The 922746-nt window shown below is 43.6% G+C and carries 838 protein-coding genes, 30 tRNA genes, 6 rRNA genes, 1 other RNA gene, 8 pseudogenes, 4 riboswitches and 3 other annotated features (2 of these 890 running past the window's edge); of the genes and pseudogenes, 609 read left to right on the forward strand and 274 right to left on the reverse strand.

From position 1 onward, the window contains the following. Nucleotides 1-187: the 3' portion of a CsbD family protein gene (locus tag LROSL1_RS03005; protein ID WP_017260378.1), read on the forward strand. The gene continues 71 nt to the left of window position 1, outside the view; the window shows 187 of its 258 coding nt (coding positions 72-258); its start codon lies beyond the left edge, outside the window; its stop codon occupies nucleotides 185-187. A gap of 81 nt (nucleotides 188-268) precedes the next feature. Here LROSL1_RS03005 and yeiL read toward each other — a convergent pair whose 3' ends face one another. Next, the gene (gene yeiL / locus LROSL1_RS03010; protein WP_178913701.1) at nucleotides 269-952 is read right to left on the reverse strand and encodes a transcriptional regulator YeiL; all 684 of its coding nucleotides are present in this window, start codon (nucleotides 950-952) and stop codon (nucleotides 269-271) included. Between the two features lie 381 nt (nucleotides 953-1333). On the opposite strand from yeiL, the gene rihB reads away from it, so the two are divergent. The 5 genes from rihB to LROSL1_RS03035 all read left to right on the forward strand — a co-directional run bounded on the left by rihB (nucleotide 1334) and on the right by LROSL1_RS03035 (nucleotide 12547). Then, complete coding sequence (gene rihB, locus LROSL1_RS03015; RefSeq protein WP_178913702.1) at nucleotides 1334-2266, forward strand: ribosylpyrimidine nucleosidase; 933 nt, start codon at nucleotides 1334-1336, stop codon at nucleotides 2264-2266. A 492-nt stretch (nucleotides 2267-2758) separates the two neighbouring features. Further along, nucleotides 2759-8068, forward strand: coding sequence for a MucBP domain-containing protein (locus LROSL1_RS03020; RefSeq protein WP_178913703.1), 5310 nt, complete (start codon nucleotides 2759-2761; stop codon nucleotides 8066-8068). Between the two features lie 184 nt (nucleotides 8069-8252). Continuing rightward, nucleotides 8253-9077, forward strand: a complete 825-nt coding sequence (gene msrA / locus LROSL1_RS03025; RefSeq protein ID WP_225440551.1) for a peptide-methionine (S)-S-oxide reductase MsrA — start codon at nucleotides 8253-8255, stop codon at nucleotides 9075-9077. A 141-nt stretch (nucleotides 9078-9218) separates the two neighbouring features. Continuing rightward, nucleotides 9219-10091 carry an alpha/beta hydrolase gene (locus LROSL1_RS03030; protein WP_178913705.1) on the forward strand — a complete coding sequence of 291 codons (873 nt, stop codon included), beginning with the start codon at nucleotides 9219-9221 and terminating at the stop codon, nucleotides 10089-10091. Between the two features lie 488 nt (nucleotides 10092-10579). Next, entirely contained in the window at nucleotides 10580-12547 is a 1968-nt protein-coding gene (locus tag LROSL1_RS03035; RefSeq protein ID WP_178913706.1) for a Cna B-type domain-containing protein, read from the forward strand. Between the two features lie 157 nt (nucleotides 12548-12704). On the opposite strand, the gene LROSL1_RS03040 is transcribed toward LROSL1_RS03035, so the two are convergent. Next, the gene (locus tag LROSL1_RS03040) at nucleotides 12705-13889 is read right to left on the reverse strand and encodes an NADH-dependent flavin oxidoreductase (protein ID WP_225440552.1); all 1185 of its coding nucleotides are present in this window, start codon (nucleotides 13887-13889) and stop codon (nucleotides 12705-12707) included. A gap of 162 nt (nucleotides 13890-14051) precedes the next feature. On the opposite strand from LROSL1_RS03040, the gene LROSL1_RS03045 reads away from it, so the two are divergent. The 13 genes from LROSL1_RS03045 (at nucleotide 14052) to LROSL1_RS03105 (ending at nucleotide 28267) form a co-directional block, all read left to right on the forward strand. Beyond that, nucleotides 14052-14612: a TetR/AcrR family transcriptional regulator gene (locus LROSL1_RS03045; RefSeq protein ID WP_178913708.1), complete on the forward strand. Its 561-nt coding sequence runs from the start codon at nucleotides 14052-14054 to the stop codon at nucleotides 14610-14612. A gap of 538 nt (nucleotides 14613-15150) precedes the next feature. Then, on the forward strand, nucleotides 15151-15891 hold the full coding sequence (locus tag LROSL1_RS03050; RefSeq protein WP_178913709.1) for an ABC transporter ATP-binding protein: 741 nt from the start codon (nucleotides 15151-15153) through the stop codon (nucleotides 15889-15891). Beyond that, nucleotides 15869-17026 (forward strand): ABC transporter permease, encoded by a 1158-nt coding sequence (locus LROSL1_RS03055; RefSeq protein WP_178913710.1) that lies wholly within the window; start codon nucleotides 15869-15871, stop codon nucleotides 17024-17026. Before LROSL1_RS03050 ends, LROSL1_RS03055 begins: the two co-directional genes overlap by 23 nt. 75 nt (nucleotides 17027-17101) lie before the next feature. Continuing rightward, nucleotides 17102-17755: a TetR/AcrR family transcriptional regulator gene (locus LROSL1_RS03060; RefSeq protein ID WP_178913711.1), complete on the forward strand. Its 654-nt coding sequence runs from the start codon at nucleotides 17102-17104 to the stop codon at nucleotides 17753-17755. A gap of 164 nt (nucleotides 17756-17919) precedes the next feature. Next, nucleotides 17920-18441 (forward strand): MarR family winged helix-turn-helix transcriptional regulator, encoded by a 522-nt coding sequence (locus tag LROSL1_RS03065; protein WP_178913712.1) that lies wholly within the window; start codon nucleotides 17920-17922, stop codon nucleotides 18439-18441. Between the two features lie 49 nt (nucleotides 18442-18490). Continuing rightward, entirely contained in the window at nucleotides 18491-20269 is a 1779-nt protein-coding gene (locus tag LROSL1_RS03070) for an ABC transporter ATP-binding protein (protein ID WP_178913713.1), read from the forward strand. A gap of 307 nt (nucleotides 20270-20576) precedes the next feature. Continuing rightward, nucleotides 20577-21899 carry an MATE family efflux transporter gene (locus LROSL1_RS03075; protein WP_178913714.1) on the forward strand — a complete coding sequence of 441 codons (1323 nt, stop codon included), beginning with the start codon at nucleotides 20577-20579 and terminating at the stop codon, nucleotides 21897-21899. A gap of 123 nt (nucleotides 21900-22022) precedes the next feature. Next, nucleotides 22023-22955: a quinone oxidoreductase family protein gene (locus LROSL1_RS03080; RefSeq protein ID WP_017261039.1), complete on the forward strand. Its 933-nt coding sequence runs from the start codon at nucleotides 22023-22025 to the stop codon at nucleotides 22953-22955. A gap of 178 nt (nucleotides 22956-23133) precedes the next feature. After that, nucleotides 23134-24036 (forward strand): ATP-binding cassette domain-containing protein, encoded by a 903-nt coding sequence (locus LROSL1_RS03085; RefSeq protein ID WP_178913715.1) that lies wholly within the window; start codon nucleotides 23134-23136, stop codon nucleotides 24034-24036. An 11-nt stretch (nucleotides 24037-24047) separates the two neighbouring features. Further along, entirely contained in the window at nucleotides 24048-24818 is a 771-nt protein-coding gene (locus LROSL1_RS03090; RefSeq protein ID WP_178913716.1) for an ABC transporter permease, read from the forward strand. A 314-nt stretch (nucleotides 24819-25132) separates the two neighbouring features. Continuing rightward, nucleotides 25133-25717 carry a TMEM175 family protein gene (locus LROSL1_RS03095; protein ID WP_178913717.1) on the forward strand — a complete coding sequence of 195 codons (585 nt, stop codon included), beginning with the start codon at nucleotides 25133-25135 and terminating at the stop codon, nucleotides 25715-25717. A gap of 361 nt (nucleotides 25718-26078) precedes the next feature. Then, nucleotides 26079-27509 carry an amino acid permease gene (locus LROSL1_RS03100; protein ID WP_178913718.1) on the forward strand — a complete coding sequence of 477 codons (1431 nt, stop codon included), beginning with the start codon at nucleotides 26079-26081 and terminating at the stop codon, nucleotides 27507-27509. Between the two features lie 197 nt (nucleotides 27510-27706). Beyond that, a complete protein-coding gene (locus LROSL1_RS03105) occupies nucleotides 27707-28267 on the forward strand; it encodes a hypothetical protein (protein ID WP_178913719.1) in 561 nt (186 codons plus the stop codon). A gap of 105 nt (nucleotides 28268-28372) precedes the next feature. Here LROSL1_RS03105 and LROSL1_RS03110 read toward each other — a convergent pair whose 3' ends face one another. The 6 genes from LROSL1_RS03110 to LROSL1_RS03135 form a co-directional block, all read right to left on the reverse strand. After that, entirely contained in the window at nucleotides 28373-29428 is a 1056-nt protein-coding gene (locus LROSL1_RS03110) for an aldose epimerase family protein (protein ID WP_178913720.1), read from the reverse strand. A 93-nt stretch (nucleotides 29429-29521) separates the two neighbouring features. Beyond that, complete coding sequence (locus LROSL1_RS03115) at nucleotides 29522-31150, reverse strand: glycoside hydrolase family 43 protein (RefSeq protein ID WP_178913721.1); 1629 nt, start codon at nucleotides 31148-31150, stop codon at nucleotides 29522-29524. 46 nt (nucleotides 31151-31196) lie between these two features. Continuing rightward, complete coding sequence (locus LROSL1_RS03120) at nucleotides 31197-32657, reverse strand: MFS transporter (RefSeq protein WP_017261049.1); 1461 nt, start codon at nucleotides 32655-32657, stop codon at nucleotides 31197-31199. Nucleotides 32658-32702: 45 nt separating this feature from the next. Beyond that, nucleotides 32703-34985, reverse strand: coding sequence for an alpha-xylosidase (gene yicI / locus LROSL1_RS03125; RefSeq protein ID WP_178913722.1), 2283 nt, complete (start codon nucleotides 34983-34985; stop codon nucleotides 32703-32705). 147 nt (nucleotides 34986-35132) lie between these two features. After that, nucleotides 35133-36530, reverse strand: a complete 1398-nt coding sequence (locus LROSL1_RS03130) for a glycoside-pentoside-hexuronide (GPH):cation symporter (protein WP_178913723.1) — start codon at nucleotides 36528-36530, stop codon at nucleotides 35133-35135. Between the two features lie 153 nt (nucleotides 36531-36683). After that, on the reverse strand, nucleotides 36684-38093 hold the full coding sequence (locus tag LROSL1_RS03135; RefSeq protein ID WP_263863246.1) for a sugar porter family MFS transporter: 1410 nt from the start codon (nucleotides 38091-38093) through the stop codon (nucleotides 36684-36686). Nucleotides 38094-38466: 373 nt separating this feature from the next. On the opposite strand from LROSL1_RS03135, the gene xylA reads away from it, so the two are divergent. From xylA to LROSL1_RS03160, 5 genes are all read left to right on the forward strand, one after another. Then, the gene (xylA, locus tag LROSL1_RS03140) at nucleotides 38467-39807 is read left to right on the forward strand and encodes a xylose isomerase (protein ID WP_017261051.1); all 1341 of its coding nucleotides are present in this window, start codon (nucleotides 38467-38469) and stop codon (nucleotides 39805-39807) included. 134 nt (nucleotides 39808-39941) lie between these two features. Continuing rightward, nucleotides 39942-41444 (forward strand): xylulokinase, encoded by a 1503-nt coding sequence (xylB, locus tag LROSL1_RS03145; protein ID WP_178913725.1) that lies wholly within the window; start codon nucleotides 39942-39944, stop codon nucleotides 41442-41444. Between the two features lie 105 nt (nucleotides 41445-41549). Continuing rightward, on the forward strand, nucleotides 41550-42713 hold the full coding sequence (locus tag LROSL1_RS03150) for an ROK family protein (protein WP_225440553.1): 1164 nt from the start codon (nucleotides 41550-41552) through the stop codon (nucleotides 42711-42713). 150 nt (nucleotides 42714-42863) lie between these two features. Then, complete coding sequence (locus LROSL1_RS03155) at nucleotides 42864-43493, forward strand: sugar O-acetyltransferase (protein ID WP_178913726.1); 630 nt, start codon at nucleotides 42864-42866, stop codon at nucleotides 43491-43493. A 262-nt stretch (nucleotides 43494-43755) separates the two neighbouring features. Further along, entirely contained in the window at nucleotides 43756-45795 is a 2040-nt protein-coding gene (locus LROSL1_RS03160; RefSeq protein ID WP_178913727.1) for a heavy metal translocating P-type ATPase, read from the forward strand. Nucleotides 45796-45935: 140 nt separating this feature from the next. On the opposite strand, the gene LROSL1_RS03165 is transcribed toward LROSL1_RS03160, so the two are convergent. The 7 genes from LROSL1_RS03165 to LROSL1_RS03195 all read right to left on the reverse strand — a co-directional run bounded on the left by LROSL1_RS03165 (nucleotide 45936) and on the right by LROSL1_RS03195 (nucleotide 51731). Beyond that, nucleotides 45936-46298, reverse strand: a complete 363-nt coding sequence (locus tag LROSL1_RS03165; protein WP_178913728.1) for a GIY-YIG nuclease family protein — start codon at nucleotides 46296-46298, stop codon at nucleotides 45936-45938. Nucleotides 46299-46343: 45 nt separating this feature from the next. Further along, nucleotides 46344-48575: an AAA family ATPase gene (locus LROSL1_RS03170; RefSeq protein WP_178913729.1), complete on the reverse strand. Its 2232-nt coding sequence runs from the start codon at nucleotides 48573-48575 to the stop codon at nucleotides 46344-46346. A 37-nt stretch (nucleotides 48576-48612) separates the two neighbouring features. Continuing rightward, on the reverse strand, nucleotides 48613-49056 hold the full coding sequence (locus LROSL1_RS03175; RefSeq protein ID WP_178913730.1) for a DUF6530 family protein: 444 nt from the start codon (nucleotides 49054-49056) through the stop codon (nucleotides 48613-48615). A gap of 32 nt (nucleotides 49057-49088) precedes the next feature. Beyond that, nucleotides 49089-49835 (reverse strand): DUF2087 domain-containing protein, encoded by a 747-nt coding sequence (locus tag LROSL1_RS03180; protein WP_178913731.1) that lies wholly within the window; start codon nucleotides 49833-49835, stop codon nucleotides 49089-49091. A gap of 276 nt (nucleotides 49836-50111) precedes the next feature. Further along, the gene (locus LROSL1_RS03185; protein WP_178913732.1) at nucleotides 50112-50522 is read right to left on the reverse strand and encodes a peptide deformylase; all 411 of its coding nucleotides are present in this window, start codon (nucleotides 50520-50522) and stop codon (nucleotides 50112-50114) included. Between the two features lie 64 nt (nucleotides 50523-50586). Then, nucleotides 50587-50922 (reverse strand): ArsR/SmtB family transcription factor, encoded by a 336-nt coding sequence (locus LROSL1_RS03190; protein WP_161001992.1) that lies wholly within the window; start codon nucleotides 50920-50922, stop codon nucleotides 50587-50589. A 182-nt stretch (nucleotides 50923-51104) separates the two neighbouring features. Continuing rightward, nucleotides 51105-51731, reverse strand: coding sequence for a cation efflux transmembrane domain-containing protein (locus LROSL1_RS03195; protein WP_178913733.1), 627 nt, complete (start codon nucleotides 51729-51731; stop codon nucleotides 51105-51107). A 457-nt stretch (nucleotides 51732-52188) separates the two neighbouring features. Here LROSL1_RS03195 and LROSL1_RS03200 point away from each other — a divergent pair, with 457 nt between their 5' ends. The 7 genes and pseudogenes from LROSL1_RS03200 (at nucleotide 52189) to LROSL1_RS03230 (ending at nucleotide 58708) form a co-directional block, all read left to right on the forward strand. Beyond that, nucleotides 52189-53646: an NCS2 family permease gene (locus LROSL1_RS03200; RefSeq protein WP_178913734.1), complete on the forward strand. Its 1458-nt coding sequence runs from the start codon at nucleotides 52189-52191 to the stop codon at nucleotides 53644-53646. Nucleotides 53647-53869: 223 nt separating this feature from the next. Beyond that, nucleotides 53870-54283, forward strand: a complete 414-nt coding sequence (locus tag LROSL1_RS03205; RefSeq protein WP_178913735.1) for a MerR family DNA-binding transcriptional regulator — start codon at nucleotides 53870-53872, stop codon at nucleotides 54281-54283. Between the two features lie 18 nt (nucleotides 54284-54301). Continuing rightward, nucleotides 54302-55966 (forward strand): CocE/NonD family hydrolase, encoded by a 1665-nt coding sequence (locus tag LROSL1_RS03210; protein WP_178913736.1) that lies wholly within the window; start codon nucleotides 54302-54304, stop codon nucleotides 55964-55966. Continuing rightward, nucleotides 55959-57338, forward strand: a complete 1380-nt coding sequence (locus tag LROSL1_RS03215; protein ID WP_178913737.1) for an MFS transporter — start codon at nucleotides 55959-55961, stop codon at nucleotides 57336-57338. The genes LROSL1_RS03210 and LROSL1_RS03215 overlap by 8 nt, the downstream gene beginning before the upstream one ends. 200 nt (nucleotides 57339-57538) lie before the next feature. Further along, nucleotides 57539-57860, forward strand: a pseudogene (locus LROSL1_RS03220) (DMT family transporter). A 231-nt stretch (nucleotides 57861-58091) separates the two neighbouring features. Then, nucleotides 58092-58307 (forward strand): hypothetical protein, encoded by a 216-nt coding sequence (locus tag LROSL1_RS03225; protein ID WP_178913738.1) that lies wholly within the window; start codon nucleotides 58092-58094, stop codon nucleotides 58305-58307. Then, nucleotides 58307-58708: a type II toxin-antitoxin system death-on-curing family toxin gene (locus LROSL1_RS03230; protein ID WP_268885886.1), complete on the forward strand. Its 402-nt coding sequence runs from the start codon at nucleotides 58307-58309 to the stop codon at nucleotides 58706-58708. The genes LROSL1_RS03225 and LROSL1_RS03230 overlap by 1 nt, the downstream gene beginning before the upstream one ends. 207 nt (nucleotides 58709-58915) lie before the next feature. Here LROSL1_RS03230 and LROSL1_RS03235 read toward each other — a convergent pair whose 3' ends face one another. Then, nucleotides 58916-59812, reverse strand: coding sequence for a helix-turn-helix transcriptional regulator (locus LROSL1_RS03235; RefSeq protein WP_178913739.1), 897 nt, complete (start codon nucleotides 59810-59812; stop codon nucleotides 58916-58918). 203 nt (nucleotides 59813-60015) lie between these two features. On the opposite strand from LROSL1_RS03235, the gene LROSL1_RS03240 reads away from it, so the two are divergent. From LROSL1_RS03240 to LROSL1_RS03310, 15 genes are all read left to right on the forward strand, one after another. Next, nucleotides 60016-60714 carry an SDR family NAD(P)-dependent oxidoreductase gene (locus LROSL1_RS03240; protein WP_178913740.1) on the forward strand — a complete coding sequence of 233 codons (699 nt, stop codon included), beginning with the start codon at nucleotides 60016-60018 and terminating at the stop codon, nucleotides 60712-60714. Between the two features lie 262 nt (nucleotides 60715-60976). Next, a complete protein-coding gene (locus LROSL1_RS03245) occupies nucleotides 60977-63103 on the forward strand; it encodes a hypothetical protein (RefSeq protein ID WP_178913741.1) in 2127 nt (708 codons plus the stop codon). Between the two features lie 99 nt (nucleotides 63104-63202). Further along, complete coding sequence (locus LROSL1_RS03250) at nucleotides 63203-63943, forward strand: hypothetical protein (protein WP_178913742.1); 741 nt, start codon at nucleotides 63203-63205, stop codon at nucleotides 63941-63943. Nucleotides 63944-64151: 208 nt separating this feature from the next. Then, nucleotides 64152-65318: an LCP family protein gene (locus LROSL1_RS03255; RefSeq protein WP_178913743.1), complete on the forward strand. Its 1167-nt coding sequence runs from the start codon at nucleotides 64152-64154 to the stop codon at nucleotides 65316-65318. 163 nt (nucleotides 65319-65481) lie between these two features. Continuing rightward, a complete protein-coding gene (locus tag LROSL1_RS03260) occupies nucleotides 65482-65835 on the forward strand; it encodes a helix-turn-helix domain-containing protein (RefSeq protein WP_178913744.1) in 354 nt (117 codons plus the stop codon). Nucleotides 65836-66021: 186 nt separating this feature from the next. After that, a complete protein-coding gene (locus LROSL1_RS03265; protein ID WP_178913745.1) occupies nucleotides 66022-66447 on the forward strand; it encodes a nucleoside-diphosphate kinase in 426 nt (141 codons plus the stop codon). Between the two features lie 550 nt (nucleotides 66448-66997). After that, nucleotides 66998-67642, forward strand: coding sequence for a helix-turn-helix domain-containing protein (locus tag LROSL1_RS03270; RefSeq protein ID WP_178913746.1), 645 nt, complete (start codon nucleotides 66998-67000; stop codon nucleotides 67640-67642). Nucleotides 67643-67793: 151 nt separating this feature from the next. Then, a complete protein-coding gene (locus LROSL1_RS03275) occupies nucleotides 67794-68705 on the forward strand; it encodes a metal ABC transporter solute-binding protein (RefSeq protein ID WP_178913747.1) in 912 nt (303 codons plus the stop codon). Nucleotides 68706-68808: 103 nt separating this feature from the next. Continuing rightward, entirely contained in the window at nucleotides 68809-70422 is a 1614-nt protein-coding gene (locus LROSL1_RS03280) for an FAD-dependent oxidoreductase (protein WP_178913748.1), read from the forward strand. 545 nt (nucleotides 70423-70967) lie between these two features. Beyond that, complete coding sequence (locus tag LROSL1_RS03285; protein ID WP_161002253.1) at nucleotides 70968-71534, forward strand: ECF-type riboflavin transporter substrate-binding protein; 567 nt, start codon at nucleotides 70968-70970, stop codon at nucleotides 71532-71534. Between the two features lie 3 nt (nucleotides 71535-71537). Further along, the gene (locus LROSL1_RS03290; protein ID WP_178913749.1) at nucleotides 71538-73250 is read left to right on the forward strand and encodes an ABC transporter ATP-binding protein; all 1713 of its coding nucleotides are present in this window, start codon (nucleotides 71538-71540) and stop codon (nucleotides 73248-73250) included. After that, nucleotides 73243-74079 (forward strand): energy-coupling factor transporter transmembrane component T family protein, encoded by an 837-nt coding sequence (locus LROSL1_RS03295; RefSeq protein ID WP_178913750.1) that lies wholly within the window; start codon nucleotides 73243-73245, stop codon nucleotides 74077-74079. Before LROSL1_RS03290 ends, LROSL1_RS03295 begins: the two co-directional genes overlap by 8 nt. A gap of 334 nt (nucleotides 74080-74413) precedes the next feature. After that, a complete protein-coding gene (locus LROSL1_RS03300) occupies nucleotides 74414-74881 on the forward strand; it encodes a PTS sugar transporter subunit IIA (protein WP_178913751.1) in 468 nt (155 codons plus the stop codon). A 27-nt stretch (nucleotides 74882-74908) separates the two neighbouring features. Further along, on the forward strand, nucleotides 74909-75724 hold the full coding sequence (locus tag LROSL1_RS03305) for a Cof-type HAD-IIB family hydrolase (protein ID WP_178913752.1): 816 nt from the start codon (nucleotides 74909-74911) through the stop codon (nucleotides 75722-75724). A 73-nt stretch (nucleotides 75725-75797) separates the two neighbouring features. Next, nucleotides 75798-76751, forward strand: a complete 954-nt coding sequence (locus LROSL1_RS03310) for a LacI family DNA-binding transcriptional regulator (protein WP_178913753.1) — start codon at nucleotides 75798-75800, stop codon at nucleotides 76749-76751. Between the two features lie 531 nt (nucleotides 76752-77282). On the opposite strand, the gene LROSL1_RS03315 is transcribed toward LROSL1_RS03310, so the two are convergent. Then, nucleotides 77283-78461 (reverse strand): AbrB/MazE/SpoVT family DNA-binding domain-containing protein, encoded by a 1179-nt coding sequence (locus tag LROSL1_RS03315; RefSeq protein ID WP_178913754.1) that lies wholly within the window; start codon nucleotides 78459-78461, stop codon nucleotides 77283-77285. A 136-nt stretch (nucleotides 78462-78597) separates the two neighbouring features. Between LROSL1_RS03315 and LROSL1_RS03320 the strand changes: the two genes are divergently transcribed. The 20 genes and pseudogenes from LROSL1_RS03320 (at nucleotide 78598) to LROSL1_RS03410 (ending at nucleotide 93024) form a co-directional block, all read left to right on the forward strand. Continuing rightward, the gene (locus LROSL1_RS03320; RefSeq protein WP_178913755.1) at nucleotides 78598-79110 is read left to right on the forward strand and encodes an NUDIX hydrolase; all 513 of its coding nucleotides are present in this window, start codon (nucleotides 78598-78600) and stop codon (nucleotides 79108-79110) included. Nucleotides 79111-79285: 175 nt separating this feature from the next. Continuing rightward, nucleotides 79286-79603, forward strand: a complete 318-nt coding sequence (gene trxA, locus LROSL1_RS03325; RefSeq protein ID WP_178913756.1) for a thioredoxin — start codon at nucleotides 79286-79288, stop codon at nucleotides 79601-79603. A 50-nt stretch (nucleotides 79604-79653) separates the two neighbouring features. Beyond that, nucleotides 79654-80316, forward strand: coding sequence for a nitroreductase (locus tag LROSL1_RS03330; protein WP_178913757.1), 663 nt, complete (start codon nucleotides 79654-79656; stop codon nucleotides 80314-80316). Nucleotides 80317-80404: 88 nt separating this feature from the next. Continuing rightward, nucleotides 80405-80698 carry a metal-sensing transcriptional repressor gene (locus LROSL1_RS03335; RefSeq protein WP_161003768.1) on the forward strand — a complete coding sequence of 98 codons (294 nt, stop codon included), beginning with the start codon at nucleotides 80405-80407 and terminating at the stop codon, nucleotides 80696-80698. A 1036-nt stretch (nucleotides 80699-81734) separates the two neighbouring features. After that, a complete protein-coding gene (locus tag LROSL1_RS03340; protein WP_178913758.1) occupies nucleotides 81735-82220 on the forward strand; it encodes an ASCH domain-containing protein in 486 nt (161 codons plus the stop codon). Next, complete coding sequence (locus LROSL1_RS03345) at nucleotides 82217-82774, forward strand: GNAT family N-acetyltransferase (protein ID WP_178913759.1); 558 nt, start codon at nucleotides 82217-82219, stop codon at nucleotides 82772-82774. The genes LROSL1_RS03340 and LROSL1_RS03345 overlap by 4 nt, the downstream gene beginning before the upstream one ends. After that, the gene (locus tag LROSL1_RS03350) at nucleotides 82771-83328 is read left to right on the forward strand and encodes a GNAT family N-acetyltransferase (RefSeq protein WP_178913760.1); all 558 of its coding nucleotides are present in this window, start codon (nucleotides 82771-82773) and stop codon (nucleotides 83326-83328) included. Before LROSL1_RS03345 ends, LROSL1_RS03350 begins: the two co-directional genes overlap by 4 nt. 36 nt (nucleotides 83329-83364) lie before the next feature. Continuing rightward, nucleotides 83365-84072, forward strand: coding sequence for an AzlC family ABC transporter permease (locus LROSL1_RS03355; protein WP_017260577.1), 708 nt, complete (start codon nucleotides 83365-83367; stop codon nucleotides 84070-84072). Further along, the gene (locus LROSL1_RS03360; RefSeq protein WP_178913761.1) at nucleotides 84059-84385 is read left to right on the forward strand and encodes an AzlD domain-containing protein; all 327 of its coding nucleotides are present in this window, start codon (nucleotides 84059-84061) and stop codon (nucleotides 84383-84385) included. Before LROSL1_RS03355 ends, LROSL1_RS03360 begins: the two co-directional genes overlap by 14 nt. Nucleotides 84386-84478: 93 nt before the next feature. After that, nucleotides 84479-84604, forward strand: a complete 126-nt coding sequence (locus LROSL1_RS13225) for a hypothetical protein (RefSeq protein ID WP_017260575.1) — start codon at nucleotides 84479-84481, stop codon at nucleotides 84602-84604. A 93-nt stretch (nucleotides 84605-84697) separates the two neighbouring features. Beyond that, nucleotides 84698-85987, forward strand: coding sequence for a hypothetical protein (locus LROSL1_RS03365; RefSeq protein ID WP_178913762.1), 1290 nt, complete (start codon nucleotides 84698-84700; stop codon nucleotides 85985-85987). Nucleotides 85988-86273: 286 nt separating this feature from the next. Beyond that, nucleotides 86274-86993 (forward strand): annotated as a pseudogene (locus tag LROSL1_RS03370) (DUF1003 domain-containing protein); the annotation flags it as partial. 310 nt (nucleotides 86994-87303) lie between these two features. Further along, entirely contained in the window at nucleotides 87304-87627 is a 324-nt protein-coding gene (locus tag LROSL1_RS03375) for a DMT family transporter (RefSeq protein ID WP_017260572.1), read from the forward strand. Nucleotides 87628-87718: 91 nt separating this feature from the next. Continuing rightward, nucleotides 87719-88162 (forward strand): MerR family transcriptional regulator, encoded by a 444-nt coding sequence (locus LROSL1_RS03380; protein WP_178913764.1) that lies wholly within the window; start codon nucleotides 87719-87721, stop codon nucleotides 88160-88162. Between the two features lie 442 nt (nucleotides 88163-88604). Next, nucleotides 88605-88943 (forward strand): carboxymuconolactone decarboxylase family protein, encoded by a 339-nt coding sequence (locus LROSL1_RS03385; RefSeq protein ID WP_017260570.1) that lies wholly within the window; start codon nucleotides 88605-88607, stop codon nucleotides 88941-88943. Then, nucleotides 88943-89359 (forward strand): cupin domain-containing protein, encoded by a 417-nt coding sequence (locus tag LROSL1_RS03390; protein ID WP_178913765.1) that lies wholly within the window; start codon nucleotides 88943-88945, stop codon nucleotides 89357-89359. The genes LROSL1_RS03385 and LROSL1_RS03390 overlap by 1 nt, the downstream gene beginning before the upstream one ends. Nucleotides 89360-89384: 25 nt before the next feature. Next, nucleotides 89385-90128: an SDR family oxidoreductase gene (locus LROSL1_RS03395; protein WP_017260568.1), complete on the forward strand. Its 744-nt coding sequence runs from the start codon at nucleotides 89385-89387 to the stop codon at nucleotides 90126-90128. Nucleotides 90129-90783: 655 nt separating this feature from the next. Further along, complete coding sequence (locus tag LROSL1_RS03400) at nucleotides 90784-91404, forward strand: isochorismatase family protein (RefSeq protein WP_178913766.1); 621 nt, start codon at nucleotides 90784-90786, stop codon at nucleotides 91402-91404. Between the two features lie 53 nt (nucleotides 91405-91457). Continuing rightward, nucleotides 91458-91817: a hypothetical protein gene (locus LROSL1_RS03405; protein ID WP_178913767.1), complete on the forward strand. Its 360-nt coding sequence runs from the start codon at nucleotides 91458-91460 to the stop codon at nucleotides 91815-91817. Between the two features lie 94 nt (nucleotides 91818-91911). Next, complete coding sequence (locus tag LROSL1_RS03410; protein WP_178913768.1) at nucleotides 91912-93024, forward strand: glycerol dehydrogenase; 1113 nt, start codon at nucleotides 91912-91914, stop codon at nucleotides 93022-93024. 98 nt (nucleotides 93025-93122) lie between these two features. On the opposite strand, the gene LROSL1_RS03415 is transcribed toward LROSL1_RS03410, so the two are convergent. Then, the gene (locus LROSL1_RS03415; RefSeq protein WP_178913769.1) at nucleotides 93123-94895 is read right to left on the reverse strand and encodes an ABC transporter ATP-binding protein; all 1773 of its coding nucleotides are present in this window, start codon (nucleotides 94893-94895) and stop codon (nucleotides 93123-93125) included. Nucleotides 94896-95416: 521 nt separating this feature from the next. After that, on the reverse strand, nucleotides 95417-95845 hold the full coding sequence (locus tag LROSL1_RS03420) for a GNAT family N-acetyltransferase (RefSeq protein ID WP_178913770.1): 429 nt from the start codon (nucleotides 95843-95845) through the stop codon (nucleotides 95417-95419). Nucleotides 95846-96046: 201 nt separating this feature from the next. Here LROSL1_RS03420 and LROSL1_RS03425 point away from each other — a divergent pair, with 201 nt between their 5' ends. The 12 genes from LROSL1_RS03425 to LROSL1_RS03480 all read left to right on the forward strand — a co-directional run bounded on the left by LROSL1_RS03425 (nucleotide 96047) and on the right by LROSL1_RS03480 (nucleotide 115004). Continuing rightward, nucleotides 96047-96382, forward strand: coding sequence for a type II toxin-antitoxin system antitoxin (locus LROSL1_RS03425; RefSeq protein ID WP_017260562.1), 336 nt, complete (start codon nucleotides 96047-96049; stop codon nucleotides 96380-96382). A gap of 103 nt (nucleotides 96383-96485) precedes the next feature. Then, nucleotides 96486-97304 (forward strand): SPFH domain-containing protein, encoded by an 819-nt coding sequence (locus tag LROSL1_RS03430; protein WP_178913771.1) that lies wholly within the window; start codon nucleotides 96486-96488, stop codon nucleotides 97302-97304. A 242-nt stretch (nucleotides 97305-97546) separates the two neighbouring features. Further along, complete coding sequence (locus LROSL1_RS03435) at nucleotides 97547-98146, forward strand: sugar O-acetyltransferase (RefSeq protein WP_178914914.1); 600 nt, start codon at nucleotides 97547-97549, stop codon at nucleotides 98144-98146. 289 nt (nucleotides 98147-98435) lie between these two features. After that, entirely contained in the window at nucleotides 98436-99971 is a 1536-nt protein-coding gene (locus tag LROSL1_RS03440; protein WP_026017018.1) for a BCCT family transporter, read from the forward strand. 498 nt (nucleotides 99972-100469) lie between these two features. Next, nucleotides 100470-101918, forward strand: coding sequence for a helix-turn-helix domain-containing protein (locus LROSL1_RS03445; protein WP_178913772.1), 1449 nt, complete (start codon nucleotides 100470-100472; stop codon nucleotides 101916-101918). Nucleotides 101919-102242: 324 nt separating this feature from the next. Next, the gene (locus LROSL1_RS03450; protein ID WP_178913773.1) at nucleotides 102243-103394 is read left to right on the forward strand and encodes a WxL domain-containing protein; all 1152 of its coding nucleotides are present in this window, start codon (nucleotides 102243-102245) and stop codon (nucleotides 103392-103394) included. Between the two features lie 111 nt (nucleotides 103395-103505). Further along, nucleotides 103506-104945, forward strand: a complete 1440-nt coding sequence (locus tag LROSL1_RS03455; RefSeq protein WP_178913774.1) for a helix-turn-helix domain-containing protein — start codon at nucleotides 103506-103508, stop codon at nucleotides 104943-104945. A gap of 315 nt (nucleotides 104946-105260) precedes the next feature. Further along, entirely contained in the window at nucleotides 105261-106853 is a 1593-nt protein-coding gene (locus LROSL1_RS03460) for a hypothetical protein (RefSeq protein ID WP_178913775.1), read from the forward strand. 48 nt (nucleotides 106854-106901) lie between these two features. After that, nucleotides 106902-107699 (forward strand): WxL domain-containing protein, encoded by a 798-nt coding sequence (locus tag LROSL1_RS03465; protein ID WP_178913776.1) that lies wholly within the window; start codon nucleotides 106902-106904, stop codon nucleotides 107697-107699. A gap of 34 nt (nucleotides 107700-107733) precedes the next feature. Next, complete coding sequence (locus tag LROSL1_RS03470) at nucleotides 107734-108768, forward strand: DUF916 and DUF3324 domain-containing protein (protein ID WP_178913777.1); 1035 nt, start codon at nucleotides 107734-107736, stop codon at nucleotides 108766-108768. Between the two features lie 136 nt (nucleotides 108769-108904). Continuing rightward, nucleotides 108905-109126 carry a hypothetical protein gene (locus LROSL1_RS03475; protein ID WP_017260551.1) on the forward strand — a complete coding sequence of 74 codons (222 nt, stop codon included), beginning with the start codon at nucleotides 108905-108907 and terminating at the stop codon, nucleotides 109124-109126. Nucleotides 109127-109565: 439 nt separating this feature from the next. After that, nucleotides 109566-115004 (forward strand): KxYKxGKxW signal peptide domain-containing protein, encoded by a 5439-nt coding sequence (locus LROSL1_RS03480; RefSeq protein ID WP_178913778.1) that lies wholly within the window; start codon nucleotides 109566-109568, stop codon nucleotides 115002-115004. A gap of 98 nt (nucleotides 115005-115102) precedes the next feature. Here the strand turns inward: LROSL1_RS03480 and LROSL1_RS03485 are convergent, their stop codons facing one another. Both LROSL1_RS03485 and LROSL1_RS03490 read right to left on the reverse strand, forming a co-directional pair. After that, on the reverse strand, nucleotides 115103-115321 hold the full coding sequence (locus LROSL1_RS03485; protein WP_178913779.1) for a hypothetical protein: 219 nt from the start codon (nucleotides 115319-115321) through the stop codon (nucleotides 115103-115105). Nucleotides 115322-115512: 191 nt separating this feature from the next. Then, nucleotides 115513-116088, reverse strand: a complete 576-nt coding sequence (locus LROSL1_RS03490) for a nucleotidyltransferase family protein (protein ID WP_178914915.1) — start codon at nucleotides 116086-116088, stop codon at nucleotides 115513-115515. A gap of 121 nt (nucleotides 116089-116209) precedes the next feature. Between LROSL1_RS03490 and LROSL1_RS03495 the strand changes: the two genes are divergently transcribed. The 10 genes from LROSL1_RS03495 (at nucleotide 116210) to LROSL1_RS03540 (ending at nucleotide 127700) form a co-directional block, all read left to right on the forward strand. After that, the gene (locus LROSL1_RS03495; protein ID WP_178913780.1) at nucleotides 116210-116992 is read left to right on the forward strand and encodes a DUF4931 domain-containing protein; all 783 of its coding nucleotides are present in this window, start codon (nucleotides 116210-116212) and stop codon (nucleotides 116990-116992) included. Beyond that, complete coding sequence (locus LROSL1_RS03500; RefSeq protein WP_178913781.1) at nucleotides 116970-117680, forward strand: hypothetical protein; 711 nt, start codon at nucleotides 116970-116972, stop codon at nucleotides 117678-117680. The genes LROSL1_RS03495 and LROSL1_RS03500 overlap by 23 nt, the downstream gene beginning before the upstream one ends. Before the next feature lie 43 nt (nucleotides 117681-117723). Further along, nucleotides 117724-118218 carry a hypothetical protein gene (locus LROSL1_RS03505; protein ID WP_178913782.1) on the forward strand — a complete coding sequence of 165 codons (495 nt, stop codon included), beginning with the start codon at nucleotides 117724-117726 and terminating at the stop codon, nucleotides 118216-118218. An 832-nt stretch (nucleotides 118219-119050) separates the two neighbouring features. Next, nucleotides 119051-120304, forward strand: a complete 1254-nt coding sequence (gene tyrS, locus LROSL1_RS03510; protein ID WP_178913783.1) for a tyrosine--tRNA ligase — start codon at nucleotides 119051-119053, stop codon at nucleotides 120302-120304. A gap of 204 nt (nucleotides 120305-120508) precedes the next feature. Further along, nucleotides 120509-122041: an ABC transporter permease/substrate-binding protein gene (locus LROSL1_RS03515; RefSeq protein WP_178913784.1), complete on the forward strand. Its 1533-nt coding sequence runs from the start codon at nucleotides 120509-120511 to the stop codon at nucleotides 122039-122041. Beyond that, nucleotides 122041-123066: an ABC transporter ATP-binding protein gene (locus LROSL1_RS03520; RefSeq protein ID WP_017260542.1), complete on the forward strand. Its 1026-nt coding sequence runs from the start codon at nucleotides 122041-122043 to the stop codon at nucleotides 123064-123066. The genes LROSL1_RS03515 and LROSL1_RS03520 overlap by 1 nt, the downstream gene beginning before the upstream one ends. A 201-nt stretch (nucleotides 123067-123267) precedes the next feature. Then, entirely contained in the window at nucleotides 123268-123537 is a 270-nt protein-coding gene (locus LROSL1_RS03525; protein WP_017260541.1) for a hypothetical protein, read from the forward strand. A gap of 836 nt (nucleotides 123538-124373) precedes the next feature. Next, nucleotides 124374-125036, forward strand: a complete 663-nt coding sequence (locus tag LROSL1_RS03530; protein ID WP_178913785.1) for a TetR/AcrR family transcriptional regulator — start codon at nucleotides 124374-124376, stop codon at nucleotides 125034-125036. A gap of 132 nt (nucleotides 125037-125168) precedes the next feature. Beyond that, nucleotides 125169-126503 carry a dihydrolipoyl dehydrogenase family protein gene (locus LROSL1_RS03535; protein WP_178913786.1) on the forward strand — a complete coding sequence of 445 codons (1335 nt, stop codon included), beginning with the start codon at nucleotides 125169-125171 and terminating at the stop codon, nucleotides 126501-126503. A gap of 18 nt (nucleotides 126504-126521) precedes the next feature. Then, a complete protein-coding gene (locus LROSL1_RS03540) occupies nucleotides 126522-127700 on the forward strand; it encodes a cation:proton antiporter (protein WP_178913787.1) in 1179 nt (392 codons plus the stop codon). A 578-nt stretch (nucleotides 127701-128278) separates the two neighbouring features. Here the strand turns inward: LROSL1_RS03540 and LROSL1_RS03545 are convergent. Continuing rightward, a complete protein-coding gene (locus tag LROSL1_RS03545; protein ID WP_178913788.1) occupies nucleotides 128279-128752 on the reverse strand; it encodes an Rrf2 family transcriptional regulator in 474 nt (157 codons plus the stop codon). Nucleotides 128753-128801: 49 nt separating this feature from the next. Then, entirely contained in the window at nucleotides 128802-131147 is a 2346-nt protein-coding gene (gene helD / locus LROSL1_RS03550; RefSeq protein WP_178913789.1) for an RNA polymerase recycling motor HelD, read from the reverse strand. Nucleotides 131148-132104: 957 nt separating this feature from the next. Between helD and trpS the strand changes: the two genes are divergently transcribed. The 14 genes from trpS to LROSL1_RS03620 all read left to right on the forward strand — a co-directional run bounded on the left by trpS (nucleotide 132105) and on the right by LROSL1_RS03620 (nucleotide 146501). Then, a complete protein-coding gene (gene trpS / locus LROSL1_RS03555) occupies nucleotides 132105-133139 on the forward strand; it encodes a tryptophan--tRNA ligase (protein ID WP_017260535.1) in 1035 nt (344 codons plus the stop codon). 64 nt (nucleotides 133140-133203) lie between these two features. Continuing rightward, a complete protein-coding gene (locus tag LROSL1_RS03560; protein ID WP_017260534.1) occupies nucleotides 133204-134139 on the forward strand; it encodes a Ppx/GppA family phosphatase in 936 nt (311 codons plus the stop codon). A 4-nt stretch (nucleotides 134140-134143) separates the two neighbouring features. After that, complete coding sequence (locus tag LROSL1_RS03565; RefSeq protein ID WP_178913790.1) at nucleotides 134144-135424, forward strand: hydroxymethylglutaryl-CoA reductase, degradative; 1281 nt, start codon at nucleotides 134144-134146, stop codon at nucleotides 135422-135424. Between the two features lie 587 nt (nucleotides 135425-136011). Then, entirely contained in the window at nucleotides 136012-136980 is a 969-nt protein-coding gene (locus tag LROSL1_RS03570) for an IpaB/EvcA family protein (RefSeq protein ID WP_178913791.1), read from the forward strand. Between the two features lie 34 nt (nucleotides 136981-137014). Continuing rightward, entirely contained in the window at nucleotides 137015-137722 is a 708-nt protein-coding gene (locus LROSL1_RS03575; RefSeq protein WP_178914916.1) for an NAD-dependent protein deacylase, read from the forward strand. An 82-nt stretch (nucleotides 137723-137804) separates the two neighbouring features. Continuing rightward, nucleotides 137805-138125 (forward strand): hypothetical protein, encoded by a 321-nt coding sequence (locus tag LROSL1_RS03580; RefSeq protein WP_178913792.1) that lies wholly within the window; start codon nucleotides 137805-137807, stop codon nucleotides 138123-138125. Nucleotides 138126-138231: 106 nt separating this feature from the next. After that, on the forward strand, nucleotides 138232-139080 hold the full coding sequence (locus tag LROSL1_RS03585; RefSeq protein WP_017260529.1) for a DUF72 domain-containing protein: 849 nt from the start codon (nucleotides 138232-138234) through the stop codon (nucleotides 139078-139080). Nucleotides 139081-139200: 120 nt separating this feature from the next. Beyond that, nucleotides 139201-141240, forward strand: coding sequence for a methionine--tRNA ligase (metG, locus tag LROSL1_RS03590; protein WP_026017014.1), 2040 nt, complete (start codon nucleotides 139201-139203; stop codon nucleotides 141238-141240). Between the two features lie 25 nt (nucleotides 141241-141265). Continuing rightward, nucleotides 141266-142045, forward strand: coding sequence for a TatD family hydrolase (locus LROSL1_RS03595; RefSeq protein ID WP_178913793.1), 780 nt, complete (start codon nucleotides 141266-141268; stop codon nucleotides 142043-142045). Then, nucleotides 142045-142596, forward strand: coding sequence for a ribonuclease M5 (gene rnmV / locus LROSL1_RS03600; RefSeq protein ID WP_178913794.1), 552 nt, complete (start codon nucleotides 142045-142047; stop codon nucleotides 142594-142596). Before LROSL1_RS03595 ends, rnmV begins: the two co-directional genes overlap by 1 nt. 62 nt (nucleotides 142597-142658) lie before the next feature. Further along, entirely contained in the window at nucleotides 142659-143561 is a 903-nt protein-coding gene (rsmA, locus tag LROSL1_RS03605) for a 16S rRNA (adenine(1518)-N(6)/adenine(1519)-N(6))-dimethyltransferase RsmA (RefSeq protein WP_178913795.1), read from the forward strand. Between the two features lie 90 nt (nucleotides 143562-143651). Then, entirely contained in the window at nucleotides 143652-143891 is a 240-nt protein-coding gene (locus LROSL1_RS03610) for a Veg family protein (protein WP_017260524.1), read from the forward strand. A 722-nt stretch (nucleotides 143892-144613) separates the two neighbouring features. Next, nucleotides 144614-145531, forward strand: coding sequence for a 4-(cytidine 5'-diphospho)-2-C-methyl-D-erythritol kinase (ispE, locus tag LROSL1_RS03615; protein ID WP_178914917.1), 918 nt, complete (start codon nucleotides 144614-144616; stop codon nucleotides 145529-145531). 37 nt (nucleotides 145532-145568) lie between these two features. Continuing rightward, complete coding sequence (locus tag LROSL1_RS03620) at nucleotides 145569-146501, forward strand: alpha/beta hydrolase (protein WP_178913796.1); 933 nt, start codon at nucleotides 145569-145571, stop codon at nucleotides 146499-146501. A gap of 86 nt (nucleotides 146502-146587) precedes the next feature. On the opposite strand, the gene abc-f is transcribed toward LROSL1_RS03620, so the two are convergent. After that, a complete protein-coding gene (gene abc-f / locus LROSL1_RS03625) occupies nucleotides 146588-148051 on the reverse strand; it encodes a ribosomal protection-like ABC-F family protein (protein ID WP_178913797.1) in 1464 nt (487 codons plus the stop codon). Between the two features lie 665 nt (nucleotides 148052-148716). Here abc-f and LROSL1_RS03630 point away from each other — a divergent pair. From LROSL1_RS03630 to LROSL1_RS03665, 8 genes are all read left to right on the forward strand, one after another. Next, nucleotides 148717-149571, forward strand: a complete 855-nt coding sequence (locus LROSL1_RS03630) for a metal ABC transporter solute-binding protein, Zn/Mn family (protein WP_017260520.1) — start codon at nucleotides 148717-148719, stop codon at nucleotides 149569-149571. Continuing rightward, complete coding sequence (locus tag LROSL1_RS03635; protein WP_178913798.1) at nucleotides 149561-150313, forward strand: metal ABC transporter ATP-binding protein; 753 nt, start codon at nucleotides 149561-149563, stop codon at nucleotides 150311-150313. The genes LROSL1_RS03630 and LROSL1_RS03635 overlap by 11 nt, the downstream gene beginning before the upstream one ends. Then, the gene (locus LROSL1_RS03640) at nucleotides 150306-151103 is read left to right on the forward strand and encodes a metal ABC transporter permease (RefSeq protein ID WP_178913799.1); all 798 of its coding nucleotides are present in this window, start codon (nucleotides 150306-150308) and stop codon (nucleotides 151101-151103) included. The genes LROSL1_RS03635 and LROSL1_RS03640 overlap by 8 nt, the downstream gene beginning before the upstream one ends. A gap of 142 nt (nucleotides 151104-151245) precedes the next feature. After that, nucleotides 151246-152082: a pur operon repressor gene (purR, locus tag LROSL1_RS03645; protein ID WP_017260517.1), complete on the forward strand. Its 837-nt coding sequence runs from the start codon at nucleotides 151246-151248 to the stop codon at nucleotides 152080-152082. Nucleotides 152083-152094: 12 nt separating this feature from the next. Next, a complete protein-coding gene (gene glmU, locus LROSL1_RS03650) occupies nucleotides 152095-153477 on the forward strand; it encodes a bifunctional UDP-N-acetylglucosamine diphosphorylase/glucosamine-1-phosphate N-acetyltransferase GlmU (RefSeq protein WP_026017010.1) in 1383 nt (460 codons plus the stop codon). A gap of 91 nt (nucleotides 153478-153568) precedes the next feature. After that, entirely contained in the window at nucleotides 153569-154555 is a 987-nt protein-coding gene (locus LROSL1_RS03655) for a ribose-phosphate diphosphokinase (protein ID WP_017260515.1), read from the forward strand. 349 nt (nucleotides 154556-154904) lie between these two features. Then, nucleotides 154905-155831 (forward strand): hypothetical protein, encoded by a 927-nt coding sequence (locus LROSL1_RS03660; RefSeq protein WP_178913800.1) that lies wholly within the window; start codon nucleotides 154905-154907, stop codon nucleotides 155829-155831. A gap of 100 nt (nucleotides 155832-155931) precedes the next feature. Further along, on the forward strand, nucleotides 155932-156300 hold the full coding sequence (locus tag LROSL1_RS03665) for a DUF3899 domain-containing protein (RefSeq protein WP_178913801.1): 369 nt from the start codon (nucleotides 155932-155934) through the stop codon (nucleotides 156298-156300). 338 nt (nucleotides 156301-156638) lie between these two features. Here LROSL1_RS03665 and yidA read toward each other — a convergent pair whose 3' ends face one another. From yidA to LROSL1_RS03680, 3 genes are read right to left on the reverse strand one after another with little or no spacing between them, the layout of a single operon-like run. Next, complete coding sequence (gene yidA, locus LROSL1_RS03670) at nucleotides 156639-157448, reverse strand: sugar-phosphatase (RefSeq protein WP_017260512.1); 810 nt, start codon at nucleotides 157446-157448, stop codon at nucleotides 156639-156641. Continuing rightward, complete coding sequence (locus LROSL1_RS03675) at nucleotides 157438-158811, reverse strand: HD domain-containing protein (RefSeq protein WP_178913802.1); 1374 nt, start codon at nucleotides 158809-158811, stop codon at nucleotides 157438-157440. Before LROSL1_RS03675 ends, yidA begins: the two co-directional genes overlap by 11 nt. 57 nt (nucleotides 158812-158868) lie before the next feature. Beyond that, nucleotides 158869-159693 (reverse strand): lipoate--protein ligase family protein, encoded by an 825-nt coding sequence (locus tag LROSL1_RS03680; protein ID WP_178913803.1) that lies wholly within the window; start codon nucleotides 159691-159693, stop codon nucleotides 158869-158871. A gap of 303 nt (nucleotides 159694-159996) precedes the next feature. Between LROSL1_RS03680 and LROSL1_RS03685 the strand changes: the two genes are divergently transcribed. The 6 genes from LROSL1_RS03685 (at nucleotide 159997) to LROSL1_RS03710 (ending at nucleotide 166600) form a co-directional block, all read left to right on the forward strand. Next, nucleotides 159997-160428, forward strand: a complete 432-nt coding sequence (locus LROSL1_RS03685) for a YwiB family protein (protein ID WP_026017008.1) — start codon at nucleotides 159997-159999, stop codon at nucleotides 160426-160428. Nucleotides 160429-160472: 44 nt separating this feature from the next. Beyond that, nucleotides 160473-161069, forward strand: coding sequence for a DNA-directed RNA polymerase subunit delta (gene rpoE, locus LROSL1_RS03690; RefSeq protein WP_017260508.1), 597 nt, complete (start codon nucleotides 160473-160475; stop codon nucleotides 161067-161069). 210 nt (nucleotides 161070-161279) lie between these two features. Next, nucleotides 161280-162893: a CTP synthase gene (locus LROSL1_RS03695; RefSeq protein ID WP_161002313.1), complete on the forward strand. Its 1614-nt coding sequence runs from the start codon at nucleotides 161280-161282 to the stop codon at nucleotides 162891-162893. A gap of 386 nt (nucleotides 162894-163279) precedes the next feature. After that, nucleotides 163280-164563 (forward strand): UDP-N-acetylglucosamine 1-carboxyvinyltransferase, encoded by a 1284-nt coding sequence (locus LROSL1_RS03700; protein ID WP_017260506.1) that lies wholly within the window; start codon nucleotides 163280-163282, stop codon nucleotides 164561-164563. A gap of 245 nt (nucleotides 164564-164808) precedes the next feature. Further along, the gene (locus LROSL1_RS03705; protein WP_017260504.1) at nucleotides 164809-165054 is read left to right on the forward strand and encodes a type B 50S ribosomal protein L31; all 246 of its coding nucleotides are present in this window, start codon (nucleotides 164809-164811) and stop codon (nucleotides 165052-165054) included. A 136-nt stretch (nucleotides 165055-165190) separates the two neighbouring features. Further along, nucleotides 165191-166600 carry a DHA2 family efflux MFS transporter permease subunit gene (locus LROSL1_RS03710; RefSeq protein ID WP_178913804.1) on the forward strand — a complete coding sequence of 470 codons (1410 nt, stop codon included), beginning with the start codon at nucleotides 165191-165193 and terminating at the stop codon, nucleotides 166598-166600. A gap of 98 nt (nucleotides 166601-166698) precedes the next feature. Here the strand turns inward: LROSL1_RS03710 and LROSL1_RS03715 are convergent, their stop codons facing one another. After that, nucleotides 166699-167922, reverse strand: coding sequence for a multidrug efflux MFS transporter (locus LROSL1_RS03715; RefSeq protein ID WP_017260502.1), 1224 nt, complete (start codon nucleotides 167920-167922; stop codon nucleotides 166699-166701). Between the two features lie 163 nt (nucleotides 167923-168085). Between LROSL1_RS03715 and LROSL1_RS03720 the strand changes: the two genes are divergently transcribed. After that, the gene (locus tag LROSL1_RS03720) at nucleotides 168086-168808 is read left to right on the forward strand and encodes a class A sortase (RefSeq protein WP_178913805.1); all 723 of its coding nucleotides are present in this window, start codon (nucleotides 168086-168088) and stop codon (nucleotides 168806-168808) included. A 551-nt stretch (nucleotides 168809-169359) separates the two neighbouring features. Here LROSL1_RS03720 and LROSL1_RS03725 read toward each other — a convergent pair. Then, nucleotides 169360-169827, reverse strand: a complete 468-nt coding sequence (locus LROSL1_RS03725; protein ID WP_178913806.1) for a low molecular weight protein-tyrosine-phosphatase — start codon at nucleotides 169825-169827, stop codon at nucleotides 169360-169362. A gap of 263 nt (nucleotides 169828-170090) precedes the next feature. Between LROSL1_RS03725 and LROSL1_RS03730 the strand changes: the two genes are divergently transcribed. From LROSL1_RS03730 to LROSL1_RS03760, 7 genes are all read left to right on the forward strand, one after another. Continuing rightward, nucleotides 170091-171488, forward strand: coding sequence for a UDP-N-acetylmuramoyl-tripeptide--D-alanyl-D-alanine ligase (locus tag LROSL1_RS03730; RefSeq protein WP_178913807.1), 1398 nt, complete (start codon nucleotides 170091-170093; stop codon nucleotides 171486-171488). Nucleotides 171489-171717: 229 nt separating this feature from the next. Beyond that, complete coding sequence (locus tag LROSL1_RS03735; protein ID WP_017260498.1) at nucleotides 171718-173277, forward strand: DEAD/DEAH box helicase; 1560 nt, start codon at nucleotides 171718-171720, stop codon at nucleotides 173275-173277. A 200-nt stretch (nucleotides 173278-173477) separates the two neighbouring features. Continuing rightward, the gene (acpS, locus tag LROSL1_RS03740; protein ID WP_017260497.1) at nucleotides 173478-173846 is read left to right on the forward strand and encodes a holo-ACP synthase; all 369 of its coding nucleotides are present in this window, start codon (nucleotides 173478-173480) and stop codon (nucleotides 173844-173846) included. Between the two features lies 1 nt (nucleotide 173847). After that, nucleotides 173848-175002, forward strand: a complete 1155-nt coding sequence (gene alr / locus LROSL1_RS03745) for an alanine racemase (RefSeq protein ID WP_017260496.1) — start codon at nucleotides 173848-173850, stop codon at nucleotides 175000-175002. A gap of 115 nt (nucleotides 175003-175117) precedes the next feature. Continuing rightward, nucleotides 175118-175372 carry a hypothetical protein gene (locus tag LROSL1_RS03750; RefSeq protein WP_017260495.1) on the forward strand — a complete coding sequence of 85 codons (255 nt, stop codon included), beginning with the start codon at nucleotides 175118-175120 and terminating at the stop codon, nucleotides 175370-175372. Between the two features lie 68 nt (nucleotides 175373-175440). Next, a complete protein-coding gene (locus LROSL1_RS03755) occupies nucleotides 175441-175803 on the forward strand; it encodes a type II toxin-antitoxin system PemK/MazF family toxin (protein ID WP_017260494.1) in 363 nt (120 codons plus the stop codon). A gap of 287 nt (nucleotides 175804-176090) precedes the next feature. After that, on the forward strand, nucleotides 176091-177209 hold the full coding sequence (locus LROSL1_RS03760) for an IS110 family RNA-guided transposase (RefSeq protein WP_178913808.1): 1119 nt from the start codon (nucleotides 176091-176093) through the stop codon (nucleotides 177207-177209). A 984-nt stretch (nucleotides 177210-178193) separates the two neighbouring features. On the opposite strand, the gene cbpA is transcribed toward LROSL1_RS03760, so the two are convergent. Both cbpA and LROSL1_RS03770 read right to left on the reverse strand, forming a co-directional pair. Then, on the reverse strand, nucleotides 178194-178832 hold the full coding sequence (gene cbpA / locus LROSL1_RS03765) for a cyclic di-AMP binding protein CbpA (RefSeq protein WP_017260492.1): 639 nt from the start codon (nucleotides 178830-178832) through the stop codon (nucleotides 178194-178196). 199 nt (nucleotides 178833-179031) lie between these two features. After that, entirely contained in the window at nucleotides 179032-179994 is a 963-nt protein-coding gene (locus tag LROSL1_RS03770) for an L-lactate dehydrogenase (RefSeq protein ID WP_017260491.1), read from the reverse strand. A 292-nt stretch (nucleotides 179995-180286) separates the two neighbouring features. Here LROSL1_RS03770 and pth point away from each other — a divergent pair, with 292 nt between their 5' ends. The 34 genes from pth to LROSL1_RS03940 all read left to right on the forward strand — a co-directional run bounded on the left by pth (nucleotide 180287) and on the right by LROSL1_RS03940 (nucleotide 219875). Further along, nucleotides 180287-180844, forward strand: coding sequence for an aminoacyl-tRNA hydrolase (pth, locus tag LROSL1_RS03775; protein ID WP_161002322.1), 558 nt, complete (start codon nucleotides 180287-180289; stop codon nucleotides 180842-180844). 29 nt (nucleotides 180845-180873) lie between these two features. Then, nucleotides 180874-184413: a transcription-repair coupling factor gene (gene mfd / locus LROSL1_RS03780; protein WP_178913809.1), complete on the forward strand. Its 3540-nt coding sequence runs from the start codon at nucleotides 180874-180876 to the stop codon at nucleotides 184411-184413. A gap of 2 nt (nucleotides 184414-184415) precedes the next feature. After that, nucleotides 184416-186035, forward strand: coding sequence for a putative polysaccharide biosynthesis protein (locus tag LROSL1_RS03785; protein WP_178913810.1), 1620 nt, complete (start codon nucleotides 184416-184418; stop codon nucleotides 186033-186035). Between the two features lie 51 nt (nucleotides 186036-186086). Beyond that, on the forward strand, nucleotides 186087-186362 hold the full coding sequence (locus LROSL1_RS03790; protein ID WP_017260487.1) for an RNA-binding S4 domain-containing protein: 276 nt from the start codon (nucleotides 186087-186089) through the stop codon (nucleotides 186360-186362). Between the two features lie 155 nt (nucleotides 186363-186517). Next, nucleotides 186518-186901 (forward strand): FtsB family cell division protein, encoded by a 384-nt coding sequence (locus LROSL1_RS03795; protein WP_017260486.1) that lies wholly within the window; start codon nucleotides 186518-186520, stop codon nucleotides 186899-186901. Between the two features lie 108 nt (nucleotides 186902-187009). Further along, nucleotides 187010-187528, forward strand: coding sequence for a S1 domain-containing RNA-binding protein (locus tag LROSL1_RS03800; RefSeq protein ID WP_178913811.1), 519 nt, complete (start codon nucleotides 187010-187012; stop codon nucleotides 187526-187528). 231 nt (nucleotides 187529-187759) lie between these two features. Continuing rightward, entirely contained in the window at nucleotides 187760-189145 is a 1386-nt protein-coding gene (gene tilS / locus LROSL1_RS03805; RefSeq protein WP_178913812.1) for a tRNA lysidine(34) synthetase TilS, read from the forward strand. Next, nucleotides 189138-189683, forward strand: a complete 546-nt coding sequence (gene hpt, locus LROSL1_RS03810; RefSeq protein ID WP_017260483.1) for a hypoxanthine phosphoribosyltransferase — start codon at nucleotides 189138-189140, stop codon at nucleotides 189681-189683. Before tilS ends, hpt begins: the two co-directional genes overlap by 8 nt. A 216-nt stretch (nucleotides 189684-189899) precedes the next feature. Next, nucleotides 189900-192023, forward strand: a complete 2124-nt coding sequence (ftsH, locus tag LROSL1_RS03815; RefSeq protein ID WP_178913813.1) for an ATP-dependent zinc metalloprotease FtsH — start codon at nucleotides 189900-189902, stop codon at nucleotides 192021-192023. 139 nt (nucleotides 192024-192162) lie between these two features. Further along, complete coding sequence (gene hslO, locus LROSL1_RS03820; protein ID WP_178913814.1) at nucleotides 192163-193047, forward strand: Hsp33 family molecular chaperone HslO; 885 nt, start codon at nucleotides 192163-192165, stop codon at nucleotides 193045-193047. A gap of 12 nt (nucleotides 193048-193059) precedes the next feature. Further along, complete coding sequence (gene dusB / locus LROSL1_RS03825) at nucleotides 193060-194073, forward strand: tRNA dihydrouridine synthase DusB (protein ID WP_178913815.1); 1014 nt, start codon at nucleotides 193060-193062, stop codon at nucleotides 194071-194073. Nucleotides 194074-194150: 77 nt separating this feature from the next. Beyond that, the gene (gene lysS / locus LROSL1_RS03830; RefSeq protein ID WP_178914918.1) at nucleotides 194151-195638 is read left to right on the forward strand and encodes a lysine--tRNA ligase; all 1488 of its coding nucleotides are present in this window, start codon (nucleotides 194151-194153) and stop codon (nucleotides 195636-195638) included. Nucleotides 195639-196250: 612 nt separating this feature from the next. Next, nucleotides 196251-197824: ribosomal RNA gene (locus LROSL1_RS03835) — 16S ribosomal RNA — on the forward strand. 88 nt (nucleotides 197825-197912) lie between these two features. Next, nucleotides 197913-197986: transfer RNA gene (locus LROSL1_RS03840), tRNA-Lys, on the forward strand. A gap of 156 nt (nucleotides 197987-198142) precedes the next feature. Beyond that, nucleotides 198143-201062, forward strand: a 23S ribosomal RNA gene (locus LROSL1_RS03845). Nucleotides 201063-201126: 64 nt separating this feature from the next. After that, nucleotides 201127-201243, forward strand: a 5S ribosomal RNA gene (gene rrf, locus LROSL1_RS03850). The 16S, 23S and 5S rRNA genes sit together here with 2 tRNA genes alongside, the layout of an rRNA operon. Before the next feature lie 152 nt (nucleotides 201244-201395). Beyond that, nucleotides 201396-201468 (forward strand) — tRNA-Thr (locus LROSL1_RS03855). Between the two features lie 396 nt (nucleotides 201469-201864). Further along, nucleotides 201865-203346, forward strand: coding sequence for a peptide MFS transporter (locus LROSL1_RS03860; RefSeq protein WP_017262584.1), 1482 nt, complete (start codon nucleotides 201865-201867; stop codon nucleotides 203344-203346). Nucleotides 203347-203433: 87 nt separating this feature from the next. After that, complete coding sequence (locus LROSL1_RS03865; protein WP_178913816.1) at nucleotides 203434-204264, forward strand: metallophosphoesterase; 831 nt, start codon at nucleotides 203434-203436, stop codon at nucleotides 204262-204264. A gap of 60 nt (nucleotides 204265-204324) precedes the next feature. Beyond that, nucleotides 204325-204405: transfer RNA gene (locus tag LROSL1_RS03870), tRNA-Tyr, on the forward strand. 5 nt (nucleotides 204406-204410) lie between these two features. After that, a tRNA-Gln gene (locus tag LROSL1_RS03875) sits at nucleotides 204411-204482 on the forward strand. Nucleotides 204483-204597: 115 nt separating this feature from the next. Beyond that, nucleotides 204598-205935, forward strand: a complete 1338-nt coding sequence (locus LROSL1_RS03880) for a replication-associated recombination protein A (RefSeq protein ID WP_017262586.1) — start codon at nucleotides 204598-204600, stop codon at nucleotides 205933-205935. A 107-nt stretch (nucleotides 205936-206042) separates the two neighbouring features. Beyond that, complete coding sequence (locus tag LROSL1_RS03885) at nucleotides 206043-208034, forward strand: alpha/beta hydrolase family protein (protein WP_178913817.1); 1992 nt, start codon at nucleotides 206043-206045, stop codon at nucleotides 208032-208034. Nucleotides 208035-208049: 15 nt separating this feature from the next. Beyond that, nucleotides 208050-208559, forward strand: coding sequence for a methylated-DNA--[protein]-cysteine S-methyltransferase (locus tag LROSL1_RS03890; protein WP_017262588.1), 510 nt, complete (start codon nucleotides 208050-208052; stop codon nucleotides 208557-208559). 332 nt (nucleotides 208560-208891) lie between these two features. Further along, nucleotides 208892-209686 (forward strand): pyrroline-5-carboxylate reductase, encoded by a 795-nt coding sequence (gene proC, locus LROSL1_RS03895; RefSeq protein ID WP_017262589.1) that lies wholly within the window; start codon nucleotides 208892-208894, stop codon nucleotides 209684-209686. A gap of 126 nt (nucleotides 209687-209812) precedes the next feature. Further along, nucleotides 209813-210946, forward strand: coding sequence for an N-acetylglucosamine-6-phosphate deacetylase (gene nagA, locus LROSL1_RS03900; protein WP_017262590.1), 1134 nt, complete (start codon nucleotides 209813-209815; stop codon nucleotides 210944-210946). A 57-nt stretch (nucleotides 210947-211003) separates the two neighbouring features. Further along, nucleotides 211004-211705: a GntR family transcriptional regulator gene (locus LROSL1_RS03905; protein ID WP_017262591.1), complete on the forward strand. Its 702-nt coding sequence runs from the start codon at nucleotides 211004-211006 to the stop codon at nucleotides 211703-211705. 217 nt (nucleotides 211706-211922) lie between these two features. After that, on the forward strand, nucleotides 211923-213401 hold the full coding sequence (locus LROSL1_RS03910) for a nicotinate phosphoribosyltransferase (protein WP_178913818.1): 1479 nt from the start codon (nucleotides 211923-211925) through the stop codon (nucleotides 213399-213401). A gap of 47 nt (nucleotides 213402-213448) precedes the next feature. Further along, a complete protein-coding gene (gene nadE / locus LROSL1_RS03915; protein ID WP_017262593.1) occupies nucleotides 213449-214276 on the forward strand; it encodes an ammonia-dependent NAD(+) synthetase in 828 nt (275 codons plus the stop codon). A 311-nt stretch (nucleotides 214277-214587) separates the two neighbouring features. Continuing rightward, nucleotides 214588-217215: a cation-translocating P-type ATPase gene (locus tag LROSL1_RS03920; RefSeq protein WP_236402455.1), complete on the forward strand. Its 2628-nt coding sequence runs from the start codon at nucleotides 214588-214590 to the stop codon at nucleotides 217213-217215. Between the two features lie 283 nt (nucleotides 217216-217498). Beyond that, complete coding sequence (locus LROSL1_RS03925) at nucleotides 217499-217933, forward strand: hypothetical protein (RefSeq protein ID WP_178913820.1); 435 nt, start codon at nucleotides 217499-217501, stop codon at nucleotides 217931-217933. 137 nt (nucleotides 217934-218070) lie between these two features. Next, the gene (locus LROSL1_RS03930) at nucleotides 218071-218556 is read left to right on the forward strand and encodes a SprT family protein (RefSeq protein ID WP_178913821.1); all 486 of its coding nucleotides are present in this window, start codon (nucleotides 218071-218073) and stop codon (nucleotides 218554-218556) included. 105 nt (nucleotides 218557-218661) lie between these two features. After that, a complete protein-coding gene (locus LROSL1_RS03935; RefSeq protein WP_017262598.1) occupies nucleotides 218662-219708 on the forward strand; it encodes an AI-2E family transporter in 1047 nt (348 codons plus the stop codon). Between the two features lie 82 nt (nucleotides 219709-219790). After that, nucleotides 219791-219875, forward strand: a tRNA-Leu gene (locus tag LROSL1_RS03940). A 92-nt stretch (nucleotides 219876-219967) separates the two neighbouring features. On the opposite strand, the gene LROSL1_RS03945 is transcribed toward LROSL1_RS03940, so the two are convergent. From LROSL1_RS03945 to LROSL1_RS03955, 3 genes are read right to left on the reverse strand one after another with little or no spacing between them, the layout of a single operon-like run. After that, nucleotides 219968-220411, reverse strand: coding sequence for a pyridoxamine 5'-phosphate oxidase (locus tag LROSL1_RS03945; RefSeq protein ID WP_178913822.1), 444 nt, complete (start codon nucleotides 220409-220411; stop codon nucleotides 219968-219970). A 22-nt stretch (nucleotides 220412-220433) separates the two neighbouring features. Further along, nucleotides 220434-221663 (reverse strand): multidrug efflux MFS transporter, encoded by a 1230-nt coding sequence (locus LROSL1_RS03950; RefSeq protein ID WP_178913823.1) that lies wholly within the window; start codon nucleotides 221661-221663, stop codon nucleotides 220434-220436. Between the two features lie 23 nt (nucleotides 221664-221686). Next, nucleotides 221687-222595 (reverse strand): AraC family transcriptional regulator, encoded by a 909-nt coding sequence (locus LROSL1_RS03955; protein WP_178913824.1) that lies wholly within the window; start codon nucleotides 222593-222595, stop codon nucleotides 221687-221689. Nucleotides 222596-222770: 175 nt separating this feature from the next. Here LROSL1_RS03955 and LROSL1_RS03960 point away from each other — a divergent pair, with 175 nt between their 5' ends. From LROSL1_RS03960 to LROSL1_RS03975, 4 genes are all read left to right on the forward strand, one after another. Continuing rightward, entirely contained in the window at nucleotides 222771-224126 is a 1356-nt protein-coding gene (locus LROSL1_RS03960) for an MFS transporter (protein ID WP_225440572.1), read from the forward strand. A 35-nt stretch (nucleotides 224127-224161) separates the two neighbouring features. Then, entirely contained in the window at nucleotides 224162-224593 is a 432-nt protein-coding gene (locus tag LROSL1_RS03965) for an HIT family protein (protein ID WP_017262603.1), read from the forward strand. Nucleotides 224594-224653: 60 nt separating this feature from the next. Further along, the gene (locus LROSL1_RS03970) at nucleotides 224654-225394 is read left to right on the forward strand and encodes an SDR family oxidoreductase (RefSeq protein ID WP_017262604.1); all 741 of its coding nucleotides are present in this window, start codon (nucleotides 224654-224656) and stop codon (nucleotides 225392-225394) included. Between the two features lie 756 nt (nucleotides 225395-226150). After that, a complete protein-coding gene (locus LROSL1_RS03975) occupies nucleotides 226151-227170 on the forward strand; it encodes an LCP family protein (protein ID WP_178913826.1) in 1020 nt (339 codons plus the stop codon). Between the two features lie 104 nt (nucleotides 227171-227274). Here the strand turns inward: LROSL1_RS03975 and rpsN are convergent, their stop codons facing one another. After that, the gene (rpsN, locus tag LROSL1_RS03980; RefSeq protein WP_017262606.1) at nucleotides 227275-227544 is read right to left on the reverse strand and encodes a 30S ribosomal protein S14; all 270 of its coding nucleotides are present in this window, start codon (nucleotides 227542-227544) and stop codon (nucleotides 227275-227277) included. A gap of 195 nt (nucleotides 227545-227739) precedes the next feature. Here rpsN and LROSL1_RS03985 point away from each other — a divergent pair, with 195 nt between their 5' ends. The 10 genes from LROSL1_RS03985 to LROSL1_RS04030 all read left to right on the forward strand — a co-directional run bounded on the left by LROSL1_RS03985 (nucleotide 227740) and on the right by LROSL1_RS04030 (nucleotide 236599). Then, nucleotides 227740-228423: a Crp/Fnr family transcriptional regulator gene (locus LROSL1_RS03985; RefSeq protein WP_178913827.1), complete on the forward strand. Its 684-nt coding sequence runs from the start codon at nucleotides 227740-227742 to the stop codon at nucleotides 228421-228423. Between the two features lie 538 nt (nucleotides 228424-228961). Then, nucleotides 228962-229375 carry a PTS sugar transporter subunit IIA gene (locus tag LROSL1_RS03990; protein WP_178913828.1) on the forward strand — a complete coding sequence of 138 codons (414 nt, stop codon included), beginning with the start codon at nucleotides 228962-228964 and terminating at the stop codon, nucleotides 229373-229375. After that, nucleotides 229375-229869, forward strand: a complete 495-nt coding sequence (locus LROSL1_RS03995; protein WP_017262609.1) for a PTS system mannose/fructose/N-acetylgalactosamine-transporter subunit IIB — start codon at nucleotides 229375-229377, stop codon at nucleotides 229867-229869. Before LROSL1_RS03990 ends, LROSL1_RS03995 begins: the two co-directional genes overlap by 1 nt. Before the next feature lie 84 nt (nucleotides 229870-229953). Next, a complete protein-coding gene (locus LROSL1_RS04000; protein WP_017262610.1) occupies nucleotides 229954-230946 on the forward strand; it encodes a PTS sugar transporter subunit IIB in 993 nt (330 codons plus the stop codon). A 30-nt stretch (nucleotides 230947-230976) separates the two neighbouring features. Further along, nucleotides 230977-231786, forward strand: a complete 810-nt coding sequence (locus tag LROSL1_RS04005) for a PTS mannose/fructose/sorbose transporter subunit IIC (RefSeq protein WP_017262611.1) — start codon at nucleotides 230977-230979, stop codon at nucleotides 231784-231786. A gap of 21 nt (nucleotides 231787-231807) precedes the next feature. Then, on the forward strand, nucleotides 231808-232743 hold the full coding sequence (locus tag LROSL1_RS04010) for a PTS system mannose/fructose/sorbose family transporter subunit IID (RefSeq protein ID WP_178913829.1): 936 nt from the start codon (nucleotides 231808-231810) through the stop codon (nucleotides 232741-232743). A gap of 155 nt (nucleotides 232744-232898) precedes the next feature. Continuing rightward, nucleotides 232899-233303: a DUF956 family protein gene (locus LROSL1_RS04015; protein WP_178913830.1), complete on the forward strand. Its 405-nt coding sequence runs from the start codon at nucleotides 232899-232901 to the stop codon at nucleotides 233301-233303. Between the two features lie 140 nt (nucleotides 233304-233443). Beyond that, on the forward strand, nucleotides 233444-234391 hold the full coding sequence (locus LROSL1_RS04020) for an AEC family transporter (protein WP_178913831.1): 948 nt from the start codon (nucleotides 233444-233446) through the stop codon (nucleotides 234389-234391). Between the two features lie 243 nt (nucleotides 234392-234634). Next, nucleotides 234635-235771, forward strand: a complete 1137-nt coding sequence (locus LROSL1_RS04025) for a LysM peptidoglycan-binding domain-containing protein (RefSeq protein WP_178913832.1) — start codon at nucleotides 234635-234637, stop codon at nucleotides 235769-235771. Nucleotides 235772-235921: 150 nt separating this feature from the next. Beyond that, the gene (locus tag LROSL1_RS04030; protein WP_017262616.1) at nucleotides 235922-236599 is read left to right on the forward strand and encodes a 2,3-bisphosphoglycerate-dependent phosphoglycerate mutase; all 678 of its coding nucleotides are present in this window, start codon (nucleotides 235922-235924) and stop codon (nucleotides 236597-236599) included. A 58-nt stretch (nucleotides 236600-236657) separates the two neighbouring features. Here LROSL1_RS04030 and LROSL1_RS04035 read toward each other — a convergent pair whose 3' ends face one another. The 3 genes from LROSL1_RS04035 to LROSL1_RS04045 form a co-directional block, all read right to left on the reverse strand. After that, nucleotides 236658-238013, reverse strand: a complete 1356-nt coding sequence (locus tag LROSL1_RS04035) for a sensor histidine kinase (protein ID WP_178913833.1) — start codon at nucleotides 238011-238013, stop codon at nucleotides 236658-236660. Next, nucleotides 238010-238696, reverse strand: coding sequence for a response regulator transcription factor (locus LROSL1_RS04040; protein ID WP_017262618.1), 687 nt, complete (start codon nucleotides 238694-238696; stop codon nucleotides 238010-238012). The genes LROSL1_RS04035 and LROSL1_RS04040 overlap by 4 nt, the downstream gene beginning before the upstream one ends. A gap of 81 nt (nucleotides 238697-238777) precedes the next feature. Next, nucleotides 238778-239071 (reverse strand): hypothetical protein, encoded by a 294-nt coding sequence (locus LROSL1_RS04045; protein WP_178913834.1) that lies wholly within the window; start codon nucleotides 239069-239071, stop codon nucleotides 238778-238780. Nucleotides 239072-239457: 386 nt separating this feature from the next. Between LROSL1_RS04045 and LROSL1_RS04050 the strand changes: the two genes are divergently transcribed. Next, complete coding sequence (locus LROSL1_RS04050; protein WP_225440509.1) at nucleotides 239458-240663, forward strand: IS110 family RNA-guided transposase; 1206 nt, start codon at nucleotides 239458-239460, stop codon at nucleotides 240661-240663. Nucleotides 240664-240897: 234 nt separating this feature from the next. Here the strand turns inward: LROSL1_RS04050 and LROSL1_RS04055 are convergent, their stop codons facing one another. The 3 genes from LROSL1_RS04055 to LROSL1_RS04065 form a co-directional block, all read right to left on the reverse strand. Next, nucleotides 240898-242220 carry a C1 family peptidase gene (locus LROSL1_RS04055; protein ID WP_404825512.1) on the reverse strand — a complete coding sequence of 441 codons (1323 nt, stop codon included), beginning with the start codon at nucleotides 242218-242220 and terminating at the stop codon, nucleotides 240898-240900. A gap of 229 nt (nucleotides 242221-242449) precedes the next feature. Further along, entirely contained in the window at nucleotides 242450-243004 is a 555-nt protein-coding gene (locus LROSL1_RS04060; RefSeq protein WP_178913835.1) for a GNAT family N-acetyltransferase, read from the reverse strand. Nucleotides 243005-243077: 73 nt separating this feature from the next. Beyond that, complete coding sequence (locus LROSL1_RS04065) at nucleotides 243078-243215, reverse strand: hypothetical protein (protein WP_155817618.1); 138 nt, start codon at nucleotides 243213-243215, stop codon at nucleotides 243078-243080. Nucleotides 243216-243805: 590 nt separating this feature from the next. Between LROSL1_RS04065 and LROSL1_RS04070 the strand changes: the two genes are divergently transcribed. Continuing rightward, nucleotides 243806-244264, forward strand: a complete 459-nt coding sequence (locus LROSL1_RS04070; protein WP_178913836.1) for a MarR family winged helix-turn-helix transcriptional regulator — start codon at nucleotides 243806-243808, stop codon at nucleotides 244262-244264. 258 nt (nucleotides 244265-244522) lie between these two features. Here the strand turns inward: LROSL1_RS04070 and LROSL1_RS04075 are convergent, their stop codons facing one another. Then, nucleotides 244523-245320 (reverse strand): lp_1002 family arylesterase, encoded by a 798-nt coding sequence (locus LROSL1_RS04075; RefSeq protein ID WP_017262623.1) that lies wholly within the window; start codon nucleotides 245318-245320, stop codon nucleotides 244523-244525. Between the two features lie 93 nt (nucleotides 245321-245413). On the opposite strand from LROSL1_RS04075, the gene LROSL1_RS04080 reads away from it, so the two are divergent. From LROSL1_RS04080 to LROSL1_RS04145, 14 genes are all read left to right on the forward strand, one after another. After that, complete coding sequence (locus LROSL1_RS04080) at nucleotides 245414-245959, forward strand: GNAT family N-acetyltransferase (protein ID WP_017262624.1); 546 nt, start codon at nucleotides 245414-245416, stop codon at nucleotides 245957-245959. Between the two features lie 107 nt (nucleotides 245960-246066). Further along, nucleotides 246067-246591: an Rrf2 family transcriptional regulator gene (locus tag LROSL1_RS04085; protein ID WP_017262625.1), complete on the forward strand. Its 525-nt coding sequence runs from the start codon at nucleotides 246067-246069 to the stop codon at nucleotides 246589-246591. A 98-nt stretch (nucleotides 246592-246689) separates the two neighbouring features. Further along, nucleotides 246690-246873, forward strand: a riboswitch (Lysine riboswitch). Between the two features lie 123 nt (nucleotides 246874-246996). Continuing rightward, the gene (locus LROSL1_RS04090; RefSeq protein ID WP_178913837.1) at nucleotides 246997-248607 is read left to right on the forward strand and encodes an amino acid permease; all 1611 of its coding nucleotides are present in this window, start codon (nucleotides 246997-246999) and stop codon (nucleotides 248605-248607) included. Nucleotides 248608-248967: 360 nt separating this feature from the next. Then, entirely contained in the window at nucleotides 248968-249615 is a 648-nt protein-coding gene (locus LROSL1_RS04095; protein ID WP_017262628.1) for a deoxynucleoside kinase, read from the forward strand. 300 nt (nucleotides 249616-249915) lie between these two features. Then, complete coding sequence (gene serS / locus LROSL1_RS04100; protein ID WP_178913838.1) at nucleotides 249916-251217, forward strand: serine--tRNA ligase; 1302 nt, start codon at nucleotides 249916-249918, stop codon at nucleotides 251215-251217. Nucleotides 251218-251669: 452 nt separating this feature from the next. Further along, nucleotides 251670-251751 (forward strand) — tRNA-Leu (locus tag LROSL1_RS04105). Between the two features lie 7 nt (nucleotides 251752-251758). Beyond that, nucleotides 251759-251832 (forward strand) — tRNA-Thr (locus LROSL1_RS04110). A gap of 25 nt (nucleotides 251833-251857) precedes the next feature. Beyond that, a tRNA-Gly gene (locus LROSL1_RS04115) sits at nucleotides 251858-251929 on the forward strand. 23 nt (nucleotides 251930-251952) lie between these two features. Then, nucleotides 251953-252026, forward strand: a tRNA-Arg gene (locus LROSL1_RS04120). Between the two features lie 45 nt (nucleotides 252027-252071). Continuing rightward, nucleotides 252072-252145 (forward strand) — tRNA-Pro (locus LROSL1_RS04125). Between the two features lie 230 nt (nucleotides 252146-252375). Then, entirely contained in the window at nucleotides 252376-253332 is a 957-nt protein-coding gene (locus tag LROSL1_RS04130; RefSeq protein WP_178913839.1) for a DHH family phosphoesterase, read from the forward strand. A gap of 135 nt (nucleotides 253333-253467) precedes the next feature. After that, nucleotides 253468-254037: a hypothetical protein gene (locus LROSL1_RS04135; protein WP_178913840.1), complete on the forward strand. Its 570-nt coding sequence runs from the start codon at nucleotides 253468-253470 to the stop codon at nucleotides 254035-254037. A gap of 202 nt (nucleotides 254038-254239) precedes the next feature. Continuing rightward, nucleotides 254240-254629 (forward strand): hypothetical protein, encoded by a 390-nt coding sequence (locus LROSL1_RS04140; protein ID WP_178913841.1) that lies wholly within the window; start codon nucleotides 254240-254242, stop codon nucleotides 254627-254629. A 38-nt stretch (nucleotides 254630-254667) separates the two neighbouring features. Beyond that, nucleotides 254668-255585: a DMT family transporter gene (locus tag LROSL1_RS04145; RefSeq protein ID WP_017262633.1), complete on the forward strand. Its 918-nt coding sequence runs from the start codon at nucleotides 254668-254670 to the stop codon at nucleotides 255583-255585. A gap of 104 nt (nucleotides 255586-255689) precedes the next feature. Here LROSL1_RS04145 and LROSL1_RS04150 read toward each other — a convergent pair whose 3' ends face one another. After that, nucleotides 255690-256076: a hypothetical protein gene (locus LROSL1_RS04150; RefSeq protein WP_178913842.1), complete on the reverse strand. Its 387-nt coding sequence runs from the start codon at nucleotides 256074-256076 to the stop codon at nucleotides 255690-255692. A 222-nt stretch (nucleotides 256077-256298) separates the two neighbouring features. Between LROSL1_RS04150 and LROSL1_RS04155 the strand changes: the two genes are divergently transcribed. From LROSL1_RS04155 to rpoC, 7 genes are all read left to right on the forward strand, one after another. Then, nucleotides 256299-257297 carry a D-2-hydroxyacid dehydrogenase gene (locus LROSL1_RS04155; RefSeq protein ID WP_178913843.1) on the forward strand — a complete coding sequence of 333 codons (999 nt, stop codon included), beginning with the start codon at nucleotides 256299-256301 and terminating at the stop codon, nucleotides 257295-257297. Nucleotides 257298-257606: 309 nt separating this feature from the next. After that, nucleotides 257607-258269, forward strand: coding sequence for a thiaminase II (tenA, locus tag LROSL1_RS04160; RefSeq protein ID WP_035144078.1), 663 nt, complete (start codon nucleotides 257607-257609; stop codon nucleotides 258267-258269). Between the two features lie 116 nt (nucleotides 258270-258385). Then, complete coding sequence (locus tag LROSL1_RS04165) at nucleotides 258386-258859, forward strand: CtsR family transcriptional regulator (protein ID WP_017262637.1); 474 nt, start codon at nucleotides 258386-258388, stop codon at nucleotides 258857-258859. Nucleotides 258860-258935: 76 nt separating this feature from the next. After that, nucleotides 258936-261434, forward strand: a complete 2499-nt coding sequence (locus LROSL1_RS04170; RefSeq protein ID WP_178913844.1) for an ATP-dependent Clp protease ATP-binding subunit — start codon at nucleotides 258936-258938, stop codon at nucleotides 261432-261434. Nucleotides 261435-261635: 201 nt separating this feature from the next. Beyond that, the gene (locus LROSL1_RS04175) at nucleotides 261636-262226 is read left to right on the forward strand and encodes a TetR/AcrR family transcriptional regulator (RefSeq protein WP_017262639.1); all 591 of its coding nucleotides are present in this window, start codon (nucleotides 261636-261638) and stop codon (nucleotides 262224-262226) included. A 265-nt stretch (nucleotides 262227-262491) separates the two neighbouring features. After that, nucleotides 262492-266124 carry a DNA-directed RNA polymerase subunit beta gene (gene rpoB, locus LROSL1_RS04180; protein WP_017262640.1) on the forward strand — a complete coding sequence of 1211 codons (3633 nt, stop codon included), beginning with the start codon at nucleotides 262492-262494 and terminating at the stop codon, nucleotides 266122-266124. Nucleotides 266125-266165: 41 nt separating this feature from the next. After that, on the forward strand, nucleotides 266166-269822 hold the full coding sequence (rpoC, locus tag LROSL1_RS04185; protein WP_017262641.1) for a DNA-directed RNA polymerase subunit beta': 3657 nt from the start codon (nucleotides 266166-266168) through the stop codon (nucleotides 269820-269822). A gap of 237 nt (nucleotides 269823-270059) precedes the next feature. On the opposite strand, the gene LROSL1_RS04190 is transcribed toward rpoC, so the two are convergent. From LROSL1_RS04190 to LROSL1_RS04200, 3 genes are all read right to left on the reverse strand, one after another. Next, nucleotides 270060-271739, reverse strand: coding sequence for an oleate hydratase (locus LROSL1_RS04190; protein WP_178913845.1), 1680 nt, complete (start codon nucleotides 271737-271739; stop codon nucleotides 270060-270062). A 6-nt stretch (nucleotides 271740-271745) separates the two neighbouring features. Beyond that, nucleotides 271746-272099 (reverse strand): ArsR/SmtB family transcription factor, encoded by a 354-nt coding sequence (locus LROSL1_RS04195; RefSeq protein ID WP_017262643.1) that lies wholly within the window; start codon nucleotides 272097-272099, stop codon nucleotides 271746-271748. Between the two features lie 113 nt (nucleotides 272100-272212). Then, complete coding sequence (locus LROSL1_RS04200) at nucleotides 272213-272902, reverse strand: prepilin peptidase (protein WP_178913846.1); 690 nt, start codon at nucleotides 272900-272902, stop codon at nucleotides 272213-272215. Nucleotides 272903-273210: 308 nt separating this feature from the next. On the opposite strand from LROSL1_RS04200, the gene rpsL reads away from it, so the two are divergent. From rpsL to fusA, 3 genes are all read left to right on the forward strand, one after another. Further along, on the forward strand, nucleotides 273211-273624 hold the full coding sequence (gene rpsL / locus LROSL1_RS04205) for a 30S ribosomal protein S12 (protein ID WP_017262644.1): 414 nt from the start codon (nucleotides 273211-273213) through the stop codon (nucleotides 273622-273624). A 20-nt stretch (nucleotides 273625-273644) separates the two neighbouring features. Next, nucleotides 273645-274115 carry a 30S ribosomal protein S7 gene (rpsG, locus tag LROSL1_RS04210; protein ID WP_017262645.1) on the forward strand — a complete coding sequence of 157 codons (471 nt, stop codon included), beginning with the start codon at nucleotides 273645-273647 and terminating at the stop codon, nucleotides 274113-274115. 103 nt (nucleotides 274116-274218) lie between these two features. Next, nucleotides 274219-276324, forward strand: a complete 2106-nt coding sequence (gene fusA, locus LROSL1_RS04215; RefSeq protein ID WP_017262646.1) for an elongation factor G — start codon at nucleotides 274219-274221, stop codon at nucleotides 276322-276324. Nucleotides 276325-276410: 86 nt separating this feature from the next. Here the strand turns inward: fusA and LROSL1_RS04220 are convergent, their stop codons facing one another. Continuing rightward, nucleotides 276411-277832: a C69 family dipeptidase gene (locus LROSL1_RS04220; RefSeq protein WP_178913847.1), complete on the reverse strand. Its 1422-nt coding sequence runs from the start codon at nucleotides 277830-277832 to the stop codon at nucleotides 276411-276413. 161 nt (nucleotides 277833-277993) lie between these two features. After that, nucleotides 277994-278560: a cysteine hydrolase family protein gene (locus LROSL1_RS04225; protein ID WP_178913848.1), complete on the reverse strand. Its 567-nt coding sequence runs from the start codon at nucleotides 278558-278560 to the stop codon at nucleotides 277994-277996. Nucleotides 278561-278900: 340 nt separating this feature from the next. Between LROSL1_RS04225 and rpsJ the strand changes: the two genes are divergently transcribed. The 39 genes from rpsJ to LROSL1_RS04425 all read left to right on the forward strand — a co-directional run bounded on the left by rpsJ (nucleotide 278901) and on the right by LROSL1_RS04425 (nucleotide 300860). Next, nucleotides 278901-279209 carry a 30S ribosomal protein S10 gene (gene rpsJ, locus LROSL1_RS04230; protein WP_017262649.1) on the forward strand — a complete coding sequence of 103 codons (309 nt, stop codon included), beginning with the start codon at nucleotides 278901-278903 and terminating at the stop codon, nucleotides 279207-279209. A gap of 68 nt (nucleotides 279210-279277) precedes the next feature. Beyond that, complete coding sequence (rplC, locus tag LROSL1_RS04235; RefSeq protein WP_017262650.1) at nucleotides 279278-279937, forward strand: 50S ribosomal protein L3; 660 nt, start codon at nucleotides 279278-279280, stop codon at nucleotides 279935-279937. A gap of 26 nt (nucleotides 279938-279963) precedes the next feature. Further along, nucleotides 279964-280590: a 50S ribosomal protein L4 gene (rplD, locus tag LROSL1_RS04240; RefSeq protein ID WP_017262651.1), complete on the forward strand. Its 627-nt coding sequence runs from the start codon at nucleotides 279964-279966 to the stop codon at nucleotides 280588-280590. Then, nucleotides 280590-280877 carry a 50S ribosomal protein L23 gene (rplW, locus tag LROSL1_RS04245; protein WP_017262652.1) on the forward strand — a complete coding sequence of 96 codons (288 nt, stop codon included), beginning with the start codon at nucleotides 280590-280592 and terminating at the stop codon, nucleotides 280875-280877. Before rplD ends, rplW begins: the two co-directional genes overlap by 1 nt. Before the next feature lie 85 nt (nucleotides 280878-280962). Continuing rightward, nucleotides 280963-281796: a 50S ribosomal protein L2 gene (gene rplB / locus LROSL1_RS04250; RefSeq protein ID WP_017262653.1), complete on the forward strand. Its 834-nt coding sequence runs from the start codon at nucleotides 280963-280965 to the stop codon at nucleotides 281794-281796. A gap of 85 nt (nucleotides 281797-281881) precedes the next feature. Beyond that, nucleotides 281882-282160 (forward strand): 30S ribosomal protein S19, encoded by a 279-nt coding sequence (rpsS, locus tag LROSL1_RS04255; RefSeq protein WP_017262654.1) that lies wholly within the window; start codon nucleotides 281882-281884, stop codon nucleotides 282158-282160. Nucleotides 282161-282176: 16 nt separating this feature from the next. Next, nucleotides 282177-282524 (forward strand): 50S ribosomal protein L22, encoded by a 348-nt coding sequence (gene rplV, locus LROSL1_RS04260; RefSeq protein WP_017262655.1) that lies wholly within the window; start codon nucleotides 282177-282179, stop codon nucleotides 282522-282524. Between the two features lie 12 nt (nucleotides 282525-282536). After that, nucleotides 282537-283199 carry a 30S ribosomal protein S3 gene (rpsC, locus tag LROSL1_RS04265; RefSeq protein ID WP_017262656.1) on the forward strand — a complete coding sequence of 221 codons (663 nt, stop codon included), beginning with the start codon at nucleotides 282537-282539 and terminating at the stop codon, nucleotides 283197-283199. Between the two features lie 2 nt (nucleotides 283200-283201). After that, nucleotides 283202-283636 carry a 50S ribosomal protein L16 gene (rplP, locus tag LROSL1_RS04270; RefSeq protein WP_017262657.1) on the forward strand — a complete coding sequence of 145 codons (435 nt, stop codon included), beginning with the start codon at nucleotides 283202-283204 and terminating at the stop codon, nucleotides 283634-283636. A 2-nt stretch (nucleotides 283637-283638) separates the two neighbouring features. Further along, nucleotides 283639-283839 (forward strand): 50S ribosomal protein L29, encoded by a 201-nt coding sequence (gene rpmC / locus LROSL1_RS04275; RefSeq protein WP_017262658.1) that lies wholly within the window; start codon nucleotides 283639-283641, stop codon nucleotides 283837-283839. A gap of 27 nt (nucleotides 283840-283866) precedes the next feature. Beyond that, nucleotides 283867-284130, forward strand: a complete 264-nt coding sequence (gene rpsQ, locus LROSL1_RS04280; protein ID WP_017262659.1) for a 30S ribosomal protein S17 — start codon at nucleotides 283867-283869, stop codon at nucleotides 284128-284130. 46 nt (nucleotides 284131-284176) lie between these two features. Further along, nucleotides 284177-284545, forward strand: coding sequence for a 50S ribosomal protein L14 (gene rplN, locus LROSL1_RS04285; protein ID WP_017262660.1), 369 nt, complete (start codon nucleotides 284177-284179; stop codon nucleotides 284543-284545). A gap of 50 nt (nucleotides 284546-284595) precedes the next feature. Then, nucleotides 284596-284904 (forward strand): 50S ribosomal protein L24, encoded by a 309-nt coding sequence (rplX, locus tag LROSL1_RS04290; RefSeq protein ID WP_017262661.1) that lies wholly within the window; start codon nucleotides 284596-284598, stop codon nucleotides 284902-284904. Nucleotides 284905-284931: 27 nt separating this feature from the next. Next, nucleotides 284932-285474 carry a 50S ribosomal protein L5 gene (rplE, locus tag LROSL1_RS04295; protein WP_017262662.1) on the forward strand — a complete coding sequence of 181 codons (543 nt, stop codon included), beginning with the start codon at nucleotides 284932-284934 and terminating at the stop codon, nucleotides 285472-285474. Nucleotides 285475-285491: 17 nt separating this feature from the next. Further along, nucleotides 285492-285677 carry a type Z 30S ribosomal protein S14 gene (locus tag LROSL1_RS04300; protein ID WP_017262663.1) on the forward strand — a complete coding sequence of 62 codons (186 nt, stop codon included), beginning with the start codon at nucleotides 285492-285494 and terminating at the stop codon, nucleotides 285675-285677. An 87-nt stretch (nucleotides 285678-285764) separates the two neighbouring features. Next, nucleotides 285765-286163 (forward strand): 30S ribosomal protein S8, encoded by a 399-nt coding sequence (rpsH, locus tag LROSL1_RS04305; protein ID WP_017262664.1) that lies wholly within the window; start codon nucleotides 285765-285767, stop codon nucleotides 286161-286163. Nucleotides 286164-286192: 29 nt separating this feature from the next. Further along, nucleotides 286193-286729: a 50S ribosomal protein L6 gene (gene rplF / locus LROSL1_RS04310; RefSeq protein ID WP_017262665.1), complete on the forward strand. Its 537-nt coding sequence runs from the start codon at nucleotides 286193-286195 to the stop codon at nucleotides 286727-286729. A gap of 80 nt (nucleotides 286730-286809) precedes the next feature. Then, nucleotides 286810-287166 carry a 50S ribosomal protein L18 gene (rplR, locus tag LROSL1_RS04315; RefSeq protein WP_017262666.1) on the forward strand — a complete coding sequence of 119 codons (357 nt, stop codon included), beginning with the start codon at nucleotides 286810-286812 and terminating at the stop codon, nucleotides 287164-287166. A gap of 18 nt (nucleotides 287167-287184) precedes the next feature. Further along, on the forward strand, nucleotides 287185-287685 hold the full coding sequence (gene rpsE / locus LROSL1_RS04320) for a 30S ribosomal protein S5 (protein ID WP_017262667.1): 501 nt from the start codon (nucleotides 287185-287187) through the stop codon (nucleotides 287683-287685). A 13-nt stretch (nucleotides 287686-287698) separates the two neighbouring features. Beyond that, nucleotides 287699-287884, forward strand: coding sequence for a 50S ribosomal protein L30 (gene rpmD, locus LROSL1_RS04325; RefSeq protein ID WP_017262668.1), 186 nt, complete (start codon nucleotides 287699-287701; stop codon nucleotides 287882-287884). 32 nt (nucleotides 287885-287916) lie between these two features. Continuing rightward, complete coding sequence (gene rplO, locus LROSL1_RS04330; RefSeq protein ID WP_017262669.1) at nucleotides 287917-288351, forward strand: 50S ribosomal protein L15; 435 nt, start codon at nucleotides 287917-287919, stop codon at nucleotides 288349-288351. After that, on the forward strand, nucleotides 288352-289689 hold the full coding sequence (gene secY / locus LROSL1_RS04335; RefSeq protein ID WP_178913849.1) for a preprotein translocase subunit SecY: 1338 nt from the start codon (nucleotides 288352-288354) through the stop codon (nucleotides 289687-289689). It abuts the gene before it with no gap. A gap of 2 nt (nucleotides 289690-289691) precedes the next feature. Then, nucleotides 289692-290357 (forward strand): adenylate kinase, encoded by a 666-nt coding sequence (locus LROSL1_RS04340; protein WP_017262671.1) that lies wholly within the window; start codon nucleotides 289692-289694, stop codon nucleotides 290355-290357. A gap of 161 nt (nucleotides 290358-290518) precedes the next feature. Further along, the gene (infA, locus tag LROSL1_RS04345; protein WP_017262672.1) at nucleotides 290519-290734 is read left to right on the forward strand and encodes a translation initiation factor IF-1; all 216 of its coding nucleotides are present in this window, start codon (nucleotides 290519-290521) and stop codon (nucleotides 290732-290734) included. Between the two features lie 33 nt (nucleotides 290735-290767). Continuing rightward, nucleotides 290768-290887, forward strand: a complete 120-nt coding sequence (gene rpmJ, locus LROSL1_RS04350) for a 50S ribosomal protein L36 (protein WP_081495882.1) — start codon at nucleotides 290768-290770, stop codon at nucleotides 290885-290887. Nucleotides 290888-290911: 24 nt separating this feature from the next. Beyond that, nucleotides 290912-291277 carry a 30S ribosomal protein S13 gene (gene rpsM / locus LROSL1_RS04355; RefSeq protein WP_017262673.1) on the forward strand — a complete coding sequence of 122 codons (366 nt, stop codon included), beginning with the start codon at nucleotides 290912-290914 and terminating at the stop codon, nucleotides 291275-291277. Nucleotides 291278-291305: 28 nt separating this feature from the next. Further along, complete coding sequence (gene rpsK, locus LROSL1_RS04360) at nucleotides 291306-291695, forward strand: 30S ribosomal protein S11 (protein ID WP_017262674.1); 390 nt, start codon at nucleotides 291306-291308, stop codon at nucleotides 291693-291695. Nucleotides 291696-291771: 76 nt separating this feature from the next. Further along, complete coding sequence (locus LROSL1_RS04365; RefSeq protein WP_017262675.1) at nucleotides 291772-292716, forward strand: DNA-directed RNA polymerase subunit alpha; 945 nt, start codon at nucleotides 291772-291774, stop codon at nucleotides 292714-292716. Nucleotides 292717-292747: 31 nt separating this feature from the next. Then, the gene (gene rplQ, locus LROSL1_RS04370) at nucleotides 292748-293131 is read left to right on the forward strand and encodes a 50S ribosomal protein L17 (RefSeq protein ID WP_017262676.1); all 384 of its coding nucleotides are present in this window, start codon (nucleotides 292748-292750) and stop codon (nucleotides 293129-293131) included. Between the two features lie 304 nt (nucleotides 293132-293435). Next, complete coding sequence (locus LROSL1_RS04375) at nucleotides 293436-293960, forward strand: hypothetical protein (protein ID WP_178913850.1); 525 nt, start codon at nucleotides 293436-293438, stop codon at nucleotides 293958-293960. Next, the gene (locus LROSL1_RS04380; RefSeq protein WP_178914919.1) at nucleotides 293954-294796 is read left to right on the forward strand and encodes an energy-coupling factor ABC transporter ATP-binding protein; all 843 of its coding nucleotides are present in this window, start codon (nucleotides 293954-293956) and stop codon (nucleotides 294794-294796) included. Before LROSL1_RS04375 ends, LROSL1_RS04380 begins: the two co-directional genes overlap by 7 nt. After that, nucleotides 294772-295635: an energy-coupling factor ABC transporter ATP-binding protein gene (locus tag LROSL1_RS04385; protein WP_178913851.1), complete on the forward strand. Its 864-nt coding sequence runs from the start codon at nucleotides 294772-294774 to the stop codon at nucleotides 295633-295635. Before LROSL1_RS04380 ends, LROSL1_RS04385 begins: the two co-directional genes overlap by 25 nt. Continuing rightward, complete coding sequence (locus LROSL1_RS04390) at nucleotides 295635-296435, forward strand: energy-coupling factor transporter transmembrane component T family protein (RefSeq protein ID WP_178913852.1); 801 nt, start codon at nucleotides 295635-295637, stop codon at nucleotides 296433-296435. Before LROSL1_RS04385 ends, LROSL1_RS04390 begins: the two co-directional genes overlap by 1 nt. A gap of 31 nt (nucleotides 296436-296466) precedes the next feature. After that, nucleotides 296467-297249, forward strand: a complete 783-nt coding sequence (truA, locus tag LROSL1_RS04395; RefSeq protein WP_178913853.1) for a tRNA pseudouridine(38-40) synthase TruA — start codon at nucleotides 296467-296469, stop codon at nucleotides 297247-297249. A gap of 108 nt (nucleotides 297250-297357) precedes the next feature. Beyond that, nucleotides 297358-297801 (forward strand): 50S ribosomal protein L13, encoded by a 444-nt coding sequence (rplM, locus tag LROSL1_RS04400; protein WP_017262682.1) that lies wholly within the window; start codon nucleotides 297358-297360, stop codon nucleotides 297799-297801. Between the two features lie 13 nt (nucleotides 297802-297814). Next, complete coding sequence (rpsI, locus tag LROSL1_RS04405; protein WP_017262683.1) at nucleotides 297815-298207, forward strand: 30S ribosomal protein S9; 393 nt, start codon at nucleotides 297815-297817, stop codon at nucleotides 298205-298207. A gap of 489 nt (nucleotides 298208-298696) precedes the next feature. Further along, nucleotides 298697-298933, forward strand: coding sequence for a helix-turn-helix transcriptional regulator (locus LROSL1_RS04415; protein ID WP_225440554.1), 237 nt, complete (start codon nucleotides 298697-298699; stop codon nucleotides 298931-298933). A 142-nt stretch (nucleotides 298934-299075) separates the two neighbouring features. Then, complete coding sequence (locus LROSL1_RS04420) at nucleotides 299076-299594, forward strand: DUF2892 domain-containing protein (protein WP_178913855.1); 519 nt, start codon at nucleotides 299076-299078, stop codon at nucleotides 299592-299594. 33 nt (nucleotides 299595-299627) lie between these two features. Further along, nucleotides 299628-300860: a hypothetical protein gene (locus tag LROSL1_RS04425; RefSeq protein ID WP_178913856.1), complete on the forward strand. Its 1233-nt coding sequence runs from the start codon at nucleotides 299628-299630 to the stop codon at nucleotides 300858-300860. Nucleotides 300861-301017: 157 nt separating this feature from the next. Here LROSL1_RS04425 and LROSL1_RS04430 read toward each other — a convergent pair whose 3' ends face one another. Together LROSL1_RS04430 and LROSL1_RS04435 are read right to left on the reverse strand one after the other, a co-directional pair. Next, the gene (locus LROSL1_RS04430; RefSeq protein WP_178913857.1) at nucleotides 301018-303630 is read right to left on the reverse strand and encodes an ABC transporter permease; all 2613 of its coding nucleotides are present in this window, start codon (nucleotides 303628-303630) and stop codon (nucleotides 301018-301020) included. Nucleotides 303631-303636: 6 nt separating this feature from the next. After that, nucleotides 303637-304338 (reverse strand): ABC transporter ATP-binding protein, encoded by a 702-nt coding sequence (locus tag LROSL1_RS04435; protein ID WP_178913858.1) that lies wholly within the window; start codon nucleotides 304336-304338, stop codon nucleotides 303637-303639. 153 nt (nucleotides 304339-304491) lie between these two features. Between LROSL1_RS04435 and LROSL1_RS04440 the strand changes: the two genes are divergently transcribed. After that, nucleotides 304492-305904: an amino acid permease gene (locus tag LROSL1_RS04440; protein ID WP_017262693.1), complete on the forward strand. Its 1413-nt coding sequence runs from the start codon at nucleotides 304492-304494 to the stop codon at nucleotides 305902-305904. 81 nt (nucleotides 305905-305985) lie between these two features. Here the strand turns inward: LROSL1_RS04440 and LROSL1_RS04445 are convergent, their stop codons facing one another. Further along, complete coding sequence (locus LROSL1_RS04445) at nucleotides 305986-306939, reverse strand: NAD(P)-dependent oxidoreductase (protein ID WP_178913859.1); 954 nt, start codon at nucleotides 306937-306939, stop codon at nucleotides 305986-305988. A 358-nt stretch (nucleotides 306940-307297) separates the two neighbouring features. Between LROSL1_RS04445 and LROSL1_RS04450 the strand changes: the two genes are divergently transcribed. The 7 genes from LROSL1_RS04450 to LROSL1_RS04480 all read left to right on the forward strand — a co-directional run bounded on the left by LROSL1_RS04450 (nucleotide 307298) and on the right by LROSL1_RS04480 (nucleotide 316771). Further along, on the forward strand, nucleotides 307298-308776 hold the full coding sequence (locus LROSL1_RS04450; RefSeq protein ID WP_017262695.1) for a cytochrome ubiquinol oxidase subunit I: 1479 nt from the start codon (nucleotides 307298-307300) through the stop codon (nucleotides 308774-308776). Next, nucleotides 308769-309767 (forward strand): cytochrome d ubiquinol oxidase subunit II, encoded by a 999-nt coding sequence (gene cydB, locus LROSL1_RS04455; protein WP_017262696.1) that lies wholly within the window; start codon nucleotides 308769-308771, stop codon nucleotides 309765-309767. Before LROSL1_RS04450 ends, cydB begins: the two co-directional genes overlap by 8 nt. A gap of 359 nt (nucleotides 309768-310126) precedes the next feature. Then, nucleotides 310127-311869, forward strand: coding sequence for a thiol reductant ABC exporter subunit CydD (gene cydD, locus LROSL1_RS04460; RefSeq protein ID WP_178913860.1), 1743 nt, complete (start codon nucleotides 310127-310129; stop codon nucleotides 311867-311869). Beyond that, the gene (gene cydC / locus LROSL1_RS04465; protein ID WP_178913861.1) at nucleotides 311866-313608 is read left to right on the forward strand and encodes a thiol reductant ABC exporter subunit CydC; all 1743 of its coding nucleotides are present in this window, start codon (nucleotides 311866-311868) and stop codon (nucleotides 313606-313608) included. Before cydD ends, cydC begins: the two co-directional genes overlap by 4 nt. A gap of 283 nt (nucleotides 313609-313891) precedes the next feature. Next, complete coding sequence (locus LROSL1_RS04470; protein WP_178913862.1) at nucleotides 313892-315064, forward strand: AAA family ATPase; 1173 nt, start codon at nucleotides 313892-313894, stop codon at nucleotides 315062-315064. Further along, nucleotides 315061-316458 (forward strand): vWA domain-containing protein, encoded by a 1398-nt coding sequence (locus LROSL1_RS04475; protein ID WP_178913863.1) that lies wholly within the window; start codon nucleotides 315061-315063, stop codon nucleotides 316456-316458. The genes LROSL1_RS04470 and LROSL1_RS04475 overlap by 4 nt, the downstream gene beginning before the upstream one ends. A 13-nt stretch (nucleotides 316459-316471) precedes the next feature. Next, entirely contained in the window at nucleotides 316472-316771 is a 300-nt protein-coding gene (locus LROSL1_RS04480) for a hypothetical protein (protein ID WP_017262701.1), read from the forward strand. Between the two features lie 86 nt (nucleotides 316772-316857). Here LROSL1_RS04480 and LROSL1_RS04485 read toward each other — a convergent pair whose 3' ends face one another. Together LROSL1_RS04485 and LROSL1_RS04490 are read right to left on the reverse strand one after the other, a co-directional pair. Beyond that, the gene (locus LROSL1_RS04485) at nucleotides 316858-318948 is read right to left on the reverse strand and encodes a glycosyltransferase family 39 protein (protein ID WP_178913864.1); all 2091 of its coding nucleotides are present in this window, start codon (nucleotides 318946-318948) and stop codon (nucleotides 316858-316860) included. Between the two features lie 185 nt (nucleotides 318949-319133). After that, nucleotides 319134-320108 (reverse strand): polyprenyl synthetase family protein, encoded by a 975-nt coding sequence (locus tag LROSL1_RS04490; protein WP_178913865.1) that lies wholly within the window; start codon nucleotides 320106-320108, stop codon nucleotides 319134-319136. 206 nt (nucleotides 320109-320314) lie between these two features. Between LROSL1_RS04490 and LROSL1_RS04495 the strand changes: the two genes are divergently transcribed. The 14 genes from LROSL1_RS04495 to LROSL1_RS04560 all read left to right on the forward strand — a co-directional run bounded on the left by LROSL1_RS04495 (nucleotide 320315) and on the right by LROSL1_RS04560 (nucleotide 341268). Continuing rightward, on the forward strand, nucleotides 320315-321235 hold the full coding sequence (locus LROSL1_RS04495; protein WP_178913866.1) for a prenyltransferase: 921 nt from the start codon (nucleotides 320315-320317) through the stop codon (nucleotides 321233-321235). Nucleotides 321236-321411: 176 nt separating this feature from the next. After that, nucleotides 321412-322095, forward strand: coding sequence for a glycoside hydrolase family 73 protein (locus LROSL1_RS04500; RefSeq protein WP_225440555.1), 684 nt, complete (start codon nucleotides 321412-321414; stop codon nucleotides 322093-322095). Between the two features lie 103 nt (nucleotides 322096-322198). Further along, entirely contained in the window at nucleotides 322199-323389 is a 1191-nt protein-coding gene (locus LROSL1_RS04505) for an ATP-grasp domain-containing protein (RefSeq protein WP_178913867.1), read from the forward strand. 150 nt (nucleotides 323390-323539) lie between these two features. Next, nucleotides 323540-325843, forward strand: a complete 2304-nt coding sequence (gene pcrA / locus LROSL1_RS04510) for a DNA helicase PcrA (RefSeq protein ID WP_178913868.1) — start codon at nucleotides 323540-323542, stop codon at nucleotides 325841-325843. 92 nt (nucleotides 325844-325935) lie between these two features. After that, complete coding sequence (gene ligA / locus LROSL1_RS04515; protein ID WP_178913869.1) at nucleotides 325936-327972, forward strand: NAD-dependent DNA ligase LigA; 2037 nt, start codon at nucleotides 325936-325938, stop codon at nucleotides 327970-327972. 58 nt (nucleotides 327973-328030) lie between these two features. Then, nucleotides 328031-329173, forward strand: a complete 1143-nt coding sequence (locus LROSL1_RS04520; RefSeq protein ID WP_178913870.1) for a CamS family sex pheromone protein — start codon at nucleotides 328031-328033, stop codon at nucleotides 329171-329173. Nucleotides 329174-329347: 174 nt separating this feature from the next. Beyond that, nucleotides 329348-331375: a KUP/HAK/KT family potassium transporter gene (locus LROSL1_RS04525; protein WP_178913871.1), complete on the forward strand. Its 2028-nt coding sequence runs from the start codon at nucleotides 329348-329350 to the stop codon at nucleotides 331373-331375. A gap of 161 nt (nucleotides 331376-331536) precedes the next feature. After that, the gene (gatC, locus tag LROSL1_RS04530; RefSeq protein ID WP_161001085.1) at nucleotides 331537-331848 is read left to right on the forward strand and encodes an Asp-tRNA(Asn)/Glu-tRNA(Gln) amidotransferase subunit GatC; all 312 of its coding nucleotides are present in this window, start codon (nucleotides 331537-331539) and stop codon (nucleotides 331846-331848) included. Further along, entirely contained in the window at nucleotides 331848-333317 is a 1470-nt protein-coding gene (gene gatA, locus LROSL1_RS04535) for an Asp-tRNA(Asn)/Glu-tRNA(Gln) amidotransferase subunit GatA (protein ID WP_178913872.1), read from the forward strand. Before gatC ends, gatA begins: the two co-directional genes overlap by 1 nt. Then, nucleotides 333317-334744 carry an Asp-tRNA(Asn)/Glu-tRNA(Gln) amidotransferase subunit GatB gene (gene gatB / locus LROSL1_RS04540; protein ID WP_161001087.1) on the forward strand — a complete coding sequence of 476 codons (1428 nt, stop codon included), beginning with the start codon at nucleotides 333317-333319 and terminating at the stop codon, nucleotides 334742-334744. The genes gatA and gatB overlap by 1 nt, the downstream gene beginning before the upstream one ends. A gap of 128 nt (nucleotides 334745-334872) precedes the next feature. After that, on the forward strand, nucleotides 334873-335892 hold the full coding sequence (locus LROSL1_RS04545) for a diacylglycerol kinase (protein ID WP_017262714.1): 1020 nt from the start codon (nucleotides 334873-334875) through the stop codon (nucleotides 335890-335892). Between the two features lie 171 nt (nucleotides 335893-336063). Next, complete coding sequence (gene rlmD / locus LROSL1_RS04550; protein WP_178913873.1) at nucleotides 336064-337431, forward strand: 23S rRNA (uracil(1939)-C(5))-methyltransferase RlmD; 1368 nt, start codon at nucleotides 336064-336066, stop codon at nucleotides 337429-337431. Nucleotides 337432-337956: 525 nt separating this feature from the next. Further along, nucleotides 337957-340263 carry a 5-methyltetrahydropteroyltriglutamate--homocysteine S-methyltransferase gene (gene metE, locus LROSL1_RS04555; protein ID WP_178913874.1) on the forward strand — a complete coding sequence of 769 codons (2307 nt, stop codon included), beginning with the start codon at nucleotides 337957-337959 and terminating at the stop codon, nucleotides 340261-340263. Between the two features lie 15 nt (nucleotides 340264-340278). Further along, nucleotides 340279-341268 (forward strand): methylenetetrahydrofolate reductase, encoded by a 990-nt coding sequence (locus LROSL1_RS04560; protein WP_178913875.1) that lies wholly within the window; start codon nucleotides 340279-340281, stop codon nucleotides 341266-341268. Nucleotides 341269-341368: 100 nt separating this feature from the next. Here LROSL1_RS04560 and LROSL1_RS04565 read toward each other — a convergent pair whose 3' ends face one another. Further along, nucleotides 341369-341722: a DUF2178 domain-containing protein gene (locus tag LROSL1_RS04565; RefSeq protein ID WP_178913876.1), complete on the reverse strand. Its 354-nt coding sequence runs from the start codon at nucleotides 341720-341722 to the stop codon at nucleotides 341369-341371. Nucleotide 341723: 1 nt separating this feature from the next. Continuing rightward, entirely contained in the window at nucleotides 341724-341951 is a 228-nt protein-coding gene (locus tag LROSL1_RS04570) for a helix-turn-helix transcriptional regulator (protein WP_225351503.1), read from the reverse strand. Nucleotides 341952-342303: 352 nt separating this feature from the next. On the opposite strand from LROSL1_RS04570, the gene LROSL1_RS04575 reads away from it, so the two are divergent. Then, nucleotides 342304-344109 (forward strand): DUF2207 domain-containing protein, encoded by a 1806-nt coding sequence (locus tag LROSL1_RS04575; protein ID WP_178913878.1) that lies wholly within the window; start codon nucleotides 342304-342306, stop codon nucleotides 344107-344109. Next, nucleotides 344093-344224 carry a hypothetical protein gene (locus LROSL1_RS13230; protein ID WP_263863244.1) on the forward strand — a complete coding sequence of 44 codons (132 nt, stop codon included), beginning with the start codon at nucleotides 344093-344095 and terminating at the stop codon, nucleotides 344222-344224. The genes LROSL1_RS04575 and LROSL1_RS13230 overlap by 17 nt, the downstream gene beginning before the upstream one ends. A 14-nt stretch (nucleotides 344225-344238) precedes the next feature. On the opposite strand, the gene LROSL1_RS04580 is transcribed toward LROSL1_RS13230, so the two are convergent. The 3 genes from LROSL1_RS04580 to gntK form a co-directional block, all read right to left on the reverse strand. Continuing rightward, nucleotides 344239-345597 (reverse strand): gluconate:H+ symporter, encoded by a 1359-nt coding sequence (locus LROSL1_RS04580; protein ID WP_017262722.1) that lies wholly within the window; start codon nucleotides 345595-345597, stop codon nucleotides 344239-344241. Nucleotides 345598-346368: 771 nt separating this feature from the next. Beyond that, nucleotides 346369-347736 carry a gluconate:H+ symporter gene (locus LROSL1_RS04585; protein ID WP_017262723.1) on the reverse strand — a complete coding sequence of 456 codons (1368 nt, stop codon included), beginning with the start codon at nucleotides 347734-347736 and terminating at the stop codon, nucleotides 346369-346371. 271 nt (nucleotides 347737-348007) lie between these two features. Continuing rightward, nucleotides 348008-349561, reverse strand: a complete 1554-nt coding sequence (gntK, locus tag LROSL1_RS04590) for a gluconokinase (RefSeq protein WP_017262725.1) — start codon at nucleotides 349559-349561, stop codon at nucleotides 348008-348010. A gap of 187 nt (nucleotides 349562-349748) precedes the next feature. Here gntK and LROSL1_RS04595 point away from each other — a divergent pair, with 187 nt between their 5' ends. From LROSL1_RS04595 to LROSL1_RS04605, 3 genes are all read left to right on the forward strand, one after another. Next, nucleotides 349749-350606: a MurR/RpiR family transcriptional regulator gene (locus tag LROSL1_RS04595; RefSeq protein WP_318653002.1), complete on the forward strand. Its 858-nt coding sequence runs from the start codon at nucleotides 349749-349751 to the stop codon at nucleotides 350604-350606. Between the two features lie 113 nt (nucleotides 350607-350719). After that, the gene (locus LROSL1_RS04600; protein ID WP_178913879.1) at nucleotides 350720-351499 is read left to right on the forward strand and encodes a GH25 family lysozyme; all 780 of its coding nucleotides are present in this window, start codon (nucleotides 350720-350722) and stop codon (nucleotides 351497-351499) included. A 14-nt stretch (nucleotides 351500-351513) separates the two neighbouring features. Continuing rightward, nucleotides 351514-351948, forward strand: coding sequence for a hypothetical protein (locus LROSL1_RS04605; protein ID WP_178913880.1), 435 nt, complete (start codon nucleotides 351514-351516; stop codon nucleotides 351946-351948). Between the two features lie 120 nt (nucleotides 351949-352068). Here LROSL1_RS04605 and LROSL1_RS04610 read toward each other — a convergent pair whose 3' ends face one another. Next, complete coding sequence (locus LROSL1_RS04610; RefSeq protein ID WP_178913881.1) at nucleotides 352069-352497, reverse strand: M48 family metalloprotease; 429 nt, start codon at nucleotides 352495-352497, stop codon at nucleotides 352069-352071. Next, nucleotides 352481-352819: a helix-turn-helix domain-containing protein gene (locus LROSL1_RS04615; protein ID WP_178913882.1), complete on the reverse strand. Its 339-nt coding sequence runs from the start codon at nucleotides 352817-352819 to the stop codon at nucleotides 352481-352483. Before LROSL1_RS04615 ends, LROSL1_RS04610 begins: the two co-directional genes overlap by 17 nt. Nucleotides 352820-352973: 154 nt before the next feature. Here LROSL1_RS04615 and LROSL1_RS04620 point away from each other — a divergent pair, with 154 nt between their 5' ends. The 3 genes from LROSL1_RS04620 to LROSL1_RS04630 all read left to right on the forward strand — a co-directional run bounded on the left by LROSL1_RS04620 (nucleotide 352974) and on the right by LROSL1_RS04630 (nucleotide 356886). After that, entirely contained in the window at nucleotides 352974-353345 is a 372-nt protein-coding gene (locus LROSL1_RS04620; protein WP_178913883.1) for an ArpU family phage packaging/lysis transcriptional regulator, read from the forward strand. A gap of 142 nt (nucleotides 353346-353487) precedes the next feature. Continuing rightward, on the forward strand, nucleotides 353488-355215 hold the full coding sequence (locus tag LROSL1_RS04625) for a CotH kinase family protein (protein ID WP_178913884.1): 1728 nt from the start codon (nucleotides 353488-353490) through the stop codon (nucleotides 355213-355215). A gap of 150 nt (nucleotides 355216-355365) precedes the next feature. Then, the gene (locus LROSL1_RS04630) at nucleotides 355366-356886 is read left to right on the forward strand and encodes an SIR2 family NAD-dependent protein deacylase (RefSeq protein WP_178913885.1); all 1521 of its coding nucleotides are present in this window, start codon (nucleotides 355366-355368) and stop codon (nucleotides 356884-356886) included. A 219-nt stretch (nucleotides 356887-357105) separates the two neighbouring features. Here the strand turns inward: LROSL1_RS04630 and LROSL1_RS04635 are convergent, their stop codons facing one another. Beyond that, a complete protein-coding gene (locus LROSL1_RS04635) occupies nucleotides 357106-357510 on the reverse strand; it encodes a DUF4828 domain-containing protein (RefSeq protein WP_017262734.1) in 405 nt (134 codons plus the stop codon). 246 nt (nucleotides 357511-357756) lie between these two features. On the opposite strand from LROSL1_RS04635, the gene LROSL1_RS04640 reads away from it, so the two are divergent. From LROSL1_RS04640 to LROSL1_RS04655, 4 genes are all read left to right on the forward strand, one after another. Continuing rightward, nucleotides 357757-358755, forward strand: coding sequence for a Gfo/Idh/MocA family protein (locus LROSL1_RS04640; protein ID WP_178913886.1), 999 nt, complete (start codon nucleotides 357757-357759; stop codon nucleotides 358753-358755). A 15-nt stretch (nucleotides 358756-358770) separates the two neighbouring features. Further along, nucleotides 358771-360150, forward strand: coding sequence for a DEAD/DEAH box helicase (locus LROSL1_RS04645; protein WP_178913887.1), 1380 nt, complete (start codon nucleotides 358771-358773; stop codon nucleotides 360148-360150). A 4-nt stretch (nucleotides 360151-360154) separates the two neighbouring features. Further along, on the forward strand, nucleotides 360155-360538 hold the full coding sequence (locus tag LROSL1_RS04650) for a tautomerase family protein (RefSeq protein ID WP_178913888.1): 384 nt from the start codon (nucleotides 360155-360157) through the stop codon (nucleotides 360536-360538). A 46-nt stretch (nucleotides 360539-360584) separates the two neighbouring features. After that, nucleotides 360585-360657, forward strand: a tRNA-Arg gene (locus tag LROSL1_RS04655). Nucleotides 360658-361550: 893 nt separating this feature from the next. Here LROSL1_RS04655 and LROSL1_RS04660 read toward each other — a convergent pair. Next, nucleotides 361551-361997: a hypothetical protein gene (locus LROSL1_RS04660; RefSeq protein ID WP_178913889.1), complete on the reverse strand. Its 447-nt coding sequence runs from the start codon at nucleotides 361995-361997 to the stop codon at nucleotides 361551-361553. Nucleotides 361998-363278: 1281 nt separating this feature from the next. Between LROSL1_RS04660 and LROSL1_RS04665 the strand changes: the two genes are divergently transcribed. Beyond that, on the forward strand, nucleotides 363279-363569 hold the full coding sequence (locus tag LROSL1_RS04665) for a hypothetical protein (protein ID WP_161001106.1): 291 nt from the start codon (nucleotides 363279-363281) through the stop codon (nucleotides 363567-363569). A gap of 72 nt (nucleotides 363570-363641) precedes the next feature. Here LROSL1_RS04665 and thiD (LROSL1_RS04670) read toward each other — a convergent pair whose 3' ends face one another. Further along, nucleotides 363642-364448 (reverse strand): bifunctional hydroxymethylpyrimidine kinase/phosphomethylpyrimidine kinase, encoded by an 807-nt coding sequence (gene thiD / locus LROSL1_RS04670; RefSeq protein WP_178913890.1) that lies wholly within the window; start codon nucleotides 364446-364448, stop codon nucleotides 363642-363644. Nucleotides 364449-364661: 213 nt separating this feature from the next. On the opposite strand from thiD (LROSL1_RS04670), the gene LROSL1_RS04675 reads away from it, so the two are divergent. Then, nucleotides 364662-365276: a MarR family winged helix-turn-helix transcriptional regulator gene (locus LROSL1_RS04675; RefSeq protein WP_178913891.1), complete on the forward strand. Its 615-nt coding sequence runs from the start codon at nucleotides 364662-364664 to the stop codon at nucleotides 365274-365276. A gap of 75 nt (nucleotides 365277-365351) precedes the next feature. On the opposite strand, the gene LROSL1_RS04680 is transcribed toward LROSL1_RS04675, so the two are convergent. After that, a complete protein-coding gene (locus LROSL1_RS04680; protein WP_161002937.1) occupies nucleotides 365352-365552 on the reverse strand; it encodes a hypothetical protein in 201 nt (66 codons plus the stop codon). 151 nt (nucleotides 365553-365703) lie between these two features. Between LROSL1_RS04680 and LROSL1_RS04685 the strand changes: the two genes are divergently transcribed. The 3 genes from LROSL1_RS04685 (at nucleotide 365704) to LROSL1_RS04695 (ending at nucleotide 367882) form a co-directional block, all read left to right on the forward strand. Next, the gene (locus LROSL1_RS04685; RefSeq protein WP_178913892.1) at nucleotides 365704-366336 is read left to right on the forward strand and encodes a DNA-3-methyladenine glycosylase; all 633 of its coding nucleotides are present in this window, start codon (nucleotides 365704-365706) and stop codon (nucleotides 366334-366336) included. A 126-nt stretch (nucleotides 366337-366462) separates the two neighbouring features. Then, the gene (locus LROSL1_RS04690; protein ID WP_178913893.1) at nucleotides 366463-366885 is read left to right on the forward strand and encodes a GtrA family protein; all 423 of its coding nucleotides are present in this window, start codon (nucleotides 366463-366465) and stop codon (nucleotides 366883-366885) included. Nucleotides 366886-366994: 109 nt separating this feature from the next. After that, a complete protein-coding gene (locus LROSL1_RS04695; protein ID WP_178913894.1) occupies nucleotides 366995-367882 on the forward strand; it encodes a YihY/virulence factor BrkB family protein in 888 nt (295 codons plus the stop codon). A gap of 21 nt (nucleotides 367883-367903) precedes the next feature. Here the strand turns inward: LROSL1_RS04695 and LROSL1_RS13275 are convergent, their stop codons facing one another. Next, nucleotides 367904-368317, reverse strand: a complete 414-nt coding sequence (locus LROSL1_RS13275; protein ID WP_178913895.1) for a GtrA family protein — start codon at nucleotides 368315-368317, stop codon at nucleotides 367904-367906. Nucleotides 368318-368460: 143 nt separating this feature from the next. Next, nucleotides 368461-372246: a KxYKxGKxW signal peptide domain-containing protein gene (locus tag LROSL1_RS04705; RefSeq protein ID WP_178913896.1), complete on the reverse strand. Its 3786-nt coding sequence runs from the start codon at nucleotides 372244-372246 to the stop codon at nucleotides 368461-368463. A gap of 289 nt (nucleotides 372247-372535) precedes the next feature. On the opposite strand from LROSL1_RS04705, the gene LROSL1_RS04710 reads away from it, so the two are divergent. After that, nucleotides 372536-374302, forward strand: a complete 1767-nt coding sequence (locus tag LROSL1_RS04710) for a CHAP domain-containing protein (RefSeq protein WP_178913897.1) — start codon at nucleotides 372536-372538, stop codon at nucleotides 374300-374302. Between the two features lie 65 nt (nucleotides 374303-374367). Here LROSL1_RS04710 and LROSL1_RS04715 read toward each other — a convergent pair whose 3' ends face one another. From LROSL1_RS04715 to LROSL1_RS04730, 4 genes are read right to left on the reverse strand one after another with little or no spacing between them, the layout of a single operon-like run. After that, nucleotides 374368-374826: a flavodoxin gene (locus LROSL1_RS04715; protein ID WP_178913898.1), complete on the reverse strand. Its 459-nt coding sequence runs from the start codon at nucleotides 374824-374826 to the stop codon at nucleotides 374368-374370. Then, complete coding sequence (locus LROSL1_RS04720; protein ID WP_178913899.1) at nucleotides 374823-375536, reverse strand: NTP transferase domain-containing protein; 714 nt, start codon at nucleotides 375534-375536, stop codon at nucleotides 374823-374825. Before LROSL1_RS04720 ends, LROSL1_RS04715 begins: the two co-directional genes overlap by 4 nt. Continuing rightward, nucleotides 375536-376528 (reverse strand): DMT family transporter, encoded by a 993-nt coding sequence (locus LROSL1_RS04725; protein WP_178913900.1) that lies wholly within the window; start codon nucleotides 376526-376528, stop codon nucleotides 375536-375538. Before LROSL1_RS04725 ends, LROSL1_RS04720 begins: the two co-directional genes overlap by 1 nt. Further along, nucleotides 376521-378422 carry an NTP transferase domain-containing protein gene (locus LROSL1_RS04730; protein ID WP_178913901.1) on the reverse strand — a complete coding sequence of 634 codons (1902 nt, stop codon included), beginning with the start codon at nucleotides 378420-378422 and terminating at the stop codon, nucleotides 376521-376523. The genes LROSL1_RS04725 and LROSL1_RS04730 overlap by 8 nt, the downstream gene beginning before the upstream one ends. 186 nt (nucleotides 378423-378608) lie before the next feature. Here LROSL1_RS04730 and LROSL1_RS04735 point away from each other — a divergent pair, with 186 nt between their 5' ends. From LROSL1_RS04735 to LROSL1_RS04815, 17 genes are all read left to right on the forward strand, one after another. Further along, nucleotides 378609-380033 carry a flippase gene (locus tag LROSL1_RS04735; RefSeq protein ID WP_178913902.1) on the forward strand — a complete coding sequence of 475 codons (1425 nt, stop codon included), beginning with the start codon at nucleotides 378609-378611 and terminating at the stop codon, nucleotides 380031-380033. 94 nt (nucleotides 380034-380127) lie between these two features. Continuing rightward, nucleotides 380128-380772 carry a sugar transferase gene (locus tag LROSL1_RS04740; RefSeq protein ID WP_161002542.1) on the forward strand — a complete coding sequence of 215 codons (645 nt, stop codon included), beginning with the start codon at nucleotides 380128-380130 and terminating at the stop codon, nucleotides 380770-380772. A gap of 20 nt (nucleotides 380773-380792) precedes the next feature. Next, entirely contained in the window at nucleotides 380793-381560 is a 768-nt protein-coding gene (locus LROSL1_RS04745; protein WP_178913903.1) for a DUF4422 domain-containing protein, read from the forward strand. Nucleotides 381561-381570: 10 nt separating this feature from the next. Continuing rightward, nucleotides 381571-382653 carry a glycosyltransferase gene (locus LROSL1_RS04750; protein WP_178913904.1) on the forward strand — a complete coding sequence of 361 codons (1083 nt, stop codon included), beginning with the start codon at nucleotides 381571-381573 and terminating at the stop codon, nucleotides 382651-382653. Beyond that, the gene (glf, locus tag LROSL1_RS04755) at nucleotides 382646-383767 is read left to right on the forward strand and encodes a UDP-galactopyranose mutase (protein WP_178913905.1); all 1122 of its coding nucleotides are present in this window, start codon (nucleotides 382646-382648) and stop codon (nucleotides 383765-383767) included. The genes LROSL1_RS04750 and glf overlap by 8 nt, the downstream gene beginning before the upstream one ends. A 145-nt stretch (nucleotides 383768-383912) precedes the next feature. Further along, nucleotides 383913-384467 carry a DUF402 domain-containing protein gene (locus tag LROSL1_RS04760; protein WP_161001966.1) on the forward strand — a complete coding sequence of 185 codons (555 nt, stop codon included), beginning with the start codon at nucleotides 383913-383915 and terminating at the stop codon, nucleotides 384465-384467. Nucleotides 384468-384484: 17 nt separating this feature from the next. Then, on the forward strand, nucleotides 384485-385606 hold the full coding sequence (locus LROSL1_RS04765; RefSeq protein WP_225440573.1) for an AI-2E family transporter: 1122 nt from the start codon (nucleotides 384485-384487) through the stop codon (nucleotides 385604-385606). A gap of 102 nt (nucleotides 385607-385708) precedes the next feature. Continuing rightward, complete coding sequence (locus LROSL1_RS04770) at nucleotides 385709-387916, forward strand: glucosaminidase domain-containing protein (RefSeq protein WP_178913906.1); 2208 nt, start codon at nucleotides 385709-385711, stop codon at nucleotides 387914-387916. A 190-nt stretch (nucleotides 387917-388106) separates the two neighbouring features. Next, nucleotides 388107-389225 (forward strand): acyltransferase family protein, encoded by a 1119-nt coding sequence (locus LROSL1_RS04775; RefSeq protein ID WP_178913907.1) that lies wholly within the window; start codon nucleotides 388107-388109, stop codon nucleotides 389223-389225. Next, nucleotides 389222-390121, forward strand: a complete 900-nt coding sequence (locus tag LROSL1_RS04780; protein WP_178913908.1) for a glycosyltransferase family 2 protein — start codon at nucleotides 389222-389224, stop codon at nucleotides 390119-390121. Before LROSL1_RS04775 ends, LROSL1_RS04780 begins: the two co-directional genes overlap by 4 nt. 4 nt (nucleotides 390122-390125) lie before the next feature. Further along, nucleotides 390126-390944 (forward strand): LicD family protein, encoded by an 819-nt coding sequence (locus LROSL1_RS04785; protein ID WP_178913909.1) that lies wholly within the window; start codon nucleotides 390126-390128, stop codon nucleotides 390942-390944. Further along, a complete protein-coding gene (locus tag LROSL1_RS04790; RefSeq protein ID WP_178913910.1) occupies nucleotides 390934-391554 on the forward strand; it encodes a YveK family protein in 621 nt (206 codons plus the stop codon). The genes LROSL1_RS04785 and LROSL1_RS04790 overlap by 11 nt, the downstream gene beginning before the upstream one ends. Nucleotides 391555-391568: 14 nt before the next feature. Then, complete coding sequence (locus LROSL1_RS04795; protein WP_178913911.1) at nucleotides 391569-392960, forward strand: hypothetical protein; 1392 nt, start codon at nucleotides 391569-391571, stop codon at nucleotides 392958-392960. Next, nucleotides 392957-395095 (forward strand): glycosyltransferase family protein, encoded by a 2139-nt coding sequence (locus tag LROSL1_RS04800; RefSeq protein WP_178913912.1) that lies wholly within the window; start codon nucleotides 392957-392959, stop codon nucleotides 395093-395095. Before LROSL1_RS04795 ends, LROSL1_RS04800 begins: the two co-directional genes overlap by 4 nt. A gap of 2 nt (nucleotides 395096-395097) precedes the next feature. Further along, on the forward strand, nucleotides 395098-397227 hold the full coding sequence (locus LROSL1_RS04805) for a glycosyltransferase family 39 protein (protein ID WP_178913913.1): 2130 nt from the start codon (nucleotides 395098-395100) through the stop codon (nucleotides 397225-397227). Between the two features lie 69 nt (nucleotides 397228-397296). After that, nucleotides 397297-398268 (forward strand): glycosyltransferase family 2 protein, encoded by a 972-nt coding sequence (locus tag LROSL1_RS04810; protein WP_178913914.1) that lies wholly within the window; start codon nucleotides 397297-397299, stop codon nucleotides 398266-398268. 149 nt (nucleotides 398269-398417) lie between these two features. Continuing rightward, entirely contained in the window at nucleotides 398418-399986 is a 1569-nt protein-coding gene (locus LROSL1_RS04815) for a peptide chain release factor 3 (RefSeq protein ID WP_178914924.1), read from the forward strand. Nucleotides 399987-400170: 184 nt separating this feature from the next. On the opposite strand, the gene LROSL1_RS04820 is transcribed toward LROSL1_RS04815, so the two are convergent. From LROSL1_RS04820 to LROSL1_RS04850, 7 genes and pseudogenes are all read right to left on the reverse strand, one after another. Further along, nucleotides 400171-400401 (reverse strand): transposase domain-containing protein, encoded by a 231-nt coding sequence (locus LROSL1_RS04820; protein ID WP_178913915.1) that lies wholly within the window; start codon nucleotides 400399-400401, stop codon nucleotides 400171-400173. Continuing rightward, a complete protein-coding gene (tnpC, locus tag LROSL1_RS04825) occupies nucleotides 400391-401710 on the reverse strand; it encodes an IS66 family transposase (protein ID WP_178913916.1) in 1320 nt (439 codons plus the stop codon). Before tnpC ends, LROSL1_RS04820 begins: the two co-directional genes overlap by 11 nt. Nucleotides 401711-401838: 128 nt before the next feature. Then, a complete protein-coding gene (gene tnpB, locus LROSL1_RS04830) occupies nucleotides 401839-402219 on the reverse strand; it encodes an IS66 family insertion sequence element accessory protein TnpB (protein WP_161001974.1) in 381 nt (126 codons plus the stop codon). Nucleotides 402220-402357: 138 nt separating this feature from the next. Further along, nucleotides 402358-403398, reverse strand: coding sequence for an ISL3 family transposase (locus tag LROSL1_RS04835; protein WP_178913917.1), 1041 nt, complete (start codon nucleotides 403396-403398; stop codon nucleotides 402358-402360). A gap of 252 nt (nucleotides 403399-403650) precedes the next feature. After that, nucleotides 403651-404844 (reverse strand): annotated as a pseudogene (locus tag LROSL1_RS04840) (IS110 family transposase). A gap of 1308 nt (nucleotides 404845-406152) precedes the next feature. Next, entirely contained in the window at nucleotides 406153-406524 is a 372-nt protein-coding gene (locus LROSL1_RS04845) for a hypothetical protein (RefSeq protein WP_178913918.1), read from the reverse strand. Then, the gene (locus LROSL1_RS04850) at nucleotides 406511-407482 is read right to left on the reverse strand and encodes a glycosyltransferase family 2 protein (protein WP_178913919.1); all 972 of its coding nucleotides are present in this window, start codon (nucleotides 407480-407482) and stop codon (nucleotides 406511-406513) included. Before LROSL1_RS04850 ends, LROSL1_RS04845 begins: the two co-directional genes overlap by 14 nt. Nucleotides 407483-407782: 300 nt before the next feature. Between LROSL1_RS04850 and LROSL1_RS04855 the strand changes: the two are divergent. Beyond that, nucleotides 407783-408295 (forward strand): annotated as a pseudogene (locus LROSL1_RS04855) (peptide chain release factor 3); the annotation flags it as partial. Between the two features lie 88 nt (nucleotides 408296-408383). Here LROSL1_RS04855 and htpX read toward each other — a convergent pair. Beyond that, nucleotides 408384-409286, reverse strand: a complete 903-nt coding sequence (gene htpX / locus LROSL1_RS04860) for a zinc metalloprotease HtpX (protein WP_178913920.1) — start codon at nucleotides 409284-409286, stop codon at nucleotides 408384-408386. An 18-nt stretch (nucleotides 409287-409304) separates the two neighbouring features. Continuing rightward, entirely contained in the window at nucleotides 409305-409865 is a 561-nt protein-coding gene (locus LROSL1_RS04865; protein ID WP_178914925.1) for a LemA family protein, read from the reverse strand. A 161-nt stretch (nucleotides 409866-410026) separates the two neighbouring features. On the opposite strand from LROSL1_RS04865, the gene LROSL1_RS04870 reads away from it, so the two are divergent. From LROSL1_RS04870 to LROSL1_RS04880, 3 genes are all read left to right on the forward strand, one after another. Further along, nucleotides 410027-410626, forward strand: a complete 600-nt coding sequence (locus LROSL1_RS04870) for a GNAT family N-acetyltransferase (protein ID WP_178914926.1) — start codon at nucleotides 410027-410029, stop codon at nucleotides 410624-410626. A 206-nt stretch (nucleotides 410627-410832) separates the two neighbouring features. After that, the gene (locus LROSL1_RS13280; protein WP_178913921.1) at nucleotides 410833-411603 is read left to right on the forward strand and encodes an N-acetylmuramoyl-L-alanine amidase family protein; all 771 of its coding nucleotides are present in this window, start codon (nucleotides 410833-410835) and stop codon (nucleotides 411601-411603) included. 168 nt (nucleotides 411604-411771) lie between these two features. Continuing rightward, a complete protein-coding gene (locus LROSL1_RS04880) occupies nucleotides 411772-413496 on the forward strand; it encodes an IS1182 family transposase (protein ID WP_263863245.1) in 1725 nt (574 codons plus the stop codon). Here the strand turns inward: LROSL1_RS04880 and LROSL1_RS04885 are convergent. Next, nucleotides 413480-414214 carry a MucBP domain-containing protein gene (locus LROSL1_RS04885; protein ID WP_178913922.1) on the reverse strand — a complete coding sequence of 245 codons (735 nt, stop codon included), beginning with the start codon at nucleotides 414212-414214 and terminating at the stop codon, nucleotides 413480-413482. The two genes, LROSL1_RS04880 and LROSL1_RS04885, sit on opposite strands and share 17 nt — an antisense overlap. 412 nt (nucleotides 414215-414626) lie before the next feature. Between LROSL1_RS04885 and LROSL1_RS04890 the strand changes: the two genes are divergently transcribed. Then, nucleotides 414627-415736, forward strand: coding sequence for an acyltransferase (locus tag LROSL1_RS04890; protein WP_178913923.1), 1110 nt, complete (start codon nucleotides 414627-414629; stop codon nucleotides 415734-415736). Between the two features lie 193 nt (nucleotides 415737-415929). On the opposite strand, the gene LROSL1_RS04895 is transcribed toward LROSL1_RS04890, so the two are convergent. Further along, entirely contained in the window at nucleotides 415930-417492 is a 1563-nt protein-coding gene (locus tag LROSL1_RS04895) for a trypsin-like serine protease (RefSeq protein WP_178913924.1), read from the reverse strand. A gap of 170 nt (nucleotides 417493-417662) precedes the next feature. After that, nucleotides 417663-419930: an ATP-dependent Clp protease ATP-binding subunit gene (locus LROSL1_RS04900; RefSeq protein ID WP_178913925.1), complete on the reverse strand. Its 2268-nt coding sequence runs from the start codon at nucleotides 419928-419930 to the stop codon at nucleotides 417663-417665. Nucleotides 419931-420281: 351 nt separating this feature from the next. On the opposite strand from LROSL1_RS04900, the gene LROSL1_RS04905 reads away from it, so the two are divergent. The 37 genes from LROSL1_RS04905 (at nucleotide 420282) to LROSL1_RS05085 (ending at nucleotide 455334) form a co-directional block, all read left to right on the forward strand. Next, nucleotides 420282-421616, forward strand: a complete 1335-nt coding sequence (locus LROSL1_RS04905; protein WP_178913926.1) for a carboxylate--amine ligase — start codon at nucleotides 420282-420284, stop codon at nucleotides 421614-421616. Nucleotides 421617-421720: 104 nt separating this feature from the next. Next, the gene (locus LROSL1_RS04910; RefSeq protein WP_178913927.1) at nucleotides 421721-424618 is read left to right on the forward strand and encodes a YfhO family protein; all 2898 of its coding nucleotides are present in this window, start codon (nucleotides 421721-421723) and stop codon (nucleotides 424616-424618) included. Between the two features lie 5 nt (nucleotides 424619-424623). After that, nucleotides 424624-424806, forward strand: coding sequence for a hypothetical protein (locus LROSL1_RS04915; RefSeq protein ID WP_161002568.1), 183 nt, complete (start codon nucleotides 424624-424626; stop codon nucleotides 424804-424806). Nucleotides 424807-425136: 330 nt separating this feature from the next. Continuing rightward, a complete protein-coding gene (locus tag LROSL1_RS04920) occupies nucleotides 425137-425403 on the forward strand; it encodes a phosphocarrier protein HPr (protein ID WP_017261119.1) in 267 nt (88 codons plus the stop codon). Further along, nucleotides 425403-427130 (forward strand): phosphoenolpyruvate--protein phosphotransferase, encoded by a 1728-nt coding sequence (ptsP, locus tag LROSL1_RS04925; protein WP_178913928.1) that lies wholly within the window; start codon nucleotides 425403-425405, stop codon nucleotides 427128-427130. The genes LROSL1_RS04920 and ptsP overlap by 1 nt, the downstream gene beginning before the upstream one ends. Before the next feature lie 252 nt (nucleotides 427131-427382). Then, entirely contained in the window at nucleotides 427383-428561 is a 1179-nt protein-coding gene (locus tag LROSL1_RS04930) for a glycosyltransferase family 4 protein (protein ID WP_017261117.1), read from the forward strand. 82 nt (nucleotides 428562-428643) lie between these two features. Then, on the forward strand, nucleotides 428644-429666 hold the full coding sequence (locus LROSL1_RS04935) for a glycosyltransferase family 4 protein (RefSeq protein WP_178913929.1): 1023 nt from the start codon (nucleotides 428644-428646) through the stop codon (nucleotides 429664-429666). 2 nt (nucleotides 429667-429668) lie between these two features. Then, nucleotides 429669-430730: a lysylphosphatidylglycerol synthase transmembrane domain-containing protein gene (locus tag LROSL1_RS04940; RefSeq protein WP_017261115.1), complete on the forward strand. Its 1062-nt coding sequence runs from the start codon at nucleotides 429669-429671 to the stop codon at nucleotides 430728-430730. Then, complete coding sequence (locus LROSL1_RS04945) at nucleotides 430727-430984, forward strand: DUF1797 family protein (RefSeq protein WP_017261114.1); 258 nt, start codon at nucleotides 430727-430729, stop codon at nucleotides 430982-430984. Before LROSL1_RS04940 ends, LROSL1_RS04945 begins: the two co-directional genes overlap by 4 nt. 176 nt (nucleotides 430985-431160) lie before the next feature. Then, nucleotides 431161-433239, forward strand: coding sequence for an LTA synthase family protein (locus LROSL1_RS04950; protein WP_017261113.1), 2079 nt, complete (start codon nucleotides 431161-431163; stop codon nucleotides 433237-433239). Nucleotides 433240-433739: 500 nt separating this feature from the next. Next, nucleotides 433740-435313, forward strand: a 16S ribosomal RNA gene (locus LROSL1_RS04955). 78 nt (nucleotides 435314-435391) lie between these two features. Then, nucleotides 435392-435465: transfer RNA gene (locus tag LROSL1_RS04960), tRNA-Ile, on the forward strand. 23 nt (nucleotides 435466-435488) lie between these two features. Beyond that, nucleotides 435489-435561: transfer RNA gene (locus LROSL1_RS04965), tRNA-Ala, on the forward strand. Nucleotides 435562-435716: 155 nt separating this feature from the next. After that, nucleotides 435717-438636 (forward strand): 23S ribosomal RNA (locus LROSL1_RS04970). A 64-nt stretch (nucleotides 438637-438700) separates the two neighbouring features. Then, nucleotides 438701-438817 (forward strand): 5S ribosomal RNA (gene rrf, locus LROSL1_RS04975). Between the two features lie 7 nt (nucleotides 438818-438824). Further along, nucleotides 438825-438897 (forward strand) — tRNA-Asn (locus LROSL1_RS04980). Between the two features lie 15 nt (nucleotides 438898-438912). Next, nucleotides 438913-439004: transfer RNA gene (locus LROSL1_RS04985), tRNA-Ser, on the forward strand. Nucleotides 439005-439012: 8 nt separating this feature from the next. Then, nucleotides 439013-439085 (forward strand) — tRNA-Glu (locus LROSL1_RS04990). A gap of 14 nt (nucleotides 439086-439099) precedes the next feature. After that, nucleotides 439100-439172 (forward strand) — tRNA-Val (locus tag LROSL1_RS04995). 9 nt (nucleotides 439173-439181) lie between these two features. Beyond that, a tRNA-Asp gene (locus LROSL1_RS05000) sits at nucleotides 439182-439255 on the forward strand. 37 nt (nucleotides 439256-439292) lie between these two features. Continuing rightward, nucleotides 439293-439365: transfer RNA gene (locus LROSL1_RS05005), tRNA-Phe, on the forward strand. A gap of 11 nt (nucleotides 439366-439376) precedes the next feature. Continuing rightward, nucleotides 439377-439457 (forward strand) — tRNA-Tyr (locus LROSL1_RS05010). Nucleotides 439458-439461: 4 nt separating this feature from the next. Next, nucleotides 439462-439532: transfer RNA gene (locus LROSL1_RS05015), tRNA-Trp, on the forward strand. A 17-nt stretch (nucleotides 439533-439549) separates the two neighbouring features. After that, a tRNA-His gene (locus LROSL1_RS05020) sits at nucleotides 439550-439622 on the forward strand. A gap of 8 nt (nucleotides 439623-439630) precedes the next feature. Continuing rightward, nucleotides 439631-439702: transfer RNA gene (locus LROSL1_RS05025), tRNA-Gln, on the forward strand. A gap of 20 nt (nucleotides 439703-439722) precedes the next feature. Beyond that, nucleotides 439723-439793, forward strand: a tRNA-Cys gene (locus tag LROSL1_RS05030). A gap of 37 nt (nucleotides 439794-439830) precedes the next feature. After that, nucleotides 439831-439916: transfer RNA gene (locus LROSL1_RS05035), tRNA-Leu, on the forward strand. 304 nt (nucleotides 439917-440220) lie between these two features. Further along, nucleotides 440221-441000 carry an N-acetylmuramoyl-L-alanine amidase family protein gene (locus tag LROSL1_RS05040; RefSeq protein ID WP_178913930.1) on the forward strand — a complete coding sequence of 260 codons (780 nt, stop codon included), beginning with the start codon at nucleotides 440221-440223 and terminating at the stop codon, nucleotides 440998-441000. Between the two features lie 353 nt (nucleotides 441001-441353). Continuing rightward, nucleotides 441354-443294 carry a hypothetical protein gene (locus LROSL1_RS05045; protein WP_178913931.1) on the forward strand — a complete coding sequence of 647 codons (1941 nt, stop codon included), beginning with the start codon at nucleotides 441354-441356 and terminating at the stop codon, nucleotides 443292-443294. A 255-nt stretch (nucleotides 443295-443549) separates the two neighbouring features. Next, nucleotides 443550-445826: an N-acetylmuramoyl-L-alanine amidase gene (locus LROSL1_RS05050; protein ID WP_178913932.1), complete on the forward strand. Its 2277-nt coding sequence runs from the start codon at nucleotides 443550-443552 to the stop codon at nucleotides 445824-445826. Nucleotides 445827-445982: 156 nt separating this feature from the next. Beyond that, nucleotides 445983-448115 (forward strand): C39 family peptidase, encoded by a 2133-nt coding sequence (locus LROSL1_RS05055; RefSeq protein ID WP_178913933.1) that lies wholly within the window; start codon nucleotides 445983-445985, stop codon nucleotides 448113-448115. A 91-nt stretch (nucleotides 448116-448206) separates the two neighbouring features. Further along, entirely contained in the window at nucleotides 448207-448992 is a 786-nt protein-coding gene (locus LROSL1_RS05060; protein ID WP_178913934.1) for an N-acetylmuramoyl-L-alanine amidase family protein, read from the forward strand. A 362-nt stretch (nucleotides 448993-449354) separates the two neighbouring features. Next, a complete protein-coding gene (locus tag LROSL1_RS05065; RefSeq protein ID WP_178913935.1) occupies nucleotides 449355-450611 on the forward strand; it encodes a hypothetical protein in 1257 nt (418 codons plus the stop codon). A gap of 225 nt (nucleotides 450612-450836) precedes the next feature. Continuing rightward, nucleotides 450837-451967 carry an N-acetylmuramoyl-L-alanine amidase family protein gene (locus LROSL1_RS05070; RefSeq protein WP_178913936.1) on the forward strand — a complete coding sequence of 377 codons (1131 nt, stop codon included), beginning with the start codon at nucleotides 450837-450839 and terminating at the stop codon, nucleotides 451965-451967. Nucleotides 451968-452423: 456 nt separating this feature from the next. Then, on the forward strand, nucleotides 452424-453665 hold the full coding sequence (locus LROSL1_RS05075; protein WP_178913937.1) for an aminoacyltransferase: 1242 nt from the start codon (nucleotides 452424-452426) through the stop codon (nucleotides 453663-453665). A gap of 107 nt (nucleotides 453666-453772) precedes the next feature. Continuing rightward, nucleotides 453773-454444, forward strand: coding sequence for a helix-turn-helix domain-containing protein (locus tag LROSL1_RS05080; protein WP_178913461.1), 672 nt, complete (start codon nucleotides 453773-453775; stop codon nucleotides 454442-454444). Beyond that, nucleotides 454441-455334 carry an IS3 family transposase gene (locus LROSL1_RS05085; RefSeq protein ID WP_178913460.1) on the forward strand — a complete coding sequence of 298 codons (894 nt, stop codon included), beginning with the start codon at nucleotides 454441-454443 and terminating at the stop codon, nucleotides 455332-455334. The genes LROSL1_RS05080 and LROSL1_RS05085 overlap by 4 nt, the downstream gene beginning before the upstream one ends. 68 nt (nucleotides 455335-455402) lie before the next feature. Here the strand turns inward: LROSL1_RS05085 and LROSL1_RS05090 are convergent, their stop codons facing one another. The 5 genes from LROSL1_RS05090 to LROSL1_RS05110 form a co-directional block, all read right to left on the reverse strand. Continuing rightward, on the reverse strand, nucleotides 455403-456197 hold the full coding sequence (locus LROSL1_RS05090) for an energy-coupling factor transporter transmembrane component T family protein (RefSeq protein WP_178913938.1): 795 nt from the start codon (nucleotides 456195-456197) through the stop codon (nucleotides 455403-455405). Between the two features lie 39 nt (nucleotides 456198-456236). Further along, nucleotides 456237-457214: a polyprenyl synthetase family protein gene (locus LROSL1_RS05095; RefSeq protein WP_178913939.1), complete on the reverse strand. Its 978-nt coding sequence runs from the start codon at nucleotides 457212-457214 to the stop codon at nucleotides 456237-456239. Beyond that, nucleotides 457211-457771 (reverse strand): Gx transporter family protein, encoded by a 561-nt coding sequence (locus LROSL1_RS05100; RefSeq protein ID WP_017261604.1) that lies wholly within the window; start codon nucleotides 457769-457771, stop codon nucleotides 457211-457213. Before LROSL1_RS05100 ends, LROSL1_RS05095 begins: the two co-directional genes overlap by 4 nt. Continuing rightward, on the reverse strand, nucleotides 457768-458232 hold the full coding sequence (locus tag LROSL1_RS05105) for a NusG domain II-containing protein (protein ID WP_017261605.1): 465 nt from the start codon (nucleotides 458230-458232) through the stop codon (nucleotides 457768-457770). Before LROSL1_RS05105 ends, LROSL1_RS05100 begins: the two co-directional genes overlap by 4 nt. Before the next feature lie 399 nt (nucleotides 458233-458631). Further along, a complete protein-coding gene (locus LROSL1_RS05110; protein ID WP_178913940.1) occupies nucleotides 458632-460551 on the reverse strand; it encodes an NAD(P)/FAD-dependent oxidoreductase in 1920 nt (639 codons plus the stop codon). Between the two features lie 487 nt (nucleotides 460552-461038). Here LROSL1_RS05110 and LROSL1_RS05115 point away from each other — a divergent pair, with 487 nt between their 5' ends. Next, on the forward strand, nucleotides 461039-462037 hold the full coding sequence (locus LROSL1_RS05115; protein WP_178913941.1) for a UbiA prenyltransferase family protein: 999 nt from the start codon (nucleotides 461039-461041) through the stop codon (nucleotides 462035-462037). Then, the gene (locus LROSL1_RS05120; RefSeq protein WP_178913942.1) at nucleotides 462038-463012 is read left to right on the forward strand and encodes a UbiA family prenyltransferase; all 975 of its coding nucleotides are present in this window, start codon (nucleotides 462038-462040) and stop codon (nucleotides 463010-463012) included. Between the two features lie 138 nt (nucleotides 463013-463150). On the opposite strand, the gene LROSL1_RS05125 is transcribed toward LROSL1_RS05120, so the two are convergent. The 3 genes from LROSL1_RS05125 to LROSL1_RS05135 all read right to left on the reverse strand — a co-directional run bounded on the left by LROSL1_RS05125 (nucleotide 463151) and on the right by LROSL1_RS05135 (nucleotide 465313). Beyond that, nucleotides 463151-464053 (reverse strand): D-alanyl-D-alanine carboxypeptidase family protein, encoded by a 903-nt coding sequence (locus LROSL1_RS05125; RefSeq protein ID WP_178913943.1) that lies wholly within the window; start codon nucleotides 464051-464053, stop codon nucleotides 463151-463153. A gap of 246 nt (nucleotides 464054-464299) precedes the next feature. Then, nucleotides 464300-464902, reverse strand: a complete 603-nt coding sequence (locus LROSL1_RS05130) for a L,D-transpeptidase (protein WP_178913944.1) — start codon at nucleotides 464900-464902, stop codon at nucleotides 464300-464302. A 237-nt stretch (nucleotides 464903-465139) separates the two neighbouring features. Continuing rightward, nucleotides 465140-465313 (reverse strand): hypothetical protein, encoded by a 174-nt coding sequence (locus LROSL1_RS05135; protein ID WP_161001504.1) that lies wholly within the window; start codon nucleotides 465311-465313, stop codon nucleotides 465140-465142. A gap of 239 nt (nucleotides 465314-465552) precedes the next feature. Here LROSL1_RS05135 and LROSL1_RS05140 point away from each other — a divergent pair, with 239 nt between their 5' ends. Together LROSL1_RS05140 and LROSL1_RS05145 are read left to right on the forward strand one after the other, a co-directional pair. After that, on the forward strand, nucleotides 465553-466104 hold the full coding sequence (locus LROSL1_RS05140) for a DNA-3-methyladenine glycosylase I (RefSeq protein WP_178913945.1): 552 nt from the start codon (nucleotides 465553-465555) through the stop codon (nucleotides 466102-466104). A gap of 71 nt (nucleotides 466105-466175) precedes the next feature. Beyond that, on the forward strand, nucleotides 466176-468698 hold the full coding sequence (locus tag LROSL1_RS05145) for an excinuclease ABC subunit UvrA (protein WP_178913946.1): 2523 nt from the start codon (nucleotides 466176-466178) through the stop codon (nucleotides 468696-468698). Nucleotides 468699-469109: 411 nt separating this feature from the next. Here the strand turns inward: LROSL1_RS05145 and LROSL1_RS05150 are convergent, their stop codons facing one another. After that, on the reverse strand, nucleotides 469110-469859 hold the full coding sequence (locus LROSL1_RS05150; protein WP_178913947.1) for a hypothetical protein: 750 nt from the start codon (nucleotides 469857-469859) through the stop codon (nucleotides 469110-469112). A gap of 109 nt (nucleotides 469860-469968) precedes the next feature. Beyond that, nucleotides 469969-470096: riboswitch (SMK box riboswitch) on the forward strand. On the opposite strand from LROSL1_RS05150, the gene metK reads away from it, so the two are divergent. The 3 genes from metK to LROSL1_RS05165 all read left to right on the forward strand — a co-directional run bounded on the left by metK (nucleotide 470094) and on the right by LROSL1_RS05165 (nucleotide 473489). After that, entirely contained in the window at nucleotides 470094-471311 is a 1218-nt protein-coding gene (gene metK / locus LROSL1_RS05155; protein ID WP_178913948.1) for a methionine adenosyltransferase, read from the forward strand. (Overlaps the previous riboswitch by 3 nt.) 104 nt (nucleotides 471312-471415) lie before the next feature. Further along, nucleotides 471416-472879, forward strand: coding sequence for an MDR family MFS transporter (locus LROSL1_RS05160; RefSeq protein ID WP_178913949.1), 1464 nt, complete (start codon nucleotides 471416-471418; stop codon nucleotides 472877-472879). Nucleotides 472880-472958: 79 nt separating this feature from the next. Further along, entirely contained in the window at nucleotides 472959-473489 is a 531-nt protein-coding gene (locus LROSL1_RS05165; protein ID WP_017261616.1) for a MarR family winged helix-turn-helix transcriptional regulator, read from the forward strand. Nucleotides 473490-473554: 65 nt separating this feature from the next. On the opposite strand, the gene LROSL1_RS05170 is transcribed toward LROSL1_RS05165, so the two are convergent. Then, entirely contained in the window at nucleotides 473555-474205 is a 651-nt protein-coding gene (locus tag LROSL1_RS05170) for a phosphatase PAP2 family protein (protein WP_017261617.1), read from the reverse strand. Nucleotides 474206-474324: 119 nt separating this feature from the next. Next, nucleotides 474325-474550 (forward strand) — a binding site (T-box leader). 82 nt (nucleotides 474551-474632) lie between these two features. On the opposite strand from LROSL1_RS05170, the gene leuS reads away from it, so the two are divergent. From leuS to LROSL1_RS05185, 3 genes are all read left to right on the forward strand, one after another. Beyond that, nucleotides 474633-477053 carry a leucine--tRNA ligase gene (gene leuS / locus LROSL1_RS05175; protein WP_017261618.1) on the forward strand — a complete coding sequence of 807 codons (2421 nt, stop codon included), beginning with the start codon at nucleotides 474633-474635 and terminating at the stop codon, nucleotides 477051-477053. A gap of 370 nt (nucleotides 477054-477423) precedes the next feature. Continuing rightward, nucleotides 477424-479685 carry a putative polysaccharide biosynthesis protein gene (locus LROSL1_RS05180; protein ID WP_225440556.1) on the forward strand — a complete coding sequence of 754 codons (2262 nt, stop codon included), beginning with the start codon at nucleotides 477424-477426 and terminating at the stop codon, nucleotides 479683-479685. Nucleotides 479686-479720: 35 nt separating this feature from the next. After that, the gene (locus LROSL1_RS05185) at nucleotides 479721-480458 is read left to right on the forward strand and encodes a pseudouridine synthase (RefSeq protein ID WP_178914928.1); all 738 of its coding nucleotides are present in this window, start codon (nucleotides 479721-479723) and stop codon (nucleotides 480456-480458) included. A gap of 64 nt (nucleotides 480459-480522) precedes the next feature. Here LROSL1_RS05185 and LROSL1_RS05190 read toward each other — a convergent pair whose 3' ends face one another. Next, nucleotides 480523-481365 (reverse strand): NAD(P)H-hydrate dehydratase, encoded by an 843-nt coding sequence (locus LROSL1_RS05190; RefSeq protein ID WP_161001538.1) that lies wholly within the window; start codon nucleotides 481363-481365, stop codon nucleotides 480523-480525. 145 nt (nucleotides 481366-481510) lie between these two features. Here LROSL1_RS05190 and pepV point away from each other — a divergent pair, with 145 nt between their 5' ends. Then, entirely contained in the window at nucleotides 481511-482926 is a 1416-nt protein-coding gene (gene pepV / locus LROSL1_RS05195) for a dipeptidase PepV (protein WP_178913950.1), read from the forward strand. Between the two features lie 74 nt (nucleotides 482927-483000). Here pepV and LROSL1_RS05200 read toward each other — a convergent pair whose 3' ends face one another. The 3 genes from LROSL1_RS05200 to LROSL1_RS05210 all read right to left on the reverse strand — a co-directional run bounded on the left by LROSL1_RS05200 (nucleotide 483001) and on the right by LROSL1_RS05210 (nucleotide 485261). Further along, complete coding sequence (locus LROSL1_RS05200) at nucleotides 483001-483636, reverse strand: deoxynucleoside kinase (protein ID WP_017261623.1); 636 nt, start codon at nucleotides 483634-483636, stop codon at nucleotides 483001-483003. A 142-nt stretch (nucleotides 483637-483778) separates the two neighbouring features. Then, nucleotides 483779-484168 carry a large-conductance mechanosensitive channel protein MscL gene (gene mscL / locus LROSL1_RS05205; protein WP_017261624.1) on the reverse strand — a complete coding sequence of 130 codons (390 nt, stop codon included), beginning with the start codon at nucleotides 484166-484168 and terminating at the stop codon, nucleotides 483779-483781. Between the two features lie 130 nt (nucleotides 484169-484298). Next, nucleotides 484299-485261, reverse strand: a complete 963-nt coding sequence (locus LROSL1_RS05210) for an NAD(P)-dependent oxidoreductase (protein ID WP_178913951.1) — start codon at nucleotides 485259-485261, stop codon at nucleotides 484299-484301. 238 nt (nucleotides 485262-485499) lie between these two features. Between LROSL1_RS05210 and LROSL1_RS05215 the strand changes: the two genes are divergently transcribed. The 9 genes from LROSL1_RS05215 (at nucleotide 485500) to LROSL1_RS05255 (ending at nucleotide 492079) form a co-directional block, all read left to right on the forward strand. Beyond that, nucleotides 485500-486324, forward strand: a complete 825-nt coding sequence (locus LROSL1_RS05215; RefSeq protein ID WP_178913952.1) for a Cof-type HAD-IIB family hydrolase — start codon at nucleotides 485500-485502, stop codon at nucleotides 486322-486324. Nucleotides 486325-486329: 5 nt separating this feature from the next. Continuing rightward, complete coding sequence (locus LROSL1_RS05220) at nucleotides 486330-486938, forward strand: hypothetical protein (protein ID WP_178913953.1); 609 nt, start codon at nucleotides 486330-486332, stop codon at nucleotides 486936-486938. 219 nt (nucleotides 486939-487157) lie between these two features. Next, nucleotides 487158-488564: a hypothetical protein gene (locus LROSL1_RS05225; RefSeq protein WP_178913954.1), complete on the forward strand. Its 1407-nt coding sequence runs from the start codon at nucleotides 487158-487160 to the stop codon at nucleotides 488562-488564. 118 nt (nucleotides 488565-488682) lie between these two features. After that, nucleotides 488683-488766 (forward strand) — tRNA-Leu (locus tag LROSL1_RS05230). A 90-nt stretch (nucleotides 488767-488856) separates the two neighbouring features. After that, complete coding sequence (locus tag LROSL1_RS05235; RefSeq protein WP_178913955.1) at nucleotides 488857-489609, forward strand: potassium channel family protein; 753 nt, start codon at nucleotides 488857-488859, stop codon at nucleotides 489607-489609. 232 nt (nucleotides 489610-489841) lie between these two features. Then, complete coding sequence (locus LROSL1_RS05240) at nucleotides 489842-490192, forward strand: PadR family transcriptional regulator (protein WP_017261629.1); 351 nt, start codon at nucleotides 489842-489844, stop codon at nucleotides 490190-490192. After that, nucleotides 490182-490817 (forward strand): DUF1700 domain-containing protein, encoded by a 636-nt coding sequence (locus tag LROSL1_RS05245; RefSeq protein ID WP_178913956.1) that lies wholly within the window; start codon nucleotides 490182-490184, stop codon nucleotides 490815-490817. Before LROSL1_RS05240 ends, LROSL1_RS05245 begins: the two co-directional genes overlap by 11 nt. Nucleotides 490818-490819: 2 nt before the next feature. After that, a complete protein-coding gene (locus LROSL1_RS05250) occupies nucleotides 490820-491740 on the forward strand; it encodes a DUF4097 family beta strand repeat-containing protein (RefSeq protein ID WP_178913957.1) in 921 nt (306 codons plus the stop codon). Between the two features lie 42 nt (nucleotides 491741-491782). Continuing rightward, nucleotides 491783-492079, forward strand: a complete 297-nt coding sequence (locus LROSL1_RS05255) for a PspC domain-containing protein (protein ID WP_178913958.1) — start codon at nucleotides 491783-491785, stop codon at nucleotides 492077-492079. Nucleotides 492080-492158: 79 nt separating this feature from the next. On the opposite strand, the gene LROSL1_RS05260 is transcribed toward LROSL1_RS05255, so the two are convergent. The 3 genes from LROSL1_RS05260 to LROSL1_RS05270 all read right to left on the reverse strand — a co-directional run bounded on the left by LROSL1_RS05260 (nucleotide 492159) and on the right by LROSL1_RS05270 (nucleotide 494135). Then, a complete protein-coding gene (locus tag LROSL1_RS05260) occupies nucleotides 492159-492854 on the reverse strand; it encodes a CPBP family intramembrane glutamic endopeptidase (protein ID WP_178913959.1) in 696 nt (231 codons plus the stop codon). After that, complete coding sequence (locus LROSL1_RS05265; protein WP_017261634.1) at nucleotides 492841-493056, reverse strand: hypothetical protein; 216 nt, start codon at nucleotides 493054-493056, stop codon at nucleotides 492841-492843. Before LROSL1_RS05265 ends, LROSL1_RS05260 begins: the two co-directional genes overlap by 14 nt. Nucleotides 493057-493931: 875 nt before the next feature. Next, nucleotides 493932-494135 carry a hypothetical protein gene (locus LROSL1_RS05270; protein ID WP_178913960.1) on the reverse strand — a complete coding sequence of 68 codons (204 nt, stop codon included), beginning with the start codon at nucleotides 494133-494135 and terminating at the stop codon, nucleotides 493932-493934. Between the two features lie 380 nt (nucleotides 494136-494515). Here LROSL1_RS05270 and folB point away from each other — a divergent pair, with 380 nt between their 5' ends. The 7 genes from folB (at nucleotide 494516) to LROSL1_RS05305 (ending at nucleotide 500802) form a co-directional block, all read left to right on the forward strand. Continuing rightward, nucleotides 494516-494881, forward strand: a complete 366-nt coding sequence (folB, locus tag LROSL1_RS05275; RefSeq protein WP_017261636.1) for a dihydroneopterin aldolase — start codon at nucleotides 494516-494518, stop codon at nucleotides 494879-494881. A 2-nt stretch (nucleotides 494882-494883) separates the two neighbouring features. Further along, nucleotides 494884-495357 (forward strand): 2-amino-4-hydroxy-6-hydroxymethyldihydropteridine diphosphokinase, encoded by a 474-nt coding sequence (folK, locus tag LROSL1_RS05280; RefSeq protein ID WP_225440574.1) that lies wholly within the window; start codon nucleotides 494884-494886, stop codon nucleotides 495355-495357. A 91-nt stretch (nucleotides 495358-495448) separates the two neighbouring features. After that, complete coding sequence (folE, locus tag LROSL1_RS05285) at nucleotides 495449-496030, forward strand: GTP cyclohydrolase I FolE (RefSeq protein WP_161001484.1); 582 nt, start codon at nucleotides 495449-495451, stop codon at nucleotides 496028-496030. Further along, nucleotides 496011-497348: a bifunctional folylpolyglutamate synthase/dihydrofolate synthase gene (locus LROSL1_RS05290; protein WP_178913962.1), complete on the forward strand. Its 1338-nt coding sequence runs from the start codon at nucleotides 496011-496013 to the stop codon at nucleotides 497346-497348. The genes folE and LROSL1_RS05290 overlap by 20 nt, the downstream gene beginning before the upstream one ends. Beyond that, entirely contained in the window at nucleotides 497341-497934 is a 594-nt protein-coding gene (locus tag LROSL1_RS05295) for a non-canonical purine NTP pyrophosphatase (RefSeq protein WP_178913963.1), read from the forward strand. Before LROSL1_RS05290 ends, LROSL1_RS05295 begins: the two co-directional genes overlap by 8 nt. Nucleotides 497935-497948: 14 nt before the next feature. Continuing rightward, nucleotides 497949-499109 (forward strand): dihydropteroate synthase, encoded by a 1161-nt coding sequence (gene folP / locus LROSL1_RS05300; RefSeq protein ID WP_178913964.1) that lies wholly within the window; start codon nucleotides 497949-497951, stop codon nucleotides 499107-499109. Nucleotides 499110-499254: 145 nt separating this feature from the next. Next, a complete protein-coding gene (locus tag LROSL1_RS05305) occupies nucleotides 499255-500802 on the forward strand; it encodes a UDP-N-acetylmuramoyl-L-alanyl-D-glutamate--2,6-diaminopimelate ligase (RefSeq protein WP_178913965.1) in 1548 nt (515 codons plus the stop codon). A gap of 177 nt (nucleotides 500803-500979) precedes the next feature. Here the strand turns inward: LROSL1_RS05305 and LROSL1_RS05310 are convergent, their stop codons facing one another. Then, nucleotides 500980-501333: a DUF1516 family protein gene (locus LROSL1_RS05310; RefSeq protein ID WP_017261643.1), complete on the reverse strand. Its 354-nt coding sequence runs from the start codon at nucleotides 501331-501333 to the stop codon at nucleotides 500980-500982. 167 nt (nucleotides 501334-501500) lie between these two features. On the opposite strand from LROSL1_RS05310, the gene LROSL1_RS05315 reads away from it, so the two are divergent. The 8 genes from LROSL1_RS05315 to LROSL1_RS05350 all read left to right on the forward strand — a co-directional run bounded on the left by LROSL1_RS05315 (nucleotide 501501) and on the right by LROSL1_RS05350 (nucleotide 509073). After that, nucleotides 501501-502976 carry an MATE family efflux transporter gene (locus tag LROSL1_RS05315; RefSeq protein WP_178913966.1) on the forward strand — a complete coding sequence of 492 codons (1476 nt, stop codon included), beginning with the start codon at nucleotides 501501-501503 and terminating at the stop codon, nucleotides 502974-502976. A gap of 128 nt (nucleotides 502977-503104) precedes the next feature. Beyond that, complete coding sequence (locus LROSL1_RS05320; protein WP_017261645.1) at nucleotides 503105-503374, forward strand: hypothetical protein; 270 nt, start codon at nucleotides 503105-503107, stop codon at nucleotides 503372-503374. A 241-nt stretch (nucleotides 503375-503615) separates the two neighbouring features. Continuing rightward, nucleotides 503616-504467: a DUF3737 family protein gene (locus LROSL1_RS05325; protein WP_178913967.1), complete on the forward strand. Its 852-nt coding sequence runs from the start codon at nucleotides 503616-503618 to the stop codon at nucleotides 504465-504467. Next, a complete protein-coding gene (locus tag LROSL1_RS05330; protein WP_178913968.1) occupies nucleotides 504464-505636 on the forward strand; it encodes a MalY/PatB family protein in 1173 nt (390 codons plus the stop codon). Before LROSL1_RS05325 ends, LROSL1_RS05330 begins: the two co-directional genes overlap by 4 nt. 446 nt (nucleotides 505637-506082) lie before the next feature. After that, nucleotides 506083-507243, forward strand: a complete 1161-nt coding sequence (locus LROSL1_RS05335; protein ID WP_178913969.1) for a 5-methyltetrahydropteroyltriglutamate--homocysteine S-methyltransferase — start codon at nucleotides 506083-506085, stop codon at nucleotides 507241-507243. Between the two features lie 62 nt (nucleotides 507244-507305). Continuing rightward, nucleotides 507306-508148, forward strand: coding sequence for a MetQ/NlpA family ABC transporter substrate-binding protein (locus tag LROSL1_RS05340; RefSeq protein ID WP_404825828.1), 843 nt, complete (start codon nucleotides 507306-507308; stop codon nucleotides 508146-508148). Nucleotides 508149-508164: 16 nt separating this feature from the next. Beyond that, nucleotides 508165-508638, forward strand: coding sequence for an S-ribosylhomocysteine lyase (locus tag LROSL1_RS05345; RefSeq protein WP_178913971.1), 474 nt, complete (start codon nucleotides 508165-508167; stop codon nucleotides 508636-508638). Nucleotides 508639-509002: 364 nt separating this feature from the next. After that, a tRNA-Gly gene (locus LROSL1_RS05350) sits at nucleotides 509003-509073 on the forward strand. Between the two features lie 112 nt (nucleotides 509074-509185). On the opposite strand, the gene LROSL1_RS05355 is transcribed toward LROSL1_RS05350, so the two are convergent. From LROSL1_RS05355 to LROSL1_RS05375, 5 genes are all read right to left on the reverse strand, one after another. Further along, nucleotides 509186-509905, reverse strand: coding sequence for a hypothetical protein (locus LROSL1_RS05355; RefSeq protein WP_178913972.1), 720 nt, complete (start codon nucleotides 509903-509905; stop codon nucleotides 509186-509188). A gap of 272 nt (nucleotides 509906-510177) precedes the next feature. Beyond that, a complete protein-coding gene (locus LROSL1_RS05360; protein WP_178913973.1) occupies nucleotides 510178-511566 on the reverse strand; it encodes an amino acid permease in 1389 nt (462 codons plus the stop codon). A gap of 457 nt (nucleotides 511567-512023) precedes the next feature. Then, nucleotides 512024-512410 carry a hypothetical protein gene (locus LROSL1_RS05365; RefSeq protein ID WP_017261655.1) on the reverse strand — a complete coding sequence of 129 codons (387 nt, stop codon included), beginning with the start codon at nucleotides 512408-512410 and terminating at the stop codon, nucleotides 512024-512026. Beyond that, on the reverse strand, nucleotides 512403-512723 hold the full coding sequence (locus tag LROSL1_RS05370) for an acetyl-CoA carboxylase (protein ID WP_178913974.1): 321 nt from the start codon (nucleotides 512721-512723) through the stop codon (nucleotides 512403-512405). Before LROSL1_RS05370 ends, LROSL1_RS05365 begins: the two co-directional genes overlap by 8 nt. Then, on the reverse strand, nucleotides 512716-514029 hold the full coding sequence (locus tag LROSL1_RS05375; RefSeq protein WP_178913975.1) for a Y-family DNA polymerase: 1314 nt from the start codon (nucleotides 514027-514029) through the stop codon (nucleotides 512716-512718). Before LROSL1_RS05375 ends, LROSL1_RS05370 begins: the two co-directional genes overlap by 8 nt. A 314-nt stretch (nucleotides 514030-514343) precedes the next feature. Between LROSL1_RS05375 and LROSL1_RS05380 the strand changes: the two genes are divergently transcribed. From LROSL1_RS05380 to LROSL1_RS05450, 15 genes are all read left to right on the forward strand, one after another. Further along, nucleotides 514344-515747 carry an NAD-dependent succinate-semialdehyde dehydrogenase gene (locus LROSL1_RS05380; RefSeq protein ID WP_178913976.1) on the forward strand — a complete coding sequence of 468 codons (1404 nt, stop codon included), beginning with the start codon at nucleotides 514344-514346 and terminating at the stop codon, nucleotides 515745-515747. Between the two features lie 301 nt (nucleotides 515748-516048). Further along, nucleotides 516049-516777: a VIT1/CCC1 transporter family protein gene (locus tag LROSL1_RS05385; RefSeq protein WP_178913977.1), complete on the forward strand. Its 729-nt coding sequence runs from the start codon at nucleotides 516049-516051 to the stop codon at nucleotides 516775-516777. Between the two features lie 52 nt (nucleotides 516778-516829). Next, on the forward strand, nucleotides 516830-517531 hold the full coding sequence (locus LROSL1_RS05390; protein WP_017261660.1) for a VIT1/CCC1 transporter family protein: 702 nt from the start codon (nucleotides 516830-516832) through the stop codon (nucleotides 517529-517531). Nucleotides 517532-517829: 298 nt separating this feature from the next. Next, the gene (locus tag LROSL1_RS05395) at nucleotides 517830-518948 is read left to right on the forward strand and encodes an IS110 family RNA-guided transposase (protein ID WP_178913808.1); all 1119 of its coding nucleotides are present in this window, start codon (nucleotides 517830-517832) and stop codon (nucleotides 518946-518948) included. Between the two features lie 1129 nt (nucleotides 518949-520077). Continuing rightward, nucleotides 520078-521403, forward strand: a complete 1326-nt coding sequence (ltrA, locus tag LROSL1_RS05400; RefSeq protein ID WP_178913978.1) for a group II intron reverse transcriptase/maturase — start codon at nucleotides 520078-520080, stop codon at nucleotides 521401-521403. Nucleotides 521404-521728: 325 nt separating this feature from the next. Continuing rightward, nucleotides 521729-522259, forward strand: coding sequence for an isochorismatase family protein (locus LROSL1_RS05405; protein WP_178913979.1), 531 nt, complete (start codon nucleotides 521729-521731; stop codon nucleotides 522257-522259). Next, on the forward strand, nucleotides 522259-522801 hold the full coding sequence (locus LROSL1_RS05410) for a P-loop NTPase family protein (RefSeq protein WP_178913980.1): 543 nt from the start codon (nucleotides 522259-522261) through the stop codon (nucleotides 522799-522801). Before LROSL1_RS05405 ends, LROSL1_RS05410 begins: the two co-directional genes overlap by 1 nt. Then, entirely contained in the window at nucleotides 522782-523228 is a 447-nt protein-coding gene (locus LROSL1_RS05415; RefSeq protein ID WP_225440557.1) for a GNAT family N-acetyltransferase, read from the forward strand. Before LROSL1_RS05410 ends, LROSL1_RS05415 begins: the two co-directional genes overlap by 20 nt. Nucleotides 523229-523570: 342 nt before the next feature. After that, nucleotides 523571-525262 (forward strand): arginine--tRNA ligase, encoded by a 1692-nt coding sequence (argS, locus tag LROSL1_RS05420; protein ID WP_017261664.1) that lies wholly within the window; start codon nucleotides 523571-523573, stop codon nucleotides 525260-525262. Between the two features lie 14 nt (nucleotides 525263-525276). Further along, complete coding sequence (locus LROSL1_RS05425) at nucleotides 525277-525729, forward strand: arginine repressor (RefSeq protein WP_017261665.1); 453 nt, start codon at nucleotides 525277-525279, stop codon at nucleotides 525727-525729. Nucleotides 525730-526027: 298 nt separating this feature from the next. After that, nucleotides 526028-528160 carry a PBP1A family penicillin-binding protein gene (locus LROSL1_RS05430; RefSeq protein ID WP_404825829.1) on the forward strand — a complete coding sequence of 711 codons (2133 nt, stop codon included), beginning with the start codon at nucleotides 526028-526030 and terminating at the stop codon, nucleotides 528158-528160. A gap of 115 nt (nucleotides 528161-528275) precedes the next feature. Beyond that, the gene (locus LROSL1_RS05435; RefSeq protein WP_178913983.1) at nucleotides 528276-528620 is read left to right on the forward strand and encodes a YlbF family regulator; all 345 of its coding nucleotides are present in this window, start codon (nucleotides 528276-528278) and stop codon (nucleotides 528618-528620) included. Between the two features lie 119 nt (nucleotides 528621-528739). Continuing rightward, nucleotides 528740-529978, forward strand: a complete 1239-nt coding sequence (locus tag LROSL1_RS05440) for a metallophosphoesterase family protein (protein ID WP_178913984.1) — start codon at nucleotides 528740-528742, stop codon at nucleotides 529976-529978. Between the two features lie 3 nt (nucleotides 529979-529981). Then, entirely contained in the window at nucleotides 529982-532492 is a 2511-nt protein-coding gene (locus tag LROSL1_RS05445; RefSeq protein ID WP_178913985.1) for an ATP-binding protein, read from the forward strand. A gap of 61 nt (nucleotides 532493-532553) precedes the next feature. Then, nucleotides 532554-533528, forward strand: coding sequence for a 3'-5' exoribonuclease YhaM family protein (locus LROSL1_RS05450; protein WP_178913986.1), 975 nt, complete (start codon nucleotides 532554-532556; stop codon nucleotides 533526-533528). A gap of 140 nt (nucleotides 533529-533668) precedes the next feature. Here the strand turns inward: LROSL1_RS05450 and LROSL1_RS05455 are convergent, their stop codons facing one another. The 3 genes from LROSL1_RS05455 to LROSL1_RS05465 form a co-directional block, all read right to left on the reverse strand. Continuing rightward, on the reverse strand, nucleotides 533669-534580 hold the full coding sequence (locus tag LROSL1_RS05455; RefSeq protein ID WP_017261671.1) for a peptidylprolyl isomerase: 912 nt from the start codon (nucleotides 534578-534580) through the stop codon (nucleotides 533669-533671). 205 nt (nucleotides 534581-534785) lie between these two features. Next, on the reverse strand, nucleotides 534786-535046 hold the full coding sequence (locus LROSL1_RS05460; protein WP_178913987.1) for a hypothetical protein: 261 nt from the start codon (nucleotides 535044-535046) through the stop codon (nucleotides 534786-534788). Nucleotides 535047-535049: 3 nt separating this feature from the next. Continuing rightward, entirely contained in the window at nucleotides 535050-535484 is a 435-nt protein-coding gene (locus LROSL1_RS05465) for an HIT family protein (protein WP_017261673.1), read from the reverse strand. Nucleotides 535485-535847: 363 nt separating this feature from the next. On the opposite strand from LROSL1_RS05465, the gene LROSL1_RS05470 reads away from it, so the two are divergent. From LROSL1_RS05470 to LROSL1_RS05490, 5 genes are all read left to right on the forward strand, one after another. After that, a complete protein-coding gene (locus LROSL1_RS05470) occupies nucleotides 535848-536585 on the forward strand; it encodes an ABC transporter ATP-binding protein (RefSeq protein WP_017261674.1) in 738 nt (245 codons plus the stop codon). Continuing rightward, entirely contained in the window at nucleotides 536578-537798 is a 1221-nt protein-coding gene (locus LROSL1_RS05475) for an ABC transporter permease (protein WP_178913988.1), read from the forward strand. Before LROSL1_RS05470 ends, LROSL1_RS05475 begins: the two co-directional genes overlap by 8 nt. Before the next feature lie 143 nt (nucleotides 537799-537941). Further along, nucleotides 537942-538607: a tRNA (guanosine(46)-N7)-methyltransferase TrmB gene (gene trmB, locus LROSL1_RS05480; protein ID WP_017261676.1), complete on the forward strand. Its 666-nt coding sequence runs from the start codon at nucleotides 537942-537944 to the stop codon at nucleotides 538605-538607. Nucleotides 538608-538941: 334 nt separating this feature from the next. Continuing rightward, nucleotides 538942-540294: a PTS sugar transporter subunit IIC gene (locus LROSL1_RS05485; RefSeq protein ID WP_178913989.1), complete on the forward strand. Its 1353-nt coding sequence runs from the start codon at nucleotides 538942-538944 to the stop codon at nucleotides 540292-540294. Then, nucleotides 540284-540763, forward strand: coding sequence for an alpha/beta hydrolase (locus tag LROSL1_RS05490; RefSeq protein WP_178913990.1), 480 nt, complete (start codon nucleotides 540284-540286; stop codon nucleotides 540761-540763). The genes LROSL1_RS05485 and LROSL1_RS05490 overlap by 11 nt, the downstream gene beginning before the upstream one ends. On the opposite strand, the gene LROSL1_RS05495 is transcribed toward LROSL1_RS05490, so the two are convergent. Continuing rightward, entirely contained in the window at nucleotides 540729-541658 is a 930-nt protein-coding gene (locus LROSL1_RS05495) for an IS30-like element ISLpl1 family transposase (protein ID WP_085844568.1), read from the reverse strand. The two genes, LROSL1_RS05490 and LROSL1_RS05495, sit on opposite strands and share 35 nt — an antisense overlap. A 26-nt stretch (nucleotides 541659-541684) precedes the next feature. On the opposite strand from LROSL1_RS05495, the gene LROSL1_RS05500 reads away from it, so the two are divergent. Then, complete coding sequence (locus tag LROSL1_RS05500) at nucleotides 541685-542314, forward strand: alpha/beta hydrolase (RefSeq protein WP_225440558.1); 630 nt, start codon at nucleotides 541685-541687, stop codon at nucleotides 542312-542314. A 155-nt stretch (nucleotides 542315-542469) separates the two neighbouring features. Here LROSL1_RS05500 and LROSL1_RS05505 read toward each other — a convergent pair whose 3' ends face one another. Further along, a complete protein-coding gene (locus LROSL1_RS05505) occupies nucleotides 542470-542811 on the reverse strand; it encodes a hypothetical protein (protein ID WP_017261679.1) in 342 nt (113 codons plus the stop codon). A gap of 142 nt (nucleotides 542812-542953) precedes the next feature. Between LROSL1_RS05505 and ytpR the strand changes: the two genes are divergently transcribed. The 3 genes from ytpR (at nucleotide 542954) to murC (ending at nucleotide 547740) form a co-directional block, all read left to right on the forward strand. Continuing rightward, a complete protein-coding gene (gene ytpR / locus LROSL1_RS05510) occupies nucleotides 542954-543595 on the forward strand; it encodes a YtpR family tRNA-binding protein (RefSeq protein WP_178913991.1) in 642 nt (213 codons plus the stop codon). Nucleotides 543596-543835: 240 nt separating this feature from the next. Further along, a complete protein-coding gene (locus LROSL1_RS05515) occupies nucleotides 543836-546301 on the forward strand; it encodes a DNA translocase FtsK (protein ID WP_178913992.1) in 2466 nt (821 codons plus the stop codon). Between the two features lie 104 nt (nucleotides 546302-546405). Further along, nucleotides 546406-547740, forward strand: coding sequence for a UDP-N-acetylmuramate--L-alanine ligase (murC, locus tag LROSL1_RS05520; protein ID WP_017261682.1), 1335 nt, complete (start codon nucleotides 546406-546408; stop codon nucleotides 547738-547740). Nucleotides 547741-547823: 83 nt separating this feature from the next. On the opposite strand, the gene LROSL1_RS05525 is transcribed toward murC, so the two are convergent. After that, the gene (locus tag LROSL1_RS05525) at nucleotides 547824-549020 is read right to left on the reverse strand and encodes a multidrug effflux MFS transporter (protein WP_178913993.1); all 1197 of its coding nucleotides are present in this window, start codon (nucleotides 549018-549020) and stop codon (nucleotides 547824-547826) included. A gap of 233 nt (nucleotides 549021-549253) precedes the next feature. Between LROSL1_RS05525 and LROSL1_RS05530 the strand changes: the two genes are divergently transcribed. From LROSL1_RS05530 to LROSL1_RS05615, 18 genes are all read left to right on the forward strand, one after another. After that, complete coding sequence (locus LROSL1_RS05530) at nucleotides 549254-549973, forward strand: Bax inhibitor-1/YccA family protein (protein WP_178913994.1); 720 nt, start codon at nucleotides 549254-549256, stop codon at nucleotides 549971-549973. Nucleotides 549974-550280: 307 nt separating this feature from the next. Then, a complete protein-coding gene (polA, locus tag LROSL1_RS05535) occupies nucleotides 550281-552983 on the forward strand; it encodes a DNA polymerase I (RefSeq protein WP_178913995.1) in 2703 nt (900 codons plus the stop codon). 42 nt (nucleotides 552984-553025) lie between these two features. After that, nucleotides 553026-553910 carry a DNA-formamidopyrimidine glycosylase gene (gene mutM / locus LROSL1_RS05540; protein ID WP_178914929.1) on the forward strand — a complete coding sequence of 295 codons (885 nt, stop codon included), beginning with the start codon at nucleotides 553026-553028 and terminating at the stop codon, nucleotides 553908-553910. Beyond that, nucleotides 553907-554512 carry a dephospho-CoA kinase gene (coaE, locus tag LROSL1_RS05545; RefSeq protein ID WP_178913996.1) on the forward strand — a complete coding sequence of 202 codons (606 nt, stop codon included), beginning with the start codon at nucleotides 553907-553909 and terminating at the stop codon, nucleotides 554510-554512. The genes mutM and coaE overlap by 4 nt, the downstream gene beginning before the upstream one ends. Before the next feature lie 37 nt (nucleotides 554513-554549). Next, nucleotides 554550-555023, forward strand: coding sequence for a transcriptional regulator NrdR (nrdR, locus tag LROSL1_RS05550; protein WP_178913997.1), 474 nt, complete (start codon nucleotides 554550-554552; stop codon nucleotides 555021-555023). A 29-nt stretch (nucleotides 555024-555052) separates the two neighbouring features. Further along, complete coding sequence (locus tag LROSL1_RS05555; protein ID WP_178913998.1) at nucleotides 555053-556432, forward strand: DnaD domain protein; 1380 nt, start codon at nucleotides 555053-555055, stop codon at nucleotides 556430-556432. A 2-nt stretch (nucleotides 556433-556434) separates the two neighbouring features. Beyond that, complete coding sequence (gene dnaI, locus LROSL1_RS05560) at nucleotides 556435-557370, forward strand: primosomal protein DnaI (protein ID WP_017261690.1); 936 nt, start codon at nucleotides 556435-556437, stop codon at nucleotides 557368-557370. Nucleotides 557371-557828: 458 nt separating this feature from the next. Further along, nucleotides 557829-559133 carry an NCS2 family permease gene (locus LROSL1_RS05565; RefSeq protein ID WP_049973575.1) on the forward strand — a complete coding sequence of 435 codons (1305 nt, stop codon included), beginning with the start codon at nucleotides 557829-557831 and terminating at the stop codon, nucleotides 559131-559133. Between the two features lie 374 nt (nucleotides 559134-559507). Then, nucleotides 559508-561457 carry a threonine--tRNA ligase gene (thrS, locus tag LROSL1_RS05570; RefSeq protein WP_017261692.1) on the forward strand — a complete coding sequence of 650 codons (1950 nt, stop codon included), beginning with the start codon at nucleotides 559508-559510 and terminating at the stop codon, nucleotides 561455-561457. Between the two features lie 356 nt (nucleotides 561458-561813). Then, nucleotides 561814-563463 (forward strand): ABC transporter transmembrane domain-containing protein, encoded by a 1650-nt coding sequence (locus LROSL1_RS05575; protein ID WP_178913999.1) that lies wholly within the window; start codon nucleotides 561814-561816, stop codon nucleotides 563461-563463. A 247-nt stretch (nucleotides 563464-563710) separates the two neighbouring features. Further along, the gene (locus LROSL1_RS05580) at nucleotides 563711-564991 is read left to right on the forward strand and encodes a uracil-xanthine permease family protein (RefSeq protein ID WP_017261694.1); all 1281 of its coding nucleotides are present in this window, start codon (nucleotides 563711-563713) and stop codon (nucleotides 564989-564991) included. A gap of 49 nt (nucleotides 564992-565040) precedes the next feature. Further along, nucleotides 565041-565164 (forward strand) — a sequence feature (ribosomal protein L20 leader region). Between the two features lie 32 nt (nucleotides 565165-565196). Further along, nucleotides 565197-565727, forward strand: coding sequence for a translation initiation factor IF-3 (gene infC / locus LROSL1_RS05585; protein WP_081495841.1), 531 nt, complete (start codon nucleotides 565197-565199; stop codon nucleotides 565725-565727). A 26-nt stretch (nucleotides 565728-565753) separates the two neighbouring features. Beyond that, a complete protein-coding gene (rpmI, locus tag LROSL1_RS05590; protein ID WP_017261696.1) occupies nucleotides 565754-565951 on the forward strand; it encodes a 50S ribosomal protein L35 in 198 nt (65 codons plus the stop codon). Between the two features lie 51 nt (nucleotides 565952-566002). Beyond that, complete coding sequence (rplT, locus tag LROSL1_RS05595) at nucleotides 566003-566356, forward strand: 50S ribosomal protein L20 (protein WP_017261697.1); 354 nt, start codon at nucleotides 566003-566005, stop codon at nucleotides 566354-566356. A 227-nt stretch (nucleotides 566357-566583) separates the two neighbouring features. After that, complete coding sequence (guaB, locus tag LROSL1_RS05600; RefSeq protein ID WP_178914000.1) at nucleotides 566584-567732, forward strand: IMP dehydrogenase; 1149 nt, start codon at nucleotides 566584-566586, stop codon at nucleotides 567730-567732. 31 nt (nucleotides 567733-567763) lie between these two features. Next, nucleotides 567764-569323 (forward strand): glutamine-hydrolyzing GMP synthase, encoded by a 1560-nt coding sequence (gene guaA, locus LROSL1_RS05605; RefSeq protein WP_178914001.1) that lies wholly within the window; start codon nucleotides 567764-567766, stop codon nucleotides 569321-569323. A 235-nt stretch (nucleotides 569324-569558) separates the two neighbouring features. After that, entirely contained in the window at nucleotides 569559-570506 is a 948-nt protein-coding gene (locus tag LROSL1_RS05610) for an alpha/beta hydrolase (RefSeq protein WP_178914002.1), read from the forward strand. Continuing rightward, the gene (locus LROSL1_RS05615; protein WP_017261703.1) at nucleotides 570506-571093 is read left to right on the forward strand and encodes a TetR/AcrR family transcriptional regulator; all 588 of its coding nucleotides are present in this window, start codon (nucleotides 570506-570508) and stop codon (nucleotides 571091-571093) included. The genes LROSL1_RS05610 and LROSL1_RS05615 overlap by 1 nt, the downstream gene beginning before the upstream one ends. A 135-nt stretch (nucleotides 571094-571228) precedes the next feature. On the opposite strand, the gene LROSL1_RS05620 is transcribed toward LROSL1_RS05615, so the two are convergent. After that, nucleotides 571229-571408, reverse strand: a complete 180-nt coding sequence (locus LROSL1_RS05620; protein WP_404825466.1) for a hypothetical protein — start codon at nucleotides 571406-571408, stop codon at nucleotides 571229-571231. A gap of 253 nt (nucleotides 571409-571661) precedes the next feature. Here LROSL1_RS05620 and LROSL1_RS05625 point away from each other — a divergent pair, with 253 nt between their 5' ends. Beyond that, the gene (locus tag LROSL1_RS05625; RefSeq protein WP_017261705.1) at nucleotides 571662-572138 is read left to right on the forward strand and encodes a nucleoside 2-deoxyribosyltransferase; all 477 of its coding nucleotides are present in this window, start codon (nucleotides 571662-571664) and stop codon (nucleotides 572136-572138) included. Between the two features lie 223 nt (nucleotides 572139-572361). Here the strand turns inward: LROSL1_RS05625 and LROSL1_RS05630 are convergent, their stop codons facing one another. Further along, the gene (locus LROSL1_RS05630) at nucleotides 572362-573045 is read right to left on the reverse strand and encodes a YoaK family protein (RefSeq protein ID WP_017261706.1); all 684 of its coding nucleotides are present in this window, start codon (nucleotides 573043-573045) and stop codon (nucleotides 572362-572364) included. A 263-nt stretch (nucleotides 573046-573308) separates the two neighbouring features. On the opposite strand from LROSL1_RS05630, the gene LROSL1_RS05635 reads away from it, so the two are divergent. Next, complete coding sequence (locus tag LROSL1_RS05635; protein WP_017261707.1) at nucleotides 573309-573530, forward strand: DUF5960 family protein; 222 nt, start codon at nucleotides 573309-573311, stop codon at nucleotides 573528-573530. A 102-nt stretch (nucleotides 573531-573632) separates the two neighbouring features. Here the strand turns inward: LROSL1_RS05635 and LROSL1_RS05640 are convergent, their stop codons facing one another. Together LROSL1_RS05640 and LROSL1_RS05645 are read right to left on the reverse strand one after the other, a co-directional pair. Then, nucleotides 573633-576209 carry a YfhO family protein gene (locus LROSL1_RS05640; RefSeq protein ID WP_178914003.1) on the reverse strand — a complete coding sequence of 859 codons (2577 nt, stop codon included), beginning with the start codon at nucleotides 576207-576209 and terminating at the stop codon, nucleotides 573633-573635. 49 nt (nucleotides 576210-576258) lie between these two features. Next, complete coding sequence (locus tag LROSL1_RS05645) at nucleotides 576259-577206, reverse strand: glycosyltransferase family 2 protein (RefSeq protein ID WP_178914004.1); 948 nt, start codon at nucleotides 577204-577206, stop codon at nucleotides 576259-576261. 407 nt (nucleotides 577207-577613) lie between these two features. Here LROSL1_RS05645 and LROSL1_RS05650 point away from each other — a divergent pair, with 407 nt between their 5' ends. The 17 genes from LROSL1_RS05650 to LROSL1_RS05730 all read left to right on the forward strand — a co-directional run bounded on the left by LROSL1_RS05650 (nucleotide 577614) and on the right by LROSL1_RS05730 (nucleotide 590375). After that, nucleotides 577614-578063 (forward strand): OsmC family protein, encoded by a 450-nt coding sequence (locus LROSL1_RS05650; protein ID WP_017261710.1) that lies wholly within the window; start codon nucleotides 577614-577616, stop codon nucleotides 578061-578063. A 213-nt stretch (nucleotides 578064-578276) separates the two neighbouring features. After that, nucleotides 578277-578477, forward strand: a complete 201-nt coding sequence (locus LROSL1_RS05655; protein WP_017261711.1) for a hypothetical protein — start codon at nucleotides 578277-578279, stop codon at nucleotides 578475-578477. Between the two features lie 273 nt (nucleotides 578478-578750). Beyond that, nucleotides 578751-579314 (forward strand): phosphoribosyltransferase, encoded by a 564-nt coding sequence (locus tag LROSL1_RS05660; RefSeq protein WP_017261712.1) that lies wholly within the window; start codon nucleotides 578751-578753, stop codon nucleotides 579312-579314. A 209-nt stretch (nucleotides 579315-579523) separates the two neighbouring features. After that, nucleotides 579524-580306 carry an RluA family pseudouridine synthase gene (locus LROSL1_RS05665; RefSeq protein WP_178914005.1) on the forward strand — a complete coding sequence of 261 codons (783 nt, stop codon included), beginning with the start codon at nucleotides 579524-579526 and terminating at the stop codon, nucleotides 580304-580306. Between the two features lie 75 nt (nucleotides 580307-580381). Next, a complete protein-coding gene (locus LROSL1_RS05670) occupies nucleotides 580382-580909 on the forward strand; it encodes a YqeG family HAD IIIA-type phosphatase (RefSeq protein WP_017261714.1) in 528 nt (175 codons plus the stop codon). Beyond that, nucleotides 580906-582051: a ribosome biogenesis GTPase YqeH gene (gene yqeH, locus LROSL1_RS05675; RefSeq protein WP_178914006.1), complete on the forward strand. Its 1146-nt coding sequence runs from the start codon at nucleotides 580906-580908 to the stop codon at nucleotides 582049-582051. Before LROSL1_RS05670 ends, yqeH begins: the two co-directional genes overlap by 4 nt. A 17-nt stretch (nucleotides 582052-582068) precedes the next feature. Beyond that, on the forward strand, nucleotides 582069-582383 hold the full coding sequence (gene yhbY, locus LROSL1_RS05680) for a ribosome assembly RNA-binding protein YhbY (protein ID WP_017261716.1): 315 nt from the start codon (nucleotides 582069-582071) through the stop codon (nucleotides 582381-582383). Nucleotides 582384-582420: 37 nt separating this feature from the next. Then, nucleotides 582421-583062 carry a nicotinate-nucleotide adenylyltransferase gene (locus tag LROSL1_RS05685; protein WP_178914007.1) on the forward strand — a complete coding sequence of 214 codons (642 nt, stop codon included), beginning with the start codon at nucleotides 582421-582423 and terminating at the stop codon, nucleotides 583060-583062. After that, a complete protein-coding gene (gene yqeK, locus LROSL1_RS05690) occupies nucleotides 583055-583672 on the forward strand; it encodes a bis(5'-nucleosyl)-tetraphosphatase (symmetrical) YqeK (protein ID WP_017261718.1) in 618 nt (205 codons plus the stop codon). The genes LROSL1_RS05685 and yqeK overlap by 8 nt, the downstream gene beginning before the upstream one ends. Nucleotides 583673-583698: 26 nt before the next feature. Continuing rightward, nucleotides 583699-584061: a ribosome silencing factor gene (gene rsfS / locus LROSL1_RS05695; RefSeq protein WP_017261719.1), complete on the forward strand. Its 363-nt coding sequence runs from the start codon at nucleotides 583699-583701 to the stop codon at nucleotides 584059-584061. Next, nucleotides 584058-584798, forward strand: coding sequence for a class I SAM-dependent DNA methyltransferase (locus LROSL1_RS05700; protein WP_017261720.1), 741 nt, complete (start codon nucleotides 584058-584060; stop codon nucleotides 584796-584798). Before rsfS ends, LROSL1_RS05700 begins: the two co-directional genes overlap by 4 nt. A 4-nt stretch (nucleotides 584799-584802) precedes the next feature. Beyond that, nucleotides 584803-585951 (forward strand): nucleotidyltransferase, encoded by a 1149-nt coding sequence (locus LROSL1_RS05705; protein ID WP_178914008.1) that lies wholly within the window; start codon nucleotides 584803-584805, stop codon nucleotides 585949-585951. Between the two features lie 84 nt (nucleotides 585952-586035). Continuing rightward, the gene (locus tag LROSL1_RS05710; RefSeq protein WP_161001382.1) at nucleotides 586036-586587 is read left to right on the forward strand and encodes a YceD family protein; all 552 of its coding nucleotides are present in this window, start codon (nucleotides 586036-586038) and stop codon (nucleotides 586585-586587) included. A 64-nt stretch (nucleotides 586588-586651) separates the two neighbouring features. Next, complete coding sequence (rpmF, locus tag LROSL1_RS05715; RefSeq protein ID WP_017261723.1) at nucleotides 586652-586837, forward strand: 50S ribosomal protein L32; 186 nt, start codon at nucleotides 586652-586654, stop codon at nucleotides 586835-586837. A 254-nt stretch (nucleotides 586838-587091) separates the two neighbouring features. After that, complete coding sequence (locus LROSL1_RS05720; RefSeq protein ID WP_178914009.1) at nucleotides 587092-587958, forward strand: sulfite exporter TauE/SafE family protein; 867 nt, start codon at nucleotides 587092-587094, stop codon at nucleotides 587956-587958. 123 nt (nucleotides 587959-588081) lie between these two features. After that, nucleotides 588082-588798, forward strand: coding sequence for a response regulator transcription factor (locus tag LROSL1_RS05725; RefSeq protein ID WP_017261725.1), 717 nt, complete (start codon nucleotides 588082-588084; stop codon nucleotides 588796-588798). Next, nucleotides 588795-590375, forward strand: coding sequence for a HAMP domain-containing sensor histidine kinase (locus LROSL1_RS05730; RefSeq protein ID WP_017261726.1), 1581 nt, complete (start codon nucleotides 588795-588797; stop codon nucleotides 590373-590375). Before LROSL1_RS05725 ends, LROSL1_RS05730 begins: the two co-directional genes overlap by 4 nt. 196 nt (nucleotides 590376-590571) lie before the next feature. Here the strand turns inward: LROSL1_RS05730 and yidC are convergent, their stop codons facing one another. Next, complete coding sequence (gene yidC / locus LROSL1_RS05735; RefSeq protein ID WP_026017127.1) at nucleotides 590572-591531, reverse strand: membrane protein insertase YidC; 960 nt, start codon at nucleotides 591529-591531, stop codon at nucleotides 590572-590574. An 80-nt stretch (nucleotides 591532-591611) separates the two neighbouring features. Then, complete coding sequence (locus LROSL1_RS05740; RefSeq protein ID WP_017261728.1) at nucleotides 591612-591887, reverse strand: acylphosphatase; 276 nt, start codon at nucleotides 591885-591887, stop codon at nucleotides 591612-591614. 98 nt (nucleotides 591888-591985) lie between these two features. Here LROSL1_RS05740 and LROSL1_RS05745 point away from each other — a divergent pair, with 98 nt between their 5' ends. The 10 genes from LROSL1_RS05745 (at nucleotide 591986) to LROSL1_RS05790 (ending at nucleotide 602022) form a co-directional block, all read left to right on the forward strand. Beyond that, nucleotides 591986-592756 carry a TrmH family RNA methyltransferase gene (locus LROSL1_RS05745; RefSeq protein ID WP_017261729.1) on the forward strand — a complete coding sequence of 257 codons (771 nt, stop codon included), beginning with the start codon at nucleotides 591986-591988 and terminating at the stop codon, nucleotides 592754-592756. Nucleotides 592757-592888: 132 nt separating this feature from the next. Further along, on the forward strand, nucleotides 592889-593392 hold the full coding sequence (locus LROSL1_RS05750) for an HD domain-containing protein (protein ID WP_161001376.1): 504 nt from the start codon (nucleotides 592889-592891) through the stop codon (nucleotides 593390-593392). Nucleotides 593393-593439: 47 nt separating this feature from the next. Then, the gene (locus LROSL1_RS05755) at nucleotides 593440-593781 is read left to right on the forward strand and encodes a winged helix-turn-helix transcriptional regulator (RefSeq protein WP_017261731.1); all 342 of its coding nucleotides are present in this window, start codon (nucleotides 593440-593442) and stop codon (nucleotides 593779-593781) included. Between the two features lie 383 nt (nucleotides 593782-594164). Next, on the forward strand, nucleotides 594165-595211 hold the full coding sequence (pheS, locus tag LROSL1_RS05760) for a phenylalanine--tRNA ligase subunit alpha (RefSeq protein WP_017261732.1): 1047 nt from the start codon (nucleotides 594165-594167) through the stop codon (nucleotides 595209-595211). 9 nt (nucleotides 595212-595220) lie between these two features. Further along, a complete protein-coding gene (gene pheT, locus LROSL1_RS05765) occupies nucleotides 595221-597632 on the forward strand; it encodes a phenylalanine--tRNA ligase subunit beta (protein WP_178914010.1) in 2412 nt (803 codons plus the stop codon). A gap of 244 nt (nucleotides 597633-597876) precedes the next feature. Next, nucleotides 597877-598995, forward strand: coding sequence for an endolytic transglycosylase MltG (gene mltG / locus LROSL1_RS05770; protein WP_178914011.1), 1119 nt, complete (start codon nucleotides 597877-597879; stop codon nucleotides 598993-598995). A 17-nt stretch (nucleotides 598996-599012) separates the two neighbouring features. Beyond that, the gene (gene udk / locus LROSL1_RS05775) at nucleotides 599013-599693 is read left to right on the forward strand and encodes a uridine kinase (RefSeq protein WP_404825825.1); all 681 of its coding nucleotides are present in this window, start codon (nucleotides 599013-599015) and stop codon (nucleotides 599691-599693) included. A 186-nt stretch (nucleotides 599694-599879) separates the two neighbouring features. Continuing rightward, the gene (gene greA, locus LROSL1_RS05780) at nucleotides 599880-600365 is read left to right on the forward strand and encodes a transcription elongation factor GreA (protein ID WP_178914012.1); all 486 of its coding nucleotides are present in this window, start codon (nucleotides 599880-599882) and stop codon (nucleotides 600363-600365) included. Nucleotides 600366-600588: 223 nt separating this feature from the next. Further along, entirely contained in the window at nucleotides 600589-601590 is a 1002-nt protein-coding gene (locus LROSL1_RS05785; RefSeq protein ID WP_178914013.1) for a lipid II:glycine glycyltransferase FemX, read from the forward strand. A gap of 114 nt (nucleotides 601591-601704) precedes the next feature. Next, nucleotides 601705-602022 carry a HesB/YadR/YfhF family protein gene (locus tag LROSL1_RS05790; protein WP_017261738.1) on the forward strand — a complete coding sequence of 106 codons (318 nt, stop codon included), beginning with the start codon at nucleotides 601705-601707 and terminating at the stop codon, nucleotides 602020-602022. 140 nt (nucleotides 602023-602162) lie between these two features. Here LROSL1_RS05790 and LROSL1_RS05795 read toward each other — a convergent pair whose 3' ends face one another. Further along, a complete protein-coding gene (locus LROSL1_RS05795; RefSeq protein WP_178914014.1) occupies nucleotides 602163-604802 on the reverse strand; it encodes a YfhO family protein in 2640 nt (879 codons plus the stop codon). A 170-nt stretch (nucleotides 604803-604972) separates the two neighbouring features. Here LROSL1_RS05795 and LROSL1_RS05800 point away from each other — a divergent pair, with 170 nt between their 5' ends. The 6 genes from LROSL1_RS05800 (at nucleotide 604973) to LROSL1_RS05825 (ending at nucleotide 609392) form a co-directional block, all read left to right on the forward strand. Continuing rightward, a complete protein-coding gene (locus LROSL1_RS05800; RefSeq protein WP_017261740.1) occupies nucleotides 604973-607048 on the forward strand; it encodes a peptidoglycan D,D-transpeptidase FtsI family protein in 2076 nt (691 codons plus the stop codon). 98 nt (nucleotides 607049-607146) lie between these two features. Then, nucleotides 607147-607296, forward strand: coding sequence for a 50S ribosomal protein L33 (gene rpmG / locus LROSL1_RS05805; protein ID WP_081495844.1), 150 nt, complete (start codon nucleotides 607147-607149; stop codon nucleotides 607294-607296). 86 nt (nucleotides 607297-607382) lie between these two features. Then, the gene (locus LROSL1_RS05810; RefSeq protein WP_225440559.1) at nucleotides 607383-607940 is read left to right on the forward strand and encodes a 5-formyltetrahydrofolate cyclo-ligase; all 558 of its coding nucleotides are present in this window, start codon (nucleotides 607383-607385) and stop codon (nucleotides 607938-607940) included. After that, nucleotides 607940-608635, forward strand: a complete 696-nt coding sequence (locus tag LROSL1_RS05815; RefSeq protein WP_161001367.1) for a rhomboid family intramembrane serine protease — start codon at nucleotides 607940-607942, stop codon at nucleotides 608633-608635. The genes LROSL1_RS05810 and LROSL1_RS05815 overlap by 1 nt, the downstream gene beginning before the upstream one ends. A gap of 39 nt (nucleotides 608636-608674) precedes the next feature. Next, the gene (locus tag LROSL1_RS05820; RefSeq protein WP_017261743.1) at nucleotides 608675-608917 is read left to right on the forward strand and encodes a YqgQ family protein; all 243 of its coding nucleotides are present in this window, start codon (nucleotides 608675-608677) and stop codon (nucleotides 608915-608917) included. Nucleotides 608918-608963: 46 nt separating this feature from the next. Further along, nucleotides 608964-609392 carry a rhodanese-like domain-containing protein gene (locus tag LROSL1_RS05825; protein ID WP_042655394.1) on the forward strand — a complete coding sequence of 143 codons (429 nt, stop codon included), beginning with the start codon at nucleotides 608964-608966 and terminating at the stop codon, nucleotides 609390-609392. A gap of 107 nt (nucleotides 609393-609499) precedes the next feature. Here the strand turns inward: LROSL1_RS05825 and LROSL1_RS05830 are convergent, their stop codons facing one another. Then, nucleotides 609500-609676 (reverse strand): DUF3042 family protein, encoded by a 177-nt coding sequence (locus LROSL1_RS05830; protein WP_017261745.1) that lies wholly within the window; start codon nucleotides 609674-609676, stop codon nucleotides 609500-609502. 106 nt (nucleotides 609677-609782) lie between these two features. On the opposite strand from LROSL1_RS05830, the gene LROSL1_RS05835 reads away from it, so the two are divergent. The 7 genes from LROSL1_RS05835 to LROSL1_RS05865 all read left to right on the forward strand — a co-directional run bounded on the left by LROSL1_RS05835 (nucleotide 609783) and on the right by LROSL1_RS05865 (nucleotide 616353). Further along, nucleotides 609783-610559, forward strand: coding sequence for a glycerophosphodiester phosphodiesterase (locus tag LROSL1_RS05835; RefSeq protein ID WP_178914016.1), 777 nt, complete (start codon nucleotides 609783-609785; stop codon nucleotides 610557-610559). Continuing rightward, a complete protein-coding gene (gene miaA, locus LROSL1_RS05840) occupies nucleotides 610556-611479 on the forward strand; it encodes a tRNA (adenosine(37)-N6)-dimethylallyltransferase MiaA (protein ID WP_178914017.1) in 924 nt (307 codons plus the stop codon). Before LROSL1_RS05835 ends, miaA begins: the two co-directional genes overlap by 4 nt. Before the next feature lie 151 nt (nucleotides 611480-611630). After that, nucleotides 611631-612005 carry a MerR family transcriptional regulator gene (locus LROSL1_RS05845; protein WP_178914018.1) on the forward strand — a complete coding sequence of 125 codons (375 nt, stop codon included), beginning with the start codon at nucleotides 611631-611633 and terminating at the stop codon, nucleotides 612003-612005. Nucleotides 612006-612065: 60 nt separating this feature from the next. Beyond that, entirely contained in the window at nucleotides 612066-613406 is a 1341-nt protein-coding gene (glnA, locus tag LROSL1_RS05850) for a type I glutamate--ammonia ligase (RefSeq protein ID WP_178914019.1), read from the forward strand. Nucleotides 613407-613681: 275 nt separating this feature from the next. After that, a complete protein-coding gene (locus LROSL1_RS05855) occupies nucleotides 613682-614677 on the forward strand; it encodes an exonuclease SbcC (RefSeq protein ID WP_178914020.1) in 996 nt (331 codons plus the stop codon). Continuing rightward, complete coding sequence (locus tag LROSL1_RS05860; protein WP_178914021.1) at nucleotides 614664-615791, forward strand: hypothetical protein; 1128 nt, start codon at nucleotides 614664-614666, stop codon at nucleotides 615789-615791. Before LROSL1_RS05855 ends, LROSL1_RS05860 begins: the two co-directional genes overlap by 14 nt. 22 nt (nucleotides 615792-615813) lie before the next feature. Next, nucleotides 615814-616353 (forward strand): dUTPase, encoded by a 540-nt coding sequence (locus LROSL1_RS05865; RefSeq protein ID WP_178914022.1) that lies wholly within the window; start codon nucleotides 615814-615816, stop codon nucleotides 616351-616353. Nucleotides 616354-616443: 90 nt separating this feature from the next. Here LROSL1_RS05865 and LROSL1_RS05870 read toward each other — a convergent pair whose 3' ends face one another. Further along, on the reverse strand, nucleotides 616444-617121 hold the full coding sequence (locus LROSL1_RS05870; RefSeq protein ID WP_404825467.1) for a TetR/AcrR family transcriptional regulator: 678 nt from the start codon (nucleotides 617119-617121) through the stop codon (nucleotides 616444-616446). A gap of 453 nt (nucleotides 617122-617574) precedes the next feature. Here LROSL1_RS05870 and LROSL1_RS05875 point away from each other — a divergent pair. The 17 genes from LROSL1_RS05875 to recN all read left to right on the forward strand — a co-directional run bounded on the left by LROSL1_RS05875 (nucleotide 617575) and on the right by recN (nucleotide 629365). After that, nucleotides 617575-617648, forward strand: a tRNA-Arg gene (locus tag LROSL1_RS05875). A gap of 308 nt (nucleotides 617649-617956) precedes the next feature. After that, nucleotides 617957-618466 (forward strand): LptM family lipoprotein, encoded by a 510-nt coding sequence (locus LROSL1_RS05880; protein ID WP_017261754.1) that lies wholly within the window; start codon nucleotides 617957-617959, stop codon nucleotides 618464-618466. Between the two features lie 124 nt (nucleotides 618467-618590). After that, complete coding sequence (locus LROSL1_RS13240) at nucleotides 618591-618719, forward strand: hypothetical protein (RefSeq protein ID WP_017261755.1); 129 nt, start codon at nucleotides 618591-618593, stop codon at nucleotides 618717-618719. Between the two features lie 173 nt (nucleotides 618720-618892). Further along, nucleotides 618893-618979: a sequence feature (ribosomal protein L21 leader region), on the forward strand. A gap of 16 nt (nucleotides 618980-618995) precedes the next feature. After that, entirely contained in the window at nucleotides 618996-619337 is a 342-nt protein-coding gene (gene rplU, locus LROSL1_RS05885) for a 50S ribosomal protein L21 (RefSeq protein WP_017261756.1), read from the forward strand. Nucleotides 619338-619364: 27 nt separating this feature from the next. Then, entirely contained in the window at nucleotides 619365-619694 is a 330-nt protein-coding gene (locus tag LROSL1_RS05890; RefSeq protein ID WP_178914023.1) for a ribosomal-processing cysteine protease Prp, read from the forward strand. Between the two features lie 15 nt (nucleotides 619695-619709). Further along, nucleotides 619710-620006: a 50S ribosomal protein L27 gene (gene rpmA, locus LROSL1_RS05895; RefSeq protein WP_017261758.1), complete on the forward strand. Its 297-nt coding sequence runs from the start codon at nucleotides 619710-619712 to the stop codon at nucleotides 620004-620006. A gap of 81 nt (nucleotides 620007-620087) precedes the next feature. Next, nucleotides 620088-621161, forward strand: a complete 1074-nt coding sequence (locus LROSL1_RS05900; RefSeq protein WP_178914024.1) for a M24 family metallopeptidase — start codon at nucleotides 620088-620090, stop codon at nucleotides 621159-621161. A gap of 125 nt (nucleotides 621162-621286) precedes the next feature. Further along, nucleotides 621287-621847, forward strand: coding sequence for an elongation factor P (efp, locus tag LROSL1_RS05905; protein ID WP_017261760.1), 561 nt, complete (start codon nucleotides 621287-621289; stop codon nucleotides 621845-621847). An 18-nt stretch (nucleotides 621848-621865) separates the two neighbouring features. Continuing rightward, a complete protein-coding gene (locus tag LROSL1_RS05910; RefSeq protein ID WP_017261761.1) occupies nucleotides 621866-622333 on the forward strand; it encodes an Asp23/Gls24 family envelope stress response protein in 468 nt (155 codons plus the stop codon). Then, on the forward strand, nucleotides 622333-622764 hold the full coding sequence (gene nusB / locus LROSL1_RS05915) for a transcription antitermination factor NusB (protein WP_017261762.1): 432 nt from the start codon (nucleotides 622333-622335) through the stop codon (nucleotides 622762-622764). Before LROSL1_RS05910 ends, nusB begins: the two co-directional genes overlap by 1 nt. A gap of 186 nt (nucleotides 622765-622950) precedes the next feature. After that, nucleotides 622951-623817: a bifunctional methylenetetrahydrofolate dehydrogenase/methenyltetrahydrofolate cyclohydrolase FolD gene (gene folD, locus LROSL1_RS05920; RefSeq protein WP_017261763.1), complete on the forward strand. Its 867-nt coding sequence runs from the start codon at nucleotides 622951-622953 to the stop codon at nucleotides 623815-623817. After that, nucleotides 623818-625164 (forward strand): exodeoxyribonuclease VII large subunit, encoded by a 1347-nt coding sequence (xseA, locus tag LROSL1_RS05925; protein ID WP_178914025.1) that lies wholly within the window; start codon nucleotides 623818-623820, stop codon nucleotides 625162-625164. It begins immediately after the preceding gene. A 1-nt stretch (nucleotide 625165) separates the two neighbouring features. Then, the gene (locus tag LROSL1_RS05930; protein ID WP_017261765.1) at nucleotides 625166-625420 is read left to right on the forward strand and encodes an exodeoxyribonuclease VII small subunit; all 255 of its coding nucleotides are present in this window, start codon (nucleotides 625166-625168) and stop codon (nucleotides 625418-625420) included. Next, a complete protein-coding gene (locus LROSL1_RS05935; RefSeq protein ID WP_178914026.1) occupies nucleotides 625413-626297 on the forward strand; it encodes a polyprenyl synthetase family protein in 885 nt (294 codons plus the stop codon). The genes LROSL1_RS05930 and LROSL1_RS05935 overlap by 8 nt, the downstream gene beginning before the upstream one ends. 15 nt (nucleotides 626298-626312) lie before the next feature. Continuing rightward, nucleotides 626313-627131, forward strand: a complete 819-nt coding sequence (locus LROSL1_RS05940) for a TlyA family RNA methyltransferase (RefSeq protein ID WP_178914027.1) — start codon at nucleotides 626313-626315, stop codon at nucleotides 627129-627131. 14 nt (nucleotides 627132-627145) lie between these two features. Beyond that, on the forward strand, nucleotides 627146-627601 hold the full coding sequence (locus LROSL1_RS05945) for an arginine repressor (RefSeq protein ID WP_017261768.1): 456 nt from the start codon (nucleotides 627146-627148) through the stop codon (nucleotides 627599-627601). A gap of 57 nt (nucleotides 627602-627658) precedes the next feature. Continuing rightward, nucleotides 627659-629365 carry a DNA repair protein RecN gene (recN, locus tag LROSL1_RS05950; RefSeq protein ID WP_178914028.1) on the forward strand — a complete coding sequence of 569 codons (1707 nt, stop codon included), beginning with the start codon at nucleotides 627659-627661 and terminating at the stop codon, nucleotides 629363-629365. Nucleotides 629366-629538: 173 nt separating this feature from the next. Here the strand turns inward: recN and LROSL1_RS05955 are convergent, their stop codons facing one another. Continuing rightward, entirely contained in the window at nucleotides 629539-629943 is a 405-nt protein-coding gene (locus tag LROSL1_RS05955) for a hypothetical protein (RefSeq protein ID WP_178914029.1), read from the reverse strand. A 327-nt stretch (nucleotides 629944-630270) separates the two neighbouring features. On the opposite strand from LROSL1_RS05955, the gene gmk reads away from it, so the two are divergent. The 4 genes from gmk to LROSL1_RS05975 all read left to right on the forward strand — a co-directional run bounded on the left by gmk (nucleotide 630271) and on the right by LROSL1_RS05975 (nucleotide 632832). Further along, complete coding sequence (gene gmk / locus LROSL1_RS05960) at nucleotides 630271-630918, forward strand: guanylate kinase (RefSeq protein ID WP_017261771.1); 648 nt, start codon at nucleotides 630271-630273, stop codon at nucleotides 630916-630918. A 3-nt stretch (nucleotides 630919-630921) separates the two neighbouring features. After that, entirely contained in the window at nucleotides 630922-631164 is a 243-nt protein-coding gene (gene rpoZ, locus LROSL1_RS05965; RefSeq protein ID WP_017261772.1) for a DNA-directed RNA polymerase subunit omega, read from the forward strand. A 334-nt stretch (nucleotides 631165-631498) separates the two neighbouring features. Beyond that, complete coding sequence (locus tag LROSL1_RS05970) at nucleotides 631499-632284, forward strand: Cof-type HAD-IIB family hydrolase (protein ID WP_178914030.1); 786 nt, start codon at nucleotides 631499-631501, stop codon at nucleotides 632282-632284. A 38-nt stretch (nucleotides 632285-632322) separates the two neighbouring features. Beyond that, nucleotides 632323-632832 (forward strand): YbhB/YbcL family Raf kinase inhibitor-like protein, encoded by a 510-nt coding sequence (locus tag LROSL1_RS05975; RefSeq protein WP_178914031.1) that lies wholly within the window; start codon nucleotides 632323-632325, stop codon nucleotides 632830-632832. 110 nt (nucleotides 632833-632942) lie between these two features. Here LROSL1_RS05975 and pgmB read toward each other — a convergent pair whose 3' ends face one another. Continuing rightward, nucleotides 632943-633617 carry a beta-phosphoglucomutase gene (gene pgmB, locus LROSL1_RS05980; protein ID WP_017261775.1) on the reverse strand — a complete coding sequence of 225 codons (675 nt, stop codon included), beginning with the start codon at nucleotides 633615-633617 and terminating at the stop codon, nucleotides 632943-632945. Between the two features lie 57 nt (nucleotides 633618-633674). Continuing rightward, the gene (locus LROSL1_RS05985) at nucleotides 633675-636386 is read right to left on the reverse strand and encodes a glycoside hydrolase family 65 protein (protein ID WP_178914032.1); all 2712 of its coding nucleotides are present in this window, start codon (nucleotides 636384-636386) and stop codon (nucleotides 633675-633677) included. Between the two features lie 404 nt (nucleotides 636387-636790). Here LROSL1_RS05985 and priA point away from each other — a divergent pair, with 404 nt between their 5' ends. From priA to LROSL1_RS06025, 8 genes are all read left to right on the forward strand, one after another. After that, complete coding sequence (gene priA, locus LROSL1_RS05990) at nucleotides 636791-639217, forward strand: primosomal protein N' (protein WP_178914033.1); 2427 nt, start codon at nucleotides 636791-636793, stop codon at nucleotides 639215-639217. A 61-nt stretch (nucleotides 639218-639278) separates the two neighbouring features. After that, nucleotides 639279-640244: a methionyl-tRNA formyltransferase gene (fmt, locus tag LROSL1_RS05995; protein WP_017261778.1), complete on the forward strand. Its 966-nt coding sequence runs from the start codon at nucleotides 639279-639281 to the stop codon at nucleotides 640242-640244. Continuing rightward, nucleotides 640244-641641 carry a 16S rRNA (cytosine(967)-C(5))-methyltransferase RsmB gene (gene rsmB / locus LROSL1_RS06000; RefSeq protein WP_178914034.1) on the forward strand — a complete coding sequence of 466 codons (1398 nt, stop codon included), beginning with the start codon at nucleotides 640244-640246 and terminating at the stop codon, nucleotides 641639-641641. The genes fmt and rsmB overlap by 1 nt, the downstream gene beginning before the upstream one ends. 11 nt (nucleotides 641642-641652) lie before the next feature. Further along, complete coding sequence (locus tag LROSL1_RS06005; RefSeq protein ID WP_017261780.1) at nucleotides 641653-642399, forward strand: Stp1/IreP family PP2C-type Ser/Thr phosphatase; 747 nt, start codon at nucleotides 641653-641655, stop codon at nucleotides 642397-642399. Further along, nucleotides 642396-644363, forward strand: a complete 1968-nt coding sequence (gene pknB, locus LROSL1_RS06010) for a Stk1 family PASTA domain-containing Ser/Thr kinase (RefSeq protein ID WP_017261781.1) — start codon at nucleotides 642396-642398, stop codon at nucleotides 644361-644363. Before LROSL1_RS06005 ends, pknB begins: the two co-directional genes overlap by 4 nt. A 9-nt stretch (nucleotides 644364-644372) precedes the next feature. After that, a complete protein-coding gene (gene rsgA, locus LROSL1_RS06015) occupies nucleotides 644373-645272 on the forward strand; it encodes a ribosome small subunit-dependent GTPase A (protein ID WP_017261782.1) in 900 nt (299 codons plus the stop codon). Nucleotides 645273-645291: 19 nt separating this feature from the next. Next, a complete protein-coding gene (gene rpe / locus LROSL1_RS06020; protein ID WP_017261783.1) occupies nucleotides 645292-645945 on the forward strand; it encodes a ribulose-phosphate 3-epimerase in 654 nt (217 codons plus the stop codon). A gap of 20 nt (nucleotides 645946-645965) precedes the next feature. Next, nucleotides 645966-646682 (forward strand): thiamine diphosphokinase, encoded by a 717-nt coding sequence (locus LROSL1_RS06025; RefSeq protein ID WP_017261784.1) that lies wholly within the window; start codon nucleotides 645966-645968, stop codon nucleotides 646680-646682. A gap of 230 nt (nucleotides 646683-646912) precedes the next feature. Here the strand turns inward: LROSL1_RS06025 and rpmB are convergent, their stop codons facing one another. Further along, complete coding sequence (gene rpmB, locus LROSL1_RS06030) at nucleotides 646913-647098, reverse strand: 50S ribosomal protein L28 (protein WP_017261785.1); 186 nt, start codon at nucleotides 647096-647098, stop codon at nucleotides 646913-646915. Nucleotides 647099-647343: 245 nt separating this feature from the next. Between rpmB and LROSL1_RS06035 the strand changes: the two genes are divergently transcribed. The 8 genes from LROSL1_RS06035 to ftsY all read left to right on the forward strand — a co-directional run bounded on the left by LROSL1_RS06035 (nucleotide 647344) and on the right by ftsY (nucleotide 659266). Then, the gene (locus LROSL1_RS06035; RefSeq protein ID WP_017261786.1) at nucleotides 647344-647706 is read left to right on the forward strand and encodes an Asp23/Gls24 family envelope stress response protein; all 363 of its coding nucleotides are present in this window, start codon (nucleotides 647344-647346) and stop codon (nucleotides 647704-647706) included. 54 nt (nucleotides 647707-647760) lie between these two features. Further along, nucleotides 647761-649443 carry a DAK2 domain-containing protein gene (locus tag LROSL1_RS06040; RefSeq protein ID WP_178914932.1) on the forward strand — a complete coding sequence of 561 codons (1683 nt, stop codon included), beginning with the start codon at nucleotides 647761-647763 and terminating at the stop codon, nucleotides 649441-649443. A 230-nt stretch (nucleotides 649444-649673) separates the two neighbouring features. After that, entirely contained in the window at nucleotides 649674-651719 is a 2046-nt protein-coding gene (gene recG / locus LROSL1_RS06045) for an ATP-dependent DNA helicase RecG (RefSeq protein ID WP_178914035.1), read from the forward strand. A gap of 102 nt (nucleotides 651720-651821) precedes the next feature. After that, entirely contained in the window at nucleotides 651822-652850 is a 1029-nt protein-coding gene (gene plsX, locus LROSL1_RS06050) for a phosphate acyltransferase PlsX (RefSeq protein WP_178914036.1), read from the forward strand. Between the two features lie 77 nt (nucleotides 652851-652927). Then, on the forward strand, nucleotides 652928-653179 hold the full coding sequence (gene acpP, locus LROSL1_RS06055) for an acyl carrier protein (protein WP_178914037.1): 252 nt from the start codon (nucleotides 652928-652930) through the stop codon (nucleotides 653177-653179). 90 nt (nucleotides 653180-653269) lie between these two features. Continuing rightward, complete coding sequence (gene rnc, locus LROSL1_RS06060; protein ID WP_161001409.1) at nucleotides 653270-654004, forward strand: ribonuclease III; 735 nt, start codon at nucleotides 653270-653272, stop codon at nucleotides 654002-654004. An 18-nt stretch (nucleotides 654005-654022) separates the two neighbouring features. Continuing rightward, a complete protein-coding gene (gene smc / locus LROSL1_RS06065) occupies nucleotides 654023-657580 on the forward strand; it encodes a chromosome segregation protein SMC (RefSeq protein ID WP_178914038.1) in 3558 nt (1185 codons plus the stop codon). A 27-nt stretch (nucleotides 657581-657607) separates the two neighbouring features. Beyond that, on the forward strand, nucleotides 657608-659266 hold the full coding sequence (gene ftsY, locus LROSL1_RS06070; RefSeq protein WP_178914039.1) for a signal recognition particle-docking protein FtsY: 1659 nt from the start codon (nucleotides 657608-657610) through the stop codon (nucleotides 659264-659266). Between the two features lie 95 nt (nucleotides 659267-659361). Here the strand turns inward: ftsY and LROSL1_RS06075 are convergent. Further along, nucleotides 659362-659435 (reverse strand) — tRNA-Arg (locus LROSL1_RS06075). A gap of 133 nt (nucleotides 659436-659568) precedes the next feature. Between LROSL1_RS06075 and LROSL1_RS06080 the strand changes: the two genes are divergently transcribed. The 6 genes from LROSL1_RS06080 (at nucleotide 659569) to LROSL1_RS06105 (ending at nucleotide 665191) form a co-directional block, all read left to right on the forward strand. Next, nucleotides 659569-659892 carry a MazG-like family protein gene (locus LROSL1_RS06080; RefSeq protein ID WP_178914040.1) on the forward strand — a complete coding sequence of 108 codons (324 nt, stop codon included), beginning with the start codon at nucleotides 659569-659571 and terminating at the stop codon, nucleotides 659890-659892. 92 nt (nucleotides 659893-659984) lie between these two features. Beyond that, nucleotides 659985-660332 carry a putative DNA-binding protein gene (locus tag LROSL1_RS06085; protein ID WP_178914041.1) on the forward strand — a complete coding sequence of 116 codons (348 nt, stop codon included), beginning with the start codon at nucleotides 659985-659987 and terminating at the stop codon, nucleotides 660330-660332. Between the two features lie 38 nt (nucleotides 660333-660370). After that, complete coding sequence (gene ffh, locus LROSL1_RS06090; protein ID WP_178914042.1) at nucleotides 660371-661834, forward strand: signal recognition particle protein; 1464 nt, start codon at nucleotides 660371-660373, stop codon at nucleotides 661832-661834. A gap of 395 nt (nucleotides 661835-662229) precedes the next feature. Continuing rightward, nucleotides 662230-663456, forward strand: coding sequence for an NAD(P) transhydrogenase subunit alpha (locus LROSL1_RS06095; RefSeq protein ID WP_178914043.1), 1227 nt, complete (start codon nucleotides 662230-662232; stop codon nucleotides 663454-663456). A gap of 5 nt (nucleotides 663457-663461) precedes the next feature. Beyond that, entirely contained in the window at nucleotides 663462-663776 is a 315-nt protein-coding gene (locus tag LROSL1_RS06100) for an NAD(P) transhydrogenase subunit alpha part 2 (protein WP_017261798.1), read from the forward strand. After that, nucleotides 663773-665191, forward strand: coding sequence for an NAD(P)(+) transhydrogenase (Re/Si-specific) subunit beta (locus LROSL1_RS06105; protein ID WP_161001402.1), 1419 nt, complete (start codon nucleotides 663773-663775; stop codon nucleotides 665189-665191). Before LROSL1_RS06100 ends, LROSL1_RS06105 begins: the two co-directional genes overlap by 4 nt. A gap of 21 nt (nucleotides 665192-665212) precedes the next feature. Here LROSL1_RS06105 and LROSL1_RS06110 read toward each other — a convergent pair whose 3' ends face one another. The 6 genes from LROSL1_RS06110 to LROSL1_RS06135 form a co-directional block, all read right to left on the reverse strand. Further along, a complete protein-coding gene (locus LROSL1_RS06110) occupies nucleotides 665213-666529 on the reverse strand; it encodes a tyrosine-type recombinase/integrase (RefSeq protein WP_178914044.1) in 1317 nt (438 codons plus the stop codon). Nucleotides 666530-666769: 240 nt separating this feature from the next. After that, on the reverse strand, nucleotides 666770-667945 hold the full coding sequence (locus LROSL1_RS06115) for a hypothetical protein (RefSeq protein WP_178914045.1): 1176 nt from the start codon (nucleotides 667943-667945) through the stop codon (nucleotides 666770-666772). A gap of 85 nt (nucleotides 667946-668030) precedes the next feature. After that, nucleotides 668031-668441 carry a hypothetical protein gene (locus LROSL1_RS06120; RefSeq protein ID WP_178914046.1) on the reverse strand — a complete coding sequence of 137 codons (411 nt, stop codon included), beginning with the start codon at nucleotides 668439-668441 and terminating at the stop codon, nucleotides 668031-668033. Between the two features lie 115 nt (nucleotides 668442-668556). Further along, nucleotides 668557-668910, reverse strand: coding sequence for a hypothetical protein (locus LROSL1_RS06125; RefSeq protein WP_178914047.1), 354 nt, complete (start codon nucleotides 668908-668910; stop codon nucleotides 668557-668559). Nucleotides 668911-668921: 11 nt separating this feature from the next. Further along, complete coding sequence (locus tag LROSL1_RS06130) at nucleotides 668922-669350, reverse strand: ImmA/IrrE family metallo-endopeptidase (protein WP_178914048.1); 429 nt, start codon at nucleotides 669348-669350, stop codon at nucleotides 668922-668924. Between the two features lies 1 nt (nucleotide 669351). Further along, nucleotides 669352-669726, reverse strand: a complete 375-nt coding sequence (locus LROSL1_RS06135) for a helix-turn-helix domain-containing protein (RefSeq protein ID WP_178914049.1) — start codon at nucleotides 669724-669726, stop codon at nucleotides 669352-669354. Between the two features lie 135 nt (nucleotides 669727-669861). On the opposite strand from LROSL1_RS06135, the gene LROSL1_RS06140 reads away from it, so the two are divergent. Further along, on the forward strand, nucleotides 669862-670086 hold the full coding sequence (locus tag LROSL1_RS06140) for a helix-turn-helix domain-containing protein (protein WP_178914050.1): 225 nt from the start codon (nucleotides 669862-669864) through the stop codon (nucleotides 670084-670086). A gap of 178 nt (nucleotides 670087-670264) precedes the next feature. Beyond that, nucleotides 670265-670486 (forward strand): hypothetical protein, encoded by a 222-nt coding sequence (locus tag LROSL1_RS06145; protein WP_178914051.1) that lies wholly within the window; start codon nucleotides 670265-670267, stop codon nucleotides 670484-670486. On the opposite strand, the gene LROSL1_RS06150 is transcribed toward LROSL1_RS06145, so the two are convergent. Continuing rightward, the gene (locus LROSL1_RS06150; protein ID WP_178914052.1) at nucleotides 670483-670665 is read right to left on the reverse strand and encodes a hypothetical protein; all 183 of its coding nucleotides are present in this window, start codon (nucleotides 670663-670665) and stop codon (nucleotides 670483-670485) included. The two genes, LROSL1_RS06145 and LROSL1_RS06150, sit on opposite strands and share 4 nt — an antisense overlap. Before the next feature lie 82 nt (nucleotides 670666-670747). On the opposite strand from LROSL1_RS06150, the gene LROSL1_RS06155 reads away from it, so the two are divergent. The 48 genes from LROSL1_RS06155 (at nucleotide 670748) to LROSL1_RS06390 (ending at nucleotide 705914) form a co-directional block, all read left to right on the forward strand. Further along, complete coding sequence (locus LROSL1_RS06155; protein WP_178914053.1) at nucleotides 670748-670981, forward strand: hypothetical protein; 234 nt, start codon at nucleotides 670748-670750, stop codon at nucleotides 670979-670981. A 73-nt stretch (nucleotides 670982-671054) separates the two neighbouring features. Next, entirely contained in the window at nucleotides 671055-671591 is a 537-nt protein-coding gene (locus tag LROSL1_RS06160; RefSeq protein ID WP_178914054.1) for a hypothetical protein, read from the forward strand. 3 nt (nucleotides 671592-671594) lie between these two features. After that, nucleotides 671595-671792, forward strand: coding sequence for a helix-turn-helix domain-containing protein (locus LROSL1_RS06165; protein ID WP_178914055.1), 198 nt, complete (start codon nucleotides 671595-671597; stop codon nucleotides 671790-671792). Nucleotides 671793-671828: 36 nt separating this feature from the next. Beyond that, nucleotides 671829-672023 (forward strand): hypothetical protein, encoded by a 195-nt coding sequence (locus LROSL1_RS06170; protein WP_178914056.1) that lies wholly within the window; start codon nucleotides 671829-671831, stop codon nucleotides 672021-672023. Between the two features lie 107 nt (nucleotides 672024-672130). After that, nucleotides 672131-672871 carry an ERF family protein gene (locus LROSL1_RS06175; protein ID WP_178914057.1) on the forward strand — a complete coding sequence of 247 codons (741 nt, stop codon included), beginning with the start codon at nucleotides 672131-672133 and terminating at the stop codon, nucleotides 672869-672871. 17 nt (nucleotides 672872-672888) lie between these two features. Continuing rightward, nucleotides 672889-673656 carry a DnaD domain-containing protein gene (locus tag LROSL1_RS06180; protein ID WP_225440560.1) on the forward strand — a complete coding sequence of 256 codons (768 nt, stop codon included), beginning with the start codon at nucleotides 672889-672891 and terminating at the stop codon, nucleotides 673654-673656. Nucleotides 673657-673665: 9 nt separating this feature from the next. Next, on the forward strand, nucleotides 673666-674484 hold the full coding sequence (locus LROSL1_RS06185; RefSeq protein WP_178914058.1) for a phage antirepressor KilAC domain-containing protein: 819 nt from the start codon (nucleotides 673666-673668) through the stop codon (nucleotides 674482-674484). Further along, nucleotides 674477-674680, forward strand: a complete 204-nt coding sequence (locus LROSL1_RS06190) for a hypothetical protein (RefSeq protein ID WP_178914059.1) — start codon at nucleotides 674477-674479, stop codon at nucleotides 674678-674680. The genes LROSL1_RS06185 and LROSL1_RS06190 overlap by 8 nt, the downstream gene beginning before the upstream one ends. A 343-nt stretch (nucleotides 674681-675023) precedes the next feature. Further along, a complete protein-coding gene (locus LROSL1_RS06195; RefSeq protein WP_178914060.1) occupies nucleotides 675024-675476 on the forward strand; it encodes a YopX family protein in 453 nt (150 codons plus the stop codon). A gap of 1 nt (nucleotide 675477) precedes the next feature. Beyond that, the gene (locus tag LROSL1_RS06200; protein WP_178914061.1) at nucleotides 675478-675720 is read left to right on the forward strand and encodes a hypothetical protein; all 243 of its coding nucleotides are present in this window, start codon (nucleotides 675478-675480) and stop codon (nucleotides 675718-675720) included. Then, nucleotides 675713-676336 carry an HNH endonuclease signature motif containing protein gene (locus LROSL1_RS06205; RefSeq protein ID WP_178914062.1) on the forward strand — a complete coding sequence of 208 codons (624 nt, stop codon included), beginning with the start codon at nucleotides 675713-675715 and terminating at the stop codon, nucleotides 676334-676336. The genes LROSL1_RS06200 and LROSL1_RS06205 overlap by 8 nt, the downstream gene beginning before the upstream one ends. Next, on the forward strand, nucleotides 676333-676497 hold the full coding sequence (locus LROSL1_RS06210) for a hypothetical protein (RefSeq protein WP_178914063.1): 165 nt from the start codon (nucleotides 676333-676335) through the stop codon (nucleotides 676495-676497). Before LROSL1_RS06205 ends, LROSL1_RS06210 begins: the two co-directional genes overlap by 4 nt. A gap of 73 nt (nucleotides 676498-676570) precedes the next feature. Next, a complete protein-coding gene (locus LROSL1_RS06215; protein WP_178914064.1) occupies nucleotides 676571-676897 on the forward strand; it encodes a hypothetical protein in 327 nt (108 codons plus the stop codon). Continuing rightward, nucleotides 676881-677501 carry a hypothetical protein gene (locus LROSL1_RS06220; protein ID WP_178914065.1) on the forward strand — a complete coding sequence of 207 codons (621 nt, stop codon included), beginning with the start codon at nucleotides 676881-676883 and terminating at the stop codon, nucleotides 677499-677501. Before LROSL1_RS06215 ends, LROSL1_RS06220 begins: the two co-directional genes overlap by 17 nt. A 17-nt stretch (nucleotides 677502-677518) precedes the next feature. Next, on the forward strand, nucleotides 677519-677818 hold the full coding sequence (locus LROSL1_RS06225) for a hypothetical protein (protein ID WP_178914066.1): 300 nt from the start codon (nucleotides 677519-677521) through the stop codon (nucleotides 677816-677818). A 105-nt stretch (nucleotides 677819-677923) separates the two neighbouring features. Continuing rightward, entirely contained in the window at nucleotides 677924-678352 is a 429-nt protein-coding gene (locus LROSL1_RS06230) for an ArpU family phage packaging/lysis transcriptional regulator (RefSeq protein WP_178914067.1), read from the forward strand. A 203-nt stretch (nucleotides 678353-678555) separates the two neighbouring features. Then, complete coding sequence (locus tag LROSL1_RS06235) at nucleotides 678556-678756, forward strand: crAss001_48 related protein (RefSeq protein ID WP_178914068.1); 201 nt, start codon at nucleotides 678556-678558, stop codon at nucleotides 678754-678756. A 259-nt stretch (nucleotides 678757-679015) separates the two neighbouring features. After that, nucleotides 679016-679498 carry a hypothetical protein gene (locus LROSL1_RS06240; RefSeq protein WP_178914069.1) on the forward strand — a complete coding sequence of 161 codons (483 nt, stop codon included), beginning with the start codon at nucleotides 679016-679018 and terminating at the stop codon, nucleotides 679496-679498. A gap of 41 nt (nucleotides 679499-679539) precedes the next feature. Next, a complete protein-coding gene (locus LROSL1_RS06245; protein WP_178914070.1) occupies nucleotides 679540-680316 on the forward strand; it encodes a terminase small subunit in 777 nt (258 codons plus the stop codon). Beyond that, entirely contained in the window at nucleotides 680297-681658 is a 1362-nt protein-coding gene (locus tag LROSL1_RS06250) for a PBSX family phage terminase large subunit (protein WP_225440561.1), read from the forward strand. The genes LROSL1_RS06245 and LROSL1_RS06250 overlap by 20 nt, the downstream gene beginning before the upstream one ends. A gap of 66 nt (nucleotides 681659-681724) precedes the next feature. Further along, nucleotides 681725-683230: a phage portal protein gene (locus LROSL1_RS06255; protein WP_225440562.1), complete on the forward strand. Its 1506-nt coding sequence runs from the start codon at nucleotides 681725-681727 to the stop codon at nucleotides 683228-683230. Next, a complete protein-coding gene (locus tag LROSL1_RS06260) occupies nucleotides 683230-684729 on the forward strand; it encodes a phage minor capsid protein (protein WP_178914072.1) in 1500 nt (499 codons plus the stop codon). The genes LROSL1_RS06255 and LROSL1_RS06260 overlap by 1 nt, the downstream gene beginning before the upstream one ends. Beyond that, nucleotides 684722-684922, forward strand: coding sequence for a hypothetical protein (locus LROSL1_RS06265; RefSeq protein WP_178914073.1), 201 nt, complete (start codon nucleotides 684722-684724; stop codon nucleotides 684920-684922). The genes LROSL1_RS06260 and LROSL1_RS06265 overlap by 8 nt, the downstream gene beginning before the upstream one ends. Before the next feature lie 111 nt (nucleotides 684923-685033). Further along, nucleotides 685034-685609, forward strand: a complete 576-nt coding sequence (locus LROSL1_RS06270) for a phage scaffolding protein (RefSeq protein WP_178914074.1) — start codon at nucleotides 685034-685036, stop codon at nucleotides 685607-685609. 14 nt (nucleotides 685610-685623) lie between these two features. Continuing rightward, nucleotides 685624-686544 carry a phage capsid protein gene (locus tag LROSL1_RS06275; protein WP_178914075.1) on the forward strand — a complete coding sequence of 307 codons (921 nt, stop codon included), beginning with the start codon at nucleotides 685624-685626 and terminating at the stop codon, nucleotides 686542-686544. A 14-nt stretch (nucleotides 686545-686558) separates the two neighbouring features. Then, the gene (locus tag LROSL1_RS06280; protein ID WP_178914076.1) at nucleotides 686559-686786 is read left to right on the forward strand and encodes a hypothetical protein; all 228 of its coding nucleotides are present in this window, start codon (nucleotides 686559-686561) and stop codon (nucleotides 686784-686786) included. Between the two features lie 10 nt (nucleotides 686787-686796). Further along, a complete protein-coding gene (locus LROSL1_RS06285) occupies nucleotides 686797-687225 on the forward strand; it encodes a hypothetical protein (RefSeq protein ID WP_178914077.1) in 429 nt (142 codons plus the stop codon). Further along, nucleotides 687222-687581: a putative minor capsid protein gene (locus LROSL1_RS06290; protein ID WP_178914078.1), complete on the forward strand. Its 360-nt coding sequence runs from the start codon at nucleotides 687222-687224 to the stop codon at nucleotides 687579-687581. The genes LROSL1_RS06285 and LROSL1_RS06290 overlap by 4 nt, the downstream gene beginning before the upstream one ends. Beyond that, nucleotides 687581-687934, forward strand: a complete 354-nt coding sequence (locus LROSL1_RS06295) for a minor capsid protein (protein ID WP_225440563.1) — start codon at nucleotides 687581-687583, stop codon at nucleotides 687932-687934. The genes LROSL1_RS06290 and LROSL1_RS06295 overlap by 1 nt, the downstream gene beginning before the upstream one ends. Then, nucleotides 687924-688328 (forward strand): phage tail terminator protein, encoded by a 405-nt coding sequence (locus LROSL1_RS06300; protein WP_178914079.1) that lies wholly within the window; start codon nucleotides 687924-687926, stop codon nucleotides 688326-688328. Before LROSL1_RS06295 ends, LROSL1_RS06300 begins: the two co-directional genes overlap by 11 nt. Before the next feature lie 7 nt (nucleotides 688329-688335). Continuing rightward, complete coding sequence (locus tag LROSL1_RS06305) at nucleotides 688336-688890, forward strand: phage tail tube protein (RefSeq protein WP_225440564.1); 555 nt, start codon at nucleotides 688336-688338, stop codon at nucleotides 688888-688890. Between the two features lie 71 nt (nucleotides 688891-688961). After that, the gene (locus LROSL1_RS06310; protein WP_178914080.1) at nucleotides 688962-689399 is read left to right on the forward strand and encodes a hypothetical protein; all 438 of its coding nucleotides are present in this window, start codon (nucleotides 688962-688964) and stop codon (nucleotides 689397-689399) included. Then, nucleotides 689374-690009, forward strand: coding sequence for a Gp15 family bacteriophage protein (locus tag LROSL1_RS06315; RefSeq protein ID WP_178914081.1), 636 nt, complete (start codon nucleotides 689374-689376; stop codon nucleotides 690007-690009). The genes LROSL1_RS06310 and LROSL1_RS06315 overlap by 26 nt, the downstream gene beginning before the upstream one ends. A gap of 4 nt (nucleotides 690010-690013) precedes the next feature. Beyond that, nucleotides 690014-694360: a tape measure protein gene (locus tag LROSL1_RS06320; protein ID WP_178914082.1), complete on the forward strand. Its 4347-nt coding sequence runs from the start codon at nucleotides 690014-690016 to the stop codon at nucleotides 694358-694360. After that, nucleotides 694360-695181, forward strand: a complete 822-nt coding sequence (locus LROSL1_RS06325; protein WP_178914083.1) for a phage tail domain-containing protein — start codon at nucleotides 694360-694362, stop codon at nucleotides 695179-695181. The genes LROSL1_RS06320 and LROSL1_RS06325 overlap by 1 nt, the downstream gene beginning before the upstream one ends. A gap of 11 nt (nucleotides 695182-695192) precedes the next feature. Continuing rightward, nucleotides 695193-696320, forward strand: a complete 1128-nt coding sequence (locus LROSL1_RS06330) for a prophage endopeptidase tail family protein (RefSeq protein ID WP_178914084.1) — start codon at nucleotides 695193-695195, stop codon at nucleotides 696318-696320. Nucleotide 696321: 1 nt separating this feature from the next. Continuing rightward, a complete protein-coding gene (locus LROSL1_RS06335) occupies nucleotides 696322-697662 on the forward strand; it encodes a hypothetical protein (protein WP_178914085.1) in 1341 nt (446 codons plus the stop codon). Further along, nucleotides 697659-699554, forward strand: coding sequence for a GDSL-type esterase/lipase family protein (locus LROSL1_RS06340; RefSeq protein ID WP_178914086.1), 1896 nt, complete (start codon nucleotides 697659-697661; stop codon nucleotides 699552-699554). The genes LROSL1_RS06335 and LROSL1_RS06340 overlap by 4 nt, the downstream gene beginning before the upstream one ends. A 37-nt stretch (nucleotides 699555-699591) precedes the next feature. Continuing rightward, nucleotides 699592-700749, forward strand: a complete 1158-nt coding sequence (locus tag LROSL1_RS06345) for a hypothetical protein (RefSeq protein WP_178914087.1) — start codon at nucleotides 699592-699594, stop codon at nucleotides 700747-700749. Next, nucleotides 700749-701081, forward strand: a complete 333-nt coding sequence (locus tag LROSL1_RS06350; protein ID WP_178914088.1) for a hypothetical protein — start codon at nucleotides 700749-700751, stop codon at nucleotides 701079-701081. The genes LROSL1_RS06345 and LROSL1_RS06350 overlap by 1 nt, the downstream gene beginning before the upstream one ends. Continuing rightward, nucleotides 701074-701220, forward strand: coding sequence for an XkdX family protein (locus LROSL1_RS06355; RefSeq protein ID WP_225440565.1), 147 nt, complete (start codon nucleotides 701074-701076; stop codon nucleotides 701218-701220). The genes LROSL1_RS06350 and LROSL1_RS06355 overlap by 8 nt, the downstream gene beginning before the upstream one ends. 241 nt (nucleotides 701221-701461) lie before the next feature. Beyond that, a complete protein-coding gene (locus LROSL1_RS06360; protein WP_178914089.1) occupies nucleotides 701462-701872 on the forward strand; it encodes a hypothetical protein in 411 nt (136 codons plus the stop codon). After that, on the forward strand, nucleotides 701865-702137 hold the full coding sequence (locus LROSL1_RS06365) for a hypothetical protein (protein ID WP_178914090.1): 273 nt from the start codon (nucleotides 701865-701867) through the stop codon (nucleotides 702135-702137). The genes LROSL1_RS06360 and LROSL1_RS06365 overlap by 8 nt, the downstream gene beginning before the upstream one ends. Further along, a complete protein-coding gene (locus tag LROSL1_RS06370) occupies nucleotides 702134-702364 on the forward strand; it encodes a hypothetical protein (protein WP_178914091.1) in 231 nt (76 codons plus the stop codon). Before LROSL1_RS06365 ends, LROSL1_RS06370 begins: the two co-directional genes overlap by 4 nt. Further along, a complete protein-coding gene (locus LROSL1_RS06375; protein WP_178914092.1) occupies nucleotides 702351-703664 on the forward strand; it encodes a LysM peptidoglycan-binding domain-containing protein in 1314 nt (437 codons plus the stop codon). The genes LROSL1_RS06370 and LROSL1_RS06375 overlap by 14 nt, the downstream gene beginning before the upstream one ends. Before the next feature lie 123 nt (nucleotides 703665-703787). Further along, the gene (locus tag LROSL1_RS06380; RefSeq protein ID WP_178914093.1) at nucleotides 703788-704693 is read left to right on the forward strand and encodes a hypothetical protein; all 906 of its coding nucleotides are present in this window, start codon (nucleotides 703788-703790) and stop codon (nucleotides 704691-704693) included. A gap of 605 nt (nucleotides 704694-705298) precedes the next feature. Next, a complete protein-coding gene (locus LROSL1_RS06385) occupies nucleotides 705299-705538 on the forward strand; it encodes a hypothetical protein (RefSeq protein ID WP_017261800.1) in 240 nt (79 codons plus the stop codon). A gap of 175 nt (nucleotides 705539-705713) precedes the next feature. Continuing rightward, nucleotides 705714-705914, forward strand: coding sequence for a cold-shock protein (locus tag LROSL1_RS06390; RefSeq protein WP_017261801.1), 201 nt, complete (start codon nucleotides 705714-705716; stop codon nucleotides 705912-705914). 124 nt (nucleotides 705915-706038) lie between these two features. Here LROSL1_RS06390 and LROSL1_RS06395 read toward each other — a convergent pair whose 3' ends face one another. Continuing rightward, nucleotides 706039-706635 (reverse strand): stage II sporulation protein M, encoded by a 597-nt coding sequence (locus LROSL1_RS06395; RefSeq protein ID WP_178914094.1) that lies wholly within the window; start codon nucleotides 706633-706635, stop codon nucleotides 706039-706041. A gap of 284 nt (nucleotides 706636-706919) precedes the next feature. Between LROSL1_RS06395 and LROSL1_RS06400 the strand changes: the two genes are divergently transcribed. Further along, a complete protein-coding gene (locus tag LROSL1_RS06400; protein WP_178914095.1) occupies nucleotides 706920-707891 on the forward strand; it encodes a CAP domain-containing protein in 972 nt (323 codons plus the stop codon). 86 nt (nucleotides 707892-707977) lie between these two features. On the opposite strand, the gene LROSL1_RS06405 is transcribed toward LROSL1_RS06400, so the two are convergent. Further along, nucleotides 707978-708946 carry a hypothetical protein gene (locus LROSL1_RS06405; RefSeq protein WP_178914096.1) on the reverse strand — a complete coding sequence of 323 codons (969 nt, stop codon included), beginning with the start codon at nucleotides 708944-708946 and terminating at the stop codon, nucleotides 707978-707980. 252 nt (nucleotides 708947-709198) lie between these two features. Here LROSL1_RS06405 and rpsP point away from each other — a divergent pair, with 252 nt between their 5' ends. The 5 genes from rpsP to rplS all read left to right on the forward strand — a co-directional run bounded on the left by rpsP (nucleotide 709199) and on the right by rplS (nucleotide 711675). Continuing rightward, a complete protein-coding gene (rpsP, locus tag LROSL1_RS06410; protein ID WP_017261805.1) occupies nucleotides 709199-709474 on the forward strand; it encodes a 30S ribosomal protein S16 in 276 nt (91 codons plus the stop codon). 17 nt (nucleotides 709475-709491) lie between these two features. Next, nucleotides 709492-709770, forward strand: a complete 279-nt coding sequence (locus LROSL1_RS06415; RefSeq protein WP_017261806.1) for a KH domain-containing protein — start codon at nucleotides 709492-709494, stop codon at nucleotides 709768-709770. Nucleotides 709771-709880: 110 nt separating this feature from the next. Beyond that, the gene (gene rimM, locus LROSL1_RS06420) at nucleotides 709881-710408 is read left to right on the forward strand and encodes a ribosome maturation factor RimM (protein ID WP_017261807.1); all 528 of its coding nucleotides are present in this window, start codon (nucleotides 709881-709883) and stop codon (nucleotides 710406-710408) included. Further along, complete coding sequence (gene trmD, locus LROSL1_RS06425; protein WP_017261808.1) at nucleotides 710398-711138, forward strand: tRNA (guanosine(37)-N1)-methyltransferase TrmD; 741 nt, start codon at nucleotides 710398-710400, stop codon at nucleotides 711136-711138. Before rimM ends, trmD begins: the two co-directional genes overlap by 11 nt. A gap of 183 nt (nucleotides 711139-711321) precedes the next feature. Continuing rightward, on the forward strand, nucleotides 711322-711675 hold the full coding sequence (rplS, locus tag LROSL1_RS06430) for a 50S ribosomal protein L19 (RefSeq protein ID WP_017261809.1): 354 nt from the start codon (nucleotides 711322-711324) through the stop codon (nucleotides 711673-711675). A 171-nt stretch (nucleotides 711676-711846) separates the two neighbouring features. Here rplS and yjeM read toward each other — a convergent pair whose 3' ends face one another. Further along, entirely contained in the window at nucleotides 711847-713343 is a 1497-nt protein-coding gene (gene yjeM, locus LROSL1_RS06435; protein ID WP_017261810.1) for a glutamate/gamma-aminobutyrate family transporter YjeM, read from the reverse strand. A gap of 65 nt (nucleotides 713344-713408) precedes the next feature. Then, nucleotides 713409-714839 carry a C69 family dipeptidase gene (locus tag LROSL1_RS06440; protein ID WP_178914097.1) on the reverse strand — a complete coding sequence of 477 codons (1431 nt, stop codon included), beginning with the start codon at nucleotides 714837-714839 and terminating at the stop codon, nucleotides 713409-713411. Between the two features lie 261 nt (nucleotides 714840-715100). On the opposite strand from LROSL1_RS06440, the gene LROSL1_RS06445 reads away from it, so the two are divergent. The 3 genes from LROSL1_RS06445 (at nucleotide 715101) to LROSL1_RS06455 (ending at nucleotide 718664) form a co-directional block, all read left to right on the forward strand. After that, nucleotides 715101-715991: a YitT family protein gene (locus LROSL1_RS06445; protein ID WP_178914098.1), complete on the forward strand. Its 891-nt coding sequence runs from the start codon at nucleotides 715101-715103 to the stop codon at nucleotides 715989-715991. An 87-nt stretch (nucleotides 715992-716078) separates the two neighbouring features. Further along, a complete protein-coding gene (gene glpK / locus LROSL1_RS06450; RefSeq protein ID WP_178914099.1) occupies nucleotides 716079-717578 on the forward strand; it encodes a glycerol kinase GlpK in 1500 nt (499 codons plus the stop codon). Nucleotides 717579-717761: 183 nt separating this feature from the next. Then, nucleotides 717762-718664, forward strand: a complete 903-nt coding sequence (locus LROSL1_RS06455; protein ID WP_017261814.1) for a DMT family transporter — start codon at nucleotides 717762-717764, stop codon at nucleotides 718662-718664. A gap of 359 nt (nucleotides 718665-719023) precedes the next feature. On the opposite strand, the gene LROSL1_RS06460 is transcribed toward LROSL1_RS06455, so the two are convergent. Both LROSL1_RS06460 and LROSL1_RS06465 read right to left on the reverse strand, forming a co-directional pair. Beyond that, the gene (locus LROSL1_RS06460; RefSeq protein WP_017261815.1) at nucleotides 719024-719245 is read right to left on the reverse strand and encodes a hypothetical protein; all 222 of its coding nucleotides are present in this window, start codon (nucleotides 719243-719245) and stop codon (nucleotides 719024-719026) included. A 66-nt stretch (nucleotides 719246-719311) separates the two neighbouring features. Further along, nucleotides 719312-720142, reverse strand: a complete 831-nt coding sequence (locus LROSL1_RS06465; protein ID WP_178914100.1) for a Cof-type HAD-IIB family hydrolase — start codon at nucleotides 720140-720142, stop codon at nucleotides 719312-719314. A 190-nt stretch (nucleotides 720143-720332) separates the two neighbouring features. On the opposite strand from LROSL1_RS06465, the gene LROSL1_RS06470 reads away from it, so the two are divergent. Beyond that, complete coding sequence (locus LROSL1_RS06470; protein WP_178914101.1) at nucleotides 720333-721697, forward strand: RsmF rRNA methyltransferase first C-terminal domain-containing protein; 1365 nt, start codon at nucleotides 720333-720335, stop codon at nucleotides 721695-721697. Between the two features lie 90 nt (nucleotides 721698-721787). Here the strand turns inward: LROSL1_RS06470 and fni are convergent, their stop codons facing one another. From fni to mvk, 4 genes are all read right to left on the reverse strand, one after another. Continuing rightward, nucleotides 721788-722837 carry a type 2 isopentenyl-diphosphate Delta-isomerase gene (gene fni / locus LROSL1_RS06475; protein WP_178914102.1) on the reverse strand — a complete coding sequence of 350 codons (1050 nt, stop codon included), beginning with the start codon at nucleotides 722835-722837 and terminating at the stop codon, nucleotides 721788-721790. A 143-nt stretch (nucleotides 722838-722980) separates the two neighbouring features. Continuing rightward, nucleotides 722981-724060, reverse strand: a complete 1080-nt coding sequence (locus LROSL1_RS06480; protein WP_017261819.1) for a phosphomevalonate kinase — start codon at nucleotides 724058-724060, stop codon at nucleotides 722981-722983. Nucleotides 724061-724137: 77 nt separating this feature from the next. Next, nucleotides 724138-725118: a diphosphomevalonate decarboxylase gene (mvaD, locus tag LROSL1_RS06485; protein WP_178914103.1), complete on the reverse strand. Its 981-nt coding sequence runs from the start codon at nucleotides 725116-725118 to the stop codon at nucleotides 724138-724140. A gap of 60 nt (nucleotides 725119-725178) precedes the next feature. Beyond that, nucleotides 725179-726117, reverse strand: coding sequence for a mevalonate kinase (gene mvk, locus LROSL1_RS06490; RefSeq protein WP_225440566.1), 939 nt, complete (start codon nucleotides 726115-726117; stop codon nucleotides 725179-725181). Between the two features lie 199 nt (nucleotides 726118-726316). On the opposite strand from mvk, the gene LROSL1_RS06495 reads away from it, so the two are divergent. The 4 genes from LROSL1_RS06495 to LROSL1_RS06510 all read left to right on the forward strand — a co-directional run bounded on the left by LROSL1_RS06495 (nucleotide 726317) and on the right by LROSL1_RS06510 (nucleotide 731933). Further along, the gene (locus LROSL1_RS06495; RefSeq protein WP_178914104.1) at nucleotides 726317-729124 is read left to right on the forward strand and encodes a helicase C-terminal domain-containing protein; all 2808 of its coding nucleotides are present in this window, start codon (nucleotides 726317-726319) and stop codon (nucleotides 729122-729124) included. 88 nt (nucleotides 729125-729212) lie between these two features. Further along, on the forward strand, nucleotides 729213-729713 hold the full coding sequence (locus tag LROSL1_RS06500; RefSeq protein WP_178914105.1) for a cell wall elongation regulator TseB-like domain-containing protein: 501 nt from the start codon (nucleotides 729213-729215) through the stop codon (nucleotides 729711-729713). A gap of 24 nt (nucleotides 729714-729737) precedes the next feature. After that, nucleotides 729738-731033: an asparagine--tRNA ligase gene (gene asnS / locus LROSL1_RS06505; protein WP_017261824.1), complete on the forward strand. Its 1296-nt coding sequence runs from the start codon at nucleotides 729738-729740 to the stop codon at nucleotides 731031-731033. Between the two features lie 174 nt (nucleotides 731034-731207). Continuing rightward, entirely contained in the window at nucleotides 731208-731933 is a 726-nt protein-coding gene (locus LROSL1_RS06510; protein ID WP_178914106.1) for a DnaD domain-containing protein, read from the forward strand. Nucleotides 731934-732012: 79 nt separating this feature from the next. Here the strand turns inward: LROSL1_RS06510 and LROSL1_RS06515 are convergent, their stop codons facing one another. Together LROSL1_RS06515 and recU are read right to left on the reverse strand one after the other, a co-directional pair. Then, complete coding sequence (locus tag LROSL1_RS06515; protein WP_017261826.1) at nucleotides 732013-734310, reverse strand: transglycosylase domain-containing protein; 2298 nt, start codon at nucleotides 734308-734310, stop codon at nucleotides 732013-732015. An 18-nt stretch (nucleotides 734311-734328) separates the two neighbouring features. Further along, nucleotides 734329-734943 carry a Holliday junction resolvase RecU gene (gene recU, locus LROSL1_RS06520; RefSeq protein ID WP_017261827.1) on the reverse strand — a complete coding sequence of 205 codons (615 nt, stop codon included), beginning with the start codon at nucleotides 734941-734943 and terminating at the stop codon, nucleotides 734329-734331. 372 nt (nucleotides 734944-735315) lie between these two features. On the opposite strand from recU, the gene LROSL1_RS06525 reads away from it, so the two are divergent. The 4 genes from LROSL1_RS06525 (at nucleotide 735316) to LROSL1_RS06540 (ending at nucleotide 738109) form a co-directional block, all read left to right on the forward strand. Further along, nucleotides 735316-735876 (forward strand): SLOG family protein, encoded by a 561-nt coding sequence (locus LROSL1_RS06525; RefSeq protein ID WP_178914107.1) that lies wholly within the window; start codon nucleotides 735316-735318, stop codon nucleotides 735874-735876. A 68-nt stretch (nucleotides 735877-735944) separates the two neighbouring features. Beyond that, the gene (gene gpsB / locus LROSL1_RS06530; RefSeq protein ID WP_017261829.1) at nucleotides 735945-736349 is read left to right on the forward strand and encodes a cell division regulator GpsB; all 405 of its coding nucleotides are present in this window, start codon (nucleotides 735945-735947) and stop codon (nucleotides 736347-736349) included. A gap of 25 nt (nucleotides 736350-736374) precedes the next feature. Next, nucleotides 736375-736753, forward strand: an RNA gene (gene rnpB, locus LROSL1_RS06535) — RNase P RNA component class B. Nucleotides 736754-736960: 207 nt separating this feature from the next. Continuing rightward, nucleotides 736961-738109: a THUMP domain-containing class I SAM-dependent RNA methyltransferase gene (locus LROSL1_RS06540; protein ID WP_178914108.1), complete on the forward strand. Its 1149-nt coding sequence runs from the start codon at nucleotides 736961-736963 to the stop codon at nucleotides 738107-738109. 305 nt (nucleotides 738110-738414) lie between these two features. Here LROSL1_RS06540 and LROSL1_RS06545 read toward each other — a convergent pair whose 3' ends face one another. Next, on the reverse strand, nucleotides 738415-738693 hold the full coding sequence (locus tag LROSL1_RS06545; RefSeq protein ID WP_017261832.1) for a hypothetical protein: 279 nt from the start codon (nucleotides 738691-738693) through the stop codon (nucleotides 738415-738417). Between the two features lie 325 nt (nucleotides 738694-739018). Continuing rightward, on the reverse strand, nucleotides 739019-739426 hold the full coding sequence (locus tag LROSL1_RS06550) for a ribonuclease HI family protein (RefSeq protein ID WP_404825826.1): 408 nt from the start codon (nucleotides 739424-739426) through the stop codon (nucleotides 739019-739021). Nucleotides 739427-739484: 58 nt separating this feature from the next. Here LROSL1_RS06550 and LROSL1_RS06555 point away from each other — a divergent pair, with 58 nt between their 5' ends. The 7 genes and pseudogenes from LROSL1_RS06555 (at nucleotide 739485) to LROSL1_RS06585 (ending at nucleotide 747473) form a co-directional block, all read left to right on the forward strand. Continuing rightward, entirely contained in the window at nucleotides 739485-739865 is a 381-nt protein-coding gene (locus LROSL1_RS06555; RefSeq protein WP_017261834.1) for an EbsA family protein, read from the forward strand. Between the two features lie 63 nt (nucleotides 739866-739928). Further along, the gene (locus LROSL1_RS06560) at nucleotides 739929-741593 is read left to right on the forward strand and encodes a formate--tetrahydrofolate ligase (protein ID WP_178914109.1); all 1665 of its coding nucleotides are present in this window, start codon (nucleotides 739929-739931) and stop codon (nucleotides 741591-741593) included. A 48-nt stretch (nucleotides 741594-741641) separates the two neighbouring features. Further along, a pseudogene (gene lspA / locus LROSL1_RS06565) lies at nucleotides 741642-742088 on the forward strand (signal peptidase II); the annotation flags it as partial. 205 nt (nucleotides 742089-742293) lie between these two features. Continuing rightward, nucleotides 742294-743220 (forward strand): RluA family pseudouridine synthase, encoded by a 927-nt coding sequence (locus LROSL1_RS06570; protein ID WP_178914940.1) that lies wholly within the window; start codon nucleotides 742294-742296, stop codon nucleotides 743218-743220. A gap of 15 nt (nucleotides 743221-743235) precedes the next feature. Further along, nucleotides 743236-743772 carry a bifunctional pyr operon transcriptional regulator/uracil phosphoribosyltransferase PyrR gene (pyrR, locus tag LROSL1_RS06575; RefSeq protein WP_017261838.1) on the forward strand — a complete coding sequence of 179 codons (537 nt, stop codon included), beginning with the start codon at nucleotides 743236-743238 and terminating at the stop codon, nucleotides 743770-743772. A 33-nt stretch (nucleotides 743773-743805) separates the two neighbouring features. Next, complete coding sequence (locus LROSL1_RS06580) at nucleotides 743806-744885, forward strand: carbamoyl phosphate synthase small subunit (RefSeq protein WP_017261839.1); 1080 nt, start codon at nucleotides 743806-743808, stop codon at nucleotides 744883-744885. Beyond that, on the forward strand, nucleotides 744885-747473 hold the full coding sequence (locus LROSL1_RS06585) for an ATP-binding protein (RefSeq protein WP_017261840.1): 2589 nt from the start codon (nucleotides 744885-744887) through the stop codon (nucleotides 747471-747473). Before LROSL1_RS06580 ends, LROSL1_RS06585 begins: the two co-directional genes overlap by 1 nt. Before the next feature lie 94 nt (nucleotides 747474-747567). Here the strand turns inward: LROSL1_RS06585 and LROSL1_RS06590 are convergent, their stop codons facing one another. Beyond that, a complete protein-coding gene (locus tag LROSL1_RS06590; RefSeq protein ID WP_178914110.1) occupies nucleotides 747568-749274 on the reverse strand; it encodes an NFACT RNA binding domain-containing protein in 1707 nt (568 codons plus the stop codon). Between the two features lie 206 nt (nucleotides 749275-749480). Here LROSL1_RS06590 and LROSL1_RS06595 point away from each other — a divergent pair, with 206 nt between their 5' ends. Both LROSL1_RS06595 and LROSL1_RS06600 read left to right on the forward strand, forming a co-directional pair. Next, nucleotides 749481-749912: a MarR family winged helix-turn-helix transcriptional regulator gene (locus LROSL1_RS06595; RefSeq protein ID WP_017261842.1), complete on the forward strand. Its 432-nt coding sequence runs from the start codon at nucleotides 749481-749483 to the stop codon at nucleotides 749910-749912. 162 nt (nucleotides 749913-750074) lie between these two features. Next, entirely contained in the window at nucleotides 750075-750953 is an 879-nt protein-coding gene (locus LROSL1_RS06600; protein ID WP_178914111.1) for a DegV family protein, read from the forward strand. An 80-nt stretch (nucleotides 750954-751033) separates the two neighbouring features. Here the strand turns inward: LROSL1_RS06600 and LROSL1_RS06605 are convergent, their stop codons facing one another. Then, complete coding sequence (locus tag LROSL1_RS06605) at nucleotides 751034-751726, reverse strand: YoaK family protein (RefSeq protein ID WP_178914112.1); 693 nt, start codon at nucleotides 751724-751726, stop codon at nucleotides 751034-751036. Between the two features lie 193 nt (nucleotides 751727-751919). On the opposite strand from LROSL1_RS06605, the gene LROSL1_RS06610 reads away from it, so the two are divergent. Further along, complete coding sequence (locus tag LROSL1_RS06610) at nucleotides 751920-752789, forward strand: aldo/keto reductase (RefSeq protein ID WP_178914113.1); 870 nt, start codon at nucleotides 751920-751922, stop codon at nucleotides 752787-752789. A gap of 62 nt (nucleotides 752790-752851) precedes the next feature. Then, nucleotides 752852-753370, forward strand: a complete 519-nt coding sequence (locus tag LROSL1_RS06615) for a DNA-3-methyladenine glycosylase I (RefSeq protein ID WP_017261849.1) — start codon at nucleotides 752852-752854, stop codon at nucleotides 753368-753370. A 69-nt stretch (nucleotides 753371-753439) separates the two neighbouring features. Here LROSL1_RS06615 and LROSL1_RS06620 read toward each other — a convergent pair whose 3' ends face one another. After that, nucleotides 753440-755113, reverse strand: coding sequence for a glycoside hydrolase family 30 protein (locus LROSL1_RS06620; protein ID WP_178914114.1), 1674 nt, complete (start codon nucleotides 755111-755113; stop codon nucleotides 753440-753442). 130 nt (nucleotides 755114-755243) lie between these two features. On the opposite strand from LROSL1_RS06620, the gene LROSL1_RS06625 reads away from it, so the two are divergent. From LROSL1_RS06625 to LROSL1_RS06635, 3 genes are all read left to right on the forward strand, one after another. Further along, on the forward strand, nucleotides 755244-756092 hold the full coding sequence (locus LROSL1_RS06625) for an aldo/keto reductase (protein ID WP_178914115.1): 849 nt from the start codon (nucleotides 755244-755246) through the stop codon (nucleotides 756090-756092). A 50-nt stretch (nucleotides 756093-756142) separates the two neighbouring features. After that, entirely contained in the window at nucleotides 756143-756481 is a 339-nt protein-coding gene (locus LROSL1_RS06630) for a DsrE family protein (RefSeq protein WP_178914116.1), read from the forward strand. A gap of 146 nt (nucleotides 756482-756627) precedes the next feature. After that, nucleotides 756628-757077, forward strand: coding sequence for a universal stress protein (locus LROSL1_RS06635; RefSeq protein WP_178914117.1), 450 nt, complete (start codon nucleotides 756628-756630; stop codon nucleotides 757075-757077). 86 nt (nucleotides 757078-757163) lie between these two features. On the opposite strand, the gene LROSL1_RS06640 is transcribed toward LROSL1_RS06635, so the two are convergent. The 3 genes from LROSL1_RS06640 to LROSL1_RS06650 form a co-directional block, all read right to left on the reverse strand. Further along, a complete protein-coding gene (locus LROSL1_RS06640) occupies nucleotides 757164-758639 on the reverse strand; it encodes a gamma-glutamylcysteine synthetase (RefSeq protein WP_178914118.1) in 1476 nt (491 codons plus the stop codon). Between the two features lie 213 nt (nucleotides 758640-758852). Continuing rightward, nucleotides 758853-759779: a zinc-binding dehydrogenase gene (locus LROSL1_RS06645; protein ID WP_178914119.1), complete on the reverse strand. Its 927-nt coding sequence runs from the start codon at nucleotides 759777-759779 to the stop codon at nucleotides 758853-758855. Between the two features lie 175 nt (nucleotides 759780-759954). Further along, nucleotides 759955-761622, reverse strand: coding sequence for an ATP-binding cassette domain-containing protein (locus LROSL1_RS06650; RefSeq protein WP_178914120.1), 1668 nt, complete (start codon nucleotides 761620-761622; stop codon nucleotides 759955-759957). A gap of 112 nt (nucleotides 761623-761734) precedes the next feature. On the opposite strand from LROSL1_RS06650, the gene LROSL1_RS06655 reads away from it, so the two are divergent. The 6 genes from LROSL1_RS06655 (at nucleotide 761735) to LROSL1_RS06680 (ending at nucleotide 765289) form a co-directional block, all read left to right on the forward strand. Next, nucleotides 761735-762667: a helix-turn-helix domain-containing protein gene (locus LROSL1_RS06655; protein WP_178914121.1), complete on the forward strand. Its 933-nt coding sequence runs from the start codon at nucleotides 761735-761737 to the stop codon at nucleotides 762665-762667. Nucleotides 762668-762823: 156 nt separating this feature from the next. Further along, nucleotides 762824-763027 carry a helix-turn-helix transcriptional regulator gene (locus LROSL1_RS06660; protein WP_178914122.1) on the forward strand — a complete coding sequence of 68 codons (204 nt, stop codon included), beginning with the start codon at nucleotides 762824-762826 and terminating at the stop codon, nucleotides 763025-763027. Next, complete coding sequence (locus LROSL1_RS06665; protein WP_178914123.1) at nucleotides 763020-763517, forward strand: hypothetical protein; 498 nt, start codon at nucleotides 763020-763022, stop codon at nucleotides 763515-763517. The genes LROSL1_RS06660 and LROSL1_RS06665 overlap by 8 nt, the downstream gene beginning before the upstream one ends. Before the next feature lie 44 nt (nucleotides 763518-763561). Then, complete coding sequence (locus tag LROSL1_RS06670) at nucleotides 763562-764047, forward strand: hypothetical protein (RefSeq protein ID WP_178914124.1); 486 nt, start codon at nucleotides 763562-763564, stop codon at nucleotides 764045-764047. Nucleotides 764048-764118: 71 nt separating this feature from the next. Next, entirely contained in the window at nucleotides 764119-764622 is a 504-nt protein-coding gene (locus tag LROSL1_RS06675) for a hypothetical protein (protein ID WP_178914125.1), read from the forward strand. 301 nt (nucleotides 764623-764923) lie between these two features. After that, nucleotides 764924-765289, forward strand: a complete 366-nt coding sequence (locus LROSL1_RS06680) for a VOC family protein (protein WP_178914126.1) — start codon at nucleotides 764924-764926, stop codon at nucleotides 765287-765289. A gap of 93 nt (nucleotides 765290-765382) precedes the next feature. Here the strand turns inward: LROSL1_RS06680 and LROSL1_RS06685 are convergent, their stop codons facing one another. Then, a complete protein-coding gene (locus tag LROSL1_RS06685; protein WP_178914127.1) occupies nucleotides 765383-766588 on the reverse strand; it encodes a helix-turn-helix domain-containing protein in 1206 nt (401 codons plus the stop codon). A 229-nt stretch (nucleotides 766589-766817) separates the two neighbouring features. On the opposite strand from LROSL1_RS06685, the gene LROSL1_RS06690 reads away from it, so the two are divergent. Further along, the gene (locus tag LROSL1_RS06690) at nucleotides 766818-767996 is read left to right on the forward strand and encodes an MFS transporter (protein ID WP_178914128.1); all 1179 of its coding nucleotides are present in this window, start codon (nucleotides 766818-766820) and stop codon (nucleotides 767994-767996) included. Between the two features lie 42 nt (nucleotides 767997-768038). Next, nucleotides 768039-770285 (forward strand): beta-glucosidase, encoded by a 2247-nt coding sequence (locus LROSL1_RS06695; RefSeq protein ID WP_178914129.1) that lies wholly within the window; start codon nucleotides 768039-768041, stop codon nucleotides 770283-770285. Nucleotides 770286-770626: 341 nt separating this feature from the next. Here the strand turns inward: LROSL1_RS06695 and LROSL1_RS06700 are convergent, their stop codons facing one another. Together LROSL1_RS06700 and LROSL1_RS06705 are read right to left on the reverse strand one after the other, a co-directional pair. Then, nucleotides 770627-771844 carry a bacterial Ig-like domain-containing protein gene (locus LROSL1_RS06700; RefSeq protein ID WP_178914130.1) on the reverse strand — a complete coding sequence of 406 codons (1218 nt, stop codon included), beginning with the start codon at nucleotides 771842-771844 and terminating at the stop codon, nucleotides 770627-770629. Nucleotides 771845-772053: 209 nt separating this feature from the next. Continuing rightward, complete coding sequence (locus LROSL1_RS06705; RefSeq protein ID WP_017261871.1) at nucleotides 772054-772602, reverse strand: GNAT family N-acetyltransferase; 549 nt, start codon at nucleotides 772600-772602, stop codon at nucleotides 772054-772056. A gap of 443 nt (nucleotides 772603-773045) precedes the next feature. On the opposite strand from LROSL1_RS06705, the gene LROSL1_RS06710 reads away from it, so the two are divergent. Further along, nucleotides 773046-774668: a peptide ABC transporter substrate-binding protein gene (locus LROSL1_RS06710; RefSeq protein WP_178914131.1), complete on the forward strand. Its 1623-nt coding sequence runs from the start codon at nucleotides 773046-773048 to the stop codon at nucleotides 774666-774668. Nucleotides 774669-774832: 164 nt separating this feature from the next. On the opposite strand, the gene LROSL1_RS06715 is transcribed toward LROSL1_RS06710, so the two are convergent. From LROSL1_RS06715 to parE, 13 genes are all read right to left on the reverse strand, one after another. Next, nucleotides 774833-774905, reverse strand: a tRNA-Ala gene (locus tag LROSL1_RS06715). A 73-nt stretch (nucleotides 774906-774978) separates the two neighbouring features. Beyond that, nucleotides 774979-775248 (reverse strand): hypothetical protein, encoded by a 270-nt coding sequence (locus tag LROSL1_RS06720; RefSeq protein WP_178914132.1) that lies wholly within the window; start codon nucleotides 775246-775248, stop codon nucleotides 774979-774981. A gap of 91 nt (nucleotides 775249-775339) precedes the next feature. Further along, a complete protein-coding gene (gene thiE / locus LROSL1_RS06725; RefSeq protein WP_178914133.1) occupies nucleotides 775340-775990 on the reverse strand; it encodes a thiamine phosphate synthase in 651 nt (216 codons plus the stop codon). A 7-nt stretch (nucleotides 775991-775997) separates the two neighbouring features. Then, complete coding sequence (thiD, locus tag LROSL1_RS06730; RefSeq protein ID WP_178914941.1) at nucleotides 775998-776807, reverse strand: bifunctional hydroxymethylpyrimidine kinase/phosphomethylpyrimidine kinase; 810 nt, start codon at nucleotides 776805-776807, stop codon at nucleotides 775998-776000. A gap of 11 nt (nucleotides 776808-776818) precedes the next feature. Next, entirely contained in the window at nucleotides 776819-777622 is an 804-nt protein-coding gene (gene thiM / locus LROSL1_RS06735; protein ID WP_178914134.1) for a hydroxyethylthiazole kinase, read from the reverse strand. A gap of 143 nt (nucleotides 777623-777765) precedes the next feature. Continuing rightward, nucleotides 777766-777870, reverse strand: a riboswitch (TPP riboswitch). A gap of 64 nt (nucleotides 777871-777934) precedes the next feature. Beyond that, complete coding sequence (msrA, locus tag LROSL1_RS06740) at nucleotides 777935-778483, reverse strand: peptide-methionine (S)-S-oxide reductase MsrA (protein WP_178914135.1); 549 nt, start codon at nucleotides 778481-778483, stop codon at nucleotides 777935-777937. A 23-nt stretch (nucleotides 778484-778506) separates the two neighbouring features. Next, the gene (gene msrB, locus LROSL1_RS06745) at nucleotides 778507-778956 is read right to left on the reverse strand and encodes a peptide-methionine (R)-S-oxide reductase MsrB (RefSeq protein ID WP_017261878.1); all 450 of its coding nucleotides are present in this window, start codon (nucleotides 778954-778956) and stop codon (nucleotides 778507-778509) included. A gap of 60 nt (nucleotides 778957-779016) precedes the next feature. Further along, nucleotides 779017-779379: an iron-sulfur cluster biosynthesis family protein gene (locus LROSL1_RS06750; protein WP_178914136.1), complete on the reverse strand. Its 363-nt coding sequence runs from the start codon at nucleotides 779377-779379 to the stop codon at nucleotides 779017-779019. Nucleotides 779380-779735: 356 nt separating this feature from the next. Continuing rightward, a complete protein-coding gene (locus LROSL1_RS06755; protein ID WP_178914137.1) occupies nucleotides 779736-780122 on the reverse strand; it encodes an iron-sulfur cluster biosynthesis family protein in 387 nt (128 codons plus the stop codon). A gap of 138 nt (nucleotides 780123-780260) precedes the next feature. Beyond that, nucleotides 780261-781187, reverse strand: coding sequence for a manganese-dependent inorganic pyrophosphatase (locus tag LROSL1_RS06760; protein WP_017261881.1), 927 nt, complete (start codon nucleotides 781185-781187; stop codon nucleotides 780261-780263). Then, on the reverse strand, nucleotides 781187-782185 hold the full coding sequence (locus tag LROSL1_RS06765; protein ID WP_178914138.1) for a LysR family transcriptional regulator: 999 nt from the start codon (nucleotides 782183-782185) through the stop codon (nucleotides 781187-781189). The genes LROSL1_RS06760 and LROSL1_RS06765 overlap by 1 nt, the downstream gene beginning before the upstream one ends. A 335-nt stretch (nucleotides 782186-782520) precedes the next feature. Next, nucleotides 782521-784974, reverse strand: a complete 2454-nt coding sequence (gene parC, locus LROSL1_RS06770) for a DNA topoisomerase IV subunit A (protein ID WP_178914139.1) — start codon at nucleotides 784972-784974, stop codon at nucleotides 782521-782523. 55 nt (nucleotides 784975-785029) lie between these two features. Next, nucleotides 785030-787159 carry a DNA topoisomerase IV subunit B gene (parE, locus tag LROSL1_RS06775; RefSeq protein WP_178914140.1) on the reverse strand — a complete coding sequence of 710 codons (2130 nt, stop codon included), beginning with the start codon at nucleotides 787157-787159 and terminating at the stop codon, nucleotides 785030-785032. A 295-nt stretch (nucleotides 787160-787454) separates the two neighbouring features. Between parE and plsY the strand changes: the two are divergent. Continuing rightward, a pseudogene (gene plsY / locus LROSL1_RS06780) lies at nucleotides 787455-788057 on the forward strand (glycerol-3-phosphate 1-O-acyltransferase PlsY); the annotation flags it as partial. A 350-nt stretch (nucleotides 788058-788407) separates the two neighbouring features. Here plsY and LROSL1_RS06785 read toward each other — a convergent pair. The 11 genes from LROSL1_RS06785 to LROSL1_RS06835 form a co-directional block, all read right to left on the reverse strand. Beyond that, the gene (locus LROSL1_RS06785) at nucleotides 788408-789286 is read right to left on the reverse strand and encodes an aldose 1-epimerase family protein (protein ID WP_178914142.1); all 879 of its coding nucleotides are present in this window, start codon (nucleotides 789284-789286) and stop codon (nucleotides 788408-788410) included. A 57-nt stretch (nucleotides 789287-789343) separates the two neighbouring features. Further along, entirely contained in the window at nucleotides 789344-790324 is a 981-nt protein-coding gene (xerC, locus tag LROSL1_RS06790) for a tyrosine recombinase XerC (protein WP_178914143.1), read from the reverse strand. Nucleotides 790325-790542: 218 nt separating this feature from the next. After that, the gene (trmFO, locus tag LROSL1_RS06795; RefSeq protein WP_017261888.1) at nucleotides 790543-791901 is read right to left on the reverse strand and encodes a methylenetetrahydrofolate--tRNA-(uracil(54)-C(5))-methyltransferase (FADH(2)-oxidizing) TrmFO; all 1359 of its coding nucleotides are present in this window, start codon (nucleotides 791899-791901) and stop codon (nucleotides 790543-790545) included. Nucleotides 791902-792078: 177 nt separating this feature from the next. Further along, entirely contained in the window at nucleotides 792079-794181 is a 2103-nt protein-coding gene (topA, locus tag LROSL1_RS06800; RefSeq protein WP_178914144.1) for a type I DNA topoisomerase, read from the reverse strand. A gap of 173 nt (nucleotides 794182-794354) precedes the next feature. Next, nucleotides 794355-795242: a DNA-processing protein DprA gene (dprA, locus tag LROSL1_RS06805; RefSeq protein WP_178914145.1), complete on the reverse strand. Its 888-nt coding sequence runs from the start codon at nucleotides 795240-795242 to the stop codon at nucleotides 794355-794357. A 181-nt stretch (nucleotides 795243-795423) separates the two neighbouring features. After that, entirely contained in the window at nucleotides 795424-796215 is a 792-nt protein-coding gene (locus LROSL1_RS06810; RefSeq protein ID WP_178914146.1) for a ribonuclease HII, read from the reverse strand. Further along, a complete protein-coding gene (gene ylqF, locus LROSL1_RS06815) occupies nucleotides 796208-797095 on the reverse strand; it encodes a ribosome biogenesis GTPase YlqF (protein ID WP_178914147.1) in 888 nt (295 codons plus the stop codon). The genes LROSL1_RS06810 and ylqF overlap by 8 nt, the downstream gene beginning before the upstream one ends. Before the next feature lie 326 nt (nucleotides 797096-797421). Beyond that, nucleotides 797422-798324, reverse strand: coding sequence for a sugar-binding transcriptional regulator (locus tag LROSL1_RS06820; protein WP_178914148.1), 903 nt, complete (start codon nucleotides 798322-798324; stop codon nucleotides 797422-797424). A gap of 69 nt (nucleotides 798325-798393) precedes the next feature. Further along, nucleotides 798394-799902, reverse strand: a complete 1509-nt coding sequence (locus tag LROSL1_RS06825; protein WP_178914149.1) for an FGGY-family carbohydrate kinase — start codon at nucleotides 799900-799902, stop codon at nucleotides 798394-798396. A 26-nt stretch (nucleotides 799903-799928) separates the two neighbouring features. Continuing rightward, entirely contained in the window at nucleotides 799929-800945 is a 1017-nt protein-coding gene (locus tag LROSL1_RS06830; protein ID WP_178914150.1) for a DUF4432 family protein, read from the reverse strand. Beyond that, the gene (locus tag LROSL1_RS06835) at nucleotides 800942-802309 is read right to left on the reverse strand and encodes a sugar MFS transporter (RefSeq protein WP_178914151.1); all 1368 of its coding nucleotides are present in this window, start codon (nucleotides 802307-802309) and stop codon (nucleotides 800942-800944) included. The genes LROSL1_RS06830 and LROSL1_RS06835 overlap by 4 nt, the downstream gene beginning before the upstream one ends. Before the next feature lie 360 nt (nucleotides 802310-802669). Here LROSL1_RS06835 and LROSL1_RS06840 point away from each other — a divergent pair, with 360 nt between their 5' ends. Further along, a complete protein-coding gene (locus LROSL1_RS06840) occupies nucleotides 802670-802885 on the forward strand; it encodes a hypothetical protein (RefSeq protein ID WP_017261897.1) in 216 nt (71 codons plus the stop codon). 147 nt (nucleotides 802886-803032) lie between these two features. Here LROSL1_RS06840 and LROSL1_RS06845 read toward each other — a convergent pair whose 3' ends face one another. From LROSL1_RS06845 to LROSL1_RS06860, 4 genes are all read right to left on the reverse strand, one after another. Continuing rightward, entirely contained in the window at nucleotides 803033-803710 is a 678-nt protein-coding gene (locus LROSL1_RS06845) for a type 1 glutamine amidotransferase domain-containing protein (protein WP_178914152.1), read from the reverse strand. A gap of 352 nt (nucleotides 803711-804062) precedes the next feature. Next, nucleotides 804063-805766, reverse strand: coding sequence for a CocE/NonD family hydrolase (locus LROSL1_RS06850; protein ID WP_178914153.1), 1704 nt, complete (start codon nucleotides 805764-805766; stop codon nucleotides 804063-804065). A 4-nt stretch (nucleotides 805767-805770) separates the two neighbouring features. Beyond that, nucleotides 805771-806082 carry an AtuA-related protein gene (locus LROSL1_RS06855; RefSeq protein ID WP_178914154.1) on the reverse strand — a complete coding sequence of 104 codons (312 nt, stop codon included), beginning with the start codon at nucleotides 806080-806082 and terminating at the stop codon, nucleotides 805771-805773. Then, nucleotides 806082-807422 carry an acyclic terpene utilization AtuA family protein gene (locus LROSL1_RS06860; RefSeq protein ID WP_178914155.1) on the reverse strand — a complete coding sequence of 447 codons (1341 nt, stop codon included), beginning with the start codon at nucleotides 807420-807422 and terminating at the stop codon, nucleotides 806082-806084. The genes LROSL1_RS06855 and LROSL1_RS06860 overlap by 1 nt, the downstream gene beginning before the upstream one ends. 186 nt (nucleotides 807423-807608) lie before the next feature. Between LROSL1_RS06860 and LROSL1_RS06865 the strand changes: the two genes are divergently transcribed. Next, nucleotides 807609-808487, forward strand: coding sequence for a LysR family transcriptional regulator (locus tag LROSL1_RS06865; protein WP_178914156.1), 879 nt, complete (start codon nucleotides 807609-807611; stop codon nucleotides 808485-808487). Between the two features lie 156 nt (nucleotides 808488-808643). On the opposite strand, the gene LROSL1_RS06870 is transcribed toward LROSL1_RS06865, so the two are convergent. After that, on the reverse strand, nucleotides 808644-808994 hold the full coding sequence (locus LROSL1_RS06870; RefSeq protein WP_178914157.1) for a hypothetical protein: 351 nt from the start codon (nucleotides 808992-808994) through the stop codon (nucleotides 808644-808646). Nucleotides 808995-809129: 135 nt separating this feature from the next. Further along, nucleotides 809130-809783: a TetR/AcrR family transcriptional regulator gene (locus LROSL1_RS06875; RefSeq protein ID WP_178914158.1), complete on the reverse strand. Its 654-nt coding sequence runs from the start codon at nucleotides 809781-809783 to the stop codon at nucleotides 809130-809132. Between the two features lie 93 nt (nucleotides 809784-809876). On the opposite strand from LROSL1_RS06875, the gene LROSL1_RS06880 reads away from it, so the two are divergent. The 3 genes from LROSL1_RS06880 (at nucleotide 809877) to LROSL1_RS06890 (ending at nucleotide 812781) form a co-directional block, all read left to right on the forward strand. Then, a complete protein-coding gene (locus LROSL1_RS06880) occupies nucleotides 809877-810881 on the forward strand; it encodes an NAD-dependent epimerase/dehydratase family protein (protein WP_178914159.1) in 1005 nt (334 codons plus the stop codon). Between the two features lie 284 nt (nucleotides 810882-811165). Further along, entirely contained in the window at nucleotides 811166-811858 is a 693-nt protein-coding gene (locus LROSL1_RS06885; protein ID WP_152323476.1) for a helix-turn-helix domain-containing protein, read from the forward strand. A 50-nt stretch (nucleotides 811859-811908) separates the two neighbouring features. Beyond that, the gene (locus LROSL1_RS06890; RefSeq protein WP_017260421.1) at nucleotides 811909-812781 is read left to right on the forward strand and encodes an IS3 family transposase; all 873 of its coding nucleotides are present in this window, start codon (nucleotides 811909-811911) and stop codon (nucleotides 812779-812781) included. Between the two features lie 181 nt (nucleotides 812782-812962). Here LROSL1_RS06890 and LROSL1_RS06895 read toward each other — a convergent pair whose 3' ends face one another. From LROSL1_RS06895 to LROSL1_RS06915, 5 genes are all read right to left on the reverse strand, one after another. Then, nucleotides 812963-813370 carry a hypothetical protein gene (locus LROSL1_RS06895; RefSeq protein ID WP_178914160.1) on the reverse strand — a complete coding sequence of 136 codons (408 nt, stop codon included), beginning with the start codon at nucleotides 813368-813370 and terminating at the stop codon, nucleotides 812963-812965. Between the two features lie 189 nt (nucleotides 813371-813559). Continuing rightward, the gene (locus tag LROSL1_RS06900) at nucleotides 813560-814099 is read right to left on the reverse strand and encodes a hypothetical protein (protein WP_178914161.1); all 540 of its coding nucleotides are present in this window, start codon (nucleotides 814097-814099) and stop codon (nucleotides 813560-813562) included. Nucleotides 814100-814270: 171 nt separating this feature from the next. Then, entirely contained in the window at nucleotides 814271-814942 is a 672-nt protein-coding gene (locus LROSL1_RS06905) for a hypothetical protein (protein ID WP_178914162.1), read from the reverse strand. A 104-nt stretch (nucleotides 814943-815046) separates the two neighbouring features. Further along, nucleotides 815047-815793, reverse strand: coding sequence for a hypothetical protein (locus tag LROSL1_RS06910; RefSeq protein WP_178914163.1), 747 nt, complete (start codon nucleotides 815791-815793; stop codon nucleotides 815047-815049). A 112-nt stretch (nucleotides 815794-815905) separates the two neighbouring features. Next, nucleotides 815906-816283, reverse strand: coding sequence for a hypothetical protein (locus LROSL1_RS06915; protein WP_161003163.1), 378 nt, complete (start codon nucleotides 816281-816283; stop codon nucleotides 815906-815908). 151 nt (nucleotides 816284-816434) lie between these two features. Between LROSL1_RS06915 and LROSL1_RS06920 the strand changes: the two genes are divergently transcribed. Continuing rightward, on the forward strand, nucleotides 816435-816752 hold the full coding sequence (locus LROSL1_RS06920; RefSeq protein WP_017261908.1) for a helix-turn-helix domain-containing protein: 318 nt from the start codon (nucleotides 816435-816437) through the stop codon (nucleotides 816750-816752). 112 nt (nucleotides 816753-816864) lie between these two features. On the opposite strand, the gene LROSL1_RS06925 is transcribed toward LROSL1_RS06920, so the two are convergent. The 4 genes from LROSL1_RS06925 to LROSL1_RS06940 all read right to left on the reverse strand — a co-directional run bounded on the left by LROSL1_RS06925 (nucleotide 816865) and on the right by LROSL1_RS06940 (nucleotide 819897). Then, nucleotides 816865-817086 carry a YozE family protein gene (locus tag LROSL1_RS06925; protein WP_017261909.1) on the reverse strand — a complete coding sequence of 74 codons (222 nt, stop codon included), beginning with the start codon at nucleotides 817084-817086 and terminating at the stop codon, nucleotides 816865-816867. Between the two features lie 61 nt (nucleotides 817087-817147). After that, entirely contained in the window at nucleotides 817148-817774 is a 627-nt protein-coding gene (locus LROSL1_RS06930) for a YpmS family protein (protein ID WP_178914164.1), read from the reverse strand. Between the two features lie 43 nt (nucleotides 817775-817817). Continuing rightward, on the reverse strand, nucleotides 817818-818861 hold the full coding sequence (locus tag LROSL1_RS06935) for an SGNH/GDSL hydrolase family protein (protein WP_178914165.1): 1044 nt from the start codon (nucleotides 818859-818861) through the stop codon (nucleotides 817818-817820). A 193-nt stretch (nucleotides 818862-819054) separates the two neighbouring features. Next, entirely contained in the window at nucleotides 819055-819897 is an 843-nt protein-coding gene (locus tag LROSL1_RS06940) for a DegV family protein (protein WP_017261912.1), read from the reverse strand. A gap of 196 nt (nucleotides 819898-820093) precedes the next feature. Between LROSL1_RS06940 and trhA the strand changes: the two genes are divergently transcribed. Beyond that, nucleotides 820094-820735: a PAQR family membrane homeostasis protein TrhA gene (gene trhA, locus LROSL1_RS06945; protein WP_178914166.1), complete on the forward strand. Its 642-nt coding sequence runs from the start codon at nucleotides 820094-820096 to the stop codon at nucleotides 820733-820735. A gap of 74 nt (nucleotides 820736-820809) precedes the next feature. Here trhA and LROSL1_RS06950 read toward each other — a convergent pair whose 3' ends face one another. From LROSL1_RS06950 to LROSL1_RS06965, 4 genes are all read right to left on the reverse strand, one after another. Next, nucleotides 820810-821304, reverse strand: a complete 495-nt coding sequence (locus LROSL1_RS06950) for a dihydrofolate reductase (RefSeq protein WP_017261914.1) — start codon at nucleotides 821302-821304, stop codon at nucleotides 820810-820812. A 36-nt stretch (nucleotides 821305-821340) separates the two neighbouring features. Further along, the gene (locus tag LROSL1_RS06955; protein ID WP_178914167.1) at nucleotides 821341-822291 is read right to left on the reverse strand and encodes a thymidylate synthase; all 951 of its coding nucleotides are present in this window, start codon (nucleotides 822289-822291) and stop codon (nucleotides 821341-821343) included. A 61-nt stretch (nucleotides 822292-822352) separates the two neighbouring features. Continuing rightward, nucleotides 822353-824269, reverse strand: a complete 1917-nt coding sequence (locus LROSL1_RS06960) for an ABC-F family ATP-binding cassette domain-containing protein (protein ID WP_178914168.1) — start codon at nucleotides 824267-824269, stop codon at nucleotides 822353-822355. 63 nt (nucleotides 824270-824332) lie between these two features. Continuing rightward, a complete protein-coding gene (locus LROSL1_RS06965; protein WP_178914169.1) occupies nucleotides 824333-825568 on the reverse strand; it encodes a CCA tRNA nucleotidyltransferase in 1236 nt (411 codons plus the stop codon). Between the two features lie 133 nt (nucleotides 825569-825701). On the opposite strand from LROSL1_RS06965, the gene LROSL1_RS06970 reads away from it, so the two are divergent. The 4 genes from LROSL1_RS06970 to LROSL1_RS06985 all read left to right on the forward strand — a co-directional run bounded on the left by LROSL1_RS06970 (nucleotide 825702) and on the right by LROSL1_RS06985 (nucleotide 829028). After that, on the forward strand, nucleotides 825702-826577 hold the full coding sequence (locus tag LROSL1_RS06970; RefSeq protein ID WP_017261918.1) for a YitT family protein: 876 nt from the start codon (nucleotides 825702-825704) through the stop codon (nucleotides 826575-826577). A 31-nt stretch (nucleotides 826578-826608) separates the two neighbouring features. Further along, nucleotides 826609-827331 (forward strand): site-specific integrase, encoded by a 723-nt coding sequence (locus LROSL1_RS06975; RefSeq protein WP_178914170.1) that lies wholly within the window; start codon nucleotides 826609-826611, stop codon nucleotides 827329-827331. Nucleotides 827332-827424: 93 nt separating this feature from the next. Continuing rightward, nucleotides 827425-828543 (forward strand): IS110 family RNA-guided transposase, encoded by a 1119-nt coding sequence (locus LROSL1_RS06980; protein WP_178913808.1) that lies wholly within the window; start codon nucleotides 827425-827427, stop codon nucleotides 828541-828543. A 335-nt stretch (nucleotides 828544-828878) separates the two neighbouring features. Continuing rightward, nucleotides 828879-829028: a hypothetical protein gene (locus LROSL1_RS06985; RefSeq protein WP_178914171.1), complete on the forward strand. Its 150-nt coding sequence runs from the start codon at nucleotides 828879-828881 to the stop codon at nucleotides 829026-829028. A gap of 72 nt (nucleotides 829029-829100) precedes the next feature. On the opposite strand, the gene LROSL1_RS06990 is transcribed toward LROSL1_RS06985, so the two are convergent. The 17 genes and pseudogenes from LROSL1_RS06990 to dnaE all read right to left on the reverse strand — a co-directional run bounded on the left by LROSL1_RS06990 (nucleotide 829101) and on the right by dnaE (nucleotide 848914). Further along, the gene (locus LROSL1_RS06990) at nucleotides 829101-830381 is read right to left on the reverse strand and encodes a tetratricopeptide repeat protein (protein WP_178914172.1); all 1281 of its coding nucleotides are present in this window, start codon (nucleotides 830379-830381) and stop codon (nucleotides 829101-829103) included. A gap of 275 nt (nucleotides 830382-830656) precedes the next feature. After that, complete coding sequence (locus LROSL1_RS06995) at nucleotides 830657-830932, reverse strand: HU family DNA-binding protein (RefSeq protein ID WP_017261921.1); 276 nt, start codon at nucleotides 830930-830932, stop codon at nucleotides 830657-830659. A gap of 238 nt (nucleotides 830933-831170) precedes the next feature. Beyond that, nucleotides 831171-832481 (reverse strand): ribosome biogenesis GTPase Der, encoded by a 1311-nt coding sequence (der, locus tag LROSL1_RS07000; RefSeq protein ID WP_178914173.1) that lies wholly within the window; start codon nucleotides 832479-832481, stop codon nucleotides 831171-831173. Nucleotides 832482-832632: 151 nt separating this feature from the next. Then, on the reverse strand, nucleotides 832633-833829 hold the full coding sequence (rpsA, locus tag LROSL1_RS07005; RefSeq protein WP_017261923.1) for a 30S ribosomal protein S1: 1197 nt from the start codon (nucleotides 833827-833829) through the stop codon (nucleotides 832633-832635). 72 nt (nucleotides 833830-833901) lie between these two features. After that, on the reverse strand, nucleotides 833902-834597 hold the full coding sequence (gene cmk / locus LROSL1_RS07010; RefSeq protein ID WP_178914174.1) for a (d)CMP kinase: 696 nt from the start codon (nucleotides 834595-834597) through the stop codon (nucleotides 833902-833904). 119 nt (nucleotides 834598-834716) lie between these two features. After that, entirely contained in the window at nucleotides 834717-835322 is a 606-nt protein-coding gene (locus tag LROSL1_RS07015; protein WP_178914175.1) for a LysM peptidoglycan-binding domain-containing protein, read from the reverse strand. 46 nt (nucleotides 835323-835368) lie between these two features. Then, nucleotides 835369-836967: a RecQ family ATP-dependent DNA helicase gene (locus LROSL1_RS07020; protein WP_178914176.1), complete on the reverse strand. Its 1599-nt coding sequence runs from the start codon at nucleotides 836965-836967 to the stop codon at nucleotides 835369-835371. Next, the gene (locus tag LROSL1_RS07025) at nucleotides 836964-837980 is read right to left on the reverse strand and encodes a helix-turn-helix domain-containing protein (RefSeq protein ID WP_178914177.1); all 1017 of its coding nucleotides are present in this window, start codon (nucleotides 837978-837980) and stop codon (nucleotides 836964-836966) included. Before LROSL1_RS07025 ends, LROSL1_RS07020 begins: the two co-directional genes overlap by 4 nt. A 243-nt stretch (nucleotides 837981-838223) precedes the next feature. Then, nucleotides 838224-838808 carry an ECF transporter S component gene (locus LROSL1_RS07030; protein WP_178914178.1) on the reverse strand — a complete coding sequence of 195 codons (585 nt, stop codon included), beginning with the start codon at nucleotides 838806-838808 and terminating at the stop codon, nucleotides 838224-838226. 167 nt (nucleotides 838809-838975) lie between these two features. After that, a riboswitch (FMN riboswitch) is annotated at nucleotides 838976-839100 on the reverse strand. A 99-nt stretch (nucleotides 839101-839199) separates the two neighbouring features. Continuing rightward, nucleotides 839200-839940, reverse strand: a complete 741-nt coding sequence (locus tag LROSL1_RS07035) for a pseudouridine synthase (RefSeq protein WP_161001260.1) — start codon at nucleotides 839938-839940, stop codon at nucleotides 839200-839202. 2 nt (nucleotides 839941-839942) lie between these two features. Further along, a complete protein-coding gene (gene scpB / locus LROSL1_RS07040; protein ID WP_017261930.1) occupies nucleotides 839943-840554 on the reverse strand; it encodes an SMC-Scp complex subunit ScpB in 612 nt (203 codons plus the stop codon). Further along, on the reverse strand, nucleotides 840551-841420 hold the full coding sequence (locus LROSL1_RS07045; RefSeq protein ID WP_178914179.1) for a segregation and condensation protein A: 870 nt from the start codon (nucleotides 841418-841420) through the stop codon (nucleotides 840551-840553). The genes scpB and LROSL1_RS07045 overlap by 4 nt, the downstream gene beginning before the upstream one ends. Further along, nucleotides 841410-841769, reverse strand: a complete 360-nt coding sequence (locus tag LROSL1_RS07050) for a hypothetical protein (protein ID WP_017261932.1) — start codon at nucleotides 841767-841769, stop codon at nucleotides 841410-841412. Before LROSL1_RS07050 ends, LROSL1_RS07045 begins: the two co-directional genes overlap by 11 nt. Before the next feature lie 47 nt (nucleotides 841770-841816). After that, a complete protein-coding gene (gene xerD / locus LROSL1_RS07055; protein ID WP_178914180.1) occupies nucleotides 841817-842734 on the reverse strand; it encodes a site-specific tyrosine recombinase XerD in 918 nt (305 codons plus the stop codon). Further along, complete coding sequence (locus LROSL1_RS07060; RefSeq protein WP_017261934.1) at nucleotides 842724-843611, reverse strand: CvfB family protein; 888 nt, start codon at nucleotides 843609-843611, stop codon at nucleotides 842724-842726. The genes xerD and LROSL1_RS07060 overlap by 11 nt, the downstream gene beginning before the upstream one ends. 152 nt (nucleotides 843612-843763) lie before the next feature. Then, nucleotides 843764-845179: pseudogene (gene pyk / locus LROSL1_RS07065) on the reverse strand (pyruvate kinase); the annotation flags it as partial. A gap of 183 nt (nucleotides 845180-845362) precedes the next feature. Next, the gene (gene dnaE / locus LROSL1_RS07070) at nucleotides 845363-848914 is read right to left on the reverse strand and encodes a DNA polymerase III subunit alpha (protein WP_178914181.1); all 3552 of its coding nucleotides are present in this window, start codon (nucleotides 848912-848914) and stop codon (nucleotides 845363-845365) included. A 168-nt stretch (nucleotides 848915-849082) separates the two neighbouring features. On the opposite strand from dnaE, the gene LROSL1_RS07075 reads away from it, so the two are divergent. Next, entirely contained in the window at nucleotides 849083-849283 is a 201-nt protein-coding gene (locus LROSL1_RS07075) for a YjzD family protein (RefSeq protein WP_178914182.1), read from the forward strand. A gap of 117 nt (nucleotides 849284-849400) precedes the next feature. Here LROSL1_RS07075 and pepT read toward each other — a convergent pair whose 3' ends face one another. The 17 genes and pseudogenes from pepT to LROSL1_RS07160 all read right to left on the reverse strand — a co-directional run bounded on the left by pepT (nucleotide 849401) and on the right by LROSL1_RS07160 (nucleotide 867282). Continuing rightward, entirely contained in the window at nucleotides 849401-850639 is a 1239-nt protein-coding gene (gene pepT / locus LROSL1_RS07080; protein WP_178914183.1) for a peptidase T, read from the reverse strand. A 71-nt stretch (nucleotides 850640-850710) separates the two neighbouring features. Beyond that, entirely contained in the window at nucleotides 850711-851511 is an 801-nt protein-coding gene (locus tag LROSL1_RS07085; RefSeq protein ID WP_178914184.1) for a Nif3-like dinuclear metal center hexameric protein, read from the reverse strand. Then, nucleotides 851489-852205, reverse strand: coding sequence for a tRNA (adenine(22)-N(1))-methyltransferase (locus LROSL1_RS07090; protein ID WP_178914185.1), 717 nt, complete (start codon nucleotides 852203-852205; stop codon nucleotides 851489-851491). The genes LROSL1_RS07085 and LROSL1_RS07090 overlap by 23 nt, the downstream gene beginning before the upstream one ends. Before the next feature lie 292 nt (nucleotides 852206-852497). Next, entirely contained in the window at nucleotides 852498-853631 is a 1134-nt protein-coding gene (gene rpoD, locus LROSL1_RS07095) for an RNA polymerase sigma factor RpoD (protein ID WP_161003136.1), read from the reverse strand. Nucleotides 853632-853695: 64 nt separating this feature from the next. Further along, complete coding sequence (gene dnaG / locus LROSL1_RS07100; RefSeq protein WP_178914186.1) at nucleotides 853696-855540, reverse strand: DNA primase; 1845 nt, start codon at nucleotides 855538-855540, stop codon at nucleotides 853696-853698. A 193-nt stretch (nucleotides 855541-855733) separates the two neighbouring features. Continuing rightward, nucleotides 855734-856099, reverse strand: a complete 366-nt coding sequence (locus LROSL1_RS07105) for a DUF488 domain-containing protein (RefSeq protein WP_017261943.1) — start codon at nucleotides 856097-856099, stop codon at nucleotides 855734-855736. A gap of 650 nt (nucleotides 856100-856749) precedes the next feature. Continuing rightward, a complete protein-coding gene (gene glyS / locus LROSL1_RS07110; RefSeq protein ID WP_178914187.1) occupies nucleotides 856750-858840 on the reverse strand; it encodes a glycine--tRNA ligase subunit beta in 2091 nt (696 codons plus the stop codon). Further along, nucleotides 858840-859826, reverse strand: a complete 987-nt coding sequence (gene glyQ / locus LROSL1_RS07115) for a glycine--tRNA ligase subunit alpha (RefSeq protein WP_178914188.1) — start codon at nucleotides 859824-859826, stop codon at nucleotides 858840-858842. Before glyQ ends, glyS begins: the two co-directional genes overlap by 1 nt. Nucleotides 859827-860251: 425 nt before the next feature. After that, nucleotides 860252-861016: pseudogene (recO, locus tag LROSL1_RS07120) on the reverse strand (DNA repair protein RecO); the annotation flags it as partial. Between the two features lie 228 nt (nucleotides 861017-861244). Then, the gene (gene era, locus LROSL1_RS07125; RefSeq protein WP_178914190.1) at nucleotides 861245-862186 is read right to left on the reverse strand and encodes a GTPase Era; all 942 of its coding nucleotides are present in this window, start codon (nucleotides 862184-862186) and stop codon (nucleotides 861245-861247) included. A gap of 54 nt (nucleotides 862187-862240) precedes the next feature. Further along, nucleotides 862241-862639, reverse strand: a complete 399-nt coding sequence (locus LROSL1_RS07130; protein WP_017261948.1) for a diacylglycerol kinase family protein — start codon at nucleotides 862637-862639, stop codon at nucleotides 862241-862243. Beyond that, nucleotides 862623-863105, reverse strand: coding sequence for an rRNA maturation RNase YbeY (ybeY, locus tag LROSL1_RS07135; protein WP_178914191.1), 483 nt, complete (start codon nucleotides 863103-863105; stop codon nucleotides 862623-862625). Before ybeY ends, LROSL1_RS07130 begins: the two co-directional genes overlap by 17 nt. Nucleotides 863106-863173: 68 nt before the next feature. Continuing rightward, nucleotides 863174-864151, reverse strand: a complete 978-nt coding sequence (locus LROSL1_RS07140) for a PhoH family protein (protein WP_017261950.1) — start codon at nucleotides 864149-864151, stop codon at nucleotides 863174-863176. 434 nt (nucleotides 864152-864585) lie between these two features. Further along, a complete protein-coding gene (locus LROSL1_RS07145; protein WP_178914192.1) occupies nucleotides 864586-865029 on the reverse strand; it encodes a GatB/YqeY domain-containing protein in 444 nt (147 codons plus the stop codon). A 97-nt stretch (nucleotides 865030-865126) separates the two neighbouring features. Further along, entirely contained in the window at nucleotides 865127-865315 is a 189-nt protein-coding gene (rpsU, locus tag LROSL1_RS07150) for a 30S ribosomal protein S21 (RefSeq protein ID WP_017261952.1), read from the reverse strand. Nucleotides 865316-865446: 131 nt separating this feature from the next. After that, a complete protein-coding gene (locus LROSL1_RS07155) occupies nucleotides 865447-866373 on the reverse strand; it encodes a deoxyribonuclease IV (protein WP_017261953.1) in 927 nt (308 codons plus the stop codon). A gap of 33 nt (nucleotides 866374-866406) precedes the next feature. Continuing rightward, nucleotides 866407-867282, reverse strand: coding sequence for a YitT family protein (locus tag LROSL1_RS07160; protein ID WP_017261954.1), 876 nt, complete (start codon nucleotides 867280-867282; stop codon nucleotides 866407-866409). 145 nt (nucleotides 867283-867427) lie between these two features. Between LROSL1_RS07160 and LROSL1_RS07165 the strand changes: the two genes are divergently transcribed. Next, nucleotides 867428-868042, forward strand: coding sequence for a hypothetical protein (locus LROSL1_RS07165; protein WP_017261955.1), 615 nt, complete (start codon nucleotides 867428-867430; stop codon nucleotides 868040-868042). 141 nt (nucleotides 868043-868183) lie between these two features. On the opposite strand, the gene LROSL1_RS07170 is transcribed toward LROSL1_RS07165, so the two are convergent. From LROSL1_RS07170 to hisS, 4 genes are all read right to left on the reverse strand, one after another. Then, nucleotides 868184-869542 (reverse strand): NADPH-dependent oxidoreductase, encoded by a 1359-nt coding sequence (locus LROSL1_RS07170; protein ID WP_178914193.1) that lies wholly within the window; start codon nucleotides 869540-869542, stop codon nucleotides 868184-868186. 35 nt (nucleotides 869543-869577) lie between these two features. Then, complete coding sequence (locus LROSL1_RS07175) at nucleotides 869578-870186, reverse strand: NADPH-dependent FMN reductase (RefSeq protein ID WP_026017152.1); 609 nt, start codon at nucleotides 870184-870186, stop codon at nucleotides 869578-869580. A 698-nt stretch (nucleotides 870187-870884) separates the two neighbouring features. Beyond that, nucleotides 870885-872660, reverse strand: coding sequence for an aspartate--tRNA ligase (aspS, locus tag LROSL1_RS07180; RefSeq protein ID WP_178914194.1), 1776 nt, complete (start codon nucleotides 872658-872660; stop codon nucleotides 870885-870887). Between the two features lie 177 nt (nucleotides 872661-872837). Then, entirely contained in the window at nucleotides 872838-874130 is a 1293-nt protein-coding gene (gene hisS, locus LROSL1_RS07185) for a histidine--tRNA ligase (RefSeq protein WP_178914195.1), read from the reverse strand. Between the two features lie 375 nt (nucleotides 874131-874505). Between hisS and LROSL1_RS07190 the strand changes: the two genes are divergently transcribed. Then, a complete protein-coding gene (locus LROSL1_RS07190; protein ID WP_017261960.1) occupies nucleotides 874506-875369 on the forward strand; it encodes an N-acetylmuramoyl-L-alanine amidase in 864 nt (287 codons plus the stop codon). A gap of 50 nt (nucleotides 875370-875419) precedes the next feature. Next, on the forward strand, nucleotides 875420-876268 hold the full coding sequence (locus LROSL1_RS07195) for a fructosamine kinase family protein (RefSeq protein WP_178914196.1): 849 nt from the start codon (nucleotides 875420-875422) through the stop codon (nucleotides 876266-876268). A gap of 141 nt (nucleotides 876269-876409) precedes the next feature. Here the strand turns inward: LROSL1_RS07195 and dtd are convergent, their stop codons facing one another. The 20 genes from dtd to rimP all read right to left on the reverse strand — a co-directional run bounded on the left by dtd (nucleotide 876410) and on the right by rimP (nucleotide 898198). Further along, a complete protein-coding gene (gene dtd / locus LROSL1_RS07200) occupies nucleotides 876410-876853 on the reverse strand; it encodes a D-aminoacyl-tRNA deacylase (protein WP_178914197.1) in 444 nt (147 codons plus the stop codon). A gap of 46 nt (nucleotides 876854-876899) precedes the next feature. Next, nucleotides 876900-879137, reverse strand: a complete 2238-nt coding sequence (locus LROSL1_RS07205; protein ID WP_178914198.1) for a RelA/SpoT family protein — start codon at nucleotides 879135-879137, stop codon at nucleotides 876900-876902. A 159-nt stretch (nucleotides 879138-879296) separates the two neighbouring features. After that, nucleotides 879297-879707 carry a hypothetical protein gene (locus LROSL1_RS07210; protein ID WP_017261964.1) on the reverse strand — a complete coding sequence of 137 codons (411 nt, stop codon included), beginning with the start codon at nucleotides 879705-879707 and terminating at the stop codon, nucleotides 879297-879299. Nucleotides 879708-879790: 83 nt separating this feature from the next. Beyond that, nucleotides 879791-880558, reverse strand: coding sequence for an RsmE family RNA methyltransferase (locus LROSL1_RS07215; protein ID WP_017261965.1), 768 nt, complete (start codon nucleotides 880556-880558; stop codon nucleotides 879791-879793). After that, nucleotides 880558-881508 (reverse strand): 50S ribosomal protein L11 methyltransferase, encoded by a 951-nt coding sequence (gene prmA, locus LROSL1_RS07220; protein WP_178914199.1) that lies wholly within the window; start codon nucleotides 881506-881508, stop codon nucleotides 880558-880560. The genes LROSL1_RS07215 and prmA overlap by 1 nt, the downstream gene beginning before the upstream one ends. A 33-nt stretch (nucleotides 881509-881541) precedes the next feature. After that, nucleotides 881542-882576, reverse strand: a complete 1035-nt coding sequence (locus LROSL1_RS07225) for a zinc-binding alcohol dehydrogenase family protein (RefSeq protein ID WP_178914200.1) — start codon at nucleotides 882574-882576, stop codon at nucleotides 881542-881544. A gap of 281 nt (nucleotides 882577-882857) precedes the next feature. Further along, nucleotides 882858-883193, reverse strand: coding sequence for a hypothetical protein (locus LROSL1_RS07230; protein WP_017261968.1), 336 nt, complete (start codon nucleotides 883191-883193; stop codon nucleotides 882858-882860). 69 nt (nucleotides 883194-883262) lie between these two features. Continuing rightward, on the reverse strand, nucleotides 883263-885104 hold the full coding sequence (gene lepA / locus LROSL1_RS07235) for a translation elongation factor 4 (protein ID WP_017261969.1): 1842 nt from the start codon (nucleotides 885102-885104) through the stop codon (nucleotides 883263-883265). Nucleotides 885105-885365: 261 nt separating this feature from the next. After that, a complete protein-coding gene (gene dnaJ / locus LROSL1_RS07240) occupies nucleotides 885366-886499 on the reverse strand; it encodes a molecular chaperone DnaJ (RefSeq protein ID WP_017261970.1) in 1134 nt (377 codons plus the stop codon). A gap of 174 nt (nucleotides 886500-886673) precedes the next feature. Next, nucleotides 886674-888539 carry a molecular chaperone DnaK gene (gene dnaK / locus LROSL1_RS07245; protein ID WP_152323444.1) on the reverse strand — a complete coding sequence of 622 codons (1866 nt, stop codon included), beginning with the start codon at nucleotides 888537-888539 and terminating at the stop codon, nucleotides 886674-886676. Nucleotides 888540-888567: 28 nt separating this feature from the next. Further along, nucleotides 888568-889164, reverse strand: a complete 597-nt coding sequence (gene grpE, locus LROSL1_RS07250) for a nucleotide exchange factor GrpE (protein ID WP_017261972.1) — start codon at nucleotides 889162-889164, stop codon at nucleotides 888568-888570. Nucleotides 889165-889217: 53 nt separating this feature from the next. After that, nucleotides 889218-890261 carry a heat-inducible transcriptional repressor HrcA gene (gene hrcA / locus LROSL1_RS07255; protein WP_026017153.1) on the reverse strand — a complete coding sequence of 348 codons (1044 nt, stop codon included), beginning with the start codon at nucleotides 890259-890261 and terminating at the stop codon, nucleotides 889218-889220. Nucleotides 890262-890471: 210 nt separating this feature from the next. Further along, a complete protein-coding gene (ribF, locus tag LROSL1_RS07260) occupies nucleotides 890472-891446 on the reverse strand; it encodes a riboflavin biosynthesis protein RibF (RefSeq protein WP_178914201.1) in 975 nt (324 codons plus the stop codon). A 41-nt stretch (nucleotides 891447-891487) separates the two neighbouring features. Continuing rightward, a complete protein-coding gene (truB, locus tag LROSL1_RS07265; RefSeq protein ID WP_178914202.1) occupies nucleotides 891488-892396 on the reverse strand; it encodes a tRNA pseudouridine(55) synthase TruB in 909 nt (302 codons plus the stop codon). Between the two features lie 135 nt (nucleotides 892397-892531). Continuing rightward, entirely contained in the window at nucleotides 892532-892894 is a 363-nt protein-coding gene (gene rbfA / locus LROSL1_RS07270) for a 30S ribosome-binding factor RbfA (protein ID WP_017261976.1), read from the reverse strand. A 45-nt stretch (nucleotides 892895-892939) separates the two neighbouring features. Beyond that, nucleotides 892940-895822: a translation initiation factor IF-2 gene (gene infB, locus LROSL1_RS07275; RefSeq protein ID WP_178914203.1), complete on the reverse strand. Its 2883-nt coding sequence runs from the start codon at nucleotides 895820-895822 to the stop codon at nucleotides 892940-892942. A 13-nt stretch (nucleotides 895823-895835) separates the two neighbouring features. Continuing rightward, nucleotides 895836-896147: a YlxQ-related RNA-binding protein gene (locus tag LROSL1_RS07280; protein ID WP_017261978.1), complete on the reverse strand. Its 312-nt coding sequence runs from the start codon at nucleotides 896145-896147 to the stop codon at nucleotides 895836-895838. Beyond that, on the reverse strand, nucleotides 896144-896446 hold the full coding sequence (gene rnpM / locus LROSL1_RS07285) for an RNase P modulator RnpM (protein WP_017261979.1): 303 nt from the start codon (nucleotides 896444-896446) through the stop codon (nucleotides 896144-896146). The genes LROSL1_RS07280 and rnpM overlap by 4 nt, the downstream gene beginning before the upstream one ends. 36 nt (nucleotides 896447-896482) lie before the next feature. Further along, nucleotides 896483-897640 carry a transcription termination factor NusA gene (gene nusA / locus LROSL1_RS07290; RefSeq protein ID WP_178914204.1) on the reverse strand — a complete coding sequence of 386 codons (1158 nt, stop codon included), beginning with the start codon at nucleotides 897638-897640 and terminating at the stop codon, nucleotides 896483-896485. 75 nt (nucleotides 897641-897715) lie between these two features. Then, nucleotides 897716-898198: a ribosome maturation factor RimP gene (gene rimP, locus LROSL1_RS07295; RefSeq protein ID WP_017261981.1), complete on the reverse strand. Its 483-nt coding sequence runs from the start codon at nucleotides 898196-898198 to the stop codon at nucleotides 897716-897718. 195 nt (nucleotides 898199-898393) lie between these two features. On the opposite strand from rimP, the gene LROSL1_RS07300 reads away from it, so the two are divergent. Beyond that, entirely contained in the window at nucleotides 898394-899365 is a 972-nt protein-coding gene (locus LROSL1_RS07300) for a VOC family protein (protein ID WP_178914205.1), read from the forward strand. A 254-nt stretch (nucleotides 899366-899619) separates the two neighbouring features. Here the strand turns inward: LROSL1_RS07300 and LROSL1_RS07305 are convergent, their stop codons facing one another. From LROSL1_RS07305 to LROSL1_RS07360, 12 genes are all read right to left on the reverse strand, one after another. After that, the gene (locus LROSL1_RS07305; protein WP_178914206.1) at nucleotides 899620-903939 is read right to left on the reverse strand and encodes a PolC-type DNA polymerase III; all 4320 of its coding nucleotides are present in this window, start codon (nucleotides 903937-903939) and stop codon (nucleotides 899620-899622) included. 150 nt (nucleotides 903940-904089) lie between these two features. Further along, entirely contained in the window at nucleotides 904090-905799 is a 1710-nt protein-coding gene (locus LROSL1_RS07310; protein ID WP_017261984.1) for a proline--tRNA ligase, read from the reverse strand. Between the two features lie 50 nt (nucleotides 905800-905849). Then, nucleotides 905850-907115: an RIP metalloprotease RseP gene (rseP, locus tag LROSL1_RS07315; RefSeq protein WP_178914207.1), complete on the reverse strand. Its 1266-nt coding sequence runs from the start codon at nucleotides 907113-907115 to the stop codon at nucleotides 905850-905852. A gap of 94 nt (nucleotides 907116-907209) precedes the next feature. Beyond that, nucleotides 907210-907995: a phosphatidate cytidylyltransferase gene (locus tag LROSL1_RS07320; protein ID WP_178914208.1), complete on the reverse strand. Its 786-nt coding sequence runs from the start codon at nucleotides 907993-907995 to the stop codon at nucleotides 907210-907212. Nucleotides 907996-908040: 45 nt separating this feature from the next. Continuing rightward, the gene (locus LROSL1_RS07325; RefSeq protein ID WP_236402217.1) at nucleotides 908041-908736 is read right to left on the reverse strand and encodes an isoprenyl transferase; all 696 of its coding nucleotides are present in this window, start codon (nucleotides 908734-908736) and stop codon (nucleotides 908041-908043) included. A 420-nt stretch (nucleotides 908737-909156) separates the two neighbouring features. Then, nucleotides 909157-909720, reverse strand: a complete 564-nt coding sequence (frr, locus tag LROSL1_RS07330; protein ID WP_017261988.1) for a ribosome recycling factor — start codon at nucleotides 909718-909720, stop codon at nucleotides 909157-909159. Between the two features lies 1 nt (nucleotide 909721). Further along, on the reverse strand, nucleotides 909722-910444 hold the full coding sequence (gene pyrH / locus LROSL1_RS07335; protein WP_017261989.1) for a UMP kinase: 723 nt from the start codon (nucleotides 910442-910444) through the stop codon (nucleotides 909722-909724). An 82-nt stretch (nucleotides 910445-910526) separates the two neighbouring features. Continuing rightward, the gene (gene tsf / locus LROSL1_RS07340; RefSeq protein WP_017261990.1) at nucleotides 910527-911402 is read right to left on the reverse strand and encodes a translation elongation factor Ts; all 876 of its coding nucleotides are present in this window, start codon (nucleotides 911400-911402) and stop codon (nucleotides 910527-910529) included. A gap of 113 nt (nucleotides 911403-911515) precedes the next feature. Continuing rightward, nucleotides 911516-912301: a 30S ribosomal protein S2 gene (gene rpsB, locus LROSL1_RS07345; RefSeq protein WP_017261991.1), complete on the reverse strand. Its 786-nt coding sequence runs from the start codon at nucleotides 912299-912301 to the stop codon at nucleotides 911516-911518. 152 nt (nucleotides 912302-912453) lie between these two features. After that, nucleotides 912454-913446, reverse strand: a complete 993-nt coding sequence (locus LROSL1_RS07350) for a D-2-hydroxyacid dehydrogenase (protein ID WP_178914209.1) — start codon at nucleotides 913444-913446, stop codon at nucleotides 912454-912456. A gap of 146 nt (nucleotides 913447-913592) precedes the next feature. After that, nucleotides 913593-913877, reverse strand: coding sequence for a GIY-YIG nuclease family protein (locus LROSL1_RS07355; RefSeq protein ID WP_017261993.1), 285 nt, complete (start codon nucleotides 913875-913877; stop codon nucleotides 913593-913595). Between the two features lie 2 nt (nucleotides 913878-913879). Then, entirely contained in the window at nucleotides 913880-914638 is a 759-nt protein-coding gene (locus tag LROSL1_RS07360) for a tRNA1(Val) (adenine(37)-N6)-methyltransferase (protein WP_178914210.1), read from the reverse strand. Nucleotides 914639-914925: 287 nt separating this feature from the next. Between LROSL1_RS07360 and LROSL1_RS07365 the strand changes: the two genes are divergently transcribed. Beyond that, complete coding sequence (locus LROSL1_RS07365; RefSeq protein WP_017261995.1) at nucleotides 914926-915660, forward strand: lysophospholipid acyltransferase family protein; 735 nt, start codon at nucleotides 914926-914928, stop codon at nucleotides 915658-915660. 120 nt (nucleotides 915661-915780) lie between these two features. Here the strand turns inward: LROSL1_RS07365 and LROSL1_RS07370 are convergent, their stop codons facing one another. The 4 genes from LROSL1_RS07370 to LROSL1_RS07385 all read right to left on the reverse strand — a co-directional run bounded on the left by LROSL1_RS07370 (nucleotide 915781) and on the right by LROSL1_RS07385 (nucleotide 920034). Then, nucleotides 915781-917631 carry an ABC transporter ATP-binding protein gene (locus tag LROSL1_RS07370; protein ID WP_178914211.1) on the reverse strand — a complete coding sequence of 617 codons (1851 nt, stop codon included), beginning with the start codon at nucleotides 917629-917631 and terminating at the stop codon, nucleotides 915781-915783. Next, complete coding sequence (locus LROSL1_RS07375; protein ID WP_026017155.1) at nucleotides 917631-919382, reverse strand: ABC transporter ATP-binding protein; 1752 nt, start codon at nucleotides 919380-919382, stop codon at nucleotides 917631-917633. Before LROSL1_RS07375 ends, LROSL1_RS07370 begins: the two co-directional genes overlap by 1 nt. Before the next feature lie 96 nt (nucleotides 919383-919478). Further along, nucleotides 919479-919703 carry a YneF family protein gene (locus LROSL1_RS07380; RefSeq protein WP_017261998.1) on the reverse strand — a complete coding sequence of 75 codons (225 nt, stop codon included), beginning with the start codon at nucleotides 919701-919703 and terminating at the stop codon, nucleotides 919479-919481. Between the two features lie 91 nt (nucleotides 919704-919794). After that, complete coding sequence (locus LROSL1_RS07385) at nucleotides 919795-920034, reverse strand: DUF896 domain-containing protein (protein WP_017261999.1); 240 nt, start codon at nucleotides 920032-920034, stop codon at nucleotides 919795-919797. A gap of 230 nt (nucleotides 920035-920264) precedes the next feature. Here LROSL1_RS07385 and lexA point away from each other — a divergent pair, with 230 nt between their 5' ends. Next, nucleotides 920265-920894: a transcriptional repressor LexA gene (gene lexA, locus LROSL1_RS07390; protein ID WP_017262000.1), complete on the forward strand. Its 630-nt coding sequence runs from the start codon at nucleotides 920265-920267 to the stop codon at nucleotides 920892-920894. A gap of 223 nt (nucleotides 920895-921117) precedes the next feature. Here lexA and LROSL1_RS07395 read toward each other — a convergent pair whose 3' ends face one another. After that, entirely contained in the window at nucleotides 921118-921558 is a 441-nt protein-coding gene (locus tag LROSL1_RS07395) for a nucleoside 2-deoxyribosyltransferase (RefSeq protein ID WP_017262001.1), read from the reverse strand. Nucleotides 921559-921711: 153 nt separating this feature from the next. After that, entirely contained in the window at nucleotides 921712-921960 is a 249-nt protein-coding gene (locus LROSL1_RS07400; RefSeq protein WP_017262002.1) for a hypothetical protein, read from the reverse strand. Nucleotides 921961-922159: 199 nt separating this feature from the next. Between LROSL1_RS07400 and LROSL1_RS07405 the strand changes: the two genes are divergently transcribed. Beyond that, nucleotides 922160-922746 carry the 5' portion of a hypothetical protein gene (locus tag LROSL1_RS07405; RefSeq protein ID WP_178914212.1) on the forward strand. Its footprint extends 70 nt past the window's final position, so 587 of the gene's 657 nt are visible here — the first part of the coding sequence; it begins with the start codon at nucleotides 922160-922162; the stop codon falls past the right edge of the window.

Genomic DNA, 922746 nt, shown 5'->3' on the forward strand with positions numbered 1-922746 from the left:
GGATCAGATGGAGGATATTAAGTCACGTTTTGATGCCTTAACTGATCAAGCAGAGGGTAAGGCTAAACAAGTTAAAGGCGCTATCACTGGCGATGCTGGTGACAAAGTGAGCGGCAATGTGGATGAAGGCAAAGGCAAGGTCAAAGAGGGCGTTTCCGATTTGAAGGACAAATTGACTAACGACTAAAGTTGCGTTGATGGATTATCCCTCACACGTTAGATTACTAATCTATAAACATCAGAAAGCACCAACTAACTGTGTATTCAGCTAGTTGGTGCTTTCGTTTACATCCTGTGCAAGCGCCGTTAGGGCATCTAAATTTGTAATCTTGTAGTGATGTTGTTGTTTGACGAGGTACCCATCTTTCACAAATTGTGCGAGCACATAGAGCAAATGCCGATAAGAGATACCTAAAAATTCGGCTACCTGTACGTGTTTCTCACTGTAGAGGCCGTCGTGAGCTGTTAATAGAATAAAGGATGCCAAACGTTGGGCAACGGGAAAGGCCGCGTTATTGCCAGCGGTTTTAACGGTTCGGTAGTTTTTGTGAACGAAGTACAGACAGATTTGCCGCAGAAAGATTGGATCGGCTAGTAACTTTTTCTGCAATGGGCGGATGGGTAGCGCCAGACACCAACAGTCGGTGATGGCTTGCATGCTGAAAGCAATTTCTGGTCGCTGTTCGATAAGTTCCATTTCGCCAATAAAGCAAGGCGGTGTAAAGAAGTCGATGAGCGAAACCTTACCATTTGCCAGCACGTCATACAGTTTCGCTTTGCCCTTAACTAAATAAAATAGGTACGTTAACGGGGCACCGGCTTTGACAATGAAATCATTCGCCGCAATGTGGAAAAGCTTGGTGTCTTGTTGTGGATCAAACGAAAATTGGCCGTCGTACCCTGATGTGGTGATGAAATTGTTAATAACATCCTGATTATCGATTTCCTGCATGTTCTTACCTCAACTGTGAGATTTCTCATACTTATGATAGCAACCGCTTACATATAATGTAAAGCATAAGAGTGGTGCCGAAGCTCGGGAAGGTCCGAGCAATAACGTAAAGGTGGCAACGTGCAAGCGCACTTTGCTTGTGGGTTGACGGCTTTGGGTTATGCACAGGGCCTTGAGCGACAGGTGCACGTTTTAGAAGAGTGATGCCTTACTTCGGGTTGAATCCGAGCAATAAGAAACAAGGCGAATGATTCGGTGATTTTCCGAATGCTTTGACTTGTAGCTTATGCACAGGATTCAGAAGTAAGGTGCACGTTTAGAAGAGTGGTGCCGAAGCTCGGGAAGGTCCGAGCATCACTGAAATTCGAGGAGGAAGTAAAAATGGCAGGACGTAAAATTATTCTTGATTGTGATCCAGGCCACGATGATGCGATTGCATTATTCATGGCAGCTGCGCATCCAGCAATTGACTTGTTGGGCGTGACGATTGTGGCGGGTAACCAGACGTTGGCTAAGACAGTGCGTAATGGATTAAATGTCGCACAATTATTGGACATTGATACGAAGATATATGCGGGGATGCCACAACCAATGGTTCGCCAACAGGTGGTTGCCGGCAACATTCATGGCGAAACTGGTTTGGATGGCCTGACGTTTGGCCCGTTACATCGCAAAGCTGAGAAGCAGAATGCGGTTGATTTTATTATTGATACCTTGATGGCAAGTGACGGTGACATCACGTTGGTACCAACTGCACCGCTAACAAACATTGCCGTTGCTATGCGTCGTGAACCGCGCATCATCTCAAAGATTCAGGAAATTGTTCTGATGGGTGGCGCATATGGGACTGGAAACTTTACGCCATCTGCTGAATTCAACATCTTTGCTGACCCAGAAGCAGCCAAGGTTGTCTTCGGCGCTGGCGTGCCAATTACCATGATGGGCTTGGACTTAACCGAACAGACAATCTGTACGCCTGACATCATCAAACGAATGGAAGATGTGGGCAATACTGCCGGTAAGCTGTTTAGCGATATGATGAACTTCACGTTGAAGACACAGTTTGAGGCATTTGGTTTGAAGGCTGGTCCTGTTCATGATGCCACTACCATCGGCTACTTGATTGAGCCGGATATTTTCAAGACAGAATCTGTGTATGTCGATGTCGATATCAACCGCGGGCCTTGTTATGGTCGGACTGTTTGCGACATGCATCATGTGATGAAAGAAGAACCAAATACTAAGGTCGGTATTACGCTGGACCTAGATAAATTCTGGGATCTGGTTGAAGAATGTGTTCGGATGTATAAGTAAATTAATTTAAGAAAAGTCCACGAGAAAATCGTCTGAAGGTACAATGCAAACGTTTGTCTCGATGGACGAAAAAGTTTCAGTTTTTGTGACTCACATTTAATTTGTGACGAAACGAAAATTGAAGCTTTTTTTATTTGCCCCGAAATGACAACAATCCTAAATGACGGTCTGACGACTTGAATTTATTGAAACGTGGACGCTTTAAGGTTCGCTTATTATCTGTCTGATACAACTTAATATAAACATTTTTTAACCCGAAATAATTGGCCGATAAATTAACATAGTAGCAAAAATGCGCAATAATTAAATCTTTTGCAAACTATTTAAAGAAGCGAGTGTAGCACTTTCATTTTGTAAGCAAAGGTGTTAAAACAATCAATTGAGTAGAGTTATTTAACTTTTTTGCAACTTAATTATTTATTTGGATTAATTTTGAGCGAAATTGTTTTTTAACATCAATCAGCATTAAGTGAGAGAAGTAAAAGGAGAGTTATGCCTGGATTGTATCAAAATCGAAAGTTACATTATCGAATGTATAAAGCGGGAAAGCGCTGGGTGTTTGCTGGAGTCGCCGTAATTACGTTTGCTACCGGCATGACACTGACAACGGTCGCTAATGCTGATAGCGACAATACAACATCAACACTTCAAACAACTGCTGTTACTTCGACGGCATCAAAATCGGCACAGGCGTCAAACGGCGATACAAGCGATGCTACGACAACTGCTGGTCAAAATTCAGCAGTTAGTAGTTCAGCGTCGAGTACTACGCAAAGTCAATCGACAGCTTCATCGGATAGTACGTCGGTAACATCAAATAAGGCAAACAGTGAAAGTTCGGCCAGTGAATCAGGCCAACAAACGGATAGTCCAAGTAGTACAAACAATAGTGATCAGTCTCAGACCAGTGCTGCATCAACAAATAATAGCGAGTCGACTGTTTCTAGTGCAGTTTCGATCACTCAAAAGCGTGTTTCTAACACGGCTTCTCAGTCAGCGACCAGTGCGCAGACGACCGAATCAACAAGTGCATCGACTGCGCAGTCAACGGGCAGTCTCTCTAGTACTGAAAGTTCAAGTAATGTAGCCAGTGTCCATGACGCAGTTTCAACAACTAACAAAAGTCAGACCACATCGTCAACTACCAATAGTAACGTTACAGTGACGTCTATATCGGACACTGCCACTGACAGTGACGTGGCAACAGCCGAATCGGCAGCAACCAGCGCTTATCAAGCAACTGGGACACCTCAAGAAATTGTTCGGATGGATGCGACTGGATTCGTCAATGGCTACCAAGAGGGTGTCGGTGACTCGATTCAGTACAATGGTTGGACAATTTTGTACAAACAAGGGACGACGTTTGGCGGATTTGGACTTATTCCAAACACTTATGTATCACCCGTTTATTACTTATCGGGTAGTTATTCTGAAAGCACGACGCCTTCTGATGGTGTCTTAGGTGTCACAAAGCATTTCACTATTTTTACGTTTGATAGTTTAACAGCGCAAAACATCGGGAGCACCTATCGGATTGCTGCAGGTGGAAACTTGACCTTATCGGGATCATCTGGTAGCAGTGCTTCACAGTACACTGATTATCCGCAAATCATTGTTGGTGGTGATCTGGTTGAATTAGACAATGCTAATCCGACTGGAAAAATTTATATCAACAATGATGCAAGTGTCTACAGCAACTATTGGTCTAATACGCATCAAATTTATAAAATTGATACAACAGATTTTTTTACTGCTGCTAAAGCATATTTAGCAAGCAAATCCAATGAACTGAGTGCCTTACAGCAAACGGCGGGCGCAAAAGTGATTACACCAAGTTCTTCAAATCCTAATCTGACGTTACAAGGCGTCGATGGTGCTGATGAAGACGTGTTTGTGCTGAACAGTTCAGACTTTCCTGGTACTACTTACGGAAGTGGCGCGATCAACATTACCAATGTGACAAATAGTTCCGGTGGAACAGCTAAAATCATCATTAATGTGGTTGGAGATTCCGTTGCGATTGCTGGGACTACCATCTCAGTTAATGGCAAAACGGATGCTGATACAGCTGCAAACGTCACTTGGAACATGCCCGACGTTGTCAGTTTGGTCACCCACAACGCTGCGTTAACAGGGAATATTTTGGCCCCTAACGCGACATTTTATACAGATGGCTCCATTTCAACGTCTGGCAATATTGCCGTAAAAACGTTTGGTGAGGCGGCATTAAATAGTTTCACCACGAAGTATGTAGACGAAAATGGGAATCAGATTCATCAGAGTATGTCGTGGGCCGTTAACAACACGACCGATGGTAGTACCAAAACAGTGTCACCAGTAGCGATTGACGGGTACGAAGTGACAGGGACGCCGACGGTTTCGATTAGTAGTCAGGATGTTGTTAACAACGATGGCTCCGTGACCGTTACCTATGATCAAAGTTCATGGGCAACCAACACGGTAACCTTCCACTACAAAAAAGTATCGACACCTGTGAAAGCTGCGGCATCATTAACGGTGAATTATGTAGACGAAGATGACTCTTCAAAGACGCTAGCGGACAGCAAGACACTTTCCGGTCTACAAGATGACACATACAATGTCAGTGATTATGAACCAGCTATTCCGGGTTATACTCTGGATGTTGATGACGCGTCGTTACTGTCAGGTAAACTGACTTCTGATGGGCAGACGGTCACGCTTCGTTATAAGGCCAATAGTCAAAGCGTAACGGTCAGCTATGTTGATCAAAATGGTCATCCAATTCACACCACCGACACAGTGACCGGCAAGACCAACACTAGTTATGATGCGACTAATAAAGAGATTAGCATTCCTGGTTATTCGTTTGTTAAAGTTCAGCAGGGTGACCTTAAAGGCACATTTAGTGTTGATAATGCTGGTAAGTCTACGGCGAAAGATATTGTTCTGCAGTACCAAGGTGGCAGCCAAACATTGGCGGTACATTATCTCGACAACAACGGCAAAACGATTCACACAGACAATACTGTGACGGGTGCCGCTGGTGATTCATACGACGTCAGTGATGATCAACTCACGATTCCCGGTTACACATTCTCAGCAGTTACCACTGGTTCTTTGACGGGAACGTACACGGTTGACACTACAGGTAAGGCGACAACACCAGCCGTTACTTTAATGTATACGGTCAATCCACAATCAGTGACAATTCATTATGTTGATGAAAACGGTAAGTCTTTGGCTAGCGACGGTAGTTTAACCGGAGCAACAGGGACAGCGTATGATGCCCAGAACAAAATTCTTAGTCTCGACGGTTATACGTTTGACAAGGTCACATCTGGTTCATTAACAGGCACGTATGATGCGAACGGCACGCCTGCCATCACCCTTGTGTATGATAAGGTTGTGCCGAAGAGCGGCAGTGTCGTGGTCCGTTACATTAATGGCAAGACAAATACTGAACTTGCCAGCGCGCAAACGCTAACGGGCACTGTCGGTGATACCTATACGACTGCTTCTAAAACGTTTGACGGATACACTTTAGAAGGTTCATCAAGTGCTACAGGTAGTTATACAGATGCTGGTCAAACAGTGACGTTTACCTATCTGCCGAAGAGCGAAACGAAGATCGTTAACTATTATTTGGTTAATACGGCTAATGCGCTGGCGCCGTCAACCACGCTAACAGGTGATTATGGCACAAGCCAAACCGCGGACGCTGCTTCAATTGCCGGATACACGGCACTGTCAAACAGCCAAGTAGTAAACTTCACAGATGATACGTCGGCCATTAATTTCTACTATCAACCGGAAGATGCGGCGGCCATAACGGTTAAAGACGTTTTAACTGATGGGACGGTTATTTCTACGCGAACACTGCCTGCTGGTAAATATGGTCAAGCCTATTCGACGTCGGCAGACGCGTTAACCGGTTACGTTTGGAATCAGACGACGCCATCTAATGCTACAGGCACGTACTCATTAACACCACAGACCGTGACGTATACGTATGACCGTGAGGATGGCCAGCCCGTTACGGTAAATTATGTGGTTAATGGCACCACAAAAGTATTAGGTACAACTCAGCTGACTGGCCACTATGGTGATAGCGTGACGGCTCAGACTGCTACTTTTTCAAATTATACGTTGGTTGGCACACCAGCCCAAACGACCACGACACTAACGGATCGTCCGCAGACGATGACGTTCCTTTACGATGACACTGGTGACCGGTATGTTAACGTGTCATATGTGCGTCGTGTTACCGTTGGCGATGAGCAAGAGCTACTAACGATGGCCGCACCGACAGTCACGACGGTTGATTATGATAGTCAGTACACGACGGCTCCTGTAAATATTACTGGTTATTACGTCAGTGCGTCGAGTGTGGCCGGTCCTGCGAACGGAAGCTGGTCAGATTTGTCAACGGATGCGGCGAAGAATCAGGTAGTCTACTATTACAACGCTGACCCGGAATCTTTCAAAGTGACCTACACTGACTTACAAGGAAATGATTTGTTTAGTCAGACGCCAGCTGGCACGGTTCAACTCGTGAATGCTTACTATGGAGTTGGCTATAACTTCACGGCACCAGCGATTGTAGGCTATACACTTGTCAGTGATGCAACTGTTAGTGGCACGGTGGGCCTTAATCCGAGTGATATCCATTTCACCTATGCCAAGGAACAAGCGGTAACCACGCATTATGTGGATGATAATGGCAATGTTATTGCTACACCAGTTTCACAAACGTTAAATTATGGTGGTACTTATACGACACAGCCGGCAACGGTTAGCGGTTATACGTTAGTGGCAACACCTGCCAATGCAAGCGGTCAGTATGACCGCACGAATACGGCCAATAGTGTCGATGTCATCTACGTTTATCAGAAGGTTGCGGCAAGCGAAACGCCAACAAGTGGTCCATCAACATCGATGTCACCAAGCCAAGCACCTTCGACGGCCTCGACGCCGGCAAGTGGTGCCTCGACAGTGACTTCGGTGGTTACTTCACAAACGACTTCACAAACGTCAACACCCGAAAGTGGTATGTCGGTAACGCCATCGCAAGTCTCGACAGCGAGTATGCCATCGATTCCAAATCAGGGTACCGAAACAGTGCCACCGCGTGTGGTGCCCGTGAATCCGGTTAGCGCTTCACCCGTTATTCCGGTTGTGACACCAACTGGGAATCGGCCTACTAATGAAACGCCAGCTAACGAAGCTGGGACGCCAATCGTCCGGCAAATGATGGGTGATCCAACACTATTGCAGTCAAATGCAGTGCCAGTCACAAGCGGTTCACAATCGACACGAACAATTGTTGATGAGCCAAGTTGGGATCCTATCAGGTTAGTTCTGATGGACGTTGATGGTGATATCATTGCCGTTCATGAAGTCAGTGGCTACACGGGCACATGGGTGTATATTGGTGATTTGGTTCCTGCAGGTTACCATCTTGCTCCTGGTCAAAGCGCTTGGTTGTTACTGAATGATGTCTCACCGCAAACGTTGCGTTTGGTAAAGGATTCTGACGGCACAATGGTTGCGGCAACATCTGCGTCAACCTTGTCAAAGAATCAAACACCATCGACCGCTCAATCAGTGACCGGTTCTGATACACAGACCGCTGCAACGGCCACAACGTCAAGGGCTGCAGCTAACTCAGCGACTAACCAGAACCTGTTGCCTCACACAAATGAAGGGCAGCAGTCATGGTTACAAGCTTTGGGGCTAGGCCTATTCTCAATGCTGTTTGGTTTGTTTGGCTGGCGCAAACGTCGCCATAACACCGATGATAATAAAGATAGCGATATTTAAGATAGCGATATTTAAGATAGCAAAATAAGCGTTAATCATTTGATTGTATAGAGATACAGTCGAGCGGTTAACGCTTTTTTGTGATTAAGGTTAATAAGTCGTGTGAGCAAATGATATGCTATTTCGGCGTGATGCGGTGATAATAATAGACAGAATATTTCGGCGACGTGAAGGGGATGATATTGTGAGGACCGTAACTGAACAAGACTTGAGTGCCTTTTATAACCTGTTGTTAGAGCCAGGCACTCGCGATTGGGAACGGCAACAATTGTTGAAAGCCAAAGAACAACTGGCCGCTGGTAAAGCATCGACTACGGTTTTTGCCGAACTTGAGCACAGTTTGCGGCCACTGGCTGTCCGCAACAACTTAACGCCAGCGGTAACTGACTTTTACCAGTCCATAATGTCAGATGGCGAACAGTCGCAGCAGTATGATTACGCTCGGCATCAGGCGGCTTTGACGGATTCACGGTATGATCATGCAATCTTCGCGGGTGGATGCTTTTGGTGCATGGTTGAACCATTTGAACTGCGTCCCGGCGTCATCTCTGTCTTATCGGGTTATACCGGTGGTCATGTGGATTCGCCGACGTATGATCATGTAACTTCCCAAGCGACGGGCCATGTTGAAGCCGTTGAGATTGTCTTTGATCCAAACAAGATGAGTTATGCGGAGTTATTAAAACTCTATTGGCAGATCATCGATCCAACTGATGATGGCGGTCAAATTAATGATCGTGGTGATTCATACCGGCCAATTATTTTCGTTCATAACAAACAACAGTGTGACCTCGCCGAAGCATCCAAAAGAGATGTTGCCGAGTCAGGCCGGTATTCGAAACCGATTGTAGTCGCAATTCGAGATGCTCAGCCGTTTTGGCCGGCAGAAAATTATCATCAAGAATTTTATAAAAAGCAGCCTAAGCGTTATCGAGCAATGGAACGTAGTCGTCGTCAGTTCCTCTGGTTTCAAAAGGTTAAAGCTAAACTTACTCGCCGAATCAAATAAATTAGTGCTTCTCCTTGCCTTAAGCCTACTCGAACCCAGTATACTGATCTTGTAACCATCGAGATTGAATGCTGAGCTAATTATGAAGACGGATGTTTGTAATTAGTCAGCGAGGGTTCATCTTGGCAGGGGAGGTTCATAATGAAACAGAAAATAATTGATCGTGGCTTTTGGACTTTGCTAGCGTTAGTTTTTGTTGCCGTCATCGGTGGTGGCATTTTTCAAGCACATCGGGTAGCCGAGGCAAAAGCAAAATACGTGCCATCGTCAGTGCCAACGCTCTTCTTTCACGGTGGTGGCAGTAATTACCACGCTGAAGAACACATGACGAGCGTGGCCAAACGGGAAGGCGCGACCAACACGATTATCCGTGCGTTTGTCTCCAAAACTGGTCATGTTCATTTGGATGGAACGATTGGTAAACGAGCAATTAACCCAATCGTGGAAGTAAACTACGCTAATAACCGACAACTTGATTTTAATAAACACGGTCAGTGGGCTAAAAACGTTGTTGTTGCATTACAGAAAAAATATCACATTACTAAATTCAACATGGTCGGTCATTCACTTGGCAATATTTCGTTAATCTACTATATGTTGGAATATGGTCAGGATAAACGTTTGCCCAAATTGCAAAAACAGGTCGACATGGCCGGTCACTTCGCAGGATTGAATTTCAAACGTGTTCCAGCATCCATACGGCAACCTGCAGGGCTAAAGCTGGACAAGAGTGGCAAACCAAACAAGATGAACGCCACTTACAAGCAGATGACAAAACTACGCCAAACATTCCCCAAGCACCAGGTTGATGTGCTGAATATCTATGGTGATATTGGCGGCCAGACAGATGGCACGGTACCCAACGTTTCATCGTTGTCACTGAGGTATTTGATTGCTGACCGTGCTAAGTCATACCATGAACGAAAGATAACTGGAACGCGGGCTAAGCACACGTTATTGCATAATAACGCTCAGGTTGACCGCATGTTAGCCGACTTTTTGTGGGCAAAATAAATATCAAGAAAAAAGATTTGTCAGCAGCTTCTCAGGCTGGCAGGTCTTTTTTGATATCACATACATCATATAAAAAGGCGATTTACTCACTATAAAAGGCGGACGGGCAGAAGTTGTTAACATTGAAAAATTCGAATGATTCAGAAAAACCAATACGAATAATCGTTTTAAACGTTTGAAAAAATAGAACAGGTACTTAAAAATTAATATATACATATATTTAGGTCAACGTTGGAGTAAAATAGGACAATAGGAAGCACCCTTGACTATTTTTGTTCAAAATAGTGCACAACTGACAGAAAAACTGTTCAATTGACTGGCGTATCTTAGCTGAGTGTGATGTTGGCCTGAGTGCATCAAATCGGATTTGAAATGTTGCATGAACAGAGTCATGTGGCTTCAACGATAAAGAAATATTATTCTGATTTTGAATTAATGGCTTTGAATAGAACGCTGAGCGCGATTTAAAAAAAGAGGAAACTTTTGAAATGAAAATTATCAAACAGCTTTTAATGGTAATGGCCTTTGCATTAATATTTATGAGCGGACTTGGACACGTGATTGGTTTGAAGACCGCTGATGCAGCTACTGTAGCCGTTTCTGGATTGCAGGCTAGTGATGCGGTTATTACGGATACTTCGGGTAACGTCGTCAGTTCAGACACTAAATTGGATAAATATACGGGTTATAAGGTGGTCTACAATTGGAAGGTAGCCGACGGGACTTCAATTAGTGAGGGAGACACAGCAACGTTCACGTTGCCTAGTACTGTAGCCACCAGTGTGGACCAAACGTTTGATTTGACGGATGCTAAAAATACTGTTGTCGGGCAAGGAAAAATCAGTGCCGGCTCAAGCACAGGTACAATTACGTTTTCTGCCAAGATGGCCTCAATGTTATACGATAGAAAGGGTACTATTTACCTAACGGCTAACGGTACTCAAACAAACAATAACCCAACATCTTCATGGTTTATCAACAAGATTGGCTGGATTAATAACGGTAGTTTGAACAGCAATCATGAACCAACAACATTGACTTGGAATGTGGCAGTTAATCCTAATAAAACCAGCCTACATAACTTAGTTCTTTCGGATGAATTAGGAGCTGGTCAGACTTTTGTGGCTGGTTCGGTTGTTGCAAATACAGGTAGCTATGACAGTAAGGGCACTTTTGTCTCAACGGGAACTGCAACCCCAACGGTGGCCGTTGACGGATCACACATTTCGTTTTCGTTTGGGGATATTGATCAGACCATCAATATGACTTATAGGGTGCAAGTAACTAATGTCGATCAGTCAGCTGGAAATTCGTGGACAAACAGTGTTAGTTCCAGCACCTCAGATGGCCCGGGAGATAATGCAACTAGTAGGGGTCAAGTAAACTGGGGTTCAGGCGGAACCGTTAATGGTTACACCGGATCGGCTAGTCTTGTTAAGACTGATCAAACAACTAATGCTGTATTACCAGGGGCTCACTTCAAATTGGTTGACGCTTCAGGAAACACGATTAGTGCGGACACGACGACTGATGCTAATGGGAAATTAACGGTCAATAATCTAAAAAATGGTCACTATCAGTTTGTTGAAACAACGGCGCCAACTGGCTACTTGTTGAATAAGACGCCTATCGATGTCGTCGTTGGCGGGACCAATTCAACCGGACTTGCTAGCGCGAAGGACAGCAAAATAAGTGAAACGGAAATTACCGGCACAAAAAAATGGGTAGATAACAATAATAGTGACGGGAAACGGCCAACACAGGTTGTCGTTGAGCTTTACCGAAATGGAACAAAAGTTGATACACGTCAGGTTTCTGAGGCTAGCAAGTGGGCATACGCGTTCACCAATTTACCGACGACAGATGCACTAGGGAATAAGTTTGAATATTCACTAAAAGAAGAATCAGTTGCCGGGTATACCAGCACGCTTAATGGGACAGACTTTGTGAACACCCTAATACCAAATACACCAACGACACCAAACACACCGGTGACACCAAGTACACCAACGGCGCCTAATGCACCAGTGACACCGAACACACCAACAACGCCTAATGCACCAGTGACACCAAGTACACCAACGACACCAAACGCACCGGTGACACCAAGTACACCAACGACACCTAATGCACCAGAGACACCGAACACACCAACGACACCAAATACGCCGGTGACGCCAACAATGCCTAATGCCTCAGTGAAACCAAGTATCCCAGTAACACCATCTCTGCCTCGAACTTCGAGTGTGCCTAACCAGACGCAAAGCTCGGAAACAACCTCTCGAACAGCAGTGCGATCTCATCGGCAAGCGATGGCCGACAAAAAAGATAAGCATCTTCCAAGGACTGGGGAGATACTGACAAGTCCAATCACACTAGTTGGGCTTGCCCTGCTTATTGCAGTCAGCGTTCTTTGTGCGTTTGAGCTGAAGCATGTTCACAAAAAACGAAATTAGCGAGCAAGAAGATGCTTAAATAACAAAAAAATGTTTATTTTTCCAAAGAAAGCCACCAAAGTTGGATTTTATCTAACCTTGGTGGCTTTTAGAACTGAATTTTTTAAATCTGTTTTTATGATCAAGCAACGCCTTTTAGTCTTTTTATTGTGGACGTTTACTTTCTAAACGCAACATCAATCTTGTCTGTGTCGACAGCCTTCGTTTGGGAGTCATTAACGTCGAATTTCTGATCAGCACCAGCTTTGTTCATTCCTTTTAAGAATTCAAAGAAAGGCGTTTTGATGCCCAATTCTTCTAAATCGGCCAATGACAAGTTGTAACGAATGGATTGCTCCGTACCGGCTTCAACTTTTTGAACCCAGTGAGGTTCCCGAATGCTTTCTCGACCAATTGCAACAAACGTAATACCAGCTTCCATCACCTTTTCAGCATCAGCAGGTGTGTTTACGTTTCCAACGGAGATGAGTGGAGTGTCTGGCGAAACGCGCTGAATCTTGGTAATTAAAGGCTCTTTGTCATCGTGATTGTTCAACGATGGCCGCCAAATGTTGCCCATGGAGATGTGCAGGTAATCCAAGTTCATGTCATTAAGTTTAGTCACAAACTTCAAAGTATCTTCAATACGGATACCTGGCTCTTCAATTTCTTCTGGTGACAAACGGTACCCAAGAATGAAAGGTGACGTAGCGGTATCAGCGATGGCTTGTTGAACGGCTTCGATAACCCGCATTGGAAATCGCATTCGGTTTTCCAATGAACCACCCCATTGGTCGTTTCGACGGTTACTGTGTGGTGAAAAGAATTGTTGGAGTAGATATGTGTTGGCTCCGTGAAGTTCGACACCGTCAAAACCGGCCAAAATAGCACGTTTAGTTGCCGCGCCAAAATCTGCAATCGTTTGCTCAATTTCATCTTCGGATAGTGCCCGTGGCGTTTCTGCGTGTGGCCGTAATGCGGGGACTGCACTAGCAGACACAGGCTGATGCCCTCGCAGAATGCGTGAGTTTGTCATTCGCCCGGCACTGAAAATTTGCAAAATTGCTTTAGTACCGTTTTGTTTAATGGTGGCTGCCATCTTGGCAAGGCCAGGAATAAACTTATCATCGGCGACAGATAATTCACCTTCGAATCCCTTACCCAGCGCGTTAACGTTAGCAACAGGGGTAATAAACATGCCGGCCCCGCCCGTATGAATATTGAAGTAGTTTAGTTCATCTGTTGAAACTTCACCGTTTTCTAACGACATGCCTTCGGTCATTGGTGGAATAGCAACCCGGTTTTTAACGGTCACTCCAGATTTAAAAGTGTAAGACTTTAAAAATTGGTACGTCATGTTCATAACCTCCTGAAAGATGTGTGATAAGATTAGCCTTAGTAACTGCTTACTAAAAGTCAGTGTAGCACCATTTTGGTGAGCAAGTGGTGAACAAAATAATGATAATGTTCAAAAATGAATAAAATACTGCTTTTGTTTATTCTTACGTGAGGAGACTGAATGATTATGGAAATTCGGCGGCAAATATTTAATTCAGTATATGAATTTATGCAGAATCGGCCCATCAACGAATTAACGGTTGATGATATCTTAAATGCTTCAGGTGTCAGCCGCGGATCGTTCTATAAATATTTTGCTGACAAATATGATGTCATTAATTCGTACTTTGCAGATACCATGAACCGGATGTTTTTAAATTGTCGCCTGAGCAATTGGAACGGCATTTTGCGTAAACAATTTGAGTTTTTGGCCGACAATGCCAGTTTCTTTAAATATGCTTTTAAAACAACAGGGCAAAATTCGTTTTGCGTTTATTTCAACTGTCATCTTGTGCGTCAATTTGGCGAGGCAATTATTAAATACGGACACCAAACGGAACTTTCGGCTGTTGAAAAACATGCAGTGCAATTTTATGCGGATGGGGTGGTAGCTTATACGCGTCGGTGGCTATCCTCCGATATGAGCACGCCGATCGATGAGGTTGTCCACGAGTTAACCAGTTTGATTCCACAAGTCATCCTAGATGCTACTTGCGATGAAATTACCATTGAACCCGAGTATGCTTAGTAGATTGTGATTTGCACTGCTACTTGCGGTTGACGGCATTGAAACACCGGCGTGGGACCGGTTCGAGACTCCTAAAAAACGGAGTCTTACAACACCTTCACGCCTTGGTTTCAATGCCGTCGCCCTTCAGCTACTGTAGAAAAGTACTCGCATAAAGGCAGTGGTTCATTATCAGAACTATGTAAATTCGAACACGTAGAATCAGGCTTTGAAAGTTAGTGAAGTCAGGAAGAGACAGAGTTTCGTGTCGGCACTCCTTTGTGGCGGGCTAGGCCACTTAGGAGTGCAGGATGATTTCCAAGACCGGTTTATGGGCTTGGAATCAAGGTAGAAAACCGCGTTTTTCGCGGGTTGAGACCGGTCCCATGAAACGGCGTCTCTTCCTGACGTAGCGGCATTAAGAACATAATTAAAAGCGGATTGTCCAACACGATTTTCAAACGGAAGTCGTGTTTTTTTGTTGACAAAGTAACGTGACGGTTTATACTATGCTTAGTAAGTGGGTAGTCACTCATTAAAGCAAACAGAGGTGAACGTCATGACAGAAGTCATTAAAGTTGCTAACCTGCAGCAAGGTTATGGCAAACGCATTATTTTGAATGATATTAACTTAGACATAAACACGGGTGACATCCTTGGTTTAATTGGTCCTAGTGGCGCCGGTAAAACAACCTTGGTCAGCACGATCATGGGAATGTTGAAGCCAAAGCAAGGCACTGTAACTGTATTAGGCACGCCAATGCCTAATCGGAAACTGCTCGGCAGAATTGGTTACATGGCACAAACGGATGCCTTGTATTCAGTATTAACGGCCCGCGAAAATCTCACGTTCTTTGGTGAAATGCAGGGGATGAGTAAAGCAGAATTGCAAAAACAAATTCCCTATGCAACGGGTATCGTTAATTTAAACGATGATTTGGATCAGTACGTGAAGGACTATTCGGGTGGAATGAAACGGCGGTTATCATTGGCAATTGCGCTGTTGGCAGATCCTGAACTGCTCATCTTAGATGAACCCACCGTCGGGATTGACCCCGAACTGCGGCAACAGATTTGGAAAGAACTGCATCGTTTGGCAGACGAAGGCAAGACAATCTTATTGACGACGCACGTCATGGAAGATGCCGAGCAATCCAGCTATTTGATGATGATTCGTGGTGGCCGTGCCATTGCCCAAGGCACGCCTGATGACCTAATTAGTCAGTATCACGTTAACTCAGTTGAAGAAGTCTTTTTACAAGCAGGGAGGGATCAAGATGCGCACACTAGCAATGATTAGAAGAGTCTTTCGGGAAATGTTGCGTGACAAACGTACGTTAGCCCTAATGTTTATCGCACCTTTGTTTATTCTGTCACTGGTCTACTTCCTGTTTCAGGGGAACACCACAACGACAGCTTCCTTAGCAACACGTAACGTTGACAGTAGTATGGTGACGGCCATAAAAAATAAGCACATTACGATTCATGATGTCAGCTCAGACAAGTCTGCTAAGACAATCATCCGTGAACATGATTACGCCGGAATGCTTAGTCAAGACGGAGACAAACTGACGTTAACGTTGGCTAACACCGACCAAAGTAAGAGTGCGGTGATCAAACAAAGTTTGCAAGCGGCCCAAGCAAAATTGAAGGGCCAAGCAGCAGCGACAACCATTAAGACGCAGGCTCAAGCACTACAAAAGATGCAGGCGGCCCTTGGTGCAGCAACGCACACGCCGGTTAACGCGACTGCTAACGCTGGCAACCTGAAAGCTAAGCTAGGAAGCACAAGTTATACGACGAAGACACATTATCTTTATGGGAGTAAGGATTCCACATTCTTTAATACTTTGTTACCAATCATGATGGGCTTCGTGGTTTTCTTCTTCGTGTTCTTGATTTCGGGTATCGCTTTGTTGCGGGAACGGACAACTGGGACACTGTATCGTTTGCTAGCAACACCGGTTAAACGTGGGGAAATCATTTCGGGTTACCTGTGTGGTTATGGTGCGTTTGCCTTCATCCAAACGTTGTTGATCGTGTTATTCACAATGTATGTTTTCAAGATTCAAATTCTGGGCAGCATCTGGCTTGTTCTTTTGATCAATGTCCTGTTAGCAATGGTTGCTTTGACGCTAGGACTGCTGATTTCAACGTTTGCTTCCAGTGAATTTCAGATGATTCAATTTATTCCAATCGTTGCGATTCCACAGATTTTCTTCGCCGGGATTATTCCCATTAGCTCACTGCCAGGCTGGTTGCAGCCAGTGTCCTACATCATGCCGCTGTACTATGGCGCTTCAAGCATGAGCGCGGTGGTGCAAAAAGGTGTCGGTTTCATGGATGTGTTACCCAACTTAAGCATTTTGTTATTGTTTGCCGCTGTTTTCCTAGTATTGAATTTACTGACCATGCGCAAATATCGTCAGGTTTAATTTGACAGAATTGCTGGTATTTAACTCAATGTGCGGTTAAATTAAAAGGTAGACAAAAATTTGGAGTAAAAACACATGGAAATTAGTAATGTTGAAACACTGTTTGACAAGACACTCCAGGAATCAAAGCTAACGGCTAAACAACAGTCAGTGCTCAAAGTCAGCTTAAATCTCTTTGCAGAGAAAGGGTTTGATGGCACGAGTACTAGTGAAATTGCTAAACAAGCTGGCGTTTCTGAGGGAACCGTGTTCAAGCAGTTCAAGACGAAGGATGGTATTCTGGCCGCATTATTGAATCCGTTTTTGGATCAGGTCGTGCCAATGGCGGCAACCGAGTTCTTGACGGAGGTTAAGGATCAACGTTTTGACGATCTAGCGGCGTTCTTTAACTACGTGATTAAGGATCGAATGACGTTTGCCATTGCTAACCAGAAGCAACTAAGAATTTTGGTTCAAGAAATCATTCGGAATAGTGACATGATTCAGTCAGTCATCGATAAAATCATGTCACGCATTTTGAATACGTTTGGCAAGAACTTGCAGACCTTCAAGGATCGTGGCGTATTAGTTGATTGGCCCACAAAACGGATTATTCGTTATTTCCTTGGTGTAGCGGGCAGCTACATCGTGCCCGCCGTTTTAATTGGCAAGGCGAGTCAGTTGGATATCGACAAATCATGCCAAGAAGCAACCGAATTCCTGGTTCGTGGCTTAACACCAATTAAATAGTCTCGTCAAAGCCGCATTCCATCAGAGATTGCGACTTTTTTTAAAAATAATCGTTAGTTTTTATTGCATAAAGCTAACAAAAGAACTAACATAATTTTCGCTCGAAAATTTCCAGTGGAAAGAATTTAATTTTAAAATAAGGATTGAAATACAGGAGGCCGATTATGGCGGATGAAAGTCGTGATTTATTAGATCGTTTCGGTTCACTGATGCAGAATCGATCATTTATGATGGCAGTATTACATCAGCGTGATTTGACGAGTCGGCGGGCACCGAGTGAAGGCCGTGGTCAGTTGCGGCTGTTACAGGTTTTGTATCAAACACCGGCAGGGTTAACCAACGCAGAAATCGCGCAGTTTTTAGATATTCGGCCAAGTTCTGTTAGTGCCATGGTCAACCGGTTGGAGGCCGTTAACATGGTCGAACGGGTGCCCAGTGAAACAGACAAACGCACGGTTATCATCAAGATGACGCAGGCCGGTATCGACATGTTTGCTAAACAAGATGATCAGGTTGATGACATGGCAAGCCAGGTTTTTGGCACCTTAACGAAGGCAGAACAGGTTGAGTTAAATCGGTTGCTGGAGAAGTTAAATAAAGGTACGGCCGATTTAGATTGGCGGGACTTTATGGGCGGCGAGCAGGGATGGCCACATCGCGGCAATTTTGATCAACGCTGGTTTTAAATAAAACGGGGATAAAAAACTAAAGGAAGAAATTTTTGGAGGCAACATTATGGATCGTAGAGCAGGCGGGCCACGCGGTGGCGGTCCACAGGATGCACAATACACACGAACAAAGTTTGATTTTAAGGGGTTCTTAAACCTGATTCGTCAAACGAAACCTAAGTACTGGCAGTTATGGTTGGGTTTAATTCTTGGTTTTATTGCGACGGGGGCGCAGTTGGCAGTGCCAAAGATGGCACAGGGGATTATCAACGGCCTTAAGTCAGGTTTTAATTCCACTTTGCTCATTATCGCGGTTGCGCTGTTTTTAGCGAGTGCCTTAATCAACGCTTTGTCAGGGACGATGTTGGGTTTCTTTGGTGAAAATATTGTTGCCAGATTGCGGCGAACCTTGTGGCAAAAGTTGATTCGTTTGCACGTTAACTATTTTGATAACGTGAAGGCCGGTGAAATGACTTCTCGACTGGTAAACGACTCAACCCAGATTAAAGATTTATTGGCAAACGCTTTTCCACAGATGGCTAATTCACTTTTGCAGTTGGTCGGCGCGCTGATCATCATGGCATTGATGGACTGGAAAATGACCCTAGTTATGATTATTGCCATCCCGTTGGTCATGATTGTAATGCGGCCAATTATGCGCCAGTCTAGCAAGATTGGGCTGCAGCGGCAGGATGCCCTAGCTTCATTTAATGGTGAAACTGGCGAATCGTTGGGCGAAATCCGGTTGGTGAAATCCTCAAACGCGGAGGAATATGAAACAACCTCTGGGTACAAACAGATCGACAAGTTGTATCACATCGGAATGCGAGAAGCTATTTTTGATTCCATCGCGAGTCCGGTCATGAACACGTTAATGCTGGCCATGTTTATCGGTTTGCTGGGTTATGCAGCCGTTCGAGTGGCTGATGGCACGATGTCAATGGGAACATTATTGTCATTTATGATGTATTTGTTCCAAGTTATCGGACCAGTCGGCTCACTTGGCCAATTCTTCACGACATTAGCGAAGACAAACGGTTCGACACAACGGGTTCAGGATCTGTTGAAGGAACCTGAAGAATCATTTACTGATGGCGACAATGAATCCGTTACCGACCAAACAGTGGCGATGGAACATGTTGACTTTGCTTATGACGATGACGGTCCCGTTTTACACGATGTTAACTTTGAAGCCAAGCCAAACAGTGTCATTGCGTTTGCTGGGCCATCGGGTGGTGGGAAGTCTACCATCTTCAGTCTGCTAGAACGTTTCTATCAACCCACCAGTGGGAAAATTACAATTGGTGGCAAGGATGTCGCAAACGTCAACTTGAAAGACTGGCGGTCTCAAATCGGTTATGTGAGCCAGGACTCTGCTATTATGGCTGGCACGATTCGTCACAACTTAACTTATGGTGCGGACAAAACGTACACGGATGACGAACTTTGGCACGTACTTGAGCTGGCTTTCGCAGACAGGGTTGTTCATGAAATGCCAGATGGTTTGGACACGCAGGTCGGTGAACGTGGCGTGAAAATCAGTGGTGGTCAACGACAACGTTTGGCCATTGCACGAGCCTTTCTCCGTGATCCAAAGATTCTGATGTTAGATGAAGCAACAGCGAGTCTAGATTCCGAATCGGAAGCGATGGTCCAAAAGGCCTTGGGTGAATTAATGAAGGGCCGCACAACATTGATCATTGCGCACCGACTGAGCACGATCGTCGACGCCGATGACATTTACTTCATTGAAAATGGTCACGTGAGCGGCCACGGCAAGCATCAGGAACTCATGGCTGAATTGCCACTTTATCGAGAATACGTGAGGATTCAGTTTAAGGAATAGAGCGTGAACAACCTCGTTTAAAGACCGAGCAACAATGGAAATAAGGCACTGTGCAAGCGAACTTTGCTTGTACGGTGTCTTATTTTAATTGTGCGCAGGTCTTTGGGGTTGTGAACGCGTTTGCGACAATATAGAAGCGAAAATTTGGTGCTTTTCGCAGTTCGCTGAAAGAAAGTAATCTCCAAAAGTGAAAGGCATGTCCTAACGCCATGAATGTCCGCACAGCAATTTCTTCTATTATGTGCGCGCAGCATTAATGCTATGCTGAATACACGACTTAACACAGAAAAGAGAAACTATACAATATATGGATACTTTATTTACTAAGACGTCAGTTCCACGCGCGTACTTTACGCTCGCCATGCCAGTGGTCATCAGTATGATTGCCAGCATGATCTATAACCTAGTGGACACATTCTTCATTTCACAAACGCAGAATCCCAACATTGTGGCTGGGGTAACGGTTTGTACGCCATTATTTTCAATTATGTTAGCGATTGGGGATGTTTTCGGCCTGGGCGGTAGCGCGTTGGTGTCCAAAATGTTGGGGAGCAAGCAGCATGAGTCTGCCAGTCAGGTGAGTCGCATTTGTTTTTATGCAGCGATTGTCATTGGTATTCTGACAGCGGGCATTTTACTAGTATTTGAAGCACCCATTCTCACTGCGTTTGGGGCTAGTAGCGGCATTCGTCCGTTTGCGAGTGCCTTCTATCGTATTATGGCGATTGGCGGGCCGCTGATTATTGTGTCGCTGGTGCCTAGTAACTTAATTCGCACAGAAGGTTTGGCACGCGAATCAATGATTGGTAGTGTTGCAGGTTTGGTCGTGACGATTTTGCTCGACCCATTGCTGATTTTCGGTTTTCATTTATATGCTGCGGGGGCTGCCTTGGCGACTGTAATTGGGTATCTCGTAACCGATTTGATTCTGTGTGCATACGTAATCAAACGGTGTCGGGTCATTAGCCTAAGCTGGCACATTAAAAAATCGACCTTTGCGTTTGCGGGGGCCATTTTAGTGATTGGAATTCCTGCTTCAATGACCAATCTCATGCAGGCGTTTGGAACCGCATTGCTCAATAACTTCTTGGTGCGATACGGTGCTGCACAAGTGGCGGCTTTTGGGATTGCCACGAAGATTTACATGATCGTGATGCTAGTAATGGTTGGTTTTGCATTTGGCGCTCAGCCATTGGTTGGTTATAACTACGGCGCTCATAATCAGAAACGGTTTCGTCAAATCGTGAATTTTGACCTGTTAGTAGAAGTCGTCTTTTCAGTAATTTTTGCTGTTATCTTAATGTTATTGGCACCGTTTATTGTGCGTTTGTTTATGACGCAAAAAACGATTGTGACTGCCGGTGTCTTGCTGTTGAGAGCATTGCTAAGCACGACCCCATTCATTGGCGCAATCCTCGTGTTCACCACTGTCTTCCAGTCGACAGGCAAGGCACTAGGGGCTTTTTTGCTGGCTATTTCACGACAGGGTGTCATCTTTGCCATTGTGATTTATGTTGCTCACATGTTGTGGGGCTATCTCGGTGTTGTTTGGGCACAACCGTTGGCGGATGTGTTGACGTGTTTGTTAGGCTTTGTCATTTACCGGCAGGATTTCCGAAGAATGAAATAGCTTGAGCAAATGACAACCTTCTTATTTGTTCGCTGACCGTCCATTTCAAAATGAATTAATCGTTTTCTATGCATCTTTGCCTGATAATATCGTGTATTAAAAACATGATGTGGAGGCAGAATTATGAAGGCTTTTGGGTATCAAACGGATGGGCCAGCGGCTGATGCTTTTACCGAGGTTGAGTTGCCGACGCCGAAACCAGCTTCAGATGAGGTTGTTATTGATGTTGCTGCTTTTGGTCTGAATCATGTAGACGCATTTCGACGGAGTGGATTTACTGGCGGAGAAGTAACAATCCCTGGGTTCGATGTTGCTGGAACTGTCTTATCGGCTGGTGAACGGGTGACCAACTTTCAAGTGGGTGACAAGGTTGTTGCTCACATTGAAGGTGGTGGTTACGCGGAACAAGCTGTTGCGCCGGAGTCGACGACGATTAAATTAATTGACGGGTTCCCGATTGCTGATGCTGCTGGGTTACCAACTGTTGCGATGACGTCATATGATGCGCTCACCGTGTTTGGACAAGTTCAGGCGGGACAGACAGTGGCAGTGCTAGGAGCTAGTGGTGGTATTGGTGCAATGGCTGTTCAGTTTGCGAAGGTTCTTGGCGCCAGTACCGTTGTTGGGATTGCAAGGGCTGAGGATTTGGACTATGTTCGCCAAATTGGTGCCAATGATGTCGCCACGTATGCGCAAGTTACTGAAGATGGTGCGTTTGCCGATTCAGCTGATGTGGTCATTAATGTGAACTTTATGGGCGGTCATGCTGATGCAATGATGGCCTTAGTTAAACTTGGTGGCACCGTAGCGACAGTCGGTCGTGAGGAAAACGTCGGTAATAAGCCCAATGTTGAACAGGTTCACATTCATCCAGTAGATGCGAGTCATGTGCATCGGGCGATGCAGGCGCTCAAGCAACTTATGGAAACTGGCACACTGTCTGTGCGGATTGCGCAGCGATTTCCGTTTACCTTAGCAGGCGTTGTGGCTGCCAGTGAACTGAACGAAACAGGGCACACGGACGGTCGGATTATTGTCGAACGAGATGTGAAATAGGACATCAAGAAGAGCTGTTGTGCATTGCAAAAGTGTACAATAGCTTTTTGTTATGAGTTGATTACATTCATGTTAGTGGTTGCAATATGGTAAACTATCATCAACACAGAAGGTCCGTAAGTGGCATTTCAGTGTGGGGAGAAGTTGCAGAAGACATACACGTAGAGGAGTGAAACGAATGGCAGAAGCAGTATTAACAGTTAAGAATCTGAATAAGTCGTTTGGCCGCAAACAGGTCTTCCATAAAATTTCATTTTCATGCCAGTCCGGACGAATCGTTGGTTTGGTTGGTGCAAACGGGGCAGGGAAAACGACAATCATGAAGGCCGTTTTGAGCCTGACGTCATCGACTGGTGAGGTCACAATTGACGGACAGAAGAGTACGTTTGATCACCATCCGGTATTGGATGAGGTAGGTGCTTTGATTGAATATCCAAGCATTTATCCTTTTATGACTGGAAGAGATCATCTAAAGCTATTTGCAATTGGTAGAAATAAAGCCTCAGAAATTGATGATGTTATTGCTGCCTTGAACATGGGTAATTACATTGATACAAAAGCGCGAAGCTATTCACTAGGGATGAAACAAAAGCTTGGTGTTGCAATGGCATTCTTGAACAATCCGAAATTTGTTATTTTAGATGAACCGATGAATGGATTGGATCCGCAAGCCACTAAGGAATTACGTGATTTGATTATTGCTAAACGTGATGAGGGCGTTGGCTTCTTGATTTCCAGCCATATTTTAAGCGAGTTGCAGAAACTGGCAGAGGACCTGATTATTATTGATCACGGAAAAATTGTTCAAGAAACTACAATGGATGCATTACTCAAGTCTAACAATCACTTTGTTACCGTTACGACAACGGATGATGTAAAGGCCAAACAAGTCTTAGCCGATGCGGGTTATAAACTGGTTGGAGACGAAGAAGTAAAAATTCAAACTTCTTCTGATGACGATGTCGCCAACATTTTGAAAACGTTAAATGATAATCAGTTTCCTGTTACAGATGTTCAACATGAAGATGAAGATCTTGAAGGTTCCGTGTTGAAATTACTTGATCCGGAAGACCAGAAATAGGGGGAGAAATCATGTTGACGTTATACAGACAAGAATCATTTAAACTTTTAAAGAAGAAAAGTACGCTGTGGGTCAGTTTGTTTTTGGTTATGGTGGAATTGGTGTTCGCTTTTCTTTCAAAGACGTGGCCGAAAGTGTTGCAACCACAACAGATGTTTGTTCAGAATTTTGAAGGACTGGCCTTAATACTCTTTTTAGCCATTGCAGCAGCGGCATCTATTATTACGATGGAATTTCAGTATGGGACTATTAAGACGGTTGTTTCCCAGAAGTTTTCCAGAAGTGCAGTGTTGATTAGTAAGTGGCTAGTCTTGTTTACTTACACAATTTATTTGTATGTTTTATCGGCCATAGTAGCCATAATTGGTAAATTTGTATTTTTGAACAGCAGCTTTTCTTTGACGGATAAAGGGTGGAATCAAAAAATCTGGATTGACTGGTTAGCAAGTTTAGGCGCCCAATTTTTGACAACATGGTTGTTACTAAGCCTAGTTTTGTTGATCGCGGCCTCGTTTAAGACATCGGCTGTTGCCATTTCTGTTGGAATCATCGGTTACTTTATCTTAAATACAGTGAATACTATCATGTTCTACTTTATTCACCTGCATGAGTGGTTGAAATGGAATCCAATAAACTTTATGAACTATGGTTCGCAAATCACGGTGCATAGCGTTGCTCAATATACTAGATTGTCTGACATCCAATTGTTGGCGGGAAACTTGGGATATATAGCTTTGTTCTTAGCTATTGGGCTTTTGATTTTCCGCAAGCGAAATGTATAATTTCAATGAAGAATAAATAAAAAATCAGATACTTGTATAGCAAGGTTGGTATTGTTCCCCTAGAGTAGACAGTCGAGTAATAAATCGTCCGTTTACTCTAGGGGAATTTTATTACATCATGGGAAACAAGCTCAAACAGCCAGATAAGAAGTATGACGATATTTGCTGAGAGACTTGGATCAATTCGCTAGCACCTAGAAAGTGACTTGAAATTGAATAATGGGAAGTTTTTTTAGAATGAGCTCAATACTGAATCTGCAAAGGGCTGAAAGTGTGCTTACGCTTATGATTAATTTATCTCGGAGGATGGCTATATGAACAAGAGTCGGGTTGAAGCATTTATTGATGCCATTATTGCGATTGTATTAACAGTACTGATCTTGGAAATTAAGGTGCCAGATGAGCCAAGTTTAAAAATATTTTTCAGTGAGTGGCGGATGGCGTTTTCATACTTGATGACGTTCATTTTGGTCATGTTCAGCTGGTATGTACAGCACGGGATGTTTTTGGCAATCAAACGGGTCAAACTTGGCGGCTTCATCGGTGTTTGTGTGTGGCTATTCGTGCTCTCTTTTCTACCAGTGACCACGGCGTTCGTTGGCCGTTTTCCAAGTTACTGGGGTGCAGAGCTCGTCTACCTAATGGTGGCTTTATTATGGCTACTTTCAGCTCAGTTAATGTCTTTTCTCATTATTCGTGAGAATAGGGACGTTCCAGAAATGAAAGAATTTATCAAACGACAGGCTGGTAGCGTAATGCTGATGAGTAATATCATTTGGACAGTTGTGGCGACTGCACTGATCTTTGTGGTTCCGGAGATTGGCATGTTGACACCGATTGTGACCGTGATAATCCAAATAATATCCAACCGTCATCGAAGTCGGCAATTATCAGCTTAAACATATGGAAATGGACGAAATGCTACTTGTTTTCTAGTGGTTAAACGACGTTTTGACACTGGTTGTTAAAAATTTTCAGTTGCAATGTTTAGTTATGAGTGGTAACTTACAAATCAAGGAAAAAACGATGAGGAGGCGTCAAAAATGAAATATTTAAACTTAAAACAAGTTAATGGCGCCAACCTCAACACAACTACCACAACCTCAACCACAATGACGTGGCTGGGGCTTTTGTGGTAGTTGTTCATTATCGCAAAAGTGGCCAGCCAAGGTGTCTGTCAAAGGACATCGCGGCTGGCCTTTTTTATTAGAGTGGTGCTGTAACACGGTAAAAGTTCGACCAAATCAGGAGGAAATCCATATGAGTGAGTCAGAGCCAAAAGGTGAGTTAAAACGATCGTTATCGTCGAATCAAATGCAGATGATTGCCCTTGGGGGAACCATCGGTGTTGGGCTGTTTTTGGGATCAACGTCAACTATTAAATGGACTGGACCGTCCGTTGTGTTTGCATATGCATTCGTTGGACTGCTGTTATACCTAGTCATGCGTGCATTAGGTGAAATGATCTATGTGAATCCCACGACCGGCTCGTTTGCAGACTACGCGACGAATTATATTCACCCGTTGGCTGGCTATTTGACCAAGTGGAGCAATGTCTTTCAGTACATAGTGGTCGGAATTAGTGAAGTGATCGCGGTCGGTCAATACTTGCATTACTGGTGGCCGAACCTGCCTGATTGGATTGCCGGGGTAGTTGTGATTGTTCTTTTGACGTTAGCAAACTTAGCATCCGCACGCGCGTATGGCACATTGGAATTTTACTTTGCGATGATTAAAGTGGTCACGATCGTTTTAATGATCGTTTTGGGCGTGCTGGTTATCTTCGCCGGTTTAGGTAATCATTGGCATCCATTAGGCTTAAGCAATCTGTGGTCTCATGGTGGGTTCTTTACTGGTGGTATTCGCGGCTTCATTTTTGCCATGTCCGTAATTATCGGCTCGTATCAAGGTATTGAAGTGTTGGGGATTACTGCTGGGGAGGCCGCCGATCCGCAAAAAGCTATCGTATCCTCTGTTAAGTCGATTGTTTGGCGGATTCTGATTTTCTATATTGGTGCAATCTTCGTTATCGTGACGATTTATCCGTGGAATCACTTGGCTGCATTGGGATCACCGTTTGTTGAAACGTTCTCTAAGGTTGGAATCGCTGGGGCAGCCGGGATTATTAACTTTGTTGTGCTGACGGCGGCGATGTCCGGTGCCAACTCTGGGATTTACAGCTCTAGTCGGATGTTGTACAAACTCGCTCGCGATGGTGAAACGTATCGCGGTCTGGGCAAACTATCACGTCGTCAGGTGCCATTACGCGCAACCCTGTGCATTTCCGCTGGAATTTTGATTGGCCTGATCTTGAATACATTGTTGTCCGTTGTGAATCATGCGACGGCTAATATCTTCGTTTTGGTTTATAGCTCAAGTGTGTTACCAGGGATGGTGCCGTGGTTTGTAATCTTGTTGTCAGAGTTACGATTCCGTCACGCAAATCCTGATGTGATGAAAACTCATCCGTTTAAAATGCCATGGTATCCATATTCTAACTACTTTACGATTTTCGCTCTGATCTTAGTGGTAATCTTTATGTTCATCAATCCAGATACTCGCATTTCAGTCAGCATTGGTTTCGGTGTTCTGGGTTTGCTCAGTCTACTGTTCTTCGTCCGCCGCTGGACTGGGAAGGCGACGCCCGAACCTGGTGAGTACAAACATGAATCATATGAAAAAAAGGATTAACCGGCGCTCAGCTGAAATGTTTACTTGAAAAAGTTATTAATCCAATGAATCACTGTATCTGCAAGTTTTTATAATTGGCAGATACATTTTTTATAAAAACCGTTTTTCTTGATATGGGTCAATTTAATTGCGCACAAATTATTCTAATAATAAGGGTGTTCTAGCAAACCACAATTATTATCGGAGGACGGATAAACATGTCAAAACATTACGAAGCGAAAATTGTGTCATTAAACGCGGCTAAGATAGGTTCCAATCCTCATGGAACTGCTGAATTTACTGAGGATGAAAGCACGTTAACAATCAAAATTGAAATGTTTGATACACCCGCAAATACACAACATTGGGAACATTTCCACGGCTTCCCAGAAGGCAAGGTAGCCGCCATTGCGACGATGGCACAGGATGCCAATGGTGATGGCTTTGTAGATTTACCTGAGACGGAACCAGTATCTGGGACAACAATGGTGCCGTTTGATGCTGCACCTGAAAGGATGTCAATTCCAAACGATACATATCCTGTATCAGATGGTGATGGTCACTTTGTTTACGAAAAGACGGTTCCGCTTGACGAATTGCAACAACAGTTTAAATCGGCGTTTGGAACGACTGATTTACAGCTAGACAAGCGGGTTGTTTATGTTCATGGTGTGCCGAAGAGCCTTGAACTTCCTGACACAGTGGCCGGTATTGTTGGACCCTACGACGCACACGTTACCTTACCGATTGCGGTTGGTAAGATTGAAGCGACTGACTAATCAATTGAAATGTATATGAAGAAACGCGCACTGAAGTTTTCCCGTTATAGGATGCTCGGTGTGCGTTTTATGTTCTGATGGTCTAAATTGTTTAAAACACTAATCTTAGAAAGACAATTGATAAGTGATTTCGTGCGTCTGCGGTTTTCCTGGTGTCAGCATCACGTCGCCAAACTGTGGGTGGTTCATGCTGTCTGGCAGTGCCTGAGCTTCCAGAGCAACGCCAAGATAAGGACTGCCATACCCGCCTGTTCGTTTGAAGTTCATATTGTCATGAGTAAAACTATTGGCGGTAAAGACAACTAAGCCGTTTCTTGCTGAATGAAGGGTTACTGATCGGTGGGTTTTAGGATCTGTCAATGTCGCAATGACTTGTTCGTTCCGCGTTGGTTCCACTTTGTAGACATCATCCAGTCCACGTTCAGGGATTGACTGAAGACCATTGATTGCCGCCTTAAGAGGCGTTGGTCTTTCAAAATCATAAGGTGTGTTGGTTAATTCCTCAAATTCACCGGTTGGGAGTTTTTCAGAGTTTAAAACTAATCGCTGAGTACTGTTGATTTGAAGAACATGTGCTTCAATCGAATTTTGACCACCAAGATTGAAATAGGTGTGGACAGTTGGATTGAACGGTGTAAATTGATCAGATTGACCAGTGAAGCTTATTTTGACACGGTTGTCATCCGTTAGTGCGTAATGAATTGTGACATCTGAATCTCCAGGGAAACCGTCGTCTTGAGAGGTGAACTTATGATGCATGGCAATGGTAGGGGTTGTGCCAGAGTAGTCAAATTGACCATCCCAAATGACCGTATTAAAACCATGAGGTCCTCCATGTAATGTGTTATGGCCCTCGTTGGTTGGTACTGTGACAGGACGACCATTGATTGAAAATTGTCCTTTTGAGATTCGACCCGCTGTGCGCCCAATCGCCATGCAAACGTAAAATGGATTGGCTAGATAGTCTTCACTGTGTGGGTAGTTTAAAACCAGATTATGTGGCTGGCCTTCAGCATCCGGAACGTTGATTTCATATAAAGTAGCGCCTAACGTTAAGACTGACAGAGTTACACCGTGACTATTTGTGAGTGACAACTTTTGAACACGTTGACCACGACAGTTATCAAAATCAGTAAGTAGTGCTTTTGTAGATTGTGTCATATTGCAGTCCTCTTTTTAGTGTATTTATTGATAATGCACAAAAGAGGCCATTATCCTCATTGAACGTGATGGTTGGCCTCTTCGTGTATTTCATTATTTTGTTTCTGGTAATTCTTTGTAATCGAAGTCATTGAATGTCGCTGGTTGTTCATAGCCAGCATAATCGACAGCAGCGAGTCCAACGAATGCACCAGTGAAGAAACCACCATAAGTTTGAAGAACATAGTCATCTGATAATACAGCAGCGTCTAACTCAACTGGAATGTTATGCCAAGTCGTGCCGTCAAATGAGTAGTCATAACTGTAATGGTCTTTACGAACCTGGGTACGGAACCAAACAGCTTCTGTGCCTTCAGGAATTACGATGGCATCATCCTTAAGATAAGAGGTGTACGTGTCACGGTTATTTTCAGCAACTTCAATAACACGTCGCTTCTGATCGTCGAGGGTCACGAATACCCATGACCAGTGGTTATCATTGTAGAAATTAGTTAAACCAGCCATCTGCTGGTAAGTGAATGGATCAAACGTCACTTTTACCTGAGCGTTGAAGTTAAACGCTTGCCAACGACGGGCAATCATTGACACATCGAAATCACTGGCTAGTGAATCATGGCCAATTAAGGTGAGTTTGCCATCGCTGACAGTACCCATATTGGCGTCGAATGGAATCCGAAGCGTGTTCCAGTTTAAGTCAAGCTTCTCACTTGAGAAGTCATCATGTTGTGAGTTGTCAGCGGGTGCTTCGGTTGGAATGGCATCTTTTGGAGCATTGACTTCAACTTGGCCACCATGTCCGCCAACGACTCGTGGCCAGCCATTTTCATCCCATGAAACTTGTTGAATAGAAGTTTCGCGACCTAATGTGCTCCACCCGCGTGGGTCGTGACTAGATTCATTTTTATGGTTCCAAGGACGGGATACTAATGATGCGTAGTACCATTCACCACTTGGTGTGTTTACAAGAGCGCCGTGACCTTGTTTCTGTAGATAAAAGTCTGGTGTATCAAAGTTAGTAATGAATGGGCCATCTGGTTCAGATTCAAAGCTATCCGCATCGAGTGTTTGAGACCGGGCAACAACTTCTTCATGGGTGAAGACAGTTCCGCCTTGAGCTGCAAACAGATAATATTGGTTGTCGATGTTGTAGAGGTGTGGACCTTCGACCAATTTCACATCAGTGCCACGATAGATGGTACGAGCCGTTTTAGGCATGAGTTTCATTGTTGAAGTATCAAATTCTGTCAGGGTGATACCGTTAAATGGATGACGGTATTCGCGGTGATCCCATGTTTGTTGAACCAGATATTTTCGACCATTTTTGTCGTGGAATAGGGATGCATCAAAGCCAACACCATTAACCTTGATTGGATCAGTCCATGGTCCACGGATATCTGTCGCAGTGGTGAGATAATTGGTCATATCCTTGAAGGCACCTTCAGTGATTTTTACATCTGTATAGATGAGCCAGAATTTGCCATCGGCATATGATAGATCTGGTGCCCAAATACCACCTGAGGCAGGATTGCCTTTCATATCCAACAAAGTTGTTGTGGATAAAGGCGATGGCAATAAGTTCCAGTGCACCATGTCTTTAGATTCGTGCAAACGAACACCAGGAAACCATTCAAACGTTGAATTGGCAATATAGTACGTATCACCGACACGAATCATGCTAGGATCGGCATTAAAGCCAGGCAGTACAGGATTTTGAATTTTCATGATGATTTTGCTCCTTTATTTTTTAAATACTAATGTTTAATTCGGATTAGTTTTGGTGATGCAACGCATCAATCTCTTTATTGATTTTTTCAACTTCAGGATCTGATAACGGGTATTTGCTCATAATCCACATTGCAACGACGGCCAAGATAATTGGTAACCAAATCATCGACCATTGAATCCCAGTTAATGCCGAAGCACTTTGGGTGGCATGCTTTCCGTTAAAGTTAGTAAATGCGTTGATATAGCCGGGGATAATACCACCGAGGGCTAAACCGATTTTGAAGAATAGTCCCATGATTGCGTTGATAATGCCGGCAACCCGTTTGTGTGACGTATATTCACCATATGAGACAACTTCTGGAACTAATGACCACATATAACCAGTGGCGGCAGTAATGCCCCATTGCATCAAGAAACGACCTACATAACCTAATAAGACAGCGTTCTTAAATGCTGGAAAACTCCATACCCACAGAATTAATTGACCAATGATGAACAAGGTTAAGAAGAGGTAGAAGAACTGTTTCTTACCAATGTGTTTACGAACGATTGGCCATAGGAAGACAAGGAAAATACCAGGAATTGATCCGATTAGGTTAATAGATGCCATCCATTCTGGGTGACCAATGTTGTACTGCATGTAAAATGGCCATACAGTATTGCCAAAGAACATGAATGTAAAACCGATCAGGAAGAATAAACCAAGAATCTGCAAGGGTTTGTTACGTTTGATTTCAGCAAACAAATCTGAATATTTAACGGATGCAGTTTCTTTTTTTGTGGGCAGGACCCGTTCCTTAATCCCAAAGAAAGTACACATCAACAGAACGAACCCAATCACCATGTAAATACTCATTACTTTAAAGTAGGCGGGGCCGGCACCAGCGGCGGCATAGTTACCTAAGTTCATGTGAATGCCGAAGAATCCGATATCCTTAGATTGTGGATTAGGAGAGGCGAGTTGAACAAAGAGCGGCAGGAAAGTGTAAACCAACAGGTTACCAATGTTAGCTTCTGTCATCCGGACTGTCGTCAAGGTTGAAACTTCTTGATTGTCCCGTGTCAATGATGCGTTCAGCGCGCCATAGGGGATGTTAACAAACGAGTAAACTAACGCCGTTGCTAAGTAGGAAATAAACGCGTAGGGGATGTTTCCTCGTAGAGAAGGGATAGGCAGGAATAAAAGCGCTGCCAAAATCGTTAGTGGAATGCCAAAGTAGATGAGGTAGGGACGGTATTTACCAAGCTTCGGATTACGTTTGTCGACGAAAGCGCCGACCCAAGGATCCCAAAAGACATTAACCCAACGAACGACCAGGAAAATTGTTGCACCGACGGCAGCAGAAATACCGTAAACAGTTGTTAAGTAGAACAGCAACATGGAACCGACCGTTCCGAAAATTAAGTTTTGCGCTAAGTCACCAGCACCATAGCTGATGCGCTCACGCCAGGAAAGCTTCGCAAACTCGTTGTCATGCGAGTTTTCCTTATTTTGTGTATCCATTCGTGTATCCTCCATTGTTTTTTGTATTAATACAGAAAACGGTTTTTACAAAGAGAAGCTCGTATTGGATCCTGAGAGAGTAAAGGTTTTAATGACACCATTTTCATGAACATTGATGTTTGAATCACCATGCAGGCCAGTTGCAGAAACTTTAAAATTATTACCTTTACGCTCGACGGTTACGGACCCTGCTGTATTTCCAAGATGGTCAACGACAGCTGTTAAAACTTTACCATCTTCAATTTCGTAGAGATTGATGTCTGGCGCATTTGTGTAATCGTAATCTGCATGTTGAGCGTTTGGCTTTCTCAGTAAAATACTGTTGCCACGAACAAGTAGTGGTAAATTCAAGTGATCAAAGGTTTCATCGACCCACTGACCATTTTTATCGGATACATAGCGTTTTTCGTTTAACAGGCTAGTCCATTTTCCTTCAGGAATATAGAAGTGAACTTTACCCTGATCGTTAAAGACAGGTGCGACCAACAATTTGCTACCAAACATATATTCTTTATCAAGGTAAGCAGTGTTTGGATCTTCCGGAAATTCGAGAAAAACGGGTCTCATTAATGGTGTGCCTACAGTCGATGTGTTAACTGCTTCTTGGTATAGATAAGGCATTAACGATAATTTTAAATCGACAAATTTCTTAGTAACCGCAACCGCCTCATCATCGAATAACCATGGGACACGATATTGGACACTGCCATGGTAACGACTGTGTGAGGACAACAAACCAAATTGAGTCCAACGTTTGTAAATGTCTGGAGTTGCCTTTTCTTCAAATCCACCAATGTCATGGCTCCAGAACCCAAATCCGGAAACTAGGAAGGACAAGCCGCCACGAAGTGAATCGGCCATAGAGTTATAACGAGATAAGTTATCACCACCCCAGTGAACGGGTAGTTTTTGTGATCCGACGGTGGCTGAACGTGCAAAGACAACAGCCTCATGTTCGCCTTTTTCTTGGGCGAGCACATCGTAAACGGCCTGATTATATTGCAGTGTGTAATAGTTGTGTTCTTGCTGTGGATTGGAGCCATCGAAGAAGACTGCATCGTCGACAGGAATTCGTTCACCAAAATCGGTCTTGAAACAGTCCACGCCCATATCCAGAAGAGATTTTAATTTGTTCTGATACCATTTGACTGCGTCAGGGTTGGTGAAATCGACAAATCCATTGCCGGCTTGCCATAAATCCCATTGCCATACATTTCCGTCTTTTCGCTTGATGAAGTAGCCATTCTTTTTGCCTTCCTCAAATAGCGGAGATTTTTGAGCGATATACGGATTCAGCCAGACACAAACTTTGATGCCACGATCGTGAATCTTTTTGATTAGGCCAACTGGATCAGGAAACTTTTCTTTGTCCCACTCCAAGGTGCACCACTCAAATCCCTTTTGCCAGAAGCAATCAAAGTGAAAAACATCCAATGGAATGTGATGTTCTGCCATCCCATCGATAAACTTCATGACAGTCTCTTCAGAATAGTCCGTTGTAAATGAAGTCGACAACCATAGTCCGAATGACCATGCAGGCGGTAATTTAATCTTGCCGGTTAAACGTGTGTATTTATTTAGGATCTCTTTAGGCGATGGACCGTAGATAACATAGTAAGTTAGTGACTGGCCTTCAGTACTGAACTGAACCCGATCAACGTTTTCTGAGGCAATTTCAAAGGAGACGCGTTGAGATTCATCAACGAAAACGCCATAGCCCTTGTCAGTGATATAGAAGGGAATGTTTTTGTAAGCCTGTTCACTACCGGTACCACCGTCTTGATTCCATGTATCAACTGATTGGCCATTCTTAACAAATGGCGTAAAACGCTCACCCAATCCATAAACATGTTCATCGACATCCATTGATAGTTGTTCGCGCATGTAATGTTTGTTATGAACAGTGTCGGTTATTTCACCTTGGGCATTTGGCATTGATTTAGTGATTAGGTTTCCTTTGTCATCAGTGAAATTAATGGAAAAATCAGACCGCAATGGCAAAGTGGCTGTCAGTTTACCTGATGTAAAAGTAACTTTCTTTTGATCTTGATTAATTTGAACATCAGGATGTTCATCATTTAGTTGGTAATCAGGGCCGTCATCGTTTACGTCAAAATGAGTGAGTTTAACGCCAATCACGTTTTCAATTGGTGAGGTGAGCTTGATGGTTGTCATACCTAGGTTTAATTCATCGTTACGTGTGTTGATCTTATTGTAGGGTGAATAAGCTGTTAAAACGTTGCCATTAATTTTTGTGTCAAACACTTCTTTAGGTGAATTAATGGTATAGCCATTTTTTGTCAGCCAATAACCATTGGTGAATTTCATAAAATTGATTCCTCCTAAAATTTAATTACCACCATAGTGGTGTATAAAATTGGTGTTCCTTTTGAGGGCGGGCGGCCCAGTTAAATAGTCGATTAAAGATTTTCTTGAAGAACATCGTTTCTGCCTCCAAAACTATTAAATAATCTATTACTTGACGCTTTCACGTGCCGTAATTTCTTCATTCATCTTTTCAACTTTGTCATCTGTCAGGTGATAGAAAGCAAAGACAACCATTGCTAGGACGGTTAGGATAATTGGTACGATTGTGGTTGTTAACCGAATACCCTCAAGCGAATGAGCTGTTTGTGTTTTATTAGCAGCAAAACCGAAGGCTGCCAATACATATCCTGGAATCACGCCACCAAGCGCCATTCCAAACTTGAAGAAGAAACCAATGACGGCATTGATAATGCCGTTCTCACGTTTTCCAGTTTTCCATTCTCCGTAAGTAATTGTTTGTGGTACTAGAGCCCACTGAAAACCGGTTGATAGGATAATGCCAGCCGCTTCAATAACACGGGCAATAAATGTACCAGTAATATTGGTTGCTGGAATAAAGTACAACATGACAAAGCCGACGATTGATAATGCTAAACTGCTTTGCATTAATACTTGTGTGCCTAACTTGCGGTTTAGCCAAGGAGTTAGTGGCACCACAATGAAGGCTGGTAATGTGCCGAGGAGGTTATACCATTGCATCAAGCCAGGATTGCCTGCGTTATATGTCATGTAGTAAGCCCCAACGGAATTTACGACGGACATTAAGCCAAACGTAATGATGAAGAAGATTGCCAGTGTGCGTAATGGTCCATTAATAACGAGCTGGTGAAATAAGTCCGAAACGTGAACATTGTTTAATTGATCTCCACTCATAGTGATACGTTCAACGGATTCGTGGAAACAATAAATAAGAATTAAAGCGCCGGCGATACCATATACGACCATCGTCCAGAACCAACCGATTTGAGATGAAGGACCTGAATAACTTCCGCCTGAGAACAATTTGACACAAATAGGCACACCGAAACTAACGGTGAGTGAACCTAAATTGGCTAACACCATGCGTAATGATGTCATGGAAACAATTTCCTTGTTGTTTCGTGTCATAGCGGCGTTCAGCGAACCATAAGGAATGTTAACGGTCGTGTATAAAACTGATAAACCAACGTAAGTGACGTAAGCGTAAACAAGCCGACCCATTGCAGAAAAGTTGGGAACAGTGAAGCAAAGTATTGCTAATCCTGCTAAAGGTACTGACATATACAATAGATAGCCACGATATTTACCAAATCGGGTTGTATGCTTATCAACAAATGTTCCAACAATAGGATCATTGATGGCATCAATAAGGCGAACGACTAAAAACATTGTTGCCGCAGCACTGGCACTTAGGCCAAAAACGTTGGTATAAAAGAATAACAGATAAGTTGAGATAGTTGTGTAAATTAGATTTTGAGCAAAGTCACCTGTGGCCCACCCAAATTTTTCACGGAAAGGCAATTTTCCATCTGCACTTATCTGTGTTTTTTTTACAGAATTTTCCATTTTATTAATTTCCTTTTTGATTTAATAGAGTAGCTAGAAAGACCGCGGTATAAGTAGTGGACGAAGAGAGCAGGGATCTCTTTGAAAAAAGCTAACGGTACATTTCACAATGCAGGTTGCGTTTTGAACTATTCATATCACGGCCTTATATTATTAATTTTCTGTATTTGAATTATTTGTAGCGTCAACGGGAGTGGCTTCAGTTTCACCAGCACGTGAACGCAATGTTGCTTCAATTTCTTCAAGTGAACGGTTACGTGTTTCGAAGACTTTGCTGTGAACAAACCAGATAGCAACGAAACAAAGTGCCATGTAACCCAAGAACAGACTCCCAGTTCCAAAGAAGTTGAGCAATGGTGGGAAAGTCAGCGAAACAATCATGTTGGCTCCCCAGTTAATGACACTACTGAAAGAGTTTCCTAAACCACGAATGTTTAATGGGAAGACTTCACCAATCATGACCCACATAACTGGACCCCAAGTGGCGGAGAAGAAAGCAATGTAGATAGTTAATGCAAGAACACAGACGATAGCGGCGGCAAATGATCCATGTGAGAATTTCATTGCAACGCTCATAACGAGCAATGAGACACCCATCCCGATACCACCGCCGATTAGCATCTTTTTACGGTCAATCTTATCCATAATGGCGACCGCAATAGCAGTAACGATAACGTTGAAAATTCCTATTCCAATGTGGGCAAGTAAAGCAGCCGAAACACCAAAACCAACGTCGGTGAAAATAGTTGGCGCATAGTAGAGCACGGTGTTACAACCCATAACTTGTTGGAAAATAGCTAGTCCAACACCAATGACTAAAGCTGGACGCACTGTTTTGCCAAATAACTCGTGCCAGCCGCCACTCTTGATGGCAGCTTGTTGTTTGATCTGAGCGAGTTCTTTAGAGACAGCATCCTGGTCGTTATGGTTCATTTGATTCAGAACGGCAGTCGCAGTTTCTAAGTCACCGTTCTTAACTAAGAAACGAGGACTTTCAGGTAGTAACAAACCACCAAGAAAGAGAATGGCGGCTGGAAGGGCAGCAAATCCTAACATCCAACGCCAGCCAGTGTACATACCAGAGAAACTATAGTTAGTGATGTAGGCCAACAGAATCCCGGTCATAACCATTAACTGGAATAAACTGGACACTGTTCCACGTTTGTCAGCAGGTGCTAATTCAGCTAAGTAAGTGGGGATTAAGGCTGATGCGGCACCGACACCCATTCCTAAAATGATCCGAGAAAGAATTAATGTCCAAAACTCTGGGGAAAATGCAGATCCTAATGCCCCGACAAAAAAGATAATTGATGAGAGCAAAACCAGTTTGCGACGGCCAAAGCGATCGGACATTGGCCCAATAATAGCGGCACCAAGAACGGCACCTAACAGAACGGCACTAACGACCCACCCTTGTTGCCATGAACCGAGGTGCAGTTGCCGTTGAATAAATAGAATGGCACCTGAGATAACCCCAGTATCATAACCAAAGAGCAAACCACCAAGTGCTCCGAAAAAATAGACGAAGCCTGTTGATACTTTTCTCATGTTATTTCTCCTAATTAATATGTTTTGAAAGTTTGTAAGTTGATTATTAGTTAGAAGATTTGAGTTAGTGTTCTTAAACAACTAACAGTGCAGAGTATAAATTCGATTGACAATAATTGCAAGCGCTTTCCAAAAATATTGTGAAAAAAGTGCATGTTGTTTTTATGAACTACAGTGATCCTTGCTATATTTGAATTTGTGGGATTGTGACGGGATTGGCGGTCTTTATAAGGAAAACAATTTGATAAAATGTTTTACTTAACAAATATTACTTTAAAAAGTTTCGTGAAAGGGCTTGCATTTTCAAAATTGAGGAGCTATGATTCAAATCGTAAGTTGGTTGTTAGCAAAAACTATCTCAAACAAATTCATTTGGAGGAATTCATTCATGGCTTATTGGAATGTTGATAAAGTACCTTATGTTGGTACTAGCGATTTGAAATCAGGTTTAGGTTTCCACTATTACCAACCAGACAAAGTGGTTGCCGGCAAAAAGATGCGCGACTGGTTACGGTTTTCTGTAGCCTACTGGCACACATTTGATCAACGCTTAGTTGACCCATTTGGTGATGGGACTGCCCAACGTCCTTACGACAAGTACACTGACCCAATGGACCAAGCCTTGGCCAAAGTTGATGCAGCGTTCGAATTTTATGACAAGTTAGGCGTTGACTTCCTATGTTTCCATGATCGTGACCTTGCTCCAGAAGGTAACACGTTGCGTGAAACAAACAAGAATCTGGACAAAGTTGTTGATAAGATTGTTGAATACCAAAAGACATCTGGTATGAAGGTTCTTTGGAACACATCAAACTTATTTACAAACCCTCGTTTCGTTGAAGGTGCTGGTACTTCTCCATACGCTGACATCTTTGCTTACTCAGCTGCCCAATTGAAGCACAGCTTGGAAATTGGTAAGCGGGTTGGTTCTGAAAACTATGTCTTCTGGGGTGGTCGTGAAGGTTACGAATCACTTTGGAACACTGATATGAAGAAGGAACAGGAACACGCTGCTAAATTCTTCCACATGGCTAAGGACTACGCTAACGAAATTGGTTTTGATGCTCAGATGTTACTTGAACCAAAGCCAAAGGAACCAACAACTCACCAATACGACACAGACGCAGCAACAACCATTGCCTTTATGAAGGAATATGGTTTGGACAAAGACTTCAAATTGAACCTTGAAGGTAACCATGCCAACTTGGCTGGGCACACTTATCAACACGAAATCAAGACTGCTGTTGATGCTGGCTTGCTTGGCTCATTGGATGCCAACCAAGGTGACAAGTTGATTGGCTGGGATATTGATGAATACCCATCAAACTTGTACGAGACCACTGCTGCTATGTATGAAGTTCTTTTGAACGGTGGTATCGGACCTCGCGGTGGTTTGAACTTCGATGCTAAACCACGTCGTTCATCATTCGAACCAAACGACTTGTTCTACGGCCACATCGTCGGCATGGACAGCTTTGCTGCTGGTCTGTTAGTTGCTGACCGGATGTACCAAGACAAGGTTTTGGAAAACTTGAAGGCAGAACGTTACAGCTCATACAAGTCTGGTATTGGTGCTGAAATCGAAAGTGGCAAGGCTGACTTTAAGTCTCTTGAAGCATATGCCATTGACAAGCCTCAATCTGAATTGATTGCTGCAACGCACTCGGATCACCTTGAACAAGTTAAGGACACTATCAACCACTACATCGTTGACACTTTAGGTAAATAATTGTTAGTCAAATAAGCTTCACCGGTGTAATCAAACGGCGGCACTGCGGAAAGTTCTCCGTGATGCCGCCGTTTGTGTCAAAATAAACAACGTACTTCTTGTTATCCAAAAGTATGTGTTGTGGAGGATTTACTATGAGTTATGTATTGGGTGTGGACCTCGGCACTAGTGCTGTTAAGGTTTCTGCCATTGATAAAACGGGAACGATCAAAGCCCAGCAGAGCTATGATTATCCACTTAGCCAACCTAAACCTGGGTACAGTGAACAAAACCCCGAAGATTGGGTGATGGGAACGACGGTCGCTATTGTACGTTTGATTCTTAATGATGGCATTGCGGCTGCGGATATTGACGGGATCAGCTATTCGGGGCAAATGCACGGGCTTGTTTTACTTGACGCTAACAATCAAGTTTTGCGACCGGCTATTTTGTGGAATGACACACGAACAACTAAACAGTGTGAAGAAATCTCCGCCAAAATGGGCGATGATTTCATTGAAATCACCAAAAACAAGCCACTGGAAGGTTTTACCTTACCCAAGTTACTGTGGGTGAAGGAAAATGAACCGGAAACCTTCGCTAAGGCAGCAACATTTTTGCTGCCTAAGGATTACGTTCGGTACCGGATGACGGGAAAATTAGGAATGGATTACTCAGACGCTTCCGGAACTGTGCTTGAAGACGTGATGAATCATGAATGGAGTACCAGAATTTGCAAGATGTTTGATATTCCTGAGTCAATTTGCCCACCACTAATGGACTCAATTGACTATGTTGGTAACATTACGCCAAATTATGCAGAATTTTCTGGATTGGATACCCATACCAAAGTGTTTGCAGGTGGTGCAGACAACGCTTGTGGTGCAGTGGGTGCCGGCATCTTACACCCCAATATGGTGCTGTCCAGTATTGGTACATCAGGTGTTGTCCTGAAGTATGAAGAAGATCCAAGCATTGATTATAAGGGCACACTTCAATTCGAGAATCACGCCATTCCAAATGCCTATTATTCGATGGGTGTGACACTGGCAGCCGGATACAGTCTGAACTGGTTTAAAAAGACGTTCGCTAAAGATACTGATTTTAGCGCATTTGTGGCTTCATCTAATGAATCACCAGTAGGTGCAAACGGATTGCTATTTACGCCGTATATTGTTGGTGAACGCGCACCATATGCTAACGCAGATATTCGCGGGAGCTTCGTTGGTATTGACGGTACTCAAACGCGTAGTGACTTTGTGCGTTCTGTGTTGGAGGGAATCGTGTTCTCGTTCCGTGATATTTTAGATTTGTTCGAACAAAATGGTAGCCAGTTTGATACCGTTGTTTCAATTGGCGGGGGCGCCAAGAGCCCATTGTGGTTACAGATTCAAGCCGACATTTTCAATGTTGATGTGGTTAGCTTAACAAACGAACAGGGACCTGGATTGGGTGCTGCCATGTTAGCCGCTGTTGGTCTCGGCTGGTTTGATACTGTTCAAGATTGTGCTGCCCAGTTTGTTCACTTTGGGACTGTTTATCATCCAATTGAAAAGAATGTGGCAAAGTACAAAGAATTACACAAAATTTATCAAACAATCTATCCGTCAACGAAAGAGCTGTCCTCACGTTTGCTGGCGTTTAGACGCAAAAATTAGGGACGACATGGTATCGATTTAGGAACATTCCTGTTATTTATGCATACTTACCGCCGTCTTTATGCATTATACTAATTGCATAGAATTGATAAGGTGGGGTTGAAGGTGAGTAGCAAAGTTTTAAATCAGGATGTCATGCGCAGTGTGAATCAAAAATTGGTTCTTCAACAGATTTTTAATGAGGGGCCAATATCGCGGATTGACGTTTCTAAGAAAATTAAATTAAATAAATCAACAGTGTCTACCTTATACAACATGCTAAAAGAAAACTCTTTGGTGGTGGAATTGGGCCAGGGCGAATCAACTAGCAGCGGTGGTCGCAAACCGATTTTTACGCAGGTGAACGCTCACTGGGGTTATACAGTCAGTTTTGAAATTGGGTACCGTCATCTTCATATGATGACTAACTACTTAAATGGTGACATTATTTCGTTTCGCAATTTTGATATCGTCGGGATGGATATTCATCAAATCATTGATGCAATGCGTGCAAAAGTGCGGCAGATTAATATTCCGGGAACCTTACACGGGTTACTAGGCATTGGAGTAGCTGTTTCTGGAACTGTTTTGGATGAACATGTTGTGCATGCACCGTTTATCGATATGAAGGATGAAAATATCGTTCGAAGTCTTACTGGTGAATTTCAAGTGCCAGTCATGATGGAAAACGAGGCTAATTTATCTGCTATTTACGAGCGTGATTTCAACGAAGCAGGGCTGTATCTAAATACAATCACAGTCAGCATCCATAAGGGGATTGGTGCCGGAATCATTATTGATAGTCAGCTTTACCGTGGTTTAAATGGTGAGGCCGGTGAAATTGGACGAAGCATTATGATGGATGCAAACGTAGGGATGTTAGACAATTTTCGTAAAGTGGAAGATTTCTGCTCTGAAGATGCCATTATTGGGTTTGCTCAGGGCGTTAAAGAGGATCCTAGCTTACAACGAGATGACTTAGTGGATCTATTTCGTAGTGACGATGAAGATATTAAGAAAATTCTGGATGAATTTACGACTGCCATTGCCAAAATTATTTTCAACGTAGCCAGTGAGTTTGACCCAGAAGCTATTTTCATTAATTCACCGCTAATTGATGAATTGCCGTCATTGCTCGAACAAATTCGTCAGAAGTATCAACTGATTTCTCGGAATCGCACCCGCATTCGGCTAGCAAAGGATTCACAGCATGCAACATTACTTGGTGCATGTTCCCTTATTACGCATCGCGTTCTTAAAATGGACGATTATGCCCTAAAGTTTGTGTAAGGCTAGATCCAGATTTATTTATTTTTAATGCGTCATTTTAAATTCGATTAAATGAGAGGGCAATGATTCAGTGATTTTCTGAATGATTGTCCTTTTCTTTAAACGTAAATGGTCAAAATAAAAAGTATGCAATGTGAAAGAAGAGAGATCATGGAAAAAGTTACGTGGCCGGAAGCTGGCAAAAGGATGCTAGCAGGCAAGGCTTTTCGACAGACAGATGAGTTATTGGAAATTAGGTTACAAACACGTCGAGAAGTGAAGTCGTTTAACGACACTGATCCCGCAGATTTGAAATCGCGAGAACAGATTATTCGTCATTTGTTTGGGAGTATTGGCAAAGATTTTTACATTGATTCACCGTTTCACTGCGATTATGGCGTCAATATCAAGGCAGGTGACAATTTAAAGGTAAATATGGGCTGCACGTTTTTAGACTCTAATGTCATTAATATTGGTAATGATGTTTTGATTGCGCCAAATGTTGGTTTGTATACGGCAGGTCATATTGTGGATCCAGAATTACGCAAAAAGCCATCTGCTTTGCAATATGCTTTACCGATTAACATTGGCAATAACGTTTGGATAGGCGCCCAGAGTATTGTGTTACCTGGTGTGACGGTCGGTGATAATACGATTATCGGTGCTGGCAGTGTTGTAACTCGTGATTTACCAGCGAATGTCGTTGCAGTCGGAAATCCCTGTCATGTATTACGTAAAGTGAATGGCCGAGACAAACACGAGTTTTTAGGACGGCCGTTTAGTGCAGCGATGGACGATTAAAATTTAATGATTTCGATGGTGAGGCCGGCTCTGCAATTGGGTTGGCCTTTTGATGTCCTCAAATGGAATTAAAACGGAAAACTTACGATTTGTTAGTTCAAAAATGACGATGACCGTTTCTCGCTGGGCACCTTTGTTAGCGCGAATATCACGAACTGATTATGATTAAGCGTAAATAATTGGTGCATGGAAATGTTTTATACTCAATCTTTGTGCTAAACAAGCACGTGATCGGTTGAATCAAAAGAGAGAAGGCAGTCGCATGAAAAATATGAATAAGGATAGTCATGCGTCAATGGATATGAATAATGACAGTGACCTGATGCAACACGGCGGTGAAATGATGCATATGGGCAACATTACGCAAAAATTTTGGGTGTCATTAGTTGTCTCAATTCCGGTTGTAATTTTGTCACCCGTATTGCTGAATCGTTTCTATCCAGGACTCGCCTTTCCTGGATCAGAATGGTTACTGGTAATTCTAGCGTCGTTTATGTATTTTTACGGTGGCGCACCATTCCTTCGTGGCGCACGTGCTGAAGTAAAGGATCGTCATCCGGAGATGATGACATTGATTGCCATCGGGATTTCCGTTTCCTATTTCTACAGCATTTATGCGTTTATTATGAATACGTTTGTCGGTGGCACAAACGTCATGGATTTCTTCTGGGAATTAGCCACACTGATCGACATTATGTTGTTGGGACACGTCATTGAAATGAATGCCGTGATGTCTGCAGGTAACGCCTTGCAGAAAATGGCCGCACTGTTACCAAATGATGCAACACTAGTAAATACAGATGGCACCACAAGTGACGTGCCGTTGTCAGAAGTTCAGGTTGGTCAAACAGTGCTAGTTAAAGCTGGCGAGAATATTCCGACTGATGGCACGATTGTCGATGGTCAAACGTCGGTTAATGAAGCGATGGTCACTGGCGAAGCACGTGACGTCACGAAAGACATTGGTGACGAGGTTATTGGGGGCTCGACAAATGGTGCCGGCGTTATCCAAGTAAAGGTTACCGGGACTGGAGAATCAGGATATCTGTCCCAAGTGATGCAGTTGGTCAATAATGCGCAGAAAGAAAAGTCTAACGCTGAAGGCGTTGCTGATCGTGTAGCTGGGTGGCTAGTGTATGTGGCTGTTGGTGTTGCCCTAATCGCATTTTTCCTTTGGTGGATCATCAACAAGAACTTTAATTTTGCTTTGGAACGGATGGTCACCATTCTTGTGATTGCTTGTCCTCATGCTCTCGGTCTCGCTATTCCGTTGGTTGTTGCTCGCTCTACATCCATTGGGGCCAAAAACGGGTTGTTGACGCGCAAACGGCAGGCGTTAGAGGATGCAAGGCGGTTAAACGTAGTGATGATGGATAAAACAGGGACATTGACAGAGGGAAACTTTGCCGTTTCTGACGTTGAGAGCTTTACAGTTGATCATGACGCTGATGGTATTCTAGCAATCATGGGCGGTCTAGAAGCCGGCTCATCCCACCCCCTATCAGTCGGTATTATTAAGGAACTCGAAGCCCGACACAAAACGAGTGTCGCTGTAGACAATATCAACAACTTGCCGGGAACGGGGATCGAAGGCGAGTATCAGGGCCATCATGTCGCAATTGTGAACGAACGCTTTGTGGATGAAAACAGGATCGATTATGATCGGAGCAAATTTAATGAACTGTCTTTGCAGGGTAACACGGTGAGTTTCTTGATTATCGACAATCGTTTGTTAGGATGGGTTGCTCAAGGCGATCAATTGAAGGAAAGCTCAAAAGCTTTGATTGATGGCTTGAAGGCGCGCGGCATTCGTCCAGTTATGCTGACAGGTGATAACAAGCAGGTTGCTGGACTGATTGCTAACCGTTTGGGAATTCCTGACGAAGATGTGCATGGTGAACTGAGGCCAGAAGACAAGGAAGTTATTGTCAAACAGTATCAGGATCAAGGATTAGTTGTTGCAATGGTGGGCGATGGTGTCAATGATGCACCGAGTCTGGTTCGCGCAGATATTGGTATTGCTATTGGTGCTGGCACGGACGTTGCCGTTGATTCTGCCGATATCGTGCTGGTTCGTAGCGATCCGTCCGATATCTTGCATTTCCTCGATTTAGCACACAACACAACAAGAAAGATGGTCCAAAACTTATGGTTCGGGGCTGGTTATAACATCTTCGCCATTCCGTTGGCCGCAGGCATTCTAGCATTTGTCGGCATAATTCTTAGCCCAGCCGTTGGTGCGTTGCTCATGGGGCTCAGTACGGTGGTCGTGGCGATCAATGCGCAAACGTTGAAAATTTAAGGTGCCTTAATCAAGGGGCGATTAGTTTTAAAGAACGGGATGGCAACCCCTGTGATCAAGAAAAGCGGCACAATTTAAAAAAGGTGAAATCTAACGCTACGTTTGGTAAACGTAATGTCAGATTTCACCTTTTTGTGTGATTACAATTCTTTCATGGGCTGGTTATATCCGCGGTCGCCAAATGGCTGTAATTTAGCAAACCACTCCTTTTTGAGTTCTTTGAGTGTGCGTCGCATGTTTAACACGTCTGTAGCATCTTTTCGATACAATTCGCTAAACTCAAAGTTTTCCGCGCCATACTTTCGCCAGTCAGCTAATAGGTCCGGATTTGGGAAACTACCATTGTTTAAATTTTGCTGGTAAAAGGACCACCGATTTTTGAGGTTGGGCACAGCGGCGATGTATATTTTGCCATTCACTTTATTTTTCAGTTGAATCACGCCATAATCGATCTCAATTTTTGCATATTGATCCAACAGTTCTTGTTTTCGTTTGGGATTCATTAGTTCCTCCTTTGTTACCTGTTTTCTACTAGTATCAGCATCCACTCATACGAATCTCATAACGATGTGCACCAAATTGGTAGCGAGTTGGTTGAGATCGGTAAAGTCGAGAAAACGTTGGTTACCATAAATTTCCTTCAACGTCGCAGCGTCATCACCCAGGGCAGCGGAAAGGACAACAATGCCTTCTCTTTCGGCTTCATGAACGATCTGTTGTAAGTCATCCTTAGCTAAGTCACCGGTGTAGTTTGGCATTGCTTTGGGTTGACCGTCGCTAAGATTGATCAGCAGTTTTGTTTGCTCAGTTCGTGCTGCAAGTTTGTCCGCCAGAATTTTGAGGGCGCTGCCATCACGGTTGTTATTCAACGCTTTGATGGTCGTCAAACGTAGCAAGGCGGTGTCATAATCTTCGTTAAATTCTTTATAAGCATAGATGGAAGTGCGTTCACGTTCACTAACATCTGCCGTATCACCATTAATGGTTAACGGAATGTTTAGATCTCGACAGAAGGCGGTGAGAGCGAAGAGTGCTGTTTGCTCATGCTTGATGCGGTTATCCTCAACCATTGAAGCAGATTGATCAACACGGATGGCAATTGCTAGTGAGGGGTCTTCATCAGGAGTCCGCTTTTTTGTGAAGTAACCGAAATCTTGATTAACAACTTTATTAGCATCGAATTGTTGTCCAAACACTTTACCCTTAGCGACATCGCTAGCGTGCTCATTCTGCAGGATTTCGCGCATTTGTCGCACTAGTTGATCCGTAATAAGGTGGTTGGATTGTAGCTTTTCATTGGCTAGTTTAACGTCGGCGGGCGTGATCTTGGGAACGTGAACGATAAGACCTTCACGTGCATGAATGGTATTTTTCAAACTTTCGCGAGCTGATTGATTTAACGATTTTCGCGTTTGTTTGGCGGCATCGGCATCAATCACTGGCATCGAGACTGTTTCGCCTTCGTGAAAACTTTCTTCTTGTTGCTTGGTACCGATCGTACTGGTTACGTCGAGGCTAGCGTCACGTTTGGCAACTTCGGCTGTGACTTTATCACCGTCTGGTTGAACATTATTATCTTCACTCTTAGTGTCTAGCGACTTTTCATTGTCAGGTGAGATGGGTTGCTTATCAGCTTCTGAATCTCGGTCAGGCTTATTCTGGTCAGCAACAGCAGGTGTGGTCGGTTCACTGACCGATGGCTTAACGTCTTGTTGTGTATGAGTAGCAGTAATGGTTCGTTTGACAGCCGATTGGGTGACCAAACTGACGAGTTGATTCCAAAGTCCGGCATCCACAATTGCCTGTTTCAATAGTTCAATTTCGAGTTCATCAGTGGTGATTTTATAGAGAACCATCTGATCAAACGATTTAAGAATATCTGTAAAAGCAGTGCTGGCAGACCAATAAAGGTAACTCCGCATTCCAGCGACACCGTGAATACCATTGGCCTTTGCCGTTTCATCAAGTAAACGAATAATGTTTGCCATCACGGTCAGCAATTTTTCGTCATGTAGACCACTTTTTGCGGAAGCGCGGGCAACCATGACCGGGATGGTCGGTAAGTCCATCTTTTCAGAATACTGCATCCGGTCTCGCAGAGATTCGTTTAGTGGTCGGTTACCTTGATAGTTTCGGTTAGTTGTTAACACCACGACCGTGTCAGGATGTCGTCGAATTCGACCTTTTAGGGTTTCCAACGTTCCATTAGGTTCCAAAACCGAGTTCAACGCAACCAACACGGACGCGTCACGGATGACAGTCGGTTCTTGGATTTCTAGCAAGTAACCGTTTTGAACGGCCTTAACGATTTCCGAAGGATAGAAACGATAGCTAACGGATTGGTGACTATCTTGATAATGTTGCAAATAGGCCTTGGCGTCCTTCTCAGACAACTTCAAGTGGTCGGCCAAACGTGAAATAACTTCTGCTTGTGACTGACTCTCATCAAAGATGGTTTGTAGTTCGGAATCTTCGTCCAAGACAGGCAGCAGGGAACCGAGAATATCGGATTTATCCATATCTGCAAAACAGGTAATTTTTGTGTAGGGAAGTTGTAAATCAGCGGAAAGGGCCTTTGCCAGTTGTGTTTTACCGGAACCGGCGTCACCTTCCAATAGTAAATTTGTAATGCGCATTTCCGGCATTTGCCAGGTGGCGATGATGGTATTAGCAATGCGGCGTTCTTGTTCACTGGTCACGTGAGAAGCCGGTTTCTGCCAGATCATCGCTTGTTCCACGGTGGAATAGTCAGTGCGCTGTTTTTGTAATGTGGTACTCATGATTCTAACTCCTTAATTTTTGTGCAACACTCTGCTCTTAATACCCCAATTTTTTCAATTCGTCGGCAAGCAGGCGGTAACGTTCGCCGTACAACTCTCCGTCACTTTGCAGTTGGTCATAGAAAAATTGGATATCGTGTGCAATGGTTTCGTTATCGGCATCAACATTGATTTCGAACCCAGTTCCTTGTAACGCGTGTTTGATGATTGCAAGGTGATCCGGGTCGTATAGATCGTCCATTTTGTAGGCGGCTTCCATAAAGTAGGCATTGGTGCTGAGAATCAGCAACGCTAAATCTAAAATGCGCGTTGCGGGAATGGTTTGTGATTCATCATGGTTAAGTTGCACCATGAGTTCGCCAGTCGTTGGGCGGGAACCAAGTTTGTCACCATAAGTTGCTGTATCAACAGCATGGGTGCCAGTACTACGGCCATCAGTTTGGTCAAACTTGGGGTTGATTGAAATTGATTTGTAAGTCATGTTAATTTCCTCGATTAATTTGAGCGGGAAAATCAGTCCTTAACAATCCAGTAACGTGAGCCATCACGGGTACGATCCATAAAGCCGTACTCAATGAGATAACGGCGCAACGTTACGGGGTCATCGCTAATTTTCTTTAAAATTGCAGTAATTTGTAACTCATCCCATTCACCATCAGTTGGCAAACTTTGTGTGATGCGGTCGAGAACGACCACGATTCGCTTTTGTTTACGCGGCAAACGCTTTAAAGTCAGCTGTCCATTCGTTTCTGATAAATATTCTGCGACAGTGTTCTGCCATTCAGCGTTGGTAATTGCGAATCGGTCATCTGGTCTGGCAACGTGACCAGGAATGGGGATGAGGGTGTCTGATTGGTCATGATTGATCTCAAAGACATTGTGGTACATAGCCAAATATTGCTTGGCTTGTTTGGCTTTTTCTCGAAACGTAAATTTTTGATGGCGAATCGTAGAAGCCGAAACATTCATGTCTCGTGCAATATCAGCATCTTTTTTACCAGTCGCAAACTCAGTTAGTAAGGCTTGTTGCTTCTCTGTTAATTGATTGTATTTTGAATCATCATGGATTAATTGGTACGCGTTTCCTTGATGAACGTTTTGAATGTGTTGCTCAATTGCCGCTGCAGCAGCAAAAAAATGATCATTAATTTGATAAACCTGGTCGGCTTCAAACTTGGCATCGCAGTAGTTACAGTAAAAAGTATCTACTTGACGATGCCAACCTTGTTCCAACTCTTGTTGCGAGTAATTTGAAAGCATATTATCACCTCAATCAATAAACGTATATTAAATGTGTTTACTATATTCGTCAACACTTTTATCTTTTGTTTATTACAGTATTTGATTTTCGCCGGTTTTGAGTACGGATGTTAACAGTGTTTTATTACTGATGATCATGGCATCAACGCTCTGTCGCGAAGTCGATTTAATGCAAACACTTAGAGCCATTTTTGGCGAAATCAGTGATCAATACAAAATAGGATCAATATTCGAACATAATTGCCCGGATATTGACCCTATTTTGTAAGCTAGTCGTTAAATTAAAATCCCGTCGCAATGATCGATTTCATGTTGAATAATCTGCGCAGTGAAATCGGAGAATGACGCCGTTTTTGTTTGCCAATCAGTTGTTTGGTAACGGACGGTAATGTTGCGGTAACGGGTTGTCGGTCGTTGACCTGATAAGGACAAACAGCCTTCGGTAGTCTGATAAACATCTTGTTTTTGAGTAATCACTGGATTAATCATCGGTACCAGCATTGGCCCGAGTTGGTAAGCAATGATGCGTTTTGTCTGCCCAATCATATTTGCCGCCATTCCAACACAATTGTCTTGGTGGGCCCGCAGCGTGTCGACAAGGTCAGCAACGATTTGTTGGTCAGCAGGTGTTGCCAGTTGGGAGACTTTTTTTAAACTATTGATGTTTTTATTGATGGGTTGAATCATAACGAACCTCTTTTAAATGACGAAGTAGAAGGCTAACAGCATTATTAGTCGTGATGACAGTGCGTTACTCATTGTGCTTTTTACCACGCACTACATGATCCGCATGTTCAAGGGTCTCTGTGACGATGTCAAGAATGTGAGGATCGTCTAGCCGATAATAATTCGCCTTACCAACACGTTTGGCTGTAACCAACTGATGCTTTCGAAGTAGCGCAAGTTGATGCGAAACGACCGATTGTTCTAAGTTAAGCAACGTGCTCAAGTCATTAACGTTTAATTCCTGTTGTTCCAAGACGTATAAAATTTGCAAACGTGAGGGGTTGCTGAGCAATTTAAAAATTCGCGTCGATTCACTTAAATGAAATGAATCGATCAAGTTCGGTTTGTTGGAGTTTGTCATAGCGATTCCTTTCATTTCATATGTTGAGTCTAGCATGTTCAGTTAATTGCGTAAATGTCGAAAGTCATTCAAAGGCGCGGCTTAAAGGTGAAAATGTTCAAATCGAGACAAACTAAAATGGCAAGTCTGACGCAATGTAAAGCCTCAAACTTGCCGTTTTGTTATTTTGCAGGAGTTCTTTGTTAGTCCTTGCCCCGACCTGCTTGGAAAGATTCCCAGCCCTCACTGGCAATAAAGTAAACCAGCACAAGTGCGGCCACAGAGTCGGCCCACCACCAACCGAATAGCGCGGTTAGAACGCCACCGACTAATACAGTAGCAGCCATATAAGCACAGGTGATATTGCACATCCCATCTTCCGCTAAAGCATCTGAATGAAGTGCCTTGCCTAACGCGCGTTTGCGCAAAGTTAGAAATGGCATCAAGATAACGGACGCAATGGCGATTGCAATGCCGGAAAAACTTTGATCAGCAGCTTGATGTGTGACTAAATTGAACAGCGAAACGCCAATGACATAGACGGATAGTAGCAGGAGAACCGAGCCGACGATTAGTGAAGAGCGACGTTCAGCACGATTAATTTCGCTCTGGCTTGCGCCATTTGCTTCTTTACGTAAACGCCAAATCAGTGTGCTACCTGAAATAATTTCTAAAAAACTGTCCAATCCAAAAGCAATTAATAATATTGAATGTGCCGTAATACCGGAGTAAAGACCGACTAGGAATTCAAATGCCATCCAGCCGGTTGAAAAGTACTCCGTGTGAATGCTTCGACGAACAAGCATGTTTGAATCAGCGTTATTTTGCATATTCTTTCTCCTCAATCGAGCCATTTAACGGACAACCTAATCTGAGGTTCAAATGGGGTTGCTTTAAACATGTTATTTTATTCATATGTTGATATTAACATTACAGCCCGGATTCGTAAACAACAATATTAAGTGCTGAAAATGGGCAAACTACGAATTTGCCGAAAAGAATGAGATAACGCTTGAATTAATTTTATTGGTATGGAAGAAAATAAATATGACGAAATTCTTTTGACGTGAACTGACGTAAAACACGAACTTTATTGATAATCTAAGTAGAAAATAAAACAGAAACCATTTTTTTGCGTGAAACATTGTAATTGGCTGTCAAAACGACAAAAAGTGATTGCATTTTGGTTTTTAAATGAGTACGATGTCTGTATTGAACACGAACTAATATCGCACTAAATAATTGTATTATTCGTGTTTATAAAAATAATTATGATGGGGTGACATAGTGGAACGGTTATTCGGATTAAAAAAGGCAGGAACCACAGTCAGTACAGAAATTGGTGCAGGTTTGACAACGTTTTTCGCCATGTCATATATCCTGTTTGTTAACCCTCAGATTCTTGGACAAACTGGAATGCCTGTTCAAGCTGTGTTCTTGGCAACAATTATTGCCTCGGTAGCCGGAACATTGGTTATGGGACTTGTTGCAAACGTTCCTTATGCGCTAGCGCCAGGGATGGGACTCAATGCTTTCTTCACGTATACTGTTGTTATGAGTTTAGGCTTCAAGTGGCAAGCAGCGTTAGCGTTAGTTTTCTTCTGTGGCATTATTAATATTCTGATTACCGTCACCAAAATTCGGAAGATGCTGATTTCAGCAATTCCGATGAACCTGCAATTGGCAATTAGTGGTGGGATTGGCGCCTTCATTGCTTATGCGGGTTTGAAAAACGCCGGCTTTTTAAAGTTCACTTCAGACGCTGGCAATATTTTATCGATTAACAATAAAGCATTTTCTGGAACACAAGAAACATTCCACCATGGCATTGAGACAGTTGTGACTGGCGGTGGCATCGTGCCAGCATTACAAAACTTCAATAATGCCAGCATCGTGTTAGCACTGATTGGCTTAGTTATTACAGTTTTATTGAAGGTTCGCAAAGTTCCGGGTGCTCTATTGATTGGTATCTTTGCAACAACGATTATTGGTATTCCAATGGGTGTCACCAACTTACACTTATCTAGTGCCTTTACGTTTGGCGCGTCGGTCAAACAGTTGGGAACAACTTTCTTAGCAGCATTTTCGTCACAAGGAATGGGATCGTTATTTTCTGACAGTCACCGCATTATTTTAGTGTTAATGACCATTCTGTCGTTTAGCTTGTCTGATATTTTTGATTCACTGGGTACCTTTATTGGAACTGGCCGTCAAACCGGTATTTTCTCAGGTGAAGAAGAATTACGTTTGGAAGCCGAACCAGGTTTTAAGTCCAAACTGGATAAGGCATTGTTCGCCGATTCGATTGCAACGGGGGTTGGCTCACTGTTCGGTACATCTAACATTACGACGTACGTTGAAAGTTCAGCCGGAATTGGTGCTGGTGGTCGTACTGGTTTAACAAGTGTCGTCATTGCCATTCTTTTCTTGGCCAGTTCAGTTCTGTCACCCTTGTTGTCAATTATTCCTACAGCCGCAATTGCGCCATCACTAATCTTAGTTGGCATCATGATGATGAGTTCATTCAATAAGATTCCGTGGGGCGATCTAGAAGAAGCAATTCCCGCATTTATGACATCATTGATGATGGCCTTTGCCTATAACATTACATATGGAATAGCAGCAGGATTTATCTTCTACTGTTTGATTAAGACTGTGATGGGTAAGGCGAAGACGGTACATCCATTGATCTGGATCGTGTCATTACTCTTCGTCATTAACTTCACGGTGTTGGCGTTTATTTAATTAATATGAATTAATTTGGATTAGTTTTTTTGGGTATTTGCTGATATTTATAAAAATCATAGCGTATGTTTTGTTTTCTTTTTAGAGCACCATTGTCAATCTCATTGACAATGATGCTCTTTTCTTATACGATTGATGTCGAAAGTGATTCAGTAATGTTCTCCAATGTCGACAATCAAAAATAATGACTCAGTTAGTTTGGATGGAGGTAAACAGAATAAAGATGAATCCATTTGTGATATTTAATCGATTAACGTTTGGAAGCACTCAGGTTGCGAATGCAGCTGGCGTAACAAGTCGGCAGCTGCGGTACTGGGAGACACAAGGCTACATTGAGGCTTTGCCAGAAAAAGCTAACAATGCACGTCAATATAGTGTTGGCAACGCCATTAAAGTGATTTCGATAAAACAAGGTTTGGATAGTGGCCTTAAATTGGCGGATGCAGTGAAAGCAGCTGGCGATATTATTGACCAGACAAATTATCTTGGGACCTTAATGGGCAGTACATATCTCGGTTATCAAAAAGCTGCAGATCACGTTGCACTTCAGTTTGGACCGCTCGAAGGCAATCCGGATGAACAGTTAACCGGCATTATCAAACAGGACAAAACCTATTTTGAAATCACAAAAAAATAGAGAAAAGGGGCTATAATCATGGATTTTGAATCATATATTGCACCAATGCTAAAGGGAATTGAAGACAGTGGCTTTCCAGTGAAATATTCAGATCCTATCGTTCGTGAGGAAATGTTACCAATGCGGGATGGAGTGAAGCTAGCGACAGACTTATTTATTCCAGATTCAGAAGGACATTTTCCGACAATCGTTCAGCGTGGTTGTTACGCGGCTCAGGACCCAATGAATAAGATTCTTGGTAAGGAGTTTGCTAAACGCGGATTTGCCTATGTTTTTCAATTCTGTCGTGGCATTGGTCGTTCAGAAGGTGAATGGGTGCCTAAGGTTAACGAGCGGCGAGATGGCAAGGACCTAGTTGACTGGCTACAAGAGCAAGATTGGGTCGCCAATATGGGTTATTTTGGCAGTTCATATTTGGCCATGACAGGTTGGGCAATCGCTGATGTCGTGCCATCAAAAATGAAGACGATGTACTTAAGTAATTATGGTGTTCATGATTATTTAGCTAATTACCACAATGGTATTTTAAAACCTGATATTACAACTTCATGGGCAATGGATAATGCTGGTTGGCAGGTATCTGCAGATTATTTGACCTCAGCCAAGTATCGGCCGGCGATGACTGCCGATGTTGATCTGTGGGGTGGCGAACTACCATGGTACCGGGATGTTTTGTCTAGTACTACGGAAGACAGTCATTATTGGTCGGCAAAGACGAGTAAGAATCTTCGGGCAGTAGCGTCCAAAATTACAATTCCACTGTTTATGTCTGAAGGTTGGTACGATCATCATTTGGAAAATGCCTTAGCCACATATAATGAATTGTCCCCAGAAACTCAAGCACACACGGTTTTACAAATCGGCGGATGGAATCACTTTGGCCAACCAGCCATCTTTGACCGGCCGACACCAAACATGATGAAAAATGAATTGCAGAACATGTTGACATGGTTTGGCAATGTATTAGTTGATCATCAGATGCCAGAAGGAAAGATTGAAACATACGAAATTAATGCGGATCAGTGGCATACACAAAAGACGTGGTCGAAGGGCGATCAAACAATATCGTACTTTTTGAGTGGACAACAGCCAGCGTCAGCTGCGCTGGTATCATCAACGGATGCGATAACTGCTGGGACAATCGATTACGATTTTGATCCGGAAAACCCAGTGCCATCAGTTGGTGGTGAAGTGATGCTTAAAACAATGAATCAGATTGGCAGTCGCACACAACCAGAGCCAAACTATCGATCAGATGTCATCAGCTTTGTAAGCGAACCGCTGACCGGATCGCAGCATTTGTTTGGTGAGATTCAGTTATCGTTAAATGTCGAAACTGATGTGGATGATACGGCGTTTGTGGCAAAAGTTATGGAAGTACAGCCTGATGGTCGAACATTTAACATTCGCACAACGATTACGACAGTATTGTCGCAAGACTCAGCGTATCAAGCCGGTAAAACGACGCTACTGAAATTAACGATGTTACCAATTGATTGGCAGTTAGCAACAGGCAGTTGTGTTCGCGTCGACATTACCTCGTCAGATTTCCCGCAGTATCAAATCCATAGCAACTTTGCGGGCAATCAGGCAGCTCAAAAGGAAGTCCGCACAGCTCATCAACGGCTACATCTGACGTGCGATTTGCCTAGTACACTGACTTTGCCGGTGATTCATGACTAAAACAGGTCAGAAAAGTTGGCCAGCTATTTTCAGCGTGGCCACATTGGCATTCGTTGGTACGCTGATTGAAACTTCTATGAATGTCACATTCCCCACGTTGATGCGTACATTTCATGTTTCACTAGGATTGACACAGTGGGTCACGTCCGGTTATTTGATGGTAATGGCGCTGACCATGATGTGTTCAGCCTTTCTAAGACGACGATTTTCCTTATTGACGCTGTTTGATGGTGCCACTGCGCTTTTTGTGGCTGGTGCTGCATTGTCTGTCATCGCAAGCCAATTTACCGTACTGTTATTCGGTCGCTTGATTCAAGCGGGGTGTGCCGGCATCGCAATTCCATTGATGGTCAACTTGATTTTTCAAATCGTGCCTTCATCGCGAATCGGATACTATATGAGTATGGCCGGCATGATTGTTAATTTAGCACCAGCTGTTGGTCCAGCGTTTGGTGGGGCAATGACGTCATTTGACAGTTGGCGGTTGATTTTTTACGTGACGGTTCCAATTGTGGCTTTAGTTTGGTTGTTCGGCCGTCGTATGCTAGTACCGTTCTCAAAGCCAGGCCAATTATTGGTCTTTCCGTGGCGACAATTTTTAACGTTACTGATTGCCTTTGTGGGCATTAATATGGCAATGAGTCAGGTAAAAATTAGCTGGCGATCATTTGGTATTGTCACGGTTCTCTTTGGGATAAGTGGTTTCATGTTATGGCTTTACAACCACCAGCGACATCATGATCAAACGGACTTGCTGAACTTTTCGTTATTCAGCTCTTTTCGCATTCGTTCAGCTTTCTTGATCTACGTGCTCATTCAGTTAATTAACCTAGGGATTAATTTGGTGATTCCAAACATGGTTCAATTGGGACAACACATTACGGCGTTCCAGAGTGGGCTAATTCTGTTACCAGGTAGTCTATTAGTGGCTATCATTAATCCACAATTTGGCAAACTATATGATCACGTTGGCGGTCGCTTGCCCATATGTGGTGGGCTGGCCTTGATGCTTATCGGTGTGTTGGGTCTTATCATGGTTGCTGGTGTGCCTGGTGTTGTTTGGCTGATTTTACTGTATTTGTTCTTTAGTATCGGTCGGACCATGGCTTTTGGTAACGTCATGACTGATACCTTAAAGGGGAGCGCGCCGACGAACCGAACAGATTTAAATGCCATGTTTAGTATGGGTCAACAGCTGGCAGGGTCGATTGGATCAACCATAAGTGCGATTCTGCTGACATTGCCACGCTCCTCGAACCCACAAATGACTGTCATCAAAAACGGTCAGATTGTGTTTATTGTTTTTGGCGTTTTAATTTTATTGGCATTATTAGCTGGGTTGCGCCTGTTTCCGCGAAAAATAAACGAGTAGTATGGCCAACACAATTTTGTTGTGGTTAATGGAATCAGTTTGCCCAGTTGCCGCAAACGTGCTATATTATGCTTACTAATTTAATGAATTCAAACCACCGCCGGGTGGGCACAGAGTGCAATTACTGATTTCGAGAGGCTATAGAGAAATCAGCAATCGCACTCTTTTTGTTTTCACGAGGAAATCAGGAGGATCTGAATATGGCATGGATTGAGTTAATGATTGCAGGAGTGTTTGAAGTTGTGTGGGCGACGGCGATGAAATTGAGCAACGGCTTGACCAAAATGAACTACACAGTGGCGACGGTAGTGGGGATGATCATCAGCTTCTTGTTGCTGGCACGGGCTACGAAGAGTTTGCCACTTAGTTTGGCCTATCCGATTTGGACAGGCGTCGGTGCTGTCGGTTCCATTGTCGTGGGCGTTCTTTTCTTCGGCGACAAGATTCCGTTAGCAACATGGGTTTTTCGTTGCGCTTCTGCTGATTGGTATTATTGGCATTAAATTGACCGTTGGTGAGTAACTATCAGTGGGGCGGCTTGTCGCTTGATGACGTTTGATCTGGAATATGTCATCGCATTTTGTCATTAACTTCAGGGTTATAAATGGCTTTGAGAATAGGTGAGCTAATTCATAATTCTGTAACTGCTGAAGTGTAACTGCTGAAGATAAACTGTTTGATATTCAGGCAAAAAAAGTTACACTGTGTATACGTATTAATGAATGTATACACGGCGTGACAAGGAGGTACCATATGATTATTAAAAGTAGAAAAGTAGGTAACTCGATAACTGTGACGATTCCCAAAAAGCTAAATGTACCAGAGAACGCGGAGTTTGAACCGAGTGTGGATAGTGAAGGAAACATTTTTTTGAAGAGAGTTCCGGAACTTACTGATGAAAAAGTTAAAGATATCCATCAATTTATGGACCAATTCAAACCCCTAATGGAAAAACTTAAGGATAAATAATGCACATTAAATATCTAACAAAGGCTGAATTGATTGAAATTAATCATTACGTTGTTCTCCAAGTTGGTGGAACAAATTATGGTGTGCAGTCGATTGCGTCCTTAGATGTCATTGTTAAACAGCCAAGTCAGGTCATTTTTGGACATGAATTGTACCCGACGATTTGGCTTAAAGCAGCGTTTATTTTGCAAAAAATTACAAAAAAACATGTTTTCGTAGATGGCAATAAACGTACCGCAATTCAGGCAGCACTTTATTTTTTGAATTTAAACGGTTATTCAGTGCAAAATTTGGATTTAGTAAATAATGCGGATTCATTTATTTTAGCTGTCACGAATTCCATGGATAACGAAGAAACTATGAATAGTATCGCTGAATGGTTGGAAATGATTTGTTCCTGAACCATCGCCACGCATTGAGCATTTACAAATAGTTGTCATCTCAAATGGTCAAAACACTTATTTTTGTGCTTATTTCATTTTTGTCACTATCAATGGGTGATCAGTTCGTCGTTGATAAAAGAGATTGCTTTTGAATGAAAAACCACAAAAAAGTGATGGTCACTTCATAAAGTGCCATCACTTTTTGTATGCATTTTCATCGAAAAATTATTCATTTGAAAGTTTTTCTAGTAGGGGGCTAAACGATGCCTTGAAGCGTTGCAACTGTTGGGGGTTGGTGTGATTTAAAATCCCCATGATTTTATCTAATGTATTATCTTCGAGAGAAGGTGTGAACACATACATGTGTAAGTCAGTGTTGTCACCGACGATGAAGTTGGTTTCATCAAAATGAACCTCTCCAGTATCTGGGAAGATCATTGTTTTACCGCGTTCAGCTTCAGGCACGATATCATGTTGCGTCCACAGTTGACTAAATATTGCGCTGTCATGGCGAAGAGCAGTTACAAAATCGGCTAAATCCTGATCATCCGTTTGGCTAGCATACATTTGACGGAAGCGACCGACCATATTATGGGCAACAATTGGCCAGTTAGTAATTACCTGAGCAAATGCATCATCGGTAAACATTTCACGCAATAGGTTTTCATGCACTAGTGGGTGACCAACTACTTGAGTAGCAAACACATCTGCTAATTGATTAACGGCAACAAAATTCCACCGTCGATCAATAACGATGACGCCAGATAGCGGCCAACTGTCAATCGTGCGCTGTAGCATCGGGTTGATTGTTTCGGTAAAGGGTGCTGGCGTATCAGGTTGAGCGACACCGGCTAGCGTATAAAAATGGTTAGTTTCGCTTTCGGTGAGTTTGAGGGCGTTAGCTAAACTGGCAACGACCTGATCGGAAATATGGATATCCCGTCCCTGTTCCAGCCATGTATACCACGTTAGACTGATGCCGGCTAGTGTGGCAACTTCTTCCCGCCGTAATCCGGGTGTTCGACGTCGACCAATAGTGGGCAGGCCAACCTGGTCGGGTTGCAAACGTGAACGACGCGTCACTAAGAAATCCGCTAGTTCTTGTTGTCGGGCTGTTGTCATCTCTCAAGTCTCCTTAGCTGTTAGTTTATATACTAGTATAAACTAACAGCTTAAACTATTATACAAACTCGTTATAATTGCTTTTGTAAATGAGGTGAACGGCATGAGTTGATGTGAGTTTGAGTTTCATGAACTGAGCTAGTGCCGACATTAATTTTACCCAAGCAAATAAATAATCGGTATCTTACATGGAGGTATAACAAATGAAACAGGCATTTGTCACAGGTGGTAACAAGGGACTGGGGTTTGAAATTGCAAAGCAATTAGGCCAACAAGGGTGGCAGGTTATTATTGGGTCCCGCGATGCAAAGCGTGGGGAAGAAGCGGTCAATCAATTACGTGCGGCAGGTTTAGAAGAACCACAATCTGTTGAGTTAGATCTCAGTAATTCGCAAACAATTCAGGCAGCCGCTAAAACAATTACTGATAATTATCACGAGTTACAGTTACTTGTTAACAACGCCGGTATTCCCGGCGATCTGAGAGTTGCGGGCATTGAGACGACGATGGCAGATTTGCGAGAGACGATGGAGGTCAATTTTTTCGGGACGTTCGAATTAACTCAAGTACTGTTTCCACTGTTGAAACAAAATCAGGGGCAAGTTGCCAACATCACGATTCCTACGACACCAAACAAATTGTTTAATCCGTTTGCCTATCAAACGAGTAAGGGCGCCCAAAATGTAATGACAACTTCCTTAGCCACTTTGTTTGAAACGACTGATACACCGGTTGAAATCTTCAGCGTTCATCCGGGACCGGTATCCACGGACTTGAACGGCAACCTGCAGGCCGACTTTATGCAGTCCGCTGAGGAAGCGGCCGCTGGCGTTGTCCGTTTGATTACGAGCGAAGAACCTAAGCAAGGGGCATTTTTGGAAGTTAAGCCTGCGATTGGGTAAACAGCAAAGGTTGTGTAGCAGTGACCAAATTTAAGAATATAAAGAAGGCTTCTCGATACCCAAACCGGTGTCGAGAAGCTTTTAGTTTGGCTCTTTGGCATCGCGAGTCTTTTGATGTAATGAGTCAACTATTCATTAATGAGCCTCCTGTCATCTTATTAGCAAAAAAGAATAAAGCTGATAAGTGTGCACAAGTATCACGTCTAAAATTTGTTTGTAATTAGCTAATTATCAAAGCTTTGACAAATTATAGAGGTGAACTATGAAAACAATTGCAGATACAAAATTTCGGGGACCTGACAAAAAAAGAGCCCGCCAGTGGTTAGTCAATGGAGTATTGCTGACGATGGCCGGTGCAGGAACAATTGCAGCAACGGTCACAACCGGGCATGCCGATACTAATACTAGTCAGGCAGCCGGCACGGAAATACCAAGTAGTGCAGCTACTTCTGTACCTCAATCCGTAGTGTTGTCGGCGGGCAGTGCGGCATCAAATCAGTCCGCAAGCGCTGCCACCAATTCAAACAGTGAATCAAAAAATAGTGATCAATCGATTCCATCTCAAGCCAAATCGGTGAGTCAAGAAACGCAATCGGGTTCCGCCAATGTTGAGCAGCAATCAACGGATAGTTCAGCGGATGCTCAGAATCAGGCGGGTACGATACAAAAAGTAACAGTTCAGACAGCGGTTGATGTCGATTCCACATCGGCGAGCGCAAACACCCAAGCAACGATGCGTGCGGCACGGGCCGATATTGCTGTCTCGACGGCGGCTTCTGAAGCCGTTCAGGCACCGTCAGAAAACGCTGCTATCTGGATGCCTGATGCAACATTGCGCGCATTTGCAGAATCCCAGGCCAATCACGAGTTTGGTGCCGTGGTTAACGATGATAATCTTTACCAATACATCGGTCGTATTCAAAATCTGACATCTCCAGAAAGTGCTAACAATGGCATTAAGAGCTTGGCAGGCTTGGAGTACGCGCAGACATTGCAGACGCTTCAGCTATATAACAGTGAACTGGGTTCAGACGGTATGGTTGATTTAAGCAATTTAGCTAAACTAAATTTGATTTCAATATTCAATGATCAAACGTTGACGGGAACTGTCGATGATTTTATTAATAAACACCTTGGCGCTGACAACGATCTTTGGACAATCCAACTTGTTAACGACAGTCTGTCAGGTACAATTCCAGACTTGCATAATTTCTTAAAATTACGAACGCTCATTTTAGCAGAGGATAACCTTACCGGTACAATTCCTGATTTGAGTTATTTACCCAATCTTTTGGTTGTCCAATTTTTTAATAATCAATTGACTGGTGGCTTAGATGGATTAATTAATTGCTCGAATGTATTTGATATCAGAGTTCAAAATAACGATCTTTCAGGTGAACTACCCGATTTGAGTGGTCTTGATTTGAGTACTCGTTTTGACTTTCGATATAATCACTTCACAAGCAGCGCGACTGGGTTACAAAAGAATGTTGGTTGGACCTATGGTGTGGGTCAGGGCGTTCAGGCAGGAACTTATCAAATTGGTAAGGGGACAAACGGATTTGATCCAATTACTGGCTATTTGTTTGGTGCGACCGACTATTCAAATGGCGTAACGCCGGTAGCGGATTATCACTATACCGTCCGAAACTGGAAGACGACTGTCGCGGGTACTTATGTTTATCGAGTAGAGAATGGTAAACTTACCGACGTTTCAAGTGCTTTCGATATTGTTGCGGATCCAAATGATCCTAGTGGCTTTAAATTAGTGCCAAACACGGATTTACCGGATGGCAGTTATATGGTTTATGTAACTGGTTCAGATATCGCGCCTGAAGTAACTCCTGCGGCCGGATACTCAGCATTTCTGTACTTTAATTTGGTGAATGTTAAGCCTACTGACCCTGACAATCCCGACCAACCAGATAATCCGGACAATCCCGATAACCCTGATCAGCCGGAAAATCCAAATGAACCGGATCAACCAGAAACACCGCAGATTCCTGATGAACCTGATGTTCCACAAACACCAGAAAATCCTGATACCAACGAAACAACGACACCTGAAAATTCGGCGGCGTCACAACAATCCAATGGGACTTTTGATGTAGTCACGAGTGCTAACAATGAGCAAACTGCTAGTGCTACTAATGATAGTTTGGCGGGCTCAACAGCGGCATCTGTTGTGAAGACCGTAGCAGTCCAAAGTTCAGTTATACCGGCTCATACTGATTCATCTCAGCATTTGGAACAGACAAAAACTGAGCAGCGGTCTGAGTTGCCAGCAACATCGCAGCAGTCGTCTTCCATTTGGGCAGCAATTGGTCTGAGCATTTTATCACTGATGTCGTTTGGTTCACTGACCGGTGGTTACCGTCGCCGCCATTAACCTGATTGATTGCAATTTCGGAAATCAATTTCACTAGACAGACACTGTACCATCCCGTATTCTAAGGTTGTAATGGATACAACTCGGGGAGGGGTTATTATGCAGCGTCAGCAACATCAAAAATCGAATTCAAAATGGTGGCTTATTGCTTTTGTTGTAATTTTGGTTGCGGTTGGTGGCTACTTTGTTGGCAAGGCAATGAATGGTGGTTCAGAGAACGAAAATACTGCTAGTAACGCTTCTTCGTCAACAAGTTCTGCCGAACGTCGTGATTCAGACGATACAACATCTTCTAACTCGACATCTGAGCACCATGCCTCAATGATGTCACGGCATTCGGGGATGATGAGTGATCACTCCAGTATGATGAATAACGATCATTCATCTAGTAAAAATAATGACACCACGACTGCGGTTGGTCCCTACTCTGTTTCAACAGAATCAATGAACGCAGTGAGTTCGTTTCAATATCGTGGGGTGAATGTCCCTGCCTCACTAGATTTGTCGTTTAATAATCAGTCGGGCGCTGGGACCGCGACATTTACGTGGCGTGGTTCAGATGGCAGTCAACCTGCCGTTTACAACGTAATGTATGAAGAAATTCCGACGACGCCAATTCGTGTGTTCGGCGCTAGCAATAATGCCGTTCGGACAGTCAAGGTGAATACCCGTATTCATATCGAAGGATTGAAATCAGGTGACAGTAGCGAGATCGATACGGCTGGTGACCTTTATGCGTTTAAAAATCGCGATGGCGGTATCTCAATCGCCACGCCAAACTATTCTGGCAACGTTGAACCGGATGAATATGATGTCATGCAGGAAATCGTGCACCGTTAATTAAATTTCTAAGTTCGTTTGCGCACCAACTGTTTAATCAGTTGATGCGTTTTTGTTTGATTTTTGGGATTCCCTTAATAAAAAGTTAAGAACTATCACTGAACTTAAAATTAACGCAATAAAAAATTAATCGTCCCTAAACTCTGGAAAAATTTCGTACACTCATACCAGTTTATTAACGGAGCAATTATTCAGGGGGAACCATCTTATGGACAGTGAATCACAAGACAACCGCATGAATCGTCATCAATCGAAGCACCGCACACGAAACATCATTCTGGCAGTCGTTGCAGTGGTTGTGCTCAGTGTTGGCGGCTATAGTTATCACGTATTTAGTAGCGTGGAACGGTCAACTAGTAAAATGTACAGCGCATCGGGGATTAAGAAGAGCCGAAATGTGAGCCAGTTAATCAAGGAACAAAAGCCAATTTCGATCTTGTTATTGGGCACCGATGTTGGCGCTTTAGGACGTGATTCAAAAGTGTGGGCCGGTGGTCGTACAGACTCAATGATGTTGGTGACCATTAATCCCAAGACGCAAACGACGACCATGATGAGCATTCCACGGGATTCTCTAGCTGTGATTAGTGGTCATGAGGACGAATTTCCGACGAAAATCAACGCGGCGTACTATTTTGGTCAAACAAAAAGCACGATTGCGACTGTCCAAAATATGTTTAACGTTCCAGTTGATTACTATGGCCTGTTGAATATGGGTGGCATGGAAAAGTTGGTCAATGAAGTTGGCGGGGTCGACATTGTGCCACCACTGACATTCACCTATGAAAAGCAACATTTCACTAAGGGTAAACAGATTCATGTCAACGGTTCGCAGGCACTGAAGTTCACCCGGATGCGCTATCAAGATCCCGAAAGCGACTATGGTCGGACGTTGCGACAACGGATTGTCATTCAAGCACTGTTGAAAAAGGGGAGTAAGTTAAATAATCTGTTGAATGACCAATTTATTGATTCCTTGGCGAGTCAATCACGGACAGATTTATCGCTGAGTGACTTAATGGAATTAGCCAAATCTTATCGAAGTGCGACCAAACACGTTGTCTCAGATCACGTTCAGGGTGTGAGCGATGACATTGCCGGGCAGAGTTTTGAAATCTTGCCCCAAACGGAAAAGCAGCGGGTCACAAACAAGTTACGTAAGGGACTTGAAATGAGCGCCGCCACAACAGGTCCGCGGTTTGGTGAAGAAGTCCCAGCCGGCATGGAAGCCTACGTTCCTGCCGCTGATTTTGGCGAAACAGCAGACACAAAATCGACCTGGGGTCACGATACGAATACCTCAAGCCAGTATAATAAAGCCTATGACCGTGACAATACCGGTGACTTAAACCCAAATTACGATGCTAATAATTAATTACTAGACACGTTTTATTTATGTTTGGTCTGCGGGCATGAGTCCGCGAAAATGTTGGTATCATGGGGTTGCAACCATCAGTTGCCAGCCATGCTCGGAGGTATATCGTGCATCTTTGGCGTTAACCATTCACAATATAGTTAACGAAAGGGGAGCGATTATTATGATGCTGGGGCAACGAATTAAAGAGGAACGGGAACGGCGTGATTGGACACAAACGCAATTGGCAGATACATTGCATGTTAGTCGTCAGGCCATCTCTAAATGGGAGCTAGGAACTGCGTATCCGGATATCGAACGATTAATTCAAATTAGTGATTTGTTCAGTGTCAGCTTGGATAGCTTAATTAAGGGGGATACAACTTTTCAAGAAAAAATCGTTGTAACGGATCATCATCGTGGGCTGAGCTTTTGGGATTTTGCCGCTCGGTATTGGTGGATGGTCTTTGCAATTGGTGGTTTTCTCTACTGGTTTATTCCAGCTATTATTAGTGGCATTGTCGAGGCGCTACATTAGGATCATACGCAAAACACCCGATACCTTGCTGGCATCGGGTGTTTTTTGGCTTGCTTGTTAAAGTGACTATTGCTATTAAGAAATTGATACAGCACTACAAAATATAATTGTGGATTCTTATTGGGTTTGTTCATGAAGTGAAATATACTGGGTTTGTACATAAAAATGCGAAGGGCGATGAGTGTGATGGCAGAAGAACGAACATTGATCCTAGTTAAACCAGATGGTGTAGCAAACGGACATATCGGGGATGTTATCGACCGATTGGAGCGTAAGCAATATCAGATCAGCGCATTAAAAGTGATCCAGAAGGCGACTGATGCGCAATTACGGGCGCATTATTCAGATAAGGTCGACAAACCTTACTTTTCAGAAATTACGGATTACATGCAGTCTGGTCCGATTGTCGCAATCGTGGCAACTGGCACGCATATTGTTGATGCATTTCATCAAATGGCTGGTAAGACGAATCCTGATGAAGCGGAACTAGGGACCATTCGTGGTGACTATGGCCGTGCTTGGGAAGACGGCGCCATTCGTAATGTCGTTCACAGCTCTGACAGTCCTGCGGCAGCTGAACGGGAAATCAAAATTTGGTTTCCGGAACTGTAGTTGTCGGTGTGCAGAAGTTGTTTAACTTGAATTCTAATCAAAAAAGAGAGACAAATGGTTCAAATGCTTGACGAATCATTTGTCTTTTTTACTGTGAAAAGACTGCTACTTTTTTAATTTATTATATATTCGAATTGGTGCTGGATGCCGCTTGCGGTTGTCAACATTGATACGCTCGCCGTGGGACCGGTTCAAGCTTCCTGAAAACCGGAATCTCTCACCTCGCCGTCAAGCCTCGTGAAGCCCGCGAGTCTAGACGACCGTCCGTAACCTAAATTCGGAAAACCGCCGAATTAACGTTACCTTCACGGCTCGGTATCAATGTTGACGCCCTTCAGCTGACCTGCCAGTAGTTGGCGCAATGCCGTGGCCTGAAATACTAACGATTTAGGTCACAACGAGACCATTAATTTCATCATAAAGCAGATGGTTTATCTGTTATGCACGGTAGCAAGTTTGCATCGTAATCCCTTGTCCCCCAAGATGTCTACGATACTTAGCTTGCTGAAAATCTATATTCGACTGATACTTTGAGCGAGGTGATGAGGGGATGCAAATTGGAATCAAGTTGAAGCAATTGCGACAGCATCAACAGCTGACTCAAGCTGATGTGGCAGATCAATTGAAGTTGTCACGTAAAACCATTTCTAGTTGGGAAAATGATCGAAGTTATCCCGATGTTGCGAGCCTGATGACCTTAAGCAACATTTACCACGTAACGGTAGATGAATTACTCAAGGGAGATCAAAGTATGATAAATCATTTGACGGATATTGATCGCCAGTCAAAGCGGACGAAGAGGGTGCAGGGTTATTACTATTGGTTGAACATACTCTTTTTAATAGCTAACATTCCATCTCTTTTTCTCATAAAATCCTTGCGAATACCAGAAGCGATTGCAGGGATTGTGGCTATAGGTTGGGTTGTCCTAATTATTACAATGCTGGTAAGTTTATTAGGAAATACTGAAAGCATCAAAACAAAAACAGTAATTGATTCTGTTATTATTTTTGTGCTTATGGTGTTTTTTGTGGATCCATTTTTCTTTAAGAGTAGTGTACTGTTGCATACAAGCGATCTTAATAGTGAAGCTTTTCAGCTAGGTAGAATGGCAAGGGCGTTTGTTCCAAATTTAAGTGTCATCCTAGCAATCCTAGCCCGACCGTCATATTTGCGCTTCGGCCGTCACAACTAAATGAATAACACGTTGACCAAACAAACGCGATGACTGATTTTCATGTTCAGTAATCACGTTTTTTATTTTGTTCTTGCGCGATGCGATTAAAGTATGTAAACTCTAAACAGTAATTGTTACTATTTACATATTTTTAGAAAGAGGGATTTCGATGAAGTATTTTCGGCAAGTTTCATTAAGTTTGGTTGCGTTATTGGCAACGGTAGTGACGTGGGCTTGGTTGGCACCACGACAGACGCAGGCCAGCAGTGATGAGAAACCGATTCACGTTGTCGCAAGCGTTGATTTTTACGGGGATGTGGCAAAATCGGTGCTGGGCAATCATGGCACGGTGACCTCGATTATCAATAGTCCCAGCGTTGATCCGCATGATTTTGAACCAACGACTAAGGATGGGATTACAGTTTCCAAGGCCAATTTTGTTTTGTACAACGGTATCGGCTACGACACTTGGATGCACAAACTGAATAAGAGTAGTGGCGCTCACAAACAGGCTGTGGTCCGTGTTGGTGAAGACGTGCTTCAGAAGAAGACTGGCGACAACGAGCACGTTTGGTACCAGCCGGAGACGATGCCGAAATTAGCGAATTACTTGGCCCAGAAATTCAGTAAGCAGGCGCCGCAATACAAGCATCAGTACGAAGCAAATGCAAAACGGTACATTGCTAGCCTAAAATCCTTACAGCATCAAGTGACTAAATTGAAAGCTAATAGCAAGGGGCAACACGTGGATGTGAGTGAGCCAGTATTCGATTACACGTTAGACGCTTTGGGGTATAAACGAAACAACTCTAAGTTTGAATTGGCGGTTGAAAATGGCACGGACCCATCACCGAAATCGATTAAGCAGATGCAGACGGATATTACGCATCATCGCATTGCGTTCTTCGTTAACAACAGTCAGGCCAGCGACAAAACGGTTAGTGCAATGGTTAGCCTGGCCAAAAAGCATCACGTACCAGTTTTGAATGTCACTGAGACGTTGCCGAAGGGACAAACGTATCAGAGCTGGATGATGAAACAGTATCAGGCACTTGCTAAGATTCAGAATCAAGAAAAGTAATGTTTGAGGAGGATTTTTTGAAAGTGTGCTTAGGTTCCAGTAAGCTTAATTTGATAAGTTTGACGCTTAGCAGGTGACTTAAGCTGATTGGAGGCAACACAGAATGAAAGTTGTTGTGATTGGTGCAGTGGCGGGTGGCCCTTCGTTTGCGACGCGGTTGCGCCGAATCAATGAACAAGCCGAAATCGTCATGTTCGAACGTGGTCCGGAAATTTCGTACGCTGGTTGTGCCTTACCATATTATTTGGGAGGCGTGGTCAAGGATCGTGACGCGCTGATTGAACGGACACCAGAAGCTTTGAAGGCCAAGAATAATATTGACGTTCGTGTGCAAAGTGACGTTACCGGGATTGATCCGGATGCTCAGTTGGTCACGGTGCAAACAGCGACAGAAACGTATCAAGAAAGTTATGATGAACTGGTCATTGCCACCGGCGCCCGGCCAACGCTACCCGCCATTCCCGGATTGGCAGATACTGACGATTGTTTTACACTACGAGCCGTAACTGATGCGGATAAAATCAAGGCGTATATGGATCAAAAACATCCCCAACACGTGGCTATTATTGGTGCAGGTGTAGCTGGACTAGAGCTTGCTGACAACCTTACGTTTCGTGGCTTGAAAGTGACGCTGATTGAACAATCCGCTCACGTGGCGTTTCCGTATGACCCGGAAATCGCGACGGTGATTGAGAAAGAATTGACTGATCATCACGTTGCGTTGCGTTTGAACAAAACCGTGGCGGCCGTCCGCAACCATGGCCATCAGCTGATTATGAGTGATGGCACACAATTAACAACGGACATGCTACTGGTGACGACCGGAGTGACACCAAATAATGAAGTGGCCGCTGCCGCTGGAGTCAAACTTGCAACGGATGGCCACATTATCGTGAATAATCGCTTGGCGACTAACCTGCCACATGTTTATGCGATTGGAGATGTCATTGAAACAACTAGCTTAATTACAGGTTTGCCAACGCCAAGTATGTTGTCGACGGCGGCTAATCGACAAGGTCATCTTTTAGCGGACATTATCAATGGTGAGCCGCTCACCTACGCGGGTTTTGTTGGCACGAGTGTGGCTAAAGTATTTGATTTAACCGTTAGTTCTGTCGGCTTTACGGCCAATACACTCAATCATTTGGGGATTGACAGTTACGACAGCGCTTTTATCACACCGTATGATATTGCCTACTTTTTCCCGAACGCTTCACGGATTAACTTCAAGTTAATTTATGCGCCCAACACAGGCCGCATTCTTGGTGGCCAAGCAGTTGGTCAACACGGTGTGGACAAACGGATCGGTCAATTATCTGCGGCAATAACGGGTGGCTTAACGGTTGCCGACCTGCCAGACATTGAGGTGCCGTATTCGCCGCCGTTTTCTTCAACACGCGATGTCATTAACATTGCTGGCTATGTTGCTTTGAACCAGATGCAACAGGTTGGTCAAACAATCAAACTGGATCAACTGACGGATGAGATGAAAGAAAAGGGCGTTTTTCTAGATGTTCGTGAACCAGGTCGTTCGGCAACTGGGTCGGTTTCTGCAACATTGACCATCCCACTTAGTCAGCTTCGGGATCGCATTGGTGAAATACCAGCTGGCCAACCAGTTTTTCTCACATATCGTCCGGGCCTGAGCAACTATACTGCCGCCAGAATTTTAGCTGGCAATGACATCGAAGCCAAGGTAATTGAAGAAATTGATTAGACTTGAGGCCAGTTGACTATCCGCTTTGTGACCCAAAAATAACGTGTTTTAAAGATCGATAGGTCACGTTTCAGCGGCCATTTTGCCAAATTAAATAGCCGAGACCACCCCGTTAACCGTTATCGTAGTTGCACGTCATTTGCAAAGTGCGCTATACTTTGGAAAGTTAAATATTGATGAGTAGACTGTGACGAGATGAGTAACTTTGAATTAATGCTAAGAGAGTCGTGTTTGGTGTAAACGATGATTGTTCAAAGCAAAGATGGTCTTGAAGAAGTCAAACTGGTGACATTTGAAGCCGGTTTCGGTGCACACCGTTAACGTGATGAAGAAGTTTGGTTAACCATTTGTTGGTGAGCCGGCTTAAAGTTGGGTGGCACCACGCGACAGCGTCCTTACATTGATATGTAGGAACGCTGTTTTTTTCATAACTATTTTCATTCATTGTTATTTATTTTTAAACTGACAATCATTAATTTTGCAATTATTGCTGCGCACACTGGTGATTACGTATGGCATACGTAAAAGGGAAAGGGAGTTGTTTTATGAACAATAAGAATCAGTCGTCAAATTCAATTCGAACTGTTGTCGCTACTGGGATTGGTGCAGCGGTCATATTTGTGTTAATGAAGTTTGTTGCCATCCCAACGGGAATTCCTAACACTCAGTTTAATGTTGCTGAAGGCTTTTTGGCTCTGCTGGCTGCCTTATACGGACCGGTTGCTGGTGGCCTTGCCGTATTTATTGGTCACAGTTTAAACGATTTTGTTACCTATGGGTCACCTTGGTGGACCTGGGTAATTACGGATGGTTTAGTTGGCGTTGCCCTTGGCCTGATCAAAAACCGATTAAATGTAACTGGTGGGGCAGTTAAAACGATGAAACTAGTTTGGTTTAACCTTTACCAGATTGTGGTTAACTTTGTTGCCTGGGTCCTGATTGCGCCAACTGGCGACGTATTGGTATATCATGAACCAGCGGCAAAAGTATATCTTCAAGGGGTTACTTCATGGATTGTTAACAGTGTGTCTGTTGCCATCATCGGAACCATCTTGATTGTGTTGTACTCACGGACTCGTGCCCAGCATGGCAGTTTGAAAAAGGAAAAGTAATTCATGGTTGAACCAATCATTTCGTTTAAAGATTTTGGCTTTCAGTACGACAGTCAATCAGAACCAACATTGAAGCATATTAATTTAGACATTTTTCCGGGTGAGAAGGTGTTACTAGCTGGTCCATCCGGATCAGGAAAGTCGACGTTAGGTCGTTGCATTAACGGCTTGATTCCGCAATCATATCCTGGTGAAATAACCGGTTCGGCTACAGTGGCCGGTCACGACATTAAGGACAGCTCAATTTTTGAACTGTCCTTTAGTGTGGGCACGGTGCTACAGGACCCGGACAGTCAGTTTGTCGGTTTGTCGGTGAAGGAGGATATCGCTTTTTCCCTCGAGAATGATGAACGGAGTCAAACGGAAATGAGGGCCGCCACGAAGAAATGGGCCGAGCGACTGGATCTTAAACCACTATTAGATCATTCTCCGCAAGGGATTTCTGGCGGTCAAAAACAGCGGGTGGCGATGGCTGGCGTGTTGATTGATGAAAGCAACATTCTGTTGTTTGATGAACCACTGGCCAGTCTGGATCCTGCGTCTGGAAAGGCTTCGATTGAGCTCATTGATCATTTGGCACGACAACAGAATTTGACTATTGTTATTATTGAGCACCGTCTGGAAGATGTGCTTCAACGGCCAATTGACCGGCTAGTTGTCCTTAAAGATGGCGAAATTGTCGGAAATGACAAACCATCTGCCATCCTAAAAGATTCGTTGATGCAACAGCTAGGTTTGCGTGAACCGCTTTATTTGAGCGCACTACAACTTGCAGGCGTTAAACTAGCCGACTGTGAAAACATTGATTCTGTCGAAACCGTTGCCGGGGACAATATCGGATCAGCTCTTCAGAGATGGACCGCTGGCGTTACGCTGCAAGAACCCGCTTTGCCTACAGACCCCTTACTAACATTGAAGAATTTGAATTTTAGTTACAATCGCAATCAACCAGTTATCGATGGTCTGAATTTAACCATTAATCGTGGGGATATGTTGAGTTTAGTCGGCCGTAACGGTACAGGTAAATCGACGTTGAGCAACCTCATTACTGGTTTTCTTAAGTTAGATGGTGGTGCGATGAAACTTGACGGTCAGGATTTAACGCAATTGTCTGTCAAGGAACGCGCGGATCATATTGGCTATATTTTGCAAGATCCCAACCAAATGATTTCCAAAGCGATGATTTTTGATGAAGTTGCTGCGGGCTTGCGTTTGCGCGGATTGACTGACGAAGAGGTTGAGCATCAGGTCAACGACACACTTAAGGTTTGTGGCTTGTACGAATTCCGTCACTGGCCGATATCAGCGCTCAGTTTTGGTCAGAAGAAGCGGGTGACCATTGCCGCTATTTTGGTGTTGAACCCGGAAATGATTATTCTTGATGAACCAACGGCTGGCCAGGATTTGCGGCATTATACAGAAATGATGAATTTCCTCGAGAAACTGAACCGTGAGCAGCGGGTGACAATTATGTTAATCACCCATGATATGCACCTGATGCTGGAGTATACGCAACGCGCAGTTGTGTTAGCTGACGGCGGTGTGTTGATGGATGCACGACCAGCCGATGTGTTGACAAATGAGGCAGTGATTGAAAAAGCCGCGTTAGCTAAAACAAGCTTGTTCACGTTGGCTGAACGATACCACTTACCATCGGCATTAGATTTTGTCGCTAAGTTTGTTCAAACGGAACGGGAGGTGCGCAGCCATGAATAGCCAGCTGTTAATTGGTTACACGGCCCGTGATACGTTTCTGAACCGGTTGAGTGGCAGTACAAAATTGATTGGTTTTGTTGCCTTGTCAATTATCGGCATGGTGACGTACGATACGCGGTTTCTACTTGGCGTTTTGTTAATATCATTAATACTGTTTCATTTTTCTAAGATTAAGTACCATGAAGTCGCCTTTGTTTTGCAGGTGATCGTTGCGTTTGCCATTTTGAACTTGGTTATGGTCTATGTTTTCGCGCCAAGTTATGGAATCACCATTTATGGTACGCATCACATGATATTAGGTAGCCCAGATCATTACTTCAACTTATCTTGGGAACAACTTTTTTATGAATTTAATTTGTTATTGAAGTACATCTTTGCTGTGCCACTGGCGTTGATTTTTCTGATGACGACTAATCCGAGTGAATTTGCGGCCAGTTTGAACAAAATTGGTGTTTCATACCGGATCAGTTATTCAGTAGCAATTGCGCTGCGATACATTCCGGACGTTCAAAATGATTACCGAACCATCAGCTTGGCTCAACAGGCTCGTGGTTATGAAATTTCACGAAAGGCCAAGCTCATGACACGGGCAAGGGGCGCGGTACAGATTATTATGCCGTTGATTCTTTCCAGCTTGGACCGGATTGAAATTATCAGTCAGGCGATGGAACTGCGTCGGTTTGGGCATAATAAAAAACGAACGTGGTACATGGCACAACCTTTCAAACGAAACGACTACTTGGCTTTGATTATAATTGTGTTGATTGTGCTCGTTGGTATTGCACTATTTAAAGTCAATGGCGGCCGATTCTGGAATCCATTTAAATAGTTTATTGGAGAATACGAGAGCGGGACATAACACGTTTTGGCTTTCTCAGGTAACGCGAATAAGGCGTTCATGGGTGCATTTTCCCATGAATGCCTTATTCGTGTTAGATGAGCAAAAGTCAGTGTTATGTCCCGCGTTTGCGGCAATTTTTCATCCGCATGACCCTTTGCGGTTGAAGAAAAATTGCCTGTTGACGTTTCATTAGAAATTGAGTTGAGGCGTTATGTCCCAGTTGCGTATTTTTTTGCATTTTCTGCTTGACCTAAAACCCGTTTCAGAGAATACACTGCGTTTGTAAATGAAATCTAACCAATAAACGTAGTGGAGGGCGACAATGATGAAATTATTTCGGGAAAATGTTTATACTGACGTTGAATTAGCAGATAACAATGAAATTGCAGCGTTGAAGCTGATCGCACACACAGCCGCAGACAAATTAGGGGTAGACGAACAGGAGCTGAAGAGCGGTTTAATCGTTCGCGAGGCCATGTCTACCAGTGCCATGGGAGATATCGCAGTGCCGCATGCGAATGCTTCGGATATTGCGAACCCCACGGTGCTCGCGTTTACGTTTGCAGAACCCATCATTTGGGGGGAAGCGCCGACCCATTCAGTTGATACAGTGATTGCCCTGATTATGCCGCGCAATGAACATCAAGAAGATTACAACGATGTGCTGGATAGCTTCGCCAAACATATGACGCAGTCCGCTGATGTTGCGGCAATGGCGGCAAGCAAACAGGATGAGAATGGGCTTGTAAACATTATCAACAATTGGTTGCCAGTGACGGTTTTGGCTTAATCGTCAATGATAAAGGAGTGGGCATGAATGGGACACATTAAACACATTTTTTCCGATATGGATGGTACGTTGTTGGATCGTGATGGCAATATGAGTCCGGCTAATAAGATGGCTATCGAACATAGTCATATTCCGTTTACGTTAGTCTCTGCGCGAGCACCGATGGAAATGATGACGTTCATCAACGCATTGAAATTGACGGCACCACAAATTGCGTTCAACGGTGGCCTGATTTTCAAAATGCAGGGGCATCGTTTGATCCCGATTCAGGCCAGTAGCATTCTCGCAATGGATGCCCAACAGATTTTGCACCAAGTCACGCGACGATTTCCAAACGTCAGTGTAAGCTGCTATAGTATGAACGCTTGGTATGCAGAACGAATTGACGCTGGCATTGAATTGGAACGCCACATTACGCACCAAACGCCAACGCTGGTGCCGTTTGGCAAACTGATTGAACAACGTGATCTTCGTTTGTTCAAGATTATGATGATTACCCGTAATCCTGACGAATTGACCCATTTACAGGCTTATCTGCGTGCTATGCAATTGCCGACCGTAGCGATTCAGCAATCCGGTCGAACGTTTGTCGAAGTGACGAGCAAACGGGCGCGTAAATCGACAGGAATTGCTTTTATTCGTCAACAGGAACGTTTGCAGGCCAATGAACTGGTTGCTTTCGGAGACGGTCATAATGATCTACCCATGTTTGAAAGTGTCGGTCATGCAATCGTGATGGGCAATGCGTTACCGGAAATCAAAGCTGTGGGTGAGCGGGTGACGTTAAGCAATAATGAAAATGGCGTCGCGTACGGCATTCGTCAACTGTTGGTTGAATCGTAATCTAATTGCCGCTAACATGCAGGTCGAAAGTTTGCTATGCTAAAGCCAACGATAAAGCGGGAGGTGACAGACGGTGGCGAATATTCATGATATTGCTAAGGCAAGTGGCTATTCAGTATCGACAGTGTCACGGGTGATTAACCATCGCAAATATGTCACCGATCAGGTCCGGCAACGTGTTGAACAGGTGATGCGGGATTTAGATTACGTTCCTAATGCGGTCGCCCGCGACTTGAGTACTGGCAAGACCCACAATATTGGCGTTGTACTGCCACACAGCCAACATCCATACTTTACTCAAATCACGAATGGCGTGATGGAGGCGGCATTCGCGGCGGGGTATCGGGTGGTGCTGTTGCCATCAAAATATGATGAGCGCGTGGAACGCCATTATTTGGAACAATTGCGACAACGTGCTTTTGACGCGGTCATTTTTACTTCTCGCGGTGTTCCGTTAAGTGAACTCGCGCGTGACGATGCGCATACAAAAATGGGACGTATCGTTTGTTGTGAGAATCCGGGTGACTTGCCGCTATCAGCTGCCTTTACCGAACGCAATTCTACTTATGAAACCGCGTTTGAATGGATTAAGGCGCATGGGTACAAACGAATCGGGATGTTGCTTAGCCGTGAATACGCGTTGAGTGCGACCAGCCAGGCAATGATTGAAGCTTACAAAGATGTCTTTCATGAGTTGCCACGTCCTGAATTGGTGCGGACAAGCGTGGTTAACAACCAGGATGGTTATGATTCCGCTCAGTATTATATTGATAATGATTTACAGCCAGATTTTATTTTTGGCAATGGTGACGACATTGTGGCCAATGCGCGGCAATGCTATTTGGATCATGGACTTGTTGTTCCAGGCTTGATGGGACAGGAACATCAGTTATCTAGCACTTTGCTCCATATTCCGACGATTGACCATCACTTTAACGAAGTTGGTCGCCGGGCCTTTGAACTAGCTGTCAGTGACCACGTTGCACAACGGCCAGTTACTTCCACGTTTATCGATGTTGATGAATAATCGTGCAGTTGTATGTGAGTACTGTCGCTTACGGTTGTCAACATAGGAACGCCGCCGTGGGACCGGTTCAAGCCGGAAGCCCACCGTCTTTCACCTCGCCGCCAAGCCGCGTGAGGAACCCGCGTCTTTGCGACCGTCCGCACTGTAAATTCGAAAACCACGAATTAACAGTACCTTCACGGCTTGGTTCCTATGTTGACGCCCTTCAGCTACCGTTGCAGTTAAGTACAATTGTTGCTTTGATTGACGCTGATCATTTTACGATAATGGTAGCGCGAGTTTCTGTTATGTGAGTGGAGTCGACCAGAGGCAGAGTTCAGTGTCGATGCTACTTAATGGCATGGGTTTGGCCATTTAGTAGCATGGGACGACTTCAGAGATGTGGTTTTCAGCTCTGAATCGAGGTGGAAAACCGCTGTTCTTGCGGGTTGAAACCGTTCCTCACAGAACGGCGCCTCTGACTGACGAAACGGTTATGAAAAACTAAACTAAAGCGCCCGCACATCATTGAAGAATGTGCGGGCGCTTTAGCTATTCGATTGTGACAGTAAACGTGCGCTGATCGTGAACCAGCATGCGCTGCAGTGTTTGTAGTAGTAATAGCATCCAGCTAAACGACATAATGAAGGCAACCAACTCGTAAGCGGTGAGGGACAGGTATCCCACTGGTTGAAAGAGGATTGTCGTCACCACTAGTAGGCCGCCAATAATGTACGATAGCGTCAGAAACTCTGGCGTCACTTTAGGCAGCAAGTAACGGATAGCAACGATCGTGATGATCATGAAATAGACTAGGAAACTGGCCGTTTGGTCATGAAGTTCGTGCATTAAACCACGGCCGTTGTTAGCAAACGCACCGACACCGCCCAGACAAATAGCAGTTAACGTTAATAAGATGCGCAGTGTCAACATGCGTTTGCTGCTGCCAAATTGCTTGCGCAGACTGGAAAAAATGAAATCAACCAACGCGACGGTCAGCAATGCAGAAACGATTAAGGTCAGGTTAAATTGCCAACTGTAAGCTGCTTTTTCTGTGCCCAGGAAGCTGATGTTATGCTCCCACCACCGTTTGTTACTATTGGTGATCATTGACGATAACACACCAGCGACAATGACCGACACCAATAAGGAAAAAATCATGGTTATTGATAGCGCTGAGACTGACAGGATCATCAGGTAATTAATTAGACTGATAAATAGGAAGAACATGAACGTCGACGTAAATTGATCGAACGTCGCGCCCTTGAATAAAATGCCCGCAAACCAGAAGAATCCCAACAGACAAGTGGTTAGGATAATCATGAACGAAAGCCAAATGGTTGGAAAGCTACGCCAGTAAAGTGATCCAGTCAACCATCGCTGGATGTCATGCTTTTGCTTAAAGTAGAAAAATAAGAATGATAATGAACCGCTAACGATTCCCAAGATAATAACGGCACTTGCGATAGAATTGGTACCAGCTAAGGCGATTTGATTAATCCCTTGGTTTGACAGATATGCGAAGAACAAAACACTGGCTAAGATGGACGGCAGTAAAAACCAACGGATCGGTAATGTCTGATGCTCACGCGCTGGTTTGTCCGGACGAATGGTAACCTGTTCGTTATCGTCATCTGGCAGTGTCAATTGCAGTTTGTCACCAGGTTTGACATTCAGATGTTCCGCAACTTGCGTGGGGATGTTAATGTGGTGAGTTGTTTCTGATTTCATAAAGCTTCCCTCTAGAAAGATAATTCGTGATGGTTATGTAGGTATTGTCGACGTAAAATAATTGTGACTATGTCCCATTTTACAGAACTTTAGTAAAATTCACAGGCTATAAATCGTTTTGGAAAGGAATGTTTGCATGAAAACGACGGATACGGTTGATGAATGGTGGGACCAGTATGACGAGTGTGGAAATATCGTCGGCAAACAGCAGCGTCGTGATCGTGTTCCTGCTGGACGTTACCATTTTGTTGTTAATGCTTTTATCTTTAATCAAGATGGTGCGGTGTTGCTGCAACAACGAAGCTTGAGCAAACTGAATCATCCCGGAGCGTGGGATTGTTCTGCTGGCGGCTCCGCTTTGCGTGGAGAATCAGCATTAACAGCAATTAAGCGAGAAATAGAAGAAGAATTGGCTCTATCATCGTTGGTCGATTTAAATTGGCGCGATGAGTTTCGAGGATCAGATTGGGTGGAGGAATGGTTTGCTTTTCGCGGCGATTTCAAATTGTCAGCTGTGAAGCGGCAAGTTGCCGAAGTTGCTCAAATTGCTTTGTTTTCTCCACAACGGGCGGTAGACAAACTACATCAACAAGGCATTGCGAATACAAGCATGCAGCTACAAAAAGTACTTAATTGGTTAACACAGTAACGACGGTAATTACCCCAGCGGGCATGTTACCGTTGTTTTTGTTTGATTAAGCCCTGTTATCAATAAAGTTAAACTATCTTTTGCTGACAATGAGCATTATAGTTGACGTAAAATACACGTGGGGGTATATTAACAATCGTTCTTATTTAAAGTAAGCAAATGGAGGCCGTTTAACATGGTGACAGAAATTAGTGATCAAACGTTTAATCAGGAAACAGACAAGGGACTTGTTATTACAGATTTTTCAGCGACGTGGTGCCCACCTTGTCAGATGTTGAAGCCAGTAATCAATAATCTGGCGGAACAATATGAAGGCAAAGTGAAATTTACATCGATGGATGTTGACGAAAATCAGCAGGTTCCAGCCGCGTTTGGTATTCAAGGAATTCCTACGCTAGTTGTTAAGAAGGATGGCAAAGTTATCGATCAGTTGGTCGGTTTCAGGCCAGAGCCACTGCTGAAAGCGCAGTTAGAAAAGTATTTGGCAGAGTAATAACTAGTAATATAATTCGCTAATTTAAAGGTGACAAAGGAGTTTTAAAAATGGAAACACATTCGGCAATCTATGGTCGTCACTCAGTTCGGGATTTTAGTGGTCGGCCCATTGATTTAGCCACCGTTAAGGCAATTATTAAGGATGCCAGTCAGGCACCTTCGTGGGCTAACTCTCAGCCGTGGTCAGTTTACGTTGCGACTGGCGATACACTGGCCCAAATTCGTGCGGTTAATCAACAACGCGTACTGACTGGTCAGAATGGCACGCCTGACCTGGCCATTGCTCACCGAGAGCAATGGTCATCACTTAGTCAGCAAGCAATGGCCGATTGGAACGAAACAATGACAGAAACAATTTCTGACACGCCAACAGATGTTGAAGAACAGGCAACACAAGCAGCCGCCAACTTATTCAATGCGCCCGTAGTTGTGTATTTTACTGTTCAGAAAAACGCCACGGGGTATTCATTGTTTGACACGGGGTCGTTTGCGCAAACGTTGATGATCAGTGCCACGGATCGTGGTGTGGACAGTATGCCAGCGTATGCGTTGATTGCATATCCTGATGTGTTACGGTCTGCATTAAGTATTCCAAGTGATCAAGAAATTGTCATGGGTGTCGCTTTAGGACACGCCAAAGTAGATGATAAAATTAATACGGTTGCGCCAGGACGGTTAGCGTTGGCTGATTTTGTTCACATTGCAGAGTAGCCGGTTTCATTGACCGGGAACCTTTTGATTAGCAAACATTATCCCTGCTGGGGTATAATAAACGAAATTAATTTGGAGGTTTTTGCTCATGATGAATGTGCCAGACGTGGCCCAAAAGACGGTGGCCAGCAAGCAAATTACCAATCGTTTAAAGCGTTCGCGTGGCCAAATGGATGGCGTGTTGCGCATGATGGATGAAGGCCGTGAATGTCAGGATATTTTGGTTCAGCTCGCTGCTGTTCGTTCCAGTGTGGATAAGGCGATGAAATTAGTGGTTGCTGAAAACATCCGCCAAACGGTTGAAAAGATGGGCGTTGCCGCTGACAGTGAGGAAGCTGCTTCACTGCAGAAGTCATTGGATCTGATGATGAAGACGCGTTAAAACAGAGATGAATATATTGTGCCTTAAGCCATTTCGTCAATGAAATGGCTTTTTTGCTGCCTTTAGAAATAAAAAACAACTTGCTTAGAAACTAATGAGAATGCTAAACTGTTTATAATTTAAGAGTGATGCCGAAGCTCGGGAAGGTCCGAGCAATAACGTAAAGGTGGTAGCGTGCAAGCGCACTTTGCTTGTAGGATGACAGCTTTGGGTTATGCACAGGACCTTGAGCGATAGGTGCACGTTTTAGAAGAGTGATGCCGAAGCTCGGGAAGGTCCGAGCAATAACGTAAAGGTGGCAGCGTGCAAGCACACTTTGCTTGTAGGATGACGGCTTTGGGTTATGCACAGGACCTTGAGCGATAGGTGCACGTTTTAGAAGAGTGATGCCGAAGCCCTGGGAGAAGTTGAGCAATAACGTGGAAGGCGTGGCATTCGGAGGTTTTTCGAATGAAACGACTTACGGGTTATGCGCAGGCTTCTGGGCGACAGGTGCACGTTTTAGAAGAGTGATGCCTTACTTCGGGTGAATCCGAGCAATAAGAAACAAGGTGAATGATTCGGTGGTTTTCCGAATGCTTTGGCTTGTAGCTTATGCACAGGATTTAGAAGTAAGGTGCACGTTTAGAGTGATGCCGAAGCTCGGGAAGGTCCGAGCAATTTTCGGTAAATTATGTGAGGGAGGACATTGCAATGTCTGCATTAACGTTTGTTAATTGGTTCGCCAATGCATTTACAATTTCGTATGTATCTGTGTTTAAGGGGACCAGTGTGCACTTTTTTAAACGTTAACGTAGGACTGAATGTCGTCATGGTGGTTATGCACTCGGCAAGCAGCCGGGTGCTTTTTTTATAGAGTGATGCCGAAGCTCGGGAAGGTTCGAGCAATAACGTAAAGGTGGCAGCGTGCAAGCGCACTTTGCTTGTAGGATGACGGCTTTGGGTTATGCGCAGGCTTCTGGGGGAAGTTCAGTAAGAACCGAGCATCCCTTAAAAGCATTCACCATATCGACATTCCAACAATGGAGGACTCCACATGAAGCAAACTAGTACAACAGTGAAAAAATTCTGGCAAGCATACTGTCAGTCAATCGGTCGGCAATTACCACAACCGGATGCATGGTCGTTTGGGATGACAACGTCAATGGCAAACGAATTAGCCGACTTAGTGGTTAAAGGCAAAAAGACGGCGACGACATCCGCTTTTATTGAGGGTGAAGCAGTCACGCAAGTTGGTGACTATGACATTATTTTAAACGGTGACAATCAGCCGGTCGCGGTTATTCAGAATGTCGTTTCGGAGATAATGCCATATCAGCAGGTTTCTGCGGAGCATGCCTATCATGAAGGTGAGGGTGATCGGACATTAGCTTATTGGCGCCGGGTTCACGAAGCGTTCTTTCGTGAAGAAGGTGCTCAAGACCACTATCAGTTTAGTAATCAGTTATTAATGAGCTGTGAAGTGTTTGAACTAAGAGCAACGCAGGAAAGTTTGGCAGACAATCTGGAGGCAAACGAATGATGAGTAATTTTATGAGTGGAAAGTTGGTTCATTTAACCGAATTACGCCAGGGCGATACAGAATTATTCGCTCAAGAACAGTGGACTGATGGCTGGTTCAGACAACTGAGCATGGATATGTCGCGGGTATGGTTGCCAGAGGACTATAAAGAAGATCTGAAGGGTGAACACTGGGGCACTGATGAGTTCGTGTACGTGGTGCGGGCTAACGATACGGAAGCAACGGTTGGTTGGATCTCGCTTGGTGATGTTCAACTGAAGAATCGTGGTGCAGAAGTGGGCATCGCCATCGTGGAAAGTCAGCAGGGCAACGGTTATGGCACAGATGCGTTGCGGATTATTTTGAAGTTTGCATTTGACGAGTTGAACATGCACCGGGTTCATTTAGAAGTCAATGGTAATAACGCCGGGGCCATCCACATTTATGAACGGGTGGGATTTAAACGTGAAGGGGTCAATGTTGGTGCATTATATCAAGATGGTCAACGAATTGACCGGTACAGTTACGGAATTTTGCAAACGGAATGGCGTGCGCTAACGGAGGCAACGAAATGAAAGATGTATTAAAAGGACGATTAGTGAACCTCACGGAGGCACGTGAAGGGGATGCAACTTATCTGCAAGACCATCAATGGGCCGGCGCGTTTGCACGGAGTAGCGAGTGGGATTTGGCCACGGTTAGAACACACGAAAGTTTCGTTAAAATGTTGGCTAACAACGAACCGGATGGCATGATACTGATTGTTCGCAAACAGACCGATGACAGCCCAGTTGGCTGGGTCGAGTTAGACGAGATCCAACTGAAAAATCAGGTGTGTGAACTAGGAATCGGCATCGTTGACCCAGCCGAACGTGGGCACGGTTACGGAACTGACGCGATCAACTGTATGCTGGCTTATGCTTTCTTTGAAATGGGTTTGTATAAAGTTCGTTTGGGTGTGAACAGCAATAACGTGGCGGCCGTGCACACCTATGAACGTGTCGGCTTCAAACGTGAAGTTGTGAACCGCGAAGGCCTTTATCAAGATGGCAAGTGGTTTGATCAGTACGAATACGGCATTATGGGGTCAGCGTGGATGGCTGCTCATCAAGACTGGCCGGAGTTTTAGGATTACAAGTGAACGTAAAGGAATGTGATTAGCTTCATGACAGATGAGCTCGATATAAGAACGGCAATTAAGGATACGTTACCAACTGTGTTTGGCTATATTGGCATTGGCTTAGCGTTTGGCGTTGTTAGCCAGTCCGTGGGCCTGAGTGTGCTCATGGTAGTGTTGATGTCCGCCATTACATATGCTGGATCCGCCCAATTTATCATGGTTAGCATGCTGGTGTCTCACAATCCAGTGGTGTCAATCATGGTTGCCGTCTTTTTGGTGAATGCGCGGATGATCTTAATGAGTACGGTAGTGGCACCTTATTTCAAGAAAGACAGCATGTGGCGCAATATTTTCATTGGCGCGTTATTGACTGATGAAAGTTTTGCTCTAAGCATGAATAAGGTGAATTATACGGACCACAAAATGTCATTTGAGTGGTTTAATACTGCTAATTTAATTGCGTACTTTACATGGATGATTGCGTCAGGTGTCGGCGCGTTGCTGGGACAATTGGTTGCCCATCCAGAGCGACTCGGGCTGGATTTCGCATTAGTCGCCATGTTTATCGGGTTACTGTATTTGCAAGTTATCGCGGATCGTTCGTTGGCGAAGTCACTGCAACTGATCGTGATTCTGGCCGAAGCAGTCATTATTTATCTAGGGCTTATTTTCATTCCGGGAAATCTGTTACTTGTTGTGGGCACGCTGTTGGGCTGTGCGACGGGGGTGGTTATCAAACATGCTTTCTACTAGTTATGTACTTTTAACCATTGTCGGCTGTGGCATTGTGACCTTATTATCACGAACGTTGCCCTTTGTGCTCTTAAAAAATCATAGCTTGCCGCCGCTAGTGGTCGAATTATTGAGTTTTGTGCCCATCACGATTATGACTGCGCTGTGGGTGACAAATTTATTTACGCAACATCTGGGGCATTTACCGAGTGTGAACTATGAAAACTTGTTTGCATCGATTCCCACTGTAATTACGGCGGCTATCACTAAAAGCCTGCTGTGGATTGTGCTTGTCGGAGTTGTGTCGTTAGCAATACTAAGAGCGGTCATGTAAACGGATTCAAAATGTTTGCGCAAAACATTAGGTGTTTGGTGTAAAGCATGATATACTCATACAAAATTACTGACAAAGCGAGGGTGATTATTTATGGAAACCTTGTTAGCAATTGGATTATTAGCTGTTACAACCGTTGGGTTAGTTGTTTGTGATGTGAAGCTTGCACGCCGAATGTCGAACAATGACACAACCGTTAAAGAAACAACCGAATTATAACCAATTATGATAAGTTTTAGAGCGCTCATTTCAAATTGGGATGAGCGTTTTTCTGTGTTTAAAATAGCGATTTTTTGAAAAGGAAGTGTCCGTGTGGGAATTTGGCAGGTAATATGGTTAATTGTTTTAATGATTGTGGTGCTGAGCGTAGTCACAGTGGCTACTGTCATTTGGCTAGTCAAACATCGCTTAGTTCGCTGGCACCAAACGGCGGATAAAATGGCGACACCGACTCAAATTGCCGGTGCGCAGCGTTTTTATGTACGGACAATTTATCGCCGGCAACATGTAATGTACCTTCGGCGGATAATGATTGGACTATTTGTGCTGGCTGGCTTCATGGCATTGTGGGTCTTATGTGAGCAGTTCAACCTGTATACAACGTTTCCAAACGGCCGGGCGGCAATGAATTGGTTTCTCAGTGATCACACGTCGACACGAAACGTGGCCTTAGTCTTGATGTTTTTTAGTGTCTTAGGCGCATCATTACTGCGCTTTTTGTTGCTGAAACGAGTAGACGAAGTGCAAGTTGAAGAGGCAAACGAATCGGCACATGATATCTACGCAATTCCTGCGGTCATGCGGCGCCAGTTGTTTGGTCTGCGGCGTTTGTTACTTAGTGGATTGCTAATTATTTCACTCTGGCTGGGTCTAGGCGCCGTCACTAAGGCAATTCCGCGTGCGACTAGTCCGTTTGAAACGAGTCATTCAATTGCACAACCGATCGAAACAAATTCAGCATCTAGTGGATCAAGCAGTGATGGGACAAGATATGACGACTCATCCGATAATTCTTCATCAACCTCGTCAAGTTCAGCAGCTAATAACACTGCAGAAAGTTCAAATAACAACGATGCTGGGGATGATGATTTGCCAATGCCATCCACACCAATTGCGGATGTGGTAAAGGCCAAGCCTGCCGATAACGCCACGATGACGCAATTATCGGAGGCAGATCAAGCCAGTCTGACCTTTATGGCGTATTGGGCTATGGAAGGGCAGGATCCGGAAACTTTATTTGCCACCAAGAATAGTACTGGCGGTGCCACATTTTATTATCATTGGATTGCTAACAATGGTCATCCAATCATTATGTTTAACAGTTATAGTCCAGTGGCTAAAGCCATGGATGACATGTTTATTGCCAATATTGTGGGCAACGATGTTAGTTTTTATTCATTACATGACGAGACCGCTCAAACCAGCAAATTGGCTAACATCATGGGGTTGACGATGACAAACGGATACGCAATCCCAAGTCAAAATAAATTAGATCAGCGTTCATATGACCTGCGGAAAATGGCAACTGTTTACTATCAGCAAACGGGTTATCAGGCTGTCCATGACACCTTGAAGCTAGGCTATGACATGACTGTAAAATAGTAAAAGTTAGGGAACTATAACATAATTATCGTAATTAATTAAAAAACGCTCAGAAATGGGTAGGTTCGCTTGAACTTCTTTGACTGTGTCCTTTATAATGAGTTTGTAGCGATAACTCAGTTCAACTTAGGAAAGGCAGGTGGGTTTTATGTCAGACGCAGATTATCATATATGTTCAACGAGTGATGACGGTCCCGCGTGTTTGCAATTCATAACTGGATATTTAACCCATGCTGTGAACTTTGCCGCACGTGAAATTTAGCATTTACTGAGGTGTTTTAGTCTAATGCAAGAATTTAACGGCACGGTTTACTGTCTCGTTGATCATAAGGAATATGATCTCGTAGACGGTGTTTTCCTAGGAGATTTGGATGGTCCGTTGAGGGCGTTGATTCGTCTCGACTTTCCAAAGGCGACAAACCAAGATTTTATCTGTAGTGAGCATTTGGTCCACTACCGTTTATTAAAGATGGATCAGATGATTGCGAAGGATTACCGCCAGAATCATAAGCTGAACCAAAAGCTTACACGGGTACTTCAAAAAGATACCTATCAGGTGGTTGATGTCCGTCAGCAATTGGAACACTCACTAACAGTTGGTCAGCGGGTTGCGGATGCTGTTGCCCACTTCGGGGGTAGCTGGCCTTTTATTATTTCCTTTGTTCTCATTATGTTATTGTGGATTACTGTTAATTCATTACACCTATTTGGTGTGCATTTCGATCCTTATCCTTTTATTCTTTTAAACTTGTTCTTGAGTATGGTTGCTGCAATTCAGGCACCACTCATTATGATGAGTCAAAACCGGTCAGCCGAGTATGACCGGATGGAGTCGGCTAACGATTATCACGTTAACCAAAAATCGGAAGAGGAAATTCGGGTACTGCACTCCAAGGTTGACCACATGATTCAACAGGATCAACCGAACATGTTACAGATTCAAAAGATTCAAACAGAGATGTTGGGTTCGATTGAATCGCAGGTTAATGAACTACGGCGGTTGCAAACTTACTTCGATGATCACATCAATGATCAAGAAGGTAAACAACAGAAATCGTCTCAACCGGCACGTCGGCAGACGGATTCGCCACAATCAGTCATGCATAATGAGCAGAGTCACAAACAATCAGATCACGGTTCACTTCCTGTGGATAAATAACGTGATGATTGGGAAGACAAAACCACAAATGATTAATGCTTAAATCGGACCAAAAATTTATCAGAAGGCCACCCTCGTTGCGGGTGGCTTTTTGCTTTACATCGGCTTTTTTTAGCGACATGATGAAGACCGAGAGAAATTTTATGGGGTGGTCACAATGGGGTATGTATATCTGGCTTTAGCCATTGTTGGTGAATTGATTGGCACGAATTTATTGAAGGCATCTTCTGGATTTACATTAGTATGGCCCAGTTTAGGAGCTTTAATTGCATATGGTACCTGCTTTTACTTTCTCGCAGTGTGCATGAAAACAGTCAATCTCAATATTGCTTACGCTTTGTGGGCCGGCATCGGCGTTGTGTTGTCAACGTTAGTGGCCGTTTTGTTCTGGAAGGAACCTGTCAATTTGGCCAATGTGATTGGGATTGGCTTCATTCTAGTTGGCGTCGTGATTTTGAACTTGTTTGGTGCCAACGGCTAATGGTTTTGACACAAGAGTGGACAAAACTGTGGACTATGAGTTAAAGTCAGCTTTAACTAATGTGAATCTCAGCCTCTAGGAGGGAAAGTTAATGGCGACAAAGACAGTTGCAACAGAAAAGCGCTATCGAATCGGTGAATTTGCATCTAAAACCGGGTTGTCAGGCCCAACACTTCGCTATTATGAAAAGGAAGGCTTGGTCAAACCACATCGTTCGGACAACGGATTACGTTATTATACGGATGCAGATGCTAGCTGGATCAAATTCTTGTTGCATTTAAAGGGAACGGGAATGACTATCGAACAGTTGAAACAGTATGTAGCTTGGCGCGCCGAAGGTGATGCGACGATTACTAAACGGTTGCAATTATTGAAGAATGTGCGGCGTGGTTTCCTTCAGGAGTTTGAGGAATTACAGCACAGTATGACGATTTTAAACGACAAGATAGATTGGTATCAGGGAAAAGTTGACGGGCATATTAGTGATAACGAAGGCTTTGCCAATTACCTTGCCAGTTTGAATCATGAAGAATAAATGATAGCGGTGAATGCCGCTTGCGGTTGTCCCCATTGACACGCTTGCCGTGGGACCGGTTCAAGCCTCCTAAGTTCGGAGTATTTCACCTCGTCGCAAAGCCTCGTGGAAAACCGAGTTTTTTCGACCGTCTGTATTGTAAATCCGGCAAAATGCATTCCGGATTAACGATACTTTCACGGTTCGGCATCAATGGGGACGCCCTCCAGCTAATACAGTTGGGACTTCGATTAATCTGGGGCGATACCACAACGAGTGTTTCAGGCAGTGTAGGCATTTTGAATTTCTATAATTTTGATTTAGAGCGACTTAGCAGATTACCTGTTAGGCCGCTCTTTTTTTATTTTTATGAAATTTAGTACTTTACTTAAAGTGCACTTTAAGTGCTTTAATGAATTCAATCGCGTTAATCATTATGTTTTTAATCGAGGAGGAACTTAACATGGCTAAAAAACAAACTGCAGGTCGCAAACAGTTGGGTGATTTTGCCCCACAATTTGCTGCTTTAAATGATGATGTTTTATTTGGCGAGGTCTGGTCCAAAGAAGACGCTTTATCTGCTCATGACCGTTCCTTAATTACGATTGCTAGCATTATTTCGGCCGGCAATACAGAACAATTGGAAGCTCATTTACGAATTGGCAAACAAAACGGCATTACAAAAGATGAGATTGTTGCTGAAATTACCCACCTCGCCTTTTACGCGGGGTGGCCCAAGGCATGGTCGGCATTTAACCGCGCTAAGGAAATTTGGTCAGATGAAGAGGAGACACATAAGTAATGGCAAACGAAAAATTTGATACACAAAATGTTTTTGGCCAAGGTGATAAAAACGACGCCTATGCACAGTATTTTATCGGTCAAAGCTATTTAAAAAATTTGGTTAGTGCAGACGATAATGTCAATGTGAATGTTGGCAATGTGACATTTGAACCAGGATGCCGCAATGATTGGCATATTCATCACAATGGTTATCAGATTTTACTTGTTACCGGTGGTGAAGGTTGGTATCAGGAGAATGGCAAACCAGCACAACTACTGCACCCAGGCGATGTGGTTACCATTCACGATGGTGTTAAGCATTGGCACGGTGCGACAAAAGACAGCTGGTTTAGTCATGTCGCAATCACCACGGGGACATCTGAATGGTTGGAACCGGTCAGTGACGCAGCGTATGATGCATTGTCAAAAGATTAATTAGTCAGTTTAAAGGAGAATTCGAATGACAGTTAAAAATAAAGTTGTCGTTATTACAGGTGCTTCATCTGGGATTGGTGAAGCAACCGCTAAGCTTTTGGCCAAAAATGGTGCAAAAGTTGTCCTTGGTGCTCGTCGTAAAGACCGTTTGGAAAAACTCGTTGCTGATATTAAAGCCGATGGCGGGCAAGCAGCGTATCAAACGGTTGATGTGCGGGATGCCGAACAGGTAGCAGCGTTAGTCGCATATGCTAAAACCACGTTTGGTGGTGTTGATGTCATTTTCAATAATGCCGGAATTATGCCAACGTCGCCCATCAGTGCCTTGCACACGCAAGAATGGAATGACATGGTCGACATTAACATCAAAGGCGTGCTCAATGGTGTTGCCGCTGTAATGCCAGACTTTGTAGCAAATAAAAGCGGTCACATCATTACGACCTCATCCGTTGCCGGATTGAAGAGTTTCCCTGGATCTGGTGTGTATGGTGCAACTAAGTTTGCTGTTCGAAACTTAATGGAAGTGATTCGGACGGAAAGTGCTAGTGAAGGCACCAACATTCGCACGACAACCTTGTATCCAGCGGCGATTAATACGGAGTTGTTGAACACGATTTCCGATAAAGCGGCACGCAAGGGGATGGACGCTTTATACGATGCCGTGGGGATTAACCCTGATGCCATCGCCCGAGTCGTGAACTTCGCCATTGACCAGCCAGAAGACGTTAACGTCAACGAATTTACGATATATCCAACGAAGCAGGCGTAGAGCGTGAACACCGCCGGGTAAAGTTGAGCAACAACGTAAAATGAATATCGTGCAAGCGATTTGTGCTTGTGCGATATTCATTTTTTGTTGTGCGCAGACTTTAGGTGGTGTGAGCGCGTTTGCGACAATGTAAAAGGACAAGAAGGTTATGCACAGACTTCTGGGCGGCAGGATCGCGTTTTCGCTATGTAAAAGTAAAAAGCGCCAATAACGAATAGACTTTAGGTGGTGTGAGCGCGTTTGCGACAATGTAAAAGGACAAGAAGGTTATGCACAGACTTCTGGGCGGCAGGATCGCGTTTTCGCTATGTAAAAGTAAAAAGCGCCAATAACGAACAGACTTTAGGTGGTGTGAGCGCGTTTGCGACAATATAAAAGGACAAGAAGGTTATGCACAGACTTCTGGGCGGCAGGATCGCGTTTTCGCTATAAAGAATGGTCCACAAAATTCAGTTTGCCCACTCATTTCCACCGCTCAACGCTGCATTTTGATCATTTTCATCCCTATTTAATTAAGTTAGCCAACTTGCCAAAGCAACCAAGCAGTTATGTTCGCTGATCCACATTAAATGGCTTATTTTTTAAGTCAGTTAGTAGTTATAATTTTAGGCTACTGATCGATTGCAAACATAGGAATGAAAGGAAGAATGTCGATATGACTAGCATGGCAAAGCGTTCTGCAACTGACGATGAATTACTTAATCCAGAAAACAGTGTTTTTGCGTTGATTGATTTTCAGCCAACACAAATTAATTCAGTCAATTCGATGGCTCGCGCTCAGCTGATTCGTAATATTGTTGCGACACAATCGTTGATTAACACCTTCAAAATTCCAACAATCTTGTCCACTGTCAACGTTAAAACCGGACGCAACCAAGATACAATTCCGCAATTGAAGGCATTGCTATCAAACGTGCTCAGTTATGACCGAACGTCAATTAACGCTTGGGAAGATGTGGATTTTAACCGGGCAATTAAGGCGACGGGCAAACATCAGATAATTATCGCGGCACTGTGGACAGAAGCGTGTTTGACCTTTCCAGTATTGGATGCATTAAGGGAAGGCTATGACGTGTTTCCAGTTGTTGATGCGGTTGGTGGAACATCAACTGTGGCTCATGAAACGGCAATTGCTCGGATGACTGCCAAGGGTGCTCAACCCGTGACAATTGCCCAATTAGCCTGTGAACTGCAACGTGACTGGAACCGACCAGACACGCTTCCAGGATTTACGCAAAGTCTGGTTGATGTTGGTGCATTTTTAAAATTAAGTTAGTGATGGTTTAGTTAGAGTGGTGAAAATCACTCACAGTAAGGAGAGCGACAAACATGGTAGATGTTCAGGATTCAGTCAATCGTTTAATGGCGACGGCAAACGATCATTTTACTTATATTCAGGCAGGCCACGATTTCATTCGAGCGTGGGCTATTCAGTTCGAGCTGGCTTACACCGACTACAGAACGATTGATTTGGCACTACAATTTGATGGGACTGACAGTGACAAACTGAGGAGGGACTTTGTTAGCGCTTATCAGGCCGTTTACCGATTCGAATATCCGTTTGCGGTCGGCGGTTTGAAACAATTCGACGAGCAGTGTGAAAACCAAATGCCAGATTATGAAGTCGCGGTTAATCAGCTTGATGAGGTGCTAGAGAAGGTTCGGCAGGTCGACAATCCAGTCGCTTAGGTCATTTGGGAGTTTGTTTTAGACAAAGTTGCAGGGCTCAACAGATTAAGTGTATTCTGATTTTGTAAGTAAATCGCAAAGGAGTATACACATTATGATGAGTGTTTTTGGTAGTCCTGCAACGTATGTTCAGGGCAAAAATGTGTTATTTGATAGTGCTTCATACATTACCCGTTTGGGCCGCAAAGCGTTGTTATTGGCCGGCTCGACGGCGTACAAAATTGCCGGTCAGAAATATGTTGATTACCTGAAAGACAATGACATCAACGTGGAATACGTACCGTTTAACGGTGAATCGTCAGTTGGCGAAATTGACCGAGTAACCGAAATTGGCAAAGAATTTGGTGCTGACCTAGTTATCGGTCTTGGTGGCGGGAAGGCATTGGACAGCGCTAAGGCAATTGCTGATAATCTCCGCGTGAAAGTTGCCATCTTGCCGACGTTGGCTTCGACCGATGCACCTTGTTCACGACTCTCCGTGTTGTATACCGATGAGGGCACCTTTTCCGCTTACCGGTTTTATGCGCAGAATCCTGATTTAGTGCTCGTCGATACCAAAATTATCGCCAATGCACCGGTACGGATGCTGACGTCTGGTATTGCTGATGCACTGGCAACTAATGTCGAAGCACAGGCGGTAGCGCGTGGCGCTGGTAGCACGATGTTGGGTGCCAAACAAACAATGGTCGGTAACGCGATTGCATCCAAGTGTGAGGAAACACTGTTTGCCTATGGCACGCAGGCTGTTGCCTCAGTTGATAATCATGCGGCTTCCAAAGCACTAGAAAAAATCGTTGAGGCCAACACACTGATGAGTGGCGTCGGTTTTGAAAGTGGCGGTCTGGCTGCTGCACATGCCATTCATAATGGTTTAACTGCCTTAAATGGTCCAATTCATGACTTAACTCATGGTGAAAAGGTTGCGTTTGGGACATTAACGCAACTTTATCTCGAAGGTGCCAATCAGGAACGGTTTGATAAATTCTTGAAGTTTGACCTTGAATTGGGTCTGCCAACCACGTTTGCCGATTTGAAGATTCCAGATGTCAGTGACGAGGAATTGATGCAGGTTGGTCAACTCTCTACGGCACCAAACGACACCATGGTGCAGATGCCATTTACCGTTGAAGCGGCCGATGTTGTCGAGGCGATGAAGGGTGTCGACGCATACAGTCGTTACTATCAGGAACATCACGCTAGCAAATAAAGTTTTATCCAAATAAAAAGACTCAGATAGAATTTCTCATGGCGTTGAGGAATTCTTATCGGAGTCTTTTTTGCTGTCGTTTGACATAACTAACAGAATCAATTGAACTGTGCATTGTAAAGCTTGGCGTAAGGACCATTTGCTGCCAGTAGCTCGGTATGTGTGCCTCGTTCCACCACCTGACCATGATCCATCACGATAATCTGGTCCGCGTTGTGGATGGTTGAAAGTCGGTGGGCGATAACGAGAGAAGTTCGTGATTGCATCAAATTTTCAAGCGCATGTTGAATTGTCTTTTCAGATTCGTTATCCAAACTGGCTGTGGCTTCGTCCAAAATGACGAGTTGCGCATTTTTCAACAAAGCGCGGGCAATCGACAAACGCTGCTTTTGACCGCCAGACAATTTGACACCACGTTCGCCAATCTGCGTGTCCAGTCCCTGTGGGAGACCATGAACGAAGTCTGCAATGTCGGCCATTTCAATCACTTGCCAAATTTCATCATCGGTGGCATTGCTGCGGCCGTAGCGGACGTTATCGCGAATGCTGCCATCCAGCATGTAGATGTCTTGGGAAACGATGGCAATATTTTCGCGCAGTGACTGTAACTGAATTTGGCTAATAGGACGGTCATCGAATAAAATGTCACCGGCATCAAGGTTGTATAGATGGTCAATCAACTTTGTCAGGGTCGTTTTTCCCGAACCAGAGTGGCCAACAAGCGCCGTCGTTTTGCCAAACGGAATATTGAAGCTGACATGACTGACGGCGGCCGGTATCGTATCAGTGCTTGGTCGGTCTGACTCTGGATAGGTAAATGAAACATCTTTCAGTTGCACGCCTGTAGTCATTGTTGGGAACGGCACCGCGTTTGGCTGATCGACAATGATTGGCCGCAACGCCATGATGTCCATCACACGCCCATAAGAAACTAACGATTGCTGTAACTGATTCAAAATTTGGGTGAAGGCGCGAATTGGTCCTTGAAGCATGGCAACGTAAGCCAGGTAAGCAACAAGTTGCCCCACTGTTAATTGATGATGAATAACAAAGTAAGCACCAAATGCGAGGATGATGGCGGTGCCCAGATAATTCACAAAATCAATGAGCGGTGAAAAGAGGGCTTGGTTTTGCGTCGCCCGAATCATGTCTTGCTTGTTTTGGTTCGCAAACGTGCCAAACCGTTGCTCCTCAAATTCTTCATTGGTGTAGCTTTTGATGAGATCGATTTGTGTCAACGTGTTCTGCATTTGATTCGACATCTGCGCTTGTGAAGCACGGGCAGCCCGAAACGCGTTGTGGATGCGATTACGAAAAATACGGTAGATCAAAAACATAAAGGGAAAGGTTATTGTGATGGCAATTGCCATTTGCCAATTGAGAATAAAAATATAAATCCAAACGAAAATAAAGGTGATAATGCTGCCAATCATCGACAGCATGTTTGCTGAAATTAGGCTTTGCAGATTATTAATGTCGCTGGTTAAACGCACCATTAAATCACCGGTTTTACTAGATTCAAAAAATTGGGTGTCTAGCTGAAGGGTGGACTGATAAAGTTCGGTGCGCAAGTTTGTGATTGCGCCTTGGCTCATGACGCCCATGTAATACGTTGATACATATGACAATACTCCGAGGACGATTGCTGTTGCCAATAAGCCGAGAACCACTTCGGTCAGGAGGCCAATGTCATGTTTGGGGATCACGTGGTCAATGATGTATTGCGTGTATTGGGGGATGACGAATTCCAATAATGAAATAACTGTCAGCGCGACGATGTTTAGGATCAACAGCCATTTTCGGTTGAGAACTTGGCCGAAGACGAACCTGAACATGTTGCTGAGTGTGACTTTTTCCGTTGACTGTGCCATGTGGACACCTCCAGAATGATCATCAACTAAAGGCTGTCAGTGTGCCAAACATTGTCTGTGATGGATATTGTTTTAGATATGCCGATTGTATGCCGCTTGCGGTTGTCAACATTGACACGCTCGCCGTGGGACCGGTTCAAACCTCCTGAAAACCGGAGTTTCTCACCTCGCCGCAAAGCCTCGTGAGGAGCCGAGTCTTTGCGCCCGTCCGTGGTGTAAATTCGAATAGTTCTCTCGAATTAACACCACTTTCACGGTTCGGTATCAATGTTGACGCCCTCCAGCTCATGTAGCTGTTTTTTGCTTCATCAGCTGGTTCTGTAAGCTACCAGTAAACAGCTAAATGTTACAGAGTGCAGCCGAACAGAGACAGAGTTCGGCGTAGCGGCAGGTGTCACTTCAATAGCAATAGTTGAGCCTTTAGTTATAAATAAACTAATCGTAATCAACTGAAACTGCCAACAAATTGCTCCATCCATTTATGATAATTAACAAACGTAACGAGCAACGTACTAAAGGCATCAATTTAAGGCCTTAAAGAAGCGTTTTTGCGTTTTGTTGCTGATGTAACCAAGGTGCTCATAAAATTGATGGGCATCGATTCGCGTAGTACTTGAATTTAAACGAATGCCAGCATACCCATTCTGTTTGCCTAGTTGTTCAAGATGCTGCATGAGCTGTTGACCGATGCCTTGATGTTGAGCTTCGGGTAACACGGCTAAGCCGAGGATATTTAGTAATGGTGCGAAATAAAGTGTTTGGTAAGCGGTGGCATGTACATAGCCGACGACGTGCTGGTGGTCTTCAGCGACCAACAAAATGTCGTGTTGCTTGAGAACGCGTTTTAAGGCCTGTACGGTGGTTGCCTTATCAGTTGAATAACCTAAGGCACGTGAATTAAGTGACATTAAGGCGGTAACATCTCCTAAATTTGCTGAACGAATATCCATAGTGAAAGACTCCTTGTAAAAACCGATTTTTTTGAAGCCTTTAATATAGGCGTTTCGGTGCGGATTGGCTAAATTGCATGACAATCTTTAATGTTTTGTAACTATTTATAAGCATATTAGCTTGAACTTTTATTTGAACGGCATTACAATATCACCATGATATCAAATTAATATTGAATCGATATCGAAAGGAGTAAAGCAATGGCGGATAAACCGAAAGAAAAACGGTTTTTGCTGCGGCTCGACGAAGATTTGTATGACCGTTTGGCCGCAGCGGCTGATCGTGAAAATCGGAGTGTGAATGCCCACATTGTGACCATCCTTGCAGCTAGTGCAAAACAGACCACGTTTGAACATCGGCAAATTATTGGCCAAGCAATTGCGGGTAAACAGTTGAATCAAAAGAACGGGTTAGTAGAGTTGTCGGGGATTTACTATCGCTTTTTGATTGAGAACAACGATCCAGTGGATGCTAAGGCAAGTTACACCGTACTGGAAAGTAATGGCAATATTTTAACGTTGAAAAAAATCACGTAGGTGCCATTTTTTCAGGATTACAGTTTTAGATTTTTGAAAATAGTGAGATGTCGAAACTACGACAACACTGACTAAACTCAGCACATTGAAGGGGGAAATTATTATGCTTGGATTTAAAATTGTACCTCAAAATAACCAAGGATTAGTTGAAACGTTGGGGCGTTACGGCCATAGCGTAGAGTCAGGACTACATTTTTATCTGCCATTTTTCCAAAAGATTCGCAACGTCAGTCTGGCGATGGAACCGTTAGCACTGCCTAACTATTCCATTATCACGAAGGATAATGCGGACGTGTCGGCCAGCCTGACGCTTAACTTTCATGTCACTGATGCAGTCAAATACCAATATGAAAACACGGATTCTGTAGAATCAATGGCACAACTCGTGCGTGGTCATTTGCGTGACATTATTGGCCGCATGGATTTGAATGAGGCGCTGGGTTCCACTGCTAAAATCAACCAGGAATTGACGCTAGCTATTGGTGATTTAACCAACACTTACGGCATTAACGTCGACCGGATTAACATTGACGAGCTGACACCATCTAAGGCCATTCAAGCCGCGATGGACAAACAACTGACTGCTGATCGTGAAAAAGTGGCCGCCATTGCTCAGGCTGAAGGGGAAGCTCGCTCAATTCAATTGACAAATAAGGCCAAAAACGATGCGTTAATGGCAACAGCTTCTGCGGAGGCCACTGCCACGCGGACCCGCGCCGATGCTGAACGTTACCGGATTGATACTGTCCAAGCTGGGTTAGCCAACGCAGATGACAAGTACTTTCAGAACCAGTCAATCAATGCTTTTTCACAGTTAGCTAATTCCAATGCGAACACGATTGTGGTGCCAAACGACGGTGCTGATCAGTTCGGCAAATTGCCGATTGTGGGCAAACTGTTAGAAAAAGGTGCGAATAATTAGCTTGAACTGTACCAAGTACGGTCCGATCAATGAGGTTACGCTGGTTAAAAATGGCACTAATTCATAAATAAAAGTCAGCATATTCGATAATCGAAATGTGCTAATTCGAATGAAAAAGTTAGGATTTCAAAACAAATTTAATTGCCTGCTAGCCGCTTACTAATGCGGTTAGACGGGCATTTTTAGATTATCGGCTTTTGCATGAAAGCAGAATTAGTGATAGCGTTATACACATGAAAGCAATGAAAACGCAACGTGAAATCATGACGGCCGGCGAGAATTACAATAAGTTTGATCCCGAACTGATTGCACGCCGGGTCGAAATTCGTCAGCAATTACAGAAGTTAAATGCAGAACCTGACAATGACAAACGTAACCACGGTTTTCAGGATTTGTTGGCAGACAGTGGCCCGCACTTTTTTGTGGAAAGTAACTTCCGTTTTGATTACGGCTGGAACATTCACATTGGGGATCATTTCTACGCCAATTATGACAATACCTTTTTAGATACGTGTCCCATTACCATTGGGAGTCATTGTTATTTTGGTCCGGATGTTGGGCTTTACACCCCAATCCATCCGTTAACGCCTAAAGAGCGGAATGCGGATGTCGAACTTGGTGCGCCGATTACTATTGGTGATAGTGCTTGGTTTGGCGGTCACGTGACCGTGTTGCCAGGTGTTACGCTGGGCAACAATGTGGTCGTTGGTGCCGGATCAGTTGTCACGAAGAGTTTCGGTGACAATGTTGTCATTGCTGGGAACCCAGCAAGAATTATCAAACGTGTGCCTGAGGCTAAATCTTCAGTTGAAGCGGCAGAATTAAACACACAAAAAGTTTAGAGTGATCAATCCTAACAGGTGACTGTGAGGACTGACGTTCATTTGTATATTCGGCGTTAGCCAATTTTTAACGCTGTGCAGGTGGTTCACTTCGGTGTCAGTGCACAGCGTTTTTGTGTGGAAAAGAATTTTAGATTTGTAAAAATAGGCGAGTGTTGTGGTGGGTCACTGCCACACAGCCATAATGCGCTCGCAGGTGCTACAAGTGCCTGCTCACGCTCACCCAAAACTTAGGAGGATTATTATTTTAAAGCGTCAGAATGTCGATCGAGCTGTCTTTGTACCAACCATGATTCTGTTTGGAATCGTGTCCCTGGTGTTAATCATTGGTGGCTCAGCCGTTCAGCAAACGATGAACGCGGTCTTGTCATTTCTCACGACGAAAACAGAATGGTTATACGTCCTGATTTACGTCATTAACTTCATTTTCTTTATGGCGTTAGTGATGTCTAAGTACGGGCGCATCAAGTTGGGTAAGCCTGGTGTTAAGGCTGACTACAACGGCTTCCAATGGGGGAGCATGGTGTTTGCAACAGGGATTGACGCCAGCATTTTAATGTTGAGTGCCACGGATCCATTACAATACCTACAACATCCCGCATTTGGTGCCAAACCATTCTCATCTGCAGCTTATGTTTATGCAAACGTTGTTGGTGAATTTAACTGGGGTCCCATGGCCTGGATGATTTTCGCCACTGCTACCATTGCGATTGCCTACACGATGCACGTTAAGGGCAAGCATGTTCAACGTTTGAGTGCTGCGATTCCGTTGTTACAGGGACCAGGCCGGACACGTCACGTCTTGCGTCAACTGATCGACTTTCTGGTTGTCTTTGGGATTATGGGTGGGATTGGCTCATCCATTGGGATGGAAATTCCTGTCATCGCTAAAGTTTTGAGCACCATCACCGGTGTGCCAGATAACATTTATTTGAAATTAGCTTTATTCGTTGTTTTGTTCATTTTATTTGCGCTGACAGTTTACGCCGGTTTGAATAAAGGGATTAAGAAGTTATCTGCTTGGCATATTTACCTGGCAATTGGATTCTTAGTTATCGTTTTACTGGTCGGACCAACCATGAAGTTGATCGGCGGTGAGGGACAAACGTTGGCCTTGATGGTTCAACACTTTACCGCAATGTCATTTAACAAAGCCAATCCTGGTGTTAACAGTTTTGCACAACACCAAACCATGTTTTACTGGGGCTGGTGGTTGTCTTACATGCCTGTTATGGGTTTGTTTATCGCGCGGATTTCTCGCGGTAAAACCATCCGTCAGGTCATCGTCGGCATGTTAACGTATGGTGTCGGTGGTTGTTTAAGTTTCTACGCAGTCTTAGGTGGCTATGCATTATGGTTACAACAAACCGGCACAGTTAACTTAGTTCACATCTTGAACACGCAAGGCCAAGCATCAGTATTGGCAGCGTTGATTCAAACGTTACCGATGAAGATGATTATGTTAGTGATGTTCTGTCTTTCATGTTTTGTCTTCTTGGCAACGACCATTTCATCTTCCGCCTTTATCGTGTCTTCGTTCACCAGTTTGAAACTTTCTGGTACTGAACAGCCAACACGTTGGAACCGGATGGCTTGGGTGATTATTTTCATCGTCTTCTCACTGGGAATTGTGCTAGTGGGTGGCTTTGAAACCGTGCAAGCTATTTGTACGATTGCGGGATTCCCGTTGATTTTTGTGGCATTACTATTGCTGCATTCCATTTATCAGTCCGTCATGACGGATCCTTCCGTTCAACGTGCAAACTTGGTTGCACCGGCCAATGAGCGGCGTGAATGGATGCGTCAACGTTTATCTGAACAATAATATTGATATTTTCTTAGTCACTTACCTACATTGATGTTGGTGAGTGATTTTTTTATTTAGGAGGAATTCTACCCGCTTACGGTTGCCCGCTTTTGAACCCTCCTGTGGGACCGGTTCAAGCCTCCGTAAACCGGAGTCTTTCACCTCGTCACCGAGCCTCATGAACCCCTGAGTCTCGTCGACCGTCCTAGGTTGTAAATTCGGATAAACCACCGAATTTACAACCTTTTCACAGTCGGGTTCAACGCGGACGCCCTCCAGCTCACATCCAATTAGCTCATTTTTAGTAAAAATAGATAAGTTCATCAATCAGCTTTTTCCAAAAAGATTTTGTAACCATTTTGTAGGGATAAATCCTTTAAAAGGAGAAAAAACGGTTAGTTGAGTTGACGAACAGTAAAGTTTTAAGAAAGTGTTCCACTATTGATGACGGTAGTTACTTGTTTCCGTTTGAAAATGTCTGGCTGTGATAAGCTGGGCGCACTTGGAGGGAGCAGGATGTATAAAGAAGATTTACTGAACAAACGTGATCGACTGGCGTACCGGATTATTTTGGATGTTTACCTGCAGAATGGGGTGACCACGTTGGCAGGCATCAGTCAGCGACTTCAGATACCACTGTCCAGCGTCAAACGTTATTTGGCGGACTTAGTACATAATCTGTCGCCGTGGACGAGTAGCCAAAAAGTTCGTTTTGAGGTTAATGGTACTAAAGTGATTTTCCAGTTATTGGGAGCAGTCACAATTGATGACTTGCTTGTTAAACAGCAACTGCAGACGGCTGATAACGTGGTATTACTCAAATTTTTATATCAACACGGACTGCGTTTCCGAGCGCCTCAATTGATGAACGTAATGCATGTGAGCGAGGCATCACTGTATCGTAAGTTAAAAACACTTAACGCGTTGCTGGCGCCTTTTGATTTGCACGTAACAAACGGACAACTAGTTGGTGACTTAAGTCAGTTGCATTTTTTCTACTTTAATTTCTGGCGAACAATTGGTGAACGCCTCCCTGTTAGCAACGATTTCGACGTAATGAAACAGTGGCTTGTTAATGAAGGTTTTCGTTTAGATGACCACATGGTTGATCGACTTCAAGACTGGTTAGCCATCATGCAACAAAGTGTGACCAATCAGTGGTCATATCGACGTGAAGCTTCATTAAATAGTCAGCGATTGATGCGGCAAACACCAATCTTTGAACGTTTGCAAAGAGAGTCTGAATGGTCAATAGCAAAACGGCAGGCGATATTATTGTTCATCTTGTTACACAGTGAGTTTATGTTTACAGACCAGATGTGGCAGTCGCTATTTTTATCTAAAGAAACGGCAATCGTCAGGTTAGTGCGATTGGTAATTACCTGTAAACAGGCACTACGTGAAGCTTGGTCGGGCGTGCCATTGCCGGAAATGCTCACAGGGCAGCGACTTGCCGGTATTTTCATTGTTCCAATGGTGACTGCTGGTGACGTGCAAATCTTTGATGACATTAGCTTCCATTATTTCACGAGAGCTTTTTTCCGAAATACGGACCGGCAAGCTTTTGACTGTGTACAGTACCAATTGACACACACGGCAAGTTCTTGGATCAATCAATTTGCGCGACGTCATTGGCCGTATATTGAACGTCGTTTGTGGCCTTATCTAGTGATTCAATCACGGCGAGTGGCACTTCATGTTGGTCTGGCACTAGGATTTTCAACGACGGTGACGCAGTTTGCCAAACGGGCGTTAATGGATGTCCTGACACAAACGTTGGCCGTAACAATCAGTGATTATCAGGTTGGGACAGCATTCGATCTCATTGTTGTAAACGATCGGACTGCTTCGATAATTTCGGAGCTAACCGACACGCCAACTGAAAAGATTACGGAGTTGGGCACGGAACGGGATTATCAGCGAATCGCGCATCGGTTAAGAACTTTATTAGAAAAACGTGTTTGACCGATAGCGGCCTCGTGAGTCGAAATGTTTGCTCAATTAGTGAACGATGTTATGGACGATAACGATCGATTGAAATGCCATTTATTCCGGTATAACAGTGTTTACTGACATTAAATCACTAATGGAAGACAGACCTTTGTGGCCTGTTTTTTTGACCGAAAGACCGACCGGGAAGAGACTGATGATCGCTGGAAAAATACGTTTTTTCACTCATTAATGGCCATTTTAAGAACCAAAAATGAGCGCTAAAAAGAACGCCTTTCCGATAAAATAAACAACGTGAATAACGTTTGCCGAAGTTTCGCGTTAGGAGGAGAGGGTAGCATGACCAGCAAGAAATGGCGGCTGGCGATAGCGTTAGCAAGTTTTATCACCAGTTTAACGTTGCTGTCCAATCCGGGTCTAGCGGCACCGGTTGCCGATTCTCAGAGAAGTGATCAACAGCCCAGCATGCAACAAATGCAAGTCTTACAATCTGCAATTGGATCACGTTTGCCCGCAAGCGTCATCAGCCAGACGTCCAGCGAGGACTCGGTAGCGAGCAGCTCGGATCTTGACGGTCGCAGTATGTCGACAGCTAATCAGGACCGATCAGCTGTCAATGACAAAAAGGTGGCAGCGAGTCGTGCTGTTGCGAGCACTGGACTGCCGATTTCGTTTGATATGAAGCCGGTGTCCCGCAATCCAATTACGTTTAACGGCAATGATGTCACGGTGCCGATGCTCATAGATATTCCTAGAACCGGGACGGTTAACTTTTATGTAATGTTCTGGTGGGGAATCAACCAGTGGGTGGGGCGGCGAACGTTTACCAAGACGGGCGAGCAGCAGCCAGTTAATTTTGTTATCCCCGAAAACGTCATTCCGCGTGATAACTCGGTTCATACAGTATCTTTATTTGCGACGGATGAATCTGGTCACCAAACTGGGTTAATTAATTTAATTCTGTTATCAAACGTTTCCGGCGAGCAGAATGGTGCGCTGAAAGTGGTGGCACCTGGCAATATCAATTTTAATCAGGGCCAGGATAAATTGACCGTTGATGAGGCATGGGGCCATCAGTTACCAGCCACGATTGAAGGGCCACAAGGAATGGATCAAAACGGCATTGGTGACAATCGTTTGGCGGTGCTGGATACGTATGCAAAAAAGCAAAAATGGACGTTGACCGCAATGGCGACGCAACCATTAACTGGACCGGATCGTGAGCCACTGACAAATGCATTGTTCTATGCGCGTAATGGCAAGCATCAACCGATTGAAGGTACTTCAGCATTGGTGGCGACGAGCAATGACTACACTAGCGAAGCCGTTAATGATGCCAACAATGTGGGGCGTGGTCGACAAACCAACATTTCGGGACACTGGGATCGTAATAACGGTCTTTTTCTGGAAGTGCCGTATGGCATTGGCGGTGGCGAGACATATAGCACCACCATTACATGGACATTGACAGCCGGCGTGCCGAATCAATAACTCCCCATTTTTAGCCTAGACACACTCGCGCATTCGTGTGGGTGTGTCTTTTATGTTGTATGGACTGGTATTGAGCTGATGTGAATTGATTGAGTTAAGGAAGTGAACAAGATGGATCGAACTGAATTATTGAATCAGGGTGACCGTCAGGCTTATCGAATCCTTGAGAGCATTTATTTAGCAGATGGTCAGACAAATCGAGCGGCTCTCATGAAAACGTTAGGTTTGTCACCGGCGACATTGAGCCGCCATTTACAAAAGATTGTGGATACTCTCCAACCATCGATTGACGAAGGCGCCCTGACCTTAACGTTTGATCAGACACAGGTATCGTTTGCAATGCAAGGCAAGGTGACGCTAGATGGACTGATGTTTGATGAGCAGGTGTTGCGGGCGGATACGTATCAGATTTATTTATATCTCTATCAGCATGAATTTCATTTTCAAACTTGGCAGTTGGCCAATACACTACATTTAAGTGAGAAAACGACAGCACGAAAAGTAGCTAAAGCCAATGCATTGATTAAGGAGTTTGGCTTGAGCATTTATCGCGGTGAACTAAGGGGCTCATTGTTTCAGGTCACTTGGTTTTATTACAAGTTGTTTCGTGAGCTTCATGTCAAACAATTGGGAACGGCGAATCACGATCTGTTGATCAGGCGACTGGCAAATAGCGGCCTTGAGATAGATGAATCAATGACCGACCGGTTGACTCAATGGTTAGCTGTTATGGATCATGTCCACGTCAGTTTTGCCCAGTTTAGTAGCCAAGTGTCCGCGTTGGATGAACAACTTACCAATGGGACAAAATTGAAGGCGGTGGTTGATCGGACTGCGTTACAAATGACGGAGAGCGAACGGGAAAACTTAACGTTGTTCCTAATCCTTCATAGTGGAACGGTGATTGCAGATACGCAGTTAGACGATTGGATTGGTATAACCAGACCGGAAAATCGCGACTTATATGATAACTTACGGCGAATCCAGCTGCATTTTGCTCACGTCAAAGATATTCAGCAAATCGTCCATATTAGCGTGGCACAATTATTTAGCTTATTAGTGGTCCCAATGATTGGGATTGGCAGTATTGATCATTTTGATGACTTGAGTTTTGAGCATGCGTTGACGGTGAATATGCCTTGCAGCGGTGCGGCCGCGATGGCGCGTTTAAAAACGACCCTACTTGGCACAACGACGGGAACAGTTCACCAAATCATTGATGATCACTGGCGTTATTTGTCGCAGTATTTATTGCCATTTTATGCGTTGCTGACTTCGACTACCCGACCGACGCGGCATATCGGGTTGGCTCTCGGCACGAGTCGGGAATTGACAACGCTGTTTGCCAAACGACTGATGAGTGTGCTGGAACCGGTTGTTCATGTTTCCTGGGAACTGTACGATGAGCACAATCATTATGACCTGATTGTTGTTAACGAGCAGAACAGACAGTCGATTCAAGAAGGACAAGCATGCTATGAAATCTCCGCGTTAGGAAATGAAGGCGATCTAAAAGCCATTCTGGAACAAATGGTGGCAACAGCAAGTTAACTGCAATCGGCTAGCTAGTGTTCAACGGGATGAGTGACTAATCTAAAATGTTTCAATTCCCACATACGGGAATTGAAACATTTTTTGTCTGTAAAATTCTGCCTGAGGATGTGACATAGGTTTATTTGAAAAGAACAATGGTTGTTGTCAAATCGCATTGTGTCACAGTTTACCGCCCCTAGCGATAATAAGTTTGTTAGCTGACTAAAATTAAATTGCCCATTTTTGAAATCGTGTTGATCAAACTTGACGGTTTGTTAATGGCGTTAATCAGTACAATTTAGTCATTCAGTAATCGAGAAGGGAGTGCAAGAGATGATACGTTGGCGCCGCCTCAGTTTGGTAAGCATATTGTTCGTTATCATCGCACTATTCATTAGTCCTAACCACCAGATTAGTGCCGCCAGCGGACCGGTCGTGACTTTTACCACGCAAGTTCAAAATGATCCGAACAAGCTTCAGTTCACTACGGAGAACGACAGTGACCAAGAGGCAACAGTAACACTGATGTTGCCGGCTCAACTGGTCGCGGACGCGACTGGTCAAGACCGCCCCAAAATTGCTTGGAATGCACAGAAGACACAAGCAACATTGCGGCTGGCTGCTCACCAAACACAACGCTGGGTGGTTCCTGTTATTTCGCAGGTAGCGGGGACAGGAATCGTTCAGATGGTGGATGAGCAACACCATCAACTAGCCCTGCAAACAGTGACGGTATCCCCACCACAGAGTGCTAGCGATTTGATTTCCAGCGACAGTCAGAGCAGCAGTAGTTTACAGTCAAATGCCAGTAATAGTAATAACGTTGATCGTTCGAGTGTTCAGACAGATGCCACTGGTTCAAAGACGGCATCAGATAGTAGCCAACAGGCTGGAACAAGTACGTCCAGTAGACAACCAGGTCAGAAACAACGTGACTCAGCACAAGATAAAGTTAACCAGTCGAGTAGCAAAATTGCTGAATCGGCCTCGACGGTATCTCAAACGGAATCGTCCGCCAGTGCTTCTGAGAAAACGATAACGTCTGGTCGGCAGGCCAAGCCATCCCCAACAGAGCGTGCGGGTACGAGCACGACTGCGCCGGTGATTGATTATGGCGATCCAATCAGTGGGAACTACATTAATTACACAGGTGGCTCATTGTCGTTGCCGGTTTACCTAACTGCGCCTAAAGCAGGCCGTTACTTAGTTTATTTGGAATTGTGGTCGAACCGGTATCAGGAATTCGCTGAAATTACGGTGACAGGGGCCACGAATCGACAAAAATTCACGGTAACGATTCCGGCAGAGTACATGCCACAATACAGTGATCAAATTTCCGGTTTTAATTTATATGCTAGTGACGAAAGCAATAACTTTAGTGACCCGCTACATTACGTATTGACACTGGACGTACCAGACCAGCCGGCTGACGGATTGACCGTCACAGCACCCAATGCGATCACGTTTAACCCGACAGACGAGCCAATTGATGCTGAAATGATCTGGAATCAGAAACTGCCCGCCCGAATTATACCTACAGACAGCGATGCGCTTGGCGCGAATACCCTGAGTGTGATTGACGGTCGTGAAGATACGCAACCATGGATGTTAACCGTTTCAGCGGATCAGTCACAACAATTGACAGGATCAGACCACGATGTGTTACAAGATGCGATGCATTATCTGCACAACGGACGAGATTTACCGATTAATAACAACCAGGTATTGGTGACCACGCAGGGTGAGTATCCAAGCGAGTCCATTCATGATGTGGATTATCACCTATATACAACGGTTACGAATGTTTCTCGAAATTGGAACGCCAACACCGGCCTGTTTTTGGAAGCCGCAATTGGCACCGGGGGAGGTGAGGCTTATTCAGGAAGTCTGACATGGCACGTAACAGATGGTGTCGCAAATAATTAAATTACTTGAACCAAATAAAAATCATTAATGAAAAGAAGGAGCATTAATATGTCATTATCAACAAAAATTAAACTCTTTTCCGCTCTTGGCCTGGCTGTAGCTGGTCTTGGCATGTCAGTGCCGACCGTTGCGATGGCCGCACAAACATCAACCGCAACGACGCACGCAACTGTAGCGTTCACACAGGATGATCAAACGCCTGAAGCACCGGTTGATCCAGAAGATCCGTCTAAGCCCGGGGATGGTAATAATCCAGGGACTGGTAACACCGGGGCTTTGACGCTGGACTATGTTTCAAACTTTGATTTTGGTGCGCATAAAATCTCACCATCAAAGCAAACGTATATTGCGTCGATGGATAATGCCAATAAGACGGCTAACTTCGCTCAAGTGACGGACAAACGTGCCGGTGATCCAAAGGGTTGGACCCTCAAAGTGACTGAAAAAGGTCAATTACAGAGCGCCAAAGCCCAGAAGGCGCTGACGGGCGCGCAAATTAGTCTGACTGACTCACGTGCCGGCAGTGGACTTGGATTGCCAGCTAACCAAGTGAATGTTACTGACCAAACCTTGACGCCCGACAATCAGGCCGTTGTGATGAATGCACTCGCTGGCAGTGGTTATGGTCTCTGGACTGACGCCTGGGGGAGTAAGACAAATCCGGGAGTTAAGCTGACCGTCCCAACCGGTGCCTACCCTGAAGAAGACACTTATACAACAAGCTTGAATTGGTCACTGGAAGATATTCCAACTAATGGCGGTGGCAATCAAAACCCAAATTCCCCAACCCCGACGACGGTTCCGGGTGGGGCTCAGGGGGCAGTTAATGCCGACCAAGGTGACTAGCAACGGTGTAGGTTAATATTTAGGAGTGAATGAAATGACGCAAAAGAGAATCGATATTCGCTGGCGATGGCTGTTAGGCCTGTTCGTCGCGGTAACGACCCTGTTGTTCGGCATTCACGCTTCGGCAGACGGGCTGGCCTTTTCGGTACAGCCCGTTTTACCGACTCAACAGGTAAATCAAAAAGTGACATACTTTGATCTCAAAATGAACCCCAGCGAAAAAACAACGTTGATCGTCAACGTTCATAATAATAAGAAAACGCCCCTCCATTTAAGTGCTGGATTGGCGCAGGCGACCACGAATTTAAACGGCGTTGTGGAGTATGGGCAAAACAAGCAGCAGTTGGATAAGCGGGTGCCAGCCAAGTTTGCCAAGGTGGTGGTGTTACCAAAGAAACCGATTACGATTGATCCTAACGGGGATGGTCAAGTTCGGATGCAGGTGACCATGCCAAAACAGCGTTTTAATGGCCAACTGGCTGGTGGTCTGACACTGAGCGATGCCGATGCAAATGCTAACACAGTGTCAGCAAACAAACGGCAGGCAGTGGCCATTCAAAACCAGTATCAGTTTGTCGTGGCGATTGTGCTACGCAACAACATCGCCAAAGTGACGCCCAAACTGTCATTGGGGACTGTTAAGCCGGGGCAAGTAAATGCGCGCAATGTTGTAAATGGTGCGATTCATAATGAAACGGCAACCTTTATTAATCAGCTAAAGGTAACCGGTGAGGTAAGCAGAGTTGGCAGTAAAACGGCTCTTTACACCACTAAACAAGTGGGGTATCAGCTATCTCCCAATGCCATCATGCAATTTCCTGTATGGCTGAAAGACCGATCTTTAAGTGCAGGTCATTACAAGTTGACGGTGACGGCCGTTTCACAAAAAAGACGATGGCAGTTTAGCAAAACGTTCAAGGTGACTGGCCAAAAGGCCCAGCAGTTGAATCAATCTTCCGTGGAAGTGAAGCCAGATAACACCTGGCGAAACGTCGCCATCGGTGCAGGTAGTGGTGCTACCATATTGGCCGGATTACTGGCCTGGGCCGTTATTCGGCGGCGTCATTAATTGGTTGTCGTTAGTCACTTTACGAATTAACCCAGCAATAACAAAGAATTAATAATTTAATTTTAGTGAAAGCGTTCACACACTCGCCCTTATTTGTTACACTATTGGTACATTAGGAGATGGGGAGTGACGCGTCATGATAACGAATGTAGAAGATTTTTTACCAGTACTAAAAGGAGTACTCAGAGGGTCATTTAGTGATGATCGAGAGCTGGTTGGAGGCGTTGTATCCCGTTTGCAAGATTCTGACACCGTTCACTATGGCGTGACTCGTTGGCGAGCCAAAGATACACAAGACCATGAGTTTACTTTTAAGAAAAATGAAGACGGAACGTTTACGTATTTGTACAAACATTAAACAAATTAGATAGACGTTAACAGGGCGTGTGCCAATGGATTTTTCCATAGTGGTACGCCCTTTTTTGTGCTTTGGCGTGTTTAAACAAAATTGTTAGTAACTAAATGTTAAGGAAATGTTAAGAATATAATTGACAAAAAAGACTGTCAATTTGCTGGATATTTTACTGACTAAAATTTGTTAATCGGTAAAGCATTCCAAAATCGCAACAAAAGCCATTATATAGACGTTTATTAAGGACGTTAATTAATTAAATTGTGTGCAACCGTAATTTGTCCCAATCCGCTAGCAAACGGGGCAAACACAATCGCTTTACAATAATATTCTGGAGTGATTATAATCGATAAATAGATATAACTGAATTACAATTTAAGACTTAAAAAATTTTGTATATTAGGTTGTTAAGGTAGTCAAAAAAGAGTGGGAGGTTGTTGCTAAAATGACTGAAAATCGCCTAGGCCGTATTCCCGACACACAGAAGCAACATTATAAAATGTATAAGGCTGGTAAGCAGTGGCTTTTTGCTGGCTTAACTTTGCTGACCTTTGGGCTAGTCGAGGCAATGACTCAGGATGATGTACATGCCGATCAGACACCGGCGACTGTTCAAACCCAAGCTGGTTCCGCGACTGCTGCCAATACTTTGTCAGCTGGCTCTGCAGTGCTTTCAACTGCTGGTAGCCAAGCGAAAACAACCAGTCAGGCAAGTGCTCAAAGTGAACAAAGTGGCAGTCAAACGTCGGCGGCAACCTCTGCTTCCTCAGAGACTGCCAAAAGTGACACAACGGCTAGTCAATCGAGTAAAACGACCGACTCAGAATTGACTTCCCGGGCCACACTTAGCAACGTTTCTAGTGAGAGCGTCCCTGCATCTGCACCAGCGCAAACGCCTGGAACGGTGACAAATACGTTGATTAACCCTGCCACATTAGGCTCCCGGGCAACGTTAAGTGATGCCACCAGTGCGGCTTCCACAGCTAGCTCAACCGTTAGCCCCAAGCCTGCTAGTGCTGCCAGTCAAACAGAAACAACGTCTGTTAAAACCAATGCGGTAGCACCAACAACGACTGCCAGCGCAACTGGTAAAACAGTCGCTGCATCGACAGAAACTAAGCAAACCACGGTAGCCGCCGCAACCAGTGATCAAACGAGTACGGCATCACAAAGTTTGACAGTGGTCAGCGTTGCTGCCGCAACAACTAATGAAGAATTAAATACAATTAAGGCGTCTTTGGCCGCTACAAGTCAACCAGCTGAAATTGTTCGGATGGACGCGACGACAGGCACAACCGCGGGTACTACTGGGACAACTCCCGACACTACAGGTACAACAGGTACCACCAATGCAACAACTGCGACACCATCTAGTGAATACACGGCGGCTGCAAATGCGGCGGCTACAGCTGCCAGTAATGCGGCTACGACTGCCAATGATAATTTGACAACGGCTAATGCTACACTAGCCGGCATTCAAGCGGCAGCGGCAACCGATGTTAATCAGAATAATATGACAGGATTGTTGGCATCCGCCACCGCAGCTCAGACAGCAGCAAAAACTGCCGCAGATGATGCTGCCGCTGCTTTTAAGTCAGCTCAAGACTTAGCAGCTTCAGCGGCTTCAGCAGAAGTAGCAGGTAATGCTACTTCTGCCCAGGGCTTTGCTGATCAAGCACAGGCGCAACAAACTGCCGCAGAAGCAGCTCAGGCTAAAACTGCCGCTCAGTTATCAACATTGAATACTTTAAAGACACAGGCGAGTCAGAAGGCAGTTGATGATAATTATGCTGCTACAGGTGCGTACGCGACAGCTGCCAAGAATGCGGCTACTCAACAAAACACCGCTCAGACCAACCTTACAGATGTCGCGCAGAGTGCTGCCAATTTAAGTGGTAAAGATTTACAAAATGGCAGTGTTACAGCGGCGACAGATAGTACCAACGCTGCTGCAGCGGCTACCAGCGCAGCATTGGCCGAAACTTTCGCTAACCTCGCTAGTGGACTTGGAGATGCCACTGGTTTGGCAAAGTGGGCAGGTGTAGCCTCAGCAGAGGCCGCAAAAGCTACAGCATTAGCAGATAAAACAGCATTAGCCCTGGCAAATGCGAAACAAGGTTTGAGCAAAATCCAGAGCTGGGTTGATGCCGACAGTACGGCTGCTCAAATTGCAGCTAACAGTGCGGCTGTTGAGGCGAACAATGCAGCCGGTGAAATTCCAAAGGTTACAGCTGCTAACACACAAACGCAAAGTAATGTTTCTATGACTGAAGGAATTGCGAATACAGATGTGCATAATAGTGACGTTGTAGCCGATAAGGAGGCTGCTATTGCTAATGGTGCCCAAGCAAGCAACTTCATTTCACAAGCCCAAACAGCGAGTGAGGCCGCTTCAAAGTACGCCAGTCAAGCCGCTAGCGCTGCGGTGCTGTATGATCAAGCTGCTGCCAAAGGTTTTGCGGATCAGGCTGCAGCACAAAACAAGCTCGCCTTAGAATATACTAGTCAGGCTAATTCATTAGCCAGTGCTACCACGTCAGCGTACGCCAATGTAAAGAGTGTTGTTACTTCGGATAGCACTGCAGCTAGGCAGGCGGCTGATTCTGTCATTAACACGCATCAATATGCGTCCGGTACGGTGAATACAATTAGTGACCAAGTAAAGGCTGTTAATGATTATGTTACACAAACCAATTCATTGATTAGCGCTGAACCTGCTCTGGCATCTAATGCAGCAATTAGTAAAGCACTCAGCGCAATGAACAGTGCTCAGATAAAGGCAAATGGCCAGTATGTTCAAGCACATCAACAGTACACAGATATCTATCCTTTCATGGTAGATAATGCAGTGTCCGCAGCGGCAGAAAATGATGCTACTTCGGCGTACTATTATGGTCATGATGGTGGAACAGTACTTAACTCTCTATTTACCGAATTTTTATCGAATGCAAATGCAATGGAATCATTAGCTAATTCTGTCACTGGACTGGTGTCCAATCAAGCTATTATTGACAGTACGGCCGCATCACAACAGGTGAGTTCTGTCACGATTGCCAACCAAGATATTAGTAATCGTGTCTCATCAATGTCTTCGAATGTCAATAGTATTCATTCATATGCTAGCGACGGAGGGTCATTGGCCGCTACTGACCTTAAAAATAGTGCCGTCCAAAATTACAACAAAAAGATGAATGACTTTTCACAGGCTGCTTCCGGAGTTGCTAGTGGTATGGTTAGCGCTGAGTCAACTGTTAAAAAATTGGAATCTGAAGCGTCTGATGCTGCCCTTAGTAACGATAAAGTAGGCGCGACAAGTTATGCTAATAAAGCCTTACTACTAGCTAGCAATGTGGCAGTGATGCAGAACACACTAGATAATATTCGTGACCAAGCTTCATCTGCATACACGTCAATTTCAAATGCGGTTAAAACGGACTCAATTGCGGCGGCAAATTACGCTGCGTCTGCGTCTAGTGCGTATAGTGCCGTCAACAGTGTTGCCAACACTGTTGATCCGACAGCGAGTGCAAATGCTAATTCTGCGGCTCAAAGTAGTTTAGCAAATCTAGGTGCTTCTGACACGAGGAATGATAAAGTTCAGGCAAGTATGAAGAGTTTGCAGTCGTTGCAAGCGTCATTAGCGATTGCAAATTCAACGATGCAAAGTTTGAATGCGGCAGCTTCGAACTACTCTGCCGCCGCAAGTAACGCGGCATTAAGCAATGATGTAAGTTTGGCCAGTTCGTATGCAGCAAGCGCAGAGGATATGCAATCTTCGGCGAGCTCTGTTGCTACAAGTGTTGCCAACCTTGCTTCGAGTGTTGCCGCTGGTTTGGCGGCCTTAACTGCGACAGTGAAGGCGGATAGTGAAGCCGCCGCCGCTTCGGCTAAAACCGCCAGCACCGCTGCAGACAACGCATCAGGGTATAACAAGACGGCCTCCGATGCATCTAAGACTGCCAGTGATGCGAATACATCAGCGCAGAGTGCGGCATCCACTGATAAATCTGATACAACTGTTCAAAACTGGGCGACATCAGCTGCTGCTGCACAGTCAACGGCTGCTTCAGCAGCTGCAGTGGCTAGTGGTGCAAGCTACTATGCCAGTGAAGCAATTTCGGATGCTGCGTTGAATGACGCTAAGGGAGCTGCTGAAGCTGCCGCCTCTGCAGTTTCAGCTGAAAAGGTTGCTTCTGAGGCTGCAAGTACTGCTGCGTCTGCGGAAAAGGTTTTGCAGGATTTGAACGGTTCAATTGCAGCTAAAGTAAAAACGGACTCTCAAGCAGCCTCAGAAGCCGCCGCAAGTGCCAGCGCTGCCGCTTCTACTGCTAACTCCAATGCAAGTGCCACGAATTCGTCAACGACGAGTGCAAGTAACGCTGCTACTAGTGCAACAAGCGCTGCTAAAACAGATTTGACGAACAGTGCAGTTCAGTCAATGGACAAGCAGAACCAGGATTCATTGGCAGCATTAAGCACTCAGAACTCCACGGCATTATCTGCTGCGTCAATTGCTAAGAGCTATGCGGATGCTGCTTCAACGGCAGCAACCACAAATGACAGTGTGACTGCAGCATCTGACAAGGCATCGGCTGAAAGTGCTGAAAAAGTTGCTGCTAATGCCACAGCTTCTGCAAACACCTTATTGGGACAAGTTAACCAAACGAACTCTGCCATCAACAAAGCAGTTAGCATCGATTCCACGGCTGCAAGTTCATACGGTAGTACTGCTACCAGTGCAGCTAAGTCTGCTGATCAGGCTAAGAGTGCGGTTACCAGTGCAACTCAGTCGACACAGCAAAGTGCGACGGTAGCTGCCAGTCAGGCGGCAACGGATCAACAAAACAGCACCGTTCAATCACTTGCCAATGAAGCTAATTCATTGATGACCCAGTTGAACAGTACTGAATCGGCGGCTACTTCTGCAAATCTGTTGGCTAGTGCCGCTGAGTCTAGCGCGCTAAGTGCTGCTAAACTGAATGACCCGAAGACGGCTAGTCAGTTTGCCTCAGAAGCTCAAAGTGCACAGTCAGTGCTTGCTGGTTTGAGTGCCGCTGCGGCTCAGTTCAGGAGCCGGGTTGATGCAACGTTTGAAGATATTAACAAGGCAGTCAACAAGGACCACCATGATGCAAGTGTGGCAGCCAGTGAGGCCGCTTCTGCCGCATCGAAGGCCGCTAGTGAAGCATCTGCCGCTCAAAGCAATGCTGAACGGTTAGCAAGTTTAGCTAACCAGGCACACAGTCAAGGTCAGTCTTCACTTGAAAATAAGGCCCAGTCCTTAGTTGACCAAGCTAATAGTGCTGCTAGTGCAGCTGACTCATTAGCCAAACAGGCTGCTGAAAATGAGGAACTTGCTAAGCAAGCGCTGGCCGCTAATGATCCGGCACTCGCTAAGAAGTATGCTGACGCTGCTAGTCAAGCATTGGAACAGTCCGACAAGCTACGTGAGTTTGCGGACAGTCTGACTGCTCAGGCTGCTGATATTGAAGCTCAGTTAAAGGCATTGCTGCCACCGAAGACAGCTGGTGATCCAACTGGGAACGATGGTAGTTCAGATCCAGCTGCAATGGGTGGTTCCTCATCCACAAATGGTGGTTTGAGTAACGGTCAGTTGTCGGTCAACGGTGGCACGAGTAACGGTCAAGCATCAACTGCTGGTACTGGTGTGGCTACAACAGGAGTCAACGGTGCACGTGGTTACAATGGTCAGCTGACTAATGGTAACCGGACGTCATCACCTGATGACCCACAGTATGTTGGGCGGCACTTACCAGACACAAACGAAGCGAGTGAACTTGAAGCGCTGTTAGGTATTCTTGGTTTAACAACGTTGATTGGTTGGTTTGGTCTTCGTCGTAAGTACGATTCACCGAAACACTAAAATAGTATTACCAAACATCAAAAGACCCATCATCGTTGGCCTGTAACGAATTGTTGCAGCTACGATGATGGGTCTTTTTAGTGTGCAGTGTGGCCGTGCTAATCGTGCCGAATTTCCCACTGACTGGTCTTAAAGGTGCACGGTTCCTGCCGTGTTCGGGTGAGCACAAACGCAACGGCACCAAGTTGTTGTCGTGCATTTGGCAAATAGTATTGGGGGAGATGCGTTTGTTGATCAGCATCGATCAGGGCAATGGATTCACAGTCATTGATAATCTTTTTAACTTTTGTTTGACGATTAACGAGTACGAGTTGCATGTGAAATCACCTCACGTTCATTGTAAGCATAGGACGACACGCCATGAAACGGCATCAAAGCCTGTTTCGAAACGCAAACTTTGTCCGTTTTCCGATGTTTGGTTGGTAAACCTGTTAAACGAGCTCGATTATCGTCAGTGTAGCATGGTTACAAACGGAGATAAAATAACGTGCTTGCTATTGTTGTTTTCCTAGTGGATTGAAATGACAAGTTGGGGCCATTTTTGCTGCCACTGCTTTTCTGCCATTCGTTGTTTGAAAATCGCCAGGTGAGCGGTGTCTTGTTGATATGCTGGGACAGGGCGGCAGACAAAGTTTAGCAAGTCCGCCACGCCGTGTGGTGCAATCAAACGAAGCTGACTTGAGTCATCTAGGTAGGCACCGACACAGGTAGGGGTTTCAACAAAATGACCGATCGCATCTGTGACTGAAGTGAATGGTGGCATGTCGGTGAAGTTGTGAGTGTTCATGTACACCTCATTTTTAACTTGCCAATCGTATTGGGGCAACTGTTTTGTCAATTGGGCCTGAATTGTAAAGTTATCTTCATAGGGGCGTTTGGGATCGAAAAAGACGACGTCGATATCAGATGACAGTTGAACGGGTTGATGGCTCAGCACCTGCCACACCGTGTTACGGATACTGCCGGCAGCCAGCGCGCCTTGCTTCAGATGTTGATCGGCAATAGCGTGCAAAATGGCCATCAATTCTGGAGTACATTGAATAATATTTAAGACTTGTTGAGCTTGTTCATTTTTATTTTTCATCATCTCAGTGTAGCATGTTTGAACGGTTATGCCGAAATGCCAAACTGGAGTAATACTGGATGAGGCGATCCGCGGTATAATTACTGGAAAATACACTGTTAGGTTGATGCGGAGGAAACACATGACACAGGAACAACTTTCGTTTATCACACATGTTGCCCAGGGAAAACCAGAAAACATTGTTCATCAGAATGCGGCGTGCCCATTTTGTGATGTTGCACATCTGACCAACATTTTGGATCAGGAAGCGGATCGAATATGGCTCGTGAACAAGTTTCGGGTGTTAGCTGATACGCTGCAGACAATCATCATCGAATCCAGCAATCACCGGGGCGATTGGTCAAACTACGATCCGCAGACAGCCGCCGCAATTATGAATTTCTCGTTACGTAAATGGTCAGAAATGAAACAAGATCCACAGTACAAATCCGTAATCATGTACAAAAACTATGGACCACGCTCTGGTGGGTCGTTGGCCCATCCCCACATGCAGATTATTGGCCTCGATAAAGTGGATGGTTACGCTCACGTAACGCCAGCTAATCTTGCCGGTGAACCATTTTTGAACTTGGGCGACGCTGAACTAGCTGTCGCCAACGAACCGTTGTTAGGGTTCCTCGAATTTAACGTGCGGATTCCTGGGATAAAGGCCGCTGTGGATTTGGCTAAAGCGGTACGTGTATTGACTCACTATATTCTGACGGATTACTTTCATGGCCGTTGTGATAGTTATAACTTGTTTTTCTATAACGTTCAGGGTGGTGCGATTATTTGTAAAGTAGTGCCGCGCTTTAATGCTTCACCACTGAGCGTGGGGTATTTGGTACCACAGGTTTTTCAGGAAGATCGTATTGCTGCAATTGGTCAGGAGGTAATAGCACATGCCCACACCTATCTTGGATGATTATGCAGTGACGATGCTACAACACGATTATCAAGCAAATCTGCCGGACACATTTATGGGTGACTTTGATTTGTCGCCAGCGGACAGTGAGTGGTTACTGACAGATAAATTTGCCTTGCTATGTGGCGTCATTGTCGATCAATCTGTGCCTGCAAACAGAGCTTGGCAACTGCCGAAACGGTTGCGAGAACGGATCGGTAAACAGAATTGGACGGCCGCATGGTTTGCTACCCATCAATCGGAATTATTGACGGCGATTGAAACAAAGCCAGCATTACACCGCTTTCCTAAAACCATGGCGCAGAACCTAGCCAGTTTAGGTCAAACCTTGGACAGGGAGGCAAACGGTGATGCCGAAAAATTCATTTCAACTACTACTCATGAAGAGCTGGAGGCCCGTTTGTCAGTCATTCATGGCATGGGACCCAAAAAGGTGAATGCATTAGCACTGATTATCGTGCTAGACTTAAGGCAGTCACTAATGGGGATGGATAAAAGCAAGGCACTTTTTGATGTCCATTTGGCGCGTATTTTGAGCGATTATTTGCACCGACCAGCGACGGCTGCGATTGCCAATGTCGTTTGTCAACAGATAGATCCGGCAATGCCGGCCCGCGCAGCCACTTATTTATGGCGGTTGGATCGTCAACACAGAACGTTGGCTTCGATCATTATGCAGTCCCGCTAGTTAAAAAGGACGATAAACGAAATTTATTACTGGAGGCACTAACATGAAAGTTACACATCGTAATTTAGTTACAGAACCAGCTCGTCAATTATTTGGACTCCCATACAAGAAGCAGGAACATGGTTCATATAACTATGCCTGGTTAGACTGGGAAACAACCGATAAGTTCAAACAATTGGAAACTATCAACAAACCCTTAGATCCTGCCAAAATCGGTCTATTAGTTATTGATGGTGACGAAACAACTTACTGGATCGGCAAATGGTTCCGTAAGGGTCAAAAGGTGCCAGAAGGATTCCAAGCCATTGCGGTGCCAGAAAGCTCTGCTGCTGTTGCGTGGGTTAACGGCAATCCGGACACTGGCGATTTGTTTGGTCAACGGGCAATGGAAACGGCGCACCAAGAACTCGTGACCCGTCACATGATGACGGAGGACGACTGGACTAACTTGACGTACGTTTATGAACGTTACGATCCACAACGTTTCCAGCCTGAAGAGAATCCGACGACACTTGACTATATTTTCTATGTGAAATAGGTTTCGCATAGTATTAACTGCCGCTTATGGTTGTTAGCATTGGAAGACCGGCGTGGGACCGGTTCAAGCCTTCGTAAACCGGGGATCTTTCACTTCGCCTTTGTTCCAATGCTGACGCCCTGCAGCTCTGTTTAGTTCATTGCTAAAACAAAAGCGAATTCCGATTCTGGCCAGCTATCACACGGATTGTTGTGTTTGTCCGTAGTCTAATGATTACTGGATAATGTGTATTTAATTTGGTACCTAGGGTTTGTCTGTTATTGCTTGAATGTAGCTGGCGGGCGCTGATATTGAAACGGAGTTGTGAAAGTGGCGTTAACCCAGTGGGTTTGCTGGGTTTAGGCCACGGACGAGCTTGAAGACTCGGGTTTGGAGGCTTCAAGTCGAGGTCGAAGACCGCAACGCGGGCTAAGACCGGTCCGCACAACGGAGTTTCAATATCAGCAACCAGAAGCGGAAGCATCCCCAAACAAGACAACCCTTTTTGAAATCCATGGTTGACATCAACGCCAATCAGTCAGTACAATGACAACAATATTTGATAGCGAAAACGTGGTCGTTAGTGTCGAAACTGACAACCAAGTAGTGCCTTCAATCCCTCCCCAGAGAGCCGGTGGTCGTGTGAACCGGCAATATTGAAGCCATGAAGTACAGCGTTTGTGATCGTTATCTCGGCGCGCCCCGGTATCGGTGAAGAGTGATTGCAGTAATGCAATAACTTGGGTGGTACCGCGGAATAAATTCGTCCCTTGTCAACTTGGCTAATGTTAGCCAGTGACGGGGACTTTTTTTGTGCCTTAAAAAAATGAAAAAATGAGAAGGAGAATGCAAAATGAATATTATTGATGAACTAAAGTGGCGCGGTGCGATTAACCAAACCAGTGATGAAGAAGGCTTACGTGAATTAACTGACAAGAAGTCAATCGGTTTGTACTGTGGGATTGACCCAACTGGCGATTCGATGCATATCGGACATTTGATTCCGTTTATGATTTTGAAACGGTTCCAATTGGCTGGTCATAAACCAGTGATCGTTATCGGTGGCGCGACTGGTTCAATTGGTGACCCATCCGGTAAGAAATCTGAGCGGGTTCTACAAACAATGGATCAAGTGCACCACAACCAAGAGGCTTTGCGTGGTCAAATGGTTAAGCTATTTGGTGAAGATCAGTTCCGGTTAGTGAATAACTACGATTGGTTGTCCAAACTGTCATTGCTGGATTTCCTGCGCGATTACGGTAAGTTATTCAACGTTAAGACAATGCTCAACAAAGAAGTTGTGGCTTCCCGTTTGGAAGTGGGGATTTCCTTTACCGAATTCACTTACCAAATCCTGCAATCCATCGATTACTTAACTTTGTACCGTGAACAAGATGTGCAGTTGCAAATCGGTGGTGGTGATCAATGGGGCAACATCACGGCTGGTTTGGACTTGATTCGTCGTGTGGAAGGACCAGAAACACCAGTCTTTGCACTAACGATCCCACTGTTGCTGAAGGCTGACGGCACGAAGTTTGGTAAGTCTGAAGGTGGCAACGTTTGGCTTGATCCTGAAAAAACAACTCCTTACGAATTTTACCAATTCTGGTTAAACCAAGATGACAATGATGTTGTGAAATTCCTGAAGTACTTCACGTTCTTGGATGAAGACGAAATTAATGATCTGGCTGAACAAGTGAAGAAGGAACCTTGGAAGCGGGCGGCACAACGTCGCTTGGCTGAAGAAGTGACTAAGTTTGTCCACGGTGACGCAGCTTTGAAACAGGCCGAAAAGATTACGCAAGCATTATTCTCTGGCGATGTGAAGGAATTAAGCGCTGACGAGATCGAACAGGGATTCAAGGCTTTCCCAAGCGTTGAAACGACTGGCGCAACTCAAAATATTGTCGACTTTTTGGCAGATAGCGGCATTGAAAAATCACGGCGGCAAGCTCGTGAAGATGTGACAAATGGCGCCATTACTATTAACGGTGACAAACAAACATCTGTTGATGCAGACGTAGATCCAAAGGCAATGTTCGACGGCAAGTTTGTTATCGTGCGTCGTGGTAAGAAGCGCTATTTCCTTGCTCGCGTAAGTGATTAAAAATAAATCGTCAATCTCACAAGCCTTTTGTTTAGGTCTTGAAAATAAGTAAGTTTATAATTAAGCACGCTATAAATAGTGTGCTTTTTTCTTATTGTTTGACAAACGTATGTTCGACTTGTAAAGTAAATGTTGCGTTTATCAGAACGAGCTGTGAAGTTTTAAAGCACAGAATTTCACATCGGAAAACGAGGACTTATACTTATGGATGCTTTTTTTCAAACGCTGGTTGATCGGCGGTTAGCACTGTTAACTGCGTTGTGGCAACACATTGAGATTTCACTGGTGTCACTGCTGATTGCGATGGCCATTGCCATTGCATTGGCCATCTGGGCAACGCATCACAAACGATTTGCGGCATTTATGTTGCAAATTGCCGGTGTGTTGCAAACCATCCCGTCACTAGCCTTATTGGGATTATTGATTCCCATTGTTGGGATTGGTACCGTCCCAGCGGTCATTGCGTTGGTCATTTACGCATTGCTCCCGATTTTTCAGAATACATACATCGGGATTGATGACATTGATCCTTCTATTGAAGAGGCTGCTGATGCATTTGGCATGGGGCAAACGCGCAAACTATTTAAGGTTGAATTGCCAATTGCTGCTCCGGTGATTATTTCCGGGGTTCGTCAAGCGTTAGTCATGATTATCGGGACTGCAACGTTAGCTGCCTTGATTGGTGCTGGTGGTTTAGGGACCTTTATCCTATTAGGGATTGACCGAAATGACACCGCGCTGACGTTAATTGGAGCCATTAGTTCGGCGTTGTTGGCGATTATTTTGAGCTGGCTCATTAATCGTTTGCAACACATGCGTCCACGCTATCTAATTGGTGGCCTGGTTGTCTTGCTGCTCGGTATCGGTGGTGTCGGTGTTGCTAACGCCGTTCGTCAACCAGCCGACAACATTACGATTGCTGGTAAGCTTGGCTCTGAACCAGACATTTTAATTAATATGTATAAAGACTTGATTGAACAGGACAACAAACATGTTCATGTCACGTTAAAGCCCAATTTCGGGAAAACGAGCTTTCTATTTAACGCCTTGAACCACAATCAAATCGATATTTATCCGGAATTTTCGGGCACTATTTTGGAAAGTTTGGTCAAAACGCCACAATCTGATAAGGGATTAACGGCCAATCAAACGTATCAATTGGCACAAAAGGACATGCAACAACAATTTAAGCTCAGTTATTTGAAGCCTATGTCCTACAATAATACGTTTGCCTTAGCTATTCGTGAGCAGGATGCAAAAGCTTGGAATGTTCACACAATTAGTGACTTGCAGACGGTAGAAAATAAATTGAAGCCGGGGATGACGCTTGAATTCATTGATCGCCCAGATGGCTTGCCAGGTGTAAATAAGACATATGGCTTGAATTTGAAGGCTCAGTCCATGGAGCCCAAATTGCGTTACGAAGCCATTCATAATGGCAACATCAATGTCGTTGACGCTTACTCGACGGATAGCGAATTACGACAGTATCATCTGACAACGTTGAAGGATAACAAACATTTCTTCCCGTCCTATCAGGGTGCGCCGTTAATGAAAACTTCCTTAGCCAAGAAGTATCCAGGCGTTGTAAAGAGTTTGAACAAGCTCGCTGGTCATATTTCTGAAAAAGATATGCAGGAAATGAACTATGAAGTTAATGTCGAAAAGAAGTCGGCAAAAACGGTGGCGCGACAATACTTGGTTAGCCACCACTTGCTGAAGGGAGATGCTAAATAATGGCAACTACGGTTGATGAAAACAGCATCAATGAGCTGAAAGACGGCGAACCTATCATTCGGTTTGAACATGTTCAGCAGTCTTTTAACGATAATGTTGTGATTCCAGACTTGAATTTAACCATCAACGCTGGCGAACTATTTGTCCTTGTTGGCACTTCTGGTAGTGGGAAAACGACGACTTTGAAAATGGTCAATCAGCTACAGCCGCAGAGTGGTGGCAAGATTTTTATCAAGGATGAAAACATTACAGACATCGGATTGCAGGAGTTACGGTGGAACATTGGTTACGTGTTACAACAAATTGCGTTGTTCCCAACCATGACTGTCGCTCAAAATATTGCGGTCATTCCCGAAATGAAAGGTGTCAAACGTGAGGAGATTGACGCCACGATTGATCGATTGCTGAATCAAGTCGGTTTAGACCCGAAAAAATATCGGGACCGGATGCCTAGCGAATTATCCGGTGGTGAGCAACAACGGATTGGCATTTGTCGGGCGATTGCATCTGAACCGCCAGTTGTCTTGATGGATGAACCGTTCTCAGCATTGGATCCTATTTCACGGACGCAATTGCAGGATCTGGTATTGGATCTTCATGCAAAGCGGCACGACACGATTATCTTTGTGACCCACGATATGGATGAAGCCCTTAAACTAGGTGACCGCATTGCGGTGATGAGTGAGGGAAAAATCTTGCAAGTGGACACGCCGACTAACATCGCGCAGCATCCGGCCAACCAATTTGTCGAGGCTTTCTTCTCTCAGAGTGTCGCGCACAATGTGTATGACGTGTACGTAGGTAAGATGGTCATGATGGGCTTTTCAGTAGCAACGTTGCCTGACGGGCACACAGCGCCAATTGACATCTCATCTGATAAAACGTTGGGTGAAGCATTTGACGATTTAGCCCACTGCGAGTATTTACGCGTAGTAGATGGTGACCGTCAATTAGGGTTCATCAATGCGCAAAACATCGTCAATTATCTGAGTCAGCGTAAACGTGATGAGGATGAAAATAATTAAATAACTAGATTAAAATGAAGCGACTTCATGTGCGTCAATTGCCGGTGGCAAGCGCATAGAGAGTCGCTTTTTGAATGTGAAAAATAAATGCAAAAATATCTTTCAAAACGGTTGTATCCGAATTGAAAGGTGCTACAATGATGTTGTTGAGAAAGGCGAGTAATCACTCGCTCGACAATTAAAATCAAAGAAGGGATTATCATGTTTGCAACATCATTTTGGATTTTAGCTGTTTGGTTCGTCATTAACTGCATCTGGACATTCTTTGCAACAAGCAATCAGTCATTGATGAAGACATTTGCCTGGATCAATGTCGTCGCGGTTGTCTGGGGGTTCTGGGCTTATTATGGCGCAGCCAGTGTGGCAAGCTTGTCCGGTTGGTTTGCAGCAGTTAACTGGTTGGCGGTTATCTTGGCCATTGTTCAATTCTACTTTGGCTATCGATCCGTTCACTCAGCTAAGCAAGCATAGGTGTTTCACGATTGATTCTTAATGGTTTTTTCTAACTGAATAAAAGACAGATGACATGTTTGCGGCGTGTCATTTTTTGTAGCAATTCGGCAAAACTGATTCATATTTTATTGATGACGGCTTGCCATTGCGCCTGTAAGAGACGCCGTTCCGTGGGGACCGGTTTCAACCCGCAAAGGACGCGGTTTTCGACCTCGATTCTGAGCCACAAATCGTCTCAGAAGTCGTCCCACAACACTAAATGGCCAACTCCATGCCATTAAGTGTTGTCGACACGGAGCTCTGTCTCTTACCGCCTCCACTAGATATATTTTTTGTGCTTGGGTATGTTCAGAAAATAACGGGACAATGTTGCAAATTAGTCACATCATTTGTGAACTTTTTTCTTAGCAATTGAGGCTCAAATGTCCTGGATTTAATCTTTGTATGGTTCAGTCACATAATGCAACGTTTGTTCGACGATTTTGGGACATGAGCGGGAGGGCGCCCGTGTTGAAATCGACGGTGATAGTGTTGTTAATTCGGCGGGTTTGCGAATTTACAACACGGGACGGTCTGGAAAACACGGTTTAGGTGGCTTCCAGGCGAGGCGAAAGACCGTGAACTGCGGGCTTGAGACGGTCCCACAGACGATTTCAAAAAACGGGCAACCGGGAGCGTAAGATTAGTTTCCATATAAAATTTAAATATTATAGGTAACTATGAGACCCAAAAATAATATGTAATAATGGTCTACCGACTAAAAAGACCTGTACTGCAAACGATTTGACATTTTCGGAGCTCATGAGGTCTGCTATGATAGCAGTAGTGAATTTGGGAAAGTGATGGAAAAAATAATGGCAGATAAAAAAATCCTTGATGAATTTCCTGATTTAGTGAACGCAAATAAAAACTTAACGCAGAAGCAAAAGGATGTCCTGATTGTTAGCATCCAATTATTCGCAAAACAGGGCTACGCTAACACGAGTACGCGTCAAATTGCTGAGGCGGCACATCAGTCTGAGGGTACAATGTTCAAACACTTTAAGTCCAAGGCTAACATTTTACGCGAGGCCTTGGATCCAATTGTGCGTGAGGTTGTGCCGGATTTGTTAAACGAATTGGCCAGTGAAGCTATTCGTGAACAAACGGACAACATCCACGACTTTTTCGTTTTCTTTGTCCGCAACCGAATGAAGTTTGCCTCAGACAACGAAGATGCATTGAAAGTATTCCTCAGCGAAATTTTATACAATGCAGATCTACGCGAACAGTACTTATCTATCGCACCAGAACGTTTTTTGAACTCGTTTAAAACGATTATCAAAGCGGCTCAGGAACGGGGACAACTCGTCGACTGGCCGTTCCGAATTATTTTCCGTTATTTGTTGTCTATTTTAGGGAGTTACTTCTTTGACCGCTATATCTTATTTCCGGAGCGAGACTGGGATGATGCGATCGAAGAAAAGTATATGGTCAGTGAACTGGACAAAACCTTGGCCGTTCATCCGGACGATTAAGTTAATTCACACAACGTTGGTATGAGGTTGTTTTGGCTCACAGTTAGAATTAAGACAGAGCATAATACTTTAGTCTCGACGTAAAAATCGGTACACTTTGGTTGCGAATGTTTGAAAGACTGGAGGTAGATTATGACACACGTTGAAACATTAATTATTGGTGGTGGCCCTGGTGGCTTAGCTTTGGCCTACGCCCTTAAAGGGGCTGGTCAAACGGTCGCAGTTGCCGAAGAAAATCTCTGGGGCGGTACATGTCCCAATCGTGGTTGCGACCCGAAAAAGATTTTATTGGCTGCTGTTGAAGCGAAACGTAATGCTGAACACATGGATGGACAGGGCTTGAATGGCGAGCCAACCATTAACTGGTCAGATCTCATGCGAAATAAGTTTGCTTATACGGATGGTATTCCCAGCGGGACGCTAGCCGGTCTAAAGCAGTCCGCCATTACGGCACTCACGGGCCATGCACAGTTTACTGACGATGGTCACGTGATGGTTGGTAGTGAAGAGGTTGTGGCAGATAAAGTCGTGTTAGCAACGGGAGAACGGCCACGCCGGTTGGATATCCCTGGCGCACAGCACGTTGGTACGAGTACCGATTTTCTCAATATGCGTGAGTTGCCGCGCCGAATAACGTTTATCGGTGGCGGCTACATTGCGTTTGAACTGGCCGACATTGCCAACGCCGCCGGTGCTGAAGTTTCACTCGTATTGCATAATGACAAACCGTTGCGTGCTTTTCCTACAAACATGGTGACCGATTTAGTCGCTCAGTTAAAGGCTGCTGGCGTTCATATTTATGAGAACGTTGATGTTGCCGAGGTTAACAAAACTGATGCCGGACTGGTGTTGACGGATGGTCATGATTTTCAATTAACGACAGATGCCGTGATTGGTGCAACGGGTCGAATTGCTAACGTTGATACGCTAAATTTGGCAGCCGTTGGGGTAAAAGCAGACGCTCACGGTGTGCAAGTGAATGATCATTTGCAGACTGCCAATCCGGATATTTATGCGCTCGGGGATGTCGTTGCTAAAAAAACGGTGCCCAAGTTAACGCCAGTTGCTGGATATGATGCCCGCTATCTTGCCGGTCAATTGACAGGGCAGCAATCGAATGCGCCAATTAGTTATCCGGCCATTCCAACGCTGGTCTTTGGAATGCCTAAGTTAGCTAAAGTTGGCGTGGATGTCACGGCTGCAGCAAATGAGTCGTCATTGACGGTCAAAACGATTGACATGACGCATTGGTACACGTATAACCGAATTCATGACGCAGTTGCTAAAGTAACAGTTGTTTTGAATGACAAACGGCAATTGGTAGGTGCCGCTGTTTTAAGTGGTATTGCAGATGAAATGATTAACTATCTGACATTTTTAATTAACCAACACGCCACGGCCAAAACGTTTGAGAATCAAATTATGGCTTACCCATCACCCGCCTCTGACATTGATTACCTCTTGTAAAGTAAAGGAGTACAGCCTATGGCGTTTATTGGAACGCTGATTTTAATACTTGTTGCCACAACGATTGCCGGTCACTTTTCTGCACGGGTCGGCATTCCGGCCGTCATTGGCGAACTCCTCATCGGGATCATTATTGGTCCCGGTGTTTTGAATTGGGTCCATAATAGCAGTGCGTTATCTGTATTTGCTAACATTGGGGTCATCTTACTGATGTTTATGGCTGGGCTTGAAAGTAATCTTGCGCAGTTAAGGAAGGTACTGCGCCCAGCGCTGGCGGTGGCAGTATGTGGTGTCATCTTGCCGGTCGTCTTAATGGGTGGCGTTAGCCTTGCGTTTGGCTATCACTTTACGGAGGCACTGTTTATTGGTGTGGTTTTCTCGGCCACCTCAGTCAGCATTTCCGTAGTGGTCCTACGTGAATTTCACGCATTGGACACACGTGCCGGGGCGACTATCCTTGGCGCAGCGGTCGCTGACGATATTATCGGGGTGCTGTTGCTAAGTTTGATGGTTGCCCTGATTGGGGGCGGCGCAGGTGAACACGGCAACACTAATATGGGACTTCAATTCTTGTTCCAAATTGGTTTCTTTGTTGCGGCGTACTTGCTCGTCAAATGGATTGCGCCGATGCTGATGCGCATTAGCGAACGCTTATTGATTCCAACCGCCCGTACCGTAACGGCTGTGGTTATCTGTTTGGGAATGGCTTACTTAGCAGAAGTCGTTGGTTTATCCGGTGCAATCGGCGCATTTTTTGCCGGCATTGCGGTGGCCCAAACGCATGTTAAGCAAGTTATTGACGACCACATTGAACCAATCAGCAATGCATTCTTTGTACCGGTATTTTTCGTTAGTATTGGCTTGAACGTGACGTTTGCACATTTCGTTACATCGTTACCGTTTATTGTCTTGATGACAATTTTAGCTGTTGTCACTAAATGGTGGGGCGGCGAGATTGGTGCGCGGTTAACTGGCTTCTCAAAAAGTGGCAGCCGGGTTGTTGGCACGGGGATGGTTGCCCGTGGTGAAATGGCTTTAATTACGGCACAGATTGGCTTTGATGCCCATTTGTTAGCAAACGGACTTTATGTTGACATGATCTTTGTGATCGTCTTTTCAACATTGGCTGCACCGCTATTGTTGCGGTGGGCGTTGAGCAAGGACGATGCAACAGCAGTTTCCACATCAGATAAATAACCGTGTATTACGCTTACGGTTGTCAACAGTGATACGCTCGCCGTGGGACCGGTTCAAGCCTGCAAACCGCAGTCTTTCACCTCGCCGCAGAGCCTCGTGAAACTCCGAGTCTCTCTGACCGTCCGTGCTATAAATTCGAGTAAACCATTCGAATTTACAACACTTTCACGGCTCGGTATCACTGTTGACGCCCTCCAGCTGACTTAGAAGTCTAGTACCTAAGAAAATCAATCGTAAATTAGATTGTGGATACACTGTGACAAATCACGTTTTTTTTGACTGTTATATGAGTGGAGCTGACTTGAAATAGAGTTCCGTGTCGACACCACTTAATGGCATGGTTTTGGCCATTTAGTGGTGTGGGACGACTTCTGAGACGGTTTGTGGCTCAGAATCGAGGTAGAAAACCGCGTTTTGGGCGGGTTGAGACCGGTCCCAGGGAACGGCGTTTCAAGGCAGTGTAACGGGTACGACGTGGTACTGCTGATGTTGAGGTCAGTGCAACGCACTAAAATTGATATGAATACAAAAGCAGCGCCACTAAACAAAGATTGAAAGTTTAGTGGCGCTGCTTTTGTTTAACTCTGTTTATTAACTAGATTGATGAAATAACCATGGTCATGCATATCGTTCTTTAGATCGGTCATGGTAAATCGATGGTAGAACTTCCGATAATCGGTATCCGCCAAGGTAAACAAATCCGTGAGGGTCTCGCCAATATTTGCTGAAATATCCGTCGCATCCGTGTCACTTTTGGTTAATCCCTTAGAATCGCCGGTAATAAAACGGGCATAACTGATGGTCGGCGGAATGGTGAGGTCGTACAATTCGCCGACATTCATGTCGGACAGTGGCCGCTGAAGAAGATAACCACCGTTTTTTCCAACAGATCCTTCAATGTACCCCTGCTTATGCAAGACGGATAGGATGTTACGGATCATCACCGGATTCAGTTGAAGTGACTTGGCGAGCTCAGCACTCGTGATTTTACGTGGCCGGCTTTCGTCCAAGTAAAGCAGGCTATGGACGGCAACGGAAAAGTCTAATTTCATGGGAGACCTCTTTCTGGAACGACAATTTCATCAATAGTTAAAACGGATTTTATAACTCATGTTCAATGGACAGTAATTCGGGAGAAACATGACTAATGACAGGACTTGCTTCACCAATGGTGACTAACGATAAGTGGTGCATCGCCCGTGACGCAATCGTATAAAGAATTCCAATTGCATCGTCGGTTGGGTAATTGCTGATTGAAACATCGTAGGCAATGACGGAATCGAATTCGAGTCCCTTTGCTAAATAAACGGGTAGCACAATGACTCCCTTGGGTAATGTGCGGTCCATATCATTTAACAGGGTGATGGGAAAGTCACGGTGAAGCTCACGGTAGACTTGCTGAGCGGTGGTAACGTCCTTCGTTAAAATTGCGACGGTGCCATACGTATCAAGTTCTGTCTGCACCAGTTCCTTAGTGGCACTGATGGCGTCTTGTTCATTATACCGCAATAAAATCCGCGGCAAGTCGCCGGGGCGGTTGAACGCTTGAATTTGGTCACCATCCGGCAATAATCCTTTGGCAAAATTGGTGATTGGTAGGGTGGAACGATAGCTTCTGCTCAACGTGATTAAGTTTGGCCGTTTGGCATTAAACGCTTGGGCGAGATTATCTAATAGTTCCTGTGGCCGCTGCATACGGTTGAACAAGGCCTGCTCGCTATCCCCGAGAAGGGTGAACTTAGCTTTTGGAAATGCGTGACGGAAGTAACACATTTGGGTCATTGAATAGTCTTGCATTTCATCAATGAATAAATAGGCGATGCTACGGTTCTGACCGCCGCCGGTAATGAGATCTCGCAAATAAAGCAGTGGCACTGCGTCATCTAAACTGATGCGGTGATATTCGATGTTTGTGTCGAAATCTTGTTCATGCATGTCCCAATGATCGGCGTCAACGTTTGCGGGTGTTACCGTTTGTAGAAAATGATCATATTGGCGGTAAACATCGAGAAAGTAATTATTGAATAGCGCGTCATACACTGGCTCGTAACGTTTGCGAACGATTTCTCGCGACGCAAACGCGACTTCATCATCGAGCTCCTTGAATCGGCCAACCCGTTCACCTAGCAAATCGTGATAGTGCTCGGTATCCAAATTATCGAGCTCTTCGGCAACCCAATCGTCTTTTGCGTCCGTGCGGATTCGCCGTTTGAGCTTTTTAATCAGCCTGTTCTTAGTGGCGAGAATTTTACCAGTCGTGCTCATTGTTTCTGGTTGTTCTGCATAAATGGCAGCAATCGCTTCCTTGGTGAAGAAGAGTGAACCATCAAGGAGGATGTCGTTGAACCGAATGTCCTGGGTTGGCACATGTTTACAATAAGCCGTGACAGCTTTAACAAACGCGGTGCTTTCAAGATAGTCACGGACATCTCGGAACATTGGGTTGGTGGCATCAGCGTCTGATTCATAGCGTTCAAATAATGTTTGTACGTTGAGACCTTGTAAACGTTGGGTGAGAAAATCGTCCAACGTGACCTGACGCATGTTGCGTTCCCCTAAACTTGGAAGCACTTCTGAAATGTAGTGACTGAACAAACGGTTAGGGGAGAATAGAATCATTTGGTCGGCTTGCAGTTCACTTTCACCACCGTTACGGCTGTGATAGAGCAAAAAGGCAATCCGCTGAAGAATGGCTGATGTCTTACCTGATCCGGCTACCCCTTGAACGACCAATAAATCAGAGCGAGTGTCACGAATTATATCGTTTTGCTCCTTTTGAATGGTAGCAACGATGTTTTGCATCACTTCGTCGTTTTGCTGTCCTAAAACAGCCTGAAGCATTTCATCACCAACTGTTTCATTGGTATCAAACATGTTTTTGATCTCACCATCCTTAATGGTGAACTGGCGTTTCTTCTTCAAATCCGTCGTTTGTTTGCCAGCAGGTGTCGTGTAGGCGACTTTGCCGAGTGTGCCGTTGTAATAGATACTGGAAATGGGCGCCCGCCAATCGTAGACAACAAAGTCCTGAGCTTCGTTGGTGAGCGAAAATGTCCCAATGTATAAAGATTCTGGTTTGGATTCGCCGGCATCCTGAATGTCGATGCGTCCGAAATAAGGTGATTCTTTGAGCTGTTTTAAATTGTCGAGCTGCTGACGAATGGTCGCTTCGTTAGTCACGGCCAGATAAACTAATTGTCGTTGCTGTTGCAGCTGCGCATTGGTTTCCATCGCATCATCGACTTCAAACGTGTTGACTGATGCGTTTTCAGCATAGTTTTTCTGAATGGCGCTAGTTTCGTGGTGTGCCCGTTCGAATTGTTGCTGATTGTCGACCAACTGGCGGTTGATCTCGTCCATGACTTGATCTACACGCTGCTGTTCATGCTGTCGTTCTTCGTTATTCAAATAATTAGCCTCCGTGTGATCAGTGACAAGTCTGTTCATGAAGCCCCGAGACCTCATGTGAATTACTAAAAGTCCGCTTCTGCTTCCGGTTGGCGGTGGTGAAAACCGCTGTGGGACCGGATCAAGCCTCCTGAAAATCGGAGTCTTTCACCTCGCCTTGAAGCCGAAAACCGCGTCTTCAAGCGCATCCGTGTTGTAAATCCGGCCCAAACCGCCGCACTAACAACACCTTCACAGCAGGTTTTCACCACCACCAACCTCCAGCTACCACTATGTTGCCCTAATACACTGACCCGATGCCTGATCATTGATTTTTGGAATCATGGTGAGCATTTATAACAGTGTGTTGAACTTGGGCAACTGTAACAGTAGTGGAGTCGGTCAGGGACAGAGTTTCGTGAAGGCAATCCTTGGTGGCGGGGTGGGCCACTTAGGATTGCAGGACGAGCTTGAAGACTCGGGTTTGTGAGGCTTCAAGTTGAGGGCTTAGACCGTTCTAGGGGCTAAGCCCGGTCCCATGAAACGGCGTCCCTGACAGACGGAACGCAGACATTTTATCTAGGGTTTGAATTAAATGTCTAAGTGTATCTAAAATTGTTGGTAACTAAACGCAAACCATTTTATGCGCGAAAAAGGTTTGTGTCAATCATGTTGAATTACAGTTTGTGTGGCTGTGATACTGGGCTTTGACAGGATTTACGAAAGCCGTTATAATTAATTTATTGACCATGTTTTACCAGCTAATCGTAGAGTAGGTCTAACTACAGCGAGACTGAGATGTTGAGAGCCAGTCATCACGACCGAAGTGGGCAGTTAGCTATCAGGGTTAATCAACTAAATGACATTAATAAAGCGGGATGTCGTGTGCGTTTGCGCGCCACACATCCAAAATAGGTGGCACCGCGGGTAACCGTCCTATGATGACAATACAGTATTTGTGTTGGCGTCAGGGGACGGCTTTTTGTTTCTAACGTTAACACGAAAAAGGAGACCAATATGGCAAATGCAAATGAGAAAAAAATAATTTTAACGGGTGACCGGCCAACGGGTAAGTTGCACATTGGTCACTACGTAGGCTCTTTGAGAAACCGGGTTGCTTTACAAAATTCTGGTGACTACGAGACGTTTATTATGATTGCTGACATGCAGGCGTTGACAGATAACGCGCGTGATCCAGAAAAGATTCGTAAGAGTTTGACAGAAGTGACGCTGGATTACTTGGCCGTTGGGATCGATCCGAAGAAGTCGACGATTTTAGTTCAGTCGCAAATCCCCGCCCTCAACGAATTGACCATGATCTACTTAAACTTAGTCACCTTAGCCCGTTTGGAACGAAACCCAACCGTCAAGTCAGAAATCAGCCAAAAAGGTTTCGGCCAAAGTATTCCCGCTGGTTTTTTAACGTATCCAGTGAGTCAAACGGCTGATATCACAGCGTTCAAGGCGACAACGGTGCCAGTCGGAGATGACCAAGAACCAATGCTGGAACAGGCGCGGGAACTCGTTCGTTCATTCAATAGTGCTTACAACAAAGATATTTTAGTGGAACCAGAAGGGGTATTCCCGCCAAAGGGCGAAGGCCGGATTCCTGGTTTAGATGGCAACGCGAAGATGAGCAAGTCACTCGGTAACGCGATCTATCTGTCAGATGACGCTGATACGGTCACCAAAAAAGTCATGTCGATGTATACCGATCCTGAACATATTAAAGTGAGCGATCCTGGTCACGTAGAGGGAAACACTGTCTTTACCTACCTCGATATCTTTGACCCAGACAAGGAACATGTTGCTGATTTAAAAGCGCAATACCAAGCTGGTGGTCTCGGTGACGTTAAAATCAAACGTTACTTAAATGAAGTGTTGGAAGCAACGTTAGCACCGATTCGCAAACGGCGTGCTGAATATGCGGCCAACATGGACTACGTTTACAAAGTTCTTGAAGATGGTTCAGCTCATGCCAATGAAGTCGCTAACAAAACGCTTCAAGAAGTTCGTGACGCGATGGGCATCAACTACTTTACACAACGCTAGTCAGCCGTTAGCCAGGCTCGTATAATGGTGACAGCAAGTTTGATGAAGAACGAGGTAACCAAGGATGGAAAATTTAGCGATTGTCGATTTGGGCTCTAATTCTGTCCGAATGGGTGTCACTCAGATTGAAGATGACGGCTCCTTTAAGGAAGTTCGCCGGATTAAAGAAGACACCCGTATTTCCGAGGGCATGGGTGCTGAAAAACGGTTGACTAAAGTGGCAATGGATCGGACTATTGCCGCATTGGTTAACTTTAAAAAAGTTTATGAAAACCTCCCTAATCTGACCGTCCGGGCGATTACTACGGCGGCAGTTCGCCAAGCGGTCAACCAAAAAGAATTCCTTGACCGGGTAAAGCACGAGGTTGGACTGTCCCTTCAAGTGCTGTCGGGGGACGACGAAGCCTATTACGATTTCTTAGGCGCCATCAATGCGTTGCCATTAGATGACTGCCTCATTTTGGATACTGGTGGTGCTAGTTGCGAGCTGATTCATGTCGCTAAACGGCGAGCAAAGAACTTAATTAGCGTGCCATTTGGCGCCGTTAATTTGTCAGAACAATTTCATTTTGGGGACGTCATTACCGCTGGTCATTTATTCTCCGGTCAAGTATTTGTTCGCAAACGTCTACAAGATGTTTGGTGGTTGAACGAGGCGATGCATTTACCAATCGTGTTACTTGGCGGGGCTAACCGAACGTTGGCACGAATCAACCGCAAGGCTCAGAAGATGGCCCGTGTCGAAGACATTCACGGATACCGTTTGAAAACAGAAACGGTGTTCAACACGTTTGACCGCTTGATTTCGAAGAATAACAAACAGCGACAAGCAATCGATGGCCTTGAATATGATCGCGCTGACATTATTGTTGGCGGCATGTTGCCATTGGTTGAATTATTACAATTGTTGGATTCCGACCGGGTCATTTTTTCAGAAAGTGGTGTGCGCGAGGGCATCGTATCTGAGTATGTCAGCAAGCACCCACGGTATAACGGGTGATCACATGACAGATGATGAGAAACAGGCCATGAAAGAGCAGCTTGCTCAATTTCGCCGATTGACGTGGCAGCAACGTCTGACAGTTGCCAGTCAGTTAGGCGACCTAACGACGATTCAACGGCAAATGCTGGCCGATAATGCCAGTGAGGATGATGCCCTGCTGACAGAAAACTACTTGACGAGTTATCATTTGCCAGAAGGATTGGCTGCGACTATTCGCATGAATGGTCATGACTATCTGGTGCCAATGGTAACGGAAGAACCCTCTGTCATTGCGGCCGCTAGCTATGGTGGTAAAATGGCCGCCAGCGGTGACGGCATCGTCACGCGGACGGATACCAACTTGCTGATGGGGCAGATTGTCTTTCAAACGGTGACGGTGGCTGAAATTAGTCGTTTTGTGACGCCCAATGAAGCAAAATTGCTGTCACTGGCTAATCAAGCGCATCCAAGCATCGTTAAGTACGGTGGCGGTGCCCGCAAACTGCGCGTACGTGCGCTAGGAAAGGGCTTTGTCAGCGTTGATTTGTTTGTCGATACTGGTGAAGCCATGGGTGCCAACATTATGAATAGCATGCTGGAGGCTCTCGGCCATCATTTACAGGATGTCCTTGAACAACATCCGGTGATGAGCATTTTAGCAAACGATGGGCAGCAGACGTTGGTCACGGCAGCGGTAAATGTGCCGGTCGCCAATTTAGCAAAGCATAATGCGGCAGTTGGGCTAACGGTTGCTAAACGGATCGTTGCAGCTAGCCAGATTGCTCAGCTGGATGTCAGTCGTGCAACAACGCACAACAAAGGCATCATGAACGGTGTCGATGCCGTCGTAATGGCGACCGGTAATGACTGGCGGGCCGCTGAAGCCAGTGCGCATGCGTACGCAGCCAGAGACGGTCAGTATCGTGGCTTATCTCGTTGGCAGTTGGCTGGCAATCTGTTGGTTGGTTCGCTAACGATGCCGATGCATTTGGGTGTTGTTGGTGGTGCGACGGCGTCATTGCCATTGGCCAAACTGAATCAGCAGATTCTACAAGTCAAGGATGTTGCTACGCTAAACCAACTGACAGTTGCTTTGGGATTGGCCCAAAATCTGGCAGCGTTGCGAGCACTGGTCAGCGAAGGCATCCAACAGGGGCATATGCAACTGCAGTACCGCAACTTAGCAGTCGCAGCAGGTGCGACACCGGAGCAGGTGCCAGCGGTGGTCGAAGCGCTCAAAACGCACGCCCATCCATCCGTTACCTTAGCCAAAGCAATCGTCACCAAGCTCAATCAGCAATAACTTTTATTGTCAGTGTTTTAAAGTTTGTTTCCGCTTCCGGTTGGCGACATTGGAACGCCGTCGTGGGACCGGTTCAAGCCTTCTGAAAATCGAAGTCTTTCACCTCGCCGCCGAGCCTCCGCGACCGTCCATGCTGTAAATTCGGAACCTAGCCGAATTAACACCATTTTCACGACTTGGTTCCAATGTCGCCGCCCTTCAGCTGATGTAACAGTGTTCAGGCTATGTATATGTATACGTTAACTGGCGTTAGATGACAGACAGACGCCGACTTACTGATAGGAAGAACAGTGTGTGGTTTTACTGAGCTGTAACAATGTTCGAAATTTGTTGAGTATAGTTAATGACACTTGCAAGTAAGTTGCGCACTGTAGCTGGAGGTTGGCAGCGTTGAAAAAACTGTGAAAGTGATGTTAATGAAGCGGTCTTTGCTGAATTTACATCACGGACAAACTTGCGGGCTCAAACCGGTCCACACAGTGGCTTCAACGCGGACAACCGGAGGCGGAGGCTTAAAGTAACCAATCGTAACTTGGTATTAAATGTGAAATCAATAATGAAGTTTATGCAGAAATAAAGGAGTAAACATGGCAGACATTAAATTAGCGCCAGCGGTTCAAACATTGTTGGACCAAGTCAACGAGTTGTTTCCTGGCACAGTAATGGTCCAGTTCGGTGACAAACACGCCGGCTACGTTCGTGATGATCAGGTTGAACAACATGTGTTAAAAGACCGTTTGTTGATCTGGGTTGACGATATTACTGCACCCCAGTATTCAGCGGCTCACGAACTGAGTCACTTATTGATGCTGTTGCAAGGCTTTCCTCAGATCGAGTTTAACCTCACGTTTGGTGACGACGAATTGGATGAACAGCTGATGGCCATGTCGACCCAGTTGTTTAATATCGTGAACCATGTGGTAATTTTTCCAGCCTTGGCGGGTCATGGCTTGATTGACGACAAAGTCAGTGATGAATTTTATAACGGGATTTTTGCGACGATTGATCCTGAACCTGAAACAGGTGCTGAGGATGACGCACAAAATGCGTTACGTTTGCTCGTGTTGCTGGATGCGCTCGTGTTTTATGGCGAGGGCATCAGCAAGCATGAAAAAGAATTAAGCACCAACTTCCCGAAGACTTATGCAGCTGCCAAAAAGCTGTACGATGTGATGATGGCTAAAAAAATCAATACACCATTTGAGGTTCGTCGGGCACTGGTTCGTTTGTACAAGGCATTTGATGCACAATTAACCGACTGGGGTTTGCCAGCGTTGAATAGTACAGCGTTTACAACGGTTACAAGTGTGTTGAGTGAACGTCAGTTGCGATTGGAAATGCGTCAGATGTTTGAAATTTTCCATTCTGATTTGAAAGATAAAGAGTCTGGGGAACGGGCTTATGTTGCATTGAATCGTTCTGATCGTCAAAATGCATTTGTGATGACGCCGCCTAAGGAAGACGCGGATAGTTCTTCGTTTTTCAAAGAAGTGTATGATACGCCGGTTAAGGATTTTCTTGAGGCGCATAACATTAGTTATATCGTGCGGGATTAGTTTGACGTGATTGGCAAATGGAGGGTGGTTCGTGATGACAGAGAATTTGCAAACATTGTTCGATCAAGCACAACACATTACGTTTATGACTGGTGCGGGTGTTTCGACTGCTTCAGGTATTCCTGACTACAGGTCTAAGTCCGGGTTGTATTCAGCCAAGTTCAAGGGCTTGCCACCAGAGTATTTGTTGAGTCATGACTGCTTTGTTCAGCAGCCTGAAATGTTCTATGATTTTGTGAAGGAGAACTTGTATTTTCCAGATGCCAAGCCAAACGTCATTCACGAAAAAATTGCAGCCTTGTGTCAATCAGGTCGGGCCTCGTTGATTACACAAAACATTGATAATCTGGACCGAACAGCTGGTAATGATCAGGTTGTTGAGTTCCATGGTAATTTGTATCGCTGTTATTGTAGTAAGGACGGCGAGCAGGTTGATTGGCACGACTATATGAAATCCATGTATCATGACACTGACCACGGAATCATTCGCCCAGACATTGTGTTGTACGGTGAGTCTATCTCGGAGTCTGCACTACAGCGGTCAATGGCCGCTATTGAAGTGGCCGACCTATTAGTGATTGTTGGTACTTCGTTTAAGGTATATCCATTTGCCGGGTTGATTAATTATCGTCAGCCCAATGCTAAGCTGGTTGTGGTAAACAATGAACCAATTCCAGCAGGTAGCGTAACGGCTCAATATTCCGGCGACGCAGAAACGTTTTTTGCCGGTCTAAAAGGTTAAATCAATTGCGTTTTGGGCCGGACTTTCTTACAATTAATGTATTATTAAATGCAGGTGCCATGAAGGAAGTGGGTGACAGAAGATGAATCGTGATGATATTTTTGCCCGGCTTGGGAGTTTACTGTCACAGATGAAATGGGTCAATCGACTACAACTATTATTTGATTTCTTAATGTTTTACGGTGCTTGGCAAGTGTTCTTTGGCGCCCAACCAGCAATGCTGTTTGGTGTCGCCATGCCACGAACGAATGCCGCAATGGTGACCTTCCTGTTTGCGATGATCAGTTGGTCATTTTCTGCCATTCGCAGCAATTACCGGTGTCAGGGACTGATGTTGATCAGCACATTGAAGGGCAAGACCTTATCTGAAGAAGAGACCAACGTTATTCGTCAGTTTAAGTAACGCTAACCATATTTAAAGATTACGCAACGGTGCCCATAATGGTGGCACCGTTTTTGTTAGAAATTAGTGCAAAACACGAGGAACTGGCTAAAAGGGGGACAACGAATTGATTACGATTGGATTATCGACATGGACGCGGCATCCACACTTAATTCACGATGAACAGCGTGATGTGCTGTTTTCTGAGTACGCTGGCGTGTTTCCACTGGTTGAATTGGATACGTCTTTTTATGGCGTGCCCAGTGTTAAGACCGTCACCAATTGGCGTAATCAAGCGCCGGATGGCTTTCAGTATATTTTGAAGGCACATCAGGTGATGACACGTCATGATGATGCAAAGTCTGAACAAGTTAGTGATGATGAGCGCTGGCAAACGTTTAATCAATTCCGTCGCGCAGTGGTTCCGTTAGTCAAGGCGGGGATGCTGGCAACGGTGTTATTTCAGTTTCCGCCATACTTTACCCGAAATTTAGACCATATTCGTTACCTACGTGACGTGCGGGTTCACATGGGCGATTTGCCGGTTGCGGTAGAATTCCGTGATCCCAGTTGGTATGAGGGTAGCTTGAGCAAGGACGTGTTTGATTACTTAACCAGTCTTAACATGACTTACGTAATTGCTGACGAACCGAACGATGGCAATCGCGGCGTGCCATTTACACCGGTCGTAACAACGCCAACAGCAGCGTACTTCCGATTTCACGGTCAGAATCGCCGCGGCTGGTTAGATCACCAAGGTGACTGGCGTAAGGATCGAACCAATTATCGGTATTCGGATGATGAGTTGGCTCGTTTAGGTGAAGCTGTTAAAACAGTGAGCCAACAAGTTGACCAAACATATGTGATCTTCAACAATAACGGGCATCGAGACGCCGCCGCTAATGCGGAAAGCCTGCGTGATCAGCTGGGATTAACGTTTAATGGATTGGGTCCGACCCAATTAGATTTATTTTGAGAAATTCTGTTTGATAAACTCCGTAGCCGTGCAAAGTGCTATGGTATACTTATTCAGACTAACGAGGTGTTCGTGATGCCAAACATTGCGGGCTCGCGAACTAAAGGAGAAGATTTGTTCATGGCAGAAAAAAAGCCGACTTACTACATTACTACGCCAATTTATTACCCGTCTGGCAAGTTACATATCGGGAATTCATATACGACCATCGCAGTCGATGCCGAGGCGCGTTACCGGCGGTTAATGGGTAACGACGTCTTCTTCCTGACTGGAACAGATGAGCACGGTCAAAAAATCGAAGAAAAAGCCGAATCTTTGGGTAAACAGCCGAAGGAATATGTCGATGGCATGGCTGCCCAGATTAAAGAACTGTGGAAGTTGCTGGAAATCAGTAACGACAAGTTTATTCGAACAACCGATGATTATCATGAGGCCGCTGTTCAGAAAATTTTTGATCAGTTATTGGCACAAGGCGATATTTACAAGGGTCACTATGAAGGCTGGTATTCTGTGGACGATGAGGAATTCTTTACGGAATCCCAGTTAGCAGAAGTCTTCCGTGATGAAAACGGCAAAGTGACCGGTGGGAAAGCGCCATCTGGTCACGAGGTCGTGTGGACTGATGAGGAATCTTACTTCTTCAAGATGAGTAAGTACGCCGACTGGCTGATGAACTATTACAAAGAACACCCAGATTTCATTATTCCAAACACGCGAATGAATGAAATGGTGAAGAACTTCTTGGAACCTGGCTTGGAAGACCTGTCCGTTTCTCGGACGAGTTACAAGTGGGGTGTGCCAGTTAAAACTGACCCGAAGCACGTGATTTATGTGTGGGTTGATGCACTGTCCAACTATATTACAGCGCTGGGTTACGGGACTGATGACGACAGCAACTTCAAGAAGTACTGGCCAGCTAACGTTCAAATGGTTGGTAAAGAAATTGTCCGTTTCCACACCATTTACTGGCCAATTATTTTGCACGCACTTGGCTTACCATTGCCAAAGCACGTGGTTGGTCACGGCTGGTTGTTGATGAAGAATGGCAAGATGAGTAAGTCAAAGGGAAACGTCATTTACCCAGAGACCCTGGTTCACCGGTACGGACTGGATGCTTTACGGTACTACTTGTTGAAGGCAATGCCGTTTGGTAACGATGGTGTATTCACGCCGGAAGACTTTGTCGATAAGATTAATTATGATCTAGCCAATGATTTGGGGAACTTGCTGAACCGGACTGTTGCCATGGTTAATAAGTATTACGACGGGGTCGTGCCAGCCTTTGAAAGCAATGTCAATGAACCCGACGCCGATTTGGAACAAACGGCTGTGGACACGATTGCCGAATACCACCAGCTGATGGAAAGCCTGCACTTTGCGGATGCTTTGTCAGCGGTTTGGAAGCTCGTTTCACGCACAAATAAATACATTGATGAAACAGAACCATGGACGTTAGCTAAAAAGGCTAATGATGGTGATGACAAACGTTTGGCAGCTGCCATGAGTCATTTAGTGGCCAGCCTGCGGGTGATTGCATTACTGATTCAGCCAATCATGACACACGCACCAAAAGAAATTTTGACGCAGTTGGGGTTGCCAACGGATGCTGATAGTATGCAGATTGAAGGCTTAAAGATGGCCGATCTGCCGGTTAACAGTCAAGTTGTTGCGAAAGGAACCCCAATCTTCCCACGTTTGGATGCACAGGAAGAAGTCGACTTTATCCAATCACAAATGACTAAGACGGATAAGCAAAAAGGCCGTTCTGCAATGGCAGCGGCTGCTGATTCTCAATGGGAACCAGAAAACGTCACCCTGAACTTGACGAAACCTGAAATCAAGTTTGATGAATTTGATAAAACGGAGATTAAGGTTGCCGAAATCAAGTCGGTTAAACCAGTTGAGGGTGCAGATAAGCTGCTACAATTCCGTTTGGACGCTGGCGATCAACAAAATCGGCAGATTCTCTCAGGTATTCACGAATGGTATCCTGATTATGAAAAGTTAACCGGTAAGAAAGTACTGGCCGTGACAAACTTGAAGCCACGTAAGATGCGTGGCCAAATCAGTCAAGGAATGTTGTTGTCGACTGAACGTGACGGAAAAGTGACGCTGGTTATTGTGCCAGACAGCCTGAATAACGGGGATGTTCTGGGATAAATCAATCTCACTAACGGAGATAAAGATGGAAATTTTTGATTCACACACTCATTTAAATGACGACACCTTTTATGAGGAAGCCGCATCATATAATCAACACGCCGCTGCTGCCCATGTTACGCGGATCATGAACGTAGGTTCGGATGCCAAACTGAATGAACGTGGGATTGAACTAGCACATCGTTATTCAAATATGTGGGCCGCAGTTGGTTGGCATCCGGAAGAGGTTGCCACTTATAACAATGCGGTTGAGGAGACCATGATTGGTCAACTGCAGGATAGTCGGGTGATGGCACTCGGCGAAATTGGTTTAGATTATCATGTGGATAATCTCGATGCTGTCGTGGACGACCAAAAGCGCATTTTTGCTCGCCAAGTTGATATTGCTAAATCACTGGGTAAGCCGGTCATTATTCATAATCGTGATGCGTTTGCGGATACGTACGCTATTTTAAAAGCGGCGGATATTCGTGACATCGGTGGGGTGATGCACAGCTTTAACGGTGATCCAGAGTGGCTCAAGCGCTTTTTGGATCTCGGAATGGTCGTGTCTTACTCTGGCGTTGCCAGCTTTAAAAATGCGCATGAGGTTCACGATTCTGTTAAACAAACGTCGTTAGATCGGATGTTAGTGGAAACCGACGCGCCGTACCTGACGCCGGAACCACATCGCGGTGAACAGAACGAACCGGCAAACGTGGCCTTCACGGTACAAGCCATTGCCAAATTGCGTGAGCAGACAGAGCTGGAAATTGCGGATGCGACATTTGCTAACGCGAACCAATTTTTTGGGATTGAAGATTAATGGACAAGTTAAAAGAAGTGTTGGTTGTTGAAGGCAAGGATGATACCAAACGCATTCAGCAGGCTGTAAACGCCGATACGTTTGAAACGAACGGGTCGGCACTTAACAAAACAAAGCTGGCTCAAATTAAACAATTGCAGGCGACGCGTGGCGTTATTGTGTTGACTGATCCCGATTTCAATGGTGAACGATTGCGTAAACTAATTAGTGCTGCGGTCCCTGATGCTAAGCATGCGTTCATTACGCGCAAGCAAGGTGTGCCAGAGAATGTGGGCGGTAGTCTGGGTGTCGAGCACGCAGACCCTGCTGTCATTAAGTCAGCTTTGCAGCATTTGTCTGCCGGTTCGTTAGACGATAAGCCGCTGATCTTTCAGCAGGATTTGTTGGCAGCTGGCCTAGTTGGGCAAGCAGAGTCGCGGCAACGTCGGGAGAAACTCGGTGAAGTGTTGAATTTGGGTTACGTCAATGGCAAGCAACTGCTTAAACGACTTCAACTTTTTCAAGTAAGCCGTGAAGATTTTAAAAAAGCAGTTCAACAATTAGATCAGTAACGTTGATAAATCACGTTGTTGAGTTCATAAGCTAAAAACATCGAATTGTTCAAGGAGACTAGATGACAGAATCAAAACGGGCTGACCGCCCCGATATTGCTAATCCCGTTCGTACGCGGGCAATTATGAATACGTATGGGATCGCAGTAAAGAAGAGTTTAGGTCAAAACTTCCTGTCAGACGTTAACATTTTGCACAACATTGTGAGTGCAGCTGACATCACAGATGACGATGATGTCATCGAAGTTGGACCTGGGATTGGCGCACTGACAGAGCAATTAGCTCGGTCTGCCAAGCGCGTGCTGGCTTTTGAAATTGACCAGAATTTAATTCCCGTATTGGCGGAGACGTTAGCACCATATAAAAATGTCGACGTCGTCAATGCTGACATTTTAAAAGTTGATTTAGCGGACGAAATTACCAAACACTTACCGGATGCCAAAACTGTCAAGGTAGTGGCTAACTTGCCTTATTACATCACGACGCCCATTTTAATGGGACTCGTGAGTGCACCGATCGACTTTGCTGCGATTGTTGTTATGATGCAGAAGGAAGTGGCGGAACGGTTGAGCGCTGAACCTGGAACCAAGGCGTACGGCGCGTTAACATTAGCGGTTCAATATAAGATGCAAGCACGCCTGGCGTTTACCGTCTCACGGACGGCGTTCATTCCTCAGCCAAACGTGGATTCTGCCATCGTGACGTTGACACCGCGTGAACCGCTAACTGAAAAGCCATTCAGCGATGATGCATTGTTTCGGTTGATTCGTGGTTGTTTTGCTCACCGCCGCAAGAGTCTTTGGAATAATTTACAAAGTATCTTCGGTAAGGCACCAGCTACAAAAGTTGAATTGCAAGCGAGTTTGGACGAAATGGAATTGGCCCAGTCCATTCGTGCCGAAAGGTTATCATTAGAGGGGTTCATCGCGCTAACAAACGTTTTACACACGCACAATCTGTTTTAACTGCTTGGGAGATGTACGGAGTTTCCTCATTGGAACAATTGCAAAAAGTACTTGACCATGATATACTGTTATGCATGTGAGGTGAATTGCATGCCAGTAACATTACAAAGTATCAAGGCTAAACTGGACGCTAAATTGGGTCAAAAGTTGATGGTTGTAGCTCAGGCAGGTCGCAAAAAGGTGACCAAGCGCCGCGGCACACTTAAGGAAACGTATCCGGCTGTTTTTGTGGTTGACCTCGACCAAGAGGAGAACTCATTTGAACGAGTCTCTTACAGTTACACTGATGTGTTAACTAAAAATATTGAAATTGCGTTCGACGAAGAATAATCGTCAGCTTAATTTTACGAATGGAGCTCATTTCCCGTGTGGAAATTGGGGCTTTTTTTGTTTGGTTGATTATTTAATCTACAACTCAGACGTGGCTGGTAGTCCGGTTGTCAACATTGACACGCTCGCCGTGGGACCGGTTCAAGCCGGAAGGACACCGTCTTTCACCTCGCCGTCAAGCCTCGTGGGAATCCGAGTCTTGACGACCGTCCGTGGTGTAAATTCGAGAGAACCCTTCGAATTAACACCACCTTCACGGCTCGGTATCAATGCTGACGCCCTCCTATCCACCCGCATATCAGTAAGTGGCAATGTAAATCACACAAAGTGGCACGGTTAGACTGTAGATAGATGCATTTCGCACACGATGACCAACTTATAGAAAATCACATCGTGCTGCAATTTCTCCAATGACGTGTACTTACCCATTCAACAATAATGTGAGCTGGAGGGAGTGAGCGTTGAAATCGCCTGTGAAGGTGTTGTTAATTGGGTGGGCTTCCGAATTTACAACACGGGACGATCTGAAAGACACGGGTGTGTGTGGCTTTCAGTCGAGGTGAGAGACTCCGAATTTTGGAGGTTTGAACCGGTCCGCACAGGCGAATTTCAAAAGCAAACGACCGTAAGCGGACGGACATCTCTAGATGATACGGTGCCCTCGCTGGATTTTACCGCGAGCTGGTGGCGATTATGGGGGGACTGTAATATACTTACGTTATATATTTCGTGGTAGCGGAGGTGATTTTACGGAGACACTGGAAAAGGCGCCGGCCAAGCTTAATTTGAGCCTCGATACACCCTTTCATCACCATGATGGCAGTGAAGAATGGGATATGGTTTTAACGTCCGTCGATTTGGCGGATTATGTCGCCGTTAAAACACTGGGCCGCAATGGCCGCATTAAAGTCACCACAGATAGTGGCTTTTTACCAAATGATCATCGTAACCTTGCTTACCAGGCTGCTCACTTGTTGGCAACCACGTATGGTCGTAAAGAAGCGATGAATATCCACATTGAAAAGCATATTCCGGTTGCGGCTGGAATGGGCGGTGGTTCATCGGATGCAGCGGCGGTATTGCGGGCACTCAACCGACTCTGGGAGCTCAATTTAGATCAAGCAACTTTGTGCCAATTAGGATTACATATTGATGCGGATGTACCATATTGTGTTTGTAGTCAAACGGCGCACGTGACGGGGCGCGGTGAGATTATCACGCAATTACCTAAACTGCCCCCGATGTGGGTAGTGATTGCTAAACCTAAAATCAGCGTGTCAACACCGTCGATTTTGCGGCGCATCAACTATGACGAGGTTCGGCACGCGGATACGCAGTCACTAGTCGCTGCAATTCAGCGAGGTGACTATGATGAAATTTGTGATTCCGTGGAAAACGTGTTAACGCCGATTACGTCACGGCTTTACCCAACGGTTAATCATCTTAAGGAGCAGATGGTTCGTTTTGGCGCAGATGTGGCCGAAATGAGTGGCACAGGCCCAACGGTGTTTGGCATCTGCCGTAAACAATCACGGGCTCAGCACGTAGCTAACGGTTTGTCAGGTTTTTGTCGGGAAGTCCATGTTGTGCGTCCCGTTAGTTTGCACACTGATTTTGCACAACCATCGGCATCCGTTTGAAGGTAGCTTAAAGAAGAAACAGGTTTGGAGTGACTGAATGAATAAAAAAACGTTAATCAAACGTACTGCGTTGGCTGTTGCCACGAGTTACATGACTTTGATTGGTGCTGGTTACACAGTTTATTTGCTCGCAACGGGTTGGTCCAACAAGCAAAAGCTAGCCGGTCGACAGGCTTCACTTGAGGCTAACACAGACATTGAAAATGAGTGGTTTAAACACCAAGAACAGGTACCGTGGGCGATTAAAACGGCTGACGGGCTGACCTTACGGGCGACGTTTATGCCAAACGTCAAGGCTACCAATAAAGTTGCTATTTTGGCCCACGGTTTGCATCACTCACGGGAACAAATGATTCCTTACGCCCGGTTGTTCATGGACGCCGGGTACAGTGTGTTAATGCCAGACGCACGTGCACATGGGCGTAGTGATGGTAATGTGATTGGTTTTGGTTGGCTGGATCGAAATGATTACCAGCAGTGGATCGACACGGTTATTGCTAACCAAGGAGAGCAAGTTAACATCGTGTTAATGGGGATTAGTATGGGCGCCACAACGGTAATGGCTACAAGTGGTCAAACGTTGCCACATAACGTGCGCGCCATTGTTGAAGATAGCGGTTTTCGAAACGTTTTTCAGGAAGGCAAGTTTCGGCTGTGGCATAAGTATCATGTGCCCAGCAGCGTATTGATGCCAATCGCTGATGATTTCGCCAAACGTCAGGCCGGCTATGCTTTTAAAGATGGTGATATTTTAGCTGAGGTGGCTAAAAATCATTTACCAATTTTGATGTTTCATGGTGCTAAAGATCAAACGGTGCCAGTTGGGGATGCGTACGAGCTGTACGCCCGGGCAAATGAACCTAAGCAACTGGTTATTGATGACGAGGCTGCGCATATCTCAAGCATTCGAACGCAACCGAGCAAATATCGTCAAACGTTAACGGATTTTTTAAATCGTTATGTGAAATAAAATGTGTGACTAAAAAGGGCCGCTAGAACAAGTGTTATTTGTTCTAGCGGCCCTTTTTTTGGGGGGGAATGAGATTGAAAAGACGACTACAAATCGCGAAATTGAGCGAGCAAGGCCTCATCAGCAGCTTGACGTTGCGCTGCCGTAATCCGTTTGGTCGCCACCTGATTGGGGTCAATCAGACCGTGAGTAGAAAGCTTTAAGACGCGAGTCGCGACGTGTGTCACAAATGTTTCATCATGTGAGACAAACAAAACGGTGCCGGGATAGGTGGTTAAAAATTGTTCGAGTGCTGTGAGCGTTGGTAAATCAAGGTAGTTCGTTGGCTCATCAAGGATAAGCACGTTGGCGTCGCTGAGCAGAACTTTAATCAGTGAAACCTTAACGCGTTGGCCGCCGCTTAGGTTTTGGGCAGGAATATCTAAGGCAGTCGCTTTAAAACCAAATTCAGCCAAGATTGTGCGGACAATAGCGTTGTCCTGACGTGTATGTTCAGTCACGTTTTGCCAAATGGTGGCGGTTAGATCCAAGCGGCTCATATTCTGAGCAAAGTAGCCAAATTTGACCGCCGGATTGACGCTAATGGCCTGATTTTGGTTAGCTAAAACGGCGCGAAGCAGTGTCGTTTTACCGACCTGATTTGGTCCGGTGATAGCGACACGGTCACCAGTGTGGAGGACAAAGTTGACATCGTTTGCCAGTGTTCGTTTGCCAGCTTTCAAGGCCAGATGCTGAATATTGATCGGCGTATGCCGGCCTAAAGTGGCGAACTGTTCCGCCCGCAAGGTAACCGAGGGCTGCTCAGTGGGTTTGGCAACTGGTGTCAAATGTTCAGCGTGATCCTTCATAACACGCGCTGCTTTGGTCATTTTGCCTTGATTACGGCGTAGTGAGCTTTTCATATCCTGGAGCTCGTTACGACTGTGATTGTGGGGGTTAGGCTTTGTTGTTTTGGTAGCCCGTTCAGTACGTTTGACGGCAGCAACTTCCAGCTTATGCTTCTGCTGCTGGTAATTTCGGAATGCGGCCGCTTGATTATTGCGTTGGGCCGTCTCATTGGCCGTAAAACCGTCGTAATTACCGGCAAACGTCGTGAGGGTATGATCAGCCAGCGACCAAGTGGTTGTCGTGACAGCATTGAGCAATGTTCGATCATGCGAAATCAGTAGCAAGGTGCCTTTGAATCGATTGAGCTGGTCAATCAACCACTGCTGGTTTGTCTCGTCTAAATTAGCGCTGGGCTCATCCAGAATTAACCATTCAGGTTGTTGACGTAAAGCCGTCAAAATGGCGTTTTTAACCTGTTCACCACCGCTTTGCGTGGAAATATCGTGCAGTTGATGGACAACAACGGGGGTCGTTTGACGATCAACCATGCCAGCCTCGGGTGTTAGGGCGCCGGTCAGAATATCAATCAGCGTTGTTTTACCAGCACCATTAGCACCGACGAGACCGATGCGGTCACCAGGATTAATGACGAGTTGCTCAATATTAAATAATTGTTGTTGATGCCGTGTTATGGCAATATTTTGTGCTTGGATAACAAACATGAAATCACTCCTTACAAGTTAACTAAATAGGTGTTAAGCGAGAAGAAAATATTTCATTTTATAACCTCCCCAGAACGTGCCAAGGCAGTCCAGACATGCGGGGAAGCGCACAAAAAAAGAGTCCACCCCCGCAACGTGTAACTGCTGGCACTGAATGAATTCATAACCATCTATTGAAATTTCTTCGCAGAGGGCAAACTAGCCCAATTTTGTTAATGTTCTGAGAATTTCGCAGATGAAATTATGAGTTCACTTAGTTCCAAAACAGTTATTAGTTGCGCATCGGCGGATCTCCTTAAAAATTTTAGTATTGATAAATCATTTCGATAATAATGTAACGGTTTTTGAAGTGACTGTCAAGACAGCGGGTAATAAATACTGAATTTGAACCGGAGATCTGACGAAGAGGCGACACAGACACATATTTTCAAAATATGACGTTTCGATTTAATAGATAACAAGAATTTAAGCCGTTTAAGAACAAGTTACGTTGGCACATCTACTAATTGCATTTTGGGGAAACATTCGGTAAACTGTTAAAACGTAATCATTACTTTTTACATATCGATTTCAGAAAGGACGTTCCTTTGCGAAGCCATAAAAGAGTTTTACATATTCTAAGCATTATAGCATTGCTGTTGGTAACAGTGACGGTGAGTATAGCGGTGGATCAACGACGGACTGTTGCTCGAACCACGTCGACCACCAAAATTCGCGTAGTCAGTTCGCTGGATTTCTACGCTCAAGCTGCCAGCGCGGTGCTTGGACAATACGGTCAAGTAACGGCTGTTATTAACAGTCCTAGCGTTGACGCGGAAAGTTTTGAACCAACGACTCACACTGCTAAGCAGGTCGCTAAGGCTGATGTGATCATTGAAAATGGCTTGGGCTATGATGACTGGTTGGGAAAAGTTGTGGCGGCGAATGGTCAGGAGCAGCGCACCATTAATGTCGGTACAGATTTGATGCACCGACGGGTCGGCGAGAATCCGCACATTTGGTATAATCCGCAGGCGATGCCACGCTTAGTTGCACAGATGGTAACCCGCTTTTCGAGTTTACAACCTGAGCATAAAGCGACTTTTAAACGGAATGCCAATCGGTATCTTAAGACACTGGCGCCGTGGAAAAAGACGATTAAACAGTTGAAACGCACAGGTCATCACCAAGCGGTTGCTGTTAGTGAGCCGGTGTTCAATGACACATTGACGGCGGTTAATCTAAAGATTTCAGATAATCACTTTGCGCGCGCTGTTGAAGAGGGAACGGATCCATCACCAGCAGACATTGCCAAACTAACGCGTGATTTTAAACAACACAGGGTTGCCTTGTGGGTTGTGAACACACAAAACTCACAGCCAATTGTGAACTCAATGACCAAACAAGCACGTCGCTACCACATCCCAGTGGTTCAAGTGACAGAAACGTTGCCGTCCAATCAGTCGTACGTACGTTGGATGACAAACGAATTGAACCAAGTCAAAACTGCGTTAGAGGAGGACAATCAGCATGGCAAGTAATGAGACGCATCAAACGATTGATTCCAATGATCAACCTGATAGCCAACTAACCGAAGATACCATTATGACCGTGGATAAATTGGGGATGAAGTTTGGCCAAAAAACGGTGTTTCAAGGACTTACGTTTACGTTAAAGCGTGGCGAATTCCTTAGCGTACTTGGCGAAAATGGGATTGGTAAAACAACCCTTATTCGAATCTTACTCCAACAGCTACGGCCCACGGCTGGCGAAGTTTCGTTTTTGCCAAGTCGCTCTCAGGTCACGATTGGTTACGTACCGCAATTTAGGAACGTTGATAACGAATACCCACTGACTGTGAGGGATTTTGTTGGTTTGGCGCTACATGATCATTTGACGCCATGGTGGTCAAAACATGAAAAGCAGCGTTTGAACCAGGTGTTGCGCGAAACGGATTTGACGCGGATTGCGCACACACCACTTGGTCGTGTTTCTGGTGGCGAACTACAGAAAGCTTATTTGGCCCAGGCTTTGATTCGGCAGCCACAGTTGCTGATTTTGGATGAATCGACTGCCAGTTTGGACAACAACATGAAGTTTGAATTGCTGGACTTGGTTAAACAATATCAGCAGCAAACACAAGCAGCCGTTATCTTCGTGACACATGATTTGCCGCTAACAAAGAAGTATTCGACCAACTTTTTGTTGATGCAACCGGGTCCATATCAGCTGGGGACGATTGACGAATTGAACGAAACGGTACTGGAGGCGGCTCATGCTTAGTTATCCATTTATGCAAAATGCCTTTGCAGCGGGCACATTGATCGCAATTGTTAGTGGTATCGTTGGCGTTTTTGTGGTCGCTCGCAACATGTCTTTCTTAACGCACACGTTATCTGAAATAGGGTTTGCCGGTGCAGCTTTCGGATTGTTTGTTGGTTGGACGCCGCTGGCGGGGATGCTATTGTTTACCAGCGTCAGTTCTGTTGCGGTGGGTCAATTAAGTAGCAAGGCATCCCGTCGCGAAGCTGCCATCACCTCGATTTCGGCGCTAGCGATTGGGTTAGGAATTCTGTTCCTATCGCTCTCAAACCAAAATGCCAGTTCAGCTACAAATATTTTGTTTGGCTCGGTCATTGGGATCAGCCGGACATCGGTACTGCAAGTTGCTATTTTAGCTTTGGCCGTGATTGTGGTAATTATGGCGGTGTACCGGAGTTTGAAGTTTGATTCGTTTGACGCGGTTGGAGCGCGGGTTGCCGGTATTCACGGCACCACATTGGCCATCATCTTTCTTGTTGCGTTAGCATTTTCAGTCAGTGTAGCTGCTCAAATCGTGGGTTCACTGTTAATCTTTATTTTGCTCACTTTGCCTGCTTCGGCGGCGAAATATTTTGCACACGGCGTTGTTAGCATGATCGGGCTAGCCATTCTGTTTGCTTTGATTGGTGTGTGGCTAGGCTTAGCGCTGAGTTACTGGACGAATTGGCCGGTATCGTTTTTCATTGCTGTCATTGAAGTCCTCTTTTACTTTATTGGCCTGATTTTTAATCGCTTCACAGCACGAAATTAAAGTGGTATGAGAACGGCGTCGGAAACGTCGCTTTTTTTGTGAGAAGCGCCCAGTAATTACGAACGTTGTGCTATTATTAACCAAGGAAAGAACGCTTTTTGTCGTTCATTGTGAAATTAAAAATGAGTTGAGGTAGCTAAACGTGAAAGTTAGACGATCAGATCGATTGATTGACATGACGCGCTTCTTACTGGAACGACCACGGACACTAGTTTCGTTGTCTTTTTTTGCGGAGCGTTACGAGTCAGCCAAGTCATCGATTAGTGAAGATTTAACCATTTTGAAACGTACTTTTCAGGAACGCGGGACTGGCCTATTAGAGACCTTGCCCGGTGCTGCTGGTGGGGCCCGTTTCATTCCATATATTTTGAAGGAAGACGCTTCTGAATACATCGATTACTTATGTAAAGAAGTTTCGGATTCCCATCGGGTGATGCCAGGTGGCTATGTCTACTTATCTGATTTATTAGGCAAACCAGAAGTCCTTCGCCAGATCGGTCGTTTGATTGCGACTCAATACATGAACCAAACTATTGATATGGTATTGACGGTTTCTGTGAAGGGGATTCCGATAGCTCAGGCTGTTGCGGAGCAATTGAACGTGCCGTTTGTCATTGCTCGTCAAGACGGTGCCATCACAGATGGTGCTACGGTCAGCGTGAACTATGTATCTGGCTCATCGACGGCCATCGAAAAAATGCAAATTTCCAAACGTGCCCTGCCAGCTGGTTCACGGGTATTAATTGTGGATGACTTTGTTAAGGGTGGCGGCACCATTTCTGGTCTTGCTAGCTTAGTTCGTGAGCTGGACTGTGAGGTTGCCGGCATTACCGTGTTTGGTGAAGGCCGCTTTAACGGCGAACGCCAATCTGAAAACTTTACGTCATTACTGCACGTCGAAACATTACAAAGTGAATCGGAACCAATTCGGGCCACACCGGGGAACTATATGCACCGTGTGTTTGGCAATGAAAGGTAGGTAAGTTTTTAAATGAGTTCGAGAAATACCATTATTCTTGCGGCCGGTAAAGGAACCCGCATGAAATCGAAGCTGTACAAGGTTTTACACCGGGTTTGTGGTAAAACAATGGTCGATCACGTGTTGACTCAGGTTGAATCGACAAACATGGACCGGATCGTGACAATTGTTGGCTATGGGGCAGATGATGTTCGCAAACAATTGGGTGATCGCACACAATATGCAATGCAGAAAGAACAATTGGGTACTGGGCATGCCGTGTTACAAACAGAACCGTTACTAGGCGATGTCGATGGTGTCACACTGATTGTTAGTGGTGATACACCGTTATTTCGAGCTGAAACACTTCAAAAACTGTTTGACTACCACGAAGCAAAGGGCGATGTTGGGACGATTCTGACATCGATTGCGCCCAATCCAACTGGTTACGGCCGGATTATCCGAAATGATATTGGGCTTGTAGAAAAAATTGTGGAACAAAAGGACGCTACATCAGAAGAACAGGCTGTTAAGGAAATTAATACCGGTGTGTACGTTTTCGACAACAAAGCCTTATTCAATGCACTTCACCAAGTTAAAAACGACAACGCCCAAGGTGAGTATTACTTAACCGACGTCATCGAAATTTTAAAGGCGGCTGGTCAACGGGTCGGTGCCTACCGGATGAGCGATTTCAGTGAATCAATGGGTGTCAACGACCGTAAAGCTTTGGCGACGGCGACAAAAGTTATGCAACGCCGCATCAATGAGGAACACATGGCAAATGGTGTGACCTTTATCGATCCAGATCATACGTACGTTGATGTGGACGTTAAAATTGGTGCTGACACTATTATTGAGCCTAATGTTCAGTTAAAGGGACACACGGTCATCGGCGAGGATTGCATGATTGGTGCCAACTCAGAAATTCGTAATAGTGTCATTCACGATGGTGTCACAATTACCTCTTCGTTCATTGAAGATAGTGACATGGCTGATGGCTCTGATATTGGACCAATGAGTCACTTGCGGCCAGATGCTCATATTGGTGAAAACGTTCACCTCGGTAACTTTGTTGAGATTAAGAAAGCGACTATTGGTGCACGGACTAAAGTGGGCCACTTGACCTATGTTGGGAATGCTCAATTAGGAACGGATATTAATGTCGGCTGTGGGGTTGTGTTTGTTAACTACGATGGTGTCGGCAAACATGAATCCATTGTGGGCGACCACAGCTTCATTGGTAGCAATTCTAATTTGGTTGCGCCGCTTAACGTCGCGGATCACTCGTTTATTGCCGCTGGTTCAACGATTACAAAGGACGTTGCGCGTCATGACATGGCGATTGCCCGTGAACGTCAAACTAACAAACCGGATTATTGGTCCAAATTACCGCATAAACCGGAAGACAAATAGTGTAGATAGTTGCGTCAATGATCGTTAATGAGTACCATTGAGCTATAACAAACGAGTATGAAAAAATTAAATTATCCTTTGTGGAGGGAACATGTCAACTCAATATTTTGACCCCAAACTGAAGATTTTTGCGCTGAATTCAAACCGACCACTGGCAGAAAAGATTGCTAATGAAGTCGGTGTCGAATTAGGTAAAACTTCTGTGGATCGTTTCAGTGATGGTGAAATTCGCATTAATATCGAAGAAAGTGTGCGTGGGGACAACGTTTATTTGATTCAGTCCACATCAGCACCTGTTAACGATAATTTGATGGAATTGTTGATTATGATTGATGCACTACGTCGTGCCAGTGCTAATACAATCAACTTGGTTGTTCCTTACTACGGCTATGCCCGTCAGGATCGTAAAGCGCGTTCACGTGAACCTATCACCGCTAAATTGGTCGCAGATATGCTTGAAAAAGCTGGTGCGACCCGGCTACTGGCATTAGACCTACACGCTGCTCAAATTCAGGGATTCTTTGATATTCCAGTTGATCACATGATGGCAGCACCATTGTTAGCTGACTATTTCATTACGAATCACATTGCTGAACATGCAGTGGTGGTTTCACCGGATCACGGTGGAGTGACACGCGCGCGTGCCTTGGCAGAGTTCCTTAAAGCACCAATTGCGATTATTGACAAACGTCGTCCTCGTGCCAACGTGGCTGAGATTATGAACATCATTGGTGATGTCAAGGGTAAGAAATGTATCATGATTGATGACATGATTGATACGGCCGGTACGATTACTTTAGGAGCCAAGGCATTGATGGATGCAGGTGCGGAAGAAGTTTACGCTTGTTGTTCACATGCTGTGTTGTCTGGACCAGCGGTTGACCGTTTGAAAGCATCGCCATTTAAACAAGTGGTTGTGACTGATTCAATTAACTTGCCTGAAGAAAAACATTTCGACAAGTTAGTGCAAGTGTCCATTGCTCCGCTGGTTGGGGATGCAATTCGTCGGATCAATGAAAACAAGGCTGTTAGTCCTTTGTTCCGGACTCGTTTTCACCGGGATGGCCGTAACAACTAGTCTTCGGTTAATTAGCGTTGAGTAAACGAGAACATGTCGTTATAGGTCGGCTTGCTCACTAAAAAAAAACGACGTTCGTGGATTTTTCCATGAACGTCGTTTTTGTGTTGGGCGGTAAAAGACGGTGTTCTGGCTCACGATTGCACCTTTTTTTACTAGGAGTTAAATTGGCTGTTATGAGTCAATCTCGTTGTTTCACCGTCCATATCATAAAATGCTGAAGTTATTAAGCTTTTCTTTCGATATGTAACAATAATGACATAATCACGTAATTTTTGTTACAAGTGATATAATTTAAGTATCAAAAGGCACAGGAGATTTGAAACGTGTCAGAGCGGGGGTACATAAAATGAGCATTCAAACATTTAAGAAAATGATGACAGGTAGCGTAATTTTGGTCAGTACGGTTCTGTTGACTGCTTGTGCAAGTACTTCTGCGACGACAGTCAGCGAGGGGCATCATTCAGATAGTGTTCGTAGCAGCCGTAAGAGTGACGTAAAGGTTCCTACACGTACGTCGAATGTCACAACGGTCTCACCTGCTACGACGAGTTCTTCTAGTGATCAGTCTTCATTAGCCGTCACAGGGACAAGTTCATCTGCTTCCGACACTAGTGCTGTTTCTGATTCGAACACAATATCATCTAATGTAAGCGTCGCGTCGACGAGTTCGGCGCAGACTAGTAGCGTTCAAAGCGGTGTAGTGCCAAGTAGTTCTGTTCAAAACAGTTCAGTTCAAAGCAATTCAACACAGAGTAGCTCCGTTAAGGGTAACGCAACTCAAACTAGTTTGAGCAAAGTCGCTTCGGGAACTGTTGCTACGAGCGGTCAACAAGACAGCAGTAGCCAACAGGTTAGTCAAGTTACAGGCAATGTAAATGGGCAGAGTAGCGTTTCTTCAACATCTAAGACAAACAGTGAAACAACACAACAGTCCATTTCAAGCAGTAACAGTTCGACGAAGAGTAGCAGCACAAATGTAACCTCTACGAACGGGATTCTGTCGAACTTTAGAAGTCAGATGGGCTACAACGAGACAAACGGCAGTCGTCAATATACCGTTATTAGCAACGGGAATGGCACTTACCAAATCGACGTTCGAACCCAGGCTCCTGATGCCAACATCAGCAATCTGTCCGGTGTTTACACTTACACACCAGCAAATAAAGAAGTCACCACTGTCTTTTCTGGTGCCGATGCTGGCAACGGTGAGGCTAACACGGTTAACACACCAACAACTGACAACAGTACTTCAGCGACGCAGTCAAACCATTAGTGATTAGCTAAATATAATTTGGACTTTAATACCGCAGACATTTGCGGTATTTTTAGTTACAACAGAATTTATCACAAAGATTAGTTTGGAGACGTAAAAGATGCGACAAAAACAACGACCGGCAATATGGTCAGCGATTGGCTTAATCGTTTGTGCCATTATTGGTGGCATCGCCTGGGCAAGTGGCGTTTCATTAGTTAAACTGTCCGATATATTTTTTATGATTGGGTTGGCGCTAATTGTTATTGGTGTGGTGATGCAATTGAGTCATGCGCATTTGTTTGCCGGATTTCGCAGACGCCGTAAACAAACATATAAGGAAAAGGCGGATAAAGAGCCTGATCCTAAGATGAACACGCGTGATATTGCCGTTAAAAAGAATGAACCACTTCGATTTTCCGATTGGAATCGGTGGCTCTGGATCGACGGAGCCATTCTCATTATCATCGCCGTTGTAGTCACGCTCTGAGCGGTCCACTTTAGCAATCTTTTTCCAGTTGTCAACAGTGACACGCTCACCGTGGGACCGGTTCAAGTCTCCCAAGTTCGGAGTCTTTCACCTCGCCGCAAAGCCTCGTGAGGAGCCGAGTCTTTACGGACCGTCCGTAACCTAAATTCGAGAAAACCACTCGAATTAACGTTACCTTCACGGCTCGGTATCACTGTTGACGCCTTCCAGATGATATTGTGGCAACGTTTTTGACAGCTTTACCGTGAGCAAAAATAACAAAACGCACTGCATTCCACGTTTATCGAGGAATTACAGTGCGTTTTGTTTTTGAAACAGTTTAAATTAAATTGATCTGATTAATTTAGTGCGTATTTGTTGATCGCGGCGGCGACACCGTCTTCTTTGTTGGTCAGTGTAACAGCCTGGGCAGCTTCCTTAACTTCGTCAATGGCATTGCCCATTGCAACGCCCCAACCGGCAGCCTTGATCATTGAAAGATCATTACCTTGGTCGCCCAAAGCCATAACTTCGTCCATTGAAAAGCCCAAATCGCTGGCTAATCCTGTGATTGCGTTGCCCTTTGAGGCCGCCTTGTTCATGGCTTCAAGGAAGTAGGGTTCACTGCGGACAAAGTAAAAGTCTTGTTTGACATCATCAGGAAGTTTTTCGACCGCGCTACTGATAATCTTTGGATCATCAATAAACATTGCCTTAGATAATGTGATGTCAGTTGGCATTTCTTCAACGGCACGATAACGGATCGGCATTTTTACTAAGAAGGCTTCACCGATAGTGTAAGGGCTGATGTTCTTGTTTGCCGTATAAATGTGAGATTCAGTTTCTACGTGAAAGTGTGTTTCAAGCGTTTCACTTAGAGTTTGTAACTGACGGTACTGATCGTAATTCAACGTGTGGCGAACAAGAATTTTGCCACTGATTGTTTGTGCTAATGCACCGTTGAAGGTAATGACGTATTGGTCATCACCGCTGAGTCCCAATTGGCCTAAGTAATCTTGAACACCCGTTAATGGGCGGCCAGTGCATAGGACAACTTTGATGCCAGCATCGCGAGCCGCCTGAACGGCCTTGATTGTGGCGGGGTTCAGTGAACTTTTTTCATTTAGTAACGTGCCATCAATGTCGATGGCAATCATTTTAATTGTCATGGGATTCTCCTTGAGGGTGAATAAGTTGGTCATTATGAATGTAATTTTGAAACTCAATGTAAATTGGGCTAAATAAGTCATTTTCTGCGTCTTTAGTCAACATTTCCCGAGGAAAGAAGAAACGCTGATCTCCCAATTCACGACCAGTAATGGCGGCAACTAGCGGGCTCAGTGATGATAGTTCAATGGTGGAACCGTCACTTTTCATCAGTTGAATTTCGGCAGCTGGTTTGTGGGTCTGGCGACTGTTTGCATTGTATGGCAGATCGTAACTGTCGTTTGTGGCAGTGTAATACTTGACGTTATAACCGGCCGTTTCAATTTTGGCACGCAGAATCGTCAACAAATCTTCCGTTTCACTCGTATATTCCACAGATTTAAATGGCCGCCGATTTAGGAAGCGGTTGGCTAAGTCCGATAACACGGCGTCGTCGCTGTCAGCCCAGTGTAAGAAATAAGTGTTAAGCACACCATCATCTAATTTTAAGTAGTCCGCTAGCGTCCAATCGTGGTTAAAGAAAGGTTCAAGCAATAGGGGACGAAATCCGTCTTCACGGACTGGCTGATTGTCATAACGGTCCTTAGCACGTAACAGTAGGTGATCCAAAATGACTTCCATCGCACGAGAAACAGGGTGGAAGTATACTTGTTGATACATTTGAAAACGGCTGAGAATGTAATCCTCGACAGCGTGCATCCCGTCAATATCAAACGCAATCCCGTCTTTGTAGGGCCGCATCACGCGCAGTACACGAGTGAGGTCGAAACGGCCGTAGTCAGCGCCGGTATAGTAGGCGTCACGTAACAGATAATCCATTCGGTCTGCGTCCAATTGACTGGAAATGATCTGGACAACTTGCGGGTTGGGATACGTATGTTGAATGACGCTGGCAACTTGCTGTGGGAATTCTGGCGACACCCGCTTGAGTACTGCATTGACCTCAGTAGTGGGGGAAGTTAGAATTTGCGCAGTAATCGCTTCGTGGTCCGTGTGAAAAATGTGTTCAAACGTATGTGAGTACGCACCGTGCCCGATATCGTGCAGGAGTGCAGCACACAATGTAACGAGTCGCTCATGGTCATCCCACAGGCCATCTCCAGGTGTTTGCGACGGATAGTCGTGTTCAAAGTTATCGCAGATTCGACGCGCAATTTCATACACACCTAGGGAATGCCCAAAGCGGCTGTGTTCTGCTCCGTGAAAAACTTCTTCGGTCACACCCAATTGTTTGACGCGTCGCAAACGCTGAAATTCTTTAGTGTCAATCAAATCCAAAATCACCTGGTAAGAAACGGCGATATAATTGTGAACGGGATCGCGGAATACTTTTTCACGTGGTAATAACTGATGACGATAATCCATTAAATCCTCCTTAAAATATGTGACGGAGCTCAATTTTCTTAGGATATTAGCGACAGCTTAAAAGCTTGGCTGATGCTGACTTAAACGTTTGGCTTCAAAGTCCAAGTGAGCACCAAATTCGGGTTCCTGCATCAGCGTGGCCAAGTGCTGTTTGGCAAGTTGCGTGCCACTCTGCTGTGCCGCATCAATAAAGCGTTGACGGGCCGCTTCAATAGTTAACGATTGTGGTAACAAGTCGCCGACGTTCATCATGGTGCCAGGATCGACATCAGGGAAGTCCCATTTGTTTTCTTCGTGGCCTAATCCAACAGTGTAGAAATCGTGAATTAATTGAGCGCGGGCATTCTGGTTACCGTTTACGCTCAGATATAACATGATGACGGTGCCACCATTCCGGCGTCGTTGAGACATGCCGGCAATCTTATGACCATTTACGCTCAGGTCGTAGGTGCCAGGACAGTAAGAACGAGCAACTTCGCCAGCATCAATTGGGAGTTCAGGGAATGCTCGGTCAACAAGCAACTTCATTTGTTCATAGGCATCATCGACACCAAGTTTGACCAAACTCGGTGGGAAAAAGAGGCTGATGTTGAGAACGCCGGCGTCAGCTACGACAGCTAATCCACCTGAGTTGCGAATAAAACCACTGTATCCGTGATCTGTAAGCACTTTGTGAGCAGCAGACAGATGGGGCACATCAGCATCGCGAAGACCCATGATTACTGTGTTGTCCAATAACCAAAAGTGGAGCAAGGGCTGATTTTCATGTTCAATAAGACTAAGTAGCGCATTCATGTTTGAAAATGTCGCTAAACCGTCAGCTTGTTTGAAATGCTGCGACAGTAACATTGTTGTCGGCGCGAGAGCAAGTGCGTCAATCATGTAATCACCTAATTTCTTAACGTTTTATGGATGACAAACGAAATGAATGGGCTCATATTAGTGTGTCCGTTTGTCAATTTATTATCGATACTGGTCTCATTTATAATGAATAGCTAAAAGCAACTGCTTTCATTATACCGAATCGCGCTGGGGTCTGCATTATTGAAAGACATTGAGCCCAATTTTCAAAATGAAAAGGACCAAGGTTTCATTAATGGTAATTTATCTAAAAAGCGTTATAATTTCTTACTGACCTTCAATGCGTTTTATGGAAAATTTCAAATAACACTGGGAGGTAGATTTGTGGCACAACAATTTGAACAGGCTGTCACCGTTCATTTATTGACCAACATTACACAGGATGATGACACCGAGCAATTTGACTTTGATTTGCCAGGCCGCTTGGTGATTGTGAATGACAACATTTATTTACGTTATGTTGAAGATGATAATGGTCAGTCGACGCCAGTGACGTTTAAGCTGAATGGTGAAGATGATGTCGTCTTGACGCGTTCTGGTGAAAATGGTCTTAAATTTCATTTTCTAACCGGAAAGGCAGTTACGACTCAATATCGGACGCCTTATGGGATTATGGCCGTCGAAGTTGCAACAACTGATCTTAGTGTCAGGTTGAGTGATGATTTATCGGCAGGCCGAATTGCCATCGACTACCAGTTGTTGGCCGGCGAACAATTAATCGGTGATTATCAAATTAGATTGCATTTTACAGCTTAAGACCTTATGATAAGATGTACACTCTCGAAAGGACGGGCCTGATTTTGGAACTTAAAATTTTCGAAGGTCAAAATAAGAAAGAATTGTCGATGATTGAGGTTGCGCACGCAATTCTCTCACAACACGGGGAAGCCATGGGCTTTGCCGATTTAACTAACCAGGTACAACAGTACTTGGGCAAAAGTGACGAAGAAATTCGTGATCGTTTTGCACAATTCTATACGGACCTAAATGTCGACGGTAGTTTCATTTCACTTGGTGACAATACGTGGGGACTCCGTACTTGGTACGCGTTTGATTCCATCGACGAAGCCACTATTAATGGTGAAGAAGACGAGGATCAGCCAAAGCGTAAGAAACGCCGTAAGGTTAATGCCTTTCTGGCTGACGCTGCTGACGACGATGATGTCATCGATTACGATGACGACGATCCTGAAGATGATGACTTCGGTCAAGATTCTGATGACGATGTTGATGGTGCTGACACTCAAGATAATGATGAGGACAGCGATGATGACGATACTGAAAATCAGGCTACTGAAGAAGAATTGCCAGATGGTATCGAGGGTCAATTAGCAGAGTTAAGTGATGAAGATGATGACGACGATGAGGATGAAGAAAACGACGATGACGACGAATAACTAACGCGTCGCTTGTTCGTTTGACCGAGTAATAAAATTACCGGATAAAATCCTTGACGTTATGACTTGAAGTCGGTATTATATTTTTTGGGCACCGTTCAGAAGAACGGGCACGTTAATGAAGACTTTAGTTGCTCCCAATTCAGATGAATTGGGGGCTTTTTCTTTGTTTAAGGCTTCCCCGAAAAAACAAAAGGAGCGTTTATTTAGATGACCAAATACATTTTTGTCACCGGTGGTGTGGTTTCGTCAATTGGGAAAGGGATCGTTGCTGCGTCCTTAGGCCGTTTGTTAAAGAACCGTGGGCTCAAGGTTACGATTCAAAAGTTTGATCCTTACATCAATGTTGACCCAGGAACGATGAGCCCATACCAACACGGTGAAGTGTTTGTGACAAATGATGGGACCGAAACGGACCTTGATTTAGGCCACTACGAACGATTTATCGACATTAACCTGAATAAATACTCAAACGTCACGACGGGGAAAATTTATCAAGAAGTTCTACAAAAGGAACGTCATGGAGACTACCTTGGCGCGACGGTTCAAGTTATTCCGCATATCACTAACGCAATTAAGGAAAAGATCATGCGTGCTGGTCAAACGACTGACGCGGACGTGGTAATCACAGAAATTGGTGGTACGGTGGGTGATATTGAGTCCTTACCATTTATTGAAGCATTACGTCAGATGAAAACTGATGTTGGTAGTGACAATGTTTTCTACATTCACACAACTTTGATTCCTTATCTGCGGGCTGCTGGTGAAATGAAGACCAAGCCAACACAACACAGCGTTAAGGAACTACGTGGTTTAGGCATTCAGCCAAACATGCTAGTTGTTCGGACGGAAAAGCACATCACCCAAACGATGCGTAACAAGATTGCGTCATTCTGTGACGTTGATCCTGAAGCTGTTGTTGAATCAATGGATGTGCCGACAGTTTACACGGTGCCATTAGCTTTACAAGACCAACACATGGATGACATTGTCTTAAACCACTTTAAGTTGTCCGCTCCGGAAGCAGACATGAGTGAATGGCGTAAGCTTGAACAACATGTTCAAAACTTACACAAGACCATCACCATTGATTTGGTTGGTAAGTACACTGATCTGCAAGATGCTTATATCTCTGTCAACGAAGCCCTAAAGTCAGCCGGCTATGTTGTTGATGCTGATGTTAAAATTAATCATTTCAACTCAGAAGAAATTAACGCAGATAACGTTGATTCGGTTTTGGCTGAAGCAGATGGCATTCTAGTTCCTGGCGGCTTTGGTAATCGTGGTATTGAAGGTAAGATTTTGGCCATCAAGTATGCACGTGAGCATGACATTCCTTACTTGGGCATTTGTCTGGGGATGCAGATGGCTTGTGTTGAATTTGCCCGTGACGTGGTTGGCTTGAAAGATGCTAACTCAACGGAAATTAATGCTGACACACCATACCCAGTCATTGATTTAATGCCTGATCAAGAAAACATCGATGATCTGGGTGGTACACAACGGTTAGGTGCTTACCCATGTAAGTTAAAGCCAGGTACTTTGGCCGCCTCAGCTTATAACAATGAAGAAGTGATTTCCGAACGTCACCGTCACCGTTATGAATTCAATAACAAGTTCCGCGACCAGTTAGCTGCCAAGGGGTTGGTATTCTCTGGGACGTCACCTGATAACCGGTTGGTAGAAGTGGTTGAATTACCAAGCAACAAGTTCTTCGTTGCCGCACAATATCACCCAGAATTCTTGTCACGGCCAAACCGTCCTGAAGGTTTGTTCAAGGCGTTTGTGAAGGCTGCTGATGATGAGCACATTGCCCGTCAGTAAACGGTAGGCAGCTAAAAGTGCAGGCAATCTGACAATGCAAATTGCGAAAAACTAACAGTGTCAGATAAACACAGTATTTCAAGGAAGTTTGTTGATGGACAGATACGTCCTCAACAAACTTTTTATTTTGCACAATTTTTTTAACTATTTCTACATGAGTCAACAGTGAGGCCAAAAGGCTGTTAAACAGGCAATTATTAAACGATTTGACCGGTAAATGATTAAGCAGTGATAAAAAAGTTTCTAAAAATATACTGAGAAGCCAGAAACAGTGTTGTCTTTTTGCCATTCGTTCATTAGTATGGAAGATAATTGTGCTCCCTTTATGGTTGAGCCATGGTAAATCTCAATACGAATTAGTTGCATGAATGAAAGAGGAATAACGCATGAAATCGATGATCATCCAAGGGGGCAACCCACTGTCAGGCGAAGTCACTATTGGCGGCGCCAAAAACAGTACGGTTGCACTAATTCCCGCTGCTATCCTGGCTGATACCCCGGTTCAATTTGATTCTGTTCCGGACATTTTGGATGTACACAACTTGATGGCCATCCTCGAATCAATGAACGTCTCATCACACTTTGAAAATGGTGTGCTGGATATTGATCCAACGCATATCGAAGAAAATGTTTTACCAGGTAAGGCAATTAAGAGTTTACGTGCGTCATATTACTTTATGGGAGCTTTGCTAGGTCGTTTCAGACGGGCAACTGTATCGTTTCCTGGTGGTGACAATATTGGCCCACGTCCAATCGATCAACACATCAAGGGCTTTAAGGCCTTAGGTGCAGAAGTTACGGAGATAGACGATTCTGTTCATATTGACGCTAGCAAGGGTCTTCACGGTGCGCGTGTCTTCTTAGATATTGTGTCTGTTGGTGCCACCATGAACATCATTTTGGCTGCCGTAAAAGCTGATGGCTTAACGGTGATCGAAAACGCCGCTAAGGAGCCGGAAATTATCGACTTGGCAACGTTTTTAAATAACATGGGCGCTAAGGTGCGCGGTGCTGGGACAGATGTTATTCGAATCGAGGGTGTGTCTCAATTAAAGGCGACTAACACGCACACGATTATTCCTGACCGTATCGAAGCAGGCACGTACTTATCGATGGCGGCGGCCGTTGGCGCAGGTGTTAACATTCAAAACGTCATTCCTGAGCACTTGGAGGCTTTCACCGCCAAGTTAATTGAAATGGGCGTCAAGATGGACATCAGTGAAGACAGTATTTATGTGCATAAATCCGAAAAGCTTAAGCCAATTCAGGTTAAAACCATGCCCTATCCTGGTTTTGCGACTGACTTGCAGCAACCAATTACACCGCTGATGGGTCGGGCGGATGGCGCTAGTATCATTATCGACACTATCTATCCTGAACGAACAAAGCACATTCCTGAACTTAACCGGATGGGCGAAAACATTCGGCTGGAAAACAACATGATTGTTGTCAACCACTGTGATGACTTAACTGGAACCATTGTCGCTGCTGGCGAAATTCGTGCAGGTGCTTCTTTGGTAATTGCCGCCTTAATGGCAGAGGGACGTACAACCATTACCAATGCCGAAAATATTTTGCGTGGTTATGATCGTATTTCCGATAAGCTTAAGGCACTGGGCGGACATATACAGATTATTGAAGATACGGACGCAGGTGTTTTTGAATACTAGGCTGACATGTGTTTCGTTAAAGACGTCCGATCGCTGATTTTAAAAGCTGGTACTAGTAATTTTGCACAACGATTGCATCGTTCAAACGCGAATTTGTTTGCTACAATTATGAATGATTGAGTTAAAGTAACTCACGATTATTATTGTCGCCGACTTGCGCGTAAGCCTAATCCATGCTATATTACTAAAGTTGATTATATGTAACTATGACTCAGCAAATGGCTCATGGCAAAGGAGATATTACAATGAAACAAGGTATTCATCCAGATTACCATCAGGTTGTGTTCATGGACTCAACCACTGGCTACAAATTTATTTCTGGTTCTACTGCTACTTCTCAAGAAACAACTGATTGGGAAGACGGCAACACTTACCCATTGATCCGTGTTGAAATCACTTCTGATTCACACCCATTCTACACTGGTAAGCAGAAGTTCACTCAAGCCGACGGTGCTGTTGACAAGTTCAACAAGAAGTATGGTTTGAAGTAAGCAAAATTGAATCAATCTTAAGCTCTTGTCTGCGACTTTACGCTGATAAGGGCTTTTTTTATTTTTCCATGTGCAAATTAAAATTTGTAGGGATAAGATAAAAAGGCACTAATATTTAATTCAGAAAGAGGTATTTATGGATTCAACGGCAACTAAAGTACCACGCTTCGTGTTGTTCTCAATTTTAGGAACAGCGTTACTTTCATTTTGTGGGATTCTAACAGAAACATCGATGAACGTCACTTTTCCAACACTCATGCGGCAGTTTCACATTTCTATTGGTGCTGTTCAATGGCTCACAACTGGGTACCTGCTTATTGCATCATTGGTGATGATTATGGCGTCATATATCCACAAACGGTTTACGTTTAAAGCGACATTCGTCACGGCACTTGTACTGTTTGTCATTGGTTTGGTGGTTTGTGCGGTGGCCACGTCTTTTCCAGTTTTGTTGATTGGACGGTTAATTGGCGGAATTGCGACCGGTTTATGTACGCCGGTGATGTTCGGTATTATTACGCAGTTTGTTCCCAGCGCTAAGATGGGCCGTTACATGTCGATTGGTGGCATGATTTTGGGCTTTGCGCCAACTGTGGGACCTACATATGGCGGTTTGGTGCTGTACTATATGGGTTGGCGAATGATCTTCTGGATCGTGTTACCGATTGTGGCCGTTTCGTTTCTGTTTGGATACTTCAATATTCGTCAACGTGTCGGCACTCAACAGGCGCACTTTGATACGCTAGGATTTACGTTGATTGCGGTGGCGTTTGTTACCATTTCCTTGGGTTTCAACGATGCATCCAAACATGGTTGGAGTAGTCTTGGATTTTGGGGGTTAGTCCTGGTTGGAATAGTTGCTCTGGTTGGTTATGGCTGGTGGGCGACAAGGACGGCTCAGCCGCTGATCAATATTGCGATTTTCAAACGGCGAACCTTCGTGCTCAGCTTTTTAACGTACTTGAGTCTGCAATTGAGTAACATTGGCTTGGGCTTTCTTTTGCCAAACTACGCACAGCTGGTCATTGGGGCAAACGCGATGACGGCCGGGTTACTCTTACTGCCAGGCAGTATTTTACGGACAATATTGATGCCACTCGGTGGTTCATTACTGGATCGTCGTGGACCACGCGTGCCGATTTTAACGGGACTCGTATGTTTGATGATTGCGATGGCTGGTTTTGTGTTGAGCGCCGGCCATCTGTCTGTGGGCTGGATTATCGGCATTTACATTATTTATAGTGTCGGGTTCTCCATGACCTTTAGTAATACGTTGGCAAACGGCATGCAGCAGTTGTCGCCTAAACTTATTGGGGACGGTAACGCGGCATTTAATGCCATTCAGCAGTACGCTGGTTCTATTGGGACCGCCGTGATGGCGACGGTTGTGGCAATCAGTCAAAATCAGGCGGGCAAACTGTCTTCGGTTGAGGCCACAGCACGTGGTGGCCTGCACGATTTCATCATTTTGTTAGTGCTCACGATTGTCATGATTGTACTAGCTAGTTTTAATTTCAAATTTCAACAGCAGGATAAAAAAGCTTAATCTGTTCGACAATTTCGTTATTTGTTAGATTTAATCAAAAATCCCGGCAGCCGTGAAAACATGGCTGTCGGGATTTTTAAGATTATTAAGTTAATGGTTTAATCTCGTAACGAGCGGGTGTTAAACCTGAACAAAACTAGATTTAATGCAACAATCACGCCGGTTGACAGGAACACGGCCCCGTAACCAAACGCGCCAGACACAGTTGAGCCAATCATGGGGCCAACGATGCTCCCCATTGCCATGAATGATTGATTCCATGAGAATACCCGGCCAGTGGTAGAAACGGGGGAGTTCTTTGCCAATAACGTTTGGACGGCTGGCATCATCGTGGCGTCGGAAATACCAATCAGAAAACGGAGCCCACCTAGTTCCCAAACATTTCGGACAAACGCCATCGGAATGAATACACAGATGGCAAAGACGAAACCGATGGTCAAAATACGTTCCGTGCCGATGCGGTCACCTAACACGCCTAAACGTGGTGCGGCAATGATGGTTGCAATGCCTGGAATAGCGGCTACAAGTCCGGCTACTAAGGAAACAGAGCCTTGACCGTGGAGCAGTTGCCGAACGTACAAACTAAGAATTGGACTGATAGACTGGTTGGCAACTTGAATGATCATGGTGGTAATCAACATGCCCAAAATGATTTGGGGATGTTTGAAGGAATGAATAACGTCCTTTGTTGAATTTGCTGCGCCTTTTTCAACGGGTGTGAAGTGTTCATGTACAAACAACCAGCTTAGGAAAAAGACGATCAGTAACAAACCGCCTGTAATGAAGAAAGTTAAACGATAACCGAAACTGGCTGCTAATGTCCCACCGAGCAATGGGCCCAGTAGGTTGCCGGCAGTGAAGCCGGTAACTAGTGTTCCCAGCGCTTGACCGGAGTGTTCTTTTGGCGATTCTGTAGCTACTAAGGCATTAGCGTTTGAAATGTAACCAGAAAAGACACCTTGAATAAATCGAAGGCCAATCAGTTGCCAAACATTGGTTACAAGTCCCATAGCACCAAGGACAATAGCCATCCCCAGTGATGCTCGCAGAATCATCAGTTTGCGACCCTTACGATCAGCGAGTCGGCCCCATAATGGGGAGACAATGGCGGTAACTAAATATGTAGCGGAAAACGTGATCCCGGAATAGAAATTAAGCTGAGCTGTTGAAAAATGGCCGAGCGTATCAATATACAGAGACATAAATGGCATGATTTCGCTAAAAGCCATGCCGGCAATAAATGTGCCAAACCAGAGGACAAAGATATTTTGTTCCCACGGTAGGCGTTTACGGAAAAGCTGCTGTTTAAGATGTTTGATCAATCGATTTCCTCCTTGAGTAGCACTTTACTTTAACTTAGATGGGTAATGTGGTATTTTTTCGTTAGCAAATAAATAACAAGATAATATTCTACACCTATTTTGTTAGGCATGATGACAAACGTTTAGGTGGTAAATAAAGATGTTACGTTGAAGGGAAAAATTAATGGCTCAAAAAAAGCATCGAAAAGGATCATCTGTTTGGCGGTGGCTTCGCGGCATACTATTTGTTCTTCTAGTCGCGGTGTCGCTGGTTCTGATTTTTAATGGTCCCATCACCAACTGGTTGGTCAAAACATATCGGCCAACGATCACGCGTACGGATGTCAAAAAGAATGAAAAGACTAAGGGCAATTATGATTTTCGCAGTGTGAACTCATTAGATTTGAAGACCGCTGCCCAGGCGCGTGCTAACCATAAAATTAAGGCGATTGGCTTAGTTGCCATTCCGTCGATCAAATTAAATTTGCAAATTGTTAATGGTGTGTCAGACGCTGATTTAGCATTAGCTACCGGGACCCTGAAACCAGACCAAGTAATGGGGCAGGGCAACTATGCCATCGCTGGTCATCGCATGGATCAAAAGGATGCCATGTTTAGTCCGTTATTCTGGAAGAGTCGGGTGGGTCAAAAAATTTATTTGACGGACTTAACCCATGTTTATGAATACAAGACTACGGAGCGAAAGTTTATTAAAGCGACCCGTGTTGATGTTGTGAATGATGTGCCTGGTCAAAAGCTCGTCACGTTGATTACCTGTGATGCGACGGGGGCTAATCGTTTAATGGTCCGCGGTTCGCTAGTTCGTAGCTATGCTTGGAAGGACGCTCCTGAGGCGGCACTAAAAGGGTTCAGTTACAAACAAAAGGTCGAAACGATTGCATCATAATTCCTGTTTAGACATTGTGATGCTGCCGTTGCGTCAGTGAGAAGCGTCATTCCGGGGGACCGGTCTCAGCCCGCGTTGCGGTCTTCGACCTCGTCTTTGAACCCAAGCCTAGGTTTCAAAGCGCGTCCGACAACACTAAATGGCTTAACCCGTGTCATTAAGTGTTGTCGGCACGGAAACATTCTGTTTCTCACTGACTCCACTTTCGTTGACGTTTAGTTAATCTATGAGTGAAGCAATCATATTGAAGGCTGGTTACTTTGGTTAATCAAATTAAGAACTTTTATAGAGTTAATAATGTTGAGACGTGACTTCAATATGAGCCGAAGGACGGTCGCGAAGATTCGGGGGTATCGAGGCTTCGCGGCGAGGTGAGAGACCGTGAACTTCGGGTTCGAACCGGTCCCATGCCAGAATTTCAGTGCTGACCAACCGTAGGCGCAAGGTCCATATCCATATCCATCCCTCTAAAAACATGCAAACGAAAAATGACGCTGATTCTCGACTTAGAGAGTCCGCGTCATTTCTGTCAGTAATAAAACGATGTTGAGTTAGTGATTGGCAGCGACAACCTTGTCCAGCCAGTAAGGAAGGACCTCGCTGAGCTGTCGGTAAGTCAACGCGAAATTATGGGAGTACCAAGGGTCCGGAATCTCTTGGCCAGTCTTACCAGGAACAATCTCGTAGGCCATGTGGACCTTTGACAGGTCTTCAGCAGGCGTTAGTTGTTTTAAGTTGGCCAGGTTTGAACGATCCATTGTAATAATCCAGTCGGCCCAAGCAAAATCTTTGGCGGTGATTGGCCGCGAATGAAGTCCATCCGCACTCAAGCCATGTTCGGCTAACATATGGACGGCTCCAGGATGCGGGGGATTACCTTCTTCCCAGCTACTTGTTGCCACAGAATCAACATTGATCTTCTCAGCTTGTCCGGCTTCCGCCACTAAATGGCGAAAAATCACTTCTGCCATCGGTGAGCGGCAGATATTTCCTAAACAGACAAATAATACATTTTGCATAGGTTCCTCCAAATAAATGACGTGCTTAAAAGGCTTGTTTATAGTAGTTCCTGCGTTTATTTTGCCGTGATTGATCGACTAATGCAAGCTTAGTGAATTTTTGATTATGTCGCTCACATGGTATAATCTGTTTCGACTGCAATAGTAGTTTGCAGAAACAAGTTGATGATTAGCGCAATTTAATAAATTAAGTAATTATGGATTCCATAACATCAACACTAGTATCCAGAGATGCGCATAGTGTGCGCAACGAGAGGTAAAAGATGAAAATGCAATTAGCTGAAATCGCAGCAGCGGTGGATGCACAAAATGATTTGGGCGATTGGGCATCAGTAACGGTGACATCCGTTCACTTTGACAGTCGTCAATTAACGGCAGGGGCCTTGTTTGTGCCACTTCCTGGCGAACACGATGGTCACGAATTCATTGCTGGAGCACGTGCACACGGCGCTGTTGCCAGTTTATGGGCAGTTAGTCGGGCTGCTGAAGCACCGGCTGACTTTCCAGTATTGCTGGTTGATGATCCGTTAACTGCAATGCAGGCGTTAGCCAAACATTGGTTGTCGAAAATCAATCCACAAGTAGTGGCGATTACGGGTAGTAATGGTAAAACAACGACAAAGGATATGACTGCTAGCGTTTTAGGAACGGAATTTAATGTCGTCAAAACGTATGCTAATTATAATAATGAGGTTGGTGTGCCATTTACTGTGTTATCGATGGATGCCAACACTGAAGTGTTAGTCGTTGAAATGGGTATGGACCGGTTTGGTCAGCTCGACTTTTTGAGCAAGCTGGTTCAACCAGATGTAGCTGTAATCACGATGATCGGTGAAGCGCACATTGAATTCTTTGGTACCCGGGACAAAATTGCCGATGCCAAGTTAGAAATTACGCACGGTCTTAAGGATGACGGTCGGTTTGTGTTTAATGGTGACGAACCATTGTTGACGGACCGGGCAGAGAATGTGCCAAACGAACATGTGACGTTTGGTCAACAGAGTTCCAATCACTTATATCCGACGAATATTGAACAGGACAACGAGTTCCACCAAACGACGTTCAAGGTTAATGCATGGCCTGACGAAACGTTTAAGATTCCGTTGTTGGGTGATTATAACGTCAACAACGCATTGGCTGCCTTAACAGTGGGTCAGTTGTTTCACATTCGGACGGCTAATTTAGTTAAAGGACTGGCCGAAGTTAACTTAACGTCTAACAGAACAGAATGGTTGACGGGTTTAGCTGGCGAAGCTATCTTAAGCGACATCTACAACGCTAATCCAACGGCGATGAAGGACGTTTTGACGATGTTTGGCGATACACCTGCAGCGGGTCGGCATGTTGCCGTTCTAGGTGATATGTTGGAGCTCGGTGATAATGCTGATGAATTACACGCATCGGTTGCTGAGGCATTGGATCCGACAAAAATTCAAACATTGTACCTGATTGGACCACACATGAAGGCACTGGCGGACACGGTGGCCGATCGCTATACACCTGATCAACTGCATTATTATGAGAATGATCAGAAAGCGCAGCTAACGACCGATTTAATGGCCGATTTAACTGAGAGTGATGAAGTGATGCTTAAAGCAAGTCATGGCGAGCATTTAGAGACTGTTCTCAATGCGTTGCAAAACGGCGTGACACAGGCTTAGGTGGGCGGATCTGCCAGGTTTGTTAATTAAGTTTAATGGCTGAGTTAATACTCTTAGTTGCCAAACGAGCGCTCACGCGTTAAACTATTACAGTTGCGTTTTTTAGCGTATATGAACGAAAATTGAATAACACACACAAGAATAACAAATCAAAACGGGCATCCCCACGCTTTAGCAGACGGATTTTTGCTAGTGTCGATGAAACCTTTTGATTTGAGGAGGAACTAATTTGAAGTTTGCAGAACTAGGCCTTAACAAGGCGCTATTAAAAGCCATTGATGACAGTGGCTATGAAGAAGCTACCCCAATTCAGGCAGAAACCATTCCGTTGGTTATGCAGGGATTGGATGTCATTGGTCAGGCCCAAACAGGGACTGGTAAAACGGCTGCGTTTGGGTTACCAATCTTGGATAAGATTGATACTGAAAATCCAAACGTCCAGGCATTGATTGTGTCACCAACGCGTGAGTTGGCGATTCAAACTCAAGAAGAACTTTACCGCTTGGGTAAGCACGAACATGCCCGTGTTCAAGTTGTTTATGGTGGCGCAGATATTCGCCGTCAAATTAACAGCTTGAAGAACCACCCACAGATTGTTGTGGGGACTCCAGGCCGGTTACTGGATCACATTAACCGGAAAACGGTTCGTTTGGATCACGTTCAGACGTTAGTGTTGGATGAAGCCGACGAAATGCTTGATATGGGTTTTGTGGATGATATTGAAAGTATCATCAAGCAAGTTCCAGAACAACGTCAAACATTGTTGTTCTCAGCTACCATGCCTGATAAGATCAAACGGATTGGGGTTCAGTTCATGAAGGAACCTCATGAAGTACGGATTAAGGCAAAGGAACTGACCACTGATTTAGTTGATCAGTTCTACGTGAAATCAAAGGAATACGAAAAGTTTGATTTGATGACACATCTGTTTGATGTGCAGGATCCGGACTTAACCATTGTCTTTGGTCGCACGAAGCGTCGAGTTGACGAATTGTCTAAGGGATTAGAAGCCCGTGGCTACAATGCCGCTGGGATTCATGGTGATTTGACACAACAGCGTCGTTCACAAATTCTTAAACAATTCCGTGATGGTAAGCTAGACATTCTGGTTGCAACTGATGTTGCGGCCCGTGGTCTGGATATCTCCGGTGTGACTCACGTTTATAACTATGATATTCCACAAGATCCAGAAAGCTATGTTCACCGGATTGGCCGTACTGGTCGTGCCGGTCACCATGGAACAAGTTTGACGTTTGTTACGCCAAACGAAATGGATTACTTACGTGAGATTGAAAAACTCACCAAGGTGCGGATGCTGCCCCTCAAGCCACCGTCAGTTGCCGAGGCTTTTGCTGGTCAATTATCAGCTGCCGAAAACAAGGTTGCGGACCTGGTTAAAGAGACAGATACATCCAAGTTCGATAAAGAGGCTACCGAATTACTGGATCGTTATGATGCAGAAGAATTGGTTGCTGCTTTATTGAGTAACTTGACGCCTGGTGATGAACACGATACGCCAGTTCACATTACACCAGAACGCCCATTGCCTAGTCGTCATGGTGGCGGCCGGGGCAATGGCCGTGGTGGCCGTGGTCACGGTGGTTATCGTGGTAATAACCGTAATGGTCGTAACAACCGGAACTCACGTGAACGTGAAAATGGTAACCGTGGTCGTTTTGATCACAAGTCAGGTTCCCGTAACAACAGCTCACGTAGTAACAGTTCCCGGAATGGCGGGAGCAGCAATCATGGCGGCAACAAACATGGTTACTCAATCAACCATAAATAAGGTAATAGTTGCATGAGTTAGTCTGAATGACTAATGCATTGCAGGGTGAGGATTCAGCGACACGTCAGGTGGAGCTGAATCCTTTTTTCATAGGTCGTTTTTTCACTGTGTCAGTATGCTATAATTTCCGTTAGACGTTCATGAACAGTGAATTTGCTTAACCACGCGTTGTGGTGTGATTAAGTTTTGCGGAGGTTCGGATGATTTACGGAACGGGCATTGATTTAACAGAAATTAATCGGATTCAAACACTACGGCAACGTTTTGCTGCATTTGTTCCCAAGGTTTTGACACCTGCAGAGCAAGACGTTATGAATAAGTTGAAAGGTCAGCGTCAAAATGAATTTTTGGCTGGCCGTTTTTCTGCTAAGGAAGCTTATAGTAAGGCTTATGGGACAGGGTTAGGCAGTGCCGTTGGTTTTCAAGATGTTGAAATTTTGGATGACGATGAGGGCAAACCGCATCTTACCAAACAGCCGTTTGACGGACCAGCTCATATTTCTATTTCGCATACTGAAACACTGGTCATGACAGAAGTTATTTTAGAAACTGTGGATTCGACACGGTAATATGAAAGAAGCGATTAATACGGTACCTGCACAGATTATTGGTTTACACCGACCAACGGTGGCCCACGTCAATTTAGCGGCCATCCGGCATAATGTAGAAGCAGAGTTAAAACGGACTAAGCCAGGTACGGAAATGTTTGCGGTTGTAAAAGCGAACGGGTACGGACATGGCCTTATCGAAGCCGGTCAGGCATGTTTGGAAGCAGGCGCAACAGGTTTGTGTGTGGCGATTTTGGACGAGGCACTGACGTTACGGGCGGCAGGCATTACCGTACCGATTTTGGTGCTCGGCATCACTCAGCCACAATGGGCTGGTCTTGCTGCTGAGCAGGAAATTTCATTAACAGTGGGTGATTTAGATTGGTTGGCGACAGCCTTGCCGCTACTAGAGGATGCCCAGGCTGCACCATTGAAGATTCATCTCGGTTTGGATACGGGAATGGGCCGCATTGGTTTCCAAGAACCGGCTGCTTTAAAAACGGCTGTCGACTTCTTGAGGAACCATGAAGATGCGTTTATTTTTGAGGGGATTTTCACACACTTTGCAACGGCTGATGAACAGGATACAACGTATTTCAATACGCAGTGTCAACGGTGGCAAGCGTTTATGGCGGTTCTACCAGAAAAGCCCCGCTATGTTCATGTTTCGAACACAGCGACGTCATTATGGCACGATGCTTGTAATGGGAATATGATTCGCTTTGGTGTCGGCATCTATGGATTGAACCCGTCTGGCGGCTCAATCACATCACCTTATCCATTGGAACCAGCATTGTCGTTGACGACTCAGTTTGCGTTTGTCAAACATCTAGCGGCGGGCAAATCAGTCAGTTATGGTGCGACTTATACGGCTAAGGAAGATGAATGGGTCGGCACTTTGCCAATTGGCTACGCTGATGGGTATCCACGGCGAATGCAAGGATTTCACGTGCTTGTTGATGGGCAATATTGTGAAATTATTGGACGTGTTTGTATGGATCAGTTGATGGTTCGTCTGCCACATGAATATCCAGTTGACACACGTGTAACGTTAATTGGTCAGGATGGTGAACAAACGATTACAATGCAGGACGTTGCTGATTACGCTGGGACGATTCATTATGAAATCGCCACCACCTTAGGCATGCGGGTTCCGCGGGTGTATGAAAACCGGTAAGCATCGGTAAAACGAAATATTACATTTCTGAATTGCAAACGACATTCTGTGGGCTTCATGATAGAATGAGTTTACCAAGTTGATTGGTAGTTGTAAAAATGCGGGGGAGTTAGCCATGGCAAGTGATGCACATCAGGTCCCAGTGAGTTTTAACGATACAACACTGACGGACCTTAAAGCATATTGTGAATTTTTTAGTGTTGATCAGGACCAGCTAATTAACACTGTCTTGTGCCATTTTTTAGAAAACCATGAGTCTGCTGATTTAAACAAGTTAGCTCAGGGCTACTTAGCTATGGGTCAACTGAATGAAGAAATCGCAGATGAGTTTTCTGCGTCTGAGGCAGAGGCCTCCAGACTTGACCAATAACCGTAACGGGTTAACATTGGTTTAGGAGCTGAATGCTCCGACTACATATTTTGAAGAGGGTGTCCCAATTGGCAGCAGTTGAAGTTAAACGGGGCGACATATTTTACGCAGATTTATCCCCAGTCGTGGGATCTGAACAGGGCGGCATGCGCCCTGTTTTAATTGTGCAAAACAACATTGGGAATCATTACAGTCCAACGGTGATTGTCGCCGCTATTACAGCAAGAATAAGTAAACCAAAAATGCCGACACATATCGGTATTCCGGCGGATCAAAACGGAGTGGGCAAGGATTCAGTTATCTTGCTTGAACAAATTCGCACGATTGACAAGCAACGTTTACGCGATCGTGTGACGCACCTCGATAATGGCGCCATGAAGCGTGTTGATCATGCGCTTGGTATCAGCGTTGGTTTAGTTGAACGAAATTAAATTTAAAAACGAGCATTCATGAGTTTCAAATTCTCATGAGTGCTCGTTTTGTGTTCGGGGCAATTTTTCGTGGTATTGCTTTCGCCTTCGGTTGGCCGCTTTCGAAACCGATTGTGGGACCGGTTCAAGCCGAAAGTGCACCGTCTTTCACCTCGCTGCAGAACCTCGTGAAAGGCCGAGATAATATGAAGTGACCCCCTAGATTGTCGACTCGGGGATTCAGGTTGATAATGTCTTTAGAAGAAGAACACACAACCCTACCCATAAGACAATAGGAGGTCACCACAATGACAAGTGTAGTTTACGTAGGTATGGATGTCCACAAAGCAAGCTTCAGTCTCTGTGCATTAGATAAAGACACTGGTGAAATCATCCGGGAAACTAAGTGTGCGTCGGATCCTAAGCTAGTGGAAAAGTTTGTTGATCGCTTATCGGAGGAACTTGGACCGAGAACCGAATTTCTGACTGGTTATGAGGCCGGTGTTCTAGGCTTCTCACTAAGCAAGTCATTACAGATACTTGGCGTTAACTGCGTGATTATGGCGCCTTCGACAATGTACAGCTCCGGTAAGAATAAGCGGATTAAAAATGACAAGATGGACGCGAAGATGATTGCCCGTAATCTGGCCGCTAACACATACCGCTCCGTACACATTCCGGATGAAGAAGATGATGACGTCAAGGAATTTATGCGGATGCGTAATACGCAGAAGAAGTCCGCAACCCGCATTAAGCAACAGCTTGGCGCCTTAATTTTGCGGCATGGCTTTCAGTACCAAGGTACCAAGACCAAATGGACACAAGCCCACATTGAGTGGATCAAATCCTTGAAGTTGTCTGATACGCTCCAACTGGCAGTAGATGAATATTTGATTCAGCTGGCGGAACTGATTGAAAAAATCGCGCGTTACGACCAGCTGATTGAAAAATTCTCGCACCAGGAACGTTACGAACAACCAGTGAACCGGCTGTGTTGCATGAAGGGCCTTTCAACAATGAATGCCATGACGATTCAAGTTGAGATTTCGGACTTTGAACGGTTTCCAAGTGCACCAGCGTTTATGTCGTATGCCGGGCTAAATCCATCGGAACATTCCAGTGGTGAACACACGCACAAGGGTTCAATCACCAAGCAAGGCAACTCCGTTGTTCGGACGACGCTGGTTGAGGCTAGTCAAGCTCTGGTAAAGGGACGCGTCGGCTATAAAGGGCGGCTAGTAAAGGCCCGGCAAGTAGGACAAGATGCCAGCGTCATTAGCTATGCGGACCGGGCATCGGCTCATCTTCAGCGAACTTTTCACAGAATGATTGAAGCTGGGAAGCCATATAACGTGGCCGTTACGGCAGTTGCAAGAAAACTGGCTGGCTATATTTGGGGTATGGAGACCGGACGCATTGCCGATTAAACAGATGGTACAGGAATTGCGGATTAAACTAACAACAAGGTATTAGGACAACCGAACCCAGCCACGACGAATCCATGTTGGTAGCAACAAGCTTCAGACGCATAACGGTCTGGCGAATTGCGATAAAGACTTTATGGCACAGGTTGTTAATGTGTATGGCCATACACATTAGCGTCGATCTGTGATCCACGAACCGAGATTACAACGCCTTCGACAGGACCATTAACCTGAGGTAGCCAATCCTCGTATAACAGAGTGGTTAAATGTCGAGAGACAGGGGCATCTGAAGTTTGTTAGTGCCAATGATGGAATCGAAAAAAAATTGGAGTTCGGCTCTTGACAGGGGGTCACTTCATAACAGTTTTTGCGACCGTCCGTGATGTAAACCCGAAAAAATGCATTCGGATTAACATCACCTTCACAATCGGTTTCAACGCGGCCGCCCTACGGCTGATGTAACAGTAGGTTGCCACTAGAAATGACTAAACGCTGCAAGTAAATACTAATTTCAAGGTTTGTACATCGAGGATCAGATCGTTGCGGCTTTTCCAACGCTGAGTGACAATTGCCGACGTTGATCAAATGCTGGGCTAACAATGGCGATCTTTCTTAACGGGACTTTTGAAATCGTTGCCTGTTCTTGATGAGTGCAAAGGGTATGGTGGTGAAGCAACTTAACTTTAGTAGCTGGAAGGCGTCAGTGTTGAAACCGACTGTGAAGGCGGCGTTAATTCGGTGAACTGTCCGAATTTAGGCCGCGGACGAGCTTGAAGACCCGGTTTGGGGGGCTTCAAGTCGAAGCCCAAGACGTTTTTCAGGCTTGGACTGGTCCCCACAGAAGGTTTCAAAAACTGACAACTGGAAGCGGAAAGTAAAACACTGCAATTAAATTCTTAGGGAGCAACCTTCAACAAAAAAAGGCAGCAAATTGACGAGAACGTCAATTCGTTACCTGATTTTATTAAACAGTCACCTAACTAGCGGTTATTCTGTCTTTAAGTTTTCAACTTCCGACACACGGAACTGTTTGCGATTCAATGCTTTGATGATTTTCTCGCAACGTTCTTCGTCCACATCGGCAGGAAGGGTAAACAACGTCCGGTGAACTAGTTCGCCAGCCTGCACGTCCAAAGTCATACATGAAGCGATAGACGTGTATTTAGTAATGATCTTCGACATGTTTGTCAAATCACCGCGTTCACCTTGTGATACGACGGTTAAAACATAACTCCCAACGTTGAAGTTCCAGCTTTGTGACAGCATGTCCAGCAGTCGAGTATGGGTTAAAATACCGTAAAAGTAATTGTTTTCATCCAAGACAGCAATGTAAGGCAAATCTTTGATTGAGAAGAACACCTTGAAAAAGGCATCGTTGATGGAAATAAACTTAGTCGCATTTTTTAATAGTGTTGTTACAGGGAGACTCATGTCACCACCACGAGACTTATGACGGTAAATGTGCATCTTATAGATGTTACCGCGGAAAATCTTGCCAGTTTCGTCTAGAATGGGCACACAACGAAAACCTGAATCTTCAAGAACCTTAAGTGCTTCTTCCAGTGACACATCTTCGCGGACGGTCGTGATGCTCTCGTAGGGTTTAACGAGTGTTTTTAATAACATAGATGTTCCTCCAAAAAATTAAAAAATGATAAGAATAGTTGCAATCATCATACCACATTCGGGGCATAAAAAGGGGACTCGTAAATTTATAATTCGTTTGCAATGACCTGACCGTTAACGGCAAAACCCTTTAGAATAAAAAACGTCGATGCCCGGATATTCCAAGCGTCGACGCCTTAAATGTTTCAAAGAATGTTAATTACAAACCAGTTTCCTTAAAGCCGTTTTCACGAACTTCTTTTAAGGTTGCTGCGGATTTGCGCATCTTGTCCATTTCACTGTCAGACAAAGGTACTTCCACAACGTGGTCTAAACCTTCACCGTTAATAACGGCTGGGGTACCAATAAAGGTATCAGTCAAACCGTATTGGCCATCTAGTGCTGCACCAACAGGTAAGATAGCATTTTCATCACGTAAGATGGCACGTGAGATTCGCATCAAAGCAGTGGCAACACCGTAGAAAGTGGCGCCCTTGCGGTTGATGATTTCGTAAGCCTTGTTACGAGTTTCGTCTTCGATTTTTTCAAGTTCTTCACGAGAAACGCCTTGGTCTTTAGCAATCATTGATAATGGCTTACCAGCGATTGTAGCTTCGTCCAAGTTAGCAAATTCAGAGTCACCATGTTCACCCATGATAAAGGCGCTGACGTCACGTGCGTCAACGTTAAACTTCTTACCCAAAGCAACACGTAAACGAGATGTATCCAAAGAAGTACCTGAACCGATGACACGGCTCTTGTCGAAACCGGAGAACTTCCAAGTAGCATAAGTCAAAATGTCGACAGGGTTTGCAGCAACTAAGAAGATGCCCTTGAAACCTGAGTCAACGATTGGCTTAACGATGGTTGATAAAATCTTGAGGTTCTTGTTAACCAGGTCCAAACGTGTCTCGCCTGGTTTTTGTGGTGCGCCAGCTGTGATAACAACTAGGTCGGCATCCTTAGCATCGCTGTATTCACCAGAGTAGATCTTCTTTGGTGAAACCCAAGCGAGCGCATCTTCAAGATCGAGTGCGTCCCCTTCAGTGTGGTCTTTAAGGATATCAACAATGACAAATTCTTCTGCGAGTCCTTGTTGTGCCATGGCAAATGCGTAACTAGAACCAACAGCGCCATCGCCGACTAGTACAACTTTTTGATGATTTGCAGCCAAAATAATCATCCCTTCACTTAATAAATTTTTATTTGAAACCACTGTCATTATATCATAGGGTACTTTGTGAAATACAGGATTAAGTCGTTTGTCATGAGGTTCTAATGAGTGTGGTACGACAACGTTTGTGCTATAATTGATACCTAGATAAGAGCAGGGCGTTCGCCGCACAAGGCAGGCGCTAATGGCAGCTAACCAATTCGCAAAAGTGGCTGGTAGATCACGTGATTGTGATTTACCAGCACTTTTGCATGTTTTCAAACGTTGGTTAAGTTTACAAATAAATTGAGGTTATCAAATAATGAAAATGATTGTTGGTTTGGGAAATATTGGGCCGCAGTATGACCGTACGCGACACAATGTTGGTTTTATGGTAATCGACCATGTCGCGGAAGAATATGGTGTGACGTTCAAACGTGCTAAACAAGAAGCGCTGATCGGTAGCACTTTGATTAGTGGTGAAAAGGTCCTACTGGTAAAACCGACGACATACATGAATGATTCAGGGCGTGCGGTCCGTCCGTTAATGGACTACTACGACATTCCGTTGGAAGATGTCATGATTGTCCATGATGATATGGATTTACCGATTGGCAAAATTCGTTTGCGCCAAAAAGGATCTGCGGGTGGACACAATGGCATCAAGAGCATCATTGCTTACGTTGGCACTCAGGCATTTAAACGAGTACGTGTCGGCATCGATCACCCAACGCGAATGAGCGTCGTTGACTATGTACTTGGACGCTTCACTGCTACTCAAACGATTGGTATTCGTAGTGGTATGGACGAAGCTCAAGCAGCAATTGAGAAGTGGGTTGAAGGAACAAAGTTTGACGAAGTAATGAACGAATTTAATTAATTTATCGAGTACTACTAGAAAGGTTATTTATGGAAATTCAGGATTTTTTGCGCCGTGCGCCCGAATATCAGCAAATTGTTGCCGCGACCAACATGGGACGACAATTAGTAACTGGTATTAACGGCTCAGCGCGGACACTGCTGATGGCGACCATGTTCATGGACCAGCAACAGACACAACTAATGGTGACAGACACGGCATTTCATGCTGGTCAGCTTGTGAATGATTTACAAAATTTATTGCCGGACAACCAGGTTTTTAATTTTCCTGCAGAAGAAATGTTGGCTACAGAAATTGCGACCAGTTCACCAGAATCACGGGCTGAACGTGTGCAGGCACTGCATGCGTTGCAATCTGATCAACCGGTTATGGTAGTAACGGATCTAGCTGGATTACGCCGTTTCTTACCACAACCTGCTGATTTTAAGCAGGCCAGTTTGGTAATTGAAACCGGCAAAAACTATGACATGACTAACTTGCAAACGCAGTTACACCAAATGGGTTACGGTCATGAGCAGTTAGTGGCACGACCTGGTGATTACGCGATTCGTGGTTCGATTATGGATATTTACCCATTGGACGCGGATTATCCAGTGCGGATTGATTTCTTTGATACTGAAGTGGATTCTTTGCGGACGTTTGATCCAGAAAACCAACGTAGTATTGATACGATTGATAACGTGACGGTTTTGCCGGCAACTGAATTCTTGGTAAGTGATGCGCAATTAGCTGCTGGTAAGAAAGCATTGCAAAAGCAAGTTAACAAACAGGCCGAATCGTTGACTGGCGAAGATAAGAAAGCTTTGCTAGCTCATTTTAGTGTGCTACTAGCTGATGATGCGACCCCGAGTGCCACGCCTGAATTAGGCTTGTACGCAAATTTATTCTACGATCAAACTGCTGGGCTAATGGATTACTTGCCCAAAGATGCACTAGTATTGGTTGATGACTATGGTCGTTTACTAGACACTGATCGACGTATCGATGAGGATGAGGCCAACTGGATCACCGACCGTTTGCGAACGCACGAAATGTTACCTGACCAAGACTTGAGTTTAGATTTCCGAACCGTAATGCGGGAGGTTAAACGGCCACAAGTCTTCTTCTCACTGTTCCAGAAGGGGATGGGCAATGTTCGTTTCAACAAGCTGACTAATTTTGTCAGCCGTGAAATGCAAAAGTTTTTCGGTCAGCTGCCCGTGTTAAAGGGCGAAGTTGAACGTTGGCAAAAGCAGAAGCAGACGGTTGTCATTATGGTCAACAATGAAGATCGAATCAGCAAGGTCAACGATACGCTTCACGACTTTGGTATTTCCGCTTCGTTGGATAAGGCAACTAACTTGACACCGGAAAGTGTCCAGGTCGTGCCTGCTACATTGCAAAGTGGGTTTGAATTGCCAAGTGCTAACTTGGTGGTCATTACGGAAACTGAAATGTTTGCCAAGGTGACCAAAAAACGTGCGCGTCGGCAGACTTTAGCTAACGCTGAGCGGTTGCGTAGTTACACGGAATTGAAGCCTGGTGACTACGTGGTTCACGTCAACCACGGAATTGGTCGTTTTGAGGGCATGCAGACCATGGAAGTGGATGGTGTGCACCAGGATTACATTACGATTGATTATCAAAACAATGCGAAGATCTTTATTCCGGTCACCCAGTTAAATCTGATTCAGAAATATGTTTCATCTGAAGACAAAACTCCGCGCATCAATAAACTTGGCGGAACCGAGTGGGCCAAGACTAAAAGCAGTGTGGCTCGCAAGATTGAGGACATTGCTGATGAACTGGTGGATCTTTACGCCGCTCGTGAAGCGCAAAAAGGCCATGCTTTCCCGAAGGACGATGCCTATCAAGAGGAGTTTGAAGCGGCCTTCCCTTATGTGGAAACACCGGACCAGCTTAGAAGTACGGATGAAATTAAGCATGATATGGAACGTAACAAGCCAATGGATCGTCTGTTAGTTGGGGATGTTGGTTTTGGTAAAACGGAGGTTGCACTCCGGGCTGCGTTTAAAGCCATTGAAGATGGACGTCAGGTAGCCTTTTTGGTACCAACCACCATTTTGGCTCAACAGCATTACGATACCATGGTGTCACGATTTGAAGGTTTTCCGATTAAAATTGGCATTCTGTCACGGTTTGATACGCCAAGCCAGATGCGGGCAACCTTGGCTGAGTTAAAAGCCGGCGATATTGATATCGTTGTCGGGACGCACCGTTTGTTATCAAAAGACGTTGAATTCAAGGATCTTGGCTTATTACTAGTCGATGAAGAGCAGCGCTTTGGGGTCAAACATAAGGAACGAATCAAGCAAATGCGTTCTTCAGTGGACGTCTTGACACTGACGGCCACACCAATTCCACGAACTCTGAATATGTCAATGATTGGTGTGCGAGACTTATCAGTTATCGAAACACCGCCAGCCAATCGTTACCCGATCCAAACGTACGTGATGGAATCTAGTCCGGCTGCGTTGCAGGATGGCATTGCCCGTGAAATGGCTCGCGGTGGTCAAGTGTTTTATCTGCATAATCGTGTTGACGACATCGAGCGGGTGGTTGAACAAATTCGCCAGCTGGTGCCCGAAGCGCGGGTTGCTTATATTCATGGTAAGATGAGTGAAAACCAGCTGGAAAGTGTGCTCTACGACTTCATTCGTGGTGAATATGATGTGCTGGTAACGACAACGATTATCGAAACTGGTGTGGATATTCCTAACGTTAATACGTTGTTTGTGGAAAACGCCGACAGAATGGGCTTATCTCAACTTTATCAGTTGCGTGGTCGGATTGGTCGGAGTAATCGTGTGGCATATGCGTATTTCACTTATCAACCGAATAAGGTGCTGACAGAAGAAAGTGAAAAACGGCTTGAGGCGATTCGAGATTTCACTGAGTTAGGTTCTGGATTTAAGATTGCCATGCGGGATCTTTCGATTCGTGGTGCCGGTAATTTACTTGGTCAGCAGCAACATGGGTTTATTGACTCCGTCGGTTATGATCTGTACACCCAGATGTTATCGCAGGCAGTTGCTAAGAAGCGCGGTAAAGAAGTGAAGGTTCGTTCTGATACCGAGATCGAACTAGGTGTTGAGGCGTACCTGCCAGCAACTTACATTGAAGATCAACGTCAGAAAATTGAAATTTACAAACGGATTCGTGAATTGGAAAATGAAGACCAGTACGTGGAAGTTGATGAAGACTTGATCGATCGGTTTGGTGATTACCCAACCGAGGTTGCCAATCTCTTAGCTATCGGGCACCTTAAGATGGTGGCTGATCAAGCTCTAATTAGTAAAATTCGGCGTGTGGATGACAACATCAATGTGACTTTGTCCAAACAAGGGTCTGTGTTGTTCAATGGTGAAGATATCTTTAAGGCGTTGGCTAGCACTAAATTACGGGCGACAGTCAGTGATGAAGATGGTAAGATGATGGTCAAACTTGTGATTCAACCGAAAATGACCGAAGCTCAGTGGTTAGCATCTTTGTCCGCATTTGTCAGTGCTCTGGCGGATAGGGCAGAAGAATTAGCTACTACGGCATCAACGGCTGAACGAAAGGAGTAACCATGCGCAAGCAAGCAGCCACATCGTCGCACCCTAAACGGCATCGGCAATCACGCGGTCTGGTAAACGGCGCTTTACTGTTATCCTTTGCTGCGCTGATTGCAAAGGTGTTGAGTGCATTTTACCGGATTCCGTTGCAAAACCTGGTCGGCAATACTGGTTTTTATGTCTACCAGCAAGTGTACCCACTTTATGGAATCGCGATGACGTTTGCCCTGAGTGGGTTACCGGTATTTATTTCAAAGCTCATTGCCGAAATCGATGAGGTGGCGGTTCGTCGTCAGGTTGCCAAACGGGTTTTGAGTATTTTAGCTGTCTTTAGTGGTTGTTTGTTTGGACTCCTATTCTTCGGTGCTCCCGTAATTGCGACTGCGATGGGTGATCGAGGGTTAATTCCGTTGATTCAAGTAGTGTCGGGAATGGCTTTATTTATGCCAGGTTTAGCGGTGGGACGTGGCTTCGCACAGGGACTTTTCGACATGAGGCCGACAGCGATCTCTCAGGTCGTTGAACAAGTGCTACGGGTTGCCATTATTATTGTAGTTGCCTGGTTAGCCGCTTCTCAGCATTGGATTGTGTATCGCATGGGTGCTTGGGCAATGAGTGGTGCACTGTTTGGTGCAGTTGCGGCATTGATCGTGTTTGTGCCATTTTATCAACAATTATTTGGCCAGCAGGATCAGGCCGTCCTACCAAAAGACTATGATTGGTTAGTTTTGGCTCGCAGATTATTGCGTGAAGGCGGCACAATCTGCTTGTTTGCGGCAGTCGTCTTGTTACTTCAGTTGGTTGATTCATTCACGGTCAAACGTGGTTTGGTTAGCGCGGGGATGACCCAGGCTGGGGCCAAATCACTTAAGGGTGTGTACGACAGGGCTCAGCCATTGATCCAATTGGGGCTGGTCGTGGCAACCAGCTTTTCTGCCACATTGTTGCCAACCTTGAGTGCGGCACTTAATGGGCGACGTGAAAAAGCGGTACAAACAACGTTGACGACGTTGATTCATGTCAGTGTAGCGTTGTCGGTAACGGCAACTGCGGGGTTGATAGTGTTAATGCCAATGATCAACTTGGTGTTGTTTGGCAGTATGACCGGCAGTATGGCGCTTGCCATTTATTGTTTAAGTATTGTTTTTGCAAGTCTAATCAGCACGTATAATAGTATTTTGCAAAGTATGAACCAGTATCGGCTGTCATTAACGGCCTTATTAGCTGGAGTGCTGGCTAAAGCACTATTTAACTATCAGGCGGTTGTTTCGTTTGGTATCAATGGTGCCAGTTGGATGACAGTCATTAGTTTGTTTGTCATGCTGGTGGTGATCTGGCTTGGCAGTCCAGCAGAAATGCGTGAAGCATTAACAGGCGGTCGATTTGTCCGCAAACTAGGTTTGGCAACCATGGTAATGGCTGTTATCACCGGTTTTATTGCCAATCAACTGCAGGTGTCGTTGGGACCAGGCCGAATAGCCGCCATTTTGGTTACTCTAGTTGGTGTTATCGTTGGTGTCATAACTTTTGTCGGCATGGCTTTGTGGACCCGCCTCTTCTCGACGCGTGAGTGGCTGACACTACCGGGTGGCAAACGGTTATTGAAAATCATGGTGCAGTTTGAAAATAATTAATTCTTGTGAGAGATAAAAATAAAGTAAAATAAAAAAAGTGAGGAACTAACGATGCGGTTAGATAAATTTTTGAAAATTTCCCGAATCATCAAACGGCGTCCAGTAGCAAAAGAAATTGCCGATAAGGGACGAATTACGATTAACGGTAACCAAGCAAAGTCATCCAGTAACGTGAATGTTAATGATGAACTGGTGATTGCATTTGGTAACAAAACATTAACGGTAAAAGTAGAACAATTACTAGAAACAACAAAAAAAGAGGACGCAGAAAAAATGTACAAGATTGTGTCTGAAACTTATGCCAAGGATTACCGCACTCAGGAGTAGGGCCGCCGCTTGCATAACGAAAGTACGTTCGTATTAAGAAGGACTTAAACCCTTGATGTGTAACGGAATTGTCATTTACATTCAATTTTTCCGTTGCTATACTTTAAACAGTTGCTTAGAAAAAAGTGAATCTGTGACAAGGTGGCCAAAAAACGATGGAAAACGGACAATCTGTTCATCAATTAAATAACGATTATGTTAAACGGTTACGTGAGAGCGAACGTCAACATAATCAGCAACAACATGATTTGTCCCACCGTCGTCGGCGACGTGCTTTAAGAATCATCGCAGTGTTTGCTGTGATTGCTGTGCTTAGTTTTTGGGCATATGAAAAAAATGTCGCTAATCTTAACCAGATTAATGCGGAAAATGCCAAGACAAGCCGCCAACTCAAAACAGCAACTGAAAAAAATGGTCAACTTAACCAACAGGTAAAACAATTGCATAACGATACTTATCTAACACAATTGATTCGTGATAAGTATCTTTATTCGAAGAATGGTGAGATTGTTTACAATCTACCGAAGAATTCCAAATAGTTATTTGTTGAATAACAGCCGCAGTGACTTTGTCCGCGACTGTTTTATGTTACAATCATGGTAATTTTACGATATGTATCATACTAATGCAGGAGGATATATTTTTTTATGGCAGTGGAAGTCGGTAACAAGGTTTCTGGCAAGGTAACAGGTATCACGAACTTTGGTGCGTTTGTCGATTTAGGCGAACATCAAAGTGGTTTAGTTCACATCAGCCAGATTTCGAATGAGTACATCAAAGATATTCATGATGTTCTGAATGTCGGCGATGAAGTAACGGTAAAGGTGTTATCGATGGAAAAGGGAAAAATTGCCCTTTCCATGAAGGCTGCTGAAGACCGTCCTGCAACAACTCAATCTCATGGCGAACATAGTCGTGGTGGGAATCATGAACATCACGAAAGCCATGAGGGGCACGAGTTTCATAACGGTGGTCACGACAACCACAGCAATAATCGTGGCCGCAATGAGCACGGTAATAGTCGCGGAGGTAACCGAAGCCATCAACCTGATAACAGCTTTGATGGCATGATGGCTAGCTTCCTAAAAGATAGTGAGCAGCGACTTGCGACTCTTAAACACAATACTGAAGGAAAGCGTGGCGGCCGTGGTGGTCGTCGCAGCTAATAATTTAGAGCGAGTCACTTGTGATAAAGGCCATTTGGTTGATTGACGTTAAATGTCAAAATCACAGGGACTTGTTTTGATGTAAATGATCCCATTCCCAAATCCGGGAACGGGATCATTTTTATTATTTAGTGAAAAAACTTGACCGGTATGTTGATCAAGTGGGAATGTTGGTTAAGCAACTGTTTACTGAATGGAAATTTTGCTGACCGGTCAAAAAGGAGTCAATCGATGGATCGAGTTTTACAGCAGTTTTTGACTGCGAACCAGACACATCATTTGTGGCAATCAGATGATACAGTGGTCGTTGCTGTATCCACAGGTGTAGATTCAATGACATTACTGGACCTTTTTTTAAACTTGCCAACTTTGCAACGACCTGCCGTGGTTGTCGCCCATGTGAATCATCAACTACGACAGCAAAGTGATGTGGAAGAAACCTTTTTAAGGGATTATTGCAACCAGCTCAATTTACCCCTGGTCGTTGCCCACTGGCTGTCAAAGGATCATCCGAAGGTAGGTATTGAAGCTGCGGCTCGCCGTTTTCGCTACCATTTTTTTGAACAGGTGATGACAGAGCATCATGCGACGTTGCTGGCAACGGCACATCAAGAAGATGAAATGGCAGAAACTGGGCTTATGCGACTCGTTGAAGGTCGTAGCATGATGGAACCGTTGGGGATTGCTTGGAAACGTTCATTTGGCAAGGGCGACCTGATTCGCCCATTACTTGGCATTAGTAAGGCATCCATTCGCGATTATGCGCGTCGACAAGACCTGCAGACGTTTGAAGACGAAACGAATACGCAGCTGACAACCAAAAGAAATCGGTTTCGCCATCAAATCCTACCGTTGTTAGCGTCGGAAAATCCATCGTTCAAACACGATTTTGCAAATAATTTGAATGATCAAGCCGCTGTTAATATATATTTGCAACAGCAAGCCTCATTAGCACTTGTCGGTATTGACCATTCTGTTGATGCTTTATTACGGCACCCGATGCCGACTCTGTTGCTACTACGTCAGGCGTTTTCGGAACGAGTAACTGATGCGCTGATTGCGCCAATTGAATTAGCTGCATGGCACAACGCCGTTAATGCGCTAATGTCTGCTAAGTCTGAGTTTAACGTTGACTTGGGATCAGGTTGGCAACTGTGTAGACGCTATGATGAATTCACTTTTAAACGATCCGATAATAATCAACAAAAAAACGCGTCCCGGCAACAACCAGTACGGGAAACTATGGTAACATTGAACAAATGGACGGCTGTGACAGGGACGTGTCAAGTAGGACTGTTTGACGCAAGACAAGTAGTTACCATGCAACCCAATTTTCTGAGCGTACATTTGCATGTTGACACAAGTGAATTACCATTGCTGATTCGACAGGCTAAAGCCACGGATCAGTTGGCATTGAAAGACGGTCAACATCAATCAGTTAGACGAGTATTGATCAACCAAAAATTGCCATTGGAGGAGCGTTCACATCAGTTGATTGTGACGACAGTCAACAATGAGCCATTATGGTTAGTTGGTCGTCGCGTAGCTGTCACGAAGCCGGACCATCAGTTAGTCGAAATTTGCGTGAGATTGAGGCAAGGAGTGGAACATGAATAACGACATTGAAAAAACGCTCTATAGTGCGGCAGAAATTAAGGCTGCCGCACACCGATTAGGGATGCAGTTGACAGAGGATTACCGTGACAAACGGCCCATTTTGATTTCAGTTCTTAAGGGCGCTATTCTCTGGACGGTCGACGTGATGAAGGAAATGGACATTATGGCAGAGGTAGATTTCATTGATGTGTCCAGTTATCACGGCGGTCTGGCTTCAACTGGTGAGATTCAGCTCATTCATGATTTAAGTGCGGATGTCGCGGGCCGTAACGTTATTATCATGGAAGATATTATTGACACCGGGCGCACGCTTAAGTTCTTGATCGATTTGCTGAATGAACGTCACGCTAAGGACATCAAAGTATGTACTTTACTGGACAAACCAGAAGGGCGTGTCGTTGAGGCAAAAGCTGACTATGTCGGTTTCCAACTGCCGAAAGAATTTGTGGTCGGTTATGGGCTGGACTATAAAGAATTTTATCGGAATTTACCGTACGTCGGTGTTCTTAAACCGGAAGTCTACGAGAACGATAATTAATAGTTATAAGGAATAGTGTGTTAACCGAAATGACCGTGGAACTGAGAGTCAGCGAGAGCGTTCTCAAGAAACTTTGAGAAAAGCGAAAATAAGCGTTATTTTTGTTTGGTCAAGATAGGTCAATTGTGCTATGATATGATTCATCAACGGGGATAAACCCGTTCAGTTCAGTTTTCTGGACAAAAAATACTGAATTATGCTGTCAGGAGGCACTGTATGAACTCACGCCGAAACGGACCAGTCCGCAACAGCCTGTTCTGGATCGTGATCTTCTTGTCATTTATGGGAATCTTGTATTTCTTCTTTGGCAATAGTTCCGGATCACAGACTCAGAATATTCGCTCTAGTGAATTTGTTCGTAATTTAAAGGATAACAAAATTAAGAACTTTCAGGTGCAACCTGCTGGTGGTGTTTACAAGATTACCGGTGAGTATCGGAAAGCTCAAAAAGTTTCCAATAACAGTAATTCAGCACTTGGACTAGGTAACAATCAATCCAGTAAGGCAAAGAGCTTTACCAGTTCTATTCTTGAAAATAACGCAAGTGTAAAACAGGTAACGGATGCCGCTGCTAAACATAACGTAAAGATGGACACTAAGGCAGAAGAATCTAGTGGTTTTTGGATTAATCTGATTAGTTTAATCTTACCGATTGTCTTGATTGGTTTCTTCTTCTACATGATGATGGGTCAGGCAGGCCAAGGCGGTGCTGGTGGTCGTGGCGGTGTCACGAGCTTCGGAAAGTCCCGTGCTAAACCTGCAGATCCTAAGAGCAACACCGTTCGTTTTAGTGATGTTGCCGGCGAAGAAGAAGAGAAACAAGAATTGGTCGAAGTTGTTGAATTCTTGAAGGATCCTCATAAGTTCACCACGCTGGGTGCTCATATTCCAGCGGGTGTGTTACTTGAGGGCCCGCCTGGTACTGGTAAAACATTGTTAGCGAAGGCCGTCGCCGGTGAAGCTGGCGTACCATTCTTCTCTATGTCTGGTTCAGACTTCGTTGAAATGTTTGTCGGTGTTGGTGCCAGTCGTGTTCGTGACCTGTTTGATCAGGCCAAAAAGAGCGCACCATCGATTATCTTTATTGATGAAATTGATGCCGTTGGACGTCAACGTGGCACCGGCATGGGCGGTGGTCATGATGAACGTGAACAAACATTGAACCAATTGTTGGTTGAAATGGATGGATTCACCGGTAACGAAGGTGTTATCGTCATGGCAGCCACTAACCGTTCTGACGTTTTGGACCCAGCTTTGTTACGTCCGGGTCGTTTCGACCGGAAGATCCTGGTTGGTCGTCCTGACGTTAAAGGTCGTGAAGCAATTCTGAAGGTTCACTCAAAAGGCAAGCCTTTGGCAGCTAATGTGGATCTAAAAGAAATTGCGAAACAGACGCCAGGGTTTGTTGGTGCAGATTTGGCTAACTTACTAAATGAAGCTGCTTTGTTAGCAGCCCGTCGTGGTAAGACTCAAATCGATGCGGCTGATTTAGATGAGGCTGAAGATCGAGTTATTGCTGGGCCGGCTAAACATGACCGGGTTATCTCTGACCAAGAGCGTCGAACTGTTGCTTTCCATGAAGCTGGTCATACAATCGTTGGGTTGGTACTCAATGATGCACGGGTGGTTCATAAAGTAACGATTGTTCCTCGTGGGCGCGCTGGTGGTTATGCCATCATGTTGCCACGTGAAGATCAAATGTTGATGAGTAAAAAGGATGCTAACGAACAGATTGCTGGTTTAATGGGTGGTCGTGCCGCTGAACAAATCATCTTTAACTCAGAATCATCTGGTGCTTCAAACGACTTTGAACAAGCAACCCAGATTGCCCGTTCAATGGTTACTCAGTACGGGATGAGTGACAAATTGGGGATGGTCGCTCTTGAAGGCGAAAACCAAGCTGCGATGGCTCAATATGGTCAACAGCCAAATTATTCACAAGAAACGGCTTCACTGATTGATGAAGAAGTTCGCCGTTTGACTACAGAAGGTTACACGGAAGCTGTTAACATCATTCAGAGTCATCGTGAACAGCACAAGCTGATTGCGGAAGCCTTGTTGAAGTATGAAACGTTGGATGAAAAGCAAATCCTTAGTTTGTTCAAGACAGGTAAAATGCCTGAGACGCAGCCTGCAGATGAAAATCCGCAAGCGGCAACATTTGAACAGGCCAAGAGTGCCTTGCAACAACGTGAACAGGAACGTGCGGCAGAACACGAAGTGTCAACTTCAGACTCTGCTCAACCTGATCAATCTGCAAGTGAAAGTGCAAACAGCCAAGCTAATAGTGCTGCAAGTGCGGATCACAGTGATGATTCTTCAGACTCCAACCAGTTATAATAATGAGCACATTATCGGAAATTAAGTTGTTTTCGATAATGTGCTTTTTGTTTTTAGAAAATGGAAGACTGGCGTTTGACTAACGTTTTTAGCGTAATTGCGGTATACTAACTTTCAGAATTTTTTCAAGGAGTAAACTATGGCTAACTATTTAGTTAAAAGTATTATTGACGACGGTAATTTTCGTGCTTATGCCGTCAATTCAACCAATGTTGTTGCGGAAGCACAGCAGCGACACGACACGTGGAGTGCATCTTCAGCAGCTCTAGGGCGCACATTAACAGCAACATTATTGCTCTCCACTTCGTTGATGAAGGGGCAGGAAAGTATGACTGTCAAGGTTCAGGGAGATGGACCAGCAAAGGGGATTGTGGTTGATGCAGATGCCAATGGCCACGTTAAGGGCTACATTGTAAATCCCCATGTTCACTTACCATTAAATGATAAGGGACATATTGATGTTGGTGCCGCTGTTGGTAAGAACGGTGCGTTGTCGGTTACCAAAAACTTGGGTTTGGATAAACCATACACTGGTCAAGTTGCTTTGGTCAGCGGTGAAATAGGCGATGACTTCACATATTACTTAGCACAATCTGAACAGATTCCATCAGCGGTTGGCGTGTCGGTCTTTGTTGAGAAGGACAATAGCATCGGGGTTGCCGGCGGATTCATGATTCAGGTGTTGCCAGGTGCGTCTGATAAAGCGATTTCAGAGCTTGAAGCAAGTCTAAAGGACTTACCTCAAGTGTCACAGTTACTCCGTGACGGCAAAACGCCGGAAGACATCTTAAATGATCTGTTTGGCAAGGAGCGGGTCAAAGTTTTGGAACGTGTACCCGTCAGTTTTCAATGTGATTGTTCAAAGGATAAATTTGCCAAAGACCTGGCCAGTTTACCAGACAAGGACCTTAAAGATATGATCACTGAAGATCACGGTGCTGAAGCAGTTTGCCGTTTTTGTGGTAACAAATATCAGTTTAGTGAACAGGAACTACAAACGATTTTAAGCGAAAAGAACGCTTAACGGAGGAAAACGATGAAGTGGAAAATTGGCGATATTGAGATTCCGAATCAAATTGTGGTGGCACCGATGGCAGGTGTTACTAATTCGGCGTTTCGACTTATCTGTAAAGAATTCGGTGCTGGACTCGTCGTTTGCGAGATGATTTCTGACCGCGGCATTATGCATAAGAATAAGAAAACCCTATCCATGATGAAGGTTGAAGAGGCCGAACACCCGATGAGTATTCAAATTTTTGGTGGCACTAAGGAAACATTGGTCCAAGCAGCAGAATATGTTGATCAACACACTGAAGCAGACATCATTGACATCAACATGGGGTGTCCAGTTAACAAGGTGGTCAAAACGGATGCTGGTGCTCGTTGGCTGCTTGACCCTAACAAGGTGTATGAAATGGTCTCGTACGTGACTGATGCGGTTAAAAAGCCAGTTACCGTTAAAATGCGGACAGGCTGGGATCCTGATCATATTTATGCGGTGGAGAATGCCTTAGCAGCTGAACGTGGTGGTGCTTCGGCTTTGGCCATGCATGGCCGAACACGGTATCAGTTCTATGAAGGTCACTCAGATTGGAATGTCCTTCATGAAGTGGCCAAGGAGATTCATATTCCATTTATGGGGAATGGTGATATTCAAACACCTCAAGACGCCAAGAAGATGATTGAAGAGGTTGGCGCAGATGCAGCAATGGTTGGCCGCGCTGCAGAAGGTAATCCATGGGTATTGGGTCAAATGGCGCACTATCTTGAAACTGGCGAAATCTTGCCAGAACCAACGCCAGCCGAAAAAGTGGCGACTGCCAAAGAACATTTGCAGCGGCTGGTCGATCTAAAGGGTGAACATGTTGGCCCCCGCGAGTTCAGAGGACAGGCGACATACTATCTGAAGGGCATTTCTCACTCGGCGCGAACTAAGGTAGCATTGAATAATGCTGACACGCAGGAAGAAATGAATGACATTTTCGATCGTTTTTTGGATAAGCTAGCAGTACGGGATGCCCGTGAAAGTTCACAAATTGCCGGTAGCTAAAGGTTATTTAGTGTAGAATGGTGTTTGTGAGAAATTGACAGAAGTGAGGGATTAATTTGGCAAAGCAAGAAGCAAGCATGAATGACCAGATGAAGGTTCGTCGTGAAAAACTACAAGAATTGCGCGATGAAGGCATTGAACCATTTGGGCATCGTTTTGATCGGACACATTTAGCTCAACAGTTGCATGATCAGTTTGGCGAGGAAGACAAAGAAACGTTGGAGTCTCAAGCTAACGTAGTGACTATTGCTGGGCGAATGGTATCTAAGCGAGGTAAAGGTAAAGTTGGTTTTGCGGATTTAAAGGATCGTACGGGCAAAATCCAAATTTACGTTCGTAAAGATGTGATTGGCGAAGACATGTACCATGTTTTCAAACGTTCCGATATTGGTGACTTTATTGGCGTTAAAGGTGATGTCATCAAAACGGATATGGGCGAATTGACGGTTCGTGCACAGGAAGTTACCTTCTTGAGTAAGTCGTTACGGCCATTGCCGGATAAATTCCACGGTTTAACGAATCAAGAACAGATTTACCGTCAACGTTATTTGGATTTGATTGCCAACGATGACAGCTTTGCTCGCTTCCAAAAGCGGACAAAGATTATTACTGCCATTCGCCACTATTTAGATGGCTTAGACTTCCAAGAAGTTGAAACACCAGTGTTACACAATATTGCTGGTGGTGCGGCTGCTCGTCCGTTTGTCACGCACCATAATGCGTTAAATATTGAATTGTACTTACGGATTGCTTTGGAACTGCATTTAAAGCGCCTTATTGTCGGTGGTATGGAACGTGTCTACGAAATTGGCCGTGTTTTCCGTAATGAAGGTATCGATACGCGTCATAATCCTGAGTTTACAATGTTGGAGTCATATGTTGCTTACTGGGACTTTCATGATGTCATGGACGAAACAGAGGGCATTTTTAAGGCGGCTGCACATGCAGTAACCCCTGACGCTGTTGTGACTTACCAGGATCAAACGCTTGATTTGAATAAGCCTTTTAAACGTGTTCACATGGTAGATGCCATTAAAGAAGTGACAGGCATTGATTTCTGGAAGCCAATGTCACTTGATGAAGCAAAGGCGTTGGCCGATAAAAACGGCATTCACTATGAGAAGTTCTGGACTGTTGGTCATATCATTAACCAGTTCTTTGAAGACAAAGTCCAAGACACGTTAGTTCAACCAACGTTTATTTATGGACACCCAGTGGAAATTTCACCATTGGCAAAGAAGAATCCAGATGATCCACGGTTTACGGATCGTTTTGAACTGTACATCATGGGGAACGAGTTTGCGAATGCGTTCTCTGAATTAAATGATCCAATTGACCAGCGTGAACGTTTCGAGCAACAAGCTAAGGAACGGGATGCTGGGGATGACGAAGCTCAATTGATTGACGAAGATTTCGTCGAGGCCTTAGAGTACGGCATGCCACCAACCGGCGGTCTAGGTATCGGTGTCGATCGTTTGGTTATGTTATTAACAGATGCACCGTCGATTCGTGATGTTCTGTTGTTCCCAACGATGCGCGCTGAGGATAATAGTGAGAATGAATAGTCTTAGTCATCTACATGATCTTCTGTATTTGTGAGCAGCTAAGTCTATAGATGAACGATGAGCTAAAAAGTGATGATCGCATTTATTGTGATCGTCACTTTTTTTGTAGGAAAACATAGCGGTGTAGTGGTAAGATGTTAAAGGCGGTTTTAAGCTATCTAGTTTTTCAACAGGATCGAATCACAGGCGGTTTTGTGGTCTATCCGTTTGAGGCAAATGGTGTATTCGAATGCTTTTATGATTTTAAATGAGAAAAAAATGATAATTGATATTTGTGCTTGACGATAAAAGCTGAAACTGATAATCTAGATAACGTTGTCAAAAGAGATCACTCAAATGTGAGTCGCAAAATGGCAGCTATACCAATTTAAAAAATGTCAATAATTAATTCAAATTAATCGTTGACAACAAAGAGTTAAATTGATATGATTACTAAGTCGTCTGATATGTACCAATTGCATGAGATGATGTAGATCTTTGAAAACTGAACAACGTTTCGACGAATCAAATGTGTAGGGCCTTTGAACGAAAGTTCGAAGCAATTACAATTGTGAAGTCAATTCACTTTATAACCAAGTAACAACAAAACAAGAGCTATTTCAAATAACTCATTAATTTGAGAGTTTGATCCTGGCTCAGGATGAACGCTGGCGGCGTGCCTAATACATGCAAGTCGAACGCACTTCGGTTTTTGATTGACGGTGCTTGCACCAGATTGACGAGACATTGAAGTGAGTGGCGAACGGGTGAGTAACACGTGGGTAACCTGCCCTAAAGTGGGGGATAACATTTGGAAACAGATGCTAATACCGCATAACAACGAAAACCACATGGTTTTCGCTTGAAAGATGGTTTCGGCTATCACTTTAGGATGGACCCGCGGTGCATTAGCTAGTTGGTAAGGTAACGGCTTACCAAGGCAATGATGCATAGCCGAGCTGAGAGGCTGATCGGCCACATTGGGACTGAGACACGGCCCAGACTCCTACGGGAGGCAGCAGTAGGGAATCTTCCACAATGGGCGCAAGCCTGATGGAGCAACGCCGCGTGAGTGAAGAAGGGTTTCGGCTCGTAAAACTCTGTTGTTAAAGAAGAACGTATCTGAGAGTAACTGTTCAGATAGTGACGGTATTTAACCAGAAAGCCACGGCTAACTACGTGCCAGCAGCCGCGGTAATACGTAGGTGGCAAGCGTTATCCGGATTTATTGGGCGTAAAGGGAGTGCAGGCGGTTATTTAAGTCTGATGTGAAAGCCTTCGGCTTAACCGGAGAAGGGCATCGGAAACTGGATAACTTGAGTGCAGAAGAGGGTAGTGGAACTCCATGTGTAGCGGTGGAATGCGTAGATATATGGAAGAACACCAGTGGCGAAGGCGGCTACCTAGTCTGTAACTGACGCTGAGGCTCGAAAGCATGGGTAGCAAACAGGATTAGATACCCTGGTAGTCCATGCCGTAAACGATGAATACTAGGTGTTAGGGGGTTTCCGCCCCTTAGTGCCGCAGCTAACGCAATAAGTATTCCGCCTGGGGAGTACGACCGCAAGGTTGAAACTCAAAGGAATTGACGGGGACCCGCACAAGCGGTGGAGCATGTGGTTTAATTCGAAGCTACGCGAAGAACCTTACCAGGGCTTGACATCTTCTGCTAATCCGAGAGATCGGACGTTCCCTTCGGGGACGGAAAGACAGGTGGTGCATGGTTGTCGTCAGCTCGTGTCGTGAGATGTTGGGTTAAGTCCCGCAACGAGCGCAACCCTTATGATTAGTTGCCAGCATTAAGTTGGGCACTCTAATGAGACTGCCGGTGACAAACCGGAGGAAGGTGGGGACGACGTCAAATCATCATGCCCCTTATGTCCTGGGCTACACACGTGCTACAATGGATGGTACAACGAGCAGCGAAGTCGCGAGGCCAAGCAAATCTCTTAAAGCCATTCTCAGTTCGGACTGTAGGCTGCAACTCGCCTACACGAAGTCGGAATCGCTAGTAATCGCGGATCAGCATGCCGCGGTGAATACGTTCCCGGGTCTTGTACACACCGCCCGTCACACCATGAGAGTTTGTAACACCCAAAGTCGGTGGGGTAACCTTCGGGAGCCAACCGCCTAAGGTGGGACAGATGATTAGGGTGAAGTCGTAACAAGGTAGCCGTAGGAGAACCTGCGGCTGGATCACCTCCTTTCTAAGGAAACAAATCGGAACCTTACACATTAGTGGAAACGTTGTTCAGTTTTGAGGGATTTACCTCACACCATGTCAGACGATGACATGGGGGATTAGCTCAGATGGGAGAGCGGCATCTGCTTGCAGATGAATGACAGTGGTTCAAGCCCATTATCCTCCAATCGGTCACGCAAGTGACCAACCTGAAACGTTGTACATTGAAAACTGAATCATGATTCTTTTTATTATTTAAACCGAGAACACCGCGTTTTTGAGTTTTTTAACAAGTTAAATTGTTTATCGCTAAACTCATAACCGCAGTTCGTATGAACTGTTAGGTTAAGTTATAAAGGGCGCACGGTGGATGCCTTGGCACTAGGAGCCGATGAAGGACGGGACTAACACCGATATGCTTCGGGGAGCTGTAAGTAAGCTTTGATCCGGAGATTTCCGAATGGGGAAACCCAATCAGTTTAACCGCTGATTATCACTAGGGGAATACATACTCTAGTTGAAGGTAGACGTTGTGAACTGAAACATCTAAGTAGCAACAGGAGCAGAAAGAAAAATCGATTCCCTAAGTAGCGGCGAGCGAACGGGGAACAGCCCAAACCAAGCTGCTTGCAGTTTGGGGTTGTAGGACTGAACATTTGAGTTACCAAAGACCTTGATAGTTGAAGACGTTGGGAAACGTCGCCATAGGGTGTGAGAGCCACGTAGACGAAATCAAAGTCCCTCAGTTCAGGATCCTGAGTACGGCGGAGCACGTGAAATTCCGTCGGAATTTGCGGGGACCATCCCGTAAGGCTAAATACTCCCTAGTGACCGATAGTGGACCAGTACCGTGAGGGAAAGGTGAAAAGCACCCCGGAAGGGGAGTGAAATAGTTCCTGAAACCGTGTGCCTACAAGTAGTTAGAGCCCGTTAATGGGTGATAGCGTGCCTTTTGTAGAATGAACCGGCGAGTTACGTTAACATGCAAGGTTAAGGTGGAAAGACCGGAGCCGTAGCGAAAGCGAGTCTGAAATGGGCGACTAAGTATGTTGAAGTAAACCCGAAACCAGGTGACCTACCCATGTGCAGGCTGAAAGTGCGGTAATACGCACCGGAGGGCCGAACCCGTGTCTGTTGAAAAAGGCTGGGATGACGTGTGGGTAGCGGTGAAATTCCAAACGAACTTGGAGATAGCTGGTTCTCTCCGAAATAGCTTTAGGGCTAGCCTCGGATGAATCATCATGGAGGTAGAGCACTGTTTGAACTAGGGGCCCGTCATGGGTTACTGAATTCAGATAAACTCCGAATGCCATTGATGTGTTATCCGGGAGTCAGACGATGAGTGATAAGATCCACCGTCGAAAGGGGAACAGCCCAGATCACCAGTTAAGGTCCCTAAATATATGCTAAGTGGAAAAGGATGTGGAGTTGCACAGACAACTAGGATGTTGGCTCAGAAGCAGCCACCATTTAAAGAGTGCGTAATAGCTCACTAGTCGAGTGATTCTGCGCCGAAAATGTACCGGGGCTAAGCATATTACCGAAACTGTGGGTGCCACGTAAGTGGCGCGATAGGAGAGCGTTCTATGGGCGGTGAAGCCAGATCGTAAGGACTGGTGTAGCGCATAGAAGTGAGAATGCCGGTATGAGTAGCGAAAGATCAGTGAGAATCTGATCCACCGAATGACTAAGGTTTCCTGGGGAAGGCTCGTCCACCCAGGGTTAGTCGGGACCTAAGGCGAGGCCGAAAGGCGTAGTCGATGGAAAACAGGTTGAGATTCCTGTACTAGTTAAACTTGTTTGAACAATGGAGGGACGCAGAAGGCTAAACGATCCGGACGATTGGAAATGTCCGGTCAAGCAGTGAGGTGTGAGATGAGTTAAATGCTTGTTTCTTTAACATTGAGCTGTGACAAGGACCGAAATTTAAGTAGGGAAGTCGTTGATGTCACGCTGCCGAGAAAAGCTTCTAGTTAGAGTTTAATTACCCGTACCGCAGACCGACACAGGTAGTCGAGGAGAGTATCCTCAGGTGAGCGAGTGAACTCTCGTTAAGGAACTCGGCAAAATGACCCCGTAACTTCGGAATAAGGGGTGCTGCACGCAAGTGTAGCCGCAGTGAAAAGGCCCAGGCGACTGTTTATCAAAAACACAGGTTTCTGCAAAATCGTAAGATGACGTATAGGGGCTGACGCCTGCCCAGTGCTGGAAGGTTAAAAGGATGGGTTAGCGTAAGCGAAGCTCAGAATTGAAGCCCCAGTGAACGGCGGCCGTAACTATAACGGTCCTAAGGTAGCGAAATTCCTTGTCGGGTAAGTTCCGACCCGCATGAAAGGCGTAACGATCTGGGCACTGTCTCAACGAGAGACTCGGTGAAATTATATTACCCGTGAAGATGCGGGTTACCCGCGACAGGACGGAAAGACCCCATGGAGCTTTACTGTAGCTTGATATTGGGTGTCTGTATAACTTGTACAGGATAGGTAGGAGCCGTAGAGCTCGGGACGCTAGTCTCGAAGGAGGCAACCGTGGGATACTACCCTTGTTATACGGCCACTCTAACCCGCGCCACTTAGCGTGGCGGGAGACAGTGTCAGGTAGGCAGTTTGACTGGGGCGGTCGCCTCCTAAAAGGTAACGGAGGCGCCCAAAGGTTCCCTCAAAATGGTTGGAAATCATTTGTAGAGTGTAAAGGCACAAGGGAGCTTGACTGTGAGACAGACAGGTCGAGCAGGGACGAAAGTCGGGCTTAGTGATCCGGTGGTACCGTATGGAAGGGCCATCGCTCAACGGATAAAAGCTACCCTGGGGATAACAGGCTCATCTCCCCCAAGAGTCCACATCGACGGGGAGGTTTGGCACCTCGATGTCGGCTCATCGCATCCTGGGGCTGTAGTCGGTCCCAAGGGTTGGGCTGTTCGCCCATTAAAGCGGTACGCGAGCTGGGTTCAGAACGTCGTGAGACAGTTCGGTCCCTATCCGTCGCGGGCGCAGGAAATTTGAGAGGAGCTGTCCTTAGTACGAGAGGACCGGGATGGACATACCGCTGGTGTACCAGTTGTGCCGCCAGGCGCATCGCTGGGTAGCTATGTATGGATGAGATAAACGCTGAAAGCATCTAAGTGTGAAACTCGCCTCGAGATGAGATTTCCCATTCCTATATGGAAGTAAGACCCCTCAGAGATGATGAGGTAGATAGGCTAGAAGTGGAAGTGTGGCGACACATGGAGCGGACTAGTACTAATCGGTCGAGGACTTAACCACGAAGTGGTGGTCCGGTTAAAGAAAAGAAGATCATGATTCAGTTTTGAGTGGATAACGCTCAGAGTGTGGTGATGATGGCACGAAGGATACACCCGTTCCCATGCCGAACACGGAAGTTAAGCTTCGTCGCGCCAAGAGTAGTTGGGGGATCGCTCCCTGCGAGGGTAGGTCGTCGCCATGCGACTAAAACGTCAATCTGATGATTGGCGTTTTTTTGTGTCGTGAACGGTGCCTCATTAAGGCGCGGTGCCTTTCAGTAATAAATGATAGTCATGCGTTGATTAAGCCTTGAAGCTAGTGAAAAAGTCCGTTATACTAACAGATGTGCTATTTGCCGGATTAGCTCAGTTGGTAGAGCATCGGTATCGTAAACCGAGGGTCAGGTGTTCAAGTCACCTATCCGGCATAAATTCGTGTGAATATCAAAAAAGCCGTCACAAAATGTGACGGCTTTTTTGATGACTAAATCTGAAAATACGTGTTTATGTGTTGTCGCCGCCTTAGATAACGGTTCGTCAGCGTCATAAAGCAAAAAAAGTGCAACAAACGCACAACAAGTCTTCTGTGCATTTTGCCACTTAAACATGAGAAAAACACTTGAAGATGGTTAAAAGATTAGAATTATTCGCCTAAAAATGGCGAATAAATTAAAAGAAGGTTTGACTATCGCCATTTATAACCGCTATAATTGTTTTATCGTTTTTTTAAACGGGGAACTACAACTGAATATTTAGAGCATTAAGAATCCCCGAAAAGTCATGGCCTTCGGGCTGCTATTGGGGGATAAATTAGGAGGATTCTTTTGGAAAACAAGAAATACGATACAGCGTTTTTTGGACAACCCCGCGGGTTGGCAACGCTGTTTTTCACAGAAATGTGGGAACGTTTCAGTTATTACGGAATGCGTGCCATTCTGTTGTTCTACATGTACTTTGCCATTGATAAGGGTGGTTTAGGTTTTAGCCAGGCTACTGCAAGTTCAATCATGGCCATTTATGGATCACTTGTTTATTTATCCAGTGTACTTGGTGGATTTTTGAGTGACCGTGTCTTTGGACCACGTCGCACGGTGTTCATGGGTGGTGTCCTGATTATGTTTGGGCACATTGCGCTGGCCATTCCGGCTGGTGCAACGGCATTGTTTGCATCCATTGCGTTGATTGTTGTTGGTACTGGGTTGTTAAAGCCAAACGTATCGGAAATGGTCGGTGCTTTATACACGACTGAAGATCGTCGTCGTGATGCTGGATTTAACATTTTCGTCTTCGGAATCAACATGGGGAGTTTATTCTCACCATATATTGTTGGGACCTTGGGTGAAAAGGTTAACTTCCACCTCGGTTTCTCCTTGGCTGCTATTGGGATGTTCTTTGGACTGATGCAGTACTGGATTGATGGTCGTAAGTATCTAAGCAAAGATGGTTTGTATCCATCAGATCCAATCGAACGTGATGACATCAAGCCATTAGCTGTTCGTTGGGGACTCGGCGTCGTTGCATTGATTCTAGTGCTTGTTTTAATGAAGTTAATGGATGCATTGAACCTTAAGAACGTCATTTTGTTGATTAGTATTATTGCCGTTGCAACGCCAGTGGTTTACTTCATTATCATGTTGTCGAGTCGCAAGGTGACGAAGAACGAACGTCGTCACGTGGTTGCGTACATTCCGCTGTTCATTGCTGCAATGTTGTTCTGGGCTATTGAAGAACAAGGCTCTGTTGTCTTGGCACTGTTTGCACAACAACGGACTAACTTGCAGATTGGTGGTTGGACAATGCCAGCTGCGTACTTCCAGTCACTTAACCCTGCATTTATCATGTTATATACACCATTCTTTGCCATTTTATGGACAAAGTTGGGCAAACGTCAGCCTAACACCACAACTAAGTTTGCATATGGATTGGTAATTGCCGGTATTTCATACCTGTTCATGGCTTTACCTGGATGGCTTGAAGGCACTTCTGGTCGTGTTTCCATCTTGTGGTTGATCGGAAGTTGGGCGATTGTTGAAATCGCTGAACTGCTGATTTCACCAATCGGACTGTCTGTTACAACTCGCCTTGCACCAAACGCCTTCCGTTCACAGATGATGAGTATGTGGTTCTTGGCTGATGCTGCTGGTCAAGCCGTCAACGCACAAATCGTTCGTTTCTACACGAGTGATACTGAAGTTTCCTACTTTTTGATTATAGGGGCCGTCAGCGTTGTTTTGGGACTTGTACTGTTTGCCTTCCGTAAGCCAATCTTTGGCCTTATGAAAGATGTCGAGATTGCCCAGGATTAAGAGTCTAAAACGTAATCATAAATAAGTTTGTGCTAAAATGTGCTCAACAGCTGTTGAGCACATTTTTTTAGAAGGTGAAGATAAACGATGGTACGTGTGGCCCTGACCAGTGATAATCACTTCGATGTTAATCAACTGGATAGCAATGAACTATTGAAACATCAGGCTCAAGTATTAGCCGATTTAAAGGTAAAGTATTATATTATTGCAGGCGACACGTTTAATGATTTTACGAAGACCGTGCACTATGTTGATGTATTACAACATGAACTGGGCAGCCAAACGGAAGTTTACTTTTTGGCTGGTAATCATGATATGGCTGCCGGAGTGACGTATGACGAGCTTGAAACCAGAATTAACGCACATTATCTGCACAATCAGTTTGTTGATATTCCAGGGACTGATTGGCGGATTGTCGGTAATAATGGGTGGTATGACTATACCTTTGCCAGCCAGTTGTTTAACGAACGCTCTGTCGCTGACTTTGCTCAGTGGAAACGCGCTTATTGGTTTGATGGTGTCATTGAACAGCCAATGACGGATCCAGAAAGAGAAGATGTGGTCTTACAGCAGACGACTAATCAACTTTTGGATGCCACAGTGGCTAGCAAACGTGTTTTGTACGTCACGCATTTCGTGCCACGGGCTGAATATACGCGGATTACTGATGATAATCGTTTTTGGAACATGGCAAATGCAATGTATGGTAGTCGTCGCCTCGGCGATGTCTTGACCAAGGGACGCGTTGTTTACGCGCAGTTTGGTCATCTGCATATTAAACCTGAACCACGAACGTTTGACCATGTGACCTACTTTAATCAGTCTGTTGGCTACAACACGCACCGTTTGCAAGAATGGCGCCATGCTGATTTTATGAGTGAATGGCAAACCCGACTAAGAATTTTGAACTTACAATAATTCCTGATTACGCTTGAATTCAATGGAAATTTTCGTTAGAATAAAAAAGTTGTCAGGAACGGCGGAATAGCGAAGTGGCTAAACGCAGCGGTCTGTAAAACCGCCCCGAAAGGTTCGTTGGTTCGAATCCAACTTCCGCCATTTATTGGGATATAGCCAAGTGGTAAGGCAACGGACTTTGACTCCGTCATGCGCTGGTTCGAATCCAGCTATCCCAATTATATAGCGTAAAGAAGCAGGTATTACCGTTAAAGGTGATACCTGCTTCTTTACGTTATAGGGATAACTATGGTATTCTTATATGCGAACATACGTTTGAAAAAAGGATAAATTATGACAGAACAAACATCACTTTTTGATCAAAATGACGCAAATCAACCATTAGCAAGCAGAATGCGCCCTCAAACGCTAGCAGAGTTTGTTGGGCAACAACAGTTACTTGGACATGGCAAAGTGTTGCGTCAACTTATTGATGACGACGCGGTTTCTTCACTGATTTTTTGGGGACCACCGGGTGTGGGGAAAACGACTTTAGCCCGGATTATTGCGAATAAAACGCAGGCCCGTTTCATAAACTTCAGTGCAGTCACCAGTGGTATCAAAGAAATCCGTCAGGTTATGGAAGAAGCGGAAGGCAATCGACAAATTGGCGAACGCACAATTGTGTTTGTAGATGAAATTCATCGATTTAACAAGGCGCAACAAGACGCTTTCTTACCATTTGTTGAAAAGGGAAGCATCACCTTGATTGGTGCTACGACAGAAAATCCATCATTTGAAATTAATTCGGCGCTATTGTCTCGAACCAAGGTTTTTGTGCTTCAGCCGTTAACGCATGACGATTTAATTCAGTTGCTAAATCAGGCGCTTCATGACGATCGCGGCTTTGGCAAACAAAAAATTCATATTAGTGATCAAACGATTGGGGCAATTGCGGACTTTGCCAACGGAGATGCCCGGGTGGCCTTAAACACGCTAGAAATGGCTGTGTTGAATGGACAGCAAGTGGGTGAGGTAACAACGGTCGATCAAGACGATGTCGCCCAGTTAGTATCCCGAAAATCCCTAATGTATGACAAAAAGGGTGATGAACACTACAATATTATTTCCGCATTGCATAAATCAATGCGAAACTCTGATGCGGATGCTGCACTTTACTGGCTGTCACGCATGTTGGAGGGTGGCGAAGATCCGCTGTACGTTGCCCGTCGGTTAATCCGATTTGCTAGTGAAGACATTGGCTTGGCCGATTCACGAGCTTTAGAAATTGCGGTGGCAGCCTATCAGGCGTCTCATCTAATCGGAATGCCAGAGTGTACCGTTAATTTGGCTCAGGCGGTGGTTTATTTGTCGATGGCACCGAAATCCAATGCGATTTATACGGCTTATTCAGCCGCCAAACATGATGCGTTGCATTCTATGGCTGAACCAGTTCCTTTACAGATTCGCAATGCGCCAACCAAGTTGATGGCTGACTTGCATTATGGCGAGGGTTATCAGTATGCTCACGATACGAAGGATAAGCTGACAACACTACAAACGATGCCAGACAATTTGATTGGTCACGTTTATTATCAGCCCACTACCCAAGGTTCTGAAAAGAGGTTTGCAGAGCGTTTGGCGCAGATTCGTGAGTGGCATGCCGAACACGATGATCATCTAAATGGTTAGCTAGATGATATTAATGATTCACAGTTTAAGTAATCTAATTGTTTGGTTAATGACTTAAAAGCACTATAATAACTGCAAGTGTAACCAATAAAAAATGAGGCGATTATATGGTTCAACCAGTGGCGGTCACAGATTTGTATAAGTTAGTTTCACTTGCACAACCCGTTGCGACATCAGATGCAGTCTTTTTCTTGCAAACGCAGATGCGCGAACAGGAAGACGATTATGCAACATCTATCCAACGGTTTGATTTACATACGCACGCAACGACAACGTGGGGAACGTTGTCTGGCAAGGATAATGCGCTAGCAATCAGTGATGATCAGCGCGTACTGACGTTTACCAGCGAAGATCCGAATCATCAGCGGCAGGTTTTTGCGCAATCATTAACTGGTGGTTCGCCAGTTCAAATAACGTTTGATGAGTTTGGCGTCAGTGCTTATGACTGGGATGCCAAACATCAAATCGTATACTATCAAAGCGCACCTAAGAAAGATGGCAAACGGCCAGCTAAGGCAGATCCTAAACGACCACAGACAATCAGCTACACCAAAACAATTTATAAGGATAATGATCTCGGTTATTTTGCTGAGGATGAACGCTATGTTATCAAGAAGCAGATCATCGGTCACAAAACAGCAACAGAAATATTTGAAAATCCGGAAAAGTTTTCCATGGGCCCACTATCTCACGATGGGCGGTTGTTGACCTATTCAACGGCCGGAAAGCCAGAAGATGATAATGATTTTAGCGAACTGACATACGCGTTAGACACTGAAACCGGTGCAAAAACCGTTTTGACTGGCAGCTTAATGGCAGCTTCACTTAGTCCAGTTGGATTCAATGAGAGTGACACCGATTTATTGCTTTGGGGAACGACAAACGAGATTCCTAATATCTCTGCCTCACATTTGTACAATTATCATTTCGCAGATCAACAGCTAACTGATCTAACACCGGATAAGGATGTTGTGGTCGGTGACATGATTATGAATGCTGATTTCCAACAAAACCTTAGTGGTCGGGTAGCGGCGTTCGTTAGTGATCGACAGTACGTTTATACCCAGTTATCACAGGGGACGTTACGGATCATGATGGCCACGTTGGGTGATTCACTCAGTGATCATCAAGAACTCGTATCAGGGCCGCGACATGTCACTGACTTTACAATTTCTGCAGATCATGGCGAGGCTTTCTTCACTCAGTCTGCTTGGACGACAGTTGCTAAACTTTCAGCGATTGCATTGAAGGATGGCAAGGAACGAGACCTGACTGATCCTAATCATCATTATGAAACGACTCACCAATTAGTAGAGCCGCTTCGGTTTACATTTACCAGTGATGACGATGTGGAAGTACCAGGCTGGTATTTGCCGCCAATTGATGCGCAGGCAAAAACAAATTATCCAGTGATTCTCTATATTCACGGTGGACCCGGTGCTAATTACGGGGAAACCTTCTTTCATGAATTACAATTTCATGCCAGTGAAGGCTATGGTGTGATTGCCATTAATCCACGTGGTTCGACCAGCTATGGACAGGAATTTCAACTTGGCGTCATTGGTCATTATGGCGAGGGCGATTATGCTGACTTAATGAATGGCTTAGATCACGTGCTAGAACTGGATTCTAAAATTGATCAAGATCGATTGTACGTTACTGGTGGTTCATACGGTGGGTTTATGACCAACTGGATTGAGAGTCACACGAGTCGTTTTAAAGCAGCGGTAACAGCGCGTTCCATTGCTGATTGGATCAGTATGTATGGGACGAGTGATATCGGATATTATTTCCTGCCGTGGGAACTTACCGGTGAGCGAACGATGAAAGCGACCGATTTAAAGCCGTTGTGGAATGCTTCGCCATTGAAGTATGTGGCCAATGTGTCGACACCCACTTTAATTCTTCACAGCGAACAGGATTTTCGCTGTCCAATTGGTCAGGGTGAAGAGTGGTACACATCATTGAAATTGAATGGTGTTGAAACGAAGATGGTTCGTTTTCCTGGTGAAAACCACGATCTGTCGCGAATAGGTAAGCCACGTTTTCGAATTGAACGTATGCAACGAATTCACGATTGGTTTGCTACTCATCAATAAACTAGGAGGATAACTATGGCCCAGTTATATCATGATGTCGTTGATACCAGCGTTGGTCAGTTACAGTTATTAGTTTCAGACAAAGGCTTGGTTTTTGTTGGTTCGCCCAATGCTACGTTAAGTGAGGCAAAGGGTTATTTAAACAATGTGGATGCTGTTGATCAGGCAATTACCGATGACCAAAAAACGTCGAAGTATCGACAGCAAATTAGCGATTACTTCGAAGGCAAACGTCGTGATTTTGATTTGCCGATTGACCATTTTGGCACTGGTACACGTCTTCAACAAGCTGTTTGGGATGCATTGGTACTGATTCCGTATGGGATGACTTGTGATTATACAACCATTGCCGCTAATATCGGCCAGCCTTCAGCAATTAGGGCGGTTGCGACAGCAATTGCGAAAAATCCGATACTGATTGTAACGCCATGCCATCGGGTTTTGCGTAAGGATGGCGGATTGGGCGGTTATCGCGGTGGTCTAACGATGAAACGGCAACTATTAGCACTTGAACGTACTGTATAGTTTAAGGCGTGTAGCGTTAACCTAATGTTTAAAAAATTATTTAAGCAACATAATTGTTCTTCATTCACCGCTGAATGGATTTAATTAAGCTGTTAGGCAATGGGCACTTATGTTGTTAGTTACAAGGAACGCAGTCTTTAGATTGGAAAGCCAATTTTGACTACGTTCTTTTTGACCACTCGCTTAGACCGGAAATTATTTTTAGTGACTCGTAGTTGCATTATTGGTCTATATCAGTTACATTCTAATCAGATATGACATTATCTGCATTTTTTGTGACAGTGGTTATAAAGATGTGGCATGTTAAAAACAGATGCGGGGAGAGACGGTTCATGCAACTCGGATTTATTGGTGTTGGCGGTATGGCCCAGGCGATTATCAAAGGATTGATTGCCGCAGATGCACTGGCACCATCAGATATCATTGTGCACAGCGCTCATAAGGAGCACTATCAAGCGTTTGCATCCTCAACAGGTGTGCGGATGGCAGATAGCAATGCGGCAGTCGTTCAAGACAGCGATTTTGTCGTGTTAGCAGTAACGCCGAATATCGCACCCGATGTTTTAAAAGAGACACGTGACGAGTTAAACCAGGGACCTAAAGTATTAATTTCGATTGTTGCAGGTCTATCTTTACAAACAATGGAAGAACTGGCGGGATACGATATGCCAATTCTGCGGACCTTGCCAAACGTTAATGTAGCCATTGATGCAGGGATGACAGCTTTAGCTGTTAATGAAAATTTAACGGGTGCCAAGTTAGCAGATGCTAAGGGGCTGTTCGATGCAATTGGAAGTACCACTGTATTGCCGGAAGCAGATTTCAGCACCTTTTCTGCCTTGGCAGGTAGTTCTCCAGCTTATATCTATTTCTTCATTGACGCACTCTCGCGTGCTGGTGTTAAGCATGGTCTTAACAAAAAAGAGGCGACGCGGATTGCTGCAGCCGTAACGGAAGGTTCAGCTAAAATGGTGCTTCAATCTGACAAGATTCCGTTTGATTTAATTGATCAAGTTTCTTCACCAGGTGGTTCAACTGTTGCTGGGTTGCTAGCAATGGAAGAAGCCGGGTTCATGACTGCTGTAGTAAAAGGGATCGATGCCACAATTAAGCGTGATCAAGAATAAACGCGTTGAAAAAGTGGTCTATACCAGCTATACTGGAAAGCGTAACCAAATGAGCTTTTTCAATGGAGCGTGTTAACTACCCCAGTGTTTAAGGTGTAGCGGCACATTTATGAGGAGGAAGATTCAATGAGTACGGTTTTGAAACATGCGATCATCTACACGGGTGAAGAAAAGATTGATGATGGTTATTTGCGGTTTGGTAAAACGATCGAAGCAGTCGGACCGATGAGTGATTACGTTGCTGAACCAGACGACGACGTAGAATTTGTGACGGGTAAAGTAATTGTTCCCGGATTTATCGATGTTCACAGTCATGGTGGTTATAGTTTTGATTCAATGGACGGCGATCCTGACCAAATCAACGAGATGGTCAACGATATGGTTCACGAAGGAATCACAACACTGTTTCCAACTACGATGACGCAGTCTACCGAACATTTAAATCACGCGATGGAAGGAATTGCCAAGGCTGCTGAAGAGAACCCAGTTATCCAAGGAATCCATCTTGAAGGGCCATTTATTTCCGCAACTTATAAGGGTGCCCAACCTGAAAAGTATATTTCAGATCCTAACATTGATTTGCTCGATAATTGGAACAAACTTTCGGGAAACCGTGTTCGCTTGATTACATACGCACCAGAAGATCCTGGTTCGCGTGAATTCGAAAAATACTGTCTGAGTCATAACATTGTGCCATCTGTTGGTCACAGTAATGCTACCCGTGAGCAAATGCTCGCTTCTAAGGCAACGCACGTTACGCATTTGTACAACGCACAACGTGAATTTAAGCACCGTGAACCTGGTGTCACTGGCCATGCGATGTTGGAAGATAACATGTACTGTGAATTGATCTGTGATGGATTCCACATTGTGCCAGATATGATCAAGTTGGCCTATGAACAAAAAGGTGCTGAACGCATTGATCTAGTTACTGATTCAATGCGCGCCAAGGGGATGCCTGAAGGAATCAGTGAACTTGGTGGTCAAAAGGTTATTGTTAAGGACAAACAGGCACGTCTGGAATCTGGCAACTTGGCCGGATCGGTACTCCGTTATGACGATGCATTCCGTAACATTCAATACTTTACTGGTTGTGGTATCGAAGAAGCTGTTCAAATGTCTTCTGTTAACCAAGCTACCGAATTTGGTTTAACCAGCAAGGGTGGCTTACAGGCTGGTAAAGACGCTGACTTTAACATCATGGATCGTAATCAAAACTTGGAACGGACTTACAGTTATGGTCGTCGTTTTGATGACTAGCTAGTTTTCAATTACTTGAGTTCCAGCCAGGTTGACTAAAACTAAGGGATGAAAAAAATGGCCTCACCAATTTACATTCAAATTCATAATCGTTTACGGAAAGCCGTGGAAGATGGTCAGTGGCAAGTTGGGGATAAAATCCCCTCAGAACGTGAACTTGCCATTCAGTTTGGCGTGAGTCGAATGACCTTACGACAAGCCGTTCAGACGTTAGTGGAGGAAGGCCTGTTAGAACGACGTGTTGGCGCGGGCACATATGTAGCTAATCGTAAGGTGCAAGAGCGTGTTTCTGGTGTAACTAGTTTCACTGAGTTGATGGAACAGGCTGGTAAGGTGCCATCTTCACGAACTGTGTCCTATCACATCACAACACCATCGCTTTCAGAAAGTGAAAAATTACAACTCGCACCTAATGAACAGATTTTGCGAATGGAACGAATTCGTTTCGGCAACGATGAACCTATCTGTTTTGAAGTGGCCACTGTGCCTGAACGATTGATTCGGCGTTTTAGCAAGGAAGATGTTACTAACTCACTGTATCGCGTGCTGGAAGACGAGGCTGGCCTTAAAGTTGGTCACGCTCAGCAAACAGTGTCGGCAATGACAGCCAGTGAACGGGTAGCTGAATACTTGAATGTTAAGCGTAGTGATCCATTATTGCGTTTACGTCAGGTTTCATTCCTTGATGATGGTACGCCGTTTGAATATGTGCGGACCCAGTATGTCGGTAACCGATTTGAGTTTTACCTAGAACGTTAGTTGAGTAATAAAACAATGATTAAACGTGTGTCTGTGTGACTGTTTTCCATAATTGCGACAAGCAAAGTAGTTCTTTTGTATGTTGAAATTGTGGGGGAATGGTCATGTGGACACACGTTTTTTGATGCAATGAGGGCATTTAACAAAGAAATTCACAAGATATGGTAAAATATGAGAGTTAAGAAAAATTCGTCTAAACAGAAAGGGAATAATTGCGATGGTTACGCGTTATCCAGATGACAGCCTGACGCTTCATACAGATGCATACGAAGTTAATATGGTCCAAACTTACTTTGAGGATGGAGTGGCTGATCGGCACGCCGTGTTCGAATTATATTTTCGTGACCTACCATTTCACAATGGTTATGCGGTATTTGCAGGCTTAGAGCGGGTTGTCGACTACATTAATCAACTGCAGTTCACTGATTCTGACTTAGAGTATTTGGCATCTATGAAACAATATTCTGAGAAGTTTTTAAACTATCTGCGGAATTTTAAGTTCACGGGGACGATTCGTGCTGCAAAAGAAGGCGACCTGGTTTTTAATAACGAACCATTGGTTCAAGTTGAGGGAACGTTAGCGGATTGTCAGCTCGTTGAAACGGCTTTGTTGAACATTGTTAACTATCAGACTTTAATTGCTACGAAAGCTGCCCGCATTCGCTCAGTAGCTGGCAATGACGGTATCTTGGAATTTGGTACGCGGCGGGCACAAGAAATGGACGCCGCTATTTGGGGAACTCGTGCTGCTTACATTGGTGGGTTTGATGCCACTAGTAATATGCGCGCTGGTAAAATCTTTGGAATTCCAATTAGCGGTACTCATGCCCACAGCTTGGTGCAAACGTACCGTAACGACTATGACGCTTTCATGGCTTACGCCCGTTCTCACAGGGACTGTGTTTTTCTTGTAGACACCTATGACACACTGCGTTCAGGTGTGCCAAACGCCATTCGTGTGGCCAAAGAGATGGGCGACAAGATTAACTTTTTGGGTGTTCGTATCGACTCTGGTGACATGGCATATATTTCAAAACGTGTGCGCGAACAGCTTGATGAAGCCGGTTTTCCGAATGCTAAAATTTATGCGTCGAATGACTTGGATGAGAAGACGATTACCAACCTTAAGATGCAGGGCGCTAAGATTGACGTTTGGGGCGTGGGAACAAAGTTAATTACGGCGTTCGACCAGCCCGCGCTCGGGGCTGTGTACAAACTGGTCTCCGTTGAAAATGAACGTGGTAAAATGGTTGATACGATTAAGTTATCAAGTAACGCTGAAAAAGTATCAACACCTGGTAAAAAGCAGGTTTGGCGGATCACCAAGAAAGCAGACGGTAAATCTGAAGGTGATTATGTTGCGTTATCTGACGAACGGCCAGACGAAGCGTCACGCTTGCATATGTTCCATCCAAGCTATACGTATATCAATAAGGATGTGACCGACTTTGACGCCCGTCCCGTACTGGTGACGATTTTTGAAAATGGCAAGCAAGTTTACGAGTTACCTGAGTTACAAACGATTAAACAGTTTGCTGCAGATCAGTTAGCATCGTTGTGGGATGAGTACAAACGAGATCTGAATCCACAAATTTATCCCGTTGATTTATCGCAAAAGCTTTGGGATCACAAGCAAAATATTATTAAGCAAGTTCACAGTTATGTCAGTGAATTGAAATTTGACGGACAGTCCTAGGCTATCCATCTATTTCAGTAGTAATTAAGTTATGGAGGCCTTCGTACATGAGAGAAAAACAGGCAGAAATTATTAAGGCACTCGGTGTTAGCGCTGACTTTGATGCGGAACACGAAATTCGAAAAAGTGTCGAATTTTTAAAGGACTATTTGAAAAAGAACACGTTCTTAAAGGCACTCGTTCTAGGTATCTCTGGTGGTCAAGACTCTACACTTGCTGGCAAACTATCACAGATGGCGATTGCAGAGATGCGTCAGGAAACCGGCGATGATCAGTATCAATTCATTGCGGTTCGTTTGCCATATGGTGAACAGGCGGATGAAAGTGACGCGATGGATGCCATCACGTTTATGGAAGCCGATAAGGTAATGCGGGTGAATGTTCAGGCGGCGGTTGACGCTGGTGTTGCCGCGGTTGAAACTAATGGGCTGACGGTGTCCGACTTTAACAAGGGCAATATCAAGGCACGTGAGCGCATGGTGGCTCAGTACACGATTGCTGGTGAAGTTCACGGTGCTGTTGTAGGAACGGATCATGCAGCCGAAGCCGTTACCGGATTTTACACGAAATACGGCGATGGCGGCACGGACATTGATCCTTTGTATCGGTTGGACAAACGGCAAGGAAAAGCGATGCTGAAGGTCTTAAACGCACCGGAACATTTATACTTGAAGGTTCCGACTGCTGACCTGGAGGACGATCGTCCGGCGTTACCTGATGAGGTGGCCCTTGGCGTCACATATGACGACATTGATAATTATCTGGAAGGCAAAACGATTAAGGACGCTGACGCTGAAAAGATTGAAAATTGGTATAACAAGACGATGCACAAACGCCATATGCCGATTACAATTTTTGATAACTTTTGGCGTTAGTTCAAACTTATTACTTGTGTTTAACTAATCATTTCGATATACTTTTGCTTAAGATAAATGAGGGAGTAACTAATGGTGTTATCGCACACAGATTTTGTGTCGTGACACCGTGACAACGCCACCAACAAGATTCGTTCTGGTTTTGTCTTAAATAGTGAGACTCATGGTCTGCACATTTAGTGTGCGTCCATGGGTCTTTTTTCGTCCCATGAGCGATGTACACAGCCGATAATTTAAAGGAGAGATGTTAAGTGAAGCAAAGTAAATTACCGCAGGCAGCGCAATGGACCGTTGATGAATCCCTTCAGCAAATGAAATCAAGTAGAGATGGGTTAACTGACCAAATGGTGTCGACGAGACGCGATGAGCACGGTCCGAACGCGTTAGCGGCTAAGCGGCAAACAACCTTACTGGAAAAGTTTATTGCCCAGTTTAAAGATTTAATGATTGTAGTGTTGATTGTGGCCGCCATCATTGCTGCAATGACCGGTGAAGTGGTGGATGCCATCATTATCTTACTGGTAGTGGTGCTTAACGCCGTGTTTGGTGTTTTCCAAGAAGCGAAGGCGGAGCAGGCCATTAATGCGCTTCAAGAAATGTCGGCGCCAAATGCACACGTTCGTCGTAATGGCGAAACAGTGACGGTAAAGAGCGACGAATTAGTGCCTGGTGATATTGTGCTTCTGGAAGCTGGTGATATTGTGCCAGCGGATATGCGTTTATTAGAAAGTGCTTCGCTTAAAATTGAGGAGTCTGCGCTTACAGGTGAGTCAGTCCCAGTAACTAAGCAACTCGATCCAGTGGCGGCCATAAACGTGGGGTTAGGGGACATGAGCGACTTAGCGTTTATGAATAGTAACGTGACCTATGGCCGTGGTGTTGGGGTCGTTACAGCTACGGGGATGCAAACGCAGGTTGGCCGCATCGCTGGGATGCTTGATAACACTAAAGAACGCAAAACACCGTTGCAGGAAAATCTGGCCCATTTAGGTAAAGTGTTAACGGCACTGATTCTGGTGGTTGCTGTAATTGTCTTTGCAGTCGGCATGATTCGTGGTAATGAAACATTGATTAACATGCTACTGACAGCTATTTCATTGGCGGTAGCGGCTATTCCAGAAGGGTTACCTGCTATTGTGACCATCACATTAGCTCTCGGAACGACGCGTATGGCCAAACTGAATGCACTGGTTCGCCGTTTGCCCGCTGTTGAAACGTTGGGGAGTACGGACATTATCGCTTCAGATAAGACCGGGACATTGACCCAAAACAAGATGACGGTTGAAAAACTAGTGGTTAATGGCGAAGTTCGTGATGCTAAGGTTGGTGTCGGGGCAACAACCGACAGTGACGAGGGAACTTTAGCAACCCTGTTGATGTTGAATAATGATACTAAACTAACGGCCGATGGCTTAGTTGGAGATCCCACGGAAACGGCCTTGATTCAGTACAACATGGATCATAACGTGACTGCTGACAAATTTTTAGCGGCACATCCCCGACAAGCTGAAATTCCGTTTGATTCAGAACGTAAATTGATGACGACTGTTAATAAAATGGATGATACTGGCGCATTGTGGATTACCGTTAAAGGGGCGCCGGATGAATTGCTAAAACGGGTCACACGGATTCAGCTAAATGGGCAAGTAGTGCCATTGACGGATGAGCTTCGGAAACAGTTGTTGACGATCAATCATCAGCTGGCCGTACAGGCATTGCGAGTATTGGCGTTTGCTTACCGCCCCGTTGAAACAGTTCCAGCAACCATGACTTCTGAAAAGGTTGAGCAAGAGCTCATCTTTGCTGGATTTGTTGGAATGATCGATCCGGAGCGGCCAGAAGTGGCTGGTGCAGTTGCCGAAGCTAAAAGCGCGGGTATTCGGCCTCTAATGATTACGGGGGACCACGCGGATACTGCTAAGGCAATTGCGGTTCGGCTCGGCATTATTAAGGCCGACGATGACGCTGGCGTAATCACTGGTGCTCAACTAGACGAACTGAGTGATGCCGATTTTGAAAAACGGGTATCGCAATATTCTGTTTACGCGCGGGTGGCCCCGGAGCATAAAGTTCGGATTGTGAATGCCTGGCAGAAACGTGGCAAAGTTGTCGCTATGACTGGTGACGGTGTGAACGATGCCCCAGCGTTGAAAGCAGCTGATATCGGTGTGGGGATGGGAATCACAGGGACAGAAGTGTCTAAAGGCGCATCCGACATGGTTCTTGCTGATGACAACTTCTCCACAATCGTGGTGGCAGTTCGTGAAGGTCGTAAAGTGTTTGCTAACATCCAAAAGGCCATTCAATACTTGCTATCTGCAAACTTAGGTGAAGTGTTGACCCTTTTTGTAATGACCATGATGGGGTGGCAGATTTTGGCACCTGTGCATATTTTGTGGATCAATTTGGTGACCGACACGTTCCCAGCGATTGCGTTAGGACTGGAACCAGCTGAAAAGAATATAATGAAACAGAAGCCACGTGGTCGCACGTCAAACTTCTTATCCGGCGGCGTGTTTGGCAACATTATCTATCAGGGATTGTTGGAAGGTGGGCTGACACTTTTGGTTTACTGGCTAGCCCTGACATTCCCCGTTCATGCTGGTGCAGAACAAATTCATGCGGATGCTTTGACCATGGCATTTGCAACACTTGGATTGATTCAGTTGTTCCATGCATTTAATTCAAAATCAATTCATGGAACAATTTTTACAAAGCAACTCTTTAAGAACCGTGCGTTTAACTGGGCCATTTTGGTGGCGTTTGTGCTGTTGGCCGCGACCATCCTTGTGCCTGGGTTTAACACACTCTTCCACGTCACAACATTGGATTGGTTCCAGTGGTTAATCGTTATTGGTGCAGGTGTGACGATGATTTTAATCGTGGAAGTGGTAAAATTAGTGCAACGTCTAAGAAAGAGTGATGCCGAAGCTCGGTAATGCCCGAGCAATAACGTAAAGGTGGCGGCATGCAAGCGCAGTTTGCTTGTGGGCAGGCAGTTTTGGGTTATGCACAGGGAATTGAGCGACAGGTGCACGTTTAGAAGAGTGATGCTCAACTTTGGTTGAATTCGAGCAATAAGAAACGAGTCGAATGATTCGGTGCATTTCCGAATGCTTTGACTCAGGACTTATGCACAGAATTCAGAAGTTGAGTGCACGTTTAGAAGAGTGATGCCGAAGCTCGGTAATGCCCGAGCAATAACGGACAAGGAGATTAATTGTGAAAAAGAACTTAATGATGGTGTACGGGCAAACATTGTCCAGAACAATTGCGGATACAGAAGATGTCCAAAAGGATTTGGAACCTTATTACACGAAGCTAAAAACGGCGATGGATGCTGATAAGTTGAGTGACCTTAGTGATGCTGATTTCGCTGATATTCAGTCAGAATTTCAGGATGGCACGGACCGTTATCTGAGCTACAACGATAAATTGAAAAAATTACAAGCGCCTGCACGTTTCATGGGGAAGCACCAGACACTTAAGCATGCTTATGATACCTATGCCAATGCCTGCCAGACGATGACGGACAGTTTGAATGTTAAGGAACACACGGTCGACACGGAGAAGTTTGCTCAGGCAGAGGCTGACCAAAACGAAGCCATGGATCGAATCATTCGTCTCATTCAGACAATCATGGCAACTAACGCTTAGTGACGTTACATCTGAATTCTTTTACGTATGTAAAGGGTATAGAATGTAGCACATGACGCTAACAGAAATGAACCGCTCATTCTGAACATCGGGATGAGTGGTTTTTCATTGAGCGATGAAATTGTGGAGGAAAATGAATGACAAATGATGAGTTGCAACGGTTGGTCATGCAAATTTCCACACGGGAGTTTGGTAAGCCGTTTAAACATCAAGCCGTGTTCAATTCACGACTGCAAACGACGGGGGGCCGCTACCACCTTCGGGATCATCATATTGATATAAATCCGAAGATGTTAACTGATTTCGGTGAGGAAACCCTTGAAGGGGTGATTAAGCACGAGCTGGTTCACTATCACTTATCGATGGCAGGATTGCCATTTAATCACCGCAGTCGGGAATTTCGAACCTTGCTGGCACAGGTGGGTGGCAGTCGTTTTGCACCAGCACCTAAACATCGGCAAGGACAGGCGGTCCACTCACGATCACGGCACATCTATATTTATGAGTGTGAAAAGTGCGGTCAGCGATACACGCGGCGTCGACGAATCAATACGCGGCGGTTTGCATGCGGGATTTGTGGTGGCCGGTTGAATTTGGCAGAAGCCTATACTCAAGAATCTTAAGAAACCGTGAAACTCGTCTGTAGAATTCGAATGTCGTAATGGCTATTGTACACTGTATGGCAGAATACGCTATGATAGCCGTATCGATGAATGTGGGGGTAGGGTATGGAACGAATTTATCAGTGGCTTAAGAAAGAGGACGTTCAACTTTATTTAACCTTGGCGTTTTTGATCTTTGTGTTGTTTTGTTTTCGTCACTTTCTCTCCATTATTTTGCTAATTACGATTTTTTCTTTCTTAGCATTAAAAGTGACGACTCGTTTACGACAATGGTTACCCATCGGTCAGGTGCTGGCGACTTTGATTGTGTATGTGGTGGTGATTGGCTTAGTTGTACTGGCTATCTCCTACGCCGCACCATCTTTGGCTAGCCAGTTTTCTGGCATCCCGCATTTGATTATGAAAGCAATCAATGATCATCCAGTTTGGGATAAGCAATTAGACACATGGGTGAATAAAGCACTCAATAGTAGTGAAATTATGAAACACGGTCAAACGGCTTTGGAAACGGGGCTACGTGGACTGGAAAGCGTCGGCACAGCCTTCTCACATGTGGGTGTCGCCATTTTCTTGAGCTTGATTTTTACCGCGTCTTACGGCCGCATGAAGCGCTTTGGGGATGCCTTTTTACACAGCCGTTTTAAAAAGTTCTTCACCAATGTTTATTTCTTGGTTCGCAAGTTTGTCACTATTTTGGGAACAGTTGTGGATACACAATTAATTATCTGTTCAATTAACACGGTTTTGATGACCATCGGCTTATTTTTCCTAAAGATGCCAAGTTTAATGGTGTTAGCCGTCATTGTCTTCATTCTTGGATTGGTGCCTGTTGCCGGGGTGCTCATTTCAATGGTGCCGTTAACGTTGATTGCGTTTGCTAGTGGCGGTATCTGGCGGGTAGTGGAAGTGATTATCTTAGTTATCGTGATTCACTTCTTTGAATCTTACTTCTTGCACCCACGTCTTATGGCTACGGCTACTGATTTACCGATTTTTGTGACATTCATGACCTTGATTGTGAGTGAAGAAATATTCGGTGTTTGGGGACTGATTGTTGGGTTGCCAATTGTGGCATTCTTCCTCGATCTCTTTGGCGTGCATCCCCAGCCAAATGATGGTCCAATTATGCAGCAGCTTCGTGGTGATAAATAGGTGCTGAACGGAAATATGCAGGGAGAATGTCAAAGAGTAATTGCCAAGTCTGCGAATGTCTGGTAGAATTATTTTCGTTGATGCGGCCATGGCGGAATTGGCAGACGCGCAAGATTAAGGATCTTGTGATCCCTTCGATCATCCGAGTTCAAGTCTCGGTGGCCGCATAATCAGATTGGTTAACTAGGCTGACCAGTCTAAAAAGATCCTCGTAGTGATGATTTCACTACGAGGATCTTTTTTTGTCGTGGATGAGTTTTTAAAAAACGAGATTGATTTTTCGCTGGCCTAAACCGGCATCCACTTGAACATCGTGAAGTTTGATTTCATATGCGACAAGTTGCGGTCCAATGGCGTCCCATACGTGCTGGTAGTTAGGCACCAATTCTAAGTAGCGGGGAAGTAAGTCATCAGCCATCGTTTTGTCAGATGGGGTGACGGTAACGTGATGGGCGCGAACAAACGGATTTGTGGTTTCACTTTCGTGAGGAATGGTAATCAGAGCCGCGTCTGCGTGCTTGGCGTAAATTGCTAACGCGTTACTGCCACGAACGGAGGAAAAATACAGTGTATCTGGCTGATCGGCATACCAGACAAAATTAATTACTTTAACGTCAGCAGTATCATTTAATGACGTACTTAGTGCGAGTTTGTCTGCTGTTGCGTAAACCTGCTGCAGTAATTCGATGTCTTGTTTATCCATGATTAAAACTCCTTTTAAAAAACTAGTTTGAACTTTCCGAATTTGAGGCGTGAAAATGAAAGCGGGTGGACGGAATACCGATGTAGACAAGTAAGAAATCCGCTGCAAGCGCGATGGCGGTGAAGATAAAGACACCGCGGTAATCAAATAAGTTTGAAACAAAGCCACCAAGCAGTGAACCTAACATACTGCCAAGTGCCTGAAATGATTGATTCCAACTGAACACTCGCCCAGTGACGTTAACGGGAGAGTTTTTGACCAACAACGTTTGTACGGTAGGGAATAAGGCACCATCCGAAATCCCAATCATAAAGCGCAGGACGCCCAGCATGCCAACGGTGCTGACAAAGCCTTGAGGGAAGTACATTAGTACGGCGAAGATAAAGCCACCCATCAGGACTTTTTCTGTCCCGATGCGGTCACCTAAACGCCCAAGTTGCGGCGCTGATACAAGAGTTGAAATGCCAGGCAGAGCGGCGATAATACCAGCAACTATTGTCAGATTAGCTGTATGCGACATTAATTCGCGAACGTACAAACTAAGAATCGGTGTGATTGAGTTATTACCCATTTGGATCAGCATGGTAGAAATCAACAGTATGATGATTGCTCTAGCAGATTTGAAAGATGCAAAGACTTCTTTGGTTGACTGCATCTTGGCTCGTGGAATTGGTGTGAAATGTTCATGAACCAAAAAGAGACTAAGAAAAAAGACAACTGCAAGCAGAAAACCGGTTATAAAGAAGGTCATCCGAATAGAGAAGATGGCGGCTAGTGCACCACCAAGAATTGGACCAATCAAATTTCCACTGACATATCCGGTAGTTAAAATGCCAAGAGCACTACCGCTTTTTGCCTTTGGTGTTTCGGTAGCAATCAGCGCACTCGCGTTAGGAATGTAACCTGCGCAGAGACCTTGCAAGAAACGCAGCAAAATCAACATCCAGATATTATGAACTAGCCCCATTAGGGCAATGACGATCGCCATTCCTGCACTTGAACGCAGAAGCATCAGTTTTCGTCCTTTACGGTCAGCTAGTTGTCCCCATAATGGTGAAACTACGGCAATAACGAAAAACGTGACCGCATATGTAACACCACTGTAGATGGTCAGCTGCCCCTTTGTGAAAGTGCCAAGCTGGTCAACGTACAGTGATAAAAACGGCATGATTTCACTGAAACCCATGCCGGCAATAAATGTTCCCAGCCAGAGTACAGCTAGGTTTCGACGCCATCCATTTTGATCTTTCAAATAAAACCGCCTCCTTAATATGGTTAATCCATTGGATGTTGAACTGAATTTTTGATTTGTGGCTGTGACTGCCGGTTGAACGTGTTCATCAATGTGATGTTACGTTCGTGTTCCTGGCGGCTTTGTTTGCGATAGGCAATGGGGTGGGTACCAATTGTTTTAGTGAAAGACTTAGTGAGGTAATTAGCGTCTAGCCCGACTTTGATTGCAATATCGTTAACGCTTAAATCAGTATACTCCAAGTAATTTTGGGCGTGTTTCAAACGGATGTGCTGCAATAGATTCATTGGCGTGAGACCAGTTTCGCGTTTGCAGATTCGGATAAGGTAATTCTTGCTGTAGTTAAAGTGGGCGGCTAGCTCAGGCAACTGAATTGGCTCTGCATAATGATCTTGTAGATACTTTAATAGTGGAAAATCAGTATTGATATCAATAAGTCGGTCCAAGTTGTGCGTGCTGGACTCCGCCGGTTGCTGTTTGAAAATTGTTGACAGTAAGAGTTGTTTGAAATCAACATCTAGTTGCAAAGCGGCAGCAGGAAATCGTTTTTGTTCTGCTGGAATGGCTTCGTTTAAAAGTGCATAAAAGGGAGAAACGTCCTCAACATCGAAAATATGTTGGCTGGCGTTTTTTTCAATTAATCCGGCAATGTCGGCCTGAAGGTCAAACTTAACGTCGAGAACAACTGTTTCGTGTTCGAAGTGAAATGAATGTGTTGTGTATGGCGGAATAAAGACAAGTTGGGTTGCAAACACACTTACCGAAACTGAATCGTCCCCGTTAGACTGTGTTAGATCAGTATACTCCTGTCCACTAAGGACTAACTGGACTTGTGCAAAATCATGCTGGTGTGGTTCGACGATTTCATGGCGATGATACAGGCGACCGCTGAGCCATAAGACTTTGAGCTGAAGGTCACGAACTTCTGACATGGTTTTCCTCCTGATGAGTTTAGTGTGATAAATTCCATAAATTGAGCAAATTAGGGCAAAATGTAAGCGCTTAAGCTACCCTATAATGTTTTATGAAAGCGAAGGATAGCTAGCGACTTCATGAAAAAGTTTTCACAAGAATATAAAATATTACATGCGTGAGGATGTGTTAATGATGACAGAGGCTAAGCAAAGCGCTCTTAAAAAGGTAACATGGCATATACTACCATATCTTTTTATCATTTACTTTATTGCCTTTTTGGATCGAAGTAGTATCACGTACGCTTCCATTGGAGGGATGGATAAAGATTTAGGTTTGACTGCAACCACATATGGGTTTATCGCCGGAATCTTCTTCATTGGTTACTTCCTGTTTGGAATTCCTGGCAACATGATGCTGGAAAAAATTGGTGCTCGTCGTTGGATGGCATTTATCTTGGTTTTCTGGGGAACTGTTACCTTGGTAACTGGGTTTGTTGCCAGTGTACCAATGCTGATTGTGCTACGGTTCCTACTCGGTGTTTCCGAAGCTGGTTTGTTCCCAGGCATGACCCTTTACATTACGTACTGGATTCGCAGTAAAGATCGTGCACGGGCCATTGCAGCATTCATGGTTGCGCCGCCAGTGGCAAACTCAATTGGTGCGCCAGTTGCAACTTGGATTATCACTCAGGTTCACATGGCTTTAAACCTTGAAGGCTGGCGTTGGTTATTCATTATCATTGGGATTCCTGCCATTTTAATGGGTGTTTACACCGTCTTCTTCTTGGCTGACAAACCTAATACTGCTAAGTGGCTGACAGCCGACGAAAAGAGCTGGTTGGAAAAAGCACTTGCCGATGATGTTAAGCAGGAAAGTGAAAAGAAAGTCATCAAGGCACCATTTGTTGACGCCTTCAAGGACGCTAAGATTTGGAAGATGACTGGGATTAACTTCTTCTACTGTATCGGTTTGTACGGGATTACATTCTGGATGCCACAAATGGTTAAGTCCTTATCAAGCAGCTTGACTACAATGCAAGTTGGTTTGATTAGTGCTATTCCTTACCTGCTTGGTGCAGTTGCGTTAGTTATCAACGGTCAGTGGTCTGACCGTAGTGGTGAACGAATCTGGCATACTGCCGGTGGTGCATTGCTTGGTGGCCTTGGATTTATCGGTGCCGCATTAACCACATCTGTTCCTGTTATGTCCGTTGGTTTCATTTGCCTGTCTGCCATTGGGGTTTACGCATACTCCGGTCCTTACTGGGCAATCACCACGACGGTTGATCCTCGGATTGCTGCCGTTGGATTAGGTATTGTGAACGCTGTTGGTAACTTTGGTGGTTTCTTTGGACCATATGCAATTGGTTGGTTAAAGAGCGCCACTGGTAGCACAACGGTGGGGATGTACTTCTTAGCTGGTGCGTTGATTATTACCGGCTTGATCGTTCTCAGTTTGCACTCAAGTAAGAGTGCGACTCAAACGGCAAAGACTTCGGATGAAGAAGTTACTGCCGATGCAGAAACACAGAGCCACCCAATTAACTAGTGATCAAATATTTTAAATAAAGAGAGGTTTTTATCATGGTTGAACGTTTCCAAAAAGATTGTATGTATTGTGCTCATACTGAAAAGCTTGATGCAAATTACATTGAAATCGAATCATTGCATGTTGCCACAGTTTATTTAGCACGTGACCAAACACACCTTGGTCGTGTCGCGGTTGTTTTGAACTGGCACGTTGACGAACCATTCCAATTGACTGATGTTGAACGTCACGAATTCTACGATGACGTTGCACACGCAGCCGAGGCTGTTGAGAAAGCCGTTAACCCTGGTAAAATTAACTACGGAACTTATGGCGACACGGTTTCTCACTTGCACGTTCACGTTGTGCCAAAGAAGCCTGGCGACAGTGATTGGAACGATGCCTTCGTTAATAACCCTGAAAACCCTAAGAAGTTAACCGATTCAGAATACGAAGATATTATCAACAAGATCAAGGAAAATCTATAGAGTGATGCCGAAGCTCGGGAACGGGCTTAGCATACAATTAAAAAAGGAGCGATTTTAGTTATGACTGTTAAAGGAAAAGTTGTTGTTATTGCAGGTGCTTCATCTGGTATTGGTGCTGCTACTGCTAAGAAGTTAGCTGCACATGGTGCCAAGTTGTTCATCGGTGCCCGCCGTGAAGACCTGTTGAAGAAACAAGTTGAAGATATTGAAGCAGATGGTGGCGAAGCAGCTTATAAGACTGTTGACGTAACCGACAAGAGTTCTGTTGCTGACTTTGTTAAGGCAGCTCACGACAAGTATGGCAAGATCGATGTTATGTACAACAATGCCGGTGTTATGCCTAACTCACCATTACGTGATTTGAAGGTTGAAGATTGGGAACGCGCTTTCCAAATTAACGTTATGGGTGTTCTGTACGGGATTGCTGCCGCATTGCCAATCATGAAGGAACAAGGTTTTGGTCACTTTATCGCAACTGACTCAAATGCCGGTCACGTTATCAACCCTAACGCTGCCATTTACTCAGGGACTAAGTTTGCGCTTCGTGCTATCATGGATGCTCTTCGCCAAGAGGAAGGTCCTAACATGATTCGCTCAACCATCGTATCACCAGGTAACGTTAACACCGCATTATGGAAGACTGTTGGCGATCCTGAATTACAAAAGAAGGCCCGTGCTCGTGAAGAAGAAATCGGCTTGGACCCAGAAGATTTGGCAAACGCAGTTCTTTATGCCATTGACCAACCTGAAAATGTTGGTATCGACGAGATTCTGTTACGCCCAACTGTTCAAGAAAACTAATTTGTACTTTAATTGAAACTATCCGCTGCCGAGCACTTTGTCTGTTTGGTAGCGGATATTTTTATCGTTGGTAAACATAGTGGTTAAGCGATGCTTACGGTTGTCAAAATTGAACGTAGTCGTGGGACCGGTTCAAGCCTGTAGACCACAGTCTTTCACCTCGCCGCGAAGCCTCGTGAGCCCCCGAGTCTCCACGGCCGTCCTGTGCTGTAAATTCGGAAAAATCGCCGAATCAACACCACTTTCACGGCTTACATTCAATTTTGACGCCCTCCAGCTCAGTTTGTAATTTTGTTCTTAATCAACAGAAGCATGCGATAATCCGCAGGTTATTTGATGTAGCATTTTCGCTAAGCACTTTGTACATAAGCGAAGTCGACCAGAAACGGAGTTCCGTGAAATCCTGACTTAGTGGGCGTTTTGAGTCCGCTTAGTCAGGCAGGACGAGCTTTGAGACTTCGGGTTATGAAGGCTTAAAGTCGAGGTGGAAGACTGCGGAGCAGGCTGAGACCGGTCCCAGTGGAACGGAGCTTCTGGTCGACGTAACGGAATCACAAACAGACTAACGAGATAATTCGAAACAAAAGGTTGAAAGTGCGTTTGCGCAACTAAGTAGGCAAGTGTTCATAAGAAAAAATTAAAATCGCGGTATAAACGGTAAATGTTTACCGTTATTTCTCGCCTTGTGGACAAACTTGGTTTACAATCTGTAGGCGTGAGTAATTAGGAAGAATTAATTCCTTGGGGGACCCGAATATGGATAACGAACCAAATCAAGAACCATCAAGAATGCAACGCCATAATGAACAACCAACGAGTGATAAAAAGGGTGGCAATGGCCGTCACCGCTTTCATCCTTGGCGCTGGTTCTGGGGCATTGTCATTGTCTTAGTGTTAGCAATTGTCGGTTTTGGGGCAATGGCTTATCACAACATCAATTCAGCCAGCAACAAAGCTTATAAATCGGCAGGAATTACTAAGGCGCGTGACACACAGTCAGTGCTAAAGAGTAAGAAGCCAATTTCAATTATGTTCTTGGGAACTGATACCGGTGCTTTGGGACGAACCGATAAAGGTCGAACCGACACGATCATGATTGCTACCATCAACCCACGGACTAAGAAGATGCTGCTTGTCAGCTTACCTCGTGACACGATGACAGATATTGCTGGTTATCCTCAGGATTCACCGGCTAAAATCAACGCTGCGTACTCATATGGTGGTGTTGGGACAACCATTAAGACAGTTCAGAATCTGTTAAATATTCCAATTGACTACTATGCGTTGTTGAACATGGGTGGTTTGGAAAAGGCGATTAATGAAGTGGGTGGTGTGACGGTTACATCACCGTTAACGTTCAACTATGAGGGTGCCTCTTTCGTAAAGGGACAAACCTACCACATGAACGGTTCAACTGCCTTGAAGTTCTCACGGATGCGTTATGATGATCCTCAAAACGATTATGGGCGTCAAACACGTCAACGGTTAGTTGTCCAAGCGCTGTTTAGAAAGTCCATTTCTGTTCAGACGGTTTTGAATCCTAGCTTCTTAAACTCGATTGCTAATGAGTCACAAACAGATTTAACCAGTTCTGACTTGGTTAAACTTGCATCTAGCTATCGGTCTTCCACGAAGGACATGACCACTGATCACATGCAAGGACAAGGTCAGATGATTAATGGCCAGTCGTTTGAAGTGGTTAGTTCAAGCGAGAAACAACGGGTTACCAATGAAATCCGTAAGAGTTTGGACCTTTCAGCAAAAACGGATGAATAAATTACTATAAAAGACCAAACAAAACTGCCAGAGTGATGAGCAAACTCATCATTCTGGCAGTTTTTAGTCAAAACGCATTTATATAAAAGGGCTGAACTAACGCATTACCAGCTAGCTTTACGCACACCAGGAATTTTGCCTTGCAAGGCGAGCTGACGGAAGTTGAGCCGTGATAGGCCAAACTGGCGCAAGTAAGCATGCGGACGACCATCGATCTTATCACGACGGTGAATGCGTACGGGTGAAGCATTTTTCGGCAGGGTGGCGAGCCCAGCGTAGTCATGAGCCGCTTTCATTTGAGCACGTTGATCAGCGTACTTCGCAACGGTAGCTTCAATGCGTTGTTCTTTAATGATCTTAGATTTTTTTGCCATAAACTGAATTCATTCCTCCTAAAATTGACTAACTTCATAATGACGATAACAATGCTTGCTTCCAAAAACTGTAACGATTACTGTTTAGTGTAACAGATATGCTTACTAAAACAAAGCATTTTATACGCTTGATCCAAATCAAGTTTACTTTGGGATTTACCTGTTACAATATCTTGTATATAAGGAGGTGCCAAGATGCGGGAACAGAAACTGGGGACACATGATTGTATTCAACTGGTACCAATTTTTAAGCAATTGACAGCGATTGAATTACAGCAGGTGAGTGCCATTGTTCATGAACATGTTTATGAAAAGGGCGCAACGCTGTTTAACGCTGGCGACGAGGCTGACCAGTTGACTATTATTGCCGCTGGTCAGGCCAAAGTTTATCAGCTGGCCGCCAACGGACGTGAACAATTATTATACTTACTTCAGTCGGGAGATTTCGATGGCGAGGCAGCACTTTTCAATCCAGTTGCACGGACAAGTTATGCGGAAGCACTGGTGCCAACTCAGGTGTGCTCAATTCAGCGGTCGGACTTTCAAGCGTTGTTGGCAAAGGCACCGCAACTAGCGCTTGGTATCCTTAATGAATTTGGCAAACGAATCAGTCAACTAGAGGGTAAGGCAACAAGTGTGACCACGAGTTCAATTGGCGGTCGTCTTGCTGACTATTTAGTTGAAACGGCTGCAAGTTTTCCAGCGCAGACAATGTTCACTTTGCCGCTTCAAAAGAAGGAAATTGCGGTATACCTTGGTACTACGCCGGAAACGATTAGTCGTAAATTAAATGAATTTCAGACTGCTGGTTGGTTAAAGAAGGGTCGCGGCAATCAAATTGCGATTTTAGATGCGGATCAACTTGCATTACAAGATTAATTTCAGAAAAATTACCCCTAATTTTCAGTTAGAACAGGCGACAAAACTAAAGGAGATAGCGTCTTATGATGATTCAAGGCGTTGTCTCCTTTAATGAACGAATACACTGCATCTTGTACCGTAAATAGACCACAAAAGGAATGAAAGCGAGAGCACTCGACACCATCTTTTAAACCCCCTGAATGGAACCCATATAAAAAGGCAGATAACTTATCAAAAAAATCAAAAATTTTTTAAAAACAGAAAATGCCCGTCTATCAACCTGTCTAGTCCATTTTGAAACTTTTCGGACACTTAGGGGGTGATTTGTACTTGATGTAAGCGCTTCACTACGGTATGCTAGTCACGTGCTTAAGATATTAGGGACAAGCTTTCACGTACATATCAAGATGGTTTCAACGGATTTTTGTAAACAGGATTGTAAGCGCTTTACTGACAATCATTTAACGGCTATAATACGTATGTAGTGAAAAAGTCAATCTTGTGCCATATAATTGACATTGTTCCTGATTAAGTCGTGAAGGGAGGTGCACGCGAAATGCTAGCAATTGTTTTAGCCAGTCATGGTAGTTTTGCGGACGGCATCAAGCAATCGGCCACGATGATTTTCGGCGACCAGCAGAAAGTGGCTACCGTGACGTTCATGCCAGATGAAGGTCCAGATGACTTGAAAAAGAAGTTTGACCGGACACTGGCAAGTTTTGACGAAGATGATCAGGTGTTGTTCCTCGTTGATTTGTGGGGTGGGTCACCGTTCAATGTTGCTAGTCGGATCGTTGCCGAGCACACGGACCGGATGGGTCTAATCACTGGTTTGAATCTGGCAATGCTGATTGAGGCGTATACCGTTCGCAACCAAACATTGGATCAGGTGGTCCCGCACTTAGAGGAAATCGCTAAGGCAGGCGTTAAACATTTAGATTTAACGACACCTGACGAGGAGGTCAACTAATGAGCATGGACATTCGGTTGGTAAGAATTGATTCACGATTATTGCATGGTCAGGTGGCTACGGTTTGGACAAAGGCAATCTCTCCAGATCGCATCCTGGTTGTGTCAGACGGCGTTGCTAAGGATAACTTGAGGAAAACGTTGATCACGCAAGCTGCACCAGCTGGTGTAGAGGTCAATGTGATTCCGGTTGATAAATTGATTTCAGTTTATCAGGATCCACGGTTTGACCAAGTCAAGGCGTTCTTGTTGTTCGAAACTCCGCGCGATGTGCTACGCGTTGTTAAAAGCGGCGTTGAGATTAAATCCGTTAACATCGGTAGCCTGAGCTTTACGGATGGCAAAAAGATGGTTACGGATGCCGTTGCAATTGGTGGAGATGATGCACAAACTTTCCGCGAATTGCATAATGCGGGCGTCGAATTGGAAGTACGAAAGGTGCCAACGGATAAAAAACGTGATTTAATGGCGTTGTTGGCGCAGGAAGGCATCTGATTTGATTTCCAGTAGCGTTTAGTTAAAACTAAATGTTGCGAATGATTAATGGCTTCACATTTTATTAATTTAGGAGGGACACACATGGTAGGGATTATCTTAGCCAGTCATGGCGGCTTTGCTGAAGGTATTTACCAATCAGGTGAAATGATCTTCGGCAAACAGGAGAACGTGCAAACGGTCACCTTGCTGCCAAGTGAAGGCCCAGATGATGTCCACGCCAAGTTCGAAAAAGCAGTATCAACGTTTGATGATCAAGATCAAGTGTTGATTCTGATCGACCTTTGGGGTGGAACACCATTTAATCAGGCAAACAGCCTGTTTGAAGAACACAAGGATAAGTGGGCTATTGTGACCGGCATGAACTTGCCAATGGTCATTGAAGCTTACGGTTCCCGGATGACAATGGATAACGCACATGAAATTGCTGCGCATATCCTACAAACGGCAAAAGATGGTGTACGCATCAAGCCAGAGTCGTTACAGCCAAAGGAAGAAGCATCCAAGGCTGATACTGGCAGTAACCAGCCAAAAGCCGCAATTGCGCCAGGAACAGTCTTAGGCGATGGGCACATTAAGTTTGGATTGGTACGTGTCGACTCACGTCTACTTCACGGGCAAGTTGCCACTGCATGGACCCGTTCTGTTAATCCAGACCGCATTATCGTTGTTTCAGATAATGTTGCCAAGGATAAGCTACGTAAGAACATGATCGTTGAGGCAACACCACCGGGTGTTAAAGCCAACGTTATCCCAGTCGACAAGATGATTGAGGTTGCCAAGGATCCTCGTTTTGGTGCCACAAAGGCGTTGGTTTTGTTTGAAACACCAGAAGACGCATTACGTGCCATTCAGGGTGGTGTGGATATCAAGACGTTGAATATCGGCTCAATGGCTCACTCAGCTGGCAAAGTTGCTGTCAGCAAGGTTCTGTCACTTGGTAAAGAAGACGTTGAGACCTTCGATAAACTTAAGCAAGCGGGCATTAAGTTCGACGTTCGGAAAGTGCCGGATGATTCATCAGCCAACATGGACGACATCGTTGAAAAGGCTCGTAAAGAACTACAAAATTCATAATTTTTACCACATAGATAGGAGGATTTTCAAATGTCTGCTATATCAATGATTCTTGTTGTAATCGTTGCATTCTTTGCCGGCATGGAAGGAATCTTGGATGAATTTGAATTTCATCAACCCTTAATCGCTTGTACGTTAATTGGCTTAGTTACAGGTCAATTGACAGCCGGACTTATTTTGGGTGGTTCCCTTCAAATGATTGCCTTAGGTTGGGCAAACATTGGTGCCGCTGTTGCACCCGATGCCGCATTGGCATCAGTCGCATCTGCTATTATTTTGGTTCAAGGTGGTCAAGGAACTAAGGGTATTGGTTCAGCTATCGCGATTGCGATTCCACTGGCCGTTGCCGGTTTGTTCTTAACCATGATTGTTCGTACCATCACGGTTGCTATCATCCACATTATGGATGCAGCGGCTGAAAAAGGTAACTACCGCACGATTGATATGTGGCAAGTAATTTGTATTTGTTTACAAGGTTTGCGGATTGCGATTCCAGCAGCGTTACTGCTGATTATCCCAGCTTCACAAGTTCGGGCAATGCTTGAAGCAATGCCTGCATGGTTATCAGATGGGATGGCCATTGGTGGTGGCATGGTTGTTGCCGTTGGGTACGCCATGGTTATCAACATGATGGCTTCTTCCGAAGTTTGGCCTTTCTTCGCAATTGGTTTTGCACTTGCTGCATTGACTGACCTGACTCTAATTGCTATTGGTACTATCGGCCTTTCCATGGCTCTGATGTACTTGAAGCTCGATGAACATGGTTCAAATGGCGGTAACGGAGGCGGTGGCAACAATAACACCGGTGATCCGTTAGGCGACATTTTGGACGACTATTAAAATTAGGGGAGGGAAACGAAAATGGCTGATAATAAAACTGATACTAAAAAGATTAGTTTAACAAGAAACGACCGTTTAAAGGTTGCTTGGCGGTCAACGTTCATTCAAGGTTCTTGGAACTATGAACGTATGCAAAACGGTGGTTGGCTATATTCACTCATGCCTGCCCTGAACAAGTTATATACAAAAAAAGAAGACCGAATTGCCGCTTACAAACGTCATTTGGAATTCTTCAATACTCACCCATACTTAGCTTCACCAATTATTGGTGTTACGCTAGCCTTAGAAGAAGATCGTGCCAATGGTGCGCCCGTTGACGATGTTGCCATTCAAGGGGTTAAAGTTGGGATGATGGGTCCGTTAGCCGGTGTTGGTGACCCAGTCTTCTGGTACACCGTTCGTCCTATTGTTGGTGCCTTAGGTGCATCATTGGCGATTGCCGGTAACATTGTCGGACCAATTCTGTTCTTCGTTCTTTGGAACTTAATCCGTTGGGCATTTATGTGGTACACCCAAGAATTTGGTTACCGTGCCGGTTCACGGATTACCGATGACTTATCTGGTGGTTTATTACAGAAAGTTACTCGTGGCGCTTCCATGATGGGGATGTTTGTTATTGGAGCCCTGATTCAACGTTGGGTTAAGATTGACTTCAAGCCCGTTGTTTCACGGATTACCCAACAAAAAGGTGCCTTCATTGATTGGAATAAATTGCCAAAGGGCGCCAATGGAATCAAAGAAGCCTTAACTCAATACAACTTGGGTAAAGGTTTGTCATTAGATAAAGTTAAAGTAACGACATTGCAAGATAACTTGGATCAATTGATTCCTGGTTTAGCTGCTCTGTTACTGACCTTCTTATGTATGTGGTTATTAAAGAAGAAAGTTTCACCAATCATCATCATTCTTGGTATTTTCATCTTTGGTATTTTACTTCACGTGGTTGGTTGGCTTTAATCAAAAGTTACGGTTTGTTAGGGGCACTCATTTTCGGGCAACCGAAAGTAAGTGCCCTTGGCATTATAAATAAGTTATTGTTGCTGCGTTTGAAAATCGTGATTAACGTAGTATGATGCGGATAGGCGTTTGAATACAGGTTAGGAGAGAAGAACATGGTTGAATCACTGAATACAAAGGTTGAAATGGTTATCGATGGTACTTCCTATATGGGGCTGGGCGACTACGGCAAGATTATGGTCGGTGATAAGGCCTTTGAGTTTTACAACGATCGTGACAGCAATAAGTTTATCCAGATTCCATGGGAGGATGTCGATTTAGTGATCGCCTCTGTGATGTTCAAGGGTAAAGTGATTCCTCGTTATGCGCTTCAAACAACTCGGAACGGAACTTACAAGTTTTCCTCACGACATCCTAAAGCTGTGCTTCGTGCCATTCGTAATCACGTTGATGCGGATCATATTGTTCGTTCGCTGACGTTCTTTCAGGTTATGCGCCGTAATCTAAAGGCACTGTTCACCCGGCGCCCACATCAAGGAAACAAAAGCAACAGTAATTAACCGTCAAAATTGTAAACGCCATGTACTGTCACTTGCTGGCAGTATGTGGTGTTTTTGCTTTTTAATCACGTTAAAAGGGAGTGCTATACTAGAAATCATTAACTAAAATATTAACTAATAGAAAGAATGACTGTAAATTCATGGGAATCTTTTTTGAAAGTGCACAGGGTGTTTTAATTATTATTCTGATGGTGACTGTGGGATATGTCCTCGCAGGCAAAGGGTGGTTCAATGAGAACTCAACGAGATTGTTGGCTAAGTTGGTCACCCAGATAGCTTTGCCCCCATACATGATAATTTCTATTACACGGGATTTTTCCAAACGCGAATTGTATGCCTTATTGCCTGATTTACGTTTCCCTGTCATTTCAATGATGCTGCTGATGATTCTTGCGTGGGGACTGGTGTATGTGTTGCGAATCGATCCCAGCCGCAGGGGGCTTTTTACCTCCATGTTTTTTAATTCCAACACGGTGTTTGTTGGGCTACCAATTAACATGGCCATCTTTGGCACTAAGAGCTTGCCATACGTTTTGGTATATTACATGGCCAATACGACGATCTTTTGGACGATCGGCGTTTACTTTATTCAACGTGATGGCTCAGTGGGAGAGCATCTTACGTTTGGCATGATTTTGCGTAAAATTTTCTCTGCGCCACTGATTGGGTTCATGATTGGGGTTGTTCTTGTCTTGATCAATGTGCATTTGCCAAAATTCTTGAACCAAACGTTCACGTATCTGGGTGGTTTGACGATACCGTTATCCATGCTCTTCATAGGTGTTTCCGTGTACAATGCGGGCCTTAAGAATATGCGGTTGAATCGAAGCAGCTTGGGTGTCTTGTCTGGGCGGTTCATCTTTGCGCCGGTTTTGATGATATTACTTGTTATGCATGCAGACATGCCGACACTGATGAAGCAAGTTTTCATTCTGCAGTCCTGTATGCCGGTAATGACAAACGCACCTGTGGTTGCTAAGTTGTATCATGCAGACGCTGATTTTGCATCAATTATGGTTACAGAAACGACACTAATGTCACTTATCGTGGTCCCAATCATGATGGTTTTAATTCAAAAAGTGGTTTGATCCTTAGGAAATTCGTAATAACTTCACTTTTTCTTAATTTTTTTGTGCCCGCATGTTTGACAATAAGTTGCGTTAAACCGCGTTTTCAAGAACTTTTCACGGTACGATGTAACACTGCTGTAACATTCGTAACAAAGTGTTATATGGCTGGTATGGACCTGTTACACGCGAAGACTAGTATTAATCACAGTAATTGCTACATAGAGTCGTTCAAACGGGATGAATTGTTTAGGAGTGAATAACGTGAAAAAGTCTATTAAAAATGTATTATTAACAACTGCTGGTGCTGCCAGCGTCTTGGCTGGTGTTCAATTATCAGCTAATGCTTCAACTGTAAAATCAATTAAAGGTGACACTGTGTGGGCCTTTGCACAAAAAAACCACACCACTGTTGATGCCATTGTGCAGGCGAACCATTTGACTGATGCCAACTTAATCTATGTTGACCAGGACTTGATTATTCCTGATGATAATGACAGCAAGACGTCATCATCACAAGCTAGTCAAGCTGCGCCAACTGCTAGTCAGGCCACAAGTCAAGCTGCAACATCAGCTACCAGTGCTGATGCTAACGGAGACTATACAGTTGTTGCTGGTGACACGTTAAATGCCATCGCTTCTAAAACAGGTAAGTCAGTTTCTGACTTAGCTTCATTGAACGGTATCTCAAACGTTAACGTTTTGATGGTTGGTCAAGTACTGCACACAACTGGTACTGCTTCACAAGCTGCTAGCCAAGCACCTGCTTCACAAGCTGCTAGCCAAGCACCTGCTTCACAAGCTAGTCAAGCATCGCAAGCTAGCCAAGCACCTGCTTCACAGGCAAGCCAAGCATCACAAGCTAGCCAAGCACCTGCATCTCAGGCTTCACAGGCAACTAGTGTTGCTAGTCAGGCTGCTTCCCAAGCACCAGCTTCCCAAGCCTCACAAGCTCAGACTTCACAAGCCGCACCTGCTACAAACAATGACACTACAGCGACTAATGTCAACACGCCAGCACCTGCTGCAGCCTCAACTGCCTTTGGTGGTGCTCAGGCTGCCGGTACTGCCGGCTTCTACAGCGGTGTTCAAGGTTACCCAGCTGGCCAATGTACTGCCTTTGTAGCTGGTATCTTACAGGCTGAAGGTATTTCTAGTTCTAAGTGGGCTTACCTTGGTAATGGTAATGCTTGGGGTGCTAACGCTGCTGCTCGTGGCGTTGCAGTTAACCAAACACCAACTGCCGGTTCAGTTGCATTCTTTGGCTACATGCACGTTGCTTATGTTACTGGCGTTAACGGTAACGGTACGGTTAACATCATCGAAGGTAACTTCAATGGTCAATCCTACAACGCACGGACTATCTCTGCTAGCGAAGCTGCTGGATACATCCACTTCTAAATTGAATTTTATTACGAGAATCGTCCTTGTGGCGATTCTTTTTTGTTTGAACTAGTTTCACTTCACCTTACTGGCATGGTACGATAATTAGTGTGAACTAATAACACGTCAGGCTAAGTAGAAGAATTAAGACGAGTTGGGATGAGAGAAATGGTAGAGTTGGTTATTATTCGTCATGGTGAGAGTACGGCAAATCGTGACAATATTTATACAGGGTGGACCGACGTTCCGTTGACACCTAAGGGAATCGAGCAGGCACAGCAGGCTGGCAAAGTTCTGGCATCAACTGGGTTACAATTTACAGATGTGCATACTTCTTTGCTACAACGTGCAATACAAACAACCCACCTAGTACTGGACGAAATTCATCAACTTTGGATTCCTGAACACAAAAGTTGGCGTTTAAACGAGCGTCATTATGGCGCCTTACGTGGACTTAATAAAGATCAAACACGAATTCAGTTCGGTGCAGACCAGGTGGCCAAGTGGCGCAGAAGTTTCAACGTTGTGCCGCCACTTTTGGACCAGCCAGATCATTTGGACGACAGGCGATACGCTAGTTTTCCAAAGACGATTTTGACGCGTGGTGAAAGTTTAGCCATGGCCTATGACCGTTTGATACCATATTGGGTGGACGAAATCGCACCACGTCTCCTTGATGGTCACAATCAACTGGTTGTGGCTCATGGCAGCACCCTGAGAGCGTTAATCAAGTATTTGGACCATGTTAGCGACGCAGACATTAGTAAGGTCGAGGTACCCAATGCAGAGCCAATCCACTATACGTTTGATGAACATTTAAATGTAATTAATAAACAGATTTTGTGATTTTTAACTATAACAAAAGGGATTGCCAACATTTGCGTGAGCACATGTCGGAAACCCCTTATTTTTTTGGCTTTGTTAGTGGGAAGCTAATGGTAAAAATGGTTCCTTGTGGATGATTATCAGTGACAGTGACTTTACCACGGTGACTGTCAATGATCCACTTAGCAATAGAGAGACCGAGACCGTTGCCGCCGGTGGCGCGACTTCTTGATTTATCAACACGATAGAAGCGGTCAAAAACGTGCGCTTTATCTTGGTCTTTGATGCCTATACCCGTGTCTTTTACTTGAAGTTCCCAACGATTGTTAACGACTCGAGCCGAGAAACTGATTGTTGCACCTGCCTCGGTGTATTTCAGCGCGTTATCCAAGAAAATGACAATCAATTGGTGGATTCGTTGCTTGTCGATCACTAAATCGCGGTCAAGCTGAATGTTTTCCTCAAAGTGTTTATCCTGGCTGTCCGCAATTTCTGAGTACGGTTGAATGACCGTTTCCAAAAATGGCGCCATCGCGACAGACTCGGTTCGAATCTGTGTCATATCCGAATCTGAACGCGCTAGTAACAGTAAGTCACTGGTTAGCGAATTCAAACGTCTTACTTCAGACAGGGACATGGTGATTTGTTCGGTTTGATCCATGACCTTATCATTTGGGCGGGTTAACATCATTTCGAGTTTATTTTGGATGACAGTCAGTGGTGTCCGTAATTCATGGGCAGCATTGGCTACGAATTCGCGCTGTCGTTGCCAAGATCGGAGAATTGGCCGCATATTGAGACGCGCCAGCACATAACTCAGTAAGATTGAAATTAACCAGAAGGTCACCATCGTCCACAATAGCGTGCGTTTGAATACATCGACAGAAACGTGTTCAGAATCGGTGTTAGTCACAATCATCACGTAGTAGCCGCCATAACCCAACGCATTGTTAGCAGCCGGAACTTTGATTGTCATCGTGCGAAAGTTGTTTTGGCCGTTCACGCGGATGTCGCGCAGTTCATTCAAATGATGTGGATTGAGTTTGATTTGCTGAAGCACATTAACATAATCGTTTTGAGAACCCGTCTTTTTCTTTTTTTTCGGCTGGTTAGCTGAGTTATTTGCGTTTGGTGTGCCAGCCATCGGATTGCCATTGATGAGTGTACCGTCTGAGTCAAACACCAGCAGTGACGTTCGAAAAGCAATGGCCCGGTATGCGTCCTGGCTAGCCGGACCGCCAGTGACACGTTGGCCAAGCAATATTTGCCGTTGCACCTTAATTCCACGAGTAACACTTTGATAAATAGACGGCTGAAAAACCTGCCACAAGATAGTGCCTAATGTAAGAAAGATGACGGCGAAACTGATGAGTTCACTGACGAATAGCCACCATTGTTGTTTGCCGAAGGCGTGTTGTGCTTGTTTCGTTTTCACTGTTCTGCTCCCACAAGGTAACCAGCGTTACGCAATGTTTTGATGTATGCGTCCGCACCGGTTGGCTTGAGTTTCTTTCTGAGGTTTGAAACGTAAACTTCGACTACTGTAATGGATGTTTCAGAATCAAATCCCCAGAGGCGATCAAAGATTTGATCTTTGGTCACAATCGTTCCCTGATTCTGAATAAAGTACACCAGTAAATCGAATTCTTTGCCGTTCAATTGCACAGGGTTGTCATTAACAGTAACGGCATGGTTTTGTAAATTGATACTGATGCTACCCATAGTTAGAATATTTTCGTTTAGAAAGCTACCACTACGTTTTAGTAGTGCTCGCACCCTTAACAGAAGTTCTTCACGATGGAAAGGCTTAGTGAGATAGTCATCTGCACCTAAGTTAAAGCCACGAATTTTGTCATCCAAACCGTCCTTGGCGGTTAAAAACAAAACAGGTACATCTAAGTGCTGTTCGCGAATGGCCTTGAGTACATCCAGACCACTTTCCAGTGGCAACATCCAATCGAGAATGATGAGATCGTAAATTCCCTGAGTGGCCATGAATTCACCGTCTTCACCGTCAAATGCCTGGTCACAAGCAATCACGTCGGTAAGCAGTTCCTTGATGCTGTCTGACACAGTGTGGTCATCTTCAACAATTAAGCCTCGTGCAAGTTGTTGCATAATTTGTCTCCCCCTCGAAGATAATAATTCCCTAGTTGTTAAACTTGTTTTATCAAAATGTAAATTTAGTTTGGCATTGGTTTACTTTTGATTATTGTAGTCGAAAATGCCTTCCGATGCGACTGCTGGAACTAAACGATTGGATGGATTAACTAGCCAACCGTTGTCACAGAGTTGGTGATAAGTCTTGGTAACAGGTACCCAGATTCCTTCACGTAAAATGTCAGCGATGGTGGCCCAAAATAATGGATCACGCTTTTGTTGGCGTGTGACGTTCACTTCAAACTTTTGACCAGTTTCTGTTTCGGCCACAAGGGTAGGGCATTGTGCCACAATAACTTTTGCTGAAATTAAATCACGAGAATCTTTTAACATATCGATCACTCCATTCGAACACAAGATGTTTAGTTCGTTCCGATTACTTTGGAACATGATTAATCATATTGAATGCAACATAAAGGGAGCTTAAAAGCTAGAAAAGAAAAAGTAAAGGGCCGTGGAAAATGGCAAATAAAAACAGACTAACCTTAGTGGCGAGAAATGATTCGACGGAATCGTTTCTCGCCACTTTTAGTTTCTGTTAAAGTGGTGGTGAAGTTGACAAGCCGTGGTAGTTTTTGGCGCTTTGACGTCGTAATAAAAAATGGCAACTTCACCGGTATGATCCAAATTTGTTCTTAGTCTGTTGGCCTTCAGGTCGTGTTTTGAAAATTAAATTGATCATATTAACGTGGAACAACTTCAGAAAGATGGTGAATCAAATGACAGTCGCATTTGGTCTTGATGTTAGTAAGGCTACTTCGGCAGTAGCCATAGTGAATGATGGTGTCACCGTTAAACAATTCAAGATTGATAATAACTGGTTTGGCTTTCAAAACTTACTCAAAGAGATGAAAGAGTACGCAAAACCGCAAATCGTGTTTGAAGCCACAGGTGTATACTCTCGTCGGGTACAGCGATTTCTAGAAGATAATCATTATGCTTATACGCGTTTGAATCCATTGGCTGCCAAAAAGCAGTTAGATAGCCTACGGCCAAATAAGACAGACAATAACGATGCTTTGCATTTAGCTCAAACACAGCTCGTTATAAAGCGTCGATTGGAATATTACCAGAAGCCGGTTTACCACGACTTGATGGACGATAGTCACTTCTATGAACAACTCAATGAAGATGTCGTTCGTGAGAAGAATCGATTACATCGTAGTTTACAATTAACTTTCCCGGAAATAGAATCTTTGCTTAGTAGACCGGATGGCGAACAATACTGGAACATCGTGCAGCGTTATCCACACCCCGATCTGCTTGAAGAACTCAGTCCAGACGGATTAGGAAAAATAATCATGGAAACGACTCCCAAGAATATTTCTCTAAATCGCGCGATCATGGTCGCAAAGAAATTACTCCATCTAGCACAAGCATCGTATCCAGCGGATCGCGTTGAGGCACCGTCGGTGTCGCAGACGCGCTACCACGCTAAACGAGTCAGCGAACTAACCCGTCATAAACAACAGCTGATTAAAGCCATGACAGCGTTAGCTAAGTCCCTTCCAGAGTTTGATATTTTAATGAGTATCCCTGGATTTGCGGAGACAACCACTGTGTTATTAATCGGTGAACTGGGCGATATTCGGCGTTTCAGTAGCTCTAATAAGCTCAATGCCTTTATTGGCATTGACTTACGCCATTATGAATCCGGCGAATTCGTGGCCGCTGACCATATCAGTAAGCGTGGTGACACATTTGCCCGTAAGCTACTATTTCGCACAATCAGTAATATCGCGACGGTCGCTCACTACCATCCGAATCATATTAACGACTTTTATCAACGCAGAAAAAAACAATCTCCTCAGTCAGGGACTAAGAGGATTGCCATCGCTGCGATGGGTCGCCTGTTACGAACGATTTACCATCTCGTGATTACGAATCAGATGTATATATACGGCGTCAAGCGCCAATCATTCTGATTACGTCTATAGTGTACTAGCCTTACTCAAAAAATAAAATGGCTAAGGTCTATTTAGTGTACTCAAAAATCGTATTCCAAACTGTTCAAATCGCAAAGAAACCGTTTTGAATCCCTAAGTTCAAATCAATTCAAAGACATAAATACTGCTAGACCTATATTAATACTTGACTAGAGGTAGAAAAAACTGTGAGCGTTAACTCACAGTTTTTATCATGCACTAAATGTGCACTTATTAAGCTAAGGCACCCATTGGATCCCAAGGCTGTAACATTTTAGGTTCTTGTTCCTGAGCCTTTTGCAGGTTTTCAGGCATGAAGTTCTTGTTAACAACAACTTGGTAACAATATTCATCCATCCAAGCATCGCTCATGACAAAGTAACCTTTGTCACCAACTTTATCGCCCCAAGAGTTTTCAACCTTCCACTTAGTTGGCTTGCCATCGACAAGATCAACACCAGTCAATACCATGGCGTGAGTCATCAGACTTTCGCCGTAGTCCAATCGTTCAGCTTTGCTCATGGAGAAGTCAACGTCGAATAATTCATCCTTAGCGTAAACCTTAGTATCCATGATGCCGTTCTTACGGTCAGAACTTTGACCAACATCACAACCGAACCAAACACTTTGGCCGGCTTGTAATTGTGCAATGGCCATTTGTTTGAAGTCTTCCATTGAAACGTTCAAATGTTTAACTTCACGGCCACCGACTACGTTACCTAACATTTCAACGGTGTAGGTCTTGTTATATTCCTTGTCATCAGTTGGCGCATTGATGATAGAAACGTATTGAGACAGATCCCACTTAACATACTTGTCGTAGAATGTTTTAGGCGTTAAACCGCGATCAATATGGTATTCCTTGTTACTGTCACGGTATTCGAAATCAAACTTAGTGACAGGTTCACCGAAACTGTAAGACAGGATGCGATAGACTTCTTGTAACTTACGGTCTTTCATTTCGTCAATTTCTGCGCGGCTGGCCTTGTTAGCGACCAGTTCACGGAATTCAACGGCATCTTTACGTAACTTCAGGTTTAACAAACTATTGATCTGACCAGAAGCAGATGAGTTAAAGGTTTCTGGCATTGCAGATTGTGGCACGACTCCATATTTTTCAATGATGGCGCAAATCATGTCCCATTGGCCGCCGTCTTGTTGAGGTGTTTCCATCAAAAAGGCGACTTTACGGTCATCTAATGGTTTGTCAGCTGTATTGATGACGTTTTCGTAAAAGTAGTTAGCCTTTTCGAACTTGTCCCAGAAGTAGGTGTAGTTTTGGGATAATTCAAAGTCACCAGGCAGGTTGAAGGTATCCTTCATAGCGTGGCGCATAGTGTTTAGTGCGGCAAACATCCAACAACGACCACTTTGCTTCTGGTTGGCAACATGACCAGTATCCAAGTCAATGGAGAAAATTGGTGTCATGTTGACGTTAGCAATGTCGTCTTGGGCAGTTGCTAGAATACCGTTCTTCTTAACGGCTCGTTCCAAAACAGAGGCGTCCTTGCGTTCTGATAATTCGTTTTCGTAACGGCGAATTTGATCAGGTGTAATTTCAGTACTCAAATGGATCACTCCTTTTTATATGCATGCAAACAGTATACTGCATTAGAAGAACATTAAAAAGAGGTGAGTAGGGGCAAACTAGATTTGTGCTTCCACAATGTGTGAAGTTACTAAACGAGAGGGGTTCATGAGGTTTCACGTTGTTGGCGCCGCATAGGTAATAATGAAAAAAGACAATCAGCAATTTTGCTGATTGTCTTTTTTCATGAATATTCAATTAACGGTCCAAGACCATGTCATAAGCGACATTCCGTTCGTCTGGTTGGCCGCCCGTGACGGGCACCAAACCGATGTATGAAAAACCATTCGTTTCGATCACATGTTGCATGCCGAAGTTTTGCGGATGAGTGTCAATCCGTACGCTCTCAACTTCTGGGTCAAGACGGATCTGTTCCAACATGAGATCAAAGAAATCATGTGTTAAGTGATGACCACGAGATGCTTTTGCCATGGCAACCCGGTGAATAGACACGTAATTTGTTTCTGTGCCAGTTACACGCCATGTGCCATCCGTGATTGCTTCGTATGGGTGATCGATACCCTTCACGAGAGAAGCAATTGCTAGAATTGTGCCTTCGTCGTCTTTTAAAGCAACGGTTTCGCCGCAATCAATATCGCCAGCGATGACGCTGTCTTCTGGATAACCATCTTGCCACTGGTTGATTCCTTGTTCTGCCAAGAAGTCACGGGCATCAGTAATGATGTCTTTAATTGCTGGTAGGTCGTTCATTTCTGCGAAGTGTAGAGTTACGTTAAGCGTTGATGTTGTCATGAGACTCGCTCCTTTTTATTGGTGACATAACAGAGACTATTCAGTAAACGTTACGTTCAGTGACTTATCAGTGTTATGGCACGCGCAATGTGCTGTTTAGAAACAGCCAGGTTGATTCACGAGGAATCATGACAGTGACCATATTATGGGTGGGTAACTCCTCATCAGTTACACTTTTCATTGGCTGGTCACTGCCTGATGAAAAGGTCATTTTGTCGACCACGAAAAAGCATTTTACACGGTTTACTTACAAAAGGCTAGTGTTTTGAACATTAATTTTTAACTCATAATTCCAATTATAAAAAGAGCTCCAAAAGCCTTTCAAATCAGCATATGTGAAACTTTCACAATGGTGCACAGAAAACTTTAATCAGACGCTACTGCAAAGTTTGCAAATGAATTGGCTAGTCGAAATATGGAACTGTTAAAAAGGGTGCAATCTACTAAGACGTTGTCAACAATCTTGTTGGGATTGAAATATTTGATAAAAATAACCGCACACAAGAAGTAATATTTTAGGTACTGAAACAAACAGTACAATAACTCATTATTGCTTAATACATCGTAAATGATTGGCTCATACATGTTTGCTGCCGATTAAAGCAGAGAACGCTTTATATTGCGTAACTCTTTAGCCTCGTTTCTCAAAAGAAGAGGTTTATGTGGGGTTGATTACATTGATTTAGGGATGAGTGAATTGAGCAAAAATAATGAGCTGAGGTAATGTTTGAATCGCATGAATTTTTAGGCACTAGCTTACAGACGCAAACCACTCTAGACACATCATTAGGAAGTTTAAATATGGCAAAACAGCAGACGGCTACACAAATTGTAATTGAAATGATGGAGGAAAGTTATCTACGTGATTTTCTCAAAGTTGAGCAACATTTAAAATGCATTGGAAAAAATCTTGGTGTTGGCTGGCGTGGATTATCCTTGATTAATCAGATTGCAAAAAATGATCGAATTACTTTAGATGTGTTGGCAAAACAAAATCATATTACCAAGGGTGCTATTTCTACACAAATAAAGACGTTGTTGCAATTTGGTCTAATTGAAGTTGAGGTTAGTCCGGGTGATCGGCGTCAGCATTTCATTCACCTTACACTCAAGGGAAAACGGGTGATCAAAGAATTAGATGTTCACGAAAAGAAAACAGTCGCGGCAATCCTTGAAGAAATGAGTCTCACAGAAATCACACAGTTGAGTCAATACTTTGAACACTTTGTAGCTGTGTTAGATCAAAATGTAGAAGACTAAAAATATTGTGTGACCGATTACGATTTCATTTCAGTTGATCATTTCGTATTGTGTCATGTCATCTTTATTAGGGACAAAAGTAGTGCTTATTTATTGATTCACCGATTTAACATTAAGCAAAATCGGTTTCAGACAGTAAAACGGACATTCAAGGGGAAATCTGAATGTCCGTTTTACTGTTTATTTGCGGTGCAAATTGTATTTACTGTTTGTAAATAACTTGTCAAAAATAAGCTATTAACTTAATGTGAAGACAACTTATTTGCTGAGTAAATCGTTTACCCATTCGATGGCCAAAGTTAACCAGTGGGCCACGTGTGGTAAATCTGTCCCGGGTTTCCACGCCGTAACGTTGTTGGCAAGTGCCAAACCGTGTGGTCCGTGGTTAAAGACATGGAGTTCAAGTGGTAAATTGTGATTATAACTTTCCTGAACGTACGATAGTGTGTTTGTTACAGGAACTGCTTGATCTTCATTGGTAACCCAAACGAAAACGGGCTTGTTTTTCACGGTGACGTGTTGTTCAGCGGCATATTTAGTTGGATCGTCAGTCCATTGGGCAATGGTTTTTTCATCCTTGGGGAAGCCTAATACTGGGCTGATGACGGGATAACCAAGGATGGCGCCGGCTGGTTCCAACACACTGGCGGTAGCGCCGGTGGCCTCACTTAACCAGGATGAGGACCAGTAATCATTGTAGAGTGCCACAATGTGACCACCCACCGACATCCCAAATGGAATAACAGCGTTATTGTCGATTGGCAAATCAGGATTTTGCTTGAGTTGACTAATTGTTTGACCGAGTTCAACTATCGGTGCTGGTAGTAGGGGTGTGACTTCGCCGACGAAGGAGTACCGTAAGTAGACGGCATTGAACCCCTTGGCAAAGAAGGCTAAGGCGACACTTTCGGCTTGTGCTTCAGGAATATGAGTGTACGAACCACCAGGAACAACTACAATAGTTGGAAAAGTGGTTTGACCTTGTTGACCGGGTCGATCTTGCATAAAACCTTTATAATAACTGTGCTGGTTTAACATTTTTTTGACAATTTGCATGACTTTCACCTCGTGTTTATGATAGAGCCCAAGGGTGACGGAGTGCAACTAATTCGTGATGTAACGGTAAAATTGATTTGGAAGGTAATGAGGATGGCAATAGCATTAAAAACGGCACGTTTAGAGCTACGAAGTATTCGAGAATCTGATTTATCGGCTTTCACTCAAATTGTCGGTAATCCACGTGTTGCGATGCCGGCGGGTTTCCAACCAGTTCATAACGAATTTGAAGCGCGTTTTTTAATGCGCCAAACATTAGGGCAACGCTGGATTTGGGGTGTTGCCCGTCAGACAGAGGACCAAATTATTGGTACTGTTGGGCTATACGGTAGAACAGGACATGATGGCGCATTGGTGCACGGTGAAAGAGATATTGGCTACATGCTTAACGAACATTTTTGGGGTCACGGATATATGCCTGAGGCGGTGATGGCGGTCTTAACATATGGCTTTGATCAAGGGTTGCAAGCGGTGTGGGGATCTTACTTTTCAGATAATGAACGCTCGGCGCGTATTTTTGAGCGATTTGGGTTTCAATTTGATCATGAGATTCAGCATTCTGCAACTGATTTTTTTGCGCCAGGAAAAACAGAGCGCTTTTTTCGGTTAACACCAAATGATTTTGCATTGCATCAGTGAAATGTGATCGAGGTTAATGGTTGAGTTACGTTTATCATTACTGTTTGGTATGCTATGATGGCAATGGTAAGTTATCTCTATCGTGATAATTAGGTTAGGAAGAAATTATGCAATTAACGAGGGGCTTTGAGCAGGCCGCATGTATTTTAGCGTTACTCGCAACCCAAGATACGAATGTACCCATCACATCTGAAGTCATTCACACTAGATTGGGTGGTTCACAAACATATATGCGAAAAATCATTCGCAAATTGGTCGTTGCTGGTCTAGTTAGATCCGTGTCTGGTAATCAAGGTGGATTTACGTTGGGGCGTAATTCACGTCAAATTACTGTTTGGGATGCGGTGGTGGCGACAGAGGGCGATATTCAAACATATCCCAACAATGGCTTGATTGATCGGGTATTCGATGATGTTGAACCACTGGCTAACCGTGGCACGCAGGTGTTGACAGACATTTTTGTTGCTGCAGATCAACAGTATAAACATGTATTACAAGAAACATCGGTTCATCGGATTTTAGTCCATATTTTTCAGTCACAAATTATCCCGACTGTTGATTGGAATGAAAGTACGGTTAACTATCCGAATTTTACTGCCAAACTAAAGGCACTTCTCCATGGAGAAAATTAGCGTTTTCTCGGGTAAATGGGTGATTGATTTGATGAATACGTTTTCATTTTCGCTGAAAGCCTTGCAATTTGTGGGGCTTCTTTTTATACTCTGTTTATATCGAATGAAGAGGTTGCGACAATCATGAGTCGCCAGGTCGAGAACGTACAGGTTCTGTAACGCTTGGTTAAAGGGTGCGTCGCCGAAATGAGTTACTGCTGTATCAGTATCTTGTTGGGACGTTGGTGAATAATCAACGAACTGTCGTGGTAAATAAAAACGCCACGGAGCGCTATCTAACGATTGACCAGGATGAATTTGACGGTCGGTTTGTTTAGCGTGTCTTTGTGCATGATAAACAGACCGGCCTTTTATTTATTCAGATTACATCAAGTGCTTCTCTTTAGAAAATGGGAGGAACTCGATATGGCAGAAAATGAGAATCGCGCGGTTCGCCGCGAATTGAAGACGCGACATTTATCAATGATTGCGTTAGGTGGCAGTATTGGAACAGGGTTGTTCGTTGCATCCGGTTCCGCAATTTCTGCAGCTGGCCCTGGTGGTGCTTTGGTTGCTTATGTGGCAATTGGGATCATGGTCTACTTCTTAATGACCAGTTTGGGTGAGATGGCAACTTACATGCCGCTGACTGGTTCGTTTGCCGCATATTCAACCAAGTTTGTGGATCCCGCTTTGGGATTCGCGATGGGGTGGAATTACTGGTTTAACTGGGCGATTACGTTAGCCGTGGATGTTTCGACGGCGGCCTTAGTTATGCAATTTTGGTTACCAAACGTACCGGCATGGATCTTTAGCATGATCGCATTAGCAATTATTTTCACTATCAACGCATTATCGGTTCGTTCGTTTGGTGAAACAGAGTACTGGATGTCCATTATCAAAGTGGTCACGGTCCTGATTTTCTTAGTTATTGGGACCTTAACGATTTTTGGTATCATGGGCGGTCACGCAACTGGTTTTTCAAACTTAACTTATAAAAAGGCCCCATTTGTTGGCGGTGTGCCGGCATTGCTCTCCGTGTTCGTCGTAGCTGGTTTCTCATTCCAAGGGACTGAATTAATTGGGATTGAAGCCGGTGAAAGTGAAACACCTGAAAAGAGTATTCCCAAGGCGATTCGCCAAGTGTTCTGGCGGATTCTGTTATTCTACATTTTGGCAATCTTTGTTATTGCTTGCATCATTCCTTATACAAGCAAGGATCTGTTGGGCTCAAGTGCCACAGACATTGCCATCAGTCCATTTACGCTGGTCTTCCGTCGGGCAGGGTTAGCTGCAGCCGCTAGTGTGATGAACGCGGTTATCCTAACGTCTGTTATTTCATCTGCTAACTCGGGGATGTACGCTTCCACGCGGATGTTGTATTCTTTGGCAAACGAAGGCTACGCACCAAGCTTCTTTGGTAAAACGAACAAGCGCGGGATTCCTATGGCTTCGTTGGTTGGAACCACAGTTATTGGATTATTAACTTTCTTGACCAGTATTTTTGGACCTAAGTTGTATATGTACCTGGTTGCTGCTTCTGGCCTGACCGGGTTCATTGCTTGGTTGGGGATTGCGATTAGCCATTACCGCTTCCGCCGCGCCTTCATTAAGCAGGGACATCAGTTAAGCGAACTCCGTTACCATGCAAAGTGGTTCCCATTCGGCCCGATTTTGGCATTCGTGCTGGGCATCGTTGTTATTGTTGGCCAAAACTTGAAGTCGTTTGCACAACTCGATTTGCAAGCTATTCTGGTAACGTACATGAGTGTGCCATTGTTCTTGATCCTGTGGGGTTATTACAAGATTCGTCACCGCACTCATATCATTCCACTGGACAAGGTTGACTTGACGCCAAAAACAAATGGTGAAAGTTACACTGCTGCTGATGCTTCGGCTGCCTCAGGTGATATTGAAAGCAGTGCAACGGTTGAAACGGTTGCACAAACGGGCAAAAAGACCACAAGCGCAACTTCGGCGGTTCACGATTTGACGAATGACGAATCGGTAGCACCTAAAAATGATTCGAATAAATAGTTGAACAGCTTTATCTTGATTAACCATGAAACCAAATAGAACTCGCTTGGTACAAATACAAAAATTTGTACCAGCGAGTTTTTTATTATATTCAAAGCTAAATGTCATCAAATAAATATATTTAATTTTGGTCGGGCACAATATGAAAAGGCTATCTTTGTTAGTATGGCTCGTTTTGATAAAAAATGAGGTCGTAAATTCAGTTATGACAGAAAGATTACGTTTTAATTTGTAAGCTACAATATATGGCGAGATTCTACGAGCGTGATACAATATGTAGGTAGTTAAAGGATAAACACGTTCTGTCACGGTTGACCACGCATTGTGGTGCGGTTGATAGAGATCAGGGGAGATAAAGACATGATTGTTTTAGCAGGAACGATTGGTGCAGGAAAAACGAGCTTAACTGATTTATTGGCAAGTCACTTACATACACAGGCCTTTTATGAATCAGTGGAAGATAATCCAATTCTGCCATTATTTTACAAGGACCCAAAAAAGTACGCATTTTTGCTTCAAATCTACTTCTTAAACAAGCGGATGGATTCTATCAAAGCTTCTTTTGCCGATGATGAAAGTGTTATGGATCGGTCAATTTATGAAGATTCATTGCTTTTTCATTTGAATGCTGACTTAGGTCGTTCAACGGAAACAGAAGTTGACATCTATGACTCTTTATTAGAGAACATGATGCAGGAATTGCCAGATGCACCACATGAAAAGAACCCTGATCTTTTGATCCACATCGACATTTCGTTTGACACCATGTTACAGAGAATTCAAAAACGTGGTCGTGAATACGAGCAAATTGATAACGATCCTTCATTGTATGAATACTACAAACAATTGAACGATCGTTATACAGCTTGGTATAACAATTATGATCATGGTCCTAAAATGCGGATCGATGGTGATAAGTATGACTTTGTTGAAGATCCAGATGCAGCAAATGCCGTTCTTGCACAAATTGATGCAAAATTGAGCACACTTCAATTAGCGACTGCTTAATTTGCATTAATGGGGTTGCACCAACGATTTAGTTGCTATAAGCTGTCAATAGACATAAACAGATATTAAACACAGTTGCATTTAGTATTGCGATTAAGAGAGCCGGTGGTTGATGAGAACCGGATCGCGATCATTCCAGCAACAGTTAAAGTGGGCGGTTAATCCCGCACGGCGAAAGTCGTTAGCATGTTCGAGAGCATCAGTAATGGTGAACTTGGGTGGTACCGCGAATTAACGTCATTCGTCCCAATTGTGATGGGATGAGTGGCGTTTTTTTGTGAAAAAATTGGAGGTAGTAAAATGTTAGACATTAAACGGATTCGTAATAATCCAGATGAAGCTAAGGAAAAGTTGGCAACGCGGGCAATTAAGCCTGAGCAAATTGACGACGTAATCGCGTTGGATGAACAACGCCGTGATTTACTCAAGCAGACGGAACAATTAAAGGCTAAACGGAACACGGTTTCGGATGCCATCAGTGTTGCCAAGCGAAATCATGAAGACGCCGATAAACAGATTGCTGAAATGCGTGAAGTCGGTGCTGATATTAAGGCATTAGACACCAGGTTGGCCGATGTATTGGACGAGTTCAACGATAAGATGGCCCGCTTACCCAACTTCCCACATGATACGGACCCTGTTGGCCCGGACGAAAATTATTCTCGTGAAGACCGTAAAGTGGGCGCTATTCCTCACTTTGATTTTGAACCGAAAGCACACTGGGATATTGGTGAAGACTTAGGTATCTTAGACTTCAAACGTGCAGCTAAGGTCTCTGGTGCTCGGTTTGTGTACTACATGGGGATGGGTGCCAAGCTTGAACGTGCCGTTTACAACTTCATGTTGGATCAACATGAAGAAGAGGGTTACGAAGAAGTTATTCCACCTTATATGGTCAACAGTGCTTCAATGTATGGTACTGGCCAATTTCCAAAGTTCAAAGAAGACGTTTTCCAAATTCAGGATCAAGATTTGACATTAATTCCTACTGCGGAAGTGCCATTGACAAACTACTACCGTGATGAAGTGCTGGATGAAGCACAATTACCAGTTTATGTGACTGCATTGTCACCAAGTTTCCGTTCTGAAGCAGGTTCCGCTGGTCGTGACACTCGTGGTTTAATTCGGATGCATCAATTCAACAAGGTTGAAATGGTTAAGTACGTTAAGCCAGAAGAATCATATAAAGAATTGGAAAAGATGACCGGCAATGCTGAAAACATTCTACAAAAACTTGGTTTGCCATACCACGTCATTACTTTAGCAACCGGTGACATGAGCTTTACTGCAGCTGAAACGCATGACCTTGAAGTTTGGATTCCACATCAAGAAACTTACCGTGAAATTTCCAGTTGTTCTAACTGTGAAGACTTCCAGGCGCGTCGAGCACAGATCCGTTACCGCGATGCAGATGGTAAAGTTCACTTGGTTCACACGTTGAACGGTTCCGGTTTAGCTGTTGGTCGGACGGTCGCAGCTATTTTGGAAAATTACCAAAATGAAGATGGTTCAGTTACCATTCCGGATGTGTTGGTTCCTTACATGCATGGTGTGACTAAGATTACTAAAGAGAACGCTCACGCAAAGCACGTTGAAGACTAATTGCTCGGCAATTTAAACAAACGAATCATGTGATGACTACCATTATGGTGGCTAGCATGGTTCGTTTTTTTATTAGTGTTGTTATTTCGTTGGTTGCACGGCTGTCAGAGTATGAGCGGAAGGGTTGAAATCTATAGTGAAGGCGTTGTGAATTCGGTGGAGTTGCCGTATTTACAACACGGACGAGCTTGAAGACTTGTTCTTTAAGGCTTCAAGTCGAAGTGAAAGACCGGTTTTGGGGCTTGAACTGGTCCCACAATGATTTCAACCATGACAACCGAACGCGGAAGCTTTTCTGTAAGCAGAATTTGAATAGTAAGAACTACAGTTAACCACGGTTAATGAAAAATAAATGGCAAAAATTGAAGAAAAATGCGGAACAGTGTTGACAGTTTTTGAGCCTAAATGATATTATCTAATAGTTGTCTGATGAGGGAACAGAATCAGATGCTGCGGATGTGGCGGAATTGGCAGACGCGCTAGATTTAGGTTCTAGTGTCTTTTGACATGGAGGTTCGAGTCCTCTCATCCGCATCATGTTGCCGACTTAGCTCAGTTGGTCAGAGCACCGCTCTAGTAAAGCGGGGGTCGGAGGTTCGAATCCTCTAGTCGGCATGGTTCCATTTGTTTTATAAGTTATGCGGAAGTAGTTCAGTGGTAGAACATCACCTTGCCATGGTGGGGGTCGCGGGTTCGAATCCCGTCTTCCGCTTTTCATAACGCTGTTATGAGAATGCACCCATAGCGCAACTGGATAGAGTGTCTGACTACGAATCAGAAGGTTGTAGGTTCGACTCCTACTGGGTGCATCACGATGACCGCTGCCAGGTGCTGGTGGCGGTCATTTTATTTATCGGGACATAGCTCAGCTTGGTAGAGCACTGCGTTCGGGACGCAGGGGTCGCAAGTTCAAATCTTGTTGTCCCGATCATTCTTTAAAACGAACAGTCGTTAGTCAATGTTGACTAGCGGCTGTTTTTTTGACTGTTTTTGTTGTCCGCAACACAAAACAAGCTATTGATTTAGTCGTCAAGTTGCGAAAAATATGGCATGATAAACTTATAGACAGATCGAACGTTTGAAGATCTATCATTCAACTGTGTTGGCAATTGCAATAATTATTGCAGGACATCGGTAATTAGAGGGAGTTCAGTTATTATGAGTGACACAACAGCAATTTATAACGCCATTGAGCAGGCGCAGACAATCATTATTCACCGTCATCAACGACCTGATCCAGACGCGTTAGGATCTCAGTTTGGCCTTAAGCTTACTTTACAGCATGCGTTCCCGGATAAGCATATATTTGCGGTCGGGACAGTTCAAAATGATCTTGGCTGGTTAGGTCAGTCAGACACTGTTTCAGATGACCAGTACACAGACGCATTAGTAATAACGGTTGATACGGCCAACACGGAGCGCATCGACGATGACCGGTTCAATCAGGGCCGGCAACTCGTTAAAATTGACCACCATCCTAATGATGATAATTATGGTGACTTATCATGGGTGCTGCCGGACGCATCCAGTACTTCGGAATTAATTGTTGATTTTATCGATGCACATCAAGATGCTCTGAGCTTGACACGTGATGCAGCCTTGCTGTTTTACGCGGGAATTGTTGGTGACACTGGTCGTTTCTTGTACCCAGCCACCAGTGCACACACATTCGCCGTTGCCAGTGAATTGTTGGCAACAGGAATTGACGCCGCTGAAGTGGGGCGCCATGAAAATGAGTTAAGCCGTGGCCTTGGCCGTTTGATGGGCGATGTTTTAGCTAACATTGAAATTGACAACTTTGGTGCCGCTCATTATGTGATATCACAAGCTCAGCTAGCCTCTCTGTCGTTAGCAACAAGTGAGGTTCAGCCGCTGGTATCGACGCCGGGCCGCTTGGCAGATGTTCGCGCTTGGTTATTATTTGTAGAAAATCCTGACGGTAGTTACCGGGTTCATTTACGTTCCAAAGGACCGGCGATAAACGAATTGGCAAAGGCCCACCATGGTGGTGGTCACGATTTAGCCAGTGGTGCCAATGCTGCAGATCAACAGGAAGTTGACGACATGATTGCGTCTTTGAGCAAGTTGATGCAGCAATGGCAACAGACGCACTAAACAGTTGCCTTGTTAAGAATCCTAATAATTTATAATTATCATTTTCTTGATGACAGTATATTTAGGAACTGATTAGTTGGTTGAAAATTGATGCCATGTTACTTTAGGGTTAAAGCATCCTAGGAAGTGATGGCTGTGGATATTAAACATGAACATGCGGTAACCGTTTTTGAGGAGTGGTTGATGATCAAACGAAAAGACCGTCGTCATTTTCGTTTGATTCGCCACTTAGCATACTTAGATTGGATAATGACAGGCGAAGGTGCGTCGCCGGCGGTTGAAGACTTGGCGGCAGCCCAGGCGGTTAGTCAATTGGATAATTCAGAGTTTTTGCAATGTCTCATGAAATTACCTTATCGGCGTCAGGTATTGACCGGTGATGGCGAAGACGTGTTAGCGTGGTTTGATCATGTCGAAAAAACTGCACACAGTCATCTATTCAGTAATATTGGATTACTAATGGAAATTGTCTTGGATGAAGAGGCTGGTCACTCAGTCCAACAATGGGACTCAACTACAATTGCGACTGCTCACCAGTTAGCTGAATTATCTAACGATCAGCTACTAACAGTAATCAGTCAGCTAGCTAGGGCAAAAAAACAGCCAAGACTGTCAGAGAGTCAACGTGCAATCGGTCACCAGCATGATCACCGTCTTCATTTGTACGGCCAGATTGAACCGGTTAATGATCCGCGACAAATTTGATTACATGAGTTGGCAAATGTAAAAAAGTTTCAACTAGACGAGCTGTGTTATTAATTAGTCATCGGCAATCGATGTGATTGATATCATGGCTCTTTCATGTGGACGACGGGTGACGTTTCACGAACTTGGGAGCCCATCACTTTGTGTTCACCGTTAATTCATGGTTATAATAAGTTATTATGTTAAAAAGGGGATGGTCAGAATGAATCAGAAGGCGAAACGTGCAACCGTTGCTGTTTGGTTACTGATGATCTTGTGTGTGATTTTATTGACGATTTGGCCGGCCATTCACTACATTACGGTTGCTAGTTTATGGCGGTGGTGGCTAGCTGTCGCAATTTATAGCGTGGCCTTTGGTATCGGGTGGCACAAACGAAACCAGCGTGCTGGTCGCTTTATTTTATCGATTACGGTCGCTTTAGCTGTGGTGTTTGGGCTATTTGTGCTACTAGTGGCACTTTTTGCTGAAGAGGGGCTAGTCCGTTACTTTGTTGGTCTCATTGCACTGCTTGAAATCATTGCCGGCATTGTCTGGTATTCAGTTGTGTACGAACGTCGTAACCGACTGAAAAATCGCCATTGGGATGCTTAACTTCTGTGCCCCGATGACCAGTCGTTGGGGGAAAAATTGTGGAAACACGTAATGGACATATTTTAACGGGAATATTGCTAGCCAGTGGTGGTTCAATGCTGTGGGGTGTCTCCGGCGTGATTGCCCAAACGTTGTTTGAAAATAATGTCGTTACCCCTGCATGGCTGACGACAATTCGGATGACACTGGCTGGGATTCTACTTCTGCTTTTCAACGTTATGCGCCATCAAGATATTTTTGCTGTTTGGCGGTCATGGAAAACGGCCAGGCAACAAATTATTTTTGGTTTGGTGGGATTAATTCCTATCCAATACTTTTATTTTTTAGCAGTTCATTATGGCAACGCTGCGATTGCAACCATCTTGCAGTTCTTAGGGCCAATCGTAATCACGGTGTATTATGTGATCTTTCATCATCAACTACCATCACGTTCAGAAAGTATTGGGATGGTATTAGCATTGCTAGGCGCTTTTTTTGTCGTTACTCATGGTCACATTACGCATTTAGCTGTTTCACCAGCGTTATTGTTCTGGGGGCTAATGTCGGCGGTTGCCGTGGCGACCAGCACGTTATTGCCGCGACCGCTGCTACCAACGTTTGGCTCAGTCAACGTAAATGGTTGGGGTTTGCTGATTGGCGGGATCGCAATGAACTTTATTCAACCAATGTGGGTTGGTGTGCCAACGCTGACAGCCAAGACGGTCTTGTCGATTGGCACTGTCGTATTGTTTGGTACATTGATTGCGTTTGTTATGTATTCGGTCAGTTTGCTATACATTACCCCAACAACGGCGAGCCTAATGGATGCTTTTGAACCACTGGCAGCAACAGTCATTTCAATCCTGGTGCTTCACACGGTCTTTACTTGGGCTGATGCGCTTGGTGGCGGATTGATTATTCTAGCAGTGGTAATGCTTTCCATCAGTTATCGTGCGCCAAGGCGTGATGAGGAATAAATGCTCAGTCATGTGTATAAATTCAAAAACACGTCAATGGATTCTCAAAGAGATCTGTTGACGTGTTTTTGTCGTTACTTTTGAATAGCGAGGATGTGTCGGGATTATTGCTCAACTGGATGATCAAATGTATCTGACGCGTTCCACGGAAAATCGGTATTAGAAGGATGATGATTTTCTTGCAAAACAGCGTTAGTGCACTGGAGCAGCTGTTGCTGCAAGGCAAGATCCCATGGTCTAGCGGTAAAGGCCTGTTGAGCAACGGCCCAGTAGGCCAGCCGATTGGTGATGGGCACAATATCTTGGACAATGTTAATTTGCACATGCTTATGTTTGGTTTTGAGGGCAATGACGCGTTGATAATCAGTAATAAGATAAAAGGCGCCATGTTGCTGATCACATAGATGGATGATGATAAATCGCTGTTGCAGATTTTGTGTCCGCAATTCTTGCTTTAAAGCTGCAAGTTGGGAAACAGATAGCTGTTGCATTTGATCACCTTCATTTCACCTATATTCTAACGCGTTTAGTTGTGATATAGGTAACAAACTTATAATATCGTAAAATAAAAAATTGGATTGAAGCCACTGATACCAACAATTAATGAAAATTACTTTCAAAAAGTGAGGTTCACAAGCCTGAAAACGCCGCCACTACGCGGTTTTTAATGCTATACTAATGATGTAGTTTAAATATACATGGAGGTGTCTGCATTGAAAATTATTGCTTACGGCATTCGCGATGACGAACGTCCATATGTAGAAGAATGGTCCAAGGATCAAAATATTGAGGTTAAAATCGTTAAGGATTTATTGACTGACGACACAGTTGATCAGGCAAAAGGCTTTGACGGGGCAGTTGTTTACCAACAAAAGCCTTACACGGCCTCAGTTTTGGATCGTTTGGCAGAATTGGGAGTTAAGAACCTGTCATTACGTAACGTCGGTGTTGATAACGTTGACGCTGATGCTGTTAAACGTAACGACATCAAGGTTACCAACGTTCCTGCTTACTCACCAGCAGCAATTGCTGAATTTACGGTTACTGAATTGATGCGTTTACTTCGTCACACGACCCAGTACGAGCACCGTCAGGCCAAAGGTGACTTAAAGTGGGCTCCAGACATTGCAACTGAATTGAACAGCTTAACGGTTGGTGTTATTGCTACTGGTCGGATCGGCCGTGCTGCTATCCAAATCTACCGTGGCTTTGGTGCTAAAATTGTTGCCTACGATGTTTTCCACAATCCTGAATTGGAAAAGGAAGGCATCTACGTTGATTCATTGGATGAATTATATAAGCAAGCAGATGTTATTTCCCTTCATGCTCCTGCAACGAAGGAAAATATGCACATGTTGAATGCTGATGCCTTTAACAAGATGAAGGATGGTGTCTACATCTTGAACCCTGCCCGTGGTGATCTGGTTGATACTGATGACTTGATCAAGGCTTTGGACAGCGGCAAAGTTGCCGGCGCTGCACTTGATGTTTACGAAAACGAAGTTGGTATTTTCAACACAGACTTCGGTAGCTTTGATGCTATTCCTGACGATCGTTTGAAGAACTTGATGAAACGCGAAAACGTTTTGGTAAGTCCTCACATCGCGTTCTACACCACCACCGCTGTTCGGAACATGGTTCAATTTGCTTTGAACAACAACAAACAATTGATTGAAACTGGCAAGGCTGACAATGTTGTGGCCTTTAACTAGACAATGAGTCTGATACTTTTTAGACGATAGAAACGTAGGCAACACGCTCAATAATAAATTGGGCGTGTTGTTTTTTGAATTCACTAACAAACATAAAAAGTGAGTGTCGAATAGGTTTACGAGAGGTTTTGCTTATTACTCAAATCGGCAGCGGATTATTTACACACCTAATATGTAGAAAAATATCGCAACGAATCTCTCATTAAAACAATGTAAATGTTCACTGTTTTAGTCTGCAAGAGGATAATGGTTTTGATAGATTGAGTCTGTCGGTAAGCATTAATACAGTACGGAATACAAGGAGTCATTATGATGGATTTTAGTCAGCAAGTTTATCAGCAAAATCAAACGGTGTGGCAGGAAAGCATTCATCATCCGTTTATAAAACAGCTAAGCGATGGCAGCATGACGTTGCCAACATTTCGTTATTATTTAATTCAGGATCATTATTATTTACGTGATTTTGCACGGATTCATGAATTGGCAGCGGATGCAAGCCAGGATCAGGCGGTTAAGACATTATTGCAGGAGCTAGCGAATAGTCTGCACGATGGTGAAATCGCGACGCGCAAGACGTTCTTTAAAGAATTAGGTATTTCTCAACAAGATGTGGTCAATACACCAATTGCACCGACGACATATGCCTACACGTCACATATGTATCGCACGCTAACACAGGCCGGTGCACCGGCGGCCATTGCCGGATTGTTACCGTGTGCGTGGCTATATGCGGATGTTGGTGCGTCCTTACAAGGAGTCACTTCGCCAGTCCCAATTTTTCAAGCGTGGATTGACAGTTATCAGTCCGACGACTATACGGGACCAGTGGCAAAACAAATTAAGTTAACAGACCAAGTTGCACGTCAAACAGATGCAGCCGATCGTGATGCAATGGCCAAGGCTTTTGAACGGAGCACCTATTATGAACGTGATTTTTGGCAGATGGCTTTGGATCATCAAGATTGGCAATAAAATTTAATTTGGGGTGCTGACGTTGCTACTGGCGGACTAAAAAACTTTTTAATTGCAATCGTCGTCAATCTTCGTATAATATAGTCAATATTAGTCAAAGATTGGGGTGAGCGATGATGGAAGGACCAACAAATATTTCGGATGTCATCGAAAAGTATCTGAAGGGAATCCTGGAGGATGCTGAGCAGGTAGAAATTAGACGTTCGGATATTGCCGACCAGTTTAACGTCGTTCCTTCTCAGATTAACTACGTCATTAAGACACGGTTTACCATTCAAAACGGTTATATCGTTGAGAGTAAGCGTGGTGGCGGTGGTTATATTCGTATTGAAAAGGTCAACTTACTGGCTGACGCCGATGTGTTGGATAATTTACTGAACGATGTGGTTGGTGATTCAATCAATCAACATGATGCATATGCTATAGTTAATTCCCTATTTAATGATGGGGTGTTAAAGGAACGTGAGGCCAACATTATTCTTTCGGCAATTGACAAAGATACTCTCAATGTTGCTGACCGCGAAGTTGAAAATACATTGCGCGCTCGGATTCTGATCGGCGTGCTCAACCGCCTTCGTTTTGAAGACTAATGCTTATTAATATCGAATTAACGACGATTTGCAGGGGTTAATTAAGGCCTGCATTTAATGAAAGGCAGGACAGAAGATGGACAATTTATTCACACCTAGTGCTAAAGATGTATTGGTATTGGCACAGGAACAAGCGAAGTATTTTAAACACCAAGCTGTGGGTACTGAACACTTATTGCTGGCCCTGACCATTGAACAAAATGGGATTGCTAACAAAGTCCTGCAGCAATTCAGTGTGACAGAAGAAGATGTTCGTGAAGAAATCGAACGGTTTACTGGTTATGGTACACTGACGAACGCTGACAAGGATACGTATTTACCATATTCTCCGAAGGCCAAGGACATTTTGACATTGGCCGGGGATGAGGCAAAACGTTTGGGATCCACTAAAATTGGGACTGAACATTTACTCTTAGCGTTGTTGTCTGATGAGAGTATCCTGTCATCACGCATTTTAATGACATTAAACCTTGATTTGGCACAAACACGCAAAGTGATTTTGCGCAAGTTAGGTGTTGCTGACACACCACGCCGTCGTCAACAAATGGCAAAGGCTAACAACAACGCAAATAAGCAAGAGGGTACGCCAACACTTGATTCATTAGCACGTGACTTGACTGCCTTAGCTGCTGACAAGCAAATGGATCCGGTGGTTGGCCGTGCAAAAGAGGTCAAACGGGTGATTCAAATTCTCAGTCGTCGGACCAAGAATAACCCAGTCTTGATTGGTGAACCTGGGGTTGGTAAAACGGCGATTGCTGAAGGATTAGCACAGAAGATCGTTGCTGGTGATGTGCCTGATGATTTGGCCGACAAACGGCTGATGATGCTGGACATGGGCTCACTGGTTGCCGGCACTAAATATCGTGGTGAATTTGAAGACCGTTTGAAGAAAGTTATTGAAGAAATTTACAACGATGGTCACGTTGTGCTGTTCATTGATGAGTTGCACACGTTGATTGGTGCCGGGGGTGCTGAAGGTGCGATTGATGCTTCCAACATCTTGAAGCCAGCGTTAGCTCGTGGCGAGCTTCAAACCATTGGGGCCACTACACTTAACGAATACCAAAAGTACATTGAATCAGATGCTGCTTTGGAACGTCGGTTTGCGACTGTTCAGGTTGACGAGCCAACGGAAGATGAAGCAACGGAAATCTTAAAAGGTTTGAAGAGCCGTTATGAGGAGCACCACCAGGTTGAAATCACTGATGATGCGGTTGAAGCAGCAGTTAAGCTGTCCTCTCGGTACATTACGGAACGTTTCCTACCTGATAAGGCAATTGATTTAATGGACGAAGCAGCTGCTAAAGTTCGCATTGATGCATCTGGTCATAAGACCAAGTTGGCTAAACAAGAAGACAAGTTGGACGACTTGCGTCAACAGAAGGAAGCTGCTATTGAGAACCAAGATTTCGATGGTGCTGCTGCATTGCGTGAAAAGGAAATGGCCTTGCGCAAACGTGTCGACAAGATGATGGATGATCAAGATAATGAAGCGTTGTCTGGTCAGCCACATTATGAATTAAAAGTCGGCGAGGAAGATGTGGCTGAAGTCGTCTCCGAATGGACGGGTGTTCCGTTAACACAGTTGCAGAAGAATGAAGAAGCACGTTTGCTGAATCTTGAAAAGGTGCTCCACAAACGCGTGGTTGGTCAGGACGAGGCTATTTCAGCCGTTTCTCGTGCCATCCGTCGTGCCCGTTCCGGTCTGAAAGATCCTAACCGGCCAATTGGTTCGTTCATGTTCCTTGGACCAACTGGGGTCGGGAAGACGGAACTCGCTAAAGCATTAGCTGAAGCAATGTTTGGTTCAGAAGATAACATGATTCGTGTGGATATGTCTGAATATCAAGAACGCTTTAGCTCAAGTCGTTTGATCGGTGCTGCACCTGGTTACGTTGGTTACGATGAAGGTGGTCAACTGACCGAACAAGTTCGTAACAAACCGTACTCAGTTGTCCTCTTGGATGAAGCTGAAAAGGCTGATACTGAAGTCTTTAACTTGTTGTTACAAGTTCTTGATGATGGTTTCTTAACCGATTCTAAGGGCCGCAAGGTTGACTTCCGCAACACGATTTTGATCATGACCTCTAACTTGGGCGCTACAGCTGTTCGTGACGATAAAGAAGTTGGTTTCGGTGCAACCAGCGCGACAGACAACTATGCTGCAATGTCAGACAAGATTCGGCAGGCCCTGCGTCAGACATTCCGTCCAGAGTTCTTGAACCGAATTGATGAAACAGTGGTCTTCCACTCATTGACGAAGCCAGAATTGCATGAAATCGTGAAGATCATGGCTGGCAATGTGTTGGCACGAATCGCCGAACAAGGCATTAAAGTTAAAATTACGCCGGCTGCCATTGATGTAGTTGCAGATGCTGGCTTTGATCCTGAGTATGGTGCTCGTCCAATTCGACGCGCATTACAGACTCAAGTTGAAGACCAGTTGAGTGAGGCATTGATTGCTGGTCAAATTAAAACCAATGACGCTGTTACTGTTGGTGCTAAAGCTGGTAAGATTACGGTCACAACTAAGGAACAACCTGTCAAGAAACCGACAGTTGGTTCTAAGTAGTCTTGGCGAACTAACAGTTATTAGTGGGTGTTATTGAACGGTGTTAAAAACGTTTGTCGAGCTGAAAGCTTGATAAGCGTTTTTATGTTCTAAACGTGTCGGTAAAAATTGCATTTTATGCGGAGAACAGGCACACTGATGGAGATTAGAGAAAGGCGAGCCGTGTGTAGTTGTTGATGGGCGGCTTAATGAGGTGAAAATATGAGTCGTGAGGCGCAGTTGGCTGCCACTCGAGAAAAAATCCTGGAGGCAGCTCGTGAACAATTCTTGATAAAAGGCTATGCGGATACCTCCACGCGTGACATTGCGACAGCTGCGGGCGTTACCCAGCCGGCGCTGTATCATCACTTTGCTGACAAAGAACTGATTTTTGTGCAGGTGATTGAAACCGTTGGTGGTGAGTTAGCAACAAACATGAATCAGATTTTAGATGCTAACAAGGGAACTGGGCTTGAACTCCTGACAGATATGTCAGCGGCGATGGTCGCCATTCATCCGCGTGACGCATTTAGCTTGATTCATGGTAGCTTTCAATATTTACGTCCCGAGAATCAGGCTCAGCTTGGCCGATTATTCGCACAGGATTATTTGCAACCCATCATGCGCTTTTTTAAGTCTGATAAAGTGGTTTTGCGTGATGGGGTTGATCCGGCAACAGCGGCCAACTTTTACCTCACTAGTTTGGCGCCACTATTCGCTAAGTTTCACCAACTGGGTGGCGCAAACTTGAGTCAACGTGAGCACATCCAAGTGCTGCTACGTCTCATTTTGTTTGGCGTGGCAGAGAAATAAAAGTTGAGCGTTTCTCGTTGACACATTTAGCAAAACCGAGTATATTATTAATCGTATATCACTGTGAATAAAAATCGTCTTGGCGATCTATTGTCCGTCAAGGCCTTTATAGAGAAGCAAAAGCAGCTTTCATTTAAACTTTAAAAGAAATGGTGCTTTTGCCTTTTTTATGCCCAAAAACAGGGTTACAGGTCATTTGTAATGAAACTGTAACACTAAAATGAGGACTTATTCACTGGAAAATCATTTCGAAGGAGTGAAGAACTTGGCAGGGCATTTAGTTAAATACGGCAAACACCGTACCCGCAGAAGTTACGCACGAATCAAGGAAGTTCTTGATTTACCGAACCTGATTGAAATCCAAACGGACTCTTATCAATGGTTCCTGGACGAAGGCTTGCGTGACATGTTCGACGACATCATGCCAATCGATGATTTCCAAGGAAACTTATCATTGGAATTCGTTGACTACCAGTTACTCGAACCAAAGTACACCGTGGATGAAGCACGTGAACACGATGCCAACTATTCTGCACCACTGCACGTTACTTTACGTTTGACCAACCATGAGACTGGCGAAATCAAGAGTCAAGACGTGTTCTTTGGTGACTTCCCACTGATGACTGATCAGGGGACGTTCATTATCAATGGTGCTGAACGGGTTATCGTTTCTCAATTGGTTCGTTCTCCTGGTGTGTACTATACGGAAGACGAAGACAAGAATGGTCGTGAAGTTTACGGCGCAACTGTCATTCCTAACCGTGGTGCTTGGTTGGAATACGAAACCGATGCTAAAGAAATTTCTTACGTTCGGATTGACCGGACTCGTAAGATTCCAATGACCGAATTAGTTCGTGCCTTGGGTTATGGCTCTGACGACGAGATCATCTCAATCTTGGGTGATAGCGACGGCATCATGTCGACCTTGGAAAAGGATATTCACAAGAATTCCGACGATTCACGTGTCGAAGAATCCTTGAAGGATATTTACGAACGGTTACGGCCTGGTGAACCTAAGACAGCCGACTCTTCACGGAGCCTGTTGACGGCGCGCTTCTTCGATCCAAAACGTTACGACACTGCACCAGTTGGTCGTTACAAGTTAAACAAGAAGTTAGACTTACACACCCGTTTGTTGGGTTTGACGTTAGCGGAAACGTTGGCTGACCCTGACTCAGGTGAAATCATTGCTGAAAAGGGTACTGTGATCGACAAGACCGTTATGGCTAAATTGGCACCATACCTGGATCAGGAAGACTTCAAGTCGGTAACGTTCACACCTTCTGATGAAGCTGTTGTGACAGAACCAATGAATGTTCAAATGATCAAGGTCTTCTCTAAGAAAGATCCTGAACAAGTTGTGAACATGATTGGTAACGGCCATATCGACTTAAAGAACCACACCATTCAACCTGCCGACATCATTGCTTCTATCAATTACTTCTTCAATTTGCAAGAAGGTATTGGTTCAACTGATGATATCGATCACTTGGGTAACCGTCGGATTCGTTCTGTGGGTGAATTACTGCAGAACCAATTCCGGATCGGTTTATCACGGATGGAACGTGTTGTTCGTGAACGGATGTCTATTCAAGACTCTGCCACAGTAACGCCACAACAATTAATTAACATTCGTCCAGTTGTTGCTTCAATCAAAGAATTCTTTGGTAGTTCACAACTGTCACAATTCATGGATCAGACTAACCCACTTGGTGAATTAACGCATAAGCGTCGTTTGTCTGCCCTTGGACCTGGTGGTTTGACGCGTGACCGTGCCGGATATGAAGTCCGGGATGTTCACTACACTCACTATGGTCGGATGTGTCCAATTGAAACGCCTGAAGGACCAAACATTGGGTTGATCAACTCACTGTCTAGTTATGCGAAGGTTAACCGTTATGGCTTTATTGAAACACCATATCGTCGTGTTTCATGGGACAACCACAAGGTTACTGACCGAATCGACTACTTAACTGCCGACGAAGAAGATAACTTTGTTATTGCCCAGGCCAACTCGCCATTGAATGACGATGGTTCATTCGTTGATGACACAGTTTTGGCTCGTTCAAAAGATGAAAACATTGAAACTTCCATCGACAACGTCGACTACATGGATGTTTCGCCTAAGCAAGTAGTTGCCGTTGCGACTGCATGTATTCCATTCTTGGAAAACGATGACTCTAACCGTGCTCTGATGGGTGCCAACATGCAACGTCAGGCTGTTCCTTTGTTGGATCCTCATGCACCACTTGTTGGTACTGGGATTGAATATAAGGCAGCCCATGACTCTGGTGTTGCTTTAATCAGTAAGGCTGCCGGAACCGTTGAATTTGTTGACGCTACGCAAATCCGTGTTCGTCGTGAAGACAGCACTTTGGATACGTACAAGTTAATGAAGTTCCGTCGTTCAAACGGTGGTAAGAACTACAACCAACGTCCAATCGTTAAGGTTGGCGACAAGGTTGATGCCGACGAAATTTTGGCTGACGGTCCTTCCATGGAAGGTGGGGAACTTGCTCTTGGGCAAAACCCATTGATTGCCTTTATGACTTGGAACGGTTACAACTTCGAAGATGCCATTGCGATTTCCGAACGGTTGGTTAAGGATGATGTTTACACTTCGATTCATATTGAAGAATACGAATCAGAAGCACGTGACACTAAACTTGGACCGGAAGAAATGACCCGTGAAATTCCTAACGTTGGTGAAGATTCTTTGAAGGATCTTGATGAACAAGGGATTATCCGGATTGGTGCTGAAGTTCATGATGGTGACATTTTGGTTGGTAAGGTTACGCCTAAGGGTGTGACAGAATTATCTGCTGAAGAACGTTTGCTACATGCTATCTTTGGTGAAAAAGCCCGTGAAGTTCGTGATACTTCACTCCATGTTCCGCATGGTGGTGGCGGTATTATCCAGGATGTTAAGATCTTCACTCGTGAAAACGGGGATGAATTATCACCTGGTGTTAACATGATGGTTCGTGTTTACATCGCCCAGAAACGTAAGATTCAGGTCGGTGACAAGATGTCCGGTCGTCATGGTAACAAAGGGACTGTTTCAATTGTTATTCCTGAAGAGGACATGCCTTACATGCCTGATGGAACTCCAATTGACATCATGCTTTCACCAATGGGTGTGCCTTCCCGTATGAACATTGGTCAAGTGCTGGAACTGCATTTGGGAATGGCTGCTCGTAAATTAGGTATCCATGTTGCTACGCCTGTCTTCGATGGTGCGCAGGATAAGGATATCTGGGATGCCGTTCAAGAAGCTGGTATGCCAGCTGATGCCAAGTACGTTCTGTACGATGGCCGTACTGGTGAACCATTCGACAACCGAATTGCCGTTGGTGTTATGCACTATCTGAAGTTGGCCCACATGGTCGATGACAAGATTCACGCACGTTCTATCGGACCTTACTCACTGGTTACGCAGCAGCCACTTGGTGGTAAAGCGCAATTTGGTGGTCAGCGTTTCGGTGAAATGGAAGTTTGGGCTTTGGAAGCTTATGGTGCTGCTTACACGTTGCAAGAAATTCTGACCTACAAGTCAGATGACGTGGTTGGCCGTGTTAAGACTTATGAAGCCATTGTTAAGGGCGAACCAATTCCTAAGCCTGGTGTTCCTGAATCCTTCCGTGTGTTGGTTAAGGAATTACAAGCACTTGGGTTGGACATGAAGGTTCTTGACAGCAACAAACAGGAAATTGAACTGCGTGACATGGACGATGATGAAGATGACGTTGTGAATGTTGATGCATTGAGCAAGTATGCAGCTGAACATCCAGTTGACGATAAGTCAGACGATGCTAGTGCAAACACGAACTCAGCTTCAACCCCTGCACAGCCAGCAACAACACCGGCTAATGAGTCAGGAAACACCACAAACGAGTAGTGTGAACTGTCACCATTGAAACTAATAAGGAGGTCAATCCTTTGATTGATGTCAACAAATTTGAAAGCATGCAGATTGGGCTTGCGTCGCCCGACAAAATCCGCAGCTGGTCATATGGTGAAGTTAAGAAGCCTGAGACCATCAATTATCGGACATTAAAGCCTGAACGTGATGGCTTGTTCGATGAACGGATTTTTGGCCCAACAAAAGACTGGGAATGTGCGTGTGGTAAGTACAAACGGATTCGCTATAAGGGTGTTGTTTGTGACCGTTGTGGTGTTGAAGTTACACGTTCTAAGGTTCGTCGTGAACGGATGGGGCATATTGAATTAGCTGCTCCTGTTACCCACATTTGGTACTTCAAGGGTATTCCTAGTCGTATGGGGTTGGTTCTTGACATGAGCCCACGGGCACTTGAAGAAATCATCTACTTTGCTTCATACGTTGTGTTGGAATCAGGCAACACACCTTTGGAACGCAAGCAGTTGTTATCTGAACGTGAATACCGTGAAAAGAAAGCCCAATATGGTAACGAATTCCAAGCTGAAATGGGTGCCGAAGCAATTCGTAAATTGCTGGCAGCTGTTGACTTGGATAAAGAAGCCAGCGAATTGAAGGAAGAATTAAAGGATGCATCTGGTCAAAAACGGACTCGTGCCGTTCGTCGTCTAGATATCTTGGAAGCCTTTATTCAATCCGGTAACCGTCCTGACTGGATGGTTATGGACGTTGTTCCGGTTATTCCACCGGACTTACGGCCAATGGTTCAATTGGAAGGTGGTCGTTTTGCCACTTCTGACTTGAACGACTTATACCGTCGTGTTATCAACCGTAACAACCGTTTGAAGCGGTTGTTAGACTTGAATGCACCTGGTATCATCGTGCAAAACGAAAAGCGGATGTTGCAGGAAGCTGTTGACGCGTTAATTGATAACGGTCGTCGTGGCCGTCCTGTCGCCGGTCCTGGTAACCGTCCGTTGAAGTCACTATCTCATATGTTGAAGGGTAAGCAAGGACGGTTCCGTCAAAACTTACTTGGTAAACGTGTTGACTACTCTGGCCGTTCTGTTATTGATGTTGGCCCAACTTTGAAGATGAACCAAATGGGGTTACCTGTGCCAATGGCCATGGAACTCTTCAAGCCATTCATCATGAAAGAGTTGGTTAAGCGTGATCTTGCTTCTAACATCAAGAATGCTCGTCGTAAGATCGACCGTCAGGATAACGATGTTTACGATGTTCTTGAAGATGTTATCAAGGAACACCCAGTTCTGTTGAACCGGGCCCCTACCTTGCACCGTCTTGGGATTCAGGCATTTGAACCAGTGCTTGTTTCTGGTAAAGCGATGCGTGTGCACCCACTTGTGTGTGAAGCCTACAACGCCGACTTCGATGGTGACCAAATGGCCATTCACGTTCCGTTATCAGACGAAGCGCAAGCTGAAGCACGTTTGCTGATGCTGGCTGCCGGACACATCTTGGCACCTGCCAATGGTCGTCCAGTGGTTACACCTTCTCAGGATATGGTTATCGGTAACTACTACCTGACTACTGAGGAAGCTGGTCGTGAAGGCGAAGGCATGATCTTTAAAGATCTGAACGAAGCTCGCGTGGCCTACCAAAACGGTTATGTTCACTTACACAGCCGTGTTGGTGTGCAAACTTCATCAATGCCAACTAAACCATTTACTGATGAACAAAAGAGCCGTATCTTGATTACGACTGTTGGGAAGATGATTTTTAATGCCATCTTGCCTGACGAATTCCCATACTTGAACGAACCAACGAGTGACAACTTGACAGACGGTATCGATGACCGGTTCTTCTTGGAACCTGGTACTGACTTGAAGTCAGTATTGAGTAATCAACCGCTGAATGATCCATTCAAGAAAGGCTTCTTGGCTGATATCATTGCTGAAGTCTACAAGCGTTACAAGGTAACAGCTACTTCATTGCTATTGGACCGGATGAAGGATTTGGGTTACTACGAATCTACTAACTCTGGTTTGACGGTTGGAATCGCTGATATTTCAACGTTGAAGACGAAGAATGATGTCGTTGCTGATGCACGTAAGCAAGTTGCTACGATTTCTAAGCAGTTCCGTCGTGGTTTAATTACTGATGACGAGCGTTACCAACGTGTTATTGACGTTTGGAACACTGCTAAGGATGACATTCAAGAACAATTGGTTGACTCCATGGAGTGGAATAACCCAATCTTTATGATGAGTGATTCCGGTGCTCGTGGTAACATTTCAAACTTTACTCAACTAGCTGGTATGCGTGGTTTGATGGCTGCGCCTAACGGTCAAACAATGGAATTGCCAATCGTTTCAAACTTCCGTGAAGGTCTCTCTGTGTTGGAAATGTTTATTTCCACTCATGGTGCCCGTAAAGGTATGACTGATACGGCTTTGAAGACTGCCAACTCTGGTTACTTGACTCGTCGTCTGGTTGATGTTGCGCAAGACGTTATCATTCGTGAAAAGGACTGTGGTACTGACCGTGGTTTGACGATTCATGCCATTACTAACGGTAATGAAATGATCGAATCCTTGTACGAACGGATTCTTGGTCGTTATGCAATGAAGTCAGTTAAACATCCTAAGACTGGTGAAACCTTAGTTAAGGCTAACCAGATGATCGATGAAGACGTTGCTCAATCCATCGTTGATGCTGGCGTAACAGAAGTTGTGATTCGTTCAGCCTTCACTTGCAACACGAAACATGGTGTTTGTGAACGTTGTTACGGTCGTAACATGGCCACTGGTGACCGGGTTGAAGTTGGTGAAGCAGTTGGTACTGTTGCTGCCCAATCAATCGGTGAACCTGGTACTCAATTGACCATGCGTAACTTCCATACTGGTGGTGTTGCCGGTGACGATATTACCCAAGGGCTTCCTCGTGTTCAGGAAATTGTTGAAGCTCGGAACCCTAAAGGTAAAGCTGAGATTACTGAAGTGACTGGGACAATCGTCTCAATCGAAGAAAACCCAGCTGAACGGACGAAAGAAGTTACGGTTAAAGGTGAAGCCGAAACACGTTCATACACGTTGCCATTACGGGCGCGGATGCGTGTTGCTGAAGGTGACTTTATCCACCGTGGTTCCGCATTGAACGAAGGGTCAATTGATCCTAAGGAATTGCTGAAAGTTCGTGACGTTCTGTCAACCGAAAACTACCTGTTACGTGAAGTTCAACGTGTTTACCGGATGCAAGGTGTTGGTATTGCCGACAAGCATATTGAAATCATGGTTCGTCAGATGATGCGGAAAGTTCGTGTCATGGATCCAGGTGACACTGATATGTTGCCAGGAACATTGATGGACATTGCTGACTTTAAGGATGCTAACACGAAGACGTTAGTTGCTGGTGGTATTCCTGCAACTAGTCGTCCAGTGATCTTAGGTATTACTAAGGCTGCTTTGGAAACAAACAGTTTCTTGTCTGCTGCTTCGTTCCAGGAAACAACGCGGGTTCTTACCGACGCTGCTATCCGTGGGAAGAACGACCCACTTGTTGGGTTGAAGGAAAACGTTATTATCGGGAAGATCATTCCAGCTGGTACTGGGATGCCAGATTACCGGAAGATTCAGCCAAAAGAGGCTGAAGTAACTGGTACCGAGGGCGTTTATTCCATTAGTGACTTAGAAAAGAAAATGCGTGAAGAGGATGCTAAGAACACAAGTACCAAGTAATTGGATGCTATCCGTGTAATTACTGATTCTTGAATCGTGAAAAAGGTCTGCCGGACAATTTGTCTAGCAGGCCTTTTTGTACATAGTAATTAACTGACGCTTACGGTTGTCAAAACTGAATGCCAGCCGTGGGACGGCGTTTCTGGTCGACGTAACGGCTCCACAAGAACAAACAAAATCAGTTCGCAACCTCCAAATCATAGAGGCTGTGAACTGATTTGTTTGATACAAGGTTAATTATCTGAACATTGTCTTGGTTGCACGGGCCATGACTTTCGGATCTTTTTCATAGTGGTGAAGCGGTGTTAGTTTGCTCAATGGAATGCCTAAGAACGTGTACACAGCAAGCTGCGCGCAGCGGAATGAATATTGTTCTGTAAATACCATGTCAAATGGCATTTCAGCAAATTGACTGATAAAGGCGAGGTTGTGACTGTGCTTTGGAACCACTAATGGCCGGTCACCAACTGCCCGTCGGTTGAAGAGGGCGCTGGCATAAGGCATGTAAACAGGAATGACATTGACGGTTGATGCCATAATATCGTCAATGTGGTCACCAATCTTGTCGCGGCTATCATCAACTTCGTTCAAGTGACCAATAAGTTCGGTGAGAATTTCACGACCAGTCATTTCAATGAATGGTTTATTGACGTAATCACCATGCCGTCGAGGGTACATAATGTATCCCCAGAAGACGGTTTCGTTTTCCTTTTGTGCGTGAAAATGAGGTTGATGATGAACAACGATTGACATTAATCCAGTACTGTCGATCCAAGTATTCAATGCATTACCAGGTTGTTGTTGAGTGATTCGGGTGATTTCATTAAGTAGTTTGTGATCATTGTTTGTGACCGTGAAACTCATCCACTCACTTTGTTCCCGGTCATTAAAGAATTTATCTGGATGACCAAGGTCATAGAAGTGCTCGGAAGCTTGTTTCCATAGAGCTGCACTTGGCGCATATTCGTGGTTTTCCTTCAGTGGGGTATCCATGTCCCCAAACGAAGAACTGTCGGTGATAGAGCCATTAGTGTCGAAGACAAAATCATCGTCATTAACGTCAACGTGGCCAGCTTGATGATCGCCATCAACTTCTTCGTAATCGAAACCGGTTACGATAATATCGTCGCGCATTGGCGTGTCCTTGAAGGTGAGCGCCGTAACTTTACGATTATTAATGAAAGTTACACCATGATCCTCTAAGAACTTGCGCATCGGCAAAATGAGACTTTCGTACTGGTTGTAAGGTGTGCGAGTAACACCCTCGAGTGTGTTAATACGACTAAATTCAAGGATCATACGGTTCATGTAACGACGCAGTTCCATCGCTGAACTTTGACGTTTGAATGCAAAAGTTGTTTGCCACATGTACCAGAAGTTAGTGGTGAAGAAGTGTGGTGAACTGGCAAACCATTCATCAATCCCGATATCATTCAGGCGTTCTTCTTTGCTTTCCGGCATCAACATTAGTTTTGTCAGAAGGTAGCGGTCACGGTTGTCAAACTGCATGTGGCGGTAATCATTTTCGTCGCCTTTGTTGCGAATGCCGTTTACTTTATCCATCAACCGGGCAACATCGTGAGTTGGGTGTGCGTGGTCGAAGGCTAAAATCTCATCAGTCACAGATTGATTAGGGTGATCTAGTGATGGAACGTAGCGCATGAGATCCCATAAGTTTTCATACGTTTCCTCGTTGAGCATCCGACCACCTTTGGCAAGGTAACCTTGACTGTTTTTAAGAGCTTGGTTACCGTACTCATTTTCGTAGCCAGTTACTGTGTCACCATCGTTTGCACCGTGGGTTTCAAGACCGTACATGGTGATCTGGTCACCGTGCCAACCACCATCGCGAATGAGGTAAATTCCTGCTGCTAAGTTACCAATGCCTGTACCAATCATGTATGCATGCTGTGCCATATTCGCTCACTCCTTTGTTTGTTGAACCGAGTTATTACTGTTCCTAATCGTATCTAACAAGTGGCCAACTTGATCCAACGCGTCATTTACGGTCAGGTGATACCGATGATTAAGGCCTTCATGGGTGGTGGACACAAGGCCAGCTTGTCGCAAAATTTTGAGATGATGCGATACTGCTGGCTGTGAAAGACTCATGTGTGAGGTCAACTCAGTAACAGTCAAACCGGTGTTCAAATGAGCACCTAATAAAATGATTAACCGTTGCCGATTTTGATCGGCCAGTGTGTTCAACAAGTCAAGATTACTAATGAACTCATCCAGTGCTTTTTGCTGACCCTGTGGTAATGTCGTTTCACTCATAAAAATCACCTCGCTCTATCGATACATTTAACTACATGAATATAGTAACGCGAATAAGTTGCTTTTGCAACCGCTTACAAAGCGCTTACTTGGTCAATTTAAAGGGCCAATTGTCAAATAAAAGCATACAGCTGAACGATAATTAGACCACTAAAAAGGTACGGGATAAAAGGAAGTCGACTTGGGCGTTGTTGGCTCAGATAAAAGTGAGTCAAGGCGATTAATGATGCAAACAAGATACTGGCAATGGTAACTTGCACTGGAAACATTAAAGACAGCACAGCGATGCAGTCAACATCGCCGTTGCCCATAACACGAAACTGGTGGATAAAATAGAGCGAGGCTAAATACATTGTGGTTACCATTAGCAATTTTAACCAGCTAAACTGTTGATGAATCAATGCTAGTACTAGTAAAGTCACAATTGGCCACGCAGAGATGGATAGGTGTGCGGCGTCCTGACAAGCCAAGGCCAGCAGGACTAAATTAAAAACAATTAGACTGATAGCTGCGTTAAAAGGATTGAAATGGATGATGAGCGCGCCAAGTAGACCGACTGAACTTTCTGCGAGTGGGTAGATGAAAGACACTGGCTGATGACAGTCGGGACACCGTCCTAACTGAAGAAGCCAGCCAAGGCAGGGAATGAGTTGCCACCAACGAAGACGTTGAGCACATTGATCACACTGTGATCGCGAAAAGGTGACGGGGCAGTTATTAGCAAGCCTAGTGCTGATACACATGATGGAAGAGACAAAAAGCGTAATGTAAATGAAACTGATGCAGAAGATGATGTATGGCATAATAAAAACACCGTCCTTTATTGGTTTTGTCTTAACATACGTAAAAAGATTCGTGATGTTCGTCCATTACGCGAAAACTTTGTTCGAACTAGCTTTTTTCGTGTTGAAACCTTGACGCATATGGACGGGGATGATATTCTATTAAAGGTGCTTTTTTGTGAAAGTGTCTGCCATCCATGGCGGCTGGAGCTAAAACAGCAATCATACTGGAAAACAGATTTAGGTTTCGATTTTTTTTATAACTTAAAAAGAACCGCCTGGATGTGTGGACTTAAACTAAAACAAAGAATCGGAAGGAGGACATTTAGATGCCAACGATTAACCAACTCGTTCGTAGTGGTCGTAAGTCTAAAACGTCAAAATCAGATGCCCCAGCATTAAACTTCGGGTACAACAGTTACAAGAAAGAACAAACTAACAACGCTGCTCCTCAAAAACGTGGGGTTGCAACTCGTGTCGGTACTATGACACCAAAGAAGCCTAACTCAGCTTTGCGGAAATACGCCCGTGTGCGTTTGTCCAACTTGATTGAAGTTACCGCATACATTCCTGGTATTGGTCATAACCTGCAAGAACATAGTGTTGTTCTTATCCGTGGTGGTCGTGTTAAGGATTTACCTGGGGTTCGTTACCACATTATTCGTGGTGCTCTGGATACTGCCGGTGTTACTGACCGGAAACAAAGCCGTTCTAAGTACGGTACTAAGAAGCCTAAGGCTTAATCAAGAAAGGAAGATAAACGATGGCTCGTAAAGGACATATCCCAGCACGTGAAGTGCTACCTGATCCAATTTACAACTCAAAGCTGGTTACCCGTTTAATCAACCGCTTGATGTTAGACGGTAAGCGGGGAACTGCATCAACGATTTTGTATGATGCCTTTGATCAAATTAAAGAAACAACTGGTAATGAACCGTTGGAAGTATTTGAAGAAGCAATGAACAACATCATGCCTGTTATGGAAGTTAAGGCTCGCCGTGTTGGTGGGTCTAACTACCAGGTGCCAATCGAAGTTCGTCCAGAACGTCGTAGTACTTTGGGCTTACGTTGGTTAGTTCAATACTCACGGTTACGTGGGGAACACACCATGACTGAACGTTTAGCTCGTGAAATCATGGATGCTGCCAACAACACTGGTGCTTCTGTTAAGAAGCGTGAAGACACTCACCGGATGGCTGAAGCTAACCGTGCCTTCGCACATTACCGTTGGTAAAAACAACCGACTATTCAGCCGGTGGCTCCCTTTGACACCCATCTACATGTGGTGTCATTTTTGGGATTTAAGCATTGCATAAGCTAATTTAAAGGAGAAAATAATGGCTAACAAACGTGAATTTCCACTCGAAAAAACACGTAATATCGGGATCATGGCCCATATCGATGCCGGTAAAACCACGTTAACTGAACGGATTCTTTACTATACTGGTAAAATTCACAAAATTGGTGAAACCCATGATGGTGCTTCACAAATGGACTGGATGGCTCAAGAACAAGAACGTGGGATTACCATTACGTCTGCTGCTACAACAGCGCAATGGAAGAACCACCGGATCAACATTATCGATACTCCAGGACACGTGGACTTCACAATGGAAGTTGAACGTTCCTTGCGTGTGCTAGATGGTGCGATCGCTGTTCTTGATGCTCAGGCTGGTGTTGAACCACAGACTGAAACTGTTTGGCGTCAGGCTTCCACTTATAACGTTCCCCGTATCGTGTTCGTTAATAAGATGGATAAGTTAGGTGCTGACTTTGACTTTTCTGTTGACTCATTAGGTGACCGTTTACAAGCTAACGCTCACGCCGTTCAGATGCCAATCGGTGCTGAAGATGATTTCGAAGGGGTTATTGACCTGATCGAAATGAAAGCAGACTTGTACGATGAAGATGCTCTTGGAACTGAATGGGATACTGTTGATATTCCTGAACAGTATGTTGAAGAAGCTCAAAAGCGTCGTGATTCATTAGTTGAAGCCGTTGCTGAATCTGATGATGAACTGATGGAAAAATACCTTAACGGTGAAGAAATCAGTAAAGACGAATTGAAGGCTGGTATTCGTCGTGCCACTTTGGCAAACGAATTCTTCCCAGTTCTTGCGGGTTCTGCTTACAAGAACAAGGGTGTTCAGATGTTAATGGATGCTGTTGTGGACTACTTGCCATCACCACTTGATGTTAAGCCTTACACAGCGGTTAACCCAGATACTGATGAAGAAGAAGACCTTATTGCCGGCGATGACAAAAACTTCGCTGCCTTAGCATTTAAGGTTGCTACTGACCCTTACGTTGGTCGTTTAACATTCATTCGTGTTTACACGGGTACTTTGGAATCCGGTTCATACGTTTTGAACGCTACTAAGGATAAGCGTGAACGTGTTGGTCGTTTGCTACAAATGCATTCAAACCAGCAAAACGAAATCCCAGAAGTTTTCTCTGGTGACATCGCTGCTGCCATCGGTTTGAAGAACACCACAACTGGTGACTCTTTGACTGATGTTGATCACCCATTGCATCTTGAATCAATGGTCTTCCCTGAACCTGTTATTCAGGTTGCCGTTGAACCTAAGACTAAGGCTGACCAAGACAAGATGAACAACGCCTTGCAAAAGCTTTCTGAAGAAGACCCAAGTTTCCGTGCTGAAACCAACTCAGAAACTGGTGAAACTTTGATTTCTGGTATGGGTGAACTTCAATTGGATATCTTAGTTGACCGGATGAAGCGTGAATTTAAGGTTGAAGCCACTGTTGGTGCACCTCAAGTTGCTTACCGTGAAACGATTACGAAGTCTGCTCAGGTTGAAGGTCGTTTCATTCGCCAGTCTGGTGGTAAAGGTCAATATGGTGATGTTTGGATTGAATTCACACCTAACGAAACTGGTAAGGGTTACGAATTTGAAGACGCCATTGTCGGTGGGGTTGTTCCTCGTGAATACATTCCTTCAGTTGACAAAGGGTTACAAGAATCCATGGCCAATGGTATGGTTGCAGGTTACCCAGTAGTCGACGTTAAGGCTAAGCTTTACGATGGTAGTTACCATGATGTCGATTCTTCAGAAGCTGCATTTAAGATTGCCGCTTCTCTGGCATTACGTGAAGCTGCTAAGAAGGCTGCCCCAGTTATCTTGGAACCAATCATGAAGGTTGATATTGTTGCACCAGAAGACAACCTTGGTGATGTTATGGGTCACGTAACTGCTCGTCGTGGTACTGTTGATGGTATGGAAGCTCGTGGGAATGCACAAGAAGTTCATGCATTTGTTCCATTGGCTGAAATGTTTGGTTATGCGACAACCTTGCGTTCAGCAACACAAGGTCGTGGGACATTTACTATGACATTTGACCACTACTCAGCTGTTCCTAAGTCAGTTCAAGAAGAAATTATTAAGAAGAATGGCGGTAACAACAGTCATCCTGAAGACTAATTGTCATTTAGTTGACATTAAAAAGCGACATCTAGCAAATTTGCTAGGTGTCGTTTTTTTAGTTAGTTCAATTTTCTAAACGATAACTAATAGTTATCCCTCGTAAATGTGCCGGGAACCAGGTTACCAGCAGTTCCAATAACCTTACTTAGTAACTCGGATGTTTGCGCCATAATATGGTCGGCAGTTTTGTCGTTAGCTGTCGTTAGCGCGTCTGTCAATGCGGCATCGCTTAATTGAGCATTAGCTGTATCGATTTCGTGCACACGTTGGTGACCGTAACCTAATGTTTTCTCCTGATAACTTTCAACATCACTTATCGTGGCCTGAAAGTGATCGGCAGCTAGAACAGCAATTAGTCGATTTGCCCAATAGGCATTTTTACTGTCGACCACGGCGGTCGTATCACGGTAGCTTGCTGGCGTATCATTAACATTTGTGAAAAACGGAACCAGTGTGTTAAATGGATTGGCGGATAAAGCTACCCATTGGATTGCGGCGCGCTCAGTAGGCACGTTTGGCCGAATTTGAAGAACACTTAATTCTTGTGTCCGGTTGATCCCAATTGGTCGGTAAGGAGCTGTTTCTTTAGTTGCACCCAGAGCGAACGGATCGTAAGGGGTATCCTGATAATGTGAGCTGAGCACAAACTTGATGTCTTCGATAGTTATTTTATGGTCAGCATGAGTAATAAACGGGAGGTCGTCACTCATTGGTGTTTTGTCCTGCGATGCAGCGCGGTTAAAGTATCGCTGTGCATACCATGCCCGTGGCGTATTGTAGTGATGATCAAGTTGAGAATGTGATCCGAAAATTTCACGGAAGTTGAAATGATCACCCAGGTTAAGGTGGTTTTCCTCAACGAAGGTTTGTAAATCATCCGCAAACATGAAATTGGTTGAATCTGCAAAGTTAACTTCTTGGATACCTGTTTGGTTAGGGGCAACAACGTAAGCGTCATCTGGGATCCGCTGCGCAACCCAGTGATGACCACCAGCAGTTTCCATATACCAAATTTCGTTTGCGTCAGAGAAAATAATGCCGTTTGATTCGTAAGTGCCGTGCGTTTTCAAAATTTCACCGACACGCTCAACACCTTCACGTGCGCTGTGAATATAAGGGAGGGTGACAGTTAGCAGATCCTCTTCGCCTACACCAGCTTTAGTTAGCGGGTCGGCCCCTAGGATGCGCTCGTTTGTGGTAATGGTTTCAGTAGCGCTCATCGCGACATTGGCACTGTTGATACCAGCTTCACCCCAAATGCCCTGTTTATCCACTGCGTTAGGAATAGCGGTGTAGCGTAACGGGTTGTCAGGTAGCGTGATGCTAAACTGACTCATCTTAGCTTTGTATTCGTGAGGTTGATTTTCAGGTTTGACGACAACGAATTTTTTAGGGTCGGAGGCCGTACCGGTATCTTCGTTACGAGCAATCAATGTTGAGCCATCGTAACTGGCATTCTTACCAACTAGAATAGTAGTACACGTACTTAATTCAGAAAGCGACATAATAAAACCTCCATGGTTAATTATCAGCTTGATTATATTTGGCTGACTTTCTCTTTCACTATAACACTTGCAAATTTAATCCGCGGTGTTGGATCGGATAGTGTCGCCAATGGGTTCACATACTATAGTAGAAACAAGATCATCCACGTATGTTTTTTTTGCTAAACAATCGTCGCACCAAGCGTGTTTTCAAAGTGTTTCAAGGCCCAAGAGTGGCCAATGGGATCGAAAGAGGCAACAGCGTCTTTATGAACAGTCAGCTGGTAATCCAAGTTGTAGGCATCGACAGCTGTGTGCAATACACAGATATCCGTACAGACACCCGTAAGGTGAAGATTGGTGATGCGACGGCTGCGTAAAAAGTTATCTAAATTAGTGTTGGCAAACGCACTATAGCGATTCTTGTCGAAATAGTAGACGTGGTCCTCATCCTTATGTGACTGATACCATGATTCCAATTCACCGTACAACTCCCGCCCCCACGTATCCTTTAAGTTATGGGCTGGGAATAGTTTAGTTTCTGGATGGTAAGGGTCTACACCATCATGCAAATCAGTTGGAAGAATGACGTAGTTACCGTTTTGAAAAAATTGTTCAGCGAGCGTTAAAATATTAGATTCAATTTTTTGACCGGGTTTACCAGTAGTGAGGGCGCCTTTAGTAGCGACGAAGTCATTTGTGTAATCAATAATCAGTAAGGCCTGTTTACCGAAATCCATTTGTTTCATGGTTTTCCTCCAAATTTAAGTAAGCGCGATTGAGTATATTATAGATAAAAAGATGTAGTTTTGATAAAATTTATGCGCGGATTAAACAGAAAATTTCGTTTTGTAATCAAAACGAAATTAACAAACGTAAATAAAACCTTGCCATTACGGGCTTAGGTTGGTATAGTAGATAGGTGCTTGTGCGAGATAAGGGACAATTTTGCCCTTTAGATCGCGCGGCAACAAGCGAGCATTGATGTGAAAGGTTGCGACACACCCGGCCGCTTTGCCACGGAGGTGTGGCGGTAATTTTCACGGAGCTAGCCTATTTCTAAAAAATAGACGTTAGGAGGGAACAAATATGGCAAGTAAGAAAATTCGGATTCGCTTAAAGGCTTATGAGCACCGTATCCTTGATCAGTCAGCTGACAAGATCGTGGAAACGGCAAAACGGACTGGTGCTGAAATTTCAGGTCCAATTCCGTTACCAACTGAACGGACACTTTTCACGGTGTTACGTTCACCACATAAGTTTAAGAAATCACGTGAACAGTTCGAAATTCGGACTCATAAGCGTTTAATCGACATTGTCAACCCAACTGCTAAAACAGTTGATTCATTGACTAAGCTTGAATTGCCAAGCGGTGTTGATATCGAAATCAAGTTATAATTTGGTTTCCTCGTTCTAAGCCGGTCATTAATTTGACGGTAAAAATACATTATATCGGAGGTGTACTCATGACCACTAAAGGAATCTTAGGGAAAAAGGTCGGGATGACGCAAGTCTTCACTGAAAACGGCGAATTAGTCGCTGTTTCAGTTATCGATGTAACACCTAACGTAGTATTGCAAGTTAAGACCGTTGAAAACGATGGTTACAACGCAATTCAGTTAGGTTTCGATGACAAACGTGAAGTTTTGTCTAACAAGCCCGAGCAAGGTCATGTAGCAGCAGCAAAAACGGCTCCTAAGCGCTTCGTTCGTGAAATTCGGAATGTTGAGCTTGGAGAGACGAAAGTCGGTGACGAGCTTAAAGCAGACGTCTTCGCAGAAGGTGAAGCAGTCGACGTTACCGGAATCACAAAAGGGCATGGGTATCAAGGTAACATCCATAAGGATGGCCAATCACGTGGACCAATGGCCCATGGGTCTCGTTACCACCGTCGCCCAGGTTCAATGGGTGCCATCATTAACCGCGTCTTCAAAGGCAAGCCACTTCCAGGACGTATGGGTAACCATAAGGTAACCATGCAAAACTTGAAGATTGTCCGCGCAGACTTAGACAACAATGTATTGTTGATCAAGGGTAATGTACCAGGTGCAAACAAGTCATTTGTTACAATTAAAAGTTCTGTTAAGGCCGGTTTAAAGAAGAACAACCGCCACAGCGAAAAATAATATAAGGGAAGGGAGGATTAATAGCTATGACTACCAGCGTTGATTTATTCAAACAAGATGGTAAGAAGTCAGGCACAGTTGATTTAAACGATGCTGTGTTTGGTATCGAACCTAACAATAATGTCATCACCGATGCCGTATTGATGCAACGCGCTTCAATGCGTCAGGGTACTCACGCGGTTAAAAACCGTAGTGCTGTACGCGGTGGTGGTAAGAAACCATGGCGTCAAAAAGGTACTGGTCGTGCTCGTCAAGGGTCGATCCGTTCACCACAATGGCGTGGCGGTGGTGTTGTCTTCGGACCAACTCCACGTTCATACGCTTACAAGTTGCCACAAAAAGCGCGTCAGCTTGCCATGAAGTCTGTCTTATCACAAAAGGTCTTGGACAAAGCCTTGGTTGTCGTTGATGCCTTAGATTTTAAAGCACCAAAGACTGCTGAATTTGCCACTGTTTTAGACAACCTGAAAGTTGCTGAAAAGACCCTTGTTGTGGTTGAAGATGACAACGAAAACGCAGCATTGTCTGCACGTAACTTAGCTAATGTCACTGTTTTGACTGCTAAGGGCGTTAATGTTTTGGATGTTGTTAACAACGACAAGATGGTGATTACGCAATCTGCTCTTTCTCAGGTAGAGGAGGTGCTCGCATAATGGAAGCACGTGATGTGATTTTACGCCCAGTTGTGACTGAGTCTTCAATGGCTGATATCGATGACAAGCGTTATACGTTTGATGTTGATACTCGCGCAACCAAGACGCAAATCAAGAGCGCCATCGAAGAAATCTTCGATGTTAAGGTAATCAAACTTAACGTAATGAACGTTAAGGGACACCTTAAGCGCCAAGGACGTTACAGTGGTTACACTAAGAAGCGTCGTAAGGCAATCGTTACTTTGAGTGCAGACTCAAAGGAAATCAAGTTATTTAACGAAGAATAGTCTTCTTCAATCTATGCGCCGATGATGATACGGCTCCTCACAAGGGACAACCAATCACGGCACGAAAAATTAGGAGGAAAGTATAGTGGGTATTAAGAGTTATAAACCAACCACTAACGGTCGTCGTAACATGACCGGTTCCGACTTTAGTGAAATCACTAAAACGACCCCTGAAAAGTCGTTATTGGAATCACAAAGTCACCGTGCAGGCCGTAACAACCAAGGCCACATGACTGTTCGTCATCGTGGTGGTGGTACAAAGCGTGCTTACCGGATTATCGACTTTAAGCGTATTAAAGACGATTACAAGGCAACTGTTAAGGCTATTGAATACGATCCAAACCGGACCGCTAACATTGCTTTACTAGTTTATGAGGATGGAACAAAGTCATACATCTTAGCACCTAAGGGGCTAGAAGTTGGCACTGTTGTTGAATCAGGCCCTGAAGCAGATATCAAAGTTGGTAATGCATTGCCATTAACTAACATTCCAGTTGGTACTGTTATCCATAACATTGAATTAAAGCCTGGTAAAGGTGGCCAAATTGCTCGTTCAGCTGGTGCATCTGCTCAGTTGTTGGGTAAGGAAGGCAAGTATGCCTTAGTTCGTTTGGCCTCTGGTGAAGTTCGCATGGTTCTTGCTGCTGGTCGTGCTACTGTTGGTGCGGTTGGTAACGAACAACACGAACTGATCAACTTAGGTAAAGCGGGTCGTAAGCGTTATGCTGGTCAACGTCCACATGTTCGTGGGTCAGTTATGAACCCTAACGATCACCCACATGGTGGTGGTGAAGGTAAAGCCCCAGTCGGCCGTCCATCGCCAATGTCACCATGGGGTAAGAAGACTGCTGGTAAGAAGACTCGTAACCACAAGGCTCGTTCTAACAAGCTTATTGTGCGTGACCGTCGGAAGAAGTAATCTTTCTTATTCAATGCATATACGACATTAGTTGTTAAACACACGAACGCGTTAGCTAATAGCTAACAAGAGAGGAGGCCACACGATGGGTCGTAGTCTTAAAAAAGGACCTTTCGCCGATGAACATCTGCTGAAGAAAATCGCTGCACAAGCTGATTCTGAAAAGAAGACAGTGATCAAAACTTGGTCACGCCGTTCAACGATTTTCCCTAGCTTCATCGGGTACACTATCGCTGTTTATGACGGACGGAAGCATGTCCCAGTGTTCATCTCTGATGACATGGTTGGTCACAAGCTTGGCGAATTTGTTCCAACGCGGACTTTCCGCGGACACGCTGGTGCCGACAAGGTTACTAGTAAATAATTAGGAGGACTGAACAATGGCTGAACAAGTTACATCTGCAAAAGCAACTGCAAAGACTGTTCGTGTCGCTGCTCGTAAGGTTCGCCTAGTTGTTGACCTTATTCGCGGCAAGAGCGTTAACGAAGCATTTGCCATTTTAAAATTCACGCCTCGCGGTGCTGCCGAAGACGTAGAAAAAGTATTGAAGTCTGCTGTTGCTAATGCTGAAAACAACTTCGACTTAGATCGAGCTGACTTAGTTGTATCTGAAGCATTTGCTAATGAAGGACCAACCCTTAAGCGGTTCCGTCCTCGGGCTAAAGGTTCCGCATCACCAATTAACAAGCGGACTAGTCATATCACAGTAGTCGTATCTGAAAAGTAGGAGGGAACAAGCGTGGGTCAAAAAGTAAATCCAAACGGATTTCGTGTCGGAGTTATCCGCGATTGGGAAGCCAAGTGGTATGCTGATAAAGATTACGCAACTTGGTTAATCGAAGACGTTAAAATTCGTAAGTTTATCGATCAAAGACTTGCCGACGCATCTGTTTCAACCGTTGAAATCGAACGGGCTGCTGGTCGAGTGGTATTATCCATTCACACTGCTAAGCCTGGGATGGTTATCGGTAAAGGTGGGTCAGAAGTTGAAAAGCTCCGTAAGGAACTTAACAGCTTAACTGGCAAGCAAGTACACATCAACATCATTGAAATCAAGAAGCCTGACTTGGATGCTCATTTAGTTGGGGATTCAATTGCCAAGCAATTAGAGCAACGTGTTGCTTTCCGTCGCGCTATGCGTGGTGCTATCCAACGTACTATGCGTTCTGGTGCACACGGAATCAAAGCAATGGTTTCAGGCCGTTTAAACGGTGCTGACATTGCCCGTAAAGAACGTTACTCAGAAGGAACTGTTCCGTTGCATACATTGCGTGCGGACATTGACTATTCTTGGGACGAAGCACGGACTACTTACGGTATGCTAGGTGTTAAAACCTGGATCTACCGTGGTGAAGTTCTTCCTGCCAAGAAGTCAGCAAATACTCAACGAGGAGGGAAATAATCATGCTGGTACCTAAACGTGTAAAGCACCGTCGGGAATTCCGCGGTCACATGCGTGGTGAAGCCAAGGGCGGCAAGACAGTTGCATTTGGCGACTACGGTTTGCAAGCTATTACTTCATCATGGGTTTCTAACCGCCAGATTGAAGCGGCTCGTGTTGCCATGAACCGTTACATGAAGCGTGGTGGTAAAGTTTGGATCAAGATTTTCCCTCATAAGTCCTACACTTCTAAAGGTGTTGGTGTTCGTATGGGTAACGGGAAAGGGGCACCTGAAGGTTGGGTATCTCCTGTAAAGCGTGGCAAGGTTATGTTTGAAGTAGGTGGCGTTTCTTCTGAAGTTGCGCACGAAGCTTTACGTTTAGCTAGCCACAAACTGCCCGTTAAGACGAAAATCGTCTCACGAGAAGAAGCAGAAGCAGAAGTAGGTGGCGAATAATTATGAAAATGACTGATATTAGTAAATTAACCACTGCTGAAATGATTGATAAAGAAAAGGGCTACAAGGACGAATTGTTCAACTTACGTTTCCAATTGGCTACTGGTCAATTAGAAAACACTGCTCGTTTAAAGCAGGTTCGTAAGAACATCGCCCGGTTGAAGACGGCTCTCCGTCAACAAGAATTAAGCCAAAGCAAATAATTAGAATACGAAAGGAGAACTTAACCTATGACTGAACGTAACGCACGTAAGGTTTACCAAGGCCACGTGGTTTCTGACAAGAACGACAAGACGATTATCGTCGCAATCGATACTTACAAGACCCACCCAGTTTATGGTAAGCGGGTTAAATACACCAAGAAGTTCGTTGCGCAAGATGACAACAACGAAGCCAAGACTGGCGATATCGTACGGATTATGGAAACTCGGCCTTTGTCAAAGACCAAGCACTTCCGCCTATTGAATGTCGTTGAAAAGGCTGTCATCCTGTAACACCATTTCTACGTATTCTAATTAGCTGCGGAAGGAGGATAAAACCGTGATTCAACAAGAAAGTCGTTTAAAGGTCGCTGATAACTCTGGTGCCCGTGAAATCTTGACAATCAAGATCTTGGGTGGTTCCACTCGTAAGTCAGCCAACATCGGTGACATTATTGTTGCTACTGTTAAACAAGCAACACCAGGTGGCGTTGTAAAAAAGGGTGACGTTGTTAAAGCTGTTATCGTTCGGACTGTATCCGGTATGCACCGTACTGATGGCTCATACATTAAGTTTGACGACAACGCAGCTGTTATTATCTCAGATGACAAGAGCCCTCGTGGTACTCGTATCTTTGGACCAGTTGCGCGTGAACTTCGTGAAGGTAACTTCATGCGGATCGTTTCGTTAGCACCTGAAGTTCTGTAATCAAAGTAATCAAGCTGGATGCATAAGTTGAACGGGAGGTGCACAGCAGAATGTTCTTAAAAACTGGAGATCAAGTTCGCGTAATCGCCGGTAAGGATAAGGGTAAGGAAGGTGCCGTAAAGGCAACCTTAGCCAAGTCAGACCGCGTCGTCGTGGAAGGCATCAACATGGTGAAGAAACACCAGAAGCCAAACAACGAATACCCACAAGGTGGAATCGTTGATGTTGAAGCGCCAATCCACGTATCTAACGTAATGTTAATTGACCCATCAACTAAGAAGCCAACGCGTGTTGGTTTTAAAGTTGAAGATGGTAAAAAGGTTCGCGTTGCCAAGAAGACTGGCAATACAATCGCTTAATTTTAGGGAAAGGAGGAATATCTTAGAATGACTAACCGTTTGAAAGAACGATACGAAAAGGAAATCAAACCTTCCTTAATCGAAAAATTCAACTACAGTTCAAGCATGCAAGCCCCACACATCGACAAGATTGTGCTGAACATGGGGGTTGGTGATGCAACCACTAACTCAAAGAACTTGGACGAAGCCGTTAATGAAATGACCCTTATTGCTGGGCAAAAGCCAGTTATTACAAAGGCCAAGAAGTCAATTGCCGGTTTCCGTCTTCGTGAAGGAATGTCCATTGGTGCTAAGGTAACTTTGCGCGGTGAACGGATGTATGACTTTTTAGACAAGTTGATCAATGTGTCATTGCCACGTGTTCGTGACTTCCATGGTGTTTCTAACCGTTCATTTGATGGACGTGGGAACTACACTTTGGGTGTTCGTGAACAACTGATCTTCCCTGAAATCAATTACGACAACGTTAACCGGGTTCGTGGTATGGATATTGTTATCGTAACCACTGCTAACACTGATGAGGAATCCCACGAGTTGCTTGCCCAACTTGGGATGCCATTTACTAAGTAATAGGAGGTTCCACAAACATGGCAAAGAAATCAATGGTTGTAAAAAGCCAACGCCCAGCTAAGTTTTCAACGCAAGCTTACACACGTTGTGAACGTTGTGGACGTCCGCACTCAGTTTATCGTAAGTTCCATCTATGCCGCCTTTGCATGCGTGAATTAGCCCACAAGGGTCAAATTCCTGGCATGAAGAAAGCTAGTTGGTAGACTTCGGTCTTTACTGAGTAAATTCGATTTGGATTCCTTTCAAGTCGTTTTATTGATTTTATCGATACTAAAAGGAGGCAAATATCGATGTCTATGACTGACCCGATTGCAGACTTTTTAACTCGGATTCGTAACGCGAACATGGTTCGTCACGATTCAGTTGAAGTTCCTGCATCAAAGATTAAACATGACATTGCGGAAATCTTGAAAAATGAAGGTTTCATTCGCGATGTTGAATACATTGACGACGACAAGCAAGGTATTATCCGTGTATTTCTTAAGTACGGTAAGGATGGCGAACGTGTCATCTCTGGCTTAAAGCGGATTTCCAAGCCTGGTTTACGTTCATACGTAAAGGCCGATTCAGTTCCTAAGGTTTTGAACGGTTTAGGGATTGCAATCATCTCTACGTCTGAAGGTGTGATCACCGATAAAGAAGCACGTCAAAAAGACGTGGGCGGCGAAGTGCTCGCTTACGTTTGGTAATCATTTAGAATCGATCGGAGGTGTAAAACGTGAGTCGTATTGGTTATAAAGTTGTAACTTTACCCGCTGGGGTAGAAGTTAAACAAAACGGTAACGATGTGACTGTTAAAGGACCTAAAGGTGAGTTAACCCGGACGTTCTCTGACATGATCACAATGAAAGTAGACGGTACTGAAGTTTCGTTTGATCGTCCTGACGACAACAACAAAACAAAGGCCGTTCACGGAACTACTCGTGCCAACTTCGCCAACATGGTTGAAGGTGTTACAGATGGTTTCAAGAAGACATTGAAGTTAGTCGGTGTTGGGTACCGTGCACAATTGCAAGGCACTAAGCTGATCATGAGTGTTGGTTACTCAAACCCTGTTGAATTCGATGGCCGTAAAGGTGTTACGGTTGAAGTTCCTGACAACACTACTGTTGTTTTATCAGGTATTTCTAAGCAACAAGTCGGTGACTTTGCTGCTGAAATCCGTGGTATCCGTCCACCAGAGCCTTATAAAGGTAAAGGTATTCGTTACGAAGGCGAATATGTTCGTCGTAAGGAAGGTAAAACTGGTAAGTAGACTTTTGTCTACTTCTTTGTTTGCCACTATCGTGTCGCAGTGCACGCATTCACTGCGAATAAAATATGAGGTGAATTGTTGTGATTTCTAAACCAGATAAGAATAAAACACGTCAACGCCGCCATGCGCGCGTTCGTGGCAAGATTTCTGGTACTGCGCAGCGCCCACGCTTGAACGTTTATCGTTCTAATTCAAACATCTACGCGCAAGTAATTGATGACGTAGCGGGTGTGACGCTGGCAAGTGCCTCAACACTAGATAAAGATGTTAAGGGAACTAGCAAAACAGAAAAAGCTGCTTCTGTTGGTGAACTAGTTGCTAAACGCGCTAACGAAAAGAAGATTACTGATGTTGTCTTCGATCGTGGCGGTTACTTATATCATGGTCGGGTAGAAGCTTTGGCTGAAGCCGCTCGTGAAAACGGACTTAAATTCTAGAGAAGGAGGAATAACCAAATGGCTTTTATCGACCCAAGTAAGTTAGATTTAGAAGATAACGTCGTTTCCATCAACCGGATTACGAAAGTTGTTAAGGGTGGTCGTCGTCTTCGTTTTGCTGCCTTAGTCGTTGTTGGTGACCACAATGGTCATGTTGGCTTTGGTACTGGTAAGGCTCAAGAAGTTCCAGAAGCTATTCGTAAGGCTGTCGAAGCTGCTCACAAGAACTTAATTAAAGTTCCTGTTGTTGGTTCAACGTTGCCTCATGAAGTGCTGGGTATTTACTCAGGATCAAAGGTTATGCTTAAGCCAGCCGTTGAAGGTTCTGGTGTTGCTGCTGGTGGTGCCGTTCGTGCCGTCATGGAACTTGCCGGTGTTGCCGACGTTACAAGTAAGTCTCTTGGTGAAAGCACACCGATTAACGTTGTGCGTGCCACCTTTGAAGGACTTAAGGAATTAAAGCGTGCAGAAGATGTTGCTGCCTTGCGTGGTGTGTCTGTAGAACACTTAGCTGAATAGGAGGACGAAACTCATGGCTAATCAAGTAAAAGTTACTTTAGTGAAAAGTGCCGTTCACCAGAAGCCCAAGGTTCGTAATGTTGCGTATGGTTTAGGACTAGGTCGTGTTAACAGCACGGTCGTACGTCCTAACAACGAAGCAACACGCGGTGCCATCGCTAAGATCGCGCACTTAGTCACAGTTGAAGAAGTTAAGTAATCACATTTCTAGTGTAAGGAGGTGCCAACCTAATGAAGTTGAACGAATTACAACCAAGCGAAGGTTCTCGTAAAGCACGTATGCGCCGCGGTCGCGGTACATCAGCCGGGAACGGTAAAACTTCCGGTCGTGGTCAAAAGGGTCAAAAGGCTCGTAGTAAGACACGTGTCGGTTTTGAAGGGGGTCAAATGCCTCTGTACCGTCGTATTCCAAAACGCGGTTTCACTAACATTAACCGTAAGGAATACGCCATCGTTAACTTGGCTTCCTTAAACAGTTTTGATGAAGGTGCTGATGTTACACCAACTACCTTAGTTGAAGCAGGTTTAGTGAAGAACGAAAAGAGTGGTGTTAAGGTTCTTGGTAACGGTGAAGTTACTAAGAAGTTGACTGTCCACGCTAACAAATTCTCAAACGCAGCTGTAGCTGCAATTGAAGCAGCCGGCGGTAAGACTGAGGTGATCTAGTTGATCTCGACGATTTCGAATGCTTTTAAGAGTCGTGAAATCCGAAATAAGATCTTCTTTACCTTGTTTGTCTTAAGTGTCTATCGGTTAGGCTGTTATATTACCGTTCCCGGAGTTAATGCGCATGCTTTACAAGCAGTGGCAAGCTCCGGGCTTGTTAATGTAATGAACATCTTTTCCGGTGGTGGTTTGACGAACTATTCCTTGTTTGCAATGGGGGTTTCCCCGTTTGTTACTGCTCAAATTGTTGTTCAATTACTCCAGATGGATATTGTGCCGCGGTTTGTTGAATGGAGTAAACAAGGTGATGTAGGTCGGCGTAAGTTGAACCAGGCGACACGCTATCTAACGATTGTGTTAGCCTTTGTTCAATCAATCGGTATCACAGCTGGTTTTAACGTCTTAGCTTCCATGCATTTGATTAAGACACCAAATGCACAGACTTTTATCATGATTGGAATTTTGCTCACGGCTGGAACAATGTTTGCTACTTGGCTGGGTGATATGATTACTCAGCGTGGTTTAGGAAATGGTGTTTCGATGATTATTTTTGCCGGAATCATTGCGCGCACACCAGTTGGTGTTCGTCAATTATGGCAAGAAAATGTCACTGATGCCTCCAAGGGCCAAATGTGGCAGGGTATTCTGTTCATCGTTGCTGTTCTCGTTCTAGTTATCGTAATTATCGTTGCTGTAACGTGGGTGCAACAAGCTGAACGGCGGATTCCAATTCAATATACGCGTCGCGCAACTACGTCTGGATCAGGTAGTTATCTGCCTTTGAAAGTTAACGTTGCCGGTGTTATTCCGGTTATCTTCGCTAGTTCTTTGATTTCGACGCCTCAGTCAATTCTGTTGGCGTTCCAAAAGAGTCATGGTGCGGATAACTGGTACCAAGTGATGTCTCGTATCTTCAATATGCAAACGACTGAAGGTGCCATTCTGTACACTGTATTAATTGTCTTGTTTACTTTCTTCTATGCTTTTGTTCAGGTTAATCCTGAGAAATTGTCCGAGAACTTACAAAAGCAGGGCAGTTATATTCCAAGTGTTTGGCCTGGTAAAGACACACAAAGCTATGTTTCTCATTTGCTCATGCGTTTAAGTACTGTCGGTTCACTGTTCCTTGGATTAGTTGCCTTAGTACCGCTGTTGGCCAGTGATATTTGGGGCCTAGACGAATCCATTGGTCTTGGTGGCACGTCATTACTAATCGTTGTTGGGGTTGCCATTGACATTATTCGTCAATTGGACGGCTTAATGATGAAACGACAATACGTTGGTTTCATCCAAGATGATGCGCTTGAAGCACATGAAACAGAAAAACAGGAGGATTAATCATGGCATTCAATTTGATTCTGATGGGCTTGCCTGGTGCTGGTAAAGGTACGCAAGCACAAAAGATCGACGAAAAATATCAAGTACCGCATATTTCGACGGGGGATATTTTCCGCGAGGCAATGGCTAACAAGACTGAAATGGGACTTGCTGCTAAAGCTTACATTGATAAGGGTGAATTGGTTCCCGATGAAGTCACGAACGGTATTGTTCGTGACCGTCTCAGCCAACAGGACGTTTTAACGAATGGCTTCATGTTGGATGGGTATCCACGGAACTTAGATCAAGCGGCCGCTTTAGATAAAATGTTGGCTGACTCTGATCGTCACTTGGACGCCGTGATTAATATCGACGTTGAACCATCGGTATTGGTTGACCGATTATCTGCACGGTACATTTGCCGTGTATGTGGTGCAACCTATAACCGTATTAGTAACCCGACCAAAGTTGAAGGAACGTGTGACGTTTGTGGGTCGCATGATTTTTATCAACGTGACGATGACAAGCCTGAAACGGTTAAGAATCGTTTGGCGGTGAACATCAAGATGAACACGCCATTGGTTGATTACTATAAGAATCAAAATGTTCTGCACACCATTAACGGCGAACGGGACATTGACCTCGTCTTCAAAGACGTTGCTGACGTGCTTCAGTCAGTTAACGACTAGAGTGTAGTGTTTGCAGTCCCTTTAAGAATGTGATAAACTCTCTTGGTATGGTTTGCGCAATGTTTTTGTAAAGAGGGTGGAAACGGTGGTTTTCGCCGTTTTTCCGTCGTTCGACGCCACCGTATTTATAAAATACTTTTTTAAAAGGGAGGTAAACCTGCTTGGCTAGTGACGTAATTGAAATCGAAGGTACTGTTAAAGAAACGTTGCCTAATGCAATGTTTAAAGTAGAACTTGAAAACGGTCACGAAATCTTGGCTCATGTGTCGGGTAAGATTCGGATGCATTACATTCGTATTTTACCTGGTGATAAGGTAACTGTTGAAATGTCACCTTATGACTTAACAAAGGGTCGGATTACGTACCGTTTCAAGTAATACCTAAGGCCTCATAATTCTGGAGGAAATATCATGAAAGTAAGACCATCAGTTAAACCAATGTGCGAACACTGCCGTGTTATCAAACGTAACGGCCGTGTTATGGTGATTTGCTCAGCAAACCCAAAGCACAAGCAACGTCAAGGTAAATAATTCATATAAAAGGAGGTAATTGTTATGGCTCGTATTGCAGGTGTTGACTTACCACGTGACAAACGGATCGTGATCGGTTTAACTTACATTTTCGGAATCGGTAATACTTCAGCTCAAAAGATTTTGGCTGAAGCTGGTGTTAGCGAAGACGTTCGTGTTCGGGACTTGGCTCCAGAAGACGAAGATAAGATTCGTGCAATTGTTGATAACTACAAGGTTGAAGGAGATCTTCGCCGTGAAGTTAGCTTAAACATCAAGAACTTACAAGAAATTGGTTCATACCGAGGCATGCGTCACCGTCGTGGTTTACCAGTGCGTGGACAACACACTAAGAACAACGCACGGACTCGCAAAGGCCCAGCTAAATCAATTGCTGGTAAGAAGAAGTAATTCAAGATAAAGGAGGTTAGCATTTCTTATGGCAGGTAGAAAAACATCGCGTAAGCGTCGTGTAAAAAAGAACATCGAGTCAGGTGTTGCACATATTCACTCAACGTTTAACAACACTTTAGTTATGATTACTGACGTTCAAGGGAACGCTGTTGCTTGGTCTTCAGCTGGTGCCCTTGGTTTCCGTGGTAGTCGTAAATCCACTCCTTTCGCTGCACAAATGGCCGCTGAAGCCGCAGCTAAAGGCTCTATGGAACATGGTATGAAGACGGTTGAAGTTGCCGTTAAAGGTCCAGGTTCCGGTCGTGAAGCAGCTATCCGTGCTCTGCAGTCAACTGGTCTAGAAGTTACGGCAATTCGTGACGTCACACCAGTGCCGCATAACGGATCTCGTCCTCCAAAGCGTCGTCGTGTTTAATTGATGACATCACTTATTTGGAGTGATGAACATTCATTAATTAACAAGACGAGTTTTGAAAGGGGTAAACAAAAGAATGATCGAATTTGAAAAGCCAAATATTCACAAAATCGATGAAAGTAACAACTATGGGAAGTTCATCGTTGAACCACTTGAACGTGGTTACGGAACAACATTAGGAAATTCGTTACGTCGGATTTTGCTTTCATCTTTGCCTGGTGCTGCTGTCACCAGTATTCAAATCGATGGTGTACTTCACGAGTTCTCAACTGTTGAGGGTGTCGTTGAAGATGTTACACAAATCATCTTGAATATGAAAAAGGTTTCTTTGAAGATGGCGACCGATGAAGAAAAGGGAATGGACATCGACGTTAAGGGTCCTGCGACTGTCACTGCTGGTGATATTCAAACGGATGCTGATGTTGAAGTTATGAACCCTGATCTTTACATCTGCACGGTAGCAGACGGTGCCACTTTCCACATGCACTTAACTGCAAACAAGGGCCGTGGATACGTTTCAGCTGATGAAAACAAAGCTCGTCAGGATGATATGCCAATTGGTGTATTACCAATCGATTCCATTTATACCCCAATCGAACGTGTCAACTACCAGGTTGAAAACACACGTGTTGGTCAACGTGATGACTATGACAAGCTGACATTAGACGTTTGGACTGATGGTTCAATTACGCCTAGTGAAGCAATTAGTCTTGCTGCGAAGATTCTAACTGAACACCTTGCAATGTTTGTTGATTTGACAGATACGGCTAAGAATGCCGAAATCATGGTCGAAAAAGAAGAAACACACAAGGAAAAGATGCTCGAAATGACCATCGAAGAGTTAGACTTGTCTGTTCGTTCGTATAACTGTTTGAAACGTGCTGGTATCAACACGGTTCAAGAGCTGACGGATCGTACTGAAGCCGACATGATGAAGGTTCGTAACCTTGGTCGTAAGTCACTTGAAGAAGTTAAGGCAAAATTGGCTGGCTTAGGTCTTTCTTTGAAACAAGAAGACTAGTCGGACTTATCAACAAAAGGAGGGTTCAAGCATGGGCTACCGTAAATTACAACGTACTAGTTCACAACGTAAGGCTTTGTTACGCGATTTAACAACCAGTTTGATTGTTAATGGCCGGATCGAAACAACCGAAGCACGCGCCAAGGAAGTTCGTAAGACCACAGATCAAATGATTACTTGGGGTAAGCAAGGCGACTTGCATGCTCGTCGTGAAGCAGCTGCTTTCGTTCGTGATGTTGTTGCAGATGTCAAAGAAGACGGTGACAACGTTAAAGCGCAAACTGCATTGCAAAAGTTATTTGATGACTTAGCACCTAAGTTTGCTGAACGTAATGGTGGTTACACTCGGATGTACAAGACTATGCCTCGTCGTGGCGATGCTGCGCAAATGGTTATCTTGGAATTCGTTGACTAATCATTATCTGTTCAATGGTAGTCTGAATAGCTACCCTAAATATATCGACGGATATATTTAGTATTTGAATATTCAAAATAATCACTAGTGTCAATGGTATAAAGCGTTATGATGATGGCGATCGCGTTCGCCCAGTCTAGCTTGAATGAGTATTTTACTCGTGCCGTGATGCTAAGTGATTTTTTTGTACATAGAATTAATTGATTACACGAGTTTACTAGTGGTTTCATCGTTGCTTGCGTATTGGTCTAGTTTTCGCTAAAATAGTGCGGTATTATTCGTTTTATAATGAGGTGAAGACTGAGTGCAAACCAAACATGCGAAGTTAATTACGGGTCTTGTAGTTGTCTTACTGGCAGTGCTTGCACTCGGGGCAACCGCTATTACAACTATTAACGCTCAACGACGTCACGAAGAACATGAATCACGTTTGCGTCGGCTAAGTGAGCGAGCGGCCAAGGTATTACCTAAAGAAGCATTTAAACCTGGCGCATATACGTTGAGTGAAAGTCATTACGTTGACGGCTACCACGTGTTCGCTGTTGTTAACGTTGATGAACATGGACAACTTGTCAATGTCGCTTTTAATCAACTTGATCAATTTGGATTGAATAATCCAGCGACTGCAACCGATATTACCCGCTGGAATACGGCACTGCTTAAAGAACCTAATGTCGCAAAACTGTCTTTAAAACACGGTAATAAACAGTGTTTTCAGTTATATCAAAATTATATGGGGCGTTTGATTCACGCTGCACATACCGGCGAACAACACCAGTTTAAAATTAACAACCATGCCAATACGGCAGGAAGTGAGGGAACATCGTGACAAAGATCATTTCAGTTAACGATTTATCTTATCAATATCCCGATGCAGACCGGCCTACATTAAATCATATTTCCTTTGAGGTGAATGCCGGAGAGTGGGTGGCTATCGTTGGCCATAATGGCAGTGGTAAGAGTACTTTAGTTCGTGCTTTGGATGGACTTATTGATTTTAAATCAGGAACAGTTACTGTAGCTGGAACAAAGTTGTCACCAGAATCAGTTTGGTTGGTACGTGAACACATAGGCATGGTGTTTCAGAACCCGGACAATCAGTTTGTTGGCGCCACGGTGGCCGATGATGTGGCCTTCGGCTTGGAAAATGCGGGGGTACCGCGTCCTGAGATGCAACAACGTGTTCAAGACGCTCTAGAAGCTGTCGATATGTGGCAGTTTGCAGAACGTGAGCCCAGCCGGTTGTCAGGCGGGCAAAAGCAACGGGTGGCCCTAGCAGGAATCATTGCGATGAACCCCAGTATTATTGTATTGGATGAGGCAACTAGTATGCTGGATCCTCACGGGCGGCAGACGGTGTTGTCTGTATTGCAACATCTTCGTCGTTCTAATCAAGCACCGACCATTTTATCAATCACTCATGATTTAAGTGAGGCCGCACAAGCGCAACGACTGCTAGTTATGGATAACGGCCAGTTGATTAGTGAAGGGACACCGCGGGCTATTTTCAGTGACGAACAATTACTTGAGTCCACGGGGCTAGACTTACCTTTTAGCACAAAATTGAGCCAACAATTGGCTAAACAAGGACTAATTGCCCCGAAACAGTACTTAACAGACGACGAGTTGGAGGACTGGTTATGGCAATCACATTTGACCATGTAAACTATATGTACCAACCTAACTCGCCGTTTGAGGCGGTTGGGTTAAGCGATGTTAGTTTCACTGTTCCTAGTGAGTCGTTTACCGCGATTATTGGTCACACAGGGAGTGGCAAAAGTACGCTGGTTCAGCACTTAAATGGTCTACTTAAACCCACAAGTGGCACGGTCACGGTGGATGATTTCCAGTTAACTGCTAAAACAACAAATAAACACCTGAAGTCACTTCATCAACATGTTGGTATGGTGTTTCAATTCCCTGAAAATCAGTTGTTTGATCAAACAGTGGAGCGTGACATCGCGTTTGGTCCGCTCAACTTTGGATTCAATAATGAAGAGGCGATGAGTTTGGCACATCAGGCAGCTCGTGACGTTGGGCTACCGGATGAGTTGTTAAACCGGTCACCATTTGAGTTGTCTGGCGGACAGATGCGGCGCGTTGCCATTGCTGGCGTTTTGGCTAGTCAGCCGCGTGTGCTTGTTTTGGATGAACCAACGGCTGGGTTGGACCCACGCGGACGGGCTGAAATGATGGCGATGTTTGCCAAACTAAAGGCTGATCAACACCTGACGGTTATCTTGGTTACACACCAAATGGATGATGTTGCTGACTATGCGGATCAGGCACTAGTGATGGCACATAGTAACCTGATTAAGGCGGGCACACCTGCTGAAATTTTTGCCGATCCTGAATGGGTAAAAGCACAACAATTGGCGTTGCCAACAGCTGCTAATTTTGCACAACACTTAGTGACTCGTGGCTTTGAATTTGACTCGTTGCCGTTAACGGCTGAGCAACTGGCAATACAGCTGCGTGGTCAGTTACCGAAGGAGGGACGTTAATGCTTGAGCAACTTACGCTCGGACGTTATATTCCCGGCCATTCATGGTTACATCGGCTAGATCCACGAGCTAAGTTGGTGTTGGCTTGTTATTTTATTGTGATCGCTTTTTTAACCACAAATTGGTTAACTTATGTGCTGATGTTTGCCTTTATCGGTGGCGTTATCTTTTTAACAGGACTAAGCTTCAGCTATTTTGTGCGGGGCATTGGGCCGCTGATTTGGTTAATTGTGTTTACGGCAATTTTGCAATTACTGTTTACACCAGGCGGGCACATTTACTGGCATTGGGGTATTTTAATGATTACCTCAACGGGGATTCAAACGTCCACAGCAGTTTTCTTACGTTTTCTGTTAATTATAACGATGGCAACGGTGCTCACGTTGACGACGGCACCATTGGCGATTGCGGACGGCGTAGAAGCGCTTTTGCGACCACTGCGGGTTATTCACTTCCCAGTGGCCCAAACGGCTCTTATGCTCTCTGTGGCGCTTCGGTTTGTACCGACCTTGTTGGATGAAGCACAGACAATTATGAATGCCCAGCGCGCACGTGGCGTGGAGTTTAATAATGGTGGTTTAATCAAGCGTTTGAGGGCAATTGTCCCCTTGTTGATTCCGCTTTTTGTCGGGGCCATTGGACGAGCCGACGATTTGGCAACGGCCATGGAGTCACGTGGTTACCAAGGAGCCACCAACCGCACGCGTTACAGGGTATTGAAGTGGCATAACGCCGATACGGTAGCAGTTGTCGTCATTCTTGTGTTAAATGTTGTTCTCGTCGTGTTGCGCCACATGTAAGCATGCTTCTAGAAAAACAAGGAGGTCGGTAATGAGTCAACGCTACAAAGTTGTTATTGAATATGACGGTACTGATTTTGCCGGCTTTCAGGTTCAGCCGCATCAGCGGACCATTGAATCCGTTTTAACCAAAGTGGTAAATCAGATTGCAAAAAATCCTCAACCAGCCATTCAGGTATTTGGATCGGGGAGAACTGACGCTGGGGTACATGCTCATGGGCAGGTGATCCACTTTGATTTGCCAAAGTCGATTCCGGCCCATAATTTACGATTAGCACTCAATAGTATGTTTCCGCTTGATATGGCAGTAGTGAGTGTGGAAGAGGTTGATGATACATTTCATGCCCGTTTTTCAACACATGGCAAACGTTATCGTTACATCGTTTCCAACACACCGTTTGTCGATCCATTCAAACGGAACTATACTGGACACTATAAATATCCGTTAAACCTCGACAGGATGCAGGCGGCGAGCCATGATTTGATTGGTGAACATGATTTCACCAGTTTTGTGGCCTCAGGTAGCCAAGCTAAGTCAAATATACGAATGATTTATGATGTTCAAGTCCACGAACGGCCTGAAGATCATGAATTTGTGTTTGATTTTTACGGCAGTGGTTTTCTCTATAATCAAGTTCGGATTATGGTAGCGTTGCTGTTACAAATTGGTAATGGTCGTCGTCCGGTTAATGACATTCCACGGGTGCTGGCGGCTAAAGACCGTGAGGAAGCGCGTGAAACGGCACCGGCTAGCGGTTTGTATCTGGAATCTGTGCTGTATGACAAACACGTTTCAGATGAAAATAACAATTGACTTATGAGGGGCAGGACAGTACACTATTACTTGGTATTGTTTGCCCCACGATAAGCCCCGGAAAGTTTTATCGAGTGTCAAACAGACAAGAAATTGGAGGAAAATACCGTGCGTACAACATATTTAGCAAAACCAGGTGAAGTAGACCGTAAATGGTACGTGGTTGACGCCACAGACGTTCCTTTGGGACGCTTAAGTTCAGTCGTTGCTTCTATTCTTCGAGGCAAGAACAAGCCAACATTTACCCCTAATGTGGATACGGGTGACTTTGTCATTGTTCTTAATGCTTCAAAAGTGGGCTTGACTGGTAAGAAAGCCACAAACAAGATTTACTATCACCACTCAAACCATCCAGGTGGTTTGAAGTCACGCACTGCAGGTAACTTTCGTGATGAAAACCCAATTCGGTTGATTGAAACTTCCGTTAAGGGCATGTTGCCAGCAGGTACGCTTGGTCACAAACAACTGCTTAAGCTTCACGTTTATGCAGGTGACCAACATGATCAAGCTGCACAACAGCCAGAAGTTTTGGATATTACTAAATTAATCTAAGGGGGAAATCACATTGGCTACTGTTCAATACGCCGGCACAGGTCGTCGGAAAAACTCAGTTGCTCGGGTTCGTTTAGTTCCCGGCACTGGTAAAATTACCATGAATGGTAAGGATATTGAAGACTACATTCCATTCGCTAACTTGCGTGAAGTGGTTGTTCAACCATTTGCTGCAACAGAAACGACTGGTAATTACGATGTTATGGTTAACGTCAATGGTGGTGGCTTCTCCGGTCAAGCCGGTGCCACTCGTCACGGTATTGCCCGTGCTTTACTGACGGTTGACCCTGATTTCCGTTCAGCTCTGAAGAGCGCAGGTCTCTTGACTCGTGATGCTCGGATGAAGGAACGGAAGAAGCCCGGTCTTAAAAAGGCCCGTAAAGCTTCACAATTTTCAAAGCGTTAATCTTATCATTATCGACTTTGGATTCAAAAAGAACCTGCCAATTGGCGGGTTCTTTTTTTGTTTTGAATAGGATTAGTTAAATTTTCAATCAGCTCTTATTTATATAATTCTTTGTCCAGTTATTCATTTCCTGAGTGGCAATTGTGTTTAGATCAATCTTTAAGTAATCCGTTAATGCGAACAGTGCTGGTAACGAAATTCGATTCGGAAGTGGTGTATTGGGGTTTTCATACCTGGAAAGCATACTCGATGATAAAGAAACATGATAAACATTTTCAATTTTTCTTACTAGATCCATTTGACTCATTCCGTGTTGCAAACGTGCCTTTTTAATTGCTTCGGGTAGCATAGTAGACCTCATTTCTTTTCATGTGATATGAATAGTTTAACGTTAATGAGGCGTTTTTAGTACAAATGTCGCATCTGCACTTAATTAGGCTTGCAATTGTTAATAAAATTATGTATTCTCTCCTTAAAAGGAGAGAATAGATGATGAAAAAAATTAATCAGTCACTCTCTCAGCCAAACGACCAATTGCCGCCTTTGTTAGTACTGGGATATTTAAAAGCACATCACATAACTCAAGACGAAGTTGCAGAAATATTGGGGGTCAATCGGACAACGGTGAATAGAAAATTAAACAATAATGGCACATTTACGGTAAAAGAAGCACAAATTTTAAATCGAAAATTGAGAATTCCATTACAGTTGTTTTTTAGCGAGTAAGTGTGTCAGGGGAGGAGGAAATATGGTTAACAAAAGGGATTGGCCGTGGTTAATTTTGTCTGATGGGCCGTAACGAAGATAAATGAAAAATTGTTTGAATATATTTATTTAGTTTAAAGTTTTAGATAATGAGGGGAAAATAATGTCCGAAAATCAAAATGATACTACCAATAAAAGCTTTTCTGTTAGTTTAGTTGCGCCTTGGGTTAAGGGAAATATGTTTGTCGATAATGATTTTTTTCATGTTGATATACCTAATACGGTACTGTTTGGCATGGTACCGGCAGGCAGACAACGTGATACATCACCACTTAATACCATTTCAAATGTTTATACGTCCAATTCATATAAGCTGGGTCGTATTTTTCTAGGCGGTTTGATTGCTTTGGGTGGTATTGCTAGCATTGGATCCTCAGCAGTCACAGGAATTATTTTGATATTGCTCGGGTTCGCAATTTTGGGTAGCGGTATTCTTACGACGTTTGCATATGAACGCTCTGGTGTTGAAAAGCAAGTTTCATTGCCATTTTTTGAAGCAAATCATAGCAAAGAATTGGAACAACAACTAACAGAAGCGTTAAGTGCATTTCAGTCTTCACGCAATGTCACAGCTAATACACAGCAAATCATTGAGGCGATGAATAAACAGCACGAAAAGTAATGGAAATTACAACCATAGTTTTAGGAGACGAATATGTCCAAAAATCAAGTTAGTGATCGTTTAAAAAAAGTGAGTCGAAAAACATGGACGATTGCTGGAATTATTGTTTTAATTGCTGGTGTCTTAGCAATTTACCTGACAACACGAAAAGTAAACGTGTTAACATCCAGCAATGCTAATGTTACATTTAACGGATATAATAAATCCGGTGTTGCAAATTATAATGATCAGTCCATTGAAGAAGCAATTATTAAGGCCGATGCCAAAAAAGTTAATCTTGGAGATTATTGGACTAATCGTATTGTCAGTGGTCAAATTACATGGAATGATATTTTAAACAGTAGAGAAAACGTCGATAATATCGACTCAGATGATCTAGATAAACTATCGAAGATTGGTACATGGCTTAGAGAAACAAATGTGAGTGTGACTCCAAGCGAAGGTTTATCTAATGGTGATCAAGTAAAGCTTTCTGTGTCAACAGGACATGACAATTCAAATCCGGTTAAAAGTACTTCAAAAAAATATCGAGTACACGGTTTGAAAAGTGTTAAGAATGAATCAACGGAGTCAATTTTACAGTCTTTCAAAATATCTTTTGTTGGTTTTAATTCGAAGGGTCAAACCATTATTAGTAGCAATGGCAAATATGGAGATATTAGCAATTTGCATGTTGCCAAAAATGGTTCATTGAGCAATGGTGACAAAATTAAAATTAAATTGCCCAATGCAGTATTTACGAAGGCTGGCGTTGCTTATCATGGATCTCATACCTTAACTGCCACTGTCAGTGGACTGAAGGATTTAACCAAAATTGATAACGTTGATGCAGTTAAGAGCGTGACGGATTCAATAGAATCTGATCGATACAAGAGTGATGACTCCATTCAATACACAAGTACTTTTATAAATATGTATGCGACGCCACAGGACTCTAGTGATGATTCATTTGGTGGCTTGTACTCCAGCAACTCAAATCAATCTACGAGTTCATATGTCTCTGTAAATGATGATTCTGCCTCAAAAACGGAGGGTAATAAAGTGACGATTACCGCGTTATACAAGGTGGAAGACACATTGTCGGGGAGTGGTAATTCAGATGATAGTAAATACGTAGAGGCAACAATCAGCGGTCTCAAATTAAGTAATAATCATTTGAACATTGAAAAGGTTTCTACTAAGGATAATAGCTCCGTTTCAGAAATTAGTAATTCACTGACAACTGAGCAACATAACTTGTCCGCCACGGGTGTCAAAATTAAGTAAACCTTGTATACGATCTTTTATCATATAATGTCATGGATAGTTTTCGTTAATCTAATGCCGCTAATATTCTTCGCACACTAGAAAAGAACTCGCCAAAAATGGTGAGTTCTTTTTTTGCGACTGAAAAAATGCGATTTTAAAATTTAAGCTTATTCTGTCAGTCCGTAGCCTTCAACGCCGACACCATGTCCACACGCTTCAAGCGTCGGTGGGTGAACCAGATGACGATTGCTGTGAAAAGCGCCATTAGAATGGCAGCAATGATATAACCTGGCCAATGGATGACTAGTGGGAACATCACCTGGGCCGTCGTCGCCTGTTTTAAAATATACCAAGTTAGGGCATTTCCGATGCCGTAGCCTAAAATGACACCCACAATCGTGAGGACAATGTTTTCACGGGCAACGTACATCGTGACCTCTCGATCATAAAAGCCTAAAACCTTTACTGTTGATAACTCACGAATTCGTTCTGAAACATTAATGTTTGTTAGGTTATACATCACGACAAACGATAATAGTCCTGACATCACAATGAAAATGACGACCACAGGATCCAGCGTGGCGGACATGTTATCAATTGTGGTTCTTTGATCCGCAACGAAACTTGTGCCACGAACCGCACCAGATTGTAACAGTTGGTGCGCAAGGCGATTTCGTTGTTTGCTCGACTGTGCATTCAGTTTGACAAAAAGCGCGTTGCTGTTGGTGGTTTTATGCCAGACATGTTGATAGGCGGCGGGGCTCAGGCAAAGGTAGTCGCCGATATAATTCTTTGTAATGGCTGCCACCTTTATCGACCGATTGGTAGCTGACGTAAGGTTTACGTTGATACTGTCGCCTACATGAGCTCCCAGTAGAGTCGCTGTTTTCTGTGATAATATGGCGCCACGTTTCGGCAGTACAATTTTACTGCCTCCTGGTGTTGCGAGACGGACATAATCTGCGAAGTCAGCTGTTTGGGGGATGAAGACATTAACTGAGGAGACACTTTCATCTCCATGGCGAATTCTAGCGGTAGTGGCTGCGATGGGGGTGCTCTTTTGGTAGGATTCACTTTGTTGCAACAAACGTTGTGTCTTATTAATGTCAGTATCTGCACCGTGAAGCGATACAACAGCTTGATAACGAACGATATCACGATATTGGCGGGCGCCTGCAGCTGTGATTGAATCGCGAATGCCAAAGCCACATAGGATCAGCGCGCAGCCCCCCGCGATACCGACGACCGACATTACCATGCGACTCTTATAGCGGAACAAATTGCGATAGGACACTTTTTGATTAAAGTTTAGCCGTTGCCACAGTGGTGTAATGCGCTCAAGTAAAATCCGTTTGGCAGACTTAGGCGGCTTAGGCAACATCAAAGCGGCAGGTCCCTCTTGCAGTTCGCGCCAAACAACGAAACCGGCTGCACCAACTGTGGCAACCAGGGAGAAACACAGTGCTAAAAGAATTGACGACCATTCCAAACGGACTATTGCAGACATGGGAATCGTTGAGCTGTACAATGCCAACACGAAGCGTGGAATCGTTTCATTCCCCAGTATGGAACCGATGACACCACCAATCGCACCTGCCATTAAGGCATAAGCGAGATAATTCCGTGCAATGGCCCACTTGCCGTACCCCAATGCTTTAAAGGTGCCAATCTGGGCACGCGCTTCTTCAACCATGCGTGTGATAGTCGTAAAGGTAATGAGGGCCGCGATTAAAAAGAAGAAAACGGGAAAGACATTAGCGATTGCAGCAATTCGGTCACTAGATTCGCCATACGACGAGAACCCCGGCAAATCTGAACGGTCCTGCCAGGTATAATGGGTTTTTGTTTGCTGCTTGATTTTATTTCGAGCGTTTGTCAGTTTGCTCTGGGCAGCATTAATCGAGGCTAGTTGAGTGGTTAATTCAGGAGTTGAGGTCATTGTGCCACCACTTGTTCGTGTCACTTCTTGTTGAGCGGCTTGCAAACGGATCTTAGCCGTCGTGAGCTTAGTTAATTGATCATTAAGTTGTTTCGTCCCATCAACATAGAGTGCATGGCTTCGCTGTTTAGCTCGAGGATTTAAAACTGTTTTGAGTTGCTTCAACTTGCGGTTACGAGCAGTGACGTAATGGTTTGAATAAGTGTCGGTGCCTTGTAAGGTTTTGAACCGGACGGATAGCAGACTAGCCGGCATTTTTAATTGGCTACTTGGCACGGCTGCAAAAAAACGGACTGTGCCATCACCGACATTGGTGACGCCGCGAAGGCCATTATCAATGTATTGAGGTGAGTCGACGAACCCAACAATGGTAAATGTCCGGTGCGGGAGGACTTTGTTTTTACTGAAGGTAAAGTGCTGACTAAGTCGATAGCCATAATCCGTCTTGGCCTTGTTATCAAGCACAATCTGGTTGGCCTGTTCTGGTAGATGGCCGGCGCGAAGCACAAGGCGATTAAGGTTTGTCTTGGCAGAATATCCGTATAGTGCAACGGCAGCGTCGTTGGGACCACCAGTAGCGTATGTGAACTTGGCGGCTTCAGCAGTTGCATCAGACATGGTGTTAGCAGCACGCACATCAGCGTTTGTAAAACCAGTATTAGATAACAGCTGGACGTCGCTCAAATGGCTACGTTGCACTGTGGTGGTCATCGACTCGTTTAATACGGGACCGGTAGCACGAACGCCGACAAAGATGAGACTACCTAGCAAAATGATTAAGATGATGGCGATAAAACGGCCACGCGAGGCCCTTATTTCACGAAATAGGTTTTTAGTCAGTGGTTTCATCGTCTCTCACCACTCAATCTCAGCAATTGGTGTCGGTGCAGGATTGTTAATCACTTCGCGCACGCGGGCATCGTTAATGTGGATGACGCGGTCAGCCATGGCAGCGATTGCTGCATTATGGGTAATAATCAGGACTGTCTTATTGTCACGCCGAGAAGCGTCTTGTAGAAGTTGTAACACCTGCTTACCAGTTTGAAAATCTAGTGCACCTGTTGGTTCATCACATAATAAGAGTTTAGGATTTTTGGCCAATGCGCGTGCAATGGCGACCCGTTGTTGTTCACCACCGGAGAGCTGCGCAGGAAAATTGTCCAAACGTTTGTCCAGGCCGACCTTTTGCAGGGTAGTCTCAGCATCTAGCGCATCGGGCACGATGGAATTTGCTAACTCAACGTTTTCTTTAGTCGTAAGATTAGGCACAAGGTTATAAAACTGAAACACAAAGCCAACTTGGTCGCGTCGATATTGTGTTAATTGCTGATCGGTGAAGCCAGCAATATTCACACCATCAATGAGGACCTCACCTGAAGTTGGCGAATCCATGCCGCCAAGAATGTTGAGGACTGTCGATTTACCAGCGCCACTTGGGCCTAGAATCACAGTAAGCTGGCCTTGTTCACAGGTGAAATTCAAATCGTGGTTGGCGTCAATGGTCGTTTCGCCCATTTGATAGGTTTTGAATTCGTGTCTTACATCAATATATGCCATAAGTGCCTCCTGTAATGATTACCTTTATTATGCCGATGTCATAAAATAGAGACAAGAATAAGCTTTGCCATTGTTTGTTTAAATTGATACACTTTACTAATTGCATTTTACTAATGAGTTTATTACAGTGACTCATGAGAGGGGGCGCCAATAATGGCACAGATTCGCGATTTGTTCGTCAAAAAAGATACGAGCAATGATATTTTAAAACAATCTGGTTTGGAAAAAACGTTATCGGCTTTTAACCTCACGACCATGGGAGTAGGCGCCATTGTTGGGGCCGGGATTTTTATTACGCCCGGAGTCATCGCATCACTTCACGCTGGACCCGCGGGAATGCTGTCATTTGTGCTGGCGGCGTTTGTCTGTGCCTTAGCGGCGCTGTGCTATTCGGAATTTTCATCAACCATTCCGTTGGCCGGCAGTGCTTACACCTATGTTTATACAGTATTTGGTGAGCTGGTTGCGTGGGTGCTGGGCTGGTCACTGGTGTCAGAATATATGTTTTCTGTTTCCTCAGTGGCAACGAGTTGGTCAGCGTACTTTCAAAACATTCTGGCTGGCTTTGGCTGGCGGTTACCAGTCTTCTTACGAGCTGCTCCAGGGACTGCCAGTGTACCAGGTGGTCGTTTTGATTTAATCGCCTTTTTAATTGTCATGATTATTTCCGTGTTGTTACTGGGCGGCGTGCACGAATCGGCACGTGTCAACACGGCGATGGTCGTGCTGAAAATTGCAGTTATTTTGCTTTTTATCGGCGTGGCAGTTTTCTACGTGAAGCCAGCAAACTATCATCCCTTTATGCCGTTCGGTGTTGGTGGGGTCTTTAAAGGGGCAGCGCTAGCCTTTTACGCGTACGTTGGCTTTGATGCTGTGTCTTCAGCAGCCGAAGAAGTTAAACGTCCGCAACGCGACATGCCCATCGGCATTAGCATGTCATTGGTAATTGCGTCTATTTTGTACATTGCGTTGGCGACGGTATTGGTCGGCATCGTGAAGTATACCAAACTGAATGTGGCTGATCCTGTCGCTTTCGCTTTACAGTACCTTCACTTAACAAACTTGTCTGGCATTATTTCACTGGGTGCGATTGTGGGGATGACGACAGTCTTGCTAGTCATGTCCTATGGTGGCACACGACTGATCTTTGCGATTTCCCGCGATGGTCTGTTACCACAACGATTGCACAAGCTGAGCCCGAAAACACATGTGCCAGTATCAAACACCATTCTGTTTGGTTTGTTTGCTGCCGTATTTGCCGCTTTTATTCCTATCAGTTTAGTGTCAGAGCTGGTTAACATTGGGACGCTATTCGCTTTTGCGCTGGTTTCGTTAGGGGTCGTGTTCCTGCGACGCAATCCTGATTTTGCCCACGTTAAGGCAGCTTTCCATGTGCCGTTATATCCATATTTGCCGATTTTGTCATTCATTCTCTGTATTGGCTTAATGCTGATGTTGCAAGTCTTTACATGGATTGCATTTGTGATTTGGCAGGCAGTTGGGCTAACGATTTATGCGATCTATGGTTACCGGCATAGTTTAGCGCGGCAACGATTATATAAATGATTTTATCTGAATAATAATCGTGCATACAAAAAATGAGCCTATGTATCTTACATAAGCTCATTTTTTGTTATCACGATTTAATTAGTAACCAGCTGACAGGTCCACTTGGTTGCGACTGACCAATCCGGTGCTGACAAACGTTTTGAGATTGTCATACAAAATCGGAAAAAGACGCGTATCTAAGTGATCAACAACGCCGGAAACATGCGGCGTTAGCAGAATGTGATCATTAGCCCACAGTGGTGAATTCTTTGGCAACGGTTCTGGGTCCACAACATCCAGCGCGGCGTACTTAACACGGCCCTGCTTTAGGGCATTCAGCAACGCATCATTGACGACAGAAGATCCTCGACCAACGTTGATAAACAAAAGCTTATGGTCTAGCTGATCAAAGAACTGTTGGTTAAAGAAGCCGGTTGTGGCAGGCGTCCCAGGCATCACGTTGATGATGATGTCAGCTTTTGCCAAGCCTTTTTGATAGTCATCGATTGCGTACGTTTCGTCAAAATTATCCGCTGGGTGGCCGGTTCGGTTGACACCGGCGACATAAACATTCATTTGGTGTAGCAAACGCGCAGTTTCGACGGCAATGTGGCCAGTGCTAAAAATAATGGCTGAGGTTTCGTCGGCTACTAACAAGTCGTCTGCGGACTGTTCCCAGAAACGCTCAGGCCGTCGTCGTTCAGCCGTCCAGAGACCACGGGTGAAGTAGAAGATATATCCCAAGATGGCCTGGGCAATTGCTGGACCATGAATCCCACTGGCGTTAGTCACTACGATGTGATGTTGCGCAATTTCTGACAGTGGTAGGTAGTCAACACCAGCAGAAAACGTCTGAATCCACTTCAAATGACTGTGCGGTGCTTTTAAAACAGGCAGACTGATTTCGGCATTCCACCCGTACATAATGGTGATATCGTCCGGTGCGACTTGTTTACGGGCGATGTCATCTGCAGTGACAATATTTACACCCATGTTTCTAACCGTTGAGCGTTGTTGTTCTGATAATGGCATTATTGCTAATAATTGTTCCATCGATGCCGTCCTCCTCTTAATCTGCGACTTACACGAATTTATTATAACGTGACTGAACAAAGATAAGTTAGTTTAAACGATCGTTAAGTCACTTAACAGTATCGTTGTTTAAATGCTGAAAATTAGATGTGAAAATGAAAGTAAATCGTCCTTAAATTTGAAAACTTATTTATCAGTCGATATAATTCGTTGTAGAGAGCGGTTTCATTCAATGGTATTTTTACATAATGTCTTGTTTACAATTGAATTGGCCGCCACATGATAATGCTGACAGCGTTTTGGCTAGTCCACCGAGATGCGGGTTCAGTTTATTTTGTGAAGTTACTCGCAATTATTCTTCATAAAGGGGCGAAGTGCGATGTCAATATTAGGTCTTAGCATTCTTTCGCTAGCTCGCTTTCAATTCGCGATGACAACCGTCTTCCACTTTTTCTTCGTACCGTTTTCAATCGGTTTAGGATTCGTGGTTGCCATCATGGAAACGAACTATGTTATTCAAAAGAAGGACATTTATAAGAAGATGTCTCAGTTTTGGGGCAAAATCTTCTTACTGTCCTTCGCGGTTGGGGTTGTGACTGGGATCATTCAAGAATTCCAGTTCGGGATGAACTGGTCACAGTACTCACGTTTTATGGGTGATATTTTTGGTGCACCACTGGCCATTGAAGCCTTGGCTGCATTCTTCCTGGAATCGACATTCATTGGACTGTGGATGTTTACCTGGGACCGGTTTAAGCCAGTTTGGCACTGTTTGTTTATTTGGCTGACGTCCATTGGTTCGATGCTATCAGCAGTTTGGATCTTGGCCGCCAACTCATTCATGCAGGATCCCGTTGGATATGCATTGAAGACGGTTAATGGTAACACTAAGGCTGTCATGGTTAGTTTTGCTGACGTGGTTAAGAACCCACAATTATGGCTAGAATTGCCTCACGTGCTGTTTGGCGCATTTTTAACAGCTGCCTTTGTCATTGCTGGGTCATCAGCTTGGCGGATCTTAAAGGGCAAGAATATCGAATTCTGGCGCAAGAGTATCAAGATTAGCTTGATTGTAGGTTTAGTTGCTGCTATCGGTGTCACTGCCGTTGGGGATCAGCAAACGCAGTACATCATTAAGAACCAACCAATGAAGTTTGCGGCTACCGAAGGTTTGTACAAAACGACGGGTGACCACGCTTCATGGGCTATTGTTGAAGGGATGGACAACAAGGATCATAAAGTTACCTGGAGCATTGAGATTCCTTATGTTTTGAGTATGTTGTCCTATCACAAGCCGAGTGGTGCCGTTACCGGTGCTAATCCGTTGAACAAGCAGTTGCACAAACAGTATGACAAGAAATTTGGCAAGAATATGAATTACTTTGTTCCGATGCATACTTTGTTCTACAGCTTCCGGATCATGGCCGTTTCTGCAGGGGTCTTTGCTCTGTTAGCCATCTTAGGCTTGTATTGGAACCGCAAGAAGTCTGATCAGATTGTGCGGTATCGTTGGTTTTTGTACATTTTAGGATTATCTCTATGGCTACCGTTCATTGCTAATACAGCTGGTTGGTTTGTCACCGAGCTGGGTCGTTATCCATGGGTTGTTTATGGATTATTGACTATTGCCGATGCAGTATCGCCGCACGTTACGGTTGGCTCATTGCTCTTTAGTAATATTATTTACTTCTTACTGTTTGCCGGCATGGGCGCGGTCATGATTGTTCTGAGCCACCGTGTTCTAGTCGCTGGACCAGATGCTGATTTGCAAAGTGGTTATGGCGTCAATGACGAAGACAAACAGGATACGGATGAGAGTGTTGATCCGTACGCAAAGGGGGCCTTCAACCATGAGTAGCTTACAATTTGTATGGTTCTTGCTCATTGGCCTGCTGTTCGCCATCTTCTTCTTCCTCGAAGGATTCGACTTCGGGGTTGGTATGTCGGTGAACACCTTGGCAAACAATGAGAGCGAACGTAATGCGTTAGTCCGTTCCATCGGACCACATTGGGACGGAAATGAGGTTTACCTGATCACCGCTGGTGGTGCGATGTTTGCATCCTTTGGCGCTTGGTACGCTTCCTTATTTTCCGGTTTCTACGTGATGTTTTTGCTAGTGTTGGTCGCGTTAATCATGCGTGGTGTTTCATTTGAATTCCGAAACGAAATGCGCACTGATTTCTGGCGTCGGTTCTGGGAATGGTCACTGACGATTTCATCGCTTGCTGCACCGTTCTTACTTGGCATGATTTTTACTGATATGGTAAAGGGGATGCCAATCGATGCACAGGGTGATGTCATCGGTCACTTCACTGATTACGTCAACTGGTTCTCTATCGTGGGTGGCGTTGCTGTTGCCTTACTCTGTTACCTTCACGGATTAAACTTTGTCCGTTTGAAGACTGAAGGAACGTTGCGCGAGCGTGCGCGTGCATGGGGCAAGATTTTATATCCTGTTCTATTCGCTGGCGAAGTCGTCTTTGCAATTTTGGTTTACGTCTACACGGATTTCTTCACGAAGAAACCAATTTCAACGTTATTGATTTTAGCTGCCATTGTATTGTTGAGTGTTCTGGCCTACGTGGCGACGTTGAAAGATTGGGAAGTAACGTCCTTCATCAGTGGTGGGTTGACACTACCGGCTGTTGTCATGCTACTATTCGTGGGCTTGTTCCCACGCGTCATGGTAGCCAACAATGCGGCTAACAGCATTCTGATCAAAAATGCGTCAAGTTCAGCATACACATTGAACTTGATGACGTGGATTGCATTATGCATTTTGCCATTTGTCTTGGCCTACCAGATTTGGAGTTACTGGGTCTTTTACAAACGAATTAAGGCAAATTAGTTGTAGGCAAAGTGTGAATAAAACATTATTGTTTAGTTTGAGGCGACTGCTTATTTAACTTGAACTGTGCTGAAGTGTAGCGGGCGAGGGACAGAGTTTCGTGAAAGCAATATTCAGTGGCGAAGGCCACTGAATATTGCGGGACGACCTTCGAGACCTGGTTTGGGGGCTCGAAGTCGAGGTAGAAGACTCCGTGGTTTTCGGAGGCTGAGACCGGTCCCATGAAACGGCGTCCCTCACCAGCGAAACGGCAGTACCATCACTTGAGCGTAATCTTATCCAAACCAAACTAATAGTAATAGATGAAATATTGTAGAAACTGACCGAGATGTTGGGGAAAGTTAGGAGTGTAGGATTGAATGATTGATCGACGTATCTTTCGCTTGCCCGGCATCACGAAGATGTTAATCGTTCTGGCAGGTTTAGTGTTACTGCAAGCGTTTAGCATTCTCTTTCAAGGTGTGTTCTTATCGCGGACGCTGACAGATTTATGGAATCGGGAAGCTGAAACGCGCATTTTATGGCCCGTATTATTGTTTGCGGGCTTTTTTGCGTTAAGACAGATCTTAGTGATGCTGAAGAATCGGGTAATGCAGCCGTGGGCGGACCAAACTGTGTTTGATCTACGTCAACAGTTGCTACAGAAGCTTGTGGCCATTGGTCCCAGCATTGTTGCCAAACAGGGAACTGGGAAAGTCGTGACCATGGCACTGGATGGTATGAACCAAGTCAACACTTACTTGATGTTGGTGGTCATTAAGATTTTTGACATGCTTATTATTCCAACAGTATTGTTGGTTTACTTATTCTTTTTACGTTGGCAGGAAGCTCTGTTCTTGTTAGTAATTTTTCCAGTCATTATTTTATTCATGATTATCTTGGGTTATGCAGCCCGTGATAAAGCTAATCGTGAATTTGCCAGTTATACACAGCTATCTAATAATTTCGTGGATGCCTTACGAGGGTTGCCGACATTAAAGCAATTGGGCTTGAGTGAGGCCTATGCTGACAATATTTACGCGGTGTCTGAGGACCACCGTAAGCGAGTGATGGGGACGTTAACAATTGCCATTCTGTCAACGTTTGCGCTCGACTTTTTCACGACGTTGTCGATTGCCGTTGTTGCTGTTTTTCTAGGCCTTGGCTTAGTAGCGGGGCACATCGCGTTGTTTCCGGCATTGACCATTCTCATTTTGGCACCAGAGTATTTCTTGCCAATTCGGAACTTTGCCAATGATTATCACGCGACGCTAAACGGAAAAAATGCGTTGACTGCTGTTCTTGAAGTGCTGAATACGCCAGTGCCAACAGATCGTAATTTGTTGACTGATCCGCAGGCAGCATGGACACCCGACAGTCAATTACGTTTGGAACATGTCAACTTTGGCTATGATACTCCGGATGAGACAGCCTTAACTGACATTAGTTTTACAGCGAACGGCTATCAAAGGATTGGTATTATCGGACCTTCTGGATCCGGAAAATCAACCTTGATTAATTTGCTTGGTGGTTTTCTAACGCCGAATAATCAAGATGCGGGTCACATTTCAGTAAATGGTGTCACAGTCCCGCATCTAAGCCAGCAGGCATGGCAGCGACAGTTCCTGTACATTCCCCAGGCACCATATTTATTCCATGCCACGTTAGCAGATAACATTAAGTTTTATACTCCAGACGCTGACGATGCGGCGGTTTCGCAAGCGATTGCCAGCGCTGGGTTGACGGACTGGGTCGCCACGCTGCCGGATGGTCTACAAACGGAAATTGGTGAAGGTGCCCGTGGTGTTTCTGGCGGGCAGGCACAAAGAATCGCTTTAGCACGAGCCTTTTTGGATCAGAGCCGCCGTATTTTATTGTTTGATGAACCAACTGCCCACTTGGATATTGAAACGGAAGTTGGCCTCAAAGAAACGATCAAACCAGTGTTTGCTAATCATTTAGTCTTCTTTGCCACTCACCGTTTACACTGGCTCAATGAAATGGATTATTTGCTGGTGATTGAGCACGGCCGGATTGTGGAACAGGGCACTCCTGAATCGCTGGCTAAGCAGAATGGGGCTTATACAGCGCTTCGTCGTGAAATGGGAGGTGATGCATTGTGAAGGGATTCTTTGACACTTTTAAACATGATTCATGGGTAATGCCTTACCTTCGCAAATATCGCTTCTTGTTGGTTCTGGTACTATTGTTGGGCTTTTTGACCACTTTTACAGGGTCGGCGCTGATGTTTACCTCTGGGTATCTAATCAGTCGCGCAGCGCAACATCCTTTCAATATCATGTTGATTTATGCCACAATCGTGCTGGTTCGGGCGTTTGGAATTGCCCGACCATCCTTTAAGTATGCAGAGCGTTTAACTAGCCATAATTGGGTACTCCGGATTGTTTCCGATTTTCGAAAGAAGTTGTATCAATCGGTGGAACGCGATGCAGTAGCGATTCGTCAACGTCATCAAACGGGGGATATTCTTGGGTTATTAGCTGAAGATATTGCCCATATTGAGAATTTGTATTTACGAACGGTCTTTCCACTTATTGTGGGTTGGCTGTTGTATCTTTTCGTTGTCATTGCACTAGGTACCTTTAGTTGGCCGTTTGCTGCATTGATGGCCTTGTTGTTAGGCGTGATCGTGATTTTGATGCCGTTAGTGTCCGTCGCCTTAAACGGTGCTCGCGAGTTTCATCAGAAGCAAACACAACAACGATTGTATACGTCCATGACGGATGCTGTGTTGGGAGTCGGTGACTGGATGATTTCTGGCCGCGAAAAAGATTTTATGGATCGTCAAACGGGTCCGCTGACTGATATGCGCAACTTGCAAACCGCCGATAATAAGTTTCAGTGGTGGCGGGATTTAGTGGTTCAGTTAATGATTGGTATCATTGCGGTCGTTATGATTTACTGGGCTGGCAGTTACTTTCAAACTAGCCATCTTGCACTAAATTGGATCGCTGCATTTGTGTTGGCAATTTTTCCAGCCACGGATGCCTTCGCTTCAATTCCTCAGGGTGTTTCAGAATGGCCGGTTTATCAAGATTCAATCAAACGGGTTAATCAGCTGGATCAAAACGTTGTGGCACCAGTTGTTCAAACACACCTTGCTGCCGAAGATTTTAAGTCATTAACCATCGACCACGTTGATTTCAAGTATGCAGACGGTCAGCAGGCCGTGTTGTCCGACATTGATTGGACCATTAATCGTGGTGACAAAGTGGCATTACTCGGACCTTCAGGCACAGGAAAGTCGACTTTGCTGAAGTTAATGCTGGGAGATGAACAGCCGACTAAGGGCGCAGTCAAACTGAATGGCATCACAATTGATAAACTACAGAATGATCGTGGCAAACTGTTTGGTGTGCTCGATCAACAACCATACTTGTTTAATACAACAATTATGAACAACGTACGTTTGGGCAATCTTTCCGCTACGGATGATCAGGTTAAGGCGGCCATCAAAGCCGTTGAGTTGGATCAGTTAGTCGAAGGCCTGCCAAACGGCTATAATACGCTCGTTGAAGAAGCCGGTGCACGATTCTCTGGTGGGGAGCGTCAGCGCTTTGCGCTTGCCAGGATTTTATTGCAGGATGCACCGATTATTATTCTGGACGAGCCAACTGTCTCATTAGATCCCATCACTGAACATGAGTTGTTAAATACAATCTTTGCTTTATTGAGAGATAAAACAATTATTTGGGTCACTCATCATTTGGAAGGCATCACACATGTTGATTCGGTTCGCTTTCTTGAACATGGTCAGTTTGAAATGATTGGTAAACCACATGACTTGTATCAGACAAGTGACCGGTTTAGAAGCCTTTATGATCTTGACAAAGGTCGCTAAAGCGCTGCCTAAAATAATGTGTTAAGACAATGTTGTTAACGGCAAAGGTCATGAGGAACAGTTGTTTTAAAACTAAGTTGCATGACAAAGACACCTTATTCTGGATGACGGAATAAGGTGTCTTTAGCGTGAGCAGTATTCTTAAGACTCGCAGCAAACGACCAAGCAGTTAATAAGTGTACTGATAATGGATGGTGATTCATTTTAAATAAATCGCGTATAATATGACCTAAACGTAGCGGCTTTTTTATAAAATAACGAGTTTTGTTAGAGGAGGGATTGTGTGGCTCTTTCATTTAACGCATTGATGGACGCAGTACCGGTTGTCATTAAGGCTGGCAATGTGCCTAATATTGTTGGCGAGGCTGGGATTGGTAAGTCTGCTTTAGTGGCAGCTGTTGCGCAAAAAATGAACGCGCAGCTCTTTACGACGGTTGTCAGTCTGTCTGAAAAGGGCGATTTAGCCATCCCAGTGCCACCATTAACAGCAGATAGTTTCATTCAAACGAATCAGTATGGACGCTTGGCCGATGTTCAGTATGGTTATGCGCATACGTTGGTGGCCATCATTCAATATGCGGAACAGCATCCAGACCAGCCGATTATTTGGTTTCTTGATGAGTTTAATCGCGGTACCCAGGCCGTTCAGAGCGAGTTAATGAACCTAGTGTTACAACGACAGATTAATGATTTGGTGCTACCACAGCAGGTTAAACTCGTATTGGCTGAAAATCCAGACTCACAAATGCAAGGTTTTGCTGATTCACTGTACGGGGTTACGGCCGGAGATGACGCCATTAAGGACCGCACTACTCGGCTAGTGATGAGTGCCAGCACACCAGATTGGTTAGCGTGGGCGCGACAAACTGATGGTACAGGGCATCCCAATATTATTCGGTCAGTACGCGATTATTTAACGCAACAGCCAAATGATTTGCGGCCACTTCAGCACGACGATGACGTTTATCCGACGCCACGAGCCTGGCAACGTGTATCAACTAATTTATCGCAATTGGACAACGCACCCAAGGCAGTTAAACAAGCCCTTCAGTTTGACATCATCACAGGTGATTTAGGCGAAACGGTAGGGGCTAAGTTCAATCAATTTTTGACTCGGGGGATCACCGTCACTGATCTGTTTAAACATGCAGATGCTGGTGCTATTCTTGATGAACCGATTGCTGATGCCTTCAGTGCTTTATCGATAGGCGAACAGCAGTCGTTGTTGATTGCGGCCGGGAAATTGACCGAGATGCCATTAACGACAGGTATTTATGCTGCTAGGTGGCTGACTTTGCTACGACAACTTCCCGTTGACGGACAGTTTGCAGTGGTCAATTCGTTGGGCCAGCAAGATGGTTGGCTGATTGCGCTGCAACGTGCGACTGACGAAGCTTCAAAAACACTAGGTAAAACGGTGTTGAATATTATGAACGGCCAGGCCTTTAATGCATGAGTGGCATTAACATCAACCAAGCATTGCAACGATTTCATCAACAAACGAAAGTAGATCGAGATAATAGTGAGCGTGTCATACAGGCGGCTATTATGCGTTTGTTACAGCAGCAACCTATTTACGGGCAGCTAATTGCTCAGTTGCCGCGGCAACATGTAACGACGCCTTCAGAAGGATTAAAGGATGGACAGCGTGCGTTTGCGCCATTATTCGGCTTAGTGTGGTCACAATCGACGATCATATTGCGTGTCAATGATTGTCACTGGCAACAAGCTCAAAACGAAGGGCTGTTGCTGGCGTTGTTAGTTCATGAGGCCTTACATCTGTTGTGGCAGCATCCGTTGCGTTACTTACATGAATCAGGACAAAACGTCGATATCGCTACTGATGTCGCAATCAATCAAGTAATGACCACACAGATCCCTGGTGCATGGACACTTGGGTGGTTGAATCAACGTCTACAACGTCAATTACCGAGTAACGCTGATTCCGCCGTTTATTTAGCTGCTTTGAATCAAGTTACTGTGGATTCCACAGATCATAATCACACGATCAGTGAAGAACTGACGGCATCGTCACAAGGGTCAGTAATAGATAAAAAGTTATCCGCAGTTCGCCACACAGATGGGGCGGGGCGACAGCAAGATGAATTTTTTAATGAATCAAAGCGTAATGAACCTCATCTCGCTGATAGTCACGACGGCTGGGCCAGTTCGTCGGTAAACGATGAGTTAGCTCGTGCTAACTTGCGTCAACGAATTAATCAGGCGTTAGAGCGAACCACACCTACTCAACGGGGCAAGCTACCGAGTACTGTTCAGGCAAAGTTGGTCAGCTTTTCACAGCAACGCGCGCACTTGCCGTGGACCGCAATATTAAGCAAATTAATCGGCACTGTGTCGCATGGCAAACGGGATAGCCGAGCACGATTCAATCGTCGTCAACCACAGCGCATGGCACTGCCTGGTCAAATAGCGAGAAGACGGGTCGCCGTTACGGCCTTTATTGACGAATCAGCATCGATTTCAACGCAGACGACAGTTCGGTTTATCAATGAACTGACTGGTCTAACGCGTGCATATGAACTGGCGCTCACGGTCATTCCGTTTGATGCCGCGGTTCACGATCCCATCACATTGTCATCGTCCTCACAGGTTGCTGAAAAACTACGTGCACGCCACGTTGGCGGCGGCACAAGCTTCCAAAGTGTTTTCGATTATTTGAAGGCTGATTGTTCGCAGACACCGACGTCACTCATTGTCATACTGACGGACGGTGAGGGTGAAACAAATATTGATGCACACGGTTATCATCGCGTTTTATGGGTATTAGTTGGTCCACAAGAATTGAGTGTGCAAACGCCGCCAGGTTGGGTGGCAAATATTAACGAGTAAGGAGAACAAGTTCATGGCTGCAGTTACAATGACAGATGCAGATTGGCAAGATTACTTAAACAAGACCCCGCGCGCCATCCGCGCAGCGAGTTTGTTGACGGATCAATGGCAATCGGTATTGGTCGACAATCCACTGTTCATTTCCATGATAAGCGTCGCTGATTTGGTTTATGCTAACCGACTTGCTGTTAATGAGGTGCAACCAAACGTTGAATGGCCACTTGACACGTACGCGCATCGCCAGCAGTTTCGGCGGCACTACGCCCGTTATTTGACGCCTGATAGTAATACGTGGCTGAAGCGGGAAGATTAAGGGTTAAGCAGGATTTGAACCAAAATAACCGTCAACGAGTTGTGAAAATCGTTGGCGGTTATTTTGGTTTTAGAGCATTCATTAAGTTAGTCCAGTTTAGGCTCTTTCCAGTCAGGGTTGGGCCAGTATTCGAGACCAAGCGAGCTGATGATGGCTAGAATCGCAAAACTAATGAATAATAGTTGATATTGTTTGCTAGAAATAATCGGCGTATTAAACACATTTAAAACGTGGTAAAGCAGGTACCGGTGGGGATGCCCGCTGATTGCATGAGTTGATAATGGCAAGTACGGACTAGCAGTAGCCGGAATGTACAACGGTTGGTTGGTCCTATTCGTAATCCGTAATGTATACGTGCCAGGATCTTGCAGCGTGTTTGCCGTGCCGGCGTCGACGTCCAAGGATGACCACTGGTAAACGGTTTGCCGATTCATGCGCAATCCAACCGAGAAGTTTTCCGATTGACTAGCCACGTCAGGCAAATTCAACTGACTAAATGGTCGTTTCGCAACGATCTTCTCAGAAAGCGAGTGATGTGGCGTTAGTTTAATCGCGTCATGCTGTGCGTAGTTGGACACCATCTGTGAGGAAACCGTTTGTGTTTGGACAACAGGGGTGGCGACCAGTGGCTGGCGATTGTGGTGATCCGCATAACCTAAACCGATGGCAAAAATAAGCAGAGTAACAATCCCGGTCCATGTCCGGCCACGCTCACCATACGCTGGATGGGCGAAGAACTGCTGTAACAGATCGCTGATATCATGCAATCCGGTGGCAGCCATCATGAACAGGAAGGGAAAGGTAACGTATGCGTAATGAGCATCAACTGTCCAGAACAGAATATGCATCCCATAAATTCCTAGGACGATCAATTCATAGAACAAGACTTGGTTGCGACGAGGAGATAACATTTCAAACACAGACCCGATCAGCATGGCCCCTAAAACAGTGATGTAAACGATCTGTGTTAAATTGACTAGTAAAAATTGTAATTTGTTTTTGTGTTCCTGATAGAAACTTGGCTGTTTGAAGAACTGATTTGGTGATTGGAACATCCCTAAGTTACCGGTCGACCACATCGTCATGGTCTTTTGATAACTTTGTTTGATGATTCCCCAAATGCCAGCATCCTGAAGACGGTCAGACAGGATTTTGTGCGTCGCTTTAATGTTTTCTTTGCGACCGTGACCACTCATTGCTTGAGCATCATGTTCGTTGAAGCGGCCTTCACTGTCTTGATTCAATCCCATGGCTGTCCAAGCGGATGTCGGTAAGGTTTTGCTTTGGTTGACGTGGTAACCATAATGTGACTGAACAGCATGACTCACGCCAACACCAGCTAACCAAATTGCGGCAAACACAACTAGGCCAATCAAACCACGAACAACAGATGTCCGATTAATCCGAGCGGCTAATAGCCAATAAATCAAAATGGCAATTGGCACAATCAATAGGTTAGGCTTGATTAAATAACCAATGGTGAATGTGACACCCAGTAATGCAGCATACCCAGCCTTAGACAACGGTTGTTGCCGTGAAAAGTAACGATTAAGAAAGACCACCATCATTAGCGGAATAACAACCGCAACCGAGTCAACATAAAAGTTGAGCGCGAACCAGTAAAAAGGTGCAAAACTGGCAGCAAGAATAGCAAACATCGCTGCTGAACTGGCCGCCACATAACGACGAATTAAGCGCCAACTCATGATCAAAGTAAAGTCGATCAAGATGAAATTAAGAACGTTCAGCACATAACCAGTGGCGACGGCTGAATGAACATGAAACAACTCAATGATCCAGGTGAGAAAAATGGTCAGGTTAACATTGTGTGGATACCAAGCGAAATAGCTAAACCAATGATGTGACCCATTGGCTAAATTTAACGCTTGCAAACGCATTAAGGCAGGGTCTGTATTGCCGATGCCGACGAAGTGAAAGGCTAAATACACCTGAACAGCCACGGCAATGACAAGCACCACCGTGCTGACCCAATTGGCCACTTTTGCGGATGCACGACCCAGCCACATATTAATCACGACCATGAATACCCCGATGGTGAGTGACATGAAAAATAAACTTGAAGGTTGAAGCCACAGGGCCTGACCAAAGTCGCCTGATTGACGAGCTAGGGCCGTGAAAAAAATAACGCCAAAAATGATGGCGGTGATGGCGGCCACTGCGCGGCGTAATGCAATTTGAATGATGGTAACCTCCCAATGATTCCAGTTAAATATATTCTACCCATCCTGACAAATGAATGCTATACAAAGGTCGGTCAAATGTGAGCATTTATTTATTAAAACACCGCCTAATAGCACTGTTTAGTGTTATTAGGCGGTGTTTATGACATTCTTGTTATTTTTTAAGCGTGCCGAACTAACAGTTGTGAGACAAGAGCACTCAATTCAGTTGACAGTGGTTCTGGCAGTGTGGTAATTAGTGATTGCGCTTTTTCGGTGTATTGTTGCGCTAATTCTTCAGCATGCGTCGGTCCGTCTAAGTCGATGACGTGTTGAGTGATTGCTTGGATAGCCTCGTCATTGAGGTGTTGCTGGTCTTGAAGATGTTGGGCAAACCAATCAGGGTCGTTTTGACTTGCGAGAATGAGGGGAAGGGTGAACGCACCCTCCCGTAAATCATGGCGAACCGGTTTTGTAGCTGTTGACGGATTAGCGACATAATCTAAAATGTCATCCCTGATTTGATAGGCCATCCCCAACGCGATTCCAATTTGCTGAGCGACTTTGGCCTCACTTGACGTTCCTTTGCTGATAACAACGCCAAATTGCATCGCGAAACCGAATAAACGAGCTGTTTTACCCTCGATTTCTGTTAAATAATCAGTCACTGTTGTTTGCGGATCAAAGTTTAAAGCGAGCTGGTTGAGTTCACCGGCTAAAATAAACCGCATAATATCATTGGCTGACTGAATTTCAGCATGACTATCCGTGGCTTTCAAAATTTCATCGAAGTAACTGGTAAACAGAAAATCACCTGTGTAGATGGCGGTTTTATTTCCATGGCGAACTTGTAAAGTTGGCTGACCATGACGTAGCTCAGCATCATCCAGCACGTCATCGTGAATCAAAGTTGCTACGTGTAACAGTTCGATGGCTGCCGCCGCTGCTCGCTGTCGCTTTTCATCCTGAACAGGCCCCAACTGTGCGAACATGTAAAATAATCCAGGTCGCAACAGTTTGCCACCATTGGTGAGTAAGCCAGTGACTTGCTGATCAATTTCGGTATTTCCAGAGTGGACCGTTGTTGTGAGGTATTGTGTGAGGTCGTTTAGTTTTCTATTAATAGCTGGAAATTGTTGCCAAAGTGCGTGCACCATATTGGTGAACATCCTCTCTGTGTAAAACGGTCATTGAACCGCATTATGTAAATTAGTTTAGTTAGAATTGGTGAAATGAACTTGGCAACATGCCCTGACGTGGGCATAATGAAAGTATCGAACTAACTATTTTTTATGCTACAGAATCGATGAAAGCTTGTCAACGAAAGGCTTTGCGCCATACTAAAATGTTTTGAGGGGTCAAAATGAAACCAAAAGTATTTCTTGAATTTGTTGAATTTCAGTCATTAGTTGCCAGCGTGTTGCCATTTACGTTAGGGCTACTGTACGTTTGGTACAATTACCACGCCTTTAATCTCTTACATAGTGTGCTCTTTTTTATTGTGATCGAGCTGATGCACATGGCCGTAAATGCCAATGACAATACTCAAGATTTCGTGCACGCAAAGGACGAGAAAACGTTTAAACAACTAACAAACGTCGTGGGTCACTATCACATTTCACTTCGGCTGGCGATCACGGTTATTGTGAGCTTGTCTGCTGGCGCCGCGATTATTGGTTTTGGTTTGCTGAAATTGACGTGGGGCTCAAGTAGTTGGATTTTCTTGAGCATGGGGATCATTGGATTCCTTGTTGGCTATTTTTACGCTGGTGGACCGCTGCCAATTTCAAATACGCCGTTTGGCGAGCTTTTTTCTGGCGTCACCATGGGATACGTGATCATGTTGGCAGCTGTTTATGTCAATTTAGCACCAGCCCAGCAATTGTCATGGCCCCTTGCTGGTAACGTTTTATTAGCATCAGGATTGGCTGTGTTTGCCATCGGTAATTTGATGTTGGCAAACAATCTGTGTGATTACGAAGAAGATAAGCTAAATGAGCGTCGGACGATCGTGGTTTTGCTGGGTCAACGCATTATGTTATGGGCCTGGAATATTGGCTATGCGTTGGGATATGTTTGCATGGTTGCTGCAGTGTTGGTCGGTTCGCTGCCTAAACTGACATTATTAGCGTTATTAATTGTGCCAGTCGTCATCAAAAACAATCGGCAGTTTGGCGCTGTGATGGTTAAATCAAAAAGTTTTGTATTAGCGGTTAAGAATTGTATTCTCATCACCATTTCGTTTGCTTTAGCGATGGGGATTGGTATTATCTTTCATCTATAATTGAAGGATTGAAACTTTAGCATTGAGACAAATAACCGCGTAGCTGGCGACTTGTCATCCGTACAATCTAAAAGTCATTAATTTTTTCTTAGCCACGTTGCTAAAGTTAGCACGGACCATCAACTTTGTGATTTAATGAAAATCAAACGCAATTAACAGAGTAAAGGACGGTTGGTGTGGCAAAAAAGCGACGAAAAATTAATTGGCGTCGTCGAATGAAGCGCTTTAGGCGAGCACTAAAGGGCTTTTTTGTCTATCGCGGTCATTTGCGTTGGTTAAACACACTGCTAACGGCACTGACGATTTTGATTATCGCGCTAGCGTTTGGCGGTGTTGGCAAACGGGTGTTAGTGCCTGCTGGACAATCTTCACAGATTGACGGAACGGCAAAACAGCATCGGCAATTCATTAACCAAGTGGCACCATACGCACAACAACTGCAACAACGGACACATGTGCTGGCCAGTTTACAAATTGCCCAAGCAATCCTTGAATCTGATTGGGGCGAATCGACGTTAGCCAGCCAATACCATAATTATTTTGGTGTTAAAGCAGGACAGGATGAACCGGGGGTTGTCTTAAGTACATTGGAGTATGTTAACGACCACTATGAAACAGTTAATGCCCGGTTTAGAACGTATCCCAACTGGCAAGCTTCATTTGCAGCGCACGCGCAACTGTTTGTTAATGGTGTCGATTGGAATCCAAACAAGTATAGCGACGTTCTTGCCGCTACGGATTATCGTTCAGGCGCCGCAGCCTTGCAAAAGGACGGGTACGCAACGGATCCAGGATACACTAGTAAAATAGTTGCAATTATTGAAAAATATCATTTAAATCGTTTCGATCAATCTAATTGATTATGCACTTATCGGGCGAACAACTTGTCATTCTGAACCGGTTCACCTACACTAAGTGCATTAATAATCAAAAATTTGAATTAGATACAGAGGAGACTGTGCCGTGACGGGAAATGTTTTATACCCTGGTGATACGCTGGGCATTATTGGAAATAGTTCAAACGGACCATTATTAGTAAATGCAGCCCGCCGTGTGGGGCTCAATGTGGCCGCTTACACCTCAGAAACCAACAGTGAAATTGCAAGTCTAGCCGACGCAGTGTTCACCGGCGCGTTTGATAACAAACAACGTTTACAGGCGTTTGCTGAAAATTGTGATGTGGCCACTTACGAGTCTGAACATGTGCCTAGTGAGGTGATTTCGTTTATCGCTCAGTTCACAAAGGTCCCACAGGGGTCCGACACCTTGGCGATGATGCAGGATCGATCATTAGAGCGGGCCTTTTTTGAAGGACTCAATATCAACATCCCACCATATGCCACGATTATTGAACTGGATGACATTTACGCTTCGGCGGCTTCAATCGGCTATCCAGCTGTGTTGAAGCCAATGCAAAAGGGAATTGAACAAGAACAGCAGTTAACCATTCGTTCACAGGCCGATGTGCCATTGGCAGCAGATATGCTGCAACGTGGCCCACACATTTTGGAGGCCACAATCCCCAATGCTCAGGAAATTTCCGTGCTGGTGGTTAAGGGCTATCCACAAGAAAATGAATTGGCTGATCAAATCCGGCTGTTTCCAATCATTGAAACCAATTATCAACAGGGACGTTTGATGCGCGCAATTGCACCTGCCCGGATTTCAGATGACGTTAATGATGAGATTAAACGGATTACGCAAACGGTCGCCCACAACGTCAATTACTATGGTGTGTTTCAGTTAAGCTTCATGATCACGGACACAGGCAATCTCTTCCTCCGTGATTTAACACCGGCGATGGATCGGTCCGGCTTGGTGTTTGACAAGGCGGCTAACATCACGATGTTTGAAGCACATTTGCATGCGATTGCTGGCTTACCATTGGCCATTCCGAAGCAATACATGGCAACGGTTCTGGCATCCTTTGACGATGAACAACTCAATGCCATTCGCACACAGTGGATTATCAAATCTAATTGGGAATTTGTGTTCTACCATAAAAGTGGTCGGTTGATTTCTCCTGCCGCGGGGCATGTGTTGATTCAAGCTTCAACGGTTCAAGATGCTTTGAATCAGTTGTCGGCAACGACGATTTGGGATCCTGCACGGCCAGTGGCACCGGCACCGAGTCGATTAGACAAAAATAAATAAATATTTTTGATAGAGTGACTGTTTGTGAGTAGGAAAATCTTGCAAGTGGTCGTTTTTATTTTCAAAACATACGTTCGACATGATGGTGTGACGCTGTCGATTTTGGTATACTTGAACTACTGAATTTTTACGAGAGGAAGGCACATTTTCGTGAGCGCAACCACATTATTAGCAGGACTAAACGACAAGCAGCAGGAAGCTGTTCAGACAACAGAGGGGCCATTATTGATCATGGCTGGTGCCGGCTCAGGGAAAACCCGAGTGCTGACACATCGTGTTGCTTATTTGATTGAAGAAAAAGACGTTAAGCCGTGGCATGTGCTGGCGATTACGTTTACCAATAAAGCTGCTCGCGAAATGCGTGAACGGGTGGCTAAGCTTTTAGGCGAAAGTGGAGAAGATGTTTGGGTTTCTACATTCCATGCCCTGTGTGTCCGGGTATTGCGTCGAGACATTGACCGGATTGGGTTTAACCGGGCATTTACCATCACTGACACTAGTGAGCAGCGGACGTTGGTTAAACGAATTTTGCGAGAACAGAATATTGATCCTAAGAAGTATGATCCGCGTTCACTGTTGGCCGCAATTTCAAATGCCAAAAATGATCTGCAGACGCCAGCTGATTATGTAAAGACTGCAAATACGCCGTTTGAACAAATTACAGCAACGGTTTACGAAGATTATCAACGTGAACTCAAGGCCAATCAGGCCCTCGATTTTGACGATTTGATTATGCTTACGATCGAGTTATTTGATAAGGCGCCTGATGTGCTGGAAGGCTATCAACGCCGATTTGAATACATTCATGTGGATGAGTATCAGGACACCAATAATGCCCAGTATAAGTTGGTCAGCATGTTAGCGGCTAAATCTCACAATCTCTGTGTTGTCGGGGATGCTGATCAGAGTATTTATGGCTGGCGTGGTGCCAACATGAATAACATTCTGGATTTTGAAAAGGATTATCCAGAGGCGCAAACCGTTATGTTGGAACAAAATTACCGCTCAACACAAACCATTTTAAACGCTGCCAATGAAGTGATTGAAAATAATGTTATTCGTCGGAAAAAGAATTTGTGGACGGATAATGGTAGTGGGGAAAAGATTTCTTATTACCGCGCACAAAGCGAACGTGATGAAGCGCATTTTGTGGTGGCTCAAATCGAGACACAAATGCGAGAAAATCACCGGGACTACGGTGACTTTGCTATTCTGTATCGGACTAATGCCCAATCGCGGACTATTGAAGACGCGTTGGTTAAAAGCAATATCCCTTATAACATGGTCGGTGGACATAAATTCTACGACCGGAAGGAAATTCGCGATGTATTGGCTTATTTGACACTGATTGTCAATCCACAAGATGACATGAGTTTTGAACGCATTATCAATGAACCAAAACGTGGTCTCGGCAGCGGCTCAGTTGAAAAATTGCGTGAATTTGCAAACTTCAACAATTGGAGCTTATTGGAAGCCGCACAGAACGTTACGATGGCGAACAATGTTCCGAGTCGTGCACGGAACAGTTTTGATGAGTTTGGCCAGATGATGGCTGAACTGACCAAAATGCGTGAATTTGTCTCAGTTACGGACTTGACGGAACAATTGCTAGATAAAACTGGTTATTTACCAGCACTTAAAGCGACCCATTCACTAGAGGATGAGGCCCGGGTTGAAAACTTGCAGGAATTTCTGTCAGTTACAAAACAGTTTGATGATTCCTATGAACCAACAACCGCTGCGCCAATTGACGTTGAAGCAGCTGATCAACCTGTACCTGAAGGTAGTGGTGACAAGTTTGTTGATTTTCTGGCTGACTTGGCCCTTGTTTCGGACTTGGACGACGTCGATGAAGAAAATGATCAAAACGTCACGTTAATGACGCTACATGCCGCTAAAGGGCTTGAATTTCCGGTTGTCTTTTTGATGGGACTCGAAGAAGGTATCTTCCCACTTTCTCGTTCTGTCATGGATGAGGATGAATTGGAAGAAGAACGGCGGTTAGCTTATGTTGGGATTACGCGTGCTAAACAAAAACTGTACATGACGAATGCATTTTCACGTCTATTGTATGGTCGCGTGCAAAATAACCCAGCGTCACGCTTTGTAGAAGAAATTAATCCGGATTTGATTCAGAGTGAAAATCATAGTGCCGGCAGTTTAACAGCCGGAGGACCGAAAACACCGTTTGATAGACGCACAGAATCCGCTTTGTCCACCACTTATAAACGTAAACCAATTGGCACCAAGTCGACAAAGGTTGAGCGGTCACAGGGAACGGGAGCTGACCAAGTTAGTTGGGCTGCCGGCGATAAGGTGACCCATAAGAAGTGGGGAGAAGGCACCGTTGTGAAGGTTAACGGCCAAGGTGAGGATGCTGAATTAGACATTGCTTTCCCAGAGCAAGGCATTAAACGGTTACTGGCAGCTTTTGCACCAATTACAAAGGCTTAATTCTCTGTTTAATTGGTAGTTAATCAAAGGTTTTGGTGAGTTTGGCATCTGTGTCTAGATGCACATGCAAATCGAGTGAGGAGTGTTAGAGTATGGCAGATCAACCAGTATCGGAACTAACAACCACACAGGCTAATCAAGAAGCTACGCAACTGCGTGAACAGTTGGATTCGTGGCGAAAAGAGTACTATGTGCAGGATGCGCCAACGGTTGAGGATCACACATATGATATGCATTATCAACGATTGTTGGATTTGGAAGCGGCATTTCCTGAAATTGTAACGCCTGACTCACCAACGCAGCAGGTTGGCGATGTGACACTGCCTGGCTTTAGTAAGGTGACGCACACGGTACCAATGCTGTCGATGGGGGACGTGTTCTCGATTGAAGAACTGGCCGAATTTGATGCCCGTACAAAGCAAAATTTAGGGCAAGATGAACTGGAATATAATTGCGAACTTAAAATTGATGGGTTGGCGATTTCGTTAGTTTATGAAAACGGCAAGTTTGTTCAGGGTTCCACGCGTGGTGATGGTAATATTGGCGAGGATATTACAGCTAACTTGAAGACCATTAAGTCAATTCCGATGACATTGACCGAGCCTCTCTCTATTGAGGTTCGGGGCGAATGCTACATGCCTAAAGCGTCGTTTGCAAAACTAAATGAACGTCAGGAAGCTGAAGGGAAAACGCCATTTGCCAATCCGCGAAATGCGGCCGCTGGTTCACTAAGACAACTGGATCGAAAGGTGACGGCAGATCGTAATTTAGACACGTTTATCTATTACACCTCAAGCTTTGAAGCTCTTGGTGCGTCTACTCAAAGTGAAGCGTTGCAGCGTTATCAGGAACTTGGTTTCACTATCAATCCACATTCTCGCGTGTGCCACAATATGGATGAGATTAAGGCTTATATTGACGAATACACTGGTCAACGTGAATCATTAAGCTACGGTATTGATGGCATTGTTATTAAGGTTAACCCTGTTTCTCAACAAGATGAGCTGGGAAATACCGTCAAAGTGCCACGGTGGGAAATTGCCTACAAATTCCCGCCAGATGAACAACAAACGGTGGTACGTGATATTGAATGGACAGTTGGTCGAACGGGCATTGTCACGCCCACGGCAGTAATGGATCCCGTTCAGTTGGCTGGGACAACAGTTGCCCGCGCGTCGTTGCACAATCCTGATTATTTAAACGAAAAAGGGGTCCGAGTTGGCGATACCGTTACGTTGCATAAGGCCGGTGACATTATCCCCGAAGTCGGTGAAGTCGTCATGGACAAACGGCCCGCAGATAGTGCACCATACGCGATTCCAACGCAATGTCCATCCTGTGGTAAAGACCTCGTTCATATTGATGAAGAGGTAGCACTACGTTGTATCAATCCTAAGTGTCCAGCTCAGGTCACAGAAGGGTTGACTCATTTTGCTTCTCGAGACGCGATGAATATTGATGGCTTAGGACCTTCTTTAGTTGCCCAATTGTACAATCGTGAAATGCTTAGTGATGTGGCTGGTCTTTACCATCTGAAGCATGATGAATTGTTAACTTTAGATAAATTTGGTGATAAATCAGCCACAAACTTATTGACAGCGATTGACAACAGCCGCAATAATTCTTTGGAGCGGTTATTGTTTGGTCTGGGCATTCGGCATCTTGGCGCTAAGGCTGCTCGGCAAGTTGCAGAGCACTTTAAGACGATGACAGCGGTCATGACAGCATCCGCAGATGACATTGCAGAAATTGATGGCATGGGGCTGACTATCGGCGATGCCGTAGCACAATACTTCAGTACCGAGGCTGCTCAAGAGCTAGTCAATGAGTTGGTCGCTGCCGGCGTTAACATGACGTATGATGGCCCTGATACAGTAGCTGCGGCGTATGATCCATTCTTCGGTGGCAAACGGGTAGTGTTGACTGGTAAGCTAACACAAATGACCCGTGCCGATGCGACTGCATGGTTAACCGCTCACGGCGCCAAAGTTTCTAACAGTGTTTCTAAGAATACGGACTTACTTATCGCCGGTGAGGATGCCGGGAGTAAGTTGGCGAAGGCAACACAGCTGGAAATTGAGATTTGGAACGAAGATCGATTCGCACAAACGATGGCTGAGGATAATTAACAGTACAGACTAGCTTGACCTGTTTGTACTAATTCCAGCAGGGAGGATTTTGATTAAGGTGAAAAAGTTTCGTATTGTGGCCGCATTGTTATCTACCATGATGTTATTGGCAGCCTGTGGTAACCTCGACAGCACATCAAGTAGTTCGACAACACCGACTACCAGTAAAAAGAAGGTTCAGACAACTGGTCAAACCAACAGCAATAATTATCAAGGTGTCATCAAGAACGGGCATTATTTAACGAGTGCCGCCCGTGGTGTCACCAATGATCAAGACAATAACACCATGAACCTGAAGAGTTTTGAAAGTGGCTTATTAAATGTCTCTAAAAAGGAATTTAAGCCGAGCAAGTATATTTTTCAGGAAGGTCAGTATTTGTCTACGTCAACTGTTCAAAAGTGGGTTGAGCGTAAGTCAAACGATAATCCTACGGGGTTAAACCCTGTTGATAACGGTCAAAAGGATGCCAATAAACGGAATCCGCTGTATTTACAAACTATTGAAGAACAAGACTACATGACGCAGGATGGCGACAATTTATCCTTGTCTGGAATGACTATCGGAATCGGTTTAAATTCGGTTGACTACTACACCAAGGAAAAATATGGTGCTCAGTATTCGACAAATATTTCCGATGAGCAAATGACGACCCAAGGCCGTGCAATTGCAGCAGAAGTATTAAAACGTGTGCGTGCGACTAAGGGCGTTGGCAAAGATGTGCCAATTGTGATTGCTTTGTATAAGCAGGCTTCTGATGACAGTTTGGTTGGCGGTACGTTCTTCTCGTATAGTGTCAATGACGGAAACAACATCAGTTCTTGGCAGAACATCAACCAACGTAACGTAGTCTTTCCGTCTGCAGGTGGTTCCAGTACGTCAGGCACCAGTAATGATGAGAGCAACTTCGAAAACTTTAAGACTCAGGTTCAAAACTTCTTCCCGAATCTCAGTGGTGTGACCGCTCAGGCACAATACCAGGATGATAATTTAGCTGGTATGAATGTCACGATTACAACGCAATTTTATAGTCAAACAGAGATTATTAGCTTTACCCAGTACCTGGCCCAAGTAGCGCCGAAATACTTACCGTCAGGGGTGCCAATTGATATCACGGTTCAGTCAACGGATGGCGTTCAGTCGTTCCTGAGTCGTGATTCGGGCCAAACTAAATTTTCAACACATGTTTTTGGATCCTATTAACAAAAATGAATAATTGACTAACCGCCACAACACAGAACAAAGCCTGTGTTATGGCGGTTTTTGTATTGAAGCGACAGAAAGATCATTAAGTTTGCGTTAGGCTATTTTATTTTCGATCAAAATGGCTAAAATGAGTTGGTGGTTCTAGATTATAAAAGTCGAGGTAGTTTTACGATGAATGCGAACACAAGAACTAAGGTAAGTCGGGCAGGTATTTTTATTACGTTAGGAATCGTTTACGGAGATATTGGTACTTCGCCATTGTATGTTATGAAAACGATTCTTGGCGATAATGGTGGACTGTCCACCACGACGCCTGAATTAGTGATTGGGAGTATTTCACTTATTTTTTGGACAGTGATGTTACTCACGACCGTGAAGTATGTGCTTATTGCACTTAATGCCACCAACCATGGTGAAGGCGGTATTTTTGCACTTTATACACTGGTAAGACGTCAAGCTAAGTGGTTACTTTATCCGGCATTGATTGGTGGCGCTGCATTGCTTGCCGATGGGATGCTGACACCAGCTGTGACAGTGACAACCTCAATTGAAGGATTAAAGGGGATTGTTTTTCATCATTGGGAACCAGTCCAAAATCAGGCTGATGTCATTTTTATCACAGTCGTAATTTTATCGATTTTATTTGTGATTCAGCGCTTTGGGACCAAAACGATTGGTCATGCTTTCGGTCCAATTATGACTCTTTGGTTTACATTTATTGGTGTTGTTGGTTTAGTGAATTTGCTGCCAGACCTTGCCATTTTAAAGGCGTTAAATCCTTACTATGCCATCAGTGTGCTGGCAAGCCCAGATAACAAGGTTGGCATTTTTATTCTGGGTAGCGTCTTTTTAGCGACTACTGGGGCTGAAGCACTGTATTCAGATGTTGGTCATGTTGGTAAGGCAAACATTGATGCAAGTTGGCCATATGTTTTTGTGTGTTTGATGCTTAACTATTTTGGGCAGGGTGTTTGGGTGATTCAACACGCTCACGAGGCCAACTTGGGACAAGCGGTGGACTTTAATCCCTTTTTTGAACTTTTACCTGGCGACTGGCGTTTTGTCGGCATTGTGCTGGCAACCTTGGCTGCCATTATCGCATCGCAAGCGCTGATTACTGGTTCGTACACATTAGTTGCAGAAGCAGTCCGGTTAAAATTATTGCCACGATTGAAGATTAATTACCCAACGCTTCAGCACGGGCAAATATACGTACCGGCTGTGAACGGCATTTTGTGGATTGCTTGTGTCGGAATAGTTTTCTTTTTCAGAACTTCTGCTCATATGGAGGCCGCATATGGATTAGCCATCACTGTGACAATGTTGATGACGACACTCTTGCTGTTCCAGTATTTGCGGTTACGGCATGTAAACGTTGTGTTGACTTGGTTAATGGTCCTATTCTTTGGCAGTTTGGAAACCATGTTCTTCCTGTCATCGATGGTTAAATTTGTTCATGGTGGCTATGTAACGGCCATTCTGGCTGGCTTAATTTTGTGTGTGATGTTTATTTGGTATTACGGCAATAAAATTCGTGATCGCGATGAGTTTGAGTCCGGCTATGTCGATTTAGATGATTATAAAGACCAGTTAGTTGCGCTGAGCAAAGATGAAAACTACCCAACGTTTGCAACCAATTTAGTCTATATGGCTAAGGTAAAACCGGGTCATATGATTAAAAAAGAAATGCTCTATTCAATTTTGGACAAACGTCCGAAACGTGCACAGGCATATTGGTTTGTGACAGTTAACGTTACAGATGAACCGTATACGGCTAAATATGATGTCGATATGATGGGCACGAACAATGTTATTAACGTTCAACTTTATCTTGGTTTTCGTCGTGAACAACGGGTAAATGTTTATCTGCGGGCGATTGTTCACGAGCTAATTGAGAGCGGTGATTTGCCGGCTCAACCGCAAACTTATACGATGCAAAAGGGTCGCAATGTTGGTGATTTCAGCTTTGTTGTCATTCAAGAAGAGCTGTCACCGGAAACACGAGTCAAACCATTTGACCGCTTTATTATCCAAGCGCGGGTGACCCTTCAAAATTGGACGAGTACGCCGGCAACATGGTTTGGACTGGAATTTTCGGATGTTGTTGTCGAGCATGTGCCACTGATTCTCGGACGTCGGCGCCGGCCATTTTTACGGCGCATCAAACAGCAACATACAGATGACACAGACCGACAGTAAGCAAATCGAGATGTGTTTGTTGAAAAAATTAATTACGACAATTAAGGGGCTGGATATGCCATTATTTTTGTCGCGATTATTTAGAGAAGAACACAAACTTACCGCGCTTTGTCGTATAATATTAAAGATAGTGACAACTTTTTACAGAAAGAGGGATGGGCATGGCAGAAGAACCAATTTCACGTGCTGAAGTTGAGCACGTTGCCGAACTGGCAAAACTTTCGTTGACCGATGAACAGGCCAGCAAGTTTACTAGTCAACTGGACGAAATTATTACCATGATTGATGGTTTGAACGAGGTCAACACAGATGATGTGAAGCCGACAACCAACATGGCCGACGCGACTGCAATTTTACGTGAAGACGTTGCAGTGAACGCCCACCAAAAAGATGCGTTAATTAACGAAGCTCCTGAAACCGAAGATGGTTTTATTAAGGTGCCCGCAATTATTGACGAAAGTGAGGACGCCTAATGACACAACAGTTTGATAATTTAACTGAGCTTCATCAAGCGCTCGTTAATAAAGACTTATCTGCCACTGAATTAACACAACAGACGCTTACTGATATTCATAATCATGAAGACGCCTTAAACGCTTATGTGACGGTGAACGATGATGAAGCATTGGCACAGGCTAAACAGGCTGATGAAAGCGGAATTGATGCAGATAACGTCTTTTCTGGTGTGCCAGTTGCATACAAAGATAACTTAACGACTAAGGGCTTGCTGACAACAGCCGCTTCTAAAATTTTGTACAACTTTAAACCTGTATATGACGCAGATGTTGTGACGCGTTTACGCGCTGCCGGCGCCGTTACAATTGGGAAAACCAACCTGGACGAATTTGCCATGGGTGGCTCGACTGAAACATCCCACTTCGGGACTGTTCATAATCCTTGGGATACAACTAAGGTGCCTGGCGGTTCTTCGGGTGGCTCTGCGGCTACAGTCGCAGCTGGCGATGTGCTGGCTGCCCTGGGTTCTGACACTGGTGGTTCAATTCGCCAACCGGCCGCTTTCAACGGAATTGTTGGTTTAAAGCCAACGTATGGCCGAGTTAGCCGTTGGGGATTAATCGCGTTTGCGTCATCATTAGACCAAATTGGTCCAATGACCCAGAACGTGACGGATGCCGCTGCCATGATGAATGTGATTGCGGGTCGTGATGAACGTGATGCCACTTCATCCAGCAAAGAAGTGCCGGATTATGTGGCTGGTTTGTCTGGCGACATCAAGGGCTTAAAAATTGGTGTGCCTAAGGAATTCCTTGGTGAAGGCATCGATGAAGGCGTTCGTGATCAGATTAAGACTGCAATCAAGAAACTTGAAGCATTGGGTGCAACGGTGGATGAAGTCAGTTTGCCACACAGTACCCACGGGATTCAGGCTTACTACATTCTTGGACCGTCTGAAGCGTCTTCAAACTTACAACGGTTTGACGGAATTCGTTATGGATACCGCACACCAAATGCTAAGAATTTGGAAGAACTGTACGTTAAGACCCGTTCCGAAGGATTTGGTGACGAAGTTAAACGTCGGATTATGTTAGGAACCTTTGCATTATCTGCCGGTTCATTCGATGCGTTCTTTATGAAGGCTGCTAAGATTCGGACACTAATCATTGAAGACTTTAAGAAAGTGTTCGCTGATTACGATGTTATTGTCGGACCAACTGCACCAACACCGGCCTTTGGTATCGGTGCCGAAACTAAAGATCCGATGACGATGTACATGAATGACATGTTGACGGTTCCTGCTAACTTGGCTGGTCTGCCTGCCGTTTCAGTGCCTGCTGGCTTGGTAGATGGTTTACCGGTTGGCTTACAAGTCATTGGCCGTCCATTTGATGAAAGTCGCGTTTTGAACACAGCTTTTGCTTTTGAACAGAACACGACATTCCACGAATTGAAGCCATCAATGAGCAAAGGAGGGCGTGCTTAATGAATTTTCAAACGACGATTGGACTAGAAGTCCACGTTGAACTTAAAACGAATTCAAAGATTTTTAGTCCGTCACCCGTTGAGTTTGGTGACAACCCTAATGCCAATACTAATGTGATTGACTGGGGATATCCTGGTGTTTTACCAACGCCCAACAAAGGGGTAGTGGAATACGGTATGCGCGCGGCTTTGGCCCTTCATGCCAAGATCAATCAGCATACGCACTTTGATCGGAAAAACTACTTCTATCCGGATAACCCAAAGGCTTACCAAATTTCACAATCAGATGTGCCGTTAGCACAAAATGGTTGGATTGAAATTGACGTGGACGGTAAGAAAAAGAAAATCGGAATCGAAGAGATGCACATTGAGGAAGATGCCGGTAAAAACACGCATAATCCTAATGGGTATTCCTACGTCGATTTAAACCGTCAGGGGACACCATTGATTGAAATTGTGTCGAAGCCTGACATTGCTTCGCCTGATGAAGCCTACGCTTACCTTGAAACTTTGCGTCAACGGATTCAGTTTACCGGTGTTTCTGACGTGAAGATGGAAGAAGGTTCTATGCGTGTCGACGTCAACATTTCGATTCGCCCTTATGGAACGGACAAGTTTGGGACGAAGACAGAACTGAAAAACTTGAACTCCTTCAACTATGTGAAGAAGGGTCTTCAGTTTGAAGAACAACGTCAGCAACGTGTCTTATTGTCTGGCGGTCAAATTCAACAGGAAACACGTCGTTACGATGAAGCTTCTAACGAAACCATCCTGATGCGTGTTAAGGAAGGTGCGGATGATTACCGTTACTTCCCAGAACCAGATATTCCTAACGTTGAGATTGCGGATGACTGGATCAAACAGATCGAAGAAACGATGCCAGAAATGCCAGAACGTCGTCGTCAACGCTATGTTGATGACCTTGGTTTGACTGACTATGACGCCATGGTGCTGACACAGACCAAGGAAATGTCTGACTTCTTTGAGGCGGCTGTGGCACAAGGTGCAGACGCTAAATTGACGTCAAACTATTTGCAGGGGGACGTTAACGCCTATCTGAACGATAACCATTTGGATCTGCAAGATACGAAATTGACGCCAGACCACTTGGCCGGCATGATCAAGTTACAAATGGATGGTACGATTTCATCCAAGATGGCTAAGAAGGTCTTTAAGGCGATCATGGATGGTGAAGAACCAAATGATTATGTCAAAGCACATAACCTGGTTCAATTGTCAGATCCAGCTCAATTGCAGCCGATTATCGATGGTGTGTTGGACGCTAATGCTCAATCGATTGAAGACTTTAAGAATGGTAAAGATCGTGCTGTTGGCTTCTTAGTCGGTCAGATTATGAAGCAAACACACGGGCAAGCTAATCCGAAGATTGTTAACAAGTTGTTAATGACTTCATTGAATGCGCGTTAAACGATTGTTATTTTAATCAGAAGCGGTTAAAATTAAACCTCGTTGTGAACCTTACAACGGGGTTTGTACATAGCATTAAAATTATTAAACGGAATGACTAAGACAGTTTGCAGTGGAGGCAATGAAACATGGGACAACGCGCACGGGTCATCTACAACCCAACGTCAGGACGCGAAGCACTAAAAAGAGATTTAATCGATATACTGAACGTCTTCGAACAGGCCGGTTACGAGACTAGTGCGTATGCGACCACGCCAGAGCCTGATTCGGCTAAAAATGAGGCGCATCGTGCTGCCCTTGAAGGCTTTGACCTAGTGGTGGCAGCCGGTGGTGACGGGACGATTAACGAAGTCGTCAACGGGATTGCTGGACTTGAGAAGCGTCCTAAAATGGCGATTATTCCGGCTGGTACTACTAATGACTACGCTCGCGCATTGCGGATTCCACGTGATGAGCCATTGAACGCTGCTAAGGTTGTGCTTAAGAATCAAACTGTGAAGATGGATATCGGTCAGGCTGGCGAAACGTACTTTATCAATATCGCTGGTGGCGGTTTGCTGACTGAATTGACGTATGATGTTCCTTCCGATATGAAAACAATTTTTGGTTACCTTGCGTACTTGGTTAAGGGTGCTGAATTATTGCCGCAAATTAAACCGATTCAAATGTCGATTGAGTACGACGATGGTAAGTTCGAAGGTGAAGCTTCGATGTTCTTATTGGGACTGACGAATTCAATCGGTGGGTTCGAACAAATTGTGCCCGATGCATCGCTTGATGATGGTAAATTCAGTTTGCTCATTGTCAAAACGGCCAGCATGCCACAACTGTTGCGGCTGATGACATTAGTCTTAAACGGTGGTCGACATATTAATGATCCGTTGGTCATTTACAAGAAGACCAGCAAAGTGATTGCTAAGCCACTTAATTCCGATCGAATGATGATTAATTTGGACGGGGAATACGGTGGTGATGCGCCGATGACGTTCATTGATCACAAACAGCACATTGAAATGTTTGCTGATTTGGATGCGATTCCCGATGAACAGTTGACTGGTGAAGACCGTGCCATCGAAGAAGACGCCCGTAAGTTTGTTGAAGAAGTTGACAAGTTGCCAGAAGGTCAGACAGACGACAACAAAAAATAATGATGTGTCTCAGCAGCGGGTCCGCTTAAATGCGGATCCGCTGTTTTGTACTTCTTTTAAGTGAGTCGGCATGCTATACTTGTTTGGTTCGAAAATTTTACAGCGGACTGTTTTTGTTCGTTTGAAAAATTCCGTTGAGTGACCGTCGCAAAAGTCGAAAGGAAATAATTAATGAAATTCAAAGCACCAGTTGCTAAAAACCAAGAGTATACAGGCGATATTATTGACCTGACCTATCAAGGGATGGGTGTCGCTAAGATAGAAGATTTTCCAATCTTTATTACGAACGCATTGCCTAATGAAAAAGTTGTATTTGCAGTAACCAAAGTGTCGAAAACATACGCTTTTGGTCGGGTCGTTAAGTTTATCGAAAAAAGCCCGCAACGGGTTGATAGTGTCAATGTGACCTACACTCAAACTGGGATTGCGCCCCTGCAACACTTGAGTTACGAAGGTCAATTGGCCTTCAAACAACACCAAGTGGTTGAATTGTTAAAGAAGTCACACTTGGACATTGATGTTGCCAAGACGGTGGGGATGGAGACACCTTATCATTATCGTAACAAGGCTCAAGTGCCGGTTCGTGAGATCAATGGTCAAATCGAAACTGGTTTTTACAAACGTGGCTCTCACACGGTTGTGCCAATTGAGGATTTCTATATTCAGGATCCTAAAATTGATGAAGCCATTATCGTGGTGCGTGATCTCTTACGTCGTTTCCATTTGGATGCGTACGATGAAACTAACAACACCGGTGTGATTAAAACCATCATGGTGCGTCGAGGCTATTACAGTCATGAAATGATGATTGTCATTGTTACGCGGACACATAAATTGTCGATGGTGAATGAGTTGGTTGCTGAAATCACGAAGGCGTTGCCAGAAGTGAAGAGCATCATTCAAAATGTTAATCCACAACAAACGAACGTATTGTTAGGTGACACGGATCGAATTCACTTCGGTAGTCCCGTGATTCATGACCAATTGATGGGGTTGACGTTTGAAATTTCGGCTCACTCGTTCTACCAGGTTAATCCACAGCAAACGGAAAAACTGTATCAGTTTGCCATCGACAAGGCGCAGTTAACGGGTGAAGAGACTGTTATTGACGCCTACTGTGGTATCGGTACAATCTCGTTGGCAGTGGCCAAGCATGCTAAACATGTGTATGGTGTTGAAATGGTTAAAACGGCCATTAGTGACGCCAAGACCAATGCTAATTTGAATCACATCGATAACGTTGACTTTGTTGTCGGCAAGGCTGAAAACCAAATGGCACGGTGGCAAGAAGCTGGCTTGAAGGCGGATGTTATCATGGTTGATCCGCCACGTAAGGGTCTGGCACCAGAATTCATCGAAGCTGCCACGGCGGTTAAACCGAGCCGTGTTGTCTATGTCAGCTGCAACCCCGCAACGTTGGTTCGTGATATTCAGGTGTTCATGGATCACGGCTATCACGTTGATGGTGACATTCAGCCGGTGGACCAGTTCCCACAGACGACAAGCATTGAATGTGTTGTCAGTCTGGTGAAAGATTAATTGAATACTGGCAAATGAAAAATGGCAGTTCAACAATTTGTTGAAGCACTGCCATTTTTCATTTGTATTAAGATAATTATAGATGATTAGAATCTTGCTTACTGTGAATAACACGCAATCAATCTCCTTGAAATTATAGAGAACATATCCCATTAATTAATTTATCATTAGAAAATGCCTTGACTTTAATGAAAATCGAGTGTAAATTCAAGTCATTGAAAACGTATCGATGAGAAAAGTAATCTTTAACCAACGAGATAGAGAGCTTGCAGGGTGGGAACAAGTCACGCGGTGAAAGATGAACAATGGCCTCTAAACGGTGCCGCTGAACCTTAATGGCAAAGTGACAACGACCAGCAGTCGTTATCCTGCTACCGTATGAAAATGTACGGGATAAGGTTACAAGTGTGAGCTTGTGACAAAGATAAGGTGGTACCGCGAACGGTAGCTTCGTCCTTTTTGTAGGATGAAGCTACCGTTTTTTGTCGATTATCAAAAGCATTTAAACGAGAAGGAGTGTCATACATGACAGTTATTAGTAGCAATCTTGGTTACCCGCGGTTAGGGGAAAAACGAGAATGGAAAAAGACGTTGGAACACTACTGGGCAGGCAAGATTGATGAACCGGAATTTCATGCAGAAACGAAAGCATTGCGTTTGGCCAATTTGAAAAAGGAACAGGCAGCAGGGTTGGATTTAATTCCGGTTGCCGATAATTCAGACTATGATCATGTGCTGGACACGATTGCGGCTTTTGGCATCGTGCCAGAACGCTATGGTAGATTTCACAAACGGTTAACGTTGGACGAATACTACGCGATTGCTCGTGGGACAAAGGACGCCGTGGCCTCAGAAATGACGAAATGGTTCAACATCAACTACCACTACATCGTGCCAGAATATGACCAACCTCATTTTGAATTATTGGATAATCGTTGGTTACGTTTCTACAACGAAGCCAAAACTGAATTAGGAATTGACGGAAAACCAGTTATCCTTGGTCCAATTTCGTTGTTAAAACTGGGCAAACGGAATGGTGATTACCTGGACGCGGCCGCTGTTGATGAACTACTGCCACAATTATTGCCACTTTACGAACAGGTCTTTACTGAATTGGCTCAGGCCGGCGTTAAATGGGTTCAGGTGGACGAACCAACGCTGGTTAAGGTTGCGACAGATGCTGAAGTTAAACCTTACGAAACGGCTTTGAATGCACTTCGACAAGCGGCACCATCGATCAATATTGAACTGCAAACGTACTTTGACAGCATTGATCCCTATAAAGTTGTTACCAAATTACCCGTGCAGGCAATCGGACTCGATTTTGTGCACGACAACAGTGAAAATTTGCAGCACGTGTTGAACGATGGTTTCCCAAGCGACAAGGTATTAGCTGCCGGTATTATCGATGGTCACAATATTTGGACAAGCAATTTTGCTGACAAACTGGCCTTAATTAAGAAATTGCAGGGTGTCGTTGACAACAATCATTTGTGGTTGCAACCTGCTAACTCATTACTTCATGTACCAATCACGACAAAGAATGAAACGAAGATCGATCCTGTTTTATTAGGTGGTTTAGCCTTTGCTGATGAAAAGCTACATGAACTGACGGTTTTAACTAAGGCCGCTAATGAAGGCCAACAGGCGGTTTCAGAAGAATTCACCAAGAATGCTGCCGCACTCAAGGCGTTAAATGAATCTGAACACCGGAACAACGCTGAGGTCCGTGCTGCGGAGACCAACTTGGCCAACGAAACGTTTGAACGGCACAGCGCATTCCCAACGCGGATTGCACTACAACACAAGAAGTTGCAATTACCATTATTGCCAACGACAAGTATTGGTAGTTTTCCACAAAGTAAATTGGTTCGTTCCAAACGGGCTGCTTGGCGGAAGGGCAACATTACGGATGCCGAATATGAAGACTTCATCAAGTCTGAAATCAAGCGTTGGATTGGTATTCAAGAGGACCTCGGACTGGACGTATTGGTTCATGGTGAGTTTGAACGGACTGACATGGTTGAATACTTTGGTCAGAAACTAACTGGCTTCTATGCGACGCAAAATGGTTGGGTTCAATCATATGGTTCACGTGGAGTCCGGCCACCAGTAATTTTCGGTGATGTCGCTTACACGAAACCAATTACGGTTAAAGAAAGCGTCTACGCACAAAGTTTGACGGACAAACCTGTTAAAGGAATGCTCACGGCACCTTTAACGATTATTAACTGGAGCTTTGTCCGTGACGATATCAGTAAGGCACAGGTTCAAAACCAAATCGCATTAGCGCTGCGTCAAGAAGTGATTAACTTGGAAAAGGCTGGCATCAAGATTATTCAAGTTGACGAACCTGCGTTACGTGAAGGTCTGCCACTAAAGAAACGTAACTGGAAGCCATATCTGGATGAAGCGGTTTACTCCTTCAAGATTACGACGACTGGTGTTCGTGATGACACCCAGATTCACACACACATGTGTTACTCAGACTTTGAAGACATCATCGACACGATTAGTGCACTTGACGCGGATGTGATTTCGATTGAAACGTCCCGGAGTCACGGTGAAATCATTAGTTCGTTTGAAAAGACACACTATGATAAAGAAATTGGGCTTGGTGTTTATGACATTCACAGTCCACGGGTACCTTCTGTTGAAGAAATTCAAGCAAATATTGAGCGAGCGTTGCGTGTTATCGACGCTCATCAATTCTGGATCAACCCCGACTGTGGTTTGAAGACGCGTCAGGAACCGGAAACGCTGGCAGCCTTAAAGAACATGATTGCAGCACGTGATAATGTTCGTGCTAGTTTAGCGGAACCGACAAAGTAATAGGAGGGCGTTGCCATGGTGGCTGACGCAGAGCACCAAAAGTTAACGGATGATGGGCAACGATTGACACATACAGATGAAGCACAAACGGAACATCATTTCCTTCATCCGTCTGTTGGTCATAAGAGTATTCTTGTGGAAATGGATCCACCGACGACGTTTAAAACGGCAAGCTTTTATCGTGGAGCTGAGCGTTTACGTGATGCAGGAGTGGACGCAATTACGCTGGCGGATAATTCGTTGGCAGCTGTTCGGGTGAGTAATGTGGCCGTTGCTGCTAAGTTGAAATTGGAATACGGTATTCATCCGATTGTGCACCTGACGACCCGCGATCATAATCTAATTGGCATTCAGTCTGAAATTATGGGGTTACACAGTTTGGAAATTGACGATATTCTGGCAATTGCTGGAGATCCTGCTAGGGAAGGCGATTTCCCGGGTGCTATTTCAGTGAGAGACGTTAATGCGTTAGGCCTCATTAAACTGATTAAGCAATATAACACTGGTGTTAGTCCAAGCGGGAAGGACTTAGATGACCGCCCTAATTTCTGTGTAGCGGCAGCCTTTAGTCCTAAAATTACCAATGGTGTTTTGGCAACTCGCGGAATCAAACGAAAAATCGACTGTGGGGCCGATTATCTCATCACACAGCCAGTGTTTGATATCGCCAGGGTTAATGAATTGGCAGATGCTTTCTCACAATGTGGGTTACAGATTCCCGTGTTTGTTGGCGTTCAGCCGCTAATGTCCAAACGTAATGCTGAGTTCTTAAACGAGCATGTGTCGGGGATGAGTTTGCCTCAATCCGTACTGGATCGAATGGCTCAGGCCGAGATCGACGGCAATGAACATGAAGTTGGCCTACAAATTGCTGAAGAAATTGCGGATGCAATCTGTGATCGATTTGATGGCGTTCATGTGGTTACACCGTTTAATCGGTATAAGGTTGCAGCAAAACTGGTAACGCACATTAGACAGCGCGAGAATGTGGTTGTTAACGGGTAAGTAGAATAATAAAGAACTCCCTACCAAAGTGGTTGCGAACGAATCACTTTGGTAGGGAGTTTTTATTAGGGGCAGAAGCCGAAATTATGTAATTGATGTATTACCGCATTTCTTTTCTGTAAGTCACAACAAGATAAATGAGCCCTGACAACATCATAAAAATATATTTAATCATACGAAATTGCTCAATAAGATAGTCGCTTGGAAAAACAATGTCACAAATGAAGCTGACTGAAAGCATGATAGAAGCAGCCGCGAGATAAATAGTAGCAGTACGCTCGTCTTCAATTCTGCCAATTTTGCGCATCATAAAATAACCGGCGACCAAAAGAAAAATTGTCAAAAGCGTACAGGTACCAACCAAGATGTTAAAATTCAAGTTACTTTGTTCGGCCCATTGTTTTAGCGGCCAAAACAGGGCATCAGGAATATCAGATAATGATTTAATTTGCATATTAGTTCTCCTTATAACCAAAAATGTCGGTAATATCCACCTTGAAAAAAATTGCAATTTCAAAGGCTAGTTTCAATGTCGGTGAGTAATTACCTTTTTCCATCACCAAGATTGTCTGTTTGCTAACACCGACTGCTTTGGCCAAAGCGGTTTGGGATAGATGATTTAACACGCGGTATTCGTAAACCTTGTTGGTGATGGTGAGACCTGAATTTTGTTTGCTAGCGATAGTGATCACCTCAATAATTATTGTAAACAATACTTTACCAAAAGTAAAGTATTGTTTTGAAGAAACCAACATTAAATTAACCATCGAAGCTTTGACTATAAATGCTTTTAAATCAGCATTGTGTCATTTACAACTGATGAAAATGTGTAATACAATATGCCTACTTTTGGTAATTGATTTCGATGTAAATCTATCTAGAACCATCATTTCGGTTCCAGAGTCAATATATCCGATCACTATTAGACTGACCAATAAACGATAGCAACCGCGAACACGAATTTAAGCAGTTCATCGGTATTCAATAATGGCTTCATGGTAAACTAGGCGTAACAGCAAAGCAGGAGGGTGCATCATGAAATCAAAGCACTGGTGGCTTAGTTTAATGATTGTAATTGGTTGGGTCTTTTTATTACCAATCACTGGTATGGCCGATGGGTCATATACAATCGATAAGTACGTTGCGAACGTTAATGTTTTAGAGAACGGGGATGCAGATTTTACACAACGCATTACTTACAACTTTGACGGTCATTTCAATGGCGTATTTGTAAAACAGGATCTAAAGGGATTGAAGGGTGTTGATACACCTCAAGTGACAGTTAAGAATCAGGGTGGTTCTGAGCAAACGTTGAGTGAGCAGGCAAATGGGCGCGATAATTCGTTTCAGCGGACACAGAATTCCAACGATTTGCAACTTAAGGTCTTTCACAAAATCAGTGACAAAAGCGCCACGTTTACCTATCGCTACCGTTTACATGGCGTAGTTACAAATTATGCCGACACCGCTCGCTTAAATTGGAAAGTTATTGGTCAGGGATGGGACGTGGCGTTAAATAACGTGCACATTACGATTAAATTGCCGGCGCAACCTGTGAACGACTTACAAGCCTGGGTTCATGGACCATTGAATGGTAAAACCACGGTTAAGAAGGCGGCTGGTAGAGTGAACATCACAGTGCCTAGTATTCCAGCCAATCAATTCGTTGAAACGGACCTGTTATTCCCGACCTCAGTGACAGCCACAAATAGCAACACTGTCAATCAACCAATGAAAGAACAAGCTCGCAAGCATGAGCGTGATCTGGCTGCGGCAACCAATCGCAAACGACAACAGTCGCAACGGGTGAATGCCGGGATGTTGAGTGCTGTGGGAGCGATGCTAGTTGTATTGCTCGGTGGTTCGTTGATTTACTTCACTCGCCGGCCGGTAAATCGTCATCCCGTTCCAATTCCAGTTAATCATTGGTATGAAGTGCCAACGGTATCGCCAGCCGTGGCGGCGCGGTTAATTACAGACAAAGCGCCGACGACTAAGGCGTATACGGGAACCTTAATGACCGAAGCTGGCAATGGTGAAATTACTATTAAACCGGAAGACAAGACCTATATCATTACGAAACAAAAAGATATTTCTGAGCCACTGACCGATTTTCTGATCACAGAAGTAGGCGATGGTGAATATGTTCCATTGAAAGATTTAAAAACCTTTGGTCAACGCGATCAAAGTGGGCGTCTGAGTGGACGGTTTACTTCGTGGCAGGATCGGGTAGAGGATGAGGCAAGAAAGTATTACGACGATCATAATGTCGCGTTAAGAAGATGGTGGCTGACTGTCGCTATTGTGACGAGTGCACTATCAGCGTTAGCAGCGCTTATTGTGACAAACCTGCCAACGATTCGGTTAGGCGTGTGGATTGCGGCAGTTGGTTTAAGTGCTTTAGTCTGGGGGTGTGCGCTGTGGCAACGACGCGTCATCAGTCGTTACACGCTTGAAGGGGATCAACTGCACAATGAATTGTTAGGTTTCAAACGAATGTTAAACGATATAGGACACTTTGACACGGCTAAGGTTGGTGACATTGTAATCTGGGAACAAATATTGCCATATGCGGCAGCACTTGGCTTAGCTGAAAAAGTAACGAAAGCCCTATCCCTTGAGTTCGGCAGTGATGCACTGATGAAGACGGGGATGATTTTCCCACTGTATTACGGTTTCGGCGGTTTTGATAGTAGTTTTGATACTGGCCTTAGTAATGGTTTGTCGTCATCAATTTCGGCCAGCAATACGCAAGCGTCCAGCCTGTCTGGCGGTTCGGGTGGATTCTCTGGTGGGAGCTCGGGCGGTTTTGGTGGCGGCTCCGGTGGTGGCGTCTTTTAAAGCATCTGCTGGTGAATTTACGTTTGACCAGATGACATTTTCAAATAGCTGGGAGCAAAAAGATCCACAATATCGCGGTCACATGACCATGATACTGTGGATCTTTTGGTATTAATAAATGGAATTAATTTAGTGAACGAACACACTGAGCAAGAGCACCATTAGTAGACCGACCACGGAGATGATGGTTTCCAACACGGTCCAAATACTCAATGTTTGCTTAACTGTCAGATCGAAGTATTCAGAGAACATCCAGAAGCCAGCATCGTTGACGTGTGAGGCAGCCAGTGAACCAGCACCAATAGCTAATGCCATTAATGCGGGGTTAGCACCGGATGCATGCATCAACGGAACAACTAAACCAGCGGCCGTCATACCGGCAACTGTGGCAGACCCAAGAGCAACACGCAGAATGACCGCTATTAGCCAACCCAGAATTAGCGGTGATAGGCTAGAATGTGACATCATTTGTTGAACGGCTTTACCAACACCACCATCAATCAAAACTTGCTTAAAGGCGGCACCACCACCGATAACCATTAACAACATGGCAATCGACTTGATGGCATCTTCAATCGTGCCACTAATCTGTTTCATTGTCCGACCACGGGAGAAACCCATTGACCAGATTGCGAATAATAGCGAGATGACCATGGCAATAACGGGATCACCAAGCATAATCATGATTGAAGCAAGACCATGCGGATGAGCGGGCTTAATCCCATGCAAAGCCGTCATCGTGTAAATGGTCGAAATAGCCATGAAAATAACGGGGAACAATGAGGTAAGGGCAGCCAAGCCGAAACTAGGTGTTTCATCCAAGTTGTATTCCTTAACTTCACCAAAGGCTGGTAATTCCTTTTTAATAACGAATACGCCTGGTTCCAAACGTTGCATGATCCGCGTAAATACAGGACCGGCAATGATCACACAGGGAATGGCAACAATAATACCGAGTAACAACACATTACCAGTATTAGCACCTAGGGCAGTCGAAACAGCAGTTGGAGCAGGTTGTGGCGGCAAGAAACCTTGCGTTGCTGACAAAGCAGCAGCCATTGAAATACCCAAGTAAACGAATGGGACTTCGGCTTCTAGCGCAACAGCGAACACGATTGGTGTTAGTAGGACAAGGCCAACTTCAAAGAATAGGGACATCCCGATAATGAAGGAGGCAACCACGATTGCGAGTTGCAACCGTTTTTTACCAAACGCGTTAATCAGTGTTTTGGCAATTCGGTAAGAACCACCGGAGTCGGACACAAGCCGACCAATCATCGCCCCAAACCCGAACACGATGGCTAACTCACCAAGTGAGCTACCAATCCCGTTCTTGATGGACGTCGCGATGGCTGCTGGGTTCATGCCAAGACCCAGGGCCACCAAAATTGACGTCACAATCAAGGAAACGAACGTGTTGAGCTTGAACTGGATAATCAATACCAGTAACAAGGCGATACCAAGAATTAGAACAATAAATGGCGTCATAATCAAAACTTTCCTCTCAAATGTAAAGACTTTTGGTAACTAAAAAACCAACTCCAACCATTGTACTCGTCCGAAACTCATTCTTAAACAGGATAATGGCAAAAAATGTAAATAGTTTTCAGAGTTATCAAACGATTATTTCATTGTGAAATTTAACTGATGGTTTATAGTTTTCTGCCGCTTACGGTTGTCAGCATAGAGACGCTCATCGTGGGACCGGTTCAAGCCTGAAAATCACAGTCTTTCACCTCGCCAACAAGCCTCGTGAGAACCCGAGTCTTGTTGTCCGTCCATGTTGTAAATCCGGCAGAAAACGCCTGATTAACAACATTTTCACGACTTGGTTTCTATGCTGACGCCCTTCAGCTACATTGAGACATCTACCTTCAGCTACATTGAGACATCTAATAGACGAAAGATTAGTAATGAATTTTAAATCAATTCTTCAATCACGAGTGTTCGATTTAAATTAGGTAGTCACTTTTTTAACATCAACAGTTAGTGAAGCCAGTTAGGAACAGAGTTTCGTGAAGGTATTACTTAGTGGGCGGTGTTGGGCCACTTAGTAATACAGGACGACTTCTGAGACCGAATTTTGGGCTCAGAATCGAGACTCAAGACCGATTCTTGGGCTTGGGCCGGTCCCATGAAACGGCGTTCCTGACTGGTGTAACGAAATGTCTATTCTATCTTTCTTTCACGCAAAAAAACGACACTCAAGTTTGATGAGTGTCGTTTGAAATAATGACTAATAAATTTTTAAACGATGATCTAGTGGAAAATGACGTTTAGAATCATAACCCCGATAATCCCACAGACGGCAATGATTGACTCCAGTACCGTCCATATACTCAACGTTTGCTTAACAGTTAAGTCGAAGTATTCACGGAACATCCAGAAACCAGCATCGTTAACATGAGATGCAGCTAATGAACCAGAACCAATGGCGATAACCATCAGGGCAGGGTCCACACCAGATTGTGCCATCAATGGGGCAACAATTCCGGCGGCAGTCAAAGCAGCAACCGTAGCTGAACCTAAAGCAATACGTAAGATAACGGCAACTAACCAACCAAGTAACAGTGGACTGAAGTTTGTGTGAAGGAACATTGTGGCAACGGCTTTACCAACACCACCGTCGATCAACACTTGCTTGAAGGCACCACCACCACCAATAACTAACAGCAACATAGCGATGGACTTAACGGCGTTTTCCATGGAAGTCATGATGTCTTTGGTAGCACGGTTACGATGCCAACCCATGGACCACATTGCGAAACATAGTGACAAAATCATGGCGATACTTGGGCTACCAATGAACGCAATGAACTGGTCCATTGCATTTGGGTTCTTTGGTAATTCACCGCCTGTAAAGATTAACTGATACAATGTGGTGATGGCCATGAAGATAACTGGGAACAGGGAGGTCAATACGGCTAAACCAAAACTAGGGGTTTCTTCCAACTTGAATTCTTTGATTTCACCAAGTGAGGAAAGGTTACCTTTTTGTTCAAACGCAGATGGTGCGTAACGCTGGGCCAACTTAGTGAATAATGGACCAGCAATGTAAACAGTCGGAATCGCTAAAATAATCCCGAATAACAGAACCCGGCCAACGTTTGCGTGTAATGCCGCAGAGATGGCAACTGGCGCTGGGTGAGGTGGTAAGAATCCGTGGGTAACAGACAATGCTGTTGCCATGGAAATCCCTAAGTAAAGAATTGGCACTTCGGCTTCAACCGCAATGGCGAAGACGATTGGGATTAACAGAACCAAACCAACTTCAAAGAAGAGGGCAATCCCGATGATGAAGGAAGCTAACACAACGGCGAGTTGCAAACGTTTTTTACCAAAGCGTTTAATCAACGTCGTTGCAATCCGGTAAGCACCACCGGCATCGGCAACTAAGCGGCCAAGCATGGCCCCAAAACCGAAGACGATGGAAAGTTCACCTAACTGGCTACCAATCCCGGTTTGAATGGAGGTAGCAATTTTATCCATTGGCATCCCCAAACCAAGTGCAACCAGTACAGCAGTGATAACTAAAGCTAAGAAAGTGTTGATCTTAAAGCGAATAATGAGAACTAATAAAAGGGCAATTCCCAAGAACAACACTATAAAAGGTAAAGCTGCAGACATGATTAATGTCTCCTTTCAAAGTGAAAAAATAAGAACTGAGGAAACAATACCAGATAATCACCAAATAGGAAAGCGATTACATTTGATTTTAGCAATTTTTTTACAATACTTGCCTAAAACCAATAAAAATGACCTTTTTGAAGTACAAGTGAACCTTGATATTAGTATATTAATTTGATGATAAAAATTTTCATGCTATTAAGAAAAACTCAGAAAAAGAAAAGTTCATCAAAAAAAGCAACCCCAAAATGAGGTTGCTCTGCTGACACAATTATTCTTGTGTTTCACCATGTTGCGCATGCTTCTTTTGGAAGTTGGCAATGTTGGTGTATTCAGTTTGAAGCTGACGGCTAAGGCGAATGTAAATTGGGACTAATTCACGGTAAACGTCGAAGTTTTCTGGGTTTGGTTGGTAAGTGTTGGTTTCACCAACGAATTTCTTAACATCGCTTAAGTTGTCAATTAAGCCCAGTGATTTCATGCCGATGACAGCAGCACCTAAACATGAAGATTCAAATGATTCTGGGATGGTGACAGGCTGTTCGAAGATATCGGACAACATTTGACGCCACAGTTCAGAACGGGCGAAACCACCAGTTGCCATGATGGACTTAGGTTCACCGACAACTTCTTCAAGGGCCAACAGCACCGTGTATAGGTTGTAAACGATACCTTCCAAAACGGCACGAATCATGTGAGCTCGAGTGTGCATTTGTGTCAAACCGAAGAAGGAACCACGGGCGTCAGCATCCCAGATTGGTGCACGTTCACCACCAAGGAATGGGTGGAACAACAGGCCATCTGAGCCAGCTGGCACACGTTTGGCAATTTCTGTTAACAAGTCATAAGAGTCTTCTTGTAAAAGGGCAGCAGTACTCTTTTCAGCATCAAACAGATTGTCCCGCGCCCAACGGAAGACGACACCACCATTGTTAACTGGTCCGCCGACAACCCATAGGTCTTTGGTCAAAGCGTAACAGAAGACACGACCCTTGGGATCGATAACAGGGTGGTCCGTAACGACACGAACGGCACCGGAAGTACCAATCGTAACCGCAACGACACCTTCGTCAATTGCGTTAACACCTAAGTTGGATAATGCGCCGTCAAAGGCACCTTGGATAAATGGAACATCCTTAGGGTAGCCAATGACTTTTGCATATTCGTCACGCATGCCCGTTGATTGAGCATAGCCATCAACGATTTTAGGTAATTGATCAGTGGTGACGCCAGTTAATGCCAGAGCATCTTTATCCCAGTCGAGGTCGAAGATGTTGAAAATCCCGGTTCCACTGGCAACAGAAATATCCATTTGCCAAACATCTAACAGACGATAGAAGATATATTCCTTAATGCCACAGTAGTAAGCTGCTTTCTTGTAAATGTCGGCATGGTCGTTCTTCAACCACAACAATTTACATAATAATGACATTGGGTGAATTGGTGTTCCTGTATGCTCATACAGGGTTTTACCAGTGCCATCTGCTTTCAATTGATCAGCGTACTTGGTTGCTCGGGTATCAGCCCAAGTGATGACACGCGTCAGTGGCTTATGGTTTTTATCTAGTGCAATCAAACTTTGGTTGGCACTTGAGAAAGAAACACCATGAAGCTTGCCATTCTTAAGGTCGGCCTTGCGCAGAATTTCTTGTAAACCATTCACAACAGCTTCAAGAATTTCTTCTGGATCTTCTTCAGCCATCCCCGTTGCGTCACGATATAACGGGTAAAGCTTGTTCGTGTAAGCTAAGACGTTACCGTCCAAGTCGTATAATACGGCTTTGGTACTCGTGGTACCAATGTCCATTCCGACCATATAGTCCATATGAATAAACTCCTTTGTAAACTTTTTTAGTTAAATCTACGCCTGCTAGTATAGGCGAAATTGGCAGCGTTCACAACTGTTTCGAACACTTAATTTGTGAAAGTTGATGCAATCTGAAAGCGTTTGCGGCATAATGTTCTTAGAAAACTTTTTACATAAAAGTGGATGAATATTTTCATAAAGGACGGTGTTTATCATCGCACGAACTAGTGTAAGTACGATTAAAGCAAACTATCAACACTTAACGGGAGCTGATAAGAAGATTGCTTCATTTATTCTTAGCAATCCAGCCGCCGCCAGTGAAATGACGATTCAAGATTTAGCGGAGAACGTCAAAGTATCGACGGCAACGGTTAGTCGGTTTGTCAAACGAATTGGGTGGCGCTCATTTCGTGAGTTTAGCCTAGGCTTTGGCGGCATTGCAGCACAAACGGACAGTTTTTTCAGTGAAATTGAAGAAGACGATGCACCGTCAGTTGTCGTCGATAAGGTGTTTCAGGGGGCTGATAACGCGTTAGATGCAACCCGTGCGTTATTGAAAGATCAAGATTTAGCCGATGCTATTAAATTGATCAAAAATGCACATACCTTGTCATTTTTTGGCTTTGGTGGTTCCTCAATTGTTGCGCTAGATGGGTATCATAAGTTCTTACGGACAACGGTTCAGCCGCAGTTTCACCCTGATGTCGACATTCAATTGATGCAAGCCGTAAAGATGACCAAAGACGATGTCGCAATTATCGTGTCTCACTCCGGGCGTAACCATGACACATTAATGATTGCGGATCAATTGCGAGCTAATCACGTGCCAATGATTGCCATCACCAGTTATCCGGCTTCACCACTAGCAAAAAAATGTGACATTGTATTCCAATCCGTTGCGGAGGAAGTTAACTACCGGAGTGAGTCAATGAGTTCTTTGATTGCCCAGTTGACGATTATGGACAGTTTGTTTACTTTGGTTGGTGCTCAAGGCGCGCGTACTCAGTCTGGGGAAGGCTTATTAAAAGATGTGCGTCATGCAATGGCAACGACTCGCGAGTAATTATAGAAGTTATATAGAAGAATAACAGTGAATCATAGTCAACTAATAATGTCGCCCACCTGTAAACGTGCTAGAATAAGGCTTAATCTTTTGTCACGAGGGTGGTGGGATTTGTGCAAAGTCGGCGGCAGTCGGCCTCAATCTATCAACGGTTAAAACAGCGACGGATGCGTCGATGGCGTTGGCTTTTGGTGCTAATCATCGTTGGCTTGATTGGCGGTGCTGGTTATGGTGTGTTTCATTGGTGGCAATTACGACATCAGACAATGATGGCCAAGTATCCAGTCACTGGGGCCGCCATTGATCAGGATGCGGGGTTTTTAGACTTCCAGGCCTTGTCCAAAACAGGGGTCAAATTTGTCTATTTGAAAACGACCGTCGGCAATCGGTATACGGATGACGATTTTGCAGGTAATTACAGTCGCAGTGGTGGTAGTGGCAATACACTGAAAGTTGGGGTGTACATGGTGTACAGTCCCAATAGTTCCGTACTCAGTCAAACGACTTATTTTGAGAAACAGGTTGGTTCAGATACGGGAACGTTGCCAATTATGATTTCTGTTCCAGACACCGGGTCTAGTTTTGGGTCTACCAAGGCCATTGAACGAACTGTGACACGTTTGACAGCGATGATAACGACATTAAGAACGGATTATCAGCAGCCAGTGTTGTTGTGGACGTCAATAGAGGGCTATCAGGCATTAAAAGGCAAATTGAGCCATACAATGTTTTCACTTGATGATAGCAAATTGACCAAACGGAGCCCTCAGGACGTTCAATTTATCAGTTATGACGATAATGGTTCGCTAATTGTGGCTGGTGAGCGACAATCTATGTCCCTAATGGTATACAATGGCAGTAAGCAATCGTTTGATGCATTAAGCAACGAGTAAAGATGGGTGATAAAATGGCTTTTTTCAGTAAAAAAGAAAGTGACGATACAAAGCAAGGTGCACCACGCTTGACAATCGATCAGGCGCAAACCGGTATTCTTGACGCCGTCACCAGTCAATTTGGCGATTCACAAACAGCATTGCCAGATTTCTCAGTTGTTGCAGGGTGGGCTAGTGCTGATTTTATTGCCTTCCGCAGTTTTGATATTCAAATCAAAGTGGGGGTCACTCCAGAAAATCCTCGCGATCAGAAACGTTTGAAATGTTTGGTCGCCGTTGGTCCGCGTTTTGTCTCGTTGTACGACCTTTTGGAGACGGATTTACGCAGTCAGTACAAACGACAATACACGCCAGAAAATTTGCGCGCTGATTTAAAATTGTTACAGCATTATCTAGCTTGGCGCTTAACGCCAGAACAACGCGCCAAATTTGGTTTGACGCAAGACTAGAGTTAATAAAGTTCATTTTGATATAAAAACACCACAACTCAGCAAAAATGGGTTGTGGTGTTTTGAATTTAGCGAAGCAAAATTAGCGATTGATTGATATCAGTTACAATAACGGTTGTATTAATCAACTTGTTTAAGTTGTGTCTCATAATGTTGCCTGATTTGGGTTTCAGTAAAGTTGACCAGGTAACTCGGAATGCATAACTGGTGAATAAAACAGGCAGAATTTGCATCACTAACAGCGATGTCAGCAAAGTATAAATCGATCAGTAATTGAATGCCACGTTTGCTAGCTGCAAATTCAATGCTGTTGTGGGATGCCTGCGGACAGCCGTATAGAATGCCAGCGTCGTTATTTAAGACATGGCCGAGCTCATGCGCCAACTGAAATGCAATTTGATTTTGATTGGGCCAGTTCAAGTTAATGAGGACTTTATTCAAAGCCGGATTTGCAGCAGGCGGTGTATTAGGCGACATGGTGGTCGATAAAATAACGTTGATTTGATGTTGCTTTGCAAACGCGAGTAAGCGATCAATTAGATTTTGCATTATCATCACTGCTTCCAAGAATTCGTTTAATATAGGCAAGGTCTTCCGGCGGAATGGGGCGGCCTTCAAAGGTCATGATGACATCATCGTCGTTAAGATCAACTTGTTGTGATTTTTTTGTTGCAGCGGCCGTGTCACCGCCGATTAATGAATCAACGGATACATTAAGAATTTCCGCAACTTTCGTTAATCGAGAAATACTTGGATCTTTTTTTTGCCAGCTGTAAATACTGTTGATGCCCATACCCGCCTTGATAGCCAATGTTTGGAGGCTAAGTCCCCGTTCCCGGGCGAGGGTCTTCACTTGTTCGTAGATTGACATGATACATCCTCTTTTCCTTAACTTTCATTTTACACTAAAAAATAAACGATGTTGTAAAAATTATCCGATTGAATTAAAATGTTGTTGAATGATTATCCAATCGTGTAATTAAAGTATAATTATTTTATTCTATTGAGTAAGAAGGGCTAATGAAATGAAACGTCTTATTGAAATAAATGTCGATTTTAGTTTGACACGACAACGAATTAAACAACAAAGTGAGCAGTTTATTCTTGAGAATATTAAACGCTCCGGAACACGGAGAATTAACGTTGACGAACAGTATTCAATCGTGGGAGTGAGTTTAACGGCAACGTCGCCAGAAGCTTCCCATTGGGACCACTATGCGCAGATGTTTAATCAATTAACGGTAATGGAACGGCGGATTATTTATTATCGTTATTTATCGCAGAAAACGGATGTTTACGCTGAACTAAACACATACTATAGTCGTTCGCAATACTTCCGTGTTAAACGCACAGCCGAGTACGAGTTCGCTTATCTGCTTGGTGTACTGGCGAACTAACCGAATTAATGGTGGCGTTTTTGTATGCGACTTTTGTGAGAGCTAACTGGGATTTAAATGATAAAAGCTCCGGACTTCCAAAATGCGAACATATGTTTGAATAGACTTGTACCAAAAAAATAAATGAAGGAGTGATTATCTTATGGATAACACAGTTGATACAAGTCAGTTGGCAACGTCAGTGAAGACGTTACCTGAATTACATCTTACCGGTGATTTGACTGGAATGAGTCACGAAGTATACAAGAACTTATCGTTTGATTTTAAATTGAACGATGGTCGTGATATTAGTGGCTTTGCCAAAATCAAGTGGCAAGGGGATGGTTCGCTACGGTGGGACAAAAAGAGTTACAAGTTTAAGGCATACGAGGATGAGGCATGCAAGACAAAGCTTAAGTTTAAGCCGTTAGCAGATTGGGCCGAAAACAGCGACTTTAACTTGAAGGCCAATTATATGGACATCACGCATGCTCGTAACATTACGAATGCTGCATTGTTTGCGGACATGACTGCGACACGTCAGCATGTTAATGATGAACTGGCACAGGCGATTAACTTTGGCGAGATTCAGGGATTCCCAATTCGGTTGTGGATCAATGACAAATTTAATGGCGTATATACATTTAACACGGGGAAAAACGGTACCCTGTTAAACATGTCAAAAGACAATAAGAATCATGCGGCCGTTGAAGCGGCTCAATTTAACGACACAACAGCCTTTAAAGCTGATACCGCCAAGTTTGATAATAGTGATTTCAGTGTAGAATTTCCTGACGCACTATCTGATCCATTGAAAAATAGTTTTGAAAATCTGATGAAATTTGCCCATAATTCTTCAATTTTCGATTTCCGTGCCCATCAAGATGAGTATATTAACATTGAATCGGTTATTGACTTCGGCATCTTTGCCAACGTCATCGATGACACGGATATGGAAGTTAAGAATGCGATGTACGTCACTTACGACGGCACTCACTGGACCATGGTTCCATATGATTTGGACACGAGTTGGCAATTACAATGGGATGGTAAGTCATTGCAGCCGATTGATCAAGACCTATTCGACTTCCAAGGCAATCAACTGTTATATAAGGCGTTTGCGGCTAACCAAGACCTTGTCTACAAACGTTATCGTGAGTTGCGTCAAACGGTATTGCGTGGAGATAATGTTATTAATCACATTAAGCAGTTTATGCAATCTGTTGGCGAACCAAATTATGAGAATGATTTGAAGACATGGCCTGATTTGCCAAGTGAAAAGCTGACGGGGATGTCACAGTTGCAGTATGACATGTCCAAACGACTGGCCCTGATTGATGATCAAATCGAACGACACTTTGGGGGCGGGCAGAAACTGGCAACGCCTAATTTCGTCAAAAACTCCGATTTTAAATATGATCTGAGTGACTGGAAAGTTTATGGTAACTTTTATCGGACTACCTTCTCAACATCGGTTAACAATGGCAGCATGGGTGCTGGTTATTCACGTACAGGGATTGATGAAGGAGTGTGGAATTTAATTGTGAGCACTCCAATTCCAATTAGTAATCCTGATAATCCACCAGTAGTGTCTTTTGGAGGCAAGATAATGATTCCTGACGATGTTCCTTTGGCGGAAGATGACACAATCCTTATTTCTTTGCATTTTCTAGATGCCAATGAACGAAGAGTTAATGATGGTGTTACTCTTGTGGCCGATCATTCTCAACTCAACTGTCAACAATTTCTAAAAGCAGAGGGTATTCAGATTCCGAAAGGTACTGTCAACGTGCATATGGAATTTGCCTTTAATAAAAATGGACATGCAATTTTGACACAGCCACAAATAAACTTCACACCAACTTTGGGTGAATATGTTAGTGGTGATTAACTAAATGTTCTCGAAAATAGAGTTTATCTGCATGAAAGATGTGTAGATAAACTCTATTTTTGGGGATTTATGATGGTCATAATAATCTACACTTCTTGTATTTTTAATTTATATCCTATAAATGTATAATCAAAAAAAGGGGTGATCGGAATGTGTTTGGAAGAAACAAATGACTGTTTAGACAATTTAGTCGAAGAAATCTCTAAGTGGGGCGTTGGAATCATTGCAGGTGCAGGATTATCGATGGCTGTTATCGGAGACTCGAAAGAAAAAACAGCAAAAAACTGGAAACAGTTGTTTATATCCGTTGAAAAATACTTTAATAATAAATACTCGGACGACTTCGGTGTCGATGTAGTGAGCGAACTTGAACAAGGCAGCACTTTACCTCAAATTGCAACAAAAATGTGTAACAAAGTCTCAGTGCTGTCAGGAAAACCTTATGATGATAGTAAAAATGAAATAAAACAAGTTATCCGGTCTTTAGTAAACTGGGTACCAACTACGGAACAAGCAAAAAAATATGAATCCTTGCTCAAAGGGATCAATGTGAAATGGGTTATTACGACTAATTATGACGAAGTTTTAGAAGCCATATTTAATGAATATGGATATCCAATTAATCCTCAAGAGCCCTTTGTGGCTCCCAAAGATATGATCCCTATTTACCACATTCATGGCAGTCGAAACTCTTATCAGAGCATGATAGTCACGCATGAGGATTACGTACAGCTTTTTCGACCTGGAAATTACAGAGAAAATAAGTTAGTTACTATTATGGCCGAAACGCCGGTAATGATTCTCGGTTATAGCTTGTCAGATTTGAATTTATTGGCTGGATTGGATCAAAGTAACAATGCGTTTGATTCACAAAGCTTTTCAAAAGCCTTAGTAACGTACAATTCAAAAATAACTAAAGATTATGATGTGCTTCAAGAAAAAGAATTTGGGTGTGACAAAATTGAAACTAATTCGATTGAACAGTTTTTAACTGATTTAGGTGTTCTTGTTTCGAAAAAAATAGAAGCGAAAGCTAAATTGCATGAAGAAGAAAAGCAATTATATAGAGATTTTGACGCTCTAATTGAAGAAGTAGAAGAATTGAACGTTCAAAAAAATGTGACATACTATGAGTATGTTCAAAATAATGCTAAATCTTTAATTTCTGATTTAAATAATGCTAAATCTAAAGATATATTAAGAAATCCGGCGGAAAGTATAAAGAAACTTGAATCGACTGCCGACGATAATAAAGGCTCAATCAGGCCAATTGAGTTTATGGCGTTTAATAAATCTGTGATGATATTAATGCAATTTTTAAGAGGTTCAGCAAGTCTCAAGTCTCATTTTGAGGACTACAACACTCTTTTGAAATTTATTTTCACACTTATCGGTAATTTTGATGAATCTTGGTTTACACCTTTAGTGATGAAGACCATTACAAGAAATTTAAACTTTGTGCTAGATTATTCTAAGCCTGCATTTGGTAACTCCTGGTCAGCTAATAAAACTTGTCAAAACGAAGCTCCAGGTTTTAAGAGAGAACATTCAGATTTTTGGCATGAAATATATTTACAGGCCAGTATTGGAATTGCAACTGGTGAAGGGGATATGCTGGTTCCTTTGAAAGAAAAGTTTGATGAAATTGATGGTGATTCAGTAAAAGATTAATTTCATTACTTACCTTGAAGTTAAGAAGTGATTGAAATTGTACTGAGTAGCAAACCTGGAAGTTAAAAATTTCAGCAGAGTTTTTTTAGTTAATGTCACGTTAGAATCGGGTGGTTAAGTCATTGTTAACTAACTACTAGCCAAACAAAGCGAGGTTGATCACAGTTTGCATTCTCTTACTGTGATCAACTTCGCTTTTGAGTTGGTTTGTTAATTTCATTATTCCGCTATCGTTTTTTCAGTAGTGGCAGGTTTCGTCGTATGTACGCTAACCAATGTATAGGTAGCGTTATCGGCCTCGTCATACAAAGAAACAGGTTGTTGTTCATTGGCATGAATTCTTAAATGATAGCCAAAGCCATCAAGATAGACCAACTCTTGTGCCGTAATACTTTCAACCGTCGCATTTTCCTTACGGCCATCGATGTGCAGTGTTAAATCTGGATTGATTTGAATTCTGTGGATGCGATGGTCGTTATGGTCGGAATATTTCCAGGTACCAGAAAACAACATTGGTAATGATGATTGATTATCAGTATGCTTTTTACCTGAACGGGTAAACGTGCTTGATAATCCGGCGGCCAGTGACACGCCAAATAATAAAATATTCCGCTTTAACGACACAAATGCATCCTCGCTTTCTCTCTTTTGCCAGTTAACTTACAAGTATTAATATAGCACGATTTTACGCTGTTTCCTTATCCAAACCATTGGCGTAACGGAATTAAAATATTCCTGCAACCAATCTGACTTGATTACTGAAACTTCGTCATAAAATTGGTAAACTAGATGTATTAACAGGTGATGGAAAATTTTCTTGAATCGTCTGGTAACGGATTAAAAAATTCATTTCGACGGAGGTTCTATAGCATGTTAAAACTAGGAATCATTGGCACGAACTGGATTACGCAGCAATTTGTTGAGGCCGCTGCGGCCAGCAAAGAATATGAACTGACAAGTGTTTACTCACGCCACGAAGAAAGCGGTAAGTCGTTTGCCGACAAGAACGGTGGTCAAGTTTACACAGATTTAGACAAGTTTTTTAACGATGGTGATTTTGAAGTTGTTTACATTGCGTCACCGAACAGTTTGCATTTTGCCCAAACGTTGAAGGCAATTGATGCGGGCAAACAGATTATTGTAGAAAAACCGATTGTTTCTAACCCAGATGAATTTGCACAGATGAAGGCTGCTTTAGCCGAGCATCCTGAAATTCACGTGTTTGAAGCAGCACGTCACATTCATGAACACAATTTCCGTGCAATTCGCAAACAGTTAGCTAGCATGGAGACTATTAGTGGGGCAACCTTGACCTATATGAAGTATTCATCACGTTACGATGAATATCTGGCGGGCAAGGATCCAAATGTCTTCACGACAACATTTAGTGGTGGTGCCCTACAGGACCTCGGCGTCTACGTCGTGTATGACGCTGTTACTTGGTTTGGCAAGCCTAATCGGGTTCACTACTACGCCACACCATTACGTACTGGTGCAGATGGTAAAGGGGTCGCGGTATTAGGTTATGATGGCTTTGACGTCACCCTGAACATTGGAAAGAATACGAATTCGTACCTACCATCAGAGATTTATGGCGTTAAAGATACGATTGTGATGGATAATGCGGCTGAATTGACTTCTGTTATTTACCATGCAGCTGATGGTTCGACGAAGCGGATCTCTGAAGAACCTGACGATAATCCGATGATCGCTGAAGCAAAAGATTTTGCGACCGTGATTAACGATCCTAAGAATCCAGACAATGTCCGTCATTATCAGACATGGCTCCATTTGAGTGAAATTGTTAACAGCGTGTTGTTTGACCTGCGTCGCAAGGCTAGCATCGTCTTTCCAGCCGACAATAAATAGAAACGAGTATTATAGATGAACAAAGAATTTGAAGCACATTTTAGTGAGTTGGGCTATACTCAACCCACTGCAATTCAAACGGGTGTTGAAGCACCGCTCACAAACGGTGAGAACGTTGTTGGGTTAGCACCTACCGGCTCTGGTAAGACAGTGGCCTTTGCGTTGCCGTTATTGGCTAAGATTTTGCCTGGGGACGGCACACAATTGCTAATCCTTGCGCCAAGTCAAGAACTGGCACAGCAAACAACGCGTGTCATGCGTGATTGGGCTGCTATTATTGGCGTGAATGTTGCTGCGTTGACTGGTGGTGCCAATGTCAAACGGCAGATTGAACGTTTGAAAAAGAATCCGGAAGTCGTTGTTGGCACGCCTGGTCGGGTGCTCAACTTACTTGACGATCATCGTTTGAAGGCGCACTTGCTGACAAGTATCGTCATTGATGAGGCCGATGAGTTGTTAGCTGGTGAAACACGGACTGACGTGGAAGACATTATTCGTGAAGCGCCTGGCGATGTTCAACTGAGTTTTTTCTCTGCAACGAAATCGGAAGCACTTGATCAGCTAACCAGCGAATTCGGCATTGAAGTGACCACCGTTGATGTGCGTGATATTGATGAAACTCAGGGACAAGTTAAGCACGGTTTGATGACTTTACCTGCTAACCAACGGGCGGTGATGTTACGCCGCTTTTCCCGTATTCCAGGATTTCAAGCATTGGTGTTTTTCAATCAGTTAGGTGAATTGGAACGGGCAGCTGCGTCAATGCGACATGAACATGTGGCGGCGGTTTCTTTAGCCGGTAAGCAACGGCAAGTGCAACGTGCTGATGCGATGCGTGATTTCCGTAATGGCAAAGTTAAGTTTCTGTTGACGACTGATGTTGCGGCTAGGGGATTGGATATTCCCAATTTGCCAGCAGTCATCAATTACGATCTGCCCGGCTCACTGGTTACGTATACGCACCGTGTTGGCCGGACTGGGCGAATGGGTGCTAGTGGTCTTGTCATTAACTTTGGGAATGATCATGATATTCGTAGCCTAAAGCAAGTGTTGCGGGGGAGTGATTACCAACTTCAGCCACTGTACTTTGCTCATAATGCGTTTGTCGATGAACGACCACAACGTGTAGAATCTGTTGGTAGTGTTGCAAAGAAGACAGCCCGTCCTGAGCAAGGCAGTAAAGCTAAAGTGCGTAGTGGTGAAAAGCCTAGCGGTACTGATAGCACTACGGCAAAACCAAAGTCTCAACGTGCCAAGGCTACGAGCCATTCATCTAAGAAGAATGATTCTGCTAAAGTACAGGCAGCTTCGAAGAAACCACATACGCATAAAAAGCATTCGAAGAACAAGGGAATGCGGCACAAACATCAACTGAAGAATCAGGAAGGGAAATAACGTTATGCCATTAGTACGAGTTGACCTCCAACGGGGCCGTAGCAAATCAGAATTGAAGGCCATTTTAGACGCAGAACATAAAATCTTAGTCCAAGATTTTGGTGTTCCTGCGCGGGATCGTTACCAAATTGTGACGCAACATGATCCAGAAGAAATGGAAATTGAGGATACCGGGTTTGGTATCGACAGAACAGACAAGTTCGTGATGATTCAAATCACCATGCGTGACGGTCGATCTGAAACGCAGAAACGAACATTCTATGAAGACCTCGTTAAAGAACTTCAAAGCAGTGCTGGTATTGAGCCAAACGATGTAATGGTGGTCATCTCAGAAAATGGCAGTCCTGACTGGTCATTCGGAAATGGTGCCGCACAGTTTTTAAATTAGTGTATACTAAAAAACGGTTCATCCATTAAGGTGAATCGTTTCATCTGTCCCTATAGTTTAACTGGATAAAACCGCCGCCTCCTAAGCGGCTGCTCCCAGTTCGAGTCTGGGTGGGGACATAACAGGGTATATAGGGTATATAGAGGAATTGCGTAAGGTCGCCATTATGGCGGTCTTTTCTTTTTGTACCAGTATTTTGAGCCGTTACATTCTGTGTTTTTCTTTGCTTCTCATTTTTTATCTCGTTGATGCTATGACTGTAGAAGTTAACAATATTGTTGCGTAACTACCATGGCTGGATGCCACGAAACATACTAAATTATAAAAAATAAATAATTTAGTATGTATGTCTCAATCCTTGGAAAAAGACCTGTCGACAGCCATGTTAATCCATTTTTGAATACAAGGATTTATTATAACAAGTGTTTGATGTGACATGATTCTAGTCTGTTTTTTAAATCAATTTAAGTGGGCGCAAAATACTTGAAAAAGCATCGTTAAGTTTATGGGGATGCATCTCTATATCGTCCCCGTATTAACTTATCTATTATCTTCTTCTAATAGATAAGAAAGCAATAGTCATCAGTTGATTTGATACTCATATCCTTGAAACATTGCTTTAACAGTCTTTCAAATTTTTTAGTTTCATCTTTATTCAAGTATTTGAACTCACTTTATTTGCCAGTTAAACCAGCTAGATGTGTGTTTTTGTTAAAGTTCATGTGGGTGTGGGTTAAGCCATCATCTGCTTAAAGTAGTTTGCAAAGATAACGTTGAATGCCCTGCAAAATTTTTGTTGCTTATTGTTTAAAGCAAATATTAAGGTTCATGAGGTGCATTATATTCACTACTAATCTTACGGCGACACTGCCTGCTTTTTGCCTTTATAGCTGACAAAGGATTAATATCTTCTTGCCACTTGTTTTAAGACGTACTGATTTTTCTTCGCAAACACGCACATATGTTCTTAATTAGAACTAAATAATGGCCCGATATAGGGCCTGTGTCTGTATTATTGAAGATCATCGCCAACATTGTAACGAACTTTTCCATCGTAAACTTGCAACAAAACTTTTGAAGTGTCGTCGGGGTTAATGATTTGAAATGCGTCATATTTTGGTGTGTACTTCTTTATGGTTTTAGACTCAATCTTGATGTCACCAACAAAAGCGTTCCAAATGGAAACTTCACCAGAATCCATCGCTTGGTACATACGACTGTTAGGGTCAAGAGTTGCTTCGTATGATTGATCTTTTTTATTCCAAGAAAACTTCATATTTCCATAGTCATCAGACTGAATGTCTTCATTGATTGCCTTTTCATAGCGTTTGGCAATGCTTGTCTTTTTGGCTTCTATACGTGGCGTGCCAAAAATGTTGTTTCCATTCTCTGTTAATGGAGTAGTAATAGTAATTAATGTGAATGTCGCTAAACCAAGCAGTATTTTTGTCTTTTTCATAGGTATTCCCCCAAAATATATGTTTCAGCTTTTAACGTCGTCAGTTTTTGGACCGCATATTACAATTCTAGAACTTTTTTCTTTTTATCGAAGTCACCTTATGTGTTCACGCACTCAATGAGTAAGGACTTCAATTCTCGCAGGTCATTTAGACTTCTAAACTTTATGTAATTGCTGACGTTTGTTCACGGCAGGGTGCGAAGTAATAACTTTTTCAGAATATAAAATATGTTCCTTCTGGTGAAGATGACTACCAAACAATGTAAGTAGTTGCTGTCTTACTTGCATTTCCAATTGTCAAGTTCATTGCCTTTAGTAACAAATGACATTCAATTATTTTTTTACAACTAATTTGGTCAAAATAGTTAAGTGGCATAAAATGGGAAAAGCTTTTAAAAGACAGAAAACTCATTTACATCCATTTCAATGCATATTCATAATCGGCTTTTTTGATTTTGCATTATAACTATTCGGTTCAAAGCGACCACAATATTAAAGTTTATGAACATGTATTAATGTACCTTTATATTAGCTAATGATAACTGTGCATATTTCCCATTATTTATTGGAATGTCAGTAGCCATTTGTAAATGATTGCCTAGACCTTTTTGAAAGGGCTTTGTCCATGTCTTTCATTATTAGAGTGTACCTTCTTGCTCCCTGAATTTGCAATCGTGTGGATGAAGCAAGTAAAGAAAATTCAGCAATGGGCAACATGTTATTGGATGATATTCAAAATTCTAGATTGTTATTCAAATTGACGTAGAGAAATATCCTTAGACTTTCTCAATTTTTGTTGCAAATACTGAGGCCATTAGTGGTATCACTATTTTCTGTATATAAAACGTACCATAAATGAATCAAAAATGAATCATTTTGTTAAAATAGTGTTGTTATTTTGAGGGGTTAATGTTTTTTCGATGTAGAAGACTTTCGTTCTGTTAATTAATAAAAATGATTTTTTGTGCTCGAGTTAAAAATTCCGTTCGCTAGTTGACCTACAGTGCGATCAATAATATTCTTAAGTGAATGTAATGAGCGAGACACGAAATCACGATGTTTTGTTCAGAAACTGACACGCTAATTATGTGAGTTGTGCTACGTCGAAAAAAGGTGTTGTCAAATTTACTTTTTTTATAATCACGGTAAATTTCAAGGTAATAAGTATTATTGGAAACTGTGATTTTGAGAAATGTTTTACACGATATTTTTACCAAAAGTTGACTTGCAACTGTACTTTTGGTGGGGACATTCATCTTATCTTATTGGAGTAATGCAGAAATGGCAGATAATGACACAATCGTAGACTATTTAGTTGATGCAATTGAGCGCAATGGTAAGGCCAAAAAGGTGCTTAAGAACGATAAAGCACGGTCCATCGCCTATGTGGCAAAAATGGGCGAGCCAAACTTCAGCAGTAAAGAGTTAGTAAGCTTAATGCTGAAGGGGATGCAGGCTGGCATCATCGAATTTGTCCGGTCAGAGCCCCGCTTCGAGTGGAATGAGACGGATTTTCCTGTATTATTAATGGCTAGTTCAAAGGCCAAAGACGCGTTCGCTAAGCTTTTATGACATAAAAGACGAGCATCCTGAAATCATTGAAGATTTCAGGATGCTCGTCTTTTGACTGCTAGGACTCAAACATTAATCCGTGTAAGCCCAGTGGTTGATTGGACCATATTTGTGACCAACTTCAATTTGGTTAGCAATCGAGACGTTAACATATTGTTTGGCAATCGTAATGGCTTCCTTAACGGATTTACCCTTAGCCAATTCGGCAGTAATGCATGCGGATAACGAGTCACCCGTGCCGTTAACACGGTCTGTATGAATGTAAGGCGCGCTGAGCCAGAAGTGTTCGCCATTCTCAAGAAGGACTAGATCACGGACTTCTGTTTGATCAGCATCACTATGTTGTCCCTTGATCATGACGTTTTTAGCACCCATTGTTTGCAATTTTTTAGCCGCGGTTAACATGTCTTCATCTGTTTCAATGACCATATCAACCAACTTTTGCGCCTCAAAAAAGTTTGGTGTAATCACTGTTGCTAAGGGAACTAGTTGTTCACGTAACGTTTCAAACGCAGCCGTTTCTAGCAACATTGCGCCGTGTTTAGTGACGATAACGGGATCCACGACTAGCGGTCCAAAATCGACACGTTTGTAATTGGCCACAACGTTATTAATCAATTCGGCATCGGCCAACATGCCTGTTTTGGCGGCCTTTAAATCAAAGTCATCTGCTAAGGATGTAAATTGTTGGTTAATGAAGTCAGTCGGCATTGATGTGGATGCCTGAATGCCATACGAGTTGCCAGCGACACATGCTGTGACGATGGACATGCCGTAAACGTTGCGGGTGAAGAATGTGTTTAAGTCTGCCTGTAAACCAGCACTGCCATCGGAATCAGAACCGGCAATGGTGACAACTTGTGGAAATTCATTTGCCATTTCATAAAACCTCGCTTTTCAATTGGTGTTGGTGATAGCGTAGCACAATCCAAATCAACTGCGACAGTCTTTTTAATCAGTTTTTGTGCGAGGTAGACAAATTTTCATTTTCGTCTATGTTTGCCTAATTAGATCGAAAGTGTTGACAATTATTTAGGCACCTATATAATAGTCGATGTTAGGCACCTAACTAACAATCTTTGGAGGAAAATTATGAATACTGAAAAAAACGATGAATTGTTTAGAACATTTATGGATTTAACAAAACAGATGCAGCGGTATGGATTTGCGACTCGTGGCCAACAGCACGGCCGTCACCATGGATTTGGTCGTGGCCGGTTGTTACAACTGATCGCGGATCATGATAATGTCACACAGAGTGAACTAGCTGAGTTGCTGGACATTCGTCCATCTTCTTTATCAGAAATGCTGAGTAAGCTTTCTGATGGGGGATTGATTGAACGCCATGCTGACGAAAACGACAAACGAATTACGCACGTCGTTCTCACTGAGGCAGGACGTAAACGCTTAGCGGAACGCAAGCAAACAACGGATGAGTATCTGACAGGCTTGTTCGATGGTTTGACTGATGAGGAGACACAACAGTTACAACAGTTGTTGGCCAAACTTGACGGTTCGCTAAAAGATAAGTTGGCAGATATGGATGACGCGCCGGAGCCTGAATTTGGTTCATTCGCTGGTTCTGCAGGTCACTTTGGCCGTCGTTCATTTAATGGTCACAATGGTTTTGATCCTCGTGGTCAGGGGTTCAATCGTCAACATCACGATAACTCAGACATGGGCATGATGAACGGTTTCTGGCGTTAGTTTAACAAACGCAAAAGAGTGGTTACTGATATTATTTTTCAGTAGCCACTCTTTTTACATATATAATTGCAGATCCTATGCTTTCGGCGCAAAAACGTCCTCCAGCATTGCAAATGAAATGAATGAGACGCCCGCCAAGAGAAGACCGGCAATAATGCCAACAACCAACCCCGTGACGACTTGCCCAGCAATCAGTCCATACAGTAGGCCAATCAAAATGATAAGTGGTAAAACACTGCCAGAAATCCAAACAATAAGTGAATCATCGCGTTGCATGATAAATCCCCCTTGTATAATGATGACATAGTGTGACAAACACTGAACCCACCTATGTTGTATCATATTAACGAATAGAAAACGGAATTCTAAGAAAAAACGGTTTCATTTCTTAGAGAATAAATGATTTTATAATGGAGCAAACAATTTAATGAAAGAATTAACAGCGGATTTCTTTTCAGGACGGCCAACAGAACAAATTGCCAAGGATTTACTGGGTGTCACATTGACGCGAAAAATGGACGATGGTGTAGTTGGTGGTGTTATCGTCGAGACCGAGGCTTATTTGGGCGATCAAGATACAGCAGCGCATGCTTTCGGCCATCGAAAGAGCAAGGCTAATGCAGCCTTGTTTTCAGATCCTGGTACGCTGTATTTTTATACAATGCGTGGGCTAATCCTTATGAATCTTATCTGTCAGCCGTCGGGTACACCACAAGGAGTTTTACTGCGGGCGCTCGAACCAACCGTTGGCACAAGATTGATGGAACAAAATCGTCATAGAACGGGCATTGATGTTGCCAACGGTCCTGCTAAGTTAACAGCGGCGATGGGGATAGACACGTTGCAGTACAATGGCATGTTACTGAGTCAGTCTCCCTTTAGCTTGAGCATTAGTGGCCAGTATCAACCGCAGCAAATTGTGAGTGCTGCTCGGGTTGGTGTCAGTGAAGGGGAATGGCACGACCGACAGCTTCGGTTTTATGTCGAGGGAAATCCTTTTGTCTCGGGGATGAAGAAGAGAGAAATGAATTGGGATAATCACGGTTGGACGAAGGACTAGTTGGTTGCGATAATGACATCTAAAATAATAAATACCTAAGTTTTACTTATGAAGGGTCGACACGTTGCTGTCAAAGTCGTAAATTGTTATGTTAGTTGATTAAATAAGGAAGTTGGAATTCTCTAAATGGCAACTTTAGTAAAGTTATTTAAAAAGTATCAGTCTCAGATTGCCTATCTTTTTTTTGGTGGCGTTACAACGGTAGTAAACATAGTTGTTTTCGCAGTTGCTAATAGTTGGTGGCATTGGAATTATCAGGTGGCAAACATTTTGGCTTGGTTGCTGTCAGTTCTCGTTGCTTACATTACAAATAAGCTATGGGTTTTCTCATCACATGCAAAGGGTTTTCGTGAAAACATGAGGGAAATAACTTCCTTTTTTGGTTTTCGAATATTAACACTGCTTTTTGAAGTGGTCATTCTGTTCGTAGGGATTACATTGTTACATGGCAATAATATTTTAGTGAAAATCATTGATCAAGTTATTGTGATTGTTTCAAACTACTTCTTTAGTAAGTGGTACATTTTTAAAACAAATGATTTTGACTAGTATAGCTTTTAAAGCATGTCCACGACGGACATGCTTTTTTTGTTTTGAACGACAATGTGGTTTAATTAGACAAGGATAAATCGACTTAAAGTGTGAACAGAGGTTAACAATGAAACGTTTCTTTAAAATTTTTTTGCGCCGATTTGGCAATGCTGAAGTTAGCAACTCAGCGGTAATATTGGCGTGGTATTCACTGTTGTCAATCTTTCCTGCAGTGATTGTAATTGGAAATTTATTGCCTATCTTTGGTATAAACGCGCGAACAGTTTTGGATTATTTACAGACTGCTGTCCCAGCAGATGTGTATAGAACTTTGGCACCAGCAATTTTATCCTTTCTCCAACGAGGAAGCGGCAGTTTGTTGTCAATTGGGGCGGTTGTTGCTTTGTGGTCTACGAGTCAAGTGGTGGCCGCTTTTCAGCGAACGGTCAATCAGGCCTATGGGGTTGGTGAAAATCAAAATGCAATTGCTAACAGATTGTTTTCCTTTATGTGGATGATCTTAGTTATCGTAATCATGGCGATAATTATTCTGTTCTTCACTCTAGGACAGGTTGTTGTTAAGCAGTTAACACCGTTACTACATTTAAGTCACAATATTACGAGTGTAGTTAGTTCATTGAAATGGCCAGTTACGTTAAGCCTACTTTTTGTTCTATTGTTACTTCTGTACTACTTTTTGCCAAACGTAAGATTAAAATGGCGATACGTTTGGGTCGGTGCACTACTTTCGACAGTTGCCTGGTTGTCTTTATCACAGTTATTCTCGTTGTATGTGGACTACTTTGCAAAGTCAGTCACTACGTATAAGACAGTGGGTTCTGTTATTGTCATTATGATGTGGTTAAACTTTTCGGGCATCGTTATATTAACAGGATCAGTCCTAAATGCTTCAATTCAAGAGTTCTTTAGTGGCGAGATTATTGAAAGCCGTCAGTCGCTGCACTGGATAACTAAAATTTGGCGTAAAACCAGCAAGCGTTCCGATGATGAGTAATCAACGGAACGCTTGCTGGTTTTAATTTACAGTTTTAAAAATATACCAACGTGAAAATGCGTAATTTGCAATATTCGTTATACATTGGTCGATAAGCTTAACGAATATGTCATTGCCTTTTAGTAAACTAATGCCGATGAAAAGAATGATAATATCCATTAAAAGTGTCACAACTCGAAAGAAATAAAATGACCACATTTCTTTCATAAGGCTTTTAAACGTTGATGCGTGGGTAGCGAACACCCATAGTTTGTTTGTACAAAACGCAAAGGTTGTCGCTAAGAACCAGCCGATTGCATTAGCAACTTGATAGTTCATTGGGGTCCAGACATCCAAAATCGTAAAGACTGACAGGTTTATAAGGAAAGCGCATGTTCCCCAAACGACATATTCAATTATGGATTGGTGTTTTTGACACCACGTTTTTATGAACATGTGCGTATCCTTCCAATTCTTAAACGATGTTTTGTTTCAACTTGCAGATTGATTACTATATTATAACCAAATAGTTTGAGTAAGAAAAGCGGTGTGAACAATGTCGCACCATGTTCACACCACCATAAAACAAACGAATTCAGTTAATTGATTGGATTGTTTGTTGCCCCAATCCCAAAATTGTATGCACGAGTCATGAAGCGCGTTTTACCATCGCCTTCACCGAATCGGGAGAAAGTAATCTTGTGATTAGGAATATCAACCGTGATGAAGTCTTGTGCACCTTCTTGCAGGGAATCAACAGGACGTGCACCATAACCATTACCGGTATCAGGGAAGGCCGAATTGGTTTCTACATACAACACATTATTTTGTGTACTTTCGTTATCTTTGTGCCAATGACCGTTCATAACTGCAATAACACGACCCGTCGCGCCAGAAAAACTGACATCGGTTGGGCTAACTGTGTAAAAGGCCGGGTCCGTGTACGGGTAAGAATTCGTTACATTAGGATTGGAAAGCGAAAAGTTTAATGCCGTATCCTGTGTACTGTCAAGATGTAATGGAACGTCTTTAGTAGTACCATCTTCTTGTTTTTGCAGTGTTCCATTTTGAAATGCTTCAATAACACTTCTTAGTAGAGTACCATTGTAGATTCCCCATTTATCTTTGTCAGACGGGGCGGTATTTACTTCGCCCTTAAAGACACCAGGCAACGAACTATGCATAAAGAACATGACATGATAATCATCTGGAACGTGTTGAAGTTCTTGAACTATCCAATTAATTTGAGCGGCTGACACGCCACCATAACTTTGTATATCAACAGCCAATTTACCATCTTTTAAAGCTCTAGTGTCGTCAAAATCGTTAATGAAGAGAGAAACAACTTTCCTTGACTGATCGTAGTAAATGCGACTGCCGTGTTCTGTTTCAATGCTCTTCCTTAATGTGTCAAGCGCTGGTGTTGTGTTTGGATCATTCACACCGTATTGATCGCTAGGCTTAATGATGTGTTCATACTCATCATTAGCGGTTAGCCCTTCGTTTGTGTTGTTATATTTATCATCACTTTGATGATTTAAATCATGATTTCCAGGAAGCATAAAGGCTTTGGTGCCGTTTTGAACCTGCATAAACTTGGAAGCAAATTCATCCAGATCTGCTAGCTGGTTTGCTTTTGAAGTAGCTGTCCCGTTAACCGCGTCTCCGAGACTAAGTTTATAGGCAACATTAAGCGCGTCCGCTAGTTTAGTCTGATTATCGAGGTTGGTAAGGGTTAGTTGAGTTCTCGTGTCAGGATCGCCATTTGATTTATTTTCCCAAGAACGAGAATTTGTTTGGAAATGAACATCCGTAATCAAACTCATGATGAAGGATGTTGGCGTTTGACTCTTTTTTACTTGTTGAATGAATTCATCGAAGTAAGGTGACATGTCACGAATAGCGAGACCATCTTGTCCGAAGTTGTAATCGTAACCGTCAATATGTGCAGGCCCGGATGGTTGAATGACGCCAGTGTTCGGGTCTGAATAATACTGGTTATACAAATCGCCGTTTAAATGATACCAGCCATGCCACATTTGCCCAGCCTCATTGAACCGGTACCGTTTATCGTTAATCGACTGGATTCCAGTCAGCATGACACCATTCGAATTGGTGTAGAAGACACCATTATTATAATTAATCCATCCATATCGGATTGCGCCATCGTCAGGGCCGTAATAATAAGAACCGTTTACCTGGAACCAATTTTTCATCACGCCTGCGTCGGTCATATAATATCGATGGCCGTTGTAATCTATCCAACCCACCTGAGCGATACCATTATCATTGAAGAAATATGGTGAGTTATTAACCGTTTGCCAACCATGTAATAGGTGGCCATCATTGTCAAAACCATAAAGAGAATTGTTAATGTTTTTGATATTGCTTTTGACCAGGTAGCCATTTTCATCAAAATAATAAGGCTGGTTGTTTACGTAAGTCCAAGAAGATGTGTGCATGGCACCTGAGTTGTCATCTAGATAAAACTGATGACCATTGGAATCGAGTAGACCTTTTTGCATCACACCGCTACCGTTGGCGAAGTACCAAGCATTATTTGCTTCAAACCACCAAGTTTGCATAGCACCTGACTGATCAAAGTGATACCAGTTGTTATTATCAAATTGCCAGTCTGTCTTCATTGAGCCGTCTGAACCTAATAGATACCATTTGCTGTTGATGTTTTGCCAACCAGTTTGCATAACGCCACTATTATCAGCAAAGTACCAGCCGTAAGGAGTGGCAAACCAATTGGTGTCTAACGCACCGCTGTTGTTCAGATGATAATATTTATCACCATTTTGTTCCCAGCCGGTTTTCATTAAGCCAGAATCTCCAAGGTCGTACCACTTACCGTTGATGACTTGCCAGCCAGTTTGCATAACGCCACTACCGTTTGCAAAGTACCAACCATAGGGTGTATTAAACCAGCTGGTATCTAGAGCGCCACTGTCACTTAAATGATAGTAAGAATTACCGGCGGGTTCCCACCCAGTTTTCATTAAGCCGGAATCGCCGAGATCATACCACTTACCGTTGATGACTTGCCAGCCGGTTTGCATCACACCGCTACCGTTTGCAAAATACCAACCATAGGGTGTACTGAACCAGCTGGTGTCCAAGGCACCGCTGCCATTCAAATGATAATAAGAATTACCCGTCGGTTCCCAACCAGTTTTCATTAGGCCAGAATCATCAAAGTGGTACCATTTACCATTTTTCGCTTGCCAGCCAGTTTGCATTTGACCACTATCATTTGCAAGATACCATCCGGATGGGGTTGAGAACCAGTCAGTGTCAAGCTGCCCATTGTTTTCTAGGTGATACCAGTTATTGTTTTGAAGTTGCCAGCCGGTTGTCATAGCCCCTGATGCGCTAAGCAGGTACCAACTATTACCAGGACGTTGCCAGCCAGTTTGCATTTGACCGCTGTTGTTAAATAGGTACCAGTTGCTATTAATGTTTCCCCAACCAGTTTGCATTCGACCACTGTTTTGCAAATAGAACCAGGCATTATTGTTTAACCAGCCAGTTTGCATTTTGCCATCGCTGTTAAAAAAGTACCAGGCATCATCGATGGAGTTCCAGCCAGTTGCTTTGTTACCACCAATTTGATAAGACCAAGCACCGTTGTTATTTTGCCAATAATTAGATGCAGTCGCTACAGAAGCAGCAACTGTCGCTTGCATAGGAATGGTTGGTAAGATGTCATTGTTCACTAGCATGGAGTTAGCCTGTGAAGACACTTCCTGACTGTCGCTATTCTCGACCGCTGTTGTCTGAACAGTTTCAGAAAAGTCAGAAGTAACTGAATTCGATTCGGACTTTCTGTTGACTGATGAAGAAACAAGTGACTTTTGATCAGTAGAAATAGACACAACATTAGGTTGCTGTGAATTAGCAAAGTTCTGTTCTACGCTGGCATCTTTATTACTTACGACGGAAGAAGAATCAGCATTTGTCTGCTGCTTAGGCGAAGAAGTCTCTGCTTTCTTTGCGGCAGAGGAAATTGATTCAGCCGACGGTACTGAATCTTGTGGAATTGTTTGACTAGCTAATTGTGCCGATGTGCTATTCTGTGAAGATTCCATTGAAGACACTGGCGCAGTAGAAGCTTCAGTTGACTTAGTAACATCACTTGAACTGGATGCACTTATTGACGTCTTTTCTTGTGACACAATTGTGTCTAATTGAGCCTGTTTGTTTGCATCACCTTCACCAGAAGGCGACGAAATAGTTTTACTTATATTCAATGAAGATGAGTTATTAGTTACAGTCGCATCATCAGCTGATGCAACAGCCCCCATAGAAATTGTTAGCGCTAATGCTGTTGAGGCAACTAACCAAAGTTTGCCTGACTTATACATTTTATATCGATTCAAAATATTTAACCCCTTTGCTTGTTCATATCGTCTCTAAGTATAACAGGAAAGACCTTCAAATGAATTTAACACTATGTTTCATATTGAGAACAAAATTACAAGTGTTGCCTTTTTTGCAATGTGCTGTCACAAACCTGTAAAACAAACGTTAAGCCAAGTCATAAAGGCTTTAAAACGCTGATGTTTAAACGTTGACAGCTGTTTTGCCTATTATGGAACAATTTTGAAATGTTTAAAAAATGTTGTATTCTGCTTACAACATTCTTAATGAATTACGGGGATAAAATTTTTGAAGATAAAGAGAGAGACTAATAGCAATCGCCTGAAAAACATTGCGACAATGAGCTTGGTGACCGTTTCAACGTTGCTTACATTATCTGTTATGAATAGTAAAACTGTTTATGCAAATGATGATGTACAGGGTGGAGTTGGCAACGCAAGTGTATCAACTCTGACCCAAAATAATGGGAGTTCTAACTCGGTTTCTCTAAAAACTGGGTCTGTTTTGAATCAAGCCTCGCAGAATTCTGATAACAAACAGTCGAGTTCGTTAGATGATGCTGCTAGCCAGTCTGGTGAAAGTAGTTCTGTTGTGCCTGAGAGTGCATTTGCAAAAGGTTCTACGGTTTCTGAGAAAAAGCAAAATAGTACTAGCAGTCAAAGTGCTGCTTCAAGTATTTATTCGGCTGGATCCGAGAGCTCCCACAACGCTTCTGTAACGGTAGCTAGTTCAGCGCAGCCTACAAGTGCTACAAGTGCTACAAGTGCTACAAGTGCTACAAGTGCTACAAGTGCTACAAGTGCTACAAGTGCCAACCTAGAGAACTCTAAAAGTGTTTCGTCACAGAATCTAACTTCGGTGCAAAGTGAAACGTCAGCCAATTCCGAGTCAGTAAAGTCTTCTGCAAGTACAACTGACGAACAAAATAACACAACAAGCACTTCTAATTCGGAAGCAAGCGGCAGTGCTGAGCAGACAGTAAAAGTGGCCGCTTCTGTCGCTGTCAGTGATGGCTGGAAGCAAGGTAATACTTGGGGCTATTATCAAAATGGTAATGCAGTTACAGGTTGGCAGGCCATTAATGGTGCCTGGTTCCATTTTGACAACTCAGGTCAAATGCAAACCGGTTGGTATCAACAGGATGGTAACTGGTACTATCTTGAAAACTGGGGTGGTATGGCCGGTAATTGGCAAAACATTGACAATAATTGGTACTATTTCAGTAATTGGGGTGGTATGAGCAAAGGTTGGCAATGGAGTAACAATAATTGGTACTATCTCGAAAACTGGGGTGGTATGCACCGTGGTTGGCTTTGGGATGGTAACAGTTGGTACATGAATGATCGTACTAATGGTGAAACTTTGTACAATTGGCAGAGTATTGATGGTCAATGGTACTTAATGGCTAACAGCGGTCGCATGCAAACCGGTTGGGAACAAATGAATGGTAGCTGGTATCACATGGGTGGCAACGGTGCGTTGCAAACTGGCTGGCAGGCCGTTGATGGTAACTGGTACTATCTAACTAGTTGGGGTATGGATACTGGTTGGCAGTGGCTCAACGGATCTTGGTTCCATTTTAACGGCTGGGGCGGTATGAATACTGGCTGGTATGGTGATGGTTATAACTGGTACTATCTAGGTAATAGTGGATATCTCAATACCGGTAGACAAAGAATTGGCAATAAACTTTATTATTTCAACGGTGCAGGTCAATTGCAGGATAACTATGTAGACTGGGGCAACGATTACGGCTATTATGCTGGACAGTGTACAGCGTATGCTGCCAAGAAACTGGCCGCTGAAGGTGTTAACCCATATGGTAAAGGCAACGCTGCGGACTGGGTATATTCTGCCGCAGATGTAACCTATAATAATCCAGCAGTTGGTATGATTGCTTGGTCAACAGCCGGTTATTATGGTCACGTTGCATATGTGGAAGCTGTTTCCGGTTCTTGGGTATTTGTTTCAGAAGCAAATTACAACGGTTTAGCTTATCACACGCGTTGGGTTCAAATTGGTGATGGCAGCTTTAATGGTTATCTTACATTTTAAAATCAGAAATTAAGAAGATCCTCAGTGACGGTTAAGCCCGTGAACTGAGGATCTTTTTTTGGCATTTATTTAGTTGACTGTTGCGCAGCAGATACAAGTTCGTTAGCAAATTCATCAAGCTGTTTAATATCGTCAGCGTCAGGGGAAAGGTTTATTTTGATTTTTTTTGCACCTCGGGTGGCTCCGCTGTCAGCTAACCGAGAATCAAAGCGGTCAACGGCCACGCCATAATCATCGCCATAAAAGACATCACCGGACCCCGCAACTCCAAACACTTTACCATTTAACGTAATGTCCGCGAGATCATCATAGTAATCAATACCTTCCTCGGGAAGTGCCCCTTCGTCATAAGTATACGGAACAATCACGACAATGTCTGTGTCATTTAAATCTTGAACATTTGCCTGCGAGATTTCCTCCTCGGTCACGACAACGTTTAAATCTTCCAAAGCTTCTACAATAATGTCGGCAACATCCTCGTTATTTCCAGTGATTGTTGCGTAAACAACGCGTGCTTTCATCAAACTTGCTCCTTCAATAATTTTTGAATAGTACGATAGTTTTCCTGAGTGTCCATTTCATACATTGAAGTATCTTTGACCTGATGGGTTGTAACGGAAATCTGGTTTAGTAATGCGACTGGTATATCATCCCAATAACCTTTTTTCTCGAGAAGTTGTGACGTTTGCGAAAATTTAGGTAACGCTTTAAGAATCGTTTGAGCGGTTACTTTGTCCCAGTATGAAATACCAGACATAGACGGAACGTGATCATCTGTAACAGACATTTTAACGACCTCTCCGTTACTATCTGTTAGTGGGCACCATTCCACACCATGAATTGTTCGGAGAATAGTATAGTATGTGCTCTTTTGGGGATGATAGAGAAAAACGTTGTCACGAAGGACCGTATCGGCATCAATAACAAAAGAGTCGCCGAAGTACTTTGAAGCACATGCAAAAGAATAGACGTTATTATAATCGCTGAAGTGATCATTATAAAGAAAATGAAGATTGAGTTCTTTTAAGTCTGGATACTGATTTTGAAGAATTTCAAACTGTTCATGCAGATAACCGACTACGATGTAAATATCGTTGATATTTGCATCATGAAGCATCCTTAATGTTCTAACTAGGTTTGGTGTTCCATTGATTTCAAGCAAGGATTTTGGACGATTCTTGGTCATCTCTTTAAAGCGGCTTCCTAGTCCAGCCGCCATGATAATTGCGTTCATTATTTGTGCTCCTTAGGAATCATTCTCGCAACAATAGGAATTTTACGAAGAATAAGTTGTTTGGAATCCGCAGTTAATACGGAACCTAAAATGATTATTGATGCTAATAACAGTGAAGTCAAGGAGGCTTTGTTTCCTACCACTATACCAATAACAATAGCCCAAGCTGAGTAGCTAATGTTAAGTCCCATTGCTTGGACGGCTCCCAATACATTAATAGAGCCATAGTAGAATTTATATGACAAACTACCAGCAATAGCAGTAAGAAGGAGTAAAAAAATAATTGGGGAGTGAAAGATTTCAAAAACGTGATGATAACCAGAAGGAACTATTGGAATGATGCCGACTGCGAAGACGATTCCAGAAATCAGTTGGCGAATCTGCAACGCGTCATCTGACGAAAGGTCATTCTTCATACCATATGCAGAGATAACAGATTCCGACCCCCATCCAATTACGCATAGTGCGGCGAAAATGAATCCGATGGGGCGAATATTTGTGGTGATAGTCGCACTCATTCCTGTAAATATCGTGCCGCCGATAGCTAGGGATAATCCAACAATGGTGGAGAGATTGGGCCGTTGTCTGAAAACAATAAAATTAAGTAGCGCGCCAAAGGCTGGGTACATAGCAGAAATAATTGCAGTGTATGTTGGGCCTATATAATGAATAGACAGCGCATAACCTGTCATTCCAACCGGTCCGCCAAAAACGGCAGCAAACATTACCCAATGTGCACTTGGACTCTTTTTTAAAATTCTTAAAAAATTGAAAATATAATTTTTAGGATTGCTAATAATATTTAAAATCAGCAAAACCATAGCAGAAAAACTGTCATGAAGAAACGTAGCAATCAAAGGCGCTGTGCCAGCAAAATATTGAAAGGGTCCATGGGCTAAAATAAGACCTATCAGTACGGTGTCTAATCCCCACAATGCACCGCCGGATAATCCATTTAACCGTTGCCGAAAATATTGTCGTTGATCATACATAAGCTAGCACCTGAGTAAGTTCTTTTCTTGCGCGTTCAAAGCGTTTCTTTCCGTATTCGCTGAAATCGACGCCACTCGCTGTTTTGACAAGAGACCATGTGCTCCACAAAACGTCCTGGAAGGCTTTGTAAACTAAAACTTTTCGTTTAAGTAATAAATTGTCAGATGCATTTGAATAATGCGCTAAGAAGTCGTCTTCTTCAGCCCGTGAGAGCTCACTCTCGTTAATTAGCGCTGCTAAATCCCACGCTGGATCGTTGTTACCGGAATACTCCCAGTCAATTAAGTACAAGGAGTCTTCTGAACGATTACTTGAGATACCCTTGATGAAATTTTCCGGCACTAAATCGTTGTGACATGGCAGGCTTTTTACGCCTAAAGTGTTTTTTAAATATTGATTAGCTTTTCTGACTTCTTCTTTAACATCTGAGTAGTAGTCATAATAATTAATTGACAAGTCATTTGCTGCAGACTCGTAATGTGACCATTCGGATTCAAACGAAAAATTGTTGCTGAAGTTCATCTTTGAATGATGCACCTGATAAAGTAAGCGGGCAACTTGATGATAATTTGATGGTATCCTCATGGACCGTGCAGAAAAAGTGACCGCTCCAGGAATGGTTTCCGTAATTTTTATGCCGGAAGTAGGGTCCATAAAGAGAGTGGGTACGTTAAAGCCGAGCTTGCTTGCTTGTTCTGCATTCGGTTTTTCAGTCATCCGATTAATCAATTTGCTGGTTCCCTTTCCAGGAATGCGAACGAAACATTCGCGCCAACCTTTATTTTCACCTTGAATGATTTCAGCAGAGTAATTTGTATTAGTCATCCCACCAGCGTATACGACATTTTTAACGTTTTGCGAAGGAATATTTAGAGCGTTGACGATTGTCTGTTTAGCCTGATCAATTTTATTATCTGATTCATTTGCTTTGATTAATGGAAATACATCTTGAATCGCTTTCACCAAATCTTTAGGGGTATCAATATCAATCCAATGTAAATCGTCTGTAACTAGACAATTTACTGGGGTAATATTTGAGAGTTGTGCAATCAGGTATTCATAATTAAGCCAAGGGTTTTTATTTCTCATATAGGCGGACAACATCAGTTGATAAAAGGCAAAGGATACCTTGCTAATTCCGATCATTTCAGCGGATAAACGGTTCATTTGACGAATATCTTTTGAAATTTGAATGAGTTGATTTTGACTATTAAAATCAACAAAGGCTTCGTCATGTGATCCACTAAGAGGGGATACAAGAATTGTATTTTCTGTTGTATCTTGTAGCAAAACATCTAGCATCGCATCGTCGAACAAGAGGTCGCCTTCAAGTAGCAAAAATGAATCGTTAATTTGTGTGCCTGCTTGTGAGAGTGAAGACATCGTCCCCGCATGTTCATAGTCTTTAACTTTAACTAGGGTGACTTCTGGTGTATCTTGAAGCGCTGTTTCTATCAATTCACTTTGGTACCCACAAACGATAACGATATGTTTAATTCCACGATCTACGAGTTTTTGAATGTTACGCAGTAGGAGTATTGTATTTTCGTCAATTTTTGATAGAGCAACAGGCTGATCTGAAGCGGTTGAATGACCAGCAGCCAAAATGACAGCCGTGGTGAAAGTGCTCTTCCGTAGCGACATAGGTAATTGTATTCGTGTATGCTTGGATAGACTGTCAAGAATAGATTGTTTTCCAGCGCTTGTCAGACGATACTGTGGTTTTTGGCGAGACCCCAAATTTTTAACATTGTCAAGCGACTCTAATTTTGATAGTATCGATTGAACCTTGGTTAGCGAGAACTCTGAGACTTCAGCAAGACGACGCTGTGAAAAAGATTGCGCATTTTGCGCTGATTGTATTAATAACAGTATTTTTAACGTATCATTCATAACTTTCCTCCAGGTGTTCACAAAAAAGAACACCTGAAGCGTAACATAAATCAATTGAGATGTTAATTAAACATCCATTAAAACAGCTTCTGGTATTAAATAAATCAGTTAATTGGAGTCTTTTTTCTGGTATGCTTTACATCAATGGTCGATTTCATTTAGTAAAAATGGCAAAAAGGGGTCGTAATGAAAACAATTCGTAATTTGTTTTATAATGCATCATATCAATTGCTGATTACGTTGATTCCCTTGTTGACGCAGCCGTACATTTCGAGGGTATTGCTTCCGAAAGGAAACGGGATTTATACATATACGTGGTCAATCATTCAGTATTTTGTATTAATCGGTGACTTGGGTATTACATTATATGGTAATCGGGAGATCGCTTATCACAGAGATGATAAAAAAGAACGATCACGGATTTTTTGGGAAATTGAAATATTGCAGCTCTGTACAACAACGATTTCTGTGCTAGCTTTTTTTCTTTTTCTACATTTTGATCATCAGTATTTTACCTTCCAACTTTTACAAATTGTTTGGCTCATTGCTCAAGGAATTGACATCTCATGGTATTTCATGGGCTTGGAGGATTTTAAAAAAACTGTTTTACGAAATACTTTGGTAAAGGCCGTTTCGGTTATTTTGATTTTTGTCGTTGTCAAAACACCAGCCGATTTGTGGAAATATATTTTGATTCAAGGCGGAGCCCAATTGCTTGGAGGACTGTCCTTATGGCCATATTTGCGCGGGTCAGTTGAACGCGTTTCTGTATCAGTCAACGGGATTATTAAGCATCTGTATCCGGCATTTGTCTTGTTTATTCCTAATATTGCCATACAGGTCTATGCGGTAGTAAATAGAACAATGTTAAAGCAGTTTGACTCCACTGTTTCAGCAGGATATTTTAACTTCTCTGATTCTCTGGTAAAGACGATTCTGTCAATTGTCACAGCTACTGGAACTGTTATGCTTCCGCATATAGCTAATAAGTTTTCTCAAGGGGACATGCGAGGTGTTAATAACAGCCTATATAGAAGCATGAATTTTGTTTCCGCAATTTCTGTTCCGTTGATGTTTGGCTTAGCAGCATTAAGTATGAAATTTGCGCCGTGGTTTTTCGGTCATAAATATAATGAAGTTGGAGAATTAATCTTTTTTGAAACTCCAATTATCGTATTAATAGCATGGAGTACGGTAGTCGGCAGGCAGTATTTAATGCCAGTCAAGAGGATTCGAGATTATACGATTTCTGTCACTATTGGTGCGGTTGCGAACATTATTGTTAACGTACCTTTAATTTTAGCGGTTGGTGCGAGTGGCGCTGCCATTGCAACAGTCATTTCCGAGGCGTTAGTTACTGCCTATCAAGTTTTTGCGGTAAGGGATTCCCTACAAATCAGAAAAATGTTTACGGGCCAGTGGAAGTATTTCGTCAGTGGGTTGGTAATGTTCGTTATTGTTAATTTCATCAGTAGCAGAATATCCATGACGTTTATTCATCTTGGAGTGGAAGTGTTTATTGGCATAATAGTTTATACGGTAGGTGTCATGTTAACTAGGGCACATATTGTCGATGAGGTAAGACGCTTGGTTCGTGCACGGTTTCATTGATTCAAAATGTTATGCTGACATTGTCACCTTCGTCAATAAATGATAATCTAACTTAGTCATAAGATGTTGATCTTAGCAAAAGGGGATTTTTTCAATCAATACAAAGAAAACAGTCAAATCGAGAACTTATCGATTTACTAAAAGGCTATTGGATATTTTGTTATCGGCGCTCGCTTTGATAGTGCTTAGCCCGGTATTTCTTGTTGTGTGGTTAATGTATAAAATCAGTCCTTCCAATCGTGGACCTGTGATCTTTAAACAACGACGAGTTGGAAAAGGCAACAAAGATTTTTACATTTTTAAATTTCGTTCAATGATTGTTAATGCTGACGATAAGCTGCGACAAGATAAAGATTTGTATCAAAAGTATTTGGATAACAATTATAAATTGCCACCCGAAATGGACCCACGGATCACAAGTTTTGGGAAATGGTTAAGAAAATCGTCTGTGGACGAATTGCCACAATTCGTTAATGTACTGCGGGGGGAAATGTCTCTGATTGGGCCTCGACCTGTTGTTCGTGAAGAGCTGGTTGAGTATGGTGATCAGGTCGACAAGCTATTATCGGTTACGCCAGGCGCAATGGGATTGTGGCAGGCGAGTGGCCGAAGCAATATTGGGTACCCTGAACGTTGTGAAATTGAATTGTATTATGTCGATCATGCGTCGTTATGGTTTGATACAGAGATATTTTTCCGCAACATTTTTCATATAGCCAAATCTGATGGCGCATACTAGATTAAGGATGGCAACTAAGATTGAAAACTAAAATCATTGTCGCAACACATAAAAATTACGAAATGCCTGAAAATACGGAGCTTTATTTACCAGTATTTGTTGGCAAATCACTTCATCCAGATGTTAACCATACTTTTCAAGGTGATAATACTGGCGATAACATTTCACTTAAAAACTCTAGCTATAATGAGCTAACTGCTCTGTATTGGGCTTGGAAAAATGTCGATGCTGATGCCATTGGATTGGTACACTATCGGCGGTATTTAAGTTTAAAACGTTCTAAATCGTTGACGGCAATTCTGAATCAAAAGCAAGTTGATCAACTGTTTGAACAGATTGATGTCATTTTGCCAAAAAAACGCAATTATATTATTGAATCCAATTATTCTCATTATATCCATGCTCATCATAAAGAGCCGTTGGACTTAACACGAGATATTATTGAGTCTGATTATCCAAAGTATTTGCAAGCGTTTGACAAGGTTATGAAAAGATCCAGTGCACATATGTTTAATATGTTTGTAATGAAATCCAAATGGCTGGATTTGTACTGCACTTGGCTATTTGATATTTTAGGAAAACTTGAAAAACGTGTGGACGTTACCGATTATGATACATATGAGGGGCGGATATATGGCTTTATCAGTGAGCTGCTACTTGACGTCTGGTTGGATACTTTGAAACCGCAAGTTGCTGAAGTGAATTATGTTCATATGGAAAGTGAGCATTGGCTGAAGAAGGGAACCGCCTTTATTGCAAGGAAAATCAACCCTCAAGTTAGAGAATAGGTAAAAAACCATGGATTTATTGATTTTGACACCATTTATGAATGGGTATGGGGGTACAGAAAAGGTTATCGCAAATTTTTGTGATGCCTTTGCGACCGTCGATCCTCAAAATGTTAATCTGAAAGTAATAGATTTCGGTGGGACAGTGAATGATGCTTGGGCGCGCAATCGTCCCGTGGAAATTGTTAACATGGCGAAAAATCGCAGGATACGAAACGTGCAATACGCTTTGACATTGTATTCTAAGATTTCACGAGTGCTTAGAAATCAAAAATTTGATTTTGTTGTTAGCACGAACCCATTGATGTGGAGCATGGCTTACGAGTTTTGTAAGCGACATAAGCTACGCACAAAAGTGATTGCTTGGTATCATTACTCATTAGAACGTAAACCGATTAGAAATGTTTTTTTAAAGCGTGCTGATTATTACTTTGCGATTAGTACAGGAATTAAAAAAGAGCTGATGGACGCAGGCATTTCACCTGCTCGGGTAAAGTTGATTTTTAATCCAGTTGAGTCAGTTGATCGACCAATTTCTAGGTCTAAGGCAAGCAATCGATTTGTCTATCTCGGAAGAACGATTCTTGACGGTCAAAAGAATATACGTGAGTTATTAGTTTCTTTGTCGAAACTAAATGCTGATTTAGATTGGCACTTAGACTTATATGGAGATGGTGAGGATCGTGATGAAGCGCCTCGGCTTGCTAAAAAATTGGGCATTAATGACCATTTAACTTGGCACGGATTCGTCGAGAATCCCTGGTCAAAAATAACCGTTGCAGATGTTCTTCTGCTAACTTCAACATATGAGGGCTTCCCGATGGTCCTAATTGAGGGAGCATCTCGCGGGTTATTTTTAATTTCGTCTGATTGTCCCACTGGTCCGAGTGATATTGTATCGAGGCAAAATGGTACTTTGTATCCGCTCGGGGATGTTAATTCGCTGTCAAAAAAGATTACCAACATCATTGAACACAAAGATCAATTACCATCTCAGGACCAAATTCGAGGTTCAGTTCACCAATTTCAATATGATGAATATGTAAATAACGTCGTGAAGGCTTTACAAGAAATGGAGAAAGTTAATGGCTGATTATGATTATTTAATTGTCGGTTCGGGTTTGTTTGGTGCTACGTTTGCTTACGAAGCTGCAAAAAGAGGCAAACGTATTAAAGTGATTGAAAAGCGCAGTCATATCGCTGGAAACATTTACACGAAAGAGCAAGATGGCATTCAGGTTCATCAGTATGGTGCTCACATTTTTCACACGTCTGATAAGGACATTTGGGACTATATTCAACAATTTGCAGAGTTCAATCGGTACACAAATTCTCCCGTAGCAAATTACAAGGGTGAACTGTATAATTTACCCTTCAACATGAATACATTTAATAAACTGTGGGGTGTTACAACTCCAGCTGAGGCAAAAGCAAAAATTGAGGAACAAAAGGCTGCTGCCAACATTAGCGACAAGGAACCACGCAATTTGGAAGAACAGGCAATTTCTTTAATTGGAACAGATATTTATACTAAATTGATTAAGGGCTACACGGAAAAACAGTGGGGACAAAAGGCAACTGATTTACCAGCCTTCATTATTCGTCGTTTACCAGTCCGGTATACATTTGATAACAATTATTTCAATGATACGTATCAGGGCATCCCAATCGGTGGATATACGCAGATTGTTGAAAAAATGTTGAATAATAATCTGATTGATGTTGAAACTGGCGTGGACTTTTTTGATAAAAAGGAAGAATATCTGCGTGATTACCCACGCATTATCTTCACTGGCATGATTGATCAATTTTTCGACTATCAACTAGGAGAATTGCAATACCGTTCACTTCGTTTTGAAACCGAAGAGATGGACACTGATAATTATCAAGGAAATGCTGTTATTAATTACACAGATGCGGAGACACCTTATACGCGTGTAATTGAACACAAACATTTTGAGTTTGGCAAAGGCGATAAGGGGAAGACCTTTGTTACTAAAGAATATCCAGCTACTTGGAAACGAGGCGACGAGCCGTATTATCCGGTTAACAACAAGGTAAATAATGACTTGTATTCGCAATATCGTAAGCTTGCTGAATCAGAGCCCAAAGTTTTGTTTGGTGGACGGCTCGGTATGTATCGGTATTATGATATGCATCAGGTTATTCATGCAGCACTGACAGCAGTTTCTAATGAATTCAAATAATTATTTATTTAGTTAATATTTTAATTTTGATTAGCTTAGGACATCATGATTGATGTCCTTTTTTTTGCGAATTGATAGTTTTCTGCTTTGAGTTATATATGAAGAAAAGTTTGCTATACTATCTTGAGAGGTGAAAAAATTGAATATGCCCAGAGAAGGCGAATTTATTGCCATAAAAAGTTATAAACATGATAGAAGTCTGCACCGCACCTGGCGGGACACGATGGTTTTGAAAAATACAGATAATGAATTTATTGGTGTTAACGACCATACATTAGTTACAGAAGATGATGGTCGAAGATGGGTGACAAGGGAACCAGCAATTGTATATTTTCATCGCCACTATTGGTTTAATATTATTGCGATGATTCGAGATAATGGTGTTTCGTATTACTGTAACTTAGCCTCACCTTTTACAATGGATAAAGAAGCATTAAAATATGTGGATTATGATTTAGACGTGAAAGTGTTCCCTAATGGTGAAAAGAAGCTTTTAGACGTTGATGAGTATCAAGCACATGGCCTGAAATGGGAATATAGTGAAGAATTGGATATGATTTTAAAATCCAATGTTAAAGTGTTAGTTGACTGGATCAACAATGCTAAGGGACCGTTTTCAAAAGAGTACATTGATTTATGGTATCGACGTTATCGAATGCTATTGAAAACGAATTACAAAGAAAATGAATCTTTTCTATAGATTGATAGGTGATTAATATTTTTGATAAGTTAAGGCATGAAAATATCCTTTATTGGTCAGCGGTTGCGCTGGCAATTGCGACGTTTGTTTGGGTTTTGACGCAGATGGGTTTTCTATTCCGACCAATTGGTACTTTTATATCTGTCATTTTTGTTCCACTAATAATTTCAGGCTTTCTTTTTTATATGCTGAATCCATTGGTGAAGTTACTTATGAAAGTCAGAGTTGGACGCTTCAGAATTAATCGAACTGGAGGAACAGCTATTGTAATTGTTTCTTTGCTGGGCATAGTTTTGTTGGGAATATTTTCATTGATCCCGATTTTGTCGACACAGATTGGACAACTAATCTCAAACGTTCCACACATTGCGGCACAGTCACAAAAGGTGATCACTAAATATATTGGAGATTCTCACATACTTCAAAATGAAAATGTGGATCACTATGTAAAAGGTCTTGAAAGGTCATTTTCAACATGGGCTCAAACATTTATAAAAAATTTGAGTAATAGTCTTGGATCAATCGTTGGGACGGTGACTAATGTCACGGTTACTGCTATTACAGTTCCTGTGATTTTGTTTTACATGCTGAAGGACAGTAACAAATTTATTCCTGCGATTTCTAAATTTTTACCTTCTAAAAGAAAACAACCGATTATTGATTTGTTATTTAAAATGAGTGAAACAATTTCGCAATATATTTCTGGTCAGGTTATTGAATGTTTGTTTGTTGGCTTTTTCACTAGTATGGGCTACATGCTGATTGGATTGCCCATCGGTATACTACTCGGAATCATTGCCGGTTTATGTAACATTATTCCATACGTTGGCCCGTATATTGGTATCACGCCAGCCATCATTGTGACTTTGATTTTAGCACCTCAAAAAATCATCTGGGTTATTGTTGTTGTTTTGGTTGTACAACAAGTTGATGGAAACATTATTTACCCAAATATTATTGGTAAAACTTTAAAGATTCATCCTCTGACTATTATAATTTTATTGTTAGCGGCTGGACATTTGGCTGGCATTCCAGGAATGATACTTGGAATTCCATTTTATGCGGTTCTTAGAACTATTGTTCAATACGTCTGGAACATTTTTCACTTGGATAGTGACGAAAATGCGTCAAATGAATAACAGAAATGAATAATGAATGTAACTGAAATGAAAAGTCAGTTTGTTATCATTTCTGTTGGTATAGTTAATTATGGCGATTAAGAAAAAGGGGTCTATTTAACGTTGGCATCTAATAAAACTCATTTTAAAATGTATAAAAAAGGAAAGGCTTGGCTTGTGGCCGGCTTGACGATTGGAACGATGGCTCTGGGTGTCACGACCCACACCGCAGATGCTCATGCAGATGCTGGTTCAGGTGCGGTTAGCGATGCAGTCTCAAGCACCGTTTCGATCGGTCAATCTCAAGCCTTAGGAAATAAGGATGACAATAGCAATTCTATTAATTTAGGTGAGGCAAAGTCCGAGTCTAGCAGTGTCGCTACTGATAGTGTTGCAAATTCGTCTGTTTCAAGTACGACAAGTGTTGTAAAGTCATCTGTTTCAAGTGCCCCGAGTAACACAAGTTTTGCAAGCTCATCTTCTTCAAGTGTGACGAGTAATGATCAGTCTGTTTTCTCCGGCGTAACAAGCTCTGCAGTAAAGAACACAGATGTTTCAAATAGTGCGAATAAAGTCAACAGTAATATCAGCGCTTCAAGTTCAGTGCTATCTACTGATGAAAAGGCTACTTCAACAAGCGTTACTGAAACGACAAAAAACGCTGATGGTTCCAAGGCTATAAGTGAATCTTCTGTAAAGTTGAGTGCATCAACAAATACTGAGACAAACTCAGAAAATTCAAGTTCGCAAGTGAAATCTAATGCTGTAAATGTAAACGAAGCGGGAAAAACTAGTACCATTAAGTCTTCTTTTTCAGAAGGGCAATCTGAAATAACCAGTGATAATTCTCGTAATCAATCTGCGGCTGGCTCTAACACTTCAGTAGTCGATAGCACCGAAAGCAGTGCAAATGGGACCGTTGCGACCTCAGCGATGCCTGTCAATGTAATCAATCTTGATGAAGAGGCCACTTCTGCAGAGGTTTCCGCCGCGAAGAGTGCGGCTGCAGAAAACTATCAGGAAACTGGACAGCCACAACAAATTGTTCGAGTTGATGCGTCTTCATACTCGTATGTAAATGCATTTTTGGACAGTATTAAACAGGGTGCACTCAATAGTTGGCGTGAGTACGGTGTATTACCTTCACTAACGGCCGCTCAAGCCATTCTGGAATCTGCATGGGGACAATCCTCATTGGCAATGAATTATCATAACTTATTCGGAATTAAGGGCTCTTATAATGGGCACTCAGTTTTGTTACCAACGCAAGAGGATTACGGTAATGGCCTAGTTACCATTAATGACTATTTTAGAGTTTATCCAGATGCTTCAAGTAGCATTCTCGACCATGCTCTCTTTCTAGTTCAAAATTCACGTTATAGCAATTTACTGTGGCAAAAGGATGCTTGGACGGCCTGTGTCTTGATTCGGCAAGACGGTTATGCTACGGATCCGGTGTATTCATCTTCTCTGTACAACATCATCAAGACATATGGGTTGACGGATTGGGACACAGAAGCCATGAATGTTAGCCGCTGGCAAAACACTAGTAATGGTTGGCAATATACGAACAGCAATGGGGATGTGTCTAAGGGTTGGTTTACCGATGATAGTAACCATTGGTATTATGCAAATGATCAAGGATACATGCAAAGTTGGTGGCTGAACCAGAACAATCAGTGGTATTTCTTGGGCACTAACGGTGCAATGCAAACGGGCTGGGTAAATCCTTCTGGTACCTGGTATCATACAAACGGTAGTGGCGCCGTTCAGACTGGTTGGGTTTTCGATAATAATACCTGGTACTATATGAATCCGGATGCTTCTGGCGCCATGCAAACTTGGTGGCTATGGAATAATAATTCATGGTATTTTTTGAATAGTAATGGTTCCATGGCAACTGGTTGGATGAACAATGGCGTGGGCTGGTATCATTTAGACAATAGTGGCGCTATGCAGACTGGTTGGCAGTGGCTGGACGGTGCATGGTATCATTTAAACCAAGATGGCACGATGAGCAACTGGTGGTTTATAGATAATGGTGCGTGGTATTTCGTCAATTCTAGTGGTCAGATGCAAACTGGCTGGCATTTTGTTAATAATGGCTGGTATTACTTTAATGATAGTGGTCAGATGGTTTCCAATTGGTTTACTGCCAATGGTCAAAGCTATTATCTTGATCCTAGTTCCGGTAAAATGGCTACGTGGTGGCGATTTATTAATGGTCACTGGTATTTCTTCGACCAAAGTGGCGCCATGCAGACTGGTTGGGTCACAATCAGTGGAAAAGCCTATCATTTTAATAATGAGGGCCAAATGGATGTCGGTTAATTAATGAATTGTTTTTATTGAAAAGGTTGCTCTAAACGGCAACCTTTTCGCATTTTCTAGCACTAAAATTACATTTTTACCATAGTTTTCCGATTAAACTTGTTTGTTAGCCGTGGGTTGCGTATTATTTTTATATTAACAGTAGTTTAAAGATTAAAACATAGAACGAACTTGAAAGGTAGAACAAAGTATGAGTGAAGGAATTGTTAAGAAAAAAAGGGTGGCTTGGGTTGACATTGCTAGGGGCATAGCGATTCTGGCTGTGATCTTAGGTCACTCTATTTTTGATGTGAAATTAAATTACAATAGTTATGTGGCTCATGTTATTTTTGCGTTTCATATGCCTATCTTCTTCATTGTTAGTGGGTACTTTTATCGCGAAAAAACGTTAAAGACAGAATTAAAAGGCGGCCTTTGCAATCTGATTTTGCCGTACCTGATGACTGCCGTATTCGCATTTATTGCGGTTATTGTAGGCATGATTTGGCAGCATAATCCTGTTATGTATAGTTCAATGAGTATCCCTCAATTTTTACTAGCTGTTTTGTACGGATTTGGCGGTGGACCAGCACACTCTGCAGGAATCCCTGCAATTGGCGCGACATGGTTCTTAATGGCGATGTTTGTTGCCATTCAAGTCTTTAATTGGAGTATGCGTTTAACCAACAAGTCAAATAGTTTGCTACGTTTGGCACTTTTCTTGACATACGCGGTAATGGGGATTGCTATCAATCAAGTGGTTTTCTTACCATGGGCTACGAACTCGGCCTTGCTAGTGCAGCCCTTTTTGTACGGTGGCTATTTGTTGAAAAAAAGTGAATTGGCAGAGAATATTAAATGGCCAGTTCTTGTGATAAGCTTGCTGCTCTGGCTATATTCCGCTCATATATCATTTTTACAGCTCTCAGCGGCTTCAATGCCGTACTACTTAGAGCAGTTCATGGGTGCTTTTGGCGGTAGCATGATTGTTTTTTGGATTTCTCAAAAAATTGAAAAACATTCACGTATCTTAACGAACATTTTCAAAAAGTATGGTAGCCAATCAATTGTTGTGTTTTGTTTTCATGCATTTGATTTATCGTATGTGTCATTAATTGCGCTATTAGATGTTTATGTTTATCCAGTTGTGAAAAATCAATATCTGTTTTTAATTATTGTTTATGCTTACAGACTTTTAATACCAACGGTAATGATGCTATTAATGCCTTACATTAAGGGATTAAGAAGCTTTTACCTAAATAGAAACTTTCCATTTAGATTTCAAGTTAAGAATGAAAAGAACTTAATCAAACAAGGAGATCAAAAATGAAAAACGTGTGTGCCGTGCTTGTGACATACAACAGGTTAGAATTGTTGAAAGAGAGCATCTCAGCAATTTTGAATCAATCGTACAAAGTTCACCAGTTGATTATCGTTGATAATCAGAGTACTGACGGCACGTCTGATTATTTGAAACAAACAGATGACGCTAGAATAAAAGTGTACACGCCAAGCAAGAATCTAGGTGGAGCGGGCGGTTTTCAAATAGGAATTAATCAAGCCATGCAAGATGTGGAAAATGATTTTGTTTGGATTATGGATGATGATACGATTCCTCAGAAAGATTGTTTAGACCAGCTACTTAAGCCAATCGTCTCCGTCTTAGTTGAATCTACTGGCTTTATGTGTAGTAATGTACGATGGACGGACGACAGCGCTGCCGTAATGAACATTCCGTACACAACGAGTTACTGGAATGAGCTGGCCCAGCAGGGGCTTATTCAGGTGAGGGCTGCTTCATTTGTGTCACTTCTAGTTTCAACTAAAATTATTCGTGAAGTTGGTTTGCCTATCAAAGAATTTTTTGTGTGGGGAGACGATTATGAATTTACTTGGCGAATATCAAAAAAATATAAGAGTTATTGTGTAAGTAGTAGTCTTGTGACGCATAAAATGGGGGCTAATCACGGAGTTGATATTGTTACAGATACCATTGGGAGAATTCCGAGATACTTTTATAGTTTTCGAAACTCCCTCTACACTGAAAGGCACCATGATGGTGTAAAGGGCTTTACAATTCAGATTCTACGTGAATTTTATTCTGTACATAAGGTCTTGCATCATAGCAAAGACCATAAATGGCTCAGAATTAGATATATATTTAAAGGAATGTTCGCGGGATTGGCGTTTAACCCTCAGATACAATTTCCCAAGGAGAGGCTTTAACAGTATGGGTGAAGATACATTAACATTAGGGCAAATTCATGGGCACGAGTTGCGGATGCTTGAATATTTGGATCATATTTGCAGAGAAAATAATATTGAGTATTATCTTTGTGGTGGCACGTTGATTGGTGCTGTTAGACATAAAGGCTTTATTCCTTGGGATGATGATGTTGATGTCTATTTGAAGCGTCCTGATTATGAACGATTAATTCAACTGATCAATCCCAAAAGTGGGTACAGGGCTCTTAGTATTGATAACGATCAATCCTATTATTATTCGTACGCAAAATTAGTTGATACATCTACTAAAGTGCTAGAATCAAATAAATTTAAAATAAATGGGTATGGACTGTTTGTTGATTTGTTTCCACTCGATGTGTGTCCGTCTGGGTCGACACGGCGAAAATTTTTTTTGTGGCATGAGGCATTTTTAAGGAAATGTGTCATGACTTCAATCCAAAAATACAGCTTACATCGGAATATTATCAAACGATTGGTTGTCAGAATAACACATTTGATTGGGGCCAGACGTTTTTCGAAGAGGTTGGACAAAGTTGCTAGAAAACATAACAATGAAACGAGCACTTTGCTGGCGGATGCAAGTGGGGCCTTGTCAGTTGACTATTTTCTTCAGGCTAAATGGTTCAATACAACAGCAGATTTATCTTTTGAAGGTTTAAAACTAAAGGCTCCGATTGATTATGCAGCCTATCTTTCATATTCCTATGGCGACTATATGAAGCTCCCACCGAAGGATGAACGAGTGGATCATAAGCTAACAGTAATTTCTGCAGAGAAAGGAATTCCTAAGGATGAAAATTAATTATTCAATATCTGATCTTTGGAAAATTTTTTGGCACAATATTATTATTGTGATTTTATCGGGTGTCTTGTTTGGTGGGGCAACTTATCTATTCTTTAGTCATCGTCAGACTGCAACATACACTGCTCAACGGACAATTACGGTTTATCATACTGGTGACGTTACAAAGGAAGCTAACTTAATTCAGGCCGATGTGTTAAGCATGAATACGTACGCTAGCATAATTAATGATCCAGTAGTAATGACGCCCGTCTATAATGATATGAAGGCAACCAAGAACTTTAGCTATACTAAGAAAAACATTTCAAAACAAGTTGTCGTTGTGCCGGCACCAAACTCGGCGTCGATGACAATCAATGCAACAGCTAACGATCCTGCAGTTGCAATAAAAATGGCGAACGCGACCGCCGAGGTTGCTAAGGATACATTACCTCAGTATATTAAACATTCGGCTAAAATTAGACTTTTGGCAAATGCAAATCAACGGACAGTGTCGAAAACGGTGACACCTAATGTAAAGAAATTGTCCATTTACGGTTTGGCAGCCGGAATTGTTTTAGGGGCAATTTTGGGATTTGGAATAGATTTGTTTAGAAACCAACGAAAATAGGATAGGTCATTACAATGTCGGGTATTTTAATTCCAGTTTCACTTTTCACAAAAGTATTCTCATACGGATTACCTGGAACAATTGCCGGGCTACCATTTATTGTTTTTTTTATTTTAGTCCTGTTTCAGGCCAGTCAAAGAACAGATACGTTAGTGAAGCCACATATTCCTACAGCGACACTTTTCTATGTTCTCTTGATTTTTGTTTTGCAATTTTGGGCAATAGGGCGGTCCTACGAAATTTTTGGTGATTCAATCCAAGGAATTGGTGTTAGCACTTCGTTTGTCGATATTATAGGGTTGGTTGTCACTGTAATTATTGCTTACTATGCAGTGAAATTAACGGTGGTCACGGAGGCCAATATTGTAACCTTCATTAGATCAACCATTATTACATTAATTGTTTTTGAAATCTTAGTGTTAATTCCACAAATTATTGCCTCTGTGTCCCCACATATGCACGCATGGGTGAACCTTTTGGGTTCATTATTTGAAAAGCGGTGGCACGGACGAAACTTTTATGATAATGGCAGTTATTCAACAACCATGGGACGCATTAATGGATTCGAGGCTGAGGCTGGCTATTTAGCTGGACAAATTGGATTGGTATTTGTGCCGATTCTTGTCTCTGGCGTTGCGAATCATTTTAGCTTCTGGAAAAATGGTAAAGAGACGAAAAGGCAATACGTTGGTGGTGTGTTCCTTTTAGTGTTGACCTTAGCAATTTTATTTTTTGCAAAGACAACGACTGGTTTTGTCGTTATTGGTCTCTCAGCAGTCATGCTTTTTTGGAAGGCTAATGGTCGTGATAAAAAAATTCTTTTATTGCTGTGCTTAGTCGGATTGGTTAGTTTGGCAATAGCGTATATATTTGTGTCCCCACTAAGACATTTGTTAAATCAGTATCTCTTCCAGAAATCTGGAACAGAGAATCGTGCTGGTGGCACGATTGCATTACTCAAGACTTTTGTTGATCATCCCTTTATAGGTGTGGGTAACGGTTGGGCGGGTCCATATTTGGTTAATAACGCTCCAGCTTGGTCCAAAAACAATTGGGAATACATCTACGTTTATTCAGTCAGCGGATATCCTGTGTTGAGCGTTTGGGGTGGTTGGCTGGCTCAGTATGGTCTACTACTAGTTGCGATTCCGCTTGTGTATTTGGGCCGTCAAGTCAAAAGCATAATTTCCTTTAAAAAGGAATTGAAATTGAATAATGTACAAAACAATAGAAGTATTGCTTTATATGTTTTTTTGACAGATGCCTTTGAAATATTCTTGGTAATGTTTTTCGCCTTGGCCTTTTTGGTTTTCTCATGGTCTGAATATTATATTCTGGTGTCGCTATTTTTCTATATTGTTGGAATAAAGCTTTTACAAAAGACAATTAAAAAGGAAATGCTATGAATATTTCAAATATATTGAGAAAAGTTGTTGCATCATTAGGTGCAGCAATGTTTGTTTATCTATTATCCATTTCTATAAACGTAAGTAAAAACGATTCACAGATGTTTTCTTGGCCACTACTAGTAGCCGAAACTATAGCGGCGACAATAATCGCTATTGTCCTAATACGTATTTTTGAAAACCATGTTATGGTATCAAAATGGTTTTTGATTCTAGCATGTGTATTTTCCGTGTTATTACAAATTTTTATGGCAACACATTTTATCGGTGATAACATTTGGGATGGCCTAAGTATCATGATGCAAGGTTATGATTTAGGTCGAGGGAACGGTCACTGGATGTCGTATTTCTCTTCCTTCCCGAATAACGTTAACCCTGCTCTAATATTAGGATTTCTGTTAAGGGTTTTCCCCAAGCTATCTACAAGCAGCATTGCGATCATGCTTAACTTGATTATGATGTTCTTGTTTGATTTAACGCTATTTTCCTGCTTTTTAATATTGAAAAAACGCGTCAATGTAAACATTGCAACGGTTATTTTAATGGTAATGGTTTTGTTTTTTCCTTTTTATGCACTTGCCCTTTTCTTTTATCCAGATGCGTTAGCTATTTCATTCCCCGTTTTATCTGCTGTTTGTATTGAAAAATTTTGTGAAAACACGCGATTTAAGTGGTATTGGCTTGGTACAGGAATCTTTCTGTTAATTGTTGGTATCGAAATGAAGACAAATGTCGCTGTGTTTGCTATAGGTTTGCTCATCGCTTTTGTACTTTTCTTTGATTGCAGTTATTCTCGGTATTGGATTAAAAATGCGGTATTAGTTTTGTTAGTTTTCGGTATTGTCACCGCTGGAACTATCGGCGCTACGAAATTGATTCAAACAAATGCTGGTTATGAAACTAAGAATCAATATAAAATTCCTTGGCAGCACTGGACAATGATGGGACTGAATACACAATCTCATGGTGCTGTGAGCTCAGAAGATTATGCATATACAGTTAAGAGACCGACTCTTGCTAAAAAAAAGAAGGCTGATCAATCGCAGATACAAAAACGACTCAATAAAATGGGAATTGCTGGTTTCTTTGAGCAAATGCAAAACAAAACTATTTTGCAGTGGCAAGATTCAGCAGTTAGTTCTTATTCTGTGCTGAATCAATATAGGCGCTATTCTGCCGGATATAATTTTCTGATGGGAAATAAAAGCGCTTTGTGGCGAAATTTAAATCAAGTCATCTATATTATGGCGTTATTGTTGGCAGCCCTTTCTTGTGTGGTTAGAATTTTTAAATCGAAGACTAACAACGACTTCTTCTCTTGGTATTGGGCCTTACTTTCAGTCATCGGCATTTTTCTTTTCCATAATTTATTATGGGAGTCGGAAAATCGATATGCATACATTGTGTTGCCGTTTCTGTTCATACTGGCAGGCACAGGGTTAAATAATTTGAACTCTATACTTAAAAGTATGGAGGACGCTAAGCCGTATAAAGGCACTTTGACACTTATAGCTACTATCATGGTTGCCTTTGCAACCTGGGGAATGGTGGATAATTGGGCGTTAACAAAGCCTGTTGAGATGCAGAACATTGGTGCCAATCAGGTACAAGTTAACAAAGTCAAAGAGTTTGGCCACGGTCGATATGTTAAACAGACTGTCAATGTCAGTAAGGCGTTTAATACTATAAAGTTACAGGTACCCTTAAATGAACATGTTGAGTATCAAGTTACCAACGATCAAGGTCAGAAATTGGCTGTTACGGCTACTGTGTTGAGTGAAAATAATGACAATTTTAATTTTCAATTAAATACAATGACTCAGCCGGCCGGTCTATATCATATTTATTTAAAAAATAATGGACATGAGAAGTTAGGATTGTATTATTTGGATTCGGGTAATTATTGTCTTACTAACCATGTATTTAATGAGAAGCCAAATAGTTCGTTGGCATATTCTTTCTTTGAAGAGACGATGGGTTACAATATTCGTCGATCTATGCTGGTTGGCATTTATTTGATTTTGATATTATTATTTATTTGTGTGATTTTAGAGAGTTTCCTAAATGTGAAATCATTGAACCGTGTTTTGGGTGGCTATCGATATGGTAAGAGATTTAAGAAAGGGAGGCGTTAGAAATGGTTTTGGCGAAAATTAAGGAATTGATTTTTGGACTACTTGGTTTTTTTGGCGTTTTGGGATTTATCTCCAGTGTTTTTTTTATCCCAACAAAGGGTACATTTCAATTCAATACAAATTGGTTTAGTCCTTTCTTTTTAATTATTTCAGCCTTTGCATTTAGCCTTTTTTTGTGGTTGAGAAGTAGGGAAAGTACAGTTAATTCTGATGCAAAAGTGAAGCAAAAGAGTCGGTTCTTGTTTCTTGGCATATTAATATTGCAAATTTTAGTCGTTTTCATGTTCAAAATTCCTGTAGGATCAGACGACTTACGAGTAAAAACACAAGCATATGCCTTGATGAATAACAATTTGATTCCTTGGACCGATTACTTCACCAAGTTCCCTAACAATGTTAATACTTCCATAGTCTATAGTTGGATTTTGAAGGGGTTATCCATTCTTTTTCCAGGCAAACTTGATGTTGCTGTGCCAATACTGTTAATACTTCTGCTGGATGGCGCCCTGTTCTTGTTGTTAACAGTGATTGAAAAGAAAAAAGGTGTAAAGTCTGGATTGATTTTTTTAATGATTAGTTTTCCTCTTTTGCCTTTATACATGATGATGCTTAGTTTTTACACTGATGGTCTTGTTGTTTCTTTTGCCATATATGCAATATTCTTTTTTCACAAGTACACGGACTTTTCCGAAGAAAATCTGCGATGGTTCTTCTTTGCAATAGCCTGTATATTTCTAGCAATAGGTTTTTTTATCAAACCAAATATTGTTTTGATGTTAATCGCACTAGTTGTCGCTAGCTTGCTTAGTTTTAGAAGGGGAGACCTTACTAAGGGAAATTTGCAAGAGGCACTAATCAGAATCTTAATCATCGCTGCAGTTGTGTTTGTTGAGGTTGTGTCTAGTGCGTCTATTCAAAAATCTTATAGGTTTACAAAAAATCCAGAGGTTCAACAAAGTAGTATTGAATTTGTTTTAATGGGCATAAAACCTGGAACCGATGGACAGCTAGATGCCAATGATATGGGGGATGCTGCGCAATTTACTAACATTAAATCGCTTGCCAAAAGACAAAAAGCGGAAGAAAAGGTTATTAGTGAACGAATTGACCAGATGGGACCTACTGGTCTTATTGAACATTTCTGGAGAAAATTTAATTTTGTCTTTGGCCGAGGCACCATGGATGCTGATAGCAGTGGACTTCAAGCGACCCATCCGTGGGTACAAAGTAGATTGAGTGTTTTCATGTTTTTGTGGGATAATGTGACACAGGTCTCGTATATTATTGTTATGTTAGGTTTAGCGATTTTCGGACTAACTGAGATTAAAAGAAAAAGCAGTTTTGTCAATTTGTTTGTTTCACTTAGCTGTCTGGGTGTCATTTTGTTTCACACTTTTATTTGGGAAGCTGAGTCTCGTTACGCATTTATCGTATTACCGTTTATGCTTTTTCTAAGTGCTCAAGGATTGGCTAGATTATTTGAACTCCTCGATGACCATGCGAGTGGCATTTCCTTTGGGGTACGGCGCAATATTTGTGGAACCCTGTTAGTTGCTCTAGGGATAGTGGCGATAGCTACCAGTTATCCTTTGCTATCCATCCAATACTCCTCGAAAATACATGCTGCACAAGAACCTGGTCTAACATTTAATCAACCGACCCCGTTTGAAATAAAAGCACATGGAAAAGCGTATCAAACGTTTAAAGCGTCTAGAGATTTTAATCAAGTTTCTTTGTACGCCCAAGAATTATTAACTGAGGGTGTGTCCACCAGCATAATTGACTTGAGTTCACAACGCACGATTCATGCGGATAACAAAAACATTTCAAACGATGGGTGGAGAAACTTCTTATCTATTCCCATTCAAGGGCATGCGGGCAAGTATTCTATTAGAATAAACAACAACACCAATCGGGCTCTTAAAATATTCAGTGTTAATTACAGTCCAGATTACCCTTTGTCTTCTGGTAGTCTAAAAGGTAGTAACCAAAAGGGTTATTATTTAGCTTTTGATGCAGGGACGAACACCGGCCAAAAATCGTTACTGAAGCCATATCAACTGCTACTTTTAACGTTATTGGTACTGGCCTACTGCTGGTTGGCAATCAGTAGGGTTAGAAAAATGGAATAATTATACTGTTGTTTTAAAGTACTTTTGCTGTTGAAATCTAACTCGTGAGTCATTTATAAGGAGCTTGAAATGAAAAAAAAGTTAACAATTGTTTTGCCTTGTTACAATGAAGAAGAAACATTACCAGATACTTTGCCAAAACTACTAGATATATTGGCTAATTTAAAACAAGAAAATAAAATTGCGCAAGATAGCTGTCTATTGTGCGTAGATGATGGGAGTTCAGACAACACTTGGCAAATCATCAATGAATTCAACTCCAAAGGATTGTCTGTTTTTGGGGTTAAATTTAGTCGAAATTATGGACATCAAAATGCATTGATTGCAGGATTGTCTGTTGCTGTTAAGACCTCTGATTTAATGATTACGATTGACGCGGATCTACAAGATGACGAGTCAACTATACCTGATATGGTTAATAAAGCCCAAAGCGCAGATATTGTTTACGGTGTAAGAGATAACAGAGATACCGATTCCGCCTTCAAAAAGATAAGTGCAGACGGTTTTTATTGGATAATGAAACATTTAGGTGTTGATATGATTCCGAACTCAGCGGATTATCGTTTGATGTCCAAAAGAGCCGTGAATGAATTTTTGAAGTATGATGAGAGAAACATGTTCATTAGAGGAGTTGTTCCTCTTGTTGGTTTTAAAAGTGACGAAGTTTTTTATGCACGAAAAGAACGACAGGCAGGAGAAACAAAGTATCCATTGTCTAAGATGATTCATTTTGCACTTGATGGAATTACATCCTTTTCGATTGCTCCTATACGAATAATTATGAATTTAGGTTTAACAATCGCGTTAATCAGCGTATTTTTACTAATATATTCACTCGTTCAACACTTTGCCGGAAATACCACTACTGGATGGTCCTCTTTAATCACATCTATATGGTTTCTTGGTGGCATTCAATTGATAGCAATAAGTGTTATAGGGGAATATATAGGAAAGATATTTACTGAGGTAAAACATCGTCCAAGATACACAATTGAAATCGATCAGGCTAACAACATAGGTAAAGTCGACAGGGCTAGTTAACTCATTTCGAATTTTGAGACAGCAATACCAAGTGTTTATACGATTTGAGGTTATAGTGTATTTCGGCCGGTTGAATAATTTTTGACAGTGTGTAGTCTGTTCTGATTTTTAAGACGAGGATACTGATGACTATTAAGAAAGTTGGGACAATGATTAGCTTAAAAGGCAAGATTGAAAAAAGACGAACATTTGCTATTATTTCTCACCCAGATGCTGGTAAAACTACAATTACTGAACAACTGCTGCTTTTTGGTGGGGTTGTTAGAGAAGCTGGTACAGTTAAAGGACGTAAAACCGGAAAATTTGCAACTTCTGACTGGATGGAGATTGAAAAGAAACGTGGGATTTCTGTTACCAGTTCAGTAATGCAATTCGATTACCAAGGGAAGAGAATTAACATCTTGGATACCCCTGGACATGAGGATTTTTCTGAAGATACTTATCGAACTTTAATGGCTGTTGACTCAGCAGTGATGGTAATCGATTCAGCAAAGGGGATTGAACCGCAGACAAAAAAGCTATTTCAAATTTGTAAAATGCGTGGTATTCCAATTTTTACTTTTATTAATAAGCTAGATCGTGATGGTCGTGAACCATTAGACTTGTTAGGAGAAATTGAAGATGTCTTAGGCATCGAAACTTACCCAATGAACTGGCCCATTGGAATGGGAAAAGGTCTAAAGGGCCTCTATGATATTTATAACAATCGTGTTGAACTATTTCATAAGGGTGAAAAATCTAGTTATTTAGAGTTGGATGACTCTGAGGACATTGCCGTTGATGAACCATTGCACGACGACTCAATTTGGCAGGATACGCGGGACGAAATTGATTTGATCAAATCCGCTGGTAATACGCTTAACGAAGATAAGGTGATGTCTGGTGATCTAACACCTGTATTCTTTGGTTCTGCGTTAGTTAACTTTGGAGTTGAAACTTTTTTAAATGCGTATTTAAAATTTGCACCAGGTCCAACGGCACATAAAACTCGAGCTGGTGAAATTGTTGAACCGACAAACGAACAGTTTTCTGGTTTTGTTTTCAAAATTCAGGCAAATATGAATCCGAACCACCGGGATCGTATTGCTTTTGTTCGCATTTGCTCAGGGGAGTTTGATCGCGGTATGGATGTTGTGCTGGAGCGCGGACAAAAGGTGATTAGACTAAACAATTCCACTCAGTTTATGGCCGAAGAACGTGAAAATGTGGATCGTGCAGTTGCTGGTGACATCATAGGGTTGTATGATACAGGTAATTTTCAAATAGGCGATACAATTTATTCGGGTCATGATGATTTTCAATTCGAAGAATTGCCACAGTTTACACCGGAACTGTTTGTTCGTGTAACGCCTAAAAATGTGATGAAGCAAAAATCATTTCATAAGGGTATTGAACAATTAGTTCAAGAAGGTGCAATTCAGCTATTTAGATCGTTTAGCTCAAACGAATATATTTTGGGTGCCGTAGGTCAATTACAGTTTGAAGTTTTTCAATTTCGAATGGAAAATGAATATCATTCTGACGTTATTATGGAACCAATGGGCAACAAGATTGCCAGATGGATTGATTCTGACCAGCTTGATGAAAATATGGCCTCATCGAGAAATCTCCTAGTCAAAGACAGAAGAGGACAGCCACTCTTCTTATTTGAAAATCGTTTCGCTGAAAATTGGTTTATTCAAAAATACCCGAGTGTAAAATTGACGAGTAAATTGTAGGAGTAACTTTTTCGTTCTAGTAAGTAACTTTGAAGTGATTGAATAAAAAGGGCTCTACACTTTTGAGTGTTGATAGAGAAATCTATCAACGCTCTTTTTAGTTCGTAGTAAGCAGTAAGTAATAGCACGTATTCAAAAATTGCGGATCATCTGTCATGATAATGACGGATGGTCCGCGATTGCTTTACTTTGGTTCTTGTTTCAGTGCTTCTGGTTTAACATTCCATGGTAAATAAGCTTCCAAATCAACCAGGTCGGGATTTTGACCCCGTTCTGGTAGTTCTGTGAAGAGATAATTTAAATATGCTTTGGGGTCAAGCTGGTTCGCTTTCGCACTTTCAATGAATGACAAATACATCGCATTCGCCTTAGCGCCGGCTTGGCTTTTGGAAAACAGACTGTTTTTACGCAACATCACGCTCGGCTTGATAACTACGTTCAGCTAAATTATTGCTGAGGACCACTTTGCCATCTTCTAAAAAGACATTTAAACGATCTTTTTGCCCGAGTGCGTAATCAACCGCTTTACCCAACGAACTATTATGCAACACGTTCATTTGACTCAATGTTGCCCAGAACGCTTCGACGAGTGGTGCCGCCGTTTCTTGACGTTTAGCCAACCGATCGGCTGGCTTTAAATCAGCCCAGTCACGTTCCCACATGAATAACTGATCAATCTTCGCCAAGGCTCGTTTAGCTTGGCCTTTTTGACTCCCATGTGTTTCGTCAAAGAACTTACGCCGAGCGTGTGCCCAACAGCCCACCTGCCGAATGGTATCTGGCAAGGCATGATAACCACTGTATCCATCACATTGCAGTGTCCCTTCAAACCCTTTGTACAATTTAGCCGCGGTTTTTCCAGAACGAGTTGGATCATAGGCAAAGTAGACCGCCGGTTTGCTTGCACCTTCGTTTGAAGTGATGAGCCATAAATAGGATTTACTTGTGGCGGTCTTATTGGGTTCCGTCAACACCTGAATCGGTGTTTCATCACCATGTAAGTAATCCTGTTTTAGCAGTTGCTCATGAAGCATTTGATAGAGCGGCGTTAGCCACTCACCACATTTGATCACCGCATTACTTAAACTGGCTGTGGTTGTCTCCCAGCCGCGTCGCTTCCATTCCGAGCGCTGTCGGTAGAGTGGCACATCGAGGATATATTTTTCACCGACGATTTCAGTAATTAAGCTTGGCGTCATGACACTGTGTGCCATTAAGGCCGTTGGCCCAGGTGTTTGAATCAACCTATCACCATCAATTTTAGGATCCGCCGAACAACGTGGACATTTATAAGTGAATGCGAAGTTGTCATGTTGAACCAAGCGTGCCGGAATGTATTCTAATGTGGTTCGAACCGCTTTTTGTCCAATAGTCTCTAGTTGATGCCTACAATTAGGACAATGGGTATCGGCCAGACCAAAGTAACGCTTTTCAACAGTGACTAAATCTGGATTGAGTTGCTCTGCTAATTTCTTTGCTGGTTTGCGCGTATGGGCAACCACTGACGTGGGTGCCACTTCAGGGCTCTCTTCAGCCGCCGGTGTCTCAAACAGGGATAGCTGACCTTCATTGGCATTTTGTTCAGATGATTGACCGAAATGACGACGTTGAAGATTCTTCAATTGTTCCATCAACCATTTGTTTTGATCAGACAACTGCTGGACCAGACTGGTTAACTGTTTATTTTGTTCCGTCAATTGAAGCATTAACTCATGATCCGTCATCCGGTGAACCCTCCGTTTCCAATTTACTCAATTAACGTAGAATACCTGAATTTAGGGCAAAAGAAAACCCTTAAAATCAGCCTTTTAGACCATCTTTTTAATGATGACAAAGCGTTGACTTTAAGGGTTTAATACCAGGCACCGATGGTGGCTGGTTGAACACTAGGCGAAAGTGGAAAGCCTTGTAAAAAACGCTTGAGCTGCGTTTGCGTAATTAACTTAGCGGCACTGTCTTTACGCGGCCAAAGTAACCGTCCGTTCTCTAAACGTTTATAAAAAAGTAGAAAACCATCTGACTCCCAGACCAAGGCTTTAAACCGATCCATTTTCGTTCCACAAAAAAGGAATAAGGCATTGTTGAATGGATCTAAATCGAATTCTTCCTTAACGAAGGTCGCGAGACCATCGATACCTTTACGTAGGTCAGTTTTGCCTGTGATAACGTAGATTTTCTGATAACTTGTGTAAGCTAATAGCTGTTTTAAATCTTTTTCAGTATCTGAGTTCATGTTTCACCACCAAATTAATTGATGGCTTAAGCATAGCTAAGAAAACTGATCAAAAATAGTCGTGCTGTTACTTACTGCTTACTAACGACCGTAATGCACCCAATCATTATTTGATGATTGGGTGTTTTGTTTTTGTCCTTAACATAATAAGGATGCGCAGACGGAATCGGTCAGGGCATTGCGTAATTCTTCGACATCATGTGTCCTGACGGCCCCACACAAACGTTGTGCGTAAGCGTAGACTTGTCTTAGTAAATTATCGATAACGTCAACTTCGGTAGTGAAGTATTTAAACTGGAAAAGGCGGTGAAAGTTCTTATAGTCCAGTTTTGCGGCCGGTTTGAGTAATAATTTCCAATATTTTTTGAGGGCTTTATACTCGCGCGATGATGTCGCAAATTGTTTCATCACTTCAATACGGGTCTTATTTAAGCCATGTTGAATAGCATTTATGATGTGAAATCGGTCAATGATCACAATCGCATTGGGAAATATTTCTTCCGTCAATTGTGGATAGGTATAGTTCATGTCCGTCACCAGGAAACGAACTTGATTCCGGACTTCAAGGTCATAACGTTTAAAATAACGCGTCAGGGCTGGTAAGGTTCGGACGTCAAGAATGTCTCGGAACAGCTGGTGGTCACCGTCCATCAGCACACAGCTCATCGAACCTTGGGCATCCTTGGTACTCTTGATTTCATCGATGTGGAGAGCAGTTGGAAGATGGTGATAGTCCGTTTTAAAATCGGATGAAAAACGATTCAACACTCGCGAAACGAAGTTTGGCGAGGTGTTCAGTTCCTGGAAAATGTGTTTCATTGAGACGGATTCGTTTAGCTTCGATAAACAAGCCTGATGCGTGTTGTAAGATATTGAGCAGTTACGCTTCACGATATTGGTGTGAGCCAAAAAGTGTCCACGACATGCGTGACACTCAAAGTATTGTTTACGTAAATGCATGACGACAGCCCATTCACCCGTTTTTGGTAAGCGAACATGAACCGTTCGCCAGCCATATTTAATAATCGAGTGTTGATTCAACACACCACATTCTGAGCAGGCCTTAGGGACATAGGTTAGGTGGGCCATGACTTGAATTGCCTGATCATCACGGACAACCTCATCAATAAAAACATTTTTATCTTCAATATTGAGCAGAACTTTAGTAGAATCAGACATGGGATATCGCCGCTTTCTTATATTATCTTGAAACTTGGTCGTGGAAGGATAAAGCAATGGCGATATCCTTTTCTACCTCTAGTCAAGTATTAATGCTGATCTAGCAGTATTTATGTCTTTGAATTGGTTTGAACTTAGGGATTCAAAACGGTTATTTTGCGATCCAAGCGGTTTGGAATTCGATTTTTGAGTACACTAAATAGACCCTAGCCATTTTATTTTTTGAGTAAGGCTAGTACACTATAGACGTAATCAGAATGATTGGCGCTTGACGCCGTATATATACATCTGATTCGTAATCACGAGATGGTAAATCGTTCGTAACAAGCGACCCATCGCAGCGATGGCAATCTTCTTAGTCCCTGACTGAGGAGATTGTTTTTTCTACGTTGATAAAAGTCGTTAATATGATTCGGATGGTAGTGAGCGACCGTCGCGATATTACTGATCGTGCGAAATAGTAGCTTACGGGCAAACGTGTCACCACGCTTACTGATATGGTCAGCTGCTACGAATTCGCCCGATTCATAATGACGTAAATCAATGCCAACGAAGGCATTGAGCTTATTAGAACTACTGAAGCGACGAATATCGCCCAGTTCACCGATTAATAACACCGTAGTTGTTTCCGCAAATCCAGGAATACTCATTAAAACCCCAAACTCTGGTAGCGTCTTGGCTAACGTTGTCATTGCTTTAATAAGGACGGGTTAGTTCACTGACTCGTTTGGCGTGATAGCGTGTTTGCGACACCGACGGTGCCTCAACGCGATCCGCTGGATACGATGCTTGTGCTAGATGGAGTAATTTCTTTGCGACCATGGACGCGCGATTTAGAGAAATATTCTTGGGAGTCGTTGCCATGATTATTTTTCCTAACTCGTCTGGATTGAGTTCTTCCAGCAGATCAGGGTGTGGATAACGCTGCACGATGTTCCAGTATTGTTCGCCAGCCGGTCTACTAAGCAAAGATTCTATTTCCGGGAAGGTTAATTGTAAACTACGATGTAATCGATTCTTCTCACGCACGACATCTTCATTGAGTTGTTCGTAGAAGTGACTATCGTCCATCAAATCGTGGTAAACCGGCTTCTGGTAATATTCCAATCGACGCTTTATAACGAGTTGTGTTTGAGCTAAATGCAAAGCATCGTTATTGTCTGTTTTATTTGGCCGTAGGCTATCTAACTGCTTTTTAGCGGCCAATGGGTTCAAGCGTGTATAAGCATAATGATTATCCTCTAGAAATCGCTGTACCCGACGGGAGTAAACACCTGTGGCTTCAAACACGATTTGCGGTTTTGCGTACTCTTTCATCTCTTTGAGTAATTTTTGAAAGCCAAACCAATTATTATCGATTTTGAACTGTTTAACGGTGACACCATCGTTCACTATGGCTACTGCAGAAGTAGCCTTACTAACATCAAGACCAAATGCGACTGTCATTTGATTCACCATCTTTCTGAAGTTGTTCCACGTTAATATAATCAATTTAATTTTCAAAACACGACCTCAAGGCCAACAGACTAAGACCAAATTTGAATCATACCGGTGAAGTTGCCATTTTTTGCTACGACGTCAAAGCGCCAAAGGATATCGCGACTTATCAACTTCACCACCACTTTAGCAGAAACCTCAAAGTGGCGAGAAACGATTCCGTCGAATCATTTCTCGCCACTAAGGTTGGTCTGCTTTTGTGTCAATATACATATATTACAGAAAGAAAAATCTGTTGTCGATCATGTCTTTTGACATGACCAACAACAGATATAATAGAGCCTCATTTTTTCGCTACTAAGGTTAGTCTGCTTTTTAGTTGGTTATTAAGTATTTATGATAGAATTTGTCTTAAGCTGTTATTTCGAAACAACTAATGCTGGTGCCTTAATTGTGAGTTTTTAAAGAATATTATCTGTTTAGTGCAAAGTATAATTGTATATGTTGAAATTGCGACGGAGAAAATAGACAGGGTTCTTTCAACCACGACACTATAATTCAGCACTCCAAACGAACAAGTATATACATATGCCATATTCAGAAAAATAATAAAATCAATTGCAATCCAGATTTTGAAGAAGCTTTTGTCATTTTTGTTTAGGTTCAAAAATAATATAAGAAATAAAAATGGCAGAGTAGTAAGTTCATATCTTTCATGTTGACTCATTGTAAAAGTGAAAATCGAAATAGTATATATAAGTCCAGCAAATGGTAGGTTTTCTCGATTTACCAGAATCAATGTTAACGTAATCGTTAACACACATATTAGTATAATGTAGTTTAGCGTTGAAAAAGGAATACCAAATAAAATGTTTTTGTGTATCGATGTTACATACGCCATAGAACGGGGATCAATAGCTCCCCATAGATTAAATGCTTGAACATTGATTACTGGATATGATGCAGAACCGTTTAAATAAATATTAAATGGTAATAGTAAATTTTTATTAAGTACGACAAAGGGCAGCCAAATAATGACAAAAGTTAAGCAACCATAAAAAAGTCCTCTGAGCCACTGTTTTAAAGGAAAATATCTTATTGCATAAATCACAAAGAGAGGGACAAAATAAACGGCCTGGAGTTTTGTTAAAGTCCCGACTATCAATAATACTGAAGCTGTTGTGATTTTCCCGGCAACTAGGAGATAAAAAGCAAAGAACATTTCTGCAACGAGTATTACATCAACCTGTCCCCAAACTACAATGTTAAAATACAGGCTTAATGAGGTTATGGGAAAAAGTATTTCCGGGAGGGGTTTTACCCCCCCCCCAGAATTTTATTCATTGGAAGAAGTTTCAAAAAAAGAATAAAAGTCAATATTGAAGGAAGCTTAAGCAATCCATTTTGCAAAAAATAAATGGCTGAATTTGATAATCCGAGGAAGTGAGTAAGTAGTTTAATTATTTCACCAACGATACCAAAAACGAGTGGGATTATTGGTGGGTAATCCACTTTAGGAGAAATAGAATTTGAATAGATGTTTAAATGAGCATCAGCTATTTGAACGGACCAGGGAATGTTGTAGATAGGAATGTCTATATGGCTATAGATATAAAAACCAGAGATAGATAAAGTTGCAAGTAGAAAGATTAAGAAATAGTTTTTAACAACTTTACTATTCCAAGGCATTATTTTTTTCCTCCATTTCAGAAGTCTGGTCTTTTTCTATGTTGTATCTTGGTCTGTGTTTGACTTCAGTAAATATTTTTCCAATATACTCACCAATTATACTTATCGCGATTAATTGCATTCCCCCCAAGAACCAAATGGAAGTTATTAAAGATGACCATCCAGTTGTTGTATTACCAAGAAAATGTTGTATCAATGAATAAACCAGCAAAACGATACCAATCAGAGCAGTCACTACGCCAAGATTCATAATGATACGTATTGGTGCAACTGAAAATGAAGTTATTCCGTCCAAGGCAAAATGAATCATTTTTGATAGTGGATACTTTGTCTCACCCGCCTGCCGTTCTTTTCTCGCATATAGTACCTCGTCGTGGTTAAAACCAACAAGGGGAACCACGCCACGAATGAACATGTTTCTTTCATCATACTTGAGAAACTGTTGTATTGCGCGTTTTGACATAAGCCGAAAATCCGCCGAATTTGGAACCATGTCAACACCTAAATGTTTCATTGTCCAGTAGAACCCATCTGCCGTTATTTTTTTGAATGCAGAATCAGTATCTCGGTTATTACGCACCCCATAGATGACGTCTGCGTTTTGCGATTTTTCTACCATCGAGGGGATGGTAGATTCATCATCTTGCAAATCAGCATCGATGGTGATCACAAGATCGGCCTTTCTCTCGGCCACTGAAAGACCAGCAATCAAGGCGTTTTGATGACCATAATTACGACTGAATTTAACCCCGAATATATTCGAGTATTTAGAATGGAACTGGTCAATGATTTGCCACGTTTTATCTGAACTTCCGTCGTCTACACACAATAAGAAACTATCGGGAGAGACCTTTTTTTCCTTTTCAAGTTGTTTTAATATTAACAACAGCTTGGGCAGAGTGCTAGGAAGCGTTTCCTCTTCGTTGTAACATGGTAAAATGATGCTCAGCTTTTTCATTTTTTAACTCCTTTAACAGACTTAACCTAAACAATGATACAATAATGGGAATCTAAAAAAAAGTACAAAAGTGACCTGAAACACGCTTCGCTTTGAGATTTTAATTCTACCTACCCTTCAGTTGAAGGAGGCCATTTTAATATGTCAGAAATGTAGAGATTCATGAAAGTTTCGCTAAGCAGAATTACATGTCGACAGTAAGATCATTGCAATATATTTGATAATATTATGAACAGAAGTTAGGAGAATTATGTCAGATATTAAATCACAGGTTAAAAAAAACGAAGAACTTTTGCTATTATTTCTCCCCCAGTTGCTGGTGACATCATAGGGCTGTATGACACAGGTGATTTTCAAATAGGCGATACAATTTACTCGGGTCATGATGATTTTCAATTCGAAGAATTGCCGCAGTTTACACCGGAACTGTTTGTTCGTGTAACGCCTAAAAATGTGATGAAGCAAAAATCATTTCATAAGGGTATTGAACAATTAGTTCAAGAAGGTGCAATTCAGCTATTTAGATCGTTTAGCTCAAACGAATATATTTTGGGTGCCGTAGGTCAATTACAGTTTGAAGTTTTTCAATTTCGAATGGAAAATGAATATCATTCTGATGTTATTATGGAACCAATGGGCAAAAAGATTGCCAGATGGATTGATTCTGACCAGCTTGATGAAAATATGGCCTCATCGAGAAATCTCCTAGTCAAAGACAGAAGAGGAGAGCTACTCTTTTTATTTGAAAATCGTTTCGCTGAAAATTGGTTTATTCAAAAATATCCGAGTGTAAAATTGACGAGTAAATTGTAAGAGTAACTTTTTCGTTCTAGTAAGTAAATTTGAAGTGAATGAATATAAATGGCAGCTCCCAAATGCGGGAACTGCCATTTTTTTGCTTTTACATTTTACGTAATCTTTCGATTCGATCATTAACTGGTGGGTGCGTGTCAAATAAATGCGCAAATGATCGTTTATTTTTGAATGGATCCGTAATGTATAATGACGCGCTACTGGAATCTGCCGCCTGCATCGGTTCACCACCAGAAATTTTCTGTAGAGCAGAAATGAGGCCTTGTGGATTTCTGGTCAACTCAACGCTGCCAGCGTCTGCTAGATACTCACGATTACGTGACAGAGCCATTTGAGCAATAGAAGCGGCGAGGGGACCCAATATAACTAGCATGATGGAAAAAATAAACATGATGATTTGTAGATAGCCACCATCGTTGTCGTCGTCATCACGGTCTCGACGTCCGCCACCCCACCAAAAGGAATTCATACCGATATTTACCAATAAGCTAATAGCAGCTGACAAGGCAAGGGCGATAGTTTGTAGCCGAATGTCGTAATTGCGAACGTGAGTCATTTCATGACCGATAACGCCTTCAAGTTCTTCTCGGTTCAGCATTTGCAAAATACCACTGGTTGCTGCAACAGCTGCGTGTTGCGGATCGTTGCCAGTTGCGAAAGCGTTAGGGCTTGGGTCGTCGATAATGAATACCCGTGGCATTGGCACACGAGCTACTAGCGCCATGTCTTCAACAATATGCCAGAGTTCAGGTGCTTGATCGGCACTAATGATCTCGTGACCATGATTCATGCTCATAACGACATTTGTAGAATTACCAATCATGATAGCCGAATACACCACTGCGATGACTAGAGCCATTAATAATCCGGCAACGCTACTATTAAAGAACACATAACCGATTGCCGCTCCGATTGCGAGAACAAGTAGTACAAAGCCAATTAGCACGTAAACGGTTCGGCGTTTGTTTTGTCGAATTTGTTCGTAAAGCAACTTTGTGTCTCCTTAATTTTAGTTATCAAAAGATACTTTTGGAGCTGACTTTTCTTCTTCGGGAACCTGCAGGTAGTCAGCCGGTGTGAAGTGATGAAGGTTAGCAACCATGTTACTTGGGAATGTTTGAAGTTTCATGTTCAAACTCGCAGCACTTGAGTTATACAACTGACGTGAGTAAGCAATTTTGTTTTCTGTATTACTTAGTTCTTCCATTAACTTAGTGTATTCTTCGTTAGCCTTAAGATCGGGGTAAGCCTCAGAAACTGCCAAGATGCTTTTAAGCGTATCACTTAACTGATTTGATACTTCCATGGCTTTTTGATGGTCGTCAGAAGGGACACCCATCAACTGACTACGCAGGCTTGTTATTTTTTCCAACGTTGACTGTTCGTAGTGACCGTATCCTTTAACGGTTTCGACTAGATTTGGGATTAAATCGTTTCGACGTTTGAGCTGGACATCGATCTGACTCCAAGATTCCTGAGTGTAAGTGCGAGCACGAATAAGTCCATTATATAAACTGGCGTAGATAATACCGAGCACAACTAAAACGACAATGATGACAATGGATGTAATCATAGTGAATCTCCTTTTCCATATTTAATTTGTTACCCGTATTCTACCAAACGTGGATGTGTTAGCGCTAATTCTTAAGCCTGCTTAATGATTAAACGCTGTTTTTGCCTTTATACGGGCATTCATGTATGATGTTAACATACAGAAACGGAGGAATTTTTATCATAATGATTCGTGAAGCACAAAAGGATGATGCTGGCCAGATAGCCCCCCTCATCAATATCATTTTCAAAGAGATGGAACTGGAAGAATTAGAAGACGTTCCTGACCCTGCCGTCCTGAAGGCCATTACCGCTGCGTACCAGAGTGAAGCATATCTATCTGGTGCCGCAACAACGGTGGTGGCCGAGGCCAACGGTCAAGTAGTAGGGGTAGCATTTGGCTATCCCGATGAAAATGAGCAAAAAGTGGACCAAGTACTGGAAGACGCAACGAGTTTTAGTGATGTCTTTGCGGATGATCCATTCGGTTCTGATTATGAAGCATTTAAGAACGAATGGTACTTGGACTCCATTGTAGTTGATCCCAAATACCAGGGGATGGGAATCGGCGGAAAGTTGCTTGAAGCCATTCCTGAAGAGGCTGTGGAAGACGACAAGTCAGTTGTTGGACTGAATGTTGACTTTGAAAATCCTGGTGCAAAAGCACTATATGACCGACATGGTTTTAAAACCGTCGGCATTAAGAAAATTGGAGATCATTGGTATTTCCACATGCAACGGGAAATACAACAGCAGATCTTTTCTGTAAATAGAGCATAAAACTAAATGATATTAGTGGCAGGTTACTCGAGTTGCATGAGTAACCTGCTTTTTTGAATTCTAAGGGCTATGGTGTTAGTGCTATATATGAAGCAAAAGCTGCAATTTTAAAAACAAAATATCTTTTTTGTGTTTCCTAATTAGGAACTCTTTGATATAATTATTTGATTACTTTTTTATAAATAATATTGAGAGGAGAAAAAGTAATGAAAAGAATCCTAAGAAGACTAACGTTTGTTAGTCTCGTAGCTGCCTCATTAGGTCTAGGGCTAGCTATCTCTAATACCACTGCAAAGGCCGATAGTTGGTGGGGTTATTCAAGTGGATGGTATTTATGGGACGATGCAGGCCAGTCTTGGGACTACGGTTGGCAATATCAGAACGGTAGTTGGTATTATTTAGGTGATAATGGTGCTATGAGAACGGGCTGGCAATATATAGGCGGTTCTTGGTACTACTTTAACAATTCGGGCCAATTATCTACAGGTTGGCAAGTTATTAATGGCTCCTGGTATTACTTTTACTCAGATGGGTCAATGGCAACTGGCTGGGCGGACATTAATGGTAGCTACTATCATTTTAGCGGTAGTGGTTCTATGCAGACTGGTTGGATTTACGATAATGGTTGGTTCTACATGCAAGGGTCAGGTGTTATTGCGACAGGCTGGTTCCAAGCTGGAAACTCTTGGTACTACGCTGATGCTGGTGGTTATATGCTGAGTGGTCAATGGTTAGGCGACTACTACTTGAATGGAAATGGCTCAATGGCCACAGGCTGGACGTACCTTGGTGATGGCAACTGGTCATACTTCAATGGGAGTGGTCGGGTTCAATACGGTTGGGTATATTCAAACGGTAATTGGTATTGGATTGACCAAGTTGGTTACATGGTGACGGGTTATGGTAATGAAGTAGATAACGGTAAATATGGTGACTTTACTGACAGTGGTGTGTTCACTGGATACGAGAACTATTAATTTTTAAAAACAAAACGACAAGAGTTTGGGACAAAACTCTTGAATAAAAAATAAGGTTCGAAATCGTTTTTTGATTTCGAACCTTATTTTCGTACTATTATGTAGGCACAGAGACAATTCTCTGCTCATCCAACAGCGACTAAACAATTAGAAAGCGAGGTTATCTCCATGTACAAGAATTATAACAATAATCAAACCAGTTTGGCAGTGAATTTAGATTTTACGCCTAGTGAAAATCATGTGGTCACGGTGTTAAGCCGATTCGTAGACTCTATTCCTTTAAAAGACGTCATGAACGCAACTGCCGCCACTGGGCGGCCAGCCTATGATCCACGGTTAATGATGAAGATTCTATTGTTTGCGTATACGCGTAAAACGTTCCACGGTCGTGAAATTGAGTTAATGTGTGCTGAAAATCTGTATATGAAATGGTTGATTGGCGACTATGATTTAGTCCCCAGCTATCGGACAATTAATCGATTTCGTGTTTCCGCAACCATGGCAGTTTTTATTAAGCAAGCCTTCATTCAGTTTCGCGACTTAGTTCGCCAAGCCGGACTCGTTAATGATGATGCTTTATTTATCGACGGCACCGAATTATTGGCCGATGCGAACAAGTACACGTTCGTCTGGAAGAAAAGCATTACTAAGTACAATAAGAAGCTAGCAGAGAAAACGCGGGCACTTTACGATGAGCTGATTCAAAATGAAGTTGACCTCGCGATTGATCAGGAACGTGATACAGCGACCAATGTTGACCAAATGAAAATCGTTGCCAATCAAGTGAACGATAAGATTGCGCAATTGGATCAGGCCATTGAAACAGAAAAGCCACAGCCTGGCGGCTCTCCGGCCAAGCAACGGCGCCGTCATTTAAAGAAGTTTCAACGCCAGTTGGAAAAAGACTTTATTCCTCGCAAAGCCAACTATGATGAGGCCCTGGCAACTTTTGGTGACCGGAATAGCTATTCCAAAACAGACCATGATGCGACGTTTATGCGAATGAAGGAAGATCCAATGCGGAATGGTCAATTAAAACCTGGCTACAATTTACAGATTGCGACTCAGCATCAATTTACCCTCTACTATGACTTGTATCAACGGTCAACAGATACGCGCACGCTAGTGCCGTTTTTAAAAACCTTCGATTTTGACGCAACACCGGCTAAATACATTGTCGCAGACGCAGGTTACGGTAGTGAATCTAACTATGAATACATTACTGATGAGTTGGATAAACAATATCTCATTCCTTACGGGATGTATGAGAAAGAAAAGAAAAAGCGCTATCGTAACGACCCCACCGAGATCCAAAACTGGCAATACGACGAAAAAAAAGATGTTTTCACTGACTACCAAGGGATTGAATTTCACTTTAAAAATTACAGCATACGTCACGATCAATACGGTCAAGAGCGTAAATTCAAAGTTTACCAAGCAGTAGACTACTTCGAAGATCCAGTACGTCAAGCGTTAGCACAGACGCCAAGTGGTCGACAACGCCAGGTCAGCATCAACAATAACTGGTTGTACTTTAAAAAGTACGCCAGAGTTCAACTCCAAAGTGACGAAGGTAAGAAGATTTATGGTCAACGAAAAATCGAGGTCGAACCAGTCTTCGCAGATGTGAAGGCTCATTTGAGGTTTACTCGATTTTCGGTTAGAGGGTTAGATAAAGTAAACAACGAAGCTGGATTGGTCCTAATGGCCATGAATATGATTAAATGGGCCCGAGAGAAGGCCTGTTTAATCACAAAAATTCAAGAAAACCAGGGCAATGAAAAAATCGACCAGAGAAAAGCAAAAATCACTTTTCTCTGGTCGATTTATTTTGAGTTATGTCCCAAACTCTTTAAACGAATTAATTATAGATGTGTTACGCCATGTTTCTGATAGAAATTGGTCCCGTTAATTTAACGTACATAGAATTGATAAAGCCTAAACCTTGCAGTTGAAACCAAACAACTCCGGAAGGATCACTAACTTCACCATTGATAACCACGACACTTCGGTTTGCTATGGTTCCTGATGGCCGACCATATGGCTCAGCATAGTAGGAAACAGATTTACCATCAACAAAGTCGATGGTACCGCGAGCTGAAACAGGTTGAATATCCCAATTATGTTCCTTGGGTTCGTCATGATGAGAAGTTGGTCGAACAGGAGAGTTATTGAGTGTAAAAGCGTTTGGCTTATACATAACCCATTGATTAGTGCCCATGTTATACCAAAATTCACCATTATTCGTAGCAATTCGGGAGAATACGCGCCAAACTGAACCAACTGGCATTTCTAGTGCCTGTAATTCACCATCGGGACGGTCATAGGTAGGGACGTCTTCCTGAATTGTAGCGTACATTTGAACTTTTTCAACTTCTGCCCAGTCGGATTCTCGGAAGTACAAACGTGCTTCCTGCTGCTGGTTGGTGAAGACACCATCAAGGTTGCCGGTGTGATGAAGTAGGCGGTAGTTGGCAAATTCCGGTACCTTTACTTCATAATGATCACCAATGGCGCCACGTAGCACTTTTGGTTCTACTAATGTTTTACCGGAGTCAACGTCTGTGTAATAAACCCAAACTGGAACTCCTTCAACTAATTTTTCACTCATAATTGCAGACCCCACTGAATATTGATTAATACCCTCAGTATAGCGCACTCGTAGTTAAGGTTAAAAGAGGGAAGTAAGACTTAAATAGTCTTTTATAAAGATTAACGTGGCTTCAATATGTTTTTTTGACGGCGGTGTGTCTTTGAACGCATATTTTTCTATTAACACTAACTACTCTACTATTGACTGTGTGAAGTGAAACATTGATTTGGAAATGTAATGCTGTGGTACAAACACAATCAGTACATTTCTGTCATTTTACAAGCAATACCTTGATTTTATTTTCAATATTTATTGTGAGATACTCCTGCGACAGTTATCATTATGGTTGTGTGTTTATGAAGATTTTCTTTTGCCAGCAATTGTATTTAAATGAACTAACAGTAACAAACTTTCAGGAAAGGTCATTATTTTGAAAAAGAGAATTCTAACTTTAGACGTCATCAGAAGCATTGCGATAGTTTTGGTAGTTGCTTGCCATTCATTCCAACAAACAATACCAGCCTTCAACATTGACGGTTCGAGTCAACAATTTGTCAACTATTCGATTATCAAGCAAATACTCGCTGTGAGTGTGTTTATCTTAGGCAGGACAGGTGTTCCACTGTTCTTGATTTTATCGGGTTACTTAATGATCGACAGACCATACAATAATAAGTCATATTTGAAGCACTTTTTGCTACATAATTTATTGCCACTGCTGGTTTGTTTTGAAATTTGGACAGTCATATATGAACTTTTTCTAAAAAAGGTGTTTGATCTTCATATTGTTTTAAAAGACTATTTCTTATCAGGCTTGTTTCTTGATAACCCTGCTAGTAAATTATTTTCAGTTTACTTATGGCACTACTGGTATATACCCGCCATTCTTGGTCTGTACTTGACGCTACCATTTTTGGCAAATGCTATTGTTAAATCCAGTCGAGAAGTAGTGAATCTATTTCTAGGTATTTCAATATTGTTTACCATGTTATTACCAGAAGTGAGCGCTGTATTGAGTGTGGAACGAAAGTCAATGGCTACTACGACTATTTCGATTGGAACAGCCTTGTCATTTAGTGCTGTTTATTTTGCTTTTGGATATCTTATAAAACAGGGGGCACTAAAAAGTTTAAAGAGCACGTGGTTAATTCTCATTGCAAGCATTGATTTTATACTTTTGTTAGCGGGTAGCCTGTTTTTAGATACAAAGTATATTGTCCCCGGTCGGCCAATTTTTGGGGTTTGGTACACAAGCCCACTATTACTAGTATTTTCAATTGTTTTGTTTGAATTACTGCGTAGAATTCCCGAAACAGATAATTTAGCAGTATTTACTTTGTTCTCTAAGCTAAGTCTAGGTGTTTATTTAATTCATCGACCAGTGCAAATGCTCTTTAAAAAATATGGAATTGCGACTTCAGGCAATGATATTTGGAAGTTTACAGTACTTTTATTGGGTTCACTTGTTGTGAGCTATTTAATCGCTTGGATAATTAGTTTGATTCCGATAGTGAGAAGGGGATTGCTAAACGTGCGTTGACTTTTTATTAATTCTTATTAGTTGCCCGTTTTGTATATTAATACTCAGTCATTTTTTATGTGAGTCTATATAAAAAATGATTGATGAGATTTTTCACTACATGTACTATTTGGTAGTTCATCAAATCTGATTTTAAAATAAAATGGTTTGTTCTTAGCAAGATTCCGAGAACAAACCATTATTTAATTTTTAACTATTGTTTAGTTGCAACACCAGATCCGGCTATTGACCATCCATCAATAACGCCACTCGTTGCCATTGAACCATCGGCATTTAGATAGTACCACTGACCATTGATTTGTTGCCAACCCGTTTGCATCCGTCCGTTTTGGTTTAGGTAATACCATTTACCATTTATGCTTTGCCAACCTTTTTGCATAAATCCATTTTGATCAAAGTAAAACCAACCATTGTCGATTGCTTGCCATCCCGTTTGCATTCGACCATTTTGGTTAAGGTAGAACCAATTATTATTAATTAGCTGCCAGCCTTTTTGCATAAAGCCGTTATTATCAAAATAGAACCAGCCGTTGTCGATTGCCTGCCAACCTGTCTGCATAATTCCATCTGTGGCCATGTAGAACCAGTTGTTATTTATTAATTGCCAACCAACTAGTAAATGGCCATCCTGGTTAAAGTAATAATAATGACCGTCGATAACTTGCCAACCGGTTTGCATTGCTCCGTGAACATCAGTGTAATATATATAGCCATTATTTTGGATTTCCCCTTTGCTTAACTGACCTTTATCGTCATAGAAGTACCATTTACCTTCGTTCAGCATCCAGCCGTTTGAAACGGTCGAATTTTTAATGATTTGATTGGTCATATTGAAGTAGGCATCGGTCAAATTTGTGCCACAGTTGAGGACTGTTGTTGCACCAGAGTCGCGAGTATTAATACCAATGATTTGTTCAGCGTTGTTATACACCGGAGATCCACTATCGCCGTTTGTCATGTCAATATCGTAGTAGATATTATTGCCCTGAATTGCTGCAATATTACCAGAAGCGTAGTACTGTTTCATTGGAAAATTTTGTTGTCCTAATGCGTCATGAGGATAGCCAGAAATTGTAGCGGCTTCACCGACAGTTGCACTATTAGGGGACATACCCATAAAACCGATTTGATTACCGACTGTACTGTGGAGTTTTATGACACCAATATCCAGTGTAGGATCACCGTTAGTGTTACCTGTATTAACCGAGTTAATATAATCTTGTGAGACATAGTATGTGCTAGTGCTTGATGAACTGAACGGCATAATTTGACCGTTATTTGCAGGAATGACGGTAATTGAGTCTGGCATTTTGCCTTTTATAGGACCGTCGCTACCATAAACACAGTGCCCCGCAGTCAGAACGGTATCAGGAGAAACCATGACACCCGTTCCTTGATAGTATTTTGTCCCACCATAATCCATTCTCAAGAGGACAATTTTTCTGTATGGTGATACTGTTGTGTCAGAGACAACTTTACGATCATCATTACCGATAACAGCATTCAAACCTGAGTTTGGTATTTCACTTATTGGTGGGAAATTATTAGTTTGCGGATTCTGCATTCCGGAACCATTTGATCCCTGTGTCGATTGCAGCGGGGCAGAAGAATCACCCGGATAACGTTGATTGCTATCGCTAACTGTAAACTTGTTGTTATCATGTCCAACAACGGTCATGGCATGTGCAGAAGAGACGCCTCCAACGCTGACACTTAGCAGCACAGCTAACCCGAGTATTGTTTTCTTTATATACATAACTACCACCTCTAATAGATTGTTATGAACAACTCAACAATAATCTTTTAGAAGATTTTGCGCAATCTTATCATTAAAGTGATTCTAGAGAATAGTATAAGCAGAATCAAAAATATAAAAAAAGACAGTCGATAAAAGTCGGCTGTCCATAAATAATTAGTGTGTTCGATTTACTTCGCTTGCTTGTTTGATGAAACTTCAGCATTAGTTGTTGACTGTGTGTCAGCTTCAACCTTAATGTCATCACCATCCATCACAGCTTCAAGATTGTGTGTATCAGGGTTATCCAAGAAGAAGTCGGCAATCCGGTCTTCCAGTTGTTCTTGAATGACACGACGTAGTGGCCGAGCACCCATCGTTGGGTTGTACCCTAAATCAACAAGCTTTTCTTCAACCGGCTTCGTTACACGAATGTGTAAGTTGCGGTTAGCTAATTGATCGTTAACGTCGTCTAACATCAATTCAACAATCTGACCCAGGTTTTCCTTGGAAAGGGAGTTGAATTCAACGATGTCATCAAAACGGTTTAAGAACTCAGGCTTAAAGTAGTTGCCTAGCTTGGCCATTAGACTAGCGTGTTCGTCTTGAGCAGCGCCGAAACCAACGCTGTTCTCGCCACTATCACCAGAGCCAGCGTTAGAGGTCATGATGATGATGGTGTCCTTGAAGGATACTGTACGCCCTTGAGAATCAGTTAAACGACCGTCATCTAAGATCTGCAAGAACATGTGCATAACGTCTGGGTGAGCCTTCTCAATTTCATCTAACAGAATCAATGAGTAGGGGTGACGACGAACTTGTTCAGTCAATTGACCGGCTTCTTCGTAACCAACATAACCAGGCGCAGAGCCAATCAGTTTGGAGACACTGTACTGTTCCATATATTCACTCATATCAAAGCGAATCATGGCATCCTTCGAACCAAACAACTCTTTAGCAAGTTGTTTAGCAGTTTCTGTCTTACCAACACCGGTAGGGCCGATGAAGAGGAAGGAACCAATAGGGCGACCAGTTTGATTCAAACCAATTCGGTTACGGCGAATGGCACGGGCAACTTTGTCAACTGCTTGGTTTTGACCAATAACGTGTTTTTCAAGTCGCTTGTCCAGATCCTTCAATTGGGTCTTTTCTTGTGCTTGCATGTCACTAACCGGAATGTCAGTTTTTTCTTCGATAATGTGTTCGATATCTTTTTCAGTAACCGTTGCAGCATCATCGGGTTGTGGGTTTTCATCCGCATCCTTCTTGGCCTTTTCTAGCTGATTGACCTGATCGCGGTAGTAGGCAGCTTTCTCGTAATCTTCTTTGTCCAAAGCGGATTGCTTGTGTGCTTCCGCGGTGTGAATCTTATCTTCGTAAGAAGTAGGGTCCACGTTGCGTAACGTTAAGTTTTTCTTTGAACCGGATTCATCAATCAAATCAATGGCCTTATCAGGCAAGAAACGATCCTGAATGTAACGGGCTGACAAACGTGCTGCGGCTTCAATCGCTGCGTCAGTGTAGTGAACGTGATGATAGTCTTCATAACGCTTTTGAATACCCTTCAAGATTGAAACTGTATCTTCAATAGAAGGTTCCTCGACTTCTATTGGTTGGAAACGACGGGCTAACGCGGCGTCCTTTTCAATATCGCGGTATTCTTTCTGAGTTGTGGCACCGACGAGTTGAAATTCACCACGGGCAAGGGCAGGTTTCAATACATTACCGGCGTCCATGCCGCCTTCAGCGTTACCTGCACCAACAACTTCGTGAATTTCATCGATGAACAAGATGATGTCATCGTTCTTTGAAACTTCACTCATTAATTGTTGCATGCGTTGTTCGAATTGACCACGAATACCAGTTCCTTGAACCAGTGAAACAACATCCAAACGAATGATTTGTTTGTTAAGCAGCTTTTCAGGTACCTTACCGTTAACGATGGCTTGGGCCAAGCCTTCAACGACAGCCGTTTTACCAACACCAGCTTCACCAATCAGAACTGGGTTGTTCTTCGTCCGACGGTTTAAGATTTCGATGACGCGATCAATTTCTGCGTCACGACCGATGACTGGGTCAATTTTACCTGCTTTAGCTTGATCAGTGAGGTTTAAACCATACTGATCAAGTAGGGGATGCTTAGAGTTTTTATTATTGTTACCGCCGTTGTTATTACCACCGCGGCCTGCTTGTGTTTGTGGACCTTGTTGTGCTTGTTGAAAGTTATTGGCATTGACGTTACCGTTTTGCATTGCAGCAAAGAGGTCATCTAAATTACCAAAACCAAATGGATCTTGAGCCATATTTGTTGATCCTCCGTTTCCGTTCATTAAATTATTCTCAGCTTGTTGTAGAAGTTGATAGCAATTTTGGCAAAGATGCACTTGCATCTGTTGTCCGTTCATTGTGAGACCTAAATGAATCGTTGCCTCATTTTGATGACAGTTTTGACAAAGCATGTTATCGCTCCTTCTAAGGGCTCACCAGCAGTTCGAACGAGTACATATGATTGCTGATGGCGAAAGGGAGTTGATCGACTGTTTTTTCGTTTGACCAACTTTGACCTTTGACTAGTATTATACACACTAACAAAAAGTGTGCAAGGGAATTGCCTCACTTTTTTAGCACTTTCTTTATCAGAGTGCTAAAACGGATAATTTTCCTTAACCGGCAAAAGATTATTGCTCTGTAAACTTTTTAACGATTGAAATTCTTTAGTTTCTCTAATGATTCTTGCAAAAGTGATAATGAAAATTGTGTTAGATTATTATAATAATATCTAATAAAAGGTTATAAGTAAGGTGAGTTAATTGACGGAATACGCAGGGAATACCGTGCCATTTTTCTTTGGCACAGACGAAAATGCATATGGCGTAGCAAGGATGTATTACGATTTAACGGGCCAGAAAGCCATTATTTATGGAGCAAAAAACCTATCGGCAACTCGGTTCAGTAAATTCACCGATGTGACAGTGATTCCACATCTTAGCCAAACAGTCGCCTTTGCTAAAGCAATGCAGAATGGCATTTTGGATCGAATTAAGAGCTTTAAGCGTGTTGTGTTAATTGGCTTGGGTGATGCCTATGCAAAGTTAATTAGAGAGTATGCGTATTTTCCAGACAACGTTGTTCGACCTTATCCAGATGCGGAAATGTTTGAGCAAGTTACGGATAAGGCCCGTTTCTATCAATTGTTGGAGAAAACTGAGCTGAATTCAGCAGAATATGTTGAACTGAGCAAGAACGATACGGAACGTGACGTAAAGTCACCGTTTCCTTTTCCAGTTATGCTTAAGGCAACGGATTCGGTTAGTTGGGGTCCGATGAAATATCCAGATCATCGCAAGGACTATGTGCTTAACTCTAATGAAGAAATTAATCATTTCTTGCGCTTGGCTTATCATCATGGCTATCAGCGGAACTTTGTTTTACAACGCTTTGTAGCGGGTGAGGGACAAGAATACACGTTTTCTGCCTATGTTGATCAACATCACCATGTTCGTGGCATGGCATTAGGCCACGTTGCCTTAGAGGACCATACGCCATGGGGGATAGGTAACCACGATGCCATTTTTCCGGTTCAGGAAAGCGAGCTAACAGATAAAATATGCCAATTTTTAGAGGATATTGACTATACAGGCATTGCGAACATCGTTTTCAGGTATGATCAAAAGACTCAACAATTTTTAGCACTTGAATTAAATGCGCGTTTGGAACGTTGCAGTTATTGGAGTGCACTAAACGGCGTTAACTGGGTTGAATTAATGCTGAAGGATGCGGACGATGAGTTTGCCAACGTGCCTGATGACGAAATGACAAAGGTTATGACACAGCCTGATCAGATTACGCTGTGGCTACAAGTTAGCCCACGGGTATTTAAACGTTATGCACCGGACTCACCGGCTAAAAACGTAGCGGTTAACTTGATTCGGCAGCGGCGTTGGCGATACGGTTTTAAGGATAAACGGGATTGGAATCCCCAGCGTGCCCGAATGTATCATTTCATTCACGTTAGCAATAGATATCACTATGAAACGTGGGGCAACGTAAAAGTCAATCCTGTGGTTCGCTTTTTCCAGCTAACGCGGTGGGCAATCGTGCGCACCATTAATAAAATTGGTCCTAAATACAGTTTGATGAACTAGCACTTTACCATAAGTAAATATTTATTTGCGACGATGGCCGGTTTTGTTCATAATGTAAGAATCAACTTACACAATGACTTAAGACTAAAGGAGCACGTACAACCATGAAGTTCTCATTTGCAAAACAAAGGCGAGGAAAACTTTACGGCGGTTATGTGCTTTTTTTTGTGTTGTTTTGTCTATTAACATACGGCGTGTACTGGTTATTTGGCTATTCACTGATTTCAACGCATGATGTGTTGCATCAGCATGTGCCGATTATGATTGAATACCGCAAGATTCTGCTCAGTTGGCTACACCATCTAAGTGCAGGACCGTTGCAATGGTCGTGGCACATTGGTTTGGGAGCAGATGCTTTCCAAACGTTTTCGTACTACATCATTGGCGATCCGTTTGCTTACTTAATTTTGCTATTTAATAAGGTACACTTGCTAACAGGGTTTCAGCTTATAGGTCTGGTACGCATGTTTTTTGCTGGGCTGAGTTTTACCTATTTTGCCAGTCATTTTTCACTTAAACGCTGGGCCATTTGGCTGGGTGCGATGGTCTATCTCAGCAGTGGGTTTGCCATTTACGCGAGTCTATTTCAACCGTTCTTCGTTAATGCGTTGATTCTATTGCCATTGCTAATCACTGCAATTGAAGTAGTGTTGCAGGGACGATCAGCGTGGGGATTCGGTTTCGTTGTTTATTTCAGTGTGGTAGTTAATTTTTATTTGGCGTTCATGTTGGCCCTCGGTGGAATCACGTACCTGATTTTACGCTGGAGTGAACTCCCACATCCTTTGGCACGGCAGCGCTGGTTTAACTTTGGTCGAATGTTATGTAGTGGGGTGCTTGGTCTATTGGCGACGGCGTGGCTGACGTTACCAGAAATTAAGGCCCTCCAGAGTTCGCCAAGATTCGATGTCCCGTTTGCTAGTGGGATGCACTTTTATTCCTTGCAATACTACCTAAGTTTGCCAAACGCACTGTTAGGCAACGTTAACGTGGATCCGTTTTGGTTAAATACGTTATCAGTAAATGTGTTGCTGCTTGTAGTTGTGTGGACTTTCCGTCATCACCGAGACTACAAACTAATTGTGCGATTAATGGTGCTGACAACAGTGCTCAGTTTATTACCAATGTTTGCTGCTACATTAAATGGCTTCACCTCGCCATCGAATCGGTGGTTATTCTTAATGAGTTTACCGATGGCGTTAATGACAGGTGTTTTCCTACAACAACTTAAGACCATGACGCTTAGTGATTGGGTGCCCATCTTCAAATGGGCAGCTATCATTCTTGTCTTAATTCTTATCAGTACGCAAATCATTGCTGATTCGACCAGTACAGTGTTGCCACAATTATTCTTTTTAATGGTCTATGCAGGCGTATTTGTCGTTGGCACGGTTCGGCCGCAATTGCTGAAGCCGCAAGTTCTTAGTGCACTGGTGATGGCTAATATTTTTGTCGCCTTTAATTTCGAAAACGCTGCGTACGATATTCATCAGTTCTTACCAAATGGTGCGGCTAAGGCGTTAATTTCTCAACCGTATGGTACAGCGACTACAGCAGTGGCAACTCAGCCAACATGGGCGGAACAAAACGGAACAAAGGTTAGCAAATATGCGCCGACTTTTGCACGCACCAGTAATGTTAGTAACTATGTCACCGCTTCGGCCGGCATTACACCGAATAACTTTCTTTTGAATGGCGCTAATACCAGCTCGTTTTATTCGATTCAAAATGGGGCAGCCATCCAATTTAGTCGCGATTTGTTAAACAATCAACGGCAATTGAATTTACCGATCCAACAATTTGATGATCGTGGTCGGGTGCTGAACTTTTTGGGTGTTCGTGATTTATATGTTAATTCGCCGTTGCCAAGTGACACGAACATGCCACATAATTACGTTCCAACATTTGGTGAAACACCGGATTTGAATCAGTCCTTTTACGGTGCTAATGGGGATGTTCAGGCTTATCAGACCACAGATAATTTTCCGTTGATGTATTTTCAGTCACGCGTTATCAGTAATCAGACATACGAGCAACTAGATGACAATGAGAAAGAAGCCAATTTGGCGAACGTGACAGCCGTCAACGATACTAAGAATTTAAAAGTGACAAAGCTACAGCCTCAAAGTGTCGTAATTCCCTATAAAATGTACGATGCCGACCAAAATATCATTAGCACTACAAACATTGCTGACACGAATAAATCCGATACCTATACACTTTACATTCCTAACGCTAAGCAATATCAGGGGATGGAAATTCGCGCTTTGATAACGAACGTTCATTACACAGAACCAACGTTGACTGATCGAATTAACATTGATAAGTTGAATTCGCCAGGGATAAACGGACACCTTTCATCGGGTAGTAATCAGACGGCGGCTCATGGTGGTTGGGACGCTTTTAAACGTGATGTGGCCAATGGCTCACCCAATCAAGCTTGGCGTATTAGTATGACAAATGGTGATATTACTAACTCGTTAAGTCAGATGCCTGAAACCAATTTGAGTGAGTATGAAAAAACGACGGCTGGTGTACTTAATCTAGGGTGGGTAGATCAGATGCCAAACGGATTATCTATGCAATTGGGACAGGTTGGCCGTTATTCCTTTGATTTGCAACTTGTTGGGATTCCGATGACAACTCAGTATGATAAACAAGTACAACGCTTGCAGAAGAACGGGCTAAAGAAATTGAGGCTGGGTCATAATGAAATTACAGGAAGTGTGACGACCAAGCAGTCAGGCGTATTAGCGTCATCTATTCCTTATAGTGCTGGCTGGCATGCCACGGTCAATGGGCATACTGTCAAGTTGATTAAAACAAATCGAGCTTTTGCGGGGATTAAGCTAACTAAACCCGGCAAGCAGAAGATCAAATTAACGTATCGGACACCAGGATTAACAGCAGGCATTCATTTCACAGCGATTGTCGGTGGTTTGATTGCAGTTTTGGGTATCGCCCAGCTTGGCTGGCACCTGTTTAAAAGAAAGAAGGATTAAATTCAATGGATGATGACTACGCAGCAAAACTTGAACAGTTGAAAAATGGTGAAATTGAAGAATTAAAAGTTACACCAGAACACTTTATGAAGTTTCAAACGGCGTTGATGAATGTGCCTTATCGTCAACGGATAGTTGGTCAGGCTGATCGTGGTGGCGAAATCACCTATCATTATCAAGAAGATTAGTATGTATACAGATTTTAGACGGCGTTCATGATGTTTTTTCATCAGTGACGTCGTTTTGTTTTCTCGATAATTTACCAGAATGTTTCACCTATGGAAAACGATTTCAAAATAAAATGCTGTTAATCCAACGTTTGCCAAACACGGTCTAGACCACTATCCGTATAGGATTAGCATTGGTACCGCTTTCTAAAATGCGCATTTTTCCTTTGCGAATGGTTGTATTTTGTAAAAAACATATGCTACTATGATACAGAAGGTGATTGATGAATCGCCGTTTCTACGGCAAAGTAATCCCTTACAAATCTAAGTGCATTAAGGAGATTAATGATTATGGAATCTAAAGACTTTCACATTATTGCAGACACAGGCTTACACGCACGTCCAGCCACACTTTTGGTACAAACGGCATCTAAGTTCTCTTCAGAGATTAACTTGGCTTACGATGGTAAGTCCGTTAACTTGAAGTCCATCATGGGTGTTATGTCGTTAGGTGTTGGTAAAGACGCCGATGTTACTATTTCTGCTGACGGGGCCGACGAAAAGGACGCCATCAGTGCAATTACAGATACCATGACTAAAGAAGGTTTGTCTGACTAATGACTCAGAAACTCAGTGGGATTGCGGCCAGTAACGGTGTTGCCGTTGCTCCGGCCTATATGTTAGTTGATCCGGATTTAACGTTTGATAAGAAGACAATTTCTGATGCTGATGCTGAAAAGGCCCGTTTACACAGTGCTTTGGATGCATCAATAAAAGAATTGCAACAGATCAAAGCCGTTGCTGAAAAAAGTTTGGGCTCAGAAGAAGCCGAAGTTTTTGAAGCACATATTACGATTTTGCAAGATCCAGAAATGATCGGCCAAATCGAAGGCAAGATCGACTCTGACAAAGTTAATGCAGAAGAAGCATTAAAGGAAATCACCGACAATTTCATCGCGATTTTTGAGGGCATGACCGACAATGCGTACATGCAAGAACGGGCAGCTGATGTGCGTGATGTAACCAAACGGGTTATGAGCCACCTACTGGGTAAGAACCTACCTAATCCAGCCTTGATCAATTCTGAAGTTGTGATTGTGGCGCATGATTTGACACCAAGTGATACGGCACAACTGAACCGCAAATTTGTTAAGGGCTTCATTACTGATTTAGGTGGTCGGACGTCACATTCAGCCATCATGAGTCGGACATTGGAAATTCCGGCTGTTGTTGGGACTGAAGATGCTACTTCTGTCATCAAACAGGGTGATAAGGTTATTGTCGATGGTTTGGATGGTATTGGTATTGTCGATCCATCTGACGAGGATGTGACGACTTACACCAAAAAAGGTGACGACTTTGCTAAGCAAAAGGCTGAATGGGACAAGCTGAAGGACGAGGCATCTGTTTCCAAGGATGGCAAGAACTTCACGATTGCTGCCAACATTGGGACGCCTGATGACGTTGCTGCTGTTAATGATAATGGCGGTGAAGCAGTTGGTTTATTCCGTTCAGAGTTCCTATATATGGACAGCGCTGAATTGCCAGACGAGGAAAAACAATTCCAAGCCTACAAGAAGGCTGCTGAAGATATGCATGGCAAACAGGTTGTTGTGCGAACCATGGATATTGGTGGGGACAAGCATCTCGACTACTTGCCACTACCAGAAGAAATGAACCCGTTCTTAGGTTACCGTGCCATTCGGATTAGTTTGAAACAACCTGATTTGTTCCGGCCTCAGTTGCGTGCATTGTTGCGAGCCTCTGCCTTCGGTAACATTGCCATCATGTTCCCAATGATTGGGACAGTTGACGAGTTCAAACGGGCGCGGGCAATCTATGACGAAGAACGGCAAAACCTCATCAATGATGGCGTTAAAGTGGCCGATCACATTGATGTCGGCATGATGATGGAAGTGCCAGCCGCGGTGTTGATTGCCGACAAGTTGGCCAAATATGCTGACTTCTTCAGTATCGGTACGAACGATTTGATTCAATACACGTTTGCTGCCGATCGGGGTAACGAACACGTTTCCTACTTGTATCAGCCTTACAACCCATCATTATTGCGTTTGATCAAAAAGGTTATTGATTCAGCGCATGCTGAAGGTAAGTGGGCCGGTATGTGTGGTGAAATGGCTGGTGACCAAGTTGCTGTACCATTATTGATGGGAATGGGCTTGGATGAGTACTCCATGAGTGCCACATCTATGCTGCAGACGCGTTCATTAATGAAGAAACTTGATACAAAATCGACTGCTGACCTTGTTGATAAGGCACTTGATGCCGAAACCAATGAAGACGTTGCCGATATGGTTAAACAGTTCATGGCAGGTTTGAAGTAAGCTATGAGATTAAAGCACTGATCGCATTTGCGACTGGTGCTTTTTTTCTTCGCGAAAAGTTAAGTTTTTGACGTCATTGTAGCCAAACCCAGTGTGAATATTGGCGTGTAGAGATAGTCTAGGTTAGAATTGAAGATAATCTAAACGATTAGCGTTTGCACTATATAAACGCAATCCGTATAATGAAACTTGATTATTTTGTTGGCAAAAATGCTGACTGAACACTGAATTTAGTTTGAAGGGGGCACCAGCGTGAATATTGGCATATTTACTGAAACATATTTTCCGCAGGTGAGTGGTGTGGCCACTTCGATAAAAACACTGCGTGACCAACTTGAGCAAAACGGTCATTCAGTTTACATCTTTACATCTACAGATCCTAAAGTTGATAAGGATGTTTATGAGCGAAACATTTTTCGTTTTCCGTCGGTACCATTTGTTTCCTTCACGGACCGGCGAATTGCTTTTCGCGGAGCGTTTCGTGCTTTACAAATTGCGAAAGACCTTCATTTAGATATTGTTCATACCCAAACGGAATTTTCGATGGGGCTGATGGGAAAATTTGTTGCCCACGCGATGAAGATCCCGGTTGTTCATACATATCACACGATGTACGAGGACTATTTGCATTATGTGGCTAATGGTAAGTTGCTAAAGCCTAAGCAAGTACGTTTGGCGACCCGAGCTTATTTACATGGCGTTGAAGGGGTGGTTGCACCCTCTGATCGAGTGCTAGACACTTTAAAGGGCTATGGTGTTAAAACGCCCATTCGTGTCATCCCAACAGGTGTTAATCTGACGCAGTATGAACAACCCCAGTCCAATGAACTACGGCAAAAAATGCATTTCAGCGCTAATACGCCAGTTTTGCTTTCATTGTCACGATTGGCCTTCGAAAAGAACATTCATGAAGTTATCATGGCGTTACCGGATATTTTGGCACAGCAACCTAATGCCCAACTTGTCATCGTCGGGGATGGCCCTGCTAGAGAAGATTTGGAACAACAGGTACGTGTGATGAAGCTAACAGATCACGTCACGTTTACGGGAGAAGTTGCGAACGAAGACGTTTACCGTTACTATCAAATGGCTGACGTGTTTGTATCTGCTAGTGATTCAGAATCACAAGGGCTGACTTATATTGAGGCTATCGCAGCGCACTTACCGATCGTGGTCATGAGTAGTCCTTATGCTGATGAGCTGTTGAAGACAGATACAATCGGACGCACCTTTAAGCAACAAGGTGAATTGGTGCGTGACGTTTGTGACTACTTGTCACATCAGATCGATGTTAGCGATGACACCGTTCGTCAACGAATTTTGTACGAAATTTCCGCAGATGCGTTTGGCAAACGAATTATTCAGTTTTATGCTGACGCCCAGTTGATTTATCAAGAAGATAGTGAAAAATCAGCCAAGTTGAGCGATTAACACACTTAGCACGTATTTCCGAGCTGACCTTGGGTTAGTGGAAATACGTGTTTTTACGATAATAAACGTTTAGGAGCACACAATGTTACGAATCAATATGTTCTCTGCCGCAACGTCCGTTCCCGGACAAGGAGTCGGCAGTGCATACACGGAATTAGTGAAGTTGTTGCAAGATAATTTTGATGGTGAGTTTGACATCACCATTAATAAATGGCACAAAACGGACATTTCACACTATCATACGGTGAATTTTCCTTATTATTTGTCTACTTTTCTGCCGGGGCGAGGGGTTAAAATTGGCTACGTTCATTTCCTTCCCGAAACGTTGGAGGGCAGCTTAAAACTACCTCCAATCGCAAAACAGATTTTCTATCATTATTTAATCTCGTTTTACAAACGGATGGATCACATCGTAGTGGTCAACCCAACCTTTATCCCGAAGCTCGAAGCCTATAACATTCCTCGAGGGAAGATTACGTATATTCCAAACTTTGTGTCTAAAAGTGAATTCTACGAGATGTCGTCAGCTGACCAACTTGCAACACGGGCTCGTTATCATTTAGACGCTAAAAAATTTACAGTTCTTGGTATTGGTCAAATTCAGGAACGCAAGGGTGTTCGTGATTTTATTACCTTGGCAAAGAATAATCCTGATGTTCAGTTTGTTTGGGCAGGTGGTTTTTCATTTGGCCGGATTACGGATGGCTATGCGGACCTAAAAAAGGTGGTTGATAATCCGCCAGCTAATTTACTGTTTCCAGGTATTGTTGACCGTAAAGCGTTGGTTGACTACTACAACATGGCAGATCTGTTTTTGTTGCCTTCGTATAATGAACTGTTTCCAATGTCTGTGTTAGAGGCATTTAGTTGTGGCACGCCGGTATTGTTGCGTGATTTGGATTTATACCGGTCCATTATCGACGGGTATTACGAAAGCGCGACGGATGTTGCTGATATGCAAAAGAAGCTAACATCGTTGCAACAAAATCCTGCCGGGATGCAACATTTACACAGTCAGGCCTTATTGGCATCTGAAGTGTACTCAGCGAGTCATCTCGCACAAATTTGGCATCGTTTCTATCTTCAGCAGGTGAGAGAGGATTAATTATGTCCCGACGGAATCGAATTGTATTAATTGTGATGGTGATTATCGGTTTGGGGATCTTTGCGTACTCGTTGCGCAATGTGGCCCTGACACAATTGCTTCATGATTTATTGCATATTAATGGTTGGTGGCTTTTGATTGCGATTGCTTGCATGGTGGGCTACCTGCTAATTGAATCACGTATCGTTCAAGTGTTTGTCAATGACCGGATAAGTGGTTTTACATTTAAAGATGCGGTTAGAATTCCACTGATTGAGCAACTCTTTAATGGAATTACGCCATTTTCGAGTGGTGGTCAGCCAGCACAGTTGGTAGCCATGATTCAAACCGGTGTTGATGGTGGTCGTGCTAGCTCAGTGCTACTAATGAAGTTTGTCGTCTATCAGGCGATGATCGTGATTAATTTTTTAATTGCGTTAGCCATTGGATTTCAATACTTGGCGGCAAAGTTACACTATCTAGCGTTATTCGTGGTGTTTGGTTTTTTGATTCACTTAGTTGTGATTTTAGGCCTACTCATGATTATGTTCTGGCATTCGTTTACCAAACGAATGGTGAACTTACTGATGAAGCCGATGCGATGGTTTGTAAAGCCCGAGCGTTACGAAGAATGGCGGGTTAGTCTTGATGAAAAGATTGATTCTTTCTATTTAGAGAGTGTCAGAATTAAGTCCCAGTGGCGATTGATGGTACACGTGGCCTTGCTTACGCTAGCACAGTTGGCAGTCTACTATTTGATTCCATACTTCATTATGTTGTCGCTGGGTTATAATCATGTTAATGTGTTGATGGTTACGGCGCTCCATGTGTTGATTGTGATGGTGATTTCGCTGTTCCCAATTCCTGGTGGTGCAGGCGGTGCCGAATTTAGTTTTGAGGCGTTGTTTGCCAGTTACGTGACTAGTCGTTCAAAGCTAGTGTTAGCCATGATTCTATGGCGGGTGATTACGTACTACTTGGGGATGTTTTCAGGTATGTGGGCGATGGCGTTAAAGCCAGATAAAGTTACTGAGGAACCGGTCAAACGCCATCGGTTTCTGAATCGATCAAAGGATAAACAATGAGTGAAGAAACAGGTACGTTATTAGAAAGCATTATTCGCCGTTTGCGGGCGATGCAGTTTGATCATCGTAGTGAAGAGCAGACGCGTTATTTTGAACAGTTTGGTGTTGAAGTATGCAAGGTGACACTGAATCAAACAACTGGTGAGTGGACAGTACAAGATGCCAGAACAGCCCCAGCTTTTTGTTATGACAATATGGATATGGTGGCAGTAGCAGTGTATGATGCGCTGACAGAGTTTAAAGCCGTCTTTTAAACTATCCGGACAACTAAGAATTTATGAAGAACCCCGCCAATGTTTGTAATTGTGCGGGGCTCGTTTATAATATTGACTTGTTGAGTTAAGGTTCATTTAAGCAACAAAACGAGTAACAGGAATTGATTACAGTCACTGATAACACTTGTTATATCAGCGACGTGGAGGACAGACACATGGCGAAATTCTTCAAGGGTCTTTATGCCAAGCTAAATACGACCCTCGGCTTCTTCTTTTTAATGACGGCACTGTTTTGGTTAAAGACGTATATCGCGTACCGAACCAAATTTACACTAGGTGTTGAATCACCGATTCAGCAATTTATTCTGGCGTTAAATCCGCTGCCGACGGCGTTATTGCTGTTTGGGATTGCGTTATATTTCCGCGGCAAATTGTCATATTGGTTAATGCTGATTATTGACGCATTACAGACGACATGGTTGTTCGCAAATATTCTCTATTATCGTGAGTTCTCAGACTTTCTGTCGATTGGTATTGTCAAGGGGTCTGGTTCGGTCGACAACAATTTGGGCAAATCGTTGGCTGGTATTTTGCATTTCTCAGATTTGTTTGTCTATCTGGACGTGCTGGTATTGATTGTTTTGCTCTTAACAAAACTGATCAAAGTGGACAAACGCCCACTGAAGAAACGTTTTGCAGTCACGATGACAGTGTTCTCTATTGCATTGATGATGATGGATTACGGACTGTCCGTAAAAGATCGTTCAGGTTTGTTAACACGGACCTTTGACAATAACTATATCGTCAAGTACCTGGGCTTAAATGAATATGCGGCCTTTAATGCCTATCAGACGCATCAACAAGCAACTAGTCGGAGCCAGGCTTCGAAAGCTGATATGAAGTCAGTTCAAAAGTATTTGAAGAACAACCCTGCTGGTGAGAATTTTCAATACTTCGGTAAAGAACAAGGCAAGAATGTCTTTGTCTTCCATTTGGAGAGTTTCCAACAATTTCTGATCAACTATAAATACAAAGGGCAAGAAGTTACACCAAACATCAATGCGTTCTATAAAGATCAGAACACGTTGTCATTTGATAACTTCTTCCACCAAGTGGCGCAAGGGAAGACCTCTGATGCAGAAATGATGATGGAAAACTCGTTATATGGGTTGCCCACCGGTTCTGCGATGATCAGTTATGGTACTTCTAACACATTCCAAGCGGCACCAGCCATTCTCTCACAGCATGGGTACACTACGGCGGCCATGCACGGGGATGTGCCAAGTTTCTGGAACCGTGGTAACACGTACAAGTCTTGGGGCTATCAAAACTTCTTTAGTAAGTCGTTTTATCCTAATGCTGATAAGCCAAGTTATAACGTGGGCTATGGGCTGAAGGATAAGATTTTCTTGAAGGATTCAGCGAAGTATATTCAACAATTGCCTCAACCGTTCTATGCTAAAGTGATTTCAGTAACTAACCACTATCCATACCTATTAGGTAAGAAGGATTCTTCATTCCCGCAGACGGATACTGGTGATAATACGGTTGATGGTTATGTTGTAACGGCACATTACCTTGATCAGGCCTTTGGTGAATTCATTAATTACTTGAAAAAGGTTAATCTCTACGATAACTCGATGATTGTTGTTTATGGGGATCATTATGGTATTTCAAATAACCATCGTCCTGCGATTGCCAAGCTGTTAGGTAAGAAGAAAGTTACGAATTATGATTTAGCCATGTTCCAGAAGGTGCCATTTATGATTCATGCGCCTGGAGTTCAAGGTGGTGTTAACCATACTTATGGTGGTGAAATCGATGCATTGCCGACCATGATGGATCTGTTGGGCATTAAAACAACAGGTAACTACATTATGATGGGGCAAGATTTACTCTCCACGCAACGGAACCAGATTGTACCGTTTAGAGATGGTAACTTTGTGACACCACAGTATACAAAGGTTGGTAGTCAGGTTTACGACACGGCAACGGGTAAGTTACTTGATCTGACGGCGTCACAAAAGAAGCAAGTTACTTCTGATCAGGATCATGTTAATACAGTGCTAGGGCTGTCGGATAAGATCATGACACGTGATTTGTTACGTTTCTACACACCAACGGGCTTTAAGAAGGTCAATAAGAGTGATTACAACTACTCGGTATCTTCTACAAATTCACGGTTGAAACAGGAGCAAAAGGATAATCCCACCAGTGTACAAGCTAAAAATGGTGGTAAATCAACGTCGAGTGACTACAAGACTGACGCACCAGAGTTAAGTAAATCGAAGTAATCAAAAAAGATTCCACGTTTTGTGGAATCTTTTTTTGTTCGTCATTTTACTGCTGAAGCACAAGACTGGTGTCGATGTTTACGGGTTAATAGGGTCCTCTGAAACGAGACGCATTATCTTTTCCGAACGATTTGTTGAATTGAAGCCACTTACTACGTGTATCCCAATTATGGAGCAAGTGTTTGAGTCGTATTTAGTCAGATTTGTGCTTGACCACAATAAGACGCTTTGATAATATAGCTTATGTTGTCAGGGAGTGCTTGAGCGACAAGCGATAGCGAAATTATTTCCTAACAAAAACACTTGACTTATGATGAGCCAAATGATATAGTATAAAAGTTGTCTTGAGGCAACGAAGTAGATCTTTGAAAACTGAACAACGTTTCGACGAATCAAATGTGTAGGGTCTTTGAACGAAAGTTCGAAGCAATTACAATTGTGAAGTCAATTCACTTTATAACCAAGTAACAACAAAACAAGAGCTATTTCAAATAACTCATTAATTTGAGAGTTTGATCCTGGCTCAGGATGAACGCTGGCGGCGTGCCTAATACATGCAAGTCGAACGCACTTCGGTTTTTGATTGACGGTGCTTGCACCAGATTGACGAGACATTGAAGTGAGTGGCGAACGGGTGAGTAACACGTGGGTAACCTGCCCTAAAGTGGGGGATAACATTTGGAAACAGATGCTAATACCGCATAACAACGAAAACCACATGGTTTTCGCTTGAAAGATGGTTTCGGCTATCACTTTAGGATGGACCCGCGGTGCATTAGCTAGTTGGTAAGGTAACGGCTTACCAAGGCAATGATGCATAGCCGAGCTGAGAGGCTGATCGGCCACATTGGGACTGAGACACGGCCCAGACTCCTACGGGAGGCAGCAGTAGGGAATCTTCCACAATGGGCGCAAGCCTGATGGAGCAACGCCGCGTGAGTGAAGAAGGGTTTCGGCTCGTAAAACTCTGTTGTTAAAGAAGAACGTATCTGAGAGTAACTGTTCAGATAGTGACGGTATTTAACCAGAAAGCCACGGCTAACTACGTGCCAGCAGCCGCGGTAATACGTAGGTGGCAAGCGTTATCCGGATTTATTGGGCGTAAAGGGAGTGCAGGCGGTTATTTAAGTCTGATGTGAAAGCCTTCGGCTTAACCGGAGAAGGGCATCGGAAACTGGATAACTTGAGTGCAGAAGAGGGTAGTGGAACTCCATGTGTAGCGGTGGAATGCGTAGATATATGGAAGAACACCAGTGGCGAAGGCGGCTACCTAGTCTGTAACTGACGCTGAGGCTCGAAAGCATGGGTAGCAAACAGGATTAGATACCCTGGTAGTCCATGCCGTAAACGATGAATACTAGGTGTTAGGGGGTTTCCGCCCCTTAGTGCCGCAGCTAACGCAATAAGTATTCCGCCTGGGGAGTACGACCGCAAGGTTGAAACTCAAAGGAATTGACGGGGACCCGCACAAGCGGTGGAGCATGTGGTTTAATTCGAAGCTACGCGAAGAACCTTACCAGGGCTTGACATCTTCTGCTAATCCGAGAGATCGGACGTTCCCTTCGGGGACGGAAAGACAGGTGGTGCATGGTTGTCGTCAGCTCGTGTCGTGAGATGTTGGGTTAAGTCCCGCAACGAGCGCAACCCTTATGATTAGTTGCCAGCATTAAGTTGGGCACTCTAATGAGACTGCCGGTGACAAACCGGAGGAAGGTGGGGACGACGTCAAATCATCATGCCCCTTATGTCCTGGGCTACACACGTGCTACAATGGATGGTACAACGAGCAGCGAAGTCGCGAGGCCAAGCAAATCTCTTAAAGCCATTCTCAGTTCGGACTGTAGGCTGCAACTCGCCTACACGAAGTCGGAATCGCTAGTAATCGCGGATCAGCATGCCGCGGTGAATACGTTCCCGGGTCTTGTACACACCGCCCGTCACACCATGAGAGTTTGTAACACCCAAAGTCGGTGGGGTAACCTTTGGGAGCCAACCGCCTAAGGTGGGACAGATGATTAGGGTGAAGTCGTAACAAGGTAGCCGTAGGAGAACCTGCGGCTGGATCACCTCCTTTCTAAGGAAACAAATCGGAACCTTACACATTAGTGGAAACGTTGTTCAGTTTTGAGGGATTTACCTCAAACAAAAGATTGGGCGCATAGCTCAGCTGGTTAGAGCGCACGCCTGATAAGCGTGAGGTCGGTGGTTCGAGTCCACTTGTGCCCATCGATCAAGCCTGAAGACAACATGGGGAATTAGCTCAGATGGGAGAGCACCTGCTTTGCAAGCAGGGGGTCAACGGTTCGATCCCGTTATTCTCCATTGGTCACGGAAGTGACCAACCTGAAACGTTGTACATTGAAAACTGAATCATGATTCTTTTTATTATTTAAACCGAGAACACCGCGTTTTTGAGTTTTTTAACAAGTTAAATTGTTTATCGCTAAACTCATAACCGCAGTTCGTATGAACTGTTAGGTTAAGTTATAAAGGGCGCACGGTGGATGCCTTGGCACTAGGAGCCGATGAAGGACGGGACTAACACCGATATGCTTCGGGGAGCTGTAAGTAAGCTTTGATCCGGAGATTTCCGAATGGGGAAACCCAATCAGTTTAACCGCTGATTATCACTAGGGGAATACATACTCTAGTTGAAGGTAGACGTTGTGAACTGAAACATCTAAGTAGCAACAGGAGCAGAAAGAAAAATCGATTCCCTAAGTAGCGGCGAGCGAACGGGGAACAGCCCAAACCAAGCTGCTTGCAGTTTGGGGTTGTAGGACTGAACATTTGAGTTACCAAAGACCTTGATAGTTGAAGACGTTGGGAAACGTCGCCATAGGGTGTGAGAGCCACGTAGACGAAATCAAAGTCCCTCAGTTCAGGATCCTGAGTACGGCGGAGCACGTGAAATTCCGTCGGAATTTGCGGGGACCATCCCGTAAGGCTAAATACTCCCTAGTGACCGATAGTGGACCAGTACCGTGAGGGAAAGGTGAAAAGCACCCCGGAAGGGGAGTGAAATAGTTCCTGAAACCGTGTGCCTACAAGTAGTTAGAGCCCGTTAATGGGTGATAGCGTGCCTTTTGTAGAATGAACCGGCGAGTTACGTTAACATGCAAGGTTAAGGTGGAAAGACCGGAGCCGTAGCGAAAGCGAGTCTGAAATGGGCGACTAAGTATGTTGAAGTAAACCCGAAACCAGGTGACCTACCCATGTGCAGGCTGAAAGTGCGGTAATACGCACCGGAGGGCCGAACCCGTGTCTGTTGAAAAAGGCTGGGATGACGTGTGGGTAGCGGTGAAATTCCAAACGAACTTGGAGATAGCTGGTTCTCTCCGAAATAGCTTTAGGGCTAGCCTCGGATGAATCATCATGGAGGTAGAGCACTGTTTGAACTAGGGGCCCGTCATGGGTTACTGAATTCAGATAAACTCCGAATGCCATTGATGTGTTATCCGGGAGTCAGACGATGAGTGATAAGATCCACCGTCGAAAGGGGAACAGCCCAGATCACCAGTTAAGGTCCCTAAATATATGCTAAGTGGAAAAGGATGTGGAGTTGCACAGACAACTAGGATGTTGGCTCAGAAGCAGCCACCATTTAAAGAGTGCGTAATAGCTCACTAGTCGAGTGATTCTGCGCCGAAAATGTACCGGGGCTAAGCATATTACCGAAACTGTGGGTGCCACGTAAGTGGCGCGATAGGAGAGCGTTCTATGGGCGGTGAAGCCAGATCGTAAGGACTGGTGGAGCGCATAGAAGTGAGAATGCCGGTATGAGTAGCGAAAGATCAGTGAGAATCTGATCCACCGAATGACTAAGGTTTCCTGGGGAAGGCTCGTCCACCCAGGGTTAGTCGGGACCTAAGGCGAGGCCGAAAGGCGTAGTCGATGGAAAACAGGTTGAGATTCCTGTACTAGTTAAACTTGTTTGAACAATGGAGGGACGCAGAAGGCTAAACGATCCGGACGATTGGAAATGTCCGGTCAAGCAGTGAGGTGTGAGATGAGTTAAATGCTTGTTTCTTTAACATTGAGCTGTGACAAGGACCGAAATTTAAGTAGGGAAGTCGTTGATGTCACGCTGCCGAGAAAAGCTTCTAGTTAGAGTTTAATTACCCGTACCGCAGACCGACACAGGTAGTCGAGGAGAGTATCCTCAGGTGAGCGAGTGAACTCTCGTTAAGGAACTCGGCAAAATGACCCCGTAACTTCGGAATAAGGGGTGCTGCACGCAAGTGTAGCCGCAGTGAAAAGGCCCAGGCGACTGTTTATCAAAAACACAGGTTTCTGCAAAATCGTAAGATGACGTATAGGGGCTGACGCCTGCCCAGTGCTGGAAGGTTAAAAGGATGGGTTAGCGTAAGCGAAGCTCAGAATTGAAGCCCCAGTGAACGGCGGCCGTAACTATAACGGTCCTAAGGTAGCGAAATTCCTTGTCGGGTAAGTTCCGACCCGCATGAAAGGCGTAACGATCTGGGCACTGTCTCAACGAGAGACTCGGTGAAATTATATTACCCGTGAAGATGCGGGTTACCCGCGACAGGACGGAAAGACCCCATGGAGCTTTACTGTAGCTTGATATTGGGTGTCTGTATAACTTGTACAGGATAGGTAGGAGCCGTAGAGCTCGGGACGCTAGTCTCGAAGGAGGCAACCGTGGGATACTACCCTTGTTATACGGCCACTCTAACCCGCGCCACTTAGCGTGGCGGGAGACAGTGTCAGGTAGGCAGTTTGACTGGGGCGGTCGCCTCCTAAAAGGTAACGGAGGCGCCCAAAGGTTCCCTCAAAATGGTTGGAAATCATTTGTAGAGTGTAAAGGCACAAGGGAGCTTGACTGTGAGACAGACAGGTCGAGCAGGGACGAAAGTCGGGCTTAGTGATCCGGTGGTACCGTATGGAAGGGCCATCGCTCAACGGATAAAAGCTACCCTGGGGATAACAGGCTCATCTCCCCCAAGAGTCCACATCGACGGGGAGGTTTGGCACCTCGATGTCGGCTCATCGCATCCTGGGGCTGTAGTCGGTCCCAAGGGTTGGGCTGTTCGCCCATTAAAGCGGTACGCGAGCTGGGTTCAGAACGTCGTGAGACAGTTCGGTCCCTATCCGTCGCGGGCGCAGGAAATTTGAGAGGAGCTGTCCTTAGTACGAGAGGACCGGGATGGACATACCGCTGGTGTACCAGTTGTGCCGCCAGGCGCATCGCTGGGTAGCTATGTATGGATGAGATAAACGCTGAAAGCATCTAAGTGTGAAACTCGCCTCGAGATGAGATTTCCCATTCCTATATGGAAGTAAGACCCCTCAGAGATGATGAGGTAGATAGGCTAGAAGTGGAAGTGTGGCGACACATGGAGCGGACTAGTACTAATCGGTCGAGGACTTAACCACGAAGTGGTGGTCCGGTTAAAGAAAAGAAGATCATGATTCAGTTTTGAGTGGATAACGCTCAGAGTGTGGTGATGATGGCACGAAGGATACACCCGTTCCCATACCGAACACGGAAGTTAAGCTTCGTCGCGCCAAGAGTAGTTGGGGGATCGCTCCCTGCGAGGGTAGGTCGTCGCCATGCATATTATTCCGGCATAGCTCAGTTGGTAGAGCACCTGACTGTTAATCAGGTTGTCGACGGTTCGAGCCCGCCTGCCGGAGTTTAAAATTAAAAATGGAGAGTTGTCCGAGTTGGCCGAAGGAGCATCACTGGAAATGATGTAAGCGGGTAACAACCTGCTTCAAGGGTTCGAATCCCTTACTCTCCGTTTTATATGACCCCTTGGTCAAGTGGTTTAAGACACCGCCCTTTCACGGCGGTAACATGGGTTCGAATCCCGTAGGGGTCAATTTTTAATATTTTGGAAGATTAGCTCAGTTGGGAGAGCGTCTGCCTTACAAGCAGAGGGTCACAGGTTCGAGCCCTGTATCTTCCATTTAATGATGGTCCCATGGTCCAGTTGGTTAGGACGCCTGCCTGTCACGCAGGAGATCACGAGTTCGAGTCTCGTTGGGACCGTTGTTTATTGTAAATTTTTAAATACCAAATTTGGTATGGCTCGGTAGCTCAGTCGGTAGAGCAATGGATTGAAGCTCCATGTGTCGGCGGTTCGATTCCGTCCCGCGCCATTTCAGAGTATGGCGGAATAGCGAAGTGGCTAAACGCAGCGGTCTGTAAAACCGCCCCGAAAGGTTCGTTGGTTCGAATCCAACTTCCGCCATTATAGGGATATAGTTTAACGGTAGAACGTCGGTCTCCAAAACCGCCGGTGCGGGTTCGATTCCTGCTATCCCTGCTTATTTAAATATTATGGCGGTATTGGTGAAGTGGTTAACACACTGGTTTGTGGATCCAGCACGCGTGAGTTCGATTCTCACATACCGCCCTTTTTATTGGGATATAGCCAAGTGGTAAGGCAACGGACTTTGACTCCGTCATGCGCTGGTTCGAATCCAGCTATCCCAACTTTGGATTTGCTCCATTATGGTGGTATAGCCAAGTGGTAAGGCAGAGGTCTGCAAAACCTTCATCACCGGTTCAAATCCGGTTACCACCTTTCACGTCGAAGGGCGTGTAACAGAACTTCATAGCTTGCCGCTGTGGCGGAATTGGCAGACGCGCTGGACTCAAAATCCAGTTCCCTTTACCGGGAGTGTGGGTTCGACCCCCACCGGCGGCATACATGACTCCTTTAAGGAGTTTTTTTGTGCCTTTGAAATACCAATGTATCGACATTTAAATTTTTGGTATCTATTTTTCACTTTGTTTGAACATAGGGGTAAAAGGAAAACTTGGGAAAACAGACAGATATGGACGTGTTTGTGAAATGAACTAGGTCAACAAGAATATTAATGACGTGTATATGTCACTGTTTTTTGATTTATTACGGGATTGATAAGCATGCATTAATATTCGAAATGAGTCTACTTATTTACGCATCATTTCTATATAATTTAATTAACGGGATGAAGGGGAATAGGTACATGAAAAATTTCAGGAAATTGATTAGCATGCTAGTTTTAACTGTAGCCTCGACTATGTTTTTTTTCGGTAGCACCACATTGAAAGCTAGTGCAGATAGTTGGTGGTCATATCCAACAGGCTGGTCTTTATGGTCTGACTCAAAAAGTCAGTGGGACACTGGTTGGCAATATAAAAATGGTGCGTGGTACTATCTTAGTGATAAAGGTATCATGCAAACAGGGTGGCAATATATTAATGCGCGTTGGTACTATCTTGATAATTCCGGGGCTATGGTGATCGGTTGGCAGTATATCAATAGCCGGTGGTATTATCTAAATGCTTCTGGAGCGATGCTGGTTGATTGGCAATATATTAATGGCGCTTGGTATTATTTTGCAGGTGATGGTAGCATGCAAACAGGATGGTTATCATTTGCAGGTAGTCGTTTATATCGTCTGGATGGGCAAGGCAAAATGCAGACTGGTTGGCAATATATTCAGTCATACCCTTCTGGCGAATACAGGTGGTATTTCTTTGGAAGCGACGGTAACGTCCCTACTGGGTGGTTCTTTGATGGTAATTCGTGGTATTGCTACGATGGTAGTTCTCCGATGACTGGTTGGCGCTTTATTGACGGATACTGGTATTATCTAGAACCATCTACGGGAAGAATGCAAACGGGGTGGATAAATATAGACAATCAACGATATTATTTAGGCAGTTCAGGCCGTGCAAATACCGACTCAGTAATGATTAATGGCAAATGGTGTCGTTATCCATCTGATAGCTGGCCAAGTTAAGTTTTATAATTGATTAACGGTTGATCGTGTGAAGTGTTGAGACGGTTAAGTCTAAAATTATTATGAATTAAGTGCTAAAAATAGTGCCGACAATTCGAATTTCCGAGTTCGAATTGTCGGCACTATTTGGTGAAAAACGTGAAATTTCCCCAAAAAGTACATTAAATGGCTTAAAAACATTTTTCAGTTTACCAAATGAGTCTCCTCATCATTTTTTAATATAAAATCGAGAGATGTTGCCATTGCTTTTTAAATTAATGTTCCTTATTTGAACATTGTTAATAACAAGTGGGCATGATAAAATCAATATTGAAATTAAATTAATGGTTCAATCATTTTATCAGGAGAAGATAATGAAATCTAAGTTACGCAACAGTGTTCTGTTGAGTGTTAGTACGCTAACGATACTGTTAAGTTTGTCGATAAATCAGGCTCAGGCCCAAACGGCGAACGATGGTTCAAGTGTATCGATCAGTGTCGCAACCAACAGTGCTAGTTCTGTTAAACATGACACTTCGCAGAATATACCATCAGGAGATACATCAGTAGCTGTTAGTGATGCAAAGACTAGTGACATATCTAAAACAACTGACGTAGAAAAAGCTAGCTCTACCAACGCAGATTCCAGTGAGGTTACATCTGGCTCAGCAAAAGATGTAGCTAGTCAGGAAAGTTTACAGTCGGCTAGTCCATTAGGAATTTCAAAGATAAATAGCGGTGTTCAGAGCTCAACGACGTCTGACAAAGGGAGTTCCGTATCGTCAAATGTCGGCAGTAGTCAGAACAAAAATAGTTTAGAAAGTGAACAAAATTCACAAAGTAGTGCAGTTGATTCCACAAAAGAGGGCACAAACACATCCACAGCAAAGTCAAATACTAGCTTTGAGACGGATAGTGATAGTGCCAATGCTACCAGCATTGCAGCTACTTCAACGTCCAATTCGCAGGATTCTAACGCTGAAAGTGTTAATAGCACGCAGAATACTGCGGAAAGTTTGTCCAGCAATGCATCTTCAGATTCATCATCTGAGACTATCAAAGTTGCGGCATCAGTTAATCTTGGACAAGAAGAAATCGTTATGCCTGTCGCGAGTCATAACGATGGTTGGTCTTCAAATAATGGTAAATGGAATTACTATTTAAATAACAATCTTCAAACAGGTTGGCAAAAGATTAACGACACCTGGTATTACTTTGACCAAAATGGTCAATTGGTGAACCAGTGGTTTAAAGACAACAATCAGTATTATTACATGACTGATTGGGGTATGTTACATACCGGCTGGAGTAAACTGGATAATTGGTATTACTTCAACTGGGGCGGAGACATGAAGACCGGTTGGTTAAATGATTCATCTAATTGGTACTACCTTGGCAATTGGGGCATGTATAACTCCGGTTGGTCATGGCAAAATGCTTGGTATTACTTCCAAAATTGGGGTGGTATGGCAACTGGTTGGTTGCACGATAACGGCAGTCTTTACTATTTGACCAATTATGGTGCTGTGACGAATGGTTGGGCTAAAGACGGCAGTTGGTATTATTTTTATCCAAGTGGCGCAATGGCAACTGGCTGGGTGAACGACAATAACACATGGTATTGGGTTGACTATTGGGCTGGTATGTCGAATTACCAGTGGTCATGGATCAACGGCGCGTATTATTACTTCAACTGGGGTGGCGCAATGGCAACTGGTTGGAATAAAGATAATACGAACACGTGGTATTTCTTAGATAGTAACGGTGTTTGGAACCCATCACCATGGATCAACGTACCATTTATTGATCAAATGGCTTGGGGTGCACCAGAAGGCTGTGAAGGAGCTTCTTTACTTGAGGCTCTTCATGGCAAAGGCTTATTGACCGGAACTAATTTACCTCAATTCCTGAAATCAATGCCATATTCTTCTAATGGCGATCCGAATAACGGTTTTGAAGGTACACCATACGCTTACCGATATGATGTTGAAACTATTTATCCAAAGGCGTTGACACCTTGGGCGCAACAGTATACGAATGCGGAAAATATTAGTGGTCAATCTGCGGCATATCTGCGGGAAGAACTTAGAGCAGGTCGTCCAGTTGTTATGTGGACGACTCAGCATTTCGTTGCTCCACAATGGAAGCATTACTGGTGGGGCTGGACACCATTTAACTTACACGTTGTTTGCGTGAATGGTTACAGTAACGGAAGCTACCATGTGGCAGATCCCTGGTTAGGAAATTTCTGGGTTGATGGCGGTACTTTTGAAAGTATTTGGAATGCAATTGACTTAGGTGTAGCTATAGGATAATGGGATACCTCAATAAGGCTATGGAATAAGAAGAGAGCTGAACTCCTTGAGTTAAGTGATTTAAACTCAGGAGTTCAGCTCTTTTTTGTAATTATTGTGGATAAGTTAATATTTTATTCATACAAATGTGCTTCTTGGATTAAAGTTAATTGAATTACATTTAATGAACAAATTTAGCATAAGGCGCATTGCAATGGAATTATATAGTAGACTCGTTTACTAGAAGTACTGACTGGATAAGGAGAACTTGCGATTATGAAATTCACGAATTCAACTAAACATAGGAAAATCAAAAAAATAATTTGGACTACTGTAACAATTACTACATTTATGATAAGCATTTCAATAACACATGATACTGTGTTTGCAGACGAAGGCTCTGCTAGTGCATCTACAACGGCAGTTATTCAACAAGAGAACAATTCTACCAGTGAGAGTTCTAAAAATGCCGGTGCGAGTTTTGATAATCAGGGTACAGGGTCTTCGTTCTCTTTTGAATCAAAGCAGGATAAACTATCTAACACTGCAACGTCTATCAGCTCGGCACCAGATAGTGGAAATTCAATGGCGTCGCAGGCATCGAATAGCAACTTGAGTGATGATAAGAATGCTAGACAAGTTACCCAGCAGAGTGAAAATTCCAATAACTCGACAAATGAATCTCAAACTCAGTTAAGTCAGTTGAATCACGATTCTCAGAAGGCAAAAAACACAAATGTAGACTCAAGTGAAGTCATGAGCGCAAATCAAGAGGTCATAGCTGAGTCTAACAGTGCTAAGCAGGTTTCCAGTTCTACTAATTCAAACAGTTATGAACCTACATCAGAATCGAAAACCTTCTCTGCCAGTTCTGCCTCATGGCAATCTAGTAAATCTGAAATCGTATCTCAGTCTCAGGATAGTCACCTCGACCAATCAAGTGCGCCAACGCAATTAGTATCTGTTGCAAAATCCGTGAATGTTGCTGCAAGTTCCGTTACTGAAAACTCAGTAAATAACTATATTTTGAATAGTGGTTTAACTCCCGCAGCCGTTACGAGCGATGTTTGGGGATTCCCGACGCCATCTTATGATAATGGATGGGGTGGCGTCCAAGGGGTAGTAATTCACGAAACTGCTAACCCTAGTTCGACTATCTGGGGTGAGATAAACTTTGAACGGCAAAATTATGAAAGTGCCTTTGTTCACACTTTTGTCGACGCTAATAATATCGTTAATATTGCTGATACAAACTATGCGGCCTGGGGTGCTGCGTACCCAGCAAATGGTAAGTTCGTGCAATTTGAGCAATGTGAAGTTTTCGACCAGGTCAGTTGGGCTCATGAATTGTTGAATGCAGCATATTACACTGCCCTGATGTTAAAACAATATCACTTAGCTCCTTCGCTTGGACAAGCTGATGGATCTGGGACTGTATGGACTCATGCAATGGTCAGTTCCTATCTTGGGGGAACGAATCATACGGATCCAGATGATTATTGGACAACAAATGCCAAAAACTTATTCGGAACAACGTATTCAATTAATGATTTCTTTGAACTAGTTATGTATGAATATAACAATTTTAAATCCACTTGGATTGGTAGTGGCTCAACATTAGCTTATATTCCTGAAAATGGACCAAGTGATCAATGGATTTGGAACAATGCATGGTACCATTCAACAAATGTTGGCACTATAAATGATGGTTGGTTTGCTAATAATTATCAATGGTATTACGCTAACGCAAAAGGACAAATGCAAACTGGTTGGCAGTACATCAATAATGTTTGGTATGATCTTTCAAATTCAGGTGCTATGCAAACAAATTGGCAAAAAGTGGATGGCTTTTGGTATTGGTTAGGTTCAAATGGTGCCATGCAAACTGGTTGGTTAAAAGATAGTAATGCGTGGTACTACACCAACACTTCTGGTCAAATGCAAGTTGGTTGGCAGCATGTTAATAATTCGTGGTATTATTTAAATCCATCCAATGGTGGTGCCATGAGCTCTTGGTGGTTGTATTTAGGTTGGCAGTGGTACTTCTTGGGTTCAGATGGAGCTGCAAAGTCAGGATGGTCTAACGATGGTAATGGCTGGTACTATTTTAGTCAGTATAATCAGATGCAAACAAATTGGGTATACGATGGCAACAGTTGGTATTATCTAAACCCTAACAATGGCGGACGGATGGCAACTGGCTGGCTCTATAGGAACGGGTGGTACCTGTTAAATAATTCAGGTGCAATGCAAACAGATTGGCAGTATGTCAATGGTGCTTGGTACTATATGAATCAAGATGGCCTTATGGACACTGGCTGGAAGTATGTGCGCGGAAATTGGTATTATTTAAGTGCCTCAGGTAATATGCAGGTTGGTTGGCAATACATTAACGGCAGCTGGTTCTTCCTAAATAATTCTGGTGCAATGGCAACTGGTTGGGTGTGGATCAATGGCAACTGGTATTATTTCGACCAGAATGGATATATGCTAACTTCTGGAGAAATAGATGGTTGGCATTTTACAGGCTCTGGATCAGCGTATAAAGCCTAAATACTTAAGGTAGACTAAAAAGGTCTACCTTTTTTATATAAAAATGTTCCATTTTGGCAAAATGCAAAAATGCGCATTGTTGATACAATTAGTGCATGTTAGAATTCAATTGTATGATTTAATTAATTGTGCGTTATATATCGGGGAGGGATTATTTTGAAACCAAAAATACGTACCAGTGTTTTACTTTGCACTGGTGCTTTGGCCGTATTGCTAAATGTTTCAGTTGTTAAGGGGTATGCAAGCGACCAGGCCAGTTCTTCAAGCGTTCAAAGCAGTGTTCTTGTAACGTCTCAGAGTCAACAATCAGTGACGCCAAGCAACACAAGTGCGATTTCTAGCTCGTCCGCTCATTCATCAGATGAGTCAGTAAGTGCTGTAAGTGATACTAGCAATAAACAGTCTTTGAATTCTGAAGCAAAAAATCAGAGCACGAGCGTAATTGCCAATTCAAATTCGGTAACTACACAGACGAATAGTGACAGCTATGAAAATTCTTCAAAAGAAAATGTTCAAGCTAGCTCTCAGCAAAGCAACAAACAATTAAGTTCAGTTGTCCCTGCTGGCCCATCACAGAAGGAGAATGCATCTAGTTCTCAAGTTGCATCAAGTAATAGTAGCAATGAAAAGAAAATAAATGATACACAGACACCAAAGTCATCTGTTGAAAGTGGTAATGCTGGGAGTATTAATTCCACTAGTTCCGAATCTAAAGTGGCCAGTTCAGAATCTGCCAGTTCTGATGACCAGCAAAAGTCAGAATCACACAATTCTGATTCATTAGATTCAAAAAAGGCTGATTCTTCAACCGATTTATCCGATTCAAATAAAGAAAAATCACAAGATAATAAAGTTGCGGCATCAGTTAATCTTGGACAAGAAGAAATTGTTATGCCTGTCGCGAGTCATAACGATGGTTGGTCTTCAAACAATGGAAAATGGAATTATTATTTAAATAACAATCTTCAAACAGGTTGGCAAAAGATTAACGACACCTGGTATTATTTTGATCAAAATGGTCAATTAGCTAATCAGTGGTTTAAAGACAACAATCAGTATTATTACATGACCGATTGGGGTATGTTACATACCGGCTGGAGTAAGCTCGACAATTGGTATTACTTCAACTGGGGCGGAGACATGAAGACCGGTTGGTTAAATGATTCATCCAATTGGTACTACCTTGGCAATTGGGGCATGTATAACTCCGGTTGGTCATGGCAAAACGCTTGGTACTACTTCCAAAAGTGGGGTGGTATGGCAACTGGTTGGTTGCATGACGGTAATAATGTTTATTATTTAACTGATTATGGGGCCGCAACTAACGGTTGGGCTAAAGATGGTAATTGGTATTACTTTGATCCAAGTGGTGCGATGAAAACCGGTTGGGTGAACGACAATAATAGTTGGTATTGGGTAGACTACTGGAATGGTATGTCGAACTACCAATGGTCAAAGATTAATGGTTCATATTATTATTTCAACTGGGGCGGTGCAATGGCAACTGGTTGGAATAAAGTTGGTAATTGGTATCACATGGCACAAAGTGGCGCAATGGACAGTGGCTGGCTTCAAGATAACGGTAACTGGTATTGGCTTGATTATTGGGCTGGTATGTCAAATTATCAGTGGTCATGGATTAATGGCGCATACTATTACTTCAACTGGGGTGGTGCAATGGCCACTGGTTGGACAAAGGATAATTCCAATGCTTGGTATTATTTAGATAGTAATGGTGTTTGGAATCCCTCACCGTGGATTAATGTGCCATTTATAGACCAAGTGGCCTGGGGGGCTCCCGAAGGTTGTGAAGGTGCTTCTTTGCTGGAGGCACTCCATGGCAAAGGGTTATTGACGAATACTAATTTATCGCAATTTTTGAAGACGATGCCATATTCCTCGAATGGTGATCCCAACAATGGTTTTGCAGGAAATCCATATGTTTACGACGCAAACGGTGTTGATACTATTTATCCTAAGGCGGTTACTTCATGGGCACAACGTTATACAAACGCAGAAAACATTAGCGGACAATCTTCAACATACCTGCAGGAAGAACTTAGAGCTGGACGTCCAGTAATTATGTGGATGACACATTACTTTGCAGCCCCACAATGGACTCATTACTGGTGGGGATATACGCCGCTTAACTTACATGTAGTATGTGTAAACGGATATAGTAATGGTAGTTATCACATTGTTGATCCTTGGTTAAATAGTTATTGGGTTAGTGGCAGTTCGTTTGATTATATTTGGAACACTTTGAACCTAGGTGTGGCGGTTGGTTAGCTGATTGCCATTAAGTTTCCCTTTTGTTTTATTAATAAATGTCATATTCTTAGAATGGTTTTTAAATTCACAAAGTTTGGAGAGCGTAGACATGAAGTTTCAAAAGAAATTAGTTAAGGTTATCGCTTTGATGGCGGCTTCAGTTGCACTTGGCATGGGAGTTTCCACTGTTAAAGCTAATGCTGATAGCTGGTGGAGCTATCCATCCGGCTGGTATTTATGGAATGATTATGATGAGTCCTGGGATACCGGTTGGCAAGATGTCAATGGTTCAGAGTATTATCTAGATGAAAATTCTGGTGTGATGCGAACTGGTTGGCAATATATTACAGGCTCCTGGTATTACTTTGATAATAGCGGTGCCGCTGCTAATGGTTGGCGTTACATTAACAACAATTGGTACTACTTTACTAACGACGGCTATATGGAGACTGGCACTCAGACTATTAATGGTACACACTATAAGTTTAGTAATAGTGGCGCAATGATCACTGGTTGGCAATATGAGGGCGGTGATTGGCAATACTATAATGGTAGTGGTGCTCGACAAAATAGTTGGTATGCCGTGAACGGCAAATGGTATTACTCTGATAGTTTCGGAGATATGCAAACTGGTACCGTTGACTGGAAAACATACAAGTATTACATGTGGGGTGACGGCTCCATGGCAACCGGCTGGATTTGGGACGGTTACCGCTGGCGCTATGCTAATGGTGATGGTACATTAGCAGATGGTTGGCAATGGATTAATGGTGCTTGGTACTATTTTGATTACAACGAAATGGTAACGGGTAATCAATATATTAATGGTCAATACAGTCATTTTGATACGCATCAGGGTAACTGGTTAGGCTATGGCTATAGTGATAATTACTAATTCTGAGAATATTAAATAGTTTCTGAGTGCATAAAAATCAAAATGTTATGGCAGTTACTTCCGAGCGGAGGTAGCTGCCATTTGTGTTCACGTTGTAAAATATTACGTTTTTTAATATGTTAAAGATGCAGCAATCAGAAGATGAGTAATTGAGATTAACCTTAAGGTTTTGTGCGTAGTCAGGCACAAAAATAGGCTTACTGCTGACTATCAGTTACACTAGGTCTTACAGTGATAGCTAAAGCACATCATCTGAAACTGTAAAAACGAATATTTTGCAATTTTATTGATGTAATTGAGCTTTCTTGTATACCTTTTAGTATTGAGCAGATATAATAGATTAGGAGAGGGGGATGCTAATATTGCAAACTAAAATTTTTAAAAGTATTGCGTCATCATTGATACTGGCAGGATCATTTTCGCTGATGTTAAGTGGATCTGCGATTGCCAACGCAGATGACAGTGTCGTCATTAACACTAACAACGGCACCCCCGGCAACAATACGACACAATCCTTTACTTACAAACCGGGACAATCTGAGAATTGTAACGCGACTGTTCCAGCGAAAAACATTGATTTAAACAAATCATATGTAACAACATCTTATATGGATTCAGCTGGTAATAGAGTTTTGAGTAGCAAAACAGCCCTGTCCACTTTGGGTGTAAGCAATTTTGCAAGTTATTTGCAGCAATTTGGTCAAACGCATATTGCCGGAGCTTCCAGTGCGGTAACAGAGTTTTGGTTGGTCAGCCACACACCATCCACGTCGGTGACGATTGATTATTATAAAGGTGATCAGCCACAACCATTTCATTCAGAGCAAGTATCAGGCAACTATTTAGATGTAATCAAAATACCTACAATAAAAGCTCCAGTGGGCTATCAACTAGATGATGGGCAAGCCACTAGTTACAAGATTTCGCACCAAGATAATAGTCAAAACATTGTAAAAATCGTTTATAACAAACCGTCACAACAGTCTGTTAATATTGATTCGAGCATTTCTGACAGTAGTGATTCTGTGACCAGTAATACTTCGTCAACAACTAGTGATAATAGTTCCAAAAGTAATGTAATAACGAGCACGAACTCTACTAGTTCAAGTACAGGCACATCTGAAATATCGAGCAGTGTAAATGGTTCCCAATCGTCGTCAACTTCCAATATTAGTTCGGATAATCAAGAAGTGAGTTTAGTTATCGGGAACTCGTCAAAGGTGTATTCCAGTAATTCTGTGGTTGCATCCTCTTCAAGTGATGAAGGGAACTCTTCGAAAAACTTAAGTTCAAATACAAGTAAGTCTGAGGCAGATGTCAGCTCAACGAGCAGTGCTTCAACGTCCAAAGATAGTTCAACAAACGTTGATTCACCAAAGTTAGCTTCTTCGATTTCACAAACGCAGTCACAAGTATTTAAGCAGGTGGCATCTGGCAATAAAGAATCGAAGAGTTCAGTTCAAAAAGCATTGGCTAGTTCCTTAAAAACGTCAAATCAAAATGGGAACAACGAGAGTGGAAATGTTTCTTCTAAAATTCTAAACGGTATTTTTAGTTCAGAGAGTTTAATTGCCGGTGGATTGCTAGCAGGTTTTCTCGTTTATCGAAAATTTAGATAGATTTCACATTTAATTATTTCTGATTAACAGGTTAGAAAGGTGGACTCCAGTGAATGGGGTTCATTTTTTTTATTCATTTTTAAGCTTAGTCCTATAAAAATTCTGGGTATGTATGACAATTCAATACGTTTGATGAAGTGTTGCGGTTTTTGCGTATTGACAAATGAATATTAAAATGACATTTTTAATGTGATTTACAAACCTTTCAGGGGGGGTATAAAGATCATGCATAAATTGGTAAGGCAAGGGCTGATTACACTTATTGTTGGCGCAGGGCTGATTACTGGAGTCGGAATTAACAATGCACATGCTGATTCCTGGTGGGGGTACTCGTCGGGATGGTATCTGTGGTCTGATTCTGGTAACTACTGGAAATCTGGCTGGCAATGGGTCAACAATAATTGGTATTATCTGAATAGCTATGGGACGATGCAAACCGGTTGGCAAGATATTAATGGATCGTGGTATTATTTCGATGGATCAGGTAGTATGCTGACTGGATGGCAATGGATTAACGGGGCGTGGTATTATTTTGATGGTTCTGGCCATATGCAAACGGGCTGGCAGTGGATTAATGGTAAGTGGTACTATTTCCAAGGCTCAGGTGCAATGCAAACTGGTTGGCTCCAAACTAATACTTGGTATTACTTAAATGCTGACGGCTCGTTACGTACAGGTTGGGTGTTGAGCTACGGCAAATGGTATTACATGGATAATTCCGGTGCGATGGCATATGGCTGGCGTTATCTTGATAACAGTTGGTATCTGTTAAGTCATTACACAGGAGTAATGCAAACTGGTGTCTCAACTGATAGTAACGGTCGCGATTATTATTTTGACAATTCAGGAAAAATGGTCGATGGAAATTTCCAAGATGCATTTGCTGGACAATTGACACAATGGTTTAATCAGATTAATCAGTTGCGTCAATCACAACGAACGCCCGTAGGAAGTTCAGACAATCGCGATAACGGTAACGTTTTACCGGCTCTTCGACGAACTACTGAAATGGATCAATGGGCACAGGCGCGAGCAAATGAGCTAGCAAGCTCAAATCAAGGCCTAAGTCATAGTGATAATTTATATGGTGCGCCATCCTGGGCTAAAACGAATGCAGCGGGATTATTTAATAGTCCGAACTACGATTACGGTACCATAGTGAATGGACCCGAATGCTTGGCTTCATGGTGGGGCGGTACAGAGAATCCAGTTGACATGTGGACAGCTGAACAGTCATATGGTGGTGGCCACTATTTAACCGAAGTGAGCCCATACGCTAATGTAGGTGGAATTGGTATTTCGATGTCATCGAATGGGACTTTCTATGCTGTTTTTGAAATTGGCTATCAGCAGTAGAATAATTTTCGAAGCTTGTGTACTAGTGTTTAGTAAAAAAATCTTGAATAGCAAGAATTTGATTTGAAATTAGGAAAAAGTTTATGGCAGTGCTTTTTTGAAAAAAGTTTTGAACTGCTCATAACAACCATATTGAAGGAAATATACTGCTGGTCTATAACATGCTCAGGAGCAGTATATAAATAATTTCATGATAATTTAATTAAAACGGTCTGGTTCCGAGTATCTAATTGTATTCGAACTCAGGCCGTTTAGTGTATTCTTAATCGATTGGTATTGCGGCATTTAATCGAGTGCTACTAAATAATTGGTTTGAATAATTTTGAATAAAAGTGATAAAAATCAAAATAAGTTGCTATAATCTCTTGTTTTTATGGCTCTGAAAACATTACCATCTAGTATAGAGGGTAAATGTAATTACTAAATACTTTTTAAAGCGAGGATTCTATTTTGATTATGAACTTTAAAGAATTAGATCGGGACTCTTATTACGCTTTTGAACAACAGCATCCACAAGGCAGTTACACGCAAACACCAGAACAAAAAGAGGTGCTGAGTCGACGTAACATTGACGCGACATATGTTGGGGTAACCAACGAACACGGGCAGGTGATTGCGGCGGCCTTATTGACGTCTGAAAAATTGCGGATGGGTTATTTGTTTGAAGTCAATGGCGGACCGATGATGGATTATGGCAATGCAGCGCTGGTCAAAGTAATGACAGACGGGATGGTCAGTTATGCCAAGCAACATCATGGTTTAGTATTGCGTTGGCTGCCAAACGTGATCAGTCGTGAATTTGATGACGATGGCAAGGTTATTGCTACACCTAATCAGGATGCCATTGCAAACTTAACGGCGGCGGGCTTTAGTCACTCAGCCGTTAAACCCGGTTATTCCACGATCGAACTGGGTTATCAGTTTGTTAAAAAGATGACTGGAATCACGGCGGATAATGTGGTGGCCAGTTATCAGAAAGACGCCCAGTATGCGTTGAAGAAAACGAAACAATTTGGCATTAAATTGCGTCAGTTGGATTATGATGAGCTGCCACAATTTAAACAATATACCGAGGCCACAGCGAAACGGTTGAACTTTAATGATAAAACATTGGACTATTATCAGGCGACCTATAAAGCATATGGCGACAAAGTTCAGTTTATCGTGGCTGAACTGAACTTCGACACGTATATTGCTAATCAGCAGAAACAAGCCGACAAGTTACGAGAACGGGTTGACGGCTTGGATGCTAAATTAAAGGACAAGCCAAATAACAAGCATATCAAGAGCCAGCGGCGTGAACTGAGTGACCAAATTAGTCAGCATGAAAAGCGGATTAAAGAGGCTGAAGGCTTTAAACGTGAGGATGGTCAGTCGACCATTTTATCTGGAGGGATGTTCTTTATCCAGCCGCAGGAAATTGCCTACATGTTCAGTTTCACGAATGAAGAATTTAAGAACTTCTACGCACCTTACATGGTCCAGAATCATATGATTCATGTTGCAATTGAAAATCATGTACCGTTATATAATTTCTACGGTGTGTCTGGCATGTTTGACGGATCCGATGGTGTGCTTGGGTTCAAACAGTCATTTACTGGTGTGACACAGGAGATGCTGGGTGCGTTCACCAAACCGGTCAAGCCGTTCCAATATCGATTATACGAATGGCTGAAGAAAGTCACAGGTAGGGAATAAAGATTAAAAAAGGATTTAACACAATTTGTCGTTGTGTTGCGATAATCCCTTCATGATTGACAGATGAAATATCATAATTCATCTATCAATCATGGAGGGATTTTTCTATGCCTAGATCAAGACATACAACACGACAAAAACTGGCAATCATTATGGAGTATCAGCAACAAGAAATTTCTTTAAGCACCTTCGCCAAGATGAAGCGAATTACCCCCAAGACACTGAAACGTTGGATTGGACTTTTCCAACGATATGGACCTGCAGGATTACAAGCAGTGCGAAACAATGCCCACTATTCTCAAACGTTTAAACTAAGGGTCGTTCAAGCATACTTGGCAGGCGAAGGTACACTTGAAACGCTTAGCATAAAATTTGGTTTACGTGGAACACGACAACTTGAAGAATGGATTTCAAAGTATAATGGAGACAAATTAACGGCTTCGCCGTCTAGAAAGCAGGTCCCCATCATGAGTCGAAAAACAACTTTCGAAGAACGCATTGAAATTGTCGAATACGTTGTTAAGGGTGAACATAGTTACACTGAGACAGCTAATCATTTTCAAGTTTCATATCAACAAGCTCGCTCATGGGTCTTGAAGGCCAAAAATGGTGGTTATGAGGCACTAGTGGATAACCGTGGTCACCGCAAACCAGAGCACGAACTAACTGATTTAGATAAGGCCAACCTCCGCATTCGCCAGTTAGAATCGCGGCTCAAAGATCAGGAGTTATATAAAGCATTCGCAAAAAAATTACAGGAACTTCAGCGCAAGGGGTGAATCAACAACACCGACTGGCCTACCACGCAATCAAGGAAGTCAGTCAAGGACAGCACGGAGCCATCACAAAGTTATTAGGCCTTATTGGGATCAGCCGTCAGGCCTATCATAAAGGTTTGAATCGTTCAGAGACTGCTTGGGAGCAGCGAGACCGAGCACTTAAGGAACGAACACAGTATTGGTTCGATTTTCATCACCAAGGTATCGGAGCTGGAAATCTCTTGATCAATCTCCAACATGATAAATTGATTGACTTCCCAGTTACGATAAAAATGGTTCGTCGTGTGATGCGTGAACTCGGACTGAAATGTCAAATTCGGGTTAAGAAACATCATCGACGTAAAGAAAGTGAGCAGTATATCTTAGACAACGTGCTCAACCAGGACTTTGACGTGGAGGTGCCCAATGAGGTCTGGCTGTCTGATTCAACAGAGTTAACGTACGGCGTAAACGGCCAGTACAAGATGCGCTTAAGTGGCGTCATGGACCTCTATGGACGCCGATTGTTGTCTTACAATCTTAGCGTTACTGAGACTGCGGCAGCGGAGATTCAAGTTTTTCACCGTGCGTTTGAGGCATCTGGCGATGTTCATCCACTGGTGCATACGGATCGTGGCCCAGCGTACACAGCCGGAGCATTTAATAACTTTTTAAGTCGTCATCATGTCCCGAGAAGCATGTCTCGTCCAGGAACACCATATGATAACGCCCCAATGGAACGCTGGTGGAATGAGTTCAAACTTCGCTGGATGGATCGTCATCCGCTGGCAAAGACCTACCAAGAGCTCGTGGAGTTGGTTGAAGACGGCATCGAATACTTCAATCATCATAATCGTTCGGCACAAAGAAACGGCCTCACTCCAGATGAATACTGGAATGAAGCCGTTTAGAGACAAACAAAAGTTTATATTATTTCATCTGTCAACTTGACAGGGCCTAGTGCATGTTAAATCCTTTTTTATCGCATTAAGATTAATAGTCCAGTCAAGATCAGCAGAATAAGGACAAACGCACCATCGCGCCCATGAAATTGCTGAATTCGAAACTTGGTTCGGTTGGCTGTTCCAGAGTAACCACGGGCTTCCATCGCGGTGCCCAACTCGTCCGCTCGGCGAAAACTGGTTACTAATTGGGGAATTAACAGGGGGATGAGCGCCTGCATTTGTTGAAAGACGTTGCCCTCGCCAAATTCGACGCCACGTGAACGTTGCGCGGCCATTAATTGACTGGTTTCATCCATGAGGTTGGGCACAAACCTGAGTGCCAAAGCAAGCATTAGTGCCACTTCGTCTACTGGAAAATGAAACCAGCGCAAGGGGCGCAACAATGATGCTACGGCATCTGCCAGTGCTAATGGGGCAGTGGTCAGCGTCAGCAGTGTTGAGACAAACACAATAAAGACGAAACGAAGGAACACGTAAAGCCCATTTTGAAGTCCAGTTTGTGAAATGATCAGCCAGCCCCATTGCCAATAAACAGTGCCGCCATGAGTAAATAGTAGCTGCATGGCGACTGTAAAGATGATGAGCCATAACATTGGCCTCAGACCGCCGAGAAAGAAGCGCAGGCTAAGTCGGGCGCACAATACACCAATCAGAACAAAACCGTATAGCAATAAATTTGTTTGCCAATTGTCGGCCAGAAAGATGATTAAGATCAGATATAACGTTGTTAATAGTTTGACTCGTGGATCTAGTCGATGAATGATGCTGGTTCCGGGAATGAAACGACCTAACAGAAGGGCGTTACTCATGTATCGTGCGCCTCCCTTCATCAGAAAGTAACAATTCTGCTAGGATTGACGATTTAACAATGAACTGGTGAGCTGTGACAAGACGGCGCGAACGGGCATGTCCGGTAATTTCTCAATAGCAGTTAATGCAGTGTCGGTGTAATCTTTGGCGAGCTCTTGTGCCTTAACAACACCACCGTGGTCACGAACGAGTTGATCAACTGCTTTAGCATCATCGTCCGTCATTTTTAGCCGTTTGCTAAGGTACGGTGCAAAGGCCTCGGGCGCCTCACGCAAGGCGAGAATCAGGGGTGCTGAGTAAACACCTTGGCGCATGTCTTCCTGGACAGGTTTGCCAAACTGACTGCTGCTGGCAGTGTAATCGAGTATGTCGTCCAACAACTGGAAAGCAACTCCAATATTGAGACCAATCGTTTGAGCATTGCGAGCAAAGCGTAGACTGTTGCCAGATTCATACGCACCGAGAAAGGTACTGAGCGCGAATAACTGGCCTGTCTTGCCGGAAACTTGGTTCATGTATTGGTCGATGGTGATAGCCATGTTATATCGCGTGGACATCTGTGCTAACTCACCATTTAAAATAGCTTCCATATGTTTGCCATCCTGTTGCACACTGCGCAGATCACTGGCATAACCGGCCAGCAGTTTGAAACAGACAGTAAAAAGGTAGTCACCCGCATAGACGGCGGTATCTTTACCAAACGTTGCTTGAATAGATGGTAGCCCACGACGCATGTCAGATTCATCAATGATATCGTCGTGAATTAACGTTGCAGTGTGTAAGGTTTCGACAGCAGCGGCCAATGCAATCATCTTGTGACGATCCGTTTGCTTAAATTGTGAAAATAAGAGGCAGTACGCCGGCCGTAACATTTTACCGCCGGCGTTAATCATGTCTAAAATAGCGTCTCTTACCGGGACGTTATTGGTGGTAATGTTCTGATCAATTAAAGTTAGCACCTGTTCAAGTTCCGTTTGGAGAGCAGGGTACTCACGCCACATTGGGTGAATTTTCATGATTGGTTCCTCTCTGGTGAGTGTTGATGGTCGTACCGAAGTCGACTCAGTGTGTCGACGTGTTCAAATAAAAAGTTTGCGGTAATACCAATCGCAATTCCGGCAAGAATGCCGATAACCGCTAGAATTGGTAGGTAGAGCATGACAGTCCAGCTTTGTGCGACTAAGCTGGCAACAGCTAGTTGACCAACATTAAATAAAATTCCGCCACTGGCCGAAATGCCAATCATGCTGACCCGTTTCTCACCGAGCTGTTTGATTAACAGCATGCCCAGCCAGGATAGGAGGGCACCAGCTGCACTATACATAAAGGTGGCCACGGTACCACCAAGCAAGGTCGTCAGTAACAAACGCATACTCATGAGCAAAAAGCTGTCGCCAACAGGCATTGTGAATAATGAAACCAGGGTAATGATGTTTGAAAGGCCTAATTTTGCGCCTGGTGCGAATGCAAACGGAAACGGGATCATTCGTTCAAGTAAACCGATAATCACGCCCTGAGCGCATAAGAGGGCAATGTAGATGTACTGTCGTGTTCTTGATGACTGAACATTCATGGTTTAACAAGTCCTCCCGTAGAGTTGCTGTGTGTGGCACCGTTTGAACTCTTCACTTCTACCAATACTTTGTGCGGTAGACAAACGATGGTTTGACCTGGCTTGCTGATGGCCGAGTGGTGAACACAAATTTGATCGGGACAGTTGGCATCACTGATTTGAATACGATTGTCAGTAACCAACGTGTCGTTATAGGCACCGTGACCCATTGTGAAATGATAACGTGTTTTACCTTGATGCCCAGTTAACCGAATCCGTTTAAGTACGTGACCATTGTGGGAAACCACAGCGGTATACACTTCATGACTTTTGGCCGTTGTTTGAGCGGCTGCCTGGTGATGTTGGCTAGTGGTGAAGACCATCAGGGGGATGAAAGATCCGATAATCAGTAGAGTCACGATGATGATGTCAAACGGTCGGATCATTTTTAAATACCGTTTGACTGTGGGAGAAAGCTTCACGTAATCACACTTTCTTTCATTATAAAAACCGTTACATATTTACCTATAGAGTTGGACGCCTGCCGTTACTTCGGTCAGAGATGCCGTTCCATGGGACCGGTTTGAGCCCCAACACCGGTCTCAAAGCTCGTCCAGCACCACTGAGTAGCCCAAAGCGCTACTTAGTGGTGCTCTCACGGAACTCTATCTCTGACCGAATCCACTCCGTTGGTGCATATCAATTAATCAGTAACATCAAAATATCAATGCGAAGACAAGACCAGCGGTACTAAAGGATAGTGAGTTATTCTTCATAACACGCGCTCTCAAGTCCGACTTGAGAGCGTTCACTTTTCAAAAAAGAGCCCTAGGGCAAGTCTACCCTAGAACTCTACCACTGACAATATAAGCTATGAATGATTACTTCATGACATCGCTGCCATACAAGGCTTTCGGTGTTCCATATCGCCACTTGCCGAAGACCCGTTGTAGGTAAGGCACTACCCACTTGTCGAGGCCAAACGCACGACCAGAACCATTCATGCAGGCAATTGCGACGAAGAAGATCCACATGTTAACCCAGTAAAACATCCCACTGAGACTAAAGACAACAACCATGGCTGCTGAAGCAGCTGACATCACCCAAGTGAACAAACCGAGAACCAAACAAACTCCAATAAAGATTTCAATAATGGTCATAAACTTTTGCATGAAGAAGGCAGTTTGTTGGTTTGGAACAAATACTTGAGTTACGGCTTGGAACCAGTGTGGCATCTTGGAGAAGACCATCTGTGGATCATGACCGTAATCGTAGGAAAGAGAGAACATTGTTGGATTTGCAGTAGCTGTGGTACTTGCTGCGCCACTTGCACTGCTAGCTGCACTGGTAGCCGCAGCACCGCCACCGCCAGACCCGGCAGCACTAGCACCGCTAGTTGTTGCTGGCTTTAACCATGCGAATGGTAATCGCAGCTTAGGTAAGAACCATGAGCCTTTACCTTGAATCTTTGGCCAAATATCAACCAACCACATCATGCCTAGGAAAATCCGTGCAGGGACAGTCCATAGTACGTTACCTTGGCGAGAAATGTGACCGCGGAAGAGGTTCCGGTTATGACGGGTCCGGAAGAACTCATGCATGCAGTACTGGAAGAGGTAGTAGGCTGAGTAAACTTGAATGAAGTAGAGAATATTAACCAAATGCTTCATTAAAATGGCCCAGAAATTGGATAGGTGAATCTTACCCATCAAATTAGCGACACCATATTGGGAACCCAAGGAAACCATGAATCCTGAATAGTTTGGCTTGAATTCAACTAACGGTTTGCCGTCCTCTGTGTTAATGATGTTGGAAACGGCCGCTTGAGCTGTTTCTTCAGCACCTTGGACAATTTGAGGTTGACCTTTACCGGAACCGTCTTCGTCAAGTAAGGACACGTCACCAACAACGAAGATGTTTGGATCTTCTGATTGAGTGTACTTATTAACCTTGATTCGGCCGGCACGACCTTGTTCCAAACCGAAGTTGGCGGCTTGATCGGTTGCTTTAACCCCGGCAGTCCAGATTAACGTGCAAGTTGGGAAAGTGGAGCCGTCTTTGAGGTCAACGTGATCTTCATGGACACCGACAACACCGGTGTTCTTCATGATCTTGATACCACGTTTGGTCATGTAACGTTCCGCTTTATCTGCATCGCGGCGATCCAACATGTTCATGATGGTTGGCGCCATTTCCATCAAGGTAAACTTGATTTCAGTTGGATCAAGTTTGTTATCCTTGGCCAATTGGTCACGCCAGTCGCGCATTTCACCAATGGTTTCAGTACCGGTGAACCCAGAACCAACGACAACAAATGAAAGCAATGCTTTACGTTTGTCTGGATCTGTTTCGATAGCACCCGCCCGAACAGATTTTTCAATGTGTTCTTTAAGGGCAACGGCCTGTTCCCAAGAACCGAGGGTGAAACCGTGTTCCTTAACGCCAGGTGTGCCGAAGTCGTTAGGCTGTGAGCCAATGCCTAAAATGACATAGTCATAGTCAAACGAACCGTGTTCCGTAACGACCTTTTTATCGGTTCGGTTAATTGACTTAACCGTATCCGTCACTAACTTAACGTTCTTACGACGGCAGAACAAACGTTGTAAATCATACTGAATGGCAGTTGCATCCACCCGGTTGGCGGCAATTTCATGTAGCTCCGTCATGTAGGTGAAGTACGAGTGCTTATCGATCAGTGTGATCTTAACGTTGGAATCTTTTTTGAAATGCTTGGCCAGATGCTTGGTGGCGTAAACGCCAGCGAAGCCGGCACCGACGACAACAATATTCTTTTGGGCCATTTCCAACAACTCCTCTGAGATAATATAAAAGTTATAAATAAGTGCATTAACTATGAAACAATTATAGCGTTTACATTCGTCGATTGTCTAGACCTTCAGGAATATATTCACAAAAAGAAGTTATTTATTGTACACAATTATGTTGAACGCCGAAACCGTTTCCAAAATTGACAAACAAGGGGTGAAATAAAACTTATTGTTTATTATTCGTTTTAATGAATTGAGAAAGGCTGCATTTTACGTAACACGTTTCACAAACTAATTGTTTGCTGTTAAATTGTGCTGACTTTGATGAAACCAGTGTACTCGCCAAGTAACCATTAGCTTAAGGCAGTGCATGACTAATGAATATGATTTTCAGCCGCTATTGGTAAAGCATTCAAGTTTTCGATATCATGGGAGTAAGTAGTTGTGATCGTGGCAAGAGGATAAAATTGGATGAAAGACCGTTTTGATTAGGTAACAGGGCAAAGTTTAGGGGGAAGCTATGAGATTATCATCTTTCGGTGAATTAGTGGCGCTGCGAACAAAACTCGCCAGTATTTTGCCGTTTCTAGTGGGGGTCTTTTTTGCAATTGATTTTGGATATGATGTAAATTGGGCTAATACAATTGTGTTGTTTATCGTGACATTGACGCTCGCAATGGCGACTACTGGCATCAGCAACTTAGTGGCCTACAATAAGTCACAAGGATCAGTGAACGCACAGTCACAAACGGTTATTGGCAAACGTCAGCTGCCGTTGTTATTGGTTCAACTTATGCTCGTGGTGATGCTGACACTGGCCACCTGCCTTGGTATTTGGCTAGTTTGGCGCACCAACTTAATGCTTTTACTATTGGGAATTATTGGGTTTGGCATCGCCATCTTTTATACGATTGGTCCTGTGCCATTGTCACGTTTGCCGCTGGGCGAAGTATTCGTAGGCGGTTCATTGGGATTATTGCTACCGTTCACTGCTTTTTATGTAAACGTACCATCACAAAAACTGATCGGCATTATTTTGCACTGGCCGGGGATGCTTGTTATGGGCAATTTGTGGTCGTTAATTGCTGTTGTGTTGCTTTGTTTACCATTAATGGCGACGACCGCTAATTTAATGTTCGCGGAAAACATTATTGGGTTACGTGATCAGACGATTGATGAAGATAAACACACCTTGCCTGAGTATTTAGGGCAGCGGTGGAGTTTAATCGTTTACCGTAGTTTCCTCGTTATTGGTTTTCTCGGTATTATCATCGGTATGGCGACAGGAATGTTATCTTGGTGGTTAGCGGTCATGATGGTAGCAGTGCCAGCTGTTGTACTCAACGACCGTCATTTTAAACAAATGGTTGCGGGAAAAACAACATCGACTGCTGATGAAATAACGACATCGGCACATAGCGGTTTGTTTCAAAAAGAGTTATGGCCAGCAATCAGTAATATTCTTTGGGTCAATGGATCATTATTACTGGGATTGATCTTGGAAATGGTGGTGCAATAAATGAAAACAGATTATAAACCGTTAACGTGGCCACTGTTTTTGGAGCTTATTCGTTTGCCAGCCAAAACAGCCAGTTTGTTACCATTTTTATTGGGGACAGCGTACGCATATTACGCTTATGGTCAGTTTAACTGGCTGAATACATTGATTTATTTTATTGGCCAAATGAGTATTGCATTCTTCGTGACAGGTTTTAACAATGTTCAGGATTACTACAAAGCCAAGGATTTAGCCTACCGTGGCCGGGATAATATTTTAGGCCGGGAACATTTGAACCCGCATCACATGATGGCATTAATGTTGGTGTTTTTAATCATTGCATGTAGCATGGGAATCCTGCTGATAATCCGGACAAACTTGGTGTTGCTCTTTATCGGTGGCTTAGCCATTTTGATTGCAATCACATACACGGCAGGGCCAGTGCCGTTATCGCGAATGCCATTAGGAGAAATATTAAGTGGTTTATGTGAAGGGTTTGGTACAATCTTTATTGCAGCTTACGTGAACATGCCTAAACAACTGCCGATAGCGATGTATTTTGATGGTTGGCATTTTGTCATTACCGCTAATCTGGCCGTGATTCTGACTTTATTTGTGATTGCATTGCCCATTGTGATTTTAGACGGTGGGGTTATGTATGCCGATAATATTTGTGACCTGCAACAAGATATGAAAAATCAACGTTTTACGTTACCTTATTATCTGGGAAAGCAACGGGCGGTAAAGCTTTATCCGTTTGTGCCCGGAATGGCATTTGTCTTTGTGCTTATTGGAATCTTGCTTGGCTGGTTACCATGGTTAATGATCATTGTGTTCGGTTTGATTCCAGTTGTGATTCGGAATACGAAGGCCTTTCTCGCGGTTCAGGATAAAGGTAAAACGTTTATTACTGCAATTCAGAATTTGTTAAGCGTTGCTTCTTTGGAAGTCGCTGTATTAGTAGCAATGGATATAATCAGATTATTAAAGTCCTAATCAACTAATTGGCATTGCCAAAAAAATATTTTTCAGTAAAAATGCTCTTAAAAAACACGTCCGCTTTTCAACGCTTGCAACCAAGGCTTGAAAAGCGGACGTGTTTTAATTGTATGTGTTAATTGATACTAAGCAATGTTACTGGGTGATTTTTTGAAATGATGTCGTGAATAACTGATGCGTAATTTGAAAGACCTGATCCTTGTTAGCATAATCGGCACCCAACACAACGGTGATCACTCGATGGTGGTGCTTTTTGGCTGTGCCAACAAAACAGTTCCCCGCGCCTTCCGAAGAACCAGTTTTTAATCCATCAACAGGTGTGTCGTTAAAATGATCCGGTTGCGTGGGCAACATTCGATTCTCGGTTGGAAAGGAGCCTGATAGATCGAAATTTACGCGTGGTTCACTTGCAATACTCAATAACTGATCACCATAGTAACTCAAAGTCTTTCTAGCGACTGTCGCAACGTCTTTGGCACTCATCTTATTTTCCGCATCTTCAGGTGTACCAGGGACGCGTAAGTCGCCAATCAAGTCATTGTTTAGACCGGTCACGTTAACAAGTTGGTAATGTTTCAGGTGCCACACGTGTGCCTGATGGTTAATTTGCTTAACAGCTTTTTCTTGGCTCCCAAACATTTTTTGAGCCAGTAACAATACAGAACTATTGGCCGAATGAATGAGTGATGTGTATAACAAGTCGCGAACCGAATACTTCTTGCCAGCTTGGAGTGGCACATTGGCGAGTCTTGAATCTTGGGATAGGCTGGCAATGTTTGCTGGTGCTGTAACAGTATCCGTTAGCTTAAGTTTTCCCTGGTGGATCTTTTGCAAGGCAAAATAAACGGTGAAAAGTTTAGAAATGGACGCAATTGGGCGAACAGTTGACGCATTCTCTTCTTGGTATACATGACCAGTTTTAGCATCAAGGGCCAGTTGGGATACTGGCATTGCATCTGCCTGGACTGGCGTTGTTGGAGAGACAATTACGCCGCTCAACCCCGACAGACATAGTAGCATTAGCAAACAGCGTTTCATAATTGTTGCGACCTCCGTAATTGCTGATAGCGTTGAATGACTAGAATGATGAGTGTAACGATTAACATGATTAAAATAAAGGTAGGCGAGACACTAGGCCAGTGAAAAAGGGTGGCTAACAAATCATAAAATAAGTATAGCAATAACATCATCACGAGAGAAAGCAGACAGTTATACAACCACTGATACTTTTTGGAAAAACGTTTAATTTGAAAGGCTAGTTTATCAACAAAAGTCATTATTAGATTAACTCCTTACGATTTTAACGGTCGTACCTGTTGGAATTGTTTCATAAACCCATCGTGCATCGGGGATGGAGAGATGGACACAGCCATGCGAAGATGGTCGTTTTCCTAGGTCGGCTTCTGGACCAGGAAGGATATGCTTTTGTTCATCTGTAGGTGTGGAATGAAACAAATAAACACCGTGATCTTTCCAAGATACCCAGTCGTAGGCACCTTCGTTAAATTTAGGTGCGTAGAAATAGGTACCTCGTTCCGCTTCCACGTGAAATGTACCAGTTGGCGTACTATCATGCATGCCAGTAGAAGCCAACATCGTATATAGACGTTGTTTACCATTCATAATGTAAACACGTTGATGTTTTAAAGAGACGAGAATCCAAGCTTGAGGGTACTGAACAAGGTTAGGATACGGTTTGTTTGTGGTCGCAACTGTCTCTGACGATTTTTTTTTATTGTTGACAGTTTTTGACTTGGCAACTTTTTCACTTTTAAGGCTTGACTGTGGTCGAGTTGAGGCAAAACTTGCCTTTGCAAAGTTGCCAACGATTGACACTGTAAAAATAATAAACACGACGACTAACATGTGTTTCAGCTTGATTGACATAATGTAATTCCCCTCAGGTTGTTTTAAAAAAACTATTCTTTAGACTAAAATTAGTTTACTCGAACCAAATCATTAGTTTTCATACAATATATTACTAATAACATATCATTTTTCAAACAGATAAAGTGGCGTAATGTAAAATCTTTGCAAATTTAAAAACCATCAACTTTTGAGGTTGGTGGTTTGATTGAAAAGCGTTAAAGAAGGGTGCCATTATTTTTGTCCATAAAATACATTTCAGTGCAATGCAGCAATAATCAAACAGACGATGACTAACCCTAGAACAGAGTAGCCACTGTAAATACGCATTAGACGAGTGGAACGGTGTGCTAGTCGAGTTGCGACGTAACGAGCTAAGTTAAGAATCGTTAAGATGATAAAAATCCAGAACAAAATCCATAAGAATGTCATGGTGATGCCCCCTCAGCGTGGTTTGTTCCACTGACAAAGGATTACGCCCCTTACTCAAACTGACGAGAAGCGTCGCCAATTAAAGCCAGTGGGTTCTGCACGTTTGTTATTATTCATCTTTATTGTAACCGCTTTATTTACGGATTGATAGTTTTATCACCGTTCTTTACGGGGTGAAGTTTAGATTGAAAAACGTATAATGAAAGTAAACTATCTATCAATAAGTGGGAGGTGTGCGAATGACAATTCGGTGTGCGTGGGGTCAAGAACCAGGGTTAATGCAGACTTACCATGACGTGGAATGGGGCAAGCCGCATCGTGATGATCATGCCTTGTTTGAATTAATGTGTATGGAAATGTATCAAGCTGGACTATCGTGGCGCACGGTATTAAACAAGCGGGCAGCTTTTAATGAAGATTTTGATCGTTATGACATCGAAAAGGTGGCGAACATGACCGATGCAGATTGGCAGCCGTTCTTACAGGATGCTCGAATTATTCGTAATCGGGCTAAGCTGGCCGCAACGGTAAGCAATGCGCAAGCCTTCATCAAAGTTCAAAAAGAATTTGGGAGTTTTGCAACTTATTGGTGGGCATTTGTAAACAATCAGCCACTTGTAAACAACGTGGCTACTGAAAATGATGTGCATGCGAAGACAGCACTGTCTGTCAAAATTGCTAAGGATTTAAAGCGTCGAGGCTTTAAATTTATGGGACCCGTGGCTGTCTACGCGTTTATGCAAGCCAGCGGACTTGTGAATGATCATCTTAATGACTGTGCGTTTAAATAGCTTGGTTCCTTGTTGTAGCGCGCAAAAAGGATGACATCAAAGCTAAGAGATAATATAGGAGGAGTGATTAAATGGCAATCCAGCATAAAGAAACGATTCCAGATAATATTGAAGTGCGTGGTGCACGAGTCAATAACCTTAAAAATGTGAATGTTGATATTCCGTTAAATGCGTTTGTCGCCATTACCGGGAGATCGGGCTCTGGGAAGTCCTCGCTGGCGATGGGGGTATTATACGCTGAAGGGGCACGGCGCTATTTAAACGCACTGTCTACATATACGCGACGGCGGATTAGTCAGGTCGGCGCGGCCAATGTTGAGTCGGTTCAATACTTGCCATCTGCATTAGCGTTGCGTCAACGACCACAGGTGCCAGGTGTTCGCTCAACAGTGGGTACAATGAGTGAGAGTCTAAATGTTTTACGATTGATGTTTTCACGATTGGGGTCCACAGTCTGCCCAAACGGTCACCGTGTGCCACCGACCATTGAAGTGGCGGAAAATGATGGTTGGATTGTCTGTCCAACATGTGGTGTTCGATATCGTGGTCGTGGTGCCGAGGATTTTGCTTTTAATGCAGGCGGAGCGTGTCCAACGTGTGGTGGGGTCGGTGAAGTTCGTCAAATTGCCGCTGACCGGCTTATTGGGGATGAAAATCTCACTATCCGTGAGGGAGCCGTTGCGTCCTGGCACTTAGCTGGTCGCAACTTTATGCCGTTGGTAGCGGAAGCGGTGGGAATCCCCATCGATGTGCCTTATAAGGACCTGTCTGATGAAGCAAAGGATTTAGTATTACATGGCAAAAAGCAGCCTTACGCCATTAACATTCCGAGTTCGAAGGGCAAGATCTTCCATATGGATAATGCAATGTACGAAAATGCCTACAATGCCGTGGAAGATTCAATGGCCAACACGACTAACGAGCGGGCGATTGAACGGCTCAACAAGTTCTATGTGTTTGATACATGTCCAACGTGTCATGGCTCTCGTTTTGATCCAGCACTGTTAAATCAGCTTGTTGTAGGACACAACATTGCGGAAATTACCAAAATGGACTTGGATCAACTAATGAAGTTTGCGGATACGATTGTTCCGTGGTTACCCAAACGCGTTCAGCATTTAGGTACGGACCTGGTCAAAGAATTTAAAGAAAGTTTGACGCCACTTACGGATTTGGGACTTAATTACCTGACGTTAGATCGTGCCGGTAACACATTGTCGACGGGTGAGTTGCAACGAATCCAATTAGGACGCACATTGCGCAGTGAAACCACAGGCGTTTTGTATGTTCTTGATGAACCCTCTGTCGGTTTGCACCCGGCCAACGTTACTGGACTGATTAAAGTTTTCCATCAACTAGTTGAGCAGGGTAATTCACTGGTGGTTGTAGATCATGATGTTAGTATCATTGCGGCCGCCGACTACGTTATCGAAATTGGCCCTGGAGCGGGGAAGCAAGGCGGACAGGTTGTCAATCATGGAACTGTTGCCACGATTCGTAAGCATGAGTCTTCCTTAATTGCGCCATTCTTAAACGGCACGGCACCAATTCGAGAACGGCCACAATTGACTGATAAACAGCTTTTTGCAAAGGGCAAATTATCAATTGAGGTAACCAATCGTTTTAATATTAGTGATGTTAAAGCGCAATTTCCCAAGAACCGGTTGTCTGTTGTGACGGGGATGTCTGGAGCTGGGAAAACAACGCTAGTGCTAGATAGTCTAATCCCTGGGATTCTTGCGGATGTTAAACATCAGCCACTGCCAAAACAGGTCAAACAGCTAGATCGAGCTAAGATTCATAATGTGGTCATGGTTGACTCTGTGCCAGTGGGTAAAAATGTCCGTTCAACCGTTGCGACTTACACGAGTGTGTTGGATACCGTTCGAAACTTGTTTGCCAATACCAAAGATGCACAAGAAAAGGGATGGACGGCCAGTCACTTTTCTTACAATTTAAATGATGGCGCCTGCCCACTATGTCATGGTACTGGCACAATAAGTATGGATGTTCAGTACTTACCAGATGTCGAGGAAATTTGTCCTCAATGCCACGGTCAACGCTATAATCAAGAAACATTAAGTGTGAAGTGGCACGATCTTTCGATTGCTGACATTCTGGCGTTATCCGTCGATGATGCACGTAACCTGTTTGTTGATGTACCAAGCGTAGCAAATACGTTGAGTGCTCTACATGACATGGGTCTAGGTTACCTTGAACTCGGTGAAAGCACCCCAACATTGTCCGGTGGTGAAGCACAGCGTTTGAAACTGGTATCACGGATGGGCCGTCGCCAGACCGGTACGTTATTTGTTTTTGATGAACCGTCTGTGGGGCTTCATCCATTAGATATTCAGCAGTTGCTGCGGGTGTTTGATCAACTCATTAATGAGGGCGCCACAGTTATTGTGATCGAGCATGATTTGGACGTCATGGCTAACGCTGACTACATTGTGGACATGGGTCCTGAAGGTGGTACGAAGGGTGGCCAGTTGGTCGCTGCTGGTACCCCAGCCGAGGTAGCCCAAACAAAGACCAGTGTCACGGGACAGTACCTCAAGGAAAAACTGGCTGGTGGACCTGTCACGGCTTAATTATTAGCTGCCGTTTGTGGTTGTTAACATTGGTACCGTTCTGCTTATATGGTTGCAGATTCCATTTGACACGTAACAACCTTTTTTTGTAAATAGTCGGCTAAGTTGTGATAGGAGTGAAGCTGACCGGAAACAGAGTTCCATGTCGGCAACACTTGGCGGCGAGAATTTGGCCGCTTAGTGTTGCGGGATGACTTATGAGACGTGTACTTCGGCTCATAATCAAGGGTGAAAATCGCGTTTTTGGCGAGTTGAACTCGGTCCCAAGGAACGGCGTTTCCGGTCAGCGTAACGTCAGAATCCAGATTGTCAGTCATTTAAGTGTTTTTAAACTTAAGGCAGCGTAAACAAAAAAGAGGAACTTTCCGAAAAATGGAAGGTTCCTCTTTCAATTACCAAGCAGTCAATAAACTAAGCAAAAACTAAGATTAAATAGGTGATCAGTTCGAGCACAATGTAAACTGCGGCCGTATATTGTGCCTTTAGATTAGGATAGTTGATACTAAACCAGAACGTTATAATCACAACTGCCATCGCTAAAACACCCAGTAGTGAAAAATGGAAGAATAAAATGGCTGCGATTAACAACACACCGGTTATCGCAGTGGCAATGACACGTCGTTTGCCTTCAGTTTCAAAAATTGGCATCATAAAAAACAATTGACAGGCCACCAACGGAATTAGCTGGATTAAAAAGGTCATTGAAAGAAAGCGGTTTTGAAAAAAGAAAATGGCGCTACTGATGGGAAAGGTTGACAGTAAGGCGTAAATGATGAGCCCCCAAATGTTTTGTAAGTTCAACCAGCGCATTTCGACCACTAACCAAAAGCTCGAGAACATGAGTAACATAATCAAGATTTCTAAGTTACCACGAATGATGCCAGAGAAGGCCAGAATTAGACTGATCAAAATGGGGACGTGCGCCCATAACGATTTAAAGTTGGCCTGAAACATCAAAAAAGTTGTGAGACTCATGACAATTGTATAAGCCAATAACAGTAATTGATTGCCATGAAAGGCAGCACCCGTAAGTCGGCCGTAATGAATCGGAAAGCTCCACCAGATAATGTTTTGAGCAATTGTGAAGATAAGTAGTGGTTGCCAGGGCATATTGTCAAAAAAACTTGTGGCATGACGCTGCTTGCGAGTTTGCGTGGGCATAAGGGCCTCCTTTCTCAAAATGACATAATATGTTTCTATGCTAATCAACTTTATGAGCGGGGTCAACGAAATCACGTCTTTTTAACCGGTTAGTAACGTGTTACCATAAGTAAGTTATGAGTTTCGTTCCCGATAGGATAAACAGGGAACAGTTACGTCAAATTCTGATGATGTAACGGTTCTTTTTGTTTAGAGGCCTTGTAACCGGAATTTATTAGATGGGGGAAATCTTTTATGCAAGAACGTCATTTATTTACTTCTGAATCTGTTTCAGAAGGACATCCGGATAAAATCGCTGATCAAATTAGTGATTCAATTTTGGATGCAATTTTAGCTCAGGACCCACAAGCGCGTGTGGCCTGTGAAACGTCTGTTACTACTGGGCTCGTCCTCGTGTTTGGTGAAATTTCCACCTCCGCATACGTTGATATTCAAAAAACGGTACGGGACACGATTAAAGGGATTGGCTACACCGATGCTAAGCTTGGTTTTGATGGCGACACATGTGCCGTCCTTGTCGCAATTGATGAACAGTCACCTGATATTGCACAGGGTGTTGACGATGCCTTAGAGCGTCGCGAAGGTGATGAAGATCCACTGGACAAGATTGGTGCTGGTGACCAAGGCATGATGTTTGGCTATGCGATTGATGAAACACCTGAATTGATGCCATTGCCAATTGCTTTGAGTCATGCGTTAATGCGTAAGATTGCGCAGTTACGTAAGGACGGTGTCATTGATTACTTACGGCCAGATGCTAAGGCACAAGTGACCGTTGAATACGATGATGATGGTAAACCAGTTCGTGTTGACACAGTGGTGCTTTCCACGCAGCACAACCCCGACGTTGAGCTGGATCAAATTCGCCATGATGTGATTGAACAGGTAATCAAGGCGGTTATTCCGGTTCGTTATCTGGATGAGAACACGAAGTACTTGGTTAACCCAACTGGTCGCTTTGTTATTGGTGGCCCTCAAGGGGACGCTGGCTTGACTGGTCGGAAAGTTATCGTGGATACGTACGGTGGTTTTGCTCGTCACGGCGGTGGTGCATTCTCTGGTAAGGACGCGACTAAAGTGGATCGGTCTGCTTCATACGCTGCGCGGTACATTGCTAAAAATATTGTTGCTGCCGGCATGGCTCATCGGGTTGAAGTTCAGTTGGCATATGCAATTGGTGTAGCGCAACCAGTTTCTATCTCTGTCGATACGTTTGGAACCGGCAATGTGTCTGAACAAACGTTGACTGCGGCAATTCGGAAAGTCTTTGACTTACGCCCTGCTGGTATCATCAAGATGCTGGATCTCCAACGGCCAATTTACAAACAAACGGCTGTTTATGGTCACTTTGGTCGTCCTGATTTGGATTTGCCATGGGAAAAGACCGATAAGATTGATGCATTGAAGCAAGCTGTTGCTGACGCAGATGTTGTTGTCAACGAAAGCAAGTAGTTATTTAATTAACACAATAGCAAGACTCCCGGTGGACTGGATTACGATCACACAGACATCAGGAGTCTTTTTTTGTAAAAAACATACCTAAAAAGGAATACACAATGAAAAATAATAAAACCAATGTTGTGTTGGTAACCATTGCACTGTTTGTGGCGACGTTTATGTCGGCAGTTGAGGGGACGATTGTGTCTACGGCGATGCCGACCATCGTTGGAGAACTGCACGGCGTGACCTTAATGAACTGGATTTTTTCAATTTATCTACTAACGAATTCGTTGGCTACGCCGATTTATGGCAAACTGTCTGATCGGATCGGCCGTAAACCGGTATTTTTGTTCGGGCTGGCTGTGTTTACGTTTGGTTCAATGATGAGCGGTCTTTCCAACTCTATGCTGACACTGATTTTATGGCGTGCTGTGCAAGGCATTGGGGCCGGAACGATTATGCCGGTTTCCTTTACGATCATTGCCGATATTTATCCATTTGAGAAACGGGCACAAATCATGGGACTGAATGGTTCGGCATGGGGCATTGCTTCGGTCGTCGCGCCGTTACTGGGTGGTTTTATCGTAGATCAGTTAAGTTGGCATTGGGTTTTCTTCATTAATATTCCGATTGGGCTCATTACGATGCTACTAATCGCACTGTATTTGCACGAGCCTAAACAAGCGGCAGCTTCCAGTCCGTTAGATGTTGCAGGTAGTGTCTGGCTGTCGGTTGCCTTATTGGGGCTAATGTATGGTTTTCAAGTGGTGGGCGAGCGACACAGCAACCTGTTGATTGTTGCTGGCTGTTTTATTATTGCAGCAGTTGGGTTATGGCTATTCATCCGCCAAGAACGTCGTGCCAGTGATCCGATTATCGATCTCAGTTTATTTAGCAACCGGACGTTTGTGATTCAAAATGGTGTAGCTGCACTCATTTCTGGTTTTCTGATTTGTTTTAACGTTTATATTCCAACGTGGACCCAGGGATTATTAGGACTGCAGGCCGCTCAAGCGGGGTTTGCGGTTACGCCAAGTTCAGTGATGTGGATCGTCGGTTCATTTATCGCAGGTCGGGTCATCGGCAAGTTACGGCCACAAAAAATTTTGTTTGCCAGTATTACAACCGTGTTAATTGGCGCAATTATCTTGGTTCTACTGCCAGGGCAAACACCATTCTGGGGATTTTTACTGATTTCAGCGGAACTCGGCGTTGGTTTTGGGTTAACCATCACTAGTACCACGGTGACAACACAACACTTAGTTGATCCAGCGATTATTGGGATGGCGACATCCTTCAATACCCTGGCCCGGAGCTTGGCACAAACAATTATGTTAGCCGTTTACGGTATTGTCATGAATGCAACGTTGGCTCATGGTGTGGCACAACATCACGACATCAATTTACGCATGCTTAACGCATTGATTAATCCGCACACGGCGAAAAATTTACCAGTTGCATTATTACCAACTTTGCGGCGTGTATTGGCTAATGGTGTTCATAACGTATTCTTAGTGGCATTATTGCTAGTCATTGTTGCACTACTGGTCAACGCCCTGGATCACCGAAAAATAAGATAAAAATGTTTAACAATTAAGTGTATCGATATTTATTTCTTGAAATTGCTTTTTTTTGATTACTCTATGGGAACAATATGTTATGCTTTCAACAGTTAAACGGATTGTTGAATTGGGTGGAAACATGACAGAAAAAAAGCAAGACTTAGAGTTAATGCAAGGCTACATTGAAGAATACTTGTTTGTGGGCAAGTATTTAAACGAATTTGCCTCCGGACCAGCGAGTGATTTTGGAATGTCGTTTGATCAATGGTTGATTTTGACTGAAATTGCGCAGGCAGAAACACTGTTAAGCGTAATGGATCTGGCCGACATGCACCGTGTTACTCGGAGTGCAATTTCCCGTCAAGTTGCGGGATTACTTAAACAAGACTATGTCTACGAGGAAGATGACATGGCTGACCGTCGTCACAAGACACTTCACTTAACGCCTAAGGGTAGTGAAGTTGAGACTAAATTATGGGATGTTGCACAGGACCGTTTCAAGGGTTGGCTGGACGTTTTTGGTCGCGGTAAATTCCAAGAGACACTTGATTTCATTCGTGATTTCGAAGAAAAAATCGTGCAACGTGATCGTTGGGGGTCACGAATCAAGAAGTCTCACGAAGGTTGATTGCTAAGCATTAAAATAAGGTCGTTGATGGTAACTAATGGATTAGTTATCGTCAACGACCTTATTTATCGTTTTGCATGAATCGAAGTTGTTTTGAAAAAGAGGTATCGTGACATGAGTAATTCGGACCAGGCGAGGGCGCTTCCGGCCAAAACATCACTAGGAAAATGAACACCGAGGTACACGCGACTGAGACAAATAGTAATAATGAGTAATGTTAGGAGTGTGTTAAAAGCGGCCCGTAAATGCAACCGGTCAACATACAGATTACACAGAATAATCAGTGAGCCATACATCAACGTGACATTCATTGAGTGACCACTAGGAAAACTAAATCCTCCAGCGGCCACTAAATGCGTAATGATTGGTCGTGGTCGTTCAACCAAGCTTTTAAGAATCGTATTTACAGCAAGTGCAAATACGCCAACGTTAACAAAGAAGAAAACAGCGCCTTGATATTTCTTTCGCCACCAGAGGCCGAGTGAAAAGACGACCATCACGATCATAGTAAATTTTACATTGCCGAGCCTTGTTATATTGCGAAAGAACCACGTTCGTTCCTCAGTCACTGGGTGGCGGACAATATGGGTGCCGAATTGATCGAGTTGATGCAGCCAGCTTGCATCCGTTACGACACCGGCTAATAGGATTAGAAAAATAATAAAACAAATAATGGCAACGAGATTTCTGACGCGTTGCCAGTGTGTTTGTGACAAAACAAAGATAGTGATGACCTCCGAAGTTGTTTTAAAGCCAGTATAGCATTCATTCTCAAGCGGATGCTGACTTGTAATGTCACGCGTATTTTGCTATGCTATGAACAATATTTTAACAAGTAAAAGTGACGGATTAGTAGTTGTGTCGTGATCTTAAGCGAGCTGACAGGTGGTGCGAGTCAGTGTTGACGACAGAATGAACTCACCGATAATCACTAAGATGGTGAACGGCGTTATCATAACGCCAGTAGCTATTTTCGTTTGTCAGCGTTACCGACCTTAAGTGTTTACCATAATTGTTGTGGTAAGAAGATAGGTGGTACCGCGATCCGCATCGTCCTATCGGTTGTCGTTATTGATGTAACAGTGACGATAATCGACAGGGCGTTTTTTATTTGTTAATTAATTTTTTCTGGGAGGGCAAAACATGCCATACGATCATACAAAAATTGAAAAAAAGTGGCAAAAATTTTGGTCAAAGAACGATACGTTTAAAACGCCAGACTTTTCCGATAAGCCAAAATATTACGCATTAGATATGTTCCCTTATCCATCCGGTCAGGGACTGCATGTTGGTCATCCAGAAGGTTACACTGCAACGGATGCCATGAGCCGAATGAAGCGGATGCAGGGATACAATGTGTTACATCCAATGGGTTGGGATGCTTTTGGACTGCCAGCGGAACAGTATGCACTGAAAACCGGTCATAATCCCAAAGGCTTTACTGACCAAAATATCGACGTCTTCCGTAAGCAGGTTAAATCGCTGGGCTTTTCTTATGACTGGGATCGCGAAGTCAACACGACAGATCCTTCATACTACAAGTGGACACAGTGGATTTTTGAACAGTTGTACAAACGTGGTTTGGCCTACGAAGACGAAATCATGGTTAACTGGGCCCCTGACTTTATGGGTGGCACTGTTGTTGCCAATGAGGAAGTCGTTGATGGTAAAACAGAACGTGGTGGTTATCCCGTTTACCGTGTCCCAATGCGGCAGTGGGTGTTGAAGATTACAGCTTACGCTGACCGCTTGCTGGATGACCTAGATGATCTTGACTGGCCTGAAAGCATCAAAGAGCAACAACGAAACTGGATTGGTCGCTCAGAAGGTGCCAGTGTTCAGTTCGCTGTTGACGGTCATGAAGGCACGAAGATCGAAGTGTTCACTACCCGTCCTGATACGATGTTTGGTGTTTCTTATCTTGTGCTGGCGCCGGAATACGATCTTGTCGACCAGATTACAACGCCTGACCAAAAGGCTGCCGTTGATGCTTACCGTAAACAAATCGAGTCCAAGTCAGATTTGGAACGGACGGATTTGAACAAGGATAAAACCGGGGTCTTCACCGGTGCTTACGGGATTAACCCAGTTAACGGTGAACAGGTGCCAATTTGGATTGCCGACTATGTATTGGCTTCATACGGTACTGGTGCCGTAATGGCTGTGCCAGCGCATGACCCACGTGACTATGAGTTTGCTACCAAATTCAGTTTGCCAATCAAACCTGTTATTGAAGGTGGCGACTTGGATAAGGAAGCCTTTACCGGCGATGGTACGCACATCAACTCTGGCTTCTTGAACGGGATGGATAAGAAAACGGCCATCTCAGCAGCGATTGACTGGCTAACTGAGCATGATGCCGGTGCCAAAAAGGTCAACTACCGTTTGCGGGATTGGATTTTCAGTCGCCAACGTTACTGGGGTGAACCAATTCCAGTGATTCACTGGGATGATGGTGAAACAACCTTAGTTCCAGAAGATCAGTTACCACTAACACTGCCTGACACGGACCAGCTGGAACCATCTGGAACTGGTGAAAGTCCACTTGCTAACATTGACGATTGGGTCAACGTTACGGATGAAAATGGCCGGCATGGTAAACGTGACACGAACACGATGCCACAGTGGGCCGGTTCATCATGGTACTTCTTGCGTTATATCGATCCACATAATGACAAGGCTTTGGCAGACCCTGAAAAATTGAAGTACTGGTTGCCTGTTGATTTGTACATCGGCGGTGCGGAACATGCCGTGCTTCACTTGCTGTATGCCCGTTTCTGGCACAAGGTTCTTTATGATCTCGGTGTTGTGCCAACAAAGGAACCATTCCATAAGTTGGTTAACCAGGGGATGATTCTTGGTGACAATCACGAAAAAATGTCGAAATCTAAAGGGAACGTTATTAATCCTGATGAAATCGTTGAAAAATACGGTGCTGATACGCTTCGTTTGTACGAAATGTTCATGGGACCTTTGGAAGAATCCAAGCCATGGAGTGAAGACGGCATCAATGGTTCATACAAGTGGATTCAACGCGTTTGGCGTTTGCTGATTGATGAAAACAATCATCTGCGTGATCGTGTAACAACGATCAATGATGGCAAACTGGACAAGGTGTACAACGAAACGGTCAAGAAGGTCACGGAAGACTACAGCCGGATGCACTTTAACACAGCCATTTCTCAAATGATGGTCTTTGTTAATGAAGCCCACAAGGTTGATGATCTACCAGTTGAGTACATGGAAGGCTTCATCAAGATGTTGTCGCCATTGGTTCCTCACGTTGCTGAAGAATTGTGGAGCTACTTCCATGAATCTGACACCATCAGTTACCAGCCTTGGCCAACTTATGATGCTAGCAAACTAGTAGAGGCCACGATTGAAGTGGTTCTGCAGGTTAATGGTAAAGTTAAGAGTCATGCCACAGTTGATAAAGATATCAGCAAGGATGATTTGGAAAAGATCGCGATGGCTGACGAGCACATGCAAAAGGCCATTGATGGCAAAACGGTTCGTAAAACGATCGTTGTGCCGGGCAAGTTGGTTAACGTGGTTGCTAATTAGCGTCGTCTTAATGTAAATAATGTGTCACTAATTGTTTTTTGGTGTTAAGCCAACAATTAGTGACATTTTTTGTTGAATTAGATGCGACAATCTCGGTATAATCAATGGTATTACTGCGTTTTACGTGGCTTTAGTGTTGGCCTCGAAGTAACAAGTATCAGGCAATTCAGTTACTGAGTGGCACTAGTCAATAGTATGTCGGCATGTTAGGTTTTCAATTTTCGACCATTAACTAAGGTTCATTAAAGCTTGGTTTAATAATGGCATTTAAGGTGTTTGAAATTGCTACAACGCGGTACACTAATAGTTTAAGAAAACAATTTACGCATGTTGGAAACTATCCAAATCGAAAAAAGAATTGAGAGTTTTTATGTCAAAGGAAGATCCACAAAACGAAAATATTCAGGCAATTCCGACCAGAAAGCAGTATCGGCGGCGCCAACGTCGTGAAGCATTACTAAGCAAACTGCATTTGCAGGGGGGCCAATCGGAAGTTTCTTCAATGGCCGATTCAACAGCAACAGTTAGCCCTCAGAATGAATCAGTTACTGCATCCACGAGTCACATTTCCGACAGTGATATGGTTGCTGATTCGACTGCTGCAGTATCGAATCTTACACAGTTGAAGTCGAGCGCACAGGACAAACATGTTGCTGACAGTGCTCAATCTGAAATTGTTGAAGAAAACACAAGTGCAGCATCTGATGTGAAAGCCGAATTGCAATCACAGGCTCAATCAGAGACTGAACTCGAACGTGAGGTTGAGAAAGAAGAAAAGCCACTTCACTTAGTTTCGAGTCGTTGGACGGCTTATCCTGATTCATCAGCAGAGTCGGCGATGGCTAATACTGATGAGGATACGCGTAATGCTGAGGGTTCCCAAGCGGTTCCTTTAGAACGGACCATTCCTGTTGTCCATGAAGAAACAACATTTGCTCAAACGAAAGACGATAGTAGCGACAGCGAAGATCTCGGTGAGATTGTTGAACGACCGGGATTTGAATCGGGAGCCGTATCTGACCAAGAGCAGATTCTGCGTGGTACAGGATGGATGACGGCAGCCAGCATCACATCGCGAGTATTAGGCGCGCTGTACATTATTCCGTGGGTTGCTTGGTTTGGCACATTTTACAATCAGGCCAACGCGCTGTTTTCAAAAGGATATAACGTATACTCCATTGTCTTAATGATTTCTACTGCTGGGATTCCAGCAGCCATTTCTAAGTTGATTGCCCACTATAATGCTTTGAATGAGTATGGGGTCGGCTACCGTTTGTTCAAACGTGGCTTATTACTATCACTGGTTACGGGATTAGTGGCTGCTGCGTTGCTGTGGTTTATGGCACCAACGCAATCACTAACTACTGGTGATCCAAACGTCATCCCAGTATTACGGTCATTGACCCTTGCGGTGTTTGTTTTCCCAACATTATCGATGATGCGGGGGATGTTCCAGGGATATCACATGATGGCACCGAGCGCGATTTCTCAGTTTGTGGAACAAGTCGTACGAGTCATTTATATGTTATTAACGGCCTATCTGATTATGCAGGTTGGGTCGGCACCAGCACACAATTGGCCACGTGCTGTTGTCCAGTCGACATTTGCGGCAGGGCTGGGGGCTGTTGCTGGTATTGCCGTATTAATTTATGAAATGTGGCGTCATCGTCAGTATTTCCATAAAAAGATTGAAAACGCCAAGGGCGGCTTGGTCATTACAACTGGTCAACTGCTAAAACAGATTATCTGGCAGGCAATTCCGTTTACCATTGTGCCAAGTGCCATTGCTATTTATCAGTTATTTGATCAGGTCACGTTCTTTAGAATCATGCACGTGACTTCAAACTTAAGCTATGCCGTTCAAAACACGCTGTATGCTTACTTTGATTTCAATGCCAACAAAATCATTATGATTACAGTATCGTTAGCCTCCGCGTTAGCGGCCACTGCAATCCCGATGTTAACTGAAGCACATACGCTAAAGGATAGTGCTTCGACTAGTCGGCAGATCAACTTTACGTTAGAACTATTCAGCTTCATCATGATCCCATCTGCCTTGGGGATGGCTGCTATTTCTGTGCCACTCTACACATTCTTTTACCATTACTCACTGGCCGGTTCATTAATTCTTGAATTTTCATCGTATTTATCTGTTTTGTTTGGTTTATTTACAGTGTTGTCGACAATTATGCAAGGCGTTGATCAAAATAAGGCAGTTATCTGGTATATGGTGGTTGGTTTGATTGTCAAAATGGTACTCCAATTTCCAATGGTGGCATTGGCACAACCATTAGGACCGTTGGCTGCAACGTTGATTGGCTTCACTGTTTCCAGTGTACTAATCTTACGTAATTTGAACCGGCATTTTGATATCGACTGGGATGGTCTTTTACATCGACTCAATCAAATTATTGTGTTCTCGTTAGTTACGTATATTGTGGCCCGATTATCTGTTTGGGGTATCGATCACGTTATGAACACGCAGTTCAAAGTAACGGCGTTCATTGAATTGTTGATTTCTGTTGTTCTCGGTGGTGGTGCATATGCTTACCTTAGTTTGCGGTTTAGACTGGCAGATAAAATGCTTGGTAGCCGGGTGGAACGGATTCGCACGCGTTTTCACATTAAATAATTGATAGTTTCGGAGGTAACATTGTGTCCAAAGGCATTCGCTTAGATAAATACTTGAAAGAAATGCGGGTGGCAACGCGTAGTGAAGCGCACACGCTTATCCGTGATGGACACGTTGAAGTTAATGGCAATGTTGCTAAACAAGCACGTCAATCGATTGATCCGAATCATGATAATGTTTTAGTCGGTGGTCAACGTGTTGTCTACCAACGTTATTTTTACTTTTTGTTGAATAAACCTGTCGCAGTAGTGACAGCGACTACAGATAAGGCAGCACAAACAGTAATGGATCTGTTTAATAAAGCTGACTATCGTGATGATTTGTTCCCGGTCGGACGTTTGGATAAAGATACAACTGGGGCATTGCTGATTACGAATAATGGTGAGTTAGGGCATCGGTTGACCAATCCTAAACATCACGTGACGAAAGTTTATCAGGCCATTGTGACTGGAACGCTGACTGAAGATGATGTTGCCCAAGTTGCAGCAGGTGTTACGTTAAAAGACGGTACAGTGCTGAAACCGGCTGATATGAAATTGGGCGCATATGACTCAGTATTGGATCAAACAACGATTCAGCTTACCTTGACAGAAGGTAAGTACCATCAGGTCAAACGGATGGTTGGTAGCTTTGGACAACGGGTCGTGCGGCTGGAACGCTTATCATTTGGGCCGCTTAAACTGTCCACGGGATTGTTGCCGGGTCATTATCGGGCACTATCAGAGGATGAAGTTAACGCGCTTAAGGCAGCGGCTGACCTCACTCAGGATTAAATCAATAAAAAAATGAGCATCACTTTGACCTGCCAAGAATTGGCGGTTGAGTGATGCTCTTTTTTTATATTTTAGTAGATTGGGGTAACGAGTATTGTTTCATATACCAAGGAATTTCTTCGCTGATTTGTGTCGGTAGAACAACGTAGGCGTTGTGCGCCAAGTCGTCAGCAATCTGGCTATGAATATAAACGGCTGACAAGACGGCATTGAGTTGGTCCGCAAATTGAGCAGCGAAGCCACCAACCATGCCAGCCAGAGTGTCACCCATTCCGCCAGTGGCCATTGCAGGTGTGCCACCAGGATTCTCAAAAATTTGGTGGCCAGCGTAGACTTGAGTATGATGTTTTTTAAGGACAACAATGCCACCAAGTTTTGCGACAGCTTGTTGATTATTGTCTGGGGTTTGATCCTTGATTGTGATGCCGGATAACCGTTGCCATTCCATTTCGTGAGGTGTGAACACAAGTTTAGCGTTTGGCAATGGCAGATCGTGTTTGGCCACTAAATCGATGGCAGAACCGTCAATTGTGAGTGATTGTTGTGGTTGAACGGTCGCAAACACGCGTCTAAGGGCAGTTAACCCCGCTTCATCTGAACCGAGTCCAGGGCCGACAACGATACTGTTGGCGTTACTGATCAATTCGGTTAGGGTTGTCTCATCGTGAAAATCGGTCACCATTGCTTCCGGCATACGGGCGTGTAACGCTGTGATATTAACGGGATCGGTCAGTGTTGTGGTCAAGCCAGCGCCGGAATAGATGCCAGCAGTTGTTGCCATGATGATGGCGCCGCCAAATTGAGCATTACCGCCGACTAAAGTTAACCTGCCGTATGTGCCCTTATGGCTATTTTCAGGACGTGGCTGAATTGTTTGACGTAAAATTGTTTCTGTTATTGGTTGAATGGACATAAGCAACCTCCTTGGTCCGCTTTCATAAAGTATAGCATGTCCTGGCAAAACAGCGGGCTAAAACAGGAGCCGTGAGAGGGTGGATATGCTAGACTATAACTAGTGCTTCAACCTTAATGAAGAAACGGAGAGACGATGCATGACTGATTGGAAAGCAGAAGTTGATAAACGAAAAGCGGATCTAATGACGGATCTGCAAACGATGTTGGAGGTGCCCAGTGTTCGTGATGACAGCAAAGCCACCGATGATGCACCTTTAGGCCCTGGTCCTAAGGCTGGCTTGGAAACGTTCTTGGGCATTGCTAAACGTGACGGCTTCCGCGTTAAAAATATTGATAACGTTGTTGGTTACGTTGAACTTGGTGATCCTGATGCAAAAGAAACATTGGCCGTTTTAGCACACGTGGACGAAATGCCCGCTGGAACAGGTTGGGATACCGATCCATTTACACCAACCATAAAAGACGGTAAGTTGTTCGCCCGTGGTGCGTCTGACGATAAGGGACCTGGGATGGCTGCCTACTATGGCCTGAAGATTGTTTCTGAATTAGGTTTGCCACTCAAACGTAAAATTCGTTTCATTGTCGGCACAGACGAAGAATCAGATTGGACGGGGATGACCCGTTACTTTGAAGTTGAACCAGCGCCAACACTTGGTTTTTCTCCTGATGCAGAATTCCCAATTATCAACGGTGAAAAAGGCAACATCACGCTGAAAGCTAGTTTTGAGGGCGAGCAAAATGCGGATACAGTTAACACGTTGGTTTCGTTTGCCTCTGGTGAACGTGATAACATGGTGCCTGCTGAAGCTGATGCTGTTGTGACCAGCAGTGACAATGAAGCATTTGTTGCTGCTTTCACTGCCTTTTTGGATAAAGCACCAGTTACCGGTGAAGTCACCACTGATGGCGATGGCATTCATTTGCATGTTGATGGGAAAGCCTCACATGGCGCATGGCCTGAAAACGGAATCAATGCTGGAACTTATCTAGGCGCCTTCTTAGCGACGCAAACATTTGATGGTGCGGCAGCTAACTTTGTTCAATTTATTGCAGATGATGTTCACGACGACACTGTTGGCGCCCATTTAGGCGTTAAGATTACTGATGACGTGATGGGTGCGTTATCGATGAATATTGGGATTATGAACTTTAAGGATAATCATGGTGAAGTAACCTTGAACTTCCGTTATCCAAAGAACACGTCTGCAGAAGAAATCACAGCTGCTGTTGTCAAAGGTGCCGAAATGCATCATGGAACAGCGGTTGCCGGACGCGCGATGGAACCACATTACGTTTCTCCAGAAGATCCCATTGTAAAGACGTTGCTCAATGTTTACCATGATCAAACCGGTTTGCCAGCTAAAGAAGAAGTTGTGGGCGGTGGCACTTACGGCCGTTTGATGAAACGTGGGGTAGCATTTGGGGCAATGTTCCCTGGCGTTCAAGACACGATGCATCAGCCAAACGAATTTATTCCAGTTGATGATATCTATCGTGCTTCAGCGATTTACGCGCAATCAATTGCTGAATTGGCCGCCCAAACGGATGACTAGTTAGCGTTTCACACAACATAAGTAATAAAAATACCGACCAGAAAGTTGAAATCTTTCTTGGTCGGTATTTTGGTTTAGTTGCGGATACTCTTCAAATGTTCATCGATTTCGCCAAGAACTTCAGTGACATTTTTAGGATCTTCAAGATTGTATTTTTGTAAGTCAACTTTCATTTTTGGAGAGGCGTCGTAATCGCGATACCATTCTTTGTAAGCTGACCACATTTTATAGTAGTAGTCACGCAGGGCAGGGTCATTGTCGAATTGTTCGTAGTCACGGCCACGTTTTTTAATTCGGTACAGGATGGTCTCAAAATCGGTTTCTGAGTAGACCATCAAATCAGGCGCTTTTTTAGGCAATTCCTGAAGTTCATTCATCATGTTGTCTAAAAGGTTGAGGTACACTTCGAGTTCAGTATCTGAAATGTTACCTTCCTTGTTATTTTCTTTGGTGAACAAGGCATCTTCATAAATCGAGCGATCCAGCACATTGTTATCATCTGCCAATGCTTTCTTGATCATTGAAAAACGTTTGTTCAAAAAGAAAATCTGTAATAGGAACCCGTATTGTTTAGGATCCTTGTAGTAAAGCGGCAACACTGGGTTGTTACCAACGGGTTCAAAGAACGCCTTGGTATGTAAGTGGTCTGCGATTAAGCCTGTAAGAGTTGTTTTACCAACCCCAATCATTCCTGCGGTAATTATCACCATGGATATCTCCTCGCTCAAGTTTTTTAGCGCTACAACATATGGTACAACATTTTGGCTTGTCATACTGCATCTATTGCAAACAACTTAGTCAATTGTAACCATCAAAAAGCGCCGAGCTGTGAACTCGACGCCATAAAAAAATTTAGGCTTGCGGTCCTTCGTCATGATTGTTGGATGCTTTAAGCTCATCACGAATTTCCATCAGTAGGTGTTCAGTTTTGGTTTCTTTCGGTGTAACTTCCTTCCTTGGCATGATCTTATTAATTGCTTTAACCAATAAGAACACGACAAACGCGGTGATTAAGAAGGAAATAACCGAATTAATGAAACTGCCATACTTGAACTTGGCGGAGCCAACCGTGTAGGCCATTTTTGAAAAATCGATGCCGCCAATGAAAATTCCGATCAACGGATTGATTAAGGTGCTAACCAGTGATTTAACAATCGCTGTAAAAGCAGATCCGATAATGACCCCAACAGCTAAATCAATCACGTTTCCACGCGTGATAAATGCCTTAAACTCTTTCCACATGTGTCTCTTCCTCCGTATATGTAAATTGCAATAACAAACGCTAATTCATATTTTAGCGAACATTTTGCGTGCATAAAAGGGGCGTTGCCACATACGATAAAATAAATTTTAGAAAATTAATTGTGTAAACTCAAGCGTTGACGATGTGCTTAGGCTGCTCACCGTGTTCGACTGCAATGACGTTTTTTGCCACGATGGTTGCCATAGCATCCCGGGCTTCAACCGTTGCGTTACCAATATGTGGCGTCAAAGTGACATTGTCCAGTGCTTTATAACCCTCAGCAACCTTAGGTTCATTTTCGTAGACGTCCAGGGCAGCTCCGGCAATTTGGTGTTGTTGTAATGCTTTAAGCAGGGCGGTCTCGTCGATGATGGGACCCCGAGCAGCGTTAATGAGAACGGCTCTAGGCTTCATTTGCGAAATGGCAGTCGCATCAATAAGGTGATGTGTATTGTCGGTCAATGGTGCATGGATGGTGACGACATCCGATTGGCTCAACAATTCTGGCATAGTCACGTAGGTTGCGTTTAAGGCCAGTTCCTGGTCATTCGCCAACGGGTGGCGCTGTGTGTAAATAATGTGCATGCCAAATGCATTTAAGCGTGTTGCGACAGCTTGACCAATGCCACCCATCCCGATAATACCAACGGTCTTCTGATTGAGTTCATGGCCAAGGAAAAAGCGTGGTGCCCAGCCAGAGAAACCCGTTGTTCGCATCAAACGATCACCCTCAGCGACGCGACGTAGGGTGCTTAGAATCAGGGCAACCGTCAATTCTGCCGTTGAAACGGTTGAGACAACTGGGGTATTGGTGACAGGAATACGATGCTGTTTTGCCGCCTGAACATCGATGTTGTTGAAACCGGCACCGTAGTTAGCAATTAATTTTAGTTTGGGAGCCGCCTGGATTAAATCAGCATCGACCATTGTAGACAGCGAGGTAATTAAGTAATCTGCTGTTTCGAGGTTCTTTGCTAGTGTTTTGCGATCAACGAGTCCTTTGCCGTCATAACTGTTAACGGTTAAACCAGCCTCAGTCAACATTTGCTGGGCTTTGTCAGGAAATTGAGCTGATAAATAAACGTTTGCCATGTCATAGACTTCCTTCTATACAAATATAGTGAATCATACTAACTTCATCTTACACCGTTTAGAAATCGTTTACATGATTGTCAAACCGCCTTTTTTTCGGTATGGTAGTGACAGAAGTAATGCTCGCCGCCAACCGTCATTTTAGCTTATGACAGTAGCGGGTGGGTGTACGTTTAAGAAGAGTGATGGGGCAGACTTGGCATATTAAAGTGATGACCCATCTGATGGGAGACATACTGTGATTAAAATTATTGCGAGTGATTTGGATGAAACATTATTGGATACGGATGGTTCATTAAATCAGAAAAACATTGACGCCATCAAAGCTGCTACTAAGGCGGGCGTTTATTTTGTACCAAATTCAGGTCGCGGTTATGAATCCTTTGAGGATAATTTAGTTGATCTCGGACTAGCACAACAGCCGCACCAATATAAAATTTCTTATAATGGAGCCGCTATTTTGGAAAAAGCACATGACCGTGTGATTGCGACTAATGGCATTCCCTTTAACTTAGCAAAAGGCGTATTTGATGCCGGGCGGACGTTTGATCACGTCAGTTGTCATGTTTACTTATTGGATCAGCTCTATATTTATCACCAAACACCAACGGATGCCGCTTATATGGCGTCTCGCCAGGTTCCGTTTACCAAATTAGAAGAGCCGGACATTGATTTTTTGAAGAATCGCCCAATTATGAAGGTGATTTTCGAAACACCGGATGTTAAGCGTCAGCACGAACTGGCAGACCACGTTATGGCCACTTATGGTGATGGCGTGGACGTGACCTTTTCGTCTGGTCGCTACATTGAGTTCAACAAGAAGGGCGTGAACAAGGGCCGCGCCTTGTTGCAACTAGCTGATTTACTGGGTGTGGATCATGAAGATACGATGGCTGTTGGCGACAACTTTAATGATTTGCCGATGATCAAGGCGGCTGGTGTTGGCGTCGCGGTGGCCAATGCTGTTCCAGAAGTTGCCAAACAGGCTGATGTACAGACTAAGGCCACTAACGATGACGGCGCGATTGCTGAATTGGTTAATGAGTATGTACTGAAGGGATAACGTGAATGACAGATATTGAGACACAACTGGCTACGGCCCAAGATCGCAGTTTATTAATTGCGATTTATAATTTTATGGATGAGGAAACCTTCTCCGTCGGTTACGTGATGGCTCAAGATGCGACTTCGGTGTGTTTGCGGGTGATTGATCCTAACGGTGCTGTAAACGGCATACAAATCATTCAGAAGGCATTTATTACTAAGATCCTGTTACGTTCAGATTATTTACGTAGCACGGAAGTTTGGCAACAAACGGCCATCGCTCAGCATCGTGAAGATCCGTGGCAGATTGCGCAGTGGACAGATACATTGACGCTTAATCCCGATCATTTACTAGCCTCGGCGTTGCAAGCAGCGCTTACCCACAAGTGGATCATTAATCTTGGAACGTTACGTCAAATTGATGACGAGACGGCAGAGGATGCGGATTTCACTGGTTTCTTAGGTGACTTTGTTGGTGACACATTGGCCCTTAATTATTTGAACCCGTGGGATTTAAGTGACGCCTGGCAGTTGGACATGAAGCTGGATGAGATTAATTATATTCGCATTGGTGCAGGCGTCTGCGTGAATATGCAGGCACTGTTTGAAGCGTATACGGATGAGCGTTTTTAACAGATTTGTGTTAATCATGAAGGGAGAAAAATGAAGTTGAGCAAAAGGTTAAATTTGGTGGTTAAGGTATTCTTTTCATTGTTTTTGGCATCTTTACTAATAGTTATGGGTAACCTTCAGCGAGTTTATGCATCGCGTAGCTTTAGTTCAGAAGACATCTCAGAAATTAAGTCGGATTTCTTCAGAGACGTGAATTTATTGAGACAGGCGAACGGAGAAGTGAATTTAACTAACTTGGACGGCCAGAATGATACTCGTCGAATAAACCGCCTAAGTTTGTCTGAGTACACAGTGGCCGAAGTAAACAGGCAGGTTCAATATGATTCATCTGGCGCAGGTATTAGTCACATTAATACAAGCGCCTCTAAAATAAATGGGCAATATCCCACAGACGCGCAGGAAATAGGATCTGCCGGTTATTTAATGGCGGCTTCTAACATTGCTCAGCTGACTAATGTGAGCGATGGCTTATCGAATGAGCAAGTCGCACGAACTTTGCTTTTTTCCTTGTATGATGATTCCAACAATGTTGGGATTACAACTGACAAACAAAATGATTTTGGCCACAGAAAAAATTTATTGAATCCGTATGTCGATGCTTCGAGCGTTGCCGTTACAACGAATGCGAATTCGATTTTTCTTGTACAATCGTTAGTGATTTCCAAAATTAGTAGTCAGTTTACACAAACACAAATAAATGCAATTAATGATTATGCAAACTACACATCTTCATTAACAAGCGGTCCAAAAAGTGAATGGTACTATCCGTCTTGGTTGATGGCGCAGAGTGTTGAACAAATACCTAGCATGACGACGGTTAGTGAGCCAAAGTGGCCTGCTGAGCCTGCAACGGGTTGGTCAAATAACAACAATCAGTGGAAATACGTGCTTCAAAATGGTGCTACAGCGTACGGTTGGCAATGGATCAATGGTGCTTGGTATTATTTTAATGGCTCAGGTGTAATGGTTACAGGCTGGCAATGGATCAATGGTATTTGGTACTACATGTATAACAACGGTGTAATGGCCACTGGTTGGCAGTGGATTAACGGCGCCTGGTATTATATGTATAACAACGGTGTAATGGCAACGGGCTGGCAGTGGATTAACGGTGCCTGGTATTACATGTATAGCAATGGCGTAATGGCTACCGGGTGGCAATGGATCAACGGTGCTTGGTATTACATGTATAGTAACGGTGTAATGGCTACTAGTTGGCAGTGGATTAATGGTGCCTGGTATTACATGTATAACAACGGCGTAATGGCCACTGGTTGGCAGTGGATTAACGGTGCCTGGTATTACATGTATAGTAACGGCGTAATGGCCACAGGCTGGCAACGAATCAATAATGAGTGGTATTACATGAATTACAGTGGTCTTATGATTACGAATTGGTGTTGGATCAACGGTAGCTGGTATTATATGTCCAGCAACGGTGTAATGACCACAGGTTGGCAACGAATCAATAATGAGTGGTATTACATGAATTACAGCGGTCTCATGGTTACGGGTTGGCAATGGATCGGTGGTGCTTGGTATTATATGTACGATAATGGCGTTATGGCAACTAACGGTAATGTATCCGGTTGGAATATAACAAGTTCTGGACAGGCCTATGCTTAGTTAGATTTTTTACACAGCTTTTTGTTCTCCTAAATGTGGTTTTGCATAAAAAGCGCTTGCCGTCAGAGTGGAGGTCGTGTAAACTAGTATCTTGTTGAGGGCGAATAGCCATTAACATGCCCCTGTGGCGGAATTGGCAGACGCGCAGCGTTCAGGTCGCTGTTCACCTTGGTGAGTACTGGTTCGAATCCAGCCAGGGGCATAAGAAAACATTCAGTTATAAGAAGACCGTTTCTATGTGTTAATTTATTGGCATACAGAGACGGTCTTTTTATGCAGAAAGCAGTGTGTTATGAAATCTAAAAGCAGAATTTTTAGTCAATTTTATCAGCTATTCATCATTGTTTTGGCGATTATCTCTGTGGTGCTAACGCTCTTCGATCTTACTGGTGAAATTAACTTATCTTTGGCACCATATTCAATTATTGATACTGCCATTTGGTGTATTTTTGTTGTTGATTATATCGTTGGTCTTTTCAGTGCAACATCAAAGCAGCAGTATTTCAAAGCGCATGTAATGGATCTGCTTGCAATTATTCCCGTTAATGCTGTGTTTAATCTGTTTCGTTTTGCCCGTATTTTTAGGATAATTCGTTTATTACGGATATTTCGAATGGCTGGTATTATTGGCAAACTGCAGGATAAGCTTAGGAATTTCTTACAAACAAATGGATTCATTTATTTGCTTTATGCCAGTATTGCAATTTTGCTTGTTGCTGCTTCGGTGTACGCCACTGTTGAAAAGATTTCCTTTGGCAATGCGTTATGGTGGGCGATTACGACCGCTACAACAGTAGGATACGGTGATATTTCCCCGCATACTGTCATTGGCAAAATTGTGGCAATTACATTAATGCTGATTGGGGTCGGTTTTGTTGGCATGTTGACTAGTACGTTGACGACTTATTTCACTAAAAAGAGTCAGCGTAAAACAGCGGTCTCGAACGATGAACTGTTACACGAAATTAAGCAGTTGCATGAAGAAAACCAGTTAATGCAACAAGAAATCAGAGAATTAAATACATTTATCAAACGTGAGGACTAATTAAGGATTACATCGATAATTGATGCAATCCTTTTTAGTTTCCAAAAGAACAAGGCTAAATGTTGACGATAGTGAGTTCAACACGAGTTTTTTACGCAGAAATAGTGAGAAACAATTTTTTGAATGATATTGTGTTGACTTTTATATTATACGACATATAATATAGTCACAAACAAAGTAGGAGACCAAATATGTTTAAAAGACACAACGCTTCAGTTAGGAGGCCAGGATCATGAGCATTCAAGTCAGCACAGAGTTGCTAGATGGGATGGTGCTTGCGTTGCTGGATCGAGAAGATCTATACGGTTACGCATTAACACAACACATCCAATCATCAATCACAGTTTCTGAATCGACCATGTATCCAGTGCTCCGTCGGTTAAAAAAGGAAGCGTGGTTGACTACGTATGATCAACCATTTCAAGGCCGCAATCGACGGTACTATAAAATCACGACAACCGGCAAGAAACGGTTAAAAGAGATTCTGCATGAGTGGGATGCGTATAAAGACAGCCTAGATGGCATTTTTAATCCACCAGCGCACATGCAAAACAAAACGGAGGGGACAACTGATGACAACTGACGCCTACTTAAAAGAACTACAACGACGCTTACACGGTTTAAGTGACAGCGAGCGTTCAGATGTAATGGATTTTTATACGGAATATGTGGAAGACGCTAACCTGACATCGGGGGATGCCATCGTTAGTAAATTGGGGACACCGAAACAACTGGCTCGCAAAGTACTCGCCGACTACTCCATTAAGGAAAATGAGACAGCTGAACAAAAGGGCGAGCGACGAACATCACGTTCCAATGCCAACATGGTATGGATGATTATTTTGGCGATTCTGTCAACGCCGGTGACCATTCCAGCGGCCATTGCGATCGTTGCCGTGTTGTTCGCCGTAGTCGTCGTCATGGTTGCACTCATTGGGTCCGGGATTGTTGTAGCAGTGGCCTTGGTTGGTGGTGCTATTGCGGTCGCTGGCGTCTCACTGTACACCGGTGCCTACATGGTCTTTACAAACTTCTTTGTCGGCATTGCCTACTTGGGCGTTGGTCTGACTGGTGTTGGTGTCATCTTGATTTTGATCCCGTTATGCTATTACATCATTCGTTTCCTGATCCAGATTTCTGCAAACTTTATTCGCTTCTTGTACCGTAAATTTTCAAACCGGCGTCAACAGCCGAAGGGGGATCATTAATCATGAAGAGAACTTTAAAAATTGGCATCGCAGTGCTCATCGTTGGTTTGATCATGGTTGCTGCCGGTGCTTTTACCCACAGTTTTAAAGACGTTACGTTTAATCATCATGGACGACCAGAACTAAGAACGACGCAAACAGTCAGCAAGAAAGTGAAGGATTTTGACGCGATAAGCGTCGACTTGAAAAGCGATCAGATTCGTATCAAGGAAGGCGACACCGCTCGTGTCCAAGTTAGCAGTACTAAAAAAGCCATGCCAACAGTTAGATCGGTGGGGCACAAACTGGTTATCGAACAAAAACGTGCAGACAATTCGATGACCGGCTGGAGTTTTGGTGACAATCCTGAAGGTACGTTTGGTTTTGGAACATTCTATGAGTCTAAACACCCCGACCGGACCGTTGTTGTGACAGTTCCGCGGGGCACTAAACTCAACAACATTAGTATTAAAGAACGTCAAGGCGCCATCCGGATTACTGATGTTTCATCTGACACAGTCAGCATCAGCGCTCATGATGACGTGATGCTTGAACACATGACGGTCACACAGCCACTGAAAGTTAATAGTCATGACGGGAATCTTTATGTGACGGGGATGACACTAAACACACCATCCATTAAAACTGATGACGGTGCGGTTAGTCTACGAGATGTTCAATTGAACCAAGGTTCCATTCAACTGACTGACGGTACGTTCAATATGACAAATGGTGGGTTTACCGGTGCCGTTAATGTAACCAACGATGACGGCGATAATGAGATTGTTAACGCTGATCGGAATAAGGGTTATATTCTTCATGGCGACGATGAGAATAAGTTGTTTGAGCAACACAATGAAGATGGCGGCACATTGCAACAAAATGAAACGGTGCCAGACATTATGCACTTAACTACCAATGACGGTAAAAATTCCGTACAATGAAATTAACGATAATCAAACGAATAACGGGGAGGATGATTAACGATGAAAAAGAAATTAACGAAGTCTAATGATAAGGTTCTGGCGGGGGTCTTTGGTGGTATTGCGGAGTACTTTGGTTGGGACATCGCCTTGACACGGGTGATCGGCGGGATTCTGATTGCCGTTTCGTTTGGCCCTGGGATTGTTGCTTATGCGATTGCTGCGCTGGTTATGCCCGACGCTGAGGGGCACCATTTCTCAGCAGATGCATCTTATGAACGAACAGAAGACGATCATCGCAATTCATTCGATGGCGAATTCACGGATCCAGACAGCAAACAGAAACACGACGATCAATAATTAATTGTCATCGTATAAAAAAGGCCGCTAGCGCTTGACGAACTGTCAGGTGTTAGCGGTCTTTTTTAGTGATCTGAATCTAATGCATCATGCTAAGGAGTTGCGTAATCGCAACTGCGTTAATCATGAAATGAACCATGATGGAATTAAATTGTTTGTGTGTTTTTTGGTACGTAAACGCTAAAATGGCGCCCATCATAAAGTAGAGCAGGAAACTGATTGGATTGCCGGAAATGTGGCCACTGGAGAATAACACGCCAGACAGTAACACTTTAGCCCACAGGTTATTTCGTTTGAAAAAAATGTTGGTGATGACACCGCGAAAGACGAGTTCCTCTAAAAAAGGTGTTAGCAATACGGCCGATACGCCGAAGCCAACCATGGCCACCGGACTTGTTTTCATAATGGAACTGATGGCCTGATTATTTTCAGTCGATTGCGTGTGGTACAGCACCTGTTGGAGGCGCATTAATATAGCTTCACTAAAGATGATGGCCAGGTAGGCCAAGATAGCGACCCCAATGTCTCTTAGCTTAAAATCATGGAACAACCGTTCACCAGACCAATGGCGAAAGCGACGGTAGGCAATCCAAATGCAGATCAGGAAGGACCCCCAGAAAGCAGCGAGGAGAATGTACCCGCTAGTGTTGGCAAACGTCGTCTTACTGGCAAAGGCCAAGATGGTAGGAGGCAGTTGAACCATAATCCAAAGTGATGCCACTTCCAAAACGCGCGGCAACCACGAAAATAAAAATGGTCGATTATCGTTTGTCATCGGAACCTCCGTCTTTTGTTTGTTGCAAACGTAGCTGCCAAACCTTGATGAGGGTCACCAACACGGTTGTTAAGATGAACGCACCAATCCACAAGGCGAAAAGGGTGACGCCGGTTAGGTGTTGGGCTTCAGTGAGCCACACAACGCCGCCGAAAATGACAATGGCAAGTACGATAATGCTGCTGGACAGAATTCTTTGCATAGCAAACTCCTCGAATTAAGATGGTCCAATTGTATCACAGTGATGATTTGAACATCATGGAAGCATGACTAAGACATAGTTCGCCAGTTTAACAGCACTTTCACGGTTTTGTTTAAATGTTGCCGCCCTCCAGCTGACTATGTTGGCTATGTATGTTAAATCGTTCTTACTATCAATTTTTATCAGAAAAAAGCGGGCAGCCTAATGAGTGCCAGACTGTCCGCCGAGTACGATTTGAAGGATACTGCCCGCTACTTTGCCAACCCATTGCATTGGCCTGCATCCTACCTAAGCAGGACATGAACCGTTGCGCCAGTTTAGCTTAAAACGGGTCCGCCATGTGGTGGTCGATCTTTTGTCAAACGACTCAACTGACTTTCATCACTTGGTGTTCCTTCTTGAGGTTAGTGTAGTCTAATTTGGAGAAGAAGGGCGATTAATGTGCCTGTGTAATTGAGTGGATTATGAGGGAAAGGTACTGAATTGCTAGATTGCACGTTTGTCTACTTGGTGATGTTTTAGCTTTTGTCTTCCAGATGTGTTGATGCTCTCTCTACATAGCGATAACGCGCTCCAGCCCCAGAGACCTGTGCATAACACAAAATGAGTATTGCTCGGTCTCTCCCAGGGGCTTGTCATAAACGTGTTCACGCCCCACAAGCCTGTGCATAACCCAAATTGCCTGCTGTAAAGGCAAAGTGCGCCCTCACAACAGGCAATTTATGTTATTGCTCGGCTTGCAATCGGGGGCGTTCACACTCTCACAAAAAAAGCCACCACAACTTTCGCTGTGGCGGCACGGAAGGACAAATCCTGATCAGCAAGTGGTTTTGCCGCCCACTGATGAACGAACGTGTTTTAACATCGTGAGAGCCTCAGCGACCTTCACCATGGCTCATTAGCAGTGGCCTTTCAGCACGATGGTTGTCAACGACGTGAACCGTGCGCCGATTCACGTGACGTTTGAAACCCTTGACCATCACAGCAGGGATAGGGACAACAATCGGATTAACCGTTTGATTTAGACAACGAGCACGTTCCAGGGCTGCGACCAACCAAGCTCGTTCAACACGAGGCACTGTTGATCTGCGCTAACTTCCGCTCAGGATGGCGGTATCAACGATTGTGATGTGAAACATCGCCGTTGACGGTCGGAATTAAAGATTACGACATGACCGCTGCTCCTCTGTGAAAGCCTTGTTCCTTCTGATGGTTATAGTATATCGCCATTTAGAAAAGCACACGCAAAATAGCGATAAAATAAGGCCGGATGACGTTACTTTTGTTGGGCTCGATTGCTAACTTGTTAAACAAACAATGACGACCTAACGGCGATAAAACAAACTGCACCACACTAAGATGGTGCATGTGATAAGATGAGACTTGATATTCGCACAGACGATCGTTGGTTCATGATCATATATTGGACCACGTATTAATTAAGGACGTGACTTATTTAATGGGTAAAATTCGTATCAATAATATGCAATTTCATACGTATAATGGCGTTTTTCCGGAAGAAAAGAAACTGGGCCAGCGGCTGGAAATGGACGTTGAACTGAACTATCCAATTGAGACAAAAGTGCATGATGATGACCTAACAACGACCATTCATTACGGGCATGTTTATGATGATATTGAGTCGTTCGTTTCAAATCATTCCTACGACTTAATTGAATCGTTGGCTAACAACACGTTGACGATGCTTCAGGAAAAATATCCTGAAGCTACCGGTGTTACACTCCGCGTGCGCAAATATTCGGTCCCAATTGCCGGAATCTTTGATAACGTTGAAATTGAAGTGGCTGGTGGTGATGCGCAGTGACTATGGCTTATTTAAGTTTGGGATCAAACGTTGGTAATCGCCGCAAACACTTATTGTATGCGTTAGCGCAATTGCGCGCGGATCACGCGACTGTCTCAATGAAAACGGCTCATTTTTATATCACTGAACCCGTTGGTGGCGTAGTTCAAGACAACTTCCTGAATACTGCGGTTGCCATTGATACCAAACGGTCGGCAGAATCTTTGCTGACATTGGTTCATCAAATCGAACAAGCACAGCACCGTCATCGTTTCATCCATTGGGGGCCACGCACAATGGATCTAGATATCATCTTTTATGGTGATGAACACATCAATACGAAAACGCTCACAGTGCCACATCCGGAAGCACCAAATCGGCGGTTTGTGCTCGAACCGATTTTAGAAATTAGTGGGGATGATCGCGCAATTCAGAGACAGGTCAGTGATTGGTTAGCTGAAACGGACGATCATCAACAAATCAACAAATTATCGTAACATCTTTGAATTATCAGCATTGTTAGTCATTAGGCTAACAATCTTACATAAGTTCGTTATTTAGAAATTGTTTTAAAGGAGACACGCATTAATGACAGATGAACAACAAGCCACAATTGAAGGCGCTGTCCGCCAAATTTTAACTGCAGTAGGGGAAGATCCAGACCGGGCTGGCCTTGTCGAAACGCCGGCACGGGTGGCACGTGCGTATGCAGAGATGTTTTCTTCGCTGGAACAACCGACATTTAAGGATTACAAGTTATTTCATGAAGAGGATAACGCCGACATGGTTGTCGTCGGCCAAATTCCGTTTTATTCGATGTGTGAACATCATTTACTACCATTTTTTGGCCGTGTCAGTGTTGCCTATGTGCCCACAAACGGGACTATCATCGGCCTTAGCAAGATTCCTCGGCTCGTTGATTACGTCAGCCGCCGACCAACGGTGCAAGAAAATATTACGAACCAGGTGGCTGCTGAGTTAGAAAAAATTTTGAAGCCGGCTGGAGTGGCTGTCAGCGTTGCTGCGCGACACATGTGTATGGAAATGCGCGGCGTTAACAAGACGGGTTCTGTCACGCAGACAGCGACATATTTGGGTGAGTTTAAAACAAATAACGCATTACGCCAGGAATTTTTAATGAGGGCCGAACATGGCAACATTAACGTATGAGACATTAATTAATGAAATGAATCAAGCAATGCTTGCGGGCGACGAGGATCGTGTGCCGCTGTTACGTCAGGTATTAGCAGCGGTTGGACAACCCGATACGCAGGCGCCAATTATTCACGTGGTTGGCACAAACGGCAAAGGATCAACGGTGACGTTGATGGCAGATACATTGATTGCTGCTGGTCATAAAGTCGGCGTGTTTACGAGCCCAGCCATCTCTGATCAGCGCGAGCAAATTGTGATTAACGGGCAGATGATTGACAAAGAAGTTTTTGTCCGTTTGTATCAGACACTGTTGCCGATCGTCAGAAAAATTGTGCCGGATGACTCATCACTAACCATTTTTGAGTGGGAGGTTGTCATTGCGTTGGCGTGGTTTTCTGAACAGCACGTGGACTGGATGATTATCGAAGCTGGCCTCGGTGGTTTGATGGACGCTACTAATGCGATTATATCCCCACGGTTCAGTGTGTTTACGCACATTGCGTTGGACCATACCCGCATCTTAGGCGACACGATTGCAAAGATTGCGCAAAATAAGGCGGGCATTATCAAACCAAACACGACAGTAGTGATTGCGCCTGGTCAAAGTGATGATGCAAAAGCGGTTATTGAACAAACTGCTAAGCGTGCTCACGTGCCGGTGATGCTAGCCAGTAAACAGACATGGTTTGATAATCCTCAATTTGGCCTGGATGGCACAACGGTGGATGTTCACTGGTCCAGCAAGACCATTTGGCATCAGGTTCATCTTAATTTGGCTGGGCAGCATCAATTAGCTAATGCGGCCACTGCACTGACGGTGCTAAAACAAGTTGCCGAACATGACAGCCGCATTGATGAAGATGCCGTGCGAACGGGTTTTAATCAGGCAGCCTTGCCTGGGCGACTGACAACGCTAGCGGCGACCGATAAACATCCCCGATTGTTGGTCGATGGTGCGCATAATCCAGATGGGATTCAATCGCTGGTTCGGTTGTTAAAGCAGGTGGCGCCAACCCGTCGGTTTACGTTTGTACTTGGCTTTTTAGCGGATAAAAACGTGGCGGGAATGCTGGCAGAATTGCTGCCATTAGCCAAGCAAGTCGTGTTAACGGTTCCAGACCAGCATCAGCGAGCACTACCGATTGATGCATTAACTGAGATGGTGGGTGATACATTGGCCAAACTACAGTTAAATGACGTAGCGGTGTTTTCAACGGCCACTGCGCGTGATGCTTTAGCTTGTTTGCGCAAACGTAACGTTGAACCACCAGTGATTGTGACGGGGAGCTTTTACCTTATCCGGGCGTTGCGGGAGGCTGGTTTAAATGACTAATCCACTATTTGTCGCAGCAACCAACAATCGACAAAAATTTGCCGAGTTGGCACGGACGTTTGCCTTTTTTGGTCAGACGATTCGCCCGTACTGGACTTATCTTGGCCGATTACAATTTCCCAAAGAAGGGACCGCTGATTTCAAAAACAATGCTGAAGGCAAGGCAACGTTTATTCAACAACGCTTGCCAGAAGCGACCGTCGTGGCCGATGACAGTGGCCTGTTTGTCGACGCATTGCCAGACCACTTTGGGGTGACAACGATGCGCGAACTGTCCGCTCATGCGCATGATGATGCGGCCATGAATCGTTACATTCTGCGTTTATTGGGCACACAAACGAATCGCCATGCGATGTTGACGACAACGCTGACAGTACTTAGTCATGATGGTCAGTGGCTCACGTCGACAGGGCAGCGCCGGTTCCAGATTCCGTTTGTGCCAGTCGGTCAGTATAGTGTCGGCTTTGATCGAATTATGTGGGATTCTAAAACAGGACTGACGCTAGCTCAACTGCCGAATCAGGCGCGCATTCCGTTTACACCAAGAGGCATTGCAGTACCTAAATTATTGGCAGAGTTACGATAGTGGGAGGATACGACATGAAAGTTACAGAAATAAATGCTGACGACCTCAGTCAAACTAATGGTCTGGCCGAGGCCGCTTTGCTGGATGCCATCAAACATCAGCGTCAGTTGGCATTGATGTTTGAATTCGACAATACGGATAATCGAACCAGACTGGTCAACTTGATGGGCAATCTTGATGCCGTAGTCACAGTGGCTGGTAATAATGTGCAAACATTGATTAGTGAAGCCGCTTTGCCAGTTTTGGAACAGCAATTGAGTCGTCAGTTTGATAACAATGTGCTGGCAAAAGGCGTCGGCACGATTCGGCAGCAGCATGAAATTCATTGGCAAGCAGGGCGTTTTGATTTTAATGTGACCGCCAAACCACTGATCTATGGAATTTTAAACGTCAGTCCTGATTCATTTTACGATGGGGGCCGCTACCATGATATGGATTCTGTATTGAAGCGGGCAGGTGAGTTTGCCCAGGCAGGTGTGCCCGTGGTTGAAATTGGCGGCCAGACGACGCGACCACACTTTACGGAGATTACGCCTGAAACTGAAATTCAACGGGTTATGCCTTATATTAAGGCCATTAAGGCGCAATATCCTGATTTGGGAATCGCGGTTGATACTTATAAGTTACCGGTGATGAAGGCGGTATTGGACGAAGGGGTTGATATCATTAATGACGTTAACGCCTTTACTGATAATTCTGACAAACTGCCGCTACTCGCTTCGAGTAATGTTGGTTTGTTAACGATGCATGAAAGTCGTGCCCGCGAATACGATAATTTAACGACGGCAATGACAGATTTCTTTAAAACAAATTTGGATGCACTGAAACACGCTGGTATCAATGAACAGCGGATTGCTCTGGATGAAGGGATTGGGTACGCCAAAGTGGCTGATGGTTACCAGGATTTCACCATGATGCGCAACATCAACCAGTTTTTGCCGTTTGAACGGCCAATTATGATCGCCATTTCGCGAAAGGGCTTTGGTCATAAACTATTCGGTTTGGCAAAGGAAGATCGTCTATCTGTGACGTTAATTGCCGAAGCCTATATGTATCTGCACGGTGGTCGTATTTTACGGGTTCACGACATTGAAGAAACGAAGCAGTTAGTCACATTGCTGGATACGATCGAGGACAGCTATTGGTTCCCAGACAGAACAGAAATGCATCAGTAGCTTTTGATTGTTGCCAATGTCGTAACTGAGACTGAATAATTAAGGTTTAGTCAAAGGTTTAGCTGTTCAAAAAAATGGCGGCGTTGGTTGATAGTTCTGGTGTATACTGGATATTCAAGAAAGATAAAGGGAAGTTTGGGAACGCATGGCGAAATTACAATTATCAGCATCAGAAATTTTGACGATTTTACGTGAGCACCATTTGTTGACCAACGTGATAAATGCCAATGATCAGTTAGTAGTGACCGATGTCACATACGACTCACGAACGGCAAAGCCGAATGGTTTATTCTTCTGTAAGGGTAACTTCAAGCCAGAGTATTTAACTACGGCGGTTGATGCCGGTGTTACAGCCTATGTATCAGAAGTTGCGGCTAAGCAGTGCGAGGCCACTGGCTTTATCGTGACAGATATCCAAAAGGCAATGTCGCTGCTGAGCGCTGCCTTTTTTGGCTACCCACAAGATGATCTATTTATTGTGGCGTTCACAGGGACGAAGGGGAAAACAACCTCTGCATACTTTACGCGAGGCATTCTGCAACAGACGACGAATAAACATACCGCATTGTTTTCAACGATTGACCGGATTTTAGGACCAAAACCAGAGCAAGAATTCAAGTCTGATCTTACGACGCCTGAATCACTCAATTTGTTCCATGATATGCGTGAAGCCGTTGATTCTGGCATGACGACGTTGGTCATGGAAGTGTCTTCACAGGCGTACAAGAAGAACCGTGTGTATGGCTTGAAGTATGATGTTGGGATCTTTTTAAACATCACGCCAGATCATATTGGGCGCAACGAGCACCCAACGTTTGCTGACTATTTGCACTGTAAATTACAGCTCTTAGTCAATTCTCGGCAGTGCATTATCAATGCAGAAACGGATCACTTAGAAGATATTTATATGGCTGCTAAGGCAACGACGGAACCTGAGGATATCTATCTGTATGCTCGTGATGGTTACAAGCCAAGCATTGATGTGCCAATCGACTTTCGTTACCACAGCAATGAAGATACTCTGAAGGATGCCAAATTTACGGTGTCGCATACGGATCTAGCGCCAGCCAAACTGAATTTAGATGGTGAGTATCAACTGGCGTTGCCCGGTGATTACAATGAGAATAACGCGGTGGCATCACTCATTGCCGCTGGTCTAGCTGGCGCGACAGCTAATGAGGCTCAACAAACATTGCCAGATATCACGGTCCCTGGTCGGTTTGAATCGGTCGCCACCAAGAATCACGGGATGGTGTTCGTTGATTACGCCCACAACTACGCATCCGTCAAGGCTTTGCTGTCGTTCTTGCGGAAGCAGTATGCTGATAGCCGAATCATTGTGGTGGTTGGCAGTCCTGGTGACAAGGGCATTTCGCGCCGAGAAGGTTTCGGTAAAGCGTTGAATGAAGAGGCTGACGTGGCTTACTTAACCGCTGATGATCCTGGTTTTGAAAATCCCGCTGACATTGCCCAACAGATTGATGAACATATTGATCATAACCGGGTTGATGTTCACGTTCAGATTGATCGGCCAACTGCCATTCGTGAAGCCATTAGTGATAGTCATGCCGACGATGTCGTTGTGTTGGCAGCAAAAGGTGAGGATCCTTATCAAAAGATTCGCGGAGTGGACACACCATATCCAACTGACATGGCTGTTGCCAAACAAGTAATTGCAGATATTGAAGCGTAATTTTATCTCTGTTGTAGGATTAACATTGCTAAAATCTTGGGCCGTTGTTGCCCATTGAAGATAAGATAGCGACAAAAAAGACAGCTCACTTCAAAAATGTGAGCTGTCTTTATATGCCATGATAAATGAAAATGAGTTTTTTGTTTGTCATGGTAAGGATTGTTTGTGTTCTGATAATTAGGCAGTCAAACTGTAAATGGTGTAGCCAAGGATGATGGTGGCGACAAACAGCAAACCTAAGACGACATACAACCAAGGAGTGACGTGGGTTTCTTGCTTTCTGGCGAAGACGATTTCAACGACGCCAATAAGCAGAATTGCCAGTATACCTTTTAAAATTGTGAGGATGGGAACCGTTGACCAGGTCTTGGTGGCAGCAATGAAACCAGTGATAATCATCACCATGTAGAGTAGTCTGCTCCACATCAGCCACCATTTAACGCGCTTTTCTGTTTTACTGAACACGCCAGCGAGAACTGTCAGAACTAGTAAAATGGCAATCCAAAAATGACTGGCAATTAAAAAATTCATATTTTTTCCTTTCTGAATCAAGTTTTTTGAGTGAATCAACTTGACATGAAACTGAAGCTATCTTAGCATTGTTAAACCGTGTCGTTAAGCGGTACAATCAATGCTTATACAGGCCTTAACATGCATCACTAAAATGAGCAGGCCTGACAATTTTAAGGAGGGGTCACGTGCACGATTTAACTGAGGGGAATCCAATCAAATTAATATTTTTGTTCACGATGCCCCTACTTATTGGTAATTTATTTCAGCAATTATACAACATTTCAGATACGCTGGTCGTTGGTCAAACATTGGGCGTCAACGCATTGGCCGCAGTTGGCTCAACTGGGTCCATAAGTTTTCTAATCATTGGGTTTGCCCAGGGTTTGACGGCTGGGTTATCGATTGTGACAGCACAGCGATTTGGTGCACGGGACTTGAAGGGCGTTCGTGAAAGTTTTGCGGCAAGCATCTGGATCAGTCTGTTTGTAACTGTTGTTCTGACAGTGCTCTCGTTGGCATTTGTTCATCCAATTTTGCATCTGATGCAAACGCCGGCAGCAATTTATCACGATGCCTTAATCTTTATCTCCATCATTTTCGCTGGCATTTTCGCCTCCGTTGCCTTTAATCTGTTATCAAAAATGATTCGTGGTCTAGGGGATTCACGGACTCCGTTATACTTTTTGATCGTCGGGACGGTCGTCAACGTTGTGTTAGAATTAGTGTTTATTCTAATTTTTCATATGGGCGTTGCTGGTGCAGGGTTGGCCACCGTTATTTCTCAGGTTATATCAGCCGGTTTATGTTTAATTTACATCTGGCGCCATGTGCCATTGCTGCGGATCAACCGTCAGGACATGCGTGCCGGAGCCGGTCAATTGTGGGAACATTTTGCAACGGGGTTACCGATGGGCTTTCAGATGTCAATTATTGCGATCGGTGCCATCGTTATGCAGGCGGCTTTAAACAGTTTAGGAACCGCTTCAGTTGCGTCTTCAACAGCTGCTAGCAAAATTGACCAAATTGCTACAATGCCGATGTCATCATTTGGGGTAACTATGGCGACGTTTGCGGCTCAAAACATTGGGGCTGGTAAGTATAACCGAATTATTAAAGGTGTTCGTCAGACGCTGATTTTATCCAGCTCATTTGCGATTGTAATTGGTGCGCTGGAAATTATCTTCGGTAAGGCGTTAGTGAGCCTCTTTATTAGTGGACATGACCCAGCCGTTATGAGGCTGTCGCAAACGTACTTCAACGTGATTGCCAGTTCATACGTGTTACTGGCCGTATTGTTCATTATTCGTAACACGTTACAAGGTGTTGGTCAGCAAGCAATGCCGACCTTTGCCGGCATTGCGGAACTCGTTATGCGTTCTTTTACAGCCTTTTTCCTTGTTGGACCTTTGGGCTACGCCGGGGCCGTATCAGCGGAGCCACTGGCTTGGCTAGGATCATGTATCGTTTTGATTCCGTCTTACCTGCGTGCTATTCGACAGTTGCATAATTTACAATACATGCATGATCAAAATGAGCAGGCTAAACAAGTGACGGCGGAATCCGGGACGGGTAATCACACAGAAATCAGTGTCCCAAATTCGACACAAGCCCCGCACGGGTTAAGCCGGGCTGGACAACACAGTACGAAGCAGGATAGTTAAAGTTCGAAACATAAGACTTGAAATCCAGTTGTTTTTTTGATAATATACAAACTCGTATGCGTTGGGCATAAGACCAGAATAACCCGTTTATCTTCTTGCCGAAGAGGACGGGAATTGAGGTGAAATTAATGGCTGAATTACATGTTGGTGATGTTGTCACTGCGAAAAAGTTTGGACCGTTTGAACACAATTTCGGTGGCGAATTAGAAAAAGTTTATGAAAATTCGGCACTTGTATTGATTGATGATTACAATGACGCTGACAGCATGACTGTGAGTGAAATGAACCGTCGTGCCGTCGTTAAGAACGGTGATATTAAGGTCATTAAAGCTGCACCAGTGCCAGAACCGGATCCCGATGAGGAAAATGCCGATGATGCGGAAGATGAGAAAAAATAATAACTGCTAGTTCGTGAGTTCTGTTAGCAGATAATTCAAAGTGATTCCTGTGGTGTACAACCCGCAGGAATCTTTTTTTATGGCCGGTATCAAATATGGAAGTTTATTTTGAAGCAGAAAATTCTTTTTTGAAAAAGTTTGCCTTACAGTTGCTCGAAGGGGGTAAAGTAGTAACAGTTAGCTATCATCAGTCAGCTAACCGAAGTTTTAAGAACTTGAACATGAAAGAAGCGAATCTTTTTTGAAAAATATTGATCAACAAGAATACGTTGGTGAACGGCCATTATTCAATGCCGCTAATTTAAATATTACCAACACGACTTTTGCGGATGGAGAGTCGCCACTTAAAGAGGGGCACCACCTGACGCTAGAACATGATACGTTTGAATGGAAATATCCACTTTGGTACTGTGCGGATGTCAGTGCAATTAACACGACACTGCTGGAAACGGCACGTTCAGGCATTTGGTACACGCATAACATTGATATGAAACAGTGTTTGATTGAGGCACCGAAAACATTTCGTCGTGCCAGTGGCATTCACCTGACCAATGTGCAGATGCCAATTGCTCAGGAAACATTGTGGAGCTGTGACGACATCACTTTGGACCATGTATCCGCTAAGGGCGATTATTTTGGCATGAACAGTCAAAACATCGTTGCCCATGATTTTCAATTGTCCGGTAATTATTCGTTTGACGGTGGACGGAATATTGAAATTCACAACGCCACGATGCTATCAAAGGACGCCTTTTGGAACTGTGAAAACGTGACCGTTTATGATTCCACCATCATTGGTGAATATCTAGGTTGGAATTCAAAAAACATTACGTTTATTAATTGTCGGATCGAAAGTGAGCAGGGTCTTTGTTACATGGATAACTTGGTCATGAAGAACTGTTCACTGATCAAAACCAACTTGGCGTTCGAATATTCATCCGTTCACGCTGATATCACGACTAAAATTGACAGTGTCAAAAATCCTGTTAGCGGTGAAATTACAGCACCAACTATTGGTGAGATTATTTTGCAGGAGGACCAAATCGATCCTAGCAAGACAACAATTACAGAAACTGGGGTGACAGTGAAATGACATACGACTTTACAACGGTTCCTAATCGACGTCACACGAATTCAGTGAAATGGGATGTGGCCGACAACGAATTACCAATGTGGGTAGCTGACATGGATTTTCAAACGGCACCAGAAATCAAGACAACATTAGCTGATAAAGTTGCCAAGGGGATTTTTGGTTATTCCATCATTCCAGACAACTACTATCAGGCAGTGGCAGACTGGTGGCGTAAGCGTCACGGCTTTGCTGTGCAAACGGATTGGATCTTATTCTGTAGCGGAGTTGTGCCAGCCATTTCATCGACTGTTCGGCGGATGACAAATCCCGGTGAACAGGTTTTAGTCCAGGCACCCGTTTATAATATTTTCTATAATTCAATTATCAATAATGGACGGCGTCAGATTTCCAGTGATTTGGTCTATGAAAACGGTCAGTACCATATTGATTTCGACGATCTGGAAGCCAAATTGGCGGATCCATTAACGACGATGATGATTCTGTGTAATCCAGCAAACCCCGTTGGTAAAGTGTGGTCGCGGGAAACTTTGCAGCAGATTGGTGAATTGTGCTTGAAACACCATGTGCTAGTATTGTCGGATGAAATTCATTGTGATATTGTCACGGATCCAACCGTTCAGTACACACCGTTTGCATCGATCAGTAGCGACCTGGCCAACAATAGTATTACCTGCGTATCACCGACAAAGACATTTAATTTGGCAGGCATTCAAACATCGAGCATGATTATCCCTAATCCGGCCATTCGTGAACGGATTGATCGAGGAATTAATAACGATGAGATTGCTGAACCCAATATTTTTGCAATCGATGCTGCGGTGGCGGCCTTTACCAAGGGTGAACCATGGTTGAACGAACTGTTAAAGCAATTAGCCGCAAACAAACGGTCAGTGACGACCTTTTTGAATCATGAGCTGTCAGAGGTAACGGTTGCCAGTGGTGCAGCGACTTACCTCATGTGGTTAGACGTGTCCGCCGTTACCGATGATTCTGTGGCACTTTGTCACTTTATTCGCCAAGAAACGGGATTATTTTTGTCTGATGGTGTGGAATATGGTGGCAATGGTAATTTATTTGTCCGGATGAATGTGGCTTGCCCTGACGCTGAACTACAAGATGGTTTAGAACGTCTGAAGCACGGTATTAAAGCTTTTTCAGCTCAAAAATAAATAAACGTGTTGCCATTAGAGAGTGGCGATTATCTGAGTGTTTCTTAAAAAAGTGGTTGACACTAAATTTATTTCGCTGTATCTTGAATTCAACGTTAAGAAAACATTAGATAAACATTAAGCGTTGAAGAGAAGAGTAATCGCTCGACAGTTGATAAAGAGAACCCGGTTGGTGAGAAAGGGACAACGACACAGTGATGAAGATGAGCTCTGAGCGATTCAGTCAGTTCACGCCGACCGAACGGTTGCAACCGTTAACTTGCCGGGTATCAACAGGTACCGTCGAGGCATCATTTGTGAAAATGATGTAAATAAGGGTGGTAACACGGTTAAATCCGTCCCTGATTGTCAGAAGTGACAGTTAGGGACGGATTTTTTTGTTTATCAATGTTTTTTAGTTAAAAATGCCGCATATAGCGACAACATCTTTCAGGAGGCTTTTGAATATGAGTGAAGCAATTTCCTTTTCTAAACGGACCAAGTCACCATTTCGGTATGATATTGTCGGCAGTTTCTTACGACCAGAAACCTTGAAGCAAGCGCGGGCACAATTTGCTGCAGGAAAAATTGATCGTGCTGCATTGACGGCAGTTGAAGACACCGAAATCATTAAATTAATCAAACAGGAGGAAGCTGCTGGCCTCAAGGCGGTCACAGATGGTGAATTCCGTCGGAGCTGGTGGCACCTCGACTTTTTCTGGGGCTTTCAAAGCATCTCGTATAAAGTCCCTGAACATGGTTATTTCTTCCACGGTGAAGAAACGCGTAAAGCAACCGTTACGGTAACCGATAAAATTGATGGTCACAACCATCCGTTTGTGGATCATTTTAAATTTACGCAAGCTCATGTCAGCAAGGGCGTTCAGGTCAAACAAACTTTGCCGGCACCAGCGCAATTGTTGGTTGAATTATTGAGTCCAACTAATTTGCCCGAGGTCCGGAAGATATACCCAACTGATGAGGCATTATTCGCTGATATTACTAAGGCTTATAAACAAGTTATTACTGATTTGTATGACGCTGGTGCACGCACCATCCAGTTGGATGACTGTACTTGGGGAATGTTGGTGGCAACACTGCCAAAGGACTTTATTAATGGTCTTGCAGGTGGCGAACCAACAACTGATGACGAACTAAAACAATTATATTTAAACATTAATAATTCCGTGATTGACGGATTGCCTGCAGACTTAACTGTTAATACCCACATTTGCCGTGGTAACTATCACTCAACCTGGGCTGCCGCTGGTGGTTATGACAAAGTTGCAGATCCATTGTTTAATCAGGAACATGTTAATGCCTATTATTTGGAATATGATTCAGACCGTTCAGGCAGTTTTGATCCATTGGCAAAGGTTAGCGATGACAAATTGGTTGTGCTGGGATTATTAACATCGAAAGATGGCAAGCTCGAGAATCGTCAAACGGTTATTGACCGCATTCATGAAGCCGCAAAGTTTGTCCCGTTAGATCGTTTATGTTTGAGTACCCAATGTGGTTTTGCTTCAACAGAAGAGGGCAACATTTTAACGTCAGATGATCAGTGGGCTAAAATTGCGTTAGCCAAATCGATTGCCAAAGAAGTTTGGGGCGTCGATGAAAAGTAGGCCAGACAACTTGTGAGTTTTAAACGGATTTATCAAAATAGTTATGAATGAGGGTAATCTATATCAAACATTCTAAAAAAATTCTAGTGGCTGTCGCCATTGCGGCAGGATTGGTATTAGGATTAGGAACATCGACCAGCGCTAGTGCAAGCAGTGTGACCGTTGGGACACAGGGAACAGATGCTCAAATTTGGCGGCACATTGCTAAATCATCAGCGGCTAAACAAGCGCATCTCACAATTCACGTTAAAGAAGTAACGGACAGTGTTCAGTTAAATCAGGCTACTGGCGATGGGACGATTCCGGTCAATGCATTTCAGTCATTTAGCTATATGCAGGCTTATAACAAGGAAAATCCGACGAAAAAGTTAACGGCAGTTGGTACGACCTATCTAGAGCCAATGGGATTGTATTCGAAGAAGATTAAGCATTTAAAACAGTTACCAAAAGGTGCAACCATTGGCATTCCAGAGGATCCAGCTAATTTAACTCGTGGCCTGAAGCTGTTAAAAACGGCTGGATTAATTACGTTGAAAGCTAATTTCAATGCGCTTGGTAATGTGAGTGGCATTAAGAGTAATCCACGTCAATTAAAGTTTCGACAAATTGATGGTTCGACTGGACCACGAGTTTTATCAGATGTTGACGCTGTCTTAATGTCCAATACAGTCGCACAAGATGGCGGTTTGAACGTTCTTAAGGACTCGTTGGTACATGAAAAGGTCAGCCGTGAAACGAACCAAGATGTTAACATTTTGGCAGCAGGTGATAAGTACCGGAATAATAAATCCGTTAAAAAGTTGATTAAGCTCTATCGTAATAAGGGCATTCAGCGTTATATTAAGAATGAATTCCATGGCACGAAGGTTGAAGTTATTAAACCGATTAGTGCACTAAAAAAATAAGGGAGTCGAGTAGATTATGGCAAAAGTAGAAAGTTTTACATTAGATCACACGAAGGTTAAGGCACCATATGTTCGTTTGATTACAGTTGAAAATGGACCTAAAGGGGATGCCATTTCCAACTATGACTTACGTTTGGTACAACCTAACACTAATGCGATCCCAACTGCCGGCTTACATACCATTGAACATTTATTAGCTGGTTTGTTACGTGACCGCATGGACGGCGTTATCAACTGTTCACCATTCGGTTGCCGGACTGGTTTCCATTTAATTATGTGGGGTGAACACTCTACAACAGAAGTTGCCAAGGCATTGAAGAGCTCATTGGAAGAAATTCGCGACACGATTGAATGGAAGGACGTTCAAGGCACTGACAAGTACAGTTGTGGGAACTACCGTGACCACTCTTTGTTCTCAGCCAAGGAATGGTGCAAGACTATTTTAGATCAAGGCATCAGCGACGAACCATTTGAACGTCACGTGATCTAAATGTTGTCTGTCCTGACTGACGCTTGCGGTTGCCAAAGATGAATGCCGCCGTGGGACCGGTTCAAGCCTTCTGAAGTTCGAAGTCTTTCACCTCGTTGACAAGCCTCGTGGAATGCCGAGTCTTGTCAACCGTCCTGTGTTGTAAATCGGCAAAAAACGCCTGATTAACAACACGTTCACGACTTACATTCATCTTTGACGCCCTCCAGCTCAGATTGAGTGAAAACATTTGAAAAATCGTCGAAACTTGATAAAAGTTTTCGGCGATTTTTTGTGATATTGGTTCCCCATTTTTTAGTCCAAACGTCCAAATCAGTAATGACAGATTGAGGGCGCTATGCTACACTATAACAGTTGGTTCAATGCGGGTGTAGTTTAGTGGTAAAATTCAAGCTTCCCAAGCTTGTGTCGCGAGTTCGATTCTCGTCACCCGCTTAAAAGGTTTTTAAAAAGTGCTTAGTGATAAGCGCTTTTTTTGTATAATTTTTTTAAAACCATTATGGTATTTGGTTGATTTATTGGGACCAATTGCTTAATTTAGGTAGAATTAAGCGTCTTGTTTGAAGATTTTGATGTTTATTATTTCACCTTTGTCATTTTTTTCAAAATGTACCTGATAGCTTTTATCAATTATTTCTGAATAATAGCTTGAATCTTCGTCGGAAATTGTAGAAGCCTTTGAAGCGTCGTCCTCCATAAAGTCGTGAACATGTTCATTAATGGCATGAGCGTCTAATTTGGGATCCAGGGGTAGATCAGAAAAATCTTCTTTTACTACATTGATTGACATATCACTGTTAACACCATAAGTTACGTAGTTTAAATTGTTGTCCTTATATGCTCCATCTGATAAGTTTTCACCTTTAGCAGTTAGTTGACCATAAATTTTGTTGTTAGAACCTTTGTTTGAGTTGTTTTCGGATGATGAACCGTTTGTGACAGAGTGGGGATCGTTCTGATTTGATTCGTGGTTTTCGTTACTTGAAGAATTGGTCGAGCTTTCTGCATCATCTTCGGAGTCATCATCAGTTTGTGCTTCATCTTTAGAATTCGACCAGTTATCTTCTTGTGAGAAACTCGTCTTGGACGGGGATGAACTAAGTCCCGATGCATTAAAAAATATTATTACAAATAGGGCTAACAATATTGTGATGAGTTCAATTAGCTTTAACGACTTCTTTTTGAACCATAAAATGACCCAAAGGATTATTGCGATAAAAAGGAAAATGACAGAGAGCAACAGGAGAAAGGCAAATGCGTCGTTCATTATTGTAGACTCCAATAAAATTCAGCTTTTTATGTCGTCAGTATTTGGACTTGAGTTTATATGATGCATTGAAAACTATTATGAGAAAAGATAGGAGATGATTGAAATGATATGAAAACTTGCACCGTACGTCAATGACAATTATTAATAGGTTAAACAACAGCTTTTCGAAATTTACTTTTTACTAAAATGATAATCTAAGAAAATAATTGAATTATTAAAAAATCCCCGTCTGCAATGTGATTTAAATGCAGACAGGGTCAGTGAAAGGGTTACTTATTTATTTTTGATTTTTCATACAACGATTCACGCTGCGTAAAATAATAGTAAGCGCAGATACCAACGTATATCGCTATGGTCAGCACTGTGACAATGATATTAGTGGAGAAAAGAATACCAAAGAAAACGAGTACTAATGCAATCAAAGAAAAGTACGATGTCCATGGGTACAAGTTGACGTGGTAAGTAGTGTCATCAAACTTATAGCGACGACTGCGGATATGACCCAGACAAAGTAGAATCCATATTACTAAAATTGTATAACTAATTGAGCCGACTAAATAATCAAATAATGTATTACCAATAAAGTAGGTAAGCAGTACACCGGCAAATAAAGATAGTGAACACATGAGGACGGCCATGTAAGGGACAAAATGTTTATTCAACCGGGTTAAGGCAGTTGTAACCTTCGTTTGGCGTTTGTTGCGTTGGTTTTGAACGAATAAGAGTCGTGATGCTGAGTAAATACCAGAATTGATGGAGGAAATCAACGCTAGAATAATCACGAAGTTAACGATGTCGGAGGCAAACGGAATGTTTAATAACCGGAACACTGAGACGAACGGACTGACTTTATCCGTTAATTGATCCCATGGAAATAGGGTGACGATGATGAAAAAAGGAATTAGATAGAATGAAATAATCCGGAACATGATGCCGTGAACTGCGTGCGGGATGACTTTTTGTGGATCCTTCACTTCGCCTAATGTAATTCCGATTAATTCTGAGCCGGCAAATGAATAAATTACTATCAACATAGCGCTTAGGAAGCCGAATGCACCATGAGGGAAGAAGCCACCGTGAACGGTTAAATTAACAAACGCATGATTGGTGGTCATCATGTTTCGGGCGATTAGGAAGATACCGGCGAAGATGAAGAAGATAATAACAGCAATTTTCATAATGGCTAGCCAGTATTCCGTTTCGGCAAACCAGCGGACTGAAAGTAGATTAATGCCGGAAATGACGACTGCAATGACCAAAACAATTAGCCAGGTAGGAACGGTCGGGAACCAGATTTGAATAAAACTGGCCGCGGCCACGGCTTCAGCTGTTAAATCCACAAACCACATCGTAAAGTAGGCCCAGTCCACTAGATAAGCTGCAAAGGGACCAAGAATTGGTTGTAGCAGGCCTGAAAAGCCGGTGGCGGATGGATTATTTGCGGCCATTTCGGCCATGCCTTGCATGATAAATAGCAGAATTAAACCACCAAGCAGGTAACATAAAATAACCGAAGGACCGGCAGTATGGACGGCGTTGGCACTGCCTTTAAACAGACCAGCACCGATAGCACCACCTAATGCCAGCATTGTAATATGGCGGCTTGTTAATGATCGTTGGAGATGCGCGTTGTTGTTGTTTTTGGTTTCGTTTGTCATTGCAAACTCCTTTTCTCTATATCTGACTGTTTTGATTTTAAAAATGAGAAATAAAAACGTCCTTTGAATCAGCATGGATTCAAAGGACGTTTGCACGTGGTACCACCTTTGTTCGAGCAACAGGCAATTTGTTTGCTGCTCCTTACTGCACACGAATATGCAGTTTACGATAACGGGTAACACCGGTATTTCTCATAAAAAATACGCTCTAATGGGGTCTTTAGTTAATCAGTCAACACACCGTTCCAGCCGTTGGTGCTCTCTTTAGATCACTAATTAACGCATCCACCACATCAGTTCAGCAGAAAAATTAAGTTAAAAACATATTAAACGACAATGAGAAACATGTCAAACGAAAATTATAAGATGACTACTCCCAAACTTGTTACCCAATGTGCCAACAGTCTTTTCTTTAATAAAACAATATTTTAATGATGTCAGCGAATAAAAATGATAATTATGGTTTTAACACTGTGACATGGCGAATATCGTCAAGACGCAGAAAACCATTCTCTTCAATATACACACTGACATCATCGTAGCCTTTCACATGACCGATGATGTCAGCAGAGAGTTTACCCTCACTATTGTGGGCGTAACATTGGATGCTGACACGATAAATATTGGCGTATGCTGTGGCCAGTCGCTGACTTATTTCGGCCATGGATTGCAGTGCCTTGGGTTCAAAGTGACGCTGCTTTTCTTCTGCTTCTTTGTTTAAAGCGCTAGTATGATCTGATAAATAATAACCTTGCCACTTGAGCATGCCACGATCGACATAATGGTTATCGAAAAAGTCTTGCACAATTTTAGGATCGTAATCAGGATACTTTTCATCACTCATCCCAATGCTTCTTTCTTTGGATGATCCGTTGTGATCTTGGCCAATGCTGACCAGTAAAGCCTTCAAACTGAATACTCAATTGGGTGTGTTTTTGAATATCGTCAACAAGTTCCTCAAGATACGTTAGATCATAAATGGTTACGGTATGTAAGGGGACAGATTTCTCTCGATGAGCTTTTTTTAGACTGTCAAAGAAAAAATTATACGTTTTGTCATAGGGATCATCGACAATCTGCAGCCAATAGCGGGTATTGTACTGCCGTAGAAATAGTTCATCGATGCGTTGGCAAATTAAATCTAGATCTTTATTCATATGCATTTCCTCCGTTATGTCCTCCCACCAGTGAGGCACGGTTAATAGCTGTGCCGCCGTGAATAATACTTCGAGCAAAGACGATGGCACGAAAACCGTAACGGTCACGAATAGCGTCAACAATGGCCCCAAAGCGAGCGTTCTTAATTTGTCGTTGAGGGTTCGAGAATAAATCAAGTTGCTGACCAGTATTAGGGGATAACCGTGATGTATAAACAGCAATGTTACGAATAGTTTGACCCTGCCAGTGGTTGCGAAACATATTGGTTAGTTGAGTCACAATGATTTTGTTGCTGTCAGTTGGATCAATGCGGATCGATTGATGGAAACCGCCGCGGCCATCTTGTTCGCTAGCAGCATAGGAAAAGCCAATGGAGAGGGAAAGACAGCCAGCTAGTTTGTGATGATGGCGCAAACGGGCCGTAACTTGTTCGCCAATCTCTTTAATAACTGTTTCAATTTCAAATTGATCATTATAATCACGTGGTAATACTTGTGAATTTCCTAGACTAGCTTCACGAACTTTGACACGTTTACGTAGTTGGCTACGATCAATGCCCCATGCCAAAGCAAATAATTGGGCACCAATAATTCCCATCTCGGCAGTTAAATCGTAGGGATTATGGTGGGCTAAATCGTTCATCGTGTGAATTCCCATTCGCTCTAAATGAGCGGCTGTTCGATGGCCGATACTCCAGACAGAATCTAGTTGGGAAATCGTCCAAATTTTACTTGGAACGGTATCGTAGTGGATTTCACCGATTAAATCGTGCGTGTGTTTAGCGTATACGTCCAAAGCAATTTTAGCTTGCACAGGATTTTCACCGATACCAATTGTGACATACAGGCCTAACTCTTTACGAATTGTGTGCTGAATGAGCTTAGCCACTTCTCGTGGTTGTTGCCCAAATAATTTATAAGAATGAGTCATGTCTAAGATGGATTCATCAATTGAATAGGGCCATAAATCTTCATCTGCAACAAAACGGCGAAAAATATCGTTAATTTGCAAATTCTTTTTAATGTATAAATTCATTCGTGGCGGCACAACAATGAGTTTTTCGTCCTGGGGCAAGTCACGCTGGCGAGACACGTTAGCTGTGAGATGGTACTTCTTCTTAGCATCAGGCGAAGTTGCCAGGATGAGGCCACCATTGGTGTTTTTTTGTTCACTCATAACCACAAGCAATTCTTTTAGAGGATTGAGGCCGCGTTGGACGGCCTCGACACTGGCATAGAAGGACTTGTTATCAATAAGAAAGTAAACGCCGTGTGGTTCCTTTGAAGCATCGTAATCATAGGGCATTAAGATCACCTCGAACATCCGTTTGCTATGAATAAATAATACAAACAAACGTTCGCAACGTCAAGCGAAACTTTATGTTCTTTTAGCGTGATTGTGTACTAAGACACACTCTTATTAAATTGTAATTAAGCTCATTACAGTTTAGACCCTGACAATCCCATTTTTAAGGGCGATTAAGCTCATAACGAGGAATGTGAAAATAAATGTTTGTGAAAATCAATCGTCCTTAATTGTTTGAAAAGCCTTTTAAATACTATAATGAAAGCGAATTCAAAGTTAGTGAATAATCAGCAATTCATTCGGAGGTAAACACAATGGCGTATCAAACAGTTAATCCGTATACAAACGAAGTTGTTAAAACATATCCTGATGCAACCAGTGATCAAATTGAAGCTGCGTTGGCAAGTGGCGATAAACTTTATCATGAATGGCGACACACCGATATTCAATCCCGTGCAGAGACCTTACATCGGATTGCAGATTTAATGCGTAAGCACGAAGACAGTTTGGCTAAAACAATGGTTATTGATATGGGGAAGCTCTTAAAAGAAGCTAAGGGTGAAGTTGAGTTATGTGCGATTATCGCGGATTACTTTGCTGATCATGGCGCTGACATGCTCAAGCCAACCCCAATTAAATCCGGTGTCGGTGATGCATGGGTAGAAAAACACGCGACCGGAGTTGTCTTGATGGTTGAACCGTGGAACTTTCCTTACTATCAAATTATGCGTGTCTTTGCGCCAAACTTTATCGTGGGTAACCCGATGATTTTAAAGCATGCCGCCAACACGCCCGGTTCGGCAGTGGCATTTGAACAGCTCGTTAAAGAAGCGGGAGCGCCTGAGGGTAGTCTAATCAACCTATTCTTGAATTACGATCAAGTTGGCACTGTGATTGCAGATCCGCGTGTCCAAGGTGTTGCGTTGACTGGTTCTGAACGCGGTGGTCGCGCTGTTGCAGCCGCGGCTGGTGAAAACTTGAAGAAATCGACGATGGAACTTGGTGGGATGGATTCATTCATCGTATTACCAGATGCCAACCTGGACGAGGTCATGAAAGTTACCCGCCAGGTTCGTTTGTACAATGCAGGGCAGGTTTGTACCTCATCTAAGCGATTCATTGTTGCAGAGAATTTGTATGACGAATTTTTGAAACGATTGGGGCAGGAGTTTGCCAGTGTAAAGCCTGGTGATCCACTTGACGATGCCACGACATTGGCACCAATGTCATCTGCTAAGGCCAAACACAAATTGCAACAGCAAGTCGATGAAGCAATTGAGAATGGGGCAAACTTGTATCAAGGTAATCAGCCAATCGATTTACCTGGGCAATTCTTTGAACCGACGATCTTGACAGATATTAAACCAGACAATCCAGCTTATTCTACGGAAATGTTTGGGCCAGTAGCACAAGTTTACAAAGTGGCTACTGAACAAGAGGCAATTGATTTGGCTAACGATTCACAGTTTGGACTTGGCGGTATTGTGTTTGCTGGCAGCAAAGAGCATGGCGCTAAGGTGGCTAGCCAAGTTGAAACGGGAATGGAATTTGTCAATACGTTCATGTACACATTGCCTGAGTTACCGTTTGGTGGTGTAAAGAAGTCAGGTTATGGACGTGAAATGAGTACGTTAGGACTCGAAGCATTTGTTAATGAAGAATTGATTGTAGCTAAAGATCATCCTGAACTGGATAATTTAGCCGGTGCCTTATTCTAAAAATTAAATTGATTAATGAAACAGGTTCGTTTGAAACAGGTGATTGCCTGAATCAAACAAACCTGTTTTAGGTTACATGGATTAAGAAAATGAATCTTTAAAGTTAGGGCAGCCATATAAAAATATGAAAGATGTTGAAAAAACGTCAAAATAGCCTATTGTTAAAGGTGATTGAAAAAAGATGAAAAAAGACACACTGATTACTTGCAGATTCCAATCAGTGTGCTAATATATAAATGCATGTTAGAATGATTCTAAAAAGAGAGAACATATCAATCGTCATTTATTATAAATGGTGATTATGGTATTGAAAAGGGGCAATCACGTGGAAACGACACAACCGCAAAAAAGTAAAAAAGGTGCATCGCTTGCCCAGCGGATAAACATCATGCGGGCGAGCGTCATGGGTGCCAACGATGGTATTTTGTCCGTTGCCGGTATCGTTATTGGGGTGGCTGGTGCAACCAACAGTCCTCGGGCAATTTTCCTAGCAGGGATTGCTGGTATGCTTGCTGGTACAATCTCAATGGCAATGGGGGAATGGGTCTCCGTTAGTACGCAACGTGATTCTGAAAAGCGTGCGATTCAACGTGAGACAAGCGCAGTTGACAATCACGTGGATACAGAAATTGATTTTATTAAAGATAAGTATATGGCACAGGGTATTTCGGAACAGTTATCTAATCGCGCTGCTCATGAGATGATGTCAGGCGATCCGTTATATACCGGCGTCCGTGAACGTTATGGGTTTGATCCAAAGGTCAAAACTAGTGCCATTGGTGCAGCGATTGCGTCTATGATTTCATTTCCGACGGGATCAATTTTACCGCTGGTCGCCATTACGTTCTTTCCAGCAAGAATTCGGGTGTTGGCAACCGTAATTTCCGTGATTATTGCATTATCAATTACGGGTTACATCGCTGCTTCATTGGGACACGCCAACCGCGGTAAGGCAACCATGAGAAACGTCATTTCAGGCTTATTAACCATGGCAGTCACATATGCCATCGGATTGTTATTTGCACATTAGTCATGTGTTGAAGAATGACGTTTGAAGGGATAGAGAAAAGGGGTAGTGTTTCATGCAAGCAAGTCCAACTAAACCAAAGAAACGAACTAAAATGACCATGGCTGAGCGTTTAAATACGTTGCGTGCCGGTGTTTTGGGATCAAATGATGGTATCCTAACCGTTGTCGGGGTGTTATTTTCTGTTGCCGTCGCAACGACGAATCAATTTACAATTTTTATTGCCGGATTGTCCGATTTATTAGCTTGTGCTTTTTCTATGGCATCTGGCGAATATGCCTCAGTTAGTTCACAAAAAGATACTGAGCGGGCTGCGGTTGCACAGGAAAGTGAATTGCTAAAGACGCAACCTGATCAGGAAGCTGCGATTGTCCGTGATTACTATGTTAGCCGGGGTGTTACCAAGCAAACGGCGCAGGAAATCACTGACGAACTGATGACCAAGAATCCGCTGGGAACGCTAGCACGTATTAAGTATGACCTTGAATTAGGGCATTACATGAATCCATGGAACGCCGCTTTTTCCTCATTGATTGCGGCATCGACAGGTGGAATTTTCCCATTATTTGCCATGACTTTTTCACCGGTCAGCATCCAATGGCCAATGACCATCTTGGCCGTTACACTATCGGTTGCTTTGACTGGTTATTTAAGTGCCAAACTAGGCGATGGTTTGACAAAAACGGCGATTATTAGAAACGTGATTGTCGGTTTGATTACGATGTTTATTCACTACCGTGTTGGGTTACTGCTCTAATTGAATTAGTTAGATCCCGAAAACTGTTATGGCTTTCGGGATTTTTTTGTGATTGCAAACTGAAAGTTAGAACAGAGGTGACTTACGCCTACGGTTGGCAACATTGATACGCTCGCCGTGGGACCAGTTCAAGCCGCCTGAAACCAGCGTCTCTCACCTCGCCGCAAAGCCTCGTGGGGAGCCGAGCCGAGATAATATGAAGTGACCCCCTAGATTGTCGACTCGGGGATTCAGGTTGATAATGTCTTTAGAAGAAGAACACACAACCCTACCCATAAGACAATAGGAGGTCACCACAATGACAAGTGTAGTTTACGTAGGTATGGATGTCCACAAAGCAAGCTTCAGTCTCTGTGCATTAGATAAAGACACTGGTGAAATCATCCGGGAAACTAAGTGTGCGTCGGATCCTAAGCTAGTGGAAAAGTTTGTTGATCGCTTATCGGAGGAACTTGGACCGAGAACCGAATTTCTGACTGGTTATGAGGCCGGTGTTCTAGGCTTCTCACTAAGCAAGTCATTACAGATACTTGGCGTTAACTGCGTGATTATGGCGCCTTCGACAATGTACAGCTCCGGTAAGAATAAGCGGATTAAAAATGACAAGATGGACGCGAAGATGATTGCCCGTAATCTGGCCGCTAACACATACCGCTCCGTACACATTCCGGATGAAGAAGATGATGACGTCAAGGAATTTATGCGGATGCGTAATACGCAGAAGAAGTCCGCAACCCGCATTAAGCAACAGCTTGGCGCCTTAATTTTGCGGCATGGCTTTCAGTACCAAGGTACCAAGACCAAATGGACACAAGCCCACATTGAGTGGATCAAATCCTTGAAGTTGTCTGATACGCTCCAACTGGCAGTAGATGAATATTTGATTCAGCTGGCGGAACTGATTGAAAAAATCGCGCGTTACGACCAGCTGATTGAAAAATTCTCGCACCAGGAACGTTACGAACAACCAGTGAACCGGCTGTGTTGCATGAAGGGCCTTTCAACAATGAATGCCATGACGATTCAAGTTGAGATTTCGGACTTTGAACGGTTTCCAAGTGCACCAGCGTTTATGTCGTATGCCGGGCTAAATCCATCGGAACATTCCAGTGGTGAACACACGCACAAGGGTTCAATCACCAAGCAAGGCAACTCCGTTGTTCGGACGACGCTGGTTGAGGCTAGTCAAGCTCTGGTAAAGGGACGCGTCGGCTATAAAGGGCGGCTAGTAAAGGCCCGGCAAGTAGGACAAGATGCCAGCGTCATTAGCTATGCGGACCGGGCATCGGCTCATCTTCAGCGAACTTTTCACAGAATGATTGAAGCTGGGAAGCCATATAACGTGGCCGTTACGGCAGTTGCAAGAAAACTGGCTGGCTATATTTGGGGTATGGAGACCGGACGCATTGCCGATTAAACAGATGGTACAGGAATTGCGGATTAAACTAACAACAAGGTATTAGGACAACCGAACCCAGCCACGACGAATCCATGTTGGTAGCAACAAGCTTCAGACGCATAACGGTCTGGCGAATTGCGATAAAGACTTTATGGCACAGGTTGTTAATGTGTATGGCCATACACATTAGCGTCGATCTGTGATCCACGAACCGAGATTACAACGCCTTCGACAGGACCATTAACCTGAGGTAGCCAATCCTCGTATAACAGAGTGGTTAAATGTCGAGAGACAGGGGCATCTGAAGTTTGTTAGTGCCAATGATGGAATCGAAAAAAATTGGAGTTCGGCTCTTGACAGGGGGTCACTTCATAACAGTCTTTGCGACCGTCCGTAACCTAAATTCGAGCAAACCACTCGAATTAACGTTACCTTCACGGTTTGATATCAATGTTGCCGCCCCCCAACTGAAATTGTGGCAAGCTGCCTGTAACGGTCAGTTGACAGTAACTATCAGCAAATTTAGTCGTTTACTATAATCGTTTACTATAGGAGTGGAGCCGACTTGAAACAGAGTTCCGTGTCAGTAACACTTGGCGGCAGAAATTTGGCCGCTTAGTGTTGCGGGATGACTTATGAGACGTGTACTTCGGCTCATAATCAAGGTAGAAGACTCCGGGCCTCAGGAGGCTGAGACTGGTCCTCAGTGCGCCCGGCATGGGCGATAACTAGACGGTGAAAGTCCGTTGTAGACTGTAGTAGTCAGAACTACGAGCCGATGGCAAGGGTGTCCACCGCGAGATGGAATCTGAAGGAAGCCTAAAGCAAAGTGCTGAACTGATGAACAAGAAGTGGCTATAAGGCCAACCTAGTTTGGATAAGGTTGCTGGGCAAACCGAAGTCCCAAACTACTGCATAATACTAGGTGGGTAGAGTCAACAGTTACATGGCACGAAAGCTATCGTTCTTACCCGGGGAGGTCTGCATTGTATGGTTCGCTCGGGAATACCCAAAGGAAAAGCGAAGCAAACCTGGCAGTGATGTCTGGTTGAACAGTGCAGAAGTCAGCAGAGGTCATAGTAGAAGCACGTTTGTGCTTCAAAGGACCAAACAGTAATCATCTAGGAGGAGATTGGAGGAAGCGATAATGCGAAGACCGCAGACCACGGAGAGTACCGGTTCAGCTCGTGAAGTAGGCCCCAATAAGGAGTCAGACAACGACCGAACGCGCAGTGTTGTCGTAGACAATAGCTCAAAACTAGATAGCACCAATCTCAAAGCACAAATCTTGGATAAAAGAAACTTGTGGTACGCGGCTAACCGCGTCATCACTAACCATGGTAAACCCGGAATCGATGGTCTAACCGTCGAGGAGTTGAAGGACTATCTGTGGGAAGATGACCACGGTAAGAAGCTGTACACTCGTCTAACCAAAGGGTCGTATCGACCACAACCAGTTCGACGAGTAACTATTCCCAAACCCAATGGTGGGACGCGAAAGCTTGGCGTGCCGACCGTTGTGGACCGAATGGTCCAGCAAGCCGCGGCCCAAGTGTTATCCAAGAAGTTCGAACCATTATTTTCGAATAATAGTTTTGGTTTTAGACCTAATTGTAGTGCACATGACGCAATTTATCGGTGCATAGACTTGTATAATCAAGGCTTTCATTTTGTCATTGACCTAGACCTAAAGGCTTATTTTGATACAGTCGACCATGACCTGTTGATTAAGTTCATCGAACGGGAAGTCCCAGAAAATTGGGTCCTAACCCTGATTCGTCGATTCTTAACCAGTGGAACAATGATTGGCAATCAATTTGAAGCAAGCAAGAGTGGAACACCGCAAGGCGGACCAATCTCACCACTTTTAGGTAACATCTATCTCAACGAATTGGATAAAGAGCTCACGAGGCGTGGACATCAGTTTGTACGATATGCGGATGACTGCAATATCTTTGTCAAAAGCCAACGGGCCGGCGAACGAACCTTAAAGGCGATTACGCATTTTCTTGAGAAAACGTTGAAGTTGACGGTCAATCAGGAAAAGACGCGCGTCGTACGAGCAACCGAGATGCAATTTCTAGGTTTCTCTCTTCAAACTGGCCCCGGTGGGGTCCGTCCCGTACCCTGTAGTAAAACACGGAAGCGAATTAAACAGGAATTGAAAACTTTGACGAGACGTAGTCGCGGTATATCTAAGGACCGACTTTACAGCGAGCTTAGGCAGAAAATGACTGGCTGGTTGAACTATTATGGCATTGCGCAAATGAATTCGTTCATCAATCGTTTAAATACTTGGTTGAGGGCAAGAATGCGACAATACTATTGGAAGCAATGGAAACGAGTCAAAACAAAGGCCATCAAACTTAAGCAACTGGGAATTCCAGAGTATAAGGCACTTAGCGTCGCCAGTACTCGAAAAGGACCAATGGCGAGCTGTTCATTTGAAAACAGTTCAAATGGCACTGAATAACGCTAAATTGGAAGCAGATGGTTTTATGGACCTAAGTAAAGCTTTGAGAAAGATACAACGTGCTTGAATTACTGAACCGCCGTATACGGATCCGTACGTACGGTGGTGTGAGAGGTCGGCGGCTGAACTAATCGGTCGCCTCCTACTCGATTGGAACGGCGTTTCTGGTCAGCGTAACGGCAGAAGGTTGTCTCCAAAAAAATTACTAGCGGTTTAATGGCTTTACACATCTGTGAGTTGTTTACGCCGCTTCAAACTTTCACTATTTTGCGGTAAAACTAGTGGTAATATAGTTAACAAATTTAACGTTAGGAAGTGGCCCAGCATGTTACAAGATGCGTTATTAGTGATCGATGCTCAAAAGGGAATGGTCAATGCAGCCAATTATGAGCAAGTCATTGATCAAATTAATGATCGGATTGATGCCTATCGTGCGGAAAATAAACCGCTATTATTCATTCAACATACGGATGATGAATTTGTTTATGGTTCTGACCCGTGGATGTTGGCACCGCAACTACATCGTCAACAAACGGATCGAGTCATGTTGAAGTACCACTCAGATTCTTTTTATGAAACAGGATTGGCATCCTTGTTGCACCATCGTGCCGTTCGATTTGTTGAAATCTGCGGTTTTCAAACGGAATATTGTGTTGATACTGCCATGAGAGTTGGTCATGACCAAGGATTCGACATGTCAATCATGCAAGGACTGTCTTCGACGATGGCCAGTCATGGGTTGACGGCTGCTCAAATCATCAATCATCATGAACAGATTTGGCAAGGAACATTTGGTCACGTGTTGCCGAATCCGACAGCTGAATCGGAAACAACGCCTGAAAATGCGGTACATTAATGAAAATCTATTTATGTGGATCAGTAGGGAGTGGCAAATCAACAATTGCTCGAAAATTGGCTAGTCAGACCGGGTGGCCCGCGTGGTCACTGGATGATATTACCTGGGTTCATGGACTGGTTGCTCAAAAACGGCCAGAAGAAGAACGCATTGCAATGGTGAATGAAATCTGTCGCCAACAGAATTTTATCATTGAAGGTGCTCAACTAGGTTGGATTGGCAAGACGACAATATTTGAGTGTGCAGACTTATGTATATTACTCGAACCGAGTATCAAAAAAGTTCGTTGGCAGATTGACTCACGTTTTGTAAAGCAGTTGTTGCATTTAGAACACGCAGACTATCAACCGACTTGGCAAGGATTAAAAGATATGCATCGGTGGCAGCGTCAATATAACCAAAATGATCGACAAAAGGTTCGTTTGCTCATTGCTCAGGCCGCAAAAACGCCAACAATTTGTGCTAATTTTGTGGAAGTGCAACAAGCAGTTTTACGTTTTTCAGAAAAAGGTGGTCAGGAACATGATGATAAAAGAATTTAAGGCGTTAACAACACGGGAATTATTTGAAATTTATCGTGCACGAACAGATGTCTTTGTCGTTGAACAAGCTTGTGCCTATCCCGAAGTAGACACAGTGGATTTGACCGCCCAGCATGTATATTCAACAACTGCAGACGGGCAGGTACAAGCGTACTGCCGAATTTACCGTGATGAGTCGCACACAGATCATTGGCATATTGGACGTGTTCTGGTTGCCAAGACGGCTCGTGGTCACGGTTTAGCGCGTGAATTGGTGCAAACAGCGATGGACTGGATTAAAAAGCAGCCAGAGGCCAAGGTTATTGATATTGAAGCACAAGTTTATTTATCTGCCTTTTATGAACAAATGGGATTTGAAATTATGAGTAAACCGTTTGATGATTTTGGTATTGCGCATCAGGAAATGTCACAAACTTTAGTAAATTAATTGACCGATAGACTGGCTATGCCAGCGGAACAGCAAAACGCGGTTTGGCTTAAGCAAATAATATTGTGTTTCACGGCCGTAGTTGGTATAATAGCTTGCGTTCACGTTTGAAGAAGTAGTCTGTATTGGTATTGTTAAGCGAGTCGCGTTGGTGGAAGGCGATCAAGAGAGCAGACGAAGCGTGTCAAACGGTTAAAGTTAAATATTAAATGAGTGGATTGGGTAATTACCTGATCAAAAAGAGTGGTACCGCGGAAAATCGCCTCTTACATACACATGTAAGGGACGTTTTTTTGTTTTTTAACACGACATTTAGAATTTGAACCATGAAAGGGAGATTTAATGAATAATCGCGAACAAGTTGCGCAAGCTATCAGTGAAGCGTTAGATGGTCAATTAACAGTTGAGGATATCGTTGTCAAAATTGAACAGCCGAAAACTTCTGACCTTGGTGACTTAGCGTTTCCAACGTTTGTATTAGCCAAGACACTCCATAAAGCACCTAATTTAATTGCCGCTGATTTGGCAGACAAAATTAACCAAACAACCTTTGAAAAGGTTCAGGCGGTTGGCCCTTATGTTAACTTCTTCCTAAAGAAGGGCAACTTTGCTGCAACTACCTTGGCTGCCATCTTAACTGATAAGGATCAATACGGTGCTCAAAACCTTGGTAATGGTGGTAATGTGCCCATCGACATGTCGTCACCGAACATTGCTAAACCAATGTCGATGGGCCACTTGCGGTCCACGGTGATTGGTAATGCAATTGCCAATATTTTATCCAAAACTGGGTACCATCCAATTAAAATTAACCATTTAGGTGATTGGGGCACACAGTTTGGTAAGTTAATGCAAGCTTATAAAATGTGGGGAACTGAAGCCGAAGTGAAGGCAGATCCCATCAATAAGCTGCTTGAGTACTACGTTCGTTTCCATAAGGAAGCAAAAGAACATCCGGAAATGGACGAAGACGCCCGTGAATGGTTTAAAAAACTTGAAGATGGTGATGAAGAAGCAACTCGCCTATGGAAGTGGTTCCGGTCAGAATCACTTAAATCCTTTATGCGGATTTATGATGAATTAGGCGTGAAGTTTGATTCTTACAATGGTGAAGCTTTCTACAACGACAAGATGGACGAAGTTGTTCAGATTCTTGAAGATAAGCATCTTTTGCATGAAAGTAAGGGTGCGGAAGTTGTTGACCTTGACAAGTACGACTTAAACCCAGCGCTAATTAAAAAATCAGATGGTGCAACGTTGTATATCACACGTGATTTGGCTGCTGCCATTTATCGGAAACGTGAATACAAGTTTGTCCAATCTCTTTACGTTGTGGGCGCTGAACAAATTAACCATTTCAAACAATTAAAGGCAGTGTTGACGGAAATGGGCTTCGACTGGGCCGACCAGATTCACCACATTCCGTTTGGTCTCATTACTTTGAATGGTCAAAAATTATCCACTCGTTCTGGGCGGGTTGTCCTACTGGAAGATGTGTTAAAAGATTCCATCGATTTGGCCATGAAGCAAATCGAAGCCAAGAACCCATCATTAGCTAACAAGAATGAGGTTGCTCATGAAGTTGGTGTGGGTGCCGTAATTTTCCATGATTTGAAGAACGAACGGCTGAACAGTTTCGACTTTAATCTTGAAGAAGTGGTTCGTTTTGAAGGTGACACTGGTCCCTATGTTCAATATGCACGTGCGCGGGCTGAAAGTATGTTACGGAAGGCCAACAAGACGACGTTTGATTTGGATGACATTAGTATTGACGATCCAGCAGCTTGGAACACGATCAAAGCGTTGAGTGAGTTTGGTGATGTTATCAAACGGGCAGCTACAGAGTACGAACCATCTGTTGTGGCAAAATATGCGATCAATTTGGCGCGTGAATTTAACAAGTACTACGCTAACTCGAAAGTCTTGGTTGAAGATGATGGCTTAAATGCCCGTCTAGCACTTGTTAAGAGTGTCAGCATCGTGTTGAAGGAAAGCTTACGGTTGCTTGGCGTTGAATCACCAGACGAAATGTAGGGCGGTGGTCACGCATGCAAAAGCAACAACGGCAAGCGGCAATCGTAAAGTTGATTGAATCAGCTAACATTACTAACCAAGATGCGTTGCAAAAAGCGTTGGTTGCGCAGAATGTCCATGTAACACTGGCAACGCTCTCACGTGATTTGAAGGAACTGCACATTGTCAAAGAACCTAATGCGGAAGGACACGCAGTTTATCGGGCTTTAAAAACGACTAACGGCGTGTCGAATGATCGCTTTGAACAACGCTTCGGTGAAGTGGTGATCGACTTTACTCAAGTTGAGTTTATGAATGTTGTTAAAACGACGCCCAGTGATGGTAACGCATTAGCCGCACTGATCGATGACATGGATGACGATGCTATAACAGGCACGTTGGCTGGTCATGATACGATATTAGTTATCAGTCCTAATCGTGAGGCGGCAGGCAGGTTACATAACCGTTGGGCAGCATATCAGCATTAAAAGCAGGACGTTAGGTAATTAAAGCTCTCTTAGTTGTTAGCAAAATTAAAGGTGATGTTTGAGAACGTTTGCGACGTTTTTGAACATCACCTTTTTATCATTCATGTGGATAAAATGCGTGTTTGTCGGGTTACATTCATAAACGGACTAATAAAAATTGTTAAAACTGCCGATTTCAACGCTGACGCCACGGTTTAGTGTGGTACGATACACTGGATTAATTTAGACAGAAGGGTACAAATTTATGAAGCGCAATCAGCATCCGGATTCCGGTCAGTCTTGGCGGGATTCCGCCTTTATGCAGGGCCTAAAACAATTTAAAAACTCTGCATTTATGCAGTGGTTAGGACGTTTGTGGCATGCCATGTGGCGGCACATCCGTCATTTCTGGCGTCGTTTTCAACTCACACGTTGGATTATTGTGGCTATTTTAAGTGTTATTTTCGTGATGAGCGCCTACTTTACGTTCGAGGCTAAGACCGCCCACGTTGGTAATTTGAAGGCAGCGTTATCACAACCAACGGTAATTTACGACCGGAAGAACCAAAAGGCCGGGGAGTTGTACTCTCAAAAAGGGACCTATGTTTCATTAGATAAGATTTCACCTAACATTCAAAACGCTGTGCTATCAACGGAAGATCGTAATTTTTACCATGAGCACGGGTATTCAGTAAAAGGATTGGCACGTGCCTTCTTCTTGCTAGCCCGAAATAAGTTACTTCATCGCGATTATATCAGCGGTGGGGGGTCGACCTTAACTCAGCAACTGGTTAAAAATGCTTATCTGTCACAGGAACAGACGGTTACCCGTAAGGCACGAGAAATATTCTTGTCCATTGAAGTTGAAAACGTTTATTCTAAACAGGATATTTTGGCAATGTATCTCAACAACGCTTATTTTGGTCATGGGGTTTGGGGTGTTGAGGATGCTTCTGAACGTTATTTTGGCAAACATGCGGCTCAGTTGACTGTACCAGAATCAGCTGTGTTGGCGGGAATGTTAACGTCGCCCAGCGGTTATAATCCAGTTGATCAGCCAGCCGCTTCGAAAGCACGGCGAAACGTCGTGCTCGGTTTGATGGCAGATAACAAAAAGATTTCATCGGCCGACGCGGCTGCCTATCAAAAAACAGCACTAGTGACGACAGATAATTATGCGCCGGACAGTTCGTACCGGTACCCTTACTTCTTCGATGCAGTGATTGACGAAGCCATTTCTAAATATGGTCTAACGGAAGCTGACATCATGAACCATGGGTATAAGATCTACACAACCTTGGATCAAACGCAGCAAACAACCATGCAGAACTTGTTTAAGAACTCTGCCAACTTCCCGGCTAACGCTAGCGATGGCACGATGGTGCAGGCAGCAAGCATTGCAATGGATCCTAATAATGGTGGCGTGTCAGCGGTTATGGGCGGTCGTGGCGAGCACGTTTTCCGTGGCTTTAATCGTGCTACACAGTCGTTGCGTTCACCAGGATCAACGATAAAGCCATTTGCTGTTTATACGCCGGCACTTCAAAATGGTTACTATTATGATTCTGAGTTGCAGGATAAGAAACAATCCTATGGCGCTAATCATTATTCACCAAGTAACTACGGCGATACTTATCGCGGTGAGGTGCCGATGTATCAAGCACTTCAGAATAGTTACAATGCGCCAGCGGTTTGGCTTTTGAACAAGATTGGTGTTCAAAAGGGTTATGACTCTGTTCAACGCTTTGGAATTAATTTGGATAAATCTGATAATAATCTGGCAATGGTGCTTGGTGGTATTAAGAAAGGTGTTTCACCTGAGACGATGGCACAAGCGTTTACGACGTTTGCCAACGGTGGTAAGTTAACCCAGGCTCACTTTATTACTAAGATTGTGGATGCTTCTGGAAAGGTCATCGTAGACAATGATTACGATCAGCCAAAACGGATTATCAGCAAAAATGTTGCTAACGAAATGACCAGTATGATGTTGGGAACATTTACCCATGGTACCGGTGTCTATGCAAAACCAGCGGGTTATCAAGTGGCCGGGAAGACTGGTACCACTGAGGCAGATGGTGTTGGTGATACTACTGGAACCACGGATATGTGGGTTGACGGCTACACCCCAGACCTGGTCATGGTTAACTGGGAAGGCTTCGATCAGACGAATAAAGGTAACCATTTGGATGTTCCCCAAGGATTAGCTGTTAGTCAGCTCTACAAGGCTGAAATGACGAGTATGTTGCCGAATACTAAACAAACGGCGTTTACCGTTAAAGATGCCAATACTTTAGCAGCAACCGAGAGTTCATCGGAAAGTGGCAACGTTTGGGATGAGGTGCAACAAGGCGCTGGTAAAGTTGGTAAATCAATTGGTAAGGGCGCCGATTCATTGCTTCAGAAGGCTGGCGATCTTTGGAACCAGTTCACCGGTGTTCTAGGACGTTAAACGATCAGACACTAATTGATTGAAAATTTGATGAGATTTTCAAAGCGAACAGCTGTTTCCTTTTGAAGGAAATGGTACACTAATAAGGAATTAAAAAATGAGGAGGCTACCGTTTATGGCAGCAGATATTTTGGCCGACGCAAAGTCCATGGCCACGACCCTAGAAGCAAGCGACGAATTTCAAGCACTGAGTGATGCCTACGATAAAATGAAGCAAAACGACGAGGCTTACAAAACTTTTCAAGAATTTCAGTCAACTCAATTGAGTTTGCAACAAAAGCAGATGCAAGGTCAAAATCTGACTGAAGACGAAATGAACAACGCCCGTGAGTTAGCCACGAAGGTTGGTAACTTTGAAGAAATCAAAACATTGATGCAAAAGGAAGAGGCTGTTAACAACTTGTTGAACGAACTCAACAATGTGATTACTAAGCCAATTCAGGATTTATACAGAAAATAATTAAGTTCGATATCGCAGTCTGGTAGTAACGGTTAGTCCCGTGACTGCCAGACTGTTTTTAGTAAGCGATAGGCGCGTAATGCGTTAAACAAAAGTACCGAGGTAAAGGAGACATCAGCATGAAGTTCATTCATACGGCTGACCTACATTTAGACAGTCCGTTTTTGGGCCTTAAAGATTTGCCGGACGCTTTGTGGCAAAGAATTTATGAATCGCCTCTAACGGCCTTTAAACGGTTGGTTAGCGACGCCATCGACACACAGGTCGATTTTGTTTTAATTACCGGTGACGTTTATGATCGTCAGGAACGTGCGATTAACGCTCAGGCAGCCTTTTTAACCGAGATGGAGCGATTGAATCAGGCACAGATCCCAGTGTATTTAAGTTATGGCAATCATGATTATCTGGATGCGGCAACGGATGGTCTTCAACTACCGGCCAATGTCCATTCATTTGGTGAAGCGGTGTCTAGTTTTAAGCTGACAACGCGAGATCAAACAAAAGTTGAAATAGTCGGTTTTTCGTATCCGACTCGAGTTGTTACCACAGATATGGCGGCCACATTTCCTGATCGCGATCCTCAAGCAGATGTTCAAATTGGCATGTTGCATGGTTCAATTTCTGGCAAACCAGGACCGCATGATACCGACGCACCGTTTACTGTTGATGAGCTTATGACCAAACATTACGATTACTGGGCGCTGGGTCACATTCACAAACGGCAGGTCTTACATGAGGAACGACCGTGGATTATTTATCCAGGCAATATTCAAGGACGCCACATAAACGAAACTGGTGAAAAGGGGTACATGCTGGTTCGACAGGAACAAAGTCGTTTGATACCAACTTTTCATGCGGTTGCTCCCGTCGTGTGGAACATGCAAACGGTGGACTGTGACAGCATTACCAGCACAAATGATCTGCAACAAGCAATTGCCAATCAGTTAAGTCAGTTAGCTGACCAAGTGAAAACACATTCCTCTAACCAGTCTTTAGAAATGTTGAGCCTTAAATTAATCCATACGGATCAATTAGCCGCTGAAACTAAGCAACGGTTGACTAACGGGAGTCTGTTAAGCCTACTTCAATCGCAAGAAATGGCACGATTGGATGTAGTTAACCAACTGGTGGTGGACCTGCATATGACGGATGAAGACAGTGAATCGACACACTTTGCACAATTGGATCAATATTATTGGAATCAAGCGGCAGATTCTGTTTTTGCGGCAGAAAACATTGCGAAAACTGCTGATCAACTTTTTGCTGAGCCGACAATTGCGAGCGCGTTGGCTCATAGTGGCGGAAATCTGAAACAGGCTGTTATTCGACAGGTCAACGCGGCTGGAAGGGATGAGTAATCGATGAATATTACAGAAATCCATATCGATGGTTTCGGTAAATGGCAAAACAAAACTTTTCCGGTCAATCCGCAACTGCAGGTCTTTTATGGCGAAAATGAAGCAGGAAAGACAACTATTCAAAAGTTCATTAGCAGTGTGTTATTTGGTTTTGCGACGGCCAAACATCCGGCTGAACAATACTTACCAAAAACGGGTGCTGGCTATGGTGGTAGCTTAACGTTTACAGTGGATGATGCCCAGCAGACACAGTATCGTCTGCGTCGTACTTCGGGTAAGAATGGTGGCGACATTCAGCTGACAAATTTGACCACTAACCAAACGATGCCGCCTGAGTTGCTGAACCAATTGCTAGGGCCGGTTGATCGAACATTAAACGACGCGACGTTTAACTTTGACCTGAGCGGTTTGCAGCTTTTGACCACTGTGACGCAACCTGAGTTGATGGCAAATGTTCAACGTGTTGGGGCAGTCGGAAGTACATCGTGGATTGAGCTGGCTGAGCAATTTGATAAGGACGCAGACGATTTATATCGTCCTCGTGGTCAAAAGCCTGCTTTAAATCAACAACTAACAACTTATCATGATTTGCAGGCTCGACTGAAAGCTGCAGAAGCGGGCTATCCCAATTTTGTCAAACGTCAACACGATATTCTATCTGGTAAACAGAAAGTTGCTCAACTTGGTGATCACATTAAAGAATTAACGAGTAAGCGGGACAAGTTGGCAAGAATCACGCAGTTGTGGCCAGTGTTTGAAAAATACCGGGACATGTCTGGTGGCCTGTCTGACGTGAATGAAAAACTGATTACGGCCGAGGATTATGCTGACTTTTTAAAACTTCAGACACAGCGTGAACAGCTGATGCAAACGTCAGTTCGTCAGGTGGCGCAACTAAAGGATCAGACGACGGAAACGCCTCAAGAAGTTCAATTTTATATTGATCATCAAAGTGCCTTTAAGTCGCAGGCTGCATCGTTTGATCAGATTGAGACGGCAATTCATGAGCGTCAGTATAGTCGACAGCAAGTCGCTGAGCAAAGTGATGAACGGGATCAAATCGTGACAAAGCATCGATTCAATGCATCGTGGCCGACACCGCTAAGTGATTCCGAATATGAGCAAGTTAGTCGACTTACTCAAGTAGGACAGCAACAGGTTACAAATGGTTCAAAGACGCGTGAGCAGTGGCTAATGATGGGCGTCGGCCTGGTCCTTTTGTTGCTTGGACTGATAATGAGCAGCGGTGTGAAATGGCTGTTTGTACTTTTGGGTATTGCTGGCATAGCTGGTGGCTGGTTCAATGTTTTTGTCTGGTTTCGGGCTCAACAGGCTCATGGAACGGTGGCAACAAAGGAAAGTAGCATATCCGAATTAACCCAGCGACATCACATGGCTGGTTTTCCAGTTGGCACGTGGTTGGCTTTACAGCCGGATATTCAACGATTAAACCAGTTAACAGATCAAATTGATTCATTAAAAAGTAAAATTCAACAGTTGAACGCTGATATCAATCACTTCTTTGAAGGCTATCAATTTGCTGAGACACAATTGCCGTTAACGAATTTGTCAGCAGCAGATGCATTATTAAAGGCCCGACAGTATACATCGGCAAAGGAACTGGCCGTCGCAACTGTGCAGGGACAATCACAGCAGCGCCTGCAACTTATCCGTGACAATAGTGACTTACAAGCCAAATTAAGTGAGATAACGACGTCACTACAGCAGGTAATGCAACGTTATCGTGTACAAACGCCGAATGATTTTGAAAATCTGTATCAACAACAACTTCAGTTAGCCGATCAAACAGCGGAACGTCGGGCACTTGGCAATCAATTGACACCAGCGTGGTTAGCTAAGCTATCTTCATATCAGGATATAGCGGCGGTTGACCAACGCCAGGCGGAAGTGACAACAAATTTACAAAGTGATATTGAGCAACGTGATCAGGTACAAGAAGACATTGCAAATCAACAGGCACTGTTTGCTCGTCAGAGTGAGGATGAAACCATGCCAATACTGCGGCAACGTTTGGCAAACATGGAAACTAAACTGGTCGAAACCGCGCAACAATGGTTGGTTAATCGACTAAGCGCACAGTGGATCGACGGGGCACTTAACGCTGCGTCTGCTGACCGTTTGCCAGCAATTGTAAAGCGCGCGCAAACATATTTTGCGACGTTAACCCTTGAGCACTATACTAAGATTGAATTTATTAACGAGGCGTTAACAGTAACAACGTCTCAGGGAACAGTTTTCGACGTTACTGAATTATCTCGTGGTACGGCCGAGCAACTCTATATCGCGCTTCGACTTGGGTTTGCTAGTGTCATGGCAGACAGGACTGCAATGCCGTTGATTATTGATGATGCGTTCGTTGACTTTGATCGTCATCGTAAACAGGCAATGTTTAACTTGATGAAAGAACTTTCACAAGAGGTTCAGGTGATTTACTTTACAGCGGATGCGGGGGCACTATCTACGTTTGATGACAACCAGATCACTGAGCTCTAACGACAGCATGACCGAGTATGTAGTCTAGGAGTGAAAAAAATAAACGTAAGGAGTCGTGAACATGGCGGAAAAACAATTGCTGTCATTTCAGGTAGATGAACAATTTGATTTGTTCTTGTTACTGAAAGGGGCAGACGTAAGAACGGCTAAAAACGGAAAGCAATTTATTCGGATGACGTTTGAGGACCCTTCTGGCGAATTGTCTGGTAATTTTTGGGATGCAACGGATCAAGATATTGCTACGTTTGAACCGGGAAAAGTGGTCCTGGTTAGAGGCAAGAAGGAACTTTATCAGGGAAATCCGCAATTAAAAATCATGAATCTGCGGCTGGCAAATACCAGTGAACCCAATGATCCGTCTCAGTATGTGGCCCACGGACCGATGACGCGGGCTGAAATGGAAGAATCCATTTCAAACATTATCTTTGAAATCACTGAACCTACGTGGAATCGGGTAGTTCGAACACTGCTTCAGCGCCATGCAGATGATTTCTATAATTTTCCGGCTGCCAAGAAAAACCATCATGCATTTGCAGGTGGGCTAGCTTATCACACGATTTCAATTGTGAGACTGGCTAAGACTGTTGCCGATTTGCATCCAAATATTGATCGTTCATTGCTGTACTCCGGCGCGCTTCTACATGATTTGGGCAAAACCATTGAATTGTCGGGACCCATTTCAACAACCTATACATTGGCCGGTAATTTGATTGGGCACATTGTCCTGATTGATGAAGAAATTGTGAATGTCTGTCAGGAACTGCATTTTGATCCCGAAAGTGAAGAAATGCTGTTATTACGGCACATGATTCTGGCACATCACGGTTTATTGGAATACGGTTCGCCAGTGCGACCACATTTGCTAGAAGCAGAAGTTCTTCATGATTTGGATGAACTAGATGCTTCAATTCAAATGATGAGCACAGCAGTTGAACATACTGAACCTGGTGATTTCTCTGAACGAATTTTTGGTTTAGATGGCCGTAATTTTTACCGACCAACAGCATCCAAAACTAATCAGTCAGAGGATGATTAGCGATTCATTATTGAATATTAAAACGCGTTCATCATGTGCCATGCTTCATTTGATGGCAAACTTCAATGCACGATAAAAGGCAACCCCCATAAATGAGGTTGCCTTTTATCGTGCATAAACTAATTCAACGACTTAATTACTTAGTTTGCAGAAGATGATGAGGTAGAAGTGTACTGTGAAAGCACATCCTTCAAGTCATTGTCCTTAATGTTAACGTTACCCTTCTTCAATTCCTTAGCAATAACGGATTGAAGGACAGTACCACCGTTGCTGGTGTCCATGTCTTGGTTCCAAATTTGTTCCTTAAGATCTTGTTTGTGTTGAGTCCAAGTACCCTTAGAAGGCTTGTTCAACATCTTAATAACGTAATAACTCTTTGTTCCAGTTTGTGAGTTCGTGTCTGTCACAGGAGTCTTCGTATATTCACCATTGTTCAATTTGAAGGCAGCTGTTTTAATACTGTCATCAACTGAAGTAGAGGCGTTGTCAAACGTTCCGACTTTGCCACCCTTATTCTTTGAACTGGTGTCTTCAGAATACTTCTTGGCGACCTTAGTAAATGAAGTACCAGAATTCAATTCATCAATGGCCTTAGTGGCTGTGTCTTTCTTACTCGTTACGATAACAGCTGTCGATACTTTAGGTTCCCAACTCTTGAATTGTTTCTTCAGGTCAGAGTCAGTAATCTTGACGTCATTCTTCACGGCTTCTTTTAGCAACAGGTTCATGCGAAGGGTGTCTTTTAAGCTGGAGGCTGTCATGCCTTGTTGGGTCAACATGCTGTTGAAGCTTGAACCGTACTGTTTCTTAACCGTGTCATATTGCTTGTTAACTTTACTGCTTGAAACCTTGCTACCGTAATTCTTTTCAAGTACTTTTTTGATGATCATTTGTTGCAGGACTTGCTTACCCTGACTGGTGGTCTTCATACTTGAGTAGTATTGGTCCTGGGTGATTTTACCACCATTGGTAGTTGCCACAGTTTTGTTTCCACACGCAGCAAGTGAAAAGGCCATCACTAAACCGGCTGGAACAAGAAGCCATTTTTTCATAAAAAATATTCACATCCATTTCGATTTTTGTTTGCCATGTCAACATGGCGAAACGTACAAAAGCTATATTAACATAGATTAATGCCGATGTAGAAACAAGCTGCCGCCTTAACGGAAACTTTTACTTGCGTTAAGGTGCCGTTAAGCTACTGAATAAAAAATGCACTAAGGCCAAAGTAGCAGGCATCAGTGCATGTAAACAACATTATTTTTTATCCTTGTGACGATTAATGGCGGCTAAGTCATCATTCAACTTGTCCAAGTTTTCTTGAATGACTTTTTCGTGAGCTGCTGTTTTGAACTGAAATTGTTCAACAGATTTCTGAATATCATTAACCGTTTCTTGTGCTTTGGCTGCCGTTTCAGATAATTGTGAAACACTACTTTGCAAGCGATGCAGTGCGGTGGTGAAGCCTTGAACTGAAGCAACGAGTTCTCGAATGGGCGCAGTTAGTTTAGCAAACATGGATTACGCCCCCATATGTGCCATGATGTCTTGCTGAATTTTGCGGTAGGCCGCATCATCATAGTTATCACTGTTATCTTTAAAAATCATTTTGAAATCATCGTCATCGCTATAGCGGGGAACAATGTGAAAGTGTGAGTGGAACACAGATTGATAAGCAACTTTGCCGTTGTTGTTGACAATGTTCATGGCAACAATGTTAGGGTTTGATGCACGGACGGCACGGGCAATTTTGGGAATTCTGGCAAACACACGTTGCGCCAAATCCTCGTCATAAGCGAAGATATCTGGTACGTGTGTCTTAGGAATGACCAAAGTATGGCCTGGCGTACCTTGGGAGATATCTAAAAACGCCTTAACTTCGTCATCTTCGTATACCGTGTAGCTTGGAATTTCGCCTTTAATAATCTTACAAAAAATGCAGTTATCATCTAGCATTTCAGTTCCTCCTCATTTACGTATAGACGCAAACGTTTCGTTTGATTTAACGATTCGTGATTTAACCCATATGCACCTATACATCTTTTCACTTATCTTGATTATACACATCTGTCTTGACTGCGGAAAGGATTGTGAGACGTAAGTGTGTTAATCACTTGCACCACGCGATCCGTTTTTGAGGAGGATATATGCTATAATCAGGGACAGCATTTTTAAACGTAAGCGCCAATACCAATGAAAATAGTGTTGTAGCAGTTTAACGTTTATTCGCGTCGAAACCTTGTCTAAACCCGGTGCGATGATCGGAATAGAATAACAAAGTAATATGAATGAAGATAAAATAATCGAAAGGATATAACTATGGGAATTGAAGTTGAACATTTAGTGGGCGGTTATTCACAGGTTCCAGTGCTAAAGGATGTCAGTTTTTCCGTTTCAGACGGCGAAGTGGTCGGCCTCATTGGTTTGAACGGAGCCGGAAAGTCGACGACGATAAACCATATTATTGGTTTGCTAACACCAATTCGAGGACATATCCAATTAGGTGGGGTGGATCTGAAAACTGATCCTGCCGCGTACAAACAACAAATTGCTTATATCCCGGAATTACCAGTGTTATACGATGAGCTAACCCTTCAAGAAACACTCACGTTGACCATGATGGCTTATGGTTTAGATGTCGAGAAAACATGGATTCGGGCACATGAATTATTAAAGACATTCCGTTTAGATAATAAGTTGAACTGGTTTCCTGCCAATTTTTCTAAGGGAATGAGACAAAAGGTTATGATTGTGAATGCATTTATGACCAATGCGAAGGTTTTTATTATTGACGAACCGTTTTTAGGCTTAGATCCGGTTGCTGTGCATGACTTGCTTCAATTGATTGAGGAAGCACGTGGCCGTGGGGCGGCTGTCCTCATGTCGACACACGTGCTTGCAAACGCTGAAAAATATTGTGACCGATTCATTTTGCTAAACCAGGGCGAAGTGAAGGTTTCTGGGACGTTAGATCAGTTAAGGGCTGCTTTCCCAGACGTAGGTGGTTCTCTGGATGATATTTATTTGGCACTAGCAAATGGTGAACGTAATGACTGATTTGCAGAAATTGTTTTCTCAACGTTTATCACGCCATGCCGGTCAGTTATTGAAATATTTACGGCTTGTCTTTACTGATCACTTTGTCATTGCGTTGTTTTTCTTCTTTGGTGCATTGGGGTTTGCTTACCAAAATGAATTAAAAACGTTAACACTAGGTGTCTGGTGGGGGCCATGGTTAACGATGCTGATCTTAGTTATTGCACTACAAATGGGAAGATTAGCAACATTGTTGGAACCTGCTGACGCCGTCTTTTTGCTACCTGCAGAAACAACTCTTCATCAGTATTTAAAGCATGCCCGCAATTATAGCTTGTTAATGGCAAGCTTCATTCAAATTGCGGTTGGCGTGGTTTTATTACCGTTTTTAGCTCGTGGTGACCAGATGACGTTGCTTGAAGCTGCCATCCTTATTATGACTCAGTTAATTACTAAGGCAGCATGGATGAACTGGCAGCTACAACAAGGTGTCCAACAGGTAAAACATTCGATTGCACAAGTTCGGTTGGTAAACTGGTTGGGCGCGATTGTTATTTTCGGTCTCAGTTTGTTTGTGTCAGTCTGGATTGGGTTGATCGCAGCTTTACTAGCTTTGAGTGCCTCAATTGCCGGTTTAGGAAAGCGTTGGCAACAGGGGCAGTTGGCTTGGCAGTCTTTAATTACAAATGAAAATGGACGCATGATGGTTTTGTATCGTTTCTTTAACCTATTTACAGACGTTCCACAGGTTAAGGCAACGGTTAGAAGACGACGCTATTTAGACCCAATGTGGAAGCTTGTTATTGGCCAATCGACCAATCCATATTTATTCCTATTTACACGAGGACTTGGCCGCGATAGTGATACGTTTGGACTCATTACACGACTGACAGTTATGGGAATGATCATCTTAATCTTTTTGACTAATCAATGGGCTAGCCTTGTTGTGATGCTGTTGGCTATCTATTTGATTGGTTTTCAATTGTTGCCTTTCTATCGCGAGTACGAGGGAAAAGTATTTACTCATCTGTTTCCAGTTACTAAAGGACAACAGTTGTCAGCTTTCAAAACAGTTTTAACTGACGTTTTGACAATTTGCGCCGTTTTGTTTGTCATCGTTGATGTTGCGGTCAACTGGTCATGGCTGCGGCTTCTGATTGATATAGTTGCGATGGCGGCTGAATTGATTATCTTTATAGGCTGGTATAGCGGTTGGCGGTTGAGAAAAAGCTAGGTTTAATTTACTGATAAAGTATAAAACTAGACTCAAAGCGCCATTCACAATGCGAAATGCTGAACAGTTTGGTATGCTCAACAATCAACTCATTATCTGAAAATCACATAACTGTTAAAAACAGTACAAGGAGAACCTTTTATATGCGAGTAAGAAACAAACCATGGGCGGACGATCTTATTGCTGAAAACCCTGAAGCCATTGTATTAGATGCTGCTGCTCACCGTGGTCATTGGCAAGATCGTTTCAAACAGCAACAGCCGTTACAAGTAGAAATTGGCACCGGTAAGGGTCAGTTTCTGATTGGCATGGCAAAAGCCCATCCGGAAATTAATTTTGTTGGTATTGAATTGCAAAAGTCAGTCTTGGCAGCAGCTTTAAAAACGTCTCTGCCCGAAGCATTAGATAATTTACAGTGGGTCTTGGCAGATGGAGATGGCGTTGAAACTTTCTTCGAGCCAGGTGAAGTCGATCAACTCTACTTAAACTTTTCTGATCCATGGCCGAAGACTCGCCACGAAAAGCGTCGTTTGACGTACAAAACTTTTCTGGCTAGTTACCAGGCCGTTTTGCGCGATAATGGTAAGATTCAGTTTAAGACCGACAATCGCCATCTATTTGAGTATTCACTTATGAGCATGACGGCATTTGGTTTGCAGTTGACTGAGGTTTCACTGGATCTACATGCAGATATTGCGGCCAGCGACGGTAAGCTGGAAAATATTGAGACAGAGTACGAACAAAAATTTTCGGCGAAGGGCCAACCCATTTATCGGCTCGTCGTTGAAATGCCAGATAAGGCCAAATAACGATCTCGTTAAATTTGAAATCGAAAGACTGGGGCATAACGCCTAAACTCAAATCATAGTGGAACGTCAACGAGCAATCTTTCTTCAACCGCAAAAGATCAAGCCGATGAAAAATTGCCGCAAACGCGAGACCCAACGCTGACTTTTGCTCATCTAACACAAACACAAATAAAGCGTTCATGGGAAAATTACCCATAAACGCTTTATTTGTGTTACCTGAGAAAGCCAAAACGTGTTATGTCCCGCTCTGTTTCCTACGAAAAACGGTTACCGCTTGCACGTAGACGGAGCAAGCGGTATAAAGAACGTGACATATTATGAGGACGTGACTGTAATGATGAAACAACTTGGAAAAGATTTTCACATACGTAACGCAGAAGTAGCTCTATTTTTGCGAGACCGACCAATGACGTCTGTTATTCGTCATTCGTTAACCATATTATTTCCGTTTGTCTTAATGGACGTCTTACTGAGCTGGATTGATGAGGCGTGGTTGCGGCCTGATGGTTTTTACTATCAAATCTTTCAATTTAAACGCGCTGGCAATGCATTAATTGAGACCGGGTACTCACTGAGTGATTTAGTTATCATGCTAAATGTGGTTGTCAGTATTTGCGCGGCCTATCTTGTGGGTTATTATTACGCAGAGTTTTTTCACAAAGACAAAATGACGACTGGACTCGCTAGTGGTGCAGCGTACATTATTTTAAATTATGATTATCGAAGCCCAGATAACTTATTCTTATTTGATAATTTTGGCTTGCGTGGTCTGTTCTTGGCGTTTGTGACTGGTATCATTGTCGGCCTAATATTCCGAATTCCTTTTAGCAATCACTTCTCCAGTCATCAAGTTGTAACAGAGGATGACCGACTTTTTTCGCGTTCTCAACGCATGTTTTTTCCGTTGGCAATCGTAATTATTTTGTTTGTGGGCATCGGTTTTAGCTTGAGTTTGGTTACTGCGGCTGGTCCGCTTGGCATCCTCAATGAGGGGATTGCAACCATTACATTGGGCAAGGCGACAACACATGTGTTTGCTATTCTGGCATCCGCTGTAATTAGTAATCTGTTAATGTTTTTTGGACTGGCAAGTCCAATCGCGCAACCGCGATTAACTGGTTTTACGACATACTCCGGTGCAAATTATCAATTTTCACAGGCACATCACACTTCATTTGGTGCGCCATATCCGATTACTTTACATACCTTGTACGATGTGTTTGGTAATATTAGTGGCGTGGGTGGCATGTTGGCCTTGATGATTGCGATTTTACTAGTCGGAATCGTTCATCGTGAACGGCGAGTCGCTTATCGTGGACTCTTACCAACGTTATCCAATATGTCTGGAATTGGCCTGGTTGGTTTGCCAATGATTTTTAATTCAATTTACTTACTACCAATGTTGATTGTTCCTGTGTTCAATATGCTGGTTGGGGCAGTGCTAATTAAATCGCGTATTATTCCACCAGCAGTCTATCGAATTCCGTGGACGACACCGGGAATTTTGCAGGGTTACGCAGGTACGGGTGGCGATATTGCTACATTAATTGTGGCGATTATTCTCTTTTTCTTGGATATTATTTTCTTTATTCCGTTTGTTAAAAACGGAAATCGTTTGCAGGCATTATTAATAACGCGTGAGCGGAATCATAAGACAGAGACGGGACGTGATCAAAATGACCAATAAAATCAAACGATGGTTATTTGTCGGCGGTCTGTTTGTGTTTGTTATTGTAGTGACTTGCTTCACGATTCCGTGGGTTAAGAGTTCAGTCACTAAGCCGCGAACTATTCGACAATCCCAAATGTCGCCAGTTATTTTTATTCCTGGATCGTCGGCTGGACAGAACCGTTTTGATGATTTATTTAAAACGATCAATTCAGGTCAGGGCGTTGCTAAAAATGCCCAAGGTGGTCAAAAGTCGACGCCAGTTCAACATAGCGTTGTTAAAATTACGGTTAAGGAAAATGATACCCTCCAAGTCACGGGTCAAGTTCGGGCCGGTGACAACACGCCGTTTTTCGTCGTGGCGTTTGAAAATAACCATGACGGCTATGCAAATATCAAAAAGCAGGCCAAATGGTTTAATATCGCTTTTAACTATTTGGTAGATTGCAAATTTAATCCGAATTTTTGGACAAATTTGTCAGCATAACCTGATACGGTGTTTGCCAGTCGAGTATTTTAAGCGGTCGCTGGTTAATTTGGAGTAACGTCGTCGTTAAATCTTGAGCACTAATGTGCTCAAAACGAGTCCCTTTAGGATAAAAATAACGTAAATTCCGATTAAAGCGTTCATTACTACCGCGTTCAGCTGGCGTATAAGCATGGCAGTAATAGGTCTTAATACCATATTGTGATTCAAGTGATACTAGCCCACTAAACTCAGTGCCACGGTCCACAGTAAAGCTGTGAACCGGACCATTAAAAGTGGTTAGGAACTTAGTTAGTGCTTCATTAACAGTCGCTGTCGTCCGATCTTTTAACCGGTATGCCCAAAAGAACCGTGATTTGCGATCGATTAAAGTTAATAAAACTGCCTTACTATGCCCACGAGGACCAACGACTGTATCTAGTTCAAAATCGCCGATGCGATTACGTTGATTAATCATCATGGGACGCTGTTCAATTGATCGCCCCAAAGATTGATTATATTTGGATCGTTGGTCAACGTTACGCCGTTGGCGTACGCCATGTTCAGGTAGATCATTCAAGGAGAAACCAATTCTCCCCTGATTTAGCCAATTATAAATAGATTTAGTAGCTAGTTTAAATTCGTGAGCAATCATTCCTGGTGACCAGCTTAGACGTAAATGGTTGAGAATTTTTTGCTTTAACTCATCGCTCAGCTTAGTTTTCCGACCACATCGTGATCGCTTGTATTCGGCATCTGTTTGTGCTAATTCAGCCTGATAAGGTTGACATCGAGATAATTCATAAGAAATTGTTGACGGTGATCGGTTCAGCCGAACGCCCATTTGGATATTGGACAGCCCTAGTTCACAAAAGGTTTCGATTTTAATTCGTTCGGAATAGGTTATACTAGACAAAAGATCAGCTCCTAAAAGATGGGTTTGTGGTAAACACCATTTTAAAGGAAGCTGATCTTTTTTGTCCGAACAGCGTTCGGATTAATTTTACAATCTACCATTTAGCAAAAACGTATAATTTTAACAACTTTTCTGGGTTTGGCCATTCTAATGGTGGCCTGATATACACATTGTTTTTAGAAGACTATTTCAACCAGTCTAAATTTAAAATGCACGAATTAATGATGCTGGGCTCACCGTTTAATCTCGAAGAAAAAGATCAGAGCAAACGGGTCGCTATGTTAGATGACATGGTCGATAACCGTAATAAATTGCCAGCTTCATTAAATGTGTACTTAGTCGCTGGCACGGAAAATTACACAAATGACGGGATTGTGCCCGTTGATAGTGTGTATGCCGGTAAATATGTTTATCAAGATCAGGTCGCGCATTTTACAGAACTCACGGTAACGGGCAGTGACGCGGAACATTCGGATTTGCCACAAAACAAGCAGATCGTGTCGTTAATGTCACAAAACCTGTTGCAATTCCAGGAACGGCAGCCACGCATGAATAACGGAACGACTAATCAAAAATCGAAAAACAACTATAATAATCCTGACAATAATCAACCATCTTCAAGTCAATCAAGTAGTGGTAGCAGTAAGAAAAAATAGAATTGCTATGACTATGTAAGACTAGGTTGATGCATTCGTAGATGAAGTACTATAGCAAAGAAGCCACCGAGATTGTGAGTAATCTCGGTGGCTTCTTTGCTATACATATGCAGTAATACGTTGTAAATGTTTTTTCGTGCTAATAAAAATCATGATTAGGATTGAAGCTGTGAAGTTACCTTCCAAACGTCGACCACTTTGCCAGTCTTAGTATCGGCTAAAAACTCGTAAGCAACAGGTTGACCGTCCTCGTGTTTGATGACACCGCCACGATAGACGAGTGTTTGAGCAGCGAATCGTTTAAAGGGCACAGGATGATGTTCAATCCAAGCACCATCAAGAGCGCCTGATTTACGGAAAGAAGTTTTAACCTCCGTTAAAATTCGATCCGGACGCTTTAGATGTAGATCCTGAATAAGCGCACCAAGGGCAAGGCCAGCCGAAATTCCCAGTCCCGCTAAGATGGCTAATTGGCTAAAATGCTGATTGTTTGTCAAGGCGATCCCTCCAGTTGTGGTCAAAATGAATTGCTCATAGTGTACACCATTTTAGGAAAACAGGAAAATGTTGTCTGAACGATTGACCACGTAGGTGCAAGAGGCTAAACTTTAATAACGACATTATATTCGGAGGAAGAACATGTTAATTGCAAGTATGAACCAGAAAGCATCTCCAGATGTACTGGTTGTCATTTTGGCTCCCAATGTGGCGGAGCAATCTGTGGAAACTAACCAGAACATTGCGCGTATTTATGATCCTAAAACCGATAAAACATTGGGCTTTAACTTTATTGGTGTTAGCCATATTGACAAGAGTATCGCCGGCAACGGACCAATTGAATTATCAGACGATCAAATCAATGCCTTAAAAACAGCAGTTGAACAAGCTGGCTTTGACGCGACGGTTTTAGTTGCTGATCGAACCCCAAAGTTTGTGGTTGGTTATGTGGAATCAACAACTAAGCATCCTGATTCTGATCACTTGTTAGTAACAAAAACGCGTGTTGACAATGATGAAACGTTGCAAATTGTTAGCGGATCGCCAAACATGCAGGAACACATTTATGTTGTTGTTGCCAAAGTTGGTGCAATGATGCCAAACGGTGAAATCATTTGGCCTGGTGAATTGCGGGGCGTTTCCTCAAATGGTATGATTACTAGTGGTCGCGAGCTTCATTTGCAGAATGCACCTCAGAAAAAAGGGGCGTTGATTCTACCAGATGATTTTGCGAAAGTCGGGGATCCGTTTGACTTTGAACTTGGCAATAAGCTTTTTGTGTAATGCATTTAATTGTTAATTAGTCCTTTATGATGCTTTAGAAATCGGAATTGCATGATAAGGGTGCGAGGGGGCATAGGCCTCCTCTTTTGCTAGTTCAATTTTTCACTCAAGTTAGGTTCATGACCCGTTGTTACACGAATAGTGATGACGTTAACTTAGAATCCAATTTGATTTGAAATTAGTGGATTGCAGAGATGGCTGTTTGAAAACGATACTCAATAATTTGACTTAGGTGATTCAATGAAACATTACGATGGTCCGGCGTTTCTCCGGCAACATCCAGAAGAATTAACAAGAATAAAACAGCATCGGCATCATATCTTACACACGCCTATGGCTACCGAACAGCAAAGTAGCAGTAGCCAGCGCGTAACTGAGGGTCGACAGGAGACGTCTCCTGTCAATGGTAGTCAAGACAGGACGCCAACCAGTGCGCCAGTTCGTTTTGGTAATGATGAGGTTCAAATAGATCGTGCAACTGCAAGCATGTATGCTTCCCAGCAGGCACGAGCTCTTGAACAGACAATTCGTCCTCGTCGACGACCTTGGCAACCCAAGCCTAAGTCGGCTGCTCGTGATACGCAGTACGTATCTGCACTTAACAAGCCATTTGCGCCAGCGTCCGCAGCATATTCTGCAACCTCTGATAAGACAACCAGCAGTTGGGGTAAAGATGACTGGTCACACAAAACAGAAGATGCATCGACAAGTTCAAATTTGGCGACAACATCGGCGAAACGTGAACCAAGCAATAGTGCTTCGAGCACTGAGGTAGTTGCCCGTCAGGATTCTGGTCAGTCGTCAAATAGTGCCGCTTCGGCTCATCCTACCGTTTCTGAAACATCAGTTCAGGCAACGAATGCGGTAAGCTTGACACAAACTAGCCATCAAGATGACAGTTATGAGGCGAAAAGTATCCAACATTCAGATAGTTCCGCCGCTCTGCAGGAATCCATCGCAAGTAGTAAGGAGCATTCAGCGCAGAGCATGGCCAACGTTACTTCTCATGCAACTGACAGTGATATGGTCGCAACAAGTTCACCAGCTGCACGTTCGCAGACAGCCCTTGGTCATGGATTAGCTGATATTTTGAATGAAGAGCAAAATGGTCAGAAAGACTTGGCTTTGTTTAATCATGATCATGCTGATTCTGATAAGACGATGGATGGGTCGGATCAACGGCCTATTTCAGAGAACGCTCAAGCGAAGACTAGCATGCAGACCGTTGAGCAAACGGTTGCGCCACTTTCTGGTCGGACGTACGCATCTGAAAGTGATAAGGGCTTAATGACCTATCATTTTCCAAGTTTAGACTTGCTTAAGCCGCCAGTACTGCGTGACGAAGCTAAATTGGACGCCTGGATTGAGAAACAAATTGATGTGCTGAACAGTACCTTGTCCGCCTTTAACGTGGATGGGGAAGTGGTTGATTACACGGTTGGCCCAACTGTTACGCAATTTCAAGTCAGTCTTGGCCCTGGGGTTCGGGTAAATAAGATCACTAATTTGCAAGATGACCTTAAACTTGCACTGGCAGCTAAAGATATTCGAATTGAAGCGCCAATTCCTGGTCAATCGACAGTTGGAATTGAAATCCCTGATTTAAAATCTCGACCGGTCATGCTGTCTGAGGTTTTGCGTTCTGACGTGTTCCAGAACAGTTTGTCACCACTGACAGTTGCGTTGGGTGTTGATTTATTCGGTAAACCTCAGGTAACTGATTTGCGCAGCATGCCACATGGGTTAATTGCCGGGGCAACGGGCTCTGGTAAATCCGTTTTCATCAACAGTTTGCTGATGTCAATCATGTACAAGGCAACGCCACAGGAAGTTAAGCTGATTTTAATTGATCCTAAGGCCGTGGAAATGGCACCGTACAACGGTATTCCACATTTATTATCACCAGTAGTTTCCGAGCCACAAGCAGCTGCTGCCGCTTTGAAGTGGGCTGTTAATGAAATGGAAGAACGTTACCAGAAGCTTGCTGCCGGTGGTGCCCGTAACATTGAACAATTTAATGAGAAGGCCGTGGCGAGTGGTCATCCTGAACAGAAGATGCCCTATATCGTGATTATCATTGACGAATTGGCTGACCTGATGATGGTTGCAGCTTCAGAGGTGCAAGACTACATTGCCAGAATTACTCAAAAGGCGCGCGCTGCTGGATTACACTTACTGGTCGCAACCCAGCGTCCCTCTGTGGATGTTGTTACTGGAACGATTAAAAACAATATTCCGACACGGGTGGCCTTTATGGTATCCAGTCAAATTGATTCACGAACGATTTTAGACACAGCTGGTGCTGAACGTTTGCTGGGACGAGGGGATATGCTGTACCTCGGTAATGGTAAGAGTCAACCAATCAGACTACAGGGCACTTTTGTTGACGATGAAATTGACACTGTAACTGATTTTGTCCGCGAGCAGATGGCGCCACATTATGCCTTTGAGCCGAAACAATTGTTAGCAACAGAAATCGCTGCTGAGGATCAAGATGATTTATGGCCTGATGTTCTGAACTACGTTGCGAATGAGAAGACTGTCTCTACTTCCAAACTTCAACGCGTCTTTTCTATTGGTTATAATCGTGCAGCAAATTTGGTTGATCAATTAGAAAGTCACAGTTATGTTTCCGCTCAACAAGGTTCTAAACCCCGAGAAGTTTTCCTTACACCGGATAAGTTAAAAAAGAGTGATGAAGATTAGCTTAAACCTGTAAAGAACCTTGATTGTTAACGATTAATGTTGTTACATTAGATTTGTTCATTACAAAATATAGATAGTTTGTAATATTAAGGAGCCCATTATTCATGGATAACACAGACACAACTTATTACTTTGTTGGTATTAAAGGGTCAGGAATGGCCTCGTTGGCATTAATCTTACATGATCGTGGGGACCGTGTTGAAGGATCTGACATTGAGCAGTACACCTTCACGCAACGACCTTTGGAACAGGCTGGCATTAAGATTTATGGATTTAATCCAGACAATTTGCATGCCGGTTTAACCGTTATCGCTGGGAATGCTTTCCCTGATACTCATCCGGAAATTGTTCGTGCCAAAGAATTGGGATTGACCGTGGTTCGCTATCACGAATTTTTAGGTCAGTTGATGAAGGGTTACACAAGCATTGGGATTGCCGGGGCACACGGTAAGACCAGCACAACTGGTTTACTTTCACATGTTTTGAGTGGCATTGCACCAACCAGTTATTTGATTGGTGATGGTACAGGTAAAGGAACGCCTAACTCACGTTTCTTTGTCTTTGAAGCTGATGAATACCGTCGTCATTTCTTGGCTTACCACCCAGATTATGCCATCATGACGAATATTGACTTTGATCACCCAGATTATTACAAGGGCATTGACGATGTTTACAGTGCCTTTGAAACATTTGCTGGTCAAGTTGGTAAGGCAATCTTCGCATGGGGTGATGATCCTGAATTGCGCAAGCTGACGGCTAAAGTCCCAGTTTATTACTACGGGGTTAATGATACAGATGACATTCAGGCTCGTAATGTTAAACGCACTACGAAGGGCTCAAACTTTGATGTTTATATCCATGATGAATTTATCGGAAACTTTGAAATTCAACTGTTTGGTGAACACAATGTGCTGAACAGTTTGGCCGTTATCGCCGTTGCTCACTTTGAAAAAGTGGATATGGACGATTTGCGTAAGGAATTGCTTTCTTTTCAGGGTGTCAAACGGCGTTTCTCAGAACGTAAAGTTGCCGATATGACAATCATCGATGATTACGCTCATCATCCGTCAGAAATCAAGGCAACAATCGATGCTGCCCGTCAAAAGTATCCTGATAAGGAATTAATTGCTGTCTTCCAGCCGCATACGTTTACGCGGACAATCGCGTTGATGGATGATTTTGCCAAGAGTCTTAATTTGGCAGATAAAGTTTACCTAACGAATATTTTTGGTTCTGCTCGTGAAAAGACTGGGGATGTCTCCAGTGCTGATTTAGGGGCTAAAATTACCAAGGGTGGCGAAGTGCTGACGTTGAATAATATGTCGCCTTTACTGGACTATCATGATGCTGTGGCCATCTTTATGGGGGCTGGTGACGTTCAGAAGTATGAACGTGAGTATGAAACGCTTCTGAGTAACACGAGCTTGAATAATGGTTAATGTTGATTAAATACGATTCTTAGACATAAAAATACCGTCGCGAAGTTAAATTCGTAACGGTATTTTTGTTTGTCCATGTTTTTTTATAGATCCTTGTTGCTAGTTGTTGAGTGACTAAAGTGTAGCAAGATTAATCCTAAGGCTTCAAAAATTGAGATAAGAATAATCATTGGATAGGCGGTGTGGGAGCCAAATAAACCGACCAGCGGCGAAGCTACACCACCGACTAATTGGGACAGAGTACCTAAGATTGCTGAGGCTGTGCCAATGTTTTTAGTTGTGCTTTCCATGGCAATAGCAGTGGTGATAGTGCTATTGAAACCAACTGATGAAACGACAAACCACAAAGCGACTGCAAACAGCCAGAGCTGATTAATTGTTAATGCGTTGATGACCAGGATGACACACCCGATTAGAGGGACTAAGAAGCCAACTTGGGCAATTTGATGCTCATTAAGAAATTCAGAAACACGGCCGACAATTTTACTTCCCAGTGCGATTCCTAGACCATTAATGGCATAGATAATACTGAAAGCAGTTGTGCTTAGATGATAGTCTTGCTGAAAGATAAACGAAGAATCTGCAATGTATGTAAACAAAGCGCCGTACACAAGTGCTAACAGACTTGCATTGAGCATAAAACGTCCGTTTGAAAAGACGCTCTTGAAATCGAGCTTTTCAACAGGCCCGCCAATGCTAGTAGCTGTCTCTGGCAGACCGAAGGCACTGGCAATGACGAGCAAAATCCCAACAATTGTTAATGTCACAAACACTGATTCCCACGGGAAGAAACTTACTAGAACAGCTCCTAAAATGGGGGCGATAACCGGAAAAATTCCGTTGATGGACATTAATGTAGCGTAGAAAGTGGTTAATCGGTGCCCGGAGAAAAGATCTCTGGCTACCGCCCGCGACAGCACCTGACCAGCTGCACCAGCAAGGCCTTGAATGACACGAAGAACTAGAAAGACCACAATATTATGGACAAAGATAAGTGCTGCCGAAGTGAGTGTGAAGACAGTCAGCCCAATTAATAAGGGTTTCCGCCGCCCAACACGATCACTCCAAGGACCAATAATTAACTGACCGACGGCCATTCCAATGAGACAGGCACTGATACTTGCCTGAACCGCTGCTGAACTGGTATGAAAACTAGCTTGCAGTTGGGGCAGTGCCGGCAGATACATATCTAGGGATAATGGGCCAAACGCAGATAGCGTGCCCAATAAAAGTGTTAAGAACAGACTGGGTTTTACAGTCTGTTGTTTTTCGACTGGCATAATGGCTCCTTACACTAAATAGTTTATAAAACAAGGTAGACATAATTTTAAGCGTCTTGTGGTCAAAAAACTAGAGGGGATGGACAGTTATCTATAAGGAATTCTAAAGTTGCGTATTGCACAGGTAAAACGCTTGCGTGTTTGGGTAAATCTGTTAGAATACATCTTGAACATGAATTAGTCAGTATTTGTCAAACGACAATTAGTTAATTAATAAGAAATGAGGGATTTTTGTGAATAACAATGAATATCAACAACCTCGCCGAGAGGTGAACTCACAGGCTTCTGGTTTATCAGCCTTCATGAGTAAAGTCTTCGGTTACATGGGTGGAGCGGTGCTGATTTCCGCAATCGTTGCCGTGCTTGCCGGCGTTGTTTTCCAACAGCAATACTTTAGTTTTATTGCTGCTAACCGCTGGTTCCCAATCGTTCTAGTGGTAGCTGAATTTGGGCTCGTAATTGGTACTAGTTTTAAGGCCAATCGGAGTGCAACAGCAGGACTGACAATGTTGTTTGGATTTGCGGCGATCAACGGGTTGATGCTGTCCAGCATTTTCCTACAATACGCGAGTGCGACGATTTTCTCTGCATTCTTTGCCTCAGCTGCTATCTTTGGTGGAATGGCCTTTTATGGCTCAACGACCCACCGCGATTTGACTAAGATTGGTACGCAAGCAATGTTTGCACTGATTGGGATTCTTATCGTTAGTTTGATTAATATCTTCTTACGTTCATCCTTTATCAGTTTCATCTTTAGTTTTGTTATCGTGGCTGTCTTTGTTGTTCTGACCGCTTGGGATACACAACGGATGCGTAAAATTTATGAACAGTACGGCAATCAGATTTCGTTGAGTGGCCTAGCCGTTCAGGGCGCTTTCCAGTTGTACCTAGATTTCATCAACATTTTCATTTACATCCTGCAGATTTTTGGCTACGGCAGCAACCGCAACTAATTAAACCTGAATGACTAAAATCATGCTATGAGCAGGGCTTTAATGTTTGTGAATAAAATGCTCGAATAAATTGTAACTAGAAACCGTGTTGACATTGTTGTCGGCACGGCTTTTTGTTTGTCAGTGTTTCTTGAACAATTCGAATCTTTTTTCTACAAGGGGACTACGCCTGCAAAGTCAAAATCAGTCGATAATTATCAGCACCGAGCTCACTTAAACATTCAATTACGCTTCTGCTTCAAATTGGTGCGCGAGCGCTTAATTTGTTAAAATGGAATCATTAAAATCAAAGAAAGCGACGGCCTTTATGAGCGAACAATTAACGTTATCAACAAATAAAAAACTATTACTGATTGACGGCAACAGTGTGGCCTTTCGTGCCTTCTTTGCACTGCATCAACAGTTGGATCGATTTACTAACCATGATGGCTTACATACGAACGCCATTTACGCGTTCAAGACGATGTTAGATAAAGTAGTTAAGGCTGTTCAACCGGATAAGGCGTTGGTGGCATTTGACGCGGGTAAAACAACTTTTAGGACTGGTAAATTCTCTGACTACAAAGGTGGCCGGTCTAAAACGCCGGAAGAATTGTCAGAGCAAATGCCTTACTTACGAGATCTTTTGACTGGTTACGGCATCAAGAGTTATGAACTTAAGGATTGGGAGGCCGATGACATCATCGGCACCATGGCTCGTGAAGGCGAAGCGGACGGATATCAAGTGATCATCGTAACTGGAGACCGTGATCTGACTCAGTTGGCGACGAACCAAACAACGGTGGCAATCACGCAAAAAGGTGTTAGTGAAATCGAATATTACACACCTGCTCACGTACAGGATAAGTATGGCTTAGAGCCCAAACAAATTATTGATATGAAAGGACTCACGGGTGACACTTCCGATAATTATCCAGGTGTTACCAAAGTGGGTGAGAAGACGGCGATTAAGTTACTGACACAGTTTGATTCCGTTGAGGGTGTCTATGAGCATCTAGATGATATTAAACAGAGCAAGATGAAGGATCACTTGATTGAGGATCATGATCAAGCCTTGATGAGTAAAGACTTGGCGACGATTCGCACCAATGCGCCGTTGGCAATTCATTTGGATGATATCGATTATAACGGTCCTGATATTGACAAATTAATTGCATTCTATCAACAGATGGACTTTAACAATTTCTTGAAACAGTTACAGAATACCGGTCTTTCTTTGGATTTAGGCGACGATGAAACAAGCACGGCTTTAAAAACTGTCAGTTGGACTGAATTAACCAAAGATAATCTAAACTTAATTGATAATTTTACCGATGAAGTTAGTTTTATTTTGGAAATGCCTGATGAAAATTATCATCTCAGCGCATTTGCTGGTTTTGTGATGACTGATGGCAAACAAACATTGGTTAGTCGAGAAGTCGATCTGCTTCAATCTGCACAGATTAAGAATTTGATGGAAAATGGCAATATTGAAAAGAACGTCTTTAATGCTAAGGCTCAGTATGTAGGTCTACACCGTCTCGGAGTCAAACTTGTTGGTGTTGATTTCGATTTGTTACTCGTTTCTTACTTGTTGGATACGAATGATAATTCAAATGATTTGGGTAGCTTGGCTCAGCAGCATGGTTACGACCAGGTTGAAACAGATGAAGCCGTTTACGGCAAGGGTGCCAAACGGGCGATTCCTGACGATGATGAACAATTCTTCGATCATTTGTCGCGGAAGGCATTGGCCATTCAAAATCTCCATGAAGAGCTGTTTAAAGAACTTGATCAAAATGAGCAGCGTGATTTATACGTCAACATTGAGTTGCCGTTAACGTTTGTACTGGCGGACATGGAAATTGCCGGTGTTTATGTGGATACTGACCAATTGACCAATATGCGAGAAAAGTTCAAGGAACAATTGTCATCGCTGAAACAAACCATTTATAACGAAGCTGGAGAAGAGTTTAACATCAATTCGACCAAGCAATTGGGCCAAATTTTGTTTGAAAAAATGAAGTTGCCAGTGATCAAAAAGACTAAGACGGGTTATTCAACTTCAGTTGATGTCTTAGAACAACTGGCATCTCAGGCGCCCATTGTGGAGAATATCTTGGCCTACCGTGGCTTGTCTAAGTTGCAATCGACCTATATTGAGGGACTGTTAAAAGTCGTCCACAGCCATGATCACAAGGTGCACACGCGCTATTTACAAACTCTAACGCAGACAGGTCGCTTATCTTCAGTTGACCCGAATTTACAAAACATTCCGATTCAAACCCAGCAAGGACGTGAAATTCGGAAGGCGTTTGTGCCAAGTCATGATGGTTGGGAAATCTTTTCTTCAGATTATTCACAAGTTGAATTGCGTGTACTAGCTCACATTACGGGGGATGCAAACTTGCAAGAGGCCTTCCGTGAAGACGAAGATATTCATGCGGCAACAGCTCGCCGAATATTTGGGTTAACTTCTAATGATGAAGTGACGCCATTAATGCGGCGGCAGGCCAAGGCAACAAACTTTGGAATTGTTTACGGAATTAGTGATTATGGATTATCACAAAATCTGGGAATTTCCCGTCCTCAAGCAAAACAATTTATTGATACTTATTTCCGCGAATATCCCGATGTTAAAAAATATACAGAAGATGTTGTTGAGCAGGCAAAGAAGCAGGGCTACGTGGAGACAATCACGCATCGTCGCCGGTACTTGCCTGATATCAATGCGAAGAGCTTTAACCGCCGTTCGTTTGCAGCACGAACAGCGATGAATACGCCAATTCAAGGGTCAGCAGCAGATATTATTAAGATTGCTATGATTCAAATGCAGAAGGCCTTAACTGATCGCGATTTAAAGGCTACTATGTTGCTGCAGATTCATGATGAGCTGGTCTTTGAAGCACCCAAGGAAGAGATTCCGATTCTTGAAAAATTAGTTCCAAGCATCATGGATTCAGCTGTTAGTTTGGACATTCCGTTGAAAGTTGAAAGTGCTCACGGATCTACTTGGTATGATGCGAAATAACGATTTATCGAAAGCTTGAATTTCAAAATGGAGGCATGAATGATGCCAGAATTACCTGAGGTTGAAACGGTGCGTCGTGGGCTAACGCGGATGGTTGTTGGAAAAACGATTACTGGAATTGACGTTTATTACCCGAAGATGGTGTTAAACGGGGCCGACGCTTTTGTGACGCTGTTGACTGGACGGACAGTTACCCGAGTCGATCGGCGTGGCAAGTATTTGTTGTTTCGCTTCGATGGCGGGCTGACGATGGTTTCTCATTTGCGAATGGAAGGCAAATACTTTGGGGCACCAGCTGACATGCCAAGGGATAAACACACCCATGTTGTTTTTCATTTAAGTGACGGTCAGTTACTGTGTTACAACGATACACGTAAATTTGGGCGCATGATTGTGATCCATACTGGTGATGAAGACACTGTTGGTGGGCTAAAAACGTTGGGGCCGGAACCAACACCGGAAACCTTAAGTGTGGCGTATTTAGTTGCTAAAATGGCAAAGAGCCGTAAAGCAATCAAGACTTGGCTGTTGGATCAAAGCAACATTGCAGGGTTGGGCAATATTTACTGCGATGAAGTGCTATGGTTAAGCAAGATTCATCCGGAACAACCGGCAAATACAGTGACCATTGCGCAAATCAAACGATTACGGTTGAGTATCTTTGATGAATTGCAATTGGCAATCGAACATCACGGTACGACAGTGTTCACGTATAGTGCGTTTGGACATGCGGGAGAATTTCAAAATGAACTTCACGCATATGGTCACGGCGGTGAACCTTGTGAACGGTGTGGCACCACAATGGTGAAAATTAAAGTTGGTGAGCGGGGCACCACGTTTTGCCCCAAGGAACAAAAACTACATGTTGCCAAGACAGCTACTTACAAGACACATTCTGCAGCGGCGACTAAGGAGACTTCTAAGTGACAACGGTGATTGGACTAACTGGCGGTATCGCCAGTGGCAAATCAACAGTTTCTAAAATGTTTGCAACGGCAGGCATACCAATTATTGATGCGGATAAAATCGCTCACGAGGTGGTGGCGCCTAACACAACCGTTCTGGCAGATATCGTGAGTGTGTTTGGCGGTACTGTTTTGACAGCAACGGGTCAGTTAGATCGTCACAAATTAGGCAACCTAGTCTTTAATGATGACGACAAGTTAGCTGAGCTTAATGCAATTGTTCAACCCGTTATCCGGAAAGTAATTCGGTCGCGAATTGATCGGTTTAGGAGCCAAAATACGCCCGTAGTTGTCTTGGATGCGCCATTACTCTTAGAGCAACACTATGAAAAAGACGTTGACATGATTGTGGTAGTTAGCGTTCCACTTAAGATTCAACAGGCTCGGTTGATGGCACGTGATAACTTGTCGTTAGCAGAGGCTAATGAACGAATTGAGAGTCAATTATCCTTGGCTAACAAAGTTGCCAAGGCAGATATGATCATCGATAATTCCCAACAACTTGAAGAAACCCGTCTACAAGTGGTAAACTTGCTTGACAAAGTCCGTCAGACTGCGGATTAAAACGATTTAGTATTGATTAAAGGAGCACAGACAGGCTATGCAATGTCCACGGTGTCACCATAACGATACCCGAGTTGTTGATAGTCGTCCGACCGCAGAGGGTCAGGCGATTCGTCGACGACGCGAGTGTGAAAAATGTGGTTTTCGATTTACAACGTTTGAACGGGTTGAAGTAGCCCCATTATTAGTCATTAAAAAAGATGGCACCCGTGAGGAATTTAGTCGCGAGAAGATTCTTCGCGGCATTATTCGCTCTGCAGAAAAACGACCGGTTACCATGCAGCAAATGAATACCGTAGTTGATAAGGTTGAGTCAAAGGTCCGCGCACTGGGTGAGAATGAAATTTCAAGTCAGCTGATTGGCGAGTACGTTATGAATGAGTTGGCTGATGTTGACGAGATTGCATATATTCGGTTTGCCAGTGTCTATCGTCAGTTTAAGGACATGAGTGTCTTTTTGGATGAAATGAAAGAAATGGTTGAACGGGACAAACACTCGGATAAACGTTAATTGCTGAATACAAGAAGGGAGTGTCAGTCATGAATGTTGCACCAACTTTAACACCGCGGTCAGGATTTGTGGTTACACTGCCACCTCGTGACGAGCAGCATCTGTTGAGCTGGCAAACGTTGTACGCACCGATATTGGGTGTTACTGCATTTGGTTTATACACAGGGTTGACTACGTTTGCTAGTCAGCGCCCCCAGTTGTCTAATCGTCGTCAACACAGTGAGCTGTTGACATGGTTGCGATTGGATTTGGATCATTTTCTGGCTGCCCGTAAGCGGTTGGAAGCAGCCGGCTTGTTGGATAGTTTTTACCAGCAAGACGCACTAGGGGATGTTTACGCTTATCAACTGCAGTCGCCACTTTCGGCGACTGCCTTTTTTGCTGATGATTTACTCAGCGTGTTGCTTTTACAATCGGTTGGTCAAACACGATATGATGAACTGTTGGCAAAATTTGAACAGCCGACGGTTAACGTAAGCCAGATGAAAAATGTATCAGCTGATTTTTTAACCGTATTTCATATGAGTGATGCTCAATTAACTAACCGACCAGCGCAGTTGTCGATTCAGTCCGATAATCATCGTGCTGAGCGTGAATCTAGCTTGGTTCAAGTTGACTTCAAACTGCTAAGCGATTATTTAAAACGAGAGTACGTTGAGTTGGATTCAGTCATGAATCAACGTGATTTAATTGCTACTGAAGCGACGATGTATGGATTAAATGAGCGAAGTTTAGCTAACTTTATTGTCCAGGCGACAAGCGTGACAACAAATCAGTTTGACGCTAACCGTTTCAAACAAGTCGTTGCTGCTCAATTTCAAGCGACTCAGGCTGTGGACAATTCTGTGAACTCAAGCGATGGTGACGCCCAGAATGTTCAAACACAACCAGTGACAACAACCGGTGACAATCAGGATCAGGCACAAATAAAAGCATTGGTAGCAGCCGTTAAAGCGTATGCACCAGCTGACTTCTTGGCCAGTTTAAAGACTGAAAAGAATCAGTATGTTAGCGACGGCGAACAACGTGTTTTGGCTAAATTCATGGATCGACACTTGTTTGCGCCCAGTGTGGTGAACATGCTGATTTACTACCTTATCAGTGATCGCGATAAAAATGTCCTTTATCTTAATGATGTTGATCGAGTCGCTAATGATTGGGCAAAGGCTAAGGTGCAGACGCCAGAGCAAGCAATTGATCACATGCGAAACTACAAGGAAGAGCAGGAATCGCAACGGATTCAACGTCAAAATGGTCGAGCACCTAGGGCACGAGAACAACTGACGGATTGGAACGCTCAGTCACAGACACCAACTTCAGAAGTGGCTGCTTCTGAAGATGACGCTAATGAAATTCAAAAATTACGTCAACGTTTAAATCAGGCTAAAAAGAATCAGGAGGATCAATAATCATGCAGGACTTAGGAAAATCAATGCGCGATTTACTTAATCGCCAGAATCTGAACTCTGATTACCAACGGTTGATTGCAAATGCGATTAATGATCCCGATGTACAAGCGTTCATTAAGGCACATCAAGATGAGTTGGCAGAGGATGTTTTGGAACGTAATGGGTCCAAATTGTACGAATATGTGAGCCAGCGTGATAAATTACGTGCTGGTCACCAAGTTTTTGCACCTGGATACGAACCAAAATTAGTGGTCAGTGACCATTATGTGGAAGTGACTTACGAACCCACGGAAGACACGCTACTTGCCCAAAAACGATCAATGCTTAAGAAGCGCGTTCATGCAGTTTCCATGCCGAAAATGATTGAACAAGCGTCGTTTGGTGATTACAACGTGGACGGTGAAGAGGAGCAGCGTGCTAAAGCACTGCGGCAAGCGATGCAATTTGTGGCTGACTATTCACAAAAACCGCATGAATTTCATCAAGGTCTGTACTTCTATGGCAATTTTGGAGTCGGCAAAACATTTTTACTCGGCGCTATTGCCAATGAACTCGCCACATTGGGATACCAGTCAACGTTAGTTCACTTTCCCAGTTTTGCTGTGGAGATGAAAAATTCGATTGGTAAAAATAATGTTGCCGAAAAGGTTGATGCTATTAAACAGGCGCCAATCTTGATGATTGATGATATTGGCGCGGATTCGATGAGCTCATGGGTGCGCGACGAAGTGTTAGGTGTTGTTTTAGAGTATCGAATGCAAGAGGAATTGCCCACTTTCTTCAGTTCAAACTTTTCTATGCAACAGTTGTCAGATCAGCATCTCTCAATTAATCAGCGTGGTGAAAAAGAAGAAGTTAAGGCTGCGCGGTTAATGCAGCGAATTCGTTTCCTAAGCCACGAGGTCGTGATTCAGGGACCAAACCGTCGGCCACAATAAAATATTTAAGAGTGTTGTGACACAAGTTCGACTTGAGAACGAGCATTAATATAAAACTGACCTATTCCTGAACTTTGGGAATGGGTCAGTTTTGGGTTAAGCGGAATTCTCAGGATTTTGGAGCGCGATATGCCTCACATTATTCGTTCTAAACAAACTTATGTCACAGCTTTTTCGTTTGCAACGGATCATAAATAACGGTTAAAGAGGTTCACTTTAGGAATTTGGCGCAGTTTCAAGTCAAAATCATAAGAAAGTTCAGCTTTTAACGGAATTCGTACTACATTTTGCAGATAAAGTTCGACTTTAAATAAAATACGTTCGTGTTTTACATTTAATAATAAAAATGATACGATATTACTCGTTCTTCAATGAATCATATCCGAACAATCGCTAACGGCCGTTATGTGAATTTTAGGAATAATTATCTAAGGGAGCCTGTACTCGTGATTGAAAAAATGAATCATTATTTTATGTTGGATGAATTGCACACGACTGTTCCTCGAGAAATGCTAGCGGGATTCACAACTTTTATTTCAATGGCATACATCATGTTTGTGAACCCGAGTGTTTTAGGAGCCGCGGGTGTGGATAAAGGCGCTGTGTTTACGGCAACGGCATTGGCTAGTGCCATCGGCTGTATTCTGATGGGAGTTCTAGCACGTTATCCAATTGCGACCGCTCCCGCGCTGGGTATTAATGCATTTTTTGCTTACTCAGTTGTCATCGGAATGAAAGTTCCGTGGCAGACGGCAATGGCTGGGGTGTTTGTAGCTTCGCTGATTTTCTTGGTAATCACAATCTTTAAGCTTCGTGAAATGATTATTAATGCGATTCCATCGGATTTAAAGTATGCGATTTCGAGTGGTATTGGTTTGTTTATTGCTTTTATTGGGCTGCATGATGGTGGTTTGATTGCCGCCAACAAGTCAACTGTGGTTGGCTTAGGATCATTTTCCACAGCGACAACTTGGCTAACGATCTTTGGTCTCATCTTGACATCGATTTTAATGGTAATGCGTGTCCCTGGGGGTATTTTTATCGGGATGGCGGCCACTGCAATTGTTGGACTCATAACGAAATTGATTCCGATGCCACATCAGTTGGTTGCTGGCGCACCAAGTTTGGCACCAACATTTGGCGTTGGCATTAAGCACATTGGTGATATTAATTCCGTTCAAATGTGGGTAGTTGTGTTGACGTTCCTGTTAGTAACCTTTTTTGATACGGCGGGTACGTTGGTGGGGCTTGCCCAGCAGGCGGGCTTTATGAAAAACAACGAAATGCCACGAGTTGGTAAAGCGTTGATGTCTGATTCTACAGCGATGCTGGCAGGCTCTGTGTTAGGTACATCACCGGTTGGTGCGTACGTTGAATCATCAGCTGGGATTGCTGTTGGTGGACGAAGTGGTTTAACTGCCATCACAACTGGTATTTTGTTTGTCCTTGGAATGTTCTTTTCGCCACTTTTGACGGTCGTGACTAGTCAGGTGACAGCGCCCGCACTTATTATCGTTGGGGTACTGATGGCGCAGTCGTTGGCACGAATTAATTGGACAAAAATGGAAATTGCGATTCCATCGTTTTTAATTGTCTTGGGCATGCCGTTGACGTACAGTATTTCAGACGGATTAGCGCTGGGTGTCATCACTTATCCAATTACAATGATTGCTGCCAAACGTGGTCGTGAAGTTCATCCGTTAATGTACGTCTTGTTCTTTGTCTTCATTGGCTTCATGTGGATTTTAAACGTCAATCATTAATTTTTGTGCCCGATTTTTCCGAGTCATTTTATCGTCTAGTGATTGACAAGCAATTATTTTGTGGTTTAATAAGTTTTGTAAACCAATCAGATATGATGTCAGTTAACAAACCTCTTAGAGAGCGTCCGGTGGTGGAAGGATGCAGGTGTTAAGTGGTGTTACCCCTGATTCAAGCGTCCGGTGATCAAGCTGGACCGATTGACCGCGTTATTGGTCACTAGAGGCAGTTATTGAGCGCGATATGCTCTAACTGTGAATTTTGGGTGGAACAACGTTGATGACGTCCCTGACCGCGATTGCGGTTAGGGACGTTTTTTGTTTCATGTCATAAATAAGCAGAACTGCAAGGTGTAATTTCAAGGAGGAAAAGCAGAATGGCAGATATTAAGATTACGTTTCCAGACGGCGCTGTTAAGCCGTTTGCCAATGGCTCAACGACGGCAGATGTTGCCAAGTCAATCAGCATTAGCCTCGCTAAAAAGGCTGTAGCCGGAAAATTTAACGGTGAGTTAGTTGATTATGAAGCACCGTTAACGGAAGATGGCAAGATTGAAATTGTCACGAAAGATACACCAGAAGGGTTGACTGTACTTCGCCACACTGCATCTCAAGTGTTAGCCAACGCGCTTCACCAACTTTATCCAGAAATGCATTTTGGTCAAGGTGAGGCCAGTGATGACGGTTTTTCGTTTGATACGGACAATGCCGATCACCAAGTTAGTTCAGATGACTTGCCAGCCATTGAAGCCAAAATGAAGGAGATTGTGAAGGCTAACTTGCCAATTTCCCGTGAAGTGTTGGCTGAGGCTGACGCGCTTAAATTGGTTGATGGGGACCCTTATCAAACACAATTGGTTAAGCAAGCAGCCGCTGCCAATGATGGTCAGGTTGCTGTTTACCGTCAAGGTGATTTCGTTGATTTAAGTGATGGTGTTCAAATGCCATCAACTGGTGACGTCAAGATCTTTAAGTTGCTGTCTGTTGCGGGCGCGTACTGGGAAGGTAAGTCATCTAACCCAATGTTGCAACGGGTTTACGGGACAGCCTTCTTCAATCAAAAAGACATGGATGCCGACGATGTTCGCCGTAAGGAAGCTCGTGAACGCGATCATCGTGTGATTGGTAACGACTTGGATTTGTTCTTTGTTGATCCTAAAGTCGGTGCCGGCCTGCCATACTGGATGCCAAATGGCGCAACGATTCGTCGTACCATTGAACGTTACATTATTGACAAGGAAATTCAGCATGGTTATGAACATGTTTACACGCCAGTTCTCATGAACTTGGATGCTTATAAGACATCTGGTCACTGGGAACACTATCGTGAGGACATGTTCCCACCAATGGACATGGGTGATGGTGAAATGTTGGAACTGCGTCCAATGAACTGCCCAAGTCATATTCAAATTTACAAACATCACATTCGTTCTTACCGTGAATTGCCATTGCGGATTGCTGAATTAGGTATGATGCACCGTTATGAAAAGTCTGGCGCGTTATCTGGTTTGCAACGTGTCCGTGAAATGACATTGAACGATGGTCACACATTCGTTGCTCCTGATCAAATTCAGGATGAATTCAAACGTATTTTGAACTTAATGGTTGAAGTATATGCAGACTTTGACATTAAGGATTACTCATTCCGTTTGAGCTACCGTGACCCTAAGAACACCGAAAAATACTTTGCCAACGACGAAATGTGGGAAAAGGCTCAGAAGATGTTGAAGGGTGCCATGGATGATCTTGGCCTTGATTACGTTGAAGCTGAAGGCGAAGCAGCCTTCTATGGTCCTAAGTTGGATGTACAAACTAAGACAGCCTTGGGCAATGAAGAGACATTGTCTACCATTCAGTTAGACTTCATGTTGCCTGATCGTTTTGATCTTCATTATGTCGGTGCTGATGGTGAAGAACATCAACCTGTTATGATTCACCGCGGATTGGTTTCAACGATGGAACGTTTCACTGCTTACTTAACAGAAATGTACAAGGGTGCTTTCCCAACATGGTTAGCGCCTCATCAGGTTTCTATCATTCCAGTTAGTGAAGAACATCAAGGCGATTACGCTGAGAAGTTACGTAAACAATTAGCAGCTGCCGGTGTGCGCGTAACGGTCGATGATCGTAATGAAAAGATGAACTTCAAGATTCGTGATGCCCAAACGCATAAGATTCCTTACACGTTAGTTGTTGGTGATAAGGAAAAGCAAGATGACACGGTTTCTGTTCGTCGTTACGGTCATGATGAGTCTACAAGTGAAGCAAGTAAGGACTTCCTGAGTGACGTTCTGAACGATATCGCTTCGTATTCTCGTGAAAATTAATTGCAGTTAAGTTTCAATAAGTGTCGCCACGTTAATCTGGCGGCGCTTATTTTTGTGATTTGAACATTTCATATTGTTTTACTTATTGATTTGTAATATTCTAATACTATTCTAATGTTTCGCTAAACGGATTGCATGCAAGACAGTCTATTTAGCGAAGATACACATGTTAAGGAAGCGAAAGCCTAAATGTAAGTTTCTCCTTTAATAAATGGACAAAATTCGACTGTGTGATGATGAATGGCCACAGAAACGAACGAATCTATAATTTAATTTTTTGACCATTTGACGCAGCTAAATTTCGCCATTTAATCTCTGAATGAATTCACAGATGATTTTTATAGGGAGAAATTGAAATGTGGCAAGTATTGGTTAAACCTCAAAAAAAGTTAGTTAGTCTCTTTTTCTTAGTGACGATAATACATGCGATTGTGACAACGGCTTATACGTTAATTATTGCTTTTTTAACGGCTTATATGACGCGTAAAATCAATATGTCCTTTGGTCAGGTTGTGACGATCACTTTATTATGTACGGCGTTTATTGCATTAGTAAACGTAATTGGTGGTTATCTTAAGGGTAAGGTTACCAATGGTGCAATGTGTCATTTAAGACGGCAGATATTTGAACGATTGATGTTAACGGTGGATTTTGGTGATCGGCGCAAGGTTGGCGAAAAAGTGGCTCTACTGACGAGTAAGCTAGAAGTCGTTGAGCAGAGCTACGTCAATAATTTTCTGCTTGGTTTATCGTTAGTCATGCAGTTTGTTTTAGGCATATTGCTCGGCGTGATAGTGGATGTACGGCTGACACTGATTGTTATTAGTCTTGATGTTCCAGCAATATTATTACCACTTATAACACAGCGACAATTAAAACGCGCTAAACTGCCGGTGCTAAACAACCTAGATCGTTATACCAGTGCGATTACAAACTGGTTTTCAGGTTTAACAACAATTAAGAATTTTGGCCGTGAGCACGTCTTTATTAACATGCACGCGTCCATATCAACGGATGTAAAGGTTAGCGAGAATCACGATATTTTGGTGCGTAAGGTTGTCAGCGGTATTTCACAGTTTTGTGGAGATTTAGTTTACTTTGGTACTTGGGTCGTTGGTGGTTACTTTATTTTGAACCACAGTTTAACGTTAGCTGCGTTTATGACTTTTACGCAGTTATCGGTTCAAATTTCATTTCCATTGGAAACGGCGGCAGATGTTTTTTCTGATTTTTTCGGTGGCCAACGTGCTTATCAACAACTACGTTTGGTTATTGAAGCGGTGCCCCAAAATAATGAAAGACTTGCTCAGTTGCCAGAACAGAACGATGTGTTCATCAATTATGTTCACGCGACGATTGGCGGGGCAGATAAAGATACAAGACCACTACTGAAAGACGTTAACTTACAGATTAATCAATCAGATAAAGTCATCATTATTGGTGATAGTGGATCTGGGAAGTCTACATTAATCAACGCTCTATTTGGCTACCGACCATTGTTGGCTGGTTCGATTTTTGTTGATGGTCGCTCACCAATCGTTGGCCGGTCCGCAGATATTGCTAAGATGATCGGCTATCAGAACCAGCAAACGTTCATTTTTGACGGTACAGTTAGGGATAATTTAACGATGTTTAGTGATCAATACACTGATCGAGAGCTTATCGATGCGTTAAACCGGGCTGAGCTACAAACGGTTGATGGGCACGCTCACACTAATGCTTGGTTGAGTATGATTCTTCATACTCAAGGTGGACCGCTGTCGGGCGGTGAAAGACAACGTATCGGCTTAGCTCGCAATTTATTAACGCACAAACGGTTTATGATTTTTGACGAATTGTCCAGTGGGCTAGATCATAAAACAGCTGAAACAATCGAGAAGCGTCTATTCAGGTTGAACATTGGCTTTATTTACATTACGCATAGTTATAACAGGTCATTATTGAAAGCAGCTGATAAAGTTTTCGAAGTGCACGACAAACGTGTCTCGGCGGTATCACTAGACTAATTTACTTGACCGATCGATTGAAGTTGTTTATGATTTACTCAACATGATGAACCTTTAATGTAGTCCTGTGAGGCTAACAAGGGAACGGCTGTTGTGACGTTTAGAATAGCGCGATTTGTGCAATTCTAGTACATCTTCACACGTAAACCAGACCACTTGCCTTCCGGGTGAGTGGTCTTTTTTATTTGGATGATCAAACGTCTAGGCCGGGACGGGTTCGCGTGAAGTGAGGAAGGGAGCGTTTTAAATGACGCAAAAAGAATTTCACGATGACGCTGCAGTGTTGGATATCCATGATCGGCCTAAATTCTGGCCATGGGTAGGTTTATCGATTCAACACATGTTTTCAATGTTTGGCTCAACTGTTATTGTGCCGTTACTGGTTGGTCTTAGTCCAAGCATTGCTTTATTTTCATCTGGGGTAGGTACGCTGTTACATATTATGATCACCCAGCGAAAGATTCCGGCTTACATGGGATCGAGCTTTGCGTTTATTACACCAATGCTCGCCTTAATGAAGACCACGGGGTATCCAGGCATTGGGCAAGGTGTCGTGGCGGTCGGAGCTGTGTATCTCATTGTCGCATTACTGATCGGCATGATTGGCTCTGATTGGGTTGATAAGGTACTACCGCCAATTGTTGTCGGGCCGATTGTCATGGTCATTGGCCTCTCTTTAGCCGGAAGTGCGGCGACAGATGCAATGATGAAAAACGGTCATTATAATTTGGAATACTTTGCAATTGCGATGACCACATTATTGCTGGCAATTTTCTTTAACATGTTTTTAAAGGGATCATTGGGTTTAATTCCTGTATTGTTGGCGATTGTGTGTGGTTACTTGATCAGTGTATTTGCTGGCATCGTTGATCTACATACGATTGCTGTGGCACCATGGTTTAAGTTACCCAAATTTCAGGTGCCTGGATTAACCTATCATTTTCACTTGGAATGGGGGGCGATTGTGACCATTGCACCCATTGCGTTTGTTACAATGACGGAGCATATGGGGCACATTATGGTGCTGGATAATCTTACACACCGAAATTTCTTCAAGGATCCAGGTCTAAACAGAACGCTCGCTGGGGATGGCACGGCTTCTATCGTTGCGGGACTGATTGGTGGACCGGCAGTTACCAGCTACGGTGAAAATATCGGAGTGATGGCAATTACTAAGGTACACAGTGTTTATGTGTTGATGGGTGCTGCCATGTTTGCAATTATCTTTGCCTTCATTAACAAACTGAATGTCTTGATTATGGCCATGCCGCTACCGGTAATTGGCGGCATCAGTTTCTTGTTATTTGGCACGATTGCGACCAGTGGTGTTTCTGTGATGATTGATCATCATGTAGATCTGGGCAAGAAACGGAATTTGATGATTGCATCGTCCGTGATGGTCATTGGAATTGGTAATGCGTATCTGCAACTAGGCAATTTTCAGTTCACTGGATTAGCGTTTGCGACGATTTTAGGAATTGTGTTAAACTTAGTGCTACCACAGGAAGCTGCCAGTGAAAGGGCGTAGTCGAATACGCTTGACAAAGCCAAGTAGCTCCTGTAGACTTATTAACTGTTGAGAAAAGCAGAAGCACCCGCTTCTCGCCTTGGTAATTTTGTTGCCGGGCTAAAGATGAGTTGAACCGTACTGTTTCAGTGCGGACAGCGGGTGGCGATGGCCATCCGCTATTTTTCTGTTTAAATCTCACCATTGTTGATTCGTTTAGAATTTTATGGAGGTGAATACCATAGCTCAAGATACTTTGGTAAATAACGCAATTCGTGCCCGCGAGGTTCGGTTGATTGCCGCTAATGGTGACCAGCTCGGGGTTAAGCAGACCAGAGAAGCACAACAGCTTGCGGATGATGCAAACTTAGATTTGGTTCTGGTTGCCCCTAAGGCAAAACCACCAGTTGCCAGAATCATGGATTATGGAAAGTACCGCTTCGAGTTACAAAAGAAGCAGCGTGAAGCTCGTAAGAATCAAAAGACGGTCGAAATGAAAGAAATTCGTCTTAGTCCGACGATTGACGAGAATGACTTCAACACTAAATTGAAGAATGCAGAAAAGTTCCTGTCAAAGGGTAACAAAGTGCGTGTCTCAATTCGGTTTAGGGGTCGTGCAATCACGCATAAAGAAATCGGCCGCGACGTGTTGAACAAGATGGCAGCTGCAACTAAAGAAGTAGCTGACGTTCAACAACAAGCTAAGATGGATGGTAGAAGTATGTTCTTAGTACTGTCACCAAAACCAGAAAAATAGTTATCAATATTTAGGAGGACATTCTTATGCCAAAGCAAAAGACAAACCGTGCCGCTGCTAAGCGGTTCAAACAATCTGCAAAGGGCGGCTTTATCGGCGCCAACGCTTACACAAGTCACCGTTTCCACGGTAAGACAAAGAAGCAACGTCGCCAATTACGTGGAACTAAGATGATGGACGCAACTACGGTTAAGACATACAAGAAGTTATTGTTGACCAAGTAGTTTTTAAACAGGAATCTGACCAGACTTGGTCAATTATTGGAGGATGCAATTATGCGTGTTAAAGGTGGAAGTGTTACACGGCAACGTCGCCGTAAGATGATCAAATTAGCTAAGGGTTACCGTGGCCCAAAGCATATTCAATTTAAGGTTGCTAAGCAACAAGTTTGGAAGTCATGGCAATATGCTTACCGTGACCGTAAGAACACGAAGCGTAACTTCCGTAAACTCTGGATCGCTCGGATCAATGCCGCTGCTCGTCAAAACGACATGAGCTACAGCAAGTTGATGCATGGCTTGAAGGAAGCTAACGTTGAAATGAACCGTAAGATGTTAGCCGACTTGGCCGTTAACGACCCACGTGCGTTCACTTCTTTAACTAAAGAAGCTGCTAAAGCACTTAAGTAATCCATGATTAAGCACTCATTCTTGAAAGATGTTCAAGAGTGGGTGCTTTTTTTGTACGGAAATGACGATTAACCGCTGTCTAAAAAAGCCTTGGTTATCAGTTTGACCAACGTCTCTGGATGATTCACAGCAAAATATAATCTATCGTTCGGGTCTGGCTGTTGACGACAATGGGCTGAACCTGATAAATTAGTAACAATTTATTTCATTAGGAGGAATTGTTCACCATGACCAACTGGAACGAGAAATTTGCCAAACAGGGATTAACGTTTGATGATGTACTGCTGATTCCTGCAGCAAGTGATGTTTTACCAAATCAGGTTGAATTGCATACACAACTTGGAAAAAACTTGAAGCTGAATATCCCAATTTTAAGTGCCAGTATGGATACGGTGACCGAAGCACGCCTTGCAACAGTGATGGCACAACAGGGTGGTTTAGGGGTTATTCATAAAAACATGAGTAAGGATGACCAAGCTGCCGAAGTTAGCAAAGTTAAAGCGACAACAGTTGATACTACTGCCACACCTGAGGCCGCTGTCGATGCTCAAGGTCGTTTGCTGGTTGCAGCGGCTGTCGGTGTTACAGCAGATACGTTTGAACGCGCAGAGGCGCTGTTTAACGCTGGTGCTGACGCAATTATCATCGACACAGCGCATGGTCATTCAAAAGGCGTGCTGGACAAGATTGCTCAGATTCGTGAGCAATACCCAGAAGAGACATTAATTGCCGGAAACGTTGCGACGGCTACTGGCACCCGAGCTTTGTTTGACGCTGGTGTTGACGTGGTCAAGGTTGGTATTGGACCAGGTTCGATTTGTACAACACGGGTTGTTGCTGGTGTGGGTGTTCCTCAAGTTACTGCCATTTTCGATGCTGCTCAGGTGGCTGCTGAATATGGCAAACAGATTATTGCTGACGGCGGCATCAAGTACTCCGGTGACATTGTTAAGGCGCTAGCTGCCGGTGGTAACGCAGTTATGCTAGGCAGCATGTTGGCTGGTACCGATGAAGCACCTGGCGAAGTCTTCACAGCTGACGACGGCAAAAAGTATAAAACATATCGCGGCATGGGTTCCTTAGCTGCCATGGAACATGGTTCCTCTGACCGCTATTTCCAAAGTGGCGTTAAGGAAGAAAAGAAGCTTGTGCCAGAAGGTATTGAAGGCCGAACGGCTTATAAAGGTGCCGTAGCGGATGTTTTGTTCCAGATGATTGGTGGTTTGCGGTCAGGCATGGGCTACACGGGGGCGCATACTGTTGATGATTTGATTGAAAAGGCTCAGTTTGTTCAGATCACTAATGCTGGATTGATTGAATCACATCCACACGATGTTCAAATCACAAAGGTTGCACCAAACTACAAGCGTAATTAGACCAGTTAACTATTTAAAAATGGAGAAAAACATGCAAACAGTGGACCAAACTAAATTTGATCGGGTGATTGTATTAGATTTTGGTAGTCAATACAATCAACTGATTACACGACGAATTCGTGAATTCGGTGTGTATTCAGAATTAAAGCCACACACAATTTCAGCCACTGAGCTTGCGGCCATGAATCCTAAGGCTGTAATCTTTTCCGGTGGACCGAATAGTGTTTATGGTGAGGATGCTTTAACGGTTGATCCCGCAATTTATGATATGGGTTTGCCAATTCTCGGTATTTGTTACGGGATGCAGTTAATGGCGAAGGACCTCGCCGGTGGTGTGGTTGCGCCAGCTGAAGATAATGGCGACTACGGTCAGTCAGAAATGCACATCACTAACACCAATTCACCTTTATTTAAGGGAATGGCGGCAGATCAAGAAGTTTTGATGAGTCATGGTGATTACGTCAAAACTGTGCCAGATGGTTTTGAGCAAATCGGAACCGGTGCCAACTGCCCAACAGCCGCCATGCAGGATGTTAAACGGGGATTTTACGGATTGCAATTTCATCCCGAAGTCCGTTTGACAGAAAACGGTAATGATATTTTACGACATTTTGTTTTCGATGTAGCTGGTGCCAAAGCCAACTGGACCATGCGTGATTTCATTGATCTGCAAATTGCTAACATTCGCCAAACTGTTGGTGATAAAAAAGTATTGTTGGGTCTTTCAGGTGGTGTTGATTCCAGTGTTGTCGCTGTCCTTTTACATGAGGCTATCGGTGATCAATTAACCGCGGTTTTTGTCGACCATGGTCTATTACGCAAGGATGAAGCGCAACAAGTGCTCGACAGTCTTAACGGTAAGTTTGGCGTCAATATTGTCGCTGTGAATGCCAGTGACAGATTCCTGGGAGCTTTAAAAGGCGTTTCCAATCCTGAACGCAAACGTAAAATCATCGGTAAAGAATTTATTGATGTGTTTAGTGAAGAGGCCCGTAAGTTAGATGGCGTGGAGTTTTTAGCACAGGGTACGCTTTACACAGATGTCATTGAATCTGGAACCGATACTGCTCAGACAATTAAGTCGCACCATAATGTGGGCGGACTACCAGAGGACCTTCAGTTTAAATTGATTGAACCACTAAACAAGCTGTTTAAAGACGAGGTTCGTGAATTAGGTGAACAGCTTGGCATGCCACATGACCTTGTTTGGCGCCAACCGTTTCCCGGTCCAGGACTTGCTATTCGGACGCTGGGAGAAGTAACGCCCGAAAAGTTGACATTGGTGCGGGAATCCGACGCGATTTTACGTGCAGAATTTGCTAAAGCCGGGTTGGATCAAACCGTTTGGCAATACTTTACTGCACTGCCAGGCATTCACAGTGTTGGAGTCATGGGTGACGGACGTACTTATGATGAAGCGATTGTTATTCGTGCCGTGACTAGTGTTGATGGCATGACTGCTGAGTTTGCAGAAGTTCCTTGGGCCGTGTTAGGTGAGGTATCGACCAAGATCGTCAATGAAGTACCGGGAGTTAACCGCGTACTGTATGACATCACCGGTAAGCCACCTGCCACGATTGAGTACGAATAGCCTAGAAAAAAATCAGTCATTATCTATGGGTGTCTATCCCTTGATAATGGCTGATTTTGTTATAGCCGGAGGATTTCAAAAACGGATATAATCGGACGGCTTGGGCATGTTTTGAAGGATTTTGTTACAGCTATTATGATTGCGTGAAAATTATATTTGACTTTAATTGATTGATCGATTAAGATATATTCAATTAATAATTAATCAATCAATCAATTAATAAAGAGGGATCACTATGACAAAATTACAAACAGCGCAGACAGCCACGGTTTCGCCATCGGCACAAAAAATGTTAGCCGGCTTTAAGTATTTCAATTTACCGGGGTTCATTAAAATTACGCCACGTCTCATTAACCGAATTCGTACACAGTTTCATTCTGGTGAAAATCCTATTGAACAGAGTCTTATCAAGGCTGGAAATTTAACAACAACGCCACTGACACTGAATGACGTTACTGGTCTCAGGATAACCGGAGCCAGTGTTAAGAAAGATGGCCCAGTTATTCTGAACATTCATGGCGGTGGTTTTATTATGGGGACGGCCCGTGAACGAACAGCTTTGTTAGCTGCAACCGAAACACAGTTGCCAGTTTATTCGGTCGATTATGACTTAGCTCCTGAGGCACAGGCTCCGCAAATCGTTAATCAAGTGCTCAGCTTTTATCGCGGTTTAATAGAGACAGTTGGCAATCGTCCGATTGTGATGATGGGTAGTTCAGCAGGTTCAGGCATCGCGGCGGCAGTGGTCGAACAGGCTCATGCGCAAGGCCTACGTTTGCCGGCAGCAATGGTACTATTTTGTCCAGCGTTGGATATCTCTGGTAATGGAGATTCATCGATTTTTAACGAAAAACGTGATGTTGGTTCAGCCAAAATGGCGCTTCGTTTGGCAAAAGCGTATATTGGAGCTAATGATCCGAAGAGTCCAATCGTTTCTCCCATGTACGGGGAAGTTGGTGACTGGTTCCCCGCGACTTTTATGAGCACTGGCACTCGGGATATAATGCTCAGCAATGTCGCTCGTTTTAGCGAAAAGTTGCGTCACGCTGATGTCGAGGTAACTGCAGTTATCCGGGAAGGCATGTGGCATGGATTTAATTGGGAACCTAAGTTGCCAGAAGCGGTTGAGACACGTCAAGCGGCTTGGCAGTTTATCAAACAACATGTAGGGGAGACATTGTAATGCGTGGTAGGGATGAAACGAAGCGAGCACGAATTCTTCAGGCGACGAGTCAAATTATGATGAACGAGGGTATTGCTGCCGTATCGCTAAGTAAAATTGCGAAAGAAGCAGGAATTGCTTCAGGAACACTTTATACTTACTTTGAAGATAAAAACGACATGTTAAAAGCGCTCTATTTGGATCGCAAAGCGGATGTTGCTAGGGTCATTACTGCGTTTGATCCTAACGGAGATCCAACTGCTGAATTGGATAAGTTTATGGCGTTAGTGTATGACTATGCGCAACATCATCTTGAAAATATGTTGTTGATACGTGAGTTTAATCAATCACCGATTTTAAAACAATTAGGGGTTACAGCCGAAGAGTCATATTTAGGTTACGAGCCGATTCAACAATTAACCCAAAATGGTGTTGAAAACGGGGTCTTTGTGCCGGTGACCTTTGAAGTCTTGATGTCATATGCATATACGCCAGTCATTGAATACGTGGTTGCACTTAACAATGGTCTAATTAATGAGCAGGATGTTCCATTTGATCGGATCAAAATGTTATCTCGTCGAGCAATTCTGATTAACCCGCAGCCCTAACTTAGAATATTGAACAAGTTATCTTATCTGTTTTTTTATGTAACATAAAGAACCCGCTAATTACTGTTAATCTAGTAATTAGCGGGTCTATTTTTTGCTTATAAGGCCAATTCGAATTCTAAATTGGCGTGTAACCTAATTGTCGTTGTTGCCACCAAACAAGCCGCCAAGCTTATCCATGATGCCGGAAGCGCCACCGCCAAGTAAGTCTTTAGCTTGGTCATAGTAGTCGCCAAGGTCGTCCTTGTGATCTTCGATAAATGATTTTGCGTCGTCGATATTGCCGCCGCTTACAAGATCTTTAGCCTTGTCCATAATTTCATCTTTATCCATGAAAATCCCTCCACACAATTAGTCAGCTTTTAATGTCATCAGGGTTGGACAGTTAACTATTTACGTTGTTAACAACTAAAGTATAGCATTGTCGAGGCAGAGGTAAAGTCATGTTGCTGAAAAAATGAAGCCGTTTTCAATTCAGCAATAAAAATGATTCATATTTCATCGTCCATTTTCAAATAGAATCCGGTATAATAACGTAATATTGCCATTTATGAAAGGAAGATTTTTCATGTATAAAAACCGTGTTTACCTTGCTAGTCCGTTTTTCACTGATGAACAACGTGACCGTATTAATACTGTGGTGACATCATTACGTCAAAACAAAACAATTGATGCAGATGGCATTTTTATTCCCCAAGAACACCAAGAGGAAAGTCTAGAATTTGGCTCGTTTGAATGGCAAGATTCTGTCTTTGCGAGCGATATGCGTCAGGTCAAACGTGCCGATGTCGTAGTTGCGATTCTAGATTATAAATATGAGGAACAAAATCTTGAACCTGATGCTGGTACCATTTTTGAAATTGGTGCTGCCTGGGCATGGCACATTCCAGTAATCATGGTTCAATTTCACCCAGAAAATGAGCTTAACCTGATGCTTGTGCGTTCATTGACGGCAATGTATACGGGTGACAAGATTAAACAGGGACTTGCCACATATGACTTTAATAATCTGCCAACAAAATATACAGATATGAAAATTTTTTAAAGAAAGCAAAACTTAACACGATTGGGCTTTCTCAGGTGTCATAAAAATGATGTTCATGGATGATTTCTCCCATGAACATCATTTTTATGTTAGACAAGTAAAACGCAGTGTATGTCTCGCGTTTGCGGCAATTTTTAATCCGCGCGAACTTTGACGGTTGAAGAAAAATGGCTTGTTGCTGTTGCGCTAAGATTCAAGCTGAGGTGGTTTGTTCCAATCTCGTTTATGCAGTCCCACCGCGTTGATCCCAAATCATTAAAATGAGTACGAAAATTAGAATCAAGACGCTGCCTAACAATGCCTGCGGTCCGATAGCATTTGTCAGTTTAGTGGAAATGAAAGCGCCAATGCCAAAACTAGTGGCCACCCAAAAACTATCTCTTAGTAGAATCCAGTTAGTGGTTAGTTTGCCGCGTCGGAAGAGCAAATTTAACGATGCTGCACCGACAGTTCGTAAGTTGCCAGTGGTCATGGTTGTATTGTATGGATGATTATTCATGACTCGAAATGTATGAACTTGGAAAGCAGCAAATAAGGATAGGCCACTAGTAATAAATGAACCGGGGATATAGCCAATAAACAGATCGATTATTAAAATACCAACTAATTCGGCAATGATACTAAGTTCCTGCCAAATTACGGCTCCGGGACGGTGAAAAAATTGTTCCACCAAGTTAGCTAGCCCGGCGCCCAGTGTGAAGCAGAAGATTGGAATAATGTATGTGATTGCTTTAGCAAAATGACCGTTGGCTAAATTTAATCCCAGTAAGATAACATTCCCCGATTGAAGACTTGCGAACACTTCGTTGTGAAGAATATAGGTGTAAGCGTCCAGGTAGCCACCGACACCAGCCAATAAGGTGCCAATTAGGAGGGTTTCATAAATCGGCTGACGTACGTTTTTCATGTTTGCGCCTCTTTATCTTTTTCTAAGTTTAATAGGCATATTGTAGCCAAAATTTGAATTTATTGCTGGTAAAAATATTTGTTTTAAAACAAGAGTCAGTTAATGAATAGGGTGAAGAGGATTACTTTGCGAACTAAACATATTACCCTGAGATTTGGTTTGACAATAAAATTACAAAGTGAGTGATTTAATCAAAATTTTAATGGACATTGACGTGTGAAATCTGTATCCTATTGCCAATGACTAAAAAGGAGCGATTGCACGTGATTACAAATGCAGAAACTTTTTTAACTGAGTTGAAGAACATTTTACGCGGAACCTACACGGATGATCAATATTTGATTGAAGCTGTGGTGAATAGATTGCAAATGTCTACTACGACGCATTATGAAGTGTCGAAATGGCGCGCTAACGATCATCGTGATCATGAGTTCACGTTTAAGCAAAATGAAGATCAAACATATACGTACCTTACAACACGTTAATCATGTTAAAAAATCATCGCTAAGCAAACGCAATTTGTCTGCTTAGCGATGATTTTTTTGATGAATGTCGTTTATTGTGAATTTGATTTATTCATGGTTTGTTTAGACTGATCCTCTTCTTTTACGAAAGCGTATCCACAAGGATAGGAGGTAGAGGGCAAAACTTAAGAGGCTGATGATGAGTCCTAAACGAAAACCGGGCGCCCTGTAAGTTAAACGTACGCGATGTACACCTGGCGTCAATTTTATGGCACTGAGGTTGCCGACAACTTTATCAATTGATACCTGCTTGCCATCAACATAAGCGTGCCAACCATTGTCTTTAGGAATGCTCAGGAATAATAATGTTTTCTTCTTAGTGGCTGTTATCGTGCCTTGCAAGTGATCTGGCCGCCAGTCTTGATCAAGTTTGAAAGTCGATTTATGAAGGTCAATCAGGGACTGGTTGAAGGATTGCTGGTCCAGTGTCTGCAACGATTGTGAAAGATGTGTTAGCGGCGTTTTACTAGTTAAATTGATATGGACACGTTCGCCTTTTTTGAAATGCCCTAACGATAGTACTGCCTGTGTGCTGACATCTAACCGTGTTGTTTTCTTAGTTCCGTTGACGTGAATATTGGCGTTTGCCACGCTAACATTAGGGAAGTAGGCGTACAACGTACCCGTGGCAGTCGGTTTGATGATTAACTGATAGCGGTACTGTTTGTTTTTATATTCATAGCCGGTGCGCCGGACATTGACTGATTTAAAATAACGCACGTTACGGCCGGTGATGGCCTGCCAAACGTTATTTTGATTTTCTAGGGCCGCACCGCCCTTGAGTTTGACGTTCAGTAATTTATCATTCACAGCAAATCCCAGCGGCAGTGCATGATCGTGAACAATCAGATCATAGTCATGGGGGGTCATTTGCAACTGGTATTTCACTGCAAATAGTGCATTGGTCAGGTGAGTACTACCTTCGGAACTTATTCGACGCTCATTTTTACTGTAAAAGCCGAGTCGATTTAACATGACACGTGTTGATTCATTCAAGGTGGAACTATATAAATCTATACCATGACTATTGAAAAGCAACGGGTCATTGTAATTATTATAGGTTTCCCCAAATGCAGCGTTAATTAATGAGTTGCTATTGTCGACTCGATAAAAGGCGTGACTAGCACGTCTGATTTTGTTGAAATAGTTTTTTTCAATCGTGAAATTCTTTTGATAAATGGTTTGATTCCCAAATTGAGCGGGTTTGAGACCGAAATAGAAGTTTGCGGACAATTCAAACACAGTTACGAGAACAATACCAGAAAGGGCTAAACGACGCCAATGCTGGTTGTTGTATAAAACGAGCAAACCGGCAATACAGACAATAAAGCCTGTCGCAATTAGCCAGTACTTCGGGCTGACGTAAAAGTTCGCCAAGTCATCCCAGCGTCGAACGATTGGCTGAGCAATCATAGCTGTCAGATAACCGATAGCTAGCATCACTAATGCAATCAATGCTGCACGCAGCACTAATCGGTTTTGTTTGAAAGCGTCTGTTTGCCAAGCTTCGTATGCGCTAATTACAACAATGAATGTGAAAAAGTAGGCGTCACGAAACGGAAATCCGTTCGGCTGCTGCATCATGTGCCAGATAGTGTTAAACAGCGTTAAAAACATACTGAGCCCAAGAAAGGCTAGTAAAGTACCGGTTGTCCGTTTGTGATGACTGGTAATGGTCTTATTTAGGAAAAATAAAAGGACGAGTAACAGTGCGAAACTGCCCACAAATATGCTGGGATCATGTTCTAAGCGTTGTGGATAGTCGGCTGCGTTCAGCCCGAGCTGTGCGAAAGCGTCTAAGCCAAACTGAGGCGTAGGCAGGAAGGCCTGCCACGATAGACTTTGCTTGCTCGTTTTAAGCATGCCTAATAGAGTCGGTATTAGGACGAATAGGGTACTTACACCACTCAAAACAGAGGTAATAAGAAAACGTTTGATTGCTCGTGCATTGTGTTGCCACCATTGTTTCCATGATTGCTTTTCCGCTTGCTGATCAATTGTAAAGTAAACAAAATAGGTCAACGCGAACAGGCAAGTCATGTAGCCTAAATAATAGTTAGTGACTATAGTTGCCCACAATGCAAAGAAGTAAAGGACAGTGCCTTTGTTGTTAACTAATCGGCGAAGTCCCAGGATAACCAGCGGCAACAAAATAAGGGCATCCAGCCACATGATATCGTAAAAGTAAGTCGCGACAAAACCGCTAAGACTAAAGATTGTTGAAAATATGAGGTTTTGCCAGTGTGTATTATGGTACACGCGGCGCAAATAATAACTCATACTAAAGCCAATAGTGCCAACTTTTAATAAGATAATGAAAGCTATTGCCAGTGGCACCTGATTGGCCGGGAAGAAGAACAACAATAGATTAAACGGGCTTAGCATGTAATACGCTACTAATGGAAAAGCATTATCGCCCAAAGATAGACTAAACGAATAAAACGAGAATTGACCAGTTGTAATTGCATGCCGGAATTGTGTTAACCAAGCTACATACTGTGTGCCCATATCGCTTATTAGGAGGTTATGACTACCGAATGGCGTAATTCCTAGTGCCCAAAATACTAAACCAACAAGTATCATTGGAACGACAAAAGCCGTCATATCGTATTGAAAACGTTGACGGACATACTGATTCATAGTTTGAGGGATTTCAGGTTTGGACGATTGTGGATATTGATTTAAAATCTTACTTTTCCTCCTTAACGATGTAGATTGGACGATGCTTGCTTTCCAAATAAAGTCGACCAACATACTTGCCTAAAATGCCAAGGCAGAATAATTGAAGCCCGCCAATTAAAAGGATGATACATACAAGTGATGGCCAACCAGCGGTGTGATCACCATAAATAAGCGCACGAATGACGATGAAGATTAGCGCAAAGAAGGCGGCAAAGAAAGATAAGAATCCAGTATATGAGGCAATGGATAAAGGCGCATCAGAAAAATCAATGATGCCTTCTAGAGAATAGCTAAACAATTGAAAGAATGACCAATGCGTGTCACCAGCGACTCGATCCTGGTTTTCGAATTCAATGTACTTTGTTTTGAAGCCAACCCAGCTGAAAATTCCCTTTGAAAAACGATTAACTTCAGCCATTGATAAGATGGCATCGACCACTTGGCGTGTCATTAGACGATAATCTCTTGCACCTTCAACGATGTGCGTTTGGGAAATCCGATTGATGACTCGGTAGAATGCGCGACTGAAGAAAGAACGAATTGGCGGCTCACCTTTACGTGTGACACGACGAGAGCCGACAATGTCATAATGCTCATTCTGAATGCCTGAAACCATTTGGATGAGTAATTCAGGAGGATCTTGCAAATCAACATCCATGACGGCAACAAAATCACCAGTAGCGTGCTGTAGACCAGCATAAAGTGCAGATTCTTTTCCGAAGTTACGGGAAAACGAGACATAATGAACATGATCAACATCTTGTTGTTGCAGTTTGCGCAATTCAGTTAATGTGTTATCCGTTGATCCATCATTAATGAACCAATACTCGGGCTCAAAGCCTGGGAACTGTTCGCGTAGTTTGACGAAAACTTTTTGAACTGCCGGATAGAATAGTGGAATTGTTGGTTCCTCATTGTAACAAGGAACAATAATTGAGATGACTTGTTTTGACAACGGGTTTACTTCCTTACCTTATGTGTTTAGTTTGAACTTTTAAATTATGGTCTACTGATAATTATACTTAATTATAAACGATAAAGTCCAACAAACGATATAAACTTACTCAAAAGCCGGCATTACTGACGATCAGTGGGGGTCATCACATAAAAACACTGTTAATATGCTTTATGTCATAGACGATTTTAGGAAATGTATATAGCAATTGTGTTTGAGAAAACTGCAAAATTGAGTTCACTTGTCCATTCAACGTCTGATTTGTAAGGAAACGTTATCAACTGCACTTGAACAAAAAAGCTTGCTGATAGTTTCTGAATGATGATTAATTGCGAATCCTTACGAATGTCGGTAAATTTGCTGTGTAGTTAAGCAAAGATGTTTTAGGTAATAGGAGGCGTTTTACGATGGCAGTAGAAGGTTCGCTCTATCATACTCACGTGGTTAATGAGAACGGCTTAGTTGGGCAAAGCTTTGTTGAAGGTAACGAAGGTTTGTCGTTAGGTGTTAGTAGCTCTTTAGTTTCCGCATCGGGCACTAACCCAGAACAGTTTATTGGATTTGCACTGAGCACTTGTTTTAACGCAACGTTACGAATTGTTGAGCAGCAACGTCACATACCCCAGGATACTCAGGTTCGAACAAGGGTTGATATCGTTAAAGATACAGTGGGATATAAGTTTATCGTTGATGCTCAGGTTATGTTTCCAAATGAGAATCAAGAGGATGCCCAAGCTGTTTTGGATGATGCATTAAATCAGTGTCCAGTCGCGAAATTGTTAAAGGCAAATGATAATGTCAATTTTAGGATTGTTAACGCTTTTAATGATGAGGACACTGAAAACTACGGTGAATAATGCGCTAGTCTGGCAGTGATCCCACTTACTTTAGAATTGAATCTATTTTTCCATTGGACAGCGCCCACTCGTTTGTTTACTGACGAGTGAGCGTTTTGCTTTACTTTGTTCTGAAAATGTTTAGACTGAATATTCCAGTAAAGAAACACAAGTTCTCATTGTTGGCGGGCTGGCGTCGATAATTGTTTTGAGAATGCAGAAAAGAGGTCACCTATGAAAACTTATAAAATGCAAACACGTGGGGAATGGAATGTTGAAGTTCGCCACGGAAGACAATGGGTTTCAATTCTTGACCACGTTTCATATGATACCGCTAAGTTAGCGTTGGATCGCATTAATGCTACACAGCAGGCCAACTACCGTCTTCATTATCTAGGACATGAAAACATGATCAATTCAACGAAAACAGCTTAAAATGGGCTACGATGCGGATGGGACAATGGTACATCCTTGGCAGTACGTAGCAGTCACCGGTTTCGATTTTAAAAACGTTAGTGAATTAATCGGTTTTTTTAGGGGCAAGCGACTATTGAAGTCTGACAGGAAGAAATTTTCTGCCAGACTTTTTTGTTTTAGTTATTACTGGTTTAACTTGTGCCCGTAGAGAATTCGGGTTACGATATCGTCACCGCAATTGAATATTAAACAGTCTTTGTAACGAGTGAGACACTCAGAAAGGATCTAATTGTGAACAACGAATCTCTGAAAACGCTACTCGATGACCATATTGGTCAAATTTTTGCGACACCTGATCAAATTGAGGTGATGGCGTCTGCTGTTGCTAAACAGATCAGTGAAAAAAATAAGACAACAAATCCACTGCTTATTGGTGTGATGAAAGGCGCTGCTCAGTGGACAATTGCTGTCAGTCAACGGCTGTCGATTCCCTCTGATCTCGATTTTGTTTCTGTCACTAGCTATAGTGGCGAACAGCAGAGCGAGCCAGTAATGTTGCAGAAACCGACTATTTCGTTCACAGGTCGCCATATCGTCTTATTGGATGAAATTATTGATACGGGAAATACCTTGTCTTTTCTAAAACGTTGGTTATTAGCTCAAGGTGCCAGAAGTGTTGAAATAGCGGTTATGGCTGACAAACCGATGACGCGCGTGACACCAGTTCAGATTGATTACCTTGGCCTTACGGTGCCTAACGTGTGGCTGGTCGGATTTGGCATGGACTTAAACGGGGCGTACCGTAATCTGCCGGCAATAGCCGAGTATGTTAAAAATCCAGTTTTGAAGCAGTAGCTAGATGGATTTATTACGCTTTTGTTCGCAGAATATTATTAATATTCTGAATTATATAGTAGAAACACACTAGAAAGCGGGTTAGCAAAACATTGAAATTTAGTTGGCGTTCAGCTGCAACCTATGTCAGCGTCAAACAATTTTTGTTTGCACAAGGAATCAGCCATAATTTATGGACTCGTCAGCGGCATCTTGGAGGCAAGATAACGTTGAATCAGCAAATCACTCAGCCGGATCATTCAGTTGCTATTGGTGATGTTGTCACCTTGTCGTTGCCCAACGAGCCCAGTGACGCGAACATTGCTGTCGATGAGGAACCAATCGATGTTTTGATGGCTGATGAAAATTGGCTGGTAGTCAATAAAAGCGCAGGCGTCAATGCTGTTCCTGGACCAAGTGATCAGCAAACAACGATGGTTAACCGCATCAAAGGTTGGCTCGTGGCTAATAACGCTGATAATTTAGTGCCACATTTAATCACCCGGTTAGATCGTGATACAAGCGGGATCATGTTGGTGGCACGTAATGGCATTGTTCAGGGAATGATTGCCCCTCAAGTGGATCATCACACAATGCGAAAAACTTACCTCGCACTTGCGGCGGGCATATTTGAGAATGACCATGGTGTTATTGACTCTCCAATTGGACGAGTGGATGGAAAGATCGCTAGAGCGGTCACTTCAAACGGACAAGCGGCAATTACTGAATACAAAGTAGTAGAACAGTTTGAGAATATTGCATTAGTTGAGTTAAATCTAAAAACAGGGCGGACTCACCAGATTAGAGTACACATGCAGAGTATCGGTCATCCGTTGCTCGGTGATCGTTTATATGGTGGGTCGCTTAGGTTAATTCAACGCCAGGCATTGCATGCATGGCAATTATCATTTATAGACCCCGTTACTCAACAGCAGCAGACGTACACCGCGCCATTGCCCGCGGATATGCAGGCGGTGGTAAACCTTTTACGTGATTCGAAACCGATGAAATAAGCATTTTTAAGTGCTTTCTGGTATAATGATTTAGATAATTTTGTACTAAAAATAGTCAGGAGCAAGGAGTTTTAAATGATCGCCAACTTCAAACCAACTTGGATGATTTCAGCAATATATAATGTGTCGCCTGAACAATTAAAGGCAGCGGGCATTCGCGTTATTTTGACAGATTTAGATAATACGTTGATTGCTTGGAATAATCCGGATGGAACGCCGCAGTTACGACGGTGGATCCAAACGATGCATGCAAATAATATTCGCATTGTAGTCGTTTCAAATAACAGTGCTGCTCGCATCTCACGAGCAGTCACGCCCTTAGGGCTTGAATTCGTTTCACGTTCACTAAAACCATTAACGCGCGGTATTCGTCAGGCGCAACGGCGGCTCTCATTGAGTAATAGTGAAGTTGTGATGGTTGGTGATCAGCTGATGACAGACATGTGGGCGGCAAATAATGCGCATGTGCGGAGTATTTTAGTGAAGCCGCTGATTGAGACGGACAAATGGGATACACGAATTAACCGCTTCTTTGAGCGATTTGTGATGCAACGGTTACGCCGTGTTTATCCGACGATGACATGGCAGGAGGATTTACGATGAGTGAAGCAGTAACGAATGAAACGTCAGAGCCACTGTACTGCATTGGCTGTGGAGCCAAGATTCAAACAACAGATTCCACTGCCGTTGGCTATACACCTCAATCGGCTTTAAAAAAAGGACTTGAAAACGGTGAATTGTATTGCCAGCGTTGTTTTCGTTTACGTCATTACAACGAAATCGTGCCAGTGTCATTAACAGATGACGATTTTCGACGGTTACTGGCACAGATTCGAGATGCCAACGCCCTAATCGTCTATGTTGTTGATATTTTTGACTTTAATGGCAGTATGATTCCTGGATTACATCGTTTTGTTGGTGATAATCCAATTCTACTAGTTGGTAATAAAGAAGATGTTTTGCCACGTTCGCTTAAACGAAGCAAACTGACTGATTGGGTACGTCAGCAGGCTAATGCCAACGGGTTGCGACCACTGGCCACGACGCTACTGAGTGCAAAAAATGGCCGTGACGTGGATGACCTGTTGACGTTGATTGATAAATACCGTGGTGATCGTGACGTTTATGTTGTAGGCGTGACTAATGTTGGTAAGTCGACGTTGATTAACCAGATTTTAAAACAAAACTCTGGTGTCGCTGATCTGATCACAACGTCACGTTTCCCTGGCACAACGCTAGACAAGATTGAAATTCCACTTGGAGAAGATCATGTCTTAGTTGACACACCAGGAATTATTCATCCTGAACAGATGGCGCATTTTCTAAGTGCAGGGGCTTTAAAGTATGTCGCCCCACAAAAGGAAATTAAGCCACGTGTTTATCAGCTACAAGGTGAACAAACGTTGTTCATGGGCGCAGTAGCAAGGTTTGATTTATTGTCTGCAACAACAGATAGTCGGACAACCGGTGTTAGTGCCTATTTCGAGAACAATCTGATGATCCATCGAACAAAATTGACGCACGCAGATGATTTTTATCGTGATCACGCTGGTGAGATACTCACGCCACCTTCCCAGGATGAGTTGGCAGATCTACCTGAATTGGCAAGACACGAATTTCGCACAACGGAGAAAAGTGATCTCGTTATTGAAGGATTGGGCTGGGTAACAGTTCCCGCCAATGTAACGATTGCTGGCTGGGCACCAAAGGGTGTCAACGTCTCGTTAAGGCGCGCAATGATTTAAAACGGGAGAGACATTATATGGATTTAAAAGGTAAACAAAAACATTTTTTACGTTCTGAAGCACATTCACTACGTCCACTGTTTTCGGTGGGAAAGAATGGCTTGACAGAAACGTGGTTAGACCAATTAACTGGGGCCTTGGAGAAACGTGAACTTATAAAGGTGAACTTGTTACAAAGTGCAGATGCAACTGTCGCGGAGGCAAAGACCTTTATTGAAAAAAATCCGCGGATTACTGTAGTCCAAACAATCGGTCATACGCTGGTGTTGTTTATGCCTGCAACGGATCCAGATAATCAACGGTTATCGAAAAAGGTTGCAGCATTGGTTTAGTGTTAGGGTAAACACGTGAAATAAGTAGGGATAGACAATGATTACATCGACGTTAACGACTAAACAAACGGGCACTCAAGTGATGACAGAAATGGTCACAGAAATGCCTAAACAACGGGTAGGTATTTTGGGTGGGACTTTTAATCCGCCACACCTAGGTCATCTTATTATTGCGGATCAAGTGGGTAAGCAATTGGGATTAAATAAGGTTCTTTTTATGCCCAATGCTCAGCCTCCGCATATTGACCCTAAACTTGCAATTGATCCTTTGCTACGGGCAAGAATGGTTCGTCGTGCTATTTTCGGAAACCCATTGTTTGACTTAGAGATGAGTGAAATTCAACGTGGCGGCAAAAGCTACACGTATGACACGATGGTGGATTTGAAAACGCGTCATCCTAAAACTGAGTATTACTTTATTATTGGTGGGGATGAAGTGGCATATCTGCCAAAATGGTATCGTATCGATGAGTTGGCAAAAATAGTAACGTTTGTTGGTGTTGGTCGAGCTGGCTATAAGAAGCAAACGCCATATCCAGTCATTTGGGTCGATGTGCCGACAATTGACATAAGTAGTTCAATGATTCGTGATCGTGTCAAACGTGGGCAATCGATTCGCTACTTAGTTCCAGAGGCAGTTGAAGCATACATTAAGGAGCATCAGTTGTATCATGAGTAAGGCAATGCGATATCAGCAGCATCTTTATAACGGCACACGTGATGAACTGGTTGAAGCCGTTCATCAACAGTTGCGTGACAAACGGTTCAATCATTGTCTGCGCGTAGAACAAACTGCGATTCAGTTAGCAGAGGAAAACGGTGTTGATTTGGAAAAGGCTAGTATTGCTGGTCTGGTCCATGATTATGCCAAAGAGCGTAGTGATGAAGCGTTCATCGGCATGATTAAAAAACATCAAATGGATCCGGATCTACTGAATTGGGGCAATGCTATTTGGCATGGTATTGTGGGCGCAGAATTTATTCATGATGAGCTCGGCATCGAGGATGAAGATATTTTAAATGCCGTTCGTTTTCACACCACGGGTGCTGTGGAAATGTCACCATTGGCACAAATTGTTTATATGGCGGATTATATTGAACCCGAACGTGATTTTGATGGTGTCGATGAAGCTAGACGAATAACCCACAAAGATTTGCGTGCTGGGGTTGCTTTTCAGACGAAACACACGATGCTGTATTTAGCCGAGAAAAATGCACCGATTTATCCAGCAACCTTATTAACGTTTAATCGTTGGGTCGCTCAGAAACAAATGAAGTATAACTATTAATCAATTAAGTGAAATGAGGAACTATTTTGGATAGTAAACAAATGTTGGAAGTGGCCGTAAAGGCTGGAGATGCTAAACGTGCTGAAGATATCGTGGCGCTAGATGTTGAGCAGGTTAGCTTAGTGGCGGATTATTTTGCCATTATGAACGGGGGTTCTAAACGTCAGGTTCAGGCGATTACCCAGGCTGTTTTGGATGCTGAAAGTGAAGCTGGTGTAACAGTTCGCCGCGTTGAGGGTAAAGCAGAGGGTACTTGGGTTCTGCTAGATTTCGGCGATATTGTCGTTCATATTTTTCAAGAAGAACAGCGTCATTACTATGATTTAGAAAAATTATGGTCAGATGCGCCGATGGTTAACCTGACGGATTGGTTGGGCGAAACAGCATGATTTACGGGCAGTTTGCTGATTTTTATGACGAACTGTTTGACCCAGCTATGTATGATTCATGGCTGGGTTTTGTGCGTTCCCAAGGAGTCGTGAAGACTGATAGCGTGCTGGATTTAGCGTGCGGTACGGGGCGGTTAGCAATCAAGATGATTCAGTCGGGTTATCAAGTGGCTGGTCTGGATCTGGCGCCAGAAATGTTGAGTATCGCTGCAAGTAAGGCGCAAGCAGCCGGTGTTGAGTTGCCGTTGATTCAGGGTGATATGACTGCATTAGGCGACCTTGGCCTGTATAACACAATTACTTGTTTTGACGATTCCCTTTGCTACTTGCCAAATGAAGATGAGATGGCGGAGGCGTTCCGCGAGGCTGCTGCGCATTTAACTGACAATGGGCATTATCTTTTTGACGTTATTACACCTCATCAAACAGATGATGTTTATCCTGGTTACATGTATAATTTTCACGACGATCATCGTGCATTCATGTGGACTAGTTACGAAGGCGATGCTGAACATCAAGTCGAACATGATTTGAACTTTTTCATTTGGAATGAATCGATTAAGGGTTATGACCACCATGCTGAGCTACACGTGGAAAGAACGTATCCACTGGCAACATATCGACGATTGCTGACCCAGGCAGGCTTTGATCAAATTCAGGTGTTTGCTGACTTTGGGAAAGCTGAACCGGACGCGGACACAACGCGTTGGTTCTTTGACTGTCGACGGGAAGGATGACACTATGCAGGCAGTAGGTGTTGTGGCGGAGTATAATCCGTTTCATAATGGTCATCGCTATCATTTACAGCGAGCGCGCGCGGTTACGGGCGCTGACGTTGTTATTGCTGTCATGAGTGGCAATTTTGTTCAGCGCGGTGAAGCAGCCATATTCAATAAGTGGCAACGAACATCGGAGGCACTTCACAATGGGGCTGATCTCGTGGTGGAATTGCCATTTCACTGGGCCGTTCAGCCGGCTCACTTGTTTGCACAAGGGGCTTTGTCGTTGTTGTCTGCTATGCAAGTGCCAACGCTGGTCTTTGGTGCTGAACATGAGCAAACGGACTTTGCGGCGTTAGCTCATGCGACAGTCAATGATTCGCAGGCGTTTAAGACGTTTAACGAAACTTATGCCACGTTATTTAACGCACAATTAGAATCACAAACTGGATTTCGTCTGGATCAACCCAACGATATTCTTGGCTATGGTTACGCAGTTGCGAACGCGAAACTATCGTCGCCATTGAGGTTAGTACCGGTGGCAAGGGTTGGTAGTGAGTATCATGATGTCCAAATGAATCCACGGGGCTTTTCGAGTGCAACTGCCATCAGACAGACCGTTCTCGGTCATCAGCGCGGTGTTAATGTGGCAGCAAATGTGCCTTCCGAGACATTTGCTGATATTCGTCACCTGACGCCATTGAAAGGGTGGTCGCCAACGATGTGGTCCTTGTTACGACATACGTTATTGATGATGCCAATCGCGTCTTTACACCAAATTTATCAAATGTCTGAAGGTCTAGATTATCGTTTAAAAGAAGCCGCAGAAACGCAGGCAAAATGGGACGATTTTTTAGCCGCGATTAAGACAAAACGATATACCTATTCACGGTTACAACGTGTTTGTTTATATGCCTTAGTCCACGCGCTTGATGACGAAATGATTCCCGGGCAAACAGACTACTTACGGTTACTTGGCTTTACGTCAGCCGGTCAACAGTATTTAAACGCACACAAGAAAACCTTTGGGTTGCCTATCGTAACTAGGTTTGACCAGACTTTGAAAAAAAAGACATTAAATTTAGACTATCGTGCCGGCATGTTGTATGAAATGCTATCAGGGCAGGCGCAGGACTTCCGTCGTGACCCGATTCGAATAGACAACAAATAGAATCATTTGGCTGTCAAGGATTTTACGTTGACATTGTATTAATGCGCCGGTATAATAAAATTCGTTGCATTAGGAGGTTTATCGATGAAATGGTCGCTCAAAGAGCTTGAAAAGTATCGTAATGAGCCACTGCGGATCGACGAAACTTTAGATGTGAAAGTGAAGATGCTTGATCGGTTCGCTGATCGGGTTATCGACATCGATCCCGTTAAAGTGGTTGGAACCGTTATGGTTGATCGTGACGATGTTCTACTAGATGTCAAGGTTAGCGGTAAAGCTATTGTGCCTTCGAGTCGTTCGTTGGCACCGGTTGATTTTCCGTTTGACTTTGACATGAACGAGATTTACATCACGGAAGAGAGTCACTTTGATCGCTATGAGGAAAACGAAACGGTTTTACTCTTGGAGACTCAAACTGTTGACTTAGATGAGGGTGTGATTGACAATATCATTGCCCAAATTCCTATGCAAATTCTAACTGAGTCAGAACGTAATGGTCAGGATATGCCAACTGGCAATGGTTGGGAAGTTATTTCCGAAGACGATTACACGGCTGAACAGGAAGAAAATCAACCCATTGATCCACGTCTCGCTAAGTTAAAGGGATTGTTCCCTGATCAGGACCAAGACCGGTAGGATGGCTTAGCAGATTTTAAAAACACATGTGTGGATAAAATCATTCAAGGAGGTGCTCGTTCACATGGCTGTACCAGCACGGAAAACATCTAAAGAAAAGAAGTTGAAGCGTCGGGGTCACATCAAATTAGCAACGCCTAATTTGGCTCCATGCCCAAACTGTGGTGAATTACGTATGTCACATCGTGTCTGCCCTAGTTGCGGATACTACGATGGCAAGCAAGTCGTTAAGACTGCTAACAACGCTTAATTCATGATTGAAAACATCTGAGAGGCCTAGGCTCTCAGGTGTTTTTTTCTCGATTTTTTATCAATCAGTTTAAAAGGCTCACTTTATGTTGAAGCCACGGGGAAAGGCCGACAATACAACACCGTTTAGGTTGATGTTCTACTGGCATTAAATATTAGTGGTGATGCGGATTTGATTCCTACTTTTGGGTCGAAAACACTGTAGCAATTACGGTATAATCATTGCTTGTAATCTTTATGAACGGAGTGTAATCCATGCGAACGGGACTATTAGCAGTATTAATTATCGTGGGTGTGTGTTTTGCGACATATGTTGGTGCTGATCTTTATCGACACTGGGATACTGTGCGTCACTCATCTGCGCCGACAATTGGGGTAGCATTGAGCGGAATGCTGATTTTCTTTTTATCCACATTAGGGGTATCCGACTTTGCGGTCAGTACAGCAATTTATACGCCAACAAGATGGGTATCTGTAAAACGGCTACCAGGAACACTTAATGTTCAAGGCGTCGTGCCATTTGTTTTGATGGCGGTCGGCTTCATTGGTGTCGTTAAGGTCGATCCTGTGACCTTATTGGCACTGGTAGCTGCTCAAGTGGTGGGAGCGGTGTTGAGTCCTCGCTTTGTTGTGAAATTGCCTGAAAGGACGATCAAACGATGGATTGCATGCGGTTTAATTATTGCAGGTTTATTCATTCTAGCCGGCCGATTACATTTAATTGCCGGTAATGGGACAGCCTTGCGACTCAGCGGACTGTCACTGATTGTTGGTTGTGGGTTGCAGGTGCTTTATGGGGCACTGAATAATATCGGTATCGGCTCTTATGCGTTAACGACAGCCACTATCTACGCGCTAGGATTGAACCCCTTGGTTGCTTTTCCAATAATGATGAGTGGGTCAGCGCTATCGGTTGCGGCCGGTAGTAGTTTATTTGTGTACTACGGTGATTACGATCGTAAGGTGGCCAGCATTGCATCGCTGTTCGGCGTTGTTGGCGTTCTTGTCGGGTTGATGGTCTTTGCACACTTCAATGTGGCGATTGTTTCTTGGCTTGTAATTGGCGTGCTTTTTTACACGTCGTTTAACCTATTTTATTCGCTATCTCGGACAAGACATTGAGGAAACAAACGGACAGCCGGTGATGCTAGCAGAAATGGCGTTTAAATGATAAAATGAGAGCGTTGTTAAAAATTGAACCGTTCAGACTTAGAGAACGATAATAAAATGCGGAGTGTTAATTAAATGGAAAACACGGAACAAACAAATGCGAAAAAGTATAGTATTCTCATTATTGAAGATGAGAAGAACCTAGCTCGCTTTGTTGACCTTGAATTGAAACATGAAGGGTACACAACCCAAGTAGAATACAACGGTCGGACAGGTTTGGAAGCAGCACTTGAAACCGACTTTGATGTTATTTTGCTTGACTTGATGCTACCCGAATTAAATGGTTTAGAGGTTTGCCGGCGAGTTCGGGAAGTAAAGAGCACACCAATTGTGATGATGACAGCGCGTGACTCTGTGATCGATCGAGTTTCTGGTCTTGATCATGGAGCTGACGACTACATTGTTAAGCCATTTGCTATTGAAGAACTACTGGCTCGTGTACGTGCACTGCTACGGCGAATCGATATTGAAGGTGAACAGAAAAACTTCAAACAAACGGTCGTTGAATATAAGGATCTGCGAATCGAAAAAGAAAACCGGATCGTTCGTCGCGGTGATGAAATCATTAATTTGACTAAGCGTGAATACGAGTTGTTACTGACACTGATGGAAAACGTCAATGTTGTGTTAGCCCGTGATGTACTACTACAAAAAGTATGGGGTTACGAATCAGAAGTTGAAACTAATGTCGTGGATGTTTACATTCGTTATCTGCGTAACAAGATCGATCGCCCAGGTGAGGAAAGTTACATTCAAACAGTTCGCGGAACAGGATACGTAATTCGTTCATGATGACTGATAAACAAACAACCAAAAAAAGACGACGCATGTCGTTAAAATGGAAATGGGCACTCGGTACCGGTACGGGTGTCTTTGTCATTTTTACGATTGTATTAGGATTATTATTTTCTAGCTTTACCTCAGTTCTTTTACGTCAGGAAAAACGACGAACGACAGATGCGATTAATGTCGTGACTCAACGGTTAAATGACAATGTTAAGGACTTGACGAGTGACGATGTTGAACCGGTTCTTCGTCCTCGTGAAAATCCTTATTTACCGCATGATCCAAGTAAGCCAGATCAACAACATAACTTGTATAATGATGCGATCATTCGAACGTTGGCCAATGATAATTTGGCCGTTAGCGTTTATGACCGTAGTGGCTCTGAAATTTTCGCATCACGGGTTGATCCGCAGCCGTTTGAGTCCGTTAGCAAACGCCAATTGAAGTTAAGCCATTTGAATGGTCATGTTGTGTATGTTGGCCGCGCTCCGATTTATCAGCATGGTACCAAACGGGTCGTTGGTTATGTTCAGGTAACCAATCAGCTCAATGGCTATTGGCGAACGTATCAACGAACTGGGTCCATCTTGATTGTACTGTTATTGATTGGGTTACTGGCAATATCGGTATTCGGTTATATTTTAGCTAGCTATTTCTTGCGACCAATTTCTGATATTAGTGCGACAATCACTAAGGCGAGCGAAGACCCCCAGTCTAGTACGCGGGTACCGGAGTCTCGCCGCAATGACGAGTTGTCTGATCTGTCGGAATTATTGAATCGGATGCTGGATCAAATGCAACGATATATTGATCAGCAGCAACAATTTGTGGGTGATGTGTCTCACGAATTACGGACGCCAGTGGCTATCATTCAGGGCCATATGGAGCTGCTAAATCGCTGGGGTAAGGACGATCCTGAGGTATTGAATGAGTCCATTCAGGCTTCTTTAGCTGAAACCAAACGAATGAAGAGTTTGGTACAAGAAATGTTGGATCTATCACGGGCTGAACAGGTGGAAATTGACTTCCGCAATCAGGTTACGGATATCAAAATGGTAGTCAATCAGGTCTTTAACAACTTCAAGATGATTCATCCGGACTTCACGTTTTCTTTGGATGATGATTTACGTAAGCCAACTTACGTTTCGATGTTTCGTGATCATTTGGAGCAGGTGCTTATTATTTTGATGGACAATGCGGTCAAATATTCACAAACTCGCAAAGAGGTCCACGTATCTTTGTCAGAAGACGGTCGGAACGCTCAGGTGTCCGTACAGGACTTTGGAGAAGGCATTGCACCTGAGAATATGGATCGGGTCTTTAATCGCTTCTATCGGGTTGACAAGGCTCGCTCACGTGAAAAAGGCGGTAATGGACTCGGATTATCCATTGCTAAACGATTGGTCGAAGGGTATAACGGTCACGTTTCTGTTGAGTCGTCACTTGGCCATGGTTCAATCTTCCAAATTTCTTTGCATATTTTGACTGATCAGGAACGGCATCATTTGGAGGAATTGCAAGCAACGCAAGAGCCAAGTAAACCGCTTGATGAAACACTTAAAGATAGCAATTTACTTGAATAGTTCTTTCTTTTATCATGGAAAGTTTGAATTGAGTGAAAAATAGTATTTCCCTTTTTGCCACAAGTCTTACTAACTGATCAGTATTTTCAACATTCAGTTAAATAACAAAAATAAGAGGCCATCCTTCAAATTTGAAGGATGACCTCTTATTTTTTGTGGGCTATTAGCGAGCCATCACAATCATTGCAACAAACGGTTAGTCATTATGATGCTGTTGTTTCCCAGCATTACGTTTGCGATTGTTATGATCCATATTGTCACTAGTTGACTTTTCTTGTGGTTGACGTGATGTTATTGGCGCTGCACTGACTGGTGTTTCCGTTGCCTGAACAGGCTTAGGTTGCACATGAGTTGCATTTTCAGCTTGTTTCTTTTCGAGCTCTTTGGCCACTTGCTTCCGTATTCGAGGCCGGTACCAAGCGATGATGAGTGTCTGCAAACAAGCGAACAAACCACCGACGAAGAAGTACAGTCCTAAGGCTGCTGGAGTGGAGAAAGTAACAAACAGAATCATGATGGGACTCATGATCATCATGGAACGCATTTGTTTCTTTTGATCTTCAGGCAAACCAAGTAGTGAAAGGTATCCTTGTAATAGATAAGCTAGGAATGACAGGATCGCCAGAATAATGTTGGGCTTTCCTAAATGAATGCCATAGAATGTAGCATTTACTAATTCAGGGGCATATCGGATTGCCGCATACAGGGCTGCAAAAATAGGCAGCTGAATAATCAATGGTAAACAACCGATGCCGCCAGTCATTGAAATGCCGTTATCGCGGTATAGTTGCATCATTTCTTGACTGATTGCATTACGTTCTTCAGGTGTTTTGGCAGCTTTCTGACGGGCCTGAATGTCATTCATTTGAGGCCGTACCATTGACATCTTTTCTTGTTGAACCGTTGCCTGTCTGGATTGACGGACCATTAATGGGAGCAAAATGAGTCGAACGATGACGGTCAGGAGAATGACGGCCCAACCATAGCTGCCGCCAAGTAGCTTAGCAGCCCATTCCATAAAGTGAACCATTGGCTCGCCAAGGTAGTTCCAGATGTAGCCAACGGGTTTGCCGTGACTGGTACGCACACAGCCACTTAAAAGTAGGGTGAGAGTGCCGAGGGCCGTGATGACGGCTAGGCGGTTTCTTTTTTTCATTATTATCTGTGAATCCTTTCAAGTTAAACTTCATTAACTTGCTAAGAATACTAGATAATCACCGTGATTTCAATGCTTAGTCAGTAAATGTCAAACTTTTTCAACGGCTGAATTGCTTGTTTCGTTTGTTCAAGTTGAGTCACGTGAGCCCAACTATTAGGTGATTTTTTGATTGCTTCAATAAAAGTGTTCACCATGCCAGTTGAACCCTGCGCCAGAATAGTAACAGTGCCGTCCGCATTGTTGCGGGCAAAACCGTAAATGTGGTGACGCACCGCCAATTGGTAAGTTGAGTAACGAAAGCCAACTCCCTGAACACGACCATGTGCGGTAAGTAGGACAGCTGTTTGAGCCATTGTTCGATGCCTCCTTAAAGTTTAATCGCGCTTTAACGTCCATGCTAGCATGAATGACTGCCGACTATGCTATAATTTTGACCAGCGAGGTAAAAAATATGGAAAAAATTGTATCACTTCAAAATGGTCGGGTTAAGACCTGGAAAAAACTAGCAACTAAAAAGGGCCGCGAACAACAGCAATCGTATTTGTTGGATGGTTGGCATCTGGTTAAGGAAGCAATCGGTGCCGGCACGACATTAGTTTCGGTAATGGGCACGCATGAGGCATGGCGTGAATATCGTGATGAACTGCCAGCAAATTTAAACGCGTTTGAAATTAGTGATGAGGTCGCTAAGGCAATCGGTGACACGGTTACGCCACAAGGTATCTTTGCCGAAGTCAAAATGCCGGAGACAAGCACGACGCTGCCAGAGGTTGTTCACCAACCATGGGTATTTTTGGATGCCGTTCAAGACCCAGGCAATATTGGTACCATTGTGCGAACAGCCGATGCAGCAGGCTTTGAAGGTGTTGTATTTGGTCGCGGCACAGCAGATCAATTTTCTCCTAAAGTTGTTCGGGCAATGCAGGGTAGCCAGTTTCACATCAAACTGGTATCCGAAGATTTATTTTCTGCAACCCGCTATTTTAAACGATCTGGTATCGAGGTCTATGGTACTCAGCTCAATCCAGAGGCTAAAAATTATCGCGAATTAAAGCCAAAAGGTGCGTTTGGACTCATTATGGGTAATGAGGGGAACGGCATGACACCAGCGTTAGGGGATGTTACGACAGCCAATTTATACATTCCAATTCTGGGCCAGGCGGAATCATTAAATGTTGCTATCGCTGCCGGTGTTCTTATGTTTCGATTGAAAGAACAATAGTTTCAAGCAAGACAGTGACTTTTCCGAAAGTGAAAATATTAATGCATAAGACTATGCAAAAGTAAGCAAACCTGCTACAATACCTTTCAGATTCAAATGGGCACTTCATACAACTTAAAAAGGAAGCATTGAATGAAACCAAATGAGTGGAAACAGGATTCTGAGTATGTTGCATTAGTGAGTGATTTATTAGCTCGTCCAGAAGTGCAACGTTTAGCGAACTTCACCCAACATCATCACAGCAATCGATTGGAACACAGCTTAGGTGTTTCGTTTGACAGTTATAAGATTGCTAAACGGCGGGGCTGGAATTACCAAGCCGTTGCCCGTGCTGGTTTACTTCACGACCTGTTTTATTACGATTGGCGGACAACCAAGTTTGACTTAGGCACACATGCCTTCATTCATCCACGGGTGTCATTACGAAATGCCGAAAAAATAACGGAATTGTCGGACATGGAAAAAGACATCATTTTGAAGCATATGTTTGGTCTAACCATGGCGATGCCAAAATATAAGGAGAGTCTGTTGGTTTCACTAGTCGATGACTATGAAGCCTCTCATGAATATTTTGGGCCCTTACGTTCAAAAGTTGCAGGTCTTGTTGCTCGTGTAAAAACAGCGGCATCTTTCTAATGGAAAAGAACAATTAGCATAATTTAAAGAGGAAGGGGGCGTACGTAATGTCAGAGACAATGACAACAATGACAGATTTTAAACTCTGTCCAAAGTTTGAACGCACCTTTTCGATTTTGGGTAAAAAGTGGAATGGGCTGATTATTGAATCACTGTTGGCTCAGGGAGCTTTGCGTTTTAAGGATATTGCCAGTTCAATTGATAAATGTTCTGATCGGATGTTGGTTGAACGGTTAAAAGAGCTGGAAGAGGCAGGCATCGTTTCTCGGACAACGCACGATGATTCTGCGTTGATCGAATATCGACTGACCGATAAAGGTCGCGATATGCAAGATATGATGGATACGATTCACGCGTGGTCAGACAAATGGAATGGCGAAGGCTGTTAGTCTGCCATTGACTACGTACTATCATTAGCATAAAATTAATTTTTGTAAACTTACTCATAATTAAATGCGACGATAAAAAAGAGTAACTGTGTCGAGTTAGTCAGGAAGAACGGTCATTGATTGAAAGCCGTTCATGAGCACACAGCGAATTCACTTTTTGAGCAGAAGTTGGGCGCTTATATTTGATAGTGTAAGCAAAAAATTCTCCGGGACCTCCGTTAACGGTTTTAAGTGGTACGTTGTTTGCGTTTGTAAATAATGTGCAACGAGGGTGGTACCGCGATTCGTCGTCCCTTTCCTGGTTTTTATCAGGAAAGGGATTTTTTTGTTTAAGGAAGATTAAGCGCACATTTGAGTAGATACTAACTTTTAGGAGGCAGCACATGGCATTAAGAGAACGACTGCAAGAATTGCATGATCGAGGACTGGCTGACATAAAAAAAGGTGACAGCTTAGACCGCATTAATGAAATTCGCGTTCAATTACTCGGTAAGAAAGGTCCAATTACACAAGCGTTACGTGGCTTACGTGATGTTTCGGCGGAAGAACGTCCCAAGATTGGGAGTTTTGCCAATCAAATTCGTGATGAGTTGACGGCGGCGATTGAAGAACGAAATCAAGAACTTAAAAAGGCCGCGATTAATGCTAAGCTGGCATCCGAAACGCTGGATGTTACGTTGCCTGGCACGCCGGTTGCACAGGGCCAACCGCATGTGATTCAACGGATTATTGATCAGCTGGAAGACATGTTCTTAGGAATGGGTTACCAAGTTGTCGATGGACCAGAAGTTGAAGATGATCATCACAACTTTGAAATGATGAATCTACCTAAGGATCATCCGGCTCGCGATATGCAAGACACGTTTTACATCACACCAGAAATTCTCATGAGAACGCATACCAGTCCTAATCAGGCGCGGGCAATGGAGGCTCATGACTTTAGTAAGGGCCCGCTGAAGATGATCAGTCCTGGCCGTGTTTACCGGCGGGATACAGATGACGCGACGCATAGTCATCAATTTCATCAAGTTGAAGGATTAGTGATTGACAAGCATGTCACCATGGCTGACTTAAAGGGAACGTTGGAAATGGTTGCCGCTAACCTGTTTGGCGATGAATTTGACGTTCGTTTGCGGCCAAGCTACTTCCCGTTCACGGAACCTTCTGTTGAAGCAGATATTACGTGTTTCAACTGTATGGGCAAGGGCTGTGCCGTCTGCAAGAACACCGGCTGGATCGAAGTGTTAGGAGCTGGTATGGTGCACCCTAATGTGCTTAAGATGGCCGGTGTTGATTCATCCGTATATGGCGGATTTGCTTTCGGTCTGGGACCTGATCGGTTTGCTATGTTGAAATACGGTGTCGATGACATTCGTAATTTCTATTTAAACGACACACGCTTCTTAACACAATTTTACAAACGGGGGTAAACTACAGCGATGAAAGTTTCAATGGATTGGTTAAATGAATACCTCACCCTGGACGTGGACCCACAGACATTGGGTGAGAAGATTGAACGAACAGCGGTCGAAGTCGACCAAGTTTATAAAATGAGTGATGGCATGAGTAAGCTGGTGGTGGGTGAAACGCTCAGCGTTGAGCCACATCCAGACTCAGATCATTTGCATATCTGCCAGGTTGATGTCGGTGAGGATGAACCATTACAGATTGTTTGCGGCGCGCCAAACGTCGCCACGGGACAAAAAGTAATCGTTGCTTTGCCTGGTGCCTGGATTGCCGGTCATCACAAAATTAAAAAGAGCAAGATGCGTGGCGTTGCTTCAAACGGCATGCTGTGTGCGCTTCAAGAAATTGGGTTCGACGAGAAGATCGCACCTAAGGCTTATGATGAGGGCATTTACATTTTGCCTGCAGACAGTGAGAATGGTTCATCTGTCTTTCCAATTTTGGGGATGGATGACGACATTGTTGAGACCGATCTAACGCCTAACCGTGGTGACATGAACTCGATGAACGGAACTGCCTGGGAAGTTGGCGCCATTTATGGCAAGACACCCAAAATGCCAACGTTTTCGCTAAATGAAGATGGCTCACGCAAAGTCAGTGACCTATTACAATTCTCAGTAGATGCTGCATTGGCACCGACATATAAAATGCGTGTTGTCAGTGGCGTCACCATTCAGGATAGCCCGCTGTGGCTACAAAAACGGTTGTGGGAAGCCGGTATGCGGCCAATCAATAACATCGTTGATGTGACCAACTACATCATGTTGACGTATGGTCAACCATTGCACGCGTTTGACTATGACAAACTTTCTAGTCATCATATTCACGTTCGTTTGGCAGATGCTGGCGAACACTTAACGACTCTTGATGGTGAAGATCGCACATTGCGTGATAGCGATATGGTTATTGCTGATGACAAACATGCAATTGCCCTTGCCGGCACGATGGGTGGTTTGGACACGGAGATTGACGATAATACGACGACAATTGCAATCGAAAGCGCCATTTTTGACCCAATTAAGATTCGTAAAACAGCGCGATTCTTTAATCTCCATTCAGAGGCTTCAATGCGCTTCGAACGCGGTGTTAATAAGGACGATAATCAAAATGCCTTAGACCATGCTGCAGCACTTATGGCTGAACTTGGACTGGGACAGACGGAGCAAGGCACTGGTGTTGGTAGCGACACACCTGTTGAACCTGCAAAGGTTAGTGTGACCTTAACGCGGATTAACCATGTGTTGGGTACTCAATTGACAGTCGATCAGGTTCAGACCATCTTTGACCATCTTAACTTTCCAACTGACAACGATGGTGAGACATTCAATGTCACTGTTCCAGCCCGTCGTTGGGATATTCATATTGAGGCTGATTTATTTGAAGAGGTTGCTCGATTGTATGGATACGATAATATTCCATCGACGTTGCCATATGGCACAATGACACCAGGTGCGTTAACGTTCAAGCAACGGATCATTCGTGATTCACGGCGGCTATTAGAGGGCGCTGGGTTAAATCAGGCGATTAGTTATGCTTTGACAACAACGGCTAAGGCTGAGCAATTCATGATGCGCGATAGCGAACCTACTGAGCTAGCCTTTCCAATGAGTACTGATCATACAACTGCCCGGATGAATTTAATCAGTGGATTGCTGGATGATATTGCTTATAATGTTGCCCGTAAACAGAAGAATGTCGCCCTTTATGAACAAGGTCGAGTGTTCTATCGCGAAGGTGATGCAATTCGGCCACTGGAGGTTGAACACATCGCTGGGGCGGTCACGGGTGCATTGACTACAAAAACATGGCATGCAGAGGCTGATACGGTTGATTTTTACGGTATCAAAGGCATTGTTGACTTGTTCTTGCACGACATGGGTCTTTCAAAACCGGTTCATTATGAAGCGACTCAGGCTCATGCGCAGATGCATCCGGGCCGGACAGCCGACATTTACGTTGGTGACCAGGCCGTTGGTTTTGTCGGTCAAGTTCACCCTGAGATAGCCAGTGATTATAAGATTCCTGACACTTACGTATTCGAGTTGAATTTGCAGGCGCTTATTGATGCACCACATGATCAACAACAGTACGAGCCGATTTCGAAGTTCCCAGATGTTACACGTGATATCGCCATCCTTGTGGATCAGTCCGTGACTAATGCTGATGTTGTTGCTTTAATCAACAAGCGTGGTGGCGCACATTTGTCAGATGTTCAACTGTTTGATGTGTATGAAGGCGTTCATTTGCCAACTGGCAAGAAGTCACTGGCATATACGTTGACTTACCGTGATCGCCAAGCGACATTAGTTGAGGCTGATGTGACTAAGGCGTTTGACAAAGTAACCGCTGCTTTAGAAAAGGAATTTGATGCTGAAATTCGTTAATACAAATTTAGATGGATTTCGAATGGATTATTTACTTGTTCCATAAATCAAGTGTCATGGTGCTCTCAATTTGAGAAATCACCATGGCACTTTTTGTCGTCTTAAGGGAAGTATGGACGCAAAAAAGCAATTTGTGATTAGCAAATGTGTCAAAAAGATGTCATTGCTATGTGAAATGTGGTGTTGCAGTCTGTTTTTCGCTACAATGTAAAAGATGATTTTTTAAGAGGGGGAACTTAATATTATGCAACGTCGCAGGCGTCGCCGGTCACATGCTGGCCGTTACTGGTTAATTGGTATCTTCATTGCGATTGTGCTCATTATTGTTGGCGTGGTCGTTGGCCGCAATATGGCTTACACCAATAACTTGAAGGCTGTTGATCCGAAGAGTCACAAGAAAGTTCAAATCGAAGTTCAGCAAGGGGCAACTTCTGATCAAGTTGCTTCTGAATTGCAAAAAGCTGGTGCCATCAAAAGCGCGTCAACTTTTAACAAGTACATTGCTGACCATAATCTGGCAGACTTTAAAGCCGGATATTTCGTTGTGACAAAGAACATGAATGTCAAACAAGTGGCTAAACAACTGAACGGTGTTGGTTCAGATACGCCACTTATTACGACGTCTAAAAATTCACTTCTTATTACCGAAGGTGAATCTGTTGATCAGATCGCAGCATCTTTGCCAAAGCATTCCAAATATACAAAGCAGGATTTCCTAAACTTGATGAAAGACCAAGATTTCTTGAACGGTCTTCAAAAGCTTTATCCAGATCTGTTGTCATCCACGATGTCAGCTTCAGATGTTCGTTACCATTTGGAAGGCTATTTGTTCCCAGCCGTATACGATACTAAGAAACCGAAGAATTTAAAGGCATTAGTTGAGCAGATGGTTGCCGCTACTAATCAACGCATTCAACCCTACTTGTCTGAGTTCCAGCAAGAAAATCTGACTGTACAACAGGCAATGACATTGGCTTCATTGGCTCAAAAAGAAGCAAACACGCCGAGCGATATGCAGAAAGTAGCAGGTGTATTCTTCAATCGGATTAAGGCTAAGATGCCGTTACAGTCAGATGTATCTGTTCAGTATGCTTTGCAGACGCACAAGCCTAACTTGTCACTGGCTGATTTAAAGGTCGATTCGCCTTATAATTTGTATGCCAACACGGGTTACGGGCCAGGACCTTTTAATAACCCTGGTATTTATGCTATTAAAGCCATTGCTCAGCCAACTGACGAAGATCAAGACTACTTGTACTTTGTAGCTAATATGAAGACAGGTAAGATTCATTTCTCCAAGACACTGGATGAACAAAATGCGTACACGCAAAAGTATCAAAACGATAATAATAAACAAAAATAATAAGCAAGAGGGCATCAATGATGACAGAGCAGACAAAGCGGCCAATTGTAATTGGTGTTACCGGCGGGTCTGGTAGTGGTAAAACGACAGTTAGCCGGGCAATTTATAATCAGCTTGCTGGACATTCAATTTTGATTATGCAACAAGATTCTTATTACAATGACCAAGCTGAAATGACCATGGCCGAAAGAAAAGCAGTTAATTATGACCATCCATTGGCGTATGACAATGATCTTCTTATTAAGCAGCTTGATCAGTTGATTCACTATCAAGCCATTGATAAGCCAGTTTATGATTATAAGGAATCAACACGCAGTGCCGAAACTGTTCGGCAGGAACCACGCGATGTGATTATTTTAGAAGGCATTTTGATTCTTGATGATCCTCGTCTACGTGACTTAATGGATATAAAGGTCTACGTGGATACGGACGATGACATTCGGATCATTCGACGGATTCAACGTGATATAAATGAGCGCGGTCGAACATTGGACACTGTTATTAAACAGTATTTAGCAACGGTTAAACCAATGTATCACGAATTCGTGGAACCAACGAAGCGTTATGCTGATATCATCGTTCCAGAAGGCGGCGAAAACACGGTCGCCATTGATCTTCTGTCAACGAAGATTCGTGACATTTTGGCGCGTGACGGTAAGGATAACCTGTTTAAGCAGGCCAATCATAAAGAAGCATAAATAGTTCACCTTAAAACGGCAAAGACAGGAACTTTATCTGGTTTTGTCGTTTTTTGGTCCTTTAAGGTTGTGATTTACGTAATTCAGTCGGAGAATGTGCGTTTTTTTACAGGAAGCCGTTTACAAGGTGTAGATCACATGGTAACCTTGTGACTGTCGAAATTAGTTACAAAGGAGCCTCTAACTATGGCTGAAGAAAAAACATACCCAATGACTGAAGAGGGCAAAGCTAAACTAGAAAAAGAATTAGAAAATTTAAAAACAGTGACCCGTCCGCAAATTATTGAACGCATTAAGATTGCGCGTGGTTTCGGTGATTTGTCAGAAAACTCTGAATACGAATCTGCCAAAGATGAACAGTCTAACATTGAAAGCCGAATTTCATTGGTTGAAACAATGTTACACAATGCTGAAATTATTGACAGTAATGCGGTTGCTGCTGATGAAGTTTCAATTGGTAAATTGGTCAGCTTTAAGGAACTACCTGATGAAGAACCAGAAAGTTATACGATTGTCGGTGCTGCCGAAGCTGATCCAATGAGCGGCAAAATTTCCAACGATTCTCCAATCGCTCGCAGTTTGATTGGTCACAAAGTTGGGGATGAAGTAGACATTAAAATTCCTGCTGGCTCAATGAAAGTTTCAATTTTATCCGTTAAGAACGCAGAATAAGCTTTTTCAGTATTTAGCGCTGTTAATAGTGAATAATGCCTATTTTAGAGGCTGTGAAAAATCAGATTACATCACCATTTAATTTTTATTGGTGGTGCCTGGTGATTTCACAGCTTCTTTTGATTACCTTAAGGTAGCGTCCGCTGTTTGTCGTCATACCTTAAGTACGGTAAAATAATGAACAGGTTTACACCAATTAGTTAATTTTGAAAGGAACGACAACATGCCGATTATCAATGAACAAGATCATGATGCAATGACGCGCTACACAGAATTTGTGCGACGCGCACCCTTTACTTCAATTACACAGGATCCAGGTTGGGGAGAAATTAAGAACAACTGGGAACCGTTACATGTCACCCTTGAGAAGGATGGCAAGATTACAGCGGCGATGTCCATCTTAATGATTGCAAATGAAGACGGTGAAAAGCTCGCCTATTGTTCAAAGGGACCGGTTTGTGATCCAACGGATGTTGCGACTATCGATGCATTGGTAGCAGAAGCAGAGCCTGCCTTACGAGAAAACAATGTGTATGTCTTGCGGATGGACCCTGAGGTTGTTTACGACGATGCACTAAACGATACGTTTAAACAACATGGTTACCAAGTAAGAAATCGTAATGTCGGCATGCATGATACAATTCAGCCGCGGTTTAACATGGTGATGGATTTAAAGGATAAAAGTATTGATGATGTGTTGATGACATTTCGGCCGAATACGCGTCACGATGTGCGTCACTCAATTAAGCCTGAATTAACGGTAGATTCTGGTAGCAGCATGGCGGAAATGGACCGGTTCTATGCACTTTATGAGGCAATGAGTCACCGACAAGGAATCACTTACCGTCCGCGAGATTACTTTGACAGAATGGTAACGGCCTTTGAAGGAACTGATATTTTACGTATCTTTGTAGCCCATTCTGAAACGCAAGATTTGGCCGGTTCACTGGCTTTCAAGTATGGCGATAAACTGTGGTATATGTACGGTGGCAGTATTAATGAAGAACCGAAGCTACTAGCGCCATATCGAATTCAGTGGGCGATGATCAATGAAGCCGTTGATGCACATAAGGACCGCTATGATCTAGGTGGCGTCTTTGCACTAGACAAGAGTGATGGTTTGTGGCTGTTTAAACACGGTTATGTGCGAGAGGCCACTGAATATATCGGTGAAGTAGATAAAGTTTATGATGAAACTGCCTACCAAAAGTTTGTTAACCGTTAGTACTTGTGAAGGCTGTCACATCAACGTTTAACGGGAATGTATTCATTGGTTTTCCACTTTATTTGTGCTAAAGTATACGCATGAAAGCGAATTCATTAGAGTGGAGGCCCACGTATGCAAATTACAGTTACAGATGCTGCCAGCAAATGGTTTCAAGATGAAGTAGGTCTGAAACCAGGTGATGGGATGAAGTTTTACGGTAAGGTATATGGTAAAACACCGATTCATGATGGTTTTTCAATGGCAATGGTGCCAGATAAAGAACCTGATCGGCCAGTTGGTGAGACTGAAAAAGATGGGATTAAGTATTTTGTGAATTATGGAGATGCGTGGTTTTTCGCTGGTTACGATTTTGTCATTGACTTTGATGAGAAAAATGATGAACCTAAATATGAATATGTTGCGCAAGAACATGATTCACGGTTGAAGTAGGTTACTTGAGATTAAGTAATGCTGTTGATTAGCTTAAAATGATGAGTATTAAAAAGCGTTCTGCCTTTTCCAAACGGAAAAGCAGAACGCTTTTTAATGTTGATTGCTACAATAACGAACCAGTTAGACAGCTGGGACTCTTATTTGACAAGAACAGCGTTATTGCGGCGACGCTTTATCCATTCGCTAGCACCTAAGACAACGAGACTAACTAGCGAGATGAAAATACCTGCACCGAGGTGAGGTGTTCGATAACGAAGGGTAATGTGATGAGGACCGGGTGTAAGTCGTAACGCGATAAATTCATCGGCGATTGTATGGGTGCTGACACGATGACCGTCAACGAAGGCTTGCCAGCCGTCTTGAGCAGGGATGCTTGTCATCAATACCGGTTGTTTATAAGTAGCGATGACGTGTCCGCTAAGGTGTGTTTGCCCCCAATCCGTAACTTTAAGTGGGTGCTGTTGCAATTGCTTAATTCCCGCTTGGAATGCTTGCTGCGGCAATTGGTATAAAGTGACATTTTGAAGCCAGAGAGCATTTTTTTTAAGGACAAACGTGATTTTTTGTGGTTCATCCTTTTGTTGATTTGCGATATTGACTAAAACTGTATTTCTGAATGTTTGATACTGTGCCAGCGGTTGACCATTCAACAGCATTTTAACATTGTCCTTTTGCAAATTAGCACCAAGCGATAAATAGTAAGCGTCGTTGGTTTGCGGTGTGAAGGTTAATGTCATTTGCGCGGGTTTCCGCGGCTTTATTTTGGTCAGGGTAGATCCGGTGATATTGGTCAAGCGGTTTGTGTTGGTAAACGTTACACCGTTGAAATTAGCGGCGGTGAATAACTTCGTTTGAGATGATTGGCCTAATAAAGCATTCCACAACTGATTTTGATTAGTCATGGGATCATGAATAATTTGTTTGACGCCAAGTGTTTGTTTGGCCGCCATGAAGCCCATTCCTAAGCTATTAGGATTTTGATAAATAGTTGTTTGTGGCAATTGCTTGGTAGCTGAGTAGTCGTGAAGATCTGGCTTACGAGTTAATGTTGGTAAGTATTTGTATTCCGAATGATGACCAACGAGAGGAATGTCGTTGACGCTCCAGAAATATTTCATATTCAGCAACGCGTCCATAAATTCGGTTCCGTTCGCATATGTGACGAAACCATCACCATCGGGATTACCTGTCAAGTCGTAGAATCCTGTTGTTTTACGCTCTAGCGTTGATCCGAAGTGTGAGCCACTGAAGTAATCTCCCTGCATGGGATCATCTTTTGTACGTTGAAAGGTGGTGCCAACGCGGTATAAACCAGAATTCAAGTTTTTCGTCGCTTGGCTGGTCTGATCGAGAATGTTGGTATAAATTGCAAACTGGTTTTGCGGTACATAGCTAATTTTATTGAGTGATAAAACTGCATTAGTGCCCATGTCAGCGAGCGTCAGCAGCGGAATTAGATAGAGTAACCAGTGGAACCGGTGTGCTAATGGAGATAGGCAAATGAGTGCAATCAGCATCATCGCAGTTCCGGTGATAATTTGTCCTGTAGTGATGAAATTTAAATGATGACTGTCTATAAAAACGTAGGTATCGGTTGCGACTAAAAGCAAGGTTGTAACGCCAATTGACCCCCAATTGAGGTGTCTTTCCGGACGCCACGTTATTGCTGCTAACCAAATAAGCCAGAAGCTGACGATAAATGAAAAACGATAAGGGTACCAAATTGGGAATTGTCCAGCATGCCATAATAAATTTAATGGCATGAATGACACAGAGAGGACAAAGAAAATGGTGATGAGACCGGCTACTAGCTTAACCGACCAGTGAAATTTGCCTTCAATGAAAAAAGCAACAACTAGGATAAGAACGGCCGCGCCGACAAATAAATTAGGCTGTCCCTTAGGCATTTGAGCAAAATTAAAACCGCCTGGATAAAGTTTGCCCAACATTTTTAAAGGCGCATAATCCCACGTCCATTTAAATTTAGTGAGGGTGTAACTTGCCTTACTTAGCTGTAATGCGAAATATGTGGGGAGTAGGATAAATGCTGCGATGCCACCGGCTAATACGGATGCGCCGACGTACTGTAAGCCATTAATGAGCAGGCGATGCCATGATTGCCAATGCCAAACAACACTAAAGATGAAGTACAAAATGGTGAACAAACTAATCATGTAAGCCATGTAATAGTTCACGATGAAGGCAACTGCTAGCCAACTTACGTATGGCAACCAATGTTGTTGTTTGATGAGGCACTCAAGACCATAAACCACCAATGGCAAAACAATCAGTGCGTCTAACCACATAAGATTAAGCTGATTGGCAATGGTCCAACCAGACAACGCGTAGATGGTACCAAACATGGGTAACCGCCAACCAGATTGAATCTGCAACCGGTTTAATACCCAGCCCAGGCTGAGACCCGCACAACCGTATTTGGCAACGGTCATTATGAGAACGCCGGTTGAAAGGCCACCTTTGCTAAAGGGGAGCAGCAATAAGTTAAACGGGCTCATTAAATAGTAGGCCCATAAGCTGGTTGTTTCTCCGCCAAGGGCTTTGCTAAAACTATAAAAGAAACTACCAGGGTGATGTAGCAACGTATTCCTAAAGAACGCAAAAAAATCGATGTATTGTTGCCCCATGTCAACAGTTAATAAAGAACTACGGCCAAACGGTGCCATGCCACGGCTGGCAAAATAAATTAACATGAAAAGACTGGGCACAAGAAAGCTCAGTAATAATGGCCATGTTTTGTTGATGAAGTGTTTGATCATTGTTTTAGCGGATTCCTTTCTCTCAAAAAAAAGTAAAGTTTGCCTTGGCCACTTTAGCTTTTTGATAACTTCCTATACAATGATAGACGATACTTTTCGACTGGCAAAGTGCTTTGCCGAAATTTTACGTATATCGTGTTAAAAGATGTGCAATTATGAATTAGATAAGGATGGTTGAGGATTCAGTGTTTAATAAGTTTATTCAGCGCAGAAAAACGCAAACCAATCACGACGATCAAACGACGCGGATTCCGTTTCGGTTAAATTTACTGCTGGTCATTGTGTTTCTTTTGTTAGCAGCCTTGGCCTTTCAAATGGCTTATTTACAGTTGAAAAAAGGTTCAATGTTTAAGGCAGAAATTAACCGTACGGATAATACGATTGAAACCAACAATGTGCAACGTGGGATGATCTACGATTCAACAGGTAAAGTGCTGGTCGGCAACGAGGCCCATCAGGCCATTAGCTATACCAAAGGAATCAATGTTACCGCTGAAGATATGTACAAGGTGGCTAACAAGCTTGGCGATTATCTGACGGTGCCGACGAATACATTAACAGATCGTCAGGCAGCAATATATTATTTGGCGGATAGCAAACATAGTGCAGCGGTCACTGCTAAAATTCCTAAGGCTAGTTCCATGAGCACAACTGCTCTGCAGGCCGCTCAACAGGATTACGTGGCCAAACACAAGCCTGAACTATCTGACAGTCAGAAAAACGCTGCCACGATCTTCACCAAGATGAATGGTGCCTATGCCTTGTCCACGACTTACATTAAAGAGACGGACGTAACGCCCACGGAAGTGTCACAAATCGGTGAACACATGTCAGATATGCCTGGTGTGAAAACGGCAACCAGTTGGTCACGGTCGTACCCTGCAGGAAATTCCGTTAAGAGTTTCGTAGGGACTGTCACGACTGAAAAGCAAGGGTTGCCGGCTGACGAGGTTAATGAGTTGCTCTCACAGGGTTACTCACGTAACGATTCCGTTGGGTCGAGTTACTTGGAGAAAGCGTACGAGCCAATTCTTCGCGGAACTAAGTCCAGAACGTCTGTGGAAGTTAGCAATAATAGCAAAATCACCAAGGAAACCAAAGAATACGCTGGTGCCAAGGGCTCTAATTTGGTCTTGACGGTTAATTCTAAATTTCAGGATGATGTCCAAAAAGTCATTGATAAACGCTTGCCAAGTGGCACCTGTCAGGGTGCTTACGCAGTGGTCATGAATCCCCAAACGGGAGCTGTGCTAGCAATGGGCGGTGATTCCCGTGATCCAAACACTGGGAAAGTGACAACTGATGCATTAGGTGCAATCAATCAACCAATCGTTATGGGGTCTGTTGTTAAGCCCGCTATGTTGACCGGCGGTTTCGAGAGTGGCGCTATTACACCTTCGAACAATACACTGGTTGATCAACCGATTATTCTAACGGGGACGTCGAAAATCACAACTGACTGGAACCAAAACGGTGCTTTCCCGATGGATGCTGCACTGGCGCTAGAAGAATCCTCTAACTCATATGCCGTTCAGGTTGCGATGAAGATGGTTGGTTTCAAATATTCTCAAGGTGAATCCATCAATGGGCTACCAAGCACAATGTTCCAGACGCTTAGAAATAATTTCAGTCAGTATGGACTAGGTGTTAAGACGGGGATTGACCTACCAGGTGAGTCTGCGGGCTTAAAGGGGCTGTCTGGTCGCGCCAACATTGGGTCAGCCTTAGTTGAGGCGTTTGGTAACTATGACGCGTACACAACGTTACAATTAGCTCAGTACGTGTCAACGCTGGCTAATGGTGGTTACCGGATGCAGCCATACTTAGTCTCACAAATTCGTGGAACTGACAAGAATGGTGGATTAGGAAATGTTGAATATCAGGCTCATCCAAAAGCATTGAACTACGTTTCAGCAAGTGCTGATGCCAAGAAGATTATTAAACAAGGGATGTGGCAAGTGGTTAACGGTTCCTCAGCACATAAAACTGGGGCTGAAGTGCTAACTAAATTGAAGCCTGGGATTGCTGCCAAAACGGGGACTGCCGAAACATTTGTTAACGGTAAGCAAACTGTTACTTCCAGTATCATTAGTTTTGCACCAACAGATAATCCACAAGTTGCTGTTGCTGTTGCGGTTCCCGGATTGCCGGAAGAAACTGCTTCATACCTTGTCAACCAGGATATTGCTGCTGACATTTATAATTTGTACTGGAAAGACATTCAAAGTTCTGACGGATTTAAATAGTCAATTGTCAGAAAATACTGGTCAACAATGAATAAAAATGATAAAATTGTTCGAGTTGAGGCGTCTTCGCCAATTTCAAGCAGAGTGGAGGGTTAAAGATGCGCGTACACATTACCTTAGAATGCACCGAATGTGGTCGGCAAACATACTTGTCATCAAAGAATCGGCGCAACAATCCAGACCGGATCGAATTAAACAAGTACTGCCCTCACGATCGCAAAGTCACTTTGCACCGTGAAACTAAGTAATGACTAATTAGCGCCTGGGAATTCCTCGGGCGCTTTTTTGTTTTCAATAGAAAATAATCGCAATTATTATCCGCTGATGGAGGTGCATGATGCAAACAAAAGATGTAATCAGAAAAAACGTAATTAATGCATTGGACAGAATGGCGCCGGCGGATAAGGCGACTGAAAGCCAACAACTCATCGATGGGCTTGTTGGGAGTTCAATTTGGCAAAATGCTAAATCAATCGGCTTAACCATGAGTGCAGCAGTTGAGTTAGATACGCGTCCGTTAATTGCTCAGGCGTTGGCAGCTGGCAAAAGGGTTAGTGTGCCTAAGACACTGCCACATCGTCAGATGACGTTCATTACGTTAGGGGCGGGTGTTTCTTTTGAGACATCTGCATTTTGCATTCAGGAGCCTGTTGGCGGCCAGAGTATCGACCCTAATCAGATGGACTTAATTGTCGTGCCCGGCGTTGCCTTTGCTGATGATGGCAGTCGCATTGGTTTTGGTGCTGGTTATTATGACCGTTATTTAGCCGCTTTTAAGGGTGAAACAGTTAGTTTAGCGCTGTCTCCCCAACGTTTCCGCAAACGAACGTGGATGGCCGATTCTTTTGATATAAAAATAAAACAAATTATTTCGCTCAAGGAGGTAAATTAATGAACGTTTGGCAACGCATACGGCGAGGGTCACCAGTAACAGTCGGGCTTATTATCATCAATGTGCTCGTTTTTTTGTGGATGCTGTTTGAATTTGGCATTCAGGGCATTTCATTAGCGAGTCCATTTTCCGTTCAATCGCTTGACCAATCAGGCGCGTTGTCTGGCACGGCTGTGCAGGCTGGTGAATGGTGGCGATTAATTACGCCGATGTTTATTCACGTGACGTTTGAACATATTGCACTGAATATGATTACGCTTTATTTTTTGGGTCGTTACGTGGAGATGACGTTTGGTCACTGGCGCACGTTGGTTATTTACTTGGTCAGTGGTTTTACCGGTAATGTCTGGAGTATGTTCTTTCATCCGGAAGGGCTGTCTGCAGGTGCAAGTACAGCCATTTTTGGTCTGTTTGGTGCGTTTATCGCATTAGATGTCATTGAACAAAATAATCCCGCAATTCATGCAATTGCTCGGCAGTTTTCCATTTTAGTGGTCGTTAACTTGGTGTTTGATATCTTTGCAGTTGGCATTGATATTTGGGGGCACATTGGTGGGTTGATTGGCGGAATTGCTGTGGCCTTTTTGTTGAGTGTTCCAAAGCGTTATAACAATCCGGCTGTTTCACGCTGGTTGCGCGTGGTTGGACTAATTGGTGTAGTTGTCGCAAACTTTGGGCTCATTCGTTTGTTTTAATCTGGATGAGTTGAAATCGTCAAAAGTGAGGCAGAATTTATGTATCGTGACAATCCGAAATCATTACGGACGTTGTACGATGTTCAACAGGTGTTAAAAGCATTCGGTATTTATGTCTATGTGGGCAAACGGATGTGGGATATTGAGGTCATGGCGCTGGAGTTGGATAATTTATATCGAATGAACGCCATTGATAAACCAACGTGGTTACAAGCAAAAGTGGTGTTGACACATGAACACCGAATTGAAGAGCAAAAATCAAAAAAGACTAATGAGCACTAGGCACTGTTTGAACAAATGTGTACAATGTGAGTATTGAGTTTAGAAGATGGAGGGATTGTTTGTGTTAGTTGCGGCTTCTGTAGGAGAAATAATTTTTGACGTTGTTGGCCTGTTAATCGTGTTTGGTTGGATTGGATGGCGTGTTTATTTAGTTTTCAAGCGTCGACAAGTTTCCACGTTGTTAACGCAGGAAGAATTTCAGGCAGGAATGCGTAAGGCACAAATTATCGATGTTCGTGAAAAAAAGGACTTTGATTCTGGACACATTCTTGGCGCCCGCAGTGTGCCTTATTCAACCTTTAGTCAACGTTATAAAGAAATTCGTGATGACTTACCGGTTTACCTTTACGATGAAGGTAAGGCGTTGAGCACACGGGCAGCCCTTCGTTTAGCTCGCAATGGTTACAAACAGATTTTTATCTTGACGGATGGTTATGGCCACTGGGAAGGTAAAACGAAAGCTAGCAAGTATTAGATTTGGTGTTTTGAAGTTATTAAAAAATCGGTATCCATCATGAATTCAAACGAATACATGATGGATACCGATTTTTTGTGTAAAATAAATTGGAATATGCGAAACTACTAGTTGAGGTGAGATGAACGGGATTTACGGACAGCCCGTCGACGATTGTCATCCACGCGTTGTTCTTCGTCCTCAATGGGTGAAACAACGGTTTTGTGGAATGAAAAAACGCCAGCGGCTACAGCACCAATCGTTGCTAATGTGCCTAACAAAAATCCTTGTGTAAATTTCTTCATGGTTTGACCTCCTCAATTTTTTATAATAATCAAGATGCGATTTAAACTACACGTTTATTATGTCTTTTTTTAACCGTAACGTCCAGTGAAAGGGGGGTACATTTCGGTGACACTGATTATTGCTCATCGCGGTCTTGCCCGTCAATGTCCTGAAAATACAATGGCTGCGTTTAAAGCAGCCTTGAGCTGTGGTGCTGATGGCCTCGAAACTGATGTTCAGGAAACGGCAGATCACGAGTTGGTTTTGTGTCATGACAGTCGTGTTGATCGGACAACAAATGGCACTGGTGAAATTAGTCGGCTACGGTTGACGACAATTCAACAATTAGACGCAGGCTGGCGGTTCTACGGCCATAAATCTGACATTAGAATACCGACATTGGTCGAACTCTTGGATTATTTAGAAGAACAAGCTTTTCACAGCGTTCTCAATTTAGAAATTAAGGCTCCAAAAAATGACGGTGTATTGGTGGCACAACATTTAGCCGACGTGTTAGCCAGTTTTCCGACGTTACTGCCGGTCATAGTGGTGTCTAGTTTTAGCCACCAGTTACTAGCAGTTTTCCATCACGCCTTGCCCGTCGTTGAAACAGCGCTGCTCACGCGTTGGCCAACGCCAGTTGTGAGACTTGCTCATTGTGGTGAGTCAGTAACCAGCGTGCACCTTAAGTGGTGGTGGCTGTTTATGGATAAGAGATGGATTTTCAATAATCGGGCCATCGTTAGAGTATGGACGGTTAATCGACCATCATTGATCAAAAAATGTTTCCAGTTAGGCGTGACCGCCGTTATTACGGATGAAGTTAAGCTTGCGCAAATGTTACGATCAGTTTATGCGACAAATGAATTTCCAAAAAGTGAATCAAAGGAAAATAAAAAATGAAACCAAAGGTATTAATGATTGTTGGCCCAACGGCTGTAGGTAAAACTGATTTATCCATCACACTGGCGAAAAAATTTGACGGGGAAATCATTTCCGGAGATTCAATGCAGGTTTACCGTCATCTGGACATCGGCACGGCTAAGGTGACTGCTGAAGAACGCCAAGGGATACCACACTTTTTGATTAATGAATGTGACGTTCAGGATTCTTTCACGGTAGCAATGTTTGTTGAACGAGCCACCACGCTTATCTCAGAAATCACTGCGCGCGGTCATCTGCCAATAATTGTTGGCGGAACCGGTTTTTATTTACAAGCATTACTAACTGGGCTCCAACTGGGAACACCGGCAAACCAGAAATTTCGTGATCATTGGCAGACATTGGCTGTTGAACATGGCAATCAGTGGGTTTGGGACCAGCTCAAACAGCGGGATGAAATCGCGGCCGCCAAGATTCCTGCCGGCAATGTCCGTCGTGTGATCCGGGCACTGGAAGTCTTTGAGACAACTGGAAAATCCATTGAGGTTCAAACAGATCATCCGAATCGCTATGACGCGTGCATCGTTGGGTTAAACACGGACCGAGCGGTATTGTATGAACGGATTAATACACGGGTTGATTTGATGTTAAAGGCTGGCTTATTAGATGAGGCGCACTGGCTTTTTGAACAGGGCGGTGAAAACCTGCAGGCTGGCCGCGGCATCGGCTATAAAGAACTGTTTGCCTATTTTCGAAAAACAGAATCGCTAGATCAGGCGGTGACCACGTTGAAGCAAAACTCTCGTCATTATGCCAAACGGCAATTAACATGGTTCCGTCATCAATTACCAGTTAACTGGTATGATTTGATCCAGCATCCTGAGGAATTTGAGGCTATAGAAAGACAGACACAAGTGTGGCTGGCAAACAAAAATAACTGATTGCACAAGACTGATATGCCTAAATTTTGTTATTTTTAAATTAAAGTCAATCTTTCATGTCAGAACTTATGACATGAAAGATTGACTTTAATACTTTGCGGTGGGATGATGCAGTTGTTCAAATGTTTGTGAGTTTTTGGGAGGCTGACTGATGGCGGAAAAACAGTTGCGTCGGTCATTGGCAATTTTACCGATGAGTACGGTAATGGCGCTGACTGATCTTTCAGCACGACAGATCCGGTATTATGAAACGCAGTCGTTGGTTCATCCGGCACGAAATGAGGGTAATCGTCGGCGTTATTCATTGAATGATGTGGATTGTTTGCTAGAAGTGAAGGATGGTCTGGCAAGCGGGATGGACTTTGCGACAATGCGGCGTTTGTATGCAAAGACACATCAAGTTGAGTCTACACAATTGGAATCGAAACGGTTGTCAGACGAACGTGCACGTCATTTACTTGAGGCTGAAATGCAACAGTTAGCAGGGATGCGACCACCACAGTCTGGTCTTCAGCAACACTTATAAGTGCTTTTCTTTAGAAACAACAGTTGGCAATTGAGGTTAGTCGAAAGGATAGGCAGGAACATGGCAAAGAAGACATACACGAAGGATGAAATTCGTGAATTGGTTAAGACGGAGCACGTGGAATTTTTACGATTAATGTTTACTGATCTGATGGGTTCAATTAAGAACGTTGAAGTGCCGACGAGTCAATTGGACAAGTTGTTAGATAACAAGTTAATGTTTGACGGTTCATCCATCGATGGCTTCGTCAGAATTGAAGAAAGTGATATGTATCTTCACCCAGACCTGTCGACGTGGATGGTTTTTCCGTGGGGTAGTGAACATGGTCGGGTAGCCCGAGTGATTTGTGAAGTTTATACGACGGATGGAAAACCATTCGAAGGTGACCCGCGTAACAACTTGATTCGTGTCGTTGATGAGATGAAGGCCGCTGGTTTTACGTCTTTCAACATTGGCCCTGAACCAGAATTCTTCCTGTTTAAGATGGATGAAAATGGCGAACCAACATTGAAACTGAATGACAAGGGCAGCTATTTTGATTTGGCACCAATGGACCTTGGTGAGAATTGCCGTCGTGACATTGTCCTTGAACTCGAAAAAATGGGCTTTGAAGTAGAAGCTGCCCATCATGAAGTTGCGCCTGGCCAGCATGAAATCGACTTTAAGTATGCTGATGCACTGGAGGCGGCCGACAATATTCAGACCTTTAAACTAGTAGTTAAAACAATTGCTAGAAAATACGGACTATTTGCCACCTTTATGCCCAAGCCACTTGAAGGTATCAATGGGTCAGGCATGCATATGAATATGTCACTATCAACCGCTAAGGGCAATGCGTTTTACGATGCTGATGGGGAATTGCAACTCAGCGAAACCGCTTATCATTTTCTTGGTGGCCTGCTGGCTCATGCCCGTAATTTAACTGCTGTTGTAAATCCAATCGTGAACTCCTACAAACGTCTGGTGCCAGGTTTCGAAGCCCCAGTTTATGTGGCCTGGTCAGGGTCCAACCGTTCACCACTGGTTCGTGTGCCTAGTGCACGTGGCAATTCGACACGCTTAGAGTTGCGTTCAGTTGATCCTGCTGCCAATCCATATCTTGCCATAGCTGCGATGTTGGAAGCCGGCTTGGATGGCATTCGTAATGGTATCACACCAAATGATTCTGTCGATCGCAACATCTATTCGATGGACGAAAAAGAGCGTGATACTAACCACATTAGTAATTTGCCAGACAATTTACACAATGCAACGAAAGCCTTGCAAAGTGATCCCGTTATGAAGGCGGCTTTAGGCGATCATTTATTCCAAAGCTTTATTGAAGCCAAAAAGCTGGAATGGGCATCGTATCGTCAGTCTGTCACTAAGTGGGAACGTGATCAGTATCTGGAACAATATTAATATTTGAGGGCTGTTTCTTGGAGCGGCAATGTGCGCTTCGGTTTAGGCTGGTCAGTCATCAAGTTATAGTAAAATAAATAAATATGTAACCGTGATGAATAGCGTCGTTTTTTAGTTGAAATGCGACTGCGGGTATTCATCACGGCTTTTTGTCTAAAAAATTCTAAATTTAAATGTTAAGAAAACGTTTGCAACACTGCCGGGGCGATTGTCGACATGATGGCAGTAGTGTACGATATAAGTGTATGAATCTAGTGAACAAGGGGTAAGACGGCATGGATAATCCACAAACGAAAAAAGTCGGATCACGTAATGTACGTCCTGAGTTGTCTGGTAAACTCGGACAAAAGTCACGTTATTTGGATGAATTAACCGGCGCCATTAATGATTTTAATGATCGTCGGGTCTACGAATTAGTTAACCCACAACGTTACAATACGTTGATTAGGGGCAATAAACAAACGGAAGGCAACCAATTAGCACGTTTGGTCGATGATATACACCCTGAACTCAGCCATTATTTGAGTGCGGAGCTTATTGCTTATTTGAAGCACACATACCCATTCTTTTATTTTGAAGAACCGGAGAACGGCAAATTCAATGTATTCTTTGGGAACTGGTGGGATCGTCGCCAGTTTGGTGAATTAGACGTTTTAAACGCACAATTCATTTTTGACAGCGAAGAGTATGAAAAACTGACACAGTCGTTTGCACTTGAATCAGAGGGCAAAAACTACAATTCGGATCGCATCAAAGACATCGCTCGGCAAAGTCAAGAATTGCAGGAACTGGTCAAGAACCAAGAACAACGCGATTTGCAAAAAGAAAAATTACGTTCACAACTTAAAGAAGTTGGGGAATCGCGCACATTGTTTAACGGCGGTCATTCGAAGGCGGAACGTCAAGATATTTTGGATCAGTTAACCAAGTTAGCTGATGAGGATGATCAGGCAAACAACGCTTATAAAGGGATGAAAGCCAACGAAGATGAGTCGTTAGTTTTGTCCAAGGAAGACACGATTCTAAGCTACGAAAAGCAAGCGATTCGCAAAGTGTTTGGTGACTTTGCCACGTTTAAAGATCGTAATGCTAGCTTATATGTTGACTATATCAGTCATCTAATTGGTCGAGCAATTGAAGCGGGACAAGCTGACCCGGATGAAAAAATGCCATCCAGTGAAATTCGTTCTCAGGATAGTGCACTTGCTGCTAACGCAGAGAGCGCAAGCAATTCAGCAACTAGTGAGGTGACTTCAGATGACAAGTTATGATAAAAGAGATTTGACGTCAGCTAGTGCTGAATCTACTGAAGCAAGCACGGCCAAAGACGTCCATTCTGATCAGACTGCATCAACTGCAACTAAGCAGCAACAATCTTCCAAGACTGATTCGGCAGTAGCCACAGATTCCGAAGCTGCCAGTGCGACAAAAAAAGAAGCTGAGTCTGGCACCAGTAAAGAGAAAAAGTTAGATACGTTAACGCCAAGTCAACGTTTTAGAATCTACAACAACAACATAAAAGATGGTTTGCAAAACGGCATTCAGTTCACTAAGTACTTGGATCAACTGACTGAGACTCAAGACACTGATGAGTTGTTAGATTCGGCTACACATTTATTTGATTTTAAAATGGATACCGCGTTTGTAACCTTTCCACACCAATACACAGCTTCTGACTATTATTTACTCTTTATGAGTCGTTTGCTGGAGATTCACGAAGAAAAAGGATTAATTCTTACCAGTGCGGCTGATCATGAAGAACTAAGCGTTACGTTTGACGCGTTAGGCACACAACCTGACTTTAAGTTTGTATTGGTTGGCGGTCGCAATGGAGGTGCCTTCTTCACAGACAAGGCTTCCGGTCTCCACTTGTTCTATATGAACTTGGAACGTCAGCAAATCCGTTTTAACAGCAAGGCATTTACTGACCTATTTGCGGTGGCGTTAGCTGACCAATCGGCAGACAAGAAGATGGCTGCTATTGATACGCTCATTACGTTTGCCAAGGATTTGCAGCGTGATTATCACTTTACGGCTGACTATAACTTGTTAGAAACTGATAATAATGCGGAGTATCAAACGAAACATCCAGCATTGCCAGCAGGCACAGTGGACAAGCTCTTCGTGGCCTCGGCTGACAGTCATTATATGCTGCAAAATGCCCCCGCAGGCAATGGCGCTATCATTGACTTAGAAGATGATCTTGTCTTTGGCATTGCGGACGCTGGCACGCAGACGGCACCTAAGTGGGTCATCACCACGACGGATCCTAAGAACCAAATTTCTTTGATGGCAGTGTTGTTGAACTATGATTTCATTCGTCAATGGTACTTAGCTAATCGCGATGATTTAGAGATTCAGTCCGATCCGTTAATTTTTGCTTAATAGACAGGTTAGGGGAATTACAATGTTAGATTTAGCGATGCTCTTGCGGGAATGCATTGAGTTTGATCAACAAGTACATGATGCAAAGCAATTACATTGGTCGCGTGAGGATAGTCTACAGAACGCATATTTAGCCTTGGACGTCGAGCTGGCCGAGATTGCGAATACGAGTGAATGGTTTAAGGTGTGGAAAACGCATCGCGGCAAAAGTAATCCTGGCCAAACATCCCATCAGACGCTGTTAGAAGAATATGTCGATGCATTGGATTTCTTCTTGTTGATTTTCCATAAACAGCAATGGACGCATTTAACAGTCTTAACGCCTGACGAATTGACTAAGCTGACAAAGGGACCGGATCTTAATCTAACCAAGACCTATTTGGCCATTAACAGTATGATTTTATCCAGTCTAAAAGAACATCGTCAGGGCGATTTTGGCCATGCGTGGCACTTGTTCTTAACAATGGGTTTGCGTGGCTTTGGTTTCACACAAGATGAAATTCAGGAAGCTTATCAAGCAAAGCGCGAGAAAAATTTAAAACGTCAGGCTAATGGCTATTAGTCTTTTCGTGATAATATAGCAATCAAAATAAGGCTTAACGTTTGGGCTGTAAACCCAACGTTAGGCCTTATTTTGTGTTCGTTAGCACACTTACCAGTTATTAGTTTGACGAGCCAATAATTGCGGATCTGAATAGAAAAAGTTGGTAAACGTAACTGTTTTTGGAGAACCAGCGCTCACGAGTGAAATCATTTTATGAACTGATCCTGTCATATAATGTGGTGTATAGATCATGCCTTCAATGAGCCAATTTTTGATTAAACCAACATAAGCAGAAACAGTAAAGGCAATTTGAATGTTGATTGGTACGCCGATGTCAGCAAACGCAGGTTTCATCTGATCATAGAAACGATTTAGATAGCCAGTCATTCGGGCATACAATTCATGTTCAAATAACCCATTTTCCTGTGTATTCAACAAAACGTTGAACATCTGAGCGTCTTTTTCAATGTAATTAAAGGCGTTGTTTAAGTAAAAGACATTGACTGCATGACCGTTCAGAAAGGCGTAATGCTCTGGTAAACTGTCAGTGCCGTCATCAATGACGGCATCGAAAAAGTCATCCAAAATTTCGGTCATGGCACGTGAAATGAAATCTCGCTTGTCTTTATAATGTAAATAAAATGTTCCTCGAGTAATGTGCGCAGTTTCAGTGATCTTTTGAACACTGATATTTTCAATTTTGTATTGTTGCATCAGACTGATTAGGGCAGTTTTTAGACTTGACCGCGTTTTAATCACCCGAGGGTCCAAATGTTTAACCATGATGCACCCCCAAGTTGCTCAATTTATTAGACAGCACTCTGATAAATGTTTACAAAGCCTATTATATAAGAAATGAAAGCGCTTCGTCAACAGATAAAGGGACTATATTACACATTCTTGCAAGCGAATACATTTATGCAGTATAGTAATCTTTTAGCTTAGTGTTCTACGATCAGCGGATGTGTATTTATAAAAAAGAATTTTGTCCTTTTCATTGCGGTTCTAACTGTGCTACACTGTTTTAGTCCCGAACTTATCCGTTTGGGATCATTCCAGGCGGTCACTTCGGTGATCGTCTTTATTTTTGTGTCAGCACTATACGCGACTGAATTTAGTCTTAACTACTAAGAAAATGTGTTCAGAAACGACTGGTTGCTTGGCAATTATATTGAGTAATTTTCTAAACTTAAATTGACACTGTCGATTCCGTTTTTTATACTAATAAGGTTAAGTTTCGCAACAGTAGCTCAGTTGGATAGAGCATCGGTCTTCTAAACCGAGGGTCGTGGGTTCGAACCCCACCTGTTGCATTTTTGTATCATCGGTTTTATCGCTAACTGATAAGCGACGAATGGTATAAGTATAGTTTTTCGTTTTAAAATAAGCTGCTAAATTTGGCTAAAGCACAAACAGGGATTGCTCTCAACAGCAATTCTTTTTTTGGCCTCGTATTCAAGAAAACAATTGTTTTTAATTTTGGGGACATAGGTCAGCACTTTTCTTGATTTCTATTTTGAGCCCTAAAGGAACTTTAAAAATAAGTCGCTGAGTTCCAGTCAAGGCGTCTTTTTTGGTACAATGAGTCTAGTTTGAAGTTCGCTTATTGAGGAGTGTTCACATGTGGAAGAAAATTGTGGCAACATTTGCCGTTTTAGGGTTACTGATTACATTAACGGCTTGTGGTCAAAAAAGTTATGCTGGCGTTCAGGTTTCGGAGAAAAAGTACGAACGGGTCCAATCAGAAAATGACGACATCAAAACATTGGTAACGGCGCTACAAAAGTTTCGTTATGACGATGATAAAAGTGCTAACACCGTGTATAAAGCTGCTGATAAGCTGAATCAGGAATTACGTCCTGGCCTTAGTGAAGCGCAGAAAAGCCAATTAGGGGTTGCTCTAGGGGATGGCGCAACAGGTGTGAAGGGCATTGTCAAAGCAGCTGTTAGCAAGCAATACAATTTTGACGATGAGGTGGCATCTCAATTTCATGCTAATTTCCGAATCGTCTTTGATCTAGCTTCATTCTCAATTGGTAATTCGGCTCAGCAACGTAGCAAGATTGAAACACAGATGCGCAAAGACACCAATGCGGACACAGAACTCTATAAGATCGGTACGCAGGAATAACCGTTTATTAACGATTTGGTAAAAGATGACATAAATCTCTTAAGAAGACTTAAAAATTGAATATGAGCATCTGTGATTGATAAACTGGAAACAGTTACTTAATCAAGTTAAGGGAGGTTTTTAGATGGTTGCCGTATTGATTTTATCCATTGTCTTAATCGGAAGTGGCGTGTGGGAATTGATGGGTCGTTCGTCAGCATCACATCTGTCAACTAACCGTACAACCGCTCAACCAGATCATCGTCAGCATTAGTTGTGTTTGAAAAATCGACTATTAGCTCTTTAACGTAGTGTGAAACCAGTGTGTTTCCACTGCGTTTTTTGTTACAATTACCAATGACTGAGATGTTTTCCAGAAAAAGGTCTTGAAGCATTTGACGCACCGGGCGTTCTCTGGTAAACTCTTACTGTTGTATTTGTGGACTTCCCACACTGCAACCGCGCAAAATAAGTTTTAAGTTTTCATCTGTCTAGGCAGTGAAACGCTTATCTTTGGCGAGTCTAAGAAACTTTTAAGGAGGTGCACAACGTGTACGCAATTATTAAAACTGGTGGTAAGCAATACAAGGTTGAAAAGGGTTCACCTATCTTTGTTGAAAAGCTTGATGCAAAGGAAGGCGACAAAGTTACCTTTGACGAAGTTGTGTTAGTTGCTAGCCGTTCCATTAAGATTGGAACACCATATGTTGATGGTGCTTCAGTTACTGGAACTGTTGAAAAGCAAGGCAAAGAAAAGAAAGTTGTTACTTTCAAGTACAAGCCTAAGAAGAACCAACACACTAAGACAGGTCACCGTCAACCCTATACGCGTGTCATGATTGATGAAATTGCTGGCGCAACTTCATCAAAGAGCGCTGACGCAGATAAGTAAACAACTACGAAACCACGCTAAGCTATTATGATTAAAGTTGATATTTCGAGAAATGCTAAGCGCCAACCGGTTCGGTTTGTTATGACTGGCCATGCAGGCGCTGGTGATTATGGTGAAGATATTGTTTGTGCGGCAGCCTCCGTGCTGGCGATTATCACTGTTAACGCATTGGATGAAATTGCTGGGGTCCACCCAACGATTTCATCTGATGATGACAATGGTGGCTTCTTGGAAGTGGTTATCAATGATCGCAATCAAGCAGCTGAAACAATTTTAGCCACATTTATTTTAGGCATGACGCAAGTTGCACAGAAATACACTCAATTCGTTACGATTAGTGATGGTCACATTAACTAATGGAGGTGTAACCACATGTTATTGGATATGAACTTACAATTTTTCGCTCACCATAAAGGGGGCGGATCTACTGCCAACGGTCGTGACTCTGCTGGTCGTCGTTTAGGTACTAAACGTGCCGACGGTCAAAAGATCAACGCTGGTTCCATCATCTACCGTCAACGCGGAACTCACATTCTGCCAGGTATGAATGTTGGTCGTGGTGGTGATGACACACTGTTTGCTTTGACAGATGGTGTTGTTAAGTTTGAACGTAAAGGTAAGGATCGCCGTCAGGTGTCCGTTTACCCTGCCGCTGAAGCAGCAGAATAACAATCGATCAATAAACGGGCATAATGTTAAGGCATTGTGGCCGTTTTTTGTTTGATTTAATTAGTGATGAGGAGCGATAGCATGGGACAAGAACGAATTGCTAAGGTTCAAGGCGTTTTGGATCAGTTGCATTTAGATGCTTTTTTGGTCACGGATGAGTTTAATCTGCACTATTTAACAGGTTTTGCTAATGTTGGTGGTGACGGATGTCTATTAATTACTGGCAATCAGTCTTTTATGATTACCGATGCTCGGTATGAAACAGAAATGAAAGCTGAATTAGATCCACAAATCACATTAATGATTACGCGTGACTATTATGGAACAGTTGTTAAGCTAGCTGGTGACCAAAATCTTAGTGTGATTGGTTTTGAAGACACATTACCCTATGCTATTTGGTCTATGCTAGATGAGCAACTTGCCGCTGATTTTGTTGGACTGCATGCAGTGGTTGATCATTTGCGAGAAATTAAAGATGCCAACGAAATTGCTAAGTTACGTCGTGCGATTCGTTTGTCATGTGAAGGTTATGATGCGCTGTTGCCAAATGTTCACGTTGGCATGACGGAAATTGAAGTGGCCAATAAATTGGATGCTTGGATGCGCGCGCATGGTTCGACCGGGCCTTCGTTTGATACAATTGTTGCCAGTGGTTATCGTTCCGCAGAACCGCATGGGTCAGCCACAACAAAGAAACTGGCTAAGGGCGAGTTAGTTACTGTTGACTTTGGCTTCTACTTTGATGACTACACGTCTGACATCACACGCACATTTGCGTTAGGGCAACCAGATCCCGAGTTAGTGGATATTTATAATCTAACTAAGACAGCTAACCAAGCTGTTATTGATGCAATCAAGCCTGGCGCAACCGGCGCTCAATTGGATGCTGCAGGTCGCGATTTGATTAAGGCGGCCGGGTATGGTGCCGAGTTTAATCACGGTATGGGGCATGGCATTGGCCTAAATATTCACGAAGAACCCCAAGTTTACGGACCAAGAATTCCATACGCTATTCAGGCTAATCAGGTAATCACTGTTGAACCAGGGATCTATCTGCCAAACCTTGGCGGGGTTAGGTTGGAAGATGATGTTTTAGTAACAGAAAATGGTGCTGAGGTGTTAACGACCTCTTCCAAGGACCTAAAGATTTTGTAGTCGTTTAAAACTGCCAACTATTGCAACGACGGGATGCGTTACTGTATACTGAACAAGAATGAATTTTAACAAGTGTCATATTGAGCGCGTTTTGTGTGCCCAATATGCCTTTAGGAGGAACAATTATGTCAATCTCTACTGCAGACTTTAAGAATGGTCTGACGATTGAAGTTGATCACGCTATTTGGCGGATCGTTGAATTTCAGCATGTTAAGCCCGGTAAGGGTGGCGCCTTTGTGCGTTCAAAGTTAAAGAATTTACGGACAGGTGCCGTTCAAGAAAAGACTTTCCGCGCCGGTGCAAAGATGGAATTGGCTGAAATCAGTCAAGCCACTATGCAATATTTGTACAACGATGGTTCAAACTACGTCTTTATGAACACTGAAACCTATGACCAAGTTTCAATTCCAAATGAACAGATGAAGAATGCTGCTAAGTACCTGTTGGAAAACATGGAAGTTAGCGTAACCTCATTTGGTAACGAAATCTTGGGTGTTGAAGTACCAAATACGGTTACTTTAACGGTTAAGGAAACTGAACCCGGCATTCGTGGCGATACTGCTACTGGTGGCTCAAAGCCAGCAACAATGGAGACTGGTTTAGTTGTTCAAGTGCCGTTCTTCGTGAATGCAGATGATAAGCTGATCATCAACACACAAGACGGTTCTTACGTTTCAAGAGCTTAGTTTGGATTGGAGGCCATTATGCCTGAAGTCAATAACATTACCTTAAATCAACCGGCTGATGCATTAGGTAGCATTGAAATTGCATCGGATGTTCTGGAGATTATCGTTGGTGTTGCGGCTAGCCAAGTAGACGGTGTCAACCGGATGCGTGGTACGATTGCGAATAATGTTTCGGAGTTGTTTGGCCGTACTGAACACAGCAAAGGTGTCAAACTGAGCGTTAACGATGGCGAGATTTCTGCTGACGTCTTTGTCTACCTAGACTATGGTGTTAATGTGCCTAAGGTAGCCTTGGAAATGCAGGATAAGGTCAAACAACAAGTTACTTTGATGACGGAACTACCAATGGGTGAGGTCAATGTCCACATCGTTGGTATCGTTCCGGAAAAGAATGATTCTGATATTGATCCAGATGACATTTTTGGTGACCGCGCCGCTGCCGCTGGTGACGACGAACAAACGACCAGCAAAGATGGTGACTTGTAGTGAGCTTAAATAGACATCAGATTAGAAAAATTGCATTTCAAGTGTTGTTTGCAAAACATATGAATGCAGATGCGAATGTGGAAGATCTGTATCGTCAATTAATTCCTAGTCAATCAGATCAACCTACTGTGGTGCCTGAGTATTTAGTCACATTGGTAAATGGTGTGACTGAAAAGGAAGCTGAACTTGACGAACAGATTAGTCCGTTGTTAGCAAACAAATGGTCCATTTCTCGATTGGCCAATCCTGATTTAATTATTTTGAGATTGGGTCTGTATGAGATGGAGTACTCTGCTGAAGTTCCCACACGTGTTGCCCTTAATGAAGCCTTGGAATTGGCAAAAGAATTTTCTGATGACAATTCACGACGATTCATTAACGGGGTTTTATCAAAGCTTTTTGATAAAGCAGATGCTTCTTCTGCGGAATAAAGTTGAATAACGATGTCATTAATTGAGACCATGAGGTCTGAATTAATGGCATCTTTTTTGTACTTCTTCGCTAATTTCTCAATGAAAATGCGTATGTAATGAGTATCTAAAACACACAGTGAATGTGTTAAAATTATTCAGTATGAACGAATAAAAGTGTGATTTTAAAAAGTTAGGGGCAGTTTTATGACAGCAATAAAAATTGATGGTCGTGCGACCGCAAAAAAAATAAATGCGCAGTCTGCTGAGCAAACACGGAAGTTGACGCAAAAAGGTGTCATTCCGGGATTAGCTGTCATTATGGTGGGAGATGATCCTGCCAGTGCCATTTACGTTAGAAATAAGGAACGCAAGGCTGCCAAGTTGCAGTTTAATTCTGTTGTGAAGCATCTGCCGGCCGATGCTTCACAAGCCGAGGTCATTGCCCTAGTCCAGCGCTACAATGAGGATCCGCAAATTCATGCGATCTTGGTTCAATCACCATTGCCTAGTCATCTTGATGAGGAAGCAGTGGTGATGGCGATTGATCCACGCAAAGATGTTGACGGTCTGCATCCCGAAAACTTGGGTCAATTGTTTGCTCAGGTTGGTGAGGACTTTCCTGTTGCGTGCACGCCGAAGGGGATCATGACGCTGCTTTCTCAATATCAGATTTCACTACCAGGTAAACGCGTCGTGATGGTCGGACGAAGTCGATTAGTTGGCAAGCCACTATTGGCATTGCTTAATAACGCTAACGCCACAGTAACATTGGCTCATCGGCATACAACAGATTTGGCGGAGCTAACCCGTTCTGCGGATATTGTCATTGTGGCGGTTGGACAGGCTGATTTAATTACTCGTGAAATGATTAAGCCGGGCGCCGTCGTCATTGATGTGGGCATGAATCGTGACGCAAGTGGTCAACTCACTGGTGATGTTGCAAAGGATGTTGAGGACGTTGCTGGTTATTTAACACCTGTGCCTGGTGGTGTTGGTCCGATGACGATTGCGACTTTAATGCAACAAACGATTCAGTTAGCGGCATGGCAAACCGGACAAGTGGTGGATTAAATGGCAGATCGTGAAGATTATCTATCAGTTACAACGTTGACACGTTACCTTAAACGAAAATTTGATGCTGATCCTTACCTTGGTCGTGTGTATCTAACAGGAGAAATTTCCAATTTTCGTCCGCGACCGAACGCCCATCAATATTTCAGTTTGAAAGATGACCATGCCAAAATTAATGCAATTATGTTTAAATCCGCTTTTGCAAAAGTGAAATTTCAACCTGAAGAAGGCATGAAAGTTCTTGTGACCGGGCGGATTTCGCTGTACGAGCCATCCGGTAGTTATCAGATTTATGTAGAGCGAATGGAACCAGATGGTGTCGGTGCCTTGTACCAAGCTTATGAGCAATTAAAGCGTAAGCTAGCCAGTGAGGGCTTGTTCGAGCGTCGTCAACGGCCGTTGGTTAAGTACCCAAAGCGTATTGCGGTTATTACTAGTCCATCTGGGGCTGTCATTCGTGATATCATTACAACTACCCGTCGACGTTATCCCATTGTCCAGCTAGTGTTGTTTCCAGCGCTAGTTCAGGGTGATGCAGCGGCAGATGATATTGTCCGACGCATTCAACAGGTGAATGAACTTGGCACATTTGACACCCTGATTATTGGTCGTGGTGGTGGTTCTATAGAAGATTTGTGGCCATTCAACGAGGAAAGCGTAGCGCGCGCAATTGCGGCTAGCGAAATCCCTGTCGTCTCGTCAGTGGGCCATGAAACGGATACGACAATTGCCGATTTAGTGGCGGATGTGCGAGCAGCTACGCCTACTGCGGCTGCTGAGTTAGCTACACCTGTGCTTTCAGAAACATTGTTGGCCATTTCGCAATTACAAGGTCGATTATTTCAAGCGATGACTAGCCAAATCCAGTTAGATCGTCAGCGATTGAAACAAGTTCGCCAATCTTACGTATTCACGCAACCACAGCGTCTGTACGAAGGTTATACGCAGCGTGTGGCACAACTTACCGACCGGTTAATTAATGATCAACGACAGTTATTGAATGGCAAACAACGGCAGGTTGCAACCGTTCAGGCCCGCTTAAGCACTCATTTATTAACGGCCCGTGTGAAAAACGGTCGTCAACAGGCAGATGCGTTAAACCATGAGCTTCTGAGCGTAAGTGTTAACATGATCAAAGCGAAAAAAACGCAGTTAAGTGGTCTGATTAATCAATTGGATTTATTGAGTCCACTAAAAATTATGACGCGTGGATATAGTTATGTGACGGTTGAAGGTCAGGTTGTTAAAACAGTTGATCAGCTGTCTGAAAAGCAGGCCGTCACGTTACATTTAGCAGATGGTCAAGCGGCGGCCACAATCAATAGCGTGGATAAGGAGAAAGACTAACATGGCAGAGGAAAAAAAGACACAACCAACGTTTGAAGAGAACCTTACGGCGCTTCAAGCAATCGTGACAAAGTTGGAGCAAGGTGACGTACCGCTAGAAACAGCACTAACTCAATTTCAGCAAGGGGTAACGTTGAGCAAGCAGTTGCAAGATACTTTGGACAATGCAGAAAAAACGTTGACCAAGATGATGAATGATAATGGTCAAGAGGTTGACTTTGAGGCTGCTCCCGATTCGGAAACCAATCATGAATAAACAATTACGTAGTTTCGAACAAGAATATGTGCCAAAAATTAATCAACTATTGGATGAAAAATTAGCTACTAGTGCTAATCAGCCGTTGCTAGGTCAATCAATGGCTTATTCCGTTAAGGCCGGTGGCAAACGGTTACGCCCATTATTGACGTTGGCGGCAATCGTGAGTTTGAATAAAGAAACTACGTCAGCTGAAATGCAAGCAGCGGTGGCCGTCGAGTTATTGCACACGTACTCGTTGATCCATGACGATTTGCCAGCAATGGATAATGATGATTTACGTCGTGGTCAAGCAACAAATCATAAAGTGTTTGGCGAGGACATTGCTATCTTGGCCGGTGATGGACTTCAGGCCTTGGCCTTTGACTGGCTAGCGACAGCACCGTTAGATGCCTCAATCACAATTCGGTTGGTGCAAAAATTAGCTGTCGCGGCGGGTCCTAAAGGAATGGTTGCAGGCCAGGTGGAAGACGTTTCGACTACTGGCAAGCGAATTCCGTTGGCTCAATTACAAGCATTGCACAAACGTAAAACGGGTGCACTCTTGGAATACGCGGTTATGGCGGGCGCCACCATGGGCCACGCAACGGTTGAACAAAGTCAACATTTTGCTCGTTTCGGCGCAGCGTTTGGTTTGGCATTTCAAATTTATGATGATATTTTAGATGAAACTGCAACGGCCGAGCAGCTAGGCAAGACGCCTAATAAGGATGAGGTTGAGGGCAAAAACACCTATCCACGGTTGATTGGGTTACCTGCTGCACGGCAAGCGTTAAACGCCAGTATTGAGGATGCTCGGCAGGCTTGTGATGCGCTGTCAGACAGTGGTGCCGATGGAAGCATCCTTAGCGCGTTCTTGAGCTATTTTGAGGGTTAGAAAGGGAAAAAACACATGGAAAAACAACGTGTCGACATCCTGCTTGTTGAGCAGGGAGTATTCACGTCTCGTGAGCAGGCCAAACGGGCGGTGATGGCCGGTGAGGTGTTAGGAAAAAATGAAGAACGATTAGATAAACCGGGTGAGCGAATTCCAACAGATACGGAATTGCATATTAAAGGCGATCCGATGCCGTACGTGAGCCGAGGCGGTTTTAAACTAGCCAAGGCACTTAAAGTGTTTAACATTGACGTCACAGGCCAAACGGTGCTAGACATCGGTTCTTCCACGGGTGGTTTCACTGATGTCATGTTGCAAAATGGTGCTGTCCGTTCATATGCGCTAGACGTTGGTAGCAATCAGCTGGTGTGGAAGTTACGCGAAGATCCACGTGTCGTTGTTATGGAGCACACGAATTTCCGTTATTCAAAACCGGCGGACTTTACCTTTGGTCGGCCAACGTTTGCAAGTATTGACGTATCCTTTATTTCATTACATCTCATCTTACCTAACTTGAAATCAATTTTGCAGCCTCAAGGCGAAGTGGTTGCGTTGATTAAACCACAATTCGAGGCAGGTAAAAATAATGTTGGTAAACACGGCATTGTTAAAGATCCAAGCGTGCATGAATCAGTTCTGAATGATATTGTTTCCTTTGCCTTGGCAACAGGTTATTCTGTGACAGGACTGGATTTTTCACCAATTAAGGGTGGCGAAGGAAACATCGAGTTCTTGATCCATCTTGTGAATACAGACGGAGAGGGGAAACTGTCGCCAAATGTGTCCGTGAAGGAAACGTTGACGTCAGCGTATGCCCAACTGAATCAAAAGTAGAGGGTGGAGCGTTCATGAAAAAACGGGAACGGCAGGCAATCATTCGGCGCGTTATCGTTAATAATGCTGTTCATACACAGACGGAATTAGTGCTTTTGTTAGACCGAGAGGGGCTTGATGTTACACAAGCAACGATCTCGCGAGATATTACTGAGATGCAATTGATCAAGGTGCCTGACGAAAATGGGCACACGTATTACACGTTTTCTACTGATCGGCCAATTGATGGTGAGAGTAAGTTGCGGCGAAACTTAAACGGCAATGTTATTGACATGACTATTAATAATCAGTTTTGTTTGCTTAATGTACTGCCGGGAAACGGTCCGGTTATTGCTAGTTTAATCAAACAGATGAATTATGATGAGGTTTTTGGCGTGTTAAGTGATGACAGTACCGTTTTGATTATTGCTTCAACGATTGATCATGCTGTGGAAGTCCGTTCAAGACTGGCTGAGTTGGGTGCGGAGTAAGTTAAGTTTTAGAAATACCATGATAGGGTCCCTAAATGAGGGCTTAAGGAGCAAGGAATGCTACAGGAATTATCCATTAAGAACTTTGCAATTATTGAAAAATTGAATATTGCTTTTGATGATGGAATGAGTGTTCTGACTGGTGAAACAGGTGCAGGTAAATCCATCATTATTGACGCCGTTGGTTTACTGGCCGGTGGCCGCGCTTCCGTTGACTTTATTCGTAAAGGGGCAACTAAAGCGTCGATACAGGGATTATTCGTGCTACCAAAGTCTTCTGTCACTTTTGAAGTGTTGTCCGACCTTGGTATTGATCATGCTGATCAACAAGTGGTTATCGATCGTGAACTGAATAAAAACGGGCATAATACTAGTCGAGTTAATGGTACATTAGTTAATACCACCACCCTCAAACGCATTGGGGAGACAATGGTCGATATTCATGGTCAAAACGAACATCAAGAATTAATGCAGCCAGAAAAGCACTTACAGTTGTTAGATGAGTACAAACCTAACGCCTTAGCTAAGTTGAAGCAAACGTATGCAGATAAATATGATGAATACCGGCGACTACGTAAGCTGGCAATTGACAAACGTGACCACGCCCAAGAATGGGCGCAGCGAGTTGATATGTTGACATTTCAGGTGCAAGAAATTGAAGATGCCAATCTGTCGCCTGATGAAGAGGACACGTTGATTACAGAAAGAGATCGTTTGGCCAACTATCAAAAAATTGTGACAGCCTTAGAAAGTAGTCATGAAGCCATTGATGGTGGTGAAGATGGTTCAGCCCTGGATCGCATTGGCGCCGCGATGGCATCCATGCAGGAAATTGCCACATTAGATCCTGAGTATCAGGCATTATCTGACACGATTGCGAGTGCTTATTATGGCCTTCAGGATGCAACTAATGGTCTGTCTTCACAACTTGATAATCAGGAGTTTGATGAAGGACGTTTAGATGAAATCGAAGCACGTCTGGAGGTTATACACCAATTAAAGCGCAAGTACGGAGATTCTGTACCCAAGGTGTTGGCCTACTTTGATAAAATCAAAGTTGAATTGGATCGTATGCAGGGTGATCAGGATGATGATCAGACACTGATGACTCAGTTAAATAAGGCCAAGACTGCGGTGCAAAAAGCAGGCAATGAGCTTAGTGAAATGCGACAAAAATTGGCTAAGCAATTGGAAGAAGCTGTTCATGAACAGTTGAAGGCTCTCTATATGGAAAAGGCCGTTTTTAGCGTGCGGTTTTTGAAACATGAAGACATACCATTCTTTACGACTGGGATTGATAACGTTGAGTTCTATATTCAAACAAACCCTGGTGAAGATCCCAAGCCATTGGCCAAAACGGCCTCTGGCGGAGAACTTTCGCGGATGATGCTGGCTTTGAAGACGATTTTTTCTGAAAACCAAGGTGTGACAAGTATTATTTTTGATGAGGTGGATACTGGTGTTTCAGGGCGGGTTGCTCAGGCCATTGCCGAGAAAATTATGGTAATTGGTCGCCACTCTCAAGTTTTGTGTATCACTCACTTACCACAAGTTGCTGCGATTGCGGATCACCAATTTTATATTCAGAAGCAGATCAACAAAGGACGCACTAAGACCAGTGTTGATAAGTTAACAACTGCTAAACGGGTAACTGAACTAGCACGGATGTTGGCCGGTACGACTGTGACAAAATTGACAACTGAACACGCCTCAGAGTTGTTGAAAATGGCAGATGCAGAAAAAAAGCAGTTAGCTGAATCATAAGGTATAGTCGTTGGTCTGACGATATTTAAAATTAAACGGAAATAAAAAGCACTTGCGTTAATAGTTTCTGATCAGATACTCAGGAACTATTAACGCAAGTGCTTTATTTTATACAACTGGTGTAATGTAATGTAATGTCATTCTTCAAATCCGCAATCAATAGTCGCTAAGGCTTAAGCAACCATCAAGCCGAAACAGATTTGACGAATTTGTTCTGGCAAAATTAAATAGGTTTTGCCAGTTGCGTGATTGGTAATTGTCAGAATGTCTTGGTCCTGCCTAAGCGTGCCAGTAACTGTCGTGAGTTTCTTGGCAAAAGGGTTTGATGGCTGGTTTAACATGATTGAGACAACAGCGTGCTGTTTAAGTGCACGATCGAGGTGGGCGATAATCACGTCAGACGAAAACTGTGGATGACGTAACGTATCGCCACGTTCTGCTGTGAAGAATTTCCTAATACGCTGACCAACAGAAAGATGACTATGGTTTGAAACAATCGATAAATGACGAATACTATGATGTAGCGTTGATTTCGTCATTACAGGGTTGATATAAGTATTTGGCATTAATTGTTCCATAGTCGTGGCCTCCGAAATTTCGTATTGCTCGCCATTAAGAAAATGACGAAAATAGTTGAATTGTTTTTCTAACGTTCGACAATTCGTTCGTGATAGCGAACGTCTGTTTGACTATTTATATTATACGAACACGCGTTCAAAAATGCAAACATAAATTTCAATTCCGTTAACGAGCTTTTGCAAAGGTACACTTTTCACGCAAAAGTTTCTAAAACGGCGTATTTAGCGGCAAATGTCGTAGTTGAACGCTTGAAATTGATGCAAAAAAAGTGCAAAATAATTGTTAAATTCTTTTTTAGGTTATAGATGAAAGGAACGAAGCAGTCGATGCCGAAACGTGGAATGTTAATTGTTCTTTCTGGTCCATCAGGAGTCGGTAAAGGAACAGTTCGGAAAGCAATGTTTGACCAAGGAGGAACTGATTTTCAGTACTCCATTTCAATGACTACCCGTCAGCCACGGGAAGGTGAGGTAAACGGAAAAGACTACTTTTTTGTGAGCAAAGAGACGTTTGAACACAACATTGAAACCGGTGAAATGCTTGAATATGCTCAGTACGTTGATAATTATTACGGAACACCAATGCAATATGTTAAGGATACCTTAGCTTCTGGAAAAGATGTTTTTCTTGAAATCGAGGTCAACGGTGCCATGCAAGTTCGTGAGAAGATGCCTGATGGCGTGTTTATATTCTTAACTCCGCCTGATTTAATGGCACTGAAGCAACGGCTGGTCGGTCGTGGTACAGAAACCATGACAGTGATTAACGAACGCATTCACCAGGCTGTTACAGAAATTAAAATGATGCGGAACTATGATTACGCAGTCGTTAATGATAAAGTTGATCTTGCTGTTGATCGGATCCGCGAAATTATTAGAGCGGAACGTTTGCGGGTGCCTAGGGTTTACCCGGACTATGCGCAAATGTTAGAATCAAAGCAGGTTACCGAGACGGAAAATGGGAAGGACGCTTAAATTATGATTTTATATCCATCAGTAGATAAGCTTTTAAAGAAAGTTGACTCACGTTATTCACTGATTATGTTGGCTTCCAAACGTGCACATGAGTTAGACGCTGGTGCACAGGAATTGCTACCACATTATCAATCAGTTAAGTCTGTCGGCAAGGCACTTGAAGAGGTTGAGGCTGGTGAAGTCACAATTGATCCCGATCATGAAGAAGACTTGGGTACATCAACACCTAAACCAACTGTTCAATAATGGTGTTCTTTAAAAAGAGCATTAAGAAACAAATTCAGTTTAAAAATTAATTCTTAACACACGATGATTCTATTCCTAAATTGTAGGAATAGGGTCATTTTAGTTTCGGCGTTTTTTAAAATGAACATTACTGTTGTCTTAGCCTTTCAAATTAGCACTGCTGCTATCTGTCACTTTAAGGTCTAATAAACCATGGGCAAGAATTCTGTTTTCAGTCACTGACAATTTGCAAATAAGAGACTTCAAAAAATCTTGACTGGAGGGAGTCAAACAATGCCATTTTTTCCAGAATGCGCTATGCTTAAGGGGTAGTGAAAACGAGGGGGTTGTTCTCATGAACACGGAAATTAAAGCAGTTGTTTTTTTTGATTTAGATGGAACACTGTTTGATGATCAAAAAAATGTCCTGCCTGAAAGTATTGCCGCAATAAAGGAAATGCAGCAACACGATATTTTGCCAGTGATTGCAACAGGTCGTAACATCTTTGAGATTCAGGACGTATTGGATGAAACAGGCATTGACACGGTGGTTAGCGCCAATGGTTCGTACGTTCAGTATCGTGGTAAAGAGTTATTCCGCGAAGCAATTGATCAATCGCTTATCGAATCGTTCACAGCGTTTGCAAATGAACAGGGTGACGCGGTTGCTTATTACAACAATCAAGGTTTTGCGTTGACCAAGACAACGGATGATATCGTTAACAACTATAAGGCACTGCGCTTATCGATTACGGTGGACCCAGAATATTACCTTAAGCATCCCATTAACTTCTTAAATGTGTTTAATCGTGACAAGGAAGATCTCTATAACGAACATTTTGCGGGTCAATTAACCTTGGTGCGAAATAATCCAGTTTGTTTGGATACTATGAAGAGCGGTGTTACAAAACGAAGTGGGTTAGAGAAATTGCTTCAACGGGCACATTTGGAAGGTATTCATACTTATGCCTTTGGGGATGAATTAAACGATCTTGAGATGTTTGCTAGCGTTGATACAGCTATTGTTATGGGAAATGGTAACCCCCGTGATAAAAAAGTCGCCGATTACATTACTACGACGAACACCACGGATGGAATCGTTAACGGGTTGAGGCACTATCAACTCATCGCGAGTAAATGATGCCGATAAAAAACATTCGGAAAGGGAGCAGCAGATTCATGAAGATTGAAATTCCAACTGAAAATGGGTACATTGGTGACCGTTATAGTCGACATGCGCAACCGGACGAAATGTACGCAGGCCAACCGGTGATTTCATTTCCGATGACGTTCACTGATTTACCAGCAGGTGCAAAAACCGTTGCATGGACACTGTTAGATGATGATGCGATTCCTGTTTCAGGATTTACGTACATTCACTGGATTGGGGCTAATCTGTCTGCTGATCACGCCGAACTTAAAGAGGATGCCAGCCGTCGTGAAGGTGAAGCCTTTGTTCAAGGCAATAATAGTACGGCAGGTGGCCTGATTCATCAAACTGATCCGGCGATTACACGGCATTACGTTGGTCCAACGCCGCCAAACGGTGATCATGTCTATACCGTCACAGGTTACGCTTTAGATACCACATTGCCGTTGCAAAACGGTTATTGGTTAAATGAGTTTTATCGGGCAATTAAGGGTCACGTTTTAGAGACTACCAAGACAACATTTCTTGGGCGTTCTTAATAGGTGCAGCTTTTGTTTTTATGTTCTAATGATAATCAAAAAACGACTTATCGATTATGAAATCGGTAAGTCGTTTTTGAAACTTATTATCTTGCATTAATTTGAGTCGACTAATTGTCCATTTGTGCTTTGATATTATCAAGGGTTAATGCACTGGTGTCGGCAAAAATAACATTAGCGGCACTTAGTTCTTGTTTATCGCCAATTCCAATAGAGGTTTCGTTAGCGGCATTGATACTGGCCACTCCGGCCGCAGCATCTTCCACACCGGCACAAACAGATGGATCCAAGCCAAGAATTTCTGCGCCCCGGGTGTAGATTTCTGGATCAGGTTTGCCCTTACTCAAAGTAGCAGGGTCAACAATTTTGGTAAAGTAGTCGGACAAACCAATATGACCTAAAATAGTTGGTGCATTCTTTGAGGCAGAAGCCAAGGAAATCTGGTAACCATTGGCGATCAAATCATCTAAAAACTCCTTAATACCGGGGAAGACGTCATTAGGTGTCATGTTTTTGATGAGTGACAGATAATTGTCATTTTTCTTTGTTGCATAGGCAACTTTTTCTTCCGGGGTATAGTCATTTTCTTTACCACCGGCCTTTAAAATCATTTCCAAGGAATCCATCCGGGAAACGCCTTTTAAGCCGTTGGCCAGCTCTTCGGTCCAGGTCACACCAAGTTCGTCAGCTAGTTGATGCCACGCTTGTCCGTGGTACTTTGCTGTACCAGTGATTACGCCATCCAAATCAAAAATAAATCCCTTTAAATCCGCAAACTTTGTCATTAATAAAACCTCCGCAAAATAATTTTTAATTTTGATGATTCGTTTGAACGCCTGCAATTAATTTTTTAATTGTAAGGGTTTGTCTGGTGTAACTGAGAACTCTTGCCCACGAACCGTAAGTTTAGCAGGCTTATCTACAGTCACATGAATGCTAGTGTGGGTGAGGTCAAACTTGTATAGTACACCCTTAAAGCGTTCACTAAATGCGAGACGGTGCCAGTCTTCTGGTAAGTGTGGATCAACGGCTAGTTCAGATTCAAATTCATTGACACCACCGTAGTTACGTAATTCTAGCATTAAGACGGCACCCATAACACCAAGGTGAATACCTTCAGCAGTTGTCCCACCCTGAATGTCATAGTAGTCAGAACGTAAAGCGGTGTTGAAGAAAGCGAATGACTGATCCATGTTGCCGTCAATCAGACTTAATTCTGAATAGACGATTCTTGATAAGGTTGAACCATGAGTGGTTCTTGCCAAGTAGTATTCGATGTTCTTAGTGAGATATTCACTTGGCATTTTATAACCAAGGGTTTTCAGAACGTTATCAATCGTGTTAAAGCTTAGGTTGTAGTAGGCCATTAAGGCATCTGCTTGTTTAGCAACCTGATAAGAATCGGGTGATTTGCCTTCTGCTTTTAATAACCGGTCAACTCGCGAAATGTTACCATATTTTTTCCGGTATTTTTCAAAATCGAGCGTTGGCAACTTAAAGTAGCCAGCAAACTGACCGATAATCCCATCTTTATTGATGTCCAATGCTAAATGATGAGCGATGTCATCAAAACGATTGAAATCATCATCGTTAAGTCCGACTTTGGTTGTGATCGTTGACCAGTCCTTTGCTGGCATTGCCTTATGAATGTTGGCTAAAGTTGTAAACAGCCAACTTACCATGATATTGGTGTAGGCGTTGTCTGTTAGGCCAGGCTCATCGGCATTAAGATAGTTTTCGTGGAACTCGTCTGGGCCCATGACATTTTTAATATCATAACGGCCGTTGTCATTTTTAACGGCCTTACTGGACCAGAAGTGGGCAATTTCAAGTAACATTTCCAGGCCATATTTGGTCATGAACTCGGTGTCATTAGTTGAGTGGTAATAAAGCCAAACGTTGTAGGCAATAGCTAATGAAACATGGCGTTGCAAACGACTGTTGTCGGGATCAAATTTGCCACTGTCGGGATTAAAGTGGAGCAGTTGCGATTGTTCATCCCCGAATTGCGCCGACTGCCAAGGATACATAGCGCCGTCATAATGTTCAGCAGCCGCATTTTGCTTAGCAGCGTCCAAACGTTTGTAGCGGTACATGAGCAATTGGCGGGTGAGGGATGGCGTGTGCAAGGTGTAGTAAGGCAGGATGAATAATTCGTCCCAGCATACGTGACCACGGTAAGCTTCCCCATGGAGCCCACGAGCCCCGACGGAGGCGTCTAAATGCGGATTACTGATTGGGGAAGCAGATACGAATAGGTGATAAATGTTAACTCGTGTTAACTTTTGGGCAGTCAAATCCCCGTCAATCTGAATATCACTGCCTTGCCAAACTTCGTTCCAGAAGCTGGCGTTTTGTTGCACGATGCCGCTAAAGTTTGCATCGTCCAATTCTGATGTAACGGCGTTATTCAAATCACCCTTGGTCTCCAAGGATGTGTTGATAGCAACCGCTTTTTCAATAACATAAGTCGTGCCAGTTTGTGCTTGGAACGAGAAGTTTTGCTCAAGGACGTCATCGGTAACGCTTTCATTTATCTTTGTTGACGGCGTTATTTCTTGACTTGAAAGGCGACTACCAATTGAAAAAGCGACCTTTGAAGTTTTGGTTTGACCGCTGAGCATGGCGTCTGAACCATTAATGGTGGTTTCGGTGACGTCGAAATGACGACCATCGAACGACTTGTAACGGTCCACATTCGCATTGGTAACGCTACCATCAATTCTTGAGAAAACGGTGACAGTACCTTCAAAGTTCATGGGTGTGATTTCATAACGAATGGCAAAGCGGTGCCATTGGTTCATATCTGCGACCCGTTGTGCACAGATTTTGAGCAAGTGGCCAGTCGGTAAGGATACCAACATTGTTGTGGTGAGCACACCTGTATGTAAATCTAGTGAACGATAGATATCAGAAATATTTTCTTTTTTAACAGAAAACGGTTCTTGATGATCGATGCTAAAGGACAAGTACTGTGCGTTTGGCAAGTTAACTAAATCTTCGTTCACCACGTCGCGACCATTTATTTTGGTGGTCAATTGATTGTATAAACCTGCAACGTACATGCCGGGGTAATTGTCAACATCTGCATTAGCTGCCAAGTATGCACCCCGTAATCCATAATAGCCATTACCGATGGTGAGCATTGCTTCTTGGCCGTAATTACGTTTGGCCGCATATTCGCCGTAGTAATCAAGGTGCCACTGATTGTATTGACGCTTGTTTTCAATGGCTTCAGCTAAGCCATTACGATTAGCCGTTTCTTGACTGACAACGGGGATGTTCAGCATGTTAGACAATGCCAGACCCATATCGATTCGCTGGTGATTGACCCCAATAATGGTATCTGAAAAATCATATTCCAATGGATTTTCAATCAGTGCTGCATCGAAATCGATGCCGGCCAGTTTTTCACGAATCTTTTCAAGATTTTCACCAATGGGTACATCAGGATCGCACACGATGGTGATTGTTTTTGTCGCATTTGTTTTTCCGTTTGGTACGTAGGAGAGCTCAAAGGCGTCATCGAGGACGCGGACTGAAAACGTACGCATATTGCCTTACCCCCTAAAAAGTATGTGATGTAAATACATCTACTATTATCGTAAATTTAATTTTGTGACTTCTCAACCTTAATGTCTTATTTCATTGAAAAAAGTGCGTTTATTATGATCAAGTTTGTTTGAAGGATGAAACCCGAATCAAATTTGCCTGTGATAAGTTCACAATACTGACTATTTACGTGGCAGTTGACCGTAAAATTCTTGGCTGTACGGCTTTTTGTTAGTGAAATGATCATTCATGGCCATGCCTCATATTATGATGCATTAAATCGGCATCTTGAAACGGCATAGTACTTGTCATGTCTGGTACAATTGGAAAAGACAAAAACACATTGAAACTCAAAAATTGAGATTAAGACTAGCAATTACTAGCAATGATCAGAAAGGAACGCGTGATGGCAAAAATTGCACAGGTAATTGTGGATGTGCCAACAATGCAAACGAACCGACCTTATTCATACTTAATTCCAGATTCGCTGACAGATGCGGTTCAGCCTGGAATGCGTGTTGCTGTCCCGTTTGGCCAAGGTCACCGCGAAGTCGGTGGTATGGTGGTCGGCGTGAGCGACGCGGACACTTTAGATGAAACTTTCAGCGGCAAACTTAAACCACTGGGCGCTTTATTAGATTTAGCACCCGTATTAAATGAAGAATTACTATCGCTAAGTGACTGGATGGCTCAACATACGTTTGCATTTCGTATTTCAACCATTCAAACGATGCTTCCGGATGCCTTAAAAACTAAAAGTCATAAGTTTCTCGTTGCTGATGCACCAATTGACGATCCTCAGTTAGCCTCATTATTTGATGATCAGCAGCGGCTGGATTTTACGGCCGCTTCATTAACTGACGAACAAACTGATGCTTTGGCAAAGCTACAACAGCGTCAAATTATTCATGCTGAGTATCAGGTTGCTGATCGTGCTCATGTTAAAACAGTCACATGGGTAAAATCAGCATTATCACCAACCGAGATTGAAACAGCACGAAAGGATGTACGTCCGAATGCAATTAAACAACTGCGAGTGCTGACTAGGTTAATGGATTTACAGGAAGCGCGTCCGTTGCAGGATGTACTTACAGATGAACGATTAACACGTGCCGATTTTACAGCTGCTACAAAAAAAGGGTGGGCTGAATTAAGCGAACGTGAGGTTTATCGTGATCCATACGCTAATCATCGAATTGCTAAAACAGCGCCGCTAGACTTGCAGCCTGACCAACGGAGCGCAGTTAATGCCATAACTGAGGCAATTGATGCTCATGATCCAAAAACGTTCCTGTTACAAGGTGTTACTGGTTCCGGAAAAACCGAAGTTTATCTGCAAAGCATCGCAGCCGCCTTGGCTCAACACAAGACGGCACTGATGTTAGTTCCGGAAATTGCGCTAACACCACAAATGGTAAATCGGGTAAAGGGCCGCTTTGGGCATCAAGTGGCCGTGCTTCATAGTGGTTTAAGCGCTGGCGAAAAGTATGATGAATGGCGCCGTATTGAACGACATGAAGCAGCGGTCGTGGTCGGTGCTCGTTCAGCAGCGTTTGCACCATTGACAAACATTGGTTTGATTGTGATGGATGAGGAACATGAAACCAGTTATAAACAAGAAGACAATCCCCGTTACCACGCCCGTGACGTGTTGTTATGGCGCGCTCAAAGACACCATGCTCCAGTGGTTTTGGGATCAGCGACGCCATCTCTGGAAAGTCGTGCGCGTGCTGAACGTCACGTTTACACCCGACTAGCATTGCCACACCGAATCAATCAGCGGCCATTGCCACCAGTAAAAATCATCGACATGCGTGAACAACTTAAGGCGCACACGGAAAGTAACTTTTCTACGCCTTTGCTAGAAGCGTTAAAAGTTCGGCTGGAACGACATGAACAGAGTGTGTTAATGCTAAATCGGCGCGGCTTTTCTTCTTTTGTTATGTGTCGCGATTGTGGCTTTGTTCTAAAATGTCCAAACTGTGATATTTCGCTAGTTTTGCACATGGACAGTCACACAATGAAATGTCATTACTGTGGTCATGAAGAGCCAATCCCGCGAATTTGTCCAAACTGTCACAGCAAACGCATCAGTTATTATGGCTCTGGTACCGAAAAAGTTGCTGCGGAGTTAAATAGTTTGCTGCCTGATGCACGGATTATTCGGATGGACGTTGATACAACCCGGCGCAAGGGGATGCATGAAAAGCTACTCAATTCATTTGGACAGCACAAAGCGGATATTTTGCTGGGTACACAAATGATTGCCAAGGGGCTAGACTATCCGGATGTGACACTGGTGGGTGTACTTAATGCGGACACCGCGTTGGGACTGCCAGATTTTCGTTCCAGTGAACGGACCTTTCAGTTGTTAACTCAAGTTAGTGGCAGGGCCGGACGGGCCGACAAACCGGGTGAGGTATTGATTCAAACGTTTAATCCGGATCATTACGCCATCCAACTAGCTAAAACGCAGGATTATGAACGATTCTTTAGGGTGGAAATGGGAATTCGCCACATGGGTAATTACCCACCATACTTTTTCACGGCCTTGATAACCGCCAGTGACAAAGACGAGGGCGTTGCTGCTAAGAAAATGTTTGAATTGAGTGATCAGCTTAAGCAGACATTGTCACCGGATACAATTATCTTAGGACCGACCCCACGACCAATTGCCCGCATCAAAAATCGTTATTACTATCAAATTGTTTTAAAATATAAGCGAGAGCCTAAACTGCAGTCAGTTTTGGATGGCATTTTGGACGATGCACAGCGTGAGCAGCGTAACGGTCTGCAGGTTGCCATCGACATGGAACCGCAGAACTTTATTTAATGAGCGGTGTCCAGGATTGGGCAATTTCGAATAATAAAAATGAGGTATAAGGAGCAAATTCATGACAAAAATTGTATTTATGGGAACACCAGCGTTTTCTACACCAATTTTGGAATCATTGATTGAAAAGTATGATGTTGCTGCGGTAATGACGCAGCCAGATCGCCCAGTTGGCCGGAAACATGTTTTAACACCATCACCGGTTAAAAAGGTGGCCTTGGCCCACAATATTGAAGTCCTGCAGCCGGAGAAAGTCAGTAAGTCACCGGAAATGCAACGGGTGATTGACATTGCGCCTGATTTTATCGTCACGGCCGCGTTCGGTCAGTTCCTGCCAACGAAATTATTGAAGGCCGCTAAGGTAGCGGCGGTCAACGTACATGCTTCATTGTTGCCACTTTATCGTGGCGGTGCGCCAGTGCACTATGCCATTATGAACGGCGATAAAGAAACCGGTGTGTCCATTATGTACATGATTCGTCAGATGGATGCTGGTAACGTCATTTCACAAGTTAAATGTCCAATCACCCAGGCAGATGATACAGGGTCGATGTTTGACAAACTGAGTCTGGCGGGCCGGGATTTGTTATTAAAAACATTGCCGACGTTGATCGAGGGTCCAGTTGACGGCATTAAACAAGACGAACGGGCGGTCACATTTTCGCCGAATATTTCACGTGCTCAAGAAGAGATTGACTGGACGCACACGGCCAGTGAAATTGATTGGCAAGTTCGAGGCTTACGGCCGTTTCCGACTGCCTATGTAGTCATGGATAATGTTCGAACGAAGATTTTGGACGTCACCGTATTAGCTGATCAACAGACGACTCAGGTGCCAGGGACGGTAGTTAACCGAACCAAGCATGAACTAGATGTTGCTGCTGGCCAGGGGACGGTTCTAAGAATCAACCGTTTGCAACCAGCAGGCCATCCCCAAATGGCGATTACTGATTTTCTGAACGGTGCGGACACGCAATTTGAGGTTGGTAAACAAATCATGAAAATGAAGTTTGGAGCGACAAATTAATGGCAACAAAGCTTAAAAATCAATCTGATCATGTTAGCAAACAAGTGAATTCAGAAACGAATCCGCGTTTTGTCGCCGTCTCAGTTCTAGAAAACGTCGCTAAGGGCGGTTACTCAAATCTAAGTTTAAATGCGTCATTAGACGATGCCCAGCTATCTCCAGTGGATGCGGGGTTATGTACGGAAATTGTTTATGGTGTTTTACAGCACCAACTGACGCTGGATTTTTGGCTAAAGCCGTTTATCAAACAACCAGCCAAGGTTAAACCGTGGGTTCTTATCTTACTTAGAACAGCCCTGTTTCAAATGCAGTATTTGGATAAGGTGCCAACACGGGCGGTTTTTGATGAAACCATTCAGATTGCCAAGCAACGTGGACATGAGGGCATTCGTCGGTTTGTAACGGGTGTTTTGCACGCGGTTGATCGACATGGTTTTGCAGATTTATCAACAATTAAGGACCCGTTGACGCGCTTGAGTACGACTTATAGTGTGCCAATGCCGTGGGTCCAACAGATGCGCAAAACAGTTGGCGACGATAAGACAAAGCAGATTTTAGCCAGCATCAATCGGCCAGCGTTTCAGTCAGTTCGGCTAAATCCCGCGCTTGGAGAGCGACAGGCACTTTTGCAACAGCTTACTGCGGCAGGGTTGAAATGGACGGACAGTGAAGTCAGCGGGGAAGGGTTGCGAATCAACGCTGGCCACCCCGCGGGTACACCGCCTTTCAATGAGGGACTTATTACAATTCAAGACGAAAGTGCGATGTTGCCCGTTGAGGCTTTAGCTCCGCAACCTGGCGATGCTGTATTAGACGCATGCGCTGCCCCCGGCGGTAAAACAACGCAAATTGCTGCTCGACTGAATCCATCACAGGGCGGCCATGTCACGGCACTGGATTTGCATGCGCATAAAGTTGCACTGATCGAAGCAAATGCACGTCGTATGCAAGTTTCAGACAGAATAACGGCGGAACAATTAGATGCTAGAAAGTCGGCCCAACAGTTTGGCGATGAGGCATTTGACCGAATCTTGGTCGATGCACCTTGTTCGGGATTAGGCTTATTACGTCGAAAACCAGAAATTCGTTATGCTAAGACGCTTGCGGATAGCAAACAACTTCAGCAGATTCAGTTAGCAATTCTTGATGCAGTAGCACCGACGCTGAAGAAAAACGGTATACTAGTTTACAGTACTTGTACCATTTTGAAACAAGAAAACGATGACGTGGCAACTGCGTTTGTCAAAGCACATCCAGACTTTGAACTTGTGCCAGTGGAGACGATTCATCATCTGAAAGAAAATCGATCAACACCTTGGTTGACTATTTATCCCGATGATTTTGGCTCCGATGGGTTCTTTGTTTGTGCATTTAGAAAACGTCATGACAACGATTAGGTGATTGGCTTATGGAAGTAGCATATCTGTCAGATATTGGGCGACAACGAGAGAGTAACCAAGACTATGTCGGCATGTTTCGGAACCAATCGGGACTTGAATTTGCCATTGTAGCGGACGGCATTGGTGGTCACCAAGGCGGTGATGTGGCCTCAACGATGGCCGTTTCACACATGGGCAGTCGGTTTGAAGATACCTCTTTCACTGATCCTGGGACCGCGGCCAAGTGGCTGTCTAGCGAGGCTCAACAAGAAAATGACACCATTATTGAAAAAGCGCATCAATATCAAGATTTAAACGGCATGGGAACCACCATCGTTGTTGCGATTATTTTTCAACGACAGTTTTTGTTAGCTAACATTGGGGATTCACGTGGTTATTTATTGCGCAATGCACAGCTTGCCCAACTAACTGAAGATCATTCATTAGTTAATGAGCTGGTCAAGTTGGGACAGATCAGTGAAGAAGATGCGCGCACCCATCCCGAGAAAAATATTATTACTCGGACACTAGGCATTAATGACGAAGCAGATATTGATATTAATTTGTATCATGCTCAACCGCACGATGTGGTCATGCTCTGTTCGGATGGGCTGACCAACATGGTCACTGATGCCCAAATACAGGCGGTCTTGCAGAGAAATCTGACGTTGCAGGAAAAGTGTCAACAATTGATTGATTTAGCAAACGAAGCTGGTGGCAAAGACAACATCACAGTGTTACTGATTTCAGCTGAAGGTGAGGTGACTGCCTCATGAGGCCGAACTACACATTAGCGGGTCGTTACCGAATCATTCGTCCGCTAGGTGAAGGCGGGATGGCCGATGTTTATCTGGCGCACGATCTGATTTTGGATCGGGATGTATCAGTTAAGCTATTACGTTTGGATTTACGCGATGATCCCTCTACAGAACGGCGTTTTCAACGTGAAGCGATGGCCGCCAGTGAGCTCGTGTCACCGCATATTGTGAGTGTCTATGACGTTGGTGAAGATAACGGAATGCAATATTTGGTCATGGAATATGTTTCCGGAACTGACTTGAAAATGTATATTCGCAATCATTTTCCGATTCCTTATCCGACCGTTGTCAATCTCATGCAACAAATTTTGGATGGGGTTCGCATTGCTCATGAACATGGCATTATTCATCGTGATTTAAAGCCGCAAAACGTGTTGGTGGATCAGTCCGGCCAGTTAAAAATCTCGGATTTCGGGATTGCGGTAATTAGCAGTGAGTCTTCGATGACACAGACTAATACCGTGTTAGGATCGGTTCATTATTTGTCTCCTGAACAGGCGCGTGGTGGCATGGCTAGCAAAAAAAGTGACATTTACTCGTTGGGGATTATCCTTTATGAGATGTTAACCGGCAGTGTTCCGTTTGAAGGCGAAACGGCCGTATCGATTGCGTTGAAGCACTCACAGAGCAATATGCCATCAGTTCGCGACTATGACCCCAGAATTCCGCAACCGTTAGAAAATATTATTCTTCACGCCACGGCAAAGAATCCTTCTGACCGTTACGTCTCTGTCCAGGCAATGGCCAACGATTTAGCAACGGCGTTGTCGCCTGAACGCCGCGACGAAAAGCGGTTTGAACCGCGAATTGTCGATGATGGTGCCACTAAGGTGATTCCAGTTGATCAAATATTGGCAGCGAGCAATCAACAACGAGCTGATAGCCAAATTTCGCGTCAGGAACCAACTTCTGCAGCTGCTGAAGTGGCAGATACACCAAGTCGAAAATCACCAGCACGAGCCCGTAGGCTATTCGGGTGGCTATTTGGCGTCGCTGTTGTCTTAGTATTGGGTGTTTTAGCGTGGATCTGGTTGATTCCGGGTCAGGTAACGGTGCCAAATGTTGCGGGGATGACGCCAGTTAAAGCAGCCAAGGTGTTGAAACACAATCAGTTACGGTTGGGCAAGCAAACTAAGGCAACCAGTGAACGGCGTGCCAAAGGTGAGATTATCAAGGCCACGCCGGCAATTGGTTCACAGGCAAAGCAACAGGCTAGGGTCAATGTGGTCGTCAGTTCAGGCCGACCGAAGATTAGTGTGGACGATTATACTGGTGAGCGGTATACGACAGCCGTTCGTCAGTTAAAAAAGTTGGGCTTAACTGCAACGCGTGTTGATGAATATACGGCAGACGCAGCTAACGGTGTTATTGTTGATCAAGATGTCGTGCCAGGTGACACGGTTTATCGTCACAGCACCATAACGTTTACTGTTAGCAGCGGGTCTTCTCATGGTTCAACGGTTAAACACTATAAAATGCCGAACTTTGCCGGTGATAAGCAGACTGAGGTACAGCAGTGGGCAGAAGACCACAGCGTGACGGTCACGTTTAGTGATGAAACATCGACAACGGTTGCCCAGGGCAAAATTATTCGTCAGGCACCAACGTCTGGCAGTATGATTTCTGCCGGTCAAACGTTTGCGGCGGTAGTCTCATCTGGACCAGCGTTGCATAATTTCCATGTCAATCTCACAATTCCGTACAAAGCACCAAGTAATGATCCGACCGGGACGAATGATATTAAAATTTATATCAAGGATCACGACAAGAAATTAACGGATGTGTATCAGCAGTTACAAATTTCATCAGATACAGATGTTTCGCTGCCATTTACAACAACGACCAATGGTGAAGGCGAATACGTCATTAAGCGTGATGGTCATACAATTATGGCGGATCATAGCGTAACCTCAGGAAATTAGGAGAAGTCTATGAAGGGACAAATTCATCAGTTATTGGCCGGTTTTTATGACGTTCAGACAGCTGATGGTCAGTTATACAGAACGCGAGCTCGTGGTAATTTTCGCAAACGGAAAGTGAGTCCCATGGTTGGCGATTTTGTTGAATTTAGCGCAGAAGCTGGTTCAGACGGATACATTTTAAGCGTTGATGATCGACGTAACGCTTTAGTGCGGCCCCCAGTTAGCAACATTGATCAGGCGGTCGTTGTAACCGCGGCCACAGAGCCAACCTTTTCGAGTAACTTGCTAGATCGTCAGCTGGTCGCACTCGAGAGTCAGCATATTCATTCCATTATTTATTTTACAAAGACAGATTTGTTAACTGCTGACCAGCGCGAGCACTTTACACCACTCATTGCTGGTTATAAAGCGATTGGTTACGATGTTTTCTTTAGTCAGCAGGCGTTTTCGGATACCGATTTAAACAGGTTACGCGATTGTTTTAAGGATCGGTTAACTGTTTTTATGGGTCAAACAGGTGCGGGAAAATCGACCTTGTTAAACCATTTGTCACCAGATTTGGATTTGGCAACCGGTGAAATTTCACAGGTTCTGAATCGTGGGAAACACACGACTCGTAAAGTTGGCTTGTTAAGTGTCGGTGGTGGATTAGTCGCAGATACGCCTGGTTTTTCATCGTATGAAGACTTTAAAATGGACGTTCGCGAATTAGGTCAGTATTTCCCAGAGTTGCAGGCGCTCTCACCATCTTGTCGTTTTCGCGGCTGTCAGCACATTAACGAACCAGGCTGTGCAGTTAAGGCTGCCGTGGATGCAGGCGAGGTCATGAAAAGCCGATATGAGAATTATTTACAGTTTCACCAGTTGATTGCCGACCAGAAACCACGGTATGATAAGAGTCGGAAATAAAAATTTGGAGGAAGATTTTATGATTAAGGTAGCCCCATCGATTTTAAGTGCAGATTTTGTTAATTTTGAACGTGATATTAAGATGGTTGAAAAAAACGGTGCCGACTTGTTACATGTTGATATTATGGATGGCATGTTCGTGCCTAACATGTCGTTTGGCTGGACTACGGTTGCAGCCATTCGTCCGATTACTAACTTGTTCTTGGATGTTCACATGATGGTCCAAAACCCTGAACGGTACGTGGACCAGTTTGCTAAAGCGGGTGCTGATTTAATTGGTGTGCACGTTGAAGCGACTTCTCATATTCACCGGGCACTTCAAATGATTCATAACGATGGTGTTAAGGCAGAGGTTGTGATCAACCCAGGCACACCCGTTAGTCAAATTGAACCATTGCTGCCATTTGTCGATCAAGTATTGGTCATGACGGTTAATCCTGGTTTTGGTGGTCAAAAGTTCTTGCCACAAATGATCGAAAAAATTCAACTTTTGGATGACTTGAAGAAGGACAAGGGTTACGACTTTGACATCGAAATTGATGGTGGTGTTAACGACAAGACAGTTGTTGACTGCTACAAAGCGGGCGCTACGGTTGCTGTTGCTGGCTCGTTTGTATACGGTGCTGATGACCCTGCAGCTGCCATTGCCTCTATCCATAATGCAACGCGTTAATTAATGAGGGCAATTCAAACATGGTAAAGACAAGTGGGACACCTCAAAGTCTTGAACGGTTGAATATTTTAGTTGGCGGCCCCCAATCTGAATGGCCGGATGACTTGGTCAGCGGGGCAGTTAGTGGTCCATGGATTGGTGTTGACCGTGGTGCAATTAGGCTATTACAACTTGGGATAACACCGTTAATTGCGCTTGGCGATTTTGATTCCTCAACTGATGAGGAGTTTGGACGTGTACGCAAGGCAGTTAGTGATCTTCGTCAAGTCGGTTCTGCGAAAGATGAAACAGATACGCAAATGGGTGTTTCAGTAGCTATGACCGAGTTTGACGCTCATGAAATTGTTGTGTACGGTGCTACCGGTGGCCGCCTTGATCACTTGTTAGCTAATGTATTTTTGCCATTAGAACCACGGTACCGAGCAGTCGTCAATCGGCTCACGTACGTTGACCGCCAGAATACGATGCGCTTTTATGTACCAGGAACTTATCAATTACAACGTGAATCGGATAAGCGCTATTTGGCGTTTGTCACGTTTGGCCCTGTTCGACAATTAACTCTTCCAGATGAACGTTATCATCTTGATCATGCCGATATCACGCGACCGGTTTCATTTGCCAGCAATGAATTTGTGGGCGACACAGCGTCATTTTCATTTACCAGCGGTATTGTTGGTGTTATTCAAAGTCGCGATTTAAAAGATAATCGTGCTGAACGATATGATTTAAATGCCTAAACCCCAGATGACATTACTTAGTTGTCATTTATATTCATAAAAAAGTTGATTGCCAGATTTGGTAATCAACTTTTTTAGTAATTTGAATTTTTTTGAACATCGATCAAAGCGATTGTGAGACGGTTTGTTCTGACTTGGTTTTTATAAGGTACATTTTCAAAGATGAAAGGGGAATCTTAATGAAACCAAAGAAAAAACGCCAGTCAATTGACTGACGCTATCGTGTTTAATTAAACACGAGTCACTTTTCCTGATTTTAATGTCCGGGCAGAAACCCAAACACGCTTCGGCTTGCCATCAACTAAGATGCGAACCTTTTGCAGGTTAGCCTTCCAGCTACGACGGCTGCTGTTTAAGGCGTGGGAACGGTTGTTACCAAAATGTGTCCGTTTGCCAGTAATAAAATCTTTAGCCATTGTTCATCCCTCCTTATCGGATTTCCAAAGGGAACCTCTTTTTTCTCACCTAAATAATTTACCATATGCTGTTGGCGAATGCAATATAAAATGCCAAGGAAAAATACTTGACACCTTAAATTGCCGTCCAGACGCTTAAACAACACTCTAGACTTTTTTCAAGGACCGTTTTATGATAGCATGATTGAAGATTGCATGATGAACTCTTTACTAAGAGTGAGTTAAATAGTTGAGGAGGCCTATTCATGGCTGTTAAGATCAAAACGCAATTTGGCACCATCGATATTAATAACGATGTGATTGCCACGGTCGTTGGCGGCGCCGCAACCGACAACTATGGTGTTGTCGGAATGGCATCTAAAAACCAACTGCGTGATAACGTAAACGAAATTTTACGACGTGATAATTATGCGCGTGGCGTCGTTGTTCGCCAAGAAGATAATGGTGTGGCCATTGATGTGTACATCGTGGTTGGCTATGGCACCAAAATTTCTGAAGTATCTAAAAACGTACAACAAAAGGTTCGTTACAACTTGGATAGTATGCTTGGTATTGCAGCTAACTCCGTGAATGTCACGGTTCAAGGTGTTCGAGTACTTGCAGACTAGACGATTTTTTGTAACGAAGTGGGGGAAACTGAATTGGAAGCAACATTAACTACCATGACCAACCTTGAATTCGGAAAGATGGTCCAGGCTGCCTCGAAACGTTTGACGAGTCAGGCAGAATTTATTAATTCGCTCAACGTTTTTCCGGTGCCTGATGGTGACACAGGTACCAATATTTCGCTGGCGTTTGCCAGTGGTGCAAAATATGAACGTGAAGTTACGTCAACTTCTGTCAGTGATCAGGCGGCTGCTTTAGCCAAGGGATTGTTGATGGGTGCACGTGGTAACTCCGGTGTTATTACATCACAGATTTTTCGCGGTTTTTCAAAGAGTGTTGACGGTAAGCAAACACTTAGTGCTAAAGACTTTGCTGAAGCTTTGGCAGCCAGTGCTCAAACAGCTTATAAAGCGGTTATGAAGCCAACGGAAGGCACCATCTTAACGGTTATCCGTGAAGCTGCCAAGGCTGGTCGCGATAAGGCAAACGAAACTGATGATATTGCCGTTGTGATGGATGCCGTATACGCAGCCTCTCAGAAGGCCTTAGCTTCAACACCAGATTTACTACCCGTCCTAAAGCAAGTTGGCGTGGTGGACTCTGGCGGTCAAGGGTTGGTCTTCATTTTCCAATCTTTTGATGAAGTCTTGAACGGAAAGTCTATTGACTCTGATATTGATACACCTGACGATGCTCAAATGGATGAAATGATCAACGCGACTCATCATCGCAGTGTGCAGGGTGAATTAGACCCTAATGACATTAAGTACGGTTACTGTACTGAAATCATGGTGCGCATTGGCGGTGGCCAGCAAGTTGACCGCAAGTTTGATTATGATGAATTTTATCAATATTTAGCTGGTTTAGGCGATTCATTGTTAGTGATTAATGATGACGAAATCGTTAAAGTGCATGTTCACACCGAGCACCCTGGAGATGTCATGACATGGGGTCAACACTTTGGTGATTTAATCAAAGTTAAAGTTGACAATATGCGCCACCAACAAGAAGAAATTATGGAAAAGGATCAGGACGAGGTAACCACGAAGACGGCTGTTGGTGTTGCCCAACCGGTTGCCGCACCAGATACTGCGGTGATTTCCATTTCTGCTGGTGCTGGTGTTGCCGAGCTATTTAAGAGCTTAGGCGTTACGCACGTGATTAATGGTGGTCAGACCATGAATCCAAGCACTGAAGACATTGTCAAAGCGATTAATGCCAGTGGTGCTAAAAAGGCGATTGTGTTACCGAACAATGGCAACATCTTTATGGCCGCTGACCAAGCTGCTAAAGTTGCCGATGTGCCAACTGTGATTGTTCACAGTAAATCCATTTCACAAGGGATGACAGCTCTGTTAGCGTATAATCCTGATTCAGAATTGGATGCTAACAAGCAGGCAATGGAAGATAACTTGGATACTGTGAAGAGTGGTCAAGTGACTCATGCCATCCGTGATACGACCCTTGATGGGATTGAAATTAAGAATGGTGAGTTTATGGGCATCATTGACGGTTCCATCAAAGTGACGGACGCCTCATTGCTTGGTGCTGCCACCAAGATGGTGCAAGCCATGATTGATGACGACAGTGAAATTGTCACGGTGATCTATGGTGCCGATGCAACAGAAGCAGATGCTTCATCGTTGGAAGATGCGATTATGGCATTGGATGACGAGCTTGAAGTCGAAATTAACGAGGGTGACCAACCGGTTTATCCATTCTTGGTTTCTGTTGAATAATTAAAAACAACTGCAAAATTCCTATTCCTGTGTTTCGAGGTTTAGGAATTTTTTTGTTGAAGATTGGCTATTTAATTTAGTTTTGGATGACGTTTTTAACACGTAATTAGTTTGAAAGTTGGTCTTTTTCTATTGCTTATCTGTCGTTTTTTGCTCGTCTTTGATACGATAAGAGTAATGCATTTACTTCAGAATTAAAAAAATAGCGTGCTCGGAAAGGAGGTTTCAAAATGTCTGCACCGTTAAAGTCAATCGAAGATCCAGTGACACAATTAAGTGGCGTCGGTGAGCAACGTGCTGCCGCGCTAAAAACGTTAGGTATTCAAACGATTGCTGACTTATTGGAATACTTTCCGTTTCGTTATGATGATATGGCCGCTAAGGATTTGTCTAAAGTGACTGAGGGTGAAAAAATCACCTTGAAAGGCACCGTGGCAAACGAACCGACTGTCGTCAGATTTGGCAGAAAAAAAAGCCGCTTAAACTTTCGTTTACTTATCGGTCATGACGTCGTCGGTGTTACGTTTTTTAATCAGCCGTGGTTGGACAAGCAACTAGTAATTGGTCAGGAAACGGCCGTTTATGGTAAGTGGGATGCTACTCGAAAGAGCTTGTCCGGGATGAAATTAATTACCAGTAGCGATAAGGCAGCGTTTGGTGCCATTTATTCGACAAATAAACACATTCGTCAGAGTACAATTGCCCAATTGGTGAAACAGGCGTATGAAGCATATCAGGACGTGATCTATACGGTTCTGCCAGCGAAACTGATTGAAAAATATCGCCTCTTAGATCGTCGAACAATGATCCATGATCTTCATTTTCCGAAGGATCCAGAAGCGGCTAAAGCGGCGCGGCGCACGGCTGTGTTTGAAGAGTTTTTCTTGTTTGAATTACGTTTGCAAATGATGCGGGCAAAAGATCATCAGGCGGCTGGCATCAGCATTGAATACGATAATGAAGCCCTAAAAGACTTTATCAAGACGTTGCCGTTTGAGCTTACCAATGCGCAAAAGAAAGTGGTTAACGAAATTTGTGCGGATTTAAAACGACCGCTTCACATGAATCGATTACTGCAGGGTGATGTTGGTTCCGGTAAAACAATTGTGGCGGCCATTGTCATGTACGCAGCCATTACGGCGGGATATCAGACCGCACTCATGGCGCCGACTGAAATACTGGCTGAGCAACATGCACGTAATTTGGCCAATATTTTTAAGGATTTGCCGATCAACATTGTTTTGCTGACGGGATCAACCAAAGCAAAGGCTCGTCGTGAAGCATTGAAACATATTGCCAGTGGTGAGGTAAACTTGATTATTGGCACGCACGCCTTAATTTCAGATGACGTGGTTTATCACCAACTTGGTTTGGCGATCATTGATGAACAACACCGGTTTGGTGTTAATCAGAGGCAGGCCCTGCGTCAAAAGGGGCAACATCCAGATATATTGGCCATGACGGCGACGCCGATTCCCCGGACCCTGCAAATTACCGCTTACGGCGAAATGGATGTTTCAATTATTGATGAACTACCAGCAGGCAGGAAACCGATTACTACCCGTTGGATTCACAGTAATCAAGTTGAAGCTGCGATGGATTTTATTCGCACTCAGTTAGCTGCCGGTCAACAGGCTTATGTGGTCACACCGTTGATTGAAGAGTCGGAGGCCTTAGACGTTAAGAATGCTGAGGCCATTTATGATCATTTAAGTGAAAACTTTGCGCCAGATTATCGGGTTGGCTTGTTACATGGCCGTTTGAAAAACGAAGACAAAGAAGCTGTCATGAATGCTTTCAAGGCGGATGATTACGATGTGCTGGTATCGACAACTGTAATTGAAGTTGGTGTCGACGTGCCGAATGCTACGGTAATGCTAATCTTTGATGCGGATCGATTCGGTCTAGCGCAACTACACCAATTACGTGGTCGAGTTGGTCGAGGGTCAGTTGCGTCAACGTGTATCCTTGTTGCAGACCCCAAAACTCAAGACGGTATTGCGCGAATGCAAGTCATGACGGATACAAACGACGGTTTTCTTTTGGCTCAAAAAGATTTAGAATTACGTGGTTCTGGAGATTTATTGGGCACAAAGCAGTCTGGGGTGCCAGACTTTCGAGTTGGCGATCCCGTTGCGCAGATTAAAATTTTGCAGATTGCCCAACAAGAAGCGATTGCTTTGGTGGATCAACCTAATTGGCAAACTCAACCGGATAATCGTGAATTGGCTGGTTATGAACAAAGCGAATTAAAGCGACATTCAACGCTTGATTAGTGTTAGACCTAAAAAGTTGCAGTTGAGTGCTTAATCACATGTTTTAAATGATGTGTGTAGTTCCTTTTTATGAAAACAGGTTTAGAAAGCGAAGGTAGAACTGTGAAAGTTGCTGTAGATGCAATGGGCGGCGATAATGCCCCAGAAGAAATTGTCAAAGGTGTTGAGTTGGCTCGGGACAAATATCCTGACATGTCCTTTCAACTATTTGGACCGGAAGAGCAAATTAAAGCGTTGGTTCAAAACGATGATCGGATTACCGTTGTGCCCGCAAATTCCGTCATTGCGATGGAAGATGAGCCAGTGCGCGCGGTTCGGACGAAAAAGGATTCATCCATCGTGTTAGCTGCGACTGCCGTTAAAGAACACACGGCAGATGCGTTCTTCTCCGCTGGCAATACGGGAGCTGTCCTTGCAGCCGGACTGTTTATTATTGGTCGTGTTAAGGGAATTGATCGGCCTGGATTAACGACCACGTTGCCCGTTGTCACTGGGGATGCCACTGGCAGTTTCACTATGTTGGACGTTGGCGCTAACGCTGATTATAAAGTCGCTAACATTGAACAATTTGCTGTGTTAGGCAGTTTTTATGGTCAAACCGTGATGGGTATCAAAACACCCCGCGTTGGATTACTGAACAACGGTACCGAATCTGATAAGGGTGACAAGGCGCATCGTGAGGCATACCAACGATTGTCAGAAATGACAAACATTAATTTTATTGGTAATGTGGAATCTCGCGAATTATTAAATGGCGCGGCTGACGTTGTTGTGACAGATGGTTTTACTGGAAATGCTACGTTAAAGGCCATTGAGGGAACGGCATTGTCCATGCTGACGTTGATTCGATCAAAAATCATGGCTTCTACCAAGGCTAAGATGGGTTATGTACTGAGTCGCAACGCGTTTCACCAAGTTGGTCAGGTCATGGATTATTCCAAACATGGTGGGGCAGTGCTACTCGGTTTGAAGGGTGCAGTAATCAAAACTCATGGTTCTTCGAAAGCAGAAACCGTTCGCAATACAATGGGTCAGATTCATCAGATTATTGCTAGCGGATTAATTCAACAAACAATTGACTATTTTGATACTTCGGCGGATCAAACGAACGCGGATAACACTGAAAAGTAGCTTCGAGAGGTAGACATTTCGCCCCTAAAACGATAGACTAAATGACTGTAAAACACTTATGAGAAACTAGGTTAAACATGACTAAACAGGAAATTTTTGATAAAATCTCTAAAATTATTGAAGACCGGTTTGAAGTTACCAAGGACAAGATTACTAATGACCTTAACTTTCGAACTGATTTAGATGCTGATTCCATTGATTTCGTTGAATTTATCATGGAACTAGAAGATACTTTTGGCGCCGAAATTTCGGATGATGATGCCGAAAAATTGACGACCATTGGTCAAGTGGTCGATTACATTTATGATCATCAGGAAAAAACTGACTAAGTTTGGTAAAGCCGCCTCACAGGCGGTTTTTTTAAACAGTCAGTTTATGTAAAAATGCATTGTCACAATAGGACTTAAGGAGCGTTCACATTGATTGCAGGACTAGAAGACGAGTTAGCAAAACGATTTGATATTCATTTTCAGCACCCGGAACTGCTGGACGAGGCGTTTACACAAGCCAGCTATGTAAATGAACATCCACATCAAAACTTGAAGTTTTATGAACGAATCGAATTTTTAGGTGACGCGGTACTTCAATTGACCGTGTCAGAGTACATTTATAAGCGGTATCCAGAAATGCCACAAGGTAAGTTGACACGGCTGCGCGCGGCAATGGTTCAAGAGGCAAGTTTTGCCAAGTTTGCGTTAGAGTGCCATTTTGATCAGTACATCCGCTTGGGTCGCGGAGAAGAAAAAGAGGGTGCGCGTCACCGCTCATCATTACTTTGTGATATTTTTGAATCCTTTATTGGCGCATTGTATTTGGACCAAGGCAAAGACGCGGTTGTTGCCTTTATCACAAAGGTTATTTTCCCCAAACTTGACGCAGGCTGGTTCGATCATGCGATTGACTATAAAACGGCGCTGCAGGAGTGGTTGCAACGCGATGGCGACGTCATCATTGATTATGAGCTTAAACGTGAAGATGGCCCCGAAAACGACCGTAACTTTACGATGACCGTTGCTGCAGATCAAAAGATTATTGGTGAAGGCACCGGTAAATCAAAGAAAAATGCGGAACAAGCCGCTGCACTACAAGCGCTCCAAAGTCTTCGTGGTCAACAAGAAACCTTAGTGACACATGGTAAGGACGAACTCGATTAATTAACGGATGGATGTTGCATGAAATTAAAGGCCTTAGAAATCAGCGGCTTTAAATCGTTTGCTGATAAGACAAAAATTGAATTTATGCCGGGCATGACTGGTATCGTTGGTCCAAACGGGAGTGGCAAAAGCAATATTATTGAAGCCATCCGCTGGGTTTTAGGCGAGCAGTCTGCACGTGATCTTCGTGGAACCAAAATGACTGATGTGATTTTCGCCGGCGCGGCGAATCGAAAGCCGCTTAACCGTGCAGAAGTCTCGATTACGTTTGATAACAGTGACCATTATCTAAAGAGTGATTATGCTGAAGTTCGCGTTACGCGGCGTCTTTTCCGTAACGGGGAATCTGAGTATCGAATCAATGGTAATCAGTGTCGGCTCCGTGACGTCGTTAGTCTATTCATGGATACTGGCTTAGGTCGAGAATCATTCTCGATTATTAGTCAGGGGCGTGTTGAGGCTGTTTTTAACAGTAAACCGGAAGATCGCCGCACAATTATCGAAGAAGTGGCTGGTGTCTACAAGTACAAGCAGAATAAGGACAAGGCTGAAAAAGAACTAGGCACGACCCGCGAGTATTTGAACCGGGTCAATGATATTATTGCGGAACTAGAAAGCCAGATGGAACCGTTGGCTGAACAAAGTGCCATGGCTAAGGATTATCTTGATCAAAAGCACCGGTTTGACGAATTGGATAAATCTAGACTGGTTATTGAGATTCAGGATAATCGGCGGGCCAAGCATGAGGTTGATCAGAAAATGACCCAGGCCAAGACGCTTGTGAGCGACTATGAGCAACAAGTAAAAGATCAAACGCAGGCTGTTGCACAGATGAAACAACATCAAACTGAATTGTTGAACAAAAAAGATGCTTTGCAAAACAAACAGTTAACACTCACACAGCAGGTTGAGCGGCTAACGGGTCAACGGACTAATGCCAGCACAAAAACAGCTTTTCAAAAGCAACAATTGGAAGAAGTAAACCATGCATTAAGCGAAGCAAAGTCAAATGCTCAAAAGTTAATCGCTGATAACGATACTTTAAAGGCGGCTATTGCTACGCAACAACAGGCCATTGAACAAGCCAGTAGTGTGGTTGCAGGGCTTAGAGATGGACAAAACAAACAGCAACAGGCAACGTTAGAAAGTAAAATAAGTCAGTTACAAGACGCATACATTGAGCAAATGCAGTCACTGACAACATTGCACAATGAGTTGCATTATTTAGAGCGGGAACATGAGCAAGGCGGTCAGGCGCGCGCCCACCTTTCGGATGAAGCTGTCAAAGCCCGTGCTGAATTGGATCAATTAACGGCCCAGCGTGACAAGTTAACTGCACAACTGAATATTAGCAAATCCAATCAAGACAAAGTACATGCCAGCTTTAAGGATGCTGGTGACAAGTATCATGCGCTTACTGAAGCCTTTGAAAAGGCGCAAAAGAACTGGTACAACGCGTTAGGTGTACAGCAACGTGCCAAGGCTCGTGCGGATAGTCTGGCCGCTTTGAATGATGAGCATGCTGGCTTTTATCAAGGTGTTAAGGCGATTTTGAAGCAACGAAACAAGTTTAATGGTTTAGTCGGTTCAGTGGCGGATCTCATCACCGTACCCAAGGACTTGGCAAAGGCCATTGAAACGGCTTTAGGAGCTCAATTACAGCAATTAGTTGTCCGTGATGAGCAGACAGCCCGTGATGCAGTACATTATCTGACCCAGCAACGAGCCGGGCGAGCAACCTTTCTACCATTGACGACCATCCACGGCCGTCGACTGTCATCAGCACAGCTGTCAGCAGTTTCTTCTACCGACGGGTACGTTGGTTTGGCGGCGGAACTGGTGACGTTTGATCAATCATTGAAGCCAGTCATCGATCATTTATTGGGGACCACTGTTGTTGCAACTGATTTAGATGCGGCAATTGCGATTGCAAACATCGCTGGTCATCACTTTAGGATCGTGACACAAGATGGTCAGGTCATGAATGCCAGTGGTTCGATCACCGGTGGAGCCAATCGAAACGCTCAGGCGGGTTTGCTAAGCCAACGTGCTGAACGTGATGAATTGGCAGCTGCTATTGCAGAAATGCAGGCTAAATTGGATCAGCAAGAAGAGCATGTTGCTGATTTACAATCACAAGTCGACGCAATGGCCAGCGCGGGCACGAACTTACGAAGCCAAATGAACGATGCTGACGCTCAGGTTCAGCAGCAATCAGGTCAGTTAGAGCTACTCAGTGATAAAATTAAGGAAGGCCAACGAAAGCTTTCAGCAAGTCAGTTTGAACGTGATCAACAGGTTCAGGATGCTGCCGATTATGAATCACAGTTGGCAGAAAACAAGTCCAAAACGGTGACAGTCGAGCAACGGTTGGCGACAATTAAAGCCCAACGTGAACAAGCTCAACAGGACTTGACAAGCTTAACGGCAGACGATGAAACCAAAGCCAGTCAGTTACAGGAAAAGATGACTTGGTTGGCAACTGCTAAAGCACAATTAGCTGCTAAACAAGCCGATTACCGGCGTGGGGTGCAATCTTTAAAGGATCTTACTGACCGTCAGCAATCATTATCCGAACGTTTGAAATCGTTGCAAACGAGCCAATCAGTTTCGGGGATGTCAATGAGTGAAGTCGCCACTCAACTGACCAAATCGCAGGTTGAAGTTAAGCAAGTTGTGAAGCAGCTAGAGCAAACAAATGCTGCCCTGACAGAATTGAGCGACCAATTAACGACTGGCGATGCTGAGTTAACGCGAATTCAGGGGCTTCAACGCGCGTCTCTTAGTGAAATGAATGATTTGAGTGCCCGTCAATCCAGACTGGCAACATTATTAGATAATGATTTAAATACGTTAAGCGAAACCTATCAATTGAGTTTTGAAGATGCCCAATCTGGTTTGAGTGAACTCGATCCAAATGATATTAGAAAGCAGTTGAAGTTACTCAAACGTGGCTTGGATGAAATTGGGGATGTGAATATTGGCGCGATCGACGAATACCAACGTGTTTCGGAACGTTATGATTTCTTGGCACGCCAACAGTCAGATTTATTGACCAGTCAACAGCAGTTGCAGGAAACCATGACAGAAATGGACGGGGAAGTTCAGACACGATTCAAACAAGCGTTTGATGACGTGGCCAAAGCCTTCAGCAAAATTTTCGTTCAGATGTTTGGTGGTGGTAAGGCGCAACTAGTTCTAACTGATCCGGAACACTTATTGACAACTGGAATCGACATCATGGCGCAGCCGCCTGGCAAGAAGTTCCAGCGAATGAGCTTGCTCTCAGGCGGTGAGCGAGCCTTGACTGCGATTACACTCTTGTTTGCGATTCTTGACGTGCGGCCTGTTCCGTTTGCAATCCTCGATGAAACAGAGGCGGCCTTGGATGAAGCCAATGTTACGCGTTTTGCCCGCTATCTGCGCGATTTTGCTGGTGATACACAATTCATTGTCATTACACATCGTAAAGGCACAATGGTGAACGCCAACGTGCTGTATGGGGTCACCATGCAGGAATGGGGTGTTTCAAAAATGGTTTCGGTTTCACTCGATGATGTTGAAGCTGTGTCATAATAAATTTAAATTTGAGAAGGTGAAAAAATGGGACTATTTGATATCTTTCGTCGTCGAAACGCTGAGGAAAATAAAAAAGACTCAGAGCAGGCTAGCGAAAGTTCAGAAGCAACGGCGCAATCGACGATTGATTCTGCAGCCACACAATCAGCCAATTCCGGTTCTGAACTAGCTAAAACGTCAGCATCTGTTGAGGGTGATCAGGATCATGATAGCCAGTCTGACCATGATTCGCAGACGCCTTCATCGGCTAACAGTCAGCATGGCAAGTCGCATGAGACAATTAATTCTGAAACAAAAAGCGCCGCGGCATCTAGTGCAGCCTCATTAGTAACTGACGAGGGCAACGATGCTTCTCCACAAAAATCTGGCTTAAATGCCGACTCAGACAGAAGTGAAAACCATCAACAATCAACTGCAAGTGTCGCCTCACTAACAGACAGTCAAACGTCTGAAGCAAAGTCGGCCGTTGCTAGTAGCAACGTTACGAGTGGCCTGACGGCGCGACAATCCGTTGCTAATTCGATAGCCGCGGCTCGTCAATTGGCACACCGGACCGCTTCACTGAGCGCAGATGCTGCTGAAAAAAGCGCAGCAGAACAACAAGCGTCTGAATTAGCGTCTCAAAGTGAACAGGGTAGTCAGTCAGTTGCGAGTGAGTCTGCTGTCAGTACATCTGTCAGTGCCTCCGAAAATAACGTATCTGAGTCTGAGTCCACTCAAACATCCGAGTCAGCGACAGATACGCGAACGGATGCTGAACTTTATGATCAGGGATTAGCCAAGTCACGTAAGACGCTTGGTGATCGTTTGAATGCATTCTTAGCTAATTTCCGTTCTATTGATGAAGATTTCTTTGATGATCTTGAAGAAACGCTGATCGGAGCTGATGTTGGTTTCAATACCGCAGTTCAGATAACCGATGAACTTCGCGACGAGGTTAAATTGAAAAATGCGAAAAAGCAACAGGATGTTGAAAACGTGATCGTAGAAAAGTTGGTCAACTTATACGATCAGGATGGTGCTGACGAAAACATTGCCGTCAACATGGCTAAAAGTGGACCTACCGTCATCTTCTTCGTTGGTGTCAACGGGGTTGGGAAAACCACAACGGTCGGGAAAATGGCTAACATGTACAAGCAACAAGGTAAAAAAGTTTTACTGGCTGCGGCCGATACTTTTCGTGCTGGTGCCATTGAACAGTTACAGGTATGGGGACAACGCGATGGTGTGCCCGTAGTGGCCTTGCCTGAGCGCAGTGACCCAGCCGCAGTTGTCTTTGACGCAGTACAACGTGCAAAAGATGAACACTTTGACATTCTGATGGTCGATACGGCCGGTCGTTTGCAAAACAAAGTTAATTTGATGAACGAGCTGTCAAAAATGAAGCGTGTGTTAACGCGTGAAATTCCTGAAGCACCGCATGAGGTCTTACTCGTGCTAGATGCCACAACAGGTCAAAATGCGTTGAACCAAGCCAAGACATTTGGCGAGATTACAGCCGTTACTGGTATCGTATTGACGAAGCTTGACGGTACTGCTAAAGGTGGTATCGTATTGGCAATCAGAAATGAAATGCATTTGCCCGTTAAATTTGTTGGTCTGGGCGAACAAGTCAACGATTTGCGACCATTCGATGCAAACGAATTCGTTTATGGACTGTTTAAAGGGTTGATTAAAGAATAGCTAGGTTTTTACATTAAGCAGCGTCAATTTTAAAACTAATAAAAAGAAGGACTGCCGGCAATGTCGACAATCCTTCTTTTCTTATCTTATCTCGATGCACGAGGTGGGGTTCGAACCCACAACCCTTGGTTTCGAGGACCAATACGCTATCCAGTTGCGCCACTCGTGCATAACTTAATTACACTACTAATACTAGTGGTTTCGATTGCCCTCGTCAATTGCAATGTTATCAGTGCAAAGGGTAAACTACTTATTGAAAAATATTTTTGATTTCAAGCGATGGTTTACGTGGGGGCAATGATATGGAAATTGATACGACAATGCTACAACATGAAATTATGGCTAATAAGGCGGCACATAACTGGAACACGACCGACGTGCGGTTTGAGCTTTTACAATTGTACAGTGAAACGAGCGAACTATTCGAGGCTACTTTGAAAAAAGATCAGGCCAACATTGCCGAAGAATTGGCCGATGTTGCTATTTTTCTACTGGGCATTGCTGAAATGGAACACGTCGATTTAGGAGAGGCCATAACAGCTAAACTAAAAATTGATCAGCACCGTGTTTATGATGAGCAAGGACATAAACGATTGCTGCCGGACAAATCGACCAAAAAGAACTAATTCTTTTGATTGACGTGGCTGTGTAGTGTTCTTTAGTGAGTCAAAATGTTAAACTATTACGGTATCGGGAATAGTGAAGGGTGCGTGGAAATATGGAAATTGCAAAAAATGATCGCATAAATTCATTATTTGAGTTTTATGAACCGTTACTGACGGAAAAACAAAAGGCTTACATTGAACAATATTACGGCGATGATTATTCCCTTGGCGAAATTGCAGAAAACTTTAATGTAAGTCGTCAAGCCGTTTATGACAATATCAAACGAACAGAAAAAATTCTGGAAGGTTACGAACAAAAATTGCATCTATTTAGTGATTTTCGTAAACGTAATCAGGTAGCTGATGAGATTTCCGTTTATGTACGACGCGCATATCCTAGCGACAAACAGCTAATTCAGTTAGCTGACCGACTTGAAACAACAGAAAGCGATTCTGAATAAGCAATTATTCGAATACGCCGACGATGGAGGAATGACACATGGCCTTTGAAGGGCTTACTGAACGATTACAAAATGCAATGAAAACACTGCGTGGTAAAGGCAAGGTCTCTGAGAGTGACCTGCGCGAAACCATGCGGGAGATTCGGCTTGCCTTGTTGGAAGCTGATGTAAATTTTGATGTTGTTAAAACATTTGTTAAAACGGTCCGTGACCGTGCCATGGGCAGTAAAGTGCTGGATGGTTTGAATCCGGCTCAACAGATTGTCAAAATTGTGAACGAAGAACTCACAAAAACGATGGGTTCGGATGCTTCAGAATTAAATAAGTCACCAAAAATTCCAACAATTATTATGATGGTTGGGCTTCAAGGGGCCGGGAAGACTACGACTGCTGGTAAGTTAGCCAATAAGTTGAAGACTGAACAACACGCTCGGCCATTATTCATTGCGGCCGATGTTTACCGTCCTGCCGCGATTGATCAGTTGGAACAAGTTGCTAAACAAATTGATGTCCCAGTCTTCCAATTAGGGACTGATGTTGATCCCGTTGAAATTGTTCGCCAAGGTCTGGCTAAGGCCGAAGCCGATAAAAACGATTACGTGATTATCGATACGGCTGGTCGTTTGCAAATTGATGAACAGTTGATGGATGAGCTGGCTAACATTAAAAAGTTGGCTGACCCAACTGAGATTTTGTTGGTTGTCGATGCGATGACCGGTCAAAATGCGGTTAACACGGCGACCGGATTTAATGACAAACTCGATATTACCGGTGTTGTTCTTACCAAGTTGGATGGTGACACGCGTGGTGGTGCTGCGCTGTCAATTCGAGCCGTGACTGGCAAGCCAATTAAGTTTGTTGGTGAAGGCGAAAAGATGTCCGATTTGGATACCTTTCATCCGGATCGAATGGCCTCACGAATCTTGGGTATGGGGGATATGCTTACCCTGATTGAAAAGGCTCAGCAAGTTTCTGACGAGAAGCAGGCTGCCGATTTGGAACAGAAGATGCGGGAAAATTCGTTTGATTTTAACGATTTTCTCGATCAAATGGATCAGATGAACAAAATGGGCGGCATGGAAAGTATCATGAAAATGATTCCAGGATTGGCTAACAACCCTGCGCTCGCTAATGCCCAAATTGACCCTAAGGATCTTGCTCACATGCGTGCGACGGTGTATTCAATGACACCACAAGAACGTGAACATCCCGATGTGTTAAACCCGAGCCGTCGCCGTCGGATTGCTGCTGGGGCTGGTCGGCCAGTCCAAGAAGTCAACCGGATGATTAAGCAGTTTGATCAAATGAAAAAGATGATGAAACAGATGTCTAACGGTAATATGGGCGCCTTAGACCAAATGGTTCCAGGCGGTTTAGGCGGCATGATGGGCAGTGGTTCTGGAATGTCAGGTCGTTTAGGAAAAATGGCGGTCAACCGAATGGTCCGTCAAACAAAGAAAAATAAAAAGAAGCGACTTAAGAAAAACAAACGTCGTCGCTAACAGAAAGATGACTTGTGAGTATCCCTTTTTGGGACCACAAGTCTTTTTTGTTTATCCCAAAATAGTGTGAAAGTTCAATTTGAGTTGGCTCCAAAAATATGAATTTTAATTTAAAAAGTCAAATATTGTTAATGAAAATTTTTTTCGAGTAGGCATAGGGTAATGATTTTAATAGACTAAATATGAACACATGTTTATCGCTTATATGGAGTAAAAATTAACGATTTCAAACATTTATTTAATGAAGTTCTGATGCATTTCACTTAAAAAGGTTCAAAGCTGCTAAAACTTTTTTCATGTTTTTTCAACATTGTTTGATATAGGACATTGTTTCCGATCTGTGTAAGCGCTATGCTAAATACGTGAAAACACTTTCAAAATTGGAGGGATGTTGAATGGCAATCGTAGTTTCTGCGCTTAAAGAAGCCGATGGCGAGAATCGTGTCGCAATGACACCTGACATCGTTAGTCGGTTAATTAAGAGCAACTATGAAGTATTAATTGAACAAGGCGCCGGGGTAAATGCGTTCTACCCGGATGACGCCTACACCAAAGCTGGTGCAAAGGTTGTTAGTCGGGATGAGGCCATCAGTCAGGCTAGTATCATTGCCATGATTGACAAGCCAAGTGCCGCAACAATTCAGCAGTTAAAGGCAGGTCAGGCAATTATTGGCTTGCTGGCACCTTTGACCGATCAGGACACGGTGAAGGCACTCGCTGAAAAAAAGGTTAGTGCGTTAGCTTTTGAGCTACTGCCACGGACTGTTTCACGTGCGCAAACAATGGATGTGCTCAGTTCACAATCCAGTGTTGCAGGTTACAAAGCAGCCCTATTGGCGGCAGATCGTTTCTCACGTTACTTCCCAATGATGATTACTGCTGCCGGCACCGCTAAACCAGCTAAAGTACTGGTTTTGGGGACTGGTGTTGCTGGATTGCAGGCCATTGGGACAGCCAAACGTTTGGGTGCAGTTGTATCAGGCTATGATGTCCGTCCGGCCTCACGCGGCGAAGTTGAATCACTGGGAGCCACGTTCCTGACGACATCTGTTTCTGGTGCTGGTGAAGGTGGTTATGCTCGTCAATTAACACCTGAGGAAACGCAACAGCAACAGGATGAATTGGCTGGTTTCATTGCCGAGAACAATGTCATTATTACCACGGCGCAAGTGCCTGGTCGTAAGCCACCATTGTTGGTAACTCAAAAATCCGTTGACGAAGCTAAACCTGGGACGATCTTTGTTGATTTAGCAGCCAGTGAACTTGGCGGTAACGTTGCTGGTTCAAAACCTGCAACAACAGTGACGACTGACGCTGGCGCACAAATTATTGGTGCTGGTGACATGGCAAGTCAGTTGCCATCCGCTGCTTCCGATATGTTTGCTAAGAACGTTCAAGCGGTCATTACGTACATTACCAAAGATGACCAGTTAACACTGGATATGGACGATGACGTTATTGGTGAATTATTGGCTACCAAGGATGGCGAAATTATTAGTAACCGTCTGCGTGGAGCAATGAAATTGCCAGAACGGAAAGCTACTGAGGAAACTGTCAGCGCTTCAAGCGAGGCTGCTACAGATGGTCAATCTACGTCTAAAAATGATTCGAAAGGAGCTTAGCCGTCATGAGTCAGGAATTATATACCAACTTGGCCATCTTTGTGATGAGTCTGTTAGTTGGATTCGAAGTTATGAGTAAGATTCCGTCAACGTTACAAACGCCCATGATGTCTGGGGCAAACGCCATTCACGGGGTTGTTGTCGTCGGTGCATTTGTGATCGCTGCGGAAGCAAACAGTTGGATCTTTTATATTTTAGCCTTTCTAGGTGCCTTCTTCGCCGCGGTTAACGTGGCTGGTGGTTATACCGTTACAGATCGGATGCTGGGCATGTTTAATCGTCCAAAGAAATCTGCTTCAAAGGAGGATGAGAATAAATGAGTGCGTTAACGACTGTTGCTTCTTTAGTTTATTTGATTTCCGCCGTTTGTTATGTGATTGGTGTGCATTTAATGCGGTCACCAAAAACTGCTCGCCGTGGTAATGGCTTATCCGCGGTTGGGATGTTCTTAGCCGTGATTATGATTGTGATCACGATCATTGCTGAAGGCAAGATTACTGGTACCGGTTGGGTTGTATTGATTCTTGGTCTAGCACTTGGTGTTTGGTACGGGGTTGCCCGTGCACGCAAGGTGCCAATGACGGATGTGCCTCAATTGGTTAGTTTGTTCAACGCTGTTGGTGGTGGTGCTGCCGCTGTAATTGGGATCTTCGACTACGCGGTCAAAGCGGGCGGCACACACTTGAGTGTTGCCTTTTCACTGCCAGTTTTACTAGATGTTATTATTGGTGGAATTACATTCTCTGGCTCGCTGATTGCGACCGGGAAATTATCTGGTCATGTACCAGGTAAGCCAATTACGTTCCCAGGCGCTCGGCTGGTTAACGTGTTAGTTGTCATTGCTATTTTAGTGGCCGCTTGGTTAATGATTGGTTTGCCAACAAATGTTTGGTTCATGGTGCTTGGCTTAATTGCCAGTTTAGTCTTTGGTCTGTTAATGACCTTACCAATTGGTGGGGCTGATATGCCGGTTGTTGTGTCACTGTTAAATGCCTTTACTGGTTTGGCAGTTGCGTTTGCTGGGTTCGTTATCGATAACCAAGTATTGATCATCGCTGGGGCATTGGTTGGTGCTGCAGGGACGATTTTGACCTTACAGATGGCTGATGCGATGAACCGTTCAGTTGCCAACATTCTTGCTGGTGGTTTCGGTACGGGTGACAGTAACAGCAGTTCTGCTGCCGATGAAACACCCGTTAACGTTAAAGAAACGTCAGCTGACGATATTGGTTTGCAACTTGCTTATGCTAACAATGTCATGATTGTTCCTGGTTATGGGTTGGCCGCTGCTCAGGCACAACACGAAGTCGCTGAGTTGGCCAAATTGTTGACGGACAATGGTATCAATGTCAATTACGCCATTCACCCAGTTGCTGGGCGGATGCCAGGACATATGAATGTGTTGTTAGCTGATGTTAACGTGCCTTACGACCAGATGAAACAGATGGAAGAAGCAAATTCCATGTTTGAAAACACTGATGTTTCTCTTGTTATCGGGGCGAACGATGTTACCAACCCATTGGCACGCGAAAGCGGTAACGCTATTTCCGGGATGCCAATTCTAGACGTTGATAAGTCGAAGTCCGTGGTTGTTATCAAACGGTCAATGAGCACAGGGTATGCTGGTGTTCAAAACCCACTGTTCTCGATGGATAACACGCAGATGTTCTTCTCCGACGCAAAGAAGGGGCTTGCTGACATCATTGCATCGACGAAAGAGTACATTAATCAGTGATGTAACAATGTTTGTAAGCCGTTAAGATTCTTTGCGTGAAACATTTTTACCATTATTTTGGTCAGAGTGGTTAACACTTTGGTTAACAGTAGATACATTTGAATGAGAGTTTTGATTAAAGTCATCCATTTTTTGGATGGCTTTTTCTTTTACATCTGGAGTTATTTCAGCATATATTTCGGTTGTCTTAACATTCTTATGACCAAGGATACCGCCGATGTCTTCCAAGCTAACACCAGCTTGTCTCATTCTGACAGCATTAGTGTGTCGACCATCGTGTAAACGAATGTGAGGCAAGCCAGCACGCTTCACAATTCGTGTCCAAGTGCTGTTGGTTGTTCGTTCACGAATCACCATACCCGTTGTTTGACCTTGTAAATGAACGAAAATTGGTTCTTCAGGGTATTGCTTCAATGACATGATCACTTCCGCATTACTAGTTACATTGAAACGATGACGCAGATATGAATAGAATCCATCGGTTAGTCGACTGGTCATTGGAACATCTCGTATGCTACTTTCTGTTTTTGGATCATCGTACACAATTGTATCCGGCGTTTCAGCCTTGAATAATCGTTCACGTCGAATGTGGAGCAAGTTATTCTGCAAATCAACATCTTTGCACCATAGACCAGTAACTTCACCTTTACGCAGTCCAGCGTCGAACACATTAAGATAAAACAGATACCACATCAATCCATCGCGTTCATCAAGTGCTTTATCCAAGAATTTATCTACTTGGTCAGCAGTGTAGTAGTGGAGGGCACGTCTGCCGTTTGTTGGCCTAAATTCTTTGGGATACACAACACCATGGGTTGGATTAGTATCAACATAGCCAAGGCGTACAGCATCACGAAACGCAGCAGAAAGAACTGCATCGATACCATGAACAGTGTACCAACGAAGACCTTGCTTGCGACCTGTACTTGGATTTGGCTTGCCATATTTATGTGTTCGAAAAAGAAAATTAATGAACTGCTGGTGGTCACGCAAAGTGTAATCCTTCAGTCTAAATTTTCCGATGTTAGGGATGAGGTAGTGGTCGATGATAAAACGATGACGAATCGTGGTTCCAGTTTTTACACCAGTCTCTATTTCGGTTAACCACTCTTCAAGATAATCAGACATTCGCATATCACCAAGATGTGTGTTATTGAACTTGTCATTTGCATAACCAGCCTCAAGTTCTTTAACCTTGGCATTTGCCTCGAGGTAGCTTGTAAAGCTACGTAGGTGATAGTGTTTAGGTTTACCAGTCCCACGGTTATATGAAGCATAACCTTGGATTTCCCAACGTTTTTTTCCATTTTTTAGTGTATATGGTTTAATTGTTCCCATGATTTTTTCCTTTCTTTGGAAAATACGTTCTTGTTTTACAAACATACGTTCTTTTGCTAACATAATAAAAGGGCTTAAGCCCTTTATAACAATTGATTTAAAAGATGGTGAATAAATGCCGTCTACAAAATTGTTGTGTTAAAATTCACTTCAAAAGGGAGGTGTGAGCAATGAAAAAGGCTTTTGTTTATTTTCTACTAGCCTCAATACCATCTGTTGTATCTGCTCTGTTGCTTTGGCCTATTGCTCATGCTTATCATCCGTTGCCCTTTTTTCCGTTTTTTTATTTTTTGACGATTTTGCTTCTTCGGGTGAGTTATCGTCGTCCTTCTGATCGGGCAACGGCGTTCCTTTTGCAATGGCGGTTCCGTCATCGATGATTTTGGGCTTAATTTCAGCAACAGCTTTTTGAACTTCGGAAAGCTGTTTTTCTTTTGCCATTAACTCTTCATTCTCAATTTTATTTTTCAATCGTTCGTTCCTAATTGTTCCGAATATGGTGCTAGCCCAGACAAGTAGTCCAACTTTACGACCATCCTTACCCATCAGTAGTAACAGAACGCCATAAATGCTGCCCCAAGTTATGCCACCTGTTGCCGCCAGAGCTGTTAAGGTTTTGAGAGCCTCAAGTAATGCCTGTTGGTTTGCAACACTAGCGATGAGCTGAATAACGCCAGGGCAATGAACGTCTGCCTGCATAAGAATTTTATCGGAATTTTCTACTTCATCCGTGTTTCCTAGTGCAGTTATGCCTCGCCATTGCGCGAGGGTTAGGTCTGCATCTGTGGTCGTGTGCACTGACAAATGAAGTTGGTCTGCCTTCTGATAAAGTGGAAATAAGAGTGGATCAATATGCTCATCGTATTTAGAAATGTCGAATACAGCCTGATGTGCTGAAAGCATCCAGTATAGTTCGCCTGGCAGAGAGTTACGACCTATTGTTTTTATCCACGTAACTGGACGCCTTTTAATGTTTTCACTAACAACATAATTGATCAGTCGGCTTTTGTGCATTTCAGCTTTGCGGTTTAAAACCGTCCGATCTGCATCATATGGATCTCCTGCTATAACACCAATGGAAAGATAATCGGTGTTTTTGCCAGGCGTGATGACAACATCGCCAGTTTTCATTGAGTACACAAACTCGCTACATTGTTTGGCAGCAGTTGTTTGCCAATGTTTAGACTTGTCTGGATATTTTTGCTGATACAACAAACGAATGTCTGTTTCACCATTCAATGTTTTAGGAGAATCATTATGCGCAATGCTTTTTATAGTGACTTCATCATGATCCAAGGAAATAAATCCATTTTCATTGAAATCTGTGGAATATTTCCCACCATTTGCTCTGACCAACCAGTATTTTGTAGTTGTGGGAATGTTTAAAATTCCAATTGCTTCGGTGTCTTCTGACATTATTGATACTCCTAGTTTTTATCAATGCTTATTTGGATTCCCACCGCAGGAGTCGAACCTGCGCGAACCGGGGGTGGGGTGGCGCTTAAACCTTGGATCGATACTGAATTTCGAAAGTTCTTTTATCCCAATTGCGTAAAGTCCACCAAAATTTATCAGATTTTGATTTGAATGAAGGCGAGGTTAGGCCACTAGTTACTACATATAAGTTATTGTGTCCAGACCGAACACCTGCACCTTGGGACAGGTTTTTATCAAGAAAGGCAAAGAACTTAGTTTCTGATGATTCTAGTTGGAGCGTTTCGTGGTAATTTCGGGTATCATAATGTACAACATGTTTCCAAAACCATTTTTGTGAATGCATCTTGTCAAGAATGCCAGCATGTAAATACCGAAAGCCTGGGATGATTAAAAAAATCCAAAGCAGATACAAAATAATTAAAATGGCAAACCATTTTGAAATTATTGGAATATATGCATGAAAGTCAATGTTCATATTTTCACCTCCTCAAAAATGGCAGCTTTTAAAGTCGTCAGTATTGGACTAGGTTTTTATTATAGTTTTTTTCCTGAAGAAGCATTGAACAGCCCTAATCGGTAGTTCGGTGCTTTTACTTTTGCTGACGTGACGCATGAATGTCGACTAGCAGGGCTATCAGGGTTAGGACGATGAAGATAAGTGAGAAATAGAAGACTGAAGCTGTGGAATGTATAAGTATTAGCCAGAGTGATTCTAAAATTGAAAAGCCGAGAGCAAAAGAGCTGGCAACTTTAGCAGTTCTATTCCAGTAGACAAGCACAACAATGGTTGCGAGAATCAAAAAAACGTTTTTCAGTCCCACGATGATGAGTGCGTCTTGAACCGATACGTAAAAGGTTCCTAAATCAGAGATTATGTTAATGAGTAAAATGATTGTCATTAATATTCCAATTACAAGTTTTAGACGAGAAGGTGAGTTTTTCATGTTAACTTCCTTTAAATTATTTGTGAGCCATTCCAACTAGGAAAGCCATAATCATGTACGAGTTCGTCCCAGTTTTCTGGCATACGGTCATTTTCTTCAATGAATAACTGTCCTAACAAAGCAACAGAAAACTCATCGGCCTCAGCTTCAAGAGATGAACGACCATGCATTGCAGTTGTGTAATAACCAATCAGTCCTTCTTGTAGCACTACATGGCCTAATTCATGTGCCATAACGAAATACTGTTTTGACGTGTGTTCAATACTCTTATTCATTAGAACAATCGGCGCACCTTCGTCATACACAGTCTTGCCAAGAGGATATTTTCCAATATTAACCCAGTCAACTTGAACGTTAAGCAGTTCGGCAATACGAAAAGGATTGGCTGTATTAAAATGATGGGCGATATATTCTGTTACTCTCTTTATATCGTAGTTCATATTAATCAGCCTTCCTTCCGTGACGGTGACGCTTCCAGAAGATGGTTTCCATTGCAACACGTAGTTGTGCTTTTTCATCTTCTGTTAGATTATCGCCTTCGTATGTCATAGATCCTTCGTTCTGTGATAGAAAGGTTGCTAAATCACGGGTGTCTTTTTCATTAGCCCATGCAGGGGTCTGATGATTGCCCAGAAGATAATCTGTTGTGACGTGAAATAGTTTCGAAAGTTTTAACAAGTCTTCGTTGCTTATAGCACGACGGTTGTTTTCCCAGCTTGTAATTGTGCTCTGACTTACATCCATCGCTTTAGCAAGCATAGGTTGAGTCATTGAGTTCCGTTTTCGTAGTTCAGCAATTCTTTCGCCAATATTCATTTGTTCACCTCTACAATTAGTATTATAGGTTGTACTCATAGTAATGCACAGAAAAGAAATGAAATATGTACTATAAGAGTTGACTTGTACTATAAGTAGTATTACTATGTGTACATAAAGAAAGGAGATAAGTGCATGAAACTAAAGCAAATTCGTGAAAACGTTGGTATGACTCAAGAACAGCTTTCCGAAGCAACCCACCTGTCTATTAATATGATTCAATCACTTGAAAGCGGTCGTCGTAACGGATCAACAAAAACTGTTATTCAATTGGCTTCGACACTCGGTGTAACAACCGATGTTCTTTTGTTTGGTTGCGATAATACTAATAGTACAGACTTAAATAAACAGAATGCATAGGAGGTAGGAAAGTAGAACAGAAAGACATCGACAAACTCAATATGCTGGCCGAACCGTTAGTGAACTACTTGCAGCAGATTAATGAACCATATGTTCACGTGGTTGCTACTAGTTTCGGTGTAAATATTCTGACGTTACAAAGTCACATGTTAGCGAGCAACGATTAGGAGGCAGTGAAATGGGCAAAGAAGCAAATGCAAACAGTGAACAGATTCGACAAGATGTACTCAACTTTATTCATCAATCGCTAACTAGTGGTGATTGCCAAAACAATCCTGCAATGGTGGCGGCCATCACAGGATTGCTCCAAACGGTGCAAGAGGATTCAATGCAAGACGTAGCAACCAGATTACTGATTGACGGAAAGCACATTGCTACTGCAAACGATGACAAGAATTAGAAATCTTTGTTCATTGCCTCTAAGCACGCTTGATAGGTTTTGTAATAATACCGGTAAATATCAAAGTCGCTGGGCTCAGTGCCACCGTTTGACTTGCTAAGCATTATTCTTTGAGCCTCAAGTTGTGTGGCCGTGATTGCTAAATCATGGGCACGTTGTTCTTTAGTTAGCTCGCTCATTTTTGTCACCTCGCTTTCGACTCTAATTATCGCATAAGCGGGGATGTAAATATTCAATTTCAAAAGAACACGGAGGTAAATCATGGAAGGCTTAGAACAAGCAGTTATTACTGCTAAAACAACAGGTGAGGAAGCTCGTCAGTTGAAACTAATTAGCACAACCATTTTTGAATCAACACTAATCGGGCGTACATCAGCAAAGTTGTTGAGTGAACGTATGCCAGAAGAGGTCTTACAACAGTTAGATGATATGGGTGTTCAATCAATCGTTAATGATCGTTACACCTTGATTGACTGGTCGAACATGCATTCTTAAGCACACGTTTAGCGTAAATCGACTGGGTTTGTAATCATAGACGCTAAAATTCCAACGAAAGGGGGTGTGAGAGTTGCAAGAAATGCAGGCAAAACGAGTGGCGGGAATTTTTGGTGAGGCATTGGAACGATTAAATATTCCTGCAAAGGCGGTCCAAATGACCAGTGGCATTAAGCAATCCAGCTTTTATAACTATCTAACTGGTAAACATCTAACTGATGAAGGTGCAATGCGCATCGCTAAATCCATGGATGACCCAGAAACTATGTATGAAATTGCTCATCAGTTGTATCAGATTTTACCAATGCTAAATGGCGATGCGTTTAAACATGATGCGATTTCTGTCGAGGCTTATCAGCAGCTGGAAGCCGAAGAGGCCAACACGATGTACAAGGGCAATCATATTCACGTCAAGTTGGCAACGGGTGAAGTGCTTTCCAAGAAGGAAGGTAAGCAGTTCGATGATTACCTTGTCCAACGTTTACAAGAATGGTTGCTAGGAATTACCTTGCTAAATTATGAGTGTCAGTTGCGAGGCATTACATTATTTGAACTTTATAGGCTTGGTGAGCCAGAACTAGTTCGTAAACATTACAGAAAGCGAGGTTAAAACATGCCAATTACGATTCATGCACGAAGGGCTAGGTCAGTTAAGAATACAGACACACGATACACAATGAGCGTTTCTAGTGCGGCTAAACGATATGACGTTTCAGTGTCGACTATCCGTAGTTGGTACAAACAGGAGGTTGACCCATTGCCGATTGCCCGGTTCGGAAAAGAGCGTTTTGATCAACGTCATGACTGCTGATCATTGGGTAGATCTACACATGTCATAAGAATGAGGGTGATTGAATTGGTTGCACTGCTAAAAGGTGTCATTGTGATTCTATTTTGGGAATTATGTAAGTCACTGATCAAAGAAGGGAGTCGTTTAACTGATGACAAAGAAATCCAAGCGTTTTATGCGAAGTATGTCCGTCCCATTGTCCGAAAGATTGTTACGAAATGGGGCACTTGGGCGAGTGATTTCTTCGGATAACAAAAAAGCCGCAAACCACGGCAATGGTTTACGGTTTCCAAACATTGATATGTTTTCAAGACAAAGTAAGCATATCACGGATTGGTCAGAATTGGTAGGTGAGTCACATGCAACAAAGTGATGAAATTACCAAACTGATTATTGCGATGGGTAAGTTGCAGTCTAATCTGGAGCAACCATCGAAAAGTAAGACTGCAGGTAAAAAAGGTGACTCGTTCACCTATAACTATGCGGATCTGACACAAGTGATTGCAGCTATTGATAAAGCACGTGACGGTACTGGCATCACGTACCTGCAGAATCCTCACATTGATGGTGGGCAAGTGTCTGTTAGTACAGTTATTTATCACGAAAGTGGCCAGTTCATTCAATTTGACCCTGTCACTCTGACGACTGGTACACGGCCACAGGACGTTGGTTCTGCTTTGACGTATGCACGTCGGTATTCATTACAGACTGCGTTCGGTGTGGCTGCTGAAGAAGACGACGATGCACAGCTGGCTAATAATGATGCACCTAGTCAGCAACAGCGTCCACGCCGTTCACAGCAGAGTCAGAGAGCACGGCCACAGCATAAACAGCTGACTCCTGAAGAACGTCAACAACGACTTCGTAAGGACAAGGTTGCGGCTATTAACGCCCAGTTCGGATTGCTTAAGAAGGTTGTTGGTAGTGATGACGAAGCTAAGAAATTGTTCCTTGGCGTACTTGGCGATAGTGGTATTGACAGCGTAACAGGCATGAAGACTGCTGAGTTTAAACAGTTACAAGATATTTCAGATGAGATCACACAGGTAATCAAGCAGAGTAAGGAAAATAACAACGGTCAACAATTGTCGATCGTCTAACACGGGGAGGTGTTCGCTTGAACTACATTCTGCAGCTGAAGGCATTCTATGACAGGCTCGAAACAAACCCACTGAATTCATCTGAAATTGCATTATGGCACGCATTGATGGCCATAAACAATAAGACAGCATGGTCGGATACTTTTGCGGTAGCCTCGTCGGTGTTGTGCTCGAAAGCTGGACTAAAAGAGCGAAACTTCTTCAAAGCAAGGAATAATTTACAACAGTCAGGTCTCGTTACGTGGACTTCACGAAAGGGTAATCAGGCTGCCATTTATCAAATTAACCGTTTGTATGAACAACTGCCTGCAAATAATGCAGACAGTAGTACACGCAGTAGTGCAGGCAATGGTGCAGACAACAGTGCAGGCAGTAGTTCAGCATTAACTAAACTAAACGAGACTAAACCAAACGGTCTTATTAACACAACTAACAACAGTGAGGAAGAAATAAACGCGCGCAAGGACGCTTTCAACAAAATCGAGAAGGAGTTTGGCCGGCCACTCAGTCCAACCGAACTGAGCACGATTGCTAACTGGTTTGACCAAGATCATTTTGAACCGGCTATCGTGTTGATTGCGCTGCGTGAGGCTGTGCTTAATCAGGCGTACAGTCTGCGCTACATCGATCGTATTTTGATTGACTGGCAGAAGAAGAACCTAAAGTCGGTACCAGCAATTGACGATTACTTGCAACAGCGTCGGCAACCTTCAGGCGGAAAATCATCTAGTTCCGTCGTTGGACCAACAATTCCGCTGTTTAAAGTATCAGAGCCACAGAGCTAGGAGGATAGCATGGAAAATCAACCATTAGAGCAACAAGTTAAGCAGGTATTCAATTTCGAAAGCAACAACGTTCGTACCGTCAATGCGGATGGTGAAGTATGGTTCGCAGCCATTGATGTTGCTAAGAGTTTAGGCTTATCCAACACGACGGTTGCAGTGGGCCGCTTGGACCCAGACGAGGTGACTAAGTTCAACTTAGGCGGCTTGGAAGGTGAAACAAACTTTGTTTCCGAACCAGGTCTGTATCGTCTGATTGGTGCTAGTCGTAAATCACAAGCTAAGCGTTTCGACCGCTGGGTTCGGCATGAAGTGTTACCCACGATTCGGAAAACAGGGATGTATGCAACACCAACAACTGTCGATAAGATTCTTGGGGATCCGGATACGTTTATTCAAATGCTGACACGATACAAGGACAGTCAAGCTGACAATCAGCGTTTGCATGACGAGAATGCCCAGTTACAGCAAACAGTAGCTGACTATCGCCCTCGTGTTGATTATCTGAGCACCATTTTGGCCACGCATGAAGCGGTTACGACTACTCAGATTGCGGCCGATTACAACATGTCTGCTAACGCACTAAACAAGATTTTGCACCGATTACGTGTGCAGCATAAAACCGGTGGTCAGTGGATTTTGTATATGGATTTGATGGGTAAGGGCTACACCAAGTCAGACACGACTCACTTTTATCACTCTGATGGTCGCCCTGACATTAGCATGACTACTAAGTGGACGCAGAAAGGGCGCATGTTCATCTACGAGAAGTTGAGTGCTGCGGGATATCATCCCCAAATGGACCTGCGTAATGGTGTTGGTCATGAGTAAATTCGACAAAGCGTTTGCATGGTTATTTATCAGTGCATTGAGTGTCGGCACGCTCGTTGGAATTTGCTACACGTTTATCTTTAGTGCCCATCAAGACGGTATTGGTGCGCTAAAGATGTTAGGCCTGACAGCGATTGTTGCAGCATTGTTGTACTGGTACTGCCGTGATTACTTAAACGAGAACCATCACAAGTGAGGCGTACAGGAAATGATAAAAATTAATAACTCACGGGAACTGGCAGCATATTATCAACCGGACAAGCTAAAACGCGGGCGAAGATATAATCACAGTGATTGCAAGGTATATGCCTGTCACACACTAATCGAGTTTGACGCTTGGAACAGACATTGTGTTTCAAACGAGTGGTTTATCAATGATGATCACGAACTTATTTTCAATATTGGTGAAAATTATTTCATCAATTTAGATATGTTCGATTGTGGAGAAAGCACAATGCACAACCTGGTTGTTTATGAAACCACGAGAGAAGCTAGAGCCGTGTCTACACAGCAAACCCTATTTTAGGAGAGCAATGGTAATGCGAGAAATTAAATTTAAAGCAATATCTGAACTTAGTGAGCAACAAATGAATGAGAGTGGTGTTCCACATAAAGGCAAGTTTGTAGTTGGAATGTATAACGATGGCTACATGCTGGATGGGACCGCCGATGCTGATGATGACTATTACACACCTGAAGTGTGGTGCGCAGTCAAAAGTGCCACGGTCTCGGAGTACACTGGTCGGCAAGATTTTAATCACGTTGAGGCTTATGAAAATGACATTGTTTCGTTGTTTCACGACAATCTAGGTGATCCAGAAAGTTTGATGGGCGTCATTGAATTGTGTGATGGTCAGTGGATTGTGCACAACTATCGTCATAAACGAACTTTGCCACTGTATCAAGAGACTATGGGACTGTTAAGTTACGGAAGCAAATTTGATCATCCAGAGTTGTTAGAAGAAGTTAAACCATCGAACGGGGATGAATAATATGACAAAAAATACATTAGGCGATTTGAACAATCATCTTTTTGCAGAGCTTGAACGCTTGGATGATGAAGATTTAAAGGGTGAGGATTTATCAAACGAAATTGAACGCGCTAAAGCGATTAGCGATGTTGCTGGCAAAGCTATTTCCAATGCTGATCTAGTTTTGAAGGCAAAAGTATCATTCGATGATCGTATGAATGCTGATAGCAAGATGCCAAAAATGCTGGAGGATAACAATGGGTAGAAGGTTGCTGTCTGATAATCAGGAAGAATACCTGCGTAGCATTATTCCAGGTCGCTATCGCAAAGAAATCGTTGCCAAATTTAACGAACGCTTCTCACCTGCAGTTATATTAACCGTTCCTAGATTGAAAGCGTGGATGAACAATCGGCATGTTTCTAGTGGTCTCACTGGGCAATTTCCAAAAGGTCATGTACCTGCTAATAAAGGAAAACATCCAGGTTCGGCACCGGGAAGTGTGGCTACACAGTTTAAAAAGGGCCAACGACCATTGAACAAAGTGGTCGTTGGCACTGAGGTTGTTAAAGATGACGGATATTTGTGGCGTAAGACGGCTGAGCCAAACGTGTGGAAACAAGTTCATCGACTGAACTATGAAAAGGAGTATGGCAAGATTCCATCTGGGCACGTCATAATGTTTGCCGATGGTAATCGATTGCATGTTCAGCTCGATAATCTAGTGCTTGTAACGAAACGTCAAATGTTAGAAATGAACCGTAAGGGGTTAATAAATCATGATGCTTCTTTAACGCGAACTGGTCTTAGCTTAGCCAAACTCAATATCGGCATGTACGACAGAACTAAAGAACGTTCTCGTCAAATGGGAGGACGAAAATGATTATTAACGAGTCAAAGCAACATTTAAAACAATATGCAATTGCTGATGTGGTTAGCAAATATGAACGTCAGCACAAAAACAATCCTGAAAGTATTGACGGATTTGAATTTAACCCAAGCAAACAGCTAAGAAAAGAGGACGTTCGTGTTGAACAAAACTGAAGAAAATCCATGGACTGAAGAACCCAATCACGAGCAGTTTCGCATTAAAGGATACTTGTGTGAGATCAAAAGGATGCCTGAATTAGGACATCTTTGTGGATATGTTGAATTGCCGTCAAAGCACCCCTATTACGGTAGTGATTACGAGGACATTCCAGTAGATGTGCATGGCGGACTGACATATGCGATGCAGAATGAAGAATATTGGGAAATCGGTTTTGATTGTGCCCACCTGGGGGACATAATCCCAGGACTAATTGATCATATTAGTGCGTTACCAAACGAACATTATTGGACAATCCAGGATGTCGAGCATGAACTGTATAAATTGGTTGATCAACTGGATAGACTGCAGCCACGAAAAATTAAATTGGAGAATACAAATGGAATTGAACATTAAATCTGAGGAATTACAACTACATTTACAATCTGATCGTGAGCTCAATTTTGAAGAGGTTTTTAGAGCTTACCAATTAGTTACCGGCAATGATGACAACTTAACCATTGATGGTGAGACCGTCGTTGACGGGGATGATGGACAAGAAAACACCACCGCTGTTGAAGAATCACCAGTATCAAAAAAACAGGATTCACTCACGGGTAATTGGAAATTTACTCCTTTCAGAGAACGTCCTCGAGTGAAGGCAGACATTGAGTGTCCAATATGTGGTGAGACGTACACAGACGAAGTCCCTGAAGGATTTAGATTTGTGCGCTGTCGTAAGTGTGATAAGAAACTATTTTTATCCGCTGCTACCGGTGTGTGGGGAGTGGCAGATGAAAAGGGATTCATTTATCGAGCCAATACCTTATATCGAGATAGACGAGACAACCAGGATGACTACGCACAAATGTTTGACGATAAAAAGGCCGATGATGGTCGTCCAAGTAATATGAACACTATTCCGGAAATTACTGATTGGTTGGATCAACGTCACATCGATCACACAGGCATCAAGTTAAAGGGCGATTTAATGGAGCTAGTGAACAAATTGAACGTGTAAAAGAGGGGAAAACAATCATGGGACAAGTTGTTGGCCAGATTATGGAGCGAAGCAAAATGTGCGGTGTTTGTAAGAAGAGACCTTCTACACGTTTATGTGACTTTGTCGTTGATTACAATAATTTTATGTTTGATGTGCCAATGAGTCAGCAAAGCAAGTATGAGACCTGCAGTTTTCCGCTTTGTGATGAATGCGCTAAAAAGTTTGGAAATAGTGACTTCTGTCCATATCATGCAAAACTGCTGAGGAAAATACAGTTACCTGAAGACATGCAGCTGATTGCCAACGCCGTAAAATATGACGACCTGTTTAAATAAAAAAGCCGCCTCGTGGGCGGCATGCAAATGATTCTGACAAATTTCATTATACCATGCCAAAACACGGGGGAGTGTAGCATTTTGAGATCAAATATATTTGGAAACATGAATAAGAAGGCGTGTATCGCAGCTGCTCGAAATGAGTTGCAGAAGTATGAAGAATACAGTATTGATGTTAGACGAGCACGAATGGCATTGGTTTCACCAGTGAGTGATGGTCAACCGAAAGGACAGTCGTTTGTTAACACAGCTGAGTCATCGATTGTTGCTGACTTGGATTCCGAACACCATATTCTGGTGATTAAGAACGTTCTGGCGGGGATGCGCCAAATGGGGGAACCGAACGAGATGTATGCAATCATTTTAGAAATGAAATATTTGCAGCAATTTGCTAACTTTGATATTCGTAAAAAGTTGCACACTAAGCTGAGGCATTCAGTTCCATCGAGAACGTTCAATGACTACGAAAATGAGGCTTTGTGGACGTTTGCCATGCTTCATCCATCGTCTGATTTACATGTTAAGAAGAGTTGACCACTAAAAAGTTCGCCGACTCGTCGCCGATTGTCCGCCATAAATCCGCCGAACATCCGCCGGTTGCCCGCCGACTTTAGGGGTTATAGTGATAGCATCAAATAATTTGATAAAACACATTCCCCGTGTGGTTGCCGTGTTGGTTCAAGAGCTGGTTCGATTCCACTCCACGGCATTACTTTAGATGAAAGCTGGTTAGTTACATGCAAGAGGTTATTACAAAGTTAAAGGCGGAACTTGATGAGACTTATCGAAAATCAGGTAGGTTACAAGAAGCAATTGACGGTGATGAAATTAAGGTTAGCAAAACGCAGGACATGTGGATGAGACGCCAAAAGCAGAACATGGATCGTCAAGCTCACATTTTACGAATGCGCATTAAGGACTTAGAAGAGGCAAAGTAATAAAACCTGTTGTGGCGGAATAGGTAGACGCTGACAAGTTAGATTAACTACGTCCGTTTTTAAGGGGTTAAGTCCGAACGTCTTGATGTTAATCATGTGGGGTGCGAATCCTCACCGGCAGAATTGGGGCAACCCAACAAAACAATGAAAAGAGGTGAGAGGTGTTCCTCTCTTAATTTTCGTTGCTAGCATTGACTGACCGTCCACTCACGGGACGGTTTTTGTGTATACTTGTATTAAAACAATATGAGGTGAATACATGCATTTTTGGGGAATAGAAATCGGATCTTGGGCTGAATGGTTTGGAGCTGTTGGTACAATCGGTGCCGTTGTAACAACAATGTTTTTGCAGCACAGACAAGGGAAAGTAAGAATTAAAGTAAATTGTAAGACAAATTATTCTGTTCCTGAAATGATCTTACTAGATTACGTTATTGAGGCGATAAATGTTGGCCCAATTCCGACTGAAATAACAGCGGCAGGTTTTCTTTTGAGCGATAAACGGCATATAGGATTTTATCATGAAAAATATCCAGTCAGATTAGAGCAAGAAGAAAGTCATGAGTTTAAAGAAAAAGGGCAGGCCATACTGGCAACAGCACAGGCCGAACATTTTTCCGAAAAATTTTCAATTTGGCCATACGTGAGAAACAGTCGTGGCCAGATATTTAAAACTAAGAGAATAAAGATTTCGCAAAAAGCATTGGCTGAAGCTCTTAAGCCTCTTCCACCTGAAGAGTGATTTTTTCGTTAATGCTTAAATTGGAGGTGTGGTGATATGTAATGGCGTCTGATGAGCAAATTCATAATGCTGAGCAAGACTATGTTGATGGCATGAAGTACAAGGACATTGCTGCCAAGTATTCCGTGTCAATCAACACAGTTAAGTCGTGGCGAAAACGTCATGGATGGACCCGTTCAACGGGTGCACCCAAAACAGCAAAAAGGGTGCACCCTAAAACAAGGGGTGCACCCGCAAAAATAGCAAATGATTTAGAGGCAAACGGTGAGCTTAACGATAAGCAGAAACTGTTCTGCCTCTTTTATTTGCAGTCATTTAACGCTACTTCTTCATATCAACGTGCGTATGAAGTTGACCATAAAACGGCCATGGCTAGTGGTTCAAGGATGTTAAGTAATGTTAAGGTGCAGGCCGAAATCAGCAAACTCCGCACGGAACGTCAAAAGTCTGAATTCATCTCGGCACAGGACGTCCTGCATGAATTGAAACGCCAGGCGTTTGCTAACATTGGTGACATTGTGGATGTGGAAACAAAACAAATTCCAGTTGTTAAATACGGCCGGGTGATGATGAATCCTCAGACAGGTGATCCAATCACGTACACTGAATCTTCAGTAAGGTTCCATGAACAGAGCGAAGTGGATATGTCACAGATTCAAGGTGTGCACATTGATAAAGGCGAAGTCATTGTTGAACTACCGGATAAACAAAGAGCTTTGCTTGAGCTATTAAAGCACCTTGAACCAGAAGATGCCGGCACGGATGCAACGACGATTGTTGATGATTTGGGGGATGAACATGCAGACAGCAGTTCTTGATGATTTGAATAACAAGACACGTGTGCTCCGGATGTCTACGATGGTTAATCCGCATTTTGCACCATTGTGGAACACGAAATGTCCTTACATCTTGGCGCATGGTGGCCGTGGCTCATTTAAATCATCGGTGATCAGCATGAAGCTAGTCACGATGATGAAGAAAGTCATTAAAGCCGGTTACAAAGCAAATGTTATCTGTGTCATGGATAATTTGAACCATATTCACGATGCTGTGTACATGCAGATTGATCAGGCCTTGGACTGGCTGCATTGCGGCAACGAATTTGAGTTCTACACATCCCCAATGCGTATCGTCCAGAAACGGACTGGTTCGACATTCTACTTCTATGGTGCGGATGATCCAAAGAAGCTTAAGTCAAACACCATTCGCGACATTATTGCTGTGTGGTATGAAGAAGCCGCCAACATGAAAGGCCGTGAGGTATTTGACCAGGGTAATCCAACCTTCATTCGTCACAAGTCGCCGGCCGTTGAGAACGTCAAGATATTCTATTCTTACAACCCACCACGTAACCCATATGAATGGATTAATGAATGGGTAACTGAATGTGAAAACGATCCTGAATACTTCGTTGATTCATCAACCTATTTGGACGATGAGTTGGGATTCACTACTGATCAGCAGTTACGTTTGATTGAGCAGTATAAGAAAACTGACTACGACTACTATCGTTGGCTTTATTTGGGTGAAGTTGTTGGCTTAGGTACGAACATCTACAACATGTCACAGTTTCACAGGATGGAACACATCCCCGACAGTGATCACGTTGCCTCGTTGTATTTCAGTGCTGATACTGGGCATGCTGTCTCTGCTACGGCAGTCAGTGCCTATGGCATTCTGGCTGCACCAGACGAGTTAGGCAAGCCCAGAGCAGTGCTATTGGACACTTATTACTACTCACCTGAAGGTAAGGTTCATAAGAAGGCACCTAGTGAGCTGTCGCCAGAGATTCACGACTTTGTGACGCGCATTGAAGAGCAGTATGGACTGTCAGCATGGCAGAAGACAATGGACTCTGCTGAAGCGGCATTGCGTAATCAATACTTTAACGACTTTGGGGATGAATGGCATCCAGTACACAAGTTAAAGAAGGGCGACATGATCGACAATGTTCATTCATTGTTGGCCCGTGATGGCTTCTACTACTTGCCGACGCCTAACAACCTGAAGTATTTTATTGCTCAACATGAACGGTATCAATGGGATGAAAACACGCTACAGTCTGATGATCCTAAGGTTGTTAAGGTGGATGACCACACGTGTGATAACTTCCAATACTTCTGTTTAGATAACAAAGCTGACTTAGGTCTCGAATGGTAGGTGATGACAGTGGGACTAATTAGTCGAATTAAACACTTTTTCCAGAAAGGGGGTGCAAAGCTGGGTATGGGTAAAGACTTAAACAGCATTACTGATGATCCGCGTATTCAAACGACTAGTTCGGAAGTCGAACGTATTCAACGAGGCATGAACTACTATGCCGGTAACTACATCTACAGCACAGGTATGAAAGCCAATACGATTGACTATAAGAACCACGACGGCGAGACACGACATCGACAGTTCAACACAATCAACATGACTAAGATGTGTGCAAGTCGGTTAGCTTCCATCTGCCTGAATGAACAATTTGAAATTAGTCTGCAGGGCAATGATGACTTGCAAGCTAAAATCAATGCTATTTTGGACGACAGCGACTTTAAGAACGTGTTAGAAGAAAAGTTTGAGCAAGGATTGCCAACCGGTGGCTTTGCAGCACGTCCCTATGTGGATGATAGTGATCAAATTAGAATTGCTTGGGTGCGATCTGACCAGTTTTACTCACTGGATGCAAACACGCAAGAAGTGAGTCAGGCAGCTATTGCCTCACGAACGATTAAGGTCGTCGATGGTACTCGGTACTATTACACGTTGCTAGAGTTTCATCAGTGGGACGGCGATGACTATGTGATTACTAATGAACTGTACAGGTCAGAGAATGCTACGCGAATCGGCGTGCAAGTTCCATTAGGTAGTGATGATGTTGATACAGGTATCGAAGCGAATGTGAGAATTCCACAACTCTCACGTCCGCTTTTTGTTTACTTCAAAAATCCTGGTCCCAATAACAAGGAACCAGAGAGTCCACTTGGGGTAGGGATTGTTGAGAACAATCGTTCAATACTAGATGCAATTAACTACATTCATGACGCCCGTTTCTGGGAAGTTCGGATGGGAAAGAAAAAAGTGGCCGTGAACGGTAGCCTAGTAAAGCCTGGCGATGAATTACATGCTGGCCCTTACTTTGACCCAGACGATGACACAATTATGTCTGTGAACGCTAGAGACGCTGGTACCTTACTTCAAGACATCACACCAGAGATACGTGCCGATGCTTTTGACAGTATGATGCAACAGCACCTTAAGGAATTAGAGAATGGTATGGGTTTATCGACCGGTACGTTCACTAAAGACGCTGACGGTGGTGTACAAACAGCTACACAAGTTGTCAGTGAAAACTCAATGACCTATCAGACGCGTTCCAGTTATCTGACCAAGTTAACGAAGTTTATTACTGAGTTGATTGAGTCAATCGTCGAGGTGGGATCCGCAGAACAGTTGTTCACTGATGGTAAGGCACCCTTTGCAGGGATGAATGTTGACGTGGATAAGCTGCAGGTGGATGTTCATTATGATGATGGTGTGTTTGTCGACAAAGACAGCCAGCAAAAGAACGACATGTTGGCTGTACAAGCCGGTGTACTACCCAAACTGCAGTTCATCATGCGCACGTATGGCTTAAGCATGGACGATGCCCAGACCTGGCTTGATCAGATTCAAAGTGAAGCACCATCATCCCCGTTTGGCGAGAGCAAGATTGAAAGTGATCTCAACAACGAAGGTGATGGTTAATGGCTAAGTCGGATGAATTCGCTCAGTCCATCATTGATATGTATGCAAAGCTTCAGCAGAATATCTTTGCCGTGTTGATCAATGCGTTACAGCATTCAAGTGGGGATGTCGATAAGGATAATGTGTTGCAATGGCAGGTCGAACAACTGGCTAAAGCCGGCATGTTGACTAAAGAGGTAGCCAAGCTGGTCGCCCGCGTTAATGACGTAAGTGAAAGCAAAGTGACTAGTATGATTCATGCTGCTGGTCAAGAATCCGTTCAGTCCACGACACAGGATATCGTTGCCAATTTAGGTAACACTCATCCAGTGTCACCAGACGTAGCAGCGTTTACTGATAGTTATCTACATCAGACGATGCTTGACTTGAGCAACAACATTAACGAATCACTGATCACTCGTAACATATCCGATAATGCAGCTTTGCGTGTGTACCGTAGCATTGTTACTCAAACGACGATGGAAGTATCCACTGGCTTAAAAACGCACGAACAGGCTACCAGGGACAACATCTATCGTTGGGTACGGAATGGCATCCCCACTAAATTGACTGACAGTGCTGGCAAAGGTTGGTCACTGGAAGGCTATTCACGGATGGTGATCAACACGACTCAACATCGTGTGATTAATGACATGCGGATGAAGACAATGGGCGATAATGATGTCAAACAAGCTAAGATGTCGTGGCACTCTGCCGCTCGTCCAGCATGTGCACCGATTCAGGGTCATATTGTTAACCTTGTGCCAAGTGGCAGTGATGGCTTTGACGGTCGTTATGATTCGATTTACAACCATGAGTATGGCAAAGCCAGTGGCACGCAAGGAATCAATTGCCGGCATACGCTAACACCATGGGATCCTGACGTGAATATCGATACCGGACTAGATAAGCGAATGCCCTCTGCTAAAGAGGCACAGGCAAACAGCTTGGTGCAGCAACGACAACGTTCGATGGAACGTGCTATTCGCCAGAGTAAGAAGTGTTTAGCGGCTGCTGAACAACTGGGTGATGAACCAGGTATCGCACATTTTAAGTCGCAAATTAGCAATCAGCAGGCAAACTTACGAGAACTGATCAAGTCACATGACTTCTTGAACCGTGATTATGCCCGTGAACAGATCCAAACGGGGATGAACGTTAACTCATATCGATTACCTGGTGCGAGTGATGCTATTATTCCTGAAGCTAAGTTGACGAAGTACGCTCTCGACCCTACGAACACACATGGTGGTGCGGATAAGGCACGTGTATTTAAGTCAGCCCTGGGTTATACTCAAGATAATTATCAGGATTTAATTGACCAGATACACGCGGGTCAAACAAAGTACCATGCGGTTTCTAAAGGTGATGCTGGTTATGGCATGCAGTATCAAGTCGACATGCCGATTACGGGACCAAACGGAGCCATTAAGAACGTTCGCACTGCTTGGATTAAGGATAAGCAGTCAGGTCAAACTAGGCTTGTATCGCTGTATGTTAAGGAGTTAAAAGATGAGTGAATATTTAGTGGATCCTCACACAATTAAAGAATACGACCTTGTCGAACTCGTTGACGGAAGGCAAGGCACCGTTGTTTATGTGCCGGCTGATCCAACATTGGGATTTGAACTTGATATTGGTGATAGTCCGGCCACATGGGACACGATTGGTATTAAACCTAATCAAATTAAACGTATTATCGAACACGCCTAGCAGCGTGTTTTTGTTTTGCCGTCCTGAGCATGACGTGAAAAGGCTCATTTGTTATGCACTCTATTCGCGCGGTCGTTACCGCGTAATAAATAACGTTAGGAGAGAGTACGCATGAAACGTGAAGAGTTAACTGCATTAAAATTATCTGAAGACCAGGTCGAAGGGGTTATGAAGCTGCAGAATGCTGACCTTGATCCATTGAAGTCCCAAGTTGCGTCTCTTACACAAGAACGGGATAACTTCAAAGGTCAAGTAGAAGATTACGGCGCGCAGGTTAAAACACTGAAGAAGAGCCTTGAGGGTAATGAGGATGCACAGAACCAAATCAAGTCGTTACAGGAGCAGGTAAAACAGACTAAAGCTGACGGCGAAGCAAAACTGGCAAAATCACAGAAGGCTAATGCTGTTGGTTTGGCATTACGTGATGCCGGCGCTCGAGATGCGAAGACTATTTTGCCGTTTCTGGACGATGAGGTTATCAAGTTGGATGATGGCAAGCTGACCGGTCTAGAGGAGCAGGTTAAAACGCTGAAGGGTGATCACGATTACCTCTTCACACCGGATAAACCTGAGACAAAAGAACCGGAGAACACTGGCAGTCGCGTTCAAATCGTGACTGGCGGTAATCCAAGCGGTTCAAATCAGCCAACGGATCCATTTGAAGCCAAGATGGCAAAGTATGAATAAGGAGGCCACAGAAGATGGCAGGAGAAAATAACGATTTAGGTGTTCGCACGTACCAGTCTCAATTTAAGGGACTATTGCAAGCGGTATTTAAGAAGCAGGCTTACTTTGGTGAGTTCTTTGGCGGCGGATTGGAAGCACTCGATGGTGTTACCAATACCAAACGCGCATTCTCACTGAAGACGAGTGACATCCCCGTTGTAATTGCGACTGGTGACGTTACCGCAGACGACAAGTCAGCATACAAGAAGGATAAAAATGTTGCGTTTGGGACCGGTACTGGTAACTCCAGCCGGTTCGGTGAACGTACCGAAGTTATCTATGGGGATTCCGATGTGAACTACTCATGGGACTGGGTATTCCACGAAGGTATTGACCATCAAACAGTCAACGCTGATTTTGACGGTGCCGTTGCCGACCGTCTGGATTTACAGGCGCAAGCTAAGGTATTACTGTTCGATAAGCAAGGTGGGCTGTTCATTTCTAAGAACGCTGATCATGCTGAAACGTTGGCTGACTTTTCAGCCGACAAGGTCTTAGCGCTGTTCAACAAGTTGGCCAACGAATACGTGGAAATGGAAGCTGTTGGTCAAAAGATTGCCTGGGTAAATCCAGAACTGTACAACGCTTTGGTTGATCACCCGTTAACAGTTACCGCTAAGTCTTCAGCTGCTAACATTGATAGCAACAACATCCTGAATTTCAAAGGCTTCAGTATTCGTGAAGTACCTGAATCTAAGTTCCAAACCGGTGAAGTTGCTTACACGTCGATTGCTAACGTTGGTCGTCAGTTTACGGGGATCAACACGGCTCGTACTATCAACTCTGAAGACTTTGACGGGGTTGCATTGCAAGGTGCCGGCAAGGCTGGTGAATTCATTTTGCCAGCTAACAAGAAGGCCGTTATTAAGGTCAACGGGCAACCAGCACAGGCTTAAGGAGGTCGAATCTAATGGCGTATCAAGTCTTACAACCATTTACGGATTCTGAGACGGGTAAGGTTTACCAACCTGGTGATCCTTATCCGGCCAATAAGAAGAAAGAACGGATTGCGAGCTTATTGTCCACTGACATTAATGATCATCCAAACTTTCTTCATCCGCTGTTAAAGACGATTGAGGACGAACAGTCTGACGATGGGGTTGCAGAAACTGAGCAGTCGGCAGAAAACGAAGATTAGAAGGTGAACGATGGGGTATCTAACGCAAGATGAATACAGCAAAATGGGCTATGACCAAGGCGATGCGAACGCGTTTGTAACAGCTGAAAAGGCTGCTGAACGGTCAATTAATGACTTAACGCACTTCTATGATCCTTGGTATGGCCTGCATGACTTAACTGAAGAGGCGGGATCAAGTATTCCCTATCGTGTTCACCGTGCTAAAGTCTTCATGCAAGCGGTGGCCATGCAAACTGAGTTTGTTCAGCAGTCTGGCGTAACCAATGGATTTGCGGCTGCTACTGGTGATATGAAACAGTTTGAGATTGGTCATACTCAGATGCAGTTCAACGGTGGTGCAGGCTCTGAAGTAACAGAAGGTATTACTGGTGTATTGACGAGCGTAAGCGACTTATTGAGTTCCGTTGGGTTGTTGTACACGGGGGTGGATCATACATGATCCCAAGAATTCCGAAATGGCTTGCTAATCAGCGGGTCATTTTTAAATTGGTCAATCAAAAAGATGTTGATCCACGTCATGGAACACCAATTCAACATGATCCAATCACTATCAACCACTGTGTGATGCAGCTAGGCACAGTTTATTCCGGTACTAACAATAATCGGCAAATCGTCGCAAACGGTTTGCTGATTTTTTATGTCGGCATAACAGATCCAATGCCTGATATTGACGTCAAAAATAGCTTGCAGAGCAAAGTGACGTATGAAGGCACCGAGTACACGGTGACCAACATCACGGAGCTGAAACAGCCTAATTTGGATCAACTATGGGGCTATGAACTGGAGGTGCTGTAATGCCAGTTAACATTCATTTCACGATGCACACTGGTCAACCAGTTTCACCTGCAGCATTGACGAGAACCCGCCAAGCATTGGCCGGACAGATGCTTACAGACATGGAACAGTTTGTACCTAAGCGTGAAAGCAATCTGCGTAACGATGCCATTGCGTCAATTGATGGTAGCAAGCTGATCTACACAGTTCCTTATGCAAGTGATCAATTCTATGGCATGAATGGTGGTAAATACCCTATCGTTCACTACACAACACCAGGTACTGGCAAACGTTGGGATTTACGTGGCAAAAGTCTGTTCATGTCTCAATGGCTGCTGGTCGTACAAAGGGGGCTGACCAAATATGGATCTTGAAATGCAGCTACAAAAGGCTTTTCAAGATAACATAACGTTGCCAATGAAACTGTACACTGGGTACTTGATTCCAGATGCCAATTTGCATATGTACACTATGCCGGGTGGCCGGATTCTTAGTGAAGACATGGCCGGCAATATCACAAAACAAATCAATTATGAAATTGCTATTCGCACACAGGACTATGACAGCGCCCAAGAGACGTTGTACAACATTGGGCAATTCCTAGATGATCTGGGGATGGACTCGATTCCCAGTGCAGATAACAGTTACTTATTCAATTCAGTTCAAGTAACAGGGCAGCCTTTTCCACAACAAATGGATGAAGAGGGTTATGCCCTATTTATTTTGGACTTTCAAATTGAAATTCAAACGCAAATTGAAAGGAAGTAATTAAACAATGGCGCAACCATTAAAACGCCCAGAAAACTGGGTCAATAAATTTGAAATTGATACTGCAGGCGGTCAAGACCCATTAACCGACGCAGCCAACGCAAAGTTTGCGAAACTCTCTCAAGGAATCATTAGTGTGACACCTGCGGCTAACGAAACGGATGACACGCAGTCCTTTTGGGAAGACGAAGGATTTTCGGAAACGGATGGTACCGGTAAGCGAATTACGTATGCTTTCACAGGGCAGCGAGTAGTCGGTGACCCTGCGCAGGATTTTGTTGCAAGTAAATTCTGGTCAATGGGTGATGAATTACGTACTTTAGTTCGGGTAACTGATCAAAATGGCAATACAGCTTTGTGTAATGCGACCATGACAACAATTGTGCCATTTGGTGGTAATGCCAATGCGCGCCAGACGTTCAGCTTTACGTTAAGCATGAACGGCAAGCCTGTACTGGGTACTGGTGGTCAAAACAATGACGATGGTAACGGGTTGAACGGTACTAAGTCTGGTAGCGAAGGCGCTGGCCTTGGCGACAACAACGCTGCACCCAAACAATAATTGAACCGAAGTCGCCATGGAAATGCACAATACCGAGTATCGGGGCGGCTGAATGAATAGGAGATTAAATCATGCCAATTAATGTAAATATTGATGACCAACTAGCACTGGTCTTCAGCTTTAGAATCGCTAACAAGCTTCGTGATGTGACCTTTGACGATTCAATGGCTAGTCAATTAGAACGAACCCAACTAAAAGTCGGCAAAATCATTCAAAAGGTTGATAAGGATGACAACGACGAGTTGGACGCGATGACGGTCGATGACCAACTGAAGTATGTAAACGCCCGTTATGGCGAAGTTCGCCGCGTTCTGATTGATTTCTTTGATCAAGCATTTGGTTCTGGCGCGGGTAAAGAAATTTATGCGCATTACCACAACTCTAGTCGTGCTTTGGTTGAAGTATTTGGCAAAGTTTATAGCTACTTGAACAAGATCAACATTAAGGACGCTAAAGCCAAACAATATGCTGACGTGAATAATCATGCTAACTCTTTCGAACGGGCTTAGTGGAAAAGAAACCGTTAAAACAACCATCGGCGAACTGCCATTGCATTTAACCTTTGACCGTGTGCTGCGATGGTACGACATGTTGGAACGTGACGACATGGATGATGTGGCCAAAGTAGAAGCAGGTTGGTACTTATTCGTTGATCCTGAAGCAAAGCATGATTTTGACGAGGATCCGTCATACATAAATATTGCGGCACAGACCATGGCCGACTTGTCGGATTACATTGCTGAAGATGCCTATACGTCTGATCAAGATGGTGGGGATGCGCAAGGAACACGACCAGAAAAGTGGTTTAGTTACGACAAAGATGCCGAAGCAATTTACGCATCGTTTATGTATGACTACCAGATTGACCTGGTTGATCAAGTTGGTCACATGCGTTGGGAAAAATTCCATGCATTGTTTAACAACTTGTCACCGAAGTCCCCGTTGATGCGGATTATTGATATTCGGCAGCGTGACCTGACTGGATTAGAAGGCAAAGAGCTCGCTGATCTGGTTGAAGCGCAGGACTATTACCGTCTTGAAGGAGCGAGTGTCGACAATTTGAACGCTGCATTCGGGGATATGTTTGCGGCACTTAAGGCTAAAGCAGAAGGGAGGTAACTAAATGGCAGCAGATGGTACAGTCGATATTGACGTTTTGTTGAATGATAAGTTCACACCAGATTGGCAGCACATCATGAACCTAGTTAAAAACGGTGGTAGTGATGCCGGTGACAAGATGGATTCGGCATTTAATGCAAATGCTGACAAGATGGTTGGTCAAGCTGAACAGGCTCACAACAAGGTCAAAACTAGACTTAACCAACCAGTTAGCCAGAAGGTTAAAGCCGACATTAGTGAGTTTGACACGTCTATGTCACGAGTCGAACGTCGTAAAAGGAAGCTCGACGGGTCTGTGATGTTCCATCTGAAGTCCAACATTAGTGACTTTCTTGCCAAGGCCAGCCAGGTTAGACAGGAAAAACGGTCCCTTCAGAAAACAATCAAGCCCAAGATTGAACTAAACGATTCAGGTATTCAGAGCCATCTGAATGGGATTAAGAAGCAATTAGCGTCCATCAATGAGAGCAAAAATCATTTGAAGGACATTGCTCTTGGTTCATTCATTGGTAACGCAGCTGCTAATGCTTGGGGCATGGTTACGAGTAGTGTCAAGGGCGCGCTTGGCGCTGTTATTGCGTATAACGATAAGCAGCAAGTCATGAATGCGACATGGAAGACGCTGACCGGTTCAGTATCAGACGGAAAAGCCATGGTCGGCATGGTCAACGATATGTCGACCGCGCTTGGCCAAGACGTGGACGTGACCGATGAACTGGCTCAACAGTTCTATCACGTCTACGATAACAAGCCAGACACTGAACGATTGACTAAGTCGTTTCTGATTATGGGTGATGCTATCGGTCTTTCTGGCGATCGCTTGAAACAAGTCGGCATGGACTTTACTCATACCATGTCTTCAGGGATGATGCAGGTCGGTGATTTTAATCAAATTACTGATGCCTTTCCAATGTATGGTGAAGCTTTGCTGAAGTATGAACAGTCTGTTCAGAAAAATTCCAAGCTGACTATGGGTGAGTTACGTAACCAAATGTCGGCCGGTAAGATTTCTGCTCAAGACGCTGCCACAGTATTCAATTCACTGGGTGATAAGTACCAGGCTTCTGCGGATAACCTGATGCAGACGTTACCTGGTATGGCACGGAAGATGAAGACTCAGATTCCGAACCTATTGAACGACATGTTAGAGCCGATCATGAAGGCCCGTAATCCTATTGTTGGTAAAATTTCTGAATGGACTAGCGATCCTAAAACTGTGACTGAATTTAAGTCACTGGGTACTCGTGTCACCAGGGGGATGCAGGGCGTTACCGATGCCTTTAACAAACAGTTGGGTGCCGGTGGCGTTGATAAGTTTTTCGATGGTGCCGTGCAAAAGTTAGGTGATGGTATTGTCGGTACGTTGGACTGGATTGCCAAACACGCGGATGACATTAAAGAAACCGCCAAAGGCATTGGTTCAATTACTAAAGACCTTGCTAAGGGATTCTGGAGCGGTTTCAAAGGTACGATTCAAACGATTGCCGGTGCGTTCAATAAGATGACCGGACATGCCGCCGATAGCGGTGGTGCCATGGATAGTGTGGCTGGTGCAATTCAATCGATTGCCAGTCATCACAAAGAAATCGAGGAAATTGGTAAAGCCATTGGTACCTATTTTGTTGTCTCAAAAGTTGCCGGTTTTGCCTCGAAGTTGTGGGATATCTCTTCAAGTCTTTGGAAGATTGTCAGCGTGCCTGCTGGGACGTTGAAAACGATATTTTCTGTATTCAGAGGCAACTATTCTGGTGAATCTGGTATTTTACAGTCCATTAGTGGAAAGTTTTCCAAGAAAGCAAAAGTATCAGTTGAGCCAGAGGTAGATTCAAAGGCTTTGCTGTCAGAATCTAATATGTCTTCGGTTTCATCATCTGGACATTCACTTGGAAAACGAATGGGTCGGTCAATCATTACTGGACTGAAGGCGGCTGGTATTGCGGCAGCGCTTATTAACTTGATGCCATCGCAGGATGAGTTAAACAAAAAGCTCAAAGAATTGAAGGGTGGATCCGAGGCAAAAGGACGAAGAGATAATGGAATTAAGGGTGTAAAGGTTCCGGAATGGTGGCAAAAACTATCGAACCACGGTTCCATGGGAAAATGGTGGACTGATGAGCAGGTTTTAGATCATTCAAAACCATCATCACGGACCAAGAAAACGACCACCAAAGAAGCAATAAAAGAGGTTGCAACAACTCATGTTTCGAAGACAGACATCGCTAACGTAAAGTTGATGACCGCCGCGATCAAAAAATATGATAGTGCTTTGTCCAGTCTCAAAGCAATTACGAAAAAGAATGATCCAACCAAAGAATTGAATTCTATGAATAAGCGTTTAAAGAGTTCAATTAATGATTGGAAAAAATTAGCATCCCCAATTAAGAAAGTCGGGGATGCCTTTAAGGGTCTAAGTTCATTTCAGAAATCAATGGGCAAGAAAGACTCGTTTAAATCCTTTAGTAAGGATCTAAGTTCGCTCGAGAAAACTTTGAAGAAGTCCAAAATTGGAACCGAACTGAAGAAACTCAAAAGTGAGTTAACCAAGAACGATCCTTCAAAGATACTGGCTCGCATCAATAAGTCACTGACAAAGGATACTAAAAATTGGAAGAACTTAGCTAAACCGATTACTTCAGTTAAGAATGCAATGAGCAAGTTGGATTCAGAAATGAAGAAAATGGGTAAGGTTAATCCCTTCAGTAAACTGAACAAAGACATGAAGAACTTCGATCGAACAGCCAGCCATGCTAAGTTTGGTCATCAACTGTCGAACGAAGTGACGATTGCTAATAAAGCCATGGGAAACACTGGTTTTGTTAAGGTGTTCCATTCGATGACTAAATCAATTAACAGTGACTTGCGTTCGTTCTCACGGACATTTAAGCGTGATTGGCGTAGTTTGTGGAACGATGCCTATGACATGCTTGATAACTCTAATGGTAAGCAGGACAAAGCGTTTCGGTCCCATTCAAGCACGATGCGCAGCATTCAAGAGAAGTTTGAATCAAGTTTCAACAAATCTTGGCGGGGATGGCTCAACTATGTTGTTGATACGTTTACGAGTGCGTTTAATAAGTTGCCCAAGGCCGCTCACAGTTCGATGTCGAAAGTGATGGATTCAATTTCATCCGGTGTTAAGAGCTTGAATGGTGTCATCGCAGAATTTGGTGGCGATAAGAAATTATCGATGCCAAAGTTTGCTACTGGCACGTCTGGACGTGATCAAGGTGGACTGGCTGTTGTTGGTGAAGAAGGATTTGAATTAGCACATGACAACGATCATGGTATTTATCCTGTTGGTTTGCATGGTGAGGAAATGCGTTACTTACCTGAAGGCACGTCAATTTTGCCACACGCATTGTCAGTTCAGTTCGCTAGTTTAACGGCCGGCTTGCCACACCATAAGGATGGTAAAGGTGACTTCATGTCGGACATCATGGACCACATGGATGATGTGATTAAGGATCCGTTGAAATACATGAAAGAAGCCTTTTTCAAGACGGCCAAGTTTAGTGGTAACGATTTTGTTACTGACTTTGGACCAGCTTTGAGTAATGGTTTCTTGAAGGCGATTCAGGCACCGTTTAAGAAGATGGCCGAAACTTCAGACATGCCTGCACCTGGTGGTTCTGGTGTTGAGCGCTGGCGGGACCAAGTTAAGCGAGCACTTGAGATGTTGCACTTGTCTACCAGCCTTGTTAACCGTGTGTTGAAGCAAATTCAGACTGAATCTGGCGGGAATGAACATGCCAAACAACATGGCGCGGATCCTGATGGTGACGGATCAGGGCCAGCGCTTGGTTTGATGCAAACAAAGATGGCCACATTCTTAGCACATGCGTTTCCTGGTCACAAGAACATCTGGAATGGTTTCGATGATATTCTTGCCGGTTTGGATTACGCACGCAAAAAGTATGGTGATAGTTTGTCATTCCTTGGCCAAGGGCATGGTTACGCTAACGGTGGCTGGGCGAAAGTCGCGTCAATCTTTGGTGAGACTCCCGGTGAGCCTGAAGTGGCCATCAACCCAGCACGGCCTTCTGCTGATAAACTGATTATGCAGGCTGCTCGTGCACGGATTGCTAAAGCACCGGATGGCGTTGTGGCCAAGTCTTATCGTGCAATGAAAGCTGCACAAGCTGGTCTGTCACGAATGCAAGGCACGTTGTCTACTGGTCATGCCTCACAAGTTGCTATGGCCGGTGGACCAACACAACCAAGTATTGATGGCAATGTCACGCTGAATTGGGTGGCCGATGGTAAGACGATTGCTTCAATTACTCATTCGGCCGAGAAGGTCTTTCAACAAAAGGATATTACGATTTCTGCAAAACGAGAGGGGCTTCATTAATGAACCAGGACGCGATTATTATTCAACGTTTAGATGGTACAACCTATGATTTAAATGCGATTGGTATTCGTGTGATCTCATTCGACCCACCAGGCGCCAACTGGCAGAATACGTTTACACAGATGAGTCAGTATCATGCTGTGTTAACCGATCGACAGATGCAGCAAACGACCATTCCGTTAGTGGTTCAGGTTCGTGGCCACGATGTTTATGATTACGAATTGCTGCGGATGAAGGTGCTGCGAGTGTTTGCCGGCTATGAACCGTTTTACATTATCAGTTCACGTACACCGTTCATGCGGTGGAAGGTAGTTCCGGAGCAACACGACTTTCTACGGTTGTCTAACTCGTGGCTTTCTCAGCCCGTGACGATTAACCTGGATTGTCCAGATGGAGTTTCCGAGACCACTGAAACAACATTGAGCAGTCAGTTTCCATTTACTGATTATTTTGGATCAGAGGTTAGTACGGATAATCCGCCGACGTATACTTTTACTAATCAAACCAGTTTTAATGTGATCAACGGTGGGACAATTCCGCTGCGTAATGGCGAACATCCTGTGTTGATTCACTTTAGTGGGGATGTCAGAAGTTCCTTGAGCATTAGTAATGCACGGACTCAGCAAACTTTGACGATTAACCACGGAATGTCGAGCACTGACAAGTTAGAAATTTATGGCATGAAGCCGCTTCTGAATGGACAATCCATTTATAGTAGCGGCAATCATGCCTTTTTGGATTTCATGCCAGGTGATAACCAGATTACGGTTAGTGGTGCCAGCAATTTCACAATTTCGTTTGAAACACGTTTCTATATGTAAGGAGGAATCACGTGGTTACAGTTACAGATATTCTGGGTAATTCGGAGCCATTGCTGGTTTCAGAATTGCACATTGAAAATACTTTGTGCCAGGTTGGCCAACTTGATTTCACGACTTGGAATACTGACGAAAACAAGATTGGTTATGACATGTTGACACCACGTGCCGTGATTACGGTTCCGGAAACTGGTCAGATGTATCGTCTGTCAGAGAACGACGGCGCTGACCAGGGACAGTATCGTGAACGGACGTTGACGGCATTGCCTGTGATTCAGGATTTAAACGATCACTATGTACGTGGTACACTGACCGGCTCACAAACGCTGGATGCTTGTATGCACTTCATTACCGATGGCACCAAATTTAGTTTCACGATTCATGGTGACATGCCGTCTTTCAATTTCACCGATAACTTTGGTGCAGGACATGCGCTGGATTTATTTCTGAACACGTTGATCACCAATTTTCAGTGGGAGTTTACGTTTGATAACTATCACCTCGATTTGTTTAAACAGATTGGGCGACAGGATGCGTTTGTTCTAGTTGATGGGGATGATTTGCACTCGTTGGAAGACAGTGCAGATTACACCACCATCACTACACAGGTGCATGGCGAGGGTAAGATGGACGACAACAATAATCCGACCGTTCAAGCTGATTACGTTAGTCCAAATGCTGCACAGTTCGGATATATCGATGCGGACCCGTACCAAGACGATAATGTGACCGATGTGAACGTGCTGAAGGGAATTTTACCCAGTAAGGTCCAGGATTTTCCGCTTGTTGAATTCACGGCTACATTAGTACAGTTCTCCAATCTGTCTGTGGCTGGGAGCAAAAATGACATTACGGTTGGCAATTACGGCTATTTACGTAGCCGCAGTGGTGTTGATGTCAAGATTCGAATTTCTAGTTCTGACTTGTATCCGCAGTCGAGTGACAATGATTCAACGGTGACGTTTGGCAATTTGAAACTTGAGCCCGCTGCTATTACTGCACGGCTTCAGGCGGCGAGGGATAGTTCTGGGAGAGAGATTGAGGATATTAAAAAAGCATTAGCATCTTCTAACGCCAATGCTTTGCCAATGATTACTGATCAAGATGCGTTAAGCCACCTTGCGCAGATTGGGGGCGAATAGATTGTCGTATGAACCGGCAACATTGAAGGAAGCCATTACAGCTGTTTTAAAACTGTTGCCGTTAAGCTTTAAAGATATTGTAGATAAGCCTGACCTATCGACTAAGCAAATGCTGGATGACGCGATGGCAAGATTAAACAATTTTGATCCCAATACTGTTTTTTCAAAAGATGCCACTTTAGCTCAAATTAAGTCTGCAGTCGATGCTCTTGAAGCAAAGTTTCAATCTGGTGAATTTAAAGATGCAACAGATGAATTAAACAGTTTGAAGACTGCTCTTGCTGGTGATGCATCGACGCTGGCTAAGCTGTTAGCGCAACTGAATAATAAGGCTAATGTTGGTGACAGTTATGCTAAAAAGGATGAGGACGCTCGTTTTGCTGCCAAGTCTGATATTCCGGACATCACACCATTAGCGAAACAGGTTGACCTGTCATTAGTTGAACAGTACGGATTGCCACGTAATTACTGGATTGTAAAGAACCAGACGAGTGGTTATTCGATGGACTCCGCAGGTGAACCAACGGTTGCGAATGAGAAGGCGCAAACAAGTGATTTAATCCCGTTGAATCGGGCTAGTCAGCTGATTTTTATGGGCTGGGGTGGACACACAAATGATCAAGTGACGGTTGCTTACTTTGGCTCTGATAAGAAGATGATTTCAAGCATCATTTGGACACAGTTAAAAGAACTGACTGGACCAATCATGATTGAGTTTTGGAAGTATGGACCCTCAGCGGCGAGTTACGTTAAAATTAATGCTAACTTTGGCGTTGGTCAACACATGATGGTGTGCTCGGAAGTATTTCAAAGTGCTGACTGGACGCCTGCACTAGAAGATTTAAATGGATCATCAGATTTATCAAATTATTATGACAAAACGGCTGTAGATAATAAGCTGGCTAAAAAGGCCGATGTTCCAGCGGGCCAGTACCCAATCCATCGAACAATAGGATTAGAAGTTCTAACAACGATACAAATGTTAAGGCTTCCATGGACAGTCCATGTTGCTAACCTTGAGGTAACACAATATTCTGATACAGAAGGTGCTCTTGACCTAAACATGGTAGTTGATTGCGAATCTGCACAGAGCGCATGGAGTTATTCTGACAGTCAATTTGTGATAAACTTTGACGATTATATTGATATGGATATTGCGGGATCTAACTTTGACGGTAATGACGGCTTTGCATGCCTGACAGATTCAGGCATGCCATTCAGTTCGTATGTCTCGGCGCATTCTACTGGACAAATCAAGATAGGATTTAGAACGTTTGCCGCAGCGGTCGGTGCTAACGACTGGCGCACGATTAATATGCATTTACCGCTCAGAAAGGGGTGATTGAGATTCAAAAACTAATCATGTTCGGTGATTCAATCACCGAAGGCTGGACTGGCAGTTACACTGTCGAACATACCTTGGATCATTGGATTGCTAAGCAATTGGACATTCAAGTGGACAATCATGGTCACGGTGGTGGTCGCATTGTTGGTGATCGAGCTAATGACCTGATGACTAACATCAATGCAGTTGACCTAACACAGTATGACAGCTGCACCATTGCTTATGGCATCAATGATTTTGACGACATTAACGTTGGCTTGGACGTGATTCAAGCGCAGCTCAATGCCGGTCTTGATGCCATCTATAAGCAAAATCCAACCATTCAAGTATTTGGGTTGCTGCCATTGCCCGTCTGGTTCAATCAGGATAATCAGAACACCCCGAAAGCTGCTGGGTACACGGAAAATGAACTGATTGATGCACTGACTAATGTTTATGTATCACGTGGGATTTACGTATTGGACTGGCGTCTCAATCCTGTGATTACAGCTGCTAACCATAAAGAAACGTTGGGCGATGGTGTAATTCACCCAGCTGAGTCGACCTACGAATTGTTAGGTAAACGTATCGCTGAGTTTCTATCTGATCCGCAAACGCCTTTACAGATTTTACAGAGTTACAAGTATGTGTTAGCTGCTCACAAAGAACGCAAAGCGATTTGGGGTGAATGGGGTGGCCGGCTACGTGTGATGATTAGTAACGATGGAGACGTATGGCGACAGTTGCCTACTGCTTATCCAGACATGCAGGTACGTGACCCATCAATGATGAAGTTGGGTGACACGTACTACATTATCTTCACGGGTGGGCTGTTACAAACAACAGACTTTGTTACCTATGAGGATATGCACTGGACTTGGTCGCAGAAAGCTCATCCGACCTGTTGGGCTCCAGAGTTCTTCGTCGATGCGCAAGGCAAACCCCATGTTTTATATGCCGGCAATCCTGTAGGTTCGCATGACCAGTGGTCAATGAATCTGTATGCGGCTGACTTTGACCCAGAGGTTGGACCAGTTGATGGTACTGAACAACAGATGTTAGGGGATATGGTTAACCTGAGTACGATTGATGCTAACCTGACATACTTCAATGGGCAGTTTCATCTTTTCTACGATGACAACGCCACGAAGCAAACGAGTTCGGTGCACTATGCGACATCAGATAATTACTTGGGTCCATATCATACCCAGCCAGATAACATCAACGCCGATAAGGGTAACCAGATGTTCGAGGGACCAGAATTGTTTCTCTCTAAGGAGTTTGGTCCACGATTATTACTTGACCCTTTTAACACTCCAAATGAACCTCAAAATGCTTGGCAATCTGACGGACGAGCTGGTGAATCGTCAAAGCTAATTATGTCGCCAGATTTTCTTAAATACAGTGACTACAAGCCAATCAGTTCAATTGATGACACACCGTTTCAGATTCGTCATGCTGGTTTCTTGATTGATGGTAATCAGACACAAGGTATCTATCTGTATCGGTTAAACAGTGGCTGGTATTTGAAGAATGCCATTAACCAAGCCTTTAGTGCAATCAATCAAGGCATTGAAAGCATTAGTGATTCTCTGGCTGATGATTACGGTACTGAGCAAGTTGCGGTTTCGCCAATTCCAGTAAGTAATGCGACGGTGCTAGGTCGACAAATTCGATTAGATATGTTGAGTGGCTTTCGACAGGCGGTTGAGGAACTGAATGCCATCACGAGCTACTTCAACGAACATCGTTTTACGTTAGATGGACAACCGCTAAGCATGATCAGTGTCGCCATGCCACATCAGCTAGTGTTCACTAGTTCGTGGTTGTCTCAATACAACGATGGCCTAACACAAATTGAGACACGACTTAATTTATTGCTACAAATATTGACTGAAATTGGACTGTGAAAACGGTCCTTTTTTGATACCAAAAAGGAGGAAGAATATGGCCGAACAAACAAAAAATGGTAACAGCCTAACCCCAGAAGAACTAGCGTCACCATTTGAATGGAACCTTGCTGATCCTGATTTAATGGGCAACAACATCGTTGTCGATTTGAGCAAGTCATCATCATTGGTTTATCGGATTCCAACAAAGGCGACACAGGGTGACAATGGCCGAGAACTGACTTTTGCATTGCGTGATGGCATTAAGAAACATGTGATTACGCCAACGACACAAGTTATTATCGAAGCCATCGGTGGCGATAAATTTAAATACGGTGTTGGGACCCACGATGCTGTGAAAGATGGCAAGGGACTAGTGACGGTGCCTTTGGATCAAGAGTTTTTTGAAGCTCATGGGTACCTGTATGCCCAATTGGTCGTAATGGACCCGCCAACGCTAGTTAGCACTGTACCATTGCGCATGGAAGTCGCAAATAATCCGTTCATCACAGCTGTGACAAATGCGGACTTTGCGAGCCCGATTAAAAAGAAGCTCGACGAAGTTACGCAAATGATTTCTGACGCATTAGACCGTTGGAAATTGTCAGAGCAGACGCTTGATCAAGCCTACGGTATTGCCGTCGATAAGTTGAACGACATGCTGGCTAAGGTGGCCGCTGGTGATTTTGCCAAGCTGAAAGAGGACAACATTTTCGCTGGCAAACAAACTTTTGGGAAGGGTGTGAATGTGTCTGGTGGATTAACGGCAGACACAATAACACTTGCAGATGGCACGCGACCTTTATATCCCAAGGACTTTAATCCGCTTGGCAAATCCGGTTTTCAAAATCTGCCAGGCACACTATTGAACGGATGGACCCAAGCTACCTATACGTTTGGTTATTGGTTCGCGATGATTAACCCAGAAACACAAGAAGGGCTACTCAAACTCGAAGGTAACGCCAGTTACAATGCTGACATCCAACCATACACTTACGTGGATTTATTCAGTTTAGATTCAAGCTTCCCATTTATTATTCAGGATGCATGGGAGTTAGGCACAGGGAACAACTTCTTAAGTGGCTTCGGTCAAAGTGGTTGGATGGCTTACTACCAAAACAAGATCAGTGTTCACTCACGTGAGCAAATGATTCCTAAGAATGCGGCCATCCCGTTATCGCTTGAACTTCATGCAATCTATACGGGAGGTAAATAATGGCTATATCGCAATATTGGCAGTATTTAAAAAGTAATCATTATCCGACGATGGTGTCTGCCGGATTTGAGGTAGGCCAGCAGCCAAAGGACAATGACGTTTTTGGTTGGACGAATGTTTCCTATGTCAATCCCCCGATTGGTTATGTAAATGTTTTTGATGAGGCACAGCAAGTGTGGGTGCCACAATTATTACCTAATGACATGAACCTAGAACATCAAATTCTGATGCAACAATCGCAGACCATTGCGCAATTACAACAGTTAATCATGGGACAGTCACAACAAATTGCGAAACTGACTGCTACTCAAGGAGGCAAAGCGAATGTTTAGCATGTTTGAACAATTGAAGATTTTTAAAAGTTGGGGCATGAACAACAATACGATTGCCTTGTATGTCGGTTGGAACCAAATTTCCGCAGATCAATTCAAGAAAATCACTGGGACGGATTACGTTGCACCTACTGTCTGATGTCGGGTGTAACGCTGTTGCCACACTAGGGGTGAAGTAAATGACAATCATACTAATAGCGCTTGGCATTACCGTAATTTCTACATTATCAAGTTGTGGCAATGTGATTTTGTCAGGTGGTAAAGCAAACAAAAAATACTTAATTACGAGTGTCATTAGCATATTTATTTTTTCAATCGCATGGCAATTGCTGATTGATTTTGTCTGTAGATGATTGTTCGCATAAGAAAGAAGGTGAAACATGAAACGACATATTCAGCGATTACTGTACTATGTTCGAGAATTCTTTCAATCAAACTGGGGTGCCACCGGTATTGGTATGTGGTACATCATTGAAGGATTGTACATTATCAGTAATCCAGATTATATGAAGGCACAAGAACGTTTTGGCGTTATGGTCGGTTGGATTGACGACAGTTGGTTTGGATGGGTTTTACTGATGGTTGCGGTTGCCTTATGGGTGGCCATTATGAATGACATTGTTAATTTAAAGCGCTGGATAATCATTTTCAGTGCTTTTTTATTTGGAGTGTACAGTTTTGTCTTTCTGATGCGGATTGCCGATGGCTTCCCTAATTCAACCTGGGCGTTTGCACTGGTTGGTTTGTGGTGTTCATGGGGAATCACGAAGTTTGGTGATTTTAATGATTGATTGGAGTAAATTTTTAGACTTCGTGAATAAAAGTGGTCTACTTCCATTCATCGGTGGCCTGTTAGCGTCGACCGTTAGCTGGCTCAATTCACGTGGTAGAAGTAAAGGTGAGAATGATCTTAATTCAATTAAGATTCTTAATGCAGCTATTGAGGAACGCGACAAGAATTACAACGAACAGAAACGCCAATTCGAATCCCTACAACGAAAGTATGACGATTTAGAAAGAGAGCTTGAACACTATAAGGAGGAACACCCAGAATGAAAGTAAGACCGAACTTCAACTACAAGTCAGCGACCGCATGGGGAACGCTGTTAACGGCCATTGCGACAGGTGGCATTGGCATCTTAACCAGTCTCGGTGTTGTCGTTAAGCAGACAGACGCGACGACCATTTATGGGGCAATTACAGCGGTTGTGTCATTGTTTACCACACTGGGAATTCTGACAACTTCCACTGATAAACAAGGAGGTAACAATGTTCAAAAATAAAGTAGTCAAGTTTCTGGCGATCATTGCGATCGCCTTTTCTTTTGCCTCGATAGGTAGTAATACAGTTCAGACAATTGCTGAACCTGCGGCTGTTACTGTCCAAGCGGCCAAGGGTGATCAGGGCACCGACTTGAGTCGCTATCAAGGTCCAACTGCTGTTAAGGGTTACGCGTCTGACAAGTTCTCAATCAGTCAGATTGGTGGTTACGCTGGTTACATCTACGACCAATCCACGTACAACACACAGGTCAGTTCCGGTATCGCTCAAGGGCTAAGGATGCACACTTACATCTGGTGGCAGAATGTCACTGACCAAGGGACTGCAGACAACGTACTGAATTACTTCTTGCCAAAAGTACAGACGCCGAAGGGTTCCATTGTTGCGCTTGATGTCGAGTCTGGTGCACAGAATACGGCTGTAATTGATCATGCTTTAGCACGAATTAAAGAAGCAGGTTACACACCACTGTTATATGGATACAAGAGTTACTTGCAAAACGCTGTTGACTTGCATTATTTAGCAAGCAAGTATGTGCTTTGGCTAGGTGAGTACCCAGACTACTCTGTAACGCCTTATCCGAACTTTAACTTTTTCCCGAGTTGGGAAAATATTGGATTGTTACAGTTTACTAGTACGTATATTATTGGCGGTTTAGACGGTGATTATGATTTAACCGGCATCACTGACAACGGATACACCAAACATGACAATCCTAAGACCACTACGCCAGCGGTTGCTGTTGGTAAACAAGCCGACAACACACCGAAGAAGGACATCACCGCAAATTATACGGTTAAAGTTAACTTTGGTGCGCGTTACTGGTCCACTGGTGAAGCCATTCCAAGCTGGGTTAAGGGTAAGAGTTACACGGTCTTACAGACGAGTGGCAACAAGGTATTATTGTCTGGTATTATGAGTTGGATCAATCGCTCAAATGTCGAGATTCTGAACACTGACACGCCAATTGCAACACCACATCAATCTGTGGCAACTACTTCAACGTACACAGTTCGTTCTGGCGACACGCTGGGTGCGATTGCCGCACGTTATGGTGTCTCAACTAGCTACTTGCAGCAGTTGAATGGTATCGCTAACGCTAACCTAATTTGGGTTGGTCAGCAGTTACGTGTGACTGGTACCGCACAGGCTACTAGCTCACGTCGAGTTGCATACGCAACGGCCGGCGATTCTTACTGGTCCGTTGCTCAGCAGTTTGGTGTTAGTTGGACAAGTTTGTTAGCAATGAATAACGCTAACCGGTTCTCAACGTTGCGAATTGGTCAAGTTATCTACTACTAATTGAATATGGTTTTGCTGATATTAAGGCGCTCATTCCGATGTGGAGTGAGCGCCTTTTTTAGTTGTTAACAATTAATGGTACTATTGATAAATACAAAGGGTTCTAGGCAAAGGGAGTAAATTATGGAAATTGCATCAGGACTTATTGGTGCCGTGACAGCAGCAGTTATTGCAGCATTAATCAGTTTTCTAAATAGTCAGTCCACAGCTTTACATAATGAATCGACATGGCGAGGACGTTTGTACGATTTAGCTTCAGTCACCAGCGTCGGGCTTGAACAACTGTATGGTTTGAGAACGTGTGTAAGCCCAACACGTGGAACAACTGTGCATTATCCTAAACGGAATAGATTTGATCCCACTTGGCGGAATGACCCAAACATGGATGATCTCATAATAAACTTTGTTCATGTTATGATAGCAAATATTAATAAATCGAATAAAAAAACGTTAACGCCGCAAGAAAGTGAAGTTTTCAGGCAATTATGTCGTCTTTTACTTAAAGGAGATTGGTCATTTAGGAAAAATAAGTCGGATCCCTCTGGCTATTTTCACTCAGCTGACGAAAGCGATGAGCAATTAAAAAAAGCAATGTTGATTGTTTACAGGCTCTTTGGCGCTAATTCTTATGAACTTGAGGAAATATTACTTCCATGGCGGGAAATGGACGTAATTAAATCACTCGAGGCAGTTGACAAAAGAAGTCGCAATTCTTTTTACGGCAAAATTATTCTTGGCAAAGACAACGATAGAAAAGATCTGGAAAGAGACAAAGAGCTGAACGTTTGGAAACATATGGGAACAGGAAATGAAAAGACTACTAAAATAAAAGAAATTCGAAGGATAGTTAAATTCTCAATAAAGTTTCTCACATTATTAATTTTTATTTCAATTTTTTTAAGTGCTATTGCCTCGTTTTTGGTGTTGAGTGAAACGTTTTATTCATATATCTACGCAGGGCAATTCATCTTAGAGGTAATTTTGGTGTTACTTGTTGTAAGGCTAATTTGGTTGCTTTTGTTTAGATAGAGGCGTCCAACTGGGGTTATAAACATTTCATAATGAACGTGATTGTCGTCCCAAATTTATTAAAGAGCAAAATATAGACTCCAACCACTATTGGAGATAGAGTCTATTTTTGTGCGCTCAGCGCGCACACGTTCATTATGGACAAGTACGGGTAGTCGATAACGAACGAGTGTTACAATACGTCGCTATTCGTTCCCCTCCATTTTTTGGTTAACAAATTGGTTAACAGTTAACAGCGTTAGGATGAATAATTCACCTTTGGGTATGAACAAGAAACGCTAATACACGGGCATTTATACGCACATAAAAACTAGAAAGCCGTACTTGCAAACATGTTCTTCTCCGACGCAAAGAAGGGGCTTGCAGACATCATTGCATCGACTAAAGAGTACATTAATCAGTAAGATGAGTAATTGTTCGTGATGAATAGAAAGACCATTTCGATGGATAAACTTTCATTGAGATGGTCCTTTTTATTGTCTTCGACAGAATTTGGCGCAGTTCAATATAATGGGTTAACGCTTGTGGTTGAATTCATTAAAAGTTCTTTCAGTTACCAAAATAACTTATGAGTGTTATGTTTGAGACCGAAGGAAGGCGTTTACATGAGTGAAACAGAGGACTCAACGACTGAACAGTTCAAGGTCAACGAGCATGTGGTATGCAAACGATTCACAGGTTTACCTAGGAATTTTAAAGGGACAATCGTGAAAGTTTACGATCATGCGGTGCTGTTGAAACTAAACGTAAAGGACTTCACAGCCCGTTACCAATCAACGTTAGATGACCTTAACGACAAGGTTGTCATTGCGAAAAAATTAGTCGTACCGACACCAGTTGTATAAGTTTTTGGTGATAAAAGATGTTTATGCTTGCTCTATGGTCTAATTAGGGTTAAAGTATAGTCATTGTATTGATAGTTCGGTAGTAAGTGTACTAGTTCTTTTGAATGACAACCTTTCTCGCCCGGCTTTAGATGCAAAAATTAATTTGCGCAATGCGCATGGAGGTTTCATTCATATGGAACAAGGTACTGTTAAATGGTTTAACGCTGACAAGGGTTACGGTTTTATTACTCGCGAAAACGGTGACGATGTATTCGTTCACTTCTCAGCTATCCAAGGCGACGGCTTCAAGACTTTGGACGAAGGTCAACACGTTTCTTTCGATGTTGAAGACAGCGACCGTGGCCCACAAGCTACAAACGTTAACAAAGACTAATTTTAATAATTAGATTTTAAAGAGCATTCACATTTGTGAATGCTCTTTTTTTTATTCAATTTAGAAACTAAGTTGGTTCACCGTTTGATAAACTAGCTCCAGCTACAAGGATGAGCATCTAATTTTAGAAATAATCCTGCATTAACACAGGTGTAACGAATGTTTCGATGATGGCTGAGATAATATACAGCAGGGGCACAATGCTACACATATCAATTAATAATGTTGACCACGGAATCGTTGATGGGTATTCGGTTGGATGCCAAAGGTTGTGGACTAATTGCTGAATATATTTAGTGATCTGAGCCGCAATACAAAGCGTTAATATTTGTGCGGTGATTTCCAAAACACCATGAGGCAGGATGCCTAAAAGTAGAGTCGCAATGGGGCGGGGGCCAACTAACACTATGCCAACAGTTAGGGCATTAAAGACGGCAAATACCCAGTAACAGGGCAGTGGCAAGAAAGCAACACCGATATAGAACCACGCCAGACCATAATTGTGTTCAAAAAGGCCAAGAACATTCCGCCAATTGTCTGAACGACCATCAGTATTTACATTAAGCCCAAGTGTAAGACCATCTCGGGCAGACTGAGCATCTAAGTGAAAAACATAAAAAATAGTCGGTACAAGCAACCAAATCAACATCATCATAATCGCGAAATGAACAAATTGTGGCCAATACGTTGCCCGTCTCTTTCTAATGTAATTAATTTGCACGTAAACACGTCCCTAAATGAATTACATTTAGCATACAACATTTCAATGAATGAAAGAATTAGCAATTGGACCTGAATCGCTCACATTTTGTTGTTATACTAAAATAAATGATAGCAATACGATGGCGTTTCTAAATGAGTTAATGGATCTACCCAGTCGACTTATTTTTCAAAGCCATTATTTTGAATGACAGGAATGAGCAAACGGTAATGTCAAAAAGGTGGGTAAAGCGGTCCCTAGTTTCAATTGGTGTGAGCATATGTGCTTTAACAGTAGTGTCAGTAATGCATATATCTTCTGTATCAGCTGCTACGTATACTAGTGCTGAGCAACGACAAATTAATAAGCAGCGTAAAATGTATCATAAAATTAGTCAACGTGAGTATGACGATCATAATAGTTATGCACAACGACCGTCTTTTAAAAAGCATTTAGTGGTTGGCAAGCTTTCTAACCACTATCAAACGCAGTTATTGGCGTCATTAAATTTTTATCGTCAAATTGAGGGATTGCCAACCGTTTATTATGGATTTAATGCCAACCAGCAAGCACAAACTGCGGCAGCGGATATGGCCGCTGCGAATAATTTTCAGCATGGTTTAAAGGGAATCACGCGACCCGACGTCGTTAGTCAGCGGCAATGGCAAGAAGGACAGCAAATTACCCTTAATAGCAATATTGGTGAAATGAACGTGCCAGAGCGTCTTGACGCAACTATGGGCAATTATATTCGCGACAATTTCAATGTGGAGGGAAACAATACTGGTCATCGTGCGTGGTTGTTATCCCCGATTGTCCATAGCGTCGGAATAGGTGTTGCTCATCGTCCTAACGCTACGTTTGCCTATAGTGACATTTATTTTACGGATCAGGCGCAACGAGCCGTCACGCCTAATCGTGCTGTCGTGATCAACTATCCAACCACTGGTGTTTTTCCGAAAGAACTTTTGACCAGTGATGTAAAAAATCGTCCTGTTTATTGGTCGAGCGCTTTCACCATGGAACAAGGGACAACGGGGCGGGTTCAGGTACAAGTCACTGATTTAACTGCCAAACGGACGGTTAACGCAGCTCATGTCAATCTGGATCATACGAATCATTTTGGTCAGTTTGCATCGATTATTACTTATCGGCCATCGTTAAAAATTGTGAATGGTCACCAGTATCGAGTTCGGCTGACGGGCTTAACGCAGTATCCTAAGGGTTATCAGTACGAATTTAAGCCATTTTCGTTAGTCCGTGGTGCTTCGCATTAAACGTTAAAAAAGGTATCAACTCGTGTCTTTCGAATCTGGAATGACAGAGGCTGATACCTTTTTTGATAATGTTGCTTATTCATTTATTAAAGATTACTGAGCAAGTCCTGCATTTTATTAACAATGCCGTTAACGCCACTATCCTTTAATGTGCTGCTTGCATCAGAAGGGCTGGAACTATTTTCTAGATTGCCAACTGTAGTCGACAGCTTATTTAGCTGAGACGACATGGCACCACGAACAACAGCGTTTGAATTCCCTTGTTGTACTTGCTGCTGAAGATCTGAAACTTGTTGCTGAAGAGAGGAAATCGTGGACTCATATTGTGCACGATCGTTACTGTCTTTGTAATCATTCACGGCTTGCTGGGTATTTTTAACGACGGTAGTCATTTCTTTAACTTGCGATTTTAAACTACCAACTTTATTAGACAAGCTACTATTTTGAGAGGTTAAGGATGCTTGTTGTGATGAGGCCGCGGCAGACGATTCTGCGGCCTTAGAGGAGGCCTCAGCACTGCTTGCGGCTGCCGCAGAAGAACTAGCAGCTAGACTTGAAGAAGAAGCCTCAGCGGCCTGATTTGCGGCATTTTGGTGAGCGGAAACACCCCAAATGATGAACACCAATACTAAAACCGCAGCGACACCGCCAATAATCAACCGTTTTGAACGACGGCGTTTGGTCTTGGGATGGGTAGCGCCTGAAGCAACTTGACTTGCAGCGGCAGACTCTGGTGCGGATTCAACGACAATCGGGGAATGACCATCTAGATCCGCTTCCGTATTGACAATGGTCAAAGTGAAGGCAGCACGACCGACATTTCCTCGGTCATCCATCACGGCAACGGGCACCTGATGCTGACCAGCGACTGAAAAATCAATATTTTCAAGATTGGCGTTTAAATGAGCGGTAAGGTCTGTGCCCCGACTGTCCATTGCTGTCGCACCCACGGCCTGCAACAACCGTGCATTTGTTGGCCGATTGATCGCGTCTGTTTTAACAATCCGCAATTGTGGATGAAGAAAGCTAATGCGAGGATCAATATTGTTCTGCATATGAAACTCCTTTTAATGGATCGTTTTATCGAATTAATTGTACTGTTAATGTATCATAGCGCTTTTATTATGAGATTTAAGTTTAGCCAATCTTGACCAGACTTTAAGCATCTTAACTTTTTTTACAGAATTGTTGAGAGTTGAAAATCTGCGTCAGAGTGGGATAATTTTAACTGTAAAGAAAAACCTCTTGACACCCTAGGTGAGTTTAGATAAACTAGTACACGTTAAGAAATTGAGGGAGGAAATCTCATGTCTGTAAAAATTCGTTTAAAACGTATGGGTTCTAAAAAGCGCCCATTCTACCGTATCGTTGTTGCTGACTCACGTTCACCACGTGATGGCCGTTTCATCGAACAAATTGGTACTTTTAACACTTTGGTTAACCCAGCAGAAGTTAAATTAGATGCTGAATTAGCAATGAAGTGGTTAAACAATGGTGCGCAACCTTCTGACACTGTTAAAAACATCTTCTCACGTGAAGGTATCATGAAGCAGTACCACGAAGCTAAGTTCACTAAGAAGTAAATTCGAGGCGACAATTCATGAGTACGAATCAAAATAATCGTTTATCAGTCGATGCAGTTGCTTCACTAATCCAAACGTTGGTCCAACCACTTGTTTCACATCCTGATGCAGTTTCTGTACAGGCGGAACAAGGGGAACGGTTTATGAATTATTCATTAACGGTTGCGCCAGATGATATTGGTGAAGTTATTGGCCGTCACGGTCAGGTTGCGCAAGCAATTCGTACATTGGTGTACAGCATTCGGACGGTTGACCAACAAAAGGTTCGTTTGATTATTGTTGACGAGAATAAATAAGGGACCTGAGAATGATTATTCTCGGTCCTTTTTTTATAATATTTATTAAGTTAGTTGTGAGAACAGCACTTATACTCTGCTGTTGCACTTTAAATGTTAAGGAGATTGGAATGGCATTTTACACCATCGGCAAGATTGTAAATACACAAGGTCTGAAGGGAGAACTTCGGGTTATCTCCAGTACTGATTTTCCAAAATCACGTTTTAAGGTTGGCAGCCAGGTTTACGTCACGGCTCAAACGCCGGGAGCACATCAAGAGAAATTAACCATCGCTTCCTCAAGACCTCATAAAAGTTTTATCCTCATTACTTTTACAGGAATGAACGATATTAATTTGGTTGAAAAATATAAGGGCTCTGATTTGTATGTTACGGAAGAGCAGCAACAAAAATTGCCTGAAGGCCAATATTATTATCGTGAAATTATTGGGCTCCATGTTATTGATGAACATCAACAAGACCTTGGTACGATTTCCGAAATTATGGCGCCTGGTGCAAATGATGTCTGGGTGGTTAAGCGACAAGGTAAGTCCGACTTGTTATTACCGGTGATTGATCAAGTTGTTAAAGATGTCGACATCGCTAATGGGGTCGTTCATATCGAAATGATGGCGGGGTTAGACAGCGATGAGAATTGATATTTTAAGTCTCTTTCCGGACATGTTTAGTGGGCCATTAACTGAGTCCATCGTTGGTAAGGCTGTTGATAAAGGAATTCTAGATATCAACGTGACTGATTTTCGTCAGTTTACGACCGATAAACATCATCATGTTGATGATACGCCTTATGGTGGTGGCGCTGGTATGTTGTTAATGCCACAACCGATTTTTGATGCCATGGATCATGTTGAACAAGAAGCGGGTGATCGAGGGCGCGTGATTTTACTCGACCCGGCTGGCGTTCCTTTTACCGAGCACGTTGCGGAAGACTTTTCAAAGGAGTCACATTTAACATTTATTTGTGGCCATTATGAAGGCTATGACGAACGGATTCGTCATTTAGTCACCGATGAAGTGTCTCTAGGCGATTACGTACTAACCGGTGGGGAGCTTGGCGCGATGGTCATGATTGATGCAACGGTTCGATTGATTCCTGACGTGTTGGGAAATACGGATTCAGCGCCCGGAGATTCATTTAGCAATGGCTTGTTGGAGTATCCACAGTACACACGCCCCGCAGATTTTAGAGGCATGAAGGTGCCTGAGGTGCTGACGAACGGTAATCATCAATTGATTGATCAGTGGCGTGAAACAGAGTCCTTGAGAAGAACTTATCAACGGCGACCAGACCTGCTTGATAATGCCGAATTGACGGTTGCGCAACGTCGTTTATTAGCTGATGTCATAGATGAAGAGACGCGTGGTTAGGCGTATTTAAAAGTTTATGACATCGCCTAATCCGCAGAATTCATTAATTCTGTAAAGGAAAACGCCTTTACAAATGTGCTTGTTCTATGGTAATCTAATTTGTGGCTTTGAGCCCAATACTACCAATATTCCGCTGGCGGGATGCCCGTTTATGAATTTTGAGTGAAAGGAAGTTCTCACATTATGAGACAGAACCAATTAATTGAAAAGATCACCGCAGGGCAACTTCGCGATGACATGCCAGATTTCCGTGCCGGCGACACTGTTCGTGTATTCGCACGAATTGTTGAAGGTACTCGTGAACGTATCCAGTTATTCGAAGGTGTTGTTGTTAAGCGCCGCGGTGCTGGTATTTCCGCAACGTACACTGTTCGTAAGATCAGTAACGGGATTGGTGTGGAACGGACATTCCCAGTTAACTCACCACGAGTTGACCACGTTGAAGTAACTCGTCATGGCCGTGTTCGTCGTAGTAAGCTTTACTACTTACGTGCATTGCATGGTAAGGCAGCCCGGATCAAGGAAGCACGTCGTTAAGATTTGCTATTTGAGCCAAACGTCATTTGTCTTCGGACAGGTGGCGTTTTTTTGTTGGATGAATTGTTGTTTTTAAAAAAAGTAAAAGACCACCATCATTACCGTTAGTACGTCGAAAAGGACGATAAAAATGGTAATTGATGGTGGTTTTAATTTATTGACTAAAAATGTTTAGTCGGTGGTGTGATGTTCCCGGTTTGCATAAAAGGCCCAGGCAATACAGCCAAAAATCAGTGGACCAGCAACAGTCGCAATAGCAGTTACCCAATCCTTTTCCAAAAATGGCTGCAGAATGGAAAAGCCAATGCCGATGCTCAACGTTACCATCACGACAGTAACAACGAACATCATCCAGCGATGTGAATGGTAGGCGACAAATGGTCGTGGCCGGTCTTCTCTCTTGAAATAGGGAAAGGCCCCTACTAAGAAGAGGTAAGGTAAGGTCGTTGACACATTACTCATTGACGTCAGCACATTATAGAAGAACTTAGCATCCTTGTGAGTTAGCACAGACACTAATGAAATTCCTGCGATAAAGATGACAACTGCGGTAGCCTGCATCCACATTGCAAATTCTGGCATATCATGTTTGTTCAAACGTGTCATTTTCTTAGGCCATAATTCCTTGGGTGAACCTAAAATAAAGGATTTTAGAGGTGAGTATATCAGGACGAAGAAAGACCCTAAATAAGCTAAGAACATACTGATTCCGGCAAAACGTGAAAACACCTCGCCCAAAATATGAGCGCTAGAAGCTGATAAACCGATTGAGAGGCCTAGGATGTCTCCTAAGTTTTCCATTAAAACATAGGTAATATTGCCCAAATTTACATTTCCGTGAGCAATCACCATACTCCAGTTTGTTGAAATACCCCATAAAAAGATGGTGAGTGAGTAGCTAATCCCAATGACAATGGTGCCAATCAGGATGCCCCGAGGGAATGTTTTTTCAGGTTTATCCAGTGAGTCAGTAACCCCACCAATGGATTCCAAACCACCATAGGCAAAGATGGCATAAATAACAAAACTAATCATCGCAATGGGCGATTGGAATTGTGGATTTGGTGAAGTGGCAAAGTCGGATAAATGGTTAACTGGCTGGGCCAGTGCAAAATGATTGGCAATTAAGATGATGAGACTAGCGAGTACTAAAATCACGTTAAGCGCCATAATGGCAATCCCACCAACCGATGAAACCTTTGCGATGAAGGACATTCCACGTGAGGCTGCCCAAGTAATGGCAACGATCCAAAGACAGGCGAGTAGGCCAACTGTTAACGTTGAGTTCAAGCCTAGAAAATGCCAATTGTTCGTGGTGTCATGACCGCTAATGATGGTTGAAAGGGTGATCCAAACTTTTTGCGAAATCATGACTTGCCAGATGATCCATGCTGATAACCAGATGAAGGTTGCAATGAAGGACCATTTTTCACTAATAGACGCGTCCAGCCATGAATAAATGCCACCCTTTGATTCCTTCAATGAGGAACCGTATTCAGCGAACATTAAACCACTGGGCAGAAAGAATAATAGCGCGCCCAGTAAATACCAGAAGATTGCGCCATAGCCCATTTGCTCAAAGGCTGCCGGAGTGTTCCCGAAACCAAAAATAGTGGTGAAGATCATTAAGACTAATGCCCCAAGTGACAGGGTCTTTTTCTTTTCCATTTGTATTTACTTCCTCAATATCATTACCAGTGAAAGACCGCCCGTACTGGTGTGAATGTAATGTTTTATAGATTCTCGTCTGTGTTAAAGTTTAAAGGCGAAAAATCGGTGCTATTGGTGATAAGGTCACTGATTAGGTCTGTATACGTGTTTAAAGCTCGTTTGGCAGATTCGGCGTTGCTGTCAGTCAGATATTGAATTAATGCGTCACCGCTTAATTTGAGGGCCTTAACATCGCTTTCGCGGAGGTGGGTGCCGAGATCTGCCTGTAATTTAAGCTGAGATTGACGATAAGGCGTTTCAAAGTGACGATAATGGGCGTCAAGTAGCACGCTGGCTAACTTAAACGTCCAGTAAGCGCTGTTGGCGGCATACTTGCCTTGTCCACGTTGGTAGGATAATGGCGTGTTGTTAATGGCTGTGTAAAAGGGAACATAGTTACTCTGCGCAGCAACGCCCATCGCCAACCACTGAATGCCGGCCATGGCTGAAGGAACATTCGGCCGAAGCTGGAGGACATGAGATTCTTGTGTTTTGGCTAAGCTAATTGGACGAAAGGCGTGTTTGTGCGTTGCTTCGCGGCCAACTGGATCATAATCGGTACCTTCGTAATGATTGCTGAGAAAAGCCTGCGCATCATTAACAGAAAGGCGTTTGCTGGCGTAACGAATAAAGGGCAATTCCTCATCAGTTGGTGATTGCTCGATCTCTGGATTAAACATTTTTTGACCGATCCAAACGCGGGGAGTGTTGTACATTTCGTCACTCGTACCCGTTGTGCCAAAAATATGACGGAAATTAAACCCATTAGCGTCAGGATTAAGATGATGTTGTTGAACAAACTCCTCAATTCCATCAGCAAACATAAAGTTATCATGGTCAGCAAAATCGATTTGCTGAATGGCCAGCTGATTGGCAACGACCGCATAGCCATCATCCGGAATTCGCTGTGCGACCCATTGATGGCCAGCACCGGTTTCTAAATACCAAGCTTCGTGTAAATCTGCGAACAAAATACCATTTGTCTCTGCCGTGCCATAAGTTTCAACGAGCTTGCCCAGTCGTTGGACGCCTTCTTTAGCAGAGGTAACGTAAGGAAGCACTACAGTAACCATTGCCTCTTCCTGAATGCCGTCAGCTACCAAGGGATCCGCTGCTAGAACGAGAGCATTGGAATAGGCGCTTTCAGTCGCAGACATGGCCACGTTTGCTTCATTAATACCATCCTCCTCAAAAAGACCATATTTTGCTGTCCATTCAGGGGTCGCCGTATAACGCATTGCCGTTTTTGGCAGTGGCATTGTAAAGTCGTTATCCTTTGACTTAAACTGTTGCGCGTCATTAAAGGTTTGAGCTGGGTGAACGACAAAATGCTTTGGCCAAGAAGCCTTACTGTCCTCATTACGGCCGATCATCACGGAACCGTCAGTTGAAGCTGAACGACCAATTAAAATACTTGTACAGGCCGATGGTCTTCTGGTGTCATCTATTTGCATCAAAGATGCCTCTCTTTCAATCAACCTAAAACATTATGAATAAAATTACAAAACCGCAATGAATAAATTGTAGCAGAAAAGAGAAAACAGGTGCTAAAAGGGAACCGATTTTAAGCGGTTTCATCGCATTTTCTCATCAAACGTTTGTAAGAATGACATTTTTGTGAAGATAGCTGCCAAATTAGCTGTAACTTGTGGTCATAAACGTCACGATTGTGGTTTAATTATGGTCATTGAGAGCAAAAAGAAAGGATCATAAAAATGACACGATGGAATGATGACAACCCTTTTATTAAAATTGTAATTTTATTATTTTCAGCCGTATGTTGTGCCGTTGCGTTGAATGTTTTTTTGATTCCCAGTAATATTTTTGCTGGTGGACTTAACGGGATTGCACAGTTGCTGCACTGGGGACTTAAATTTACTGGTGCAGACATTTCAACTGGTTGGTTTATCCTAGCTTTTAACCTCCCAATCGGCATCATGGGCTGGCGTAAAATTGGACCACGCTTTACGGCTTGGAGCTTTGCTAACGCCATTGTGACATCTGTGTTGACGATCGTAATTCCCGAGGTGAGTGTGTCTCATAATGCATTGCTAAACGCATTGTTCGGTGGTATTTTAACTGGAATCGGTATTGGCTTCCCATTTCGATTTGGATTTTCAACCGGCGGCATGGATATCATTGCCATGGTCTTGCAAAAAACGACTGGTCGATCAATAGGAACACTGACAATGATGCTCAATTCCGGGATCATTGCCGTTGCCGGTTTCTTTATTGGCTGGGAAAATGCGTTGTTTACGATCATTACCATTTACGCAACCTCACGAATGGTCGATACAATTCATACGCGCCATCAGAAGATGACCGCTCTTATTGTGACGAATCGGCCAGATGAATTAATTGCAGCGTTGCGAGAACATCTTTTTCGAGGCGTCACTGTTTTACCCTCACGCGGCGCATTTTCGAATCGGGACAATTCGACATTAATGATCGTCATTTCACGTTATGAATTGTACGATTTGCAAACGACTGTTAAGGAAACCGATCCAGACAGTTTTATGAACATGGTTGCAACGGTTGATATTGCCGGCAACTTTTTTGATGAGGATAAGCAAGCAGAATTGAGGCAATCGTCAAAACAGGGGTAACAGATGCCTAAAAGTTTGCTAAACTTATCTTTGTTTGGTGGAACGTGTTCAAAAATTCGAATCTTGTCTAATGAATGGAGTTGCGACATGAACGACGAGCAGTACATAATGGCGATCGACCAAGGAACGACTAGTAGCCGGGCCATGATTTTCAATCATCAAGGACAGATTGTAGGAAAAGCTCAGAAGGAATTCCCGCAATACTTTCCACAACCGGGATGGGTTGAACATGATCCCGAAGAAATCTGGAGTAGCGTTCAATCAGTGATGGCAGATGCCTTGATTCAGGCACATCTTGCCCCATACAAAATTCGTGGAATTGGGATTACCAACCAGCGCGAAACAACCATTATTTGGGACCGCAAAACGGGGAAACCCGTTTATCATGCCATCGTTTGGCAGTCGAAACAGACGACCAGCATTACAGAGCAATGGCAAAAAGCCGGGTTAACTGAGACAATTCGTCAAAAGACCGGGCTTGTGGTAGATGCTTATTTTTCTGCTTCTAAAATCAAGTGGTTATTGGATAATGTGCCAGGTTGTCGTGAACGTGCAGAAGCTGGTGATCTGCTGTTTGGCACCATTGATACATGGTTACTGTGGAAACTGACTGGTGGTAAAGTTCATGCGACAGACTATACAAACGCCAGTCGGACAATGCTGTTCAATATTCATGATTTGAAGTGGGATACCGATTTATTGAAGGCTTTTGATATTCCAGCCGAGTTATTGCCTGAAGTGAGGAGTTCGTCGGAAATATATGGCTATACGGCAAACTACACCATGTCAGGTGTGTCGGTGCCGATTTGTGGTATTGCAGGCGATCAGCAAGCGGCACTCTTTGGTCAAACGGCTTTTGACAAAGGTAACGTCAAAAATACTTATGGCACTGGTGCCTTTATTGTGATGAACATTGGTCAACAACCCACGCTATCGACTAAGGGGTTACTGACGACAATTGCCTATGGTTTGAATGGTGAAGTAACTTATGCCCTTGAAGGGTCAATATTCGTTGCTGGTTCAGCGGTTCAGTGGTTGCGAGACGGAATGAAGCTGGTTCAAGACGCTGGGGATTCTGAAGCAATGGCCATGGCGGCGGAGCCAGATGATCATATTTACGTGGTACCGGCGTTTACAGGGTTAGGTGCGCCGTACTGGGATCAAGAACTGCGTGGCGCTGTGTTTGGACTCACACGTGGAACCACGCGTGAACAATTTGTGCGGGCAACATTGCAGGCAATTGCGTACCAAACTCGTGACGTTGTCGATACGATGGCCGGTGACACCGGTTTGAAAATTGATACGTTGCATGTTGATGGTGGGGCATCCAAAAATGACTACTTGATGCAATTTCAAGCTGATATTCTAAATACCACCATTAAACGTGCCAAAATTAATGAAACAACCGCACTTGGAGCGGCTTTCCTGGCCGGACTAGCGATTGGTTTCTGGGAAGACCAGGTTGAGTTACGTCGTTTGTATATGACCGGTGATCAGTTTGAACCGCAAATGGCAGAAGATAAGCGAAACAGACTTTATCATGGTTGGCAGGTAGCTATTAGAGCTGCCCAAGCGTTTGAACAATAGGCATAACTGCAACGAAACAGTAGCAGTGAATTATTAGAACGGGTTTGAAAAAGTTTACTGCATGAAGCCTTCATCCTTGATTGAAACTACCAAAAACGGGCACCGTGTTAGCATGGCATTTATTTAGTTCAATCAAGTTAATGGCTGCGGTTAAAAATATACATTAGGTTAGAGGATTGATTCATGAAAACTCAAAATTACACAAAGGGTATTCTGTGGGCGGCCTTTGCTTCCACAATGTGGGGGATTTCAGGCACAATCTTGCAGTTTATTTCCCAAACGCAAAATATCCCAGCAACATGGTTTTTATCGGTACGAACGCTGGGAGCCGGCATTATTTTGCTATTGATTAGTTGGTTTCGCGAAGGTCGTCATATTTTTGACCTCTTTAAATCTTGGCGTTTAATTGGTTGGCTGTTTGCATATGCGCTGATTGGTCTAATGGCAAACTTATTTACCTTCTACATGAGTATTAAAACTGGTAATGCTGCTTCGGCCACTATCTTACAGTACTTAAGTCCTCTGTTTATTGTGCTGGGAGCCTTGGTTTTTAAGCATGAGCGGCCATTAAGAACTGATTTAATTGCATTTGGAATTGCACTAGTCGGTGTTTTTTTAGCAATCACAAAGGGGAATATTCATTCTCTGGCCGTGCCGATGAACTCAATTATTTGGGGAGTATTGGCAGGGGTAACAGCGGCGTGCTATGTGGTGTTACCAAGGGAGATTGTTGCCAAACATTCACCGTTTGTAGTGCTTGGCTGGGGGATGTTTATCAGCGGTGTGCTCTTTAATTTATGGCACCCATTTTGGAGCCATACGCCGGTCATCACTGGTAAGCTAGTGCTGTCTATCAGTGCCGTTATTCTCGTTGGTACCATCTTCGCATTTTCTTCATTGCTGTACAGTTTAAACTTTGCGCCCTCAGCAGTGATTAGCATCGTTGATGCACTACAGCCAGTGGTTACCTTTATTCTGAGCATTATTTTCTTTCATCTACAGATCAGTGTGATGGAAGTGATTGGTTCCATCTTGGTAGTTGTAGCTGTATATCTGTTACAACGAATGGGTAGTAGTGCCACGTGACTGTTGTGACATATACTATGATTACCCGATATTGCATCATACATTATTTTTAAGTGTATAGTGCAATTACTGATTTTATTATTTAAAAATGACCAAAAAAGAGAGCGGGACATAACACGTTTTGGCTTTCTAAGGTAACGCGAATAAGGCATTCATGGGTGTTTTCCCATGAATGCCTTATTCGTGTTACATGAGCAAAAGTCAGTGTTATGTCCCGCGTTTGCGGCAATTTTTCATCCGCATGACCCTTTGCGGTTGAAGAGAAATTGCCTGTTGACGTTTCATTAGAAATTGAGTTGAGGCGTTATGTCCCAGTTTCTTTTTTATATCGTGATTTAATTGCTATTGTTGAATGAACATTACATTTTTTTAATAACGCGGTAACGTTTACCATCCTTAGGATCATCTGTTTGATCAACTTTATCAAACAAGACGTATGGTTTACCATCCGTTTCCGAGACAATAAACAGCGCGTGCGGGTGTTTATGCTTGTATATCTGTGCGCTCTGATACACTGCGTTATAGTCGTGTGCATTAGCAATCGCATCACCAGGATTGAAAAGGACGTGTTCTTCAGTCATCAGCAAGACCCCCTTTGAGGTAAAGATAATTACTATTATCATGCTCGCTAGCACTGAAAAAAGCAATTATTCAGCCTTTGCGAGAGCTACTGGTAGATTGAGAAAATCGAGTAGGTAGTGGGCCAACCCGTCATGATTGTTGTCTAAGGGTGTCACATCCTGAGCGATAGCTTTAAGATTATCGATGCCATTAGCCATGGCAACACCCCAACCGGCATAACTAATCATTGCGTGATCATTGCCTTCATCGCCAAATGCAATAATATCATTTCTGTCAATGTGATAGGTCTGGGCTAAAAACTCGAGACCCGTGGCTTTCTCAACCCCTTTATGGGCGACTTCTAATACAGGCCAACGACCGCCCCAAACATTCATATCAATGTGATCGCCATACCGGGCAGTAATATCGTGAATCAGTTGATCACGGTGTTGTTCATTGAAGTAAAGGGTTAGCGCAGTTGGATCCGCCGTTAAATTTCGTGCGTTTAGAATTTGCTGTGGTTGCAGAATGGTCGGGAAAAAGTCAATTGTGCCATCGCTGGCATGATTGGCCCATACATTTGTTTTGTTTTCAGCGGCAATTGTTTCAATTCCGAGCGATACCTGGTGTGCCAGAAGGTCTAACGCAATGTCTCGATCAATGGTGTATTGGTACTCCTGCTGCCATTGATGGTGTGGCAAATGACCAAGCGAACCATTAAAATTGATCATTGCGCTATGCAAACCGAGTTCGTCGTAGTATTGACGAGAAATGCGATAAGGTCGTCCGGTGACGATACTAACGATATGGCCACTAGCGACAGCTGTTTGTAAGACCTGTTTTGTAAACGGTGAAATAGCAGATTGGTTATTTAAGGTTGTACCATCCAGATCAATGGCGATAAGCTTGCGGTTCACGAATTCATCTCCCTTAGACGAATTTTTCGTCCAAAAATATCTTCGTTCTAATTTACCTTATTCACTTGGGTTCTGCAAGTTTGCTGAGCAGTTCAGATGTTGTTCCGTGATTCATGAAGATGACGTGACGTACTAAAGGATTCGGTGTAAACTGATGCGAGTGTTTTAAAACAGTTATGGAGGGAACAAAATGGAATTACCGGCGGGTTTTGCCGAGAAATATTCAACATTAATGGGTGAACGTGAGGCAAAGGACTTTTTGGCTAGCTTCGATCAGCCAATCCACCAAGGCTTTCGGGTCAATCCATTAAAGGCCAACGCGGTTCCAGAAAACGTTTCACTAAGCGAGCCTACAGGGATTCCCACTGGCTATTACGGTCATGTTAGTGGTCATACGCCTGCGCATACGACAGGAGTAGTGTATAACCAAGAACCTTCTGCAACTTATGTTGGGGCAGTCGTGGACGCCCAACCAGGAGAACGGATTCTTGATCTGTGTGCAGCACCGGGTGGCAAATCAACTCAAATTGCTGCTGGATTACAGCAGCAAGGGTTATTAATAACAAATGAAATTTTTGCCAAACGTGCAACCGTGCTGGCAGAAAATATGGAACGTTTTGGTGTCGCCAATGCAGTTGTCTTGAACGAAACGCCTGCTCATCTGTCAAAACAGTTAGCCAACTTTTTTGATAAGGTCGTGGTGGATGCACCATGCTCTGGAGAAGGCATGTTTCGTAAGGATCCAGATGCAGTTCAGTACTGGACGCCTGACTATCCGCTTGAATGTGCCACACGTCAGCGAGAAATTTTAACTGAAGCTGTCAAGATGGTCCGACCAGGAGGGCAACTCATTTATTCGACGTGTACTTTCGCACCGGAGGAAGATGAGCAAATGATGGCGTGGGTATTGAAGTCATTTCCAGATTTTGAACTGGCTTCATTGCCGAAATTGCCTGGTTTGGAAGCGGCCCGGCCTCAATGGGCCAATGATGATCCCGAACTCAGCAAGGCTGGTCGGTTGTTTCCACATCATATGGATGGCGAAGGTCACTTTATTGCTAAATTGATTCGTCGTTCGACAGAGTCAAACGTAACCCATAAACCAGCAAGATTGCCGAAACCTGACGCAAACGAGGTTAAACTATGGCAGGCATTTGAGCAACAACACTTTACTCAACCAATTACGGCGGGGCAATCGTTGACCGTGTTTGGGGCTCAATTGTACGCCATTCCTGCGTTAACACCAGATCTCGGAAAACTGAAGGTATTGCGGCCTGGCCTTCATTTGGGCACGTTAAAGAAGAACCGGTTTGAGCCAGCGTTTGCGTTAGCACTTGCCACGCATCCAGATCTGTATCGGCCAACCGTGGCTTTGACTCAAGCTCAATGGGCACAGTTTGTCCACGGTGATACCGTGACATTAGCAGAACCGACTGAAAATGGTTGGACGCTGGCAACTATCAATGGCAACGGTATTGGTTTCGGCAAGGTGGTCGGTCAGACACTTAAGAACGGTTACCCTAAAGGATTACGTTTTTTAGTGAAAGATGATTAGATAGCAGTCCCAGTGTTAAATCAAGTCAATAGATAACAAAAAATGTTCAGTCTCAAACGGACTGAACATTTTTTATACGATTCGTTTCTGTTATTGCCTTTTTAAGTTTCGCTGCTGACAATAATTCATTAGGGCGGGAGATAGAACTATTTTTGCAGTTCGTAAATCAGCCGTTGTACGTGATCCTGTTAATGCATAAAGCAAACGTAAATCACTTTGCCAATCCTCAATGTATGTTTGCAATGTATCTTCATCTTGAGTCATGAGGACATGGAGAAAGTGGCCAGCTACACCAACGACGTTTGCGCCTAGGATTAACGCTTTTAAGACATCCAGTGGGGTTCTCACGCCACCTGAGGCAGCAATCTGCATGTCTGATACTACTTGTGCTTCCAACAGCGATTGAACCGTCGTTTGTCCCCAGTTAGATAAATAGTTCAGTTCTTGATGATGGCGGCGCTCATTTTCAATTCTAGCAAAGTTGGTACCGCCACGACCACTGACATTAATGTATTGAACGCCCAGCTGTTTTAAGGTGTTGATGGTTTCCTGACTCATACCGAAACCGACTTCTTTAACGATAACGGGGATGGACAAACCGTTAATAATTTCGACAATGTGTTCGCGCCAACGTAAATCCCGATCACCTTCAGGCATAATTAGTTCTTGCGCGCTGTTGATGTGTAATTCCAAGGCATCGGCAGCAACCATGTCGACTATTCGCTGTGCATCGTCCAGCGAGTGTCCAGCACCAATGTTTGCAAAAATTTGTCCGTGTGGATTTACTTTTCGAACAATGGTGAAGGTAGATGCTACTGCAGGTTCTTTTAAAGCAATGCTTTGTGAACCAACAGCCATTGCTAAGCCGGTTGCTGCTGCAATTTCAGCGAGTTTGGCATTGATGTCACCGGTTCTCACAGAGCCGCCAGTCATTGCTTCAATGTAAAACGGTGTCGACAAGGTCAATCCAGCAAAGCGAGTTGACAAGTCAACGTTATCAACCGCAATTTCTGGTAAACTTTGATGAATGATTTGAATATCGTCAAAACCGGCGTCACTTTTTTCTTGGTATTGTTTCAGAGCAATAGCGAGATGCTCATCTTTGCGATGCGCGTGAGCGGATTCAGTTAACTTGCTCATGGCTGGCCTCCTAATTTTTATCATCAATGGATTCTTTTATTTTAATCAATTGCAAGGATAGTGAGAAATAAAACCGTAGAACCGATAATCGGGTTCTACGGTTTTTAGTTTGCATATGGTACTCGCTTTGATTTAGAAAGTGATTAAACTAAATCCATGACATTGTGAACACTTAATGGCAAGGTGGTAATACCTTGAGTTTCCCAATCCTGCAACAGTGTATCAACGGCCTCGTGACGATCAATCAAAACGATACCGCAGTCACCGCCACCGGCGCCAGAAGTTTTAGCTGCACCACCATGATCTTCAGCAATCGCACATAGACTATTTAACGCAACTGTTTCGATTGGCACATGACTGAATGCACTCAAATGTTGTAGTAATTTGCGATTTAACCGAAGTTCACGTTGAATGATATCGATTGCGCCATCCCGAAAACCCTGAATCATCCGGTTTAAACAATCACGGCTTGATTGCAAGAATGTTCGGTATTCTAGTTGATCCATACTTTTGGCCCAGGTGACCTTATCAACTAAGTGAGACGTTGATGCAGGGGAGCCTGTCCAGCCAATTAGCAACCTTAAATCTGCTGGCGGTGTCAAAAGTTCAACAGACAGGCCAGGCCAATCGAGGGCTAACAAATCAATTAGCGGTAGGTCATCACGTTTAGAAGTCAGCCACTGATGATCGAATGAATGGTAAGCAATCCAACCACCGTAGACAGAAGCCGCAATATCGCCAAGAGAACCGTTACCTTGAACATCCAGATGAGCAATAGCTGCTAATTTAAATAACGTGTCCTTAGTGATCGGCAGTTGATAAAATTTGCAAAGTGCTTTGACCGTACCTACCGTAACAGCGGCGGAAGAACCCAAACCAAACTTTTTGCCATCCTTGCTATCCAACTGAGAGTTTACAGACAGGTGGTAGAATTTCAACTCACGTCCACATGCGCGTGCGTAACTTTCAGTCAAACGAATAGCGGAGAGCAGGTAATGAAAGGGATTGTCCCGATTGTCAAACACAAGTTCATCGCCGGCTCGCCGCCAGTTCACTGAGGTTTCTTTGTATTGTTCAGACTCGATTGTGCCGAAGTTTTTACTTTCCTCAATTGTGACAGTTACAAACTGGTTTAATGCCACAATAATGGCAGGGAAACCTGCTTCAACAACCGCATATTCGCCGGCAATGTATAATTTACCAGGCGCTTTCACGCTAATCAATTAATCATGTCCTTTCAAGACAAAAAATGTGTGCGTTATCCATGTTGAATAGCGCAAACATTGCTTATTTCAAAATTTTATAAATAGGTCAAGCCTGGGCCTGGTTTTGCGACAACCAATTGGTCATTGCCAAACACTGGCCGTAGATGGTCCAAAATGGTGTCAACTTCGTTTGCTAAGCAGATGACTTTTACATTTGAACCCGCGTCCATCGTATAATAGCAGTTCAGACCTATTGAGCGCAAGTCGTTAATTAATTGCATTGCCTTAATGGTATCACCATTAAAGTATGTGAAAGGCGGTGTGGCACTAAGAGTCGTTGCATGCATGCACATTGCATTATGTTCCGCGATTGAACCAACACGGTTTATATCTTTTTTAAGTAATGCATCTTTCATTGGCTTGATGTCAGCATTGGCTTGCTTAACCCAGTCATTAAAGAACGGTGATGTTTGTGACTGTTTCATGCCATGCCGGCTGCCAACTTTTTTCTCATCTTGTGAGACAACAATGGCAATCATTCGAATTGGCCAGTCAACTTGTTCATCTAATGGCTCAGCAAACGAACTTTCGTTGTCGTGACCAGCGTGCCATTGAACGAAACCGCCAAAGATTGAACGGGTAGCCGAACCAGAACCACGTCTTGCCAGCTGGGATAGTTCGCGTCGGGACAGACTGAGACCGGCAGCTTTAGCGGCAGCCCCAGCTAAAGCTGCAAAACCAGATGCAGATGACGCCAAGCCAGCTGTGGTCGGCACGTGATTACTTGTTTCAATACGAGCAAATAGGTTGGTGTGAGCACGTTGACGCACTAGATCCATGAATTGACGAATTCGTTGCTGACCATCTGTCGGCAATTTGATTCCGTCTAAGATGATGTCATCGGCGACCAACTGTTCATCAAATTGAACGCTGGTTGTCGTGTAAAAATGGTCTAGTGTCATGGAGATTGAATCATTTGTGGGTAAAATAAGCCGCTCATCTGCTTTGCCCCAGTATTTAACTAATGCAATGTTTGTATGCGCTTTTGCAATCACAGGTGTTTGCGAAATTGTCATATTGCTAATGTCCTATCTTTCGAGCTTTATTTCTGATCTTATCCATAGTCTGGAGTCAGGTTACTGTTGTGCTAATGGTTCAATCCAAGTTGCCACAGCACCATGCTGTTCCAAAGCATTGGCCACTTTAGCGGCTTGCTCGGCGGTTTGGGTCAGTGCAAACATGCATCCCCCTAGACCACCACCCGTTAGTTTGGCACCTAATGCGCCAGCATCATTTGCAGCATTAATTAAATGTTGTAAAACAGGGTGGTTAACACCAAGTTCGGTTAAATCCTGTTGTGCAGCTGTCAATGTTTGTCCTAACAATCGAACTTGATTGTGTTGGAGGTACTTGGCCGCCGCAGTAGTTAGCGTGCCGAGATGATTGATCAAATGTTGACCAACGCCAGGCTGTTCATCGTCTTTAAGCAGTTCACTGACTGAATTGACTGCCATGCTGGTTTGACCGGTTACACCTGTGTCACCAACAACTAAAAAGGCGTTCATGTGAATCGGAAAATGTTTGAGCGGACTACCTTTGACTAACCACACCGGTTGCGTAGAACTGACCGTTGCCGCGTCAATACCAGATGGCGACCCATGCGTGATAACTTCCTCAATGTTTACCGTGTCTAACAACAGTTGTGGATCCAACGCGTTTTCAAAAAAAGCATAAACAGCACGCGTCACTGCGGTCGCAACCGCCGCTGACGAGCCCATGCCACGTTCCTCAGGAATGGCACTATCAATTTTTAAATCGAAGTTTAAAGATAAAGCGTTGAACCGACGCAACAGGCGTTGCAGTAAGACGCGTATTCCCTCAAATTCACCCGGTAAGTCTACTAATGAACCAGTGAAGTAGCTACTTATTAGACGTTGACCGCGCGTTGTTTCGCTTAATGTAGCGGTTACAGCAACGTTGAGTAAGGGCACAGCGATCGCCGGTTGGTGGTGAACAACGCTATGCTCACCAATTAAAATAATCTTCGCATGAGCGCTACCTGTCGCAACACGCATGATGACGTCACTCCTTCGGCATATTTTACGACCATCATCATACCACATACACAAATGCTTTATCATGCTTAGCGGGTCTTTGCCTACTGCAACAAACAGAGTAGAATGAAACAAGGATCATAATTTCAACATTGGAAACGCTGAGAATAAGATGTAAAACCGGTGTTGTCATTATTTAGTAGAAAGGTATTCAGACTTAATGGATAAAGACACAACTTACGCCGTCGTTGATATTGAAACGACTGGCACCAGCGTAAAAGATGGCGATCGCGTCATCCAGATTGGCTGCGCGTTTGTTAAACACGGTAAGGTCGTCAATCAATATAGTACGAAAATTAATCCGGGAAAATCAATTCCAAGCGCCATTACACATTTAACCAGCATTACGAATCGTGATGTTGCGAACGCTCCTTTTTTCGATGATATTGCAGCATCCTTTTATGCCATGCTTCAAGGCACGGTCTTTGTTGCACACAACGTGAACTTTGATTTTCCTTTTTTAAATGCCGAATTTGCCAGAGTGGGGTATCCGGCGCTTCAAATCGAAGCGATTGATACGGTGACGTTGACCCAAATTTTATTTCCAACGCTGCCAAGTTTCCGTTTGCGGGATTTGAGCGCTCATTTTCACATTGAGCATGATCAGCCACATACGGCCGACTCAGACGCAGATGCAACAGCTGTTTTGTTAATTAAATTATTGGATAAACTGCACCAGCTACCGATTAATACACTACGTCAATTGACCAACTTAAACCTGTCATTACCACAGGACACAACGGCAGTTTTTAACGTTGCCTTAGAGGAAGCACGTCATCATCCCAGCAAATTACCAGCTGGTGAATATGTTCGTGATCGGTTGGTGCTTCATGAGGCCACACCAATTAAGGCAGTCGATTTGGGACAGCCACAAGCTTACCCGAAGTCAAAAGCGGCAAAGCAGAAATTATGGGGCACCAAAATTAGTTGGCGTGATCCGCAAGCCAAAATGATGAATCAAATTTTCAATAACTACAGTCATGAAAACACTAAAAATTTGATTATTGAGGCGCCGACAGGTATTGGTAAAACGTTGGGGTATGCGGTGCCATTTGCTTACCTATCGCAAACGGGCCAATCGACGGTCATTTCAACCCAAACCACGCTATTGCAAGGCCAATTTATGCAAGAGACATTGCCACAATTACAAGACATGTTACCGTTTGACCTCAATGTGGTGGCTGTTAAAGGCAATCAACACTATCTTGATTTAAACCGGTTCGCAGATACATTGACCGTACCGGAACATTCTCAACAGAGTCAATTTCTTAAAGCACGTATTTTGGTTTGGTTGCTACAAACTGAAACTGGTGACTTGGATGAACTACATTTAACGTCTTATCGAGCACAACTGTTTGAAGAAGTTTGCCATCGCGGTCTAAAAACCATTAAACCAAGTGATCCTTTTTATGAAGACGATTATTTGCGACGTTTAGACCATCGTATTCGTCAGGCAAACCTAATTATTGTTAATCACGCGTACTTAACGCAACATGCCGATCAACTGGACACATTGCTTAATAAGCCATATTTGTTAGTTGATGAGGCCCAGCACTTGCCAGATGTCGCTGTCAATCAACATCGCAATACAGTTCGTTTTCACGATTTGGTTTCATTGTTACACCACGCGCAGGCAAACATTTTTAATCAACATGATCATCATCTGACTGAGATGTTTAGCGAGGATGCTGTGGCCGTTACGCAATTGCGGTCATTGTCTAACACCTTGATTAAACTAGATGCAGATTTAGATCAATTTGGTCACTCCATGTATCGACAATTCTTACTGAGTGCCCAAGTTAGTGCGCGGGGTCAACGCATTGTCGAACAGTTGATTGATAATCGTCAACTCAAACAACTGATGAATGATGATAAGGGTGCTTTTACGACACTAATGAACGGTCAAATAGCCTTAACAACGGCGCTGACAAAGTTGCAACAGCGGTTTACGGTCCAGTCAAAAAAGTGGTTAAATTCGGATGCAGCGTTGATGCATGAATTTGCAGGCACTGTGGGGCGAATCACAGACTTGCTGGCTCAACTTGATGCTTTCAAGACTCAGTTAAACGATCAAGAAATCGCTAACGTATACTGGTTACGCCAAAATCAATATGGTGATTCGTCGAGCTTGGAGCTTAGCGGTGGCCTGTTGCTTGCAACTGGCTGGCTTCGTCAAAATGTTTATGCGCATTTTAAACAACCGACGTTCACAGGGGCCACGTTATTTACATCCTCCAGAGCAAATTACCTAATTGATCAGTTAGACTTGGATCGGCAAGAAACGGCTACCAAACGGCTTGCAGAGCGTTTTGATTACGCATCACAGGCACGGTTGTTTGTTGCGACCGATGCACCAGCGATTAATCTTAACCATCCTGATGAGCAAATTCATTACTGGGCTTCAACAATTGCAAAGCTTGTCCAAACGACCAGCCGTCAAACATTAGTCCTGTTTAATTCGCTAGCAGCAGTTAGCGCTGTTTACGAGGCTTTGACACACGGTCTGCTACCAGAGAACCATACTGTATACGCACAAGGGGTTACCGGTAGTCGTGAAAAGAATTTAAAACGATTTACGACCGAAAATAGCGCCGTTTTGTTGGGGGCCGCCAGTTACTGGGAAGGTATTGATTTACCTAAGGATGCGTTGGAATTAGTTGTCATTACACGACTGCCGTTTGACGCACCAACGGACTTACTGGTTGCTGCGACCAATGCTCAGTTGGAAGCCAAGGGGCATAATCCGTTTTATTCCTCAGCCCTACCGAAGGCAACCTTACGTTTACGGCAAGGGATCGGCCGATTGATTCGCACGGATAATGATCGTGGGGTCATTGTCGTGCTAGATCCACGGCTGATAACGAAACGTTACGGTGGTACCATGCAAAAGGCACTACCAGATGCATTGCCAGTGATTCCCCAAGGAACGGCAGAAATCATCAAACAAACACAAAATTTCTTTAAATGACTAGTAGACCGTTGTTTGATTGGCGATGTTTGCTATAATTAATCAGGTTATTGACATTTTCGTGTTAACGGAACGAATGGAGGTTAGCATGCAGCGAAAACAGCATCAGCAGCGCCAGTGGTCACAAATTATTTTATGGACCGTGCTAATCGTGGCCTTTATTGCTGGCAGCATTGGGATCATTTTTCACGAGGCCTTGAGACCAGCTAAAACTGCTGCGGGACAGACTGTTAGTATTGCACGTCAAAAAGGTATCAGTAATACAGGGGATTTTTTGACTTACAATCGGCAGCATACCTATTATTCGGTTAGCGGTCGCAATGCGAAAAATCAAGCGGTTTACGTTGTGGTGGCAAAGCAAAACGGGCAAACGAAGATTTTGAAGCAGTCCGATGGTACTTCAAAAACAGCGATTCTTCGCCAAGTTTGGCAAAAGAGCAATCCTAAAAAAGTGCTGAATATTGGTTTAGGTATTCGCAAGTCAGAACCTGTTTGGGAGGTTACCTACCTAAATCAGAAGGGCAACCTATGCTACGACTTAATTCGTTTTAAGGATGGCACCATGGTTCAATCCATTCAGAATCTATAATTTTAAACAAAAGGGGAAATTTCAGTGGAAACAATCAGCATCATTCACGCACCGGAACACGTCGACGAAAAAGTTCGTATTGGTGTATGGCTTAGCAATAAACGCTCTAGCGGGAAGATTGCGTTTTTACAGCTTCGTGACGGGACAGCATTTTTTCAGGGTGTCTTAAGAAAAAATGACGTTAGCGAAGAAAAATTCAACGAAGCTAAAGAACTGCGCCAAGAAACGAGTTTGTATGTGACTGGGACAATTCATGAAGACAGTCGCTCCAAGTTTGGCTACGAAATGGAAATTGAAGATTTCGAAGTCGTTGGTGAAAGTGAAGACTATCCGATTACACCAAAAGAGCACGGCATCGATTTTCTGTTGGATCATCGTCATTTGTGGTTACGTTCTTCTAAGCCTCACGCTTTACTTAAAATCCGTAATGAAGTCATTCGCGCAACATTTGAATTCTTTAATGATCGTGACTTTATCAAGATTGACGCTCCACTGTTGACTGGTTCTGCACCAGAAGGCACGACTGAATTATTTAAGACAGACTATTTTGGACAGGATGCCTTCCTGTCTCAAACTGGTCAACTGTATGAAGAAGCTGCAGCGATGGCATTTGGTCGGGTATTCTCATTTGGCCCTAGTTTCCGAGCAGAAAAATCGAAGACTCGTCGTCATTTAACAGAATTTTGGATGATCGAACCAGAAATGGCGTGGATGCACCAAGAAGACAGTTTGGCTATTCAAGAACAATACATTGCCTTTTTAGTGCAGTCAGTAATCGATAACTGTCAAAGTGAATTAGCCGTTATTGGTCGTGATGTGGAAACGTTGAAGAAGTACACGCGGTTACCATATCCACGGATTTCTTACGATGATGCAATTAAGTTACTTCAAGAAAACGACTTCGATGTTGATTGGGGCGTTGACTTTGGATCACCTGAAGAAACATTCCTCGCTAATCACTTTGATCAACCCGTGTTTGTCCTGAACTATCCCAAGGCAATCAAAGCGTTCTACATGAAGCGGCACCCAACCCGTGATGACGTGGTTATCTGTGCTGACTTACTTGCGCCAGAAGGCTACGGCGAAATCATTGGTGGTTCTGAACGTGATACTGACTTTGATTACTTGCGTGACCGAATTGTGGAATCTGGCCAAGATCCTAAGGATTACGATTGGTACCTCGATTTACGCAAATACGGTAGTGTTCCGCACTCTGGTTTCGGTTTGGGCCTTGAACGGTTCTTAACGTGGATCACACTTCAAGATCACTTGCGTGAGACGATTCCATTCCCACGGATGATCAACCGGATTTACCCGTAATTTTAAATGTATTTGTTAAAGTGGTTTTTGTGAGACAATCTCATGAAAACCATTTTTATGTGTAGTGAGCGACGTTAATTGTTTTCAAAATACGAGGTGATCAGTCGCTAATTATCTGGATAGTGTTCAGGCACAATTACTGGTATAGTACAGGAAGAAAAGAAGGTGCACGAATTGGAAAATTTTGCGTCAGCTTTATTGCAGGCTGGTGAAACGACAATCAATAATTTAATTCTGACTCATTATCGAGAATTAAATATGACTAACGAGGAACTGATTGTGTTTTTACAATATAAACGTTCTTTGGATCGTGGTATTGATTTTCCTGATGCAGAGGCCGTTGCAAACGTAATGGGCACCACTACTGCTGACGTTTATACGCAGTTGGATAATTTGCTCAAGAAGGATTTGTTGTTGATTGAGTCTAAAGCCGATGAGACCGGCAAATTGCGTGATCGTTACGACTTTTCACCGCTGTACCAAAAGCTGGCTGCTTTGCCAGATACACTCAGCGGTGTGCATACAACCGCTGCTGCCGTATCTGCGCCAGATTCAAAGTCAGCTAGAGAAGATGTGTTTAACAAAATTGAGGTTGAGTTTGGCCGACCACTCAGTCCGACGGAGCTTCAAACAATCGCACGTTGGTTTGATGAAGACCATTTCAAACCTGAATTAATTCTAATTGCTTTACGTGAAGCAGTGCTAAACCAAGCTTATAGTTTGCGTTATATTGATCGAATTCTTCTCAGTTGGCGCCAGAAAAATTTAACTTCCGCGGGGCAGGTGGAAAAAGAATTATCACAAAGACGCACAAAACAGGCCGCGCCGCCGGCACAGACGACACCGAAGGGGCCAAGTATTCCCTTATTTAAGGTTTCAGAGCCACCGACACAATCGTAACAAATGAAAAGGGCACCTTTCTTAGTTTCTGACTAAGAGAGGTGCCCTTTTAAAATCGGTTTAAATATAGTGGTATATGTTAGTGACTACTGCTTTGACTATTGTTGCTTTCACTGTTTGATGAGCTATTGCTCTCGGAGTTACTACTCGATGAACTTGAGCTAGCGTCATTCGAAGAACTGTTGTCATTATTGCCGCCCTGAGTAGCATTGCTTTCAGATTCGCGGCTGGAAGCAGCATTATCGGACGTGCTTGAACTCGAATTGTTGTCTCGCGAGAAAGAAGAGAAGGAAACCATGGAGGATGAAGAACCAGTAGAGCTACTTTGATCCTTCTCATTTAGATATTGTTTCCAGTCTGAACCAACTACGGCAAGTTCATCAACGCCGTTATGACGCACAACTTGTACACTGCTTGGACGAACCCAATTGTCATTGGATTGTGTTTGTGCCATGTACATTTGGAGGTTCTTGTAAATGGACTCTGCGATTGATAATTGTGCTGTTGTCATGTAATGATTTGGTTCGTTTGGTTGATCATAACCGGTCCAAACGGAGATGGAACTGTGTTGCGTATAACCGGAATACCAAGCATCCATAACAGCGCCGTCTGGAATGCCTGACACACTGCTTGGATAGCCTGACTGACCAGTTTTACCGGCCTGATATAAACCAGGAATTTGTGCGCCAGGGGCCCACGTAGCTGTTGGCACGCCCTTAAGCATATCCGTCAGCATGTATGCTGTTGCGGAAGTCATTGATCTGTGTGAGGCCACGTCGAACTTGTGGGTAACACCGTCAGCAGTAATGACTTTATTGACTAGATGAGGAGCGCGGTATGTTCCGCCGTTCGCAATGGCACCAAAAGCTGCCGATTCCTGTTCACTGGAAACATAGGCACCGATCCCATTTGAATATTGCAAGGCTGATTTAAACTTCATGCCGTTTTGAGCCATAAATTCAGTTGCCCGGTTCAATCCGACTGCTTCCAATGTCCGAATGGCAGGAATGTTACGAGATTCAACCAACGCCTTACGCATCGTTAAAGACCCTTGATACTTTTGATCCCAGTCATTTAGTTGAATGTTAGTCCCAGGATAATTGTACTTAGTGTCTTGAACGGTTTTAAACGTTGGCCATTGTTTGTACTCGATGGCTGGACCATAATCCATAAATGGTTTGATGGTTGAACCGGAGGACCGATCCGTTTGTGTGGCTCGGTTTAATCCAAATGCAACGTTTTGTTTTCGGCTACCAATCATGGCTGTGACAGCTCCGGTTTGAGGATCTGTCATCGTGACACCAACTTGAAGCAGGTCGCTAGGGAAGTCCACGTACTTATCAGTGTTAACGATGTCGTATAACCGTTTCTGAGCGTTCATATTAAGGTTGGTGTAAACCTTAATGCCTTCCTTGTAAGGGTTGTAGCCTTTCTTTTCAACTTCTTTGATGACTTGTTGCAGATAAGCATCGAAAATTTTATCGTTCGAATCTGTACCATTAACAGTATGGTTAACGGACAATCCCGAAGAGATTGGGGTGTTGAGCCCATCCGTTAGTTGTTGTTTGCTGATAACTTTGTTTTCATACATTGCTCGTAACACTGTATCGCGTCGTTGCTTAGCATAACTGGGATGGGCCACTGGATCATAGTAGGTTGGCGACTGAGGCATTCCGGCAAGAACTGCTAATTCAGTGTAGTTAAGCTTCTTTAATGGCTGATTGTAATAGTATTTAGCGGCAGTAGCCATGCCGTAAACACCATTACCCATATAAACCTTGTTAATGTAGTACTCTAAGATCTGGTCTTTGGAATAATGTTTTTCCACGTAATAGGCTAGCGCGGCTTCTTGTGATTTACGTTTTAACGTACGGTCAGAAGCTGCTGTTGAGAAGACGGACAGTTTAACCAGTTGTTGCGTTAACGTTGACCCACCTTGTAATCCCAATGAACTACCGTGAATATTGGCCAATGTTGCACTAATGATTCGCATTGGATCAATTCCGAAGTGGTGTTTATAGAAGCGGCGGTCCTCAATAGAAACAACTGATTGTTTCAATGTCGTTGGGATATCCTGCGAATGCACGTACGTCCGGTTTTGAGCACCTAAGTTTGAAATAACATTACCGCTGTCATCTAAAATTTCGGTGGAGTTTTGGCTAGTTAATTGTGCAGTCGTGATTTTGGGCGCGCTAGAAGCGTAGTAAGCAAACAATCCGCCGCCTGCCAAGATACCCAGCAAAATAATGCCAAGTAACCAGTATAAAATGGTTCGCCAAAGAGGTCGTCTTCGTTTGGGACCGGATGTTTGTAGACTGCCATCGTCGCCATGGTACCGGGCGATTCGTGACTGAGATTGATCATTATTGTCAGACATGTTGCTCTCCTTAAACAGTTACTTCTTTTTTGCAATCAGTGAATCGACTGCACTTAGGTATGGAACTAGCGGATTAAGCTGAAAGGGAATTGAATATCCACTTGCTTCAATGTCCGCACGGGGGATCGATTTTCGGCCACCGTTTGCCTGATTGTCCCAAAACTTGAACAAGACAGAGGCTGGTAACAAGAACGTATCCCCTTCATTGGTGAATCGAATGATTGCAAAGCCAATCCCACCGGCCTGAACACAGGCACGTAGGTGTTCCACCTGATGCTCGTGGAAATTTTTTAGCGGGAAAGAAACTTTATTTTTCGTTTCCTTCGCATCAAAATCGATGTAGTGGCCTTGATACACACCATTATAATCGGTTGTTGACGGATGCCTAAAGTAGGCTTCTTTAATCGTTGCAGCGGACCGTCTGGGGTAATCAACTTTCACAATCTGAACTGGCGTCGGCTTTTTATGAATCACCGCAATACCATTCGTCAGGTAATATTGATTACTTTCGTTTAGCTCCGCCTCCAAAGACATCCCACGATCACCATAATTTGTTCTGGTGCCGGTATGCGAGGGGGCAGACTGTTTTGCTGGTCCATGATAAGCTGCTCCGTTTGGGTAACGGATGTTCACAACAGACCACACTCCTTAGTTATGTGCAACAGCGTGCAAGAGCACAGACAATGATTGAATTTTAAATCTTTAAACATCTTAAAATTTCCTACCACTACCAGACTTGCAGGCATTTTCGCCACACTTTCTTACATTGCTCCCATTATATCAGATTTGCCGAACAGTCTCCGAGACTGTAATGATGTTAACAAACCCGTAACTTATGTTTAATGTGTTTGTGATGAAAAAAAGCAATTTTTGACGAAAATGAACGGATTTTTACAGGAATTTGCGTCACAGACTTTGTTTATGGCAAAATGATATTTAAATTAAGGCTACTAATGTGAGTTTTTATTTATTGATTTTAACTAATTGGGAAGGATATTTACTAGTATGAGTCGATTATGGGTTACTGGTTATCGTAGTTATGAACTCGGCGTATTTGGAAGTAAAGATCCCAAGCTCACAGTAATAAAGTATGCGCTCCGGCAAACGTTGACGAACCAAATTGAAAATGGTGTTGACTGGGTAATTACGGGCGGTCAGCTGGGTGTTGAACAGTGGACGATCGAGGTTGTCAACGATCTTAAGGCTGATTACCCACAACTCAAGGTGGCCATGATGTTACCATTTGCTGAATTTGGACAGAATTGGAATGAGAACAATCAGGCTCAGCTTGCGACGTTGCGTGAACGGGTTGATTTTTCAGATTCAGTTTCAAAACAATCTTATCAATCGCCGCAACAATTAAAAAATTATCAAGCCTTTATGCTTTCACATACAGATGCGGCACTTTTAGTATATGATATAGAACACGAGGGTAAGCCAACGTACGATTACTTAGCTATTAAGGCTTTTATCGACCAGCATCCTTATGAAATGACCCTCATAGATTTTGACTGGTTGCAAGAGAGTGCCGATGAATATCAAGAAAATCATCGACAGTCATTTTAATTTTCGTCAACATGCGATACAATACTTAAAGTCGTGTTTCGACAGATAGATGATGAGGTGTAATGTTCATGCAAGAGATCAACTTTACGACGCAGGATATTCTGCAAAAAGAATTTAAGGAAAAACGAATGGGAACCGCCTACGACCCAACGGACGTTGACAGTTTCTTGGACCTTGTAATCAAAGATTACGAGATGTTCAATCGTGAAATTTCTCAACTTCGCGCCGAAAACGAACAGTTGTCCGGGAAGGTTGATGATTTAACTCGTCAAGTTAACGCTCGTCAATCTGTTCAAAGCAACGTTGAAACGTCCACTAGTCAAGCTAATAATAGCGTAACTAACATGGATATTTTAAAACGGCTTAGCAATTTGGAACGCCATGTATTTGGTTCCCAGCTGGATAATGGTGCTAACAACCAAAAGGGCCAAGACACTTTTAGTGCCGGTTCCCAGTCTGGTTGGAACGACTAATTTTATTTGTTAACCAAATATTGCAAATTTCGGGTAATTGGGCATAACTTATGTTGTGTCAGGAAAGTCCATGCTCGCACAGGCTGTGATGCCTGTAGTGTTCGTGCTCAGTGAAAAAATAAGCTGGGGTGCCTTCTCTTTTGAAGGTAACGGCGGGAAAACGTTGCTAAGGCTTCGGCTATGCGCTAGTATCCCTGAAAAGTGCCACAGTGACGAAACCAGTATGGAAACATGCTGGGTGGAACGCGGTAAACCCCTCGAGCGGGAAACCCAAACTACGGTAGGGGAGCTTCACATAGGTAACTGAACTGATTGTGGGGGAAGGTCTTTGACCTTGAGATAGATGATTACCACGGAGTAGATTGCGCCTGAGATCTACAAAGTACAAAACATGGCTTACAGAAATTTGCAACAGGCAGTCCTTCTCACGTGTGAGAAGGACTTTTTTTGTGCTTTGCATTGGAAAATCAATGACCGTGTACTGATTACCTAATTGGGTAGCACCTTGCTAATGCAAATGGTAAGATGGTTAACGAATTGGTGGGTGCAAGTAATTGCAAAGTAGTAACTAACTCAATTACAGTCAACTCACAACATAGTAAGGAGTAAAGATGCAAACATTTCAATTAATTGCGACTTGTGCCGCAGGTATTGAGGCCTTGGTTGGCCGCGAACTGAGAGATTTAGGGTATGAAACCCAGGTCGAAAATGGCCGTGTCCGCTTCAATGGCACTGTTAGAGATATATTACGAACCAACTTATGGTTACGGACAGCTGATCGCATTAAAATTGTGGTTAAGGAATTCCCTGCTTTAACATTTACCGAACTGTTTGACCAAACTGAGGCTGTGGCCTGGGATGAGCTTTTGCCAATGGACGCAAATTTTCCAGTGGAAGGGCGTTCACATAATTCACAGCTGCATAGTGTTCCCGATGCTCAGGCGATTGTAAAGAAGGCCATTGTTACTCAGTTGAGCGACGTCTACCACCGCCGAACCCGGTTACCGGAAACGGGCGCTAAATTTCCACTGGAAGTTGCCATCAATAAAGATCAAGTAATGTTGACGCTAGACACAACGGGAGATTCACTGTTCAAACGTGGTTACCGGGTGGCTAAAGGGGATGCGCCGCTGAAAGAAAATATGGCAGCTGCGTTAATTTTATTAACGCATTGGACCCCCGCTGACATGCCATTTCTTGATCCTGTTTGTGGATCAGGTACATTACCGATTGAAGCAGCTCTTATTGCACGTAACATTGCTCCTGGTTACAACCGTCACTTCATTTGTGAAAGCTGGCCATGGGTTTCTTCTGAAGTGGCCGACACAGTACGGGATGAAGCAGATGCTGCAGCAGATTATGATAGTGAATTTGACATTGCTGGTAGTGATAATGATCCTGAAATGGTTGCCATCGCCAAAAAGAACGCTCAAGCAGCTGGGTTGAGCCAGGATGTCCACTTTAGTGTGGCAGATGTAACGGCATTGACGACCGACAAAATTAACGGTGTTATTGTTGCCAACCCGCCATATGGGGAACGTTTGAGCGATCAAACGGCCGTCCGTGCCTTATATAAGGGCATGGGAAAGGCATTCAAACCACTGACAACGTGGAGTAAATATATTTTGACCAGTGATTTAGATTTCGAGGCCGCGTACGGTCAGCGGGCGACTAAGAAACGAAAACTTTATAACGGGGCTTTACGTACAGATCTGTACCAATACTGGGGCAAACCGATTTGGCATCATGATAATAAGTAGAAGTTCATATGAATAGACATGGGGATCTGAATATAAAAAAGAAACTGGGACATAATGCCTCAACTCAATGTCTAATGAAATGTCAGCAGGCAATTTTTTTCAACCGCAAAAGATCATGCGGATGAAAAATTGCCGCAAACGCGGGACATAACACTGACTTTTGCTCATCTAACGCGAATAAGGCATTCATGGGAAAAACGCATGAATGCCTTATTCGCGTTACCTGAGAAAGCCAAAGCGTGTTATGTCCCGCTCTCTTTTTCGAATATTTTGCGTTGAGTTCAACTAGTCAAACCACAGCTTAATCAAGATCGAATAATCATTAAAATGGTTGTGAAGATAATAAGCAAAATCGATACAACCAAATCGACAAGATTCAGCGGGTTTCTGTCGGCAGTGTCCTCAAATGTCATGAAATGAGCGTTTAAAGATACCATTCCAGCAATGGCCAGCAGTCCTAATCCAGTTTCGTTATAAACAAAAATTGAGGTTACAAGCAACACTGATTTGGCGATAAAACTGAGTCTTTTCAGTGGATTAGACGGATAGTACTTAGTTGATTCAAGCTTCGTTGCATTTAACATAACAACACCTCCAAAAACAGCTTAATTAGCTGAGTGGCAACCGAACGCTGTACAAAAGGTTGGACAAGGTATCGTGATTGAATGTCTACAATCAACAAGCCATTTGTGTAATTGTTATTAATGTATACTCTAAGACTTATTATTTCAAATAATCGTAATTAACACATTCAAACAGGGTTACACATTAACCAATGCCAGTCAAAAGGGTGTAACTGTATTGCATGTGGTCGTTTGTTATTAAACGAATAACAGAAACTGGATGAAATATTGAAATCCGTTAAATATTGTCGTCAATCGGCTCTGATAATCTTTCGATATGCTACGCTTAGTGCGCTTGATGTAGTGCCTGTAAGGCAAGTCTGTGGGCACCCATGTTCTGACGGTCGGGAATCCACTGAGTAATGACTAATTGAAACGAATCTTGGAGGGCCAGTAACTTTTGTGTTAGGTCTGGGTAATGTTTCATAACACCTTTACCGACAGCATCTGCTACTAAACGACTATCCGTAAAAAACATCACGGTTTCCTCCGATTCGCTCAATTTTTGTGCTTTTTCAAAGCCGATAATAGCAGCCTGAAATTCAGCGGCATGATTATCAACGGCGGTGACTATTTGTTTGAAGGGATATTGGTGACCGTTCTGAACGAGAAGAATGCCTGCACCACTCGGAATTTGAGCTATTTTGGGATGAGTTGCGACGCTTGCCGCATCTGTATAAAGTTTGATCATCATCTTAGTCCTTAAATTTGGTAAAATAGAAGTGTTGGAAAGAAAGGGGTTTCGTACGTCGATGCACACACAACGTTTTTTTTATCGGCCAAGCGGTTTAACTGCAGTTATTATTTGGTCATGGGTCGCCATTTTCTTTTGTGGTGGCGTGATTTTTCAGTATGAAATGGCGCGGTTTAACTGGCCAGCGATTATCATCGCTTGTTTATTTGTTTTATTGCTCGCTTGGGAACTTTTAGGTCGTCAACTGGTTTTTACCGGTCAAAACCTAATTGTTCGTCGAATGCTGGCGCCCAGAGCACTAACTGTCAATGTTCATCAATTGGAACACTTGTCGCTTAGTGGTCACACCATGAGTTTTTCTTTGGGCGGCAAACATTATCGATTCCGCGTAACTAAACACGCATTGGCGAAGATTAAAACCATTGTTAGTGCTGACTAGACCAACCCTAATAAGATTTATTATAACAGACACCCTAAACGGTCTGAGGAGAGGAAGTTGTTCATGACACAACCAAAAGATATTGAGATTGCACAACAAACTGAATTGCGTAAAATTAGTGAAATTGCCGAGACGGCAGGCTTAACAGAGGATGAAATTGAACCATACGGCCGTTACAAAGGCAAAATTGACTTGCCGTTAACTGGCAAACGTCAATCTGGCAAATTGGTGTTGGTTACATCAATTAATCCAACCCCGGCTGGTGAGGGTAAGACAACAGTTACGATCGGTCTTGGTGATGGTTTACGCAAAATTGGTAAACGGGCCGTTTTGGCCCTACGCGAACCTTCCTTAGGTCCCGTGATGGGAATGAAAGGCGGTGCCACTGGCGGTGGTTACGCTCAAGTTGCACCAATGGAAGACATTAATTTGCATTTTAACGGGGACTTTCATGCCCTGACAACTGCTAATAACACTTTGGCAGCGTTAATTGACAATCACATTCAACAAGGCAACGAGCTACATATTGACCCACGACGAATCAGTTTTCACCGTGTCTTAGATATTAACGATCGTGCGCTTAGAAATACGGTTATCGGCATGGGGGGGCCAACCTCTGGTACACCTCGACAAGATCATTTTGATATTACTGTTGCCAGTGAATTGATGGCCATTTTGTGTTTGGCGACTGATCTGCACGACTTAAAAGCAGGGATCAACCGCATCGTCGTGGCTGAAAACTACGATCGGCAGCCAGTGACTGTTGCTGATTTACAAGTCGGTGGTGCCATTGCTTTGCTCCTCAAGGAAGCAATCAAACCAAACCTTGTTCAAACTTTGGAAGGCACGCCGGCCATCATTCACGGTGGACCATTTGCCAATATTGCTCATGGTTGCAACAGTGTGTTGGCGACACGAACAGCACTTCAATTAGGTGAATACGCCGTTACAGAGGCTGGTTTTGGGGCTGATTTGGGTGCCGAAAAGTTTCTTGATATCAAGGTGCCCGTTCTTGGCAAAACACCAGATGCAGTTGTTTTGGTAGCCACTGTTCGTGCACTCAAGTTGCATGGCGGTCAAGCACTCGCTGATTTAACAACACCAGATCTTGATGCATTGCAAAAAGGGTTGGCCAACCTCGGTAAACACATTGAAAGCATGCAACGTTATCAAGTGCCAGTTGTTGTTGCCATTAATGCATTTACATCAGACACCCCGGAAGAAATTAAATTGATTCAGAATTATTGTCAACAATTCAATGTAGAGGCCGTGGAAGCTGATGAATGGGCACATGGTGGTGATGGGACGACCGAGTTAGCTCACGCCGTTGTTCGTGCTGCGCAACAACCGACCGACTTCAAGCCACTATATGAGGCCGACGATGATATTGTGACTAAGGCAACTAAAATTGTGACAACCATTTATGGTGGCCGCGGCGTTGTCTTGGAACCACATGCCAAGGCACAGTTACGCCGGTATGCAAAGCGTGGTTGGGATAAGCTACCTGTTTGCATGGCAAAAACGCAGTATTCACTAACAGATCGTCCAAAGCAACTCGGCGCTCCGAAGGACTTTGACATTCATATTCGGGCATTTGAACCTCGTTTAGGTGCCGGTTTCATGGTGGCCCTAACTGGCTCCATTTTAACGATGCCCGGTCTGCCGAAACATCCTGCCGCTTTAGACATGGCGATTACAGATGACGGCAAGATTTCTGGAATTTTCTAAAAATCAGCTTGATGAAAAGGAGTTGTGGCCGAGAGCCACATTACGCCAATGATATATTACTGGATTTTTATTGCTGTGTTGGTTGGTGCTGATCAAGGTATCAAGTACTATATTGCGAATAATTTAGCGTTAGGTAGTACGCATACATTCATCCCCGGACTGCTATCATTAACGAGCCTTAGAAACAATGGCGCCGCATGGTCGATTTTGACGGGCCGAATTGACATCTTTATTGTCATTACAATTGTGGCCGTTATCGTCTTGGCTTATGCGATGTGGCGGTTACGTGCCCAACGATTGTACATGTGGGGCATTAGTTTTATGATGGCTGGAACGCTCGGAAACTTTATTGATCGTATTCGTTTGGGCTATGTCGTCGACATGTTTCAACTGGATTTCATGAAGAGTTTTCCAATCAGTAATTTTGCAGACTGGTGTCTCACAGCTGGGGTGATTTTGTTGATTGTTGCGGTAATTTTTGACCGTGATGACAATACAACAGGGCACAGTCAGGCAAGTTCCAAACAGAAGGCTAAAACCCCAAAAAAGGATGATCGACCAATTAAACACAGTGGTCCCCGACACGCAGCAAAATAATTAAGGATTAATCGACACAACTATGAATAAAAATGAAACAACCAGTGCATCATCCATTGATGTGCAACCCGATGCGAAAGCGCATCGTCAGGAATATGACAACATGGCAGCTCAAGCCGCTACACCGGATACACAAACATTTATCATTACGACACAAACCGGCCGTCTGGACAAGGTTTTAAGTCAATTAGCTGGTATCACACGATCCCAGGCACAAAATGCCATCATTGATCACCGGGTAACTGTTAATGGACAAGACGTTAAAAAACGAGATGAAGTAGCCGGCGGTGACACAGTAACGTTTGTATCCAAAACGCCGACGCCCATTGCCTTGGTTCCTGAAGACATTCCATTAGACATTGTGTACGAAGATGACGATGTTATTGTCGTCAATAAACCACAAGGAATGGTGGTTCATCCTGCACCTGGACACCCTGATCATACATTGGTCAATGCGTTATTAGCGCATAGCCCGTTGTCAACAATCAATGGGAGTCTGCGCCCCGGAATTGTTCACCGAATTGACAAGGATACGTCTGGATTGTTAATGATTGCCAAGAATGATTTGGCCCATCAGAGTCTGTCTGCACAGCTTAAGGCTAAAACGAATGAGCGCCAGTACATCGCGCTCGTTCACGGCGTCATTAGCGAAGATGATGGCACAATCGATGCACCGATTGGTCGTTCTCCAAAAGACCGCAAAAAAATGGCGATCGTTAAAGATGGCCGGCATGCCGTGACACACTTTCATGTGATCAAACGGTACCGCCAGTACACACTGGTTAGTTGCCGACTGGAAACGGGCCGAACACATCAGATTCGTGTCCACATGGCGTACATTGGGCATCCACTGGCTGGTGATCCGTTATACGGACCTAAAAAGACACTGTCAGGAAATGGTCAGTACCTAACCGCACAAACGTTGGGATTCGTTCACCCCCGCACAGGTAAAACAATGCGGTTTGAAATTCCATTACCAGCATGGTTTGATGCTATGCTGAAGCAGCTGGACGAACAAGAAAACAAATAAAAGGGGTAACTCAAAATGGCAAAAGAAGTTGTCGATGCAATGGCGATGCAACGAGCGTTGACTCGAATCACCTACGAAATTATTGAACGTAATCGTGGGATTGGAAATTTGGTTTTGATCGGTGTTAAAACACGTGGCGTCTATTTAGCTGACAGAATCGCATCGCGTTTACATCAGCTGGAAGATACAGTGGTTCCTGTTGGTCAATTGGATGTTAGCGGATATCGTGACGATATTGCCAACTCAGAACCAACAACCAAGGCTGCTATCAGTAATCTCAATACATCTGTAACGGATAAAAAAGTGGTATTGGTCGATGATGTTTTGTTTACCGGTCGGACCATTCGTGCAGCCATGGATGCCATTATGGATTTAGGCCGTCCCAACAGTATTAACCTGGCGGTGCTGGTTGATCGTGGCCACCGTGAATTACCAATTCGGGCCGATTTTGTCGGTAAAAATATTCCGACGGCCCAAAATGAACGAATTCAAGTCTCAGTGAACGAAGTTGATGGTAAGGATAGCGTTGAAATCATCACCGGCAAAGATTAGCAAACAAGGTACCAGATAGAAAGGAACGTGCAGATGACAGAACGCTATTTAATTCTTTCAGATGGCACGGCCTATAAAGGTCAAGCGTTTGGATCGCCGGCAACCACAAGCGGCACCATCGTTTTTAATACGAGTGTCACCGGGTATCAAGAAATTATTACTGACCCGATTTATCACAATCAAATAATTGTCTTTACCACACCAACCATTGGCGCTGTGGGCGTTAATCATGAAAGTTATGAATCAATTCTGCCGACTGCTAAAGGGGTCGTTGTGCGTGAAGTGGCAGAAGTGTCCACCAATCGACAACGATCTCTAAGTTTGGATCAATTTCTACGTGTCCATAACATTCCAGGTATCTCCGGAATTGATACACGGCAATTAGTCCGTAAGCTGAGAACTCATAATGGTCTCAATGCCAGCATCGTGGACGTTGCCGATGAGCACGCGTTTGACCAACTCAATGCCATTGTGCTAACAAATCAGCAAGTTTCACAGGTGGCCACACCACGTCCATATGCTAACCCAGGCATGGGTCATAACATTGTGGTCATGGATTTTGGTTTAAAAAGCGGCATTTTACGGGAACTAGCGGTTCGCGATGCAAACGTGACTGTGGTGCCATATACGACAACAGCTGATGATATTCTTAACCTCGATCCAGATGGCATTATCTTGTCGAGTGGACCAGGGGATCCGCGTGATCTAGGTAAGGACATCTTAACGACCATTAAAACACTGGAAACGCGTGTGCCATTATTAGGCATCGGGTTAGGCCACGAACTATTTGCGCTAGCTAATGGTGCAACGATTCAACGCCTACCAGTTGCCCATCAGGGGATGAATCATCCCATTCGCGAAATCATTACGAATCAGATCATGTATGCCGCGCAGGCCGAAGAATATGGCGTTGACCGTGATAGTATCAACCGTGATCAACTTTTGATTACGCATATCGACTTGATTGATGGATCAATTCAAGGCTTACGTCACCGTGATTATCCAGCATTTTCGGTTCAATTCTTTCCGGATGCAGCGCCGGGTCCTTGGGAAGCAACCCAGGTGTTTGATGACTTCATCGAGCTCACAGGAATTAGAGGTGAACAGCATTAATGGCAGAGGAAACAAGTCAGGGTGCACAAACAACTGCACAGCTTGCGGCATTTAATCAAGCTGAGCACTCAGCAGAAAAAACGGCATCAGTTCACCAGCGTTTGTTAGTGATTGGTGATGGACCAAATGATTTTGGTCACGAAACAGAGTTAGATGCTGCGACGTATCAAACGTTGAGTGTGCTTCATAAACACAACTACGATACGGTTTATTTAAATAACAATCCGTTTTCATTTTCAATGGAAAATGCCTGCGGCGCGACAGTGATTATGGGTGATCCGTCTGATGTAGCCACGGTACGACAAGTAATCGAAAGTGAACATATTACCAGCATCGTGCCAACGGTTGGCGGACTCACCGCAATGAGAACTGTTGAGGAATTGATTGCTCATGATTATTTGGATGACAAGCACATTAATGTTTTAGGAATGCCATTAACAACAGTCCGGTTAATCAACAATCCGGCGTTAATGAACCAAACGCTTCGTGATTTAGGTGAACCCGTGATTACATCGCAGGTAGCTAGCACCACGTCCGATGCGTTTGATATTGCTCGTCAGGTCGGGTTCCCAGTGATCGTTAAGTCGGTGGCACCGCGGGGTGAAGGTGATCGGGTACTGGCCGAAAATGCGGACCAATTGGATGCTGCACTATCAGCTGCATTTGAGCGTTCCCGCACACGCCAAGTGATTGTGGATCAGAGTATTGTCGGCCTGAAAGAGGTTTCCTTTGAGGTTCTTCGGGATGCACGCGGGACTGAGCTTTTACTGGGTGCCATGGAGGATATGGATCCAGTTGGCATTCACGCGGCGGATTCCATTGAAGTGACCCCAATTCAAACCTTAACGGATCGCGAGTATCAAAAGTTGCGTCAAGCAGCATTTCGCGTTGCCCGGCGGTTACATATCGTCGGTGTGATGCACGTTCAGTTTGCGTTGGATCCAGTGTTGGATAATTACTTTATTATGAAAGTAAATCCTTACTACGATCGCGTTTCAGCCATGTTGTCGCGTGCTAGTGGTTATCCAATTGCACTAGTGGCCGCTAATGTTATGACGGGCATCTCTTTGCCCGAGGTTCGATTGTCGAGTCGTTTTGCAAAACGGACGGCGTTAATTGAACCAGTATTAGACCACGTTGTTGTCCGTTTTCCAATCTTTGCTTTTGATGAGGCGGAACGACGTGGGGTGAAGGTGGACCGTCAGCTCACAACCGTACAGAAATCGGTGGGTGCCACGCTTGGTATTGGTCGTTCACTGGAAGAGGCGATGTTAAAGGCGATGCGGGCAGCTCACTATCACAATCGCGATTTCGCTTTTGATGCATTGGCCAAATTATCAGACAACGATCTGATTCAGCAATTAATTCACCCCCATGATAACCGTATGATGTTGCTGCTAGAAGCAATTCGACGCGGTTATCAATCTGATGAATTAGCCGAACTGACGCAAATTGATGAATTTTACTTTCACAAATTACGTAATATTTATAATTTGGAAGTTGATATTGCGGCTCATTCAGGCTCTGAAGAATGGTTACAACGGGCAAAATATTATGGCTTTAGTGATGGGCTTATCGCTCAGCTATGGCAAACAAATGCCGATGCCGTTATGAATCAGGCACACACTGCTGGTATCATCCCAACTTATAAAACCGTTGAACCGACTGCCGGTGAGTTTTCAGAGGTTGTGCCAACCTTCTATTCAACGTACGAACTGGAGAATGAAAGCCGACCGCTAGCTGATAATACTGCGCTGGTAGTCACAACCGGTGCGTTTCGACTTGGCGACGGTGCTGCTGGGGAATACGTGATGAGTACCGTGATTAGTGAGTTGCATCAACAGGGCATCAAAACGGTAGTCGTCAATAATAATCCCAACGCAATCAGCTTAATTCCACAGTTGACCGATAAACAGTACTTGGAACCTCAGGAAATTTCGGATATTTTAGGCATTATTGACTTGGAACATCCACGCTGGGTGTTTGTGCCTGGCAATCGACTGAAGCTAATTGGTGCATTGCGATTGCGTCACATTAACGTCATTGTTATTAACAAGGACAAGGCCAGCAAGGCGGCTCAAGATGGTGACCAATTTTTGACCCGGATTGTTTACCACACAAATAAAATTGGCGTAGCTGACCCAGCTGAAGTTGCTCAAACGGATTATCACGCACCAACGCATCGACTGGTTGTTGACAATCAAGGTGTGCCGGGGATTGACGCGGAGCCTGGTTCCATGCGACAAAGTGGTTTTTATAATACATTGTTCTCTGCATTCAGTGGGCATTCAAGAATGGTCACCACTGCTTTACCGTTTCCAGAATTTGGTTTACTGAACAAGGGCACGGGAATTAATTGGATTCGCATGCTAGTGCGCGCCTTGTTAGACAAAACGACGGCCGCTGATCGGCGTGATTTCAGTCAGGGCCCGTTTATTACGGCCACACGTGGGGATGTCGAAATGGTCGATATTCCTGCTGATCTTGATAGGCGTTGGCACGCAAATTTACCATTGGTTGGTGCTCAGTTTAAATTAGGTGCAAAAATAAACGTGAAGTTTCCGTACGAGTTTAAAATCATCAACTAACAAGGTTAGCTGATGTACAACGGGACAAAAAGAGGATTCGCACAATTTTGCGCGAATCCTCTTTTATTTCGTCAAATGTATAGCGTTTGTCAGTTTAACTGCGTAACTTTTTAACTAGCTCAGCATCAGGTGTAGCGTAGGCTGTTTGCTGACCTTCATAAATGACGAAACCAGGTTTAGCCCCATTAGGCTTGTGAACGCGCTTGACTTGAACATAGTCAACCGGCACACTGGCAGAATCACGGGCTTTAGAGAAGTAAGCAGCTAAGTTGGCTGCCTCATCGATCGTCTCGTCGGACGGGTCAGCACTGTGGATAATAACGTGTGAGCCGGGCATGTTTTTCACATGCAACCAAATATCCGTCTTTTTAGCCGTATGGAGCGTAAGTTTATCATTTTGAAGATTATTTTTACCAACGGAAATCAATGTCCCATCACTAGCATGGAACTTTTCTGGCTGGCTGATCTGTAAGCGTGGCTTTTTGCTACCGCGTTTACGATGAACCCGAATATAACCTTGTTGCTGTAATTCCAAACGAATTTCATTGATATCTTTGGGACTAGCAAGCTCAATCTGGGCCTGGATGTTACTTAAGTAATCAATTTCAGTTTGGGTGAGGCGAATTTGTTCCGTCACATAAGCAACCGCGTTTTTCAACTTTTGGTAACGATTGAAATATTTCTGCGCATTTTGAGACGGGCCAATCTGATTTGACAGACTAATCTTTAATGGCTTTTCATCATCGTAAAAATTAGGTAAGGTGATTTCAGTCATCCCACGTTTAACCTGATTGAGGTAAGTCGTCAACAATTCACCCTTAATTCGAAAACTGTCGGCCTGGTTTGTTTCAGCCATGGTTTGCTGCAATTTTTTCAACTTACTACGATTTTTCTTAAGTTCGTTACGAACAATGTGAATCAGGTTACCCGCCTGTTCGTTAACACGTTCACGTTCGGCCCGGTCCTGATAGAAAAAGTCTAACAGCTCACTGAGGGTCGCAAATGTTTGTGTGTCATCAAGGTTGGGCGTTGGCATAGCAAACGCACTAAAGCTTGTTTTACCATTTTTTAGCCGATTTAATGTCGGTACCGGTTGATTGAACTGAGCAAAGAAATGAGTGAAACGATCTTCCACACTACCATCTGTCGCATGCAACGCTCCAGCTAGACCCAGTGCTGTATCGCGCGCCAATCCTTGAAAGGTTTGCTGTAACTGCTTAGCCAAAACGTCTTCATTAGGATAATCACGAACTAGATCGTCAACGTTGGCGCTAGTCGTAAAGGGATTGACGTCGTCTTGTTTTGGCGGCGCGATGTAAATAGCACCAGGCAGTAATGAACGAACCCGGTTCTGGTCAGGATTAACGTGCTTAATAAGATCAAGAATACGATTATCGCTTTGTTCAATTAGAAAGACGTTACTGTGCCGGCCCATCATTTCAATGGTGAGGGCAATTGTCTCCTGGTCACCTAATTCGTTGCGGGTGTTAAATGCCAACCGGACGATCCGATCATTTTCAACTTGTTCCAAACTATTGAGAATTGAACCATCCAAGTATTTCCGTAACATCATGGTGAAGTTACTTGGCGTTGCAGGATTGGCGTACGGAATGCGGGTGATTTGCAAACGAGCATAAGTTGGATGAGCTGACAGTAGCAAAGGATAGTTTTGGCTATTGTTGCGAATGGTCAAAACAACTTCGTTAGGATAGGGTTGTGATATTTTAGCAACTCGACCACCAGTTAAGGTCTGTTGCAACTCGGTAACCATTGCATGCGTAAAAGCGCCATCAAAGGACATTTCAAAGCACCTCCTTAATAAAATTGTATGATGAATGCTAGTGTACTTTTGATTAAGTAAACTATAGAACAGTCCATATCATTATAAGCGTCTCTAATTTACAAGGCAAAATAAAGAATTGAATAATGGTACTTGTAAAGCACAAGTTTGATATTGTACAATACAATACAGGTTAAGAAAATATTAACGAATGCAGGTACATACATATGAAACAGAGTTTAGAAGCCTTACGAGATAGTGAGAAAATTCATCGAGCACAATTATTAGCATTAACTAAACAATATCAGTTAACCATCGCAGAATGGCAATTGTTGATGAATTTGGCAGACGGTCACACAACGCAAGAACAGTTGTCCGCTGCCACTACGCTTGACACATCTACATTGAGTCGTCAGCTCAAGAGTCTTGGCAATAAGGCCATGATCGACAAAGAAGCAACTGGCCGTGACCACCGACAACTCATTTATCATGTCACGGAACAGGGACAACAGGCGTTGACTGATATCAACCAAGGGTACGAACAACTGACCGCCACGGTATTTGACAAGTGGACAGACGAAGAGAAAAACTTGTTGCAAATTTTGTTGAATCGGTTAGAAACGAGCTTATCCAGGACAAATAAAAACGGCGTTAACTAGCGTTTATTTGCTGTTTAATAAGAGACTTTTGCTATTACCACATTATTATTTATGTTCAATCGGGGCGATACCATCATTTTGTCGATGAGTGGTAGTCGCTTTTTTTGATGTGTGTTAAAATTGAAAAATACATTTTGGAAAAAAGAAGGCTAACGAGAGCTTATGAAGATTGCCGTGGTTACAGACAGTACCTGTTACCTGTCGCAAACTGAGGTTGATGAAAATAATATTCACGTGGTTCCGATTCCGTTTGTTGTGGACGGCAAGACCTTTGACGAAGGTGTCGACATTAGTACGGAAGGATTCTACCAGTTACTGCGTGAATCAAAATCGTTTCCCAGTACGTCGCAACCACCATTAGGTGAGATGATTGAATTATATAACCATTTGGCTGATGAGGGTTACGATACCGTAATTAGCATTCACTTAGCATCTACCATTTCCGGCTTTGTCAATTCATTGCAGGGTGTAGCTGGCGAAGTTAGTGATCGAATCAAAGTAATTCCGTTTGACTCGCAAATTACGGTTAGGTTGATGGGATACTTGGTTCTGGAAGCTGCACACATGGTTAAAAATGGTGCCGATGCTGATGAAATTATTGCTCGGCTGGAAGAAATGCGCGCCACGATGGGTGAATACTTTGTAGTTGACGATTTGCAGAACTTGGTGCGTGGCGGCCGGTTGTCCAACGCCTCAGCTTTCATTGGGTCTGTGTTAAAAATCAAACCATTACTGACATTTGATGATGACACGCATGAAATTGTCGCTTTCGAAAAAGTGCGTTCCACTAAAAAGGCGCTGGCGAGAGTGGAGACATTGTTTACTGAAGCACAGCAAAAGGTTGACTATCCGCTACGAGGCATCGTCATCCATGGCAATGATCCAGTTGCCGCGCAAACATGGCGGGACAAGCTAGCCAAGCAATTTCCTGAAATGCCGTTTGAGCTAAGTTATTTCGGGCCAGTTATCGGTGCTCATTTGGGTGAAAAAGCACTTGCCCTAGCTTGGGTCATTGATTACAAACGCGCTTATAAAGATTAACTAAAATTTTGGTTGTTAATTTAGAAAGCCATTTTCACAACGGTATTGTCTGATGACAGTGCAAGAGTGAAAATGACTTTTTATTTTTCAGTTAAATCAGTGAGATGTGTGGATAATAGGTCCACTAAAATAATGATTAAAACGATTACCGCTAGCAACAATGATAACTGCCCGAATTGATCACTTAGAAAAACAAGGGTCACGGCGCCAATACAAAAGCCAGAGAAAATGCCGAGCAGTTTTAGCCCTTGATTAACCATTACCCAATTGCGTTGCCAGAGACCACCAAACAAGAAGGCTGCACAAGCACGAATATTACCCGTCATCATCGTCGAATTAAACGTCACGCCGTCGATATTACGAAAGGATTGTAGTTGAATCCCGGATACGGCCGAGAGTCCCGATGTAATGACGATATTAGGTAGGAAGTTAAGCGTGGCCGATAGGATAATTAACAGCGATTCGACAGCAATTGTTATCCGTATCCATTGGCGAAGCGACCGAATAGAAATAGTTTGCTGAATGATCCGGGTAACACCAACGGCCAAAAAGAAAATCATCAATGGAATCAACCGTTGCCAAACGCCAACCCAATGTCCGCGAGCAATGTTAATACCAAGAAGAACCAGGTTACCAGACTGCAGACTCGCAAAAACACCGCCGTGAAACCAAAAAGAATCGGCATCGACCATACCACCAATAAAGGCAAGCAGAATCGCAGTTCTGACTTTCATGATAAATGTGTGGTTGCTAATTACCGTAGCACTTTGCATAAGAATCACCAACTTTCATAGTTGATTGCATTTCATCAGATTTACATACTATCTTTAATTTTACGTCAATTATTTATCGTGTGCTGATAACGACTAAAACTGCGTATTCTTTTTCTTAAACAAATGGATTTGAAACACGGCGGCATTCACGAGATAATGGACGAGTAAGTTTATTTGAGAAAGGATGACAAACATGAGTTCAAACATTCCTAACATCACATTGAGTAATGGCGTCGAAATCCCTCAAATTGGTTTAGGCGTCTTTCGTGTCAATGATCCGCAAGTCGTCGTTGACAGTGTTGTTGACGCAGTGAAAGCGGGATACCGTCATATTGATACGGCTAGTTTTTACGGAAACGAGGCCGCTGTTGGCGATGGTGTTCGTCAAAGTGGTGTGCCACGACAAGACTTATTTGTCACATCCAAAGTTTGGAATAATATCCGCGGCTATCAGGAAACAATTGATCAATTTAACCGGTCACTAAGCCTATTAGGCTTTGACTATTTGGATTTGTATCTGATTCACTGGCCGGCTGCTGGCTATGAAGAAAATTGGCGGGCCATGGAAGACTTGTACCATGCCGGTAAAATTCGGGCAATTGGTGTTTCCAACTTTGAACCACGACACATTGAACATTTGACGGCTTCAGCAACAGTTGCGCCGATGATTGACCAAGTTGAAACACATCCATACCTGCAACAAAATGAAGTTCACGAGTATTGTGAGATCAATCATATTGTGCACGAGGCCTGGAGCCCGTTGGGTGGTGGCAAGAGTGACGTGCTCAGTGATCCAGTAATCGTTGACTTGGCTGCCAAGCATCATAAGAGTGCAGCACAAATTGTCCTTCGTTGGCACGTTCAACGCGGTGAGGTAGTCATCCCCAAGTCTGTTCATCAACAACGAATTGAGGAAAACGCGGACGTTTTTGACTTTTCGTTAACGCCTGAAGAAATGCGCGCAATTGCAGCATTGGACCGCAACGGTCGGGTTGGGTCAGATCCTAACGATGAAGCGTTCCTAAAACGTTCCACAACCTACGATAATCAGAATCACAAATAAATCAGCTTGCGTTAAGTTGCCTCATCGATCACTAGCGGCGCAGGCAATTAAGGAGTCGGCGAATGGCTAAATCAGCTGGGGTAATCGAATATGATCGTGATTTTGGGAAAGAAACACATGACGATCAACGAATGTTTGAATTATTAACTGTTGGCGTTTTTCAGGTGGGGTTGAGTTGGCAAGCAGCTGCTAGCAAGTTGCCAGCTTACCGGCGTAATTTTTACCAAATGGACATTGCTAAAGTTGCGGCCATGGACTTAGAAAATATTGACAATGTATTAAATGATCCAAACATGATTCGCAATCCCAGAAAAATCCGGGCAGTTATCAAAAATGCTCGGGCGATAATCGGTGTCCAAAACGAATATGGCAGTTTCGCCAACTACATGTGGAATTTCGTGGACGAGGTACCCCACACTAAAAACTACGAAACACGCGACGAAGTGGAAACGAGCACACCGTTTGCTGGTAAGGTGGCTAAAGACATGAAGAAACACGGCTTTACGTTTGTTGGACCTACCGTAACTTATATGTTTATGAAAGCTTGCGGCATGATTCAAGATCAGGTGTGGGATAGCTAAAACACACCAAATAGCACCCCATAATGACGACTATGAGTCGAAATTATGGGGTGCTTTATCTTTAAATTGCTAGTCTTGTAAGCCTAAGAAACGATAAATTGGCGTTAACCAGTGATTATCGAACCGCGACAAGCGCTTCAGTGATGTTGGCGTATGTGTTATCGGTGGTGTTTTCAAATTTTTTGCCGTTTGTTTAGGTAACCGCAGACTGTTGAAAGAATGCGGCGTTAATCGTACTTTGTAAGCACGATGCCCGATAACAGCCTGGACTGTTCGTACTTGGGAGGACCGATTTTCAAGCAGAAGTCGCGTTGAGCCATCGTGTTGCAAAATGGCTGTGTGGTCCAATTGGCGATTTGTCGTTGAAGCAACACTCACGGCGCCAGGTTGGACATCACGACTGACTCTTTTGAGAACGTAATAGGCGGGATTGATCACCAATTGTTCTTTCGACGTGCCAGCGTGTAAGACATTGATCGGGGCGCCGCAAGGATTAACGGCTGCGTGGGTCGGACCACCTTGACCATTGAGGACCAAGTTCCAATCGAGATACCCTTGAACATGGTGTTCAAAATCGTTGATGATGTCATATCCGTAACGAGCTGCTGGCGTCCACTGATTTAGCCAAACGCCTTTTTCTTGTGCGGCTTCCGTGGCAATAATCTGTTGTAGTGGCTGCTGACGATGAAACCGGTCGAGGTTGTTAAAATTATCATCCCAAGCTGGTTGACCACTAAGGTTGCCCAAGCTCATCTGAGCATTTAAACTGGCGGCGTACCAGTGCACACCCACGCTATCGACGTATTGGTGCACACCTCGATGCGCGTAAAACTTCTGGGTCCATTGATTAAAGCCCATCATGATTGGCTGAGTAGCATCACTTTTAACGTAGTCCCAAACCATAATTTTTGTTTGTGGATGCCGTGCTTTTAATTTAGGACCTAAGTAGTGGGTAATAAAGGTCGCTGCTGCATCCGGTGTCCACGTCATTGCTTCCCATGGCGAGCTAGCTTGTAATTCATTTTGCAGAGACAACGTCTTAATCGCAACACCGCGGCGTTGCTGTGCGTCAACGTACTCAACCAAGTAGTCGGCATAAGCAGGCATAGCAGAACGCTTTAACGCGTTGTTGACGAGAAAGTTCTGACCATCACGTCGGTGACTAACTTTCGTCCATTTTGGTGGCGCCCATGGTGCTGCCATGATTTGAATGTTGGGTGTTTGCCTGAGAATCTGCTGTAAGACCGGTGAGACGTGAACATCGTCAGCTTTTAAACTGAATGTGGCTGGCGGGGCTTGTTTAGCATACGTGTAACCAAACGTCGAAAAGTCGGCTGAGCCAATCGTCAAACGTAAATTCGTGTAACGGGCTCCTTGAGCGCCAAAGTAGGCTTTTAGAATTTGACGGCGCGTTTGCGGACGGCTCTTTTGAATGACACTGGCAGCACTGTCCGTTAAGGCGCCACCAACGCCAGTAAATGTTTGGCGACGACGATTAGGGAAAACTTGTACAAAGCCAGTACTATTGGAAACGTGATCAATATGTTTGCCCGTCACAAGATGCCGTTGATCATGCTGACCAGCTTGATTGGTAGTCGTCATCGTCGTTTGGCATCGTGGATCAGCCTTCGACGACGACATGGCAAACACAGGTAAAGTGATGCCGACTACGTTTGTAACACCCACCGTTAGCATGGCAATAACGACTAATTTAATTGACCGACCAAATTTCCGCTTTGCCACTTAGACCGCTCCTTTACCACAATTTCTTTAAGTATAGCATGGTGTTTATTGAAGAGAAGCGTTTTAACTGGTGAGATAGTTTTAAAACAGGTATGGTAAAAGTGGTTGAAATAATGGGAGGGTGTTACAGATGAAAACAGTCACAATCAATCAGCAATTACTGCCCGCAATCGGGTTAGGAACATGGCATATTGGTGACTCTGAGGCGACCAGGTCGCGCGAAATTGCGGCACTATCTGCTGGACTTGATGCCGGTGCTACAGTGATTGATACCGCGGAAATGTATGGCAATGGCCGCTCTGAACGGCTAGTTGGTGAGGTGTTAAACCAACGTCAACGCAATGACTTGTATCTTGTTTCCAAAGTTCTGCCGGAAAACGCGAGTGTAAGACAATTACCCCGTAGTTTGGACCGTTCTTTGGAAGCCTTGAATACTGATTACCTTGATTTATACCTGTTACATTGGCGGGGCAATATTCCACTTGCAGAGACGGTTCGTGCAATGGAAGCTGCTAAGAAGGCGGGCAAAATTCGTGCGTGGGGCGTATCAAACTTTGACGTGGATGATATGCAAGAATTGCTAAGCGTGCCTGATGGTGACAAGGTCGCTGTTAACGAGGTGCTTATCAACTTGCAAAGCCGTGGCACCTTGTTTGACTTGTTGCCATGGCAAGAGAAACATCATATTCCAACACTTGCATATTCACCCATTGCACAGGGCGATACACTGGGTGGCAACTTGGCAAACAATGAAACACTGAAAAGCATTGCTGCGGCCCACCATGTGTCGGTGTTTGCTATTATGTTGGCATGGGTCATTCAATTGCCTGATGTGTTGGCAATTCCAGAGTCTGGGACAGTTGACCATGCCAAAGAAAATGTTGCTGTGGCGGACCTGGTGCTTAGCGATGAAGAACTGACACGGATAAATACCGCATTTCCAAAGCCAACACATAAAATTCCGCTAGCTGTGATTTAACAAGCCAATTTTATTTTATAAAAAACTGAAAAATTAAAGGAGCTGTTGAAATGCGCCATAAGGTTGTCTTTCATGTGGATCAGCCTGATCACTGGACTCACACGATGCAAAATGTCGCTAACTTAACCACATACGTCGAATCTGAACCTAAGGAGCAGCTACAAGTAGTTGTATTGGTCAATGGCGCTGCCATCACCAAATATTTGGATCAAGACGGTCGGGATGTCGTCCGTCGCTTTACAGACGTCGAATTTCACGCCTGCCATAACTCAATGAGTACGCACAATATTACCGCTGATCAATTACCAGAGGGTGTGCTTGTGGTTCCCGTGGGCGTTTTGGATCTCATTAAATTACAGGAGTCTGGGTACGCATACATCAAACCATAGGCTCGGAATATTGTGTAAAATCGCTGATTTAGTGATTATAAATGTTCACTGAACATTCAAAGGCAGATTAAGTGAGGATGAAATCAAATTATGGTATATATAAGTCAGATTTCATAAACCTAATCCCTTTGAAGGAGGCGATTAAGATGGCATTTCCACCAAAAGACATTATGGTACCCCTCGATGGTTCCAAAAATGCTGAGCGGGCGTTGACAACAGCCATTGCTTTGGCGAAAGAAAACAAGGCCCGTTTACACCTCGTTCGAGTCATTGATCCAAACATCTATGCGGCTTACGGTGGTGGCGCTAATGCGACCGTATTTAACGAGGATGTTCGGCTCGCAACTGAAAATTATTTAGAAGATGTTGCCAAGCGAGTTAAGGAAAGTGGTTTTACAAACTTTTCAACAAAGCTACTGCAAGGCAATATTAAATCTACACTTGCTCGTAGCTACCCAGAAGAACACAAAATTGATTTAATCATGATTGGGGCTACGGGGATGAACGCCATCAGTCAGGCGGTCATGGGATCAGTTACTGCCTATGTTGTTCGGCATGCGACCGTTAACGTGTTTGTAGTTAAAGATGACGCCTGAATAATATCGATTAAAACGCTTCTGCCAAAAATTAATGACAGAAGCGTTTTAAAATTCTTACAAATGATAACGCATTACTAACAAAACTAGTGTGATGAAAAAATGGCGAGAAGATATGCCTCGTTAGCTGTTATTTTCGAACTAAATGCCTTGACCATTTTGTATCGTTTACTGTCACCAAGTACCACTATCTTTTCTGTAATTAATGGCCAGTCCACGTGCAACCCAATTTTTATAGCAGCGGCTATCATGGCCTGAACATTCAAAGAAAATGGAACGTCAGTTATAATCTCTTGGGTATCTCCAGAACTGACTGCGAAATGATAATTCGATATAGAAAGCATCTCCGGTGTCAGGCTGCCTTGAGACAGCACACCTAAAAGTCTTCCAGCAATAGTAGCTTCGGGATTGTCCAGTTGCGACTGATAAAGTGCAATTGCTTGTTCGAGGGACTTCGGCATGCCAACTTTTTTTAGCGTAGATACCATGCGATGAAATAACTCTTTAGCGTCAATTAAATTTGGTAATACTCTCGACGGTGTTTGCAACGCAACTATATTATTGAGTAATGATGCGTCTTTTAACTCATTTCGAATTCTATTTGGATCAATTGGCTGAAGCAGACAAAAAGTTAAAAAAGCTCGGACAAATTTAACCTCGTTTTCATCAATGCCCAACGGAACAAATGGATTAGTATCAAAAACCCTAAATTCCAAATATTTGATTCCCTCAGTTTTGTAATCGGGGATGTGTGCCTGACCCTTGATTCTAACTGGTCCATAGAATTCCATTTGAGCATACAATTCACCATTATTAATAGCTTCTTGTAAATCTTTAATGTGTTGATCAAAGGACGTATAGGAGATGTGCGTCTGTCCACCGTTATTGAAGCCAATATTGCTATTGCGAATGCTGCGAACTGGTTCTTGAAGCTCTCTTGGACTGTTTTTGAAATAACCGTTTTCGACTACTGGAGAGGCTCCAAAAAAATACGTCAATAACCATCGATATTTCAGAAAATTTTGCACTACACGCCAGTATAAAACGTTAGCGGTTTTTGCCTTGGAAACTGAATGACTTTTTGAAATTGTATCAATTAATTTGTCTGTGATACTAAAATTTAGATGAACACCAGTGGTTAGACCGTGTGCAATTCCATATTTTCCATCGAGGTAGTCGCGGTAGTGCTGGTATTTTGGTCGATCAAAGTGTTCACGTACAAATAATCGATCTTCATGTGTAAGAGCAGGGGGCATAGATAAGAGCCATAATCGATCAGAATCGTCCATTTCTCTGACAAAAACATCGTGAAGAGCCTGCAACTGCATTATCAATTGGTGATCGTTCGACAAGGGATCGGTTATCCATTCTGTTTGAGTCTCGCCAAAATCAGTTTGCAGATTGGGGTGGGAACTGCGGCTTCCCAATGTAACAGGATAAGGTTGACGGCTGAGTTTCCCAGAAGTATTAACGCGTTGAGTTTCAACCTCAACACCCATCAATGATTGCCAAAGCTCATGTTCTAAATGATTTTGCTTAATTTCACGAATTAAATCTGTCATTGTGTTCACCCACTTTTTTTGTCTATTTAGGCCTCATTTTTGCAGCATAACAGTCCAATTTTTTTATCCGTTATGTGAGCTAGTTCTGATATCAAACACAAACAACTTGATTCTCAACATGCAGAATCAAGTTGTTTGTGCTTCTTAATGTTTTACTATTGGCTACAAATAACAGGGAATTTTAAAACCGATTCATTTAGTTATTGCTGAATTTTAGACAATAACAACAACTTTTCCCATTTTTGTGGTCTTTGCAACATCATCTTGCGCGTCACTAACATGTTTCAAGGAAAAGGTATCAATAACTGGCAAACTTAAATTGCCTTTTTGAATTAACTTACTCATTGCATCGACATCATCTCTATTAACGATTGTGGATTGAAATTTTGTCAGATAACCGTTGATGGCGAATGGGCTGAAGTTTTCCAAGGTCCACTGTCCACCCAGACCGCCAGTTAGCACTGAGTAACCATCGGACTCAACATGCGTCATAGAATCAAGCAACGTCTTTGCGCCAACTAATTCTAAGAGCCCATCGAATTTTTCGTTCGTTTTAAGAGTGCCATTGTCAAGCAAGACGGTATCAGCGCCCAATTTTTTTAAATCTGCAATCTTATTCGGATCTCGGGTTGTCGAGGTTACAGTTACACCTTTTGCCTTGGCAAGCAACAGCGCCGCTAGGCCAACGCTGCTTGAGCCACCGCGAATCAAAAGCCTTTTTCCAACACTCAAATGTAAAAACTTTAGTGACCCATAAGCTGTATAAAAACTTTCGGGTAGTGTTGCTAATTCTCTCCAATCCATGTTGACATTTAATGGATATAAGACATTATTTGGGACAACAGCATATTCTTCGTAGCCCCCGTCGAACGTGGAACCGAAACCGCCCATAATGGTCATTACCTTTTGACCGACAGTAAAATTACTGGCCTCTGAAGTAGCATAAACTGTGCCTACAGCCTCGATTCCTCGAACGCGCGGTACAGTTGGATTTGTTAATTCATTAATGAGTTCGCCATGATTGATGCCGAATGCCCTAATTTGCATTACACTGCTATCAGTTGTGGCAGTGGGCATGTCACGATTTTCAGGCACAAACTGTAAAACACCATTAACACGATCTAGAACCATTGCAAGCATGATATCTCCCCATTTCTCTAATACCAACTCAATATTGTCTTTGAAACTGTAATGTTTACACAGAAACATTTATCAGCGCTTTCAATGAACACGTTCATCATAAGGACTGTGTAAAAGAATCGCAATTTTTCGTACTCGGCATTTTTATTTCAAACTCAATGCTAAAATCTTTTTATTAAACACGTTGTTTTTCTTTTATACCTTGTGAAAAGCTGTTTACTGACTGTTCTAGGTTTGCAAAATCAATGACACGACTAAATAATGGCAGAACTTGATCGTGAACCGTGTGACTGATCATAATGAGCGTCAAAGCGGGCATGTTTAATAATAACTTCTCAATATAAATAGCAGTGGCTGGATCGATTGCTGAAGTGCCTTCGTCTAATAGAAGCACTTGTGGTTGACGTAATAAGGCTCTTGCTAATGCCAACCGTTGTCGTTGACCGCCAGATAAGCAATTGCCGTCAGTGCCCACTTGTAAATCAAGAAAAAGAGCCCCATCTTTTTCTGAAGTCACCAATTTCATTAGTAACAGTTGATGGATCAGCTGTTGATCCGTGAATGTTTGATTTAACAGCAAATTTTCTCGAACCGTGCCCTGAATAAGCAATGGTCGTTGGTCTAGGTAAAGGACTTTAGTTAGGACGTAGTTTGCAGACCTAGCCGATATTTGATGTCCTGATAACTTAATCGTTCCTTCAGTTGGCGGTAAGTAACCGGCAATTAGTTTCAAAAAGGTTGATTTGCCAGTGCCACTTGCGCCAGTTAGCAAGATTTTTTGACCTTGATAGAACGTTTGAGAGACATGATTAAATAGCAACGTCGAGTTTGATGGATAATGATATGACACCTTATTTAATTGAAAAACGACTGGTACGTTTTTCTGCGCCTTACTTGATTGGGCAAACGGTGCCGTCATGAAGGCCTGCTCATCAACATGTTTTTGAAAAATCGGCCGTGTGCCACGAATCAAACCAAGCGTATTGCTCAGGTTGCCCAAACTATTAAAAACATTGCCTGCCAAACTGCCGACCGCGTTGATGGTGCCAAGGCCGACAAGATGTTGAACGGCCAATAAACCTGCTAAACCAATTAAAACAACTTGTGAAAGAATATTACCTAAAAAGCCGATTATACTAATCTGCGTTTGGACGACCGCCCGGTTAACGTTTGCGTTTTTCAGTGCTATTGAGGCAGAACGAACTTTGACAATTAGCAAGGGCAAGGAGTGAAAAGCATACAGCAGGTCAAAGGCGTGAAGCGCATCATGTGTGGCGTTAACAAATTGCTCATTTTGACGAGTTAAACTGTTACTCGTGACATTTAGTCGGCGATCCAAAAGGCGCGGCATAAAAATGATTAGTGCAGTCAGCACAGCAGCTGCTAAAGCCAGCAACCAATGGAAATAGGCTAGGGTAGCTAAGGCTAAAAGTGCACCAGCAATGTCTTCAATGACAATAAATAAACTTTCAAAGCCCTGCTGATTAATCAGTTGCAGATCATTGTTCAGCCAAGATTCGTAAGCCGCCGAGTCACGCCGATTATAGGCGCTGTATGTTTCGGAGGTTAGTGTGGTGACAATGTCCGTTCTAATGACAATATCGAGGTTTTGAATAAGGTGCTGTTCAAATACTTCTGAAATATATTGAATAAGCGCGACAACACTCCAGATGACTAACAGTATTCCTACCTGTTGAACGAACAGAATTACTTGCCGTTTAATCAATGCATTTAGAATGTTTGCATTGATGACTGACGCGTAAACCGTCAACGATTGCGACAAAGTTAACAAACCAATTGCAAAGATGAATTGTCGTTTAAACTGCAAAATGTACTTTTTCATTTTGAATTCCTCCATGTCTGTCACTCAGTTTAGTAGACGGACATATGGGCAATTTTTAGAAAATGTGGCGTATACTGCACATGTAAAGACTTATAAAAAGAGGTAACGGAATATGCAAAACGAAGACCAATCAATCTTGCCAGCCGGCATTGTGATTAAACAGTTGAGACAAGCTAGGAGGCTGACCCAAAAAGAAGTCTATCAGGGCATCGTTTCACGTTCTTTTTATAGTCGTTTAGAACACGGTCAGTACGATGTGGATGCAACTCATTTATGGCAGTTACTAGATCGGATTAGTGTTGGCGCAGCCGAATTTGATTACCTCAGGCGTAATCATCAAATCACGTCCGAGGCCAGCTTGCTTAATACAATAAGCGATTTATATGCACAGCATCGTTTTGATGAACTAAAACAATTGTATATAGCAAAACAAAGTTCACGGTTGGGATCTGATCGATTATTGGCCAGTGAAATCTATACATTAGTGCGCGCATACGGAACGAACATGTTCAACATGGCGGTTGAACCCAGTTTAATTGCCGTTGAACACTTGGAAAAATTAACACGGTGGTCCTTATTTGAACTGCAACTGGCTGGTCCAGCGATTTGGACCATCAGTTCATTAAAGCGGAAACGTGCATTAGTCGAACGAGGAGAGACTTGCTACCATTTTTATGCAGACATGAATGGTTCATACGCCGCTAATTTAAGAGAGACACTGTGGCTTAATTACTTACAGGACTTGCTGACACGACCAACGTATGTAAAGGGTGCTAGATTTAGCGATGCCAAGGAAGTTTGGCAGGAAATTGATGCATTATCCGATTTGTCAACAGACTTTAATTGCCGGCTGAAGCGTTTAACGAGCCGTGTCATTGGTGCACTCTACTTTGCCGATGATCAACAAGACGCTATCAACCAAGCGCATCAGCTGTTAACGACATTTCGCATGCTTAATGACAAAAACAAGCATCAAATCTCCATTGAGGAAGAAATTATTACGTTTCAACTCAAACGTGCACAAGAATATCATCGATATCACTGATCAGAATTAAAGGGCGTCCTTAGTCAATTTTGAGTGTGATTATGTTTTTTATTGAACTGAAATGTAAAGAACGTTTGACATAAAATGTAAAAGATGTTTTACTTTAGATGTCAAAGACGTTTGACATTAGAATAATTAGCGAAGGGGCTGACGGTCGTGCAGAATGTGATCAATTCAACACGTAAACAGCAAAAACTATCTCAGGCCGAATTAGCGACTAAAACAGGGGTAACAAGGCAAACCATCAATGCAATTGAAAACGATAAATATGATCCATCTTTGGACCTAGCATTTAAGTTAGCCGATGTACTTGGGCTAAGAGTGGATCAACTATTTTTATGGGGTGCCAGACATGACTGATACAAAGAAAAACATGCTACGCTTCGCACTTGCGGATACTGTCATGGGATGTATGTTTATATATTTTAGTTGGCACAATCATCTGTTTAAACCAAGCGGGGGCATCATTGCAATACTTGCTTTGTTCATTTTTATCCTCGCTCGAAATTTTCTTTTGCCAGATGGACGGCCGGTATATCGAATAAGGAGTTTGCTTAAAATACAGAAAAGCAATCACTCGGTGAGTAATTTACCCAACGATGAACGTGAATGGCAGTTATTACTTGAGGCAGACTATTTGAGTACTCGAGTTTTAATAGTCTTAATGATTTTTCCTTTGGTTGCTACAATCCTGATACCTGAGTACGCTAAAAGTTCTAATGCCGGTCAGCTGACCTCACTAAACATTGATAAAGTCGGATTTATTGTGGTCTGTCTAATTGCGTCAGCATTCTTGATCAAGGAATGGACCATGCTGGCACTATATAGCTGGTTTTCACAGAATAAATAAAAGCATTACATATTTGATTCGAAAAAAGAAGGAGACAATCAGCAATGTCCAAAACTAAACGTAACATGCTCATTAACACTTCCGTTTGGACCATTATCTTACTGGAGTTAATTGTGCTGACATACACCAAGAGTTCCATCAATTTTATTGGTTGGTTACTTGTTTTATTTAATTTAACTATTTTATCCATGACACAAGCGAACTTTGCGCCAAATCATCATGTGAAATTCTTTGATCTAAAGGGAACTGGGCAACCACTGAATATGCCACCAGCAGATGAACGTGAATGGCATGTAATGCAGAAAGCCGATTATGTCAGTACTAACGTGACACTCATACTTCTTAGTGTTCCATTGGTCACAGCCTTCATGCTCCCAAAGATTGCTCAAGATGCAGCCGACAGTGTGATTCCAAATTTATTTTCACTTGACGCGCTCAGCTTTATCATTGTTTGTTTGATTGTTCTGATCTTATTGGTTAAGAAATGGACATATCTGTTTATGTACGTTTTATTAGAACAAAGAAATTAAAAATTTTAAAATGCTATCAATATATTAACTGACTTGGCAATTAAATAAGTGCAAAGAAAAGAGGGATTTTTGTGGTTAATGTGAAAAGAAATATGGTCGTTACAGCAATCTGGGAAACAATTCTCTTAATTTTATTTGTTCCCATGCTAACGTTATTGAGTCAAGGAGCTCATAATGACACAGCGATATCTTGGATAACAATGTTCCTAACCTGGGGTGTGCTTCTAGTTAGCTTAGTGATGTTCAGAAGAAGTCAGCAAAAGGGATTAAAGCATCGTGTTAAAATTTTTGATGTTAAAGAGAACGGTGAACCAGTAGACATGTTTCATAATGATGAGCGCGAATGGCGATTAATGTTAACTGCGCAATATGTCAGTGCTCGTGTGACAACATTATTTGCGTTGATTGTTATGGTTGCAGTTCCGCTAACGTTAGGTAGCATTATCAACGCAGGTTCGACAATTCATATATCTGTGATACTGATGGCAGCTATGCTGACAAGTATCATCGCGGTTGGTTTGTTAATTAGCGAATGGTCATATGTAATTGTTTATTTTAAGTTAGATAAAGAATAACAAAAAAAAAGTCGACAGGCCTTGTCGTAAACCTCGAGAAAAAGGGGTTAAAAAGACTGTTGACTTTTATTTTTACTTTCTAGTTTACATAATATATATTATACAAAGTAGTAAAAGAAGCTCTTCAAATAACGTAACCATGCTCTTGAACCTCAATGTCTTGTCTTTTAGACGCATCGTTCGACAGTAACTGTTCATGTCTCGTATACTTCATTTAGATTCACGAACACTTTGCCGTCAATATGTCTAAATTTTTGACGCAACCGTCACGTCATCTAATCAATTTTTCGGAGGTTTAATTATGATCGTTAAAAATCGCATCATGCTTTATGTAACTAATGTTGCTGTCTGTGCTAATTTCTGGCACAAGTATTTCCACGCTGAAATTGCTGAAACAAATGAAATGCCTGACAACAGTCAAAATATTGTCTTACGATTCACTCCAGCCCTTGAAATCTCGTTATTTACAACTTCGTGCATCAAACGGTATTCGCCTGAAGTATCACTTACAACGCCATCATTAATGCTATTCAGTGATGAATTTGAGCAACTTCACAATAGATTACCCAACACCGGTCATATCATCGTTAATAATGGCGTGCGAACATTTAATTTTGCCGATCCAGAAGGACATTTCTTTGTGGTTGCTGATCAGTTGAATCAGTAATGACGCTTGGATTACGGCAACGTGTTTTAACACAGCTAATTGTATAATACAACTAGCTAAAGTTTCTCTACTCGATTTAATTTAAGTCACAGTTTAGTGTTGCTGACGATATTGTCTAGGTGTTTGACCACACAATCGTTTAAACCATTTCGTGAAGTAACTGGCATCTTCAAAGTTCATCATTGCCGCTATATCAGTAATGCTGGTCGAAGTGGTTGTCAGTTGCTCTTGAGCAAACGTTAGCCTGAACTGATTTTGATAATTCATAAATGTTCGACCTGTTTCATTGTGAAAACGGTTTGCTAAATACTTGGCGGATTTGTGCTGTTGCGCAGCTAAAGTGGTCAGTCGAATGCCCGTATCCCGATGAGCATATATTTCAGCTGTGATTGCATTAATGTCTTTCGAATAATGGTGCTGCTTTGCTGAACGAACCTCTTTAGCAAAACGAATCATTTGGGTCATTAAAATCCCAACAACATCCTTCGTTTTCGTCTGGGCCTCAATCATCTGAATCGTTTTATCGCTAATGGCGTACGCGCTATCTGCATATAAGCCACCCTGAATGGCTGACCTAGTTGCTAACGTGGTAGCCGCAATGGCTAAGTCTTTTTCATTGCGTAGCTGATTACCTGGAACAACTAAGCCGGGGTTGCCACTGTTGGAGAATCGTTGGAAAGCAACGATGACCTGATCATCCTGCCCTGCCCTAATCGTGTTATAGAGGGCAGTTTCAGCCTGATAGGAGGCACGGTCCGATTGTAAGGAAGATGCATCTTTAACTATAGTGTCGACCTTGGGTTGTGGCAAACGAAGTCCGCTAGTCAGCTGATGAATTAACGTATTGACCGTTTTTTGATCAAACAATGCAGTCAGAAGTAGTTCCACGCTAGCGATTAATTGCGCTTGGCTGATAACCGTTGGCAATAGACGATTATAAGTGTGAGAAAAATAATCAAATTGTTCGGCTAATGAGGGTGACTGGTGCATTTCTTCTCCAGTCACCCTTTTTAGTTTGTGCCCGACGTTTGTTGAATTGATAAACGGGCCGATGAGGATACCGTCCTCCTTGCGTCGTTGACACCACAGATATTGCTCGCCATGGTCGCCAGCAAAATAGATTAGTTGGGTTCGATTATCAATGATGCGATTAAGCGTTTCAAATTGATAATCTCGCAGTTCGTGCCAACGCTCGTTACCTGCACTGAGCCAGCGACCTTTACCGGTAATTTTACTGACGGCAAGGTCCGATAAGGCGTAAAAATTCGCTAACACTTGGGCTGTTTGTTTTTGATTCATGTTTATTTCCTTCTAAGTCGCGTTGTTTGTTTGCTATTCTTAAATACTAACCAAACCAATTTAAAAAATAATGTTCCAATAGTGCTTTTTTCAAAGATATTTTACCAGTTTTTACCACAATAGTTGATAAAATGAGTTCAAATGTAAGCGTTACCATTTTAGACCATTTGTGTACCTGCTTACAGAAGTGTTTAGCGTTGTTGTCATTATACTAAAGGAGTTGGTCATCATGGTTCATTCACCAAAAAGCTGGCTGTTTAAGGTTGCAATCCTGTCAATTTCGCTTGTGTTAGTGGCTGCAAATGCAGTTGCTGGCGTTATTCCATTGATGGAAGCCAGTCTGCCCCACGTTAGCCACGCTGCTGTTGAGGGTCTCATCACTGCACCAAGTATTACCGTATTAATATTCGTCATTTTTAGCTCGACAATTAGCGATCATATCGGAATGAAAAATACTGTGCTTTTGGGCTTACTAATTACCGGAGTCGCCGGAATTGTGCCAATGTTTACCAATAGCTACTGGGTCATTTTAGCGGCCAGACTAGGATTTGGTGCAGGCTTAGGACTGTTCAATTCTATTGCCTATAGTATTTTTAGCATCTATTATGAGGGCGATGAGCGTGCAACCCTACTTGGATTTCAAGGTGCAGTAACGGCGGTTGGCAGTATCTTGTTTTTCCTAGTCGTTGCTCAGCTAACGCCAATGGGTTGGCATGCTACCTTTATCGTTTACGGAATTTCGTTCCTGATTTTGGCCCTGTTTGCGTTAGTGGTACCAAGTGATCGGCATCAACAAGGCGATGAGGACCAACCAAAACAATCTATTAACCGAGCCGTTATTGGATACTCATTGTTATGGTTTCTAATCATGATGTTGTTCACGTTGGTTACACTTAAAGCATCAACCTTAATTATTGCTGGCGGATACGGAACAGCTGCCCAAGGTAGCCTCATTTTAGCCATTGTCGGCGGCGGTCAAATGCTTGGCGGTTTGGTGTATGGATCAGTGTACAAACGGATTGCAACGTCTGTCCTGCCTGGTAGCGCATTGCTGACTGGAATTTTAATTGTCGGTTTGGCGCTATCCAGAACGCTGTGGTTAACGTTTGTCATTGCTGCCCTTTTAGGCATTACTTCTGCTTTTGTCGGCCCCTATCTATTTGGCCGGGTGGCCGATGTTGCACCGGCTAATTCGGCTACACTAGCATCCTCTATGATGCTGATCGGCATTAACATTGCGTCATTCATTGCACCTTATTTCTGGGGTCTGGTTGCCAATCTGTTTCATAACACGACACCCAGCTTTAACCTCACTATTTCTGGCATCGCGTTTCTCATTATCGGCGTCATCGTTGTAGTTGGTCGGTTAGTTCATCATCCGAAGAAACCGCAATCAGACGTTCAGTAATAAACTTTGTCTAATTAAACATATTTTTGGAGGCGTCAAATTATGGATAAAAAGGTTTTGGCTGTGCTTGATCAACTCACACTTGAACAAAAGGCCGCACTGGTAAGTGGAAAAAACATGTGGTTTACTGCCGCCGTAGACGCGGCTAACATCAGCGCCATCATGATGACTGATGGCCCAGCTGGTTTGCGTAAACAAATACCCAAGGAAGGTGAAACGCTTAGTGTTAACGCGAGCGTCAAGGCAATTTCCTATCCTTCGGCAGCACTCGTCGCTAGCACTTTTGATCGCTCGTTAGCACGCGAGTTAGGTCAACATTTAGGTGAAGAAGCTCAAGCTGAAGACATTAGTTTACTTTTGGGACCAGGCATAAACATCAAACGTTCGCCACTCGGGGGCCGTAATTTTGAGTATTATTCAGAGGACCCACTCGTAGCCGGTGAAATTGGCACCGCCTACATCAATGGTTTGCACGTTAAGGGTGTTGGGGCTACCGTTAAACATTTTGCGGCCAATAATCGTGAAAACCACCGTTTCACCAATTCTTCTGATATGGATGAGCGCACACTTCGAGAAATTTATTTAGCGCCGTTTGAACGCATCATCAAGCAAGCACACCCCGAAGCTGTAATGGCGTCATATAACAAAATTAATGGTGTCCTCAATGTCCAAAACGAGCGGTTGTTAACCGATATTTTACGTCAAGAATGGGGATTTACCGGTGTCGTCATGTCAGATTGGATGGCTGTAGCTGATCACGTTGCTTCCCTTCAAGCTGGTTTGGACCTTGAAATGCCTGGTAAAGGTGATGCCTCAACTAGTGAAATCGTCGATGCTGTTAAAGCTGGCACGATTACAGATGAACAACTAGATCTTTCAGCCGGTCGAGTGTTGGCCATGGTCGTGAGTTTGTTAGATAAAAAGTCTGCTCAAGCTTCATATGATCATGTGGAACACCACGAATTTGCTAGAAAGCTTGCCGATGGTGGCATTGTGTTACTGCAGAACAAGGATCACGTATTGCCATTAAAATCTGGCAAATCGGTAGCCTTTGTAGGCGCAATGGCAGATCAACCGCGGTATCAGGGTTCAGGTAGCTCACATGTCACGCCAGACCATGTTGTGTCAGCTCTAGAAGCAGCGAAGCAAGCAGACCTTGACGTTCGGTTCGCCTCTGGCTACGAGTTATCAAAAACGGCGATTGATGAAGAGCTCGAAAAGCAAGCAATTGAGTTGGCACAACATGCTGATCAGGTTGTTGTCTTTGTAGGCTATCGTGACGATGATGAATCAGAGGGCTTCGATAAAACGAACCTATCACTGCCAGAAAATCAAACACATTTAATTCAATCGTTGGCACAGCATGTTGCTCATATTAGTGTTGTTCTCGCAAATGGCTCAGTAGTCGAAATGCCTTGGCGAGATCAGGTTGATGCGATCGTTGAAACCTACTTGGCTGGCGAAGCCGTTGGTGAAGCAACAATTGATATCCTCACCGGTCACGTTAATCCAAGTGGCAAACTAGCAGAAACCTTTCCAGTCAAACTGGCTGATACACCAAGCTATGGCACATTTGATCAGAGTAACGAGCACGAGCGCTACCACGAAGGCATTTTCGTAGGCTATCGCTATTATGATCTGCATCATCAAGCTGTTGCCTTTCCATTTGGCTTTGGCCTCAGTTACACCACGTTTGAATTTAGTGATTTAGTGATTGGTGATTGGCAGGAGGATAATCTGCAGGTTACCGCGACCGTTAAAAATACTGGTTCAGTTGACGGTTCTACAGTACCGCAATTATACATTAGTAACCTCGTCAGTCTGGTTGAGAAACCAGTTCGTGAACTAAGGCAGTTTGATAAAGTTGCGGTTGCTGCCGGCAAATCTAAAATGGTTACCTTCACCTTGCATGCTCGTGATTTCAGTTGGTTCGATGCTGACAACATGACTTGGCAGGCTGACAATGGTCTGTACGAAATTGCGGTTGGATCCTCTTCGCGTGATTTACCGCTAACCAGACAGTTAACCATCAAACACTTCGCTAGTCAGCCGCTTGTTGTCAATATGGATACGTACCTTAACGTTCTCTTGGCAAACGAAACGACAAAATCTGTGTTAATGCAGATGTTTGGCGAACAGTTAGCCCAATTTACTAACCAGGACGATGCTAGTGCTGCCGACCAACAGATGTTGTTTAATACGCCACTGCGAGCGTTAGTTGCTGGCGGCTTCCCCGTCGCGGCTGTTCAAGCCTTCATCGATCAAAGCAATGCGGCTTTGAAAAAATAAATCTTCAATCGCAATCAATAAACCCAAAAGTTAAAAGCGTCCAATTGATTTACTGTTATTTGAATCAAGTAAATTAATTGGATGCTTTTTTCTGTCCATTTTTGACTTTTGATTGTTCACAGCCACTTATTTGTCTTGGCGATATTAATAGCGTCTAGTCGATTATGCGCGCCCAATTTACTTAGAACGGCTGACATATGACAAATGTCACTTCAACTGATGAAACCACAAATAGCACCCCACCAATTAGTTAAACTAATCGGTGCGATGCTAACTGTTGTTTTAAAATAACGCCTATCTAAAGCTTATAAACGATCAAATGACTCATTTTGCTGTGAAACTTATTTGCGGCCAAACAAACGAGCCCAAAAGCCACGCGTTTTCTTTTCAGCTTCCTTGGCTGCATTATTAGCCACTCGTGAACCAGTCGTCATGTGTCGTAATCCGTGACGAACGCCAGCCGCTTGTGAGGTGGCGGATGTATTTTCACGGGCTGATTGACTCTGCATGTGAATCGTTAAATTATCTGCGCTACCCTGTGGTCGTAAAATTTCGGGCAGAACCTGTAAGGTTGGGTGCACCGTAGCCGTGGAACCATTGACTTCAAAGCTGAGCGTAACGTTGTACGTCCCTGGCAATTTATGATTGGCCGTTGGATCGTCATAACTCATGGCCGTCCAACGAGACCGATCACGATTATATTGATCCTTAGCATCTGCCACGTAACGAGCGGGAATGGGGTCGCCATCACCAGCAACGATAATCTGATTATGAGCAGATAGTGAAAAGATATTTTCGTAGGCCGTTACAAAGACATTTTTGCCATGATCCGTGTAACGAACAGTAACCGGATACCGGCCAGCCTTCTGCCAGTTGACCTTTGACATGTCCACAATCGCCTTTTCAATGTCAATGGCATTACCATCCGCGTCATACAGATGTTGAACAAAACGGTCAGGATTAGTACGAGGTCCATTCACATAGGTGGTCTGGTTGGCCGTGTTGACGTGAACCATATTTTCTAAGATATGAAGGACTTGATGCGCACCAGCTGTGACACCATTAACGGTATACGTCAGCATTAACCCGTAACTGTTGTCTGCCATAATGTTAGGCTCACCATCGTCAAATTTAATTTTGACATTCTGGGTCGCGTTAGCCATGTGACCTGGATCCACTAGTCGTTTTATAAAAGCAGTTTTGTCAGGTATTGGCTCGCCGGCATGAATAGTAATGTCACGGCCATCCAACGCAAAAATATGTAAATGTGCAGTCGCAGACACCGTTTTTCCAGGATTGGTATACTGCAAATTAATCCGGTAATCGGCCGGTTGGTCCCAGTTGACGTTGGTGAGGTCAACTTGAACTTTTGCTGGATCAACGGCCTGACCTGTAGCGTCATAGACAGCCTTAACAAAACTTGTCTTACCATAGTGAGGTCCACCTACATAGGTCGTTTGATCTTGCGCAATGACAGTGGCCTGATTGGTAATCACACGTAACTGATTTTGTGCCTGTGAATCCTTTTGTTCAGTTGTTTTTCGATGTGGTTCAATCATGGGGCTCACTCCTAAACATTTATCGCAAACTGGAATCATTAAGATTTTCTAAAACTATTGTACTCAATAAAAACGGCGTTGAACAGCCCTATTAAAGCATTTATGTTTCTTTATCACAAAATTCACTAAAGGTGGTGATGTTAATGCGATATGGGGTTACTAGATAACTTGGCTGAAAGAAGTTAAAAAGGCACTAAATGCCCTTAAATTTAATCTTCATTCGCCCACTCATCTTCTAACATTGCATACTGAACAAAGCTACAAAATTGACCATTGATAATTTCCTGATCACGCATCGTTCCCTCTTGGTGAAGACCTAATCTTTCAGCAACGGCCTGGCTAGCCTTATTATTCACATCGGCGGTTAAGATGATTTTATGTAAATTGAATTCATCAAACCCAATTGTCAGTAAACGTTCGACGGACCGGGTCATAATACCTTGTCCTTGATACTGAGAACTTAGCCAATAGCCGATCGACGCATGCCGGTTAACGTTATCAATCTCATGCAAATCTAAACTGCCAATCGGCTTGCCATCCATGACGATTGTCAATGGCAACATTAGGTTGTCAGCAAAACGACCACGGGCATAATGAATAAAGTCTTGTTCGTCCTCAACAGATTGCATTTTATCTGCCCACGTCATCCACTTTCTAAGTTCCTGGCGATCTTCCGCAATATAGGTGATTAAGTCCTCGGCATCTTCAGTGCTTAATAATTTCAAGGCCAAGTGAGCATCAATTTGATGTGTAAACATGTTTATCCCCTCAATAAAAACATTTTATGGCTTTCAATTTACCATAAAAATGCCTGTCAAATTAGCTTTTCTGATTATTTTAAATCGTTTTTTAGAGAAAATTGTTTAGCAAACGTACTTGACAAGATTATCTTTAATTCTGTATCGTAGTCACCAGTTAAAAAAGACAGTTTAAGTGAAAGGAAGTTCGTCATGAACCGTTGCGCACAACAACTCAATACTTGGCAAAGCTGGTAATCAGGTTGCGTAACCGCCGTTAACACGGATGCAATCTGAGTGTGATACTCAAATTGTATCCGTGCCGGCTTATTCATTGATGTGCTTTAGACATCAAGTCTGCATGGGTATCAAACCGCGGACTTGGTGTTTTTTTGACCAAAGACAGTCCGCGTGGGCTGTCTTTTTTACTGGGTTAATCAAAACTTTCATAGGGGAAGATATTCATGAAACGCTTTACAAAATTTGCATTAATTGTCACTTCATTATTGACAGCCACGAGTTTAGCCGCCTGCCATCGTAATACCACGAGTAAGAAAACCATAACCGTCGTTTCACCCACTGAAATGATTACTTTGGATCCATCAAAGGCCACGGACAGCACTTCTCACACAGCATTGGTCAACACTATGACTGGCCTTTACAAAACAACCAACAGCACACCAGCACAGGCACTTGCGACACACACAACCGTTTCGAAAAACGGTCTTCAATGGAACTTCATACTCCGGCACAATACACATTGGTCAAATGGTGATGTTGTAACGGCAAGGGATTTCGTTCAGGCATGGCAGCGAACTAATGACCCTAAAACGGCCTCCCAATATGCTTACCTGTTTTCTGGTGTGCACAACGCGGATAAGATTCAAAAAGGATCGGTCCCAGTTCAAAGCTTGGGCGTTCACGCAACATCACGCTACCGTTTGCAGGTTACTCTTGATAAACCGATTCCCTATTTCAAACAGTTATTGACAATGCCGCAGTTTCTACCTCAAGATCATCGAGTTGTCACAAAATATGGTAAGCAATACGGCCTAACTGCTCAGCATCAAGTTTACAACGGTGCTTTCAAAGTAACGGGCTGGCACGGTACCAATAATACGTGGACACTTAAGCGCAATGGTGCTTACTGGGCCAAACGTACTGTGCATTTAAACAGTATTCACTTTACGGTTGTCAAAGACCCAAGCACGGCATTGAACCTGTATAAGACAGGCAAGGCCGACCTTGTCAGGCTGTCTGGCACACAAGTCGCTAATGAAAAGCAGGCAGCCGATTATAAATATCGTAGTGGCGCGGCCTCGGGCTTTGTTGGACTTAATCAAACAAAAAAGTCACCACTTCAAAATCAATCTGTGCGCCAAGCCTTGTCGAATGCGATTAACCGTCAACAACTAACGCGGAATACGTTGCAAGACGGTTCTACCCCTGCAACTGGGTTTACACCAGCAAAATTGGTTACTAATCCATCAACTCATAAGGACTTTGCGAGCGAAGCAGCAGTACCCGCAGTGACTAAGTATGATATGGCACATGCAAAACAACTCATGGCAACTGGTCTCAAAGAAAGTGGCAAACAGAACCTGAACATTACGCTATTAGCGAATGATCAAAACAACGGCAAGCAGCTGGCAGAATATCTTCAATCTCAATGGCAAAAACTGCCTCACGTAACGGTTAATGTCCAAACAGTTCCCTTAAAGGCGCAGTTAAGTGACATTACTTCGGGGAATTATGACGCCACGATTTTAACTTGGAATGGTGACTTTAACGACCCAACAACTTTCTTATCGCTTTTTCAAAGTCAAAATAAACAAATTAACGCAAAATGGACGAGTACAGCGTTTGATCACGACATGGATTTAGCTGCTGGTCAAGACGCCTTAAACAGTAACGCCCGTTATCAAGACCTCTTAAATGCCCAACGCACGCTGACCAAAGATGTTGGTATTGTGCCGCTTTTCTGGGGCTCATCAGTTGGCGGTACGCTTCAACGTAGCAATATTCACGATTTGGTTTACAGTAGTGCCGGGGTTAACTACAATTATCAAAATGTTGAACTTAAGTAAGCACACTAAAACAAGGTGTAGCATTAACTTATGTAGAATTGACGACGTGAATGACCTTACAGTCCCGAAATTTTAAAACGCATCTTAATACAAAGGCATCCTGTTCCTGATTTCTGGGAACAGGATGCCTTTGTATTTCATGTTGATTCTTAATAAGACTTTTATGGACCCGAACAGATTCGAACTGTCGACCTCCTACATGCGAAGCAGGCGCTCTCCCAACTGAGCTACGGGCCCAAAATAACAGCCATCTCTGCTGTTATTTCACTGTCAAGCATAGCACAACTTAGTAACACCGCAATCTACCAGTCTACTTTTTTTCAGCAGGTTGGTCTGTTGACTGTGTCGCGGCCAATTGTGCATTGGCTGCTTTTTGTTTAGCGATCGTTACACGTCGGTAAATAGCCAAAAAAGCAAAGTCAAAAATCAACATGATAACCACGCCTAAGATAAATGAACCGTCAAATGGTATTGGCAGTAGCCAGCCAATAATTCCGCCAACAAGAACGCCTAAAGTAAGCATTACCACCGCAATATTTGTCGGCATTGCCGGATTTATTGGTTTAGGTCTGTTTTTCATTTCACTGCCTCCAAACGATTTTATAAACGTCACTTAGTGTAGCGATTTTCACAGAGTGTTGCAAGCGTTGACCCACGTTCATAAACAAGGCTCAAGATTTGCTTGAAAAGGCTTGTCGAATAGCAGTTGCGGCGGCTTTTATATTTGTGGCTCTCGTTAATAAACTAATTACCGCAGCACCTGCCGCACCGGTGGCCTTAATCTCATTAAGGTTAGTCAGACTAATGCCACCAATCGCGACAATGGGCTTTACCGATGCACTAACGAGTTTTGTCAGCCCGTCGGTGCCAACAGCTGGATCTGCGTCAGCTTTGGAAATGGTTGGAAAAATCGGTCCACTACCAATATAGTCAACGGCAGTGAGCACATTAGCCTTGCGAATCTGAGCAAGTGTGTGACATGAGTAACCAATAATCATGTCTGGTACTTCGTCTATAACCTTGGCAATTGCTTCATCTGATTGCCCAACATGGACACCATCAGCTTCAAGACGTTTTGCTAGTGCAAAATCGTCATCAACAATAAACGGAATCTTAGCTTGTTTGCATAATTCTCTTAATATGCTGCCCAATTTTAGTTTGGCGTCACCAGAAAGTGCGTGGGGACCCTTCTCACGATATTGAAAAGCCGTGATACCGCCGGCAATGGCCGTCTCTAAAACTTCTGGCAGTTGGCGGCCATCAACCATGTCCTGAGAGCCCGCAACAAAATAGGCTGCTAATTGTTCTTTCTGAAATTTCATCGTTCGTTTATTCCTCCGACACCACAGCCCAGTGATTAAGCGGACCATGACCGTGGCCCACTTTGATGCCTTGTGCAATCGTCGCACTTACATAGGCTTTGCCCGTCCGAATGGCCGTTTCAATGTCGCTACCCTTGGCTAATTCTGCAGTGATGCAGGCAGATAGCGTGTCGCCGGTACCGTGCGTATTGTGTGTATCAAAGCGCGGACTTCTCAGCCAAAACGACCGTCCGTTTTCAAGCAAAACAAAATCACTGGCCGTTGTCGGATCCGCCTCGTGACCGCCTTTGACCATCACGTTTTTGGCCCCCATCGCCTGTAATTGTTGTCCGGCGCGCTGCATGTCAGCATCATTTTCAATGGTTAACCCTGTTAGTGCCTCAGCTTCAGGAAGGTTCGGCGTCACAATGGTGGCTAACGGAATTAGTTCTTTTTTAACGGTATCAATAGCGTCTTCGGCCAATAATGGTGCACCACCTTTAGCGATCATCACTGGATCAACCGTGAGTGGACCAAAGTCATAACGGGTAAGATTTTCAACAACATTATGGACACGGATAGAGTCAGCGAGCATGCCAGTCTTACAAGCCTTGATGGCCAGATCAGCATCTAACGAAGCAAACTGTTCGTCAATAATTTTGGTTGGCAAAGCCATGAAGTCCTGCACACCCAAGGTATTTTGGGCTGTAATAGCCACCAAAACCGTCGTTGCAAAAACGTGTCGTTCTTGAATTGTTTTTAAATCGGCCTGCATGCCTGCCCCACCGCCAGAATCAGAACCTGCAATGGAAAGAGCCTGTGGAAATTGTGATGTCATCTGTTCTGTCATTATTCATCTACGACCTTATCTTTAAGATATGACGATAGCGTTTCCGCTGTCACTTGACTAAAACTATCCATCAAGGCGATACCAAACGAACCAGGCTGCATAAGTGTTAGATCAGCTTGGTTAACTGCCCATTGACCGGTTGCACCAAAAATGGCAGTACCAGTCACTGCGGCTGTCATCGCATTGGGCTCCACTGCTAAGTATGCAGCTAAAACGCTGCTAAGCATGTCTCCTGAACCAACGTGCGTCGCAAATAATGGTGTTCCGACATGAAGACTGACTGTCTGCTGACCATCGCTGATCCAATCGACAGCTCCGGTCATCACAGCAACACAATGATAATGCAGTGCCACAGCCTGAATAATGCGTTTAGGATCAGACACAGCACCCGTAGCGTCAATTCCCTTACTGTTAGATAAATCTCCTGACAATGCTGCCATTTCTCCTGCGTTTGCTCGAATAACTGTTGGTTGGATATTGGCTATTAGTCGATCAAACTGTTGGCGGCGGCTTGGTAACCCAACCGCTACCGGATCGATCACAACCGGCCGTTGATGCTGATTGGCCAGGCTGCCAACAGTCACCATTTGGCCAATTTGATCAGGCGTCCAAGTACCTAAATTTAACGCAACTGCGCCAGCAATCCCCACCAAATCGCCGGCCTCTTCCTTAGCTTTTGACATAATGGGAGAAGCACCGATAGCGTTAACGGCGTTTGCCACTTCCGCAATCGTGACACTGTTAGCAACAGTAAAGACAACAGGGTTAGTTTTCCGGATGGTTTCCAATAAAGACAAGTTCATTGTGATCCTCCAATTCGATAATGGTGTCAAACAGTAACTAATATTGATGATGCTGATCAGAAACTCAATAAATAGACAGCGACGTTAAACGGCAACAAAAAAGGCACTGAACCATAGGAAAAAGGTTCAGTGCCTAAAAAACAATCACACACTGGCCACTTTCCTTCGCAAGTCTCAACTTACAGGTTCGAAGGGTCCGATATCTATCGTCTCAGTTCAGCAATTGCCGAACACCCCTAGTGGAATAGTTTACGTGACATTATTTTAGCATACTCGGTATTCTAATTAGAAGTAAGATTACGTTTATTAACATTAGTCAGTTGTTTTTGAGATCGGTTCAGCTGTCTTCCATTTCTTATCAATAAAGGCTTCACGGCCGCCACTCTCCTGCATTGCATAACGCAACGGATTCTTTTTATAGAAATCCTGATGGTAATCTTCCGCCGGATAAAACGGTTTGGCATCTTCAATTTGCGTCACAATTGGTGCATCAAAACGACCGGATTCAGCTAGTGCCTTTTTGGAAGCCTCTGCAATTCGACGTTGTGTCTCATCTTTGACAAAAATAACGGGACGATAACTATCACCACGATCCTGGAATTGACCCATCGCATCTGTGGGGTCCGTTTGTTGCCAATAGATTTGAACCAGTTTGTCGTAGGACATTACTTCTGGGTCAAACCAAATTTTAACTGCTTCTGTATGCCCAGTTGTATGGCTACATACCTGTTCATATGTTGGATTAGGCACATGTCCACCGGTATAACCTGATACCACCTTATTGATGCCAGCTACCGTTTCAAACGGCTTGACCATACACCAAAAACAACCACCTGCAAAAATTGCCGTCTCTTCTGCCATTTAATGCGCCTCCATCACTATTATTAAACCTGCTTAACGTTTGGGAACAGTTTAGCATATTTTTCGTAACCATTGCGTGTCAATTCGTCTGCCGGAATAAACTTCAGAGCCGCCGAGTTAATGCAGTAGCGAAGTCCGCCCTCTGTTTGAGGTCCGTCCGTGAACACGTGACCCAAGTGAGAATCCGCTTCCTTACTGCGGACTTCTGTTCTTTCCATGCCCAATGATTGGTCACGATGCTCCGCTAACGTTCCTTTCGTTATCGGATGTGTGAATGACGGCCAGCCACAACCGGCATCATATTTATCCGTTGAGGAAAATAACGGTTCACCACTGACAATATCAACGTAAATGCCATCTTGATAGAAGGCGTCATACTTACCAGAAAACGGCCGTTCGGTGGCGGCTTCCTGGGTAACGGCGTATGCTTCTGGACTTAATCTATCAATGTTTGCTTGTTTGTCTTTTGCCAATTGTCAGGTCTCCTTCTCCTTGTAAATCAACATTGCCGGGTGCTGATGATGTTTGTGCGACTATTCTGCTGTTGAACCAGACATCACCCTGATTTGAACGTTTGGATCCAGCTGTTCACTATCACCAGTTAGTTGTAAGGTGTTAAATGTTGTATTTTCTGTTAATTGCATGTGTTCGGACATATAAGTCTTACTGTAGCCTTTTACAGCCACAGGGCCTAGATCTGAATCAATCATAGCGTCATAGTCCGGTGTCAGTGCATCCTTGTCGACAATGATCAGATCAAACGACGTATCCAGTGAGCAATAGCCGACGTTTGAAAACGGCCCGACACCATCGTCAAAACTGAGTAATAAACGTTGATTCGGGCCCATAACGGCCGCAATTTTAGTTTTAGCATCTGATGACATGGATAATTTCATAGTGACCCTCCTTATAGATCAAAAGAATGTATCTCGTACACAATTAAATTGTGTCTTGCGTACTTAACGATACCTTTATTCTCCGCAAAATAGAGAATAACGCAAGCATTCTGCTCAAACCGAAAAGAACAGTATCTCTATCACTTTGCATTTGTCTTAGGAAACAGCTGTGACATAAGTCCGATTTGAGAACGAACATTAACATAAAACTCGGGATAACTTATTCCTGATAAACACTTGACTTTAGGTAGAAAAACTGACCTATTCCCTGGCTTGGGGAATGGGTCAGTTTTGGATTAAGCGGCATTCTCAGGACTTTGGAGCGTAATATTTCTCACACTATTATGTCGCTCATATTAGTTTGACCGTGCTGATTGACTGGCTGATGCATCAACAACAACCTCAACGTTATCATCGATCTGTTCACCCTCGTCAGATAGCTTAATTGTGTGCATAAGGCGGTTAAACGTCGCATGCAACTGTTTACCAAGGAATCGACCAGAATAGTCTTTATAGCGCACAGAGCCTAAATTAGAGGGAATCAATGCTTGATAATCATCGACATTTGCATCTTTGCCCACAACTACGAGCTGAAACGACACTTGGAGTGCTACCAGACCATGGTGTGAGTACGGGCCGACACCATCATCGTAGCTTAATAATAATTGATTTTCATCGATAAGTAAGGGCTTTAATTGAGCCACAACTTCGTCATCAAACGTTAATTCGTGTTCTTCTGCCATTGTTAACGCCTCCATTCAGTTTCTTATACGTATATTATTCGCTGTGGGCTGATGTGAGACAACTATTTATACTTATTATCCGTAGTGGCTCGATAAAAAAAACGTCTACATACACTGTAAACGTCTTTATTAAATCGCTTATTTAAATTGGTCTTGCAATGGTGGAACCACTTGTTTCTTACGTGAAACAACACCTGGTAAACTGGCCGTGTTATTGGTTAACGTTGTGTTAAACGCCTTTTCAACAACATCAGTTGGTTCGCCCCATACTAACAAGCGCGAGTCGCTGTCCAAGATGTTGGTAACCAAGACAAGGAACAGGTCATAACCTTTTTCCTTAGCATCGGCTGCCATGGCTGCTTCCAGCTTGTCCTGACGAGCAAAGACTTCGTCCAAGTCAACTGTGTTGATTTGGTCAATGCGAATGTTTTTACCACCCATTTCGAATGATTTTGCATCTTGTTCGATCAATTCGGCTTCGCTCTTAGAAGATAGGTTAGTACCAGCTTTAAGTTCTTCCAAACCGTATGTCTTGTAATCAACATCAGCAATTTCAGCTAATGCAATGACAGCGGCCTTATCGTCATCCGTTGTGGTTGGTGACTTCAGTAGAAGTGTGTCTGAGATAATCGCAGACAACATCAAGCCAGCCAATTGTGCCGGAATTTCAATTTTGTATTCATCAAACATCTTCATCAGAATCGTACTTGTACAACCAACTGGTTCTGCACGATAGAAAAGTGGTGATGAGGTTGAGAAGTTGGCGATGCGGTGATGGTCAACAACGTGGGTAACTGTAACATCTTCAATGTCAGAAACACTTTGTTGATGTTCGTTATGGTCAACTAACATAACTGAATCAACTTCGTCACTGGCCTTAGTGATCACCCGTGGTGTTGGTTCGTCAAAGTAGTTTAAAACAAATTGTGTTTCTTCGTTTGGTTCGCCTAAAGCAACTGCTTCAGTATCATACCCAAGTTTGTTTTGTAAGTATGAATATGCCTTTGCAGCAACAATTGCGTCAGTGTCAGGGCTTTGGTGTCCAAAAACCAATTCCTTACTCATTAATCTTTTGCTCCTTCGTCATGGTGGTTAACACCATATTTTTGATCATGAATTTGAGTCAGCCGCGAAATGTAATCATCGGCTTCCAAGTATGAATCAAACGCATCGAGTAAACGACCCACACGAGGAATCTCATCTTTATCTTTACGGAAAACGAACGCTAAGTCAAATTTAATTCCAGGTTCAAACTGAGCAGCGTGTAAATTGCTGTCAGCTCCCATAGCAATAATATAACTATTTGGCAGTGCTGTGTAGGCCCCAGTTTCAGCACTGAATTGATAAATTTGATCAGGCGTTGTGAAACGGGCTACCGCATTAGGTAAGTCAACCATGGCGTTTTTGTAATTTTCACGTAAAACCTGGTCTAAATAATATTCACGTGGGTATGTGACCCAGACATTGTTAAGGGTATCTTTCAAACGAATTTTTTTTCGTTTAGCCATTTTTTCATCGTTATGAATGAACAATAGATCTTCAGTGATGATTTTCTTTGAACGGTATGGCTTCCAGTTTTTAATGCTGTCATCTGGCAAATACATAATCGCTAGATCAATGCGATTGTTCTCCAAGCGATCCCAGATTTCCTTCCGCGTCAACATGTGGAAGTTGATGGTAACGTCAGGGTTTTCTTTGTAGTACTGAATGGCAAAATCTTCGAACACAGAATATTCAACGGAAGCTAATAGTCCGATGTTGATTTCGCCAGATTCAGCAGACGTTGATTGCTGAATCTCATCTGTTGCTTGGTTCAATACTTCATAAATTTCGTGTGTTGCACTAAGCATGGTGTTACCAGCTTCTGACAAACGTAATTTTTTTCCGACTGAATAAAATAATGGTGCGCCCACTGTTCGTTCAAGTTTTTTAATTTGTTGCGTTAATGCAGGCTGTGTAATCCCAAGAATTTGGGCTGCCTGTGTATAATTCATTGTTTCTGCCAGTTGTAAAAAGTAGGTCAATGTTTTCGAAGAAAAGATAGTCTCCTGTTTGCTTTTCATTATCCAGCCGCCTTTCAAATTGATCATCTATTATAAACAAAATCTTTTCGATACGATAATTGTACGCAATAGAAGTCTGTTTACGCAAGCATTAAAACTGAATTCATCATTATTTTTAAATAATGCAAAATGATTTTATGTGTTTGTCCTGCAGTCATATTGGTACAGTGATAATCATACGCACTCCGATTCACTAATGCAATGGGAATGCTTGCTCGCAAATCCTATAATGGAACGCAAAAAGCATAATGGCCGTTAACTTTTGAGTCAACGAATCATTATGCTTAATTTTCGGTGGTATAGCTAGTTGATAAGCCGCCTGTTGTTTTTTTAGGCTAATTAAGAATTAGTGTCTGTTCCTTATGCCGCAGTGATGTCGGCACACCTTCAGTATCAATATCAATCACAAATGAGCCATTTGAATAACGTGCATTACGTTCATGTTCAGCAGGCAAAATGTCATGACGAATACCACGGCTTGTAACCACTTCAACTGGGGCCACACTGTCATGAGCAACCGCAATAAAAGCAACGATTTCATGCGGGTTAGCCTTGAGCTCCCGCAGGCATAGAACACCTTTACGAGCACGACTTGTAACCGGCACTTCACTAATGGCCATTTTCTTCAAGGCACCGCGCTGAGTAACAATGATGGCATCATCGGAGTCTTTAACCAGTTGCATATTGACAACAATGTCATCGCCACGCAGATCCATCGACTTGGCACCACTGGTTCGTGCACCATTGGTTGGTACTTCGGCCAAGTCATAACGTAGTCCAAGGCCATTACGTGACATTAACATAACCGTCAACGGATCGCTTGAATCAACATATGTGATATCAACGACTTGATCATCCGGTTGCTTGAACTTTTCAAAGACACTAGCTCGTTTCCTGTACGTTCGCCCTGGTAACAGATCCATGAAGGCTGTCTGTTTGATGAGCCCATGAGCAGTAGCAATAACAAAATTACCTGGCTCTTCCAAACTGCTGAATGTAAAGGCAGCGATAAGCTCTTCATCATCTGCTAGGCCAATTGATTGGGAAATGTGCTCCCCAGTATCTTTCCACCGAGCATCAGTAACCTCGTGAATCGGACGGTAAATCAGGTTTCCTTTGCTGGTAAACATAAATAAATGATCCAGCGTAGAAACTTGCTTCAGCAAGATCGGGTAGTCCTCTTCTTTGAGACCGTTGTCGTTTTCAGAAGAGGCTTGGTAAGACCTTGGTGAACTTCGTTTGATATAGCCATCATGTGAAACCATTAAAACAACGGTTTCATCGGCAACCATAACAGTTCGATCCACCTTAAGTTCTTCAATTTGGTTCTCGATTTGAGTCAACCGTGGTGACCCAAATTGCTTTTTGACATCCTGCATCTGTGTGCGCATCACTTTGCGCAGCGATGCGTCATTGGCCAAGATGTCTTCAAGTTTTTCAATCTGAGCGTCCAGTTCCGCATGTTCACGACGCAACTCAGTTACATCGGTATTAGTCAAACGATATAACTGTAACGTCACAATTGCTTCCGCCTGAGGATCAGTAAAGTCATACTTATCCATCAAGTTTTGCTTGGCATCTTTACGGTTTTTACTTCCACGAATAGTCTGAATTACTTCATCCAAGATGGATAAGGCTTTAATCAAACCATCAACAATATGTTGACGCTTTTTTGCCTTGTTCAGATCATACTGCGTCCGTTTGGTAATTACCTCACGTTGAAAGTCAATGTACGCCTGCAATGCTGTTTTTAAGCCAACTCGTTCCGGCCGCATGTTATGAATAGCAACCATGTTGAAATTATAGGTGATCTGCAAATCAGTGTTTTTCAACAAATAATTCAAAATTCCCTGTGCATCTGCATCAGCTTTTAACTCGACGGCAATGGTCAGTCCCTGTCGATCAGATTCGTCACGTACTTCAACGATTCCCTCGACCTTTTTCATAATCCGGATCTCATCCATTTTTTTAACAAGCAGTGCTTTATTGACTTCATACGGAATTTCCGTGATTTCAATTTCCTGCTTGCCACCCTTAAGAGGCTTGAAGGCCGTTTTAGAACGCAACACGATACGGCCAGCACCAGTATTATAAGCCTTCTTAATGCCGTCTAAGCCTTGAATAATGCCGCCTGTCGGAAAATCTGGCCCCTTTACAAACTCCATCAAGTCATCAGTTGATGCCTTAGGATGGGCTAGTAAATAAATCAGTGCATCAATCAGTTCGTTTAAATTATGCGGTGGAATTTCTGTCGCATAACCAGCAGAGATGCCGCTAGCACCATTTACCAGTAAATTCGGGAAACGAGCCGGTAAAACTGTCGGTTCTTCCTCGGTGTCATCAAAGTTTGGCACAAAATCGACTGTTTCCTTGTCAATATCTTGCAACATGGTCCCTGATATTTTGCTTAACCGTGCTTCTGTGTAACGCATTGCAGCCGGCGGATCAGCATCAATTGACCCATTGTTTCCGTGCATTTCAATCAGCGGTGCTCGTAACTTCCAGTCTTGACTCATACGTACCATGGCTTCGTAAATGGATGAGTCACCATGTGGATGGTAATTACCCATGACGTTACCTACGGATTTAGCAGATTTACGGAATGCTTTATCAAAAGTATTACCATCCTTGTTCATAGCGTATAAAATGCGCCGCTGAACTGGCTTTAAGCCATCACGAATATCTGGCAAGGCACGATCCTGAATAATGGATTTTGAGTAACGGCCAAACCGTTCACCCATGACATCTTCCAGGGTTAGTTCCTGAATATTTTGTGTGTCATCTGCCACAAGTTCTGCTCCTTTCCTGCATTAAAACAAGCACCTTGTTTAATTAATTAACTAATTATTTATTGTCCCAAACAGTAATTGTTGGGCCTTGGTGTTTAGAACCTTGGTCATCAACTGAATCTTTGTCAGTCGTTGATTCTTTTTGACTGACAGTTGCTACTGTCGTCGATGTATCTACATCTTCGTCGTTTTCATTATTTGGCTCATCGTCTTCAACATGATGGGCTGAGTTAACGGCTGCATTATCAAGAATTGAACCGTCTTCTTCCAAGTTGAAGGCCACATTGTCTTCAATCCATTTCCGTCGTGGTTCAACTTTATCGCCCATCAACGTGGTAACCCGACGCTCTGCTAAGGCCGCGTCATCAATCCGAACTCGAATTAACGTACGGCTTGATGGATCCATTGTTGTTTCCCACAACTGATCAGCATTCATTTCACCGAGACCTTTGAACCGCTGGAGTGAATAGCCACGGCCAATCTTTTGCTCTTTGCCACTTAATTCAGCATCCGTCCAAGCATATTCAATCTGAGTTTTCTTGCCAACACCCTTTTGAAGCTTGTAAAGAGGTGGTAAGGCAATGTACACTCGGCCGGCGTCGATCATTGGCCGCATATATTTGTAGAAGAAGGTCAGTAGCAAAATTTGAATATGAGCGCCATCATCATCGGCATCTGTCATGATAATAATCTTGTCATAATTGGCATCTTTAATATCAAAATCAGCACCAACACCGGCACCAATCGTATAAATCATGGTGTTGATCTCTTCATTTTTGACAATGTCTTGCAACTTTGCTTTTTCCGTGTTTAATACTTTTCCACGTAATGGCAAAATGGCTTGGAACTTACGATCCCGACCTTGCTTAGCAGACCCACCGGCAGAATCACCTTCAACTAAGAATAATTCGTTGCGTTTAGCATTTTTGGATTGTGCAGGCGTCAGTTTACCTGAAAGTAATCGTTCCTGACGTCCCTTTTTCTTACCATTACGGCTTTCGTCACGTGCTTTGCGGGCAGCTTCCCGTGCTTGGCGAGCTTGCAAGGACTTGCGAATCAACATTTGAGCAAACTCGCCGTTTTCCATGAGGTAAAAGCCTAATTGTTCGTTCACAACATTATCAACAATTGTGCGAGCTTCGCTGGTGCCAAGCTTGTCCTTTGTTTGCCCTTCGAATTCAAGAATAGATTCCGGTATTCTCAACGACAAGACGACGGATAATCCTTCACGAACGTCAGAGCCTTCGAGGTTCTTATCCTTCTCTTTCAGCAGACCAACCTTACGGGCATATTCGTTGAACGCCTTCGTCCAAGCGGATCGTAACCCTGCTTCATGTGTCCCACCGCCAGGAGTACGCACGTTGTTAACAAAAGACAGCATTGTTTCCGAATAACCGTCGTTATATTGTGCTGCAACTTCAACCTCGACGCCTTCTTTACTGCCATCAAAGTACATAACATCGCCAAGAGTGTCTTTATCTTCGTTTAAATAGGCAACAAACTCCTTGATGCCATCAGGGTAGTGAAATTCTTCAGTACGTTCCTGTCCGGCGCGTTCATCTGCGAGCGTGATTTTGACGTTTGTCAGTAAGAATGCTGATTCCCGTAGCCGTTCTTCCAAGGTGCCAAAGTTATAAACGACTGTAGTGAAAACACTTGGGTCCGGCTTAAACGACACAGTTGTCCCATTGTGTTCTTTAGTTTTACCCAATTTAACTAATGTGCCAACTGGATGCCCACCGTCCTTAAAGTCTTCTTGATATTTCATTCCGTCTTTAACGATGGTGACCGTTAACCACTCAGATAAGGCGTTAACAACGGAGGAACCAACACCATGCAGTCCTCCGGAAGTCTTGTAGCTGCTGTCGTTAAACTTACCCCCAGCATGGAGAACGGTTAAGATAACTTCTGGTGTTGGCACGCCGGACTCGTGCATCCCCACCGGCATCCCCCGGCCATGATCCTTAACCGTAATGGAGTTGTCTGCGTGAATCGTTACGTTGATTTCTTTACCGAAACCAGCCAGCGCTTCATCAACCGCATTATCTACGATTTCGTAGACCAAATGATGAAGGCCCCGTGCATCCGTTGAACCGATGTACATCCCTGGGCGTTTGCGAACAGCTTCCAGGCCATGCAATATTTGAATACTTGATGCATTGTAATCTTTGGCTGATGAAGCCATGTACCCAACATCCTCTCTTTAAAACGTGTACTTTAAGCACAACGTAAATAGACTGTCTAAATTAAAATAACACACTCCGACCAAGTTTGGCATGACATTTTTGAGTCACCTGAGTTTTAATCAGCTAATTCTGACTATGAAAAACATCATAAATTTCGCGGAACCGTCACCCAATACGAATGTATGTTCGCATGAGATTGCAGATCTGTCAAGCATCAGTTTATGAATTGAATTGGCAGTCAATGGTCTTCATGATAAAATAGAACACATTCAGTTTTAACAAAGGAAGTTACCCATGCTCAAATTACTGATTATGCTCTTGGTGGCCTATTTATTAGGGTCAATTCCCACCGGTGTATGGATTGGCAAGATCTTCTTCCATACAGATATTCGCAAAGCTGGTTCTGGCAACATTGGCACTACTAACACATACCGCGTCCTCGGCAAAACAGCTGGCACGGTCGTCATGCTCATTGATATCCTAAAGGGCGCTTTATCAACGTTACAACCAGTTGTATTTGGTGCCCCCATCGTTCATGGTGTCGTTATTAACGGTTTACTGATTGGACTGGGTGCCATTCTCGGTAATACCTTTTCTATCTTTGACGGATTTAAAGGCGGCAAGGCTGTCGCAACCAGTGCCGGCATTCTGGCAGGCTATAATTTTCCATTTTTCATCGTGGCCTGCATTATCTTCGGCAGCTTAGTTTACATTACTAGCATGGTTTCAGTGGCTTCGATGGCCGCCCTGACGATCATCACGTTTCTGTCATTGCTATATCAAGATGGCGTCCTGACCACGGTCGCATTTGTACTGACTCTATTTATCATTTACCGGCACCGCGCTAATTTGGATCGTATCAAGGCTGGTACCGAAAACATGGTGCCGTTTGGGTTGTATCGACGATACCGACTATCCCATCCAATCAAGCCTAAGGATGACACCGATGATTCGAAAACCGTCGTCATTGAAAATGACAAAGCTGACATGAATCCGGAAAGTGTTAAAGACGAGGCTTCCACAGCTTCTAAAACGCCAAAAGCCACAGCCAAAGTGACCAGTGAAGAAGCACAGTCAGTTAACAACACGTCTACTGCTGATGCGCCTTCGACTGAGGCCAAATGATCTTTTACCGCAATCTTGTTAAACGACTAGAAACAGCGTTTGCTAACACATCAAAATGTTAGTAAACGCTGTTTTATTGCGCCCATAATTTAGTTAAAATTTGTTGCGGATATTAAAGAACCCTAGAAGTACTCAATACTATAGTCCGCGTTAAACATCGCTTGCGGATACAACTCATGAATGCCAAATTTTTTCGTCAGGTCACCATCCGCATTCACTGCGTCAGCAATCCCCCACCAAGGTTCGATACAAACGAACGGCGCCTTAGCCGGATATGGTGACCAAACGCCCACGTAATCAGCGTTTTGAAGGGTGACGGCAATGCCATGCTCGTTCAACCCTGATGTTAGTGTTAACGTCGCTGGTTGTTGGCTTAGTTGAAGAATCTTAGCATCGTGTTCAAACAAATCATGGTTAAGTTTCATTGGTCGCTCAAAGTTCAAGGTTGTTGGATGGTCAACATCGCTAAACGGACCATCAAGTTTCAATGATGAATAAGTTTGAGCCGGAGTAGCGGCCACAGTATAGTCATTGAACGTCCCTTGACTATCACCGAGTGGCACATTGAAACCAGGGTGACCACCGATGGAAAAGTAGATTGGCTCATCGCTCGGGTTGGCAACGCGATATTCCACGCTTAGCTGGCGCCCTAATAAACTAAACATAATGTCTAATTGGAAGGCAAACGGGTATTTGATGCGACTGGCATCGTTATCCTTTAAAGTAAAAGTAACGCTAGTCGCAGTTTGTGCCGTCACCAAAAAATCTTGATCACGAGCAAAGCCATGCTGGGTCATTGAATAAGTTTTGTCCTGATACCGATACTGATCATCGTGTAGCCGACCAACAATGGGAAATAAAACCGGCGCATGACGTCCCCAAAACTTTTTATCTGCCTGCCACATGTATTCTACGTGCGTTTGTACATCTTTGACGCTGGTTAACTCCGCGCCATGCTCATTGATGGCAACCGTTAATTCTTCATTCGACAACTTAATCATTTTTTCCTCCTAGATTAAAACCAGATTTAAACATCTCTGATACTTGTGTCACCCAAGCTAACTTTCTGGCTCATCTGGACCGCCACGGCCATGATCAACAGCGCGTGGAAAATAATTGCGATAGCTGGCTTGTAAATTTTCTTTGGTTACATGCGTGTATATCTGGGTCGTGGACAAGCTGCTGTGACCGAGTAATTCCTGCACAGTGCGCAAGTCAGCCCCACCGTTTAACATCTGTGTGGCAAACGAATGTCGCAGCATATGCGGATGAATATCGCCAGTCAGTGAACTTTGTTTCATCACCTGCTTCAGCGCGTATTCAATCCCTGCACTGGTCAGTGGATGACCATATCGATTAATAAAGACGTAGTCATGTTGTTGATGATATTTAGTCATTAATAGTGTACGGCACTGCTGCTCGTACGCATCAAGTGCATCACTTGCGTAGCGGCCAAACGGGACGTACCGTTCTTTGTCACCTTTACCATGTACTAAGATCATGTGGGTTGAGAAATCAAGATCCTGATAGCGCAGTCCAGCACATTCAGAAACCCGCATTCCCGTCGCATACAACATCTCAATTAGAGCCCGGTCACGGAATTGTAGCGGCTTGCTGCCATCCCCACTAGCCGTCTTCAACAACTCGTCGATCTCCTTGTCGTAGAAAAATCGTGGTAATGTTGACGGGTGTCTTTTTAAATTAACGTACACAAACGGGTTATCTTTAACCAAATCATTTTTAACTAAAAAGCCGTAAAAAGAACGTAGTGATGAAATTTTTCGCGCTGTGCTAGTTCTCGAATAATGTGCATCATACAAGTAACTCAGGTACACCCGAATATCTAAATGATCAATTGTGGTAAATGATTTTAACCCACCGTTATTCTTCATGAATTGAATGAATTCTTGTAAGTCTTCTTGGTACGCTGTCACTGTATTAACTGAATAACGCCGTTCAACCTGCAGATACGTCAAAAATAGTTGAACCCAATCGGTTTCTAGTTGACTTTGGTCGGATGTGATATCTTTTTCTGCCATAAATAAAAGCCCTCGTTACCGCTAACATTAGCAAAATAACGAGGGCTTGACAAGCGTTTACAAACGAACAGAAACATCGACTTGCCATTTAGTTTTTACGAATTAAAACGTTGTATTTACAGCAATACTGTTTATCACTATTAACTGCCAGAGAAAAGGCTCTGACTATCTTCGCCACAAATATGACAAGTGGAACCCATTTAGACTGCTACCGATAACTAGGCTTCAGGGGTCGGTTGTTCAGCAGCCACAGCAACTGGTTCAATACCGACAGTGGGTAAAAATTCGTCAAGATCAGTTAACGCACGGTGAGCTACTGCAGTATTCCGTTCACGTTTGTCACGAATGCGGTGGTCTAACCCTGGCACAATCCCAAAGTTGGCATTCATTGGCTGAAAATGTTCTGCATCCGCAGTAGTAATGTAGTTTGCCATTGACCCGACCATCGTCGTTTTCGGAAAGGTCACGGTGTCTTGTCCCAAAGCAAGTTTGGCAGCGTTAATACCAGCCAGAATACCAGATGCGGCACTTTCAATATACCCTTCAACACCCGTCATTTGACCGGCAAACAACAGCGTTGGCCGAGACTTGGTTTGATACGTTGCCTGTAATAGTTTAGGTGATTTCAGGAACGAATTACGGTGCATAACGCCGTAACGCACGAATGTGGCCTTTTCTAGACCGGGAATCATGCGGAACACCCGCTTTTGCTCACCCCACTTCAAATGCGTTTGGAAGCCAACGATGTTGTACAAGTCACCGGCTGCATTATCCTGGCGCAGCTGTACAACCGCAAACGGGCGCTTGCCAGTTTTAGGATCATCTAAGCCAACTGGTTTCAACGGGCCATATAATAACGTTTGCCGACCACGCTTGGCCATAACCTCAACAGGCATACAACCTTCAAATACATCGCTGTCTTCGAAATCATGTACATCGGCGGTCTCGGCGTGAATCAAGGCGTCGTAAAAAGCATTGTACTCTTCCTCGTTCATTGGAGCATTGAGATAAGAAGCTTCCCCCTTATCATAACGTGACTTTAAATACACCTTATCCATGTCCAGTGAATCTTTGTTTAGAATTGGTGCAGCTGCATCGAAGAAATGCAGGTCGTCTTCTGCCGTAAAGGACTTAATGGCCTCAGCCAAAGGGCCGGCCGTCAACGGACCAGTTGCCATAACGGTGATGCCGTCAGGAATGGCAGTGACTTCCTCACTCACGACTTCAACATTAGGCATTTGTTTCAGCTCGTTGGTGATTTGTTCAGCAAACGGTGTCCGGTCAACCGCCAGTGCGCCGCCAGCAGGCACTGCATTAGCATCTGCTGAGCGGATAACGATACTGTCCAAATGTCTCATTTCAGCCTTGAGTAGACCAGCCGCGTTGCTAATCTGATTAGCCCGCAGAGAGTTTGTACAAACCAGTTCCGCAAAATTACCGGTTTCATGAGCCGGGGTTAACTTTGTTGGTCGCATTTCGAAAAGTTTGACGTTCACACCGGCCTTGGCGATGTGATAAGCTGCCTCACTACCTGCCAGACCAGCGCCAATTACGTTTACAGTGGGTGTCGATGCCATGCTGATGCCTCATTTCTATTCGTTAAGTGAATGTTTAAATCTTTATCAAGCGGTGTGTAACCGCATGTGTGTATTCTACACCGTCTGTAAGTAAAAGCGCACCCCTAATCTCGTAGCAGAAACCACAAGATCAAGAATGCGCAAATGTAACTTAATGACGATCAAGTCTATAAACCGCTATTTTTGAACGTCTTCTTCGTAATCGCCATTTGGACAAACGACCTGTTTGCCACCTTTGACCTTCTTTTCGACCAAGAAGTGACCATCTTTAGGACAATCACGGCCAATTGGCTTATCCCATGACACAAAGTCACAGTCTGGGAAACGTGAACAACCATAGAAAACTCGGTTTCGCTTAGATTTACGTTCGATGATTTGACCCTTATGACACTTAGGACAAATGACACCAATTTCCTTAACAATAGCCTTGGTGTTACGACAATCTGGGAAACGTGAACAAGCGTAGAACTTACCGTAACGGCCCATTTTAATGACCATTGGGGCACCACAGATGTCACAGTCGAAGCCGGCTGCTTCATCCTTAATCTTGATTTTCTCCATGTTATCTTCGGCCTTTTTTACTTCAGTCGAGAATGGCTTGAAGAACTCATCGACCACTTTTACCCATTCTTCTGAGCCCTTTTCAATGCCGTCAAGCTTTTCTTCTAGACCAGCAGTAAACTCGATGTTTTCAATATCAGGGAAGAAATCGACGATAACACCATTGACGATTTCACCAAGTTCAGTAGGTACAAAACGCCGGGATTCAAGCTTGACGTAGTTCCGTCGTTGAATCGTGTCCAGCGTTGGCGCATACGTGGATGGCCGACCAACACCGTTTTCTTCCAATGCGTGAATTAAATTGGCTTCTGAGTAACGTGCCGGTGGCTGGGTGAAATGTTGTTGTGGATCGTTCTTAACCATCTTAACCGTGTCATCTACGTTTAAGTCTGGCAAAACATTATCCTTTTCAGCAGCACCTTTGTAGACTTTGGTAAAACCAGCAAATTTCGTCTTAGAACCATTGGCACGGAACTGAACATCGTTTTGATCAATCGTCACCGTCATGGTATCGGAGACTTCGGCGGTCATTTGTGACGCAACGAAACGATTCCAGATCAATTGGTATAAACGAAATTGATCGTTAGTCAGATACTGCTTCATCTCAGCTGGTGTCCGGTAAACACTGGTTGGCCGAACAGCTTCATGGGCATCCTGTGCCCCTTCTGGCAATTTACCTTTAACCGGCTTAACGGCTGCATATTCTGCACCATATTCTTCATGAATATACTTTGAAGCTTCTTGCTTTGCAATGTGCGCAATTCGTGTTGAATCGGTCCGCATATAGGTAATCAGACCAACACTGCCGCCCTTACCAATATTAATTCCTTCATACAGCTGTTGAGCCGCCATCATCGTTTTCCGAGTCCGGTAATTCAATTGACGGTTGGCCACTTGTTGCATGGTTGATGTCGTAAATGGCGGTTGTGGCATACGCCGACGTTCCTTACGCACAACATCAGTGATATTAAAATTGGCTTTTTGGTCAATCTGCTTTAGGATCTCTTGAACGGCATCGTTATCTTTCAAGCCGGCTTTTTTGCCGTGAATCCCATAAAAGCTGGCAGCAAACTTCTGCCGACCTTTTTGGAATTCAGAGTCAATGGACCAGTATTCTACTGGCTGGAAGGCCTTGATTTCTTCCTCACGCTTGATGATCAGCGCAAGCGCAACACTCTGAACACGACCTGCGGACAGCCCCTTTTTCACCTTTTTCCATAGAATTGGCGAAATTGAGTAACCTACCAAACGATCCAACACTCGCCGCGCTTGTTGCGCATCGACTAAGTCCATGTCAATATCGCGCGGTTGTTTGAATGCGTTTTTAACAGTGTCCTTAGTAATTTCGTTAAAAACGACACGATTCTTTTCTTCAGGATCTAAATTTAATAAGTGGGATAAGTGCCATGCGATGGCTTCCCCTTCACGATCCGGGTCAGACGCTAGGTAAACTCGTTTAGCGTTTTTAGCATCTTTTTTGAGTTCTTTAATGGTGTCGCCTTTACCACGAATAGAAATGTAATGCGGTTCATAATCGTGGTCGACGTCGACACCCATTTGTGACTTAGGCAAGTCCCGAATATGGCCTTTACTTGCAACAACTTTGTAGTTGCGGCCTAAGTACTTTTCGATTGTTTTCGCCTTGGAAGGCGATTCCACAATCACCAAGTTCTTTTTAGTTTTCGCCCTTGTTTTTGTTTTAGTTTTTGAGGTCGCCATGAAGCAACTCCTTTGTTAACATTATTGATTACCGGCTGATGAAACGTCCTGTTCATCAGCGTCTAACCGTACACATAAGCACAGTCAAATCTAAATCACCATACTGCACAGTTACATAAGCTGTCAACTAAAACGAGAATTTTCTACTATATAATAGTCGATGATTTGAGCAGTTAGCTCTGAAACTGCAGTTCATTTAAAATAGTCTCTACATTGCAAACGGGAGTTGCACCAGCACTAATTAATGCGTTGCAACCGGCGGACAATGGGTCTGTCACCCGACCGGGAATCGCCAGCACGTTTCGGTTTTCTTGAAGGCCAATGTTAGCTGTGATCAAACTTCCTGAATGGATTGCTGCCTCTGTCACTAAGACACTTTGCGATAGGCCAGCAATAATTCGGTTGCGTTCAGGAAAACGATGTCGCGCTGGCCCGGTGCCAAGCGGATATTCGCTGATCACTAACTGAGTTCGCATCAAGGTTTGTTGTAAAGAACGATTGGCTGCTGGATAGGCAATGTCTAACCCAGTACCAATGACTCCGATAGTGTGACCATTATGCTGAACAGCCAGTTGGTGACTAAGCGCATCGACGCCTGCTGCCAATCCAGAAATAATCGGGATCTTTGTCGCGACAACAGCTGGTAACCACTGTTTAAGAGTAGCGTAGGAATATGCGGTCGCTTGGCGCGCGCCAACAACAGCCAGTCCTGGCTGATGAGTCAGTTGCCAATTGCCACGACTAAATAATACGAGCGGCGCCGTGTATATTTCTTTTAAATATGCAGGATAGTCTTCATCGAGAATAGTTGTTATCTTGCTGAACTGCTGATTACGCGCAATTGTATCTGACAACCGTGAATCACGCCAACAATTGATCAGCTGGTTGGCTTTTGTTTCCGGAAATGCTAAGCAAGCCAATAAATTTGTTAACGTTAGCGGTACCTTTGCTTCTGCCTGAAGAAATTGCCAAACCTTACGTCGTCCCGCTAAGCCCACGCCAGGCATAAACTGAAGTCGAATGAGTGCATCCCGGTTAATTGTTAGTAGCAATCTCTCCATGTGTAGCCTCCGTCAGTATCTTGTGATCAAGACAAGCACATGAACAATTCCTAATGACTTTATCCTGATGACTTAACATACGAATTTCGACCCAGCGATGTTTGCCGCAAAATAAAAAAACCGGTTCTTTTTAAAAGAATCGGCAGTTATTAATTATTGTTATATCAAGACTGATTGAAGGCTAACCCTGCTGCAACCTTTTAGTCACCGGACTAAACGAACGCCGATGAATTGGTGTCACGCCAAGTTTATCAAGAGCAGCTAAATGTGCCGCAGTCCCATAACCGTCATTTTGTGAAAAATTATACCCTGGATAAACGCGATCGTACATCGACATCAAATGATCACGGTAAACTTTAGCAACAATGCTGGCCGCACCGATACTGACGGAACGCGCATCCCCTTTGATAAGTTTCTGTTGTGGCATGGGTACGTCAATTTGCATCGCATCAATCAGTAACGCATCTGGCTGTTGCGGTAACGCTAGCACAGCATCACGCATAGCCACCCTCGTTGCCTGGTAAATATTCAAGTGATCAATTTGCTTTGGCGAAGCAATTCCAATGCCGACCCCAACACAAGCGGATAAAATCTGCGGATACAGCGTTTCCCGCTCATGCGCAGTTAACTGTTTGGAGTCATTAACGCCCAGCAAATGAAAATCGTGTGGCAATTCAATTGCACATGTCACAACTGGACCAGCAAGGGGTCCACGCCCGACCTCATCAATGCCAGCAACTAGTGACTGTCCCTTTGCCCAGCAAGCCCGTTCCAGTTGCAAACGTTGTTCAAAAGCGGCTTCGGCCTTAGCTTGTGCCGTTAATCGCCGATTTGTCTGCAGCAACAGCAACGCAACACCTTTTCGGGGATCGGCCGCTAACGTTGCTAACAACGGATCATCAGCTTGCTGAACATGAGCCAGTTGTTCGCGTAGCATCGCAATTGATGGCTTTTTCGGCTTGGCTTCACTCATGATCTGCCTCGGACACGCTATCATCCGATTCTTCAGATAATTCATCGGTAGTGTCAAACGTAAACCGACCCAACTTACCTTTGCGCAAGTCAAAAATCAAACGTTCACTCGCCCGGTCATAATCATCTTTAAAGCCCAGTCGTTTAGTAATAGCCAATAATAGATCAACGTCACTAAGCGTCAGTTCATCACTAGTTAAATGATACCGTTCAGCTAATCGATCAGTTTGATTGTGTTCACGCATGAATTTGATCGCATATAGTGCCACATCGTCCTTAGCAAACAAAGAATCCTTGATTGCGCCCGTCAAAGCGAGCTTTTTACCAACCAGAGGATCTTCAAACTTGGGCCACAGGACACCAGGTGTATCCAACAGTTGAAGTTCTTCGTTAGCCTTCAGCCACTGTTGCTTCTTAGTTACGCCGGGCCGATCACCAGTGATGGCAACTTTTTTATTAACCAATCGATTCAACAAAGTCGATTTGCCGACGTTGGGGATGCCGGCCATTACAGCGCGAATAACGGGTTTTTGAATCCCCTTTGCTTCCAACCGTTCCTGCTGTGTTTTTAAGACCTCGCGAGCAGCTTTAACAAGGTTGCCCACTAATTTTCGATCGTTCACATCAATCGCAATAACGGGCTGATTGTGTTCACGATAATATCGCACCCATTCCCCAGTGACTTTGGGATCAGCCAAATCACTTTTTTCGAGGATCAAGAGGGTTGGCTTTTGGGCCACTGTAGCCCGCAATTCCGGATTCCGTGATGACTCTGGAATTCGTGCATCAACTAGTTCAAATACAATGTCGATGACCTTTAAGTTTTCTCGCAATTGGCGAATGGCCTTCGCCATATGACCGGGATACCATTGAATAGTCATAAAAATCGCTCCTTTGATCTGTCAACGGGTATTGTCCGTTGACAGATTTTCATTTATTAGAATTTGGTACATATCTTAAGTTAATTAGGGCAAAATCTTTTATTTTTCGTAATGTAAGTTTGACTTTTTTCAGTAAAGTTCACATAAAAATCATCCAATGATTTTATTTTACCAGTTTCTTCGACGCTTTCGATACATCTGTTGCTTTCAGAGGTAAAATTCAAAAAAATGACGATTTATTTCTAATCAAAATTGGGCGGTAAGTCCTCAGTAAAACACTGAAAACTTACCACCCTAAAAACAACATAACGGCAGTGATTTTTTAACTAAGCATGTGAATCCAATAAAACTTGTGCACTATATTGGTCGATAAAGACTTGGTTGCAATAACCAGCATTCAAAGCAGCCTTGAGCGTTGGAACAGTTTCAACATTATGCACCGCTGCAATAGAATGTTCCTTCTGCTTAAGGTTGTTAAGAGACGTGGTAACCACTCGTTCATCTAAATCTGGATCAACGACAGCACCATTGGCATCGATAAAGTGACCTAACACATCACCAACGGCTGCTTCAATGAGTGCTTGTTTTTGCTCATCCTTAAAGTAATTCATCTGGTTTAAGAATGGACTATCTTCTATCGAGTCTAGCGAAATTAGCGCAATGTTTGCCAGTCGGCCAAGCTTTTCAAGATGTCGAATAAGATCTTCTTTTTCAACGAGTTCCTTTGCAGCGACATTGTCAAAGACGATCGGTAGCGGCAGAAAATTAGCCTTTGTTTGATAGGCATGAGCCAGTTTGTCGCCCGTTTCATATGCAAATGTTTCACAATCGGAATTTGTGATGATTCCCGTTAAAGATAAGACCACAACATCACGCACATTTTTGGATGTCAGATGGTTGGCAATCATTTTTAGTGCTTCACTGCTGCCAAAGCCAATGATGTCACCATTTTTAACCAAATCATCTAAGTAATAAGCCGTTGAAAGCGCGACCTTATCAAGGATTGTGCTTCGATTATTTTGGAAAGTCGGAACAACAGTGAACTGAACCTCTGGGTAAAGCTCGTGTAGCTGACTAGCCAACACGTTGGCATCACGAAGGCCGTCATTCACGGTGATCGTTACAAAACCGTTTTCTCGTGCTAATGAAAGCATTCTAGATACTGTTGCCTTAGAAATTCCTTCTCGTTTAGCCAACTGATTCTGACTAATACCTTCGACATAATACAACCTAGCGAGTCGTAACATTTGGTTACGTTTGTTAAGGGTACTTATTGTAATGACCTCCTAAAAACAAGGTTATTTCTTATTGATAGCTGAGAAGTCTCTGTAAAAATCCCTAACGTTATTATACGCCAGCTGATACATTTTGAAATGCTTATTATACAATGCATTCTTTTTAATATTTGGCACAACTCGCTGATCGATTTTAATCCACTTTGAAACATCATTAGGGTCAACCGCATGGATACCAATACCCGCTAAGATTGCGCTACCTAAATTAGCTTCACCACCTGACTTGGTTGTAAGCACAGTTTTCCCAGTAACGTCTGCAATCATTTGTACCATCTTTTTGGAGTTGCTGACCCCGCCAACTAAGGTAAGTTCATCGCCAATATCAGTACCAAAAGTCTCGATGCTCTGACGGACTGAATACGCAATTGCTTCTTGAAAGGCATTATACAACTCATACTTGGTTGTCTTAAGCGATAATCCTAAAATGGTGCCTCGAACTGTTGAATTCCATAATGGGCTACGCTCACCCATGAAAAACGGTAGGACAAGGAGGCCGTTACTGCCGGCCGGAATGTTGGCACTTTGAAGATCTAGCTTTTTCGGGCCCTCATTTTCATCTAAGTCGTGTTCAAACTCCTTAACAAACCAGGCCACAATTGCCCCAGCGGTGTTAGCACCCGCAAAATTATAGTACAGACCCTTCGGGTTATAAGCGTATGGCCAAATAATCAAACCGTTATCTCGTAACGGTTTTTCAGTAACCAAAGCAGCGTTCATTGACGTTCCTAGGGCAACCGTCACCTTACCGGGTTTAACAACGCCGGTTCCGACGGTTGCCGGTCCGACATCGACTCCGGTGTTGAATACCGGTGTGCCGGTTTTAACTCCAAGCCGCTGAGCCCATTTTTCGGTCACCTTACCGGCTACTTCAGTACTCGTAACGAACTTTTGTGGCAACTTAGAAATGTTTAATCCTAATTTATCAGCAAGCTTGGTTGACCATTCGTCTGTATTAATATCAAATACTCCGGCTAAGTTCCCGGCCGCCGAGTAATTAATACTTGTCTGACCAGTCAATTCGCGAATAACAAACGATTCAGGTGGCAAGAACTGGTCAGTTTGTTGATAAAGATCAGGCTGGTGCTTTTTTAACCACATAAGTTTTGTATAACCGTAATATGGATCAGCCAAATTAGCCGTTACGGCCATCAATTCTTTATCACTAACAAGTTTCTTAACTTGGTCAGTTTCAGCAGTTGCTCGCCGGTCCATCCAAATCAAGGCAGGGCCTAACACTGAACCACTTTTATCAACTGGAATCCCGGAACCTCCGTACAACCCATCGATTCCAATAGCGACAATATCTGCATCATCAACATGCGACGATAATTTTCGAATCACAGCTGTGACGGCATTGAGCCAATCTTCAGCGTTAGATTCCGCCCAACCCGGATGTGGCGTCATAAATGCGTAGTTGTCTTTCTTTTGCGCAACAATCTCACCATTGGTGGTCATTAAAATTGCTTTGGTTCCTGAAGTACCAATATCGATTCCCAATATATACTTGGACATGGTAATCTACCCTCTTCTAAACTAGTTTAGTCTTCTAACCCTGTGGTTACTTTGAAGCTACGACTTTCTTGTGGCTTGAGCATAATTAAGGTGCCCTTTTTCTTTGCAGCCGTCCGACCCTCCGTGCGACTAGTTGCCGGAAGCGCAAATGCAGCAACCTGAAGGTCAGGATTAGCCATTAACCAACGTGTTACATCTGGAAATTGTTTCGTGTTAAACGCTACCTTGACGGTATGTTTCTCATCCATTGTCATTTCAAACACGGCATCATCCACGAATTCATTCAATTTATCTCCGAAAAAGACAATTTCAGGGTCAAAGTGGTTAGGATCATCAAGTTCATTAATTAACTCACCTGATTTTGCAACTTTATCGGTGAACGCCAACCATTCTTTAGTTGGGTGAATGTGATCTGGAATCGAAGTTCGTAATTCAAAGGCTCTGTCTGGAATGTTTTGAGTGATCTTAGCACCTTTAACGAATTTATAGTTAATATGCGTTAGGTACTGTAAAGGCATTTCTTGACACTCAGAAAGGTTCTTAACGAACATTTTAATGTCAAACAAGGCGCTCCCTTTCTTTAATGTCACAGATGGGTTGGCAAAGTAATGATCACCAAAGCCTTTAACATATTCAACCTGACTACTGATCGTAACGGTATCTTCATCTACATAGACAAAAGATGAATCCATCGGCGTAAGTGGAAATTCACCATGTGCATAATGATCATCCTCAGGACCGGGATTACCACTAGCCAATAGACCTGAATGAAATTGAAATGAGCCGTATGAATCAGTAATTTGCTTACCTGGATATGGTTGTTTGAAAGTGTTTTTCATCTTCAAATCAAGCCCGTCAAACACAGCTTCCCAGATCATTAGTCCTTCAAATGGTAAAAATGTCAGATAACCACGTGAATTACGAACTTTTAGTGCTTCAACACCAGATGAATATTTAAAACTAGAAATGGTAAATTCGTCGTTTTCAATTAGCACGCGTGGTTGTTCTTTAAAACTATCTCTATACAATCTGAATTTTGTCATTTTGTTGCCTTCGTTTCTTTAGCCAAACCATCAAATGGATGCTTGATGTAGTGGTAAGCATAGACAATCATTGCGCCAAAAGTTAAGAAATGAACGGCAAATGAAATCGTCATTGATCCAGTAATGTCAGCAAACCAGCCTTGAATTGCTGGCCAAACACCGCCTCCGACGACCATCATTACTAACATGGCACCGGCAGTTTCAGTTTGGTGAGGGTCTTTGATGAAACCAAGCGTTTCAGTATAAATTGTTGCATACCCAGGCCCCATTAAGCCGGAAACCAGAATGGCAACATAAACACCATTGAAGCTTCTATCAATCATCATGTAACCGATCGCAATAAAGCCGAGAATTGAATACCAAAGCAAAACCTTCAAGTGTGGAATTTTTCTCATCAGATAGTCAGCAACGATTCGGCCAACAAAGAAAGCAATATAACTGACGATGACATAGTTTGATGACGTTCGTTCATTGATCGAGTGGTCCAAATTTAATGCCAAACGAATTGTGAATGACCAAATTGAAACTTGCAGGCCAACATACATAAACAATGTAAACATACCGTAAGTAAAATTATGATTTTTCAATAACGCTATTACTGTTTGACCTAAATTTTCTTTAGGCTTCGTTTCGTTTGCTTTAGCCTTTGGCTTACCACTTGGAAATTGCGTAATTAAGAACAGGATAATCATGACCGCAATCACCATAATGATGTATTTGTATGGCTGAAGTGTTTTTTGCAAAGCCGCTTCACCAAAACGAACACGAGCACTCCCTGATAACTTGCTGAGTTGTGCATCAAGATTCTCACCACCAGAGAAAATGAGGTACTTCCCAAGCAGAATCCCGGCAATTGAACCAAACGGTAAAAATGTTTGTGAAATATTCAACCTTAAGGTTCGCTGCTTTTCTGGTCCTAACAGAGCTGAATCGGTATCGGCAGCAGTTTCAATAACTGTCAGACCAGCTGCTAAAACAAACAGTGCTGCTAAGAAAAAGCCGTAAGTTGCTGCAGCCGATGCTGGAAAGAACAGCACACAGCCAATCAAATACAGTAACAAGCCAATAATAATTGTCAGTTTGTATGAAGTTTTTTTGATCAACCATGATGCTGGAATTGCCATCAAAAAATATCCCAATGAAAACGCACTTTGAACGTAGGCCGAAGCCAAATTACTTAATTGAAAAATAGATTTAAACTGAGTGATCAAAATATCATTTAAACTGGCTGCGGCCCCCCACATTGGAAATAACAGTGACACCAAGACAAATTGGACAACCGGCATCTTACTGGTATATCCATTATCTAATTCTTTTCCACGAAATTTGATCAAGCCAAACCCGTGGCTGTTCTTTGTTTCCATATACAGCACTCCTCGTCTTATAAACTGTTGCTACATTTTGTAACCGCTGTCATTATAGCACGTTGTGAAATTAATTCCACGAATAAACAGAAATTAGTTTTAATTTTCAAAATTCAGTTTCTCATTTTTTATTGATAAATTAACTAACCAATAAACTCTGTAAGTGCTTTTCAACTAAACAAAATGCCGCCTGCCTAAAGCAACTTGTTTACAATAATTTTGATCGTTTTAAAATCGGCTCAAATGTTTACAAAATATCAGGCTAAAACCTTGGAAAATTTGTTTTTAAATTTCTATATTGACTGTACGAACATACATTCGTATAATTTATTTAATCGCTTACGCATGGAGGCAAATAAAATGACATCACCAAATAGTAATCAGCGTTGGTTAACACAGCTTCTTTCTATCGAGCGTGGCAAAAACTTTCACCTTTCTGAATTACCCTTCTATCAAATCGCCAAAACTGATCCAGAACGATTAGTTCAGTTTCAGCAGGCTTTTGATACCTGGATAGCTCAAACACATGAAAAATATGTTAGTAAAGGCGCCACAAATTATTTGAGAGTTAGCTAATGCAAGGATAAAGCCTGTGATGTACACTTGCGCAAAGACACCTCATTCCTAAATATGGAATGAGGTGTCTTTGCGCCTAAATAAACTTCTCAGAATTTTGACGACATAGTTATTAGATCATTATTTTCGCTGAGACAGTAAACTTCGTTATTGAATCTCCTTAAGCAACAATTTAGCCACCGCTCTCACGGAAAATGGATTTTGACCTGTTAGCAATCGACCATCTTTGACTGCGTATTCACTATAAGCACGCTTTTTTGAAAATGAAGCGCCACGTTCCTCAGCCACTTTTTGATTAAGAAACGGCACGACTGACTGTTTGCCAGCAATAATTTCTTCAGCATGAGTAAAACCTGTAACTGTCTTTCCGGCAATAAAGTATTTCCCCTGATCGTCCTTGATATTAAGTAATCCGGCAATACCATGACAAACTGAAGTGACGTATCCGCCTTGATCATAAATTGCCAAAGCCAAGTGCTGCAACTCATCATTGTTCGGGAAATCCCACATTACACCATGACCACCGGTGTAGTAAATTGCCACATAATCATCTGGATTCACTTCATTTGGGCGAAGTGTATTTGTCAGTGCACGGTGCACAAAATCGGGAGATTCATAAACAGCCATGATTGATTCATCGGTATACTTCATGCTTCGTGGATCAAGAGGTACGAACCCGCCCTTGGGACTAACATAATCAACAGCAATTTTTGCCTTGTTCATTTCATCAACGAATTCGGCGGCTTCGCCTAACCAGAGGCCGGTTGGATCTTTGGTGCCTTGATAACGCGTGACGTTAGTTTCAACAATTAAGATTTTTTTCATGTTTTAGATTCCTCCACGATTACAGTCATAGTTCTTAATAAACAGCAAAACTTGTTGATACCTTGCGACTATCAATCATGCCATCACAAACCATATTATCCGCTAAAATTATTTTATACCACTAATTTGCGATTCACGTTTTTATGGTATGCTCCATAATTTTCAATTTCTTGAATAATGTCCTTTTCAATGTTTCAGTGCTAACAAAAAGCATAGTTATTGTCCAAAATTTTTCAGACAATAATTATGCTTTTTAAGTAGTCGGTTAAGTTCATTTTTAGGATTAATTTCCCATAAAAACTAATTTTTCGCTATTGAAGCCGGCATTTGATTAAAAATTAATTTCAGCGATTTACTTATCGGTTTCAATCAATACCGGCAGTATGATCTTAGAGCCATTAAATTTCACCGTTTGTGTCGCGATGAGACCATCCTTTTGTTCTGACCATTGTATGGTCGTATTGTTATGAATGTTATAGGCGGGCCAATTCGAGGATGTTATTTCTAGTTGAATTCTTGAACCAGCCTGAATCTGCCACAACACTTCCCACAACGGCATTTCGAGAGTGACAAACTGTCCGGGTTGATAATCGACTGCGTGTTGCAATCGATTGCGCAATCTCAAGGTACTACCGGAATCAGAAATGTTGATAACCCGTCCATCTGAAAAGACTTCCTCAAGTTTAACCATGAAAGCCGTGTCCGGTGCAGAACTCGCAACGTTTAATTTAATCATTGCTTTGCCAACTAAGGTTTGGGCTTCTTTTAAGGGTTCACTGGTAAAAATCAAGCTATCTGACTGTGCCGTCTTTTGTTGTAACTGTGGGCCATGATGACCGGGATTATTCATTAACATCCCCATAACCCCGTTGCCGCCCATTGTTTGACGAGCGTGTTGTGGGTCATACTGATAACTTGCGACTTCATCACTCGTGTCTGGTTGGGCTAGCAATTGACTTTTTTCGCCAAGATAAAAGGTTTCAGTTTGTGCATTTGGACGCCAAGTATCAAACCGGCGCCATCTTTGAGCACCGAGTTCATAAACTAATGCCCCGCTGACCGCTCCAGCCAGCTTATTTCCCTTTAACTGAAATTCTAACCAGTCAAAGATTTCACGAACAGCACCAGCACCGTATTCGTCGGCATTCGCATAGTTGAGGACGCCCGGTTCAGCGTTGAGGTGATCCCAGGGCCCTAGAATCACCTTACTTTTTGCTTTAATTTCTGGTCGCAAACGATCATAGCCCCAAATATCATTATTCAAATGGTGATCAAACCAGCCATCAACAATACAAATAGGAATATTAATTTTCTCCGGCATTGCTTTTAGAGCCGTCCAGACGGGTGTTTGCTGCCAGTAAGGATCGTCTGGGTTTTCCGAATGAATGTAGTCTTGATAAAAATCTAATTTCTGATCAAAAAACTGTTGATCCATTTTCGCTACTGGACGGTATGCAATAGCGTCAAAATAAGGGTGTTTCATTTTCTCATTGTGAGGAACCGGGCTGTTGTCAACTGCCCAGGTTGTATACGTATCAGGTCGGAAAAGTCCATTTTGATACATCTGAGCATAACGATCGAATCCGTACATGTTGGGTACCATCGTTTTAACGTTATCTGGTAATTGATCCGCAATGACTAGCTGCGTGTAACTGCTGTACGAATTTCCAACAAGTGCGATTTTACCATTGTGCCAATTTTGCTTGGCGAGCCAGTTGACAGCGTCAATACCATCTTCACGCTCATTCACAAATGGCTCCCATTTACCTTCAGATTTGCCACGTCCTCGGCATTCCTGAATCACAAGATTATAGCCACGGCGCACGAAGGCCGACCAACTGGCAACCATAATTTTGACATAATCCGGATATGGTACCCTGGTGAACAAAACTGGAGCATCTTCCGAATGGTCCGTTAAAATGATGCGCGTTGCCAGTTTGACTCCATCACGCATTGAAACGAATTCAGTTTCGTCAGAAATTAGTTTATGTGAAACTTTAGGTAAAGCAGATTCAACGCCTTTGGTCATTGAATCGATCATTTCATCAATACTCATATTCTTAAGACTCCCTTTCGATCGGCATTTCTAATAATGCGCTACTCAAAGCCTTACCATGACGATCCAAATTTAACGAATGTGTTACCCCGCCACCCAAAGCATTGGTAATGACGAAATTCAACGCGTGTAATCCTGGAAACTCATAACGTGTCACCTGAATATCACTGAGTTTTTGAAACCATTTTTGCACTTTTTCGGCGCTAACGTGTTGTTTAAGCATTGCAAAATCATGCTCGTTATATGGAATTAAAGAAATAATTGAAGTATTTCCCTTATCGCCAGTTCTAGAATGCGCAATATCTAGTAGTTTCATTAATTAGCCTCCAAAAATTGATGTTGTACGTGAACGGCTGATTCTGGAATCAGCACAGAAGCAATCGCAATAATCTGTTGCGTGTTGGTTCTGACACCCCCGCCAGCCGCTGGTCCGTTGGTATACAATGCCTCGATTTCTCGCTTGATTTCTTGTGCAGCTGCTAAGGTTTTCGTTCGAGCCGCAAAATGAACACGAACTTCGTTTGGCAATTGCTGATCCTGCAAAACGCCGTGAAATAATGAATCAACACCTACATAATCAATCTGCAACTCTTCGACGGGAATTTTCAGATACTCAATCCTTTTTTTTACAACATTTCCCGCCAATTTGGCTCGGTTAATCGCGGTTGAACCACCGTAACTAATCCCGCCTTCAATAATATAACCGTCTTCATAACCGACACTGACTTTTAACTGGCCAGTTTTAGGATGCCCAGTTGCACCAGTAACTTTCACCCCCTCGGCAGTTTGGCAAACTTGAACTTGCGAAAAGTCAGCAACGACATCTGGTGTGAAGTACTGCGTTGGATCTTGAATTTCGTACATAATCTGTTCTTTAACTGTTTCTGTCGATAGCAACCCACCGCTGGTCGCTAATTTATGCATAACAATGCTGCCATCTCCATTAAAATCAGCATACGGAAATCCTAAGTTCCACAAGTCTGGCACATTTTTTCGATCGTCATCGGCAAAATATCCGCCCATAACCTGACCGGCACATTCTAATAAATGCCCCAACAAAGTTCCTTGCCCCAGAAAATCTTCATTGTCATAGCTTTGCTTAAATTCGTGAATCAGCGGTCCAATAAACAACGCGGGGTCAGCCACACGGCCTGTGATGATAATGTCTGCTCCGTCGTCGAGCGCATCACTGATCCCCTTTGCGCCAACATAAGCATTAGCTGAGATAATTGGTTTTTCCAGGTCAGCCAGACTGTGATTAGTCTCCATCGTTACTTCATCCATGAATTGCTCCATACTGGTCGAAATATCGTCACCAGTCACGACTGCAATTCGTAACTGGTTGAGACCTGCATCGAAGGCCATCGTTTGAACCAGTTCGGCTGCTGCTAACGGATTAGCAGCCCCCATGTTTGTAATGACTTTGGTAGGGTGTCGCTTTATTGCTGGCAAAATTCTCTCAAAACGATACTTTAATAAATGATTGTAGCCACTTTCTGGATTTTGTTTTTTCTCATTTTGCGCCAGCGCAATGGTTCGTTCGGCTAAACATTCAAACGCGATATAATCTAAGTTTGCACCATCAATTAAATCAATTGCTGGTTCAATCCGGTCATCTCCGTAACCAGCACCAGAGCCAATTCTTACTTTTTTCAAATAAATCCCTCTTTCCTGTGAATAATTGCAAGTATATGCGGATTGAGGATAAATAAAAGTGTTGAAAATGGCTTTCATTTTTTGACAATTGCTGTTATAAGAGCATTTCCATTAATGCTAGTTATTTCTATATGCCATTATGTAATAAAGGTAATGAACAATTGATCTTTTGAAAGTTGGGATAACTTGGATATCTTACAGTTAAAATATTTCGTCGAAATCGTTGATTGCAATTGCAACATCAGTATTGCTGCCAATAATCTACACGTTTCTCAGTCCACGCTGAGCCGATCAATCATTCGTGCCGAAGAGAATGAAAACAAGCTGCTCTTTTCTAGAAATGGTAAACGACTGGTAGGCCTAACCCTGTCAGGCCAACAACTTTATCGCGATGCTAAGCGCGTTTTAGCTTCGTATGAAGCATTGCTGAAAAATCTTCGGCATTCGCCTACCGGTAGTGGAACTGTCAAACTTGGGTTGACGCCAGCCATTTTATCGGCTTTTTTTGCTGATTCCTTACCAACCTTTATACTTCAAAATCCTAAGCTAAACATTGAAATTGTTGAAGCTGGCGGAGAAACATTGCAACAGCAATTACTTTTGGAAAAAATTGATTTGGCGTATCTAATTGCCCCAATTCAATACGGCAGTTTACAGACAGACAATTTGATCAACGATACAGGCGTACTGGTTTACAACCCACAACTTTTCTCAGTTCTGCCTTCAATTGAAGATTTAAATGAAATTCCGTTGGTACTGCTGAATCAAAAATTTACCTTTAGAAATCAGATTGACCAGTGGCTATTTAAACAAGGCTATCATCCGCAAATTATCATGGAAACAGAGAACGAGGAAACCCTTTTAAACGCCGCCCAACATACTCCGGTTGCAACAATTTTGCCTAACCCAGTGCTAACGGGTTATCGAACAAGTGGTCTAACTGCAATTACAATTTCTGATTTATCGTGGCAACTACTTGTTTGTCGAAAGACAAGTCACTTTAACCCGCTGTCAAAAAAGGTTCTTGAGCACTTCAATCCGCTTATTATGAAAAATAGTCGATAAACTACTGTTGTGACGTTCATTCTAAATTATTAATAAAGTATGTTCGACAAAAAGCAAATCCAATGCAAATAGAAAAATATGGTCAACAATGAAATGTTTGTTCATTGTTGACCATATTTTTAATATACCAATACTTTAGACTGACGGAAGCATCGTTTATGCAAATTTTTTTATGCTTGCCAGTAATCGGTTGATTTCCTCTTTATCTGCCTGTGTAATGGGACTGTCCAACAAACGCAAGATTTCCATCCCTGTGGTGATCAATTCTTGTTCTTTACTATTGTTGCTGATTAGAAAGCCGACATTCAAAAAGCCAGATAATTCTTTTCTTGCCGTTTCATCACCCGTTTCAGCCACTTCAGTCAAATGAACAATACTAGCCGCAAACTTTTTTTGACGTGCTTTTGAGGCTCTGTGAGCCGTGTAATAAGGCAGAAAAAGTGCCACACAAACAGCTAAAATTTCTGCAAACGCGCTTACCCATTCAGACAATGGTCCAATTACCATCAAATTCCTCCTTTTAATTTCATCATGCTAAATCTGTCGATTATATATCTCATCACTGTTTAAGTCCGTTGTAACAGACGACAATGTGGTGAGTTGCTGAAACTGTATCGAACGTTTTTTGAGGCGCTTATCCATTTACTGTTCGAGTTCAATCAGTGAATAAGTTTTTCGGAATTCCGACAGAATTACTGCTTCAAATGGTTTAATAGTCTGAATATTGAAATGCTCTTTTGCCGTCGAAGTCAGTAGCCCTGCAAAGCTAAAATTAATGCCATCCTTTAAGTAGAGTTCTGCCAGATCCAACGTGATCGCCTTACTTCTTACCTGCTGAATGATTGACTGCGTTAAAGAATTTGCTTGAAAAAGGGCAAAATTTGGATCGTAAGTTGGTTCAATAAAGTCTTCTTGCTGCGCCTGTTCAACGTAGATTAACAACCTCTGAAAATAATCGTGCTCAGCGGCTCTTAACTGATACGCCAGGTCAGGATAACCATGCTGTAAGTCATTATTAAATCGATCTGTCGTTGATCCCATTAGTAATAATGAGTTCAACCAAACAGTCGCAAATGAGTCTGGCGTGAATGTGTTAGGTATTGAGCGATCAGAAATAAACTGAAGGTAGCGCGCCACAACAGCTTGAACAATTTCTTCTTTATTTTCAAAATACGAATACAGTGTTGCACGACTAACATCGATTGCTGATGCTAGTTTGCCCATTGACATTCTTTGAAAACCATCAATTAGGATGACATGATTCAATTTAATCGTTAAGTCCCTTTTATTAATCATTATTCCTTACCTCAACAAAAATAATAACACTCGTTTACATTTTAGACAACATGACGTATTATTTGTCTAAAATAAATAACGAGGTGTTTTTGAATGAAAAAAATTGTTGTATCAGGTGGATCCGGTTTTGTAGCAACTTGGGTCATTGTTGAACTGTTGAACCATCACTATGCGGTTAGTGCTAGCCTACGCTCACTAATAAAAGCGGATAGTATCCGTGAGTCAATGAGCCACTACGTACCAGCGGAAGATCTCGCTAATTTATCCTTCTTTAAGGCAGATTTAACAAGTATAGACGGTTGGAAAACGGGAATGGAAAACGCTGACGGTGTCATTCACGTCGCATCTCCCTTAGGAAACGGCACGGAATCAACAGAAGAACTAGTCAGTGTTGCTAAGGGCGGCGTCCTGAACGTTTTACAAGCAGCAGAAAACGCAGGTATCACTCGGGTGGTCATGACAAGTTCACAAGCCGCTGCAACCCCACTCAGCACTGCCACTGGTACCTTTGATGAAAGCTTCTGGACGGATCTGAATAATCCTGAGCTGGATCCTTATCGAATTTCAAAAGTGAAGGCTGAACAAGCGGCTTGGACATTTGCTCAAGACCATAATATCGAACTCACAACAATCTTACCGGGCGCAATTTTTGGTCCAGTTATTACCAGCAATCTAAGCTCTAACGAGATCCTTTTACAATTGCTGAAGGGTCAACCAGCTCTGCCAAAAGTGCCATTGGAAATCAGCGACGTTCGCGACTTGGCGCGCCTGCATCGTTTGGCGTTTGAAAAGCCACAGGCAATTGGCAAACGTTATATTGGCTCCTCACAAACGCTAACCATGTTGGAGGTGGGCAAAATTTATCAATCCGCATTCCCCTCACTTCATCTACACGTCCGCGCTTTGCCAAACTGGGCCACACGACTGCTGGCCAAATTTATCCCTAGTTTGCGATCACTGGTTCCAATGCTTAATCGTCGTTACCACCATACTGCGGTCGCTGCAGAAAATGACCTCGGATGGCAGCAACATAAGTCGCAACAAACGGTCATTGATGCTGCCAATCGACTGATTGAACTTGGTTTGGTGAAAAAATAAGTGGAATTCAATTTTCCACGTCTAAATTGAATAAAAATGATCTATGAGATTTCTGAATTAAACTAAGTAATTATATTAGCTGCGTTTCTATAATCTCTTTGGTGGAACTGACCCTTTCATATTTATATCAGGTTCAAATCACTCTACTATTTGTTTTATCTGATTTTCTAATAGAAGCATTGCAGTTAGTGGGACACCACGAAAAAAAAAGGCTTTGTTATTGTCCCCTTAGAGTAGACAGACGAAATAATAAATCGTCTATCTATTTCTAAGGGGATTTTTGTATGGAAAAACAAGGACGTTCGTATAGTCTTGAACAAAAGCTAGACACTCTTTATCAGTTCAAACACTCAGGCAAAAGCATGAGGGCATTCACCAAGGACTTTGGAATCGCATTTGTAACACTTAAAAAGTGGCTTGACCTTGAACAATTAGAAGATTTTAAAGCGCTTGAACCAAGTCATGAATGGAAACGGTATTCGCAAGATACAAAGAATGCCGCAGTTCATGATCGCTTAGTCAATGGACTGTCTCAACTAGATATCGTTAAAAAGTATCAGATTAGTTCTACTTCTGTTTTACGAAGGTGGGTAAATCAGTATACTAATGGCAAGGAAATCAAAGCCACTAGTAAAGGACAAACAACCCATATGAAACAAGGTCGAACCACCAGCTATCAAGAACGTATTGAAATCGCACAATATGCCCTCGCTCATGAGAAGGATTATCACACAACTGCCAATCATTTTAACGTGTCCTATCAACAGGTTTACACATGGGTACGTAAATACGAGAAGGATGGGATTAATGCGCTTCAGGATCGTCGTGGAAAGCGACTAAATCGTGAACCTGAGGAGCTAAGCGAAAAAGAGCGTTTAGAGTTGCGCATCAAAGAGCTGGAAGAGCGCAATGACTTCTTAGAAACACGTGAAGATTTGGCAAAAAAATTACGGGAGATTCAAAGGAGGAATCAATAGATTGGTTACACCCAGTAACCCGAATCGAACGTTATCAGGCGATTCAGGAATTGTCTGAACAAACTAATCCACGAACGCACAAACCTTATGTCATCGAACAGCTTTGTGCCCTTACAGGTATCAAGCGCGCCGCCTATTACAAATGGACACACCGAAAGCCTAATCAACGTGAGCTTGATAATGAAGTCATTTGGCAGTTCATTGAAGAACGTGAAGCTCGTGACTATGGCATCTATGGCTCACAACGAATGACACGGCTGATTAACCGTGAAACTGAGTTTCACGTTAATCGCAAGCGTGTGTATCGCTTGATGGATGCTCACGGCATGACCGCTTCAATTCGTAAAGCGAAGGTTGACCGTAAGTCCCAGAAAGCTGAAGTCATTACCGCAAACATCCTTGACCGTAAGTTTTCCGCTAACGAACCAAACCAACGATGGGTTACCGACTGCACTGAATTACAGTACGGCATAGATACCCTTAACAAAGTGAAACTAAGTGCCATTAAAGACCTCTATGACCATTCAATCATTGCCTATAATCTTAGTGACACAGAAACAGCGGCGGCTGTGACTATCACATTACACCGGGCCTTAGAAACTTGCCCAGACGCAGAACCACTGTTACATACTGACCGTGGTTCTGCGTATACAGCTCGAATCTATGACTTAGAATTACGTCAACATCACATCACACACAGTATGTCTCGTGGTGGTAAACCTATTGATAATGGCGCCATGGAAACCTTTTGGAGTCATATCAAAGATGAATGGTTTGATCTACGACCGGCCGGCACGTTCAAAGAACTTGTCGCCTTAGTCGACGCTGGGATCGACTGGTATAACAATGGTCGTCCGCAAGAAACACTAAACGGCCTGACTCCGAATGAATATCGGAATCAGACCGTTCGCAAAGCAAGTTAATTTATATTATTTCGACTGTTTACTTGACTGGGTCATGTCCACTTACTAATAAGTAAGTCTTTTTTGCTAATCATACTGTCACTAAGCACATAAATATTTCATTTAAGCAGTCACGTAATGGTATTTATAACAAGCGGAAGACAAAAAACATCCATGTAAAGATTTCTACTGAATCCACTTTTTATTTCTGCTGACTTAGTTTAAGTCCATACTGAGTTAACATTTTTTCACCATCGTTGCTAATGACTGCTGTTTTGCTTTCGTCGCTCATCCTACCCTTGAATTTAACGGTAGTGCCACTGGCATCTTTGCTCGTTGTGAACGTACCATGATAAGCATGGTACTGCCGACTGGTTATTTGCTTTGTTACTGGACTTTTAAACTTATTTTCAATCTCTTCCCTGTAGTTGAATCCATCGAGTATGATTGTTGTTTTCTGCGTGCCAAGGCCACTTGCAGCTCTTTGAACGCCTCTTATATTGGTGTAAGTGGCGTTCAATCCTTTCGGAATTGCATTGTATATACCCATACCGACTGTTGCAACGGCAATAACAACAATTATTACAATCGTGTTTTTTTTAATTTTCATATTTTTCTTTCCTTAATCCTACAATCTTAGGCTTCGATGGCTGAAAATAGTTTACAAATTTTTATCGTTTAAAAAAGGTCGCCTACGAATGCGTCATATTATTAGCACGAATTGAATCGATTCTTGCCACAGTAACATATTCTTGATAGTCGCGAAAAAATTGCCAAATTTTAGAAGTCATTACCATTTCTATTCATTCTCATTTTCTGAGTTGTTAACATCCACATCGTACTCAAATGAACCAAGATTACTTGAATGACCATATGGCTTACCGTTTGTGTCTTCGGCCTGGACCAAAATCGGCTTAGTGTCTTGTGGCATCGGACTATATTCTTTAATAAATTCGTTGCCAGCTTTGAGCGCTTGATCAATAGAATCTTTTAGTTCATCACCATGTTCATACTCTGGCCCTGCAGCCATGAGTAAATGTAGCGTTCTTGAGTCTGGATCATAAGAGGCTTGGGCCACCTTGTAGTAAGAATCAGCAGAAACATCTTTGAGATTTGACAAAAAGTTCTGGTAATTTGCTTTCAACACTTTGCTTTGGGAGCTGGCTTTTGGATAGCTTTTCCTTTGTGTGGTAGTTGAATGTGAAGAATGGCTCGCTTTGGAACTACTAACAGTAGAGCTATTCTGTGTAGCACTCTTACTCTTAACGTCATTATTGGAACAAGAAGCGAGCACAAATGTGCTTAGTATCGTTAGCACTAATGCAATCTTTTTACTCATAATACACTCCTAGTGAAATTTAAATATCAAGTTTTCTTCATCTAATACAACATGACGAACAGTTTTAGAGATTCTGATTGTTTGTACAAATGGCATTGTCGGCGAAATAGAAAAAGTATGAAAATCCCCCTACTCAGCAAATAAAATGTTCTTTAAAGCGAGGTTTCACATCTACTTGTGTGCAAAAATTTCCGTGTAACTATTATTGCTAGTCCAAAAGACAATTCTGTCTGTCGAAGTATCATCTTTAACTCCGTTGTTAAACTGAGAATCGATTGAAACACCCTTTGGATAAAATTTAACAGTTGCATTGTGAACAGCGTCTTCAACTTCATCATCTTTTATTGCTGCGGTTAAAACACCATGTTGCTCGCTATAAACTACGTCGAGATCATTACCATCCTGTTCTATGCCAATCTTGTCCAATCTGATTGACCCATCACTAATTTGGTCGTCCCTAATGTTTAAATGATTAGTTAAATCGGCTGGATCTTGAGACCACTGGAGACCCTGATCACCATGTAATCCTGTTCCAGCAACCGCCACTTCCTGCCAGTTATAGGAAAGCCCATTAAAATTGCCATCTGTAATTCTGGTAAAGTCTAGTTCGCTAGATTTGGTATTTGTGTCAGAGGATGAGGACTCACTAGAAGAATTATCTTCACTAGAACTTTGTTCCTCCGGGTCGGAAGATACCTTTTGTACCGAACTAGACTTTGAATTGTTTTTCACTTCAGACATTGAATTCGATTTTTCATTGGTGCTTTTTGAGCTACTGTTACTGCACGCACTCAGCATAAGAGCGCTTAAAAAAATGACGCTTAGAGCAATAGACTTTTTCATGGTAGACTCCTTTTTTGTTTCAACTAAATTGGAAAAAGAATTGAGGCCTTTTCAAGGACTAAACATGTCAGTGTTAAGCTTGTAGATTAATTATTTGCCATATTTTAAGGTTTTAAGATAGCATAGGCTTCACCAATCAAGTCTTCCGTATTAGGGCTGTCTGCCAACACAAAAGAAACTTTCGGATATGTTAAAAAATCAGTCAGAATATCGAAGTGCCACTCATAAAAGTCGGTAGTATCAGATGATGTATTTGTCTTAGCGCCACCAACAGCAATGCCACTATTACCAATCTCTGTACCACCGCCTACAGTGTTCGAACTTGAATCAGTATGTGTACCAGTATGTAACCGTTCACGAGTAACCTCCTTTATATTCGTGTTGTTGTAAGCAACTAAGGAACCTTGAGCCGCATTCAAATATGCAAATCGTTCACCACTATAAATTAACGCTTCACGACCAGATCGAAACCATGACCATTGCCCGATCATTAACTTTTTGGCAACGTTGTTGGCACATAATTCAGCGTGTTCACCTTGTATTTCTCTTAGTTTTGCATTGGCATCATTTTCTGCGTTATCCAGCATGTGACCGGCTAAGCTACGTTTTGCTAAAAGGATTGCAATCACCCAAATTAAAATTCCCAAAACTGCTGACTGACCAAATGCACCCATGCCAAAAAAGATCGCGGCCCACATCGCAAACGGCCGGATTCGGCGCCACATTTTATTACTTTTCATTGACTGCTCGTATTCTTCATTTGCAGTCGCGCCTTTGTCCCAGCTATCAAAATCAGGTGTTTCCGCATAGTTAAATAAATTCAGGTTTGCTGGTAGATTGTTTTCAGACATTATTTTCCTCACTAGTTTCTGACTTGACTAAAGTATTCAGTGATTTTCTTTAATTCTGTTCAACACATGTCACAATAGTTAAAAATGAATAGCAACTTGTAGAGTCAAAACATTAATTATTTTTCTTGTAAGTTGTTCCTGCGAGTAATCCTTCAAGACCTGAACTCGAGTTTACAGTAAATGAATTCTTATCGGATGAAAGGGTTGCGGACAGTGTGCTACCCTTTATGGTCATTTTCAATTGATCCCCTTTTATTTGATAAGTCCCTTTATTCTCGTAGTCTTGTCCTTCATTTTCTATGACTTGATTTCCCTCGAAAGTCAAACGGTCAGTGCTTTTAGCGATAAGCAAATCTGTTGTATGTGAATATGTACCACTCAATCTTTTTGGCCTTGATACTACGACAATAGTGATAATAACCAGAATAATGACAACAATACCGGCTACTAATGAAGGTCTCTTCTTGGCCTTTGCTACTAAATTTTCCATGTTGTTCTCCCCTTAGGTGTTAGCTACTAATTATAGCGATATGCTATACCGATAATATTAGCAAATCAAATCAAAAATATCAATACAAGCTGTACTAAGTACCATTATTTTACATACATTTGTTTGCTACCCTGAACGGAGGGTAAAATTAATGCATATAGATTTTTTTGGTCAAAGGCTCAAATCAGTTCGGAAATCAAAACGAATGACACAAATGGACTTATCGAAACGATTAGTAGTTAGTAAAGGAACAGTATCAGCTTACGAGCAAGGATTATCCTATCCGTCACTAGAAACCTTCGTAAAAATTTGCGATATCCTGGATACATCTTCAGATTATTTGCTCGGCATTTCTGATGATTTGCCTTTTAAAATGGGTGGACTAACTGACAAACAAATGGAAAGTGTTTTACAATTTGTTTCGCTGATTGAAAAAGCAAACCGCACTATTAACAACGCAGATGCTTAGATTTCGAATTCAATTCAGGTTGCAAAATCAAAAAGATGCCACTCAAAGTTATCAAACCTTTGAGCGGCACCTTTTCATTTTGAACAAATTATTTTCGTACTAATTGTACACTCTATAATTCCGATTCCTGATACATATGCCAGGCTTCGTCGAACACATCCATACTTTGCAGATAGTTACCATTTAACTCAAGGTAGCGGGACACATCGTCAAAGTTCTGAGACTGTTTGGGAAAAGCTTGGTCTAAAAATGCGTTATTAGCAAATTGAGCAACTGGTTCATAACTTTCTGCATTGCGTTGCGTCATTAGGTACTGGTAAAAACTACGTCGCATGATAGTGCTCCTTTCATTTGATCTGTTTAATTGCTGAAGCCCGATGGACATATCATCTTGCTTACTTAACTTCTTTATCAAACTGGCTCTTTGGAATACCTGCCTTGAAAATGTATGTGCCGCTGTTCACGTCTAATGTTTCAGCCCGGATGGCTAAAGAACGACGTGGTCCCATCTTATGCAAATCCAATAGCACCGTGTCCGTTTTAGCGTTGGCACTGACACCCTTTGGAAATTTGTAATGACGAGCGACAAATCCCATCACAAAGTGTACAGGCAATTGAAGCCGTCCAATTGCCATTCTAGAGGCATGGAGTTTAACATTACCAGATTTGGTAACACTAGGATCCATAATCAATCCGTACGTTAGTTTAACACCTAGAAATTTGGTTGTCCCGTATAGCATTGCGTGTTTATTAATCACAAAACGATAATGATACTTATTATCTTTCGTGTTGTTAATGTAGTAATCCGCAAGTGCATTCACCTGTTTAGTATTAAGCTGCACCTGAAATGTGGCATTTGATTGCTGCACTGGGCGAGTTACCTCAGCAGGCTCCGGCATCGGCTTTGTTGCTTCAACACCGACCCAGATCCCGGCAATCACAATGAGACTAATCAACGTGATTGCAGTAATTTTCCACCAGTTGCGTTGGTGTTTTGGTTTAACTTCCTGCCTTGTTTGCATACTGATTTATTGAACCTCCGTTGCGGTGAAAATGGTCAAAAATTTATTTGGGCATCCAGGACTGATGATCCTGCATCGTCTTATACAGCGTGGCAGTCATTTTTGAATATCCCAAATGGTTCGGGTGAAAATGATCTGCCGGCGATAAATAATCATTCAATTCACCAGTAGAACCGCCGACTAGCGCCTTTTCGACATTTTGACCGTCAAAGCTATTGTTATTATTTGCCTTAGCATCCTTGGCAGCCAAAGCAGACCGCTTTGCAACAGTATCATATTGACCGTACGAAAGACGTTCGTTAATATTCATGAAATATAATTTACTGATATTGTTAGCCGTTGCTTTTGTGACCTGGTTAAAGCCGGTGATATAAGTATTTAGTTGATCCACGTTGGCAAAATAAACGTAAACCGGGTTGTAAATACTAAACAAAAAGATCGGCGCATTTGTATTTAAGTTACGAACTGCCGTCAGGAGACTCAGGAGCTTTGTGGCATACTTCTGTTGAGTTGCTGCAACGACGGCATCCATCTGAGTCACCGTGGATTTGCCAGATAGAGTAGCCGTTTGTAATCCTTGCATCAAGTCGTTACCACCGACTGTCATCGTAATGGCATCTGCATTAGCAACCTGTTTTTGCATTGCTGGCGACTGATTTAACCGCTTTAAAATTTGATCGGAACGATCGCCGGCTTTTCCGTAGTTATGGGTCGTCACGTTTAACTGATCTTTATCGGTCAATTTCGTTTTAATTTGACCAACGTAGCCGCCGTCCTTAGCTTGATCACCGACACCCTGCGTCAAAGAATCTCCGAGGGCCACAACGGTCACCTTTTTACGTTTGGCAGGAGTCTTACTTTTTGATTTGTTAGTCGTTTGTTTATGTGACTTGCTCGTACCCTTACTACTCGAACTGTCCTTTGAGGACGTTCTCCTGGTAACGTTAGGCGCTAACTGACTTGGTTGTGTGCGTCGTTGCGGTTGCATTGCTTCATGGCTACTTTGATAAAGCCACCAGGTTGCCCCAAGTGCCACCACAATGGCGACAATTAGCAAAGCTCTAATCCACCATTTAAAAAATTTCATTGATCGCTCCTTTCTATCAATCAATCTTATGATCAATTAATTTTTTGGACGTTTGCAAACTAATAAAAAAGTTGAGGGCTAATTTCCGAAACCACCGGGAATCAGGCTCAACCAACTCGTTTTACTGACAATTAGTTGACCAGAAGAAGTAACTGGCCTGGATAAACAGTACTAATAATTTCGATGATGCTGTCTAGTCTGTGTAATACATTAATGCAAAAGCACCTTGACCTGCATGCGTTGCAATGATTGGCACCGTTTGCCGAACAACGACCGGTACGTTAGGAAACAGCTCATGAACGTGACTAGCAATTTTTTCAGCTGTCTCTGGTGCACCAGCATGAGAAACCCCGATGCTGGCAATATGACCAGCCTTCTGCATTTCTCCATAGGCCATGTCCAAAAACTTGGTAATGGTCTTCATGCCACGGCCTTTCGTGGTGACCTCAATCTTGCCATCAATCACTTCTAAACCAATTTTGATATTCAATAAATTAGACACCAAGCCAGCAGCACGGCTAATGCGACCACCTGCAACTAGGTTATCCAATTTAATCACACCCATGAACAGACGTGAGTGGTCACGAACTTCAATCGTTTTAGCCACAATCTCATCAGGGGTAGCTCCGTTTTCTGCAGCCTCAGCAGCAGCCAACACTTGGAAAGCCAAGCCCCGGTCAGTCGTTTGTGAATCTACAACCTTAACGTTTGTAGAGGTTAATTGTGCCGCTTGGCGAGCAGCATCAACGGTGCCTGAAATTGACTCCATCATTGTAATGCAAACAACTTCTGAACCATCCTTGCCCAGTTCGTCAAACAAGTCGACAAATTTCCCCAACGGTGGTTGACTCGTCTTAGGCAACGTATCTGCATCAATCATTTTTTCCATAAATTGTTCATTAGTGATGGTTTCCCGTTCCACGTACACGGTACCATCAATCATAACTGACAGTGGGACGATGTTAATGTGATGCTCTTTAATTTCATCCTCGGTTAAACCAGCTGATGAGTCAGTTACAATTTTTACATTAGCCATAGCTCGAAATCCCACGCTTTCTAAAATCTACTCTGCACTGTTTTGAATGAGCATGCTACAATGTAGAGCATGAATGAATAAGTGTTACAAGTATAACAAACTTTGCCATTAATTTCATAAAACAGCGGGTTTCTTTGCCGATTTTATACTTTCGCAAACAACTACGGAAACCCACCGAACTGTTAGGAGTTTTAACATGCAACAACAGCATTCACGTACATATACCATCGTCAACGAAGTTTTTAATGCGATCACTCACGGAATTGGATTTGGATTGGCCATTGCCGGTCTGGTAATCTTAATTATTCGCGCCGTCCACACTGGTTCTTCTTGGCGAGTCGTGACGTTTACGATCTATGGCAGTATTTTAATCCTATTCTACCTATCATCAACCTTGTTTCACGCCCTCGTGTTTACAAAGGCGAAACACGTCTTTCAGGTATTTGACCACAGTGCCATTTATTTGCTAATTGCAGGCACGTATACGCCGTATAGCCTATTGGTTATTCGAGGCGTTCGGGGATGGATCATTCTCAGTGTTATCTGGGTCATGGCGATTGCCGGCATTGTCTATAAATCTATTTGGTTAGGCCGGTTCAACATTGTTTCTACGGTTATTTACGTAGTTATGGGCTGGATGTGTCTGTTTGCCTTTCCTCAGTTGTATCACGGCCTAGGGCTTACCGGTTTTTGGTTGCTCGTCGGCGGCGGTGTGGCATTTACAGTTGGCGCGATTATATACAGTTTCAAACAAATTCCGTTTGGTCACGTCATTTGGCACCTATTTGTTATGTTTGGTTCAGCCCTCATGTATTTCTCGATCTTGTTTTACGCTTAATGCGCCGACAAAAAATGCTATGTAAGATTCACCATCTATCGGATGTGTGACGCTTGCATAGCATTTTTATTTACTTAGGCGTGTGGACGGCGAACATACGTTAGAAACGCGTATGGCCACCGATTCTTATCGTCAGCTGCATGCTTCTCAGTGGATTGCAGTGTCCAATCATCTAAGTTGACCGCTGGCATATACGTATCACCGTCAAACGTCGCGTCAATTTTTGTAACTAGCAACCGATCTGCCATTGGCATCAGTTCTTTATATAAACGAACACCGCCAATCACAAACAGCTGATCATCTGGATGATGCGTAATCCAATTAGCTAATTCAGCTAAAATGGGAAACAACAAAATTCCCGGCTGCTCAGATAAAGTTGACGACAACACAAGGTTCTTTCGGTTTGGTAACGGCTTGCCTAACGACTCAAATGTCCGTTTGCCCATAATTACCGCGTTGCCCGTCGTCCGCTGACGAAAGTAACGAGCATCGGCCGGTAAATGCCATGGTAACTGGCCGTTACGACCAATTAAATGATGCTGATCTTCGGCCCAAATTAATGTAAGCAAAACACAGTCACTTCCTGTCAAAAGTTAGTCATGGGTCTAAACGGCAACGGGCGCCTTAATTGCAGGCAATGGATCGTAATCCTTTACCTTAATATCGTGCATGTCGTAATCAAAGATACTGTCTTTTTCATCATTGAGCCATAATGTTGGGGCTTTTCGCGGTGTTCTGGACAGCTGTTCCTTAACCTGGTCCAAATGGTTGAGATAAATGTGTGCATCCCCAAGCGTATGAACGAACTCACCCACTTGTAAGTGACATTCTTTCGCAATCATCGAAGTTAACAAGGCATAACTGGCAATGTTAAACGGCACGCCTAAAAAGATGTCGCCCGAACGCTGGTACAACTGACAGGATAACTTGCCATCCGCGACATAAAATTGGAACAGCGTATGACACGGTGGCAAGGCCATGGTTGGCACATCTTCTGGATTCCATGCCGACACAATCAATCGTCGTGAATCTGGATGCTGTTTAATCATGTTGATGACATTGCCTAGCTGGTCAATTGTTTCACCCGTGGATGTCTTCCACTTGCGCCACTGCGCACCGTACACCAGACCGAGCTCACCATATTGTTTAGCAAACGTATCATCATGCAAAATCTGATCGTCAAAATGCTTTTTTTCTGTTTGATAACGTTCATTAAATTCTGGATCAACTAAGATGCGGCGACCAAAATCGGTCATGTCAGGTCCCTTGTAATCCGCACTGTCAATATAGCGTTGAAAGGCCCATTCGTCCCAAATATGATTCTTGTGTTCGAGTAAAAACCGAATGTTAGTATCGCCATGCAAGAACCAGAGTAACTCACTTTTTATGAGTCCAAACGGTACCTTTTTAGTGGTCAATAACGGAAAGCCCTCGCTTAAATCAAACCGCATCTGGTAACCGAACGTTGACTTGGTTCCTGTGCCAGTCCGATCTGACTTAACGGTGCCGTGTTCATAAACATATCGTTCCAGTTGTAAATACGCGTCTTCCAGCATATCTTTGCTTCCTTTCACCTGATGCCTAAGCGTTAACGTCATGATAGTTCAAATAAAGCATTTATTCAGAAACAAACTGACTTAAATAATCCCAACGTTCCATGGCTTTGGTCAATTCCGAATCAGTCTCTTCAAATTGTTTTTGCAAATCGGCCAATTTACCATAGTCGGCGCCGTTCTCATTCATCTGAGTACTAATTGCCGATTTTTGTTGCTCAAGCTCATCAATTTTGCCTTCGATGCCATCCCATTCTTTTTGTTCCGCATACGTTAACTTATGTTTAGTCTTCGTTTGCGGTTCATCGGTCGCGGCAGCTTCATCTTTTTTAGTAGATGACTCACTTGTTGATGCTTTTTCTTCATGTTGCCGTGTCTCAGACTGTGTCTGCTGTTGCAAATAATCACTAAATTGGCCAATAAAATGCTCAATCTTGCCATGCCCATCAAACACAAGTAACTGGTCAGCAACCTTATCCAAGAAATAACGATCATGTGAGACCGTGATAACGGTGCCAGCAAACTTACTAAGGTAGTCTTCAAGGACAGTCAACGTTCCAATATCCAGATCATTAGTCGGTTCATCTAAAAAGAGTACGTTTGGCTGTTCCATTAGTAGCTTCAACAGGTAAAGCCGACGTTTTTCACCACCGGACAATTTACGGATTAACGTGCCATGCATAAACCGTGGAAAGAGGAACTGCTCCAATAGGTTGGTTGTGCTGATCTCGTTGCCATCTTTATCAGTCACGGTCTCAGCCACTTCGTTCAGGTAACTAATAACCCGTTTATCGCCTGGAATCGGTTCAGTTTGTTGTGTGTAATAAGCAAGCTTGACGGTCTCACCAATCGTAACCGTGCCACTATCAACTGGCAGACGCTGTGCTAACACATTTAGCAAACTAGTCTTACCAGCCCCGTTAACTCCGGTAATTCCAATCCGATCACCAGCCTGAATCAATAAGTTGAAGTCATTCAATAATTTATGATCGCCAAGTTGCAAATTAACGTGTTTGGCAATGATCACTTTCTTACCCAACCGTTGCTGACCTAGGTTAATATCAACATCTTGGTCAACTTGCAAGGTATTGAGATTGTCCTTTAAGTCATTGAAATGGTTAACTCGTGCCTGCTGTTTTGTACTACGGGCCTGCGGCGATGTGCGCATCCATGCGAGCTCTTTTTTATAGAGCTGCGACTGTTTGCGGTCGGCTTCCACTTCATGTTCAACGCGTTCGGCTTTCTGCCCAACAAATGCCTGATAGTTACCTTGATATTCGTAAAGTTGGCCAAACGACAGTTCAAAAATTCGTGTTGCCACGGCATCTAAAAAGTAGCGGTCATGAGTCACGACAAGAACAGCACCACGATAACTTGCTAAATATTTTTCCAGCCAGTCAATGGAATCAAAATCCAAGTGATTGGTAGGTTCATCCAGCAACAGTAAATTCGGCGCTTGAATCAGCACTTGCGCTAATCCTACCCGTTTACGCTGACCACCGGACAATGTTTTAACCTGTTGATCCAAGTCGGTAATATGCAATTGCGTCAGAATAGTCTTGACGTTACTTTCCGCTAGCCATGCGTCTTCCTGATTCATTTTTGTCTCAGCTCGTGTGTATCGAGCCAGCGCTTTTTCATCTTCCGGATGCAAACTGTATTTGGCCAACGATTGCTCATACTCACGAATGGTTGCGAATACAGGCTGCGCACCGGCAAATACCGCTTCCATAACGGATAACGAATCATCCAAGTCAGGAATCTGCCGGAGATAACTGATCCGGTAATCATTTGGTGTTTCAATTGTGCCAGAGTCCTGAGGGTCAACACCAGCAATCGTGTTCAAAAGAGATGTTTTCCCACTACCATTTGTACCAATCAGGCCAATCCGGTCATTTTCACCAATTAAAAAAGAAATCTTATCAAAAAGTGTTTTTTCACCGTAGACACTCGTTAATGCCTCTGCTCGTAATGTCTGCATGATTTATTCTCTGTCCGTCCTATCCCTATCCGTTCTCACTGACAAAATGTACAAGTGACAACGTCATTTTTTCGTCGATGCATCGTCTGTTGTCAGAATCTTTTCCTGAACATACTTAAGTAACGCATCGACGTCATTATTAACCTTGCCGTCAATAACGGCATTTTGAACTTTTTGAAGCGTTTCACCAACTGCGGGACCAGGTGTCAAACCCATTTTTTTAATCAAGTCAGCGCCACTCAAAGCTAAATCATGCGGATCTTGAATGGGTAGCGCATTGTAAAGCGTCAACCATTCGTTTGGATCATCCGGACCATAGCCGCTCATTCTTGCCACATTGGTGCCTGCAGCAATCGTATCTGGTGTCATTGCAAACAACAATTGTTTGGTAACACCATGATACTGTTGTGCATAGGCCAAATGAAGCGCTTGGTTGGCTGATTTAATGATGTGATTGGCCGTTTTCCAAGCTTGCAGAAATTCGACCGTATCTGGATATGACAGCCCCAAATGAAATGCGACCATGGCCCATACTTCGACCTCGTTTTTAGGTGCCAATTTTGGCACTGTCGCAATTGTAGATAAATCAATCGTATGACCAACCAAACCGGGGCAATAATCTGCCAGTGTTGTTTGAATCATTACGGTCAACCCGCGATAAGCAGCCGTGCCCAACATCATCCGGACGAACTCATCATGAATTCGTTCAACCGCAATTTGGCTTAATAAATGTGCGTGCGTATGGATGGCCGCTAACGTTTTAGCCTCAATATTAAAGTTTAATTGACTGGCAAAACGAACTGCTCTCATCATCCGCAAAGCGTCTTCGCCAAAGCGTGCCTCTGGATCCCCAACAGCACGGATGACGCCTGCCTTCAAATCACTCAATCCATCAAACAAGTCAATAACTTCCCCGTCCTGACGAAGGGCCAAGGCATTAATAGTGAAGTCACGTCGTTTAAGATCATCTTCCAAGTGACGGACAAACGTAACTTTATCTGGACGGCGATAATCTTGATAGCCAGACTCTGTCCGAAATGTCGTTGTTTCATATCCGTTACCGTGATCTAAAATCATGACGGTGCCGTGTTCAATACCTGTGTCCACCGTCCGTTTGAACAACGCCTTGACCTCTTCTGGATATGCACTGGTAGCAATGTCCACATCATGAATAGGCTTACCTAAAATGGTGTCCCTGACAGAGCCGCCCACAAAGTAAGCCTCGTAACCGGCGGCCTCAAGCGTCGCTAAAATGGGTTGCGCACCCACGAATTCTTGCGGCAATTGTGCTAAACGCATGTTATGCCATCCCCTCATTAACTATTTACCACTCATTCTAGCAGAAATATGACCTTGATACACTATGGCTAAACTTCAATTGGTCTGCTATCTTTAGTGATAGTAAATTATTCATGGATCATTGGGGGCCATAATGAGACAAGATGAAACGATGAGGTTACGCGATTTTATTTTTATTGCGATGGGCGCAGCATTATACGCATTTGGACTAGTGTACGTTAACATTGTAAACAAACTCGCCGACGGTGGGGTTGCCGGGATTTCATTGATATTGCGGGCACTTTTTAATTTAAACCCTGCTTACACCACGTTTGCCATCAACGTACCTTTGTTATTAATCGGTTGGCGCTTACTAGGCCGACGTTCGTTTGTATACACTGTTTTTGGAATTACCATGCTATCCATATGGTTGTGGGTATGGCAACGCGTGCCCATTGTCATCAATATTCATCATGACCTGTTCATTGCGGGCGCGTTGGCCGGCATTATGGGCGGCTTCGGCTGTGGTTTAGTTTACCGTTCTGGTGGCACGCTGGGTGGTACCGATATCATTGCCCGTATTTTTGAAAAGCAGAGCGGTGTTCCGATGGGACGTAGCCTGTTGATTCAAGATGTTGTCGTCTTGTCTGCCTCATTGGTCTACATCGACGTTGTTCACATGATGTACACATTGTTGTGTTCGTTTGTCTTTACGCAAATTGTTAACTTTACCCAGTCTGGTGCATACGCAGCCCGTGCCATTATGATTATGAGCGACAAAAATGAGGATATCGCTGCTGCCATCATTGCTGAGTTACAGCGCGGTGTAACGTATTTAGACGCTGAGGGTGGCTTTACTAACACGCCACGTAAAATGCTCTATTGCGTCATTAGCCCGCGAGAGGTTCAGACGATGCGCCGAATTGTGGAACGAATTGACGACCATGCCTTTATGTCGATCTTGCCAGTACAGCAAAATATTGGCGAAGGCTTTTCATATAAGGTGGTCAAACGTCGTTCACTTTTCTAAATTTCAATTCCCATATATTTAAAGGACATTTATGACTAATCAAGTGTATCCGTACCAAACTGAATTTGAATCTCATTTAAAGCAAAATGGTTTAGCATCAGCCACTATTAATCAATATCACGGGGATTTACGAGCCCTTTTTGATTACTTGATGCAGAATAATACCGGTTTCGCAACAGCACCGAAATTAACCAATATCTTCGAGCACGATGTTCAGGATTATTTGAGCTATCGTCTAACGCACCACACTATTAATCCCAACACCTATAACAAGTTGCTGTCTCACCTAAATAATTACTTTAAATGGGCCTTTGGACATCACCTCATGCAAGAATTGCCAACTTTAACAATGCACGGCAAAACATTGGCAAAGCCCACCAAGGTGACGATCAAGTGGCTGGATGAACTTGGTGAAATCGTCGAGGACGGGCAATTGAGTTTTTACACACGACTCAGTCTGTTACTCATTAATCAGGGATTTACAGCTGCTGAATTTTTACAACCAGGTTTTTACAAAACATTCGCCACATTACAGTGGAAACCGTTTGAGCGGCAATTTATTCGTGCCTATCAGCGCTTTATTGCGCCACTACAAGCAAAGCAGCAATCACAGGATCTGTTTTTAAAACAACGCCTCGACCTAGAACACCCCCAGTTGACTTTACCCGCGCTACATAAGTACTTGGACGCTGATGAAGAACGCCTGGGATTCTCACTTTCGCCGCGTGCGTTGCACCAAGATAATATGAAGTGACCCCCTAGATTGTCGACTCGGGGATTCAGGTTGATAATGTCTTTAGAAGAAGAACACACAACCCTACCCATAAGACAATAGGAGGTCACCACAATGACAAGTGTAGTTTACGTAGGTATGGATGTCCACAAAGCAAGCTTCAGTCTCTGTGCATTAGATAAAGACACTGGTGAAATCATCCGGGAAACTAAGTGTGCGTCGGATCCTAAGCTAGTGGAAAAGTTTGTTGATCGCTTATCGGAGGAACTTGGACCGAGAACCGAATTTCTGACTGGTTATGAGGCCGGTGTTCTAGGCTTCTCACTAAGCAAGTCATTACAGATACTTGGCGTTAACTGCGTGATTATGGCGCCTTCGACAATGTACAGCTCCGGTAAGAATAAGCGGATTAAAAATGACAAGATGGACGCGAAGATGATTGCCCGTAATCTGGCCGCTAACACATACCGCTCCGTACACATTCCGGATGAAGAAGATGATGACGTCAAAGAATTTATGCGGATGCGTAATACGCAGAAGAAGTCCGCAACCCGCATTAAGCAACAGCTTGGCGCCTTAATTTTGCGGCATGGCTTTCAGTACCAAGGTACCAAGACCAAATGGACACAAGCCCACATTGAGTGGATCAAATCTTTGAAGTTGTCTGATACGCTCCAACTGGCAGTAGATGAATATTTGATTCAGCTGGCGGAACTGATTGAAAAAATCGCGCGTTACGACCAGCTGATTGAAAAATTCTCGCACCAGGAACGTTACGAACAACCAGTGAACCGGCTGTGTTGCATGAAGGGCCTTTCAACAATGAATGCCATGACGATTCAAGTTGAGATTTCGGACTTTGAACGGTTTCCAAGTGCACCAGCGTTTATGTCGTATGCCGGGCTAAATCCATCGGAACATTCCAGTGGTGAACACACGCACAAGGGTTCAATCACCAAGCAAGGCAACTCCGTTGTTCGGACGACGCTGGTTGAGGCTAGTCAAGCTCTGGTAAAGGGACGCGTCGGCTATAAAGGGCGGCTAGTAAAGGCCCGGCAAGTAGGACAAGATGCCAGCGTCATTAGCTATGCGGACCGGGCATCGGCTCATCTTCAGCGAACTTTTCACAGAATGATTGAAGCTGGGAAGCCATATAACGTGGCCGTTACGGCAGTTGCAAGAAAACTGGCTGGCTATATTTGGGGTATGGAGACCGGACGCATTGCCGATTAAACAGATGGTACAGGAATTGCGGATTAAACTAACAACAAGGTATTAGGACAACCGAACCCAGCCACGACGAATCCATGTTGGTAGCAACAAGCTTCAGACGCATAACGGTCTGGCGAATTGCGATAAAGACTTTATGGCACAGGTTGTTAATGTGTATGGCCATACACATTAGCGTCGATCTGTGATCCACGAACCGAGATTACAACGCCTTCGACAGGACCATTAACCTGAGGTAGCCAATCCTCGTATAACAGAGTGGTTAAATGTCGAGAGACAGGGGCATCTGAAGTTTGTTAGTGCCAATGATGGAATCGAAAAAAATTGGAGTTCGGCTCTTGACAGGGGGTCACTTCATAACAGCCTTTATTATTGTATATCTGCAACGCCACCGTCATGACGACAATCAAACGCTCGCGCAGGCATTGCGACTGACACCACAAAGTTTGCGTTATTATCAAGAACTACAGCAACAGATTCAGGCATAAGAAAAGCGATTCATCAACATGAGACCACCTATTGAGGTGTCATCATTCGATGAATCGCTTTTTAAATTATTTTTAGTAACCCTGATCTTCGTAATCTTCCAAGGCGGCAACCATTTCTTCATCCTCTGGTTGCAACTTCAGATAGTTCCGGAGCAAATTAACCGCAACTTCGGGCTGGCCCTGCTCACGGTAGAAGAAGAATGCTGGCTTTAAAAAGTCAGGATTGTCTTCAAAGTAAGGCCGTGCTGCATCATAGTAAGTTTGCGCTTCTTCATTCTTTTCCAAACGAACGTATGAAACCGCCAAATTCCAGTACACTTGTGGGTCAACTTGATCACGCTGAACGTACTGCGTGGCCAAATCGACATTTGCTAGATCGTGATGAGACTGAACGTACAAGTTGCTCAACTGGACCATGAGCGTCTGATTATCAGGATCCAGCGCTAAACCACGTTTGAGGTAATCCTCAGCAGCTTCATTTTCCTGCAGTTTAAGCGCCAAATTCGCAGCTAATCCAAAGAGGTCCTGGTTATACTCATCAACACCTAAACCTTCCTGAGCGACCTTGTAGGCTGCCTCAACCTGATTATCATCAGACAGTGCACGGGCAAGATACGGATACAGTGACGAATATGAAGGATCCTCGTCATGCAACTGTTCAAATGTGTGAATCGCCTTTTGATTATCCTTGAGTTGCGTATACACAAAACCAAGTTGAAAACGAACATCCGGTGTCATATCGGCTGTATGAATCTGCTCAAGGTAACCGACGGCCTGTTCAAATTTACCCGAATTAGCATAGGCAACCCCAATGCGGGAAACCAAGTCCACGTCTTCCATCTTTGGAATACCACGTTTGATTAAATCCAAATAATAGTTAATTGATTTCTGATATTCACGCATCATGAAATAGAATTCACCAAGCGCAAACAACACCACGGGCTCATCTGGTGCAATTTTTTCGGCTGCTAATAATTTTTGTTCGCTAACTTCAAATAACTCTTCTGATTGATAGAGGTCAGCCGCCACTAACAGACTTTGTAGATACGCGTCAGAATCTGGTGAGACTGCGTCCAAATAATTAGTTGCAGCGTCCGTATCCCCCTCATCAATCGCAATGTCGGCCAAGCTCGTTCTCAGTTCGTCCTCATCTGGGTAATCTTTTAATAATTTTTCATAGATCCGTTGCGCCTTTTTATTGAAACCTAGGCCATATAATTGTTCAGCCAAATTATACAAAGTGTCGTCATCATCTTTACGCAATGCCCACGCAAATAATTTATTTGATTTATCTACCTGACCGCTTTGTAAAGCATCGAGCATTTGAACCGAATAACTATCCGTATCACTCATGTTTCGGCCTCCTCTTAATTCCTAATATCGACATATCATTATACCCTTATCCGGCGTTTAACACCAGCAAACGCACTGATAGTGTTGCGGTAATAGTGCGAGTATCGTTGCATCGACCAGAAACACTGCTCCCTGGGACCGGTTTCATGGCAGCATTCGATTTTGACAACCGTAAGTGCCAAGATAACCACTATCTCAAGCAAACTATGACAATTAGTTTGGGAAAAGAAAAAAGGACCCAGATTTCTCCGAGTCCTCATCCATCAAGTAATAAATTACTTAACGGCATCCTTTAAAGCTTTACCTGGCTTGAATGCAGGTACCTTGCTTGCTGGGATTTCGATTTCTTGCCCAGTTTGTGGGTTACGGCCCTTACGAGCAGCGCGTGAACGTACTTCGAAGTTACCAAAGCCGATCAATTGCACCTTGTCGCCCTTAGCTAAGCTCTTTTGAACTGAGTCAAAAACTGCATCAACAGCCTCGGTTGCTGATTTCTTGGTTAAACCAGTTGCTGCTGCAACATCGTTAACTAATTGTGCCTTGTTTGCCATGTGAGATTTCACCTCCGGATTTGGGCTTAGACGTTTAATTATGTAAACATCTAGTAGCCATCTCTGAGTGGTCCAGAAACGGCGAAACAATAACGGTCAACCGCATCATTTCAACATTCAATTTACCACACAGACATCGTTTGAACAAGCAAAAAAGTGCATTTTCCCTTGTTAAATCAGTGTTTCTGGCTATTTTTATAATGAAAGTGATTGAATCGTTCTAATTTGACTGATGCAACTACTTTCTTTGACGCGGAATTAGGTGAATTGGTGTCCCCGTAAAGTCGAACGCCTTACGAATTTGATTCTCCAAAAAACGCTGATATGAGAAATGCATCAGCTCCGGATCATTAACAAAGAAGACAAATGTCGGTGGCTGAATTGCAACTTGGGTGACGTAATAGACACGTAACCGACGCCCGTTTTGTGTCGGTGTTGGTGTTGTTGCAATTGCGTCAGTAATCACGTCATTTAACGTCGAAGACTTAATTCGTTTGCGATGGTTCTCGTTAACTTGCTTAATTAAAGCTGGTAACTTGTCCAAACGTTGGTGCATCTTTGCAGACACGTACACGATCGGTGCATAGTCCAAATATTGGAACTGGTCACGAATCTCTGCTTCAAAATTAGCCATCGTGTAATCGTCCTTGGTCAGCGTATCCCATTTGTTAACAACGATGATAATTGCCCGGCCAGCTTCGTGTGCGTACCCGGCAACGTGCTTATCCTGTTCGCGAATACCTTCTTCAGCATTCAAAACGACCAGCACAACGTCACTCTTATCAATTGCACTCATCGCACGCATGACAGAATACCGTTCTGTGTTTTCATAAACTTTGCCACGTTTACGAAGCCCAGCGGTGTCAACCATGGTAAACTCATCGCCATCGGGATCTGTAAACTTCGTGTTAACGGCATCACGAGTAGTACCGGAAACATCCGAAACGATGACCCGATCTTCGCCTAACAAAGCATTAACAATGGATGATTTACCGACATTAGGCCGACCAATCAAACTGAAACGGATACTGTCATCCTCATCGTTAGCTGCATCGGTTGGAAATTCTTTAACCACCGCATCCAATAAATCACCCAAACCAGTCCCATGAGCACCGGAAATTGGGTATGGATCGCCAAATCCAAGTGTATAAAAATCATAAATTTGTTGACGTTGTTCTGGATTATCGGCCTTGTTTACGGCTAATAAGACCGGCTTATCAGCTCTGTATAAAATCTTTGCGACCTGTTCGTCCTCGTCGGTGACACCTTCTACCGCACTCGCCAAAAAGACGATTACGTCAGCTTCATCAATCGCAATTTCTGCCTGTTCGGTGATTTGCACACTAAACGGTTGATCTGACAGATCGATCCCACCAGTATCAATCAAATTAAAGTGACGACCGAGCCACTCGGCAGATGAATAAATACGATCACGGGTAACCCCCGGCGTATCTTCCACAATGGAAATTCGATCACCAACTAAACGGTTAAAAATAGTGGATTTCCCGACGTTTGGTCGGCCAACAATGGCCACTGTTGGATTAGCCATAGCTTTCCTCCTGTTCTTGTTCAATATCGTGTCCTAGTGTACGCAATTGTCACATATTTCGCAACAATCCGCCCGCTAGAAGACATCGCATCGCATTACCATAAAAAAAGATTCCCCCAAAACGGAGGAATCCATGGTAGCTTAATTCAACCTATTTGTTTAAATCGTTACCAGTCAAATCACCAATGGTGAAACCACCATCATCATCGCTTGAGTAATTTTGAACATCATTACGGGAAGCACCACGATCTTCGTGTTCTTCGTGGTTATTTTCACTGGCTGGCTTTTCTTCCAATGCCTTGATGGATAAACCGAGACGTTGTTGTTCAGGATCAACATTCAGAACCTTAACCTTAACATCTTGTCCAACCTTCAACACATCATTTGGCGTAGCAATGTGTTCGTGAGAGATTTGTGAAATGTGAACTAAACCTTCAACACCTGAGAACACTTCAACAAATGCACCGAAGTCAGTCAAACGACGAACAGTTCCATCAAGAACGGCACCAACCGGAGCCTTTTCTTCGATGTCATCCCAAGGACCAGGTTGTGTTTGCTTCAAGGATAATGAAATCCGTTGACGATCAGGGTCAACATTCAATACCTTAACCTTGATTTGTTGGCCAACCTTTAAGACATCACTTGGCTTATTAACATGCTCGTATGAGATTTCGGAAACGTGAACTAAACCATCCACACCACCAAGGTCAACGAATGCACCAAAGTCAGTCATACGTGCAACTGTACCTTCGACAACGTCTCCAGCGACAAGAGTTGCAAATAATTCTTCACGCTTTGCCTTGTTTTCTGCTTCAACAATGGCACGGTGAGACAAAATCAACCGGTTTTCGCTTGGTTCGATTTCCACAATCTTAAACGTTAATTTTTGACCCTTGAATTGGTTTAAATCTTCAACGTAGTGATCAGAAACCATCGATGCGGGAACAAATCCACGAACACCAGCATCAACAACTAAGCCACCCTTGACCACTTGTGTAACAGTAGCATCCAAATTGTCGCCGCTTTGGTATTCCTTTTCAATGTTGTCCCAAGCCTTGCGGGCTTCCAAACGACGTTGTGATAACAGGTAACTGCCGCCTTCTTTATCGTTGCCAATTCGTGAAATGACAACTAAGTCCAGGACGTCGCCAACTTTTAATGAATCTGAATCAGAAGTTAATTCCTTTACTGGTACGACACCTTCAACCCCGGTGTCGCCGATACCAACAATTGCTTGTCGGTCTTCGTCAAGGGCCAATACTTCACCCTTAACGACATCGCCAATGTTTACTTGGCCTGCGTTATTTAACGCATCTAATAATTCTTTGTTGTCTTCGCTTTCGCTCATCAAAAAATCCTCCTAGTGACAATATCTATTTAACATAATAATCGAATTACCGACGAAATACCAGTAATAAGCCTAACCTTGATGATTTAAATATTGATCAACGGTCTTTGAAATTTGTTCGACCACTTGCTTAACCGACAGTGAAGTCGTATCTAAACGTTGAGCATCCTTGGCCTGAACCAATGGTGACGTCTCCCGATGAGAATCTTTGTAATCACGAGCCTGAATTTCATCTTCCAATGTCTCAAGTGAAACCTCAATGCCCTTACTCTGATTTTCCAAATAACGTCGCTGTGCACGTTCCTTAACGCTGGCAACCAAGAAAATTTTTACTTGGGCATGAGGCAAGACCGTTGTGCCAATATCACGGCCATCCATTACAATACCACCTGCCGCAGCAATCTTTTGCATTTGCGCAGTTAAGGCAGCCCGCACTTGCGGTAATGCAGCTACTGTTGAGACATTATTAGTAACGTTCTCACTACGGATTGCCTTTGTGACATCCTGATCACCTGCAAAAACGAGTTGATCCGGCGAACCAGCCGCAAAATGAATCGGTGTCTTATCGACAACGGCCATTACAGCGAGTTCATCATTTAGTTGAACATTCTGTTGCAGTGCGACCCATGTAATCGCCCGATACATTGCACCTGTGTCAAGATAAACGTATCCATATTTGGCGGCCACGAGTTTAGCAACCGTACTTTTCCCAGCTGAAGCCGGGCCATCAATGGCAATCTGAATGCCATTTACAGCAGAATCATTCATGCTTGTCCTCTCCTATACACATTCTCGAACCTTATCATTATACCGAATGTTGAAACACAAAAAAATGTCTCAGTTTAGGTTATTACTAAAATGAGACATTTCTTAGTTTAATTTCATTGTTATTTAACACGCAGCTTCTGTCCTGGTGCAACTTGTGACGAACTTGAAAGTCCATTTAGTGTTAACAGTTGCTGCAAAGACAATCCGTTATTAACTGCGACACGGTACAAACCCTGACCAGCTTCGACTGTGACATATTTATTGCCACTATCTGAGCTACTAGAACTACTTTGGCTTGAAGACGAACTGGTGTCATCTGAGCTAACAGTATTATCGCTGGATTGTGTCGTGGCTACAGAACTACTGTCATCTGTGACACTACTGACGGATGTTGTATCAGTCGAACTCGTGGTGTCACTAACTGAGCTCACAGAAGATGACTTGCTTGAGACTGTCTTTTTTTTTACAGATGAACTACTCGTTTTTTTCTTAGATGAGGAGACCGACACGGCCGCGCTCTGAGGATGATTGAATGTATTCATGTGAGCCAGGTAATACCAGGTTGGTACTGCGGCTAACGCAATGATAACCAGGACAAGCAATGCTGTAATTAATGAATTATGGCTGTTACGCTTGCGATTAGCTGTACGAGATACTTCACCGTTATCCTCCGAAAACTTTTTGTCCCAAGGCTTTTGTCCTTGAGGGTCGTTATTTTGACTCATGACGTTTCCTCCCTGTTTCCTATCACTGTCTAACATACTAGCATATTCAAACATTGGAATTAGTAAAGTTTTCGCTAAAAAGTGCCTCAAATTGCTGACGCCAGCCAGGAATTTTCATTGTCGTTTTCAATTCATGCTGATCCTGTGCCAATCCCAATTTTGACAATGAAAATTCCGTTCCAATAGGCGCACAGCAATTGTGGTCATGTGGGACTGAAGATTCATTAAAGTCAGTCAATAATTTTTTTCGCAAACAATCAGGAGATCGCGTAAAGTTAATGAATTTGCGCAATGCAAGTTGCCGCTCTTGACGAAGCGCGCTGAACCGATCTATCAGTTGTTGTTCGCTAAAATGATGCTTTTTGTAATAGTCAAGTAATTGATCCATATCCGTTTGTAGCGTTGGCCGTTTGGTCTCATAAAAGGTTCTGACTTGATGATCATTTGGCAGCGGAAGCGTTGCCAAATCAGCCGGTAATTGTTCGTCACCAGGCGCAATGAGACAGATTGCAATACTTTGTTGCCCATCACGACCGGCTCGTCCAATTTCTTGTACGTAATCATTTAAGTTGCTTGGTAAATGATAGTGAATGACAAAACGAATGTTATCTTTATCAATGCCCATTCCAAACGCACTCGTTGCACAAACAATTTGCAATTGGTCTGCCATAAATTGTTGTTGTACCGTATATCGCGTTTGCGCATCTAAGCCGGCATGGTAGCTGGCTGCGGGATAACCAGCATCGTTTAACCGTTGCGCCCATTCATCCGCTTGTGCCTTACTTGAAAAATAAATAATTCCAGGCTTAACAATCTCTGCCATCAGGCCCATAAGTTCGGTAGCCTTCTCCTTTCGCGAAGTAACTGAACGCATCACTAGAAAAATGTTGGGACGATTTACCGACTGTCTGATGACTTGAACGTTCTGTTGATCATCGGTAACGGTATTCATCGACGAATTTCTTTCAGCGCTTGATCTTAAATGTAGCTGTGTCAAAATATCGGCTTGAACATGCGCATCAGCAGTGGCTGTCAACGCACATGTTAACGGATTGTCCAATTGACTACGAACATCGCCCAAGCTCAAATAGGCAGGTCGAAAGTCTGGCCCCCAAGTCGAGATGCAATGAGCCTCATCAATAACGAGCAGACCAATATTGCAATGCCGAACTGCCGTCATTACACCCTCATTTTGAAGCATCTCTGGTGAGATAAAAATAAATCGGTATTGTTGTAGTCTACTTAAGATGCTGTCTTTTTCCGGCTTGGTAAGCAAGGAGTTTAGTGCCACTGCCCGCCGTTCACCGCGCTGATTCAGTCGTCCCACTTGATCTTGCATCAACGATAACAGTGGCGACACAATTAAACACGGACGGTTTATCAAATAAGTTGTCAGTTCATAAATTAATGTTTTGCCACTTCCGGTCGGTAGAATGGCTAGGACATTTCGTCCTTGTTGCAAACTGTCAATGGCTTCTGCCTGTCCAGGTCGAAACTTCTTAAGGCCAAAATGAGTATGCAATACAGCTTGTCGATCACGCGCTAAATCAACGGCAGTCTCTGATAATTTTAAACGTGGATCATCTGGTCTAACATGACGTGGTAATTTGATATCATTGTCAATTTTCTGCGGTTCACGACTCATTTTTGCTTTGTCTCCCAAATTTGTGTCATTCGATACTGAAAAAACTGATCCGGCGTGGCATCTAATGTACCTTGCCAATTATCAATATTGGCTGGCTGTCGTTTTTCGATACTTTCACGAGTAGCCTCGTCAACGCATTTTTCATATGGAAATTGATCCAACGGCAATAAAATCGCAGCAGTTAATAAATGTTCATTAATTGTGCTAGGTTTCAATCCTCGTTGCTGAGCTATCGTGGCCCTTGTTGTCCCTTGCTGAACGACGGTAAGTGTTTGCTTCACTGGTCGTGATAATGCCTGATCCATAAAAGGACTTAATAAATTACGCCAACCATGCGTATCAGCCTGGCAAAACTGTGCAAATGCAGCTAGGTTGGCTGCTTGAATTAAATCAATTTGCCATGTCGGCAAGTTCAAGGCTTGTGAAAGCTGTTGAACAGTGTATCCTGGATGCTTTTCACCGGCCAATTGGCTCAAAAAAACATCTGCGTTGCGCGGCGGAAGCGTCTCCAACCAGTGATTTAAGGCCTGTATTAATTCACATAAATGATTTTCATCAAATGAACTGCTTCTGAACCAGCGCCGCACTTGTACTCTTGCTCGTTCACTAACACTAACAGGAAAATAGCCCATATCGTGATGAATGGTATGCGACAGGGCCTGCATACCTAATAAAGTAGTTTCAGTCACGATTTTCACGTGCATAACACGGTACATTTGTCGTTGTTTTATGGGAAAGAGTTCTGATAGTTCATGATTTTCCAGCGCCTCATTGCTCAATAACTGGCCGTCCGACTGAACTGTCACTCGTTTTTCCCGCACTAACTTATTTACTGCTCCGTTAAAAGTATCCCACTGTAACGATGGCAGTACACTCAGCCATGACAACAAATCATAGCGAAGCGCCCAATAGAGCACTGACACCGTTCGTTTGCCGGTCAAACAATTAAAAATAACTTTGGGGCGTCGTGGTTGCGAAGCCGATAATAAACGGATTAAAAGTTCTGGATTCACGCCAACCCCTCCTACAATGTTGTGATGTCAGTTTAACACAAGACCGCCCACTACTAGTGACAGAAAGGAACTGTGACATAAGTCCGATTTGAGAACGAGCATTAACGAAAACTGACCTATTCCCGAACTTTGGGAATGGGTCAGTTTTAGGTTAAGCGGCGTTCTCAGGACTTCGGAGCGAGATTTTGCTCACATTATTCGTCCTCAATAAACTTATGTCACAAGCTTCATTTATTCAATTCACTATTTATTATTAATGGCACGATGCTGTCGGTTTAGCCATGGCGCCATCCGCCAATAAACAATCCAAAACGCAATACCAATAATAACGCCCTTAATTAGATTGAATGGCACCACCACGGTCCAGATCAATGCTGGAATGTTTGTCGATTGCGGTAGGCCACCAACCTTCATGTATAGCGGAAACATTAAAAACGCGTTGAGCAATGCCATAATAATTGTCAGTAGCACTGTACTCAGTGAAATACCAACTGACAATTTAAAGCCGGTCTTCCGGTCTGACCGTGTTAACAGCCAATAAATCGGAATCACGTACGCCATATTAGCTACAAAGGCAATCGTATCACCAATTAAGCTAAAAGGATTGATGCCCTTTAGTAATAAATGCAAGACCACAGCGATTAGCGCAATCAATGCACCATCGCCCAACCCATAAATTACTGTTCCCAGCAAAATAATTAGCAAACTGAGATCCAGCTTCATAAATGTTGCTCCCGGTAAAATCGGAAACTCTAAAAACATGATGACCGCTGCAACTGCGCCTAACACGGCTACGCTGATCATCCGACGTAATGCTGTACTGCCCATCTGAAACTCCTCCTTAAACACCCTCGATGAAACTGTCACAGTTTTTCACCTTAAGTGCCATTTTAGATGGGTCATCTTCTTTGGCATGGCAATAAAAAAGCCTCATCATATTCCTTCAAGGGAACACGATCAGACATATTGAATCCACCAAAATAAGACTCATAATTGCCAATCTTCTTTATACCAGACTTTACTGTCGGCCTTGGAATTTCACCAATATCAATCCCCATCAGATGGAGAGTTGCGGGCTATCACCGCCGGTCGGGAATTTCACCCTGCCCTGAAGACGAACCAAGTATTCTATTTGTAATTGCTTACAAGTGAAGTTTAACACATAACCAAAAATGGTCAACATAATCTTCCTTATGGTAGACAATTATGTGACAAAAGATTAGCGACGAAAACCTTTTTTGTTTGAAATCGATTCACGTAATGCCTCGAGTTCGACAGATTTCAGTTCACGGTAATCACCAGAAGTCAGGCCATCAAGAGTCAAAGGACCATAACTATCGCGTCGCAACTTTTCTACTGGAAAGCCAACCGCGGTCAGCATGTTTTTAACTTGATGATTATGTCCCTCATGGATTGTTAATTGAACAATGGCCGTGTTTTTACGGTGATCTACACTAATCAGCTTGCTTTTAGCTGGCGATGTCTTATGCCCATCAACAACAAGACCATGGCGCAGTTTCTCCAAAGCGTCGTTTGTCGGCACACCCTTTACTTTAGCCACATACGTTTTATCAACCTTAAACTTAGGGTGCATTAACTGATTAGCCAGTTCACCGTCATTGGTCATTAACAGCAATCCGGACGTATCGTAGTCCAAACGGCCAACCGGATAAATCCGCTCATCAATATCGTCCAGTAAATCAACTACTGTTCGACGTCCCTTATCATCGTGGGCAGTAGATACAACACTGCGCGGTTTGTACAACAAATAGTACACAAACTGTTCTTGCTGAATCGCAACACCATCTACTTGAATGGCATCATCCGCAGTCACCTTTGTGCCTAGTTCCCGAATGACCGTCCCATTAACTTGGACATGTCCTGTCGAAATTAGCGTTTCAGACTTACGCCGCGATGCAACGCCGGCCCGAGCCATAACTTTTTGTAATCTTTCTGCCATTATTAATCCTCATGTTTTTCTTTGTCTTCTGTTGTACCAGCCAATTGATCTTGAAAAGCCGCCAGGAACAAATCACCTGTTTCTGCCTGAGCCTCGTCTAACGTTTCTGCTTGCGGTAACGGTGGCAATTGACTAATGTCATTTAGACCAAAATAGTCTAAAAAATAATTCGTTGTTCGATATAAAATTGGTCGACCTGGCTCATCTTTGCGCCCGTGGGCTTCCACAAGATTGCGAAGCACTAATTTTTGCAGCGTTGCTGTGCTAGACACACCACGAATCTCATCAATATCGATTCGCGTTACTGGCTGACGATAAGCAGTGATGGCAAGAACTTCCAATGAGGCTTGCGATAAATTAGTCGCTAGCGGTGCCTCAAAATAACGTTTAATTACACCCGCTAATTCCTTCTTCGTAGCCAGTCGGTAGATACCATCGTTGTCTAGCAAACAGAGTGGATCATCCACACTTTCTTCATGACGTTTGGCAATCTGATCCAATATCGTGTTGATTGCCGCGCGCATAAATCCTGTTGCATGGGACATTTCTGCAACTGAAATGCCTTCGTCACCGGCAATAAACAGAAGTCCTTCAATTTGTTCGATATTTGTCATGACTCTTTTTCATCCTCAAATGGCGTTAATACTTCTTTATCTAGATCATCCTTGCTCCGTTCACCGGCAAAAACCTGAATCGGACCATTAACAACACTTTGGTCGAACCGGACAGCATTCATTTTTGCTAGTTCCAACATGGCCAAAAAGGTTGTCACAAGTTCATCAGTTTGCGGTTGTTCAGAAAACAAGTCCTCAAAAGCGGTCGGCCGCTTACGATCTAATTTATTTAACATCACCCGCATCTGTTCGCGAATAGTAAATTGGTCGCCAGACACCGTTCGAGAAACAGGTTTGGCAATTTGTCGTTGTGCCAACATATGCTTAAAAGCAGCCTGCAAATCAGCCACCGTAATACCTGGAACCAAAGAACCCAATTGGACATCCGCTGGCACACCGCTCGCAGCGCGAGTAAATTGTTGTTTACGATCTTGCTCTTTGTCACGCAATTCATCAGCTGCCTGTTGATAACGACGATACTCCAGCAATTGCGTGACTAATTCCGACCGCGGATCCGAATCGTCGGTAGCATCCTCATCTTCGTCAGCCGCCCGAGGCAATAGCATTCTACTTTTAATCGTCATGAGCGTCGCCGCCATGACAAAGTATTCGCCTGCTACATCCAACTTCATATTTTGCATCTGATGCAAATGTTTTAAATATTGCGACGTAATCGCTGAAATTTGAATGTCATAAATATCCATCTCTGAGCTGCGAATCAGGTGCAATAATAAATCTAACGGTCCTTCAAAGTCAGCAATTTTAATCGTCGGCTGGTTTGCTAGTGCTAAATTGACTTGTGCCTCCCGATCATGAGCACGTTGACCAGGCCATGTCTTACGAGTGTCTGTCGCATTAATGCCCATCAATATTCCTCCACCGCATAATCATTGGCGTAGTGGCAATAGTGCCCATCACCCGCTTTTCAGGGAATAATTCTGCTACGGCATCTAAAATAGCCTTTCTCGTACTATCATTACGTTCTTGAGGTGAAAGAACAAGTAATCGGATAAGCACAAACTGATCTTCTAATTCAAAGCCCACGACACCAGTAAATTGATTATGATTGTTTCGCCATAGGTACATTTGTCGACCACTGCCGTCAGTATACCAATCCATCTCTGCTTTTAGATGCTTCATATTGTGAAAGTCAGGCAAGAAAGACAGTAAGCCCATGGTTGTTTTTTCATAATCATCACGGTATTTAACTAGCATTGACTTCGTCTCCTTTCCAACATTCCTTTATTCTGCTATCAACTGACTTATGCTCGCGGATGGGCCTTTTTATAAACTTCTGTTAATCGTTGCTTAGAAATATGAGTGTAAATCTGCGTTGTTGAAATATCCGCATGGCCCAGCAGTTCCTGAACCACCCTTAAATCAGCGCCATTTTCCAAAATATGTGTAGCAAACGAATGGCGCAACGTATGCGGTGTCACATCTTTCTTGATTCCAGCGCTTTTAACCATCGCTTTTAGGTTTTTCCATACGCCTTGACGCGTAAGTTGTCGACCGTGAGCATTAACAAAAATCGCTGTTGTTGGTTGCCCATGGACCAATTGTGGGCGCACGGTGTTCATATACGATGTTAGCCACTCTGTCGCAAGATCACCAATTGGAATGATACGTTCCTTATCGCCCTTACCAACAGTTTGAATGAAGCCGAGATCTAAATGTAAATTGTTTCCAGTCAAATTAACCACTTCACTGACTCGCATGCCAGTTGCGTACATGACTTCGAGTAAGGTACGATCACGAATCCCCAGTGGTTTGCTGACATCTGGAACAGCTAATAATCGGTCGACTTCCTCAACCGTCAAAACTTGTGGTAAATGTCGAGCGCGTTTTGGTGAATCAATTTTCAACATTGGATTTTCGTCAACGTACCCGTCCCTCGTCAAAAACAAAAAGTATTTCCGTAGGCTTGAAACACTGTGGATGACCGTGTTACGGGCTTTGTGCGCTTGATCTTCAATTTGCAGGTAATTCAGGATCACGTAACGATCCACCTGTTTAAGGCTAGTAAGTCCTTGACCCGCAATAAACTGGCTAAATGCCTGAATATCCTGTTTGTAACTGATGATGCTATTCTTGGACAAACCACGCTCGACCTTAATATAGGTCAAATAGTCGTCCATCGGATCCACAATCGAAGTTGGAATCTTATTTTCACTGTTCATTTGCTGCTTTAACACCGGTCTCCGTTAACGTAATGCCATCTGCACTCTGTTCAATGTAACGGGCTTTGAGTAAATGACCCACTGCTCGCTTAAACTGCCCCTTACTAATCCCGAAATACGCCTTGATGGCATCAGGATTACTTTTATCTGTAAACGGCAACGTATGACTCGCTTCATGTCCAAGCGTTGCCAACAGCTGCGCAGCATCTTCACTAATTGCCTGATAAGCTCGCGGCTTTAATGAAATGTTCAGTCCACCATCAGGACGCACACCAATAACACGGCCGTGTACTTGTTCCCCTAGTCGTGGTTCATGATCACGCTCAGAAGGATGAACAAACCCAAGATAATAATCGTCAGTTATAACTAAAGTCCCAGCTAGTTTTAATCGGTATACTGTTGCTGTTAAATCATGATTTCTGTCTGCAGTTGTCGCCCGGCGACTGATAGCAGTAAAAATTTCAGAATCAGCTAAATGCGCCCACAAACGGTTTTTCGCATCGACAACAAGGCTAACCATCAAACGATCACCTTTTTGAGGCATCAATCCGTCAATCGTTGGTAATTCGTCCACCGAAACGACAAAATCTTTGTTGGGCAATCCAACATCCACAAACACGCCTAGGCCGTGTGCGGACCGAACAACTGTCCCAAACGCATAGTGCCCAACCTGGGACTTTGGAATCGTCGTTGAGATCTGATAATCATGATCTTCATTTTCGTAAGCAAATCCAGTAACCTGAGCACCTATTCCCAGTTTATGGTCTGCTTCTTTTTTATCAAATTGAAACGAAAATCCCTCACATTGAACAATGTAATAATCTTCGTTTTGATCAGTGACCTTTGTTTCAATCACACGGCCTAATAAATCGTGCATAGCTGCCTCCAAATCAGTAATTTCATTTTGTCTATTATAGCAGAAAGCTTGATTGCAAGCGACATCCGCCTATAAAGACCCGTCAATTTAAGAAAGAAAAAGGCCGCCGACAAACGTCAGCAGCCTTAAACGAATACTTTTTAAAATTAGTCGATCCGCATAACACGCATGATGTTAGTTGTACCCTTTGTACCAACTGGTACACCGGCAGTAACTAAAATCGTGTCACCCTTTTCAGCTAAGCCTTCTTCAACAACACGTTTCTTAGCTAATGCGAACATGTCATCAGTGCTTGCTGGGGCAGTGTCGATAACTGGGTAAACACCCCAGTTGATCATCAAACCGCGTTGAGTGCGTTCGTCAAACGTAACGGCAAGAATGTCGGCGTTTGGACGGTACTTACTGATCATCCGTGCAGTGTGACCTGAAGCAGTAGCAGCAACGATTGTCTTAACGTGCAAGTTACTTGCAGTACGGGCAACAGCAGCAGCAACGGCTTCTGTAACATCTGAAGTATCGAAATTGTGAACAGCGTGTCCATCAACACTCAAGTCATTTTCAGCCTTGATGTCGATCCGGTTCATCGTTGCAACAGATTCTACTGGGTAGTCACCGTTAGCAGATTCACCAGATAACATGGTTGCGTCAGTGCCATCAAATACGGCGTTAGCAACGTCAGATGCTTCAGCACGTGTAGGACGTGGGTTTTCTTGCATTGAGTCCAACATTTGGGTAGCAGTGATAACTGGCTTGCCCAATTCGTTACAACGACGGATCAATTCCTTCTGTACCAATGGCACATTTTCGGCAGGAATTTCAACACCCATGTCACCACGGGCAACCATCAAACCATCTGAAACTTCAAGAATTTCGTCGAAGTTGTCGATACCTTCTTGAGATTCAATCTTAGGGAAGATTTGAACATGTTGCATGTTCTTTTCTTCAAGCAGAGCACGAATGTCCAAAACATCTTGCGCTTTACGTACGAATGAAGCGGCGATGAAGTTGATTTCATGATCCAAACCAAAACGAATGTCTGATGAATCCTTTTCAGTGATCCCAGGCAAGTTGATGGAAACACCAGGTGCGTTAACACCTTTACGAGAACCAAGCATCCCATTGTTTTGAACAGTGGTTACTAATTCTTTGTTAGCATCGTCTTTTTCGTCAATCTTCATGTCGATCAAACCATCGTCAAACAGAACGTGACCACCAACATGAACATCATCATATAAGCCAGGGTAGGTAACGGCAATCTTGTCGTGTGTACCTTCAATGGAGTCGTCCATTGAGATGCGAACCTTGTCACCAGTCTTGTATTCGATCTTGCCATCTTTTTGAACCGTTGTCCGGATTTCAGCACCCTTAGTATCAAGCATGATACCAACAGTCTTGCCAGTAATCTTTTCAGCTTCATGGACGTTGTTTAAACGACCAAGGTGTTCTTCATGATCTCCGTGAGAAAAGTTAAAACGGAAAACGTTGGCGCCTGCTTCAATCAGCTTAACGATCGTATCAACGTCTGAGCTGGCTGGTCCAAGCGTGCTAACGATTTTAGTTTTTTTCATAACAAAAATCTCTCCCTTTGAGTTTGTGCCACAGAGTGGCTTTTTTGAGAACGTTATTGTTCCCTTAAATACGATATTAGTTTAACACTTTTAAAATGTCGTTGTCGCCCTTTTCATGAGTTTTCATAAATATTCATGAAAACCCACACCGGTTTTTCATTTTGTTGAAGACAGTTTAAACGTTTATGTCTGATTTCGTCGAAAAACAACATTACCCTCACCAAAAATGCCAATCAATTGATTGCGAACCTGTGCCGTGGCCGCTAAATTAAATGCGGAAGCCAACTTAACCGTCCGGTTATCAACTTGATTATGCAAAATTACTGGGTTATTCCCGCGGAGACTGCCCATTTGCTGTCGAAAGGCATTCTCCGCACCACCAGTGATGTTTGCTTCGGTCAGTTGTAAATACCAAGTGCCGATTGGCGTGGCTGGCTCTGACACATGCGGTCTTGTTGTCGCTTGAGCAGGCTTATTCGACCGCGTATTGGATCCACCATTCAGTTGCGTATTTTGACGCGATTGCTGATGCACACCTTGTTCCTGAACTGTTTTGGCCAATTGAAGTCGATCTGCCACGATTTCCAGCTGGCGACCCGTATCAATTTTACCGGTAACAACGACGACCTGTTCTGGCGCCAACCATTCGCTAACTTCTTTATAAAGTCGTGGAAAGACAGTAATCGACAATTCACCAGATGGATCGTTTCCGCTGACAAATGCCATTCGGTCACCCTTTTTAGTTCTTATTTCACGGATCCGACTAGTGTATAGAATAACGGTTGCCACTTGCCCGACCGCTACATCGACAATTGGCGTTGCATTTAGTTGCTGGCTGAGCCCTGTATATTGTTCTACCGGGTGTCCTGATACATAAGCACCAAGTACTTCGGCCTCATGACTTAATTTTTCCTTCAAAGATAAATCATGGCGATGCTCAACCTTGGGTTTAAGCCCCAAGTTTGATTCAAATAGATCGATGCTGACCTGAGCACCGGAAATCACACGTGGCAGCAGATCCAACAATTCAGCTCGGTTTAAGCCAAAACTGTCAAAACTGCCAGCATAGATCATGGCTGTTAAAACATCCGTTTTCCGAAACTGTGGTTCAATCGCGTTGACAAATGTTTCTAAGTCTTTAAATGCACCATTTTTTTGCCGCAAAGCCAAGATATTGGCAACAAAGTCTCCACGCACACCTTTAATGTCACTAAGTCCAAACACAATTTGTCCGTTTACCAGTGAGAATCCCGCCTGACTAACGTTAACGTTGGGCGCCGCTACATTGACGCCATGCTGTTTTGCCTCTAACAAATACAATTTCGTTTTTGTTGGATTGCCCAGCACAGAATTAAGTAGTGCTGTAAAAAAGGCACCCGGATGATGCACTTTTAGATAAGCGAGTTCAAACGCCATTTTGCTGTAGGCAACGGCATGTGATCGGTTAAAACCATAAGATGCAAAATTTTCAATATAGTCATAGACCTGAACAGCAACGGCTTGCGTAAATTTATTAGCCACCGCACCCTCAATAAACTCGGTACGAAGTGCGTCAATCTTATGATGATCTTTTTTACTCATGGCACGGCGAAGAATATCGGCCTTACCCAATGAGAAACCGCCCATAACTGAGGCGACTCGCATGACCTGCTCTTGATAAACAATGATGCCAAATGTCGGTCCCAAAATTGGCTCTAATGCTTGTGCTGGATACGTGACTGGCTCCTTGCCCTTTTTGCGGGCAATGAAGTGATCGATATTTTCCATCGGTCCTGGCCGATAAAGTGCATTAACCGCAACTACCAATTCAAAAGTTTCTGGATGTAATTGACGCAAAACATTTTTAATGCCGCTCGATTCAAATTGAAATACGCCATTGGTATCACCTTTTTGAAACAAGGCCAATGTATCACTGTCATTTAACGGAATATCATTAACTTGAAGCTTCTTGCCATTTGTCGTTTCGATCTCTGCTAATGTATTCGCTAAAATGGTTAAATTGCGGAGTCCAAGAAAATCCATCTTAAGCAGCCCTAGCGCTTCAACGGTGTTTTTAGGAAATTGGGCTACGAGCAGACCTTCAGAGCCTGATTGAACCGGGACAATATCTGTTAATGGCTGATCACTTAAGACAACACCGGCAGCATGCGTTGATGTATGTCGCGGCAACCCTTCCAACGCCATGGCTGTTTCAAACAGTAAAGAGTTGACGCCACTGTCCGCAATTAGATTGCGCAGGGGTTGTGAATCACGTTGGGCACTAGCCAACGTCACACCTAATCCACCAGGAATCGTTCGGCTCCATTCAGCCATTTGAAACGTGGACAAACCAAATACACGGCCAACGTCACGAATAACCTGCTTAGCACCGAGGGTTCCAAACGTAATGATCTGGCCAACTTTATCAGCGCCATATCGATCGCGCACATACAATAACAGTTCGTCACGTTTGTCGTCTGGAATGTCCAGATCAATATCGGGCATTTGGGCCCGTTGATCATTTAAAAATCGTTCAAACAGTAAGTCGTATGTTAACGGGTCAACTTCTGTAATAGCGAGTACATAAGCAACCAGGGATCCAGCCGCCGAGCCACGTCCTGGACCGGTAGTAATGTGATGTTCATGAGCATAGTTCATCACGTCCCAAACAATCAGGAAATAATCGTCAAAGCCTAATTGATGAATAACAGTTAACTCATGAGTCAATCGTTGTTGATACCGCTCCGCCAGGGGATTGCCTTCGCCTAAACGTTTGGTCAAGCCTGCGGCACACAATTGTCGCAAATAATCTGCCGCCGGTTCATGACTGGGCGTCTTGAAATGTGGTAATTGTGGGGCTTGAAACGTAAAGTCAACCGTTGCGATGTTAGCAATGTGCCCCGTTTCCCGGACGGCCTCATCCAGACCCAATTCATGATAGTGATTAGCCAGCGGAACCGCCTCACGAAGATACCATGGGCCTGTCTGTTGACTTACAGCTCCTAAATTAGTGATTTGTTCGCCACTACTAATCGACGTCATCACACTAGCCTTAAAACTATCATCGGGGTTCAAATAGCGAACGTCGTTGACGGCCACCAATCGACAATGGTTCTGATCTGCAAATTGTTGAAGCGTGTCGATCGTCGCTCTTGATTGTTGATCACTCACACCAAGGTATACCGTATCATTGGCAATCTTTTGCAACCGCGTCATGAGTTGAGCCGCTACGTTTTGTTGTCCCGTACTGGCTAGTCGGCCAACTTCACTTTGTAATCCATTAACGATGACCAAATCCGACAACCAATCACTGATATCAACAACTTTTAATGGATCGCGTTCTTCGCGGGTCATCTTTGCTGACGAAATTTGAATTAGATTTTGATAGCCATGCTCATTTTTAGCAATCAAAGTTAGCGGGAATGTTGGCAGATCATTATGTTTTGTTGATGGCATCGCCTGGTCATTGTCCGTTGGCTCAGTTACCTCACTGGCTAGTTCGATGGTCAGACCGATTAATGGTTTGATGCCAGCTTGTCGGGCAGCATTAAAAAAGTCAACAACGCCATACAACACATTAATATCAGTCAGTGCAACCGCCTGATACCCTCGCTGCTTTGCAGTTTGCACGAGCTCTGTGACTCTTGTTGGGCTTTGCAATAGACTATAACTACTGATAACAGATAATGGTACGAGACCATTTATTTCGCCAGATGACGGTACCGTTGCTGCATCAATTTCAGTCTCAGAAGACACAAGCATCCCCCTTTCATTGAATAATCGATAAGATTACATATTCAAACGTTTGTTCGTCTTTCATATTATAACAAAACCAGCCAAAATTATCCGTATTCGCGAATGAAAGTTTATTGAAATCAGTAGTCAGAGTGTTAAACTACTATTGATACGAAAGGTGGTCACAATATGCGTTACTTAACTGTAATCTTTTGGGGCTTCATCTGGGGCGAGGTCATTGGCTATATTGGTGGGCAACTAGAATTGTTGCAATATAGCAGTTTTGAAATTGGCATCGTTGCCGCCGTCGTCTGCCTTGTGACTTCAGTCGCAACACACATGATGGCCGACAAACCAGCGGCTAATGCTGATGAAGCAAGTCAATCATAATTGTTGTCGCGGATTGCTAACTAGCATTGCTCACGACAGATAATAAAAAACGATCCTAACAGATGTTTCTGTTAAGGTCGTTTTTTATTTTGCGTTGTAAACAGTGATTACCACTTCTTAAGCTTGCCGATTGAGTTCCGTAATCTTCAAGATCACATCAACAGCACGTTCCATAGTCTGAAGCGAAACATATTCATAACGGCTGTGCATGTTCTCACCGCCAGCAAACAGGTTCGGCGTTGGTACACCCATGAACGAAATCTTGGAACCATCCGTCCCACCGCGAACCGGATAAATGACAGGTTCGATATCTAACTCAGTCATGGCCTTTTTAGCCAATTCAACTGGGGTCATGTCCTTTTCAAGTACTTCACGCATGTTGTAATACTGGTCCGTCAATACCAACTTCACTCGTGGTTCATCTAAAGTAGCATTGAGCTTATCAGCAATATCCCGCACTTGTTGTTTACGGTCTTCAAACTTCTGACGATCGTGATCCCGAATAATGTAAGTTAACTGGGCTTGATCAACGGTCCCTGTCATTTTGTACAAGTGGAAGAAGCCTTCCCGACCCTCAGTATTTTCTGGACGGTCACTTGCAGGTAATTGATTATGGAAATCAATCCCAATTTGCAGTGCGTTTTGCATAACACCTTTAGCAGTGGCCGTGTGAACATCTTTGCCTTGAATGGTTACGACTGCCTGTGCGGCATTAAAAGTCTCGTATTCCAATTCACCTAATGGACCGCCATCAACCGTGTAAGCATACTTAACGCCGAAACCCTTAGCATCAAAGTGATCCGCACCAGTACCGATTTCTTCATCTGGACCAAAACCAACATGAATTTCACCATGTTTAACGTCTGGATGATTAAGCAAGTACTCCATGGCCGTCATAATTTCAGCCACACCAGCTTTATCGTCGGCACCCAAAAGTGTTGTACCGTCAGTTGTAATTAATGTGTCACCGGTGTAATTGTGCAATGCTGGAAATTCGCTAGGTTTTAATGTCCACTGGCCATCGTCGCTAAGTTTAATGTCTGACTTACCGTCATAGTTCTTAACAATGTTGGGTGTAATGTTGTCCGCATTAAAATCCGCTGTATCAATATGCGCTAAAAAGCCAATTGGTGCTGTTTTGCCATCATCATTGGCTGGCAGAACAGCAGTTACATAACCACTGTTAGGATCAGTTTTGATATCCGATAGCCCAAGTTCAGTTAGTTCCTCAGCAATTGACTTTAAAAAGTCTGCTTCACGAGGCGAAGATGGAATGGTTGTTGAATCTGGATCTGATCGTGTATTGACCTTTACATAACCGATAAACCGCGAAAGCAAGGTTTCATATTGTGCCACAACTGTCACGCTCCTATTTTTTAAAATAAAGTTCAAACATACTCAAAACAAGTCTACCTGATTCGGCGCGCTTACACAAAAGTAAAGGGATCCGTATTAGGTTTTGATTCTAAAACATCGAGATGCCATTGATATTGTGTAGACCACTGACGGAACATAGAAGCCAACTTGGGGATGCAAACAGCTTCAATGTGGTGTCCTGGATCCACAACAGACAAACCGGATGCCAACATGTCATGCCCGGTATGGTAATAAACATCGCCCGTAACATAGACATCGGCCCCCGTTGCCTGTGCTTCACGGAAGAATTTGCCACCGTCACCACCTAAAATGGCAACTTTGCTGACTTGTTTGGTTGGCTCATGTGAAATCAACCGCAACCCACCGATTTTAAATTGTGTTTTGCAATACTCCGCGAATGCTTGCATTGACATCGGTTCTGACAGCTTACCGACCCGGCCCATGGATACTTCTTGCGCATCAGGATTGGGCAGCCAAGATTGAACATGTTCCAATTGCAGTTGGTCAGCAAGCCAGTCATTCATGCCACCTGGAGCGTTATCCAAATTGGTATGAGCAGCATACACAGTAATGTGATTAGCAACAATCTTCCCGTACATTGCCAATTGTGGGTCTGCATCAAAATCAAGATTTTTAGCCGGGCGAAACATGACTGGATGATGGGCAAAAATAAAATCAGCATGTTCGGCAATTGCTTCATCAACAACTTCTGGTCGAACATCTAAAGTTACCAAAACCTTATGAATTTCTGCCTGGCGACTGCCGATTTGAAAACCGGTCGGATCACCGGCTTCGCGATAACGAAGTGGCACAAACTTTTCGAATTGATCAATTAAGGTTTGTGCTTGCATCTTGTAGGACCTCCTCAATTAGTTGCTGTTCACGTTGCAATTCCTGTTGTTTAGCAACGGGTACGTTTGCCGCATGATTTAGTGCTGCTAATACGTGTGCGTTCCGCTGCTGCTCATGTTGCCATTTTTCAACAAACGCGTCATTGGGATTAGCAAGTAAAAAGTGGCCAAAGCGTGCATCCAGTTCACTGAGTGAAAACGGCTCCTTGACCTTATGGGCCACCATGATTTCATAAATGTGCCCATCATCTTTTAAAATCCGCTCAGCCGTGATTTGATAAGCATGAGTAGCCAGCCATTTACGTAAATGATATTCACCGACGTTTGGTTGTAACACAAGTAATTCATTGCCAGTCAATTGTTGCCAACCACGTTCCAGAATGTCACTGATCAATGTGCCACCCATTCCTGCAATAACAATGGTATCAATGTTATCGTCAGGTTTAAGCACCGTTACCCCGTCTCCCAGACGAGCATCAATACACTCGGTTAAATTCTGGTTGGCAATCTCCGTTTTAGCATTTTCAAACGGTCCATCAACAACCTCTCCGGCCACCGCATACGAAATTCGTTGGCGTTTAGCCAAATAAACTGGTAAATAAGCATGATCCGAGCCGATATCCGCCATGCGTGAATTGGCAGGCACATATGCTGCCACAGCAGCTAATCGTTTTGATAAGTGATCCGCGTCCATGTATCCTCCTCTTGTGCACCGATTACTAGAACAAAAAGCAACTTGCGACATAACAATCATCGCCGGTACACTCTCCATCTTTATTAACAGTATACCAATCACATCGCGCCAGTTGCAGAATTTTTACAGAACTTTGTCGTCAAATGGTTTACTGGCTCTTTTTCAAACGTCGCTATAAAAAAAGCATCCATCATCAATTCAAGAATTGACCATGAATGCCATATAAAGCTAATTAAATTCTAGTTATTTCAAACGGACACACTACAATCAGCAAGCCCTAGAGACTCCTCGGCTATTCCAAGAAATCTTTCAATTGTTTGGAACGACTTGGGTGGCGTAACTTACGTAATGCTTTTGCTTCAATTTGACGAATTCGTTCACGCGTAACGCCAAAGACCTTACCAACTTCTTCCAAAGTCCGGGTCCGGCCATCGTCCAAACCGAAACGTAAACGAAGCACATTTTCCTCACGGTCAGTTAACGTATCCAAAACGCTCTCCAACTGTTCCTTCAGCAGTTCATAAGCTGCGTGGTCAGCTGGCGAAGTTGCATCCTGGTCTTCAATGAAGTCACCTAAATGAGAGTCATCCTCTTCACCAATTGGTGTTTCCAAAGAAACAGGTTCTTGCGCAATCTTCAAGATTTCACGAACTTTTTCCGTTGGCATATCCATTTCAGCACCAATTTCTTCAGGAATTGGTTCACGACCTAAGTCTTGAAGTAATTGACGTTGAATCCGAATCAATTTGTTGATTGTTTCAACCATGTGAACGGGAATCCGAATTGTCCGTGCCTGGTCAGCAATCGCACGGGTAATGGCCTGACGAATCCACCAAGTGGCATACGTTGAAAATTTAAATCCTTTGCGGTAATCAAACTTTTCAACGGCCTTCATCAGTCCCATATTACCTTCTTGAATCAAATCAAGGAACTGCATCCCACGGCCAACGTATCGCTTAGCAATTGAGACGACCAACCGTAAGTTAGCTTCAGCTAATTCTTGCTTAGCTGATTCATCACCTTGTTCAATTCGCAGGGCCAAAGCAACTTCTTCATCGGCAGATAACAGAGAAACACGACCAATTTCCTTCAGGTACATCCGTACCGGATCATTGATTTTAACTCCGGATGGTGCTGCATCACTAGCCTTTAATTCCTTAGTCGTAACACTACTCTTTTTGTTCTTTAAGGCATGTTCAGAGGGGTCACCATTTTCATCAACGATGCTGATACCAGCATCCTCAACTTTTTGCATTAAATCATCAATTTTGTCGGCGTCCAACGCAAATGGCTTAACCAGTTCCGTTTGTAATTCATCATAACGGACTTCTTTAGCCTTCTTACGGTTCTTAATTAATGCGTTAACTGCTGTTTTGTACTTCTTTTCATCAAAATCTTTTGTAGATGTTGTTTTCTTTTCAGACATGCAAGGTCCCCCTTAGTATTCACAATCCGACAAATAAATAAGTTTACACCGATTAATAGAATTATCAAGCATTTTTCATCGCCTGCTTTTGCTTGTACAAATTAACTAATTCCAAGGTTAGCTGATTTTGGAGGTCATGATTATTCAATCGCTTGGCCTCAATCATGGCAATGTTCTTCTGCCGAATCTGCTCCTCAATAGGCGCTTGATTCATGATGATGTGCATACAATCATTCACATCGGTCATATCATCCCGGTCAACATTGGGCTGCTCTGTGATATCAATCAATGTATGTTGTAACTCATCATCGTTGACGTAATCCAAGAATGCCGCAATTTGAACATCAGCGTGCGTTTGTTTGAATCCCTGAGCCATTAAAAACAATGTTTGATACTGGTCATGGACAAAATGAAAATCCTGATTAGCCGTGACGTGTAGCCAAACGCTCTGATCAATTAACATGCGATGCAACAATAATCGTTCTGCACGTTCAATGCGATCTAAGTGCGCCGGCTCACGCACTAGCTGCTTCACTGGTGTCGACGTACTCGGCAACGGTGTGGCCGGCTGTTCGCCAGGAACAACGGTTGACGTCTGTGTTTGACGAATGTCAGCCAGTTGCTCTTTTAAACTAGCCTTATCAACACCAAAGCGATCCACCAGTTGATTCAGATATAAATCCTGCTCAACTGGCGAGTGGACACCAGCGACAATCTTCAACACTTCATTCAGGTAAGTCAACTGATCACTTTGATTATCAAGATTGCGTCCACGCGCTAAATAGCGTAACGCAAAGCCAACGGGCGTTTCCTTGGCACCTTCGTACACCGCCCGAAAGTGTTCAGCATCATACTTTCGCAAGTATTCGTCTGGATCCAGGCCTTCAGGCATTTGCACAACACCCAAATCCATATTGCTTTGACCACTAATTAGCGACAGCGCCCGGTGAGTTGCGTTTTGACCTGCATCATCACCATCATACGAAACATACAAGGTGTTAGTCACACGCTGCAAAATACCAATCTGATCAGTGGTTAAACTTGTTCCCATGGAAGCAATACCGTTCTTTACTCCGGCAGAATAAGCTGCAATAACATCCATAAAACCTTCAAACAAAATTACAGCATCCGCCTTACGAATCTCACGACGAGCTAGGTCAAAATTAAACAGCGTATCACTTTTATGGAAGATCTTCGTTTCTGGACTATTCAAATATTTCGGCGCATCTGGATCCTTATGCAACAAACGACCGGAAAAAGCAATCACCTTGCCACTAGCATTACGGATCGTAAACATCACTCGGTTACTAAAACGATCACGCAACTGCCCGTCTTGGTTCTCAATGAACAATCCGGAACTACGCAATGTTTGATAATCAACGTTTCGCTCTTCAAAGAAGGGTTTTAATAGTCCTTCAGCAGGTGCGAAGCCAATGTCAAACGTGTTAATCGTATCATCGTCCAGTCCACGTTTATGCAAATAATCCAGCGCCTCTTCACCAACCTGTGTGTTCATTAACACATGGTGATAAAGCATAGCAGCATCCTCGTATAAACCAATTAACTGGCCAAACTCAGAGTTAACTGGGCTGCTTTCAGTCTGCTTATACTCGTCAGCAATGGTGATGTTGGCGTCATCAGCTACTTGAATGACTGCTTCTGGAAAACTGATGTTATTCAGTTCCATTAAGAACTTAAACACGTTACCGCCACGGCCACAACTAAAGCAGTGGAAAATTTGTTTTTCTTCGTTAACTGAAAATGACGGTGTCTTTTCTTCATGAAACGGACACAAGCCAAACAAATTTTTACCGGATTTCTTTAACTGTACATACTGACCTACTACGTCCGCAATATTCACTGAACTACGAACGTTTTCGATGACATCCTCTGGAATTCTCCTTGCCACAACATCACCTCCAGTGCTGAAGCCTGGCCTATTGAGCGTAAAAAGACGCACCTTCCGACATCGTGAACGTTAAGTTTCGCGAGACAAAAAATGCGACTAAAATTGAGCCCAATTACACACAATGAGTATTATACACGCTTTGCCAGCAATGTACAGTATTTGAATTCGTGTATTTTAGTGCCCGGTTATTAAATTATTTTGTCAAGCGCGCCTCGATGAATTCTTTGAGAACAACGGCATTATTATGCTCCTCATCCTTAGCACCAAACAATAACGTCACGTTGCCCGCTGATAAACCTGACCGAATCTTTTCAATAAAGGCCTTCGTCATCTTATTAGCCGCCAGTTCTTGTTCATATTCATGTTTAAAAGTTGGAAACTTTTTAGGATCGTGACCAAACTGTTTGCGCAATTCCGCGGATGGCGCAATCTCCTTGTCCCAGTCGGTTAATGCCGCCCGTTCCTTACTGATGCCACGCGCCCACAAACGGTCGACAAAGATTCGTTGCCCATCGCTGGCAGCTGGTGCTTCGTAAATTCGTTTCAGCTGTAATGCCATTGTTTACCACTCCCAAACCGCAATCGAACGGTTTCAAATTAAATATTTTTTCACGTTTAGTATAGCGCGAATAGCGTACTAAATAAAAATAGCAGCCGATTGACAGGACGATTCCTTTCCGGTTCAATCAACTACTATTCAAATTATCCACAACAGCTAACTCTATAAGTCAATGTGCTGAATGCCGTTACGTCGACCAGAGACGCCGTTTCCGTGGGACCGGTCTCAACCCGCACAAAACACGGTTTTCAACCTTGATTATGAGCCGAAGCCCACGTCTCATAAGTCATCCCGCAACACTAAATGGGTAAACCCACCCCATTAAGTGTTGCCGACACGAAACTTTGTCTCTGCTCGCCTTCACTCTTTCCATTCAAGTGGTTAGAACTATCGTGAGTGCCACAGGTATACTTTGCCAGCATCTGTCGCTCGCTATGTGAGCTGGAGGGCGTCAACATTGATACCGAGCCGTGAAAGTGACGTTAATTCGAATGGTTTTCTCGAATTTACATCACGGACGGTCGCCGAGACTCGGGGTCTCACGAGGCTTGGCGGCGAGGTGAGAGACTCCGGTCTTCGGAAGGCTCGATCCGGTCCCACGGCGAGCGTATCAATGTGGACAACCGGAAGCGTAGACATCCGCACTGTACCTATTTAACGATCAATTGCTTAAGATCACCAAGGTGAATGGTAAGTTTCGTAAGCTGAGCAAGTTGATTCAAACGGTTACGCCGAATGGCTTCGTTATCATCCATAACCATATTGGCTTCAAAGTAGGCATCGATAACTGGCTGCAAGTCGGCCAATGCTTGGTAGTTTTGTTCTGGTGTCCGGTCATCGAAATGAGCCTTAACGTCATTAACACCGTCATACAGTTTTTGTTCTGCATCGTTTTCAAACAATTTAGGATCAACAGGCAGTGATGGTGCATCCAACAAATCTGCCTTCGTTAATCGAGCAACCCGCGTTAATGCTTCAATGGCATCCTTGAAGTTGCTATCATCCACGTGCGCCACTAATGCGGCCGCATCATCCAACATGTTCACAACATCTGTAGTGTCAGCGCTCGTAACAGCATCCACAATATCATGACGAACATGCTGGCTAGCAAACCATTGACGAACCCGGTCGTTCATGAATTCCTGAATCCGTTGGCGGCTAGCAGCTAAGTTAGCTGTCAACTCTGGGTTGAATTCAACGTGCTTATTGGAAAGAGCAATTTCAAAGTCTTGCCCCATCTTCAACAATGGCAAGTGCCATTTCCGATCGCGCAAAATCCGCACGATACCAAACGCCTGACGCCGTAAAGCATACGGATCGTTAGAACCATTAGGAATCATGTCAGCTGCAAAGAACGCGGTGATACTATCGTACTTGTCCGCGATTGCCAAAGCCGCGCCAACGTTTGATTGTGGCAAGCTACCGTCGGCTGAAACAGGCATGTAGTGTTCACGAATAGCTTGTGCAACTGCCGGTTTCTCGCCGAACAATAAGGCATACTTTTCGCCCATAACACCCTGCAACTCGGCAAATTCGCCCACCATACCAGTTACCAAGTCAAACTTGTAAATTTCACTTGCACGCTGTAGATCAGCTAACTCAGTTTCGCTAAGACCAACACGTTGACCAATCAAATTGGCAATAATGCCAGTCCGTTTCATGTGTTCAGTCATGGAACCGATCTTGTCGTGGAAACTAACCGACTTCAGTTTATTCACATAAAAGTCGATATCGTGTTTTTGATCTTCCTCATAGAAGAACATCGCATCTTCCAAACGAGCAGTTAGCACTTTTTCATTCCCAGCAATCACGTTATCCAAGTGCTGATCGTTCCCATTACGCACGGAAACAAAGTTTGGCAGCAACTTACCAGCCTCATCACGCACGTAGAAGAAACGTTGATGATCCTTCATTGAAGTAATCAAAACCTCATCGGGGATTGTGAGGTATTTAGCATCAAAGTGACCGGCAAACGCCGTTGGCCATTCAACTAGATTATTAACTTCTTCCAGTAAGTCCTCATCAATATCAATCGTCCAGTTATGTTCGGTTGCCAGCGCTTGAATTTGTTGACGGATCCTAGCTTTACGTTTGGCAGCATCCGCGATAACAAACTGACTTGTCAGGGCTTCTTCATAATCTGCCGGATGCTTAATTTCCACCTCGTGCCCAAGGAAACGATGACCTTGACTAGTTCGGCCTGTGCTGATGTCGAGAATACTGAATGGCAAAACCTCATCGTCCAGCAATGCAATCAACCAACGAATTGGGCGAATGTATTGAAACTTGTAGCTACCCCACTTCATCATGGTTGGGAACGTCATCGTCATGATGACATCCTTCATGCCCGTCAAAACCTCACTCACGGGCTGCCCAGTTTCGTGCTTTTGAACGTAAACGTACTGTTCACCCTTTAATTCTTTAAAAATGATGTCATCAACACTGGCACCTTGTCCACGAGCAAAACCTTGAGCCGCTTTTGTCCAGTTGCCGTCTTTATCCTGCGCAATCCGTTTAGCGGGGCCCTTAACTTCTTCTTCAACATCTGGTTGCTTATCAGCCAGACCAGAAATCAGTAACGCTAACCGCCGTGGTGTGGAAAATGGTTTGATGCTGTCAAACGTAATCCGTTGTTCGGCCAAATAGTTTTTTGTGCGTTCAACCAATTGATCAATACTTGGTGTCACCACGTGAGCAGGAATTTCCTCCAACCCAATTTCAAGTAAAAATTGATGTGCCATTATTTGGCCTCCTTTGCGTTCTTCTTAGCCGCCCGAGCAGCTTTCTTTTCTTCCTTTTTTCGCCAATCGGCAAGGACAGCCTCACGCTCTTTGTCGTCTTTGATCAATGGAAAACCACGTTTGGCACGTGCATTGATAAAGGCTACGGCAACACTGTGAGCCATCTTCCGAATACGACTTAGATAGCCTGCCCGTTCAGTTACGGAAACTGCACCGCGGGCATCAAGTAAGTTGAAGGTGTGTGAACATTTCAAAATATAATCGTACGCTGGGTGAACAAGCCCCTTACTCAGGTTAGCTTTCGCTTCACGTTCGAAATCATCAAACATATGCAAGAGCATATCTTGGTTACTTTCTTCAAAGAAATACTTACTGTGCTCGTACTCTGGTTCTTTAAAAATGTCACCATACAGTACGCCATCGCTCCATTCCAAATCGAACACGGAGTTTACGTCCTGAATATACGAAGAAAGTCGTTCCAAACCATACGTTACTTCAGCGGCTACTGGATTCATTTCCTGACCACCAACGATTTGGAAATAAGTAAACTGGGTGATCTCCATCCCGTCAAGCCAAACTTCCCAACCAACACCGGCACAACCCATGGACGGGTTTTCCCAGTTATCTTCAACAAAACGAATATCATGTTCAAGAGGATCGATGCCAAGTTCACGCAAACTGTTCAAATACAGTTCCTGCATGTTCTCGGGAGCTGGTTTCATCAATACTTGAAATTGGTGATGCTGGTATAAACGGTTAGGGTTTTCACCGTATCGACCATCTGCTGGCCGGCGACTTGGTTCCACATAAGCGGCGTTCCATGGTTCTGGTCCAATCGCCCGCAAAAATGTGTAAGGGCTCATCGTACCAGCCCCTTTTTCAGTATCGTAGGCCTGCATCAACATGCAGCCTTGCGCAGCCCAATATTGCTGCAAAGTCAAAATGATTTGTTGCACGGAAAGTTTTTCATCTTTTTTAATTTCCATGACGATCTCCCTTCAAAATAAAAACGCCCCTCCATCAGCACAAAATGTGTCGATGTAGGGACGTGAATTAATTACGCGGTTCCACCCTACTTCCCGAATTAAATCAGGCAGCTTAGTTGGTGTTAACTCCCGAAATGCCAATCTATCGCAACCATGACTGAGCTTTCACTATCCCCAGTTCGCTGACCATGACCACGATGACCCTTTTCGATCGCTGTTAACGTTTATTTACTTGTTCAACTTCATAATCATAGGCATTGTACCAGAAATTGTCAATGCTGGTCAGAATCTGTCTGTTGCTCTGACTCATCCGAGCCCATTGCCTTTTCGTCATTGACACCTTGACTCGCACTCAGATCGGATTTTTTGTCATCAGTTTTTAACGCCGCCTGGTGACGTTGTTTCAACTGTTGACCACGAGCTGCTAACTGATCTTCCCATGTCGCCATTTGGTCAATAAAACGTTTGGAACGCAAATGAATCCCAACGCTATTCTCATAAATCAAATCTAGTACTCGCCGCAATCCTCGCTTCGTTCTTGGTGACACATTAATTGTGGTGATTTTGGCCAAATCGATGACAGAAAACTGGCGTAAATAAAAGATTGTCCGTGCATCCAAATGTAGACGGTGACTATCTTGATCAAAATGATTGGCACAAATTAACCCACCAAGCTTTTCAGAATAGTCAAACGGCAAATCTGTCCGCCCACAAACGGCACATCGTTGCAATTCTGGGGCGACCCCGAAGGCCCGCAACAATTGAATTTCAATAATGTTGGTAATGATTTGCTCATCAAGCCCGTCATCAATGAGTGTCAACGCATTCTTAGTCTCCATAAACCAATCTGGCACTATTTGGCCATCCCGAAAGGCTGCATCGACCAATCCTAAAATATATGTTGCATATGCATTTTTATTGATGTCAGCGCGAATCTGTTGCAGTTGTGCCGTTTCTTTAGCTGCGTTAATAAAACTAAGTCCCTGATCGTTTACATTGCCGACATACGTTCCAACTGTAAAGGGTAAAAGAGCACTATGGAGACGCATGCCGCGGCGTTTGCCATTCTTAATAAAGAACATTTTTTTGCCATATTCGCCAGTAAAAATCTTAATCAACTGATCGCGTTCTCGATAATCATTCGCATACATCACGATGCCTTGAAACTGTGTGTTCTGATAAGTTGCCACATTGCGCCTCCCAACTCCTAAATTAAATGCCAGCAGTAACGGTCATTGTCAATGCTTTTAACATATCTGACTCGAAAGTAAAAGTGAAAAATAACACGGAATGAAACTATGACAAAATTCTGTCTGGATAATGAGTGTTAATGCAAAAACACCCTATTCCCGAGGCTGGGAATGAGGTGCCTTTGTGTCACTTACCTTTGGAACACAATCTTACTGCTCAAACATCCACTAATAGTCTTGTGATTTATAACCGTATTCCCTTAGCGCGGAAGGTTTGTCCCGCCAGTGTTGAACCACCTTGACCCACAACTCCAAATAAACGCGATCGCCAAGCAGTGGCTCAATATCAGCACGCGCACGTGAACCAATTTCTTTCAACATCTTGCCGCCTTTACCAATAATAATGCCCTTTTGTGAGGTTCGATCCACAATAATCGTTGCTGCAATATGAACTAGTTCATTGGGCTGACCATCAGCTCGCTTCCCCGGACGTGACTCACGTTTCATCGATTCAACTTCAACCGCGACAGAGTGCGGCACTTCATCACGAGTTAGCTGTAACACTTTTTCACGAACAAGTTCTGCGACGACAAATCGCTCCGGATGATCCGTTATTTGATCCTCAGGATAGTATTGTGGTCCTTCTGGTAAGTCTTTGGAAAGCTGACCCAAAAATTCATCTACGTTGTTACCTTGCAAAGCGGAAATTGGATACACTTCTTTCCACTCGAGAGCATCCTTGTATTGCTCTAAAACGCTTAATAATTTATCTGGGTGAATCTGATCAATTTTGTTAATCACTAAATAAACTGGCTTATGGATGTCCTTTAATCGGTCAATAATGTAATTATCGCCCGCACCGCGTGTTTCTTGTGCATTAACCATGAATAAAACGGCGTCAACTTCGTTCAATGTCGATATGGCCGAATTGACCATAAACTCATCCAGCTTACTCGATGGCTTGAAAATTCCCGGTGTGTCAATAAAGACAATCTGTTCACTATTCGTTGTGTAAATACCCTGAATTTTGTTTCGGGTCGTCTGGGCCACATTACTCATAATCGCAACTTTTTGACCAATTACACGGTTCAAAAAAGTGGATTTGCCGACATTTGGCCGACCAACAATCGCCACAAAGCCGGAATGAAATGCTTGTTGTTCTTGCGTCATTTAGTGCTCTCCTTAACTATACTATGATGCTATTTAGTATCATCACCATGTGTTTTAATTCAAAATCAAACTCCAAATTCTCGGGCCAAAAACTAACAATCCCGTAATCACTGCAAACAAGGCGGCAACCACCACCGCACCAGCAGCAACGTCCTTAACCTGCTTGGCTAATGGATCATACTGACCATGGGTGATTAAATCACTCAGAGACTCGGCGATAGTGTTCGCAAATTCTGCCAGAATAACGGTAAAAATGGCCAACGTAATCCATAGCCAATCCATTCGTGTAATTTGCAAAATCAAACCACACAACAGCGCCGCCAACGCAAAAATAAGGTGGTAGCGCATGTTAGGTTCATTATGAATGGTTCCAATAATACCATCCATGGCGTGATGAAACGCCTGAATAAAATGATGATTTTTCTCTGTTTGATGCTTATCTGGTGAGGCCATAATCGTCCAAGATCTTTCGTTGTAAATCAAACATCACTCTTTCATCCGCTGGTTCCATGTGATCATATCCGTTTAAATGCAGAAAGCCGTGAACCGCTAAGAAACCTAATTCGCGATCGTAAGAGTGCCCGAGATATTCTGCTTGGTCCGCAACTTTATCAACGGAAATCATGATATCCCCAATATTCATCGGAATTTCCTGACGTAACTCATCGTCCATGACAATCTCATCTTCATCGTCCGGATCCTCTTCGATTGCGAAGCTGATCACGTCCGTTGCTTTATCGACACCACGATATTCGCGATTCAACTTCCGAATCCCCTCATTATTCATAAACGTTAAGGACATTTCCGTATTCTCTGGTAACTTAATTGTCTTTCCGGCAAATTCGAGGATTTCACGAACCATCGTTACCCGTTCTTCGGGCACGCCTTGTTCTGTTTGATCAACTATCTCAAGATCCATGTTTATTCTTCACTCCGTTAATTTGATTATCTGACCGTATCTGTGAACTGAACTAACTCTTCATTAGGTTAGTCCTGCGTAGGCTGGTTTTCATAGGCGTTAATGATGCTGGCAACGACTGGGTGGCGAACCACGTCATCCGCATTAAATGATACAAAACCAATGTGATTAATGTTTTGCAACAAATTCTGAGCGTCAACAAGACCAGAATGTTTACCCCGTGGCAGATCAATTTGGGAAATATCACCGTTCACAATCATCTTTGAACCAAATCCCAGACGGGTTAAAAACATTTTCATCTGCGCATTAGTCGTATTTTGAGCCTCATCTAAAATAACAAACGCTGAATCCAAAGTACGACCACGCATATAAGCAAGTGGCGCAATTTCAATCACTTCTCGGTCTAACAATCGCTGTGTGTGCTCTGAACCGAGAATTTGATAAAGCGCATCATAGATTGGACGTAAATACGGATCAACTTTTTCCTTTAAATCACCAGGCAGAAAGCCAAGGCTTTCACCAGCTTCAACAGCGGGCCGTGTTAGGATGATTTTTTCAACATCCCCTCGTTTCAGAGCGGCAACGGCCATTACCACTGCCAAGAAGGTTTTCCCTGTCCCAGCTGGTCCAATACCAAACGTAATGTCGTTATGGCTAATCGATTGAACGTACTGACGTTGACCATAATTTTTGACCCGAATTGCGCGTCCATGATCATCCTTAATCAGCGTCTGTTTGTACAAGTCCTGAAAATATTCTAATGTACCACGTTCTGCCATTTTCATTGCTGACACGACATCGGTACTGTTTAACGTAATACCACTCTTAATTAACTGAACCAGATTATCAATAATTTTAATTGTGCGATCCACGGACTGCTCGTCATCCCCGGATACGGTAATTGTATCGCCAAAGGCGTGAATATTAACATTCAGACCCTCTTCCAGCAAGCGTAAATTGGCGTCATTAGCGCCAACTAGGCCGGCTTCCAAATCCGGTGTGGACAAACGGAACTGTCGTTCAAATGCAAACTGGTTTTCTGCCAAAGATGTTTCGCTCCTTTGATGTTACTCTCTTTATTTTTGATTTATGTCTAAAGACCGTGAATGGCTACTCATTACCGCATGCAGACATCTTTTAAAGCTGCTTTTTGGTCGCCTATCTCATATCTTTTTTACCCATAATTCATTCACATGAACCTTGGGCCGTCAATGTTATCGACCGTATGCCTCATTTGACTGTTAAGCAACTGACAGCAACATTGAAGTTCCTAGATTGTAATTAGCTAGCACTGTACAATCTCTATTTTATCATAATCAACCACCAGCACAAACATTCTGCGACGCTTAGAACTGGTGTCACTACAACCTTCTTTTTAACTGAACAATCCAAAAAATCCCCATTCCCAAATACGAGAATAAGGATTCCATAATCACTTGCTCCAATTAAACTTTGTTCTTTAACCTCGTTACAATCTTGATTAACTTAACAGGTTTTTAACTGCCTGGTTAACCAGCTTGCCGTCTGCCTTGCCCTTAACTTTAGGCATTATGGCACCCATTAGCTTACCAAAGTCGGCCTTGCTTGTTGCGCCAACTTGTTGTGCAGTTTCTTTAACAACATTGTTGATTTCATCTTCACTCATTTGAGCGGGCATGTATTTCTCAACAATCGCAATCTCTGCTTTGGTATCATCTGCTAAATCTTGACGATCTGCCTTTTCAAATTCGGTCAATGATTCCTTGCGCTGTTTTAGCCCACGAGAGACCACCGCAACTTCTTCGTCAGGTGTTAAATCGTGACCCAGTTCGATTTTTTCGTTCATGACACCTGTCTTCAATGAACGGATAACGTTTAATTCTAATTTGTTGCGAGCCTTCATGGCCGTCTTCAGATCTTCATTCAATTGGGATAACAAATCCATAATTTCTCATACCTCCAAATTATTCAGTCACTGAATGTAGTATACCGCTTCTTGGACAGAAAAAAACGCCAGCCTAAGCTGACGTTCACTTTCACAATTAGAAACGACTCTTCTTGTTCTTACGCTTACGCGCAGCCTCTGACTTAAGCTTACGCTTAACACTTGGCTTTTCATAGAATTCCCGTTTGCGGTATTCTTGAAGGGTCCCGTTCTTCGAAACGGTCCGTTTGAAACGCCGGAGAGCATCATCTAAGGATTCGTTCTTGCGAACAACTGTCTTTGCCATTTTGAAATCCCCTCCCTTCGAGCGTTTAGTAACGGTTTTGTACGTTCTGCACTTAACTGTCCTTAAAGAAGTATACAGAAACCTTTGACCTTCGTCAATTATTCGAGCCAATTTATTTCAGAAAAATGCGATTAATTTAAAAAATTATCATAAGGCAGGTCATTTGCAATGTCACTAACAAGATGATCATTAAACTTACCAGCTTTTAATTCAGCAATTTCGTAGCCATATGGTGCTCGTTTATCCTTTGGCTTGTTTTCAGGATCAACGGCAACATATGGCGTTTCCATAATTTTTGGCACGTTAACAAATCGTTCATCGTGAGCAATTTGATTCAAACGATCGAAACCAATCGTACCATATCCTAAGTTAGTATGGCGATCCTTGTGCGCCCCTTGAGGATTTTTCGAGTCATTTAAGTGAATAACTTTTAATCGATCTAAACCAATAATCTTATCAAAGTCGTTCATAACACCATCAAAATCACCCTTAATATCATAGCCCGCATCACTGGTGTGACAAGTGTCAAAGCAGACAGACAGCTTATCGTTTAGCGTGACGCCATCAATCATTTCAGCAATTTGATCAAACGTAATGCCAACTTCGGTGCCTTTGCCAGCCATTGTTTCAATGGCAATCTGAGCATGCTGATTAGGCGTCAGAATCTCATTTAAGCCTTTAATGATTGATTGAATGGCAGCTTGCGGACCTGCACCTACGTGAGCACCTGGATGCAAGACAATCTGTTCTGCCCCCAGTGCGTCCGCACGTTTGACCTCTTCCCTGAGAAAATCAACGGCAAACGCAAAACTCTCCGCTTTAAACGTATTGCCAAGATTAACAATATAGGGAGCATGGACAACAATGTGATCCAAATTGTGTGCCGTCATAAACGTGTGACCGGCTTCAATATTTAATTCCTCAATTGGCTTGCGGCGCGTGTTTTGTGGCGCCCCTGTATAAATCATAAATGTATTGGCACCATATTTTGCAGCTTCTTCAGCAGAACCCAACAACATTTTTTTACCACTCATGCTTACGTGCGACCCAACTAACATCATTTTCTCCCTTCGAACTTTAGCATCTAATTTCTACAACCTTGGCTCATAAAAATTCCCCAGAATCCTGACAATATTACTCAGTGATACAAATGAATTGGGATCCGATTCGTTAATGGCCTCCTGCAGCTCACCAACTTCATAACCAGAGATAACTGTAAATAAAATCGACTTCTTATTGTGCTTGTAAGCCCCCTCAGCACCATGCACGATAGTAATACCACGTCGAATGTGATGTTGGACCGAATCCACGACCGTTTTTGGCCGGTCCGTAATAATCATCACCTGCATCCGCTGTTGACGGGTATACACCATATCCATAACCCGCGCGTTCACGAAGATACCGATTGCTGAATAAAAAGCGTATGGCCAGCCAAACACAAATCCCGCAGCAACAATGATGAAGGCATTAAAAGTCATGTTAATAGTGCCCATCTTACGGCCCGTTGCCCGACGGATCACAATCCCTAAAATATCCAACCCACCGGTAGAGATTCCGTAACGTAATGCTAAGCCGGTACCGAAACCATTGACAGCACCACCGAAAATCGCACAAATAATCGGATCAGTTGTTAAGGTTACGGGGTGTAACACCCGAATCATCACGGTTGACATCCCGACGGCAATGATTGTAAAAATCGTAAATCGATGACTAATTTTAATCCACGCCAAAATGAACAGTGGAATATTAAGCAAAAACAGTAGTTCGCCAATGCCAAGGTCCACGCCAAGATACCGTGTTGACAACGTATGGACCAGCTGGGCCGCTCCTGTAATTCCTGAAGAATAGATATGACCGGGATTCCAAAAGAAATTTAGGGCGATTGAGACACAGATCGAATAAATAAATGCTGTTCCAACCCGACCCGTATACTGGTGTCGTTCAATTAATTGCTGCAAATCATTCATAAAATAATGTCCTTTGTCTTAATGTGCCCCAATTATAACAAACCCATCACGCTGGCGCTTTTTTTATCGCCGCTTTTTTTGGTGGAAACCGTTTCCACCGGCGTTTGATGGTATACTTAAACAATTGACTAACCCGGAGGTATTCATGAATACGCAAGCAAATCAATTTTATAAAGAACCGTGGTTCGGGATTGTGCTAACCATCATTTTCTTTCCGGCTGGAATCTACGTGATGTTCCGTTTCGGTCCCTGGCAAAAACGAACTAAAACCATTCTGGCGATTGTTTTAAGCCTCGTTTGTATCGTTGTTTGGACAATTGCTGGCATGGCGCCTGCGTCTTCAAATCCCGGTGTGGGCGAAACTTGGTTAAGTACAAGCAAGGGCAAACCAACCATTAGCGTTAGTACCAAGCTTCACTTTAATGTGGATAACAAGGGTCGCGTACAGCTAAAAGGATCAACAAATTTACCTGATCAAACAAAGTTACATGTCACCATTAGTCATGGTGACGCAATTGTGGGCGATGATGTAACGGTTAAATCCCAAGCGTGGTCAACAAATGCTTTGACTCAGAATGGTCAACCGCTCACTCCGGCTACCTACAAAGTTCATATCACATCAAAAGGCTGGTCAATACAACCCAAAACCGTAACCGCAAAAGTTGGCACGCATGGACAGCAATTACGTGGCCATGAAGTGACTAAAACTGGCAAACAACGTTCCGTTGACATCCTTAAAACAGTCAGTTATCAACCTTAATTAAAATGTCTCGTCAAAAATACCGCTCATTCTCCTACACATCATCTTTGATCTGTAGAAACGAATGAACGGTATTTATTTGTGCTTAATAAAAGCGTTTGTCAATGTGTATTGGATTGGAATAGCTTAAATGAAAACAAACTATTCGTCTTCTGAAGCGCCAGTGACATCATCAGGTTCGGAATCAGCCGCTGTTTCAGTCGATGCTGATATTGGTTCAGCACTTGCTACTGACGTTGGTTCTTCCTCATCTTCGGATGCTCCGGTACTAGCATCAGTTTCAGGCGTTGCTGGGGCTGCTACCGGAGCAACGGTCTGTTCATCGGCTGACGAGGCCCCTGTAGATGCGTCAGTCGTTTCTGCAGATGCACCGGTTACGGCATCTGGATCGTCAACTAACTTCTGACCGGTCTTAGCCAAGTACCATTTGATCATTGGCATTAAATCTTCAACGTATTCGTTAATCCCAAGATATTTATTCTCGCTGTCGCGCATCGCACGATAAGCATGCAAAATATACTTGTCTGGTCCGTTACCTGGCACAGGCATCTTAATTTCGTCTCTTTGGCCAGTCCGCAACATGTGAATAACTTCCTTAACATGCTTAACAGCACGAGCCGGGTGAACCATTGACATTGGATCGCCCGCCTGAGCCGGTGTCCGTGGTGCCAACATTTTATCAGCAGGCAGCATGTGGTTATAGTAAATGAACTGATTGTTACTGTCTGCATACGTCAATTCAATTGGCATTGAGTTTAAGAACGCGTTCAGCTGATCAACCGTTAAAAGGCCACGATCAAGTTTAACGTACGTATCACCTTCGACGGCATTGACCTTTTTAGCGGCCTGTTCGACCCAGTCATCAGCACCCATATCAACGCCTTCGACAGTCGTGTCGATCTTGCTAGAAGCAGTTAAGTCTTCGTCTTCAGCGCTGGTTGGTTGAGGTTCATTTAGCATATTGATCACCCTTACAAACTTAACAAACTTATCTAATGTACTGCCAAGAAACTTAACGGTGTTAGCATCCTTCAAGTTATCGTTTTCATCAAAGGCCTGCTTAACATCTGCCAATAGAAATTCATTACCAGGCATAACAATGGCATTAACGCCAGGTGATTCCAAAATCTGGCGAAGCATCAATTGTGCCCGCGAAGAACCTTGATCATAGTATGAAGCACCAACAATCATCACAGGTTTGTCTGAAAATGGGTGAACATTGAATGATAACCATTCAATCACACTCTTCAAACTAGCCGTGAGTGTGTGATTATGTTCTGGTGTCGCAATAATAACCCCGTCTGCCTGACTAATCTTTCGCGTCAGGTAGGCAATTGGTTCACTATCTGTTTGATCATCACTTTGATTAAACATTGGCACATCGTTAATATCTAAAATTTCCAAGTCAACCGTGTCGCTGAAGTGGCTTGCGATAAACTTCAGCAACATCCGGTTATAAGAATGGTCCGCTACCGAACCGGCAATTCCTACAAGTTTCATTATTTGTCGTCTCCTAATCACTCGCTTGAGTCACGTTACTGTTTATCCCAAGAATAGTCGCTAGCTTCTTGGCGATTGATACTTGTTGCGTGGTTAAGCTGCTTAGCCAAACCAACAAATGTTTGGAAATCAGCAAACAACCCATCAAGTTTGCTCAACTTTTCCTGGTCTAACAAATTTCCGTCGTCATCGAACGCTTGTAAAGAATGATCCAGCAAAAATTCTGAACTTGGCATAATGCGGGCCCGCAACTCTGGTGAGTCCAAAATAATGCGCAAGTGGCCTTGAGCCCGTGAAGAGCCAAGTGAACCATACGAGGAACCGGTAATCATCACCGGCTTGTCCACAAATGGATGAATTCCGTAAGATAACCATTCAAGTGCATTCATTAAAGCTGCTGGAACAGAATGATCGTATTCAGGTGTACTGATAATGACACCATCTGACTGATCAATCTTATCAGCGATGGCCAAGGCTGCATCAGGCACTTTCATGTTGTCTGGTTTATTAAAGACGGGTAAGCCCTTAATTTCTACCACTTCAATGTCGGCCTGATCAGCATAGTGTCGCTTCATAAATTGGAGCAATTCACGGTTTGTTGATTTATCCGAATTGGTTCCAACTAAAGCAATATATTTATTCATGTTGAAGATCCCTTCTATTTCGGTAAACTTAATCGTCATTTGTGCAATATCGTTCATGACGACTGCCATCACTATTGTAAAGAATTTCACACAATCAAGCAACATAATCCGGTGTTAATAAATTCGCTCACATCTCTTGAAAAGCTGACGTTCAACCTTTTAAACAATTAAATAAAAATAACTACCATTCCGCCAGTGAGAGACGCCGTTTCATGAGGACCGGATTCAACCCGCCAAACCCGCGGTTTTCATCCTCGATTCTGAGCTGAAGTTCGCATCTCAGAAGTCGTCCCACAACACTACATGGCCAAAATGCAGGCCATAAGTGTTGTCGACAAGAAACTATGTCTCTCACTGGCTCCACTCCTTTTGACATGAAAATCACACACCTGTAGCTCACCACAACAAGATTCATTATTGTGAAACTGAATGCTTATTAATCAAAATACTGAAATTCAATTGTCTTTAACCTTTTGTCATGTGTGGCGCTGGATATAAAAAACTTAGCGAAAGCAGTAAAAAACTGCCATCGCTAAGTTTTTTTGAAATATGAACAAAATGTCGAAATACAAACAGTTTTATACTGCCGTCGTAGTCAAATATTGAGCAAACTACTGTTGCCAGTCGCAATAAATCAAATTAGCTGAAGCGTGTCACTGTTGGCAACCGTAAGCGGCATCTGGCAATTACAAAATTGTTTACTCTTTGTCCTGCTTTGTAACATTCAGATACAATTCTTCCAATTGTTTGTCAGCAACTGGACTTGGGGCTTCGGTCATTGGTTCAGTAGCCTTCGAGTTCTTCGGGAAGGCAATGACTTCACGAATGTTGTCAGAACCTGCCAAAAGTCGTGCAAACCGGTCAAGGCCGATTGCCAGACCACCATGCGGTGGAAAACCGTAATCCAACGCGGTTAGTAAGAAGCCAAACTGAGCATTGGCACGTTCAGGTGTAAATCCTAGCGCCTTCAACATCTTTTCTTGTAATTCACGTGTGTGGATACGGATTGAACCACCACCGAGTTCCAAACCGTTCAAAATGATATCGTAACTTTGAGCATGAGCTTCATAAGGATTCTCACCCTCATTTAAGAAGTGCTCGTCACCTTCGTTTGGCATGGTGAATGGGTGGTGCGCTGGTACCCAACGTTGATCCCCTTCGTCATATTCAAACAACGGCCAGTCGATGATCCAAAGGAAAGCAAACTTCTTAGGGTCAATCATGTTTAATTCTTTAGCAATCGTTACCCGCAAATATGACAAACTGTCAGCAACGACCTTGCTACGATCAGCTACAAACAGCAATAAGTCGCCTTCATGAGCATCCATCGCAGTCGTGATTTCGTTGTACTGGTCATTAACAAACTTGGCAACAGGACCACTGAATTCATCAGCGCCAACCTTGGCCCAAGCCAAACCTTTGGCACCAAAACGTTTGATGTAATCAGTAAAGGCATCAATTTGCTTACGTGAATAATGGTCTGCACCACCAGGTACCGCGATTCCCTTAACCTGGCCGCCATTTTCAACAGCACCACTGAAGACCTTGAAAGAACTGCCTTTCACGATGTCAGAGATGTCCTTTAACTCCATCCCAAACCGCAAATCAGGCTGGTCCGTGCCAAACCGGTCCATAGATTCTTGCCAAGTAATCCGGTCGAATGGCAACTTAACATCTAAATTCAACGTGTTCTTCATAACGCGGGCAATTAAGCCTTCAGTCATATCCATGATGTCATGCTGGCTCATGAAGCTTGTTTCCATATCAATCTGAGTAAATTCAGGTTGACGGTCACCACGTAAGTCTTCATCCCGGAAACAACGGGCCAATTGATAATAACGATCAAAACCGGCACCCATCAACAGCTGTTTGAACAACTGTGGTGACTGTGGCAACGCATAAAAGTGACCAGGGTAAATCCGGCTTGGCACAAGATAATCACGTGCACCTTCTGGCGTTGACTTTGTTAAGTCTGGCGTTTCAATGTCAATGAAGCCATTTTCATCAAAGTAACTGTGAACCGCTTGCGTGATCTTACTCCGCAAAATTAAGCCACGTTGCATTTCTGGCCGGCGCAAATCGAGGTAGCGATACTTCAGTTTTAAATCCTCAGAAGCTTCAACACCATCTGCAATATCGAATGGCGGCACTTTGGATTTATTCAAGATAGTTGCATCACTAACTTCGATTTCAACTTTCCCAGTCTTCATGTCTGGGTTAACTTCTTTGGCACTGCGGGCCTTAACAACCCCGCTGACCTTAATGACATATTCACTACGCATCTGTTCCGCTAAATTTAAAGCAGATTCACTGTTTGCGGCACTGAATACTAACTGAACTAGTCCTTCACGGTCACGTAGATCGATAAAAATCAGCTTACCTAAATCACGCCGTTTTTGAACCCAGCCAAACAGGGTAACCTGCTGACCTTCATAACTTTCGTCAATTAAACCTGCGTATTGCGTTCGTTCCATATTTCTCTCGCTCTCCTTCTGATTGCTCGACTTCTACCAGGGCTTCGGCATCACTCTTAACGTGCACCTGATGCCCAGAAGCCTGCGCATAACCCGAAAGCCAGCTCATTCGGAAAACCACCGAATGTGTCGTCTTCCACGTTATTGCTCGACTTCTACCAGGGCTTCGGCATCACTCTACTCTTCCGAATACTTATCGTATACGCTAGCGAAGTCTTGATAAATGGCATCCATTGGTAATGTTGTCTCTTCACCTGTTCGCATACTCTTGAAATGAACCGTTTGACTTTCCAGTTCCTGAGCACCAACTGTAATGGTGAATTCGGCTTGACGGCGATCGGCGGTCTTGAACTGTGCCTTTGGTTTGCGATTCAAGTAATCACGATCGGCGCTGAATCCTGCCTGTCGAATTGCTTGAACCAGCTTCAATGTTTCAACGTTGGTCTCCTCACCAATGCCAACGACGTAAGCATTCAATGGATTGCTGATTGGCGCCGTAACGTCTAAATTGTCCAGTAAGAGCAGCAACCGTTCCATCCCGATACCAAAACCAAATCCAGGTGTTTCTGGTCCGCCAAGTTCTTCGACTAACCCGTTATAACGGCCACCACCACAAATGGTCATCCAACCATGACCGAGCGCTGGTGAATTCGTTTCAATTTCAAAGATGGTGTGGTTGTAATAATCAAGTCCGCGAACCATCGTTGAGTCAATTTCAAACGGAATTTTTAATGCTTCGAGCATTTCCTTAACGGTGTCAAAATGCTTTTGGGCATCTGGTGTCATGAAATCGAGAATCGACGGTGCATTGGCGACGATTTCCTGATCTTTTTTATCTTTACTATCCAGCACCCGCAACGGGTTCTTGTGTAAACGTGACTGCGAATCTTCGCTGAGGTCATCGAAATGGGGTTCAAGGTAATCAACTAGTGCTTGATGGTAAGCTGCGCGAGTTTCTTTATCGCCCAAAGAGTTCACAGCCAGTTTTAGATTCGTCAAACCGAGATGATTAAAGAAATCCATTGCCATTGCCATGATTTCAACATCAACTGCTGGCGAATCACTACCAAATGATTCAACCCCGATTTGATGGAACTCACGACTACGGCCCGTTTGGGGACGCTCATATCGGAACATTGGTCCCATGTAGAAAACTTTGTATGGTTTTTCTTGTTCGGGTGCGTAAAGTTTATTTTCAACGTAGGCTCGAACGACGCCGGCCGTTCCCTCTGGCCGCAACGCAATGTGGCGATCACCCTTATCATGGAAATCATACATTTCCTTGGTGACAACATCACTGGTATCACCAGCTGATCGTGAAAACACCTCAAAGTTTTCAAACATTGGTGTGCGAATTTCATGAAATTGATAATCGTTAAATAATAGTCGTGCTGTATCTTCTACATAACTCCATTTTTCCGACATTCCCGGCAAAATATCGGCCGTGCCTTTTGGTCGTTGATATTTCATGTGTTTGCCTCCAGTGCAATTTAATATAAACCATTTATCAGAGCATAAAAAAACGCCCCTGAATGTTCATCATCAAGGGCGCTTTACGCACGGTACCACCTTTATAAGTTCTCATGGTAACGTCTGCTGCGACGGGATTTTCATCCACCTAAAAAGTGTCTTCGCAACATTGACCGGACAAGTTTTCACCAACCACTTGCTCTCTGAGTGGGTCGCCGCTGCTAGTAATCTTTCATTAACGGTTTTAATATTATTTCTACGTGTTTAAAACTTAGTTTAGTTTTGTCCTTCTGTCAAGTCGAATCACGTTTTTTCCCGCCTTTCTGGCGTTAGTTTGCTATAATTGATGTACTTTATTGTACAAGGATTGAGATAATGAAATTTTTGAAACAACGATGGTTCCAATTACTGCTAACAATTGCTGTTACAGTAACGCTCGGTGTCTTACTCGTATTGCTGACGCGTGAAGAAACGGTGACGGTGAGCATCAATCAACTGAATGTGCGTTCTGGACCAAACGTTAATTATAAAACGGTTCATAAAGCCAAACTAAATTCTCGACTGGTCAAGATCGGTGAAAAAAATCTATGGTACCACGTTCGCTACGATGATCGTCACACGGGTTGGGTAGCGAGTTGGCTCGTTAATCGCAGAACTAATTTGAAGGAAGCCACTAACCTGTCTGAAGCTACCATTGTGATTGACCCTGGCCACGGTGGTAACGATTCTGGCGCGCTCCATACATTAGATGCAACGTCGTCAAAGTATATGGAAAAAACGTACACCTTAAAGGTTGCTCAAGAAGTTGCCGCAGATTTGCGTCGTCACGGTGCTCACGTCATTATGACACGTGACAGCGACAAGTATGTCGGGTTGGCCCCACGACCGGCCATTGCCAACGAGGTGAAAGCTGACGCCTTTATCAGCATTCACTTCGATTCATCACCAGAAGAAAATCAATCATCAGGATTAACAACCTACTATTATCACAAAAACATTTCGATGAAGCTGGCGAAAGCCTTGAATAGCCAAATGAACCATTACCCCATGTCAAATAAAGGCATTGAATTCGGCAACTTTGAAGTAATTCGGGACAACCAGCGACCGGCCGTTTTATTGGAAATGGGTTATATCAATGACCGTGATGATTTTAAAACGATTTCCGGTGTCACGTATCCTTATCGGGTTGCCCGCTCTATCACCAAGGGCCTCACCGATTATTTCAGCGATGCTAATTAATCATTTTTAAATACATTACACACCTCACTATTTAAGAAAGGATGAGTACGATGAGACAAAAGACATGGTTTGAACAATTACCAGTTCATCAGATCAATCAGGTGACAGCCGTTCATGGTGGTGATGTGAACGAGGCCTATCGTCTTGACACGAGTGACGGCATTCAATTTTTGAAGGTTCAGCCTAACCATCCCCAAGCCTTTTTCCAGCATGAAATTGACGGATTGACCTTATTGGGTCAAGCAGCGACGGTTCCACAAGTATTGGCAACTGGGGAAATCGACGGCGACGCTTTTCTTCTCCTTAGTTGGATCAACGAAGGCACCACAGGTAATCAACGAGCAGTTGGCGAGGCGCTGGCTAAGGTTCACCAGCGAGTTAGCCCAAATCAGCAATATGGTTTTGATCACGATTTTCTCATCGGCAAAATTCCTAAGCATAATCAATGGCAAGCAGACTGGGGTACCTTTTTCACGACACAACGTTTAGACGCTGTCGTAGATTTAGCCAAGGTCAATCATTATTGGAATCCAAGTCGAGAAGCCCATTATCAAAGAGCACGCCAAGTCTTTCTGGACTTATATTCTGACTATCAGCCACTACCATCTTTATTACACGGAGATTTTTGGTCAGGCAACTTCATGTTTGATGACAATGGCGGTGCCGTCTTAATTGATCCAGATGTCTATTATGGTGACCGCGAATTTGATATTGGTGTCACTACCGTCTTTGGCGGGTTCAACGAAGATTTCTACAATGGCTATCAGAGTGTTTTTCCTTTTGCTAAGGGCTTTGATCAACGGTTGCCATTCTACCGTCTTTACTATCTATTAGTTCACCTCAACTTATTTGGTCTCACCTATGCGGGTGCGGTTGATCAGATACTCGATAATTATTAATCGTCTTAAAATAAATAAATGTATATGAAATCAATTTAGCCGTGACCAGAAATGTCATCACGGCTTTTTTTTGCCTTGAAATAGTCAGGTTCGAACTAAAAAGACGACCAGTGCAATAAATCCACTAATCGTCTCAAATTTTTATTCGTGATTTCTTTCATACATCAAGGTAACGGGTCCGTCGTTTACCAAACTCACTTGCATATCAGCACCAAATCTGCCTGTTTCAACAGGTACTTGCACCGCAAGCTGTTCGTTAAAGTACTTCCATAATGGCTCTGCCATAGACGGCTGACCAGCATTGGAAAAACCTGGTCGATTACCCCTTGCTAAGTCAGCATACAACGTGAACTGAGAAACGGACAAAATTTGTCCGGCAACATCCTGAATATTCAAATTCATCTTGCCACTGTCATCGCTGAAAATACGGCAATTCAAAATTTTATGAGCTAAATAATCTGCCTCAGTCGGTGTATCCGATGGTGCAATGCCGACCAGCAACAATAACCCATGGCTTATTTGGCCAACCGTTACTTGATTAATGTCTACTTTGGCCTGACTTACTCGTTGCAACAGTACACGCATTATCTACATCCTCCAAAAATTGGACTACGCAATAACCAAAATCCGATCAGTGCGTTGCCCGGAGCACTTCGTACACATCTGGGACATTCTTCACGTTGTCCATAATATGGTTAAGAACCTCAAGATTGCGGACACCAACCGTCGCAGAAATGACGACCATCTTATTATGGTCCACTTTACCGGTCACAGAGGTCAAGAACTTCGTTGTATTGTTGATCATCCGTAGAACATCGTTCAATAGACCATTCCGGTTATAGCCGCGAATTTCAATATCAGCGTTGTAGTTAGTCCGGTTGTTTTCCGGATCATCCCATTCGACGTCCACAATTCGCTCACCGTGCTCTTCTGCCGATTTGACGTTAGGACAATCAGCTCTGTGAACGGAAACACCACGCCCCTTCGTGATGTAACCGACAATCGCGTCACCTGGAATTGGTGAACAACAATGGCTCAAACGTACGAGAAGATTGTCAACGCCTTCAATGATGACCCCATCAGAGGACGATTGTTTGGCATCAGCCTTAGCAGTGGTTTCCTGCGTTTCTTCGTTCTTTTCACTGCTATCGGTAAGAATTTCACGTTCCGTCTCAGCTTGTTTGTCGGCAGCAATTTTAGCCCGCTCGTCCGAGGTCAAACGATTTGCGACGCCGCGCGGTGCAGCATCTCCAAAACCAATGGCAGATAACAGATCATCTGCTGAACGATAATGCATCCGTTCTGCTACATTCTCCAATTTGGCATCTGTCATGATCTCTTTAGCATCAAAATTAAGCTCGCGCAATTCATGCGTAATCATGTCGCGACCAGCATCAATATTTTCTTCACGATCCATTTTACGGAAATACTGTTTGATCTTATTACGAGCGCGTCGTGTGTGTACCAAGTTGACCCAGTCACGACTAGGACCGCTAGAATTCTGTGACGTCATGATATCGACAATGTCACCCGTTTTAATTTCAGAATCCAGCGGCACAATCTTACCGTTGACTTTTGCCCCAGTCGTATGATTACCGACTTGCGTATGGATAATATAAGCCATATCTAACGGTCCGGCACCCTTTGGCAATTCCAGTACATCACCCTTAGGTGTGAACGCGTAAACGGAATCTGTGAACAGGTCACCCTTAACGCCTTCCATAAAGTCGTCGGCGTTAGTCGCATTGTTCTGTAGTTCAATGATTTGCTTAAACCAATTTAGCCGATCGCCATTACTGGTTTCTTGAACTTCATCCGTTTGACCTTCTTTATAAGCCCAATGCGCGGCAACCCCAAACTCAGCTACTCGATGCATTTCTTCCGTTCGAATCTGCACTTCCAGTGGCTTGCCTTCAGGGCCGATAACGGTCGTGTGAAGGGATTGATACATATTTGCCTTAGGCATGGCAATGTAGTCCTTAAACCGCCCTGGCATTGGTGTCCAGTGTGTGTGAATCGCACCTAAAACTGCGTAACAGTCACGAATTGATTGAACAATAACCCGAATGGCCAATAAATCATAAATCTGGTCGAATTGCTTATGCTTGTCAACCATCTTACGGTAAACGGAATAAATGTGCTTTGGTCGACCATAAACTTCCGTTTTGATGTGCAGATCACTAATGGCATCTTTGAGTTCGCCAATTGCTTCATTGATAATCTCAATCCGCTGATTCCGTTTGGAATTCATCAAATGAACAATCCGATAATATTGTTCCGGATTGAGGTAACGCAAGCTTAAGTCTTCAAGCTCCCACTTAATGGTGCTGATCCCTAAACGGTCCGCCAATGGCGCGTAAATCTCCAGCGTTTCATTCGCAATTCTGCGCTGTTTATCTGGGCGCAGATGCTGTAAGGTCCGCATATTGTGTAGCCGATCCGCCAGTTTCACAATGATGACACGAATATCATGTGACATCGCGAGTAATAATTTACGGTGATTTTCTGCTAATTGTTCTTTGTTGGAGCGATATTTAATCTTACCAATTTTAGTAACACCATCAACGATTTCGGCAACATCATTGCCAAACTCGTTGCGCAAGTCATCAAGTGTTGCGACCGTATCCTCAACAACATCGTGAAGAAAACCGGCCTCAACCGTTTCTGGATCCATTCGTAGATCGGCTAAAATTGCCGCCACCTGAATTGGATGCATAATATATGGCTCACCGGACTGACGCTTTTGTTCAGCGTGAACCCTAGCCGCAAACTCATATGCTTCCCGCACTTGGGCCACGTGCTCTGTATTCATGTAAGAACTGACCTGAGCCATAACTTCATCAGCCGTCCAAATATGTTCTTTTGACATTATTTCACCCCAAATGCATTTATTGTTGTCCTAATTTTACCCGAAAAGGTAAATTAAACAATGCCTACGCTTAAATCTACCGCTTACAGTAAGCCATTGGTAGCAAAAATGCCAGTCTTAGGTAAACACCTAACACTGGCAGCAACATAATCTAAGTCATTAACGACCAACCGCTAATTTACCGGCAGCAACTGTCTCAGCCTGATGTGCATGAGCCGAAAGCGAACGGTGGTCAGTGGTAAAACCCGTGTGGAAACCACTCATAAAATAGCTAACACACGCATAGCCAACTGCAAGGTAATAGGCGTATTCATGTGCGTTGTCTTTCAAAAAGTACGTAAACAGCGCAAACAACACTGGGAAAATCAAAACACGCCAACCGGCATGTTGCGAGCGACCAATTTGCCAGCCACTGACCAGCGCATATAAACCGTTAATACCAAGCAACACCCACATTACTTTATGGTAAACGGTCATGCTACTGGCATTAGCCAGCCATGGTAATAAACCACCAAAAAATAAACCGAGTAACCAATACTGCCAACCACTATGTGCCCTCAGACCTGTCATTGAATCGCCACGCTTTTCATCAAATTTTAATTTATGTTGAACATTATAGCCAATTTACCGTACAGCGTCACGATTAATTTTCATTAATTTACATTTTTTGAATCTTTTTGCAGCTCAACGGCATAAGATAGCGCACTTAAAAAGTACAGCGGCGCTGTTTCGGTTCGTAAAATTCGTGGTCCCAACCCTGCAGCCACGTAACCATTTGCGGTCAGCTCGTCGACTTCTTGAACAGCTAGTCCACCTTCCGGTCCGAAGATGACATTGATTGTTTGACCAATTCGTATTTTTTTAAACGTTTGAACTAAATGACCGGTTTCTTGCTTTTTGGCCGACTCTTCCCAGGCTACCAGATTAAAATCGGCGGGCATTGCTGCCGCTTCCTTTAAAGAATTCGCGTATTTCAATTGAGGAATCACAAGACGGTGTGATTGCTGAGCAGCATTAGTCGCAATCACCTGTAATCGTGCCAACTTTTTAGCAGCCTTTTGTTTCCATGAAGCGACTGACCATTGTGTAGGTACAAAAACAATTTCGTGAACTCCCAATTCGGTTGCCTTTTGCGTAATTAATTCGGCTTTGTCACCCTTAGGAACCCCACAAATAATGCGGGCGTGCACTGGTAATTCCACATCAACGGCTTGCTTGCGTTCCACATGCATCGTCGCGCTTCGGTGATCGCTATCCAGTTTCACGAGTCGTGCAATCAATAATTCGTGTAACGGTGTGACAAACTCAGCTTCGGTGCCCTCAGTGGCACGTAGTACTTGAACAAAATGTTTGTATGTCGCTCCGTCCAACTGAAATTCAGTTGTTTGTTGCCAATCCTGGGGTAAAAAATAATGTTGCATCAGTCATCTACCTCCGGCTTTTTGGCGATAATGCCATACCAGTCACCACGCCGCAACGTTTCGACAATTTGATAACCAGCTTCCCTCAGTTTGCCAACGACCAACGGATACTTATTCGCAATGATGCCGCTAGTTAAAAACAGACCACCTTTTGGCAACAACGGCCATGTTTGCGGAATCAGTGGCACAATAATATCGGCTAAGATATTGGCAACAATAATATCAGCTGTTTGCGTAATACCCTTTAACAGGTCATTAGCACTCACGTGGACATCCTTAGCAACTGGGTTGAGGTCCAAGTTGCTTTTAGCCGAGTCTACAGCAATTTGATCAACGTCATACGCAAAAACTTCGCCAGCGCCAAGCTGTTTTGCTGCAATAGACAACACACCAGATCCTGTACCAACGTCCAACACGGTTTCACCACCCCGAATGGTTAATTCCAACGCCTGCAACATCAATGCCGTCGTTGGGTGAGTGCCGGTACCAAACGCCATGCCAGGATCTAGCGTTAACGTCTTTTCGTTTTCGTCTACCGGCTGATAATGCTCCCAACTGGGAACAACCGTCAGATAACGGGTAACACGTACAGGATGGTAATATTTTTTCCAAACGTTAGCCCAGTCCGCTTCCGCAACTGGTTTTTGCAACACAGTCGCCGGTCCAGCATCCAACCCAAAATCATCAAGTTCATTAATCCGTTGTTTAATTACCGGAATAATCGTTGACAGGTCAATAGTCTCAGGATAATAAGCGGTTACCACAGCACCATGAGTCAAATGTAGCAAATCTCGTTTATCCAATAATTCACCAGGAAATTCTGGTTGCAATGCAGCAAAATCCGCTGCGTCATCAATTTTAGTACCGGATGCACCAGCATCCATTAAAATGTTGCTCACGGCCTCTACCGCTTCATTAGTCGTTGTTACGCTTACTTCTGTCCACTGCACCTTAGTTTTCTTCCTTTCACTTTTAAAAATTAATTAGGCTTTTTCACTGCCGTTAAACGGTCCGGTAACAACCACTTTACCGACCATCTTGTTGGCTTCAACTAATTGATGTGCAGCACGCAGATTGTCAGCGTTGATGCCTGAATCAATCGTCGCGGTTAACGTCGTGTGCAAGATTTGCTGATCCGCCAATTCCGCGATTTTTGCCAATAATTGACCTTGAGAGCTAAGGTCGACACCATAATCACTTTTTGCAAACATATATTCCCAATCAAAACTAGCAGCCTTATTCTTCAACAGTCCCATCGGCAATGGCTCACGATTCTCGACGATAGATGCGACATGACCGAACGGCTTAATTAATTTTGCTGCCGTTTCAAAGTACTGATCGGTGGAGTGCAGAATTAAGATACCATCAAAGAAATTGATTCCTGCATCTGCCACTTGAGGCGCCAAGGCTTCACGATGATTAAAAATGTGAGTGGCGCCCATTTTTTTGACCCAATCACGAGTTTCTGGGCGTGATGCTGTCGCTGAAACAGTCAATCCCGCCCACTTAGCCAGCTGAATGGCGACAGAACCCACCCCGCCAGCACCATTGATGATTAACAATTGTTGGCCAGTATTAGCGTCAGCAGCCATTTTAAAACCCATTTTAGTAAAGAGAACCTCACTGGCCGTCAATGACGTTAATGGCAACGCTGCTGCCTCGGCATCCGTTAAGCGCTCAGGAGCATGTGCAATCAAACGGGCATCGACTGCCTGTTCTTCGGCATTGGCGCCATCGCGAGCGGTACTACCTGCATAGAACACACGATCACCAATCTCAAAATGATCAACCGCACTGCCAATTTCGGCAATTTGTCCAACTGCGTCATAACCAAGAATTGTACCCACTGTCTGACTTGTTAACGCTTGGCGTAACTTGGTATCGACGGGATTAACGGATACTGCCGTAATCTTAACACGAACGTCATGCTCCCCAACGTTGGGTGTTGGTCGAGTACCATCAATCATCGCAGCCCGTTCATCGATATTTTGTGTGCCAAATGATTCAATTACCCTCATTGATTTTGACCTCCAACCTTTTTCTAAACTCTATTGTCCCAAAAAATAACTGAAAATACCATCACTGAGCTTGTACCAACAGTTTATCATTTCTATAACCAACTGTTGAAACCACTAGATTAATAGCCTACTAGGCCAGCGCAACTAGTGGACATAACAGGCCGATCTTCGTCCGTAGAATAAAAAAATCTCTCTGCGCCGAATTAGTCTACTAATCGACACAAAGAGATATTAATCAGTTATTATCAGTGGCTTAAAACACCGAAGGCACCCACACCAGTTTATTCACCAACGTGTTCCCGCTCGGCCGCTTTCCGAACTTTTGCATACCGTTCCCGCCCATCATCTGTCAAAATGTGGCTGGCCAAGTATTTCAATAACTCATTTTCATCTTGGAATACCCGCGGATTATGCTGTCCGTGAAGACGAAGATCAATCTCGTCAATCTTTAACCGCCCAGTCCAACTATGACTGTACTTAGCAATCAAACGGTTATTGAGCTTCTTCTTACCAAAGCGGAGAACGTACACGTGTTGTGGCACCATCATCGGCCGAATATACGTCTTCTCATATTTAAACTGACTTGCTTTCAAAAACGTTTTGGTCCGTGCTAACACACGCTCACCTCCAATTTGTCTTTCTTATTTTGCTCATTAATTCACCAATAGTCAATGTCAAATGAACAATTATTTTGTTTTATGACTTTCTTCTTCGTCAGTCTGAAGAACAGCCATAAATGCTTCTTGTGGCACATCAACGATTCCGACGGCTTTCATCCGTTTTTTACCGACTTTTTGCTTCTCGAGTAACTTCATCCGCCGCGTACGGTCACCACCATATAAGTGAGCCGTTACATCTTTCCGATAAGCCTTGATGTCAGACCGGGCCACTACTTTGGCACCAATGGCCGCTTGGACTGGGATTTCAAAGTTCTGACGAGGAATGATTGTTTTTAAACGACCAACAATGGTCCGACCACGATTGGCTGCAAATTCGCGTGCAACAATAAAACTCAGCGCATCAACTTTATCCCCGTTCAGTAAGATATCAATCTTAACAAGATCGCCTGGTCGGTATTCATCCAACTCATAATCTAAGGATGCATAACCACGGGTGCTACTTTTAAGACGGTCAAAAAAGTCAAAGATGATTTCAGATAATGGCATGTAGTATATCACGTTTACCCGGTGATCATCAAGATATGCCATCGTATCAAAGTCACCGCGTTTTCGCTGACATAATTCCATCACCGCACCAACGTAATCATTTGGCACCATGATGGTTGCCTTAACGTAAGGCTCATTGATTGTTTTAATGTTAGATGGGTCAGGCATTTCAGAAGGATTTTCCACAATGACTTGAGAACCATCAGTCATATCAACATGATACGTAACAGACGGTGCCGTCGTAATTAAGTCCAAATCAAACTCACGTTCTAACCGTTCCTGAACCACGTCCATATGCAGCATTCCTAGGAATCCACAACGAAAACCTGAGCCCAATGCCTGTGACTTCTCCGGTTCAAAAACTAATGCTGCATCGTTAAGCTGTAACTTCTCCAAAGCGTCACGCAAGTCGTTGTACTTACCATTATCGGTTGGATATAATCCTGCGTAGACCATTGGATTCATCTTACGATAACCTGGTAAGGCCTTTTCGGTCGGATTAACAGCATCCGTCACCGTATCACCCACTCGTGTATCCGCAATGTCCTTAATGGATGCAGTGATATAGCCAACATCCCCCGCCATCAACACGTCACGTTTGATTGGCTTCGGCGAGTTAACGCCGACTTCGGTCACTTCATACTCTGTTCCCGAATTCATCAAACGAATGTGGTCACCGGGCTTAACCGTTCCCTCCATAATTCGGAGGCTCAAAACAACCCCACGATAATCATCATAGATTGAATCAAAAATCAACGCTTTTAATGGTTTGTCCAAATCACCAGTTGGCGCCGGTACCTGGTGCACGATTTGCTCAAGAATATCAGTTATCCCAATCCCACTCTTGGCACTTGCTAAAACAGCATTAGATGCATCAATCCCAATATCTTCTTCAATTTCCTCACGAACAACTTCTGGCTGAGCCGATGGCAAGTCAATCTTGTTAATAACTGGCAGAATCTCTAGATCATTATCTAACGCTAAATACGTATTCGCTAATGTCTGTGCTTCTACACCCTGAGCAGCATCTACCACCAATAAAGCCCCTTCACACGCCGCTAATGAGCGTGAGACTTCATAAGAAAAATCCACGTGTCCAGGCGTATCAATTAAGTGAAAGATATAGGTTTCCCCGTCCTTCGCGTGATAGTGTAACTCCACTGCGTTTAACTTGATTGTAATCCCACGTTCACGCTCCAGCGGCATGTCATCTAGCACTTGATTCTGCATTTCCCGTTTGGACACAGTATCGGTCAATTCTAGAATGCGATCAGCCAAGGTTGATTTACCGTGATCGATATGGGCAACAATCGAAAAATTTCGAATATGTCGCTGTCGTTCCTGCATTTCCGTTAGATCCATGCACATTTCCTCCCTGCAACTCACGAAGCTAACCTTCGGTATTGTTACACATTACCTTTTGATAACGTTGAATTCTAAACACTTATTATACCAATGATCTTGCCCTGCGACAATTTATATCAAACAAATGATCGCCTAAAGTCTCCACTAGCATTCAAATAATCGACAAAGCTTAAACTCGCCAGTATAAAGATAAAGACGTATCCCGCAGTCATTTTACCGCAGAATACGCCTTTATCATTCATTTCGTTCAACTGCTTGTTAACGTCGGCCGAATAGACCGCCATGACCAGTTGGGACATCCTCGCCGCTAGCTTTAGCAAAAGCCTTAAGCGCATCCTTTTGAGCCTTATTAAGACCCTTAGGCGTTTGAACAGTTACTGTAACCCGTTCATCACCATTACCATTACCACGCAAATGAGGTGCACCCTTACCGCGCAACCTGAAATTAGTACCAGTCTGAGTGCCAGCTGGAATCTTCAAGTTAACGTTACCATGCACTGTTTTTACTTCAATTTCGTCACCTAACGCGGCTTGAGCAAACGTCAGTGGTTGACTGAAGTAAATGTCGGCACCATCACGCTGAAAGTCTTTGCTTGGTTGAACCGTGAAGACAATGTACAGGTCTCCGTAAGGACCGCCATTCGTTCCAGCCTCACCTTGACCTTGTAACCGCATTTGTTGACCATCGTCGACACCTGCAGGAACAGTGACTTCGATTTCGTGATTTTCAGTGTTGTGACCTGTACCATGACAAGTTGGGCACTTTTCTTTGATTTCTTTACCAGTTCCGCCACAAACGTCACAAACTTGTTGTGAACGCATCTGACCAAGTGGTGTGTTCCGGACTGTTTCAACGTACCCAGTACCACCACATTTATGACACGTTACCGGAGAAGTACCGGGTTTAGCTCCATTACCGCCACAAGTGTGGCAAACTTCTTCACGGTCATATTTAATTGTTGTTTTTTTACCGAAAATGGCTTCTTCGAACTTCAAGCTCATCGAGTACTGTAAGTCCTGACCAGGTTGCGGTGCGCTTGGATTGCGGCGAGATGCACCACCGCCCCCAAACATTTGACTAAAGATATCGTCAAAACCGCCAAAGCTTTGACCACCACTAAAGCCGCCAAAGCCCTGACCTCCGAAACCACCTTGGCCACCGCCGAACTGCTGCCCAGCATCACCATATTGGTCATATTGTTGGCGCTTTTGCGGATCGCCAATCTTTTCGTAAGCATCAGCAACTTCCTTAAACTTTTCCTCAGCATCTGGGGCCTTATTCAAGTCCGGATGGTACTTTTTGGAAAGTTTGCGAAACGCCTTTTTAATCTCATCCTGAGACGCATCCCGGCCCACGCCGAGCACGTCATACGGGTCTCTTCCTTGAGACATGTGTGAACCCCCAATTAAAGCTTGTCATCTCGATAACCTAGTACCGATACTATGAGCTTCTGCCTTTTGTTTAGTATTGCGTAAGTTTACCACAGAAATGGTCCTCACATACACAAAGAGTCAAAGATGCGCATGCGCCTTTGACTCTTGTATCGCTATTTCTTATGCGAGAAACTACTTCTTGTCGTCAGGGTTAACCTCTTTAAAGTCGCCGTCAACTGTCTTGCCATCGCCGTCAGCAGAACCTGCTTGACTGCCATCCTGACCAGCCGCAGAACCATCGGCAGCTTGTCCGGAACTAGCGTTTTGTTGATACAACTTAACCGTAAGGTCTTGAACGATCTTGTTCAATTCATCCTTCTTGGTCTTCATTTCTTCAACGTTGTTATCAGATTGGGCCTTCTTCAATGCATCACGTGCATCGGTTGCCTTCTTAACTTCGTCATCAGAAACCTTACCCTTGAGTTCTTCCAAAGTCTTGTCAACTTGGAACAATAATTGATCGACTTCGTTCTTAAGGTCAGCGTCTTCCTTGCGTTTCTTATCGGCATCAGCGTTTTCTTCGGCTTCCTTCTTCATCCGTTCGATTTCATCGTCAGACAAACCGGAGTTACTCTTAATGGTAATCTTTTGTTCCTTGTTCGTTCCCATATCCTTAGCGGAAACGTTAACGATCCCGTTCTTATCAATGTCGAACGTGACTTGAATTTGTGGCACACCACGAGGTGCAGCTGGAATATCACTTAATTGGAAGTTACCCAATGTCTTGTTATCAGCTGCCATTGGCCGTTCACCTTGGAGCACGTGAATATCAACGGCTGGTTGGTTATCAGCAGCAGTTGAGAATGTTTGACTCTTAGACGTTGGAATCGTTGTGTTACGATCAATCAACTTCGTGAAGACACCACCCATGGTTTCGATACCAAGTGACAATGGCGTAACGTCAAGCAAAACAACATCCTTCACATCACCAGTGATAACACCACCTTGAACAGCGGCACCAAGAGCAACGGCTTCATCAGGGTTGATAGAATGGTTAGGTTCCTTACCTGCCATGTCCTTAACAGCCTCTTGAACAGCTGGAATCCGAGTAGAACCACCGTTTAAGATAACTTCGTCAATGTCGTCCATTGATAAGTCAGCATCGCGCAAAGCATTTTGAACGGGTGTTTTAGTCCGTTCGATTAAGTCAGCCGTCATTTGGTTAAATTGTGCACGTGACAAGGTTTCTTCCAAATGTAATGGGCCGTTATCACCACTGGAAATAAATGGCAAACTAATTTGTGCTTCATTAACACCTGACAGATCCTTCTTGGCCTTTTCAGCAGCATCCTTCAACCGTTGCATAGCCATGGTGTCTTTAGATAAGTCCACACCGTTGGTCTTCTTAAAGCCATCAACTAACCAGTCAATGATCTTCTGGTCAAAGTCATCACCACCAAGATGCGTGTCACCATTGGTTGACAGAACATCAAAGACACCGTCACCTAATTCAAGGATAGAAACATCAAATGTCCCACCACCAAGGTCGTAAACTAAGATTTTTTCATCTTTGTCTTTTTTGTCCAAACCATAAGCAAGTGCTGAAGCCGTTGGTTCGTTAATGATTCGTTCAACGTTTAAACCGGCAATTTTACCAGCATCTTTTGTTGCTTGACGTTGTGCATCGTTGAAGTAAGCAGGAACAGTAATAACTGCTTGTTCAACCTTTTCACCAAGGTAATCTTCAGCAAACCCCTTGATATATTGTAAAATCATTGCTGAAATTTCTTGAGGAGTATATTTCTTACCTTCAATATCAACCGTGTAACCTGCCTCACCCATGTGACGCTTGATTGAACGAACGGTGTTAGGGTTAGTGATTGCTTGTCGTTTGGCAACTTCACCAACCTGTGTCTCACCATTCTTGAATGAGACAACGGAAGGCGTTGTCCGATTACCTTCTGGATTAGCGATAATCTTTGGTTGACTGCCTTCAAGAACAGCAACCGCTGAGTTCGTAGTACCTAAGTCAATTCCAATAATTTTAGCCATTTTTATAAACTTCCTTATTATTTAATCTAATTGCTTACTGCGCGACAACGACCATTGCTGGACGTAAAACGCGATCTTTAAGCATGTAGCCCTTTTGAAGCACTGCCACAACAGTATCCGGTTTCTGATCGGGGCCAACCGGTGTGGTCTGGACTGCTTGGTGCAACGTTGGATCAAACGGTTTGTTGAGTGCTTCAATCTCCGTCACGTTATTTTCCTTCAAAGCATTTTGAAGGTGGTTATACACCATTTCAACACCGTGTTTCAACTGTTTTGCAGCTTCATCCTGAACGTCAGTATTCAAGGCACGCTCAAGGTTATCCAGCTCGGGAACCACGTCGTGTGCCAATTGTTGACCATCGTACTTCATCAACTGGGCGGTTTCTTTCTTTTGCCGCTGTTGAATGTTGGCAATTTCTGCCTGTGCTCGAAGTAATTGATCGTCCTTCTCCGCTAATTTATCATTCAGCTTATCAATTTCAGCAGATTGATCGACGGTATCATTTTCCGTTGGCTGCTGAACCTTTTTCTTAATGTCCTTAGCCGTTGGATCCTTCGCCTTAGCTGCGTTTGCCTTAGCCTGTTGATCATCTTTTGCTGCTGATGATTGGGCTTCTTTTTTGTTTGACAAACTGCCACCTCCATTTAATTTTATAGTCAAACCACTGGTAACTGGTAAAAGCCTTAGTCATCCAGGTTTCGATAATAATCCAAAAGCTTAGCGGCCAGTTCTTGTCGGAATGCACCAACTAAACCAATCATTCGCGAATATGGCATCCGTGTTGGACCTAACACGGCAATCATACCTCTTCCGTGGGAACCCACATCGTAAGTTCCTGTAACCAAACTATAATGCTTAAGTAAATCATTGGTAATCTCATTACCAATCTTCACCTGTACTTTATTGTCCGGTGGACTTAAAACACTGGCGATATCATCTGACGTATCAAACAATTGATACAGCGATTTTAAGTCCTGCGGGTTGTGGTTAACGGAAAAGTTCAGCAAGTTTAAGCGGCCGCCAACGAAGAAACGTTCCGTAGCTGCTTGATCTAATACACGACCGAAGATTTGTAAAAAACCTTCCGGGGTTTGCATATATTGACCAACTTTTGCAGGAATTTCCACACGCAGTTTGTCCACAATTTCAGTAATTGGCAAACCAACTAACTGATCATTAATCAGACGAACCACTGTTTCCAGCTGATCGCTGGACATTGAGCGTGGAATCGTGAACGTTTGATTAGCAACTTCACCGCTGTCCATTACCAAAATTGCCATCACCTGTCGATTGCCTAAAGGCACTAACCGAAAACCACTTAGTCGCGCATCTGCCTGTTCAGGCTTAAGTGTGAAAGCAGTATATGACGTCAATTCCGATAATAAATTGGCCGACTCTTCAATGATTTCATCAATCTTATTAAAAGAACCGCTCAATTCATTTTGGATTAACTGAATATCGGCATGTGCCACCGCATCATTATTAACAAGATGGTCAACATAATAACGGTAACCTGCCAGCGACGGAATCCGTCCCGAAGACGTATGCTCTTTTTGAACATAACCCTGTTCTTCCAACGATGCCATTTCATTGCGAATTGTTGCAGAGCTAACGTGAATCGGTAAGCGCGCTGCAAGGGCCTTAGACCCAACTGCCGCACCGGTTTCCGTATACTCACGCACGATCGCCTGCAAAATCACTTTTTGTCGTTCTGTTAGCGTCTTAATCACCCCTTTTAGCACTTACGCTATTTGAGTGCTAAGAACAGTTACTAATATAACAACTTGGTCAAACAAAGTCAAACAATTTTGGCGACTTCAAACATCTTTTGTTAATTATTTTTTTCAACGCAATTAACCATCGAAAAAACCTCAAAATGGCAACAAAAGAACGGCTCTTTCCTAAATGTGGGGAAAAACCGTTCTTTCATTAAAAAGTTACTGTTTCATCGATAAACGTTCAACGGGTCCTTGTCGGTGTTTCGTCATGAAGGCGCGAGTGTCTGCAGCATCCTGGTCTAGTTGATGCACCAAAGCATCCGCACCGTCAAACTTAACTTGACCACGCAGATACGCACCCCAAGCGACCTTAACCTCTTCACCGTAAACTTCCTGATTAAAATCAAGTAGATTAATCTCGATAGTGATAGGCCGATGTTCACCAAACGTTTCGTTGCGACCTATTGAAGCCATGCCCGGATACCATTGCTGCCCGATTTGGAGCCACACAGCGTAAATTCCAATTCCTGGAACCCGTTCACTCGCTGTCGGATCAACATTAGCCGTTGGATAGCCTAATGTGCGTCCACGCGCCTCACCATGAACAATAATTCCAGTAGTTTGGTAGGTGTAACCCAACAACTCGTTGGCTTGTGCCAGTTGGCCATCATCAATTAACTCACGAATTCGCGTCGAACTATCCTTGGCCTGGTCAATTGCCACTTGTTTGACCTCGACCACATCAAAACGCCCTTTAGCATAAGTCGGCAATTGTGCCATACCAGCAATTGCCTTTTTGCCATACGTGTGATCAAATCCGGCAACCACGGCCACCGCATGCAAACCAACCATGTAATCGTCAACAAATTTCTGTGGAGCAACCGCCGATAACTGGGAGGTAAAACTAATGCCATACACAATATCAACGCCGAGCTGATCTAATAATTCTAATTTACGGTCAAACGTCGATAAATAGCGAAAGGAGTCAACGGATGTCTTGTAGACAATTGAAGGATGATGCGTGTATGTCAGCACCGCAAGCTTGACACCTCGTTCATTGGCCAATTTACGTGCCCGCTCAATTACCGTTTGATGACCAATATGCACACCATCGAAAAATCCCATTGCTAAAACAACCGGTCCATCAGGAATTTGTTCTGGTCGGTATGGATGTCGTAAATAAATAACTTGCAATGTTTCGCACCTTCAATATCAAAAATTTTAATTTACATTCATTACAGATGATTCGAAAACATTTTCAGTGGCTTGGCTACTTTACCGTCAGTTGACAATTGGTAAAGCGCCTTAATATGATTCTGGAACTTAAGGGCAGTGACCTTTTGATCAACTAATACAGAGGGCGACAAAAAACCGCCATTTGTAACAATCTGCCATTCAGCTAACGTTAGCTCTGTCACGGGATAATGAGCCAGCGCAACATCAATTGGCAATAAATACTGATTAATAGTGCCGGTAGTCATTGCGTCGGCAACCTGTTCTAAAGTGACTGTTTGTGACAGATCAAAGCCACCACTTTTCAAACGTGTCAAATCGCTCATAACGGCGGGGACACCCAATGCTTCACCCAATTGAACGGAAAGCGTTCGAACATAAGTCCCCTTACCACAGCCAATTTCAAACGGAATCACTTGAGTTCCGTTTTCTTTGTCGAAACTCGTTGGTCCCGTTTGTTCGAAACGATCAACATGAATGTGACGCAATGGACGTTCAACTGTTTCCCCAGCCCGAGCGTACTCGTATAACTTGCGCCCATTAACTTTGACTGCTGAATACATCGGTGGAATTTGATCAATGTCACCAATCAGTCCCATCATAGCGTGCAAAATTTGAGCATCAGTAAATGGCTGCGGCAACGGTTTTCGAGCAATCTCTGCCCCGTCTAAATCTTCGGTTTCCGTGGCAAACCCCAACGTTACTGTGCCACGGTAAACTTTCCCTGACGCCATTAAATACGGCACGACCTTCGTAGCCGGTCCCACACAGATAGGCAACACACCATCAACATTGGGATCTAACGTTCCTGAATGGCCAATCTTTTTTGTGTGCAATATTTTTCTCAGTTTAAAAACCACGTCATGACTCGTCATTCCACGCGGCTTATTAATCGGCAAAATGCCTTCCATGGCAGCAGAACCTCACTTCATCTTTTAAGGATGCACCAGCCTACAGCGGTCCATCAATTTGAATTAATAACGGTCACAATTATAACCTAGCAAAAACTAAAAAGCGACTGCCAGTCTTGGCAGTCGCTTTAATGATTAGTCACGTTCTTGTTGGTGTAATTTATTAATTAATTCATCAATATGATTACCATACTGAACGGATTTATCTTGCTCAAACGTGATTTCAGGTGTCTTGTAAATGCTTAGCCGACTGCCAAGTTCGCTACGAATCAAACCACTAGCCTTGCTCAATCCAGCTGCAGCCTTTTCGTTATCACTTGCCTTGTCGGACAAGATACTGTAATACAATGTTGCCTCTTGCAAGTCGCCCGTTACCTCAACACCGGTAATAGTGACACCGGCTACACGAGGATCACGAACCCGTTTAAGCAAAATATCAGCAACTTCACGTTGAATCTCCTGTTCCAGGCGACCCACACGATAATGCTTATTTGGCATCGTCTTTCACTCCTAACGTTACTTGAATTTACTAAACTATCGAGATTATTCGACGGGAACTTCCTTCATCACGAAGGCTTCGATAACGTCGCCAACCTTGATGTCGTTATAACCAGCAATGGTTAGACCAAGATCAAAACCAGCTTTAACCTGCTTAACCTGATCCTTGAACCGTTGTAGAGAGCCTAACTTACCTTCGTAAACGACAACGCCATCACGGATCAAACGAACACCGGCATCGCTGCTGATGTAGCCTTCCGTAACCATACCACCGACAACAGTTCCGACTTTAGAAACTTTGTAAAGTTCACGAACCTCAACCTGACCGGTAACCTCTTCTTTGTAGACAGGTTCAAGCATACCCTTCATGGCTGATTCAATTTCATCGATAGCATTGTAGATAACGTTGTGCAAACGAATGTCCACACCATCGCTATCAGCTTGCGACTTGGCTTGAGCAGTCGGACGAACGTTAAAGCCAACAATGATTGCATTTGAAGCTTCGGCTAGAGTAACATCACTTTCATTAATGGCACCAACGGCCTGATGAATAATGTTAACCCGAACACCATCAACCTGAATCTTCTGGAATGAAGTTGCTAATGCTTCAACAGAACCTTGAACATCGGCCTTGATGATAACGTCAACTTCCTTCATTTCGCCTTCCTTCATGGTGTCGAACAGATTGTCCAACGTCACGTGGTTAGCATGTGAGCGTTCTTCAACTAAGGCACGTTTAGCACGTTCCTCACCAGCTGCCCGAGCAGATTTTTCATCTTCAAAGACAACAAACTTGTCGCCGGCTTCTGGTACATCGTTCATCCCAGTGATTTCCACTGGTGTTGCAGGTGTAGCTTCTTTAACGGTCCGACCACGATCATTGTTCATGGTCCGAATCCGTCCGTAAGTGTTCCCAATAACAATTGGATCACCGACTTCAAGGGTGCCTTCTTGAACCAAGACAGTGGCAACAGGGCCACGACCCTTGTCCAAACGCGCTTCAATAACTGAACCAAGAGCACGCTGTTCTGGATCTGCCTTGAGTTCCATCAAGTCAGCTTGCAAAAGAATCATGTCCAATAATTCATCCAGGTTTTTATCGTACTTGGCTGAAATTTCGACAAAGATGGTATCGCCACCCCAGTCTTCAGGAATCAAGTTGTAAGCAGACAACTGTTCAATAACATGGTTCGGGTTGGCACCTGGCTTATCAATCTTGTTAACGGCTACGATAATTGGCGTCTTAGCAGCTTGCGCATGGTGAATAGCTTCAATGGTTTGAGGCATAACACCATCATCAGCAGCAACAACCAAAATCGTAATATCAGTAATGTCCGCACCACGCGCACGCATAGCAGTAAAGGCCGCGTGCCCGGGTGTATCGATAAAGGTAATCTTACGACCCTTTAATTCAACTTGATAAGCACCGATCTTCTGAGTGATCCCACCGGCTTCACCAGCCGTAATGTGAGAATTACGCAGTTGATCCAACAGTGTTGTTTTACCGTGGTCAACGTGACCCATGATTGTTACAACTGGTGGACGTGGTACTAACTTAGTTGGATCAGTCGTCGATTGCTCTTCGAAGAATTTGTCGATATCAGCAATATCTTCCTTAGGCTTTTCTTGAGCTTCGATACCGTAATCTGCTGCCAAAATTTCAATAGTATCCTTATCCAAACTTTGGTTTTGGTTAACCATGACACCCAGCATAAATAATTTCTTAACAATTTCCGCAGTCTCACGGTGCAAGATTTTACTCAAGTCCTGAGCGTTCATGCCAACGTCATACATCAATACATCTGGTAATGGACGTTCCTTACGAGTTGGTGCTGGCTGTGCTTGGGAAGTCTGCTTAATTCGTTGATTACGTTTATTACGTTTTTGGTGCTTCTGTCCATATTGTTGTTGACCACGGCCGCCACGACGGTTGTTATTGCCAAAACGGTTACCGTTGTTACTGTTACTGAAACGGTTATTACGACCACTGCCATTGCTGTTGTTATTGGATGACGATGCACCGGCATTAGCAGTTGGTCGGTTCGAAGTACGCGAACTCGTGTTGCGCGAGTTGGTACTGTTCCGGTTGTTTGAGTTACCAGAATTGTTAGAGCCATTGTTGTTACGTGAGCCATAACTACGGTTATTATCACGACTACCGTTATTAGTATTGTTATTACGGTTGTTGCTACTGTTACCGTTATAGCCTCCACTACGGCCATTTGAATGCGAACTGTTGGTGCTATTACGGTTAGCCGTTGTGTGATTGTTATTGCGTGAGTTATTGTTACCGCCGTTACGCTGATCAGTGTTTCTTCCAGCTGGCCGCGACTGAGTTGATCGACTCGTCGTGTGACTGGCAGTAGAATGCGGTGCATGACTTGTAGCGGTTGTCTTAGCCGTTGCCTGTGAACGAGGCATCGTTGACTTAGCAGCTGACGATGCAGTCACTGAAGTTGCGGTAGACTGAACAGCTTGTGATGTCGTTTTAGCTGCAGTACTTGTTGCAGTCTGTGAAGCAGCAGCTTGAGAGCGTGGTGCCGTTGACTGCTGTTCTTGCTGACGTTTTGTTTGACGATTATTCGTCCGTGGATTGCTCAAATTCATGATCCGCCCTTCGCCGTGTAGGTTGGCCCCGTTTCGGCCAAAATTAGTATGGCGACGGTTTGATTTCTTATTATTGTTGATCAAATGGTGAACAACTTTGCGTTTAGGTGCGGCATCACCAGACTTTTCGTTTGCCGCTGCATTGGCAGCCTTCGCTTGAACAGTCGGTTTAATAATCCCACGTAACGTCTTTTCTTGAGCATCACTAATGGTCGCCATGTGATTATTAAAACTCATCCCCTTGGCGCTTGCCTTCGTTAGGAGCTCCTTGCTGGAAACATTAAGTTCCTTCGCGAGTTCATAGATTCGCTTATTGGCCATCCTTTCACTCTCCTCATTTCATTTTATCCAATAACGTTTGCATTTTTTTGGCAAAGCCAGCGTTGCTGACGCCTAATGCTGAACGTTGTCGTCCTGTAGCCTGACTCAGTTCCGCAACATTAAATGCAGTACTGACCGGCACATGGTAAAAGCTTGCTTTATCAGTTAACTTCTTTTTTGAACTTGCGCCCATGTCATTTGCAACCCACAGAAAACGAATATTGCCTGCTTTAATCGCTGCTAATACCATGGGTTCACCTGTAACCAACTGGCCCGCCCGTTGTGCCAGGCCAAGAAGGTTTAATAACTGCTGCTCTGGGGTCATTTGTGATTGTCCCCAAACAGCTCGCGCCGGGCTTGCTGGTGATCGACATAAGCAATTAACTCTTCATAGAAAGCGTCGTCAACTTTCATCCCAAACGCCTTGTCCAAGCTATGCTCATGTTGTGCCTTTTTAGCCGTCGCTGTATCAATGGTCACATAGGCGCCACGACCATTTTGCTTACCCGTTGGATCGATTGTGACTTCATTTTCCTTATTCTTGACCACACGAATCAAGTCTTTTTTCGGAAACATGTCGCCACTGACAATGTCTTTACGCATGGGTACTTTACGCTGATGCATCACAATTCCCCCTTAAGGTTAAAAACTAGTGCCAGTCTACTTTTCGGACTGATCGTCGTCTTCGCCCTTTTCAAAATCGGGCTTGTCGACCTCAACGTCTGACCCAGCTTCAACATACTCCTGATCATCCGCATCTTCAAACAAGTTGGCAGCTTCAGTTTCTGACTTAATATCAATCTTGAAACCGGTCAGCTTAGCAGCCAAGCGGGCATTTTGACCACGCTTACCAATTGCTAATGACAATTGATAATCTGGAACAACCACCGTGCAAGCCCGTTCGTTTTCAGAATCGAACACAACGTCAACTACTTCAGCTGGGTTCAGTGAGTTAGCAACGTATTGTGCTTCGTCATCCACCCATTCAACGATATCCATGTTTTCACCGGATAATTCATTAACAATAGATTGGACACGCTGACCACTAGGACCAACACAGGTACCAACAGGGTCCAAGTTAGGATCGTTAGACTTTACGGCAATCTTAGCACGATCACCAGCCTCACGGGCGATCGAAACAATTTCAACAGTACCATCATAAATTTCTGGCACTTCTTCTTCAAATAGGCGTTTTAGTAACTCTGGATGCGTCCGGCTAACGAACACTTGTGGCCCTTTAGGGTTATTTTCAACCCGCGAAACATAAACCTTGATCTTATCGTGCATCTTGTATGTCTCGTTTGGCATCTGATCTGAACTAGCCATAACGGCTTCAACCGTATTAGAACCACTGCCTAACGTGACGTACAAGTAACGTGTGTCCTGGCGTTCAACTTCACCAGTAACGACTTCATCCATGTACTGACTGTATTCATCGTAAACCAAACCACGTTCAGCTTCACGAACTCGTTGCATGATAACTTGCTTAGCAGTCTGAGCAGCAATTCGGCCAAAGTTTTTTGGTGTTACTTCAAACTTGATTTCGTCGCCAATTTCATAGGCCCGATTGATGGCTACAGCATCTTGCAAACTTACTTGCAACTGGTCGTTTTCGACATCCTCAACCACAGTTTTAACTGCGTAGACCTTGATATCTCCTTTGCGTTCGTTGAATTCAACATCAACGTTAGCAGCTTGATTATAATTCCGTTTGTAAGCAGAAACTAACGCTGCTTCCAACGCTTCGATAACCACTTGCTTTTTGATCCCTTTTTCTTGTTCAAGAGCGTCTAGCGCCCCAACCAATTCTTTACTCATTTCCTAGTACTCCTTACATAAACCGTCAGGATAGCGATTCGCGACTTTAGGCACGATCACTGTGTCAGTTGTGTTTTAAATACCACTAAAATCAATCGCCAAACGGGCACTTGCAATGGCTTTACGTTCAATCGTCACTGTTTTAGCAACCCCTTTGACTTTATAATTCAACGTTAATGTTTCCGGCGTAAGTTCAGCCAGAGTACCTTCAAATACCTTCACTTTGTCAATCGGTTGATACAGTGAAATGTGAATATACTGGTTAACTGCGCTTTCGAAATCGGCCTCCTTTTTTAGTGGCCGTTCCGCGCCTGGCGAGGAAACTTCTAAATAGTAAGCTTGGGGAATGGGATCTGGGTCAGCGGCATCAAGCTCCGCACTCAGAGCATCATTCACGATGACACAGTCATCAATGGTAATGCCGCCTTGTTTGTCCACGTAGACGCGCAAATACCAGCTTTTACCTTCCTTGACAAATTCAACATCCACAAGCTGAAAATGATGTTCGTCAACGATGGGCTGAACCATCTGGGTAACCGTTTCTGTCACACTGCTCAAGTTTTCCACCTCCTCATTTAGCCCTGAAAAAAGAGCGAGCCACGAATGGCTCACTCTTAGATTAAGAGTCTTAAATTACAAGTCATAGTATAGCATCCCAGCGCCAAAAACACAACCAACGGCACCAATTCAAGCATTTTGAGCATGTTCGGTATAAAATATGATTAAGTCCAACTGATATTGAGGAGGGGTATCATGCTTTTTTCACCACATCATATTTCATTGCTGACCGGTAATGCTTCCGCTAATGCACAATTTTACATTCAAGTACTTGGTCTCAGACTCGTTAAAAATTCCGTTAATCAAGAAGCCGTTCACATCCGACACCTTTATTACGGTAATAATTTAGGCGATCCCGGCAGTGTCATCACCTTTTTTGTTTTAGACCATTTAGGCCAACGTCAGGAAGCAAACCACGGACTAACAGGTATTCGGATCGGCATTCCTCGTAATACGACGACCTATTGGCAAAAACGGCTTAAGGCGCCCAACTTTCATCCACAGCTTATTACTAGCGGACTAACAGTCACAGACCCAGATGGTGTTTTGTTAACCTTCGTCGAAGTGGATCGTCAATTAACGGATCACCAGCATGTGCCAAATGATGTTCCCGTGGAGAATCAAATAGTTGGTCTACTTGGAACCAATATTGACTATATTAATTATTCGGAAACGGTCACCTTCTATCAGGATTGGTTGGGGCTCAACGACTTTAATCATCATATTCCCCTCCCATCTAGCGGTGCATCAATCACTCTGACCTCAGCACCTGATTCAAATCACCGCTCACGAATGGGCCGCGGCAGTGTTGATCACATTGCATTACAAGTTCCTGATCAGGCAACACTGTTTCATTATTACAGACGGGCACAATCACTTGGTTTGGATATTGAACTTTATCGTGACCGCGGCTGGTTTCAAAGTATTTATGTTCGTGACCCCTCCGATAACCGAATCGAATTGGCAACTGTTACACCTGGTTTTGCATTGGAAGAACCAGCATCTACTATGGGGCAACAATTGTCTTTGCCACCCCTTTTTGCTGACCAAACAGATGCTGTCAGGCGCTGGTATAACGACCATAATGTAAAGTTCAACGAAGCGGAACGTTTTGAAAACAAGGCCACTCTTAACCAGAGCAAATTGCTGACAACCAACTCACAATAAGTATTAGTGAACTAAAAATATGAATTAAAACCAAGTCGGAAAACAAGCTGAAGCTTTGGATATGTCTAATCTTAAATACGCCCTATTCCTCAAGTTCGGGAATAAGGCGTATTTGCTTTGCATACAGTTTTTCGATCTTTTGGCACACGGCGACATCAGCATCGTTTGGGCAAAATAAACGAGTATCACAGCCACGTTCAGTTCATATTATGCTAAATATAAATTGACTGTTTTAATCAAGTCTAAACAAGGCTTTAAAATAGGCTCAACTGATTTTCGTCAGGTAAATCATCTAACACATGGTTCTCAGTCAGAAAATCAATAATCGTAGCAGAAACTTTGCCCCGTTTGCTTAGATCTTCTTTGGACAGGAACGGCTTTTCCTCACGAGCTGCAACAATCTGTTTAGCAACGTTATCGCCCAAGCCGGGAACAGCATTAAACGGAGCAATCAATGAGTCTCCGTCAATCAACCAACTCTGTGCATCCGAACGTTCAACATCAATCATTTTGAACTTAAAGCCACGCTCCATCATTTCGTTAGCTAGTTCAAGCACCGTTAACAGACTCTTTTCCTTAGTTGATGCATCGTTTCCCTTGTCCATGATCGTTTTCATTGATGCCTTAACCGCATTTTTACCACGCGACATGGCAACTAGATCAAAATCATCAGCACGAACAGAGAAGTAAGCAGCGTAATACAACATTGGGAAGTAAACCTTAAAGTAAGCCACTCGTAACGCCATCAAAATATAGGCAGAGGCATGTGCTCTTGGGAACATGTACTTGATCTTTAGACAGGAATCAATGTACCACTGTGGCACATTCGATTCGCGCATAGCTGCTTGCCATTCATCAGGAATCCCGCGACCGTGACGCACAGATTCCATGATCTGAAACGACATTTCGGAATCCAACCCGTAGTTAATCAAGTCGGTCATGATGTTATCACGACAACCAATCACGTTGGCAATCGTCGCCGTGCCGTCTTTAATCAACTCTTCCGCATTACCCAACCAAACGTCGGTTCCGTGTGACAGCCCTGAAATTTGTAATAATTCGGAATAGTTCTTCGGATGTGTTTCCTCAAGCATTCCTCGAACAAACCGGGTTCCGAATTCAGGAATTCCCAGTGTCCCTGTCTTACTGAAGATTTGTTCTTCTGTAACACCTAGCACATCTGTACCAGAGAACAATCCCATCACACCGGGATCATCCGTAGGAATCGTCTTTGGATCGATTCCTGATAAATCCTGTAATGTCCGGATCATCGTTGGATCATCATGTCCAAGAATATCCATTTTCAAAATATTGTCATGAATTGAATGGAAATCGAAGTGAGTTGTCTGCCAAGCAGCGTCTTGGTCATCGGCAGGATACTGGATTGGCGTGAAATCGTAAATATCCATGTAGTCCGGAACGATGATAATTCCGGCTGGATGTTGACCCGTCGTTCGTTTGACACCCGTGGCGCCGCTGGACAAACGGTCAATTTCAGCCTGGCGGAAAGTAACGTCGTGATCACGTTCATAAGCCTTAACGTAACCATAAGCGGTCTTATCGGCAACCGTTCCAATCGTCCCCGCGCGATATACATTATCCTCACCGAACATGACTTTAGTATAGTTATGCGCAATGGGCTGATAATCTCCGGAGAAGTTCAAATCAATATCAGGAACCTTGTTTCCTTTAAATCCAAGGAATGTTTCAAACGGAATGTTCTGTCCGTTTTTCTTAAGCAACGTGCCACACTTAGGACAGTTCTTATCCGGTAAATCATAGCCCGAACTGTATTCACCATGCGTAAAGAACTCGCTGTACTTACATTCTGGGTTAGGACAAAGATAATGGGGCGCCAGTGGATTCACTTCCGTAATGCCGGCAAACGTCGCTACAACGGAAGAGCCCACCGACCCACGAGAACCAACCAAGTACCCATCCTTGTTAGATTTATGCACTAACCGTTGTGCAATCAAATAAATAACAGAGAACCCGTTTCCAATAATCGATTTCAATTCACGGTCAACACGCTTTTGCACGATATCTGGCAATGGATCACCGTATAGTTCATGAGCCGTGTCCATTGTCCGTTCACGGATTTCATCCTCAGCACCTGCCATTCTTGGCGTGTACAGTTTATCTTTCAGCGGGTGCACATCTTCGACCATGTCAACAATTTTATTCGGATTGGTAACAACCAATTCCTGAGCCAAATCGTCCCCTAAGAAACTGAATTCTGACAGCATTTCATCAGTGGAACGGAAATGAACATCCGGTAATGAATGACGATTAAGCGGATTAGCACCACCCTGCGAACTAATAAGGATTTTTCGATAAATAGCATCGTGGGGATCCAAGTAATGAACATCCCCTGTCGCCGCAATCGGTTTATCCAATTCATGAGCGATTTCAACTAAGGATTTAATGATTGCCTCAAGTTTTGCATTGTCGTGAATTAACTCACCCTCAATTAAGGGTTTGTAAACCGGTTTAGGTTGAACTTCCAAATAATCGTAATATTTTGCTCGCTTGAGTGCTTCTGCTTTTCCCTTTTGCATGGCCGCTTCGAATACTTCACCAGAGGAACACGCTGAGCCGACGATAAGTCCCTCGCGTAAACGGTTTAGTTCACTCCGCGGTACACGGGGTACCCGGTAGAAGTATTTCACATTCGACAGTGAGACAAGTTCAAATAAGTTTTTCAGACCGGCCTGCGTCTTAGCAATCACGGTTGCGTGAAATGGTCGCGCATGTTTGTACGCATCGTTGTCACTCATGTGTTCATTCAACTGATCATGATAAACAATGCCATAGCGTTCTTCTGCATCTTTCAAGAAAATCATGGCTAAATGACCCGTTGACTCAGCATCAAAGATGGCACGGTGATGATGTTCCAATGAAACATTGAATTTTTTGGCTAGTGTATTCAGACGGTAACCCTTTAACGTCGGGTATAAAAACCGTGCCAGCGTTAAAGTATCAATAATCGGATTATCGATTTCTGGCATATCATGACGCACATAACCAGTGTTCATAAAACCGACATCAAATGTCACGTTATGACCGACCAAAATATCGTCGCCATACCAATCACGGAACATTTTAAAGACTTCTTCTTCAGTCTTAGACCCTGCCACCATATCATCCGTAATACTCGTTAAGTTAGTGGTCGTATCAGACAAGTGAAAACCAGGGTCAATAAATTCCTCGAACTGATCAATGACGTTACCATCCTGCATTTTAACGGCAGAAAGCTCGATAACTTTATCGTAAATGGCTGAAAGACCAGTCGTTTCAACGTCAAACACCACGTATTCGTGACCTTTTAGCACCTCATGAGCGTCATTGATCCCAATTGGCTCACCATCGTCGACCAAGTTGACCTCAACACCATACAGCATTTTAATGCCAGCCTTTTCAGCAGCTTTAAACGCTGCTGGGAAACCTTGGACACCAGCATGGTCTGTGATTGCAATCGCCTTGTGACCCCATTTTGCTGCCCGGCTGACAAAATCAGCAATGTTATTCGTAGCATCCATCGTGCTCATCTGAGTATGGAGGTGCAATTCCACCCGCTTACCATCTTCTGGCGCAGTGTCTTCTCGTTCTGTATGAGAAAACACCTGCAAATCATTGGCAATAATGGCTAAGTCCCGCGAGAAGTTATCTTCCTGCACAGAGCCACGAACTTTAACCCACGCTTTTTCAGGAATGGCCGCAAAATTAGCTTCGTCATCTTCATTCCGTGAAAATTTCTTCACGATGAATGAAGAGGTGTAATCCGTAATTTTTATCGTCAGCAACTGTCGGCCTGACCGAAGTACTCTAATTTCTTTGGCGAACACGTAACCCTCAACGGTCACACTGCGTTCTTCCTCAGTAATTTCATCCATTCGACGAACTGGTTCGTCATCTTTAATTTTCCGCCCCATACTAACAGGACCGTTGACGGTTGGCGCAGATGAATGTTCGGCCTTATTTTTGGCGATGACGGCAGCAGCTTTGGTGACCATTTCTTCGTCTCGTTTTTCCTTGGCTGCCTGAAAATCAGCAAGCTGTTGCGCTGATGCCGCTTCATCAACCGTCGTTGCAAATGACAATTCGGGGAAACCTAATCGCTGATACGTGGCAACTAAAGCGGTCAATGTGTCACCGCTAAGAAAATCTGAAACAACTTGATTGGGCGCCGTAATAATCACTCGTTCGCCATCCATAGTTGGTGCTGTTCCTTCACACAACTGTCGTGCAAACTGCTCGTTCAATCCGCTGTGACTGACTGCCCAGGTCCAGTAGCGCGCAATCGTTTCAATTTCAGCATGTGTATCATTTGAAGCAATGTGAAAGTTTACCGTTGCGATCTCATCAAACGCTTGGGTTAATCGCTGTGAAAAGTTCATAAACGTTTCGAACGGCAAGATGTGATCAAAATGAAAGCCAAAACTCCAGGTCCTGCTCTGTTCATGAACGACCATATCGGTAATCTGCGCGTTCACAAAATTTGCGTCGGTTGCCTGTGACTCAAGATTTAGTTGGTCTAGTAATTTAATAAAAAGCTCGTGTTGATTTAACGCCACGAAAATGCGGCCTCCCCACATGAATGTTCTTAAGTAGCCAATTATAAAATAATCGTTTTTCAGTACAGTGCACACAAGTCGAACCCTGATGGGAAAATACCCTAAAGGTTCGACTTGTTATCCATAACATTTTAATTTCAATCGATATTGTTAATCAATGCCTTTGAACAGAATAGCCACTGTTTCAGTCAACTCTTCTTTGCGAACTTCAACTGTCTCACCAGTCTTGCGCAGTTTGATTTCTACAATACCGTCTGCGGCCTTTTTCCCGACGGTAACGCGCAATGGCAAACCAATCAAATCTGAATCAGCAAATTTGACCCCTGCACGTTCTGTTCTGTCATCAACCAACACCTTGTAACCGGCATCAGTTAAGGATGTTTCAAGTTCATCAGTCAATTCACGTTGTTCATCGTTTTTGATGTTAACGGGAATCAAATGAATGTCAAACGGCGAAATGGCTTTAGGCCATGCAAGACCATTTTCATCAGCCGTCTGTTCAGCAATCGCAGACAGCAAACGACTCACACCAATCCCGTAAGAACCCATGATTACGTCTTTTTGACGACCATTTTCATCAAGGACTTGAGCACCAAGCGACTCAGAATAGCGGGTTCCTAATTTAAACACATGACCAATTTCAATACCACGGTTAAACTTCAAGACGCCTTCGCCATCAGGAGATACATCGCCTTCCTGAACCAAGCGAATGTCTGCAAACTGATCAACGCGGAAGTCACGGTTCAAGTTTGCATTCAAATAGTGGAAGCCATTTTCATTGGCACCAACCGGCATGTTCATAAGGTCGGCAACATCCTGGTCGGCAATGATTTTAATATCTTCACTGACGCCTACAGGACCTAGAGAACCGAAATCTGCACCCATATACTGTTCAGCCTGTTCAGTGGTTGCCATTTCTAAGTCAGTCGCATCGGCAACATTTTTTAGCTTGGTGTCATTAACTTCATGATCACCGCGGATCAAGGCAACTAATGGTTCGCCATCAGCCATATACAACATTGTTTTCAATGTCTTAGTTGTGTCGATATCAAGTCGTTTAGCAATCGCATCGATGGTTTTTTCACCAGGAGTAGCAATCTTTTCTAGCTCACGAGGTTCTTCATGCGATTTTTTAGGTACATAAAGACTGGTTGCAGTTTCCAAATTGGCAGCGTAATCACTACTGTCGGAGTAAGCAATCGTGTCTTCACCGACTGGCGCAATTGCATTAAATTCGCGAGACTCCTTACCACCCATCGCCCCGGAATCCGCCAAAATTTCACGGTAGTTCAGACCACAACGATTAAAGACATTTCGAAAGGCAACTTCCATCTGTTTGAAGACGCGGTCCAAACTCTCAGCATCGCTATGGAATGAATAAACATCCAGCATCAGGAATTCACGACCCCGCAACAGTCCGTAACGAGGACGATCCTCATCACGATACTTTTGTTGAATTTGGTACATAACCAATGGTAACCGTTTGTACGACTTAACTTCATCCCGAATAAAACTCGTAAAAGTTTCTTCATGCGTCGGGCCAAGAATCAAATCACGTTCGTGACGATCCTTCAACTTGTACATCGTCTGACCGTATGTGTCATAACGCCCTGACTGTTTCCAGAGGTCCGCTGGCAGTAACGCCGGAGCCAACATTTCAACAGCATCAATCTTAGCCATTTCTTCGCGAACGATTGTTTCCACGTTTGTTAACACTTGGAAAGCCAGTGGCAGGTAGGCATAAACACCAGCAACAACTGGTCGAATGTACCCCGCCCGTAACATCATTTGATGGCTCAAGGCCTCTGCATCACTCGGCGTTTCTTTCAACGTCGGAATTAGCATTTTACTTTGTTTCATCGATTAATTCTCCTCAATCTTCCAAAAGTTAACGGCCATTGTCAGTCGTTTCAGTGAACAAAATAGCGCATGATATCGTTCCACGTGACCAGAATCATCAGAAACAAAACAAAACCAAATCCGATGATTGTAACGACACCTTCAGTTTGCTGTGACAATGGTTTACGTCGAATTGCTTCAATTACGTTTAAAACTAGTTTACCACCGTCAAGCGCAGGAATTGGCAACAAGTTGACGATTCCTAAATTTAATGATAAAAAACCTAGCCAGTAGAGGATACCACTCCAACCAGCCTGTGTAGCTGTGGCCGTATTCGCATAAATCGCCACAGGCCCACCAAGGTCATTAAGACTGAAATGCGTGAACAAATGACCGAGCGCCGCGAACAACAGCACAGTCGTGTTCCAGAACCCACCAAATAGCTTTGCAAAAAAGCCGGTATCGATACCACGTTTAATGCCAACGGTCCGCGTTTTACTGCCAGAAACAGTTTTTACCTGCGGCGTTATTTTGACATGTTTAACCGTCTTTTGACCACGCTTAATGCCAAGTGTAATGTCGCCATGGGTATCACTAGTAATAGCACTTGTCACAGCCGTCCAGCTGTTAGTGCGTTTGTCATTAACGCTAACGATTCGGTCACCCGATTTCAGGCCAGCCGATTTCGCCGGCGTATTCGTTAATACTCCTGAAATCGCGTTGCTATTACTGGCAACGCCACCCATGGCGAATCCCATAATGGCAAACACCAACCACGCCAGAATAAAGTTATTCAGTGGTCCTGCAAAGTTAGTTAAAATACGGTGCCACAACGTAGCCGACTGAAACTGGACATCACGTGGCGCAATCAACACCTCTGTGCCGTCCTTTTCAATGATTGTTGCATCGTGATCTACTGCATACGTCTTGACGACACTTTCGTCACCGTTTTCGTAACCCTTTATGACCAATTGATCTACTAAGTCAGACTCCGTCACAATAACAGGAATGCCATTAAACAGCGTCGTTTGATCACTAGCATTAATTCTGGTGACTTTACCAGAATCGCCCACCATAACACTGATTGGCGTTCCCGGTTGAAGTTGGTCATCCTCATCCTCGGCAGCACCGGCCATTCGAACATAACCCCCTAAGGGCAAAATTCGAATCGTATACAACGTCCCGTTTTTGTGCGTCCAAAAAACTTTGGGACCCATTCCGATTGAAAATTCACGCACAAGAATACCTGACCGTTTGGCAAAATAAAAGTGGCCAAACTCATGCACGACCACTAAAATTCCAAAAACAATAATAAAAGCAACAATTGTTTTTACCATTCACATAGGATCCTTTCATTTGAGCAGGCTACCGTTTTTAAAAATGAAAAAGCCGAAGTTTGAACAGCTATATTCCTAGACCAAATACGTGTGTCTAAATCAATCCCGTCAAATGTAGGATTGGTAACACAAACAACAAACTGTCAAAGCGATCCAAAATACCGCCATGACCCGGCAATATTTTGCCAGAATCCTTAACACCATAAAAACGTTTAAGAGACGATTCAACTAAATCGCCTAATTGACCACAAACACTGTAAATTAGTGTCAGAATGACCATTATCGGCAAACTAAAGTGTTGTGGAAAAAAGGCAACCCAAACACTGCCGACAATAACGGCCACAATCGTGCCGCCAATAGAACCTTCCCACGTTTTGTTAGGCGATATTTGGGGAGCCAATTTGTGCCGACCCAATTTGCGCCCAATCATATAGGCACCAGAATCTGTCGTCCAGATGACAAACAAAATGTAGAACAGCGTGGACAACCCAGTATTTCTAGCAGCAACAAAGTAGTAAAAACCCATGCCAATGTACAACATTGCAAGTGTCAACACACCAGCATCATCAAACGAAAAATGGTTGCGTGTGAATACAGTATGTAACAGCAACAGCATCACGAAAATAAAGAATAAAAATTCTCGATTGAGGTTATCAGGCAAAAACGCCAACCAACTTTGTGGGGCTAGTAGCACAAGTAACCCTAGAAAACTAATAATCGCTTCCGCAGACACGACCAACTTCTTTTTCATAACCAGCACTTCGCCTAACGCCACAGCGCCAAGGACAATGGCTGCTAATTGAATTAGCCAACCACCATAGACAATCACCGGAATAAAAATCAATAACGCCACAGCGGCGGTAATGACACGAGTACGCATATGAAACTCCTCACTTCTGGACAGACCTTAGCCTGTCACAAACTCTTATTTATTTTTTGGTTGTTTGACGCCACCGAAGCGACGGTCACGTTGTTGGAATTGGCTAATACAACGGCGTAATTCTGCGTCATCAAAATCAGGCCAATACCCCTCCGTAAAGACCAATTCACTGTAAGCAATTTGCCAAAGCAAAAAATTGGAAATTCGTTCTTCACCACTAGTTCGAATCAACAAATCAGGGTTATTGTATGGCGCAAGTGGTGCAGTCATTAAGGCCTGATCAACAGTGTCAGTAGTAATGTCCGCAACTTGTTGATTTCCATCAACAACTTGTTGAGCAATTTTTTGGATAGCTGTCACGATTTCCGCCTGTCCGCCGTAATTAAGCGCAAAGTTTAAAATCATGCCAGTGCAATGAGCAGTATCTGCAATCGCATTGTTAACGGCTGTTTGCGTTTTTTTCGGGAGCTGATCTGTATATCCCATGACATTAACCCGCACATTTTCTTTAACCAAATCAGGCACAAAAGTGTCAAAAAAATCGACCGGCAGTTGCATAAGATAGTTAACTTCGTTCTCTGAACGTTTCCAATTTTCTGTTGAAAAAGCATACAGCGTTAGCACCTTAATACCTAAATGGCTAGCCGCAATGGTCACCTTTTTGACAGTATTCATGCCTTCCTTGTGGCCTGCCACACGTGGCAAATGACGCTTCTGAGCCCATCGTCCATTACCATCCATGATAATCGCAACGTGCTTAGGAATGCGTGTCTCATCGAGATCACTTGGCGAAGTTTCAGGCGCCACAGTTTTTTTTCGTCCAAACAAAACAACGTCCACCTTTCAATTCTACGTCTTTCTAGTTTAACAAAAACACCTAGTCATTACATTAAAACACAGCGAAATAAACGGAGTGAGCTTTTAAAAAATGACGAAATGTCCTCTGTTGACGGCACCGATAACCATTGTGTGCGGCCGTCAAATAATAATCGTTGTCGCAAATATCTACCTCGGCATTGTATCACTTTCCCGTAACCGGTAAAACTGGCCACGTCCTTCACTCATTAATAAATTGTCACCTTAAATAAAAAAACGACTGTGACTGGAAAGTAAATTTCCAAGCACAATCGCTTATATAACGAAAGATATGCAAAGCAGCAACTAGATAGTCATTAACTCTTTTTCTTTGTCACTAGCAATATTTTCAACGTTCTTAATGCCAGCATCTGTGATTTTTTGAGCCTGCTCTTCAAGATCGTGCAACTGATCATCAGTAAAGTCACCATTTTTGTGACCTTTTTTTAATGAGTCCATTGCATCCCGACGTACATTTCGCACGGCCACTTTAGCTTCTTCAGCCTTACCATGAACTTGCTTTACCAAGTCTTTTCGGCTTTCTTCAGTCAATTGTGGGATAACCAGCCGAATAGCATTACCGTCATTGGCTGGATTAATTCCCAAATCAGAAGTCAAAATTGCGTGTTCAATAGCATCCAAACTACTTTTATCAAATGGTGTAATCAACAAGACGCGTGCTTCCGGAATCGTGATGGAAGCCATTTGATTAATTGGTGTTGGTGCCCCATAATAATCTGCCTTAATATCAGCGAGTAGACCAGCATTGGCGCGGCCTGCACGAATATTGCCAAGTTCACGCGACAGTGCGTCGCCGGCCTTGCTCATCCGTTCTTGTGCATCTTTTAAAATTGGTTCGTTAACAGCCATTTTATTTCCCCCTAACAGTTGTCCCGATATTTTCACCCTTAACAACCTTTAAAACGTTGCCAGGCTCGTTAAAGTTAAAGACGACCAATGGAATATTATTATCCATTGACAGCGATGTTGCTGTTGTATCCATAACATGGAGACCCTTATTTATAATATCCAAGTGAGTCAGAGAATCATACTTAACGGCATCAGGGTCTACATTCGGATCGGCTGAATAAATACCGTCCGTGCCATTTTTGGCCATTAGAATAGCATCCGCATTGATTTCAGCTGCCCGTAACGCAGCAGTTGTATCCGTTGAGAAGTATGGTGAACCAGTTCCACCGGCAAAAATTACGACCCGATCCTTTTCTAAATGACGAACAGCCTTCCGACGAATGTAAGGTTCCGCAATCTGGCGCATTTCAATAGAAGTCTGGACACGTGTTGGTACATCTAAGCTTTCCAAACTGTCTTGTAAAGCCAAGGCGTTCATAATAGTTGCCAGCATACCGACGTAATCAGCTTGAGCGCGTTCCATGCCCATTTCAGATCCCGCTTCACCTCGCCAAATGTTACCACCGCCTACAACAATTGCAATCTGCACGCCCAGCGCATAGACCTCTCTTAGTTCTTCAGCAACGGTTTTAATCTTTGGCGGATAGATTCCAAATCCTTGTTCACCGGCCAGTGCTTCACCGCTCAACTTTAACATTACACGTTTGTATTTTACATCAGCCATTAGACCAACATCCTCCTTGTCAGATCCCATGTGGGCGTCTCATTCTACAAAAAAGGCGCACATAACGTACGCCCTGGTTTAATTACTTGATTTGACCCATAACTTCGTCAACGAAGTCATCGCTCTTCTTTTCCATGCCTTCACCGACTTGGTAACGAACGAATGAAACAACCTTGGCGTTCTTAGAGGAAACGTACTGGTCAACAGTTTGATCGCCATCCTTAACGAATGGTTGATCATTCAATGAAATTTCAGCCAACCATTTGTTCAAACGGCCATCAATCATTTTTTCTTTGATGTTGTCTGGCTTGCCAGCAAGGTCGTCTTCTTTAGAAAGAACATCCTTTTCATGATTCAAACGATCAGCTGGAACATCCGTCCGGTCAACATATTCTGGGTTGATTGCAGCAACGTGCATTGCAACATCTTTAGCTGTTTCGGCGTCGCCACCTTCAAGAACAACCAAAGAGGCAATTGAACCACCCATGTGCAAGTATGAACCAAATACTTGGTCATCAGTCTTATCAACGACCTGGAAACGGCGCAAACTAATCTTTTCACCTGTTACTTGTGTAGCAGAGATGATTGCATCGCTTAACGTTTCGTTGTCATTAGCTTTCAACTTCAAAGCATCTTCAACAGTAGCAGGTTCTTCTAGAGCAATTTGGTCGCTGACTGTTTGTAACAGATCCTTGAATGTGTCGTTTGAGGCAACGAAGTCTGTTTCTGAGTTTAATTCAACAATTGCTGCCTTGTTGCCATGGATAGCAACTTCGGTTAATCCTTCAGCAGCAATGCGGTCACTCTTCTTTTCTGCCTTGGCGATACCCTTTTCGCGTAAGAAGTCCAAGGCCTTGGCTTCGTCACCATCAGTAGCGACTAATGCCTTCTTGGCGTCCATGATACCAACACCGGTTTTTTCACGTAATGCTTTAACTTGAGCTGCTGTAACTGCCATCTTAGTATGGCCTCCTCATAATTTTTAATAAACATAGTAATTTGAGAAAAAGACTGCCTATCAATCTCAGGCCAAAACGGTCTCAACTGATAGACAGCCTAAGGTTTTATCGCTTAGTTGTTTTTTTGCTTGTTGTCGCCTTCAACAGCATCAACGATGTCTTCCATCGAATCGCCCTTAGCAGCGGCTTGTTGTTGATCGTCAGCGCCTTGGTCTTCACCTTGACGGCCTTCGATAACAGCGTCAGCCATCTTCGAAGAGATCAAACGGATGGCACGGATAGCATCATCGTTTGAAGGAATGATGTAGTCAATGTCGTCTGGGTCAGTGTTCGTGTCAACCATAGCAACGATCGGAATGTTCAACTTGTGTGCTTCTTGAACAGCGATTTGTTCCTTACGAGGGTCAACGATGAACATAACATCAGGAATACCAGGCATATCTTCGATACCGCCAAGGAACTTTTCAAGCTTTTCACGTTGCTTAGTTAACAAAGCAACTTCCTTCTTTGGCAGACGATCAAAAGTACCGTCTTCATCCATCTTCTTTAAATCCTTCAAACGCTTGATCCGTGTTTGAATGGTGTTCCAGTTAGTTAACGTACCACCAAGCCAACGGTGGTTAACGTAGTACATACCGGCACGAGTTGCTTCTTCTTCGATTGAGTCTTGAGCTTGCTTCTTAGTTCCAACAAATAAAATGTTTGAACCCTTAGCAGCTTCATCCTTAACAAAGTTGTAGGCAACGTCAGCCATCTTAACCGTCTTTTGCAAGTCAATGATGTAGATACCGTTACGTTCAGTAAAGATGTAACGCTTCATCTTTGGGTTCCAACGACGTGTTTGGTGACCGAAGTGGACACCAGCTTCAAGCAATTGCTTCATAGAAATAACAGCCATGTGTTAAATCCTCCAAAATATAATGTTTTTCCTCCCCAACGCTCATTTGCACAGATCACTCATCCCTGAGCACCGATTTGCGCATCACGCTAGGTGTGAATTGGTTTTGAACCGACAATTAGTATACCAAACGCCAAGTGCTGTGACAAGCATTAAATCACCTGATCTTCAGAGGCACCTGTTTGAATCAAGCTCAAATTATGATCGAGTGAAACGGTCACCATGTTTTTTACGGCCACATTTGTATAAAAAGCAATGTGAGGCGTCATTAAAACGTTCTCGCGAGCAAACAAGTTGTTGAAAGTTGGATCATCAATTTGTTGACCTCTTAAATCGTGGTTAAAAATGGGCAATTCCTTTTCATAAGTATCTAAGGCGGCGCCCGCGACCTTGCCACTATCCAACGCTGTAATCAGCGCCTGACTGTCAATCAACGTGCCGCGTCCTGCGTTAACGATCCAAACGCCGTCATTCATCTGGGCAAAAGCATCCTGATCCAGCATGTGAAAATCATCTTTGGTTGCTGGCGCGTGTAATGTAATCACAGTACTGGCCTGATATAAATCGGCCAATGAGTCAACATAGATGCCCTCTTTTTCCAATTCAGGATTGTGGTAAACATCATAGGCAACAACCTTCGCGCCAAAACCACGATATATTTGAATTGCAGCTCGACCAATTCTGCCAGTGCCGATCACACCAACTATTTGTTGATTCAACTCCTGCGAAACATCCGGTGCCCAACGAAAATCCTGAGCGTGAATTTTAGCTTCAAAACGACGCGTGTTGCGCAGCAATTGTAACAACTGGCTAACCGTAAATTCCGCAATTGCTGCCGGAGAATAAGCAGGCACATTGGTCACTTTAATACCTAACTTTTTTGCAGTATCGAGCGCCATGGCGTCCGTGCCCACGATTCGCGATGACACTGATCGCACATTTTCCTTGGCCAATCGTTCAAATACCGCTGGCCCTACTGGATCCGTTTGTAAAATACTAATCCCATCACAACCAGCAGCCTCATCAACGGAATGTTCATCCAAAATAGCTGGTGTCAACGAAACAGTTACCTCGGGATGTGCTGTCTGCCAAGCCTTAAAGTAAGGTCTTTCATCGTCTCGCACGCCATAAGCTAAAATTTTCATAACGTTTATGCCTCCAAGCAAAATTGGTGAATCTTTCAATTCTTGAATACCAATTTAGCTTAGCACAAAACTAACTCCTTCTTCGATGAAAGAATGACACCCAATCACTACAGCTAATGAAACGACTGGTCAATCGTCGTTAATTACTAATCATTACGTTCAAACGGGTTAGCATGATGATCCTGGAGAAAGGCAATTTTTTTGGCTCGCGGCTGATGCTTAAACGCATACTCAGCCTTTAGTGCGCTAGATTTATCCTCGAACGCCTGTGCGTAAATCATTTTTAATGGATGGCGAAACGCTGGTCGTGTGTACTTAGCTCCCTTGCCTGCCTGATGGGTTGCAAAGCGTCGGCCAACATCGTCTGTAAAACCGCCGTACAGTGTGTTGTCGGCACAAAGTAGCACATAAAAATAATAAGGCTTTGACACTGTTATTGCGCCTCGTTTCCGTAAAGCAATTCACGAACATGACCAACATAGTTACCTTCGTTGTCTGCAACAGTCAACGGTGGTAATACTTTTAAACCATTTATTTTGCCGTCTTTGATAGCGTCCACTAGGAACATATTGGCTTCGTGCCCCGGTTTTGGGTACACAAACTGCAACCGTTTGGGTGCCAAACGAGCCGCCTGCAGGAGCGTCATCATTTCCAAAAAACGATCTGGACGGAACACAAAATACGCGTGACCGGTCATCTTAAGCAACCCGGAGGCCGCGTTAATCACATCCGCTAACGTCGTCGTCAGTTCATGGCGTGCAATGGCGTAATGTTCATTGGGATTTTTTTGAGATGTTGGTGCATCGACAAAATAAGGTGGATTACACGTCACCACCGCAGCAGAATCTGGACGAATTACCGTCGTCACGTCGTTAAGATCCATTGTCAGCACTTCCGCCTGTGTTGCCAAACCATTAAGAATAATTGATCGCCGAGCCATGTCGGCCAGACGCGGTTGAATCTCAACCATTTTTATTTGCCCTTTTGTTTTGGGACTGAAAAACAAACCGACCGCCCCGTTACCGGCACATAAATCAACAGTTAATCCTCGCCTGGTTCTGTCGGGATTGGCAAAATCAGCTAATAGAACCGCATCTAGTGAAAATGAAAAAACGGTTTTGCTTTGAATAATTTTAATATCGGCACCGTATAACTGGTCAATTCGTTCATCTGGCAGTAAGTTAGGTTCCATTAATATGTTCACTTCTTTCACAGACTGTTTCAACCTTGCATTCTAGGGTCATCTTCGTCATACTCTTATCAGAATTATTATGGTCTAGCCTAGCAATTGCAAGTAGATTTCCAAATACCAATGGCGACCAGCTTTATCTATGTCAGTAATCAACGGGGTTGACGAATTTCAACTTATTTTTTAAACTAAGGCCAATGTTTCGACATTCGGGAAACGTCAATCATATTATATTATCAGCTTTTTAGGTTACCTATTTTTAAAAACATTTAAGACTTGGAGGCACCGCCTTGTTCTATTCATTTATTCGTGTTGTCGCCCGCATTATCCTGCTAATTGTCAACGGACGACCAAAAATTACACATAAAGACCGCTTGCCAGAAGGAACCTACATTCTTGTAGGGCCGCACCGAACGTGGTTTGATCCGATTTATTACGCTCTAGCCGCATCACCTCGAAAATTCTCGTTCATGACCAAAAAGGAGCTCTTCAAAAATCCAATCATCCGGTTTGTGCTCAACCATGCCAACGCCTATCCGGTAGACCGTGATCACCCAGGTCCTTCAGCAATCAAGACCCCCGTCAAGATTTTAAAGCAGGGTGAACTGTCAACAATCATTTTTCCTTCTGGCACTCGTCATTCCAGTGAAATGAAGGGCGGCGCCACAGTCATCGCTAAGCTTGCTGGTGTTCCCTTGGTTCCCACTGTTTATCAAGGACCATTGACCTTTATGGGATTGTTCAGTCGCAAGCGTGTCAAAGTCAGTTTCGGTGAACCAATTTATATCGACCGTAAATTCAAAACTGATGATGCCGGTCAACAACAAATTGATCAACAAATGCAAACCGCTTTTGATGCTCTAGATAAAGAAATTGATCCGTCCTTCCACTATGTGGATCCAAATCAAAAGCTCTATGAAGAATATCAACAAAAACAGGCTGCAGAGAAAACTGAAGAAAAAGTCGAAGCTGAACATTTGGCAGAGTTAACTAAGCCAGAAGTCCACAACAGTCGTAAATCATAATTAGCCAACCACAGCACAATTATTGTTATTAAAAAGGTGTACTGATAATTCCAGATTTGGAATCGTCAGTACACCCTTATTTTTATCATATCCAACAGACTGTCTCAGTCATAATTTCACTCAAGGCTGGGGTTCAGCGCTAGCATTGTTTTCCTCACTGTTAAGAAGTGCCTCACGTTGATCTGCGTCAACGGCTGTTTGCAACCGGTACATATCATAATAGCGCCCTCGCTTAGCCAGCAAATCAGCATGCGTGCCTCGCTCAACAATTCGACCCTGATCCAGCACCAATATCTGATCGGCATTTCTAATCGTTGACAGCCGGTGTGCAATTGCAATCGTGGTCCGCCCACTTTGCAATTTTTGAAGACCGTCCTGAATAAGTGCTTCAGTTTCTGTGTCGATGTCGGCCGTTGCCTCATCCAATATAAGCACCTTTGGATTATGTGCCACCGTGCGTGCAAATGACAACAGTTGTCGCTGACCACCGGAATAGCTGGCACCACGTTCAATGACACGAGCATGATATTTGTCAGGCAATTGATCAATAAAACGATCTGCTGACACAAAACGCGCAGCATCTTCAACTTGTTGATCACTGATATTGTCATCAAACATGCGGATGTTCGATGCAATGTCGCCGTAAAACATAAATGAGTCCTGAAGGACAAGCCCGAAACGTTGACGTAATTCGGCCATACTGTAATCGCGAATATCACGATCATCAATCAAGACTTGACCCGAACCAAACTCATAAAACCGCATCAAAACATTTATTGTTGAAGATTTACCAGAACCCGTGTGACCCACTAATGCAACCGTCTGTCCTGGTTCGACAGTAAAGGAAACGTCATGTAGCACATCATGTTCACCATCATAACTAAAGTTAACGTGTTTAAACTCGATTTTCCCTCGAGTAATTTTAGCGCCCTCGACCGGATGCTGTTGCGGAGCGAGTGTTTGATCATCCATCACCCGTAAAACACGTGAACCGGCAACAATACCGTCTTGAAAATCAGAAAGTGAATCCATCATGTTTGCCATCGGATTGTAAAAATTGCTGAGGTATTGGACAAACGCATAAATCGTACCTGCAAGAACAAAGTGATGAAATGCATCGATACCAAACATCCATAGCACAGCAACCTCGCCCAGAGCAAACAGCAAATCAATAATTGGACCCAGTAGCAATGAATTGGTGCGAATCATTGCCCGCCGTGTATCAAAATAGGCTTGGTTGGTTTGTTCAAATTCGCGATTCATTCGGTGTTCCTGACGAAATTCCTGAATCACCGCAATTCCGTTAATGGACTCCGCTAGTTTAGCGTTCAGTTCGCTCAGTCGTTCACGCATGGACCGGTAGACCCGACTGCTAAAATGCTGATAATACCAAATCGCAAAAATTAATATCGGTAAAAAGGCCAATACAACCAGTGAAACTTTAACGTTAGTTCGGTACATGGCGTAAAACGATGTAATCACTGAGAATAACGCCACAATAGCGGCAGCAAACAGTGCCCAGAATGTCTGAAATGACATCGTATCATTGGTTAATCGCGACAATATTGATCCGGCCGGCACTTGGTCAAAATAGCGCATCCCCAGTGTGTGAAGCTTGCGAAACATCTTAACACGAACATTTTCAAGCATCCGTTCGCCACCCATGGCATACAAGAATTCCTGTCCAAATTGGAAAATCGCCTTGATAATCGTGCCAAGGAAGTAAAATCCAGCAAAGAAGAGAACGACGCGCAAGCCTGAATTATGCACTCTTAAATATTGATCCATATACGTTGACATCAGTTTTGGTAACAATACATTAATTAAACTAACCAAAAAGGCAAAGACAATTGCCCAAATAAAATCCCATTTATATGGCGCCGCATAAGGTAACAACCGCTTAATAACTGTTGTCTGTTCTTTCATCGACATACTTCGAGCCCAGGCCGACTCATGATTATTTTGTGCCATTAGTCATTGCCACCTCCAATCGAATCTGACAATTGTTGCTGATCGTACATCCGTTTGTACCACCCATTTTGGGCCATCAGTTCAGCATGAGTGCCTCGTTCACTAATATGACCATCCGTCATCACTAGGATTTCATCAGCATTAACAACTGAACTTAAACGATGTGCGGCAATAATTGTCGTTTTGCCAGCGCGATTACTACCTAAACGTTCAAGAATCTGTGCCTCAGTTTTGGCATCAACCGCCGACAAGGCATCATCTAAAATTAATATTTCAGGATCGATTACTAACGCTCTGGCAATAGCCAATCGTTGTTTTTGACCACCGGAAAGTGATACCCCCTCTTCACCAACTTCCGTTTGATAACCGTCCGGCATATTATCGACCTCGGTATCAAACGCAGCGGTATAAGCGGCATCTTCAATAGCCTGATCACTTAAATCAGGATTTGCAAAAGCAATGTTCCCCTTTACGGACGTTGAAAACAAAAAACTATCCTGAGGCACGTAACCAATTGATCGAATATAAGCATCCAGCGTGTAATCGCGAATATCATGACCACCCATTTTGATTGCGCCTTGATAGTCATCAAATTGCCGTAGGAGCAACTTAATAATGGACGACTTGCCGGCCCCAACTCGGCCAACAATGCCCAGTGTGTGACCAGTAGACAATGAAAAATCAACGTCAGTTAGCCGTGGTTCCTTATCATCCGGATAATTAAATGCCTTGACGTCAAAATCGATAGTACCCGTTGCTGGCTGTTTAATCCCGTCCGTTTTTTCAACGATGCTAGACTTTTCATGCAGTAAAAAGTTAACCCGGTCGTAGGAAGCATTCCCACGTTCCATAGTGTTGAATAGTTGACCAATCGCAAACATTGGCCAAACTAACATCCCAACATAGGCAATAAATGTCACCAATTGTCCCAGCGAGATCACCCCACTTGTTACATATCGGCCGCCTAAGACAATTGTCGCCACGTATGACAAACCAATGATCACCGTGATCAACGGATCGAACATTGCATCCAAAAAGTTGGTATAACGGTTGATTTTGATGGTGTCCTGAACCTGCCCCTCAAAATCTGCCTCATCCTGTTTCTCTTGGCCTAACGTTTTAATAACCTTAATACCTTCAATACTCTCTTGTGCCTTGTTGTTTAAACGAGAAAAAGCGGCCTGTGACTCGCCAAAGGCTACGTGAATTTTCGTTCCCACATACCGAGCCACAATCGCAATCAACGGCAACGGCAGGACGGCTAAAATAGTGAGCCGCCAGTTAACCATGATCATCATGGCAATCAATGTGGTACCACCAGTGATAATGGAATCAGCAAACTGAAGGATCCCGCCACCAGCCACACGTTGAACAGCCGATAAATCATTGGTCGCATGGGCCATCAAATCTCCAGTTCGATACCGTTGATAAAAAGCGGTATCCATTTGCATAAAATGCCAGTATAGCCGTTCTCGTAGTGTTCGTTCGAGATTAGCTGCACCTCCCCAAATGGCCGTCCGCCATAAAAAGCGGGCTGCATATGCAAGCAAGGCCGTAACGGTCATGACGCCAAGTGCTAGACCAAGTTTTCCAGCAGTCAGCGTACGTTTATCCATTAGGTCAACCAACATACCAATAATTCTTGGCGGAATGATGCCCAGTAAGGCGGTTAGCAGTAAACCAATCACACCCCAAAAATATGTTCGTCGCTCAGCCTTAAAGTACCAAGCAAGTTTTCTAAAAATCGACACCAAGGTCACCAACTTTCCAATAACACAATTTAAAAAAGAATATAAAAAACGGGCAGGAGTAATCCAGCCCGTTTTAATCAATTACATTAATCAGAATTAGCTCTTTCGTGCTTGACTCTGCATGGTTGACAGCATTTGCTTCAACTTCTTTTCAGAAGGCTTTTGCCCCATTTGCAGCATCATCGTCCGTAGCATTTCTTCAGTAATCGGAGGATTATTCTTAAGGTAGTTTTGCATGTAGCGGCGCGCAAAGAAGAAGCCACCAACAACACCGGCGACTGCCGCTAAAATAACGATTAAAATCCACAACCCTGTTGACATCGAAATAACCTCCTTCCATAGATGAATTACATTAAATAATATTACACAACATCAACGCGCTTGAAAACCCTTTAATGTCAAAAAAGGCAAATTAATCGTCTCGCAAACCTTTTTTTCGTTGGACATCCTTCACTTTTTCTGGCGTAACTTCTTTACCATCCTTGTCGAACACCTGCATCATTTCAACTTGTGAGCGAAACGCCTTCCTAAAGTTAGCTAAAAAGGCCTCTCGCAGTTTCTTTTGTTCAGCTTTCTCCTCATCAGTTAGTCCCGTTGTCTTTTGTTTATGAGCAAGTTCATTAATCCGGGCACGTAATTTTTCTGATTCCATTAATTCTGCCCCTCCTTATCATTTATCCAAGGCTTCGACTGACCATTATACAAGAAGAAGTCGAAAAGTGGAAAAGATTTGCAGCAAAGCGAACATTTGTTTGACCAGGAGAGAAAAATGTGCTAAGTTTTAACTATCGAAATCGCGTAGCTCCGCTAACCGGACCCACCACGAACACGTTTTCACATTTGTTCGCGGCTGCGCAAAACTAAGACGAGGTGTTGACGAACATGTCAAGAAGTTCCGAAAGCAAACAAATTGCGGTACTCCGCTTTATCTATGAACGTGTTAATGAAAAAGGTTATCCGCCGACCGTTCGTGAAATTGGTGAGGCAGTTGATTTATCCTCTACTTCTACAGTTCATGGACACATTGATCGTTTGCAAAAAAAGGGATTGCTGGTTAAGGATCCCACTAAACCACGTGCCATTGAATTAACAGATGCTGGTTTGCAAACGCTTGGTGTGTCAACGACGCCAAATGAGATTCCGGTCTTAGGTGTTGTTGCTGCTGGTGAACCAATTCTAGCAGTCCAAGATGCTACCGACTACTTCCCGGTTCCACCGGAGCTAACCGAATATGATGGCGATCTCTTTATGCTTACCATTCGTGGGGACAGTATGATTAATATGGGGATTCTAACTGGTGATCGTGTCATTGTTCGACGTCAACAAAACGCCGACAATGGTGATATTGTCATTGCAATGACCGATGAAAATGAAGCAACCTGCAAGCGTTTCTTTAAAGAGTCTGATCACTATCGACTCCAACCTGAGAACGATAACATGGCCCCCATTATTTTAAATAATGTCACTATTTTAGGTAAAGTTGTTGGCCTCTATCGTGATTCGGTTTATTAATTCCAAAATTGTAGCAGTAAAAAAACTGAGGTTTAACCACAAGTAAGTGGTTAAACCTCAGTTTTTTGTCTGACTTCTTACATAGGCCGCGTCTCATCATACATGACATGCAATAATTTGTTCACGGCTTAAATCTGCACAAATCAACCTGTTTTCACTGTTTGCTGTACCTTAATTAAAAAAATCGCCATTACCACAGCAAGTGCTTCCTAGACAGACACTTCTACTGAACTTCACCAACGTAACGTTGCTCTGGCAATTGATCAAAGTTAAGCGCCGTCAATTCTTCAGCATGCTCAACATATGTTTTTGCGCCTTGAGCTAACATCAAATTAACTAGGCCCGTTTTTTCATGAACTAGTACTACTGTCTTACCTTTGGCCACGGCATAACCAATTTCAAAGGCCGTCCCACTGTCAACGGAATCCTCTGTAAAGTCACTAACAGCGACAACAATGTCAGCATCGTTTAGATGATCCAAATCGTGCTTGTATGCTGTCGACTGCCATTCTGGGCTGCCGAACGTTAATTCAGGGAATTGAGACTTTCGTGGACTAAACACATCACCAACGGTTTTATTGTCCGCTAGAGCCTGTTCTACACGTTTGACACGATCAATTTGGTCATCGTCAAAAAAAGGGCTGGCTAAATAAATAGATTTCACAGGATGATTCCTCCTCGAATTGATGCACTAATTATACGACAAAAATGAACAATCATACAATTAAAATTCGATTATGTTCACAAATGGAACTTTATATATGCTCAAATCTTTATTAATTCGATACTTGTTGTCAAAAATATGAACAATGGTCTTTTATCCACGCGACGTTCTCTCGGATCGCGGATTAATTTTGATCATCCTTAACGGACGCACTTGATCCGTTCTTAATGTCACCTGTCCATCTAACACATCTACCATATACCGATCAATCGGATCAAAATTAATAATTTGTACAATAACGTGATGTGCTAAGTGTTCAAGCACCTTACCCAAAAAGGGCTTTTGTAAATCATCGCATTTTGAACACCGAACTATACTACCTTGGCCTAGAGTTGCTGTCATAATAGGTCCTCCTTGAAATCATTCACTTCTTCTCTGTGTTTCGATTATGGATAGTGTAACGCACGTTTTCTCCAATTTCAATAATATTATTTATGATTATCATACGAATTTTATTATGGATAATTGATATCGCTTTTTCATTCATCAGTTGCAATGGTAGAATAGAAACCATCACGATAGAGAAAAAGAGGTTATCTTCATGATTTTTTTAGCCATTTTCGGTGGAATTGCATTAATTCTGGCCATTTTTTACTTACTTAATTCGATTCAAAACTATGGTACCTGGAAGTTTGCGGCAGCACTCGTCGTCATCTTCACTTTGATCACGGGATTTGGAATTGTTAAACTGCCCGTCTGGCACCATCAGAGCCAAACAACGGCTGACCAATCTTCATCCCAAACTGCTAGTCGGCAGTCATCTCAAACATCAGTGGCCGCTCAATCGTCGTTGGCAAAAGCTGCGTCTACCTTTAACCCGACTGGCGGTGTTATCAATGGTCAGACAGCTAAACAAAAAAGTGCCGCTAAATCTTCAGCCGAAGATCAAATGACGACACAACTTAACTCGGCCTTTTCAACGCTTGGTAAAGTCACCTTTGACCGTGCCAAAAAAACTTACACAATTACACCAGAGAACGAAAATACAGTCAAAGCGCTGGAAGCACTTGAAAAACAACCGTCCGAAGCTGATCAGGCTCATTGGCCAACTTTAGTTAAGAATCTGGCCACTTCTTCTGCAAACGTTAGTAAGGCGCTTAAAGACGATTACACACTGACTTTAGTCAG

It is taken from the genome of Furfurilactobacillus rossiae, from assembly GCF_013394005.1.
GTDB lineage: Bacteria > Bacillota > Bacilli > Lactobacillales > Lactobacillaceae > Furfurilactobacillus > Furfurilactobacillus rossiae.

Coding starts and splice junctions, on each gene's coding strand:
- yeiL (WP_178913701.1), bottom strand. CDS start 952: ATGCAGGAAATCGATAATCAGGATGTTATTAACAATTTCATCACCACA.
- rihB (WP_178913702.1), top strand. CDS start 1,334: ATGGCAGGACGTAAAATTATTCTTGATTGTGATCCAGGCCACGATGAT.
- LROSL1_RS03020 (WP_178913703.1), top strand. CDS start 2,759: ATGCCTGGATTGTATCAAAATCGAAAGTTACATTATCGAATGTATAAA.
- LROSL1_RS03030 (WP_178913705.1), top strand. CDS start 9,219: ATGAAACAGAAAATAATTGATCGTGGCTTTTGGACTTTGCTAGCGTTA.
- LROSL1_RS03035 (WP_178913706.1), top strand. CDS start 10,580: ATGAAAATTATCAAACAGCTTTTAATGGTAATGGCCTTTGCATTAATA.
- LROSL1_RS03040 (WP_225440552.1), bottom strand. CDS start 13,889: ATGAACATGACGTACCAATTTTTAAAGTCTTACACTTTTAAATCTGGA.
- LROSL1_RS03045 (WP_178913708.1), top strand. CDS start 14,052: ATGGAAATTCGGCGGCAAATATTTAATTCAGTATATGAATTTATGCAG.
- LROSL1_RS03050 (WP_178913709.1), top strand. CDS start 15,151: ATGACAGAAGTCATTAAAGTTGCTAACCTGCAGCAAGGTTATGGCAAA.
- LROSL1_RS03055 (WP_178913710.1), top strand. CDS start 15,869: ATGCGCACACTAGCAATGATTAGAAGAGTCTTTCGGGAAATGTTGCGT.
- LROSL1_RS03060 (WP_178913711.1), top strand. CDS start 17,102: ATGGAAATTAGTAATGTTGAAACACTGTTTGACAAGACACTCCAGGAA.
- LROSL1_RS03065 (WP_178913712.1), top strand. CDS start 17,920: ATGGCGGATGAAAGTCGTGATTTATTAGATCGTTTCGGTTCACTGATG.
- LROSL1_RS03070 (WP_178913713.1), top strand. CDS start 18,491: ATGGATCGTAGAGCAGGCGGGCCACGCGGTGGCGGTCCACAGGATGCA.
- LROSL1_RS03075 (WP_178913714.1), top strand. CDS start 20,577: ATGGATACTTTATTTACTAAGACGTCAGTTCCACGCGCGTACTTTACG.
- LROSL1_RS03080 (WP_017261039.1), top strand. CDS start 22,023: ATGAAGGCTTTTGGGTATCAAACGGATGGGCCAGCGGCTGATGCTTTT.
- LROSL1_RS03085 (WP_178913715.1), top strand. CDS start 23,134: ATGGCAGAAGCAGTATTAACAGTTAAGAATCTGAATAAGTCGTTTGGC.
- LROSL1_RS03090 (WP_178913716.1), top strand. CDS start 24,048: ATGTTGACGTTATACAGACAAGAATCATTTAAACTTTTAAAGAAGAAA.
- LROSL1_RS03095 (WP_178913717.1), top strand. CDS start 25,133: ATGAACAAGAGTCGGGTTGAAGCATTTATTGATGCCATTATTGCGATT.
- LROSL1_RS03100 (WP_178913718.1), top strand. CDS start 26,079: ATGAGTGAGTCAGAGCCAAAAGGTGAGTTAAAACGATCGTTATCGTCG.
- LROSL1_RS03105 (WP_178913719.1), top strand. CDS start 27,707: ATGTCAAAACATTACGAAGCGAAAATTGTGTCATTAAACGCGGCTAAG.
- LROSL1_RS03110 (WP_178913720.1), bottom strand. CDS start 29,428: ATGACACAATCTACAAAAGCACTACTTACTGATTTTGATAACTGTCGT.
- LROSL1_RS03115 (WP_178913721.1), bottom strand. CDS start 31,150: ATGAAAATTCAAAATCCTGTACTGCCTGGCTTTAATGCCGATCCTAGC.
- LROSL1_RS03120 (WP_017261049.1), bottom strand. CDS start 32,657: ATGGATACACAAAATAAGGAAAACTCGCATGACAACGAGTTTGCGAAG.
- yicI (WP_178913722.1), bottom strand. CDS start 34,985: ATGAAATTCACCAATGGTTATTGGCTGACAAAAAATGGCTATACCATT.
- LROSL1_RS03130 (WP_178913723.1), bottom strand. CDS start 36,530: ATGGAAAATTCTGTAAAAAAAACACAGATAAGTGCAGATGGAAAATTG.
- xylA (WP_017261051.1), top strand. CDS start 38,467: ATGGCTTATTGGAATGTTGATAAAGTACCTTATGTTGGTACTAGCGAT.
- xylB (WP_178913725.1), top strand. CDS start 39,942: ATGAGTTATGTATTGGGTGTGGACCTCGGCACTAGTGCTGTTAAGGTT.
- LROSL1_RS03155 (WP_178913726.1), top strand. CDS start 42,864: ATGGAAAAAGTTACGTGGCCGGAAGCTGGCAAAAGGATGCTAGCAGGC.
- LROSL1_RS03160 (WP_178913727.1), top strand. CDS start 43,756: ATGAAAAATATGAATAAGGATAGTCATGCGTCAATGGATATGAATAAT.
- LROSL1_RS03165 (WP_178913728.1), bottom strand. CDS start 46,298: ATGAATCCCAAACGAAAACAAGAACTGTTGGATCAATATGCAAAAATT.
- LROSL1_RS03170 (WP_178913729.1), bottom strand. CDS start 48,575: ATGAGTACCACATTACAAAAACAGCGCACTGACTATTCCACCGTGGAA.
- LROSL1_RS03175 (WP_178913730.1), bottom strand. CDS start 49,056: ATGACTTACAAATCAATTTCAATCAACCCCAAGTTTGACCAAACTGAT.
- LROSL1_RS03180 (WP_178913731.1), bottom strand. CDS start 49,835: ATGCTTTCAAATTACTCGCAACAAGAGTTGGAACAAGGTTGGCATCGT.
- LROSL1_RS03185 (WP_178913732.1), bottom strand. CDS start 50,522: ATGATTCAACCCATCAATAAAAACATCAATAGTTTAAAAAAAGTCTCC.
- LROSL1_RS03190 (WP_161001992.1), bottom strand. CDS start 50,922: ATGACAAACTCCAACAAACCGAACTTGATCGATTCATTTCATTTAAGT.
- LROSL1_RS03195 (WP_178913733.1), bottom strand. CDS start 51,731: ATGCAAAATAACGCTGATTCAAACATGCTTGTTCGTCGAAGCATTCAC.
- LROSL1_RS03205 (WP_178913735.1), top strand. CDS start 53,870: ATGAATCCATTTGTGATATTTAATCGATTAACGTTTGGAAGCACTCAG.
- LROSL1_RS03210 (WP_178913736.1), top strand. CDS start 54,302: ATGGATTTTGAATCATATATTGCACCAATGCTAAAGGGAATTGAAGAC.
- LROSL1_RS03215 (WP_178913737.1), top strand. CDS start 55,959: ATGACTAAAACAGGTCAGAAAAGTTGGCCAGCTATTTTCAGCGTGGCC.
- LROSL1_RS03225 (WP_178913738.1), top strand. CDS start 58,092: ATGATTATTAAAAGTAGAAAAGTAGGTAACTCGATAACTGTGACGATT.
- LROSL1_RS03230 (WP_268885886.1), top strand. CDS start 58,307: ATGCACATTAAATATCTAACAAAGGCTGAATTGATTGAAATTAATCAT.
- LROSL1_RS03235 (WP_178913739.1), bottom strand. CDS start 59,812: ATGACAACAGCCCGACAACAAGAACTAGCGGATTTCTTAGTGACGCGT.
- LROSL1_RS03240 (WP_178913740.1), top strand. CDS start 60,016: ATGAAACAGGCATTTGTCACAGGTGGTAACAAGGGACTGGGGTTTGAA.
- LROSL1_RS03245 (WP_178913741.1), top strand. CDS start 60,977: ATGAAAACAATTGCAGATACAAAATTTCGGGGACCTGACAAAAAAAGA.
- LROSL1_RS03250 (WP_178913742.1), top strand. CDS start 63,203: ATGCAGCGTCAGCAACATCAAAAATCGAATTCAAAATGGTGGCTTATT.
- LROSL1_RS03255 (WP_178913743.1), top strand. CDS start 64,152: ATGGACAGTGAATCACAAGACAACCGCATGAATCGTCATCAATCGAAG.
- LROSL1_RS03260 (WP_178913744.1), top strand. CDS start 65,482: ATGATGCTGGGGCAACGAATTAAAGAGGAACGGGAACGGCGTGATTGG.
- LROSL1_RS03265 (WP_178913745.1), top strand. CDS start 66,022: ATGGCAGAAGAACGAACATTGATCCTAGTTAAACCAGATGGTGTAGCA.
- LROSL1_RS03270 (WP_178913746.1), top strand. CDS start 66,998: ATGCAAATTGGAATCAAGTTGAAGCAATTGCGACAGCATCAACAGCTG.
- LROSL1_RS03275 (WP_178913747.1), top strand. CDS start 67,794: ATGAAGTATTTTCGGCAAGTTTCATTAAGTTTGGTTGCGTTATTGGCA.
- LROSL1_RS03280 (WP_178913748.1), top strand. CDS start 68,809: ATGAAAGTTGTTGTGATTGGTGCAGTGGCGGGTGGCCCTTCGTTTGCG.
- LROSL1_RS03285 (WP_161002253.1), top strand. CDS start 70,968: ATGAACAATAAGAATCAGTCGTCAAATTCAATTCGAACTGTTGTCGCT.
- LROSL1_RS03290 (WP_178913749.1), top strand. CDS start 71,538: ATGGTTGAACCAATCATTTCGTTTAAAGATTTTGGCTTTCAGTACGAC.
- LROSL1_RS03295 (WP_178913750.1), top strand. CDS start 73,243: ATGAATAGCCAGCTGTTAATTGGTTACACGGCCCGTGATACGTTTCTG.
- LROSL1_RS03300 (WP_178913751.1), top strand. CDS start 74,414: ATGATGAAATTATTTCGGGAAAATGTTTATACTGACGTTGAATTAGCA.
- LROSL1_RS03305 (WP_178913752.1), top strand. CDS start 74,909: ATGGGACACATTAAACACATTTTTTCCGATATGGATGGTACGTTGTTG.
- LROSL1_RS03315 (WP_178913754.1), bottom strand. CDS start 78,461: ATGAAATCAGAAACAACTCACCACATTAACATCCCCACGCAAGTTGCG.
- LROSL1_RS03320 (WP_178913755.1), top strand. CDS start 78,598: ATGAAAACGACGGATACGGTTGATGAATGGTGGGACCAGTATGACGAG.
- trxA (WP_178913756.1), top strand. CDS start 79,286: ATGGTGACAGAAATTAGTGATCAAACGTTTAATCAGGAAACAGACAAG.
- LROSL1_RS03330 (WP_178913757.1), top strand. CDS start 79,654: ATGGAAACACATTCGGCAATCTATGGTCGTCACTCAGTTCGGGATTTT.
- LROSL1_RS03335 (WP_161003768.1), top strand. CDS start 80,405: ATGATGAATGTGCCAGACGTGGCCCAAAAGACGGTGGCCAGCAAGCAA.
- LROSL1_RS03340 (WP_178913758.1), top strand. CDS start 81,735: ATGAAGCAAACTAGTACAACAGTGAAAAAATTCTGGCAAGCATACTGT.
- LROSL1_RS03345 (WP_178913759.1), top strand. CDS start 82,217: ATGATGAGTAATTTTATGAGTGGAAAGTTGGTTCATTTAACCGAATTA.
- LROSL1_RS03350 (WP_178913760.1), top strand. CDS start 82,771: ATGAAAGATGTATTAAAAGGACGATTAGTGAACCTCACGGAGGCACGT.
- LROSL1_RS03355 (WP_017260577.1), top strand. CDS start 83,365: ATGACAGATGAGCTCGATATAAGAACGGCAATTAAGGATACGTTACCA.
- LROSL1_RS03360 (WP_178913761.1), top strand. CDS start 84,059: ATGCTTTCTACTAGTTATGTACTTTTAACCATTGTCGGCTGTGGCATT.
- LROSL1_RS13225 (WP_017260575.1), top strand. CDS start 84,479: ATGGAAACCTTGTTAGCAATTGGATTATTAGCTGTTACAACCGTTGGG.
- LROSL1_RS03375 (WP_017260572.1), top strand. CDS start 87,304: ATGGGGTATGTATATCTGGCTTTAGCCATTGTTGGTGAATTGATTGGC.
- LROSL1_RS03380 (WP_178913764.1), top strand. CDS start 87,719: ATGGCGACAAAGACAGTTGCAACAGAAAAGCGCTATCGAATCGGTGAA.
- LROSL1_RS03385 (WP_017260570.1), top strand. CDS start 88,605: ATGGCTAAAAAACAAACTGCAGGTCGCAAACAGTTGGGTGATTTTGCC.
- LROSL1_RS03390 (WP_178913765.1), top strand. CDS start 88,943: ATGGCAAACGAAAAATTTGATACACAAAATGTTTTTGGCCAAGGTGAT.
- LROSL1_RS03395 (WP_017260568.1), top strand. CDS start 89,385: ATGACAGTTAAAAATAAAGTTGTCGTTATTACAGGTGCTTCATCTGGG.
- LROSL1_RS03400 (WP_178913766.1), top strand. CDS start 90,784: ATGACTAGCATGGCAAAGCGTTCTGCAACTGACGATGAATTACTTAAT.
- LROSL1_RS03405 (WP_178913767.1), top strand. CDS start 91,458: ATGGTAGATGTTCAGGATTCAGTCAATCGTTTAATGGCGACGGCAAAC.
- LROSL1_RS03410 (WP_178913768.1), top strand. CDS start 91,912: ATGATGAGTGTTTTTGGTAGTCCTGCAACGTATGTTCAGGGCAAAAAT.
- LROSL1_RS03415 (WP_178913769.1), bottom strand. CDS start 94,895: ATGGCACAGTCAACGGAAAAAGTCACACTCAGCAACATGTTCAGGTTC.
- LROSL1_RS03420 (WP_178913770.1), bottom strand. CDS start 95,845: ATGGATATTCGTTCAGCAAATTTAGGAGATGTTACCGCCTTAATGTCA.
- LROSL1_RS03425 (WP_017260562.1), top strand. CDS start 96,047: ATGGCGGATAAACCGAAAGAAAAACGGTTTTTGCTGCGGCTCGACGAA.
- LROSL1_RS03430 (WP_178913771.1), top strand. CDS start 96,486: ATGCTTGGATTTAAAATTGTACCTCAAAATAACCAAGGATTAGTTGAA.
- LROSL1_RS03435 (WP_178914914.1), top strand. CDS start 97,547: ATGAAAACGCAACGTGAAATCATGACGGCCGGCGAGAATTACAATAAG.
- LROSL1_RS03440 (WP_026017018.1), top strand. CDS start 98,436: ATGATTCTGTTTGGAATCGTGTCCCTGGTGTTAATCATTGGTGGCTCA.
- LROSL1_RS03445 (WP_178913772.1), top strand. CDS start 100,470: ATGTATAAAGAAGATTTACTGAACAAACGTGATCGACTGGCGTACCGG.
- LROSL1_RS03450 (WP_178913773.1), top strand. CDS start 102,243: ATGACCAGCAAGAAATGGCGGCTGGCGATAGCGTTAGCAAGTTTTATC.
- LROSL1_RS03455 (WP_178913774.1), top strand. CDS start 103,506: ATGGATCGAACTGAATTATTGAATCAGGGTGACCGTCAGGCTTATCGA.
- LROSL1_RS03460 (WP_178913775.1), top strand. CDS start 105,261: ATGATACGTTGGCGCCGCCTCAGTTTGGTAAGCATATTGTTCGTTATC.
- LROSL1_RS03465 (WP_178913776.1), top strand. CDS start 106,902: ATGTCATTATCAACAAAAATTAAACTCTTTTCCGCTCTTGGCCTGGCT.
- LROSL1_RS03470 (WP_178913777.1), top strand. CDS start 107,734: ATGACGCAAAAGAGAATCGATATTCGCTGGCGATGGCTGTTAGGCCTG.
- LROSL1_RS03475 (WP_017260551.1), top strand. CDS start 108,905: ATGATAACGAATGTAGAAGATTTTTTACCAGTACTAAAAGGAGTACTC.
- LROSL1_RS03480 (WP_178913778.1), top strand. CDS start 109,566: ATGACTGAAAATCGCCTAGGCCGTATTCCCGACACACAGAAGCAACAT.
- LROSL1_RS03485 (WP_178913779.1), bottom strand. CDS start 115,321: ATGCAACTCGTACTCGTTAATCGTCAAACAAAAGTTAAAAAGATTATC.
- LROSL1_RS03490 (WP_178914915.1), bottom strand. CDS start 116,088: ATGAAAAATAAAAATGAACAAGCTCAACAAGTCTTAAATATTATTCAA.
- LROSL1_RS03495 (WP_178913780.1), top strand. CDS start 116,210: ATGACACAGGAACAACTTTCGTTTATCACACATGTTGCCCAGGGAAAA.
- LROSL1_RS03500 (WP_178913781.1), top strand. CDS start 116,970: ATGCCCACACCTATCTTGGATGATTATGCAGTGACGATGCTACAACAC.
- LROSL1_RS03505 (WP_178913782.1), top strand. CDS start 117,724: ATGAAAGTTACACATCGTAATTTAGTTACAGAACCAGCTCGTCAATTA.
- tyrS (WP_178913783.1), top strand. CDS start 119,051: ATGAATATTATTGATGAACTAAAGTGGCGCGGTGCGATTAACCAAACC.
- LROSL1_RS03515 (WP_178913784.1), top strand. CDS start 120,509: ATGGATGCTTTTTTTCAAACGCTGGTTGATCGGCGGTTAGCACTGTTA.
- LROSL1_RS03520 (WP_017260542.1), top strand. CDS start 122,041: ATGGCAACTACGGTTGATGAAAACAGCATCAATGAGCTGAAAGACGGC.
- LROSL1_RS03525 (WP_017260541.1), top strand. CDS start 123,268: ATGTTTGCAACATCATTTTGGATTTTAGCTGTTTGGTTCGTCATTAAC.
- LROSL1_RS03530 (WP_178913785.1), top strand. CDS start 124,374: ATGGCAGATAAAAAAATCCTTGATGAATTTCCTGATTTAGTGAACGCA.
- LROSL1_RS03535 (WP_178913786.1), top strand. CDS start 125,169: ATGACACACGTTGAAACATTAATTATTGGTGGTGGCCCTGGTGGCTTA.
- LROSL1_RS03540 (WP_178913787.1), top strand. CDS start 126,522: ATGGCGTTTATTGGAACGCTGATTTTAATACTTGTTGCCACAACGATT.
- LROSL1_RS03545 (WP_178913788.1), bottom strand. CDS start 128,752: ATGAAATTAGACTTTTCCGTTGCCGTCCATAGCCTGCTTTACTTGGAC.
- helD (WP_178913789.1), bottom strand. CDS start 131,147: ATGAACAGACTTGTCACTGATCACACGGAGGCTAATTATTTGAATAAC.
- trpS (WP_017260535.1), top strand. CDS start 132,105: ATGGCAAATGCAAATGAGAAAAAAATAATTTTAACGGGTGACCGGCCA.
- LROSL1_RS03560 (WP_017260534.1), top strand. CDS start 133,204: ATGGAAAATTTAGCGATTGTCGATTTGGGCTCTAATTCTGTCCGAATG.
- LROSL1_RS03565 (WP_178913790.1), top strand. CDS start 134,144: ATGACAGATGATGAGAAACAGGCCATGAAAGAGCAGCTTGCTCAATTT.
- LROSL1_RS03570 (WP_178913791.1), top strand. CDS start 136,012: ATGGCAGACATTAAATTAGCGCCAGCGGTTCAAACATTGTTGGACCAA.
- LROSL1_RS03575 (WP_178914916.1), top strand. CDS start 137,015: ATGACAGAGAATTTGCAAACATTGTTCGATCAAGCACAACACATTACG.
- LROSL1_RS03580 (WP_178913792.1), top strand. CDS start 137,805: ATGAATCGTGATGATATTTTTGCCCGGCTTGGGAGTTTACTGTCACAG.
- metG (WP_026017014.1), top strand. CDS start 139,201: ATGGCAGAAAAAAAGCCGACTTACTACATTACTACGCCAATTTATTAC.
- LROSL1_RS03595 (WP_178913793.1), top strand. CDS start 141,266: ATGGAAATTTTTGATTCACACACTCATTTAAATGACGACACCTTTTAT.
- rnmV (WP_178913794.1), top strand. CDS start 142,045: ATGGACAAGTTAAAAGAAGTGTTGGTTGTTGAAGGCAAGGATGATACC.
- rsmA (WP_178913795.1), top strand. CDS start 142,659: ATGACAGAATCAAAACGGGCTGACCGCCCCGATATTGCTAATCCCGTT.
- LROSL1_RS03610 (WP_017260524.1), top strand. CDS start 143,652: ATGCCAGTAACATTACAAAGTATCAAGGCTAAACTGGACGCTAAATTG.
- LROSL1_RS03620 (WP_178913796.1), top strand. CDS start 145,569: ATGAATAAAAAAACGTTAATCAAACGTACTGCGTTGGCTGTTGCCACG.
- abc-f (WP_178913797.1), bottom strand. CDS start 148,051: ATGTTTGTTATCCAAGCACAAAATATTGCCATAACACGGCATCAACAA.
- LROSL1_RS03635 (WP_178913798.1), top strand. CDS start 149,561: ATGGCAAGTAATGAGACGCATCAAACGATTGATTCCAATGATCAACCT.
- LROSL1_RS03640 (WP_178913799.1), top strand. CDS start 150,306: ATGCTTAGTTATCCATTTATGCAAAATGCCTTTGCAGCGGGCACATTG.
- glmU (WP_026017010.1), top strand. CDS start 152,095: ATGAGTTCGAGAAATACCATTATTCTTGCGGCCGGTAAAGGAACCCGC.
- LROSL1_RS03655 (WP_017260515.1), top strand. CDS start 153,569: ATGTCAACTCAATATTTTGACCCCAAACTGAAGATTTTTGCGCTGAAT.
- LROSL1_RS03660 (WP_178913800.1), top strand. CDS start 154,905: ATGAGCATTCAAACATTTAAGAAAATGATGACAGGTAGCGTAATTTTG.
- LROSL1_RS03665 (WP_178913801.1), top strand. CDS start 155,932: ATGCGACAAAAACAACGACCGGCAATATGGTCAGCGATTGGCTTAATC.
- yidA (WP_017260512.1), bottom strand. CDS start 157,448: ATGACAATTAAAATGATTGCCATCGACATTGATGGCACGTTACTAAAT.
- LROSL1_RS03675 (WP_178913802.1), bottom strand. CDS start 158,811: ATGGATTATCGTCATCAGTTATTACCACGTGAAAAAGTATTCCGCGAT.
- LROSL1_RS03680 (WP_178913803.1), bottom strand. CDS start 159,693: ATGATTGACGCACTTGCTCTCGCGCCGACAACAATGTTACTGTCGCAG.
- LROSL1_RS03695 (WP_161002313.1), top strand. CDS start 161,280: ATGACCAAATACATTTTTGTCACCGGTGGTGTGGTTTCGTCAATTGGG.
- LROSL1_RS03700 (WP_017260506.1), top strand. CDS start 163,280: ATGAAATCGATGATCATCCAAGGGGGCAACCCACTGTCAGGCGAAGTC.
- LROSL1_RS03705 (WP_017260504.1), top strand. CDS start 164,809: ATGAAACAAGGTATTCATCCAGATTACCATCAGGTTGTGTTCATGGAC.
- LROSL1_RS03710 (WP_178913804.1), top strand. CDS start 165,191: ATGGATTCAACGGCAACTAAAGTACCACGCTTCGTGTTGTTCTCAATT.
- LROSL1_RS03720 (WP_178913805.1), top strand. CDS start 168,086: ATGGCTCAAAAAAAGCATCGAAAAGGATCATCTGTTTGGCGGTGGCTT.
- LROSL1_RS03725 (WP_178913806.1), bottom strand. CDS start 169,827: ATGCAAAATGTATTATTTGTCTGTTTAGGAAATATCTGCCGCTCACCG.
- LROSL1_RS03730 (WP_178913807.1), top strand. CDS start 170,091: ATGAAAATGCAATTAGCTGAAATCGCAGCAGCGGTGGATGCACAAAAT.
- acpS (WP_017260497.1), top strand. CDS start 173,478: ATGATTTACGGAACGGGCATTGATTTAACAGAAATTAATCGGATTCAA.
- alr (WP_017260496.1), top strand. CDS start 173,848: ATGAAAGAAGCGATTAATACGGTACCTGCACAGATTATTGGTTTACAC.
- LROSL1_RS03750 (WP_017260495.1), top strand. CDS start 175,118: ATGGCAAGTGATGCACATCAGGTCCCAGTGAGTTTTAACGATACAACA.
- LROSL1_RS03760 (WP_178913808.1), top strand. CDS start 176,091: ATGACAAGTGTAGTTTACGTAGGTATGGATGTCCACAAAGCAAGCTTC.
- cbpA (WP_017260492.1), bottom strand. CDS start 178,832: ATGTTATTAAAAACACTCGTTAAACCCTACGAGAGCATCACGACCGTC.
- LROSL1_RS03770 (WP_017260491.1), bottom strand. CDS start 179,994: ATGATTATTTTGGCTGCAAATCATCAAAAAGTTGTACTAGTCGGCGAT.
- pth (WP_161002322.1), top strand. CDS start 180,287: ATGAAAATGATTGTTGGTTTGGGAAATATTGGGCCGCAGTATGACCGT.
- mfd (WP_178913809.1), top strand. CDS start 180,874: ATGGAAATTCAGGATTTTTTGCGCCGTGCGCCCGAATATCAGCAAATT.
- LROSL1_RS03785 (WP_178913810.1), top strand. CDS start 184,416: ATGCGCAAGCAAGCAGCCACATCGTCGCACCCTAAACGGCATCGGCAA.
- LROSL1_RS03790 (WP_017260487.1), top strand. CDS start 186,087: ATGCGGTTAGATAAATTTTTGAAAATTTCCCGAATCATCAAACGGCGT.
- LROSL1_RS03795 (WP_017260486.1), top strand. CDS start 186,518: ATGGAAAACGGACAATCTGTTCATCAATTAAATAACGATTATGTTAAA.
- LROSL1_RS03800 (WP_178913811.1), top strand. CDS start 187,010: ATGGCAGTGGAAGTCGGTAACAAGGTTTCTGGCAAGGTAACAGGTATC.
- tilS (WP_178913812.1), top strand. CDS start 187,760: ATGGATCGAGTTTTACAGCAGTTTTTGACTGCGAACCAGACACATCAT.
- hpt (WP_017260483.1), top strand. CDS start 189,138: ATGAATAACGACATTGAAAAAACGCTCTATAGTGCGGCAGAAATTAAG.
- ftsH (WP_178913813.1), top strand. CDS start 189,900: ATGAACTCACGCCGAAACGGACCAGTCCGCAACAGCCTGTTCTGGATC.
- hslO (WP_178913814.1), top strand. CDS start 192,163: ATGGCTAACTATTTAGTTAAAAGTATTATTGACGACGGTAATTTTCGT.
- dusB (WP_178913815.1), top strand. CDS start 193,060: ATGAAGTGGAAAATTGGCGATATTGAGATTCCGAATCAAATTGTGGTG.
- lysS (WP_178914918.1), top strand. CDS start 194,151: ATGAATGACCAGATGAAGGTTCGTCGTGAAAAACTACAAGAATTGCGC.
- LROSL1_RS03865 (WP_178913816.1), top strand. CDS start 203,434: ATGGTACGTGTGGCCCTGACCAGTGATAATCACTTCGATGTTAATCAA.
- LROSL1_RS03880 (WP_017262586.1), top strand. CDS start 204,598: ATGACAGAACAAACATCACTTTTTGATCAAAATGACGCAAATCAACCA.
- LROSL1_RS03885 (WP_178913817.1), top strand. CDS start 206,043: ATGGTTCAACCAGTGGCGGTCACAGATTTGTATAAGTTAGTTTCACTT.
- LROSL1_RS03890 (WP_017262588.1), top strand. CDS start 208,050: ATGGCCCAGTTATATCATGATGTCGTTGATACCAGCGTTGGTCAGTTA.
- proC (WP_017262589.1), top strand. CDS start 208,892: ATGCAACTCGGATTTATTGGTGTTGGCGGTATGGCCCAGGCGATTATC.
- nagA (WP_017262590.1), top strand. CDS start 209,813: ATGAGTACGGTTTTGAAACATGCGATCATCTACACGGGTGAAGAAAAG.
- LROSL1_RS03905 (WP_017262591.1), top strand. CDS start 211,004: ATGGCCTCACCAATTTACATTCAAATTCATAATCGTTTACGGAAAGCC.
- LROSL1_RS03910 (WP_178913818.1), top strand. CDS start 211,923: ATGGTTACGCGTTATCCAGATGACAGCCTGACGCTTCATACAGATGCA.
- nadE (WP_017262593.1), top strand. CDS start 213,449: ATGAGAGAAAAACAGGCAGAAATTATTAAGGCACTCGGTGTTAGCGCT.
- LROSL1_RS03920 (WP_236402455.1), top strand. CDS start 214,588: ATGAAATCAAGTAGAGATGGGTTAACTGACCAAATGGTGTCGACGAGA.
- LROSL1_RS03930 (WP_178913821.1), top strand. CDS start 218,071: ATGACAAATGATGAGTTGCAACGGTTGGTCATGCAAATTTCCACACGG.
- LROSL1_RS03935 (WP_017262598.1), top strand. CDS start 218,662: ATGGAACGAATTTATCAGTGGCTTAAGAAAGAGGACGTTCAACTTTAT.
- LROSL1_RS03945 (WP_178913822.1), bottom strand. CDS start 220,411: ATGGATAAACAAGACATCGAATTACTGCAGCAGGTTTACGCAACAGCA.
- LROSL1_RS03955 (WP_178913824.1), bottom strand. CDS start 222,595: ATGTCAGAAGTTCGTGACCTTCAGCTCAAAGTCTTATGGCTCAGCGGT.
- LROSL1_RS03960 (WP_225440572.1), top strand. CDS start 222,771: ATGACAGAGGCTAAGCAAAGCGCTCTTAAAAAGGTAACATGGCATATA.
- LROSL1_RS03965 (WP_017262603.1), top strand. CDS start 224,162: ATGGTTGAACGTTTCCAAAAAGATTGTATGTATTGTGCTCATACTGAA.
- LROSL1_RS03970 (WP_017262604.1), top strand. CDS start 224,654: ATGACTGTTAAAGGAAAAGTTGTTGTTATTGCAGGTGCTTCATCTGGT.
- LROSL1_RS03975 (WP_178913826.1), top strand. CDS start 226,151: ATGGATAACGAACCAAATCAAGAACCATCAAGAATGCAACGCCATAAT.
- rpsN (WP_017262606.1), bottom strand. CDS start 227,544: ATGGCAAAAAAATCTAAGATCATTAAAGAACAACGCATTGAAGCTACC.
- LROSL1_RS03985 (WP_178913827.1), top strand. CDS start 227,740: ATGCGGGAACAGAAACTGGGGACACATGATTGTATTCAACTGGTACCA.
- LROSL1_RS03990 (WP_178913828.1), top strand. CDS start 228,962: ATGCTAGCAATTGTTTTAGCCAGTCATGGTAGTTTTGCGGACGGCATC.
- LROSL1_RS03995 (WP_017262609.1), top strand. CDS start 229,375: ATGAGCATGGACATTCGGTTGGTAAGAATTGATTCACGATTATTGCAT.
- LROSL1_RS04000 (WP_017262610.1), top strand. CDS start 229,954: ATGGTAGGGATTATCTTAGCCAGTCATGGCGGCTTTGCTGAAGGTATT.
- LROSL1_RS04005 (WP_017262611.1), top strand. CDS start 230,977: ATGTCTGCTATATCAATGATTCTTGTTGTAATCGTTGCATTCTTTGCC.
- LROSL1_RS04010 (WP_178913829.1), top strand. CDS start 231,808: ATGGCTGATAATAAAACTGATACTAAAAAGATTAGTTTAACAAGAAAC.
- LROSL1_RS04015 (WP_178913830.1), top strand. CDS start 232,899: ATGGTTGAATCACTGAATACAAAGGTTGAAATGGTTATCGATGGTACT.
- LROSL1_RS04020 (WP_178913831.1), top strand. CDS start 233,444: ATGGGAATCTTTTTTGAAAGTGCACAGGGTGTTTTAATTATTATTCTG.
- LROSL1_RS04030 (WP_017262616.1), top strand. CDS start 235,922: ATGGTAGAGTTGGTTATTATTCGTCATGGTGAGAGTACGGCAAATCGT.
- LROSL1_RS04040 (WP_017262618.1), bottom strand. CDS start 238,696: ATGCAACAACTTGCACGAGGCTTAATTGTTGAAGATGACCACACTGTG.
- LROSL1_RS04045 (WP_178913834.1), bottom strand. CDS start 239,071: ATGTTAAAAGATTCTCGTGATTTAATTTCAGCAAAAGTTATTGTGGCA.
- LROSL1_RS04050 (WP_225440509.1), top strand. CDS start 239,458: ATGACAGTCGCATTTGGTCTTGATGTTAGTAAGGCTACTTCGGCAGTA.
- LROSL1_RS04060 (WP_178913835.1), bottom strand. CDS start 243,004: ATGACAACATCAACGCTTAACGTAACTCTACACTTCGCAGAAATGAAC.
- LROSL1_RS04065 (WP_155817618.1), bottom strand. CDS start 243,215: ATGACCTTTTCATCAGGCAGTGACCAGCCAATGAAAAGTGTAACTGAT.
- LROSL1_RS04070 (WP_178913836.1), top strand. CDS start 243,806: ATGGCAAAACAGCAGACGGCTACACAAATTGTAATTGAAATGATGGAG.
- LROSL1_RS04075 (WP_017262623.1), bottom strand. CDS start 245,320: ATGCAAATTGTCAAAAAAATGTTAAACCAGCACAGTTATTATAAAGGT.
- LROSL1_RS04080 (WP_017262624.1), top strand. CDS start 245,414: ATGGCAATAGCATTAAAAACGGCACGTTTAGAGCTACGAAGTATTCGA.
- LROSL1_RS04085 (WP_017262625.1), top strand. CDS start 246,067: ATGCAATTAACGAGGGGCTTTGAGCAGGCCGCATGTATTTTAGCGTTA.
- LROSL1_RS04090 (WP_178913837.1), top strand. CDS start 246,997: ATGGCAGAAAATGAGAATCGCGCGGTTCGCCGCGAATTGAAGACGCGA.
- LROSL1_RS04095 (WP_017262628.1), top strand. CDS start 248,968: ATGATTGTTTTAGCAGGAACGATTGGTGCAGGAAAAACGAGCTTAACT.
- serS (WP_178913838.1), top strand. CDS start 249,916: ATGTTAGACATTAAACGGATTCGTAATAATCCAGATGAAGCTAAGGAA.
- LROSL1_RS04130 (WP_178913839.1), top strand. CDS start 252,376: ATGAGTGACACAACAGCAATTTATAACGCCATTGAGCAGGCGCAGACA.
- LROSL1_RS04140 (WP_178913841.1), top strand. CDS start 254,240: ATGAATCAGAAGGCGAAACGTGCAACCGTTGCTGTTTGGTTACTGATG.
- LROSL1_RS04150 (WP_178913842.1), bottom strand. CDS start 256,076: ATGCAACAGCTATCTGTTTCCCAACTTGCAGCTTTAAAGCAAGAATTG.
- tenA (WP_035144078.1), top strand. CDS start 257,607: ATGATGGATTTTAGTCAGCAAGTTTATCAGCAAAATCAAACGGTGTGG.
- LROSL1_RS04165 (WP_017262637.1), top strand. CDS start 258,386: ATGGAAGGACCAACAAATATTTCGGATGTCATCGAAAAGTATCTGAAG.
- LROSL1_RS04170 (WP_178913844.1), top strand. CDS start 258,936: ATGGACAATTTATTCACACCTAGTGCTAAAGATGTATTGGTATTGGCA.
- LROSL1_RS04175 (WP_017262639.1), top strand. CDS start 261,636: ATGAGTCGTGAGGCGCAGTTGGCTGCCACTCGAGAAAAAATCCTGGAG.
- LROSL1_RS04190 (WP_178913845.1), bottom strand. CDS start 271,739: ATGGCACAGCATGCATACATGATTGGTACAGGCATTGGTAACTTAGCA.
- LROSL1_RS04195 (WP_017262643.1), bottom strand. CDS start 272,099: ATGAGTGAAACGACATTACCACAGGGTCAGCAAAAAGCACTGGATGAG.
- LROSL1_RS04200 (WP_178913846.1), bottom strand. CDS start 272,902: ATGCCATACATCATCTTCTGCATCAGTTTCATTTACATTACGCTTTTT.
- rpsL (WP_017262644.1), top strand. CDS start 273,211: ATGCCAACGATTAACCAACTCGTTCGTAGTGGTCGTAAGTCTAAAACG.
- rpsG (WP_017262645.1), top strand. CDS start 273,645: ATGGCTCGTAAAGGACATATCCCAGCACGTGAAGTGCTACCTGATCCA.
- fusA (WP_017262646.1), top strand. CDS start 274,219: ATGGCTAACAAACGTGAATTTCCACTCGAAAAAACACGTAATATCGGG.
- LROSL1_RS04220 (WP_178913847.1), bottom strand. CDS start 277,832: ATGTCGCTTTCTGAATTAAGTACGTGTACTACTATTCTAGTTGGTAAG.
- LROSL1_RS04225 (WP_178913848.1), bottom strand. CDS start 278,560: ATGAAACAAATGGATTTCGGTAAACAGGCCTTACTGATTATTGATTAC.
- rpsJ (WP_017262649.1), top strand. CDS start 278,901: ATGGCAAGTAAGAAAATTCGGATTCGCTTAAAGGCTTATGAGCACCGT.
- rplC (WP_017262650.1), top strand. CDS start 279,278: ATGACCACTAAAGGAATCTTAGGGAAAAAGGTCGGGATGACGCAAGTC.
- rplD (WP_017262651.1), top strand. CDS start 279,964: ATGACTACCAGCGTTGATTTATTCAAACAAGATGGTAAGAAGTCAGGC.
- rplW (WP_017262652.1), top strand. CDS start 280,590: ATGGAAGCACGTGATGTGATTTTACGCCCAGTTGTGACTGAGTCTTCA.
- rpsS (WP_017262654.1), top strand. CDS start 281,882: ATGGGTCGTAGTCTTAAAAAAGGACCTTTCGCCGATGAACATCTGCTG.
- rplV (WP_017262655.1), top strand. CDS start 282,177: ATGGCTGAACAAGTTACATCTGCAAAAGCAACTGCAAAGACTGTTCGT.
- rplP (WP_017262657.1), top strand. CDS start 283,202: ATGCTGGTACCTAAACGTGTAAAGCACCGTCGGGAATTCCGCGGTCAC.
- rpmC (WP_017262658.1), top strand. CDS start 283,639: ATGAAAATGACTGATATTAGTAAATTAACCACTGCTGAAATGATTGAT.
- rpsQ (WP_017262659.1), top strand. CDS start 283,867: ATGACTGAACGTAACGCACGTAAGGTTTACCAAGGCCACGTGGTTTCT.
- rplX (WP_017262661.1), top strand. CDS start 284,596: ATGTTCTTAAAAACTGGAGATCAAGTTCGCGTAATCGCCGGTAAGGAT.
- rplE (WP_017262662.1), top strand. CDS start 284,932: ATGACTAACCGTTTGAAAGAACGATACGAAAAGGAAATCAAACCTTCC.
- LROSL1_RS04300 (WP_017262663.1), top strand. CDS start 285,492: ATGGCAAAGAAATCAATGGTTGTAAAAAGCCAACGCCCAGCTAAGTTT.
- rpsH (WP_017262664.1), top strand. CDS start 285,765: ATGTCTATGACTGACCCGATTGCAGACTTTTTAACTCGGATTCGTAAC.
- rpsE (WP_017262667.1), top strand. CDS start 287,185: ATGGCTTTTATCGACCCAAGTAAGTTAGATTTAGAAGATAACGTCGTT.
- rpmD (WP_017262668.1), top strand. CDS start 287,699: ATGGCTAATCAAGTAAAAGTTACTTTAGTGAAAAGTGCCGTTCACCAG.
- rplO (WP_017262669.1), top strand. CDS start 287,917: ATGAAGTTGAACGAATTACAACCAAGCGAAGGTTCTCGTAAAGCACGT.
- LROSL1_RS04340 (WP_017262671.1), top strand. CDS start 289,692: ATGGCATTCAATTTGATTCTGATGGGCTTGCCTGGTGCTGGTAAAGGT.
- rpmJ (WP_081495882.1), top strand. CDS start 290,768: ATGAAAGTAAGACCATCAGTTAAACCAATGTGCGAACACTGCCGTGTT.
- rpsM (WP_017262673.1), top strand. CDS start 290,912: ATGGCTCGTATTGCAGGTGTTGACTTACCACGTGACAAACGGATCGTG.
- rpsK (WP_017262674.1), top strand. CDS start 291,306: ATGGCAGGTAGAAAAACATCGCGTAAGCGTCGTGTAAAAAAGAACATC.
- LROSL1_RS04365 (WP_017262675.1), top strand. CDS start 291,772: ATGATCGAATTTGAAAAGCCAAATATTCACAAAATCGATGAAAGTAAC.
- rplQ (WP_017262676.1), top strand. CDS start 292,748: ATGGGCTACCGTAAATTACAACGTACTAGTTCACAACGTAAGGCTTTG.
- LROSL1_RS04385 (WP_178913851.1), top strand. CDS start 294,772: ATGGCAATCACATTTGACCATGTAAACTATATGTACCAACCTAACTCG.
- LROSL1_RS04390 (WP_178913852.1), top strand. CDS start 295,635: ATGCTTGAGCAACTTACGCTCGGACGTTATATTCCCGGCCATTCATGG.
- truA (WP_178913853.1), top strand. CDS start 296,467: ATGAGTCAACGCTACAAAGTTGTTATTGAATATGACGGTACTGATTTT.
- LROSL1_RS04415 (WP_225440554.1), top strand. CDS start 298,697: ATGATGAAAAAAATTAATCAGTCACTCTCTCAGCCAAACGACCAATTG.
- LROSL1_RS04420 (WP_178913855.1), top strand. CDS start 299,076: ATGTCCGAAAATCAAAATGATACTACCAATAAAAGCTTTTCTGTTAGT.
- LROSL1_RS04425 (WP_178913856.1), top strand. CDS start 299,628: ATGTCCAAAAATCAAGTTAGTGATCGTTTAAAAAAAGTGAGTCGAAAA.
- LROSL1_RS04430 (WP_178913857.1), bottom strand. CDS start 303,630: ATGAAACCACTGACTAAAAACCTATTTCGTGAAATAAGGGCCTCGCGT.
- LROSL1_RS04435 (WP_178913858.1), bottom strand. CDS start 304,338: ATGGCATATATTGATGTAAGACACGAATTCAAAACCTATCAAATGGGC.
- LROSL1_RS04440 (WP_017262693.1), top strand. CDS start 304,492: ATGGCACAGATTCGCGATTTGTTCGTCAAAAAAGATACGAGCAATGAT.
- LROSL1_RS04445 (WP_178913859.1), bottom strand. CDS start 306,939: ATGGAACAATTATTAGCAATAATGCCATTATCAGAACAACAACGCTCA.
- LROSL1_RS04450 (WP_017262695.1), top strand. CDS start 307,298: ATGTCAATATTAGGTCTTAGCATTCTTTCGCTAGCTCGCTTTCAATTC.
- cydB (WP_017262696.1), top strand. CDS start 308,769: ATGAGTAGCTTACAATTTGTATGGTTCTTGCTCATTGGCCTGCTGTTC.
- cydD (WP_178913860.1), top strand. CDS start 310,127: ATGATTGATCGACGTATCTTTCGCTTGCCCGGCATCACGAAGATGTTA.
- LROSL1_RS04475 (WP_178913863.1), top strand. CDS start 315,061: ATGAGTGGCATTAACATCAACCAAGCATTGCAACGATTTCATCAACAA.
- LROSL1_RS04480 (WP_017262701.1), top strand. CDS start 316,472: ATGGCTGCAGTTACAATGACAGATGCAGATTGGCAAGATTACTTAAAC.
- LROSL1_RS04490 (WP_178913865.1), bottom strand. CDS start 320,108: ATGGTGCACGCACTTTGGCAACAATTTCCAGCTATTAATAGAAAACTA.
- LROSL1_RS04495 (WP_178913866.1), top strand. CDS start 320,315: ATGAAACCAAAAGTATTTCTTGAATTTGTTGAATTTCAGTCATTAGTT.
- ligA (WP_178913869.1), top strand. CDS start 325,936: ATGGCAGATCAACCAGTATCGGAACTAACAACCACACAGGCTAATCAA.
- LROSL1_RS04525 (WP_178913871.1), top strand. CDS start 329,348: ATGAATGCGAACACAAGAACTAAGGTAAGTCGGGCAGGTATTTTTATT.
- gatC (WP_161001085.1), top strand. CDS start 331,537: ATGGCAGAAGAACCAATTTCACGTGCTGAAGTTGAGCACGTTGCCGAA.
- gatA (WP_178913872.1), top strand. CDS start 331,848: ATGACACAACAGTTTGATAATTTAACTGAGCTTCATCAAGCGCTCGTT.
- gatB (WP_161001087.1), top strand. CDS start 333,317: ATGAATTTTCAAACGACGATTGGACTAGAAGTCCACGTTGAACTTAAA.
- LROSL1_RS04545 (WP_017262714.1), top strand. CDS start 334,873: ATGGGACAACGCGCACGGGTCATCTACAACCCAACGTCAGGACGCGAA.
- rlmD (WP_178913873.1), top strand. CDS start 336,064: ATGAAATTCAAAGCACCAGTTGCTAAAAACCAAGAGTATACAGGCGAT.
- metE (WP_178913874.1), top strand. CDS start 337,957: ATGACAGTTATTAGTAGCAATCTTGGTTACCCGCGGTTAGGGGAAAAA.
- LROSL1_RS04560 (WP_178913875.1), top strand. CDS start 340,279: ATGGTGGCTGACGCAGAGCACCAAAAGTTAACGGATGATGGGCAACGA.
- LROSL1_RS04565 (WP_178913876.1), bottom strand. CDS start 341,722: ATGCAAATTAAATCATTATCTGATATTCCTGATGCCCTGTTTTGGCCG.
- LROSL1_RS04575 (WP_178913878.1), top strand. CDS start 342,304: ATGAAATCAAAGCACTGGTGGCTTAGTTTAATGATTGTAATTGGTTGG.
- LROSL1_RS04580 (WP_017262722.1), bottom strand. CDS start 345,597: ATGACGCCATTTATTGTTCTAATTCTTGGTATCGCCTTGTTACTGGTA.
- LROSL1_RS04585 (WP_017262723.1), bottom strand. CDS start 347,736: ATGTCTGCAGCTTTACCTTTTATAGTGTTGTTCTTGGGAATTGCCCTT.
- gntK (WP_017262725.1), bottom strand. CDS start 349,561: ATGGACTATATGGTCGGAATGGACATTGGTACCACGAGTACCAAAGCC.
- LROSL1_RS04605 (WP_178913880.1), top strand. CDS start 351,514: ATGGCTTTTTTCAGTAAAAAAGAAAGTGACGATACAAAGCAAGGTGCA.
- LROSL1_RS04610 (WP_178913881.1), bottom strand. CDS start 352,497: ATGCAAAATCTAATTGATCGCTTACTCGCGTTTGCAAAGCAACATCAA.
- LROSL1_RS04615 (WP_178913882.1), bottom strand. CDS start 352,819: ATGTCAATCTACGAACAAGTGAAGACCCTCGCCCGGGAACGGGGACTT.
- LROSL1_RS04620 (WP_178913883.1), top strand. CDS start 352,974: ATGAAACGTCTTATTGAAATAAATGTCGATTTTAGTTTGACACGACAA.
- LROSL1_RS04625 (WP_178913884.1), top strand. CDS start 353,488: ATGGATAACACAGTTGATACAAGTCAGTTGGCAACGTCAGTGAAGACG.
- LROSL1_RS04630 (WP_178913885.1), top strand. CDS start 355,366: ATGTGTTTGGAAGAAACAAATGACTGTTTAGACAATTTAGTCGAAGAA.
- LROSL1_RS04640 (WP_178913886.1), top strand. CDS start 357,757: ATGTTAAAACTAGGAATCATTGGCACGAACTGGATTACGCAGCAATTT.
- LROSL1_RS04645 (WP_178913887.1), top strand. CDS start 358,771: ATGAACAAAGAATTTGAAGCACATTTTAGTGAGTTGGGCTATACTCAA.
- LROSL1_RS04650 (WP_178913888.1), top strand. CDS start 360,155: ATGCCATTAGTACGAGTTGACCTCCAACGGGGCCGTAGCAAATCAGAA.
- LROSL1_RS04660 (WP_178913889.1), bottom strand. CDS start 361,997: ATGAAAAAGACAAAAATACTGCTTGGTTTAGCGACATTCACATTAATT.
- LROSL1_RS04665 (WP_161001106.1), top strand. CDS start 363,279: ATGGCAGATAATGACACAATCGTAGACTATTTAGTTGATGCAATTGAG.
- thiD (WP_178913890.1), bottom strand. CDS start 364,448: ATGGCAAATGAATTTCCACAAGTTGTCACCATTGCCGGTTCTGATTCC.
- LROSL1_RS04675 (WP_178913891.1), top strand. CDS start 364,662: ATGAATACTGAAAAAAACGATGAATTGTTTAGAACATTTATGGATTTA.
- LROSL1_RS04680 (WP_161002937.1), bottom strand. CDS start 365,552: ATGCAACGCGATGATTCACTTATTGTTTGGATTTCTGGCAGTGTTTTA.
- LROSL1_RS04685 (WP_178913892.1), top strand. CDS start 365,704: ATGAAAGAATTAACAGCGGATTTCTTTTCAGGACGGCCAACAGAACAA.
- LROSL1_RS04690 (WP_178913893.1), top strand. CDS start 366,463: ATGGCAACTTTAGTAAAGTTATTTAAAAAGTATCAGTCTCAGATTGCC.
- LROSL1_RS04695 (WP_178913894.1), top strand. CDS start 366,995: ATGAAACGTTTCTTTAAAATTTTTTTGCGCCGATTTGGCAATGCTGAA.
- LROSL1_RS13275 (WP_178913895.1), bottom strand. CDS start 368,317: ATGTTCATAAAAACGTGGTGTCAAAAACACCAATCCATAATTGAATAT.
- LROSL1_RS04720 (WP_178913899.1), bottom strand. CDS start 375,536: ATGAACGCAATTATCATGGCGGCTGGACTAGGAAGCCGCTTTAAAGAG.
- LROSL1_RS04725 (WP_178913900.1), bottom strand. CDS start 376,528: ATGTATGATCAACGACAATATTTTCGGCAACGGTTAAATGGATTATCC.
- LROSL1_RS04730 (WP_178913901.1), bottom strand. CDS start 378,422: ATGAATGATACGTTAAAAATACTGTTATTAATACAATCAGCGCAAAAT.
- LROSL1_RS04735 (WP_178913902.1), top strand. CDS start 378,609: ATGAAAACAATTCGTAATTTGTTTTATAATGCATCATATCAATTGCTG.
- LROSL1_RS04750 (WP_178913904.1), top strand. CDS start 381,571: ATGGATTTATTGATTTTGACACCATTTATGAATGGGTATGGGGGTACA.
- glf (WP_178913905.1), top strand. CDS start 382,646: ATGGCTGATTATGATTATTTAATTGTCGGTTCGGGTTTGTTTGGTGCT.
- LROSL1_RS04760 (WP_161001966.1), top strand. CDS start 383,913: ATGCCCAGAGAAGGCGAATTTATTGCCATAAAAAGTTATAAACATGAT.
- LROSL1_RS04775 (WP_178913907.1), top strand. CDS start 388,107: ATGAGTGAAGGAATTGTTAAGAAAAAAAGGGTGGCTTGGGTTGACATT.
- LROSL1_RS04780 (WP_178913908.1), top strand. CDS start 389,222: ATGAAAAACGTGTGTGCCGTGCTTGTGACATACAACAGGTTAGAATTG.
- LROSL1_RS04785 (WP_178913909.1), top strand. CDS start 390,126: ATGGGTGAAGATACATTAACATTAGGGCAAATTCATGGGCACGAGTTG.
- LROSL1_RS04790 (WP_178913910.1), top strand. CDS start 390,934: ATGAAAATTAATTATTCAATATCTGATCTTTGGAAAATTTTTTGGCAC.
- LROSL1_RS04795 (WP_178913911.1), top strand. CDS start 391,569: ATGTCGGGTATTTTAATTCCAGTTTCACTTTTCACAAAAGTATTCTCA.
- LROSL1_RS04800 (WP_178913912.1), top strand. CDS start 392,957: ATGAATATTTCAAATATATTGAGAAAAGTTGTTGCATCATTAGGTGCA.
- LROSL1_RS04805 (WP_178913913.1), top strand. CDS start 395,098: ATGGTTTTGGCGAAAATTAAGGAATTGATTTTTGGACTACTTGGTTTT.
- LROSL1_RS04810 (WP_178913914.1), top strand. CDS start 397,297: ATGAAAAAAAAGTTAACAATTGTTTTGCCTTGTTACAATGAAGAAGAA.
- LROSL1_RS04815 (WP_178914924.1), top strand. CDS start 398,418: ATGATTAGCTTAAAAGGCAAGATTGAAAAAAGACGAACATTTGCTATT.
- LROSL1_RS04820 (WP_178913915.1), bottom strand. CDS start 400,401: ATGTTGCGTAAAAACAGTCTGTTTTCCAAAAGCCAAGCCGGCGCTAAG.
- tnpC (WP_178913916.1), bottom strand. CDS start 401,710: ATGACGGATCATGAGTTAATGCTTCAATTGACGGAACAAAATAAACAG.
- tnpB (WP_161001974.1), bottom strand. CDS start 402,219: ATGAACTCAGATACTGAAAAAGATTTAAAACAGCTATTAGCTTACACA.
- LROSL1_RS04835 (WP_178913917.1), bottom strand. CDS start 403,398: ATGTCTGATTCTACTAAAGTTCTGCTCAATATTGAAGATAAAAATGTT.
- LROSL1_RS04845 (WP_178913918.1), bottom strand. CDS start 406,524: ATGCCTTGGAATAGTAAAGTTGTTAAAAACTATTTCTTAATCTTTCTA.
- LROSL1_RS04850 (WP_178913919.1), bottom strand. CDS start 407,482: ATGAAAAAGCTGAGCATCATTTTACCATGTTACAACGAAGAGGAAACG.
- LROSL1_RS13280 (WP_178913921.1), top strand. CDS start 410,833: ATGAAAAGAATCCTAAGAAGACTAACGTTTGTTAGTCTCGTAGCTGCC.
- LROSL1_RS04880 (WP_263863245.1), top strand. CDS start 411,772: ATGTACAAGAATTATAACAATAATCAAACCAGTTTGGCAGTGAATTTA.
- LROSL1_RS04885 (WP_178913922.1), bottom strand. CDS start 414,214: ATGAGTGAAAAATTAGTTGAAGGAGTTCCAGTTTGGGTTTATTACACA.
- LROSL1_RS04895 (WP_178913924.1), bottom strand. CDS start 417,492: ATGTATATAAAGAAAACAATACTCGGGTTAGCTGTGCTGCTAAGTGTC.
- LROSL1_RS04900 (WP_178913925.1), bottom strand. CDS start 419,930: ATGCTTTGTCAAAACTGTCATCAAAATGAGGCAACGATTCATTTAGGT.
- LROSL1_RS04910 (WP_178913927.1), top strand. CDS start 421,721: ATGAAGTTCTCATTTGCAAAACAAAGGCGAGGAAAACTTTACGGCGGT.
- LROSL1_RS04915 (WP_161002568.1), top strand. CDS start 424,624: ATGGATGATGACTACGCAGCAAAACTTGAACAGTTGAAAAATGGTGAA.
- LROSL1_RS04920 (WP_017261119.1), top strand. CDS start 425,137: ATGGAATCTAAAGACTTTCACATTATTGCAGACACAGGCTTACACGCA.
- ptsP (WP_178913928.1), top strand. CDS start 425,403: ATGACTCAGAAACTCAGTGGGATTGCGGCCAGTAACGGTGTTGCCGTT.
- LROSL1_RS04935 (WP_178913929.1), top strand. CDS start 428,644: ATGTTACGAATCAATATGTTCTCTGCCGCAACGTCCGTTCCCGGACAA.
- LROSL1_RS04940 (WP_017261115.1), top strand. CDS start 429,669: ATGTCCCGACGGAATCGAATTGTATTAATTGTGATGGTGATTATCGGT.
- LROSL1_RS04945 (WP_017261114.1), top strand. CDS start 430,727: ATGAGTGAAGAAACAGGTACGTTATTAGAAAGCATTATTCGCCGTTTG.
- LROSL1_RS04950 (WP_017261113.1), top strand. CDS start 431,161: ATGGCGAAATTCTTCAAGGGTCTTTATGCCAAGCTAAATACGACCCTC.
- LROSL1_RS05040 (WP_178913930.1), top strand. CDS start 440,221: ATGAAAAATTTCAGGAAATTGATTAGCATGCTAGTTTTAACTGTAGCC.
- LROSL1_RS05045 (WP_178913931.1), top strand. CDS start 441,354: ATGAAATCTAAGTTACGCAACAGTGTTCTGTTGAGTGTTAGTACGCTA.
- LROSL1_RS05050 (WP_178913932.1), top strand. CDS start 443,550: ATGAAATTCACGAATTCAACTAAACATAGGAAAATCAAAAAAATAATT.
- LROSL1_RS05060 (WP_178913934.1), top strand. CDS start 448,207: ATGAAGTTTCAAAAGAAATTAGTTAAGGTTATCGCTTTGATGGCGGCT.
- LROSL1_RS05070 (WP_178913936.1), top strand. CDS start 450,837: ATGCATAAATTGGTAAGGCAAGGGCTGATTACACTTATTGTTGGCGCA.
- LROSL1_RS05075 (WP_178913937.1), top strand. CDS start 452,424: ATGAACTTTAAAGAATTAGATCGGGACTCTTATTACGCTTTTGAACAA.
- LROSL1_RS05080 (WP_178913461.1), top strand. CDS start 453,773: ATGCCTAGATCAAGACATACAACACGACAAAAACTGGCAATCATTATG.
- LROSL1_RS05090 (WP_178913938.1), bottom strand. CDS start 456,197: ATGAGTAACGCCCTTCTGTTAGGTCGTTTCATTCCCGGAACCAGCATC.
- LROSL1_RS05095 (WP_178913939.1), bottom strand. CDS start 457,214: ATGAAAATTCACCCAATGTGGCGTGAGTACCCTGCTCTCCAAACGGAA.
- LROSL1_RS05100 (WP_017261604.1), bottom strand. CDS start 457,771: ATGAATGTTCAGTCATCAAGAACACGACAGTACATCTACATTGCCCTC.
- LROSL1_RS05110 (WP_178913940.1), bottom strand. CDS start 460,551: ATGGCCCAAAAGAATATTGTTGTCGTCGGTGCCGGCTTCGCTGGCGTT.
- LROSL1_RS05115 (WP_178913941.1), top strand. CDS start 461,039: ATGAGATTATCATCTTTCGGTGAATTAGTGGCGCTGCGAACAAAACTC.
- LROSL1_RS05120 (WP_178913942.1), top strand. CDS start 462,038: ATGAAAACAGATTATAAACCGTTAACGTGGCCACTGTTTTTGGAGCTT.
- LROSL1_RS05125 (WP_178913943.1), bottom strand. CDS start 464,053: ATGAAACGCTGTTTGCTAATGCTACTATGTCTGTCGGGGTTGAGCGGC.
- LROSL1_RS05130 (WP_178913944.1), bottom strand. CDS start 464,902: ATGTCAATCAAGCTGAAACACATGTTAGTCGTCGTGTTTATTATTTTT.
- LROSL1_RS05135 (WP_161001504.1), bottom strand. CDS start 465,313: ATGACATTCTTATGGATTTTGTTCTGGATTTTTATCATCTTAACGATT.
- LROSL1_RS05140 (WP_178913945.1), top strand. CDS start 465,553: ATGACAATTCGGTGTGCGTGGGGTCAAGAACCAGGGTTAATGCAGACT.
- LROSL1_RS05145 (WP_178913946.1), top strand. CDS start 466,176: ATGGCAATCCAGCATAAAGAAACGATTCCAGATAATATTGAAGTGCGT.
- LROSL1_RS05150 (WP_178913947.1), bottom strand. CDS start 469,859: ATGCCCACGCAAACTCGCAAGCAGCGTCATGCCACAAGTTTTTTTGAC.
- metK (WP_178913948.1), top strand. CDS start 470,094: ATGCAAGAACGTCATTTATTTACTTCTGAATCTGTTTCAGAAGGACAT.
- LROSL1_RS05160 (WP_178913949.1), top strand. CDS start 471,416: ATGAAAAATAATAAAACCAATGTTGTGTTGGTAACCATTGCACTGTTT.
- LROSL1_RS05165 (WP_017261616.1), top strand. CDS start 472,959: ATGCTTTCAACAGTTAAACGGATTGTTGAATTGGGTGGAAACATGACA.
- leuS (WP_017261618.1), top strand. CDS start 474,633: ATGCCATACGATCATACAAAAATTGAAAAAAAGTGGCAAAAATTTTGG.
- LROSL1_RS05180 (WP_225440556.1), top strand. CDS start 477,424: ATGTCAAAGGAAGATCCACAAAACGAAAATATTCAGGCAATTCCGACC.
- pepV (WP_178913950.1), top strand. CDS start 481,511: ATGACTGATTGGAAAGCAGAAGTTGATAAACGAAAAGCGGATCTAATG.
- LROSL1_RS05200 (WP_017261623.1), bottom strand. CDS start 483,636: ATGGTGATAATTACCGCAGGAATGATTGGGGTTGGTAAAACAACTCTT.
- mscL (WP_017261624.1), bottom strand. CDS start 484,168: ATGTGGAAAGAGTTTAAGGCATTTATCACGCGTGGAAACGTGATTGAT.
- LROSL1_RS05210 (WP_178913951.1), bottom strand. CDS start 485,261: ATGGCAAACGTTTATTTATCAGCTCAATTTCCTGACAAAGCCCAGCAA.
- LROSL1_RS05220 (WP_178913953.1), top strand. CDS start 486,330: ATGACAGATATTGAGACACAACTGGCTACGGCCCAAGATCGCAGTTTA.
- LROSL1_RS05235 (WP_178913955.1), top strand. CDS start 488,857: ATGAAATCTAAAAGCAGAATTTTTAGTCAATTTTATCAGCTATTCATC.
- LROSL1_RS05240 (WP_017261629.1), top strand. CDS start 489,842: ATGAGCATTCAAGTCAGCACAGAGTTGCTAGATGGGATGGTGCTTGCG.
- LROSL1_RS05245 (WP_178913956.1), top strand. CDS start 490,182: ATGACAACTGACGCCTACTTAAAAGAACTACAACGACGCTTACACGGT.
- LROSL1_RS05250 (WP_178913957.1), top strand. CDS start 490,820: ATGAAGAGAACTTTAAAAATTGGCATCGCAGTGCTCATCGTTGGTTTG.
- LROSL1_RS05255 (WP_178913958.1), top strand. CDS start 491,783: ATGAAAAAGAAATTAACGAAGTCTAATGATAAGGTTCTGGCGGGGGTC.
- LROSL1_RS05260 (WP_178913959.1), bottom strand. CDS start 492,854: ATGACAAACGATAATCGACCATTTTTATTTTCGTGGTTGCCGCGCGTT.
- LROSL1_RS05265 (WP_017261634.1), bottom strand. CDS start 493,056: ATGCAAAGAATTCTGTCCAGCAGCATTATCGTACTTGCCATTGTCATT.
- folB (WP_017261636.1), top strand. CDS start 494,516: ATGGGTAAAATTCGTATCAATAATATGCAATTTCATACGTATAATGGC.
- folK (WP_225440574.1), top strand. CDS start 494,884: ATGGCTTATTTAAGTTTGGGATCAAACGTTGGTAATCGCCGCAAACAC.
- folE (WP_161001484.1), top strand. CDS start 495,449: ATGACAGATGAACAACAAGCCACAATTGAAGGCGCTGTCCGCCAAATT.
- LROSL1_RS05290 (WP_178913962.1), top strand. CDS start 496,011: ATGGCAACATTAACGTATGAGACATTAATTAATGAAATGAATCAAGCA.
- LROSL1_RS05295 (WP_178913963.1), top strand. CDS start 497,341: ATGACTAATCCACTATTTGTCGCAGCAACCAACAATCGACAAAAATTT.
- folP (WP_178913964.1), top strand. CDS start 497,949: ATGAAAGTTACAGAAATAAATGCTGACGACCTCAGTCAAACTAATGGT.
- LROSL1_RS05305 (WP_178913965.1), top strand. CDS start 499,255: ATGGCGAAATTACAATTATCAGCATCAGAAATTTTGACGATTTTACGT.
- LROSL1_RS05310 (WP_017261643.1), bottom strand. CDS start 501,333: ATGAATTTTTTAATTGCCAGTCATTTTTGGATTGCCATTTTACTAGTT.
- LROSL1_RS05320 (WP_017261645.1), top strand. CDS start 503,105: ATGGCTGAATTACATGTTGGTGATGTTGTCACTGCGAAAAAGTTTGGA.
- LROSL1_RS05330 (WP_178913968.1), top strand. CDS start 504,464: ATGACATACGACTTTACAACGGTTCCTAATCGACGTCACACGAATTCA.
- LROSL1_RS05335 (WP_178913969.1), top strand. CDS start 506,083: ATGAGTGAAGCAATTTCCTTTTCTAAACGGACCAAGTCACCATTTCGG.
- LROSL1_RS05345 (WP_178913971.1), top strand. CDS start 508,165: ATGGCAAAAGTAGAAAGTTTTACATTAGATCACACGAAGGTTAAGGCA.
- LROSL1_RS05355 (WP_178913972.1), bottom strand. CDS start 509,905: ATGAACGACGCATTTGCCTTTCTCCTGTTGCTCTCTGTCATTTTCCTT.
- LROSL1_RS05360 (WP_178913973.1), bottom strand. CDS start 511,566: ATGACAAACGAAACCAAAAACAACAACAACGCGCATCTCCAACGATCA.
- LROSL1_RS05365 (WP_017261655.1), bottom strand. CDS start 512,410: ATGAGTGATGAAAAGTATCCTGATTACGATCCTAAAATTGTGCAAGAC.
- LROSL1_RS05370 (WP_178913974.1), bottom strand. CDS start 512,723: ATGAATAAAGATCTAGATTTAATTTGCCAACGCATCGATGAACTATTT.
- LROSL1_RS05375 (WP_178913975.1), bottom strand. CDS start 514,029: ATGCCCTATGATTACGATGCTTCAAAGGAACCACACGGCGTTTACTTT.
- LROSL1_RS05380 (WP_178913976.1), top strand. CDS start 514,344: ATGGCGTATCAAACAGTTAATCCGTATACAAACGAAGTTGTTAAAACA.
- LROSL1_RS05385 (WP_178913977.1), top strand. CDS start 516,049: ATGGTATTGAAAAGGGGCAATCACGTGGAAACGACACAACCGCAAAAA.
- LROSL1_RS05390 (WP_017261660.1), top strand. CDS start 516,830: ATGCAAGCAAGTCCAACTAAACCAAAGAAACGAACTAAAATGACCATG.
- LROSL1_RS05395 (WP_178913808.1), top strand. CDS start 517,830: ATGACAAGTGTAGTTTACGTAGGTATGGATGTCCACAAAGCAAGCTTC.
- ltrA (WP_178913978.1), top strand. CDS start 520,078: ATGCGAAGACCGCAGACCACGGAGAGTACCGGTTCAGCTCGTGAAGTA.
- LROSL1_RS05405 (WP_178913979.1), top strand. CDS start 521,729: ATGTTACAAGATGCGTTATTAGTGATCGATGCTCAAAAGGGAATGGTC.
- LROSL1_RS05410 (WP_178913980.1), top strand. CDS start 522,259: ATGAAAATCTATTTATGTGGATCAGTAGGGAGTGGCAAATCAACAATT.
- LROSL1_RS05415 (WP_225440557.1), top strand. CDS start 522,782: ATGATGATAAAAGAATTTAAGGCGTTAACAACACGGGAATTATTTGAA.
- argS (WP_017261664.1), top strand. CDS start 523,571: ATGAATAATCGCGAACAAGTTGCGCAAGCTATCAGTGAAGCGTTAGAT.
- LROSL1_RS05425 (WP_017261665.1), top strand. CDS start 525,277: ATGCAAAAGCAACAACGGCAAGCGGCAATCGTAAAGTTGATTGAATCA.
- LROSL1_RS05430 (WP_404825829.1), top strand. CDS start 526,028: ATGCAGGGCCTAAAACAATTTAAAAACTCTGCATTTATGCAGTGGTTA.
- LROSL1_RS05435 (WP_178913983.1), top strand. CDS start 528,276: ATGGCAGCAGATATTTTGGCCGACGCAAAGTCCATGGCCACGACCCTA.
- LROSL1_RS05440 (WP_178913984.1), top strand. CDS start 528,740: ATGAAGTTCATTCATACGGCTGACCTACATTTAGACAGTCCGTTTTTG.
- LROSL1_RS05445 (WP_178913985.1), top strand. CDS start 529,982: ATGAATATTACAGAAATCCATATCGATGGTTTCGGTAAATGGCAAAAC.
- LROSL1_RS05450 (WP_178913986.1), top strand. CDS start 532,554: ATGGCGGAAAAACAATTGCTGTCATTTCAGGTAGATGAACAATTTGAT.
- LROSL1_RS05455 (WP_017261671.1), bottom strand. CDS start 534,580: ATGAAAAAATGGCTTCTTGTTCCAGCCGGTTTAGTGATGGCCTTTTCA.
- LROSL1_RS05460 (WP_178913987.1), bottom strand. CDS start 535,046: ATGTTTGCTAAACTAACTGCGCCCATTCGAGAACTCGTTGCTTCAGTT.
- LROSL1_RS05465 (WP_017261673.1), bottom strand. CDS start 535,484: ATGCTAGATGATAACTGCATTTTTTGTAAGATTATTAAAGGCGAAATT.
- LROSL1_RS05470 (WP_017261674.1), top strand. CDS start 535,848: ATGGGAATTGAAGTTGAACATTTAGTGGGCGGTTATTCACAGGTTCCA.
- LROSL1_RS05475 (WP_178913988.1), top strand. CDS start 536,578: ATGACTGATTTGCAGAAATTGTTTTCTCAACGTTTATCACGCCATGCC.
- trmB (WP_017261676.1), top strand. CDS start 537,942: ATGCGAGTAAGAAACAAACCATGGGCGGACGATCTTATTGCTGAAAAC.
- LROSL1_RS05485 (WP_178913989.1), top strand. CDS start 538,942: ATGATGAAACAACTTGGAAAAGATTTTCACATACGTAACGCAGAAGTA.
- LROSL1_RS05490 (WP_178913990.1), top strand. CDS start 540,284: ATGACCAATAAAATCAAACGATGGTTATTTGTCGGCGGTCTGTTTGTG.
- ytpR (WP_178913991.1), top strand. CDS start 542,954: ATGTTAATTGCAAGTATGAACCAGAAAGCATCTCCAGATGTACTGGTT.
- LROSL1_RS05515 (WP_178913992.1), top strand. CDS start 543,836: ATGAAACATTACGATGGTCCGGCGTTTCTCCGGCAACATCCAGAAGAA.
- murC (WP_017261682.1), top strand. CDS start 546,406: ATGGATAACACAGACACAACTTATTACTTTGTTGGTATTAAAGGGTCA.
- LROSL1_RS05525 (WP_178913993.1), bottom strand. CDS start 549,020: ATGCCAGTCGAAAAACAACAGACTGTAAAACCCAGTCTGTTCTTAACA.
- polA (WP_178913995.1), top strand. CDS start 550,281: ATGAGCGAACAATTAACGTTATCAACAAATAAAAAACTATTACTGATT.
- mutM (WP_178914929.1), top strand. CDS start 553,026: ATGCCAGAATTACCTGAGGTTGAAACGGTGCGTCGTGGGCTAACGCGG.
- nrdR (WP_178913997.1), top strand. CDS start 554,550: ATGCAATGTCCACGGTGTCACCATAACGATACCCGAGTTGTTGATAGT.
- LROSL1_RS05555 (WP_178913998.1), top strand. CDS start 555,053: ATGAATGTTGCACCAACTTTAACACCGCGGTCAGGATTTGTGGTTACA.
- dnaI (WP_017261690.1), top strand. CDS start 556,435: ATGCAGGACTTAGGAAAATCAATGCGCGATTTACTTAATCGCCAGAAT.
- LROSL1_RS05565 (WP_049973575.1), top strand. CDS start 557,829: ATGAATCATTATTTTATGTTGGATGAATTGCACACGACTGTTCCTCGA.
- thrS (WP_017261692.1), top strand. CDS start 559,508: ATGGCAGATATTAAGATTACGTTTCCAGACGGCGCTGTTAAGCCGTTT.
- LROSL1_RS05575 (WP_178913999.1), top strand. CDS start 561,814: ATGTGGCAAGTATTGGTTAAACCTCAAAAAAAGTTAGTTAGTCTCTTT.
- LROSL1_RS05580 (WP_017261694.1), top strand. CDS start 563,711: ATGACGCAAAAAGAATTTCACGATGACGCTGCAGTGTTGGATATCCAT.
- infC (WP_081495841.1), top strand. CDS start 565,197: ATGGAGGTGAATACCATAGCTCAAGATACTTTGGTAAATAACGCAATT.
- rpmI (WP_017261696.1), top strand. CDS start 565,754: ATGCCAAAGCAAAAGACAAACCGTGCCGCTGCTAAGCGGTTCAAACAA.
- rplT (WP_017261697.1), top strand. CDS start 566,003: ATGCGTGTTAAAGGTGGAAGTGTTACACGGCAACGTCGCCGTAAGATG.
- guaB (WP_178914000.1), top strand. CDS start 566,584: ATGACCAACTGGAACGAGAAATTTGCCAAACAGGGATTAACGTTTGAT.
- guaA (WP_178914001.1), top strand. CDS start 567,764: ATGCAAACAGTGGACCAAACTAAATTTGATCGGGTGATTGTATTAGAT.
- LROSL1_RS05610 (WP_178914002.1), top strand. CDS start 569,559: ATGACAAAATTACAAACAGCGCAGACAGCCACGGTTTCGCCATCGGCA.
- LROSL1_RS05615 (WP_017261703.1), top strand. CDS start 570,506: ATGCGTGGTAGGGATGAAACGAAGCGAGCACGAATTCTTCAGGCGACG.
- LROSL1_RS05620 (WP_404825466.1), bottom strand. CDS start 571,408: ATGGACAAGGCTAAAGATCTTGTAAGCGGCGGCAATATCGACGACGCA.
- LROSL1_RS05625 (WP_017261705.1), top strand. CDS start 571,662: ATGTATAAAAACCGTGTTTACCTTGCTAGTCCGTTTTTCACTGATGAA.
- LROSL1_RS05630 (WP_017261706.1), bottom strand. CDS start 573,045: ATGAAAAACGTACGTCAGCCGATTTATGAAACCCTCCTAATTGGCACC.
- LROSL1_RS05640 (WP_178914003.1), bottom strand. CDS start 576,209: ATGAATCAGTATGTCCGTCAACGTTTTCAATACGATATGACGGCTTTT.
- LROSL1_RS05650 (WP_017261710.1), top strand. CDS start 577,614: ATGGCAGTAGAAGGTTCGCTCTATCATACTCACGTGGTTAATGAGAAC.
- LROSL1_RS05655 (WP_017261711.1), top strand. CDS start 578,277: ATGAAAACTTATAAAATGCAAACACGTGGGGAATGGAATGTTGAAGTT.
- LROSL1_RS05670 (WP_017261714.1), top strand. CDS start 580,382: ATGATCGCCAACTTCAAACCAACTTGGATGATTTCAGCAATATATAAT.
- yqeH (WP_178914006.1), top strand. CDS start 580,906: ATGAGTGAAGCAGTAACGAATGAAACGTCAGAGCCACTGTACTGCATT.
- yhbY (WP_017261716.1), top strand. CDS start 582,069: ATGGATTTAAAAGGTAAACAAAAACATTTTTTACGTTCTGAAGCACAT.
- LROSL1_RS05685 (WP_178914007.1), top strand. CDS start 582,421: ATGATTACATCGACGTTAACGACTAAACAAACGGGCACTCAAGTGATG.
- yqeK (WP_017261718.1), top strand. CDS start 583,055: ATGAGTAAGGCAATGCGATATCAGCAGCATCTTTATAACGGCACACGT.
- LROSL1_RS05700 (WP_017261720.1), top strand. CDS start 584,058: ATGATTTACGGGCAGTTTGCTGATTTTTATGACGAACTGTTTGACCCA.
- LROSL1_RS05705 (WP_178914008.1), top strand. CDS start 584,803: ATGCAGGCAGTAGGTGTTGTGGCGGAGTATAATCCGTTTCATAATGGT.
- LROSL1_RS05710 (WP_161001382.1), top strand. CDS start 586,036: ATGAAATGGTCGCTCAAAGAGCTTGAAAAGTATCGTAATGAGCCACTG.
- rpmF (WP_017261723.1), top strand. CDS start 586,652: ATGGCTGTACCAGCACGGAAAACATCTAAAGAAAAGAAGTTGAAGCGT.
- LROSL1_RS05720 (WP_178914009.1), top strand. CDS start 587,092: ATGCGAACGGGACTATTAGCAGTATTAATTATCGTGGGTGTGTGTTTT.
- LROSL1_RS05725 (WP_017261725.1), top strand. CDS start 588,082: ATGGAAAACACGGAACAAACAAATGCGAAAAAGTATAGTATTCTCATT.
- LROSL1_RS05730 (WP_017261726.1), top strand. CDS start 588,795: ATGATGACTGATAAACAAACAACCAAAAAAAGACGACGCATGTCGTTA.
- yidC (WP_026017127.1), bottom strand. CDS start 591,531: ATGAAAAAAAGAAACCGCCTAGCCGTCATCACGGCCCTCGGCACTCTC.
- LROSL1_RS05740 (WP_017261728.1), bottom strand. CDS start 591,887: ATGGCTCAAACAGCTGTCCTACTTACCGCACATGGTCGTGTTCAGGGA.
- LROSL1_RS05745 (WP_017261729.1), top strand. CDS start 591,986: ATGGAAAAAATTGTATCACTTCAAAATGGTCGGGTTAAGACCTGGAAA.
- LROSL1_RS05750 (WP_161001376.1), top strand. CDS start 592,889: ATGAAACCAAATGAGTGGAAACAGGATTCTGAGTATGTTGCATTAGTG.
- LROSL1_RS05755 (WP_017261731.1), top strand. CDS start 593,440: ATGTCAGAGACAATGACAACAATGACAGATTTTAAACTCTGTCCAAAG.
- pheS (WP_017261732.1), top strand. CDS start 594,165: ATGGCATTAAGAGAACGACTGCAAGAATTGCATGATCGAGGACTGGCT.
- pheT (WP_178914010.1), top strand. CDS start 595,221: ATGAAAGTTTCAATGGATTGGTTAAATGAATACCTCACCCTGGACGTG.
- mltG (WP_178914011.1), top strand. CDS start 597,877: ATGCAACGTCGCAGGCGTCGCCGGTCACATGCTGGCCGTTACTGGTTA.
- udk (WP_404825825.1), top strand. CDS start 599,013: ATGATGACAGAGCAGACAAAGCGGCCAATTGTAATTGGTGTTACCGGC.
- greA (WP_178914012.1), top strand. CDS start 599,880: ATGGCTGAAGAAAAAACATACCCAATGACTGAAGAGGGCAAAGCTAAA.
- LROSL1_RS05785 (WP_178914013.1), top strand. CDS start 600,589: ATGCCGATTATCAATGAACAAGATCATGATGCAATGACGCGCTACACA.
- LROSL1_RS05790 (WP_017261738.1), top strand. CDS start 601,705: ATGCAAATTACAGTTACAGATGCTGCCAGCAAATGGTTTCAAGATGAA.
- LROSL1_RS05795 (WP_178914014.1), bottom strand. CDS start 604,802: ATGATCAAACACTTCATCAACAAAACATGGCCATTATTACTGAGCTTT.
- LROSL1_RS05800 (WP_017261740.1), top strand. CDS start 604,973: ATGGTTGAGGATTCAGTGTTTAATAAGTTTATTCAGCGCAGAAAAACG.
- rpmG (WP_081495844.1), top strand. CDS start 607,147: ATGCGCGTACACATTACCTTAGAATGCACCGAATGTGGTCGGCAAACA.
- LROSL1_RS05810 (WP_225440559.1), top strand. CDS start 607,383: ATGATGCAAACAAAAGATGTAATCAGAAAAAACGTAATTAATGCATTG.
- LROSL1_RS05815 (WP_161001367.1), top strand. CDS start 607,940: ATGAACGTTTGGCAACGCATACGGCGAGGGTCACCAGTAACAGTCGGG.
- LROSL1_RS05820 (WP_017261743.1), top strand. CDS start 608,675: ATGTATCGTGACAATCCGAAATCATTACGGACGTTGTACGATGTTCAA.
- LROSL1_RS05825 (WP_042655394.1), top strand. CDS start 608,964: ATGGAGGGATTGTTTGTGTTAGTTGCGGCTTCTGTAGGAGAAATAATT.
- LROSL1_RS05830 (WP_017261745.1), bottom strand. CDS start 609,676: ATGAAGAAATTTACACAAGGATTTTTGTTAGGCACATTAGCAACGATT.
- miaA (WP_178914017.1), top strand. CDS start 610,556: ATGAAACCAAAGGTATTAATGATTGTTGGCCCAACGGCTGTAGGTAAA.
- LROSL1_RS05845 (WP_178914018.1), top strand. CDS start 611,631: ATGGCGGAAAAACAGTTGCGTCGGTCATTGGCAATTTTACCGATGAGT.
- glnA (WP_178914019.1), top strand. CDS start 612,066: ATGGCAAAGAAGACATACACGAAGGATGAAATTCGTGAATTGGTTAAG.
- LROSL1_RS05855 (WP_178914020.1), top strand. CDS start 613,682: ATGGATAATCCACAAACGAAAAAAGTCGGATCACGTAATGTACGTCCT.
- LROSL1_RS05860 (WP_178914021.1), top strand. CDS start 614,664: ATGACAAGTTATGATAAAAGAGATTTGACGTCAGCTAGTGCTGAATCT.
- LROSL1_RS05865 (WP_178914022.1), top strand. CDS start 615,814: ATGTTAGATTTAGCGATGCTCTTGCGGGAATGCATTGAGTTTGATCAA.
- LROSL1_RS05880 (WP_017261754.1), top strand. CDS start 617,957: ATGTGGAAGAAAATTGTGGCAACATTTGCCGTTTTAGGGTTACTGATT.
- LROSL1_RS13240 (WP_017261755.1), top strand. CDS start 618,591: ATGGTTGCCGTATTGATTTTATCCATTGTCTTAATCGGAAGTGGCGTG.
- LROSL1_RS05890 (WP_178914023.1), top strand. CDS start 619,365: ATGATTAAAGTTGATATTTCGAGAAATGCTAAGCGCCAACCGGTTCGG.
- rpmA (WP_017261758.1), top strand. CDS start 619,710: ATGTTATTGGATATGAACTTACAATTTTTCGCTCACCATAAAGGGGGC.
- LROSL1_RS05900 (WP_178914024.1), top strand. CDS start 620,088: ATGGGACAAGAACGAATTGCTAAGGTTCAAGGCGTTTTGGATCAGTTG.
- efp (WP_017261760.1), top strand. CDS start 621,287: ATGTCAATCTCTACTGCAGACTTTAAGAATGGTCTGACGATTGAAGTT.
- LROSL1_RS05910 (WP_017261761.1), top strand. CDS start 621,866: ATGCCTGAAGTCAATAACATTACCTTAAATCAACCGGCTGATGCATTA.
- folD (WP_017261763.1), top strand. CDS start 622,951: ATGACAGCAATAAAAATTGATGGTCGTGCGACCGCAAAAAAAATAAAT.
- xseA (WP_178914025.1), top strand. CDS start 623,818: ATGGCAGATCGTGAAGATTATCTATCAGTTACAACGTTGACACGTTAC.
- LROSL1_RS05930 (WP_017261765.1), top strand. CDS start 625,166: ATGGCAGAGGAAAAAAAGACACAACCAACGTTTGAAGAGAACCTTACG.
- LROSL1_RS05935 (WP_178914026.1), top strand. CDS start 625,413: ATGAATAAACAATTACGTAGTTTCGAACAAGAATATGTGCCAAAAATT.
- LROSL1_RS05940 (WP_178914027.1), top strand. CDS start 626,313: ATGGAAAAACAACGTGTCGACATCCTGCTTGTTGAGCAGGGAGTATTC.
- LROSL1_RS05945 (WP_017261768.1), top strand. CDS start 627,146: ATGAAAAAACGGGAACGGCAGGCAATCATTCGGCGCGTTATCGTTAAT.
- recN (WP_178914028.1), top strand. CDS start 627,659: ATGCTACAGGAATTATCCATTAAGAACTTTGCAATTATTGAAAAATTG.
- LROSL1_RS05955 (WP_178914029.1), bottom strand. CDS start 629,943: ATGGAACAATTAATGCCAAATACTTATATCAACCCTGTAATGACGAAA.
- gmk (WP_017261771.1), top strand. CDS start 630,271: ATGCCGAAACGTGGAATGTTAATTGTTCTTTCTGGTCCATCAGGAGTC.
- rpoZ (WP_017261772.1), top strand. CDS start 630,922: ATGATTTTATATCCATCAGTAGATAAGCTTTTAAAGAAAGTTGACTCA.
- LROSL1_RS05970 (WP_178914030.1), top strand. CDS start 631,499: ATGAACACGGAAATTAAAGCAGTTGTTTTTTTTGATTTAGATGGAACA.
- LROSL1_RS05975 (WP_178914031.1), top strand. CDS start 632,323: ATGAAGATTGAAATTCCAACTGAAAATGGGTACATTGGTGACCGTTAT.
- pgmB (WP_017261775.1), bottom strand. CDS start 633,617: ATGACAAAGTTTGCGGATTTAAAGGGATTTATTTTTGATTTGGATGGC.
- LROSL1_RS05985 (WP_178914032.1), bottom strand. CDS start 636,386: ATGCGTACGTTTTCAGTCCGCGTCCTCGATGACGCCTTTGAGCTCTCC.
- priA (WP_178914033.1), top strand. CDS start 636,791: ATGGCAAAAATTGCACAGGTAATTGTGGATGTGCCAACAATGCAAACG.
- fmt (WP_017261778.1), top strand. CDS start 639,279: ATGACAAAAATTGTATTTATGGGAACACCAGCGTTTTCTACACCAATT.
- rsmB (WP_178914034.1), top strand. CDS start 640,244: ATGGCAACAAAGCTTAAAAATCAATCTGATCATGTTAGCAAACAAGTG.
- LROSL1_RS06005 (WP_017261780.1), top strand. CDS start 641,653: ATGGAAGTAGCATATCTGTCAGATATTGGGCGACAACGAGAGAGTAAC.
- pknB (WP_017261781.1), top strand. CDS start 642,396: ATGAGGCCGAACTACACATTAGCGGGTCGTTACCGAATCATTCGTCCG.
- rsgA (WP_017261782.1), top strand. CDS start 644,373: ATGAAGGGACAAATTCATCAGTTATTGGCCGGTTTTTATGACGTTCAG.
- rpe (WP_017261783.1), top strand. CDS start 645,292: ATGATTAAGGTAGCCCCATCGATTTTAAGTGCAGATTTTGTTAATTTT.
- LROSL1_RS06025 (WP_017261784.1), top strand. CDS start 645,966: ATGGTAAAGACAAGTGGGACACCTCAAAGTCTTGAACGGTTGAATATT.
- rpmB (WP_017261785.1), bottom strand. CDS start 647,098: ATGGCTAAAGATTTTATTACTGGCAAACGGACACATTTTGGTAACAAC.
- LROSL1_RS06035 (WP_017261786.1), top strand. CDS start 647,344: ATGGCTGTTAAGATCAAAACGCAATTTGGCACCATCGATATTAATAAC.
- LROSL1_RS06040 (WP_178914932.1), top strand. CDS start 647,761: ATGACCAACCTTGAATTCGGAAAGATGGTCCAGGCTGCCTCGAAACGT.
- recG (WP_178914035.1), top strand. CDS start 649,674: ATGTCTGCACCGTTAAAGTCAATCGAAGATCCAGTGACACAATTAAGT.
- acpP (WP_178914037.1), top strand. CDS start 652,928: ATGACTAAACAGGAAATTTTTGATAAAATCTCTAAAATTATTGAAGAC.
- smc (WP_178914038.1), top strand. CDS start 654,023: ATGAAATTAAAGGCCTTAGAAATCAGCGGCTTTAAATCGTTTGCTGAT.
- ftsY (WP_178914039.1), top strand. CDS start 657,608: ATGGGACTATTTGATATCTTTCGTCGTCGAAACGCTGAGGAAAATAAA.
- LROSL1_RS06080 (WP_178914040.1), top strand. CDS start 659,569: ATGGAAATTGATACGACAATGCTACAACATGAAATTATGGCTAATAAG.
- LROSL1_RS06085 (WP_178914041.1), top strand. CDS start 659,985: ATGGAAATTGCAAAAAATGATCGCATAAATTCATTATTTGAGTTTTAT.
- ffh (WP_178914042.1), top strand. CDS start 660,371: ATGGCCTTTGAAGGGCTTACTGAACGATTACAAAATGCAATGAAAACA.
- LROSL1_RS06095 (WP_178914043.1), top strand. CDS start 662,230: ATGGCAATCGTAGTTTCTGCGCTTAAAGAAGCCGATGGCGAGAATCGT.
- LROSL1_RS06100 (WP_017261798.1), top strand. CDS start 663,462: ATGAGTCAGGAATTATATACCAACTTGGCCATCTTTGTGATGAGTCTG.
- LROSL1_RS06105 (WP_161001402.1), top strand. CDS start 663,773: ATGAGTGCGTTAACGACTGTTGCTTCTTTAGTTTATTTGATTTCCGCC.
- LROSL1_RS06110 (WP_178914044.1), bottom strand. CDS start 666,529: ATGGGAACAATTAAACCATATACACTAAAAAATGGAAAAAAACGTTGG.
- LROSL1_RS06115 (WP_178914045.1), bottom strand. CDS start 667,945: ATGTCAGAAGACACCGAAGCAATTGGAATTTTAAACATTCCCACAACT.
- LROSL1_RS06120 (WP_178914046.1), bottom strand. CDS start 668,441: ATGAACATTGACTTTCATGCATATATTCCAATAATTTCAAAATGGTTT.
- LROSL1_RS06125 (WP_178914047.1), bottom strand. CDS start 668,910: ATGAAAAACTCACCTTCTCGTCTAAAACTTGTAATTGGAATATTAATG.
- LROSL1_RS06130 (WP_178914048.1), bottom strand. CDS start 669,350: ATGAACTACGATATAAAGAGAGTAACAGAATATATCGCCCATCATTTT.
- LROSL1_RS06135 (WP_178914049.1), bottom strand. CDS start 669,726: ATGAATATTGGCGAAAGAATTGCTGAACTACGAAAACGGAACTCAATG.
- LROSL1_RS06140 (WP_178914050.1), top strand. CDS start 669,862: ATGAAACTAAAGCAAATTCGTGAAAACGTTGGTATGACTCAAGAACAG.
- LROSL1_RS06145 (WP_178914051.1), top strand. CDS start 670,265: ATGGGCAAAGAAGCAAATGCAAACAGTGAACAGATTCGACAAGATGTA.
- LROSL1_RS06150 (WP_178914052.1), bottom strand. CDS start 670,665: ATGAGCGAGCTAACTAAAGAACAACGTGCCCATGATTTAGCAATCACG.
- LROSL1_RS06155 (WP_178914053.1), top strand. CDS start 670,748: ATGGAAGGCTTAGAACAAGCAGTTATTACTGCTAAAACAACAGGTGAG.
- LROSL1_RS06165 (WP_178914055.1), top strand. CDS start 671,595: ATGCCAATTACGATTCATGCACGAAGGGCTAGGTCAGTTAAGAATACA.
- LROSL1_RS06175 (WP_178914057.1), top strand. CDS start 672,131: ATGCAACAAAGTGATGAAATTACCAAACTGATTATTGCGATGGGTAAG.
- LROSL1_RS06185 (WP_178914058.1), top strand. CDS start 673,666: ATGGAAAATCAACCATTAGAGCAACAAGTTAAGCAGGTATTCAATTTC.
- LROSL1_RS06190 (WP_178914059.1), top strand. CDS start 674,477: ATGAGTAAATTCGACAAAGCGTTTGCATGGTTATTTATCAGTGCATTG.
- LROSL1_RS06195 (WP_178914060.1), top strand. CDS start 675,024: ATGCGAGAAATTAAATTTAAAGCAATATCTGAACTTAGTGAGCAACAA.
- LROSL1_RS06200 (WP_178914061.1), top strand. CDS start 675,478: ATGACAAAAAATACATTAGGCGATTTGAACAATCATCTTTTTGCAGAG.
- LROSL1_RS06205 (WP_178914062.1), top strand. CDS start 675,713: ATGGGTAGAAGGTTGCTGTCTGATAATCAGGAAGAATACCTGCGTAGC.
- LROSL1_RS06210 (WP_178914063.1), top strand. CDS start 676,333: ATGATTATTAACGAGTCAAAGCAACATTTAAAACAATATGCAATTGCT.
- LROSL1_RS06215 (WP_178914064.1), top strand. CDS start 676,571: ATGCCTGAATTAGGACATCTTTGTGGATATGTTGAATTGCCGTCAAAG.
- LROSL1_RS06220 (WP_178914065.1), top strand. CDS start 676,881: ATGGAATTGAACATTAAATCTGAGGAATTACAACTACATTTACAATCT.
- LROSL1_RS06225 (WP_178914066.1), top strand. CDS start 677,519: ATGGGACAAGTTGTTGGCCAGATTATGGAGCGAAGCAAAATGTGCGGT.
- LROSL1_RS06230 (WP_178914067.1), top strand. CDS start 677,924: ATGAATAAGAAGGCGTGTATCGCAGCTGCTCGAAATGAGTTGCAGAAG.
- LROSL1_RS06235 (WP_178914068.1), top strand. CDS start 678,556: ATGCAAGAGGTTATTACAAAGTTAAAGGCGGAACTTGATGAGACTTAT.
- LROSL1_RS06240 (WP_178914069.1), top strand. CDS start 679,016: ATGCATTTTTGGGGAATAGAAATCGGATCTTGGGCTGAATGGTTTGGA.
- LROSL1_RS06245 (WP_178914070.1), top strand. CDS start 679,540: ATGGCGTCTGATGAGCAAATTCATAATGCTGAGCAAGACTATGTTGAT.
- LROSL1_RS06250 (WP_225440561.1), top strand. CDS start 680,297: ATGCAGACAGCAGTTCTTGATGATTTGAATAACAAGACACGTGTGCTC.
- LROSL1_RS06255 (WP_225440562.1), top strand. CDS start 681,725: ATGGGTAAAGACTTAAACAGCATTACTGATGATCCGCGTATTCAAACG.
- LROSL1_RS06260 (WP_178914072.1), top strand. CDS start 683,230: ATGGCTAAGTCGGATGAATTCGCTCAGTCCATCATTGATATGTATGCA.
- LROSL1_RS06265 (WP_178914073.1), top strand. CDS start 684,722: ATGAGTGAATATTTAGTGGATCCTCACACAATTAAAGAATACGACCTT.
- LROSL1_RS06270 (WP_178914074.1), top strand. CDS start 685,034: ATGAAACGTGAAGAGTTAACTGCATTAAAATTATCTGAAGACCAGGTC.
- LROSL1_RS06275 (WP_178914075.1), top strand. CDS start 685,624: ATGGCAGGAGAAAATAACGATTTAGGTGTTCGCACGTACCAGTCTCAA.
- LROSL1_RS06280 (WP_178914076.1), top strand. CDS start 686,559: ATGGCGTATCAAGTCTTACAACCATTTACGGATTCTGAGACGGGTAAG.
- LROSL1_RS06285 (WP_178914077.1), top strand. CDS start 686,797: ATGGGGTATCTAACGCAAGATGAATACAGCAAAATGGGCTATGACCAA.
- LROSL1_RS06290 (WP_178914078.1), top strand. CDS start 687,222: ATGATCCCAAGAATTCCGAAATGGCTTGCTAATCAGCGGGTCATTTTT.
- LROSL1_RS06295 (WP_225440563.1), top strand. CDS start 687,581: ATGCCAGTTAACATTCATTTCACGATGCACACTGGTCAACCAGTTTCA.
- LROSL1_RS06300 (WP_178914079.1), top strand. CDS start 687,924: ATGGATCTTGAAATGCAGCTACAAAAGGCTTTTCAAGATAACATAACG.
- LROSL1_RS06305 (WP_225440564.1), top strand. CDS start 688,336: ATGGCGCAACCATTAAAACGCCCAGAAAACTGGGTCAATAAATTTGAA.
- LROSL1_RS06310 (WP_178914080.1), top strand. CDS start 688,962: ATGCCAATTAATGTAAATATTGATGACCAACTAGCACTGGTCTTCAGC.
- LROSL1_RS06315 (WP_178914081.1), top strand. CDS start 689,374: ATGCTAACTCTTTCGAACGGGCTTAGTGGAAAAGAAACCGTTAAAACA.
- LROSL1_RS06320 (WP_178914082.1), top strand. CDS start 690,014: ATGGCAGCAGATGGTACAGTCGATATTGACGTTTTGTTGAATGATAAG.
- LROSL1_RS06325 (WP_178914083.1), top strand. CDS start 694,360: ATGAACCAGGACGCGATTATTATTCAACGTTTAGATGGTACAACCTAT.
- LROSL1_RS06345 (WP_178914087.1), top strand. CDS start 699,592: ATGGCCGAACAAACAAAAAATGGTAACAGCCTAACCCCAGAAGAACTA.
- LROSL1_RS06350 (WP_178914088.1), top strand. CDS start 700,749: ATGGCTATATCGCAATATTGGCAGTATTTAAAAAGTAATCATTATCCG.
- LROSL1_RS06355 (WP_225440565.1), top strand. CDS start 701,074: ATGTTTAGCATGTTTGAACAATTGAAGATTTTTAAAAGTTGGGGCATG.
- LROSL1_RS06360 (WP_178914089.1), top strand. CDS start 701,462: ATGAAACGACATATTCAGCGATTACTGTACTATGTTCGAGAATTCTTT.
- LROSL1_RS06365 (WP_178914090.1), top strand. CDS start 701,865: ATGATTGATTGGAGTAAATTTTTAGACTTCGTGAATAAAAGTGGTCTA.
- LROSL1_RS06370 (WP_178914091.1), top strand. CDS start 702,134: ATGAAAGTAAGACCGAACTTCAACTACAAGTCAGCGACCGCATGGGGA.
- LROSL1_RS06375 (WP_178914092.1), top strand. CDS start 702,351: ATGTTCAAAAATAAAGTAGTCAAGTTTCTGGCGATCATTGCGATCGCC.
- LROSL1_RS06380 (WP_178914093.1), top strand. CDS start 703,788: ATGGAAATTGCATCAGGACTTATTGGTGCCGTGACAGCAGCAGTTATT.
- LROSL1_RS06385 (WP_017261800.1), top strand. CDS start 705,299: ATGAGTGAAACAGAGGACTCAACGACTGAACAGTTCAAGGTCAACGAG.
- LROSL1_RS06390 (WP_017261801.1), top strand. CDS start 705,714: ATGGAACAAGGTACTGTTAAATGGTTTAACGCTGACAAGGGTTACGGT.
- LROSL1_RS06400 (WP_178914095.1), top strand. CDS start 706,920: ATGCATATATCTTCTGTATCAGCTGCTACGTATACTAGTGCTGAGCAA.
- LROSL1_RS06405 (WP_178914096.1), bottom strand. CDS start 708,946: ATGCAGAACAATATTGATCCTCGCATTAGCTTTCTTCATCCACAATTG.
- rpsP (WP_017261805.1), top strand. CDS start 709,199: ATGTCTGTAAAAATTCGTTTAAAACGTATGGGTTCTAAAAAGCGCCCA.
- LROSL1_RS06415 (WP_017261806.1), top strand. CDS start 709,492: ATGAGTACGAATCAAAATAATCGTTTATCAGTCGATGCAGTTGCTTCA.
- rimM (WP_017261807.1), top strand. CDS start 709,881: ATGGCATTTTACACCATCGGCAAGATTGTAAATACACAAGGTCTGAAG.
- trmD (WP_017261808.1), top strand. CDS start 710,398: ATGAGAATTGATATTTTAAGTCTCTTTCCGGACATGTTTAGTGGGCCA.
- rplS (WP_017261809.1), top strand. CDS start 711,322: ATGAGACAGAACCAATTAATTGAAAAGATCACCGCAGGGCAACTTCGC.
- yjeM (WP_017261810.1), bottom strand. CDS start 713,343: ATGGAAAAGAAAAAGACCCTGTCACTTGGGGCATTAGTCTTAATGATC.
- LROSL1_RS06440 (WP_178914097.1), bottom strand. CDS start 714,839: ATGCAAATAGATGACACCAGAAGACCATCGGCCTGTACAAGTATTTTA.
- LROSL1_RS06445 (WP_178914098.1), top strand. CDS start 715,101: ATGACACGATGGAATGATGACAACCCTTTTATTAAAATTGTAATTTTA.
- glpK (WP_178914099.1), top strand. CDS start 716,079: ATGAACGACGAGCAGTACATAATGGCGATCGACCAAGGAACGACTAGT.
- LROSL1_RS06455 (WP_017261814.1), top strand. CDS start 717,762: ATGAAAACTCAAAATTACACAAAGGGTATTCTGTGGGCGGCCTTTGCT.
- LROSL1_RS06460 (WP_017261815.1), bottom strand. CDS start 719,245: ATGACTGAAGAACACGTCCTTTTCAATCCTGGTGATGCGATTGCTAAT.
- LROSL1_RS06470 (WP_178914101.1), top strand. CDS start 720,333: ATGGAATTACCGGCGGGTTTTGCCGAGAAATATTCAACATTAATGGGT.
- fni (WP_178914102.1), bottom strand. CDS start 722,837: ATGAGCAAGTTAACTGAATCCGCTCACGCGCATCGCAAAGATGAGCAT.
- mvaD (WP_178914103.1), bottom strand. CDS start 725,118: ATGACAATTTCGCAAACACCTGTGATTGCAAAAGCGCATACAAACATT.
- mvk (WP_225440566.1), bottom strand. CDS start 726,117: ATGCGTGTTGCGACAGGTAGCGCTCATGCGAAGATTATTTTAATTGGT.
- LROSL1_RS06495 (WP_178914104.1), top strand. CDS start 726,317: ATGGATAAAGACACAACTTACGCCGTCGTTGATATTGAAACGACTGGC.
- LROSL1_RS06500 (WP_178914105.1), top strand. CDS start 729,213: ATGCAGCGAAAACAGCATCAGCAGCGCCAGTGGTCACAAATTATTTTA.
- LROSL1_RS06515 (WP_017261826.1), bottom strand. CDS start 734,310: ATGTCTGACAATAATGATCAATCTCAGTCACGAATCGCCCGGTACCAT.
- LROSL1_RS06525 (WP_178914107.1), top strand. CDS start 735,316: ATGAGTCGATTATGGGTTACTGGTTATCGTAGTTATGAACTCGGCGTA.
- gpsB (WP_017261829.1), top strand. CDS start 735,945: ATGCAAGAGATCAACTTTACGACGCAGGATATTCTGCAAAAAGAATTT.
- LROSL1_RS06540 (WP_178914108.1), top strand. CDS start 736,961: ATGCAAACATTTCAATTAATTGCGACTTGTGCCGCAGGTATTGAGGCC.
- LROSL1_RS06545 (WP_017261832.1), bottom strand. CDS start 738,693: ATGTTAAATGCAACGAAGCTTGAATCAACTAAGTACTATCCGTCTAAT.
- LROSL1_RS06550 (WP_404825826.1), bottom strand. CDS start 739,426: ATGATGATCAAACTTTATACAGATGCGGCAAGCGTCGCAACTCATCCC.
- LROSL1_RS06555 (WP_017261834.1), top strand. CDS start 739,485: ATGCACACACAACGTTTTTTTTATCGGCCAAGCGGTTTAACTGCAGTT.
- LROSL1_RS06560 (WP_178914109.1), top strand. CDS start 739,929: ATGACACAACCAAAAGATATTGAGATTGCACAACAAACTGAATTGCGT.
- LROSL1_RS06570 (WP_178914940.1), top strand. CDS start 742,294: ATGGCAGCTCAAGCCGCTACACCGGATACACAAACATTTATCATTACG.
- pyrR (WP_017261838.1), top strand. CDS start 743,236: ATGGCAAAAGAAGTTGTCGATGCAATGGCGATGCAACGAGCGTTGACT.
- LROSL1_RS06580 (WP_017261839.1), top strand. CDS start 743,806: ATGACAGAACGCTATTTAATTCTTTCAGATGGCACGGCCTATAAAGGT.
- LROSL1_RS06585 (WP_017261840.1), top strand. CDS start 744,885: ATGGCAGAGGAAACAAGTCAGGGTGCACAAACAACTGCACAGCTTGCG.
- LROSL1_RS06590 (WP_178914110.1), bottom strand. CDS start 749,274: ATGTCCTTTGATGGCGCTTTTACGCATGCAATGGTTACCGAGTTGCAA.
- LROSL1_RS06595 (WP_017261842.1), top strand. CDS start 749,481: ATGAAACAGAGTTTAGAAGCCTTACGAGATAGTGAGAAAATTCATCGA.
- LROSL1_RS06600 (WP_178914111.1), top strand. CDS start 750,075: ATGAAGATTGCCGTGGTTACAGACAGTACCTGTTACCTGTCGCAAACT.
- LROSL1_RS06605 (WP_178914112.1), bottom strand. CDS start 751,726: ATGCAAAGTGCTACGGTAATTAGCAACCACACATTTATCATGAAAGTC.
- LROSL1_RS06610 (WP_178914113.1), top strand. CDS start 751,920: ATGAGTTCAAACATTCCTAACATCACATTGAGTAATGGCGTCGAAATC.
- LROSL1_RS06615 (WP_017261849.1), top strand. CDS start 752,852: ATGGCTAAATCAGCTGGGGTAATCGAATATGATCGTGATTTTGGGAAA.
- LROSL1_RS06625 (WP_178914115.1), top strand. CDS start 755,244: ATGAAAACAGTCACAATCAATCAGCAATTACTGCCCGCAATCGGGTTA.
- LROSL1_RS06630 (WP_178914116.1), top strand. CDS start 756,143: ATGCGCCATAAGGTTGTCTTTCATGTGGATCAGCCTGATCACTGGACT.
- LROSL1_RS06635 (WP_178914117.1), top strand. CDS start 756,628: ATGGCATTTCCACCAAAAGACATTATGGTACCCCTCGATGGTTCCAAA.
- LROSL1_RS06640 (WP_178914118.1), bottom strand. CDS start 758,639: ATGACAGATTTAATTCGTGAAATTAAGCAAAATCATTTAGAACATGAG.
- LROSL1_RS06645 (WP_178914119.1), bottom strand. CDS start 759,779: ATGCTTGCAATGGTTCTAGATCGTGTTAATGGTGTTTTACAGTTTGTG.
- LROSL1_RS06650 (WP_178914120.1), bottom strand. CDS start 761,622: ATGAAAAAGTACATTTTGCAGTTTAAACGACAATTCATCTTTGCAATT.
- LROSL1_RS06655 (WP_178914121.1), top strand. CDS start 761,735: ATGCAAAACGAAGACCAATCAATCTTGCCAGCCGGCATTGTGATTAAA.
- LROSL1_RS06665 (WP_178914123.1), top strand. CDS start 763,020: ATGACTGATACAAAGAAAAACATGCTACGCTTCGCACTTGCGGATACT.
- LROSL1_RS06670 (WP_178914124.1), top strand. CDS start 763,562: ATGTCCAAAACTAAACGTAACATGCTCATTAACACTTCCGTTTGGACC.
- LROSL1_RS06680 (WP_178914126.1), top strand. CDS start 764,924: ATGATCGTTAAAAATCGCATCATGCTTTATGTAACTAATGTTGCTGTC.
- LROSL1_RS06685 (WP_178914127.1), bottom strand. CDS start 766,588: ATGAATCAAAAACAAACAGCCCAAGTGTTAGCGAATTTTTACGCCTTA.
- LROSL1_RS06690 (WP_178914128.1), top strand. CDS start 766,818: ATGGTTCATTCACCAAAAAGCTGGCTGTTTAAGGTTGCAATCCTGTCA.
- LROSL1_RS06695 (WP_178914129.1), top strand. CDS start 768,039: ATGGATAAAAAGGTTTTGGCTGTGCTTGATCAACTCACACTTGAACAA.
- LROSL1_RS06700 (WP_178914130.1), bottom strand. CDS start 771,844: ATGATTGAACCACATCGAAAAACAACTGAACAAAAGGATTCACAGGCA.
- LROSL1_RS06705 (WP_017261871.1), bottom strand. CDS start 772,602: ATGTTTACACATCAAATTGATGCTCACTTGGCCTTGAAATTATTAAGC.
- LROSL1_RS06710 (WP_178914131.1), top strand. CDS start 773,046: ATGAAACGCTTTACAAAATTTGCATTAATTGTCACTTCATTATTGACA.
- LROSL1_RS06720 (WP_178914132.1), bottom strand. CDS start 775,248: ATGAAAAACAGACCTAAACCAATAAATCCGGCAATGCCGACAAATATT.
- thiE (WP_178914133.1), bottom strand. CDS start 775,990: ATGAAATTTCAGAAAGAACAATTAGCAGCCTATTTTGTTGCGGGCTCT.
- thiD (WP_178914941.1), bottom strand. CDS start 776,807: ATGACATCACAATTTCCACAGGCTCTTTCCATTGCAGGTTCTGATTCT.
- thiM (WP_178914134.1), bottom strand. CDS start 777,622: ATGAACTTGTCTTTATTGGAAACCATCCGGAAAACTAACCCTGTTGTC.
- msrA (WP_178914135.1), bottom strand. CDS start 778,483: ATGGCAGAAGAGACGGCAATTTTTGCAGGTGGTTGTTTTTGGTGTATG.
- LROSL1_RS06750 (WP_178914136.1), bottom strand. CDS start 779,379: ATGAAATTATCCATGTCATCAGATGCTAAAACTAAAATTGCGGCCGTT.
- LROSL1_RS06755 (WP_178914137.1), bottom strand. CDS start 780,122: ATGGCAGAAGAACACGAATTAACGTTTGATGACGAAGTTGTGGCTCAA.
- LROSL1_RS06760 (WP_017261881.1), bottom strand. CDS start 781,187: ATGAGTAAGGAATTGGTTTTTGGACACCAAAGCCCTGACACTGACGCA.
- LROSL1_RS06765 (WP_178914138.1), bottom strand. CDS start 782,185: ATGAAAAGCAAACAGGAGACTATCTTTTCTTCGAAAACATTGACCTAC.
- parE (WP_178914140.1), bottom strand. CDS start 787,159: ATGGCTTCATCAGCCAAAGATTACAATGCATCAAGTATTCAAATATTG.
- LROSL1_RS06785 (WP_178914142.1), bottom strand. CDS start 789,286: ATGATTAAGTTGTCGAATGAAGAATTAACGGTTGCCATCAATGAGCAT.
- xerC (WP_178914143.1), bottom strand. CDS start 790,324: ATGGCAGAAAAAGATATCACATCCGACCAAAGTCAACTAGAAACCGAT.
- trmFO (WP_017261888.1), bottom strand. CDS start 791,901: ATGGCATCGACACCCACTGTAAACGTAATTGGCGCTGGTCTGGCAGGT.
- topA (WP_178914144.1), bottom strand. CDS start 794,181: ATGGCGACCTCAAAAACTAAAACAAAAACAAGGGCGAAAACTAAAAAG.
- dprA (WP_178914145.1), bottom strand. CDS start 795,242: ATGGAGAGATTGCTACTAACAATTAACCGGGATGCACTCATTCGACTT.
- LROSL1_RS06810 (WP_178914146.1), bottom strand. CDS start 796,215: ATGAGTGAAGCCAAGCCGAAAAAGCCATCAATTGCGATGCTACGCGAA.
- ylqF (WP_178914147.1), bottom strand. CDS start 797,095: ATGACTATTCAATGGTATCCCGGTCATATGGCGAAGGCCATTCGCCAA.
- LROSL1_RS06825 (WP_178914149.1), bottom strand. CDS start 799,902: ATGTCCAAGTATATATTGGGAATCGATATTGGTACTTCAGGAACCAAA.
- LROSL1_RS06830 (WP_178914150.1), bottom strand. CDS start 800,945: ATGACAAAATTCAGATTGTATAGAGATAGTTTTAAAGAACAACCACGC.
- LROSL1_RS06835 (WP_178914151.1), bottom strand. CDS start 802,309: ATGGAAACAAAGAACAGCCACGGGTTTGGCTTGATCAAATTTCGTGGA.
- LROSL1_RS06840 (WP_017261897.1), top strand. CDS start 802,670: ATGACATCACCAAATAGTAATCAGCGTTGGTTAACACAGCTTCTTTCT.
- LROSL1_RS06845 (WP_178914152.1), bottom strand. CDS start 803,710: ATGAAAAAAATCTTAATTGTTGAAACTAACGTCACGCGTTATCAAGGC.
- LROSL1_RS06850 (WP_178914153.1), bottom strand. CDS start 805,766: ATGAGTATTGATGAAATGATCGATTCAATGACCAAAGGCGTTGAATCT.
- LROSL1_RS06855 (WP_178914154.1), bottom strand. CDS start 806,082: ATGAAACTACTAGATATTGCGCATTCTAGAACTGGCGATAAGGGAAAT.
- LROSL1_RS06870 (WP_178914157.1), bottom strand. CDS start 808,994: ATGGTAATTGGACCATTGTCTGAATGGGTAAGCGCGTTTGCAGAAATT.
- LROSL1_RS06875 (WP_178914158.1), bottom strand. CDS start 809,783: ATGATTAATAAAAGGGACTTAACGATTAAATTGAATCATGTCATCCTA.
- LROSL1_RS06880 (WP_178914159.1), top strand. CDS start 809,877: ATGAAAAAAATTGTTGTATCAGGTGGATCCGGTTTTGTAGCAACTTGG.
- LROSL1_RS06885 (WP_152323476.1), top strand. CDS start 811,166: ATGGAAAAACAAGGACGTTCGTATAGTCTTGAACAAAAGCTAGACACT.
- LROSL1_RS06895 (WP_178914160.1), bottom strand. CDS start 813,370: ATGAAAATTAAAAAAAACACGATTGTAATAATTGTTGTTATTGCCGTT.
- LROSL1_RS06900 (WP_178914161.1), bottom strand. CDS start 814,099: ATGAGTAAAAAGATTGCATTAGTGCTAACGATACTAAGCACATTTGTG.
- LROSL1_RS06905 (WP_178914162.1), bottom strand. CDS start 814,942: ATGAAAAAGTCTATTGCTCTAAGCGTCATTTTTTTAAGCGCTCTTATG.
- LROSL1_RS06910 (WP_178914163.1), bottom strand. CDS start 815,793: ATGTCTGAAAACAATCTACCAGCAAACCTGAATTTATTTAACTATGCG.
- LROSL1_RS06915 (WP_161003163.1), bottom strand. CDS start 816,283: ATGGAAAATTTAGTAGCAAAGGCCAAGAAGAGACCTTCATTAGTAGCC.
- LROSL1_RS06920 (WP_017261908.1), top strand. CDS start 816,435: ATGCATATAGATTTTTTTGGTCAAAGGCTCAAATCAGTTCGGAAATCA.
- LROSL1_RS06925 (WP_017261909.1), bottom strand. CDS start 817,086: ATGCGACGTAGTTTTTACCAGTACCTAATGACGCAACGCAATGCAGAA.
- LROSL1_RS06930 (WP_178914164.1), bottom strand. CDS start 817,774: ATGCAAACAAGGCAGGAAGTTAAACCAAAACACCAACGCAACTGGTGG.
- LROSL1_RS06935 (WP_178914165.1), bottom strand. CDS start 818,861: ATGAAATTTTTTAAATGGTGGATTAGAGCTTTGCTAATTGTCGCCATT.
- LROSL1_RS06940 (WP_017261912.1), bottom strand. CDS start 819,897: ATGGCTAATGTAAAAATTGTAACTGACTCATCAGCTGGTTTAACCGAG.
- trhA (WP_178914166.1), top strand. CDS start 820,094: ATGCAACAACAGCATTCACGTACATATACCATCGTCAACGAAGTTTTT.
- LROSL1_RS06955 (WP_178914167.1), bottom strand. CDS start 822,291: ATGCTGGAAGACGCGTATTTACAACTGGAACGATATGTTTATGAACAC.
- LROSL1_RS06960 (WP_178914168.1), bottom strand. CDS start 824,269: ATGCAGACATTACGAGCAGAGGCATTAACGAGTGTCTACGGTGAAAAA.
- LROSL1_RS06965 (WP_178914169.1), bottom strand. CDS start 825,568: ATGCGTTTAGCACAATTGCCGCAAGAATTCGTGGGTGCGCAACCCATT.
- LROSL1_RS06970 (WP_017261918.1), top strand. CDS start 825,702: ATGAGACAAGATGAAACGATGAGGTTACGCGATTTTATTTTTATTGCG.
- LROSL1_RS06975 (WP_178914170.1), top strand. CDS start 826,609: ATGACTAATCAAGTGTATCCGTACCAAACTGAATTTGAATCTCATTTA.
- LROSL1_RS06980 (WP_178913808.1), top strand. CDS start 827,425: ATGACAAGTGTAGTTTACGTAGGTATGGATGTCCACAAAGCAAGCTTC.
- LROSL1_RS06990 (WP_178914172.1), bottom strand. CDS start 830,381: ATGAGTGATACGGATAGTTATTCGGTTCAAATGCTCGATGCTTTACAA.
- LROSL1_RS06995 (WP_017261921.1), bottom strand. CDS start 830,932: ATGGCAAACAAGGCACAATTAGTTAACGATGTTGCAGCAGCAACTGGT.
- der (WP_178914173.1), bottom strand. CDS start 832,481: ATGGCTAATCCAACAGTGGCCATTGTTGGCCGACCAAACGTCGGGAAA.
- rpsA (WP_017261923.1), bottom strand. CDS start 833,829: ATGAGCGAAAGCGAAGACAACAAAGAATTATTAGATGCGTTAAATAAC.
- cmk (WP_178914174.1), bottom strand. CDS start 834,597: ATGAATGATTCTGCTGTAAATGGCATTCAGATTGCCATTGATGGCCCG.
- LROSL1_RS07015 (WP_178914175.1), bottom strand. CDS start 835,322: ATGAGTCAAAATAACGACCCTCAAGGACAAAAGCCTTGGGACAAAAAG.
- LROSL1_RS07020 (WP_178914176.1), bottom strand. CDS start 836,967: ATGAGTCGTGAACCGCAGAAAATTGACAATGATATCAAATTACCACGT.
- LROSL1_RS07030 (WP_178914178.1), bottom strand. CDS start 838,808: ATGGGCAGTACAGCATTACGTCGGATGATCAGCGTAGCCGTGTTAGGC.
- LROSL1_RS07035 (WP_161001260.1), bottom strand. CDS start 839,940: ATGGCAGAAAGATTACAAAAAGTTATGGCTCGGGCCGGCGTTGCATCG.
- scpB (WP_017261930.1), bottom strand. CDS start 840,554: ATGACAAATATCGAACAAATTGAAGGACTTCTGTTTATTGCCGGTGAC.
- LROSL1_RS07045 (WP_178914179.1), bottom strand. CDS start 841,420: ATGGGCATTAATGCGACAGACACTCGTAAGACATGGCCTGGTCAACGT.
- LROSL1_RS07050 (WP_017261932.1), bottom strand. CDS start 841,769: ATGCTAGTTAAATACCGTGATGATTATGAAAAAACAACCATGGGCTTA.
- xerD (WP_178914180.1), bottom strand. CDS start 842,734: ATGAACAGTGAAAATAAGATTCCAACTTCGATTGTGGATCCGATGGAC.
- LROSL1_RS07060 (WP_017261934.1), bottom strand. CDS start 843,611: ATGCACGATTTATTAGGCCGTGTGATTGAAACAAAGGTCACTGATCAA.
- LROSL1_RS07075 (WP_178914182.1), top strand. CDS start 849,083: ATGCGTTACTTAACTGTAATCTTTTGGGGCTTCATCTGGGGCGAGGTC.
- LROSL1_RS07085 (WP_178914184.1), bottom strand. CDS start 851,511: ATGCAAGCACAAACCTTAATTGATCAATTCGAAAAGTTTGTGCCACTT.
- LROSL1_RS07090 (WP_178914185.1), bottom strand. CDS start 852,205: ATGGACGCGGATCACTTATCAAAACGATTAGCTGCTGTGGCAGCATAT.
- rpoD (WP_161003136.1), bottom strand. CDS start 853,631: ATGTCTGAAAAGAAAACAACATCTACAAAAGATTTTGATGAAAAGAAG.
- LROSL1_RS07105 (WP_017261943.1), bottom strand. CDS start 856,099: ATGGCATTACAGCTGAAACGAATTTACGAAGCACCAGCTGCCAGCGAT.
- glyS (WP_178914187.1), bottom strand. CDS start 858,840: ATGGCACATCAATTTTTACTTGAAATTGGGTTGGAGGAAATTCCTGCT.
- glyQ (WP_178914188.1), bottom strand. CDS start 859,826: ATGGAAATTAAAAAAGATGAAAAACTTTCCGTGCAACAAATCATTTTG.
- era (WP_178914190.1), bottom strand. CDS start 862,186: ATGACGCAAGAACAACAAGCATTTCATTCCGGCTTTGTGGCGATTGTT.
- LROSL1_RS07130 (WP_017261948.1), bottom strand. CDS start 862,639: ATGGCCTCACCAGATAAGCATCAAACAGAGAAAAATCATCATTTTATT.
- ybeY (WP_178914191.1), bottom strand. CDS start 863,105: ATGGATCTTGAGATAGTTGATCAAACAGAACAAGGCGTGCCCGAAGAA.
- LROSL1_RS07145 (WP_178914192.1), bottom strand. CDS start 865,029: ATGGATTTGTTATCCCAATTGAATGAAGATCTGAAGACGGCCATGAAG.
- rpsU (WP_017261952.1), bottom strand. CDS start 865,315: ATGGCAAAGACAGTTGTTCGCAAGAACGAATCCTTAGATGATGCTCTC.
- LROSL1_RS07155 (WP_017261953.1), bottom strand. CDS start 866,373: ATGTTAGTTGGGTCGCACGTAAGCATGAGTGGTAAAAAAATGTTGTTG.
- LROSL1_RS07160 (WP_017261954.1), bottom strand. CDS start 867,282: ATGAATGATTTGCAGCAATTAATTGAACGACACCAGTATACGGGTCGG.
- LROSL1_RS07165 (WP_017261955.1), top strand. CDS start 867,428: ATGAATACGCAAGCAAATCAATTTTATAAAGAACCGTGGTTCGGGATT.
- LROSL1_RS07170 (WP_178914193.1), bottom strand. CDS start 869,542: ATGAAACTTGTAGGAATTGCCGGTTCGGTAGCGGACCATTCTTATAAC.
- LROSL1_RS07175 (WP_026017152.1), bottom strand. CDS start 870,186: ATGAATAAATATATTGCTTTAGTTGGAACCAATTCGGATAAATCAACA.
- aspS (WP_178914194.1), bottom strand. CDS start 872,660: ATGGAACGAACGCAATACGCAGGTTTAATTGACGAAAGTTATGAAGGT.
- hisS (WP_178914195.1), bottom strand. CDS start 874,130: ATGAAATATCAACGACCAAAAGGCACGGCCGATATTTTGCCGGGAATG.
- LROSL1_RS07190 (WP_017261960.1), top strand. CDS start 874,506: ATGAAATTTTTGAAACAACGATGGTTCCAATTACTGCTAACAATTGCT.
- LROSL1_RS07195 (WP_178914196.1), top strand. CDS start 875,420: ATGAGACAAAAGACATGGTTTGAACAATTACCAGTTCATCAGATCAAT.
- dtd (WP_178914197.1), bottom strand. CDS start 876,853: ATGCGTGTACTGTTGCAACGAGTAAGTCAGGCCAAAGTAGACATTAAT.
- LROSL1_RS07205 (WP_178914198.1), bottom strand. CDS start 879,137: ATGTCAAAAGAACATATTTGGACGGCTGATGAAGTTATGGCTCAGGTC.
- LROSL1_RS07210 (WP_017261964.1), bottom strand. CDS start 879,707: ATGACAGGTCTGAGGGCACATAGTGGTTGGCAGTATTGGTTACTCGGT.
- LROSL1_RS07215 (WP_017261965.1), bottom strand. CDS start 880,558: ATGCAACATTATTTTTTACCCCAGGATTGGCAACAAACAACTGAATTT.
- LROSL1_RS07225 (WP_178914200.1), bottom strand. CDS start 882,576: ATGAGGGTAATTGAATCATTTGGCACACAAAATATCGATGAACGGGCT.
- lepA (WP_017261969.1), bottom strand. CDS start 885,104: ATGGATCTAACGGAAATGCAGGAACGACAGCGACATATTCGAAATTTT.
- dnaJ (WP_017261970.1), bottom strand. CDS start 886,499: ATGTCTCAAGGAAGAGACCCGTATGACGTGCTCGGCGTGGGCCGGGAT.
- truB (WP_178914202.1), bottom strand. CDS start 892,396: ATGGAAGGCATTTTGCCGATTAATAAGCCGCGTGGAATGACGAGTCAT.
- rbfA (WP_017261976.1), bottom strand. CDS start 892,894: ATGCCAAATAAGCATTATCGTGTGGGTCGCCTGGAACAGGAGATTCAA.
- infB (WP_178914203.1), bottom strand. CDS start 895,822: ATGGCCAATAAGCGAATCTATGAACTCGCGAAGGAACTTAATGTTTCC.
- LROSL1_RS07280 (WP_017261978.1), bottom strand. CDS start 896,147: ATGACCCCAGAGCAGCAGTTATTAAACCTTCTTGGCCTGGCACAACGG.
- rnpM (WP_017261979.1), bottom strand. CDS start 896,446: ATGCATCAGCGTAAAGTACCCATGCGTAAAGACATTGTCAGTGGCGAC.
- nusA (WP_178914204.1), bottom strand. CDS start 897,640: ATGAGTAAAGAATTGGTTGGGGCGCTAGACGCTCTTGAACAAGAAAAA.
- LROSL1_RS07300 (WP_178914205.1), top strand. CDS start 898,394: ATGCTTTTTTCACCACATCATATTTCATTGCTGACCGGTAATGCTTCC.
- LROSL1_RS07310 (WP_017261984.1), bottom strand. CDS start 905,799: ATGAAACAAAGTAAAATGCTAATTCCGACGTTGAAAGAAACGCCGAGT.
- rseP (WP_178914207.1), bottom strand. CDS start 907,115: ATGGTAAAAACAATTGTTGCTTTTATTATTGTTTTTGGAATTTTAGTG.
- LROSL1_RS07320 (WP_178914208.1), bottom strand. CDS start 907,995: ATGCGTACTCGTGTCATTACCGCCGCTGTGGCGTTATTGATTTTTATT.
- LROSL1_RS07325 (WP_236402217.1), bottom strand. CDS start 908,736: ATGGATGGTAATGGACGATGGGCTCAGAAGCGTCATTTGCCACGTGTG.
- frr (WP_017261988.1), bottom strand. CDS start 909,720: ATGGCTGTTAACGAACCAATTTTAAAAGATGCACAAGAACGGATGAGC.
- pyrH (WP_017261989.1), bottom strand. CDS start 910,444: ATGGCTGATGTAAAATACAAACGTGTAATGTTAAAGTTGAGCGGTGAA.
- tsf (WP_017261990.1), bottom strand. CDS start 911,402: ATGGCAGTTACAGCAGCTCAAGTTAAAGCATTACGTGAAAAAACCGGT.
- rpsB (WP_017261991.1), bottom strand. CDS start 912,301: ATGGCTGTTATTTCTATGAAGCAATTGCTTGAAGCTGGTGTCCACTTC.
- LROSL1_RS07350 (WP_178914209.1), bottom strand. CDS start 913,446: ATGAAAATTTTAGCTTATGGCGTGCGAGACGATGAAAGACCTTACTTT.
- LROSL1_RS07360 (WP_178914210.1), bottom strand. CDS start 914,638: ATGGAACCTAACTTACTGCCAGATGAACGAATTGACCAGTTATACGGT.
- LROSL1_RS07370 (WP_178914211.1), bottom strand. CDS start 917,631: ATGGCACAAAATAATCATGAGTCGGCCTGGGCTCGAAGTATGTCGATG.
- LROSL1_RS07380 (WP_017261998.1), bottom strand. CDS start 919,703: ATGTCAACAGGGTTGTGGATTTTAATCGTTATTTTAGCGGCAGTCGCC.
- LROSL1_RS07385 (WP_017261999.1), bottom strand. CDS start 920,034: ATGGAATCAGAAAAATTACGTGCCCGGATTAATGAACTTGCTCATAAA.
- lexA (WP_017262000.1), top strand. CDS start 920,265: ATGTCAAGAAGTTCCGAAAGCAAACAAATTGCGGTACTCCGCTTTATC.
- LROSL1_RS07400 (WP_017262002.1), bottom strand. CDS start 921,960: ATGACAGCAACTCTAGGCCAAGGTAGTATAGTTCGGTGTTCAAAATGC.